This is a genomic window from Luteibacter anthropi (assembly GCF_023699965.1).
In the GTDB taxonomy this organism is placed as follows: Bacteria; Pseudomonadota; Gammaproteobacteria; order Xanthomonadales; family Rhodanobacteraceae; genus Luteibacter; species Luteibacter anthropi.
Genome location: NZ_CP077072.1, coordinates 3,684,123 through 4,606,868 on the forward strand (window position 1 = coordinate 3,684,123; position 922,746 = coordinate 4,606,868).

Sequence of the window (922,746 nt, forward strand, 5' to 3'; positions counted from 1 at the left end):
CGCCGCCGACCAGGGTGGCGATGGTTTCCTGGATATCGCGCTGGGTGAGTCCATAGCGCGCGGCGTCCTGCCTGCGCACGTCCACATCCACGTAACGCCCGCTCGCCGAGCGCTCGGCAATGGCCGAGGTGACGCCGGGCACGTTGCGTGCGATGCCTTCGATGCGATCGGCCACGTCCTGTAGTGCGGCGGTATCGGTGCCCAGCACCTTGATGCCGATGGGGCTCTTGATGCCCGTGGCCAGCATGTCGATGCGATTGCGGATGGGAGGTACGAAGAGATTCGTAAGACCAGGCACCTTCACCGCGTGATCCAGTTCGGTCTTCAGTTTTTCCATGGTCATGCCCGGGCGCCATTGCGAGCGGGGCTTGAAGGTGATGGTGGTCTCGAACATCTCCAGCGGCGCGGGGTCGGTGGCGGTTTCCGCACGCCCGGCCTTGCCGAAGACATGGTCCACTTCCGGTACCGTCTTGATCATGCGGTCGGTGAGTTGCAGCAGCTGTGCCGCCTTGCCTGCCGATATGCCCGGCAACGCCGTGGGCATGTAGAGCAGGGTGCCCTCGTCGAGGGGCGGCAGGAACTCGTGTCCCAGTCGCGACAGCGGCCATGCCGCACTGACCACCAGCAGCAAGGCCATGGCGAGCGTGGTTTTCGGGTGGCCCAGTGCCTTGTGCAACAGAGGGCGATACACGGCGGTCAGCCCCCGGTTGAGCGGATTGTCGCGTTCGGCACGGATGTGTCCGCGCACCAGATAGCCCATGAGCACCGGCACCAGGGTCACCGACAGTCCGGCGGCTGCGGCCATCGCATAGGTCTTGGTGAAGGCCAGCGGCTTGAACAGCCGGCCTTCCTGCGCTTCGAGGGCGAACACTGGCACGAAGGAAAGTGCGATCACCAGCAGGCTGACGAAGAGTGCGGGGCCGACTTCCGCGGCGGCATCCGCCACCAGTTGCCAGCGCTGCTCGCCCGATGGCTCGCCGCCGTGTTCGTCCCGCCAGTGCTCCAGATGTTTGTGCGTGTTTTCGATCATCACCACGGCCGCATCGACCATCGCGCCGATGGCAATGGCGATGCCGCCGAGCGACATCAGGTTGGCCGACACGCCTTGCACGTACATCACGGCAAAGGCCGCCAGCACGCCCAGCGGCAGGCTCACTACCGCGACCAGCGTGGAGCGCAGATGCCCCAGGAACAGGGCGCAGACGACCGCGACGACGAGGAACTCCTCGATGAGCTTGTCGCGCAGGTTATCCACCGCGGCATCGATGAGGCCGGAGCGGTCGTAGGTGGTCACCACGTCCACGCCCGGAGGCAGGCTGCGTCGCAGCGTGGCCAGCTTGTCGCGCACGGCTTCGATCGCGGCACGTGCGTTCTTGCCCGAACGCAGCACCACGACGCCACCGGCCACCTCACCCTGGCCGTCCAGTTCGGCAATGCCGCGACGGAAGGCGGGGCCACGTCGCACGGTAGCGATGTCGGCCAGGCGCACGGGAATGCCGTTGGCATCGTGTCCCACGGGCACGGCGTCGAAATCGTCCCGTGTACGCAGATAACCTTCACTGCGCACCACCATTTCGGCCTCGCCCTGTTCGATCACCGAACCACCGTTGGAGCCGTTCGCATCGCGCAGGGCAGCCAGCAACATGGCCGTATCGATGTGCCGCGCGGCCATGCGAGCGGGATCGGGCACCACCTGCCACGAAGCCTCCATGCCGCCGAGGCTGGCGACTTCGGCCACGTCGGGCACGGTTTTCAGCTGGTAGCGCAGAAACCAGTCCTGCAGGGCGCGCAGCTGGCCGATGTCGTGGTGGCCGGTGCGGTCCACCAGTGCGTACTCGTAGATCCATCCCAGCCCGGTGGCGTCGGGCCCCAGCGACGGATTCACACCGGCGGGCAGGCGGTCGCGCACCTGGCTCAGGTATTCGAGCACGCGCGAACGGGCCCAGTAGAGGTCCGTGTGATCATCGAACAGGATGTAGACGTAGGAGTCGCCGAAGAACGAATAGCCGCGAACGGTACGCGCACCGGGTACGGAGAGCATCGTGGTCACCAGGGGATAGGTCACCTGGTCTTCCACGGTCTGCGGAGCCTGGCCGGCCCAGCTCGTGCGTACGATCACCTGCGTATCGGAGAGGTCCGGCAGCGCATCCAGCGGCGTCTCGTGCAGGGCGACGATGCCGGTCACCGCCAGCAATGCCGCCAGCGCGAGCACGACGAGGCGATGAGCCATCGACCAGTGGATGAGGCGGGCAATCATGGGCTGGCCTCCTTCGCGGGTGTGGGCTGGGCATCGAGACGACGCAGGCTGCCGGAGAGGCTGGCTTCGGAATCGAGCAGGAACTGACCGGACACGACCACGCGTTCGTCGCCCTGCAAGCCGTCGACGATCTCGGTATAGCCGCCGGACGACTGCCCGGTGCGCACTTCTTGCGGACGAAAACGCCCGTCGCCGTCGTCCACGATCACGCGTGCCTGCTCACCGGTTTCGACCAGCGCTTCGTCGGGCACCAGGGGATGTTCGGTCGACGCCGTTGCCTCGATCGTGACGTGCGCGAACATGCCCGGTGCGAGGCGATGCTGCGGATCGGGCAGCACGATGCGTGCGCGTCGCGTACGGGTGTCGGTATCGACCATCGCCAGCAGGGTGTCGACGGTGGCGTGGAACGGTTCGGCGATGCCATCCACGCGAACCGTCACGGGCATGCCGGCCATCACCTGTGCGGCGGATGCCTGCGGAACCGATGCGTCCACCCAGACCCGGTCGAGCCCCGCAATGGTCATGAGGGTCTGGCCGGCGATCACGCGCTGTCCTTCGCGGACATCGACCGTCGCCAGTACGCCTGCGCGCGGCGCGATCAACGTGGCGCCGCCCGTGCGACCTGCACCGCGCACGGCGCCGGTATCGAGACCAAGGGCGGCAAGACGTTCACGCGAAGCACCGGCCAGCGCGCGCGCATCGTCCGAATGCACATGACGAAGTGCTTCGTTTTCCGCCAGCGCACTGTTCCATTCGGGCGATACGAGCGTGGCGAGCGGCTGGCCCGCCGTGACCATGGTGGACGGCGCGGCGGTAAACAGGCGATCCACGACACCATCGGCACGTGCGCTCACCGTGACCGATTCGGTGAGATCCCATGCCACGGTGGCGGGCACGTCGATGCGCTGCACCAGGTGACGCCTGATCACGGGCGCCGTGCGCAGGCCCAGGTTCTGGCGAACGGAAGGATCGATGCGCACACTGGCGCTTCCGCCATCACCGTCGTCGGCATAACGCGGCACCATGTCCATGCCCATCGGCGACAGGCCCGCCTTGGGGAAATGCTGGTCGGGGATCATGGGGTCGTACCAGTAAAGGATCTTCTTGCCTGCCGCTTCAGGCGCGGATGGCGCAGGGGTATCTGCATGGCGTCCGGCCACGAAGCCGGCGGCGATGGCTGCGGCCAGGGCGGTGGTCACGAGGAACAGAAAGGGAAGAGTCTTCACGGGGTGTTTCCTTGCGGCAGCAGGAAGGCGAGGGCCGCCCAGGCGCGGCCGTAGTCGGCGCGCAGGCGCGTTTCGTCGAGACGCAGTGCGAGTTCGTCGCGCCGGGCTTGCAGCAGTGGCTGGATGTCGCCGCCGCCGCGATAGCTCGCCAGCGCAACCGTCACCCGGTCGTCGGCCAGTGGCAGCAGGCTGCCGTGGTGGCGCTCCAGCTGGGCGCCCAGCGATTTCCAGTTCTCCAGCGCGGACTGCACCATGGCCTTCTGCTCGCGGCGTGCATCCTCATGCTCGTCGCGCACGGCATCCGCATCCGCCGTTCGCGCGGAAATGCCGCGATCCTGGCGGTTGCGGGTGAACAACGGCAGGCTCACGCCGACCTGCAACGACACCATGTCGGACAGGCCACGCACACGCGAGCCATAGCTGGCGCCGATGCTCCAGTCGGGATGCTTATCGGCACGGGCGCTGGCAAGCGCGGCGTCGGCCGCCCGCTCGCGCGGCGTCCAGCCCAGCAGCGCGGCCTGCTCGTCGAGACGGCCGAGCAAGTCTTTCTCGCTGCTGGGCAACGTCGCGAAGTCCGGATCGCCGGCCAGCTCGTCACGGCCTTCGTCACCCAGCCAACGCACCAGTTGCGCGCGCGCCTGGGCGAGCTTTCCGCGGGCAGCGTCCATGCGGTTCTCGATGTCGAGCGCACCCGCCCTGGCGGCGAGCACGTCGTTGGCGCTGCCGCCGCCGCGCAGGCGTGCCTGCGCGACATCGACATCCGCGTTCAGCGAGCGGCGCATGGCGTCCAGCGCCGCAAGTTCGCCTTGGGCCTCGGAGACGCCGATCCACGCTTCGGCGGCCTGCCTGCGCACGAGCAGGCCGGTGGCCTGGGTGTCTGCGTCGGCGACATCGATGCGTGCCCGCGCTTCCTCGCGCTGGGCCTGGCGTTTGGCGGACGAGGGCAGCACCTGGGTGATGCCCACCGTGCGCATGGTCATGTCGTCGCCACCGGCGGTGAAGGCGCCGCGCCCCTGGACGGCGAGGTTGTCGATGCCGACACTGAGCTGGGGATCGGGCAGGGCGCCGGCACGCAGGGCTTCCTGGCGCGTGGATTCCGCCTGGTCGCGACGGGCATCGAGCAAGGGTGTGCGTTGCACCGCGAGGTCGGTCGCGGTGGAGAGACTGAGCGTGCCTGCCGTGGCCATTGGCACGGCAAGACAGGCCAGCACCGCCGCGCAGCATGCGCGGAGGAAGCGAACCGGCACGGTGCCGGATCGCGGGGAAAGGGGAAACATGGGATGACTCCGGTCGGATACGGGACAACGCCGCGCACGCATGCGCGGTCGCTAACGGCATCGACCGGGGGCTAGATCAGCAGGCTACAGAAGCGCAGCGCCGGCGGTGGCTCGGGGCGCTGGAACGTGGGATCGGGCAGGGGCTGGCTTTCGGGTGCCAGCGCGATGCTGCCTTCGAGCACTGGCGGCATGGCCGGCAGTGCGAGCGGTGGCAGGGAGGGGAGCTGCGCCGTGGACGGCGAAACGCTGTGGTCCGCGCAATGCGAGGTGCAAGCCGGGTCCGGCGCCTGCCGGGACGGCGCGCTCATCTGCGCACACTCGCCCTGCATCGCCATGGCATTCGCCGCAGCGGGCGAACACGCATACGCCGCCAGTGCCAGCTGCTGGAACAGCAGGCAGAACAACGCCAGCCCGATCGTGAGCAGGCGTTTACGGCGATTGAGGCGGAAGCGGCGCATGGTGCGAATGGTAGCGCCTGGCGGATCACGGCGACCATCCCCTGTCAGGGGGAGATGCTTCAAGGCGCAAGGGCTTTCGAATATAAATGGGAATCGTTATCATTTAGTCACACTTTCTTCAGGGTCTGCCCCATGGCTGCCGTTTCCTTCACCCGCACGGACATTTCGTCCGGGCGACGCTTGCTCTTTGTCTTCGCCATGGGCGCACTCGCTGTGCCCGGTATCGTCCATGCAGGGGATACCGACACGGACGACACGACCCGCAAGGCCCGTCGCGACACGGCCACCCGCCTGGAAGGCATGCAGGTGAACGCGGCAGCGGAAAAGGAGACGACCGAGGGAACCGGCTCGTACACCACGCGGATCACGGCAGCGGCCACGCGCCTGCCGCTGTCGATCAAGGACACGCCGCAGTCGGTCAGCGTCATCACCCGCCAGCGGCTGGACGACAGCAACATGCAGTCGCTGTCCGACGTGCTCGCCGGCACCACGGGCATCTCGTCGAACAGCTACGACAGCGAGCGCATCAGCTTCTATTCGCGTGGTTTCCTGATCAACAGCTATCAGTACGACGGCATCCCGACCACGGTCGATGACACGTACAACGCCGGCGATGCGGCATCGGATACGGCGATTTATGACCGCGTGGAAGTGGTGCGCGGTGCCACGGGCCTGCTGACGGGTGCTGGCAATCCGTCGGCATCGGTAAACCTCGTGCGCAAGCATGCCAATGCCACGGAGCCCACGGCGAGCGTATCGGCCGGTTACGGTTCGTGGAACAACCGTCGCGTTACCGCGGATGCGTCCACGCCGCTCAATCGCAGCGGCAGCGTGCGTGCGCGCGTCGTGGGGGTGTACCAGGATCGCGATTCGTACATGCGTTTCTACAGCAACAAGAAGAAGCTGATCTACGCCACGCTGGATGCCGACCTGGGTCCGGATACCTTGCTCAGCGTGGGCTATACCTATCAGCGAGTGATTCCGCGTGCCGTGACCTGGGGTGGTACGCCGATCTTCTATGCCGATGGCGGCTCCACGGATTTTTCTCGTTCGGTAACCACGGCGGCGAAGTGGTCGAGCTGGGCTTCGACGGCGAAAACCGCTTTTGCGACGCTTACCCAGGGCCTGGGGGCTGACTGGACCTTGCGAGCCAACGCGAGCCATTCAAGCAACGACTACGATGCGAAGCTGCTTTTCGTTTCTGGTTATCCGGATCGCCGTACGGGCCTGGGCATGACGGTATTTCCTGCGTGGTATCTGGGCGGGCGTCAGCAGAACAGTCTTGACCTGTACGCCAATGGCCCGTTCCAGCTATGGGGACGCGATCATGAAGCGGTGATTGGCTGGAGCGTGAACCAGCAGTCGGGCGATACGGATGCGCATCCGAGCGCTGATCTGCCTGGCGTGGGTAATTTCTATGCGTGGGACGGGAACTTCCCGAGGCCCGCATGGGGCGCGCCGTACCGTACCAATACGATGACGACGCGACAGACGGGGCTATATACGGCACTGCGCTTTTCGCTGGCCGACCCGTTGAAGCTGATCGTGGGCGGTCGGTACAGTGGCTGGCGCACCGACCAGTGGTCGTATGGCAGCGTGTACCGGTTCAATCGCAAGGTGTTCACGCCGTATGCGGGCCTGGTCTGGTCGTTCAACGATACGTATTCGGCCTACCTGAGCTATACGGATATCTTCAATCCGCAGTCGTACCAGGACAGGAATGGCCGTTACCTCGATCCTGTCACCGGTAAGAACTACGAACTGGGCATGAAGGCGGCGTGGCTTGGCGGTCGCCTGAATGCGTCTGTGGCCGTGTTCGACGTGAAGCAGGACAACCTGGGCCAGCCGGATGCCAATTACATGGTGCCCGGCACCACGAACCAGGCCTATCGTGCGGCGAAGGGAACCACGACCAAGGGTTACGAGGCCGAGTTGAGCGGCGAGCTGGCAACGGGCTGGAATGCGACGTTCGGTGTGTCGCATTACACGGCAAAGGATGCATCTGGCGCGGACGTGAATACGGCGCAGCCGCGTACGTCAATCAAGCTGCTCTCCACATATGACCTGCCCGGTAGCCTGCGCGGGCTCACCGTGGGCGGTGGCGTGAACTGGCAGAGCAGCAACTACACGGCGATCAAGGGTCCATTGGGGAATCCGGTACGGGCCACCCAGCCGGCCTATGCATTGGTGAGCGCGCTTGCCCGGTACCGCTTCAACGATCGTTTCTCGATGCAGTTCAACGCGGACAACCTGCTGGACAAGAAGTATTACCAGCAGATCGGCTTCTACACGCAAGGTATGTATGGCGCACCACGCAACTACATGGTGACGGCAACATACGACTTGTAAACCATCACCCCGTCGTTCCTGCGAAAGCAGGAACCCAGTGCCTCGGTTCACCAGTAGACACCGCCACGCCACATCGGCTCGTGTGTAGGTAACCCTCTGGCGAAAACCCACCGCACCGCACTGGGTCCCTGTTTTCACAGGGACGACGTGAGGGGTAGGTGGGGAACCGCCATCTCGCAGCCCGTCGTTCCTGCGAAAGCAGGAACCCAGCGCCCTGGTTCACCAGTAGACACCGCCACGCTACATCGGCTCGTGTGTAGGTAACCCTCTGGCGAAAACCGATTGCACCGCACTGGGTCCCTGTTTTCACAGGGACGACGTGAGGGGGTAGGAGGGGAGCTGCAACCTCGCAACCCGTCGTTCCTGCGAACGCAGGAACCCAGCGCCCTGGTTCACCAGTAAACACTGCCACGTTTCATCGGCTTGTGTGTAGGTGGCACCGCCGCAAAAACCTATTGCACCGCACTGGGTCCCTGCTTTCGCAGGGACGACGTGAGGGGTAGGAAGGGAAATGCAATCTCGCAACCCGTCGTTCCTGCGAACGCAGGAACCCAGCGCCCCGGTTCACCAGTAAACACCGCCACGCCACATCGGCTTGTGTGCAGGTGACCCTCAGCCGAAAACCGATGGCACCGCACTGGGCCCCTGCTTTCGCAGGGACGACGTGAGGGGGTCAGGCGGTGGCGGCGGAGGTGTGGGTTCTGGATATGTCGCGACCGGGTGGGCCCAGCTCGAAGTCGCGGTATTGGCCCGGGTTACCGGTGCGGCCCGCTTCTGCCGCCTTCGCGATGTTGTACATCTCGCGGGCGGTGACGTAATGGAGCACGTAGCGTTGACCGTCGTTGTACCGCGACTCCAGGTAATCGTGCATGTCATCCACGGGCTGACCCAGAAGGGTATCCATGTCGCGCTCCTGCGTGCCATGGGTATGCACCTTGATGAAAACCCACTCAGGACGACCTTCCACATGGATACCCGTATTCACCCACTGATCCACCCTGTCACGGGTAGGTGGACAGCCGCGGCGGATGTCGGAATTCTCGATGCGCGGAATGATACCGAAGCGCCGGTTTTTCCAGTTGAGCCCAAGCACCCCCTGGATGATCAGCAGATCGCCACTGGCCTTGCCACCCACACGCATCGGCACACCCTTGTTGTGTGACTTCGGGCGATGCGGATCGTCCGTGGCGTAGTAAATGGCATTGGACATCGCCGTCTGCGTTTCGCTTGGCGCGGACGGCAGGGTGAAATCGGCATAGCAACCCAGCTCGCGCAACAGCACCAGCTCGTTGTTGATGCCGCACCAGCGGCCGTCGGCGCGGGAATTGTCCAGGCACCAGTTGCCATGGATGAACGCAAAACGCAGCTGACCCGTCACCGGGTCGCGTGGAAGCGCATCGTGCCGTTCGTGCAGCAGCCGGTTGAAGCGGTCGACCGTGGCGACGAAGTTTTCCGGCGTGTCATTGTCATGGTGCAGGTGGATCTCGATTTCGCCATACCCATCGGCACAAAGCGCCTGGAGCTTGTCCAGGTGCTCGGGGACGTACTCTTCCTCCGGATAGAAAAAGCAGTGCTGCGGCATTCGCCCGTCGGCATCGCGATGGCGCGATGCCATGCTGCGATAGTCACGACACCAGCGATCGACGCGCGCCCGCTGGGTCGGCAGGTCCACGCGCCCCCAGTTCGGCTCGAAATGGTCCACGAAGCAGAACAGCACATGGATGGGGCCTTCCACCTTCGGTGGCTTGCGCCGGGTCAGGTAACCCCACAGCCAGTACTGCATGTTGCGCACGCGGATAGCGACCGTGACGGCGATCGCCAGGCAGGCGAGCAGGACAAGGGCGGCGATGGCGATCATGCCGGTGCTCCGTTCGGTACCAGGGTCAGCAACTGCTCGGCGTTGTTGCGCCATTGCCTTTCACTGGCGATGTAATCGCGGGCAGCAGCGCCCACGCGCCGCCGTTCGTCGTCATGGGCAGCCAGGGCCAGCACCCGCTCTACGCAGGCAGCGGCATCGCCATGGGGGAACAGCCAGCCGGTACGACCATCGGCGATCACCTCCGCCACCGGCGCATAGTCCGGCGCGACCACCGCCACCCCCATGCCCATGAACTCGAACAGTTTCATGGGAGAGCCGTAGTGATTGGAATTCGGCAGGACGGCATAGTCCATGCAGGCGATCCAGCTGGCGATCTCGTCATGCGGGACACGACCCGGCAGCAGCACCCGCCCGGAAAGCCCCCGCGCGGCAACCAGTTCACGAACGGCGGGCAGGGTCTTGCCATCCCCGACGAAAACCAGGGCCAGTTCCGGCGCTTCGGCCAGCCGGTTGGCAATGGCTTCGACGAAGGCATCCATGCCATGCCAGTGGGCAAAGGCACCGATGTGGCCACAGACCGTCCGTCCTTCCAGTCCGCGCTCACGTCGCAAGGCATCACGGTCGAAGCGCGCGGGGTCGAAACGCGGAAGGTCCACGGCATTGGGCGAGACCACCGAGGGGGCGATCTGGCCGTAAGCCTCGATGGCCTTGTCGCGGAACCAGGTGGAGATGAAGACCAGGCCGGTGGCGTGACGCAGGCACCAGCCCTCGATGCGTGCCGCAAGGCGCTTCATCGTCAGCGGACGCACGCGGTCGACGAGCGCCGAGTCGTTGATTTCGAGCACGATGGGAATGCCCCGGCGACGGGCCAGCCAGATGGTGGCGAACAGGAACAGCGAGTAGCGCTCATAGATCAGCGCCGGCGCGCCACGCCGCCACGCCCGGGCCATGCGGACCAGCGTCACGGCGTTGTAGATCAGTTCGAACAACTCGAAGACGATGCCGGGAAAGCGGGTCACCATGCCGGCCAGGCGTCCCTTGCCGCCGCCGGACGCGGCAGCTTCGGTTTCCTTCTCGGGATCGGCGCCGGGAAACGACATCACTTCCACGCGATGTCCCAGTTCGCGCAGGGCATGCACGATCCCGCGGATATGCACGCCTTCGACGTGCCGGCCGCGAGTGCGGTGGTGATAGAGGATGTTCATGGCGCATTTCCCGGCAGGGCCGCGAAGCGCATGCCCTGGGCCAGCCAGCGCGGCAGCACCACATCGAGCGCCTCGGCTGCCTTGTCGCTGTCGTCATGCATCAGCACGATGTCACCCGGCGCTGGCGGCTCGTCGAGCAGGCGGGATATAAGGCTGCTGACCGGGCGATCCTGGTAATCGAGGCTGTCGTACGACCAGTACACCAGGCTGCGCTTTTCCCTGGCGAAATGCATGAGCAGGCGCGGCCCGACGTAGCCATGCGGCGGGCGCATGCGATGGTGTGGGCGGTCGTCGAAACGGCGCAGCAGCGCATCGGTTTTATAGATCTCGTCCAGCTGCGCGCCGATGTCCATGTTGCTGAAGGACCAGTGGCTGTAGGAGTGGTTTCCCACCATATGGCCCTCGGCGACGATGCGCTCGACGATGCCCGGATGCGCGGCGATCTTTTCGCCGACGAGGAAGAAGCTGGCCTTCACCCCATGGCGCGCGAGCGTGTCGAGCAGGCGTGGCGTGTGTTCCGGGTCCGGGCCGTCGTCGAAGCTGAGGTAGCGCAGCGCTGCATCGCGGGTGCGGGTCAGTACGAGGGTGTCGGGCAGCAGGGCCAGCAGTTCGTGTTTCTTGGGTCGGCGGATCATGCGTTGGCCCTCAGGTGTGCACGGGCTTCGCCGAGGACCTGTGCCAGCGCCTGTTCGAGCCGATCGATGTTGTCATCCCAGCGGAAGCCGGCGGCGTGCGCCGCGATGGCTGCGTTGTCGTAGTGCCGGTCCAGCGATGCGACCAGGGCCAGGGCCAGCTCCCGCGGCTCATGCGGTGGGACGAGGATGCCTGCATGGGTAGGAAGGATTTCAGGGATACCGCCCACGGCGGTCGCCACCACGGGCGTGCCGCAGGCCATGGCTTCCAGCACGACGTTGGGCACGCCTTCGTTGTGGCTGGGCAGGCACAATACGTCCGCCGCACGGAACCAGTCGACGAGGGCGGCATGGTCCGCGGCTCCGGCGAAGCGCACGGCGGGCGCGCTGCACAAGGTGCTGGCAAGGCTTTCCAGGCTGGTGCGATCCGGGCCGTCGCCCACATAGACCAGGCGCGCATCGTGATGTCGCGTGACCAGCGTAGGGAATGCACGGATAAGGTCGTGACAGCCCTTGCTTGCTTTCAGGTTGCCGACGTAGAGCACGATCGGCACTTCCGGCGGCAGGCCAAGGCGGCGGCGTGCCGCGATGCGGTCGCCCGGCTGGAACAGGCGGGTATCCACGCCGTTGTAGAGGGTGACGATCCGCTCGGGACTCACGCCCAGGGCCGCCGCCTTGTCGGCCAGCGCGCGGCTCACGGTGATCACCATGCCGGCCTGCTGAAGCGCATGCCGTACCTGGGGCCGGCGTAGCGTCGCCTCGGCCTGTATGTTGAGATCGCTGCCGTGCACTTTCGCGAGATACGGGATGCCCAGCCAGCGGGCCAGCCAGCCGCCGGCGACGGCATCGGGAAAGGCCCAGCTCGCCAGCAGCACGTCGTAGCCTTCCGAACGCAGTCGCCTGCCGTGCTGCCACAGGACGCACAGCAGGAAGCACAGCGCATTGAGGAAGCGGCCGATGCCGGGCGGATGCCAGAACGTGAAATGCCGTGCGACGACACCAGGCACGCGCACGACGTGACGGGCAGGCCCCTTGCGCTCTCGAAAATCGACCGCGGTGAGCACATGCACGTCGTGGCGCTCCCCCAGCCGCTGGAACTGCTGGCGATTGAAGGCGCCGCGACGCAGGTCCCATGGCGTGGGAAACAGGTTGGTGACGACGAGCACTTTCATGCGAAGCCCTCCACGCCACCGAAATAGAGACGACCGTAACGCTCCGCCATGGTATCGAGCGAACCATGGGTTTCGACCCAGGCGCGCGCCTCGTGACCCATGCCGGAAGCGTGTCGTGAGGAATCCAGCAGCTCCAGCATGGCCTCGGCGAAGCGTATAGGGTCCGCGGGTGGTACGAGCCGGCCGGTGCGCCGGTCACGCACGATTTCACCGTTGCCGCCCACATCCGTGGCAACAATGGGCAGTGCCGTGGCACAGGCTTCCAGCAGGGCCATGGAATAGCCCTCGGTCACGGAAGACAGGGCAAACAGATCCAGCCCCTGCAGCAGCTGGCAGACATCGTCACGGTCGCCGAGGAAGTGCACGCTGCCGGCCACGCCCTCGTCGAAGGCACAGGTGCGCAGCGCCTCGCGCAGTTCGCCGTCGCCCACCAGCACCAGGGCTGTATCGGGCCGGTTACGGCGCACGATACGGAAAGCGCGGATGAGGCTGGCCTGGTCCTTGGTCCAGTTGAGCCGGCCCACGGTGCCGATGATGCGCGTGCCGGGCGCGACGTTGATGAGCCGGGCCAGACGCTCGTGCATGGTATCGGAGGCCACGTCGAAGCGATCGACCACGATGCCGTTGGGCACCACGCAGGTCTTCGCCGCCGGAACGATGCCCCGCTCCACGGCATCGCGACGTGCCGCCTCGCAGACGGCCACCACGGCATCCGTGGCACGCAGTGCACGGCGGAACAGCCATTCGCGCCGCCCGGGCTTGCGATTGGCCCCCATGCCATGACGTGTATTGACCACCTGGCGGATACCCATGCCCAGGCTCGCCAGCACGGCCTGGTAATGGGCGACGACGTTATGGGTGTGCAGTACTTCGGTGCGATGGGCCACCAGATGCGCCCGCGCGCGGCCGATGGCGCGCAGGTCGATGCCATCGCGCTTGCCGCAGGCGTGGACAGGAATGCCAAGGGCTTCCAGCTCGCGGGCCAGCGAGCCTTTCTCGTAAAGGCAGACGACTTGTACATGTTCGCCGCGCGCCTGCTGCGTCTTCGCCAGATCGAGCACCATGCGCTCCAGGCCGCCGCGATTGAGGTTTTCCACGAAGTGCGTGATGTTCACGGCGTCAGCTCCGAGACGGTGACGCGGAGCTTGCCGCTGCGGGTGAGCGGAATGTCGTCCACGAAATGGCAGTGCAGGGTCGCGCTGGTTCCCAGCACCCTGGCGACCTCGCGATGGATGTATTCGAGCGAGGCATCGTCGAATTCACGACCGCGCACGATGGACAGGTCAAGGCGATCCAGCTGGCGCTGCACGAGCTGGAAGCGGGTCAGGCCGGGTACGTCCTTCAGCATGTGCGGGAAGAATTCGCCGGGCAGGATGTGCCCGTCCGGCGTACGGATGGCATCGAGCTTGCGGCCGTCTACGGAGGCCAGCAGGGGCAGGCCACGACCGCACGCGCACTGGCGGTGTTCGCGGGTGGCCATGTCGCCGTTGACGTAGCGGATGAAGGGCATGCCGTAGTTGAACAGGTCGGTGATGGCCACCTCGCCGCTGGTGCCCTGCACTGAGTTGCCATGCGCATCGAGGGTTTCCACGACGAGGTGATCGGCATTCACGTGCAGGCCGTCGCGGTGTTCGCACTCGGAGGCGATCAGCATGAACTCCCGGCAGCCGTAGGTATTGAAGGCCGGGGCGCCGAAAGCGCGTTCGATCAGCTCGCGCTGGAACGGATGCAGGGCTTCCGCGGCACCGATGATGGAGGCGGGCCGGACAATCTTCCGCCCAGTGGCGAGAAGCCATTCCGCCAGGCGCACCAGTGGCCCGACATAGCCGACGATCACCTCCGGACGCCAGCGATCGATGGCATCCGCGTAGCTGGCCATGTTGGCTTCGGTCATGGGGAAGCTGTCGAGCATGCGACGGGCGAACAGGCTGTTGTAGACACGATCTTTCAGCCGATGGCCCAGGCTGGGGTTGCCCACGGCACCACCCCAAAGGAACAGCGTGCGCCGGCCCATACGTGAGCCGGCCCAGCCGTAGCCACGCCACATCACGGCAACCCGCCGGTCGTTGCTTTCGCGGGTGAATCCGAAACGCAGCGGCTCACCGGTGGAGCCACCGGTTGCCTTGTATCCGAGCGTGTCCTTCAGGGAGGTCGCCTTGAGGTCTTCGAAGTTTTCGCGGATATCGGCCTTGGTCAGTACAGGCAGCTTCTGGATGTCCCCGGGGCTGCGGATATCGAACGGGGTGATGCCCAGCGCATTCCAGCGCCTCTGGTAATACGGCACTTCGCGATAGCACCAGTGCACGAGCTTGTGCAGCCGCTCGAACTGGAGGGCCGTCACGTCCTCCGCGGCGAGCCACTGGTCGCGTTCATAACGACGGATATGCTGCGGCGTATCCCGCCGCCGCAGGCCCCGCTCGTAGGCCGGCCAGATCACATGGCGAAAAGCGGTTTCGTAGACGCTCATACGGTTCGCAGCAGCACGGCGACAAGAACGAAGATGAAGGCCACGCCACCTGCGGCGGTGGGCACCCAGCGCCAGCCGTGGTCGGCCAGGCGGTAGACGGGAAGATGCGGCCAGCGCCGGCGCGCGCCGACGTGGTAGCCGGCGACCATGGCAGCGATGAGGTAGAGCACCACCATGTAACTGCGGCTGAGGAAGAAGGCTGCGGCAAACAGCCCGCACAGCGACAGCAGCAGGGTGAGTGCCATCTGGCGTTCCGCCACCCACGCCGGACCCACCTCGGCAGGCGGATGGCGGATCACGCTCAGCATCATGAGAAAGCCATAACCCACGAAAGCGAGCCAGACCATGAAGCCGATGAAACCGGTTTCCGCCAGCACGAGGACGAAGGAGTTGTGTGCGGTCAGTTCGTTGTACTCGGTGAAGTTGCCCGCGCCGACGCCGAAGGCCGGGTGATCGCGGAACATTTCCAGGCCGGCATACCATGCATCGACACGACCGGCCGCCGATTCCTCGCCGGCATCCAGCTCTTCCATGCGCGAAGACACCAGCTTCATGGCGGCAAGACCCAGCACCCCCAGCATGCCCGCCACGACGACGCCACGCCGGTACCAGACATAGCAGCCCGCCACCACCAGCACGGCCAGCAGGGCGCCGCGTGAATTGGTGAGGTAGGTGCCGTAGAGCAGCAGCACGGCGCAGCCCAGCCAGAAGCAGCGCATGATCCCGCGCCCCGGTCGGCCCAGGAACATCGCCATGGGCAGGGTGGCGGCGAACAGCAGGCCCAGGTCGTTGGGGTCGTTGAAGATGCCCACGTACTGGATACGGTTACCGTCGCCGAGGGGAATGCCTGTCCAGCCCATGCCGGTACGCGCCTGTTCGACACCGTGCAGGGCAAGCACCGAGGCGCACAGCACGAACACCGCCATGGCGATCGCAACGCGCCGTTGCGTCGTGCACGCGGCACCGAAGACGAAAAAGGCGATCACGACAGGGCCGAAGCGTGCCAGTTCGTCCAGCGCGCCGCCGGTCCAGCCGTTGGTCACTTCCGAGATCATCAGTACCAGCAGGAAGGCCGGCAGGATCACGAACTGCGGCGCCTCGAACGTCTTCTCGCGCGAGATGGCCCAGGCGAGGAAGGCCAGCAGCAGCACGGCGGGCAGGATGGGCACGGTTTCGAGTCCGGCCACATAGTCCTGCGGCCGGATGATGGTGAGCACCACGTACAGGAGGATCAGGGGAAACATGGCTGTGCCTGCGGACCCTGTGCTTCATGGGCGGCGGTGGGATAGCTCATCAGCTGGGGCAGCGCGAGCATGGCGGCGAACCAGCCAGGGCCCATGTTGCTCTCCACCGGCAGGCGATAAAGCGAGTAACGATTTTCCGAGGGCTCCGGGTTGGTGCCGCAGATGTAGCTGCAGGCAAGCTGGAAGCCCGCTTGGCGCGTGGCGGAGATCACCGCATCGTTATAGGCACGATCCCCGCCGACCGGATAGGACATCAGCACGGCCGGGCGGGCAAGCTCCCGGTCCAGCGTGGCTTTCGATTCGCGGATCTCGCGCTCCATCTCGTCCAGCGGCAGGCGTGCGAGCATGCGGTGATGCACGCCGTGAGAGCCGATTTCCAGGCCGGCCGATTCCATCTCGCGCACCTGCTGCCATGTCATGGGGCGGCACTCCACCGGACGCGCATGGCGTGACGACATGTTCCATTCCGCCTCAAGGCGCTCGGTCATCGCCGTCTGGGCTTCGGCATCGAGCCATTTCATGCGCAGCAGGACCTTGCCCGCAAGGCGGCGGCGCAGGGAGCGCTCCTTCGGCAGCATGACGTCGATGCCCAGCTCGGGCAGCACCAGGCGCGGCGAGGGCGTGACCAGGATCATGTGGACGAGCCAGTCATAGGCGTAGGGCCGGCCGCTGTCGATGTGTCCCGTGGATACGAAAAACGTGGCCGGAACACCCAGTTCTTCAAGAATGGGCGCCGCGACATGGTAGTTGTCGTCGTAACCATCATCGAAGGTCACCGCCACGGAGTCGGGCGGCAGCACTTCGCCCGCATCCAGTGCGGCGATCACGTCGGTCAGCCGTAGAGGGCGGAAGTGACGTTTCAGTCGTGTCATCTGTTCGCGGAATTCGTCCGGTGGCGTGCTGATCAGCTCCATGTCGAAGCCGTAGCGGTCCGGATCGGGCAACGGCATCACCCGGTGATAGGCCAGGATGCGCAGGTCGCGGTGCCACCACGCGCGCACGCGTTGCAGCGGATGCAGCAGGCCGCTGGAATAACACAACTGGCCTAGCCGGCCACGGATGCCTGGGGCGCCTCGTCGTTCCATGTCGATCACCATAGGTGCAGCCTTCGGTTACGCGCGAACGCGAGCAGGGCCTGCGCCGCGAAAAGGTTGAGATAAAAGAACGCCAGCGCGATGCGCAGCGGAAAACGCCGGCCCAGCGCCGGTGCCAGCATGGCAACGCCCACCAGCACGGCGGATACCACGATGGCGCAGAAGGTCAGCGCATACATGGGATGGCGGGTGGACAGCGCGGCGCTTGCCAGGGTCATGAGTACGATGAGCCAGGGGGCCAGCAGGCGCAGCAGCTTATGGCTGGCGAAGCGGAACCACAGTGGATTGGCGGCGGGAGACAACAGCCAGGGCGCAAGCTGCACCAGCTGGTAATTGCCGGCCAGCGTGCGGATCTTGCGGCGGCGCTCCTGTTCGGGGTGGGTCGACGGCTGGTCCCAGGCGATGGCACGCGGCTCGAAGACCACGCGATAGCCTTGTGCGGCGACGCGCATCGGTATGAGTACGTCGTCGAGTACCGTACCTTCGGGCAGCGGGCGGAACAGGTGGCGACGCATGGCATACAGCGCGCCACTGACGCCGATCATGGAGCCGGACAGGCTCTCCGCATGGCGTATGGCTTTCTCGTAGCGCCAGTAGAAGTCCACGCCCTGGGCAAAGCCGCCGCGCACGTTTTCCATCTGCAGTTCGCCACCCACGGCGCCCACGCCAGCATCGGCGAAACTTGCGGCCAGCTCCCGTGCCGCCGACGGCGACAGACGCTGGCGGACATCCGTGAACAGCAGCAGGTCGCCCGAGGCTTTCGCCACGGCGTCGTTGAGGCATGCGGCCTTGCCCCGGCGCTGGTCGAACACCAGCACGGTGAGGTCGCTACCGGCATGGCGGCGGGCGATGGCAACGGTATCGTCGGTGCAACCATCGCAGGCGAGCACGATGTCGATCCGGCCCTGCGGATAGTCGAGCGCGCGCAGGTTGTCGAGCTTTTCGCGCAGGTGCCGTGCGCCATCGTGTACCGCCATCACCACGGTGATGGCGCACGACACCGCACCGCGATTCACCGGACGTGGCGCCAGTCGCGCCTGGCACCAGACCACCAGCGGATAGCCCACGAAAACGTGGACCAGCAGCAGGGCCGGCGACCAGAAGGCGAACCAGGCAAGATGGGCCATAACGAAATCCCCTGTGACCGGTGTCAGCCGCGGCCCAGCAGGCGGCTGAGCAGCCCGCGCTTTGCCGGTGGAGGCGCGGGCCTGGCCAGGGCGAGATCCGCCGCCAGGGTACCCAGCGTGCCGTTGGCGATGTCCAGGAGGTTCATCTGCACGCCGGTGAGCTTCTGTACCCGGGCCGCCATGTCTACCGCGAGCAGCGAATGGCCGCCGACGTCGAAGAAGTTATCGCTGGTGCGCACGCGGGTCATGCCAAGCAGTTCCTGCCACACGCTGGCGAGCAGGCGTTCGCTCTCGCTGCTGGGGGAGGCATCCGGAGCGGCTGTTTCCTGCTGCATCCCGGCAGGCATCGGCAGGGCATCGACATCGATGTCTCCTTCGGGAAGCAGGGGCAGCACATCCAGGCCGACGAGGCTTGCGGGCACCGCCCAGCCAGGAAGGCGCGCGGCCAGGGCGATGCGCAGCGCCTCTGCGTCCTGTTTCATGCCCGGGGCGGATACGTACCAGGCACGCAGTTCGTCATCCGTCATCACCGCCACGGCCCGCACGACGCCAGGCTGCGCCAGCAGGGACGCCTCGACGGCGAGAAGGGACACATCGACGCCGTGCCGGCTGACGACGCGGTCCATGCGACCCAGCAGCTGCACCCGCCCGTCGGCAAGCCACCGGGCGAAACGATGCCTTGAGGCATCGCCGGCGCTGGTGGCTCGTGCGCCAAAGGGCTGCGGCGCAAGGGGGCCCTTCAGCAGGATCGTGCCGACGGCACCGATCGGGCAGGGTTCGCCATCCTCATCCACGATCCATAGCTGGCAACCTGCCATGGGACGTTCGTCCAGCAGCGGCAGCGCAGGAAAATGGTCGAACCTGCCGGGCTCGCGCGCACCGGTCAGTGCGACCAGCGGACCGAGCAGCGATAGCACCGAGCCATTCGTGAAGCGGTTATTACCCGTGGCCTGGTTGCCGGCATGCTTCGCCAGCGCATCCACGGCGAGTGCCAGGGCGGCATGCGACAGCGAAGTACCCGTCGCGTGTCCCTCGTCATCGAGGGTATGGAAGGCGATGGCAGGCGTGGCCGGCGACGGCGACTGGAAATGTAGCGGTGTACCCCCATCGGGCAGTGGCTCGTCGAGCCACACGGCGCAATCGGCAGGCCAGTCCAGCGGTGTTTCGAGTGAACGTTCACCCACCAGCAGCGTCGTGTGTGCATCGGTCAGCACTTCCCGGCGCCATGTCGCCGGATCGGCGCGGTCGAGCAGAAGCAGCGTGCCGCCAAGACGCAACACGGCAAGCGACGCGGCAAGGCGATCCAGTCCGGTATCGAGGCACACACCGATCACGTCACCGGTCGTTGCTCCACGTTCCACCAGCGCCCGGGCAACCTGTCGGCTGCGGCGTTCCAGCGTTGCGAGGGAAAACGAGGTGCCATCGGCCAGTGCCTGGGTGGCATCCGGTGAAGCGGTGATCCTCTCGTCGATACGACTTACCGGATGGGGCACGTTGTCGGCGACGTCGGCATGCCACTGCCGCACGCGTTCGCGCTCGGCCTCCGTCGCCGCCGTAAGCCGGCCCACGGCGATCGACGGATCGTGGATCACCAGTTGCACCATGGCCAGGTAGCGTTCGCGCATCAGCTGGGCGGTATCGCTGCGCAGCAGGTCGGCGTTGTAGGTGACACCACCAACCATGCCGGCCTGGTTTTCCAGGAACCACAGGCCCATGTCCTCGGTGGCGGCGCTCTGGAACAGCAGGATCTGTTCGTGCGCGAGGCCGCCCCAGTCCACGTTGCGCTGGCGTGCATCCTGGAACGAGAACAGCGCCTGGTAGAGCGTGGCACCGGTGCCATGCCCGATGCGCAGTTCGCGTTGCAGGTATTCCAGCGGCACGTCGGGGTGGCCGAAGGCGTCGATGGCCACGCCGCGTACCTTGCGCACGAATTCCACGAAGGACAGCGTGGGATCCACGTGCACATGCAGCGGCAGCAGGTTGTTGAAGTAGCCCATCACCGATTCCACCTCGGTGTGGTTGCGGCCGCGAACAGGCGTTCCCACCACGAGATCGCGCTGACCGGCCGAGCTGGAAAGCATGGCGAAGTAGAGCGCGAGAAGGGTCATGTTGAGCGTGGCTTCAGCCTGCCGTGCCACCTCCTGCAGTGCATCCGTGGTGACGCGGTCTACATGGATCCACTCGGTATGGCCCAGCCCCGACATGCCGGGACGACGAGGATGATCGGTGGGCAGCGGGCGGATGTCGCCCATCTTTGCCAGGCGCTCGCGCCAGGCGGTCAGCTGGGCCTGGAAGGCCGGTGTTTCCAGCCAGTGCGCATGCCATTCGGCGAAATCGCCATAGGTGACCGGCAGCGCGGTCAGCGGCGAGGGCAGGCCGGCCGCGAAGGCACGGTAGATGGCCGACAACTCGTTGCAGAAGATGTCGAACGACCAGCCATCCCAGATGATGTGATGGGGCATGAAGAACAGCACGTGCTCGTCGTCCGCGAGACGGAACATGCGCGCGCTGAACAGCGGTGTGCCGCCCAGGTCGAACGGCGTGTCCGTCAGCTGGCGCAGGCGTGCCATGAGGCGTGCCTCGCGCTCGGGGGCCGGAAACAGGCTGAGGTCTTCGGCGGGAAACAGGCGGTAGTCCAGCTGGGGGCGCACCACCTGCAGCAGTGCCTCGCCGGTATCGACGAACGAGGTGCGCAGGCTCGGCTGACGTTGCACGAGGGCCTGGAAGGCCATGTCGAATGCGTGTTCGTCGAGCCGGCCGCGCAGACGATGGGCTGACGGTGCGTTATAGGTCACCCGGCCCGGATGCATCTTTTCCAGCGCCCAGAGGCGCCGCTGCATCAGCGACAGGGGCGCGTGGTCCTGGCTGTCGCGATGATCGATAGGATCGGGTCTTGCGATATCGCTTCCGCTCAGTGCATCGATGGCGATGGACAGTCGCTCGATGCTGGGCGCATCGAACAGCGTGCGGAAGGAAAGCGTGACCTCGAATTCGCGATTGAGGCGGGCCGTGAGCTGCGCTGCCAGCAGGGAATGGCCGCCCAGTGCAAAGAAGTCGTCGCGCACATCGAGCCCGGGCAGGCTGAGCACCGACTCCATGGCCGCCGCCACGCGGCGCTCGGTGTCGTTGCGCGGAGCGATACGCTCTGCGTCGTTCACGGCGGAATGGGCCATGGGCGCCGGCAGGGCCTTGCGGTCGGTCTTGCCATTGGGCAGCAGGGGCAGTGCGTCCAGCACCACGAAGTGCTGCGGCACCATGTAGTCGGGCAAGCGGGTGCGCAGGCGGCTGCGCAAGGTGTCCTCGTCCAGTGCGGCACCGTCGCGCGGCACGATGTAGGCGACCAGTCGCACGTCGCCCGGCCGGTCCTCGCGGGCCATGACCAGGGCTCGGGCCACGTCCGCTGCATCGGCGAGCACGCATTCGATTTCACCAGGTTCGATGCGATAGCCGCGCACCTTCACCTGGAAGTCGAGGCGACCCATGTGCTCGATCAGCCCGTTCGCCAGCCAGCGGCCGCGGTCGCCCGTGCGATACATGCGCGCATCCGGGCTTTCCGACCACGGGTCGGGCAGGAAGCGCTCGGCGGTAAGTTCGGCACGATCCAGATAGCCCAGCGTTACACCCGCGCCACCGATATGGATTTCGCCAGGTACGCCCAGCGGGCAGTGGTTGCCGTGCGCGTCCAGGATATGCACGGTGGTGTTTGCGATGGGCCTGCCGATATAGATGCCTTCGCGGGGGTCGGACACGCGCCAGTAGGTGGAGTAGACCGTGGTCTCGGTGGGGCCGTAGCCGTTCCACACCTCGCCGCAGCGATCGAGTAGGGCTTCGGCCAGGTCCACCGGCAGGGGCTCGCCGCCGGAAATCGCACGGAAGGCAGGGCGGCCGTGCCAGCCCGCTTCCACCAGCAGGCGCCAGCCGGCCGGCGTGGCCTGCATGACCGTGGCATCGCAGGCTTCCACCAGCTGGCGCAGCTGCGCGCCATCGCGTACATCGTCACGGCCGGCAATCACCACTTCCGCGCCGCTGGTCAGCGGCAGCAACAGCTCCATGAAGGCGATGTCGAACGACAGCGTGGTGACGGCCACCAGTCGGTCGTCCGGTGCGATACCCGGGATGCGCTGCATCGCGGTGAGGAAGTTGGCCGCGGCGCGATGCGGAACGCGTACACCCTTGGGACGGCCGGTGGAACCCGAGGTGAAGATCACATAGGCGACGGAATCGGGCGTGGCTGCGCGGCGGTTGCGCTCGGGGCGATCGTCCGGGGCCTGCGCGACTTCGGCACCGTCAAGCGCGAGCCGGCGGGTGGCATCGAAGTCGAAAGGCAGCGGTGAATCGTCATCCGTGACCAGTGCAGCGAGCGCGGCATCCGCGGCCATGAAGCTGAGCCGGTCCGCCGGAAAGGACGGATCGAGCGGCACGTAGCCGGCACCGGACTTCAGCGTGCCGAGCACGGCGGCCAGCATGTCGGTGCCACGCGCCAGGCACAGGCCTACCAGCGAGCCATGGCCGATACCACGCGCACGCAGTGCATTGGCGATGGTGTTGGCGCGTGATTCCAGGGCAAGGTAGCTGAGCGACCGGTCGCCATGCCTTACCGCCGCACGGGTGGGCGCGCGATCCACCTGCCGCTCGAAGAATTCATGCGCCAGGCGCAGTTCGGGGAAGGGGGTGGGAGCGGGCTGCAACGCGGCCAGTTCGCGATAGACGGCGTCCGAGACCACGGGCAAGGCAGCTGCGATGGCCTGCGCATCCCGGGCGGCGTGACGCAGCAGGGTCACGTAGGCATCGAGCCAGCCCTGTACCGTGGCACCTTCGAACAGGTCGGCGTTGTACTGGCATTCCAGGCGCAGGCCATCGTCAAGCTGCACGGCGTTGACGAACAGTTCGAAGTTTTCGTAATCGCGCGGAACGGCCTCTACGTCGAACGTCATCCCGGGAAAGCTGATGACGCTGTCGTCGAGTTTCGCATCGAGATTGAACAGCACCGAGACCAGGGGCAGGCGCGACGGATCGCGTCCCAGGGACAGGCGGCCCAGCAGGCTGCCCAGCGTGTAGCGCTGGTGGTCGAAGGCATCGAAGAGATCACCACGCACGCCCCCCAGCAGGCCGGCGAAGGTATCGCCGGCATCCACGCGCGTACGCAGGGGCAACACGTTCACGGCGTGGCCGACGAGAGTGTCCTCGCCGGTGGCCGCCTGGCCGGCGGTGGGGATACCGATCACCAGATCGTCCTGGCCGGTAAGCCGCTGCAACAGCACCGCAAAGCCGGTAAGCAGCGTGGCATACAGGCTGGCACCGTGCGCCACGCCGAGCTGGCGCAGGGCGGCCAGCTCGGCGGCGTCGATGGTGCGGTCTTCGCGCCGTGAGGCGAACGAGCGCCGCCGCGGGCGCGAGCGGTCGGTGGGGAGATCCAGTACGGGTGCCGCGCCGGCAAAGCGGTCGAGCCAGTACCGTTCATCCTCCCGTGCCGCTTCCGTGCCGGCGTGCGCCGCCTCGTCCAACGCGAAGTTCGAGAACGCGCCGGCCGGGGCAGGACCCTGTCCCTTGCCCGTGCCTTGCGCGTATAAGGCGGCGAGATCGCGCACGATCACGCCGAACGACCAGCCGTCGCACACGATGTGGTGTGCGGCGAGGGTCAGGATATGGTGGTCGTCGCCGAGCCGGAACAGCTCGGCGCGTACAAGCGGGCCGTGTTCCAGGTCGAAGGCGGTGGTGACGATGCGCGACCAGGCGGCACGAAGCTTTGTCTCGCATTCGTATGCTGCCATCAGCGAGAAATCGTGGGTCGCCAGCGGCAGCCGCCCATGTGCGGCGATGAACATGTGTTCGCCGTCGGCGCTGAACGTGGAGCGCAGGGCTTCATGACGTTCGACGAGGCGATGCAGCGATGCTTCCAGTGCATCGAGTACCAGGGGGCCCCGGAACGTGATGGCGATGGCTTCGTTGTAGGCCAGCGAAGCCTCCGGCTCAAGGTGGGACGCCAGCCACAGTTCGCGCTGGGCGGCCGTCAACGGAGCGAGGCGGGCCAGCGTCGCTCCGGTGAACGGGTCGTAATCGACCGCCGTGGCGGTGGCGCGTTCCGGCGACGTCATGCGCCCACCCTCAGGTACTTGCCCGGCAGGTCGGGGTTGGGAACGAACCAGGCCGGATGGCCCTCAGGGTCCTTGCCCAGGCGTGCGCCGGGCAACGGCGGCATAGCGGCATCGAGGCATGCCGCTTCCTGCCGCCGTGGCAGGAAACCGGCTTCCTGGAGTTCCAGCACCGATTCACGGAAGGCGCCGGCAATGGCGGCGAAATCCGCCTCGTCATGCGCCGTGGTGAAGAAGCACGGGAAGTTGTCGAGGATGTGGATCCCGCGGCTGCGCATCATGGCGAACAGCAGGTCCTGCAGGGGATGGTCTTCCATGAACTGGGTTTTCCATACGGAGGCGAAATGGACGATCTTCAGCGGTGCGCCCACGTCGGCGCAGAAGGCGTTGAGTTCGTCCGTCATGGTCGTCACGCGTGCATTCAGGCGCTCCTGTAACGCAGCGCCTTGCTTGGAGAGGTGAGTCAGCACGGCATGGGCCGCGGCCAGTGCGAGCGGATGGCGCACGAACGTGCCGGCGAAATAGGTCACGCCCACGGTCGGTACGGAGTCGTCGCCGAAACGCCAGTCACCGCCGTCCAGCGCGTCCATGAACCGCCGCCTGCCGGCTATGACGCCGATCGGGAAGCCGCCGCCCACCACCTTGCCGTACGAGGCCATGTCGGCATCGATGCCAAGCACGGCCTGGGCACCGCGAGGGTGCGAGCGAAACCCGGTGACGACCTCGTCGAAGATGAGCAGTGAACCGGCTTCCTCGGTGATCGTGCGCAGTTCGCGCAGGAATTCCACCGGCTGGAAATCCGGACGCCGGCTCTGCACCGGTTCGACCAGCACCGCGGCGATGTCATGCGCACGCTCGCGGATGATCGCCAGCGATTCCGGCGTGCCGTAGTCGAGCACGAGCACATGTTCCGCCGTGTTGCGCAGGATGCCGGGAGCAGCCGGTACGGAGGTGAGCTTCTTCGTGCCGCGCACGATCACTTCGTCGAAGATGCCGTGGTAGGAGCCGGTAAAGATCACCAGGGTCTCGCGACCGGTGACCGTGCGGGCCACGCGCACGCAGCCCATGACGGCTTCGGAGCCGGTATTGCACAGCGCAGCGCGGTCGAAGCCGGTCAGGTCGCAGACCTGCCTGGCCACGATGCCTGCAAGGGGATGCTGCGGGCCGATTTCATAGCCGCTGTCCAGCTGGTTGCGCACGGCGTCGAGCACGAAGCCGGGCTGCCAGCCGAAGAGATTCATGCCGAAGCCGTTGAGCGCATCGATGTATTCGTTGCCGTCGATGTCCCATACCTTCGAACCCTTCGAACGTTCCACCACGATCTGGTAGACGATTTCCTTCAACAGCGGGCGGAAGCCGTTGACCACGCGCGGGTCGGCCAGGTGATCGCGGTGCTCGGTCGTGTAGGCCTTGGAGGCCTTCGTGCGCTCGACGTAGCGGCGGATGAAGGCATCCAGGCGCGTACGCTGGCGCGCGGTGAGTTCAGTGCCTCCGGTATGAATGCGTGCGATGGCGCCGAAGGCTTTTTTCACGTCGTAGGTGGTGTGGGCGACCCCCGATTCCTCGGCATCCACCGCCGCTGGTGCAGGGGCCGACGGTGTCGGCGACCTGGATGTACCGCCATCTCCCCGCGTGCCTGTGAGCAATGCCAGCTGCTCGCGCATGATCTGCATCTGCTGGGCGATGACGTTCTGGACCAGGTCGGTGGGAGCGGAGGTGGGGGTTTCAACGGGCTGGTCGCGCGCGATGCGCGCTCCTGCAGGGGGTTGTTCCGGGGCGAGGCTGTTGTCGAGGCGGGTGGCCAGGGTGGTGAACGTATCGCAACCGTCCATGAGTTCGCGGAAGGCGATCTTCAGGCCGTAGGTCTTCTGCAATTGCAGGGCCACCTGGGTCAGCGCCAGGGAATCCAGGCCCAGTTCGACGAAGCTTGCCGTGGCGCTGGCGCCGGCCAGATCGTTGCCTGATACGTCTTCGAACAACGCGATCAGTTCGTCGACGAGACGGCGGGAACGTGGGGTGGCTTCACTGGGCATGGGGTACTCCGGTACGTCGGGTGTTACGGCGGGCGTCGCCGGCATGACGCTGGCGATGGCAGTCACCGACGCCGGCGGGCGTGCGTCGATCCAGTGCCGTTTGCGTTCAAAGGGGTAGGTGGGCAGGCACACGCGACGGCGCTGGCCACGGTGGTCGAGCGTGGCGACATCCGGGCCGGTGCCTACGCTCCACAAGGTGCCGACGGCATCCAGCCATGCGCTGCGCTCGGCCGCCGCATCGTCTGCCAGCGAAGCGATGACACCGCGTCCGCGGCATTGCGCATGCTGGCGGGCCAGCTGGGTGAGCACGGAGCGGGGGCCGACTTCCAGGAATGTGTGGGAGGTGTCGTCGAGTGCATGCAGCAGGGCTGGGGAGAACTGCACCGTCTGGCGCAGATGCGCGGCCCAGTAATCGGCCGAGGTGGCATCCGTTGCGCTCAGCACGCCGCCCGTCACCGTGGACAGGATGGGCAGCCCGGGCGCGGAAAGGGGCACGCGGGCCACCTCGGCACGGAAGGCATCGAGCACCGGGTCCATCATCGCCGAGTGGAAGGCATGCGACGTACGCAAGAGGCGGCAGGCGACGCCTTCGTCCTCAAGCCCAAGGCGGAAAGCTTCCACCTCGTCGTGCGAGCCGGCGACGACGCTTGCATTGGGCGCGTTCTCCGCTGCCAGCGAAAGATGAGGCGGCAGCCGCGAGCGGAGTTCGGCGGCGCCCAGTCGCACGGACAGCATCGCGCCCGGCGGCAGTGCCTGCATGAGCCGTCCGCGACGGGCAACCAGCCGGGCGGCATCGTCCACGGTCATCACCCCGGCGATGGCAGCGGCGGCAAATTCACCGATGCTGTGACCGATCATGGCGGCGGGCCTGATGCCGAGACTCATCCACAGGCGTGCCAGGGCATATTCGATGGCGAAAGTGGCAGGCTGGGTCAGCGCCGTCTCACGCAAGGCATCCTCGTTGCCATCGAACAGCGGCTCGCGCAGGTCGAAACCGAGTTCGTCGCGCAAGGCGTTTGCCACCTGGTCCAGCGCCTCCCGGAATACCGGCTCGGTGGCATGCAGTTCACGCCCCATGCCGGTGTATTGCGAGCCCTGGCCAGGGAACAGAAACACCACGCCGGGACGAGGGTCACGGCAGGCGTGGCCGCCGGCAGCCGCGGCTATGTCGCGCAGCTTCGCTTCGGCATCGGCGGTATGGGCGGCGACGACATGGCAGCGATGCAGGAAGGCCTTGCGCCCCACCGCCAGGGTCCATGCCACGTCGGCGAGGTTGCCCTCCGGATGCGATGCAAGGTGGTCGGCCAGGCGTGCGGCACTCGCGGCAAGCGCCGATGGCGACCGGGCCGAGAGAAGCAGTAGCTGGCTCCCACTGGCGACATCGGAGGGTGTCCTGGCCGGAGCCTCGGCGAGAATGGCATGGGCATTCGTGCCGCCAACACCGAATGAACTGACACCGGCAAGCAGCGGTGTTCCCGCCGTCTGCCAGGGGCGCAGGGTGTCGTTGACGACGAATGGTGACCCGGCCAGTCCCAGTTTCGGGTTGGGCGCGGTGAAATGCAGTGATGGCGGCAGGCGCCGTTCGCCCATGGCCATGGCGGTTTTGATGACACCCGCCGCACCGGCTGCCATCACCAGGTGGCCCACATTGCTCTTCAGGGAGCCGATGGCGCAGAACCCCGCGTCGGCGGTATCGCGGCGAAACGCCTCGACAAGGCCTTCCATCTCGATGGGATCACCCAGCGGCGTGGCCGTGCCGTGGGCTTCCACATAGGAAATATCACGTGCGCTGACGCCGGCGTCGCGCAGCGCCGCCGAGATGACGGCGGCCTGGCCTGCGGCATTGGGCGCGGTGAAGCTGGCCTTTTGCGCGCCATCGTTGTTCACGGCGACGCCGCGAATCACCGCATGGACGGTATCGCCGTCACGCAGGGCATCGCTGAGGCGTTTCAGCAGCACGACGGCGGCGCCATCGCTGAATACGGTACCGCCTGCTTTCTCGTCGAAGGTGCGCGTATGCCCGTCGGGTGACAGCATCGAACCTTCCTGGGCCACGTAGCCGCTGCGTGGTGGACAGCTGATGGAGACACCGCCGGCCAGCGCCATGTCGCAACGTCCGGCACGCAGTGAGTCGAATGCCTGGGCGATGGCCACGAGGGAGGTGGAGCAGGCCGTGTTCACGCTGACCGCCGGCCCGGTGAGGTTCAGCTTGTGGGCAACCCGCGTTGCCAGGTAATCCTTCTCGTTGCCCAGCATCACCTGGAACGCGCCAAGACGATCGATCAGGTCCTGGCGGCCGGCCAGGTGACGCTGGTAATAGGTGGCGTTGTGCATGCCGCCGAAGACGCCAGTGATCTTCTCGTTGCGATCCGGCACGTAGCCGCCGCGCTCCACGCATTCCCAGCACAGTTCCATGAACAGGCGCTGCTGTGGATCGGTCAGCTCGGCTTCGCGGGGAGACATGCCAAAGAAGCCCGCATCAAAGCATTCCACATCGTCGATGACGCCCCGCGCGTGGACGTAGCCGGGATCTTCCCGCTCCATGCCTACCGCAGGATCCAGTTCATCGGGTGAAAAGAAGCGGATCGATTCGCGCCCGGCGCAGAGGTTTTCCCAGAAAGACTCGACGTCGGGTGCACCAGGAAAGCGGCCAGCCATGGCGATGATGGCGATTGGCTCGCTACCTGACGCGGTACCCCTGGAACCCGGCGGCTCTGTGACGGTATCGGTGTTCTGGGCCAGCGCAGCCAGGCGCGCGGGGGTGGGGTGGCCGAACAGGTTCACGAGGGTGGGTCGGGTCGATACCGTGGCATGGATGGCGGTGATGACACCTGCGGCGAGCAGGGAATCGCCGCCCAGGTCGAAGAAATTGTCATCGCGGCCAACACGATCCAGGCTCAGCACGTCCTCGAAGATGGCGCAGATGCGTTGCTCCATGTCGCCGCGTGGTGCAGCGTAAGGGGCTGCAAGCTCCGGGCGTGCCTGATCCGGGTCGGGCAGGGCGTGTCGATCCAGCTTGCCATTGGTATTGATGGGCATGCAGGCCATGCGCTTCCACGCGGTCGGTAACATGTAATCGGGCAGGCGCTGCGCCAGGGCGTCACGCAGCGTGCGCGCGTCATGCTGTTCTTCGGCGGCATACCACGCGACGAGCCGCTTGTTGCCGGCGCGGTCCTCACGGGCCGCGACCACTGCATCGGTTACACCCTCGATGGCGCGGAGTGCCAATTCAACTTCGGCGGTTTCGATCCGGTAGCCGCGGATCTTCACCTGGCCGTCGATGCGGCCGATGAAATCCAGGTTCCCGTCGTCCCGCAGTCGTACCAGGTCGCCGGTGCGATACAGCGTGCCCAGTGCCGATTCGACGAATCGCGCAGCGGTCAGTTCGGGCCGGTTGAGGTAGCCGCGCGCCACGCCGCTGCCACCGATATACAGCTCGCCACGCATGGCGGGGTTGCCGTTCTCGTCCAGCACATGCAACGAGGTCTGCCCGATGGCCTTGCCGATGGGAATGGCGTCGTCGCTGTTCCAGGAGGGGGGAATGGCGAAGGTGGTCGCGAAGGTCGTGCATTCGGTGGGGCCATAGCCGTTGACCAGCCGGACCCGGGGTAGCGCCGAGAGGGCCTTGCGTACATGGCGCACAGACAGCGCTTCGCCGCCGGTCAGGACGCAACGCAGGCCGGCCAGGTGCATCGGATCATCGTCGATGATGGCGTTGAACAGTGCGGCGGTAAGCCATGCGTGGTCGGCGCCATGGCGCGCCACGGTACGCGCGATTCCCGCCCCGGTGGGCGTGTGCTCATCGTGGATCACGCAGGTGCCGCCATTCAGCAGCGGGGCGAAGATCTCCAGCGTTGACGCGTCAAAACCCAGCGGTGCGGCATGCAGGACCACGGGGGCGTCGAAGTCCATGAACGCGGAGTGCAGCACCAGACGGAGGATGGACCGATGACGGATTTCCACCCCCTTGGGCTGGCCGGTGGACCCGGAGGTGTACATGGCATAAGCCGTCGATTCGCCATCGCCGGTGGATGGCGTGTTTCGCTGCACCGAGGGTAGCTGGCCGGGGTCCAGGATCTTCCATCGGGCGTCATGGCGGCGCGTAAACACCACCCGCGCGCCCGCATCGTTCAATGCAAACGCCAGTCGCTCGTCCGGCCACGTCGTATCCAGCGGAAGATAGGCTGCGCCAGCCTTCAGGATACCGAGCAGGGCGGCAATCGCGTCCGCGGAGCGCTCCATGAGCAGGCCGACATAATCGCCAGGCGAGACACCTTCGGCGAGCAGGGCAGAGGCCAGGGCGTCACTGCGTTGATCCAGCTCGGCGTAAGTGAGGGAGCCGGCATCCGAGGCGATGGCGATCCGGGCGGGGCACATGCGGGCCACGCGGCTGAAACGCCCGTGTACCGTCGCATCGGCGGTCGTGTCGAAGGCTATCCGACCTTTCATGTGCTCCCCCCAAATGGCATAGGCCGGATGACCGGTCCGTTACGCGGCGCCCGCAGTGGACCGCGACCGGGTTGACGACTCCATTCGCACTGCACGTTCCAACCGATCAACGAGTGATCCCCCACCGGGCGGCCGGGGCGGGACGTCCCCGCACCGTAGGGTTTATTTATAAGGGTCGGCACGAAACCGGCATATACGACAGGCGGGCTAGCCGGGTTGGTTACCGTTGCCATGAAGAGGGCACCGGCCAAAAAAAAGCCCCGCCTGGGGCGGGGCTTTTACCTCGGCAGTGGATGGCTTACTTGTGCTTCAGCGTGTAGTTGGTCGAGCGGAATGCGACGGCATCACGCTTGACCTTGCTGCCATCGAATGACACCCAGATATCGATCCAGAATGGAGACTGGTCAATGAGGGTATCGAGCCATTTGCGATCGACGTCACCCAGATAAATCTGTGGGCCGGACACGGAGTTGAATGTCTTTTCGATGTATTTCTTTGTTTCGCCATTTTTGTCGCGGCCCCGTGCCTCGATCCAGTAGTACATGCCCGATACAAGCCATGCAAAGGGTTCGATCTGCAAGGTACCGTCACCCTTGAATTTCGAGAGATTCAGGTGGTACAGGCCGTCCTGCTGCTTGATGGTCGCCCGCCTGAATTTTGTCGTATTGCCGGGAATTCGCTTGACCGTAAGGCGAAGCGTTGGCGAATTGTGATCCTTTCCGTCGCGCTTGACAGTGAAGTAGACCTCGACGACATGGCCGTGGTTGAATCGCATGACATCGCTGTCGACGAGCACCGCGATGTCCTGGTTGACCACCGTGGGCACAACTACTGTGCGACTTCCCTGGGGGGTATTGTCTTCCCAGTACAACGTGATCGTATCGCCGGCCTTGAATCCGTTTTCCTTTGGCAAGGTGATGTCAATTCGATGTGCAACGCCTTGCGAATCGATCAGGTCGCCCGGATCAAGCGTGTTCTTGACGCTTCCCGACCCCGTTGCCCTGTCAACCACAGGGAGCAGTAGCTTGAGTGACTCCTGAAGCTGAATGCTGTAATCCGTCGTGCGGAAGCGAATGGCATCGTTCTTGTTCGCGGACTCATTGAAGGAAACCCACAAGGTCAGCGTGAGGATCGATCCACCTTTCAGGCTGTCGAGCAACGTCCGGTCGAGCTTGCCGAGGCTGATGGTCTGGCCTCCTGTATAGGGGACGGTTGCACCCTTGACGATATCGACATCCTGTCTCCCGCCGATGGCGAATTCAACGCTGGCCGTGAGCCAGTATCGCTGACTGGCTGTCGCCAGGGGGTAGGTTGCGATAATGACATCGGCATCGCCCTTGAAGGTACTCAGATCGATGATGTGGCCGGTAGCATCTTCCTGAGTAACCTTGGGGCGACCCAGTTCAGCCTGATCATCCGCAAGGTCTGCGACGCTGATCTTTGCGGTAATCGATTCGAGTGTCTGGCTGCCGCGAATGATGGCGTACTTCACCGGAATGACGTTGCCCAGGTTATGGGCCAGTACGGACAGCTTGATATCCACGTTCATGCCGGCCATCGGCGCGGTGATCAGAACTTCATCGCTGCCGGCGTTGCCGCCGGTATTCCAGTAGACCCGTAGCTGATCGCCTGGCTGCAGTCCAACGGCTGAAGGTATGTGGACCTGAAGCTTCGTCAGTTTCCACGGCTCGGCAACGTTGTCGCTGGCATCGGCCTGTACGACCGTCGGCGCAGGCGGACGCTGTGCGGCGGCCTGCCTGATAGTGAAATTGGTGGTCCTGAACTTCACGGCATTGGCCTTGTTGGGTGAGCCGTCGTAGGTCACCCACAGGCTTGCGATCATCGTCGAGCCATCCGCCAGGGACGCCAGTCGCGTGCGATCCAGTGAACGAAGAGTGATGGGATTCGACAGGCTGCCGAATGCCTCGCCTTCGGCGATATTCCACGTCACCGCACCACCGTTGCTGTCCCTGCCTTCGAGGGTGAGCCAATAACGCTGGCTGGCATCGGCGAATCGGAACTGATCCACCGTAAACGCCGCATCTCCCGGGAACAGGGCCAGGTTGAGTGTTCCAGCGGGGTTCTCCTGGGGGCTGCGTGGCCGTGGCAGAACAGGATCGCCGTCGGCGATGCGTGCGACGAAGACGGTGTAGATGTCAGACTGAAGCCACTGCCCGCTCCGCTCGATGACGTAGCTGACCTGCACGCTGGCTCCGAAATTGAAGGGCAGGACGCGGGTATCGATCGTTGCCGTCGGATCCTGCCACGGGAAACGATTCTCCACCTCACGACTTCCGTCGGAGGTGCTGCCTTTCCACTGGATGATGAGCACGTCGCCCGGTTCGAACCTGACGGTGGCAGGCACGCGAACCGTGAGCGTATTCGCCTTCAATGGATCGATGACATTGCTTCCGTCGGCCTGGTCAACCGTGGGAGCGGAAAGACCGACCGGCGTGCCCACGATGGTGACCGATGCCTTCGACGACGGGGCGGCCGGTCCCGAACCACCATGTTGCACGGTATAACTGGCGGTGGCCCCTCCGCCCGCCGCCGCCGCCACGTCGGCATAAGGTACGTCGAAACGCACGAACGACGGCAGCGGCGGCCCGCTGACCTGCTGGCGCAACGTTACGGGAGGAAGCGGATATCCATAGTCGTCCTCGCCGGTCCAGGTAAACAGCACGATGTCGCCATTGGCGATGGGCGTGTAACGGGCCCTGACCTGCGCGGGCCGCCCATTGAGATCGGCAAGATCGAGCCGACCGTAGGCATCCGCATCGTAGATTTCAGGGGCGGGATGCCTGTTGCCGGTATCGACGTTGGTTTTCTTGATGATGGAGGGCTTGGAATAGTTGTTGACGTAGTCGCGGATCTCATAGAAGACGGCTACGTCTGTGTCCCCGCCACGCGCGATTTCATCAGGGGTGAAGATGACGGTCAGACTTCCCGGGCTCGTCACGACGGGCAACGTTTTCTTGAACGCGCCCCAGTACACCGTAACGATGTCACCAGCAGTCTGGTTCTGCCACGGGCGGATGGTGAGGGTGACGGCCTGGCCTGCCTGGACTTCGTCCGGAAGGCCGTCAAATGCTGCGAGGTTTTCGTTCCAGTGCGTGGACTGGTCCGGATCGAGGCCGCCAGGGACCGTGAGCTTGACCTTGACGTCGGTCTCGGTGGATTCGTCTTCAATTCCGCCGGGATAGATCTCGACCGTGCAGTATGACGCCACGGTCTGCATGTCCGGGCCGTACTTGATGACACGATTGGGCACATTGATAAGAAATGCCTCCCGCTCCGTCGTCACCGTGTGCGTCACGACGACCTGACCGTCCCAGTACAGGCGAAGTACATCACCGCTTCTCATGGATTGCCAGGGGCCCACCCTGGCAAGCTGGCCCTTCGTTTCGTCCTGAACCTCCCAGTAGCCGATGCCTCCATTCGTGATGACATCGGGAAAGTAGGGTGGTGGAACAAATACCTCGGGCTCGTTGCGAGAAGGCTTCACGTCCATGTAGGTACTCCCTGTATACGATGTAGGCATGCAGGCCCCGCCCACAGCATGGGCGGGGCCATGGGGTGTCAACGCATGTCGATATAGACAAAGGTTTCGTCTGAAGCAACCTCCAGGCCACCTTCGCTTACCGTGACGGTATAAGAGGCCAACGCGGACTGACCCTGGTCCCCTGGCACAAGGAGCTTGTTCTCGGGAATGATGAAATCCCAATACGTGCTCAGGTCATCCGGACCGACGACGTGGGTAGCCGTGTATCGGGTCGCCTCGATAGGTGTCACCGGATCGTCTTCTTCCACGTACTGCACGAAGTCGACCGCAATGATGTTGCCGAGTTTCTTGTTGGCGTAGAAAGGAATCCTGAACGGCGTTCCGCCAACGGCTTCCGCACGATTGATGGCATTGTAATCGTTGGCACCGGTAAAGATGCCGTCATCAAGGCCACCTGGGCCACCCGGAAGGTCATCGGTCAGCGTCACCTGTACCGCCTGGGCAGGAGACACTGCCGTGTTTTCGACGGGATCGCCCGCACCATTCTGAACGGTGCGTGTTGCGGTGTAGTGGATGGTTGCCGTGCCGGTACCTCCGGATTTCAGCGTGGCAGAGGGTACGGAAAGCGTGATGTCCCTGCCGATGTCGGTGTTGAGCACGGTATAGCTCGCTCCGACCTGCACGCCGTTCCAGAAGAATCTGAGGACATCGCCTGCGGCGAAGGAGGGGCCGGCAGGGGGGCCGACCACGACACCCGGAATGGTCGCAACGGCAGTTTGCTCCGCATCATCCGGGTCGATGATGTTGTCCTTGCCGCCGACGGCGCCGACGACTTTCGGGGCGCGCAGGTTTTCATTGGGCGGTGTGCCCGGCTCAGGATCGGGGCCGCCGGGTGTTGTCACGTCCACCAGTACGGTTGCAGCCGGGGATTCGGTTTTCACCGCCAGGTAATTCACGTTGTAAAGTACGGTAGCGTTGTATCGGTAGGGTACGCGGGCCACGACGGCATACGGAACGCTGACTTCGGCAATGATGGGGGGGCAGGATCTGCAATAGCACCAAGGGTGATCCCCGGGAGGTCGATGCCCTGCCACGTGACGATGATCTCCATGCCTTCCGCCGCGTTGGTGAAGGCCGGGATCTGTACCGTGACGGGCGCGCGTGCGTCCGCTTCGCTGACAAGCTCATCGTCCAGATAGAGCGGCACGATGGGGGCTTTCAGGTCGTCTGGCGCGTTGATGACCACGACGCGCAGATAGCTGGCCTCGGCGCATCGGGACTTGTTGGGAACGTTGTCGGTGACGAAATAGCAGAACTGCAAAAGACCAGCAAAATCCGATGCATCAAGATTGGAATCTTCCAGCTGGGCCTGCGTAAACGTCACCGGCACCTCTTCGCCTGCATTGCCGTCCGTGACGGGAATGGTCGTGGCGAACACCGCCTTGGCTTCCGCTGCTGGCGTGAGGAAGCCCGTGACGGGATCAACTTCAAAGTTGGCCGGATGAATGATGAAAGGGTGAATGGTGTCCCCGGGCTTCATGTCGTAGTAGTCGCTGATGAGTCCCGGCAAGAGCCCGCCATTATCTTTCAGCCATCCCAGGGAAACACCGCTTACCACAATTTTCCGATCAAACGTGATGGGCCCGAGCGAGCGACCGCCAGGAGGGGTGGTGTCGCGGGTGGCGATGAACGGCGCACTCGCACCCTCGCTGCCGGCAGGCACCGCAATGACGCCATACCCAAGGCTCACCGGGCCATCCGCTGCCAGTGCCGCAAGTGCCGCGGCAGGAATCAAGGTGTCGATCGGAGCATCCTCTCCGATCGCGCCGCGCTGGGTTTCATCGGTCACCGCTTCGCCGTTGACGGTCAGCCACCACAAGTCGCGAGCCCGGGCGGGCTGACCGTCGATCCATGTGCTCCAACTGGGGATGCGCACCCTCAGGCCGTTGACGTAGGCCGCAGGTGGAATGATGTTTCCTGGCTGAATGAGCGTGTCGAGAATCTGGATGACGGGCAGTTCGACGGCTTCAGGCAGGCTGGGAAAGAATGACGGCAGGTTCAACATGCTGCGGCGGCCATATTTTGGCCTTCGACTACCGGTGACCTTCCGTGCACCACGCAGATAATAGGCAACGGCCTCTGCCAGGATCGTGACGGGCAAACGCTTGCCTGCCGGCCAGAAGAACGTTGGCATGACCGGTTTGACCGGGTTCTTGGGGCCACGTGGATTGACGACGGCATTCATGGGGTCCGACTCCTTTCGTGTGAGCACATCGTGGGTCCGATGCCCGTCTACCAGACCGATCCATCGGTGAATGATGAGTCTAGGTGGGGGAGTCATTCTGAAACATATGTCGCTTGTTGTAGGGTGTACTAAGCAAATTCGGCTTCACCGCTCCTTCCCACGCACACGCATGGATAAAGTAGGGTCCGTGGCGGCACATTGCCGGCCCCATGGCGCCGGGCCGGAACCCCGGAGGGGACTCATACAGACAGAAAGGAGGCGCAGCCGGGTTTTTTTAGGACTACGCCGTATAGCGCGGCGTAAGGATCATGCGCTTCAATGGGCGCGGGTCCACGTCCCCATTCCCCCTTTGATCGTGCCCTAGACGCGTTTCCGTTCCGGCAGGCGACAAAATGTGTTGTCCGCCGATAGCGTCGCACGGAGGATTATTGCCATGAACATCTTTTACAGCTCGCGCAAGCGGGCTTTTACGGCTATTGCCACCGCAATGGCGTTTCATTCCTATTCCGCCTTCGCCGGCACGGTACCCCCGGGGGGGAGCCACATGGTTTCTCCCGGAGACCCGGTCGAAAGCTGGGTTGTGGGCGATCGCGGCAGCTTACAGGTGCTTGGTGCCACGAATGGCATAAGTGTGGGAGGTATATCCACGCTAGGCGTGTCGGGAGGTTCTGTCACGGCATCGCAGAGGGCTGCGGCGGTGACCCTTGCCAACGGAAGCACCGCCACCATCGCGAATTCCACGATTTTCAACGACAGGGGCGTCGGGCTCGCGTTCAACGATACCCCGGGTAACGGCTCGGGAATGGCGTCGTCAGCGACGTTGACCGACAGCACGGTGCAGGGTCTGGGTACGGCGGTAAATCTGTCGAACAGTGCCACGCTGATGGTCTCGGGAGCCCAAAGCCTCCTGCGTGGCACAGGGAACAACATCCTTTCGGATTTCGCCGACGGGGCGGCGGGCGTGACGATGGTGAAAGGATCCTTGCACCTGTCGGATGGCGCGCAGGCCGTGGGTGATGGCAACGGCCTGGCCTTTTTTGCCGATTCCCGTGCTGTAGGGGGAGCGGGCCGTTCCGCGGTCATCGACAATGCCACCGTCCAGGGCCTCAATGGAGCCGCCATTGCGGTACGTGCGGACAGCTTTGATCCCACCGATGCCGACATCCAGGTGATGAATGGTGGCAAGCTCATCGGTGGCAATGGCGTCGTACTGGATGTCGGCAGCGATTCGTCTGCGAACCTTGGCATCACCAACAGTCGGATCGATGGGGATGTGATCGCCAGTGGAAACGGTATCGCCAACGTGTCCCTGTTCAATGGCAGCACACTGGCCGGGAAGGCCACGTCGGCGAACACGTTTACAGTGAATAGTGGCGGCACCTGGCTGGTTACCGGTGATTCCGACGTACGTTCCCTGGTGGCGAACCAAGGGAACGTGGCCTTTGCGCCACGAGCGGACGGTGGACACAGCACACTGACGGTGCACGGCGATTACTCGGGAACCGGTGCAGGCAGCCTCACCTTCAACACCGTCATGAACGCCGGAGGCCCGCTATCGGCCCAGGCCACTGATCGTTTGTTGATCGAAGGCAATGTCACCACGGCGGGCACGACGCTTGTCAGGGTGACGCCCACCGGCGCGGGCGCCAGTACGGATACCAATGGCAACGATATCCACGACCCGAACGAAGGCATCTCGCTGATCCAGGTCAAGGGTAATTCGCGCGCCGATGCCTTTGCACTGGCTGGTGGCTACGTGGCGGTGGGGCCCTACCAGTATGTGATGAGGGCATTCGGGCCGGGTGAAGCCGATCCCTCGCAGAGTGCGTTCGCCAGCGGAGCCGCCAACTGGGACTATCGCCTCGGCAGTCGCATGTGCACCAAGGATGGCTGCGACCCGGTGGTCGAGCCACCCGTCACGCCGGAACCACCGGTCACTCCGGAGCCCCCGGCGGAGCGCGTTGCCGTGGCACCGCAGCTTCCGGCCTATCTTTCGCTGGTTCCCGCGGGCCTGAAATACATGGATGAAATGGATGGCGACCTGCTGCGTCGCCTGGGTGATATCCGTGGCGGCGATACAAGTGCACCGGTGGGCGGGGAACTGTTTGCGCGCTATGTCGGTGGACAGTTCCGTTACGAGTCCAATCGTTCGTTCCAGAATTACGGGTATGCGTTCGACCAGCAGATCAATGCGTTGCAGGTCGGCGGTGGCCTTGTGGCTCTGGATAATGACCAAGGCAGCACGCGCATCGGCTGGGCCCTTGACCATGGCACCACCCGCGTCTCGCCGCGCGCCGTGGATGGCAACAGCTCCGCAAAGCTAAACGCAACAGGCCTCTCCGCATGGCTGACATGGGAGCATGGCAGTGGCTGGTGGGTGGATGGCCTGGTGGGAGCACGCCGTTTCAACGGCGACGTGGGCACCGATCTGCGTGGGTCGGATGTAGCGCATGTGAATGCCACCGGCTGGACGATGTCGGTGGAGACCGGCAAACCATTTGCCATCGGCGGCGAGTGGACTGTAGAGCCGAGGTTCCAGCTGAAGTACCAGACCTTTGCGGTACGTGATTTTTCTGACCAGGACGATCTGGACGTCAAACTCGGTATGGCAAAGCAGGCCAGTGCAACGATCGGGGCACTGGTCAGCCGGAAGGTAGACCCCAGGCTCGCACCATATGCGCGCCTGGACTTTACCCATAGCAGCAACGGCGATCCGAATGCCGACGTCAACAGCGAGGCGTGGAACCTGAGCGATCGTTTCCGTACGGGCCGTGTCGGTAATTCCGTCCGCGTGGCAGCGGGTGTTACCAGCCAGCTGACGCCGCGTGTGCAGTTGTACGGCGAGGGAAGTTACGAGCGTTTCGTGGGAAGCTACGGCATGCGTGGCTGGGCTGGCAATGTCGGTATGCGCGTAACGTTCTGATGCGACGGCAGCCGTAGAAACAAAGGCACCCTTCCGGGTGCCTTTGTTTTTTCCGCTCTACCATCCCCTTCACCTCGACACCGACGGCACCTTCCCTTCCAACCTCGTCATCCTGCGAAGTTTCGTCTGGAGGTGTCTCCTTATCTGGAGGCCTCCCTGGGCTACCACCCCCGGCGTTCCATGCCTGCGTGCCGTCATGGCACGAGGGAAAGTCCTGCCGCGGTGTCGAGTGGTGAGGCTAACCATTTGAGCATTCGAGGAAAATGTGCCAATGGTTGTAGGCGCCATCGTCCATTTCCGGACGCTTCTTCGCGGGGTTTCAGCTGGTCATTGCGGACCTTGGCGTCAGGTGGCATTGGGAGTGTCCGTAAACGGGCAATATCTGTCCGCTTTCGTCAGCGTATGGCGATCAGCCACAGGGCGGCGCCTTGTGCAGGGGATACATGCCAGCGAACCCGGTAACGACCGGCTTGCCCGACCTGCTTCCAGGCAACGACCGCCTGGACGCCGCTTTCGTCGGGTAGCCGCGTGAAGTTGTCGATGACCTGAAAACCGTCGTCGGGGACGACGTCCATGCGCTTCACGCCGCCGTCTCCCCACCAGAAGGCCAGCAGCACAGCGGGGCCGTCAACGTCGATCACGTCGCTTGCCACGGTAGTGGAGGGCGCGGCGTAGTTTTGCTTCAAGGCGACCACGCGGTTTGCGTGCATGACCTCCACGAACGAAAGCGACAGCTCCCCGGAGGGATGTCCTGGCTTAGCCACGGAAAGGCGGTGGGCAGGGCCTCCGCGGCCGTTCAATGCCACATATGGCCTTACGGCGAAGGCGCCGTCATAGCCTGCATAAGGCAAACCCGCATCCAGTGGTCGCCACCGGTTGCCATAGTTGTCGGCAGGTGTGGATGCGTTGTCGGCGTAGCCAGCGTTGAAGGCAATGAAGATGCTTGACGACGCCTGCGTGTCCATCGGCAGTGTCGTGGCCGGGTTCTGGCCGAGCCCTTCGGCCTGGCCAAGGAGGACATGGGCTCCGAGGACAGGGCCTGGCGATTCCCCGGCGGCGGCCCGCAGGCACGAAAGGCAGAGCAGCAGGAGTGGTAGCGATTTCACGGGTGCCCTCCAAAAGTGATACTTGCCAGTCGGTACGCACTGGACCACGCTGGGCGCATAGACAAGGCGATGCGCGCAGGGGACGCCACATGGCCGACGACACCGATTTTCTCGAACTGTACGGCAAGCTGCGTCTGCGGCCGGATTGCACGCTGGACGAATTCCGGCTGGCTTATCGGCGCTATGTGGCGCACTGGCATCCCGATCGTCGCAGGGGAGATCGTGCCCGTGCACTGGCTGAAGAGCGATTGCAGGAACTGACCGCGCAGTATGACGCGGCTATTGTTTTCCACCGGCGTCATGGCCGGCTTCCCGGCGGGGCCGTTGGTGTCAGGCCGGTGCTGCACCGCCTGGGCTTGCATGAAGACGCCGCGTTCATGCCACCGAAGGCGAATGGCCCGCGCAGGCGCGGGCGCCTGTTGATGTGTGGGGTGATCCTTGGAGCAGGGGTGCTTGGCGTGGCCTTGTTTCCTTCGGCGACGCCAACCCGTGGCGAACCGTTGGCGGCCAGCGGGGCAGGGCGTGTTGCCGAGGCAGTGGCCGGCGCGGAGCCTTTGCATGCAGGCATGTCCATGGACGAAGTGCGCCGCGTGGAAGGCGATCCGACCCGCCGCGGCGAGCAGCGCTGGGAGTACGGGGCTTCGTGGGTCGCGTTCGATGGTGGCGTAGTCAGCGACTGGTACAGCTCGCCGTGGAGCCCGTTACACGTGGCCACGACGCGCATGCCGCGTTAGCGGGCGCCGCGCCCGAAGATCACCACTTCCACGGTTTCGATCAGGATCACAAGGTCGAGGAAGAAGCTGTGGTTCTTTACATAGAACAGGTCGTATTTCAGCTTTTCGGCGGCGTCTTCCTCGGACGCGCCGTACGAGTAGCATAGCTGCGCCCAGCCGGCGAGGCCGGGTTTGATGCTATGGCGCAGGCCGTAGTAGCGGATCTTGCTTTCGAGGTCGGTGACGAATTGCGGGCGTTCCGGGCGTGGGCCGACGATGCTCATGTCGCCGCGGATCACGTTCCACAATTGCGGAAGCTCGTCGAAGCGGAGTTTGCGGCAGATTCGGCCGGTGCGGGTTATCCGGTCGTCGTTGGCACGGGCCCAGCGGGCGACGCCGTCCAGCTCGGCATCGGTACGCATGCTGCGGAATTTGTATAGCCAGAATACCCGGCCCTGTGCGCCGACGCGCTCCTGGCGATAGAGAATCGGTTGTCCCGCTCCCGATTCCAGGCGAATCGCCAACACGACGCCGAGCATGATCGGCCAGCAGAGCAGGGCGATGGTCAGTGAAGCGGCGATGTCGAAGGCACGCTTGACGAAGATCGCCAGTGGCGACGCATTGAAGCCACCGGAGAAGACAAGCCATGACGGATCCAGCATGGTCAGCTGGACACGACCCGCCTCGCGTTCGACGAAGGTGGTGAGGTCGGTGATCTGTACGCCCAGCTGGCGGCAGGCAAGCAGGTCGTCCATGGGCAGGCTGCCGCGACGGTCGTCCACGCCAACGACGATTTCGTCCAGACGATGGATACGCGCCAGTTCGGCGAGGCTGCTGTCGCGCGCGATGAGCAGATCGCCGGGCACTCTGGGCTGCTCGTTTGCTGCGGGCACGTAGCCGACCAGACAGAATCCGCGCCGGTCCGAACGTCGGCGCATCCGGTTGTGGATCTGCGCGGCCCGCTCGCCGGCACCCAGCACGATGACACGGCGCTTGAGTGCATCCAGTTCAACCACGCGCATGAACAGGCCACGGAAAGCGGCGGTGGCAAGAAAGCCGATGAGCAGGGCGATGGCGAAGACACCGCGACCGACGTAGATCTGCGGAAGTATGTAATAGATGACCACCAGGCCCAGGCCACTGAAGGCGAAGGCAATGGCATGTCGAGCAAGCTGTCCCCGCCAGCTCATCCGCAGGTTGGCCCGGTATTCGCCCAGTGCGGCCATGCCGATGAAGATCGCCATGGCAAACGTGATGGCGCGTACCGCCAGGAGCGACGGTGGTGCCGTCAGCTCTTCCGGCGCGGGTGCGAAGCGGATCAGGGTGGCGCCTTGCAGGGAAAGCGCAAGCAGGCCTAGCTCGCACGCCGCAAGCAGGGTGATCCAGCGCAGGATGGGTTGCCGGAACAGGCGGATCATTGCAAAGCCCCCTTGGTCATACCGTGGAACCTTAGGCACAGGGCCGGCTGGTGTCGATTGCACCTTGCGGCTTCCGTGCGGCTAGGCCGAGTGGGTGTAACAGGACTGTTTCAACACGCCTCGCCTTTCACGTCGTCCCTGTGAAAACAGGGACCCAGTGCGGTGCGGAGGGTTTTCGTCAGAGTGTCACCTACACACGAGCCGATGTGGCGTGGCGGTGTTTGCTGGAGAACCGGGGCGCTGGGTTCCTGCTTTCGCAGGAACGACGGGCTGCAAGCTTACGATTCCCTGCCTACCCCTCACGTCGTCCCTGCGAACGCAGGGACCCAGTGCGGTGCAATCGGTTTTCGCCAGAGGGTTACCTACACACGAGCCGATGTAGCGCGGCGGTGTTTGCTGGTGAATCGGGGCGCTGGGTTCCTGCTTTCGCAGGAACGACGGGCTGCAAGCTTACGATTCCCTGCCTACCCCTCACGTCGTCCCTGCGAACGCAGGGACCCAGTGCGGTGCAATCGGTTTTCGCCAGAGGGTTACCTACGTACGAGCCGATGTGGCGTGGCGGTGTTGCTGGTGAATCGGGGCGCTGGGTTCCTGCTTTCGCAGGAACGACGTTATAGGAGGTCGCGTAGCTGCTCTGCCAGGCGCAGGCTCAGTGCGATCAGGGTGAAGGTGGGGAACGCCCAGCCGCCGGTGGGAAATACCGAACTGCCGGCGACATGCAGGTTGGCCATGCCGTGCACCTTGCCGTCGGGATCAACGACGCCCTGGTCCGGCGAAGCCGACATACGCGTGCTGCCGATGTGGTGCGCGGTGCCATGCACTTCGGGAGGAACGGTTTCATCCTCCACCCACGCTGCCGCCTCGAAGTGGCCGCCACACGCATCGGCAAGGCGCTGGCCGGTCAACGCGGTGACGGTGCGCCATGTATGCCGGTCCAGATCAGTCAGCCGCCAGTCGACGCGTACCTTGCGCAGGCCAAGGGCATCGCGTGATTCATCCAGGACGACACGGCTGTCACGATTCGGCGCCTGTTCGAAGAAGCCCACCAGGTCGACGCGTTCGCTGTGTACCGTGGGGCGGTCACCCAGTTTCTGAGCCACCGCGCGAATCACGTCACCGATATGGAGGCCAAGGCGTATAGCACTGATAGCCAACCCCTGCGGAAGGGCGACCGCGCCTGCCGGACCATTCTGCATGGCAGCGCATAACCTCGCTTCCAGCAGCGCACCCTCGTCGCGCGTCGGCGGTCGCAACGCGGCGCGTACGTCGCGCAGGGCGCGGATGCCACGTGGAACGTCGCCTTCGACAGCAAAAGGATGCACGCGACCGTTGAGGACACGATGGCGGCGCTGAGCCGACATCGCCACACCGATCTCACTGGCAAGCGGGGCGCGCACCTTGCCTATGGTGCGTTCGTATGGCCGGGTAAGGCGATCGGGCGTGGCCGATTGCACGGTGCCGAGAGTGCCGCTGGGGTGATCCATGAAATAGCGGCCCACCATGTCGCGATCGTTGCCGAGACCCTTTGGCGCTACTTCGTCCGACAGAAGCAGGATGCGCGCGTTCTCGATGCCACCCGCCGCCAGCACATAGTGCCGGGCATGGACCCGGCCGCGGCGCCCCTCCGACGTGCCGATGCGCAGCCCGGTCACGACGGTGGCCGATTCGTTGGACTCCAGCGCCAGTGCGTTGGCGTGGAGCAGTACGGTGATATTCGGCGCGTTGCGCATTTCCTCGCGATAGGCCTCGCCAAACGTAATCGGGCTGCGCGCGAAGACATAGTTGGCCATGGCTTCGGGGTCGAGGTCCAGTGGCGCGCGCGGTGTCGGGCCGTCGAAGGCGCCGGGTCCGAAGCCATGCGTGGCATCGATACGGCAGAAGTCGCGTGCCTTCTCATACCATGGCGCAAGATCGTCGTAGCGCAGGGGCCAGCCGCTGTCGGGCACCCATTCGCGAGGCTCCATGTCGCTGTCCGCCAGTGGAATGCAGCCTCCGCCCCAGAGCGTGCAGCTGCCACCGAACACGCGCATGCGCGAGGTCCCGGCATCGAAAGGCGCGGGTCCAGACGAGGTTCCGTCATAAAGCGACTGGCTGCGCTCCTCGCCTGACAGGCCGCCGCCTTCGATCAGACACACCCGCAGGTGGCTTCCTGCGAAGGCCCGGGCAATGGCGATGCCGGCGGGGCCGGCGCCGACGATGCACAGGTCGGCATGGTGGTCGGACGGCGTTTCGCCGTCCAGATAGTCCAGGATCACGTACGCGTCTCCTTGAAACGTGCGTCGTCGCGGAAAGGGTCAGGCGGCGTAGTACTCGCGATACCAGTCGACGAAACGCTTCACTCCTTCGTGTACGTCGACCTTCGGGGCATAGCCCGTGTCATTCCGGAGCGCCGTCACGTTGGCTTCGGTGTCGGGGACGTCACCGGCCTGCAAGGGCAACATTTCCAGACGGGCCTTGCGATCCAGGCATTCTTCGAGCACGTTGATGTAGTGCAGCAATTCCACCGGCGTTTCGTTGCCAATGTTGTAGAGCCGGAAGGGGCCCACGCCGCTCGAACCCGGGTCGGGCCGGTCGCCCAGCCAGTCGGCATTGCGCGTGGGCACGCGGTCGAGGGTGCGCAGCACGCCTTCCACGATGTCGTCCACGTAGGTAAAGCTGCGCTTGTGCTGGCCGTGGTTGAACACGGGTATGGCTTCGCCGGCGAGAATCGCCTTCGTAAACAGAAACAAGGCCATGTCGGGCCGACCCCATGGGCCATAGACGGTGAAGAAGCGCAGGCCGGTGCAGGGCAGGCCGTACAGATGCGCGTAGCTGTGCGCCATCTGTTCGTTGGCTTTCTTCGATGCGGCGTAGAGCGTCAGCGGATGCTCCGTGGGCTGGGCCTCGGAGAACGGCATGGCGGTGTCGGCGCCATAGACCGAACTGGTGGAAGCGAATACCAGGTGCTCCACGTCGTGGTGGCGGCAGCCTTCCAGCACATGCAGGAAGCCGGTGACATTGCTGGCGATATATACGTGCGGGTTTTTTGCCGCATAGCGAACACCGGCCTGCGCGGCAAGGTTCACCACCCGTTGCGGGCGGTGCCGGGAGAAGACGTCCTCGACGGCCGCCCGATCCGCCAGGTCGGCGTGGATATGGGTATAGCCCGGATGCGCCGCGAACCGCGCAAGACGGGCCTTCTTCAGTCCCACGTCGTAGTAGTCCGAAAGACAGTCGATGCCCACCACCTCGTCGCCGCGTTCAAGCAGTCGCATCGCGACATGCGATCCGATGAAGCCTGCGGTACCGGTTACCAGCACTTTCATGGCGCGATCATCTCAGAGCCGGCCGTCCACCGCATGACGCGGCAGGACGTACTTCACGTCGTAAAGCAGGCAGGCCGGCTTGCCGAAGGCGCGGATGCCCTCGGCCCCCAGCGCCACGAACTGCCGGTGTCCCACCGCCACGATCACCGCGTCGTAGCTACCCACCCCGGGTGATTCGACCGGCTCGATACCGTATTCGTGAACGGCTTCAGCCGCGTGAACCCAGGGGTCGTGCACGTCCACCGACACCCCGTAACCTTCCAGCGCGCCAATGATGTCCACGACGCGGGTATTGCGCAGGTCAGGGCAGTTTTCCTTGAATGCGAGGCCCAGCACGAGCACACGGGCGGACACCGGGTTGATGCCCTTGCGCACCATGAGGCGCACGACCTCGCTGGCCACATAGGAACCCATGCCGTCGTTCGTGCGACGGCCCGCCAGGATCACGTCCGGGTGGTGGCCTACCTGTTGCGCCTTGTGGGTGAGGTAATAGGGATCGACGCTGATGCAGTGGCCGCCGACGAGGCCGGGCCGGAAGGGCAGGAAATTCCACTTTGTACCGGCGGCCTCCAGCACTTCGAGCGTGTCGATGCCCAGCCGGTTGAACAGGATGGCCAGGTCGTTGACCAGGGCGATGTTGAGATCGCGCTGGGTGTTCTCGATGACCTTGGCCGCTTCGGCCACCTTGATCGAGCTGGCCCGGTGCGTGCCTGCGACGATGATCGAGCGATACAGGCGGTCGATGAAGTCGGCCGCTTCAGGCGTGGAGCCGGAGGTGACCTTGAGAATGCCGGTCACGCGATGCTCGCGATCGCCCGGGTTGATACGCTCGGGGCTGTAGCCGGCGAAGAAGTCGCGGTTGAACACCAGCCCTGATTCGCGTTCGAGGATAGGGACGCAGACTTCCTCGGTGCAGCCGGGATATACGGTGGATTCGTATACGACGATGTCGCCGGCTTTCAGTACCCGGCCGATGGCCTGACTGGCCCGGATCAATGGCTGAAGATCGGGGCGCTTGGCGTCGTCGATGGGCGTGGGCACGGTGACGATATAGACGTCACAGGTCGCCAGATCATCCGATCCTGAGGAAAAGCGCAGCTTTGAAGAGGTGGCCAGTTCATCGGCTTCCACCTCGAGCGTGCTGTCATGCCCACCGCGCAGTTCGTCGATGCGGGCATTATTGATGTCGAAACCGAGGGTTGCGTAGCGCTTGCCGAATTCCACGGCCAGCGGAAGGCCGACATAGCCAAGGCCGACGATACCGATGCGCGCGGTTTCCAGCGCACGGGGATATTCGGCAACATAAGGTTGCGATCCGGCGGGCGGCGCGTGTGCCGCTACGCCGCTTTCGGTCCGGCGGCTTGCTGTGTCCATGCGCGGGTCCTGCCCCTTGGGTTGGCTTTTGTCGGGCCTCTTCGGCTCGGATAAAGCGTATCAACGCACCCTGCCGGTGCCTGTAGCGCTTATGGCGCTGGCCGAATGGCCGATACCCGGGCGCCACCAAAAGATAGAGGTATGGACGGCCCAACGTAGAATTGACGTTTACAACGCTGCGGTGCCGCGATAAGGTTCACGGGCCTGCCAGTGAGGGCCGGGTCCTCGATGTTCAACCTGTTATGCGATATTCCCATGCCCACGCGATCTGCCATCGGCTCCCTGCGCGTGGCTTTGCTCGACGACCATGCGCTGGTGCGCAAGGGGCTCGAAGCGGAGCTTGCCAAGGCACCGGAAATCGTACTTGTCGGCAGCTATGGCAGCAGCGTGGCTTTTCGCAACATGCTGAAGTCCATGCCCGTGGATGTGGCACTCATCGATTATTCGCTCGGTCATGGCGACATGGACGGCCTGGCGCTGGTCAAGCAACTGGTCGCGGCTTATCCATCGCTCAAGATCCTCATCGTTTCCGCGTACGACGATGGCGTCATGGTCGGCAACCTCATCAATGCCGGTGCGAGCGGTTTTGTTGCCAAGAGCCGCGAGCCTGAAGAAATCATCCGGGGCATCAAGGAAGTCCACAAGGGTGAGCAGTACCTCGCCTATACGCAGACCGTAAGCAAGAAACTGCCGGCCATCGCCTTGCTCTCGCCCAAGGAGTATGAAGTGGCCCGGTACATCGCCGAAGGCAAGCTGATCAAGGAAATCGCCGAAATGCTCAACAAGAGCGTCAAGACGGTCAGCTCGCAGAAGACCTCGGTGCAGAGCAAGCTCGGTGTCAAGAACGACGTTGAACTGCTCAGGGCACTCATTCCCCACTTCGAGAGCATCGGGCGGTCGTGATGGCCTTTGTCGCCAGGATGGCGTTGTTGATGATGGTCTGCGTGGCATGTGCCGCCGCCACGACGACACCTCCTGACGAAGCGGCAGTGAAACGCTGGACTGCTGCCCATCCGGCAGTGGAGGTGGTGCTGGACGACCAGCTTGGTGGGGAGGTGGCGGGGGGCGAAGCCAACCCGCTGGTCACCGAATATCTCAAGCTGGCCTCGCGTAACACCGGCGTGAAGTTCGAGACCTTCAAGGTCAAATCCTGGGCAGAGGCGGTCAAGGCGTTTCGTGACGGGCGCGCCGATGTGCTGCCATCGCTGTCGGATCGCCTGCTCACGGCCGACGCAGGCCCTGGCGTCATCCTGTCCGCGCCGTTCTACGTGGGTCGCACGCTGATCATTTCGCGTACCGTCGGCCCCGAAAAGCTCGATTTATACGCATTGAAAGGCCGAACCGTGGCGTTCCGCAAAGGTGGTGCCTATGAGGAATGGCTTCGCCGCGAACATCCAGAGATACAACGCGTGCCGCTGGACGATATCGTCCAGGTGCTGGCAGCGGTGGAGAGTGGCATCGCCTATGCGGCGGTAGGTGTGGATGTTTCCTACTATCCGATCATCCGGCGAGACTATCCGCTCACCCTGCATGTGGCCGGCGACGTACCGGAAATGCCGATCACGGTGCGGGTGGCCGTGCGCGCCGACCAGCCCGAGTTGCTGGCCCTGGTGCAAGGGGCGCTGGAAGGCATCGGAGACGGCGAAAACAAGCGGATCGTCGAACGCTGGCTGCAGACGGTATACCTGCGCGCGCCGACGCTCGCGCAGATCATCGCCATCTACCGTACGCAGCTTCTCATCGGCGCGGGCCTGCTGCTTTTTTCGTTGTACTGGATGCGTCGTGCCCAGCTGATATCGAAACGCAGCGAAAAGCAGAAGACCATGCTGCTGGCGGTGGTGAGCCACGAAGTACGCAATGCGGTGAATGCCGTCACCTCATCCATCGACCTGCTCGGGCGCACCTCGCTCGACGGCCCCCAGCGCGACCTCATGGCCATTGCCGCGTCGAGCAGCCGCAATCTCCAGGACATGCTGCGCAATGCACTGGATTTTGCCCGCAACGAATCCGCCGGTTTCACACCTGACCTCGACGCGTGCGATGCCTATGCGGTGGCCCGGGAGGTGCTGCATTCGCATCATGTCGCGCTGGAAGGCAAAGGCGTCGAAACCCGGTTGCAACTGCCTCTTGGCCCGCTGCCCTGGCTGCTGCTGGACAGCGCACGCTTGCGCCAGGTGCTGGACAACCTCGTAGGAAATGCCGTCAAGTTCACCACGAAGGGTCACGTGGGTGTTTCCCTCTGGCAGGACGACGGTGGCACCGCGTCGGACCACGTCCGAAGGCTCTATGTCGAGGTATCCGATAGCGGCGAAGGCATTCCCGATGCGATGCAGCGCACGGTGTTCAAGGCCTTCGGACAGGCTCACGGCGCCCGCTCGCGGCGTCTGGGTGGTGCGGGCCTGGGGCTTGCGGTCTGCCGGGATATCGTCAGCCAGCTCGGCGGTACGCTGGAACTGACCAGTGCGGTTGGCGTGGGGACCACCGTTCGCCTCATTCTGCCGACCAGCCTCGTGCCGGCGGAAGACGGCGAGGAAGATGCATGGCACGGTGACGATGAGGCGGCCGGCGAGGGCATGGTGCTGCTGGTCGAGGATCACCCGGCCAACCGACAGGTGCTGGCCGCCCAGCTTCGCCACCTGGGCTATGAAGTGGCCACTGCCGGCGACGGTCGGGAAGCAATCGACCGGTTCGGCATGGGCGATATCGAGGCCGTGCTACTCGATTGCGAGCTGCCCGACATGCCCGGCTACGACGTAGCGCGTGAACTGCGCGCCATCGAAGGGCGTGACCACACCGGGCCGGTGAAGCTCGTGGCCATTTCCGCGAATACCGGCGAGGAACACGTGCGACGTTGCGAGGCGGCGGGCATCGATGTCGTGCTGGGCAAACCGCTGGACCTTCCGGCCTTGCGCAGGGCACTCTCGGACCCCTTCGATATCGGGCAGGCCCGGGATACGTTCCGGGTGGAATCACGCGCTGATCTGCAACATATCCGGAGGGCCCTCGATCAAGGCGAGCGGGCCGATGCCTCCCGTGCGGCGCATCGCATGCGCGGTGGCGCGCTGATCTGCGGGGTAACCGATGTAGCCGAGGCATTGGACGAACTGGAGGCGCTGTTGCGCTCGCCCAAGGCCGATGTCGACGCACTGCATGCTCTGCTGGAACGGATCGAAACGATGCTGTAACTGCGACCTTCGGCCGGGCGGACTGGCCCTCCGGCCTATGGGCGCCGGCGCACGAACCGGCGCATGATTCGTTCACCGTCGCATGGGAGTCGCCATGAACGCCCAGGTCGCCACGCCCGTCTGGCAGGGCACGTCCAGCCGCATTCCCTTCGTGAGGGCATGGCAGGAAGCCCGCTATGCGCGTCGCTTTTTCGCGCATACGGCACTCACCCATCATATCTATCGCGGCGTATTCGCCAGCTTCGATGAAGCGCAGGCGAGTATTCCGCCGTCGCGTACCAGCGGCTACGACAACGACGGTTCGGCGGATCTCTACCGCGAGCGCACGCGGCGGGTCTTCATCAACGATTATCCGATGATCCACTGGCTGGGTCGTTTCTTTGGCGAGGGCGCCTCCACGGTGTTCGACATAGGCGGCCATATCGGCATCGCCTATTACGCTTACCGCAAGTATCTCGATTATCCGCAGACGCTTCGCTGGACCGTGCTCGACGTACCCGCCGTGAATGCGGCGGGACGTCGCTGGGCCGATGAGCACGATGCGTTTCGTCGCCTGGCTTTCGCCGATGACATGAGCGAAGCGTCCGGCTGTGACATCCTGTTCGCTGCCGGTTCGCTGCAATATCTCCGGATCACCCTGGCCGGGGCACTGGAGGCTTTACCGCGCAAGCCGCGCTTCCTGCTGCTCAATTCCGTGCCGGTCCACATGCGCGAGTCGTATTTCACGGTGCAGAACATCGGCGTAGCCTGCTGCCCGTACCGGGTGACCGCCGAGCGGGAATTCCTCGGCGGCCTGGCAGCACTGGGCTATCGCCTGCTCGACCGCTGGGAGAATCCCCAGCGGCACTGCACGGTGCCGTTTCATCCGGAGCTATCGCTGGATCGCTACTTCGGATTTGCCTTCCGGCTGGGCGACTGAGTTTCTTCCCGGCGTCGCTCCATCCAGTCGTACAGCACCGGCAACAGCACCAGGGTAAGCAGGGTGGACGTGATCAGGCCACCCACCACCACGGTCGCCAGAGGTCGCTGGGTTTCGGCGCCCACGCCCGAGGAAAGCAGCATGGGTACGAGGCCGAGGATCGCCACGCTGGCTGTCATGAGCACGGGGCGAAGGCGTAGCGATGTGCCCCTCAGCACGGCGTCGCGTACTCCCAGCCCGGCCTGCCGCTGCTCGTTGAGGAAACTCACCAGCACGATGCCATTGAGCATCGCCACGCCGAACACGGCAATGAATCCGATGGCAGACGGCACCGAAAGATACTGGCCGGTGAGAAACAGACCAACGATGCCACCAATGACGGCAAACGGTACGTTGGCAAGGATCAGGCCGGCGTAGCGCACCGAATTGAACGCGGTATACAACAGCACGAAGATGAAGAAGATCGTCGCCGGCACGATCAGCGACAGGCGCTTCAGCGCGCGCTGCTGGTTCTCGAAAGCACCACCCCATTCGGTGTAGTAGCCCGTGGGCAGCGCGACAGCTTTCGCGATGCGCTCGTTGGCCTCCTGCACGAAGCCGTCGATGTCGCGGCCACGCACATCCATCTGGATCACGGCGTAGCGTTGCAGCGATTCGCGGCGGATGAACGAATAGCCTTCTGCCTCGCTGACCTTCGCTACCTGGTCGAGCTGGACCAGCGCACCCGTGGGGGTGCGGATCGGGATGCGGCGTATCGCGGTGAGCGAGGCCTTGTTCGCATCGTCCAGGCGCACGGTCATGTCGAAGCGACGGATACCATCCAGCAGGGTGCTGACGGCCTCGCCACCGATACCGTTGCGAACCACCGCAAGCACATCGTCGGCATTCAGGCCGTAGCGTGCCAGGGCGTCGCGATCCACTTCGATACGCAGCTGTGGCTTGCCGATATTGGCCTCCAGCGCCAGGTCGGCCACACCGGGTACCTCGCTGAGGATGTCCTTGATGCGGCTGCTCTGGCGGTCCAGTTCGCCCAGGTCGTCGCCGTAGATTTTCAGCGCGAGCGTGGCACGAACGCCGGAGATCAGTTCCTCGATGCGCATCTGGATAGGCTGGGTGTAGCTGACCACGGCGGTGGGCAGCGCATCGGACAGTTCCTTCTGCATGTCACCCTCGATGGATTCCAGCGTTTGCCTGCTACGCCAGCCGGACTTCGGTTTCAGCGGGGTGTAGACCTCCATGTAGTTCACATCCGCCGTTTCCCCCTTTTCGGCGCGGCCGATCATGGCGAGCGTGGTATCCACCTCGGGAAACTTCGCCTTGATCCGCTCGGCGACCTGCCGCGACAGGTCGATGGATTCCTCCAGCGAAGCCGAGGGGATCGACGTGATTCGCCACATGATCGCGCCTTCGCGCAGGTTGGGCATGAATTCCTTGCCCAGGAAGGGAAACAGCGCGAGCGAACCCAGCAATGCGACGCCCGCCACGGCGATCACGGTGCGACGATGCGACAACGACCAGCCCAGCAGCCTGCCATAGCCGCGCTTGAGCCGCGCGACCAGGCGGGTGTCCTTTTCATCCTTGGGCTTCAGCACCAGCGCGGCAAGCACGGGGATCAGGGTGAGCGACAGAATGAGGGAGCCGGCCATGGCGAAGCTGATGTTGAAGGCCATGGGCTTGAACATCTTGCCTTCCAGACCCTGCAGGCTGAACAGGGGAAGGAACACCACGATGATGATCAGGATGGCGAAGGCGATGGGGTTGGCCACCTCGCGCGCGGCTTCCAGCACGGCGGCCGTACGGTTCACGTCTTCGCCGTGGGCCTTGCGCTCGGCCATGATGCGGAACGCGTTTTCCACCATGACCACCGCGCCGTCGACCATCATGCCGATGCCGATCGCGAGCCCCGCCAGGGACATCAGGTTGGCCGAGAGGCCGGCCTGGTCCATGCAGATGAAGGCGATGAGCATCGCCAGTGGCAGGGTCACCACCACGACGAGCGCGCTGCGTAGTTCACCGAGAAACAGGAACAGCACCACGGCCACGAGGATCGAGCCTTCGATCAGGGCCCGTACGGCCGTGCCCACGGCGGCGTTGACCAGTTCGGTGCGTTCGTAGACCGGCTTGACCTCGACGCCCTTCGGCAGCGACTGTTTGACCGTGGCGAGCTTCGCCTTTACGGCCTCCACCACGCTGCGCGCGTTCTCGCCGATGCGGGCCAGGGCCTGGCCCATCACCACTTCCTTGCCATCGCGGGTGACCGCACCGGTGCGTGGCGCGCCCGCCTCGATGACGCTGGCGACATCGCGGACATAGATCGGGGTGCCGTCTTCGGTCTTGAGAACGATGCCGCCGATGTCCTGCGCGTTGCGCACGAGGCCGATGCCACGAACCAGGTATTGCTCGCGCCCCACGTCGATGAAGTTTCCGCCGACCTGGGCGTTGTTGTTTTCCAGCGCCTGCATGACATCCTTGAACGACAGGTCGTGGGCGATGAGCTTCATCGGATCGACCTTCACCTGGTACTGCTTCTCCTGGCCGCCCCAGGAGGTGACGTCGTCGACACCGGGTGCAGTGCGCAGGATCAGCCGCACCGTCCAGTCCTGCAACGTGCGCAGGTCCATGTCGGAGGGCGCATTCTTCAGCTTCTCGTCGGCGCGCTCCACGGTGTACCAGAACACCTGGCCGAGGCCGGAAGTGTTCGGGCCCATCTCTGGCTTGCCATAGCCTGCCGGGAGCCGGTCGCCGACCTGTTGCAGGCGTTCGTTCACCAGCTGGCGGGCGAAATAGATATCCATGTCGTCGGCGAAATACACCGATACATACGACAGGCCGAACAGGCTGACGGAGCGGATCTGTTCCACCTTGGGCAGGCCGGCCAGGGCCGATTCGACCGGCGTGGTCAGCAATTGCTCCACATCCTCGGCGGCGAGGCCGCGGGCTTCGGTATAGACGTTGACCTGTACGGGCGTGACGTCGGGAAAGGCATCGATGGGCAGGCGGCGTACGGCCTGGAAGCCGAGGAAACCGATCACCACGAAGACGATCAGCACCAGCACCTTGTACTTGAGGGATAGGGCGACGAGGCGTTCCAGCATCACTCTTCTCCCAGCTGCGAGCGCAGGATGCGCGCCTTGAGCGCAAAGGCGCCCTTGCGCGCATAGACAGCACCGGACGCGAGGCCCTGGCGGATGGCTGTCCAACCGTCGCGTGTTTCACCGGTTTCCACGGGCGCTGCTTCGAAGGGGCCGTCCTTGGTACGACGCACGAAAACGGTGGGCTGGTTCTGCAACAGCACCACGGCGTCGGCCGGCACGGCGAGCTGGCGGCTTTGCGTGTCGATGGCGATGCGGGTCTCGACCAGTTCGCCGGGGTGCAGCAGGTCCTTGCGGTTGTCCACGCGGATACGAACCGGCACGGTGCGGGTTTTCTCGTCGGTCTGGTGGGAGCGCTGGATCACCTTGCCGGGCAGGGCGTTGCCATGTGCGAGCACCGTGACGGCGCTGCCTTCCTTCACTTCCTCGGCAGCGGCCGGTGCAAGCCGGGCCTCCACCCACACGGAGTCCTCGGTGACCACGGTAAACAGGGTCTGCCCCGGCTCCACGCGCTGGCCCACGAGGAAATCGTCGGTAGTGATACGCCCGGCGCTGGGTGCCAGCAGCTCGAAACTGCCATCGGCGGCAGACGAACCCCGTTTGACGACACGTGCGACCTGTCCGTCGGAGAGGCCATAGGCACGCAGCTTTGCCCGTGCCTGATCGCGTGCGACCAGCGCTTCGTTGTAGCGGCGCGCAGAGACGGCCTGCTCGCCAAGGGCGGATACACGGTTCCAGTCCTGGCTGGCAACGATGAGTTGTCCCTGGATTTCGGCCACATCGACACTGGACAGCTCCACCAGCGGAGCACCCGCGGTAACGACATCGCCCAGCTTCGCCTTGCGGGCAACCACCTGGGCGGCGACGCGTGGCGAGACGAGCACGGTGGAATACGCATCTACCTTCACTTCGCCGGGCGCACCGATCTGGTCGGTGACCGAGCGTTCGGCGAGGGTGTCGAGGACGATGCCGGCATCGCGGATGGCCGCGGCGTCAAGGCGAAGGGGATTGGCCGGCGCGGCATCTTCCGCATGCAGCGGCAGGAAGGCGACAGCGAGAGCGAGGCCGAGCAGGTGACGGCGCAGGGGAGATTTCATCGGGAAGCATCCTGTGAGGGACCATCGATCCAGTCCGTGAGGCGGCCGGCCGTGGCGAGGTAGTCGAACCAGGCCTGCCATGCCTGGCTTTCGAGCGCGAGCCCGGCCAGGGCGGTATCGAGGCTTTGCTTGAGTTGCACGAGATAGTCGGAGGTGCCGATCTCGCCGGATTGCCAGAGCCGTTCGAGCGTGTTCGCCCGCTCTTCGAAGGCATTGGCGCGGCCACGGCGGAAGGCTTCGCTGGCCGCACGCAGCGCTTCGTACGTGGTGGCGTTCTGGCGCAGGGATGCATCCACGCGCAGGCGTTCGGCCCGGCGCGTGGCATAGGCGGCATCGGCATTCGCACGGGCGGCATCGATATCCGCCCGCCCGGTATTCAGCACGGGCAGGGGAATCGATACGCTGACGCCGATGACGCGATCCGTGCGTGCGCCGCTGCGCACCTGTCCACCCGTGAGGCTGAAGGTTGGGTCGGGCAGTCGCGCGCGCTGGGCCACGGTGACGCCGGCCTCCGCGCGCTCCTGCTCAGCGCGCGCCTGGATCAGTTCAGGGCGTTCGTCGGCGGCCAGCGGCTGTATGGTGTCCGCGCGCGGCGGCAGGTCCTGGGGCAGGCCGGGCAGGTCGCGTTCGTTTTCGCCGAGCGAGGCCAGCGCGGCAAACGCCGAGGCACGCTGGCCCGCCAGGGCGGCCTGCTGCACTTGTGCTTCGCCGAGCGCGAGCCCGGCCAGGTCACGTTCGGGACTGCTGATGTCGCCCACGCTGAGCCGCCTGGCGGCCAGTTCATCAAAGCGGCGCATGAGCTCCACCCGCTTGCGACCGAGGTCTTCCTGCGCAGTGGACAGGATCGCCATAGACCAGGCCTTGAGCCATCCGGCGGCGATGTCACGGCGCTGGAGCGTGTACGCCGCTTCGCGGGCGCGTACTTCGGCGTCACTCTCCGCCATGCGTGCGCGGCGCTTGCCGGTGACATCCACCGCAAGGCTTGCACCGACCGTGCGGCGATCCACGTCGGCGTTCTCGCCGTCGAGGTTGAGGGTGGGGTTGTAGACCGGCTGGGAGGCAGCGCGCGCACGAGCACGTGCAGCCTCCAGTTCGGCCTGCGCGGCCTGTACCTGTGGGCTGCTGGCCCAGAGGTTGCGCACGGCATCGCGCAGGGGAAGGGGTGCGGCGGGCCCGGCCGTGGCGGTCGCGGCCAGGAACGCGCACACGGCGCCCAGCGCCGCGTTACGCAGCTGGAACATGAGGGGATTCTCCCGAAAGCGATCACAGGGCGACGCGACCGCGCGGGCAGTCGTCGTCGGTCAGCGTGGCGCGATCAGGCGATGGGAGGGCGTAGCGGGGATCGCTGGAAATGCGGCGACGGTGCGACCGGAATCGCCGCAGGAGGCTGTGACGCAGGGATGGCCGCGACCACGGGCAGAATGGTCGCAGGCATGGCTACCGTATGCGCACAAGCGCAATGGCAGCCCTTGCCTTCGTTGAGCACGCAGTGGTCGCCATCGTTGTCGATGGATGCGCTGATACCGGGTGCATCGCCGATGAGCGTCGTGACGGGGCCCGGACCATCCAGGATGCAGAACGTGCTCATGCCCACCTTGAACAGCAGCACCGCCAGGGCGAGCAGCCACACGCCGCGATGGCGACGAAGGCGGTTCAACAGGCGTGGGGAGGCGGCGGGCATGGGCGAATGCTAGGCAGGCAGGCGCCTGTTAGACAATCTCATCCGGCATATCCGATCGTGCAGGAGCGTGCCTTGGGCGCGACCAGTGATCGCAAACCGGTTGCGCGCAAGGCGCGCTCCTACAGGTCAATCGATGCCCGCGAGGCGGTAGCCCACCTGGAGTTCGGTGACCAGGTGGCGGGGGCGTGCGGGTTCGTCTTCGAGTTTCTGGCGCAGGTTGGCCATGTACACGCGCACGTAGTGCGGGCGGTTGGCGTAGCCGGGGCCCCAGACATCGAGCAGTAGTTGCTTGTGAGTGAGGACCTTGCCCTGGCCGCGTACGAGTGCGGCAAGCAGGCGGAATTCGATAGGGGTGAGGTGCACCGCTTCGTCGCGGCGGGTTACCTCGTGCGTGGCGAGATCCACGCTGATGTCGCCGAAACGGATGCGTGAGCCTGCATGGCCCTTGTCACCAGCGAGGCTGGCACGACGCAGCTGTGCTCGCACGCGTGCCACCAGTTCGGGTACGCCGAAGGGTTTGACGAGGTAGTCGTCGGCACCTGCTTCGAGCGCAGCGACCTTCTCCGTTTCGCTGTCGCGTGCCGACAGCACGATGATCGGCGCCGACGACCAGCCACGCACATCGCGGATCACGGCTTTGCCATCGTCATCGGGCAGACCGAGATCCAGCACGATCAGATCGGGCTGGCGACTCGCGGCATCGATGCGGCCGCGCAAGGCGTCTTCGGATTCGAATACCTGCATGTCCTCACGCTCCAGCGCGAGACGCAGGAAGCGGCGGATATCGCTTTCGTCCTCGATGACGAGGATGCGCGGGCGGGTCATGTCAGGTCTTCCATGTCGATGGCGGGCGGATCGCCTGCCGCGAGGCGGATCTCGAAACGTGCGCCGCTGGGCATACGACGCGAGGCGACAATGCTGCCGCCGTGCGCTTCGACGATGCGACGGCACAGTGCCAGACCGAGTCCGACGCCGGGCACGGACGATTCACTGGTGCCACGAGTGAAGTCGGCGAACAGGCTGCTTGCATTGATATCTGCCGGAAAGCCGGGGCCATCGTCTTCCACCCAGACATGCAGCATGGCGCCGATGCGGTCGGCGCGCACCCAGATGGTGGCGTCGTTGGGCGTGTATTTCACGGCATTGTCCAGAAGATTGGCGAGCACGCGCTCGAACAGGCCGGCATCGAGTTCCACCAGGGGCAGGGTGGGCGCCAGTTCCACGACGATGCGACGGCCGCCGAGCGGAATGGTGGAAAGCGCCGCGCCAAGCACTTCGTCCAGCGCATGCCACTGGCGGTCGAGGCGCACGCCTTCGCCCTGCAGGCGTGCCGTGTCGAGCAGGTTGCTGACCTGGCGTTGCATGCGATCGGCCTGTGCCGCAATGGCATGCGCTACGTCGTCATCGCCCAGCATGCCGGCCATGCCGCGAATGGCGGTCAATGGCGTGCGCAGGTCGTGCGACACGGCGGCGAGCAAGGCGTTGCGCAGGCTTTCGCCTTCCATGCGCAGCATGGTGTCGTGCGCTACTTCCACGAAGTGCACACGCTCCAGCGCGAGCGCCACCAGCGATCGGCAGGCATCGAGCAGGGAGGCACGGTCGCCATCCAGCGGTGCCGGGTCGGGGCGCCGCAGGATCAGCACGCCACGCGTGCGCAGCGGTGTGACCAGTGGCAGGTAGGTGGCATCGCTGGCTGGCAGCGTGTCGGTATGGCGTCCGGCGGGGCGGCCCTGTTCGAGAACCCACTGGGCCACCGCAGCATCGCCACCGGCATGATCGACGATGCGCTCGTCGAGGCCCGGCAGCAGCAGGCTGACGCTGCCGTCGAACAGGGGGCCGACACGATCGGCGCATATGCGCACGATGTCGTCGTTGCGCACGGCGCCGGCAAGATCGCTGGCGACGGCGGCCAGCGCACTGGCGCGCCGCTCGCCGGCCAACGCCGTGACAGCCTCTTCGCGCAGACGCGCGGCGAGCTGCCCCGTGACCAATGCCACCACGAGCATCAGCACGAAGGTGAAGATGTATTGCGTGTCGGAGACGTGGAAGGACCACACAGGCGGCACGAAGAAAAAGTCGAAGCTCGCCACGCATGCGAGGGCAGCCAGCGCACCGGCCGCACGACCCCAGCGCAGCGCCACCAGCACCACGGTGAGCAGGAACAGCATCACCACGTTGGAAAGGTCGAACACCCTCAGCAGCAGCGCGGCGATGCCCGTGCTGACCGCGCAGGCGGCCAGGGCAAACAGCAGCGCGCGGAAGCGGATGGGGCGCCGCCGCGCCGGATCGGGGCGCTGGATCATCGGTGGCCACGCGTGGTCAAGACTGGCCGGCGATGATACCTGCGCCCGGGCGGGCGCAGGTATCCGGAACATCGTGACGGCCCTCACATCAACGGCGTGAGCAGCTGGTCGATGAGCTTGATGCCGATAAAGGGCGCAATGAGGCCGCCCACGCCGTAGATCAGCAGGTTGCGCACCAGCAGGCGCTGGGCGGGTGCGGGGCGGTAGCGCACGCCGCGCAAGGCAAGCGGAATCAGCGCCACGATGATCAGGGCGTTGAAGATCACGGCCGAGAGAATCGCCGAAGCAGGCGAATGCAGGCGCATCACGTTCAGCGCATCCAGCGACGGATACGTGGCGACGAAGGCGGCCGGCACGATGGCGAAATACTTGGCGAGGTCGTTCGCCACGCTGAAGGTGGTGAGCGCGCCGCGCGTCATGATCATCTGCTTGCCCACCTCGACCACCCGCAGCAGCTTGGTCGGATTGGAATCCAGGTCGACCATGTTGCCAGCTTCCTTGGCCGCCTGGGTGCCGGTGTTCATCGCCACGGCCACGTCGGCCTGGGCCAGCGCCGGGGCGTCGTTGGTGCCGTCGCCGGTCATCGCCACCAGGCGGCCCTCGGCCTGGTAGCGGCGGATGAGGGCGAGCTTGTCCTCGGGCGTGGCCTCGGCCAGGAAGTCGTCCACGCCGGCTTCCGCGGCGATGGCGGCGGCCGTGAGGCGGTTGTCGCCGGTGATCATCACCGTGGCGATGCCCATGCGGCGCAGGCGGGCGAACTGCTCCTTGATGCCGTCCTTGACGATGTCCTTCAGTTCCACCACGCCGAGCACCTGGCGGCCGTCGGACACCACCAGCGGTGTCGAGCCACGACGGGCCACCGACTCTACGCTGCGTTCCACGTCCAGGGGGAAGGCGCCGCCCAGCGCTTCCACATGGGCACGGATCGCGGAGGCGGCGCCCTTGCGAATGATCCGCTCGCCCAGATCCACGCCGCTCATGCGGGTGCGCGCACTGAACGGCACGGCCACGCCGCCATTGAGTTCGCGCCCGCGCAGGTCGAAGCGCTGCTTGGCGAGAATGACGATGGAGCGGCCTTCGGGGGTTTCGTCGGCCAGCGAGGCATATTGCGCGGCATCGGCCAGCGCGCCTTCCTCGATGCCCACGGCGGGCAGGAAGGCGTGGGCCTGGCGATTGCCGAGCGTGATGGTGCCGGTCTTGTCGAGCAGTAGCACGTCTACGTCGCCTGCCGCCTCGATGGCGCGGCCGGAAATGGCGATGACGTTGTTCTTCAGCATGCGGCTCATGCCGGCAATGCCGATGGCCGAGAGCAGGGCGCCGATCGTGGTGGGAATCAGGCACACCAGCAGGGCCACCAGCACGGTCAGGCCCACGACGCTGCCATGTCCGCTCAGCAGCACGCTGAGCGACGAGAACGGCAGCAGGCTTGCGCACACGGCGAGAAAGATCGCGGTGAGTGCCACCAGCAGGATGGTAAGCGCCACTTCGTTCGGCGTCTTGCCGCGGCGGGCGCCTTCCACCATCGCGATCATGCGGTCGAGGAAGGCTTCGCCCGGGTTGGCGGTGACGCGCACGATGATCCAGTCGGACAGCACGCGGGTGCCGCCGGTCACCGACGAGAAGTCACCGCCGGATTCACGCACCACGGGCGCGGATTCACCGGTGATGGCGGATTCGTCGACCGAAGCGACGCCTTCCACCACCTCGCCATCGGCGGGAATGGTGTCGCCGGCTTCCACCAGCACGAAGGTGCCGGCCACGATCTCGTCGCTGGGCACGATATGCCAGGTGCTGTCGTAGCGCGGCTCGCGCAGTACACGGGCATGCACGCGCTTCTTCGCGGCACGCAGTGCTTCGGCCTGGGCCTTGCCGCGTCCTTCGGCCAGCGCCTCGGCGGCGTTGGCGAACAGCACGGTGAACCACAGCCAGGCGGCGATGGCGAAGATGAAACCCGTGGGAGCGTCGGCGTGCCCGCGCAGGGCCTGGATGCCAAGCACGGTGGTAAGGATGCTGCCGAGGTATACGACGAACATCACGGGGTTTTTCCACTGCGTGGCCGGAGCAAGCTTGGCGAACGCGGCGACGATGACGTCGACCAGGCCGGGCGAGGCCACGGCGGGGCGCGGAGCGATGTCGTCGGGGATGGTGGGATGCGGGGTGGTCATGGGCATCTCCAGATTAAGGCGTACCACCCGACGCCGTGGCGTCGAGGGCAAGGTTGAGGGCAAGCACGTTTACGCGCGGTTCGCCGAGCAGGCCGAGCTGCCGGCCGGTGGCCTGTGCGTCGATCAGCGCGACGACGCGTGGCAGCGGCAGGTGTCGTTGTCCGGCGACGCGTGCGGCCTGCGCATGAGCGTTGGCGAGCGTGATGTCGGGATCGAGGCCGGACGCGGAGGCGGTGACGGCATCCACCGGCACCGGTGCGTCCGCCGTGAGGCCGTTTTCCTTGCGGTAGGCATTGGCACGGTCGTGCAGGCTGTCGAGCAGCTTGCGGCTGGTGGGGCCGAGGTTGCTCGCACCACTGGATGCCGCATCGTATGAGGTGTTGCCGGTGATGCTGGGACGAGGGTGAAAGTAGTCCGGACGATGGAAGTCCTGGCCGATCACGGTTGAGCCGATGGTGGCACCACCGTGCGTGACGAGGCTGCCGCTGGCCTGGCGAGGGAAGAACGCCTTCGCCAGCGCCGTGCTGGCAAGCGGATAGCCGAGCCCGGTCACCGCCATGAACAGCACGGCGGACACGAGTACGGGACGAACGAGGGAGGAAGTCATCGCGTGGCCTTCAGAAGGTTTGTCCGGCGAGCATCGCCAGGTGTTCGACGATCGGCCCCAGCGCAAGCGCGGGCAGGAAGGTCAGGCCGCCGACGACGAGGATCACGAAGATCAGCAGGCCGGTGAACAGGGGCGTGGCCGTGGGCAGGGTGCCCTGGCTTTCGGGGACGTTGCGTTTGGTGGCCAGCGAGCCGGCTACGGCAAGCATGGGCAGCAGGGTGAAGTAACGACCCAGCAGCATCGCCAGTCCGATCGTGGTGTTGAAGAACGGCGTGTTCGCATTGAGGCCCGCGAAGGCCGAACCGTTGTTCGCCGTGCCTGAGGTGTAGGCGTAGATAAGCTCGCTGAAACCGTGTGGACCCATGTTGGCGAGGCTGGCGGGAGCATCGGGCCATACGGCGGCCAGGGCGGTAAAACCCAGGATGCAGAACGGATGGGCCAGCACGGCGATCATCACGTACTTGATCTCGCGCGCCTCGATCTTCTTGCCGAGGAATTCCGGCGTGCGGCCGATCATCATGCCCACCAGGAACACGGTGAGGATGGCGTAGGCCACGAGGTTGATGAAACCGACGCCCACACCGCCGAATACGTCGTTGAGCATCATCAGCGACAGCGGTACGAGGCCACCCAGCGGCGTGAGCGAGTCGTGCATCGCATCGACCGAACCCGTGGTGGCGGCGGTGGTCACGGCGACGAAGGCGCTGGTCTGTGCGATGCCGAAGCGGGTTTCCTTGCCCTCCATGTTGCCGCCGGCCTGCATGGTGCTGGCCTGCTGATCGATGCCCATGCCGGCGAAGGCGGGGTTGCCGTGTTGTTCCGCCGTGTACACCACGCAGAGGAAACCCACGAACATCACGACGAAGGCAGCGAGGAAGGCCCAGCCCTGGCGACGGCGCATCAGCATGCGGCCAAAGGCATACGTGAGCGCCGAGGGCACGAGGAACATCGCCAGCATGTGCAGCGTATTGGTGAGGGGCGTCGGGTTCTCGAACGGGTGCGCGGCATTCATGCCGAAGAAGCCGCCGCCATTGGTGCCGATGTGCTTGATGGCTTCGAGGCTGGCCACCGGGCCGGTGACGATGTGCTGCGTGATGCCTTCCAGCGTGGTGGCATCGACGCTGCTGGCGAGGGTCTGCGGCATGCCCTGCCATACGTACACCAGCGAGAGCAGCAGGCAGGCCGGCAGCAGCACGCGCCAGGTGACGCGGGTGAAGTCCACCCAGTAGTTGCCCACATCACGGGCTTCGCGTTGGGCGAGGCCACGGATGAAGGCCGCGCAGCCGGCGATGCCCGAGGCGGCACTGACCGTCATCAGGAAGGTGATCACGGCCATCTGCGAGAAGTTGGACAGGCTGGATTCGCCGGAGTACGACTGCCAGTTCGTGTTGGTGATGAACGAGGCGGCGGTGTTGAACGCAAGATCGGGCGTTTGCGAGGGGCGTTGCAGGGCGTCGAAGGGCAGCAGCGACTGCACGCGTAGCAGGGCGTAGCCGAGCAGCATCATGGCGGCGTTGCTGAGCACCAGGGCAAGGCCGTAGCGTTTCCAGTCCATGCCGTTGCCGGCATCGACGCCGAGCAGGCGGTAGGTGAGGCGTTCGGGCAGCGCGTGCGCCGTGTCCGTGAGCACATGGGTGAGCCAGCGGCCGGCCACCACCACGAGGGCGGCCATGGCGGCGAGTACGAGGGCGAACTGGAGCAGGTCGATGGACATGGCTTCAGATCCGGTCCAGCGCGACGACGAACAGCGCGGTGACGGCAAAGAACAGTGCCGCCACCGCCAGGAAGACGATGTCGTTCATAACATCCTCGATAAAGCGGTCAGAACCGCTCGGGTTTGATCAGCGCATAGCCCAGGTAGGCAAACAGCGCGACGAGAAGAAGACCGCCGAGCCAGCTCATGGCGCGGCGGTCGCGGTGGTGGGGAAGGGCATGGCAGGCTCCGTGAGTGAACAGGCGATCAGCGTAGGAGCGGGCCTTTCAAGACGGCACCGAGATGGGCCACCGGCGTATAAAGGCGGTATCAAGACTGTCCGGAGCATTCCCGTGCCGACTGCCGAACCGTGCCCGATCTGCCAGGGACTGGGGCAGGTGACCTATGTGGACGAGGAAGTCGGCTGCCAGGTCAGCGAGCCCTGCTGGGCCTGCACCCCCGATCCCCAACCCTGTAGGAGCGCGCCTTGCGCGCGACCGGCATAACCGGGCGCCCACGTCTCCGACCGGTCGCGCGCGGGCGCGCTCCTACAAGAGCGCGCCCCGCATGACTCGCCACAACCCTGTAGGAGCGCGCCTTGCGCGCGACCGGAATAGCCGGGCGCTCACGTCTCCGACCGGTCGCGCGCAGGCGCGCTCCTACAAGAGCGCGCCCCGCATGACTCGCCACAACCCTGTAGGAGCGCGCCTTGCGCGCGACCGGAATAGCCGGGCGCTCATGTCTCCGAACGGTCGCGCGCAGGCGCGCTCCTACAAGAACGCGCCCTGCATAACTCGCCACAACCCTGTAGGAGCGCGCCTTGCGCGCGACCGGGGTAACCGGGCGCTCATGTCTCCGACCGGTCGCGCGCAGGCGCGCTCCTACAAGAACGCGCCCTGCATAACTCGCCACAACCCTGTAGGAGCGCGCCTTGCGCGCGACCGGGGTAACCGGGCGCTCATGTCTCCGACCGGTCGCGCGCAGGCGCGCTCCTACGGGAAGACTGGATTGTTATGATGTAACATTTCGGCATGCCCTCCGTCATGAACAAACCGAACGGGCCGCTCTCCCTGGGCGCCGTCCGCATACCGCCTTCGCTGGACGATCGCGTCCCGGTCTTCGTGCTGACCGGCTTTCTCGGTAGCGGCAAGACGACCCTGCTCAACCGGGTGCTCGCAAACGAGCCCGGACCCACCACCCTCGTGGTGGTCAACGAATTCGGCGACATCGGGCTGGATCACGCACTCATGGTCCACGCCCACGACGACGGCGTGGTGGAACTGGCCGGAGGCTGCATCTGCTGCTCGCTCAACGGCGACCTGGGCCGCACGCTGGCCGACGCTATCTGGCGTTTCTCGCGCAAGGGAGAGCGCCAGTTCCAGCGGGTCGTGGTAGAAACCACCGGCCTCGCCACGCCGGCCGGCATCACCCGCACCCTGCATCGCGACCATCGTGTGGCGGCCTACTACCGCCTTGCCGGCATCGTGACCGTGGTGGACGCGGAAACCGTGCTCTCCAGCCGCCACGACCACCCCGAGGTGGTTCAGCAGGTGGAAGCTGCGGATCGTCTGGTGGTCAGCAAGCTCGACCGGGTAGGCAAGGCCGTGCGCCCTCGCGTCGAGGAATGGCTGCGACGGACGAACCCGCTGGCCAGCGTGGCCGACGGCTCGACGGATGACCCGTTCGAGGTCAGCCCCATTTCCTGGCGACTGGTGGGTGCAGCGGAAGACCCAGCGGGCTACCACGGGACCATGCCCAGCCGCTCCCTGTCCATCGATGCCCCCGTAGACGAAGAGGCCTTCGCCGGCTGGCTCGACCTGCTGCTGGCCGCCGCCGGACCGGCGTTGCTGCGGATGAAGGGCATCGTGCATGTGCAGGGCGACGATGCGCCTCGCGTGGTCCACGCCGTCCAGGGCACGGCGTATCCGGCCGAACGGCTGGCACCCCGACCCATGGACGCCCGTGGCACCCGCCTGGTGCTGATCGGCCACGCCCTGGCGCAGCCCGACGTGACGGCCCTGCTCGCCGTCGCGCCGCTGCTGTTTCCGGGCCTGGCCGTCGCCTGAGGCGTACCATGACTTCCCGCAGGCTCCCGGCCTGGACGTATTTGTTACAAAGTAACATTTGCGGTCGCCACTCCGGCGGCCACGTTCATGAGGAGAAGCGTTCGATGCGGTATCTCAAGGGAACGATGCTCGGCGTGCTTCTGGTCGCCACGCCCGCCGCCTTCGCGGACGAAGGCATGTGGACGCTGGACCACCTGCCGTTGCAGCAGATGAAACAACGCTACGGGTTTGCGCCGGATGCGGCGTGGATATCCCGCGTGCAGAAATCCACCGTGCGGCTGGCCGAAGGGTGTTCGGGCTCCTTCGTGTCGCCCGATGGCCTGGTGATGACCAACCACCATTGCGCGAACAGCTGCCTGTCCCAGCTTTCCACCACGGGCAACTTCATGGAAAACGGCTTCTCGGCATCGCGCCGCGAAGACGAGCCGAAGTGCCCCGAAGTGGAGCTCAACCAGCTCGACACGATCACCGACGTCACCGACAAGGTGCTCGGCGCACTGAACGGCAAGGATGGCGCAGAGCGCATCAAGGCCGAGCGTGCCGTGGAAAGCGACGTGGAAAAGGGCTGCGTGGCCGGTGATGCGAAAGCCTGGCGCTGCGACGTGGTGAAGCTCTACAACGGCGGCCGCTACGCGCTGTACAAGTACAAGCGCTTCCAGGATGTGCGCCTGGTATTCGCACCGGAACAGTCCATCGCCTTCTTCGGCGGCGATCCGGACAACTTCAATTTCCCGCGCTACGACCTCGACGTGACCTTCTTCCGCGCCTACGTCGACGGTAAACCGGCAAAGACCCCGGATTACCTGCCGTTCTCGCCCAAGGGCCCCAAGGCCGGCGACATGACCTTCGTGGTCGGCAACCCCGGCTCCACGCAGCGTGCGGTGCCGTGGGCACAGCTGGAAGACATGCGCGATCACAAGCTCGTGCCTTCCGTGGCTTTCCTGTCCGAGCTTCGCGGCGTGCTGTGGGAATACGGTCGTCGTGGCGACGAGCAGGCCAAGCAGGCACAGGACCTTCTCTTCGGTTTCGACAATTCGCTGAAGGTCTATCGTGGCTGGCTCGAAACCCTGACCGACAAGCGGTTCCAGCAGACCAAACAGCAGGATGACGCTGCACTGCGCCAGTGGATCGCAGCGGATGGCTCGCGTCGCGAGAAGTTCGGCGATCCCTGGGCCGATCTTGCCAAGGCCCAGTCGAAGGCCCTGGAACTTCGTGACCGCTTCAACCTGCTGGAGAACGGACGTGGCTTCGACGTCGGCGGCCAGCTGTTCATGCAGGCGCGTACGCTGGTGCGAGCGGCTGCGGAACGCGGAAAACCCGACGGTGAACGCCTGCCGGAGTATCGCGATGCAAACCTCCCTGCACTGGAGCAACAGGTGGTTTCCACCGCGCCGGTGTATCCCGCGTTCGAAACCACCCTGATGAGCTGGTCGCTGGAAAAGCTGCGCCAGATCCTGGGTGCAGACGATCCGTTCGTGAAGCAGGTACTCGGCACGCACTCTCCGGCTCAGGTGGCCGACTCACTGGTCAAGGGCACGAAGCTTGCCGATCCTGCTGCGCGCAAGGCGTTGTGGGAAGGTGGTGAGACGGCCATCGCGGCATCGAATGATCCGATGATCGTGCTCGCGCGGTCCGTCGATCCGGAAGCGCGTGCCATCCGCAAGCAGTACGAGGATGAAGTGTCCGCACCGACGTCGAAGGCGGAAGAAGCCATCGCGCAGGCACGCTTCGCGCGCGACGGTACGTCGAACTATCCCGATGCCACCTTCTCGCCGCGCCTGAGCTTCGGCAAGGTGGTGGGCTGGAAGGAGAAGGGCAAGGACGTGCCTCCGTTCACCGACTTCGCCGGTGCGTATACGCGTGCGACAGGTGCCGATCCTTTCCGGCTTCCGGATAGCTGGATCAAGGCCAAGTCGTCGCTCGACCTGTCCACGCCGTTCGATTTCGTCACCGACAACGACATCATCGGCGGCAATTCGGGCAGCCCGGTGATCGACAGGGAGGGCCACGCCATTGGCCTCATCTTCGACGGCAACATCCATTCGCTGGGTGGCGATTTCACCTTCGACGGCACGATGAACCGCGCGGTGGCGGTGGATACCGCGGCATTGCTGGAAGCCGTACGCAAGGTCTATCACCTCCCGGAACTGGCCAAAGAACTCGAGGGCAAACGCCAGTAAAAGGCTCTTGTAGGAGCGCGCCTTGCGCGCGACCGTTATGGCCCGTACCTGGCCGGCCGCAGCAGCGTTCGGCGGAATGGTGATCGCCAAAAGCGGTCGCGCGCGAGGCGCGCTCCTACATGGGCGGCGAGGCGTGCGTTTTGCGCACGCCTCGATTTACCCGCGGTAACTTGCGAAGCCTGCGCCCAGGGCGCAGACTTGCCTTCCAGCCACGCGCCGCATTGCCGGTCGACGCAGCCACCCTTGCTGCCCGTATCGGGCATGGTGATGTGGAGTGGTCATGGTCGACAGTTATCGTTTCTTCGATACGGTGGTCAAACACCGGATCGTGTTGAGCCCTTCGATGGTGCGTTTCGTGTTCACGGGTGAGGATGTCGCCGGCATGGCGTTTCCCGGACCCGACCAGCGCATCAAGATGTTCTTCCCCGAACAGGCCGGCCAGCGGCCGGAGTTGCCACGCGGCCCCGACTGGATTGCTGCCTTCCGCGCACTCGACGACGCATCGAAACCCGCGATGCGCACATACACCATCCGGGCCTTGCGTGCGGATGTCGCGGAAGTGGACATTGATTTCGCGGTGCACGGAAGCATCGGCCCCGCATCCCGCTGGGCGCTGGAAGCGAAAGAGGGTGATCCTATGGTGCTGTTCGCGCCGGATGCGCGCGCAGAGCACGACTCGCGCGGCTATGAGTGGCATCCGCCGCAGGATGTCGATCGCGTACTGATCGTGGCGGATGAGAGCGCACTGCCTGCCGTGGCTTCGATTCTCGATCACATCGCGGCATCGCCATCGCGCCCGCGCATCGAGGCGCTTATCGAGGTGCCCACCGAAGCAGACCGCCTGCCATTGGCAGCCCTCGAAGGGCTGAGCGTCCGCTGGCTGCCACGCGATCACGCGTACGACTATGGCCAGCGCTTGCTGGAAGCCCTGCGTGACGTGCCATTGCCGCGTCACGGTGTGGATGCCGCCGTGACGGACATCGACGTGGACAACGACATCCTCTGGGAGCAGGCCAGCGGTGGCGATGGCGCGTTCTACGCGTGGATCGCCGGCGAAGCAGCGGCGGTGCTGGATATCCGCCGCCATCTCGTCAACGAACGGGGCGTCGATCGCAAGGCCATGAACCTCATGGGCTACTGGCGCAAGGGACGTTCGCTGGACTAGCGCAGCATGGCTTCCGTGCCTGGCTTCAGTCAGCGGTGGAAGTATTGCGCCTTCATGTCATCGAGCAGGCTGGGATGGCCCGCGTCTTCCCAGCCCAGGGCTGCCCGGGTCTGCGCTGCGGAGGCCGGTACATCCAGGGCGGTGAAACGGGCGAACCAGGCGAAATGCGCGGCGGCATCTTCCGGCGTAAGTGCCTGCACGGGCACGTTGAGTTCGCGGCCGATCGTGCCCGCGATGTCGCGGAACGGCACGCCTTCTTCCGTCACCGCGTGATAACGGGCACCCCGGCTGCCTCGTTCGACGGCGAGTCGAAAGACGCGGGCGGCATCGAAGCGATGTACGGCCGGCCAGCGGTTTGCGCCATCGCCCACATAGGCTGCCACGCCCTTGTCCCGTGCAACGTTGACCAGATGCGGCACGAAACCGTGATCGCCATCGCCATGCACGGTGGGCGGAAGTCGCACCACCATGGCGTGGACTCCGCGTGTCGCGACGGCTTCCGCGGCCGCTTCCGATGCGCGTGGGTACGCGGGCGAGACGGGAAGTGATGCGGTGTCTTCGGTGGCCAGGCGCCCATGTTCCATATGCCCCAGGCCTGACGTGATCACAAAGGGTTTTGTCGAGCCATCCAATGCGTTGCCGATGGCGTCGATGGCGCGACGGTCCAGCTCGCAGTTCTCAAGGAAGCGAGAGAAATCGTGGTTGAACGCGGTGTGGATCACCGCATCGGCTTCGCGGGCGCCCTGGCGCATGCTGTCCAGGTCTTCCAGCGAGCCACGGACGACCCGGGCGCCGGTGGCGGCCAGCGCTTTAGCACCGGCATCCGAGCGCACGAGACCACTGACCTCGTGCCCATGGGCAAGCAGTTCCTTGACGACGGCCGAGCCGACGAAGCCGGTGGCCCCGGTAACGAATACGTGCATGGTGTTGCTCCATCGTTGGTCGATGGCGTTACTCTTGTCTCCATGGATATCGGGGTAAAGTCGTGACGTTATACGGGTATAAGGACTAACAGGATGGCGACGACCACAGCGAACGCGGACCTGCTCGGTGTGTTCCTGAAGGACCGCCGCGCCAAACTCGACCCGGCTGCCCTGGGTTTCACGACCGCGCGCCGACGCACGCCTGGATTGCGACGGGAAGAAGTCGCGCAACGAGCCAGCATCAGCGCCACCTGGTACACATGGCTGGAGCAGGGCCGCGGCGGCGCACCTTCGGCCGAGGTTCTGGAGCGTATCGCGCAAGCCTTGATGCTCACCGACGCCGAGCGCGAACACCTGTTCCTGCTTGCGCTCGGTCGCTCGCCGGATGTGCGCTACGTGGAAGACGACAGCGTGACCCCGCGCCTGCAAAGAGTGCTGGATGCCTTTGCCATCAGCCCTGCCTTCGTGAAGACGCCGCTATGGGACATCGTGGCCTGGAACCGGGCCGCCACCATGGTGCTGACGGACTACGGCAAGCTGCCGCCCGAGCGCCGGAATGTACTCCGGCTCATTTTCCAGGATTCGTACGTTCGCGAGGCTCAGTTCGACTGGGAAGGCGTGGCGCGTTTCGTCGTGGCTGCCTTTCGTGCGGATGTGGCACGCGCAGGCGTGGCGTCGAAAGCGGAGGGCCTTGTCGCGGAACTATGCAGTTCAAGTGCTGATTTCGAGGCGATGTGGCGTAGCAACGACGTGCGCGGCTATGGCGCCGGGCTGAAGCGCCTTCGCCACCATGCGCTGGGCCCGATGAGTTTCGAATACTCATCCTTCATCGTAGACGGCCGCCCCGACCTCAGCCTCGTGGTGTACAACCCGGCCACACCGGAAGATGCCGACCGCTTGACCACCCTGATGCGCAACACCCCCCTGTAGGAGCGCGCCTTGCGCGCGACCGGGTTGTCGCGTGTCGCGATAACCGGTCGCGCGCAAGGCGCGCTCCTACAGGGAGCAGGTTTCGCGGACACAGGTGCGCAGCCACGCGTGCGTCGCATCGCCATCCATGCGCGGGTGCCAGAGCATCGACAGGGTTATCGACGGAATATCGACGGGTAGCGGGAATGCATGCATGCCCTCGTGCAGGGCACGCGTATGACGCTCGGGCACCGTGGCGACGAGATCGGTGGCGCGGGCCAGCGCAAGGGCCGGCCCGAACCCGCTGACGATCACCGCGACATCGCGTTGCAGGCCGAGCGCCTCCAGCGCGTCGTCGACGACACCGCGATCAGGCGCGCGGCGGGACACCAGGACGTGGCTTGCCGCGGCGTAGTCGCGGGCATCGGGTAGTCGCTGTGCCAGCGGGTGTTCCTGGCGCACGACACCGACGAAGCGATCCTCGAACAACGCACGCGTGCGGATTTCCGGGCTCGTGCTGGTACCGACCACGCCGGTTTCCAGATCGACGCTGCCATCCCGCAAAGGGGTGCTTCCCTTGCGCACCTTCTGTACGAAACGCAGTCGCACGGCCGGTGCATCGGCACGCAGGCGGCTGATAAGTGTGGCCCCAAAGCTTTCGGCGAAGCCATCGCTGCAAAGCAGGGTGAAGGTGCGTGAAAGCTGAGAGAGATCCGGTGCATGCGCCGGTTTCAACACGGCATCCGCATCGCGCACGAGTTGGGCGACACGATCACGTAGTTCCAGCGCGCGTGGCGATGGCACCAGTGCGCTGCCGGCCCGCACCAGCAACGGATCGCCGGTGGCCTCGCGCAGTCGCGCAAGCGCCCGGCTCATGGCCGAAGGGCTCAGCTGCAGCCGCCGTGCGGCGGCCGCTACGCTGCCCTCGGCGAGCAGGACATCGAGGGTGAGCAGCAGGTTGAGGTCGGGCTGCGACATGGCGCGGACGATACCATGCGACATGGCGTGCCACGCAGGTAGTCAATGCATGCGTCGCGCCTTCCGTGACGGCGGGGACGGCACTACGCTGATGTCATCCCTTTATTGCGAGAGCACTCCGTTGAACCTCTCTTCCGTGTCCGGAGAGCGCTCCGGGCAGCGCTCGGCCGCGCCTTCGGCCCGGCCCGCGCTTGCCGCCCTTTCGTTGTGCATGCTCATGTCGTCGCTGGGCACCAGCATCGCCAACGTCGCACTGCCCACCTTCGCCCGGGTGTTCGGCAGCAGCTTTCACGATGCGCAGTGGGTGGTGATCGTGTACCTCGTGGCCGTGACGGCCCTCGTCGTGGTAGCTGGTCGGGTCGGTGACCATGTTGGGCATCGCCGGCTGCTGCTTGCCGGGTTGCTGCTGTACACCTGGGCGTCGCTGTTCTGCGGACTTGCCCCTTCGCTGCCCTGGTTGTTGCTCGCCAGGGCGCTGCAAGGCGCCGGCGCAGCGGTGATGATGGCGCTTACGCTGGCCTTCGTGGCGGGTACGGTGCCCCGGGAGCGCATTGGTTCGGCGATGGGCTGGCTTGGCACCACGTCGGCCATAGGCACCGCACTGGGGCCGTCGCTTGGCGGCATCCTGCTCGCGACGCTGGGCTGGCGGGCGATCTTCCTGGTCAGTATTCCGCTGGGAATGCTGGCGATCGTCTTCGCCTGGCGTTACCTGCCTGCCGACGAAGTCAACGAAACGCGTGCGCAGGCACCGCGGCTGGATTTCGGACTGCTGCGCGACCGTCGTCTTGCCATGGGCTGTGTCGCCAACCTGCTGGTCACTTCCGTGATGATCGCGACGCTGGTGGTCGGGCCGTTCTATTTGTCCAATGCTCTCGGACTTACCACCGCAGGCGTGGGCCTGGCGATGTCGTGCGGGCCGGTGGTCTCGGCAGTGACGGGCATCCTGTCGGGTCGCCTGGTGGACCGACATGGCGCGGATCGCATCGGCATCCTGGCCCTCGGATGCATGGTGGCCGGTGCGGCTGCGCTGGTGCTTGTCCCGTTGCGATACGGATTGCCGGGTTACCTGCTTGCGTTGCTCGTGTTGACGCTGGGCTATGCCACGTTCCAGGCGGCAAACAACACGGCGGTCATGGCGGGGGTGCCCGGAGGGCGTCGTGGACTTGTGTCGGGTTTGTTGAATCTGTCGCGCAATCTTGGGCTGGTGGCGGGGGCTTCGCTGCTTGGTGCGGTGTTTGCGCACGGGGTGGGGCGCGATGATGTAGCGGCCGCTGTGCCTGCTGCCGTGGCGGCGGGCATGCATCTGACCTTCATGGTGGCAACCGGATTACTCCTGGTGGCGTTCTGGAGCGCAGCGTGGTCAAAGTCACGACAACCCCACCTGTAGGAGCGCGCCTTGCGCGCGACCGCTACGGAGCCATGCGCGAATCACTCCGTAGCGGTCGCGCGCAAGGCGCGCTCCTACAGGGGTGGGGTGTTCCATCCTGCGCCCAGGGCCTTGTACAGCGCGATGCCGGCGTCGAGTTCGTCCTGGTCGTTCAGTAGTCGTGCGTCGCGTGCGGTGTTGAGCGAGCGTTGCGCGGTGAGCACGGGCTGGTAGCCGCTGAGGCCCTGGCGATAAAGCCGCGTCGCGCGATCCAGCGCCGCGCGGCTGTCGTCGATGGCCGCCATGAGGTATTCGCGGCGGCGCCTTGCCGTGTCCAGGCCGGTGAGCGCGTCTTCCACATCGCGCAGGGCGAGGCGAACATCGCGCTCCCATGCAAGCCGCGCCGCCTGCGCTTCCGCTTCGGCATGAACGACGTTGGCGCGGTTGCGGCCACCGTCATAGACCGTCTGGCTCCCTGCGAATGCCAGGCTCCACGATGCGCTCGCCGCGCTGAAGAGATCATGGAGCAGGTGGGCGTCGGTACCCAGCGACAACGGAATGCTGAAGCGTGGATAGCGTGCCGCTTCGGCGACACCGATATCCGCTGTGGCAGCGGCAAGGCGACGTTCGTCCGCGCGCAGGTCGGGGCGCTGGCGGATCACGTCCGAAGGCATGGACAGCGGTAAACGTGGCGGCAGCAGCGGTGTGGGTGCTGTCGCCTGCAAGGCTTCTTTCCAGTCGCCGGGGAAGCCACCGGCAAGCACGCCGATCGCGTGGGTAAGACGTGCGATACCCGCTTCAAGCTGTGCCGGCTGTGCTTGTGCGGCTTCACGTTCGGCGCGGGCCTGCCGGTAATCGGCTTCGGTGCCCAGCCCCGCGTGCCAGGCGCGCTCGGCGATACGCTCGCTATCACGTAGCGTGTCGATGTTTTCCTGCGCAACCGCCAGGCGTGCCTGCGTCATGCGCAGCTGGCCGTAGTCGGTCGCCAGTTCGGCGAGCAGCGCAACGCGCAATGCGTAGCCATCGGCTTCGACGGCCGATACGCGTGCATCCGCCGCTTCGAGGTTGCGATGCAATCCACCGAACAGGTCCAGCTCCCAGCTGGCGTCGATGCCTGCATCATAGGCTTGCGTTACGCCGCCCCCCGGTGGATCGGTGCGTCGGCTGGTGCGCAAGGTCTGCAGGCTTCCGCGTGCGCCCACACTGGGCCCCAGGCCTGCCGCTGCGATACTGCGGTCGGCCCTGGCCTGTTGCAGGCGGGCCAGGGCAATGCCGAGATCCTGGTTGCTCGCGAGCGCCTGGTCCACGAGCCGGTCGAGCAGGGGATCGTCGAAACGCCGCCACCAGGTGCGCAGCGATTCGACGTCGGCCGGGGTCATGCCGTCGTGCGACTGGCTCCAGCTCGAAGGCAGCGAGGCGCGTGGTGGATGGTAATCCGGACCCACGGTGGCGCAGGCCACCAACGTGCCGGCCATGGCGACAACGAGCAGGCTTTTCATCGTCACATCCACTCGTGCAGCCAGGTGGTCAACCGGCCTTGCGAGCCGTCACGGCCGGCGGGATCGCCGACATCCACGCTGCCCGTCATGCCCGCCACGAGGGTCACGCCGGGAGGCAGTTCGCCGAGTTCGATGCGCACGGGAATACGCTGGGCCAGCCGTATCCAGCTGAAGCTGGGCTCCACGCTGGGCAGGCCGGTGGCGTCAGCCTGCTCGTTGGTATCGGTAATGCCTCGCCCGATGCTGTGCACGCGACCGGGCACGATCGCGTCGTATCCCATGAGGCGAATGCGAGCGGCGGCGCCGGGATGCACCTGGCGAAGCTTGGTTTCCTCGAAATACCCGGTGAACCAGAAACTGTGCGCATCGAGCAGCGCCAGCGCAGGCTGGCCGGCCACGGCGTAGTCACCGTTGCGCAGGCGCAGATGGGTGATGTAGCCATCCGTCGGCGCGTGCAGCTCGGATCGGTGCAGATCCAGCCGCGCGAGGTCCAGCGTCGCCTGCGCACGGCGCTGCGCGGCCCGGGCCAGGGCGATGGCGCGTTGCGCCTGCTGGATGTCTTCGCGCGGCACGAGGTCGTCCATGCCCTTGCGACGCTGCGCGTCCTCGATTTTCTGCGCGAGGGTTTCGCTGGCGGCATCGAGCGCGGCTTCCGCATCGTCCACGGCGACGCGGAAGCGTTCCGGGTCGATGCGATAGAGCACATCGCCTTTCTTCACGTACTGATTGTCTGCGACCGCCACGTCCACGACGGTGCCAGACACTTCGGGAGCGATGCGCACCACCTGGGCACTGACACGACCGTCGCGCGTCCATGGGGCAAGTACATAGGCACGCCATAGCGATACGACGAGCAGGGCCGCCGCCGCCACGGCGGCGAGGGTGAGCAGGGCGCGGGCAAGCCGCTTCAACAGGGGGAGGGCATCAGACATGGAGGATCAGCAATGAAAGCAGGATGACGGAAAGCGCGAACTCGAACAGCGCGGGATGCCACGCATGACGGAGCACGCCCAGGCGGGCCAGCAGGTGGCGGAGCACGACGAAGACGAGGCCGGCCACGCAGGCGTAGACGAAGAACGGCGGCAGGTAGATGCCCGCGATGGAGAATTCACTGAGCACGGGATGAATAAGACCCTGGTGTGAAGTAATCGGCATGCCGGTCGAGCAGGGCGGCGATGTCGGCAAAGGCGTCGGCGGCGCAAGGCGATGCATCGCGCAACTGGCGCGAAGCCCGGCGTGCATGGCGGGCAGCCGTCATGGGCATGCTGCTACGGCGAGCCATGCAGGCGAGCGCATGGCGTATGGACCGGGTTGTATCGTCGGCTTCGCGCAGTGCGCGCAGGCGGAGCAGGTCGCGGCCGAGATGCAGGCTGGCGAGCGCATCGGTCAAGGCGGCATCGAGCTGCTGTGGCCGGGTTTTGAGCATGGCGCCCAGTTGCGCAAGCCGGTGCTGTTGCCGCCAGCGCCATGCACTTGTCGACGGCGTGGCGCCACGCAGGATCGAAAGGCTGGCATCGCGGATGTGCAGGCGCAGGCGTTCCAGGTCACGCGCGGGCTGCTTCGGCAGCACGACGCGAAAGGCGAGCACGGTGAACGCGGTGGCGAACAGCCAGGACAGCGACCAGTTCAGGAACTGGGCCAGGTCGTAGTGCATGGGATTGGCGGCGCTGGTGAGCGTGTTGAAGCCAACCAGGTAGGCGAGTGCGGCCAGGCCGTGTCGCGGCAGCGTGGTGGCATAGATGCCCGGTATCCAGAACAGCGCCAGGGACACCAGCAGCAAGGGCATGCCATCGATATGCGGCAGGATGCCGAAGGCGCAGACAAAGGCGGCAGGCACCGCCACGACCGTGCCCTTGAAGAAGCCCCAGGCACCGGCCGCAGGGTCGGGGGCCAGGGCCAGCAAGGCGCAATAGGGCGCCACGATCAGCAGCATCATGTCGCCGTCGGTCCAGCCGGTGACGAGCCAGAAGGCACCAGCGAGGATCAGCGTGATCGCCGCGCGCAGCCCATTGCGCCACGCGCCACGGTAGTCGCGATGAAAGGCCACCGGCGCGGCGTTGCGTGGCAGCGTGCGGTGCAGGCCTTCGATGCCATCCAGTGCGGCAAGAAAGTCGTCGATCTGTCCGGCAAGGCGTGCATGCGCCATGCATTCGCGCGATAGCAGGTGACGCGCATGCTTCAGCCGTGCGCGTGCGTGGCCGGTATCACCGTTGCCCAGCGCATCGGCGGCATCCTGCCATGCCTTCGCCCATCCTCCGGGCGCCCGTGCTTCGGTTTCCACCGCCGTGGCGAACAGCGACACCATGGCATGGCGGATCGATGCCGCACGCCGGGCCACATCTTCGGATTCGGCCTTGCCCAGCGAGAGCAGGTCGTCCACGCCGTAGATGTCGCCGAGCACGGCCCGTCGCTCGGGTGACAGGCGCGAGGTTCCCGAGGCGATCTGCTGCGCCACGCTTGCCGCGACGTGGGCGGCCAGTCGCGACAGCAGGGCTTCCAGCCGGCCGCGTACGCTGCGTGTGCCGGTGAGCGCGAAGACGAGGGCCAGGCACACCACCCCGATCAGCACGGTGGAGCCGCGTCCGACGATGTGTTCGAAGGCGTGTTCCGGATGCTGCATGGCGCCGAAGGTGGCGAGGCCCACGGTGTAACCGGCGACGACCGCGCCGGTGCCACGGAAGTGACGCAGCACGCTCATGCCGGCTACGCACAAGCCCAGCCAGATGCCGAAGCCGATCACGAACAGCCAGGGCTTCTGGGCAAATGCGGCCATCAGCGCGAACGAGGCGAGCATGCCGCCCAGTGTGCCGATGAAACGCCACGCGCCCTTGCCGATGGCGGCGCCCTGCACGGGATTGACCACCAGCAGCACGGTGGACGCCGCCGAGTACGGCGTTTCCAGTTCCAGCAGGTAGGACACGGTGATCGCCAGCGCGGCGGCCAGCACCGAGCGCATCACATAGCGGGCGCGGGGTGTACCGAGATCCAGCCAGCGCAGCGCGTCGGTAAGGTATGGGATGGAAGTGGTGAGGGAGCGCACGGGTGAGCCGGAAGAGCGAGGTCCGGCTCATGGTGGTTGTTGCGAATGATTCGCAAAAGTTACGTGTCCGCACTCCATGAGTGCGTCCGGTGCAATGGTGGACTCAGTGCCCGCAGAGCTGGCGGATCGTACGCCGCAACCAGCGATGCGCCGGATCGTTCTGCCAGCGCGGGTGCCAGGTCTGGCTGATGTCCACCGGTTCCAGCGGCACGGGCAGCTCGAACAGCTGTACATCCAGGCCGGCGCGCAGGACACCTTCGGCGAGCTGGTTCGGCAGCGGCAGCAGCAGGTCCGAGTCGAGCAGGGCGAACGCACCGGCGTAGGGTGTCGGCACCACGAGAGGCACCTGCCGGGCAAGGCCCAGGGCTTCCAGTGCGTCGTCGATGGGACCGCGCGCCCTGCCGCGACGGGAAACGCCGATGTGCTGCCACTGTACGAAGCGTTCGGCAGTGGCCGGTCCGTCGAAGAACGGATGCCCCTTGCGCGCCACGCCGACGAAGCGCGTGGAGAACAGCGGCTGCACGCGCATTTCCGGCCCGACAGGGCGGAACGGGTTTACCAGCAGGTCGATGCGTCCGCTGCGCAGCGCCTCGCCGTCGATGTCATCTTCCTCGGGAGTGAAGCGCAAGGTGGCGCGCGGCATCTCTCGGCTCATGGTATCGAGCAGGCGTCCGGCATACATGCCGACGAAGATGTCGTTGGCGCGCACGGCGAAGCGACGTTCGATGCCGGTGAGGTCCACATCGATGCCGGGAGCCAGCAGGGCGGAGGCATCCTCGACGGCCTGGCGCACGCGCTCGCGCATCTCCAATGCACGTGGCGTGGGCACCATCGTGCGTCCGGACTGCACGAACACCGGATCGCCGAGCGCGTCGCGGATGCGGCCCAGCGTGCGGCTCATGGCAGGTGCACTGAGGTTCATGCGACGCGCGGCACCGGCCACGCTGCCTTCGGTCAGCAAGGCATCGAGGGCGATGAGAAGGTTGAGATCGGGAGCGGCCATGCCTTCTATAGTGGACCAGCGCCCGATTTGCGTACAGGAAGACTTGTAGATGACGGATGCGATGCCATAGTCGGCGCATTCCCTTTCCGGAGCCTCCCATGGCACAACCCAGGCTGTTCACCCCGCTGCGTATCCGCAACCTCGAATTGAGCAACCGCATCGTCATCGCGCCGATGTGCCAGTACTCCGCGCAGGAAGGGCGGATGAACGACTGGCACCTCATCCACCTGGGCCAGCTGGCGTTGTCGGGCGCTTCGCTGCTCACCATCGAGGCCTCGGCCGTGCTGCCCGATGCGCGCATCACCTATGGCGACGTGGGCCTGTGGGACGACACCACCGAAGACGCCATGCGTCGTGTGCTGGACGGCGTGCGTCGCTGGTCTACGATGCCTATCGGCATCCAGCTGGCCCATGCGGGGCGCAAGGCATCCTGCGAAGTGCCTTGGGTGGGAGGGCGGCAGGTTGCGCCGGATCATGACAATGGCTGGCAGACGGTGTCCGCGTCGGCGGTGCCGTTCCATGAAGGCGATGTGGCGCCACTGGCGCTGGATCGCGTAGGCATGGACCGCATCCGCGATGCCTTCGTCGAGGCCGCGAAGCGTGCCGACCGGCTCGGCATCGACCTGGTGCAGATCCATGCAGCACATGGGTACCTGCTGCACCAGTTCCTGTCGCCGCTGTCGAACCGGCGCAATGACGAATACGGCGGTTCGCTGGAAAATCGCATGCGTTTCCCGCTGGAAGTATTCCGCGCCGTGCGCGAGGCATTCCCGGCGGACAAGCCGGTGACGGTGCGCGTGTCCGCGACCGACTGGTACGAAGGCGGCTGGGATGTAGAGCAGACCGTCGCTTTCGCCCGGGCGCTGGAGGCTCTCGGCTGCGATGCCATCCATGTGTCCAGCGGTGGCCTGCACGAACACCAGAAGATTGCCGTGGGGCCAAACTATCAGGTGCCGTTTGCCCGCGCGGTGAAGGCGGCGGTGTCGATTCCCGTGGTGGCCGTGGGCCTGATCACGGAGCCGCAGCAGGCCGAGGCCATCGTCTCCACGGGCGACGCGGATGTGGTGGCCCTGGCCCGCACGGTGCTCTACGACCCGCGCTGGCCCTGGCACGCCGCAGCCGAGCTGGGCGCCACGGTGATGGCGCCAAAGCAGTACCTGCGCTCGCAACCGTCGCGCTACCGCCAGTTGTTCCATGCCGAGGGGCCGCTGCAGGCAGCGCCCACCTGGTCGCGCAACGCCGAGGGTCGCTACGTATAGGCGGCGATGACGCTGAAGCCCACCGTGACTTGTAGGAGCGCGCCTCGCGCGCGACAGGTACAAAGTGTTGCCCCCGTTCAAGCCGTAACGTGGTTTGTAACGGGTGGCTCACCGCCTTGACCGGTCGCGCGCGAGGCGCGCTCCTACAAGGGGGATTGAATCCAGTGTACTGATTGGTACACTGGATTCACTTTGGTACGGAGATGCCTCATGCCCCCGCTCGTTCCTCCCTTCACCCACGACACCGCCGTCGCCAAGGTCCGCCTTGCCGAGGACGGCTGGAACAGCCGCGACCCGCGCAAGGTCTCGCTGGCTTACTCGCCCGACAGCCAATGGCGTAACCGTGCCGAATTCGTCACCGGCCGCGAGGCCATCGTGGCCTTCCTCACCCGCAAGTGGGCGAAGGAGCAGGAGTACCGCCTCATCAAGGAACTCTGGGCATATACGGGTGACCGCATCGCCGTGCGCTTCGCCTACGAATGGCACGACGACAGCGGTAACTGGTTCCGCTCCTACGGCAACGAGAATTGGGAATTCGACGAGGCCGGCCTGATGCAACGGCGCTTCGCCTGCATCAACGACCTGCCCATCCGCGAGCAGGAGCGCCGCTTCCACTGGCCGCAAGGGCGTCGCCCGGACGACCACCCGGAGCTGTCGGACCTGGGTCTGTAATGGCGCGCCTGGTCTACGAACGCGCCGACGTGGTGCCCATGCTCGCGGAGGTCTTCCGCGAACTGGGCTATGACGGTGCCAGCATGGCGCGCATCCACGAACGCACGGGGCTGGGCAAGGGCAGCCTTTATCACTTCTTTCCCGGCGGCAAGGACGACATGGCCGCCGCGGTGCTTGCGGACATCGATGCGTGGTTCGAACGCCACCTGTTTGCATCATTGCGTACCGATCCTCCCGCCCGGGCGATCGACACCATGTGGCAGACCGTGGCCAGCTACTTCCAGGGTGGCGGCCGCGTCTGCCTTGTCGGTGCATTTGCACTGGACGGCACGCGGGATCGCTTCGCCATCGCGGTGGCAACGTATTTCGCACGCTGGATCGACGCACTGGCCGATGCACTCGTGCGCGCCGGGCGTGATGCGAAAGCGGCGCGCGATGCGGCGGAAGAGGCCGTTGCCGGCATCCAGGGTGCCATCGTGCTTGCGCGTGCGCTGGATGATCGCGAGACGTTCGCCCGCGCCATGACGCGCCTTGCGCAGCGATTGCGTGCCTGACCTCGACGACGACGCGTAGACGTGAAAAGCTTGGCGTCTTGCGCTTCACGAAGGGAAGAATGATGGACGCCGACACGCGACGTTGTACCTGGACCGGTGCCGATCCGCTCTATTGCGATTACCACGACCAAGAGTGGGGGATCGAGCTGCACGATTCGCGCATGCTCTGGGAGCAGCTGATGCTTGAAGGCTTCCAGGCCGGCCTGTCGTGGATCACCATCCTGCGCAAGCGCGAGTCGTTCCGCAAAGCCTTCAAGGATTTCGATCCGGCCAGGGTCGCCCGTTTCGGCGAGAAGGACATCCTGCGCCTGCTGGACGACCCAGGCATCGTGCGTTCGCGCGCCAAGATCGAGGCCACCATCAACGGTGCGCGCATCTACGAAGCCATGCGCAAGGCCGGCGAGGACTTCGACAGTTACTGCTGGTCGTTCACCGGCGGCAAGGTGATCCGAGGCGACGGTCGCACCTTTCCCACGCAGACGCCGCTGTCCGTCACGATCTCGAAAGACATGAAGAAGCGCGGCTTCAAGTTCGTGGGGCCGACGATCGTCTACGCCTGGATGCAGGCCGTCGGCATCGTCGACGACCATGCACGTGATTGCTTCCGCCGTCGTCAGGCCTGAGCGATCAGCCTGCTGGCGGCCACCGGCGCATTGCGGAATGCCACGCCGAGCCGGTTGTAGGCGCTCATCAACGCGATGGCTACGCTGAGGTCGGCCAGTTCCTTGTCGCTGAATACGGCGGTCGCGGCGGCATAGTCCTCGTCGGGCACGCCGGTGCGATCCACCTGCGCCACGCACTCCGCCCAGGCCAGCGCGGCCTGTTCGCGCGGCGAGAACACGGCACCGGCCTCACGCCAGGCCGAGGTAAGGATCAGCTTCTCGAAGGGCACGCCATGTTTGTGCAGGTCCTGCGAGTGCATGTCGATGCAGTAGGCGCACTGGTTGATCTGCGATACCCGCAGGTACACAAGGTCGATCAGGTCGCCCAGGCCACTGCCGGCGAGGTACTGGTGAACGGCGAAGAGCCCCTTGGTGCTGTCGGGGGCAACCTTGTTGTAGTTGATGCGCTTGCTCATGGTGGCGGTTCCGGGTGTTGTGGATGTCACCAGCTTGCGCCCGGAACGGTACGTCCGAAAGGGCCAAGTTCTGCAATTTCGGATGTACCATGTTTGGATGGATGGTTCCTTCGGCATACGTATCGACCGCTCGGCCGGGCATTCGCTGGCCGAGCAGATCGCGGACGGCATTCGCGAAGCGATCCACGACGGTCGCCTCGCACCGGGCGCGCGCCTGCCCTCATGGAACGACCTCGCCGTGCAACTTGGCGTAGCCCGTGGCACGGTACGACAGGCCTATGAGCGACTGGCCGACGGCCAGTTCGTCATGGCGGCCGGCGCGGCCGGTACCCGTGTGGCGAAGCGGCCTCCGGCCTCACGCCCGGTGCCTGAGCCGGCGAAGGGCAGGGAGTCGTTCGGGCCGTTTCCCGCAGGTGCCACACGGCCACTGCCGTTCCAGCTGGGCGTTCCGGCCGCCGATCTTTTTCCGGCGGCCGTATGGTCCCGGAAACTCACGCAGGCGGCACGCAAAGCCATCGACGTACCGACGGGCTACCCCGATGCGTCCGGCGAACCGGGTCTGCGTGCCGAGATCGCCGCGTATCTCGCTGTCGCCCGGGGGCTTGCCTGCCGGCCGGCGCAGGTCTTCGTCACCCACGGCTATTCGGGCGCTTTCAGCATCGCCATGCGCATCCTGCGTGCGCAGGGGCAACGCGCCTGGGTCGAGGACCCGGGTTACCCGTTTGCGCGCACGGCGCTTGCATGGTCCGGCGTGGATGCCGTGGGCGTACCGGTGGACGATGACGGCCTCGATGTAGCGGCAGGCATCGCCCGGGCTGCGGACGCGCTGTTCGCCCTAGTCACCCCCGGCCAGCAGGCCCCGCTGGGCCACACCCTGTCGTTGGAACGCAGGCACGCGTTGCTGGACTGGGCCGCCACCGGTCGCTGGATCGTGGAGGACGATTTCCTTGGCGAGTTGCAACTGGTGCGTCGCGCGGCTCCTGCACTGGCGTCACTGGACGGCCGGCGCGTGCTGCACATCGGCAGTTTCAGCAAGACGATGGCACCGTCGCTGCGCATTGGCTTTCTCGTGGTGCCAGAGGAGCTGACCGCCGCGGCGACACAGGTGGCGGGCACGTTGGATCCGGCACCCCCGCCGGTCGTGCAGAACGCGCTTGAATCCTTCCTGCACGAGGGCCACTACCTGCGCCATCTGCGGCGCATGAAGCGCGCGTATGCCGAGCGTCGCGATGCGCTGCTTGCCGCGCTTGCCTTGCATGGCCTCGACGGCCACGCAGGTGGTCTGGCCATTCGGCTGGAACTTCCGCCGAGTACGGATGATGTCGCCCTTGCACGCGCCATCTTTTCCTCGGGGCTGTCGCCGGTACCGCTTTCGCCCTGGTACATGGCTGACGGGGTATGCCAGCCCGGCCTGCTGCTGGGCGTGACCAATGTGCTGCCTGTGCTGGCCGAAGCGCATGTAGCGACCCTGCTGGCCGTGATGGCGCAGGAGGGTGTGCGGCCTTGAGGGTATGATGTGCGGCCTTTCCCGCCTCGCAGGCCGCCTTCTTGTCGTCTTCGCTGCCACCTTCGCCGGATCTGTCCGATGCGTTCACCGACGCCGATCGCGCCTTCATGGCGCGTGCCCTGGAGCTGGCGGCGCATGCGCGCGATGCGGAAGGTGAAGTGCCGGTGGGCGCCGTGCTGGTGTTGGACGGGCAGGTGATCGGCGAAGGCTGGAACCGCAATATCGGGCTCAACGATCCCACGGCCCATGCCGAGATCCAGGCCTTGCGCGCAGCGGGGCAAGCGGTGTCGAACTATCGCTTTCCGGGCTCGACGCTTTACGTGACGCTGGAACCCTGCGCGATGTGCGCCATGGCGATGGTGCACGCGCGCATCGGCCGGGTGGTGTTCGGCGCCACCGATCCGAAGACCGGCGCGGCCGGAAGTGTCTTCGATACGCTGGTGTCACCGCTGCACAACCACCGGGTGACGGTGGAAGGTGGCCTGTGTGCCGACGTGGCGGGCGACATGCTGCGACAGTTCTTTCGCGCGCGACGCTAGCCGGCGTACGGCGCCAGCGCTTCGGCGCAACCGCGTTCGATCTTCAGCGTGATGAGTGGATCGGCACGGGTGACGCCAAAGTTTACCGAGGCGATGGGCAGGCCGCGCCGCGAGGCTTCCAGCACGAAGCGGTAGCCGGAATAAACCATCAGCGATGACCCGAGCACCAGCACGGCATCGGCACGCTCAAGATGGGCCCATGCCGTATCGACACGTGCACGCGGTACGTTCTCGCCGAAATAAACGACATCGGGCTTGAGGATGCCGCCGCAGACCTCGCAGGCGGGGATGTGGAACGTGGAGAAATCCACGCCATCCAGATCGGCGTCGCCATCCGGAGCGATCGTCGCGTTCAGTGTCATCCATGCCGGGTTGGCCGCCTGGAGCCGCGCCTGCATGGTGTCGCGCCGGGTGATGTCGCCACACTGCATGCAGCGCACGCGGTCGAGCCGGCCATGCAGGTCCACCACGTTCACGCTGCCGGCCGACTGGTGCAGGCCGTCCACGTTCTGGGTGAGCAGCAGCTCGATGCGTCCGTCGCGCTCCATGCGGGCGAGGGCGCGGTGCGCGATATTGGGCTGCACGTCGGCAAAGTGGCGCCAGCCGATCATGCCGCGCGCCCAGTAGCGGGCGCGCGCAGGCGGGCCGCTCATGAAGGATTGCAGTGTCATCGGTGGGCTACGTTTCCACTCGCCGTTGCCGTCGCGGTAATCGGGGATGCCCGAATCCGTGCTGATGCCCGCGCCTGTGATGACGAACAGGCGGGCATGGGCCCCGATGAAGGCGTGAAGCGGATCGGCTGGCGTGGCGATGGCGGCTGGCGTGTTCACGGGGCGGCACTATAGCCGAAGCGGGTCCACCGTCGTGCGAAGGACGCCGAGCAGGCGGCCCGCGTCGTCACCGAAGCGGCGGATGGCGTCGTCGAGCTGTGCATCGCGGCCGTGGGCCAGCAGGCGTTCTTCCAGGCCCAGCCCGGTATTGGCCAGCGACGTAGCCTCAGCGAGCCCGAGTACCCCAGCTACGCGGTGCAGCCACGCCTGCAAGGCCGCACCACCCGGCGCATCGAGCAGGGCATCCAGGGCATCGAGATCACGCCCCAGTGTTTCGTCCAGCAGGTGCACCATGCTGTGCAACGCCTCCTGGCTGCCCAGCGAGGCGCGCAGGGTGTCGATGTCCACACCATGGGTGCCGAAGGGAAGGTTCAGCTCAAGGATGATGTGGCGCGAGCCGTCGTCGTTCGTTTCGTGGAACAGCATGGCGGGTATACGCCGCGCCATGGCCGTCGCCCGCGACCATTCGCGCGGCGACAGTTCGGCCGGGCTCGTCAGCGTGACGTGGATGCGCTGGCCGTGCACCTCGTCGGCAACGACATCGGCGTACACGGCGATGCATGGCTGCTGGCGAGCGGCACTGGCGGTGATGAGGTGAGCCAGCAGTGAGGCGATATCCGGGAAGGGACCGCATAGCGAGGACGAGAGCGTGGGATCGATTTCCACCCGCGTGATCGCGGGATGTCGCTGGAAACAGGCCACCAGCGAGGGCAGGTTGTCCGCGCGACCGGATGACCGGCACTGTGACATCCGTCGGCACAGAAGGCGGCGGATTCGTGACAGGATCGCTGCCGTTATGCTCAACTTCCGCCCCCGTCAGCCGGGGACGGCCCGCAGGTGCACACGGAACAGGCACAGGAGGAAGGATCAACCATGGCGTATCGCGTCATCGTCGCGGACGATCATCCTGTCGTGCTGAAGGGCATCGCCCTGGCCCTGGCCCGCAACGACCTGGCCCGTGTGGTGGGCGAGGCACAAACCCCCGAAGCCCTGCTGGAAGTGCTGGCCTCCGTACCCTGCGATGCACTGATCACCGACTTCAGCATGCCCGGCGACGGCGAGGATGGCTTCGCACTGCTTGCGGAAATCGGCCGCAGGCATCCGGATCTGCCCGTCATGGTGATCACCACGCGCGTCAACCCGGCGCTCTACCGGGAGATTCTCGCCAGCGGTGTGCGCGGACTGGTGGGCAAGGCAGGCGATGCACGGGAGATTCCCGAGGCGCTGTACCGCATCATGAACCGGCGCAACCATACCTACGTGGGCTCGTCGGTGCGGGCGGTGCTGGAACAGCGCTACGAACTGCCGCGGGGCAAGCCTGGCACGTTTTCGTCGCTGTCGCCGCGCGAGGTCGAGATCCTGAAGATGTTTGCCGCAGGCAATAGTGTCACCGACATCGCCCGGGCGACGGGGCGGGGGCTCTCCACCGTCAGCCAGCAGAAATCCAGCGCCATGCGCAAGCTGCGGCTGGATTCCGATGCGGAAGTCTTCGAGTACATCGATCATCTGCGCCTCCAGAGCTAGTGGAGGGGCACCATAGGCGGCCCCTGATGGGCGGCATATGGAAGAATTCTCAAAATGGGGTCAGGTTTTTTCTTAGGCTGGCGTGCTCCTGCACGCCCGGTTGACCTGCCGGTCAGCCAGCCGCCTTACAATGCGCCCCTTGTGTGCCACGGGGCACCGGAAGGAGAGGCTTTGGTGAGTGCGAAGATCAGCCCGCTGGCGGGCAACCCGGCTACGGATGGCAAGCTCGTCGATCTCGGCGCCCTGGTGGCGGCCTATGCCGACCTGAAGCCCGATCCGTCGGTGCCCGAGCAGCGCGTGGCCTTCGGTACGTCCGGCCATCGCGGCAGCTCGTTCGAGCGCTCGTTCAACGAATGGCATGTGCTGGCGGTGGTGCAGGCCATCTGCGAATACCGCGCCCAGGCCGGCGTCGACGGGCCGGTGTACGTGGGCATCGATACCCACGCACTGTCGCTGCCGGCATTCGAGAACACCCTGGAAGTACTGGCGGCCAATGGCGTGGAAACGCGGGTCTCCACCGGCGGCGAATACACGCCGACGCCCGCGGTCTCGCACGCCATCCTCGTGCACAACCGTGGCCGCGACAAAGGCCTGGCCGACGGCATCGTCATCACCCCCTCGCATAACCCGCCGGACAGCGGCGGCATCAAGTACAACCCGCCGCACGGTGGCCCGGCCGACACGGATGCCACCTCGTGGATCGCCCGCCGGGCGAACGAGCTGATCGAAGGCGGCCTGCGCGACGTGAAGCGCATGCCGTACGCGCAGGCGCTCAAAGCCTCCACCACGCACGAGTACGATTTCCTGCAGCGCTATGTCGGCGACCTGGGCGACGCACTCGACCTGGACATCATCCGCGCCAGCGGCGTGAAGATGGGCGTCGATCCACTGGGCGGCGCTGGCGTGCATTACTGGGCGGCCATCGGCGAGCGTTATGGCCTGGATCTCACGGTGGTGAGCGAGGCGGTGGACAAGACCTTCTCCTTCATGTCGCTCGACTGGGACGGCAAGGTCCGCATGGACCCTTCGTCGTCGTACGCCATGCAGCGCCTCATTCACCTGAAGGACCGCTTCGACGTGGCCTTCGCCTGCGACACCGACCACGACCGTCATGGCGTGGTGGCACCCAGCGCCGGCCTCATGCCGGCCAACCACTATCTCGCCACCGCCGCCTGGTACCTGTTCCAGAACCGCCCGGGCTGGCGCGCTGATGCCGCCGTGGGCAAGACAGCGGTGAGCACGGGCCTGCTGGACCGCATCGCTGCGAAGCTGGGTCGTCCGCTGCGTGAGGTGCCGGTGGGCTTCAAGTATTTCGTGCCGGGGCTGTTCGACGGCAGTCTTGGTTTTGGTTGCGAGGAAAGTGCGGGTGCCTCCTTCCTGGCGAAGGATGCTTCGGCGTGGTCCACCGACAAGGACGGCATCGTCGCGGCCTTGCTTGCCGGTGAGATGACCGCACGCCTGGGCCGTGATCCTGGCGAACTGTACCGTGGCATCACCGCCGAACTGGGCGACCCGGCCAATGCGCGCATCGATGCGCCGGCCAGCCACGCGCAGAAGCGGAAGCTCTCGAAGCTGGCGCCCGAACAGGTGGCCTCGAAGACGCTGGCAGGGGATCCCATCGTCAGCGTGATCAACCAGGCCGGCGGCCAGCCCATCGGCGGCATCAAGGTGATGTCGGAGCAGGGCTGGTTCGCGGCGCGCCCGTCGGGCACCGAGGATATCTACAAGGTGTACGGCGAGAGTTTCCGTGGCCCGGAGCACCTGGAAAAGGTGCTTGAGGAAGCACAGGCCATGGTCGACAAGGCGCTGGGTTGAGCATGACGGAGCGTCCGCTGAAAGTCGTGGTCGGCTCGCACAACCCGGTCAAGGTCGGGGCGGTGCGCAACGCGCTGGAGCCTTTGTTTCCCGGCATCGAGGTCACGTTCGAGGGCATGCATGCGCCTTCGGGCGTGGCCGAGCAGCCGATGACGGTGGCCGAGACACGCGAAGGTGCACTCAATCGCATGAACTACTGTCGCCAGCATGGTGGCGAGGCAGATTTCTACGTGGCGCTGGAAAGCGGCGTGGACGTAACCGAGGATGGCCCGGGCAACTTCGGCTATGTCGCCATCGCGCACGCCGACATGGTGTCCGTGGGTTGCACGGCGTGGCTGCCGCTGCCGCCGGTGGTCTACGAAGCCCTGCTCGACGGCGAGGAGCTGGGCCATGTCATGGACCGGTTGTTCGACACCGTGAACATCAAGCAGCAGGGCGGGGCCATCGGCCTGCTGACCAGTGGTCACGCCACACGCGAGGCCGCGTACACCCAGGCCATGGTGCTGGCCATGGCGCCATTCCTTCATGCGGATCTCTACGGCGCCGAATGACGCCGCCCGAAGGCCGGGGCGCTGCGGCGCTCCGGCCTTCGGATGACACTCAGCGCATGCCGCCCGAGGCCACGATCAGCTCGCCGGTGAGCCAGCGGGCTTCGTCGGAGGCGAGGAAGGTGACGATGGGCGCGATATCGCCCACCTGGCCGATGCGGCCCAGCGGGGTCTGGCTGACGGCCCAGTTCTCGAAGTCCGAGCCGATGAAGCCAGCCGTGTGTGTGCCCTCGGTCTCGACCATGCCCGGATTGACGCTGTTCACGCGGACGCCGCGCGGGCCGAACTCGCGTGCATAGACACCGGTGATGGCGTCCAGCGCGCCCTTGGTGCCGGTGTATACCGCGCTGCCGGCCGGGGTGATGCGGGTCACGGTGGAGCCGATGTTGACGATGCTCGAACCTTCCTTGAGATGACCGATGGCGGCCTGCGTCACCAGGATGGCGCCGAGTACGTTGATGTCGAACATGCGGTGGAACTGCTGCTCGGTGGTTTCTTCCACGGGGGCCATCTCATATACGCCCGAATTATTCACCAGGACGTCCAGACGTCCGAAATGCTCGATGGCCGCCTTGACCAGGGCTTCGGCATCGGCCTGCTTCGATACGTCGCCGCCCACGGCGACGGCCTTGCCGCCTGCGGCCTCGATATCGGCCACCACCTTGTCGGCACCCGCCTTGCTGGAAGCGTAGTTGACGACCACCGCCGCGCCTTCGGCGGCCAGTGACTTCGCGATGGATGCGCCGATGCCCTTCGATGCGCCGGTGACGAGGGCGACCTTGCTGGAGAGCTTGCTCATGATGGGATGTTCCTGATGGATGAAGGGAGTGGGCTTCGCAACGAAGCCGCGTCGCCTCGTCTTGGGGACGCATCCGGCGGGGTGTTACAAGTCGTCAATCACAACACTTTTGAGCAAGACGCACGATTTCTTAGGACAGCCCCGCTTGAAACGGGGTGTGCATGCCCTATTCAATGAGGCGTCCCCACGGCTTTGTGGCCGCCTTCTTCCTTTTCCCGGATACCGATCATGAGCACCCAGACGCCTCTGGAACCCGTCGACATCTTCGATTACGTCATCTTCGGCGCTACCGGCGACCTGACCATGCGCAAGCTGCTGCCCGCGCTGTACCGGCGTTTCGCGGAGGGGCAGGTGCCTGCGGACTCGCGCATCGTGGGTACGGCACGCTCGGCGCTCGACGATGTGTCATACCGTGACAGGGCGCGCAAGGCGCTGGTGGAGTTCATCGGCGCGGATGAGCGCAACGACGACAAAGTGAACGCATTTCTTGAGATGGTTCACTATGTGAGCCTCAACGGTGCAGAGAGCGACGGCAATTGGGACGGTCTGCGTGACGTGCTTGCCGGTGGTGAGAATCGTGTCCGGGTCTTTTACCTGGCGACCGCGCCTGCACTGTATGGCGCCATTGCCGCGAACCTGGCCGGTAAGGGCTTCCGCACCGAGGCCTCGCGCATCGTGCTGGAGAAGCCGATCGGCACCGACCTGGAAACCGCACGCAAGGTCAACGAAGACGTGGGCCGGCATTTCCCGGAAAACAGCATCTTCCGCATCGACCATTACCTGGGCAAGGAAGCGGTGCAGAACATCATTGCACTGCGCTTTGCCAATCCCATGCTTGAGCGCATGTGGGACAGCGAGTCCATCGAATACGTGCAGATCACCGCGGCAGAAACCGTGGGTCTTGAAGGGCGGGGTGGTTATTACGACGGTTCGGGCGCACTGCGCGACATGATCCAGAACCATCTGCTCCAGGTGCTCACCGTGGTGGCGATGGAGCGACCGGCCTCGTTGGATGCCGATGCGTTGCGTGACGAGAAGGTGCGCGTGCTGACCTCGCTGAAGCCGCTGGACCGCGACAACCTGGGCGCGAACGTGGCGCGTGGGCAGTACGTCGGTGGTACCAGTGGTGGCAAGGACGTGCCTTCCTATCGCGATGAGCTGCCGGACGGCACGCCGAGCCGTACCGAGACCTTCGTGGCGCTGAAGGCGGAAATCGATACGCCGCGCTGGAAGGGCGTGCCGTTCTACCTGCGTTCGGGCAAGCGCATGCCGCAGAAGCTCACGGAGATCGTGGTGCAGTTCCGCGCCGGTGAGCCGGGGCTGTTCGGCGAGTCGCGCCCGGGAAGCCGTCTGGTGATCCGCGTGCAGCCGAACGAGAGCGTCACGCTGCCGTTGTTCGTGAAGCATCCGGGTAACGGGTTTGGTCTTGAGGAGGTGGATGCGCTGTCGAAGCTGGGCGATCCGGCTCGGGTGCGCTTCCGCGATTCGTATGAAGGGCTGATGCTGGATGCGGTGAAGGGTAGTCCGGCGTTGTTCGTGCGCAAGGACGAGACCGAGGCCGCATGGCGCTGGGTGACGCCGATTCTTGAGGGCTGGCGTGATGACCAGCAGGGGCCAGAGGCTTATGAAGCCGGTACCTGGGGTCCCGCGTCGGCGCGTGCGTTGCTGGAGCAGGCGGGGCATGCGTGGGTCGAGGATATCGCTGCCTGATCGGGTGGATGGTTTCGTCGGGCGCATCGACTGCGTTCGGCGGAACGGCATGTCCGGTCGCGCGCAAGGCGCGCTCCTACAGGCGGTGGGCGGCTTCTGTAGGAGCGCGCCTGCGCGCGACCGGACATATCGCGGTCTGAACCATGCCTCATCGCCCAACAAAGCCCAGACGCAAAAAAATCTAAACCACCATCTCAGGCCCCTCCTGCCGCTCCAGCAACTGCGCCAGCCGGTCCAGCCCCTGCTTCAGCCGATGCCGCTCCTTCACCCCGCCCAGCGACACACGGATGGCCTCCGGTCCCGGTGACGCTTCCGGCCGGAAGGCATCCGACGGCGTCACGGCCAGCCCTTCCAGCCTCGCCGCCGCGGTCAGCGTCCCCGCCGTCCAATGCGACGGCAATGCCAGCCACAGATGAATCCCCTGCGTGGGCTCCCCCGGTATCCCCAGGGCTCGGGCTGCAATCTGCTGCCGCTCTGCTGCCTCGGCTTTCACCCCGGCCAGCACCTGCGCGGCCATGCCGTCATGAATCCATTGCGTGGCAATGGACGTCATCAACGGCGTCGCCATCAGCGTCACCGCCCGCAAATGGCCGAGAAACGCAGCTCGCGCCGCCTGATCCGGCACCGCGACATACGCCGTGCGCAAACCGGGTGACAAGGCCTTCGACAACGTGGCGATGTAATGCGTGCGCTCCGGTATCTGCCGCGCCAGCGGCGCAGGCGCATGCTCGGCAAGCATCCAGTACGGATCATCCTCGATCAGTTGCAGCCCTTCGTCCCGGATCGCCGTGGCCATGGCGGTGCGCCGGCTTTCGGGCATCGTATCTGCCGTGGGATTGCGCAAGGTCGGATTGAGATAGACCACCTTTGCCCCGGTACGCCGTGCCGTTTCCAGCAGGGCCTCGGGCAGCATGCCCTCGTCATCCGCGGCTACGGTCGCCAGCTGGCGACCCAGCCGCGCCGCCGCGGCGATCGTGCCTGGATACACCGTGGGTTCGACAAGCAGCGTATCGCCGGGCCGGGTAAGCGCCAGGATGATGCCTGCCAGCGCCGCCTGGGCACCGGGACAGGTCACGATCCGCTGCGGATCCACCTTGCCCAGCATGGGCTTGAGCCAGTACATCCCGGCAGTGCGATCGGCCTCGCTGCCGCCGCCGGGCTGGTAGCTCATCAAGGCATGCGTGTCGGCATGGGTCAGCACCTGGTCCACGCCCCGGCGCAGCAGGTCGGTCAGGTCGAGGCCCATCGGCAGCGGCGGCAGGTTCATGCCCAGGTCCACCACCTGGCCGGTATCGAAGCGTGGCGCCGACACGAAGCTGCCCAGCGCGCCCCGTGCATGCAGCAGGTTGCGCTCGCGCGCCTCGGTATAGGCGCGGGTGACCGTGGTCAGGTCGATACCCAGCGTGGCAGCCAGTTCGCGCTGGGCCGGAAGGCGGTCTCCGGTGCGGAGCCTGCCGTCGGCGATGGCGCGTTCGATGAAGCGCATGACTTGCTGGTAGCGGGGGCCTTGTTCGTTGAAGGCGTCCTTCCAGTTGAGTGCTTGTATGGATCTTGGCGGCGTTGTCATGCGGGTGATGTATGGGGTCAATGGTTCGTAGTATGACCCTCATGCGTGATTAAATGCATACAAGATGGGTGACGCGATGGGAACGAAAAAGCCCCGCCGGTTGCCGGGCGGGGCTTTTGGGGGCTATGGGGGTGTCGCTTCGAAAGGTCGCGCGCAAGGCGCGCTCCTACATGGCAAGACTGTAAGGCGAAGCCGAAACGCCTACATGGCAAGACTGTAGGAGCGCGCCTTGCGCGCGACCGGCGAAGCCGAAACGCCCGCATGGCAAGACTGTAGGAGCGCGCCTTGCGCGCGACCGGCGAAGCCGGAACGTTCACCCCTCTCGCCGGGCGAGAATATCTTCAAGCAGACTCACGACACGCTCGCCCTGGCCATCGAAGACCAGTTCCAGTGCCGTACGCCCGTCGAATTCCTCGATGGGCGTGTTGTGGATCCACTCCCACACCGCCTGCCGGTTCGGCTCGATGCCGTGGGCGAGAGTGGCGATGCGGCGCATGATGCCGACAGCCATGGTCGTCAGAAAGCCCTGTTGATCGCGAAGAAGAAGCTCTTGCTGTCGTCGGCATCGACCATCGGGCTGTTCTTGATGGCATCCGGCAGCTTCGAGTAGCGGACGCCGCCGATGGCGGTCCACTTCGGCGTGAAGCGATATACCGCCGACAAGTCGACGTACGGCGCATTGCCGCCACCGGCACGGTAGAACGGCAGGCCGCTGCGCGCCGCTTCCCGGGCGCTGATGCCGTAGTAATAGTTGTTCAGGTGGCTGTCGCTGCGGCTGATGCCGACCTTCGGAATGAGGGTCAGCTTGCCTGCCGGAATCGCATAGCCGTAGCCCAGGTCATAGCGCGTGCCGCCACCGTTGCCAGTGACCTTCTTGCTGGCGTTCGCTTCGATGAAGCCCCAGGTGGCCGAGTGGCGCCAGGCAAAACCCGCCATCGCACCGATGTTGCGGTTCGACAGCTGCTTCATCTGCGGATCGCGGGTGTCCTCGTGACGGAAGCGGTCACCGTTGGGCGACACCGCGATGGAAATCTCGTCGGACGGGCTGGAATACAGCTTGTAACCGATGGTCGCGCCACGGAAGTAGAACGACTTGCCCTCGTAGTTCACGAGCGGCAGCGGCCAGGCCTTGTTGTCGTAACGCTTGTACGGGCTGGGGCTCCAGGCGGCGGCAAGGCCGATGGACCAGCCTTGGTGGCGGCTGCCGTCATCCTGGGACTGCGCGTGGGCGGAACCGGCCACGGCAACGCCTGCAAGCGCGGCCAGCAGCGGGAGGGAACGGGTATGACGGAGAGTCATGTCGGGGGGAACTCCATGGGGGACGGCGACATCGCCGCCGATCATGGCGATGTCACATTGCCTCAACATTGCGTCGGCCGGTGGCCGATTTTCGCGTGCTAGCATCCCGGCCGACTGTCGAGGACGAGTGCATGCGGATACTGTTGGTGGAAGACGAACCGGAGATGGCCGCGGCCTTGCAATCCGGATTGCACCGGCACGGCATGCTCGTGGACGTCGCCTCCGACATCGCCAGCGCGAGCGAGGCACTGCAAAGCAAGGTGCACGATCTGCTGTTGCTCGACCGGCAGCTGCCCGATGGCGACGGTGCCACGCTCGTGGCGAAGGCACGCGCCGGCCAGTCCGACCTGCCGGTCATCATGCTGACGGCGCGCGGTTCGCTCGCCGAGCGCATCGAAGGACTCGACCAGGGCGCAGACGACTACCTCGTGAAGCCCTTCGCCCTCGAAGAGCTGCTGGCACGCATCCGCGCCATTTCACGTCGTCCGGCGAAAGTGGTGCTGCCGACGGTGAATGCGGGTCGGCTGCGCTTCGATTTCTCGTCGCGCGAGGCGCTGGTGGACGGCACGCCGCTGCGACTTCCGCGTCGCCAGCTGCTGTTGCTGGAAGCCCTGGCCTATCGCCTGGGTCGCACGGTGCAGCGCGAAGTGCTGCTGGATGCGGTCTATGGATTCGATGACGCGATCCAGTCCAACGCGTTCGATGCGCACGTTTCCAAGCTGCGGCGCGCACTGACCGAATCCGATGCAGGCGTGGAAATCCATGCGATCCGCGGCATCGGCTACATCCTGCGCGAGACGGTCCATGGCCGCGCGTAGCCGCTCGCTGACCACGCAGCTTGCGTGGCGGCTGGTGGTGCTGCAGGTGGTGATCCTGATCGCGACCATCGCCGCCATCGTGTGGAGCATCAGCCAGCCACGTACATCGTTCATCGACGAAGATGTGGCGCGTACCGTCGCCAGGTCGCTCGACGTGGAAGACGGACAACTGGTGTTCCATCCCACGTCCGCCATGCAGGACTACCTCGACGAGGCCCCCACGCTATGGTTCCACGCGGTCGACGACCGCGGCCACGTCATCACCCATGGCACGGTGCCCGAGGTATATCGCCCCCTGGCCGCGTCGCTGCGCCTGCTCGAAGCCTCCGAGGTGCATGCGAACAACCGTCCCCTCGAACTGACCATGCGCATCTATACGGAAGACTCGCCGGACGGGCGCCTGCGCCTGATCGTTGGTGGCGGTCCGTTGCTGGGCGTGGGCATGCTTTTCGTAAAGGTGGCCTTCTGGCTCAGCTGGCGCATCGGCCTGCCACTGGTGCTGGTGACCCTGATTGCCGTGCCCTGGATCATCCATCGCTCCATGGCAGGCGTAGGCAAGGTGGCCGAGCAGGCCGAAGCCATCGACATCGACCAGCGCGGTGCGCGACTGGAAGATGGCGCGGTCCCGGGCGAGTTGCAGCCTCTGGTGCGCACGTTCAACGCCACGCTGGAACGCCTGGGCGAAGGCTATGAAGCCCGCGACCGTTTCCTCGCGGACGCCGCGCACGAACTACGTGCGCCCATCGCCATCCTCGAAACCCGGCTGGAGAGCCTGCCGCAGGGCGAAACGCGGACCCGCCTGCTGACCGACCTGGGCCGTCTGTCCAACCTGGCCGAGCAGTTGCTCGACCTCCAGCGCCTGGGCAAACACGAGACCGAACTGCTGCCGACGGACCTGGTCAGCCTGGCGCGCGGCGTGAGTGCCGACATCGCGCCGCTGGTGATCGACGCCGGCTACGAGCTGGCCATGGATGCCCCGGAGCGACCGGTGGTGATCCTGGGCGACAGCCAGTCACTGAGCCGCGCACTGACCAACCTCATCCAGAACGCCATCGTGCACGCGGGTGGCAAGGGCCTGATACATGTTCAGGTCACCCCGGACGGCGCCTTCGAGATTGCCGACCAGGGGCCGGGCATTCCCCTGGAGCAACGCGCGCAGGTCTTCACGCCGTTCTACCGGGTACGCCCCAGCAGTGTGGGTACCGGCCTCGGGCTGCACCTGGTGAGCGAGATCGTCGCCCGCCACGGGGGCGAAGTGCGGGTGACGGATGCGCCGGGCGGCGGCGCGCGCTTCCGCATCCAGCTGCGCCTGGCCTGACCACCCATTGCATCCCGCGCCGACACCCGCATTATCGGGAGGTCGCAGTTCACGGAGATGCCCCATGTCGAAATACGCCAAGACACCCGAAGCCCTGGCCCGGCTTACACCCGAGCAGTTCCGGGTGACCCAGCAGAGCGGTACCGAGCGGCCGTTCCACAACGAATTCCATGACAGCAAGGCGGTGGGCCTCTATGTCGACGTGGTTTCCGGCGAGCCGCTGTTCACGTCGCTGGAAAAGTTCGACAGCGGCTGCGGCTGGCCCAGCTTCACGCGTCCGCTGGACGATGCCAACGTGCAGGAGCTGCGCGACAGCACCCACGGCATGATCCGCACCGAGGTGCGCTCCACGCATGGCGACAGCCACCTGGGTCACGTCTTCCCGGACGGTCCGCGTGATCGCGGCGGCCTGCGTTACTGCATCAACTCGGCCTCGCTGCGCTTCATTCCCGTGGCCGAGCTGGAAAAGGAAGGCTACGGCGACTACGCGAAGCTCTTCGGAGGTGCGGCATGAGCGCGAAGGCCATTCTTGCCGGCGGTTGCTTCTGGGGCATGCAGGACCTGATCCGCAAGCTGCCGGGCGTGATTGCCACGCGTGTGGGCTACACGGGCGGCGACGTGCCGAACGCGACCTACCGCCACCATGGCACCCATGCGGAAGGCATCGAGATCGAATTCGATCCGGCGAAAACCAGCTACCGGAAGCTGCTGGAATTCTTCTTCCAGATTCATGATCCGTCCACCCGCAACCGCCAGGGCAACGATCTCGGGGCGAGCTATCGCTCGGCGATCTTCTACCTCGATGACGAGCAGAAGGCCGTGGCGGAAGACACCATCGCCGACGTGGATGCCTCGGGCCTGTGGCCGGGCAAGGTCGTGACCGAGCTGGCTCCGGCCGGGCCGTTCTGGGAGGCGGAGCCCGAGCACCAGGATTACCTGGAGAAATACCCGAACGGTTACACCTGCCATTTCCCGCGCCCGGACTGGGTGCTGCCGCAGCGCCAGGCCTGACGGCAGGGGCCGGCTCTGGTATAAGAGCCGGCCCCGCTTGCCGGGGGACCAGCAGGGCGGGGGCCCTGGGGAGGGACATCGATGCGGACAGGGACAGACGGGGGCGCCATGCGCCCATCGTGGATGCGAAGGCATGCGACGTGGCTGTGGCCGGCCGTGCTGGTCGCCATTGGCGTGCTGCGGGCCATCAACCGCTACCTGATCGACGTGGCGAACGACCACGCCACGCTTTTCGTACCCAAGCTGATCGAGGAACTGACCGGCTCACTGAGCTTCGGCGCGTTCCTGCCCGTGCTTTTCATCGCACTGCGACGCATGCCGCCCACCTGGTACGCGCACCTGGGACTTTTTGCTGCGTTGTCCGTGGCACAGACCAGTCTCATGATCGGCCTGCGATGGGTTGTCTTCGGTATCGCGCGGCTACCGGGCTATGCGTATCCGCCCACGGTGTGGCGCTATCTCATGGAAGTGCCGACCCAGCTGTTCTTCTACGTGATGATTGCGATCGGGCTATGGCTTTTCGATCGCTATCGCGAGGGCAAGGCGCGCGAGCTGCGTGCGGCCCAGCTTGAATCGGCGCTGTCGGAAGCACGGCTCGAAGCGCTGCGCCTGCAATTGAATCCCCACTTTCTGTTCAACGCACTCAACGCCGTTTCCGAATTGCTGTACGACCGGCCGCGCGTTGCGGACGAGATGCTCTCGCGCATCGGCGAACTGTTGCGCTCGACACTCGCGGCCACCACCCAGGAACACAGGCTGGCCGACGAATGGCGGCTGCTTTCGCTATACCTGGATATCCAGCGCGCCCGTTTCGGCGAGGGACTGGACGCCATCGTGCAAGCCGATCATGCGCTGGACGATCTGCGCGTGCCGTTCCTGATCCTGCAACCGCTGGTGGAAAACGCCATCGAGCATGGCGGTGCGGGTGACGATCGTCGCGTGCGCATCGATGCCACGCGCGAATCGGGTCGGGTCATGGTGCGCATACGCGACGCGGGTGGTGGCGAGGCAAGGGCAGGGCATGGCATCGGCCTGCGCAACGTGGACGCACGGCTGCGTCACTTGTATGGCGACGATGCTGGCGTGCGGCTGGACCCGGTGCCCGATGGCGGCAGCCTCGTCACCCTGTGGCTGCCCGCACGACGCTGGGAGCTGGCATGAGCCTGCGGGCCGTGGTGGTGGACGACGAGGCGCCGGCACGTGCGAAGCTGCGTCGCTACCTCGGCGAAAGCACGGGCCTGCTGTGGGTGGGCGAGGCGGCCAATGGTCCCGAGGCCGTGGCACTGGTCCGGCGGGAGCGGCCGGACGTGGTCTTTCTGGATATCAGCATGCCTGGCATGGACGGTTTCGCCGTGCTCCAGGCACTGGGTGATCCATTGCCCGCCGAGATCGTCTTCGTCACGGCGCATGACGACCAGGCGGTCCGTGCGTTTGAAGTGCATGCCTTCGATTACCTGCTGAAACCCGTGGGGCCGGAACGTTTCGAGCGCCTGGCAAGGCGGCTCGTGGGACGCGTGGCGCCTTCGCTGGCCGCGAAGCTGGATGGCCTGCTGGATGGCTTGCCGGCTACCACGCATTACCTTGAGCGCCTGCTGTTGCCCAGCGGTGAGGCAACGGAACTGGTGCGGGTAGAGCGCATCGACCGCATCGTGGCCGACCGCAATTACCTCCAGGTGTTCGTCGACGGGAACGCACACCGTTTGCGGGGCACCCTGGACACCATGCTCGGCCGCCTGCATCCCTCGCAGTTCGCCCGGGTGAACCGGTCCACCATCGTGCGCTTCGATGCCATCCGCGAGGTGCAGCCCTGGCCCGATGGCGAGCAGCGCCTGTTGCTGGCGGACGGTGCCCGCGTCACCTGGACCCGTCGCTATCTCGACGACCTGCCACCCGGGATCGGCCTGAGGCCCTGAGGGCTTTCGTCCCTGACGACGCCCGTTTCGTCCCCGGACGCCCGAATTCGCCCCAAGGGGCGGCGCAGACTCCGTCCATCCCAACGGAGAGACCCGCATGGCCAGGAAAACCGTTATTGCCGCGGCTGTTGCCGCCATCGTCGTCGGTAGCGCCTGGGCGGTGATTCGCCCCGACCAGGCCCTGCGCGTCGGGGCGGGGCTTGCCGCCCATCACATCTGTTCGATGGTCTTCATTGGCGGACAGGAGGCCGGGCCGACGTTTCGCGAGCTGGTCACGCCGATGATCGGCCAGTCAGGCGCCGCCTTTCTCACGCCACGGGTATTGCGCGACCGGCAGCGCGTGGAGGTGGATGGTCCATTCGGCATGCTTGCCGCTGCCGACTACACGCCGGGGTATGGCTGCCGGCTGGACCTGCCGGGGAATCGTCCGCTGGTGGCCGACGGAGCGCGCCACCTGGCACGCAAGGATGGTTTTTCGCCGGATGGACTCGTCGTGGCAAAGGATTCGCATATCGCAGCAGCGATCGATCGGGTGTTCACCGAGCGAGCGGACGAGCCGGTCAAGAATGTGAAAGCGGTCGTGGTGATCCGGGACGGGCAGGTGATTGCCGAGCGCTATGCGCAGGGATTCGACGAACACTCGCCGCTGCTCAGTTTCTCGGTGGCGAAATCGTTCACCAATGCCTTCATCGGCATGCTGGCGATGCGCGGCAATGTGGATGTGACGGCACCGCTGGGTGCGCCCGAGTGGCAGGCACCCGGCGATCCACGCGCAAGGATCACGGTGGAAAACCTGATGCGCATGAGCAGCGGCCTGGACGCGGAGGAAGCGGAGTCGCCGTTCAGTGCGGTGGCGAAGATGGAATTCCTGCATGGGGACATGGCGGGGTTTGCAGCTGCCCAGCCAGCGAGGGAGGCGCCGGGTACGCATTTCGATTACACCTCGGCCGATACGTTGCTGCTGGATCGGATGGTGGGTGAGCGCGTTGGCGGTGGTCCGGCGGGGTTGCGTGCCTTTGCGCGGCGAGAACTGTTCGACCGGCTGGGCATGGGGGATGTGACCATGGAATTCGACGGGCAGGGGACGTTTGCCGGGTCGACTTATGTGTATGCCTCGGCGCGTGATTACGCACGGCTGGGGCAGCTTTACATGGATGATGGCGTGGCGCCGGATGGGACACGGTTATTGCCGGAGGGCTGGGTGGCGTGGTCGCGGCGTTCGACGCTGGGGGCGCCGTATGGCGCGGGGTTCTGGACAAACGACGGGCCCAGCGATGTGGCGAAGTTGCGTGTGGAAGGCGGTTTTCCGAAGGATGGATTCTTCGCCAGCGGAACCATGGGCCAGCGTATCTACATCGTGCCGTCGGCGAAGCTGGTGGTGGTGCGCTTCGGTTATTCGGCGCCGCCGTCGTATGGCATCGAGGATGATGTGGGGTTGATCGCTGCGGCGATTGGTGCGCGGTGAGTTTGTGTGGATGCCCTGCAGCTCCGGTCGCGCGCAAGGCGCGCTCCTACAGGTGCGTGGTGTCGTTGTGGGCGGCTCGCATCGCCGGTCGCGCGCAGGCGCGCTCCTACAGGTGTGGGGTGTCGTTGTAGGAGCGCGCCTTGCGCGCGACCGGTATCAGCGGAACGCTGCGAATCAACCGGCGCCCAGGGGGTGCGCGCTTACGACATCAAGAAGCTGCGGCATGTGATCGATCACCGCCAACGCCCCAACGCCGTAGATATCGAGATCCTTCCGATACCCATAGCTGACCAGCACCACCGGCACACCGGCATCGTTCGCGGCCAGCAGGTCGCTCTCCGAATCGCCCACCATCAGCACCTGGTCAAGTGGCACCCCGGCTTTGTCAGCCAGATGCTTCAACGGCACCCCGCTGGGCTTGCGCTCCGGCAGCGAATTCCCGCCCACGATGCCGTCGATATACGGCAGCATGCCGCGTACCTCGAGCAACGGCCGCACGAATTCCTCGTTCTTGTTCGTGCACACCGCCAGCTTCACGCCCCGCGCATGCAGCGCTCTGAGCGTATCCACCACGCCATCGTAGGCGATGCCATCCAGCGCGGTATCCCCGTAATGCTTGAGAAACCCCGGCATCACATCGTCGATATCGGCATCACTGCCGGCATGACGGAACGCATAGGTGATGAGCTTGCGCGAACCCTCGCCGACCCAGCCCGTGATCTGCGCTACATCGTAGGTAGGCAGTTTCCAGTCGTGCAGGGTGCGGTTGACCGATTCGGCGATATCGGCCGCGCTGTCCACGAGCGTGCCGTCGAGGTCGAAGATGACCAGGGAGAAAGACATGAGCGATTCCATAGTGTAGGAGCGCGCTTCGCGCGCGACCTGCGTAGCCGGTGATGATACGGCTTCGGGGCTTTGTTGGCTTGTCGCGCGCGAGGCGCGCTCCTACAGGGAGCGTCGTGTCATGGGGCCAGGCCATGCCCCAGCAGCGCCACCGCATGCCGGGTGATGTCCTCGGGGGTTATGTGCTGGCGTAGCGGGTCGTCCTTCCAGCGGCGCATCGCGGTCATCGGAAGAATCGTGAGGCTCAGGATGCTGGTCATGATCAGCGTGGGGTCGAGGCCTGCGTTGAGTTTGCCTTCGGCCTGCCATGCCTGGATGTGGCCGAGCAGGCGGGCATGCCGGCTGCTGTCCATGCGCTGCTTCATGTGCTTCTTGAACATGTCGTTTTCGCTCAGCAGGTCGCCGAAGAACACCGGGCCGATCCAGGGCTTCTCCGCCGCCAGCTCCACGAAACGCTCGGCCAGCCGGGTGAAGGCGAGGGCCGGGTCGTTGGCATTGGTCTGGAAGACCTCGTCGATGCTCTGGCGCATCGGCGCGATGTACTCGTCGAAGACGATGTCGAACAGCTGCTCGCGGGTCTTGAAGTAGTAGTGCACGGCAGCCGGTGTCATGCCGGCTTCGCGGGCGATGGCCGCCAGCGTGGTGGCCTCGTAACCCTTGCGGCCATAGAGCTCCAGGGCGAGGTTGACCAGGCGTTCGCGCTGGTCCGGGCCATCGGGTTGGGCCGGGGGGCGGCCGGGGCGGCGCCCGCGGCGGGGAGTCGTACTGACCACAGGGTCTCCGTCGGAACTTAACAGGGGGATGGATACCACGAGAGGCCTCCCATTGACGATGGCCACGATCGGCCCATATATTAACTAACCACTTAATTAATTATCGGTACTCCCGTGTCCGCGACCTCGACGCCCTCGCTCCGCGTGTTATTCCCCGCGCTCATGCTGGTCATGCTGCTGGCGGCGCTCGACCAGACCATCGTCTCAACGGCCCTGCCTACCATCGTCGGCGACCTGGGCGGCTTCGACCGCCTGTCGTGGGTGGTCACGGCCTACCTGCTGACCTCGACGGTGGTGGTGCCGCTGTACGGCAAGTTCGGCGACCTCTACGGGCGCAAGGTGGTGCTCCAGGTCGCCATCGGCATCTTCCTGGCCGGCTCGGTGCTTTGCGGACTGGCCCAGGACATGACCCAGCTGGTGCTCATGCGAGCCTTGCAGGGGCTGGGTGGCGGCGGCCTGCTGGTGATCACCATGGCGGCCATCGGTGACGTGATCCCGCCTGCGGAGCGCGGCCGCTTCCAGGGGCTGTTCGGCGGTGTCTACGGCCTGGCCACGGTCATCGGCCCCCTGATCGGTGGCTTCATGGTCGATCACCTTTCCTGGCGCTGGATCTTCTACGTGAACCTGCCGCTGGGCGTGCTCGCGCTGCTGGTAATCGCGGTGGCGTTCCATCCGCACGCGCGGCACGTGAAGCACCGTATCGACTACTGGGGTGCCGCCTGGCTGACCCTCGCGCTGGGGAGCCTCGTCATGTTCACCACCGAGGGTGGCAACGTGCTGCCCTGGTCCTCGGCGGAACTGTGGTTCATCCTCGCGTTCGCCGTGATCGGCGTGGTGGGCTTCATCTACGAAGAGCGTATGGCGGAGGAGCCGATCATCCCGCTGCACCTGTTCCGTCACCGCACCTTCTTGCTGAGCTGCCTCATCGGTCTTTTCGTGGGTGCCGCGCTATTCGGTTCCACCACGTTCCTGCCGCTGTACCTGCAGGTGGTGAAGGGCGTGTCGCCCACCGCCGCGGGCATGCAGCTGCTGCCGCTCATGGGTGGCCTGCTGGTAACGTCCATCATCTGCGGGCGCCTCATCAGCCGCATCGGGCGTTATCGCATGTTCCCCATCGTGGGCACCTTCCTGTCCACCGTGGCCCTGGTTTTGATGGGAACGTTCCGCGAGGACATGCCGTTGGAAATCCTCTACGGATATTCCGCGCTATTGGGCGCAGGACTTGGCATGGTGCTGCAGGTGCTGATCCTCGCTACGCAGAACAGCGTCGACATGAAGCTGCTGGGCGTGGCGACCTCCGGCGTAACCATGTTCCGCTCCATCGGCGGCTCGATCGGCGTGTCGGTGTTCGGGGCTATCTTCACCCATGGCCTGCAATCGCGCGTGGCCGAACTGGCGCTGCCCATGCCGGTATCGACCCACGGCCTTGGCCCGGAAGCCTTGCGCAAGCTGCCGCCCGCAGCACACGAGGCGTATATCCACGCCTTCGGCTCGTCGCTGCACACCGTTTACCACGTGGCCGCCTGCGTACTCGCCGCCGCATTCTGCCTGGCGTGGCTGCTGCGCGACGTGCCGCTGCGCAAGATACATCCGGCGCCGAAGCCCACGGAGACCCCGGAGCCTGCCGCCGGCTGATACTCAGGGAGGTAGCAGGCCCATGGACCGGGCCTCGAAAACGGCGGCGGTGCGCGAGCGCACCGCCAGTTTGCGGTAGATCGTCTTCGTATAGCCTTCGACGGTGAAGTGCGACAGGCCGCTCAGGCCGGCGATCTCGCGATTGCTGAAGCCCTGCGCGACCAGTCGCAGCACGTCGATCTCGCGCGATGACAGCAGGGACTGTCCTGTGGCTGATTCCTGCGCAGGCGCCGGGTCCGCACGGGCACTGACGGGAATATCCATGCCGCGCAACAGGCGACGCGCAACGAATGGATCGATGGGCACGCCCCCACGCCTGACGCTGCGCAGGGCCATCACCAGTTCCACGTCGTCGCGTTCCTTGAGCAGGCAGCCGTGTGCGCCGGCACGCATGGCCCGCACGAGGTCGTCATCGTCACCGCCGGTCGCCACGGCGATGGTCATGGCATCGGGTCGCTGTGCGGTCATCCAGGTAATCAGCTCGCAGGCCTGTCCACGCGGCAGCCCCGCATCAACCAGCACCACGGAGACATCGCGAAAGGCAATGCCGGCCAGTGCATCGGCGAGACCGTCGGCCACGCGAACGATGGACGGCTCGTAGCCGGCGTGGCGCAGCAGCTGCCGCAGGCGCACCTGGGCCGAAAGGTCGCGTTCGACGATGAGCACGTCGCCGGTAACGGCGCATGCTTCCTGTTCCCTCATCATGGACTTACCCCGGCCCCGCCCCCTGTGGTCGCGCATTCTACGGGATGAATCCCGTAGAGGCACGCTGCGCCCGCGGCACGTTCTTCACAGATGTATGTGCGCTCGCACACGGTCATGTCGCCCGCTGCCACGGCCTGCGACGCCGGATTGATACCGCAGTGCAGCTTGAGGGTCACGGGCGCGGCGCTACACTGGGAAGATCACAGGTTCCCGGGCGTCGCGGAGGCACCTGGCGAGCTGATCCGTCATGGCTCCGGCTGTCTCGATCGTCTTGTCCGTTCCGCACGCCCATTTCGCGGGTAAGCGTTTCGGAGGCTGCACAATGAACAAGCTGGACACCGTGGCGACTGGCGTCAAGACAGTCAAACTCCTGATCGACGGCGAGTTCGTCGAATCCACCACCACCCAATGGCGCGACGTGGTCAACCCGGCCACCCAGGCGGTCCTCGCCCGCGTGCCGTTCGCCACGCCCGCCGAAGTCGATGCCGCCGTGGCGGCGGCGAAAACCGCCTTCCGCACCTGGCGCAAGACGCCCATCGGCACCCGCGCGCGCATTTTCCTGAAGTACCAGCAGCTCATCCGTGAAAACATGACGGAGCTGGCCGCCATCCTGAGCGCGGAGCAGGGCAAGACCCTGCCGGACGCCGAGGGCGATGTCTTCCGTGGCCTGGAAGTGGTGGAGCATGCCGCCGCCATCGGCAACCTCCAGCTGGGCGAACTGGCCAATAACGTGGCCACGGGCGTCGATACCTTCACCCTGCTGCAACCGCTGGGCGTGTGCGCGGGCATCACGCCGTTCAATTTCCCGGCGATGATTCCGCTGTGGATGTTCCCGATGGCCATTGCCACCGGCAACACCTTCGTGCTGAAGCCGTCCGAGCAGGACCCGATGGTGACCATGCGCCTCGTGGAACTGGCCATCGAGGCCGGCATCCCGAAGGGCGTGCTCAACGTGGTGCACGGCGGCGAAGAAGTGGTGAACGCCATCTGCGATCACAACGACATCAAGGCTGTATCCTTCGTGGGCTCCACCAGGGTCGGCACGCACGTGTACAACCGCGCCTCGCTGGCCGGCAAGCGCGTGCAGTGCATGATGGGCGCGAAGAACCACGCCGTGGTGCTGCCCGATGCCAATCGCGAGCAGACCCTCAACGCACTCGTGGGCGCGGCGTTCGGCGCCGCGGGCCAGCGTTGCATGGCCGCTTCCACCGCGGTGCTCGTGGGTGAGGCGCGCGAGTGGATTCCCGACCTCGTCGCCAAGGCGAAGACGCTGCGCGTCAATGCCGGCAACGAAGCCGGCACGGACGTCGGTCCGCTGATTTCCTGCGCCGCGCGCGAACGTGTCGAGGGCTTCATCGCCTCGGGCGTGGAGCAGGGCGCCACGCTGGATCTCGATGGCCGCAAGCCGAACGTGCCCGGTTATGAGGACGGCAACTTCGTCGGCCCCACGATCTTCTCGAACGTGAAGCCGGGCATGCGCATCTACGACGAGGAAATCTTCGGCCCGGTGCTGGTGATCCTGGGCGCCGAATCGCTCGACGAAGCCATCGACATGGTCAATGCCAACCCCAACGGCAACGGTACGGCGGTGTTCACCCAGTCGGGTGCCGCAGCCCGTCGCTTCCAGGAAGACATCGACGTGGGCCAGGTGGGCATCAACGTGCCGATCCCGGTGCCGGTGCCGCTGTTCTCGTTCACCGGTTCGCGCGCGTCGAAGCTCGGCGACCTGGGCCCTTACGGCAAGCAGGTGGTGATGTTCTACACGCAGACCAAGACGGTGACCCAGCGCTGGTTCGATGACGACACCCTGCATGTCGGCGTGAACACCACCATCAGCCTTAAGTGACGGACGCTGCCATGGATATCCAGGCACACGACCTGACGGAAACCCAGGCCGCCATCCGCGAGGCCGCGCGCGATTTCGCGCTGGCCGAGATGGCACCGTACGCGGCCCACTGGGATGCAGAAGGCGAGTTCCCGCGCGAGGCGATCCGCAAGGCCGGCGAACTCGGCTTCTGCGGCTTGTACATCGGCGAAGACGTCGGTGGCTCGGGCCTCACCCGCCACGACGCCACCATCGTGTTCGAGGAACTGGCGGCGGTGGATCCTTCCACTGCCGCCTATATCAGCATCCACAACATGGCGAGCTGGATGCTCGCCACCTTCGGCACACCGGCCATCCGCGAGCAGTGGGCCGGCGAGCTGGCCAGTGGCGGCAAGCTGGCGTCGTATTGCCTGACCGAACCCGGTGCGGGTTCGGATGCCGCGTCGCTGAAGACGCGGGCCGAACGCGATGGCGATCACTACGTGCTCCACGGCGCCAAGGCATTCATTTCCGGTGCCGGTGCCACCGACATGCTGGTGGTGATGGCCCGCACGGGTGGCGAAGGCGCGCGTGGCATCAGTGCGTTCGCCGTGCCGGCGAATGCCGAAGGCGTGGGCTATGGCCGCAACGAGGAAAAACTCGGCTGGCACAGCCAGCCCACGCGCGCGGTCACCTTCGATGGCGTACGCGTGCCTGTCGATCATCGCCTGGGCGAGGAAGGCGAGGGTTTCCGCATCGCCATGAAAGGCCTGGATGGCGGCCGCCTGAACATTGCCGCTTGCTCGCTGGGTGCCGCACAGGGCGCGCTCGATGCGGCGCGTCGTTACATGGGCGAACGCACCCAGTTCGGCCGCAAGCTGGCCGACTTCCAGGCCTTGCAGTTCAAGCTGGCCGACATGGCCACCGAGCTCGTGGCCGCACGGCAGATGGTGCACACGGCGGCGCGCAAGCTCGATGCCGGTCGTGGCGATGCCACGGTCTGGTGCGCCATGGCCAAGCGCTTCGCCACCGATGCCGGCTTCTCGATCTGCAACGACGGGTTGCAGATCCACGGCGGCTACGGCTACATCCGCGAATACCCCGTCGAGCGGCTGCTGCGTGACGCACGCGTGCACCAGATCCTCGAAGGCACCAACGAAATCATGCGCGTGATCGTGGCGCGCCACCTGCTGAACACGGAAGAGGAATTGCGATGAGCCTTGCCGGCAAGACGTACACCGGCCTGAAGCTGGAAGTGGACGGTCATACTGCGATCGTCACCCTCAACAACCCACCGGCGCATACCTGGACACGCGACAGCCTTTCGGCCCTGCGCGACCTGGTGCGCGATCTCGATGCGCAGCGCGACGTGTACGCGCTGGTCATCGTGGGCGACGGCGAGAAGTTCTTCTCGGCCGGCGCCGACCTCAAGCAGTTCGCCGATGGCGACAAGGCACTCGCCCGCGAGGCGGCGCGTCGCTTCGGTGAAGCCTTCGAAACGCTGTCCGCGTTCCGGGGCGTGAGCATCGCCGCGATCAACGGCTACGCCATGGGCGGCGGCCTGGAATGCGCGCTCGCCTGCGACCTGCGCATCGCAGAGGAACACGCGCAGATGGCATTGCCCGAGGCCAGCGTCGGCCTGCTTCCGTGTGCCGGTGGCACGCAGAACCTGGCACGCCTGGTCGGTGAGGGCTGGGCCAAGCGCATGGTGCTGCTCGGCGAGCGTGTCGACGCTGCCACCGCACAGCGCATCGGTCTGGTCGAAGAGGTGGTGCCGAAGGGCGAGGGCAGGGCGAAGGCCATCGCCTGGGCCAAGCAGGTCGAAAAACAGAGCCCGACCAGCGTGGCGGCCAGCAAGCGCCTGATCCAGTCCACCCGCAGCCAGACCCATGTGGCGTCGCTGGTGGCCGAGCGCGAGGCCTTCGTCGATCTGTTCGACAGCCAGGACCAGCGCGAAGGCGTAGCCGCCTTCCTCGAAAAGCGCGCTCCGGTATGGAAGAACGCATGAACGCGCCCGGGGCCATCGAATCGCCGGTTCTTTTCGAGGAACGCACGGCGAACAACGGCAAGCGCATCGGCATCGCCACGCTCAATGCACCGAAGACGCTCAATGGCCTGTCACTGGACATGGCCCTGCTGCTGACCGAACGCTTCGATGCGTGGGCAGCGGATGAGGACATTGCACTGGTGGTGTTGCAGGGCGCGGGCGAGAAAGCTTTCTGTGCCGGTGGCGACCTGCATGGCCTGTATCGCTCGATGCGCGACTACCGGGAAAGCGGTGCCAGCGACGTCAGCAGCAATGCCTATGCCGCGCAGTTCTTCGAGGTGGAATATCGCCTCGACCATCGCATCCACACCTATCCCAAGCCGGTTCTCTGCTGGGGGCATGGCATCGTCATGGGTGGTGGCATCGGGCTGATGTCCGGCGCCAGCCATCGCGTGGTCACCGAGCGCTCGAAGCTGGCGTTCCCGGAGATCACCGTGGGCCTGTATCCGGATGTCGGCGGCAGCGGCCTGCTGAGCCGGTTGCCGGATCATGGCGGCCTGTTCCTCGGTCTTACCGGTGCCCTGCTCAACGCGTCGGATGCCATCGCCGCGAAGCTGGCGGACTGGCAGCTTGCCGAAGCCGACAGGGATACGGTGTATGCCGAACTGCTGTCCACCGCATGGAAGGACGACGAGGCCGTCAATGCGACCCTGCTGGCCGACCTGCTCGGCGGCCGCGCGGTTGCAGGTGAACCGGGTCCGTTCCAGCGCCATGCCGGGCACATCGCCACGCTGTGTTCCGGGAATGATCTCGACACGATCGTCGCAACCATCCGCGCCGACACCAGCGATGATCCCTGGCTGAAGACCGCACGTGACACATTGGCGGCCGGCTCGCCGGGCTCCGCACGACTGGCCTTCGAACTCCAGCAGCGTGCACGCCTGATGCCGCTTGCCGACGTCTTTCGCATGGAATACATCGTGTCGCTGCATTGCGCGGCCCATGGCGATTTCCAGGAGGGCATCCGCGCCCTGCTGATCGACAAGGATCGCAGCCCGCACTGGAACCCCTCCACACAGAAAGAGGCCGACGCTCGCTGGAGCGAGGGCTTCTTCAAGGCACCCTGGGCCGACGGCACGCATCCGCTCGCCGACCTGACTGACACGGTTACCCAAAGGACATTCGCATGAGCCATATCGCTTTCATCGGCCTGGGCAACATGGGCGGCCCGATGGCCGCCAACCTCGCCAGGGCCGGTCACTCTGTCCGCGTCTTCGACCTGGTGCCCGCCGCCGTCGCCCATGCCGTCGAGGCTGGGGCCGTAGCCGCGAAGGATGCCGTCGACACACTCGCCGGTGCGGAGGTCGTCATCACGATGCTGCCGGCCAGCCGCCATGTGGAGGGCCTGTTCCTGGGCGAGCAGGGCATCCTGCCGCATATACCGGCAGGCGCCCTCGTGATCGATTGCAGCACCATCGCCCCGGCCAGCGCCCGCAAGGTGGCCGAGGCCGCGGCTGCGCGAGGCCTGTCGATGATCGATGCGCCGGTGTCCGGTGGCACGGCCGGTGCTGCCGCCGGCACGCTCACTTTCATCGTCGGTGGCGACGATGCCTCGTTCGACCGCGCGAAGCCCGTGCTGTCGGCCATGGGCAAGAACCTGTTCCATGTCGGTGCCAGTGGCGCCGGGCAGGTGGCCAAGCTGTGCAACAACATGGCGCTGGGCGCCATCATGGCCGTCACCGGTGAGGCCATCGCCCTCGGCGTGGCCCATGGCCTCGACCCGAAGGTGCTCTCGCAGATGATGGCCGTGAGCACCAGCCGCAGCTGGGCCACCGAGGTGTGCAACCCGTGGCCGGGCGTGCTGGAAAACGCCCCGGCATCGCGTGGCTACACGGGCGGCTTCGGCAACGACCTCATGCTGAAGGACCTCGGCCTCGCCGCCGAAGCGGCGATGAGCGTGGGCGCTTCCATTCCGCTGGGCGAGCTGTCGCGCAATCTCTACGCCATGAACAGCAAGGCGGGCAATGGTAAACTGGACTTTTCCAGCGTGGTCAAGCTGTTGTCCGGAGAGAAATGAGTTCAGCCGTACGCGAAAAACTGGAACTGCCCAACGGCGGCCACAAGCTGTTGATGCACTCGTGCTGTGCGCCGTGTTCGGGGGAGGTCATGGAGGCCTTCCTCGAATCCGGCATCGATTACACCGTGTTCTTCTACAACCCCAATATCCATCCGGTGAAGGAGTACCTCCTGCGCAAGGAGGAAAACATCCGCTTCGCCGAGAAGCACGGGGTGCCCTTCATCGATGCGGACTACGACACCGACAACTGGTTCGCCCGCGCCAAGGGCATGGAGAACGAACCGGAGCGCGGCATCCGCTGCACGATGTGCTTCGACATGCGTTTCGAGCGTACGGCGCTGTATGCCCATGAGCACGGCTTCCCCGTGATCACCAGCTCGCTAGGCATCTCGCGCTGGAAGAACATGGCGCAGATCAACGACTGCGGCCACCGCGCCGCCGCACCCTACGACGGCCTGGCCTACTGGGACTACAACTGGCGCAAGGGCGGCGGCAGCCAGCGCATGATCGAGATCAGCAAGCGCGAGAACTTCTACCAGCAGGAGTACTGCGGCTGCGTCTACTCCCTGCGCGACACCAACCGGCACCGCCGGGCCCAGGGCCGCGACCGCATCCATATCGGCGTGAAGTTCTACGGCGACGACGACGCGGGTTGACGCGTTTCCCCCGCAGGACGAGAATGCGCCGGCCCGTGGCGCATTCCGTGCCGCGGTATTCCTGTCCGATTCCACCGAGGCATATGGACGTTCACCCTTGCGGTGACGCCGGCCCCAGGCCGATGTCGCCCTTTACATCGATAGCCTTCGGCGCACGCGCCGGACAGGTCGCCGTAGCCCGCTAGGCACGGCCGGCCCGCTCCGCGTGGCCGCCGCTGGCGCCGCAATAAGGAGATGGGCCATGAAGGGCACCTTCGCACTGCTCGACATCGCCGGCTACGTGGCCCTGCTGCTGTGGGGCACACATATGGTCACCAGTGGCGTATTGCGCGGCTACGGCAGCGCGCTGCGTCGCTGGCTGGGGCGTTACCTCGCACACCGGCCGGCGGCATTCGCCTTCGGCGTATGCCTCACCGCGATCCTGCAAAGCAGTACCGCCACCGGCCTCATGGCTACCTCGTTTGCCGCCAGCGGCTTCCTGGGTCTCGCGCCCGGGCTGGCCGTGATGCTGGGCGCCAACGTGGGTACGACACTGATCGTGCAGGTGATGTCATTCGACATCTCGATCATCGCCCCGGTGCTGGTGTTGCTGGGCTTTGCCATTCATCGTCGCAGCGACGATGCGCGCTTTGAAAACCTTGGCCGCGTGTGCATCGGCCTGGGCCTGATGCTGCTGGCCCTGCACCTGCTGGTGGTGTCGCTGGCCCCCGTGGAGAACGCGCAGGCCTTGCGTGCGGTGCTCAACGCGCTGGAGAGCGAGCCGGTGCTGGCCCTGCTGTCGGCCGCCTTGCTGACCTGGCTGTTCCATTCCAGCGTGGCGATGGTGCTGCTGGTGACCTCACTCGCCACGGCCGGCGTCATCGATGCCCCCGGCGCGCTCGCACTGGTGCTGGGCGCCAACCTGGGCGGTACGTTCCCGGCGCTGCTCGAAGCCCATACGCCAGTGGCACGCCGCCTGCCGCTGGGCAACCTGCTCGTGCGCCTGGCCGGTTGCATCGTCTGCCTGCCGCTGCTGCCCTACATGGCTCACTGGCTGGCACCGCTGGGTGATTCGCCGGCACGCATCGCGGTGAATTTCCATACGGCCTTCAATCTCGCCCTTGCCTTGATCTTCCTGCTGCCGGTAGAGCGCATGGCGCAGCTGCTGGTGCGCTTGCTGCCCGATCCGCCGCGTCCGGACGACCCGGGCGTGCCGCAGTACCTCGACGAAGGCGCGCTCGACGCCGCCAACGTGGCGCTGGCCAATGCGGCGCGCGAAGCCATGCGCATGGCCGACATGGTGGAAGGCATGCTCAAGGGACTGGTAGAGGTATTCGGCAAGGACGACCGCGTTCGTGCGGCCGCCATCAGCCGTGTCGACCCCTGGCTCGACCGCCTGGGCATGGCCATCCGTGAATACCTCACGGAGCTGGGCAATGAAGCCCTGAACGAGGAAGACGGCGAGCGCAGCCAGGAGATCCTGGCCTTCGTGATCAACATCGAGCACATCGGCGACATCACGGCGAACAACCTGATGGAATTCGCTGCGAAAAAGGCGGAACGAGGCCAGGATTTCTCGGCCGAGGACATCCAGGATCTCGCGGCAATGCATACCCTCGTGATGGAAAGCCTGCGCCTGGGTCTCACCGTGTTCCTGCGTGGCGACCTGCGTGCGGCCCAGCAGCTGGTGTCGCGCAAGGAGACCCTGTGGCGACTGGAGAACGAGGCCTCCGAGCGGCACATCCGTGGCATCCGCGAGCGCCGCGACGGCAGTGGCGATGTGTACCTGCGGATCCTGCGCGACCTGAAGCGCATCCACTCGCACCTGGCGGCGCTGGCCTACCTGCCGCTGGAGCGGGCCGGCCTGCTCCAGGATCGCCTGATCCGGGAGCACGCCGCACCCTGACGGGTGGGCACCACGCCGGCCTGCATCCATGCGGCCGGCGTGGTATGAACACGAGCAGGACGATAGACGGCGGCGTTGCCCGGAGACGACCGCGCTGAAAGGTTGGCGAAGGTCTTCGGGCATAGATTCCCGATTTTTCGTAGTACGACCTGATCGACCATGCACGCACTGGAAGCCCTTTGGTTCACTACGGTGAACTGGCTATCCGCCCACCTGATTGCGCCGGCCCTGGCGTCGGTGCATCTCACGAAACTGGTGGACGATCCGCAGGAAATTGCGCAGTACTTCCTGTTGACAGGCATCCAGGTGGCGATCATCGCCTTCGTGTTCCGGCCCATGGAAACCCTCTGGCCGCTGGAAGCATGGAGCGAACGCAAGGGCACGCGCATTGATCGCGCCTATACGCTTATCAAGCTGTTCGGCCTGCTGCCGCTGGTGACGTATCTGGTGATCTCACCGCTGGGCCATCTGTTTGGTGGCGGTGGTGACGATGACCCCACGGGGCTGTTCAGCCTGCAAGGTGCATTTCCCTGGCTGGGCCATCACCCGGTGGTGTTGTTCCTGATCTATTACGCGATCTACGACTTCGTGTATTACGTCGTGCATCGCCTGCAACACAAGATTCCCTGGTGGTGGGCGTTGCACAGCCTGCATCACAGCCAGAAGCAGCTGAACTGCTGGTCGAACGACCGCGATCATTACCTCGACGACCTGCTCGAAGTGGTGTGCGTATCCACGGTGTCGGTGCTGATTGGCGTATCGCCCACGGAGTACGCGTTGCTCGTGCTGATCGGCGAGCTGTTGCAGAACTTCGACCACGCGAACATCCGCGTGCGCTTTGGACCGGTGCTGGACAAGATCCTGGTCGATCCGCGCTACCACCGCCTGCACCACATGATCGTGGACCCGGATCGTCCGGGCCTGCACGACTGCAATTATTCGTTTGTCTTCCCCATCTGGGACATCCTGTTCGGCACCGCTTTGTATGGTGAACCGGCACGCGCCACGGGTGTGGGCGACCCTACGGTAAACGCGGACAATGATCGCGGCATCGTGGGGCAGCAGCTCGGCGTGATGAAGCGCTTCTGGGCGTCCGTGCGCTGCAAGGCGGGATGGCGACCGGGCGATGTCGCTTTCGATGAAAACCATCGCCCGGTATCCGTCGACGAATTCGACCTGCACGCACTGGAGGCGAGCCAGACACCACTCGCCGCCGTGCGCGAGCCGCATTGAACAAGGCTTACTTCGCCATGCCGGCGAAGTAAGCGGCCAGTGCCTCGGGCTCATCGGTCTGGAAGACCGTCACGCCGTCCTTGTACAGCCGCCCCCACACTGCGGACGGATCGCGCAGTGCTTCCGCATCGCCGCCATAGCCATTCACGAAGCCCTGGCCCAGCGTGTTCACCCACAGGCGCCCGTGCGCCTGCTTGGCCGCCGCCGAGAGTTCACCGAACACGTCCGGGTCCATCACCGGTAGTTCGTATCCCCATGGACGCCGCTTGCCGCTGGCCTGGGTTTTCAGCACCTGCGGGAGGTCCTTGCCGTCGGGCGTAGTGGCCGAAAGGATGGGCATGAAGGGTACGCGGTCGTAAGGGGCCATCGCGGCCAGCGGTGGTGTGCCTGCACCGGCCACGGTTTTCACGATCACGCGATGGGTGGCACCAAGCCGCTCCACGGCAGCAATCACTTCCGGATAGATCGCTTCCTTGATATCCAGGTTGACCATGATGCGGTTGCCCGCATGGGTGAGCAGCTCATCCATCGTGGAGACCGTCTGCTCCGTGAGAGGTGCGGACGGGCCACCCTGATTGGCACGCAGGTGCAGGGCCTTCAGCTGGGCCAGCGTCAGGTCGGCGACGGCACCGTGGCCATTGGTCATCCGGTCCACGGTGGCATCGTGCATGATCACCAGATAGCCGTCGCGGCTGCGGCGGATATCGGTCTCCATGACGTCGACGCCCAGGGTGACGCAATGATCCAGTGCGGCGAGGGAGTTCTCCGGTGCGGCGGGCAGGGCATGCGTGGGAGCGGCGTTGTGGCAACCGCGGTGCGCTACGACGACGATGCCAGCATCGGGGTTGGCCAGGCGCGTGGCGATGGCCGTGGCGCGATCGGCGGCGATGACGTGGGAACAGGCGAATGCGCTGGCAAGCATCGTCAGGGTAAGGACGAGGGTTCTCTTCATGGGGACGCGATCCTTCAGAACTTCGGCGTGAAGCGCACGCCGAACCAGTAGGTGGTGGGTACGGAGTAGCTGTCTTTGAGCAGGTTGAGCCCGGGACCGGTGATCGTGGTGATACGGCTGTGGCCGACGTTGCTGACCTGGCCGATGAGGGCAAGGTCACGACTGATCTGGTACGTGGCGGACAGGTCCACCTGCGAGCGCGGAGCCCAGTAGAGGTCCTGCCAGCTTACGTCGCTGACGACGGAACGTAATGCACGTCCCTGCTTGTTGTAGGCGGCTCGCAGCTCCAGGCCGTTGTGGTTGTAGAACACGGTGGCGTTGACGATGTAATCGGGCTGGCCCACCAGGCGGTCCACGGCGCGCGTACCTCCGGCGGACAGCGGCACGGCAAGCCGTCCGTCCAGGAACGACACATTGGCGCTGGCGCCGAACGAGCGCAGCCACGGCGCGATGCTTCCGAAGGAATTCACGATGCCGCTCAGCTCCGCGCCACGAATGCGTGCGCTGGAGGCATTTACCGGCGTGCTGACGATGGCGTTCTTGTAGAAGACACCGCTGGATGGATCGGTAAAGCCGAGATCGGAGACGGTGAAGATCTCATCGTGGATCTGCTTGTCGAACAGCGCTACGGATACGAGGCCGCCGGTCTGTTCGGGCAGGCGCCAGTCGAAGGAGAGATCGTAGTTGTCGGATACACGCGGCTTGATGGCCGGGTTGCCGATGGTGACCGACACACCCGTGGCGTTCGGGTTGCCCACATCGCTGCTGTTGACGAAATTGATCGAGCTGCGCGCGGCATACGAATCATACGGTGGGCGACCCAGCGTGCGGCTGTAGCCGGCGCGGATGTCGAAATCGTCGGTGAGGTTGTACCGGCCGAGCAGCGACGGCAGAAGGTGACGGTAGTCCGATGAGGTGCGGACGGGGCGATAGACCTTGTCGGTACCGCGGATATATCCCACGGTGGACTGCAGGGCGCCGTCGTAATGCAGGCCGCCCTGGAGGTAGAGCTGGTCCGTGGCGTAGGTGACGAGGCCGTAGCCACCGAAGATGCGTTCCTTGTGCTCGAAATTGTCCTGGTTATTGAAGTCGTTCTGGCTGGTGCTGTTGAAATCGCTTTTCGGCAGGCTGTCCAGAAACGCCTTCACCTTCGACGGATCGATCGTGAGCAGATTCAGTCCGGGGTTGTACGGCAGGCTCGCGCCCAGGGGGCCGGCAAAGTCGGCGAGGTTGATCGGTGGAGCCGAGGTGTTGGGATCGTATTCGTCACGATGCACGCTGTACGACGGGCGGTCGTCGGTATACATGGCGCCCGTGGCAAAGCCGAAACCCCGGTCCATCTCGCCCTGGTTGAAGCGATAGTCCAGCCGTGCGGTGCGGATCGAGTCGGCGGCATTACGGCCGTAGTCGGGACGCCAGTAGAACAGGCCGTAATTGTTGAGGTTGTAGTACGACGACGGATCGATGGGAAACGCCGCATTGAAACGACTGGTGTCATAGGTGAAGCCGAACGGCGCAGACGGCGTGACCGTGGCGCCGCTGGACCCGGGCGCCGGCCGCGTGGCGCCCGCGATGAACTTCACCATGTAGATCGGTTCGTCGTACGTCGCATCGGAATACGACGCACGCGCCGACAGCTCCTGCTGGTCGTCCGGATGCCAGTTGAAGCCGGCCTGTCCCACCTTGGTACGCGTGGTGATCTGCTGGTTGGAGTACCCCACCTCGACGTCGCCCACCGGATAGGTACCCGAGGTGGGCCCCTGGTTGACCACCGGCCCGTTGCGCCCGTCGATGATGTTCTCGTTGCGGGTCATGTTGTCTTTGAAATAGTAATAACCACCGAGCAGGTAGGCGTCGAAGGTGTCGGATGGACGTGCCTCGAACTTGCCGGTGATGCCGTAGCGGTCGCGCTTGTCCTCCACATACCAGCTCTTGTCGTTCTGCGGCACGGGCAAGCCGTTGCCCAGGTTGTTACCCGACTGCAACTGGCCGGCCGCGTTGTAGAAGTTGTAGAAGACCGTGTCCGAGGTCATGTGTGTGTACGTGTAGCTGCTCAGCGTCTGGTAGTTCGCCGAAACCACGACGCCATACTGATGATCGCTGCCGAAGGTGGTGCTGCCCGTACCGCTCACACGGTAGCCCGGGTCCATCTGCGACGAAGGTTCGCCGTTGTCGCTGGCGTGGCCCAGCGAGGCTTCCATGGTGAAGAACGGCTTGTTGCCGTTGTCGAAGGCACTGCGCGTGCGCAGGTCGATGGCGCCGCCGACGGCATTGGGGTCCTGGTCGGCGGTGAAGGTTTTCACCACGCCGATCTCGCTGATCATCGACGAGGGCAGGATATCCAGGCGCACGCCACGGGTAACCGAGCCCAGGTTGCCATTCGGCGTGCCCGGAGAGGCCACGGTAAGGCCGTCGATGGTGACATTGTTGTAGCTGGAGCCCAGGCCGCGGATCACCGGCGTGGAGGCCTCGTCGCGCGGATGCTCGTTGTCGATGGCCGGCAGCACCGAGAGGCCGGGCACGCGGCGAAGGGCTTCCACGATGGTCAGGTCGGGCAGGGCGCGCGCATCGGTGGCGCTCACCACGTCGCTGATGGTGTTGGCGGCCAGCTTGCTCTCGATGGCGGCCTCGTTCGCGCGACGGATGCCGGTAACCTGCACCGAGTCGAGGGTGGTGGGTTTGTTGTCGCCATCCGTGGTCTGCGTGGCAGGCTTTTCCTGCGGCGTGTCCGCCGATTGCGCGGTGGCGGTGCTGGACAGGGCCGCGGTTGCCAACGCGGTCCCCAGCGCCAGGAGCTTCTTCATGTGACGGTTTCCCCAGATCGCCGGCGTGAGTGCCGGAGCCGGCGCAACGTTAGGCAGAGGGGGTGACGGATTTATTTATTTCAGCGGAAATAAATCGTCATTCCGTTGAGGCCGACAGAATCTCGTGGATGGGCAGCAGGGCCGCGCCCACCGCAGCGGCCGAAGCGCCAAGGTGCGACACGTACAGGGTCGGCAAGGGCAGCCAGGACAACTCACTCATCCATGGGGACTGGCGCAGGCGTTCGCCAAGCGCATCCAGGATGGGCTGCGGCAGCGGCCCGGAAAGAATCACGGCGCCCGGGTCCAGCCAGGCGACGCCGCTGTGGGCCGCCACGGCCAGCTGGTCACCTGCGCGCGCCACCCATGCATCGATCACGGAGCGGTGGCTGGCGAGGCAGGATTCCACGTTGAAGAGCGACGGGATGTCCGCGCCGGCAGCCTGAAGGCAGGCGAGCAGGTCGATGCCCGATGGCCTCGGGTCCTCGGCGGGGAACATACGCCCGATGTCGCCGGAGTTGCCGAACTCCCCGCGAAGGATCTCGCGCTGATGGATCACACCGCCTCCGACGCCATGACCCACGAAGAACACGATGGCCGAGGTGCAGCTCATGATCAGGCCGCTGTCGTAGAACTCGGCCAATGCGGCCAGCGTGGCGTCGTTCTCGATATACACGGGAAAACCGAAGTAATCGGCGAAATAGTGGTCGTAGTCGATGTCCCGCCATGCCTTCAGCCAGTTCACGGTGCGCCGCCGCGACGGAGTGCCGGCCACGATGGGGCCCGGCACCGCAATGCCAAGGCCCAGGAAGCGCGAACGCATCAGGTTGTGCTCCAGCGCCAGCTCCCTGAGGCGACGATCCACTTGTTCGGCAAAGTCGCGAGGCTCCGGGCTGGAGAACGCCGCCACATCCGTCACGATGGTTTCGCCGGTGAAATCGACCAGGGCAATTTCAAGCCACCCCGGATGCACGATGGCACCCGCTGCATAGCCTGCGCGGCCAGACAGCGCAAGCGGCACCGTGGGCCGGCCGCGCGCCACGCTCTGCGTCTGCTCTCTTTCTTCCACGACGCCGAGCATGAGCAGTTCGCGGATGAGCCGGGTCAGGGCGCCATTGTGGAACCCCAGCCGGTTCGCCAGTTCGATGCGTGCGGTGGGGCCGGTCGTGCGCAGATGCCAGACGATCCGCCGGTGCTCGGCGGAGAGTTCGATCTCGGGGCGTCGCTTCATCGCACGGCCTCTTGCTTGCCCACGAGGGTGAAGCGATCGGACAGCAGCACGAGGATATAGACGAGGCCGCCGCATGCGGCGATAACGGCCAGTCCCGCGAGCGTGTCGGGTTGCCGCATGCGGAAGCCGTCCAGGTAATGACCCAGGAGGATGTTGGATAGCGCGATGGACATCTTGATCGTCATGGTGAGCAAGGCAAAGCAGGTGAGATCGGTACGCTGCCCGGTACGTGCCGCGTGGTCGCGCACCACGCCCGCCACGTCATTCCACACCACCACGCTGGTGCCGCCGAGGCCCACGCCGTAAAGAAGGGCCATGGTCAGCTGAAGCGGAAATACCGGTATGGCCATGAGCAGCATCGCGGTGCCGATGGATAATCCCCCGAGCATGACGATTGCGCGCTGGCGCCCCGTCCGCACCATGTGAGTCGCCACGAAGGGGCCCGCCACGGAACCGAGCACCATGGCGAAGGTGAGCATCGCACCTGCGCAATACCCTGGCACCGTATCCGCGGTGAACGGCAGGAAGCGCCCCGGCAACGCCAGCAGGCAGGTGGCCACCGTCGCGATCAGCAGGGGCGACATCCGGGCAGCGGGAAACTCGGATAGCCGTCGTACGGCCCGCTCACGCGCATCGGGGGCAGGTCGTTGACGCCCCAGGAGCCACGCGCTGATCACGATCATGATGCCGATGGCAATCGCGGCCGTGGTCTCGTGGCCCCAGGTCCGTGACGCGGGTTCGCCGATGAGCAGGAAACCGAAGCCCGCCATGCACAGGCGCGCGGCCGGCGCGACGATGGCCCGCAGGGCGGCAAATCGGGTCAGTTCCGCCGCATTCCTCGGAAGCAGGGAAATGAGTGCGTTCTGCGAGAGGTCGTAAAGCGCGTAGCTGGTACGGAACAGTACCGACGTGAAGATCATCCAGGCCAGGGCATGCGACAGGCCCCCGGGTACAGGAAGGAACAGGAGCACGCCACTGATGGCGGTCGCGACACCTCCCGCCAGCTGCAACCGTGGCACCCGTCGGTGCTGTGCCGTCATGCGTACGAAGGCAAAGGCGAGCACCAGGTCGAGCACGCTGCTGTAGGCCAGGGAAGCGGAGAGCAGGATGCCGGTATCCCAGGCACTGAGGCCCAGGCGGATGTGTGCGTAGTAGCCCAGCAGCAGGTCGCTGAAAGACCAGATCAGGCTCCGGGAAAAGTGCCCGAAGCCGAAGGCTGGCAACGAAGCGGACGCACGCAGGTAAGGCAGCCCCATGATGACGGTGTTCGGTGCGGTGGACGGACCTCTATACCGCGTCCAATGACAGCCTTGATGACAGCGGGCCGCATTATGTTGCGACGCCGCGTGCGCCAGGGAAGTCACGCGGTAAATAATTCATCCAGGGAAATTAGATCGATCTAAATCGTCTTGATCCGTTGCTTCATGGAGGACACCGGGATGGTCGCTTCGAAATGGCCGGAAGCGGCATCAGTCGTACGCTGGTACTCGGGCAAATGCACCGAGGCAGTTATCCAAAACCATCATGGAGATTATCCGATGTCCTGCAAATCCATTTCCCTTGCGCTGTGCCTGGGCGCCTGCCTTGCAAGCGGGGCGGCTTCGGCCGCGAACAATGTCGTGTTTCTCAATAATCCTTCACTGCAGGATGTGAAGGACGTGGGCAATTTCACGGTGCACGGAACGGGCAAGCCGTTCTTCAACGAACTGGTGCTGTTTGCCGCCAACATCAACGGTGCCAGCGCCGATAAGCCGGTGCTCTACTACAACACCGAGATGAGCAACATCCTGAGCAAGAACATCGACACCGTGAAGGCGTTGCAGAAGAAGGGGATCAAGGTCCAGATCGCCTACCTGGGCAATCACCAGAACGCCGGCTGGTCGTGCAACATGAGCAAGACGGTAGCGACCGGTCTTGCCGACCTCATGGTGGCCGATGTGGTGAAGTATGGCCTCGACGGCATCGATGTCGATGACGAATATTCCTCGTGCAGTGGCAATACCACGGCTTTTTACAATGTCCTGAGCGCGATCAAGAGCAATCCGGACTTCGACGGCAAGATACTCAGCAAGGCCCTGTGGTCGGATAGCGCCTACTTCAAGTCGACCACGAACGTCGCGAAGCTGCTGACGGAAGGCTATGAAATGACGTACAACGAGAACGTCACGAACCTTGCGTTCTATAACACGGCCGGCATGGGGAAGAACCAGTTGCTTCTGGGTATCGATCCGGGTAACACACCGTCTTCCAGGGTATATGACGTCGCCAAGAGCGTTGCCAGCGGTGGTTATGCGGGTGTGATGATCTGGGCGCCCAATGGCCGGCTTTCCACGTCCAGTGCTGCCACGTATTACACCAACATCCTCAAGGCGCAGACCGGTAGTGCCGACTCGGCCGTGGACTACGTGTCTTCTCCGTAAGCGGCAAGACGATTGCTTCATTGATCCATGGACATGCTGTCCGCTGCGGTAACCAGCTTCGCAACAAAACGAGCAGAGCCTTTCGCAAGATATGACGTTTTGCGTCGCAGCGTGCTTTGCGAACGGTCGTCATATAACGTTTGCGTGGTTGGAGTTGGATCGATCTAAATAACGGTAAAGCGGAGCTTTCCTTTAGGTCGGCCTGGCCAGCGGGAAACGACGCGCCCATCGTTCGGCGCCGGGGCGAATGCTTCGATATCGAACGAAGGTGGGGGCACCCTGGGCGTCACGTCGGTACACATACAGCAGCATCCATCGGAGCAGGATTCATGAACCAGCTGTCCCGTTTCAACCGCACGCGCACGCGTCTTGCGGCCGCCTTGCTTTGCTCGGTCATCGGCATGGCCGCCTCGTCGGCTTCGTTCGCCGCGACCACCGGCTACACCGGCATCTTTGGTGGCGGCCCGATCTACAAGAACCTCAACAACAACATCAAGGAACTCAGCCAGTCGGGCTTCACCGAAGTGATCGTGTGGAGCGTCGAGGTGAAGTCCAACGGCGACCTGAACCTCAATGGCGAATTTCCCATCGTGTCCAACGGTGCCTATGTCGGTAACCAGACGTACCCCGATTTTGCATCCAACCTCGCCAGCCTCAAGGCGGCGGGCGTAAAGCGCATCACCTTCAGTATCGGCTCGTCGAACGTGGGCGACTTCCAGGACATCAAGGCCCTGGTCAACAGCACCGGTACGGGTGGCGGTACCGGCACCACGAGCACGCTGTACAAGAATTTCCAGGCACTGAAGAACGCGATTCCGTCCATCGATGCCATCGATCTCGACGACGAGAACGGCTACGACGCAGCCTCCACCGTGAAGTTCTCGGTGATGCTCGGCAAGCTCGGCTATCACGTGATGCCGGACGCCTACACCAATGCGTCGTACTGGACGTCCGTCACCCAGCAGATCAACCAGCAACGTCCCGGTACCGTGGACGGTGTGCACCTTCAGGTCTATTCCGGTGGTTCGGGCAACAACCCCTGCTCGGGCTGGAACTTCGGTGGCGTGCCGGTGTATCCGGGCATCGCCGATACCACGGTCGGTGGCGGCGTGTCCGTGCCGGCGGCACAGAGCACGGTGGCGAACTGGGCGGGCAGTTGCGGTATCACCGGTGCCTTCCTGTGGCTGTACGACGACGTGGCCGGCAAGACCTACAACGGCAAGACGCTCACGGCAGCCTATGCCGGTGCGATCGATGCCGGCCTGACGCCGACCAACTGACGACATGCGTAGAAGCCGTCCGGGATGCAGACACCTCGGACGGCTTCTACGTATCAGGGGATACCCAGGCCGTTGTTGCCGCGCGAGACGATGCTGAAGGTCTTCGGCGATCCGTTGCTGAAAGCCGCCTGGCCGGCGCCGGGCTGGTCCAGCGTGTTGTAGAGCAGGGTGGCGTTGCCCTGTGTATTCGTCGGCACCACGTAGCCGTTGAGACCCGGGGACAACATCGTGGTGTTTTCGATGACGCCATTGGTCTGCGACGAGATGCGCATGCCGTCGAACATCGCATCCACCACGGTGTTGCCGCGGAAGGTGATGCTGGCGACGGTGGTCGGTGTGCCAGAGATGCCCAGGCCGATGGCCGCGTGGCGGCTGCCGTAACCGAAGCTACCGCCACGGATCACGGTATTGCCCTCGATCGTGGCAGAGCCCAGCGGTCCGAAGTTGCCGAACACGCCGGCGCTCAGGCCGTATTCCTTGCCCGAGTCGTGGGCGAGGTTGTTGGCCACGATATCGTTGTTGCCGCCATAGATGCCGATGTTGTTCGCCCACCACGGCGCTACGGAGGTGTTCTGGATCACGGTGATGTCGTGCATCGGCTGGGTGCCGTTGCCACCGTCGTTGATCGCAAGGCCGTCGTCACCGGTGCCGCGCACGAAGTTGTTGCGGGCAGTCAGGCGGTTGCCGGTGTCATTGCCGGGCACCGTGTTGCCGTTGTTGAGGTTGATGCCGTCGGCCCAGCTGTTGTTGATGCGGCAGTTTTCGACCAGGCCATCCTGGCCGTTGGCCCATACGGCCGCACCTTCATGCTGGATCCACAGGCTGTCGATGATCCAGTTGCTGCCCTTGATGTTGATGCCGCTGCGATTGCCGCCCTGCGGCGTGCGGTCGATCGCATTGCCGTCGATGGCGAAGTTGCGCAGCACGGTGGACGTGGGCTGGATCACCGCATCGGTGGCGGTCGTGCCCAGCGGCACATTGGAATAGAGGGTGCTGTACCACATGCCCGCGCCCTGGATCGTCACGCTGTTCGCCGTGAGGCCATGGGTGGTGTAGAAGGTGCCCTGTGGAATCCAGACTACCTTGTTCTGCGCACGCCCCTTGTTGAAGCACGACTGGATCGCCGCCGTGCTGTCCGCCGAACGGTCGTTGGGCACCGCACCACAGTCGGTGGTGAGCGAGAGCGAGCCGGCGGGCTGCGCCAGCGGGGCAGGCGGCGCTTCGAGTTCGATCAGGTCGATGTCGTACCAGGCGGCCGTGTTGCCTGCATCCTTGCGCACGGTCACCACGTCACCGGGCTGGATGGGCGCGCCGCTGACGAAGGCATGCACCTCGTCCCAGAACACGTGTGGCTGTCCCGTGGACGGGTCCTGCGACATGCCGTTGTAGTTGGCCTGGGTCTCATAGATCCAGGTCTGGCGCGATGTTACGGGTACGACCTGGCGCAGTACGCCGTTGACGTAGAGATCGATGCCCGAGTCGATGCCACCGCCCTGTGGCGCATCGGGAATCGAATAGCGCAGGTTGATCGCCGTCATCGGCTTGCCGGTCGTATTGGACCAGCTCACCTGCTGGCCGTTGGCCGCAAGGTGGACGTAGGCATGGCCGGAGGCTTCCAGGGCTGCGCTGGAGAACAGCGTAGTGGGTGGTGCGGTCAGCGCAACGATGGACGCGCCGCCCAGCAAGGATCCCTGTTCGGCCTCGAAGGTGGTAAAGGGCGTGAGTGCGCCGATCTGCACGGGCGTCACTGCCCATAGCTGGTTGGGGTTACCGGCAATCACGTCCCATTGCTTGACCGTGTCGCCGGGCGTGCTGCTGCCCCCGTTGTCCAGGGCCTTGCCGCTGGCCACGTTGATCACCTGCGAATAACCACCGCCCGCATCCACGATGCGCCACTGCTGGCCGGCATCCGAGATCGACGGCAACGCCTGCGTGAGGAGCGCGCCGGTGGCGGTGGAATCGCCATTGCTCAGGGCAAGGCCACTGGTGAGGCTGACGAGCAGGTAGGCACCGTTGCCGGCATCCACGGGGCGCCATTGCTGGTTGGTGTTGCCGTCGTTGCGCGACCACTGGCCGATCTGGCCGGCGTCGGTCAGTCCACGGTTGTCGAGTACCTGGCCACCGGCCTTGACGGTGAACAGGTAAGGCTGACCTGTCGCGACGTCCGCATGAGCGGCAGCCGTGGCGAGCAGGGAGGTCAGGGCGAGGGCAAGCGGACGAAGGCCGGGACGGCGCATGGCGGTGCCTTTGGCAAGGGAAGGGGAAAGAGCCGGAGCGCCGCCATGCTAGGAAGATCCCGCCGCATACTCTTGGACGTATGCGGGCGGGATGACCCTCAGGATGTGACCTGGCTCACACCCGTGAAAACACCGGCCGTATCGCGCAGCACGCGCGCCTGCCCATGCAAGGTGCCGACGGCTTCGGCGGCCTGGTCCACCATCTGCGCGTAATGCTGCGTATCGCTGTCGAGACTGGCCATGGCCTGGTTGATCTGCTCCGTGCCACGACCCTGCTCGCGTGCAAGCTGGCCAATGGCCGTGACCTGCTGCGCCACGCGGGCTACCGACGCCTGGAGGGTGAGGTTGCTGTCCTCGATGGCGGTGGCCTGTTCCACGCCGTTCTCGATGGCCTCGACCGAGCGCTCGATCAGATCCTTGATATCACGGGCCGATGTCGCCGAATGCTGGGCGAGCGCGCGCACTTCGCCGGCCACCACGGCAAAGCCCTTGCCGTGGCTGCCGGCACGCGCCGCTTCCACGGCGGCATTGAGCGCAAGGATGTTGGTCTGGAAGGCGATGCTTTCGATGGCGCTGGTGACGTCGCGGATGCGGTGGGCATGCGCGGCTATCTCCTGCATGACGCTACCCATGTATTCCACGGCACGACCGCTGCGGCGTGCTTCCTCGGCCATGGCACCGGCAACGGTCGTGGCATCCACGGCGCGCTCTGCCGTGTGCCGGGCGGCTTCGGTCAGCTCCGCCACGCTGGCCGAGGTTTCCTCAAACGCCGCGGCCTGGCGCATCGTGCGTTCGGAGATGTCGCGGTTGCGATCCACGATATGGCTGGCGACGGAGTGCACGGTGTCGCTGGACGACTGCACCGTGCGCACGGTGTCGGCGATGCGGCCCAGCAGGGTGTTCAGGGCTTCGGCTGTCAGGCCGATCTCGTCGTGGCGGCCGATCTCGGCGCGCAGCGACAGGTCGAGCGTGGCGCTGACCGATTGCAGGGTGCCCTGGAGCTTTCCCAGGCCGCCCTTGATCAGGCGGTAGAGCCGGCCACCGAACCAGCCCATGCCCAGGGCAGCTGCCACGATGGCGAGCACGGTAAGGATCAGCGAGGTGCGGTAGGCGGCGGCATTGAGCTCGGCCTGTGCATCGGCCTGGGTCACCACATAGGCCAGGTGGTCGTGCAGGCCATGGTTGAGATCCAGGGCAGCGTCATGCACCTGCCCATGGTTGTGCAGCATGCCCAGGGCGCTGTCGCGCTGGTTACCGTCGTAGCGCCTGAAGAAGGTGTCCCGGGCGGCCAGGTAGGCTGCCATGTGGGCGCGGTCAGCGGCCAGCATGGTCGTGTCTTTGGTATCTCCGGCGGCATGGGCCTGGTAGGAGGCCATGTGGCGTACGAAGCCGGCATCCAGCGCGTCGATTTCCTGGCGCATCCCGTGGCGGGCGGTCTCGTCGATGCCGTCGACGACATAACGGTACAGGGCCAGGCGAAGGGCGCCGACATCGTCCTGGGCTTCGCTCAGGGCCTGTAGTCCGGGAAGGGTGGTGGTTTCAAGCCGGCGGATGCGGGCCTGGGATGCGTCGAGCTGGAATAGTCCGTAGCCGCCGACGGCGAGAAGGGCGATCAGTCCGGCGATCAGGACCACGGCGAGGCGTCGCACGAGGGTCATCGTAAGTTCCATATGGAGCGGGGCGGGTATCGTTCGCGCGCGCGACCGGGCTGTCTAGGCGGTTTCTATCGCGGCCATCGCCGAAAACAGTTGACATGATCCTGCGTCAGGCGTTAGAAATTGCGCATTGCAACAAGCCGAGTCCTTCGGTTTGTCCTTCTAGGGGTATAGACGCTTGGACTTCCAAACGGCCAGGAATCACATCAACGGCACCATGCATCGCCCGATGGCGATGTGTTGTTGTCGCTGATTTCCGCCGCGTCCAGCCACCCCCGCGCCTGATCCGTCACGCCGCCCCGGCTTCCGGGGCGAGCATGCCTGTCGCGTCACCGCTGAATCGCCTTCGCGACTTTCCAACGCCGTAGCGGGCTTTCCCCGGCCCCTGCGGACACACCCACGGCATTCCCCCGCTCCGCGTCCTGCGCGGTGGCGTTGCCGCATCCACCCACATCGAAAAACACCCATGCATACCCGCTCACTACTCGCCGTGGCCATCGGCGCATCCCTGGCCGCTTCCGTGATCCAGGCGCAATCCGCGCCCACCGACACGCCTCCCGCCTCGCTCGACGCGGTGGTCGTGACAGGGTCCAACATCAAGACCACCGACAGCGAAGGACCCAGCCCCGTCCAGGTCATCTCGTCGCAGCAGATCATCGCCAGCGGCAAGACCAACCTTCCCGACGTGCTGCGTTCGATCTCCGCCAACAGCGGCAACAGCTTCAACGAGCAGTACACCGGGAGTTTCTCCGCCGGCACGTCCAGCATGTCGTTGCGCGGCCTTGGCGCAAAGAACACCCTGGTCCTCGTCGATGGCAAGCGCGTGGCGAACTACGCCACCGCCAATGAACTCCAGGACACCTTCGTTGACCTGAACTCGCTGCCACTGGTGGCCGTGGATCGCATCGAGGTGCTGAAGGATGGCGCATCGGCCGTGTATGGTTCCGACGCCATCGCAGGCGTGGTCAACATCATCCTCAAGCAGAACTACCAGGGCGTGGAGGCGGGCGCCGGTTACGGCCAGAGCACCGAAGGCACGGGCCAGACGGAGCGCACGTTCAGCTTCCAGGCGGGCCATGGCGACCTGAAGAAGGATCGCTACAACGTCTACTTCGCCGTTGACGGACAACAGCGCGATCGCCTCCAGCAGGATGACGTGAGCTGGATGCGCGACAGCGACTTCCGCAACAAGCAGGGCGGCACGCTCGCCTGGTCGCCTACGGACTATTACAACAACAAGGCTACGGATCGCTTCGCGCAGGGCGTCGGCCCGGTAGAGCTACAGCCTTATGGCGCCATCAGCCCGGGCAAGACAGGTGATGTGTGGGCCTACAATCCCGCGCAATACACCACGCTGGTGCCCAAGATCGAGCGCTATCACAGCGTGCTGCGAGGCACGTTCCAGCTCACCGACAACGTGCAGGCGTTTGGCGAATGGATCTACACGCGTAGTACCACCAGCTTCACCTTCGGGCCGCCGCTGTCCATCGCCACGGGCCTGCGTGCGTGGAACGACGCCACGCAGTCGCTGACCAATATCGACAGCATCCTGCCTGTCGGTAACCCGGCGAACCCGTATGGCAAGCCCACGCCCGTCACCACGAACCTGTGGCAGGTCGGGCCGCGCAACAAGCGTGACCGTCAGATCTTCGATCGCATCCTGTTCGGGCTGCGCGGCCAGGTGGCCGGCTGGGACTGGGAAGCATCGGCCCTGCACTCGGAGAGCCGTCTCAGCGAGCGCGTGACCAACTTCGGCAATCGCTATGCCTTCCAGTCGCTGCTGGCAAACGGCGGATACAACCTGGCATCCACGTCAAACCCGGAGTCTGCCGTGGATGCCCTGCGACTGGCGACGCTGCGTCCGGCCGTGTCCAAGCTCGATAGCGTGGACCTGACCGCCAGCCGTTCGCTGTTCGACCTGCCCGCTGGCACGGTCGGCTTTGCCGCAGGCGCGCAGTTCCGTCGTGAGTCCATCGATTCGCAGACCTCCGATGCCGTGCTTTCCGGCACCGAGCTGCGTCCGGCGCTGGACATCATTCACGGCTCGCGCCATGTCACCGCCGGTTACGCGGAATTCAACGTGCCGCTGTTGACGACCCTGGAAGCCAACGTTGCGGGCCGCATGGACCACTACAGCGACTTCGGCAATGCCTTTGCACCGAAGTTCAGCCTGCGCTGGCAGCCGCTGGACTGGTTGCTGGTGCGTGGTTCGTTCTCGCGTGGCTTCCGTGCGCCGTCGCTGCCGGAGGTCACCAACAGCACGGCCGTGAGCTACAGCTCGGTCATCGATCCGAAGGACCCGATCACGGCCGGTAGCCTGCGCAGCCTCACCAACATCTACAGTGCCAATCCGAAGTTGAAGCCGGAGCGCTCGAAGAACTATAACGTGGGTTTTGTCGTGGCGCCGACGCCGGATACCAGCATCGGCGTGGATTACTTCCATATCGTGCAGAACGGCCTGATCGGTCCGGACAACCTGACCTATATCGTGGCCCATCCGGAGATCTACGGCAGCCGCATCGTGCGTGACAACACGGGTGCATTGCAGACCGTATACAACCAGTACCTCAACCAGCAGGGCCGCACCACGTCGGGCGTGGACGTCGATGCCAGCCATACGCTGCATACGGATGGCTACGGCAGCTTCACGCTCGCGGCAAGCTGGAGCCGCCTGCTGCAGTACCGCCAGGCCCAGGTGGCTGGTGAGGCGAGCGTCAACGCGGCAGGCACCAACATCTTCGGCGCGCTGCCCAAGTGGCGTGGCTCGACGAGCCTGCGCTGGGCGCTGGCGGATTTCGACAGCACCATCACCTGGTACCACACCGGGGGCTACCGACAGAATCCGGACAATATCCCGTCCAACCGTGACTTCCCGAAGAAGGTGGATGCCTGGAATACGGTCGATCTGAGCGTGGCTTACCGCGGCATTCCGAAAACCACGTTGACCCTGGCCGCGCAGAATGTGCTGAATCGCCGCCCGCCGTGGGACCCGGCCAACACGTACTACGACACCACGCTGGCGAACCCGCTGGGTCGCATCGTATCGCTGAAGGCCGATTACCGCTTCTGACCGGATGCGTCGCAAGGTGTAAGTGGAAAGGGCGGGGCAGGCCGGGAGGGGCCTGTCCCGTCGTTTCTTTTCATGAAGCGTGACTTTCAGCAGGGGGTGCGATGAAGTCCTCATCGTAATGTCCTGTTGTCCATCCACAGGAAGATACCGATGCGTTCTCCCGCCCTGAAGCGGCTGTCCCTGGCCTGCGCCCTGTCCCTGTCGCTGCCCCTCGTGGCGCAGGCGGGCTATGACAAACCGCCCGAACCGCTGCTCAGCGTCATGCATGCGCCGCTGCCTGCCATACCGGTGCTCGATCCGACCCGGCAACGCATGCTGCTGGTCGAGCGGGCACAGTATCCGTCGATCACCCGTGTAGCCGAGCCTTACGTGAAACTCGCCGGCCTGCGTATCGAGCCGGCGAACCACAGCCGTCATGATGCTTCCAACGGCTATGGCATCCGCAGCTGCCTGAAGAGCTTCGCGATCGAAGACGTGACCAGCCACAAGCAGCTGCCAGTGACCCTGCCTGCCGATGCCTGCCCGGGTGTGCCGCAGTGGTCGCCGGATGGCCGCCGCTTCGTCTTCACCAATACCACGCGTGAGCGTACGGAGCTGTGGTTGGGCGATGCATTGACCGGCCAGGTTCATCGCGTGGAAGGCGCCTCGGTGAATCCGGTGCTCGAAGACGACGTGCAGTGGCTGCACGACAGCGATTCGCTGCTGGTGAAGCTGGTACCTGCCAATCTCGGCGCGGCGCCGTCATCCGGAGTCGAGGCGGGTCCTGAAATCAAGGAATCCATCGGCGGCAAGGGCGAGAGCAGCACCTACGAGGACCGCGATACGTTGTCCAGCCCGCAGGACGAAGCCTTGTTCGATTACTACGCCACTTCGCAGCTGGCCGTGGTGGATGCCGCCAGCGGCAAGGTGCGTCCGGTCGGCAAGCCGGCGGTCTACTCGTTCGTCAGCGGTGCACCCGATGGTGTGCACGTGCTGGTGGAGGCGCTGAAGAAACCGTATTCGTACGTTACGACCTATGAGCGCTTTGCCCATGACGTCTCCGTGCTGGATACGGGCACGGGCAAGTACACCGCCATCGCCTCCCTGCCGGTTGCCGATCGCGTTCCCGTGCATGGTGTGCCCGACGGCCCGCGCAGCTTCGACTGGCGGGCCACGGCGCCTGCCACCCTGGTCTGGGCCGAAGCGCTCGACCATGGCGACTGGAAGGTCACGGTACCGCAGCGCGACAAGGTGATGATGTCGAGCGCGCCGTTCACGGACAAGCCGAAGGAAATCGCCCGCACCACCCAGCGTTTCAGCGGCCTGCGCTGGTTGGCCGATGGCAACGAACCTTTCATGTACGAGTTCGATGCGAATCGCCACTGGATCCACGTGAGCCGGGTAGATGTCGGCAATCCGTCGAAGGCGGCCCGCACCGTATGGGACTACTCGGCGGACGAGAAGTATCGCGATCCGGGTACGCTGGTGATGGAGCGTCTGCCGAATGGTTCGCTCGTCGTGCGTCAGGATGGCGATGCCGCCTATCTCGTGGGCGTGGGTGGCAGCCCGGCGGGTGACCGTCCGTTCCTGGATCGTTACTCGCTGTCCACGGGGCGCACCGAGCGTCTGTTCCGCAGCGATGCCGCGCATTACGAGTCACCGGCGGCGGTGCTGCCGGGTGGCCAGCGCTTCATCACGGCGCAGCAGTCGCCGACCGAGCCACCGAACCTGTTCCTGCGCACGCTGGGTGCTGCCGACGCTGGGGCGAAGGAGGGCGAGGCGGCGTTTGCCTCCACCAGCGAGCCGATCACGCATATCGCTGACCCGACGCCCCAGGTGCGCGGCATCGGAAAGCGGCTGGTGACCTACAAGCGCAAGGATGGCGTGGAGCTCTCGTTCACGCTGTACACCCCGCCGGGCTACAAGGAAGGCACGCGCCTGCCGGCCGTGCTCTATGCCTATCCGCTGGATTACGCCGATCCGGCGCAGGCCGGGCAGGTGAGCGGATCGCAGCAGCGCTTCGACATCCTGCGTGGCTACCGCCTGTTGCTGCTCTCGGGTTACGCGATCATCGACAACGCGTCGTTCCCGATCGTCGGCGATCCGCGCTCGGCTTATGACACCTATATCGACCAGCTCGTGATGGATGCACAGGCGGCCGTGGACAAGGCCGTTGAACTGGGCGTGGTGGATCGCGACCGCATCGGTGTTACCGGCCATAGCCACGGCGCACTCATGACCGCCAACCTGCTTGCGCACACCAACCTGTTCAAGGCGGGCGTGGCGACCAGCGGCAGCTACAACAAGACATTGACTCCGTTCGGCTTCCAGAGCGAGCGCCGTTCGCTGTGGCAGGCGCCGAAGGTGTACGAGGATGCCTCGGCCTTCTTCCACGCCGACCAGATCAAGACACCGTTGCTGCTGATGCACGGCATGGACGACGCAAACCCGGGCACGGAGCCCATCCAGTCGCCGAAGCTGTTCCAGGCCATTCGCGGCCTGGGCGGCACCACGCGCCTGGTGATGCTGCCGCACGAGCCGCACTGGTATTCGGCGATGGAGTCGAACGAGCAGGAGGTCTATGAAATGCTGACCTGGTTCGACCGCTATGTGAAAAACGCACCGAAGAAGTGAGGCCGTGACAGCCACGGCAACGGCATGATGTCCTGTAGGAGCGCGCCTTGCGCGCGACCGGATAGGTAGAATCCCTCAAAGGCTCTATTCCAGCCGGTCGCGCGCAGGCGCGCTCCTACAAAGGCTTTTACCAGCGGTAGTTGGCGCCCAGCATCACGCCTTGCTCCCGGTGGCGGCTGGCGAAGTCGCCTACGTAATCCACCGTAAATGCCACGTGCTGGCTACGCTTTGCGCTCAGGCCCACGTTCACCACGGCGTGGTTCAGCCCTTCGCTGGGCCCGGTGACCTGGAAGATGCCTTCCGGATAACCCTGCAGGTTGCCCAGGAACGCATTCTCGTGGCTGTTGAAGCGATGCTGGAACAACACCCGCGCATGCGGCGTCCACGTGCCGGTAGCGCCCCACGCGAACACCTTGTACACCTGCACGCCCACGCCCAGCCGTGTATCGGTGGCGGACTTCGCACGCACTTCGAGGCCGGCCGCACCGAGTCCCTTGTCGCTGAAACGGCTTTCGGGCAGGCGCGTCATGTCCAGGCTGGGCAGGATCGGCTGCCAGACGATGTCGTGGCGATCACGCAGGGTCAGGCCGTGTTCGAGATGCAGCGACCAGGCATTGCCGTTGTCGTTTGAATGGCCACGCGCGGCAAACAGGGGCAGGTCGATGCCGCGATTAACGGTCTGGCGTAACCGCGTGTAGCCGAGCGAGGCATCGAGATAGCCGCCGTCGTAGCGGTAGTCGGCATAGAAGCGCGCATCCAGAGCACGCACGCGACCCTGGAAGGCACTTCCGCTGTCATTGGCGCGCAGCTTGCCGTAGCCAAGCGATCCGCCGATCACGACGTTGTCTTTCAGCGGCACATCCACGCCCAACATGGCGCCCGTGGTGCGCTCACGCAGGCCGGCAGCATCGCCCTGCGAATCAAGGCGGCCACGCGTTCCCAGCAGGCGGCCCCACACGGCGGTATGCCCGGCGTTGTCGGCACCAGCGACTTCATCCGGGGCCACGAGGTAGCGCATCATCGAGGCGACATCGGTACCGCGACGTGTGCCGTCGAGGCCCATGCCGGCAGCACCGTTCATGAAGGCTGCGGTAGCGCCATCGTCGGAGCCCGGGGAGACGGCGCGCACATGCTGGTCAAGCGTGCCGCTGAAATCGCTCAGCAGGCCGAGTGTCGCGGTACGCAAGGCGGCATAGCCCTCGCCACGGATCTGACCGGCCGCATGGGATGCCTGGGCGGCGGTGGAAAACTGCAAGGCGCCGAGCAAGGGAGCCAGCGGCGTATCGGGTCGCGTGGATGCGACGCTCAGCGTATCGCCCAGGCCGCAGCCATCGCGTCCGCAGAAGGCAGACTGGCCCTTGAACGCGTCGTTGGCCTGGAGCCAGATGCCGTTGTCCTTCTGGATGAGGCTGTAGCCGATAAGGGTGCCATCGAACGGGCGGAACACCGCCTTGGATGCGTCGCTCGACGTGGGGTCGATGTCGTATCCCGCGATGGGATGGCCATCTGCGTCGCTGCGGACCAGGTGGGTGAATCGACGGATGATGATGTCCGTGTCATCGGGGGCATTGCCGGCGGCCTTGGCTGCGGCAAGCTGCTTGTCGATGTCCGTCGAGTAGCCGACGAGGGCGACCGTGTTACCCGCGGGATAGAAGCCAGGGGCGATGTTCAGGCCAAGCTGGGCTGTAGGACTACTGATGGTCAGTCCGCTCATGCTGGTGTAGCTTCCCCCGTTGTACAGGCCGAAGCGGAGCAGGGCAGGCTGGCCGGCCGGTCCGGGGGCGATATCGAACGAGAGCGCTGCGTGACCCTCGAGTCGCGGATTGCCTGTCCAGTCGATGCCGCGCCCACCTGGGTGCAGCACGGCATTGTCCAGGAAACGTATCCTCGACCAGAGCGTCGTTTCGCCGAGCTGGCCTTCGCCTGACAACGTGCTGCGGCCATTCACCTGCGCGTCGCTGATGTCGACGATGCCGCCGCGCAGGCGCATGTCGCTGTCGGTGAGCAGCAATGCGCCGGTCGCGGCCCGTTCGCCCGTCGACAGGGTCCATGAGGAATTCACCAGTCGCACGATGCCCCAGGCATCCCCGATCGAAATGGCTCGCGTATCGACAAGGGGGTTGCCGCTATCCTGGTTGATCATGGCGAGGTACTTCGCCGTGGCCGCTTTCGAGAAGCCCTGCGCCAGGATGATGTTCGTCAGCGCGGTCTTGCGATCCGCCGGCGACAAGGCATTGTAGGCGGCCAGCTCAAGGTCGACGAATTCGGACGTGGAAGAAAGTGCGCCGGTGGGTGGATTGTCCAGCAGGATCGGCCCCAGGAGCGCATTGTAGAGGCGGTTGGTGATGCCGACCTGTCCCGTGGCGGGATCGTACTTGTTGTAGTAGTTCGGATTGATGTTGCCGGACACCGCTCGCCCCTGGATCGTCAAGGTGTCCGTGGCCATCTCGGGCGTGTGCTGGGTAACGAAGCCGGTGTTGTACACATCGTCACCGGCAAAGACCTGGTAAGCCTTGGTACCCGCGGTACCCCAGTAGACGGAGGGGTTCTTGCCGAGGGCGGGGTCCCATAGCAGGGCCAGGGTGGTGCTGCTGAACGCCTTGTCCAGGAGCGCGGCATCCGTCTTGCTCAGGTCGCCATCGGCGATGGCATCCACGAAGTGCTTGTAGAACTCCGTACCCCGGGTCGAATCGACATATTTGCCGCCGTTGCTCTGGCCATGGATCTGGATGTTCTGCTGGCCCACGACATCCTTGTTCGGGCCGCCATCGAAGGCGCGCTCGGCACCGCCGACGAACATCATCGAGCAGGCTGAAATGCAGTAACCCGACGCAACCGTCTTCAGGTGCTGGCGTCGGGCGAGTTCCGCGATGTCATAGCCACCAACGACCGAGCCGCCGTTGGAGTTGCGCATCACGAGGGTGTCGATGGTGCGCCCCTGGGCCTGGAGTCGGGAAAGCAGGTCCGCGAGGACAAAACCATCCGCGCGCGTCACATCGCCGGACAGGATGATCTGATGCCCGTTGACGTGGAAATCCATGGCTTGCGCGGACGGTGTCGCCCCCAGTGTGCCTAGCGCCGAGGCCGTCATCGCGGCCAGCAGTTTCAACTTCATTTGGTCACCCTTCGATTGGTCATGGTGCGTGGTCGAAGGGGTGCCTTTTCCCGGGCACAGCCGCCCCCGTGGCCGTCGACATGCATCGCGGCCCTTCTTTCGGTAACGGATGGAGATTGCGTTCCTGACCCTCCCCCTTGTCATAAGAACGCAATGCAATGGAAGTCCCCTACCAGGACTTTTGGCATGTCTAAACGGCAAAAAACAACGGCCGCCGGAGCGGCCGTTGTTCAGGCTCGGATGAGCAGGCCGGCCAAAGCCGGCCGATGGATCAGAACTTCTGGTCGTAGCTGACGTAGAAGAAGCGATCCGCGTCGAAGCCCGAGTAGTACGGCGGGACACCAGCGGTGGCCGCGTCGTAGTAGAACGGACCCTTGCGGTTGAAGATGTTGTTCACACCGAGGGCGAAGGTGCCGTTCCACGGTGCGCGGTAACGCACCTGGGCATCGTTGAACGTGACCGAGCCCTTCTTGGCGATGCCCGGCGTGCCGGTATCGTTGTTGATGGCGGTCGGGTTCGAGCACTCGAAGCTGTCGACGCAGACGTCCTTCAGGCCCGAGTAGTAGCGCATGGTCCAGCTGGCACCGAAGGCCTCGTAATCCCAGTTCACCGACAGGTTCGAACGAACGCGGAACTCGCCTTCGGTCGAATTGGTGGCGACGGCCTGGTTGACCATGTAGCCCGCGAGGTGACGCACCGACGAACCCGGGCCGGCCGTTTCGTCGTACTGCTTCAGGTAGGTGCTGTCCGAGGCGATCGCGAAGGTACCGATCGAGGTTTCCGGCAGACGGTAATGGATGCCGAAGTCGTAGCCCTGGGTCTGCAGCTTGCCGATATTGGCCGGGCTTTCGACCAGGCCCGTGATCGTGCCAGCACCATTGCGGGTGATGCGCGAGCAGAACGACGGGATGTTCTGCACGTAGCAGAAGTTCAGCACGCCGTTGGCGGTGAGGTTGGTGATCGCGTTGTCCACCTCGACCTTGTAGTAGTCGAGGGTGAAGTCGAGGCCCGGCACATAGTGCGGGCTGTAGACCAGGCCCGCGGTGCGGGTGATCGACTTCTCGGGCTTCACGTTCACGTTGCCGCTCTGGGTAAACGGCTGCTGGCCGGAATCACCGTTGGCGCTGGTGATCGGCGTACCGTTCTGGTTGACCTGGCGGAAGTTGGCCGGCACGCCCTGTGCGGCGCAGGCGCCACGGGCCGAGGCGGAGCCGAACACGGCGTCGCACGGATCGAGGTAGTTGTCGAAGGTCTGCGCCGAACCCTGGAAGAGATCCTGGATGCTCGGGGCGCGGAAGCCTTCGGCGTACGTGCCACGGACAAGCAGGTCGTCGAACGGACGGTAGCGGAAGCTGTACTTGTTGTTGGTGGTGCTGCCGAAGTTACTGTAGTGCGAGTAACGGCTGGCGACGTTGACACCCAGCTCCTTCGCACCCGGCAGGTCACGCAGCAGGGGCACGTCGAGTTCGAGGTAGGCCTCGTTCACGATGTAGCCGCCGTTGGTCGGCTGGGTGGCCGGGTTGGTGGTGAGCTGCTGGGCATCGATGGCGTCGGGCGTGAAGCTGCCTTCTTCCTTGCGATGCTCGATGCCGCCCGCGATGCTGACCGTGCCGCCCGGCAGGTCGAACAGGCCACCGCCGACGTTGGCGCTGAAGTCATTCGTCTTCGACGTGGAGCGATCCGTGGCGAGATAGCCCAGGTAGTTCCACAGGGCCGGGCTCATGGCTGACGGGCCACCGGCGATGTTCCAAGGCAGGCAGCCGGCTGCGCGGTCGGCGGCGTTGGCGCAGGCCACCTGGCCGTTGATCACGCTGGTCGGGCCCAGTGCGGCCTTGGCGTTCGGCAGGTAGACGTTGTTGTTGTAGACCTGCTTCACCTTCGACTCGGAATAGGTGTAGGTCGCGTCCCAGTTCCAGTCGTGGTTGAGGAAGGTGAAGAAGCCTTCCGCGCCCACGTCGAGGTGGGCCATCTTGTCCTTGTTGTACGTCTCACGCGGAAACTCGGTGAGGCGACGGGCGAAGTCGACATCCTGGCCCGGGAACGGGTTGTAGGCGTTCTGGCCCGAGAGCTGCAGACCGGTGGCGCTGGTGCTGAACGGATAGCCGGACACCTGCGAATCGGAATCGCGCACGCTGTAGCTGCCCGTGGCGTGAAGGATCACGTTGTCGGTCAGGTTGTAGCGGTCGGTGACGAACAGGTTGCGAAGCTTGGTACCCGTGCGGAACGTGGTGTCCTTCTGGGTGTTGTAGCCCGGTGCGTCGCCCTGCGTGTAGTCGGCAAGGCTGGCGGCGTTGCCGCCCGGACGCAGCACGTAGGTGTTGCCGTCCGGGCCGGTGACCGTGCCCTGGTTGGTGAGACCCAGGCGGCTGGTCGGATGACGCGGACCCTGCGGATACGTGGTGAAGTTGCGCTCGTCGCTCATCATCGGGTCGGTCTGCTGCTGCGTCGCCGACAGGATGATGGAGTTGTTCTTCGTGCTGTGGCCCCAGGTGAACTCGGCGTTCTTCTGCTTGCCGTCGCCCTTGCCGTTCTGGCCGTAGTAGACGTTGGCTTCGGCGCCGTCGAACTTCTGCTTGGTGACGATGTTGACCACGCCGCCGATGGCGTCGGATCCGTAGATGGACGACGCGCCGTCCTTGAGGACGTCGATGCGATCGATGATGGAGACCGGGATCGTGGAGATGTCGGTCAGGCCGGAGAGGTTGGTGCTCCAGCGACGGCCATTGACCAGCACCAGGGTGCGCTTCGAGCCGAGGTTGCGGATGTTGACGTAGTTGCCGCCGACACCGTCACCGTTGGCGAGCGGGTTCTGGTTGGTGATGTCCGGGGTGCCGGCCGAGGGAAGGCGGGCGAGGATTTCGTTGACGTTGGTGAGGCCGGTGGCCTTGATCGCCTGCTGGTCCATGGTGAAGACAGGCTGTGCCGTCTCGACGTCCACGGAGCGGATGCGCGAACCGGTGACGGTCACGGTTTCCAGGTTTTGCGTCTTGGCCGGTGCGGCTGCCGGAGCGGCATCCTGGGCGTAGGCCGCCGCCGAAAGAAGACACGCGCTCAGCGCAACGACAAGTGCGGTGCGCTTGGGAGCGCTCCGGAAGGAATGCGAATTCATGCTGGTTCTCCGCGTCCCGCCTCGCGACGGAACGGCAACTTCGGAAGACGGCGCCTTGGGCCGTCGGTGGGGTAACGCGGGGAAGGGTGGGGAAACCCGGGCCGTCCATTCCCCCTGACATGACGGCGTAACAACAACATAACGCGCGCGTCACTTGTCCTACAAGATGGTTTTATCCAATTTGTGAAGTTTCGCAAGTTCTTGGAAGGGCGCGCCTTGCGCGCGGTCGGTCATATCGCGGAAATCGGTCGCGCGCAGGCGCGCTCCTGCAAAAAAATGCGAGGCATAAAAAAACGCACCGCACCCGTTTCCGGATGCGATGCGCAAAAGAACCCGGCATGGAATGGCGCCATGGTGACGCCATCCCGGCAGGATCAGAACTTCTGGTCGTAGCTCATGTAGACGTAACGATCCACGTCGAAGCCCGGGTAGTACGGCGGCACGCCACCGGTCACCACGTCGTTGTAGAACGGACCCTTGCGATTGAAGAGGTTGTTCACACCGACGGTGAAGGTGCCTTTCCACGGTGCGGTGTAGTGCACCTGCGCATCGTTGAACGTCACCGAGCCACGGTTGATCACGCCCGCGTTGCCCGAATCGTTGTTGATTTCGCTCGGGTTGGAGCACTCGAAATCATCAACGCAGGTGTCCTTCAGGCGCGAGAAGTAACGCATGGTCCAGCTGGCACCGAACGCACCCTTCTCCCAGGAAAGCGTGAGGTTGGAACGCACGCGGAACTCACCCTGCACGGAGCTGGTGGCAACCGCCTGGTTGACCACGTAGCCGGCCAGGTGACGCACGGCGGCGCCCGGACCGGCCGTTTCGTCGTACTGCTTCAGGTAGGTGCTGTCCGAAGCGATCGAGAACGTACCGATCGAGGTTTCCGGCAGGCGGTAATGCACGCCGAAGTCGTAACCCTGGGTCTGGATCTTGCCGACGTTGGCCGGGCTCTCGATGACGTTGGTAACCGTGCCGGCCGCGTCACGCGTGATGAACTGGCAGAACTGCGGCAGGTTCTGGATGTAGCAGTAGTTCAGGATGCCGGCGGCGCCCTGCGAGGTGATGGCGTTGTTCACCTCGATCTTGTAGTAGTCGAGCGTGAAATCCAGGCCCGGCACGAAGTGCGGGCTGTAGACGAAGCCGGCCGTGCGGGTGATGGAGGTTTCCGGCTTCACGTTCGGGTTGCCGCTCTGGGTGAACGGCAGCGTCGTCGGAGCACCAGCTGCGTTCGCGATCGGTGCACCGGTCGCGTCGGCCTGGCGGTAATTTGCCGGCACGCCCTGGGCGCGGCACAGCGGCTTGGCGGAAGCTGCACCGAACACGGCATCGCACGGATCCAGGTAATCGTCGAAGCTCTGCGCCGCACCCTGGTACAGGTCCTGGATGCTCGGGGCGCGGAAGCCCTGGGCGTAGGTGCCGCGGATGAACAGGTCGTCGAACGGACGATAGCGGAAGCTGTACTTGCTGTTGGTGGTGCTGCCGAAGTTGCTGTAGTGCGAGTAACGGCTGGCGACGTTGACGCCCAGCTCCTTCGCGAACGGCAGGTCACGCAGCAGGGGTACGTCCAGTTCCACGTAACCTTCGTTCACGATGTAGCCACCGCTGGTGGGCGAGGAAGCATTGTTCGTGGTGAGCAGGGCCGTGTCGTTTGCATCGGGCGTGAAGCTGCCCTGTTCCTTGCGGTGCTCGTAGCCGGTCGCGATGCTGACCGTGCCGCCCGGCAGGTCGAACAGACCGCCGCTGACATTGGCAGAGAAGTCGTTGGTCTTCGCATGGGTGTGCGAAACCGAATCGTAGCCGATGTACTTCCACAGCGCCGGGGTCATGCCCGCATTGCCTGCGGCAAAGTTCCACGGCGTGCAGCCTGCAGCGCGATCGATGGCATTGGCGCAGGCGAGCTGGCCATTGATCGTCGTGGTGGGTCCGAGGGCTGCCTGTGCGTGCGGCAGATAGAGATTTTCACCGTTGGTCTGGCGAACGTTCGAATCGGAATAGGTGTAGGTCGCGTCCCAGTTCCAGTCATGGTTGAGGAAGGTGAAGAAGCCTTCCGCACCCACGTCGAGGTGGGCCATCTTGTCCTTGAAGTAGCTGTCACGCGGCTCGTCGATCAGGCGGCGCGAGATGTCCACGTCCTGGCCCGGGAACGGGTTGTAGCCATTCTGGCCCGACAGGTCGAGACCGGTGTTGCCCGTGGTGACGGGGAAGCCCGAGACCTGCGCCTGGGAATCGCGCACGCTGTAGGTGCCCGTGGCGTGCAGGATCACGTTGTCGGTGAGGTTGTAGCGGTCGGTGACGAACAGGTTGCGAAGCTTGGTGCCGGTGCGGAACGTGGTGTCCTGCTGGGTGTTGTAGCCGGCCGGGTTGCCTACGCTGTAATCGGCGAGGTTGGCGGCATTGCCACCTGGGTTCAGCTGCAGCTTGTCGCCGTTGTTCGGGTTGATGATCGAGCCGACGCCAGACAGGCCCAGACCGCTACCCTGATGACGCGGGCCGTTCTGGAAGCTGGTGAGGTAGCGGCTGCTGCTCATCATCGGATCGGTCTGCTGCTGCGTGGCCGACAGGATGAGCGAGTTGTTGGCGGTGCTGTGACTCCAGGTGAAATCGGCGTTCTTCTGCTTGCCGTCGGCCTTGCCGTTCTCACCGAAGTACACATTGGCTTCGGCGCCGTCGAACTTCTGCTTGGTGATGATGTTGACCACGCCACCGATGGCATCGGAGCCGTAGATCGAGGACGCGCCGTCCTTGAGGACGTCGATGCGATCGATGATCGATACGGGGATGGTCGAAAGATCGGTCAGGCCATTGATGGACGTGCTCCAGCGGCGGCCGTTCACCAGCACGAGGGTGCGGGCGGCGCCGAGGTTGCGCAGGCTGACGAAGTTGCCGCCGACGTCCGAACCTTCAGCGAGCGGGTTCTGGTTGGTGATGTCCGGGGTGCCGGCCGAAGGCAGGCGGGCGAGCACGTCGTTGACGTTGGTCAGGCCGGTGGCCTTGATGGCCTGCTTGTCCATGGTGAACACGGGCTGCGAGGTCTCGATGTCCACCGAACGGATGCGCGAACCGGTGACCGTGACGGTTTCCAGGTTCTGCGTCTTCGAGGCATCGGCCTTGTCGCCGTTGTCATCGGCAAATGCTGCGGTCGAGAGCAAACACGCACTCAGGGCGACAACAAGCGCGGTGCGCTTCGGCGCGCTCCGGAAATTGAACGAATTCATGCTGGATCTCCATGCCCGGCCTGGCTACAGGACGAACGACTACTTAAGCGGCGCTTGTGGCGCCACCGATGTGAGGTTGGTTTGGCGGGGAGGGCGGGGAAACCCGGGCCGTCGATTCCCCCTCGACATGACGGCGTAACACGAACATAACGCTCGCGTCACAGGCCCTACAAGGCTGTTGCGTCTACTAAATGACGATTCGAAAGAGATTGTGGCAGCAACGTCTATCCGGCGATATTTTCGTCCAAAAAAAACCGGGGCCGGACTTGCGAATCGCAAGGATTCGCGAGCCCGGCCCCGGCTTCAGGACGATCAGAACTTCTGGTCGTAGCTCACGTAGAAGAAGCGATCGATGTCAAAGCCCGAGTAGTACGGCGGAATACCGGAGCTGGCAGCGCGGTAGTAGAACGGACCCTTGCGGTTGAAGACGTTGTTCACGCCGACCGAGAAGGTTGCGTTCCACGGTGCGCGGTAACGGAACTGTGCATCGTTGAAGGTGACCGAACCCTTCTTCGCCACGCCCAGCTGACCGCTGTCGTTGTTGACTTCCGTCGGGTTGGAGCACTCGAAGGAGTCATAGCAGCTGTCCTTCAGGCCCGAGAAGTAGCGCATGGTCCAGCTCGCGCCGAACGACTGGTAATCCCAGTTCAGCGAAAGATTGGAACGCACGCGGAACTGGCCTTCCACGCCACCGGTGGCTACCGACTGCTTGACCATGTAGCCGGCGAGGTGGCGCACGGCCGAACCCGGTCCCGGGGTTTCGTCGTACTGCTTCAGGTAGCTGCTGTCGGAGTAGACGGCGAACGTACCGATCGAGGTTTCCGGCAGGCGGTAGTGCACGCCGAAGTCGTAACCCTGCGTCTGGATCTTGCCGACGTTGGCCGGCGATTCCACCAGGTTGCTGATGGCACCGGTCTTGTCGCGGCTGACGTACTGGCAGAACTGCGGCAGGTTCTGGATGTAGCAGAAATTGAGGATGCTGTCGGAGCTGAGCGTGGTGATCGCGTTGTTGATCTGGACCTTGTAGAAGTCCAGGGTGAAGTCCAGGCCCTGCACGTAGTGCGGGCTGTAGACGATGCCCGCGGTGCGGGTGATCGACTTCTCGGGCTTCACGTTGCGATTGCCGGCGATGGTGAACGGCGTGGCGCCCGCATCACCGTTGGCACTGCTGACCGGCTGGCCGTTCTGGTTGATCTGGCGGAAGTTGGCCGGCACGCCCTGGGCGGCGCAGGCACCACGACCGGCGGACACGCCGAACTTGCTGTCGCAGGGATCGAGATAGCTCTCGAAGGTCTGCTCGGCACCCTGGTAGAGGTCGGCGATGCTGGGGGCGCGGAAGCCTTCGGCATAGGTACCGCGGATCAGCACGTCTTCGATCGGACGGTAGCGGAAGCTGTACTTGTTGTTGGTGGTGCTGCCGAAGTTGCTGTAGTGCGAGTAGCGGCTGGCCACGTTCACGCCCAGCTCCTGCGCACCCGGCAGGTCACGCAGCAGGGGCACGTCGAGTTCGAGGTAGGCCTCGTTCACGATGTAGCTGCCCTTGGTCGGATCGGACGACGGGTTGGTGGTGAGCTGCAGCACGTCGTTGGCGTCGGGCGAGTAGCTGCCCGATTCCTTGCGGTGCTCGACACCGCCGGCGATGCTGACCGTGCCGCCCGGCAGGTCGAACAGGCCGCCGCCGACGTTGGCGCTGAAGTCGTTGGTCTTCTGCTGCGAACGGTCGGTGGCCTGGTAGCCCAGGTAGTTCCACAGGGCCGGGCTCATGGCCGACGGACCGGCCAGGATATTCCACGGCAGGCAGCCGGCCGCACGGTCGGCGGCGTTGGCGCAGGCCACCTGGCCATTGATCACGCTCGTCGGGCCCAGCGCCTTGCGGGCGTTCGGCAGGAAGACGTTATTGGTGGCGACCTGCTTGAACTTGGACTGCGAGTAGGTATACGTCGCGTCCCAGTTCCAGTCGTGGCTGAGGAAGGTGAAGAAGCCTTCCGCGCCCACGTCGAAGTGCGCCACCTTGTTCTGGAACTTGGTCTCGCGCGGGAATTCGGTCAGGCGACGCGCAAAGCCCACGTCGTTACCCGGGAACGGGTTGTAGGCATTCTGGCCCGACAGGGCCAGGCCGGGGGCCGAGTTCGAACCGAACGGATAGCCGGCCACGACCGAACGGCTGTCGCGCACGCTGTAGTTGCCCGTGGCGTGCAGCGTGATGTTGTCGGTGAGGTTGTAGCGATCGGAAACGAACAGGTTGCGCAGCTTGGTGCCGCCGCGGAAGGTCGAATCCATCTGCGTGTTGTAGCCCGGCGCGCCGCCCGCGGTGTAGTCGGCGAGGTTCGCGGCGTTGCCGCCCGGGTTCAGGGTGTACGGCTTGCCGGCCGGGCTGGTGACCACGCCCAGGCCGCTGCGGCCGTAGCCGTCGTTCGGATGGCGCGGGCCCTGCGGATAGCGGGTCAGCGCGCGGGTGCTGCTGGCCATCGGGTCGGTTTCCTGCTGCGAGGCAGCCAGGATCAGCGAGTTGTTCTTGGTGCTGTGACCCCAGGTGAACTGGGCATTCTTCTGCTTGCCGTCGCTCTTGCCGTTCTCACCGAAGTACAGGTTGATGTCGGCGCCGTCGTACTTGTGCTTGGTGATGATGTTCACCACGCCGCCGATGGCGTCGGAGCCGTAGATCGACGAGGCACCGTCCTTCAGGACGTCGATGCGTTCGATGATGGCGACCGGGATGGTCGACAGATCGGTCAGGCCGCCCAGGGTGGAGCTCCAGCGGCGTCCGTCCACCAGCACGAGGGTGCGCTTGGAACCCAGGTTGCGGATGTTGACGTAGGTGCCGCCAGCGCCGTCACCGTTGCTGAGCGGGCTCTGGTTTGTGAGGTCCGGGGTGCCGGTGGACGGCAGGCGGGCCAGGATCTCGTTGACGTTGGTCAGGCCGGTGGCCTTGATGGCCTTCTGGTCCAGCGTGAACACCGGCTGGGCCGTCTCGACATCCACCGAACGGATGCGCGAACCGGTGACCGTGACGGTCTCGAGGTTCTGGGTCTTGGCGGGGTCGGCCGCCGGAGCGGCGTCCTGGGCGTAGGCCGCCGCCGAAAGCAGACAGGAGCCCAGGGCAATAGCAAGAGCGGTGCGCTGGAAGGCGCCCCGATGGTTGAACGTATTCATGGTTGATCTCCGCGCCCTGCCTCCCGGCAGGCCGTGCAACGACTACGACAGTGCGTTGGCACCGTCACGTGGGTTGTGGTGCGGGGAAGGGGTGGGGACCCCACGCCGTCGATCCCCCTCGACATAGCGGCGTAACCGCAACATAACGCTCACGTCACGCTCTGCACAAGATCTTCCGCTAAGAAAATCCTCATTTCGTCCTAAGTTGCGCTTTATTTGGACAAAACGTGCAAATTTGATGCTTTGCACAAAAAAGAGCGAGATATCGCGACATTTTCTGACGATTTAATGCTTAGATGAGCTTCACCGATGAATTATGCTCAGCGGCATGGTGAGTGCGAGTCAGTCTATGATCATTTAAAATCAGTCAGTTGCAATCTATCTTTCATGTCGATTCCTTGTTCATCAAATGAAGGATACTCAGCGGAAGCCATCCGCTCAGACGACTAAAGAGGCAATCCCCGCATGGCAGGTTTTTCGCGCTCCGATCTCGCCGATCTGAACGTCTTCCTCACCATCGCCCGGCGCGGAAGCTTTCGCCAGGCGGCGACGGAGCTGGGGCTTACGGCATCGGCCCTGAGCCATACGATGAAAAAACTCGAGGATCGCCTCGAGGTGCGCCTGCTCAACCGGACGAGCCGGTCGGTGTCGCTGACACCGGCCGGCACCGATCTGGCCGACGCCCTGTCCGAAGGACTGGAAACCATCAGTAACGGCCTGAGTGCGCTGGAGGCCTATCGCGATCACGCGGTGGGTCGCCTGCGGATCAACGTGCCGCACGATGCGGCACGACTGCTGGTGTCACCGGTGCTGCCGCAGTTTTTCGAGGCGTTTCCGCAGGTGCATATTGACCTTGCGGTGGAGGATCGCCTGATCGATGTCGTGGCCGAAGGATATGAGGCGGGCATTCGTTACGGCGCGTCTACGCCAAAGGACATGGTCGCGGTACCGCTGACGCCGCCGCTGCGCTGGGTCATCGTCGGCTCGCCGACTTATCTTGCACGGCATGGGCGTCCGTTACGTCCTGACGATCTTCTTCAGCACTCGTGCGTGCAGATGCGTCTTGGCGACCAGACGGCGTATGCGTGGGAGCTTGGCGACGGCGATGCCATGGTACGCATCGATTGCCCGGGCAGCATCCGGGTGAACGAAAGCGCGGCGGCTATCGAAGCCGCACTCAACGGCATCGGCCTGGCCTATTGCCTCGAGTGGCGTGTGCGCGATGAACTGGCCTCCGGGCACCTGGAACTGGTAATGCCCGAATGGTCGTCCATGGGCCCGCCTTTCGTCATGTACTACCCCAGCCGCCGCCAGTCGCCCCCCGGCCTGCGCCAGCTGGTAGAAATGATCCGCCACCACACCGAAACCACCCTGTAGGAGCGTGCTTGCGCGCGACCGCTCTTCGCGAAACCCGGGTCGCGCGCAGGCGCGCTCCTACATGTCGGACAGGGCGTTATCGACGATGAGCTGGGGGCGGCCTTGGGAGCAGGGTTCCAGGCGTGCGGTGACGCGGTAGACGCGCTCTACCGTGGCGGGAGAGATCACATCACGCGTGCGGCCAGCCGCTTCGATGCGGCCACCGCGTAACATCGCCGTCTCGTCGCAGAAACGCAGCGCGGTGTTGAGATCGTGCAGCACGACGACCGTAACCATCGCACGCGCCCGTGTCTCCTCGACCACCATGCGCATCACCTGCAACTGATGATTAAGATCCAGCGCACTCAGCGGCTCATCGAGAAGCAGCACCGAAGGCCGTCGCACCAGCGCCTGGGCGAGCCCTGCCAATTGCCGCTGGCCTCCCGACAGCTGATCGAGAAAATGCATCGCAAGCGGATCAATGCCAAGACTCGCCAGCAACGCCATGGCTTCTTCCGGACTTGTTTTACGCCCCGATCCCGCCTGCGCAGCGGCAATCACGGACTCAAGCACACGCAGATGCACACCGGCGGGCAACGCCTGCGGCAGATAAACGGTATCGCTGCGCGCCGCTCGCCCGGAAACCACGGCAGATCCGAGCTGGATATGCCCGTGCATCGGCACCAGCCCGGCAAGCGCCCTCAGCAAGGTGGACTTGCCACTACCGTTCGGCCCGAGCAACGCGGTGACCTCGCCAGCCTGCCACGGACCGACATCCAGCCCATGCAGGATGTCACGGCCACCCAGGCGCACCTGCAAGCCACGGGCAAGCAACCCCTGGCTCATGACATCCTCCCGCTCGCCCGTACGACGATCACGAGAAAGAACGGAATACCCACCAGCGCCGTCACGATACCCACGGGAATGATGACGCCCGGCAGGATGCCCTTGGAGGCGATGGAGGCCAGCGACATCACCAACGCACCGACCGTGACGCAGCCAGGCAGGTAGAACCGGTGGTCTTCACCGAACAGCGCCCGCGCGATATGCGGCGAGATCAGGCCGATAAACCCGATCGTGCCGACGAAGGACACCGTCAGCGCGGACAGTGCCGAGACGCGAAGCAGCGTACCCAGGCGCAGTCGTTTCACATCCACGCCGAAGCTCGCCGCACGATCTTCACCAAGGCGCAGCGCCGTCATGGCCCATGACTGACGCAAGGCCAGGATCAACCCGAACAACAGGGCAATGGCGAGCACGGCCAGCTTGGTCCAGTCCGCGCGCACGAGACTGCCGAGTGTCCAGAACACCAGCCCCTGCAAAGCGTCTTCCGTCGCCACGAATTGCAACAGCGACACCAGTGCGTGGAACACGAAGACCAGCGCGATACCCATCAGCACCACGCCCGCCGTGGGCAGGGCACGCCAGCGCGCCACGCCATCGAGGATCAACGCGCTGGCAAGCGCAAACGCGAATGCATTGATCGGTACCTGCCACGACACCGGCACGCCGGGGATGTGCATGTCGAGCACGATGGCCAGTGCCGCACCGAAGGCTGCTGCTGCGGAAACACCCAGCGTATAGGGGCTTGCCAGCGGATTATTGAGGATGGTCTGCATCTCGCCGCCGGCCAGGCCGAGGCAGGCGCCCACCAGCACGGCCATCAACGCATAGGGCAGGCGCACCTGCCAGACGATGACGCCGACCTCCGGCGAGACCTTGCCGGGCGACACCAGGGCGCGCCACAGGTCACCCAGCGCGAGCGGTGACGGCCCGTGAGTGAAGTCCATCGCCACGGCGATGACGATCAGGGCCACGATGCCGAGCAGGCCCAGCACGCGCAACGCATTGAGCCGGCGATAGCGCCGGCTCGCGTCCGCATGCACCGGATCGAGCCCTTCGGAGGGAACCGGGCGCGTCACGGCTTGTCTCCGTCCACCCAGTATGTTCCGCCTGGCGGCACGGCAAGGAAGCGCTTGTACAGCTCGGCCTGCGTGGCGGCGGGATCGATGTCGGGGAAGCGCCCCGGATAGAACCAGCTCAGGAAGGCTTCGACGGCGACGATGTTGTACGGCGAGTCGTAGTAGTTGTGCCACAGGCCGTGGACATGCCCCTCGCGAATGGCCTTGATCGCCGTCAGCCCCGGGCGGGTAAGCAGTGCATCGAGCGAGCGCCGCGACTCGTCCACCGGGGTCTGCGCGCCGATGTGAAGCGCCGGGCGATCACCCTCGCGACGGCTGCCGGTGGCGACATATACCTCAGGTGCGGATGCGATTACCTGTTCCAGGTTGAGATCGCCGATCACGCCCGGCAGCAGGTCCGCCGCGATGTTGACACCTCCCGCTGCCTGCACCAGTTCACCCAGGTTGCCCTTGCCGACCGTATGGCAGCATCCGCCCCATACCCCGGCCAGCAGTTCGACGAACACCCTGGGATGCTCGCTGGCTGGCACGGATGCGACGGCGGCCTGCACGCGCGCCATGTGCTGCCGGTAGAAATCGATATAGGCCTGCGCCTGCGTCTGTCGCTGCAAGGCCTTGCCCATCAGTTCGATGCTGGGCAGCGTGTCCTTCAGCGGACTCTGGCGGAAATCCACGAACACGACCGGCACACCTGCCGCCTCGAACCGCTGCACCAGCGCGTTGTGACGACTTGGCCCATGGCCGCCGACACTGAAGATCGCGAGGTCCGGCTTCAGCGAGAGCGCCTTCTCGACACTCACGGTCGCTTCGGATGACTTGCCGATGAGCGGAATGCGGTCGATACCGGGAAAGGCCTTCTGGTAAGTAGCCCAGGTCTGCGGATCGAGCGCTTGCAGGTCACCCTGCCAGCCGACGATACGGTGCAGGGGATCCTTGCCTTCCAGCAGCGCCATTGCATATAGCAGGCGGCCTTCGCCCAGCAGCACGCGATCGACATGATCGGGCAGCGTGACGCGACGCCCCGCCATGTCGGTCACCGTCTCGCCGGCATGGGCAAGCGGGGAGACGAGGGCGAGCAGGAGGAAAGGCATGGCGCAAAGCAGGCGCCGCAGGGTGGATCGAAGGGATAGGGAGGGGATCATCGGTAGTCACTCGCGGGAGCAGGGGATTGAAAACCCCCGTGTCAGCCGCCCATTGTGTGGCGGCAACGTATTGCTGCGGTGTCGTGGATGCACGACGGCGTGTCGTGGTGTATCGGCACGTATCACACGTCGGCCCATTGCCTGAGCAGGTTGTGGTAAACGCCGGTGAGTTCCAGCAACGAGGCCTTGTCGGCCTGTTGCGCGGTGAGTCGCTGGATGGCCACGTCCATGTCGAACAGCATGCTGCGCCAGGCGTCCTGCCTGACCAGGCTCTCCACCCAGAAGAAGCTGGCCCAGCGCTCGCCTCGCGTTACCGGTTCCACCCTGTGCACGCTGCTGCCAGGGTAGACCACCATGTCGCCCGCGCCGAGCTTTACCGGATGCGTGCCGTAGGTGTCGCGGATGACCAGCTCGCCACCGTCGTAACTGTCGGCATCCGCAAGAAACAACGTACACGAGACATCGGTGCGCACGCGTTCTCGCACGCCCTTGATGCCGCGCACGGCGTTGTCCACATGAAAACCGAAGGATTCGCCATTCGCATAACGATTGAACAACGGCGGATAGATGCGGCGAGGCAGCGTGGCCGACATGAAAACGGCATTGGCCGTGAGGCGACGCATGATCTCGTCGCCCAGTGAGCGGCCGACCGGGTCGTCCTCATGTACCTGGCGGTTCTCCTTGACCGCCATGGACTGCATGCCGGCCGTGGCCTTGCCGTCGCCCCACGCAGCCCCGGCAAGGCGTTCACGCATCTGCGCTGCTTCTTCGGGGGTGAATACACCGGGGATCGTGAGCATCATGGTTGGCGATTCCTCAGAACGACAGGTCCGCGCTGACTACCGTGGTGCGTCCTGCACCAGGTACGCCATAAAGCTGGAAGCCATCCAGCGAGGCGCCGATGCGCGCGTAGTAGAAGGTGTTGAAGAGGTTGTTCACACTGAGGTTCAGGTGAAGATGGTCGTTCACGCGGTAGCGCGCGGCGAGGCTATGCACCCAGTACGACGGCGCCTTGTCCGTATCGAGCACATAGATCGGATACACACCCGACGGCCCCACGGCATAGCTGCTGTTGTTGTTCTGGCCGCCGACATAGCGGTTATCGCTGAAACGCTGCTTGCCGACGTACTGTGCGCCGTAGCTCAGCGACAGGTCCGGGGTGACGGCATACGTCGTCCACAGGTTGCCTGACCATCCCGGCACGTTCTTGGCAGCGAGGCCTTCATTGGCTCCCTTGGTCTGGCGGCTGATGAGGCGCGACAACCCCGCGAAAATCGACCACCGATCGCTGAGCTGGCCTTGTGCGCCCAGCTCGAATCCATCGACCCGCTTGGCCGGCAACGCGCGAACGGGCGAGGTTTCACCCTCCTGGTATTCCCACGAGTTGCTCAGCTGCGTGCGGAACACGGCGCCGGTAAGGCCCAGTTGTCCGTCGAGAAGATCCCACTTGCTGCCCAGTTCCCAGGTGCTGGACTTGGCCGGGGTGTAGGCATTGGTGCTGGCCGAGCCGTAGATGAGGTTGTTGGTGGTGGCGCCCAGCGCAGACGGCTCGGCGGCCTGGCTGTAGGAAACGTAGATGCTGCCCGGCTCCACTGGTTTGTAGACCACGCCAGCGCGCCCGCTCCAGGCGCCATCGTCGCTGCGCGTGGGCTTGGTACCGACCTGGGTGGTGCGTGCCTGCCAGTAGTCGTAGCGCAGCGAGGCGAGGGCCTGCCACTGCGGTGCGAGCGTGATGGTGTCCGATACGTAAGCCGCAGCATCCGTCACCGTGGAGCGCGGCTGGCCGAGGCCCTTGCGCGTCCAGGTGCCCGGAAAATCATGCGACGGGTCGGAGAGGTTGAACCACAGGTCGCCGGCGGGTACGTAGGCGTTACGTGCGAGGCCGCCGTAGCTTTCGCGATAGAGCTCGATACCCGTCACCAGATCGTGTTTCCACGTACCCGTGTTGAAATGCAGGGTGACGTCGCTCTGGTTGTCCAGCATCGTGTAGCGCGTGGACGTACCGAAGTCGTTGCCGCGCAGGATGCCGTAGTCCTGGTTATCGAGATTGGCAAAGCCGGTATATGACGGCACGCCCGAGGCATTGGATAGCGGGCCCAGGCCGATGTAACCGAGCGTTGCGCAGCGTGGCCCGGTACAGGTCTTCTTGCCGTTCGCGCCGGCCGAGAAGAAGCGGGCAGGCGACAGCACCGAGAAGTTATCCGTGCGCTGCCAGCGCGTCTGGTTGCGCAGGTGTACGTCATCGCTGGCTTCGTGCTCGATCTTCAGCGTGACCGAATCGCTGGCGGTCTGTTGCGTATAGATGCCGGCCGCGCCATACCATGCCGATCGCGGTACACCCGGCATCGGATCACCGTGGGTGCCGCGCTGGATGGGTATGCCACCATCGGGCACGTTGCGGTCGCGCTGGTGAAAGCCATCGATATAGACGTGGGTCGGGCCATCCAGCCCGAAGCCCAGTGATGCCGCCACGCCGCGCCGGTCGTAATCGGTGGTGTCTCGATCGACCACGCCGTTGCGATGGCCCATGACATTGATGCGCAGGGCGGTGCCGTCGCCCAGCTTGTGGTTGATGTCGGCGGTGAGGCGGCGGTATTCCGCGGACCCGGCACCGATGGACACATGGTTGAAGTCGGCAAGCTTTGCTTCCTTGCTCACCAGGTTCACGCTGCCGCCGACGGCTGCCACGCCGGATTCGACCGAGCCGGTGCCCTTGTAGACCTCGACCTGATCGAGGTCGAACGTGTCAGTACGGCTGGACATGCCGCCGTCGCGCACGCCGTCCACGGTGAGACTCTGTTCCGACGAAAAGCCACGAATGGTGAACAGGTCACCCCAGCCCAGGTTGCCTTCGCCCGACATGAAGGTAATGCCCGGCACGTTGCGCAGCACATCCTGCAAGGTCTGCGCGTTCTGCTCGTCGAGCACGGCCTTGGGCACGATGGTGATGCTTTGCGGGGTGTCGCGCAGCGGCTGGGTGAACCTGGGCGACGACACCTCGTCGATCTTGTAAGGTGTGGCCGCCTGCGCATCCACCTGGATCGACGGCAGGTTCGACGTCTGCTTTTTCGGCGTATCCGTATCGTTTTCCGCCGCATGCGCCCCAGGGGCAAACGTGGCCAGCGCCCCGAAGGCAACGCCGAGGGCGAGCGAGGCGGAGAGGTTGGGGCGGTCGGCGTGCGGCTGGAACATGGGGTCTCCTGTGGCGAGCGATTGCGTCACGAAGCTCGCTTCCACAGGTGGTGGTGCTGGCTTGGAACAATTCTCATTTCGATGTGGATAGACTAGGTCCCGGATGTTTTGCACGATTGTCGGAACCGACATGACTCGTATCGATATGTATTGGAATGTATTGACGCCAGCCTTTTCCGGGAGGTGCCTGTGATGCAGATGCGCGCCCGTTCACTGCTCGTGGTCGACGACGACCCCGACATCCGCGCACTGCTGGGCGAATACCTCGCCGATGCCGGCTTCCGGGTAAGTGCCGCCGCGGATGGTCCATCCATGTGGGCGGCGATGCGCGAGGAGATGCCGGATGCGGTGATCCTGGACCTCATGCTGCCGGGGGAGGACGGCCTCAGCCTCTGTCGCACGTTGCGTGCCACCACCCAGGTGGGCATCGTGATGCTTACGGCGCGCGGCACCTTGCTCGATCGCATCGTGGGGCTTGAGGTCGGTGCGGACGACTACCTGCCCAAGCCGTTCGACCCGCGCGAACTGCTTGCGCGCGTGAAGGCGGTATTGCGCCGCCACGATGCCGTGCAGGGCGAAGGTATCGCGCGTCCGGCCGAACCATCCGCCGAGGCGGCATTCCTCGTTTTTGCAGACTGGCGGCTTGATGTCGTGGCCCGGCAGTTGCTATCGCCCGAGGGCAAGGCAATCAGCCTGGGCGGCTCGGATTTCCGCACGATGAAAACCCTGCTGGATCATCCACGCCGACCTCTGTCGCGCGATTTCCTGCTCGATCATGTGTTCGGTCGCAACGCGGCGCCGAATGATCGTGCCATCGATGTCTGCGTGAGTCGTCTTCGCCAGCACTTCGACGGCCGCACGCGTGGCGCGGAGATCATCCGCACCGTGCGCAACGAGGGTTACATGCTCAACGTGGAAGTCACACGCGCCCATGCCTAGGCTCTGGCCGCAGTCGCTGTCCGGGCGCATCGCGATCATCCTCGTGGTAGGCATGATCGTGTCACAGCTGATCACGGGCACGGTATGGTACGACGCGCGCTACGGCAGCCTTGCCGATGTGCCGGTGCGCAGTGGCGCGGCCCATGTTGCCGACGTTGTACACCTGCTCGATGCGATGCCTGTTGATTCACGCGCCACCTGGGCCGCCCAGCTCACCGAAGGCGGCGTCGAGGTGCATGCCATCGCGACGCCTGGCGAGGCCATTGCCCGCAAGCACCCGCATCCGGCCGATGGTCTTCTGGCCGATATGCTTCGTTCGCAGCTGGGGCATCGCGCACTCGTGGTGCGCCCGGTGGATCTGCGCGGAGACGACGACCACCCCCTTGGCCCGGTATCCGTCTTCTTCGCGCGCATGCCCGTTGCACGGCTGGACGTGGACGCGCAGCTACGTGACGGCTCCTGGGTGAATATCCGTCTTTCGGCCGGACAGGAGGGCAGGGACGTGCGCCCCGGCCTCGCGGCGGCCGATTATTTCCTGCGCATCTACCTGCTTCGCCTGCTGGCGGTGGTGTTGCTTTCCTTCCTTGCCGTGCGCCTCGCCGTGCGCCCGCTGGAAATCCTTTCGGCGGCTGCCGAGCGCCTGGGGCGCAACCTCAACGCGGCGCCACTGGAACCGAAGGGGCCTCGGGAGGTGCGCCAGGCGGCTCAGGTCTTCAACCTCATGCAGCAGCGCCTGCTGGATGGCATCCGCGAGCGTGCGCGCTTTCTTGCCGCCGTCTCGCATGACTTGCGTTCACCCATCACGCGCCTGCGCCTGCGTGCGGAGCGTATCGAGCCGGTTGAACTGCGCGAGAAGTTCCGCCATGAACTGGCCGAGATGGAAGCCATGATCGCAGCGACACTGGACGTGGTCAGCGGCGCGAACGTGGAAGAGGATCGCCGGCAGGTGGATGTGGACACGCTCGTGCATGCCGTTGCCGAAGATGCGATCGAAGCCGGCGGTATCGTGGAAATCCATGGCACGACCACGGCGGAAATCTGGGGTTATCCGCGCTCGCTCCGGCGTTGCCTGCAAAACCTGATCGAGAACGCGATGCGCTATGCCGGTGGTGCCTGCACGGTATCCGTGGGTCAGGAAGAACGACATGGCCTGCAAGGAATCGCCATTATCGTCACCGACCACGGCCCGGGGATTCCTGAGGCTTCGTTGCCCATGGTCTTCGAGCCGTTCTATCGCGTGGAAAGCTCGCGCAATCGCGAAACCGGTGGAACAGGGCTAGGCCTGGCCATCGCCCGCACCATCGCCCAGGCCCACCAAGGTGAACTCGACCTGCGCAATCGCGAAACAGGTGGGCTGGAAGCCCTGCTGTGGCTTCCGCTATCGGCTACCGATGACGTTACTTCGCCTTGATGGCTTCTGCATCCGCAATGGATTCGCTCATCGCCCGAGTGTGATCGCGAGTTCCCTGGCACGCCACTGCGGCGACACAGGCAACTCGACACTCGTTCAATAGGCCAAGAGTCATGTAGGGGGCGGATCGTCCGTGACGTTTGTCAGGATTCGGATACTCCTTTTCTGATCATCACGGTTAAAGAAGAAATAATGAATCGGTTAGGACTTCTCCTGCTCGGCGTGTCGCTATACTCCGAAGCTGCGGAGCCTTCGCTCCATATGACTCTTCACGATGGCGCCGGGAGTTTCGATGCCATGCGCTCAGGGGACCTTGCAAGAATCGAAGCAATTCGCAGGAGCGCGCACGGGCCAGACTTCTATATTGCGGATGTTGTTTATTCGCGAATGACGGGTGACCTAGATGCTTCAGATAGAAAGGCCAGCGAATGTGTGCGCCAGGCTGAATTGCAGGATGGGCCATCGACGGCGTTTATTTGCCGGGCCTTGGCGGCGGGCAACGATTTAATGCGAGGGCATGTCGCGGAGTGGGCCGCGAAGCTCGCTCAATTGAAGTCATCTAGTGGCGACTTTATTGAAGGTACGCGATTCCCCGTGCGCAGTGTTCTTGACGATGTAGTGGATTTTTCCATGTGGGCCCATACGCCCGTTGCATCAGTGCTTAATTCTCCGGAAAGACCTTACTGGCTTCCATTCAAGCACGTATTTTTATCCAGTCGCGTCGATGAAATATCCGGTGTTTTCCTTGATGTTAAGGTGAATGGGCATTCCGTTGCACTAAGCTTTGATACAGGCTCATTTTCCACCATTATTTCCACGTCCGACGCTCGCGCGGCAAAGATGCCACTTCAAGATGGATGGGTTGTTGTCCAGGGGACCACCGGTGCGAATACCTCTTCGTCGCTCGGTATCGCAACGCAATTGCAGATTGGAGCCATCACCCTCAGTCAGTGGCCTGTTGTCAGCCTTCCTGATGCCCGGCTGGGGGCGGTAGGTCTCGACGTGATGTCGCATCTGGGGCCGATGCTTCTCACATATGACGGTGTAAAACTCCTTTCTTCAGGGCAGGAGTCGGCAATTTCATGTCAGCAGCCTATCGCGTTGTCTTCCCTGCTTACCGGTTGGGTCGAAGGTCTTCGTTTTTCGATCACTGTTGATGGTCGGCAGCACATCGCTCTATTGGATACAGGTTCATCGAGCTACCTGACAAAAATGGGTGGTCAAGCAGATGATACGTGGCCTGCCAGGGAGAAAGATATTCAGACGGCGAACGGGCGATTTACAGCGAAGTACTCGGAGAAAGATGTAACGCTTATCGCAGGCCCCATACACAAGGCAGTGACCGCCGAGATGCGACCAGGCCCCAAACTCAACTATGAGTACGCACTAGGCTCAGGTTTTTTGAAGGACGCCAATGTCTTCATCGACTTCTCTTCCCACAGGGCCTGCATTCTGCCGAAAGAAGCGGGTAAATCAGATGCTTCGGCTACCTCCCCTGATCCCTCGCAATCGAAGTGACTCAGGATGGCCGATAACGGGCGTCAGTTCGCCTTGATGGCGCCCACGCTGGAAATCAGCCCAGTCATCGCGTGAACGCGATCCAGCGTAGCCTGCGATACCGCGGGCGGCTGCGCATCGTCGCCCTTCTTGCGTGGTGGATCGAGCAGGCTGAGCAGGTCTTCCGTATGGCTGCGCTGTGCCGGCGAGGTGGTTTCGCTGACCATCTGGCCCATGATGTATTTCTTGTCATGGGTGGTCTGGCTTGCCGACTGGGTGACGCTTGCTGCTACAAGGCGTCCCTTGACGTAGGCCATATGGGTATTGGTGGTGGCCGAGTCGTCGATCTGCCGGTAGATGTAGTTCTGCAGCTCCGGCTTCCCGCCCATCTGCATCGAAGCGCCCGGTGATGGCGCCGTGTGATAGCTCGCCTTCAGGTGTGACGACTGCTGCTGGTCGATGGTGCGGTCGTTGGCGCCGATGCCGCCGAGCCGGGTCTGCTGCGAGAGCTGGTACGAGAACGTATCCAGTTCCTCGGGGTGCATGGGGTTGGGCGCGCTGCTAGTCTGGCCGATCGTGGCCGTGAAGTCGGCCAGCCCGGTCAACACGGCATGATCTTTCGCGTTGAGGTTGCGCACGCCATCGCTGGGCGTCGTGGCCGCTGCGGGCGGATACGAGGCATTGAGCTGGCTGAAGGCATCCTTGAACAGGCCCGCCAGCTTCTTGTCGCCCTGGCCACGGCTGGTCGCCGCGTCGATCTGGTCGAGGTAGTTCGAGATGGCGGCCTTGCGCTGGTTCTGGTTGCCCCAGAGGGCAGTATTGCGCATGTCCATGGCAACATCGATCTTGCCGCCGGGGCCATCGACCTTCACGCTGCGTGTGTCGGTGCCCGCATGGAAGTCGATGGTCTGCGCCGCACCGCCCAGGGTGGGCACATTGGCCTTGAAGTCCACGGAAGCGATCCGCGAATCGCCTTCGGTCAGGCCTTGCAGCGATAGCTTCGGCGGCGTGGAGCTCATGCCGTCCAGCATGTCCTGGAAGGCACCGCCAAGCCTGGCGACCGACTGGCGATCTTCCGCGCTCAGGGACTGGCTGCTGCTCATATCGATGGACAGGCCATCCTCGCCTGAGTGCAGCGTGATCTTGACGCTCGCACCACTGGTCAGCTTGACCGACAGCGAGGTATCGCTCGGCGGCGTATCCACGGGTGGTGCGACAAGGCCGGTCTGCGTCGTCGCGGTCGGTGCGGCGGACGTGAGCTTCACGTCCGAGCCGTCCGCACCCAGGCGCGAGAGAAGGGCCTTGCCGAGGCCGGCGAACAGGCCCGACGCCGATGCCGCCCCTGCGTTGCGCTCAAGCATCGCGCCCAGCGCATCGTTCGAATAGCGTTCGGCCGCACTTTGCCCACCCGGCGCATAGGTATCGTCGGTGGCCGTGGACACGCCAAGCGTGACCTGCACAGAGGGCTGCGCCGCAGCGGCCGCCTTTCGCGAGGAAAGGGCCATGAGGCGATCCTGCCAGCCGGTGCTGGCGGCTGCGTTCGTACCGGTCAGGCTCAGGGGATTCATGCGTCGGTGTCCTTGGGAACGGCTCCTTCGACGTCTTTAGCGGCCGACCTCGCAATTACTTGAGTCCTGTTCGCGAAGGAAAAGCCGGTACGCAGGATTGGCCGTTTCCTCGCGACAGGGGTAGCCCAGTCCATCGAGGAACCGGTCCAGTGCCGGGCCGTCCGTCGCGGGCACCTGGATGCCGACCAGCGTGGAACTGTAATCCGCTCCCTGGTTGCGGTAATGGAACAGACTGATATTCCACTCCGGTGCCATGGAACGCAGGAAGGCCATGAGCGCACCGGGTCGCTCGGGGAACTCGAAACGGAACAGGCGCTCGTCGTTGGCCGCCAGCGAACGGCCGCCCACCATGTGCCGGATGTGCTCGCGCGATAGTTCGTCGCCACTGAGGTCCACGGTAGGAAAGCCCGCGCCTTCGAACACGGCCCTCAGCTCTCCGGCCTCACGACGATCCTCGATCTGCAAGCCCACGAACAGGCGCGCACGATCGTCGCTACCCATGCGGTAATTGAACTCGGTGACGCTGCGCTGGCCGACCAGCTGGCAGAAATGCAGGAAACTGCCTCGCTCCTCGGGAATGCTCACGGCAAACAAGGCCTCCCGCGCACCACCAGCTTCGGCGCGCTCGGCGATGAAGCGGATGCGATCGATATTGAGGTTGGCGCCCGAGGTGATGGCGACAAAGGTGCCTCCCTGCGAAGCAAGCCGCTTCGCATATTGCTTCGCGCCGGCCACGGCCAGCGCGCCGGCAGGCTCCATCAGCGTACGCGTGTCCTGGTAGATATCGTGGATCGCCATGCAGACCTCATCGGTATCCACCAGCAGCACATCGTCGAGATACGCCTGGCAGAGTCGGAAGGTTTCCTCACCTACCAGTTTCACGGCGGTGCCGTCGGAGAACAGCCCCACCTCGGAGAGCGTCACGCGGTGCCCCGCATCGATCGAGCGAGCCATGGCGCAGGAATCACGGGTCTGAACACCGATGACCCTCACCTCCGGACGCACCGCCTTTACATAGCTGGCGATACCGGCCGCGAGACTTCCGCCGCCGATGGGCACGAAGATCGCATCGAGATCGCCCTGGTGCTGGCCCAGGATCTCCATGGCTACCGTGCCCTGGCCTGCGATGACGTCGGGATCGTCAAAGGCCGGCACATACGTCATGCCCAGCCGGCGTTGCAGCTCCAGGGCATGGGCATGCGCATCGGTATAGGACTCCCCGGCCAGCACCACGTCCACCGTCGGGCTGCCGAAGCGCCGCGTGGCATCCACCTTCACCCGGGGCGCCGTCTGCGGCAGCACGATGGTGGCCCGCACACCCAGCCGGGCAGCCGACCAGGCCACGCCCTGGGCATGATTGCCCGCTGAGGCGGTGATGACACCGCGCTCCAGTGACGCCGCATCGAGCTGGCTGATCCGGTTATAGGCACCCCGCAGCTTGAACGAGGCCACCGGCTGGGTGTCCTCGCGCTTCAGGAAAAGGCGGTGACCGAGCTGGCCCGAGAGGGAGGTGGCCTCCTGCAAGGCGGTTCGCGTGGCGACGTCGTAGACCCGGGCCGTAAGAATCCGGCGCAGATAGTCCTGGAGATCGGGCGAGGGCAGTGCGGGACTGGCGTGACGCAGGGCGGTGGACGGCATGGACACTTCTCTCCGGGTGGTTCTGGGAGGAGGGCCATGAAAAAACCCGCCTCCTGGGGCGGGTTTCGGTCACCTGACGTGCGCGATCAACCCACCATCGTTGGGATGGGGGTAATAATCGAGACGATGCGGGTGGTGATGATGTTCACGGCGCTGATGCTCGTGCCCGGAGCGGCGGTTGTCAAGACTGCCCACGGCACCTATCGTAGCCAATACTGTTAGATGCCGCCGGGGGAGGCGCGCACGGGTAGTATGGTGATGAGCCTCGCAGTTGGACGTACGTCGCAATCCCAGGGAGCAAGTAGCCAATGATGAAGAAAGGAATGCTCCGGGCTCGTTCGCTGAGCCCGCGCCTAATGTCCGTGCTCTATATAGGCGCAGGGCTTATCGTTTTTGGCGGAAAAGCCTGTGCCGCAAGCGTTATATCTCTTGCAGCGGGTGAATGCATGCCTGCTCGCATATCGGATGGCAATTCGACTCCCATGCTTCCGTTGTACCAGCCGCCGGTACTGCCCGAAGGCCTAGACCAGGTGGTTAAAAGCCCTCCCAATTTACCGCAAGATCGTGTGCTTAGCGTATGGGATGCCTGGGATAGCGGCGAGCCTCCTATCGTGCCAATTAATAGCTGGTGGTTAGGGGAGTTCACCGGAGTAACGAGCACCATTGCACTGGGTTCTTATCAGCGAGGCCATACCGATCAATACGGGTATAGCGGTGTACAGGTTGCAGGAACCACGGTGGGTCTCTGGCTAAACTCAATGGACCCGGGCGTTAAGCTTTACTATGATTCGAACGCGCTGGGTATGGGCTGCTGGTATGAGGCATCGCCGCGCCCGCGCCTGTTTCCGTCCATGGCACATCAGCTTGATATTTCGTTCATCACGGGTGTCAAGTACGACGGATCGATAGCCGCGGCAACTGCCCAGGCGTATTTCGAGTTTGTTGCCATCGACGGAACCGGCGGATGCGTGGTGAACGATCAGAAGTGCGGATTGACATTTCAGGTCGGCTACTACAGTCGCAACCGGTCATATTCTCGTATAGAGCTTGCTCACAGCGATATCACGGGCACTACTCCGCATCCCATTGTACAAGCCGCCATAGAATCACCCAACTGGCTGCATCGAGTTCCAGGTGATGGCTCGCTTGATTTTCAATCCGAAGTGTTTTCACCAGGTCTGATACATTTCCGGGTCAGCCCAGAGGAATTTATCAAGGCCATTGAAGCAGTCAGAATGCTCAAGGTGAAATCATCCCAGAATGATGGCGGGTATACCTATCCATATGCGGGTATCTCGATCAATCCCTTGGACTATGAATTCTCGTTAATTGGCGCTGATGGAGAGATTTATGCTCCGCAGGGCAGTCATGGTCAGCTTGGGATGTCAATTTCCAATCTGAGGGTTACGTCTACCATCCCCCACCACGTGTCTGGTGAGATCGCTGGCTTCAATGAACCGCTGCCCGGTGTGGTCTTTCGTGATGGTATGGATATCAAACTACTCATTAGTAACCTCGATGGTAAACCGAACAGACTGCTGAACCTGGCGTCGGGTTCAGCGGAGGGCGATCCGGTGGGCTACTATGCGGGAAATGCAGCCCGTGTGATTTACCGCGATTCAAGCCACCATCTCAGGGAGATTTTCGAGAGTCAGACTGGCTGGGCTGAGTGGGATATGACAAGCACGCTGGGCCTGCCTGTGCTGGGTGCCGATCCTCGACCATTCGTTGGCGTTGATGGCTCCGCGAACGTGGTTTACCGCGATGAGGCCGGTGACGTGCATCTTCTATCGTTGGATGCCTCTGGGTGGCATGACACGAATGTTTCAGCCGCCAGCCTGCCAAGAGGAAGTGCTGCACTTGGGTCACCCGAGGGGTACATTGCCAACGGCGTGAAACGCATTATTTATAGGGACACAAACGCCGGGATTGTCGAGCTCTATTATTTCAATGGTGCCTGGAATCAATGGCAGATGACGAGTACTACGGGCTCGGCCCCAGCTTTCTCCGACCCCACTGGCTACGTTGATTCGTCTCAGCGTCCACATGTGATCTATAGAGACAGCGCCGGTGATATCCATGAATTTCGCCTGGATTCTGATGGCTGGACTCATACGGATGTGACGGCGGCGACAGGCGCACCTTCCGCACAGGGTAAGGCCTCAGGAATATTGGCAGGCGACGCTCCCAGAGCCATATATCGTGGAGTCGATAACCATCTTCATGAGCTCGTGTGGTGGATGAACTCGTGGTCCCACAACGACCTGAGCCAGACACGTGGCGCCGTTCTTCTGGCTGGCGATCCCCGTGAATTTGTGGGATCAGACGGCGTGGCGCGCATCGAGTACATGGGTGTTGACAATCAGGTCCATGAACTTTTCTACGGTAATGGTTGGATCCATCGTGACATGTGAGTCATCGCCTGCGAGGCAGTGGCGGTCGCATGACTATTTCTGAGAGTACATAGCTGCCCAAATGAGTGATCCGTTCGCCCTGACCCATGACAACTACTGTCCCAGGATGATTAGTGTCCTTCGGCGCAACTTCGCTCGCTGGATTTCATCGAGGTGGCTCGGTGAGCATCAACCGTAGCGCGACGACCATCGCCAGGCCAACGGCGACGGCCCCGGCCAGATAGACCGATGCAATGCCGCGCACTTCTGCGAGGCCACCTGCCAACGGGCTGGTGATCCCCAGGGCAATGTCGAGAAAGGCGACATAGGCACCCATCGCGAGACTCCGCGTCTGGGGCGGCGCGCGTCGTACGGCTTCAACACCAAAGCCAGGAAAAGCCAGCGAATAACCGAACCCGGTGAATGCCGCGCCCAGGCAGGCGGCGCCGGCGGTATCCGCGCTCCAGACCAGCAACAGGCCAAGGCACTCGATGGCCACGCTCACCAAAGCAACCTTTGCGCCACCGATCTTGTCCGGCAGATGCCCGAAGAAGATGCGTGCCGCAATGAAGGCAAAACCGAACGCCACGAACGCAAGCGATGCATTGCCCCAGGCCTTGGTGGTGAAGAGCAGAGCGATAAATGCGGTGATCAGGCCAAAGCCCGTGCTCGACAACGCCAGTCCCAGGCCCGGACCCATCACCACGCCAAGCACTTTGTAAAAGGGTGTCTTGCGTGTCGCTGAGGGCGCCACGGCACGCAGGCGGGATATCACCGCCATGGCTGGAAACGGAATGAGCACGATGACTGAAGCGATGCCCGTAAAGCCCCAATGATTGTTTACCAGTACACCCAGCGGTGCACCAAGCGCATATGCGGCGAACATGGCGATACCAATCCAGACCATGCCCTTGCCCGCATTCTGCGGACCAACCAGCGCTATGGACCAGCCGAACGCACCGGTAACGATCAGGCTTTCGCCCAGTGCCAGCATGATGCGTCCAAGCAGGACCAGCCAGGTTGATGCTCCGGCGTTGGCGACGAAAGCGGTGGATAACAGATAGACAAGGCCAGAGCTGCCGGCAAAGAGCAGGCCCGCAACAACGGCGCGCTTGGCGCCGCGCATGTCGGCGAAGTTACCCGCCCAGGATCGCGAAAGCAGGGCGGCGAGGAATTGCGCGCCGATCACTATGCCGACAATCAGCGTACTCATACCGAGTGTTTCGTGGAGGTACACCGGCAGCACCGGCATTTGCAGGCCGATGGCGAGAAAGCTGATGAAGACGGCAAGGGTGATTGGCAGTAGGGTGAGGAGTACTTTGCTGCTCGATGGCAGGGATGTAGGCGTGCCAGGGGATGATCCTGTGAGATCTGGGTGCTTTGACATAGAGAGAAATAGTTATGGAAAGGCCTGAGCCATGGACTCTCGCGCACCCGGAGCTTGCCCATGAAAGGCAGCGGAAGGCGCAGAGATATGGAGTATTTGGAGTCGGGGCGGTATTGAGTAACCGACCTTAAGCAAAGGTCGGATTACGTTGACCGAAATGATAGGGTCAATTGACCGGATCGACTATTCGCATTGGAGATCGCATTTCCGCGTCTCCCGGATATCGTCAGGAGTCGGTAAATAAGGCCTGAAATAGACGAAAGCCGGATGTGGCCGGCTTGTTCCGTGACGTCAAGTTCAGGTTTTTATTCAAGGAAACGCCTGGTAATGACGTCATCCGGAGAGGGTTTCAGGCCAGTGCCTTCAGCACATTCACAGGATCATTCCGGATAGCGCGCAGTAGCGCTCGTGCAGGGCCGGTAGGCTCACGGCGACCTTGTTCCCAGTTGCGGAGCGTTCCCACATCGACGGAAAGCATCTGCGCGAATTTTGGCTGCGACAGACCGGTAGCCTGCCTGATTTCCCTGATACCCGCCGGGTCTACATGAAACTCCCGGGACGGCTTGCGCTTGCCCCGGACGATCTCGTCCATCTGACTGACGCTTTCCATCAGTTCTGCGAAAAGCTGCTTATCCATGGCTATCTCCAGGTGTCGATCAGATGTTTCAGGGATTTCTTCTGAGATTCAGTCAGATCGTCCATGGCGTTCTTTGGATAGACCAGGAGCATGGCGATATGGGATCTTCTGACGAAGTGGTAGTAAATGACCCTGGCCCCGCTGCGTTTTCCCTGACCACCGCAAGCCAGGCGGATTTTGCGCAGACCGCCCGTATTCTGTATGACGTCGCCGGCCTCCGGATGCTGGGCCAGCCATTGTTGAAAGGCCGCATAGTTGTCGTCGTCCACCAGTTCAGTGATAAGCCGGGTGAAAACCGGCGTCTCGCGCAGTACTTGGCTTTGCGCACAGAAAGTCTCCGACTTTGGCTGGGCCGGTTACATTAGCTTGATCCGGATAGTGGCGTCAGTCGCCAGGCTGAAAAAGGCCGCTGCATAGGAAGGTCAATCGTCACTGCCTAGCTTCTTGCCTCAGGAATCCAGCCGTGCGGCCACACAGAACCCCATCGCCGATGCCGTCGATATCGCCAACCCGCCGCCCGCGCTTTTGAGTATGGCTAGCGCCAGGCTTTCTTTCGGATCAACCCATACCTGTGTAGTCAGGTCAAGCAACGCGGCGCTTGCCACCAGAAAGAACCCGAACGACACCGCGCAGAAATCGCGTGCGCTACGGCAGCACGTGTCCGTCCATGCATGCGATCGATGTAAACGAGGATATTGGCGGCCAGTAACGCCATGCCACCGGCGAGGATGGAGTAGGTCGGAAGCACGCTCAGCCACCTCCCAACATAGCGTGCGCATCCCACATCCGTCGCACCTTCGCTTGCTGGATGCACTGGCCCACCATGCGACTCATCACGGAAAGATTGCCGATAAGTCCTATCAGCTGGCGACGGTTCAACAGTTCGGTGTCGGCTGCCATTTCTGCCAGCATCTCGACGATGGTCTCGGCGTAGGCGTGGTATTCGCCAGCGTCGTCGATCAGCGTATCGAGGCTGGTTTCCGGATCGAGCACATAGCTGCCTTCGCCGATGCGGCACGGATCGTGTGGTTTGTTCATTGCGGTTTCTCCTATGGTGCCCTTCCTGCCGAGCGGGGTACGCCTCTCGACGCACCCCTCGTCACTCGACCGGCGAGGCGCATTGCCCCACGCCTCCCCTCGATGGGGTGGCGGACGTTTTGTTAGCGCGATGAATCGGCGTCAGTCGGCCTCATCCGGGCCACACGGCAACGCGCCGGGTGAAAACGGCAGGGCAAAAGGCATGAGATCGACGGATGCCGAGTGGCTTCAGTCGCGTCCGGTGTGGTACCGGAACGCCCGGGTGTCGTCGGGGGGAATGCCGCGTCCAAGCGGTGGACGGGGGAATGCCGTAAACTTCGACATAGCTTCACCTTGTTATGAAGGTTGGAGTCAGTGGAGAGGGCAAGGGCTGCAACCCGAACCCTCTCTGCGCTTTCACCATGATGGTGAGTAACGGTTGCCGGTGCTTCTTCTTCGCATCCGATCCATCGGCAACTGGCGGAAAACGTATCAGATCGTCTCCGGATTGTCTGTAGTCCTGAGCATGCGTTGCGACATTTGGTTGCGATGTTTCTTGCATCAGCACCGCATCACGCCTGTCAATGGCGAACCCTCTCATTCCCCATGTAGGAGCGCGCCTTGCGCGCGACCTGTGCAGAGCCGTGACGGACAGTGAAGTGAGCGCGTTGCAGGGGTCGCGCGCGAGGCGCGCTCCTACACGGGGGTTAGCGTTTTTGGGCGTAGACGCCGTCGAGGGCCGGTTCGGCCTTGAAGCCTGATTTTTCCAGGCGCTTTGCCACTTCGCGTGGCACATCGCGGCCGCTGGTGAGTTTGTTGGGGCTGCCGGTGTAGTGGAACAGCCTGCCGCCGCGACGCAGTACGCGTGCGATCTGGTCGTAGAACGACTGTGCGTAGAGCTCGCCTGCGATGCCGAAGCGCGGCGGATCGTGCAGCACGGCGTCCACCGATGCATCCGGCAGGGCGCGTATCGCTTCGGAGACGTCGGCATTGCTGAAATGGAGCCGGCCACCACTGGAGGCCGCGTCCGGGTCGGGCGACCAGGGATTGATCGTGCGCAGCCACATCACGTCAGGATTCTTCTCGAACGAGATGATGCGCGCAGCCCCTGCGTCAAGACAGCAGGTCGCGAAGTAACCCATGCCCCCGCAGGTATCGAGCACGACCTTCCCCGACGGCTGCACAAGCGCCACCTTGCGCCGGGCGTCGTCCAGCGGCGATTCCTTCGAGGTGGGCAGCATCTTGATGCCGTCGATTTCGAAGGTGGGCACGCCCCACTCGGTAGGCACGAGCTTGATCAGCGAGCCGGAGAAACGCGCGGCGCGGTCGTAGCCCTCGCCATCCCAGTAGTAGATGGTGCGGTCCTTCAGCCCCTCGGGGTAGGGATAGCTTTTGTCGTGCCAGTGCCAGGCATCCGCTGCGAGCGTGGCCACGCCCGTGCCGCGGCCCAGGTCCAGCGAGCCGGTCCACGTCGTTTCACCGGCATCGCGCGCGGCGAGCAGCGCGGTGGCGGTGTCCGAGGTAAGGAGGGGGCCGGAGTAATGGGGCACGGTGAAGAGCTCTTGAGTCGGGTGGACCGCCGATTATCCCTTACTTGGCGCAATGCGTTGCTCACGGCTTGTGCGGGAGCACGCATAGCCATCCTGAAATAACGGGGATACTGAAAAAACAAATGCCATCAATATATTGCGAATAGACGACTCAGCTTCCGCCGACTCATTACTGTTATTTATAGCGAATTTGAAGCGTCAATTTCACCCCGGCCCCCGATCAAGCCTGCCGGAAGCACCGAAAATCGCAATATATTGCCGCTACGTCTTCACGACCGTTTAAGTAGTGCCTTCCGATGCTCCGCCTGTCGGTCGCCATGATCGGCCAGGGGCAGGCGGATTGCCTTCGATGGACCGCCTGGACAATACGAGCAGGACCAGGGGACGAGGGATGTCGAACGTCGAAGTGCGTGGCTGGGCAGCGCGGTCTGCGCTTGCCCTGGTGGTGGCGTGCATGAGCGGCCAGCTACTGGCCCAGTCCTCGGCAGTCACGCCTGAGAGTGAATTCCAGAAGCGCATCAAGGTATCGGAAGAAATCCAGCCGGTTGGCGAGCATCCGTTTGGCGAGAGCATCAGCCTCTATAACGGTGCGTTATCGTTCGAAGAGAACGACATCAAGCTGACGGGGCAGGGGCCGGACATCGAGCTGACACGTTCATTTCACTCCGCCGATGCCCCGGCACAGTCGGTCTACTACGACTTTATCGACAATGCGTTCGTCGACTGGTCACTGGAGACGCCGCGCATCGAGACCCTTTCGGCCGCGAGTGGCACCGCCAATGTCGATCCCCCGGCCACGGCGCGATGGTTTTTCATCTCCGACGCGCAGCGTTGCAGCTCTTCGGGCGGCGCCCCGGACGAGTTCGTGAGCTTCAAGGGTACCGTGATTACCTACAAGGCCGATGACTGGTGGCATGGTTACCAGCTCGTCGTTCCCGGTAGCGGAAGCCAGGATCTGCTGACCCGTGACGCTGGCAATGCTCAGGTACCCGCCATGACGGGCTCCGATGGCAATCCCGTGATGTTTCCCCTGGTGACGAAAGCGCGCTGGGCCGTGGGCTGTACACCGGCCACGTCCAATGGACAGCCCGGCGAGGGATTTGTCGCCGTATCGCCGGACGGCACGAAGTACTACATGGACGTGCTGCTCTATAAGAAGACCGACTACATGGCCACGGGCGGCGGCGGCGCGCTGCATCGCCGGCTGGCGACGATGAATGTATCGCGCGTGGTGGATCGTTTTGGCAACTCGCTGACCTACTCGTACGACGGCAACGGCAACCTCACCGAAATCGATGGCAGCGATGGGCGGAAAGTGACACTGGCCTATGAAACCTGGCAGAACCCGGCCAAGGATCCGTTCGGCAACTACTACGACCCGGTGGCTTATCGCGTCCACAGCATCACCGTGCAACCCGCCAGCGCGACACCGCGTACCTGGACCTATAGCTACGACACGAATCCCGTGATTCCGAGACTGAATCGCGTCCAGTTGCCCGATGGCAGTGCCTGGACGTTCAACCTCGATGGCTTCGCGCCGTTGCCCGCCGACGGGGCGCTGATCGTCAACCAGGGCTGCACCTATCAGCTGCGTCCCCAGGATGCAGTGACGTCGACCGGTTCGATCACGCACCCGGCAGGCGTCACAGGTACGTTTACCTTGCAGACCACGATTCGTGGCCGCTCCTACGTGCCGGCCGTCTGCCTGCGAGTGAACGGCGCCGACGAGAATCGTTTTCAAGCCGTGTACAAGCAGAATTCGCTGATCCAGCGCACGCTGAGCGGTGCGGGCATCGGTACGCAGAGCTGGACCTACAGCTATTCGTCGCCCAATGACAGCTGGTCGACCTGCACCACGGGTTGCCCCACGACGGTCACCACGGAAATGGTTGACCCGTCCAATCGAACCACCCGTTATACCTTCAGCAATCGCTTCGATGCATCGGAAAGCCTGCTGCTGCAAAGCGACTACTTCTCGGCCGGCGATACGTCCGCCATCGTGCGCTCGGAAGCATCGGCGTATGCATTGCCGGCGGCGGATGGTTCATCGCCATGGCCCTGGCCGGCGATGCTGGGCCGCTCGCAGATACTGGCAGTCAATGCCGACCAGATGGGCAGGTTGACCCCGGTAACGACGCGGACGACAGTACAGGATGGCGACACCTATACCTGGGCTGCTCAGTCGTTCGATGCCTTTGCCAATCCGGCGCAGGTGACACGGTCGAACAATGTCGCTGGCCAGACTGCTATCGTCGAGTCCACCAGTTACCTCAACGATGCGGCGCTCTGGGTACTTGGATTGCCCGTGCAGGTGACCAATGTTTCCACGGGTGAAACGGAGTCGGTTAACGGTTATACCGCGCAGGACCAGCTTCAGAGCCGCGCCCGTTTCGGCCAAACCCTCATGACCTATACCTATGACGGGGCGGGACAGCTGGCCAGTTATACCGACGGCAACGGGCATGCCACGTCTCTTGCGGGATATCAGCGGGGCCTGCCGACGACGGTGACCTATCCGGACCAGACGACCGAGCATATCGGCGTCGATGATTTCGGCCAGGTGGCTTCGGTAACGGACCAGGCTGGCAATACGACGAGCTATGCGTATGACGCGGTAGGTCGTCTCGCGCAGATATCCTACCCGGCCGGCGATTCGGTGGCATGGGCGCCGCGCGTGTTTTCGTACGCCTTCGTCGCTGCCGCCGAGCGCGGCATCGATGCCAATCACTGGCGCCGCACGGTAACGCAGGGCAGCCGGACAGACACGACTTACTTCGACGCCCTGTTGAGGCCCATACTGACCGGCCGCTATCGCAGCGGCGACGGCGCCTTGCAGACCACGACGGTGACGGCGCACGACTGGCATGGCAATACCGTGTTCCAGTCCTATGCCGTGGATGGCGCGCCGAACTACGGCGACGCCACCAGCGGCATCACGACGAACTACGATGCCCTGTCGCGTGCCGTACAAATTATCCAGCCTTCGGAAACCGGCGCCGCGCTGACGACCACCACCTCCTATCTGTCCGGCGCCCGCAAGCAGGTGACCGACCCCAGGGGCAACACGACCACCACGTCCTACCAGGTATTCGACGAGCCGACGCTGGATCATCCGGTACTGGTGCAGGCGCCTGAAGGCGTCGTCCAGTCGATCGCACGCGACCTGTATGGCAATCCGACGCAGATAGCTCAGGGCGGCATCACGAAGACCATGCTGTATGACGCCTTCCACCGCCTGTGCCGCTCTACCGAGCCGGAGACGGCAAGCACGGTCACGGCCTACGACGCCGCCAACAACGTGATCTGGAGTGCGAAGGGCCTGTCCCTCGGTGGCGCGGGATGTGCGGCGGATCAGGTGCCGGCCGCGACGCAGGTATCACGCAGTTACGATGCGCTCAACCGGGTTACACAGGTGACGTATCCGGGAACCACTCCGGCCAGCAGCTTCACGTATACCCCGACCGGCAAGCTCCTGACCGAATCGACGGACGGGATCGTCTGGACCTTCGTGTACAACAAGCGTGACCTGCCGGTAGGACAGAGCCTCTCTGTCGACGGGCACATCTGGCCGGTGGGTTTTGGCTACGACGCTAACGGTGCGTTGGGTGCAGTGAGTTATCCGGACGGCAAGGCCGTGGCGTTGTCACCCGATGCCCTGGGGCGCCCGACCCAGGCAGGAGCCTATGCTACCGGTGCCTCGTACTTCCCGGACGACCAGCTGCAGCATGCCACGCTTGGCAACGGGGTCGATTACCTGGGGCAGCGCAATGCGCGGAACCTGCTTTCCAACGTCTCGTACGCCCATGCAGGCGCACTACAGCTGAGCGAAGACTTCATCTACGACAACAACGGCAACATCACCGCGATCAATGACCTGACCAGTGGTGCCACGCGCTCGAAGTCGTTCCAGTATGACGGGCTTGACCGGTTGCGCTCTGCATCATCGGCGTTATGGGGAACGGAAACCTACGGATACGACACGCTCAACAATATCGTGAGCGTGGCCACCGGAGGCACCACCAACACATACAACTACGATGCGAGCAATCTCTTGCGTAGCATTTCCGGCGGAAGCCTCGCACGCAGTTTCAACTACGATGCACGAGGCAATGTCGTCCAGAACGGCAGCGCACAGTACACGTTCGACCAGGCTGACAGGCTCGTAGCTGTCGTGGGCGCCGATACCTACCGGTACGATGCGGAAGGGCGCCGGGTGAAGGCGGTGACCACGGCAGGAGCCACTACCTATTCGCTTTACAGCCACGATGGGCAACTCCTGTGGCAGTTCGATCCGGCGACCAACAGCGGTACGGATTACATCTACCTGGGCAAGAAGCTGGTGGCGCGCACAAACAACGTGCTCGTTCCCAGCGCTTCTCCAGCGCTGAGTGCTCCCGCTTCGGCACAAGCCAGCAGTGCCTATACCGTATCGTGGACATCCACCGCCGCCACGACGGGTTACGAACTCCAGGAGCAGCCCGATGGAGGTGCCTGGGGCGATATAGCGAATACGGCACAGCTTTCCCAGTCGATCACGCACTCGGCAGCAGGAACGTTTCATTACCAGGTACGTTCGTGCAATGCAGGGGGATGCGGTCCCTGGAGCGGCACCGCCACGACCGTGATGTCGCCCCCGCCCTCCGCACCGATTCCGCCTGCGGCCGTCACGACGACGCTGGCCGGCGACCTCTCATCCATCGGCGTCACATGGTCGGCCTCGGCGACCGCCACGTCGTATGGCTTGCAGCAATCCGTGAACGGCGGGGCATGGACCGACCTTTACTCGGGTAGCGGCACGTCGTCGAGCGTGGCCAACCCGGGCGACGGCACGTATGCCTATCAGGCGCATGCCTGCAATGCGAACGGATGCAGCGCCTGGGTGGCGGGCAATACCGTCAGGGTCGCGCACATCCCTCCGGCACCTGCCTCGATCAGCGTACCCGGCAGCAGTACGGGAGTGGTCGGCATCAGCTGGTCCGCTACGGCGTATGCAACCAGCTACAGCCTGGAACAAAGCGTCAATGGCGGCGGCTGGGGCGCGGTCTACAACGGCGGCGCCACGTCGTTCAGTCTTCAGGCCGGAGCCTCGGGGAGCTATAGCTACCGGGTGAAGGCCTGCAACGCCAACGGCTGTGGCGGCTACGCCACCAGTGGGGCCGTAGCCGTGACGCTGCCGCCTTCGGGTGCGCCTTCCATCAGCGCGCCAGGCAGCAGCAACAATGGCGCCTGGACAGTCAGCTGGACCGGCGTGGCCGGTGCCACCAGCTACCTGTTGAGCGAAAGCGCCAACGGTGGTGGCTGGACGGTGGTGCAGTCCAGCGGCTCGGGAAGCTGGAGCACGACTGGCCGGGGCGATGGCAGCTACACCTATGTGGTTGCTGCCTGCAACGTGGCCGGCTGCGGCCCCAACAGCAGCGCGGTGACCGTGAGCGCCGCGAGTATTCCCCCGGTACCGGCCAATCCCCGTTATACGAAAACCTATCCCAACCGCAATTTCGAGAATCTAATCTTCCTGTGGGATGCCTCGCCGGGAGCCACCCGATACGAGGTCCGTGGTCTGGATACTCCGGACGCGTGGACGATTCTTCCGCCGACCACGTCAGTCAATGTTTTGCTTTCTCCGTTTGGTGAGACGCCGCCTTATCGCTACCAGGTACGGGCTTGCAACGCTGTCGGCTGCTCGGCATGGATATGAGGGGAGGTATCGTTATGAAGCATCGTACGCTTGTGCGTGACCTGTTCCGATTCGTCGTGATGGTGTTGGCCCTCGGATGGGGCCTTGCCGCGTCGGCAGCGGGCGCCGAAACGGTTACCTATTACTACACCAGCCCACAAGGCACGGTGCTTGCGACGGCGGATGCGGCAGGCAATCTGCTGACGACGACGGACTATCGGCCCTATGGTGCGCAGGCGCTGGGAAGTCCGGCGCCTGGGCCGGGCTATACCGGGCATGTCGGCGACCCGGATTCGGGGCTGGTGTACATGCAGGCGCGGTACTACGAGCCTGCCGTGGGACGCTTCTTGAGTACGGATCCCGCGGGCGCAGGTCCAGGAGACATTCTGGCGTTCAATTCCTTCGCCTACGCGCACAACAACCCTGTCGGTAACGTCGATCCGGACGGTCGCCAGACGGTGCCAGGATCGATCAACTGGCAAGCGCCCGGGATGATGGAGGCGTGGAAGACCACCGGTCGGAACGTCACGCTGCCGGTGCTACTGGACACGGTCGTGCCCGGGGGCGGTCTGATCAACTGCGCCTCGCTGGGGTGCAGCGGGGGTGAATGGGCCATGGCGGCCCTACCCATGGTGGGCGAGGTGCGTGGGGCGGGTCGCGTCGTTATCGCCGGGGAACGCATGGCGCAGGCAGCTGCGAAGGGGGCTCGGGGAGAAGCCGCCGTCAAAGAGACTTACAATATCGGCGAACGCCTCCGGTTCGAGATTAACGGTTCAAGGCGCATATCTGACGGCTTTAGGCAAGATGTCTCTATTAGCGAGATTAAAAATGTCAGTCGCCAAGGACTGACGTCGCAAATCAAGGATTACATGCAATTTGCGCAGAAGAGCGATTTACGATTCGATCTGTATACGAACGAAAGCACAAAGCTATCCGCGCCGCTGCAGCAGGCTGTCGATGCGGGAGCAATTAACCATATACGCGTCCCCATGCAATGATCACGAGGTTGCTATGTTGACACCTGAAGGGCGGGCCCGGCGTGAAGCCCAGGATGAGCGGATCAAAAAGCGTATAGAAGGCTTTAGAGTGGAGCAGCGCGAATTGCTCGATGAACTCGCGGCTGCAGGCGTGTCGCTAGAGATAGTGAACGACTTGCCTAATTGGCCTTCGTCGGACTACGTCCACACCTTACCCATCCTGGCACGGCACCTTCATCGTCCCTATTCGCAGGGGACGCTCGCATCGCTGGCCCGAAGTATGGGGATGAAAGAAGCCGCGCCGTACTGGGACGAGTTGGTGACGCTTTACCGTCAGCAACCGGAGAAGAGTGATCCCGATGTGAGCGATTTCGGTATGGGCTTGGCGGTTGCCATCTCCGCCAGCGTGCCACCTAGCCGTCTCGACGAGTTGGTCGAGTTAATCAAGACTCCTGGGCTACCCAACCGCGTGCTGCTTCTTGGGCCCATCCAGCGACGACGGTCGCGTAACCGCAAGTATGCCGAGTTGATCGAAGAACTCCGGCACGATCCGGTGTTTTCCCGGGAAATACAGCGCTGGAAAGGTATGAGGCGCAAATCGCATTGAGTGCGTCGACGAGTCTGGAAAAGAGCACATGGACTCACAGAGCATGAATGGGGACGCGGGAACGATGAGCCATATACGGATCCCCATGTAATGATCGAAAAGTTGCTATGTTGACACCTGGAGGGCGGGCCCGTCGCGAGGCGCAGGATGAGCGGATCAAAAAGCGCGTTGAAGGCTTCAAAATCGAGCAGTGCGAACTACTAGATGAGCTGAAGGCGGGGGCGTGGATGTCGAGTACGTCAACGGGTTGCCCATGCGGCCTGCGTCGGCGTATGCCCACACACTGCCTATTCTGGCGAGGCATATTCATCTGCGGTCACGGAAACCACGGAAGGAACTCGCGTAGTCTCATCGAGCGAAGGAGTTTTACGCCCTGCGGCGTGAGCCGCACTCGTGGACGGCGAAACTGCCGTTAGGGGCAGTTGGAACTCATGCCGAAATCAACGGTATATAATAGGCACGCGATTTAGGACTGACTCGACGGCCCCAGGAATTTGAGTAACCGCCTGGTTTCGAGTACGACATACCCATCCGGGAAACCCACCCAGGGAAAGCAGTGCCGTCCTACGGGCAAGCCCCACGGAAACATTCCTCTTTGAACCTGCTTACAGAGAGAGGCATCTCGATGATGGCGGCATTTGGAACAGCAGATGTGGCCTTGCTTGCCGATGATGCGTTAGAAGCTGCGCAGATACTCGCCCGCAGCGGAATTGCGATCCTTGGCGGGGACGTCTTCTACCAAACATCGAATGGCTTACATTTGGCTTACGCTAACTGGTCTACGAAGCCAGAGCCAGGCGAAGATCCGGCCACATTCGTCACTCGATCTATCCAAGAGACGTGTGAATACATAAGGCGCTACCCATCTGAGCAGGGAAGAAAAGAATTATTTGCCCTGGTCATTGGCGAGTCCACTTCCCGCTGAGCCTTAAGAGTTTTCAGTGATTGACTGGAGCGGTTATCCTAAAGATGTTCCAAGGCCCGATGGCCCATTTCGGCTGGTTGATGGGGATGCATACGACGCTCATCAGGCCAGCAAGGCCGTCGTACGGGCAAGCCCCACGGAAACATTCCTCGCCCTAATGTAAAGGAATGGGAACCAAATATTGCGCCAGATGGAAAAGGGCATGGCGGAGCGGGCAAGGTCAGGCCACCCCGGGCCGATGAAATCCCATCTTGCCCACCGCAGGCGCCGCCGCCACAAAGAACTGAAGAGGGCTGAGCGTGGAGATTTTCCGACTGGTCTATTGGATGAAATACGTTGTTCCGACATTGCAGAATGTGGACGGATATATCTTCTTTGACAAAGATGACATCGGATCCGAAAGAATAAGGGCAGAAGCTCTGCAAGGATATGCTTCTCTGCGGGAGGCGCAGTCTTGGATGAACATCATTCTGCTTGAGGAGTTCATTTCCGAGGTGGCTGGCGATGACTGGGACGTCGATGAACCCCTGATCAATCAGTTGCTATCGATCTTCCAGGAGGCTTGGTCATTTCAGATAAAAGCCAGATTCCCAGGGGTAGACTTCAGCATTGAGAAGGTCGTTGATAACGAGTACGGGGATATTGGCTTACGTATTGCCCAGCCAGCCCCTCCACTGCCAATGGAATGAATGGTCGAAGATTCTTATCCAAGCTTCGTATGAGCCATGAACAATCAATATCAACTGGTATTGCAATGGAGAGGGGAAGCGCAGCCTCCTCGTGATAATTTAATCGACTTAGAGGACGCGCTAATCTTCGGTCGCGCGCGAGGCGCGCTCCTACAAGGGGTGGCGTGTTGGGTGTATGGACCATCGCCAGCTGGCGATCACGCCGCTGGCCAGCACGACGCTTTCCAGGGTGAACTGGAACAGGCTCATGAAGGCGGAAGGCCACGGTAGCGGCTCGAAGAAGCTCCATAGCAGCGGACTGACGATTCGCCCAAGGAGAAAGGCGTAGATGACGACGAGGGCGACAAGCGCTTTCCTGGGTGCTGCGGTCGCGCCCATCAGCCAGCAAAGCAGCACCGTGCCGATCACGGGCTCAAGGTAGGTGATGAATGCCCATGTCAGTACATGCGCCCCATAAGGCTGCCGATAGACTTCTTCATGGCTGGGAAGGCCGAGCGCCTGGATCCATGCCTCAAAAGGGGCTGTCACCAGCGGCTGCCATGCGAACTGGGCTATGGCAGCGATTGCCACCACAGCAATGATCAGTGCCGGCGGATGCCGGAGCAGCTTCACGGCAAGGCCGGTCAGCCCGCACATCGCAAGGCTTGTGGCTATCTTCGGCAGGGCGAGCATCAGGTAGATGGCATAGGTCTCCGTGACCACGCCCGACATGATGGCACTGCGCAGGGTTTCCTTGACCAGCACATAGACAAGGCCGGTGAGCAGCCAGCTGGCCAGCCACGAACGCTGCGGTGAACGGCGCCGGATGACCATCCAGATGGCGGCCATGGCACCCCATACACCGCACTGATTGATGAACATGGCCCACGATGGAACGAGATGTACATCGGGGTAATGAACGCCGAGTACTTGTTGCAGCACCACGTGTGTCCCCAGGCCCAGTGCACCCGCCACGAGCACCCCGATGGCCAGCCTGGCTGGACTTGCCGCGATCTTCGACATGTTCATTTCCATATCTCCGTTGTACTCATCGGTTTCCCGTACGCGGCACGCCTCATCGTACGAGGCGAAGCTTGCAAAGCACGGGAATCTCCGACACTGTTGGCCCAACAAGACTTTAGCGGAGAAAGTTTACTGTTTAATAGTAAACTTTGATCACTTGACAATGATTATTGATTATTCTAGGGCCAAGAAAAAAGCCCGTTGGCTCCGCTACGGCATTGCCTGCGCGATGGTTTTCGTCGTGCTCAACGGCCTTCTGCTGGCCCTGCCAGACGGCGTTGTTCCAGGTGGTCCCATGTTCGATTTCCGGCAGCGTCCGCCCGTGGCGCTCGCCGACCATCCCCACCTGTTCCTGATCGCCAATTCCCTCACCGCGCTCATCTACCTGGCCGGCCTGTTCCGGTTGATCAAGCTGATGCGGCTGTTCGAGGAAGGGGAGTTCTTCAGTGCGCGAGGCGTTCGCCACCTTCGCGCATTCGCACTGTCCCTGCTGCTTGCCTCGATAGCCGGCTGCGTACTGCCGCCACTGCTGCTCATGGGGGCTCGCATGTTGGGTGTCGATCACGTGACGGTGTTGAGGGTCGGCCTCGAGAATTCGGACATGTGGCAGGGCTTCATCAGCGCCGTGTTCTTCGTCGTCGCGATGATTCTCGGCGAAGCCAGGCAGCTGGCCGAAGACAACCAGCTCATCGTGTAACGCCGTGCCCATCATCATCAATCTCGACATCATGCTCGCACGCCGCAAGGTGAAGTCGCGCGCACTCGCCGCTTACGTCGGCATTACCGAGCAGAATCTCTCCTTGCTCAAATCCAGCAAGGTCCGGGGCATCCGCTTTGCCACGCTGGAGCGCATCTGCGAGTACCTCCAGTGCCAGCCCGGCGATCTTCTCGAATATGTTCCCGGGGAATCGTCGCCCGATGACGGGGACGATGGCGACGGATGAGACCTCGCGCGTAACGCTGCGAAACGTGCCGTTTTTGTAGGGTGGGGTTACCGCAGACGTCGCGTTGCAAGAAGGGCGGGCAGGGGCTTGGTCCCGCATTCCTTCTTCAACGAACGCCATGGGGTAAACCAATGCGTAAGAAGACGTTTCTCAGCGTGTGCCTGGGCCTTGCGCTCGGGCTCGGCGCCAGTATTGCCGCTGCCCAGCACGTGAGCCCGGCACCCACCGAGATGGCTGGCGATGTCGCCATCGAACAGGCCAGCCCGGCCAGTGTCGGTCAGGCCCGCCTCGCCAATCCACGCGCCTTGCCATCCTCGGTAAGGCTCCAGCTTGCCGCGCCCGATACGCGCACGCTGGCCGCCGCGCGCACGGCCTCGGTCCAGCGCGAGCCCGGGGCGCCGCTCCAGGTGGCCCTGGGTCTGAAGACCGCGCGCCCGGACATCGATCTGGCCGGCCTCAACTGGGTGGACCTGCCCGACGGCCGGCATGTGGCGCAGTTCCCTGTCGCCGCCACCGGGGCCGCCGGCCTGCGTGCCGCCATCCACCTGGAGACGAACGCGGGTCGCGTGCCCGACGGGGTCGTGCTGCACTTCGTGGGTGCGGGTGCCAATGTCTTCGAGGCGACGGGCAAGGATGTCACGGCGGATACGCTCTACTGGACGCCGGCGGTGGAGGGCGACACGCTCACGATCGAGCTGATTTTGCCGCGTGACAGCCATCCGGGCGACTTCCACCTGAGCGTGCCGCAGGTGTCGTACTTCGGTGGGTCGCCGTACAAGGCCGGCTATAGCGATGGCTTCGGCAACAGCGGCAGCTGCGAGAACGACGTGGTGTGCAGCACCAACTCGGGCAAGGCCGCCTACGACAACGCCACGCTGGCCGTCGCCAAGATGCTGTTCACCGACTCGTCGGACGGCAACAGCTACATCTGCACGGGTACGCTGCTCAACAACAGCAATTCGCCCAAGCGCCAGCTGTTCTGGTCCGCGGCCCATTGCATTGCCGACCAGACCACGGCCAGCAGCCTGCAGACGATCTGGTTCTATAACACCACGCAGTGCCATGGCTCGGTGTCGAGCATCAATAGCAATGTCACCGTACTTACCGGTGGCGCGACCCTGCTGCATCGTGACGCCTCGCGCGACACCCTGCTGCTGGAGCTGAAGAAGACGCCGCCGGCCGGCGCGTTCTACCAGGGCTGGAATTCCACCTCCATCGCGAACAACTCGTCGACCACGGATATCCATCATCCGGCAGGCGATGCGAAGAAGTACTCGCTGGGTACGGTGGGCGCGGTCAACGTGAACTACAGCAGCCGCACCCATATGACCAAGGTCAACTGGACCTCGAGCGTCACGGAAGGTGGTTCGTCCGGTTCGGGCCTGCTGACCATCGCCACCGACGGCAGCTACCAGCTGCGCGGCGGCCTGTTCGGTGGCCCGTCGAGCTGCAGCGCGTCCAGCGCCAACAAGAACGACTACTTCTCCGATTTCGGCGGCGTTTATTCGCAGATTGCGTCGTATTTCGGCCCCTGAGCCGGATGCTCAGGCACGGCGTGCCACGTCGTGGTCCGGCACGCTCTGCCTCGCCAGCGAGGCAAAGCGTTGCTGGACGAAGCGGATGAGGTGGAGGGTCGCCTCGGTAACGACGCGACCCGACATCGTCAATGCATGCAATGAGAGCGGTGCCGCCTCGTGCGTCTCCAGCAAGGTGCGCAGGCGGCCTTCGGCCAGGTCGTCCTGGCACAGCGGCAACGGCATCTGCGCGATGCCCAGGCCCGAACGCACGGCGGACAACAAGGCGGCCGTGTCGCCGCAGGTCATCCGCGCACGCGGACGCCATGTCGGACGCCCGGAGAAACTCCACGGCACCGTCGCTTCGTGCGTCGCCAGCGCAAGGCACTGGCCATCCTGCAATTGCCAGGGATCGGCAGGCGCGCCATGGCGCTCCAGGTAATCCACGGAGGCCACCGTCACCATACGCATCTCGCCCAGGTCGCGCGCCACGATATCGGTGCTGTCGGGCAAGGTCATGCGCTCGGCCAGCACCACATCCAGCTGTTGGCGGAGCAGGGCACTCACGTCCGTGCGTCCGGAGCCGATGCGCAGGCGGATACGCGGGTGGGTGGTGGCGAAGTCCGGCAGCCAGCCGGACACGATGGCTGCGAGCCAGCCCTGTGCCTCGATGCGAACCAGGCCATTGGGCGAACCAGCGGCGGTAGCGGCCTGTTCGGCGGCCATGGCGGCGGCGCACATCAGCGCGGCATGCCGGTATACCTCTTCGCCCACGGCGGTGATGGCGAACTGGCGTGCATTGCGATGGAGCAGGCGAACGCCCAGGCGTTTCTCCAGGCCGATGATGCGGCGGCTGAGCAGCGAGCGCGTGGTGTTCATGCGCCCGGCCGCGGCGGAAAAGCCGCCGGCATCCACCACCTGCACAAACAGGAAGAAGTCGCTGAGATTGTTGATCCTGTCCATGCCCCTGCCTGCATCGGTGACGCACCGTGCGAGACGCTTCGTCATGCGTGGCATGACATGGGCGATGGGGTGCGGCCGGCAGTCTAGCCCTGCGCTCGGGAAGCGGCCTTTGCACGGGGGGATGTTACTTTTGTCGCAGGGGAATGGCGGCAGGATCGTCCTATACTCGCCCGCTTCGGCCTGAGCAGGCAGGCCGCGCAAGGGGGAAGACCGTGTCCGTGATGGACTCGCCGCACATCCTGGTGATTGACGATGCGCCGGAGGATATCCGGACGTTGCTCAATGCGCTGCACGCCGAGCGTTGGCGCGTGAGCCTGGCTACCAGTGGGCGCCAGGGCTACGAGCGTGCGCAGCTGCTCGCGCCCGATCTGATCCTGCTGGATGTACGCATGCCCGGCATGGATGGCTTCGCCCTGTGTCGCCTGCTTCAGGAGCTGCCGGCGGAACGGCAGTGCCCGATCCTCTTTCTTACCTCGGCCGATTCCCCGGACGAACGGCTGGAAGGGCTGACCCACGGCGGCGTGGACTACATCCTGAAAAGCTGCGCACCGGAAGAGCTGTTGGCGCGCGTACGGATCCATCTGCGTCTTGCGCGGGGCCACGACACGCAGGCAAAAAGTGCGGAAGATGCCATGGCGGTGTCACCCGACGAAGTGGTGCTGCGCGCTGCCATGCGGCTGATCGGACGCCGGCTGGGTGAGTCCTTCTCGCTGGAGGAGATCGCTGCCGACGTCGGCACGTACGACAAGCGCCTGTCCGCGATTTTCCGCCAGCACATGGGCACCACGGTGTTCGCGTGGATACGTGAGGAGCGCCTGCGCCGCGGTCGTGAGCTGCTGGCCGACACGGGACTGGGCATGCAGGAGATCGCCGAGCATGTCGGTTTCCGCAGCGCCTGCAATTTCACCACGGCGTTCCGCGAACGCGTCGGTGTCACACCCAGCCAGTACCGCAAGGCCGCCCAGCAAGGTGTTCATGAGCCCTGAGCGATGGGCTCGCATGCTAGTCATCGGCCTGGTTGTCCTGTGGACGGCCATCGCCGGGATGGCGCATGCCTCCGTGCAGCTGCCGCTGACGCCTTACGACCAGGGCAACGGGCTGGCCACGCTGTCGGTCGTGCGCATGACGCAGGACCGCGCCGGCTTTGTGTGGGCCGGCACGGAGAAAGGCCTGTATCGCTTCGATGGCATCGGCTTCGTGTCGGTGGGCAGCGAGCAGGGCTTTCAGACCTCCGAAGTGATCAGCTTCGCCGAGGATGCCAGCGGGCATCTGTGGGTCGGCTCGCGCGCTGGTGTGCAGCGGCGGGATGACACGGGCCATTTCGAGTGGGTGCGGCCGCGTGGCCGGGTGCTCGTGCTCGATCGCGGGCAGACGCTTGCCGGTGATGAAAGCGGGGGCATGTTCGCGTTGAGCGGACATCAGCTGTTGCACCTGTCCCTCGATGCAGGCGGCGAATGGCAGATGGTGCCGGTGTTCGACGCGGCGCAGATCCGGAAGATGCCGGGGCTCGCGCAGATCAGCGCCGTGTTCCATCGCGGAGGCGATACCTGGTTCGGTTGTGGGGAGGCCTTGTGCCGCCTCAGCGGTGGACAGCTCACGCGTCATGGCGCGGAGCAGGGCGTGCCGGCCGATCGTTGGCTGGGTTTTCTCGGGGCGAGGGATGGCAGTCTCTGGGCACGCGGCATCCATGGCATCCGTCGCCTCGTACCGGGTGCCGTGCGCTTCGAGGCCAGGGATATTCCCGATGGTCATGCACGGGTGGCAGCGTCCAGTCTCGACATCGTGGAGGACCGGGCAGGGCGCGTCCTTACCCGCAGCGATGAAGGCATTGCGCGCTGGGATGGCACGCAATGGGAGTTGTTCGGCACCGGCAACGGCCTGCCGGGTGTCGGCATCTCCGCCTTGCTGGCCGATCGCGACGGCATGGTCTGGATGGGCACCTTCGGCCGGGGGGTGATGTACTGGAACAGCAACGACGCCGTCGAAAACTGGACTGCCGCGCAAGGCCTCAACGACAGCCTCATCTGGTCGATCACCCGTGCCGACCCGAACACGCTGTGGATTGCCGGTGAGAACGGCGGCCAGGTGATCGCGCCGGGCGAAAGCCGCGCACGCCCCTGGCCACTCGCGATCACCGCGCCGCACCAGACCCATGCCGTGGTGGTCGATGCGCGTGGCCGCATCTGGTACTTCATGTTCGATGGCCGGGTGGTGCGCTACGAGCCCGACACGCACCGGACCACGGTGATGGCGACCTTGCCGCACCTGGTCCGTGGCGCGCTGATCGACCGCCACGGCGGCCTGTGGGCCTACACGCTGGGCGGCCTCTATGGCGTCGATGCCAACACCGGCGAAGCCTCGCGAATTGCGCCGGACCTGATTCCGCCCAGTATGTGCTCGGATCTCGACGAGGATGCAACGGGCCGTCTGTGGCTGGCGTGCAGCACGGGCCTGTATCGCCGCAACGAGCACGGCTGGGCTCGCGTGAGCGTTCAGCCGGAAGCCCTGGGTGGCTACGAGAACGTCACCACCACGCCGGATGGCAGGTTATGGCTCAGTGCGCTGCAACCGGGCCTGCTGGTCGGGAAGGTCGGCGATGGCGACAGCCTTGCGGTGACGACGGTCACCGATCCGCTACTGGCCGACACGCGCTTCTACTTCCTCCGGCCCGACCGCGACGGTCGTCTGTGGGCCGGCGGGGGCAATGGCGTCGATGTGCTCGACAACGGTCGCTGGACGCGCCTCTCTGATCGCGATGGCCTGCTGTGGAACGAAACCAACCACGGTGCCTTCCATGCCGATGACGATGGCAGTGTCTGGATCGGAGCACCGGTAGGGCTTACGCACATCCTGAAACCCGCCAGGCTGCTGGCACCGCGCCGAATCGAGCCGTTGATCGTGTCCGCGCAATATGCCGGACACGAGCTATCGCCTGGCGCCCCGGCGCAGCGCTTTGAAAACGGTGCGGCGCTGGTCTTCCGCTTTGGCGTCATCGGCAACGGGGCGGGCCACCCGGTTCACTTCCGTTACCGGTTGTCGGGCGTGGACAAGGACTGGGTGGAGATCGCACAGCCCGAGGTGCGCTACGCCTCGCTGCCTTCGGGCAGTTATCGCTTCGAGTTGCAGGCTATCGACGTGCATCGACGTGCGGTGTCCGAGGCCATCGTGCGCGAGTGGCATATCGCACCCCCGTGGTGGCTGAGCCCATGGATTGCGCTGCTTGCCGCTGCCGCGGTGGTTGGGGGCATCGTGCTGGCCTGGCGCTGGCGGATGGCGGTGCTGATCAGGCATGCGCGGATACTGGAAGACATGGTGAGCGAGCGCACGGCCGAGCTGCAGCAGTCGCTGCGCTCGCGCAGCATGCTGCTCGCCCATATCGGCCATGACCTGCGCTCGCCGCTGGTTGGCATCCTGGACAGCCTGCGCCAATGGCGTGCGGGCTCCATGGAGCGTCATCCTCCCGAGCGCATCGAGCGTCATGTCCGACAGCAGATGTCGCTGATCGACGAGCTGCTTGAATTCTCGCGCGGGGAGCTTGTTGAGCTGCAACCCGAACCGGTGCCGGGCTACCTCTACGGTTTTCTGCACGAGGTGGCCGATAGCGCCGCGCTGCTCGCGGAGCGCAGGCACAACCGGCTGGTCTGTCGCTTCGCCGACGACCTGCCTCCGGTGGTCAGCGCCGACTTCCGGCGTCTGCGCCAGGTGCTGCTGAACCTGCTGGGCAATGCGGCAAAGTTCACGGCCGACGGCACGCTGGTGTTTCGCGTCGATGCGCTGCCGCTTCGCGGGCATATCGTCCGGCTGAGGATGACCATCCAGGACGATGGCATCGGGCTGGGAGTGGAAACGGCCGAGGGGCTTTCACAGCCTTTCGTTCGTGGACACAACGCGGCTGGCGAACAAGGCCATGGACTGGGGCTGTCCATCGTCGTCCAGTTATTGCAGCGAATGGATACCTCGCTGGCATCGCGCGCCGCACCCGGCGGCGGCACGGTGTTTTCGTTCGATCTTGCATTGCCACTGGCCGAAGAGCACGAGGTGGACTCGCTTTTCACCGGAGGCGAACCCGTCGGCGCTTACGACGGCGCGGGTTGCACGGTCATCGTGGCAGAAGGCGATCCGGACAAACGCGCCATGCTGTGCGACCTGCTCGATGGCTATGGCTATGTCACGTTGTCGCACCCGGCTGTCCACGATGCGGCGGTTCCGGGTCGTCCCGACCTGATCATCCTCGGCCCGGGCAGCGATGGCCGCGAAGCACTCTCTGCCTGGCGCAAGGCGTGGCCGGATGTCCCCCTCGTATGGCTCATCTGCGGCCCGGCACCGGCTGAAACGCCGCTATGGCCGCGCGATGCCGATGCCATCCTCGCCAAGCCAGTGGATGCTAATGCCCTTTTGAGCACGGTTTCCGCCTTGCTGACCGGCTCCGTCGTGGCAAAGGCCGATCCCACCTTCTGAGCCTTCCTGCCGCTGGCAGGGCTTTGCCTGCGCGCACGTATGTCATGCCCGGCGTGACGCAAGTTCTCGCGTGGCTATCTTCTCCTGCACGTTTCCTACACATAGCATCCGCGGCGCTGTTGTGACGCATGTCACAACTATGAAACACCGTCGCCCGCGCTGACCCTGTGGATGATCCACGGGGCCGTGGGCCATCGCTTTACGCCGATAGCAGGGGGCGCTCCCATGACCGGGACAAAGTATCCGCACGTCTTCCGTCCACGTTCGCATCGCTATGCGCTCGAACCGCGCCAGATGTACGACGGCGCGGCGCTGACCGAAGCCAGCACGCATCACGCCGATCCCGGCGAGAGCAGCCACGATGGCGCGGCATTCCGTAGCGCCGCGACGGAGCAGCCCGGTCATGCGGTACAGACCGCCATGCTGGCCGCGCCACGTGTAGCGCTGGCGGCGGCGGGTGGCATGGATATCACCACGTCGAGCAAGGGCCTTACCGTATCCGAGCCCAGCACCCTGAATGCGGCCGGCGCGGATCGCGGCACGCTCAGCGGATGGTCCATCGACGGCAGTGGCACGGTGACCGTGACGGCGGTGGTGTCGGATACCTCCAAGGGACTGCTTGGCACGACGACGGCGGCTACGTCGGTGGCCGGTGGCTATCGCTTCACCGGCAGCGTGGCCGATGCCACGGCATGGCTGAACCAGCTCACCTTCACCGCCGCCGATGTGGAACTGGGCAATACCGCCGCGCGCACCACCATCGAGGTCAGCGTCACCGACAGCCAGTCGCATTCGGCGAACCACTCGCTGGACGTGACGGTAACGCCATCCAATGACCCGGTTTCCGTGGCCGACGCCACGAAGACGGTGGACGAGGTGAGTTCCACGGGTGGTCCCAGCATCAGCGTCATTGGCACCGACACGCTGGTGGCGATCGATCCTGAGGTAGCCGCCGGCACACAGACGCCGGAACAGATCGTCTACAGCGTGACCGACCTGCCCAAGTACGGCTATCTCGCGTTGGAGGGCAATCGGCTGGGCGCCGGCTCGGTGTTTACCCAGCAGGACGTGATCGACGGCAAGCTCACCTACGTGCACACCGCCACGGGCGCCGACCAGGACACCACCGATGGCTTCGTCGCGCGGGTCAACGACGGTGCCACGCCGGCCGATCGCTCGGACACGGTACACGTGACCCTCGCCATCCGCCCCATGAACCAGGCGCCGACCATCGGCGGCACCGGTGTCGTCTACGAAGGCCAGCCGGCCAATGCCGTGGATACCGGCAATGTCGGCAAGTACATCGTGGCGGACTCGGGCGGCGACCCGCAGGACACGGCGCTGCGCGTGACCATCACCGGGCTGCCCCAGCACGGCACGCTGTATTTCGATGGCATGGCCGTCGTGGTCGGCCAGTCGTTCGATTATGCCGACCGTGCCCGCCTGACCTACGCCAACGATGGCGTGGACGGCATCAGCCAGGACAGCTTCGGCGTGCGCGTCACCGACATGGGCGGCGGTACGGGCGTGCCTGCAAGCACGGATGGCACGGTGCACCTCGACGTGCATGCGGTGGACGACGACCCGGCCCTCGATCCTGCCAGCACGCGTCATGCGACGGTAACGGCAGGCGGTGACGGCAGCGCGGGTGCGTATTCCGTGGTGCTGACGCCAACGATGATCGGCGCCACCGACGTCGATTCGCCGGACCAGAACATCAGCTTCGTGACGGGGCAGGCGGGTCTGACGCATGGCTACCTATTGCTCAACGGCGAGCGCCTGAAGGATGGCGCCACCTTCACCATGGCCGACGTGCGCGCGGGCCGCGTGCAATACGTGCAGACCGCGGGTGCCACGGCCGGGCAGCAGGACACCTTCCATTTCCAGGTGGTGGACAACACCACCGCGCTGCGCTGGAACCCGGACGGCAGCACCTTCACGCGTATCGGCGGTGACTACACGGGTGGTACGCCGGCAGACACGCTGCGCGACTACACCTTCACCATCGACCTTGCGCCGACGGCGGCCGGCAACGGCGGTGCTTTCCCGATCCACGACGTCACCACCGTCGAGCACCAGTCGACGTATGCCGGCATGGACCCGTCCGGTAACAAGATCGGCAGCGTGCTCGAAGGGGGCAGCATCGTGCTGCACGGCACGACCACCAACGGCCAGCCGACCGATTTCAGCACCACGCCGGGGCTCAGCTACACCGCGCAGGGTGTCGATCCTTCGCAGGTGGTCTATACCTTTCTGGGCTTCACCAGCGACGGCGCGGGCACGGGCAACGCGGGCACGTTGCAGAAGCAGGTGGGCAGCGCATGGGTGGATATCTCCGCGTTTGGCACCTTCACCCAGGCCGATCTCGACGCGGGTCGCATCCGCTTCCAGCACGACGGCGACAGCGAGGATTTCCACACCACGGCACGCTTCTCGGTGTCGGCAGGTCTCGTGGATGTCGTCAACGGCCAGCCCACGGTGGACAACTGGCAGCCGTCGTTCGACATCTATGTCACGCCAACGAACGATCTGCCGGTGGTCACCGGCTCGTCGGGCACGGTGATTCCGGAAGGGGGCACCGGCTATATCACGCGCGGGCAACTGGGCATCAGCGATCCGGACGATGCGCGCAGCGAGCCCTGGCTGGAAGGCTCGCCGACGTTGCCCAACGGCGATCCCAACTATGCGTACAACAACGATGCGAGCGGCACTGGCGCGTTGAAGTTCATGGTCAACAACCTGCCGGCAGGCGGCACACTGCAATATTCCACGGACGGCGGCCACACCTGGCAGAACGTCACCGCAGGTACCTTGCTGGATGCATCCATCATCACGGACGACAGCACCACCACCGGCCTGCGCTTCGTCAGCAATGGCTCGGAGGTGCGCAATGCCAGCTTCACCGTGACGGCAGTCGATCGCTGGGGCGCACATTCGGCCACCGATGGCACGGTGTCCATCCAGATCACCAACGTCAACGATGCGCCGCAGATCGCGAAGGATCCCACCCAGGCCAATCCGACGGTGCCTTCGGATTCGCCGAACAATATCGGTGGCGCCCCCGCGAACAATCCGCTGACCGTGATCGAAGGCGGCGCAGGTCGCATCACCGACGCCATGCTCCAGGCCTACGATCCGGACAGCTCGGCGCGGCAGGTGCAATACACCATCACGTCGGCGCCGGCCCATGGCCGCATCGCGTATTCCACCGATGGCGTGAACTTCCAGTACCTGGGTGTCGGTTCGTCCTTCACCCAGGCCGATGTCTCTGCCGGGCGCATCTACTATCTCAACGATGGCACCGAGCCTGCCGGCACGGCATTCCCCAATACGCCGGATGACCGCTTCGGATTCACTGTGTCCGATGGCGACAAGGAGCAGGCGGGTAACCAGTTCTGGATCTACACCTCGCCCGCAAACGATCCGCCGACCGTCACCGCACCGAATGGTCCTATCGACCTGGACAGCGCCGATCCGCGCTACAACCCGGTGCCGGGCTTCAGCGTGGCCGACCCCGACCTCACCACGGTGGGCCCGGGCGACGTCGATTACCTGCGCGTCACCGTGCGGCTGCTGCACAGCGATGGCACGGCCTTCAGCGCAGCGGAATACGCGGCGGCCGGTGGTGTCAGCATCGGTTACGGCACCGGCGGTGCCTCGGTGGATGCGGCCCATGGCGGCAGCAACGATTACCTGGTGCTCAGCGGCACGCGTGCACAGGTCAACGCCGCGCTGGCTGGCCTGACCGTCACCTTTGGCAGTGACCGCAATGCGATCTACCAGGTGCAGGTGATTGCCGACGACCGCCTGCGCGACACCAGCGGCCAGCTCACGGGCAGTGCCAATGGCGGCGCCGTCAACCAGTCGGCCACGCCGGGCACCGGCACGGCCACCACGGCGGTGGATGCGACCGAATACGACTGGTACAGCGCCGGCGTGCCCGTGAAGAACGGCAATATCGGTGCATCGTCCGTATCCGTACGGGCTTCCAGCGTGAACGAACCCGGCACGATCGGTGGCCCGTCGGGCTCCACCGTCTACGAAGACCAGGCAACCTTCATCGGTGGCAGCTTCGTGGTGAGCGATCCGGAATCCGCCGCCTTCGATACGCCGGTCACGGTGCGCCTGAGCGTGCCTTCGGGCGTACTCGGCATCGGTGGCAACGGTGCCCAGGGTAGTGCCACCGCGAGTGCGGCAGGCAGCCGTGCCGTGACCATCTCGGGCGACAACACGGGCACACTGGTGCTGACGGGACGTGCAAGCGATATCCAGGCCCTGCTCAACGATGCTGCGCTGGGCCTGACGTACCTCAGCGCGCCCAACGTCAATCACGACATGAACGGCGCCGCACCCGGCGACGTGACCCTGACGGTGCATTTCGACGACACCGGTTCGGCGATCGGCAGCGATACGGGCGCCGGCAGCGTGCCGAACAACCCGGCCGATCTGCAGATCGGCATCGACATCGTCGCGGTAAACGATCCGCCGACTGTGAATGCAGGCAGCGGCACCATCTATCTCAACGGCAGCACGCCAGTGGGCGGCTTCTCCGTGGACGATGTGGATTACACCGATCAGGGCGGCATCACCACGGGCGAGCATGATTTCATGCAGGTGACGGTGCGCATCTCCGATGCGGCCGGCAACGCGCTTCCGCGCTCGGCTTATGGCGATATCGTGCTGGGCTCGTCGGCGAGCGGCACCTCCGGCGCGACCGTGGACGGTACGTCCAACGGTAACGGCATTGCCCTGGTCATCCGCGGCACGCGGCAGCAGGTCAACGATTACCTCGCCGGCCTCAAGGTATCCATCGGTGGCAACCTGGCGAACGTCGACCAGGCTTATCGCGTGGACGTGATCGCCGACGACCGCTTGCGCGATGTCACCACGGGCGCACTCGATGGTTCGGGTGCTGCCAACGGAGGCGAGAATGCCGCGACGGGCGGCGGTGTGCAGGCGGTGCCTGTCACCGATGTCGATCCGTACGGCAAGGTGCCGGCCGGCCTGGGCCAGAACGTGGCGCTCGGGTCGCGTACCGTGTTCCCGTCGTCGATCAACAACCCCACGGCCATCGGCGTGACGGCGCCCAATGTCACCGACGAAAGCGCAGCCGGTATCTATACGCTGAGTCACGTCACGCTGGCCGATCCCGATGCGGGTACGGCCGATATCACGGCGACCGTGACCCTGCCGTCGGGTTTTGGCGTGCATGACATCGGTGGTTCGCCGGATAGAACCGGCAGCTTCGGCACGGCGACCTATGTGATCGGGCAGGACGCCCAGGGACGTACCACGGTCACGATCACCGGCTCCATCGACAAGGTACAGGCAGCCATCAATGCCGTGGGCGTGAAGCTGCCGCCATCGGCCAGCGGCGACAATAACGCCTACTGGAACGGCACCTTCCAGGTGATGATTTCGGTCAACGACGGCGGCAACCACGGCGACCGCCCGGATCGTGGCACGCTCGATGGCGACGCGGCCGACAACGCTGCCCATGATCCGAGCACCGTCGGCGACGAATACGGCTATGCCGACGGCGAGAACGGCAGCTCGAATGCGCTGGTGACCACGCGTGTCTTCAACGTCACCGTGAACAGCGCGACCAAGGTCAGCGAATCGGGCCTGGTTGACCACGATGGCAAGGACGGCGTGGACGGCGCGCAGGCATTCGCGCTGTTCAATCCCGTGGACAGCGTGACCCTTGGCAATCCGGCCGACGGCCCGGGTCACTCCGTGACGCTGACGCTCGCGCAGCTGCAGGATCTCGCCAGCGTTCCGCTGGCCGATCGCACGATGACCACGGCAGCCGGCACCCTCGTGGTCACCGGTTACGTGCCGGGCGCAGACAGCGCCCACGGCACATTGCTTTACCACTACACGCTCAATGGCGCGCAGTCGCAGCCGGGCGCCGCCAGCAGCATGGAAACCGTTGCCATCGCGATGCGTGACAGCGCCGGCTTCACCGACAGCGGCCGGATCAACGTTACCATCGTGAACGACACGCCCACCGCACGCCCCGATACGGGAACGGTGAATGAAGACGGCGCACCGCTTACCGGCAATGTGGTGACTGGTGGCCCGGGCGCGGATCGTGTCGGCGCGGATGCCAATCCCAATCCGGTGACCGGCGTTGTATACGGTACGTCGGGTGGTCACGTCAGCGGCCATGTCGGAACGGGTGTGACCGGTACCTACGGCACGCTCACGCTGAATGCCGATGGCAGCTACACCTATGTGCTGGACAACACCAACCCGACGGTCAACGCACTGAAGGACGGCCAGTCGCTCACCGAGGTCTATACCTACACCATCACCGATGGCGACGGTGACCGCAGCACCACCACGCTGACCATCACTATTGCCGGCCACACGGATGGCGCACCGGCCATCGTGCCGCACGACGGCAACGGGGCGGCGGATGGTCACACCACCGTATGGGAATCGGGCCTGACGCCCGATGGCCCCTCGGGCCAGCTGAAGACGGCGACGGATACGGTAGACATCTCCGCAGCCGATGGGCTGACATCCATCACCGTGGGTGGCACGACGTTGACGGCGGGCCAGCTCGCAGGGCTCAGCGCGGGCACGCCACGACAGATCACCACGTCGCGCGGCACGTTGTGGCTCACCGGTTTCCAGGTGACGGCTTCGGTCGGTGGCGTGCCCACGGCCGGCACCCTGTCTTACACCTATACGCTGGGCGGTTCGATCAACCAGCCTGGCCTGGATCACAGCACCGACACCATTGCGCTGGCGGTCAACGATGCCGGTGGCGGCACGGCCAGCGGCAGCCTTGTCGTGAACATCGTCAACGACGTGCCCACGGCCCGTCCGGATACGGCCGATGTGAATGAAGACGGCGCACCAGTCAGCGGTAACGTGGTGACGGGAGGCGCCGGTGCGGACCGTATCGGCGCGGATGCGAACGGCAGCCCGGTGGTAGGCGTCGCGCCCGGCAATACGGGCGTTCCGGCCACCGGCAACCTTGGCACGGGCGTGGCGGGAAGCTACGGCACGCTCACCCTCAACGCGAACGGCAGCTACACCTATGTGGTGGACAACACCAACCCGGCAGTCAATGCGCTGAAGGACGGTCAGACGCTGACCGAAACCTACACGTACACCATCGCCGATGGTGACGGCGATCGCAGCACCACCACGCTGACCATCACCATCCACGGCCATACCGACGGTGTGCCGTCGATCGTGCCAGTGGATGGCAACGGTGCGGCGACGGGGCATGCAACGGTTATCGAAGCTGGCCTGGCAAACCACGACGGCACGCAGACGACCGGTGGCAGCATCGACCTGACGGCGGCCGATGGCCTTGCCGGTGTGACGGTCGGCGGTACCACGCTGACGCTTGCGCAGCTGGACGCACTGAACAACGGCCAGGCGGTCACGATCCACACGCCGGACGGCACGCTGGTGCTCACGGGTTTCAATCCGACGACATCGGTGGGTGGCGTACCCACGGCAGGTACGCTGACCTATACGTACACGCTTGACCATTCCGTACCGCGCCAGGGTGGCGGTACCGATGCCATCGACCTGAAGGTCGTCGACGCCGGTGGCGGCACGGCCAATGGCACGCTCGTGATCAACATCGTGGACGACACGCCCACGGCACGGCCCGACACGGCCGATATCGATGAAGACGGCCCGTCCATCGCAGGGAACGTGGTGACGGGTGGCCCGGGTGCCGACCGGATCGGCGCAGATACCAACCCGTTGCCGGTCACCGGTGTGGTGTACGGAAACACGGGCGGCCCGGTCAGCGGCCATGTCGGCACGGGTGTCACGGGCACCTACGGCACGCTTACGCTGAATGCCGATGGCAGCTACAGCTACGTGCTGGACAACGCCAATCCCACGGTCAACGCGCTCAAGGATGGCGACACGCTGACCGAGGTCTACACGTACACCATCGTCGATGGCGATGGCGACACCAGTACCACGACGCTGACCATTACCATCCACGGCCACACGGACGGTGGTCCGTCGATGAAGCCGCACGAAGGCAATGGCACCAACGCGGCCGGCGAGAACACGGTATGGGAGTCGGGCCTGACCAGCGATGGTCCGGATCACCAGGGTCGCACCACGACCGGATCGATCGACATCACCGCGCCCGATGGCCTGGCCTCGATCAGCGTGGGCGGCGTGGTGCTGAACACGGCGCAGCTCGCGGCGCTGGGCAATGGCAGCCCGGTCACGGTCATGACGCCCTATGGCACGCTCACGCTCGCCGGCTTCCAGCCGACGCGGACCGTGGGTGGCATCACGGTCGAAGGCTCGCTGAACTACACCTACGAGTTGAACGGTGCCGTGACCCAGCCGGGCATCGATCGCACCGCCGATGCCATCGCACTCACGGTGACGGATGCGGGTGGCGGTTCGTCCACGGGACAGCTCACGATCAACATCGTCAACGATGCACCCACGGCCCGTCCGGACACGGCGGATGTAAATGAAGACGGCGCACCCGTGAGCGGCAACGTCGTCACGGGCGGTGCCGGTGCGGACCGTATCGGTGCCGATGCCAACGCGCTGCCGGTGGCCGGTGTGGTGCATGGCACCGCGACCAGTGCGGTGAGCGGCAATGTCGGCAGTGGTGTGGCCGGCACGTACGGCACGCTCACGTTGAATGCCGATGGCAGCTATACCTATGCCGTCGACAACGCCAATCCGACGGTCAATGCGCTGAAGGATGGCCAGACACTTACGGAAACCTATAGCTACACCATCGTCGATGCCGACGGCGACAGCAGCACCACGACGCTGACCATCACCATCCATGGCCATACCGATGGCACGCCGTCCATCGTGCCGGTGGATGGCAACGGTGCGGCGACGGGGCATGCAACGGTTATCGAAGCTGGCCTGGCAAACCACGACGGCACGCAGACGACCGGTGGCAGCATTGACCTGACGGCGGCCGATGGCCTTGCCGGGGTGACGATCGGCGGCACCTCGCTGACGCTCGCGCAGCTGGATGCACTGAACAACGGCCAGCCGGTCACGATCCACACGCCGGATGGCACGCTGGTGCTCACGGGTTTCAACCCGACGACATCGGTGGGTGGCGTGCCCACGGCAGGCACGCTGACCTACACGTACACGCTCGATCATTCCGTGCCGCGCCAGGGTGGCGGCACGGACACCATCGCACTGCAGGTCATCGATGCCGGCGGTGGCACGGCGAGCGGCGCGCTCGTGGTGAACATCGTGGACGACGTGCCCACGGCACGCCCGGATACGGCGACGGTGCATGAGGACGGTGCGCCGGTCACGGGTAACGTGATCACGGGCGGTGCCGGTGCGGATCGTATCGGCGCCGACGCTAATCCATTGCCTGTGGCCGGGGTGGTCCACGGTGCGTCGAATGGTCCGGTCAGCGGCAACGTCGGCAGTGGCGTGGCCGGTACCTATGGCACGCTCACGCTGAATGCCGACGGCAGCTACACCTATGCACTGGACAACGCCAATCCCAGGGTCAATGCACTCAAGGACGGCGACACGCTGACCGAGGTCTACACGTACACCATCGTCGATGGCGACGGGGACAGCAGCACCACCACGCTGACCATCACCATCGCCGGTCATACCGACGGTACGCCTGCCATCGTCCCTCACGACGGCAATGGCGAAGGCAACGGACCGCTCACCACCGGCCACACCACCGTATGGGAATCGGGCCTGACCAGCGATGGTCCGGCCGGGCAGGGTAAGAGCGCCTCCGACACCATCGTCGTCTCCGCGCCGGATGGCCTGACGTCGATCACGGTCGGTGGCGTCACGCTCACGGCGGATCAGCTGACGACGCTGGGCAACGGAAAGACGGTGACGGTCGTGACCGGCAACGGCACGCTGGTACTCACCGGCTTCGAGCCGACGGCCACCGTGGGTGGTGTCGTGACGCAGGGCACGCTGTCGTACACCTATACGCTGGGTGGCGCGGTGGGCCAGCCCGGTACCGATCACAGCACCGACACCATCGCGTTGTCCGTGAACGACGCCGGTGGCGGCAAGGCCACGGGTAGCCTGGTCATCGATATCGTCAACGACGTGCCGACGGCGCACGACGATGCGGCATCGATCGATCGCGATGCCGCGCAGGGCAGTGCCTCGGGCAATGTGTTCACCGGGGGCCCATCGCATACGGGAGCTGACCGCATCGGTGCGGATGGTCCTGCAAAGGGCGGCCCGGTGACGGGCGTCACCTCCGATAATCTCGGCCAGCGTGGCAGCATCGGCAATGCAAGCCCGGGGCAGTACGGCACGCTCGTGCTCAACGCCGATGGCAGCTACACATACGTGGTGGACCCGCGCAATCCGCAGGTCAGCGCCCTGGATGCCAGCCGGACGCTGAGCGAAGTGTTCGTCTACACGATTACCGATGCGGACGGCGATACCAGCGAGGCACGCCTGGTCATCACCATCCGTGGTGCCACGCCGCCGATCCAGGCGCGTTGGGGCGACCAGATCTTCCCGCTGTCCCACGAGTGGCCCGGCCGCGATATCCGCCAGGGCTACGATCCCGGCCTGTTCATCCTGCCCACCGTCGATGGCGTGCAGCGGGATACCCAGGCCTGGCAGCTCGGCAGGATGACCGGTGCCATTCATGGACTGGAAGCGGGCACGACGGATCTCGATCCGGACAACGTGCAGTACGTGCTGCGTGACGGCGTGGCCTTCTCGCGGCAGCTGCTCGTGGAAGTGCGTAGCCAGTCGCGTGTGGCCAGCCGCGACGCGGGCCTGGGCTCGCGCGTGCTGTGGGACGACTTCTCACCCTTTGCCTCGCAACGCATCGAGCAGACCCTCCGCCACGATCAGGACGAACGCGGCAAGGCAGACAGGGCTCAGCCTTCGCACACCGTCAGGCTGCCGCGCGCGGACGCGCCTCCGGCCGGCGCGCCGTCCCTGTCCACCCGTCTCGCCCGGCTGGCCCACGGCGCTCCCGCGCCGGTCGCCGCTCCGAAGCTGCCCCATCACTAATCGCGCTCCGGTGGCGGCGAACGCCACCGGAACCGTATACGAGGAACGAACCGACATGTCTCATCTCCATGCCCTGAAGCCGCTCCCGCTGGTGACCGCTCTCGCCGCCGCCGTCTTCCTCGCCGGTTGCGGCGCGGTGAAGCCGCGCCCGCTCACCCATGACGACGTGAGCAACCGTGCGCGCAGCGACCAGCAGGCGATGTACAAGGACCAGGAGCCGGTCACCGGCCCCATCACGCTGTCCGATGCGATGGCGCGTTCGCTGAAGTACAACCTCGACCATCGCCTGAAGCTGATGGAAACCTCGCTCTCGCGTGGCCTGCTCGACGTCTCCCAGCTCGACATGCTGCCGAAGCTGATGGCGGATGCCGGCTACCGCTGGCGCAGCAACGATTCGGGCGGTACCAGCATCGGCATCCAGGACCGCATCGTCAGCCTGCGCCCTTCTACCTCGGAGGAGCGCGTGCATTACCTGGCCGACGCCACGCTGTCGTGGGACGTGCTCGACTTCGGCCTCAGCTATTACCGTGCGAAGCAGCAGGCCGATGACGTCAACATCACCGACGAGCGTCGTCGCAAGGTGTTGCAGAACATCGTGCAGGACGTGCGCGATGCGTACTGGCGCGCCCTGGGTGCGCAGCGCCTGCTGGGCGAGACCGAGACCCTGGCCGAAGGTATCCAGTCTGCACTGGAAAAGAGCCGCGAGGCCGAGCGGGCCGGCGTGCTGCCGCCCGTGGAAGGCCTGGAATACCAGCGGGCGCTGCTCGATGCGATGACCCTGGTGAACCAGAAGCGCCAGGAAATGGAATTCGCCCGTCGCGAACTCGCCGCGCTGATGAACCTGCCGCCTGGCACGGTGTTCACGCTGGCCGACGTGAGCGAGACGACCCTGACCCAGGTGCCGGGCAATGTGGACCAGCTGGAACAGCTGGCCCTGGAGCAGCGCCCCGAACTGCGCGAGGAAGACTACAAGACGCGCATCGACGCCATCGAGACGAAAAAGCAGATTGCCGCGCTGTTCCCGAACCTCAACCTGTTCGTGGGTGCGGGTCACGACTCCAACAAGTACCTCTATAACGAGAGCTGGTCGCAGGGTGGCGTCAGCATGTCGATGAACCTCATGCGCCTTGCGGGCCTGCCGGCCATCCGGCGCACCAACGACGCCCGCATGAAGGTGGACGATGCGCGCCGCATGGCGTTGAGCATGGCCGTGCTGACCCAGGTACGCGTTTCGGTGGAACGCTACAAGCTGGCGGTGTACGACCACCAGCTCGCCGAGCAGTCCGCACAGGTGGACCAGCGCCTGGCCAGCGTGGCGAAGGCGGGCTCGGGCAACCAACTCACCAGCGAACTGGAAACACTGCGCACGCAGGCCCGCGCGATGGTGTCGCGTTTCCAGGAAGCCTCGTCGTATGCCGCCGCGCAGTCGGCATACGGCCGCGTGCTGAACTCGGTAGGTATCGACCTCATGCCCGAAGAGGTCGCCGGCAGCGATATCCCCGCACTGTCCAAAGCGATCCAGGCAAGCCTCGTCGAGGGCGAGAAGCAGGTGTTCACCGAGATGGCCGATGCGGTGCAGGTGGAGCGTCCGTTGCACCTCAGCGTGAGCGGCCTGCCGGCAAAGGTCGATGGCGAGGCAGTGCGTGGCGCACTGACCCACGTGATGACCGGCAACCATATCGCCATGGGCGAGGGTGCCGATGGCCTGGCCATGGCACTGCGTTTCAGCTCCGCGCCCGGTCGCTCGTCCACGAAGGCCCAGTGGGACATGACGGTGCAGGATGCCAGCGGCAAACGCCTGCTGGAGCGCAGCTACCTCAGCTTCGTGCCCAACGAGGTCACCACGCGGGCGGTCGCCGCGCTGGCCGAAGCCGCCGCGCTGTCGATCCTTGCCGATATCCGTCGCCTGGCCGCCGCGCCTGAAACCGCGGATGCGTCGAAGCCGTGAAGCTCGCCATGATCAGACATACGCTTGCCTTTGCCGCGTTCGTCGCAGCGTTTCCCGTCATCGCGCAGCAGGCGCCGGTACGCTTTCTCGTGGTGGCCAATCGCGAGAGCCCGTTGTCGGCCGTGGTGCTGGGCCGTATCGCGCGGATCAACGTGCAGCTTGGCGACAGCGTAGCGGCAGGCAAGGTACTGGCATCGCTGGATTGCAGCGACCTGGAAGCACGCCGGGCCAGCGCGAATGCCGAATACAACGCGGCGCAGCTGCGCTATGAGGCCAAGGCCAAGCTTCAGGGCCTGCAATCGGCTGCCGCGCTCGAAGTCGAACTGACCGCGGCCGATGTCGATCGCACCCGCAGCCAGGTGCGTATTTTCGATGCGCAGCTGGCCCAGTGCCGTTTCGTCGCCCCGTTCGAGGGCCGTGTTGCACGCGTGCATGTCAAGGAGGGGCAGGGCGTGGCGGCCGGTGCGCCCGTGATCGACCTGGTGGGCACGGGCGTGCCCAAGGCACGTCTCAACGTACCGTCGAACTGGATCAGCTGGCTGAAGCCGGGCGCGCATCTTGACGCCGTGGTGGACGAAACCGGTGCTCACTACACGCTCGCCGTGACCCGTATCAGCGGTCGCGTGGATGCGGTGAGCCAGACCGTGGAAATCGAGGCGGATTTCCAGGGTGATACCGCGCAGGTATGGCCGGGCATGAGTGGCCGCGCGCAGGCCCCGAAGCCGGCAGCGCAGGGCTGAGACGATGACCGCGCACGCTTCCGTTCCTCCTTCCGCGTCCGCGCGGTTTTATGCCGTGGCGGCCCGGGTGGAAGCGGCCACGCGTGCCGCGGAACTCGGCTTCACCATCTGCAACGAAACGCGCACGCTTGTCGATTACCGCCAGGCGGCACTGGTCGAACTGTCGCCGGGCCGCCCGGCTCGACTGGTTGCGCATTCGGGGCTGGCAGAGACCGATGCCAACACGCCCTACGCCTTGTGGTTGTCGGCTGCTGCCGCGCGCATCGCGAAGCGCTGCGAAACGCTGCCGCCCACGGCGCGCGTGCTTCCGCTGTCGCCCGCTGCGCTCGGCGAGGAACTGGCGGCCGGCTGGGATGAATGGCTGCCGGCGCATGTCTGGGTGCTGCCACTGGTGGCGCCCGATGGCACGGTGAATGCCTTGCTCTTCCTTGCGCGAGAGCAGGCGTGGCCGGAAACCTTGTCGATGGACAGCGCGGAGTTTGCCCTGTTGCAACTGGTGAACCTCTACGGGTTCGCGTGGTGGTCGCTGGTGGCCCGGCCTTCGCTGTGGCGGCGCGGCTGGAAGGCGGCCTTCACCGGGCGACGGCTACGCTACGCCCTGGTGGGGCTGCTGCTCATCATGCTGTTGCCGATCCGCGAATACACGCTAGTGCCGGCGGAAGTGATTTCCACCGAAAGCCAGGTCATCGCATCGCCCCGCGAAGGGGTGGTGCATCGCATGGTGGTGTTACCCAATACACCGGTGAAAGCCGGCGACGTGCTCGCGGAATTGGACGACACCACGCTGCGTAACCGCCTCGCCGTGGCGCAGGCGGAGCTGGCGACGGCCGCGGTGGAAATGCACCAGGCCTCCCAGCAGGCCATCGAAAACCAGAACGCCAAGGCGGACCTCGGGCTGGCCGAAGGCAAGTGGCGTGAGCGCCAGGTCGATGCGGCCTCGCTTCAGCGCGAGGTGGACAAGCTCGCCATCCGTGCACCGGCCGACGGTGTGTTCGTCTATGGCGACCCCGATGAATGGGCCGGCAAGCCGGTGCAGACCGGTGAGCGCATCGGTCTGCTCGCCGATCCGCATGCTCTGGGCGTGCGCGCCTGGGCCCCGGTGGGCGAGGCGACCAACCTGGCACAGGGGGCCGCCATGAAGGTGTTCCTGAAGGTGGCGCCGCTCAGCCCCTTCGATGCCACGCTGGACTATGCCGGCTACCAGCCGGTGGAAGCGCCCAATGGCGTGGCGAGCTACATGCTGCGCGGCACGGTGGACGGCACGCCCGCCGATGCACGTATCGGCCTGCAGGGGACAGCACGGGTATCGGGCCAGTGGAGCGTGCTCGGCTATCTGCTGCTGCGCCGTCCGCTGGCGACCATGCGGGCGTGGTGTGGCCTGTGAGCGAGCCGGCACTTGCCATGCCGGCCATGGCCGCCGTGTGGCCGGCCCTGCGTGAAGAACTCGACGTGCATGTCGCCGGACGCAACCGCGACGGTTCGCCGGCATGGCATCTGGCCGATCCGGTGCGCAACCAGTTCTTCCGCATTGGCTGGCTTGAATTCGAGATGCTGCGACGCTGGGACCTTGGCGATCCGCAACGCATCGCCGATGCGGTCGCTGCCGACACTACGTTGATGCCCGGGCCGGACGACGTGCAGGGCTTCGCGCGTTTCCTGCAACAACAGCAACTGACCCGCGACACCAGCCTGCGACCACCGACCTCGGTCGCCCACTGGCTGTTGCACAACTACCTGTTCATCCGCATTCCGTTGATCCGCCCGGAACGCCTGCTGCGCAAGGCACTGCCTTTCGTCGAGCCGATGTTCGGCATGCGCTTCCTGCTGGTGACCCTGCTGGCCGCCATCGTGGGCGTGCTGTTTGCCGTACGCCAGTGGGACACGGTGCTGGCCAACCTGCGTGGTGCGATGAGCTGGGATGGCGTCATCGCCTTCGCCGGTGCACTGATCCTGTCCAAGTGCTGGCATGAGCTGGGCCATGCATTCATGGCGACGCGTTACGGCGTGAAGGTGGGACACATGGGCATCGCGCTGCTGGTGATGTGGCCCATGGCCTATACCGATACCGGCGAAAGCTGGAAGCTGGAACGTTCCCGGCGTCGTCTGGCCATCGCCTCGGCCGGCGTGCTGGCCGAACTGGTGCTGGCAGCATGGTGCACCTTGCTCTGGTCGTTCGCGCCGGACGGCAACTTCCGCAACGCGCTGTTCTTCCTGGGTACCACGGCCTGGGTGCTGACCCTGCTGGTGAACGTCAGCCCGTTCATGCGCTTCGACGGCTATTTCATCCTTGCCGATGCGCTGGATTACCCTGGCCTGCACGAGCGCGCGGGGCGTTGGGCCAAGCGGTGGATGCGTCGCGTCCTGCTCGGCCTGGACGATCCGAAACCCGATGCGGTGTCGCCGCGATTTGCCGCCTTTCTCACCGTGTTCGCTTTCGCGACATGGGTGTATCGCCTCAGCCTGTTCATCGGCATCGCCGTCGTCGTCTACCACGCCTTCTTCAAGGCGCTGGGCCTGATCCTGTTTCTTGTGGAAATCGTGACCTTCGTGATGAAGCCCGTATTCAATGAAACCCGCGTGTGGTGGGCCCGGCGCGACGAGATCCGCTGGTCCGCGCTAAGGGTGCGCCTTATCGTGCCGGCCATGCTCGCGCTGGTGCTGTTCGTGCCGTGGTCGTCGCGGATTACTGCCGATGGCGTGGTGGAAGCCGGTTACCGGCAGGCGGTGTTCACGCCCTTCGGCGCGCGTTTGGATGCGATCAACACCCGCGACGGCGACGTGGTGCCGGCGGGCAAGGTGCTGTTCGAACTGAGCGCACCGGCACCGCAGGACGACGGCGACAAGGCGAGCGTACTGCGCGATGCCTACGAATCGGCGGCGCGTGGCGCGGTGGCGCTCGACCGCAACGGCGTGGCGAAGCAGGTGGTGGCCGAGCGCATGGCCGAACGCTATACCGCGCAACGCGACGCGAGCATGGCCGAGAAGGGGCGCCTGCAACTGATCGCCAGTGAACAGGGTGTCGTCCGCGATGTGGACCCGACGCTACGCAAGGGCAACTGGGTGTCACCCGGCACGCGCATCGCCACCGTGGTGGGCAGCACGCGCTGGCGGGCGGAAGTGCTGGTGCAGGAAGCCAACCGCGCCCGGCTGTCGTCCGGTGCGGCCGTCACCGTCTATCCGCATGGTGGGTTGCAACCCCTGCGCGGCAAAATATCCATGCTCGATAGTGGTGCGGTTGACCACCTGCCCAGCCTCGTACTGGCAAAGCCCCATGGCGGCCCCATCGCGCTCAACCCGACGCGTCCGGCAAAGGAACTGCGCCCGGCGGGCGTGTGGTATCGCGTGGTGGTGGAAGGCGATGGACTCAAAGAGCCACTGCCGGCCGAACTGCTGGCCGACGTACGCATCGAAGGCGAGCGACAGAGCCTCGCCCGGCGCTGGGTCGACAGTGCATTGCTGACGATCCTCCAGCAGACCGGGTTGGGCAAGGAAGGCTGACGCCTTACATGTTCAGTTGCAGCTTCATCCAGGCCGTGCGGTCCGGCTCGTTGACGCGCAGCGTATCGGCATAGCCGACCAGGCCCACGGTCGATGCATTCACATGCTCGGCGTAGGTCTTGTTCAGCAGGTTGTCGATGCCTGCACTGACGGTGAGCTGCTTCGTGAGGCGATAGCCGCCATTGAGCGAGAAGACGCCAAAGCCCGCCGTCGGCCCGAGATCCAGTCCGACGATATTGCCATCGCCTACCGAGACGCGATGCTGGGCTGCCGCGACGCGCCATAAGCCACCCACGGACCATGTGCCCGTGTCGTAGGTGAGGCCCAGGCGGGTTTCCAGTGGCGGAATCTGTGGCAGGGGACGTCCGTCACTACGGTTTTCGCCCCAGGCATACGCCAGCGTGCCATCGAGCTTCCAGCGGGGTGACAAGGCCACGACGGCGCCTGCCTCGCCACCGGCGATGCGTGCATCGATATTGCTGGCCCGGCCCATGGCCATCATGCCGCGGCCACCGCGCAACAGGATGAAATCGTCCACGACACCGGCGTATGCCGATACCCATGCCTGCCAGCCTTCGCCACGGAACTGGGCGCCGATGTCGAGCTGGGTGGTGCGTTCGGGACGTGTGCGGCGAAAGCTGTCGAGGCTCTTCTGCGTATAACGGCCGAACAGCTCCCAGTAATCGGGAAAGCGTTCGACGTGGCCGATACCGGCATACAACGTGGCAGGCATCGTCGTCAGGTCGCGCTCGTAGCGCATGAAGCCGGACTTCAGCCAGGACGAGCGGTTTGCATCGATCGTGCTTCCATTGCCGGGCATGGCCATCGCGCCCATGTGCCCTTGCGGCATGGACGACAGGCCATAACCGCGCGCCTGCGCACGGTCGAGGCGCAGGCCGCCCAGCAGCCTTTCGCGCTGGGCGACATGCCAGGTGGCTTCCGCGAAGGCGCCCACGATGGCCATGCGCTCGTCGCGATCACGCGGCAACGCCCGGTAATAAGACAGCATGCCGTCGCGGGGACCACCGTTGCGCGCCGTATGCGTATTGCGCGAACCATCGATGCCGGTGACGAGATTGAACGACTGTGCCCAATCGAAGGTGGCGGCCACACGACCGCCCACCGTACGGCGGGCGACGTCGCTGGCCATCGCCATGGGCATCATCGATGCCGGGTCGGGATGGCGCAGCGTGTAGTTGTCCATCACATGGTCGGCATAGTTCACATAGGCCTGTGCTTCCAGCTTCGTGAAGTGCTCGCTCATGTGCTCGCGAACGAATTTCAGTCCGGTGCTTTCGCGGAGGAACTGCGATCCGTCCATGCCGCTGAACGCATAGGCCGCCTTGCCGTCACCGCGACCGACAGTCAGTTCGACGCGGGTATCGTCATCGGGCGTCCAGCCGATCGTCGCATCGGCATTCCAGCGGTCGTAATAGGAATGCACACGACGGCCGTCGCCGTCTTCATAGTCCTGCGAGTGGGTGTGATTGGCCGTGATGCCGAGGTAACCGGAGGCATCGCCGCCGCGAAGGTCCAGCGACTGGTCGTTGCGCCCCCACGAGCCCCCCAGCAGGCTGCCATCCAGCGAGACGGTGGGCCGGGTGTAACGAGTGAACTCCCTGTCGAAGAGCACAGCGCCGGCGGAGTTGCCCGGGCCATGGATCACGGTTTGCGGCCCCTTGATGATGGTGACCTTGTCGAAACTCTGCGGCGATATGTATGAGGTGGGTGGGTCCATGCGCGAGGGACAACCGCCGCCGATCTGGCCGCCATCGACCAGGATATTCAGTCGTGAACCGCTCATGCCGCGCAGCATCGGATCACCGTTCGTGCCGCCCTTGCGGATGATGGCGAAGCCGGGGATGGACTTCAGGAAGTCCGCACCGTCGCTTGCCGGCACGGGCTGGCGTGGCGCTTTCGGGTCGGTAACCACGGTGAGGGGTGCCGTCTGCATCGGTGCGGTCACGACGATGGGTGTCAACGACGATGGCGGTGGCTCGTCGTTTGCCACGGCGACGGGAGAAAGCACGAGTGCAAGCGTGGCGGGCAGGATGCGGTGGCGGACGCGCACGGAGGCGCGCACCGCGAGGATGCGATGAGACATGGTGATTCCCTGAAAGACCTGGCGAAAGGCACGCGCCCGATGGCGCGTGCACGCGAAACTCAGCTCAGGGCACAGGGAGGTCCGCGCGGTGCGATATCACGCAGCCATGGCAGCAGCGGTCGCGGCGAAACGGGCAGGGGGCCCGGCGCACGGATATCGGTGGCCGGCGGCCGCATGAGTGCGACGGCAAGCCCAGGCAGGAGCGGGTGGTGAGCAAGGAACGAGCAGTATCCGCAGGCATCGAGCAGGCCGGCGTGATGCCTGTCGCCGTGATGATCCGGCTCGCACCAGGCGCCATCCACCACCTCGTCGATGGTGGCGGCCCGCAGCTCGGATACGACCGGGGCGATCGACAGCAGCCCGGCTGCCACGAAGGCCAGCCAGCCGAACCATGATCGCCATGTGCGCTTCCCTGACACGTTCCCCGGGAGTTCCTCGATTCCGATGCCCGGATGATGCCAGCGCCTTGCGCCGCCCGAGGGCGGCACATTGCCGCGCCCTATGTGAAAACCGCTACGGGCGGGCCGTCAGGCGCAGGGGAAGCCGCTCCTCCGGCCGCAGTGAGATGGTGAAGACCGGCCGGGGCCCGGGCGAATTATCTGGGATGGAGATATCGAAGCGTTGCAGCGGTCGCGGCGGACGCTCCATCGTCAACGGAACGTCAGGTGTGTCGCTTCTCGCTTACCCTGTACGAAACCGGCCTGGGCAGAGGGTGCACGGGTTGCCAGGTCCATCTGATTCGTACCCATGGCGACGCGGGACTCGGCGTCCGGGGAGATCACGACGACGTGACTGCCCTGGCTGCGCAACGATTCAACCTGACTTGCCAGGTCGTTTCCCCATTCCGGTGATCTACGCAAGCCCTCGAACTGGCCTGGTGGCAGTGGACCGCTTCGTTCACTGAACGGCGTGAGCACCACGACGTTTGCATAGCTTGAGGCGAGATCGGCGTTGTCGGTAGAGCGCACGCCGCCGTTGATGTAGTGAACCCCGTGGATCGTGTGCGTGGGGCCGCCGGGCAAAGCCGTACTCGCGGTCACCGCGTCCACCAGCTCGACTCCGGAATCGCGGTCGAACAAGGCCGGTTCTCCGGTATGGGCGTTGACAGCCACCAGGATCATCGGTTTTTCCGGCCATTCCGGATTAGGCAGCCGTGAGGCAACCAATGCGCGCCGTCGTTGAGCTGCCGAGCCATCGAGCATGAAGTTGCATTCCAACCCGAACGCGCCCATCGCACGACATAGATCGGCGGCCGAGGTGGCAGCCGCACCGATCGCTCTCATCCGTTCGAAAACCGCGTCCATTGGCATGGGTGGGGACCCTTGCGGGCGCTGCCCGACCGGCTGCGTTACTTCAGACAAAATGCCAGACAACAACATAGCGGGTGTCCGGCCGCTTCGCAGGTGCGCTGCCGCGGTGGCACCGGACGAGGTGCCGATCACCAGGTCGGCAGCCTCGGTCATATCGATTCCCGCATCGGCCAGGCCGGCGATAACGCCGATCATCCAGGCATTTCCCGCAGCCCCACCACCACCGAGAACCAGGGCCATATGTTTTTCAATCATCTGCCGCTGCCCCGGATAGCCTGTTCAATGCGCCTATGCTAATACGCAATCAGGGTCCCTTGACGGCCTTCACCATGGCATCCGGCCGCACGTACTTCGCGAAGGCCTGCTGCACCTCCGGGGCGGTGAGCGCCAGGTAGTGCTGTGCGGCGACAGTCACGGCGTCCAGGGGCTTGTCTTCCTGCGACATCGACAGCAGCTGGCCACCGATGGCCCCGAAACTGGACTCGCCCAACGGAATGCGACGTAGCAGGATGCCCTTGGCCTGCCTGAGTTCGGCATCGGTCACGGGTTCCTGCTGCATGCGCTTCAGGTTCTGCACCACCAGTGCACTGGCCGTGCCGACCTTGTCGGGATCGGAGCCGAACTCCACCCGGTAGACACTGCGATGCTTATGCGCATCGAAGGCCACGCCCACGGAGTAGACCAGGCCCTGCTTCTCGCGCAGGTCGCGGGTGAGGCGCGAGGCGTAGAAGCCACCGCCCAGCACCTGGTTGCCCAGGTTGATGGCATAGCGCGCCGGGTCGTCATAGGTGATGTCGATGGTCTGCGCGATCTCCACCTCGTCCTGCGTGGCGCTTTTATCCGGTACGTGCAGTTGCCCGGCGGGGTTGGCAGGCACGGCGGCGTATTCGGTCTGCGGCTTGGGACCCGTGGCCTTCCAGTCACCGAAGGCCTGCTCGATCACCTGCCTTGCCTGCGCAGGATCGACCTTGCCCACGATGACGATGGTGGTCAGGTCGGGGCGGAACGTCTGGTTGTAGTACGCCTTGACCTTGTCCAGCGTGAGTGCCGATACGGACTGCGGCGTGGCATGGCGAAGTTCGGCATCGCCGGCCGGAAGCAAGGCCTTGTTCAATCCGTAGCGATACAGGAAGCCGGGTGACTGCAGCACCCCCGTGACTTCGCTGAGCACCTGGCGCTGCATGACGGCGAAGCCTTCGGCAGGCAGGGCCGGATGCAGTTCGTTGTCGGCCAGTAGTTTCACGCCATCGACAAAATGGGCAGAAGGTACCGATAGCGAGAAGCGGTAGCCGGCGCGCACGCGTGCGCTGATGGCGTCCTGTGCTTCCTGCCACTGCAGGCGGTTCATGCTGGTGGTGCCATAGGGGAACAGGCCGGCAAGAAGGCCGGAAACACCCTCTTCACCCGGGGCAGCCAGCGTATCCTCGTTGGTCTTGATGCTGCCGAAAAGTTCCACCGTGTCGCTGATGGTTTCCGGCTGCACGATCAGTTTCAGGCCGTTGGGCAGCACATAGGACACCGGGTGCATCGATGACGCCGGCACGTCCAGCTTCGCAAACGCCTGCTCGGCCCAATCGGGTAGCTGTACGGGTTTGTCGGGCGTGGATGAAAAGCTTTCTGCTCCTCCGAAGCCCTTGCCTTCGCCCGGCTTGCCCGAGCTTTCCGGCGTAAGGATGGCGGTGATGGCGTGCGCCGGGTCCAGGCTTTTCTTCGCCAGCGCGTTCACCGCTTCCGGGGTCACCGCCTCGATGGCCGCCTTGAGCGCTTCGGGCGATTCGGCACCCTGGAAAGCCAGCGCATCCGACCACGTATTGGCCAGGCCGCCGACCGAGTTCTTGCTGAATTCCATGGACGCGATGGCATTGCGCTTGGCGGCTTCGACCAGGGCCGGATCGATACCCTTGTTCGCCGCATCGGCGAGAATGCCCCGCATCTTTGCCAGGACGGGCTGCGGATTGCCACCCTTCGGGAATATGCCGATCGCCATACCGATACCCGCCTGGGGCATGGCTTCTGCGCTGAAGCCACCGAACAGGGCCGAACCATCGAAACGCATGCCGGCCAGCGCGGCGCGCTGCGAACCCAGTGCGATGCCCAGCACCATGGCGGTGGCGTGATCCTTCGAGGTGAGTCCGGGCAGGCGATAACCGAGGTACACCGAGCCGTAGGGCGCATCGGTGGTTACCTGCATGGTTTTTGCCGCCACCGGTTTGAAATCGAAGGCCGGACGGGCGGGCAGGGTCTTGCGCGGTATGTCGCCGAACTGCTGCCTGACCATCGCCAGTGTTGCGGCAGGATCGACGTCGCCGGAAACCACCAGGATCGCGTTGTTCGGCGCATACCAGGTATCGACGAACTGCTTCAGCATGGGCGCCGTGGTCTTGTCGAACGAGTCACGGGTGCCGAGCGGTGTATGCGCGTAGGGCGTGCCGGCAAACATCTGCTCCAGCATCTGTGTATAGAACTTGAAGTTCGGGCTGGAGAGATCACGCGAGACCTCCTGCTCGATCGCACCGCGCTCTTTGTCCCATTCCTTCGGGTCCATGTCTACGCCACGCATGCGCATGCTTTCCAGACGCAGCGCGACTTCGAGATCCTGCGAGGGTGCCACGAAGTAGTACTGCGTCACGCCCTGGGTGGTGTCCGCGTTGAACGCGCCGCCCATGTTGGCGGCAATGGCCGAAAGCTGATCCTTGCTCAGGCCGGGGCTGCCCCGGAACATCATGTGTTCCACGGCATGCGCGGTGCCGGGGAAGCCATCCGGCACTTCGTCGGAGCCGGCGAGGTAGTTGATCTCGGTCGTAATCACGGGAGCCAGCGTATCGCGCACGATCACGACGCGAAGGCCGTTGTCGAGCGTGGCACGGGTCACCTCGGCATCGCCGGTCACGGCCAGGGCGCTGCCGGAAGCCAGCGCCAGGCTGATGGCGGCGGCCAGTCTCAGGGTGAACATCTTCACTGCGCAATCCTTATATAGCGTCTGAGTTCCGTTTCGTGTGCAGTCTTGTTACGACGCCCGGGCAAGTCAACGAGCAAGATTTTGCGCGACAGGTGCATAGTCATCGGACTCGATCGCACCTTGTGGCAGGTAGAGCATGGCCGGTGGCTTATGCATCAGGAAGTTCTGGTGGGAGATGTTCCATGCGTAGGCGCCTGCCAGCGGAAAGGCCACGCAGTCTCCCACCGCCAGCGCGGTCATGGGTTGCGCCCGGGCGAGCACGTCCTTCGGCGTGCATAGCTGACCGACCAGTGTCACCTGGCTGTTCGTGATCGTTGGTGGCTCGCTACCCCGGATCACGACAAACGGGTGGTCGTGACCTTGTGCCGGCGGGGTGCGGAAGTGATGCGTACCACCCCGGGCTACCGCGAAGTACTCGCCGTGACTGCGCTTGATGTCCAGCACTTCCATCACGTACCAGCCGCAGGCCACGCTGACGTAACGGCCGGGCTCGAAGCGAAGGCGCAGGGTCTCCCGTCGCCTGGAGAGCAGGGTGCGCAGGCCGGTGCAGAAGCCGCTCCAGTCGAAGGACTGCGAGACATCGGCATAGTCCACCCCGAAGCCACCGCCCGCGTTCACGGTGCGAACCTGGATGCCATACGTGTCCTGCCACCGGTGCACCGTGTCGAGATAGGCGTTCACCAGGTGCAGCTGCACGTGGGCGTCGCGCTGGTGGGACATGAGGTGGAAGTGGAAGCCTTCCAGGTCCAGCGTGTCCGCATGATCCCGCACCAGGGCCAGGGCTTCTTCAAGATCCGCTTCATCCATGCCGAATGGCGTGGGCTTGCCACCCATCATGAGACGGGTGCCGGCCACACCGTCGATGCCGATATTCATGCGCAGGAAGATCGTGGCACGCCGGCCCATCGTCTTGGCGAGACGAGCCAGGCGGCGCAGTTCGCCGAGGCTTTCCACATGCAGCGTGCAACCGGGTTCGACGAGGGCTTCGGCCAGCTCGTCGTCGAGTTTGCCCGGACCACCGAAGAGCAGCGGTTTGCCGGGCTGGCAAAGCCTCAGCCAGCGCAGTTCGCCGCCGGAGGCGGCTTCGAAGCCATCCACCCACGGGGCGACGGTACGCAACACCGGTTCATCGGCATTGGCCTTGGCGGCGTAGTAAAGCTCGCACCCTTCGGGCAGTTGCTCGCGCATCCAGCGCGCATGGCTCGCCAGTGCATCCAGGTCGTAGACATAGGCGCATACGGGGCCTTCGCCGTTGTTTCGCAAACCCGCCACGGCCTCGCGAACCCGCGGTAGCGAGGCATCCACGTTCATGCAGCCACCTTTGCACGGGCCGGAGCGTTGATGGGACTCGGAAGCAGGGTGTAATCCGAATCCCGGTCGGCACGCTTGAATAGCCGGGTGCGCAGGTTGTTCTTGCTGGGCAGTGCTTCACCCTCGATCAGTCCTTCAAGCAAGGGCTGCCTGCCGTGCCGCTGCTGCCAGCGTTCCGCGATCTGTGCGATGGACTGCCACATGCGCTGTTCAAGGGCCTCGTCGGCGCCGCACAGGTGGAAGATCGCCTCGGCAAGGTTGTTCACCAGCGCGCAGTAAGCCACGCGCTTCCAGCCCAGTTCGGCCGGATACAGCACCGAGGCGCGGGCGCGGGGCGTGAGCGCGTCGAGGCGGTCGTCGCTCCACAGGTGTTCGACGAGCTTGGTGCCTTCCAGATCGCGGATCCATACCTTGGCCGGCATGCCACGGTCGAATCCCACCACGGTGTTCTGCAGGTGCGGTTCGAGGATGGCGCCGTGCTGGAAGAAAGCCATCCAGTTGCCTTCCAGCAGGATCGACGCATAGGCCTCGAACCAGCACAGGGCCATGTGATCGTAGGGGCCGCCGAGCTGTTCGACCATCCGGCGGCAGACGCTGCGGCCGTCACGGTCGGTGGTGAAGAGGGCGCCGGCCACCTGCGGCTGGTAACGCTTGCGATGCAGGGCGGAAAGGTTCTCCCGATAAAGCATGCCAAACCCTTCGGTCAGCTCGCGCAGTTCGTCGGCATCGTCGGAGAACGGGCTGAAATCGAGTGTCGTCGCGGCCGGCTCCACCATGACGTCGAAACCCGGTACATGGCGGGCGATGTCCTGCCATGCCGGGGCCAGTAACGCCGTGAGCGCCACGGCGCTTTCCAGTTCGTACCAGGCGTTCTTGCGCACGCAGTTGGTCAGGCGCACGTGGATCGACAGCTTGAGGAAGTAGTCGAGGTCCGGGTGGTACATGGTGCGCACCGACGAGGTCGGATACATGTCGCGGCCGCGAGGCCCCAAAGGTTCGATCCAGCCCTGGGCGATGGCCTTGCGCATCGCCGGGCTCTGCAGCAGGCGCGAGGCTTCCCACGGGTGGCAGGGATAAAGGTCCGGGCCTTGCGCGGCATCTTCCAGCGTCGCACGGACATCGCGTCCCTGCGCACGGAACAGGCGCGGATCGATACGGAACCAGTACAACGGCAGGCTGGCCCGTACTTCGGGCGACGCATCGAGCACGGCGGGAATGGGCAGGCCTTCGCGGCTCTTCGGCGTCGGATGCAGCGCGTGACCCCAGAGCATGCCCTGTTCGGCATCAAGCAGGGCATCGCCATGCAGCGGCGCACCGAGCGAGCGGGTCAGGATCTCCCGGGCGATCTCCACGCTGTTCATCGTCTGTCCGAACAGTTCGGCGTTGAAGCCGCACTCAGGCGCGAGGCGTTCGAGGAGGTAATGCACCGTCATCGCGGCGTCGGCACAGCGCCAGGGCTCGCCGGGCGATTTCAGGTACGGTGCCGAGGCATAATCGCAACGACCCAGACGACTGCTGCGCGAGATGCGCACGCACAGTGCATGGCCCGCGTCGGCGAAGCCGATGCGCAGCAGGCGTCCTTCACCCTGTAGCAGGCCCGCCGGTACATCGTGGCCGCGATAATCCAGGTCGGCCTGCCCACGCGGCAGGGCGAATTCACGCACATAGCAGTTGAGCCAGCAGGCAATCGCCTGCGATTCGGCCTGGGCCTGGTGCCACTGTTCACGTATCGCTTGCGGGGACATGGAGCTGCCTCTTCTGGGGACGGAAGACATAGGCGGCGACCGCGACGGCAACCAGGCCGGCGGTCGAGGCTGCGAGGAAAGGTGCGGCGAGGCCAAGGCGGGAGACCAGCGCGCCGGCCACAACGCCACCGACGGCACCGGCCCACTTGCCACAGGCATCGAACAGGCCGAAGACATGGCCGGCGCGACCGCCACTGGCACGTGCGCCCAGGGCACGGTTGATGCCTCCGATGGCCAGCAACATGCCTGCGCCGTACATACAGCGCGATGGAATGAGCCAGGCCGGGGAATCGATGGAGGCCTGGATCACGCAGGCCAGGGAAAACAGGGCAAGACCAAGCAGCAGGGGCCGTTCCGGTGCTGTAGCGCGGCTGCGCCACCATGGCAGTGCAACGAGGTACACCAGGTGCGGCAGGCTGTAGAGCAGGCCGGCGGCGCTGTCGTGGGTCACGCCCAGTTTTTCGGTGTACGGCACGAAGTAGGGAAAGGTCACCACCATCGCGAAGCAGAACAGGAACTGCACGCTGAGCAGGCCGCTCCAGTCGCGCCATGCGGCGCGTGGCGAAGCCGCTTTTGCTTCGGCAGGCGCGCTGACCTCATCCTTCGGCAGGCACAGCGTGACGGCGAATGCAGCCAACGGAAGCACCGCCAGATAGCGGTAGAGCTCCTGTGCGCTACCCCACGCCATTGCCACGCCAAGCAGTGCCGGTGCGCTCACCATGGCCAGCCGGGCCGAGAACTGTGTCCAGTCCAGGGCCCGGGCGAGCGAGCCCCGGCCGGGTTCTTTCGCGAACTGCGTGGACAGGTACGCATTGGCCGCGGCCAGCGAACCACCGCAGCTGCCCTGGATGACCAGGGCAACGACGAACCACGCAATGTTTGGCGCGAAGCCGGCCAGCGTAAAGCCCAGGGCCAGCCCCATCTGCGCACGCAGCAGGGAAAGCCGCCGGCCATAGCGGTCGGCGAGGCGTCCCCATGTCGTGGCAGTCAGCGCCGTGCACAGCGTGGGTAATACATAGAGCACGCCGGCCAGCCAGGTCGGTGCCCCCGGTGCCAGTTCCGCCAGCACGCGAGGCATGAAGACCGGCATGCCCAGCGCGGTGAAGGCCGCGAGATAGTGCGCGACCAGCACCGGGCCGATGACCCTCATCGAGGAACCCCGCGCAGCGCCGGATCCCGCATGAAGTTCGGGCCACTCTCGCCGTAGAACTTGTTGATGTCGGAGGCGCCGGTGGCCTGCTTGCTGAGCAGGCTGCCCGCACTGAGCAGGTATTTGACCGGCAGCGCATCGGCATCGAGCAGGACGCGCGCGGGCGCTACGTCGATGCCTTCGTCCGCGAGGGATGCGAGCGTGGCCTCGATGGTGTGGGCCAGTGTCGTGTAGAAGGCACGGCGCTCATCGGGCAGGTGTTCGGCCACGCCTTCAAGCACGGCCAGCAGGCACAGTTGCAGGGTGATGGTGCAGAACATGCGGCCGAGTGCGGCATCGTTGTCGACCACGATGCGCGCATCCTGCGGCTCACCGAGCGCCTTCAGTTCGAGCAAGCGGGCATACAGGCGGCCCGGCAGCACGCGTGCCGCGTCGTTGTCCTTCATGAGCAGCGTCGGTGCGGCGCCCGGTCGATAGGACAGCACGGCATTCTGCTGGTTGGATTCCAGCGCGATGCCGTAGCGCAACCACAGGCGCAGGTGGACCTCGCACATCAGCGATACATAGCCGCGCCACCACGCATGCACGTCGCCACCGTGGAAGCGATCGGCGACATGCAGGGCGAGTGGCCTGCCATCCGGCATCGGCGCGCAGAATGCCGCCGCCGGCAGCAGGGTTTCATCGGCGGGCACCGGATACGCCCGCACGATGTAGGCCAGGTGACGCGCTTGCGCTACATGAGCCCCGTGGGATTCATCCACGTGGACGTAACGCCCACGAAGCCGGTCATCGCTCGTTTCGATGGTGCGCAATACGCGTTCGAACCAGTGGCCATCGTAGATGGTGGACGGCTTGATCAGGCGCAGGTTCAGCGCGCCCAGGGTGCGCATCACCAGTGGCAGCTTGATGTGGTGGCGGGGGTGGGCCAGCGGCACGACCGTGCGTACGGAAAGCGTGGGGCGAACCGCCATGAAACGCTGTGGTGCACGCACGACGCCTCCGGGTAATCCGAAGGTATCGAGGCGCTGCCAGGTGAGCGGATGGACGGGCAGGGCGTCATGCGTGTCCTGCATGGCTGTCGGCAGGCCCAGGTCCGTCATCGCCGGCCAGAAATCCGGCACCGGCGACGTGCGGGTGACGGCCGCACGAGGTACGGCCAGCCAGTGCAGTTCGAACGTGGGGGCGAACTCGGGCGCGAACGCCCGCAGGTCGGTCTCGCTGAAACCGGACTTGGCCCGTGCCGTCGGGTAATAAGGATGGTCGCGATGACTGGCCACCTGATCGCACAACAAGGCACGTTCGGCCGCGTCGCCGTGGGTCAGCGCACGGGCAAGCCGCAATGCGTTGGCGCCGTAGCCCTCTCGCGCAAGACGGCGATGTTCCGTCGCGCATGCCGCCTCTTCGGCGTAGTCGCGGTGCAACGTCACCGTCTCGTCGTCGAGGCCTTCGCCCAGCAGGGCCAGCCAGCGGGCAGCTTCGTCCTCATAATGCGGCGCGCCCTCTACCTCGCGAATCCATCCGTGCCCGGATACACCGATGGACTGCATGTAATCGCGCGATTCCACCGGTAGCCAGAGTCGTCCACCGGGAAGATGATCCACCTTCCACCAGTGCTCCGGTGCCGCATGCGGCCATGCGCGCAGTACATCGGCCGCGGGCGTGGCAAAGCCGCCCTGCGACACCAGGCCACGGAGGTTTTCACGCAGGCAGCAATCCACGATGCGGCGGACGATATAAGCCTCATCGCCCGCGTCGAACGAGGGACGGGCAGTCATGCGGCCACTCCCGGCAACTGGTCCGCCACGTCCCAGTGCAGCGGGGCATGAGCGGTTGCCAGCGCGTCCTCCAGCGAGGCGTCGTCGTCAGCCACGATATTGAGGATGCCGAGGTAATCCTTGTTGGAATGAGACAACCGGATCTCGTCACCCTGGTGACGCAGCGCGCGGTAATCGGCATGCCAGCGCTCACCCGTGGTCGGCCCGCTCTGCGGTGCCGCCACCAGCCAGCCCTCACGGGATGCCACCACATAGCGCACCAGTGCATGTGGACGCACGCGTTCCGGCAGGGCGAGGCGTTCGCCGAAATGGGGGCGGAGCAGGGTCTCGAACCAGTGGCCGCCATGCATGCGGTCGAGCATGAATTCACGCCCGTCGCCGATGCTGCGGTAATTGATTTCCACCAGCACCGGGCCTTGCGGCGTAAGGATGAATTCGCTGTGGCAGATACCGAAGGTGGCACCGAACGCCTTCACCTGCGCGAAGGCGGCATCGCGACCCTGCGTTACCGCCGGACCGTTCCAGCGCGCTTCCAGTTCGATGAAGTGCGGCGGCTCGGACAAGGTGACGTCGAAGCCGCCGATGGCTTCCATCGCGTGCCCGTCGCCGAGGGTTTCCAGCGTGAACAACGGGCCTTCCATGAAGGCTTCCAGCAGCACGGTGCGACCGGGATGGCGCTGCCAGAATGCTTTCAGGTAGCGATCCAGCGCCGCCGCGTCGGCACACAGGGCAACATCCATGCTGGCAACGCCTTCGCGCGGCTTGGCCACCACGGGCCAGGGCGTATCGAGCGGTGCCTGGGCGCCGGGCACCAGGCTGTGGAACCACGGCGTGGGCAGGCCCAGTTCGCGCAGGCGTTCGCGCGTGGCTGCCTTGTTCTTCGCCGCATAGCAGACCCGCCAGTCCTTGCCCGGCAGGCCGAAGCCTTCGGCTACCAGCGCCGTGGAGGTCTGCAGGTGGTCGCTGTTGGAGAACACGGCGGCCGGGCGGATGCCGGCGCTGCGCAAGGCATCGATGGCGGCCAGCGGATTGAACACATCGCATTCGATGATGCGTGCGGGCATGTGTTCCGGATGATCATGGAACCAGCGCAGATGGTCGTGACGATGATCCGTGAGAATCACCACGGGGCGCCCCATCCGCCGTGCGGCGGGCAGGAAGCCATCGGTGACGGCGGGGTGGCGCACATGCGCGAGGATGACGAGCGGGGACGTATCCATGACCACTTTCACCTAGGGGGGAAGAATTCGTTTCAGGACGCGGTGCTGTCCAGTTCGCGACGGCGCGCGCGCAGCGCGCCGAGCAGAAGGCCGCGGTCTTCGCCGGCAAGCACCCAGCGCGGCGAGCGTGCGAACCAGTGGTCGCGCTGCTGGGGTGTGCGGGGATTGGGACAGAACGGTATGCCGGCGGCGTCGCAATGCGCCGCCATGGCAAGCAGCCGGGTCCAGACGTCGGGATGCATGGCTTGTGGCCCGAGGCCCATGTCCAGGGCGAGATCGAGCGCCCCCTCCATGATGGCGCTCACGCCCGGCACGGCGAGGATGCCGGGCAGGGCATCGATACCGGCGAGGCTTTCGATCATCGGCACCACACGGATGCTGTCGCGTGTGCTGGCGATGTAATCGTCCAGCGAAGTCCGCCCGAAACCGGTGACGCGGCCTCCGGTGATGCCGCGACGGCCCAGCGGCGGGAAATGCGCGGCCTCGACAGCCCGGCGCGCTTCGTCTGCCGTTTCCAGCCGGGAGATCACGATGCCTTTCGCACCGGCATCGAGCACCCGGCCGATCAGCTTGGCGTCCACCTCCGGCACACGTACCCAGGGCTCGCAACCGCCCAGTTCACAGGCACGGATGGCGTGTTGCAGATCGTCGGGAGAGACGAGCTGATGTTCGAGGTCCAGCACCACGAAATCGAATCCGGCGGCACCGAACATCTCGCAAAGCAGGGGGGATGGCACGGAATTGAGCAGGCCGATCAGGCTGCGCATGGTCACGAACCGCTGGCTTTGGGGGTGGGCAGTATATCTAAATGAAAATCGTTATCAATTACGTGACCAGTCACCCAAAACCCGTAGGAGCCGACCTTGTCGGCGACCGTCTGGAAAGCATATCCACCCAGCCGCCGCCGCGGCCAGATCCTAAAATAAGAATTAACTATGATTTCTAATATATTGATATCAAAAGATTAGATCCTCGGATTCAATCGCCCGGCGCACAGCCGGCCTCTGCCTCATCCGCCCATACCACGCAGCCAGGCGAGACAAATCATCCAGCCGTAGATCCGTCTTCACATACGTCGTCAACCACGACGCCTGCGCCCAACCGATAAGCGAAAACAGATACGCATCGGCCACGGTGAACCGCTCGCCCATCAGCCAGTCTTTTCCATCCAGTTCCCCGTCGATCCACTCAAAACGCGCGCGCAACTTCGGCCGCGCCGTATCGACGTAGTCGCCTGCCAGCCTGGCGTAAAGCAGGGGAATGAACCCCTTGTGGATCTCGGTGGACAGAAAGCCCAGCCATTCGACCAGCCGATAACGGGCCAGGGTGCCGTGGGCCGGCACCAGCTGCGTGTCGGGTTTCAGATCGCCCAGGTATTGCAGGATGGCGGTACCTTCCCGAAGTCGGGTTCCATCTTCAAGCTGGATAAGAGGAACATAGCCCAAGGGATTGATAGAAAAGTAATCTTCGTCTTCGGCTGTCCGATGCGTCTTCGGGACCATCCGCACCAGCGTGAGGTCGAGAGCCAGTTCATGCGCCACGATGTTCGGCGCCAGCGAGCATGCCGCAGGGATGTAGTAAAGCTTCATCCGGTATTCCTGTCGTCGCCCGGTCAAGCACCGGCGACGTGAAATTCTAGGCACGCGGGCTAAATAAGGAAGAAGGCACTAAAATGTCGTGCAGGTACATTTTTTATACCGCCGCCAGGGGATTCCCATGAAAGACAGCGTCACGGGATGTTCCGTCGAGGAGTCGATGCGCCTGCTCGGTGGTCGCTGGCGATTGCTCATCGTGTCTTTCCTTCTCGACGGTCCGCGTCGCTTCAACGAATTGCGCAGGATGCTGCCCGGCATCTCGCAACGTATGCTCACGCTCGATCTGCGCGCCCTTGAAGAGGCAGGGCTCATCAGTCGTACGGTGTTCGCGACCGTGCCGGCGCGCGTCGATTACCAGCTGACGGAAGACGGCCTGCGCCTGCTGCCGGTGGTCGATGCCATGAAGGGGTTCGGCATGTGGCTCAAACAACGCAACGCGGATGAATCAGTCAATCCGTGAACCATGCACGGGTCGCTGAATACGTTTGTCATGGACGCTCAGCACAATGAGCCGCGCTCCAGGCCAGGTGGCCTGACCCCAGACCTTCATCAAGGACTCTCATGGCCGAGAACGGTCGTCGTCACTTCCTCAAGCTGTCCCTGGGTGCCACCGCCGCGGCCATGACCGCCGGCGTAATTCCCCCGTCCATCAGCAAGGCGCTCGCAGTGCCCGCTGCACGACGCACGGGCACGCTCGCCGATATCGAGCACGTGGTGATCCTCATGCAGGAAAACCGCTCGTTCGATCATTACTTCGGCAGCCTGCGAGGCGTGCGCGGCTTCGGCGACCCCCGGCCCTTCATGCTTTCCGCCGATCGCAGCGTATGGCAGCAGCCCACGGCGCCGGGACACGACGACTACCTGATGCCGTTCCGTCCCGTGGCGGATGACCTGGGCCTCCAGTTCATCGTGGATCTGCCGCACGGCTGGAACGACACCCACGCCGCCTGGAACCAGGGCCGCTACGACGGATGGGTGCCCAGCAAGGGCACCACGACGATGGCCTACCTCACGCGTGAGGACATCCCGTTCCATTACGCGCTGGCGGACGCCTTCACCATCTGCGATGCCTACCATTGCTCGCTGCTGTCCTCCACGGACCCCAACCGCTACTACATGTGGACCGGTTACGTGGGCAACGACGGCAAGGGCGCAGGTCCCGTGCTCGACAACGCCGAGAAAGGCTATTCGTGGACCACCTATCCCGAGCGGCTGGAACAGGCCGGCATTTCCTGGAAGATCTACCAGGACGTGGGGCAGGGCCTGGATGCCGCCGGTCACTGGGGCTGGACGTCCGACCCGTACATCGGCAACTACGGCGACAACTCGTTGCTGTATTTCGACAACTATCGCAACGCGCAGCCGGGTAGTGCGCTGTATGAAAAGGCACGCACCGGCACGAAGACCTCGGCGGGCCAGTCGCTGTTCGAACTGCTGAAGAACGACGTGCAGTCAGGCAAGCTGCCGCAGGTCTCGTGGATCTGCTCGCCGGAAGCCTATACGGAGCATCCCAGCTGGCCGGCCAATTACGGCGCCTGGTACATCGACCAGGTGCTGGAAGCACTCACCTCCAATCCGGAGGTCTGGAGCAAGACGGCGCTGTTCATCACCTACGATGAAAACGACGGTTTCTTCGACCACATGGTACCTGCCTATCCGCCAGCGGCCCGCTCGCAGGGCCTGTCCACCGTGGCCACCGACGGCGAAATCTATCCGGGCGGCGGCGGCTTCGTTTCCGGTGCCTACGGACTTGGCGTGCGCGTGCCGATGCTGGTGGTGTCGCCATGGAGCAAGGGCGGCTGGGCCTGCTCGGAGGTGTTCGACCATACCTCGATCGTCCGTTTCCTCGAGCAGCGCTTCGGCGTGCACGAGCCGAATATCTCGGCGTGGCGCCGCGCCATCTGCGGCGACCTGACCAGTGCCTTCGATTTCAGTCATCCGGATGCGGGTGCGGTGCACCTGCCGGGAACGAAGGCCTATGTTCCCGATCGCCAGCAGCACAAGGATTTCGTACCCACGCCGCCGACGACGCAGCATCTGCCCGATCAGGAGGCCGGTCGCCGGCGTACGCGTCCGCTGCCTTATCAGCCTGGCCTGTCCGGTCGCCTGGACATCGACAACGGCAAGTACTGGCTCGACTTCGGCAACGGTGGCCATACCGGGGCCTTCTTCCATGTGTCCTCGACCTCCCGCTCGGATGGCCCGTGGGCGTATACCGTCGAAGCCGGCAAAGCCTTGTCCGACTACTGGACCAGCCTCTATAGCGGCAACGCCTACGATCTCACCGTTCACGGCCCGAACGCCTTCTATCGCCAGTTCAGCGGCAGCCAGCCCGATGCCGCGGCGGACCGCGCAACACTGGCCCTGCCCGAAGTGACCGTGGTGCAGGGCAGCCGCCCCGGCGAACTGAAGCTTCTGCTGGTGAACAGCGGCGAGCGTGCCTGCACCGTGACCCTGGCGGCCAATCACTACGCCGACGCCACGCCCACCCATCACCCGCTGGCGCCCGGCGCGCACGTGGAAGTGGTCCGCGATGTGTCCGCCAGCGACCACTGGTATGACCTCACGGCCACCTGCGACACCGATCCGCGCTTCCTGCGGCGCATGGCAGGGCACCTGGAAACAGGGCGTCCTTCGTTGAGCGATCCTGCCCTGGCGCCACGCAACGGCTGAAGTCGGGCAGGGAGGGGTGCTACATTGTGGGGTTCCATCCCTCCCACGAAGCCGACGACGCCATGACCGCGACCGCAGCCACGCCTTTCCCCATCGGTACACCCGGCACACCCTGGGGGACGGCGGAAGTCGCACAGTGGCGTGCCTCGCTGGTGCAGAAGCGCCTTTACAGGAACGAAGTGCTGCCCAAGATCGAAGCGCTGCGTTCGCGCTTCGATGTGCACAGCTACGGCCATCTGGAATACCACCACGACAGCTACGACATGTTCGCCATCCGCAGCCGCCACTGGCGCGATGAGCTGCCTTGCGTGCTGGTCACCGGTGGCGTGCACGGCTACGAGACCAGCGGCGTGCACGGTGCACTGCGCTTCGTGGAGACCTATGCGGAAGCGTTTGCCAGCAAGATGAACCTGCTCGTGGCGCCGTGCGTCAGCCCCTGGGCCTACGAGCGCATCCAGCGCTGGAACTACGACGCCATCGATCCGAACCGTTCGTTCCGTGAGGGCAGCCCTGCGAACGAGTCCGCTTCGCTGATGGCGCTGGTGAGGCCGTTCCTCGGCCGCTTCCTGCTGCACATCGACCTGCACGAGACCACCGACTCCGACGAAAGCGAGTTCCGCCCGGCCCTGGCCGCGCGCGACGGCAAGCCCTTCGTGCCGGGCGGCATTCCCGATGGTTTCTATCTCGTCGACGATACGGCAAACCGCCAGCCGGACTTCCAGAAGGCCGTGATCGACGAAGTGGAGAAGGTCACCCATATCGCCCCCGCCGACGAGAAGGGCGAAATCATCGGCTCGCCCGTCGTGGCCCATGGCGTCATCGAATACGCGCTGCGCGACCTTGGCTTATGCGCAGGCATCACGGGCGCCCGCTTCACCACCACCACCGAGGTCTATCCGGACAGTCCCCGGGCCACGCCGGAGCAGTGCAACGAAGCACAGGCCGTCGCCGTGCGGGCGGCCGTTGCTTACGCACTCGCGCAAAGGAATTGAGGCCGGTCGAGAGTCTGGGAATCATCCGCAATGCCCCAGTGACGGCATGGCTATCAACTGACTATTGACTGTCGATAAATCCTGCATCAGGATCTTGCGGCGCGCCTCGCATCATGCGTAGGCCACAGGGGATCGACAATGTCGCATGCGCCACAGGGACGGTGGTCCCGTTTTTGCGTGTCTGTATTTCGGCTCTGGTTTGTTACGTTGCCGCTACTTTCCATCGGGCTACTTCCGACGCCTTCAATGGCACAGGTGAAAACCTATGCGGAAGAATACGATAAGCGCATCAAAGGCGCGGAGACGATTAAGGCAGAGACCTCCGAGTTATTCGGTGACAAGACGAACCTGGCTACGGGCGAGACAGAGTTCCTGGTCACCGATGTCAGTATTCCGGGAAACAATGCGTTGCCTGTCGCTATCGAGCGACATTTCAGCGTGGAAGCACGAGGCGGCCGCTGGAACGAATACCTTTTCGGGGACTGGGATATTGGCATCCCCTACATCGGAGGTGTTTTCGCGCAAATGGGTTGGCAAGGATTGTCGACCACGCCTCCTTATGTTTACAACAATAACCGATGCTCGCAGGGAGCTGCGCCACCGACGTTTCGACCGCAGGGCGCCAGTCTCGATGTAGAGGCGTGGGAGTACTGGCACGGATACCATCTCGTTACTCCAGACGGCAGCCAGGAAATGCTGCAATCTACGAGTTATACCCGGCCTCAACCGACCGACGGCAAGGTCCATCCCTGGGTGACCAGCCAGTACTGGTATTTCTCCTGCTTGCCCACACTCAAAAGTGGAGATCCGGGTGAAGGCTTCATTGCGCAGTCGCCCGATGGCACCAGGTACTATTTCGATTGGATGGTGAGGCTCCCTTACGCATCCATACTGAAGCCTTCGAAGACCCTGGTTACATCGTCTCATAACGGTGATCCGAGGCTGGCCCTGACCAATACGCCAGTCCCAAGGCAAGAAATTCGCATATACCCAACGCGCATCGAGGATGCCCGTGGCAATTGGGTGCAATATGCCTGGGACGGGGGAAAGCTCATGCAAATCACCGCCAGCGATGGCCGGGCTTTGACCTTGACTTATCGAACGGTCGCGGGGCAGGACAGGGTGGGCACCGCCAGTGACGGCTCGCGGACATGGACTTATGCGTATGACCCGGATGGAAGCTTGATTTCGGTAACCTTGCCGGATCAAAGCGCCTGGAGTATCAATTTTAAACCCCTGGATCGCCAGGGCCTGGGATATGACGACACGTATCAACAAGGTACGGTGCATCCCGTGTACGATAAATCGCTCAACTGCTCGTGGATGCGCGTACTCAAGAGTAACGATTCCATCGGTACCATCCAGCACCCTTCTGGCGCCGTAGGCACATTTGAATTTGATGCCGTTCGCCATGGACGCACTTTTGTTCGCCCCAATTGCCACACTCCGCAGGCTGGTGATGGAGGCAATGCCGATATAGATCTTGACTTTGAAGATCTTCAAATGGGCTCATCCTCTTCCATACCTGCACGCTTTGATGTCATGGCAATCAAGTCCAAGAGCATCTCAGGTCCAGGACTCCCAACCTACGCCTGGAATTTCAGTTATGCCACGCCCATAGGATGCTTTGTCGACTACTGCAAAGCCAACAGCGAGACGACAAAGACCACTACGACGATCGACCCGGAAGGGGTGCGTACGATATATACCTATGGGGTGCAGTTCGAAGTAAACGATGGCCAGCTCCTGAAAAAAGAAGTCTACAAAGATGGCGTGCTCCTGCAGGTAAGTGCAAACACTTATCTCGCCAACGCAGACGCCGGGCATCAATCGTTCGCGGAACCTGTTGGTCAATCACCCGAAGGTGAGAACAGCTATTTTTCGGAAAGAAATCGACCGCAAATCATCCGATCGCTAACACAAGACGGCATCACCTCCACATCGACAGTGAACGGATTCGATGCCTTCGCAAAAGCAACCAGTGTGACCAAGAGCAACCTCTGGTATCACCGCACGGATATCACCTCCTATTACGATGACACGGCGAAGTGGGTGATTGGACAGGTCGCCAAAGTGACCAACGTCGACACCAACAAGGTGGTCTCGCAAACGGATTATGAAGCAACCACGGCATTGCCTTCCCGCACATATAGCTTCGGGAAGCTGCAGGCGTCGATGACCTATTACGGCGACGGCACACTCCAGACTGCAACAGACGGCAATCAAAAGACGACGACGCTTTCCAACTGGAAACGCGGCCTTCCTCAGATCATTACCTTCGCCGACAACACCACAAAGTCTTCGGTGATCGACGATCTCGGCCTTATTCGTTCGCTGACCGATGAAAATGGCTTTGTCACCACTTATGATTATGACGCCATGGGTCGAATGACGGCACTTACTCCACCTCAAGGCAATGTCATACACCAGGCCTTTGTGCAGGTGCAGGGCGTGGAAAATGGCCTCGCTCCTGGTCATTGGCGGCAGACGATAACGAGCGGATCAGGCAAGAAAACGAGCTATTTTGATGCACTTTGGCGACCAGTGGCCACCCAGGAAGAAGATGTACAAAATTCCCAGGCCACCTCCCGAGGAACAGTCACGCGTTACGACAGCAACGGCCGCACCATATTCGCCTCCTATCCACGCAACCCTCAGACAGATGGTGGGCTGGACTATGGCGCAGCGATGCCTGGCACCACGACCATCTACGATGGACTCGGCCGGGTCAGAAGCATCACGCAGGATTCCGAGCTTGGCCCCTTGGTTACCACTACCGAGTACTTATCCGGCGTACAGACCAGGGTGACGAATCCACGTAAGTTCACGACGACGACCGGCTACTTCTTTCTGGAAGAGCCTCGTTACGACCAGCCAGTATGGATCGTTGCGCCAGAAGGCATGCGTACGGATATTGGCCGAGATGTTTTTGGCGCGCCATTAAGCGTCACGCGTGGGATGAGCGCGAACTAGCGATCTGAGGGACGCAGTCGCTGCTTTTCAACCGGACAGGCTCGAAGAAGCAACGCCTGTCCTGAATCAGGGATTTGTCATGAAAAGCCTGAAAGGGTTTTTCGGCAACGAACGGAATTACAGGGGTTGTCTATGTACCGCGAAGCCAGGCACAGATTCGGTGCTCGATGGTGGTTGGGATGTATTCTGTTTATTCTGGCGTGTGTCGCGTCGGGTAGTGCGCTGGCGGCAGGAGCGGCTAACTGCCAGATCGTCGTCAACTCACCATCTGCAGGCGGTGTCTACAAGACCTCCGATTCCTTGTCTATTCAAGGGACAGTGAAGTGTTCGCCCCGCATCCTGTTCATCCTGCAGGTGGCTCTCGACGGCCACCCCATCGATGTCAATGGAGACGAGGCTTTCTCCGCACCGCTGCCTCATCTCTCCGCAGGAAATCATCTGGTGACCGTTACCGCCACCGGTGACGGCGCACCGGGCGGCGGAAGCAAGCAGTTTTCATTCAATGTTATTGATGTCGCCTCCGGGAGCATTTCGGCAGCACCCGTCATATGCAATATTCCCGTAAATAGTGCGACCTGCAGCACGACCATCAGTTGGAATTCCAACCGCTATGGTGACCTTTCCCAGAACTCCGTCATCGTTACCGATCTGAACAATAACGGAGCCCAGACTTTTTATGGGTGGAACGGAAATCAGTCAAATTCAGCGCAGGCTTCGTGGATCAGCAGCACTGGATTTCGATTTCATTTGCGAGGCAACAGGGAAGATAACGACCTTGCCACAGTTGACGTCAGAGGGAATCTGCCGCCGTCGGTTACGCTGACCGCACCGGGCAATGGAGGCGTCTATTACGATGCTTCCTCGTCCATCGTAACGACGGCCGTCGCCAGCGATCCCGACGGGAGTATTGATCGGGTCGAGTTCTACGGTGACGGTAACTTACTCGGGGCGGTTCGTAGCCCGCCTTACCAGCTGGCCTGGACGCCGGGCACAGGCTCCCACCGCATTGATGTTCTCGCCGTTGACAATCTCGGCAATACGGCCTGGAGCAATCGATCGAACCTGGTTGTTTACAACTCGACGGTCGTAGGAAATATCGATGGTGTAACCCCGGATGGCATCGTCACCGGCTGGGCGTGCTCAACCTACTGGTCTTCATCGATCAACGTCGACCTCTATCTGGGAGGCGCCTTCGGCAGTGGCACAGGTATCGGCCGGTACGTAGCCAACCAGGCCAGTGATGCTTCCGTAGCCGGCGCCTGCAACGTAGCAGGTGGCAGTTATCGCTTCAGCATCCAGCTCACCGAAGCCCAGCGCATCCAGTACGCCGGTGCCGGCATCTATATCCATGGCATATCGCCGACGGGAAAAAGCAACAATCTGCTCAATGGCTCGGGCAATCTCGCCGTGCCGGCAGCTGTGCCCAATGCTCAATTCGTGGGACAGTCTGTCGCTGGCTCGATGACAACGGGCACCACCCAGACCGTCACGATTCAATTGAAGAATTCCGGCACCCGGACCTGGACCAGTGCCGCAAATTTCCGACTGGGTTCGCAGAACCCCGGCGACAACCACATTTGGGGGCTCGGCCGGGTGGTACTGTCCGGCGATGTCGCGCCTGGTCAGATAGCTACATTCACCTTCCCCATCACCGCTCCTGCCGCCCCCGGAACGTACAACTTCCAATGGCGCATGGTGCAGGAAGGCGTGACCTGGTTTGGGGATCTCACGCCCAATCTCGCGATCAACGTCAGCGTACCGCCACCACCACCGCCGCCACCGGTAAACCCCCAGACGCGCCGCTACGTATACAACGAAAATCACGAGGTATGCAAAGTCATCGAGCCGGAAACCGGCGCCACAGTGATGGAGTACGACGCGGCGGGCAACCTGTCATGGTCAGCCAGTGGCTTGAACCTGCCCGATCCTAACAGCTGCAACTATCAGGAGGCATTCGCTTCGCAGCGCGTCGTGGGCCGCATGTATGATGAACGGAACAGACTCAAGACACTGAGCTTTCCCGATCACAATGGTGACCAGGACTGGACCTACTGGCCCGATGGCCGCCCCAGGACTATCACCACGCAGAACGAAGGCGGCACGAAAACCGCCATCAATAGTTATGAGTACGATCCACGACGTCTGCTGACCAAAGAAACACTCAGTGAACCCGATGGTCGCAACTGGAGCATCAGCTACGACATTGATGCGTATGGGCACCAGGCGGGAATAACCAGCCCCGACAGCTTTCACACGAGCTATGCGCCTAATGCACTTGGTCAGCCCAGCGTCGTCAACAGTAGCTGGGGAACGCTTGCCAGTGCGATCAGTTATTACCCCAATGGCGCCATCAAGTCGTTTGTCTACGGCAATGGCATCCAGCACACCATGGTGCAAGATCTTCGCCAGCTACCTGAGCGAAGCATCGACGGCAACGTACTGGATCTGGAAACCAGCTTTGACGCCGATGGCAATGTCGACCACATTTACGACAACATCCAAGGCAGTAACTACAACCGGCAGATGGCCTACGACGGCCTGGATCGGATGTATCGCGCCTGTTCACCCATGTTTGGTGGCACGGACGGATGCCATCGCTATACGTACGATGCGCTGGACAATCTGAGGGCATGGCAGCTGAGCGGCGTAAAGGACTATGCCACGTACTACTACGATGCCACCAATCGACTCAGTAACATTCAAAACAGTGGCGGTGGCACTATCGTTGGCCTGTCGTATGACGTGCAAGGCAACCTTGCCAACAAGAATGGCCAAACGTATCAATTCGACTATGGCAATCGGCTGCGCGCCGCACCAGGACGTGAAGGCTATCGTTACGACGGTTATGGCAGACGCATTGCTGCGGAGGCTCCTGATGGGGCGATTCTGTCGCAATACAGCCTGGATGGACGATTGATCTATGAACAAGACAATCGCCGCAAGCTTAACAAGCCGCATTTCTATCTTGGAGCGCACTTGCTGGCGGTCATCGAATGGAATACCGCCACACAGTCCTGGATAACGAAGTATCAGCATACCGATGCTTTAGGTAGCCCGGTAGCTGTGACCGACAGCGCAGGTCAGGTCATTGAGCGAACCAACTATGAGCCCTATGGCCAGCCGACCGGCAAGCCCTCTTATCAGGGCGTAGGTTACGCAGGGCATGTGATGGACGAGGCAACCGGCCTCAGTTACATGCAGCAACGCTACTATGATCCAGGCATAGGACGATTCCTGTCTCGCGACCCGGTCACAGCCGATGCAAATACTGGTGCGAACTTCAATGCCTACTGGTATGCCAATAATAACCCCTATCGGTTTACCGACCCTGATGGAAGGGAAAGCGTTGGCGAATTAATCAATTCAGGTGCGGAAGGGTGTGGTCCTGTCTCCTGCGCTGGCTGGGCGACGTTACATGCGGCATGGATGGTTTTTGGCGCGGAAAGCGTCAGCCAGATTTCCAGCAATGGTTGGTCTAATGCGAACCAAAGTGATATGGCTGGCGCGAGCATGGAACTTGCATCCGCCTTGCCGCCAGTAAAATTTGGCCGCGCTGCTGTACCATTATTGCGCGGCGGATCAAAAATGGTCCGGTTGGGGCAAGAAGGCGAACATGCTGTCCGAGCCGCGTTTGATATTGGCAAAAAAGAAGAAATCGTAGTTAACGGCGTCAAGCGGATTCCCGATGGAATTACCGATACGACGATCAACGAGGTAAAAAATGTGGCATCCTTGAGCTATACATCACAGCTTCGCGACTATGCGCAGTTCGCCAAGGACACCGGGCGCGAGTTCAATCTATTCGTTAGGCCAGGCGCCAAGCTTACTGGCACCCTCGAAAAGGCAGCCGCTGCCGGTGACATAAATATTCACGAGATTCCTTTCAAATGAGCGATCAAGAAAAAAGTGGCCGTAGAACGCTTGCTGAATTTCATGCCGCACTCAAAGCCGAAGGCAAGTGGGATGAGTTTCAAGCAATGCGTAAAGCGAAAAGCGAGGAGTTGGCGAAACGCAAAGCCGAATTGGATGCAGCACAAGCTCCCCTCGTTGAGGCGCTAAGAGCGACGGGACTTGATGTGAATTCCGTTTGGAACCTGGTAAACACTGCCGAGCCATATCCTGAGGCGATTCCTGTCTTGTTCGAACATTTGTACAAGCCTTACCCGGAACGAATCGTTGAAGGCATTTTGCGTGCACTGGCGGTTCCAGATTCTCGACCTCGATGGCCTGAATTACTTGATTTGTTTGAGAAATACCCATCCCAGGCCACGAGCGGCCTCCGGTGGGCTGCCGGGTGCGCTTTGAGTGCTTCTGCAGACGACGGGGTGATCGGTGAGGTGATGCGTATCGTTGCCGATCCGCGTTACGGCTTTGAGCGCCTAGCTTTTCTTGATGTCCTTGCAAGATCCAATAACGCGCGAGCCAAAATGATGCTGCATGAGCTCCGCGACGATCCCGTTTTGGGGAAAGAGATTAAGAAACAACGGCGGATGAATCGTCTTTCCAAGAAAAAGCCATCGCCGTAGGCGGGCTTTGTCAACGCCCCCCTAAAAAATCTGCGTGGGACCTGGTAAATACCGCCGAGCCATATCTAGAGACAATCCCTGTCTTGTCTCAACATTTGCGCGATCCTTATATCGGGCGACCCATTCCTCGACTTGCCTCAACCGCGAACCCCGTCACATTTCAAGGGGAGGGTAGGGCAACACACATCACGTTCTAAAAGGGACGGGACAGGCATGCCGCCTCGTCCCAAGGTGAGGTGTACCTACCCGACCAACCCTCGAGGGGAACGCGATGCATATACGGAAACGATCGGTATGGCTGCTTGCCATGGCAGCCGCCGGCATGGTCAGTGTCCATGCCCATGCTACGGAACAGGTGGTAGCGGCGAAGAAAGCCGCGGCAGTGAAAGGCGATCCGCTGTACCGGTACCAGTGGCACCTGAGCAATCAAGGACAGAAAGTCATCGCGGATACCCGCCCCGTGGCGGGTGTCGACCTCGACATAGGCACCCTGCACGATGCGAAGGTGCGTGGTAACGGTGTCATCGTCGCTGTCGTCGACGACGGTCTTGAGATCCGGCATCCGGACCTGCTCGACAACGTCGTCATTGGCGGATCGAAGAACTTCGTCGACGGCTCCAACGATCCCACGCCCACCAACCCTAACAGCGAGCACGGCACGTCGGTAGCCGGCATCGTTGCCGAGGTGGGCTGGAACGGCATCGGTGGCCGTGGCGTGGCGCCGGAAGCAAAACTGAAAGGTTTCAACTTCCTGTCCGAGGATGCCGATGGCATCGAGACCGACCAGGACACCAATATCCGTTATTCATGGGGCAATGGTCCGGAAGCCCGTGATGCCGATGCGTTCAACAACAGCTGGGGTATCACTACCAGTGCTTATCCTGCGGTAAGCCAGGCGGAAACGAAGTCCTGGGAAAAGCTGATGTCGTCCACCCGCAACGGCAAGGGCGGCATCTACCTCAAGGCATCCGGCAATAACTTCAGCAGCCTGCTCGTGAGTTTCCTCGGCTTCCGCTTCAACCTCTGCCAGGACGACAGCCTGCAGCTCAACGTCGGCTGCTCCTCGGCGAATACGGACCCCACGAACAACTACATCACCACGACGGTAGTGGCCTCGGTGAATGCCAGCGGTGTGCGCGCTTCTTATTCGTCGCCGGGTTCTTCCGTGTGGGTGGCGGGTATCGGCGGTGAGTTCGGCTTTCAGAAGAAGTACTACCCTGACCTGTCGAACATCGGCGCATGGGCCAAGGCGACGTTCTATGACCCGGCGATCGTCACTACGGATCTCACCGGATGCGCAGCGGGCTCCAATGCCGATCGCGCCGATGGAGAAGTCGACAATGCGCTGGACACCAGCCAGTCCGCCATCGACAAGAGCTGCAACTACTGGGCAGGCATGAACGGCACGTCAGCCGCGACGCCGACCGTATCGGGCGTGGTGGCGCTGGTGCTGGGCGTGAATCCCAAACTGTCGGGCCGCGACGTGAAGTACATCCTTGCCACGACGGCACGGCAGATCGATCCGCTGCAACCGAAGGCCATCTATCAGGGCACGGTGCAGGACCCGGGCTGGATCACCAACGCCGCCGGCCATCACTTCAGCAACTGGTATGGTTTCGGCCTGGTGGATGCCAGCGCGGCCGTGGAGAAGGCCCGCAACTTCAAGAGCCTTCCTGTTTTGCAGGACAGCGGCTGGCTCGCCAGCAAGGACGCCCCGGTGGCCATCGAGGGCATCGGCAGCCAGAAGAGCAAGCTGACCGTCGCGGTGAGCAAGAAGGTAAAGGTCGAGGCCGTGCAGCTCAGCTTCCAGACCAACCACAAGACACCGCGCAACCTGCGTGCGATCCTGACCTCGCCCAGCGGCACGAAGAGCTATGTGCTGCCTGCATTTACCACGCTGTCGGCCACCTCGGGCGGCTTCGCGGTGGATCTGACCTCCAGCAACGCCTTCCTCGATGAGACCTCGGCGGGCACCTGGACACTCCAGCTGGTCGACATGAGCGATTCGTCCGGCAGCGCGCAGCTGCAGTCCTTCAACCTTCGCGTAGTGGGGCACTAATGATGAAGAAGACAGCCATCAGCCTCGCTTTGGCCTTGTTCGCCGTGACGGCGGCGCATGCACAGAGCGACTATTCCGAGGCCCTGAGCAAGGCCGCCACCGGCCCGCAGTTCAGCGTGGGCAGCACGACGTTCCGCATCATTCCCGATGCGGGCATCCAGCGCGCCGACCCGACCGCCACGACGCCACCTGCGGCTTCTGCACGTACCAGCCGTACGACGAACGGCAGCCAGGGGCAGAACGTCGATGCCCTGGGCAGCGTCGGTCCGTTTCTTATCGTGCCACGTACGCCGGGTGTCGCCAGCCAGAAGGCCGTGAGCTCGCGCAGCGCTTCCGCCGCGGCTCCCGGTAACGCGAACCTCGATACGTTCGGTGTCGCGGTGAATCTTCGTTCGGGACAACCCGTGGTGGTCGCCCCCCGCGTGAAGCTGTTCGCCAAGGATGCGGCCACGGCCCGTGCGCTGGCGAAGAAGACCGGTGGCGACATCGTGCAGGTCTCCGACGTGGATGGCAGCGCGCTGATCCGCTATGCCTCCGTCGGTGATGCACAGACGGCACTGGGTAGCATCAAGGGAGCGAAGGGCGTGGAAGATGCGCAGCTGGACGTGATCGAGAACTTCCGCGAAAAGCAGTAAGCGTTGCCCGGAAGAGGCGGGAAGCATCCCGCCTCTTCCGCAAGAAATAGCGATTATTTTGACGATATCCGCTTCATATGGCCGATTCACGCATGTGCTTTCGTCAGTAGTTACGCAAGTCTTGTGGCCGCGTTGATTGTTATATTATAACCAAGCGGCATCGGGGCCTTCCCCATTCCACAGGGCACTGCTTTGAATCCGTCCACGTTGTTCCGCCGCCGCCTGATGGTGGCCGCGCTTTCCGTCGTCCTCGCATCCCCCGTTTTCGCGGCACCCCCGGTCAAGGGCGCCTACGCCGACCTGCCCAGCGAAACGCCCGCGCATTTCACGCCCACGCATGACGGCTACGAGTACGACGTTCGCGACGTCATGATCCCCATGCGCGATGGTGTGAAGCTGCATACCGTTATCGTCGTGCCCAGGGGCGCGAAGAACGCAGGCATCCTGTTCACCCGTACGCCGTACAACGCCAGCGCGATGACCAGCGGCGTGGCGAGCGGTCATCTCGACGCCGCGCTCAGCCACGACGACCTTGCCACGCATGTGCTGATCGAAGACGGCTATATCCGCGTGGTGCAGGACATCCGCGGCAAGTATGGTTCCGAAGGCGATTACGTGATGAATCGCCCGCTTCACGGGCCACTGAACCCGACGCCGGTGGACGATTCCACCGATGCCTACGACACGATCGACTGGCTGGTGAAGCACGTGCCCGAGTCCAACGGGCGCGTGGCCATCATGGGTATCTCCTACGACGGTTTCGAGCCGCTGATGGCGATTGTGCATCCACATCCGGCACTGAAGGCCTCGGTGCCAATGAACCCCATGGTCGATGGCTGGCGGGGTGACGACTGGTTTCACAACGGCGCCTTCCGCCAGCAGAACCTGATGTACATCTACCAGCAGTCGGCATCACGCAAGAACGGCGAATCGTGGTGGACGAACTACGCCGACGATTACCAGATGTTCCTCGATGCCGGTTCGGCCGGTGCGCTGGCGAAGCGCTATGGGATGGAACAGCTGGGCTTCTGGAACAAGATCGTGCAGCACCCGGCGTACGACAGTTTCTGGTCGCAGCAGGCCGTGGACAAGATCCTCGCACATGAGCCGGTCAGCGTGCCCACGATGCTGGTGGCGAGCCTGTGGGACCAGGAAGACATCTATGGCGCCTTTGCCGTCTACAACGCGATGAAGGACCACGATACGGATCATCGCCTGTTCCTCACGGCCGGCCCGTGGTTTCATGGTCAGGAGATCCGCGATGGCAGCAGCCTGGGTGCCGTGCGCTTCGGCAGCGATACCAGCCTGTACTTCCGCGAGCACATCCTGCGCCCGTTCCTGGCGCATTACCTGAAGGATGCACCGGCAACGGTGGCCCAGGTCAATGCTTTCGTCACCGGCGACAACTGCTGGGAGAGTGGTTCGACCTGGCCGCTGGCTGCCACGACGCCGGTTCGCCTGCTGCCCGACGCCGGTGGTCATCTCGATATCGGCGGTGGTCCGGCTGCCACCGGTTCCGACAGCTATGTGTCCGATCCCGCGCACCCGGTGCCTTACCGGCAGCGTCCCGTGGGTCCGATCCAGGGGCCGTCGTGGCAGCACTGGCTTACCGATGACCAGCGCGAGGCTTCGTCGCGGCCTGATGTGCTTACCTATACGAGCCCGGTGCTGCGCGAGCCGTTGCGCATCAACGGCGCACCGAAGGTGCATCTGGTCGCGAGTACCAGCGGCACGGACAGCGACTGGGTGGTGAAGCTCATCGACGTGTACCCGGACCAGGTAGGCGAGCAGCCGGAGATGGGCGGTTATCAACTGGGCATCGGCATGGATATCTTCCGCGGTCGTTATCGCACGGGCTTCGACAAGCCGCAGCCGCTGGCATCCGGCGTGGCATTGCCGTACGACTTCAGCCTGCCGAACGTGAACCACGTCTTCCTGCCCGGTCACCGCATCATGGTGCAGGTCCAGTCGAGCTGGTTCCCGCTGTACGACCGCAATCCGCAGAAGTTCGTGCCGAACATCTTCCTGGCCAGCCCCGGCGATTACCAGTCCGCCACGCAACAGGTATTCCGAGGCGGCGAAGATCCCACCTACATCGAACTCCCCACAATCAAAACACAATAACCCTGTAGGAGCGCGCCTCGCGCGCGACCGGTTGTCACGAACATCATCATCGTTTCGACACCACCGGTCGCGCGCAGGCGCGCTCCTACAACCCGTGGTGCATTTGTAGGAGCGCGCCTTGCGCGCGACCGGTTGTCGCGAACATCATCATCGTTCTGACACCACCGGTCGCGCGCAGGCGCGCTCCTACAATGGGGGGCGGCGGAGGAGGTGGCGGATGATGAGGATCAGGGGGACTGCCACGAGCAGCACGGCGGGCAGGCGCAGTACTTCGGGGCCGAGCAGGGCCACGCCCAGCCCCGTGAGCGTCGTGACGGCGCACCAGGTGGGTCCGCCTCTCAGAGGGCTCATGCGCTGATCTCCTTGCGGCCGCGGCGCTTGCCGATCCAGATGATCAGGCCACTGACCAGCACCATGATGGTCACCAGATCCATCAGGGCCCAGAGCACTTTCAGCGTAAGCCCGCCGTAGTTGCCAAAATGGAAGGGACGCGAGAGCTCAAGCGTGCGCAGATACCAGGGCAGTTCGGCGCGGGCATCGATGGTGCAGGTGTCGGCGCTGACCAGTACGGCGCTGAGCAGCTCTTTCGTCACCAGCGTATCGCCATGCGACCACACCAGGTAATGAAAGGGATGATGCGCACGCTCGCTCGGGAATAACACGCTGGTGCGGCGGCCAGCAGGGGTGCCGGCATCCGCCACCGCCAGCGCACGTTCCGGTGTGCAGGCATTGCCCTGGGTCACCGAGCGACCCGTGCCGGCCAGCATGGCCTGCAGGTCGCGCGCCTGCCAGACCGCAAAGAGTGGGCGCTCCAGGGTGTTGATCACGCCGGTTATACCGACTACCGCCATCCAGGCCAGTGTGGCGATGCCGAGCAGGTTATGCAGGTCGAGCCATCCGGCACGCCGGTTGCGCGCCATGCGTACGGTGCCAAACGCGAGCCGGTGCATGAAGGGCACATACAACACCACGCCCGTCACGAGGGCCGCCACGAACAACAATCCCATGACGGTCAGCACGAAGGTACCGGGCAAACCCGCAACAAGGCTGTTGTGGATGGTGAGCATCACATCAAGAAATTCGACGCGGCGCCGGCCGTGCTCCATCGGATCGTCCAGCAGGACGCCGGTAACCGGATGGAACTTAAGCCAGTGATTGCTCTCCTGCGCCGTTCCCGGATGAGCCAGCATGCCGACCGTGACGACGGCCTCGTCGTCGGGAAAGCTCAGAAACGAAAAGCCGTCGTCCGGGTAGCGTTCTTTCGCCCGCTCCAGGATCGCCGTGATCGGTACCGCCGGGGCGACATTGTCGACCCCGGCAGCGACTGGCGATGGGTGCAGCCAGTCGTCCAGTTCGTCGTGGAAGACGAGGGGCAGGCCCGTGATGCACAGGATCAGCAGGAACAGCGTGCACACGAGGCTGGACCACGTGTGCACCCATTGCCAGCGCCTGAGGGAGCGTCCGTTGGCCATGGTCAGGTCAGGTCAGAGCGTCTTGCGCAGCGTGAGCATCGTGCTGCGCGGATCGCCATAGATGCCGAAGTAAGAGGCCGGCACGCGGGCGAAATAGCTCTTGTCGAAGACATTGTTCACAGTGAGCGTGAGCAGCCACGACGGATTGAACTGGTAGCCCACCTGCGCGTCGAACACCGAGTACCCCTGCTGCGTGATCGTGCCACGCGACGTGCTGCTGACGGCGCGCGCACCACCACCGACACGGAAACCGTCCAGTGCGCCACCGGTGAAGCGGTAGGTGGTCCACAGCTTGAAGGTCTTCTTGGGTTCTTCCGTGTCGAGGATGCTGGCGATGCCGTTGGTGTTGTCCTTCACCGTGGTCAGCAGGTAGGTGTACCCGGCATAGATGTCCCAGCCCGGCAGGGGCCGGCCGTTGATCTCCGCTTCCCAGCCCTGGCTCTGCGCGCGACCGGCCGAAATGAAGTAGGTGATGTGCTCGGGATCATTGACCGCCCGGTTCTCGTCACGCACGCGAAACGCGGCGATCGAGCCAGTGAACATGCCATCGAGGAAGGCACCCTTCAGGCCCACTTCGTACTGCTTGCCCGTACGGGGCTTCAACGTGCCGCCGCCATAACGCAGGTTGTTCTGCGGCACGAAGATGCTCGTGTAGCTGGCATAGGCCGACAGGTTCTTGTTGATGTCGTAAACCAAGCCCAGATAGGGGGCTGCCTTGTGATCCACGCCGGGATCGTTCTGCCAGCTGCCAAGGTAGGGGTAACCGCCCTGGTTGCGGTTGCGATACCAGGTGAAGTGGCTGCCTACCAGTACGCTGAGGTCTTCAACCGGATGAAGACGGACTTCGCCATAGGCGCCGTACTGCTTGGTCAACGACTTGTCGTGCGAGTCATAGGCGATGTCGGGACGCGGAATGTCCGGGAGATTCAGCACATCAACGCGTGTGGGCAGCGTTTCATTGCCGCTGTAGCCGTCCTGGCGCTTCTGCGCGTAGTCGAGGCCGAAGGTGGTATCGGTCGGCATGCCGAACAGGTCGAACTGACCGGAGACGCTGGCGTCTACGCCGGTCCAGTCGAGATTCGTCTCCTGCCGCTGCAGCAGGTAATTGCCCATGTTGCCGTTGGGCAGGATCAGGCCACTGATGTAGCCATAGAGCGAATGATCACTGCTGGAACGGCGGTCGATAGCCACCTTGGCCTGCCACGTATCGGAAAACGCATGGCGCAGTTCCGCGTACAGGTCATTCATGTGCGGCTCGTCCGTGCTCCAGTTCGTGCCATAGAACTGGGAACGGGGCGCGTCCAGCGCCTTGCCGTGCGGGGGCACCGCGAGCACGGACTGACCCCAGTCCAGCGGGCTGTGGTCTTCACGCTGCGCGGCCGCCGACAGCGTGAGCACCGTATCCGGCGACAGGTCGAAGTCGACGATGCCGTAGAGCATCTGGTGCGAGGAATGGGCCTTGTCGTAGAAGTAATCGGTATCCTGTGCCGACACTACGGCGCGACCACGGATCGAGCCGGATTCATTGAGGCGGTCCGTGATGTCCAGGTTGCCCATGAAGTTGTTCCACGAGCCGGCCGAGATGGAACCCAGCAGCGAATACGTGTCGCCGGGACGCTTGCGCAGCAGGTTCACCGTGCCGCCCGGGCTGCCCTGGCCTTGCAGGATGCCGGCCGGCCCGCGGAAGATTTCGATGGCCTCGTACATGTTGAGATCGAACTGCGACTGGTACTGAAGACCGTTGTTCGCGGGAATGCCATCGAACTGCACATCGGGCTGGTAACCGCGCGCCTGGAAATACGAGGTGCCCATGCCGTAGGGCACGGCGGTGATGCCCGTGGAACGGTTCAGCGCCTCGGCCACGGTCACCATGTTCTGGTCGTCCATGCGTTGACGGGTCACGACGGACACCGAACTGGGGATCTCGCGCGGATCGGTCGGCAGCTTGCCGAACTGGATCTGCTGCGCGGCATAGCCGGAAGACGTGGCGCGCACGTCCACGGCATCGAGGTTCTCGACGCGGCCGTGTGCGGTACCGCGCTGGCGGACCGGTACCTGGGTGGGGGCTGCGGCCGGCGCCCCCAGGGTGGTGCCGCGCTCGATGCGGACCGAGCCGTCGGATTCCACGCGGGCGACCAGCGGCGAACCGGCCAGCAGGCGGTCGAGAGCCTGCGACGGCTCATAGCTGCCGTCGAGTGCGGGGGCCTGGAGCGAGCGGGTCAGCGACGCGTCGTAAAGCAGGTTGAGGTTGCTCTGCTCGGCAAAGCGATTGAGGGCCTGCGTCATCGTGCCGGCGGGAATATGGAACTCGGCGGTGCGCTGGACAGCCCCTGCGGCACAGACACCGTTTGCGCCCAGGGCCAGGGCGGCGGCAATGGCCAGGCTCATGCCGCGGCGGAAAAGAGGCGAGGCAAGGGGGTGTCGACGGGACGAAACGGGCATTCGGAGGGATCCGGGAAGTGAGACTCATTCCTATGACGGGCGAGCCATCGAAAAGAGGATGTCCCGGTTACACGTCGATGGTGACGATGTCTCCGGGCCACTGATGCAGCCGCAAGTGGAGGCTGCGCTCGATGGCGCGCAGGGCGTCCATGGGCCTTGAGGCATCGAAGACGCCGCTCACCCGGCGACGGCCGGCACCGGCATCGACGATGACGATGCGGCCGGGGTAATAACGCTGGAGTTCGTCCACGACGTCGGTCAGGGGCAGGTCTTCGAAGATGAGGCGCCCGCGCGTCCAGGCCGTAAGCGAGTCGATATCGGCCGTGGAGGCCCGGCTGGGCAGGCCGTCGGCGTCGATGACCAGGCTTTCCCCGGCGCTGGCCGTACTGGTCTGGCCGGCACTGCTGACGCTGACGCTGCCCTGGCTCACGCTGACTTCGGTTTCGTCACTGCGCGAATCCACCTGGAAGACGGTGCCGATATCCACCACCTCGGCCCCGTGGACGCGCAGATGGAACGGCCGGGGATCGGCATGGCCGACGTCGACCTGGACCCGGCCCTTGAGCAGCTCGACCACCCGGTGGCCCGCGTCGTCATGAAAGGCCACGGCGGTGCGTGCATCCAGCTTCAGCGTGCTGCCGCCGGCCAGGTTCACGGAGCGGCTTTCGCCCGTGCCCGTATGCATATCGGCCCGGAGCCAGATACCCAGATCCTGGCGAAATACCACACCCGTGCCGAAGACGAAGGCAATCGTGGCCGCCGCGGCGGCAGCCAGCAGCTGCCTGCGCCGGTGACGGCCACGCGTACGCAGCGCCGCATGCGCCTTTCCACGCCGCCGAACGCCTGCCACGGTGGCGGCGCCATCCAGCTCCGACCACAGCAACAGCGCCCGCTGAAGGGCGGCAGCGTGGGCTGGGTCAGCCGCGAGCCATGCGTCGAGCCGGGCGTTCTCCGCATCAGTCAGGTCGTTGACGTCGATCCGGATGGCCCATTCGGCCGCCACTTCACGCAGGGTTTCCGCGGCATCCTTGCGGCGCGCGTGCTTCATCTTTCCAGTTCTTCCAGGCGGGCCTGACAGTGTACCAGCGCCTTGCGCAGATGCTTCTCGACCATGTTGCGGCTGATACCGAGGTGCCCGGCGATATCGTCCGGGTGCAGCAGGTCAACCTTGCGCAGCAGGAAGACTTCCCGGCATCGGGGCGGCAACTCGTCGACGATGGACGCCAGCAGGGCCAGTCGCTGCTGGCCCATCACCCGTCGCTCGCCGCCGGGAGAGGCATCGGCTACCTGCTCGGGCAACTGGCCACTATCGACGTGACGCTCGCGGACCTCGCGTTCGCGCAGCAGATCGATGGACAGGTTCCGCGTCATCCGGTGCAGGAAGGCGAGGGGATTGGCCACGCTCCCCGTATCGCCCATGGCGACCACCTTCAGGTAGGCGTCCTGTACGACATCGGCCGCGCAGTCACGCGAACGGAGCACCCGGGCGGCGGCCACGAGCAGCGAGTGGTAATGCGTCTGGAGCGCATCGACCAGCGGCGACCGGTGCGGAGATGTCGGAAGGTGGCTCATCGCCGGCACGAAGGAAAGAGGCGTCATTAACGCGAATCATTCGCATTGTAGGGTCGAAGACCCTTTGCCTCAAGGCCAGGGATCACCAGCGATAAGCCACCCTCGTATACAGATAGCGGCCGCTGTAGCCGAATGGCGAGTAATCCGGATAAGGCCACGTGCCGCCTACGGCACCATCGCTGCCGGCGCGGTACTTCTGCGGATACACGTTGGTGAGGTTGTCCACGCCTGCCGTGAACGACCAGCCTGCCACCGCATAGCTCGCCGACAGGTCGAGCAGCCAGCGTGCCGGGAAGATCTGGTCGTAGCCGGGATTGCTTACCGGATCCTGGTTGACCCGGAACTGGCCGTAACGCGTGAGCCCGCCATGAAGGCTCCAGCCGGCCACCCCGTAGTCGGCTCCAAGCACGATCTTGTCCCTGGGCGCGCCGTCGGTGATGTAGCCCTGTGCGATGTGGCCGACGCGCACCAGCTCCAGGCCGTTCTGCGCCAGCTGCGGCGGATTGGCGGCGACCGAGAGGATCGACGTATGGTTCCGGCTGTACGCGGCACTCAGCTGGAGGTTGCCTGCGCTGCCGAAGTCGAAACGATAGCCGCTGCTGAGATCGACACCCCGGGTGCGGGTCTTCAGCGCGTTGGTGAAGTAGCTGCCGCCCTGGATGCCGGGGAAGCCGTGGTTGTCGAGATACGCTCGCACATCGTCGCCCACCAGGTTTTCCGATGGGACGATGCGGTTACCGATGGTGATCTGGTAGATATCGAGCGATACCGTCCAGGCGCCGGGGGCATACACGGCTCCCAGGGTGTAGTTGTGCGATTTCTCGGCCTTCAGCGGCTCCGCGCCGAGCGCCTGCGCCACCGGGTTGTTCACCGCGAAGTTGCGTATCTGCGTCGGCACGCCGCCGATGACATTGGTCGAGGTGGTCGAATAGAACTGCTGGGGCAGGGAAGGGGCACGGAAGCCGGTGGCCGCAGTGCCGCGCAAGGCAAAGGCATCGGTGAAGTCATACCTCGCGGAGAGCGTGCCCGAGGTGGTCTTGCCGAAATCCGTATAGTCCTCGTGGCGTATCGCGAGCGAACCACTCAGCTTGTCGGTGATCTGGTTTTCCAGGCTGATGTACTCGGCCACGTCATGCCGGCCGTGATAACCCGCGTCACCCGGCTGGAACCCCGGGAAACCCTGCGATCCCGTGCCGACATACGAGGCCGGCTCGCCTGCCGCGATGCGATAACCCTGGTAGAGGTATTCCACGCCGAAGGCGAGGGTCAACGGGTTCGCGAGCCAGTTGACCGAAAGATCCTTTGCAATATCGACATCGACGGCCTTCTGCGTTGCCACGAGGCGGCCCGCATCGAAGCGCGTGGGGCTGGCGGCGCCCAGGTCCACATTGAGCGTGTGCGTGGGGTCGATGCTCACGCGGCTGCGTCCGTAGTTACCGCTTATATCCCAGCGCCAACCGCCATCGGTGGTACCGCGCAGGCCGGCAACCACCGCACTATCGATGGAACGCACGTCATTGAGGGGCAGGTAGCCATAGGGGTAGATGGAGGGAATGTTGCGGCTGCTGTTGTACGTGCGGAACAGCGCAGGCGACGTGCCCTCGCGACTGCTGGTGCTGGCGAAGGCGTAGAAGTCGACGTTGTGTGCCACGGCGTACTGCACGTTGAGCAGCGCCTGATGGGTACGGATATCCGGTTCGCCGATGCGCTGCGTCTTCTGCCCATAGACCGGCGACGTGGGGTCCCGGTCATCGCGGCCGCCGCGATCGGTGGTATCCGCATGCCCCTGCACCACGCTTAGCCTTGCCCAGCCCTTGTCGCCACCCAGTGGCACGCCGATGCTCGCATCGCCCTGCCACTGCCTGCCATCGCCCGCGCTGTAGCGGCCGGCGGTGATGCTGGCCTCGTTGCTGCCCGGCGTAGCTGCGCCTTTCAAAACAATATTGATCACGCCGGCGATGGCATCGGAGCCGTACTGGGCCGAGGCGCCGTCGCGCAGCACTTCGATATGGTCGATGGCCGACACGGGAATCGCATTGAGATCGGCTGGCGCGGAACCACGACCCAGCGCACCTTGAAGATTCAGCAGGGCGCCGGTGTGCCAGCGCTTGCCATTGACCAGCACGAGGGTTTCATCGGGCGAGAGCCCACGCAGCGCGGCAGGCCGCACGATGCCCGAACCGTCGTTACCGGGTGCACGGGGGAAGTTAAGCGAGGGCACGAGGCGCGACAGGACGGCCCCCAGTTGGGTATCGCCCGATGACTGGAGATCCTGGGCAGTCACGATGTCGATGGGCGAGAGCGAACTGCTCTGGCTGCGGTTGACTGAACGCGTACCGGTCACCACGACCGTCTGCAGGCGCGTCGGATCCTTGTCGGGCGCCTCATCGGCATGGCTTGCGCCTGCCGCGAGTGCAATCAGGATCGAAACGACGAGGCGGGAACGCCCCGCGTGAGAGGTCCTCATGGGCAATATCCTTGGCAACAGGGAAGCGTTCGCGACCGGAGGCCACGTTGCGCGAAAGAAAGGTGTGGGCCGGGCAGGTGCCGGCCGGAAACTCAGTGCATCAGCGACGACAACAGCACGATGCACCGCTGGCGAGAGCGATGGATGCGTGCAGTGCGGGGGCGTGCTGAAGACTCATCGAGGGAGGTGGTCCATGTGAACATAAGGACGTATGGACGTCCGAACGCCATGCTGGTGCATGAAGCGCTTCGTGTCAAATTGCGCCTGTCCGATGCGGGCGCCCGGACACGCTCAGGTGGTCATGGCCACGCCGCGACGGCGCAGCATGTGGCCTGCCTGCACAAAGGTGTAGCCCTTGTGGCGCAAGGGATGCACCAGCTCGTTCAGGATCTCCACGATGGATGCCCGGCTGGTATCGCCATCGTCTCCGTCATGCAGCAGGACGATGGCTCCCGGATGCAGCTTTCGTGTGATTTCACCGACCACGCGGGAAACATGGCCCGGCGCCTCGGGGTCGGCCCAGTCCTGCGGATCGACCGACCACCCGACCAGCGTAAGCCCCTCACTGGCCAGCCACTCCACCTGCGCAGGCGATATCTCGCCATATGGCGGCCGGAACAACGTCACTTCCGACCCCGTGATGTCTTCGAGCACGCGGATCGATGGCAATACCTGGGTGCGTGCGAAAACCTCCGCCGAGAGCTGGCGCAGGTCGAGATGCGAATGCCCATGGCTGCCCACCTCATGCCCTCCCGCCACGATGGCGCGCACCATGTCCGGGCGGTGCAGGGCGGCCTCGCCCAGGCAGAAGAACGTTGCGGTGACGCCAAGCTGGTCCAGCGCTTCCAGTACGGCGGGCGTCACCACGCCAGGGCCGTCGTCGAAGGTCAGGCACAGATGCGGATCATCCGCGAGACCGCGCCCCAGATAGACCTGAGGCCATGCGGCAAGGAAGGCGTGGTAGTCCATGGATGCTTATCGTGTCAGCCAGGATTTGCGGTGCCCGGTGATTTCGTCGAACAGGCCGATAAGATTGGCCGGCAGCAGCAGCGTATCGATGCAGGTGTTGTATATCGACACCAGTACGATATCGAACCAGCGCAATTGCAGGCGATCGCGCGCCTGCACGCAGGCTACTCCATTCAGCACGGCCATGAGCAGCCAGTTGGCAAAGGCCAGGTCCAGCAGCAGCGGGCTGCGGTAGATCCATGCCCCCGCGATGCTGAGCAGCAGGGTAGGCAGCAAGGCCGATTGTGCCCACAACAGCCACCAGGGCAGCATCTTCACGGTGTTGGACCAGGAAATGCCCCAGGCCACGCGGAACGACTCCAGCCGCCCGCGCGCCCAGCGACGGCGCTGACGGAACAAGCCGAACAGCGTGGACGGACAGACCGTATACGCAATGGCCTCCGGCGCATATCCGATGGTGTAGCCGTGAGCGAGCGCGCGCCAGGTCCAGGAGATGTCCTCCACCAGCCACTCGCCCCAGCCGCCCAGCTCGCGGATGACCGACGTCTTGTGCAACGAGAATGCACCGGCCACCACGTTGACCATGCCGACGCGGCTTTGCACGTAGCGGATGATCGCCAGCGCGCCCACGTGTTCGTAAAACTGGAGACGGTGCAGCCAGGAGGTGTCCCGTCCGTCGGGCACGATAAGCCCGCAGGCAGCGGCATGCGTCGGCGAGGAGTACAGCTCTTCCACCGCGATACGCAGTGCGTGGGGCATGATCACCGTATCGCTGTCGATCACCGTGACCACGTCGGAATCCGGCGATAGCCGGGGCAGCGCGGCATCCAGCGCCAGCCCCTTCGCGCCGCCGTTCTTCTCCAGTGTCACCAGCACATAGTGCTTGTCGCGCGTACATCGAAGCCATTCGGTGAGCATTGTCGGCGTCGAATTGCTCGAACCGTCGTCGATCAGGATCACTTCGAGCCGGCCGGGGTAATCCGCCGCCTCGATGGCTTCCAGCGTGCGCAGGAAGGACGGCTCGGGCTCGTTATAGAAGGGCACGAGGATGGAAACGAACGGATACTCGGCCAGCCGCGTCTCGGCTCGCGTGGGCCGCAGTCGCCTCGCCAGGTAAAGCCCCAGCATGACGACCGTGCACAGGAACAGCAGCAACGTCGAGAAACCGATCAATCCGAGCAATACCGGCAAGCTGATCATAAAGCCCCTCATACCCAGCCACAGTCCGGTCGTGGATACCGGATGGCATTTCCATGGAGCGGGCGCACGCCGGTGGCTGGCGTGTCCATGGCCCGCGAAGCGATGACAACGATGTCAAAGCGCGTGCAACGGGGTCGGATATTCGGGGTCCAGACCTTCGGAAACTGTGAAAGCGGACACGTTTTTGTCGGACAGGGTGCATTCTTGCCGAAATTGCACTTTCGGCGACTCAGCGCGCCCTACAGTACGAAACGGCGTCCTCCAACGGTTCGCGGCCCTTGCATGGATGCATGTTTCCCATCCCGCCCCTCGCCGCGGAGGCATCTACCGTGAACGAATCGCACGCTGCATCGACGCCCATCCCGGGCACCGTTTTCAGGCCACGTTTTGACATCGGTGTCAGTACTACGGACTGCGGCCATGAACCGGGCGTGGAGCGCTACGACGCTGCGGCGGACGCCATCTCCTGGCCTCTGGTGGATTACTCGGCCTGCGAGCCGACCCTCGACCAGGAGGCCATCAACCGCTGGCTCGATGGGGCGGAACTGCGTGGCAAGTCGATCCTGCATATCGGAGCGGGCAATTCCTCCGTGGCACAACTGGTCGCCGGACGGGCAGCACGCATCGTGGGTGTGACGGTAGCGGTCAATGAACTGCTGCACGGCGAACGCCTCGATCTTCCTGGCTACACACTGCAACTGCTCAACAAGCATGGCGCACCGTTCGCCGACACTTTTCGTACCAGCCGTTTCGACTACGTCGTCGACAACAACCTCGCCAGCTTCGCCTGTTGCCAGAGGCACTTCGAGCGCTATTTCGAGACGATTGCCGGCCTGCTCGCCGAGGATGGCCTCGTGATTACGCACTGGACGGGCATGCAATGGGTGCTCGATGTAGGGGTCGATGATGTCGAGACCGCATGGCGTCTGGACGAAGCCAAGCTGACCACGATTGCCGCATCCTTCGGGCTGGATGTGATCCGCCAGGGTGACCTGTACTTCCTGCGTCGCAGCGCATAAGACGTGGCCCGGGGCAGGGGCGGCTCGATGGCAGGCCGCAGCATCATGCGCGGCCTGCGCCTGCTTCGCATCGGGTATCGCGAGCCCCGGCTCGGCTTGCTGATGCTCGATAACCTGGTGACCACGCTCGGCGCAAGTTTCACTCTGCTGGCACTGCCATTTCTTGTCATGCGCCTGAGCGGACGCGCCCTGGACCTGGGTGTCACCGCTGCGATCGAGGCCGTGCCCAGCCTCTGCCTGCTGTTGTTCTTTCCGCACCTCCTAGACCGGCTTCAGCCCCTGCGCGTGCTGCTGACCTGCAGGCTTCTCTTCGTGGCCAGCAATGCCATGGTGTGCTTGCTGACCTTCATGGGGATGATGTCTATCGGCATGATCTATCTCACGGCGCTGCTTGGAGGCATCGTCTGGGCCGTGGCGTATCCTGCGGGCCGCGCAGTCTTTCCGATGTATGTGCGTCGCACCCTCGTGCCTGCCGGAAACGCGGTACTGGCGCTGATATCGGGCGTAGCCACCGTCATGCTGCCGTTGCTGGCAGGTTCCGTCGTATTGGGTTCCCAGGGTACGCAGGGGCTTTCCGTCGCCTTTGGCATCGATGCACTGTGCGTGGCCTTGTCGATCCCCATGCTCGTCGCGGTAGGACGACGCGGTACGATCCGGTTACCGGCTCCGCAACAAGCGCCATCGCTGGATACTGGCGGAACCCGCATTCCTCGCCGCTTCTATGCGTACGTTCTGGTCAGCTCGGTACTGGTGTTCGGCCCGGTGCAGGTACTGCTGCCGATCATGCTCGTGCAACGGAATGATCCGCGCTACCTGTCGGTGTACGTTGCACAGTTCGCGGGCATCGGCCTCGCATCGATGCTTTCAACTGCCACTCACGCGGATATGCGCGGTGTCATCCGTCGCATTATCGGCTGTTGGACCGTAGCGGTATCGGGCTACGTATTGCTGTTCGCCGGCACGGGCCTGGCGACCGTGCTGCCTGCTTTCTTTCTGCTGGCTGCCGCATCGAATGTCTATGGCATTCAGTCGCAGTCGTGGTTGCAGATGACGGCTGCATCGCAACACATCGGGCAGGAAATGACCTGGCTCTCGGCCGTGACGCTAGGCGCCGTTCCCGTCGCCGCGTTATGCACCGGAGCGCTGGTGGATACACTGCAACCCGCCATGGCGGCAGGCATGATTGCACTGGCGATCCTTGTGGCAATTGTGTTGAGTGGACTGCGGCGCTCCGTCCAGGTGCGCCCACTGGCCTGACCTATGCCAACGCGGGAACCGCAAGCGGTTCCCGCGACATAAGGCTTTCACCTTGATGGATCAGCGTTCGCGACCGCCACCGCCGTGGCCGTCACGCCACTCACCACCGCGGAAGTTGGGCATCCGGTCGAAACGCTCCTCCGGTCGCGGGCGGTCGCGCGGACCGGGCAACGGTCCGTGATAGCCGCGACGGGGATCGAAGCGCGGATCGATGTGTCCGCGGAAGCCGGCCGGCCCGTGAAACCAGGGTCCCGCACCGATGAACACGCCGCCCAGGAACCATTCCGGACCGTAGTAGCCGTAAGGCGCGCACGGGTAGGGTGCATAGTCGTAATAGCCGTAGGGGCAGATGGGCGCCGGACCGATATTGACGCCGGCATCCACATAGACCTGCGCGTGTGCTGCGGCCGTGCCTGCCGAGCAGGCGACGAAGGCGGCGGTCAGAGCGATCGAACGAAGCATGTTCATGGCATCACCCGCGAAATCGTGCGAATTGGCTGGCTGCCAGGCTGGCACGAGCGGCCTGGTACCTGGACGCAAAAACGGCTGCGGGCGCCCTGGGTTTACGAGCGTGCCGCTTTACGGTCAGCCACCGTATGGAATCGGCAGGTCAACCAGCCGGCGAAGCGCGTCGTTGTAGCGGCGACCCCGCACGAAAGGTAACGATCATGCCGAATCGATCCATCAACCCTCTCGCCGAGGGCACCTGCCGGATGATATGCACCATTTCGGCGGCGATGGTGGGTGTCTGCCTCACGGGTATCAGCCTGCTGCGTGTCGTGATTTCGTATACGCGCACCGACACCATCACCGACGATCTGCTGGCGTTCGACGCCATTCTCTTTCTTATCGCTACGTTGGCCGCCTATTTTGCAATGCGCGTGGATTCGGATATCCGGTTGCACCGTCTTGAGCGCATTGCCGATGTGGCCTTCATCCTCGCCATGGTGATGCTGACCCTGGTGTGCTTTCTCATCACCTACATGGTCACCCTGTGATTTCTTGCGAAAAGAATGAGCGTACAGTGAACACGAAATGTCACGAATAAACGCATGACCGTCTCGTGCGTTCCTTCTGCGTAGCCGGATCGGCCCAACCGAAGGAGTACGACAGATGAGCGACGCGACCGATTCAGTGCGCAGGCCCCGCCGGAAGTGGCACTGGATCCTCGCCATCGTGGTCATCGCCGTGCTCGCGCTCGTGCTGTTTCACTTGTTCGCCAACAGCGGCAAGGGCAGGCAGGGCACGCCCGCCCAGCTGGTGAGCACGGCGAAAGTCTCCGTGGCCGACATGCCCGAGATCCTCAATGAGCTGGGCACCGTCACGCCCGTGGCCACGGTGAACGTGTTGCCCCAGCTCAGCGGCTATCTCACTGACGTGGGCTACAAGGAAGGACAGGATGTCGAGAAGGGCCAGTTCCTCGCCCAGATCGACCCACGCCAGTACCAGATCCAGAAGCAGCAGGCCGAAGCCCAGCTTGCAAAGGACCAGGCCAGTCTCGGCCAGGCGCGCTCGGACCTTGCCCGTTTCACGCAGCTGTTCCAGCAGAAATCCATCGCCGAGCAGACGTACGTGGACCAGAAATTCACGGTGCAGCAGGACGAGGCTGCCGTGAAGGCGGATCAGGCAGCCATCGCGCAGGACGACCTGGACCTGGCTTACTGCCATATCGTGGCGCCCGTGGCGGGCAGGGTGGGTCTTCGTCTCGTCGACCCGGGCAACTACGTCACCCAGTCGACCTCACCGGGCATCGTCACCATCACCACGATGAAGCCCACCACCGTGCAGTTCACCGTGCCGCAGAACGAACTGGGCAAGGTGCTTCGCCGCTTCGGCACGAGCGATTCGCTTCCCGTGACGGTCTTCGACAGCGACAACAGCCACCAGATCGCCACGGGCAAGCTCTATGCACTGGGCAACCAGGTGCAGACCAGCACGGGCACCATCAATCTCCGCGCCATGTTCGACAATGACGACGAGGCGCTCTATCCCAACGAGTTCGTCAACGTACGGCTGCTGGTGGATACGCTGAAGCAGGCGGTGGTGGTGCCCACGCCGGCGATCCAGAGCGGTGCCCCTGGCGACTTCGTCTATCTGGTCAATGCCGACCAGACCGTATCGGTGCACAAGGTGACCCTGGGACCGGGCGATGGCACCAACACGGTCATCACCTCCGGGCTTTCAGTGGGGCAGCAGGTGGTGACCGATGGCATGGACCGCCTCACGGACGGCGCGAAGATCCGTGTTGCCGGCACCAGTGCGCATGCCGGTAGTGCGGGAGGCACGGCCCCCGCGCATAGTGGCAGTTCACGGCGGCATGCCTCGTAAGCGCCGCTCATGAACATCTCCCGCCTCTTTATCCTGCGGCCGGTGGCCACGGCGTTGCTGATGCTTGCCCTGGTACTGGTGGGCCTGGTGGCCGTGCGCTTCCTGCCGGTGTCGTCATTGCCGGATGTGGATTACCCCGTGATCCAGGTGCAGACGTTCTATCCCGGCGCCAGCCCGTCGGTGATGGCCAATACCGTCACGGCGCCCCTGGAGGTGCAGCTGGGCGAGATTCCCGGCCTTCAGCAGATGACCTCGACCAGTTCGGCCGGCGCGTCGGTAATCACCTTGCAGTTCGACCTGTCGCTCAGCCTCGACGTGGCCGAGCAGAACGTGCAGGAGGCCATCAATGCTGCGTCCAGCCTGCTGCCCAGCGGCCTGCCTGCGCCCCCGACCTATGCCAAGGTAAACCCCGCCGATCGTCCGATCCTCACCCTGGCGGTGACGTCGGCGTCGATGTCACTGAACCAGATCGAGGACGTGGCCAACAACCGGCTGGGTTCGAAGATTGCCGAGGTGCCGGGCGTGGGCCTCGTGGTGCCTGCCGGCGGCAACGTGCCGGCCATTCGTGTCGAGGCCGATCCGAAGAAGCTTGCAGCCTATGGCCTCAACATCGATGACCTGCGTTCGCTGCTGGCCAACGTCAACGTCAGCCAGCCCAAGGGCAATTTCGACGGCCCGAAGCTCGACTACACCATCAACGGCAACGACCAGATTCGCGATCCCAAGGATTATCTCGCCACGGTGATCTCGTACCAGAACGGCGCGCCCGTCTACCTGCGCGACGTGGCGAAGGTGACCCAGTCGGCGCAGAACACCGAGCTGGGCGCATGGTACGGACACCAGCAAGCCATCGTACTCAACGTGCAGCGGCAGCCCGGTGCCAACGTGATCGCCACGGTGGACCAGATCAAGAAAGAACTGCCTGCGCTGGAATCCACCCTGCCGGCCGGCATGAAGGTGGACATCGTCTCGGACAGCACGGGCGTGATCCGTTCGTCGGTCTCCGACGCTGCGTTCGAACTCGCACTGGCCGTGGTGCTGGTGGTGCTGGTGATCTTCGTCTTCCTGCGCAACCTGCCGGCCACCATCATCCCCAGCATCTCGGTGCCGGTGTCACTGATCGGCACGCTGGCCGCGATGTACGAGCTGGGCTATTCCATCGACAACCTGTCGTTGATGGCGCTGATCATCGCCACCGGCTTCGTGGTGGACGACTCCATCGTGATGATCGAGAACATCGTCCGCTACCTGGAGGAAGGCAAGACCCCCATGGAAGCCGCGCTGGAAGGCGCAGGGCAGATCGGCTTCACCATCGTGTCGCTGACCGTGTCACTGATCGCCGTGCTGATCCCGCTGCTCTTCATGGGCGGCGTGATCGGCCGCCTGTTCAAGGAGTTTGCGGTCACCCTGGCGGTCACCATCGTGATTTCCGGCATCGTGTCGCTCACCCTGGTGCCCATGCTGTGTGCCCGTATCCTCCGTGCTCAGGCGCAACGGCAGCCCAGCCGCTTCGAACGCATCAGCGAATCCCTGTTCGACCGTCTGCTGGGTTCCTACGAGCGCGGCCTGCGTTTCGTCATGGCGCGACAGACACTGACCCTGCTGGTCTTCCTGGGGACCGTCGCAATCACGCTGGTCCTCTACGTGGTGATCCCCAAGGGCCTGTTCCCCGTGCAGGACGTGGGCGTGATCGAAGGCATCAGCGTGGCCGACAACTCGGTGTCGTATGCCGCGATGGTAGAGCGACAAGCCGCGCTGGCCGATGTGCTGGTGAAAGACCCCGACGTGGCCGGTATCACGTCGTACGTGGGTATCGACGGCACCAACAAGACGCTCAACAATGGTCGTTTCCTCATTGATCTCAAGCCCATCGGGGATCGCTCCGGTACCGCCGCCAGCATTGCGCGACGCCTGCAGAAAGACACCGCCAACGTCGCCGGCATCAGGCTTTTCCTGCAACCGGAGCAGGACCTGACCCTCGACACCACCGTATCGCCCAACCAGTACCAGTTCGTGCTGCGCGGTTCGTCACAGGACGAACTGGCAAAATACGTACCCGGACTGGTGAACCGGATGAAGGGCATCGCCTCGATTACCGACGTGACCAGTGACCTGGCCAACGATGGCCCGGCCGTGGACGTCGAGGTGAACCGCCAGCTGGCGGCGCGCTACGGCATCACGGCCGCCACCATCGACAATGCGCTCTACGATGCCCTGGGCCAGCGCATCGTCTCCACCATCTTCGAGCAGTCCGGACAGTACCGGGTGATCCTCGTGGCGAAGCCCGAGAGCCTGTCCACGGTCGATTCACTGGGCGACATCTACCTGCCGAGCCAGACCGGAAGCAGCGGACAGGTGCCGCTGAAGGGTATTGCGTCCATCCGCATCGTGAAGTCACCCCTGGCGATCAGCCATCTGGCCCAGTTTCCGGCCGTCACGCTTTCGTTCAACCTCGCCCAGGGCGCCTCGCTCAGTACGGCCGTCGCCGATATCGCCAGCGCAGAGAAGGCCGCAAACCTGCCACCGTCGGTGACATCGTCCTTCCAGGGTGCGGCGCAGGCCTTCCAGGATTCGTTGTCCAGCGAGGTGTATCTTCTGCTCGCCGCACTGGTAGCGGTCTATATCGTGCTGGGCGTGCTCTACGAGAGCTTCATCCATCCGGTCACGATCCTGTCGACATTGCCGTCCGCCGGTATCGGCGCGCTGCTGTCCCTGATGGTCGCCGGTCACGATCTCGACGTGATCGGCATCATCGGCATCGTGCTGCTGATCGGCATCGTGAAGAAAAACGCGATCATGATCGTGGACTTCGCCCTGGAAGGTGAGCGCACGCACGGAAAGACGCCGGCCGATGCCGTATTCGAAGCATCGCTGCTGCGTTTTCGCCCCATCCTGATGACCACGCTGGCGGCCATGCTCGGTGCCTTGCCCATGTTGCTGGGCACGGGCACGGGCTCGGAACTGCGCCGGCCGCTGGGACTGGCCATCATCGGTGGCCTGGCCCTCAGCCAGGTGCTGACCCTGTTCACCACACCGGTGGTGTACCTGTTCTTTGATCGCCTGGCTTCGCGCCGGCGCAAGGCACCGCAGCCGGCGATCGGGCCGCAGCCATGAACATCCCGGGGCTATTCATCGGGCGCCCCGTAGCGACCACGCTGCTGGCCGTCGCCATCCTGCTGTCGGGTGCCCTGGCGTATTTCAACCTGCCGGTGGCACCGTTGCCCAATGTCACCTTCCCGGTGATCGTGGTGCAGGCGAGCATGGCCGGTGCCAGTCCGGACATCATGGCCTCGACGGTGGCCGCGCCGCTGGAACGCAGACTGGGCTCCATCGCCGATGTGAGCGAACTCACCTCGACCAGCTCCGTGGGCTCGGCCATGATCGTGATCCAGTTTGGTCTGGATCGCGACATCAACGGCGCCGCGCGCGATGTGCAGGCGGCCATCCAGGCAGCGCGCGCCGACCTGCCGTCCACCTTGCGCAACAACCCCACCTACCGGCAGTACAACCCGTCCGATACGCCGATCATGGTGCTTGCGCTGACCTCGTCCACGCTCACGCGCGCCCAGCTTTACGACTCGGCCAATTCCATCCTCCAGCAGCAGCTGTCGCAGGTGGACGGCGTAGGCCAGATCACCCTGGGCGGCAGCGCGTTGCCCTCCGTGCGTGTGGAGCTGCATCCGGACCAGCTGAGCAGCTACGGTATCGGCCTGGAAGACGTGCGCGCCGCGCTGGGCTCGGCCAACGCCAACAGCGCCAAGGGGCATATCGACCAGGGCGACCAGCGTTTCGAGATCCTGTCGAACGACCAGATTCCGAAAGCCGCGCCGTATCGCGACCTGGTGATCGCCTATCGCAACAATGCGCCGGTGTTCCTGCGTGACGTGGCCGATGTGGTGGATTCGGCCGAGAACCTGCGCAATGCCGGCCTGTACAACGGCAAGGATGCGGTGCTGGTAATCGTGTATCCGCTGCCTGGCAGCAATATCGTCAGAACCGTGGGGCAGATCCGCAAGGTCCTGCCCTCCGTGGAAGCCTCGCTGCCGCACGATGTCCACATCGGCATCGCCGTGGACCGCTCGCAGTCCGTGAGCGCCGCCGTGGACGATACCGAGCGCACGCTATGCATCGCCGTGGTGCTGGTGATCGGGGTGGTGTTCGTCTTCCTGCAATCACCACGTGCCGTGCTGGTGCCCGCCGCCGCGCTGCCGCTGTCCATCATTGGCACGTTCGGCCCCATGTACCTGCTGGGCTACAGCCTCGACAACCTGTCGTTGATGGCGCTGACCATTGGTACGGGCTTCGTCGTGGACGATGCCGTGGTGGTGCTTGAAAACATCGCACGCCATGTGGAAGAGGGCATGGAGGTGCATGAGGCGGCCCTGCGCGGCAGCGCGGAAGTCAGCTTCACCGTGATCTCGATGAGCCTGTCGCTGATCGCGGTGTTCCTGCCCATCCTGCTGATGCCCGGCATCGTGGGCCTCTTGTTCCACGAGTTTGCCGTGACGCTGTCCATCGCCATCCTCATCTCGCTCGTGGTCTCGCTGACGGTCACCCCGACCATGACGGCCTATGTGCTGCGGCGCCAACAGAAGGCTTTTTCCGGAGGGCGCTGGGCAAGCTGGGCCGGGCGCCAGTTCGACCGCTTTCGCGATGGCTACGACCGCTCGCTCGGCAAGGCACTGGAGCACCGTACGCTGGTGACCGTGATCTTCCTGGTGCTGATCGTGCTCAACGTCGTGCTGGTGCGCTTCCTGCCATCCACCTTCTTTCCCGAGCAGGACAACGGCATCCTCACCGGCCAGATCATCGCGGACCAGAGTATTTCCTTCCAGGCGATGCAGCAGAAACTGGCTCAGTTGCAAGGCATCGTGCAGCGCGATCCCGCCGTGGCATCCGTGGCCGGGTTCACGGGGGGCAGGGCGCTCAATACCGCCAATGTCTTCATCGAACTGAAGCCGCTGGCCGAGCGGCAGATCTCGGCCGCCGAAGTCGTGGACCGCTTGCGTCCCAGGCTCAACGCGGTATCCGGTGCACGCCTGTTGTTGCAGGCCGCGCAGGATCTGCGCATCGGCGGCCGCCAGTCTGCTGCGGAATACCAGTACACCTTGACCAGTGACGACGCGAATTCGCTGTTCGACTGGGTACCACGCCTGGTCGACGCACTGGGAAAGCAGCGCAGCCAGCTATCGGACGTGAATTCCGATCTTCAGCAGCATGGCCTGCAGATCTACATCAACTTCAATCGCGCTACCGCCGCGCGGTATGGTTTCGCGCCCAACCAGCTCGACAGCGTGCTCTACGACGCATTCGGGCAGCGCACGGTGTCCACCATCTACAACCAGCTGAACCAGTACTACGTGGTGATGGAGGTAGCGCCGCAGTACTGGCAATACCCGCAGATGCTCGACCGCATGCGTTTCAGCACGGCGGCAGGCAATGCCAGCGGTACCCAGCAGACGCAGATGTCGTCGGCGCTGGTGAAGGGCGTGACCCTGGCTGGGAGCACGGCGGGCAGCACGAACTCGCGCAACGCCGACGCCGAGGCCAACCAGCTCAACAACGCCATCGCCAACTCCAAGGGCGGCAGTTCGAGCGGCAGCGCGGACAGCACGGCCTCGGAAACCCTGGTGCCATTCCCCGCCATGGCGAGTTACGTGGGCAACCACACCGCCACGCAGGTGAGCCACCAGGATGGCCTGGTGGCCGCCACCATCTCGTTCAACCTGCCGCCCGGCGGATCGCTGAGCGCAGCGGCCGCCACCATCGACCAGGTATCGCGGCAGATCGGCATGCCGGCATCGATTCACGGCAGCTTCGCCGGTGCGGCGCAGGTGTACGGACAGTCGATGTCCACCATGCCCTGGCTGATCCTCGCCGCACTGGCGGCGGTGTACATCGTGCTGGGCATTCTCTACGAGAACACCGTGCATCCGTTGACCATCCTTTCGACGCTGCCCTCGGCAGGCATCGGCGCAACCCTGGCCCTGCTTATCTTTGGCATCCCGTTCTCGGTGATCGCCATGATCGGCATCATCCTGCTCATCGGCATCGTGAAGAAGAACGCGATCATGATGATCGACGTAGCCATACACCTTCAGCGCGACGAGGCACTGGACGCACGCACGGCGATCCATCGCGCGGCAGTGATCCGGTTGCGGCCGATCATGATGACCACGGCGGCGGCCGTGCTCGGTGCCGTGCCCTTGGCCATCGGCCTGGGGCAGGGCGCCTCCCTGAGGCAGCCGTTGGGCATCACCGTCATGGGCGGCCTCGTGCTCAGCCAGATCGTCACCCTGTACACCACCCCGGTGATCTATATCCATCTCGACGGCCTGCGGGCCAGGCTGGCGGTCTGGTCCGCCCGCCTGCCGTGGAACCGCGCAGACGCGAGCGTACGGACATGAAGACATCCCACAAGACCCTCGTCGTCGCCATCGCGTGGCTGCTGCATGGCTGCATGGTCGGCCCCGACTACACCAGGCCCAGTGTCGCGATGCCTGCCAGCTACGCAACCCAGCCCGGCTGGAACGTCGCGCAGCCGGCGGACGACGCGCCCAAGGGCGAATGGTGGAAGGCCTTCCACGATCCGCTGCTGGATCAGCTGGAGCCCCAGGTCTCGGTCTCCAACCAGACCGTGCAGCAGAACTATGCCAACTACCAGGAAGCCCTGGCCGAAGTGCAGGAGGCCCGGGCCGGCCTGTTTCCCACCATTGGCATCAGCGGCTCGGCGACGCGCTCGCGTACCACTGCCGGCAGCCAGGCCGTGAATCCGGGCATCCGCACCTCGGGCTCGCTGGAAGGCAATGTCAGCTGGGCACCGGATCTGTGGGGCAAGGTGCGTCGTGGCGTGGAACAGAGCAAGGCCACGGCCGAAGCCAGTGCCGCCACGCTGGCAAATGCCACGCTGACGGAACAGGTCGCGCTGGCCAATGCGGTGATCGACCTGCGCGTCACCGATGCCAATATCGACCTGCTCACACAGACCGTGAATGCCTACAAGGAATACCTGCGCGTCGTGGCCAACCAGGGTGACGCCGGTATCAAGCCGCCGTCGGACGTGATCACCGCACGTACACAGCTCGAGAACGCACAGTCGAGCCTGATCGCGCTGGGCGTTTCACGCGCGAAGTATGAGCACGCCATCGCCGTGCTGGTCGGCAAGACACCGGAGGAACTCGCCATACCCCATGGCACCACGCTGCCCGAACTGCCTGCGGTGCCCGCTGGCGTGCCGTCGACCCTGCTGCAACGCCGGCCGGATATCTCGGTGGCCGAACGACAGATGGCTGCGCAGAATGCCGCCATCGGCGTGGCGATCGCCGCCTACTATCCGGACATTACGCTCTCGGGCGCGGATGGCTTCTCGCAGTCGCCGCTGGCTGGCCTGCTGCATATCGCCAACCATGTCTGGTCGCTGGGTGCGGACGTGAGCGAGACGATCTTCGATGGCGGCGCACGCAAGGGTCAGGTCGCTGCCACGAAGGCCTCTTACGAGGCCTCGGTAGCGAACTATCGCGAGACTGTGCTCACGGCCCTGCAGAACGTAGAGGATGACTTGTCTGGCATCAGCATCCTGGCGCAGCAGGCGGCCGTGCTGGACAGCGCCGTGGCCGATGCGCGACGCGGTTCCGAAATTGCCTTCAACGAATACCAGGCGGGCACGGTCGACTACACCACGGCCGTCACGGCGCAGACCACCTTGCTGAGCACGGAGCAGACGGCGCTGAGCGTAAAGGAACAGCGCCTGCTCGATAGCGTGTCACTCATCGGCGATCTCGGCGGTGATGCCAGTCCGCCAAAGACGGGACACTGAGCTGAAAACGAGAAGCCCGGCGCTCAGGCCGGGCTTCTGCGGGTGGATCAGTCCAGGCCGGTCCAGCGATGCTTCTCTGCCATCGCCAGCGCGAGCTTCGGACTGCGGCGTGCGATGCGCTCGTTCTTCTCGCGCTCCGCACGGATCGCGGGCCACTCGGCCAGATAGGCATCGAGCGTGGCCTTGTCGGACACATAGCGCGAGATGGCCTCGGGCGTGGCCGAACGTAGCGCGACGGCGCCGTTGTAGCCACCAAAGCCCTGCGTGGCGCAGACCGCGCCACCGTTGGCATTGCCCTCCGACGGCGCTGCCTGGAGATGGAAGTGGCTGGCGACTTCGGCCAGATCCGGATCGAGACGGCGCAGGGTGGGCACGCCCGGCGCCTTACGACCCAGCACGAACTGCAACGCCTGCGACACGGCCTTCAGGCCCGTCTCGCCCATGGTGTGGCCATCGCCGACGGCCTTGGGCGTGCCGACGAACAGCTTCGGCAGGTCGGCCTCGGCCACGCCCTGGCGCTGTCCCGCACCACGCAGCGCCGCCAACGCGGTACCGAGGTCGGTCTTGGAGTTGGTGCGGGTGCCCGTGGCATGCGCGGCGAGGTACTGGAAGTCGTGCACGCCGTAGCCGTGGCCTTCAAAGGCCATGTCCAGTGCCTGGACCAGAGCATTCTCGCCACCAAAACCCACGCCGGCGAAATGCGCCTTGCCGCCGGCTTCGGAGCTCTGGCCCCAGCCGACGATGATCGAGGTGACGTCGAGCTTGTTGCGCAGCGCGAAATCGAGGGTGGTGACCAGCAGGCCGGAACCGCCGTGGCCGACGACCGTGCCGTCGGCGTCGATGTCGAACGGGGCCAGCGAATCGTGCACGGTGCGTTCTTCGTCACCATGCGCGGCGTTTTTCGTGGCGAGCTTGTCGCCGGTCATGAGCGCGCCGCCGCCGAAGGCTTCCAGGATGCCGAAACGCGGCTGCAGCGCGGCATCGGCGGCCGTCAGCAGCACCATCTCGGGCTTCTGGTAGCCCGGGTAGTCGAACAGCAGCTGCGGCGCGACGTCCGCCAGTGCGATCAGGCTGGATGCGCAGGCGCCGACGGCCGTCATCGGTGCCTGGGGCACACGCATGAAGCCCACGTCGTCGGAGCGCAGCGACTCGCGCAGCTCGGGGTTCTTCAGCACGCGGCTGATGCTGTATGCCGGCGCAAGCATGGTCGAGACCAGCGCAGGCCCGTGCGAACCGAGCGAATGAGCCAGACGGACGGCGAAGGTATCCTTCGGGAAACCGCCTTCGGGCAACGGTGCGTCGGGACGCAGCCACTGGCCAAGGGCTTCCTGGCCACCGAAGGCCGTGGCCGCCGCCACACGAAAACCGAACGGCCGGGACACCAGCTCCGAGAGCGGACGCGGCAGGCCAGCCAGCGCACCGAGCGCGCCATAGGCAAACAGCTGGGCCTGGAGCGACGGGCTGAGCAACGGATCGTCCTGGAACAGGCCGTGCATATCCTTCAGCTTCGAGCCGCGGATGTCTTCATAACGCAGGCCAGCGAGGCGACGCAGGCCCACGGTTTCCAGATCGTGCGGCAGCGGGGCCGCGATGTCGGTGACCACGCGCGGGGCGAGGTCACGCACGTTGGGCACGTGGCGGATGCCGCTGTTGCTGCGCAGGGTGCGGCCGTGCAGGCGCTCCAGCTCGTCGAGCATGACCGGTTCGCCGGCCTGTTCGCCCGTGGCCCAGCGCATGCCGTCGGCCGCGTTGTCCGCCGCAGGGTCGAGCTCGACAAGGCCTGCATCGAAGGCCGCCAGGGGCAGGAATTCCGCGGACTGGGCCACGCGCGCCTGGTAGGTTTCCGTGGAACCCACCGCCGAGATGGAACAGGCGGTACCGACGGTGACGAGGACTTGGTCGCTTCTCAACATGTTCGGGTAATGACCGGTAAGACTAAACAATCAGTATAGAAGTATGAGCACCCTCGCGGGACCCACCAGCCAATTTAACCCGTCAGCGCGAACGCATCTTGTCTATCTCGTTGATTTGGCGATCTTTGGCTTGGGAGCAAAAAAGCCGCACCCCGGTGACGTCACCGGGATGCGGCCGCTCGGGAACCGTCGTGCCCGCTCAGCGGGCCGGCTTTGCCAGCACGACGTCGCGCACCCAGGCCTGCGCTGCGGCCGTGTCGCCGATGTCGCCTTCGAATTCCATGGCGGGCTTCTGGGGCTCGTTGTCGTTACGCTCGCGGCCATCGCGGGTCATGCTGGGTACGCCGATCGAACCGTTGCCACTGGGCAGTCGGGCGGCCACCGCTGTGCCGGTGCGCGAGTCCACGAAGGTCTCGGTACCTACCTGGGTCAGGCCCGGGATACGCTTGAGTTCGTCCACGAAGCCGATACACGCACTGCCGCAGCCATAGTCGGTGAGCACGATCACCCTGGCGTGGACGAGGCTGGCCGGTGCCGAGGAAGGCCTTGGCACATCGTGCCGGTTGGGCAGGTGGATGAAGCTTGCGCCACGCGCCTTTGCGGCATCCAGCAACCGGTCTTCACTACCGTCGTCCGGCAGGCCGTCGAGAGGCGCCTTCGATGGTGCATCCGCCCCGGTCTCCGGCGGTGCGGGGTCTAGCTCCTTGCCCTTTGAAATCCGGTAAACAGGCGATATCTGCATACGTGCCCGCGCGTAGTAATCGACGTATTCCGGCCCGTAGAGCGAGCGAAGTACGCCCATGAACCATTCGTAGGGGCCGCCGCCATTGCCGCGCACGTCGAAGACGATCACCGATTTGTCACGGAGCGCGGGCGCCATCTTGTAAAGCGCTTCGAATTCGTCGGACTGCTTGCGATTGGCTGGCGAGAAATTGCCCAGCCGTACCCAGGCGCCGTTGTCGCCAAACGAAGAGACTGATACGCCGTCGTCGAGCTTTGGCTGCATGCGCGTGGTGACCTGGGTCATCTCGCCGGACGAGATGCTGCGCCAGTCCAGCTCCACGGTCTTGCCGCCGATCAGGCAATGGACCGGCCGGCTTACGAAGGGACTGTCCGCGTCACGGAAGATCAGGGGGGCTGCACGTGCACGGGTGGAGCCGAGTCCGGGAATGATCCGTTCGTACGGCGCGATTCGTTCGGCCCAGTCGGCCATCGGCACGCCATCACACGAGGTGATCTCCGTACCATCCGGCAACGATGCCACCTCCGACTGCGCCACCAGGAAACGGTGTCCCTGATAGTTGGCGAGGAACCCCGGCCATTTGAACGACGTCTGCGTCAAACGGATGCTCACGTAGGCATGGGCATCGTCGAACACCGCGAAGAAGTGCTTCAGTGTCTGCCGGTAGCCTTCGAAGCTGTCGACATGGCGCAGGTCGTCATTGGCCTGCCGCCGGGCCTTGTCGAGCGTGCGGGAGAACGCCGCAGGATCAGGGTATACCGCGAGGATCGAGTGTCCCTTGAACCACTGGATGGCGAAGTCGACATCCCTGTCGGCCATGATGGCCCAGGCGTTGCGCGGTGCTGCCTCCGGTGCCTTGGTGGCATAAGCGGAAGAGACCAGCGGCAAGGTTGTGAGCAGCGCGGCGGCAAGACGGGAGAGCAGGGGATTGGGCATGATGAAGGCACGGCTTTCCTCGGAAGATGATGCCTCTTCGCAAATACCGTGCCACGCCATGGCGACGCCATACGGCGCGTTTCAGCGGGTCTCGACTGTCCGCGGACGTCCGCTGTCGGTTCCACCCTCCGTCAGCGCCCTGTCGACGTCACCCTGACTTCGCCGGCCCGGTATCTGCACACGGATGATCTCTGTTCCCCGAGGCCGGCAACCAGGTCATGCCAGGGACGCTATCCCGATGAGGATCGTATTGAATGGTCAGCGGCTTGCCCGCGCGCATGACCGACAGCTTCGCCGGCGTGTCCAGGCTCATGAACAAAGAGTAGATATCGACCGAGGTGTTGAGTACGTCGCCATCCTGAAGCCCTGCGCGGGCGGCGGGAGATCCTGCCTTCACCCCTGAAATCACGCCACCTGCGTCCAGACGCACTGGCTTGTCGAAGCCAAGGTCGAACAAGCCGACCTGTTTTCGGGTACCCACCACGCATGCACCGAAGGTGTCTGCGGGAGGCAGGATGAGCCGTCCCGCCATCATCGCATGCCAGTCGTCGAGGGCCCAGGGAGCCACCTTATCCTTGAGAACGCCTTCCCATATCTTGTCGTTCGAGGCAGCGCCGGCACGAATGCGTCGGCTGGCCTCGTTGGTCAGGTCCAGCACCGTCACAGAGGCATGATGCGCCCGCAGCGAGGCTTCCAGGTTGGCCAGATACATGAAGCCACGGTTGTACGGCACGATCCAGGCGTTGCGTCCCGTCCACATGACGGATGGAATACGCTCATCAGGCACGTTGCGCAGCGCATTGGAATAATAGGAAGCCGACATCTCGTTGATGGTGGCGAGGTAGTCACGCGCGCTATACAGTCCCGCGTCGTTGGGCAGCTTCACCGAGAAATACTCGGCGGCGCCTTCGGTGTACCACAGCCCTCCATCGGCCGGCACATCGTCGAAACTGGCGATGAGGCTATGGACCATCTCATGCGCTACGAGAAAGTGAAGCGACGCCTTGGACGTGTCGTAACCTGACGGCAGGTAGAGCATGAAGGCGCCTTCGCTGGCCCGCCCGCTGTCCTGGCCGCCGCCCTCATACGAACGCACGAGGAAATTGTAAGGCTTGTCGGCAGGCACCTTGAATGCCTTGCGCTCCACTTCATATGCCTTCGCTGTCCATGTGGCCAATGCATCGAGCTGTGATGGCTCCATGCCGAGCGCATAGACGGCGAAGTTTTTCGAACCGTCGTTGAGGACAGGCTTCTGCAAGGAGCCGGCGAGAAACACGACGAAGTTCAGCTTGTCGAAGCTGATTCTCGTGTTCGCATCCCCGTTGCCAAGGCTGGATACGGCCTGATGCCCTGCCGGGAGCTGCCAGTGCAGACTCAGCTGAACGTCCTTTGCCTTTATCTCGGGCAACAGCATGAAGCCGACAAAGGCGCCGGAAAGTCCGCCTCCGGCTGCCTGAAGATCAAGATGCGGCCCACGCTTCGGAGTGAGGGCGCGCGCAACCGGCACTGTATAGGCAACATGGACGACACCCACCGTGGGGCGGCTTGTCGACCAGACCTGATGCTCGGCATCCGTATCCTTGCGGATCACGGGTGCGGCCAGCGGAACCGGGCCCTTTTCGTCGGTGACGGCCAGTCCCGTGACCTGGTCGTCCACGCGCAGCAGGGAAGGGGACAGCGTGTCGAACACGAACGACGTCGGCGGGGCCTCACCGGGTGCGACGGATACGCTGTAAGTCACCGCGATGGCACGGGCCTGCCCGTTCTGTCCACTCACCTCGGCCAGTTGCATGTCGATTCTTGGCGGGGATGATGGCGTAGCCGCCATACCGGTGCCCATGCCAGCCATGCTCAGTAAGGTGGCGCAGGTGAACCATGCAGCACCCGACGATAGTTTGCTCATCACATTCCCAGGGAATATCTTGGCGTGACGCCATTCTGTCAGGTTATGCGACATCCTGAGTCAAGGGATTTGTTCACTATTGACTGGTGATGACGCCTGTATCAGCATCTTACGATGCGCATGGTATCAAACGTAGGGCGCAGGGGAAGCGTTGTCGCAGTTCGCAGACGAGATCAGCCGGAGAGCTAAGCCGTCGTGAGAGCATTAGTTGCCATTTCATTGCTGATATCTCTGGCGCTCTACCTGGTCCAGGTTTTCGTCTACACGACGGATCAGGAAGCCCTCATTTATAGCGCGTTCGGCAGCTTATGGTTCCTTGCCATGTACCTCAATGCATTCAGTGCCCACGTCAGGACCAAAAACACGGGCATCTTTATTCTTTCGGGTCTGGCCGCGCTCGGCCTGGGGTTCGTTCCCCATCGCCTGCGCCTTGGTCCAGAGTTCGATATCTACATAGTCCTGTTTCCGATGATCCATTTCCTGTCGACGTTCGCCTTCTTGTTGGGCAGGAGGGAGATGGTGACGGCGCGACTTGCCTGATGATTTAGTCAATGAATAGTATGTCGAGAATATTAATAACCTTGACCTGCCTATTTATGCTTGCCGCCTGCTCTTCATCAGGACTGGTTAAAAATGACTTTCCTGCTGATCAACGGTTCCTTGATGTGGCAGAGAATCCGAAAAAATTTGAAGGACATGAAGTGACTCTCAGGGCGTGGATCACCCTTCGCCATGAAGACAGGAATCTCTGGGCGACAATGAAAGATCATGAGTCCTGGAAACCAGTGCGCTGTTTATCTCTGGTCAATTACGACGCGCTGGCTAACCTTGAGCCTGATCTGGATGGGCATTTCGTAGAGGTAACGGGCACTGTAATTAATGACGCTTCCAACAACGGAACGGTGATCCGGCTGGGAGCTTGCAGGGATTCAGCCATCGAAATATCTGGTCCCTCAGCAGTCAGGCTCATGACCCAGTGAAGAGGGTCGCATGCCGGCTTAGCTTCTTTGTCATAAGCCGCACAGTTATGGAAGATGCACTGATGACGTCACATAAGAGAACCTGGGTCAGAGTCCCGGCTGGGGGACTGGCAGCGGTGCTGTTGATCCTTCCCTCTATAGTGACTGCGATCGTGTGGACCACGATCAATTTTTATATCACCGTCTTTTTTACTGCATCGACTATCGCTGTGGCGTATGTTCTGCCAAAAGCAAAGTGGTTTTTTGCTGTGATAACGGCCGCCCTCGTTGCCCTCCCGCCTTATCCAAACTGGGTGTATTGGAGCAGTCATGATGGCTGGTTCTTCTGGAGCGGCGAGTCACTGCGAAATCTCAACCTTGGCGCTAACGCGATCCTATTTACGGTAGCGTTTCTACTTTTTGCCGTCGTCTTTTGGGCATTCGGTGCCAAAGCAAGTGGTGCGAAAGAAGCGTCGCGGGATCCGTGGTAATGATGTTTCACAGCAACGCCCGCCTGAAGTCCTCAAGCATCCGCACCAGTGCGGCCACGAAGCGTGCGGCGGCGGCTCCATCGATGACGCGGTGATCGTACGAGAGTGATAGCGGAAGCACCAGCCGGGGCCGGAAGGCTTCGCCATCCCATACCGGCTTCATGGCTGCGCGCGACACCCCGAGGATGGCAACTTCCGGAGCATTCACGATAGGGGTGAATGCCGAGCCACCGATGCCGCCCAGTGAGCTGATCGAGAAGCAGCCGCCCTGCATGTCGGCGGGGCCCAGGCGTCCCTCCCGGGCTTTCGCGGCGAGGTGGGCGGCTTCCCCGGCGATCTGCACGATACCCTTGCCGTCGACCTGCCGGATCACCGGCACGACCAGGCCCTCGGGGGTATCCGCCGCGAAACCGATGTTGACGTATTTCTTCAGGATGAGCACATCACCACGTGCATCCAGCGAGGCGTTGAAGACCGGAAACTTCGTCAGAAGTACGCCGACGGCTTTCACGAGGAAGGCGAGCAAGGTCACCTTGATGTCTCCGCTTTCCTGGGATGTCAACTTGCGGAAGCGTTCCAGTTCGGTGATATCGGCCTCGTCGTGATGGGTGACATGAGGTATCAGCGCCCAGTTGCGGGCGAGGTTTGCCGCGGACATCTTGCGTATGCGGCTGAAGGCTTCTTCTTCGGTATCACCAAAGCGTGCGTGGTCCACCTGGGGCCATGGGAGTAATCCCGGAGCGGGCGCCGGGCTACCGGTGCCCATCTGCGACACGGCAACATCCGTATCGCGCTCTGCGTCCAGATCTTGGGGACGAATACGACCACCACGTCCCGATCCCGAGACACGATGAATATCCAGGCCAAGTGATCGTGCCATCCTGCGCACATGAGGACTGGCATAAGGCACGCGGCCGTTTGATGGAATCGTCACCGCGGCAGAGACAACCGGCATCGGTAACGGGGATTCAGGCACGTGTTCGGGCATCGGTTGCACGGCGGCCGGTGGATTGTCTTGCACCGGCTTCTCCGAGATGACGCCGAGCAGGGCGATCACGTCACCTTCGGAAACAACATCGCCAATGGATGCTCTCAGTTCGCGCACGATGCCTGCGGCGGGCGAGGGTACTTCCATCGTGGCTTTGTCCGACTCCAGGGTGGCGATTTCCTGTTCGCTCACAATGCTGTCGCCCACCGCCACCAGCCACTCGATCAGGGGAACGTTCTTTGCGCCGCCCAGATCGGGAATACGCAGTTCTACCAGGGTTTCCATAGTGGTCGTATCGCCTCAGATGCCTGCCGGGTCCGGCTTGTCCGAATGGATGCCGAATCGCGTCATGGCATCGGTCACCATGGAACGCGCAAGCACGCCTTCGTCGGCCAGCGCCTTCAATGCGGCCACGACCACGAAATGGCGATCGACCTCGAAGAAGGTCCTGAGCGATGCACGCGTATCCGAGCGCCCGAACCCATCCGTGCCCAGGGCGACGAAACGACGGTCGTGCACATAGGGGCGGATCTGGTCGGCGACGATCTTCATGTAATCGGTAGCCACCACGACCGGGCCGATACGCTCCGAGAGGCAGGCCTGGACATACGGTGTCCGTGGATCGGCCTCGGGATGAAGCAGATTCCAGCGCTCGACGGCCATGCCTTCACGCCGCAGCTCGGTAAGACTGGTGGCGCTCCATACATCGGCCGCTACGCCGAATTGCTCTTCGAGCAGTGTCGCCGCCGCAATCACCTCGTTGAGGATGGCGCCGCTACCCATGAGCTGCACGCGCGATGCGTCTTTTACGGCCATAGCGCTTTCGCGCAGCAGATAAAGCCCGCGCACGATACCCTCGGCCGAGCCCTCCGGCATCGGCGGCTGCGGATAATTCTCGTTGAGCAGCGTGATGTAGTAGTAAACGTCTTCCTGCTCGGCGAACATCCGGCGCATGCCATCCTGCACGATGGTAGCCAGCTCGTAACCGAAGGTGGGATCGTACGACACACAGCTGGGAATGACCGAGGCCAGTACATGGCTGTGTCCGTCATCGTGCTGAAGCCCTTCACCCATGAGCGTGGTCCGCCCTGACGTTGCACCCAGCAGGAATCCGCGCGTACGCGCATCTGCGGCGGCCCAGGCCAGGTCGCCTACGCGTTGCAGGCCGAACATGGAGTAGAAGATGTAGAACGGCACCATGGACAGCGCATGATTGCTGTACGACGTACCGGCGGCGATCCAGGACGAAATGGCGCCCGATTCGTTGATGCCCTCCTGCAGGATCTGACCGTCCGTGGCTTCCTTGTAATAGCTCAGCTGGCCGGCGTCCTGCGGCGTATACAACTGGCCGAGATAGGAATGGATGCCGATCTGGCGGAACAGGCCTTCCATGCCGAAGGTACGCGACTCGTCCGGCACGATGGGCACCACGCGCTTGCCCAGCTCCTTGTCCTTGAGCAGGGTGGAGAGGATGCGCACGAAGGCCATCGTCGTGGACTGCGGGCGCTCGCCGCTGCCTTCCAGCAGGGCACTGAACGCCGTCATCGGCGGGGCAGGCAGCGCATCCGCCTTCTGCAACCGGTAGGGGATGTAGCCGCCCAGCGCCTGCCGGCGTGCCGAGAGATAGGTGGCTTCGGCGCTGCCGGGCTCCGGGCGCAGGTAGGGCATGTCGTCCAGCTCGTCGTCGCGCACGGGCAGATGGAAGCGGTCGCGGAAGGCCCGCACGGCATCCGCGCTCATCTTCTTCAACTGGTGGTTGATGTTCTGGCCTTCGCCGGCTTCTCCCATGCCGAAACCCTTCACTGTCTTGGCCAGGATCACCGTGGGCCGGCCGGTTTCCTTCACGGCCTCCGCATAGGCGGCATACACCTTCTCCGGGTCGTGACCGCCACGGCTGAGGTTCCAGATGTCCTCGTCGGACATGCCTGCCACCAGTTCGAGCAGCTCCGGGTATTTACCGAAGAAATGCTCGCGTACGTAGGCGCCGTTCTGCGACTTGAACGTCTGGTAGTCGCCGTCCACGCATTCCATCATCCGCTGCCTCAGCAGGCCGGACGTGTCGCGGGCCAGAAGATCGTCCCAGCCGCGCCCCCAGATCACCTTGATCACATGCCATCCCGCCGCACGGAAGGTGCCTTCCAGTTCCTGGATTACCTTGCTGTTGCCGCGGACCGGGCCGTCGAGCCGCTGGAGATTGCAGTTGACGACGAAGATCAGGTTGTCCAGCCGCTCCCGGCCACCGACGGCAATGGCCGCCAGCGATTCGGGCTGGTCCATCTCTCCGTCACCGAGGAAGGCCCACACCTTGCGCCCCTGGTGCTGCTTCAGCCCGCGATATTCGAGGTAGCGCATGAAGCGCGCCTGGTAGGCTGCCATCAGGGGACCGAGACCCATGGATACGGTGGGGAACTGCCAGAAGCCCGGCATCAGGCGCGGATGCGGATACGACGACAGGCCATCGCGATCCGTCTCGCGACGGAAGTTCTCCATTACGGGCTCTTCGATCCGCCCCTCGACATAAGCCCGTCCATAGATGCCCGGGGCCGAATGGCCCTGGATGAACACCATGTCGCCATCGAAGCTATCCGTACGACCACGGAAGAAATGTTCGAAGCCCACGTCATACAACACGGCCGCCGACTGATAGGTCGCGATATGTCCGCCCACGTTGGAGTGCCTGCCTGCACGCAACACCATCACCATCGCATTCCAGCGGACGAAGCCGTTCAGTCGCCGCTCGATGGCGAGGTCGCCGGGGTAGGCCGGCTGCCGCTCGGGGCGGATCGTGTTGATGTAGTCGGTCGTCACGCGGCCGTGCATGTCGCCGAAGCGCTGGGCATCGGCCGTGCCCAGCCTGTCCATGAGGTAGTGGGCACGTGGACGGCCATCGGCGGCCGTCACCGCTTCCAGCGCTTCCAGCCACTCCCGGGTTTCTTCGGGATCGAGGTCGGGCTGCGCATCGAGATGAGTCATGGAAAATCTCCAGGCGAAAGGCATCGGCCGCTCGCAGGGGTTTGCGACGGCATGCAGAGTAGGGAATAGGGCACGGCCCTAACGATTGCATTTGCAATCGTCATGAGAGGCATCATGCCGCGATAGAATTGCGATTGCAACTCACCATTCAGCGGAACAGAAAGCGTGGCCCAGAAAGAGCCTGACCTGTGGTTTTCCTATGTACGTTCCCACCGGGCGCTGATCCGCGAGATCGAGCGCAGGCTCGCCGAGGCTGACCTGCCCACCTACGCCTGGTACGACATCCTGTGGGGCGTGGAGAGCGGGGAAGGCGGTAGCCGACGCATGCACGAGCTGGCCGATGCACTAGTGATCGAGCGCTACAACCTCACGCGTATCGTTGACCGCATGGAGCGGGATGGGCTGGTGATCCGCTCACGCTCGGCAACTGACGGCCGTGCGGCCTTTGTCGCGATTACCCCGCAAGGCCGCGACCTGCGCAAGCGCATGTGGCGGATCTACAAGACGGCCATCGACGAGCTGTTCCTGGCCCAGTTCACCGATATGGATCACGCAGGCATGGCGGCTGCCCTGGACCAGGCCGCCCTGGCGGCCAATGAAGGCGGGGCGACGTAAGTCCGCTCAAGGCGGGGATGCGCAAATACGGCATTTAACGATCGACATTACTTGCGATACGACCCTGCCGGTTTGGCATAGCGGCCGACCGGTGCGCTGATGAGAATCCGATAGAGTGCACGCACTGTGCCCCATCGGGAGAGAATGGTTATGGCATACCCGGAATCAGTGAACGGCCAGATCACGGATGCCGTCACACAGACCAATGTGCGTGTGCTCGACGGTCAAGTACAAGCCAGCAGCGTCGATGCATTGGCCACGTTCTATCAGGAAACCGCACACGCGATGGCCACGCTTTCGCAGAACGCGGTCAACCTGCAACAGCAGCAGGACATCCTGCAGCAGGCGGCGACCAACCAGGGCATCATGCAGATCTACTCCATGGATACCGCACTTGGTGCGGCACAAACGGAGGCTGGCGAAGACATCGCCGATTCGCTGAAGGTGCAGGGCAGCAGGCTCGCAACCGATAGCGCCACGTCGTCGGCCATCGATGCACTGCAGCGTGCCGAGACGGATGGCGACAGTGCCTGGGCAAAGGAAATACGCAGTGCGATGCACGCCGTCGCGGATTCCCTACGGCATCTCCAGGCCGTGGCCAATGACACAAGTCTCACCCTGCTGAAGCAGGCGGCCATTGGGGCGATCCTCGCCAGGCTGGTTGCCGCACCCGATCAGCTGGAGTCCTTCAGGGGTGTGCTGAAATTGATCGAAGAGCTCTGAACCATACCTCTCTTCAACGTTGTGGTTTTGTCCGGAAAGCCATGCTAGGTTCCGAAAGCCGCTATGTCGCGGCCTATCACCCAGTGGAGCGTTCTCATGGACAAGCTAGACCTGGCTAAGCATGACGAAAGCATGGCCAATCCGTTCGGTATCCAGATGGAAGGACCGCTGCAGCGTACGACCGCAGCGATGAAGCACGAGCCCAAGATTGCGGACAGCGGCGACATCGGCCGCTTTGGTTCGCTTGGCGGTGGCGACTGGGGTTGATTTCGCTTGACCATCCGTCCTGATAACCAGTGACGAATGTTTCGGGGCCGCCTCCTCAAGGAGGCGGCTTTCTTTTTAGGGAGATCGATGGTGATCACGGCAGATGTCGCGCTGGCTGACCTTTCGCTGGAGCCGGTATGGCAGGAGGGGACGCTCGCTATCGGGGACAGTCGCATCACCCCCTATGCGCATCGCATGCTGGAAACCGTACTGGTCCACGCCTCGGACCGATGGTTCATCACCGTCAGGGAGCGACTGGCATCGCGCCCTTCATCGGCCGCCTTCATCCGGCATGAGGCCGACGACGCCTCATATGCCCGGCTGTACGAAGAGTGCATGCTCTGGCCGCTCGACTACCTGGTGATCGAGGTGGCGCGTGCCGGTCATCGCCTGCGCGTACGTGCCGGCATCCTCGGCTCAGTCCCCGTGTATTGCCGGGTGGCGGACGACCGGGTGGTCATCTCCTGGAACTCCGCCGATTTCGGCACCGGACCCATGGCGATCGACGCCGAGGTCGCCAGCCATTGGCTGGCCATGCATACGATGTATTCGGCCCGACAGCTATATATCGGCGTCAGCCTGCTCACCGAGCGCGCATCGCTGCATGTAGAGCCGGGCAGGGCGTCTTATCGCTATCCCGAACCCATGGCGCCGACCATTCCATCGGAAGGCGTACCGGGGCAGGACGTCATCGCTGCCTTTGGCGACGCGCTGCAGCGGGCTATTTCCCTGCGCCCGCTCGAGGCTGCATCCACATCGATCGAACTCAGTGGCGGCATGGATTCCGCGAGTGTCGCCACGGCCCTCGCAGCGCAGGTACGAGGCATCGCCAGCAAGGGCATTCTCCTGGGCGGTGATGTCCGCGTTCCCCAGGTGCAGCGCCGGGCCATTATTGTGGAACGACTGGGCCTGCTCGACGATACGGTGGACATTGACGCCTGGCCGCCCGACCTGGGCTTGTCGCCGTCCCGGCCAGGGGCGTACGGTTTCTATCGCGATTTCTACCTCGAAGCCTGTGCCGCCCTGTGGGAATCTGCGCGGCAACAGGGACGCGATGTGCTCTTCACCGGCATAGGTGGTGATGAACTGTTTCCCACCTATGCCAATGAAATCGCACAGGGCCGGAAGAGCGAAGCCCCCTGGGCATCCGAGGCCCGTCGTCATGCCGAAGGACTGCTCACGCCATCGGCCATGAGTGCCGCACGCAGTCTGCGAACCTTCGATGCCCCGGCCAGCCCCGTACCCGCCACGTCACTGATGGCCCAGGCCTGCCGTGCACCCGACCTGCTGCGGCGCGGCCAGTGGCCGGTGAACCCGCTGAGTGATCCTTACCTGGTCTTGTTCTGCCATCGCCTTCCCACGGAAAACCGCCGTGGACGCGAGACCATCCGACAATATCTTCAGGCCCATCTCGGCGATGACGTCTTTCCACGTGGCTACGTCAAGGAAACCTTCGCCGGGGTATTGCCACCCCTGATCTCGCAGCACGAAAAAACACTCACCTCGCAGCTGAAGGAATGCGCCCTGGCGGATCTGGGGCTTGTCGACCACCATGCCGTGCTTGCATTATTGACGACGATCGTCGAAACGCGAACACATGCGGCCACGTCGGCATTTACCTCGTTCCTCTCGCTGGAACGCTGCGCCCGGCAGGCCTCGTCCTGATCGCATCGACCGCAAGGCACAGCCAGGGAGAAAGCCATGCAGGATGCCCGCAAGAACGACCGTTCCCTGGCATGGGATGTCACACGGGCGGTGGCATGCGCCATGGTGGTGATGGTGCATGTGTGTGCCATCGATTTCTATGCGTTCGGTCCGTTATGGGCACCGTCGGTCGTATATGACGCGATGTGCCGCGTTGCCGTGCCGCTGTTCTTCATGCTTTCGGGGGCATTGATCCTGCGCAAGGACGAACCCGTCCTGCCGTTCTATCGCAAGCGTATTCCCCGGCTACTGATGCCACTGGTGTTCTGGACCATCGTGTATGTCTACCTGTTTGGCGACAGGTCGATACCGCCAATGCAGCAGCTGGCGCATTACCTGATGCTGCCCTTCGAACACCTGTGGTACCTGTATACCGCATTAGGGCTTTACCTGGCGGCGCCTTATATCGGCCGGATGTTTCGCGCCTCTACGGATGCCGAAATCAGGATATTCATTGCCCTGTGGCTTTTAGTCGCCTGCGTTTTGAACCAGATAAGCCTCTTCTTCGCTGAGTCCTGGAACCCACCTGACCTTTGGGGCGCACAATTCTTTTCAGGATTCATGGGCTATTTCGTCCTGGGCGCCTACCTGGAACGCTGCAGGCCCGCCACGTTGGGTATCGGCCGCTGGACATGCGCACTCGTCTTCCTGGCGTCATCGTCCGTCATCGTGCTGGGCACCTGTCTGTACTCGACCCATATCAGTGAGCCGAACGAATTCTTCTTCTCTTATCTGACGCCCCTGGTCGCGATATCGTCCGTGGCGGCCTATCTGTTCCTCACCGGCATCACAACCTTGCCAGCACGCAGCGTCACACTCGTCAGATGGATATCTGACAGCTCCCTCGGCATCTATTGCCTGCATCCGATGCTCATCTGGCTGTATGTGAAACACTGGCACCTTGATGACGGACTGGGCCTGATATGGCTTCGCATTCCCGTCATATGGGGTGTGGTCTTTGTCTCCACGGCCGCTTTGGTCTATCTGGCAAGGAAGCTTCCGCCGTTGCGCCGGATTACGTAAAGAAAGACGCGTGATCGCTCGTTGCCTTCAGCAGCCGATCAAGAAACAGCCTTACTCTCGGCGTGGCATCCGCCCTGTCCTGAAAGCAGGCAAAGTAGGCGAGATGCTCGGCCGGCCACGTCGATCCGGGTTTGCGAGCCACCGGGCCTGGTACCTGTGACAGGACAGCAACCAATCGCCCCTGGTGAATCAGCGGATCAGCCACGTAATGCGGCAGCCGTACGATGCCTGCGCCCGATATCGCAAGCTCCGTCAGGGTATCCCCATCATTGGCGACCATCGTGGCGCCGAAGTCGGGCCTGATCTGCGTGCCTGCCCCGGAAAACATCCATGGCAATACCTGTCCATCCACCGGTGAGCGGAATACGAGGCATGTGTGCTGGGCCAGTTCTGCCGGCGTCCGGGGGGCCTTTCGGGTTTCCAGATAAACGGGTGCCACGCAGTAGACGAAGGGCACCTTGCCGATGGAGCGAGCGATGAGGCTTGCCTTCAACTGCTCGTCGTAACGGATGCTGACGTCGATATCTTCGCGCACATGATCGAAGCTGCGATCGGCAACCACCAGCTCGACAGACACCTCGGGATAGCTGCGTAGATAGTCAGCCACCATGGGCGCAAGCACGTGGCGGGCAAACATGACCGAAGAGGCCACCCGCAACCGGCCTCGCGGGGCCTGCTGGAGATCACCTGCGACTTCGCGTGCGCCCTCAAGCTCCCTGAGCGGCCCTCTCACCCGGTCAAGATAGGCCTGCCCACCCTCGGTCAGGGCAAGCTGGCGCGTGCTGCGGCGCAAGAGGCGAATACCCAGCGAGGCCTCCAGGCGCGCGATGTTCTGGCTGGTGGCCGCCGCCGAGATACCCAGGCGACGCCCGGCCGCCGCGATGCTGCCTTCCTCCACGGCGATGACGAAGCACTGTATGCCCTTGAGCGAATCCATAGACGACTTATAAATACCTGGATTCGTAAGTTTAACTTAAAGCCATACCCGGTTCCGGCCGGCTTCTGCGCCGGCCTTCAAGGCCTCAGAGTGACGGTCTTATCCGCACCATCGGCCTGAACTTGGATATCTCGTCATTCCTGAAGCGGCTGCCCAAGGCCGAACTGCACGTGCACGTGGAGGGCACGCTTGAGCCGGACATGTTGTTCGAGCTGGCGCGTCGCAATGACGTGGCGCTGCCATGGCCCGACCCGGAATCGCTCCGGCAGGCCTACGCGTTCGAGAACCTCGAACATTTTCTTGAGTTGTACTTCGCGGGCTGCCGGGTGTTGCGCCGTGAGCGCGATTTCCACGATGTGACATATGCCTACCTGGCTCGTGCGCATGAAGATGGCATCATCCGGGCGGAGATGTTCCTCGGCCCACAAAGCTTTACCTCGGCCGGGGTGCCCATTGAGGACATCATGGGCGGCGTGCTGTCTGCCGTGGATCGCGCTTCGCGCAACCTGGGCATCGACGGGGCGTTGCTGGTCAGCGCACACCGCCATCGTCCCGTGCAGGAAGCCTTGAACATGATGGACAGTGTCATGCCCTGGGCCGACAGCATCGCGGGCTTCGGCCTGGGAGGGGCTGAACGAAACAATCCACCGGCACCGTTCAAGACATATTTCGATACCTGCCGTGCTCGTGGTTTCCGGACGACGGCCCATGCCGGCGAGGAAGGCCCCTCGGCCTATGTGCGCGATGCCGTGGAAGTGCTCGATGTCGATCGGATAGACCATGGCACCGCCTGCATGGACGATGAGGATCTCGTTGATCTTCTCGTCCGGCGGCAGATCCCCTTGACTGTATGTCCGCTGTCGAATCTGCGTTTGAACGGCGTCCCGTCGCTGGACGTACATCCCCTTGGCCGGATGCTCGATGCGGGGCTATGCGTCACGATCAACTCCGACGATCCCTCCTACTTCGGCGGCTACGTTCTCGACAACTACCTGGCTGTTCATCGGGAACTGGCACTGAGCGGTGAGCAGTTGGTTGTCCTGGCCCGCAACAGCATCAGGGCGGCCTTCATGCCGCCTGCCGGGATCGCCGATGGTCTGAGGCGCATCGACGCTTATCTTGCCTCGATACCCCCGCTGGCCTGACGGCACTCCAAAAAACCTGGTCAAAGGCCCGGCTGATCTTGCACTACCCACGTCACGTTTCACGGCGGCAGCGGCCCGATTCGCGCCGCCGGATGTATGCCATGGGCATCATCATGGCCTGCGGTGCCCTGGGGCTGATTGCCCGCGCCGTCGATATCCAGATCGTACGCAGGTCATTCTATGTCGCACAGGGCGACGCACGCTTCGTGCGCGGCAAGAGCATCGTGGCCGACCGTGGCGTCATACGTGATCGCCGCGGTCTGGTACTCGCCATCTCCACGCCCGTGTCGAGCCTGTGGGCCGATCCTGCTTTTCGCACGACAGGACCGGAACAACTCGGAAGACTTTCCCAGGTGCTCGCTCTCGCACCCGGGCAGGTCGAGGAACTGACGGGGCAGCTCGGGCGCCGGCGTTTTGCCTACGTCGCCCGACGCATAGCACCGGATATCGCTGCGCGTGCCATGGCACTGTCGATCCCGGGGCTGCACATCCAAACCGAATACAAGCGCTATTACCCCAATGGCCGCAGCATCGCCCATGTCGTGGGCAACACCGACGTGGACGACCGCGGACAGGCGGGCCTGGAATGGATGTATGACGCGTGGTTACGTGGCACACGCGGCGAAGAGCAGGTCATCGTGGACGGTGGACGGCGTATCGTGAATGTCACCGGACAGATCAAGGCTGCGACTCCTGGTCACGATCTTACGATCAGCATCGACAGCAGGCTTCAGTATCTGGCGTATCGCGACCTTCAGGCGGCAGTGGAAAAGAACCAGGCCAGCAGCGGCAGCATCGTCATCATGGATGTGCACACGGGGGAAGTCCTGGTCATGACCAACTTCCCCAGTTACAACCCGAATAATCCGGGTCTGGGCGAGGTCGGCGACAGGAGGAACCTCGCCATGACGGACATGCAGGAGCCCGGCTCGACCATCAAGCCCCTGACCATGGCCATTGCCCTGAATGAAGGTGTCATCACGCCTGAAACCACGTTCGACACTTCGCCCGGATACATGAAGATCGGTGGATACACGATCCGCGACGTCGAGGGCAACAATGGCGTGCTTACCAGTACCGGCATCATCACCAAAAGCTCGAATGTCGGCGCCGCCAAGGTGGCGGCAAGAATGGACGACAGATACTACTACGAACACTTGCGTCGCTTCGGACTCGGCAACGCGACGGGCACGGGATTTCCGGGAGAAGCCTCCGGCGTCTTGCCCGAGCCCGCCCACTGGAGTGCATCGACCAAAAGCAGCATGGCCTATGGCTACAGCCTGTCGCTGAGCGCCCTGCAACTTGCCCAGGCATATAGCGCGCTGGGTAACGATGGAGTCCTCGTCGCGCCCACCTTCATCGCGAACGACACGGTACGCCGTCGTTCCGTAGTCTCCGCGGATGCTGCCCACCATGTGGTTCGGATGATGGAAACCGTCATCACGCAGGGCGGTGCGCGTGCAGCTGCGTTGCCCGGCTATCGGGTCGCAGGCAAGACCGGCACCGCCCGCGCCAATGGTCCGGGCGGATACCGTGCCGATCACTACAACTCGCTTTTCGTGGGACTGCTTCCGGCCGACAGCCCCCGGTATGTCACCGTCGTCATCATCCGTGACCCGAGCGGCGGAAAATTCTTCGGCGGACAGGTCTCCGCACCGGTATACGGTGCATTGATGCCGGATGTCGTCCGCTTGACCGGGGTGGCGCCTTCAGAGCCCTGACAGGTGCAGGTCGGAGGCCTCGCCCATCGCCTGCATGCCGGCGGCATTGGGGTGCAGATGGTCGCCTGCGTCATACTGCGGGAGCATTCGCCGGGGATGCTGTGGATCGCGGATGGCCTTGTCGAAATCCACTACGCCGTCAAATACCCCGGACGTGCGTATCCAGGTGTTCGTTGCCTGGCGCGTGGCCTCGCGTGCCTCGGTGAAGTATGAGTGCCCTTCGCTGGGAAGGATCGTGGCGCCGATGATCCGGATACCTGCCGCGTGGGCACGCCGGATCAGCTGCTGATAGCCGTCGATGAGATCGGCAGCGGTGAGCACGCGTCCATCGGGACCCGCATCGGCGCCGATATCGTTGATGCCTTCCAGCAGGATCACGGTGCGCACGTTGGGCAACGACAGCACGTCATGATCGAAACGATGCAGGGCGCTGATGCCTCGCGCCGGATCGGGCCCATCGGTGAGCAGGCGGTTTCCCCCGATGCCGACATTGGCGACCGCGACAGGCTTGCCGGCGGCGACAAGACGACGCGACAGGACATCGGGCCAGCGTGCGTTGGCGCTTACCGGTGTCTTGTAGCCGTCGGTGATCGAATCGCCGAATGCCACCACCGTTCTGCTGCCGGTGGCCTCCACGGTCATCGCGGATACGTAGTACCACGACGTGCCAATTGGCTTGAATGCGTCATCGTTGATGTCGGTGGCATGATCGCCTGCACCAGGCATCGTGGCATAGGTGGTCTCGAATGCGTCCTGATGCCAGGTGGAAGCAGCGGTCGTTTCAGGCAGATAAAGGCTGACCGCCAGGTTCTGTCCGGCGGCCACCCGCATCGGGACCGGATCGGTCCATATCTCGCTCCCGGCAGGAATGGTGAAGCTGGTCTTACCGCCCACCGTGAGGGCATGCAGGCTCCCGGGCTGCAGGGTCGCCGCCTTGGACTGAACGGACAGCGTGGCGTGCGCGATGTTGAGCGGCCCCGTGGAATACAGGTTAGACAGCCGCAGACGGGGCGCCCTGCCGCTTGCGGATGGGTGCACCACCATGCGCACCGTCTGAGCCTGGAACGAACGACCACCGGCGGCGGCACCGATCGCCCAGGTCGCCACGCGCGTGTTTGTGTCGTCTGCCGCGCTTACGGCCGCGGCAGCCAACGCGAGCCAGCTCATCGCAAGGAAGGTCACCACGAACGCACGCTTTGCCATCTCAGTTCACCAGTGTCCGGCGTTCGCCGGGGTTCAATGCCACGGAAAAGGATCTGCCATTCGATACAACCACGGTCTTGCCTCCGGCCTTGCTGTACAGGCTCAAGGCGGTGACCTTGCCATCACGCCAGTTCATGTCGAGCTGAAAGCCGCCCCGTGCCCCCAGGCCTCGGATGCTGCCCGTGCGCCAGGCCGAGGGCAGGGCAGGCAGCAGTTCGATGTGTCCCGGTCGAGAGTAGAGCAGCATTTCGAGGATGGCGACAGGCGTACCGAAATTGGCATCGATCTGGAAGGCATCCGAACTGGCGTCCAGCTGGTAGAAGTCAAAGAAGTTCGCCGTCGTACCGTTGCTGTGATTCATCGCCGGCAGCAGGTTGGTCAACAGCAGCTGATAGGCATTGTCCGCGTGCTTCAGCCGCGCCCAGCAGATGGCGCGCCATGCGCAACCCCAGCCATAGCCGGTCATGCCGCGGGCCGTCAGCAGTTGCTTCACGCCTTCGATCAGCTCGGCGGGGCTGTCTTCCAGGCGGATCCGGTCACCCGGGAAGAAACCGATCAATGGCGACAGGTGCCGATGAGTGACTTCACCCAGGTTTTCCGGCGTCATCCACTCTTCCAGCCAGCCCGTCGCTTCACTCACGCGCGGCAGGTACAGCCTGTCGCGCAAGGCCATGAAACGGGCTGCCGCCTCCTTGTCGAGCTGCAGCAATTCGCTCGATTGTTGGAAATGGCCGAACAGGTCCCACGCAAGCTCCTGCGCATAGGTGATGCCCCGCCTATCCTGAGGCCCTTGCTCAGGTGACCAGTCTGCGTCGTCGACAAGCACTTCCCGGGGCTGGCCAGTGGCCGGGTCTGCCACTGTCGCGGTGACGAGCCGCGCCTCCCAGAACTCACAGGCGCCCTTGAGCAGGGGATGAATACGTGCAAGATGCTGGCGATCCTGCGTGTACTCAAAGTGCTGCCACAGGCTGTTGCACAGCCAGGCGTTGGACGCCGGATGCCACCACCAGCCGTTGCCGCCGTAGATGTTGGTGGAAAAGGCCACCGTCCATCCGGCGACCTTGCCCGAGCTGTTGCGGAAATGGTTGCGCGGATCGTTGAACCGGTCGCGGGCGATCGCCGTCCAGGACTCGACCTGAGCAAGGCAATAGTCGGTCAGGGCGTCGAAGCACGAGGACAACCCGGCGCGGTCCGGCAGCCAGTAGTTCATCTGGATATTGATGTCGGTGTGGTAATCGCCCATCCAGGGCGGCGAGTTGTCCGCCATCCAGAGTCCCTGCAAGCCCGTGGGCAGGTTGTCGCGCGAACCGGCAATCGTCAGGTAGCGACCGAATTGTAGGTAGCTGGCCTCCAGTTCCGGGTCGGGCAGGGAGTTTTCCTTTGCCCGCAGCTGAAGACGGGTCCAGGTGTCTAGTGAGCGCTGCGTCACGGATGACGCACCCAGGTCGATATCCATCGTGCCGAACAAACGTCCGTGGTCGGCCACATGCGTGTGTCGCAAGGTGTCTGCCGATACGCCAAGCGCGGCGGCGATTTTCTCCTGCGCCCGAACCAGTGGATCAAGGGTGGCATCCAGATAGTTGCGCTTGAGATCGGGCACGTAACTCGTGCCTCCGCAGAAGACGGCGGTGAGGGAGTCGCAACCATCGAAATGGATACCATCAGCTTCACTGCGTATCCGGCCTCCCGATCCGGAAACACGCACGGCGGCGCCATAGCGCAATCCGTTGTCAAAGTGGCCCTGGAGTACGCGAGCCTCGCCGTCCGCGCGTGGCGTTTCACCATGGGCCCCTTGCAGGTCCAGTACCCCGTTATAACTACCGCCACCTGACTGGGTCAGGTGCATGACGATGACGTCGTCGGGATGGCTGGCATATACCTCCCGCCGGTACGTCACACCGTCTTTGCGATACGACATCCTGACTACGCCCTGCGCCATGTCCAGTTCGCGGCGAAAATCCTGCAGCGCTGCCAAATCATGTCCGGCGATGTGCAGGTAAAGCTTTGCCATCATGACCAGGCTGCCGAAGTCGCTGGTCTCGTAACCGAACTGGCCGTCGTTGCCCAGCGACGCATTACGACCGCCCAGCCACATCGATCCATCGGTGATGTAGAGAAAATCCCGCATGGGATCACCACCTACCAGGGCACCGATGCGGCCGTTGCCGATGGGAAGACCCTCGCGAAGAACATTCGCTTCGCCGGCCGGTGACGGATACCAGAGCGTGAGCCTGCGTGGGCCTGCGGGAGAGGCGGGCAGGGCACTGGATCGTTCGACGGCAGCGCAGACATTGAAGGCCGGCATCCCTACCAGAGGCAGCAGCCCCATCATGCCGCCCACCTTCAGAAAACGACGGCGTGCCGCCAACGTTGAATCGTCCTCATGCCCCATGGGCGCTCCCCTGATTGATCAACTCCGATTCCCGCCGCGGACGGACTCACTCCAGACCCAGTCCATCATTTGTACTACAAATAGCAAGCTAAGCGGCGACCCCGGTCATGTCAAGGGAACGTCTTGCATCAAGCTATCGCACGGCATGGAATACGTGATCGCGTCACAAATGCGGCATCGCAACAAACATATCTCGACGTTTTATCCGATTGACGATTGTGATCATCCGTTCAGGTATGGATGATCCGTTCCGTGGACAGCGTATGGACGTCCAATCGACATCGCACAGGGGCTAGCGTCGACCTGTCCGGATTGGACGATCCACCCACGTAAACGAATCGAAGCACATAGCCGGCGACTTCATTGCTGGCAGGGGATTCGTGTGCGTGGAAAACGCTTCCTGACAGCGACATCAACCTGGGAGTCTATCCGAATGAAGCTTTATTCCGCAGTTACTGCAAACAGGATCGGGCGACGGGCAGTCGCATCTGCCGTCACCATGGCCCTGATGACCATGACCGCAACGGCATACGCCGCCACGTTTGCGCCTTCAAGTACCACCTCGGGCATTTCGGCCTCGGACAGCGTGCAGCAGCCGGCTGCTGGCACCAACCTGGCACTCAACCAGCCTGTTACGGCTTCGGATGTCGAAAATCCGATCGCTTTCAAGGCCAACAACGTCAACGACGGCGACACCACCACCCGCTGGTCGTCGGGGTTCACGGATGACCAGTGGATCGCTGTCGATCTGGGCTCGGTGCAGTCGGTGGGCAAGGTGGTACTCAACTGGGAAAACGCCTATGCCACCGACTACCTGATCGAAGTGTCGATCGATGGCCAGACATGGCAGACGGCCGATGAAAACCCGGCTGGTGCGGGCGGCATCGAAACCCGCGTCTTTCCAGCCGTGTCGGCCCGCTATGTGCGCATGCATGGCGTGAAGCGCGCGACAGGCTACGGCTATTCCCTGTGGGAACTGGGCGTCTATGCACCGGATGCCACAGGCACCGCACCTCCGGGCTCAGGCAGCAACGACCCGTCCGAAGGCTTCAACTACCAGGTATACCCTGGCTTCATCGGTACGCAGCTGCGTAACGTCACCAACGGGCAGTGGCGCGACGACCAGATCTATGTCGAAATCCTCGCCCGCGATCCGAACAAGAAGGACGCGGCCAACCAGGATGCGATGTCGTACATCACACCCGATGGCACGCTGGTCGCGCTCAAGGAAGAAGACAACAACGGCCCGGGCCACCTGACCAAGAACGGCCAGAACTATCCGAACTATGCCTTCACCCTGGCCCAGGCCAAGCTGCTGAAGCTTCCCGAGTCGGAATCGGGCCGCATCTTCGTGTCCTTCGGCGAGCCGATGTACATGAGCGTGGTCAAGGGTGCGGATGGCAGCATCGGCTTTGCCGGGCCCAATCCGCTCAACGGCACCGACCCGAACGTGGGCCTTTACTACGACTGGTACGAATACACCTGGAACGACAACGCCCTGTTCATCAACACGACACAGGTCGACCAGTTCTCGATTCCGCTCGCGCTCGATGTCTACGGTGGCAACAAGACGCGCCACCTGAACTCGGGCATCACCCAGACACGCGCACAGGTATTGCAGGAGTACAACACGGAGGTACCGGTGGAATTCCAGCTCGTCGACACGAACCCCGTGCGCATCTTCGCTCCGGGCAAGGACGCCTTCGACACCGGCAAGCCGCAGGAGCATTACTTCGACGCATACATCGACGAGGCCTGGACCTATTACCAGACCCACACGCTGACCATCAATCGCGGTGCCGAGCAGTATGTGGGTACGGTGGTCAACGATGTCCTGGTATTCCAGCACGTCAACTGGGCCCAGACCCCGAACGCCGGTGAACCCGAGGGCTTCCAGTTCCAGGTATTCAAACCGACCACGCAGGACGTCCTGGAAGGCAAGGGCAACCTGGCCCGGGCCAGTGATGGCGATGTGTGGGGTGTCACGCCGCAGCTGGAAGCGCAGATCTGCGCGGCGTTCAACCGTCACGTCATGGAAGACACCCCGTTGTGGAAGAACGCCTCGGCGTTTTACCAGCAGGCTCCGGCCAACTATTACTCCCGCTTCTGGCATGTCCACGGCGTGAATGGGAAGGCCTATGGCTTTGCTTACGACGATGTGTCCGACCAGAGCTCGACGCTGATCGAGAGCCAGCCGGAGCATCTTGAGCTGGGCATCGGCTGGTAAACACCAGGGCTCCCACCCCGATGGTAGTGATGCCGGTACCGGAGGGGTGTGGGCCAACGATGTGGTGGTCGCGCGCAAGGCGCGCTCCTACAAGCCGCTGTAGGAGCGCGCCTTGCGCGCGACCACCACATGCAGGAACACCACTACTCAGCGTCAACCGCACTCAAATTGGCCGACCCCGCCATCACCAGCCGCGACGCCAGTGAAAAATGCCGGAAAATAAAAAACAACGCCCGCACATTCACGTCTACCGACACATCGGTAGCCACCATTCCCGTCCCATCCACCGCAGGCGCAAATCCATAAGCGATATCCATCGTCTTGACCCGGCCGATCAACGGACCCGCCGCGTGCCGCATATGCAGCTGCAGATGGCTGATGTACGGAGCGTCCTGCGCATCGCGAATGACTTCGGCCGTCCCTTCAAATTCCATATCTTCCTTGTCGTCAATCTTCACACCCTTCGGAGTGGCGGTGTCGTCAGGCACGCGGTGCGTACGAAAACGATAGATCGACCGACCACCCTCGGATGAAATAAGTTTCGCCTTCGTCCCGATCACATCCTTGAGCGTGCCATACGAGGCCAGCACCTCATCAGGCTTCTTCTTCAGATCGACTGTCTCGTGCTCGATCTCAGGCTCATCGCCTCCGGTCATCGTATGGGTGGTGATGACGATCCCGTTAGCTGCACTCCGGGGCTGGGCCTGCCGGGCGAGGGCCTGGTCCAACAGCGCATCATTGGCCAGAAGCTGCGCCGAAGGGCACGCCAGAAGCAACACGACAAACAGGCGGTAGCGCATGATCTCTCCCCATGGCATGCACGGCTCCCCCGTGCCACGGGAAAAACTATCCCTACGGCCGAGCCGGTGCGCGGGCCATAGGTCACGGCCTGGTCCGGAAGCCCTGCTGCCGATGTTCTCGCCCCAATGCTTCCTTCTAGCCCAACGCACCAACGGCCCTGGCGACATCCGCCGCAGGCGGCGCGCCGAACATCCGCTTGTAGTCCCTGGTGAACTGGGACTGGCTGTCGTATCCCACGGTGGCGGCGACGGCACCTGCCGAACGAGGCTCGGCCAGCAGCAGTTTGCGCGCCTCCTGAAGGCGAAGCCGCGTGCGGTATTGCACGGGTGTCATCAGCGTTACCGCCTTGAAGTGACGATGGAACGACGTGACGCTCATGCTGGCCATGTCGGCCAGCGTATCGATGGACATCGCATCCGCGTAATGGGACTGGATCCATTGCACCGCGCGACCTACCTGCGCCACATGCGACCCATTCTGGGCCAGTTGCCGCAATACGCCACCCAGCGGACCACAAAACACCCGGTAATAGATTTCCTGGACGACCAGGGGCGATACAAACGGGATATCGTCCGGGCGATCCAGCAGACCCAGCAGGCGGGCAAAAGGCTCCAGCAGATCCGGCGTCATCCGGGCGGTTGCTACGCCAGCCGATGATGTCGGCGCCGGGCCATGTTTCATGGGCAGTCGCGCCATGGCTTCGGCGAGCACGGCTCTGTCTATGTCCAGCGTCAATGCCAGATGAGAGCGACCTTCGGCATCGAGAAATACCTGCGTGCACACGGGAAGCTCCACCGTCACCAGCAGGAAGGTCGAGGTATCGGCCCGGAACGGCGCATCGCCGGCTGCCACCGTTTTGCTCCCCCTAAGAATGACTACCATGCGCGGACGGTAGAAGAGGGTCGGCCGAGAACTGGCAAAAAAAGCGCACTTTGGGTCGTAAGCCTATGATCAGGCGCCTCTTTATGACCTTCGACAGAACGTCTCATTCACACTAAGGCGTGGTTCCGGGAATCTGAATTGATGCGAGCCATTTAGTCCGTGCATTAGGCACGTGGTCCGCGTACTCGGTACAGATTCCATCTCTCGCCCACCCGCACGCCGCTTACCGCGATGATTACGGAAACGATTGAACCAACCGCGGCGCCAAGGATGTCTTGCGGCCAATGAATGCCGGCAGCCACTCGCGCCCAGGCCATTAGGGCTGCGCACACGCCCACGGCTAGCGCACCCCCGGCGTGCCGACGTGTCGCCAAAACCATCGCCCATATGCAAGAGACGGTTACGTGAGTACTCGGCATGGAATTATTCGCCGCGTGAGCGACCCAGGCAGGTCCGTAACCGGCCGCGAATGGCCTGGGTTGATACGCTGCCCAGGAAATGAACGCCTCCGAGGCAATGGCCAGCCCCGTTGCACAGAGTCCTACCAAGACCCCGCCCCACTCACGGTCTCGTAGCAAACATCCGGCCGAAACCAATAGACCGATGATCAAGGGCAATTCGCACGCCGCGCTCAAGAGCGCGCTTCCCAGAGCCGTCGGTGGAGCGCCCAAGTGGATTGCAGCGTAGACGATGTGATTCCACGTGTCGGATGTGGGATCGCTTGCGAACGCCGACAAGTCAGGCTCCCCTTCGCTTCTTTCGGGCCTGCCACCAAGCGCTACTGACGAGAATGGCCGCAAGCCCCAATGCGAATGAAATGGCCGGCCAAGCGTGGCTCGGTGATGACCATGCGACTAGGCCTCCGGCCAAGCACACAAAAATCACAATCGTCGTCGCATAAGCCACATCGTCGACAACTACGGCAACGAGTTCCGCGACAATGGCTCGCCACCAAGAACGCCGGGTCATGACGGGATCCCTGCACGTGACGAAAGTTCGCGACGGCATGCAATGACGCCGGCAGACGCTGCGACGGCATAGAGCAAAATCAAGCCGAGTACCGATAAGTCGCCGCCAGGCCAGACGATGCCGCGCCCCTCGCCCACCCAGAATGTTCCAAAGGCAGTTAGCAGCACGCCGACGGTGAACTTGAGTGTATTTTCGGGTACACGTGCCAAGGGGCGATGAACCAGTGCCCCTAGGGCAATAACGAGCAATAGCGCCGCTACCGCGCCCACGCTTGCCGACCACAAGCGGTCACGCCCGGCTGCTCCGAGAGCGATCACAATGAAGACGACTTCGATGCCTTCAAGAAGCGTGATCTTCATTGCTGTCATGAATGCGACCTTATCGAAAGCGGTAGAGCGCTGCCCGAGAGCAATCAGCTGCGCCTGCTCGGCTTCGAATGCGGCGGTCTCATCGTGGAGGGCGATGACCCCCGCCGCACGCAGCATGGCCTTGCGCAGCCAACGCATCCCAAAGAGCAGTAGGAGCGCGCCCACAAGGAGTTGGACGACTCCTAGCGGTATACGCGCCATGGCGGGTCCGAAGAACAATACCGCCAATCCGAGGATGAGCATCGCCGCTGCAACACCGGCGAGCGCGTCGCGCCATCCCCTTACTACCCCGACCGCGAGCACGATAGTGAGTGCCTCAACAAACTCGACCAACGAGGCTAAGAACGCAGCGATGGTTGTAGGCGCTGTTGTCGTCCATGCAGACATTAGCGAGACTTCTCCGCTGACACTTTTTCATTGCCGCCGCCGTCCAGGCGACCGTACTCGACCTCGCTCCGTGCGTAAAACACGTCGACGTTCTCGGCTGCCATTGCTGCCATGAGGGCGTTGCAGGTCGCCTCATCGGTAACGACGGAGACGGTGACAGGACGATCGGCCATCTCGAAGAAACTGGCAGAGTGCATCTTTCCTCCGTGGCCGAAGCCGGCGCCGTCCACCGTCAGTGTTCCTCCCTCTGCACCGAGTTCGCGTGCTTTCTGCAGGATCCACTGACCCACTGTATCGCCATGGATCTTTCGATCTTCCTGAGTGAAAAACAGGATGCGGAACCCTTCCATTGTCGTTCTCCGAGTTACGAACAAGACGGTCGGTAGTGCCTGGAAGCCGTCAGATTGACGTGCTCTTGCAAAGATTGCTCGTGGCCGTTAACAAGAAAGCAATGGCGCGAATCATTGGGTGGCCTCGCAGCGTTCACCGCCCTCTGACGGTAGACCTAGCGTGCGGCCGACGAGGCCGCCTGCGTCAAAATAGCGGGTGTCGCCGACCGTCTGCAGGGCCAGCGCCGGTTGGAGGTGAAGGAGCGGCGCCTCGTCGGCTCTTGCGCCGCCACCGAGCTCTGTCGAAGGATAAAGACATGTTCTCCGTTGGAACGTGGGGACAGTTCCGCCCGGTAGCGCCTCGGAAATGACGCGCCCGGTCAAATGGCCATGCGCTGGCATGCGGATGCCTAGGACCTTGGCAACGGTCGGAGCGATGTCGGCATTGCTGACCGGTGCAGGATCGACGAATGCCTTGCGAAAATCGGGACCGACCGCAGCCATGAAGTTAAACGTGTCGGCGCGACTGAACGCGCCGTGCATGCCTTGCCCTTGGCCATACGAGGAGTCGGCGAGCTCCACACCGCAGCGGAAAGGCAAATCGCACCCGGAAGAAAAGGATCTAAAGCTTATGACGATCGCGGGATGCGGCGTCCGCGCTGTCCCCATCAAGCCGACCTCCGACAGAGGAATCGTCCCAGGAATGGCACCGAATGCGGGATCGACGAAAATGCCTCCGACGTAGTCCTGGCGGAGAAAGAACGCGACAGCAGCGGGCACCATAGACCGCGAAGCGTCGCTTTTTGCGTAGATCAACGACGAACCCGCACCGGATGCCACGACGAAATCGGGATGGTTGGGATCCTCCCCCAGTATCGCGTCGCCATTGACGGGATGCTTCGCGTAACGGCTTTCGTCCAGATGTCCGCACCCGCCGGCACCACGGATCAGAACCGCGCCGTCGTCCGCATCCCATACGGAAAACTTCAGGGCTTCACCCATATCCATCGCGAGGAAGCCGGGAGGAACCTGGCCTTTCTCAACGTCAACGTAATCACATCGTGCAGAGCGACTCGTCTGACTCTGCTTGGAGATAGTCGAAAAGCCATGGTCCGACGTGACGATGATATCTGTCGTCGCGCCAAGACCCAGTCGATCGACGGTCTCACGCAAGCGAGCTAGCGTGAGGTCCGAGTTTCGAATAGCTTCCAGAGAGGACGAACCGTTGATGCCGGGCACGATGCCAGGTCGACTGTCCAGCTGACCGTGCTGGGTGATATCCGGATCCCTCATCCAGAACACCATCACGAAGGGCTTACCCTTCTCCTGCAGCAGTGGAAGCGCGGCCTTGGCGGCGACCTCCGAGTAATACCGCTGTTGCGCGAGGTTAGGCCTATCAAGAAGGGGCGGTGTCAGGGGCAACCCGGCCCGCTGAAGCGCTTCGGCGAATTCAGGGTTCAGCAACACGCCGTCCAGCTTGCCGTCGTGGCCGGCGATGGCTGAGCTGTCGTCGAGGACGAGAGTCGTCTGGCCGCGATCGACATGATCCTGAATGAGCGCAGGCCCGAGCTTTCCGATGGATGCCGTGCTGTAACCCTGCCGGCGTGCGGCGGCCAGGAGGGTTTCCTCCGTCAGGTAGTTTCCGCCCAGGTGTGCGTCCAGATCGCCCAGGACGGCATCATCCTCCAAGTAGGGTGTGACGCTTGCCGTGCCCTTAGCGGAAGTGACCGGATAACCGGCATAGATCGCGTTGGAGAAGTTGCCGGCGTCACCGAGATAGTGGCCCGTGGCAATCACCGAAGCGTTCGCCGTGGTGACGGTCGGGTACAGGGAGTGACTATTGGGGAAACTTACTCCCTCGCGGCGCAACGCGTCGAAGGCTGGTGTCAGCTGGGCATCGACCACCGAGCCGCGCAACCCATCGGCGACAAAGATGATCACATTGTGCGGACGGTCGGGCGCCGAAGCGGCTTTGGCCGACACCGCGGTCGCCGTCGTTAGTGCGGCGAGAAGAAGCACAATGGCACGCATGAGCTACCTTTCAAAAATTTTGGATGGGTGCATACCGGTCGCAGGTGCTTGCAAAGCACCTCGCGATCAATTCGATTTTGTTGAGGGCTCGCAGGGCAGCTACTGGTCTTGTGGGGCATCCTCCGCGGTACGTCCAAACTCGACGAGACTGCGGGCAAAGAAGATGTCCGCACGGGCTTCCGCGAGCGCCGCCATGAGTGCCTCACACGTCGCCTCATCGGCGGTGACCGATACAGTCACGGGCCTATCCGTGATCTTGAAAAGACCTGCCGAGTGCATGTTCCCAGAGTGCCCGAAGCCAACGGCGTCTATGGTCAGGGTTGCACCATGCGTCTTCAGTTCCTTGGCCTTACTGAGGATCCATTCGCTCGCCAGGCGGTGACCGATTTTTCGGTCTTCCTGTGTGAAAAAGAGGATGCGATAACCGTTCATGGAGCAACTCCCTCGGGTGACGCTTAGTCGTGGGTAACGCTTTTCAGCGCTTCGCCATGAAACATCAAGACGCGTACTTTCTTGATTTCGTTGGCGTGATCTTTAAGAAAGGCTTCGAGTTTTATGCGGTGATCGACCAGTTCGAGGCACTGTGGGTGGTGCATCGAATGTGCTTCGGGATGGTGGTGACTGAGCCGGTGACCTTTGAGATAGCCAGAATCGACATGATGAAGAATCGCTTGTTCGACACCAGCGCGACGAGCGACAGCTAAAAGATGATGGGCCAGGGCCGGAGCCGAGAGGTGATGCCAAAACCGTGTCCGGGTTGCTCGGGTGGACGCGGGAAAGTAGAGGCGAACGGCAGCAAGGTCGTGCATTCAGGGCTCCTGGATCACGGATCGATGGTTTCAACACGGGGCTGTTTGCGCTGTGCCTTACGGAAGGCCCTCATCTCGGCAAGACGCATGTCTTCGGGCAAATGCCGCACATGTTTGGCGTGTCCAAGACGCTGCGCGTGGTAGATGCCTGTATGTCCGGAGAACATGTAGCTGGCGACGCAGGCGATCGCCGCGAACGGCGCGATGGCTGGACCGAACAGTTCGATCGCCATGACGGTGCAAGCCAAGGGCACGTTTGCGGCGCCGGCGAACACGGCGACAAAGCCCAGCCCGGCTAGCATCGGCACGGGAAGGTGTAGAAGCGGCGCGAGCGCATTACCTAGGGTCGCACCGATGAAGAAGAGCGGCGTGACTTCACCGCCTTTGAAACCCGAAGCCAAGGAGGCGACGGTGTAGGCGAACTTGCCAGCGAAGTCCCATGGCGCCAGAGGATGTTGAAACGCGGCGATGATGGTGGGTATGCCGAGGCCGACATAGCGTTCGGTATGCAGCACGACCACCGAGAGCGCAATGACGGCGCCGCCGACCAAGGGGCGAAACGGGGCGTACCGAAGGTAGCGCTTCATCCACCCGCCCACGGTGTGAGTAGCCGTCGCAAAAAGCAGACCCACCAGTCCGAATGCGAAGCCGGCGGCGATAACGGCGAGGACCGTGGGAATGGTAACTGCCGTGACAAACGGCACGGCGTAGACGGTGTGATGAACCCCCCACGCCAGGCAAACACGGTCAGCCACGATGGCGGCGATAACGCAGGGAAAGAGCGCGTCGTAACGCATACGGCCGATGGCCAGGACTTCCAGGCCAAACAGTGCGCCGGCCAGCGGCGTACCAAAGACAGCCGCAAAGCCACCGCTCATGCCGACCATCAAGAGGATACGGCGCTCTTCGTGGCGGAGTCGGAAGATGCCCGTCAACTGGTCGGCCAGCGCTCCGCCCATCTGGACCGCCGTTCCTTCGCGGCCCACCGACGCGCCGAAAAGGTGGGAAGCGACGGTGCCTATGAACACCAAGGGCACCATCCGCCGCGGAATCACCTTCTTCGGATCGTGGATCTCGTCGATGATCAGGTTGTTGCCCGCTTCCACAGGCTTACCTACCCGGTCGTACGCCCAGCCAACCACGAAACCTGCCAGCGGGAGCAAGCAGATCATCCAGGGCTGGGCCTCGCGAGTGGCCGTTGCCCATTCGAGGGCAAGCAGGAAGAAGGCGGAGGCGGTACCGGCCAGACAGGCGGCTGCCGAACTGATGACAAGCCACTTGCCCATGTAGGGCAGCAGTTCCCACTGCTCGAGTGAACGAAGGTGTCGCATGCGACTTCCGGTAGGTGGGTTGAAAACACCTGAAGTCCGGGGGCATCAAACAAAAATGCCTACGCCCCCGGGGATCCAGGATACGTAGGCATCATCAGCCCGAAGGCGGTTCGCGGAGGCATGCCATCTCCGTAGGCCCAGTGTAACTACGGCGGGAACCCAGGTCAAAGCCTTCACCGGGCAATGAGGCGGCCCAGCGCAAAGCCGCACGCCAGGCAGCCCAATGCGCCCAGGACGTGGACCGCCAAGTGGATGGCGACCGACCCGTACTGGCCGCGCTGAAGCAGGAGAAAGCTTTCCGCCGAAAAGGTGGAGAACGTGGTGAGCCCGCCCAGAAATCCCGTGGTGATACCCAGGCGCAAGGCCAGGGGCATCTGCGGATAGGCCATGAAGCTCGCAAGCGCCAGACCCATAAGAAATCCGCCAAGGAGGTTGGCGGCGAGCGTTCCCATCGGGAGCGAGGGGAACGCCGCATTGAACATTTGTGCCAGGAGGTAGCGAAGAAATGTGCCAAGGGTGGCGCCGATGCATAGCGCTAAGGCGGTAAGGGGCATGGGAAGACTCATCAGGCAATGTGAAGAAACGCGCCAAGTGTGCTCAGCAAGCCGCCTACCAATACCAGCGCGACAATCCATCGGATGGGACGTCCGTGGACGGTGTGCGATAGCCACACACCGAGTGCCCCGAGAGCCGTGAGCGAGACAAAGAGAGGGGCTGACCGCCATGAGGGCACCAAGATGGCCATAGACATCGGGACAAGAGCCCCTGCAAACGTGGCGCCGCAGGCTGCCGACGCCTTGACGGCGGCCTCGCGAAAGGCCGCCTTACCGAGTTGGCTGGCAGCGAGTTGTCCGTGGGCAAGAAGATTGAGCTGTCGCTCCGCTTCGATGAATTCGCTGCGCAGGTCGGCGTAATGGGCGACGAGGAAGATGAAGGCACCCGAGACAGCCGAGGCGACGGCCACGCGAAGAGCTAGCGTAAGGCTCATGGGCGCCGCACCCGGGAGCAGATGACCGGCTCCCAGTGTCAGCGCCGTCAATATCCCATCGACCAGTCCGGCGACCAGATCAAGACGAATAGCCACGAACGCCCACGGGTTGGATGGCCTCATCGATGCCGCTCCACCGCATCGATGAGGCGCTCGCCACACACGAGCTGGTCAACGCTGTGCACCACAGCGCCGGACTCATGTATCGCCGCCACGATTTGCTCGATATCCAGCCCATTGCCCTCGATGGTCAGATCCATGCCAACGGTCTCGATGTCGATCTCCCCCACGGTCAGGTTCAGGGCTTCGACACCGCGGCAGGCTGACACGGCCTTGGCAATGTCCTCCAACGATGGCCGTGCGACTGCCTTGTCGACGTCCATCACGATACGTCGAACGTTGAATGCGGTGGATGGGTTCACGCGGCCTCCGTGCGATTGAGGGTCTTGAAGGCTGCGCCCCCCGGAAAACGGGCAAGGCTTCCCAGTTCGCGCTCGATCCGCAGAAGCTGGTTGAACTTAGCCGTGCGCTCACCGCGACAACCGGATCCGGTCTTCAGGTGCCCCCCACCCAACGCTACGGCGAGATCCGCAATGAACGAATCTTCGGTCTCTCCGGAGCGGTGCGACACATAGATGCCGTAGCCGGCGGATTGGGCGAGTCCGGCGCACGCGAAGGTTTCGGTTAACGTTCCAATTTGGTTGGGCTTGATGAGGACCGAGTTAGCGACCGATCGCTGGATGCCCATCTCGACGTAGGCAGGGTTCGTACAGAACAAATCGTCCCCCACCAATTCAACGCGGTTGCCCAGTCGCTTCGTCGCCTCGACCCAGCCCTCCCAGTCGTCTTCGCCCATCGGATCTTCAAGCAAACGGATCGGATAGGCTTTAAGCCAGCGGTCCCAGAGGTCGATGAGCTCGCCACTGTCCATGGTGATTCCCATCCGGGGAAAGACATACGTGCCGTTGTCCTGCCAGAACGCGCTGACGGCCGGGTCAAGGCCGATACTCACGTCGTGGCTGGGTCGGTATCTCGCCAGGACGATGGCGTCCAGGATGATCTCTACGGCTTCTTCGTGCGACTTAAGGTGCGGTGCGAAGCCGCCCTCGTCGCCCACCGCCGTGCTGTAGCCACTTTTGCCCAGCCGCTTCTTGAGGGCGTGAAAAACCCCTTCGCCCATCTCGATCGACTCGGCAAAGGAGGTCGCCCCGTGTGGCAGGATCTTGAACTCCTGAAAATCGAGCGTGCTGTCCGCATGAGCGCCGCCGTTGATGACATTCAGGCATGGCACCGGCAGCAAGGCGCTACCCGGCGCAAGGTGCTCGTGCAGTGGCTTCTTAGCGGCCACAGCGCATGCACGCGCGAACGCCATCGAGACGGCGAGCATGGCGTTTGCGCCCAGCACTGTCTTTTGCACAGTGCCATCGAGCGCAATCAAGCGGTCATCCAGGTCGGCCTGGCGAGCGAACGCGTCCCCAGCCAATGCGGGTGCAATGATGTCGAGGACGTTGCGAACGGCGTGTCGGACGCCTCGTCCCCCGTACCGTGTGCCCCCATCTCTCAGTTCATGAGCCTCCTTTCGACCTGTTGAGGCACCGGAGGGGACGATCGCGCGGCCCTGCGCACCGTATTCCAGCGTGACGACGGCCTCGATGGTCGGAAAGCCACGCGAGTCGAGGACTTCGAGGGCATCGATACGGCGGATCTGGTTCATGCAATCTCCTTGGTCTGTGCGACACCGGTGTCTTCTGTAGAACGTAAGTGGCTTGTCTGGTTGACGTGCACGATCGACGGCGCGCCGTGCGTGAACTCGATGACGGTCATCCCGGCCGGGTCGACACGCCACCGTCGATAGCCCTCCAGCGTTTGACCGGCGAAGTAACTCAGAAGTACGCGAATCGTGGAGTCATGGGAGACGACGAGGAGGGCCTGGTCTTCCGTCATCCGGGTAAGCAGGAGCTCGGTTGCCTTGACGGCGCGAGCCTGCACGTCCAGCAGAGATTCGCCGCCGGTGAACCGGAAACGGCCGGGAATGCTTTGCCACGCAGCCCACGCCTCAGGTTCATCGCGTGCGATATCGGCATGCGCGCGACCGGTCCAGTTCCCGTAATCAATGTCGTCCAGACCGGCTTCGACGCATGGCTCGCCGCCCCATTGCATCGTGATGGCTGTCGCTGTTTCGTGCGCCCGGCGGCGGGGGCTAGAGACCACCATGCCGATGGGCAACCACCGCTCCATCGCTGCCGAAAGCTCGGGAAGTTGGGCGCGACCTTTGCCTGACAGATCCAGCTCGTACCGACCTCGAAACATCGGTGGATCAAGGCCATCAACGTGGCCATGCCGGATAAGAATGAGACGCTTCATACCGCACCCCCACGCCCATCACCGGTGAGGGCGACCAGTCGAGGTAGCTCACTACGTTGCGCGAACTCGCCTAGAAGTCCTTCCGGAAAAGGTGTCGTCACGATGATCCCGGTGACCGCGTGCGAGGCGGCGACTGCGAGCAGGTTGTCCACATTGGGATGTTCAATGTAGGTCCCGTCAACATCCAGGCCTGCCTTGGCAGCGAAGCGCGAGAAGGTTGAGAGGTCATCGCTCAATGCACGCGCATAGTCCGTTCGGTCATGGGGATCGGCTCGCAGGTCTGCCGCGACGAGGAACAGCGCCGCGCCCCCTTCGCGTGCGTGCTCCATCCCGGCGGCGACTGCTTCATCGGCCGCAGGGGTTCCATCGTAAAGAACCATCCAGCGGACGGGCTGCGGTGCGTCCCATTTGCCGGCGGCGACGGCATCATGCGGCGGACGAAGATGATGGGTGATGGCATTCATAGTGCACTCCGAAGTCAGGAGCGCAGCCGGCGAATGGAACTACCCAACCGCCATGCTGCGCGTGGGTAGGCATCATCAGCCGCTCGGCGGTTGGGTCAGGAGGAATGCCATCTCCTGTAAGCCGTACGCTACTCCTTCCCGGGCAGCCATAACAAGCAAGATCATGGGTTTATTTCACTCGCGAGTGGCATCCGTTCAGCCCGTGGTCTGATCGGAGCTTCGCCAAATACCTGGTTGAAGATGTCCCTCGCGTGGCTCGACTTATCCGGAGGGTTGGGGTCAAACCGATAGCCTCTTTGTCCATCAAGGCCACGTTCGACCTGCCAGTCTGTATGGCAACTGGTGACGACCTCGGACAACGTCGCCAAGTGCGTTACGGCGACCACGTGGTGACCTGCAGCGGCCAATGAATCGAAGAGAATCGCGGCAAGGGCCGTGGCTTCCCGGGCGTCGGTACTGGAGAGCGACTCGTTGGAAAGGACAAGCGAGTGCTTTCCGAGCTCGTCGATCAGCCGACTCCACCGCAGGAGTTCCTCGTCGAACTTTCCGTGCTTTAACTCGTTGTCTTCTGCTTGCTTGAAGTGCGAGAAGAAACCATCGAACAAGTCGCACTCATATGAGGTGGCCGGAACCGGCGAGCCAATTTGGGCAAGCCACTGGGCTTGACCCAGCGCACGGAGGAACGTGGTCTTCCCGCCTTGATTCGGGCCGGTGATGATCGCTAGCGGCGCGGGCGACGAATCAAAGGCATTGGCAACCGCTGTTCCCGGCGGTCGTAAGGCGACGCTTAACGGAATTAAGCCGCCCGCGGTGATGCCTTTCTTGCCTTTCGGGAAGAGGGGGACGCACAACGGTGTCCCAGCATCGTGCGACGCGTGGCTCCATTGCGCGACCGCCAGGTAATACGCGAGTTCTCGCCGTACCAGGTCGAAGAATCCAAGAAGGTAGTCGACCGACTGTGCCAACGCGTTGGCGACCTCATTGATGCTCTTGTCCCTCAGCTCACCCAACGCACGAGCACCGCCCTCGTCGCGGTCGGCAATTCGTATGGTGTGCTTCCCCGGAACGTAGCCGAGCATCCGAGTCCACCAACGTCGTGGTGGTCCACTTCGTGCTCGCAGGGTCAAATCGATACTCTGGTTCATCGGTCCGAGACGCGCGGTTACGGAGAGCTCGCCGCGGTCGGCCAATCGCTCCAGATGCGTTGAGACCTCGTTGAGATAGCCGTCATCCAGATTTTCCCGTAACTCGCTCAGCCATTGCGTTACGCGATCGGCGGATGCCGTGGTGATCCACCGATCGGCGACTGTGCGTGTTTGACGAAGCGCGTCAAGCAACTCTTTCAGGACGCTGACGCTTCCGTGCAGGATCGACGAGGCGTAGACACCGTAGAACCCGCTTGTACTTCGCCGCTTCGCATCCATAGCGTCGCGCGCAATATCGTGCAGCTCCTGTGCCATCGCCAGGTGGTCGGCCACGTCCGCAAGGACCGCCTGACGTGAGCGAATGACGTCACCCGTGGAGAGCGGCGCCGCAAAGACAGCAGTGACGATGGCCTTTAACGGCCGGTCGTTCGCTGAAATCGCCTCCACGATAAGGTCAAGATCCAGGTCTGCCCATGCGGCAGGCGCGGCGGCCCTAACATCATCGTGCGCCACGAGATCGCTATTAGGCCAAAGAAGGCGCGGCTTCATCGCATCATCCTCTTGGCCAGCTGCGCTTGGGTAAGGCCGTAGCTTGCGGCCAACGCCTCCGTATGGGCCTGTCCTTCTGGAGGGCCTCGACGTATGCGGTAAGTGCGTTGCCGAGCGTCCTCGGTGGTGACACTGCCTATCCAGCTGGCCATCGCTGGTCCAGCCTGCGCCAACTCCCAGAGGAAAGTCACACACACAATCGTGGCGCCACGATCGACTAGCCGCTCTAAGATGTCGCGCGAGAGGTCAATCGCATCGGCCGTCGTCGTCGAGGCGAAGAGTTCGTTGAGTATCACCAACGTATCCGGGTCGGCACGTTCAACGATTTCGTGGATCCGCACCAGGTCGTCTTTCAATTTGCCGCGCTGAGAACCCGCCAGTTCTGCGCGCTCGAAATGCGTCTCTACACAGCGCACAAAGGGAATAGACGCGGATCGGGAAGGCACAGGGCAACCGACTCGAGCAAGCACGTGCAGCTGGCCCCAGATCCGAGCGAAGGTCGTTTTCCCCGCTTGGTTGGGCCCGGTGATAACGATAAGTTGCTCGGCAGCAGTTCTGTCCAGGTCGTTACGGACAACATGCGTCGGGTCACCTATCGCCGGATGAAGCAGGGCTACGTCTGCGGCCTCAACGACAATCGTCCTATCGTGCGCCGCGATGAACTCCGGCAAACACCACGGCTGGCCCAGACGCTCGCTCTCCTGGACCACATCGAACACCGTTGTATAAAACGCCACCTCGCTCCGAACTTGGGCGACGACGGGATCGATAGGGTCCGCGTAGTCAGCGGCAAAGCGCGTCAGCTCATCGAATAGAACTCGGTGCTCGTCCGCCAACTCGATGAGAATCCGCTCTTCAAGGCCGTTGAGATGCCGCGGGCCCTGGTACGCCGTACGGTAGTCCTTGGCCCCGTCGACGCGAAAGCGCGCGAAGGCCTGCGCGACGACTGCCGCATAATCCTCGTCGCGCGCCACGCTCTCGACGGCGACGTAACCCGGTCCCAGACGCAGTCCATAGCGGAGCACGTCCAGCTCGCTCTCGAGCTTCGACGCGCGGTTTGCCATGGCGAGGAAGCCATCGGACGCCGCATAGGTCGATAAATAGTGCGTCAGTCCGGCCAGCGCGTCGGACGCCGCCGGGCCTTGCCGGAGTGCTTGTAGGATGTCCCTTACGCCGGTGCAGTAGGCGCTCACTGCCGTGAGTTGGTAACGGGCTAGTTCCAGCGTCGACGCCTGCTCGTTTGCCCTCGTGGCGGCTTTCTCGTAAACCGTCATGGCCTGGAGAAATGCCCCGAAGGCGCGCCTGATCGGCGCAGCGTTCAGGTCGCGGAAGACTCCCTGACGGAAGACGGCTTCAGCGGTGGTCGCCGCCGGGGCCTTGAGAAAAGGACGAATGTCCAGAGCGCCGGGCTGTTCAGCGATCGCGAGAGCCCACCCAGACAACTGCAGGTCCGCCATCACCTCGTCCGACACCATCGTCGCGACAGGAGCGCTCCCGGCGAGGTGGAAGAGACTAGGGGCTAATCGAGACAGAGGAACCTGAATTTCGGACATAAGAGAGCCTGCAAACCCTGCAAAGGTTGGCAGGCATCATCAGCCGATGTGGCGGTTCGTCCCTAAGGGACCGGAGGAATGCCATCTCCGTGGGCCAATATTCTAGAAGCGCAGGTGATCAATGTGTCAACCCCGAGCAGGCATCCCGTTGCTCGGACCGCAACCTTGGGCGTTCGAACTCGTGGAGTGCCTCGCATCTTGTGCCGACGCTCCTCTGTAGTGGATCGTGTTTACAGGGTCAGGGCCGCGTACGACGGAGTGCACTCATCCGTTGCTCGCATCCTCGGGAGCTCCCGGTGTGAGAAGCCTCCGGCTTGCGTCGTGCGGGATGACCGGCCGTGTCAGGTCGACGGTGTAATCGCCAAACCGATTGATATGCGCCGTGCGATACGGTGACAACCCTGCGAGGATCTCAGGGGTCACCTCATGGCCTTCGATCTGAAGTTGCTCAATAGCACGCGTCATGTGCTCAACGTTATGGAGTATGACCATGTTAGCGACCAAGTGGTTATAGCCGATGACCTTCTCCTGCTCGTGCCGAAGGTTCTCGGCGATGATACCCTGACCACCGAAGAACGCCCACTGGGCGAAGTTGTTGAACTCCTCACTCTTGTTCGTCGCCGCCGTGATCATCTGCCGAATTTCTGCGCTGTCGATGTAGCGTAGAAGGAACATGGTTCGGATCACTCGCCCCAACTCTCGAAAGGCAAAGTAAAGCTTGTTCTTTCGGCTCACATCATCAACATTTCATCCATTGGCGGCCTGCTGGCGTTCCCGGCCACCGGTTACTACCACGCCACGAAGTGGGCCGTGGAAGGTTTCTCGGAGTCGCTGTCCAGGGAGGTCGCGCCACTGGGCATCAAGGTCACCATCGTCGAGCCCGGCGCCTTCCGCACCGACTGGTCCGGCCGCTCGGTGATCGAATCGAAGACGCTCATCGACGACTACGATGCGACGGCAGGCCTGCGCCGTCGACAGGCCAGGACCAACTCGGGCAAGCAGCCTGGTAATCCGGCCCTCGGGGCCGCCGCCATCATCAAGGCGGTGGCCATGGAACAGCCGCCGCTCCGCCTGCCTCTGGGATCGGATGCACACAGGTTGCTGACTGCCCGGGCAGACGAGCTGCGTGCGAGTTTCGAGGCGGTAAAGGCCCTGTCGATCAGCACCGATTTCACGGATTGAAAAGAGCCACGGCACGTTGATGACGCCCGCAGCCGCAGGCTTTCATGAAGCCTGCGGCTGCGATGCCATGCGAAAGTCATCGCGTCGGAAGGAATACACCTTCAGCCGTCTTCACTCGGCAATCGTCGCGGACAGGTGATATACGCGCCCGCCCCAACCGTCATTGGGGAAAGCATCCGAGACTTTCAGGTAGACCGGGCGTGCGCCATTGGCAACGGCACCGATATAGGGCGTGAGGTCGATCACGATATCGCCTTTGTTGGATCCATCCGTGACCGGTCGCGTTTCCTGGGCCACCGTCGTCCAATGCGTGTTGTCGGTGCTGACCTGTACCAGGAATTCATTGTCGATAGTCAGCGTGACATGCGCCGCGGTGGTATCGGCGGGGAAGGGGAATCGATAGGTAAAGTGGGCATTGCCGTCGGCGAAGCGATTCTGCACACCGTTGCTCTGCGAATGATCCGCGTCGAACAGCCACGGCGTCTCCGCTACGGTTCCCGTGTCGAAATCGATCTTGTGTGCCACCAGCACATCCGCCTGCGCAGTGAAACGCAGGCCGGCGGCAAACATATTCGCGGTAAGGGTGTGGTGGCCGTCTGTTGCCGTGCCCGGCACGCTGACCGTCAATGGAAGCGTGGCCCTGGCGGGAACGGCATTGCCCCTGGGTTGCAACCGCATCAGGGAGACCCGTGGCGAAACACTCCAGCCCGGCGGCGCGTCGACGGAAGCCAGCGCCTGCAATGGAAAATAGCCGGTCGCCGATGCACCGAGATCGATGGCAATCGATGTAGTGCCAGACGCAGACGGCATGATCACGGGCTGGGCCGGAGACATCGTGGCAGCCAGCGATTCCAGCGGCGTGAATACCGGGATATCGCCGATCAACGCACTGAGCGCACTGGCCTGGGTGCGCCAGTCGAAGACGTTGGGATGATCATCATTCGTCGCTCCCGCCCAGCGGGTGCCCAGGCGACCGGCCGCATCGCGATCCTTCTTCCACAGACCATCGGCCTGCTGCTCAAGGAAGGCCGCATAACGACGGTCATGGGTGGTGTCTACCAGGTAGGTCCAGTAGCGCATGAAGATGCCCTTGAACTGCTTGGCATTGTCGTCACAGGTCTGGTCGCTGGCATCACAGCTTTCGGTGAGTACACCGTTGGTGACCAGGGCATTGGGCCCGATGGCTGCGTCGGCCAGCCGGCGTACATCCGCCAGCACATGCGGATCCCGGGTGGCACGCCACAGTTCCAGGCCACCGCCGATCGCCAGTCCCTGGTTGTAGGTCCACACGTTCTGGCCGTTATTCGTGCATGCATTGGTCAGGCCGTCGTTGACCAGGCCATTGGCGTTGATCATGCCGCTGCCCTGGAACCATGCCCACGCCGTACGTGACCGCGCCAGCCAGATGCTGTCTCCCGGAATCCTGTTGTGCAGGGCCGCGGTGAGACGTATCCACAGGCCATTGGTGATGGCGTTTTTGTACGTGCGCTCCGCATCCCACCACACGCCACCGCCGCAGCTGCCGGTATCCCAGTAGCCGTTCACGTAATTGGCGATGGTCACCGCCATATCCAGATACTTGGGATTGCGGGTCAGGTCGTAGGCCTGCAACCAGGTCAGGCCCCACCATTCGGAATCGTCGATGGCGCGGCTGGTGAAGTTGCCGAGCAACGGATCCCCGGACAATACGCCGGCGGGGAATACGCCCTTGTCCTTCTCGAAGGTGTTGTCCAGTTGCACCAGATACCGGCGGTCGCCGGTACGTTGCATGTAGTCGCCAATGGTCTGCAAGGCCACCGCGGAGTTCCACCAGCTCGATGGAAACCATGCCTTGTCCGGATCATAGGAATCCATCAGCACATCCGCTGCCACACGCGCCCGGGCCATGGAAGTCGGCCCGTCAATGTATGAGGGATGGGCGTAAGACTGCTCTGTTGCAAGAGAAGGCAGGGCCACGGACAGCCCTGTCAGGCCGGCTACTGCCAGAAATACCTTTGATCGCACGCGCATTGCTTGGAGGCTCATGATCGCAAACACTCCTTCCGGATACCCACGGTCCATCTCTCCCGGGTCGGACCGTGGGCGTTCGTCCGATGGAGAAGCGCGCACGCCTGGCCGTCTGGACGGCCCCAGTCATGCGTCATGCCTTTGATCCCCTGGTGACCCACCGATGCGAAAGCGCAACGAATTACGTCTTAGATCGCTGTTTACAACCGCATCTAAATCGATCTAAATTCAAGATTCAAAAAAAGGCGCCGATGCGTGGATCCGTGATCCGGATGCTTGTTGATCGATGCCAGGGGCGACTCTAACCCGGCTATCCGGTGCGACGCTCGCTGCGGCGCAATAAAGCCGATTGGCACGACACGGTTCGAGGTACCAAGGTGTGATGCGGACAGCTCCCTGTCGGCGATTCCCTATGCTACGTTTTGCCGACAGGGGGCATCACGTGGGGAGAACGGGCAATGGCGTTTATCAACGTCTCGGGCCGCAAAGGCCTGTGGGCAGGTTTGTTCGGTAGTATCGCGATGTGCTCGGCACCCGTCGGGCTGGCAGCGACATCGCCCGGATTCAACGTGGGATCGGCGAATGTCGCCACTGCCGACCCGTCGGTGCCACGGCCGCCAGGCAACGCCTGCACGGTCGAGCTGTTCAACGGTTTCACGTTCCGTGATTTCTCCAACCATCCTTATACCTATGCACCCCCGACCGGCTGCGGCACGTCATGGTCGAAGGTGGTACTCGAGGCCGACTTCGCGGTAACGGCGGGGCGCCAGTTCGACCGCACCGCATCGCTCTGGCTGGGTGGCGCCAATATCTACTTCGGTACGACGCAAGAACCTTCGGCCGCCGTATCTCCCAGCTGGCATGTCGAGCGCGATGTCAGCGACTTCGCGAGTCTTCTGAGCCAGCCTCAGACAGGCCAGGCGATCCTTGGCAACATCGTCGACAACACCTATACCGGCATCATCAGCGGCTCGGCCCGCCTGGTCTTCTATCCGGCCAATATCCTTGCACCGAAACCGGACGCCCCCGATGCGGTCTTCCCGCTGTCGGACGGTACAGCCGGCGGTACCGTTGCCCTCAACACCGGTAGCGATGTTCTGTCGCGTACGCTCACGCTGCCTACGAACGTGGAGCGCGCTTATCTGGATGTGTTCGCACAAGGGCAGGGCGGTGACGAGTTCTGGTACACCTGTGTGCCGGATGCGCAGGCCAACCAGGTGCAAAGCTGCGGTGGCGGTGCATACCGCGAGGTGCAGGTATCGATCGACGGACAGCCGGCTGGCGTAGCACCCGTGTATCCATGGATATTCACCGGCGGCATCGATCCCTACATGTGGCGACCCACGCCTGGCGTGCAGACGCTCAACTTCCTGCCATACCGTGTCGATCTCACACCGTTTGCCTCCCTGCTCAACGACGGCAAACCGCATGCGCTGGCCATCGGCGTGACTGGGGCCAACGGCAACTTCGCCGTCACGGGCAACCTGTTCGTGCATCTCGACCATGGTCGCAAGGTGGTCAGCGGCGCAGTGACCACAAATACCTTGCAGGGACAGCCGGCCGCCGCCACCGTGGACAACCAGGTCACCGATACCGGGGGTGTCGTCGGAGGCTCCATCGCCACGCATGCATCGCGCCGTTTTCGCGTGGCAGGCTATGTCGATACGTCGCACGGGCGCATCGTCACCGACGTGAACCAGACCGTGAGCTTTCGCAACACACAGACCTTCGCCATCGATCCAGCCCACTACCAGCAGGGCATCGACCAGCTGACGACCGTCGACAGCACGACAAAGACCCGACAAGGCTTGCTCGGCATCGCGGTGACCACCGAGATGCACGTCGACTATCCACTGGTCGCCAGCTTTGGCAACACCTTCGATGCGGCGGGCAATACGCTCAGTGCGCCCAGTTCGGTAACCCAGGGATTCTCGCGCCAGTTCAGCAAGCGGCTGGGCAACCTGCTGATCTACCGCAGCGATGTGGATAACAGCATCGATACGGCCGATACGCTCACCTACGCCAACGGCGCCGTCGCCGGTCATACGGGGCAGCGCAGCGCGCAGCAGTTCCGCTTCAGGGACAACCTCGGCAGCTGCTATGGCCGCGACGTCAGCACGGCGGCTGGCCTGCTGACCGCCGCAACGGATGGTGGTGATTGCCCGCTTGCCTGGAACCGACTGTCGTGGTTCACCCATCCGGATGGCTCGCCCGATAGCTCCAGAACGGAGAATCCGGGGATCTTCTAAGCAATGCCCCCCCGGCCTGATGGCCGGGGGGCATTCACTCAGTGGGCCTGTGCCTTACCGGTCTTGCCGGCTCCCTTCAGCACCTCGTATCCAGGCGCGGGCACATCCGCAGGGCGAATGCTCGTCCGGTAATTGCCCTGTGCCACCAGGGAAACGTCGCCCAGGCCACCGTCGTACGCCGTGCTCCACGATGCGATGGCAATCGTGTTGTCGCCATGGGTATGCAGCACGCCTGGCGGTAGCTCGAAGTCGGTCTGCGGGCCGACATCGCTGATGTAGCGACCGACCTGCCAGCCGTTGACGAAGACAAGGGCGCGGTAGTGGCGTGGCACGGCGTCATGGATGCGCAACGCGATGGGTACGTCCTGGCCGGCAGGAATATCCAGGTGGACGTTCGTGCGATACCAGTCGACGCCGGGCAGGGCGGTGGCACGCGGAAGCGTCGTGGATGCCCAGCGACCGTCCACGAAGCCCGGAAGCTGCCAGCCCATGCGCTCGCCATAGAGCCCCCCGGCATTAAATGGCCCGCGAACCGTATCGGACAACTGCTCGCCGCCTTCGTTGCCCTGGATCTTCCAGTGGATGCTCGTAGGCGCGCCGGCAAAGGTCGCTGTGATCAGGCCGCGCGGCTCACGGAACGCACCGCTGTGCTCCTCCTGAAGATGGCCCGTGTTGTCGACGAGCACGGAAACAACGTTGTCGCCACCGATCTTCAGCCAGGAGGGATCGATGGCGAACTGCCTTGCTCCGCTGGGGTTGTTGCCAAGGAAATGCCCATTGAGCCAGGCCGTGAAAATGCCGTGGTTGCCCAGGTGCACACCCGTGTTGGCCGAGAGAACAATCCCCATCTCCTTACCCGTGGCCTTGAAGTGGCCGCGATACCATACGTTGCCGTGGTGGTAGCCGTAGCTGTCGCTATCGAGGATGGGGAGCTGGTGTTCCCAGTAGGGATTGGGTGAAGACGTGCGATCCGTGGCGAGCCATCCCTTGTCATCGAAGCCGGGCGCCACCTCCGGCGCGCCGTTGGCAACCCGCCATGTCGTCAATGCGGGCAGCGCTACCGGTACGGGGCCCTCGACCTGGCCCAACAGACTTGTCGACGTCGTCGGGTTGGCCACGACGGGCTTGCCGTTCCAGGAGAATGCCCGCACGTCCGGAGAGGCGAAAAGCTCGATATCGCTTGCCTTGTCGGTATCGCCACTTAGCGCAATGTTCTCACCATTACGGATCGCTTCGCGGGCGAGATAAGGGCCCCGCAGAAGAACCGGACCTGCCGCCGTATCCAACTGCCAGAACTGCCTGGCGGCCGCACGGTCGCCGATCAGCAGCAGAAGCGATCCGGCCCCCTGGCCGATGGCTACCCGGGCGAGGCCATGGTGCCGGTAGTCAAGACGCAGCGTATGCGCGGCTTCGTCCCAGTGCATGGCCACATCACCCTCGATCACCTGCACGGCAGGGCGGCTTGCATAGCGCAGGACGGTCTCCCCGTCTTCGCCATCGCGCCCATACAGGACGGCCACGTCGCGAGGCCCCAGCGGAAGCCAGGTCATCAGCTCCGAGGTGGAATAGGCGAGGTCCTGGCGACCGAATCGATAGTCGGCAAGGAAGATTTTCGAATCGCGGCCGTCGATATGGATCGCCGTGCCGACCTGCTGGGGAATGGTCACGTCCTTCGCATCACGCTGGGCGATATGCAGGTGGGTCGCATCATTGCTGGTGTCGAGGGCGTCCGCGTGCCGGAGGATATAGAACCGCGTGCCGTCATCCGGATTGACCCGGGCATCGACACGCAGGCGGCCGTTGTCGGGTACCGAGGCAGCCACCGCGTCCGTCCGCGCCAGGGGGCTGACTGCACGGACCATATATCCGATGAGCTTCTGCTGGTCGTACTTGTCGGTCAGCTGGCGACTGGCCTTGATCGCCGCGCCGTAGTCGTACGACGTATACACGCCCGGAGAGGACAGCCAGCCCCAGTTGATGCCCCCATAGGTCATGTAGAAGTTCTGCATCGTGGAACCGGCCGCGATGATGGCCTCGTAGAACACCCGTTCGAAATCCGGGCCAGTGAGCTTGCGACAGGCCTCGTAGCCCGGGCCACCCCACACGTCAAAGGCGCCGCCCTGGAATTCAGGGAAGAACAAGGGAGAACGCGTCAGCTCCCGCCGCTCGCGGCTGAAGTCATAGACGGCATTCCAGCGTTCGGGGCGCGAGCAGTCGAAGTCCAGCGGGTAGGAGTCCTGCCCCGGAAGCTCGACGGCACCGAGGCCGTTGATGAAATCGCTGTTGTGATTGCCTGAAAACGGTACGGTGATGCCATCGGCACGTGCCTTGTCCTCGATGGCCTGCATGTAGCGCTGGCCATCCGGGGAGTCGTCGTAGAACTCGTTCTCCACCTGATACATCAGGACCGTACCACGCCCGTCAGTCACCTGGTGACGGGCAAGGATGCGATCGATCTGCCCCATCCATTCCTGGTAGGCGGCGGTGTATTCCGGATCGGGCGAGCGAGGCTTGCCACCGGTATCCACCAGCCAGCCGGGAAACCCACCCGCATCCGTCTCTGCGTTGATATACGGCCCGGGCCGGGCGATGACATAGATGCCTGCATCACGCGCCATGTCGAGAAGCCGGTCGACGTCGCGAATCCCCGTGAAGTCGTAGACACCGCGGCGCGGCGAGTGGTATCCCCAGTCGAAATAGATTTCCACCGCATTGAATCCGGCAGCCTTCATTTTCTGGAGAACATCCGACCAGAGGTCGGGGCTGGGCAGGCGCCAGTAATGGAACGAGCCCGACCACAGATAGATGGGTTTGCCATCGATCATCAGCGAGTAGCGGTCGTAGGTGACCTTGTGTGCCGTCCCTGCCTGGGCGGCGCCCAGCAGACCCAGCGCGGTGAGCATCGCCATGGATACGCCGAGGCGACGGTTTCCCGGCTTGTGAAAAACAGGCATTCCCAACTCCTACCACGATCCACAGCACGAAGACGCGTTGCCCGGATGGCGCAGGGGAGGTGGGTCCTGTCGACGCAGTCATCCTGGCTCTCCGGAGCGAAGTGGCCAGCATTTACTACAGCCTGATCAGGATGTCATCCGACATTTAAACCCGGGGCCTTGGCTTCAGCGGAAAGATACCAGGGCGCGTGTGCCAGAAAGACGCCACGCATCAGCGTGGCGTCTTTCGTTTCACTGAGCCGGATACGATCAGAACGAGCCGATGTTTCCGTTGACCGTACCGAGGTTGAAGCTGCCACGCCCCGTCACGTCGTCGTAGCCTGGGCCGGCGCTGAATCCGCCGTTATTGCCACTGGTCACATCGTGATAGTCGCCAGCTGGCAGCTTGTAGATGTGAGGACCGGCAAAGCCCAGTGAGGTGTGCGCGGCAAGCAGGCGTGCCCACGAACCCGTGAACAATGGTGCAGCGAGGCTCGTGCCGCCGATCTGCTCGTTGCGGCCGTTGACGATCACCAGTGCGCCGGAGTTCGGGTCGGCATCGAAGGCAACATCGGGGACGACCCGGAAGCTGCCCGTCACCGCCGTCTGCCACGTCGGTCGCGGCTCGACCAGGCTCGGGCTGCCGCCACTGCCACTCCAGGCGGTTTCACTGGTGTAAGTACTGCCGCTGGTGTTGAGCGTGGTGCCGCCCACGGCGATGACGTAGGGCGAGCTTGCCGGATAGCTGGGTGTCGTACCACCGTCGCCGCATTCGTCGGCGCCCGAGTCACCGGACGAAATAGAGAAGGTTTGTCCTTGCGCCTCGGCGGTCTTGAACAGCTGATCGTCGGCGGCCATGGAGCCGTCCTGCGTGGTATCGGTTTCGCACTCGCCCAGGGAAACGTTGATCACCTTGGCGGCATTGGCCGAGACGGCGGTGTTGATGATGCTGGTCAGCGCTGAATTGCTCAGTGACGTGGCATCGTAGAAGATCAGCTTGCCGACCTTGCCGCCGGCCATGCCCACGATATCCTGGCTATCCAGGTTCCATTCCTCGAGGCCGCTGGTGTCGCTGCTTCCGGAGCCCACGATTTGTGTACTCACCGTGCTCAAGCCATTGTTGGAAGTGAACTTGTTCAGATCCGTGATCGTCTGGGTGAGCCGACCTTCGGCAATGATGCCCACGGTTACCGTGGATGCCGTGGGCACGCCGCTGCCGCCATAGATCGCGGAGAACGTCGTCGGGTTATGGCCGGTGACCGATTGCGGGCGCAGTGCGGAGGTTGCATCCGCGCGAACGTTCATCGTGTGCATCCGATGAACGTCCTGGAGGCCCACAACGGAAAGCACGGCATTCTGCAGAGAAGCCGGGATCACGGCGTCCTTGTCGTTCGCATACGACTGGCGCCCATCGCGCGTTACGTTGACGAACGTCGTCTGGAAGGCCTGCTGGGCCGCGTCGACGTTGCCGTCTGCCGTAACCAGAAGACGATTGGGTTCGACCTGGACATTAGTGAAGCCGGCGTTGCTCAGGTATGCCGCTACCGCCTGCGCGTCGTCGGTGGTGGGGGCATGACGATCAAGAAAGGTCTGCGCCGTCATCGGGGCATCGAGCTGCGCACCCGTGGCAGCCAGTTGCCGGCGAGCGGCAATAAACGCGTTCAGTTGATCAGGATTACGAAGTTTCAAGGCAACCGCGATGTGCAGCGGTTGATCGATGGACGTCAGGCCCGTGACTTGTTCCTGGGAGCGCAGGGCCACGGCATGGGTCTGCGTTTGCACCCACCCGGATGTCGGCGCGGCTGTCGCGGCAACGGCCGCCCCCTGCGATAAGACCATGATGCACGAGGTTGCGAGAACCTTACGAGCCATCGCCAGCCCTGCCCAGTTCGATGTATTCGTCATGTGCTTTTCCTGTACTCATTAGGAGGTCCGCGGCAAATGCCGACGGAGGTGAGTCGCCTCCACCCGATCCTTCGATGAAGGATCCCCCTGAGCCAGGCATCGCGACCGGTAAAGACGCTAACAGGGACACCGGTCGCGACTTGCTCGTATTCGGCCTCGAACTATCGCAAATTATTGATGTTAATCAGCAACATATTGCGAACAAGCGATCCTTTTCCCGGGGCCGGTCAGGCGCCGTGGAAGACCGCCTCGATGTTGTGCCCATCCGGATCGAGTACGAAACCGCCGTAATAGCCCTCGTGATAATGAGAGCGAGGACCGGGCGGCCCATTGTCGCGCCCCCCGGCGGCCAGCGCCGCGTCGTGAAACGCCTGGACCAGCTGACGAGACGACACCCGAAACGCTACATGCACCGGCGGCCGGTTTGGCTCGCCCTTATAGATCCAGAAATCGGGCTTGCCGCCTTCGCCGAACCCGGCGACATCCGTGCGCCCCGTGACCGAGGCCGGAAAAATGGCAAGGAGTTCATAGCCTATGGCACTAAGTGTCGCCCGGTAAAACTCCTTGCTTAGCTCGAAATCGCTGACGACAACGCCGGTGTGATCGATCATTCGCCCTTCCTCGAAATGGTGGACCGTGGGTGACTTGCGTGCATGCGAATCGTATCGAGGTGCGGTGCCCCCTAGCAATTCAAAGTTTGTCCCATAGGCCTCGTCACGTTGTATGAAGTGACATGGCAGCGCAGGGCGGTTTGTTTGTGCGTCACCGATGTAGCAAATGTGAATCTGATTTTGCCCGGCGTCCCTCGGACATGCGGCCCCAGGCTCGCCTACATCTGCCGGAACAGATGCAGGTAGCTGCGACTGACCGGCAAGGATTCTTTTCGATCCTTGAGGTGTACGACAGCGGTTTCGTTATCGCCGCGAATGATATGACTGACGGCGCGCAGATTTACCACCGCCGAACGGTGCACCTGGATGAACTGCGTATCATCGAGTTGTGCCACCAGCTCCTTGAGCGTGGTACCGATCAAGGCTTCGCAAGGCTGCCTTGCCTCATTGCGCCAGGCGACCAGCGTGTATTTCGCCTCCGAACGGAGGTAGTCGATATCGTCTACGGGAATCAGACGCAATGTCTGCCCGACCTGTGCTCGTATCCAGCGCAAGGGAGCGGGCGACGTCGGGCGATCAAGCCGCGAGGCGAGCTCGCGTAGCAGGTGCTCGGTATTCGTCGCCGGCTGGGACATACGCAGGCGCTCCTGGATGCGGCCCACGGTATCGGCAAGCCGGGCCGGTTCAACGGGCTTCACCAGATAGTCGAGCGCCCCCTGCGAGAAAGCCTGGACGGCGTAGGTGTCGAACGCGGTAACGAATACAACATGCGCCCGCCGGCCGATGTGATGCGCGACATCTACGCCCGAAAGACCCGGCATATGAACGTCGAGGAAGCAGACATCCGGCTGCACATCGTCGTACATCCGGATCGCTTCGCGCCCGTTACGGGCCTGTGCGACGACCTTCAGTTCAGGCCAGGCCTGGGCAAGCATCTGGGCCAGAACGCCACGCAGGAGGGGCTCGTCGTCGGCGATCAGCGCGGTCGTCATGCGTGGCCTGCTTCCTGGGCTGGGAAAATCGCTTCGGCGACCACGCCCCGGGGCAGCCGGGCGGCAATATCCAGTGTTGCGTCGCCACCAAATGCCATGGCCATGCGTTCACGCAAGGTGGCTATCCCTGTACCAAGCCCTTTGCGATTCGCCCGCAGACCAACGCCGGTATCGATAACCCGCACCACGCAGCGATCACCGCGCCTCTCTACATGCACGTCGATACGGCCGCCATCCTCGCTCGGATCGATGCCATGGCGCACGGCATTCTCGACCAGCGTCAGCAGGGTGAGGGGAGGGCACCTCAATGAGCGAGCCGCTTCATCGACGTGCAGGCCGAACTGGAGCCGGTCGGGGATACGTATATGCATCAGCTCCAGATAGGCCTGCGCCAGTTCCAGTTCGTCGGCCAGCGTGGTGGCCGGCGCATCGAGCCGGGGTACCGCCGCGCGAAGATAGGCCACCAGATTGCGAAGCACCATCGAAGCCTGCGGCGAACCCTCGTCCACCAGTACCTGCACGTTGGCCAGCGTGTTGAACAGGAAATGCGGGGTGACCTGGGCCTGCAACAGGCGCAGGCGCGCATCCAGTGCCTGGCGTTCGAGTTCGCTGCGCTCGAGATCGAAGACCAGCGCCTGATGGCGGGCGAGGGCGTCCTTCTGCCTGACCAACGCACCGAGTGCAATCCATGGTGCAACCAGCAGGCCAAGGACGCTCAACGATACGAAGCCTTCAAGGCGGTCCTTATCTTCCCAGAACGGCGGCGCGCCGGGCATGGTGCTGTAGAGGTAGATGAGCCAGGTCACCAGCGGTATCGACACGGCCACGCCCAGCACCTGTAGCACCCAGCGTGCCAGCCACGCAGGCAGCCGTGCCGGCCATTGCTCGAAGATGCCGAAGGCCAGCATTGCGGCCAGCCCCAGCGTCCCGGTGCGCAGCATCAGTGCGAACCAGCCCGAGTCCCAGCCGGGCAGCAGGATCAAGCCCAGCACGACCGACGCACACAGGGTGAATAGCAGGCGACGCCAGCCCAGAAGCAGGGCAACGCCATGTGGCTTGATGAGGGCGGGAAGGGTAGACACATCCGGAGCATAGTCAGGTCGGCATGCGCCTGCCAATCGTCTTCGCGAATCTTAAAGATGCGGCAGCCACAGGCCAGCGAAGGCGGCCACGATACCGACAGCCATCATCAAGGTCAGCAACGTGAGCGCGCTGGCCATCGCCACCTTGCCCGGCACGTTCTGGCACTTCTGCGACCAGAAGTAGAGCTCCAGGACGGCCAGCGGGAGCAGGTACTCGGCAAAGCCCAGGAAGGTGAGAAACGGACCGGTGAAAGTGTCCGGATCGAAGCCCACCGGGGCCTGATTCACGGCAAGCCAGAACATGAGCCCCACCCGGAAAAACCACACACCACTCACTGCCAGGAACAGCCTCAGCGCCCAGCGCCGATGAGCACCAAAGCGCCCGGCGCGTGCCTCGCGCAGCGCGAGTGAGGCGAAACCCAGGATCAACAATGCATCCAGGCTCATGCTCAGGCGGCCAACGAGCTGATCGCCGGCGATGTGACGAGTCCAGATCATGAAGACTCCCCCCACGCTGGCAATCATTGCGGAGATGAGGAACAGGCGCCCGTTCCAGCGATGGACGCGTGGCCAGTGTCGCCGCACCACCGGGACCAGTTGTGCAGCGCCACTGAGCATCACCACCACCGCAAACAACAGATGCAGGGCAAGCACCGTGTTGCCGGCAGTGTCACCTGGGATGTGACCGGCAACCAGTACCTTGTTCCACGCCTTCCAGTCTCCTTGAATCGCAGTGCGCCCATAAAAGTCGGCCACGTAGAACGCGAAAAGCAACTGACCCAGGATCGCAACGCCCAGCCACAGGGCTGCAGCTCCCTGGAGAAACAGGGCCGCCTTGCGCGTCCGCCACGGGATAACGAAGTGGAGCTCTGCTGAGGATGCGGTGATGACGGGTCGGTACATAAATGCCTCCTGGGTTGATCCGGAGTCTTGCCCAGTGGCGACGTCGAAAAGAGGGGGCACCCGACGAACGACGCCATGGAAGGTACGAGTGGCGGTCCATTTCCTGGACAATCACACCACCTGCAGGAGCGCACCTTGCGCGCAACCGCTCAAGGCGATAACCATTCACGCGCTCAAGTGATAGCCTGCGGATCCAGACACCTATCTGCCATGCCTTAGATCCGGCGCACATGTGGCCAGACAAGTCCGCACTCGTGCAGCCAGAAAAACAAGGAGCCGCCATGCTCAAGTGGTCCATCGTCTTCGCGTTTGTTCTATTGCCGCTGTCGACGGCGCAAGGGACATCAGGCGCTGCACGGGTCGACTATGAGCTGGCACCCACCATGGCCGGTGACGAGCTACGGGAATTTATGGTGTCCGTGCGTTTCCCCGCAAACGCCTCCGGGACCACAGGCTTCGGATGGCTGGGCAGTTGGCGCGGAGACACCCATCTCAGCCGATATGTGCGTGACTTCATGGTGGACGGGGCGATCCACGTGGCCCAGGATGCGCCGGGCCACTGGCGCATCGACGCCGTCGGAGGCAAGCCGCTGACCGTGCGATACCGCATCGTCGCCGGTGCCGATCCCGACCCGAATCCCGGCCGGTTTGACCGTAGCGCGCCGGTCATCCACGGCAATGTCTTTTCGGCACTGGGCATGGTGGTGTTCGGCCGGCCCGATGGAAGCGACAAGAGCCCGGCAACCTTTGTCTGGCAGGCTGGCCCGGCTCACGTGCCCCTGGTATCGGACCTTCAGCACTTGCCCGCTCCGGGCCAGTCCAGCGCACGTCCAGGTACCACCGAAGACATCTTGATGAGCACCCTGGTGGGCGGCGCAGGCATGACCGGCGCCACAACCGTGGCAAACGAGAGTGAGCCACGGGTAGGCATGCTGCCAGGCAGCGTGGCCGGGCCGGAAGAATTCGTCGCCTCGGTACGGCGCATCGTGGGGGCGGAGCGCAGTTTCTGGAACGAGCGCAACCCGGGGCCATACACGGTGACCGCGACGCCAGTACCGTCGAGCTACAACGGTTTTATCTCTGGCGCGGGCTTTGACGACAGCTTTGCTCTCTGGGTCAACACCCATTCAAACAACAGCGATCTCACCTTCTTCATCGCGCACGAAGATTTCCATAGCTGGAATCCCGGCCTGCTGGGTAAACCCTATGCCGACCCCGGGGCAGAGCAGCGCGCTGCCTGGTTCAATGAAGGTTTTACCGATTACTTTGGTCAGGCGCTCAGCCTGCGCTCCGGAGCCGTGACGGTGCAGGCTTTCCGCGACATCTGGAACAGCGCGCTACTGGAATACGCCAATTCACCCTGGCGGAATACACCCAATGCCACGCTCGCGCCGGCCTTTTTCAAGGATCAGGACGCGAAACGGATGCCCTATCTACGCGGGGCGATGCTGGCGGCGCGCTGGAACGCGAAGCTGCGTCAGCAGGGAGCCGATGCCCATGCAGCGCCTGCTGAGCTGCGCGCCGTGTTGCTTGACCAGCGCAGGATGGCTTCGACGTCAACGGCAGAGCCTCCCGCTCTCTTTGTCACAGCCGCCGCCCGGCACGGGCTCGACGTAAAGGACGACCTGGCGCGCTTCATCGAGAAGGGCGAAAGCCTGACCCTCGCACCCGACACATTCGGCCCGTGCGCGCGCGTGGTCACCCAGCAGCGACCCGGCTACGACACCGGCTACACCTCCGAGGATCATCGCGTGACCACGGTCAAACCCGGAGGCAACGCCTACCTGGCGGGCCTACGCGCCGGTATGGTCATCGAGAAGAAAGTCTCAGGCACCAGCGGCGACTCGCTCAAGCCACTCGAACTGGACGTCCTCGAAGGGAGCACGCGTCGGACCATTGCGTTTCTTCCTCAAGGCCCCGGCCAGATTACCGTACAGCAACTTCAACTGACGTCCCCGGCACCTGCGGACTGCGCCTCCAGCCTGACAGGTATTCGTCAGCTGCCGTAGCATCCTGATCCGGAGTTTCCCATGTATCAACCAGCTTTCGACGTCACATCCTCATGATGTCATTCGCAAAGACGGATATGGGTCATCAATGCCATGGCGCTTGCCAGCGACTCGGCCGGCATTGTCACGATACGGCATTTGCCACGGTGGTACTTCGTGGCGGCTATATGGAGGCAGGCGATGAAGGGCGCCGCACGGTGGAAGCGGGTCACGTGCTGATCCATCATGCTTATGAGTCTCACCTGGACTGTTTTTCACAGAAAGGTGCTGAATTACTTGTCCTTCCGGTTCCGACAGACAACGGACTCCCACTGTTTGGAACGACGACGGATCCCGAAGGACTCTTGCGTACCGCACGATCTTCGTTACCGGATGCATGGCATCACCTCACGGAAACATGGAGCTCGTCTGAGCAACGGCATCAGGACTGGCCCGATCTTCTTGCCGAATGCCTTCGGCAGGATGCCGATCTCTCCTTGCGCCAATGGGCCGAAAACATGGGGCTGCGACCGGAGTCGGTCAGTCGCGGTTTCCAGCGTGCCTACGGCAGCTCACCCAAGGCGTTTCGTGCCAGCTCACGGGCGCGTCTGGCCATGCAGCGCCTGTGCGGTACGCGGCAATCCTTTTGCGATATCGCCGCCTCGCTCGGATTTGCCGACCAGGCGCATATGAGCAGGGCCGTCGTGACATTGACGGGATCTACACCCAGTCATTGGCGGCGGTCGGCCTCGTCTTCGGCCGCCACCTGAGCTGCCCTATGCCAGGTTATCGGTCAACTGGATTCAAGACGCACCCTCGACGTTCACCTAGTCTCCATTGAGGCGCCGCAAGCCGGCCGCGGCCAAAAGTTTCGTCTCTCAATGGGGATCACCTATGCGCCATGCACTCCTGGCAAGCGTTCTCGTCATCGCAGCTGGTACAAGCAACGCTGACAACATCGATGCGCTTCTCGCCGCCAATCGCAAGGCAATGGGTGCGGACGCCTGGGCCGGAAAGGAAACACTGGATAGCCAGTTCTCGTATGCGGGCCAGGGCCTCACCGGTACGACGTCGTCCGTCATCGATCTTCGTCGATGCTCCTTCGTGGATACCTACCAGATAGGCCCTGGTGGCGGCGCCACGGGTTTCGACGGTACGAAGGCATGGGAGAAGGAACCCTCCGGCACGGCAACCGACGAGGCCGGAGGTGATGTCAGGGAACTGGCCGTCAACGAGGCTTATCGAGGGTGCAACCTCTGGTGGCGCAGTGACCGGGCCGGCGCACGTATCGAGAGCAATGGCCAGAAGACTGTCGATGGGAAAATCTTCGATGTACTCACCGTCACACCAGAGAAAGGCAAGCCTTTCGAAGCATGGTTCGACACGGCCACCCATCGCCTGGCACGAACCGTAGAGGTCCAGAGTATCCAGGTGATCACGACGTCGTACTCGGATTACACCGATGTGGATGGTGTTCCCATCGCACATACGATCGTAGTGGATGACGGTACCGGCACGGCCAACCGCCAGACGACGCGCCTGACTTCCGCACGGTTCGGACCGACACGACCGCCAGCCTTTTATGAGAAGCCAGCCACCGCAGTCAACGACTATGCGCTGGCCGGTGATACGCGCCAGACAACAGTACCGTTTCAACTGGTGAACAACCATATTTATGTGCAGGCATCGGTCAACGGAAGCAAGCCGCTGACGTTCATCGTCGACACGGGTGGTCACGACATTCTTACGCCGATGACCGCAAGGATGCTCGGCGTCAAGACACAGGGAAGCCGGACCGCAGGGGGCTCCGGCAATGACTTCGCGCAGAGTGGACTGGCAAGGGTTAGTTCGATCTCCGTCGGCGGTGCCACGCTCACCAGTCAAACGGTTACCGTGCTGAAATTCTCCAACGCGGCGGAGGGCATCGACGAGCAGGGAATGATTGGATATGAGTTCTTTGCGCGCTTCGTGACCCGCATTGACTACGGTAAAAAACAGATCACCTTTATCGACAAGAAGCACTTCGATCCCACGTCAGCCGGCACGCCCGTGCACTTTCATTTTTACCAGCAGTTTCCGGAAGTACCAGGAACGTACGACGGCATTCCCGGACGCTTCGGCATTGATACAGGCGCGCGGAACGCGCTATCGCTGACTCGCCCCTTCGCCGAGAAGAACCACCTGCGCGAACGGGAGAGGGCAGGGATCGAAGCCCTTACGGGATGGGGGGTGGGCGGCCCGACGCGCGGCTTCGTGTTTCATGGCAAGAACCTGGAACTCGACGGTTTAACGATACGCGCGCCCCTTACCGAGTTCAGCCTGGACAAAGCGGGCACGGGCGGCATGGATGCGTTTCCGAACAACGTCGGTGGCGGCCTCCTGAAGCGCTTTGTCGTTACCTTCGATTACGATCACCAGATCATGTATCTCAAACCTGTTTCCGGACCGGTCGATGACCTGGATACATTCGATCGTTCGGGCATGTGGATCAACGTCAAGGGCAGGGGCTTCGAGATCGTGGATATAGGCCCTGGAACACCGGCCGCAGTCGCGGGGCTACGGGTAGGCGACATCGTCACGAAGGTGAATGGCAAGTCGATCCAGTCTGTCAAGCTTTACGATTTTCGCCGGATGCTGCGTAACGAAGCACCCGGAACTAAAATCCACCTGACATTCGACCGGCGCGGTGCCATACACCAGACAGATCTTGTGCTGCGGAACCTGATCTAAGCTATCGATACAACGTTTCCATACTGTCCTCAGTGAGGCATCCGTTCCCGGATTACCGCGGCGTGGTAGCCGCTCGCATCCATTGCCCTGACCAGGAGTATCGCCATGTCACATCCAGTGGTATCACGCAAGGAATGGCTCGATGCCCGTCTCGAACTGCTGGCGGAAGAGAAAGAGCTGACCCGGCGCAGCGACGCACTGGCCCGACGACGCCAGGCGTTACCATGGGTGCGAGTCGACAAGCCCTATCGCTTCGCTACCGATGAGGGCACCCTCTCACTGGCCGAGCTGTTCAAGGGGCGCTCCCAGCTGATCATCTATCACTTCATGTATGGCCCCGACTACACGGCCGGATGCCCCTCATGCTCGTCGATCGCCGACGGATTCGACGGCATCGTGGCCCATCTCGAAAACCACGACGTCGCATTCCATGTGGTATCGCGTGCTCCCCTGGCGACACTGCAGGCCTTCAAACGGCGTATGGGCTGGACCTTTCCCTGGGCGTCGTCTGGTGACACCGACTTCAATACAGACTTCAACGTCTGGTTCAGTGAAGACCAGCAGCGCGCGGGAAGCATCGAATACAACTACCAACACGAACCGCCATTGGCCGGCCCGTCCACCGACGAGGAGGTCCAATGGCAGAGCCGCAAAGACAACGGGCCGGTCGCGCAGATCGCCGCCATGACCGGCACCGACGTCGCCACCTATGCGCGCGACCGCCCCGGCATCAGCACGTTCACCCTCGAAGACGGTGTCGTCCATCATGCGTATTCCGCTTATTCTCGCGGCCTGGATGCGCTTTGGTGCCTCTACCAATGGCTCGACCGGGCGCCGCTGGGACGTAACGAGAAGGGCATCTGGATGCGGAGGCATGACGAGTACCCGTGAGGCATCAGGCCGTGTGACGAAGCCCCCCGTCGCAGGTGAGCATGTGCCCGCTCATGAAGCGGTTGCTGATCAGAAAGGCAATCGCCTGGGCGACGTCCTGAGCGAGGCCGATTCGCCCAACGGGCGTCTTGTCCGCATATTCGGCAAACAAGGCCTGCTTATGCTCGTCGGGAACGGCCTCCCACCATGGTGTATCGACGACACCGGGCGACACGCCGTTGACCCGTATCGGCGCAAGTTCCACGGCAAGCACCGGCACCAGTGCCGCGACCGCCGCGTTGGCAGCAGCAATACCAGCAGTTCCCGGTGTAGCGGTCTGTGCCGCCAGCCCTGAAACGAAGATCAGGCTGCCATCCGTACTGATAAACGGTAGAGCCGCTTGCGCACAGGCAATGTGCGCATACACCTTTTCCTCGAAACCCGCCTTGACGTTCGAAAGGGCAATGGTGCCGAAAGGGCCGACGCCTTTGCTACTGCCGAGGGCAAGCACCATGTGGTCGATGGGCTCGAGTCGAGCGAGGCAGTCAGGCAGTGCGGCTTCGTCGGTTGCATCCATCTGCACGGCTGAAGCTCTACCACCCGTGACACCCAGCGCGACGTCCAGCCGTGCCTTGCTTCGTCCGGCAATAGTGACCCTATGACCGGTATCAAGCAGGAGCCTGGCAGTCTCCAGCCCGATACCGGATGAGCCGCCGACGATTACGATATGTTGCAATGACATGGATATAGTTCCTCAGGCGGGGCAGAGCGCCCTGACCCGAGTTTCCCGTCTACCATTCAGGGCAAACAGTTCCTGGTGGATCCTGGTATCCAAAGTACTACGTTAAAGTCATGACCACGCTCAGCATCCCCAGCAACACCGTCCGACAACGCGAAGCGGGAGCCTTTCTGCGATACAGGCGCGAGCGCCTCACACCGCATGACGTCGGCTTGCCGGCAGGCATCCGGCGGCGGACGCCCGGCTTGCGACGCGAAGAGCTGGCGATGCTCGCCGGTGTCGGAACCACCTGGTACACCTGGCTCGAACAAGGTCGTGACGTCAATCCATCAGGGGATGTGCTGTCGGCGATCGCCCGAGCACTTCAGCTGGACGCCGCCGAGCGAGAACATCTTTTCGTCCTTTTCCGCGTCTCCCCGGATGCCAGCCAGGCGGTCGAGCCCGAGTGGGTAGGGGAGCCCATTCGCCGAATGCTCGCCAGCCTCCAGGACCAGCCGGCATTCGTTCGCGGCCGTCGGTGGGACATCCTCGCCTGGAATCGTGCTGCCGATGTGGTTTTTGGTCCCTACGAGCAACTGGAGGGCGACCAGCGGAACTCGCTGCATCTGCTTTTTGCCAACCCGGGGCATCGAGCCATGCTCGCGGACTGGGAAACCGTCGCCCGGTCAGCGCTGGCTATGTTCCGGGCGGATTTTGCACGCCACGCAGGGGACGTGTCTTTCACCCGGCTTATCGAGGATCTATCGCTCGTGAGTGAGGAATTCGCACTGTGGTGGGAGCAACAAGAGGTACTGCGCCCTCAGTCGGGGGAAAAGCGCATCAACCATCCCGTCGCCGGAACGATGTCATTCGAGTACTCCAGCCTTGGAATCGACGATTCGTCAGACGTGAAGCTGATTGTTCTAACGCCGTCGCAAACGGATGGTACTTTGGATGCGCTTCGGAGGTTGCTTTGAGGGTGGTGAGTGCTGGGTTTCCGGCTACGGGCTTAGGATTACTCATTTCCTTTATTTTACATAATATACATTATGCGGTATTCGTGGATGACTAAGGCGCACAGAGCGCCGCCTACGGCACGATGAAGCTACCCGAACACCGCTCGCCGGTCTGCGTGTAAGAGCTACCGTCCACTAAGATCACCACTCCGCCCGCGCAACGCTGGTTACTAGCCAGCCGACGCGGGCGTTTTGCTTGGGCCGCCTCAGAGGCAATGCGTGGATCGGGTGAAAAATACGGCATTGACGGCGACGAAACAGGGGGAGCCGCCATCGTGGTAATCGACTTCACCAAAGCATTGATCTGCTGCGTTTCACGGTAGCTTTGGATCGCCGAAAAGATGGCAAATGCCAATGCACATAATGCCGTTGCGGCAATATTCGCCCAAAAACACCCCAAAAAACTTCTGAACGATCCGTCGACATGCCCTGCTCCACCCCTGAAAGATCGCAGAATAGCGCAGCCTTCGTCCAGGTGGACGGGCGCGGCCACGTCCGTTGCCTGAGGTATAAACGGACCCCATGACGCGACCAGGCCAGGCCTGGCTCCCCGTGCTCCATTCGACATCAGGAAGGTGCCAACGCATGATGACCGACGATATCCAGGCCTGGCGCAGGGCCCGGCGACCGATCGCCTTCTTCTTCGGCGCGTTCGGCGACCACCTCCTTGCCCGTCCCGGCATTCTGGCCCTGCAACGGATCTTCGAAGGACGCCTGTCGTTCGCCGGTACACCGGACGCGTGGGAGCGCTTCTATCCGGACGCCGGTTTCCGGTCGGTGCATGCGATCCGCATGGGCGCGGCAAACAACGCGTTCGCCTTCGATCCCGCCCAGTTCGAGACATTCGCTTCCGACTTCGATGCTTTCATCAACCTCAACTGGTGGGAGTCCGACGACAACCTGGATATCGTCCGCCGGTTTCCCGACATACCCCACCTGAGACTCGCCAGCCATGGCGGCCGTCTGGCCCCGCTCACCGATACAGCGCACATGGCCGACAGTGCGTTCGTCATCGCGCGATACCTGGACGATCGCCTGCACATCGACGATTTCGCCACCCTGCCGCCACCCTCTACGCGCTCGATCGCCCTCTGCCGGCAGCTTCGCGATCGATTGCCTGCCCACGCCCGCCTGCTTGTCGTGCACACGCATACGAAATCCGACAAGGAATGGGACGCCGATCGCTTTCGTTCCGTCCTCGAACGCTTTCTTGACTCGCATGACGACCATGTCGCCGTCGTCATCGACCCGGACGACCGAGGGCTCGACTTCGGCCGTCACGAGCGCCGGGTATTCAGCATCGAGGGCATGGATCTGGCGGCCACCACGGCACTGGTCGCCACGGCGGACCTTTTCCTCGGCGTGGACTCGTATTTCCTCCACGTCGCCGACTTCGCGCGCGTGCCGACCGTCGGTCTCTTCGGTCCGACGTCACCGGCGCTGTGGGGATGTCGCTTCACGCGCGCTCGTCATGTGGCCGCAAAGTCGATGAGCGACATTGGCGTGGATGCCGTCCTCGATCACCTCCATGCCCTGGCTCGCATCGAGCGCGTAAGCGCCTGACCTGGTGGATTCGAAAGAAATTGCGCGATGCGTCGCCATCGATGCAGTTAACGCGTAGGCGTGAACTGAATTACTTGTAGGACTATTCCTACAAGTAATTCAGTCGGGGAATGTAATCAATCGCTTGCATGCAGTCATCACCGACACGATTTTCCGTTTTCACAAATCACCCTTCCATGAAGCATTGACCCGATCAACTCGGCGACCGTAGGCTCAGGCCTCGCTCGTATCGCTGCTAAAGCACGCCGATACGACAGTTGGGGAAAACGGAACAGAAGTTCGTCGCGGCTTTACGAAAGCATCGCGACACTCGCTAGCGAATTCGACCCCAGGACATGACGTTCGTCGCCTTGGCGTACCGTCGTGCCCCAGGTGACTAAAACGCAGTATCCGCAGGGAACGCACCCGATGAAGGTCATCCTGGATTCCGTAGGGCCGTGTCCGACCGCCATCGACGCACATGTCGTCGACGAAACGCTGGCCCGCCGCCGCTTCGTCAGCCTGCTTCGCTCCCACGGCCATGATGCCAAGGCCATCCGCGGCGAACTGATGTCCATCGGCTGGCACGAGAAGGCCGCCGAAAACGCCATCGCGGAGATCTTCGACAGCAAGAGCATCTCACCGCAGTTGCACGGTCGACGCGTCGGCCCCGACCTTACGCGGCTCCCGTCCCGCCTCGACCTGGGCGATCGCGGGGCCAGCGTACAGGTGCGAGTGCATCATCCCGACCTGTGCCTGGTCGGCGATTTCCTTTCCGCCGACGAATGCGAACGCCTCATCGCGGACGCCACGCCCTTGTTGAGGCGATCCCTCATCATTCGCGCGGATGGCGTCGTCGACGAGAACGGCGAGGAAGCCTACAGCCGCACGAGCGACCAGGCCAATTTCCTTCCCGGCGCGAGCGAACTGGTGGATGCCATCCAACAACGCGTGTCGCGCTTTACGGGATGGCCCGTGACGCATATGGAAAACACCCAAGTCGTCAGGTACCGGCCCGGCGCGGACTTCGGCCCGCATCACGACTTCTTCGACCCGGAAGCCCATCGCGGCCTGATCGACCGCGAAGGGCAGCGTATCGCCACGCTCATCCTGTATCTCAACACCCCGCCGGACGGGGGCGTGACGACGTTCACGGATATCGAGCTGGAAATCTATCCGCAACGCGGCTCGGCCGTGTATTTCGCCTACCCGCAGCAGTCGCCGGCATCGCTGACCATGCATTCCGGCGCTCCGCTGGGTAGAGGCGAAAAATGGATCGCGACGTATTTCCTTCGCGACCGGGCCATATCGCAGCACTGATCTGCAGCAACCCTTGGGGGACTTCATGGAATCGATTGCCCGGGCCTTCGCCTCGCCCTACGAGGCCGAATCCGCGACCTTGCCTGCGTTGGTGGCCCTGCGCGTCTTCGAGCGCACGCGAAAGACCGTGTTGTCGGCCATCGACCCGCAGGCGAGCGACGCCGCAGGGATCATGATCGCCGCCATCGCCCCGCCGGCATCGGGTACGTGGAAGCCTGAACTGGGCATGGTGTCCCATGCGCTGGAGCAGCAGCCCATGCTGGCGGCGCTGCAATTCATCCTCGCCTTTCACCACGATCCGTTCGAGTTCACCTGCACGCTGGAGCGGGAGGGATCGATCTTCCTGGATGGTCACGTCGTTTCCGTGGCTGGCGATGTCCATGTGCTGGCGACCGAGGGCATGCTCACCCTCCGTTCGCAAGCCGGCGACGCGTCGTTCGGGACGCGGCATGGGCGGAAGGTCCTCGCGGACAGCCTGCCACTCCTGTTGCCACCTGACGCCGATGGCCAGGGCTTCTACATGATGGCGCCGGTTTCGTCCGCCCGGCCCGCCATCTTCCCCGATCCACTGGCGCCTGCTCATTCGCTGTCCGGCGATATGACGACGTCCACGACCCTGGTCGAGGCCTTCGCCACGCTTGACGCGACACGCGGCGCCTACGGCACGTGGGTACGCGGTGCCCTGGCCGGCGCGTGCATGGTACCCAAGGGCAACGATGTCGCGGCAACGAGCCCACGCTTTCCCGGACTCGTCGCGCTGCCCTGTGGCATGGATCGCCTCGACTACATCGAGGTGCTGGTGGTCGCGGCATGTCACCAGCGCCTGTGCCAGCTCGCCCTGGTCATGAACCTCGGTGCCGCCGGTCGCGAGGAGGTGCAATACGTGCCCGCACGCCGCTCCTACCTGACTTCCCGTCGCGCGCTGACCGCAGCTCACGAACATATCAATGTCCTGCTGGCCCTGGAATCCGTGGAAGCGGAAGGCGCGGAACGGCGCGATCTCGAACGCCGCATCGAGCGCCGACGACTCATGCTCGCCACCGATTGCCTGCCCATTCTGGACACGTCCGACATCCTTAGCGAAGGCGGCGCCGAACTGTGGCGACGCCTGAAGACCTGCCTGGAAGACCATGGCGACGATCGCGTGCACGACGTGATTTCCCTGGTGGAACCGGCAGGAAACGAATCTGTGGGCCCGCAGATACTTGTTGCCGGTGTGGCAACTTGATTACGGAGACTTGAAGATGAGCATTGAAGCAAAGAAGGACGATCTCGCCAGGGCCGCGGCCGAACTGGTGCTGCGCGAACTGGACGAGATCGAAGCAAGGGACATCTTTGGGGGTGACGGTGGCTGGGTGAAGGTCGGACCGGTCCAGCCTGTGCCGCCGGGCAAGCCGGGCGGCCCGGTGACCAGCCAGCCCAAAGCACCGGGCGCCTGACAGCCAAGCCACCAGGACGGGGCGGTTCAACACCGCCTCGTCTTCCGGAGTCCCGGCCCGAAGGAACGCCCGCCATGCGCATCAACGCCCTGTACGTCATCGTCAAGCTCGTCGAACGCTGCAATCTCAAGTGTAGCTATTGCTATTACTACACCGCCGACAACGCCGAGGTCTACGAGCGGCCCGCGCTCATGGCGTCCGGCCATCTCGACGATCTGCTGACGTTCGTCGAGCAGGCCAGGCGTGATACCCCGTTTCCTCGCGTGGTATTCGGTTTCCATGGCGGCGAGCCGACGCTGGCCAAGGCGGCCCATGTCCGTCGTTTCTGCCTGGAAGCGCGACGCCGGCTGGAGCCGGAACTGTCGGTCGGTTTCTCGCTGCAGACGAACGGGGTCCATCTGTCGGACGATTGGCTCGCCCTGCTCGCCGAACAACGCATGGGCGTCGGCATCAGCATCGATGGCCCGAAAGACATTCACGATCGCTATCGGATGGATCATCGCGATCGCGGTTCCCACGACCGCGTACGCCACACGCTTTCCAGGCTGCTTCCACTCGACGAGGGCGGGCTCATCCATCTCACGGCGCTGGCGGTCATGGGGGACGATTTCTCCGGTGTGCCGTCGTACCGCCATCTCGTCGAGGACCTCGGCGTCCGGCGGATCAAGCTGCTCTTCGTCGACCGTACCGCCGACGAACCGTGGTCCGGTGCCGACCAGGATCGACTTGCCTCGTTCCTGTGCGACACGTTCGACTACTGGTTGACGCATCATCGCGACTCGGTGGAAGTCATCTTCTTCGAGACCGTGATCCGCGGCCTGCTCGCGGCGCGCCACGGGATTCGCGGGGATCGTTCTCGCATCACCCTGGGGTTTGCCCTGCTGAGCGACGGTCGCATCCGCATCCAGGACGATTTCATGGTCGCCACCGATTGGTTCTGGTCGCAACGCGACCTCGCGATCGCCCATGCAACGCTGGACGATTACCTCGGACAACCCCACCTGGAGGCGCTGGTCGGTTCGCTGATCGAGGCGCCCGCGGCCTGTGCCGGTTGCGTGTATGCGGATTCGTGCGCTGGCGGCGAGGTGGCCCATCGATACACCCGTGCACGAGGATTCGAGAACCGCTCGGTGTATTGCCAGGCACTCACCGCCTTCTATCGCCATGTCGACGAGCGGCTCCTGGGCGGCGAGGCCCGCCTGCGTGAAGATCGAGCCGACGTCGACGACGGGGTGCTCGTGGCATGAGCGACATGATCGCCGACGATCGCGACGAACTTCCACCGCTGCTCCGCCGCGAAGTGTTCGATCACCCCGGCGGGGTGGACTGGCTGCGAACGCAGAGCGCGGCACCCCTGCGCGGAATGCACGTCGTCGCCGCCGCATGCCTGCTCCTTGTCGCGCTCCTGCTGGTCGGAGGACTCGGCATCCACGTGCAGGAACGACGCATCGGCCAGGTCGAAGTCGCTCCCGCCGAGGATTGCGGCGCAGGCCTTGCGTCGTGCGTTTCGTTTCGCAGGCCAAACGGTAGCGAGGCTCCGCTGCATGCCGGGGCGGAGGTCAGGCTCGGCGACATGTACGGAACGATCCTCCGTGCGCCGACCTCGGCACGGGACGGCAGGATCGCGATCCGGGGCGCCTGGACGCGCGGGCCTGGCGATACGCCACTGAGCGTCACGACACGTTCAAGCCTGCTCGGCTGGGTCTTCGGCCACCCGGCCAGGGATGCGCGTCGATGACCCGGGCGCACTTCAGCCGTCGTCGAGCCGTCCCCCTCGTCCTGCAGGCAGAGATGCTCGAATGCGCCCATGCCTGCCTGGCCATGGTCGCGAACTTCCATGGCCAGCGCTGGACGCTGGAGCAGCTTAGAGAACGCTTCATTCCGTCTACGCGCGGGACCAGCGTCAGCGCCCTCACGAACATGGCGCAAAGCATCGGCCTGGACACGCGTATCTTCCGCGCCGAACCTGTCCATCTCGGGCGGCTACAGCTTCCCTGTGTCCTGCATTGGGACATCGTCCACTTCGTCGTCCTGGAGTCGATGGCAGACGGCCGTTTCACGGTACTCGACCCCGCGCTCGGCCGCGCCACGATCGATGCCGCCGAATTCGATAAACGCTTCACCGGCATCGCCATCGAGTGCTCTCCCGGAACCACGTTCCATCCGAGCGCGGCCTCCGGTGGAACGAGCGCCTTGCGCCTGCTGGTCGAGGGCCTGCGACACCAGGCCTCCCGATTGGCCGCGGTGGGCGGCCTTGCCCTGGCGCTCGAAATCCTGGCCCTGATCTCGCCACTGTTCGTCCAGGCTGCCACCGACGCGATCATCCCCGCGGCGGACACGTCACTGTTGATCAAGTTAACCTGCGGCTTCATCGCGGTAGCCAGCCTCCACGCGCTGCTTTCGCTTTGCCGGTCGAATCTGCTGATGACCCTGGGCGAACGCCTGTCGGTCAGCTGGAATGCGGCAGTATGCGCCCGGCTCCTGCGCCTTCCGTACACGTTCTTCATCAAGCGGTCGATCAGCGATATCCATTCGCGCTTCGCCTCCATCGAGGAAATCAAGCGCGTCGTCACGCACCGTTTCGTCGAAGGTGCGCTCGACGGCCTCACCGCCGTCCTTTCGCTGATCATCATCTGCTTCTATTCGCCAATGCTGGTGGCGCTCACGCTGGCTTTCACGCTGGTCTACGGCATCCTGCGCGCCGTCACCCTGCCGCATTATCTCCAGGCCGTGGAGCGCAACATCCATGCGCAATCCTCCCAGCAGGGCCTGCTGCTGGAGATGCTGCATGGTATCCACTCGATCAAGGCCACGGGCGCCGAACCGATCAAGCTCGCCCGATACACCCGTCGCACCAGCGACGCGGCGCGCTCGACCGTGGTGGTCCAGCGCTGGTCGATGATCGTCGATGACATAGGCCAGCTCATTCTCCGCCTGCACTGGATCTGTGCGATCGCCGCCGCCTCGCTGCTGGTCATGCGTGGCCAGCTCAGCCCAGGCATGCTCATCGCGTACCTGACCTATGCGTCGCAGTTCTCGATCCGCTCCACGCATCTGGTGGACCTGGCCTCCGAATGGCGCACCCTTCGACTGCACAACGCGCGCCTTGGCGATATCGTCGCCCACGACGGCGGGAATCCAGGGGCACGCACCATTCCGGCCGGAGACAATTACCGGATCGACGTGTGCGACCTGTCGTTTCGCTACGATGCCGACGGCCCGTGGATCCTCGACGGTGTCGATCTCGACGTCGGCGATGGCGAGTGCGTCGCGATCAAGGGCCCGTCGGGGACGGGCAAGTCCACGCTGGCGAAACTGCTCCTCGGTCTCCTGGTGCCCGCTCGCGGTGGAGTGTCCATCAATGGCGTCGCGCTCGATGCCATCGACGATGACCACTTCCGGCGATCGGTGGCATGCGTCCTCCAGGACGACCAGCTGTTCAACGGCACGATCGCGGAGAACATCGCATTCTTCGAACCGAATTTCTCCCGCGCGGACGTGGTCCGTGCGGGCAGGCTCGCGCAGATCCACGAGGAAGTCATGCGCATGCCGCTGCGCTACGACACGCGCATCGTGGATCTCGGTGCGTCGCTGTCCGGTGGGCAGCGCCAGCGGCTGATCCTCGCCAGGGCGCTCTATCGACGGCCACGCGTGCTGATCCTCGACGAAGCGAGCAGCCATCTCGACCTCGAGAACGAGCGGCTGGTCAACGAGGCGATCCGCGGTCTCAGCGTGACGCGCATCATCATCGCCCACCGCCCGCAGACGCTGGCCATCGCCGACCGGATCTACGAACTCGCGGGGGGAAAACTGCGTGTTGCGGAGACCCAGTCCGCCGCGGCAGGCGATGGCGTCTCGCGCCCCCTATCGACGGAACCGGAGAAGGAGCTTTCCGCATGAGCGTACTCGACGACGATGTCATCGCACGACCGCCGATCGGCCAGGTCGATATCCACGACCACCTGGTGCCCGAAGCGTTGCGACGCTCGCTCATGGCGCTGATGCGTCGCCCTATCTGGGCCTATGGATGGAAGTCGGTGCGCGAACGGGACCGCTACGGTTTCTGGCACGCCCATTTCGCAGGAGGCGAGGAAAACGAGACGTCCAGTTGCGAAGACGCGCTCGCGCGCCTCGGTTCGGAACATCCCGTGTTCGCCCTGTGGAGCCTGCTGTCGGAAGGCCCGCTCAGGGGTCATCGCCCGATCCGGGTCTATGCCAACGGCCATACCTACGGCACCGAGGGCTACATCCACACGGATAACCAGGATCCCAGGTGCTACACCGCGATCTACTATGCGCACGGCGCATGGGACGCGGACTGGTCCGGCGAGACGTCGTTCCTTTCCGCCGAGACCGGCGACATCCTCCACGCCGTGCTCCCCATGCCCGGTCGCCTGGTGCTTTTCAATGGGGCGACTCCGCACGTGGCGCGCGGTGTGAGCCGCGAGTGTCCCGAGTTGCGGATATCGCTCGTCGTCAAGACCTTCGTGCCATGACGACGATCGAGGCCCACGCCGAGCGGGAAACCCTGCTGGGCCGTCTGTTCGTCTTGGGTGCGCAGGCGCAGGCGCATGGCTCGCGCACGCTCGACGCGCACCTCGCGGGCACGTACGACATCCTGTTGCGCTGGGGTGCCGCACCATCGACATGCGTGGCCGGCATGTTCCACAGCGTCTATGGCACGAATGCCTTTCGCCACCGCTGCCTGTCCGCGGACGAACGCGGGACATTGGAAGGCTTCATCGGCACGGACGCCGAGCGCCTGGTTTACCTGTTCAGCGTCTCGGACCGCCCGGCGGCACTGATACAGGCGCTTTCGTACGATGGAGACGCGCCGACGCTCGTCCATCGCGTGACCGGCGAGGCGATCGCCGTCACTCGCGACGAACTGCACGAGCTGCTCGCCATCGAATGCGCGAACCTGCTCGAACAACGCGCCACCGCGGGCTTTCTGGAAAAGATCGTCGGCCTTTCCGACGAACAGCGTATCGCCCTCGTCGGCCGCGCCGCGGCCCGCGATCTCGTCAGCCATGTCCGCCCGGAGGCGCCATGATCGTCACCGCAATGCCGCTCAGCACGACGCAGGAAGACCGATCCGATTTCGCGCGTCGCAAGTACGCCCGCCTCCCCGGCCTGTTTGCCCCCGACGTCCTCGACATCGCCTTCCGTTATTACCTTTCCTACGTGGCTGTCGAAGGATACTTCCATACCCATCCGCGCTATCACGCCCTGGATCGCTATGCGGATGCACTGGGCGAGGCGATGATGCCCCTGGTGCAGAAACGCGTGGAAGACCATGTGGGATCCCCGCTTCTACCTACCTACTCGTTCGCGAGGATCTACACGACGGAGTCCATCCTGAAGAAGCACGTTGATCGTGGCGCCTGCGAATACAGCGTCACCCTGACCGTGGGCTATCGCAATACGAATGGACTATGGCCGATCTTCGTCGAATCGGAAGGCGAAACTCTGTCGGTGGAACTGGATGTCGGCGACGCGATGGTTTACAAAGGGATGGAGGTGCCGCACTGGCGCGAGTCGTTGCCTCAGGGGATCTGGTGCCAGCTGTTCTTTCATTTCGTCGCCGCCGACGGCCCCCTGGCCGGGCACGTATACGACGACAGGGAGCATCTCGGCCCCACGTTCGACGTGTCGCTTCTCGCATGAGCAGGCGACGCGGTGCATAGACAGCAAGCGAATGGAGAGTCGTACACCGTGCGGACCGATCTTGCGACCTATTACCTGGGGCTGGCCTTCCGACGCTGCGTCAGGAACCTGCCCATGGTGATCCTGCTCACCGGCACGATGGCCGTCGGCATCGCTTCGTGCATGACGGCCCTGACCATCTTCGCCGCCCTGTCGGGCACCCCCATCCCCGGGGTCAGCGAGCAGTTGTACGTCGCCACCATGGATACCCGGACCGCCTGCAGTTCCGACAACGCCAACTACACGCGCCCCAACAGTTACTTTTCGCTGGGCGATGCCAAGGCACTGGTGGACATCCACCGCGCCCCTCACCAGGCCGCCTTTTCCAGCACCTTTCCCCAGGTCGGCACCGCCGACGGTGCGCGCTCGGACCAGGTCGCGGGGTTGATGGCCTACGGCCAGGCGGCGGAGCTGTTGCAACTCGGCCTCGTCCATGGTCGGGCCTGGAGCCCCCAGGAAGAACGCGATCGCCTGCCGGTCGTACTGATCGACACGAACCTCGCACAGCGCATGTTCGGTACGGACAACGCCGTGGGGCGCGACCTCAGGATGGGGCAGCGGCTCTTTCATGTCATCGGCGTCTACGCGCCATGGAAGCCGCGCACCAAGTTCATGGATCTTCCACATAACGACGGCCAGGTGCTGGAACAGGCCCAGCAGGTGGTGGTGCCGCTGGAAGCGGCACTGGACGGTGGCGTGGGCCCGTTGGCGCTGGGCGATTGCGGCGACGACTCCGCGAAGGTCACCTTCCAGTCCACCAAGGTGGAAGGCTGCCGCTGGCTCGAGGTATGGGCGGCATTGCCCTCGGCCACCCATGTGTCCTCGTTCCGCGACACCCTGCTCGCCTTCGCCGACACCCAGCACCAGGCCGGACGTTTCCGTTATCCGCCCCAGGCGCGTCTGTACGGCACGTCGGCATGGATGGCAGCCAATCACGTGGTACCCGACGACGTGAACCTCAACGCCATGCTCGCGGGGGCATTCCTGTTGCTGTGCATGGTCAATGTGGCCGGCATCCTGGCTGCGTACTTCCTGCGCAGGAAGGCCGACACGATCGTGCGCCGCGCGCTCGGTGCCACCCGGCGCGCGCTCTTCGAGCAGCACATGCTGGAAGCCGGCCTGCTCGGCGTGGTCGGCGGGCTTCTGGCCCTGCCCCTGACCTATCTCGGCCTCCATATCGTGCGGATGCAGCCGGTAGCGTATGCGGAGGCGGCAAGGATGGACCTTCGGGCGTTCGTCTCGCTTCTCCTGCTCTCCCTGGTCGTGGGCGTCGTCGTCGGCATCCTTCCGGCGTGGCAGGCCTGCAAGCTGTCTCCCGCATTACAGATCAAGCAGGCCTGATCCTCCCATGCGCCATATCGTCACGCCCCTGCTCAGGCACTACTTCATGCCCGCCCTCGTGGTGGCCCAGGTCGCGCTTGCCTGCGCGATCATCTGCAATGTGATGTTCCTCATCCAGCAGCGTCTCACGCCGATCATGGCGCCCGATGGCGTCAGCGCACCGGGCCAGCTGGTGGTCGCCTGGCAGGTCACCGCCAGGGGTACACCGTGGCCCCCGTCGCGCCTGCTCGAGGTCGAATCGGCGCTTGCCCATATCCCCGGCGTCACCGCCACCAGCATCGCCGGCTCCATTCCCATGGAAACGCTGGTGCAGATGAACGGCGATCTCTACGCCGACAACGGCACCAAGACAAACGGCGCGATGTACATCGGCAACGGGCTTCCCGCCGCCCTCGGCCTGAGGATCGTCGCCGGCCGGGATTTCTCCGTGGAGGAGCGCAATCGCCAATACACGGATATCGGTATCAACGCGAGTGGCCCCGCGCTGATCACCCGCGCACTGGCCGAGCGGCTGTTCCCCCATGGCGACGCGCTCGGCAAGGTGATCCGCATCGGCGCCGATGCGAGCGCCGGACGACGCACCGTGGTCGGCATCGTCGAACACCTGATGCGTAACGAGATCACCGACGACAGCAAGATCGATATCGACTACAGCATGGTCGCTCCGGGCATCCCGGGCGCCTGGGCCCTCCCGACCTTCCTCGTCAGGGGCCGCGGCGACGCCGACATGTCGCGCCTGGTCGATGCCGTCAAGGCCACCGTTACGCGTGAACTCGGCAACGAGCTGGTGCCCGGCATCGAACCCCACTTCGAAACCTATGCCAGTTTGCGCGACCAGGCGCTCGCCCGCTCCCGCGCCTCGGTATGGCTACTGACCTCGGTGAGCGTGGTGGTACTGCTGGTCGCCCTCGCCGGGATCTTCGGCCTGACCGGCTATTGGGTACAGCAACGCACGCGCCAGATCGGCGTGCGCCGGGCATTGGGGGCGCGGCGTCGGGATATCTTCCAGTGGCTCCAGCTGGAAAACGGACTGCTGGTCTGCACCGGCGTGATCATCGGCATGACCCTGGCCTACGCCATCAACCTCTGGCTGATGCAACGGTTCGCGATCCCGCACCTTCCGGTGTCGTACCTGCCCCTGGGTGCGTTGACGATGCTCGTGCTGGGTCAGCTGGCCATCCTGTCACCCGCTCGCCGCGCTTCGCGCATCGAGCCCTCCGTCGCCATACGTACCGTCTAGCGCCGCGCCCGATCTCCATCGGGATGTCGTCATGCTTGTATGTGTAGTGCAGTCGGTTGATGAGGTCATCGTAGAACCGTGCCGATGAGGTCACGATGATCCGGCGCGTTTCGTCAACGGCGCCTAAGGTCGGGTGGAACTGAAATGCCATGCGCAGGCTTCTCCTCAAGACTCACTTTCCAGATGGCGAGTACTCATCCGCGGTGTGCCCGCACATCATCTGGCTGACGCATATACGACCTCCACCCGATGTTCCCGGCCGTCATCCGCCAGGGTGATCAGGCCGGTTTCAATGCCTTGTCCATCGAGGGATAGCGTGACTACATCGTGCTCTCCCGCTGGCCGCAATTGAAACACATACGTCGCCGTCCCATGCCGATACGTCACCTCATACGCTTTCCATGTCGAGGGAACGCACGGTGCGATGCGAATCTTGCCGCCTTCGAGGCTGAAACCCAGCAAGGACTCGATCACCAGGCGGTACATCCAGCCGGCCGAGCCGGTGTACCAGCTCCAGCCGCCCCTGCCTGCATGAGGTGCGACCGAATAGACATCCGCGGCGATCACGTAAGGTTCCACTTTGTAGCGCGCCATGGCCTCGGCGTTTTTCGTATGACTGCCGGGATGGATCATGCGAGCGAGTTCCCACGCCTGGTCCGGCCGCCCCATGCCGGCGAAGGCCATGGCCGCCCAGACAGCGGCGTGGGTGTATTGGCCACCGTTTTCGCGCACGCCAGGCACATAACCTGCGATGTAGCCGGGGTCCATGGCCGACTGGTCGAAGGGCGGATCGAGCAGCCGGATCAGGTCGTTATCCCTATCCACGAGGTGGTGATACAGGGCATCCATGGCCTGTCTCTGTCGCTCGCCCGGCGCTACACCGGAGAGAACCGACCAGCTCTGGGCGATCGCGTCGATACGGCATTCGTCATTGCTGGCAGAGCCCAGCGGCGTACCGTCGTCAAACCAGGCGCGCCGGTACCATTCGCCGTCCCAGGCGTGGGTTTCCAGTGCGGTGGACAGCTTGCCGGCTTCCGAATGGCAGTGTTCGGCAAATGCCTCGTCGCCCTGCTGTCTGGCCACGGGGATAAATGCGTGGAGAACATGAACCAGGAAGAATCCGAGCCAGACACTCTCCCCTTGTCCGCCCTCGCCCACCCTGTTCATGCCATCGTTCCAGTCGCCGCTACCCATCAAGGGAAGGCCATGCCGTCCCCGCCGGGCGGCGTGCTGGATGGCGCGAACGCAATGATCGTAAAGGGTGGCGCGGACCCCCGAGGGCCGAGGCAGATCGTAGTACGACTCCTCACCGGCTCGGAGCACCCTGCCTTCGATGTACTCGATGCCTTCGACCAGTACGGCGTTGTCACCGGTTGTTTGCACGTAACGGCTGGTCGCCAGGGGCAGCCAGAGGTAGTCGTCGGAGCAGGCCGTGCGCACACCGCGCCCTCCGGGCGGATGCCACCAGTGCAGCACGTCGCCCTCCAGAAACTGGTGGGAAGCGCATACCAGCAGCTGTTTTCGCGCCAACGCGGGTGCCGCATGCACGGTGGCCATGGAGTCCTGTAGCTGGTCTCGGAAGCCGATCGCACCGCCCGACTGGTAGTAACCGCTTCGCGCCCATATCCGGCTGGCAATCGTCTGGTAGAGCAGCCAGCCGTTGGCGAGCGTATCCATCGACGGATCCGGTGTGCGTACCTGGACAGTGCCCAGCAGGTCACGCCAGTAACGGCGTATGTCGGCAGATGCGCTCGCGGCAGCGCCATCGATGCGGAATCGCTGTACCAACGCACGTGCATCTGCTTCGGTGGTGCCCATGCCGAGCCTGATGATGACATCGCGTGACTCGCCCGGAGCCAGCAGCACGCCCGCGCGTAGCGCGCCGCATGGATCGAGGCCGGCACCGGCTTTGTTGAGCCAGTTCCGGCGCCGCATGGCTAGCGGCGACGAAAGATGCCCATTGCGCCCGAGGAATTCGCTGCGGTCTCCGCCGAGGTCGCGCTCTGGATCGCCGATGTCGAAGAAGGCGACCCGCCCCGGGAACTCGTTGTTATAGGCGTTTCGTGCGAACAGCGCGCCAGTCATGGGGTCGATCTCCGTCACCACGTGCATCGCGCTTTTCTCTCGCACATCGCCCAGCACCCATTCCACATAGGCGGTCACTGAGAGCTGCCGGCTTTCGCTTCCGTGATTGGACAGCGTGAGTACCTGAAACTTTACGGGAGCGTCGAGTGCGACAAAGGTTTCCAGCCGGCTCTGGATCGAACCTTCCGCGTGTTCGAATACGGAATAACCGAACCCATGACGAATGGTGTAACTACCCTCCCCTCGCATGGGCCATGGTGTGGGCGACCAGGCATGCCCGCTGATATCGTCCCGCAGGTAAAGGGCTTCGCCCGAGGCGTCCTCCACCGGATCGTTCTGCCAGGGGGTAAGGCGGCAGGCATGGGCGTTCTCGGCCCAGGTATAGGCGCTGCCACTGTCGGACACCACGCTTCCGAACTCGGGATTGGCCAATACGTTGCACCAGGGCGCCGGTGTCGTCGCCCCGGGGTCCAGCTCTATGACGTATTCGGTGCCATCGGTGGAGAAGCCGCCTGTGGGCGATATGGCGGCAGGCATATCGCCACGGGGACGGACTGGCCACACTGAAGGCTCGGCAGGCGCCGGTCGCGAGCCCAGTCGATGACGCTCCATCTGTTCTTGCAAGGAGCCCAGGCTGTCCACCACGACGATGCAAGCACTGGCCTCCATGACGAGCCGGTCCTCGTGGGACAGGGGCTGGGCGGCGCGGATGAAGACACCGCCGGGACGATCGAGCAGGTTGGCTTCCGCACCTGAGGCCAGCAGGCCGGTCAGCGCATCATGCAGAGCCTGGCGGTAGCCGGTGCTGTCTTCGTTCCAGATCACCAGGTCGACGGCTACACCGCGCAGGCGCCAATAAGCTGCCGCGCGAATCAGTTGCTCGGCGATGGCCAGTCGGGCGATATCGCTGATTCGCAGCAGCACGATCGGGAGGTCGCCCGATACAGCCTGTCCCCACAGGCCAGACTGTCCTCGCTGGTTGGCGGCGATCACGCCCGGTTCCGAGCGCAGCGCAAGGTTGGGATAAAGGATGGAGGTGGCCATGTGCTCGTAGAGCTGGGCATCCGCCAGGGTGGCATTGGCCTGCCGCAACGACACCTGGCTATGTGTCCAGGCAAGGTCGAACACACGATCTGACAGGTGGCGATCCCTGTACTTCTCGATGAGCCGCATGCTGCCCTCCCGGGCATCGGCAATGCCTGTCACGAAATCCAGGGTGGCGGTCTGCTCGGGCTCCAGGGTGATGCGGATGCGTATCGCCACCATGGGATCAAGCACGGCGCCTGCCGTGTTGGACAGTCGTTCGACCTCGGGATCCAGCGCGGCGGGTTGCGCCGTCGTGCGGCCGCGGCCGATGAAGCGCGCCCGGTCGGTTTCATAGGAAATGGCGTCGATGTCGGCATCGTGAACCGCCACCAGATGACACATCCACGGGGGCGCCTCGTCGGAGGAACGTGGCCGCCTCGTGCATAGCAAAGCTTGCATTTCGGCCACGATTTCCGTGGTGACGAAAAGCTTGCTGAAGGCCGGGTGTGCGGTATCGCCATTGGGGGCGGCCAGCACCACCTCGGCATAGCTGGTCAGTTCGACCACGCGTCGCGTCCGGCCGCGGTTAGTGATACGCGTGCGGCGAAGCTCGATATCGTCCTCGGGCGACACGACGATTTCCGTATGCGTTTCGAATCCTCGGTGACGGACGCGGAACTCGGCCCGGGATTCGGCGAAGATCGCCTCGAAACGTTCGGTTTCCCGCTTTACGGGCTGGTAGGCCGTGCTCCATACATCGCCCGACTCGGGGTCGCGCACATAGCAGAACATGCCATAGTTATCGCGCGTGATGTCTTCACGCCATCGCGTCACGGCCATGCCGTTCTGGCGGCTGTAGCCGCCACCGGCGCTGCTGACCATCACGTGGTAGCGCCCGTTGGAAAGCAATTGCACCGCAGGTCGGGGCCGATTCGGATCGGTAAAAAGCCTGAGCCGGGGTTCGGTGGCTACCGTCGTCGGCATGCCCTCGCCCAAGCCTCCCACATGCAGGTATTCGTTTGCCGAGCGCGGAACGCGCTCCTGCAGCAGGAGGTTCGTTGCCATGATGTGCGGGTTGGATTCGAATCGCCGCCTCATGGGTTGCCCGAGCAATACATGACCAATGGCCAGTAAGGACATGCCCTGATGGTGGGCCATGTACGAGCGCACGATGACGTGGTCGGCTCCTGGTGGCAGCCGGGACGGCGTGTAGTCGATGGCTTCGTAGAGACCGAAGCGGCCCGCAAGCCCCGCATTGGCGAGCCTGCGCAGGTTGTCCGTGGCCGCCGCTGGCGACACCATCAATGCCAGCACCGTAGCGTAGGGCGCCACGACCAGGTCGTCTCCCAGGCCACGCTTGAGCCCTAGTCCGGGCACGCCAAACGCCCGGTACTGATAGGTCAGCTGTGCATCAACGGCGTTATAGCCGGACTCCGATACACCCCAGGGAACGCCGCGTTGCCGCCCATATTCGATCTGGCGGCTTACGGCGGCCCGGCAGGTTTCGTCGAGGAGACTTCCCTCGTATGAAGGCATCACGAGCATCGGCATCAGGTACTCGAACATGGATCCGGTCCATGAAAGCAGCACCGGGGAGCCGCTCGTGGTCGTAAGCACGCGGCCGAGCGAGAACCAGCTTTCCTGGGGAACCAGGCCCTGCGCGATGGCCACGAAGGTGGTCAGGCGGGACTCGGACGCCAGCAGGTCGTAAAACGATGCATCGGCCGCGTGCCTTTCGACGTCGTAGCCGATGGGGAAAAGATGTCTCTTCTCGTCATAGAGAAAGCGCTGATCCATGACTGCCAGCTCCCCTGCCAGGGCAGCGGTATGCGCCAGGAGCGCGAGGCGGGATGATGCACTGCCCGCTCTAATCGGATCGATCGTCAGCGAAGAGAGAGTGCTGAGTGACAAGATGGCGTCATGATCGTCATCCACATCCTGCCACAGGGCCGCCTCGCCAAGCAGGTCGTCACACTGTGCCGTGATGCGATCAAGCCAGAATGCTGCATCTTCGGAAAAGCGCTGCGTGAGCACCTTGCGTACGTGTCCGGCTCTTTCCTGCTGCGCCATCGCGAACGCCAATACGGCCCGCATGGACGTCGGCGGTTCGTTCACGTCCTGCGCAAGCTTGTCTGCCCAGGCCATCACTTCTTTCCTTGCAGCATCCTCGACATGGCTGGACAGAATCGCCACGGCGTCGCGAAGACCCTCGATCGACGACACCCTGAATACGGGTTCGTCCATCAGGCCCAGCAAACCGCGTTGCAGCGTCAGCAGGTGGCCCGCGAGATTGCCGCTGTCCACGCTCGACACGTAGAGAGGGCGCAAGGGGTGCAGTGTTTCGGTGTCATACCAGTTGAAGAAGTGTCCGCGATGCCGCTCAAGCGCCACCATGGCCGCCAGGGAGGCCGATGTGCGCTCGAGCAGTCGGCCGAGCCCCAGGTAGCCGAAGTCGTAGGCGGCCAGTCCGGAGAGAAGCCCCAGGCCCATATTGGTGGGAGATGTACGACGGGCCAGGCGCGACTCAGGGTTGAGCTGGAGGTTGTCGGGTGGGAGCCAGTGATTGTCTGCTCCTGCATGCGTCTCGAAAAAAGCCCAGGTACGGCGGGCCAGCTGGCGAAGCAAGGCATGCTCGGATAGGTTGGGAGCGAACCGGCGAACGATATGTGGCCGGCTGACCCACCATGCGAATACCGGCGAGGCTGCCCACAAAACCAGAAAAGGTAGTGCCACGGGCAGTACTTCCAGTCTGTGGAGTGCGAGCACACAGACAAGGAGGGCCGCCAACGCGGGGCCACTCCAGAGCACGCGCCAGGGAACGCCGTGTACGCCCCGCCCCTGCCGCTGGACTTCGCCGGAGGATCGCCACTCGAGGAGATGCCGGTGGCTTACGGTGACACGCCATATTGATCGCAGGATGGCATCAAGGCTGATCCGGACTTCGTGAGGCAGCCACGCGATGAACAGCGCGAAGCGCAGCACATGTTGCCCGGTCCCCGCCAGGGCGATGCGGCCGTGCTGGCCCCAGGCCGTGTCGTCCGGCTTGCGGACGGCATCTACCATGGCCTGTAGCAACGAGGGAATGATCGCGATCGACATCAGGGCCAGGGTCCAGGTGACGGCCGGATCGATCAGGAGCCAGCCAGACACCAGGAGAAGCAAGGTGGCGAGCGGCACGAGACTGCGACGGAGATTGTCGAAAATCTTCCAGCGAGACAGGCCGCCGAGGTCATTGCGATGCCAGCCTGATGCCGTGGGCACGATGGGAAGCAACCAGGGCATGAGCTGCCAGTCCCCCCGTATCCATCGCTGGTGACGAAGGCTGTCATCAACGTATCGCTCCGGGATTTCCTCGAACACCAGTACATCGCTGAGCAAGGCAGAGCGGGCAAAGCAGCCCTCGATGAGATCATGGCTGAGCACCCGTTCGGGCCTCAGTCGTCCGGCCATCGCCTTCTCGAAGGCATCGATGTCGTAGATGCCCTTGCCGATGAAAGAGCCTTCGTGGAACAGGTCCTGATAGACATCCGACACGGCACGCGTATACGGATCGATGCCGGCGTCAGCGCCATACAAGCGGGCATAACGTGAGCGCGCCTGGGCGGGGAGCGCGATCGCCACGCGTGGTTGCATGATGCCGTAGCCCTCGGTCACACGCTTCCTCGTGTCGTCGAAAACGGGGCGATTGAGGGGGTGATCCATGGCAGCGATGAGTTGGCGTGCCGTATCGCGCGGCAGAAGGGTGTCGGTATCCAGCGTGATCACATAGCGCACGGGCGGCAGGCTGCCCAGGTCACCTGCGACCAGTTCGAACAGATGGTCGCCCTCGCCACGCAGCAACGCATTTACCGCGGCAAGCTTCCCTCGCTTCCTGTCGGCGCCAATCCAGCGCTGCTCGGTGGCGCTCCATTCACGCGGTCGGTGAAACAGGTAGAAACGACCCGCAGACGGCTCCGGGTAACGAGCATTCAGTACGGCAATGGCCTCCTTCGCTTTTTTAATGATCGAGGCATCGCCTGATGTGGTCTGTTGATCGGCATCAAGATAGTCGGTGAGCAAGGCGAAATGCAGGTTGTCGTCGCGGTTGGCAAGAAAGCGGATCTCCAGCGCATCGACCACATCATCGACATCGGAAGGTTTTCCGAGCAGCGTAGGCACGACAACCATGGTGCGTGCCTGGGTTGGAATACCCTTGGTGTAGTCCATGCGTGCCAGCGCATCCGGCGTGGCTGCCCAGGAGGCAAACACATTGAGCAAGGTCAGGACCAGCTGGCTGGTAACCACCAGTATTCCGCAGGCCAGCAAGCCGGCTATCCATGTGGAATGCGCCGGCAGCGCAGCGGTAGCTAGCAGGCCAAGGCCAAGGGATATGCTCAGTACGACGAACAAACCCAGCGAAATACCGACAGGTGCCCTGTCGAAAAGGCGCCTACAGCGCGAGGCCACCTGACGTCTGACGTCAAGCTGCCTTTCAAGGTCGACGCGACCGGCACCCAGCAGGTGATAACCCACATGACTCGCCAGCCCATTACCGGATCGGGAGACTTCAATCGCCCTGCGAGCGGTAGCGAGTTCATCACTACTGCCGGTGCGTGCCAGGCGCTCGATGATATGCCGGTACTGATCGCGACTGGCAAAGTCCATGCGGGCATAGATACCAGCCGGGTCTTCGCGCAGGCATGCCTCGACGAGGCTTGCCGTTTCGACGAAATCCCTCCAGTCGATCGTCGACAATGCACGCAGGCTTCCGATGCTGTTTCCCACGGACACCTGTTGGGCGGCCTGCTGCTGGGACTCGATCTGGATCAGGTAATCGATGCTTCGCCCGGATTCCGCCAGCCGCTGCTCCACCCAACCTAGCGGCATGGCCAGTGCAGGCCCCTGCCCTTGCAGGCGCCGCACGAGTTCGGCAACGAACGGGGCGCTCATGACCGGTGACGAGCGCGCCATGTCCGCCACGACGAGCACGACGTTTTTCGGGTCAGCAGCCGCCATCCGGATCATGCTGTCGGCCCAGCGGGTGGCCCGGCGTCGCCGGGCCCTGTCCAGCACGATGCGCACGGCAATGCGCCTGAGGTTTTCGAGCAGAGCCAGCCTCAGCATGATCGGCACGGCCCATAATTCGCCCAGGCTCAGGGGGTGGACGCGCTGGTACGCATCGAGGAACCGCGCCAGGCCGGGTGCATCGATACGACCATCGCCATGGGAAATGACCTCCATGGCGATGTCGTAGACGCGAGGCAGGCCCTGCGAGGGGCCATCATCCAACTGGGGCAGCTCTCGGCTGTAACCCTTCGGAAGATCCTTGTTGGCGCTACGGATCTGTTCCTCGATGAGGTAAAGGTTATCAAGAAGCCACTCACCGGCGGGCGGCAGCCCTTCACCCTGGCCGCCTGCTGCCATCAGGCTACGGCAGGATTCCAGGATGACGCGCTCATTATCCGCCAGGCGTGGGAGTAGCCATTCCGGCGAACGCTTCGCAGCCAGCGCATGCCTACGCGCAAGCACCTGCCCATGCGCTTCCAGCTGTTCGGTATTGAAGAGCTCGGCGCGTAACGCGGGCTCACGTTCGATGCGGGTGGAGTTCCGCGTGTTCCGTCGCCAGAACAGGGCTATACCCTCAGGGTAGAGCGGAAAGGAGCAAGCATGGTTTGACTCCAGGCAAAGAACGCCAGTCGACGAGGAAGACGGAGCGGCAGGACCGTCGATGCAAATCGAAGTCCTGAGGCTAAAGAGACAGAAATTTCCCGACGGATGAGTCGATGTCGGGCCTGTGGCCAGGAAAGCGGGAGGCGCTAGGCGAGAAGCCTGATCCTAGTTATGTGAGTGCCGTGAGACGACCGTGCCGGCTCTGGGAACTCGACCAAGCTCGCATGCGTAACGGGAAACTACGATTTTCATCACGCCCATGCGATCACTGTTGTATGCCATAAGGAATTCATGACATGAGACCTATCCGACGAAGCGCCGGACGCCGATGAGCGCTACTCCTCCTTTGGTTCCTTCGCAGCTTGCAGCGCGCATTGATACCTCGCAAGTGTCGGACATTCGTTACTGGACCAGAACGCTTGGCGTTACGCCGAACGATCTTTGTCTTGCAGTTGCTGCGGTCGGGGATATTCCGGCGGACGTAAGAGCCGAAATTCGTCGACGTAGACGCCTTTTTACGCCGGGTCGCATCTGATCCCACAGGCCGGGCTCGTCCATGAGTCGCTACTCCATCGGGAACCGGCATGACATTTCCACGGCACGCTGGGCGTTTCTGGGTATGGGTGGTTACCCTGCCCGTCTCGCGTGACACAGGGGAGTGGTACGGGCTGTGGTCGGTCTACGAACAACGCCCCGACCTTGAAAAAAATGCCGCCTCTCAACCGTTGATCAGCGGCCGAACCAATGCCTTCTCAGACGAACGGGCCGCCTACCGTTCGGCAAACAGGGAGGGCTGCCATACAGCACGACTGATGACGCGCTGATACAGAAAGTAGCTCGATTTTGGCCACCGAAAATGCCCATCTACACGTCGAGACAGTACATCAGCCTGGGCGGCCTGTTCTTGCCAGATGGTTTTCGGATATCCGGTGACGATCAGCGCATAGCCCAGGGGGAGCGGTAGCGTCATGCAGGTCACGATAATGCCGGCGATCTTCCAGCGTCGAATATAAACCGCCACGGGCTTGATCGCAGCAGAATTCCAGGCCATTACGCCAGTCAGAAAGAACGCCGCGAGCACGGCAAATGCCGCCGACGCGGGCCCTGCCGCCATGATCGGATCAACCCAGTGATTCGATGCGTTGCGGGTGTCCGACGCCAGCAAGCACAGGCCAAAGATAATGGCTGGCACCGAGCATGCCATGAGAAACACGATGGTTCCCTCGCGGCGCACCGCGAATCCCGGCGCCAATAAACCGAACCACGCCATGGTCAGGCCTATGAGCCCCGCCAGGCCGGACAGCCCGGGAAGGATCAGAAACAGACCGATGACCGATGCCGGAACCAGGATGATCAGCATGCACACCATGACCGGCGCCAGTGCCAGGAACAATAATGGCTGCCTGGTGGCATAAAGCGACGCAGGCCCGGCAAGCCTGTCTTTGATGGTGGAACTACTCATCCATGAATCTCCCCTTCTTTACATCGTGATACCGCGCTTTTTTGCTGATCGACCCGGATGCCTTCACCCCTCTTCCGACGTCGCCAGAAGCTTTTTGTCCTGTAGCCAGCCACGTATTGCAACGATGAGTTCAGCCTTGCATTCAACCGGCAGCCAATGGGCTCCGGGCAGGCGGGTAACCGTGAGATCCGCGCAGGAGTCGTGCATCGGATCCCCCATGTGGTTGCCAAGGATGGTGTTCATCTGGTCATAGTCTCCATTGACGAACAGCACCGGCAAGGACAGCCGCCCTCCGTTTGGTGCTCTACCTGCGTAGGCGAGGTTGGCATCGTCGTTCAGGTACCACGAACAGGGACCACGGAAACCGTGGGCTTCGAACGACCGTACCAGGGCATCAAAATCTGCCGGCGGCCAGAGTTTCCGATCAGGGCTGATAGACGGAGCGCGGTGCTCAGCACCGAAGCGCCCTCCCTTCCGGGTGACTGTCGCGTTCGAGGCGGGCAACCCGATGTTGTCCGGATCGCCCGAGCGATAGATCGATGCCAGGGACGCCGCCTTGTCGGCATCCAGATCTCCCACTGCTGACGCAAAGTGGGTGTTGTGGTAGCGATAGTAGTCCCATTGACCATCCGGATACGGGTCACGCGGGTATATGGTGCGGTTGATCAGCGGAATCAGGGTCTGCAACGCGTGCCCGGCAGGAAAATACGGCACCGAGATAAAGACGGCACCACGGCTTCGGGCGGGTTCGTGCGATACGAGCGATCCCACGGTGACGCTGCCCCAGTCATGGCCGATCCAGACCGCGGGTCGACCACCCAGATGATCATGGAGGGCCGCCATATCCGCGACAACCTGCTCCTGGGTATAGGCGCTGCTTGCCAACGGAATCGAAGAATCGCCATAACCACGCATGTCAGGCGCAATGCAACGCCAGCCGTCGGCAGCAAATGCTTCAATCTGCGCGCGCCAGATCAGGCCAAGTTCGGGCCATCCGTGCAGAAAGATCATGAGCGGCCCATCTGTAGGGCCTGCTTCAAGGTAATGGGTCGTATGGCGAGCGGTACGGAACGAACGGGAGGCAAAGGTAAGCAAGGCGTTCCCCGTGCGGTTATGAGTTGAGGTGCAGGCCACAACGCCTGGAAAGTACTTATATGCAGGCTCTCTGCGGCTATCTTCCTTATCGATCATGAGGTTGCAAACGTCACTTGCAGGTGAATCCATGCAGCGAATCTCCACCTTCGGACTTGACGTGCGCCCGCCAGTTACGCCAATTTCCCGGCCAGAGTCCTCCCGTGGCAGGCCATCATGCGACGCGATATCGCCATCGTCGTTTTTCCGGGCTTCCAGTTGCTCGACGCAGCTGGCCCGGTGGCTGTTTTCGAGATGGCCGAGCGCTTTCGGCCCGGCAGCTACACGGTCGAGATGCTGGCACCCGGCGGCGGCATCGTGCGCAGCTCATCGGGCGTCTGCCTGGCCGCCATGCCGATCGAGATGAGGCGATTTGATACCGTCATCGTATCCGGCGGCAATCTGGCACAGGTCGAGGGCGATCAGGTCGAAATCATCAGCTGGTTGGGCGGCGGTACGTGGCGGAGGGCTGCCGGCGTGTGTTCGGGCGCATTCTTCCTTGCCAAGGCCGGCTTGCTGGATGGGCGTCGCGCTACCACCCATTGGGCCGCCGCCGAGCGCTTTCGTTCGCTGTATCCGCAAGTGCGGCTGGATGCCGATCGCATGTTCGTCAGGGACGGCGACCTGTGGACCTCGGCGGGCATTTCGGCCGGCATCGATCTCGCGCTGGCCCTGGTCGAAGATGACCTGGGTCCCGGTATCGCACGCCGTACAGCGCAGCAGCTGGTGGTTCACCAGCGACGCCACGTCGGCCAGTCGCAGTACTCCGTGATCGTGGAGCAAGGCGGCAAGACGGGCCGTTTCGGTGAACTGGTGAACTGGATGCGTGCCCGCATCGGCGAGCCGATGACGATCGAGCGACTTGCCGAGCGCGCGGCCATGAGCCCCAGGAACTTTGCCCGGGCCTTTGTCGCGGAGATCGGTACGACGCCCGCGAAGGTCGTCGAAGGCCTGCGACTGGAGGCCGCCCGGCTGGCCGTGGAGACCAGCCACCTTCACCTGGACCATATCGCGGTCTCCACCGGATTCGGGGATTCCACCCGCATGCGACGAGCTTTTGTCCGTGCCTTCGGCGTACCACCCCAGTCCCTGCGGCGAAGCGCCGGCGCCTGATTCCGCGCTGGCCGTTTTTGTCCGGAAATTGTCCTTGTGCGGTCCAGCCTCCCCGCCCTAAAAACGGCCACACCCTTCCAGGAGAGCAGGCGTATGCGTCCGGTCATGTTCGTTTCGGCGTGGTTGTTGTGCATGGTTGCGGTACAGGTCTCGGCGTCCCCTTCCCTGCCCCAGGACCCTGGCACGCGTCTGGACCATGTCCTGCTGTGGGGTCGCGGCATCGATGACGTCACATCGGTGATGGCGGTCAAGCTGGGCTTTCAGGTACGTCCCGGCCGCGATCCTTCCGGCGTGGCCAACCGCTATATACGCCTTGCGGACAGCAGCTTCATCGAGCTTCTGGGTATCACGCGCCCGAATCCCACCTTCGACCCAGGCATGCAGGCCGACCAGGAGGCGCTCAAGGGTGGCCCGGGTGCACGCACCTTCGGCTTCCGGACATCCTCGCTCGACACGATCTACGCCGCGCTCAAGGCATCAAACCATGCCGTCACGCCCTTCTTTTCCGGTCCGGATGCCTCAAAGCCGGGGTGGCGCCTGTTCGCCTTCGACAAGGCGCCGTTGTCGAGCAATACGTTTTTCATCGACTACAAGGCCGGCTACGCCCCCGACCAGTACGATCCGGGCAATGCCGATGACTACAGGGTGACACGCGAGCATCCCAATGGCGCCCGTGCGCTGTCGTCCATCTGGCTCGTGTCGGCCCATGCCGATGTCGACCGACGTGCACTGGAAAACATGGGTTTCGGCCACGCCGTAGCCGTCAAGGTGCCTGCTGCCGGAGCGGCGGGCTTCTGCGTGCCTGTGGGGCCTACGGCGTTGCTGGCCCTGCAACCTGACGGCGACGGACTAGCGCAGCGCATACTCGCTAGCGGCGGTCCGCGCATCCTGGCTGTCAGCTATGCCGTGGATGACCTCGGCCGAGCGCAACGCTGGGTAGAGCGTGGTTATGAGCGTCGATTGACCACTTATACCGGCTTGTCCGGTGAATCCTTCCTTGCGCCAACGCAGGACGACCTGGGCCTCTCCATCGAATTCCACGCCATACGTCGAAATGAAAACAACCCATGCCCGGCTGCGGGACAGTCCTGAGTCGATTACCGCCCTGGTCAGGCATGCGTTTCGCATCACTGGCATCTTGCGATGGGGTCATATCGAGACCACATCACGCAGTGCATGGCATATCGAAGCCGCCAGTTCCTCCTGCTCACGTATGCCGAACTGCACGGAACGATCGAAGTTCTGCGCCCAGGTTATGCGCCGCAAGGAGTAGTCAACGAGTCGTATCGATGTACGTATCCGCTCTGCGTCCACCCTCATGCTGCCCTCGATAAGGCGCCGGGGCGTACCGGGAGAGGTAGCATCCGAGGCTGCCTCCTGCCTCACGAACACATCGCCGAATGACGAGAAGAGCTGATTGATCAGCTCTTCGTACAGGCCGTTCGCAAATACCCTGCCCTCAGAGCGATCCGCCAGATACTTGATGGGCTGGACCAGCAGGCGATCATCCTGACCCACTGGCTCGCGTGGCCGGACGACACGCCGGAATACGGGCGTCAAGCGTCCTACCGGTATGCTGATTTCTACATCACCCGATACCGCGTACTCGGTGTAATGGGTAGCCAGCCGATGACGCAGTCGCCCTATCTGCACCCTTATGGCAGGGTCCTCGGAGATGAAATCCTCGGGTCGCCGGTCAAACACCTCGATGCCGATGGTGTATTCGCTGACGTTGCCCGAACAGCCTTCCAGCGCCTGATCCATCAGATATCGGAAAAGGCGGCGCATGCGATGCGCCTTCAGGAAGGTCTCGCTGGACAGCACGGACTCGTAAGCGACCCGTATCTCCCCATCGCCGACCTCCTCAATCACTTCGTTACCCTTCTTCACCACGTCCCCCCGCCAGGCCTGGAACCCCACTCCGTCCTAGGTGGCACGCGCCCGGCCCGGGGGCGTGTCGTGTCGGCGCACGGGCCAGATGCGAGGATGTCCGATACGCGCCGGCCTGCGTCCTGGGTTCCAGGTCCTTTTCACGGGAACTGATGCCGGCGTCAAGGAAACGGCATCAGCCGGTTTGCCGACGGCAGGACATGGGTGGCGCGTGGATGGAGTCGACTGAATCTTGCGTCTCCGACAATAACGCCGGAGTCGTTGCAGTCAGGGATTGTTACCGCAACACGGCATCCGCGGTTACGGTAACGATACTTGTATCCGGCAGCTTCGATCCTAGGATCACTTCATCGAAACGGGCGAGCGCCACCATGCCGCCCTTGAATCCAAGGGGGACTCATGGCTGGCCAACTTCCCGACGACATCGTTCAGGCAATCGCGATTTCCAACGCGAAATCCATCGGCGAGCAACCCGCCATCCTGGCGAACCTTGCACTCGCCCAGCAGATCTTCAACCAGAACATGCAGCAGCAGATCAGCCTGAGCCAGCAGCAGGCGATGAACCAGGTGCAGATGGCCGCCACGGCCAAATGCGTGGCGATGATCGACAGCGCCGGCTGCAAGAACCAGTCCTCCATCGACCAGATGAGCAAGGACATCGAGAAGATCGTGAAGGACATGGAGCGCCTCCTCAAGACCGGGGAGCAGTAGCGCCGTATCCAGGACGAAACACGACGGGTGTTCTGTGGACCGGGCCACCCGCACAGCGAATTCATGCGCATTCATCGCAAGTGAATGCGGTGGATACCTCCGTCAGGAGGCTCTCATCAGGCAAGTCGGATCCATCAACCATCACCTTTGAACAGGAGAATCCGTATGGCTACCCTTCCCGAAGACGTCGTGAGCGCCGTTGCGATCGGCAATCTGAAATCCATCTCCGAACAGCCGGCGATGCTGTCCAACCTGGCCTATTCCAACACCGTGGCCAGCACCAACCTGTCGCAGCAGAACGCCGTGGCCAACCAGCAGGCCATGAACGAACTCGGCATTTCCATCGTGGCCAAGGCGTCCAACACCATCAGCAACCTCGGCCCCCTGGAGGCCCGTTCGGCCGTCGACATCCTGACCAACAACGAACTGGCCCAGACCATCGCCGACCTCAAGGCAACGCTGCAGGCGTTCCCCAAGTAAGTCGATAGGCCTGCCGTCAATCAGGAGGGCGGAACATGTTAGATGAACAGATAGTCAGTGCGGTGGCCACGGGCAACCTCAAGGCAATCTCGGAACAACCGGCCTTGTTGTCCAACCTGGCTTACTCGAACGTGGTGTCCACCAACAACCTGGGGCAGCAGAACGCCGTTGCCAACCAGCAGGCGGGCAACCAGATCAGCGCACCGATCGTGGCCAAAGCCGTCAACACGGTGTCCGATATCGGCCCGATGGACAGTCGTTCAGCGGTGGATGTGCTCACCAACGACGAACTCGCCCAGACGATTGCCGACCTCAAGGCCTCCGTCGAAGCCTTTGCGGCTTCGCAAAAAGGCGGAAAGCACTTGCGGCTACGCGATCTCGACCTGCTGATCAACGAGCAGGGGCAGCTGGTGGTCGTCGTGCCCGATGGCAGGGCACTGGAAGTATTCATCCCTGGGAAGTTCTCCAAGGATGACGTGGAAGTGGCCGTCGACACGGGTCGCGGCATCGTCCTCAGGGTGAAGCGTTCGCGGTAATCGCCTTGCGGCAATGACGCCGGGATGGCCATGCGGCCATCCCGGCTTTCCAGAGGGTCGAATGCATGGAAACGATCGACGTAAGCATATCCATCGAAGAAGTCGACGGCAGCGCCGGCCCCAAGGGAGCGGTTTCCGTAGCCGGTGCGACCATTGCCGAACTTCCCGGCGCCCTGAGTGACCTTGCCTTTTCCAACCAGGTCGGAAGCACCGGCATGGCGGCGCGATCGCAGGTTGCCAACCAGGATGCGATGTACCGGTTAAGGCAGATGATTCTCGCCGACGCGGTAAACACCGTACAGACGACTTCGCCCAGGACGGCGCGATCCGCCGTCAACGCCTTCACGTCCAACGAACTCGCGCGGGAGATCGCCGGGCTCAAGGCATCCATCGAGGCATTCGCAACGCCATGACGACCGACACCCCTATGGAGGATTACAACCGGATGCTGATCGAGCAGATCACCTCGCGCGCGCAGCAGGGATTCCAGGCGAACCTCACCGTGCCGCACTACGCCGTCGTGCACACGGGCGAAGACAGGATCCTCACCATCGTGCCGGCCAGTTCGCTTCCGGACGACCAGGCCCCGGCGTTTGGACCCCGGCCGTTCGCGGACTGCATCCAGTACGTCAACCGGAAGCTCGTCGTCGATCCCGGGAAACCACGGCATCCGTTGCTGGAAACGCGCGAGGAAAACTCACATTCCGCGAGGTCAAGATGATGAACGAGCACGAATCCATCGCAGAGCTGGGCCAGGCCGTGGAACAAATCGCCCAATCGATGACCAAGGTGGCGACGAACATCGCGCTGCTGGGCGTAGAGGGCGATGCGGACGAGCAGATGCGCATCATCACCGAAGAGAACAACAAGGTGCTTGATCGCATCCGCAAGCTCTACAACATTCCACCCGCACCAGGGGGATGAACCATGGCGGCCACCGGACGTATCGTTACCGCCCCGCTCGCCGCAGCCGACGAACTCAATGCCACGGCGATACCCAGTGCGGAGGCTGGCTATACCTTCATGATGCAGATCCTCGGTAACGAGGCTACGCCGCTCATCTTCGGCTCGCTGGCCCTGAGCAGCTCAGCCATCGTGGAGGGACTGGTCGCCTATGAGGCCGTGACGATCCTGGCCGGAAAGGGCTGAACCCATGGCCCGAGGACCCTATAAACCTCGACCGCTTCCCGAACAGGTGGTCGTCGTCGCGTTTCCCGATGCCTGGAACCAGGCGTCATGGCCCTCCGGTTTGCCGCCGCCGGACGGGGATTTCATCGTCGTGCAGGCACCAAGCCAGGACGTATCGCTCCCCCGCCCTGTCATCGACTGGCTGACGCTGCACACGCCCACGTCACTGGGCGACGACATGAGTCGTGTCGAGTACGTTGCGCAAACCAATGCCCAGGGCAAGCGCAGCCTCGTCGCCCCCGTGATCGTCAAGGGAATGTCCTATGCAGTGACCTTTAACCAGCAGCCCGGCGACCTGATCCAGGACGAGCTGGTACGGACGTTGAACTGTCCCCTGAACCTCGATTGCCAGATCGCCATAGGCTTCGTCGCGGACCTGATCCAGAAAATTCCGGTGCCACCGATCAAGTACATCGTGCTGTTGCTGGTGATGCTCGCCATTCTGGCACTGGGGGCCATCGTCATGGCGCTGCGCCATGCCTTCGCCAGCGTGCCCGAGCCGCGACCTTTGTCTACTGATATCCACGGCGTGCCGATCGTCATCGTACCCGGGGTGCCCGTGCCTTTCGCCGTACCGACGATGGCCATCGCCGCGGAAGACCAGACCATCGGGTTACAGGTGGCACGCGCCATCTACTGGCTGGCGAAGCTGGCGCTTTGAAGGCCGGTAAATAGTCCGGTCCCGGAGCGCCCCGGTATCAGGATCAGAGCGTGACACAGGGCGTAACCGTCTTTCCCATCACAGGAGTACCGCATCATGCCGACACCTCGATATCGCTCCGTACTGCCCATCAGCTACATGGTGCCCACGTTCTATCCCGCAGCGTCCGGAACGGTGCAACCCCAGGGCAACGCGCCGTTGATCCAGCTTGCCGACCCGGATCTGCAGGCCCGGGCGCAGCGACTGGTCAACGTCCTGTACTGGACGGCCACTACCTACAAGGACCACGATGGCATGACCGACAGCGACACGCTGAAGGTGTTCATCGCCCCCGAGTTCTACTTCCGCAAGGCGTCCGAGGACGAAGCACGGCGTGGCGGCTTCGTCCCCGGAACGAGTTTCGGCTCGTATCCGGAGGAGTCGCGCTACATGCTCGCCGAAGCCCTGTACGGAGCTATCGTTCAGTCCACCTTGTTCAAGGACTGGACCATCGTCGCCGGCACCATCTGTTCGGCGTTGCCCCCGCGTCACGATGGCCGGCTGAACCTGCTAAACACCGCCATCATGCTGCGTGGCCGCCGGCCGGAGCTGGATGCCAGCGTGCCCTATGCGCTGATGGAAAAGCATTACATCTCCAACATCGACGGTCCTGACCCGCAGTTACACGCCAACCTGGATCCCACCACCACCTACAGCTTCCACCTCAACCCCGACCAGCACCTGGATAACCTGATCTTCTGGGACAACATGAGCGTCGGCCTTGAGGTCTGCCTGGATCACAGCATGCAGGTGGTGAAGAACGCGGTGAACGTCGTCAGGCAGTCGATTGGCCCTGGCGCCGTCAACCTCGACATCCAGCTGGTGACCTCCTGCGGCATGTCCGTCGTGGACCAGGCAGTGGCCGTGCGCGACGGTTCGCTTGTGATGCTGACCGATGGCATGTCCTACGCGGGCGACCTGTTTCCGGAGCCGATCTTCCAGGTGGGCCGTTACAACGCCCGCACCGGACGCGTCGACGTCATCGACCCCGACAATTTCCTGTTCACCGAACTTCCGGGCAATTCCAACTATCAGGTTCTGCAGTACGCACAGGGGCGCTATGTCGAGCTGGGTCGCCGCCAGGGCGTATGGATAAGCAACGATCGCCTGCCGATGGTTGTCAGCTGACGATGTCGAAGCGGTGGAGGCTTTCGCCTCCACCTCTTCGCATTTCCGGCAGTGATGCCATGCGAAAAACGGGCTTCGTTACACATCGCAAAAACGTGCTTGAATCGACAAAAACCTGCTCCTTCGAGTCAATAAGATCGTGACATATGGCAGCACGCCATCGATGCGCCAGGGGAGCACGTCTTGAATCCGAAATCGCCTGATAGCCTGCGGCTATCCAGAATGACCGCCAGCGCCCTGGCATTGCTCATCGGTACGACCTTGCTGGCTGCCTACGGCGGCGAGTCACGTGCCGACAATGCCATGTCGGCTTCGCCATCCACGCCCTTGCCCCTCCTGGCCACGTCGCCATTTCCCTATCCACACGATGGCACGGGCATGGTGCCTTTGTGGCCTGCGTGGCAGCCGCCCATCGAGACGACGCAATTCACCTTGCCGGACGGCACGCTCGTCACCCGCTTCGGCCTGGTGGGCAGGAATCGCCATGCACGCGAGCGAGGTGAAACCTGGAACGAGATCGGCTACGGGCCGAACGACACGGTGGACGCTGCCGGCAATCCCGTGGACAAGGGACCGGGCCACTATCTCGATTTCGTAAAGAATTATTTCAAGAACCGCACGTGGGGTGTCGAGATCATCGACAACAGCCATGTCGCGGGCGTGATCAATCCCACCCTGCGCATCAACAATTACTTCCAGGAAGCGCAGCGGGCGGGTGGCCGCTCTTTCTTCCACCGCTTCGACAGCCAGGGTGTCACGGGATTCGGCTGGATGTCGCCGGGTAAACTGGTGAATCCCAAGCTGTATGGCGTGGATTCGGCCAATTGCCCCGTGGTGCCCATGCCACCCAACGGCGCCCTGCTGCATCCCGATACCGTCCTCAATGACGGTTGCAGCGCCACGGTGGACAGCTTTCCGGGCCACTCCGCGCTCAGCTACGACACCAACGGGGTACTCATACCCAGCAAAAGCGTACCCGGCGCCACCCGGTTCTACGATTACGCCATCACGAACGGCGTGACGGGCACCTTCGTGCCTGGAACAAATGTCCCCAGTCGCCCGCTGAAGCCCGGGGATTCGGTGGAATTCACGCAGGCATTCTTCTCCACGCCCGAAGCCATGCAGGCCGTGGGGGATAACGGCGCTTTCCACTACTACACCACCGAAGTGACCTATGTGGTGGGTGTCGGGCTACGTCCCTGGTACGGCGTGCAGCCCCGGTTGAACAATGCCCCGCTACCAGACGAGACCTTGCAGGGAGGCACCGGTTCGGTGTCGTATGACTACAGCGATGGAAGCACCTTCATCTTCCAGCAGCAGCAGAACAACATCGGCATGCAGGACATGCAGCGGTTCGTCGAAGGCCGCCGCCTGGTCCACAGCAATATGACCACGGGTGACCACAATGAGCCCGGCAACGACCGCAATACGGCCGTCGTGGGTTTGCAGGGTCCGGTCTACAACCAGTCGTCCTGCTTCGCCTGCCACGTCAACAACGGACGCAGCCCCGCGCCGGCCACGCTGAATCAGCGCCTGGACCAGATGGCCATACGAGCGGGAGTCATCGATGCACAGGGCCAGCAACTGCCGGATCCGAACTACGGCGTCACCGTGCAGATGAACGGCTACGACGCCAAGGGCAAGCTGGTAGACCTTGGCCATAGCGTGCGTGTGACAGGCTTCGATGCACACACCGTGTACCTGGGTGACGGCACGCCGGTCGAGCTGCGCAAGCCCCGGTTGTCTTTCAGTGGCACCACCCCGCAAATCGTCTCGTTGCGCGCCGCCCAGCCCATCATCGGCATGGGCTTGCTAGAGGCTATCCCCGAGGCAGACATCCTGGCCCGCGTACGTAGCACGCCGGATGACGATGGTGTCGTCGGCCAGGCCAACTACGTGTTCGATCCGGATACCGGTGCGGTGCGGCTTGGCCGCTTCGGCTGGAAGGCCGGCAAGTTCAGCCTGCGCCATCAGGCCGCATCCGCATTGCTTGAAGACATGTCGGTAACCACGTCCATGTTCCCGAGCCGGGATTGCCTGTCTGGTCCGGCCACCTGCAAAACGGCTCCTGCCGACAAGGGGCTTACCGACGCGGATCTGTTGTCGATCTCCCGTTACCTTGCACTCGTGGCCGTACCCGCGCAACGCAGCCTCGAAAGTGGCTTTCCGAAGGGCGTCTCACCGCTGGGCTATCTCGATGTCGATCCGGCGAAGGTCGCCGCTGGTGCCAACGTCTTCAATACGCTGCACTGCGCGAGCTGCCACACAGCCAAAATGAAAACGGGCTCCGGGCACGAATTCCAGGAAGTGCGCGAGCAGACGATCAGGCCCTATACGGACTTGTTGTTGCACGACATGGGCCCGGATCTGGCCGACAACTATGCGGAAGGCCTCGCCGCCGGAAAAATGTGGCGCACACAGCCACTGTGGGGCATCGGTTACACCGAGCGCGTCATGGGCACTGGTGGCAGTGTCGGCTACCTGCACGACGGACGGGCGCGTACGCTGACCGAAGCCGTGATGTGGCACGGAGGCGAGGCCGAGCGCTCGCGGCAGCGATTCGCCGCTCTTTCAGCAGCCGATCGTCAGGCACTTCTGGCCTTCCTCCAGTCGCTCTGACCTTCGTCCTTGACCGCAAGTCGTACCGGCTCATGGCCGGTACGACTTACCTGCTCCTGGCGATCTTCGCCGCCTCGGAGCGCACCAGCTTCATCGGTGGCCCTCCCTCGATAAACGTGAGGCTGGAGAAATCGGGAGCGAACTCGGCGGTGACACCCAAGGATTCGGAACGGAAGCGCGTGGCGGACAGTGCGATAAGGCGCTCGGGAACGGGAGCGCCGGCACTTGCATACAATCCGTCTGGACGCGCTTCCATGACGACATCGAGCCCGCCGCCCACGAAGCGACCGTTCGCCCTGGCAAGCTCGGCGAGCGACAGTTTCTTCTCTTCGGTCGCCGGGGCCGCGATGTCCGGCCAGCCATAGTCGGTGGCGACGGCGCGGACGACTTCATCCATCAGCCGGCGCCCCTGGCCTCCGTTGGTCAGTGCCACGATGCCGTCGCCCTTGCCCACGTAGGCAATCATGAACGACTGGAATCCCTCGTTCACGCCGTCATGGCCAAAGCGCGCCAGTCCGGTTGTGTACAGAGCAACGCCGAGACCCCAGTTGTCCTTGATCGGCGTCAGCATCTGCCGGGCCATGGCTGGCGACAAGCGATGGCCTTTCCTGCCTGCGGCGGAAGCCTGGATATCGATCAACAATCGCGCGAGGTCACCCGAGGTTGTCCATAATCCCGCGGGACCGAGTTCCGGATATACGTGGTATCCGCCCGGAATGGGAACACCATTGGCGTGACCCGATGCCATGTTGGTGCGGATGGCTGCCGTGGGCGGCTGGGCAAAGGCGCTTCGCGTCATGCCCAGCGGCCCCAGCACCTCGCGCTGTGCCAGCTCCGCGAAGGGCATGCTGCTCACATCGGAAAGCGCAAGCTGCGTCACCACGTAGCCGCCGCCGGAATATTCAAACCGGGCACCCGCCGGCAGTATGCTGCGCACGGGACTGCTATTGGCAGGGGGCACGCCATCCAGGATCTGCACGGGTGTCGGCAACGGTGCATCAGGCAGGTAGCCGGCAAAACCGTGGACACCGAGTCCGGCCGTATGACTCAGCAGCTGGCGAAGGGAGACGCCATCGGGAGCGAGCCCTGGATCACGTGGCAGTTTCCAGGAGCGCAGCGCATCGTTGATGTTCCGGTCCAGTCCCATCCTGCCCTGCTCAACCAGCCGCAGAGCCAGCATGGCGGTCGCCACCTTGCTGATCGAGGCGGCCTGGAAAGCCGTGTCGGGTGTAACGGGTTGGCAAGTCGCTGTATCGCGAACTCCCCAGCCACGCGCCCACGCGATCCTGCCGTTGTGAATCACGGCAACACTGAGGCCCGGCACGTCATACTGCCGCATGCGTTCGGCCAGGGTGAAAGGCTTATCCCCGGTCTTGATGACGGGCGGCCGCAGATTCACCTCGACGTTGCGGGTATGAACGTTACTGGTGCCGCCCGCCGCCTCATCGGGTGCAGGACAGCGAGCCTGCTGCGCACAGACGGGAGTGGCCAGCAGCCCGGCCAGTACGGCTGAGCCATGCAAGGCGAGCTTTCGGATCCTTTGCATTATCGGTTCCTCATGCGTCGTTGGATGTTCTATTGGCATGCCCATTCCGGTGGGCTCACTGACGCCGCATGACGGAGTTCGCGAGCAAGCCGTTCCTGTCCAGCTGGATAAAGATCTGCTGCGCGCCATGCTCGTGTTGCACGTCGTAGATATCCCAGCCATAGTCCGTGACACCTTCGAACCGGTAGGACTCGACAGGACCGAGCATGGCGAAATATTTCGCTATCGATTCATGTTGCCGGGCGGCGTTCTGCGCTGACAACGCGGTCATGCCCTCGCCGCCCTGCGCGTTGCTCAATATCAGCTGGAGCGCCTTCTCACTGTTGGGATAGGGCTTCTGATCCCTGACCCTGGCCGCCAGCGCGTCACGAATCCGATTCGCGGTCGCCTCATCGACACGGGGAGCATGCATGGCGACAACCCCATGCTCACGCACCGTCATGGACTTGATCTCACCCTCGCCGCCCTTGATGAAATCGAGCGTGACATCGATGCTCGGCACCAGGAACTCGTGCTCGCTGATCGTGGAGAGATCGATGGTGCCTTGCGCCAGAAACTGGCCGATCGGGGTGACGGTCAGCCCGTTCCCCTTGCGCGCCACCGTTGCCAGGGAATAATCACTGAGCGCATAGAATCCTGCGTAGGCATCGAGAGTGCCCGGGCTAACGGCAATCGTGCCGACAGCAGATGTGCCAGCCTCAGCAGGCGGCGTCACCTGAGCCGCGAAGACCGCCATGCCAAGGGCAACACTGACCAGGGCAAACGCCGACGCACGTGCCCATTTTTTAGGCTTCGACAGCATGATCATGATCCTCCGCTCAAGAAAAGATTTCGATTCCGACATCGCCGTGACTGCGCCGATGTACTCCGACTGGTTCTGGCCCACCTGGATCAATGTTTCGCAATACCCTGCAATCTCTCCACCCTCGCCCAGCACTCGGGCATCACAGTCGACTTCGATCGCACAGCGGAGCCGATGGAACTGCCACCAGAGCAACGGGTTCCATGGCATGCACACCATGAGCGACATGGCCATGGCGACAAGCAGCGGATCGTGCGCATTCAAGTGCGATTGCTCGTGTGCCATGACATATCGCTGTTGTTCGGGCGCCTCTCTCATGACCCAGGCAGGCACGACGATGCGTGACCGTATCAATCCGACGACCGCGGGCCCTACGTTTTCAGAAACAAACACGGGGATACCGGCTAGCGCTCCCGGCGTCCATTTCCGTTTCCGGCCATGAAACAGGGCCGTGCCCAATCCCAGGAACAGCACCAGGGTGAATGAGCTGGCAAGCCAGATATCTTCCAGAATCCTGTTGACTGGCGTTGATGACACGTAAGATGTCGTTCCGCTCCAGTCGATCACTTTCGATGCCAGCGGAATGGACGTCGTGTCGCGAAGAGCAAGAGATGCAGCCGGAGTCGTCAATGCATCGGGCCTTGAAGATGCCAGCCTCGGAATGGACACGGTGGCTATGGCAACCGGCAACGCCACAGACGCGACCATGGCAATGATCCAGGGCCACCGGGTGGGATTCCTCCGGTGCCTTGCCGCCCTTTCGGCGATCAGGGCCGCCCCGCCGAGCACGGCGGTCACAAGAGAGGCGTAGATCATCCAGGCAAGCATCACGGCTTCTCCTTGTCAGACCGCTCGGAAAGCAGCTTGCGCATACGGCTGATCTGCTCGGGGCTGAGCTTCTGGTCGGAAACCAGGTGCGAAAACAGCAGCTCCGATGAGCCCCTGAACAGTTTGTCCGTCAGGTGCTGTAGCGCATTCTTGCGAGCGGCCTGCTGCTTGACGCTGGCAAAGTAGCGGTGCCCGCGCCCTTCCTCTTCATAGCCCACGTATCCCTTGGCCTGCAGCGTACGCAACACGGTCAGCACCGTGGTGTAGGCCAGCTTGTCGGGCAGATGCTCGCGAACCTCCGCCACCAGGGAGGGGCCCTGCTCCCACAGCACCTGCATGACGTCAGCCTCGCGGTCAGTGAGCGAGATCTTCATGACTGCTTCCCCGTGCGCCCATCTACTAGAGTGTTAGTAGATATATGCCTGCGGAGTGCGCCTGTCAACTATATCTATAGTTTCCTGGGAGCCGACATCGCATCGGTCATGTAGGTTTCCAGAGGAAACACCAACTACGGCAAGAAAAAGGTACCGATGAACTTCAGATCGGCAACTCGGTTGACTGCTTCACCTTCTGCATCGGTATGTCGGTTTTCACTGTCTGCACGCCGTTCGCCCGGGTGAGATGCGTACTCTGGAACTGCCGGTAGGCATCGATATCGGCGGCAACAACCCTCAGTAGCGCATCGCACTCACCGGCCATGATGTAGCACTCCACCACCTGCGGGAACTGTCGCACCGCCTCGGCGAAGCGCTCCACGGTTTCCGCATCCTGGGATACCAGCGATATGCGCGCGAACACCGTAAGCCCCAGTCCCATCGCAGCGGGATTGAGCAGCGCCACGTAGCGCTCGACGGCTCCCGCCTCTTCCAGCCGCCGGACCCGCCGGAGGCAAGGTGAAGGCGAAAGGCCGACTTCCTCCGCAAGCTGAAGGTTCTGCAAGCGCCCGTCACGCTGGAGTGCGCGAAGGATGCGGATATCCATGGCGTCGAGATGAAGGGGCATGGGATTGCCTGGAAATCGAGAAAGGAGAAATCCTTGGCCAATCCTAGCGACACTTCCGGCAATTTCGCAATCGCCTGCTACGCCGGCCTCACTAGAATGCCCACAGATCCGGCATTCGGAATTGCAGGCATGTCATTGAATAAAGACCAACGTGGAGCGGATCTTTTGGTGGATGTACTTGAGAGCCAGGGCGTGGCATACGTCTTCGGCAACCCCGGTACAACCGAGTTACCGCTTCTCGATGCACTGACCGATCGTTCCACGATCAGCTACATCCTTGGCTTGCAGGAGGCATCCGTCGTAGCCATGGCCGATGGCTATGCCCAGGCATCGGGGCGCCCGGGGTTCGTCAATCTTCACACGGCCGGCGGCCTGGGCAACGCCATCGGTGCCATCCTCAATGCAAGGATGGCAAATACTCCACTCGTCATCACGGCGGGGCAGCAGGACACGCGGCACGGTCCGTCGGATCCCCTGTTGCATGGCGACCTGGTCGGCATTGCCCGGCCAAACGTCAAGTGGGCCGAAGAGATCCATCATCCCGAGCAGATACCGATGCTGCTTCGCCGTGCCTTTCAGGACTGCGAAGCAGGCCCTTCGGGCCCCGTGTTCCTTTCGCTGCCGATCAACATCATGGAAGGTGTGACGCGCATGGGCGCCGGGCAGCCATCGCAGATACGCCGCCTCAGCATGGCCACGTCGCTTGAGGATCTGGCAAACGCACTGGCTGACGTTTCACCGGGGAAGGTCGCCATCGTCGTAGGGGAAGAGGTTTTTTCCGGGCATGCCGACAGGGAGGCGATAGCTGTCGCGGAGACGCTTGGGGCGCCCGTCTTTGCTGCCTCCTGGCCGGGACATATCCCGTTTCCGACGTCCCACGCGTTGTGGCGGGGAGCCCTCCCACCGAAAGCTTCGGCAATGAGGGAGGCGCTGGCTTCTTTCGATGTATTGCTGATACTGGGAGGCCATTCGCTGATCAGCTACCTGTATTCCGATGGGCCGGCCCTGCCCTCCCACTGCCGGTTGCTGCAACTGACGCGTGATGGTCATCAGCCAGGCCGTATCCACGAAACGGCACTGGGCCTCGTGGGGGATATCAAACCATCCCTTGCTGCGCTATTGCCGTTGCTTTCGGAGCGGCTGCTTCCACACAAAACCGACATTGCCCGTCTGCTCGAAAGGGCGACTCTTGAGCGCGAAGCCCGGCGGACTGAAAACACGGACCGCTGGATACGTGAGCGCGGCGCGGCGATGACCACCCCCTTCGTGGCAGCGCATGAACTGGTGCGTGCCATCGGACCGGATATCCCCATAGTGGACGAAGCCCCCGTCACGATTCCCCACATACGCGCCTGTCTCGACTCCCATTGGGCCGGCCAATACCTGTTTACCCGCAGCGCCATCCTTGGCTGGGGCATGCCGGCAGCAGTCGGTACATCGCTGGGCCGGGATCGCAGTCCCGTCGTCTGCCTGGTCGGGGACGGTTCCGCGATGTACTCGCCGCAGGCGCTGTGGACGGCAGCCCATGAGCGGCTACCGGTGACTTTCGTCGTTCTGAACAATGGCGAATACAACATCCTCAAGAACTATGCCCGTGCACAGGATCATTACCGGGCCAACGGGACAAACCGGTTCCTCGGCATGGACCTGATCGATCCGATGATCGACTTCGTGGCACTTGCCTCGTCCATGGGCATTGCTGCGAGGCGCATCGAGAGGGCTGGCGATATTGCCGAGGCCGTGGAAGCAGGTATCCGCTCGGGCGTGCCCAATCTTGTCGACGTCGTCATATCGAGCTAGGGCGAAGCTCACCCCGGATGGGCGATGAGACTGCGCAACAACTTCTCCAGGTCTTGCTCCCCATCCCTGGTTTGCGCTCCCGACTGCAATCCGCCGCGAATCAGCCTTTCGGCGGCGGGTTTCGCAAACAGCCCCGCCCATGCTTCATGTTCGATCCTGAAACCATCGCTGGCACCTGCTCCACGCACTGCTGTCTTGGCGGCTGCGATGACGCCATCCGGCAGCGCGGCGATGTTGCGAGCCAGGCGCCGGACGAAGGTATCCAGCTCATCCGCGTGAATCGCCCGGTTCACCCAGCCATAGCGTTCGGCCGTGTGCGCATCGGCCAGGTCGGCGCCGAGGATGACTTCGAGCGTGCGTCCTCGGGTCATCCGTTGAGATAGGTACTGTGTTGCTCCGCCGCCGGGAATGATGCCCATCAAGGCTTCGCACTGGCCTAGTCCGGCCCGACCGATGGCAGCAAATGCCATATCGGCCGCAGCGACAAATTCCGCACCACCACCGCGTGCCATGCCTTCGAGCTTCACGATCGTCACCTGTGGCTGCGCGCGGATCAGTTCACCCAGTGCCTGGAAGGGGTTAAGGCCATCCGGCACGTCTTGGGCAATCGTGTCGAAGGCATGCGGTTCGTCGATCAGGGTCATGTCGACATGCGCGATGAAGTAGCCCGGATCGGCACTCTGGAACACGATGACACGGGTCAGCGGGTCGTCGTGTACGGAGGCGAGAAACCGGCGGATGTCGTTCATCAGGGCGACATCGAGCACGTTGACGGGAGGGTTGTCGATGGTGACTGTCGCCACCCCGTCTTCGTGCTCGATGCGGAGCGTTGAATACGCTGTCATTTCGATGGGTACCTGCTATGGGAAGGCATGCACGGGATGATTCCCGTGCTGCCCGACCCATGGTATTTATCGGATACCTGGCGTCAATTACGCATCTTTACCATCCCAAGTATCCGGAAACATACCGATGAATCCTGCCTCCGACCCGGTTTATCGGGCCGACTGTCCGAGCCGGGCCATCCTCGACCAGATTGCGGACAAGTGGTCCATGCTGGTCCTGATGGTTCTGTGCGAACCCCGTCGCTTCAACGCCATCAAGCGCCGACTCGACGGCATTACCCAGCGCGTGCTGACGCAGACACTGCGCAAGCTGGAACGCAATGGCATGGTGACCCGCACGGTGATGACCGGTCGCACACTCGGCGTGGAATATGCCCTGACACCGCTTGGCCACTCGCTTCAATCGCCGTTTGCCGTGCTCTATGAGTGGACGGTTGAAAACATGGATGTCATTCAGGCTTGCCAGGCCAGCTATGACGAAGGCGAGAGCCTGCCATCGGGCACGGATAAATGATGGATGCCGCCGTCAGCCCTGATGGCGCGCCAGGGCACGGGAACCGCCGGCTAAAGAAGCCAGGCCACGCGTGAACCGTGCTCCGCACCGGTCCAGGCAGACGTAGATCACGGGAGTCAGGTAAAGCGTCAGCAACTGGGAGACGAGCAGGCCTCCCACCACGGCGAGCCCCAGTGGGCGACGTACTTCTGACCCCGCACCAGCACCGAGCGCGATGGGCAACGCCCCTGCCAGGGCCGCCATGGTGGTCATCATGATCGGCCGGAAGCGGACATCGCAGGCGTCGAGAATCGCCTCCAGGGGTGTCATTCCACCCTCGCGCTGCCGCATCAGGGCAAAGTCGATCATCATGATCGCGTTCTTTTTCACGATGCCGATCAACATCACGATACCGACAAAGCCAAACAGATCCAGCGGCATCTGGCATAGCCGCAACGTAAGCAAGGCGCCGACCGCGGCGGCCGGCAATCCGGAGAGAATCGTCAATGGATGGATAAAACTTTCATACAGGACGCCAAGCACCCCATAGATCACCAGCACGGCCAGCAACAGCAGCACACCCGTGCCCTGCATTGATGCCTGGAAAGCCTGTGCCGTGCCCTGCATGCCACCGCTGATGGTAGCCGGCAAGCCCATCTTTGCCAGCGCACCGTGGATATCCGACAACGCATCGCCCAGGCTTACGCCTGGCGCAAGCCCGAACGATACGGTCACCGCCGGGAGTTGTCCCTGGTGGTTCACCGTCAGCACCTGCGGTCTGCGCACGAAGCCTGCCACCGTATCCAGGGGGATCAGCTTTCCCGAGTCCGAGGTCACGTACAGTTTCGACAATACGGCCGGATCCTGCTGGAGTTTTCGCCGCACCTCCATCACCACCCAGTACTGGGTGGCAGACCCATAGATGGTCGAAAGCTGGTTCTGCCCGAACGACGCCCCGAGCGCCGATTGCACCTGCGCCATGGTCAACCCCAGCGGGCCGAGCTTGTTCCTGTCCACCTCCACCACGATGGAGGGGCTGTTGAGGCTCAGGTCGTTGGTGACGTCCTGGAATCCGGGCAGCGCCGCGAATGCCTGGGTCACCCTGCCCGCCCAGTCGTATAAAGCCTTTGTGTCCAGCGACTGAAGCGTGAACTGGTACTGTGCCTTGGAGCGCAGGCCACCGATCTGGATCAAGGGTGGGTTGCGGACATAGGCGCGCATGCCGACCACACTGGCGAACTTCACGCGAAGTTCCTGGGCCACCTCGTCCACGCTCAGCTGGCGTTGGTTCGCGGGTTTCAGCTTGAGCAGCATCTCGCCGTCGTTGATGGTGGAGCCGCCGGCCTCGATCGAGGACATCCATGCCTCGATGTTCGGGTCATGGGAGACGATATCCGCCAGCTGTTGTTGCCGGGCCACCATGCCGCCATAGGAGACATCCTGCGGCCCTTCAGTGATGACCTGCAATCGCCCGCTGTCGCCGGCCGGGATGAAATCGCGTGGTGTCGTATAGAACAGCCAGCCGGTGACGACCAGGCTGATCCCAAACGTGGCGAGCACGGCGTTCGGTCGCGCCATGCATCCTTGCAGGCTACGCACATAGGCATGATGCACCCGCTCGAATCCCCGGTTGAACATCCTCACCACGCCATTTGCCCGTAACGGGTCCGCCACCCTTATGAACCGGCTGCATAGCATCGGCGTAAGCGTGATGGAGACGAAGCCGGACACCAGGATCGCGATGCTCAGGGTCACAACGAATTCGTGGAACAACCGGCCGACGATGCCGCCCATGAACATCACGGGGATGAAGACCGCAATCAACGACACTGTCATGGAAAGAATGGTGAACCCCACCTCTTCCGCGCCCCGCAGCGACGCATCGAGGGGACTCAGGCCGCGTTCCACATGACGGATGATGTTTTCCAGCATCACGATGGCATCGTCGACCACGAAGCCGACAGCCAGGGTCATTGCCAGCAGGGAGAGATTGTCCAGGCCGTAACCCAGCACATACATGGCGCCGAAGGTGCCGGCAATCGACAGCGGAAGGGCCGCGGCCGGAATCAGCGTGGCAGAAAGATTGCCAAGGAACAGATACACCACCGTGACCACAAGCACACCGGCCAGCAGCAGTGAAAACTGCACGTCGGCCACCGAATCGCGGATCGACTGCGAACGGTCGTACAGTACGTCGAGTTTCACCGACGGCGGCAGACCAGCCACGAAGCCCGGCAGGATCGCCTTGACGCGGTCGATGAGTGCCACCGTATTGGTACCCGGTTGTCGCTGGATGGCCAGCAACACCGAGCGATCGTGCTTGTACCAGCTGGCGAGCTGGTCGTTCTGCACGCTGTCGTACGCCATGCCTACGTCGCCGAGGTGGACCGGAGCGCCGTTGCGCCATGCCACCACGATATCGTTGTACGGCGCCGCGCGAAGCAACTGGCCCTGGTTGCGCACCTGGAACTGCTGCGAGGCCCCATACAGCGTGCCGGTCGCCTGATTGACATTGGCCGCCGTCACCGCCTTCTGCACCTGGTCGATACCCATGCCCGCCACGGCGAGTCGGTCCGGGTCTATGCTGATGCGAACGGCATACTTCGCCGCGCCATACGCGTAGACCTGGGCCACGCCTTCCACCGTGGACAGGCGCTGCGCAAGCTGGGTCTCTGCGTATTCATCCAGCTGGGATACCGGCAACGTCGGCGATGTCATGGCCAGCAACAGCACGGGTGCATCGGCCGGATTGATCTTGCGCAGGATGGGTGGCGTGGGCATGTCGGGCGGCAACTGGCGTTGCGCCGCCGCGATGGCTGTCTGTACGTCCTGTGCCGCAGCGTCGATGTTCCGGTCCAGTGCAAAGCTCAGGACGATGCTTGTGCCGCCCGGGGAGCTGGACGAATTGATCGAATCAATACCGGGGATCGTGGTCAGCTGCGCCTCGAGCGGCGCGGCTACGGCGGTCGCCATCACTTCGGGTGAGGCGCCCGGTAGCGCAGCAAAAACACGTATGGTCGGATAATCGACGTTCGGTAGTTCATTCACGGCCAGCTTCGGATACGCGGCGACACCCACCACCAGCAACGCAAGGCTGACCAGCGTGGTCATCACGGGACGACGGATGCACAGCCCGGGAAGATTCATGGCTCAGGCCTTGTCCGCGATATGCACCGGGCTGCCCTCGCCCAGCAAAAGCTGGCCGTCGGTGACGATGCGTTCACCACCTTGCAGTCCGCGCTCGACCACGATGCGCCCGGCTGTCGTGGGCCCGATGCCTACGAAGCGCTGATGCGCCTTGCCATCGCTACCGATCACGAAGACGAAGTCACCCTTGTCCGAGCTTTGCAGCGCTTCCGCCGGCATGCTCACCACGTTTGCCAGATGAACGGTGGGCAGTCTTACCTCAAGGAACTGCCCTGGCGTGAGGCGGCCATCCATGTTCTCGAAACGGCCCTTGAGCACGATGGTGCTCGTGGTGACATCCACGGTGTTGTCGATGAATTCCAGCCGGCCGCTCAGCATCGCCCCCTTTTCGCCTGGCACGCTTGCCTGCACGATCACCGGTCCTCGTGACTGCGCCGCCCGCACGGCATCCAGACTGGCTTCGGGAATGCTAAAGCTCACCCGGATCGGCTGAACCTGGTTGAGCACCACGATGTCCGTTTCGTTGGCCGTTACCTGCGCACCCGGCCACGCCAGGGGCGTTCCTGCCACCCCATCGAAGGGCGCTACAACGCGTGTATAGCCCAGCTGGAGACGCGCTACCGCCTCTGCAGCCTGGCGGGTCTGCAAGCCCGCACGCGCCACTTCCACCGTGGTCCGGTAGGCATCGAAACTGGCCTTCGAGATAAAGCCCTTGTCGAGCACCTGGCTGAAACGGACCAGATCCGCCTGTGCCTTGTCCAGCTGTGCCCGCGCGCTGGCGGCATTGCCTCGTGCCTGATCGAGTTGTGCCTTGAATGGCAACGGGTCCAGTTGCACCAGCAGGTCTCCCTTGTGCACTGGTGCACCGGGCTCGAAACCCAGCGATTCGATCTGGCCCGAACTGCGTGCGCGCACGGATACCGTGGACCAGGGCTCCGTGCGCGCCACCACGTTTAGCGAAAGCTCGACGTTCCCGCGTGTCGTCAACGCACTCCTGACCGGCACGGCATGGTCGGCGACCAGCTCAGTGGCGTGGCTCCGTGCGGGGCCGCCACTCATCACGTAGGCCGCGCTGGCGACCGCAACCAGGATGAGAGCGACGGCGACGAACTTGCTTCGCGGGGCAGTCATGGCGTTAACGCGGCTTGCGGAACCGGAGGGCAAACTTGTCCGTGTGCCCCTTGATCTCCGCGGCGAACACGGATTTGTCGTGGGCATCCTGCGGGTTGGCGAGCACATCGCTGCGCGCGTCGAGGACGAAGCCCGCGGCCTGCGCCTGGGCAATCACCGTGGACGGATCGATACGATGCAGCGTGTTTGCATCCTGCGCCGTCGCTCCGGCTTTCGCCGTGTGATCGACCACCACGTAGACACCGCCCGGCTTGAGCGCCTTGAACGCGGCGGCGTCGAGTGCGGCGGCTTCTTCGACGCCGGTATGACCTTCAACCGCGAACACACTGACGGCACCATAGACGTCGTGGTAATTCTGCGAGGTCCACACCACATCAAGCGACGCCGGTGCGGCAAGCATGTCGTAGGGAACGGTGGTCACGCCAACGTTCGCGAAGGCAGGTTCGGCGGCCATTGCCTTGAGCGGATCGAGCGCCTGCGGGCGTGCCTTGGCGATGCTTTCCGGAACCACGGCGTAGACATGCCCGTCCTTACCCACCACCTTGCTGAACAGGCGGGTGAAATAGCCGCCGCCCGGCATCACATCGGCGACCTTGTCGCCCGGCTTGACACCTGCGAAGGCCAGCAGCGCCGCCGGTTTGCGATCTGCATCGCGTTGCGTGTCCGCGGCAGGCCGCGCGGTGTCGGAAACGGCCGCCGTGACATAGGCAGGCGGCGTCATGTCCGCATGTGCGGTCGACATGGCGCCGAGCAGGATCAGGCCGAGCAGGTGTTTCTTCATGGTGTTCCCCTCCGATGGATGGGAAGAAGGCTAACGCGCTACCATGTATTTCGAGAATGCGTAGATGCTTATTTCAGTCATTAACTTTTGAAATGATTGGGCCATGAAATCCCTCGACCTCGACGCCGTCAAAGCCTTCGTGCTCATTGCCCAGTTCCAGAGCTTCACGCGAGCCGCGGAAGCCCTGGACAGCACCCAGTCGGCGATCAGTCTCAAACTGCGCCGGCTGGAGGATCAGCTGGGCAAACGCCTGCTCGAACGAACACCCCGCCAGGTGCGCCTTTCGGCGGAAGGCGCTGCCTTCATCGAGGCGGCACGTGAACTGGTGGGCGCCCATGAGCGCGCGGTGAGTGCCTTCGACACGAAGCGACGACGCATGGTCATCGGCATCAGCCACCAGCTCGTCGGCGCTGAGTTGCCGGGCCTGCTACGCTGGATGAACGAGCACGATCCGAACCTGGTGATCGAACTGCGCTCGGCAGGCTCCATCGAGGTGCTCAAGTCGTACGAAGACGGCGTGCTCGACGCGGCCCTCGTGCTTCAGCCGGAAGACCGCAAGCACAACGGTGAAGTGCTGTTCCAGGAATCGTTCGCCTGGATCGCCGCCGCCCACTGGGAGCCTCGTCCCGGTCAGCCCATTCCGCTGTCCACGCAAGGCGAGTCCTGCAGTATCCGCGCGGCCGCCGTCCGCGCATTGAACGATGCGGGCATTCCGTGGACTGAGGTCTTCATCGGCAAGGGCGCTGCCATCGTGGGCGCCGCTGCCGCCATTGGCCTGGCCGTCGCGGTGCTGGCGAAGCGCGCGGCGCCATCGGGCACGATCGATATCGGCGAATCGATGTCACTGCCCGCGTTGCCCGCACAACAGGCCGTGCTTTATTCGGCTCTGCACGATGGTCGCTCGCGGCAGGCCCTCAAGACGCTCGCAACGGCGTTTCGGAGCCTGTCCCGGACAGATTGATTCGTACGGCTCCGGAAGGCGGCACGAACCATCAGTAAGGGCTTGCCGTGGGTCGCACGATCAATTCGCTCACGTCGACATCGTCCGGCTGTTCGATGGCGTAATCCACCGCCCGGGCAATGGCGTCCGGTGTAATGGCGATGCGACGGAAGTCCTTCATGGCCTCACGGCTGCCTTCGTCGGTGATCGAATCCGCCAGTTCGGATTCCACCGTGCCGGGGCTCACCACGGTCACGCGGATAACATCGGTCTCCTTGCGAAAGCTATCCGAAATAGCACGTACGGCGAATTTCGTTCCGCAGTAGACCGCCGCCGTGGGAAAGGATGCATGTCCGCCAATGGAAGACACGTTGATGATCTGGCCACGGCCTCGCGCCTCCATGCCCGGGAGCACTGCGGCGATACCGTGCAGAACGCCACGGATGTTGACGTCGATCATCCGGTTCCACTCGTCGACCTTGAGTGCGTTCAGTGGTGACAGCGGCATCACGCCTGCGTTGTTGATGATCACGTCGACCGGTCCGAACGTGGATTCGGCAAAGGCAACGAAGGCCTGCATGCTGTCTAACCGGGTGACGTCAAGTGTCAGGAATGCCGCGTGGAATCCACGTTCGTTCAGCTCGGCCGCCACGACCTGCAAACGGTCCGTGCGGCGTGCGCCCAGCACTACACGATGCCCGCGGGCCGCCAGATGGCGCGCGATCGCTTCGCCGATACCGCTGCTGGCACCCGTCACCAGAACGACCTTGCCTTGGGATGAGAGGTTCATTGCATGTCTCCGTCAGGGGAATGACCGTGGCGCCACGAAAGGCGCCGCCGTTGAGAGACATGCTAGATATCCCCTCCCCGTCCCATAAGGCACGTTCGGCTGCCATCCTTGCCCAATCCTATGAAGAACCCTGTCGCCGGATAGGAACTATGGTTTGATACCTCCCTGTTTCCCACGCTACCGGGCAGCCCCATGAGCCAGGACACCATCGCTTCGGCCACCCAGCAGGCCCGCATGATCGAGCTGCTGAAGCGGCTGGCACCCACCGAGGGCTATACCCGGTCACTACTCGATGGCGTGACGTTCATGCGGGCCAACCAGCCCCTGGCCCACAGCCCGGCGCTGTACGAGCCCTCGATCGTGATCGTGGCCCAGGGCAGGAAGCGCGGGGTCCATGGCGGCAATGTCCATGTCTACGATGCGCAGCACTATCTCGTGCTCTCCGTGCCGCTGCCCTTCAGCATCGAAACCGAGGCGAGCGAGGAAGAACCCATGCTGGGGGTCGCCCTGCGCATCGATGCCGTCATGACGGCCGAGCTGGCGCTGGACGTGGACGAGGCGTCTCCTGCCGCTTCCGCAAAGCCTGCAACCATGTACGCCACGCGCATGGATGCGCGCCTCAGCGATGCGACCGGGCGCCTGCTCGAAGCCCTGCATTCACCCACCGAGGCCCGGCTGCTCGGGCCTTCCATCGTCCGGGAGATCACCTATCGGGTGCTCACGGGCGACCAGGGAGGCAGCCTGCGGGCCGCCCTGATCCAGGGCGGTCATTTCGGACGCATCGCCAGGGTGCTGCGACGCATCCACGCCCAGTTCGACCAGGATCTGGACGTACCGGTGCTCGCAGGGGAAGCCAATATGAGCGTCCCGGCGTTCCACACGCACTTCAAGGCGGTTACCACCACCTCGCCCATCCAGTACATCAAGGCGATACGACTGCACCAGGCGCGCCTGCTGATGATCCGCAGCGGCGAAAACGCCGCGACGGCCGCGGAACGCGTGGGCTATGAGAGCCCCTCCCAGTTCAGCCGCGAGTTCAAGCGCCTGTTCGGCCGCAGTCCGACCGACGAGACGCGTTACCTCAAACATCTGCTCGCACTCTCCCCACCGGCCGCCCATCCGCAGCCATGACCGCCACCGTGGTTTCCCGGCGCGGGCCATGAAAAAAGGGAGCGGCCAGGCCGCTCCCTTTTTTTCCGTTGCATCGTACCTGTGGATCAGAACTGGTAGTTCAGGCCCAGGTAGTACGCGCGGCCGATGTTGTCGTAGCCGCCCGAAGCGCCGGTCGTTCCGAAGAAGTTCACCGGCGGATTGCGGTCGAACACGTTGGTGATGCCACCATAGACCTGCAGGCCCGTCTTGTCGAAGTCGTAGCTCACGCGGACATCGTTGAAGAAGCCCGACGCTGCGTAGATCGGCGTGGTCTGGGTCGGGTTGGCCTTGTAGCTCTCGTTCGTGACGCGGAGCATGCGCGAGAAGAAGCGCGTGTTCCAGTTGAACACCCAGTTGTTGAGGGTGTAGGTCGTACGCAGCGAGGCCTTCCACTTCGGCCATGCACCGGCGGTCGTGGCCGTGCCGTTATCCTGCTGGGTGGTGGTCGGATCGTCCTGGAACGGGTATTCCGTGAACGCGATGACCTTGGTCACGTCGAGGTTCAGCTGCAGCTTGCCGCGGCCCAGGGCGTGGGTGTAGTACGCACCGAGGTCGATGCCGGAGGTGTTCAGCTGCGAGATGTTCTCGTTCACCGCCACGATGTTCGTGATTTCGTGGTCGGGACCACGGGTCACGTTGGCGCAGTACGGGTTGCTGATGCCATTGGGCGAATCGACGCAATGCTGGGCCACCGTCTCGAAATCAAGCTGGGTGATCGCATTGGTCAGCTTGATGTTCCAGTAGTCCACGTTCATGCCGAAGCCTTCGATGAAGGTCGGCGTGAACACGAAGCCCGCGGTCCAGGTGCGGCCCAGCTCCGGCTTGAGGTTGGGGTTGCTGCCCGACAGGCCCTGGTACGAGCTGGCCTGGGTGGACTCGAACCCGACCGGAATGCCGAGAGCGCGGCAGTTGGCCACACGCGAGCTGGAGCCCGTGTTGATCTTGGTGATCGAGCAGGGATCGGTGAAGTTCGCGTAGTTCTGCGACTGGCCGCTATACAGCTCACCGATGTTCGGCGCGCGCACGGCGGACGACATGGTGCCGCGCAGGCGGACGTTGTCGTCGATGGCCCAGTCGAGGCCCCAGCGCCAGGTCTTGGTGTGGCCGATCGAATCGTAGTCCGAGAAGCGGGCTGCGCTGTCGAAGGTCAGGTTCTTGACCAGGGTATGGTCGGCGAGCAGCGGGGCCACGAACTCGAGGTAGCCTTCCTTGACGTTGTAGGCGCCGCTGGAGTTCGGGATCGCGTTGAGGAAGGTCTCGCCGGCGCGGTCCAGCGGATCGTTGATCTGCTTGCTGCTTTCACGGCGGAATTCGACACCGGCCACCATGCTGGCGGCACCGGCATTGCCCGGCATCTGGAACAGGTTGTTGTTCGTGATGGAACCGCCACCGACGAACTGGGTCAGGCGGCTCGTGGTGGTCGTGGTGGTGTTGAACCAGCGGGCAGCACGCGGATCGATCGCGCCTTCGCCGAAGATGCTGGTCGGGATGCAACCCGCAGCGCCCGAACGGCAGACGATGTTGCCGGACGGATCGCGCACAGCGTCGATGGAGTCGGCAAAACGCTCGACCAGGCGGTTGTTGAGGTTGTGACGGGTCTCGTCCATCGTGCCGTACGTCACGTTGGCGTCGTATTCCCAGTCACCGGTGATCACGCCGTTGGCACCGAAGACCACGCGACCGATGTCGCGACGGGTATCTTCGCCACGGCGACCGGCGTCCACATCGAAGCGACCAACCTTGATCGACTGGGCACCGTTGGCATCCATCAGCGCGGCGAGACCCGGCGTGATGTAGGCGTTGTCACGGGTGATGGTGTAGCTGCCGAATGCCGGCTGGCTGAACGTCTTGACGTTCACATGGCTGTAGTTGCCTTCCGCATAGAGGCGGTGCTCAGGCGTGATGTCGAACGAGGCCAGGGCCGTGACCGTGGTGCGGCCATAACGCGGCTGGAGCTCCGCCACCTGGTTGGCATCGAGGCGGTCGCAATCCTGGCAACCATTCGCGTCGTGGATGGTGCCGAGGTTCTGCGGACGCACGCTGTGGTCCGGATTGAACACATAACGGTTGCCGCCCAGGGCGAACGTACCCGCGTTGATGGTGGTGTAGCCGCCGGCGTTGGAGAACAGCGCCGTGTCCGTCGGGCCGCCCGGCGTACGGATGCTGCGATAAGCCTGATGACCGAAGCGGTCCGGGAACTCAAGGGAGCCCTGCGTGCTGTGCTCGACCGACACCGCGACATTGCCGCGATTCTGGGCGAAGTTCATGCCACCGGTGAACGAAACGAAGCCCTGGTTGAAACCGCCATGCTCCGAGCTGCCGTACTGCACGTGCACGGCTGCGCCCTGGTAGTTCTTCTTCAGGATGAAGTTGACCACACCCGACACCGCGTCGGCACCGTACACGGCCGAGGCGCCGCCAGTGATGACTTCGACGCGCTCAATGAAGTCGGCCGGGATGAGGTTGACGTCAACATCAGTGCCGCCGGCAGACGAACCGACGAAGCGGCGGCCATTGACCAGCACCAGCGTGCGGCTGGTGCCGAGGTTGCGAAGGTCGATGGGCTGCACGCCGGCCGTGCCGATATAGCGCGTGGAGTTGCCCATGGTGAACGTGGTGGCCAGCTGCGGCAGACGGGTCATCACGTCGCCGATGTTGGTGGCACCCGTCGCCTTGATGTCGTCGGCGGTCATCACACTGATCGGCGTCGGCGAAATGGCATTGGGGTTCGAGATGCGCGAACCCGTGACCGTGACGGCCTCCAGGCGCTTGGCATCGGCCTCGTTGGCCTGACCCGAACTGCTGTCCTGAGCCATCGCCGGCGCGGCGCTGAGCGCAGCGGCACAAGCGATGGCAAGCAAACACGGCGCCATCCCGAGCCGCGTCAGAATCGAACCCTTAGTCATATGTAAACCCCTTGATCAATTTCAAATCTGTCAAAGACAGCAAGTCGTAAAATTCTTCAGGACGCACTGACCCCGCCTCGCCCCAATTAAGGAGAGAGGATTCAGTGGTGGCTGAAGGGTGTATCCCCAGAAAAAGCTACGAGCCCCGCGCCTTTAATATCATAACTTGTTACTCATGTGTGAATCACTTGTGAAAAATTATTGCGGCCTTTATTTTCAATGAGTTGGAGCGTCAAAAAATAGGCGGCGCAATGAACTTGCGCGATATACGGCAGCGAATGGAAGCCGCAGTTGGAGGTATTGGCCGAATTTCGCAATAACATACGAGGCCCAATTGCGAAAAGAGGGCATCGGCCCTGGTTGCCTGGCCCTATTCCTTTCGATCTGCCGCGTCAGGCCGCCCGCCCTTGTCTTCATCGTCGCAACCCCCATTCCACGATGGCGCACTCAATGCATGTACCTGCGCCCCGCCCGTCCACGGGCAAGCATTGGGGAATCGCCAATCGCGGATAGCGCTTTTAGCAACAACATCAATGAGCTTGATCGATGACCGCCCCCTCCCTGAAGCCCCTGTCCTCTGCCTTGCAGCCGCATATCCGTTCCGTCGCCCGACTCCCGGTCCGCCTGGCAGACGGTCGCGAGGCATCCAGCACAATCCATAGCTTCAACAGGCTTGCGGATGGGAAGGAGCATGTCGCCCTGCGTTTCGGCGACCACGACGCCGATGCGCCACTGGTCCGTGTGCACTCGGAATGCCTGACGGGGGATGCCCTCGGCTCAGCCCGGTGCGATTGCGGTCCGCAGCTGGAAGAGTCGTTGCGCCGGCTGGATGAAGAAGGCGGTTACCTGCTCTACCTGCGCCAGGAAGGTCGCGGCATCGGCCTTTACGCAAAGCTCGATGCCTATCGGTTGCAGGAACAGGGATACGATACCTACGCGGCCAACCGTGCCCTGGGACATGCCGACGACGAGCGCGACTACACCGTGGCCGCCGAGATGTTGCGCGCCATGGGCGTCAGCCGGATCACCCTGCTGACGAACAATCCCGACAAAAAGGCCCAGCTCGAAGCGCTGGGTATCGAGGTGGTCGGTGTGCGCCCTACCGGCGTATTCCAGGGTACCCACAACCTTCCCTACCTCGAAGCCAAGGTGCGCCACACGCATCACACGATCGATCTGCCAGGTCGTCGGCGCGACGACTGACCGATCGCCACCGGCAGTACGACAAGCACCATCGGAAACTGCAGCAGCAAGCCAGCCACGATCGCGATGGCCAGGGGCTGTTGCAGGTCGGAGCCCTGGCCCAGGGCCATGACCAGAGGCAGCAAGGTCAGGATCGCCGCCAGAGTGGTCATCGTGATCGGGCGGACCCTGTTGCGCACCGCACGGTGAATGGCCGATCGCCAGCCCGTACGTGCACCGATGGCCTGGTATTCGGAAGCCAGGAAAATAGCCATCTCGGTGCCGATGCCCAGCACCATGGTCAATCCCATCATCGCGGTGACATTCAGGTCGACGCCTGCCAGCCATAACCCCGTGAACACGGCCGACGTCGAGAGCAACGACGTCAGCATGACGAGAAAGGCCAGCCACGCACGGCGATACAGAAACATCAACAGCACGAACTCGGCTGCCAGGGCTGCGCCGAACACCTTCTGCAATCCGGCGAAGGCCACCTGCTGCTGTTGATAGAGGCCGCCCAGTTCGTAACGCACGCCCGTCGGAAGCATGCCCGGCCGGTCGAGCAGTGCACGCACGCGCTGGACCGCGGCCCCGATACCGCCTTCGTCGATACGTGCCGTTACCGGAACCATGTTCTGCAGGTCTTCGCGGGTTATCTGGGGCTGCCCCGCCACCTTGTGAAGAGTGGCCACGCGGGAGAGCGGAAACACATGGTCATCGGCGGAACGCACGGGCAGCGCGTCGAGATTCTCGATTCGCCATGTCCGTGAACCGGGCATGGCCACGCGTACACCGAGGGCTTTCGTGGCACCGGGCAACGCGGTGGCGATCGTTCCCGAAAGCGCGGCCGACACTGCCTGCGATACGGCATCCACGGTCGTGCCTTCCGCCGCAACCGCTGCATCGTGGAATTCGATATCGATGGCATCACCGGCAACCTGTGCACCGTTCTTGACATCGACCAGCCCCGGAATATGGCCCAGTGCGCCAGCTACCTTGTCCGCCAGCGGAATCAGGGCTTTTTCGTCATCACCATAAAGCTTCACTTCCACCGGTTGTGGCACGGCCGTCAGGTCGCCAATGAGGTCTTCCATCAGCTGCGCTACTTCCACCTGGACGCCGGGAACGGCGTGAAGCACGTTCTCCCGCACATCATTCATCACATCCGCCGTAGCCAGCGGATGTCCGGGCTTCAGCCTGACGAAGAAATCGCCGTGATACGACTGCCCGAGATCGCCGCCGAGCCCGGTACCCAGGCGACGCGAAAACGTTTCGACATTGCGATTCATCCGCAGGATCTGCTCTACCTGGGCGACCTCCCGATCCGTTTCCGTCAGGGACGTTCCTGGCGCCGAGTAGTAGTCGAGCACGAATCCACCTTCATCTGCCTCGGGCATGAATCCCGTGGGCACATGAAGATACGCCGCGACACCGGCCGCCACGACGAGGATCACCGCCGCAGCGGCAACGAGAGGACGGCGATACGCCAGTGCAAATACGCGGCCGTGCCAGCGGTGCATGGCCTCGTCCAGCCAAGAGACCCGGTGCTGCCAATGATGAGGCCTGACCAGTCGCGTAACGACGGCCGGCACCACTATCGCCGTCATGGCCCAGGACACCAGCAAGGCCGAACCCATGGTGATCGAGAGCGCTCGCGAGAACGCGCCCGTCACGCCCTGGAGAAACGCCAGCGGTACAAAGACGATAAGGGTTGCGAGACTTGAGCCGGAGAGCGGGACGATAAACTCCCTTGCGGCCCTGAAAACCACGTTGGCCATGCTGCCGGCATGTTCGTCCTGCGCTTCCAGCGATCGGCGGGCGATGTGTTCGATCATGACCATCACGTCGTCGATCACCAGACCCACCGCCGCGGCCATGCCACCCAGGGTCATGATGTTGAAGCTGAGCCCCAGCAGCTTCAGGCAAAGCACGGTGACGGCAAGGATGGCCGGTACGACGATCATCGTGACCATGACCAGGCGCCCATTGCGCAGGAAGAGGAAAAGAACACCCCCGGCAAGCAACAGGCCGATCGCAATCGCATCCCGCACACTGGCCGCCGACGCCGTAACCAGCTCGCTCTGGTCGTACCAGTTGGTCAGCGTCACCCCGGGAGGCAGCGGCAGGGACGCCAGTCGTTGGCGCACGGCGGCAGCGATCTGCACGGCGTTGCCGTCAGGCTGTTCGTAGACATTGAACAGGACGGCAGGACGGCCATCTTCCGTCACGCGAATCCACTGGGGAGCGAAGCCGTTGCTCACCTTCGCGACGTCACCCACGCTCATGCGGCCGCCACCTGCGTTGACGAGCGGCACGGACGCGATATCCCGGGCGTCTTTCAAGGGGTGGTTGGCAACCACCAGGTAGAGCTTGTTGTGGTCCTGCAGTCGTCCCACGGCCTGGATCTGGTTGGCAGCGGCAATGGCCGAGACCAGGTCGGCCTGTGTGAGTCCTCGCGACGCCAGGACATGCGCATCCGCTTCCACCTGGATCTCCGCCGTCTCCCCACCCTGCACGTCTACATGGGCCAGGCCCGGAATCGCGGCAAGCAGCGGGGCGATCCTGTATTGCGAAAAATCCCTCAAGGCCACAGGTGACAGCGCTTCACTGCGCAATGCATAGGAGATGATCGGGAAGACCGTCGGATCCATGCGGCGGACGTCATACCCGGTGCCCGGCGGAAGCCCGGGAAGCACCTTCGCTACCGCCGCATCCACCAGAAGGGTTGCGGCCACCATGTCACGGCCCCAGCCGAAATCGATGGAAACCTGGGCCTCGCCCCGGGATGTCTCCGAGCGGACGCTGTCCACGCCAGGCACCGCCCGGATGGCATCTTCCAATGGTCGTGTCACGAGCAGCGCCGTGGCATCGGCCGGACGATCGCCGGCATGGATATCCACGACGATCCGTGGAAAGGACACCTGCGGAAAGAGGCCCACCGGCAATCCGAACGCGGCTACCGCACCCGCGATCGCCAGCAGCACGGCTACCAGAATGAAGGTATGGGAATGTCGGGCCAGCATGCCTGTCATTGCGCCGGGCCGCTTACGGCCACATTCATGCCATCGGCCAGTTGGGGATTGCCGCTCACCACCATGGGACGGTCAGGTGCCACGGCACCTTGAAGCAGGACCTCGCCATCGCGCTCCAGCAACACCTGCACCTTGACCCGATAGGCGCGGCCCCCGGCAAGCTGGTAAAGCCATTGCTGGTCGCCATCCTCGGTCAAGGCATCCGCCGGTGCACGCCACCCCTCCACGTCATCGAGCGTGATATCCGCACGCCAGGCGCTTCCGATCACCAGGGGTTGCGCAGGCCGGATCTGCACAGGAACCAGCCGGGTGCCGTTGTCGATGGCGCCGCCGGCACGAACGACGGTGCCCGTGATGGCATCGCCACCTGCGACTGGCGTCATGCGAACCATCATCCCGGGCTTTATCCGTGCGGCGTCTCGTGGCTCGGCTCCTGCCAGAAGAACCTGATCCGTGTCTGGGGTTACGGTAAGCAAGGTCGTATTGGCCGCTACAAGCTGGCCGACGCTTGCCGCGAGTACAACGATATGGCCGCTGGCAGGCGCCCGTATGCTGACACGCCCGTCGTGGCCCATCGCCAGCGGATACGCCGTAAGCGCCGCCTGCGCATCCGAGAGGGCTTTATTGGCCTGCGCCACCTGCTCATCGGTTGCCAGATGGTCATCGCGCAAGCGCTGAAGCCTGCTCAACGACTGGCTGGCGACATCCATCGCCGAGCGGGCCTGTCGCCACGCAATGACAGATGCAGGCGTGAACTGGAATGTGCCCAGGTCCTGTCCTTGCCGGACCATCTCGCCCTGCACCGCTGACAGTGACGTCACGCGCCCTTCCGTGCCAAAACTGACCGTCTGCTGCGAGGACGGACCGGCGGCGATGTCGCCGTAGGCGACAGCGATGCGGGCCATCGTTGCCCGCGAGGGCATCGCCACCTTGACCGAGGCGGTTACCGCCTCCTGTGGGGTGCCGGACGATGTCCCCTGGCAGGCGGCAAGAGATGCCGACAACATGGCTGTCAGCAGAAGAGTGGACAGGCGCATCAGGGGGTTCCGGCAAGAAGATGAATTTCAGGCATGCCCGTGCCAAGCAGTGTGTCCATGGCCGCGCGCTGCTCACGCATCACGATCTGCAACCGGATCAACGTGACCTGGCGCGACAGCCTGGCAACGGCAATATCGGTGTAGGTCGCCTGATCGACATCGCCCCTGTGCAAAGCGCTGGAAGCCGTTGCCAGTGAATCCGTGTCGCCGGCTGCGACCTGATCCAGGCGCATCCATTGCGCACGGCTTCGCTGGCAGGCAGCGAGCAAGGCGCGCGCCTCGTCGGTCGCATCTGCGATGCGGTAGCCATATTCATCGTGCAGTCGCTGGCGCGTGGCGGCTTCGGCATCCACCCGGGCCCTGCCCCGGTCGAACACCGGCAAGTCGAATACCAGTGCCGGCCCGCCATTGGTGACGCGGCTGTTGTCCTGGGACGCGTTGTAGCCAATGGTCAGCGGTGGAAATTGCGAAAGAATCGCCTGGCGGAAACGGGCGTCCTCGGCGTCGTAGCCCATCCTCAGGGCAACGAGATCCGGTCGATGCGCGGCCATGCCGTCGATGGCGGCGTCAACCGCGCCCGGGTCCGGCGCCTGGAGCGGAAGCAAGGGCGCGAAGGTCACATCTGCATCGAACGCCAGCCCCATGAGGCTGGCGAGTTCTCTTCGCTTATCGGCCAGGGCACGCTCCGTGTCCGCAACGTTCGCGCGTGCCTCGGCCGCCGCCAGGGCCACGGGTCCACATACGGTCGCATCGATGTCCCCACGCGCTTTTGCCCTGGCCAATGCTTCCGACTGCCGCCCCAGTGCATCGGCCAGATCGACCTGCACCCTGAGAAGCTCTTTTTCGAGCACGACGTCGGCGACCAGCATCCGGGCCTTGCCCACGTCCTGCCACGCCTGCCAGGCCAGGGAGGCATCGACTTCCCGGAGAGATGCTTTCGCCTCGTCCCGGCGGGCTTTCAGGGTGATCCATCCATTGACGCCCTGGGCCAGCCCTGCCGTCCATGCCGTGGCATTGCCCGCGCCCGAGAGCAGGTAACCCAGGTTGCCCGAGAATGAGGGATTCGGTAGCAACGCACCGCCACGTCCCTGCGCTTCCGTCTCACGATGCTGGATGGCGGCCAGCTGGAGCGACGGATTGTTCTGCAAGACGAGCTGCACGACCTCGGCCTCTGTAAGCGGCGTTGAAGCGCTGGCACCTCCATGGAGCCCGTTGACCGAGGACGCGAAGCGCGCGGATGGATTCAAGGGCAGTGGTGCGTAGTGCGCACACCCCGCCAGTCCCATGACAGCAAGGCTGGCGATAAGAGACAGGGCTGTGGTGGAAGGCATGCAGAGCCGTGGCTGGAAACGATGGATACCCACGTTAACGAGGCTCGCTTAGTGGAATCTGTGGCGTGAGCGCCCGCGCTTTCGCTAAGCAATTTGTAAGGTGGCCTTTCACCCGCTTGCGACTCGCAAATATTTATTGCGAATCATTATCAAATGCGATAACGTTTCGACCCGCAATTATTTGCGCCCCAAGCAAGCCCCGCCTGGCTCCTTCCTCGCGAATGAGCCATGGGCTTTGTTTTGCCCGGCTCCCGCAGGAGCCGCATATACCGGAATGCTCATGCCTTCGTACATCGCCTCGAAATCCCTTCCGCCCCGCCGCCTCGTCACCAGCGCCCTTGGCCTCGTGATCGCCAGCTCCGCTGCCCATGCGGGTGAAGTCGCCGATACCGACATCCAGGACAAGGGCAAGGATTCCAGGACGGAAAACCTCGAAGGCATGCGCGTCCAGTCCACCGTGGTCAACAGCACTTCGCCCAAGTTCACGGCGCCCCTGCTCGACACGCCGCGCTCGGTCACCGTGGTACCGCAGGAAATCATCCAGCAGACCAATGCCATCTCGCTGCTCGACGTGCTCCGCACCGTTCCGGGCATCACCTTCGGCGCCGGCGAAGGCGGCAACCCGAATGGCGACCGGCCCGTGATCCGCGGCTTCGATTCGGAGAGCTCGATCTTCGTCGACGGTGTGCGCAGCTCGGGTTCGCAGCAGCGCGAAATCTTCGACATCGAGCAGGTCGAGGTGACCAAGGGCCCGAGTTCGGCCTACACCGGCCGCGGTTCGGTGGGTGGCAGCATCAACCTCGTCACCAAGGCCCCGACCGCGCGCGATTTCATCGCGGGAAGCGTCGGCATCGGTACGGACAACTATCGCCGCGGCACCGTCGACTGGAACAAGACCTTTGGCAACGATGCGGCATTCCGCCTCAATGTCATGGGCCACGAAGCCGACATTCCGGGCCGCAACGGCCCCGACCAGGGACGCTGGGGCGTGGCACCCTCGGTCACCTTCGGCCTGCACGCCGATACCAGCGTCACGCTCAGCTACTACCACCTGCAGACCGACGATACGCCGGACAGCGGTATTCCGTACAACAACCCGAACAATGCCCCCACCCGCAGCGGCGGTCCGATCCACGTGCCACGCGATACCTATTACGGCCTGCTGGATCGCGACTTCCAGAAGCAGAAGAACGATATCGGCCAGATCGTCGTCCGTCACAACTTCGGTGACGGCTGGCAGCTGCGCAATACGTCCGTGTATGCGCGCTCGACCAATGATTACGTGTGGACCCAGCCCGACGACAGCCAGGGCAATTTCCTGGTCAATGGTGGTGTCTGGCGCCGCAACAACAATCGCGACAGCTCCACCCAGTCGCTCACCAACCAGACGGACCTGACCGGCAGCTTCACCACCGGCTCGATCAAGCACACCGTTGCCACGGGCATCGAAATCTCCAACGAAAAGACCAATCGCACCTCCTATCTGGTCGATCCGGCGACGGGGCCCTCCGATACCCATAACAGCGGTTCCATTGCCAATGGCGCCTGTTCCGCAAGGTACGGTATCGGTGCGCGCTCGGGATACTGGTGCGCTCCGGTCATCGGCGCCAACCCGCATGATCCCTGGACCGGCGCACTCATCGGCGGTCAGAACCCGAACCGCATCCGCACCAACACGCGCTCGGCCTGGGCGTTCGACACGATGGACTTCAACGAGATGTGGTCGTTGAACCTCGGTGCCCGCTACGACCATTTCGAAACGAAGTCCACGGCCGTCACCACCACCACCCAGGCCGTGACGAACGTCAGGAACAACTCGTCGTTCTGGAACTGGCAGGCAGGCCTGGTCTTCAAGCCGGCGCCCAATGGCAGCATCTATGCATCCTGGGGCACCTCGTCCAACCCGCCGGGCGTGGATGCGGGTGACGGCGCCGATGGCGTCGCCGCGACCAATGCATCGCTCAAGCCCGAAAGCAGCCGTAATCTTGAACTGGGCACCAAGTGGGACCTGCTCGAACAGCGTATTTCGCTGACCGGCGCCGTGTTCCGCAGCGAGAAGAGCAATGCCCGTGTCGCCACCGGTGGCCGTGGCAGCGTGATGGTCAACGCTGGCAAGCAGCGCGTGGACGGCGTGGAAATCGGTATCAATGGCCGCGTCACCGAAGCGTGGAACGTGTTTGCCGGCTACACGTGGCTCGATAGCGACCTGGTGAAGCCTGCGCCGGCCGATGCCGCCAGCAAGGGCAACCAGTTCCCGAACACGCCCAGGAACAGCTTCACGCTGTGGACCACCTATGCGGTCACCCCTCGCCTGACGGTCGGTGGCGGCGCCTTCTCCATGGATCGCGTCTACGGCAATACGGCGAACACCAAGTGGGTGCCCGGCTATACGCGCTACGACTTCATGGCGTCCTACGTGCTGAACCCGAACGTGACCCTGCAGCTCAACGTGCAGAACCTCACGAACAAGTACTACTTCGACAAGGCGTACGCCGCTCACTACGCGAATGTTGCGCCGGGCCGCGTGGGCATTCTCAGCGCCAACTTCCGTTTCTGACCCCGAGGGCCGGGCCGCTCATGGCGGCCCGGCATCCAAGACGATGCTGCTGCATATTCCCGACCTGCTTTCCCCCACCGACCTGTCCGCACTTCGCGAACGGCTTGCCGCCGCGCGATGGGAAGACGGCCGCAGCACGGCGGGCTACCGCTCGGCAGCGGCAAAGCACAACGAGCAGGTAGCCGAAGATGACCCCGTGGCACGCATCCTGGGCGATATCCTCACAGAGCGCCTGCTCGCGCATCCCACGTTTTTTTCCGCAGCGATTCCCCTGCGGATCTATCCACCCCTGTTCAATCGCTATCAGGGTGGACAGGCATTCGGCATGCATGTGGACAATGCGGTCCGCTACGACCGGCGCACATCCCCTCCCGTCACAGTGCGCACCGATATCTCCGCCACGCTGTTCCTCAGTGAGCCCGGGGAGTACGACGGTGGCGAGCTGGTCGTCGAAGACACCTACGGCACCCACGATATCAAGCTGCCGGCCGGCCATCTGGCGCTTTATCCGGCCAACAGCCTGCACCGGGTAAATCCGGTCACCCGTGGCGTGCGCATGGCTTCGTTCTTCTGGGTACAGAGCATGGTGGCGGATACGACGCGGCGGCGGCTTCTGTTCGACATGGACCTGTCCATCCAGGAGCTCACGGCCAGCGGCGCGGATTCCGGTGCGTTGCTCCGGCTCACGGGCATTTATCACAACCTGCTTCGCGAATGGTCGCAGACGTGAGTGGCTTCGACGCTACGGTATTTGCACAACGCCTGGCTGATGGCGATATAGGTGCATTCGACTATGTCATGTCCCTGGCCCATGCAGGGGATGCAGCAGCCCAGACCATCGGTGGCCAGATGCTGCTGGATGGCCAGGGCTGTGTCGCGCAGCCTGCCGAAGGGGTGTACTGGTTCATGCAGGCGGCCCACCAGCACTCGCCCATGGCGATGAACATGCTCGGTCGCTGCCATGAGAATGGCTGGGGTACCGTGGTCGACTACCCGCTGGCCGCCGTCTGGTTTCGCCGGGCGGCCGAGCATGGCCTCGACTGGGGCATGTACAACTACGCACACATGCTTGAGCGCGGGCGTGGTATCGGCAGCGATCGAGGCGCGGCGTTCCTCTGGTTCGGCCGGGCAGCGGCCCTGGGACATGCCCGGGCCATGAACTTCCTGGCGCGTTACTACGAGCACGGCTGGGAGACGGATCAGGACACGATCATGGCGCGCTCCCTCTATGAACGCTCGGCGCTGGCCGGTGACTACCGCGGCGAATGCAGCTGGGCATCCGTACTCGTTGCCGAAGAACGGTTCGACGATGCAGCGATCTATCTGGAGAGAGGGCTGTCGAAGGCGCCTGCCGCCTTCATCGAAGCCATGCGCGAAACGCTGGGCTCCAGCGGGAATCCCCGCGTGCGGGAGCTGTTGAGCACCTGCCTGCCCGCCTCCGGCACCTGAGCGGGCAACTCAGGGCCTTCAGCCGCCCAGGGGTAACTGGGTAGACGACACCGGAATGGGAAGCTGCACCCAGTGGCCGGCCAGGCTCTCCTTGAATACCTTGACCGCCCGCCCCCGCCTTTTCAGCGTTTCAGCGGACGACATGGCAAAGGCCACCGCCTGCCCTTCCTTGGCGAATTCGGTTTTCTTGCCGCCGGATACCAGCACCCGCCAGCTTCGTCCGTTGATTTCCGGATAGAAAATGAAGATCGGTGACACGCCAAGTTGAATGTTCACTGCGTGCGACGACGCCGGACTTCAACGCGGACGTTCCATGAGCTGTCGCCGACAGCCTCAACCGCGCTGAGCAATTCAAGCTCGGACACGCCGAGAACGCGAGTCCAGTAGTTGAGGTCCGCGGGAAGGGAAATATCCACCCTGGCAAGGTCAGCCGGTCTCAATGTCACCAATTTAACCGTCATGCGCGTGGCCGTGGGTGCAAAGAACTCTTGTCTCACCACCGGGGTTACGCGGATGTTACGCAAAAACGAACGCGGCCCGTTCCACGGGCCTAGGGGCCCATGCTTAACGTCGTGCCGGAAACTCCAGATGGAACGTGGCGCCGTGCACCGGGTTGTTCGACACACCGATGCTGCCGCCGTGGTGATCCATGATGGTGCGGCATATCGCCAGCCCCATACCCATGCCATCGGCCTTCGTGGTGAAAAAGGGCGTGAACAGGTGGCTGGCGTCCGTGTCACCGATGCCTGGCCCGGTATCGGCGATGTCGAGGATGACCGAGGCTGCGCCATCGACCCTCGTACCGATGCTTATCTGGCGAAGCGCCGACTTCCCGCCGTTCATCGCCTGGATCGCGTTGTTGACGATATTGATCAACAACTGCTGGATCTGGATGCGATCGCCCATCACCTCGGGCAGGTCGGGAGCCAGATCAAGGTGAAGCGCTACTTCCGACCGTTGAAGCTCCGCGCGCACAAAGCGAACGGCCTCGTCGATTACCTCATTGAGATCCAGGGCAACCCGCGCCGGTGGTTCGCGGCGGGCAAAGGTGTGCAGGTTGTTGACGACGGAGGTCGCCCACTCCGTGCACGCAATGATGCGTTCGATGGCCGCCTGGGCCTTCTCCACGTCGATCGGCTCGCTCTTGAGCCATTGCATGGTGCTGCTGCAGTTGATGAGGATGCCAGCCAGGGGCTGGGTCACTTCGTGGGCGATGGATGCCGCCAGTTGTCCCATCGTCGCAATCCGGGACACATGGGCCAGATGTGACCGGGCTTCGTCCAGATCGGACGAGGCTTTTCTGCTTTCGGTTTCATCGATGATCGCCCCGACATATTCCGTACCGTCAGGAGTGGCAATGACCTGAGCGACCAGACGTACGTGACGAATCGATCCGTCGGGGCGCACCAGCCGGTATTCGAGCGCGACGTTATCCGACGGTGTGGAAATGGCCAGGGCATCTCTAAGTCGCTGCCTGTCATCGGGATGGGCGGCATCAAGAAACGATGCCAGGCTCGGCTCAACCGTCCGCTCATAGCCGCAGATCCGATAGGTTTCGTCAGACCAGTACGCCCTACCGCTCGGCAGGTGGATACCAAAACTACCCGTCTGGCTGAGCCGCTGCGCCTGGCTGAGATAGGCTTCGCTCGTGCGCAGCGCATCCTCCGCCCGGTGCCGGTCTTCGATATCAAAGCGCACACCATACCAGCGGAGCACCTTGCCTTCGGCGTCACGATGGGCCGTAGCGCGGGACACGACCCAGCGATACCCCTTCTCAGGATGGCTCAGCCGGTACTCGTACTGGCCATCCTGTTCGTTGTCGATCAAGCCGCTCCAGTAGGCGACCAGTCCGTCGATATCATCCGGATGCACCGCTGCCCGCCAGTTCCAGCCGGAGGCCTCTTCGAAACTGAGGCCGGTATGTTCGAGCCAGCGGTTATTCGCATAGTCCAGATGACCGTCCGCTCGCGTGCTCCAGATCATGGCCGGCAGGCGATCGAGCAGTTCGGCACTGACGCCCCTGGGTTCGGGAGCGGGATCGACCTCGGGCACCGGAACGTCCGGCGTGGCAATACCTTGCGAGGACGGCGGGCGATCGCCATCCATGCGAGACGAGGGATGTTTCCGCATGCGGCTTTCCTGGGGCGAGCTGATCGGTGATTAACGCTTGGGGGCTATCCTGGTGCTTCACCGCCCCACCCGGTTCCAATCCGATCTAGCGTGCCAGGTTACCTGCGTCAATGGTCGCCATTTGGGTGGCCTGGCATCTTGCTCAAAACAGGCTCGCTTGATCATCAGCTTAACTTGTAAGTTAAACTGATGATATGGCATGCTCGCGCCATGAACAGGCCCAAAGATCCCCCGGTTACCCCTGAAGCCGTGGTTCCTGCGCTGACCCAGGCCATGGGACGCATCCTTCGCCGCCTCCGTGTGGAGGCCAATCCGGGCGGATTGAGCATTTCACAATCTGCCGTTCTCGCTTCCCTGGCGGAAACCGACGGGCTCAGCAATGCGGAACTGGCCCGCTTACAAGCGATGAAGCCGCAATCGATGAGTACGCTGCTTTCCGGTCTCGAGGGCGAAGGACTGGTGAAACGGCACTCCCACCCCAGCGACGGTCGCCAGTTCATCTTCACCCTGACCCCGCTGGGCTTGCGCACCAGGCACATGGCAACCGAAGCAAAACATGCATGGTTACTTGCCGCCATGGGAAGACTCAGCGCCGAGCAGAGAAAAACCCTGCTCGCCGCTGCCGCGCTTATCGATGACCTTGCTGCTGTGAAAGGAGAGCCGTGATGACCTGGCTGCATGAACTTGCCTACTTTTTCGCCGGCGTGGTGCTTGCCAACGCCATCCCTCATTACGTCAGCGGCGTCATGGGCAGGCCATTCCAGACGCCCTTTGCCACACCACCAGGGAAAGGGCTTTCCTCATCCGCGGTGAATGTGGCGTGGGGATGCTTCAATCTTCTGGTGGCCTACCTGCTGGTATGTCGCGTCGGTGAGTTCGACGCCCGGTCATGGCCCGATATCGCAAGTCTCGGCGCCGGACTGCTGCTGATGGGAATCTGGATGGCGCGAAATTTCGGCCAGTTCCACGGTGGAAATAAGCACTGAACCTATCCGGTTCGCCAAGCCGTTTCAGGCATCGCCACTAAAACGTATGCCTTCGGCGATCATTACCTGCCACGCGCGGGCAAGATCAACGATGTGCTCCGGAAAGACGAAGCCGGCCTTCTCGCTATCGCGCACGGCCTCGATGGCAATCACGATACCCAGGGCCGTGAAGTGGGCCTGGCCGAGCGGGTCCCAGGCAACCAGCCTGCGCGCAATCTCCTTACCCGCCTGATCGACGCCTTTCATCTCGACATACATATCCATGGAGGCGGATCCGAGCTCGTGTTGTCCAATGGAAGTGGCTTCCACCACATCGAAGCGGATGTCAGGCGCATGTGTCATCACGGCCACGCTGGAAACATCCAGCGTGGTGAATGGCACGGCATGGGTAGTTTCCCCGCCTTCGAGCACGACTTGTCGCGACGCGTCGTCCCGTGTCCAGCGGCCATCCCGGCGCATGACACCCGGTCCCGGGGAAGCAGCCAGATCTTCCAGGGTTATCTCGCCATAGACATCGGCCGGATCATTGACGCCCCACATCTGCACGGAATGTACGGCATCGAACGCAGGTAGAAGACGGTGCACCATGGGCAGGAGCAAGCCGGCTTCGTAATACCCCAGTGGAACAAGAGGGCGTGACGCGGCATGCCTCAACGCCAGGCCATGCAACGGGAACAACTCATCGCCGGTAACGGCGGTGATGTTGAGATAGGCGATACCGTGTCGTATCGCGTATTCGCCAAGCCGGTTCCGCGCATCGGGCAAGGCACAGACGATGACATCGACCCCGGCTACCTCATCGGGCATGGTTTCGCTGTCGATATCCAGTTGCAGCGTCCGCGCACGGGACAGCTCCCGCGACAAGGCTTCGCCCTTTTCGGGCCGGCGGCCAGCGATCAGGATCTCCACGCCGGTCTGGCGCTTGTCGAGCAACCGGGCAACAGCCGCCCCGATCACACCGTAACCGCCTGCGATCAATACACGCAATGCACGCTCGGTCATCTTCGTATCCTTATTGGGTCATGGGTTGCCACGAACTGTACGCATCCCTCGCCATGTCATATACCTCGTGAAATGACTTGGCTTAGTGAGTAGCATTCAGTAATGAAACCCAATTTCGACGACTTCTCCACCTTCATCGCCGTCGCTCGCCGCGGCAGCTTCCGGCAGGCGTCCGACGAGCTGGGTGTCACGGCATCGGCCGTGAGCCATGCCATTCGCCATCTGGAGCAGAAGATCGGCTTGCGCCTGCTCAATCGCACCACGCGCAGCGTGTCGCTCACCGATGCCGGGCAGGAGCTCTACGAGCGTCTTGCGCCTGCCTTCGAGGACATTGCCTGCACCCTGGAAGAGCTGAACCGGTATCGAGACTCACCCGTGGGGCGCCTGCGCATCAACAGCGTGCGTACGGGAGCACGCCTGTATCTCGCCCCGCTGGTCGGCAGCTTCCGCGCGCTCTACCCCGGGGTGGTGATCGACATGACCCTGGATGACGCCATCACGGATATCGTGGAGCATCATTTCGACGCCGGCGTCCGCCTCAGCGCCATCGTCGAAAAAGACATGATCGCCATTCCCATCAGTCCGCCGGTACGCTACGTGGTCGTCGCAACACCGTCTTTCCTCGACGCGCACGGGCGCCCCGGGCACCCGGCCGATCTCCCCGGGTACTCATGCATCGCTTACCGCTACCAGAGCGGACGACCTCATCAATGGTCCTTCCAGCGCCGCACGGAAAAGCTGGAAGTTGCGCCCGGTGGAACCATCCTCGTGAACGACCTCGACATCGCACTGGATCTCGCGCTTGCAGGTGCGGGACTGGGCTATGTGCTGCATGCCCAGGCGGCTGCCTTCATCGAAAGCGGGCAGCTCGTTCCGCTATTCGAAGACTGGCTGCCCGAGCAGGCCGGGTTCCATCTTTATTACCCCGGCAGAAAATATCTTCCGAGTGCGTTCCGGGCTTTCATCGATTATGCGCGGGAGCACGCCCATACCGTGAAGCCGGTCACACCGGGGCGCCGCAATAAGATACGGGTGTCACACAACCAGTAACAAAGCCGCCAAAGCTGTCATCCGTGCATCGTCTTTCAGTCAAAATCCGCCGATAACGTGCCAGATGGATCGATTTAAATTCCTTAAATCCTTACTTCGGCGGTGGCTACATGAGCGGAAACAATCTTCGGTCGGCAATGGGAGAGTCTCCGGCTCGCGCCCTTCACGCCTTGCGACTGGCCTGCGCCACCGTACTGCTCATGCCGGTCATCGCCCAGGCCGCGCAGGTTACGCGCATCAACGAGCTGCAATACATAGGCAGCCATAACAGCTATCACGCCGGACTCGCGGCTGGTGAGGCCGCCATCTGGCGCAAGGTCGATCCGGCGACGTATTCCATCCTGACTTACTCCCATCCGTCGCTGACCCGCCAGCTGGATGATGGAGTACGCCAGGTAGAACTGGATGTGTATGGCGACGTGCATGGCGGTCGCTATGCCAGGCCTGCCGTGATCGCGCAGGTGGCGGGCGCAGGCCTCCCGGCCGATCCGCCTTTTGCCGATCCTGCCGTGATGGCGGTGCCGGGTTTCAAGGTGATGCACATCCAGGACATGGACCAGCGCAGCACGTGCCAGCCGTTGAAGGCCTGCCTGCGCGAGCTTCGTGCCTGGTCGGTGGCCCATCCACGTCATTTGCCGATCTTCATCCTGTTCGAGACCGAAGAAACCCCGCTGAAAATGCCCTTTGCCACCGTGGCGCCCGAGCCGTTCGATGCCGATGCGATGAACCGGCTTGAAGCCGAAGTCACGGACGTGTTTCCCCGTGCGTCCTACATCGCTCCGGACGACGTGCGTGGCAAGCACGCCACGCTCAACGACGCGGTACGCCACGGCCAATGGCCGTCACTCGATGCGGCACGGGGTCATGTCATTTTCCTGCTGGACCAGCACTCGGTCGGCAAGGCCTATCTCCAGGGACACCCGTCGCTTCGGGGGCGCGCCATGTTCACCAATGCGACGCCGGGCGAAGAGGATGCGGCTTTCATCGAGCTCAACGATGGGCCGCGCGACGAGATATCCCGGCGCGTGCGCGAGGGCTATCTCGTGCGCACGCGTACGGATGCCAACCTGAAGGAAGCGGCGGCCAACGACGTGCAGCGCCGCGATGCCATGCTTGCCAGCGGCGCACAGATCCTGAGTACCGACTTCCCCGCACACGAGCCGGCCACCACCGGCTATGTCGTGAGCTTTCCCAAAGAGGCCGTAGCCCGCTGCAATCCGCTGCTGGCCAACGACAGCTGCGCGCGACTCGACCTCTCCCACTAGTACCCCCTGCCGTCCCTTCGGCTCTCCCCAAGCCCCTGTCCCAGAGGTTCCCATGCGCACGTTCCTGTCACCGGCCCTGCTATCGCTGGCCATCGCTGCCGCCCTCTTCCATGCCCCCACGGTACGTGCGAACGACGCGGACACGGATGCCAAGGCAGATAGGAAAGTCACGGCACTGAACGGCCTGAACGTGGATGCGCAGGCACCGGCCGCAGGATCGGTCGACGAGCAGCGGCTGTCCGTTGGCGTCACCACGGTCATGAGCAAGCAGCAGATCGACGCGGTGCCGACGGCGAACATCGCCGACGTCCTCTCGCATCTTCCGGGCCTTTCGTCCTATAGCGACATGCATCTGGGCCAGGCGGCCACCGGCGAGAGCGAGTATGTCACCATCCGCGGCCTGGACTCCAGCTACAACTCCTACACGCTCAACGGCTTTGCACTGCCGGAAACGGACTCGTCCACGCGAGCCATCTCCCTCAACATGCTTGCGCCTTTCGGAATCCAGTCTGTCAAGGTATCCAAGACGCCGACACCGGACATGCCGGGGGATTCGATTGGTGGCGCCATCGACATGCGTACGCCCACGGCGTTCGATTTCGCCGGCGACACCTATGCCAAGACCACCGTCCAGGGACGGATGAACGATCTTGCCGAGCATCGGGACGTGCCGGACAAGGGCGGCGTGTTCCAGCAGGAGCTGGCCCATCGCTTCGGTGATTCGAAGCAGTTTGGCATCTATGCGGCCGGCTACTACGGCAAGTACGACAACTCAGCAGAGGCGGTAGCGCCCAACTCGCAGTACACGCCCATCGACCCGGCCAAGGCCTCGGCCACCGACCTTTCCCAGGCAGGCCCGCTGCAAAGCTCGCAGTACAAGTACAGCGTCTACACCAACCAGATCAAGCGTTACGGCGGCAATGTCTCGCTGGACTGGAACGGGGAAAGCACATCCCTCTTCGCCCGTGCCATCTATGGTGTCTACGACGTCCAGGGTGAACAGAACCAGATGTCCGCACGCAACCAGGGCGGTAACCAGGTGCTTCGCGGCGGGTACTTCAACACGCGCGACATCAAGGAAAAAACCGCCGCCCTGCAACTGGGTGGCAGCAGCACACTCGACGCGCTCACGCTCGACTATGGCACTTCGTACGGCATCGGCACCCGCAACGTGCCCGACTACGTGGAAGCCAGCCTGTACGGTCCGCAGGCACCAGGGCAGTTCCAGTTCAACCTGAGCAATCCGACCTTTCCCAGCCTGGCTGGCAACTCCGCCGCGCTGCGCAACTACGCATACAACCTGTCCACCGATAGCTTCTGGAAAACCCAGGGCAGCGATGCGGGTAGCCGGGATACGCGTATCAATGCGCATATCGACGGAACCTATGCTTTCTCTGATTCCTCGCTGGAAAACCTGAAATTCGGTATCGCAGCCGATACCTCCAAGCGCAATGCCTACGATCATCCCTTCAGCCACGACGACAACAATTTCATCTATGGCGGACCGTTCTTCGGTGGCCCCAGTTATTCATCGACGGCTCCGGGTGGTCCGTCGCTGGCCGATCTGCCGGGGCGGCTGGTCACCAACCCGTTCGGCGGGCGCTATGCCGGCCCCTTCAAGCTGATCAACCGCCAGTGGGTGCTCGACCAGGCGGTACCGTACAAGTACCTCAATGACCCCAACGGCACCGGTAACTACACGGCCAACGACTACAACGCCAATACGACGTCCAGTCGCGAGAACATCTACGCCGGCTACTTCATGGCAACGTTCCGTGCTGACAATCTCACGATCACCCCGGGCGTTCGCTATGAACTGACGGATTACTCTGCCACCGCATGGCGCTCCAACGGTGATGACGCCACGGGTGCCTTCGTCAACCAGGGGCGGCGCTATGGTGAGGTGCTGCCGGGCATCAATCTCAACTACCGGCCGGATGAATTCACGGTCTACAGGGCATCGCTGCGACGCAGCTTCAGCCGGCCAGCCTTCGGGCTCATCTCCGGGCAGACCACGTATTCGATCGACGATGTCACCGGCCAGGTGGTAGGCATTTCCAAGCCGAACCCGAACCTGCGCCCGACCACGGCCGACAACCTCGATCTTTCAGCCGAGTTCTACGACAGCACCGGCGGCCTGCTCACGGCGTCGGCCTACTACAAGCGCATCAACGACTTCATCTACACGTCGCAGTCGGCTACGGGCAACGACACCTCGCTGGGTGGCAACGTGCCCACCGGTACGGTAATCACCAATGGCGTGCCGGTCAGCACGCCCGAGAATGGTGGCTCGGCGAAGATCTATGGCGCCGAACTGGCCCTGCGCAAGCAATTCGTCACCCTGCCCGGCATATGGAGTCATTTCGGTGTCGGCGGCAACATGACGGTGCAGCACAGCACGGCCCATAGCGACAGGCCGGATCATCCGGGCAGCTCGTGGCTGCCGCGTGCGCCGGAACGCATGTACAACGCCGACCTGTTCTATCACGACGACAAGCTGCGCGCGGACCTGATCTACAACTATACGGGCCTGCAGCTTATCGGGCTGAATGGCAATGGCCTGGATTACTACCTGCAGCCCGTCAAGACGCTTGATTTCTCCGCCACCTACGACCTGCCCTACGGACTTGGGGTTGGCGTCTCGGTGAAGAACCTGCTTGATCGTGCCACGTTCTATGAAACCTCGGGCAAGTCGAAACGTTATCTCGCCTACGACCCGGGTGCCGATGGCGCGTATGTCGAAACGGGGCGGGTATACATGGTCAATCTCAGCTACACGTTCTGATCCCTGGAAACGGCCGCCTGTCGCCCTGCTCCGGGCGTGGGCGGCCCGCACCGGCAAGGAAACACACGGCCGCCGGCATGCTCCTGTAAGCTTGGCGGCCGATCTCGACATCCAGCAGCGCCCCATGGCACTCAAATCCACGGTCTACAAGGCCGACCTGCAGGTCAGCGACATGGACCGGCATTACTACCAGAACCACGCCCTCACCATTGCGCAGCACCCGTCGGAAACCGACGAGCGCATGATGGTGCGGGTACTGGCCTTTGCACTTAATGCCGATGACGCACTGGCCTTCGGCAAGGGACTCAGCTCGGACGACGAACCCGACCTGTGGCGAAAGGAGCTCACCGGTGAGGTCGATCTGTGGATCGAACTGGGCCAGCCCGACGAGCAGCGCATCCGCCGCGCCGCAGGACGCGCCCGACGTGTGATCGTCTACACGTACAGCGGCCGCGGTGCCGAAGTCTGGTGGAAGAAGATGTCGCAGGCCGTTGGACGCACGAAAAACGTATCCGTGGTTGACGTCGATCCGGTCACGGTCGAGGCACTGGCCGCGCTTACGCAGCGCACCATGCAACTTCAGTTCATGGTTCAGGATGGCGAGGCACAGGTGATCAGCGGCGATGCCATCGTCCCGATCGTGCTGACTCCGCTGGCCTGATCCTCCGGGTGGCATATCGTCAGGCAGTGATCTGCCAGCGAAGCCAGGCCCGGCCGGTGCGATACCACCAGCAATACGGTATCCGGAAGGCGGCGTTTGAGCATCCGCAGCACGTCCTGTTCCGCAGCGGCATCCAGGGCGCCGGTGGCTTCATCGAGCACCGCAAGGAATGGCCTGCGTAGCAGTACCTGCGCCAGAAGCAGTCGTTGCAACTCGCCCCCGGACAGTTGGCTGGATTCGCCGCGAAGCGGCGTATCCAGCCCCATGCCGCCCGCCAGCAGGCGAGCGTCCAGTCCGACATCGGCGAGGACCGCTCGCATCGCAGCCTCCGTCGCCATCGGATCGGCCCAGGCAAGGCCTTCACGCACGGTGTCCTGCCAGGGACGGATATGCTGGCTGACATAGGCCCCACGCGTTACCCGTGTGCGATAGGCATCGAAATCGATGGGATGCCCCATCGCGTGTGCCACGAATGACTCCGGGACAACGAGCCCCGACAGCACATCCGCCAGGCTGCTTTTACCCGCTCCCGAGTCACCGGTGATCAAGGTCAGCTCTCCTGGAGCCAACGACAGGTCATGGACTTCGAAGGCCTGCAAGGCAGAAGTGATCCTGATCCTTCGCACATGGATGGCGGAGCGAGATATCACGTCGCTGCAGGGCGGAACGGACACATCCGTGTCCAGGTCCACGTATCGTCGCCACAGGTCGAAGGCCGCCACCGCTGAACGTAGCTGCCGGAAGCTCTGGCGGGTCGAGACCATGTACGGCAGCAGGCGTCCCAGCAAAAGGCTCACTGCGATAAGCGATGCCCGTGCTTCGCCTTGCGTGCGATGGGCCAGCAGGAACATCAGGGCAATCGCGGCAGCGGCGACCGTTTCCAGCATAAGCCGCCCGGACGACTGCATGTCGATCTGCCGCTGGTAACCGGCGGCAAGCCGCCCGGCCATCGCGTCATAGACCGCACGCTCGGCCTCCCCCCGGCCAAAGGCACGGATGTGACGCAATCGCCGTGGAAAGTCTTCGCTGAGCCAGAAAAGCCGCGTCATGTCGGCGACGTAGGCGCGACTCACTGCGGCCTGTTCCTGTCCCCGCGCCCGTGCCATGGCGATGACCAGTGCTGCCAGGAAAGGCATGCCGAGCAGCAGCCAGGGGGAGAGGTAGAAGGCAAACGCCAGGCTTGCTGCACAGGTCAGCCCGGCAATCCAAAGCTGGAGCAGTCCATTGAAACCCTGCACCATGATTTCGACGTTATAGGTGAGGACGTTGGCGATCTCGGCGGACGGGGTGGCCGCCAGCGCCGCAACAGGCGCATGGATCAGGCGGTCGTGCGCCTTGCGGCGCAGATCCGCCCCGTAGGCACTCACCAGTTGTGATGCCACCCTGGACGCCGCCCAGCGCATGGTGGCCAGTACCGTTGCCATGCCGATGAAGGCCACGGCCTGGATCTCCAGCCCATGTCGGAGGTCGAAGAACGTGCCGGCCTGCCCGTTATCCGGCGGCACCAACGGCACCATCAACATGGCCGTTGCGCTTCCCGTCAACGCAGAACCGACCGAAAGCACCGCATAAACGACAATGCGCGAAGCAAGGGCTTGCTCGATGGTACCGGCAAAGATATCCGGCAATACCCAGCGCAGACCGGACCCCATGACCATGCCCTCAGCCCAGCAAGGCCGACAGCGCACTGACGCCATCGTCCGGGTGGCGTCCTCGCTCCAGGCGATACATACCCAGCCGCTGACACGCATAGGTGAAATGTGTCCAGCCTTCCTGCGCCGTGGCATAGGGCTGGTCAGCGGCCAGCAAGGCGGGAATGTCTTCTGTCGGCAGAGGCTTCAGCAGGCGGGAGGGGTCGCTCGCCGTACGGGACGATACCAGGACGATGCCGGTCAGGGTCAATGGTGACGCAGCAAGACGGCCTGGCCCATGCCTGAGATCCGCTTCGTATTTGCGTACGCCACTACGACGACGAATGGTCGGGGATTCCCGGATCCACGCGCGTGTGCGTTCATCGTGGACAAAACGGCAGGCCTCGTCACGCAGGTGAAGGAAATTGCCGACGCCGGTGGCGAGAAGATCGTCCGGCCTCACGAACACGGCATCCTCTGCCAGGAAGTCCAGTCCCTGCAGCCAGCCATGCAAGGAAAGGGTGGATTTTCCGGCGCCGCTTTCGCCCAGCAACAGCACGCCCCGCCGGCCGCGCCCGACGCATGCCCCGTGCAAGGGCACAAGCGACAGCACGCGTGACGTCAGCAGGAAGACGGCGAACTCGATGAGCTCGTACCGTACGTGATACGGGTGCTGCTCCAGCATGTCCGAGGACACCACCACGAGTGCCTTGCGTTGCGCCGGCACCACCACGGCGTAATTGCAGGCATCCATCATGCCGCACAGCAGGCCTGCGCCGGAATGTGTCTGCACTGGCGGCGGCTCGTCGGCCGCGATGCCTTCACTACGGGAAATCACGCGCAGGTCGATACGCAGCCAGGGAGCATCGGGCGAAAACCGATGTTCCGGAAGATCCCCGTAGGCCAGCTCTACGAGCTTCATCAAGCCCCGGGAATCGCTCTCGAAAACGATATCCGCACCCAGGATGCTCCGGCGCATGCGTGCCCTGGGAGCATTGTGCTCGCGGAAAGGATCGCCACGCAGGTCGTCGGTACGCTGGATCGGTTCCGGGCGGGTCAAGAAGATACTCCGTGGTCGGCCGGCGATGCCTACAGCAACGCCCTGATGTCGATAAGTGCCTTTTCCCCGGGCAAAGGTTGCATGTGACAGGTACGAGGACGGCGCAACCGAACTCCTGTCGCCGGGCACTTACGTTGAGGTGACAACGAAGTGACGGCCGTCGATGGCCGTGGCATGGCGAAGACACAGGCCCACATGATGCTAAGAATCCAGGTCAGCCACTCGTACTTTCTGCGCTATGACCCGAAGCAGTGGGAGCGGGCAAAGCCGTATCCACCTCTGGCCACGCTGCAGGTCGCGTCCCTGCTTCGCGACATGGGACATGCGGTGAGCCTGTTCGATGCCATGCTGGCGGAAGGTGTCGAGGACTACGCCCATGCGCTGGTCACAGGCAAGCCGCAGCTCGTGATCATCTACGAAGACAACTTCAACTATCTCACCAAGATGTGCCTGAGCCGCATGCGCGAGGCGGCCTGTCGGATGATTGCCGAAGCCCGCGCCTGCGGCGCCCGCGTCATCGTGGCCGGCTCCGACGCATCGGACCACCCGGAGGCGTTCCTGGCAGCCGGCGCGGAAGCCGTGCTGGCAGGTGAAGGCATCGCTGCCATCGCCGGGCTCGTCAAGCGCCTGGAGAACGCGCCGGACACTGCGGTGGCCGACTGGGTGGCCGGCGTGCCCGACGTCGCCTCCTGGAGCGGTAACCCGCAGCGCCTGCCTCGCATCGGCGCCCAACCACCGGATCCCCGGCTGGGCGGCCAGTCAGCCTGGGACCTGGTCGATATCGAACGCTATCGCACGATGTGGCGTGAGCGGCATGGGTACTTCAGCCTCAACATGGCCGCTTCACGCGGCTGTCCCTTCCGCTGTCACTGGTGCGCCAAGCCGATCTGGGGCAATCACTACAAGCAGCGCAATCCTGCGGATATCGCAGCGGAAATGGCGCACCTGAAGCGTGCATTCCAGCCGGATCATATCTGGATGGCCGATGACATCTTCGGTTTCCACGTGCCCTGGGTGGAAGATTTTGCCCGTCATCTTCACGACCTCGACGGATCGGTGCCTTTCACCATCCAGACCCGCGCGGACCTCACCAGCGAACGCATGGTCGCGGCACTGGCCAGCGCCGGCTGCAAGGAAGCATGGATCGGTGCGGAGAGCGGTAGTCAGCAAGTACTGGACCGCATGAACAAAGGGACAAGCGTCGCCGAACTGATCGAGGCGCGCGAGCGACTGGGACGCCACGGCATACGGGTAGGCTTTTTCGTGCAGCTGGGCTATCTGGGCGAGGCACTCGAAGACATCGAGGCGACCTGGGCGCTGGTTGCCCGCGCCGCGCCAGACGACATCGGCGTCAGCGTGTCCTATCCCCTGCCCGGCACGAAGTTCTACGAACAGGTGAAAGCCCAGTTGGGGCAGAAGACGCATTGGCAGGACAGCGCCGACCTGGCAATGATGTTCAGGGGCGCTTATGAGTCTTCCTTCTACAGGCAGGTGCGCGATCTCCTCCACCGCCTGGTGGTGCTTCAGGCTGCAGGCGACGCCCAGGGGCTCGCCGCGCTGGATACTCAATGGCAATCGCTGAAAGCCGCGGAGCGTCGCTATCGGCATAGCGATGCCACGCCGGCCGGCGACATGATCTCCGTGCCACATGCCGCCGTCGGCATGGCCTGATATCCATCCATCACATCGTTGCCCTGTCGAGAACACCCATGTCATCCGACGACCTCCCACCCCTGAAGACCATCCGTCACGGGCTGCGCAACGCCACCGAAGCACTGGCCGAGGAACTGGCACTGGTCCGTCCCGGTGGTGTGCTGCCGGCGTGGAACACGATGGAATGGCAGCTGGCCTCCGCCGTAGTGGCCGCACATGGCGTAGGCCCCTTGCTGGATCGATTCTCCACCTGGCAGCACGTGCCCTGGCGACATTTTCTCCGTGAACAACGCCAGCATGTGGCCGATCGCCATCAGCGTATCGAGGCGCTTCTGGGCCGCATCGATGCAGCCGCGCGCGAGGTGCGCCTGCCATTGATGGCATTGAAGGGTGCTGCCCTGCACGCCCTCGGCCTCTATGCACCGGGCGATCGCCCGATGGCGGACATCGATCTGCTGGTACGGGGTTCAGATATCGAACGCGTGGGCGACCTGTTGAGGCGCCTGGGTTACGAATGCACCTACGTCGTATGGAAGCATCGCGTATTCAAGCCCGTGACGGGTGCGCCCGTTGCCGGACTCGGCGAGCACCGCGACACACCCATCAACATCGAGGTGCATACCCGCATCCATGAACGCCTGCCGGTATCGATCGTGGATGTCACGCAGGCGATCTTCCCGGCCAGACCGCATCCGGGCCTCAATGCCTATCCTTCGCACGGCGCGCTGATGATCCATCTGTTGCTGCATACCGCCGGCAATATCAGCGGCCGCTCGCTGCGCCTGCTCCAGCTCAACGACATCGCCCTGCTCGCCACGCGCATGAGCGTGATGGACTGGGAGGCCTTGTGGGATCAACGCAAGCCCTGGTGGTCATGGCCCGTCCTGCGGCTCGTGGCGAAGTACTACCGCAACGCGATTCCCGCCACGGTACTGGAACGTGCAAGGAAGGATTGCCCCCGGTGGCTCAGGCTGGTCTCGAGTCACCAGACGCTGACGCATGTGTCATGTTCGCACCTTTGGCTGCAGGCCATGCCCGGCATCGAATGGTCCCGCACAGCCGGCGAAGTGTTGCGCTATCTGAAGCGTCGTTTCCGCCCGGATGGGGAAACCCGACGCGAGCGGGTGGAGATGGTGCGGACCCAGTTATGGCTCCAAGGGCAGAGCTGGGTGACGATGTCGCATGGCCGTCGGCTGGTGCGGCGCCTGCGGCGTGCCGTGCCGCGCATGGATACGCTTTACGTGGTGCGCGCCGCCCTCGCAAGCAAGGATTAAATCCGCTTCGAGATATGCGTGTACATGGCTTCAAGGCGCCGTGTGGTGTAGATCGCATCCTCCTGCAATGCACGGCGCTGCGCCTCTGCTGCAAGGCGAAGGCGCAGGTCTTCGTCCTCGATCACCCTGCGGATGACCTCCGCCAGTGCCTTGTGATCACCAGGGGCCACGGCCAGTGCGGCCACGGGCGCCCATTCGGTCAGGTGTCCCACGGCCGTGCCCACCGTGGGCACCCCGGCGACGGCCGCTTCCAGCAAGACCAGCGGACCGGCTTCGTGCAGCGAGGACATCACCAGCAGATCGGCCTGCTGCATCAAGGGCCGCAGCTCGCGCTGTGTCCTGAAGCCGAGGAAGCGAACCTTGCCATCGAGGCCCAGCTGGTGGGATAGGCACGGCATTTCGCCTTCCAGCGTGTCCACCCCGATGATGTCAAGGCGAAAATCGATGCCCATGGCATGCAGGGTTGCCAGGGCGCGCAACAGTGTCGGCTGATCTTTCACACGATTCTGGCTGGCCACATGGAGAAGCCTTGCCACGGGACCTTCCCGGCGGCGTGGCGGCGCGGGTGGCCATGCGTCCAGATCGACGCCCAACGGCAATCGATGCGCCTCGATGCCGAGCGCACGCAGGGATGCAAGGATGGGCTCGCTTGCGGCCGTCACCGCAGCGGCGGCCCGCAGCGTGATGGCTTCACGCAGCCGCCCTCGCCAGAACCGCCGGCCGCCATAACCTATGGCTGGCAATGAGACGAGTTCGCCGCCAGCGATATGCACGCATGCCGGGCGGCGCAGCCACCATGACGCGGTCACCGCCACCAGGCTGCAATAGCCGGAGAAAATGGCCTGGATCACATCGAAGGGAGCCTGGCGATGTTCCCTGACGATGGCCGCCACTGCACGTGTCCGCTGCCATCCGTCGCCGATATTGTGAATGGTCGCGCCGGCCAGTTGCCATTGCCCTGGCCTGGGCTCCTGCCGCAATACGAACACATGCACTTCGTTCTCGCGTGCCAGTCCACCGATCAGGGCCAGGAAGACGGGGATCACACGCTCCTCGCCGCCGCGATCCACGCCGCCGGGCAACACGATGGCGATCTTCATGCGACAGCAGCCGTGTCATGCAGGATCGCCTCATAGGCACTGGCCCACCGACGCCCCAGTGCAGCGAAGGAAAGCTCTTCGTCGAAATGCGAGCGCACCTGTTCACGTGTCGGCCCGTGTCCGGTCATTGCGACGATGGCATCAGCCAGTCCACCGGCATCCCCGGGCTTCCATAGGGCACCAAGGCGGCCATTGGCCGTCAGGGTGCGGAAAGCAGGTATGTCCGTAAGCACTGGCGTGGCGCCGCAGGCCATCGCTTCGAGTGCGGCATAACCACAACTCTCTGCACGAGAGGCCGACACGAAGATGTCTGCGGCCCGCAGAAGCAACTGTACGTGATCATGCGATACCGGCCCCAGCAAATGCACGCGCGAAGCCAGTGCCGGGTCGAGCCCGATCATCGATCGCACCTCGTCCAGCAACGGGGCGTTGCCGTATGCGCACCACAGGCGCAGGCCTGGCAGATGCGCTATCGCCTGCCGTAATCCCTCAAGCATGGTCAGCGGATCCTTGTTGGCATCCAGATGCCCCACCCATACGACACAGGGATTGCCGCGCAAGCCCGTCTCCGCGCGCGCCAGTGCCTTGTTGCCCGGCGTAAAGCGGCAACTGGACTCCGGAATGGCGAACACGCGTGTTTCCCGTGCGAACAGCCTTGCATCGACAAAGGGCCGGGCCAGCGCCGTCGAGGTAAATGTCACTGCCGAGGCCGAGGCATACCAGCGCCGCCAGTGCGGGCGTCGCCACCACCGAGGCGGCCGGTTGGCGTGGTCCTGGAGGACAATGGGCACACCCGGAAGTCGCGCCTTCAGCGAACAGGCGTAACGCGCCTGGTCGATACCGTGCACATGCAGGACATCGGCGCCCAGCCGGGCGACTTCGCCCGCAAGCCGTCGGTCGGCACGGTGCCCATCCAGTGGAAGAAAACGATAGCTCACGCCATGACGCTCGATCCGTGCGTCATAGGTTGATGACTGGATCACCGATACCCTCACGCCCTTTCCTGAAGCAGCTTCGGCAATGTTCGCCAGGGAGGGCCAGTGCTGGAACAGGTCTTCGGGAACCATACCCTCCGGTGCGCGGATAAGGTTCAGCTGCACGACATGCAGCGGCGCAGTGCTCATAAGCCCGACACCTGCGGCATCCGCAGCTTGACCCAGCGATTGGCGAGGTCCAGTTCCCAGGGGCGGTCGTAGCGCCGGTAACGATAACGCCAGGAGGCCATGCCGCGCAGCCCGCGCTTCGCCCAGCCAGGCGTACGCAGATCCTGCACGGTGGGATAGCGACAACGCAGCACGGTCACGAAATCGCGGATACGGCGACGCAGGTCGTCGCTCACCCAAGGCGCGTCGGCATGACAGGCGTAATCGACCCAGCGGGGCTCAGCCCATTGTTCAGGCGTGGAAGGAAAGACCACCGGAGCGCCGTTGAGATCACGCAGCGGCATCGATGAACGCTTGCCCTTGTCCTTCTCATGGCGACTGCTTTCCGGCAGCGGCGTGTAGACGTACACGATGATTTCGGACTGGGGATTGATCCGTTTCAGTTCACGGATGAACTCGAACGTATGCTCGGTTTCTTCTTCGGTGTTTTCCGGTGGCGCCACCATGAAGGACAGCTCGGGAATCACGCCCTGCCGACGGCACAGCTCCGCCACGGCGAGGGTCTGGTCGGGGCGAGTGCCCTTGCGGATTTCCTTCAGCATCTTTCCGCTGGGCGATTCAGCGCCGATGTAGGCCATTTTCAGCCGGCTCTTGCGTACCAGTTCCCAGGTGCTTTCCGACAGGTTCAGCAGCGCATCGGCACGGGCATAGCACCACCACGGCATCTCCAGCTTTGCCATCACTTCGAGCAGGGGAATCATGTCCGCCTCGCGGTCGAAGAAGTTGTGGTCGAAGAACTGTACCGAATCCGCGCCCAGCTCGTATTTGAGGTAGCTCAGCTCACGCTCCAGTCGCTGCGCCGTCGGCAGATGAGTCGCACCACCGAACAGTGCGGCGACACCGCAGAACGTGCAGCGAAAGCGACACCCTAGCGCCGCCTGATGCGCCACCGTGCGTTCGCCGAGAAAGGTACGGGCAAGGTAGCGACGGGGATCTCCCAGCTTCTCGTACGGCAGGCGCCGCACCGGATCATCTGGCGCAATCGGGCGACTGGGGTTGTGCACCACGCTGCCGTCGCGCTTCCAGGACACGCCGCCGATGTGCTCCAGCGGCAGCCCCTGCCCCGTCAGTGACGTCACCAACTCGACAAGGCTTTTCTCTCCCTGCCCTCGCACGGCATAGTCCACATAGGGTGCAGCTAGCGCGGCATCTGCATACAGCGTGGGAAAGTAGCCGCCCCAGACGATAGGCAGATCGGGCCGCCGCTCACGGATCGCCTGTGATACGGCGATGGAAGGCCCGAGCTGCGGGCCACCCATGACGCTGAGGCCAACCATGTCGAAAGATTCCTCGTCGAGTGCGCGCAGCGTGGCCGCTACCACGTCGCGATCGACGTTGCCGTCCAGGATGCGGCTCTCGCCTTGCAGGTCCAGCGCGGATGACAGATGCAGCAGCGACAGCGGAAAGCGGGCGCTGTTGCGCGAGGTGATGGTGGGGTTGATCAGCAGGGTGCGGGGCATGGGATCACGGCGCCTCAGAAGGCGCGTCGCAGGCGGAAGGCCAGGGCTACGGGCACGGACAGGGCCGCGGGATCGAAATGGGCGCCGGCCGGAATATCTGCCGGGTCGAGCATGGGCTCATGGACTTCTTCGATGACCAGCCCTGCCGCAACGCAGGCCTGGTGCCAATGGCTGTAGAGATGCGGAAAATGACGGGCCGCATAGCGACGGCCGTCCAGCCTGAAGTCGCGTAGCCAGCCCAGTGCGTGCCCGATGGGGTGGAAGTCGCTGCAAAGAATGTAGCCGCCCGGACGCGTTGCACGAGCAAGCTCCCCAAGTGCCCGCGCAAGACCCGGCACATGCCCTAGCACCAGGCCGCATATCGTGATGTCGGACACGGCATCGGCCACTGGCAAATCCATGACACTGCCGGCCACCAGGCGCAACCCGGTGGCGTCGCCGATGTGCGCCAGTTCCGTGGCCGCACGACCCAGCATCGCCTGCGACGCATCTATGCCGGTCAGGCGGGAAGCGCCTCGCCGTTGCGCATGAAGGAGATATCTGCCGCTGCCGCAACCGGCATCCAGTATCGACTGTCCATGCAGATCCCCGGGCAGCATCGCCAGCATGACCCGTTCCTCTGCCTGCATCACGGGGTTGTGCGCACGCGCGGGATAGTTTGCGGCCCACAAGGCATAGGCTGCCTCGGCGTCGAGCACGGTAGCGTGGGTCACAGGCCTGCTCCGATGGCTGGATCATGGGGACCGAAGTCGCCTTGAAGGCACAGGCCCGGCTCCATGGCCAGCAGCTCCGGCGTGGCTAGCTCGCGGTCCATCAGCTTGGGCCGTCCGTCGAGCCAGACAGGAACGGCTTCGATGCCGGCCGCTGAGAACCAGTCAGCGAAATCAGGGTCTGCAATGCGCGGCGCGCCATCGCGCACCACGGCGCGCAACTCGCTACGCCCCAGACCGGCCAGGCTTTCGGCAGGCTGGCCGCCGCGATTCGTGACGATGACCATATCGGCCGGCGTGCCCGCCATGAGCCTGCCGTGCATGGGTAGCCGCAAAATGTCCGCCGCCGCTATCGTCACGAGCGACAGCAGCGTGGCGGCATCGAAGTGGCTCTCGGCCCCCGCCACCTTCAGCTCATCAAGCAGGTCACGCGATCCACTCAGCCGCGAGTCACTGCCGAGGGTCAGGCGGCCCACGGCTTGCAGCCCGTGTGGATCAAGCGTGCATCCCAGCAGCGTGAGATTGCTGGAGGGGCACCACACCACGGCCGCGCCTGCGTCGATGACGCGACTTATGTCGCCAGGGCTCATGCCAACGCCGTGCACCAGCACAGTGTTTGGGCCCAGGCATTTCAGCTGATCCAGATGCGTCAACTCGGAGGCCGCCACGTCATCGGTGCCCTCTGCCAGATGGATCATCCAGGGCCTTTCCGGCGGGGTCGCCTCGAAACTTCCGCGTACCGGTGGCCCGAAGTCAGGCCAGCCCAGCGCGTAAGCCCAGCCATGGTCACGGGACAATGCAACCGGAAAACCCGGGTCATCCAGTGCCGGGTGCCACGGATCGTGGTGGACGACACACGTAACGCCCGCCAGGAGGTTTTTCAGTGCGCCGTGGCGCAGACGAATCGATTTGGGGATGCCCAGCGCAGCCGCGACGTCCGGATGCTGAAAATGATCATCAAAAGATGCCATCCATGCATAGCTGTTGGGAAACGTGGCGGCTGAAGGTAGCGGTGGCACGGCATTGACGTGCAGATGCTCGTGGGCGTTGATCAGGCCGGGAAACACCAGGTGATCATGCAGGTCGATGCGGAAGCCCTTTCCTGTCGTCGCATGCATGAGACATCCATCGCGCACGACCATCGATGTCGACGATGCCCCCTCGGGCAGCATCCAGGTGGCGCCATGCAGCATCGTGTCCATGGATCAGCGCCTGCGCATCACGATAAGGAAGTGATCGCCCATGTCGCGCAGCAGTGGCCACGCACCCAGCGCATCGTCAAGCCGTCCCAGGCGTTCATAGCGTTCCGGGCGTCGGCGGTATCCATCCACGAGGTAAGGCGGGGGCATGAACAGGCTGAGTGCGCGATAGTCGTCGAGAGCGAAGGCCCCGGCAAAGGCGCGGTAGAACTCCCGTGGCAGGTAGTAGCGTGTCCAGATCGTGTGCTTGTTCATTCCCACGGGGGTCGCACCACGCGCGGCGCGCACCATGGCCCGGCGGAAGCGGCCACGACGTACGTAGTGCGCCACTTCCCATGGGCAGATGCGCCCGATCACCGAGAACACCAGCACGCCGCCCGGTCGCACCAGCCGCGCGCATTGCGCGGCGACGGCAGGCAGGTCCAGGGCGCAATTGAGCGGGCCGAAATTGGAATACATGCCGTCGAACGAACCTTCAAGGCGTGCCAGTTCCTGGACGCCGAGATGCTCGACATCGACCTTGTCCGCCAGTTCCGACGTCCGGGCGCGCTCGCGTGTGCGCGCGATCATGCCTGGCGACCAGTCGGTGGCCAGCACGCGATAGCCGCGCCGCGCAAACTCCACGGCATCGAGCCCCGTGCCGCAGCCCAGGTCGACGATATGCGACCCCGTCGGCAGCAGGTTCTGCACGGTGTTCCACAACGTCACCCGCATGCGCTGGATCAATTCATTGTTGCCGCGAGGGCCGTCGTAATCGGGGGCCACGCTGTCGAACGCCCTCTGGGTATCGAGCAGGCGCGCCTGGTCGCGGGTGCCGTCCGGATCGCGGGCCAGTGCATCCGTCGAAAGGTCCTGCGTGCTCGATTCCAGCATGGATGCTCCTGAGGCAATGGTGGTCTATCGCGTGAGTGCGCCTGCAGCAGCCATCGGTTGCACCACGTCGCGTCGGCGTGCGCTGCTGGCAACGGCAGCGACAAGGCCCAGGGCCACGCCACCCAGCACGCCAAGGCCGATGATCAGTATCTGGTTGGGTGATACCGGTCGATCAGGCTGGTAGACCGGCCACGCAGTGGACGTGCCGAAGGTGTAGTTTCGGGCCATCCGGGAGACCAGCTCGTCACGACTCTGCTCCAGCTCACGGACGCTGGTATCCGTGGTGACCAACAGCAGATTCCCGGCAAGAGTCGCGTCACTGTCGCCGGCTGCATGTTGATTCCCTGCGACAGCATGCAGCTTGTCGCGCATGGCCATCGCCTGGGACAGCTCGGCCTCCACCCGCGCCAGCCTGTCGCGTGCCAACGCCAGAGGAGCTGCCATGAGGCGCTGATGGATCAGGTGCAACTGATCGACGGTCGCCTGTGCAAGTCGCCGCGCCAATGAAGGCGATGTGGCCCGCACGCTCACCTTGATCAAACCCGAATAAGGCGATGGGTCGACCTTCAGGCTGCCACGGTAAAGGCCCGCCTCGGGGGACGTGAGCGACATGCCAATGCCTTGCAATACCTGTTGCTGGAAATCCACTGTCTGCAAACGCTCCACCACGCGCTGGAAGGGTTCCGGACGCGGATCCTGTCCAGCCGGCTGGGTGGCGACCTGCCCCACCTGGATCCACGCCTGTGCCTCCCATTTTGGCGTGGCCAGGGTGGCATAGGCCACCGCCACGGCAAGCACGACCACCATGGCGGAAAAAAAACTACGCCATTCCCGGGTCAGTATCCGCCACAGATCGAGCAGGTAGATTTCATCGCGTTGCATCGTCAGGGACTCATCGGGGTATCGGAAAGGAGGGAGGCGGCCAGCCGGTTCGGCAGGCAGGCCGCGAACCATTGCATCGACAGGCACAAGGCGATGAACGCCGCGCTCATGAAAGTGAACGCCTGCGGCGCGAATGGCGCCATGGCGGCGACATAGGCCATGCGTAGGAAGATCAGCAACGAGAAAAGCGATGCCGATGCGCGCACACGGCGTACGCTCCACACGAGCACCCCATAGAGCGCAATGATCGAAGCGAATGCGCCCGCAGGTCCCATGGCCATCAGGAAGGGAAAGAACTCCGTTCCCACGTTGATGGTGGGAGAGTCCAGGGGAATGTTCGTGCCGGCCGTGGCAATAGAGCCGCGCAATGGCACCACCTGGTTAAGCAGGAAATCAGCGTTGCCGTAGTGCTTGGCAAGGATCGAAGCGAAGTTGTAAGGCCCCGCGCTGACATAGAGAAGCAACCAGCGGATGCCTGGCGGCGACGCCAGGTATACCGGACCGAATGGCAGCGTCACGCCTTCCAGGGGTCCCGACCTGAGGATGCCCAGCACGGCAAACAGGCTCATACCCGCCACGGCGAGAAGCGCCACGACCAGCCATGGCAACCGCCTGCCCGGCTCCCGCCTCATGACCAGCACCAGTCCCATCGCGAACAGCGATGCGAAAATACGATTCCTGTCGATCACCAGGATGGGGAAAAGAATGCCCGCCAGCACCATCGCGTGGCGCACCCAGCGGCGTCGCACACACAGCAGGGCAACGGGGGGAAAGACCCAGCACCAGGCGGAAATATGGCGTATATGTTCGCGGCCGCCGTCCATGTCGGCATAGGCTGAGGGTTTGTCCCATAGCGGCACGGAAAAGAGCGCAAGGTCGAGCACGCAGAAGACCCCGACCAGCGCACAAAATGCCAGTGCAACAAAGGCTTCACGAGTACCTGCATACTCCCCCGCCAGCCGGATGCCCTGAGGTAACCGTGGGCCGGTGATCAGATCGAGCGCCATCACCAGCAAGGCAGCAAGTGAGAGCAGTCCGATGCCCTCCATGTAACCGGCAGGCATATCGTAGGTGAGCCAGGCCGCGGCACATGCGAACAGCAGGGGCAGACTCAGGTAAGTGGAAGCAAGACGCAGCAGGCCGGTCATGCACGCGTCGCCACCGGTGACAGCGCCAGCCTGCGCATCGCCGACATCCCCCGCAGCGCCGCATAAGCCAGCAGGTGCGCACCCAGCGAAACCGGCTCCCTGCCGAGGTAAGCGATCTTTGCCGCGATGTAGTGGGCCTGCGCCTGGAGAAGCTGGCGATCGGCACCGTCGAACAAGGCGAGCCGACGTTCTGCCACGCCCTGCGATTCTTTCAGGTGCGCGATGCGGGTAGCGAGATGACGCGTCTTGCTCTGGTTCGCATCGTGCAGGCGATAGGCGCACACAGGTACATCGGCGAAGCCAAGCGCATCGCGAGCGACAAGGCGAAGGAAGAAATCCCAGTCGTCGATGCGAAGATCCTCGGTCCAGCCCGCCACCTGGGCGGGTACATGTCGGCGCAGCAGTGTCACGGGGCCACCAATGGCCCATCGGGAAATCACGGCGCGTCGGATGCCCTGATCCGTGGCATAGACGTGCTTTTCCGCGCCGTGAAGCTCGCACATGCCGCTGGCATACAGGCGGTTGTCGTAGCGATCCACGACGACGGAATCGCCGATCACGGCCGACTTCCATGGATGAGACTGTAGATAGCGCACGAGTTTCTCCGTTCCGCCGGGCAGCAGGTAGTCGTCGCTGGCACCCAGCCTTAGAAACTCCCCGCGGGCCAGCGAGGCCAGTTCGTTCAGCGTCGCAGCCACGCCCCGGTTCTCACGTTTCAGGAACGTGATGGGCAAGGCGTTCCGATGGCGTTCCACCCAGCTGGCGATCCTGGCTGGCGTACCGTCGACGGAACCATCATCTATGATCACCAGCTCCTTGGCCGGGTAGGCGTCTTCAAGCACGCTGTCCAGGCAGCGCTGAACGAAGCGTTCGTGGTTACGCGCAGGGATGAGGATGGAAACCAGCGGATCAGTCCGTTCGCTCATGACGGAAGCCTCTGCAGGTAGCGCCGGGCCACCAGGAGATTGAAAACGAGATAGCCCACGTAGTTCACGGTGAACGCATATACCGCACCGATGAGGCCGAACCATCCGGTAAATACGAATACGAGCACGACGTAGCTTGCGGCAAAGACAAACTCCGATATGACGAACAGGCCCGTCATCGCCTTGGCCAGCATCAGGTAGGAGAGGACGAAAGCCGCGATCTTGATCACGTCGCCGGCCAGCTGCACGCCATATAGGGCATTTGCCGGCGCGAAATCGTCGCTGAAGAGTAGTCGGGTAACCCATGTACGGGCCACGTAGACGAGCCATGCAAGCAACGCCGCTGCCGGCAGAAGCTGCCGCCAGGCCTGTCCAATTTCCCTGCGCAGCGCTTCGCGTCCGGGAATCGCGGCCAGTCTCGGCAGGTAATGCACATTGATCGCCGTGGTCAGGAACAGAAGGTAGGCATCGGAAACCCGGCTGACAGCCTGCCAGTAGCCCACCTGCTCCCAACCCAGTTGCGCGGCGAGATGATCGCGTACCGCCATGCCGACCAGCGGTGAACACAATGCCGAACTCAGCGTCATCACGGAGAATGTCGCCAGCCTTAGCATCATGTCCCGATCAAAACCGGCCCTCAGCATGTCAAGTCGGAAATACGGGCTGCGCCACCAGGCGGGTATGCCAACGACCAGCCAGAGCAATTGCGCAAGGACCAGGGCCAGCAGCGCCCCATAAAGCCCCAGCCGCCACGACAGCCACACCGCAAGCACCATGCTCAATGCCGAGCCGACCACCTGGATGAAGACCAGCCGGCGTACATCCATGAAGCCGTTGACTACAGCCAGCAGGTAGTTCCCCGCCGCAATCCCGGCTTGTGCAAAAGCGAGCACTCGCAACAGGCTTTCATAGCGCACGTCATCCAGCAGCCACGAGGCCAGCGGGCGACTGAAGAACCATGTGACGCACCCCATCACCAGCGATGCGCAAAGCGCATAGGCCAGCGCCGCACTAAGCAGGCGTGCCAGGCGCTCGGGTTGATCCCTGTACTCGGCAACGTATTTCACGATGGCGGCGCTGATCCCACCTCCTGCAAGTACGGTAAGCAGCGACATCAGGCTCATGAACTGGCCGAACTTCCCTACCCCGTCCGGTCCGGCGGTCCACGCGACCAGCTTGATCAGTACGAGGCCGGCCACCAGTCTGGCTGCCGTGCCTACGGCACTGTAGAGGCCATGGCGGGCTATCGACATGCGCCGCCCTCGAAGGCCCGGCAGGCTACGATGACCTTCCGTATCGCTTCCGTATCGAGGGTCGGCGAAAGCGGGAGGCTGAGCACTTCAGCGTGCAGGCGCTCCGCCAGCGGCATCCGGGGACGCCCTGCCGATGCATACGCAGGCTGGCAATGGGATGGCACCGGGTAATGAACCTGGGTGTGGATACCCCGTGCATACAGATGCTCCTGCAGCGCATCACGATGTTCGCAGCGCACCACGAACAGATGCCAGGCATGCCCTTCCTCCCTCGCAGCGGATGGCAGCACGATGCCGGGATGCACGATCCCTTGGCGATACTGTCGCGCCACCTCGCGCCGCCGGGCAATGTCCTCGTCCAGCCATGACAGCTTGACCCTCAACAGGGCGGCCTGCATCTCGTCCAGCCGCGAATTCACGCCCTGTATCCGGTGGTGATACTTCGTTTCGGAACCATAGTTACGCAAGGCAACGATCTGGCGTGCAAGATCGCCATCGTCCGTGGTGACGGCACCGGCATCGCCCAGCGCACCAAGGTTCTTGGTCGGAAAGAAGCTGAAGGCTGCGGCATCCGCAAGCGAGCCTGCCTTATGCTCTCCCAGGCGGGCTCCATGCGCCTGGGCCGCGTCCTCGATCAACAACAGGCCATGATGGCGGGCCAGCGCCTTGAGCGCTGGCATATCGGCAAGCTGCCCATAGAGGTGTACGGCGACCACGGCCCGTGTGCGCGGGCCAATCGACGATTCGACATGCCCGGGATCGAGGTTGAACGTCGTACCATCGGGCTCGACCGGCACTGGAACCAGGCCGCTCAGGCTCACCGCCAGAAAGGTTGCAATAAAGGTATTGGCGGGTACCAGGACCTCATCGCCATCCTTGAGCAGCCCCAGTTCCTTGTAGCCGCGGAAGATAAGCGTCAGCGCATCCAGGCCGTTACCCGTACCCAACGCATGACGTACGCCACAATAAGTGGCAAATTCCTGTTCGAATGCCGCCAGCTCGTCACCCAGAACATACCAGCCGGAGTCGATCACCCGCGCGGCCGCCGCTTTCAGCGCCTCGTTGTAACGCGCATTGACCTTTCCAAGATCAAAGAACGGAACCGTCATGCGATATCCCAGGTATAGAAGTCGTGGACCACGGAACGGGCGCCGAAGCGTTCCTTCTGTTCCACCAGGCCGTTGTTCAGCACCATGCCGGCCTGCTCGGTGGAAATGCCGAAGCTGAAATGGCGTTTATGGGCATAGACGACCTCGATCAGGTCCCCCAGCAAAAGACTGAGTGCCTGCCGCCTTCGCCCCTCGTCCGAAGCCGCCAGGTATTGCGTATGCACGGCAGGCCCCAGGTCGTAGACGAGTGCGGCCGCGAGCAGCTCGTCGTTATCACGAACCTCGTGCAGCACGATGTGGCCGGGAAACCGCGACTTGAGAAGGCGCAGCTCGTCGAGGCTATGGGTGGGCGCGGCATCGTGAGCGGCCAGCACATGGCTGAGCAAGGCGTGGAAAGCCGCTAGGTCACCACCCGAGGTCATGGTCAGGCCGCTTCGCCTTGCCCGCTGGATTGCACGGCGGCGCTCTTCGGTAAAATGAAATACCCCTTGCAGGGCAATGACCGACGACAGGTCGCGCCGATGCAGCCTGGCACCAAGGCGATGCAGTGCGTACAGGTCCTCTTCCGCGGGATAGGCCTGGAAAACATGGGGGACCGCCTTGTAGATCAATCGCGTGACACCCTGCGCACGGAAGTGGGCCCCTATCCGTTCGAACACCTCCAGCGTGGCCACGGCGCGAAGCGCGCGCGTACTGATCAGGCCGGCGTAGGTAAGGCCACCATGACTCGTGACATATGCGCCATCGATGTTCGCCGGCAGCACGGCAACCATTTCCCCGGCCTTCTCGATCACCAGTGAGGCATCCGTGAAGCGGTCTGCGTGGTAGTCCATGTAGCCGCGGCGGTGCAGAAGGTTGCCATTGCGGGAGCGCTCCACCACGGCATCCCATGCGGGGGCATCGGCAGCGACGTAAGGCCTAACCGAAAGCATGCGACACCTTCGTCTTCATAACGGTGTCCGGGAACGACTCGGCAACACCGAAACCCTCGCGCCCCATGTCGTTGCCGTTGTAGAACATCCACGTCCGTCCGCCGTCGGCCGCCAACGCCGGATAGCAAAGCGCCTGTGCGTCCCAGCCCGATGACGATGGCGCGATGCCGAGGGCATCGTCGCGGCGCTCCCAGGTCACGCCGTCGTGGCTGAAACCCATGCCTGGCTGGTAGCGGCCGGCGCGGTCGCCCCAGGTGAAATACATCGCATAGCCTTCACCATGGCGGTATACGCGTGGACGACCGATGCGGTACTCATCGCCCCGTGGTCGCAGGCATTCGCGGTCATGGCGCGAGATGTTCCGCAGATCATTCGCCTGCGTGCAACGGATGTGATAACGAGGAAATGGCTGGCCGCCGATCCACTCCCAGTCGTCGCCGCTGGCATACCACAGTCGCCACAATCCGTTTTCGTAGTGCGCACTGTGGATCGCCGCAATGGTGCTGCGTCCCGGTGCGCGGTCGAGAATGGGGGTTTCCTGCACACGCTGGAAATGCTCGCCACCATCGATGGAAACCGCCAGCCCGGTAAACGCGAGGAACTTTGCACAGGCAACGCGCTGGAAGCCGACATAGAACAGGTGCAATCCACCTGGCGCATCGACCACGTCGCCCAGGATCATGCCACTGTCGTCGAAACAACCGCCACGGCCGATATCCAGCACGGGCACCTGGCTGACGCGCAGGACGGTCGACGGGTCCTTCGCCAGCAGGTCGACATAGCCGATCCGACCCACGCCATCCGCATCGCGGAACGAGGCAAACACCCGGATCGTTCCATCCCCGCGGACCCATGGTGTCGGCGTCAGCGCGGCATGATTCATCCAACCGCCCACGCCGTGCTTCGCCACGTCGAACACCAGTCCCCGTTTACGCCATACCCGGGGCATCAGAACGCCACTTCCAGACTGCTCCGGTCAGCAAGCGCACGGGCTGGCGAACCCACGTAGACCTTGCCAGGCTCCGTGTTCCGAACTACCAGTGCCCCTGAACCAATGACATTATCCTCGGCGATCACCACGCGGTCGTTGAGGGTGGCATTCACGCCGACGAAGCTGTTGCGGCCGATCTCGCAGTAACCGGATATCACGGCGTGCGAAGCGATGAAGACGTGATCGTGAACAACGGTGCGATGACCGAGATGGTTGCCGCTCCACAGGATGCAGTTGTTTCCCACCGTCACGAACGGCTGGATCACATTGCCTTCGAAGACAAAGGTGTTTTCGCCTATGCATGCATTGCGCCATACGAAGGCCCGGCTGCTGACATAGCTGGCAAACCGGTACCCTCTTCGCTTGCCGTCCTCGTAAAGCCTTGCGCGTAGCCGATTGAGGCCCGTGGCCGGAATGGCGACGAACAGTTCCACGTCAGAAGGGGGGTGCACGGCGTCCAGGTCTTCATAAGGAATGACGGGGCGCCCTTCAAGCACGGGCTGCGTGATGTAAGCGCGCTCGATGCTGAAAGCGATCACCTCGTAGTCGCTATCGTGCTCGAAGTACTCCAGGGCGATCAGCGCAAACTCCCCTGCACCCACCAGGACCAGCGGCCTGCTCATGCGGCAACGCCCTCCACGACCTGGCCAGCCCGCACCTCGCGCAGGAAGGCTTCGTAATCCGTGATGTAGTCCGCCGGGTTGTAGAGCTGATCGGCCAGCACCATCAGCACACAGTCTTCGCTGAACTCATAGAGTTCGCGCCAGATCATGTCGCCAAGCAGAAGCCCCTGGGAAGGATCGTTCAGCACGAACCGCACCGGGCCTGCGCCCTGATCGACCAGCACCGTGACCGATCCACGTACAGCGACCAGTATCTGGCGAAGATGCCTGTGTGCGTGATTGCCACGACGCACGTCTGCCTGTGTGGCATAGATGTAGTAAACGCGCCGGATCTCGAACGGCACGTTGCGCTCCTGCTCCAGCGAAACCAGCATCCCTCCGTGGTCGCCGTGTTTCTGAAATTGAATGCATTCGATGTCCATGGGATGCCCGGCCCTCTTCGCTGGAGTACAGCTGTTCCGATGAGTGCCGGGGCCGCCCCCAAAGGTTGTGTCGTCATCAGCACAACCTTTCACCCGGACCGCGTCACTCACCGGACAACTACTGCTTTGCGTCCGGGGGAACGGGATGAATGGCCATCGCTGCACGAGGAGCGTCACGTGACGCCAACATCTGAAGACGCCACCGGAGTTGTCACGGAAGTCCATCGCCCTCGCGGGTTACGCTGGCTTCACTGGATCACCGTTGCCTGCCTGGTCGCCGTGGCGGCACTGGCGCTTGTGCGGGACCAGGTGGCGGGACGCCTGGTTCGCCAGTGGCTGCTGGAAGGGCATCGTCATACGGGGTTGCTGATCCTTCTGCTGGCGTGCCTGCGCATTGGCCTGCGCCTGCGGCTCGGTCGCCTTCCTCCGGTGGTGCACTCGCCACTGGTTCGCGTGGCCTCGACACTCACCCACGCGGCGCTCTATGTGCTGCTGCTGGCCCTGCCCTTGATCGGCTGGGCGCTCAGCGACGCCGAAGGCAAACCGGTTCACCTGTTCGGATGGACCTTGCCCGCGCTGGTGGCAGACGACGAAGACCTCGCCGACCAGTTGCTGGCCTGGCACCAGAACATCGCTTGGGCACTGCTTGCCCTGGTCCTGCTGCATATCGGTGCGGCGCTCTGGCACCACTTCGTCAAGCGTGACGGCGTGCTGCGGTCCATGTGGCCCGCTGGCAAACGCTGATCGTCATCGCATCGACATGGATACCCAAGGAGATCCCATGCTTTATACGCAGCGCCGTTCCCGACGCCGCCCCGCCGCCCTGCCCGTACTGTGTGGCATCGGTGTCGCCCTTTCTTTCGCCAGCAATGTCGCGCAGGCCATCCCGGCCTATGCCCGGCAGACCGGTGCATCGTGCGCCGACTGCCATGCGGGTGCCTATGGTCCCGCACTCACGCCATATGGCATGCGCTTCAAGCTCAACGGCTATACCGATACCGACGGCAAGGGATTCAAGCTGCCAGTGGCCGCCCAGCTCGTGGGTACGCGATCGGTGCCTGCCCGCGGCGACAGCACCAATCAGCTGACCGAGGCCGACGTGTACATCGCCGGACGCCTCACCGACCAGATCGGCGGCTACGTGAAGGTGGAAAACGATAACCGGGGGCATAACAAGTTCGATACCAAACTCAGCAACATCGACCTTCGCTTTGTCGCCAAGGAACTTAAGCTCGGCGGCAAGGACCTCACCCTGGGCGTCAGCGTCAACAACAGCCCCGGCTTCCAGGATCCGATCGGCTCCATGTTCGCCGCTTCCACCCTGGGGCCCGCTGGCGTGACCGGCACCCTGCTGAACCTCTCCAGCCCCAATGCACCCGCCGACCGCGTGATCGGCGCTACCGTCTATGGCCTGTACGATTCCCACTGGTACGGCGAAGTGGGCACCTATCACTCGCTGCAACCCTCGACGCAGGATCGCCTGGGTTACAACATCAGCGGCGATCCGGGCCGGTTGCACGACACCGGTTATGCGCGCTTTGCCTATATGCGCGACATGCGCCGCCAGTTTTTCTCCGCCGGCCTCGTGGCACTCACCACGGAGCGCGAACTGCCTCGCGGCGGCCCGCGCGACGACCTGACGGATCTCGGCTACGACGTCACCTACCAGTTCCTCGGCAACCGCGAACACATCGTCCAGCTGAGCTACGTCAACATCCTGGAGCGTCGCAAGTACGGCACCACGCCAGCCAGCCCGGTCAATCCCGGCGTCTTCGCCAAGCCGCGCGGCACGGTGCACGACGAAACCTTCAGTGCCACCTATACCTTCAAACAGAGCTATTCACTGCAATACGCCCACCTGGTGAGCACCGGCTCGGATGACGCGGCACGATTCATTCCCTATGGATCGCCCGATACCACCGCCAACCTGATCAGCCTGTCCTGGGCACCTTTCGGCAAGGACGACTCGTTCACCTCGTTTGCCAACCTGAAGCTGGCCGCCACCTGGTTCCGCTTCCGTCGCTTCAACGGCAGCCGCACGGACGTCTTCGGCGCCCCGGGCACGAATGCCGGCGACCTCAACGCCTTCTCCCTGTCCGCGAGCGTGGCCTTCTGACCATGCTCCAGGACCCGATCACCTGGATCCCACCCATGCGCTACAACCTGCGGAACACGATGGCCCTGGCATTTGTCCTGGCCCGGGTCGCTACCCTGCCGGCAATGGCCGGGGATGCACAGGCCGGCAACGACGTTTTCAAGACCGAGTGCGCGGAATGCCACAGCATCAAGGAAGGACGCAACAAGAAAGGCCCGAGCCTGTTCGGCGTGGTCGGGCGCAAGGCGGCGGCCCTGCCTGACTATGACTACTCCGATGCCCTGCGTGGACAAACCACATGGGTATGGACGCCGGAACAGCTTCACACTTACCTTTCCCAGCCGGCCAGCCATGCCAATCCCGGCACCCGAATGAAATACGATGGCCTGAGCGATCCGAAACAGCTCGACGACCTCATTTCCTACCTGGGCACCCTTCACTGACGGCGACCGCCATGTTCCTACGATCCGGCCCGACCCGCACAGGCGGCGGACGGCCCATGCCGCTTCGAGGCGGGTCGGTTTGCGCGCTCGCCCTGGCCGCCTGCGTCGCCTGGCCGGCCCATGCCGGCCAGGGCAGCTTCAGCGGCGGCGTGGCCCTGAGCACGCAGCTGGTCGATCGTGGTCAGGCCGTCTCGCCCGCCACGCCCATCCTGCAAGGCAGTGTGGCCTGGGCGGCAAACGGATGGATGCTGGGGCTGTCAGGCAGCGCCCGGTTCAATGCGCCAGCGGGGCATTTCGTGGAAGCCACGGCGCAGGCCGCGCGCTACTGGACGCTATCCAGCGACTGGAGCATGCAGGCGGGTGCGCTCTACTACCGGTATCCACCCCATCTCAAATATCCGGCACGCCAGCGCTATTTCGACCGGATGGAAGTCGGCGTGCACTGGACCTGGCGCGACGTCCTTACCTTCGGCGTGTCTTCCATGTCCACCGTGCACCAGCAGCGCCAGCATTGGCGGGAAGCCGTGGACGCGACCTTCCGCTGGCCGCTCACCCGCTACCTGTCGCTGTCCGTCGGCGCAGGCGTGGCCCATGCCCTGACACCTTCCTACCAGCGGTATAGTTACGGCCAGGCAGGACTGGCCTGGACCCAGGGCGCGTGGCGCTTCGAAGTGGTCCGCCTCGCCTCGGACCAGAAGCCCGGCTGGAATCCGGCCTACCCGAAGGCGGAGCCATGGGTTGCCACCCTCCTGTGGTCGTTCTGAACGACAAGGCAACCTTTTCGCGTCGAACCGGCACGTATGACGACACCTTCCGTCCCGCCGCTGACTGCCCCCATGAACGACGCCGACATCGAAACCGACGCCGCCGACCGCATGCTGCTCCAGCGCATGGCGGCAGGCGATCGCGTAGCCCTCGCCACGCTCTACCGGGGTTATCACGGCCGCCTGTGCCGTTTCCTGTCCCGGCTGACCCGGCGCGCGGACGTCATCGAGGAAGTCATCAACGACTGTTTCTGGATCGCCTGGCAGAAGGCCGCCACCTTCCAGGGCGACTCGCGGGTATCCACCTGGATCATGGGCATTGCCTACCGCTGCGGCCTCAAGGCGCTGCGCCAGCATGGCGACGAGCCCATCCAGGACGAGGCACTCTACGGCGACCTGGCACCCAGCCACGATCCGGGCGAAGACCGCGAACTGCGTGACTGGCTCGGCAAGGCGCTCGAACGCCTCAGCGTGGACCAGCGGGCCGTCCTCGAACTGGTCTACGGTGTAGGGCATTCACTCAACGACGTCGCGGTCATCATGCAGTGCCCCGTGGGCACCGTGAAGGCCCGGCTTTTCCATGCACGCGTCAAGCTGCGCAATGTCCTGCCCGACCTGGCAGGTGACCCATCCATGCAGCTAGGGAGTACGCCATGAATTCTCCAACCCCCGCAGGGCGGGACTGCGCCCGGGCATGGGAAGCCATGCCCTGGGTCCTGCAACACAGTGCCTCCGCCGCACAGGCCGAATGGCTGGAAGGCCACCTGGCCGGATGTGCATCCTGCCGCAACGAGTATGAGCAGCAGCGCCTTCTGCAAAAGGCCATGCAGCTGCCTTCCGACGTTCCGGTAGACGTCAATGCCGGCCTGAAACACCTGCTGGATCGCCTGGACGTGCACGACGCCGAGGCCGCAGCGGCGCCGGTGGCACGGCCGTCACGCCTGCGTGGCAACCAGTGGATCCTCCGGGGACTCGTTGCGGCGGTCTTCGTACAGGCCGTGGGTATCGGCATCCTCGGCCTGAAACTCAGGCAGCAGGATGCCAGCCCGGCTTATCACACCTACAGCCAGACGACGGGCGTCACCGTGCCGCCCGGTGCGATGCATGTCGTACCCGATGCCGGCATGAAGGTGGCTGACTGGAACGCGGTCGTGAACTCCTTGCACCTGCAAGTGATAGGCGGTCCCAATGCGGTAGGTGCCTATACCGTGCTTGCCGCCGGAGGAGCCTCCGCACGGGAGGATGTGCTGCGTCGCCTGCGCGCAACGCACGGTATCCGCATGGCCGAACCGGTCAGCGAGGCACCATGAGGCTTCTGCGCGTCGGTATCGCCCTTGCGTCGCTTGCCCTGGCGGCGTGCAGCGCCTCGCACTCGGTGGCGAGAGCGCAAGGCGATATCGCGCCCGCAGCGAGTGCGAGCAGCATGGACGGTGATCGCGACATCGTGCTCGCCGTCGCCAACCCCCTTGAGCCGCCGGCCACCCACGCCGGCTCCACCCTCATCGGATACACCCCGCCCGCCAGCTATGGCGCAGGCCAGCGCGCGCTGGCTGTTCTTTCGGATATTGAAAAGCAATATGGCTTGCGCGAGCGCACCGGCTGGCCCATCAAGGCTTTAAGCGTTTACTGCGTGGTGGTGGAAACGCCACCTGGCGTATCCCGCGATGCCCTGCTGAAAACCCTGGCCGCCGACCAGCGCGTGAGCCTTGCGCAACCGTTGCAGGACTACACCGTCTATTCGGATAGCACGGCGTCCGCGTCACAGGGCAACCCGCGCTACAACGATCCCTATGTCGACCTTCAGCGCGGTTTTGTGGAAACCGACGCCACAAAAGCGCATCAGGTCAGCCAGGGGCATGGTGTGCACGTGGCCGTCATCGACACCGGCGTCGACCCTGCGCATCCCGATCTGCAAGGCCAGATCAGCGAGCAGCGCGACATGGTGGGCAACGATGTCGCCAGCGCCGACGGCTATCACGACGCCCATGGCACCGAAGTCGCGGGCATCATCGCCGCCGTGGGCAACAACCACCAGGGCATCGTCGGCATCGCTCCCGCCTCCACCGTGTCCATCTACCGCGCATGCTGGTACACGAACGACCGGCGCAGCGGTGCTCGCTGCAATTCGTTCACCCTGGCCAAGGCCATGGCAGCCGTGCTGGATACCAACACGCGCATCGTCAACATGAGCCTCGGCGGACCTGCGGATCCCCTGCTCGGCAAGCTGCTGGCCGAACTACTGAAACAGGGACGCATCGTCGTGGCAGCGTTGCCTCCCGACGGTTCGATGGCGGGCTTTCCCGACAACACCCCCGGCGTGATCGTCGTGCGCTCCGGCTCGGCCACCCAAGCGCCGCCCGATGTGCTCAGTGCCCCTGGTGATGACATCCTCACGACGCAGCCCGGCGGTGGGTACGACTTCACGTCGGGTTCGTCCATGGCCACGGCCCACGTCAGCGGCATCCTTGCCTTGATGCTTTCCGTATCGCACGGGCTCGATGCCGCTTCCGCGGAACAGATGCTCGAATCCACCAGTACCGTGGTCAACGGCATGCGCCAGGTCAATGCCGCCGCGGCCCTGCACGCATTGCAGCAGACACCACACCGCTAGAAGCGCGTCGTTGAGTCAGCAGACATGCCGTGCCAGCAGGCCAAGCTGCTTCACCGCACGATCGAGGCGATCGTCCCACGGCAAGCCGCAGCTGATCCGCAGGCAATCCGCGTGATCGCCGTTGCGCGAGAACAGCACGCCCGGCGAGGTGCCGATTCCTTTTTCCAGCGCAGCCTCGAACAAGGCCACGCCACCGCCCGGCGAGGGCAGCTGTAACCACAGCGACAGCCCACCCTGGGGATCGCTGACCCGGGTGCCCGAAGGCCACTGGCGATAGATGGCGTCGCGCAGGCGATGTGCGTTGTCTGCCACCGTCTTCCGCAACCGGCGCAAATGCCGTTCAAGATCGTGCTGCCTGAGGTAATCGGCGATGGCCAGCTGCGGCAGGCTGGCACTGCTCACGGTCGAGAAATATTTGGCGCGGGTCAGCTCGTCGGTCCAGGCCCCGCCGGCCATCCAGCCCACGCGCAGCCCGGGAGCCAGGATCTTGGAGAACGAACCGCAGCTGATCACGATACCGTCGGTGTCCCATCGACGAAGCGGCGAAGGACGCTGTCCGGACCATGCCATCTCGCCGTAGATGTCGTCTTCGATGACGATGGTTCCATGTCGCGCGCAATGCTTCAGCAGAGCCTGCTTGTCGGCATCGCTCGTGAGACTGCCCAGCGGATTGTTGAAGTTCGGCACGAGGACGGCGGCTTTAACCGCATTCTGTGCGAGCAGTTGCCCCAGTCGCTCGACATCGATGCCCTGCCCCGGCCGGTTCGGCGTTTCCACGACTTTCAGCTTCAGCGCCGCAAGCGTCTGAAGAATGCCGTGGTACGTCGGCGTTTCCACGAGCACGACGTCACCGGGGACGGTGACCGTACGCAAGGCGAGATGAATCGCTTCCATCGTGCCTGCCGTGATGACGATTTCATCGGGCGACACCGTGGCCCCGACATGCGCATAACGCTGGGCAATCTGCCTGCGCAGCACCTCATGCCCCTGCGGAGGTGCGTAGTCGAAAGATGCCGTACGTGCATGGCGCATGCAGCGCCCGAGTGATGCCGCCAGAGCCGCCTGCGGCAGCAACGACGGACCAGGCGTTCCGCTGTGCAAAGGAAAAACGTCCTCGCGGGCGAGCATGGCCAGCACATGCTGGAGGGCCGGATTCCTGACCGGACCCGGCGCACGCTTCGGCGGCGCCTTGATCGTTGGCGACAGCGAAGAGGGGGCGTGGACGAAATATCCGGATCGCGCACGTGCCACCACGATGCCTTCCCGTTCCAGCTGCAGATAAGCCTCCACGGCGGTGGCCGCGCTGACCCCGTGTCCCTGTGCCAGTTGCCGGATCGACGGCAATCGCTCACCGGCGCGCAGGGTACCGTGGGCAATCTGGGCCCGGATATCGTCCGCCAGTCGTTCGTACCGGAGCATGGTCGCCCTATCTGTACTGGTCAAATTTCATTCTATCTGAATCTGTATTGGCGACCAGCCCCCGTCTAACCTGACGGAAACGACAGGAACCCCACATGCACACCACACCAGCCGGTGACGATTCCCGGCGCGCGCTCTTGCAGCTTCTCCTGGGCGAACTGTTGATCGGTTCGGTCGGGGTCTTCGTCCACGAGAGTGGCCAGGACGCGATCACGGCCGTGTTCTACCGCTGCCTGTTCGGCGGCCTGTTCCTGCTGGGCTGGGGAGCCTTCCGGGGCTACCTGCGCGGACTACTGGATGACCGGGCCTTGCTGCGTGGTGCGCTACTGAGCGGTGTGCTGCTGGTGCTCAACTGGGTTGCCCTCTTCCTGGGCATGGAGCGGTCGTCGATCGGCGTGGCGACGCTGGTGTATCACGTCTTTCCCTTCGTGATGCTCATCCTTGCGGCGCTGTTCCAGGGCGAACGCACTCGCCCGGTCGATCTTGCCTGGACCCTCATCGGTTTTATCGGCGTGGCCTGCTCGGCGGACCCGGGTCGCCTGTGGCATGGCGCCGATGCCTCGTACCTCGCAGGCATCGGCCTGACCCTGGTGGCGGCTGTGCTCTGCGGTACGTCGTTGCTGCTGTCACGCAAGGTCGGCAAGCAGAAGCCTTTCGCCCTTGTCATGATCCAGTGCTGGATCGGCGTAGCGATGCTGGCCGGCTTCAGCAGTACCTCGGTATTCCATATGGGCACGCACTGGGGTTGGCTGGTCGGGCTGGGCGTCATCCACAGCGGCATCGTCTACGTGTTGTTCTACTCCGCCTATTCGCGACTTCCCGTCGTCACGATCGCGGTGGTTTCCTTCGTGTATCCGCTGGTCGCACTGCTGCTCGATTACCTCATCTACGGCCATGCGCTCGTACCGGTGCAGATGGCCGGACTCGTATTGATCGTCCTTGGGACCCTGGGAGTCAATCTCAAATGGCGCATTGCAGGATGGGACAAGCGCAGGCCCGCATAACTGCGTCAGGGCAGCGAAAACCGCAGTACGACGGCCCGCTATGACGTGTAAATATCCCGATAAGTCAAAGCCAGGGCGAGGACCTCCTGAAACATAAGCTTATCGTCAACCAGCGTCTCTTCGTGATGCTTGCGTTCGAGCATCAGGCAGAGGCCCCGACTCAATCGTTCGGCGTAATGGGTCATGCGACTCCAAAGCGCGATCAATGCCGACACATCGCGTCCCATCGCATCCTTCTGATAAGCGCAAAGCCGCTTACGATAAAAGACGGTCATGAGCACGAGCGCACAGGCGTCCAGTAACGTGCCGCCAGCCCGCACGATCAGTGCCCCCATCAGGAGCCGGGCAATGCGACCATTTCCATCGAGAAAGGGATGAATGGCAGTCAGCTGGAAATGCGCGGCGCAAAGAAACCCGCGATCAGGATCACCTTGCGCCTGGCAGGCCTGGAAAAAATTATCGAGGTACAGGGATATGGACGCTGCGGGGGGATACAGCCATTCTGCATCATGAATGGAATGAAAGGGGCCATGCCATACGGCACGGTCTCTTATTCCCCGCATGGATGCAGGAACAAGACCGGCGTGAGCCAGAACCAGCGATTCAATACTCATATCCCCGGCGAGCGATGAAAGTGCGCGCAGGCATGCCAACTGCTCGACGAGATAGCGATCCGACAGCCTCTTTTTCCGAAGGGGCCACCTTAGCAGGCTTTTCGGATCTGCCCGCCAAGCACAGATGACATATAGAAGGTACCGGGCCGCCAATGGCCTCGTGTCAATGCCTTTACCGGATTGCACCAGGCGAGTCTCGACAGCGGGTTTCGATGCCTGCGTACGTAAAAGGCCTGGAACAAAGTAGCGCAGATCCGAGTGCAGCCCACGATGCCTGTAGCCGACGTAGGTTCCGTCACTGGAGAAGTGCTCACGCATGGAAGGTCATGGCAATCTCCCGCAGTTCAGTCATGATCGCCTGTGCATCGGCGTCGTTCCAGCCGAACCGAAGCAAATAATCGACACGTCGCCGCTCACTCACCGGCATGAGTATCGGATAGATACCCATGCCTCCGACCCGAAAAAGGTAGACAACGGCGGAACGAACGGAGCAAGCATGTTTCAGGCCCATGAGAACCTCGGCATCATGCAGCGCATGCATTCGTTGTCGGTCCCGGATAGCACGTTTCGGAACGAAACAATTCACCAGACAAGGAAAACGGTTCGGAGAAGCAGGTCTTGCATGCCGCGATAAGACGGGTAACCTCAGCAAGCCCCTTGCCCTGATCCAGCAGATTCGCGCACTGAACCGCAGCCAGAATCTCCATATGAAAAGGCGACACGGGAACGAACGTGACACCACAAACGGAATGACCGGCTTGTGTCCGATAGAGCAAGGATCCTGATCTCACCGCCTCCAGGAAGGCTTTCCCCTTCATGGACCGGCTGAACATGAACACCAGGGCGGTCGCCTCGGCACCGATCAGCGAAACGATTTCGTCCACGTCGTCGGCGCCGGCAATGGCCCGTCCGAAATAGGGTGTTCCGAAGACGCTATGCATCAGTCCAACATGCTGCGCCATGGCGCTTGCACCCCAGCGTCGCAGGAGGTCATGTGTTCCGACCAGATGATCCATGAGCGTACGATCCGAATGCCGGATGACCGCCGCCCCGCGCTTGCGTAGAAACGCAAGCAGGTCATGCCGGAGTGGCGCCCCGCCCTCATGGTCGCAGGCGACCGGATCACCCTTGAGTGATGGCCGCCGCATCGCCGTCGCCGTCAGCGGAATCACCGTCATCGCCGGTATCACCGTCGCCCTCATCCGGATCGCCAGCCCCGCCGCCGTCAGCGTCACCATCGCCACCCTCGCCGTCTTCACCCTCGGACACGTCCGACGCAGGTGCGATTGGCTGGTCGCCAATAGCCTGGATAGCTGTGTCGCCCGTGCTGGGCGTCACTACCATTCCGGCATACTGCAGGCCGTTGGCAGCAATGTAGTCCGCCGTATGAAATGCGTTGTCGGTGGCGAGAAACAATTCGGTAAGCGTGTTGGAAATCGGCGTTGTCGGCCAGTACTCCTGAGCAAGGTTGCCGAACCAGCCTCCGATAGCGCTGATATTGTCACCCGTCAGCACACCAGCGAGACTCAGCCCCGCACCGATCGCTATCAGCGGCGCCGCTACTTCAGCGGATGCAGCAAGCACGGTGATATTCGCGGCAATCCCCACAATATTGCCCGCAAGGCTGATGACATCGCCCGCACTTATGTCGTGCCCTTCAGTGATATCAGTAACAATCTTGAGTGCCGTAATCGTTCCCGCAAAAGCGTTCGCTGGAATATTGAGGCCTATCTCCTGGGTAATATTGAATATCCCGGAAACTACCGCAATGGTCTGACCGGCGTTATTGAGTACGTCCAGCTTGTTACCATTATTCTTGAAATCGGTAGCAATCTGGTCAGGCGCCCCCACCTTGCCGACCCAGCCGACAACGATATCCTTGCTAGCCATGGATCATCCTTAAAGATCAAATAATTTGATTGCGAAATAAATAACCAACAGGAACAGGCACATGATTCCGAGCACGTCGGACACAGCCACGATGACGGCGGCGCGGTCCCCGTTTCTCGCAGCGCGCCAGAAATACCCGGTATTGCCTGCCTGATATTTTCCGGCGCTGATATAACGCATGACGATTATTTTTGACACTGCACCAAAAATAATGGCGATAACCACAAAGGCCGCTAACCAGCCCGGCAACGATTGCAAGTTCATTGAGCTGTCGACCTGATCTTGAATACCAAGGATGTGCGCAAGTAGGGGCAATCCCGTGTCGGGGCCTTTGCCGCATGAGGGATGGAGCCGTGGAACACGACGAGTCGCCCCGGTGAAGGTATGACGCACTGGGTGATCCGGGACATATCGTCCGTAAAGAATTGCGTCTCCCCGCCCCAGGCGCTGAACCAGGTTTCATTTACATAGACGACTGCGGTGTATTCGTCCGCCTCGCGAAGATTGTCCCTGTGAATGCCACCATCAAGACCGAAAGTGTGCCCATTTGCATATACCCGAAGAAGTTCGCCCTCCGGAAAAAGCATTTCTCGAAGCTGTATCCACACCTCATGAATCTCAGGGTAGCGAACGGCAAAAACCTGCTTTCTTTCACTTTGCGTCACAACATCCTTGCACCTGGACATCCTGAAGTCACCAAACCTCACATGCCAGAAAGACCGATGATCCATTCCCGGGTTTGACATCCACCCGAAAGACCAGACTGGCTTTCGCAGAATCTGCGCGATGGGCTTCAATTGCTCCGTCGATAGGAAATCGTCCTGGACATGGAGCATTTCTGCTGTCACGTTATCAGCCGACTCCATTGACGAGCCTCAGTTTGCGGGGCCTCGTCGTGACGGGGCGTTCAAGAATACCTAATCGACAGCCTTCCACGAAGGCGGACGGCGGAATCGATGCGGCACTACCGATCACATAGCCATAGTAATAATGGCTCCGCTTTCCATTAACGGAAACTCTTGATCGCAGGGTATAAGACCTGTCCCGTCGGACAAGGAAATCGTGCTTTGCTATGACCCTGGTGAGTTTGCGATCGGCCGCAATCACCATGGTAATGGGAATATCGCCCTGAAAATAGGGATCATCAGGCGATAAACGACACCAGAAATTCCAACTGTCTGGCGACGTTCTTTCCCAGCGAACCTTGTAATTAATCTTGTTTTTCACAGGCTTTTCTGCCGACACGGCAGCATTTGCCACGGAAAAAACAGACATCGCCATCGGGGCGCTCACAAGGGCAGCCCTCATAAACCCACGTCTATTCATAAGATTCCTTTTATCCCTGAATACGAAGCTAATCCATCCACCCTGCTCACGTGTCACGCGATGCATTTTTATCCGACACCAGCGAAACCGTCTACAACAATATATTTCGATTACATGCAGATCATCGTGAGAACCTGATTACCGTGACACAGAACGGAAATCAGAAAGTCACTGCATTGAAATAAAGGAGCAACCACAAAAGAATGAATCAATCGTCTTTACTAAATCAGCCAATGATTATGCATTCCTTTCATGACTATCCATGATCAAGACAGGTACGCGGTTGTATATCGAGAATTCCTGCGCGCTCCTTATGGCGACGCTATAGGGCTTCGCGCTCATGCGATCCAGGCCCATTCCTTGCGCGTTCAATAAAATACCCATTTTGCCCAATGTCCACAAATTGACACACTGCATCGGCATGCTTCATCTCGCTGGTCGAATGGCGCAATCCAATAATCAGAACGGTGGCATGCCGTCACGCCCTGCGTCCTGCACAACGTCTGCTCCCACACCGATACGCAAGGAACGAGAAAGATGAAGTTCATCCATCGTGGACATGTTGGCGTGCTCCTGCTCGCCGTCGCCACGCCCGGTCTCGCATGGCCCGTGGAAACCCCACAGGGCAGCAACACCCCCGCCACTGCGAGTGACGACACCGGCAATGGACAGCCCAACCCCACTCCTGCGAAGGACAAGAAGACCACCAGCGACCTCGATTCGGTCCAGGTCACCGGCAAGGCCGTGGGCTTCACCAATACGGTTATCCCGAAGGACGAACTGAAGTTCGAACCGCCGCTCAGCAGCGTCACCGATGCCGTGAACATGGCGCCGGGCGTGAACATCACCCAGGGCGGTGTCTTCGACAGCGACGATTACTCCACCGGCATCACCCTGCGCGGCTTCACGCAGGACCAGCTCGGCTTCACCATCGACGGCCTGCCCAATGGCTCGGCCGGTTATGCCGGCGGCTCCAAGCCGAACCGTTTCCTCGACAGCGAAAACCTCGCCTCGGCCACCGTGTCGCAGGGCACCGCTGACATCGGTTCACCGTCGTTGCAGGCCCTGGGTGGCACGTTGAGCTATCAGTCGAACGATCCGAAGAGCGAAGCCGGCGTGCGCGTCGACCAGTCGATTGGCCAGTGGGATGCCAAGCGCACCTTCATCCGCCTGGATACCGGCAGCTTCTTCAACAACACCACGACGGCGTACATCAGCTACTCCACCACCCATAACGATCGCTGGATCGGTTTCGGCCACCCGGACAACGGCCACACCAGCCGCGACCACGTGGATCTCAAGCTGATCAGCAACGTCACCGACAAGCTCACGATCACCTCGCGCTTCTCGTGGGACAAGGCCTACGAAAACAACTACAACGACGTCACCAAGGCACAGTTCCAGCAGGATCCGAACTACGACTTCCTCACCACGAAGTGGACCGGCGATCCGAACACGGACCAGCAATACGTCAATGCGTGGAACACCAAGCGCAAGAACGCACTGGCGGGCGTGAAGTTCGACTACCAGGTGAGCGACGACGCGGACATCAGCTTCTATCCGTACTACCACTTCCAGGAAGGCTATGGTGGCTGGATGCCCCCGTACCAGCTCTATGCCACCGACAAGGGCGGCAACCTGGTGAACAACTACCCGGCGGCAGGTGCCGGCTTCGTCCAGGCCTATTACCGTTCGCCCAACGGCGTGGCGCTGGCCCAGCCCAATGGCTGTGCCAATCCGTTCGATGCCGGCTGCTATCCGGCCGGCTCGTCGCCGATCAACAGCTTCCGCGGCAGCACATACAAGAACAACCGCTACGGTTTCATGCTCGATGGCCACTGGGACATCGCCGGCAACCACCTCTACGCAGGTACCTGGTTCGAAGACCAGGATCGCAACGCCGGACGCAACTGGTATGAGGTGCTCGACACCGCCACGTCGTGGAAGTACGACCGCGACGCGTACTACCTGCAGTTCCTGGACAAGCTCAAGACCGACACGCGCAAGCTGTTCCTCCAGGACAACGTCACCTTCGGTCCCGTGGACGTGTCGCTGGGCGTGAGCAAGTACCTGGTGAACATCTCCGGACAGGATCTCATTGCCGGCAACCGTTTTGCCGACAAGGATTTCAACTCCGACATCCTGCCGTCGGTGGGCGCCGTATGGCATCTCACCCCGGAATCGCAGATCTACGCCAGCTACACGAAGAACTTCTCGCCCCCGTCCGACAGCGTCGTGCAGGCCGCCGACAGCGGCACCGACATCAGCCAGGTGAAGCCGGAGACGTCTTCCAACATCGATCTCGGCTACCGCTACCAGACTCGCGACTTCCAGGCCAGCGTGGCGCTGTACCACGTGCGCTTCGCCAACCAGATCAACGAGATCACCCCCACCTCGCAGTACACCCACATCAACTACACCGTGGGCACCGAGGGCACCTACATCAACGTGGGCGGTATCGAGTCGAAGGGTATCGAGGGCCTCGTGGACTGGACCGTGATCCCGACGCTGGATCTGTACGCTTCGGCCACGCTCAACGATTCCACCTACCTGCAGAACCTGGACGGCATCACGAAGGGCAACAAGGTGACGGGCCAGCCGGGTCGCATGCTCGCGGTGGGCATCAACTGGCACAAGGACGACTTCCGTGCCGGCCTGTCCGCCAAGTACGTGGGCGATCGTTACGGCACCCGCGACAACACCGAGAAGATGAACCCGTATACGGTGTTCGATGCCAACGTCGGCTATCACGTCGATCTGGCGGGCGGCAAGGCGGCCACGCCCTGGATCAAGTCGCTCGACTTCACGCTATCGGTGACCAACCTGGCCAACCGTCGTTACCTGGCCACCCTGGGTGACGATTCGACTCCCGGCTATTACTACATCGGTGCGCCGCGCACCTTTGTGCTGACGGCCTCTGCGCAGTTCTGATGTTGAAAGGCCCGGGCGATCGTTGCGATCGCCCGGGCCTTCCGGTGATTCAGGACGCCTTGTGCTGCGGCACCGGCTCACCCCGCGAGGGTAGCCCGAAGATGCGATCGAATGCCCATGTGTACACGAAGGTGTAGATCGGGAAGAAGATGAGCAGCACCGCCTCCATGCTCGCCGCCTTCAGCAGCGATACGTCCATCCACCAGGAAATCAGCGGAATCAGCATGCACACCAGCGAGAGCTGGAAGCCGGCGGCGTGAAGCACGCGGCGGAGCATGCTGCGGCCCTTGTCGGCGCGCGTACGCTCCCAAGCCTCGAACAAGGTGTTGTACAGCACGTTCCAGGTGGCGGCGGTGGTGGAAATCACGACCGCGAGCGGGCCGGTGACCGAGGCGTGACTGCCGCCCATGATCGCAAGACAGGCCGCCGAAACGACCACGCCGATCAGTTCGTAGCCCACCACGTACACCAGTTTTCGCTTCAGACCCTGCACTGCCGTGTCACCTATATATCGATACGGCAGATTGTCGGGCAATTTCCCTGATAGAAAAAGTAAACGCCTATCAAATTATCTGATAGGCGTCGTATTTGGCTTCAAGTGGGGGTCAACCGCCCGGGCGGCTCGTGAAAGTCACCCGGGCCTGTCCGTCGTCAGAAGTTCCAGCGGAACCCCAGGTTGACGGAATCGCTGGACGAATGGTCCGCGCGGTCCGCGTTGTAGTACACGAAGGTGCTGGCGGCCGGGGTGATGTCGAAGCTCATGCCCACGCCCGCCTGCCAGTGATTGCGCACCGGCCGCGAACCCTGCACGACGAAGCTGTCGGTCGGCACGCCCGCGAAGGCGTTGTTCACCGACACCGTACCGTCCTTGGTGTTGTGCAGATAACGCACCATCACGATCGGGTGCAGCTTCGTGCCAGCCACTCCCAGGTCAACATCGCCGACCAGTCGCAGGCCTGCGCCGTACTGCATGCTGCTGGCGTTGGCCTTGCCCACGCGCAGGTCTGCATCGCCGGCGCCCTTCTCGGTGAACGCGTCGTACTTCACCTTCGTGTAGTACGCACCGACGAACGGCTCCAGGTGCAGGCCCTTGCCCACTTCGAAGCGATAGCCGCCTTCCAGGGCCGCGTTGATCGTCTTGCCGTCGTAGCTGCCCGTGGCCTGCGGTGTATACGGACCGACCGCGATACGACGAGCGCTGTCGGCACTCTGCCAGCCATACGAGGCCAGGCCTTCCGCCCACCACTGCTGCTGGTTGAAGTACAGCGCGTGGATGCCGATGGCGGCCTGGTCCACGTCGGTGTAATCACCGCGGCGATCCACTTCCGTCCGCGAGTTGGCGAAGTTGGCATGCACACCCAGGCGCAGGTCCGGGGTGACCGAGGTATCCGCGCCGATGATGAGGCCATGGATGCGGTAGTCGGTCTTGGCGACATCGGTGCTGCGATCGAAATCGCTGCTCGAGGTGTATGGCTCGGCCCAGACGGCCGGACCCTGCTCACCCGTGTCGCGGGCCAGCTTCAGGCGATAGAACAGCGTGTCCTGGTACTGGCTCTGGCCGCTGAGTTCCGCGTTCGCTGCCGAGGCATAGGTTTCACCCGTGAGCGAATCGAACGAGCGGATCACCTGGTCGGAGGTCAGGCCGCGTGCATAGCCCAGCAGGGTCGGCAGCGGGTTGCCGCCCGAGGTCGCGATGGTCTGCAACGCCGTCGCCATGCGGTACTGGTTGCCGTTGAGGCCGGCGAACTGGTTGAACGGCTTGCCACCCGTGCCCTGCCCGCCACCGGCCTGACTCAGCGTCAAGATCAGCTGGTTGCCCTGCTGCGTGACGCTGGCATTGAGGAACGGCAAGGTGTTCTGCACCACGCTGGCATAGGCACCCGAGATGCCGCCGCTCGCATTGATGATCGTGTAGTTGGTGATCGGTGCGTAGGTACCGGCCGAGGGCAGTGCCACCAGCTGGCCGCCGAGCGAAGCACTGCCATTGACGTTGATGCTGTCGCTGGCGCCGCCTGCGTTGGTGCGCACCTGGGTCGTGGAACCGGCGCCCAGGGCCAGGCCGCCCGTGGTGAGCGTCGAGCCCGGCGTACCTGTGCCAGCCGCGGCACCGGTCGCACCATTCGTACCGCTCGGCGCCACCGTGCCACCGTTGCCGACCGTGACCGGGCCGCTGATCGTGCCGCCACCGATGAGGCCGCCACCGGCATTGACGGTGACCGGACCGGTCAGGCTGCCGTTGACCACAAGGTTGCCACCCACCGTCGTACCGCCGGTGAAGCTTGCCGAGGTGCCGCTGGCGACCGAGAGCGTGCCTGCGCCGACGTTGAGGTTGCTGATGTTGGTGAACGACGCACCCGGCAGGTTCGCCTCACCCGTGCCCGTGATGTTGAGCGTGCTGCCCGGAGCGGTGCCGTTGACCGTACCCGTGATGCCCGGCAGGTTGCCGTAGCTCACGTTGATCGTGCTGCCACCGCCGAGGTTCAGCGTGCCGCCCAGCGGACCGCTGGCCGTGACGTTGTTGCCGCTGCCGTTGAGGCTGGCCGTCGCGCCCGTGCCCACCGTGATGTTGCCGGTGTACGGATTGCTGGCATTGAGGACGCCGCCGTTCACCGTGACGCCACCGGTGAGGCCGGCGAGCGAGCCACCCAGGTTCAACGTGCCCGTACCCTGCTTCAGCAGGCCACCGGAACCCGACACGCTGCCGTTGATACCCAGGTCCTGCGTGCCCTGCACGGTCAGGCCGTTCGTTCCCACGTTCACGTTATTGGCGATGGTGACCGCCGTGGCACCGGACTGCAGGCTGCCGCCGTTGATCGACAGGTCACCCGTACCCAGCGCCGTGTTGCTGCCCAGGGTGAGTGAGCCGCCGTTGACCGTGGTGCCACCGCTGTAGCTGCTGTTGCCGTTGAGCGTGAGCGACGCATTGCCGTTCTTGACGAGGCTGCCTGCGCCGGAGATGGCGCCATTGAGCGTGAGGGCCTGGTTGCCCGGCAGGGTCAGCGCTGCATTGAGCACGACCGCGTTGGCCAGTGTCGTGGCCGCCGACGAGTCGAGGGTGGCTGCACCGCCGACGGTCAGCGCACCCGTGCCCAGCGCGGCATCGTTGCCGGTGAGCAAGGTGCCTGCGTTCAAGGTGACGCCACCGCTGAAGGTGTTGGCGCCGCCGAGGTTCAGCGTGCCTGCGCCGTTCTTGACGAGGCTGCCGGTGCCGGCCACCGTGCCGTTGAACACGCTGTCGCCCGCACCCGCCAGCGTGAGCGCGTTGGCGCCCAGCGCCACCGTGCTGCCGGCCACGCCGCCGAGAGTACCGATGCTCTGGTTGCCTCCGGCGGATATGTCGAACGTGCCGGTGCCGGCGAGATTCACCGCACCCGAAGACGACAGGCTGCCGCCCGCACCGATGGCGAGCGTGCCAGCGTTGATCGTCGTGCCGCCGGTATAGGTATTCGCGCCGGTCAGGGTCAGCGTCGATGCACCGTCCTTGATGACGCCACCCGCACCCGACACCACGCCGCCGATCGTCAGCGGGTTGCTGCCCAGTACATCGAGGCTGGCACCCGTGGCGATGCCGACATTGTTGGCGATGGTGACTGGCGCATTCGTATCCAGCGAAGCGTTCGCGGTCACGCTGAGGGCGCCCGTGCCGAGTGCATCGTTGCTGCCGAGCACCAGGCCGCCTTGATTGAGCGTGACACCACCGGTGAAGGTGTTCGCGCCGCCGAGCGTCTGGATACCCGCACCGTTCTTCACGAGGCTGCCCGCACCAGCGATCACGCCGTTGAACGCAGTATTGCCTACGCCGCCCAGCGTCAGCGCATTGGCGCCCAGTGTCACCGTGCTACCGGTCACACCGGCCAGCGAGCCGATGGTCTGGTTGCCGCCTGCGGAGATGTCGAAACCGGTACCGGCATTGGCAAGGTTCACCGCACCGCTCGCGGCGAGGCTGCCGCCTGCACCGATCGCCAGGATGCCTTCGTTGATCGTCGTGCCACCGGTATAGGTATTGGCACCCGTCAGGGTTTCCGTGCCGGTACCGATCTTGGTCAGGCCGCCGGTGCCGGCGATCGAACCGCTATAGGTACCATCGGCGGCGCCGCCTACCGTCAGCGAGTTGCCACCGAGGTTCACGGTGCCGCCGCCGACCAGCGTACCGAACACCTGGGTGCCGTTACCCGCGGAGAGGTCGAAGGTGGCGCCGGTGGCAAGGTTCACGATGCCGTTGGCGTAAAGGCTGGCGCCTGCGCCGAGGGCTAGCGTGCCGGCGTTGATATTGGTGCCGCCGGTATAGGTGTTGTTGCCATTCAAGGTCAGCGTCGCGTTGCCGTTCTTGGTCAGGCTGCCGGCACCCGAGATATCGCCGTTCAGGGTCAGGTCGTTGGTACCGAGCACCGTGAGGCCGGCGTTGAGCGTGATGGCATTGACGAGCGTGGTCGGGCCACTGGAATCCAGCGTCGCACCGCCCGTGCCACCCACGGTGAGCGTGCCGCTGCCCAGCGCACCGTTGCTGCCGACGATCAGGCCACCGCCATTGAGTGCGACACCACCGCTGAAGGTGTTCACGCCGTTGAGGGTCTGCACGCCTGCGCCGTCCTTCACGAGGCCGCCGCTACCGCTGATGACGCCACTGTAGGTACCGTCGGCCGCGCCACCGAGCGTAAGCGTGTTGCCACCCAGTGCCACCGAGCTGCCCGCCACGCCGCCCAGCGATCCGATGGTCTGGTTGCCGCCACCGGAGATGTCGAACGTGCCGGTACCCGTGAGGTTCACGGCGCCGGTCGATGCCAGGCTTCCACCTGCACCGATCGCCAGCGTGCCGCTGTTGATCGTGGTGCCGCCGGTATAGGTGTTGGCACCCGTCAGCGTCAGCACCGAGGCGCCGTCCTTGGTCAGGCCACCGGCACCGGAGATGACGCCACCCAGCGTGAGCGCATTGCTGCCCAGCACGGTGAGGTTGCCGCCCGCCGCGAGGTCCACGGCATTGGTGACGTTCAGCGGGCTGGTGTTGTCGAGCGTGGCATTGCCACCGACCGAGAGCGCACCCGTGCCCAGGGCGTTGTTGTTGCCGAGCACCAGGCCACCGGCATTCAGTGTCACGCCGCCGCTGAAGGTGCTGGCACCACCCAGCGTCTGGATGCCTGCGCCGTTCTTGATCAGGCTGCCGGTTCCCGTCAGGGCACCGTCGAAGGCGGAGTTGCCGACGCCTCCGAGCGTGAGTGCATTCGCACCCAGCGCCACCGTACTGCCAGCCACGCCAGCCAGCGAACCGATGCTCTGGTTGCCGCCCGCGCTGATGTCGAACGTCGTGCCGTTGTTGGCGAGGGTCACCGCACCTGTATCGGCGAGGCTGCCGCCTGCACCGATGGCGAGCGTGCCGGCGTTGATCGTCGTGCCACCGGTAAAGGTGTTGGCACCGGTCAGGGTTTCCGTGCCCGAGCCTTCCTTGATCAGGCCGCCCGTGCCGGCGATGGCGCCGCTGTAGGTGCCGTTGGCCGTGCCGCCCAGGGTGAGCGAATTGGCGCCGATATTGACGGTGCCGCTGCCATTGAGCGTACCGAACACCTGGGAGCCGTTGCCTGCGGAGAGGTCGAACGTGGCGCCGCCGGCCAGATTGACCGTGCCGTTGGTGTTCAGGCTGGCACCTGCACCCAGGGCAAGCGTACCGGCATTGATGTTGGTGTCGCCGGTGTACGTGTTGAGACCATTGAGGGTCAGCGTTGCAGTGCCATCCTTGGTCAGGCTGCCCGTGCCGGAAAGCACGCCGTTGAGCGTCAGCGCGTTGCTGCCAAGTACGGTAAGTCCGGCATTGAGCGTGATGTTGTTCGCGAGCGTGATCGGTCCTGACGAATCGAGGGTGGTCACACCGCCGACCGTCAATGCACCCGTGCCCAGCGCGGCGTTGTCGCCGACGATCAGGCCGCCGGCATTGAGTGTTACGCCGCCGCTGAAGGTATTTGCGCCGCCGAGTGTTTCCACGCCGGTCCCGGTCTTCACCAGGCGACCGCTACCCGTGATCAGGCCATCGAACGTCCGGTCGCTCGCGTCGCCGAAGGTGAGCGCGTTGCCGCCCAGCGTCAGGTTGGTTCCCGCCACGCCCGTGAGGAAGCCGACGGACTGATCGCCGGTCGCGCCGGAGATGTCGAAGGTGGCACCCGCCGTGCTGAGCGCCAGGCCGCTGTTCGCCGCGAGGCTGCCGCCGGCACCCAGCGCCAGCGTGCCTTCGTTGATCGTGGTACCGCCGGTGAATGTGTTCGCACCGGTCAGCGTGAGGGTTGATGCACCATTCTTCGAGATACCACCCGAGCCGGACAGGACGCCACCGAGGGTCAGCGGATTGCTGCCGAGCACGTTAAGGCCCGCGCCGGCACCCAGCGCGATGTTGTTGCCGACGTTCAGCGAGGCATTCGCATCGAGCACCGAGTTGCCGGTGACATTGAGCGCACCCGTGCCAAGCGCGGCGTTATTGCCGAGCACGAGCGTGCCGCCAGCCAGGTTGAGGCCGCTGCTGAAGGTGTTCGCGCCATTGAGGGTAAGGGACGACGCGCCGCTCTTGGTGATGCCGCCCGTACCGGAGACGACGCCAGCGAGGGTGAGATCCTGGCTGCCCAGGACGTTCAGCGCGCCACCCGCACCGAGCGTGACGTTGTTCCCGAGGCTCAACGCCGAGCTGGTATCCAGCGTGCCGTTGCCGATGACATTCAGCGCACCGGTGCCGAGCGCGCTGCCGTTGCCGAGCAGCAGGCCGCCCGCGTTGAGGTTCAGGCCGCCACTGAAGGTATTGGCCCCGTCGAGTGTCAGCACCGAGGCGCCGTTCTTGACCAGGCTTCCCGTACCGGCGACCACGCCACCGAGGGTGAGCGCCTGAGTGCCTGGCACGGTGAGTGCGGCGGCAAGATTGACGTTGTTGCCGATGTTCAGCGCCGATGTTGCGTCCAGCGATGCCGCACCATTGACGTTGAGCGCACCTGTACCCAGTGCGTTGTTGTTGCCGAGCACGAGGCCGCCGGCATTGAGATTCAGGCCACCACTGAACGAATTTGCGCCATTGAGCGTGAGCGTCGATGCACCGTTCTTGGTCAGGCTGCCTGTACCGGCGACCACGCCACCAAGGGTGAGGTTCTGCGTTCCCGGCAGGGTGAGCGCCGCGTTGAGGTTGATGGCATTGCCCAGGTTCAGGGCAGCCGCGCCGTCAAGCGTCGCCGCGCCACTGACGTTGAGTGCACCCGTGCCAAGCGCTCCGTTGTTGCCCAGCAGCAGACCACCGGCATTGAGGTTCAGGCCGCCGCTGAAGGTGTTTGCGCCATTGAGCGTGAGCAGTGATGCGCCGTCCTTGATCAGCGCACCCGTGCCCGAGATCACACCGCCCAGGGTCACGGCCTGGCTACCCAGGAGATCCAGATTGGCGTTGAGGTTGACGTTATTGGCCAGGTTGAGCGCGCCGGTGCCGTCGAGCGTGGAAGCACCGCCGACAGTGAGTGCGCCGGTACCCAGGGCGCCGTTGTTGCCGAGCAGCAGCCCGCCTGCGTTGAGCGTGAGGCCACCCTGGAAGGTATTTGCCCCGGTCAGCGTCTGCACCCCGGAGCCATTCTTCACGAGCGCACCCGCGCCACTGATGATGCCGCCGTAGGTCTGGTTGGCGATGCCGCCGAAGGTCAGCGTGTTGGCGCCGAGGTTGATCGTGCTGCCCAGCACGCCGGACAGGTCACCGATCGTCTGGTTGCCGCCACCGGAGATATCCAGGTCTGCACCCAGGCCGGACAGGTTCACCGCGCCGGTCGCCGCCAGGCTGCCGCCGGCACCCAGCGCAACCGTACCTGCGGAAATGTTGAGGCCGCCGGTGAAGGTATTCGCACCATCCAGGGTCAGGGTCGATGCGCCGCTCTTGATCAGGCTACCCGCACCGCCGATGGCGCCATTGAAGGTCAGCGGATTGCCGCCGAGCACATTCAGCGAACCACCCAGGGCGAGATTGACGTTGTTGCCGAGCGTCAGTGCAGTGGAGCCGTCGACCGTCGCGGCATTGTTGATGTTCAGGGTGCCGCCACCGAGGGCAGTGTTGTTACCCAGAAGGAGGCCGCCTCCGTTGACGTTCACGCCGCCGCCGAAGGTGTTTGCGCCATTGAGGGTCAGTATCGAAGCACCGCTCTTCACGATATTGCCGGCACCGATGATGACGCCGTTGAACGTGAGCGGCTGTCCGCCAAGCACATTCAGTGAACCGCCCGCGTTCAGCGACACGGCGTTGTTGAGCGAAATCGCCGCCGTGCCATCGAGCGTGACCTCACCACCCACGCTCAACACGCCCGTTCCGATGGCCGCTCCGCTGCCTAGCAGCAGGCCACCTGCATTCAGGGCAACGCCACCGGTAAAGGTATTGTTGCCACTGAGCGCCTGCACGCCCGTACCCAGTTTTACAAGGCCGCCGCTGCCGACGATGGTGCCTGCATAACTGGTACTACCCAGGCCGTTGAGCGTCAGCGTGTGCGTGCCGAGATTGACGTTGCCGCCGAGGCCGGCCAACGAGCCAATGGCCTGGTTGGCAGCCGCGGAAAGATCCAGCGACGTGCCCAACCCAAGCGTGATCGCCCCCGTCGGCGACAGGCTGCCGCCCGCGCCCAGCGCGAGCGCGCCACCCGTGATCGAGAAGTTGCCGGTCAGCGAATTGCTGCCACCGAGCGTCAGCGTGCCTGTACCGCTCTTGATGAGGTTGCCTGCGCCGGACAATGAACCATTGAGCGAGAGTGCCTGGGTACCCAACAGGTTGAGACTGCCGCCACCGTTGACGACGATGTTGTTCGCCAGTCCGAATGCACCGGTGGTATCGAGCGTGGCCGAGCCTCCGATGGTCAGGTTGCCGGAACCGAGCGCCCCGGCATTGCCAAGCAGCAGGCCACCCGCGTTGAGGTTTACGCCACCGCTGAAGAGGTTGGCACCGCCCAGGGTCACCACACCCGTATTGCTGACCGTGAGGCCACCCGCACCGGTCAGGATGCCTCCCAGGCCGAATGCATTGGTGCCACCCAACGTGAGCCGTCCGGTGTTGAGCGCGAAATTGTTCGCCAGGGTCAGCCCTGCATTGGATGCCGCAATCGTGCCGCCGTTGACGTTGAACGTGCCCGTTCCGAACGCGCCGGCGTTGTCGAAGTTGATCAGGCCGTCGTTGAGTGTCGTATCCGTCACTGCCACGGCACCCTGGAGATTCCAGGTGCCGCTGTTGACGGTGAGGTGCTGGAAGCGCTGGTAATTCGTGGCGCTGATTGTCGTCGGGGCACCGCCGGTGCCAGACCCAGGGCCCGTCGGTGAATTTTGCAGAACAAGAAAATTGTTCGCGCCGGCGCCGCCGTCCACGACTCCGGCGGCGGCGGTATTCACGCCGGTCACTCCGGTCAGCAAGCCGCCAGGAGAAATACCGGTCGAGGACACACTCGATCCGGACACGGCCGTAAAGGTGTTTCCGGTCGGGGTATCGCCCATATAGACGCTGCCGCTGACCGTGCCGGCATTGAGGAAGGTGTTGCCGGCGTTGGCGGTACCCGAGCCGGCGAAAGCGATACGGCCCGTGATGTTGCCGGTATTGGTCAGGTTGGTCTGTCCGCCGCCGTACGAGACGATCGCCAGGGCATCGGACAGATTGCCCAGGCCAAGCAGCGACATGCCTACCGTACCGTTGTTGGTGATGTTGGTTACACCTCCCGTCGCATTCTGCGCGGAGATGGCCTGGCCACCGTAGCCGAACAGCGTCGCGATGTTGAAGATGCCCTTGATCGTACCGCCCGCCTCATTGTTGACGTTGATCGTGCTGCCGCCGACGGTGTTGTTGCCGAGGATCATGCCGGCAGACGTGAGGCTGAGTCCGCCCTGGTTTGCAGGGTCGATAATGCCCTGGTTGTTCACCGTGATGCCGTTGCCGGTTAACGTCATGGCGTTACCGCCAAGCAGGGCCGGAACGCTGACGATGGCCCCCGTATCCACATTGACGGTGATGCCAGCGGTGGGACTGGCGTAGTTCAGTTGAGGGGTGCCGACGGCGCAGGTGACGACTGCCGCCGGAGGCAGCGTGCAAGTCGCCTGGGCGACCTCACTGACAGCCGGCATGATGAGGACGGATGCCAGAGCGGCGTAGATGCTCTTCGTAAGCGAGTTGCGGCGAACAGTTTCAATACGACGCTGGCTCATGATGCTTCCCCGGTCCGAATGATTGCGCTGTGCCATTGATTAATGTGAATCCCATTCGCGCAAAAAGCCGCCCCGACGAAAGGCCGCAAAAGGCCGTCCCACTGTCGACATAGGGCAAGTCTCATTAACGCTGATTTAGGATTCCCGGGGCCGAGACTAAGGCACCCCTCCGAGGGGCGAATGCATAAATTTGGCAAGCCACGCCCGGACAGGTGTTTACAAAAGCAACTTCAGGGCAGTCACGAGATAATCCCAACAGAATCGGCAAAACATGAAATGGGAATGAAATCAAAAAGGCCGTCGAAAATCCTTTCGACGGCCTTGCTCATTTGCGATTTGTCACGCTCTAAATAACCCGATTACGAAACGGCGAGGATTATTTCGAAAGACTCAATTGCGGCAACAAAAAACCTTTTCCATGCCTATTGAGTGCATGACGGAAGGAACCGGCCTGCAAACCAGGCCGGGGAATCGCTAGCAGCCGAGTGCACCACTACCGGTGGACACGCCAAGCAGGCGGGTGAAGTTCGTATAGATGTTCACCCGATCCTGCATCTCGTCATGCCCCACGCCGGTGGCATTGCACTCGATGCCCCCATTGATCGCGCGGATCGTCGCGCCGAAGCCCTGGCCTCCCGAGATCGCCTGGTGCGGCGTGAGTGCGGTCTGGCCCGACTGGGTCATCCAGAACCACAAGGCGGTCTTCCAGGCCACGGCCGAGTTGGTCGCCACCAGATCCGGGTTGTGCAACAGGTCGAGTCCGAGGGCGTTGCCGGCGGCCGAGTAGTTGTAGTTCCAGCTCAGCTGCAGCGGACCACGACCGTAGTACTGCAGGTTGCCGCAAGAGCCCACCGGCTGGCAGTACGAGTTCCAGTTGGCCTGGTTCACTTCGCGGATGTAGACCAGGCCCGAGGTCTCGTGGGAAACGTTGGCGAGGAAGGCGGCGGCTTCCTGGCGCGCGACGGAGGCGTTGCTCTCGGTGGCGAACTGCGGATACGCCGACAATGCAGAGACCAGGCCTGCATAGGTATAGAAGCTGTTGCGGCTGGGGAACATCTGGTTGAACAGCGCTTCGCTGACCACGAAGCTGCCGCCCGACGAGCCACCACCGGAGTTGTCGCACTGCGTAGGCTGCCAGTACCAGGTGCTGATGGTGGGGTCGGTGCCGTCGCTGCCATTGGTGCCGACATTGACCAGCTTGTAGTAATTGCCATTGGGCGCGTAGCGAACCACGGTGCCCAGCGTGTAGTTGATGCCTGCCGACCAGGTCACGGCATTGCAGGTGGCGGCGGCTGCGAACGAGGTGTCCGACTGGGGCGCGGCGCGTACCTCGGGCGATGCCGCCGAAAGCAGTCCGGCAACGGTTACAGCCATACAGATGGAAAGGGTCCTGCCTGTCACGTGTATTTCTCCCATGAATAACGAACGAAGCGAGCACGGTCCGGCCGGCGTCCGGGCATACCGGTGCCGACAAGGCCAGTGACTCATCCAGATCCCGCTTATGTGTCGTCGCTCGATGGCGACGTAGTTCGAAGCGCGCAGCGCCAGGCCGGATGACCCGGCCGTGATTCCCCAATCCATACAGGCGCTACAGCGGGATGAACTATAGGCAAGGCGGCTGCCGCAGCTTCATGAGGATTCGGCAACTTTTCGCAGGTAGCTATTTCCGTGAATCGAATCACGGACCCGGGGCAACATCCATGAAACGTCCTATCTTTCTCCCCGGGCACTCTGCACCGGGCCGTTGAACCAAGCGGCGCATGCCCTGTCCAAGCCCCGCTGACGACCAGACGGGCCGTCAACGACAGGGGGCAAGGATGAGGCAGGCCAACCGGACAACCCGTGAAGCGATCACCCGCGGTGCCGTGATCGGAGTGGTCCTGTTCGGGCACCTCATGCTGGTGGCGGTATTGCTGGGGCTCCGGGGAAACGGCATGGCTTCTTCCACCGATGCATCCCGCACGCCGGCATCGGCACTGGAAGTGAGTTTCCACGACACTCAGCGTGTCGCTCCCCCGCCTCCCCCGCCTCCCCCGCCTCCCCCGCTCCCGTCGCTACCAACGCGGCACGCTGCGGTCATCCCCGCGTCGCGGACTGCCAGGATCACTCAGGAGCCTGTGGCACCCGCACCGTCAACGCCGATGACCAGCGCACCCCTGGCGCAGCCGGGAAGCGACATCGTGGCAATACCCGCAGCACCTTCGGGGGATTATGGCGATCCGTCCCTGCGACGTGGCCTCGATGCCGCAGGCCGCCATGCCGGGCCGTCACTGCCCGGCTCGACCATTCCGGTGACGGCCGGCATCCATGTGGTGTCGCCGCCCAGCATCAGCGATACGGTGCGCAAGGTAGGCACGTACATGGAATGCAGCAAGATCCGCATGCGCCGCAACCTGCCGGGCGGCACGCTGGACTATCGCGTCATGCAGTCGTACGAAACGCTGGGCTGCAAGAAGTGACGATGCCCTCGACAGTTCCGCCGACTGTCTAGACATCCACCACGGGCGCGACATATCGCCCGCCTAGGCTGTGGCCCTTTCCAGCGACAAGGGTCACGCCATGCACCTCCCCTCTTCCAGCGGCACCTGCCGTGGTCCGGTGTCCGCCGTCATTTTCGACTGGGCCGGTACCGTGCTCGATTTCGGTTGCATGGCACCCGTGGGAGCGTTCCGGCAGGTCTTCGATGAGGCGGGCCTGCCCATTGATATTGCTGAAGCGCGGGAACCCATGGGTGCCGCCAAGCGCGAACATATCGCGATGATCCTGGCGATGCCGGCGGTCAAGAAGCGCTGGATTGTTTGCTTTGGCGCGGAACCGGTTAAAGCGGACGTCGACCGCCTCTACACCCGTTTCCTGGAGATCGACCCGGAGCATGTGGAAAAGCACCATGCGCTGATTCCGGGCGCCCTTGATACCATCGCCGCCCTGCGCCGTCGCGATATACGCATCGGCAGCACCACGGGTTACCCCCATGAGGTCATGACCTATCTTGCGCCCATGGCTGCGGCGCGGGGATATGTTCCCGACCACTGCACCACGGTGAGTGACGTACCCCGTGGACGTCCCTGGCCCGACATGTGTCTCGACAATGCGCTTGCACTGCAGGTGCCCGACGTGCGCTCCTGCGTCGTCGTGGACGACAGTCCCAGCGGGCTGGCGGCCGGGCGCGCCGCCGGCATGTGGGCCGTAGGCATCGCCGCCAGTGGCAACGAAGTGGGGCTTTCGCTGGAAGAGTGGCAGGCCACCGGAGCGGATGAGCGTGCGCGTCGCATCGCTGTTGCGCGAGGCCGGCTTGAGAAAGCCGGCGCGCATCTCGTCGTCGACAGCATCGCCGACCTCATGCCAGCCATCGAACGCATCGATGGCTGGCTGGCCGAGGGCAGGACGCCCTGATTCAGTCCGTGGAAGGCTCGCCTGCCGTATCCACGGCGGGCGGCGGCTTGCGGATCAGGGTGAATACGAATAATCCCGCGAACAGTCCTGCCACGTAGATGAAGGCAGGGCGGAACGTGGCATCCATGGCGAGAATGCCCGTCACGGCGACCAGGAACACCAGCACGAACAGGTTGCCCCAGGGCGACAGCGGCGCGGCATAGGTGAGCGCACCGATGTCCTTCACGCTGCGGCGGAAGCGCAGGTGCACGGCCACGAAGATGGCCCATACGGCCACCACGGCCATGGCGATGCTGTTCATCAGCAGGCCGAACACTTCACCGGGGATGTAGTAATTGAGCGCGATGGCCGCCGAGATGGCGAGCATCGACACGATCACGGCATTGCCTGGCGTGTCGTAGCGGTTGAGCTTGCCGAAGGGTGCCGGGGCGCAGCGTTCGAGAGCCAGCGCACGCAGCACGCGTGCCATGCCGAACATGAGCGAATTGCAGGCCGAAAGCAGCACCGTGATGAGCACGATGCTCATGATGGCACCGGCGGCACGCACGCCCATGCGCTCGAAGATCGCAACGATGGGGCTGCCGTCGGTGGGCACGTCGCGCCAGGGCACGAGGGTCACGATGAGGAAGGTGGTGCCCACGTAGAACAGCAGCAGGCGCACCAGCAACCCGTTGATCGCGCGCGGCAGCGTGCGTTCCGGCTCTACCGTTTCGGCAGCGGCCAGGCAGATCAACTCCGTGCCGCCGAAGGCGAACGCGGCGATGGGCAGCACGGAAAGGAAGCCGTGCAGGCCGGTGGGGAAGAAACCACCCTGGGTCCAGAGGTTCTTCACCGTGGCCGTGGGCAGGCTCGCCGTGGGGCCGGCAAAAAGCAGGTAGGCGCCCACGATGAGGAACAGGGACAGCGCCAGGATCTTGATCAGCGCCATGCCGAACTCGACTTCGCCGAATACCCGCACGCGCAGCGAGTTGATGCCGCAAAGCACCAGCAGGCCGCCCAGGGCGGGAATCCACTGCGGGATGGACGGCATCCAGCTATGCACCAGCATGCCCACGGCCGTGAGTTCGGCCATGCACACCATCGTGCCGCAGACCCAGTAACCCCAGCCGTGGACGAAGCCCGCGCGCGGCCCCCAGTAACGCTTGGTGTAGCTGACGAAGGAACCGCTGCGGTTGCCGTTCAGGGCCATCTCGCCGAGGCAGCGGGCCACGATGTACATCACGATGCCGGCCACGGCATACGCCAGGATGAGTGCCGGACCGCCGATGCGGATGCCCTGCCCCACGCCCAGGAAGATGCCCGAACCCAGGGCGCCGCCCAGTGCGAAATATTCGACCTGCCGTCCGGTCAGGCCCTGCTTGTTCCCCTTCACTACCACCTCGGTCGTCTGCGTTCCCAGTCGGGAGCCGGTCGATTATCCGGGTTTAGTGCCCCCGGGGACATGGCCCGGGGGTCAGGGGGCCCGGGAGGCGTCAGAACCAGGCCCGGATGCCGGCTACCACCTGCCGGTCGAACACAGGCTGGCCCTCGGCACGGGCCATGTCGGCCGAACGCCCGAAGCGGTCGACGAAGCGGATGCCGATGTACGGGGCAAACTCCCGCCGTATCTCGTAGCGCAACCGCAGGCCGAACGAGGCATCCGATAGTCCGGAGCCCGTGCCCTGGCGCCGGTCGGCCTTGCCGTAGGCGTTCACTTCCAGCTCGGGCTGGAGGATCAGCCGCTGGGTGATCAGCAGGTCGTACTCCGCGCGCAAGCGGGCTGCCGTACGACCTCCGGCGGCCGCATAGAAGGTGGCCTCGGTCTCGAACCAGTAAGGCGCCAGGCCCTGGATGCCCACGGCGGCCCAGGTCCGGTTCGGGCCCGTGCCGAAGTCCTGCCGCGCGCCGAGCTGGGTGTTCCAGTAGGTGGATACGGCATGGCTCCACAGCGCCTCCACGTCCGCCTCTTCCAGCCGTCCACTGCTGCGCTCGCCCTCGGTTCGCACCCACAGGCGGTCGATGTCGCCGCCGTACCAGCCCTGCGCCTCCCAGGATTGTCCGTTGGCGCTGCGACCATGCACGGCTTCGAGCTGGTCGAGCAGCAGCATCCGGTAAGGGCCGCTGTCGTTCATGTCCATGCCGGTCATGTCGCCGTAATCGACGCCATCGGAATAGTCGGGGCTGCGGGCGTCCGCTGGCGCCTTGCCGCCCTGCATCGGGCCCATGATCATTTCCTGAGCCCATGCCGGCGACGTGGAAGCCAGCAACAGCGCCGTGGCGACAAGGCGTTTCCGGATCCGCTTCATGACACCACCACTTCGCGGAACATGCCCGCTTCCATGTGGTAGAGCAGATGGCAGTGGTAGGCCCATCGTCCCGGATTGTCGGCCGTGACGGCATAGGTCACCCGCTGCGCGGGCTGCACGTTGATGGTGTGCTTGCGCACCTGGAAAGCACCTTCGGGCGTTTCCAGTTCGCTCCACATGCCATGCAGGTGGATGGGGTGGTTCATCATGCTGTCGTTCACCAGGACGACGCGCACGCGCTCGCCCTTGCGGAAATGCACGGGTTTGGCATCGGAGAACTTCACCCCGTCGAACGACCAGATGAAACGCTCCATGTTGCCCGTGAGATGCAGCTCGATCTCCCTGCCCGGCTCGCGCTCGTCCATGGAGCCACCCACCGTGTGCAGGTCGGCATAGGTGAGTACGCGGCGGCCGTTGTCACGCAGGCCGATGCCGGGGTCGTCGAGGTTGGTGCGTGGCATGTCCACATGCATGTCCACCGCCGGGGAATACTCGGTTTTCGCGTGGCGCACGCTCACCATGCCACTCATGCCGGCCATGGACCCATGATCCATGGCGCCGTGGTCCATCCCGGACATGTCCATGCCTTCCATGCCCGCCATCGAACCGTGGTCCATACCTGCCATGCCCGGGCCCGACGTATCGCCGCTCATGGCGCCCATCATGTCGCGCATGTCCAGCCACTGGCGTGGGTCCATGGCGGGCACGTCGGCCTCCATGCCCGGTCGCGGACTCAGGGTGCCGCGCGAGTAGCCAGCGCGATCGATCGACTGCGCGAAGACGGTATAGGCGCGGTCTTCCGTGGGTTCGACCAGTACGTCATAGGTTTCGGCCACGGAGATGCGGAATTCGTCCACCGGCACCGGCTCCACATCCTGGCCGTCGGCCGAGATCACCGTCATTTTCAGGCCGGGTATGCGTACGTCGAAGATCGTCGACGACGAGCCGTTGATGAAGCGCAGGCGCAGTTTTTCGCCGGGACGGAACAGCCCGTTCCAGTTGCCCGAGGGCGAATAGCCGTTCATCAGATAGGTATAGGCCGCGGCCCCCACGTCACTGAAGTCCGTGGGATTCATGCGCATGCTGTTCCACATGCGGCGCATGGACAGTGCCTCGCCCAGGCCCTTCCTGCGGACGTCGCGGAAGAAATCCACCGCCGTGGGCTTGCCGTAGTTGAAGTAGTCGCTCTGCTGTTTCAGGCGCAGGAACAGCCGCTCCGGGTCCATGTCGGTCCAGTCCGAGAGCATGATCACGTGTTCGCGATCGCTGGGATAGCGCTCGGGGCCGGCCGGGTCGATCACCATGGGCCCATAGACGCCGGTCTGTTCCTGGAAACCCGTATGCGAGTGGTACCAGTACGTGCCCGACTGGCGCACTGGGAAGCGGTAGACGAAGGTTTCCCCCGCGTCGATGCCCTTGTAGCTGAAGCCCGGCACGCCATCCTGGTCGGACGGCAGGATGATGCCGTGCCAGTGAATCGACGTGGACGTGGGCAGCCGGTTGGTGACCCGCAGCGTGGCCGTCGTGCCTTCCTTCAGGCGCAGCAACGGGCCGGGAATGCCACCGTTGATCGTGGTGGCGATACGCGAGGCGCCCGTGTAGTTCACGGTGGAGGTGCCGATCTCAAGCGAGAGATCCGTACCTTTCAACACGGACAGCTGCCCCTGCGAAGGCGATGCCCAGCCCTTGCCGGGCACGAGCAGGCCGAGGCCCGCCGCGACGCCACCCATCGCCAGCCCGGTGACGAAGCGGCGACGCGAGGGCGACGGGAGTTCCGGGAAACCGGAGGAATGCATGCAGAGTTCTCCTTGGGCTCACGCGTCGGGCGCGAGCGTGCCGAGCCAGCCGACCAGTGCAAGCACCGTCAGGCCCAGCGTCAATTCCAGCCAGAGGCTGCGGCGCAGGTGCGCGATCGCGACACCCTTCGTATCGCTGTCGAGCGACGATGCCAGCCGTGGGGCAAAGCGATAGCGGTTCGCGGCAGCGAGCATGAGCATCAGCCCGAAGACGGCGAGTTTTGCCAGCAGGACGATGCCCCATGTCGAGCTGACGAGGTCTTTCCACTCAGGACCGGCGATGAACAGGTAATTGGCGATGCCCGTGATGCCAAGCACGATCACGATAAGCGTGCCGGTGGAGGCGAAACCGATGGATGCACTGGCAAGCACGGCCGCATTGCCGGATGGCCTGCCCGTGGCGCGTAGTGCCAGGAGGAGCAGCGCAACCAGTGCGCCGATCCATGCCCCTGCCGCGAGCAGGTGTGCGACATCCATCGCCAGATGCAGGGCGCCGCGCCAGCCTTCGTCCATGGCGCCATGCCCGGACCACGCCAGCGTGGCCAGCGCCATGCCCGCGAGCATCGTCGTGGGCCATGCCCAGCGGGCCGCGGCAAACCCCACGATGAGGGCTATCGCAAGCAACGCCTCCCTGGCGAGGCCTGCATGCCCCACCGGTGTCTGGACAAGCAGCATCCGCGCGATGGGGGCATTGGCTTCGAAGGATGACGTACCCGTCATGCCGGCCACCATCGCCAGGAACGCGATGATCGAAAACAGCAGGCCAGCGATGGCAGCAAGGATGACGATGCGACGGAAGCGGAGGTCCAGCACCGTGTCCACCTGGCTCAGGCGCAAGCGGAAACACGCCACGCCGAACACCAGCATCACGGACGCATAAAGCCCACCGCGTGCCGCCATCGTCATCCAGCCGTCCACGTCGTTACTTCACGCTGAAGGTCAGCGTGCCCTTGACCGCATGCGTGTCCGTGGACACCACGTGCCAGTCCACGCGATAAGCCCCCGGGGCGAGCGGACGCAGCGGCGTGACGATGAGGGTCTTCGCATCGTCCGACACGGAAGCCCTGGCGCCGACCTTCATGGCGCCCATGCCCGGCATCCCCGGCATGGAGGTGATCACGACATCCGCGCCCGACATCTGCGGCATGAGGGTTTCGGAGAAAGTCAGCTCGACAGTGGCCGGCGCGCTGACTTCGGCCTTGTCGGCCGGGGTGGACGACACCAGCTTCGGATGCGCAAAAGCGGCGGCGCTGGCGAAAAATGCCGGCACGGCCAGCAGTGCGAGGGAAAGCGACCTGAAGGTATGCATGAAGGGTGCCTCAGCTAAGGGGGATAAGGATTGATCTGGACCCGGATCGAGGCCGTAAAGTGGCGCCCTTGCGGCGGATCTCGATGACATCAGCATAGGGAAAGCCGCGGAACCGACGCCTGACGCCAACATGACGATTCCGTAATCCTGGAAAGTCATGGGCCGCCGACATGGCACGATGTACATGCACCGGCAGACGATACCGGAAGGACGAAGAGGCAACCATGCGACTGCTCATCGTGGAAGACGAGCCCAAGACAGGACGCTACCTCCAGCAGGGGCTGACGGAGTCCGGCTTTGTCTGCGACCTGGTGGCGGACGGCGTGGACGGCCTGCACATGGCGCTCACCGGTGACTACGACCTCATCGTGCTCGACGTCGCGCTGCCCAAGCTCGATGGCTGGACCGTGGTCCAGACTTTGCGTGCGTCGCAATCGACCGTGCCTGTCCTTTTCCTCACCGCACGGGACAGCATCCAGGACCGCGTGCGCGGTCTCGACCTCGGCGCCGACGATTACCTCGTCAAGCCGTTTGCCTTCGCCGAACTGCTTGCCCGCCTGCGCACCCTGCTCCGCCGTGGTGCCAACACGGTGCAGACGGAACGACTGGCCGTGGCGGGGCTGACGCTCGACCTGGTTCGCCGCCGCGCCGTGCGCGACGGCAGGCGCATCGCCCTCACGGCCAAGGAGTTCGCGCTGCTGGAACTGCTCATCCGCCGACGTGGCGAGGTGTTGCCACGTTCACTGATTGCTTCGCAGGTATGGGACATGAACTTCGACAGCGATACCAACGTGATCGATGTCGCCATCCGTCGCCTGCGCTCCAAGATCGACGACGACTTCGAGCCCAAGCTCATCCGCACCGTACGTGGCATGGGCTATGTACTGGAAGATCCCCGGGTGGACGACTGATGCGCAGCCTGTCGCTGACCACCCGGCTCGCCGCCTATTTCGTGCTGTCATCGGTAGCCGTGCTGCTGGGCCTGGGCCTGCTGCTTGCATCTGCCATGGAAGAACACTTCGCCGAAGAGGATTTCGCGGCGCTCTCGCAGGACATCGCCATCGTGCGCCACACGGTGCAGAGCAACCCGGGCGCGGGCATGACCTCGCAGCTGGGCGAGTTCGTGTCGATGCGCCCTCACCTGGATGTCGAGGTGACGCGCGGCGATGGCGCCATCGTCTACCGTTCGCCCAGTCTTCCCGCCCGCCTGCCGGTGCTTGCTGACGGCCGCACGAACTGGTCAGCCGATGGCATCGTCTACCGCGCGTTGCGCGAACCGGCCGCTTCCGGCGGCCTGACGATCACGCTGGTGATGAATACCTTCATCCACAGCCACTTCCTGCACGCCTACCAGCGCACGCTGGCGATCTACATCGCGCTTGCCGCGCTGGTCACGGGGTTGTTCGGCTGGTGGTCGGCGCGACGCGGTACCCGCCCGCTACGCACCATCGCCGCCCGGGCGCGCGAGGTAACGGCCAGCAATCTCGACGGCCGCATGCCGGTCGATGGCATTCCGGGTGAGATGGCCGATCTCGCCCACACACTCAACGGCATGCTCGACCGCCTGCAGCGCGATTTCGACCGGCTTTCGGCCTTTTCGACCGACCTGGCCCACGAACTGCGCACGCCTATCACCAACCTCATGACCAATACGGAAGTGGTGCTGGGCAAACCCCGCTCCGAGGATGCCTACCGCGAAGCGCTGGTATCCAACGTCGAGGAATTGCAGCGCATGTCGCGGATGGTCTCGGACATGCTCTACCTTGCCAAGGTCGAAAACGAACTGACCCTGCCATCCCGGGAGCCTGTCCGCCTCACGGACGAAATCACGGCGCTGTTCGATTTCTACGATGCCGTGGCCGAAGACAGCGGCGTGCGCCTGTCGATGCATGGTGATGCCGTGATCGATGGCGACCGCCTGATGATCCGCCGCGCGGTGGGCAATGTGCTGTCCAACGCGATCCGGCATACGGACCGGGGCGGCGATATCGTGGTGACCCTGGAAACCACGGGCACCACGGCCGCCATCCACGTGGACAACGATGGCCCGGCCATCCCCGAGGCCATCCTGCCGCACGTGTTCGACCGCTTCACCCGGCTGGACCACGGCGGGCGCCGGCCCGGCCCGGACAATGCCGGGCTGGGGCTCGCCATCACCCGGGCCATCGCCGTCGCCCACGGCGGCAGCATGGCCGTGACCCGGGTCGGGGAGCGCACGCGATTCACGCTGCGACTCCCTTTGTCGTGACCCCCTCGCTCAGAAATCCCAGCGGGCACCCACGCCAAACGTGCGGCCACGCGCCGGCATGCCTGTGCTGACCGTCGGCGAGGAATAGTTGCCGTAGAGGTCGTAGTGGGCGTTGGTCAGGTTGTCGGCCCAGACGTAGAACTCGCTCTGTCCGCTTTGCAGGCCGACGCGCATGTCCACCTTGTTATAGGCGCGCAGGTCGAAATGGTTCTGCGCATCGGCAGGCCGGGCGCCGACGCGGCGATAATTCAGCTCGATGTTCAGTGCGGGATCGGGGATGCGCCAGAACGAGGCCAGATCCTGGTGCCATGCCACGCCCAGGTTACCGCTCCAGTACGGCACGTCAGGAATCCGGTTGCCGGCATTGACGTCGCCACCGGAGACACCAAAGGCCGGGCTGGTGATCTTCGCGTCGATATACGTGAGCCCCGCATCGAAACGCAGCCCGTAGCCCGGCGACCAGGAGCCCTCCACCTCGGCACCCTTGCTGCGCGTATTGGCATTGACCGTGCTGACGGCCAGCGTATTGAAGTCGTAACCCAGCAGGTGGTCGTCCTTCACCTCGTTGACGTACACCGCGCCATTGAGGCTGAGGCGGTGGTCGGCGGACTGGTACTTGATGCCGACTTCATGTGTATCCACCTGGGCCGGTCGATACGGCCTGCTGTCGCTGGGTTGCGTGGAGTAATCGTTGAAGCCACGCGATTTGTGTCCGCGCGCCTCAAGCACATAGAGATGGGTCTGCGCATTCAGCTCGTAGCTCAGGGCCACGCGACCGGTCAGGTAGTTGTCGCTCACGCGCCGGCTGTCCGGCACGGTCTGGCCCGCGGCCGTGTAATGGCCGTCGTAGTCCTTGCGGTCCTGCGTATAGCGTGCGCCTGCGGTGACCTTCCACGACGCGCTCAGCGGGATGGTGGTCTCACCGTACAACGCATAACTGTCGGTCTTGAAGTCACGCTGCTGGAAGTTGCCATTGCTGCGGTAGAGCGAATCGAAGCTGCGGTCCGAATGCGAGACGTTGGCACCGGTCACCCAGAAGGTATCGGCTCCGGGCAGCGACGACCAGCGCAGGTCCTGGCTGGCCACGCGTTCACGCGACGAGTCCGTGACCAGGTATTCCATGGGAAACCCGTAGAGCGCATTGTTGATGGTGCGGTCATAGCCCTTGGTGCCACGAAACGCCGCATCGGTGTAGCCGGTGATCGAGGTGATCCGGCTGTTTTCCAGGTCGTGGTCCACTTCGATGGAGTTACGGCGCAGGCGCTTGTAGTTGTCGTCGAACACTCCCGGCGTGAAGTCCAGCCGCGCCGTCCTGCCGAAGGGTCGCAGCACTTCCATGCCCGTGTAGTGCTTTGTGTTCTGGCCTTCCAGGATCAGCAGCACGCGGGTATCGCTGCCTGCCTTCCACAACAGGCTGCCACGCACGGCGAGGTCGTTGGGCTCCACCATGGGGCGCCCGTCCTGGGCGTTCTTCACCCAGCTGTCGAAACTGCTGTAGCGCACAGCCACGCGACCGGCCACCTGATCCGACAGCGCACCACCCACGGCGCCCTCGGCCAGCTGCTGGCCATCCTGCCCACCTTCCACGCGAAGATAACCCTCGGTATCCCAGGTGGGACGCCGGCTGGTGACGTTGACGGCGCCGGCTTCGCTGTTGCGACCGAACAACGTGCCCTGCGGGCCCTTCAGCACCTCGATGCTGTCCACGTCGAACGTCGCCAGTGATGCATGCCGCGCGGACATCGCCACGCCGTCCATGTTCAGCGTGACGGAGCCGTCATCCATGCTGACCTGGTTGAGCGAGCCGACACCACGGATGCGGATGTTCGCGTCATTGCCGCCGCCGTAGGAGTTCACATCCACGCCCGGCGTGCGACGAAGCGCGCTTTCGACATCGACAAGCCGGCCATTCTCGATGGACGAGGCGTTGATGACGCTCAGTCCGAATGGGATGTCCTGCGGGCGTTCGCTGGACAGGCGTGCATTGACAGTCACCGCCGAGAGGTCGGCGGCCTTTTTCTTGTCATGGGTGGCGCTGTCCGCCGTTGCCTCGTCGGCAAGGGCCTGGAAGGACAGCGAGGCGAGCAAGGCCACCACGAGCGCCCTCGGGCGCAGGTGGAGCGGAGTGTTCGAACGATGGATCATGGACATCCCCTGGATGACTGGAAAACGGTATCGGTCAACGTCATCGCGACGACGAGATCGTGCGCAACGGTGACCGTGGATAAGAAGGAAGGGCATCGACGGGCACGCCATCCTCGTCCGGCGTCACGCCGTCGGGAACACGTTGCACCGCCATCGATTCGCCCCGGCGCACGAGCCACAGGACACCCGGATCGACCGCCGCCAGCGGCACCCAGCCACCATCACGCCATGTCCAGCGCTCTAGGGTGATGTGGCGATCCGGTGATGCCGCCCATTCGGTCGCACGCGGCGGACCGAACGCGGCGGAGCGCTCTTCGTCGCTCATCGATGCAGCCATCGCCTGCTCCACGCTTTCACCCGACGCGATGCGGCGATTGGCGTCGGTGAAGTCGGCCGTCGAACGCGCCGATGTCCAGGCCAGTGCCGCCAGCGGACCGTAGGCCGACGCCCAACCGCCCGGGTCCGCCTGTGCAAGCGGTCCCACGGGCGACGAACTGGCGGCCAGTGCGCGGGAAACGCGCTCGGCGCCGAGTTCCATCGTCTGGCGCATGGCCGTCACGCCATCCGTATCGCCAACGCAAAGCAGTGCGATGGCACCGGGCACGGCGTCGCTCCACCAGGCGCTGCCCACGCTGTCACGCAAGGCCGATGCATCGACCAGCGCGCGACGTGCAAGCGCGGCGGCGATATGGGCTTTACGTAGCGTGCGACCGGTGCCCTTGTCCGCCACGTCCCAGTCCGGCGCTTCGGGCAGCACCAGCGTGGTGCCGTCCAGCCGTGTTGCAGCAAGGCCGCGCGGCCATTGCACCACCGCGTCCACCTGCGCATCGATGCCCAGGCGACGCGATACACATGCCCGCATGGCAGAGACGTCGGCGATTACATCGACCGCTTCGCCATCACGACTGGCGTCATGAAGCGCCAGGGTATCGCCCGAACGCAGATGGCTGGCCGACGGCGACCAGGCCGCCGCAAACGCCAGCGGTGTATCGGGGCCCGTGGTGGCGGATGCCACGAGCAGATCATCGCGCCTGACCGTCCACTGCCAGGCGCCAGCGGGCGCTGCGGCGTCGGAAGCTACGGACGCACCGGCTGCTGGCAGTACGACATCCGCAGCGAGACCTTGCTCGGCACGGGCGACAGGTGACCGCAGCAGGCGCGAGGGATCCACGCCCAGGCGAGGCATCGCCGCGGTCGCCTGCAACCACAGGCTGCCGTGCCCACGCCATGCCGGCACGCCTTCGGCGGACCAGCCCGGTGCGTGCATGTCCCAGCGCAGCCGCACCATATGGGTCGACGATGCATCGCCCAGCGGCAGGCGCAGGTGATCCGCGGCGATGACAGGCAGCACCGTGCGTCCGTCGACTGTCGCAGACACCGCCATGAGGTCGGGTGGCAGTTCGGCATCCAGTTCGCCATGCTCCGCGTGCACGCCATGAATCGCCCAGTCGCCGTGCAAGGTTCCGCTGGCGGAATTGACATAGATCGACACATGTCCGCCCCGCACCGAGTAGGCGCCCGCTGAATGCAGCCAGCGTCGCTCCCACTCGGCATCTTCGTGGTCACGCGCCGTACGCGGCTGGTAATCGCCCAGCGTCACCAGTTGCGCATGCAGGCGGATACCCAGCCCTGTCATCAACCCTGCGCCCAGCACGGCAACAGCGATTACCGGGGCCGCCAGGCGGCGACCCACGCCACGCCACCCGGCACTCAGGCGACCTTCGGCGCCACGCTGAACCAGCACCGCTGAAAACGCTGCCAGCAACAGGCACAAGCCAAGCTTGTAGCCACCCAGCGCGGAAACATAGCCCGTCCACGGTACCCAGCCCGTGGCTCCGGATAGATGCAGATGCGCAGGAATGCCCACTTCGTACAAGGGATAGTCAACGAGCCCCAGCTCATGGTTGAGCACCAGGAAGAACGTCAGCAGCATGGATACCGGATAAGCCACGGCCGCCCGCGAGAACAGGGCATGCACCAGCACCACCAGCAGTCCGAGTTCGAGCAGTGCCGGTGCCGTGACCAGGAGCTGATAGAGCAGCGCCGTCAGGGGATCGAGCGCGGAAGGTGCCCCCAGCGCGGTGATCAGCATGCCAGCGATACCCGGCACCAGCGCCAGTCCGACGATGATCACGGAAACCGCCAATACCCTGCCGAACGGCCGCAGCCAGGACGGTGCCGGCGCGGCATCGAGCATGGCATCGAACCCTTCCACATGATCGCGTCGCCACACCATGCCGGCCAGCGCCGCCACGACGAAGGCGATCACCAGGAACAACGTGCTGTTGAGCAGGGGCAGCAGCAGTTCCGGTCGAGGACGCATGGGCCCTTCCGCATGCCATACGCCGTGGATGAAACCACCCAGCACACCCATCGCCAGCAGGATCGCCACGCCGATCCACAAGGCCTTTCCCTTCACCATGTGGAACAGTTGCCAGCACGTTTCGCTGAGCAATGCGCTGATCCAGCTCACACCGTCGGACTCAACCGGTGGCGGCTGTACTGGTTCGATGACGGCCCCCGCATGCGACGCGCGCGGCTTGCGACGGCGTGGAGGGCGTTCGAGCGCCATGGCCTCCCGACGCACGCCACGCAGCACGAATGCGAGCAGCAACACCGGAAGCACACACCAGATGAAACGGTTGAACAGGAACTCACCCGTCAGCGGCAACAGCGACGTTCGCTTCTGCAACGGTGTCCACGCCTCCACCTTGCCCAGTGCATAGGTGAACAGCGACGGATCGAGTGCCGCCGCCAGCATCGGACTGATATGGCCGCCCTTCAACACGACGACCGCAAACATCCATAGCAGCATCAGCAACGCCGACAACGCAAAGGCACCGGCGACACTGCGCAGCTTCAACGTCGCGATGTAATACAGCGCCCCGATACCGACACCCACGGGAAACAACAGCCACAACCACGCAAAGGCCAGGGCCATCCAGGGCGGTGAACTGACCGATCCATGGGGCACCAGGGAGAGCCAATCCAGCAACGGCGTGGCGATGAAGCCGGCAATCAGCGAAGCGCCCAACAGGCCACCGACGAGCGATGCGCCGATGAAACGCCCCCAGAGAATCGCCGGCAACGAGGCCGGCATGGAGAGCATCACCTCGTGCAAGCTCGCCTGCCGGTCACGCAGCAAGGGTTGCGCGAATACCCACGCCCAGGCGAAGAACAGGAAAAACATGCACCCGGTCGACATGAGATAGACCAGGCTCGGCGCGTTGCGTGGAATATCCGCCGCACCCATCTTCTGCACATAGTCCGCATTCGTGAGCGACATGAGCAGGTAGGCGGCCAGGCCGACGAATACCAGGCCAACGACGCCGCTACGCAGCCCTGCACGAAGCTCCGACCGCGCTTCGTGCAGGGCCAGCCGCAGGGCGCTCATGCGGCCTCCGTCGCGCCGATACCGGCCAGCGCGGCGTAGTAGACATCTTCCAGTCGAGGTTCGCGGGGTACGAAACGCGCGTCAGGCGCGTGGTGGGCTTCCACGATGACGCGTGTTCCGTCCGGATGCGCCGTCAGGTGCAGATGGGCTGGCACGGCGGCGCCGCGTGGCAGCACGCTTTCCCACAATCGCCCGCGATAAGGCGCGACCAGTTCCGCCGGGGTGCCTTCGGCCACGATGCGGCCGCTGGCGAGGATCGCCAGGCGGCGACACAGGTGCTCCACGTCTTCGACGATATGCGTGGACAGCAGCACGATCGATTCCGCCGCCACATCTGCCAGTACGCGATGAAAACGGTTGCGCTCGGCCGGATCGAGGCCGGCCGTGGGCTCGTCGACGATCACCAGTCGCGGCGAGCCGAGCAAGGCCAGCGCAATGCCGAGCCGCCGCAGCATGCCGCCCGAATACGTCGCCGCCGGACGATCCCCCGCCTCGCTGAGGTTGACCTTCACCAGCAGGCTTTCCACCTCGTCGCGGCGTGTCTTCGGTTCCGTACGCCCTTTCAGCCAGGCGAAGCGTTGCAGCAGGTCGCGTCCCGACATGCCGGGATATGACCCGATCTGCTGAGGCAGGTAACCCAGGCGCTGGCGGAGGTGATCGGGATCGGCAAGCACGTCCACGCCGTCGAGACGAATGCTTCCCGCATCCGGAGCCTGCAACGTCGCCAGCGTGCGCATCAGGCTGCTCTTGCCTGCCCCGTTGGGTCCAAGCAACCCGTACATGCCCGGCTGCACATGCAGGTTCACGCCATCGAGTGCGCGCACTCCGTTGCGGTAGGTCTTGGCGAGGCCTGCGATTTCGAGGCCACTGGAGGTGGTCATGCATGCGTCCTGTCAGTCGATGGAGAGGGCGGCTGGAGTCGATCGCGCGCGTCGTGACGCACGGCGTTTCCCTGGCGATGGATGGCGTGGCGATCGCACCCTGGAAAGTGCCACGCAGCTCACAAATGATAATAGTTATCATTTGCAATTGATCAAGTGCCGTGGCAGAGTTGCAGAGGATCTCGCGACGGATGTTATAACGTAACATTCGTAAACAGTCATCCCTACCGGACGTCATAGACATGGACACCCGTTCCGCCGGCGACGCACTTGGCAACCTGCTATCCGACCTGCTCGACATGCCGGCCGGCGACATTCCCCCCGAACGCAACCTCATCGAACTGGGCGTGGATTCGATCGCGATGATGCGCATCGCGGGAACGTTCCGGCGCCAGGGCATGGCCGTGAACTTCGCGGACCTGGCCGCGATGCCCACGTTTGCCGCGTGGCGCGCACTGGTCGGCGCGACCACGGAAACGGACGACGCCGCACCCGCCATCGCGAATGACTTCGACGAACGTGCACCCTTCCCCATGGCGCCGATGCAGCACGCCTATTGGCTGGGCCGCGCGACGGGGCAGCGGCTGGGAGGCGTCGCCGCGCACTTCTACAACGAATTCGACGGCACCGGCGTGGAACCTGCACGGCTCGAAACCGCCGTGCGCCGGCTGCTCGAACGCCACGCGATGTTGCGCGCCCGCGTCGTGGACGACAGCTGCATCCAGGTACTCGACACGACGCCGTGGCAAGCGCTGACGGTTCACGACCTGCGCCCCCTTCCCGCCGGCGAGGCACGCTCGTCGCTCGACGCGATTCGCTCACGACTGTCCCACCGGCATCTCGACGTCACGGCGGGCGAAGTGTTCGACGTGCAGCTCTCCCTGCTGCCCGATGCGCTCGGATCCGGTGCGACGCGCCTGCACGTGAACCTCGACATGATCGCCGCGGATGCGCTCAGCCTGCGCATCCTGCTGGCCGATCTTGCGGCGCTCTACCTGTCGCCAGCGGATACCTTGCCGTCCATCGGCTATGGCTACGGCCGTTACCTCGCGGACCGGACCCGGCTGGCCGGCGAGCCACAACGTCTGCGCAAGGCCAGCGCAGATCAGGCCTACTGGGCCGCCCGCCTGCCCTCGCTGCCGTCGGCACCGCAGCTGCCGGCTGCCGCATACGACACGAAACTTGACGCTACTCGCGTCGTCCGGCGCCATCGCTGGCTGTCGCCGGAGCGATTCCGGGCCTTCGGTGCATCGGCCGCGGGAAATGGCCTGACGCCCGCCATGGCGCTGGCGGCGATCTTCGCCGAAACGCTGACCGCCTGGTCTGCCGAGCCTGACTTCCTGCTCAACCTCCCCGTATTCGACCGCGAACCGCTGCATGCCGACACGGCGCAGCTGGTCGGCGATTTCACCTCGTCCGTGCTGCTCGCATGGCAGGGATCGTTGCCGGGCGACTTCGCCACTCGCGCCCGCGCGCTCCAGGCCCGTTTCCACGACGACATGCGTCATGCGGGACGAAGCGGGCTGGACGTATTGCGCGACCTGTCCCGCCTGCGCGGCGAACAGGTGCTGGCCCCCGTGGTGTACACCAGTGCCATCGGACTCGGCGAGTTGTTCCCGGCCAGCGTGCGACGCGCGTTCGGCGACGCCTCGTGGATCATCTCGCAGGGACCGCAAGTCTGGCTCGATGCGCAGGTCACGGAGCTCGACGATGGCCTGCTGGTGAACATCGATGCGCGCGAGGATGCCTTCGCCGAAGGCGTACTCGATGCGATGTTCGAGGCGTACGGCTGCCTGCTGGACCGGTTGACCGACGAGCCTGCGGCATGGACGGCCCCACTGCCTACGTTGTTGCCGCAGACGCAGGTGGCGGTCCGCACGACAGCCAACGATACGGATGCGTTGCTCCCTCGTCGTCGCCTGCACGACGCCTTCTTTGCGCATGCCTTGCGAACGCCGGAAGCGCCAGCGCTGCTCTGGGGCGCCGACGGGCGCATGAGCTATGACGAGCTGCGCCGTGCCGCATTGCGACTGGCTGGCTGGTTGCGGACGCATGACGTGACGCCGGGTGCTGTCGTCGCCGTGCAACTGCCCAAGGGACCGGAGCAGGTCATCGCCGTGCTTGGCATTCTCGCGGCCGGCGCCACCTACCTGCCCATCGGTGTCGACCAGCCGGCGCTCCGTCGCCAGCGCATCTGCGACGCTGCCGGCGTGGCGTTGCTGCTGGATGCCTTGCCCGGCGACGCCGTGGCGCTCGATGCGCCGGTCACGGGAGACGACGAGGCGCTGGCCTATGTGCTCTACACCTCTGGCTCCACGGGAGAGCCGAAGGGCGTGGAGATTCCGCACGTCGCGGCGATGAACACGATCCTCGACCTGAACCAGCGCCTGGCGCTCGACATCCACGATCGCACGCTCGCCCTGTCGGCTCTGGAATTCGACCTGTCGGTGTACGACATCTTCGCACCGCTGAATGCCGGGGGCGCCATCGTCTGCATCGACGAGGGCGCACGTCGCGACGCGGCCTCATGGCTGCCGCTGATGCGGCGGCATGCGGTGACCGTGCTCAACTGCGTCCCGGCCTTGCTGGACATGGCGCTGGTCGCAGCCAGTGAGGACGGCATCAATCCCCTCCTGCGCGCCGTGCTGCTGGGAGGCGACTGGGTCACGCCCGATCTGCCGCCCCGCCTGCGGGCCTGGGGGCCGCGATGTCGATTCATAGCGCTGGGCGGCACCACCGAAACCGCCATCCATTCCACGTTCCGCGAAGTACATGACGTAGATCCCGCATGGCGCTCCGTCCCATACGGCTATCCGCTCGCCAACGTGAAGCTGCGCGTGGTGGATACGCTGGGTCGCGACTGCCCCGACATGGTTGAAGGCGAGTTGTGGATCGGCGGCACGGGCGTGGCACGCGCCTATCGCGGCGATCCGCTGCGTAGCCGCGCAAAGTTCATCACCCACGATGGCCTGCGCTGGTACCGCACGGGTGACCGTGCGCGGTACTGGCCTGATGGAGAAGTCGAATTCCTCGGTCGCGCCGACTTCCAGGTCAAGCTCCGCGGTCACCGCATCGAGCTGGGCGAAGTCGAAGCGGCCGTGGCGGCATGGCCGGGCGTGGCGCAGGCCATTGCCGTGGCAGGCGCCCACGGTCTCGGCGTCTTCGCCGTGCCCAACGCCGGGATGCCGCAAGCAACACAGGTGGACCTGCGCCAGCCCGACGACGAAAGCCGTGCCCTGCACACCTTCCTGGCCGAGCGACTGCCGCCGGCCATGCTGCCGGAAACCCTGTGCTGGAAAGCGGCTCTCCCCCTCACGGCCAATGGGAAGATCGATCGCCCGGCGCTGGCACGCGAATTTGCCGCTGCGCTTGCCACATTGTCCGACGACACCGATCTTCCCGCGAACGACATCGAGCGCCGCGTGGCGAATGGCTGGACACAGGTGCTCGGCGTACAGGGCATCGGTCGCGGCCGGAACTTCTTCTCGCTGGGCGGCGACTCCCTCGCGGCGACGCGGTTGATGCCTTTGCTGCGTGACGCCGGGCTCGGTGGTGCGACGCTCGCTGCCCTGTTCGCCACGCCGCGTCTGCAGGACTTCGCTGCGCAATTGCATCTGGCCGTGCAAACGAGCGCGCCAGGAACGCTGCTGGTCGACCCTGCGAACCGGTACGCAAGCTTCGCACCCACCGACGTGCAACGCGCCTACTGGCTCGGTCGCGATCCGGCGTTCGTGCTCGGCGGCGTAGGGTGCCATTTCTATCGCGAATACGATGCGCTGGATCTCGATCTTCCCCGGCTTCAGTCGGCGCTGAACCGGCTGGTGGCGCGTCACGACATGCTGCGGGCGGTGTTCGATGACGAGGGCAACCAGCGCGTGCTCGCCGGCGTACCCGATTACGTCATCGACCAGGTCGAAGGCGGAAAGAATCCCGACGAAGCGCTGGCAAACCTGCGCGAGACCTCCGCGCATCGAGTCTTCGACCCCACCTGCTGGCCGCTGTTTCACATCGCCGCGGTACGCCATGGACGCCGCACGCGACTGGCGATCGGCCTGGACAACCTGATCCTCGACGCACTCAGCATCCTGCGCTTCTATACGGAGCTGGGCGAGCTCTACGCCGATCCCGACAGCGACACGCCGACGCCGCGACTGAGCTTCCGCGACTATCTCGCCAATGCGGCGCCGTCGCAGGAAACCTTGCATGCCGCGCGTCGCTACTGGGACGCCCAGCTGCCCACGCTTCCCCCTGCCCCGCAGCTGCCTCTGGCCCGCGAGCCTGCGCAGGTGGGCGTGCCGCGCTTCCTTCGCCAGCAAGGCCATGTCGAGGCATCGCGCTGGCGACGCATACAGGCGCAGGCAGCAACCCACGGTCTCACGGTATCGGCAGTGCTGCTGACCGCTTTCGCGGACACCCTTGGCCGCTGGAGTGCGCAGTCCGAACTGACCCTCAACCTCACCCTGTTCGACCGCCAGCCGGTGCATCCCGATGTGCACCGGATCATGGGCGACTTCACTTCGCTGACCCTGCTTGGCTACCGGCCGCGTGCCACCGACGACTGGATCTCGCGGGTGCGCGGCGTGCAGACCGAACTGGGCCACTCACTGGAACATCGCGCGATTTCCAGCGTGACCCTCATCCGCGACCTCGCACGCCTGCAAGGACGTCCTGAAGTCGCCATGCCCGTGGTCTTCACCAGCGCGCTCGGTGTGCCGGGCGGCACGGCAGCGGCCACTCGCGGCCCCTTCAGCGAACAGGTATGGGGACTGACGCAGACACCCCAGGTCGGCCTGGATCATCAGGTCGTCGAAGCCGATGGCGGCATCTCGTTGAACTGGGACCATGTCGACGGGCTCTACCCGGACGGCATGATCGAGGCCATGTTTGCCGCTTACCTTCGCCTGCTCGACTGGCTGGGTAGCGGTGACTGGAGCGCCCCACTACCTGACCTGCTGCCCTCGGAACAGGCCGCGGTCCGCCAGCGGGTGAACGACACGGAGGCGATGTATGCCCGTGACGGCCTGCACGATGGATTCTTCCGCCATGCCTCGACCGAACCCGCGCGCATCGCGCTGCGCTGGGGTGATATCGATGCCATGGCTTACGGCACGCTCGCCACGCAGTCATTACGCATTGCTGCCGCCCTTCGCGCCCAGGGCGTGGTGCCGGGCGATCTCGTCGCCCTGAGCCTGCCCAAGGGACCCACCCAGATCGCTGCCGTGCTGGGTGTACTGGCAGCCGGTGCGGCCTATCTTCCCATCGGCATCGACCAGCCTGCTGCCCGCAAGGAGCGCATCCTTCGCAGCGCAGGCGTGCGTCACGTCATCGGTGCCGGAGGCATCCCCTTCGACGCCATGCTCGCGCATGCGCCGCTTGCCTCGGCACACGAGCCGCAAGGCGACGATCTGGCATATGTCATCTTCACCTCGGGCTCCACCGGCGAGCCCAAGGGCGTGGAAATCACCCACGCCGCCGCGCTCAACACCTTGCACGACGTGGTGAACCGGTTCGCCCTGGACGCGGACGACCACGTGCTCGCTGTCTCCGCGCTCGATTTCGACCTGTCCGTCTTCGACGTATTCGCCCTGCTGTCGCAGGGTGGCAGCCTCGTCCTTCCTGGCGAAGCGGATCGCCGCGATGCCGATCGCTGGCGACAGCTGGTGCATCGCCATGGCGTCACGGTGTGGAACAGCGTTCCCGCCCTGCTCGACATGCTGCTGACCACCCGGCCCGGCAGCGATGACCTCTGCAGCCTGCGCGTTGCGTTGATCTCCGGCGACTGGATCGGCCTGGACCTGCCGGCGCGGCTTCGTACGCAGGCGGCCCGATGTCGATTCATCGCCCTGGGAGGTGCGACCGAAGCCTCCGTATGGTCGAACTATCACGAAGTCACCGACCTGGCGCCGCAGTGGCGCTCCATTCCCTACGGCGTGCCGCTGGCGAACCAGCGCTTCCGCGTCGTCGATGCCCAGGGCCGGGACTGCCCGGACTGGGTGCCGGGTGAATTGTGGATCGGCGGCGCAGGTGTCGCGCGCGGATATCGTCATGCACCGGACATCACCGCCCGCCAGTTCGTGACCGGTCACGGCATGCGCTGGTATCGCACCGGCGACCTGGGGCGTTACCGGCCGGACGGGCTGCTGGAATTCCTCGGTCGCCACGACCACCAGGTGAAACTGCGTGGGCATCGCATCGAACTGGGCGAAATCGAGAGCGCGCTGCTCGGATTGCCCGGCGTAAGCCAGGCCGTCGCGGCGATCATCATGTCGGCGGCGACCGGACGCCATCTGGCCGCGGCCGTCGTCGCCAGCACGTTCGACGAAGCCCGTGCCCGCGAACTGCTGGGCCAGCAACTTCCCACACACATGATCCCCGAACACATCGCACCATTCGATGCGCTGCCGCTCACCGCCAACGGCAAGCTGGATCGCAAGGCCATCACCGAAGGCCTTTGTGCCTTGCGCAACGATACCGGCGATATCGACGAGGCACCCCGCGATGCCATCGAACGGCGCATCGCCGAACACTGGCAGGCCCTGTTCGACACCGATGCCATCGGTCGCGATGCCAGCTTCTTCGCGCTCGGTGGCGACAGCCTGCTCGCCACCCGGTTCATCGAACGACTGCGCGCTGCCGATGGCGTGAGCCTGCCACTACGGCGTCTGTTTGCCGCACCCACGCTGCGCGAGGTCGCCGCCGTCGTGCGCGAATCGCAGGCCGCCGCCGATGCCCTCGAAGAGGGTGTGCTGTGAACGCGTCCGTCTCCCCCTTTCCCTCCGCCCCGCAAGGAAACCACGCCATGTCCGCAGCGCAGATCATCGAGGACCTGACCCAACTGGGCGTCGAGCTATGGGCCGACGCCGGCCAGCTCCGCTTTCGTGCCCCGGCCTCGGTGCTGACCGAGGCGCACAAGGATGCCCTGCGTACCCACAAGGCGGAGATCCTGTCACTGCTGGACCGCGAGCGTGACGTCACGGTGGTGGCCGACCCGGCGGCACGTCATGAACCGTTCCCGCTGACCGACGTGCAGGCGGCCTATCTCATCGGCCGGCAGGAATCGTTCGGCTACGGCGGCGTGGCCTGCCATGGCTATCTCGAAATGACCTGGCCCGACTTGCCCGCGGATGTGCTGGAGCGCGCATGGAACCTGCTCATTCACCGGCACGACATGTTGCGCGCCGTGATCGAACGGGATGGCTACCAGCACGTGCTGCCCCAGGTGCCGCTGCTGCGCATCGCCAGCACCGACCTGCGCGAAGCAGGCCCCTCCGTGGTCGCGGCACATATGGAAAGCGTGCGCGAAGCGATGGATCACCGTGTGTACGACACGACCACCTGGCCACTGTTCGAGCTGCGCCACACGCGTACGCCCGATGGAGACGTAGTGCATTTCTCGCTGGACTCGCTCATCGCCGACTGGGCCAGTGCGGGCATCCTCTTCGACGAACTGGACGTGATCCTGGCCGGACACGAGGCGGAACTGGCCCCGCTGGACATCGGCTTCCGCGACTACCTGCTGGCCGAGCATCGCCTGCGCGATACGGCGCGTTACCGCAACGACCGGCGCTACTGGAGCGAGCGCGTGGACAGCCTCCCGGCCGCGCCGCAGCTTTCGCTCGCCGCCAGCGCCACGCAGGCGCCGGCACGCTTCGTCCGACACCACCTGCACCTGCCCGCAGGTGCGTGGGCCGCGTTCCGCGCCCATGCCGTGAACCACGGTGTCACGCCCACGGCGGGCCTCCTGACCGCATATGCCCGTGTCATCGCACGCTGGTCGCGCCAGCCGCATTTCACGCTCAACCTGACCCTGCTCAACCGCCTCCCGCTGCATCCACAGACTGATCGCCTCGTGGGCGATTTCACCTCGGTCAGCCTGCTCGAAGTGCGCCCGCCAACGGAGGAAGGCTTTGCGGCACAGGCAAGAGCCGTGGCGACGCAGTTGTTCGAGGATATGGACCACCGCCTGTTCTCCGGTGTGGAAACCGTCCGCGAGATCGCCCGTCGCCGTGGCCGCGAGGCGGCACTGATGCCCGTGGTGTTCACGGGCGCCATCGGCCTGCATGCCACCACGGCACCCGCCAGCGGACGCCGGCCCGGCCATGGCATCACGCAGACTCCGCAGGTCTTGCTCGACTGCCAGGCCGGCGATGGTCCGGACGGCCTGCGGGTGAGCTGGGATGTTCGCGAACAGGCGTTCCCGGCCGGCATGGTCGAGGATATGTTCGAAGCCTTCAGCGTGCTCGTGGCACGCCTTGCAGACGATGCCAGCGCATGGACCGCGGCCCTGGAGATCGCGTTGCCGACATGGCAGCGCGAAGAACGCGATACGGTGAACGCTACAGCGGTGCAACGCCGTCACCACCTGCTGCACGACGATATCCTGGTTCAGGCGAGCCGCCGTCCCGACAAGGTGGCCGTCACCGATGCGCATGGCTCGCTCACCTTCGGTCAGCTCGCAGGCCGTGCGCACGGGCTTGCACGCCAGCTGCGCGAACATGGCCTTACCAGCGGCGAGCCGGTGGCGGTCGCCATGGAGAAATCATGCGGGCAGATCATCGCCGTGCTCGGCGTACTGCTTGCCGGCGGCGCCTATGTGCCTGTGGACCCCGCCCAGCCGCGCCTGCGGCGCGAACGCATCGTAGGCCAGGCGGGCATTCGTCTCGCCATCGCCCATGCGCCTGACGCCACCGTCGACTGGCCTGAATCGCTCGACTGGCTGTTCGTCAAGGATGCCGCCGAATCCGCAGCGGTGAAACCCAGCCTCGTCGCTCCGGATACGCTGGCCTATGTGATCTTCACCTCGGGCTCCACCGGCGAACCCAAGGGCGTGATGATCAGCCACGCCGCCGCACGCAACACCATCGACGATATCGACCGCCGCTTCGGCGTCGGCGAGAACGATCGCGTGCTCGGTCTCGCTCAGCTGGGTTTCGATCTTTCGGTCTACGACATCTTCGGCGTGCTCGGACGCGGCGGTACGCTCGTCCTTCCCGACCCCGCACGTGGAGCCGATCCCTCGCACTGGGCGGAGCGCGTGGAGAACGCAGGCGTCACGCTGTGGAATTCGGTGCCAGCACAGATGCAGATGTTGGCCGATTTCCTCGACAGCGATCCGCGTGCGTTGCCCACCCTGCGCCTGGCGTTGTTGTCCGGCGACTGGATTGCGCTGAACCTGCCCTTGCAGCTACGCCGGCATATACCCGACATCACCCTGATCGGCCTGGGAGGCGCCACCGAAGCCTCCATCTGGTCCAACTATCATCGCATCGACCACGTCGATCCTCGCTGGACCAGCATCCCCTACGGCGTGCCGCTGGCAAACCAGTGGTTCCGCGTGCTCGACGCCCGGATGCGCGACGTGCCCACCTGGGTGCCCGGCGACCTGTATATCGGCGGCGACGGCCTGGCGATGGGCTACCTAGGCGACGAAGCGCTCACCGCCTCGCGTTTCCTCGTGCATCCCCACGACGGAACCCGCCTGTATCGCACCGGTGATCTGGCACGTTATCTGCCCGGTGGCGAGCTGGAATTCCTCGGTCGTGAAGACGGCCAGGTAAAGCTGCGCGGACACCGCATCGAACTGGGCGAGATCGAATCCGCCCTGTGGTCGCATCCGGATGTGTCGGCCGCCGCCGTGGTGATGTCGGAAGGCGATGGTGGCGAACGCACGCTGCTGGGCTTCGTCGAAGCCGCGCGATGTACCGTCGATGCCACGGAGGATGTGCCGGGCCTGTCCGGCGTGCTCCGACATGCCGAACGCGCCGGCTTCTCCGTCGCCCATGGCGACTATGTGCGTGCCGTCCATGATGCCGCCCGTGAATCGATGCTGCATGCGCTGAGCCAGCGCGAGGCATGGCCTGTCGACGAGGCCGTTGATGCCGATACCCTGCTGAAGCGCACCCGTATCCACGAGCGGCATCGCTGGCTCGTACGCCTGTGGCTCGACGACCTGAGAGCCGCAGGCTGGCTCCATGCCGACACACAGGAACGCCTTCGTCCCACGCGCCCTGTCGATGCCGTCAGCGTCACCACGGCATGGCATCATGCCGCTTCGCAGGCGGCCGATGCCGGCACGCCCCTGGCCGTGATCGATTACCTGCGCGTGCACGCGGCGCGGCTGGATGCCCTGCTCGACGATGCCTGCAATCCGTTCGAGCTGCTGTTCCCCCAGGGTGGCAATGATCTCGCCCTGGCGCTTTACGGCGAAGAGCCGGCATCGCGCTACAACAACCATGCACTGGCCGCCCTTCTGCGCCAGATCGCCGCCCGGCGCGAGAGCGGCCAGCCTCTGCGCGTACTGGAAATCGGCGCAGGCACGGGCGCCACGACGAACGTTATCGCCCCCCTGCTCGACGGGCTCGACGCCGATTACCTGTTCACCGACCTGGGCAGTTTCTTCCTGCCCGAGTCACGCCAGCGTTTCGCCGTGTATCCGTGGCTGCGGCACAGCCTGTTCGACGTGGACCGCGACCATCGCGAACAGGGACTCGCACCGGGTTCGTTCGATGTGGTGATCTGTGCCGGCGTGCTCGGCAGTGTCCGCGACCCGGATGCCGCGCTCACCCGTATCGGTGAGCTGCTGTCCTCCGATGGCTGGCTGCTGTTCACCGAGCCCACGCAGGACCATCCGCATATCCTTCTCAGCCAGGGGTTCATGATGTCGCCCGCCGGTGGCGACCGGGACCGTGGACGCAGCCCGTTCCTGTCCGCACCAGGCTGGCAGGACGCTATCCGCCGCAACGGGGGTGAGCCGGTCCTGGTGCTTCCCGGGGAAGACCACGCCCTGGCGCCGGGCGGCATGCGTTTCTTCGCCGCGCGCTATAAGCGCGACCGTCGCCCGCTTGCCGCCGCATCGCTGAACCGCCACCTCGGCGAACGCCTGCCCGCGCATATGGTGCCCGGCCAGTTGCAGGTGGTGGATCGCCTGCCGCTGACCGCAAACGGCAAGATCGATCGCAAGACACTGGCCGCATGGCGCATCCGCACCATCACCAGCGAGGGTGCAGACACGGCCGTCGAGGCCGATCCGCTGGAACGCCGCCTGTGCGCCATCTGGGCCGAGGCGCTCGGCGTGCCATCCCTGCGTCGCGACGACAACGTCTACGACCACGGGGCCGATTCGCTGATCCTGGCGCGCGTGGCCGGCCGCGTACGCGAGGAAGTGCCGGGCGCCGACGTGCACGCCTACGACACGATCCTGCGGCAGATGCTCAACGAGCCCAATGTCGCCGCACTGGCGCGCCTGCTACGGGGCGACGAAGCCCACGACGGCACGCCGACGACAACGACGACAACGAGCTCCGGCACGCGCGAGGGCAGCAATGCGCTGCTGGTGCCCTTCGGAGGTGGCGAAGGCGTGACCCGCGTCATGTTCCATGCCGCGCTGGGCACGCTCGATTACTTCCAGCACCTGGGCAAGTCGCTGGCCGCCCAGCAACAGGGGCCCGTCATCGGCGTGGCCGTCGCGGATACGGAGCGCTATCTCGCCATCGAGCCGCGCCGGCTCATCGAGACGGTGGCCGACGATTATGCGGAGCGCCTGCTGGCCGAAGGCCATACGCGCTTCCAGCTCGTCGGCTATTGCCTTGGCGGCCTGCTGGCGACAGAGGTGGCGCGACGATTGCTCGCGCGCGGCGTCGACGTGGTGGACCTCTCGCTGGTGGACAGCATCCCCATGTTCATCGACACCGACGAGGAACTGGCCTTCGAAGCCATCTTCGTTCCCAACCTCAACCTCGATCCGGTCAAGGCCGTGTTCGGACCCGGCGTGGAGGACATGGACGTGTACCGCGCCATCGACCGTCTCATGCATGAACACGATCGCAAGGTACCCGCCGGCGCCATGGCGGCCTTGTCCGGCGACGCCGGCCTGGATGCGGTCGCGAAGGCCGCACGCCTGCGCGCCGCGATCCCGCAGGACGAACGCCTTGCCGCATACGCTGCCGCAGCATCCGCGCAGGCCGGCCTGCCGGTGTCGCCGGAGCTGGTGCCGGCTCTCTTCCGCGTCTGCCGCCACAGCATGCGCGCCGCGCGCTTCGATCCACCGCCCTACGTCGGCGACATGACCTATCTGCGCTGCGAGGAACAGCAGTCCTTCGGGGTAACCGGTGGCGTGGGCCATCTCGCTGCACCGTTCTGGGAGAACACCTGCCTGGGCGACTTCCGCCTGATCGACGTACCTGGCAACCACTTCAGCGTCATCGAACCTCCGCACGTCGCCATCGTGACGGAACACCTTTTGAACGCCCTCAGGAGCAAGGCATGAGTGATGCGGCACGGACGCAGGCACTTCCCACGCTACGCAGGCCGGTGGCCGGCCTCGTGCGTGCTGGCGTGCTGCTGGGCGGCATCGGTGCCCTCACGGCGCTGCTGCCCTTCGTGGGCCTGACCGAGCTGGCGAGAGCCCTGCTCACGCCGTCACCTGACACGGTATACGTCGTGCGCATCGCCATCGTCGTGGTGCTCGGCCTCGTGCTCGGCTGGGTGTGCACGGGCCTCGCGCTGTGGCTGACCCATGTCGCCGATCATCGGCTGCAGGCGTCGCTGCGCCGTGCGCTCGTCGGCCGGCTGGGTGCCGTGCCGCTGGGCTGGTATTCCGACAAGACCTCCGGCCAGGTCCGCAAGGCGGTGCAGGACGACCTCACCGAACTGCACCATCTCACCGCACATCACGATGTCGCGTTGGCGGGAGCCATCGCACTGCCGGTGGCCGGCCTCGCTTACCTGTGCTGGATCGACTGGCGCCTCGCGCTGCTGGCCGTGCTCACCTGGCCCATCTACGCCGTGGCCTATGCGTGGATGATGCGCGGCTTCGGCGAGAAGATGGCGCAGCTGGACGAAAGCTTCGGCAAGGTCAGCGCCGCCATCGTGGAGTTCGTGCACGGCATCGCCGTGGTCAAGGCCTTCGGCCAGGGGCAGCGGGCACACAAGGCGTACGACGAGGCCGTGAGCGGCTTCGGTCACCGTTATGCCGGATGGGTACGCCCCCTGCTCCGTCTCGAAGCGCTTACCTCCATGGCACTGTCCGTTCCGGTGATCCTGGTGGTCAGCCTCACGGGCGGCATCACGATGATCGGGCGCGGGTGGATCACGCCTCTCGACCTGTTCGCCGAAGTGCTGGTCGCCGTCGCCATGCCGCAGACCCTCCAGGCGATCAACCAGAGCCTCACGGCGCAGAAGCGCGCGCAGGCCGCCGCGGGGCGCATCGAAGACCTGCTTGGCGTGGTGTCCCTGCCGCGTCCTGCGCATCCGGAAGCACCCGTGGATGCCAGCATTGCCTTCGAGAATGTCAGCTTCGCATATGACGGCGAACACGGCGTGCTCGCCGATATCGATCTGTTCTGCCATCCCGGCACGCTGACCGCGCTGGTGGGCGCCTCCGGTGCCGGCAAGTCCACGCTGGCCCGGCTGGTGCCACGCTTCTACGACGTCACGAAGGGACGCGTACGCATCGGCGGCGTGGATGTACGCCAGATCGATCCGCGCCAGCTCTATCGCCATGTCGGTTTCGTGCTCCAGGACGTGCAGCTCGTGCACGGCAGCGTGGCGGACAACCTTCGCCTGGGCAGGCCGGAGGCCACCGACGACGAAATGTTCGATGCCGCCCGCGCCGCGCGTATCCACGAACGCATCCTTGCCCTGCCGCGCGGCTACGCCAGCGTGATCGGCGAAGACGCCGTGCTCTCGGGCGGCGAGGCACAGCGTCTGTCCATCGCCCGCATGCTGCTCGCCGACACGCCGATCCTCGTGCTCGACGAAGCCACGGCCCATGCCGATCCGGAATCCGAGGCGCAGATCCAGGATGCCCTGTCCACGCTGGCGAAGGATCGCACCGTCATCGTCATCGCCCATCGGCTGGCCAGCGTGGTCGGCGCCGATCGCATCGTCGTGCTGGACCAGGGCCGCATCGCACAAAGCGGGCGCCACGAAGCGCTGCTGGCCATCGACGGTCCTTACCGGCGCCTGTGGCTTGCCGGCCAGCCGGTGCCCATCCCCACGAACGACAAGGAGGCCGTCTGATGCTGGCCGAACTCAGGCAGGTCCTCGGACCGTCGCAAGACACCCGCCTCTATCGCTACCTGGGCTGGCTCTGCGCATGGAGCGTGCTGGAAGCGCTCACGGTCGTCATGCTGGTGCCCTTGCTGGGCGCGCTGTTTCATGGCGACACCACCGACGCATGGCGCTGGTTGCTCGCCATGGCCGTCATGGCGCTGCTGACCTGCGTTGCCCGCTACGTGCAGTCGATGCGTGGCTTCGCGCTCGCGCTGGTCATCCTAGAAACCCTGCACAGTCGCCTGGGCGATCACGTGGCGCGCCTGCCGCTGGGATGGTTCTCGTCCGAGAAGGTCGGCCGGCTGTCGCGTAGCGCCACCGCCGGCACGATGATGGTGACCAATCTCTTCGCCCACCTGCTGGCACCGGTGGTATCCGGTGTACTGGTCCCGGGCGTGATCGCGCTGGCGATGCTCTGGCTGGACTGGCGCCTGGGCCTTACCGCCCTGCTCTGCACGCCACTGGTCTACGTGACGCATCGCTGGTCGGCGGATGCCATCGCCCGCAATGACGACGTGGTGGACGGCGCCGCCACCGTAGCAAGCAATCGCGTGGTGGAATTCGCGCGCAACCAGCACACCTTGCGCGCCTTCGGGCGCACCGAACAAGGCTACGCTCCGCTGGAAGATGCCATTGCCGCGCAGCGCGATGCGGGTGGCTCCATGGTCTCGCAGACCTTTCCACGCATCCTTGCCGGTGGACTTTCGGTCCAGCTCGCCTTCGCGGCCCTCGTGGCCGTGGGCCTGTGGCTGGTGCTGCACGGCCAGGTGGAACCCGTGCGGCTGGTGGCGTTGCTAGCGCTGGCGGCTCGTTTCGTCGGTCCGCTGGCCGAAGCGGCGGCACGCAGCGGCCTGCTGCGCATGGCGGAAAACGACCTGCGCCGCCTTGCCGACATCCTCGCCACGCCGCCCTTGCCAGAACCCGCGCATCCACGTGAAGCGACGGAACCCGGCCTGGTCGAACTCGACGACGTGCGTTTCGGCTACCGCGACGATGCGCCCGTGCTCGACGGCATCCGCCTGAGCATGCCCCCTCGAAGCATGACAGCCATCGTGGGTGCCTCCGGTTCCGGCAAGAGCACCCTGCTGAAACTGGTGATGCGTTTCTTCGACACGGGAAGCGGCCAGGTGCGCGTGGGTGGCGTCGATGTACGCGAGCAGGATGGCGCCGCCCTCATGGCGCAGCTGGCACCGGTCACCCAGGACGTCTACCTCTTCGACGACACGTTGGAAGCGAACATCCGCATCGGCCGCCCCGATGCCAGCGACGCGCAATGGCATGAGGCGGCGCGACTGGCCGGCGTGGACGAGATCGCTTCACGGCTGGCCGATGGCTGGTCCACTCGCGTCGGCGAAGGTGGCAGTTCGCTTTCCGGTGGCGAACGCCAGCGTGTGTCACTGGCCCGCGCCCTGCTCAAGCAGGCGCCCGTCGTGCTGCTCGACGAAGCCACGGCCGCGCTGGATGCCGAGAACGAACGCTTTGTGCAGGAGGCGGTGATCCGCCTGCGCCGCGGAGCCACCCTGATCGTCGTGGCCCACCAGCTGCCCACGGTGATGGCCGCCGACCGCATCGTCGTACTCGACCAGGGCCGCATCGCCGAATCCGGCACGCACGACGAACTGCTGGCCCGCAACGGCCATTACGCCGCGTTCTGGCACGAACGCCAGCGCGCGAAGGGATGGCGCCTCACCAACGGAACCAACGCATGACGGTCGATCTAGCCATCGTCGGCGGTTATGGCGATGTCGGCCGCCAGGCCGCGCGCCACTGGCTTGCCCTGCACAAGGATGCATCGCCCACCTTGCGCATCGGCGGCCGTGATGCTGCGGCAGCGGCCGGCATGGTGGCATGGCTCCGGGATCTGTATCCGGCACTGGCCCATGGCATCTCGTCCGTCGCGGTCGATGTCTTCGACAAGGCTTCGCTCCATGATTTCGTGGATGACGCCGATGTCGTGCTCAACTGCGCAGGGCCGTCGTACCACATCGGCGATCGCGTGGCCCGCGCAGCCTTGCGCGCCCATGTCGACTATGTGGATGCCGCGGGTGACGACGATCTCGCCGCCATGATTCGCTCAGGCGCGCCGGTGGGTCGTCGCGTGGTGTTGTCCGCCGGCATGCGACCGGGCTTCAGCGGCCTGCTCCCGCGCTGGCTCGCCGCCGATATGCCCAACCCCCGGCGCATGACCAGCCATATCGGCGTGCTCGATCGTTTCACCCGGGCCGCCGCGCAGGATTTCCTGCATGCGGGAAACGGCGGCGACAGCGTGCCGCTGTCCGCCTGGCGCGGTGGCGTGCGCCATCGCCTGCTGCGTCGGCTGGACGACCAGATCGTTCCCGGATTCCGTCAGCGGGTCGCGTTGCTGCCTTATCTGGATCGCGAAGCAGAGCGGCTGGCCCGAGCGCTGCGGCTGGAGGAAGGCGACTGGTATACGGCCGTCGAGGGAGAAAAGGTGCTGGCCGTCTTCGACCGCACCCATGCGCTGCCTCGCGATGAAGTCGCCGGCGCCCTCCGCCTGGCCAGCACGGTAGACCTCGCCAGCCGCGAACCGCGCGTGACGATGCTCGTGCAGATCGATGCGGATGACGAAAGCCGGAGCATCCTGGTGCAGGCCGATGGCAACGCCACCCTGAGCGGCGCCTTTGCCGCCGTCACCTGTGCTGCCGTCGGGCAGGGTCGCATGCGCACCGGCATCCATCACGCGGCCGACGTACTGGACCCTGTTGCCACGATGACGGCGTTGCAGGGCCTGGGTGCCTTCGGCACCTTCGTCGTGCTCGATGGTCCCGCGACCCTGCTGTGGGAAGCCGAGGAAGGTGCGCTGTGACGATCGACGCCGCACGCGCGCACGAAGCGGGGCTGCATGCCCTGGGCCAGCACCTGCCTGGCGGCCTGGCGGCGTTGCCTGCCTCAGCGGCTCCGCTCCGGCGCCTTGAACGCCGGAGCCTTGCCGCTCAACGTGATCTGCTTCGCCGGCATGCCGGGCTCGATAACACGAGCGGCCTGTCCCGTGACGTGATCCACGAACGCCTCGGGGTGGCATCGCGCCATCGCTGGCTGCTGGATCGCTGGCTCGTGGCGCTGGAAGCCAACGGCATCATCGAACACAACGGCGGTCACTGGCGCGAGCGCAACGAGCATGGCCTCGTCGTGGAAGGCGATCTCTTCGACGACTACGCATCGCTCGGCTTCCCCCCGCGCCTGGCCAACCTGCACCACGCATCGCTGGGCCGCCTGCACGCCTTGTTGCGCGACGAACTCTCGCTGCCGTCGCTGCTTTTCCCTGACGGGCGCGTCGTCGAATCGCTGGCCGCCTATCAACGCAATCCGTTCACGGCCTACGTCAATGCGGCCTGCGGCGAATGGCTGCGCCAGCATCCGGGACGCGGTTCCGCCCTGCGCGTGCTGGAACTGGGCGGCGGTCCCGGGCTCACCACGGCAGCGGCACTGGACGCCTTGCAGGATCGGCCGGTGGATTACCTGTTCACCGATGTGTCGCGGCTGTTTACCCAGGCCATGCAACGCCCCGGCCTTCGCCATGCCCTGCTCGACATCGATGGCAATTTTGTCACGCAGGACATACCCCGCGGCCGCTTCGACGTGGTCGTGGCGGGCAACGTGCTGCACAACGCGAAGGACATCGACTGCACGCTCGCGTCCATCCGGGCCGCACTCGCGCCCGGCGGCTGGCTGGTCTTTACCGAGGCCGTGGCCGACAGCCTGATCCTGCTCACCTGCATGCAGTTCCTGCTGTCGGCCGGTCCCGGCCAGCTGCGGGCTGGTAGCGGCGACATGCGAGCCGAAACGGGTGAAGTGTTTCTCGATGAGGTGCGTTGGCGCGAACGGCTGGCAGCGAACGGCTTCACGACGCTTGCCGTGTTGCCGGATCGCGCGACGCCAGCCCTCGAACGCGGCGGCCAGTACGTCTTCCTCGCCAGCGCCACGGAGAGCCATCCATGAGCCCGCGTCCCGTCTTCGTCATCGCCGTGCCGCTGGATGAACCCTGCGCGGACCTGCTCGCAGAGCACGGCGACGCCGACGTGCATCGTCTCGATGTCGTCGCCCCTGGCAAGCTGCTCGTGGGCCTCGAACGTCTTCGGGCAACGCACGCCGTGCTGAGCACTGCACAGTTCGATGCCCTCCGGCTTCATCCGGCTTTCGCTCTCGCTGACCTGGATACACTCGGCAAGATCTATCTTGCCGGCGATGCGCCGCTTCCCGTCGTGGCAGGATTCGATGTGCAACGACTGGCAACGACCAGCCGCGACCCGGCCCTGGCCGTGGATGGGGAGATCGTTGCTGCCGATACCGACAAGCGCCTGGCCGGTGCGGATTACACCGCAGGCCGCATCGCCACCGAAGCCCTCTCGGTGGCCGCACTGCACAGCATGCTCGATGGCCTGCGCCGCGCCGGTGCCTTCATCGATGCCGATGACGTACTGAACGCCACTGACCTGCTTGAGCGTGTGCGAGCCGATCCCCATCAACGCACGCTCCTGCGGCGCTGGTTGCGCGTGCTGACGGCCGAAGGCCTGCTTCGCCACCATGAAGGGCGCTTCCGCCTCGCCAGCGGGCACGCTACCGAAGCGACACCCGACTGGGACCACGTGCAGCGCTTATGGCTCGCGGCGGGCGACACGGCGCACACGCTGCGTTTCGCGAGGGACGCCGCCTCGGCACTTCCCGAGCTGATCGACGGCAGCCTGAAAGCCGTGCACCTGCTGTTTCCACAAGGCGGCCTTGCGCTCGCCCATGCGCTGTACCGCGAGAGCATCGCGGCCCGCTACCAGCACGCTGCCGTCGCCAGTTGCCTGTCACGCATTGCGCAAAGCAGGCAGGGTGCCCGGTTGCGCATCCTCGAAGCCGGTGGTGGCACCGGTGCCACCACGGACCAGGCATGGCCGGCCCTGCGTGACCACGACGTCGATTACCTGTTCACCGATGTCTCGCGTTTCTTCCTTCAGCAGGTCGAGGCCCGCCATCCCGGCCTGCGCACGGGCCTGTACGACATCGACCGTTCGCCAGCCGGGCAAGGCCATGCCGTGGGCAGCATCGACGTCATCGTCGCCGGTGGCGTACTCAATGCCGCACGCAACACCGATGCGTCGCTGCGCTGGCTCGCCAGCCTGCTCGCGCCCGGCGGCTGGCTCGTGCTGAGCGAGCCCACGGTCGAGGAATACTGGGTGATGGCCTCCCAGGCCTTCATGCTCGCCGAGCCCGACGACGAGCGCGCGGCCAGCCAGTCCACCTTCCTCTCCCACGCGCAATGGCTCGATGCCCTCGCCGGCGCCGGCCTGCAAACCCTCGTCGACCTGCCTCCCCCCGGTCACGCCCTTGCCTCCCTCGGTCACCGCGTCTTCGCGACGCAGGTCGCCCCAACGCCCTGAATGCCGCCATGTCGATCGAACTCATGCCCCTCGCCTACCCGTTCAATGGTTTCGAAGACCTGCGCCTTGCCGACGATTACCGGCACGCGCAGACCCAGGCCGGCCTCATCCGCATCCGTCTGCCTTTTGGTGAACCGGCGTGGCTCGCCACGCGATACGACGATGTCCGCCTGGTGCTGTCCGACAAGCGCTTCAGCCGCTCGGAAGCCACGCGACGCGAGGATGTCCCGCGCGCGTTCGCGCGCGTCGCCGGTGGCATCGTGATGATGGACCCGCCGGACCTGACCCGCATACGCAAACTGGTCACCCAGGCCTTCACCCAGCGTCGCGTGGAGCAACTGCGCCCGCATGTCCATGCGCTGTCGCACAGCCTGATCGAGCGCATGCTCGCCAGGGGTGCGCCTGCCGATCTCGTCGAAGATTACGCGCTGCCGATTCCCATCGCCGTGATCTGCGAACTGCTTGGCGTACCGGAAGAAGACCAGGCGAAGTTCCGCATCTGGAACGACTCGCTGCTGTCCACCGACACCTCCACGGCCGCGCAGACCCAGCGCCACCTGGGCGAACTGGCGCAATACATCATGGGCCTGGTCGCAGCCCGCCGTGCCGCGCCGCGCGACGACCTGATGACGGCGCTGCTGGCCGCGCACGACGATGGCGACCGGCTGAGCGAACAGGAACTGGTGCCCCTGTGCATCGCCATCCTCGTCGCAGGCTACGAAGGCACGTCCTCGCAAATCCCCAACTTCGTGCATACCCTGCTGGAACATCCCGAGGCCTATGCGCGGTTGCGCCACGATCCGGCGGGTATCGAAGGCGCGGTCGAGGAACTGCTGCGCTTCGTACCGCTGGCTTCCGCGGCGATGTTCGTGCATTACGCCACGGAAGACGTGCAGGTCGGCGAGACGCTGGTGCAGGCCGGCGAGCCGGTGTTCGCCTCCATCGGTGCGGCCAATCACGATCCGCGGCGATTCGATCTGCCCGAGGAACTGGACCTGGACCGCGATGCACGCGGCCACTTCGCCTTCGGCTGCGGCATGCACGCCTGCGTCGGCGCCACCCTGGCCCGCGTGGAGTTGCAGGAAGCGCTGCGCGCCCTGCTGGAGCGCCTGCCCACGCTGCGCCTTGCCGGGCCGGTGAGCTGGAAGACGCAGAGCTTCTTCCGTGGCCCCACCCGCATGCCGGTGACCTGGTGAGCACGACGCGCGCTCTCGATGTCGTCGTGGCAGGTACCGGCTTCGGCAGGATCTACCTGGATGCCCTGGCAAAAGGCGATCCGGCGTTCCGGCTGGCAGGCATCCTCGCGCGTGGCGGAACGACGTCGCGCGCGCTTGCGGAGGAGGCCGGGGTGCCGCTGTATACGCGGATCGACGATGTACCCGACAGCACGGACATCGTGTGTGTGGTCGTCCGTTCCGGCGCGACAGGCGGACCCGGCACCGAACTGGCCCGGCACTTCCTGCAACGCGGCATCCATGTCCTGCAGGAACACCCCGTACATCACAGCGACATCGCCGCCTGCCTGCAGTCGGCACGCCAGGGCCATGCGGCCTACGCGGTGAATACCCTGCATCCGAACCTCGCTCCAGTGCGCCGCTTCCTGGCCGCCGCCAGTGCGTTGAGGGACAGGCAGACGCCGCATTACATCGACATCACCTGCAATAGCCAGATGCTGTATCCGCTGCTGGATCTCGCCGGCCGCGCCGTCGGCGGCATGCGGCCATGGAGTTTCGGCGAGCCGGCGTCCGCGCCGGCACATCCGATCACCACGCTGCATGGTCACCTGCGCGGCATACCGCTCTGCCTGCGCGTGCAGAACGCGGTGCATCCGGAAGACCCGGACAACCACTCCCTGCTGCTTGGCCAGGTCGGCATGGGCTTCGATGGCGGGGTGCTTGCCCTGCCCGAACTGCACGGCCCGGTGCTCTGGCATGCACGGTTGCACGCACCGCGTTCGGACGATGGTCGCCTGCGCATGGCTGGCCCCGGTACCGGACGACTCGCCACGGCATCCACGACGGTTCTCGGGCCGCCGCCCGGCGACACCTGGCACCACGCCTTCGCCGAGACCTGGCCACGTGCCGTGCTCGTGGCCCTGCACGGCTTGCGCGAATCCATCCAGACCCCGGTGCTACGACGAACCGCCGCCGCGTGGGCCATCGACGTCTCGCACGCCTGGAACGACGCCAGCCAGCGACTGGGCATGCCTGCACTGATCCGTCCCGACGAACCGCAAGCCGTTCCCGTCGAACTGCTGCACGCCGCCACCAGTGTCATTGCCTCCATGGAGCCCGCCTGACCATGACCCTCCCATGCAGCCATGTCCTGCTCTGGGTATCCGACCTCCACCAGGCCGTCGCGGATTTCCGCCAGCTGGGGTTTCGTGTCGATTACGCCACGTCGCCCGAGCGCGCCAAGCACGCGCACATCTGGTTCACCCATGGTCCGGTGATCGAACTGCTCACCACGCCTGCCAACGCGCACTGGTTCAAATGGCCGATCGAGCTGATGGCCGGGCGCGGTTCCAGCGCCCGCATGTTGCGCTGGCCCCGGGGCGGTGAGGGTTTCTGCGATGTCGCCCTGCAGGTCGATGCGCTGGATCTGCGCAGCACCGTGGAGGCGTTGAGAGCCGATGGCATGCCCATGGGCCGCGCCGTGCGCTGGGAGCGCAAGCGTCCGGACGGTCAACGCATCCGCTTCCAGTTCGCGTATCCACGTAACGACCGGCTGCCTTTTCTCGTGTCCGCGTACGATCCGCCGCAGCACCCTGCCGTAGCCGATCACGCCAACGGCGCCACCGGCCTGCATCGCGTGCATATGAGCGTGCGGGACACCGACGAAGCGGCCATCCGCCGCCTTATTGGCGATGACCCGGGCTTTGCCCTGCAACCCGGCGCGATCACCGCCGTGCGAGCCATCGAACTCACTGGCCTGCGCCTGCCCTGCGCCGCTGCGCTGAGCCACGGTGCCGATATCCGGCCCATCCCCGTCACGATCCCCACCGGAACCACCCATGTCGCCTGATTTCACTCCCTGGCCCGACGAACTGGCGGCCCGCTATCGCCAGTACGGTTACTGGCAGGGCCGTACGCTCGACGACCTGCTGCGCGATGCCGTGCTGCACCGTCATGGACATACCGCCATCGTCGATGGCGAACGACGCTGGAGCTACACCGAACTGGACCGCCGGGTAGCGCGCATGGCGACGGCCATCCATCACCTGGGCCTGTTGCCGGGCGATCGCGTGCTGGTGCAGTTGCCGAACATCGCCGAGTTCGCCCAGCTGTTCTTTGCCTTGCAGCGCTGCGGTGTCATTCCGGTACTGGCGCTGCCCGCACACCGGGAGAACGAGATCGTGCACCTGGCTGCCTTGTCGCAGGCCAAGGCCTATGCCATCGCCGAACGCCACCAGGGCTTCGATTACCGGACGCTCGCACGGACCGTGCGCGAACGCGTTCCCGGGATAGAGCACGTCTTCGTCGTGGGCGATGCCGCGGAATTCACGTCATTTGCCACGCTGGACGACGAGCCCGTCGAACTGCCCCGTCCGGCGCCGGGCGATGTGGCCGTGCTTCTGCTATCCGGAGGCACCACTGGCCTGCCCAAGCTGATTCCCCGCACACACGACGATTACCACTACAACGCACGAGAAAGCGCCCGTGTCGCCGGCCTGGGCGAAGACAGCCGCTATCTCGCCGTGTTGCCCGTGGCGCACAACTTCCCGCTGGCCTGTCCCGGGTTGCTGGGCACGCTGCATGCCGGCGGCACCGTGGTCATGTGCGCCGATAGTGCCCCGGATACCGCACTCGACCTCGTCGAACGCGAACGCATTACCGATACCGCGCTGATTCCGCCCTTCGTGCTGCTGTGGCTCGAAGCCCGCACGTGGAACGATGCGGACCTGGGCTCGCTGCGCTGGTTACAGGCCGGCGGTGCGCGCCTGAATCCCGAGGTGGCTGCGCGCGTGAAGCCCACGCTGGGCTGCGGGCTCCAGCAGGTGTATGGCATGGCCGAAGGGCTGCTCTGCTACACCCGCCACGATGATGACGACGAGCGCGTCGTCAACACACAAGGCCGCCCCTTGAGTCCCGACGACGAGCTGCGCATCGTTGACGAGAACGACCAGGAAGTGGCGCAAGGCGAAACCGGCGAACTCCAGGTACGCGGCCCCTATACCCTGCGTGGCTACTGGCGGGCCGAGGAATACAACCGGCGTGCCTTCACCGCCGACGGCTACTACCGCAGCGGCGATGTCGTACGCCGTCTTCCCACGGGCGAGGTGATCGTCGAAGGCCGCAACAAGGACGTGGTAAATCGTGGCGGCGAGAAAGTGCCAGTGGAGGAAGTGGAAAACCTCCTGCTCTCGCATCCGGCCGTGCTCGACGTGGCGATCGTGGGGATCCCCGATGACGTGCTCGGCGAGCGCACCTGCGCCTGCGTACTCGCGCGCGGCAGCGCGCCCACGCTGCCCGAACTGAAGGCCCATCTCAACACGCTGGGTGTCGCGGCCTTCAAGCTCCCCGACCGCCTGGTCGTGCTCGAATCCTTCCCCAGCACGAAGTTCGGCAAGGTGAACCGTCGCGCGCTCGCGCAACACATCAGCGAGCGCGCCAGCGCATGAAGCCGCACGATGCATGGCTGCGCCGCTTCCGGCATGGCACCGGAGCACGCGCACGACTGGTGTGCCTGCCGCATGCCGGTGGCAGCGCCAGTGCGTTCCGGCGCTGGCTGGACCATCTTCCCGACGATATCGACCTGCTTGCCGTGCAATACCCGGGGCGCGAGGACCGTTACACCGAGGCCTTCGCCACCGATATAGCCCCGCTGGCCGACACCCTGGCCGAGGCCATCGCACCCTACACCGACCGGCCGCTGTACCTCTTCGGCCATAGCATGGGCGCCAGCATCGCCTACGAACTGGCGTTGCGCATGGAACGAAAGGGCATGGCACCGGCGGGCGTCTTCGCATCCGCACATCCGCCGCCGCACCGCCAGCGCGAAAGCGCGCTGCACCTGGAAGACGACGACGGCCTGATTGCCGACGTGCGGCGCATGGCAGGCGCGCCGCCCACGCTGCTCGACGACCCCGAGGTGCGCGCGCTGTTCCTGCCCATGCTGCGCGCCGACTACCGCCTGATCGAAACCTACCGCCGGCCCATCGCCGTTGCCCTGGCAACGCCCATCGAGGTGCTGTTGCCCGTCGACGACGGGGAAATCACCCGCGACGAGGCGCTGGCCTGGCAGGACCTCACCCTTCAGCCGCTCACCCTGCACGAGGTGGACGGCGGCCATTTCTACCTGCAACGGCAACCGGAAGCGCTGATGGCGCGCCTGCTGCCCCGACTCCGCACAAGGTGACCTCGTGACCGACATCAAGCCCCCCGAGCAGGCTACGTGCCTGGACGATATCCGCGTGGCGATCGACAGCATCGATCACGACATCATCCGTGCGCTGGCCCTGCGCATGCGCTACGTCGAACGTGCGTCGTACTTCAAGGCCAGCGAAGCTGACATACCCGCGCCGGAACGCGTGGCCGTGATGCTGCCGGAGCGTCGCCAGTGGGCCGAGGACGCCGGCTTCGACGGCGACTTCGCCATCGAACTCTACGAACGCATCATCCCCTGGTACATCAGCCGCCAGATCGCCTACTGGAGGAAGCAGCGGGGGCTCGCATGAGCCCGCCACCACGTCGCCATGCCCTGCGCGAAGCCTTCACCGAGGCCGTGAAGCATGCGGCGAGTCGCGACCGCGCCGTGCTTGCCACGGTCACGTTCCCGATCGATACCGCTCCTTCGGTAGAACTGTTCGCCCACTGGCACGCCCGTCACGCGGACGCCTTCTACTGGAAGGCACGCGAACCGCACCTGGTGCTCTGTGGCCATGGGCGCGTGGCAAGCCTGGAGGCGACGGGGGCACAGCGCTTCGCCGATATGGCTGCACACTGGCAGGCACTCATCGATGGTGCAGTGACCCACGGCAACCAGGCCCCCCTGGCGATAGGCGGCTGCCGTTTCGATGCCGTGACGCCCGCCGATGCGCACTGGCGCGACTTCGGCTGCGCCGACCTCACCGTGCCGTCGCTGATCCTTGCCAGCGACGGTCGGCAACACCGGCTGATCGTGCAGCGCCTGCTGCAGCCCGGCGCAGATGCCGACAGCGAAGCCGCAGCCTGCATGACCTGGCTGGAGGTCTCGGAGCTGGCACCATCGACGGCCCATCCCATGCCCGCACCACTGCACTCCATCGAACTGCCCGCCGAGCACTGGCAGCGCAAGGTCGTGCATGCCCTGGCGGCCATCGACGAGGGGCGCTTCTCCAAGGTGGTGCTCGCACGCGAAGCCTGCCAGCGCCATGCCGGCCACCTGCCGGTGGCAACCCTCGTGCAGCGTCTGAGCGACCGCGCCCACAACGCCCATGTGTTCGCTTTCGCCCGGGGCCATGCCTGCTTCCTCGGCGCAACACCCGAGCGCCTCGTCCGCGTGGACGCCGGCCGCCTGCAGACCCACGCACTGGCCGGTTCCATCCGCAGGGAAGAATCCGAGTCCGCGGACCTCGCCCTGGCACGCGCACTCATCGACAGCGCGAAAGACCGCCACGAACACGAACTGGTGGTAAGAGCCATCGTCGATGCGCTCACGCCGCTCACGACGACGCTGGATGTGCCCGCCATGCCCGAAGTGAAGCGGCTTCCGCGTATCCAGCACCTGTGCACACCTATCCATGGCCAGCTACGCGACGGCACGAGCCTCTTCGACCTGCTCGATGCCCTGCATCCGACACCCGCCGTGGCCGGCCTGCCGCGCCCCGAGGCGATGCAGCACATCCGCGAACACGAGGGATTTGACCGCGGCTGGTACGCCGCGCCTGTCGGCTGGCTCGATGGCAGCGGTCATGGCGATTTCCTCGTAGCGCTGCGTTCGGCGCTGGTCAGCAACGATTGCTGTCGCATGTTCGCCGGGTGCGGCATCGTGCAGGGCTCGGACCCGGCCGCCGAATACATGGAGACCTGCCTGAAGCTCAGCCAGATGCGCGAGACGCTGGCGCATGGCCCGGCTCGCGGGGCGCCTGCCGTCCGCCTCATCTGAGCCATCCCGTCGCCCGCCCCTTCCGGTTATGCTCCCACGGATCATTCGGAAGGACTCTCGATGGTGAGGCACACCAAGTCGCTGCTGCTCGTTATCTGTGTACTCGCCATCGCCGTCGGCGGGGGCTATCTCGTGGAGCATTACCGCCAGATACCCGTTGCCGACGTTTCCGCACCCACGTCGCCCGTGCGTGCCGGTGCTCCCGAACCCCGTTTCCGCACGCTTCCCGCACGACTCAGCCTGCTTGCCGGCGATGGTGTCGCCGGATTCCGCGAAGGCCACGCGGCGCGCTTTGCCGATCCCTGGGGCGTGGTCGTTGCGCCCGATGGCCGCATCATCGTGGCGGATGCCGGCAGCAACGACCGCATCCGCAGCATCGATGCACAAGGCAACGTGAGCGTGCTCGCCGGTGCCGGCAGCGGCTACGCGGATGGCCCGGCGAACGTCGCGCGTTTCGATACGCCCTCCGGCCTGGCCATCGACGACGCCGGACGCATCTACGTCGCCGACACCGGTAATCACGCAATCCGCCGCATCGCCACCGATGGCACGGTAACGACGCTGGCCGGTGGCAAGGGCTCCGGTGATGAAGACGGCCCCGTGGCGAATGCGCGCTTCAACGGCCCTGTCGGCGTGGCGGTCGATGCGCAAGGCAACGTGTATGTCGCCGATACCTACAACCATCGCATCCGCCGCATCGGCACCGACGGCATGGTCACCACCGTCGCCGGCAGCGTGCCCGGTTTCCAGGACGGCACGGCCACGCAGGCACGCTTCGACACGCCTTGCGCGGTCGCCATCGATCCGGATGGATCGCTATGGGTGGCCGATACCGTGAACTTTGCCATCCGTCATATTGCAGGCGACGGCAGCGTCACCACCCTGGTGCGCTCGGACCCGAAGGACCGGGATGCGCCCTTGCGTCATCCACTCGGCATCGTGGCGGACAAGGATGCCCTCTACGTCACCGAGGCCTCTCACGGCGCCCTGCTTCGTTACGCCCACGATGGCGGACTCACGGTCGTGACCGGAAGCAGCGATGCCCAGCGCATGTCGCGCCCTGCCGGCGTGGCCCTGGCCAGTCCGGGGCTCATCGTTGCCGACGCGGCCGCCGCCCGCGTCTACCGTGTCGACGATAGTCCCGGCGTGCCGGCACCGGTGGGTCCCGCTCCCGATGCCCCTCTACCGGTCACGCATGGCCGCTGGCCCGAAGCACCGCAGGACGGCTGGCATGAAATCGTTGGCGTGGCCGGCGAAGTCCGTGGCAACGACAAGGGCGAAAGCCGCGATCATCTGCACCTGGGCGTGGACGTGCGCGCCGACGTGGGCGCCAGGGTGCTCGCCATCGCGGACGGCAAGGTCAGCGACCCGCTGCCGACCTGGGGCTACGGCAAGCTTCACGAGGGACTGGCCCTCGATGGCCTCGACTACATCCACATGCGCGTGGGTCGCGATGCCAGCGGCCGCGTCGTTGATGCATCCCGCTTCCGGCTGCTGCCCGGCGACGATGGCAAGCCCGGTCGTGTGGAGGTGCGTCGTGGTACGCATTTCCGTGCCGGCGACGTGCTGGGCACCGTGAACGCCATGGCGCACACCCACCTGCAACTCGACGGCAACCTCGCCAGCCGCAATCCCATCGACCTGGGCTTCACCGGCTTTACCGATCACATCGCTCCCGTGATCGACCGCGTGGAATTGCGCGACCCTGCGGGCAAGGCACTCAAACGCGGTAAGGAAGGCATCACCATCGCCCGCACCGCAGGCCCCATCGACATCGTCGTCGAAGTCTGGGACCACGTGGACGACAACCTGCCACGCCGTCGCCTGGGCCTCTATGCCCTCGGCTACCAGCTGCTGGACGACCAGGGCAAACCGTTGCCGGATTTCGCGAAGCCTCGGATGAACCTGGTATTCGACCGCCTGCCTGCCGACGATGAAGCCACCCGCGTCATCTACGCGCCCGACAGCGGCGAAACCGTGCACGGCGCCGCGCGCACGCGCTTCCTGTACATGGTCACCAACGTGTTGCGCGAGGGCGTGGCGCGCGAAGGCCACTGGGATGTGTCGGCCCTGTCGCCCGGTCGCTACACGCTGCACATCGTCGCAGCCGACCGCACCGGCAACCAGGCCACGCGCAACGCGAACGTTCCACTGATCGTGCAATAAGCGCTGCCGACAGACCCGCAGCCATAAATCCTGGCAAACCCTTGTAGGAGCGCGCCTCGCGCGCGACAGGTCTATGCGAACGAGCCGCCCATTCACGCTACCCGGGTCGCGCGCAAGGCGCGCTCCTACAGGGCATCGTGGGAATCAGGCCGGGTTACCCGGTTCCGTGAGCACGGGCTGTCGGATTGTCTTTCGCGACGCGAAACGGCCCCGCAGCCAGCGATTGAGCGGATCGCCGTAGTACCTCGCCACCAACCAGGCCATGAGCGAGGACACCAGCAGGAAACCCAGCAGCATCGGCAGCTTCATGCCGGGGCTCATACCGGCGCGGGGAATGACTTCACGCAACAGCCCGAGCACCAGGATATGGAACAGGTACAGCTCGTAACTGTGCGCCCCCAGCCATGCCAGCGGCCTGCCCAAGACATCGATGATGCGATTGGCAGGCAACGTCGCCACGGCGGTAAGGAACACAGCCGCACCGATGCCCATCAGCGTCGCTCCGAAGGCCTCGTTGCCCGGGATGCCGTCCATGTACACACGCCCCATGAAAACGAGCGACAACACCGCCAGCACGTAGCGCTGCATGGGCGTCCACTTCACGCGCGCAGCCGCAATGGCCGCCGCGCAGCCGTAGACCAGCATGTCCACGCAGGCGAGATTGCCGTAGAGGTAGAGCACTTCATCGTCGCTATGGATGCTGCGGTAATACGGCCCGACGACCATCGCCACGCAGGCCAGCACGAAGAGCATCCAGCTGCGTCGCGCCATCACCAGCACCAGCGGATAGAGCAGGTAGAACACCTCCTCGACCGATAGCGACCAGTAGATGTTCATGGCGTAGTTGAAGTACCCCACCTTCGCCATGAGGATGTTGTGCCAGAACGTGAGCACCGACAGATCGGCGACCACGAAGAAACCGTTGCCCAGGTCCTGTCCCTGCTTCACGTTGGCAAAGCTGCCCAGCCCGGCCACGCCCAGCACCGTGATGGCCAGCAGCGCCAGCACCACCGAGGGATACAGGCGGAACAGGCGCAGCTTGTAGAAGTGCAGCACGTCCGTGCCCGCGAGCGAGCCATACCGCCTGACGATGTTCGCGGTGATGAGGAAACCCGAGATCACGAAGAAGATCGAGACGCCGTAATTGCCGTTGAGGAAGATGGCCCGGAGCGTCGGTACCGACGCCAGCTGCTGCAACGGACTGAACTGCAACCGGTAGGTGAGCGAGTAATGCAACAGCATCACGAGCAGGATCGAGATGCCGCGAAGCATGTCGACATAAACGTTGCGCGGCGAAGCGGCGACCGTCATCAATGGTATCCCTTTCCCTTTGGCCGCTTATCTTCCCACAGGCTCGGCTATGCTGGCGCGCATGGACCCTGTGACACGCCACGACACGCCGGCATTCACCCGTATCAGGCTGGGAGGCCACGCGTTTGCGCTGCCCGATGCCTTCGCGCTTGCATTCGATACCGCCAGTTTCAGCGAGGCCGACTTCGTACGCCATGGCATCGTGCGTCCCGCATCGATCGTACGCAGCGTACCCAAGCGGCAGGCAGAATTCCTCGCCGGTCGCCGTGCGGCGCTCGCCGCCTTGCGCGAGGTGGGTGGCAGGGTCGACAACCTGCCCATCGGGGCCGACCGCGCGCCCGTATGGCCCAGGGGATTCATCGGCAGCCTGTCGCATGCGCGTGATATCGCCATCGCCGTTGCACTGCCGGACGCTTCCGGTGTGCGCGGCATCGGCATCGACGTGGAGCGCATCGTATTGCCGGAACACATGGCATCGATCCGCAGCGTAGCCATCGACGACGACGAAAACGCCGTCCTCGCGGCACTGGCCGCCACGCACGGCTGGCCGTACGCGCTGACCCTGGCCTTCTCGGCGAAGGAAAGCTTCTACAAGGCCACGGCCGCCACGGTCGGGCACTTCTTCGACTTCGCTGCCCTGCGCATCGTGGGCTGCGATGCCGCCACAGCCACTATGGAAACCCGGGTAGCCGTGACCCTCGCGCCGTCGTTGCTGGCAGGCCAGAGCCATGCGCTGCACTGGGTGGATATCGGCCCGGACGCCGTGCTCACGAGCTGCGCCTGGTAGCACGCTCCATTCGTAACTTCATTTGACACGACATCGTTTCCGTGATTTCGTATCTTCAGTTGTTTCAATATGAGGATCGACCATGGACCATGACGTTATCGTGCTGGGCGGCAGCTATGCCGGCCTGTCTGCCGCCCTGCAACTGGCCCGGGCCCGCCGCCGCGTGCTCGTGGTGGACAGCGGCCAGCGCCGCAACGCTCCGGCGGCACACGCCCACGGCTTTCTGACCCGGGACGGCGAGTCGCCCGCAAGGATCGCGGAACTGGGCAAGGAGCAATTGCTTCGCTATCCCACCGTCACCTGGCTGGACGGCGAGGCCACATCGGCCACGCGTACCGACGACGGTTTTGCCATCGAGGTGAGGGATCACTTCCCCCTGCACGCCTCGCGCCTCGTGCTGGCGATGGGTATCCGTGACCAGCTGCCCGCCCTGCCGGGCCTGCGCGAGCGCTGGGGGCGTCATGTGTTCCACTGTCCCTACTGTCACGGCTACGAGCTGCACGGCGGCCCCATCGGCCTGCTGGCGACCTCGCCGCTGGCCTTCCACCTGGCGGCGCTGCTGCCCGACTGGGGTCCCACCACCATCTTCCTCCAGGAAGGCGTGGAGCCGGATGATGAGCAGGCAAGACTGCTCGATGCACGCGGCGTACGCGTCGAGAGAACGCCGGTGGAGGCTTTCGCGCAGCCGGACAGCGCCGACCTGCGTCTGGCCGATGGCCGTATCGTCACGCTGGACGGCCTGTTCGTGCCAACCCGGGGCGCCCAGTCCAGCCCCATTCCCGGCATGCTGGGCTGCGCTTTCGATGACACGCCCGTGGGCGACATCATCAGGGTGGATATGATGGGCGCCACGTCGGTGCCCGGCGTCTTCGCCGGTGGCGATGCGGCGCGTGCCGGCGGATCGCTGGCCTTCGCCGTCGCCGATGGCGTCCGGGCCGGCGTCGCGGCACACCGTTCCCTCATCTTCGGGATGGAGGGCGCCACCTCCTGACTCCATGGGTAGTTTCCTTGAGACACGACAGCCGTCTATCGCGCATGCTCCACGTCCTCATCCATATGGCGAGCGAGGACACCGCCATCACCTCCGAGCAGATCGGTCGCATGCTCGGCACCAATGCGGCCGTGGTGCGACGGACGATGGCGGGCATGCGCGAGGCCGGCCTCGTGGTCTCGGGGCGTGGTCCCGGTGGCGGCTGGCGGCTGAACCGGCCGCTGGCGGAGATCACCCTGGCCCAGGTCTACGAGGCGATCGATTCGCCCGCCCTGTTCGCACTGGGTTTTTCCAACGCCGAACCCGAGTGCCTGGTGGAACAGGAGGTCAACCAGGCCCTGGAACGCACCCTGGCCGAGGCCCGCGAACGACTGCTGCGGCGCTTCGCCGAGATCCGCCTCTCCGACATCCTGGAAGGCTTCGACAAGCGAGTGGCGGCGCTGCGCTGAAACCAGGGTTTCGCACCATCCAGGCTACGGAAACGTACAAGCCGCAGGTAAACGCCTGTGGGATCATTGCGCAATGAAGGAAGCACGACCAGACGGCGAACGCGGCATCGCCTCGCGTCGGCGCGTGTTCGCGCACGCGCTCTGGCGGTCGGCCGCCTGCCTGCTTCTGCTCCTGCTTCCTTTCGCGCCGGCCTTCGCGCTCGACCCGAGCCGGCCCGTGGATACCCTGCTGCACACCGCCTTTCACCGCGCGCAGGGAGCACCCGTCGGCGTTGCCGCCATCGCGCAGACCGAAGACGGGCAGATCTGGTTCAGCACGCGAAGCGGCCTGTACCGCTACGACGGTTTCGACTTCACCCGCATCGAACTGCTCCCGCAGGGCGCCGCGCAGACCTCGGCCACCTGGGCACTTTACGCGGCGGCAGGCGGCGACCTCTGGGTGTCGCTGGCCAACGGCGGCGCCATTCGTCTGCGCGAAGGCGACATCACGCGCTACGGTGCTTCCGCCGGCCTGCCCGCCGGACTTGCCATCGATGCCTTCGCGACGGATGGCGAAGGCGGCCTGTGGGCGAACGGTCGGGGCATCCTGCGCCGCTTCGACGGCACCCGCTGGAACACGCCCGATGCATCGTGGGGCGTGCCGGCGCGTGTAGATGGCCTGTTCGAAGACGACCGCGGCGATGTATGGATCGGCGCGGACGAACGTATCTATGTGCTGCGCGCCGGCGGTCACCGCTTCGAGCAGCTGGCCATGGGTTACACCCGGGCCTTCCAGTTGCTGGTGGGTGCCGATGGCCGGCTGTGGCTGTCCGACGAACGTGGCGTGGCCGCCATGCCGGGCGAATGGGGCGAGCCCCGCACGCGTGCACGCGCACGGCGTGCCAACGGACTGGACACGCTGATCGATCGCGACGGCGCCCTGTGGACCATCGACTGCCACGCCGGCCTGTGCCGCGACGCCACCTTCGGCCAGCGTGGCACCACCCTGCTTCCCCGTTCCGTGCTGCGTGCGCAAGCCGCGGGCACGACGCTGGGTATGTCGTCCGACCTGACCATGACGGCCATGGTCGATCGTGACGGCAATCTCTGGGTAGGCACCAAGGGCGGTGTCGACCTGTTCCGCGACAGCCTGTTCTCCCCGGTGCGCTTTCCCGACCCGAACGTGTTCTTCGCCCTGGCCGAAGACACCGCCGGCCATGTCTGGGTGGGCACCGACAACAACAGTGACACGCCCGACCGCCTATGGCGCATCGACGGCCCGGGCCTGCCGCCGCGCCCACTCGAAGGCTTCAACGCGCCCGTCTCCTCCGCGTGGACGGATCGCGACGGATCAATCTGGTTCGGTGGTCACGGCCAGCTCTGGCACATGAGCGACGGCAATCCCCTCCCCGACACGTTCCCGGCCTCCGGCAGCGGCATGCCGGGCGCCGTGCATGCCATGGCCCGCGACGGCAGCGGCCGCTTCTGGCTGGGCATATCGGGACAGGGGCTTTATTTCCGGGACGGTGGCAAGACGTGGACATCGGCGTCTGCCATTCCCGGCCTGCCGTCCGGCAGTCCCTCCGCCATGCAGGTGATGGGCGACGGCTATGTGTGGCTGGGCTATCCCGATGGCAGCCTCGTGCATGTGCGCGGCGACCATATCTCGGCCTATGTGCATCCGGGCAAGGCGGCCGTGGGCCCGATCACGACCCTGGCGCCACTGGACGATGGATTGCTGGTCGCCTCGGAACGCGCCTTCGCGGTGCTTCGGGACGACCGTGCCGTGTTCCTCTCCACCGCGCCGGCCCACGCACTCGAAGCGGCCACCGGTATCGTCCGTGGCGCCGACGGCACGCTGTGGATCAATACGGAAAGTGGCGTGGCCCACGTCGGTGCCGATGCCCTGCGCGAAGCCACCGGCGATCCGGCGCAGCACCTCGACCTGGAACTGCTCACGGAAGACGACGGCCTTCCCGGTGGTGCGCAGCGTGTACGTCCCATGCCTACCGCGCTGGCAACGCGCGCGGGCATCATCTGGTTCGCCGCGGAGGAAGGTCTCGCCGCGCTGGACCCGAAACGCGTCGGCGTCGCACCGCTGCCGCCGCCTGCCGTGATCCGCGACATCGTCGCGGGCGATGTGTCCTTTCCCGTGCACGATGCCCAGCTCGATCCCGAGCACCGGGAAATCAGCGTGCGCTATGCGGCGATTGCGCCCGCGCGCCCCGATGGCGTGCATTTCCGCTACCGGATGACGCCGGGCCAGGCGCACTGGCGCTCGCTGGAAGGCCAGCGCGAACTGCGCTATTCGCAGATGCATCCAGGCACCTATGTGCTCGACGTGCAGGCCTCGTACAACGGTCGCGACTGGGGCGATCCGGCCGAAGTCACCCTGGTGGTGATACCTACCTTCTTCGAAGGCCCGTGGTTCAAGCTGCTGGCGGCGGCCCTCATCCTGCTCGGCGGATGGGTGGTTCACCGGCTGCGCGTGCGCTGGCTGACCGGTCAGCTGCGCATCCGTCTGCGCGAACGCTACGACGAACGCGAACGCATCGCCCGCGAACTGCACGATACGCTGCTCCAGGGCGCGCAAGGCCTGATCCTGCGTTTCCAGACCATCGTGGACCGCCTGCCCGACGACGACCCCGGTCGCCGCTCGCTGGAACAGGCGATCGATCGCGCGGAAAACCTGGTGATCGAAGGACGCGATCGCGTACAGCACCTGCGTGAGCGCCATGGTCACGCCGGCACGCTGGCGCAGCGGCTGCAACGTTACGCGGCGGAACTGGAAGAGTCCGGCGTCAACGTGGCGATGCATACGCATGGCGACGCGCTACCGCTGGACCCCTTCGCCGAAGACGAGTTCTATTGCATCGGCCGCGAAGCGCTGCTCAACGTTCAGCGCCACGCCAATGCGCGCAGCGTGTATGTGGAGATGATCTTCGGCCCGTCCCGCTTCACCATGGTGATCAGCGACGACGGCAAGGGCATGGAACAGGCCGATGGCGAAACCACCCGGCACTGGGGCCTCATCGGCATCAAGGAGCGCGCACGCCGCCTGAGCGGCCGGGCCAGCATCAAGACGCGCGCGGGCCGCGGCACCGAACTGCTGGTGGAGGCGCCGGCGGAAAACGTCTATCGCCGCGGTCACCGGCCGCGCGGCCGCTGAGGCGCTTGCAAATCCTCACTCCGCTTCCATTTCGCCGGTCCAACGGCGCGCACCCGCGCCATGGCCGCCGCCACGATCGCCCGGATTGGAAAGCATGCAGCGCTCGATCGACAGGCAGCCGCAGCCGATGCACTGGTCCAGGCCGATATTGAGGCGCTGCAGTTCCTCGATGCGCTGCTGCACACGAGCCTTCCATTCACCGGTGAGCGCCCGCCAGTCCTCGCCCGTGGGCACGTGATCGGTGGGCAGGCGCGCGAGCTGGGTGGCGATCTCGTCCAACGTGAAGCCCACCTTCTGGGCAAACACGATGAAGGCGATCCGCCGCAGCGTGGAACGCGGGAAACGGCGATGTCCCGAGTCCGCCCGCACCGAGGAAATGAGCCCGCGCGTCTCGTAAAAGCGCAGGGCCGACGCCTGTACGCCGCTGCGCTGGGCTACGTGCCCGATGGTCAGCAGAGGGTCGTTGGGGAAACGCATCGTTCCGTCCATAAAGCTTGACTTAAAGTTAGCTTTAACACCTACGCTATCGGCAAGCAACCCATCCCAAGCCAACGCCAGCGGGTCAGACGCCCCGTCGGTGCGTGCCCGCTTGCCAGAAGGATCTTCCCGCCATGCGCCCCATCGCCCCTGTTCTCCCGCCCCTGCGGGTGGGTCTGGCCACGACGTTCGCCGTGCTGCTGGCCGCCTGCACCTCCCATGCCGACACCTCCCAGGCCCCGCCGCCGCCCGAGGTGGGGGTCGCCCCGGTCGTCGCCCGGCACGTGAAGACATGGGACGAGTTCAATGGCCGCATATCGGCCATCGAGACCGTCTCGATCCGCCCGCGCGTCACTGGCTACATCGACCGCATCGCCTACCGCGAAGGCGACGAGGTGAAGCCGGGCGACGTGCTTTTCGTCATCGACCAGCGGCCCTATCGCGATGCACTGAACAGCGCACAGGCGCAGCTCGAACGTGCGCGCGCCGCCGCCACCCTGTCGCAGGCGCAGGACGAACGCGCACAGAAGCTGATCGCGGCACACGCCATCTCGCGCGATGAATACGACAGCCGCCACGCCGATCTCGCCCAGACCGCCGCCGACGTGCGCGCCGCGCAGGCGGCCGTCGCCACGGCACAGCTCAACCTCGGCTTTACGGAAGTCCGCGCACCCGTCGCCGGCCGTGCCGGTCGCGCGATGCTCACCATGGGCAACCTCGCGCAGGCCGACCAGAGCGAGCTGACCACCGTGGTCTCGCAAGACCCGGTGTTCGTCTATTTCGATTGCGACGAACAGAGCTATCTGCGCTTCATGGAAGGCACGCGCGGTGGCCGCCAACAGAATGCCGTGCGTGTGGGCCTTGCCAATGAAAAGGGTTTTCCGCGCACCGGCAAGGTCGATTTCCTCGACAACCGCGTGGATTCGGCCACCGGCACCATCCGTGCCCGTGCACTGCTCTCCAACGCCGATCGCGTGCTCACCCCGGGCCTCTACGCCCGCGTACAGATGGAAGGCAGCCACGAATTCGAGGCCATGCTCATCGACGACAAGGCCGTGCTCACCGACCAGGATCGCAAGTACGTCTATGTGGTCGGTCCCGACGACAAGGCCCTGCGCAAGGACGTGACCCTGGGCCGCCTCGTGGATGGCCTGCGCGTGGTGCAGACAGGACTTGCAGCCGGCGACAAGGTGATCGTCACCGGCACGCAGAAGATCTACTTCCCCGGCATGGCGGTGAAACCGCAGCCCATGGACCACGGCGCCGCCGTCGCCCAGGCCGCGAAGTAAGGAGCCGGCGATGGATTTCTCCAAGTTCTTCATCGACCGCCCGATCTTCGCGATCGTGCTGTCGATCATCATCTTCGCCATCGGCCTCATCGCCATTCCGATTCTTCCCGTGGGCGAGTACCCGGAGGTGGTACCGCCCAGCGTCGTCGTGCGTGCCACCTACCCCGGCGCCAATCCGCGCGAAATCGCCGAATCCGTGGCCGAGCCGCTGGAAGAGGCGATCAACGGCGTCGAAGGCATCATGTACATGAAGTCGGTGGCCGGCTCGAACGGCAGCCTGGCCGTGACGGTGACCTTCCTTCCCGAAGTGGATGCCGACACGGCCGCCGTGCGCGTGCAGAACCGCGTCAGCCAGGCGCTGAGCCGACTGCCCGACGAGGTGCGCCAGTACGGCGTCACCACGCAGAAGCAGTCGCCCACGCCGCTGATGTACCTGATGCTGACCTCGCCGGACAACCGCTACGACTCGGTCTACCTGCGCAACTACCTCAACCTGCATGTGAAGGACGAGCTGTCGCGCATCCCCGGTATCGGCGACGTGGGCCTGTACGGCAGCGGTGACTACGCCATGCGCATCTGGCTGGACCCGGGCAAACTCGCGTCGCGTGGGCTGACCGCCGCCGATGCCGTCAACGCCATCCGCGAGCAGAACGTGCAGGTATCCGCCGGCCAGCTCGGTGCCGAGCCGACGCCGAAGAACACCGATTACCTGGTGTCCATCAACGTGCGCGGCCGCCTGCGCACCGAACAGGAATTCGGCGATGTGGTGATCAAGGCCGGCGATGATGGGCAGGTGACCCGCCTCTCCGACGTGGCCCGGATCGAACTGGGCTCGGGCGACTACACGCTGCGCTCGCTCAATGACCTCGCCAACGGTGCCGCCGTAGGCATCTTCCTGTCACCTGGCGCCAACGCCATCGGCGTGGCCGATGCCGTCTACGCCAAGCTCGACGAGCTGTCGAAAAGCTTCCCCGCGGGCGTGGCCTATCGGCCGGTGTGGGACCCGACCGTGTTCGTGCGTGACTCGATCAAGGCCGTGCAGCACACGCTGCTGGAAGCCGTGGTGCTGGTCGTGCTCGTGGTGATCCTGTTCCTGCAGACCTGGCGGGCATCGATCATCCCGCTGGTCGCGGTGCCCGTCTCCGTTGTCGGCACCTTCGCGTGGCTGTACCTGCTGGGTTATTCCATCAACACGCTGACCCTGTTCGGCCTGGTGTTGGCTATCGGCATCGTGGTGGATGATGCGATCGTGGTGGTCGAGAACGTCGAGCGCAATATCGAGCAGGGGCTCAGCCCACGCGATGCCGCGCATCAGGCAATGAAGGAGGTCTCCGGCCCTATCGTTGCCATCGCGCTGGTGCTGTGTGCTGTGTTCGTGCCCATGGCATTTCTTTCAGGCGTTACCGGCCAGTTCTACAAGCAGTTTGCGGTGACCATCGCCATCTCCACGGTGATCTCGGCCATCAACTCGCTCACGCTCTCCCCTGCCCTCGCCGCTAAACTGCTGCGCGGTCACGATGCACCGAAGGACGGCTTGTCCCGCGTGCTGGATCGCAGCCTCGGCTGGCTGTTCCGCCCGTTCAACCGTTTCTTCCAGCGTAATTCCGAGCGCTACGGCAGCACGGTATCGCGCTCGCTGGGGCGGCGTGGCGTGGTCTTCGGTGTATACGCCGTGTTGCTGGCGGGTACCGCCTTGCTGTTCAACCATGTGCCGGCCGGTTTCATCCCCACGCAGGACAAGCTGTATCTGTTCGCCGGTGCGAAGCTCCCCGAAGGCGCGTCGCTGTCGCGCACCGATGCCGTCACCCGGCAGATGGTGGAACTGGCTCACCAGGTGGAAGGCGTGGATACGCTCGCGGCCTTCCCCGGCCTCAACGCCTTGCAGCAGACCAATACGCCCAACCTGACGGCGTCATACGTCATCCTGAAACCGTTCGCGGAGCGCCACCGTGGCGCGGCGGACATCGCCGCCGAACTCAGCGGCAAGTATGCGTCGATCAAGGACGGCTATGCCTATGCATTGATGCCACCTCCTATCCAGGGTCTCGGCAACGGTTCGGGCTATTCGCTTTACCTGGAGGATCGTGCGGGGCTCGGCTACGGCGCCTTGCAGAATGCACTGGATGCCTTCCGTGGCGAGATTTCGCGCACGCCGGGCATGGGCTTCCCAGTCAGTTCCTACCAGGCCAACATCCCGCAGCTGGAAGTGAAGGTCGATCGCGTGAAGGCCAAGGCACAGGGCGTGGCACTCACCGACCTGTTCAATACCTTGCAGACCTATCTCGGCTCGGTCTACGTCAACGACTTCAACCTGTTCGGCCGCGTCTACCGTGTGATGGCCCAGGCCGATACGGAACACCGCCAGACGGCGGAGGATATCGGCAACCTCTATACCCGCAACAATCGTGGCGCCATGGTGCCGGTGGGTTCGATGGTGGATGTCACCTCCACCTACGGTCCCGACCCGGTCATTCGCTACAACGGCTACCCCGCCGCCGACCTTATCGGCGATGCAGACGCGCGGGTACTGTCCTCCGGGCAGACACTGGCGAAACTCCAGGAAATCGCCGGCAAGGTGCTCCCGCGCGGCATCACGCTGGAATGGAGCGACCTGAGCTACCAGCAGGTGAGCCAGAGCAACTCGGCGATCATCGTGTTTCCGCTCGCCGTCATGCTGGCCTTCCTGGTACTCGCGGCGCTCTATGAAAGCTGGACCCTGCCGCTGGCGGTGATCCTGATCGTGCCGGTATGCATGTTCGCAGCGCTGGTGGGCGTGTGGCTGTCAGGTGGCGACAACAACGTGTTCGTCCAGGTAGGCCTGGTGGTGCTGATGGGCCTGGCCTGCAAGAACGCCATCCTCATCGTTGAGTTTGCCCGCGAACTGGAAATCCAGGGCATGGATACGATCCCTGCTGCCCTGGAAGCCTGTCGCCTTCGCCTGCGCCCCATCGTGATGACGTCGGTCGCCTTCATCGCCGGCTCGGTGCCGCTCCTGCTCGGCCATGGTGCCGGCAGCGAGGTACGTGCGGCCACGGGCATCACGGTGTTCTCCGGCATGCTGGGCGTCACCCTGTTCGGCCTCTTCCTCACCCCGGTGTTCTACGTGGCCCTGCGCCGCTTCGGCCGCCACCCCGCCTGGAAACACACCCACTAACCCCTTTGTAGGAGCGCGCCTCGCGCGCGACCGGTGATCGCGATGAACTCATGGTTTCGCGAAAACCGGTCGCGCGCAAGGCGCGCTCCTACATTCAGTGTTTCCGCTGGAAGGGATAGAAACGATTTTCGCGCAGCTCGTGTTCGATCCGCTCCAGGCTCTTTCCCTTGGTTTCCGGCACCAGGTAGTAAATGAACACCAGCGCCACCAGCGAGATCACCGCATACAGCCAGAACGTCTTCGACGCCCCCAGCGCGGTCACCAGCGACAAGGTGGTCAGCGTCACGATCAGGTCGAAGAACCAATGGCTGAAAGAACCCAGGCTGGCACCCTTGCCGCGCACGAAGAGCGGATACACCTCGGCGTTTACCAGCCAGATACAAACACCGAAGCCACCGCAATTGAGCATGAGATAGGCGGCAAGGCAGCCGACGACCAGCCAGCGGCTGAAATCCGTGCTAGGCCCGGCACCCTGGAACAGGTATCCCATGATGACCAGCGCCACGATGGAGCCCGGGATCATCCACAGCAGGTAGGTACGCCGACCGATGCGATCGACAAGGAAACTGCCGATCACCGTCATGATCACGACCAGGACCGTGCTCGCGCCCGTGCCGAGGATGGCCGCCTCATCGGAAAAGCCGGCCTTGGTGAGAATCGTCGGCGCGTAATAGATCAAGGCGTTGTTGCCGGTGATCTGCGAGAACATCGAAATGCCCGCACCCACCACCACCGCCGGGCGAATCCACGGACGTGCCAGGTCGCGCCAGGTACCCGCCGAATCGTCCGCCGTCACGGATTCGATATCGCGCACCTCGGCTTCGGCCAGCGCCATGTCTCCGCGTATGCGCGTCAGCACGCCCAGTGCCGCCTCACGATGACCACGCACCACCAGCCAGCGCGGGCTTTCGGGCAACACCAGCATGCCGGCCAGCAGGATCACGGCAGGCACCACGCCAAGGCCGAACATCCAGCGCCAGTGATCGCCGAGCACGAAACCGGTGAAATAAGCCACCGTGATGCCGAACACCACCATGAACTGGAACAGCACCACCATCTTGCCGCGATGGCGAGGTGGCGCGACCTCGGCGATATAGACCGGAATGATCTGGGTGGAGCTGCCGGCCGACAGGCCGAGCAGGAAGCGCGACGCTACGAGGGCGCCTACACTGGGCGACATGGCCGAGGCCACCGAGCCCAGCGCGAACAGCACGCCCACGAAGATCACCATCCGTCGTCGTCCGTAACGGTCCGACAGCGGGCCGGTGCCGAGGCAGCCGAACAGCGCACCGAAGATGATGGCGCCGGTCACCAGCTGCTTGGTGGTGTCGTCGAGGGCGAACTGCCGCCCGAGACCCAGCAAAGCCACGCCGATGACGCCCGTGTCGTAGCCGAACAGCAGGCCGCCCAGGGCAGCCACTACCGCGATACCGACCACCAGTCCCGTGGACTGGCTGCCGCCTTCGACGGCAGCCTCCTCACTTACCGATTGCATGCATGCCTCCAGGAAACGATGGAACGGCCCTCGCCCCCGCGAAAGCTGCCTGCCGGCCTCACGCCGGCTCGCCGAGCGTCACGCGCACGCGCAGGTCGGCGTGCTGCGCCGTGGCCTGGATGCGTCGCGCATTGGGTTCATCGGTATGTTCGATCCAAGCCAGGGCCGCTTCACGGCTGCGACCGTAGCGCATGTGCCGTTCGAGCAGCTGCGCCTTGCGCTGGTCGTCATCCACGTCGACCCACCAGGTTTCATCCAGCAGGTCGCGCACTCCGCGCCATGGCGCATCGTCGAACAGCAGGTAATTGCCTTCGGTGATCACCACGCGCACGTCATGCGGCACGGCGATCTCACCCGCGATGGGTTCCTCGATCTCGCGATGGAAGGCCGGGGCGTATACCGTTTCTCCCAGTACAGGTTCGCGCAGGCGACGCAGCAGGGCGACATAGCCCCAGGCATCGAACGTATCCGGCGCACCTTTGCGCCCTGCCCGGCCAAGTCGGGCGAGTTCGGCATTGGCCAGATGGAACCCGTCCATCGGCACGTTGACCGCCACACCGCCCAGATGGGCCAGCAGTTGCGCGGAGAGCGTGGACTTGCCGGCGCCGGGTGATCCGACGATGCCGAGCAGGATGCGGGGTTTGCCTGAGGCGAGCAGCCCGTCGATGCGGGCCAGGGTCTGGTGATCGATCATGCGCAGGAGGACATAGGAAACATCCGCACCATAATGGCGCGGATGTTATCGGCATGCGAAAGCTGAGCCTGCAAGGATTGCCTTCTTAGCGCACCTGGGTACGCTTGCCCGTCGAAGAATCGAACAGTTCGGTGCCCGACACAAAGGGCGTCGCACCGAAGATGACATTGAGTAACTGGCTACGCGCTTCCTTCATCACCGGGCCAACAGGATCATTGGCGTCTTCATGCCCCGGCAGGGAATTACAGCCGGAGGCATTGAGTCCAAGCACGCCACACAGCACGGTGACCAGTGAAAAATCGCTGCTACCCGCAGGCGCCGGCTTGGTCACGATGGTGAGATGGGACGGGCTCCCGGACAGGCCAAGGTTGGTGTTGAGCTTGATGGCCTGATCCGGCGTGACTTCCGCATCGAAGGCGCCTGCGATGATCGTGGTCCTCCCCGTCAGGGACTTGCCGATCGCAGCCGCATTCCAGAACGGCGATCGGCGCCACAATGCGCTGAAGCTGGGATTGGCCTGCCCAGTATCCTGTTGAATCCCACTCGTCGCTGCACCGAAACCCAGGGAGGGTGCAACGAGGTTGGCCAACACTGCGTAGCTGTAGGTCTCGAATACATCCGTCACAGGTTCCGCGAGCACCCAGTCGCTGATGGGCGCCCCACCCGCCCTGGTATTCTCACTGAGCGCCGTCCCTGAGACCGCACCGCCCATCGACACCCCGAAATAGACAACGCGCTGGATACCGGCAAAACGTGGATCGGCCAGAATCTGCGCTCTTAGCTGATTGCTGGCCTGTGCGCCGGCCAGCGCCGGAAAACCCTGGTCATTCGGATATTCAAAGGCAACGGTCACGACCTGATTCCCTGCGTCCGCCGCACGAATGTCGTGCATCACGGTGTTCGGGTCGTCCTTGCTGCACCCCGCCGGCCCGGTCGTGGTGGTGGCGCCGAGCTGGTTAGCGGTACTCCAGTAGTCCTGGAAGCCATGGTGGTAAAGCACAAGAATACGCGGTGCATTCCCGGCTGCCGGGGTATCCATGCAGTATTCCAGCGCCTGGGTACCTGCCACGGTGGTGGTAGCGATGTAGGTGCCGAACACCCGGGCTGCCCACGCGTCGGTGCAGGTGGCAGTAGCCAGGAGCATAGTGGCGGCGCAAACGCCCATGCGTCTGAATCCCTTCATGATGTTCTCCCTGATGGCACGGCGGTATGCCGGCCGTGGCGCGTATATGCACCGCACATCGTCAAAACCACGTGAACGTGTAAAGGCCCTGAATCGCAAAATATGGCGATCCAGGGCATCCGGGAGCATTCTTCAGCGATGCGTCCGCCCGTGGCAGAGGCACTCGCCATCGTCATCCGCATGACCCAGAAGCGACTGCAAAAGGGTCTCCGATGGCGTCCATTCGCCAATCGCCGGATGGATCAACATGGCCTTGCGTGCTTCAAGCCGTTCGTTCTTCAGCACCGACTGGATGGCCGCACGTTCATACGCCTTCACCGAGCGGACCAGGCCGTTGACGGCATCCGGCAATGCTGTGACCGGACGGGGAATGATCGAATCCATGCCGATATCGGAGGCGATTTCCACGATGTCGTTGTCCGGAAGATCCGGGATGGCACCGCGGTTGCGCGTGTTCACCACAATGCGGGCAGGTTTGGCGCCGGTGAGCGCACTCATCACGTCGATGGCTATGCGGTGGTAGCCGGTGGCGACGCGGAACGGGTCGCCCTGAAGGCTCACGCCTTGCTCGAAGGCCGATCCGCCCTCGGCTTCCAGCTTCATGTACGAACCCGAGCGCTGGTTGAGATATGCCGCGTAGATGTCCACGGCGGCATCGCCTTCGCCTGCGTCCAGACGTGCCGTCAGCGCGGCCAACAGGTCATCGTTGAGGCGCTGGATCTCGGCACCGCGGCTGCCGCCCTGCCTGCGCTGGTTGGACAGTGCGCGCGAACGCTCGTAGTAGAAGAACAGGTATTCCGTGGGAATGAGCCGCAGCGTGCGGATCATGTGATAGTCGAACAACGGTGCGAGGTAGAGCTGGCGCAGCAGGCTTTCGTCATCCAGCAGGGTGTCGATCACCTCCTTGCCGCGCACCTTGACGCTGCGGACCCAGCCCAGGTGGTTCAGGCCCACGTAATCGCATTCCACCTCGTGCGCCGGCTCGCCGAGCGCGCGGGCAATATTGTGGAACAGCTCGGTCGGCGTGTCGCAGATACCAACGATGCGCGCCTTGCTGTGATCGCTCACGGCCTGGGTGATGAGGCCGGCAGGGTTGGTGAAGTTGACCAGCCACGCATCGGGGCTCAGCCGCTCGACGAGGCGGGCCTGTTCGATGGCGACGGGGATCGTACGCAAGCCCATGGCGATGCCGGCCGGGCCGGTCGTTTCCTGGCCCGGGTAGCCGTGCTCGATCGCCACGCGCTCGTCGGCGGCACGGCCGACGATGCCGCCGATGCGGATGCTGTTGAGCACGAAATCCGCACCCTCGATGGTGTCCTCCAGCGAGGTGGCGCCGCGCAGGCGCAGATTGCCACCGAAACGGGAAACCACGGCATTGCCCAGGTCGACCATGATCCGCAGGCGTGCCGGGTCCGGGTCGTAGAGCACCATTTCCGAGGCGCCCAGGTCTTCAAGCGCTTCGTTCACACCGAACACCACCAGCGGCGAGCGCACACCACCGCCGCCGATCAATGCGATCTTACGATCCGTACGTTTGTTCATGTAGCGTCCTCAATCGGGAAGAATCAGGGAGCCCGTGCAGCGCACCGGCCACGGTCGTGCACAGCGCGCCGGTAATACAGGCGCGCTCGACGCAGCGATCCAGCGGGTCGTCGTCCAGCAGGGCATCGATGAGACCGGCGTTGAAGGCATCGCCGGCCCCGGTGGTATCCAGTGCATCCACGACGGGTGCGGGGATCCTGCGCACGCCATCGCCATCCAGAAGCAGCGCACCCTCGCCTCCCAGCTTCAGCACGCCGCGAGTAAGCCCTTCTGCCCAGGCCCACGCGGCATAGGCTTCGGGACCGTCCTCGCCACAGAGCAGGCCGGCCTCCTTGCGGTTGGGCAGCATGAAATCCACCTCGCGGCAGGTGGCGAGGTTTTCGCTATCGGTCAGCCACACCGGCGAATAACCCACGTCGAGCGACGTGGTACAGCCGGCCTGCCGCAACTGCGGAAGCACCAGCGTGGCGAGCGAACGCGGCAGCGGCATGGCGAAATGCACATGGCGCGCCGCCATGAGGTCGGCGAGCACGGCCGGCACTTCAAGCAGGTCGACCAGGCCACGGTTGGCCCCGTGCCAGCTGAAGAACGTGCGATCGTCGCGCATCGACACGCTGACCGTCGTGCCCGTTCCTTCCGCACCCAGGCGGATGCCGCCCATGCCTACGCCGAACTCGGAAAGGCGCCCTTCGAACCAGTCGAAGTCCGCATCGCCGATCAGGCCGACAAGACGCACGCGGCGCCCGAGACGCGCCAGTCCACAGGCGGTATTGACGCTGCCGCCACCCAGCTCGCGGGTATAGCGCTGGGCGTAGACCTCTTCGCCGGGCTCAGGCCAGCGTGGAAAGCCTCCGAAGATGTGGTCCGCGTAGATCTCGCCGACCACCGCGACGTCCCAGGATGTCATTTGTTGCGGAAGGGCCATGACCGCGTACTCCGTGCCTGCCAAAGAAAAATAAGGGTGCCGACGACGACGGCGCCGACCGCGACGGACATCGCCCGCCAGCCGCTGGTCGCGACGAGGTAAAGCCAGCCGATGACACTGACCACGATGGGCAGCGGATAAAGCGGCATGCGGAACACGTCGGCATCCGGCCGCCGGCGTCTCAGGGCCACGACCGCGAAACATTGCGCGATGTACTGGAACAGGATCTGCACCACCATCAGCATGGCGATGAGGCTTTCCAGCGACAGGAAACAGGCCGCCGCCGAGGCAACGCCCACGACCACCAGCGACACCGTGGGGAATCCGTCGCGTGGATGCAGTCGCGCAAAGGATCGAAAGAACTGCCCATCGACCGCGGCCGCGTACGGTACGCGCGAGTAGCCCAGCAAGACCACCAGCGCGGAACCCCAGCTGGCGAGCAGGATCAGGCAGACCGCGATGGTGCCGCCGGTGGAACCATGGATCGCCTGCATGAAGTCGGCGACCACCGCCTTGGAATGCGCGGCCTGCTCCCAGGGCAGCACACCGAGGATGGACAGGTTAAGGCCAAGATAAAGCACCGCCACCAGCGGTATCGACAGCAGCACGGCCAGCGGAATCGTCCGCCGTGGATGGCGCACTTCGCCACCCAGCATGCAGACGTTGTTGTAGCCACCGTAGTCGTACACGGCGATCAGCGCGACGGCGCCGAGGCCCAGCCAGAACCCATGCGAGCCATCGCTGCGCGCATGCATGAAGTGTTCGGCGGTGGCCACATTGAAATGCGCGATGCCGCTACCAACGATCCACACGCAGGCCACGGCCACGATCACCGTGATGCCCAGCGACAGGCGCTGGATGTCACCAACCTTGCGATAGAGCACCGCCGTGTTGATCAGGCACAGGCCGGCCGCCACCATCACGCGGCCCCCGTCGCCCAGCGACGGCACGAGGTAACCGAAGTACTGCGCAAAGCCCACCGCCGCCGAGCCGATCGACAACGGTGCCGTGAGCAGCGTCTGCCACAGGTACAGAAAACCGAACAGCCGGCCCATGCGCTCACGGCCATAGGCCTCGCGCAGGTAGTGATACGGACCACCGGACTCCGGAATGGTCGAACCCAGCTCGGCCCAGACCATGCCATCGCACAGGCAGAGCAACGCGCCCGCGATCCAGCCGAGGAACACCGACGGCCCGGCCAGTGCCGACAACGCGAGCGGAATGGTCACGAAGGGACCGATCCCGATCATGTTCAGCACGTTCGCCGACAGTCCACCCCACAGCCCGATGGCCCGTGGTGGCGATGCCGGCCTGCTCGCGACCTCCCTCATGCCTTCTCCCGGTGCAGATGGGCCGCGGCACGCAAGCGCCCCGCGACATGGCGGTGCAGGTCAAGGACCCGCACCTCGTTGTCGCCTGCCCTGAGCCAGGGCCCGGGACAGTAAAGCCGTTGCTGCGGACCGATATGCCAGTAACGTCCCAGCAAACGGCCATTCACCCAGAGATAACCCTTGTCCCAGTCCGACATGTCCAGGTAGACATCGCCAGGGATATCGACATGGATGCTGCCACGGAAGAACACGCCGCCACGCAGTGGTTTGTCCGCGAGCGGTTGCAGGTGCGACAGCCATTCGCCGTCGAGCGGAAGCGCCAGGGCTTCGAAATCCTCCAGCGGCCGCCCGTCGAGAGACACCGGGCCGGTGAGACCCTTGTGGTCGCCCACGCGCGGGCCGAAGTTGATATGCCCGAAGGTATCCACCAGCACATCGAGCCTGCGTTCACCAGCCGATGCATCCGGCAGGCTCACGCGTGTCTTTGACGATACCGAGGGATGCTCCACCCGCGATACGACGCCGGCCTCGTGTCCGTCGACATACGCAATCGCGTAGTCACGGGCGGCCTCGATCGTCAGCGATGTTCCGGCAGGGATCGTCTTGCGCCACAGGACAAGCCCCTGGTCCTGTCCGAACAGGATTTCGTTCGACACCGGATGCGGCACCTGCACCGGCGTGGGCAGGTTGTCCCAGAGCGAGGCGAAGGGTTCGAGTGAGGTTTCCGCGAAACTTGCGCGAGGCGGTGAGGCGGGAAGCCCAGGGGGCTTGCGCCCGGTCACCGAGGTGATGACGTCGCGCAGCTTCTGGTACTGCGCCGTCGGCTGCCCCGTTTCGTCGATGGGCGCGCCGTAGTCGTAGCTGGTGATGACCGGCTGGAACTGCGAGCCGTCATCCTCGGCGTTGGAGCCCGCCGTGAGGCCGAAATTCGTGCCTCCGTGCACCACGTAGAGGTTGAAGGAGTATCCCGCCTTCATCACGCTGCGCAGCGTCTCCACGTAGTCCCTTTCGGCGAACACCGGTTCGCCCCAGTGGGTAAGCCACCCCGGATACCCCTCGCCCACCCAGACCGGCGCCTCATGCGCGAATGCCCTGCCCTGTACCAGCGTCGGCACATCGGCGCCGTCCAGGCCCAGTGCCGATCCTGGCGGATAGGCCCGGCGTCGCAGCAGGTCTTTCCAGCCGTCCGACACCGAGAACGGTCCTTCGATGCCGTTCTCGCGCCAGATGTCTTCGATGGCCTTCAGATAGGCGACATCATCGCCCTGCATCGAGTACTCGTTCTCCACCTGGATCATCAGCACGGGGCCGCCGTTCTTCGCCAGCAGCGGCCGCACTCGCGGCGCGATGGCAGCGATGTAACGGCGCACGGCTGCCATGTAGACCGGGTCGTCGCGTGTGCGCAACCGTACATCCGGATCGCGCAACAGCCATGCAGGCAGGCCCCCCAGGGTCCATTCACCACAGACATAGGGGCCAGGGCGCAGGTACACCCACATGCCCTCCTCCTGGCACAGCCGGATGAACGCAGCGAAATCGCGGTTGTCCCCATCCAGGTGGAACACGCCCGGCTCGGGTTCGAGCTGGTTCCACATGACGTACAGCGCGATGGTGTTCAGGCCCATCGCCTTCGCCATGCGGATGCGATGCCGCCAGTGTTCGCGCGGTATCCGTGCCGGATGCATCTCACCGCTATGAATGGAAAAGGCATGGCCGTCGAGCAGGAACTGCCGGTGACCGAACGCGAAGGCATGAGGCTTGCCGTCGGGTATCGGCAGGAGCGCCGCCGGTGAAGGCGACGCTGCCCATCCACGCCCCGCGAAAGCCAACGGGGCGAGGACCGACACGACGAGGAAGTCGCGCCGGCGCATGCTCAGAACGAGTACTTGACGGTGAGCAACGTGGTCATGCCGGCATCGACGATGTCGGAATTGGCCAGGCTGTTCTTGCCGATATGCGACCAGTACGAGTACTGCTTGGTGAGGTTGGAGATCTGCAGGTCGAATTGCAGGCCGTTGTCCATCTGGTAACCGGCATGCAGGTCCACGCGGCGGGTCGGGCGGATCCACAGGTCATCCCACGGCTGTCCCTGGTTGAGGAAGTCGTAGGTGGACAGGTACGAGCCCACGTAGTGATAGCTGAGGTTGAGCGAGAAACCGTACTTCTCGTAGAACAGCTCGGCATTGGCCATCGTCTTCGGAGCCGACTGCAGGCGCTCGTCGCCGAAGCCCGGACGGCCCAGGTCCACGCTGGAGTTCTGCTTCGTGGCATTGAGGCTGAAGCCCAGGCCGTTGATCGGGTCCGGCAGGTCCTGGAACTTCTGGCGTAGGGTCATTTCCAGGCCCGACACCCGACCGTCGCCACCGTTGGTCGGCGTCTTGATCAGCACGGCGCCCTGACCCTGGGTGTTCGGGTTGGCCTGGCCGCCGCCGCTGTCGTAAATGTAATCCTGCAGCTTCTTGTAGAAGCCCGAGAACGAGAAGTAGCCACCGTGATCGGTCGTCCATTCGGCCGCCAGGTCGAGGTTGGTGGACTTGATCGGGTTCAGGTTCGGGTTGCCCTGGGTGATCGTGGTGACGCCGTTGGACACGTTGATCTGCGAACCGCCACCCAGCTGGATGAAGGCCGGGCGGGTGTAGCTCTGCCACAGGCCGAAGCGGAACACGGCATTGCCGGCCGGACGATAGTTGATGAACAGGCTGCCCAGCGGCTCGTTGTATACCGTGTGGTTGTTGCTGAAGTAGCCCGGCAGTTCGTTGCCATTGGCGTCCTGCGGCGTGGTCCAGAAGGTGTTGCGGATCGAGGTGTGCTCGAAGCGCACGCCCGGGATGATCTCGAAGTCGCCTTCCTGGATGGTCGCCATGGCGTACGCGGCGCTCACGGCCTCGGTGCCACGCATGGTGTTGCAGTTGTAATTGTTGATGTAGAGCTGGCTGCAGGTATCCAGGTCCGAATCGGTGAGGTTCTGGTTGATGAGGTTGGCCACGGCTGCGCGGCTCACCTTCGGCGTCACCCAGGGATACTTGCCCGGGAAGATCGACGAGTAATAGCCGTTGAAGATACCCAGGTCACCCAGCGTCGTCGTGCCGTCGTTGATGCCTGCGGTGGACCAGTCGCGATTGGTGAAGTTGCGCGAGCTGTCGCTGTACTTCACGCCGAACTTGATCGACTGGACCGGGCCATCCTCGAAGTCGTAGCGCAGATCCAGCTTGGCACCGCCACGCTTCTGCCCGGAACGGATACGGGTGACCTCGCCGTTGTCGTTCGCATACATGTTCTGGATGTTGTTCACCGAATTCAGCAGCGCCGGCGTCAGCTGCGGATACGGGAAGTGACTGCCACCGTAGCCCAGCAGCGAGGGCTGGTTGTAGGCGAAATTGTTCTGCGAGTACTTGTCCTCGCGACCGTCGATTTCCACGTGGTCAGGACGGTCGTTGTCGCCGAAACTCCAGAACACGTTCGGCGAGATCGTCCAGCCACCGGCCGTCTTGTCGGCGCCGAACTGGAAGGTAGCCAGGTCCGCGCGTTCCGGATTGGTCTCGAACCAGAAGCGGTTGGCGATGCGGCCGATGTTCGGTGCATACACGCCCGGCGTGCCGGTGGGCACATAGGTGACATTGGCCGGCAGCAGCTGCGTATACGTGGTGTTCTGCTCGGTCAGCGCATAGGCGTACGTCATCTTCGCGTAGGCGCGCAGTGTCGGGTCCACGTTCCAGTCGAACGACACGTTGCCACCGTAACGACGCTCGAAGCCCGAGGCGATACCCACGTTGGCGCCGATGCTGGTCAGGTTGCGGGCCGGATCGTAGCCCGGCGCATTCTGGCCGTCGGCCGTGGCATGGGCAAAAGCCCATGAGCCATCGTTGGATGCACTTTCGGCCGCACCGATCTCGCTGTTGGCGATGTTGCGGTAGTCGTAGTAACCGCTGACGTAGACGCCAAACTGTTTTTCTTCGCCGAACTTCGTCTGCATCTCGGCGGCCAGGCCGCCGCCAAGCCCGCTGTCGCCGTAATCGCGCGCGCGGCTCTCCACACGGCCGCTGGCCGTGACGCTGCCGCTGAAATCCTTCTTGAAATCGAAGGCGCTGGGCGTACGGAAGTCGATCGTGCCACCGATGGCGTCGCCATCCATCTCGGCCGTCGAGGTCTTGTTGAGCACGATGGTCTGCAGGCCCGACGGCGGCAGCAGGCTCAGCTGCACGCTGCGGCTGTACGGCATGCCCTGGGCGACGTTGGCGCCGTTGATCAGGTTGACGTTGTATTCCGACGGCAGGCCACGCACGGAAGCAAACATGCCTTCGCCGCGCGCTGCACCGTCGATACCACCGAAATAGCCGCTACCCGTCGTGGTCACGTTCACGCCAGACATCAGACCCAGCGCCTCGGCCACGTTATGCACCGCCGTATGCTGGAGATCCGCCGCCGACAGCACGTCCACCGTGTTGGTGGAATCCATGCGCATGTTGGTGGCGTCGTAACGGTTGGCGACCACGCTCATCGCCTTCATCTGCACGGCCTTGTCTTTCTGTGCCGGCTTGTCGTCCTGCTTTGCGGGCGGATTGGGCGGCGCCATCTGCGCCTGCACCTGCATCCCCAGCCCCAGGGCGGTACACACCGCCACCACCATCGCCTTCTTCGCCATCGTATTGTTGAGCACAGCCGAACCCTCACCCCGAAAGTGTCCTGGAACAGGCACGTCTACGGCCCCTACGCCGCATCGATGCACATGTGACTGACCAGCGAAATTCCGGGAATGCCGTGTACAGGGCCCGGCCACGCAGGCCATGCCTGGGCGGTCGCAGACCCGTCCGAAGCCGGACGTGCCGATCAGTGGAAAACGGAAATCAGCGGAGGGAAGACGGCGGCGAATAGCCAGCCAGGGACTTGCCGCGGGCACGCAGCGCACTCAGCTTGGCGCGTGCGAGGATGGGCAGCCCGTTGGATTTCACGTGCGCGAGCGGAACCCGCACATCGGCGCAGCCGGCGATAACGCTGTTGGATTGGGCACGACGCATGACGCTGTCCCGGAATCGCGGCTGCTGAGGAAACCGATCATGCCCCAGGGATGACCGGCGGGTAACGCGAATGGACGTCCATTCATTGCGGACGTTCCGTTTGCGTGGGAAAAGATATACCGCACCCCCAACGTGCCGGTCAACGGCCAATTCTGCTGTACTTTTTTGTTGCTGCACAGCAACATGGGTGATTCGGCGCGACGAATCGCCAGCGGAAAATTAAATCCGTCATATATAGGCAGCCTTCACACGGCGTTCGCGCGAATGTGTCCGCGGACACATTTGTATCGAGCCAATACGTGCAGCCCACGCCGGGCCTGAACGATTCTGTCCAATCTGCTGCGTTGCAGGATGACAGAACGATGTCGCTCCCTCATCCTCCGCCGCCAGCGCTTTGGGGAGCGTGGTTTCTTACGATCATTCAACGCAGGGACTCCAATGAATCGTCGCCGTCTGACGCGGGCTGATGCCGCGTGCACTCTTCGTCCGCGTCCGCTCGCGGTGGCCTGTCTCGGCGCATGGCTGGCCATGGCCAGTGGCGTGCATGCGCAGGATGCCGCGCCGCCGGTCAAGAAACCTGCCACGAAAGACAAGGTGGCCAGCGAGACAGACAAGCGCGCCGCGAATCCGGACAGTGCAAGCAACCTCGATGCCGTGGTGGTCACCGGCATCCAGGCGAGTATCCAGAACTCGCTGAAGGCGAAGCAGAACTCCGACAACATCATCGAGGCGATCTCTGCCGAGGACATCGGCAAGCTGCCTGACAGCAGCATCGCAGAGAGCCTTTCGCGCGTATCCGGCCTTGCCACCCAGCGCGTGGATGGCCGAGCCAACCAGATCTCCATCCGCGGCCTGTCACCGGACTTCACCGGTACCACGCTCAACGGACGCGAACAGGCCACGATCGGCGAGAACCGCGGCGTGGACTTCGACCAATACCCGTCCGAGCTCATCAGTGGCGCCGCCATCTACAAGACGCCGGATGCCAGCCTCATCGGCCAGGGCCTGTCAGGCACGGTAGACCTGCACACCATCAAGCCGCTGGACCTGCCCAAGCGCACCATCGCGGCCAACCTGCGCGGGGAAACCACCTCGAACGGCAGCCTCAACCACGGCACCGGCGTGGGTGACATGGGTCACCGTGCGAGCTTTTCGTATATCGACCAGTTCATGGATCACACGCTGGGCCTGGCCGTGGGTTTCGCACAGCTGGACTCACCCATCCAGGAGAAGCAGTCGCGTGCCTGGTGGTGGGGCATGAACAACGGGACCGGTAGCGCGGAAGATATCTGGGGTTCGCCGCATACCGTGGGCCTGCCCAACAACGTGCTCTCCCAGGAGGGCATGCAGGTTCGTGCCAAATCGGAAAACCAGCTGCGCAACGGCCTGATGACCGTGCTGGAGTGGGCGCCAGACGACCACTATCACTCTACGCTGGACCTGTACTACTCCACGTTCAACGAGAAAACCTTCCTCAATGGCGCACAGTGGTCGAGCAGTCCCGACGACCATATCGCCTATTCCAACCTCGGCATCACCCCATCGCAGCCCTATCCGATCGTCACCAGCGGCCACATGGATGGCCTGCTGCCGATCCTTCAGAACGAATACAGTCGCGAACACGACAAACTGTTCTCGGTGGGCTGGAACAACCAGTACGACTTCGGAAATGGCTGGGTCGTCACCGCCGACCTCTCGTATTCCAGTGCGAAAAAGCGCTTGCACGATGCCTATCTGTTTTCGGGGCTGCCGGGCCTGAAGACGGCTTCGGCGGACTTCGACACGCTTGTCGGTTATGACTTCCCGCATTTCTACCCGGGCGTGGATCTGTCCGATCCATCCGTCGTGCAGTTCACCGATCCGAAGGGCTACGGCTACGACGGCCGTGATGAACGCGATCGCCAGCGCGACACGATCAAGGCCTTCCGCTTCGAAGTCAGTCATCCGGTAGGCTGGATCTTCAGCGACGTGAACATCGGCGTGAACTACTCCGAGCGCAAGAAGGACAAACAGGCCGACGTCAATTTCGCCACGCTCAACGGCAATGGCAACACAGACACGACTTACCTGCCCGGCTTCGGTGCGCCGATCGATTCTGGTTCACTGCGCGGCATCACCGACCTGGGTTATGGCGGCATCGGCCCCATCCTGAATTACGACGTGCTGCGTGCTCTCTACAGCCAGTTCTACCTGACCCAGCGCAACCAGCAGGCCGACTGGAGCCGCAACTACACGGTACGTGAACGCGTACCGGTGGCGTATGTGAAGTTCAATATCGATACCCATATGGGCGACATTCCCCTGCGTGGCAACGTGGGCGTGCAGGTGGTTCGTACCGACCAGTCATCGCAAGCCCTGCAGACCAACGGGAACACCCTCGTGGGTCGCCTGTCCGGTGGCAGCAAATACACCAAGGTGCTACCCAGCCTCAATCTCGCCGCGGAAATCGGGGACAAGCAGTATCTGCGTTTCGGCCTGGCCAAGACCCTGGCACGCGGCCGTATCGACGACGAAAAAGTGGCCAGCTCGGCCAGCGTGGATCTGGTGACCCAGGGCCCGGCGGCCGGCCAGATACTGTGGTCGGGCAGCGGCGGCAATCCGAAGCTGAAGCCTTATGTTGCCGTGGGCACTGACCTGTCGTGGGAGAAATACTTCGGTACATCCAGCTACGTTGCCGTGGCCGTATTCAACAAGAACCTGCTGAACTACATCTACAACGAAACCGTTCTGGACTACGACTTCTCCGGCTATACCAACGACAATCCGACGCAGGTGCCTACCAGTACGCGCGGCAGCTTTACCTACCCCAAGAACGGCACAGGTGGACGCATGCAGGGCCTGGAACTCTCCGGCGCCCTCGAAGGCGCACTGGTGTCCCGTGCACTGGACGGCTTTGGCGTGCAGGCCAATTTTTCGTTGACCAACAGCAACCTGCCGGTCAGCGCCGTATCGACCATACCGGGTGCTCCAGCCACCCTGCCCGGCCTGTCACGCAAGGTGGCGAACCTCGCGCTCTACTACGAAAAGTATGGCTGGTCGGTGCGTATTGCCGAGCGATACCGCTCGTCGTTCACTGGCGAAACCATCCCACTATTCGACCAGCTCGGCTATACCACCATTCTCGCCGACAAGCAGACCGACTTTCAGCTCGGCTACGCGTTCGACAAAGGCCCCTGGAACGGACTGTCGCTGCTGTTGCAGGTCAACAACCTGACCAATTCACCTGAAAAGACCGAACAAATCGCTGCCCTGCCCAACGGCGTGAAGGTCGCCCGACCACTGGACTACAACACCTTCGGCAGAACCATCATGTTCGGCGCCAACTACAAACTCTGATCCGCTCATCCCTGTAGGAGCGGACCTCGTCCGCGACCCCTGAAGGCGTCCACGCCGAATGAACCAATGCGTGAATCAGGCGGGCATTTAAACGCCCGCCTGATTCACGCATTGCTTCATTCGCTCAAGCGACGTTGAGGGGTCGCGGACAAGGTCCGCTCCTACAAAAGCCGGTACATCCGGTAGCTCAGGTGAGCGACGCCATCAGGAAGTCGCGCACCCGTGCAACGATCCGTCCTGGTGCATCTTCCAAGCAGTAATGCCCCACGCCCTCCATCCGCTCGACCTCACCCAGCGGAAATACCGCCTGGAACAGCGGCAAGAACAGTTCACCTAACAACGTCCGATCCGCCATCCCCCATATCGCCAGCGCAGGCCGACCTCGCATCGCCGCCATGGCGCCCTGCGTCGGCACCTCGAACTGGTGCACCTGAAGCGCAAACCCCTTGGCCCAGGCAATCGCACCCACACACTCCGCAGGCGTCATGAACGGCGCAGCATACGCCGCCAGCCAATGCTCATCGATCACCGCATGGTTCTCGAAACCATTGAGCTTCAACGTGCTCAGGATGTTGTAGCCAAGTTCCCCCAGCACCGTCTCAAGGCGCCCCTCGGCCTGCGCACGGACGATCCACTGAAACCACGGCGCCTGCTCCGCACTCGCCAGCAAGCGTTCCAGTTCCCCTGGTTGCCCGAATGGCGTGGGTCCGTTGGTCGATACGATACGACGGATACGGTCAGGATGACGCGCCGCCAGCCCCATGCCGACCGGTCCGCCAAAGTCGTGCATGACAAGGGTGATGTCACGCAGGTCCAGCGACAACACGAAACGCTCGATATTGTCGATGTGGTCCTGTAGCCAATAGGTTCGCGAGGCAGGCGTCTCGCTTTTACCAAAGCCCATATGATCCGGAACGACGATGCGGAAGGTATCGGAAAGCCCGGAAACCATGTGCCGGTATAGATAACCCCATGTGGGCTCGCCATGGAGGCAAAGCACCACCTCGCCATCACGGGGGCCTTCATCCACGTAGTGCATGCGAAAGCCGGCGGCCTCGTTGAAATGCGGGGCGAACGGATACGTGCCACCAAAGGTAGCCTCGGCGAAAATCATGGAAAACGCCTCTCATGAATTAATATGATTAACGTTATGCCATGTAGTTGCATTATGCAACCACTCATCCAGCCCTGTAGGAGCGCGCCTCGCGCGCGACCGGCAATACCAGGCCCAGGCAAAACCGGTCGCGCGCAAGGCGCGCTCCTACAAGTTGACAATCCGCCAGATGGCCCATTAGCCTGCGCACGCAGCCCGACCAGCGCTGTCGTAGGCGTTACCGTCAACCAACGCATCCTTCCGTCGAGGGGATCCCAGCAGGGAGTTCTCGACCCATAAGGAGCGCCCTCATGACGACCACCCGTACACGCCTTTCCGACAACACCATCCTCATCACCGGCGGCAGCAGCGGCATCGGCCGCGCCCTTGCCGAAGCTTTCCATGACCTGGGCAACCAGGTCATCGTCACCGGACGACGGCAACTGTTGCTCGATGAAATGATGGCAAAACGCCCCGGCCTGACAGGCATCACAGCCGACGTCACCGATACCGCATCGCTCGCACGCGCGGCAGAAGAAATACACAGACGCTTTCCCGGCCTGAACATGCTCATCGCCAACGCAGGTATTTCTGCATCGGAAGACATGACATCGGGCGACTGGAACGCATCCGCCGCCGAAGCGCTGGTGCAAACGAACATCATGGGCGTGATCCGCTCGGTCGCCGCCTTCCTGCCCGTCATCCGCGAGCAACCCGGCGCTACGATCATGGCGACAAGCTCCAACCTCGCCTTCATCCCTCGCGCGGATTTCCCGACCTATTGCGCCACGAAGGCCTTCCTGCACTCCTGGCTGCAATCGTTGCGCCACCAGCTACGCCATGTCCCCGTGGAGGTACTGGAGCTGTCACCCCCCTATGTGCAGACCGCTGTCACCGGCACGCAACAGATGTCCGATCCGAGGGCCATGCCGCTGGATGACTACGTGACGGAAGTGATGCAGCTGCTGCGCTCCGGAAATCACCCACGCGGCGAACTCCTTGTAGCCCGCGACCAGGCCCGGCGCTGGGCCGAACGCGAAGGCCGCTACGACGACCTCTACGCCACCATCAACCCCTGACCCATAAATGTAGGGGCGCGCCTTGCGCGCGACCGGGACGAAGCCGGATGTTGCGGCCCCAGTCGCGCGCAAGCGCGCTCCTACCCATCGGCTGCCCTGAAATGCGCCAGCTGATCCGCCAGTGCCTTCACAAAAGCGGGCCGACGCGTCGCACGCCCGGTGTAGTCACGACATGCCGGATATCCATCCAATCCATCGAACCGATCAACCACGCGAAAACCATCGGCCATAAGGATATCCGCCACCGAAAACTCATCGGCCAGCCACTCCCGCCCGGCCAGCACGGTCTCCATGTGCCCCAGTCGCAGATGAAGGAAGTCGTCCAGCTGATCCATCGCCGGCGTACCGCCGACCACCCCCGAAAACTTCAGGATCACCCATGGCAACCCAGCCATCTCGACGGAATTCAGTGCGGCAAAGACCCATTCCATCACCTTGAGCCGCCCCTGCGGATCGCGCGGCATCAGCGCCTCGCTCAACTCCCCCAGGTACATGAGGATCGCACCACTTTCGAACAGCGAGATATCCCCGTGGGTAAGCCACGGCACCTGCCCGAACGGCTGGTGGATGAAGTGTGCCGCGTCTCGCGGGGCAAACGGCACGCTCTCCACGCGATACGGCAGCCCGGCCTCCTCCAGCGCCCAGCGCACCCGGATGTCCCGGACAAACCCTCGGGGCATCTCCGGCACCCAGTCGAAGGTGGTCAGCGTCAAACCGGCCATCTCACGTCTCCCAGCGGTGACTAAGAGCCTGAGTCTACGCCGGATGGCGACCTCACCACGTCACGACAGTGAATTCATTCCCCCTGCCCTCGCTGATGGGAAGCGGCTGCGACAGGTAGCCGTTCGCCGGATCACGCACGTAAGCAAGATAGTCATTGTCGAAGTCGAAAGCATTCTCCGCCAGCACCGGCGTGCCCGTGGTCATCCAGGGCTCAAGCAACTTCAGCACTGGGAGGTACAGGCTGAATGCACCATCGAGCAGCACCATGTCGACATCCGCATCCAGGTTCGCCAGCGTCTCCCGCGCATCACCCACGCGTATCTCCACCAGATCCGCCAGCCCGGCCGCTTCCAGGTTGGCGCGCGCCTTGACTGCCTTGCTTTCCTCCAGTTCGGTACCGATAACCCGTCCGCCGCCCATATCACGCATGGCCGCTGCCAGGTAAATGGTGGATACACCCATCGACGTGCCGAACTCCACCACACGTCGCGCACCGCGTGCCCGGGCGCACTGGTAAAGGAAGCGGCCGTATTCCTCCTGTACGTTGAGGAAGTTGTCGGCATAGCCACGGTAGTAGGCCCGGATATCCCGGCGTTCCTCGACCAGCATGTCTGCGATGACGTCACCCAGGGACTGGCCCGATTCCGTCAACCCGGCTGCCTGGGCCATCAGCTCCCCGTCGGCCTGCTCTGCTTCCTTGAACAACCGCTCAAGGGTCTGGGCCACTCGCCCCGTCTTCAATGAATTCATGGACCTGCACTCCGAAACATGCGGCTTCGGGAGATTCCGTGCCGCGTTGCAGGCCATCGTAGGCAGCCGAGGCATTGGCAGCATCGGGATATCAGGCCAAGATATGCTGAAATCCTGCCAACACGATCCGTACGCATCATGCCCACCGTGACCGAGCGCCTGCCACCCGACGAATGGACGCATCCAGATGTCATTCCGCGGCCCGTGGTGACCGTCGGCGCCGTCAATGTCGATACGGCCAACTTGTCGCCCGAGGAAAAGGAAACCGACTTCCACACCCACCGCAAGGCCCAGCTCGTGCTCACCCTGCGCGGGGTGCTTACCTGCGAGGTGGATGGGGGCATGTGGATCGTGCCGCCGCAAAACGCTATCTGGGTGCCCGGTGACCTCATGCACCGGATCAAGGCCTCGGGCACCGTCGATTGCTACGTGTCCTTCATTGAACCTGCCGTTGCGTCTGCCCTGCCAGGAATCTGCTGCGCCCTCACCGCAACGCCCTTGCTACGCGAACTGCTGATCCGCTCCGCAAGCTTTCCCATGCTCTACCCCGAGGGAGGCGTCGAATCCCATCTGGTTACGCTTCTGCTCGACGAACTGGCCATGGCTCCCGTCGGCAACCTGCACCTGCCGATGCCCAACGATCCGCGACTTCGCCGCATCGCCGAAAAGCTCATGAGCGACCCCGCCGAACGCGGCACGATCCAGACCTGGGCAAAGCGCGTCGGCACCAGCGAACGCACGCTTGCCCGGCTGCTTACACAGGAGACCGGCATGAGCTTCGGTCGATGGCGCCAGCAGTTGCAGATCATGCTCGCCGTGAAGTGGCTGGGCAGCGGCATGTCCGTGCAACAGGTCGCGGGGGATCTCGGGTACGAAAGCGCCGGCAGCTTCGTCACCATGTTCCGCAAGGCGCTGGGTACATCACCGGGCAGATATCTGCCCGGCTGAACCTTACGGCGCTTCGTCTGATCACGCCATTACCGATCGTGTCGCAATGAAGGTGGGCATGACGTTCTCGATGACAAAACGCGGATGATGCCACCTGCATCTGCGCGCAGGTGGCAGAATGATGCGCGGAACGCTTCAGTCGCCCGTCACCAGCCTGAACTCACGCAATAATGCGCCAATCTGCGTCTTGTCCAGCTTGTTCATCAGCAGGTTGCGCAAGAACGCCGGCCCCGGAATATCAAGCTCCTTGCCATCGCGCAAGCGACCCGTGGCTGCCAGCAGGGTGCGTACGTCGTACGTGGAATTGAATACCTCAGGTACGCCGCGCTCCACATTCAACAGCGTGTAGACCGACTCCATCCCCGTGCGTACCGAATACTCGGTGGTGAAGATGCAATCGCGCTGCTTCGACTCGGCGAACTGGCCGATGAAGGCGAAATTGACGGCTCCCTCGGGCACCACGTCGGGACGATCGCCCGCCTGGCGCGGCATGAAGAAAGCGGTGACGTAAGGCATCATCACCGGGACTGTCCTGGCACCCGTCGCGGCCAGTGCGTCGATCTGCTCCACCGGCACGCCGAGGTGGTAGAGCCATTCGCGGGTGATTTCTTCGCCCGTGCATTCCTGCATCGGCTTCTTCACGTAATCGCCCGGCCTGTCCACGAACAGCGAGTAGACCCAGACCACGATCTGATCCTTAGGCTGGTTCCGGAAATGCGGCTGGCGGTTCACCGTCCAGCTAAGCAGCCAGCTGGAATCCTTCACGCTGACGATGCCGCCCGTGACGACCTTGCCACTGAAAGGATCGCGCCTGGCAATAGACTGAATGTACTGCGGGATGCGCGCATCCAGCGTCGTGACCGTGGCGGATTCCCATTTTGTCTCGGGAATATGTGAGCCGAATACATCCGGCCTGCCGAAGGCGGGGTCATGGGCGGCAATGCGACGCCAGAGATCCCAGGCCGGTGCCGGGCCTTCGGTAAGCGTTGCCGGCGTGGCGTGGTCGCCGTTGTCGGAATTCTCGGTGAGCGAGCCGATGGTCATGAACAGCAGATCATCCGGACCGAGGTCGACACCGCCCTGCGCCCCGTCGCGCAACCAATGGATGCGCGTGGCCTGCTTGCGGCCGGTCTGGATGTCGAAGTCCACGTCGATGACTTCCGTGCTGTACTGGAACGTCACGCCATGGTCCTGGAGATACTTCACCAGCGGCTGGACCAGCGATTCGTACTGGTTGTACTTCGTGAACTTCAGGGCGGAAAAATCCGGAAGACCGCCGATGTGATGGATGAAGCGATGCAGGTAAAGCTTCATCTCCAGCGCCGAATGCCATTCCTCGAAGGCAAACATGGTGCGCCAGTACAGCCAGAAGTTGCTGGCGAGAAAATCGCTGCCCAGCACCTCGTTGATCCGCTTGTTTTCCATATCCTCGCGCGTGGCGAGGAACAGCTTGATGATGTCCTTCTGCGCCTGCTCGGTCAGCGTGAACAGACCGTCGGTGTGCGCATCCTGGCCCTGCCGGACGGTCGCCCGCTGCAAGGAATAATTCGGGTCGTCCTTGTTGAGCCAGTAGAACTCGTCCAGCACGCTGGCACCTTCCACGTCCAGGGAAGGAATCGAGCGATAAAGATCCCACAGGCATTCGAAGTGATCTTCCATCTCACGACCACCGCGAATGACAAAACCCTTCTCCGGCACATCCAGGCCATCAAGCGCACCACCCGGCAGGTGCTGCTGCTCCAGGATGGTGATGCGCTCGCCCGGCATATGCCCGTCGCGGATGAGGAAGGCCGCGCCAGCCAGCGATGCCAGGCCCGAGCCCACGAACCAGGCGGTCTTGTTGTCCACGCCCTCGGGTTTGCGCGGACGTGCAAAGGCTTCGTAATTACCGCTGCTGTAATACATGCGTCGTTCCTTGTCCTGGAAGAGTCAGTGCGGGAAGCTGACGCCAGCGGGAACGCGGCAGGAGGTGCCTTGCCGCCAGGGAATCCCCCTCTGGCATACCAGGTCCATCCTACCGATTTGAGACGCCATGGATATGGCAGAAGCGGTAAAACCTGATCGCCGGCAATTTTTCCGGTACCCAGATGGGTGATCGAAAGCCGTGGCCGCGCCAGGGTGGCGCGGACGGCTTTCGATCGCCAGATGCAGGAGCAGCATTACCCGGCCGGCGGAATGATCGGTAGCAGGATGTAGGGCTCCCGGCCTTCCTCGAAATGCAGCACATTCTTTCCGCCGAAGATCTCCGCCGGACGATCCTTCGGCTCGGCATGCAGGAACGGACCTGCGCCCGTCATCGTGTAGATTTCGTCCGGGCCCCGCGCATCGCCCAGGCCATGCTCGTAATCCTTGCCGCGCACGTTCAGTTCGAGGCGATAGCCGGGCGGCACCACGATGCAGGTCGGCAGGACTTCGATCATCAGTTCCACGGGCTCGCCGGGCACCAGGGGCTGCACCTCGTCATGCGTATGGTAGGGGCGATAAGGCAGGCTGCGCTGGGGATCGAGCTTGCGATGCGAGGCGCGCAGCCAGCCCAGGGCGATACACATGCGCGGATCGTTGGCGCCGATGAACAGCACTTCCTTGCCTTGCGGATCGTACAGGCGCAAGGCAAGGAAGATATCGGCATCCGTCGTGTCCGATGACACGAACAGGCGTACGGCGATGGGGCCGGTGATCTCCACCTCGTGATTCGACACCGGCAGCGAGAAGATCAATCCATCGCCCGTGGTGTCGTAGCCCACCGGGGCGGATGGTTCCGGCGTGAGCGACAGGCTGCGGGTTTCAGGGTCGAGGTAGTAGCGTGTCCACTGTGTGCGCGCCAGCGGCCATTCCTGCTCTGCGCGGGTCATGAAATGCTCGCCCGGACGACGCACGGCCAGTTGCACCGGCGGCTGGCGATCCCAGCCCGTGTCCTCGCCCTTAAGGAAGTGACCGAAGAAGCGCTTCTGCAACTCCACACCCGAGTTACGGTAGAACGGGGCGAAGTGGGTGTTTCCATGTACTTCGAGCCACTTCTGGCTGGAGCCGGCGGCGAGATAGCCCTCGAAGTTGCCACGCAGGTGACAGCCCATGCCACCCCAGTTGGCGGCAGAGAGCAGCGGCACCTGGATCTTCGAATGATCCGCCGTGCGCTCTCGGTAATAAGGTCCATCAAGCGGTCGTTGCAGCTCTTCGTCGTAGCAATAGACGATGTTCCCGGCCAGCACTTCGGGCGAAAGGGTCTCCGGTCCGGTCACGAGTTCACCATTGAAGCGGCTTCTCGCGCCACGCTCGCCCAGGCCATGCTGCTGCGAAGCCACCTGGCCCTTGAACCATACCTGGTCGAACTGGCTCAGGATGCCGCCGTGCCGGGACCAGTCGCGATACCAGTCGGTGGCGCCTTCCCATACGCAGATGGCGGCCAGGTGGGGCGGCTGCATCGCAGCGACCAGCCACTGGTTGATGGCGTAATAGGAAATGCCGTTGATGCCTATCTTGCCGTTGCTCCACGGCTGGTCGGCGGCCCACTCGATGCAGTCGTAGAAGTCCTTGATCTCGCGCTTCGACATCAGCTCGATCTTGCCGGGGCTGCGACCGGAACCACGACCATCGATGCGCACGCAGGCGAAGCCATCGGGCACCCACTTCTCGGGGTCCACCAGCTCCCACACCTGGAACGACGAGGTCGTGCCTTCGACGATTTCGGGGAAGGACTCGATCATGCGCTCCCAGCTGCCCTTGTAACCATCCTGGAACGCCAGGCCCTTGCCGTACGGGCCCAAGGTGATGATCACCGGATAGTGGCCCTCGGCCTCCGGCAGGAAGATGTCGGCGCGCAGCACCACGCCATCGTCCATCGGGATGGGGGCATCCCAGATCACCCGCATGCCGTGCGTGGTTTCGGTCCGGCCCATATCGCGTGCTTGGTCCATGGCGTTCTCCTCGATCAATTGACGTTTGGTTACCCGCACCGCCATTCAAACGCCGGAGCTGTTATCTTTCAAATACATAATTAAGATACTCAGTATCTCAACATGAGATAGAAAGGCTGCCATGGACCTTCGCCAGATCCGTTACTTCGTCGCCGTCGCGGAACGCGGGGGTTTCAGCTCCGCAGCCAGTGCGCTGAACATCGCGCAATCGGCGCTGAGCCGGCATGTGAAAGACCTGGAGGATGAACTGGGTGGCGCACTGCTGGAACGTACCGCCCGCGGCGTGGTTCCCACCGAGTCCGGCAAGCTGCTGCTGGAGCGCGGCCGCTGGCTTCTGGGCATGCTGGACGACATCAAGGAAGAAGTGCGCACGGAAAACCGCGAGCCCACCGGCACCGTTCGGCTGGGCGCCCCCGCCAGCCTCGCCGAGCTTTTCTACGCGCCGCTGGTGAAAATGTTCTCCGAGCGCTTTCCCCGTGTACGACTGGAACTGAGCGAAGGCCTGACGGAGGTCATGAGCGACCGGCTGATCCGTGGCGATATCGACCTCGCCATCGTGACTTCGCCACAGCCCAACAAGCATCTGGTCTACGACACACTGGTTACCGAGCAGGTCTTCGTATTCGGGCCACCGGGCGATCCGTTGCTTGCACGTGGCAAGCTCACGCGCAAGGAGTTCGGTAACCTGCCGCGTGCCGTCATTCCCTTCGGCCGCCATCTTTTCGGGCCGGGCGTGCCGTCTTCCGTGAAGGTGGAGAGCAGCACGCCGCTGAAGCAGATTGCGGCCATGGGGCTGGGTTACGGCACGTTGCCATTCTCAGGCATTCATCACGAGGTACGCGAAGGGCAGCTATCCGCCGCCGTGCTGCCGTGGATACGTTCGGATCGCGTGCTTGCGATGGCGAGAGGCCGCCATATGACCCGGGCCACGAGAGAAGCCACGGGCGTGCTGAAAGAGCTATGCCAAGATCTCATACAGGCAGGCAAGATCCTCCCCACGCCCTGACACCCCCTGTAGGAGCGCGCCTGCGCGCGACCGGTCATGCAGAAAGGTATCGCATACCCAGGCCGCCCGTATTTCTGAAAGCTGTCGCGCGCGAGGCGCGCTCCTACAAGGCTGCGTTGCCTTTTAAGGGTTTACATCGGAGCGCTCATCATCTCGTGCACCCGCATGACCGCCCGCACGAAAGCCTCGGGAACCTCCTGCGGCACGTTATGACCCGACTCGACGACATGGTGCTCATGCGCTCCTGCAAACAACGACGCATGCCCCGCCGTGCCGCCCGGCTTGAGCGGATCCTTCCTGCCATCGAGCGTCACCGAAGGCACCGTGATGACGGGCTTCTTCGCCAACCGGTCTTCCAGCGCCTGTAATGCCGGCTCTCCCTTTGCCAGCCCGAACATATGGCGATAGGAATGAATCACCACGTCCACGAAATCCGGGTTGTCGAAGGCGATCGCCGTCCGCTCGAACATCGATGGGTCGAATCGCCATCCAGGAGACCACTCCTGCCAGAGCATCCGGCACAACTCAGGCCGATGCGCCGTCAGGCATTCACGGCCCCGTTCGGTCTGGAAAAGATGCTGATACCAGCACACACGTTCCAGCGATGGTGCAGACGCATGGCGCTGCGCGGCCACATCGATGATGTCGTACCCGGCATACGACACCAGCCCGCCGACCTTCTCAGGCCACAGCGCAGCAGCCACGCAGGACGCATTGCCACCCCAGTCGAAGCCTGCAAGGATCGGGCGCGCCATGCCCAGGGCATCGACAAGCTCGACGATGTCGAGGCCACGCACCGCCTGCTGCCCGTTACGCATGGCTGCATCGGATGAAAAACGTGTCGGGCCAAAACCGCGCGTATAAGGGAGCACGACACGGGCGCCCGCGGAGGCCAGCGCCGGAGCGACATCGTCGAAGGCGTGCACGTCATAGGGAAATCCATGCGAGAGCACTACAGGCCAGCCATCGGACGGCCCTTGCTCCAGATACGCGATTCTCAGCGTGCTGGTTTCCGCGTGGCGGATGGCATGCGCATTCATGCCTTCACCCTCGAAACCTGGGCAATGAAGGCCCGGAAATCCGCCAGCATCCGTTCCGGTTGCTCCCAGGCGGCGAAGTGGCCGCCTTCAGGCATATCCGTCCAGTGCACGACGTTATAGGTCTTTTCCGCGAACGAGCGCGGCGGCGGTATGAATACCGGGTCTGGAAACGCAGCCACGCCCGTGGGCACCGCGACATGCGTACCTGCCGGAAAGATCCCCGACCCTTCCAGGCGCTTACCGTGATACATCCAGGTAGCCGTCACCATCGAGGATGGCCCCAGGTACAGCATGATGTGGTTGAGCAGTTCTTCTTCGGAATACTTGCTCCAGATATCGGGGCTGCCATCCGCCGTCTTCGGCAGGTCGGACCATTTGCCAAACTTTTCGAGTATCCAGCCGGCCGCCCCTACGGGACTGTCGGCCAGGGCAACGCCCAGCGTCTGCGGGCGTGTTTCCTGCTCGTGGTTGTAACCACTCTCCCAGTCTGTGAGCTTGTCGCGCCGGGCCACGAAGTCCTTTTCCTCGGGCGTGACGGGCCGCGCATCGCTGGCGTGGAGGTTCACCATGTTCAGATGAATGCCCAGCACGGCATCGGGCCGGTCATGCGCCGCCCAGGCCGCGATGCCGTGCCCCCAGTCGCCGCCCTGGATGATGTAGCGCGATGAGCCGAGCAGCTGCGTCATCAGCCCATGCATGAGCGCGGCAGCCCGGCGCGGCCCTGTGACGCCGGCAATAGGCCGGGAAAACGCAAAGCCCGGCAACGAAGGAATGATGACGTCGTGACCATCCGCCGCCAGCGGCCCCCACAGGCGCTCGAATTCAAGATACGAGCCCGGCCAGCCGTGAAGCAGCAGCAGAGGTGGTTTCGATCCGTCACCCTTCATGTGAACGAAATGGAGATGGTTACCGTCGATGTCGGCGATGAAGTTAGGGTGCTGGTTAAGACGGGCCTCGACTTCACGCCAGTCGTACGTATGCAGCCAGTAACTGACCAGGCGTTTCAGGTCGCTGATACCGACACCGGCCTCCCAGCCACCGGCATCCGGAAGCTGGCTCCAGTCATACGCACTGACTTTCGCCTTGATGGCGGCAAGACGATCATCGGCAACATGAATCGTATACGGTGAAATCATGACGTCCTCCGGGGAATGCCGCGCCGTTACAGCGCAGGCATGGAAAACTTCCCGGCAGACTAGACGTCAACTTGACCACTGGATGTGAACCCCGCGCCGCATATCGAACCACATGCTTTACACAGGATGCCTTGCGCTCGCTGCAAGCCTCCCAGCCAGGCTTACGCGCAAACTGCTATGGCTATCTTCCCTTGAAGCCCATTATTCGGCGTTTCCAGGAGCGCATGCGCAAGCGGAATATCCGCCAGCGAGTAGACAGCGCCCACATGCGGCCGCAACTGGCCCCGCATCACCAGGGCGCTCAATTCATCGAGCTTGCCGCGGTTCTGCCGGGTAAAGACGAAGTGATAGCTCGCGTTCTTGCCCCACGCATGGATAAGGTTCTGCGGCTTCGCAATGTCCACGATCGATACCACGCGCCCCAGTTGGGCAAGCGCATCCGGGCTGTGCGACAAGGTGCTGCCACCGATGGTGTCGAACACCACATCGACGCCATTGCCATCCGTTTCACGCAGGATGGCTTCGACGTAATCCTGCTTCTCATAGTCGATGACCACATCGGCGCCCATCCGTTTCACGAATTCCGCATTGGCTTCCCGCACGGTCGTGAAGACCCTGGCACCGATGGCCTTCGCCAGCTGTATGGCCACATGACCAACGCCTCCGGCACCACCGTGGACGAGAATGCTTTCACCCACGCGCAATCCGGCACGCACGACAAGGGCCTCCCATGCCGTGCCGCCCACCAGGCTCAGGCTGGCGGCCTCCAGATGGCTCAATGCGGCGGGTTTCTTCCCCACGATACCTTCGGCAGCCACGTGATACTCCGCGTAGCTTCCCTGCCCTTCGAATATCTGCGGCGTGTACCAGACCTCGTCTCCCGGGGAAAACGCCGTCACGCCGGGGCCGATATCTTCGACCACGCCGGATACGTCATGCCCGGTAATCGCCGGCAAGGGCACGAGGTCTGGATAGTCGCCACGGCGTACCTGGTAATCCAGCGGATTGATGGAGGTGGCATGTACGCGCACCAGAACTTCGCCCGCCTGCGGCATGGGCCAGGGTACGTCGCAAAGCTCGAATGAATCCGGCCCGCCAAAGGATGTCAGTACCAGCGCCTGCATGGTGTTTCCTCGTTTCGTTAAAAAGGGATATCGAGAATTATCGATATATAGGAGCAGAACGAAACTACAGTTCCTTGCCGATGATCCGGGCAAGTGCACTGATGGTGGCTTCGTTTCGCTTGTAGTACGTCCACTGGCCGATGCGCCTGACTTCGACCAGCCCCGCCCGTTGCAACGTGGCAAGGTAATCGGACACCGTCGATTGCGAGAGCCCCACGCCCTCCTGGATGCTGCTGACGCAGACACCCACGGTATGAACGTCACCTTCGTCCTGAGGTGGGAAGTTCTTCGCCGGATCCTTCAGCCCCTTCAGGATGTCGAGGCGGGTCCGGTTTGAGAGGGCTTTGAATATCTCGAGCAGTTCCATGGCGCGATAATATCGGGATTTACCGATATGTCAATGTGGGTCCTCCGCGCGAGCGCCCCAAGGCAAGCAGGCGCCCCTCACGCGAGGCGCATTCATATGGCCAACCTCAGGCCGCTATGCGGCTGAAGTCCGGCATCAGTCTTCCAATGAATTCATCCATCGTTTCCTGCCCCAAATCGACCGCCTTGGCACCTCCGCCTGCAATGACCTCAACATCCGCGATCCCGATGACGCCGAGGATCAGTTTCAGATATTGACTGGCGATATCGCGATCCCGGATGGGCGAGCCTTCGGTATAGACACCACCCGATGCAACCAGCACGGTGGCTCTCTTGCCGATCAGAAGCCCCTTTCCGTCGATGCCCAGCGTCACTCCCTTGCGCACGATATGGTCGATCCAGGCCTTCAGCGAAGCGGGAACGTTGTAGTTGTAAACCGGCGTGGCGATAAGAAGGTGATCGGTCATCAACAATTCGGTTACCAGTTCATCGGACAGGCGCAGCGTTTCCTTCATAGACGCCGACTGCTGCCCGGGTGGCGTGAAATATGCCTCCAGCCAGGGGCCTGTGACGAAAGCCAACCCCGTCCCAGCAAGATCGCGCCGGGTGATTTCGCCATCGGGATGGGCGGCCTGCCAGTGCCTTACAAAATGGCGCGTCATATGGCGCGAGACGGAAGCATCGCCGCGCGGGCTGGTTTCTATAACAAGTAAGCGGGTCACGAGATCTCTCCGGCGCAAGAGCCATCAGGGTGATGACATGCGTTGATCGTGGGAGATCGAGACCTTCACCGGAAGCGATATAATATTGATAGTTTCCATCACCATTGGTGATGCATGGCCATCAGCCATCTCAGTCTCGACCAACTGCGCGTTCTGGTAACCATCGCTGACGAAGGCAGCTTCTCGGCCGCCGCCCGAAAATTACGGCGCGTCCAGTCGGCCGTCAGCCAGGCCATTGCCAACCTGGAAGACCTGCAAGGGATCCAGCTCTTCGACAGGAAAGGCCATCGACCGCTACTCACGGAAACAGGCCGCGTTCTCGTCGAACAGGCACGGCTGGTGCTGGGCAGCGCCGCACGGTTCGAAGCCGTGGCCGCCAACACACGTGCCGGCCTGGAAGCCGAGTTGACGATCGCCATCGACCCCCTCGTACCCACTGCCCCGCTTATCGAGGCACTGCGAGGCTTGAACGACCGCTTTCCCGATCTGCCGGTCAACTTCTCCACGGAGGGACTCGGTGGCTCCCTGCGCCGGCTGCGCTCGGATTCCGCTTCCTTGGCGATCTGCCTTCTGCTTCCCACCGTGCCCGAGGACATTGCAGCTTATCCCGTGTTGCGAATCGGCATAGCGCCTTATGTGGTGCCCGGGCATCCGCTCGCCCGCCTCAAGCGTCCCGCTTCACGCAGTGATCTGGAGCCGCACGTGCAACTGATCCTCTCGGATCCGGTCGACCCGGACAGTGCCAACTACGGCGTAGCGAGTGCCCGGCCATGGCGCTTTGTGGACATCGGCCGGCGCCTGGACTTCCTGCTTCAAGGATTCGGCTGGTGTCGCATGCCGGAGCATCTTGTAGCGGATGCCGTTGAACGCGGAGAACTTGTGCGCTTTCAGATCGAGAACGATCCGACACCGCATGACGGGCTGACGATCTACGCAGCGCATCGCCGTGACCGACATCCCGGGCCCGCCGGCAGATGGCTGCTTGATGCACTTCGAGAACCTCTCACGCCCCCTGCCGATGGCGATGTCATGAACGCGATCACGTGACGACTCGTCCATAGGATGGCGGCAAACATCGACAGCCATCCATTAATCGTCAAATAGTCGTACATTTCGCTTTCAGGGTATGAAGCGAGAGGGTTTTCCCGAATGCACGATCCGAGCATGTCCGGTCGCAGGGGCTTTCTGAAAGCCTCCGTCATGGGCGCAGTGACGTCGCTGCTGCCGCCAGGCGCAGTGGGCACAGCAGCTACCTCGAAGGCCGCCGCCACCTTCCCAACAGCACCTCTCGCTCCCCAGCCCTTCCAGCTGCTACCGGCAGGATCGATTCGCCCCTCGGGCTGGTTGCGCCGTCAGCTGGAGATCCAGGCGGCGGGCCTCGGTGGTCGGGTGGATGAAACATGGCCGGATCTCGGCCCCAATAGCGGCTGGCTGGGTGGTACCGGGGAATCGTGGGAACGCGGACCGTACTACCTCGATGGCCTGCTACCCCTTGCATGGCAGCTCGACTCGCCCACCTTGAAGGCGAAAGCGCAGCGCTTCGTCGACTGGACGCTGGACCATCCCTGGGCCAACGGCATGTTCGGCCCGAAGAGCAATGACGACTGGTGGCCGCGCATGGTCATGCTCAAGGCATTGACCCAGTACCAGGAATTGACCGGCGATGCGCGCGTCATACCGTTCATGACCCGCTATTTTCACTACCAGCTCGAAGCCCTGCCTGAGCGCCCTTTGCGCGACTGGGGCCGGATGCGCTGGCAGGATGAAGTGGCCTGCATTCTCTGGCTTTACACGCGCACGCAGGACCCGAAGCTGCTGGACCTTGCCGCGCTACTGAAAAAACAGGGCTACGACTGGCAAGCCATGTTCGCCGTGTTTCCCTTCCGGGAAAAAACCGATGCGAAGACGGTAGAAGCCAAGGGCGGCAAGAACGCCTTCATGGAAGACGACGGTTTGCAGGTGCATGGCGTGAATATCGCCCAGGCACTTAAGGCCTCTCCCGTCTGGTCATTGATATCGCGCGATGCAAATGATCGTGCCGCCATACATCACCAGCTGGCCCAGCTCGACCAGTACCACGGCCTGGCCAACGGCATGTATTCCGCCGACGAACATCTGGCCGGTCGCAACCCTTCGCAAGGCGTCGAGTTGTGTACGGTGGTGGAAGCCATGTATTCCCTGGAAGTGGCGCTGGCAATTACCGGTGATGCGGCACTGGGCGACCGCATCGAACGCATCGCCTACAACGCCTTGCCGGGCGCATTCACCGACGACATGTGGGCGCATCAGTACGACCAGCAACCCAACCAGGTGGAATGCAGCCTGCATCGCCGGCCATGGACCACGAATGGCCCCGAGGCAAACCTGTTCGGGCTCGATCCTCATTTCGGCTGCTGCACGGCGAACTTCCACCAGGGCTGGCCGAAGCTGACGGCGAGCCTGTGGATGGCCTGCGCCGATGGAGGTCTTGCCGCCACGGTATACGCACCCTGCCGCGTCAACGCGGTGGCTCGCGGTGTGCCCGTGCAGATCGAGCAGGAAACCGATTACCCCTTCCGCGACGACATCGCGATGACCCTCAAGCCCGACTCGCCGGTGGAGTTTCCCATTCGCCTGCGCATACCTGCCTGGTGTCGTTCGCCGTCGATACGCATCAACGGAGAATCCGTGCAGGTGAGTCCAAGGGAGGGTTTCGTCACCATCGAGCGTCGGTGGTCCACGGGGGATACGATCCGCCTCTCCTTCCCCGCCGATGTGAGCGCGGAAAAGGGATACAACGATTCGATCAGTTTCACGCGGGGCGCCCTGGTGTTTTCCTTGCCCGTGGGTGAGGCCTGGGTCAAGTGGCGCAAACGCGGGCTCACCAGCGACTGGCAGGTGTATCCCACCTCGGCCTGGAATTACGCCGTGGCGACTGATGCCACTGTGGAACACCATGACATCGGCATGCGCCCTTTTGCAGGCGCCACACCCGCCGTGACACTTCAGGTAAAGGGGCGATTGGCCTCATGGAAGGCGGAAGAAGGCGCCGCCGATCCCGTGCCCGCCACGCCAGCGATGGAAGACGAACCGGTCACCACCTTGCGACTGGTGCCTTATGCCGGCGCCAAGCTACGCATCACGTCGTTTCCCGTCATGCCAGCCTGAAGCAACCTAACGAACGAGCGCCCTCCCCGGCGCTCGTTCGCCAGTGATCTCAGTGCCTGCTTCCTTCAGCCGTCGTGCCGAATTCATACACTATGGTGTGGCTGTACTGCTGACCCGGTGCCAGTCGTGCGGAACCGAAAGACGGATGGTTCGGCGTATCCGGATGGAGCTGTGGTTCCAGTACGAAGGCATCGCCCTGGCGATACATATGGCCTCCCGTGCCGACGCTGGTCGCATCGAGGAAGTTGCCCGAGTAGAACTGCAAACCGGGCATGGTTGATTTCAAGGTCAGGGTGCGGCCCGACACCGGATCTTCTACCTTCGCTACCAAACGCGGCTCCCTGGCGATGTCCTTCGCGATGACAAAATCGTGATCGTAGCCGCGACCATTGAGAAGCTGCTGGTCGGACTCACGCACGTTCTGGCCGATCGGCTTGCCCTTGCGAAAATCGAACGGGGTACCCGCCACGGGCTTGATGTCACCCAGCGGAATCGCCGTGGCGTCCACCGGTATGTACTGATCGGCCAGGATCGTCAGCCGCTGGTCCATGACCGAACCACTGCCCTCGCCCGCCAGGTTCCAGTAAGCATGGTTGGTGAGGTTGGCGATGGTCGGCTTGTCGGTGGTGGCGCCGTAGACAAGGGTCAGTCGGTTGTGCGCGTCCAGCGTGTACGTAGCAGTGGCCGTGAGCTTGCCCGGATAGCCCATGTCGCCATCGGGGCTGACGTAGGTGAACGTGACGCTGGCACTGTCCGCACTGCTCTTCACGTCACCCATCGTCCACAGCACCTTGTCGAAACCCTTGGTGCCACCGTGAAGCGAGTTGGGGCCGTTATTGACCGGCAAGGTGTAGTCATGGCCGTCCAGCGTGAAGTGCCCCTTGGCGATGCGGTTGGCATAACGACCCACCGTGGCGCCGAAGTACTGCGGGTTTTTCACGTAATCATCGAACCTGGCGTAACCGAGCAGGATATTGGCGGCATGACCCTGCCGGTCAGGCGTGATGACTTCCTGCAAGCCCGCGCCATAGGCCATGACGCGGATCTTCACGCCATGGCCGCTGTCGAGCACCACGGCATCCACCCTGGTTCCATCGGGCAGCGTGCCGAAGCTTTCACGCTTTGCTTCGGCCGCCTGCGTCGAGGCGGTTATCGCCATCGCTGCGCATAAAGCACCAACCAGCACTGTACGTTGCACGTCCGGCACTCCTTCCATAGCCCTTATCGGGATGCCGCATGCAAGCATATTGTATGATTAATGCGCAAGTATCTTTTTATGCGGCACTTTTCGTTGCGCGTCGCAGCATGGCGACGGAGGTGCCCTTCCCCATTACCAGCCATGCCGTGATTGCTGCGCATGGCCATCATGGAAGAAACCGCCCGTAGGCCCCATGGGGCTGAGTGTCGCCAGCTCCACGGCGGCAACCGCTGCATCTTCCACACGGCGATAGCCGCTGTGCCCGTTGAGGTCGGTTGCTGCGTAACCGGGATTGATGGCATTGACCTTGATGCCTTCATCGAGCAGCTCTTTGGCGAGCTTCACGGTCAGCATGTTCAATGCGCTCTTGGATGCGCTGTAGCCAGGATAACCCACGGTCCAGATAAGGCCGCTCATGTCGGCCGTCTCACTGATGGAGCCGAGCGAACTGCTGACCATGACGATGCGTGCGCCCTCCGCTCGACGCAGCAACGGCAGGAAGGCCTGGGTGACTCGCATCGGCCCCAGCGTGTTCACGTCGAACATGAGGCGCATGTCGTCGATGGATTCTTCACTGGCCCGCATATTCGTCCCAATGCTGATGCCTGCATTGTTCACGAGCGCGTCCAGGGCGGTGACCTCGCTCTCAAGTCGCGTACGGGCAGCTGCCACGCTCTGGGCGTCCGCTACGTCGAGCGTGATGGCATGCGCATCGAGGCCTGCGCTACGCAGTTCGGCGGCAGCTTTCTCGCCGCGCCCTGCATCACGGCATCCCAGCCAGACGGAATAGCCACGTTCACCCAGCTGGCGTGCGATGGCGAAGCCAATGCCCTTGTTGGCGCCAGTGATGAGGGCAACAGGTTTACTCGACATGAAAAGCATCCTTTGACGTGTGATGACGATGGTCTATTTTTCGCCCGCGAACGCCGGACGAGCATCCCTCATCACGCCAGAGACTTGCCTGATCCTGCCAATTTGATTAGCTTGCGAGATCGGCTGGCATACATCACCCGGTAAGGAGACGCCCCTTTGCTCGCCCATCTGATCGCGATAGCGAACCGTCATAGAGCGGGTCTCCGCGTGCAGACCGCCGTGCCCCGGCTGGTCATCTGGTCGGCCGAGACGCCGACCGAGCCGATTCCGGCGTTGTTCGAGCCGACGTTCTACATAATGCTTCAAGGCAGAAAACGACTCACCTTCGCCGGAAAGACATCCGACTTCTGCGCAGGCTCATGCTGCATCGCCTCGGTCGGGCTGCCGTTTCTTTCCCAGGTGACCGATGCGACGCCGGAGGCACCCTATATTGGCGTCAACGTGATGCTCGACGCGGGCGTGATTGCCAGCCTGATGATGGACATGCCTGATCGAAGCGACGAGCCGGTGGGCGCCATCTCGATGGGCAAGGCGGAAGAAAGCATCCTGGAACCCCTGGGCCGCCTGCTCGGCCTGCTGGATACGCCCGCCGACATCCCGGTGCTGGCACCCCAGTTCGAACGGGAGCTTTTCTATCGCCTGTTGCAAGGCCCGATGGGCCCGAGGCTTCGCCAGATGGGACATAACGGCGCGCGCTTCAGCCAGATCAAGATCGCTGCGGACTGGATCTGCGAGCATGCCGACCAGCACATGAGCGTGACAAAGCTCGCCGAATCGGTCGGCATGAGCGTTACCTCGTTTCATCGACACTTCAAGGCCATTACCGGGCATTCGCCGCTGGCCTATCAGCGGTATATCCGCCTGCTGGATGCGCGTGGCCGGCTCGCTTCAGGGGCAGGCAACGTCACTTCCGTAGCCTTTGCGACCGGCTATGCCAGTGCTTCCCAGTTCAGTCGTGAGTACAAGAAGGCGTTTGGCGTTCCACCGGTGGTGGATGCGGCATTGCTGCGGCAGTGATGTGATCGAAGACTCCGGCATCGCGAACGATCGCGATGCCGGAGTCTTCAGATGTACCGATGATCGTAAAAGGGGCTGGACGACAGCCCCCTTTTTTCGCGATCAGTGCTGAAGTGCGCCCACATCCAGGCTGCCATCCTGCGACAGGCGTGATGCTCCCGACTGATCCTGCGGACCTTCGAGCACCAGTCCCTTATTGAGACCGTAGGCCACGGCACGCGAATTCGCTGAAATACGCAGCGGGTATTTTCCCGTATTGACTAAGAGCGGATCAGCCATCAAGCCGCGGACAGCCCCACTCTTGTTCTGGAAGTCTTCCAGCGAGCGAGAGTTCACGTTATGCCACTTCCACGTCGCCTTCGACGTGCCACCCGTGGTGAAGTAAACATTGTTCTCGAACCGGGCCGGCGTCGGGCCATTCGGATCGATGCTGTTGAGGAACAGCCCCTGCTTGTTCGCATAGAAGATATTGTTCGCCACCAGGTTGTCCTCGGCGTGGAACTGGATCTGGAATTCTCCCGAGCCTGACATCGACGTATCGTTGTTGACGAAAGTGTTGTTGATCACGGACGAATAGGTGGTGCCCCCCGCCTTGAGCTTATAGCCACCGATCGACATGCCCGTCACGATGTTGTCCCGCAGGACATTGTTCCGGGCAACGATGTTGCTGGTGATCTTCCCATCACGCTCGCTCGCCAGCTCGATCCCGATATCCGACGTGCGGATGCTGTTGCGCTCGATCGTAATGAACGCCCCGCCGTCCACGTAGATGCCGCCGGCAGCCGGCTGGAAGTCGTAGGCCGGGTTCTTCGTGGAGGTGATGTCGTAAACCTCGTTATCGGCGATCCAGCCATTGCGTGCCTGGTCGTCGACCGGCGCGGTCTTTTCACGGCCGATGGCATCGATACCGATATTGTTGTTGCCATGAATGGTGTTATGCGTAACCTGCCAGTTGGTCACATTGCCGTTGACCGACAGCGATTCGCTGTAACCCAGCGTGAGGTCATGCAGTTTGTTGCCGTCGATGATCACGTTGCTGATGGGTTTGGCTGTCGTGCCATAGATCGCCAGGCCAAACGCGTTGCCGTCGGAGGTATCCAGCGTGGTCTTGATGTCGTGGATATCGTTGTCACGAATCTCGATATGGTCGCCGCTGCCTTCCATGTAGATACCAGCGGGAACATTGTCGGCCACGCCCGACTCAAGCCCCTTCAGCTCCAGGTTCTTGATCCGCACGTAACTCACGCTGCCCAGGGTGATGATTCCCTGATTTCCCGATGCCTCAAGCCCACTGCCATCGAGAATCGCCTTCTGTCCGTCGGCGGAGGTGATCGTGATGTATCCCGCCGAGGCTGAGCCTGAGGCTGTCACGGTCACCAGCTCGTTATAGGTGCCTGCGGCGAGCTGGATGGTCGCGCCGGCAGACACATTGTCGACAGCATGCTGGACCGTCTGCCATGGCGTCGCGGCGCTGCCGTCAGCGCCATCGTCGCCATTCGGCGCGACATAGTAGGTTCTCCCTGCCGTCACCGGCGCAGCCACCGATGCCGAGGTGGCATCCGACGACAAGGGATCGTCCTTCGATACCGCGGCGATGGACACCTGGACGCGCCCCGCTTCACCGGCCGGTGCCTGATACAGGCCATCGGCACTGATGGTACCCAGGCTGGGTGCGCCGCCCGGCACACCATTCACCAGCCAGGTGACGTCACGCGTGGTTCCGCCCGTGACATTCGCGACGAACCGCTGCTGGCCATTGGCCGCAAGCGACGCATCCCTGGGGGAAACCGTGACACTGACCCTGGCCATGGCGGCATGACTGAAAGCCATGGCGAGTCCGGCGCACGCAAACAATGAGGTGCGGTTAATAAATTGTTTTTTCACGGTTTTCAGCTCAGCGGGGATGGGTCGCAAGAACTTATTCCTGCCGCTCTCGCCGCGAAAGCCCGCCAATCGTCTAAGTGACGGAAAGCACCTTATGGTGATTGGCGATTGAAATCGTCAAGACAATCAAGATTTCGACTTTCGTAAGCGGCGCGAGGCGGCGACCGGCGCCGGAGGCGAAGCCTCGGCCAGCATCGAACGCAGACGGGTCCGCCTGCGCTCCAGATCCGCCATCTGACGCTCGATAGCCGCAAGCCGGGCATGTTGTAGGGGCGCCGTCTCGGGGCACGCCGCCGCACCTTCGACCATGAGCATGCAGCCAGGGAACGAACGGATTTCAGCAATGCTGAACCCCGCGCCGATCAGTCGTTGGACCTGCCTGACCTGGGTAATGGCGGCAGGCGCGAAAAGGCGATAACCGTTACTGGCCCGCGCCGAGGCGAGCAGCCCGTGCTCGTCGTAATGCCTTATCGAACGAAGACTGGCGCCTGTTTCGTGGGCCAGTTCACCGATGGTCAGCAGAGCTTGGGGGGATGGCGACTTCATGCGGGAGGAAGATAGCGCGTTCGCTTGACTCTCACATCAGTGTGAGGGTTGAGACTGCGCGGATCGTAATGATCCAGGACCGCCTGCCCATGCACGCTCGAATGCTCCGCCGCGCTTTTTGCCTGCTTCTCGTAACCACCACCATGATGTCCGCCCTGCCCGCCGCGCTGGCGGGCACCCGCGAATACACGGCCGTTGCCCCTGATGGCGTCACCCTGGCCGTCCAGGAATCAGGCAACCCCGAGGGCCCTCCGATCGTCTTCGTCCACGGACTGCTCGGCAGTCGCCTGAATTGGGATGCTCAGGTAAGCAGCCCCCTTCTCCAGCACTATCGGCTCATCACATACGACCTTCGCGGCCATGGCATGTCGGGCAAGCCGACCGGGACAGAAGCCTATGCGGACGGGCGCCGCTGGGCAGACGATCTCGCGGCGGTCATCAAGACCACGCACGCTAGCAAGCCGGTGCTGGTGGGCTGGTCGCTGGGTGCTGCCGTTATCACCCATTACCTTGCTGCCTATGGCGATGGCGACATTAAGGGAGTGATCTACGTCGATGGGGTCATCGAACTGACGCCCGACCAGATCGTTGCCCACCCGGAGGTCTATCGGGACATGACCGCTCCGGACCTGAAGACGCATCTGGATGGCGAGCGTACCTTCCTCGCACTATGCTTTGAGAAGCAACCGGATCGCCCAGTCTTTGAGCGCCTGCTCGCCAATGCAGCGCTGGCGTCATGGGATATGCAAAGGGCCGTTCCTTCGATGACGATCCCGCTGGTGAAGGGCCTGGGGCGGACTACCGTGCCGATGTTACTGATCTATGGCTCGGACGACGCACTGGTAAAGGTTGGGCCATCGATGGCGAGGGCCAAGGGTGTGAATGCACGAATTCGAAGCGTGCTGTATGACGGAGCGGGACATGCGCCTTTCCTGGAGCAGCCGGAGCGATTCAACCGCGACGTGGTGAATTTCATCAACGACATCGACGGCCATTCGAAACCTTAGATTCGGCATCGATCTCATCCAAGTCGGACCGAGTAAGCTGCGCCTCTTGAAGGAAGACCATACCCAATGACCTGCCTCGACGACCTGGGCCAGCGCATCTGCGTGATGGGGCCTTCCAACAGCGGCAAGTCCACCTTGGCCAACGCTATCGCGCGTAAGCGAGGCTTACCCGTTGTGCATCTCGACCGCCTGTTCCATGAACCGAATACCGACTGGCAACCGCGAGCAGAAGCCGAATTTATAAGCCTCCATGACGCAGCGATAAAGGGAGAAAGCTGGGTTATGGAAGGAAACTACACGCGATGCATCACACAGCGCCTGGCACGCGCTACGGGACTCATACTGCTGGACGTTTCCACGGCGACCAGTCTTCTTCGGTACTTTCGTCGTACGTGGTTCGAGCGTCATCGGCCCGGTGCACTGGAAGGCAGCGTCGATAGCATCAAATGGCAGATGATCCATCACATTGCCGTCGTTACCCCAGCAAACCGGCGACGATATGCGGAGATGTTCGAGAGCATCGATCTGCCCAAGCTGAAGCTGGTGCAAGCGGACGCAATCAATCGCTTCTGTCAATTGGAACGGCTCGGTATCTGAATCGCCCTGGCCGGATGTAAGCCATTCGCATGCCGCTCATCACGCTACTGGCAACGCAGCACCAGACCATGCGTTAAAAAAGCCCGCATTTACGCGGGCTATGGTGCTCTTCGATACTTTTTACTACCGAGCCACATCGGGCAACGGATCACTCCCACTCGATTGTCAATTAAAACACAAAAAACCTTATAGATCATCGTCTTGAAATCAAATCTACTTACTAAACCATGAAAAATACCACGTTCAAATCAGAGCGGTAGAGCGCGCGCTGCATCAGCGCTAGCCGACCTCGCGCAACCTTCCGAGACCGTAGCCATCTGCCGCAACAGAATGGCTAGCACGGCGAGATTGCCGTTGCGGCGGACTTCAGCAAGCAGCTCTGCTGCATAGGTAGGATCGGCGCGGGAAAGCTCGGCCATCGCTTCAGCTAGATAGAAGTGACATCGCCGAAGCAGGGTAGTGGCTTATAGGGCATCAGCCTGAATTAGTGTGGAAATCATGTGCTTAATGGTTAGGTTAGCCAGTTTTGTTCCCAATCCGGAAAAATTATCCTGATTGGGCCTGACATGCATTGCGTCATTATAAATCACCGCCAACAAATAATAGACCTCAGGAACTGTAGCTCCTGAAGTCTCTGCGAATTGTAATTTGTTGACGGTTTTGTGTACCGACAGAAATTCTTCTCGGGAATCTTCCGCTAACGCATCAAATGTTAATTGCTCTACCTTTCGGCGTACGCCACTGCAAACTGCGAGAGGGTCGAACCCCTTACCTTCGACATATCGCTGCATTTGACTGGCACAATGCTCTGAAAACTGAGACGCCTTGGCCAAATCAGCAGGGAGCCCGAGGGCCTGAAACTCGCTAGATAGGTCTACGTCTTCAGAGTGGAAGTGCAGGAAGTGCTTAGAAACTGCACCCGATATGGTAGGGTCATCTCGCTTAGAGATTATGTTTTCGACCGCTTTGTCCGAGACCGCAATTTTGTTTAGATAACAAACCTTTTGATCACTAAAAGTAAAATTCCTGAAGAACCCAGGATTTAAATGAGTCATAATCAATGGAAAAATTTGGCGACCTTCGGATTTCAGCTCGGCAATCATTTGCGTCAGATAATACTGGCAGGCAACCAGATTGGCGTCATCCAGATAGTCAAATATCTCATCAATGACTAAAATAATTGCCTTTTTCTTCTTGAGCTGGAGCTTGGCTTTTTTCAACTGAGCGACAAAACAGATGATATCTCGCTCTCCGTTGGAAATCTGATTTGCCTTCGGAAAGGCAATCACAAGTCCATCAGCTGTTTCCTCTGGTCGAATATTACGCCAAGTGCCTTTAAGCGCTGAGAAGTCCTCAACGTAGGCTGCTTTTTCGAACGCATAGTTAGCGCGCTCCCCTGCTTTTTTAAAGGCGACCTTATCTTTTGCGTGAATATCACCAATCTGCAAGGCTACGAGAATAGCCTCAATTTGCGAAAAATCGTTTAATCCAGATTCCGCGAATGCTGCCAAAATTCCACTAACAAAGTCAATGTCCAACACCGCTTGCGTTGCTTCATTTTTGACATCGGCAAGGATTTTATCCGTATTGCCAGTCCCGGCGTTGATCTCATCTTGTAAATCTTTTATTGCCTTTTTAACACCGACCTGTTCTTGCTTGGTAAAATCGACCTGATTCCAAATTTTAGCCATTATCCGGTTATCAGCCAGAAGACTTGAAATGTTTGGCAATACCTTTCCGTTTTTCCCGAAGCCCGCTTTTACTGCCGTGAACGAGTAGCTAAATTTCTCTTTCGGAGGAATATTTTTGATAAGCACGACTGGAGTGACTTCAATTGCTGAAGTGACGATGTTGGCGCCCGCAATTTTGAGCTTCTTTGCTTTTGAAACTAATTGGCTATTAATTACATGAACGCCAAATGTCGCTGCCAGTTCATTTTTTGTATGATTCGCTTCTTTTTCAATCTTGGCTCCATCCTGCATTGTAAAAATAATCTTAAGAGATGGATGACGACCTTCATCACCCTTGTGACGTTCTTCCTTATCCAAATCCATCTTTTTCGAACGCAGGCAACCAAAGGCGGCAGTAATAGAGCTCTTTCCGAAACCGTTAGGAGCTACAACGAGTGTCGGTTTGTTTGGAATAAGCTGAACATCAAAAACAGAGTTTTCGACTCCCTTAACATTCGTTATGGCGATTTTATCTATTCTTTTTATCATGTAAAATTCATTCCATTGGTTAGGCTCAGGTCTTATAGCCAGAACATAACGGTTGCGGCGAGGCAGATGGCTAAAAAGGGAGTTTCATCGATCCCGAAAATCCTACAAAAATTAGACCACCGCCAAGGCCTCTGCCTGCCGGAGCACCAGCTTCACTGCCTCTGATGCCAAATCCGGCGGATAGCCGTGCCGGTGCAAAATCCGTTTGATCGCCACGCGCATCTTTGCCCTGACATTTTCCCGCTTCCACCAATCCACACCAGAGTTGTTGCGCACCGTGCTCACCAACTCCGTCGCAATCACCCTCAGCTCCTGATTGCTCATCACCTGCACGGCGCTCTCATTCTGAGCGAGCGCGTCATAGAACGCGCGCTCAGCTGCATTCAGGCCATCCTCGGGCTCGTTGCGTAGATCCTTGGCCAGCGCGATCAGTTCTTGAAGGATCTGAAGGGCATCAACGCTGCGATTGTGGTAGCGAGCGATCGCCTCTTCCAACCGAGACGAGAAAGCCTCCTGTTGGACCACGTTTGTGCGCGTCCGCGCTTTGATCTCGCCATTCAACAACTTCTTCAAAGCTTCCACCGCCAGATTGCGGTGCTGCATGTTCTGAAGTTCAAGCATGAAGGCGTCCGACAGGACGCTGATGTCCGGCCGGTCGAAGCCGCAAGCCTCTAGGATATCGACCACCTCTGTCGATGCCACGGCGTTGTTGACCAGTTGCTGGATAGCGAAATCGGTCCCCCCATCATTAAGACCGCCGCCGACATCCAGCTTGCCGAGGCTTGATCGGACGGCAGCGAAGAACGCCACCTCCTCCGCATGCTCGGTCGCCTGAGGACTGCCCGATGCCAGCTTGTAAGCCTTGATCAGCGCCGCGACAGCATCATGAAAACGCTTCGGTCCCGCGTCGCTGTCGCGATATTGAGCCAGAACATGCTCTATCGCGCCCGGGAGCACTGCCAGACGCTCACTCGGGGCACCATGCAACGCGGCACCATAGTCAAAACCATGGAACTGCGTCCGTGCCACATCCAAGGCGTCCAAGAAGGCAGCGACCGCTTCGGCTTCATCGATGCCGGTCTGGGCCTGATCGGTCTGCGAGTAATGCGCCAGCGCCGCTTTCAGCTCCGCCGCAATGCCGATATAGTCCACCACCAGACCCGCAGGCTTGTCGCGGAACACGCGGTTTACGCGTGCAATGGCCTGCATCAGACCGTGCCCCTTCATCGGCTTATCGACGTAGAGTGTGTGCATGCACGGCGCATCAAAGCCCGTCAGCCACATGTCGCGCACGATGACGAGTTTCAGCGGATCGGCCGGGTTTTTAAACCGATTACGGATCGCCTCCTGTCGGGTCTTGGAGCGGATATGCTGCTGTAACGCCGCCGGGTCTGTTGCCGAACCGGTCATCACCACTTTGACGTTGCCGGTATCGTCTGTGTCGCCGTGCCAGTCCGGTCGCGCGGCAACGATGCGATCATAAACTTCGGCGCAGATGCGGCGGCTCATGCAGACAATCATCGCCTTGCCGTCCATCGCATCCAATCGAGCATCAAAATGGGTGAGTATGTCCTGCACCACAGTATCGAGACGCTTATCCGCCCCGACCAACGCTTCAACCCGTGCCCATTTCTTCGCGGTCGCACTGGCCTGATCTTCGGCCAACATCTCCGTTGCTTCGTTGAAATCGTCGTCTAGTGTCGCCGCGATCTCGTCATCGAGCGTGATCTTCGCAACCCGTGCCTCATAATAGATCGGCACGGTCGCCCCGTCTGAGACTGCCTGCGCGATGTCATAGACGTCGATATAGTCGCCGAACACACCGCGCGTATCTGCGCCGACCAGCTCCACCGGCGTGCCGGTAAAGGCCACATACACTGCGTTCGGCAGCGCCTTGCGCAGTTGATAGGCAAGACCGTGGCGGATCTCGCCGGTTTCCTTGTTCAGCTTGGCCTCGAAGCCATATTGGGTCCGGTGCGCCTCATCCACCAGCACCACCACGTTGGAGCGCGCAGTCAGCTCCGGGAAGGTCTCGCCGGTTTCCGGGCGGAACTTCTGGATGGTGGAAAAGATGATGCCGCCGACATTGCGATCCAGCAGACGACGCAGGTCCTCTGTGCTGTCCGCCTGCACCGGCTCCTCCCCCAGCAGATCCTTGCAGCGGGCAAAGGTCGCGAACAACTGGTTGTCCAAATCGTTACGGTCAGTCAGCACCAGCAGCGTCGGGTTCTCCATCGCCGGGTGATGCATGACTCGGCCGGACAGGAAGGTCATCAGTAGGCTCTTGCCCGAGCCCTGCGTGTGCCAGATCACACCGCCCTTGCCGTCGCCAGCACGCGCACTCAGGATCGTCTCGCAGGCCTTACGCACCGCGTGAAACTGATGATAGCCCGCGATCTTCTTGATCGGCCCCTTGCCCTCATCCTCGAACACCACGAACCAGCGCAGCATATCGAGCAATACCTGCGGCGCGAGCAGACCTTTTGTGAGCGTCGAAAGCTCCAGCTCCGAGCCCTTCGGCACCAATGTCGTGCCGTCCACCGTGCGCCAGCTCATGTAGCGATCGAAACCCGCCGAGAGCGAGCCGTAGCGCGCATGCAGGCCGTCCGAAATCACGGTCAGCAGATTGGTTCGGAACAGATCCGGGATGTCGGCCCGGTAAGTGTCGATCTGGTTCCAGGCCGCTTTAATGTCCGCCCCGGCAACGCCCTTCAGCTCCACTACCACCAGCGGCAGGCCATTGATGAACAACACAACATCGGGGATGCGCGCCGTTTTGCCCACTACATCAAGCTGACGCACTGCGCGCCAGTCATTGGCCGCGTTACTCCAGTCGATCAGTTGCACACGGGCATTGCGCTCCTCTCCATCGCGAAAGAAGGTCACCGGCACACCATGAACCATCAGATCATGGAGGCGACGATTCTCCTGCACGATATCGGAAGTGAACACACTGTCGGTGACGCGCCGGGCAGCGTCCTCCAACGCCGTTTTCGGCACATTCGGGTTCAGCCGGGCCAGACTTTCCAGCAACACCGGAGTGAGTATCGTCTCGCGGAAGCTGGATCGGAGTGGGTCTTTTACTTCGGGAGATACCTCCGCCCCCTCGGCCAGCGTATAGCCTAGCGGCGCAAGGCTCTCCATAAAATGTGTTTCTAGCTGCGCCTCGCTGATCCAGGCCATCAGGCGACATCCTCGATCAGTTCACGTGCGGCACCGACGCGAAGCTCGCCGGACATAAGGCGGGGGAGGAGCGTGTCTCGTAGGGTTTCTAGCGTTTGGTTTTCCTGCTTTAGGCACTCCTGCTGCATTTGGAGCGGAATAATGAGTTCGCAAAATGAGCCCAATATCGGCTTCGAAGCAATAACTGTTTTCATCTCCGCCAAATCTCCATTGGAAATGAAAGGCTGTGCCGCCCCCTTCCTGATCGCGGACAGGTCCAGTTCTTTCAGAAGTAAAAAAAGGATTTCTGACGCAATCTCGGGAAATGGCGAGATCTGCGAAGCGTTGTTGTTTACCCAGCAACGCCCTCGATGAGCAACGAATTTACCGCAATAGGCTCCTACGCGCCCAACAGTGATCACGAAGCCATCGGCGTTGGACTCGTTAGAGCGCCCCATGTATCCGGCACCACCGAAGACAGGATACCGTCCACCGTTAGAAAATTGCTCCTTAGTCAGTTGTTTACCACCCTTGATAGAGCAAAGTGCTCCAAGCCGGACCTCGCCCCACCCCTCAGGCAGCCCATCCTCGCCGAAGCTGTCGGGAAAGAGTGCGGCGGTGGCGGCGTCCATATGGGCAGGCGCGCGGCCCTCGGCACGGGCGCGTACCGGGTCGAAATCCACAAACCAAGAGCGATAGAGCGCCCGCGCCATCTCCTCCAGCGTCGCCGCCGTCTTGCGGTTCAGTTCGATCTTGTCGTCGAGGGCGCCGAGAATGGCCGCAATTTCATTCTGAGTCCGAATGGGTGGCAATGCTATTGGCAGTTTTTTCTGCCCGGTAATTCCCAAGTAGGCCCGGGTAGACCCAGCTCCTGCCCACTGCTCCAAGACATCGAGAAAGTCCCGGGACTGAAAGTAGTAGTAGAGGAAAAAGTTGTTAAGTGCGTTGTCATCAGCGACACGATAATAGGTCACCTGTGGAGTTAGCATGACAAACGGGTAAGCACTTTGCCGGACGACCGCAACGCGTCCAATCGTAGCCTTGTGGGATAGGAGAACGTCTCCGGTTCGCGCGAACCCTTTGCGCAGCGTGTTTGCTAGTTTCTCACTGATAAACGCGCATTCTCTCGTATTTACTCGGCCGTTAGCGAGATCAGAAGCCATTACAAACGGGATACCGTCATCCACATAGTCGGTGGACTTCGGATGGATGGAGCCGTGGTTGCCATCCATTGGCCGCTCAATGATGCCCTTGCTGATGAGCTCCTCGACTGTGAATCTGGGCCAACTACTCATCCCAACGCCCCCAGTTGAGCCTCTATTTCCGCCTCCAGCTTCCGTCCCTCCGCGAATTGTTCTTGCAAGGTGGCCATAAGCCGTTCGAACTTCTCCTCGAAAGGCTCGTCGCCTTCCTCCACCGCTCCAGCGCCAACATAACGGCCGGGGGTCAGGACGAAATTATGAGCTGCGATCTCAGCCAGCGACGCCGACTTACAGAAGCCGGGCACATCCTCGTATGCCCCTTCGCGCGCCTCGCCACGCCACGCGTGATAGGTGGCAGCGATACAGCGAATCTCTTCTTCCGACAGCTCCTTCTGCTTGCGTGAGCCGGGCACCAGCGCGCCCATCTTGCGGGCATCGATAAACAGCACCTCGCCGTGCCGATCACGCAGCTTCTCGTTCATGGCGACGCCGTTGGACTTGTCTTTGGCCAGAATCCACAGGCAGGCGGGAATTTGCGTGCCATAAAACAACTGCCCCGGCAGTGCGACCATGCAGTCCACCGCATCGCCTTGCACGAGCGCCTGCCGGATTTCGCCTTCGCCACCGGACATGGATGACATGGAGCCGTTGGCCATGACTACACCGCCAATCCCGGCGGAAGATAGATGCGCGTGGATATGCTGGATCCAGGCGAAGTTGGCGTTGCCAACCGGCGGTGCGCCAAAGCGCCAACGGGCATCTTCGCGCAGCAGGTTGCCCGACCAGTCCGAAATGTTGAATGGCGGGTTGGCGAGGATGTAGTCGAAACGTTCATCCGGGAATTCGTCGCGTAGCAACGTGCCTTCGGAGTTCCAGCGGATATCGGCAAAGATTGAGCGGATGGCCAGATTCATGCGGGCCAGACCAAAGGTCGTGTGGTTGCGCTCCTGCCCGTAGATGGCAATGTCGTCGGTTCGGCCCTGATGCGCGTCGATGAACTTTTCCGACTGGACGAAGAAGCCGCCCGTGCCGCAGCACGGGTCGTAAACGCGACCACGAGTCGGCTCGATCATCTCGATCAGGGTATCGACCACCGATTTTGGCGTATAGAACTCGCCGCCACGCTTGCCTTCGCTACTGGCGAACTCGCCGATGCAGTATTCGTAGATGCGTCCGATCAGGTCGAAATCAGCGCGAGTGCCATCGAGCTTGAGGTTCGAGAACAGGTCGATCAGGCCCGACAGCATGGCGCGGTCGATGCTCTCGCGCCCAAAGACCTTGGGCAGCGCGCCTTTGAGGCTGGAATTCTCGGCTTCGATCTCACGCATCGCGTCATCGATCATCACGCCGATGCGGGCATCCTTCGACTGCGCTGCGAGTGAAGACCAGCGGGCAAACGGCGGCACAAAAAAGGTGTTTTCGGCTAGGTACTCGTCGCGGTCCTCCGGATCGCCGCCCTCCTTCGCAATCAGATCATGTCGCCGCGCAAAGGCTTCGGAAACATAGCGCAGGAACAATAGACCCAATGCGATATGTTTGTACTCGCCCGCGTCCATGGCGCCGCGCATCTTGTCGGCGGCGGCGAAGAGGTTTTTTTCGATGCTCAATGTGTTCTCCGAGACAGCATTCTTGTGATTCCTTGGGAGCGGCTATGTGCGCTGAACGTCATGGGTGCCGTGGGGCCACGACACCGACATGCTTGTACAGGGTGGTTCGGGACACGCCGTAGCGCCGGGCTACATCAGCAACCTGTATTTCAGGGTCACGCAGCAGCGCCTTGATCTCGCGGACCTGCTTCTCCCCCAGCTTCGGTTTGCGGCCGCCAGAGCGGCCTCTGGCACGCGCTGCGGCCAGACCAGCATGGGTCCGCTCACGGATCAGACTGCGCTCGAATTCCGCGAGGGCCGCAAACACGTGAAAGACCAGCTTGCCCGCCGCGCTGTTCGTTTCAATCTTCTCGGTGAGGCTCTCGAAGCCAATTCCAGAGCGCTCCAGCTCGGCTACGATCTGCACGAGATCCGGTAGGCTGCGCCCTAGGCGGTCCAACTTCCACACCACCAGCGTATCGCCGTCGCGCAGAGCCTTGCGGCACTGCTCCAGCTCTAGGCGCGAGGCGTTCTTTCCGCTCGCCGTTTCTTCATAGATGACATGGCACCCCGCCTGCTGAAGCGCATCGCGCTGCAAGTCCAGATGCTGGTCCTCCGTGGAGACCCGTGCGTAGCCGATTCGCTGTTTCATTGACACAACCGGGACGTTGAAAACTTGACGAGAATGTTAACTCGACAATTGGGGTTCGGATAGTCTCGGATGTCATTTTTTGATGTGTTCGGAAAACCACCGTTTTGTGAACACCCCGCCTCCCTCTGGACGCCCGCTCCGAGCTGCAAGCGCGCCAGGGACGCTCGCGGAAGCAGCAAGAAGTTTGGAATGAATGCCGGTTGACAAATGAGAGGCTGATGCACAGCCACTATTCGTGCCTGATCTGATCGTGCGCTCCAATCGCAAGGGCCAGCTGTCGCATCAAAATAGCCAGCTCTGCTGGGTCGCCTTTGCGTATCACGTCAGCGAGCAGTTCAGCCGCATACGCAGGGTCCGACGTCCCCCCGCCTTCAGTAGCGGTCCGGTTTGAGTCCCGAGTTACTGTAACTGTTTTGCGTAGGCAGCGGGCGTCAGTCCGCCCAGTGCTATCTTCGGTCGCTCCTCGTTGTATTCACGGCGCCAGTTTTCGATTTCTGTGCGGGCGTGTAGAAGACTGGGAAACCAGTGCTCGTTGAGGCATTCATCGCGCAGTCGTCCATTGAATGATTCGATGTAAGCGTTCTGGTTCGGCTTGCCGGGCTCGATAAGCCTCAGCTGCACGCGCGGTCATGAGCCCAGCTGACCATGGCCTTGCCGCAGAACTCCTTTCCGTTATCGCTGCGAATCACCTTCGGTAGGCCGCGCGTGATCGCCAGGCGATCCATGACACGCGTCACGCCGATGCCCGAGATGGCCCGCTCGATTTCGATGGCGACGGCCTCATGCGTCGCATCATCGACGATCGTCAGGCATTTGATGACGCGGCCCTCGGCAGTACGATCGAACACGAAATCCATCGACCAGACCTCGTTCGCAGCCGCCGGGCGCAGCAGCGGCTGCCTTTGGGTCGGCGGGATTTTCTTTCGCCTGCGCTTCCGTACCTGGAGGTTAGCTTCCTGATACAGGCGCTCGACCCGCTTGTAATTGACCGTGTGTCCGGCTTGGCGAAGCTTCAGATAGATCATGCCTACGCCATAGCGTTTATGGCGATTCGCCAGCGCGCAGATCATCTCGCGCAGTTCGACGTTGCGGTCGGGGCGCGGCTCGTAGCGATAGGCGCTTGCGCTCATGTCGGCAATCGCCAGCGAACGGCGCTCGCTTAGTTCCCGGCCGACCAAGTAGCGCACCAGCTCACGCCGATCCGGTGCGCTCACCATTTTTTTCGCAGAGCGTCCTTGATGACCTCGTTTTCCAGAAGCTGCTCGGCGAGCAACTTCTTCAGGCGGCTGTTCTCCGCCTCCAGGTCCTTCAACCGTTTGGCCTCGGGCACGCTCATGCCGCCGAACTTGCTCCGCCACAGGTAATACGAGGCCTCGCTGAAGCCGTGTTTGCGGCATAAGTCTTTGACCGGCATGCCGGCTTCGACCTCACGCAGGAAGCCGATGATCTGTTCTTCGGAAAAGCGCTTCTTCACGTCCAATCTCCTTCTCGTGGGGAATTGGACTCGAAACCGGGGCACTACTCAAATCTGGGGGGACGTCGGTCCAGTCGTCAATCATGTCCGCCCAATCCTGCAACATCGCACGGCGCTGATCGCGGTATTCAGCCTTGTTGTAGACGGCTCTCACACCTTTCTGCTCGTGCGCGAGACACTTCTCGATCCAGTCAGAGTTGTATCCCGCCTCATGCAACAGCGTGCTCGCCGTGCGGCGTAGATCATGGGGACCGAATTTACCTAGAGGCACGCCCTCTTTTTCAGCAAGACGATAGGTCAGCGTCAGTACCTGGTTTATCGTGGCCGCACTCATTGGCAGATCAGAGTCGTAGCGTGACGGCAAAACGTAATCCGAACCTCCTGCCAAGGTTTTCAACGCGATGAAGAAATCCAATGCCTGCTGGGACAGAAACACCAAATGAGGGTTACGACGTTTCATCCGCTCTTTGGGGATCGTCCACAGCGCCTCACTGAAATTGATCTCACCCCACGTCGCGTTGGTCAGCTCGCTTTTGCGCACCATCGTCAGCAGGAGGAGTTTAGCCGCTGCACGAACAGAGGTCGCGGTGCCGATTCTGTCCATGTACTGGTACATCAGCGCAATTTCATCGGGCGTCAACGCACGGTCGCGTGGCTCAAATTTCGCGATGCTGGCAGGCCGTACCAGATCGGCCTGGTTTTCAACCTTCTGGCCACGCTCAATCGCCCAACGGAAGACTTGTAGCACGATCTCCCGGGAGTGGACGGCGGTTGCAGGGGCACCCCGCTCCACTATGGCATCCGTCAACGCTCGCAGATCCTCATGAGTGATTTCGACCAGCTTCTGGTTGCCAAACTTCGGCTTCAACTCACGCTCATAGACTGATCGACGCATGTCTCGCGTCGAGTCCGCCATCTGGTAACCGCGCAGCCATTTTTCAGCCCAAGCGTCAAAAGTCTCAGCACCCTTCGTGCGCGCCTTCGCACGCGCTTTTTCCTTAGCTGGGGACTTGCCAGTGACAATCATCTTCTTCGCCTCCCCTAGCCGCTCACGAGCCTCAGCCAGAGTGATCCCCCCTGAGCCGTAACGACCGAAGGTGATGGTCTCCTGCCGGCCGTTTATGGAGTAGTTGTAGCGAAAGGAGATTGAGCCGGCTGGGGTGACGGCCACGTACAAGCCATCCCGGTCAATCACCTTATAGAGCTTGTCCTGGGGCTTGAGATTTCGAAGCTTGGTATCGGTGAGCATGGCTTCCACTATTCCCATGAAAAAATACCATGCTCTGAAAAGCGCGGAAGAAGGGGGTTTCCCCCAGCAAAACCGGGCCTCCTGGCTATCTGGATACCATGCCCGTCCTGATGAGGTGGGCATGGTACCAAGCATCACGCATGGCATCGGATGCAGTTAGTACCCCACAACATGCCACACAAACACAGTGCTTGGCGATGCGCTAAGCTGCCGGAATTTTCCAGCATCAAAAAGCCAAAAGCCCGCAGTCACGCGGGCTCCAGGGCATTTTATCTAGCAAGTACCGGTAAATTCCGGAAATCCAATCATTCCCACTCAATCGTAGCCGGCGGCTTCCCCGAAATATCATAAACCACCCGGGAAATCCCCCGCAGCTCATTAATAATCCGCGTCGAGCACTTATCAAGAAAGTCATACGGCAGATGCGCCCAATGCGCCGTCATGAAATCAATCGTCTCCACGGCACGCAACGCAATCACCCACTCATAAGCACGCCCGTCGCCAACGACGCCCACCGAACGCACCGGCAGGAACACCGCAAACGCCTGGCTCACGCGGTCATACAGCCCGTGCGCGCGCAGCTCTTCGATAAAGATTGCATCGGCACGCTGCAGGATATCCACGTATTCGGCCTTCACCTCACCGAGCACGCGCACACCCAGGCCCGGACCCGGGAACGGATGACGGTAGACCATCTCGCGCGGCAGGCCCAGCTCGACGCCGATGCGGCGCACTTCATCCTTGAACAGCTCGCGCAGAGGCTCGACCAGCTTGAGCTTCATATGCTCCGGCAGGCCGCCCACGTTGTGGTGGCTCTTGATGACGTGGGCCTTGCCGGTCTTGCTGCCGGCGGACTCGATGACGTCGGGGTAGATCGTGCCCTGGGCGAGCCACTTCACGCCTTCAAGCTTGGCGGATTCTTCGTCGAAGATCTCGACGAACAAGCGGCCGATGATCTTGCGCTTGGCTTCCGGGTCTTCCACGCCGGCCAGTTCGTCGAAGTAGCGCTGCTTCGCGTCCACGCGGATGACGTTGACGCCCATGTTCTGGGCCATGGTGGCCATGACCTGGTCGCCTTCCTGGTAGCGCAACAGGCCCGTGTCGACGAAGACGCAGGTGAGCTGGTCGCCGATGGCGCGCTCAAGCAGGGCTGCCACCACGGAGGAATCCACGCCGCCGCTGAGGCCCAACAGCACGCGGTCACTGCCCACCTGCTCGCGGATGCGGGCTACGGCGTCTTCGATGATGTGGGCGGCGTCCCAGAGGGTGGCCGAGCCGCAGAGGTCGACGACGAAGCGGCGGAGGATTTCCAGGCCGCGCGTGGTGTGGGTGACTTCCGGGTGGAACTGCAGGCCGTAGAAGCGGCGCGCATCGTCGGCCATGGCGGCCAGCGGCAGGCTCGGGGTGGAGGCCGTGGAGCGGAAGCCTTCCGGCAGCGTCACCACGCGGTCGCCGTGGGACATCCACACGCCGAGGGATTCGCCGTCCTTCAGCACTTCGTCGAACAGGCCGCAGCTGGCGAAGCTGACGGTGGCCGGGCCGAACTCGCGGTGGTGACCGGATTCGACCTTGCCGCCAAGCTGTTCGGCCATGGTCTGCATGCCGTAGCAGATGCCCAGCACGGGCACGCCCAGCTCGAACACCACCTGCGGCGCGCGAGGCGAGTTTTCTTCGGTGACCGACTCGGGGCCGCCAGAAAGGATGACACCGCGCGGGGCGAAGCCGCGGATGTCCTCGGGCGCGTGATCCCAGGCCCACACTTCGCAATAGACACCGATCTCGCGCACGCGGCGCGCGATGAGCTGCGTGTACTGCGAGCCGAAGTCGAGGATAAGGATCTTGTCGCTGTGGATGTCGGTCATCGTGGCGGCCTGCATGGGGAATACGGAGGGCTTCGCGCGCTGCGCGTCAGCCGTTCAAAAAGCAGAACGCCCACTTGGCGCGGGCGTCCTGGGTCACCTGGAATCACATGCCCGGAGGCATCAGTCCAGGCGGTAGTTGGGCGCTTCCTTCGTGATCTGGATGTCGTGCGGATGCGCTTCGAGCACACCGGCGCCGGTCACCTTCACGAACTGGGCCTTCTCGTGGATCTCGCCGATGTTGGCGGTGCCCATGTAACCCATGGAGGCGCGCAGGCCACCCATCAGCTGATGGATGATGTTGCGCAGCTGGCCACGGTACGGGACACGGCCTTCGATGCCTTCCGGCACCAGCTTGTCGGCGTCGGCTTCGTCCTGGAAGTAGCGATCCTTGGAGCCGAGCTGCATGGCGCCGATGGAGCCCATGCCGCGGTAGCTCTTGTACGAGCGACCCTGGAACAGCTCGACCTCGCCCGGGGATTCCTCGGTGCCGGCGAACATGGAACCGAGCATCACGGAGGATGCGCCGGCAGCCAGTGCCTTCGGGATATCGCCCGAGTAACGGATGCCACCGTCGGCGATGAGCGGGATCTCGCCCTTGAGCGCCGTGGCGACCAGGTCGATGGAGGTGATCTGCGGCACGCCGATACCGGTGACGATACGGGTGGTGCAGATGGAACCCGGACCCACGCCCACCTTGACGGCATCGACGCCCGCATCCAGCAACGCGCGGGCGGCTTCGCCCGTGACGATGTTGCCGGCGATGACCTGCACGTGCGGGTAGCGCTTCTTCACCCAGGCGGCGCGATCAATCACGCCCTGCGAGTGGCCGTGAGCCGTGTCGACCACGAGTACGTCGACGCCTGCCTCGACCAGCGCTTCGACGCGCTGCTCGGTGTCGCCACCCACGCCCACGGCGGCACCCACCACGAGACGCTCGAGGTGGTCCTTGGCGGCGTAGGGGTTGTCGCTGGCCTTCTGGATGTCCTTGACCGTGATCAGGCCGCGGAGCTGGAAGTTGTCGTTGACGACCAGCACCTTCTCGATGCGGTTACGGTGCAGGAGCTGCAGCACTTCGTCGTGCGAGGCGCCTTCCTTCACCGTGATCAGGCGATCTTCGCGGGTCATGATGTTGCGGACCGGGTCGTCGTGCTTGCGCTCGAAGCGCATGTCGCGACCGGTCACGATGCCGACGAGCTTTTCGCCGTCGACTACCGGAACGCCGGAGATGTTGTGCGCGCGGGTTAGCTGAAGCACTTCGCCGATGGAAGTGTCGGGGCGCACGGTGATGGGGTTTCGGATGACGCCGGCTTCGAACTTCTTCACCAGGTGCACTTCGGCGGCCTGCTGCTCGAACGTCATGTTCTTGTGGATGATACCGATGCCGCCGTTCTGGGCCATGGTGATGGCGAGCCGGGCTTCGGTAACGGTGTCCATGGCAGCGGACACGATGGGGATATTCAGGCGGAGACCGCGGGTGAACCGCGTGGACGTATCCACATCGCGCGGCAGGACCGTGGAGTGGCCGGGAACCAGAAACACGTCGTCGTAAGTGAGTGCCTCGGCAAGGATGCGCATATGCATTAGTCCCGCGAGTAAATCACGCCATTGTAACAGGTGATCTGATCCCAGTGAAGCACGTTATGTAGGAGCGCGCCTTGCGCGCGACCGGGGGAACGACAGGCCTGCCGGTTTATCGACAGGCCTGGTGACTAGGTGGCGTGGCTTTGGGGTGTTGCTTTGCGCTTTGGTCGGTCGCGCGCGAGGCGCGCTCCTACAGGGCTTCGGCGGCTTCCAGGGTGTTTTCCATCAGGGTGGCTACCGTCATGGGGCCTACGCCGCCGGGGACGGGGGTGATCCAGGAGGCGCGTTCCGCTGCGGGTTCGAATTCCACATCGCCCACGAGGCGGCCGTCGTCGAGGCGGTTGATGCCTACGTCGATCACCACGGCACCCGGCTTCACCCACTCGCCCTTGACCAGGCCCGGCTTGCCGGCGGCCACGACGAGGATGTCGGCCTGACCCACGAAGCCCTTAAGATCCTGCGTGAACTTATGACAGCAAGTCACTGTGCAACCTGCAATAAGCAGCTCAAGCGCAAGCGGGCGACCCACATGGTTGGACACGCCCACGATCACCGCGTGGCGGCCACGCACCGGGCTGTCGGTGTGGCCCAGCAGGGTCATCACGCCCTTGGGCGTGCACGGGCGCAGGCCGAAGCGGCGCAGCGCGAGGCGGCCGACGTTCACGGCCTGGAAGCCGTCCACGTCTTTACGGGCGTCGATGCGGTCGACCAGGGCATCCTCGTCGATATGATCGGGCAGCGGCGACTGCACCAGGATGCCGTGCACGGCCGGGTCAGCATTGAGATTGTCGATCAGGGCGAACAGTTCTTCCTGCGTGGTTTCGGCAGGAAGGTCGTAGCCGAACGACTCGAAGCCCACCTGCTGGCAGGCCTTGCGCTTGTTGCGCACGTACACGGCCGAGGCGGGGTCTTCGCCCACCAGCACCACGGCAAGGCCGGGCTTGCGATGGCCGTCGGCCACGCGTTTCGCCACGCGGCGGCCGATGTGGTCGAGGAGTTCCTGGGCGATGCGCTTGCCGTCGAGGATGCGTGCGGTCATGGGAGGGTCGCCCTGCGAAAAGCGGTGGATTATCCGTGATTTGGCGAGAATCCGCGATAGCGGCATGATCATGCCGGCTTCTGCAATATCTTGCCCGGGGCATACTGGTGCGATGACCATCGATACCGCTCCCTATCCACAGGACCTCACGGATGGCGTGGTGCGCCTGCGCGCCTATCGCGACGACGATGCCGAGGCATTGGCCGAAGCCATCCGCGAATCATCCACCTCGGCCGGACGCTGGATACCCTGGGCCCATGCCGGTTACGACGCCACCACCGCGCTCGACTGGATCCACCAGTGCAAGCAGGACTGGCTTATGGGCGTCGGCTACGAAATGGTGATCGTGGACGCTTCGAACGACCGCATCCTGGGCGGCATGGGCGTGAACCAGCGCCACCGCGAGCATGGCTTTGCCAACCTCGGCTACTGGCTGCGCGTGTCCGCGCGCGGCAAGGGGCATGTCACGCGGGCGGGCAAGCTCGCCCTCACCTTCGCCTTTGGCCCGGCCGCCCTGAGCCGCATCGAGATCGTGGCGGCGCACGACAACTGGCCCAGCCGGAAAGCCGCCAAGCGCATCGGAGGTATTTTCGAAGGTTTGTTGCGTAATCGACTGATTATCAACAAGACACCTGTCGATGCCGCGATGTATTCCGTGGTGCCGGGCGATCTTCAGATCGCGGCCGCGCACATCCTTTCCAGGTCCGAGTAACCCTCGAAGTGCGCATGTGTGCCGCAGCCCGGGCAGCCGGGATCGCGGCGCAGCTTCAGCTCGCGGAAGCGCATGCCCAGCGCGTCGTAGGTGAGCAAGCGACCGACCAGCGGCTGGCCGATATCGAGCACCAGCTTGATGGCTTCGGTGGCCTGTACGAGCCCAAGCGTACCCGGCAGCACACCAAGCACGCCGGCTTCGGCGCAGTTGGGCGCATCGGCCGCTGACGGCGGCTCGGGAAACAGGCAGCGGTAGCACGGGGAATCCTCGCGCCGCGGATCGAACACGCTCACCTGCCCCGTAAACCGCTCGATGGCGGCATAGACCATCGGCAGGCGCAGGCGCCGGGTGGCCGCTGCCAGCAGGTAGCGCGTGGCGAAATTGTCGGCGCCGTCGATCACCACGTCGTGATCGCGGATGAGCGCCTCGACGTTGTCGGCGCGCAGGCGATCCGCAACCACCTTGACGCTGATGCGCGGATTGAGCGCCATCATGGTCATGCGGGCGGATTCAGCCTTGCCCATGCCCACGCGCGCATCGTTATGCACGACCTGTCGGTGCAGATTGGAACGCTCGACGCGATCATCGTCGATAAGCGTGATGTGACCTACGCCAACGGCGGCCAGATAAAGCAGTGCGGGCGAACCAAGGCCGCCCGCACCGAGAACAACGATCCGGGCCTCGGCCAGCCTGGCCTGCCCGGCTTCGCCCACCTGGGACAGCAGAATCTGGCGGGAATAGCGTTCGGCGGCGTCGGTATCCAGTGCGCCCGCCGTCACCGGCAGGCCTGCCGTCTTCCACGCGCCCATGCCACCGGCCACGGAAGACACCCTTGCATACCCCATGCGCTGAAGCGCTTCAGCGGCCAGCAGCGAGCGCTGGCCGCTGCCACACAGCAACAGGATGTCCTGCGCCCGGTCTGGCGCGACCTGTTCGATACGGAGTTCAAGAAAGCCACGGGAGAGGCCGAGTGCCCCGGTCGGCGAGCCCGACGCCCGCTCGTTGTCCTCGCGGACATCGATCAGCAGGCCACCGGCCTGTTGCCGGGCCAGCGCCTCATCGGCGCCGATTTCGGGAACCCGCGAGCGCAGGTCGGACAACCAGCGCTCGCGATCGAGACCTTCGGACATGCGTGGCACCTCCACGCGACGCGCGAGCCTACTTCTCGCGACGCTTCGCGTTACGAATCATGCGCTGACGTTTGCGCTGCTGGCTGTCGGTCAGCACGTTGCGGCGACCCGCGAAGGGGTTTTCGCCATCACGGAATGCGATGTGGATCGGTGTGCCTTCCAGGCGGAAGCGCTTGCGGAAGAAGCCTTCGAGATAACGGCGATATGCCGGCGCAATGTGCTTCGTACGGCTGCCGTGGATCACGATCGTGGGCGGATTGGTGCCGCCCGGATGCGCGAAGCGCAGCTTCGGCGCATGACCACGCACCAGCGGCGGCTGGTACGACTCGTAGGCCCTTTCCAGCGTCTGCGTCAGCTCGGACGAGCTCAGCTCCTTCGTGGCGGCTGCGTGCGCACGAATCACGGCCTTCATCAGCTCGCGCAGGCCAGAGCCATGCAGGGCCGAAATGAAAACCGTCTTTGCCCAGTCGGCGAACTGCAGGCGGCGTTCAAGCGCCTTCTGCGTCTGCTCGCGCTGGTAGCTGTCCATGCCGTCCCACTTGTTCACGGCGATGACCAGGGCACGCCCTTCTTCGATCACGTGCCCGATGAGGGTGAGATCCTGGTCGGCCAGGTTCTCGCGGGCGTCGATCATGATCACCGTAACCTGTGCCGCAGAAATACTCTGCAAGGTCTTGATGACACTGAACTTCTCTACGCCATCCTCGACACGGGCCTTGCGACGGACGCCGGCCGTGTCGATCAGCGTATAGCGCCGGCCATCGCGCTCCAGGGGAACGCGGATGGGGTCGCGCGTGGTGCCCGCCAGATCGGAGACGATCAGGCGGTCTTCGCCGAGCAGGCGATTGATCAGGGTGGACTTGCCGGCATTCGGGCGGCCCACGATGGCCACGCGGATGCCCTGCTCTTCCTCGGAAAGCTGCTCTTCTTCCTCTTCGGGAAGATACGGCATGGCCTTGGCGACGATGGTGTCCACGCCACGGCTGTGAGCCGCGGAGGTCGGAATCGTGTCGGCCACGCCAAAGGTGGCGAACTCGCCGAGCGCGGTGGGCTCGTCCACGCCGTCGGTCTTGTTGACCACGACGATGATCGGCTTGCCGCTGCGGCGCAGCTCGTTGAGGATCGAGGCATCGAGGGGCAGCACGCCGTCGCGGGCATCACCCACGAAGACCAGCACGTTCGCCTCGGCAATGGCCAGGCGAACCTGCTGCGCGGTGAGGCCTTCAATGCCCTCGTCGCTGCCGGAAAGACCTCCGGTGTCCACGACCACGAAGGGGCGCGGACCAAGATGACAGACACCGTAGTGTCTGTCGCGAGTAACGCCGGGCATATCGGCGACGAGGGCGTCCCTGCTACGCGTCAGTGCGTTGAAGAGGGTCGACTTACCGACGTTGGGGCGGCCGACCAGGGCGACGACGGGTAACATGGGGAAAGCGGGAATCCTAGTAAATCAGTGCGACGAGAGACGGTAGGCGCCGATATGGCCCTCCACGTCCTCGACGTACACGGTATCGCCCGACACAACCGGCTGGGCGCGAATGGCCTTCTTCGACAGGCGCTCACGACCAACGATCTTGCCGTCGCTGCCGTTGAGCCAGTGGATGTGACCATCGAGGTCGCCGAGAACGACGAAGTCGCCCTGCGCGGCCGGTGCAGTGAGCCAGCGGTATTTCAGGCCGTCCTGCTTCCAGATGCTGGCGCCCGTCGACTTGTCGAAGGCGAACACCTGGGATTGGTCATCCACGCCATAGACGGCATCGCCGTGCACGTCGAGGGAGGTGTAAGTGGAGAAGGCATGGTTCCACAGCGGGCGACCGCTGGGACCATCCACCGCCGTGAGCTGGCCGTGGTAGGCCGAGCCATAGAGCGTGCTGCCGTCGAGCACGATGGCGCCGTCGGCGTCGCTCAGGCGGTCGATTTCGGTACGGCCTTCACCGGTGGCGAGGGCCTGCTCCCAGAGCTTTTCGCCGTTGTCGAGGCGGATCGCCACGAGCTTGCCGTCGTCGCTGCCGAGGAAGATCACGCCGTTGGCAACCAGCAGGCGGCCATTGCCGCGCAGCGTGAGGTTGGGCACCTGCGACTGGTCGTAGGCCCAGCGACGCTCGCCATTGGTGGCGTCGAGGCCATACACGCGGCCATCGTTGCAGCGGACTACCACGAGGCCACCGACCACCACCGGGCTGGTGATGACTTCGGAGGACACTTCGGCGGCCCAGCGGCGCTCGCCGTCCTTCGCGTTCATGGCGTAGACGTGGCCGTCGAGGGTGCCCACGGCAACGAGGTCGCCGGCAGCGCCCGGACCACCCGAGAAACGGGCGTCTTCACGCTTGGCGTCGCCCCAGCCGAACCAGCCGTGCTGGCGGGTGCTCTTGGACCACAGCGTTTTGCCGGTGCTGGCATCGAACGCGGCGATCTTGCCATCGGTGCTGGCGGCGTAGACCACGCCATCGACCACGGCCGGGCGCATGCGCACGCCGGACTGGCCGGCGCCGTCGCCGAGGCTGTTCTTCCACAGGCGCTCCACCTTCACGGTGGGCTCGAACTTCTTGTCAAGCGGGGTCGGCGGTTCGACGTTTTCCTTCTTGAACGAATGGCAGCCGGCCAGAACGACCAGCGACGAAGTCAACGCGATTGCCCAGAAACGTTTCATGCACCCTGCTTCCCGGCCACAGCCAGATCATCGAGTTTGGTTTGAACCACACCGCGTTGCGGTGCGCTGTCGCCCATGGCAGCGATCGCCGCCTGATAAGCCTTGCGTGCGTCGTCCTGGCGTCCCAGCTTGACAAGGGCATCGCCGCGGAGTTCCTCCGATACGGAAACGAAGGCCTTGCCCGGCATGGCGTCGAGCGCGGCCAGGGTCTCCTGCGCCTTGCCCTGCGCAAACTTCAGCTGGGCGTCGCGCAGCGATACGAGCGTCTTGAGGGTGTCGTCGGACGCGTGCGACCTGGCCCAGTCGATGTCGGCGGCGGCCTTGTCGAGCTGGCCTGCCACGACGTTGCGCTGGGCGCGCTCACCGGCGGCGAACACGGACCACGCCGTGTCGGCGTAGTCCTTCATGAGGGTTTCGGTGCGCATGTCGATGTCCGCGGCGCGGTTCTGCGCAACGGCGGCCTGCAGGGCCGAGTATTCGGACGCGGCGGCCTGCTCGTGGCCCGCGCGATGCGATTTCCACTGCTGCCAGCCGAAGATCAGGACCAGGCCGAGGGCCACACCCACCACGATGCTGACGCCATTCTTGCGCAGCCACTGCTGGACGCGCTCGCCCTGTTCGTAATCGTCGTATACGTCGAATGCCATGCAATCACCCACTGCGCTCCGCGCAGCATACATAGAAGGGAACGGCCCCACGCCGGCCATCGGGGATGGCGGCGAGGATCAATAAGCAAGGATACCTGAAAAGTACGCGCGGACGGCGCAGCCATGAGGCCGCGCCTTTACCCGCGGATCATCAGTTGGCGACGGGGGACGCCTTGCCGTCGCGGATGTCCACATGGAAACGGGCCACGTTGGCGCGGCGGAAGCTCTCCAGCTGCACGGGCTCGCCATCGACGCTGACCTGCGCGCCCTGGGCATTGCCGATGCGGACGTCGAGCGGGCTGTCGCTGCGGTAGGACTTCTGCGTGCCGGCCGGCAGGATGCCGTATTCCAGACGCGAGCCATCGGCGGCGGTGACTTCGACCCAGCTGGCGGACGGCAGGTTCAGGCTGAGGCTGTGGGCGCCCTGCCCGTTTTCCGTGGCGGCGGGCTGGGCCGGCGCCACGGCGCTGGCCAGCGGGGCCTTGGATGCATTGCCCAGCGGCGGGAACATGGCCATGGAGGCCAGGACCGGCTGCTGGTCTTCCACGTGCTGCTCCACCACCGGAGCGGCCGGCGCGACGGCCGTGGCCACGGCGCTCGCCAGGGCGGCGGAGGTGCCAGCCGGCGCCGGGGCGTCCTGCTGGGCCACCGGGGTGGCATCCAGCGGAGCCAGGCGCGGCATATCGCGGTCGAGCGTGCCACGCACACCCAGCCATACCATGGGCACCACGATCACGGCCGTGAGCACCACGTAGGTGGCTGCCGTGACATAGCGTTCGAGGAGGTAGCGCGAATGCGAGACGCCACCGGTGACGACCAGATCGGGCTGTCGCGGCGACAGGCGGGCGACCTCGGCCTGGATGGCGGCCTCGTCCACACCTACATGACGGCCGTATTTGCCGAGATAGCCGGCCAGGTAGACCTGGTAGTCGATGCCCGCGTAGTCCCCCGCCTCAAGCTGGCGAAGCAGGCGGGTGGGCAGGCGCAGAGCCTGGCCACAGGCGTCGATGGTGTAGCCGCGGGCTTCGCGAGCCGCCCGCAGGCGGCCGCCAAAGCTGCCTTCGGACACGTGATCGATCAACACGCGGCCGTTGTCTTCCGCACTGGCATGGTTCTGCGGTTCCACGGCGTCCTCCTTGGAAATAGATGGCTCGATGCCGGCGAACAGGTCCTGTTCGCTCTCGTCACGCCCGGGCTGGTTCGAAGAAACTGAGGTCATTGACGTGCGGTGGCTTCGAGTGCGTGCGCGGGTTCCGAATCCGGGAACGTTTCGCGCAGGCGTTTGGCGTAATCCTGGGCACCCTCCCCGTTGCCCAGCCGGAGCTCGATGTCGTGACCGAGCTTCAATGCCTCCGGACTCGGTGCCCCGAGCGCCTCTAGGCGCTGCAGGAAGGCGCGAGCCCGGAATGCATCGTTCTTAAGGTACAACACGCGGGCCGTCTGAAACAGGGCATCCGCGTTGTTCGGATTGCGGGCAAGCGCTTTCCGGAAGTATTCCTCGGCCGAAACGTAGTCCCCGGACTGCATCTCGCAGGTGCCGGCATTGGACAGGGCGAGGTCAGGCGTTTCGTAGAAAGGGTCGGCCAGGGCCCTGTCGAAGTAGGGCTTGGCCTCGGCGGCGCGGTTCTGCTTGCACAGGAAGGCGGCCAGGTTGTTGTTGACCGAGCCCTTCTTCGGGTCGAACTCCACCGCCTTGCGATAGTGCAGCTCGGCATTGACCGGGTCGTTGATGCGCTCGTAGAGCACGGCAATCACGGTATGGGCCGGAACGTATTTCGGATCGAACTGGAGGGCTTTCTGGAGTTTCTCCATGGCGCCTTCCAGGTTGCCGTCCTGCATGTAGCGCTGGCCGAGCTCCGTGTGAACCTCGGCACCCTTGGCGCGGTTGTCGGCTGCCGTAGTGGGACGCAGTCCGGAGCCGTCGCCGGAACAACCGGCGCACGCCAGGACGAGCCCGACCAACAGCCCCCACCGCTCAAGCCGCATTCACCACTCCCTCTTCGAGCTTCTTGCGGAACTCCGCCTGACGGCGGGTACGGTCCACCACCTGGCCCTTCAGCTGGCCGCAGGCGGCATCGATGTCGTCGCCGCGGGTACGGCGCAGCATGGTCAGCACACCGGCGTTGAGCAGCTGGGTCTGAAAGGCCCGGATCTCGTCGGCGTCGGAACGCTCGAAACGAGCGCCCGGGAACGGGTTGAACGGAATGAGGTTGACCTTGTTGGCACCCGGCAGGCGGCGCATGAACTTCACCAGCTGGCGCGCGTGCTCGGGGCGGTCGTTCACGCCCTTCATGAGGGTGTATTCGAAGGTGATCGACGTACGCGGCGCGCGACGGATGTAGCGCTCGCAGGCCGCCATGAGCTCGGCCAGCGGGTAGCGCTTGTTCAGCGGCACCAGCTCGGTACGCAGCTCGTCGTTGGCGGCGTGCAGCGACACGGCCAGCGAGACGTCGCTCTCGGCCGAGAGCTTGTCGATCATGGGCACGAGGCCCGCCGTGGAGAGCGTGACGCGCTTGCTGGCCAGGCCGAAGCCCAGGTCGTCGCGCATCAGGCTCATGGCCTTGACCACGTTGTCGAAGTTCAGCAGCGGCTCGCCCATGCCCATCATCACCACGTTGGTGATGCGGCGCTTCTGGTGCGGGACGTTGCCGAGGTATTTGGCCGCCACCCACACCTGGCCGATGATCTCGGCGGTGGAGAGGTTGCGGGAGAAGCCCTGCGTGGCCGTGGAGCAGAATTGGCAGTTCAGGGCGCAGCCCACCTGCGAGGACACGCAGAGCGTGCCGCGGGTGGGCTCCGGGATGTACACGGTCTCGATGGCGTTGCCGCCATCCATGCCCAGCAGCCACTTGTGGGTGCCGTCGATCGCGCCCTTTTCGAACACGGTGGACGGCGGCCCGACATAGCAGGTGGCCTCGAGCTTTTCGCGAAGGGCCTTGCCGACATCGGTCATCTTGCCGAAATCGCTTTCAAGTCGGTGGTAGATCCACTTCATGACCTGGTCGGCGCGATAGGGCTTCTCGCCCAGGCTGGCGAAGAAATCGCGCAGCCCCTGGCGATCGAAATCGAGAAGGTTGACCTTGTCGGCAGGCGTATTCACGGCATGACTCAGTGCGAGACGACTTCCGTGGAACGGAAGAAGTAGGCGATCTCGACCGCGGCGGTCTCGGCGGCATCGGAGCCGTGGACAGCGTTGGCGTCGATCGAATCGGCGAAGTCGGCGCGGATGGTGCCCGGCGCGGCGTCCTTCGGGTTGGTGGCGCCCATCAGGTCGCGGTTCTTGAGGATCGCGCCTTCGCCTTCCAGCACCTGGATGACGACCGGGCCCGAGATCATGAACTCGACGAGGGCGTTGAAGAACGGGCGCTCCTTGTGGACGGCGTAGAAGCCTTCGGCTTCGGCGCGGCTCAGCTGCTGCATGCGCTGGGCGACGACCTTGAGGCCGGCCTTCTCGAAACGGGCGACGATTTCACCGATGACGTTCTTCTTGACGGCGTCGGGCTTGATGATCGAAAGGGTGCGCTCCAGCGCCATGCGAATGCTCCGGGAAATGTGGACGATAGGTAAAAGACTACCGGGACGCCTGGCGACGCCCGGTGAAAGTTTGGAGCCAAAGCCGTCCGGAATGACGGACTTAGCTCACGAAATCTTGACAGATTCTAGCTGATTCGCAAGGGAAATGCAGTCATGTGCGGACGCAGATTGACCCTCGCGAGCAGCCGGGCGTATTCTCAAACAATCGTTTGATTCAAACCACCCTCCTTCGGAGTCTGCCGACATGACGAGCGCCCCCTACGCGTCCCGCGAACGCAGCACGAAGGAGCGCATCCTGGGCGCGGCCGAGGCACTGTTCGCCACCCATGGCTTCGCCGGGGCCTCGCTGCGCCAGGTCACGGCCGCCGCCCGGGTGAACCTTGCCGCCGTCAATTACCACTTCGGGTCCAAGGACAAGCTCATCGAAGAGGTGTTCCGGCGCCGGCTCGACGAACTGAACAGCCGCCGCATGGCGGCACTGAACCGGATCGCAGGCGACTCTGAGACCACGCTCGAGGATGTCCTCGACGCCTACATCCGCCCGGCGCTGGATCTCTCCCGCAACGACGGCGGCGGCGCGGCCTTCGTGCGCGTGCTCGCCCGGGCCTACGCCGAACACAACGAAACCCTGCGCCGCTTCCTGTCCGACAACTACGGCCACGTGCTGCGCCAGTTCGCAGGCGAATTCGCCCGCCTGCTGCCGGGGCTGGCCAAGGAAGAGATCTACTGGCGCCTCGATATCGTCACCGGGGCACTCACTTACGCCATGGCCGACTTCGGCATCATCCAGCGCAAGAGCGACGTCGACGAGCACGCGCACCGCGAAGCCGCCGCCGACCATCTCATCCGCTTTGCCGCCGCCGGCATGCGCAACCCTTCCGTTTCGAACTCCCCGGTCAGCCGCTGACCGGCCACGCTCTTTCAAGCACCATCCGGAGAACACCATGACCGCAACACCGTTACGCATTCGCAAGGCCGCGGTACTCGGCGCCGGCGTCATGGGCGCGCAGATTGCCGCGCACCTGACGAACGCCAACGTGGAAACCGTGCTGTTCGACCTTCCCGCCAAGGAAGGCCCCAAGAGCAGCATCGCCCTCAAGGCCATTGCCAACCTCGCCAAGCTCTCGCCGGCCCCGCTCGCCGAGAAGTCGCTGGGCGCCGCCATCATCCCGGCCAACTACGAGGACGACCTCGCGGAGCTGGCCGACGTGGACCTCGTGATCGAGGCCATTGCCGAACGGATGGACTGGAAGCTCGATCTGTATACGAAGATCGCACCGCACGTATCGAAGACCGCCGTGCTGGCCAGCAACACTTCCGGCCTGTCGATCAACGGCCTGGCCGAAGCGCTGCCCGAAACGCTGCGCCACCGCTTCACCGGCGTGCACTTCTTCAATCCGCCGCGCTACATGCACCTGGTAGAGCTCATCCCCACCCGCCTCACCGACAGCGCCGTGCTCGAAGGCCTCGAAGCCTTCCTCACCACGACGCTCGGCAAGGGTGTTGTCTACGCCAAGGACACCCCGAACTTCATCGGCAACCGCATCGGCGTGTTCTCGATGCTGTCCACCATGTTCCACACCGAGCAGTTCGGCCTGGGCTTCGACACCGTCGACGCGCTGACCGGCCCGGCCATCGGCCGCCCGAAGAGCGCTACCTTCCGTACCGCCGACGTGGTGGGCCTGGACACGCTCGCCCACGTGGTCAAGACCATGGGCGACACCCTGCCCGACGACCCGTGGCACAAGTATTTCCAGCCGCCGGTGTGGCTGAAGGGCCTCATCGAGAAGGGCGCCATCGGCCAGAAGGTCGGTGCCGGCTTCTATCGCAAGGCGGGCAAGGACATCGTCGTCCTTGATCTGGCGAAGCAGGATTACCGTCCGTCGGAAGGCAAGGCCTCCGACGAGGTCGCCGCCATCCTCGCCATCAAGGATCCCTCGGAGAAGTTCGCGAAGCTGCGCGCTTCGTCCGATCCGCAGGCGCAGTTCCTGTGGGCCGTGTTCCGCGACCTCTTCCACTACACCTCCTACCACCTCGCCGACATCGCCGAGACGGCGCGTGACGTCGACTTCGCCATCCGCTGGGGCTACGGCTGGAAGCTCGGTCCGTTCGAGCTGTGGCAGACCGCTGGCTGGCAGCAGGTGGCTGGCTGGATCGCCGAGGACATCGCCGCCGGCAAGACCATGAGCAACGCTCCGCTGCCCGCCTGGGTCACCGATGGCCGCAACGGCGTGCATGGCAAGGGCGGCTCCTACTCCGCCAGCGCCAACGCCGAGAAGCCGCGCTCGTCGCACCCGGTGTACCAGCGCCAGCCGTTCCCCGATGCGATCCTTGGCGAGAAGTTCGACCAGGGCACCACCGTCTGGGAAAACGACGGCGTGCGCCTGTGGACCACGGGCGACGACATCGGCGTCATCTCATTCAAGACCAAGATGCACACGGTCAACGATCAGGTACTCGACGGCATTCAGCATGCCATCGGCCTCGCCGAGCAGCAGTTCCGCGGCGTGGTGCTGTGGCAGCCTTCCGAGCCGTTCTCGGCCGGTGCCGACCTCAAGGGCGCGCTGGGCCTCCTCCAGGCCGGCAGGCTCGCCGAGTTCGAGGCCATGGTGGCGAACTTCCAGGCCACCAGCATGCGCATCAAGTACTCGCTGGTGCCGGTGATTGCCGCCGTGCGCGGCCTCGCCCTGGGCGGAGGCTGCGAATTCCAGATGCATTCGGCCCGCACCGTGGCGGCGCTGGAAAGCTACATCGGCCTGGTCGAGGCCGGCGTGGGCCTGCTTCCGGCCGGTGGCGGCCTGAAGGAACTGGCCGTGCGCGCCGCCCAGCACAACCCGGAAGACCCGTTCGAATACCTGAAGAAGGTGTTCGAGACGGTGGCCATGGCGAAGGTCTCCACCAGCGCGCTCGAAGCCAAGACGCTCGGCCTGCTGCGCAAGGACGACATCGTGGTGTTCAACGCCTACGAACTGCTCCACGTCGCCAAGGCCCAGGCCCGCGCGATGGCCGAATCCGGCTACCGTCCGCCTCTCCCGGCGCGCGCGATCCCGGCCGCAGGTGACACCAGCACGGCCACGTTCAAGGCGTCGCTGGCGAACCTCGCCGAGGGCTACTTCGCTTCGGCGCACGACATCGAGATCGCCAGCCGCATCGCCGACACGCTGTCGGGCGGCCGCATCGAGCGCGGTTCGCCGGTGGACGAAGAGTGGCTGCTCGCCCTCGAGCGCAAGCACTTCGTCGAACTGGCGCAGACCGAAAAGACCCAGGCCCGCATCGCCCACACGATGACGACGGGCAAGCCGCTGCGTAACTGACGCGCCACGCGCTCCTACGCAACCGACCTGCCCACTTAAAGGAATCACCTCCATGAGCAAGCAAGTGCAAGACGCCTACATCGTCGCCGCCACCCGCACCCCGGTAGGCAAGGCGCCGCGCGGCGTGTTCCGCAACACCCGTCCCGACGACCTGCTCGCCCACGTCATCCGTGCCGTGATGGAACAGGCCCCGGGCATCGACCCGGCCATGATTGCCGACGCCATCATCGGCTGCGCCATGCCGGAAGCCGAGCAAGGCATGAACGTGGCACGCATCGGCGTGCTGCTGGCCGGCCTGCCGGAACAGGTGCCGGGCGTCACCATCAACCGCTTCTGCTCGTCGGGCGTGCAGGCCATCGCCATGGCGGCCGACCGCATCCGCCTGGGCGAAGCCGACCTGATGCTGGCCGGTGGCACCGAGACAATGAGCATGGTGCCGATGATGGGCCACAAGGTGGCGATGAACCCCGCCATCTTCGAGAACGACGAAAACCGCGCCATTGCCTTCGGCATGGGCATCACCGCCGAGAAGGTGGCCGAGCGCTGGAAGGTCAGCCGCGAGGATCAGGACGCCTTCGCCCTGCAGTCGCACCAGCGTGCGCTGGCGGCCATCCAGGCCGGCGAGTTCAAGGACGAGATCACCCCGTTCCAACTCGACGACCGCTACCCGGATCTCAAGAACCGCACGGTGAAGGAAGACCGCCGCATCATCTCCATCGATGAAGGCCCGCGCGCCGACACCTCGCTGGAAGTGCTCGGCAAGCTGCGCCCGGTGTTCCGCAACGGCCAGTTCGGCGGCTCGGTCACGGCGGGCAACTCCTCGCAGATGTCCGACGGCGCAGGCGCACTGCTGCTGGCCAGCGAAAAGGCCATCAAGGACTACGGCCTCACCCCCATCGCCCGCTTCGTGGGCTTCTCGGTGGCGGGTGTGGCCCCGGACATCATGGGCATCGGTCCGAAGGAAGCGATTCCGAAGGCACTGAAGCAGACCGGCATTCGCCAGGACCAGCTCGACTGGATCGAACTCAACGAAGCCTTCGCGGCCCAGGCGCTCGCCGTCATCCGTGATCTCGGCCTCGATCCGTCCAAGGTGAATCCGTTGGGTGGCGCCATCGCCCTCGGCCACCCGCTGGGTGCCACGGGCGCCATCCGCGCCGCCACGCTGATCCACGGCCTGCGCCGTCGCAAGCAGAAGTACGGCATGGTGACGATGTGCATCGGCACCGGCATGGGTGCGGCAGGCGTCTTCGAAGCCCTGTAACCTTTTGTAGGAGCGCGCCTGCGCGCGACCGGTTTTCGCGCCACACCCGGTCGCGCGCAAGGCGCGCTCCTACAAATGAGGGATTTCATGCACGGCATTCATACCATCGACACCGGCTTCGGCCGCCCTTCATTCGACGCGGCGTATCTCGTCGTCGAACGTGGGCGCGGGGCCTTTATCGACAGCGGCACATCGCACTCCGTGCCACGGCTTCTCGGCGCGGCCGACAAGGCCGGCCTGCAGCCCGCCGATATCGACTGGGTGATCCTCACCCATGTGCACCTGGATCACGCAGGCGGTGCGGGTGAGCTGATGCGGCACCTGCCGAATGCCAGGCTCGCAGTGCATCCGCGCGGGGCAAGGCACATGATCGATCCGTCGATTCTTATTGCCGGTGCCACGGCCGTGTATGGCGAGGCAGCCATGCGCCGCGATTACGGCGATATCGTGCCGGTGCCCGAGGACCGCGTCGTGGAAGCTACCGACGGCTTCGTGGTGGACCTGGCTGGCCGCGCCCTGCTCTGCATCGACGCACCGGGCCACGCAAGGCACCACATTGCCATCCACGACGAACGCGCCAACGCGTTCTTCACCGGCGACGTCTTCGGCCTGTCCTATCGCGAACTGGATACGGCAAAAGGGCCGTTCATCCTGCCCACCACATCTCCCGTGCAGTTCGATCCCGACGAGGCGCATGCTTCCATCGATCGCATGCTCCGCTACAAGCCGGAAGCCATGTACCTCACCCATTACGGCCGCGTGGAAGACGTGCGCCGACTGGCGACCGACCTGCACGAGCAGATCGACGCGATGGTGGCAATGGCGCGTCGTCATGCAGGGGATGCGGATCGGGAAGCACTGATGGCGGAAGATTTCCGGGCGCTTTACGTGCGCCGCGCACTGGCGCATGGCGTGAGCCTGCCGCCGGAAGAGATCGCCAGGCTGCTGAAAATCGACATCCGGCTGAATGCGCAAGGCGTCGCTGTCTGGCTAGGCAAGCACCAACACTAAACCCAGTTGCCAATCCCCTGTAGGAGCGCGCCTTGCGCGCGACAGACCCGATGAAACGATAACGAAGGGGTTGGCGTTTTCCGCCATAGCCACGGTCGCGCGCAAGGCGCGCTCCTACGGGGTGGCTAGCCTTCCATGCGGGATTTCATCCAGTCGGCGAATTCGTATTTCCAGTACATGCCCTGCGCGGCGAGATAGCCGAAGGGCTTGTGCACCGGGTCGAGGCCGAATCCGGCGTAGGCATCCAGTTGCGAATCGCCCGAGGCAATGGCGTCTGCCAGTGCCTCGCCGGCAGCGCATGTGGGCGCCAGGCCATGACCGCCGAACGCCTGGGCATACCACAGGCCGTTACCGTGCGTGCCGATCTGCGGCATCTCGTGGCGCGCATAGCTCATAAGGCCCGACCACGCATGCTCTACCTTTACGCCCTTCAGCGACGGAAATACCTTGAGCAGATCCCGTGTAAGCAACCGCTGCACACCATGCGCCGAACGGTCGCGAATGGAGATGCGGCCGCCCCACAGCAGGCGGGTATCGTTGAGCGGCCGGTAATAGTCGAAGGCAAACCGCGTGTCATAGATCGCCGCGCGCGTCCGCAGGCATTCCGACAGGCGATTCCCCAGCGGCTCGGTCACCATCACATACGTGGCAATGGGCAGGATCGAACGATCGATACGGCGATCAAGGCCGGCCAGGTAACCGCCACAGGCCAGCACCACCTGAGGCGTTTCGATCTCGGCATCGCCCACGCGAAGCACCCAGCGCGCTCCCCGCCGCTCCAGCATCCGCACCCGCGAATGCTCGTGGATGGTGACACCCGCCGCCTCGGCCACGCGCGCCAGTCCCCGCGCATAGGCCAGCGGATCGATATGCAGCGCGTTCCGCTCATACAGGCCGTCGTGATAACGCTTGCTGTGCACGAACTCGTGCATCGCATCGGCGGGAATCCACTGCCAGTCGACGCCGTAATGCTCCGCCAGCAACCGCTGCCTGTCGCGAAGCACGCGCCCGTCGCGGAACCAGTTCGCCCACACGACGCCCGCGTCCACCATGTCGCAATCGATGGACAGCGACACGATACGCTCACGGATCAGGTTCACGGCGTCCACGGTGCGGGCGTGCAGCGCCCTCGCCCGCTCCGCGCCGATGCGATCCAGCAGCGCTTGCTCGCCCAGCGAATAGCCCGCAAACACGAAGCCACCGTTGCGCCCGGACGCACCGAAGCCGATGGTTTTGGCCTCCAGCAGCACGACGTCGCGCACGCCTCGCGCTGCCAGGCCCAGCACCGTGTTCAGCCCGGCAAATCCCCCGCCCACGACGACCACCGCAGCTTCGCGCCGCCCCTGGGGGGCCGGGCGGGAGGCGGGTTCGGGGGCGCTGGCGTGGTACCACGACGCCATGGGGGTTCCATTGCAGGAGGGAGTTATCCTTGTACGACACGGACGTGCGCGCCGGAAGCCCCTTGCCCGAGGCCGGTCATACCGCCTACAGCCTCGCCCGCTCGCTGCGGCCGGCCCGGGAGTATCATCGGCGGACGTTTCCACGAAGCCGCCTCCATGAGCCTGCTACCACCCATCGACCTCAAGCGCTGGATCGACGAACACCGCGCCCTGCTCAAGCCTCCGGTCGGCAACAAGTGCATCGTGGATGGCGACTTCATCATCATGATCGTCGGCGGCCCCAATGCCCGCACCGACTATCACTACGACGAAGGCCCGGAATTCTTCTACCAGCTCGAAGGCGAGATGGTGCTGAAAGTGCAGGACAACGGCACGGCTCGCGATATTCCGATCCGTGCCGGCGAAATCTTCTACCTACCCGCACGCGTGCCGCATTCGCCGCAACGCATGCCCGACTCCATCGGCCTGGTCGTCGAGCGCCGCCGTATTGCCGGTGAGCGCGACGGCCTGCTGTGGTTCTGCGAGAACTGCAATACGAAGCTGTTTGAAGCGTATTTCTTGCTGGACAGCATCGAAAGCGATTTTCCGCCGGTATTCGAGCGCTTCTATCGCTCGCTCGAAGCCCGCACCTGCAAGCAGTGCGGCACCGTGCACCCCGCCCCCGCGAAATACGCCTGACTGTAGGAGCGTGCTTGCGCGCGACCAGGGGTTGCGAAAAACCCCGGTCGCGCGCAAGCACGCTCCTACAACGCAGCTCCCCCTCCGCCGTCGCGCACTACCCCTTTTGGGTGGCGAGCCATTTACGAGCCATGCGGCGCAGCGACTCATCTGCCGTCACATCGCCGGCAGTGGCCTCGATCGATCGCCATTCCAGCGCCAGCGATTCCTCGTTGGCCTCGAAAACTTCCGAGCCACGAGTCACCACGACGTAGCGCACGTCGAAGTGCCAGTGCTCCGGCTCATGGCCGCGCTGCGGAATCCGGTGTGCGTCGATATCGAAGATGTCCGGCAGCACGGCGAGATCGCGCAACCCCGTCTCCTCTTCCGCCTCGCGCAAGGCGACATGCGCCAGATCTGCATCACCATCGGCATGCCCGCCCGGCTGTAGCCAGCGCTGCAGCTTGCGATGGTGCATCAGCAGCACGCGCTCGCCATCGGCGCTCACCAGCCAAGCGGAACCGGTGAAGTGACCTTCGAGCGTCTCACGGTGAAAAGGACGCTCTTTCGTGGCAAGCCAGTCGCTGAACCGCGAGGTGTCGGGCTCGTCCGGCCAGCGTGAAGCGTAGTGATGGAAGGCCTGGGCCAGGGCGTTAACTGACGTCATGACGGATATCGCTGAAATCCAGCCGCAAATATTCGCACGATTTTTCAGACTAGTCCGATATTCAGCGCCATGGGCTGCTCCCTAGGATGGATTCCGACACGCCACAAGGCGTATCGCCCCATCCAGCAGTCCGACTGCACCACGCAAGGAAACGCGAATGCCGCCTTCCCTCATTGCCCGCGCCGTGCCGGCGGGCGCCCTGGCGCTCGCCGTCGTTTCGGCTCCAGCGATCGCCTCCAGCACCGCCAACTTTACCGGCCCGCTGGTTACGCCGGCCGTCAACACCCTGCCGCAAGGGGTGTTCAACATCGAGCCCTATCTCATCCACTCCAACCTGCGAGGCAGTTACGACGACACGGGTGGCCGCCATACATCGCACCCGAAGTTCCGCCAGTGGCAGATCGCCGTGCCCATGACCTACGGCATCACGGATGCCTTTGGCATCCAGGTCACACCCACCGCCGCACGTACCTCCGGTGGTGGTAGCCACACCGACGGCCTGCGCATCGGCGACACCAACGTTCGTCTGCAACAGCGCCTGCTGGGGCCAGCCGCCGATGGCACTGGCACCATTCTCGCCGTCGCCCTTGCACGCAACATCACCACCGGCAAGTACCACAGGCTCGACACCAATCCGCTCAATGGCACCGGCAGCGGCGCGGCTCGCACCGTGTTTACCGTGGGCGCACAGCGTCTCTACTGGCTCGACGACGGCCAGGCGCTGCGTTGGCGCAGCCAGGTGGCCTGGAGCCCTTCGCCCGACCGCATTCGCATACGCGATGCGAGCGTGTACGGTACCGACGCCGGATTCCGAGGTCACGCCACGCCGGGCCAGATGTGGAACGCCACCCTGGCGGCCGAGTACGCACTGGACACCCGCTGGGTGCTCGTGGGCGAAGCCATCTGGAACCGGACCGGCACGGTGCGCGTGCGTGGCAGTGCGGGCAATGGAACGGCGGTGGACCGCCGCCTGCCGTTCGCCAGCTCGTTCAGCCTGGCGCCTGCGGTCGAATACCACTTCAACGCCAGCATCGGTCTTATCGCCGGTGTGCAGTTCACCGTGGCCGGGCGAAACGTTACCGATTACGTAGCGCCGCAGGCCGCCCTGAACATGGTTTTCTGAGCACCAACGAACATTCATGCACAACCGCCGCAAGTCATGGTCGCCGCGTCACCGCCTCATGCAAGGCATTGGTATGCCTCGCATTGCAGCTTGTACCGCCAAGCCCCGCTGGGCTATGGTGCGGAGCCGACGCTCTGGGGCAGCGGCGTGCCCACCGTGCAAAACGCGGCGGTCCCAACAAAAAAAGCAATATTCCGGCTGTAGGGGAGACACATGCTGAAACACCTTTTTGCGACGCATCCGATCGAGGCGGCGCCGCACGTAGATGCTGGTGAACATATCGATACGGGTGCGCACGGAGGCGACCTCAAACGAGTGCTTACCGCGCGTCACCTCATCCTTCTCGGTATCGGCGCCGTCATCGGTGCGGGTATCTTCGTCATTACCGGACAGGCCGCCGCTCTGCATGCCGGCCCCGCCCTGGTCATCAGCTTCATCATCGCCGCCTTCGCCTGCGCCCTGGCCGGACTGTGCTACGCCGAGTTCGCCGCCATGCTTCCCGTCTCCGGTAGCGCCTACTCTTATTCTTATGCCACGCTCGGCGAGTTTGTCGCCTGGTTCGTCGGCTGGAACCTGGTCCTCGAATACCTCTTCGCCGCCGCCACCGTCGCCGCGGGCTGGTCGGGCTACGTCAACGAACTGCTGGGCCTCATCGGCCAGATGATCGGAAGCAATGTCACGCTGCCTGCCGAGCTGGCATCGGCCCCGTTCCAGTTCGTCAATGGCCACATCCAGGCCACCGGCACGCTCATCAACCTGCCTGCCGTGATCATCATCGCCGCGCTGTCCGGCCTGTGCTACGTCGGCATCACCCAGTCGGCCTTCGTCAACTCGATCATCGTGGCGATCAAGGTCACCGTGATCCTGCTGTTCCTGGCCTTCGCCATCCGCCTGGTCAATCCGGAAAACTGGCATCCGTTCATTCCGCCGCAGGAAGGTGAAGGCGTGTTCGGATGGAGTGGCATCTTCCGTGCCGCCACCATCGTGTTCTTCTCCTACGTGGGCTTCGACGCCGTGTCGACCGCCGCCGGTGAAGCGAAGAACCCGCAGCGCGACATGCCCATCGGCATTCTCGGCTCGCTGGCCATCTGCACGGTGCTGTACATCGCCGTGGCGCTGGTGCTCACCGGCATCGCCCCGTTCCGCATGCTGAACACGCCGGAGCCGGTCGCCACCGCGCTGGGCCTGTATCCGCAGCTCTCGTGGCTGAAGACCATCGTGGTGCTTGGCGCCATCACCGGCCTGTCGTCGGTGATCCTGGTCATGCTCATGGGCCTGCCGCGCATCTTCTTTTCCATGGCACGTGACGGCCTGCTGCCGCCGGTGCTGGCGAAGGTGCATCCGCGCTTCCGCACGCCGTACATCGGCTCGGTGATCGTCGGCGTGGCCGCGGCTGCCATGGCCGGCCTGTTCCCGGTGAGCGTGCTGGGCGAACTGGTATCCATGGGCACCCTGCTCGCCTTCGCCACGGTCTGCCTGGGCGTGCTGATCCTCCGCTACACCCGTCCGGATCTCAAGCGCAGCTTCCGCGTGCCGCTCGTGTGGCCCATCTGCATCCTCGGCGCCATCTCCTGCGTCTACCTGTTCTGGCAGGCCTTCGAGGAGCACTGGCGCCTCATGGTCGGCTGGATCGTCATCGGTCAGCTGATCTACTTCGGTTACGGCTACGCGCACAGCAAGCTGCGCAAGTCGCTGGGCTGAGGTCGCTCTTCCTGTCGGGGCCGGCGGAATCCGCCGGCCCCTCTCATTTGCCGGTATCCTTTGCCGCTTTTCTTAATTCAGGCCGTCCATGCTCGATCAGCTGCTCGCCAAGAAATCACCTCAAGCCGAACCCGACGACGCGCACGGCCCGGCCCTGCGACGCACCCTCGGTCCGTGGGGCCTCACCGCCCTCGGCATCGGTGCGGTGATCGGCGGCGGCATCTTCGTCATCACGGGCGTGGCGGCAGCCGAGCACGCCGGACCGGCGATCATCCTGTCCTTCGTCATCGCGGCGATCTGCAGCGTGTTCACCGCGCTGTGCTACGCAGAGTTTGCCTCGCTGATTCCCGTTTCGGGCAGCGCCTATTCCTATGCCTATGCCACGCTCGGTGAAGGGGCCGCCTGGTTCATCGGCTGGAACCTCATTCTCGAATACGGCGTATCCGCGTCCGCGGTGGCCGTGAGCTGGACGGGCTACTTCGTCAGCCTGCTCGACCATGTCGGCATCCACATCCCGCCCGCACTCACCAATGCGCCACTCGACTTCGTCGACGGCCACCTGGTAACCACCGGCGCGCTGTTCAACCTGCCTGCCGTGGGCATCACCCTCGCCCTCACCTGGCTCTGCTACGTGGGTATCCGCGAATCCGCCGGACTGAACATGGCGATGGTGCTGCTGAAGACCGCGCTCATCATCGTGGTGATCGTGGTAGGCGCCAGCCACATCGACACCTCGCACTGGCATCCGTTCATCCCCGAAAACCAGGGCGGCGACAAGTACGGCTGGCCGGGCATCCTGCGCGGCGCCTCCATGGTGTTCTTCGCCTATATCGGATTCGAAGCCACCTCCACGGCGGCCCAGGAATCCAAGAACCCACAGCGCGACATGCCTATCGGCACGCTGGCCTCGCTGGGTATCTGCACGGTGCTGTATATCGCCATGGCGGCGGTGCTTACCGGCCTCGTGCCGTTCAGCGAACTGGACACTGCCGAGCCGGTCGTCACCGCCATCCGCAACCATCCGGAACTGAGCTGGTTGCGTGGCATCGTGGAAGTCGGCGCACTCATCGGCCTGTCGTCGGTGGTGCTGGTGATGATCATCGCGCAGCCGCGCATCTTCATGATCATGGGCCGCGACGGTCTCATGCCGAAAGTGTTCACCACGATCCACCCGAAGTACCGCACGCCACACATCAACACCGTCATCACCGGACTTGGCATCGCACTGCTCGCTGCCGTGTTCCCGTTGAACCTGCTCGGTGACCTCACCTCGATGGGCACGCTCGTCGCGTTCTGCGCCGTGTGCATCGGTGTGTTGATCCTGCGACGCTCCGCACCCGATGTGCCGCGTTCGTTCCGCGTCCCGTTTGCGCCGATCACCTGCACGCTCGGTGTGCTGAGCTGCCTGTTCCTTCTTTACTCGATGGGTGTGCGCAACTGGGTGTTGATGGGTGTGTGGACGGTCGTCGGCATCATCGTCTACTTCGCTTACAGCTACCGCCACAGCCGCCTTCGCCAGCCCCGTTGAGGGCTGTTTCCGGGGCGTGACAACGATTTCGTTAAAATTCTGGAAAGTTATGACAAGCAACTGATTTATCTAGCTAATAGATAAATTTTAGCCTGCCGTTTAACTGCCATTGGCCGGTCATGCTTCGAGGGGAGTATGATCCCCGTTCCGAGGGTAAATCACTTGGCAGTGGGCCCCGGATTGCCGCCCAGTGCGTCAGGCGGGTCAGCTCCTCGGCCTGGCGCGCTTGGGCTGCATTTTGATCGTCCCAACAGAAAGGCCAGCCTCGTCGGCTGGCCTTCATGTTTTTACCCGGACTGAATTCAGGCAACGTGGGTGTGCGACACGCACCAGCCCTTCGCGGCCACGGCCTTACCGGGGAACAACTGGCACGGGCCCCAGGCACCACCGGTTTTACCCTGGTAAAAACTGCAATCGGCGCATGCGTCCGATCCCTTGCGGCCCTGCCCCTTGCTGGCATCTTCCACGTACTTCAGCGCCGAGGCGGTGGGGTCCGACGGCGACAGATGCGGCAGATCCTGCGCGCGGGCCAGGCGCGGAAGCGAGCCCAGAACCGTGGCGGCGGCTACGCTGCCCGCAGCCACCTTGAGGAAGCGACGGCGCCCCTCATTATTCGAATCGTGATGCGACATAAAGGAAAGAACCTCCATCGAAAATCCGCCGGTGTCCCTCCCACCGGTACCGGAACCGAATGCTACGCGTTCGGCGAAAACGGAGTGGTTCGCATTACCGACAGGCCGTCATGGGCGCCATGATATGCTGACAACCTTGTTTAGACGTCCAAATACCATGTCGAAGACCTTGTCCCACATCGATCCTGCCCTGCTGGCCCAGCGCGCCGACGCCATCGCGGATGCCGCCCGCGAACTGGCTGCGTTCGGCTGGACACCCGCCACCAGCAGCAACTTCTCCATGCGCCTCGCCGACGATCTGGCGGCGATCACGATCTCCGGCCGCGACAAGGGCCGGCTGGGTCGCGACGACATCATGGTGGTGGACATGGACGGCAAGGCCGTGGGCAGCGATTCGCGCCCTTCGGCGGAAACCGGCCTGCATACGCAGGTTTACAAGCGTTTTCCCGAGGCGAATGTGGTGCTGCACACGCATTCACGTACCCAGAGCGTGGCATCGCGGCTTTTCGCCAAAGAGGGTCTGATCCGGCTAGAAGGATGGGAGCTGCAGAAGGCAATCTCCGGATTCAGCACACATGAAAGCGTGCTGGAAATCCCTGTTTTCCCCAACACCCAGTACATGCCCGAGCTTGAGGCCCGGGTGGACGCATGGATCGACTCAGGCAAGCCGTTGTACGCCTACCTCATCAATGGACACGGTATCTACACCTGGGGCCGCGACATGCCCGAAACCCGCCGCCACCTCGAAGCCCTGGAATTCCTGCTGGGCTGTGAACTTGACCTGCGGAGACTTTCCCCATGAGCCGCCTGCGTATTTACGACGACAACAATAATAAGCCGCTCTCCATCCATACCGACCACGCCGATATCGCTGCCGAACTGAAGAAGGTCGGTGTCCGTTTCGAGCAGTGGGAAGCCAACAAGCCTATCGTGCCCGGCGCCAGCCAGGAGGAAGTGATCGCCGCTTATCGCGCCGACATCGACCGCCTTATGGCCGAGAACGGCTATACCACCGTCGACGTCATCAGCCTGAAGCCAGACCACCCGGATCGCGCCGCCTTCCGCCAGAAGTTCCTGAACGAGCATTCGCACAGTGAAGACGAAGTGCGCTTCTTCGTCGCCGGTGCCGGCCAGTTCACCCTGCACATCAACGGCAAGGTGTACGAGGTGCTCTGCGAGAAGGGCGACCTCATCGGCGTGCCCGACAACACCACGCACTGGTTCGACATGAGCGAGTCGCCGTACTTCGTGGCGATCCGCCTGTTCACCAATGTCGAGGGCTGGGTGGCCAACTTCACCGGCTCCGACATCGCCGAGCAGTTCCCGCGCATGGATCCCCATCCGTCTGCGGCCCAGGCTTCGTAAAAGACAGCCCCTCGGCTATCCTGCGGGTCTTCCCCGACCCGCAGGCTTTCACCGCATGTCCGATATCCGCGCCGTCCTCACCGACATCGAGGGCACCACCAGCTCGATCGACTTCGTCAAGGACGTCCTCTTCCCCTACGCCCGCCAGCATCTGCCGGCTTTCGTCGAGACCCATGCCGACGATCCGGAAGTGCAGCACTGGCTTCACGAGGCGGCGAAAGAGGCTGGCATCGTCCAGGCGTCGCGCACCGAGATCATCGACCTGCTGATCCGCTGGATCGACGAAGACCGCAAGGCCACCCCGCTCAAGGCCCTCCAGGGCATGATCTGGCGCCAGGGCTACGAATCGAAGGCTTACGTCTCGCACATGTACCCGGAAGTGGCCGCCCGCCTGAAGGCGTGGCACGACCAGGGCCTGAAGCTCTACGTGTATTCGTCGGGTTCTGTGCCTGCGCAGAAGCTGATGTTCGGCTTCAGCGAGAATGGCGACCTCACGCAGCTGTTCTCCGGCTACTTCGACACCCAGACCGGCCACAAGCGCGAGGTGGAGTCCTACCGCCGCATCGCCGAGGCCATCGGCCTGCCCCCGGCGCAGGTCCTGTTCCTGTCCGACATCAAGGAAGAACTGGACGCCGCGCGTGCCGCCGGCATGCACACCACCCACCTCATCCGTCCGCCGCAGCCGCTGGTGGATGCCGGCCACCCCGCCGTCACCGACTTCGATGCCATCACACCCTGACTCCCGGCGCCGTACGCCGATCTACGTCCTGCTGGCCTTCGCCGCAGGCGTGCTGATCGCCGCCGGCGTCCTGCGCTACGGCTCGCCGCCGCTCACGGCAGCCCCGGGGTCGGTCGCGCAGGCGCCTGCGCCCGCCGCTTCCACGGGGCCGGCACCGTCTACCAGCACGGACGAGCCGGCGCTGGACATCGACAACGGCGACTGGCCGGATAACGGACCCACGCCCGAGCAAGTCTTCACGGCGCAGCCGGAGATGGTGCGCAAGGCCGTGGCTGGCCTTGCACCGCGCACGCCGGGCCAGCCAAACATCTATGCCGTGGCCTTTGGCGGCGATGGGTCGGAAGATGTCTTCCGCAATGAGGTTGAATACCTCGACCAGTTGATGGGCCGTCGCTTCGACAGCCCGAAACACACGCTTGTGCTGGAGAACAACCCCGCCACGCTGAGCACCCGGCCGCTGGCGAGCTGGACCAACCTCGAAGCCGCACTGGATGGGCTGACCCGGGTCATGGACCCGCGCGAGGACATCCTGCTGGTCTACGTGGCCACGCATGGTGGTAGTGACCACACCCTGCTGGTGGACATGGACCCGATCCCGCTCGACCAGTTGGACCCGGACGGTCTGGCCGATATCCTGGCCAAGCGCCCGTTCCGCTGGAAGGTGGTGGTGGTCAACGCCTGCTATTCGGGCGGCTTCGTGCCGAAGCTTCAGGGTGCCGGAACACTGGTGCTTACCTCGGCGCGTACGGATCGCACGTCGTTCGGGTGCGGGGCCGATTCGGACATCACCTATTTCGGGCATGCCTGGCTGGCCGACGGGTTGAATGCCACGCCGGATTTCATCGATGCCTTCCACAAGGCAACCGGTGAGATCGCCGACTGGGAGAAGCGCGATCAGGTCGACCCTTCCGAGCCGCAGATTGCCGTCGGCAAGGGCATCGTGGACAAGCTGGCCGCGTGGCGCAAGGTGGCCCATATCGGGCCGATAGTGCCGTTCGCCCCGGCGAAGTAACGAACAACGCGATAACCCCTCCCATGTAGGAGCGCGCCTTGCGCGCGACCCGGGAGGTTCGGCTGCATCCGGTCGCGCGCAGGCGCGCTCCTACAGGGTTTTGCCTCCACCTCTCCTGTAGGAGCGCGCCTTGCGCGCGACCCGGGAGGTTCGGCTACATCCGGTCGCGCGCAGGCGCGCTCCTACAGGGGGAGCTAGATCTGGGGGGGTCAGGGAGAACGGGTCGGCGTCCATCCAGGCCGGGAAGCGCTCGCGGTGGGCCAGTAGCGGGGCCGGGTCGAGGGTCACCGTAACTACCTGTTCCTGCGGGCCCAGTTCCACCAGCGGCTCGCCTACCGCATCGATGATGGCGCTGTCGCCCGAATACGGATGGTTGTTGCCATCCGTGCCCACGCGATTCACGCCGATCACATAGGAGAGGTTCTCGATGGCGCGGGCGCGCAGCAACGTACGCCAGGGCTGGCGGCGCGGCGACGGCCAGTTGGCCACGAACAGGGCCAGGTCGTAGTCCATGCCGCCGGCGGCGTCTTCCTTGCGGCCGTTGCGCAGCCATACGGGGAAGCGCAGGTCGTAGCAGACCTGCGGCAGGATGCGCCAACCCTTCAGTTCGACGATGAGACGCTCGCTGCCGCCACCGTAACGGGTGTGCTCGCCCGCCATGCGGAACAGGTGGCGCTTGTCGTACCAGGCAAGGCTGCCATCGGGCGACGCCCACACCAGCCGGTTGTAGACGGTGTCGCCATCCTTGATGACAAGGCTGCCCGTCAGCGTGGCACCTACCTCGGTCGCCAGCGCACGGAACCAGGCAATACCTTCGCCGTCCATGGTTTCCGCGTTGCCCAACGTGTCGTTGGTGAAGCCCGAGAGGAAGGTCTCGGGCAGCACGATGAGGTCGCTCCCGGGGGCGCTGCGCACGAGACGCCCGTAGTACTCGCGATTGCCCGGTGCGTCGTGCCAGAGCGTGGCGCCCTGGATGAGGGAAACGGTCAGAGTTTGCACAGGAGCTCCGCGGCGGCTTCCATGGTGGCGTCGTTCTTGGCGAAGCACAGGCGGACCAGGCGGGTATCCGGTGCGGTCTCGTAGAACGGGCTGAGCGGGATCGCGGCCACGCCGCCTTCGCGCACCAGCCACTCGCTGAAATTGATGTCGTCGACATCGCGGATGGCGCTGTAATCCACCAGCTGGAAGTAACCACCCGGCACGTCGAGCAGCTTCAGGCGCGACGGCGCCAGCAGTTCACGGAAGCGATCGCGCTTGGCCTGGTAGAACGCCGGCAGGTCGAGGTAGTGCCCGGGCGAGGATTCGAGGAATTCCGCGAACGCCCACTGTGCCGGATTGAAGGTGCAGAAGGTGAGGTACTGGTGCACCTTGCGGAACTCGGCGGTGAGCGCCTTCGGCGCCACGGCGTAGCCGACCTTCCAGCCCGTGCAGTGATATGTCTTGCCGAACGACGACACCACGAAGCTGCGTGCCGCCAGCTCTTCATGACGAAGCACGCTCTGGTGCTCGGCGCCGTCGAACACGATGTGTTCGTACACCTCGTCGGACAGCACCACGATGTTCGTGTTGCGCACGATGGCGGCCAGTTCGTCGAGATCGGCACGGCTGAGCACGGCGCCCGACGGATTGTGCGGCGAGTTGATCAGGATGACGCGGGTCTTCGGCGTGACCGCATCGCGTACGCGCTGCCAGTCGATGGCGAAGGACGGCAGCGTAAGCGGGATATGCACCGCCGTGGCGCCCTGCAATTCGATGGCCGGCTCGTAGCTGTCGTAGCACGGGTCGAACACGATGACTTCGTCGCCTGCACGCACCACGGCGGCGATGGCCGAGAACAGCGCCTCGGTGGCACCGGAGGTGACGGTGACCTCGGTATCGGGGCTGACGCGGTGACCGTAGAGGCGCTCCGTTTTCAGGGCGATCTGCTCGCGCAGCTTCGCGATGCCGACGCCGGGGGCGTACTGGTTCTTGCCTTCGGCCATGGCGCGCGTGATGGCTTCACGCAAGGCTTCGGGCGGCTCGAAATCCGGGAAGCCCTGGCCCAGGTTGACTGCCTTATGCTCCAGCGCGAGCTGGCTCATGACGCTGAAAATGGTCGTACCGACCTTGGGGAGCTTGGTTTCGAGCTGCATCGAACGCCTTCATTCGTTTGGACGGCCAAATGCCGCCGGATACTCCGATCCTAACATGCGGGCCAGATGAATCGCGCCCGCCTCCGACGGCTCGCGGCCCAGGCGCTCGCAGTCCTTGTGGAACTCGGCCTGCGCCTTGGGCAGCCGCTCGGCCAGGAAGTCGACGAAGCTGCGCACGGCGGGCAGCAGGCCGCGACGGCTGGGGTAAACGAAGTGCAACGTGCCCTGTGCCGTGGTGTATTCCGGCAGCACCCATTCCAGGGCGCCATTGGCGATCATCGGCGCACAGTAATTCTCAGGCACCAGCGCCACGCCGCAGCACTGCACGGCGGCGGAAATAAGTACGGAGAAGTCGCCACTGACAAGGCGCGGCTTCACCTCGACGGCGGCCTTGCGACCGGTGGCATCCACGAGCTCCCACACCTGCGCGCCTTCGTGCTCGTACATGGACAACGCGGGAAGCAGCGCAAGTTCTTCCAGGGTCTTGGGACGCCCGTTGCTGTCGAGGAACTTCGGGCTGGCGACAAGCAGGTTGCGTGCATAGCCGATGCTGCGCAACACCAGCGTGGCATCGGTATCGAGCTTCTCGCGGACACGGATAGCCACGTCATAACCTTCACCGATCAGGTCCACGCGGCGGTTGGTGGCCGTCACACGGATCTGCACCTTCGGATGCTCAAGCATGAAGGCCGGCAGCATCGGGCCGAGCACATTCTGCGCCAGGGGAATCGGGCAGCTCACACGCACCACGCCGCGCGGCTCGGTGCGCAATTCGTCTACGGCATCCTGCGCCGCCCTCGCCTCCTCGAGTACCGCCCGGCAGTGCGCGTAGAAGCGCTCGCCGATTTCGGTGACCACGAAACGACGGGTGGTGCGCTGGAGCAGGCGTACGCCCAGGCGGTCTTCCAGCTGGGCGATGCGCTTGGACAGGCGCGACTTGGGCACGCCCAAGGCGCGCCCGGCTGCGGAGAATCCGCCGTGCTCGACGACGGAAGCGAAGAAGTACAGGTCGTTCAGGTCCTGGAGTGCGCCTTCCATCGGAATCATCCGTCGTTTCTGTCTGGAAACAATGAGTCTACCGCAACCCGACTAATCACGGCATTGTTGCCGGCGTATCGTTCCTCCATCCCGCGCTGAGCGGCCCAGAAAGAGGTAACGCTATGAAACTCCTGCATATTGATGCCAGTGCCCTTGGCGCCTATTCCGTGTCGCGCGGCCTGACGGCCGCCATCGTCGCCGAGTTTTCCCGCAACCACCCGGGCCTTGAGGTCACCTACCGTGATCTGCACACCGCCCCGCTGGGCCACTGGGCCCTTCCGGCCGGCGAGAACGACCCCGCGGCTGCGGAAAGCGACAAGGTGATGGACGAATTCCTGGCCGCCGACGTCATCGTCATCGGCGCCCCGATGTACAACTTCTCGATCAGCAGCTCGCTGAAGGCCTGGATCGATCGTATCGCCGTGGCCGGCAAGACCTTCCGCTACACCGCCGCCGGCCCCGAGGGCCTGGCCGTGGGCAAGCGCGTGATCGTCGCCTCGTCGCGTGGCGGCATCTACGCCCCGGGCACGCCCGCTGCCTCGATGGACTTCCAGGAGCCGTACCTGCGTGCGGTGCTGGGCTTCCTCGGCATCACGGATGTCGAGTTCGTGCGCGCCGAAGGCGTGTCGCGCGGCGACGAGCAGAAGACGGCGGCTATCGGCAACGCCGTGGCCGGCATCGGCGGCCTCCTGCGCAAGGCCGCATAAACACTCTGTAGGAGCGCGCCTCGCGCGCGACCGGTACAGGCCAAAACGCCTGAACCAACCGCCAGACAAGCCAGACTGCACTGTAGGAGCGCACCTGTGCGCGACCCCTCAGGCTTTGTTGGCACGAAAGAGGCTTTGTATTGATCGGGCGGGCTGTTTGAATGCTCGCCAGATCAGTGCAAAGCCTCTTTACGCTATAGCTGGAGTGAGGGTTTGCGTATGTGGTGCGCTCCGGCCCTGTTCCCGCATCATCATCGTTTTCGTTTTCAGGGGTCGCGCGCGAGGCGCGCTCCTATAGGGGTGAGGGGGCTGGGGGTTCAGCTGCCTTGCTTGCCCGGTTTGTCTTTGGGCATGTTCTGCGGCTCCTTGGGATGCCCTTCGCCGGGTACCTTCGGGTTGCCGTGCGAGGGCTTGGGGTTTTGTTCCTTGTAGCCCGGGGTGTCCTGCTTGCCGTCGTTGGTCATGAGGAAGCCTCCGTCAGTGGGAATGGGGTTGCTGGCACCTGGCGTGCCCGCATTCGCAGGTGCTGCCGACGTTCTGCTCCTCTGCCGCCATACGGCAGGCTTCGCTGCAGTACTCGCGTGAGACGGGAACCTGGCAGCTGCAACCGTCGTGGTCGCAGGGCTTGGTCGGCTCGTTCATGCCTGATGCCTCCTCGATGCGTGCTGTGCGTGGGTCAGCCTGCGCGGGGTGGCGTGGAGATTTCGTTACCTCCGGGCGAAGGCGGCCTATCCAGTTCGGCCCAGCCGTGGGCTTCCACCAGCAGGCCGCTCAGCGTGCGCACGTCCTGGAGGTTGTGCTCGGCCACGCGCACGAGGTTTTCCGACGAACCGCCACGCAGGTAGCCCAGCCATGCTGCCGGGGCTTCCGAGCCCGGCAGGTCGTCTTCGCGCACGATGCGCAGCAGGTGGCGTTCCGCTGTCTGCATGCGACAGTTCTCCCACACCTGCTTGTAGCGACGGCGCATGGGATGCAGCAGGTCGACATGGACCAGTCCGGATAGCGGATTGACCATGCGCGCCAGCCGGTAGCGCGTGGCCAGCAGCGGCGCATCGTAGGATTTTCCGTTGTAGCTCACGAGCACGGTATCGCCACTGATCCAGCGTGTGAACTCGCGCAGCATCGCCGTTTCCGCCGCCATCGTGGTGATGTAGAGCTGGCGCACACGCAGGCGTCCTGCGTGCCAGTCGGCCGCGCCGATCATGAAGGCGCGCGTGCCCGTGCCGCCGGCAAGACCGGTGGTTTCCGTATCGAAATGCAGCAGGTGTTCGCAGCGGGCCTCGGTGAGGCGGGCGAAGCCGAGGTCGAAAACGTCGGGAGGCCGGGGGCGTTCGAAGGATTGTTCCAGGTAGCGCAGGCCGGGGGCGAGTTCGTCGCCGGGGACGTCGCGGTTGGTGCTTTTGGTCTGTGTCTTTGGGAGGCCCAGGCGGGTGCGGATACCGTAGAGGCGGCGGAGGGTTTCGAGGTCGGGGGTGGTTTTGGCGACAGAGCGGTCGCGCGCGGGGCGCACTCCTACAGGGGAGCCGGCCTGGTGGCGCAGCGCGGCCAGCTTGTCTGAAAGGGAACTCATGATTGCGCGCCCAGGAGTTCCAGGACGCGGGCGGTGAGGGCCCTGGGGGTGGTATCGCGTTGTTCGTCGGCGGCCAGCACCGGGCCGACGCAGGCCGGGCAGCCGGCCTTGCATTCACAGCCGCGCACGGTTTCCAGGGCGCTGTGAAGCAACTCATTCGCACGCACGAACAGCGGCTCGCTGAGGCCGACGCCGCCGGGGAAGTTGTCGTAGAGGTACACCGTGGGCAGGAAGCGTTCGAGCATGTCTGCCGTGGCGAGGCCGCCATCCGGGGCGCGCACCTGTCCCCTGCCCGATGAGTCCACCTGAGCCGACCAGCCCCCGTCGCCGGAACCCACCGCCTTTTGCAGGTCGCGCGGCTCGGCCATCACAGCCACCACGGCGGCAACATGCAGCGCATATGCCGCGCCCAGGAAGCCGTCGAGGGCGTGCTGGCGCGAGCGGAAAGCCTCGTCGAGCACCGTCTGCGGCAATTGCCACCACACGGCGGTGGTGTGCAATTCCTGGTCGGGCAGGTTCACGGGGCCGTAGCCGATGTTTTCATGCGTGTAGTAACGGATCTTCTTGTAGCCCGATACGCGGCGCACCACGTGCACCTCGCCATGCCGCGCACTGCCCTCGCCTGCTTTTGTGCCATCGAAGCATTCAAGCTCCTTGAGCCTGGTGTAGTCGATGGCATCGGTGTAGTAATCGACACGCGTACGCGTGCAATACGCCTTGCGTCCTTCCCAGTCGAGCCGTTCCACCTGGTAAGGCACGGACTGCACCATATGGATCGCGCCCTCGTAGAGTGTGAGCGCGGCAGCCGAATAATCGACTTCGGCGATGATCGTCTGCCGTCCTTCCGTGCGATCCACCACCACGAAATTGCCATCCGCCACCGAACGCAGGCTAACGGCATTGGCCGGATAGCTATCCGCGATCCACTCCCAGCGATCGCCCTCCCGGTGCAGCACCTCGGATTCTTCCAGCACCTGGAGATAGGCGCCCGCATCGTCCGGACCGAAGCGATCGCCGTCGACGAAAGGCAGCTCGAAGGCCGCACAGCGGATGTGGTCGAGCAGGATCAGCGGCTGGTCGGGCTGGATGCGCGCATGCTCCGGGCTGGCCTCCGTAAGGAACGCGGGATGGCGCATGAGGTATTGATCCAGCGGCGCGCTGCTGGCCACCAGCACGCCAAGGGACGGCTGCTGCCGGCGCCCCGCCCGCCCGAAACGCTGCCAGGTGGCCGCGATGGAGCCGGGATACCCGTTGAGCACCACGGCGTCGAGGCTGCCGATATCCACGCCAAGCTCCAGCGCCGAGGTGGACACGATGCCATCCACGTTGCCTGCGCGCATCTCACGCTCCACCTCGCGGCGCTCCGTGGGCAGATAACCGCCGCGATAGGCGCGGATGCGCGGCGGCTTGCGGGTATCGTGATCGAAGACATCCTTGAGGTATTTGGTGAGCACTTCCACCATGAGTCGCGACTGCGCGAATACCAGCGTTTTCATCTTCGCCTTGATGGCGACGCGTGCGATCAGGTTGGTCTGCGAACGCGCCGAAGCACGCAGGCCGAGATCGGGATTGATCACCGGCGGATTCCACAGCAGCACGTGCTTGTCGCCACTGGGCGCCCCACTGTGCGTCACCGCGAACACCTCGTCTTCGATCAGGGCCTGCGCATGCTCCACGGCATTGCCGATGGTGGCCGAACACAGTACGAACTGCGGTCGCACGCCGTAGAACGCACAGATGCGCCTCAGGCGGCGCAGCACGTTCGCCAGATGCGAGCCGAACACGCCACGATAGGTATGGATTTCATCGATGACGATGTAGCGCAGGCTTTCGAAGAACTGCGCCCACTTCGTATGGTGCGGCAGGATGGCCTGATGCAGCATGTCGGGATTGCTCACCACCACGTCGCCGTGCAGGCGGATCGCCTGCCGCGCATCCCCCGGCGTGTCGCCGTCGAAGGTGAAGGCCTTCACGCCCAGGTCGCCGGCACGATTGATTTCCAGCAGTTCGGCCACCTGATCCTGCGCCAGTGCCTTGGTGGGAAACAGATACAGCGCACGCGCGCCGGCCTCGATAGCCGAGGCGATCACCGGCAGCGTATAGCAAAGCGTCTTGCCCGATGCCGTGGGCGTGGCGACCAGCACGTTGCGACCGCTGCGCGCCGCCTCCCAGGCCTGCTGCTGGTGGCTGTACAACTGCTCGATGCCCCGCGCTCGCAAGGCCCTGGCGAGCCCTTCGGGGAGATCGTCCGGCAGCGGTACGAAACTGCCCTCGCGCCCGAACAGCGTGAAAGCCGAGCAGACCCGGTCGCCGTATTTGGCGCTCAGGCGCTGGGCCAGCGTGCGCCCGTCGTGATGGGTGGCGAGCGCCGCATCGGACTCGGTGGAACGCAGGGCTTTCAGGTAGGCGGCCATGGAGGCATCCGGGGCAGACGGATGCGTCTTATCGCCCGGGCAGGTCTCAGATCCTGCGACGCGTGACCTCGGGCAGCTCGGCCAGGTGCCAGGTGCCGTCCTCGTCTTCCACCTTCAGGTCCACCGGCTGGCCGCCATGGACCGTGATGGATTCGATCATCGACAAGGCGTGCCGCATGGCCTCGTCGCGGGTGGGAAACTGGCCGATGATGTCGGCGTTCCGGCGAACGTTCCATACACCTCGCGGGGAGGTGGTGAACGGCAGGTAGAGGGTCGTTCGCTGCAAGCATGCCTCCCGGTCCCGGGCGGCGTTGCCCGTGCCGGGGACCCTAGGGGGCAGTTCGTGGTGGGGACGTTACGACGCGGTAGGTGCGGCGGTCACGTCAGCCGGGAACGGCGCTGCGGCTGGTTTCAAGCCAGTCGGCGTGTTTCATGCCGCGATCCATGGCCGCGTCGACCGCGCTGCGCTCGTCACGGAATTCCTCAAGCAGGGAAATCATGACGAAGTCACGCGGCCCGGCATGGGCGGCGGGTTCGACGATATAGGCCGACTTCCACGTACCGGTAGCCGCCTTCAACGTGCGGACCTCTACGGAGTACTGGCCAACGATGCGTCGGTGCACGGTAAGGGCTCCTGGGCTGGCGTCGCGGCGACGTTTTTGATCCTGCGCCACCGCGACCCGGAAAACAAGCCCGATCAGGCCTTCGGAGCGGCCTGGGCAGCCAGGGTCTCGCCGCTGGCGGAGATGGTGAACGTACGCGTTTCACCCTGGCCCAGGGTGGCGTCGGTTTCGAGGCGATCGGCGCTGCATACGCCATGCGGCTGGACGCTGAGCTTGCGGGCGCCCGAGGGGATGTGCAGCACGAGCTGCTGGCCGATTTCCATGTCTGCCACGGCCTTGTCATCCACGTATACGGCGCTGGAGCAGCCCGCGCCCCACAGGCCCTGCTCACGAACGATCGTGAGGGTGGCATCGCCATCGCCCGGCGACTGGTTCGAGTAGGTGGTGCTGGAAAGGACGTCGTGGATGCCGACGTGGCGCTCGTTCTGGGTGGCACAGCCGGCGAGCAGCACGGCGCCTGCAATGGCGAGGTAGCGCATGGGATGGAACTCCTTGGAGGATGTGGAGAGCACGCGTTCGTATATGCCGAAAAGTGCGCCGAGCGCAAGCCGCGACGTTTCCTGCACGCGCCGCAACGAAGAATCCCGCGCCTCACCCCCAAGGAATTGCCATGGCCAGCCGAGACTGGATCGAGATCGCATCGTTCGAGGCCGTTGACGACAGCGAGCAGTTCGACCGCCCCGACATTCCCCGGGTGGAAGCCGTCCTGAGCGGTGCACCGGAACGCGAATGGCAACAGTTCTTCATCGTCCGGGCCCGTGCCCTGGAACAGGTGCACCCCGGACTGCGCATGGAAATCATCGCCGACCGCCTGGGATTTCACACCCGCGCCAGCCACGCCGAGGAAAATTGCCGCCTGGTCCACGAGGCGGTGCTGGGCACGAACGAGGATTTCGCCGCGCAGAAGGCCGCCGAGGAAAAGCGGGTACACGATCGCAACGAGGAAGTGCGCGATCTGGTCCAGCGGATCAAGACGATCAATGCACACTGGCCGCCGGAGATGAATACCGGTGCCTGAATCGCACCGAACCCCGTTTACCGGATTAAACTGCCCTCCATGAGCAAGCCTGCCCTTCCCACTGCCCTGGTCTTCGACCGTGCCGCCATGGTCGCCGAGACCATGGCCTTCGTCCTGGAAGACGCCGGCTACGACGCCCGCTTCACGGTGACCTACCGCGACGCGAAGAACGCTTTCCAGGAAATGGCGCACCTCAGCCTGCTGGTGATCCATGCGGATACGCCAGGGGAACGTCGGGGCAGCGCCTTGCTTCAGGCCGTGCTGCGCGAACGCCCGAAGACAGCCATGGTGGTGGTGTCGAGCCGGTTGCCGCAGGATCTCGCGCCGTTTCCGCTATCGGCGGTATTCCTGGAAAAACCGTTCAGCCGGTCTGAGCTGCTCGATGCCGTGGAACGCGCCCGCGAGGCGCGTCCACGTAGCTGAGGTCACTCAGAGGCAGGAGATGGCTTCTTCGCGGAAGCGACCTTCGTAGTCGCCCTTGCCCTTCTGCAGTTCGTACATCACCACCTGGGCGCCGGAGCCGCTGGCGGTGACTTCAAGACGCTCGTGCTTGCCGTCGTCGTTCGACGTCACCACGCCCTTGTCGCCCTTGGCGCTGCCGTTGGCGTCCTTGGAGAGGGCCTGCCACTTCGGAATGACGCACTGCACGTAGTCGCCGACGTTCTTGGTGGTCTTGCTGCTCAGCTTGGGCAGGGAGTCCTTCAGGCCACTGGTGGCGCAGCCGGCGAGAAGGATGCAGGCAACAGACGCGACGACGTATTTCATGCTCGGTTCCACGATGAGGTTCCGGGGATTCTAACCCGTGGAACGGCAACTGGAATCAGGTGCCCGGGCGAGTGGCGACACGCGCTTCAGCCTTTGCCAGCTGGCTGCTGGTGCATTTGAGGTACGGCGACGAGGCCAGCCAGCGCTTGTCGGGGTAATACGAGAAGACCATCTGCCCGCCCTTGAGCGTGTCGATGAGCTTGTGAGCAACGGCGGTACGCACGGCCGGGCAGCCCCAGCTGCGTCCGATGCGACCGGCCATGCGGGCCATGGCCTCGTTCACATAAGCGGCGCCGTGGATGACGATGGCCCGGGCCAGGGCCTGGTCGTTGGTGCCCGGTTCAAGGCCGGTCATGCGCAGCGAGTAGCCGTTCTTGCCCATGTAGGGGTCGGCGGTGCGGAACAGGCCCAGGCTGGAGGCCAGGCTTTCCGGCGCATTGGAGAAGCGGGTGGCCGTGGCATCGCCGCTGTTCTTTCCGTGCGCCACCAGTTCCTGGAACAGCAGCTTGCGCCTGACGACATCGAATACCCAAAGGCGCGGCTGCGACGAGGGCTTCGAATAGTCGATCACCGCCAGGCGATCCGAGGGAGTGCCGCTCTGCGTCTGCGCACATTCGGAAGCCTGCACCGCGAGGTCGATCACCTTGGGGTCGGCGGACGGCGCCAGGCGCGCAAGGGCTTCGCCGAGTGTGTCGGCGGCGTGGGCCGTGGCGGGAAGGAAGGATGTGGCGGCCAGGAGCGGCGCGCAGGCGAGAAAAGTGCGAAACGGACGAATCATCAGGCCAGCCGGTAAAGCGACATCGACCGATCCTAACGTGCTGATCATTCCTTGACCACAATTCCGTCACGTCTTTGCCTTTCATATATGTGAAAGAGCGTGCCCATCAGCGCCGAAAAATAAGGAATCAATCAATCATGCCTATGGATCAACGGCTTCGCGGCCTCACCGCCGCCTTTGTCCTTGCCGCCGGCCTGCCCGCCTGGGTAGGGGCGCAGACGCCTCCCAGCGCGACGTCGGCTGTCGCGCCGCCTCCCATCGTGGCCACCGATCCAACATCAGCCGGCAGCGTCGCCTTGCCGCAGCCGCCGGCCACGGACGATCCGGTGGCCCAGGCGATCTTCGCGCGCATCCAGCGCATGGAACCCGGCAATGGCAATGCGCAGGCCCGCCAGAGTGCGGCCATGGCCAAGGCGGTCTCGGATTTCTACGCGCAGCGCCATTACGTGGCCGCGTGGACGGACGAGAACAACATAAGCCAGCTGCTGGCCGGCCTGGCCTCCACCGACGGCGACGGTCTGCTGCCCGAGGACTATCACCTCACCGCGCTGAAGACGGCCTTCGCCGATCCGGACTGGCGCCATGCCTCGCCCGAAAAACGCGCCGATCTCGAAATCGAAGCCACCGGGGCGTACATCACGGCCCTGGTGCAGCTGGCCCGTGGCAAGGTCGATCCCGAGCGCCTGGACCCGGTGTGGAATTTCGATCCCACCGCCATCGATGCGCAGCAGGGTATGGCGATCCTGGAGTCGTCCATCGACGAGCGCAGTGTCGATCAGGTGTTCGACATGGCACGACCGCAGAACCCGCTTTACGCGAAGCTTCGCGATGCGCTGGCCCAGTTGCGCGCCAGTGCGGCCAGCGGCGGCTGGCCGGGCGTGCCGGAGGGCCCGACGTTGAAGCCCGGCATGAAGGACCCTCGCGTGGACGCGTTGCGCGCCCGCCTGGTGGCCGGCGGCTACCTCGACGCCACGCTTGCCCATGGCTCGCTTTACGACAGCCCGCTCACCGATGCCGTGAAGCGCTTCCAGGCCGACCAGTACCTCGATGCCGATGGCAGTGTCGGTGCCGATACGCTGGCCTCGCTCAATGTGCCGGTGCAGGCGCGTATCGACCAGGTGCGCGTGAACCTCGAACGCGCGCGCTGGTTGCTGCACTCGTTGCAGGGCACCTTCGTGGTGGTCGATGTGGCGGGCTACAAGATCAGCTTCTATCGCGACGGCCAGCCGGTGTGGAAGTCGCGCGTACAGGTGGGCAAGCCGTATCGCAGCACGCCGATTTTTCGTTCGCAGATCACCTACGTCACCTTCAATCCCACCTGGACGGTGCCGCCGACGATCCTGAAGAACGACATGCTGCCGAAGATCCGCAACAACCCGGGTTACCTCGCGGCCAACCGTATCCGCGTGCTCGACAGCAGCGGCAATACCTTGTCGCCGGCCAGCGTGAACTGGGCCAGCCCGCGCGGCATCACGCTGCGCCAGGATGCCGGCCCCGGCAATTCGCTGGGCCAGGTGGTGATCCGTTTTCCGAATTCCTTCGCCGTGTACCTGCACGATACGCCGCACCAGGAAATGTTCTCGCGTGCCAAGCGCGATACCAGTTCGGGGTGCATCCGCGTGGAGCATCCGCTCGACCTGGTGCAGTTGCTGTTCAACGACGACCAGAAGTGGAACCGCGACGCCATCGACCAGCGCATCGCCACGGGCAAGACGCAGAACGTGACCCTGCCGACGGCGGTGCCGGTGTTGCTTGCCTACTGGACGGTGGATATCGGTGACGATGGAAAGCTGGCGTACAAGCCGGATGTGTACCAGCGCGACCCGGCCCTGCTGAAGGCGCTGGACAAGCCGCAGCCCCTGCAGGCCCCCTAACCCATTCCCCTGTAGGAGCGCGCCTCGCGCGCGACCGGACCGAAGCCAGGCGTTCCCCTCCTGGACCGGTCGCGCCCGAGGCGCGCTCCTACAACGGTGTGGGGACATTGGTGCGGCGGCGCTTTGCCGGTCGCGCGCGAGGCGCGCTCCTACAATGGTGTGGTGATCTTGGTGCGGCGGCGCTTTGTCGGTCGTGTCGGGCGCGCTCATTCAACATGCTGGCGGGGCTGTTTGCCGCAGCACCGTCATGCCCGGCGCGGACGTATACTGCGGCGATGAACGCCCCCCTCGAAGCGACCGAAACGACCCTCCACGACCAGGTACGGGACGAGGGCTTCGCCTTCGTCCACGGCGACGACATGCAGCAGCTGTTCGCGCATGCACGCCCGCTCTCCGACTGGGACGCCTTCGCCGCCAGCTGGAACGCGCTGGAACCGGACACCTACCTTGCCGCCACCGGCCGCTTCCGCCGCCGCCGGCATGCCGTGTACGCCAGCCGCGACGGACACATCGAGCGCCTGCCGCATCAGGCTCACTTCCAGACCCTGGCCTACAACAGCCTGCAAGGCGACATCGAGCGCTGGTTCGAGCCCGTGCTGCCCGAGATCGCCGACGGCGCCAGCATGCACGCCATCCTGGAATACTGCCGCGACTTCTTCGGCAGCCTGTCGCCCGACATCGCCCATTGGCACATCGAGGCGCACCAGTTCCGCATCGAAGCCACGGCCGGTGCCGCCGGCGAGCCCACGCCCGAAGGCAGCCACCGCGATGGCGTGGACTACGTGCTGGTACTGCTCATCGACCGCGAGAACATCGCCCGGGGCACCACCACCATCCATGCGCCCGATGGTCGCCCGCTCGGCGAGTTCACCCTGGCCAGGCCCTTCGACGCGGCACTCATCCACGATCCGAGGGTTTTCCACGGCGTCACCCCCGTTACCCCGCTGGACCCTGCCATGGCATCGCATCGCGACGTGCTGGTGGTCACGTTCCGGCAGGCGACGTAGCGTGTTTCGGGCTAAATTCTCATTATTTGCTTGTGCAATCCATGCGACAATAGCCGCTTTCACCGCCTTAGAACTGCGATGAACTCGTCCGGTAAATATGATTTCCGGCAGTTCCAGGAAGAACTTGCCGCCCTTGATCGGAAAATCTCCGATCGCAAACCCGAGCCCAAACCCGTCCCCGAGGCCAAGCCCAAACCTGAGCCCAAGCCACGCGGCCGTCCGAAAAAAGTCGATCCGCTTGCCGGTGCCCGCGAGGAGTTCGAAGCCCTGCGCGTGCGCTACAGCCTCAGTGTCGCCGACGTGGTCGCCTGGTTCCCCGAAGAAGAAGGCATCGCCTATCTCCAGGGCCTGCTGGCTACCGACATGAAGCCGCGTCGCCGTCGCAAGTCCAAGGACGATCCGCCCGAGGCGGAGTAATCACTCACCGCCGCCTCATGTCCACACGCTCGCGCACACCCACCGTCGCCTCGCTGCTGTTCACCCTCAACGGATCGATCGTTCCCGTCATCTGGCGCAGGGTGCTCTATACGATCCTGCTGTCGGTAGGGGTGGTGTGGCTCGATGTGCATTTCTTCGCATTGCACATCGGGCTCAACGCGGCGCCCCTCACACTGATGGGCCTCACCCTGGCGATCTTCCTGGGCTTCCGTAACACGGTGGCCTACCAGCGCTGGTGGGACGCCCGCACGCTGTGGGGCGAGATGATCTTCACCATGCGCAATCTCGCGCGGCAGACGCTCGCCTTCCTGCCCGACACCCCGGCCGCCGAACGCGGCGTGCTGGTGCATCGCCTGGTCGCCTTTACGCATGCCATGCGGCATCACCTGCGGGCCACCGACCCGGCGGGCGAGCTGTCCCGCTGGCTTGGCGACGACGAGCGCGAGGCCACGCTCGCAGCACCGAACCGGCCCAGCGCGATCCTCGCGCACACCGGCGTGGCCTATGCCGAAGCCGCCCGCGCGCAGGGCGCCGATCCGATCCTGCTGTCGGCCATCGACAACGAACTGGGCAAGCTGTCCCATGTGCTGGCCGGCTGCGAGCGCATCCAGGGCACGCCCATTCCCTACGCCTACATCCTGCTGCTGCACCGGACAGTGCACATCTACTGCTTCCTGCTGCCCTTCTGCATGGTGAGCCTGATGGGCTGGTTCACGCCGCTGGTGGTGGGCGTGCTGGCCTATACCTTCTTCGGCCTGGATGCCCTCGGCGACCAGATCGAAGACCCGTTCGGCCTGCTGCCGAACGACCTGCCGCTGGAACGCTACTGCGCCACGGCGGAAACCGACCTGCTCTCCCTCACCGACAGCCCGCGCCCGGAATAACCACGGTCACGCGGCGGCGGAGGGCCCGTACTGGATGTCCAGCAAGGCGGCCAGCAGGTTGAGCGAGGCCAGGCTGGTGGGCGCAAGGGTGCCGCCACGGCCATCCACGCAGGGGGCCAGGGCCAGCACGGCGGATGCCACTGCCTCCAGGCCGGCTTCCTCGGCCTGCTCCAGCACACGACCGGAAAGAAAACGGGCCTCTTCGTGATCGCCCGTGCGCACGGCGTCGACCAGCGACAATCCGTCGTCCATTACGGGGTGGTTCTGCCAGCTCAGCATGAGTGTCCGGTTCGTCAGGGGAGCCGCGAGGGAATGCGGCAGCCGTACGGGATGACCCGTATTCGGCAGGAATGATCTCATCCCGCCGACGAACGGACAAATTCGGCCACGGGCCTCAGAAGACGTGCCTCAGTAGCCAGAACAGGGCGGCGGCCAGGACGATCGATACCGGAAGGGTCAACACCCAGGCCATGAGCATGCTGCGTACCGTGGCCCATTGCAGGCCCGACCCGTTGGCGACCATAGCGCCTGCCACACCTGACGACAGCACGTGGGTGGTGCTCACCGGCAGGCCAAAACGATCCGCCGCGCCGATGGTGAGCATGGCCACCACTTCGGCCGAGGCACCCTGTGCGTAGGTGAGATGCTGCTTGCCGATGCGCTCGCCCACCGTGCGCACGATGCGACGCCAGCCCACCATGGTGCCAAGGCCCAGGGCGATCGCCACCGCCACCTTCACCCAGGTGGGAATGAACTTCGTCGCCTTGTCGAGCAGACCGTGATAGTTGTCGAGCACGGCCTTGTCGTCGGCGCTGAATGCGGGCTGCCCGTTCTTCGCCATCAGGCGCAGCGCTTCGGAGCTGAGATACATGCTGCTGCGCACGTTGTTCAATTCGTGCTGAGGCACATCGGCCAGCGTGGTGCGATGCCCCACCTGTTCGCCGATGCTGTCCGTGATCTGTTGCAATGCCGCCAGCGTGGCAGGTGTCGCCTGATGCGACTGGATATAGCGCTCAATTTCCGTACGCGGCGAAGCCACCGGGGCGGCACCGTTCGCGTAACGCGCCAGCGTTTCGCTCGCGTGATGTGCCACGGAAACGAAGGTCTGCGTCTCGCCCGGCGTCACGGCCTTGTTCAACGCATAGGCGCTGGGCACCGTGCCGATCAGGATCAGCATGATGAGGCCCATGCCTTTCTGTCCGTCGTTGGAACCATGCGCGAACGACACGCCCGTGCAGGTAAGAATGAGCAGGCAGCGCACCCAGAACGGCGGTGGCTTGTCGCCGTGCGGTTCGGCGTAAAGCTCGGGCGCACGCACGAGGGCCTTCAACAACATCAGCAGTGCGAACGCGAGGCCGAAGCCCACCAGCGGCGACACCAGCAGCGACTTGCCCACGCTCCACGCCTGGCTCCAGTCCACGGCGGCATTGGCGTCGCCCGCATGCATCATCTGGTTCATGAGGCCCACGCCGATGATCGAACCTATCAGCGTATGCGAGCTGGACGACGGCAGACCCAGGTACCACGTGCCCAGGTTCCACAGGATGGCGGCGATCAGCAGCGCGAAGACCATCGCAAAGCCTACCGACGATCCGACGTTCAATACCAGCGCGATGGGCAGCAATTGCAGCACGGCATAAGCCACCGCGCCGCTGGAAAGCAGCACGCCCAGGAAATTCCAGCCGCCGGACCACACCACCGCAAAACTGGCGGGCAACGATCGCGTGTAGATCACCGTGGCCACGGCATTGGCCGTATCGTGAAATCCGTTGACGAACTCGAAGCCCAGCGCGATCAGCAAGGCCACGCCCAGCAGCACATACTGGAAGACGGGACTGGCCGGCGCATCGTTCAGATCGTGGCCCAGCTGGGAGCCCACATAGGCCAGGGCTGCGAGCAGCAAGCCGCCGAACACGGCCAGGCTCACCCATCGGTTGCGCGGGGAACCCGCCAGGTTTCCACTCAGGACCGTGCTGTTCATGGCATCGCCTCCACCCGTGAGAGTTCCACAGGTAACAAGCAAAGATGACGGATGAGTGTCATTCTTGCCGGATTGCCGTGCTATGAATGCCGTCCATGACGACGCCCAAGCCATCGCTAGCCGCCGCACTGGCCAATCTGGCCTCCCGCGAAGCCCGCCGCGCCGTACGTTCGCTGGCCGACACCAGCGATCATCACAAAGGTGTTCACGAAGCCCGCAAGTCGATACGGCGGCTGAAAAGCCTGCTCGACCTGGGTGGCGATCATTTCGCGGCAGGCCGCGAGCCTATCGTGCGTCACCTGTCCCGCCTGGCCACTGGCCTGTCGTCCCTGCGCGACGCCCATGTCGCGGTGACCATCGCCCGGCATGTGGCTGGTGACACACCCTCGCCCGGCTGGGCCACGGCCATCGGCTGGCTCGAAGCGCGACGGGACGCCATGCTCGACGAGGCCTTCCGCAAGGATCCGGGCTTCGCCAGACGGCGTCAGCGTCTCACCGAGGCAGGCAGCGCCATCCGCACCCTGCCCTGGGACGCCGTGACCCGGCACGATATCGAACAGGCCATCGCCCGCTCCGAACGTCGCGTGGCGAAGGCCGGTGCCAAAGCCTTCGAGAGCCCCGGCACGGGCAACCTGCACCGCTGGCGACGCCGCGCTCGACGCCTGCGCATGCAGCTCGATTTCTGGCGCAAGGCACTGAAATCCACAGGACGTTCAGCACACCATCGCACGCACCAGGACAAGGCGGCACAGGCACGCATGTCCAGCCTGTCCGATGCGCTCGGTGCGCGCCAGGATCTGCGTTCACTTCGCAGTGTCTTGCGCTCACTGGGCGATGCCGAGGCACTGGCACCGCTGTTCGACGACATACGCAAGGCCTCGAAGGCCCTGCCTAGCGGCAAGTCGCTGGCAGCCGGTTGACCACGTCCTGGATCTTCGCTGCGTCGGCATCCGCCTCGTCGCCCGACTGGTGGCAGATCGACAGCACCCGTGCGCGGGCCTGTGCACGCAAGCCCGTGCATTGCCACGCATAGGGCTGGTCCAGCGGTAACACGGCATACACCACGCTGCCGCACTGGTCCGTGCCGCGTTCGGCCAGCGAACGCCCTGCCGCATCCATGGGCGGGGATGCCAGCGTCGCGTCGAAGTAACTATCGGGAAACGCGCGCGCATAGCCGTCTGGATCGATCACGCGCTGGAAGCTGGCGAACGCCATGGTGAACGCGCGGCCGCAGGGCGCCGACGTCGCAAGATCATGCACGCCGGCAAGGAAGCCACGACGCAAGCCTGCGTCGTCACCGAGCACATGCCCTGCCCCGTCCAGCACCGGTAAGCGCGCACGAGCGGCCATGCGGCCAAGCTCGTGCGCATGCTCCGGGTGGCAGCGCGCATATACCGATGCCGCCACCAGATAGATGGCATCCGCGGCGAAACCATCGTCGCCGTCCAGCAGCGCGCCCAGTTGGCCGACAGACGGGCCTTGTGCCTTGAGGGTGACGGTAGGCGGTGCGGGAGCGGAACCCGGGGATGCGGGTGCTGCGACAGGCGCCGGCAGTATCTCCCTGTGTCTCACCCAGCCGGCCACGCCGATCGCCGCCACCGCGACGACCGCCAGGGCGATCCAGACCACCCACGAACGACGCACGAAGGCTCAGTCCTGCGACCAGCGCGGGAACGGATCGGGCAAGCCCTGCCAGGCGACAGGACCGCGGACCATCTCCACATCACTCAGCAGGCAGGCATCCAGCGCCCGACGGATATCGGTTTCCGGAAGGTCCACGCCGATCAGCACCAGTTCCTGTCGGCGGTCGCCATAGCGTGGATGCCACACGTCGAGCAAAGCGCGTCGCTGCTCCGGACTGGGCAGTTCGGCCGGGTCCGGCGGCGGCACGCGCAGGTCGTCGAGGCGGAAAGGACGGCGCAACGCGCCTGCACGTACGCGACGGCGCGCGGCCCACCAGTGACCGGCCGGCCCCGATTCCGTCGAGCCGCCGGCCACGGCGAGGTTGCCGACCCAGTCCATGCGCGTGGCAAGCCAGAAATAGCCCTTGGCGCGCAGCACGCCGGGAATGCCGCTCTGGAGCAATGCCTGGAGACGCGCGGGGTGGAACGGACGCGCATTGCGATAGACGAAGCTGGTGATGCCGTATTCCTCGGTCTCCGGCGTGTGCTCGCCCATCAGCTCCTTGATCCAGCCCGGTGCCTGCTGGGCCTTCTCATAATCGAAGCGGTGGGTGTCGAGCACGTCATCGAGCGCTACCTCGCCGAACGAGGCATCCACGATGCGTGCGTCGCGATTCAGCGCGTGAAGCACGCGGTGCAACTGGTGGCGCTCGTCTGCGTCCAGGCGGTCGCATTTGTTCACCACGATCACGTCGGCGAATTCGACCTGTTCGGTGAGCAGGTTCACCAGCGAGCGCCCGTCGTCGGAGCCGTTGCTCTCGCCACGCTGGGCGAGCGAATCGGTGGAGCAGTAGTCGGTGAGAAAGGCACGCCCATCCACCACGGTCACCATGGTGTCGAGGCGGGCCAGATCGGAAAGGCTGAAGCCGTCCTCGTCGCGCACATGAAACGTGGCGGCCACGGGCAGGGGCTCTGAGATGCCCGTGGATTCGATCAGCAGGTAGTCGAAGCGTCCTTCGTCGGCCAGGCGGCGGACCTCCTGCATGAGGTCGTCGCGCAGGGTGCAGCAGATGCAGCCGTTGGAGAATTCCACGAGCTTTTCGTCGGTGCGGCTGAGTTCCGCGCCACCGTCGCGGACCAGGCCCGCGTCGATGTTGATCTCGCTCATGTCGTTGACGATGACGGCCACGCGGCGGCCTTCGCGGTTGCGCAGCACATGGTTGAGCAGGGTGGTCTTGCCGGCTCCGAGGAAGCCGGAGAGCACGGTCACGGGAAGCGGCGGCCGGGCCGCGGCGATGGCGTTGGCTGGGGTCATGGGGTTGTTCCGGAGGGGATGAAATGAATGTTATGTTATAACACTTTCTGCAAACCCTACTCCCCATGCGCCAGCCACCGCAAGCATCCAGCCTCCTGTCTCCATCCCGTCGGCGGCTGCTCAAGGCCGGGCTGTTCGCCGCGGCCGTGGCTTCTCTTTCACCCGTGGTGAAAGCCGCCTCGCGGCGGGTATTGTTCTCCGACTATCCGTTCAAGCTGGGCGTGGCCTCCGGCTCGCCATCGGCGGATGGCTTCGTCCTGTGGACACGCCTTTGCCCCGACCCCCTGCACGACGGCGGCATGGGCGTGCAGCAGGTGCCCCTGCGCTGGGAAGTGGCCACCGACGAAACCTTCGGCAACGTGGTGCGTTCGGGCACGTGGATGGCCATGGCGGGGCTTGCGCACAGTGCGCATGTGAGCGTCACGGGGCTGCCGTCTGATCGCTGGTATTTCTATCGGTTCCTTGCCGGCAACGAAGTGAGCCCGACAGGACGCACGCGCACCCTGCCTGCACCTGGGCAGAAGGTGGATCGCCTTCGCTTCGCCCTGGCCTCGTGCCAGCAGTTCGAGCTGGGTTATTTTTCGGCATACCGGCACATGCTGAAAGACGACGTGGATGCCGTGGCCTTCGTGGGCGACTACATCTACGAATACAACGCCGAAAGCGGGCTCGTTCGCCAGCATGCGGAGGCCGAGCCGTATTCGCTGGAGTCGTATCGCAACCGCTATGCGCAGTACAAGACGGATGCGGATCTCATGGCAATGCACCAGGCGGCACCATGGCTGCTCACCATCGACGACCACGACGTCATGAACGACTGGGCGGGGGACGTGGGCGAGGATCTGGACCCGAATTTCCCGGAGCGCCGCAGGAACGGGTTGCAGGCATGGTTCGAACACCAGCCCTTGCCGATGGAAGCATTGCTGCCGGAGCGGCGGTTACATCTGTACGCAAGCCACACCTACGGCGATCTGGCGAACTTCCATGTGCTGGATGACCGGCAGTATCGCGATCCGGAGGTGTGTTCGCACGAAGGCATGGGTGGCGGGAATTTCGAGGCCACCGATGCGGCGTGCCCGGGGCGGCTACAGAAGAAGCGCACGATCCTGGGAGCCGAGCAGGAAGGCTGGCTCGATAAACAGCTGGGCGCGTCCCGTGCGCGATGGAATGTGGTGGTGCAGGAGAGCCTGGTGTCTCCCCTGCCCAGCCCGGGAAAGAACGGCCCGGAGTTCTTCACCGATGCATGGGACGGGTATCCTGGCGCCCGGGAGCGGTTGATCCAGAGTATCCGGCGGCACCGGGTGGAGAATCCCGTCGTGATCGGCGGCGATTACCACTGCACGATTGCCTGCGATATCAAGGCCGACTATGCACGCCCGGATTCGGCCACCATCGGCAGCGAATTCGTCGGCACCTCGATCACTTCGCCGGGGATGCCGCAGGGCACCCTCGACGACAAGATCCGCTTCAATCCGCATGCGCGTTACGGCGACAGCGTGCACCGAGGGTATCTCACCTTCGAGATACGACACGACGGCATGGACGTGCAGGCACGATCGATGGCATCGCTGGAAACACACGATGCCGCCTGCACGACGACCAGGCGCTTTCATGTGGAAGCCGGGCATCCGGGCGTGCAGAACGCCTGACCCCTCCTTCACGTCTTTCCTGTGAAAACAGGACCCAGCGCCCCGGTTCGCCAGCATAGCGATGGTGTCGCACCGGGCTTTGCGTAGGCGGCCTTATCGCGACAATCTGTTGCATCGCGCTGGGTTCCAGCTTTCGCTGGAACGACGGCTTCGGGTGAAGCTGTCGTCACCTCTCCTACCCGTCGTTCCTGTGAAAACAGGAACCCAGCGCCCCGGTTCGCCAGCATCGCGATGGTGTCGCACCGGGCTTTGCGTAGGCGGCCTTATCGCGACAATCTGTTGCATCGCGCTGGGTTCCAGCTTTCGCTGGAACGACGGCTTCGGGTGAAGCTGTCGTCACCTCCCCTACCCGTCGTTCCTGTGGAAACAGGAACCCAGCGCCCCGGTTCACCAGCATAGCGACGGTGTCGCATCGGGCTTTACGTAGGCGGCCCTATCGCGACAATCTGTTGCATCGCGCTGGGTTCCAGCTTTCGCTGGAACGACGGCTTCGGGTGAAGCTGTCGTCACCTCTCCTACCCGTCGTTCCTGTGAAAACAGGAACCCAGCGCCTCGGTTCACCAGCATAGCGATGGTGTCGCACCGGGCTTTGCGTAGGCGGCCTTATCGCGACAATCTGTTGCATCGCGCTGGGTTCCAGCTTTCGCTGGAACGACGGCTTCGGGTGAAGCTATCGTCACCTCCCCTACCCGTCGTTCCTGTGAAAACAGGAACCCAGCGCCCCGGTTCGCCAGCGTAGCGACCACATCACATCGGCCTTCAGAACACTGCCTTGATGCCCGCTACAAGATGCGCATGGTAAATATCCCCCGCCCCATGCGCATCGGTATTCCAGTACCGCAGGTCAAGCGACACGCGCGGATCGAACTGCCACGTCACGCCTGCATTCCACGTGTTGTAGATAAAACTCGCGCCCGTTCCATCCGCACGCATCGACGCATGCTGCTCATGCTGGCGACCATAAGCCCCTGACATCGACCACTTCTCGACAAACGTCCACGCGACATTGACCTCGCCATAATTGGCTTCACGCACGATCCCCGGAAAATCCGGCGAGTGATACGCCGCCACGCCCACCGTCACCGGCCCGAACGCCCGTGACGCCTTCGCGTACCATTCCACATACGTCTCGCGCAGCCCCTTGGGCTGGTGCATGTATCCATAACGGATATACCCCAGATCCAGGTCGAACCCGGCCACATGCGGACGCCAGCCGCCGTACAGGTCATATTCCTGGTCGGTCGAACGATCCCCCGACGGCGAGAAGTCCACGTTCGACGTCCAGGCGCCGGCATACAGGCTGCCGCGCCACGTGGCGTCCACGCCGGCAAAGCCAGAGGATCGACGATCGGTCTGGCTGATACCGCGAAAAATATAATCGGATTGCGCGCCGACGTTGTAATTCACCTGCCAGTCGTCGGCAGCATGCGCGCAGGGGGACAGCGCCGCGACGGCGGCGAACAGGGCGATACGGGTGTGCTTCATGGTCATCCACAAGTGATGACGCGATCGATGGATGACCGCGCCGGAAAGGATGACCCGGCATGTTAGGCATGCCTGTCTATGGGCGGCGCCGGATTCGCGCCACCCGTATCAAAACCCCATCAAGACGCCTGGAACGCCCAGCGCAGCAGCAGGCACGCTGCGGCAACAAGCACCGTCAGCTTCACCACGATATCGGCGCGCTTCCACGCGGAAGGGGCCTGGGCGACACGTACTCTCGGCGGCTGCTGGTTCATGCGGTCCTCCACAACATCGATGATCGTGCAGGGTTAACGGCCGGCGATGCCGGATGCTTTAGTCCGCCTCCCTGAACAGGCGGCCCGCGATGAAATCGACGAATACGCGGATCTTGGGCGACAGCTGCCGGCTGGACGACCACACCGCCCAGAATTGGCCCCGGTCGGCCAGGGCATCTTCCAGCACGGGTCGCAGTGTTCCCGCACGCAGGGCGTCGCGCACGAGGAAGTCCGGCACGTAGGCGATGCCATGGCCATCCAGCGTGGCGGCCAGCACGGCCTCCATGTTGTTGCAGGTGATGGCCGTGGGCAGGCGCACGCCTTGCCAGCGCGGATCGGAGCCGCGCTCCCATTCCATCAGCTTGCCTGTGGTGGCGAAGCGGTAACGCACAAAGGCATGCCGCTGCAGGTCCATCGCCTGGCGGGGTTCGCCGCGAGCATCCAGATAGGCCGGCGATGCGCACAGCAGGAAGCGGAACGGCCCCAGGCGCCGTGCCATCAGGCGCGAGTCGGGCAGCGAGCCGCTGCGAATGGCGACGTCCACGCCCTCCTCGATCACGTCCACCATGTGGTCGCTGAAATCCAGATCCAGTTCGATCTCCGGATACAGGCGCCGGAACTCGGGCAGCACAGGCAACAGGAAGCGATAACCGATGGTCGGCACGCTCACCCGCAGCTTGCCGCGCGGTGACTGCGCGGCCTGCGACAGCATGGCTTCGGCATCGGCCAGCTCGTCGAGGATGCGGCGGCAGCGCTCAAAAAACAGCTCGCCTTCGGCGGTAAGACGCACCTTGCGCGTGCTGCGCTGGAACAGGCGCACACCGACGGATGCCTCCAGCCGGGCGATGCTCTTGCCCACCGCCGAGGGCGATATCCCCAGCACGCGCCCTGCCGCCGCGAAGCTCGACGCCTCGGCGCTGCGGACGAAGGCCAGGATGCCCGGCAGACTATCCATGCTCACCTCATTAAGGAATTCAGATCCGCAATGAGCGGAATACGAAGCTATTTCCGAATCATTGCCGACTTTCTAGCATGCAATCCAGTCCCCTCCTGGATGCTCCCATGCACGATTCCTCGCCCGCCCGCCACTGGGTGTTGCTGGCCGTTTGCCTGTCGGCCCTCGTCCTGCCCCTCAGCTTCTCCGGCGGCGCGGTCGCCACGCCGTCCATCGCGCAGTCGCCCGGCGGCAGCGCCGATGCCCTGGCCTGGGTGACCAACGGCTTCATGCTGGCCTTCGGCAGCCTGCTGATGACGGCGGGCTCGCTTGCCGACCGTTTCGGACGCAAGCGGATCTTCGGTGCGGGCATGGCCTTGTTCACCCTCGCATCGCTGGGCATTGCCGTCGCTCCCGGCATCGTGGGCATCGACCTGCTGCGTGGCGTGCAAGGCATCGCGGCCGCCTTCGCCCTCTCCGGCGGCTCCGCCGCCCTCGCGCAGGAGTTCGACGGACACGAGCGCACGCGCGCCTTCAGCCTGCTGGGCGTCAGCTTCGGCGTGGGACTGGCCTTCGGTCCGCTGCTGGCCGCGCTGCTCATTTCGCTATGGGGGTGGCGCGCGATGTTCATCGCCATTGCCCTCATCGGCGCGGCCGCTCTCGCCTTCGGCTGGCCGCGCATGCGGGAAACACGGCATCCGGCCGTGCATCGCTTCGACTTCGCCGGCGCTGCCAGCTTCACCGCCGCGCTGGCCCTGTTCACCCTGGGCGTGATCCGCTCGGGCGATGGCCACTGGGCGGCGGCGGGCACCTGGATGCCGCTGGCTGCGTCGGTGCTGCTGGCAGCGGCCTTCGTCGTCATCGAACGACGCACTGCGCATCCCATGCTCGACCTGACACTGTTCCGCTATCCGCGCTTCGTGGGCGTGCAGGTGCTGCCGGTGGGCACCTGCTACTGCTACATCGTGCTCGTGGTGCTGCTGCCGCTGCGCTTCATCGGTGTAGACGATCGCGGCGAACTCGGCACCGGCCTGCTGATGCTGGCCTTGTCCGCACCGATGTTTGTAGTGCCTCCGCTGGCCGCACGCCTCGCACTCCGCTATGCACCGGGCCTGCTTTGCGGCATCGGCTTCCTGGTGGCGGCGGCCGGATTACTCTGGCTTGCGCCCGCGCTCGCCCATCATGACGATGCGTCGATCGTTGCCTCGCTGCTGGTGATCGGGGTGGGCAGCGGCCTGCCCTGGGGCCTCATGGATGGCCTGTCGATCAGCGTCGTGCCGCGTGAGCGTGCCGGCATGGCGACGGGCATCTTCAGCACGACACGCGTAGCCGGCGAAGGCGTGGCGCTGGCGATTTCGGGCACGCTGTTTGCCGCGCTGTTGCGCAACGGTTTGCGCAAGGAAGGGCTACCGCAGGGGCGTCTTTCCGAAGAAGCCGCGCGCCATCTCGCCGGCGGCGACCTGCATGCAGCGCAAGCCGTGCTGCACGATGTGCCCTCATTGTTGCTTGCTGACCTGCATGCCCAGGGCTTCACCCTGCTGCTGCACCTGCTTGCGGGAATTACGGTACTTTCCGCACTCGTGACGTTTGCATGCCTTGTCCGCGCCGCCGATGCGCCGGCTACGCCTGCCGGCGATAACGTGCCGGCGTCTGCCCCATGACCCGGGTGAATGCCTTGCCGAACGCGGACTCCGAGCGATAGCCCACACGATCGGCGACGGCACCTGCCGTGAGGTCGGTGCGACGCAGGAGGTCGCCGGCCAGCTGCATGCGCAACAAGGTGAGCGTCTCGTGCGGCGACATGCGTGCCCGGGCTTCGAAATGCCGCGCGAAGGTAGCCCGCGACATCGCCGCCAGCTCGGCCAGCGCCGCCACCGACCATTCGCGTTCCGGCTCGCGCAGCATGGCGGTAACGGCACGCGACAGGCGCGGATCGCCCAGCAAGGCGAGAAACGACGGCGTGAGCGTGGTATCCACCAGATGATCGCGCAGGGCGAACACGAACAGCGTCTGCGTCAGCGCGGTAATGACACTGACCGCGCCCGGTGGTTGTCGCGCGACTTCGTCGCGCAGGATGGCCACGATGCCCGCCAGCGCCCCCATGCCATGCGAGGCCGCGAGATTCACATGGATCGCATCCGGCAACGTGGCGAACAGCCAGCGGGATATCTCCGGAGCCAGCAGCACGCGACCACAGAGCACATCCAGTTCGGCAGGCAGGCCATTGTGCTGCACGGGGATCGCCCCTGCCGTTTCCAGCAGGAGCGGACCAGCGGCTTCCTTGCCATGGACATCGCGCAGGCGATGGCTGCATCCGTGCGGCAACACCACCAGATCACCCGCGTGCAGGCGCATCGGCGCCCTGCCCGGCAGCTCCATGTCCACCTCTCCCGAGAGCACGAGGTGGAACGGCGCAGTGCCGGAGGGCATGTCGTCGTGATCGATACGGTAAGCGCCCCCGAGCTGGCAGCGCAGGTCGGGAACACCCTGCATGCGGGCCAGTTCGAGCACGCGGGTCAAAGCATCCATGGGGGCGTGTCGCAGGGGAGGCGGCGGAAGTATCCGCCCGCTTACGGGCGAAGACAACGCCATCCAGGCGGATGTCGTCGCCCGATGCTTCACAGGCGGTAGCCGAAGCTGACGCCGTACACCCAGGGATCGATGTGTGCGGTACCGACGCGCGCGCCGTTGACCTTCACCTTCGCATCGATGTTGATGTAGCGGGCGTCGGCCGTGAAGGTCCAGCGATCGTTCAGGGCGACATCCACGCCGCCGTGCCATGCCACGCCCCAGCTGCTGCCCACGTCGACGTTGGCGCCGTCGAGCGCATTGCGGCCCTTGGCGTCGAAGAAACGGGTGTAGTTGACGCCCACGCCGAGGAACGGCGTGACCTTGCGATCCGGCAGGAAGCGGTAGAGCACGCCGACCACGGGCGGCAGCTGCTTCACGCTGACCGCGCGCTGGCCGGCCAGGCGAACCTCATGCTGGAACGGCACGGCGGCCAGCGCCTCCACACTCCAGTACGGGGTGAAACGGTATTCCACGCTGATCGTAGGGCGCGTGTTGTTGCTCGTGCTCGCCTTCATGCCGGCAAGGTGGCCGGTGTCCGACTTCGGATCGACGACATGGGCGCCGAAATGCAGCAGCCAGGGCGAATCGACGGTCTGGGCCATGACGGCGGCGGGCGCCAGGCAGAGCAGGCCGGCGGCGGCGAGAGACTTCAGGTGACGCATGGGGATACTCCTTGGGGACACGTTCCGGCCTTCGATGACCGGGCATGCCCAGCGTAGGAACCTGCCCCGCCGCACTTCCTGACCTGGATCAGTTTTCAGGACGATGCCTCGGCATCCGCCGTGCGACACAGCGCCGCCAGGGCGTCTGGACGCAGGATGCGTACCGAGCGGCCGCTGACCGCGAGGATGCCCTCGTCCTCCATGCGCCCCAACGCCCGGCTCACGGTTTCCACCGCGAGGCCGAGGTAGTTCGCGATGTCCGCACGCGGCATCGGCAGCTTCAGGAAGTCGGACTGCCGCGACAACCTGCCATGCCGCTCGGCCATGCCACGCAGGAACAAGGCCACACGTGCCACCGCCTGCTGGCGTCCCATCGCCACGGCATGCTCCTGCTCGGCGGCCACTTCGCGGCCCAGCACGCGCATGAGCCCGCGCTGCAAGGCAGGCACCTCGCCCAGCACTTCTTCCATGTGCTCGAAGGGCACTTCGCACAGCGTGCTGGATTCGAGCGCAACGGCTTCGGTGCGATGGTGATCGTCGAGCATGCCGTCGATGCCCACCACTTCACCCGGCAGGCCGAAACCGATCACCTGATGCACGCCATCCGCATCCACCACGGCGGTACGTACCGCGCCGGAGCGCAGCACGTAAAGCGACTGGAACGGCTGACCCTGCCGGAAAAGCGTTTCACCGCGCAGCAGGCTGCGCTGCTGGCGACGCGTGAGCCGGTCGAGGCGGGCCAGCCCCGCGGCATCGACGCCGGCGGGCAGGCAGAGTTCGTGGAGACCGCAGTCCGCGCAGCCGTGGCGCGGGTAAGACAGATCCGACACGGTCATGGGAGCTCCATCTCATGATGATGAACATATGAGGCTAGCATGCAGGTCACGCGAGGCCGCCCGGGGTCAGTGCCCTGCGACATCCTGTGCAAGGTGAGACGCAGGAGCGAAAACCTGCGCCGTGAGCGTCTTCATATCAACCCGCCACCGGTTCACGATGTAGCCATCGAGCGACGCATCCCGCGCCGCCTTCTCCGGAGAACCACCATGCTCGACTGGCTCGACTACCGCAAAGAACTCCAGGGCCGCATCGGCGAAATCAGCAAGCTGTCGCCGGACATCCTGCGCGGCTACCAGACCCTGGCCGGCGCCGGTGACAAGACCAACCACCTCGATGCCAAGACGCGCCAGCTGATCGCCCTGGCCGTAGCCGTGACCACGCGTTGCGACGGCTGTATCACGGTGCATACGGGCGAGGCGCTGAAGCACGGCGCCACCAGGGAAGAAATCACCGAGGCGCTGGGTGTGGCCATCGAACTGAACGCAGGCGCCGCACTGGTGTACTCCGCACGAGTGATGGACGCCGTAGAAGCCCACACGAAATAACCCCTGTAGGAGCGCGCCTCGCGCGCGACCGGTGGTGAGGAAAACATGCATGGTTTCCGCATATCCGGTCGCGCGCGAGGCGCGCTCCTACCATTCAGCGGGCGCCGCCCAGGGCCCTTATTTCATCCCACATCCTGCGCACGTTCGCCTGCTTGGTACACTGCAGGCTCATGCGGTTGAGTACGTTCACGCCCGACATCGCACGCGATACGCACCGCTGGTTGGGCAGTTCGCTTTCCGCCATGTACTCGGTAAGCACGGATTGCATCGCTTCGGCATAGGCCTGCCATGCCGTGGCATCATTCATCAGCATGTCGACGCTCGCTTCTTCATCGAGCACGAAGCTGCCTTCGCCAAGCACATCGTCTTTCGGTTCTGTCATCGGTTTCACTCCCTGAGCGCTGCCACGGCGAGATCACGGGCAACGCAGGCAAGCTAACAGAAGCACGCACGATTTGTCTGTAGTCCCGTGCATATATATGCCGATAATGCCAACATATGGTTGACATTTCACTGAATGCCGCTGAGACCATCAAGCGACACAAGGGTCGCGGGAATGTTCCGGCGTCTCTATGCTGGGAACATCCCCTCCCCGGAGATGTCCCCCATGGCAGCAACGCAGCAAAGGGCCCGTCATCGCACCGTGATTGTCGGTGGTGGCGCGGCCGGTATCGAACTGGCGACGCGACTGGGTAAACAAGGTGACATGGATGTCGCCCTGGTCGATCGCGATGCCAGTCACTTCTGGAAGCCGCGCCTGCACGAGCTTGCCGTCGGCCTGCTCGGCGATGGTGAAGAAGCCGTGCCCTTCCTCGCTCACGGCCACGCGCATGGTTACCGCTACGTACCCGGCGCCTTGCACAAGGTGAACACCGCAACGAAAACTATCGACGTCGAGGCCGTACGCCTTCCGCATTCCGACGAAACCGTGTTGCCCGCGCGGCAGATTCCCTACGACACCCTGGTGCTGGCCTTCGGCAGTCGCGTGAACGACTTTGGCACGCCGGGCGTGCTGGAACACTGCGACATGCTCGACAGCCCCGCACAGGCCACCGACCTGCGCCGTCGCATTCTTGCCCTCGCCTTCCGTACGGCAGGCGATCCGTCGAAACGCATCCGCATCGGTATCGTCGGTGCCGGCGCAACGGGCGTGGAACTGGCGGCCGAACTGCATCACGCCTTCAACGACATGCATCGCTATGGCGGCCTCGATCCCGCGTCGAAACTCGACATCACCCTGATGGACATGGCGCCCCGCGTGCTACCGGCCGTGGACCCGCGCACCTCGGCCACCGCGCAGCACGTGCTGGAACGCATGGGCGTGCATGTGCGTACAGGCGTCGGCGTGAAGGCCGTGGTCGATGGCGCGTTCGAACTCAACGACGGTAGCCGCGTGGACTGCGATATCCAGGTCTGGGCGGCCGGTGTGATCGGGCATGACATGGTGAAGGAGCTGGGCCCGTTCCAGCTGTCGAAGGACCGTCGCATCCTCGTGGATGGCACGCTGGCAGCGAAGGGCGTCAGCGACATCTATGCCATCGGCGACTGCGCGTGGGCACCTACCTCGCCCGATGGTCCATCCGTACCGCCTACCGCACAGGCGGCGCATCAACAGGCCACCTACCTGTCGCGCGCCCTGCCCCGCGCCTTGCGTGGCGAACGCGTCGATCCGTTCGTCTATCACTCCAAGGGCACGCTGGTGTCGCTGGGCGTGCGTCAGGCCACGGGTGAAGTGCCGTCAGGCGCCAAGGGCCGTTCAGTGATCCCCATGCGCGGCTGGTTCGCCAAGATGCTATACGTGTCGCTGCAACACATGCACCGCGCCACGCTGCACGGCTGGCCACGCGCGATGGCGCTATGGCTGGCGGACTGGCTACGCAACACCACCCTCCCCCCCGTAAAACTCCACTGACCCCGGCTCACGCGCGACCGCTGATGACATCACTCCGGTCGCGCGCCGACACCGGCTTGTCGCGCACCAACACCGGCTTGCCACGCACCGACACCGGCTTGCCGCACACCGACACCGGCTTTTGTAGGAGCGCGCCTTGCGCGCGACCGGTTATCGCGACACCGATCGAATCATTCGCACGATCGGTTGTCGCGGCACTCGTCAACTTATTTGCATGGCCGGTCGCGCGCAAGGCGCGCTCCTACACAAGCAGCATGCCGCGGTGCATACACAAACCCTATGCGCCGATGCAGCGCCCGCGATTTCTGCGCAATGATTTGGCGAATGTCGCGAAAACCGGTCGCGCGCAAGGCGCGCTCCTACAGGGCGGATGGCGCGTGGCGCTCGCGAAGGCGGCGCAGGTTGCCGTAGAACCAGCGCGCTGGGCCATACATGTGAAAACCTACGGTGGATGCGCCCGCGCGTACGGCATACAGTGAGCCACACGGTTCACTACGGGTGGCAAGCACGCGCTTGTACTGGTTGTCGCCGTAGCCAAAGCTGATCCGCTCGCCCGGATGCTCATCCAGGATGCCGCGTATCGCTTGAAATACGGCAACCGACCCAATCCCTACCCGGGCGACATCCTCGTCATAACCGAGGTCTTCTACTAGATATGTACCGCCCAGGCGGTAGCCATGCACGTAGGCCAATGGCTTTCTTTCACGCAGCACGATATGCCCCACCACCTGCCCCGCCCTGGCAAGGCGCTGAAACAACGCAACACGCGCCGGTGCCTGCCAGTCGATGGGCAGGTCGCAATGGTGCCACGTACGCTTGTAGGCTTCGTCAAGCAGACGACAGTACTCCGGCATCTGTTCGGGCGTGGTGTAACGATGCAAGGCTGCATCACCACCCAGCTTTCGGTAGGCGCGCCCTACCCTCTGCAGCAGATCCGTACGCTTCTTCTTTTCCAGCGTCGCCAGCCACGCTTCGGAGGACGGTTGTGGATCGATGATCCAGTGCACCTGCTCGCGCAGGTGGGCAGCAACCAGTCGAAAGCCCTTGTGGCTAGCCAGTGCCTTCGCCAGCGGATCGGGAAGCATGGCCTCCTGTATGCGAAGCACGCGCAACGCACGCTCCGACGCCAGCTGGCCGGCAATGGCGTCGCTGACGGACGCACGGAGTGCGGGAGATGTCACTACGCCCGAGCCCAGCAGGCGCAAGGCCATGCCCTTGTAGAGATCGAGCCGACGCCCGGCGAGATCCAGCCTCGCTACATGGCGTGCCTGAAGCAACGGGGCGTAGCCCACGATGGCACCCGCGTCATTGCGTGCAACGACCACATGCGGCACGGTGCCATCGTCACGACTCTCTATCTCGTAGAGCACCCAGTCGGGATGCTGCACGATCGACGACGCATGTGCCTGCCCTTCGGCCAGCACGGCCATTTCATCGCGTGCCGCCAGCAGCGCCTCGCGCGTGCGCAGGATGTCACAGACGAGGTTCATCGACTCACCGCCTCCACCGTTGCCGGCTTGACCACGGCCAGCACCCGCAGCAGCACACGCCCCGGCGTGCCGAGACGGCGCCCCAGGCCTTCCATCAGTTGCAGGTCGTCGCGCGTCCAGTAGCGCACGAGTGCGCTGCCGGGGAGATACACCATCAGGAAAACCATGGCGCCGATGAGGAAGCCCCAGCGCGAGGGCACGGCTTCCGTGACGATCCAGGCCGCCGCCGTGGCCGTCAGCCCTACGACAAACAGGCGTGCCATAGCCATCAAAGGCAGACCGCCATCGGTTGCCTTGCGCAGGTAATGGATGGCGAGCGCCATTTCGACAATGCGCGTGGTGGCGTACGTGGTGACGGCACCCGCCAGCCCCAGCGACGGAATCAGCGCCACGCCAAGCACGGCATTGGCGGTAAGCGCCACCGCCGCGATGCGAATACGGTCATCCTGCCGATCCACCACCGTCTGAAACGCGGCAATACCGTTGCCGATGAGCAACAGGCCACCCAGCACCAGCGTGGCCTCGATGGCAGGAATGGCGGCGACATAGCGCTCGCCGTACATGATGCGCACGATCTCGGGCGTGGTGACCACGCCCAGCCCAGCGATGGCGAGGCCCATGGCCCAGTAGAAGCGTGTTGCCTCGGCGAGGAAGCGCGCGGCGCGCGCCGTACCGTTCTCCCCGTAGGTGCGTGCCATATAGGGCAGCAAGGTAGAGGTCAGGCCCACGGAGAAAAGCTGCACGGCACCGCGCGTGAGCGTGCCGGCGATGGCGAAGTAACCCACCGCCACCGAGCCGCTGAAGGTGTTGAGCAGGAAGACCTCGATGGTGCCGAGCCGGAACGAGCCCATCAGCACGAGCGCGGCGGTAAGCTTCAGGTGGCGGTTCACGCGCTGGTTGACGGCGGCGGGAATCGGGCCGCTCTCGAAGGGACTGCACTGCCGCCGGAACATGATGCGGTTGATCACGTTCAGCACGAGGCAGGCCACGGCGAACAGGCCGACGAAGGCGATCAACCCGGCCCGGAGCCACATCGCCGCCAATACGAAGAGCATGCCCAGCACGCCGCCGGCCACCGTCGCCACCGCTTCCGGTTCGAAACGCTCCTGTCCCTTGCCGATGGCGACCAGCACCGCATAGTTGGCCTTGGCGACCACGGCGATCACCACCAGCGACGCCACGGCAAAGCCATCGCCACCCCATTCCGACGGGCGGATGATGGCCACGCCGCCCACGAAAAGCAGCATCACCGCCAGCGAGCTCCAGCCCTGGATGCGCGAGAAACGCGCGGCAAGATGCGAGGCCAGCGCCGGGTCGCCCATGCCATCGGCTTCGGCGATGAACTTCGTGGACGAGGTGGTCAATGCGTGGTTGGAGCAGACGATCAGCCAGCCGCACAGCCAGATGGTGAAGGCGTAATGACCGAAGTCCTGCGGACCCAGCGCACGGGCGATCCACACGCTCATCAGCAGGCCGAGCGCGTACTCGACATAGGTGGACACCGTGACGATGCCCACGCTGCGCAGCACGGCGAGACGGCGGTTCACTGCGCCCTCCCCGCGCCGGGCGCCTGGTGGATCATCCATTGCGCCACGCCAGCACCACGGTTGTTCCAGTTGAAGCGACGTGCCGTGTCCGAGATGGCGGCACAGGAGGCGCTGTACGACGACGCGATGGCGTCGAAGCGGTGCTTGAACACGGCCGCTTCCGCGCCGTCTTTCGCGAAGTAATAGGCTGCGGCCACCGGCAGGCCCAGTTCCACCGTGTGCCCGTCGCTATACCAGCCCTCGGACTCCTGGATCTTCATCAACGCGTCGGTCTTCGCCTTCGACGATGACCAGTACCAGGCAATCTGCCCATCCGGACCCGAGCAACCGTTGCGCCAGTCGTGCGGCGACACGAGCAACGAAGGTGATATCCAGCCATAGCGTTCGAGGTAATGACCGAAGGCCAGGATCATGTCGGGGACGCGCGGGTCTTTCGTTACCCACCACGCATGCCACAGGCCGTCGATGATGTTCTCGCTCATCCACGGCGAGGCGCCGCGTACGTCGTTGGCGCCGTGTGGATCGTTCTCGTGCACGTTCCAGCTGTTGCGCCATGCGCCATCGTCGCCAAGGCCGTCGGGGTTGCTGGCCTGATGGTCGTGCAGCCAGCCCACGCGTGCCTGCACGCGGTCACGCCAGTGCGTATCGCCGGTGAGTTCGTAGGCGGCAACGGTTTCCAGAAGGCCCAGTCCGGCCAGGCGCTCGGTGAAGTAATCGTCGGGACGGCGGTACGGCCCCGGCGCACCGTTCCAGCCGCCGCTGTCCCATAGCGTTGCCATCATCTTCACCAGCGCCGCGTCGTGCATGCTGTCGTCGCCGGTAAGCGCCACGGCCAGCAGGATGGGTTCGATATAGGTGTACTTCACGTCGCAGGGCTTGCCATCCGTGATCCAGCCGCCCGGGCAGCGCCCCTCGCGGGTGATGCCCTTCATGTACCAGCGATAGCTTTCCTCGGCGGCGGCGAGGTAGTCGGCGCGTCCGGTGCGGACATAGGCCTTGAACAGGGTGGACGGCCGGTCGAACAGCCACGCGGTGGTGTCCTTGACCGGCAGGTCGCGCGCCCAGCGGAACTGCCCATCCACGTAGCCGGCATAGGCTTCGCCCCGGCTGGCGACGCGCTGGGGGCCGGCAATCCCGGAAGCGGTCAGCCATTCGGGGGAGAGCGCTGCCAAAGCCGCGAGGCGGCCATCGACGAGACCTTGTGTATACGGCCAGCCGGGGGCATTCGCCTCGCGGCGAGCGTCCAGCAGAAAGTAGTAGCGACCGGGCGGCCCATGAAACTGGGCGCGTATCGCACGCAGGCTGCCATCGCGGAAATGCCAGGTAAGCATCGGCTTGATGTCGGCAGGCACTTCCACGCCCTTCTCGTTCACGATGCGCAGCAAGGTGGCATCGCGCAGGCGACCGGGCGGCAGCGGAATACCCACCGATACAGGCAGGCAGTCGCCCGTGCCGGCGATGCGCGTGACGTCGATGCGCTGCTCCTGGGGCAGCGTGTCGCGCGAGTGGGCGGGAAACACCCAGGTCGCCAGGCCCAGCAGGCAGGCAAGCAGAAACAACACATGACGCAATACCGGAGGTGCCGCACGCACGGCAACGACCTGACGCCCGGGGCGGCGCGGGACCTTCATGCGACGGATACCAGCGGCGCGGACATGCCCGCCAGATGGTATTCCCAGTCCAGCGCGGTGCGCACGATCACGTCGAGATCGTCGTACCGCGGCGTCCAGCCCAGCGTTTGCCGCAGCAGGTCGCTGCGCGCGATAAGCATGCCGATGTCACCCGGACGGCGTGGCAACTCCACGACGTTGAGCGCATGCCCGCAGACACGCGCTACCGTGTTGGCGACTTCACGCACGCTGTAGCCATGCCCGTAGCCGCAGTTGAGCACCAGGGATTCGCCCCCGTCGCGCAGATGGTCCAGTGCACGCAAATGAGCGGCGGCGAGGTCTTCCACATGGATGAAGTCGCGCACGCCGGTACCGTCGGGCGTGTCGTAGTCAGTGCCATAGATGGAGAGGCAATGGCGCTTGCCGATGGCATGCTCGCAGGCCACCTTGATAAGCAACGTGGCGTGCGGCGTGGAATGCCCGATGCGCCCCTCAGGGTCGCAGCCGGCCACGTTGAAGTAGCGCAGGATCACATGGCGCATGGCACCCGTGGCGCTCCAGTCGCGCAGCATGGTCTCCGACATGAGCTTGGAGCGGCCGTAGGGATTGGCCGGCGACGTGGCCGTGTTTTCGTCCGCGACGCCATCGGCGGTGTTGCCATAGACGGCAGCGGTAGACGAGAAAATGAACTTGTCCACCCCGAACCGTGCGCAGCTCTCCAGCAGGCTACGCGTGTTCATCGTGTTGTTGCCGTAGTAGCGCAACGGGTCGCTCACCGACTCGGGCACCACGGTGTGCGCTGCGAAGTGCAGCACGGCATCGATGCGCCATTGCTTCATCACCCGCGCCATCAGCTTGCGGTCGCCCACGTCGCCCCAGACGAAGATGGCCTTGCGATGCACCGCGTCGTGGAAGCCCGTGGAGAGGTTATCCACCACCACCACGCGGTCGCCCCGCTCCACCAGCTGTTGCACCGTATGGCTGCCGATGTAACCGGCGCCTCCCGTGACCAGTACCGTACTCATGCAGGCCTCCTGACATCCGGGCCCGGGAAGTTGCCTACGAGCCAGTCGCGGATGCCGTCGAGCAGGCGCTCGCGATCCACGGTGAGGATATAGGTGTGATCGGTGTCGGCGGCGTAGCGCGTCGTCACCGAGGGGTGGTCCATGATCCTGCCAAAGCATTCGCGAAACTGCCTGGCATGATTGAAATGCGTGCTGATGCCCCCGGAATAGACGAGGTACAGCTTCATGCCCCGCTCCACCATGGCGGTGAAGTCGGCGATGACTTCATCGCGTGGCGCGGGTGCCACGGCGAACACCGGCTCCGCCGATTCCCCGCCCGTGGTGCGGGCACGCCGACGCAGGCGACGCATCCAGCGGGAGGGGTCCAGCACGCGCGGCAGGTAATGCCGCAGCTTGTAGCCGAAGGTGCGGTAGGCATAGCCATCGAGGAAAACGGCGCCGGTCACGCGCGGATCGCTGGCCGCCACCGTATGCGCATTCTGTGCACCGGAACACAGGCCCATAAGCACGAACCGCTCGCAGCCCGTGCGCTCGGCCAGCAGGCGCATGGCATCGTCGAGATCGGCTTCCACCTGCTGGGTGCGCGTGAGGCTGCCCGGTGCTGCCGCACTGTCGCCCAGCGTGGACAGGTCGAAACGCAGGGTGGCGTAGCCGGTGGCATTGATGCGCCGGGTCAGCTCCACATGCAGGCGGAACGGTCCCACGCGATGCACGAGACCCGCGTTGAGCACGATGACGCCGATCGCCGCGCGGCGCGTGTCAGGCAGCCCCACCACGCCCACCAGGTGGCTGGCACGACCGAAACGATGGGCTTCTTCCCGACTCATGCCGCACGCTCCAGGTGGCTGCCCACGGCATGGATCAGCGGATGCGACAGGATGGCCGACTCCAGGCGCCTCAGGTCGTTCCAGGGCGTGGGCTGGCCGAGCGGTACGACGCGCGTGCTTCCGTCGGTGCGCGGCACGACGGCCGTGGAATCGATGGTGAGCGACGGCGTGGCGAAGGCTTCCGGTCGCAAAGCCGCCAGCTGCTGGCGAAGCGGTTCGCTCACGGCGAACCCAAGCCACTGCGCCGCCACGTCGGCATGCGCGCGCGGCTTCGTGAAGCGCCCTGCGTCTTCGCGCAAGGCGGCCTGCAAGGCGTCCATGGCCGCCATGTGCGCCTGTCCGTCCAGGATGGGGTCCCACGCGATCACTTCGGCGAAACGCGCCGCATCGGCGGCCAGCGCAATGCTCGCGCCCAGTCGCGCCCCGAAGGCCACCACCCGGTCGGCACCCGAATGCGAGCGCAGCTCGGTGGCGGCCGTCACGGCGTCGGCGATACAGCGGTTCCAGTCCACGTCGGCGCTGTCACCGGCTGAGTCGCCCGTGCCGTGATAATCGAAGCGCAGCACGGCGATGCCGCGTGCAGCCACCGACTGGGCCAGCTGGCGATAGAGGCGATGGCAACGGATCAGGTCCTGGCCCAGCGGCGGGCACATGAGCAGGCACGCGCGCGCACGGCCTTCCGGCGCGTGATACATGCCGAACAGTCCGGCGCGCGGACCAAAGAAGAACGGGGTCTCGGTCGGGGTCATCTCTACCTCCTGTAAACCACGCCGACGAAGAATTCCGTCTCGCGGTAGCTCTGCCCCACGGCATCGCTGGTACGCCGCTCGCGTGCGGCCGATACATGCCAGCTCCAGTGACGATTCCACTGCTGGCCCAGGTCCAGGCCGACGCGCACGGTGTTGTCGCGACGGGCGATGGTGTCGTATTGCAGTTTCTCGGCCGTGGCAAAGCCGGTAAGGGTCAGCGTCGGATCGATGCGGTAGCCCAGGCCCACGCTCAGGTCGCGCGCGGTCTGGTCGAAGGTCTGGTCGCCGATGTAGCGCAGGCGGCTGAACGATGGCGACACCGTGAGATTGATTCGCTCGGAGCGCCAGTTCCAGGTGCCTTCGACGCGGCGTTCCTTGTACACCTGCGAACCGATCACGGCGCTGCCCACGCCGATGCCCGACGTCACACCGCGTCCCAGCCCCGATGTATTGGCAAAGGGGTCGATGGACTCCACGCGGTCGGCCGCACCGGCGCTGGTGTACACGCCCGGCGTGGTGATCATGTCCTGCGCCGCATCGGCGTACTGGTAGGTGCCGCTCAGTGTGAAGTTGTTGCGCGGTGTCGGCTGCCAGCCCAGGCGTGCGCGGAACAGCGGCGCCGAGGTATCCCGGCCGCCATCGAACGACAGCTGCGTACCGCCCAGCACCACGTCCGCATCAAAACGCGCCAGCGTGCTCGTGTAGCGCAGATACGCTTCCTTGCGATCGTAGTCGGCGCTGGATGGCTGGTTGTCGAAGTGGATGCGTTGCAGTTCGACGTTGCCGGAGATCTGGTCGGTAGGGCTCAGGTCGCGGAACAGGCGGAAAGCCAGCAAACCACGTTTGGAGTCGAACTCGTCCACCTTCGACGCGTAGCTGTTGATGTAGCGCAGCTCGATCTGCCCGCGCGCCGCATCGCCAAAGCGCATGCGCAGCGTGGGGCCGGCCACCAGCACGTTGGTCTGCTGCTGGTTGTTGGGCGAATTGCTGGCGAGCTGGTCCACCGGCTGCACGCCGGCATAGTCTTCGACCGAGAAATCCAGGCGATCCGGCAGCATGGTCCAGTTGGCCTGCCCCGCCAGCTGGGTCTGCGCCTGCGAATCGAAATGGTTGTCGAGGTATTTGCGATACTCGAAGGTGCCGGCGATATTGGCCTGGAAGGTCGAACCCTGCTGGATGAACTGGAAGGTGCCACCTGGCGTGAACACGTTCTCGCTGATGGGCTGGCTGGACGACAAAGCGATGTTGTTGCTGTGTTCCAGGCCGGCATACAGCGTGTAATCGAGCGTGCCCGCCGTTGCCAGGGCGGGTGCGGTCGCCAGCGCGAGCACGATGGCGCGGGCTAGCCTTGTCGATGCCATGTTTCCTCCCCGGGCCCCTGCCAAGGCACGGACCGCCTTCACGGCGTCTGGTTGAAAACCACGCCGGCAAATTTGGCGGGATCGAAGTTGGCGATGGCCTGGTTGATGGCTGCCGGCGTATCGCGGCCGTAACCCGCCACTAGCACCACCACGTCAGCGAGATCCGCCAGGATGCGCGCATCGGGCGAGCCTTTGACCGGCGGACCGTCGAGGAAGATGTAGCGATCGGAATAACGGCAGCGCAGCGAATCGAGCACCGCGCGCATGCGGAACGACGAGAAATACTCGCCACCGTTCTCCCGCGACGTGCCGGAGGGAATCAGGCGAAGGCGTGGCACGCCCGTGTGATACATGATCGAGGCGATGCCGCGCGACGGGTGTTCGAGGAAGTCGATGAGGCCGCCGGTGGAGGGCTCCACGCCGAAGGCCTTGTGCTGGTTGGGATAGCGCAGGTTGCAGTCCACCAGCAGGCTGGTCTTGGCTTCGTCGAAGGCGAAGGCCGTGGCGAGGTTGCGCGCCACGAAACTCGCTCCCGAGCGCGGACTCACGGCCACCACCAGGGTCACGAAGTTGCCCTCGCCGCCCAGTTCCAGCAGGCGCGTGCGGATGCCACGGAATGCATCGGACTGCTGGCGGACGGAATCCTCGCGATGAATGAGCCGCTTGCGCTCGCAGTCGATGGGCGCCAGCGCGTGGCTTTCCTCGCGCATGCGGGCGATGGAGTGCCCGGGCGGTATCTCGTCGGTCGCCACGGTGAATTCGGCGGGATCGATGGCGGTCTTGGTCATGGTTCAGCCCTTCATCCGGATAAGGAACAGCACCAGGTAAACCGCGGCGACACCCAGCACGATCAGCACCAGGGTCAGGTTGCGGACATGGTCCCGGCGACGGTCGCCGGGCGTGGGATAGAACGGCACGCTGGCCAGCACGGGATAGCCGATGGCCTTTTCCACCTGCGCTGCCGAGCGAACGCGGGGGTCGAAGCGCACCACCGCGAACAGCAGGCCGAAGGGAATGGCCAGTGAAAGCACCAGCCCGGCGATGCCGAAATGCAGGAAACGCAGGCCCGAAGGCACCAGTGGCAGGATCGCCGGGTTCTGCACGAGGAAGGTCAGGCCACGCTGTTCGGCATCGAGGTTCATCGACACGCGTGCGTTTTCACGACGCTTCAGCAGATCCTGGTAGACATCGCGGTTCACGGTGTAGTCGCGGGTCAGCTCCGCCGTGACGTTCTCGGAATTGGCGATGCGCTTGCTGCGTTCCAGTTCGGATTGCAGCATCGATTCGCTGGCCGACACGCGCGCGGCACTCGCAGCGGCATCGCCACGCACGGTGGCCAGCTGCACGCGCATCTGCTGGTAGACGGGGTTGAGCGTGGTGGCACGATCCACCGCCATGGGCGAACCGGCCACCCGCTGGGCATCGGCGGCCTGCATCTGCCGGCGCACGTCATCCATCTGGTGACGGATGCGCACCACATCGGGGTAATCCTCGGTGTAGTTGAGCAGCAGCTTGTCGAGCTGGCCTTGCAGGTCGGCCAGTTCCGTCTGGTAGATGCCGCCTACGGTCTGCACGGCATTCACTTCGGACTCGCCGCTCAGCTGGCCTGACAGTGCCGCTGCCTGCGACTGCTTCTGCATGTAATCCATGCGATTGGTTTCGATCTGAGTGCGCAGCTGGCTGATCCGCGAATTGGTGTCGATCTCGCTGCCGGGGCGTGCATCGGGATTCGCGTCGCGATAGGACTTCAGCTTGTCTTCGGCATCGGTGAGCTTGCCGCGATAGGCCTCGACCTGGCTGTTGATGAATTCATAGGCCTCGCGGCTCTCACGCTGCTTCGATGCCAGGCTTTCGCTGATGAAGAGCTGACCGAAAGCGCGCGTGACGTCGTAGGCACGGCGCGGCTCGGAATCGAAATAGCTGATGGTGATGAGGTTGTCGCTGTTGTTGACGATCTTCGTGCGCGACTTGATGCCTTCGATGATCTTGTCGTGCTCCAGCGGCGACAGCTTCGAGGCATCCCAGCCGCCCGTGGCCATCACCTGCTCCAGCACCTTGCGGCTGAAGATCACGTCGCGCGCGATGCCGGCACGGTTCTTGTTCGCCGTGGCGGTAGCGGCACCTTCCATCAATGGGGTGATGATGCTGGTTTCCTGGGCCAGGATCGTCACCGAGGCTTCATACTTCTTCGGCCACAAGAGGCCGATCGCCAGCGCCAGCAAGGCGATCACGGCGAAGGTCACGCCCATCGTCATCCGCCAGCGGCGCGCTTCGCCAGCCAGGGCGGGCAGCATGCCCGCGAACGGAACCAGTTCACCACTCATCGAAGACCCCTTGCACCCGTCTGCCGGGCTTCATCAGAAAGCGCGCTGTGGCACCGTGATCACATCGCCCGGTTGCACCGGGTAATTGCTGGCCAGGTCGCCCTGCTGGAGGATCTTCTCCAGGCGCACGGAATAAGACTGCGTCGTTCCGCCCGTGCCGTGCCGGTACAGCTCGGTGCGGTCGGGTGCGGCGAATTCGGTGGTGCCGCCAGCGGCCAGCACGGCATCAAGCACCGTCATGCCCTGGCGATATGGCACGGAAATGGGACTGCGCACGGCACCGGTCACGCGCACGCGAGACAGGTATTCGTGACTGCGCAGCTCGGTGAGGATCACCGCCACCTGCGGATCGCGGATGTATTGCGCGAGCTTCTGCTGGATCTCCGCCGCTACCTGGTCGGTACTGCGTCCGCCGGCGGCGACATCACCCACCAGCGGCACGGTGACCTTGCCATCCGGCCGCACGGGCACGCTCACGCTGAGATCCGGGTTATGCCAGACGGTGACCTGCAACTGATCGTCGACGCCGATCTGGTAGGCGTCCACCATCGTGGCGCTGGCGTCCTGTTTCGGAGGTGGAAGGCTGCTGCCTCCCGTGGCACAGGCGCCAAGCATGACGGCTGCGATGAGTACGGCGACGCGATCCCAACGCTTCATGACAACCACCTACCCCTGTGACTTCGCTCGACCGGTATCGTCTTTCCGATAGACCATGGCGTCCATTCGACAGCCCGCCTATGCCGTTCGACCGAAGGCGAAACAAAGGCAGATGCGAGACCCTGACCGCACATGGACTACCGGCAGTACCACTTTCGTCTTGGACTACGCGAGCCGACTTCTGCATCCCGCCATCCAGTCGCTGCTGCTTGGCGTGCTGGCGCTGGTCTTCATCGGCTGGCGACGACCCCGTGCGGGCGCAGCCTGCGCGGTCGTGGCGCTGGGGTGGATCTGGGTGGCTTCGACGCCTGCGTTTGCCTTGTGCCTGCGCGACGGATTGCTAGTGGCTTCACCGGTAGAGCCTGCGCGGGTGCAGGCCATCGTCGTGCTGGGCGGGGGGAAACTGCCGGTGATGACGATGCCGGCGGATAGCCGGGCTGGTACGGCGTTGCGGTTATGGACCGAAGGGGAGGCGCCACTCCTGCTCGCTTCCGGCCGGGACCAGGCCGATGACCTCATGCGGAGGTTCATCCGGGCGGGCGTGCCGGCCGTGGCGCTCAGGTCGGAAAGTGGCAGCGAGAATACACACGAGAATGCGATGGCGTCTGCGGCGATCCTGAAGGCCAACGGGGTCGACGCGATCGCGTTGGTAAGTTCGGATATTCATCTGCGCCGGGCCGCGGGGTGTTTCCGGCAGGCCGGGCTGGCGGTGAGGCCGGTGGCGGCAAACGAGGGGCATGGGCTGCTGGAGCATGCGCCGGCGTGGTTGCCAAGGCGGGATGCGTTGACGCTGACGGCGCGCAGCCTGCGGGAGTATGTGGCCGTGTGGGTTTATCGGCGGCGGGGGTGGCTGGGGTGAGGCGCCCGTCAGGAGGGTGACGGCGATGGGTGCGTTTCGTCTTTACCGGTCGCGCGCGAGGCGCGCTCCTACATAAGCACCCGTAGGGGACAACGCACCAACCTGCCGCTACTTGTCTTCCTTCTCAATCTGCAAGGTCGTCTTCCCATCCCGCCGGATCAGCCCCGGCCCGAACTGGGTCACCTTGGCATCCTTCAACACCACGGTGTAATCCTGCCGGCCGAAGGAAAAACGCGACGGCCGCCGGTCCAGCCAGCTCAACACCTCGTAGCCGATCATGGAACGATCGGAATCGGGCTTGCCCAGGCGATCGATGACCTCGTCACGGTCGGTGCCGACGTCGAGTTTCGACATCTTGCTCGTCATACCCTGGCACCCCGTGAGGGCCAAGGCGACGAGGGCCAGGGCGATCGCTCGTTTCATCCCAAATCCCCGCTGAATAAGGCATTCAGCGAATGTTAGCCCAGGCCCGCAGACACATGCGACCCCATGAAGAGGGTCAGCGGCTCGATGTAGGCGCGGGCGCCTGTCCCACGGGCTTGCCCTGGGTATCCAGCGGGCGGCCCTGAGCATCCACGCTATGACTGGCCGCATCGTCCACACGCTGCGTCACGCCCGTGGCGGGCTGCACCGGCGCCATGCCACGCTCCGTGGCACCTGCACTGGACACCGGGTGCACCGGGGCGGCCGCGGGATTGGGCTGGTCCGGATTCGCGGGCTGCGCCGGGCTGGGGGGCCTCACCGGCAGGCCTGGACGTGAAGGGCTCACGGGATGTGCCTGCTGGGCGGGTTGACCCGGCACACCAGGATGACCCGGTTGCACCTGCGGTGCAGGGCTACCCGGCGGAACAGGCTGCACACCGCCGGCCGGCGGCGCCTGCTGGGCCATGGCAGCACCGGCGATCAGCCCCGTCATCATCAGGGAAGCAAGGATGCGCATCGGCGTTCTCCATGCGCCGCGATGGCGACGCTTGACGTTCAGACCGTAAAAGCCACCATGTGAAGCCCCCGCCTGCCCGGCGTACCCGACCTGGAGACATCCGCATGCTGTTCGCGCTAGCCCTGGCCCTCGCCGCCGACCATGGATTCGACCAGCGCGTGCACGCCGCGAAAGCCCTGGAGACCAGGCCCGAAGGCAAAGCCTGGCAGGGCGCCCTGTGGGACCACATAGGCAATCCGGCCACCGACGCCCTGCGCAGCTGCATCCTGAGCAATGCACCGGCAGACAAGCGCCCCTTCACGCTCGTGGCTACCGTAGGCGCGGATGGCCGCAGCACCGAGGTGGCCGTGAGCCCGCAGACACCGGTAGCCGGCTGCTTCGCCGGCCAGTTCGCCACCTGGACCCTGCCGGTGCCCCCGAAGGCACCGGCACCCTATCCCATCGAGATCGACGTCACGATGGACAAGTAAGCCCGGTCAGCTGAGTTCGTCGGGATGCGGGCCCATGCGCTTGCCCGCATCGAGCTTCGCGATGGCGGCCATGTCCTCGTCGGACAGCTGGAAACCGAACACATCGATATTGGAGCGGATGCGCTCCGGCGTGGCCGACTTCGGGATCACCATGTGACCCAGCTGCACGTGCCAGCGCAGCACCACCTGGGCAGGCGACTTGTCGTGCTTCTTCGCCAGTGCCACCAGCGTGTCGTTCTTCAGCAGATCACCGCCCTGCCCCAGCGGGCTCCAGGCTTCGGTGATCACCTTGTGCTTGCGGTTGGCTGCGACGACATCGTTCTGCGCAAAATCCGGATGCACCTCGATCTGGTTCACCACGGGCGTGACGCCGGTTTCGCGGATGATGCGTTCGAGATGACCGGGCTGGAAGTTGGACACGCCGATGGAACGGATACGCCCTTCCTCGCGCAGGCGGATGAAGGCTTTCCAGGTATCCACGTAACGATCATGCTTCGGCACGGGCCAGTGGATGAGATACATGTCGAGATAATCGACGCCGAGCTTTTTCACGCTGACATCGAACGCGCGCAGGGTCGAGTCGAAACCCTGTTCGCTGTTCCACAATTTGGTGGTGAGGAAGATATCGCTGCGTGCCACGCCAGCGCGCTCGATGCCCTGGCGCACGCCTTCTTCATTTTTGTAGATGGCCGCGGTGTCGAGCGAGCGATAGCCTGATTTCAGCGCCGTATCGACGGCCCTGGCCGTTTCGTCATTCGGAATCTGGAAGACACCGAACCCAAGCTGCGGCGCCTTGTGGCCGTCATTGAGGTCGAGAAGCGGTACGGCATGCGTCATGCCAAGTCTCCTTCGTTGTATGCCATCCATCATCATGAAGCACCCCCCGCATGCAGACCGTGACGGTTATGTAGGAGCGTGCTTGCGCGCGACCGGCGAAACGGGAACGGTGATGGGCCGCGCCATGAACGGTCGCGCGCAGGCGCGCTCCTACAACGTATTCGCACCACGACCCCGTATCCCTGTAGGAGCGTGCTTGCGCGCGACCGGCGAAACGGGAACGGTGACGGGCCGCGCCATGAACGGTCGCGCGCAGGCGCGCTCCTACAACGCATTCGCACCACGACCCCGCATCCCTGTAGGAGCGCGCCTTGCGCGCGACCGGTGGAACGGGAGCGATGATGGGCCGTGCCATGAACGGTCGCGCGCAGGCGCGCTCCTACAATGTATTCGCACCACGACCCCGTATCCCTGTAGGAGCGCGCCTTGCGCGCGACCGGTGGAACGGGAGCGATGATGGGCCGCGCCATGAACGGTCGCGCGCAGGCGCGCTCCTACAACACGCCGCGATCACGATGGGCAGAGGCGGCCCCTGTCGCCTCTGCAACGCCACGTATGGGTGCCGATGCGAGGCTGATAGGCGAGCCCTTCCTACGGAGCGACGCACCACATGGGCTGGGTTCCTACGGAGCGCAACATCGCCGAGGCGATTGGCTCCCACACCTTCGGTAGGGAAGCCCCTTTCAGCTGGCGACGCAGCGTTTCAGACGGTCGCGCGCAAGGCGCGCTCCTACAGGATTTTTTTAGTCTTGGCGGGTGGCGTAGTGGGTTTCTACGTAGTTGTCGAGGATGGCGACGAATTCGTCGGCGATGTTGTCGCCGCGCAGGGTCAGGGACTTTTCGCCGTCGATGAAGACCGGTGCCGAAGGGGCTTCACCGTTGCCCGGCAGCGAGATGCCGATGTTCGCGTGCTTGGATTCGCCCGGGCCATTCACCACGCAGCCCATGACGGCCAGGGTGAGGTTCTCCACGCCGTCGTATTTCACGCGCCATTCCGGCATGCGCTCGCGCACATGGCCCTGCACCGTCTTCGCCAGCTCCTGGAAGAACTCGCTGGTGGTGCGGCCGCAACCCGGGCAGGCCGTGACCAGCGGCGTGAACGCGCGCAGGCCCATCGTCTGCAACAGCTCCTGCGCGACGATGACCTCTCCCGTGCGCGACTGGCCCGGTTCCGGCGTGAGCGAAATGCGGATGGTGTCGCCGATGCCTTCCTGCAACAGCACGGCCAGCGCGGCGCTGGACGCCGTGATGCCCTTGGAACCCATGCCGGCCTCGGTAAGGCCCAGGTGCAGCGCGTAATCGCCACGCCGGGCGAGATCGCGATACACCGCGATGAGCTCCTGCACCCCCGACACCTTGCACGACAGGATGATGCGGTCGCGCGGCAGGCCGAGATCCTCGGCGCGCGCCGCGGAATCCAGCGCGGAACGGATCAGGGCCTCACGGGCCACGTGACCGGCATCCCACGGACTCGCACGCTGCGAGTTTTCGTCCATCAGCGCCGCAACCATCGACTGGTCGAGCGAACCCCAGTTGGCGCCGATGCGCACGGGCTTGCCGTAGCGGATCGCCATCTCGATGATCGAGGCGAACTGGGCATCCTTCTTCTTGCCGAAGCCCACGTTGCCGGGGTTGATGCGGTACTTCGCCAGCGCCTCGGCGCAGGCCGGCTCGCCTTCGAGCAACTGGTGGCCGTTGTAGTGGAAGTCGCCGATGAGGGGCACCGAGACGCCCATCATGTCCAGTCGCTCGCGAATACGCGGCACCGCGGCGGCGGCGGCCGGCGTGTTCACGGTGATGCGCACCAGCTCGGAACCGGCACGGGCCAGCTCGGCCACCTGCTTCGCGGTGGATACCGGGTCTTCGGTATCCGTATTGGTCATCGACTGGACGACGACGGGCGCGCCGCCACCGACCTTCACGCGGTCGATTTCGACACCGGTGCTGGGACGGCGGGCGCCGGCTTCCGCGGGACGCGGGCGGCTGGAAAGGTCTTCGGTCATGTCCGGCATTTTAGCGCATCGGAATGACCGGCCGGCGACTCCGCAGGGCGCGGATCACGCCCTTTCGTACAGTTCCAGCGGCAGGTCGTCCGGGTCGGCGAAGAAGGTGAACCGCTGCCCGGTGTACTCATCCACCCGGATCGGTTCACAAACCACCCCACGGGCGGTCAGCGTGGCCACGGTGGCGTCGATATCGTCTACGGCGAAGGCCAGGTGGCGCAGGCCCTGGGCCTCGGGCCGGGACACCCGCGCCGGGGGCGACGGAAACGAGAACAGCTCAACCTGCACGCCCGGACTCACCTCCAGGTCGAGTTTCCAGGAGTCGCGGGCCTCGCGATACACCTCGTGGACGACCTTCAGGCCCAGGGTTTCGGTATAGAACGCCTTCGACCGCGTGTAGTCGGAGCAGATGATGGCGACATGATGGATGGCGCGGAGCATGGTCAGGCCTCGGAAAAAGGAAAAGCGAGCACGTCGGCGATGGCGTGGGTGTCGGCCAGCACCATGAGCAGGCGCTCCACACCCAGCGCCACGCCGGCGCAACCGGGCATGGCGTCGAGCACGGCCAGCAGGTTCTCGTCGATGGGCACCTCCGGCACACCCCGCTCGCGGCGTACGGCGTTGTCGCGTTCGAAGCGCGCGCGCTGCTCGGAGGCATCGTTGAGCTCGTGATAGCCATTGGCCACTTCATAACGGCCCACATAGGCCTCGAAGCGCTCGGCCACCGGTGGATCGTCGTGGCGGATACGCGCCAGCGCACACTGGCTGGCGGGAAAATCGGAAACAATGGTGATGCGGTCGCGCGGGAACGACGGCTGGATGCGATGGGTCATCAACAGGTCGAGCCAGTCGTCGCGACCCAGGCCCTCGCCATCGAGGCCGATATCGCCCAGTGTTTCCCGCAGCCGCTCCACCGAATCGGAGAGCGCGTCCACGCCCAGCGCATCGTGGAAGAGTCCGCGATACGTCGTCTCGACCACGTCGAACGTGCGTCCGGCCTGCAACAGCAACTGCTCCAGCAGGTCGATCACCTCGCGCGACAGGCGCGCATCGTCCCAGCCCACGCGGTACCACTCCAGCATGGTGAATTCGGGATTGTGCCGGCCACCGGCCTCGCCGTCGCGGAACACGCGGCCCAGTTCGTAGCAATCGCCCACGCCTGCCGCGAGCAGGCGCTTCAGCGGAAATTCGGGCGATGTACGAAGCCAGCGCTCGCGGGCGCCGGCATCCACGTGGCCCGAAAAACACGTGCTGAAACTCTGGATGTTCGGATCGGTGTTGCCTGCGGCGGACAGGATCGGCGTCTCCACTTCCAGCACGCCACGCGCCGCGAAAAACGCACGGATGCGTGCATAGGTATCCGCGCGCAGGCGCAGGTTTTTCAGCGCCTCGCTCACGGTGCAACTCCATGCGAGGCCAGCAACGCGATCAGGTCATCTTCGGTTTTTACGTCGATGCCGAGTTCGTTGGCCTTGTCGAGCTTGGAGCCGGCCGCTTCGCCCGCGAACACCGCCGTGGTTTTCTTCGACACCGAGCCTGCCACCTTGGCACCCAGCGATTCGAGCCGTTCGGTGGCGTCGTCGCGCTTGAGTGTCGCCATGGTGCCGGTGATCACGTAGGTGTGGCCTTCCAGCGGCAACGCCGATACGGATTTGGCTGGCAGCGCATCGAGCAATGCGCGCATGGCCTTGTCGTTGGCATGCAGTTCGGACGCATGGTCGGCCAGGTGAGCCGAAAGATTGGATGCCGCGGCCTGCGGCACGCCAGCGACGATCCACTGGTGTTCGCCCGCCTTGATGAGCGCATCGAGGCTGGCGTAGTTCTTCGCCAGGATCGCCGTGCTCTTGGGGCCCAGCTTCGATACGCGCGCCGAATCGAGCAGTACATCCAGGCCCAGGCGCTCGCGCAGCTTGGGCGATGGCTGGCCTTCGTCGGAGAAGGTGATGCCCGCCTTCAGCAGATCGTCCACCACCTTCTCGTTGCCTTGCTGCGCGAAGAACGCGGCGATGGATTTCGCCACTTCGTCACCGATATCCGGCAGCACGCGCAACACGGGGGCGGGTGTGCGACGGACCACCTTCAGCGAACCCAGCCATGTCGCCAGTGTCTTGGCCGTGCTCTCGCCGATATGCATGATGCCCAGTCCGAACAGAAAGCGCGGCAGCGTGGATTTCTTGCTGGCCTCGATGGACTCCACGAGGTTCTCGGCCCACTTGGTGGCCACCTTGCCCTGCTTCACCGTTTCCGGCGTGGTGCCGTCGCGCTCGTCGGCGCGGCGCTTCATGTCGACGAAACGCTCCACGGTGAGCGCATACAGGTCGGCCGGCGTCTTCACCATGTCGAACTCGACCAGCGCATCGACGAAGCGGTCGCCCAGGCCGTCGATATCCATCGCACGACGCGAGGCAAAGTGGATGATCGCCTCCTTGCGCTGCGCGGCGCAGATCAATCCACCGGAACACCGGTAAGCCGCCGCCCCCTCTTCGCGCAGCAGGGCCGAACCGCAGACCGGACACGTGGCGGGCATGGCCCAGGCCACGGTCTTCGCCGGACGGCGCTCTTCCACCACGCGGGCAACCTCGGGAATCACGTCACCAGCGCGACGCACGATCACCGTATCGCCTACGCGCACGTCGAGGCGAGCCACCTGGTCGGCGTTGTGCAGCGTGGCATTGGTGACGGTGACACCACCCACCTGCACGGGGGCAAGACGGGCCACGGGCGTGGCGGCACCCGTGCGGCCGATCTGGATCTCGATGCCCTCGACCGTGGTCATCTGCTCCTGCGCGGGATATTTGTGGGCGATGGCCCAGCGCGGTGCGCGCGAAACGAAACCCATCTCCTGCTGGCCTTCGTAGTCGTCGAGCTTATAGACCACGCCATCGATGTCGTAAGGCAGGCTGTCGCGTTTCTCGCCGATGCGGCGGAAATAACGGATGAGGCCTTCGAAGCCCTTCGCCGTGGATACCTCGGGCGATACCGGAAAACCCCATTCGCGCAGCTTCGCCAGCGTGTCCGAGTGAGTGTCGGGCAGTTCGCCGCCTTCCACGCGGCCCACCGCATAGGCGAAGAAGGCCAGCGGACGCTTCGCCGTTACCGCCGGATCGAGCTGGCGCAGCGAGCCTGCGGCGCCGTTGCGCGGGTTGGCCAGGGGCTTGTCACCGGCCTCGCGGGCGCGTTCGTTGAAAGCCTCGAAAGCGGCGCGCGGCATGATGACCTCGCCGCGCACTTCCAGCACGCGCGGCCAGTCGTTGCCGCGCAAGCGCAACGGCACGGCTTTCACCGTGCGCAGGTTGGCGGTGACATCTTCACCCACGGCACCATCGCCGCGCGTGGCGCCCTGCACGAAGACACCGTCCTGGTAGAGAAGGCTGATGGCGAGGCCATCGAGCTTGGGCTCGACCGAGAACACTGGCTGCGCCCGACCCAGTGTCTGCTCGATGCGACGCTCGAAGTCGGCCACTTCGCGATATTTTTCGCGATCGGTGTTGCCCTCCTGCTCGAACGCGTTGCCCAGCGACAGCATGGGCACGGCATGCGTGACTTCGGCAAAGCCGCCATGCGCACGGGCACCCACCCGGCGCGTGGGCGAATCCAGCACGGCCAGATCGGCGTACTGGCGCTCCAGTGCCTCCAGCTCGCGCATGAGACGGTCGTACTCGGCATCGCTGATGTCCGGCTCGTCGAGCACGTGGTAGCGGTAGTTCGCATCTTCGATGCGGCGACGCAGGTCGGCGGCGCGTTCGACGGCTTCGACGGGAGCGATGGCTTGGGACATGTGGAGGATCCGTGATGGATGCGTCTGGCGGAGACAACCGACAACTGTCGGCCGATGTCGTTCCAAATGCAAGGGAGCCGATGAGCCGTGTGGGCTATAATGCCCGGTACCATGCCCCTCGACGACGTCATCGACAATCCCGACCGAACCGACGTACACCCGCTTCCCTCCGACCGGCCGGCACTCGCACCCGCTCAACCGTCCAGCCGGGCGCGTTACCGGGGGCTTATCTGGCTGGTCTCGGCCGCCTTCTTCATGCAGGCGCTGGATTCCACCATCGTGAACACCGCCGTGCCGGCCATCGCCGGCGCGCTGGATGTCACGCCGCTGAGCATGCGCACCGCCCTCACCTGCTACGTGCTGACGCTGGCCGTGTTCATCCCGATGAGTCCCTGGCTGTGCGACCGCTTCGGCACGCGCCGCGTATTCGGCGGGGCGATTCTCGTGTTCTCGCTGGGCTCGCTGCTGTGCGGCCTGGCGCAGAGCCTGCCGCAGCTTGTGATGGCGCGCGTGATCCAGGGGCTGGGCGGTGCGGCGCTGATGCCCGTGGGGCGCTATGTGCTGGTGCGCAGCATCGACCGGCGCGAATTCGTCAGCTCCATGACTACCGTCGCCACCTTCGGCCTGCTGGGTTCGGTGTTCGGGCCCTTGCTGGGCGGTGCGCTGGTGGAGTTCACCAACTGGCGGCTGATCTTCCTCATCAACGTGCCGGTTGGCATCGTGGGCCTGCTGCTGAATCGCCGCGAGATGCCGGAGTACCGCCTCGATCGCGCGAACCCTTTCGACACCTTCGGCTTCCTCCTGTTTGCCGGCGCCTCTGCACTGATGCTCATGGCCGCGGAAACGGCGGGCGGTGATGGCCACTGGTTCATGGTGGGCGGTTATGCCCTCGCCTCGATCGGCCTCGGCGCGCTGTATGCGCGACACAGCCGGCGCGTGGCGCATCCGGTGAGCGACCTCTCTTTGCTGCGCGTGCGCAGCGTGTGGGTGTCGCTGGCCGGCAACCTGTTCACCCGGCTGGGCGTGTCGGGCATGTACCTGCTGCTGGTGCTGTTTCTGCAGATCGGCTGCGGCTGGTCACCACTGGCGGCCGGCATGATGATGGTGCCGCAGGCGCTGGGCTCCATCGCCGTGAAGCCCTTCATCGACCGCCTGCTCACCCGCTTCGGCTACCGTCGCCTGCTGCTGGGCAACACCATCGGCGTGGCGATCGTGCTGTGTGGCTTCGCCCTGCTCTCGCCTGCCTCGCCCACCTGGCTCATCGCCTCGTACGTGGGCGTGTACGGCGCCATCATGTCGATCCAGTACACCTCGATGAACACGCTGGCCTACGTGGACCTCGATGTCCGCTACGCCTCGCAGGCCTCGTCGATGGCATCCACGGCGCAATACCTGTCGATGAGCTTCGGCATCGCCATGGCCTCGCTGCTCATGGCCGGCTTCCTCGACAATCGCGATGCCGGTGCCTATGTGCACGCCTTCCGCTGGTCCGTGGTCATCCTGGGCATGATCACGCTGGCCGCCAGCTGGATCTTCAGCCGCCTGCGCGACACGCGGCCGGAGACGACTCCCGGCTGACCCGCTTCACGGGTTACTCTCGGAACCGGCGCACCTCCTGCGCCGCTGTTCCGGGACACCTCCATGCACGACTCCGCGGGCATCCTGCTCACGCTTTTCATCATCTTCGTCGCCGCACAGATCGGCGGCGAAATCGCCCAGCGCCTGCGCCTGCCCTCGGTCGTGGGCGAAATCGCCGCCGGCTGCATCGTCGGTCCCTCGGCGCTGGGCTGGGTATCGCTACCCGATATCGCCACCGGCACGCCGCTCGACGTGCTGGCCGAAATCGGCGTGATCCTCCTACTTTTCTCAGTCGGCCTGGAAACACGGCTCGACGATCTCAAGCGCGTGGGCACCAGTGCCTTCCTCGTCGGCGTGCTCGGCGTGCTGCTGCCCTTCGGCCTCGGTGCCCTCTGGGCGCATGGCTCGGGTTTCGACTGGATCCGCTCGATGTTCGTGGCGGCTGCCTTCGTCGCCACCTCGGCAGGTATCACGGCGCGCGTGCTCCAGGAGCTGGGGGTGCTGCAACGCCAGGAAGCCCGCATCATCCTCGGCGCGGCCGTGATCGACGACATCCTCGCCATGCTGCTGCTGGGCGTGGTCTCGTCGCTCCAGGGCGGCGGTTCGGTCGACGTGGGCAGCCTCGCCGGCACCCTGCTTGGCGCCGTGGGTTTTGTCGCAGTGATCGGCTGGGGCGGCACGCGCGTGATGCGGCGCGGCTCGGGCTGGCTCGATAAACCCAGCAGCCCGATGTCGGCGCTGGGCATCGTGCTTGCGCTGTGCCTGGGCCTGGCCTACCTGTCCATGAAGTTCCACCTGGCCGCGATCATCGGCGCCTTCCTTGCAGGCATGATCGCCTCGGAAACCCGCCAGCGGCACCAGCTGGAAGAACAGACCGCGCCCTTGCTGGCCTTCCTCACGCCGTTCTTCTTCGTCGTCACCGGTGCCAAGGTCAATCTTGCCGAGCTGGCCAACGCCAGTGCGCTGGGCATGCTCGCGGTGGTCACGCTGATTGCCGTGGTGTCGAAGCTGGCCGGTGGCTTTCTCGGCGCCATGCGCCTCGGACGGCGCGGCGCCACCATCGTGGGCTTCGGCATGGTGCCGCGTGGCGAGGTAGGCGTGGTGATCGCCAGCCTCGGGCTGGCAGCCGGCGTGTTCGACGAGAAGATCTACGCCGTGATCGTGGCAATGTCGCTGCTCACCGCCATGATCACGCCGCCTGTGCTCGCCCTGTTGCTCAAGGAGCGGAACGCAGGCTCTGGTACGCCGTAAGCGCGGCCTCGCGCGTTTCCTTCAGGTCTACCAGCGGCGCCGGGTAGCCGGAGCGCTTCAGGAATGCCTCGTCTTCCCACGGTGCGTGGACGAGGCGGCCCGGCGCCTTCGCCAGTTCGGGCACCCAGCGGCGGATGTAGCTGCCGTCGGGGTCGAATTTCTCCGACTGGGTCACCGGGTTGAAGATGCGGAAATACGGCGCGGCATCCGCGCCACTGCCCGCCACCCACTGCCAGCCCATCGCGTTGTTCGCGAGGTTCGCATCCACCAGCGTGTCCCAGAACCACTTCTCGCCCAGCAGCCAGTGCTGGCGGAGGTTCTTGGTAAGCAGGCTCGCCACGAGCATGCGCACGCGGTTATGCATCCAGCCGGTCGCCCATAGCTCGCGCATGCCGGCATCCACGATAGGGATGCCGGTCAGGCCGCGTTTCCAGCGACGCAGCGCATGGGCGTCGCGCTTTGCCCAGCGGAAGCCGTTGAAGCGCGGGTTGAAGTTTTCGGTAGGCGTTTTCGGAAAGTGATAGAGCAGATGGTGGGCGAATTCACGCCAGCCCAGCTGGCGCAGATAGGGCTCGATGTCGGCACCGTTGCGACGTCGGGCCAGTCGCTCGCGCAGCCCTGAGGCGATCTGGCGCGGCGTGATCTCACCCCAGTGCAGGTGTGGCGACAGGCGCGAGGTGCCATGGCGTGCCGGCAGGTCGCGCCCTTCCGGGTAGTGGCCTACCGCGTCGTCGGCGAACAGGTCCAGCATGTCGGCGGCGCCCTGCTCGCCCGGAGTCCATTCGGCAAAGCCGCCGGCCCAATCCAGTTCGGGAAGCAGGCCGAAATCGTCCAGCGATGCCGAGCGAGGCAGGCTGGCGAGCCGCAGGGGCGAAGGCACCGGCATGGGGTCACTGCCGTCGATGCGCGGCCGCAGGTTGCGCCAGAACGGCGTAAACACCTTGTACGGTTCGTCCTGTTTTGTCGCCAGTTCCCAGGGTTCGCACCAGAGGGAGCCGTTGAGGACATGGACCTCGATGCCGTCGTCTTCGAGCGCCTTGATGACCGCCGCATCTCGACGCAGCGACAGGGGCTCGTAAAGACGATGGAAGTAGACCGCCGAGGCCCCGCTGGCTTCGATGGCGGCGCGCAGTGCTTCGAGGCTGGGGCCGTGCAGCAGCTGCAAGGCGCCATGATGGCGATGCAGGGAGGTATCCAGCGACGTCAGCGAGTGGTGCTGCCACCAGCGGCTGGCCGCCCCGGGTGCCCAGGCACCGTCCTCGTCGGGGGCGTGGATGTAAATCGGCAGGATGCGCTCGTGTGCCGCCATGGCGGCGGTGAGTGCGGGGTGGTCGGCAAGGCGGAGGTCGCGACGGAACCAGACGATGGCAGTGCTCATCGGCGTAGTATCCACGGTGTCCGTGCGGGAAGTGAGAATTTTGCTCGCTTTCGGTTCAGTCTCCATGGTTAGACTTGGGGGCGTACACGGCAGATCCCCAGACCGTGAGATAAGGAGACATCCCGATGAACCTCAAGACCGTCCTCGGCTTCCCCATGGCCGCCCTTCTCGCCACGGCCATCGCCGCTCCCGCGTCGGCTGCAACGCTCACGCGTCCCGATGGCATCTACGTGCGCTGTGACCAGTGCGGCGTCGTGCAGAGCATCGACCACAACATCACCCAGGGCCGTGACCACGGCACGGCCGGTGCCGTCATCGGCGCCATTGCCGGCGGCGTACTCGGCAACCAGGTCGGCAAGGGCAAGGGTCGTCTCCTGGCTACCGCCGGCGGCGCGGTGGGCGGCGGCTTCGCCGGCAATGCCATCGGCACCGGTGGTGGCAGCGAGAGCTACACCCTGCGCCTGAAGATGGGCACCGGTGGTTACACCAACGTGCAGGTCAAGGATGCCTCGGCGATTCGCAATGGCGACATCGTTGTCGTGGACGAACAGGGCAACGTCAGCCGCGTGCAGTAAGCCGCAGTTAATGGTGCTGAAAGAAAAACGCCCCCTCGGGGGCGTTTTTCGTTGGCCCCTTCCCCTGTAGGAGCGCGCCTTGCGCGCGACAGGTACGAAGCGGAAACGATTCGCCCTGGACCGGTCGCGCGCAAGGCGCGCTCCTACAGGGGCATTGTCGAGGCGCGCTTCACAGGTGGGCCAGGCTGATGACGAAGTCCAGGAGGGTGCGGGTCTTGGCCGGTACGTGGTGGCGGGAGGGGTAGTAGGCGTAGAGCGGGAAGCGATGGTCGGACCAGTCGGGAAACAGGTTGATCAGGCGTTTTGCCGCAAGATCGTCCCCGATGCCCAGTTCGAAGAGCTGGCCGATGCCCAGGCCGGCCAGGCAGGTGCTGTGCAGCGTGCCCGGATCGTTCAAGGTGAGCATGCCGTGCGGCCGGACTGTCATCTTCCGGCGCCCGTGCTGGAACTCCCACGGAAACGGACGACCGGTCACCGGCTCCCTGAACTGGATGCAGCGGTGGTGCTCCTGTTCGAGGTCATGCGGGTCTTTCGGGTGACCGAAACGCTTCAGGTAGGCAGGCGACGCCACCGCCAGCACATGCGTATCGAACAGCTTGCGTGCCACCAGTGACGAGGGCTGCGGATGGCCGAAGCGAATCGCCAGGTCGAAACCATCCGCGACCAGGTCGCCCAGTTCGTCCTTGCTGCGCAGTTCGATTTCCAGTTCGGGATGGGTGTCCATGAAGCTGCCGAGCTTCGGCCCCAGCACGAGCTGCGCGAACAAGGGATCGACATTGACCCGTAAGCGCCCGCGCACCTTGCGCGCGTCCCCCGCTGCATTGCCCGTGGCTTCCGCCAGCGCGGCAATCAGCGGCATCACCTGCTCGTAGAACCGCCGCCCCTCGTCCGTGAGACGGACCGAGCGCGTCGTACGCTCGAACACGCGGATGCCGATACGCGACTCCAGCCGCGCAATGGCCTTGCTGACGCCCGAAGGCGACATGTCCAGGACCTCCGAGGCGCCGCCGAAGCTGCCCGTGTCCACCACGGCAGACATGACGTCCACGCCCTCCAGCAACTGGGTGCTCAGCTCTCGCATTGGTGACTCACAGGCATCAATCAAGTTCCTTTCATGCTATCGCAAGTCGGTGCCCTGCGACGCACCATTCCCATGCACCGCGACACGCGAACCGCCCGGCGGGCGGCCGTAAACCTGCTCGCGATTTTCCTTGTCTACCGCTATGGACCTCCCCATGGATTTCACCGCCACCGCGCCGGATGCGTCGACATCCCGGCCCGATCTTTCCACGTTGCGCAGCGTTGCCGCGATCCTCGCCCTCACACTGGGCTGCTTCTGCTTCGTCAGCACCGAGCTCATGCCGGTCAGCGTCTTGCCTGCGATGGCCGAAGGCCTGCATGTATCACTGGGCGAAGCGGGTTACCTCGTGAGCTGCTTTTCCTTCGTGGTGGCACTGACCGCCACTCCCCTGACCGGCCTGCTCGGCAACATCCATCGCAAGGCCTTGATGACCAGCCTTCTGGCGATTTGCTGCCTCGGCAACCTCGTCACCTATCTTGCACCAGGTTACGGCGTCGTCTTGCTGGGGCGCGTGCTCGTGGCCGCTGCCATCGGCGTGTTCTGGTCCACGGCGGTGGTCACGGCCGTGCATCTGGTGGCGCCGAAACATGCGATACGTGCCACATCCACGGTCTTCGGTGGCGTGTCACTGGCAACGGTGCTGGGCATTCCTGCCGGCACGCTCATCGGCCAGCATGACGGATGGCGAGCCGTGTTCGCCGCGCTTTGCATGCTGAGCCTGGGTGTGTTCGTTGCACTGGCGTGGTCGGTGCCGGCCGTGCGCCTGCCGCAGGCGCCGATCCGCGGTGCGCTGCGCTCTATTTTCCGACACCGCCCGCTGCTGGCGATCTTCGCCACGACGGCGCTGATCGTTACCGGTAACTTCCTCGCCTATACGTACATCACGCCGTATCTGGAAGAAGTGGCGCACCTGTCGGCGACGCAGGTCAGCCTCATGCTGCTGGTCTACGGCGTGGCCGGCGTGATCCTCAACTTCGCCATCGGCCCGTTCGCCGCCAGATCGTTGCGCGCCTGCCTCGTGGTCGTCACGGTGATGATGGCGGTGAGCCTCGCATGGATGAACCTTGCCGCGACGAACCACGCCACGACGATGGCCGTGCTTGCACTGTGGGGAGCGTCGTATGGCGCACTTCCCGTGCTGTTGCAGACATCCGTGTTCAAGGAAGCCTCCACCATGGAAGGCACCGAAAACGCTGCCACCTCCATCAGCGTGGCGGTGTTCAACGCCGCCATCGGCCTGGGCGCGCTGTTGGGCGGCCTGCTCATCAATGCCGTGGGGCCTGCCGTGATTCCGGGACTGTCGGCCGTGTTCGTCGTGGCTGCGCTGGTCGTGATCCTCATCGGGCGCCGACACGCATGACGTCATCGGGTGCGGGAAAGATTCCGCACCCGCTCAGCGATGCCGTCGTAGAACGCTTCGGGCAACACGGCACGCACCGGCACCCGCCACCAGTTGGCGCGCGCGAAGGCCCGGCATTTCACGGCGTCCTTGTCTGTCATCAACACGGGGCAGCCATCGGCGAAGATGAAATCGTCGCGGGTAAAGGCGTGATGGTCGGCAAAGGGATGTCCATCTACTGCGATGCCTTGCGCGGCAAGGCTGGCGAAGAAACGCGCCGGGTTGCCGATGCCGGCGACGGCATGCGCGGGGCGCCCTGCGAAATCCGTGAGCGGCGCCGTCAAGGTCGGATCGTCCATGTTCACGGCGACGCCGCCTTCCAGGGTCATCGGCACTTCGCCCCCCGCAGGACTGCCGCTGTTGACCACGATGTAATCCACGTCGCGCAGGCGTTCCACAGGCTCGCGCAGCGGGCCGGCCGGCAACAGGTGCCCGTTGCCCAGGCGCCGCTCGCCGTCGATTACGCAGATTTCGAGATCGCGACCCAGGCGGTAATGCTGGAGGCCGTCGTCGGCCAGCACGAGATCGCAGCCCATCTCCACCAGCAGGCGAGCCGCCTCGGGACGCTCCCTGCCGATGGCGACGGGAATACCGTTCTGCCGGATGAGGCAGGGTTCGTCGCCGACCTTTGCGGGACTGTCGTCCTCGCTCAGCAGATAGGGGCCGCGTTCGCTGCCGCCATAGCCGCGGCTCACCACGCCCGGGACGAAGCCGCGGGCGCGCATGGCCTGCGCCAGGGCGACGATCAAGGGCGTCTTGCCCGTGCCACCCAGGGTGATGTTGCCGACGACCACGACGGGTACCGGCAAGTGAACGACGCGCGACGCATCGTCGCGAAAACCTTTTGCCCGGCGCTTTACGACGTGGCGATACAGGGCTTCGAGCGGACGCGTCCACAAGGGGGGCGCATCCCCCCGGTACCAGCGACGCGTCAGCGCATCCCCCAGGGCCACGGGGTCAGTTTCCCGTGGCCTGCTCGTGGAACTGCATGCGGTGCAGCGCGGCGTACTGGCCTCCGATATCCAGCAGCTGGCGATGCGTGCCCAGTTCGATGATGCGGCCCTGCTCCATCACGGCGATCTGGTCTGCATGTTCGATGGTGGAAAGACGGTGGGCGATCACCAGCGTGGTGCGGTCGCGCATGAGGCGGGTCAGCGCATCCTGGATCAGGCGCTCCGATTCCGTATCCAGCGCGCTGGTGGCTTCGTCGAGCACGAGGATCGGCGCGTTCTTCAGGATGGCACGCGCAATGGCGATGCGCTGGCGCTGGCCGCCGGAGAGCGAATTGCCTCCCTGGCCGATCTGCGTATGCAGGCCCTGCGGCAGGCGTTCGATGAATTCCATTGCGTTGGCGGCCTTCGCCGCCTCGATGATGTCCGCCTCCGAGGCGCCGGCCATTTCGCCATAGGCGATATTGGCGGCGACGGTATCGTCGAACAGCACCACGTGCTGGCCTACCCAGGCGATCTGCTTGCGCAACGAAGCCAGCGTGTACTGCGCGTAGTCGCGACCGTCGATGAGGATCTTTCCTCCCGAGGGCTCGTAGAAGCGCGGCAGCAGGCTGACGAGGCTGGACTTGCCGCTGCCCGAACGACCCACGAGGGCCGTGACCGTGCCCGGTGCGCAGACCAGATCGACGCCGCGCAGGGCCACGTGGTCGTTGCGCTCGTAGACCAGTTGCACGCCTTCGAAACGGATATCACCGCGCGTGCGTACGAGTTCCTCGGTGCCATGATCGACTTCCGGCGGCTCGTCCATGATGGCGAAGAGGTCTTCGGCCGCCGTCACGCCACGTTGCAGGCTCGACTGGATGCCGGCAAGACGCTTCAGCGATGGCAGCATGCCGCCCATGGCGGTGAGCACCGACGTGAATACGCCCGGGGTGATGCTGTTGAGCACGTCGGGCCGCGTGCCGAGGAACACCAGGGTCGCCAGCGCCACGGCACCCGTGGTCTGGATCGTGGCGCTCGACATCGCACTGGTCGAGTTCACCTTGAGGTTGAGGCGACGCTGGCGCTCGGCGACTTCACCGAAACGCTGGGTCTCGTGTTCCTGGCCGCCGTAGATACGCACTTCGCGATTGGCGGCGACAGCCTCTTCCACGGCACTGGTGACCGTGCCCATGTTGCCCTGGATGCGCTTGCTGATCTTGCGGTAGCGACGGCTGATGACCGTGACGATCGCCACGACGCAAGGCACCAGCACCAGCAGCGCCATCGCGAGATAGGCACTCTGGTAGAGCATGACGCACAGCATGCCGGCCACGGTGAGGCCTTCGGTGATCGCCACCTTCAGCGAATCGGCGGAGGCCGAGGCCACCTGTTCGCTGGTGTAGGTGATGCGCGAGATCTGCTGGCCCGAAGGCTCTTTCGCGAAGAACGCGGCGGGCAGGCGCAGGTAGGCGGCGAATACATCGACGCGAATGGCCTGCACCACGTTGCGGCCGACGTAGGCGATGCCGTAGTCGGTGGCGTAGGAGGCAAAGCCGCGCACGCTGAAGATCGCCACGATCCAGATCGGCATCCAGAAGATCGTGTAGGGATCCTTGTCGACGAACAGGTTGTCGATCAGCGGCTTCAGCATGCCGGTGAACAGCGACAGGCAGATCGGGTCGATGATCATGCCGACGATGGCGATGTAGCCTGCCGTGCGGAAACGGCGGGTGTAGGTCAGCAGGCGCTTGTACGTCTGCCAGGTCTGGCGATCCCAGACCGACACTTTCTTGGTGGCGCTCACTTGCCTTGTGCCTCGCTGGGCGTCGTCGCGATGGACAGGCGGGTAAAGCCCAGCTGTCCCAGCGCATCCATGGCGCGGACGACATTCTGGTGCGGCGTCATGGCATCGGCGCGGATCACCACCAGGCGGCTGCGATCACTGCCGGCCACGCGCTCGATGGCGGTCTTCAGGGATTCCACCCCTTCGCCCGGCACCTCGTCGCTGCCCACCGCGTAGTGGCCGTCACGGTCCACCACGAGATTGAGTGCGTTGTCGGTGGCTTCGCGGGCTTCGGCATCGGCCTTGGGCAGGTTCACCTTCAGGCGCGAATGCTCGATGAAGGTGGTGCTCAGCACGAAGAACATCAGCAGGGTCAGCAGGACGTCGATCAACGAAATGACGTTGATCTCGAAATCGTCTTCACGACGGGAACCGATGCGCATGGATCAATCGGCCTGCGCAGCCGCGGCTTCCGGCGTGGCGGTACGACGACGCGGCGCCGTGCGCGGGGCCGAGAGATCGTCGAGCAGGGCCGTGGCCTCTTTTTCCATCTGCACCACGTAGCCGCTCACCTTCGAGCGGAAGTAACGGTGCAGCACGTAGGCCGGGATGGATACGACCAGGCCGAAGGCGGTGCAGATCAGCGCTTCGCCGATGCCGCCGGCCATCTTCGTGGGGTCGCCGATACCGCCGGCCATCACGTTGAGGAACATCCGAATGAGGCCGATGACCGTGCCCAGCAGGCCGAGCAGCGGGCCGATGAGGGCGATGGTGCCCAGGGTGTTCAGGTAGCGCTCCATGCGGTGGACCACATGGCGGCCGGTGTCCTCGATGCGCTCCTTGATGATGTCGCGCGGGCGATCGCGCACGGCCAGCGCGCCGGCAAACAGCTCGCCCAGCGGCGAACCCTTCTCAAGCGCCGCCAGGTGGGCCGCATCGAGCTGCGCCGAGCGCGCCCACTGGCGCACTTCGGCGCCAAGGCCCGGAGGAAGCACGGCCGCACGACGCAGGGCCCAGAAACGTTCGAACACGATCGCCAGGGCGACCAGGGAGCAGACGAGGATGGGCAACAGCGCCCAGCCACCAGCCAGAAGGATCTCGAGCACGTGAACCCCGGAGGTACCAATTCAGGCGGGCATGATAGCAGGGCCCGCCCTCGGGACTGCGCCGCCCTTCACAACCCGGGCCGCAAGCCCCCGGGGCTGTTGTAGGAGCGCGCCTCGCGCGCGACCGGCGCGGAGCGAGTGATTCGCCGTGGGCCGGTCGCGCGCAGGCGCGCTCCTACAACGCGATGTGAGGCCCGGGCGGCTCTGCAACCGGGCACCCGACAGCCCTGTAGGAGCGCGCCTTGCGCGCGACCGGGTATCGCGGTGATGCAGATTTTCGCGATAACCGGTCGCGCGCAAGGCGCGCTCCTACAGGGGGGGTGTTAGCGGCTGAGCAGTTCCAGTTCTGCCACGGCTGTCGGGGTCGTGCCTTCGAAGCTCAGGCGGTAATGGGCGAAGGTGGAGGGCTTGGCCACCGTGAAGGCCCGGGTCTGGCGATGCCACGGGAAGACCTCGCCCTTGCGCTGGTCGAGTAGCGTCCAGCGCTTGCCGTCGGTGGAACCTTCAAGCTTCCATGCCGACGGCGCGGTGGCGGTGGCTGGCGAGGTGATGGTGTACATCGCCACCGTGGCCGGAGCGGCAAGGCGATCGACGATCACTGCCTTGCCGGTGGGCAGCGCCAGCTCGGTCGACGAATCGTTGTCGACCGCGGCAGCGACGTCAGCAGAAGCCTTGCCGTCCAGCGTCACGTCCTCCTTGCGCAGGACATCGTGGAACGGTGCCGGCATGGCGCCATCGGCCGTGATCGACGGCGGCAGCGCATCGGCGCCGGTACCCCACGTGGACGGCTTCGGACCCATCACGAAATCCAGCGTCGCTCCCCTGGCCAGCAACTCGTGCGGCAGTACCAGGCGGTTCCAGGGCTTTCCGTTCACCGTCAGCGACTGCACGTAGCGATTCGTATCGCTTACACCCGGGGCACGAATGTCGATCACCGCGCCCGTTTCCGTGCGGATGCTCATATGCGGGAAGTGTGGCGCGCCGATCACGTATTCCGGCGTACCCATGCGCAGCGGATAGAAACCCGCGGCACCGAACAGCCACCACGCCGACATCTCGCCGTTGTCCTCGTCGCCCGGATAACCCTGGCCGATCTCGCTGCCGACATAGAGGCGCGATACGGCGTCGCGCAGCTTGTCCTGCGTCTTCCACGGCTGGCCGGCCTCGTCGTACATCCAGATGATGTGATGCGAGGGCTGGTTGGAATGACCGTACTGCCCCATGCGCACGTCGCGCGCTTCGAGCATCTCGTGGATCACGTCGCCGTAGTCGCCCACGTCGAACTTGCCCGGCGTGGAGAAGAACGTGTCGAGCTTGGCGCCCAGCCCTTCACGGCCACCGTAGAGTGCCGCCAGGCCTGCGCCATCCTGCGGTGCATGGAAGGCCATGTTCCAGGCGTTGGTCTCGGTGTAGTCACCGCCCCAGCGCAGCGGATTGAAATCCTTCGCACCCCAGCGCCACTTGCCGGCCGGGTCGCGCGCCACGAAGAAGCCGACGTCGCGGTCGAACAGGTTCACGTAGCCCAGCGCGCGGGCGCCATACCAGCGGGCGTCGTCGGCGTACGCGGCATAGTTGTCGCCGGTGGGCTTGTCCTTCGCCAGGGCTGCCGCAAGATTGCCGATGGCAAAATCGTTGATGTAGCCGTCCATCGACCACGAGAGGCCTTCGGCCACGTGATCGTCGGTGTAGCCGTTGAACAGCGAGCGCTCGATGCCCTTGCGGCCGGTGCCCTTGATATCGCTCACGGTGGACGCGTTGCGGATCGCCGACTGGTAGAACGACGACACGTCGAAGTTGCGTACGCCCTTCAGCCATGCATCGGCAAAGGCCACGTCGGAGCTGGTGCCCACCATGAGATCGGCATAACCCGGTGACGACCAGCGCGCGATCCAGCCACCGTCGCGGTACTGCTGCACGAAGCCGTCGATCATCTTGCCCGCTTCGACCGGAGTGAGCAGCACGTAGGCCGGCCACGCCGTGCGATAGGTATCCCAGAAGCCGTTGTTGACGAAGGGCTTGCCGTCCAGCACGCGGGCGCCGGTCTGCGTGGGCGTGTTTTCGCCCACGGCCGCCGAGAACGGGCTGGCGTAACGCCAGACCGGGGCGTCCTTCGTGCCGGTGTTTTCGTAGGCGTGGTTCGGGTACAGGAACACGCGGTACAGGTTGGAATACAGCGTGGTGAGTTCGTCCGGCGAGGCGCCTTCGAACTTGATGATGCCGAGCTGGTCGTCCCACGCCTTGCGGGCGCGCTCGCGCACGGTGTCGAAGCTGTCGTTTGCAGCGATTTCCTGCGCGAGGTTGGCCTTGGCCTGATCCACGCTGATGAGCGAGGTGGCGATGCGCATCGTCACGGTGCGGCTGTCGTGGCCTGACGTGTCGAAGCCGAACCAGGCAGACGCGGCGTCACGCTTTTCACCGGTCAGACGGCCGCTTTCCTTCACCGGGCGATCGAAGCTGGCGTAGAAGAACAGGCGCGTGGCCCCTGTGGAGAGGTGACTCTTAACGTCCGACCAGCCTTGCAGCGCACGGCCCTCGGGGTCGAGCGTCACGGCCGCCTGGTCGTTGAGGTTGTCGAACACCAGCTGCGCGCGCTTGCCGGTAAAGGTAAAGCGGAACATCGCCGCGTGGTCGGTCGGCGTCATCTCGGTGACGATGCCGTTGTCGAAGCGCACGCGGTAGTAATCCGGATGCGCCAGCTCGGCGTCGTGACCGAACGACAGGGCGCGCGTTTCGCGCTTCAGCGCCGGTGCGCCAGCAGCAACCTGGGCCGGCATGACCTGGAAGGTCTGGCGCTCGCCCATCCACGGGCTGGGTTCGTGCGAAAGCTGGAAAGCCTCGATGCGCGGACGGTTATCCGGGCCGTTGCGATCCTGGTACTGGTAAAGCCAGTTGGAACCGGCGTTGGTCACCGGCGTCCAGAAATTGAAGCCGTGCGGCACGGCCACGGCAGGGAAGTTGTTGCCCCGCGAGAAATTGGCGTTCGCGTTGGAGCCGCGACGGGTGTCCACGTGATCCGTCGGCCGGTCGCTGGCCACCGTCGTGGCGGCACCGAGGCGCACGTCGTCGATCCAGCCCTCGAAGGCCTTGCCCGCAGGGGCATCGGTCACGACCTCGATAGCCTTTACATGACGGCCCTTCGCTGCGGAAAGATCCACGCTCACGTAGTTCCACTGGTCCGGATACAGCACCCGGCCGGCGCCCTGCCCTGCGGCGGTCGCAGGTACGCGATGCTGGTCGGCCAAATTCAGCGCGGAGAGCCGCGAGCCGTCGTCGAACACGAGATCGATGGAGACGTAATTGGCCGGATTGGACAGGTCGTCCTTCACCGAGCGCGGGAAGACAAGCCAGGAGAGCTGGGTGCCGGCCTCGATGGCCTGATTCACGCTGAACAGCTTCGCCGAGAGAGGGGCCCCGGTCGATGTGGCGGCGTAGCGCAGCGAATGCATGCCGGTGAAGCCGACATCTGCCTTGGCCGTGAGCACGACGTCCTGCGGCGGTCCACCGACCACGCTCAGGGACAGGCCACCCGAAGCGGCCTTCACGGGCGTCGGATCGCTCTTCTCGAAGGAAGAGGAGAAGCCACGATCTGCTGCCCATGCGCCCGCGGGCAGCAAGGCGACAGCCACTGCCAGGGCCAGCGCAGCCCGGCCCCATACCTGTTTCGATGCCTTCACCCCTGAACCCCTTCTCTCTTGGTCGATCCGTTCATTTAAATCGTTCTAAATTTGATATGTCAAACTGCGCCGCAACACGAAGCGCCGATTCACTCACGCCAGTAGCGATCCTTCGGCCTGCGCCATTCGCGATGCACCCGCGGCGGCGCGTCGGCGGGAAAATCGATGGCGACGGCACCGCTCTCGGCGGTAAGCAGCATCCGGGTGCCCGCCGCTTCGTGGCGCGCCCGCACATCGGGATGCGGATGACCGAAGCGATTGCGCCATCCCGCCGAGGCCACGGCGATAGCGGGCTTCACCGTTGCCAGCCAGCCGGCGTCCGAGGAATGCCGGCTGCCGTGATGGGCCACGGTGGTCACCGTCGGGAGCGCCGAGGTCAGGGCACCCGGGTCCATCCGCCGCTCCGAACGGACACCGATATCGCCGGTGAGCAACAACCTGCCCCCCGCACCCTCGACGAGCAGTACGCACGAGCGTTCGTTGCCTTTGTCGGTAGAACCCGCGCCGGTGTCGACGTAGCGAAAATCCACGTCATCCCAGCGCCAGTGCACCCCAGGCACGCAAGGCTCCGATGCGAACGGCAGGCGCTCCGGCTCGCCGGACCATCGTCGTGCCGTGGGATACGCCGCGACGATGGCCGCTGCACCGCCTGCATGATCGTTATCGCCGTGACTCACCACCAGCGCATCGAGGGTGCCCAGGCCCAGCGCGGATATCGAAGGGAGCACGACGCCCTGCCCCGCGTCCCCGCCGGGCCACGATGGCCCGGCGTCGTAAACCAGCGTATGTGCCTGCGTCTGCACCAGCACAGCCAGCCCCTGGCCGACGTCGAGCACCCAGATGCGGAACGCGCCCTGCGCGGGCGCCTCGTGACGTGGCATCGCGAGCGGCAGAAACAACGCCACGCCATACATGCGCAACGGTACGCCCCGGGGCACGAACAACCACGCCGCGCCCAGCGTCGCCAGCAACACCGGAAGCACACCGCTGTCGGCCACGGCAACGTGTGCGCCCGGCCACCGGGCCATGGCATCGAGCCATCCACCGACAAGGCCCATCGCCAGTGCGGCAAACTTCCAGGGCACCATTGCCAGCCAGGGCCACGGTGCGAGCAGGCAACCCAGCAGCGCCAGTGGCACGACGACGAAGCTGACCACGGGAGCTGCCACGAGATTTGCCGGAAACCCCAGCAACGAAGCCGTACCAAACAGCCATAACGACAAAGGCAACAAGGCGATGCTCATGGCCGCCTGCGCCTTGAGCATGGCTGCCACGCGGGAACGCCAGCCGCCGATGCTCCCGGACACGCAGAGCATCAGAAAGGCGACACCGGCAAAGGACAGCCAGAACCCCGCCGAAAGCACCGATAGCGGATCGACCACGAGCATCGCCAGGGCAGCCAATGCAAGCAGATGGAATCCACGCCCGCGGCGGCGCGCGACACCGGCAAGGACGATGGCAAAGGCCATGAGCAGGCTGCGCACCGTGGGCAGGCCCAGCCCTGCAAACACACCATAGGTGCCGGCAACGACAAGACCTGCGAGCGCCTGCCCGACAGGCCTGGGAAGCAGGCCGGCCAGAACGGGAAGCAGCAGGTAGATCCAGCGCATCGCGGCGATGCCCCCCGCTGCCGCCACTCCCACATGAAAGCCGGAGATGGCGATGAGGTGCGAGGTACCCGTCGCCCGCGCCGTGTTCCAGTCGGCCGCGTCCAGCCCACGGGTGTCGCCCAGGGCAAGTGCCTTGAGCATGCGCGCCTCGTGGGCGCCGACGGCGCGATCCAGCGCGCGTGACATGGTGTCCCGCCAGCCATCCACGCAGGTCGATACGGCTAGCCTGTGGTTCTCGCCCGACTCACGCACGTAGCCCGTGGCAATGATGTTTCGTTGAAGCGCCGTACGTTCCATGTCGGCACCGCCAGGATTCACGCCGCCACGCGGGCGGCGCAGCCTCAGCAGCAGCCGCCAGCGTTCGCAGGGGGCCGGCGTATTGCCTCGTGGGCGATACCAGGTGACGCGGATGTTTCCTCGCAGGCGGGCTCCGGAGGCCTGGCGTGTGTCCACGCGAAACACGAACGTCCGATCCACGCCACGCTGTCGGGGCAGTTCTGCGAGATGGCCTTCCACCGGTACATCAAGCCCCTCGGCCCCTGCCGCAAGGCGGGCATCCATGGCGCGCTGGCCATGAAAGGCGGCCCATGCCGCAAAGGCCAGCAGCAGCGTGACGTGACACGCCGGCGAATGACGCAGCCAGATGCACGCGGCAACGAAGAGGGCACACGCCACGAGCGCCACGGAGGGCCGGGGTAGCTGCGACAGCGACTGCACGGCCGTGCAACCGAGCAGTGCCACGATGGCAACGGATGGCAGGGAAAATGGCGGGCGTCGGATCACGCAGCCTGCAGCCAGAAGACGGGCTGGTCAGGCTAGTGTTTTCACGCCTCGCATTTGCCCGGACATCGATGCGGGCCATGCCCACCATGGGTCGTCATCAGTGCCCGTCGTGGTGCCAGTTGCCTCCGTTGCCTCCATGCCAGCCGCCGGACGGACGCCCGCCGCCCCCATGCCAGCCTCCTGGCGGAGGACCATGCCCACCGCCACCGTGCCATCCGCCCGGCGGAGGGCCATGACCGCCGCCTCGCCAGCCACCCGGCGGAGGACCGCGCCAGCCACCGCCATGCCAGCCTCCCGGCGGCGGCCGGCCATGCCAGTCACGGCCGTAATAGCCCGGATAGCGGTCGTGGTACCAGACGGTGCCGACACCGATCGTGGAATAGCAGCAGCCCGGCCCATAGCCGTAACCGTCGTAGTAGCCAAACCCCGGATCGACATAACCGGGAGAGACCACTGTCGTGGTTTCGGTGCCGTAGTAGGCATCCCCGCCCGTGCCGTTGCGTACGTATCCGTAATCCGGATCGTAGTAACAACCCGCAAGCGGCAAGGTGGCCGCCAGAGCGATCAAGCACAGGGTGAGCCGGCGCATGGGACGATAACCAGGATGTGAGAGGTTATGTCCTACGCTGCGCTTTGTCGGTTGAACACACGCTAAAAGGAAAGGGGCGCCCGTGCGCCCCTTTCCTTGCATTCAGGCTGAGCGTGTCAGCCCTTGTTCTTCTGCTGGTCGCCGCGCTCGTGCGCGCTGTTGGCGTAGCTGGCTTCGGGCGATGGCGTCTTCGGCGCCGGATTGGGCTCGTTGCCCGGCTCGCTGCCCGGATTGCCGTGGGCGTCCGCGCCGGGCCATGCCGGTGGTTGCCTGTCACGTTCGCGCTTGGCGTCGAGCAAGGCCTGGATGTGGGCCACGGCCTCTTCCTGGGTGATATGCGCCACAGGCGCTTCGGCCGGCTTGGCGCGTGGCTTCGTGCGCGGTGCCGCTGGACGGGTAACGGGCCCGGGAGCCGCACTGCGCTTCGTCACAGCCTTTGTAGGGGCCGTCTTTTTGGGCACGGCCTTCTTCGGGGCGGCCTTGGTCGGAGCAGTCTTTACCGCAGGCGTCTTCCTTGCCACGGCTTTTTTCGCCGCCACCTTGCGGGCTGGAGCCTTCTTCACCGCCGCCTTGCGAGTGGCGACCTTCTTCGCCGCGACCTTGCGTGCCGGCGATTTCTTCGCCACGGCCTTGCGTGCGGTGGTCTTCTTCGCCACCGCCTTCTTCGCCGCTGCCTTGCGCGGAGCAGCCTTGCGGGTGGCGGTCTTGCGAACGGCCGCCTTTTTCACGGCCTTGCGGGCGGCTGCCTTGCGGGCGGTTTTCTTCGTGGCCACCTTGCGGCTGGCAGCGACTTTCTTTGCCGGGGCCTTTTTGGCGGCCGCCTTGCGTGCGGTCTTCTTGGTTGCTGTCTTGCGTGCCGCGGATGTTTTCGCGGCGGACTTTCGGGTCGTTGCCATGCGCTCATTCCTCCTGCGGTAATTGCGGACGCGAAGGCCCCCTCCGGGGAAAGTCGCGTGCATGCCGGACGAATGCGGCGAACCGCATTGCGCGCCGGGCAGTTGAATGATGTAACAGCTGTGGCCCGAAGTCACATAAAAGTGTCGGAAAAGTTCAGCTTCAGGCTCAGAAGAGTTGCGGTTGGGAGATGAGCGACAGGAAGCGGGGGAGCACGGCCGGGTTCATCGCCACGGTGAAAAGCACGCCATAGAGCGCGCCCCAAAGGTGTGCGCTGTGGTTCACGTTGTCGCCGCCGCGCTTGTCCATGTACACCGAATACACCACGAACAGGATCGCGTAGAGGATCGCCGGCATCGGGATCACGATGAGGTAGATCTTCGACCAGGGGCTCAGCATGATGAAGGCGAACAGGATCGCCGACACGGCGCCGGAAGCGCCCAGGCTGCGATATCCCGCATTGCGGCGGTTGGCGAGATAGGACGGCAGGATCGAGAACACCAGCGCGCCGATGTAGAAGGTGAGAAAGCCCAGGGGGCCCATGGCCGCAGTGAAGAAGCCTTCCATGATCCGGCCGGCGAAATACAGCGAGAACATGTTGAAGAACAGGTGACCGCCGTCCGCGTGCACGAGGCCGTAGCTCACCAGCCGGTAGTACTCGCGGCTGCGGCTCAGGGCCGGCGGCCACAGGATGAGGTCATCCATGAGGCGCTGGTTACGGAAAGCGATAATCGAGACCACACAGGTCACGAGGATGATGAGCAGCGTGATCATGCGTGAAACTGCGTCCTTACGCGTCTAGCCAGCGCGCATCTTGGCGGCTGCGCGGGCGGATGTCGATTCCCCGTGCCGGTGCCCCCGGGCATCCGGACGGCTATCATGTCCCGCCATCCCCCCGCTCCTGGCGTCCCCCGATGTCCTCCATCCGCTACAAGCAGCTCGATGTCTTCGCCGCCCGCCACGGCGGCGGCAACCCCCTCGGCGTGGTCGTCGAGGCCAACGGCTGGTCCGACGCGCGCATGCAGCGCTTCGCCCACTGGACCAACCTGGTCGAGACCACGTTCCTGCTTCCCGCGCGCGAGCCGAAGGCCGACTATCGCGTACGTATCTTCACGCCCAGCAAGGAAATTCCCTTCGCCGGGCACCCCACGATCGGCAGTGCGCACGCCGCGCTGGACGCCGGTCTCATCCGGCCTGGTGCCGATGGCATCGTCTGGCAGGAGTGCGGTGCGGGCGTCCTGCCCATCCTCGTCGAGGGTGAGGGTCCGTCCCGCGAACTGTTCGTCCAGTCGCCGAAGGCGCGCATCGTGGGTGACGGCTCGTGCGGCGGCGAAACGCTGTCGTCAGTGCTGTATGGCGTGCGCCTGGGCACCCTGCCCCCGGCCTGCGTCGAGGGCGGACGCCGCTGGTGGGTCGCCGAATTTGCCGATGAAGCCGAACTGCGCGCCTGGCGCCCGGATCACGCAGCCATTCGTGGCCTCGCCCTGTCCACCGATACCCTGGGCCTGTGCGTCTTCGCCCGCTCGGCCGAAGGCCTCGCCGTGCGCGCGTTTCCCGCAGGCGTAGGCATCGTCGAAGACCCGGCCTCCGGCGCCGCCAACGGCCTCATCGCCGCCTACGTGGCCGCTCGCGATACCAGCGGCACGCTGTCACGCGGCTACATCGTGAGCCAGGGCCGCGAGGTGGGACACGATGCCCGCATCATCATCCGCATCGACGGTGAGGCCGTCTGGGTCGGCGGCCGCACCAACACGATCATCGACGGCATGGTGGACTGGCAGGACATCTGATCGTCGTTCCTGCGAACGCAGGAACCCAGCGCCCCGGTTCACCAGTAAACACCGCCACGTTGCATCGGCTTGTGTGTAGGTGACCCTCTCGCGACAATCGATTGCACCGCACTGGGTCCCTGCTTACGCAGGGACGACGTGAGGGGTAGGTGGGGAGTTGCAATCTCGCAACCCGTCGTTCCTGCGAACGCAGGAACCCAGCGCCCCGGTTCACCAGCAAACACCGCTACGCCTCATCGGCTTGTGTGTAGGTGGCACCGCCGCAAAAACCTATTGCACCGCACTGGGTCCCTGCTTACGCAGGGACGACGTGAGGGGTAGGTGGGGAGTTGCAATCTCGCAACCCGTCGTTCCTGCGAACGCAGGAACCCAGCGCCCCGGTTCACCAGTAAGCACCGCTGCGTTGCATCGGCTTGTGTGTAGGTGACCCTCTCGCGACAATCGATTGCACCGCACTGGGTCCCTGCTTTCGCAGGGACGACGTGAGGGGATAGGCGGGGAGTTGCAATCTCACAGCTCGTCGTTCCTGCGAACGCAGGAACCCAGCGCCCCAGTTCACCAGTAAACACCGCCACGTTGCATCGGCTTGTGTGTAGGGAGCCCTCTCGCGAAAATCCACCGCACCGCACTGGGCCCCTGTTTTCACAGGGACGACGTGAGGGGATAGGCGGGGTGTCGCAAACTGGCAACTTGCCGTTTCAACGCCAGGGTCAGCTGCTAGCGGACTCGTCCAACCTCAATGTAAGACACTTCGCCGCACCGCCTGATTTCATGTACTCGTCGAGGGCCACCTCGATCAGCATGAATCCGGCGGCTTCCAGTCGTGAGCGCAAACCCGGGCTCGCGCGATTCAGGATCACCACGCGCCCCAGGTTCACTGCATTGCACGCGAATTCCACCGCATCATGCTCCTGCGCCGTGATGCGCAATCCGGGCGGTACATGGCGCTCGATCAAGGCGAGCGATGCCGCATCGAAGGCGGCGGGGAAGTACAGCGTGTACCCATCGGCCAGCGGACAGAAACAGGTATCCAGATGATAGAACCTCGGGTCCGCGAGTTTCAGCGGAAACACCTCGATATCCAGCCGTTTCGCCAGTTCCGCGGCAGCGGCCAGATCCGACCGGTGCCCGTGGCCCATCCATAGCCGCCGGCCCGTACCCCGGTCGAACAGCGCATCGCCAGCGCCTTCGAAAAATACATCCTCGGGCAGCTCGACGATATCGAAACCATGCTGCACAAAGAACGCCTTGTCATGGGCCTCCTCACCCTGCCGCTGCGCATACCGGAAGCGGCTCGGCACGAAGCAGTTACCGAACACCAGCCCCGCGTTGGCGGCGAAAGTCATGTCGGGCAGGCCTTCGGCCGGAGGCTGCACGACCACGTCGGCATACCGGGCGATGGTCTCGCGCAAGGCGTCCCACTGGCGTTGCGATCGTTCGCTCGTGGTGTCGTGGACATGACCCGTCATCCATGGATTGATGACGTAACTGACCTCGAAATATGTCGGTGCGCACATCAGCACGCGCGGTACGGTGCGCTCGAAGATCGGGGGGGTCGGTTCTGCCATGGACGCCAGCTCGCCTTGATGGGGAACGAAGCCCCATCATGGCAGAAAGCCTGCGTGGGTCGTCAGTGCAGGCGTTCGACGATGGCCGAGACCGTGTCACTGGAAAAATGCAGTTCCTTCAGCGCCTCGCGTAGGGCATCGCGGGAGTTGACCTCGCTTTCCACCTGCTCGCCCACGCTGCTGGGCGATACGTGCACGAAGGTCTTGCCATCCTGATAGGCGATGCCTTCGTCGTGGATGTTCTGCCGGGTCAGCACCTTGAAGGTGCCGTCGCCCGATTCACGGACCGTCACCGAACGGCCTTCGTGCTGTCCCTCGTACACTGTTTTCCAGCTTGCCGACATGTTTGCTACCTGCGCAGCCGCACGACATCGTGCGTCCCGGATTCTGGCTGACGCAGGTTAAGGTTCGCGTGAAGACCGGATATGGCTCACACCGCCTGCCCTGCGGCGTTGCCCGAGGCCCAGGCCCACTGGAAGTTGTAGCCCCCCAGATGGCCGGTGACATCGAGCACTTCGCCCACGAAATACAACCCGGGCTGGCGCCTGGACATCATCGTTGACGACGACACCTCATCGGTGTCCACCCCCCCTAGCGTGACCTCTGCCGTGCGATAGCCTTCGGTGCCGCTGGCCACCACGGGCCAGTCGGCCAGTTGTGCGCCGATCTCCCGCAGTTCGGCATCGCGGAACTGACGCATCGGCCGGTTCTGCAACCAGATTTCGCACAGGCGCTCGGCGAGCCGGCGCGGCAGGAGGCCTGAAAGCACGGTCTTCAGCTCGGCAGCGGGTCGCTCCGCGCGGCCGGCAAGCAGGGCATCACCGGCATCGATGCCGGGGAGCAGGTCCAGGCGCAGGTCGGCGCCCGGCTCCCAGTACGAGGACACCTGGAGGATCGAGGGCCCGCTGAGGCCGCGATGGGTGAAAAGCATGGCATCGCGGAATGACGCTTCGCCCACCCGGGCCTCCACCGGCAGGGCTACGCCGGACAGCCCGTCGAAGCGCTCCTGGTGCTTGCCACTGAGGGTCAACGGCACCAGTCCGGCCCGCACGGGCAGTACCGCATGGCCGAACTGCCTGGCGATCTCGTAGCCGAAGCCCGTGGCACCCAGGCTGGGGATGGAGAGCCCGCCCGTGGCGACCACCAGCGACTGGCAGCGCACATGGCCCAGTGCGGTATCGGCACCGAAGCCGGTCTCCGTCGCACGCAGGCGTGACACGGCGCATGCCGTCTCCACGCGGACGCCTGCCGAGGCACATTCATCCAGCAGCATGCGCACGATCAGCTTGGACGATTCGTCGCAGAACAGCTGTCCGGGCGACTTTTCATGCCATTTGATCTTGTGACGGTCGACCATGGCGATGAAGTCCCACGGCGTATAGCGGGCCAGGGCCGACTTGCAGAAATGCCGGTTTGCCGAGAGAAAATTGGCCGGGGTGGTGTTGGTGTTGGTGAAATTGCAGCGGCCACCGCCGGACATCAGGATCTTCTTCCCCGCCCGGTTCGCGTGGTCCACCACCAGCACGCGCCGGCCACGCCGGCCGGCCACGATGGCCGTCATCAGGCCCGCCGCACCGGCGCCGATGACGAGGACGTCGTATTCCATGGGGAAATCCAGCAAAGCAAACGCATATGGTAGCGCCGTCGCGTAAACTTGTCGGCCGGCCCACTCCAAGGAATCGTCCCCATGCCCTCCTTCGACATCGTCTCGGAAGTCGACAAGCACGAGCTGACCAACGCCGTCGACCAGGCCAATCGTGAGCTTTCCAACCGCTTCGACCTGCGCGGCACCGGCGCGAAGTTCGAGCTGGAAGAGAACATCATCACCCAGAAGGCCGAAACCGAATTCCACCTCACCCAGATGCTGCCCATCCTGCGGGCCCGCCTGTCGGCCCGGCAGATCGACCTGCGTGCGCTTGACGAGGGCAAGGTGGAGACCAACCTCGCCGAGGCCAGGCAGAAGATCACCGTCAAGCAGGGCATCGAGCAGGCGGTTGCCAAGAAGATCATCGCGAAGATCAAGGAAGCCAAGCTGAAGGTCGAGGCGCAGATCAACGGCGAGAAGGTGCGCGTCACGGGCAAGAAGCGCGACGACCTGCAGGACGCCATCGCCCTGCTGCGCAAGGCCGAGGTGGAAGTGCCGCTGCAGTTCGAGAATTTCCGCGACTGATCGTTCGCGCAAGCGCAACTACACGCCGCCCTTGTAGGAGCGCGCCTTGCGCGCGACCGGTTGTCGCGAAAACCCGACTGGATCTCGACACCCTGTCGCGCGCAAGGCGCGCTCCTACAAGGGAGTTATCGCCAGAACCACTGGATCGCGACATCCTGTCGCGCGCAAGGCGCGCTCCTACAAGGGGGTTATCGCCAGAACCACTGGAACGCGATGTGCTGTCGCGCGCGAGGCGCGCTCCTACAGGGATGCGAGGCGGCTTTGGTTGCGGCCTTCGTTCTTGGCTTCGTACAGCGCCTCGTCGGCGCGGCCCAGCAGCGAGTTCAGCGATTCCGGGGCGCGCCACATGGCGACGCCGGCACTCACCGTGATGCGGATGCGGTAGTCGCCATGCACGATCAGCAGTGAGCCCAGTGCATGGCGCACGCGCTCGGTGATGTCCAACGCATGTTCGGCCAAGGCGCCCGGCAGGCACAGGATGAATTCCTCGCCGCCGAAGCGCCCCGCCAGGTCGTCGGCACGGCACATCGACGAGATCACCCGCATCGTTTCGCGGATCACCGTATCGCCCGCCAGATGGCCAAAGGTGTCGTTCACCGACTTGAAGTCGTCGATGTCCAGCAACACGAGGCTGAAGGGGATGCCGTCGTTGGCGGCGCCCTGCCTCACCCGCTCGGCCTGCTCCAGGAAACGGCGGCGATTGAGCGAACCGGTGAGTTCGTCGGTGCCGGCCAGATGCGCCAGCCGCTCGTTGGCCGCCTTGAGATCACGGGTACGCGCATCGACCTGGGTCTGCAGGACCTGGGCACGACGACGCAGGTAAAGCGTGCGCAGGTAAACCAGCCCGAAGAAGGCACCCACGCAGAGCAGCAGCCCCGCCAGCTGTGTCCAGACGCTCTCGTACCAGCGCGGCGTGACCACCACCCGCACCGTCGATTCCAGCGTACGCGCATCCAGGCCGCGCGTGGTGGCCCGCAGCCGCAGCGTATAGGTGCCGCTGGCGAGGTTCGTATAGATCGCGCTGGGCGGAATGCCATGGGCGACCTCGTTCCATGCGCTGTCGGTCTCGTCCATGCGATAGGCGTAATGCGTCTCGGACGGCGCGCGGTAATCGAGCAGCGCGAAATCCACGCGCAGGTTACGGCCGTCGCCATCGAGGCGGATCCGGCCGCCATCGTCAGGTACCAGGGTCAGCGGTACCGGCTTGTCGTTGATCGACACATGGGTGATGGCCAGTCGTGCAGGCGCCGCCTCCGGCGCCACCCAGTAAGGCCGCACCACGGTAAGGCCGCCCAAGCCACCGAACATCAGTTCGCCGCCCGGCGCTTCCGCCGCGGCGCGATGGATATAGCTGGGAATACGCAGGCCGTCGCGAACGCCCAGGTCGTACACCTTGTGGCTGTTTGCGTCGACCATGGCCACGCCATTGGCCATCGACGCCCAGATGCGATCGTCGTGATCGATCAGCAGTGCGTTGATCTTGGTGTTGGCCAGACCCTCGCGCGCACCGATCACCCCGAAACGGAAAGGCCCGCGCGGATTGAACTGATCGAGGTAGGCAATGCCGCCAAACGTGCCCAGCCAGAGGCGATGGTGCGAATCGAACACCATCGACCCGGTGTAATCCTGCGGCAGGCTCGTCGGGGTCGCCGGGTCATGGCGCAGGTTCACGAAGCCCTGCTCGCCATCGTAGGCAATGCTGATGCCGCTGATGGTGGCGTACCACCATGCGTCGGGCATGCGCACGATATGACGCACCTGGTCGCCCACGAGGCTCTTGGGATCGGCATCGTCATGGCGCATCTGCCGCAGTGCGCCGGTGACCGTGTCGTAGCGGAACAGGCCGTCGTAGGTGCCGATCAGGATGTCGTCGCCATCGCGCTGCATCGACAGGATCAACCGGCTGTCCAGCGCAGGCACCATGGAACTGTGCAGGGCGAAGGTATCCGGATCGATGCGGGAGATGCCCTGCGCACCGGCCCAGATCGAACCATCGGGCGCCACCACGAAGGCCTGCACGTCGCGTTCGGCCTGTTCGCCACCCAGTTGCAGGTGGCGCATGCTGCCGTTGCCCAGGTCCAGCACGTCGATGCGGCCCATGCCCAGTCCCAGCCACACGCGTCCGCGCGGGTCAACGAACACGCCATGGACGTTGGCGTTGGAAAGCGTGTGGCTCTGCAACGGCGACGGCAGCACCGAGAACACCTTGCGGCCATTGGGATCGTAGCGGGCGGCGCCCAGCTCGGTGGCTACCCAGATGTTGCCGGTGGTGTCCTGGTAGATGTCGCGCGTGATGTCACCTGGCAGCGACGACGGCATCGCCGCGTCGTGGCTCAGCGTGCGCAGGCGGCCCGTATGGAAATCGTAGGTGACGACACCAGCGCCGTCGGTGGCGGCCCAGAGCACGCCCTCGGGTGTCTCGTGGAAGGCGCGCACGGTGCGCCGACGCGCCATGCCGCCCTTGCCGGACAGCCCCGGCACCATATGCCCCTGCCCCTGCTCGTCGATGTAGAACGCACCGGACTGCCCCGTGCCTACCCACATCCTGCCCAGGCTGTCCTGGCGCAACGCCCAGACCTGGTCGTGCAGCAGTTCGTCCACGGATGCATCGGTGGACACCACACGCTCGAACCGGTGGCCCGGACGACGGATGAAAAGACCGTTGTTGGCACCTGCCCAAAGATTGCCCGCCTTGTCCTCGGCCACCACGAAGGTGCGCGCGAGCATGTCGTGGGCATCGCCCGGCTGGCCCGATTCACGGGTGATCGTGTCGTTGCCTGCATCGATGCGGTCGATACCGCCTTCCGTCGCAATCCAGAACACGTTCGGCTGGTGCGATCGGGCGATGGAGAAGATCTTGCCGTTGGACGTGCCGCCCGGGCCGATCGGATACACATGGAAGCGATTGGTGCGCGGATCGAAACGAACCAGGCCGCCGGCATTGGTACCGATGAGCAGGCCGCCATCGTCCAGCGGCATCAGGGCGCGCACGTAGGAATCAGGCAGCACGGCGCCGGCGTAGGAATCGGGCTCCTGCCCGAACACCTGCATGCGATAGCCGTCGAAGCGGGCCAGCCCGCCGAAGGTGCCGATCCAGATCAGTCCACGCTTGTCCTGCACGATGGCCGTGGTGGTGGAATGCGGCAGGCCATCGGTGACACCTACCGTGTCGAACCATGAGGTCTCGAAGACCGCCCACGGGTCCACGGCCGCCGCCGGTGCGTCCTGTGCAGGTGCAACGAACGCCGCCAGCAGGCAGAGGCAGGCGACGAACAGGGCGAGACGGGCGCGCGGGAGGAAGGGGCTACGAGGCCGCGTCGGGCGGTCAACCGGCATAGGCGGTGGTCGGATCGAGATAGCGGCTGAACGCGGCGGCGGTCATGGGACGGGCAAAGAAGAAGCCCTGTCCGACGTCGCATCCCAGGTTGCGCAGCCAGTCGGCCTGGGCTTCGGTCTCCACGCCTTCGGCGATGGTCCGCATGTTGAGTTTCTTGGCCAGTCCGACGATGGCCTCGGTGATCTCCCTGTCGGCCAGGTTGGACTGGCTGCCACGCACGAAGGACTGGTCGATCTTGATGGTGCCCACCGGCAGCTCGCGCAGATGGCCGAGGTTCCAGTAGCCGGCACCGAAATCGTCGATGAGCAGGTCGAAGCCATGCGAACGCAGCTTGAACAGCTGGCGCAGGGTTTCCTCCGGCTGGCGCATGGCCGTGGACTCGGTCAGCTCGAAGCGGATCCGCGTCGGATCGACCCCATACGAGCGCACGGCACGGTGCAGGGTTTCGACGAAGGCCGGTCGGCTCAGCTCGTGCATCGACAGGTTGATGGCGATGTAGTCGATGCGCTGGCCGGCATCGTCCCACTCGCGCAGCTGGTTGAGCACCGAGCGCAGCACGTATTCGCCCAGGGCATGGATGAGGCCCGAGCGCTCCGCGATGGCCACGAAGATGGCCGGCGGCACGTCGCCACGGCTGGGGTGATGCCAGCGCGCCAGCGCCTCGACACCCGCGAGCGTGCCGTCCTGAAGATTGCGCTTGGGCTGGTATTCGACGCCCAGCTCGCCACGCTGCAATGCTTCGCGCAGTTCCACCGTGAGCGCCAGGCGCTCGCGTGCCTGCTCGAGCATGCCCTCTTCGTAGAAACGGAAATCGGCCTTGCCGGTTTCCTTCACGGCATACATGGCGGCATCCGCATTGCGGATGAGGGTTTCGGCCACCTGCCCGTCCTGCGGTGCCACCGCCACGCCGATGCTCGGGCTCACGGCCACGAACTGGCCGGAAACGTTCACCGGCTGTGACACCAGGTCGAGCACCTTGCGGCAGACGCGAACGAGGTTTTCCATGCCGCCGTAGGACTGCACCACCACCACGAATTCATCGCCGCCGAAACGCGACACCGTGTCGCGCTCGCGCACACTGCTGCGCAGTGAGCTGGCCACCGCGCGCAGGAAGGCATCGCCGGCCTCATGGCCCAGCGTGTCGTTGATGGACTTGAAGCCGTCCAGGTCGATGAACATCACCGCCAGGGAGCCCGCGTCGGGGCCCGCCAGCGCATGTTCGAGCTCCTGCATGAGGTAGGCACGGTTGGGCAACCCGGTGAGGGTGTCGTGGTAGGCGTGGAAGGCCAGGGCGTGGCGCGCCTGTTCGCGGGGGTCTTTCAACCGGGCGGCCAGGCGGCGGCGCTGGCCGAACAACCAGGCGATGACGACCGCGGCCACGGCAGCCACCACGATCAGGGCAATCAACCAGCCCAGACCGGCGCCCACCGTGCTGAAGCCACCGCAATGGGAGGCTTCAGGCACGATGGCAGGCCAGTGCACGCACTTGTTCAAGGCCAGGTCCAGACCGCTTTCGACGCTACGATTTGTCAGCACGCCACGCTCCGGCCTTGCCTGCGGGATGCGCCACAAGCCGGAACAAGCGCGTCCCTGCCGGCGGATCGACCCAAATTCCAAACGACCGCGCCGTGGGAACCGGCCATGGGCCAGGCGCGGAACGCGAGATATCCCATGGAGTATCGGCCACTACCGCCTCCGGCTTTAGCGCCTCGTGATGCGTCACACCGGCCCGCTTTCGGGAGAAGCGGAACCGACCCAGGCACGAATGATGATCGGTCGGTGGAAAAACGCAATCCGTGACGTCCTGCCACCTGCCGGCAGATGGGCTCAGTGAGCGCCTCCGGCAGACAGGTAACGATCGAACCAGGCCAGCGCCCGGGCCAGGACATCCTTGCGATGGGCATCCTGGGCAAAGCCATGGCCTTCGCCCGGGTAGACCACCAGGGACGTCGGCACGCCCTGGGCACGCAGTGCATGCCAGAACTCGAACGACTGCGGAGCCGGCGTCTCGGCATCGCGCTCGCCGACCACGACCAGCGTCGGGGTTTTCACGCTCTTGATGAAATTGATCGCGGAGCTCTTGGCGTACACCTGCGGATCGTCATAGACGGAGGCACCGAAGTACGGCGTCATCCACTGGTCGATAAGATTCTGGCCGTAATAACTCTGCCAGTTCGAGATGCCTGCACCGGCCACCGCGGCACGGAAGCGCTGGGTCTGGGTCACGCTGAACATGGTCATGAAGCCGCCGTAGCTCCAGCCCGTGAGCCCCAGGCGGTTGTCGTCCACGGGGTGCGATTTCTCGATGGTGTCCACGCCAGCCAGCACGTCACGCAGGTCGCCGTAACCGAAGTCCTTGCGATTGGCCTGCACGAAGGCCTCGCCCTGGCCATAGCTGCCACGGGGATTGGGCATGAAGACGAAATAACCCAGCGCGGAAAGCGGTGCCGGGCCGTAGCCCACGCCTGGCCAGCGCGGCAGCACCGAAGCCGCCGGACCGCCGTGGATGGAAACGATCATGCCGTAGCGCTTCGATGCGTCGTAGTCCGCCGGGTACAGCAGCCAGCCCTGCACGTCGTGGCCTTCGTTGTTCCAGGTAATCGATTCAGCCTTGCCCCAGGAGGGCTTGAGGCCCGCGTTGAAGGAGGTGACGGCCTGCGGGGCAGCGTGGCCCGCAAGATCGGCCACATGCACTTCGAACGCGCGCTCGAACGAGCTGGCGTTGAAGGCCGCCTTTTCAGCCTTCGCATCCAGCGAGAGGGACATGGACAGGCGACCGTCGCCGATGGTCATGGGCAATTCGAACAGCGTGGTGGCCGTGGCGGCACCCTGCGCAGGAAGCGCATAGGACGATACGCGGCTCGCACCTGCCACCGCCTCGGAGACGATGAGCCTGTCGTTGCCCGCCCACGACAGCCATGCCGGCGTGGTGCGCACGCCGGGCGTGACATCCACCGGTGCGCTGGAACCGTCGGAGGGTACCGTCCAGATGTCGCCACCGGTGGAACCCTGGTCACTCATGAGGCCGCCGATGAAGGCGATGCGCGAGCCATCGGGCGAGAAGCGCGGCACGGCAACCTGAAGACCCTTCAGCGGACCGTCGAGACGGGCGGTATCCACGACGGTAACGGCCTTGGCTTCACCGGACAGCGGCTGCGCATACAGGCGCGCCACCCACCAGTTGTTGTCGCCCGGCGGTTGCGCTGCCACGTAGGCAAGGCGGCCGCTGTCTGCCGAGAAGCTGAATTCGTAAACGTGAAGACCATTGGGCGTGATCGCCTTCGCCTCGCCGCCACGTGCATCGACCATCGCCACCTGCTGCACCTCGACGTTGTCCACGCCGATCTCGCCGACCTGCGGACCGGCGGCCGCCGTGGCGCTGGCGCGACGGGTGGCGTTGGGCACGTAGAGGAAGGCCAGTGCCTTGCCATCGGGGCGCCATTCCAGGCCATCCACATAGCCGTTGAGCTTGGTCAGCCGCTGCGGCGCGGCCTTGGTGTCGATGTCCACGACGTAGACATCATTCTGCTTGCCCTCTTCCACGCCGGGCTTGCCACCCGCGCAATCGGAGAGAAACGCCAGGTGTCGGGAATCCGACGCCCACGAGGCCGACAGTTCGCGGCATCCCTTGCTGCTGGTGACGCGATGCGCATTGCGGCCATCGGCGTCGGCCAGTTCGAGCACGATCTTGCCGTTGGTCTTGACTGTCCACGCCAGGTGGCGCCCGTCGGGCGACAGGGCCACCGATTCGATCGGGCGTACCTTGCCGAGGTTGTCGAGAATGCTCGCGATGCGCGGATCGGCCGCAGGCGCGGCTTTCTCGGCGTGGACAGCACCCGCGCAGGCAAGCGCGACGGCAGCGGCGATCCAGTTCATTCGCATCGTGAAGGGCTCCGGGTGTGCAGAAAACGTGAAGCTAGCACACCCGGCACGGCCTCAGGCGAGCAGGTGCACGTATTCCGGATTCCGCTTGAACCATGCGGCCGCGTACGAACATGCGGGGCTTATCTTCCAGCCTTTCGCCTCGGCGACCTGGATGGCAAAACGGGTCAGCAGGTTGGCGATGCCACGACCACCGACCGCGTCGGGGACGCCAGTGTGCGTGATGGTCATGACCGTGCCTTCGAGCAGGTAATCGATCTCGCAGGTATGGCCATCGACCACGGTTTCGAAGGTATGCCGCTTCTCGTCATGGACGATGTGCAGCGGATGAGCCTGGTCGTTCATCGCATCGCTCCGTCAAGGGGAGCCGTCATTGTTCCGCCGCACGGGGCTCACGGGTCAAGCGGTGCCTGCGTCATCCGCATACATCGGCGCCACACTTGAAGCGTAAACTGCCCGCAGCGCCGCATCAGCGGCCGTGCAAACGCAGGCAGTCGAGGACACCACCCCACGTGCTCATCATCCACGAACACGGCCAGCCGACACCCATCCAGTGGTCGACGGGCATGGACAAGCCACATGCCCCCATCTGGATCGACCTGCTCGATCCCTCCGACGACGAACGGCGCTGCGCCGCCGACATCACCGGCCTGCGCGTTCCCGAGCGCAGCGACGTGGTGAACCTTGCGCTGTCCAGCCGCATCCGTACCGACGACGACGCGATGTATCTGTCGATTCCCTACTTTGCGGACACGGCCGATGGACATACCCCGGGTCCCGTAGGCCTGGTCGTCACCGGCCGCGTGCTGATGACGCTGCGCTTTTCCGATTCACCCGCGTTCCGTCTCGCCAGCGAGAGCTGCGCCCAGCATCGCTGGGAATCCAGCGCCGACGTACTTGCCACGCTGATCGAGGCCATCGTCAATCTGGCGGCAAGACGTATGGAGGATGTCTCTGCCGAGCTGAAGAAGCTGTCCGATCGCATCTTCACGCCCGAACGCCTGGGCACGCCTATCCTGCGCGGCTGCATGCTGGAGGTGGGCCGGCTGGAGGGGCTCCAGGCCCGCAACCGTTCATCCATGCTCGGCGTACAGCGCATCGTGTCTTTCGTGAGAGCCAAGAAGCCCGACTGGATGTCCGACGACGTGGAGGTGCGCCTGCGCGTGGTGGACCACGACCTGCGTACGCTGGACGAATTCGACGACCAGCTCACCAACAAGCTCCAGTTTCTGCTCGATGCCGCCCTGGGCTTCATCAGCACCGACCAGAACCATGTGATGAAGGTGCTCACGGTGACCTCCGTGGCAACCATTCCGCCGGTGATCCTGGCCGGCATATGGGGCATGAATTTCAAGGACATGCCTGAGCTGGACCTGCCCTATGCGTATCCCATCGCGCTGGGGATCATTCTGCTGAGCATGGTGCTGCCCGTGCTCTTCTTCAAATGGCGGGGCTGGTGGTCGGGGGATTGAGCCACTGCGGCGTTACAGAATACCCGCCCGGTTTGGAAGACCTGTAAACCGTAACTGGTTCACATTTTTTACAATCCGAAGCCATTTTGCCCTAAAGTTGGCGCTCTCGCGGCCGCTAGCCCGGGGCAAGCCCGGCCGGCGGGCAATCCATTGACGCGAACATGGGGGTCGCATGGCGCGACCTCGCTCGGGGGAAGAAGGGTGAGTTCGGTGCCTGTCAGTAGCCAACACCACGTCGCAGGGAAGCCGCGTCCATGAGGGCTTCGTGGCACTCTCCCTCCGGCACCCTGCCCGACTCCCGCCTGCTCGCCTCCGTGGCGGAGTTCACCCATCACCGCGACATCGACGCACTCGACCACAGCCTGGTGCTTTCCCTGGCCGAGCTGGTCAAGGTCAGCAGCGTCACGCTCTGCAAGCGGGGCGAAAGCGTCCAGTTTCCGGTCGATTCCGTCGTGGTCTGTTCGCGCGATGCCGCCGGGGCCTTCGTGATCGAAGCCGTGGACCCCTCCGGCGAAGGTGATCCGGTGGACACCATCGTCCGTGCCATGGAGAAGCTGGAGGCGATCAGCGAAGTCACACCCGCCGGCCTCAACCGGCTGGTGATTCCGATCCAGCGCGAGCAGGCTGCCACGGGCGCCCTCATGCTGGAATCCGACGAGGCCATGGACGATGTCCGCGGTCTGGTCGAGGGCTTCGCACGGATCTACGGCAACTACATCGCCCTGCTCAACGAGAGCGAGCGCGACAAGCTCACGGGCCTGTACAACCGGCGCAGCTTCGACCGCCGCCTGCAGCGGATGCTGAAGCATCGCCGGCAGCGGGCGCGGGCCCTTGCCGAAGGCAAGGAAGACCGCCGCCTGGTGCGCGAGGAAGGGGCAAACATCTTCCTTGCCATCCTCGATATCGATCACTTCAAGCGGATCAACGATACCTACGGCCATGTCTATGGCGACGAGGTGATCCTGATGCTTGCGCAGCAGATGCGCAGCAACTTCCGCCAGAGTGACGTGCTGTTCCGCTTCGGCGGCGAGGAATTCGTGATGCTGCTGGCCGCGCATGACGAACGCACGGCGTATACGGCGCTGGATCGTTTCCGCCAGTACATCGCTTCGCATACTTTCCCGCAGGTGGGGCATGTCACGGTGAGCATCGGCTATGCGCGGATCACCGAGAGCGATTATCCGGAGATCGTGCTGGATCGTGCGGACAAGGCGCTTTATTTCGCCAAGCAGAACGGGCGTGACAGCGTGCACGGCTATGAGACGCTGGCGGAGTCGGGGGATCTGGCGCCAGTGGCGCTGGGAAGTATCGATTTGTTTTGAGGGGTGATGTACCGGGCGATTCCCTGTGCACCGCCCTGGTCCGGTCGCGCGCAAGGCGCGCTCCTACACGACACGTTGTAGGAGCGCGCCTTGCGCGCGACCGAAACCACAGCGCCCTGTAGGAGCGCGCCTTGCGCGCGACCGAAACCACAGCGCCCTGTAGGAGCGCGCCTTGCGCGCGACCGGATCGAAGCCAGGCGTTACTTCACGACACCACAGGCAATCCGCGCCCCGCCACCGCCGAGCGGCTCCGGCTGGTCGGAATAGTTGTCGCCACCGGCGTGAATCATCAGCGCATGACCCTTCAGGGTCGCCAGGCTCTTCAGGCGCGGCGCGGTAACCGCCGTGGTATCGGTGCCATCGGCGCCGATCTCGATCTTCGGAAGGTCGCCCTCATGCCCCATGGCATCCGGGCCTTCATGCTTGCCGGTATGCGCCGGATCGAAATGACCGCCGGCCGCCAGTGCGGCGCCCATCTTGCCGTCCTTCTCTCCCGGCGCGCAGCTGGGCTTCTCATGCAGATGGAAACCATGCGTACCCGGCGGAAGCCCCTTCAGGTCGGGCGTGAATACCAGGCCGCCGGCGCTCTCGGTCACGGTGACCATGCCCACCGCTGCGCCGGTGCCGGATGCGGTGACCAGGGTCATCGGCACCACCACGCTCTTATCGGCCGCCTGAGCGGACGCACACACGAACAGACCTGCCGCGACGATCACGAGCTTCTTCATCGTGCCACTCCTTCCAGTGTAGGAAACCCGGGGATACTGCACCCGGCGTGCACGATGCGTCCATACCGAAACGGCTTATCCAAACAAGCCACGTACATCATCGGCCGTGAGCAGGCGCCACTGGCCGCTCGGAAGATCGCCCAGCGACAGGCCGCCAAGCGCCGGCCGGTGCAGCGTTTCCACGTGATTGCCCACGGCGGCGAACATGCGACGCACCTGGTGATAACGCCCCTCGGTAAGCGTCAACCGCGCATGGCGTGGCCCCAGCACCTCAAGCGTTGCCGGCTCCAGCGGATCGGTTTCGCCGTCGAGCATGAGCGTGCCCGCTGCGAAGATCCCGCCCTCGTCGCCGCGTAGATCCGATGCGAGCGTGGCTTCGTAGATCTTCGCCACCGACGAGCGCGGCGAGATGATGCGATGCAGCAGCGGGCCGTCATCGGTAAACAGCAGCAGGCCCGAGGTATCACGGTCCAGGCGCCCCACGGTGGACAGCACCGGATTGCGCTGGGAAAAACGCGGCGGCAGCAACTCATAGACCAGTCGCCCCACGTCCTTGCGTGAACAGGTATAGCCCGCGGGCTTGTTCAGCATGAGGATCATGCCCTGCGGCGGATCGAGCGGCTCGCCGTCGAAACGCACATCGGCGTGTTCCATCTTGTCGTCGGCATACAGCACGTCACCCGACGCATCGGTGACCAGTCCCTCGCGGAACATCGATGCCACCTGCTTGCGGCTGCCATAGCCTAGGTTCGCCAGAAGGCGTACGAGTTTCATCGGCGAGGCTCCTTTGCTTCAATCACTTTGAATCCGTCGCGATCGACGACGGTACGCACCGCGCCGAAATGCGCGGCAAGCGTGGTTTCGTAGGCCAGGTGGCGGTTGGCCACCATCAAGAATCGTCCTTTCGGCGCCAGCGCCCGCGCTGCGGCAACGATGAATGCCCGGCCGAGGTCGGGTTCGCCGGCATGCCCCTGATGAAACGGCGGGTTGGACACCACCACGTCATAGCTGCCCGGCACACCTTGCGTGACGTCGTGCCAGTGCACGGTCGTCTCCACGGCGCGCCCGCTACGGGCAATCGTGGCGGCGAGATTTTCACGGGCCGGCGCGAGTGCGCGGCCTTCCGCCTCGAACAGGTCGGCCGCGACGATGCCTGCGCAGCGGGTGATCGCCTCGCAGGCCAGGTAACCGAAACCGGCGCCCAGGTCGGCCAGCCGCCCCGAGAGATCGACAGGCAGTGCTTCGGCAAGCAGTGCCGATGCGATATCGATACGATCCCATGCGAACAGGCCGCGCCGGCTGGTGAAGCGGCCCTGCGCAATCGTCACCGGTGCATCGAGGCCCAGCCACGACGCCATCAGCGCCTCGTCGGCCTGGGCACCGGGAGGTGTCCAGAAGATCCGGCACTTGTGCTTGGAGACGGTGCTCACGCCGCCCGATAGCAGGGCCAGATCGCCCTCGGCCGTCTTCGCGCCCTCCGTGTTCGGCACCGCCGCGAGCACGATGCCGCCTTCCGCCCGCCGCGCCATCGCCTGGGCGAACAGGGCACGGGTTTCCTCGCGCTGACGCGTGGGCAGCACCAGCACGGTGGCGAACCGGCCTTCGGGCGGCTCGGCCACAACCTCGAAACCCGAGCGGGCCAGTGCATCGGCGGCCGGCTTGAACGACTGCTGCATCGTCCAGCCCGGCCGGCGGTGCTCGCGCAGCGCGAAGCCGTCACGCGCACGCAGCAGGAGCAGGTCACCCTTGGGCGGGAGTGCCAGTTCGCCCGTGGCGAAGGGAACGAACAGTGCCTCGAGGGCGGCGTCGGAAGCGGAACCGGCAGACACGTGGGAAACAGACTCATTGTGGATCGTGGCCGGACATTCTAGCTTCTCCTGTCGGGAGTCCCGATGTCCGTCCGCCCACCCTTCTCATCTCAAAGGAGTCATGCCATGCCCTTCGTACGAGTGAAAGACGGTACCGAGATCTTCTACAAGGACCAGGGACAGGGCCAGCCCGTAGTCTTCTCGCATGGCTGGCCGCTGTGCGCCGACGCCTGGGACGTGCCCATGAAATTCATGGTCGACCACGGCTTTCGCGTGGTGGCGCACGATCGCCGCAGCCACGGCCGGTCCACCCAGACCGCCACCGGCAACGACATGGACACCTACGCCGACGACCTGGCTGCCGTGATCGACGCGCTGGACCTGAAGGACATCATCCTCGTCGGCCACTCCACCGGCGGTGGCGAGATCGCCCATTACATGGGCCGCCATGGCACGAAGCGCGTGGCGAAGGCCCTGCTCGTGGGCGCCGTCCCGCCGCTGATGCTGAAAACGGCCGCCAACCCCGGTGGCCTGCCGAAGGACGTGTTCGACGGCATCCGCAAGGGTGTGTGGGACGACCGCTCGCAGTTCTACAAGGACCTCACCACGCCCTTCTTCGGCTTCAACCGCGCCGGTGCCAAGGAATCCCAGGGCATCCGTGACGACTTCTGGCGCCAGGGCATGCTCGGCGGCCTCTACGGACAGTACGCCTGCATCCACGAGTTCTCCGAGGTGGATTACGGCCCCGACCTGGACAAGATCGACGTGCCGGTGCTGCTGATCCATGGCGACGACGACCAGATCGTGCCCATCGATGCCGCCGCCCGTGCCGGCGTGAAGCGCCTGAAGCACGGCACCCTGAAGGAGTATCCCGGTGCCCCGCACGGTCTGGTGGTCACCCACCAGGACCAGTTCAACACCGACCTGCTCGCCTTCGCCCGCAGCTGATCAGCTGCTGCACGAGAGCATCGAGCACCCCACCCGGTTGCGCGCCCACTCCGGCCGGCGCGCAGCCAGGTGGTCCCGGCCGGGCTGGTCGTCATACGGGCGGCGCAAGGCATCCTGCAATTCATGGATGCCTTCGTCGTCGCCCTGTTCCGCCCGGTCGATGGCCTGCTGCGCCAGGTAATTGCGCAGCACGTAACGCGGATTCGAGGCATGCATCAGCGCCATGCGCTCGCCTTCCGGCGCACCTTCTTCCCTGACCCGGGTGGCATAGCGGCGCAGCCAGCCGTCCAGCGGCTCCGCGATGGCGGCCCGGCGGGCCTCTTCGTAGAACGCGAAACCCACGACGCCCACATGGGGGGCATCGATATCGAGTTTCGACAGGTCACGGTAGAAGATGGTCATGTCCATGCCTCCCGCAGCCAGCAGGCTACGCAAATCCTCGATGAGCGCCTCATCCCCGGGCCGGCTTTCCAGTAGCCCCAGCTTTGCCAGGGCAAACGCCGCATCGGTGGCTTCGAAGGTGGCCACGTAGTGGTCCAGCCCGGCCTGCAGCGCCTCGGTGCCATCGAACAGCGGCGCCAGCGCCTGCGCCAGCCGTTGCAGGTTCCACCAGGCGATCCTGGGTTGATGGCCGAAGCGGTAGCGCTTCTGGCGGCGGTCGGTGGTGTTGGGTGTCCAGTCGGGGTCGAAGTCGTCGACCCAGCCATAGGGGCCGTAGTCGATGGTGAGCCCCAGGATGGACAGGTTGTCCGTGTTCATCACGCCATGGACGAAGCCCACGCGCATCCAGTGGGCCATCAGCAGGGCTGTGCGCTCGCACACGTCGCGATAGAAGGCCGCCAGGCGTTCCGCGGCCGGCAAGGCCTGGATCGCAGGGAAGTGCGTGGCGATGGTGAAGTCCACCAGCCTGCGCAGCAGGTCGACGTCGTTGCGTGATGAGGGCAGCTCGAATGAACCGAAGCGGATGAAGCTGGGCGCCACCCGGCAGACGATGGCGCCCGGCTCGGCAGCCGGATGGCCGTCATAGAGCATGTCGCGCACCACGTCATCGCCAGTGGTCACAAGGGACAGCGCCCGGGTGGTCGGCACGCCCAGATGATGCATGGCTTCGCTGCACAGGAATTCGCGAATGGACGAACGCAGCACCGCGCGGCCGTCAGCACCGCGCGAGTAAGGCGTGCGCCCGGCTCCCTTGAGCTGGATTTCCTGGCGACCGTGGCTGGCGGTGAGCATTTCACCCAGGCCAATGGCCCGGCCATCGCCCAGTTGCCCCGCCCACTGCCCGAACTGGTGTCCACCATAGGCCATGGCATAGCCGGTCATGCCCGGCAGGCTGGCATTGCCCGAGAACACGGCCGCAAAGTCGGGCCGCGCTGGGTCCACGCCCAGCATGGTGGCGACGTCGGGCGACACCGCCACCAGCCGCGGCGCAGCCACGGGCGTCGGCGCCACGAAGGAGTACGCCGCGCCTTCGACCTGGCGTGGCGTGTTCAGGTCCGAGGGGTCCGCAGGCAGCTCGCGGACGAAGGCATTATCGAAACGGGGATCGGTCATCGGCATCGGACACTGGAACGTTCAGTGGAATATCCGGGCGCCTGGGCGCCATGCAAGCCCTTTCGTCATGTCTGCCCTCCCGCCGGCCCCGAACTCGTGCAAACTAGCGCCCCCGATTCCATGCCGCCGCGCCCCATGCGTCCGTACCGCCCGCTCGCCGCCCTGCTCGTCGCCACCCTGGCCATGACCGCCGGCGCGCAGCCCGTGGCCGCCATCCAGCGCAGCGACAAGACCCTGGTGGAGCTGATCAACGGCACGATGGGCACGCTGCCCAACGCCATGGACATGCTCTCGCGCAAGCTGCCGGGCGGCCTGCACGCCACCCAGGACGCGCCGCCGCAGATCGTGCGCAGCGAGCCCTTCGTCACCCGCGACGGTTTCCGGGTGAGCGCTTTCGAGGCGCGCGGTTTCGACGAGGGTGGCGACGTGTCCATGGTCCGCTTCACTTCCATCCAGCTGGAGCAGCGGCCGTGCTTCTCGCGCGCGGAGCTGTCCGCCGCGTTCCACGTGACGGGCACGGACACCCGCCTGCCCACCGCGCCGTCGATGCTGCCCAATCGCTATCTGATGATGCAGATGTCCTGGGGCCGGCTTTCGTTCGGCACGTCGCAGGAAAGCGGCGACTGCGTGATCGCCATCGTGGGCGATGCCACGGGCGACACGCCGGGGGCGCGCATGCCGCTGCCCATGCCCCAGCCCACCACGGTGCCCGGCATGCCCGACCTGCGACACACCTGGCCCATGCCCTATGTCGCCTCGTCGGTCGACGGACAGATGGATGACGAAAGCCCGATCCGGGCGCTTCCGTCATCGGGCGGCACGCCAGGGAATCGCTAAAAAGCACGCCTGCATCGCGATGCGAATGCAGGCTTCTCGTCAGCCGTTGGGCCGGACCGGCCGCAACGATTCAAACTTCTGCTGGTATTCGTCGGTGACCTTGCGGGCCTCGTCGCCATTGGTGATGACGCGCGGCGTAATGAGCACGATCAACTCCGTGCGCTTGCGTCCACGACTGGTGGTGCCGAACAACCTGCCGAAAACGGGTATCCGGTTGAGTCCGGGAATCCCTGTGTCGGTGAGGTCTTCGGTCTGCTTGATCAGTCCGCCGAGCAGTACGGTCTGACCACTTTGCACCGCCACCTGCGTTGCCACTTCACGCTGCTGGATGGGAAAGTTGCCCGTGTTGGCGTCCTTCAGGCCCGGCGAGCTCACCACCTGGTTCACGTTCATGTAGACAAGGCCACCGGGATTCACGCGCGGGCGCACGTTGAGGATCACGCCGGTGTCCTTGTACTCCACCTGCCCCACGGTGTTGTTCGTGTTCGAGTTGGTGTTGATGTAGGTCTGTGTGATGGGGATCTGGTCACCCACCTGGATGTGCGCCTTCTGGTTGTTCAACACCACCAGCGACGGCGCGGAGAGAACCTTGGTATTACCGTTGGTTTCCATCGCGCGGATGGCGACCGAAAGCTCGTTGTTGACGAAGGAATAGAAGAAGCTGTCGGTCTGCGGGTTGTAAACGTTTCCGCCGTTGCCCAGCGCCCACTGCTGCTTGTTGCCGGGCTGGCCTACCGAGCCGTTCTTGCCGCCCACCAGGCCTTCCAGGTACCACTGCACACCGAACTGGAAACTGCCCGAGAGGGTCACTTCGAGGATGCGCGTCTCGATCTGCACCTGGAGGGGCACGGTGTCCAGGCGCCGGATCGCCTTTTCGATTTCGTTCCACTGCGACGGCCGGCAGCGCACCATGATCTGATTGCTGCCATCGACGGAGGAGATGCGCACGCCGTCTTCCGTGGTACCCGACGAGTGACGCGCCGAGCCGCTGCCGCTGCTGTCCGAACTGCTGTCACCAAGGCCACTGGTCACCGCGCCGCCCGATGCGCCCCCGCCGACGCCATTGGCACCCGCGGCAATCGACGACCCCGTCGACGAACCGGAAGGCGACGCGCTGTTGCCGAATGCCCCCGTGGTGCTGCCCAGGCCCGAGCCACCACGATTACCGAGGTCGCTGTCGCCACCGCCGATCGTGCCTGAATTCAGGCCCGGCCCCACGCGACCACCACGATCGCCGGAACGACCACCGGAGCTGCTGCCGTAGATGTCGGTGAGGTAATCGGACAGATCCGATGCCTGCACGTTGCGCACGTCATAGACATACAGCTGGGGCTCGTTGCCACCGCCGCTGTCGATGCGATCGATCCAGCCCTTCACTTCCTCCAGGTACGCCACCTGCGGGCTGATCACCACCAGGGAGTTGGTACGCTCGATGGGAATGAAGCGCAGCAGGCCCGCCATGGGCGTGTTGCCCTTTTCACCGAACAGTTTGTCGAGCGTGGGCGTGAGCTCCTTCACCTGCGCGCGCTGCATGCTGAAAACCCCGACGGACATGCCCTTGAGCCAGTCCACGTCGAACGTCTTCACCGTGCGGTTGTAGTTGTCCAGCTCGCTGGTGGTACCCGCCATCACCAGCACGTTGCGCGTGGGGTCGGCCAGCAGGATCGAATCGGGCCGTGCGAACGGCTTGATGAGCTTCTGCATCTCGGTGGCCGAGATGAAGCGCAGCGGATACAGCCGTGCCTGCAAGCCGCCAATGGGCGCGGTCGCACCGATGCTGGGCACCACGTTGCCCGGCACGGCATCCTTCGTGGGCATCACCACGTAACGGCCGTTGGTGCGGACCAGGGCATTGCCGGTCCACGACAGCAGGGTTTCGAGAATGGGCAAGGCCTCCTCGGCCGTGACCGGCTGCGAGGTAGAGAAGGACACGTTGCCCTGCACGCCCGGCACGATGGAGAAGTTCTCGTGCAGCAGGTCGCCCAGGATCGCCTTCACCACCGCCTCGACCGGCTGGTTCTCGAAGTTGAAGGTGACCGTGCCCGCGCCCTGTACCGCCGGTTTCGGCGTGGCAAGACCCACCGGCTTCACGAACTGGCCGGTGCCGCGCTCGATCTGCGGATGCATCACCCCGGGCTGCTGGACCACGCCGGAACCCGGTATCGCGAGCGGACCGGGAGTGGGTTTTTCGGTGCCTGCCATGGCTTCGCGTTGCAGTGCGCCATCGTCACTGGGTTGCGGCAGCGTGGAGCATCCGGCAATGAGGGCCGCGAGAGCGAACGAAGCTGGAAGATGTGGGCGCATAGAGGTCGAGTGTCGCAGTACGAGATGACGGGAACAAGATGTTGCGAATCGCAAGGCCCGACGGGCCGATCCGGCCGCGCCCCGGTCAGGCCGGGGGCATGTTTCGCCAGCGCAGGATGGTGTAGAGGGGGCGCCGGGGATCGAGCGCGCCTTCCAGCTGATCGAAGCGAACGGTTACGCGCAGCGTCACCACGATCGATTCCGATACGCGACCGGTCGAGTCGATGGTGATGACCGACGAACCCGGCGCCCATCCTCCGGAAAAACCGCCCGGCAGCATGACCTCCGAGCCAACCGGCATGTGGCGACGCGACACCACGTAGCTCCGGGCGGTATCCGCATCCATCCCGGGCAGTGCTGCGAGGACAAACGACGGCGCGTAGTAAGGCACGGGCTTTTCCAGCCCCGACCACAGGGTGAGCGCCGGCTCCACCCTGGCAAACAGCGAAGCGTCCATGCCGAGCACCGACTGCAGTTCCTCGATGCTGGGAAAGCGTGCCTGTCGCGGCGCGTAGGGGCGCCCGGCGTCGCTGTAGCGCCGGATCGCCTCTGTGTCGGGGGTGGCTGCCGTGGTACGCCAGGTCACGACTTCTTTTGCTATGCGCTGCGCCTGGTTGCGTTGCGCGCCGCCGGCCACGAACAATGAGGTGAGTACATCGACATCCGCCGCATTGAGGTCGATCTTGCCCGCCTCGTCTTCAACGACGACGCTGACCTGTGTGCCGCCGACTGAAAACGGGAACGCGCGACCATCGCCGATCCAGCGCTCGCCTTCTTCAGGCCCCTGGATGCGTCCGGCCTTGCGCCCTTCGTAGACATCGTGGATCGCACGCATGACACCGGCTTCCGCGGCATAGCGTGCGCGCACAAGCGACAGGGAGTATCTGGCCTGCTCCGTCTCCACGCGTGCAAGCGAGGCAAAACCACCCACGAGGATCGCCAGCAGGGTGCATGCCCACAGCACCACCAGCAACGCTACGCCATGTTCGGAGCGACGCGTCATGAATCGCCCTCCTTACGCAGGGTCCTTCCGATCGCTGCCGGATTGAGCGCACTCGCGCTCTGCCGTGGTGCGATGACCTGGCCTGGCCAGGCTCCGCGCTCCCGTTCATCCGTGTCAATGCCGACCTGTACGGGCAGCGAGGCCCTTTCGTCCCATCGGTCCTTCCACACGCCGTCACTTCCTGCAAAACGAAAACGCAGACCGTGGAGTCCGGCAATGAGCGGCTCGGGCGCCATATCCGGCAACGCCGACGCGCTGGTCGGCAACGGGACGAAATACACTTCGATGCGCTGGCCCTGCGAGGCCTCGTCATCGATGATGCGGACGTTGACGACCTGCATGCCGGTCTTTCCCAGATAGCCCGGCAGCGGCGCAACGAAACGAATACTTTCACGGGTGCCTTCGAAAACAACCGGCTTACCCTTGCGGTCGAGCACCCACGGCAAGGCCACTGCCTCGGATATCTCCCGGCGGAGAAACTCGCGCGCGCCGCGCACCTCGTCGAGCCGATCGATGGTGGCCGATCCACGCTGCACGGACAACGATGCCATGCGCACGCCCGAATAGACCACCAACAGCAGGATTGCCAGCAAGGCCAGGGCGGCAAGCACTTCCAGCAGGCTGAAGCCGGCAGTCCGCTTCATCCGGCGTGCCCGCCTGCCGCGACAGGGGGAATGGAGACAACCGTCCGCATCGTAGTGAAACGCAGATGCGCCGGAATCACCCCCTCTTTCCATTCGACGTCGAGGTCGAGCCGGAACAGACGCAGCTCCGGATGGGTGCCCGGCTCTTCCGTCACGCGCAGATGCCAACCAAATGTCTCATCGAAACGCCCCGTGCTATCACCCACCAATAGCGCCTGGTCACGCCCCAGCGACTCCAGCTTGCCCTCTGCCCACATCGTTGCGTGATCGGCCGCCTGTACGCGCGAGGTGGCATGGATGGCCGTGCCCGACACGCGCATCACCGCACCGAATGCAATGGCCAGCAGCAGCATCGCCGCAATCGTCTCGAGCAGGCTGAATCCCCTCTCCTTACGCATGCCCAGGCCTCCTGTACCACTCATGCAGCCTGCCATGCCTGTATGGCAAAACGACTTCGATAACGACAAAAAAGGGAGGGGCTCCATGCCCCTCCCTTCCGACCGGTTCCATCCGGTTCAATACGTCTTAGTTGACGCAGGTGCCCACGAAGCTGGTGTCGACGCCCGAGAGGAACGACAGGCCGTGGCCAGCGCCGATCAGCGAGGCGTTGGACTGGATCGTGGCATCGTACGGAGCGGTCAGCAGGTTGCGGACGGAGGTCACGTCGGCGCCGTTGCCCTTGTTGTTGCCCAGGAAGTACGACACGGCGATGATCGGGTAGCCCGTAGCCGGGGTGGCGTAGGCAGCCGGATCAACCAGGCGCACGCAACCGGCCTGAGCCGGGCTGCTGATGGCGGCGAGGGTCGGACGACCACCGGCACCGGTGCCGGAGATGACCTGGTCGGTGACGGTGGTCACGGCCACGCCGGTACCGAAGTTCACCGGGTTGTTGTCCGTGCCGTCGGCGTCGTTCTTCACGAAGGCGCGCTGGGTGTTGGCTTCCAGCGAGTTGGCAGTTTCGGCGTAGCCGATGCTGTTCGAGGTCTGGCGGATGGTGGTCACCACGGCCGGGTTGCCCGAAGCCGGGAGCTTGGCGAAGTAGTTGTTGGCATAGGCCGAGACCGCCGTCAGGAAGTCCTGGTTGGTCTGGAAGTTCGGAGCGATGTTGTTCGCGCCGAACGTGCTGCCGACAACGGCCGGGTTACCGCACTTGGCGGTCAGGTGGTTGGAGAACGCGAACGACGTGCCGCTGCCGTCCGAACGATAGACGACGGAGATGTTGCCGGTCGGGGCAGCGGTCGGCACGGTGCGGACGATGGCGCTGGCGAGAGCCGGATCCTGCCAGGTCTTGATCTGGCCGGAGAAGATCTGGCAGACCTGCGTCTCGTTCAGATGCAGTTCCTTGACCAGCGGCTGGTTGTACACGATGGAGATCGCGCCGGCCACCGACGGGATCTGCACCGGCTGGGCATTCGCCGTGGCGCTGTGACCCGAGACGTAGTTGGCGTAGTCGCTGCTGGACAGCGGCGAATCCGAACCAACGAAGTGCGGCTGCACCTGGCCGGCGTTGGTGCCACCGAAGCCGATCGGCGCGGTCGAGGGGTTCGGCGCGACGCAGGCGATGTTGACGTTGTCCGGAGCCGTGTTACCGGCGCGGGTCAGGCCGTTCAGGACGTTCTTGCCGCCGCCGCTGCCGGTCTGGCAGTAGGTGGAGGTCAGGCTGTACTTGCTGTCATAGGCGGCGAGCAGCGAGCCCGCATCCGGGGTCATCAGGCGATCGGCCGTGGCACCCGCGTAACCGACGGCGGGAAGCGTGGCACCACCGCCGACGATCACCGCGCTCTGCGCGCTGGCAGCGGTGGCAAGGCAAAGAAGTACAGCGCCCGCAACAAGCTTCGTGCGGGTGTTTCCGAATGCATGACGCATGGTGTATCCCCTTGCATAGAAGCCCCCCGATTGGGGGCTCGCAAAGAATGGGGTGCTGCGATGACGTCGTAATTGCCTACGCGTGTCGTTGAATATGCCGCTTGTATGACGAGGTTAAATGCGCATGAATCGTCATGAAGGCTGTCAACATCACTGTCAACGCTGCATCATCATCGCTGTCATCGTAGCGGGCATATACGGCAATTGAATTAAAAAAAGAGAGGGGCAAGCGCCCCTCTCTTTTTCTTTCCCTGGCAGTGGGCCGTGCTCAGCGCAGGTGCTTTCTCTCCTCCGGCGTGAGCATGCCCGCCTGCGCACTGTCCAGGCGTCCTGAACCAAGCACGCTCACCGGATTGACCTGCGCGGGCGATACTGCGCTGGCACCATTGTTTCCATCGCGAAGCACGTTCACCGAGATCACCGAAGGCAGCTTGTCTCGTGCATCCGACTGCTGCCTTTTTGCCACGTCTTCGGCGGCCTTCGTTGCGGCGCCTGCCGCCGCGCTTGCGGCATTGAGTGCCCCCACGTTCACCGCTGCCACGACCGGGATACCGATCGACTCACCCTTGACCTGGATATTGTCGGCATTGGCCACGCGCGCCGCCGCGATGACGATGTCACCGGAAACACGAATGCCGGCATCACCTGCATCGACCGTACCGCGCGGAGCAACCAGGTAGACGCTGCCCGGTGCGGCACCTTCCACGGTCTGCAAGGTGGCGATACCCGCGCCGCTGACCTGGCCGCGGGCGTCGATACGGCACCATGCATCGAAGGTACAGACATAGGTCGGCGGTGGGATTTCCGCCGTCGTCTTCGCACCCTGGCCCGCGTTGATATCGCCGTTGGAACTCCAGATCACCAGGTCGCCGCCCTGCTCGGTGAAGATACGGCTTTGTGCCAGCTGGACACTGCGATCGGTCAGGATGTTGATGTCACCCTTTTCAAGGGTGAGGATGCCCATCGTGTTGGGTCCGGCCAGTACGTTTCCATTGCTGTCGGTAATCACCGAAGGCGCTGATGTGCTGCCCACGATAGCCTGCCCGCCCGGCCCCAGGATCGTGACGTTGCCGCCCTGCTGGGTCTGGATGGTGGTGCTGCGGATGTCGAGATCACCGGTGGAAACCGGCTTTTCCGCACCATTGAGGCCACCTTCGCCGGCGCCGTTGGCCGTATAGCCCTTGCTTGCGGGGAACAGGGCATCGATAGCCGCATATCCTCGCGCGTACTTGCCGGCAAAGGGACTGCCTGCATCGTTATATTCCTTGCCGACCTGGGCCAGCACCTTGAACAGGATCTGCTCCGCAAACAGGCGCTGGACGTATTCCGGTTCCTGCGCCAGCAAGGTGCGTGCATCCTGCACCGACAGCGAAACGGTGACCTTGTCCTTGGCGTAGCCCGTATCCACCACCTTGCCTTCCAGGCGGCGTTTCATGAAGTCCACCAGCTCGCTATTGAAGCTGGCGAAACCGTCGGCCGCTTCAGGATGATCCAGGTAGCGCGACAGGAAAGCCGCCGTGTCGACGCCCGGACCCACACCGAAGTTCACGTTCACGTCGGCGCTTTCATGCGGCAGATTCGGATTATAGAGATTGCCGATGGCTTGAATGCCTATCTGAAGCCTCGCCAGTGTGGACGACGTGCTGACTTCGACCTGATTGGTCAGCGGTCCGATATCGCGCCCCGCCTCCACCAGGAAGCTGCCCGGTCCGCCCAGCACCAGTCGCGCCGGCAACGTATACCCTTCGGGGCTGTAAAGCCCATAGGGAATCTTGGTATTGAAGGCCGTATCGTAGATGTCCCGCCCCGCCGAGATGCGCGTCACGTCGGCCGCCCTCGTGTGCTGTCCGACGAAGGCCAGGTTGACGATGTCGCGTCCTGCGTAAATCTGCGCCTGCTTCGACGGCACGACTTCCATCGACAGATAGTTGAACCCCGAGGGAGAACTGATGCCATCGGTAATATCGCCATTGAGCGAATAGATTCGCACCGGCGCGTCATCCTCGCCATGCAGTGGCGTGATGTCATGGCTCAATGCACCGCCAGCGCCCGAATCCGAGGTACCGGGAAATACGACGGCTCCGCCCGACAACGCCGTTTCACCGGTCACGGATCGATCACCGAGCCCGAACGTCGTCATGGGATCTTCGCCCACCGTCTGCTTGGAGAACGCGATGTCGCCCGATGCCAGCATGGTGAGGTTGCCCGTGGCAGACGGGAACAACAAGCCTGCCGTCAGCACCTCGATGCCGCCATCGAGGGCCGTCATCGAAACGCTGGCCGGAAGAACCGGGCCGGCGCCTCCACCGCCTCCACCGAAGACGGTACCGGGGAGCTTGAGACTTCCAAAGGCTACGTCACCGAGCGTCGTGGCGACATCGATGGACGAATTGATGCCATAGGACTGGTTGTCCACACGTTTCATCGGCGACAACGCAGCCAGCAGCGAGCCCTTGTAATACGACGGATTGAACACCCCGGCCAGGTCCACGCCTGTTCGTGCGCCCACGGATACCTGTGCGTCGCGCATCGCGATAATCGTGGAAAGCGACGTCGTGACGGGCTGGCGATCAACCGAGAACGACAGGTTCGCCAGGTCAGCCGAAGGCCCGATATGACCATCGGCCACGAGGCGCCCTCGTCCCTTGGCAACGAAGTATCCGCCGCTGAGAATGCTGCCACCCGCATGGACCTCCAGGTCGCCGCCGCCCACCGTCGTCACCGCGTCACGGGTGGCATTGGCATACCACGTCGTCGGCAGCGACACGAAGAGTTCCGAGATGTCACCGCCTGCGTTCACGGAGACATTGCCCCCGACGCTCATCACGCCCTGGCCGAAGTTCGCGAAGTTGATCGACGTACGGCTGCCGTCGGCCGCGTTACCGGCCTGCATCCATTGCCACCAGTACTGTCCGATGCGGCTTCCCTTGGTCTTCGTCACCCGCCCGTCGGTGTCCACCGGCTCCTGTATGGCATCGATATCACCTCCCGCCCGCAGCGACACATCGCCGGCGCGGTCGGGATTCACCAGGCCGGACACCAGCATGTCGGGAACACTGTTACCGGCGCCCGGAGCTGTCACCGAAGGACGCAGCACCGTGACATCAGTGCCTGCACTACTGCCGGCCGTGGGCGCACCGGCCGTATAGATCGTGGCCGGCGCCAGGCTGTCGGTCCAGCGGATGTCGCCTGAAGTGACCACGTCGATCGATCCCGTACCCGTACGGATCGTGGTGGGGAACACCAGGGTCTTGCCCGCGAACGGGCTCTTGGGATCACCGCTGCCGCTGCCCTTGTAGGTATCCGTGACCTCGAAATGACCGCCGAGGGTTACATCACCCGTGGCGCCAGCACGCACCGCCAGTGGATCGGCCGAGGACAGGTCGGCTCCGGCTACGAAGCGCAGCGACGAACTCGCCCCACCCAGCAACGTCGCTGAAGCGAACGGCACCGGATTGCCCAGGCTGGGCATGTTGGACGGGCCATTGTTCGCAGCGGCCACGGGAACAGGCAGCGTCGTCGGCGGCGGAGGCGGTTCGTCACCGCCACCTGGCGGTGCAGGATTCGCACGGGGCGAGAACGGTGCGTAGAACATCTGCGTACCGAAAAGGTCGTTGCCGACGTTGTTGAAAATGTAGTTGTAGTAGGTCGAATGGCCACCGATATAGGTTTTGTAGTTGCCGCTGTACAGCGCGTAGTTCGTATCGACCGGCGCGAGCAGCGGTGGCGGCGTGGTGTCGTAGAAACCCGGAATATTCAGGAAATAGCTTTCCAGCCAGGTCTCGTAGGCGGAGGCGTAGTCGGCATAGCTGGTGAAGTCGCCGATCTTCGGCACATCCGCCCCGTAAGGAGAACTGTTCGGCGAATAGACGAGGAAGCCGTTGCGGGCGCTGACGTCATTGAAATGCCAGGCCCATGCCTTGTTCGTACCGTCGCCCACCTCACCGATGTACAGGCCATAGTTGGTGTAGTAACTGTCGGTCTGGCCGGTCAGGGGGGCCTGCAGGGGCGCCCAGTTCGGATCCTTGCTGATATCCGCCGTGCCACCGCCCGGGGTACCACCATCCATGGGCTCGCCGTTCTTCAGGCGGATCGTGCCGTTATTCCAGATGCCGTTGTCGTCGAGATACTTCAACGACGTCTGGTAAGAGGCCAGGGCCGTATCGTAGGCGGGATTCCCCGAAGGCGCCGCATTCGCCTTGGGTGCGAACGGCGCGTAGAACAGCTGCGTTCCGAACAAATCGTTGCCGACATTGCTGTAGACATAGTTGTAATACGTCGAGTGGCCACCGATGTAGGTCTTGTAGTTGCCGCTGTAGGTGACGTAATTCGAATCCACCGGCGCGAGCAGCGGCGTAGGTGTCGTATCGTAAAAAGTCGGAATATTGAGAAAGTATGATTCCAGCCAGGTTTCATAGGCCGTGGCGTAGTCCGCATAGCTGGTGAAGTCGGACACTTTTGGCGCATCAACACCAAAAGGCGAGTTATTGGGCGAGTACGTCAGGAAGCCCGTGCGGGAATTCACGGCATTGAAATGCGCGGCCCACTGGTTATTGCTTCCCGTGCCGACCTCGTCGATGTACAGGCCATAGTTCGTGTAGTAGGTGTCCGACTGCCCCGTCAAGGGGGCCTGCAAGGGTGCCCAGTTCGGATCCTTGCTGATATCCGCCGTGCCACCGCCCGGCGTACCACCATCCATGGGCTCGCCATTCTTCAGGCGGATTGTGCCGTTGTTCCACAGGCCATTGTCATCCAGGTACTTCAGCGACGCCTGGTAGGCGACCAGTGCCTTGTCGTAGGCCGGATTGGCCACCAGGCTGTCGCTGCGCGGTGCAAACGGCGCATAGAAAAGCTGCGTACCGAACAGGTCGTTACCCACATTGTTGTAGACGTAGTTGTAGTAAGTCGAATGGCCACCGATGTACTTGCCATAGTTGGCGCTGTAGGCGGTGTACGCCGTATCGACCGGTGCCAGCAATGGCGGCGGCGTCGTGTCGTAGAAACCCGGAATATTGAGGAAATAGCTTTCGAGCCAGGTCTCGTAAGCCGCGGCGTAGTCGGCGTAGCTGGTGAAATCGGTGACCTTGGGTACGTCCGCACCAAAGGGCGAGCTGTTGGGTGAATAGATAAGGAAGCCGGAACGGCCATTGACGGCATTGAAGTGGGCCGCCCATTTCTGGTTGGTGCCGTCGCCGATCTCGTCGATGTAACTCTTGTAGTTCGCGTAGTAACTGGCCGACTGGCTCTTCAGCGGTGCCTGCAAGGCACTCCAGTTCGGGTCCCTGCTGATGTCCGCCGTGCCACCACCCGGTGTGCCGCCATCCATGGGCTCACCGTTCTTCAGGCGGATCGTGCCGTTGTTCCAGATATCGTTGGCATCCATGTACTTCTGCGACTGCTGGTAAGCCAGCAGGGCATCACCGTAGCCGTTGTCATTCACCGGCGGCACGACGTCCGGCGGGTTCGTGAGCACCGCGCCGGTGTTCTGCTGGTAGAAGCCGTCCGTGATGCTGGCGGAGATGTCGATGTCGCCGCCGGCCCGGAAAGTCAGTACCGGCGCCTCCGCACCGTAGCGATAAGCCAGGGCAATACTTCCATCCGGTTTCGTGGTGCCGGCACCCAGATTCCAGTTGGTCACGATGCGGATGGCGCCATTGTCCACGCCGGTACCGTCCGCCGGGTTGGCCAGCTCGACACCCGGCCTCACATGGATGTTGGCGATGGGCGAATAGCGGCTGCCGAAGCTGAATCCTGGCTGCTGGATGAAGCCCATGACGGTGCCTGCGCCACTGGCCGCCCCCGCGCCGGCATAGCCGAAGAAGCCCGTGTGATCCGCATTGGTCTGCTTGGGCGTGAAATAGTTCTTTGTCAGGTAGTCCTTCAGCTGGGCATCGCCTGCCGGCGCCGGAAGGATGTTGCCACTGGCGTCCGTCCAGGTGCCGTCCACCATCACCAGCTTCCCGTCCGCGCCGCGCAGATACCAGCCGGCCGGATCCACGATGCCGTCGAAATGCTTCGCCGCGCTGGCGCTCTTGTCCGCGGTGCTCCACACCACATAAGGCTCGATCGTGACATCGCGAGCGCCACGCAGCGACGCCGGGTTGTCGATCTGCACCGGCACGTCGCCATCGGCCAGCAAGGGCGCACGGAAGCTGATGCGGCCACCGGCGATAGGTGCCGTCGAGCCACCCGAAACGTCGATGACTGCGTTCGGCCCGACATGGATGCGGCCCGCATTGGCGCGCTGGACCAGTTCGTAGCCATACGTGGGATCGAGCTGGTCGGTGCTGCCCTGCCCCGTCGTGCCGATGGTGACATCACCACCGCGCTGCTCGTCGATGGAGCTGCCCGCCAGCAGGCTGCCCCGGATGTCGACGCCATCGCGTCCGAACAGGTCGATGCGCCCGCCTACGGGACCAGATGCATCCACGGTTCCATCGATCCGCGTGGTACCCGCATTGGCGTAGAGATAGACCTTGCCCGACTTCAGCGCATGTCCCTGGGACAGCGTGAGGTCTCCGGCGCCACTGCTTACGTCCAGCAGGCCCGTGATGCCGGCCGACGAGGCCTTTGTCACCAGGCCATCGAGATCCACGGCGCCACCGGAAGCATACGTCAGGTAGCCGCCGCGATAGCCATCCTTCGCCCGGCCATCGATGCCGCCATCAAGACGTACCGCACCTGCACCACTCACCCGCAGGCTACCTGCATCACCACCCTCGGCGGCACCACCGAAGGTCAATGACGTCCCCTGGTCGATGTTCACCGCACCATGGTCGGCGACGATGCTGAGATTGCCGCCAGGCGCGTAGGCCCGCGTGTCGACGAAGTCCTTCGTCAGGCCGGAAACATCGAGTGCCGAACCGGCGCCCACATGTGCATCGCCCTGCGTGGCCTCCACGGCAATCGTGCCTGCCCTGGCGGATACGTTCATGCCGACGTCGACGCTGCCTCCCTTGAGCGACACCCCGCCGCCAATCGCATCTCGCGACAGTGCGGTTCCCTGGGCAGCGGCCAGGCGCATGGCCCCGGTGGTGACCAGCGAGGTCGCCGCACTGCTGTCCGCCAGGAACACTGGCGCATTCAGGTCAACCGAAGCGGCACCGAAATCCATGCCGCCCTTGCCCTGCCCGGCGATGCCCTGGGCCGCACTGGCCGAGAACGTAGAGAAGCCACGCAAGGCCGTGGAGCCGGCACCGAAATCCACCTCGCCGGCACGCACGTCGAAACGGCCACCCGTGGTGGGCAACGCGTTACCGGCCGATGCTCCCAGCGCATTGCCGAAGCCGAGCCTTGCCGCCTGCACGGTGACGTTACCGCCCGTGCCGACCATGGCACCCGCATTCAGGGTCAGCGCATGATCCATGGCAATGGAGAGATCACCCAGGAAATCCATCTCGCCACGGCTGCGCAAGGTGACTTCACTGGCGCCACGGAACAGGTCGAGTGTACGTGCGCCTATCACCAGGCCATCGTCGCCTCCGTCCATGCCCGTACCGACAAAGGCGATGCGGTTGGCGCTCGCATCGATGGCATTGCCACCCAGGATGGCATCTTCGCTCACGCGCATGCGGCCCGTGGCATCCAGCGTCAGCGCCGAGCCACCCTGGACGTTCGCGCCGGCGTCGATGGTAAGCATGCCCTTCGCGGTGCCTGCCGCGCCGTCCACGCCGGTGACCTGATGGCGAATCACGGGTGCAGCGCCGTTCTGGGACACGCGAAGCAATGCGCCATCACCGGACACGGCAGGCACGGTGTTGCCGGATGCATCCTTGGTCGGGTTGGCACCGAAAACCAGCGGCTGGCTGCCGACCGGGTTGGCCACACCCACGGCCTGGATCGCACTGCCGGATTCAAGGACGATCCCACCCGCCCCCGCCTGGTCGCTGCCACGCGCCACCAGCAGGATCTCCTGGCCGGCAAGTGGATGTGCTGCATCGTTGGAGATCACGACGTTGTCCGACGTCGCCGTCACCAGGTCGCCTTCACCCGTGGTGGAACGCGTACCGCCCAGCAGCAGGCTGCCAGCGCCCAGGCGGCTCAGGCCGTCGGCCGACACACCGAGATAGCCGTCACGCGCCTGCCCATCGGCGCCAAGCACCTGGATGGCCTGCGCCGCGATATCCACCTGCGAGCTGCGTCCGCCCTTGCCCGGCGAACCGGCCAGTTGCATGCCAAGGTCCAGATGCGAACCGGCGTCGATGACAAGACGACCGGCATCAGCGGCGAGGCGCGGAGCAACCTGCGCCGCCTTCTTCGCCTTGTCCCCGAAGAAGGTATCGGCGTCGGTGAACCGGTACTGCGAATATTGCGACCAGACATCGCGCGACTGGACGAGAAAGGTGCTGTTGAACGCGGAGTGTCCACCCGTAAGCGCATCACCAAAGTAACCGCTGACGGCATACGTGCCATCCGGCTGGCGCACGGAGCGACCCGCCACGGCATCGGCGGCCGAGGTGTCCTGGACCACACGGTAGGCACCCGGCAGCTCGGCATAGCGCGCTGGCAGCAGCGTGTAATAGCCGTCAGCCAGGCCCGGCACACCCGCCAGGTACACCTGCTGTCCCACGGCGGGACCATTTCCTCCCTGCGCCGCGAATGCGGCATCGTAGGCCGCCACCGGGGATTGCTTGCCTGGCAGGATCGCGTAGATGGGGCGCCCGTCGGCATATTGCGGCAGGCCCGATCCCGCGGCACCTTCGACGACGGCGGCCCGTTGCGCGAGCACATCGCGCGAACCACCTGTACCGGGCACCCATTCACCCGCCTGGAGCGAGCCGCCACCACTGAGATCGATGGTTGCGCCCTCATCCAGCTGCAGGGAGTCGCCATGCAACGTCACCTGCTTCGGCGGCGGCGCCGTGAGGTCGGCCGTCGCCACGTCCGACCCCGTATAGCGCCACTGCGTGCCGTCGATGGTGGTGCCGTATGGCACCACGAGGTTGCCGAGCGATACCGAGGTCAGGCTGCCGGGCGCAAGATGCACCGACGAAGTCGGCGTGAGCGTAAACAGGCCCGTGGCCAACCCGAAGTCCGCCGCCTGGGCTGCCGGGTCGCTGACACCGAGTACCAGTTGTCCCGAAGGCACCCGCACGGTACCTGCCTGTTCGATCCTGTCGGCATCCAGCAGCAGACCGCCACCCGCAGACAACGGCGTCTGCGATGCGCCGTTGGGCAGGATGGAAAGCGTTGTCTTGCGCGCGTTGCCCTGGGCATCGGTCGTGCCGGCAGCGCTCGCGATCACCGCAAAGCGATAGTCGGTGACGGGATAAAGCTGTGCCGCCTTGAATGTCAGGTTGCCAGTCGTCGAGAGAACACCTGTTCGCCTTGCGCCATTGTCGTAGGCGACATCGGAGGGTGCGATGAAACGAAGGTCACCGCTGGCAGCGAATGACGTATCCGCCCATCCGCCCAGGGACAGGATGCCGCCGATGTCGATGGCCCCTGCGACGACATCGAGCACGCCATCCCCGGCAAGCGACGACTGGCTGCTCCCGCGTCCCACCATCGAAACATAGGGCGCTTCGATGCGTGCGTGCCCTGCTCCCGTCACGAACGACGCTGACGTGGCCGCACCGCTGGTCGCCGCCAGTGCATTCACGGCTGTCGCGTTGAGGGTGACCGAGCGCGACGTTTGCAAGGTGACGTCGCCGAGAAATGTCACAGGCAGCCACTGCGTGGCATTGTTACTGCTGCCGAGCTGGAGGTCGGCGATGCCCGAGTTCACCAGGCTGTCCGCCGCCAGATGAAGAGTACCCGACGGCGCCCCGGTCTCGATCTGGCCGCGCTCATCTGCTCCGCTGGCAACGAAGCCACCCTTCTGCTGTACGAGGATCGATGTCGGCATCGGGTAGCGCTGGGGATTGTCCACCACGGTTTCACCGACGATCGCGAGCGTTCCGCCCGTTGCCTCGGAACTGCCGCCATAGGCACGGAGGCTGGCATCGCTCATCAACCCGGCAGCGGCCAGCATGCGAATCACGCCACCGTTGCTCCACACGGGGGAGCGTGCGTAGTCCGTGGTAACACCATTCAGCCGCGAGCTGCCGACAGGACGATCAAAAGCGTCCGCCGCGCCAGAGACGTCCAGCATCGCTCCCTGCTCGGCAACCACGTAGCCCGAGTTGGATTCCAGCGTGATCTGGCCGCCATCGAGAATGACGCCAGTGCGCGGGACAAAACCTGCGGCCGTGCCATCCGGCTGCGCGGTGATCGACCGGGCAAACGGGTCGATGAGGGCGACGCCACTCGCATCGAGGACAGCATCGCCACCCAGCCAGGTGCGTGTCGTCAGTTTTGGGGCAGGCGTATTGGTGTTGAGCGTACGCGTGCCAAGATCGATCTTGCCGGCTGGTGCGCGGATGGTCCCGTGAACAAGCGTGGCCTGGGTGCCGCGCAGCGATACCGTCGCACCCGCATCGACGTCGATGGAGGCGCCGTGACCAAAACTCACGCTACCGGAGAAGCCCGCGTAGGACGGCGCACCGGCACTGGGAACCGTGGGAACGAGGTTCCAGGAAAGGTAATCGCCGGCACCGAGCCAGAACCCTGCCTCGTGACCACTGCGGGTATCCCGGGTAGCCCATCGATGGTAGGCATCGAGCTGGCCCACCGAGGACATACCGGGCCCGTATACATCGCCGCCTGTCGGTAGGCCGCGCAGCGCGTCCAGATCGGGAATCAGGTTGTCGCGTACGACGCGGATGCGGGTATCCGGTGCGATGGTTGCATCCGTCACGGCATTCAGGCGGTAACTGTCGAAACCCTGGCCGGCGAAGAACGCAGGATCCATCCAGGTGCCGTTCTTGCCAACGAGTTCGCCTTCATTACCGCCGATGCGTATCTCCGGCGCCTGCAGCGTGAAGGTGCCGCCACCGGACAGCCCGAGGCTGAGGATTGCACCATCGAGCGCCACATGCCCGCCAGTGAGCGTTTTCGGCGGCGCCGCATCCACACCATAGGTACTGCTGGCGGGTGTCGTGTAGGTGCGCAGCGAGACGTCCCCTCCGCGACCTTCCGCAACGCCGTTTTTCATCCGTACCTGGCCGGCCACATCCACGTAGCCGCCACCGGATACATCCAGCGTGCTCCCCTTGCGCACGTCGATGTTGCCGGTGCCATCGATACCCAGGACATCATTGCCAAGATAGGCCTGCTGGGTCGACAACGAAATGCTGCCACCGTTGACGAAGCGGTCACCCTGCTGTGCAGCAGCCGCCAGGCCTGTGTCGTTGACCCACAGGCCCCGCGTACTGAGCAATGCGCCGTCTTCGACGACGATATCCGCCGGCACGAACGAGCCGGCGTTGTTGACATCGAACGATGCCGGCTTGCCGGTCGACAATGCGATCGTACCGGCAGGCGCCAGGATGGCGCCTGCCACGTCGATGGAGCCTGCGGCAATGGAAACGCTGCCGCCCGGCTGGACGGCAAGCGCGGCTCCCTGCGCGATCAGAACACCCGCCGGCGTACCGATATTCACACTGGAAAAACCGGCATCGGCGATCATGTCCGTCGACAGGATCTTCTGGTTGGCATCCGGGTCGGCAGCGACGACATCGTCCCACGACGTGTCGGCGCCAAACCCCGGCACCAGCTTGTCCAGCACCAGGGAATGCTCCTGTACCCTGATACCGGACATGTACTTCCGGGATGCCTGCAGCCCATTGATCTCGTTGAGTGCGAACGCTCCTCCGCGCGGCTGGGAGCCATTGGCTGCCTGCCGCTCGCCCGGGAATGCCAGGGCCGACACATCGGCTTCCAGCGACAGTGCGTAGCCGGCACTCACATTCAGCGTGCCGGCATCCGAGCCGACGATGAAGCCGTTATCCCAGCGGCGAGCTCCGGACATGATGGGAGAGTTGAATGTCTCGCTCACGCCCCATCGCGCATGATTGCTGGTGAACTGGCCGGCAAAGCCGACGTAATCCACATTCGGATCCGCATCGGCGATGTTGTAGACCAGGCCATCGCGGCCCAGCAGGTTCGGCGTATCGATCCAGCCGGCCTGATAGGCAATGTAACCCCCGTCCATGTTCAGGCTGGATCCCTGGCGCGCAATCACCTGGCTGCCGGAAAGCGAAATGGTGCCGCCCTTGGTGAGCATCTGGGAGATGTCGCGCGGTATGTTTTCGACGTATCCCGCGGCATTGAGAATCGGACTGCCGATCCAGTCCAGTCCGTCAGCCCGCGTGCCCGACGCCGTGCTGTCGACCACCACGTTCTTTTGCGTGTACAGGGCGCTGTTGCGGAGCAGGGGTGAATTCGCCAGCTCGTTCTGGCCGATGCGCGGAATGGTCACCAGGCGGGCCGATGCCGGCAGCACCACGTTGGCAATACCGGATACGTCGATCGTGGCTCCGTTGTCGATGTAGATGCGCCCGACCGACGGATCCGTCGCGTTGACGGGCTGAATCGCCTTGATGGACACGGTCGCGCCCGGCGCCTCGACAAGCGATCCGCCATTGAGCACCACGTCGCGCCCAAGCATGGAGATGCTTCCGTTGACGAAGGCCTTGTCGGCAGCTGCGCTCGACGATGTGGTCGTACCGTCCTTTTCCGGCAGTATGGCGGTCACCGATCCCGACCCCATCGTCAGCTGGCCAGGGGCTTTCGGATCCTCGCTCACATCCAGCTGCACGTTGCCCGCGATGATATTGATGCTGCCCGGCGCGGCAATGCTCGTCGATGCCAGCACCACGCCGGACTGTGCAATGTCCCCTCCGCGAAGCTCGATGGTTCCCCTCCGCGCCTGCACGATGCCGGTATTGGTCAACGTACCCTTTATGTCCTGTGGTGTCGTATTGTTGTACAGCTTGAGCGTTGCTGCCGTGCTGGCGTTGCCAAGGTGTGTCGTCGCCGCGAGAATCGCCTGGCCATCGTCGGCTATGATCGATCCCGCATTGGATACGTTCGGTGCCGCGATCAGCACAAAGCCCTGTGCTCCCCCCTGGATCGACGCCCCCTTCTCGATGACGACATCATGCTTTCCGCCGTCCGTGAAGCTGGCACTGAGGAAATTGTTGTCCACCGTGGCGATACCGCCGTTCATGAATTTCTGATTGCTGGTCTTCAGATCATCACTGAACAGGCTGAGCGAGCTGGCGATCAGCGAACGGGTGTTCACCTGCGAGCCTGCGCCGAAGATCACGCCGTTGCGATTGAGCAGGTACACCGTACCTTCGGCCTTCATCTGGCCAAGGATCTGGCTCGGCTGTGCCGACGGATCATTGATGCGGTTGAGCGCGATCCAGTCATTCTTGCCGTCGCTCTGGTTACCCGCGCTCTGGTTGAAGTACAACGTCGTGTTGCGACCGACGTTGAAGTTGTCCCAGGTGAGAATGGCCTTCTTGTCGGTCTGCTTCACCTCGACCGTGTGCTTGCCACCGGCCACCGTGTCGGTAGGCATGTTGGCGTTCTGCCAGAGACTGGGATCCGCACCGATACCCGCCGACGGCACCAGGCCGCCGTTGGCCAGGCCGTCGGGTACCTTGGATACCAGCTGCTGCGCGGCGCTCTGCGCTGATTTCTGCGCCTGCATCTGCGCAGCCACGGCGGCAGCGGCATTGTCGAGGTTCTGGATCGACTGCTGGACGCGCTGCTGCAGGAGCGCGCTGCCCGGCGTGAAGCTGACATTGCCATTGGCCACGCCGCCCTGCCCACCCGTCGCCGGGGCCGGTGCGGGTGTCATGCCGGGCTGCTTGGTAGCGAGCCATGCCGGACTGAAGGCCGGTGGCGTGGCAGCGTGGACTGCACCGCCACCGAACAAGGCAATGGCAATGAGGTGGCACATGGCGCGACGACGCAGCGTCGGCCGGGGTGCGGTAGAAGCCGGGCGGCGGGATTCAGCGGACGTCCTGGTACGTACGATCATGGCAGACCTCGGAAAGCAAAGTGTCGCGGCCTGGAAGCCGCCAGGTATATCGGCGTGGGCTACAGGGGGCTTCCGCCCGCGAAATCCCCTGTCATCGACGCCACTTCATCGTTCAGTTCGGGTAGCGCGGCCAGCTCCCTGAGCTCGGCCTCGCTGAGTTCACGCAGCACCGTGCGGATCGCCAGCCGGCGCCCGTCGTGCAGCCACGCATTGAGCACGCTGGCGATCGCCCGGATCGTCGGCAATGCCGCATCGTCCAGGTGCGGCTTGCGATGGCGCAGACGATCCGCCACCGCATAGCGCACGCGCGAACCGAGGAACGCCGACGATTCGCCCAGCAATTCCTCCAGTGCGTCGCGCGAGCAGCGATCCATCAGCACGTCGGCCTGCCGGCCCTGGCGTGCCGCGTAGAGTTGCCTCAGCATCTCCGCCAGCGCGTTCATGCAGCTCATGCCGCAGACCCGCGCATCGACCTCGGCGCGGCCGCGCGACAATCGCGGCCGTTGCGCCCGGTAGTCCGGCATGCTGTCAAGCTCATGGTCGTGATACACGCTTGGCCTCGTTGCACCATGACGACGGGAGGGGACGTCCCTGTCCATTGCGGTTTCCTTTACAGTCCGTTGCGCCCAACCACTGGGCTGAAGGGTCCGGGTTCATGGGGAGGCAGCTGCCTGCCCCGCACGCGGATCGAAACGCTGTTCGTAAAGGCGGTCGCCAAAGGACTGGGCGGCCGTTTCCAACCTGACGCGGGCCTTCGCCGCGAACGGCTGTCGGGAGGCCAGCACATCACCCATGTCCAGCTTTTCGTAGGCCGAGATCACGTCCTGGCCTACGCGATACATCTGCACGTTGCGCGCGGTGCAGGCATCCACCTGCCCTTTCGCGGTGTCCAGTTCCTTCGCCAGGCGCGCCCGCTCGGTCTCCGCCGTGCGCAACGCCAGCGCGGAAGACTCCGTCTGCGCCTTTCCTTTCTGCAAGCTGGCCTCGACCTCTTCCCTGCGCTGCCGTTCGGCCGCGATGGCGCGCGACGCCTCCGGGGACATCCCTATCGCCTTCTTCGCCTCCGTGCGTGCCGTCTCCGCATCCTGCTTCGCGGCATCCCTCTCTTTTTCCAGTGCGGCCTTCTCGGCCGCCCATTGCGACTGTTCTGCCTGCAACGACTGCAACTGCGTGCGGGTGTCCCGCAGCTGGTCACGCAAGCGGGATTCCAGACTGGCGGTCTGCGCGAACGCGGTGGGCACGATCGACAACAGCACCATGGCGATAAGCTTGCGTTTCATGTCGCCTCCTCAGAATCGCGCATTCATTTCGAGCTGGAAGACATCGATGGCCAGCGGCGCACCGAAAACCTGGCGGGCGTTGAGGTAGCGCGCCGTGAGCCATGCAAACTTCGACACACCGTAGCTACCGCTCAGGATGAAGCCCTTGGCGTTGGTGCCGCCCAGGCGGAAGTCCGGATCGTTCAGGCCGTCCACCGTGGCATCCGGCTGGAGGTATTTGTAAGCAACGCTGGCATTCCAGTCGCCCGCACCGCTGGGATCGGGATTGCCCAGGGTCGCACGCAGCATCCAGCCCACGGGACCGCTCTTGTAATTGTCGGCCGTGAAGTCGCCGGCACCGAAGTTATTGACCAGTCGCGACACGCCAACGTCGGGGCGGAATGCGTCCTTGCGGTGATACGCCATGTTGCGCACGTAATCGCCTTCAAGACGAAGCGGCGTATCGGCCACCTTCAGGTCGAGCTGCGTATTGGCATTGGCGACGTGATAGTCGTACACGAGGCCCACGAACTGGGGCTGCGCATAGCCCGTCGGTGCACTCGGGTCAGGCACGATATTGCGGATCAGGAACAGCGAGTTGCCCTTCTGCATGAAGGTCGGGCGCGTCGCGTCCGTGCTGCAGTAGTCCACGCCCAGGTAGATCGAGCACGGCGACGACAGCTCGCCACGCAGCTTGTCGAATCGATAGTACGCCAGGGCGAGCTTCCACTCGGCGTCTTCGCTGAACTTCCAGGCACCGCCGATCTGCGCGGCCGTCAGCCACTTGTCGCGGCTGGCATTCTTCACGCCGGCCGACGAGGGAAAGTCGTCGGACTGGTAATCGAACGGGAACAGGCCCGCCGTGGCAAAGCCGCGGAATTCGTCGTTGAACGGCACGTCGAACTTGCCGGCCACGCCGTCGAAGTTGAGATGATCGGCGAACACCAGGTTCGTGCTCATGAACGGATTCTGCATGCGACCGGCCACCACCTTCGCCCAGTCGGTGGGTTTCCATGCGATCCATGCCTGGTCGAGCCAGATGTTCTTCTTGGTCAGGCCACCGCCCAGGGTCTGGGTGGTGGACACCGGGTCATTGATGTTGCCCGATCCCAGGCGGATACCTGCGGTGACCGAATCGCCGAGGTTCAGCAGCATGCCGAAGCGCGCCATGATGCGCATGGAGTTGGTGCGGTTCTCGCGGGTGTTCAGCAGCGGCGGCGGCACGCGGCCGTTGAGATCGTAGGGGCCGGTGCGGTTGAGCTGGGCGAAGTCCACCACCGGAGCCGCATTGCTCTTGTCGTAGTAATGGAACTCGTCGCGCACGCGCATGTCGCCGGTCCAGGTGACCCTGTCGAGCCATTCGGGCAGCTTGCCCGGTTCGGCCCAGCGCTCGCTCTTTGCCTGCGCCACCACTTCCTGGCGCAGTTCGTCCTTGATCTGGTTGCGCACCACTTCCGGTACATAGGTCACGCGGACCTGGCCGGGCGTGGCCGGTGCCGCATTGGCCGTACCAGCCAGCTTCTGCGCCTGCGCGGCCTCGCTGTTGGCCTGGGCGATCAGGCCGTCGGCATCGGCCTGGGTGAGCACGCCGCGCTTCACGAGCAGGCGCACCAGGTTGATCGTGGCGTTGTCCGAAGGAGCGCTCTGCGCATGCGCGGCTCCGGCGCACAGGGCCAGACCGATGGTCAGGGCCAGCATGGCTCGCGCGGGACGATGGCGGGCCTTTCCGATGGTCATGAAAACTCTCCGGGTATACGAAAGATTGGGCGTGGCAGTCGTCATACGGGGCGTTTCCCGCGGATGGCGATGCGCAGGGGGAAGCGCAGCGAGGAAGGCGGTGCGACGTCGATGCGCGGCATCGAGCGCAGGACTTCGAGCAGCGCCTCGTCGGTATGGGTATTGCCGCTGGGACCGGCCAGTTCGACACGGGTGAGCCTGCCGTCGGCGTCCAGCCAGATATCCGCGCGCACCTCGAACACCAGGCGGTTGACCCTGTCGTCGCGCTGGATCGCCTGCTGGATCGCATAGCCCAGGTACTGGTCGTAACTGCCGGTACCGGTGCCATTGCCGCCACCGGAACCGACCATGCCGCCACCGGAACCGGCGCCGATGTTGAAGGCATCGCTGCCAGCCTGCGCGTCGCCGTTGATCGTCACCTGCTTCGCAACATCGTTGCTGGTCTTGGGTGCGTCCACCGGCTTCTGCGGCACTTCAGTGGGCTTTTCCTCCACGGGCTTGGGTTCTTCGGTCTTCCTGGGCTCCGGCGGCTTTTCCTTGGGTGGCGGTGGCGGAGGCGGCAACGGCGTGATCGTCGCCACGCGCGGTGCCTCGCGGCGTACGCCCACGCGGCTGCTGGAGAAGTGCCAGATCAGCGCACCCACCAGCAACAACGCAACGACACCGACCGCCGGACCGAGCCAGCGGCGAGGTGGAGCGCGACGGGAATCGTTCGGACTCACGCGCTCAGTCCTTCGCCGGTTTGCCGGTGACCAGACCGACCTGAGGCAGGTCCACCCGGCGCAGCAGATCGAGGATGTCCATCACCTTCTGGTACTGGACCGTGGAATCGCCCTTTACCACCACCGGGAAGTCCGGATTCAACGCCTTCAGCGAGCGCAGGCGGTCTTCCAGCTCGCTCAGCGTCACGGGATAGGCATCGAGGAAGATCTGCCCCGAGTCCGAGATGGTGATGGCCTTGGTCTGCGGTTTGGCCATGCTCACCGCCGCACTGGCCTTGGGCAGGTTCACCTTGATGCCCTGCACCGAGGCGGTGGTCATGATGATGAAGATCACCAGCAACACGTACGCCAGGTCGAGCATCGGCGTGATGTTGATGTCGTCGTACGGCTTGTCTTCGTCTTGGGCGCGCATGATCCGGACCTCAGGCCGCCACGGCGGATGGGTGGACGGTGCGCTGCTGCTCAGCCAGTCGCGTCACGAACTCGTCCACGAACACCTGCATGTTCGCGGTGACGTTCTTGTTGCGGATCAGCAGGTAGTTGTAGCCAAACAGTGCGGGAATCGCGACGAACAGGCCTGCCACGGTGGCAAGCAGCGCGGCGGCGATACCCGGCGCGATGGCGTTGACGTTGACGTCGCCGGCCGCCGCAATCGCAGCGAAGGTGATCATCACGCCAACCACGGTACCGAGCAGTCCCAGGAACGGGCCGCCGGAGATAGCGATGGTGAGCATCACCATCGACTTGGCCAGGCGCTGGTTCTCGCGCACCAGCGTCGCGTCCATCGTGGCGCGGATGGCCTCGATCGACTCCGGAGCGATATGGTCGTGACCGTCGTCGTCTCGGCGGCTCCATACTTCGCCGGCGCCGACCTTGTAGAGGCGATACAGCGAAGCATCCTGAAGACGCGACGCCGTCGGATCGCGGGACAGCGCAAGGATGTTGCGGCCCTGCTGGCGGAAGGCGTCGAGGAAGTTGTCATTGGCGCGGGTCACGCGATTGACGTAGGCGGCACGCTGCCACATCACGACCCACGAAATCGCCGCCATGACCAGCAGGATGGCGATCACCACCCATGCATCGACCGTGACCGACTTGACGATGACACCGAAGTAACCGAAACCGATACCGGCCTGCTTCTCGTCGGCACCGTAGTTCAGCAGCTTGGATTCGGCGCCCTGGGTCTGCGCATCCAGCGCGATCAGCGCGGCCGGGCGGGCAACCCGCGACAGGCGCACTTCATCCATCTGTCCGGCGAAGGGTACGACGGTGTCGGTCTGGCCGGCAGCGTCGCCGCCGAGGGTGGCCTGGCTGGTCAGCGCGGGGAGCTTCGCATCCAGCGAGGCGTAGGGGCGGCCATCCACGTACAGCTGGATCTTGTTGTCGGCCGCCGTCACGGCCAGATGCAACCATGCGCCCGCCTTCACGGGCTCACCAGCGGTGGTGGTCGCGTCATCGACCTGCACGAAGGGCACGCCATTGTCGAAACCAAGCAGCAGCTTGTGCTCCGCCTGGCGGCGGGCATAGACGACGGCACGACCGGCCGGCAGCGCATCGAGCTTCACCCAGGCGCTGAACGTGAAGGCACCGCCTTCGGCGACGTTCATCGACACGCTACCTGGCAGGTTCACCACCTTGCTGCCATCGAAGCGCGCCGACTTGCCGATCACGCCATCCACGGTGGCGACGTCGTTGCCCACGGCGTTGTTGCCGTACGCCGTTGCGTCGTGCGGCGGCGTACCGGCAGCGTCTTCGAAGTGGTAGACGGCGGCGTAATCAGCGTCATACGCCGCAGCACCCTTGTCGCCCCCCTGCGCCTTCGGGTTGCCGTAGTACATCCAGATCTGCTGCTGTGCGTCGGCGGCCAGCTGCGGCACGTCCACCCAGATCAGGGCAACGCCAAGCACCGGGTCGAAGCTCTCGATCTGGTAATTCAGCGGCGTCTTGTCATCGGCGGCGACGAAGCGAATGTCGGCACCGGTCTCCGAGACACCGTCGAAAGTGAAGTTGCCCGAATGCAGGCGCAACAGGACCGGCGTGCGACCAGGCGCGGCGCTCACGGCCGCTCCCTTCGCCGTGGTGTCGAGGGTGATCGCCTTGCGGAAGGAGAAGTCCTGGTTCCACCACGAGGCGTCGGCGTGTGCCATCGGCACGAAGCCGAGGAACAGCAAGCAGGTCAGTAACAAAAATCGATTCACGGTAATACCCCTGGATGTCTGTGGTCCGACCTGCCGGTCAGAGGTCTGCCTTGAGAGAGAAATGGATGCGGGTGTCGTGCGCGCGCGTGTTCTGGCTGTTCTGGAACGGATAGGCCACTTCGAACGCGCCGGTGACGATGTTGAAAATCTGGAAGCGGGTGCCGAGACCCACGCTGGACAGGTCGTAGCTGGTCTTGCGCGTGCTTCCCTTCGACGCATCCTTCTGGTCGACAAGAGACGGCAGCGCATTCATGAGCACGAGGTGTGCGCCATCGACGAACGCGTGGAAACGCCAGTCGTTCATCCACTGGCCGATGTGCGAGGCGAGGGACGGCGTGCGCAACTCCAGTGATGCGATGGCGCCGTGATCCGCGGTCTGCTCCGCTTCCAGGTAGCCGCGCACCGTACTCTGGCCGCCTGCCGCGAACTGCTCGCTGGAAATGAGCGATGTCGTTGCAAGCTGCACTGCCAGGCGCCCCGCCAGGCTGAAGCCATCGGCGAAGTTGCGCACGTGGTTGCCTTCGGCCTTGACGTAGAGGAAGTTCGCCCGGGCGCGATAACGCTGGGTGTCGAAGGCTTCGGAACTGCTTCCGCCCACGCGAAAACCCGCCGTGGCACCCAGCGAAATGCCACTATTGGACTTTTCGCCGTAAGACTGCCCCTGGTAGGTGATCGACAGGGGTATGTAGGTTACCGGCGCCTTGGACGTATCCGTGCCAAGCGTGATGTTCTGGTCGAAATGCTTGCGCGTGACGCCGATGGCCAGCGACTGCGAATAGGTTTCGTGAGATGGCAGGTTGCGCAGGAAGGTAAAGCCATAGGCATTGCCCTTGCCCAGTACGGTGCTGCCACCGACGGAGTTGGCATTGCTGTTCGATTTATAGCCCGATGCCAGCACGCTCCAGTCGCCACCCAGCGGCACGAGATACGAACCTGCCCACACTTCTGCCGCGTTCCTGTCCTGCGGCGCCACGATATAGGTAATGGATGCCGCCTGGCCGTCCTGGAACAGGTTGTCGTTGCGCACGCTGGCAATGGTGCGAAGCTCGGGCGTGTTGACGCTATGGTCGTTGTTTACCTCGACGCTGCCGTGCCAGGGCGCTGTATCAGTGACCTTGAGCGTCACGTCCATGGTCTGCGGCAGCTTGCCCGGCGTGAGCACCGGCACGACCTGGCTGCCGCCCTTTCGGTTGACGTTGGTCAGCTCCTTCTGTGCCTGTGCGAAATTGGGCACCTCGCCCTCTTTCAGCGCAGGCACCGCATCGCGGATGTCCTTCGGCGAACGATAGGTCGCGCCTTCGACACGCACGCGGCCGATGGCATTCTCGGTGACCTGGAGACGGATCACGCCGTCCTTCACCTGCTGCGGCGGAATATCCACCACGACCGACTGGAAGCCGTGCGCCTGGTAGACCTTCTGCAGTGCATCGCGCGCACCGCCGACGTCGGTCATCGACTTGCCGGGACCAAGGAACGGATACACGGCCGTCTCGATGTCCAGCGCCTGCAGCGTGGTGTTGCCATCGACGACGTATTCGTTCACGTCGAAGGAGGTCGGCGCTTCCTGGGCAGATGCAGCGCCGGCGATGGCGGCTGCGATGGCCAGCGCAAGGGCGCGCGCGCCCCGCGAGGTCGTGACACGCATCATGCGCTCACCCGTGCTGCTCGTGTAGCCACTTGAAAACTTCCCCTGTCGATCCGTTTGCCCACAAGACGCCTGGGCGCGGGTGGCACTGAACCGTTGTCACGAAAAATTCATCGTTCCAGCGGTTCCTTCCCTGTCAGCTCAGCAACACCCAGTCACCAGGAAGATGTGTAACGTGCGCGCCATAGGCGTCATGGATGAGCGATGCGACATCCGCCATCTGGTCGAGCGTGAAACGTGCATGCACACGACGCTCGCCCAGCGCGCGATCGGTGATCACGATGCGCCCGTGGCGGTAGCGATTGATATCGGCGACGACATCCGCCAGCGGCTGGTTGTCGTAGATGAGTACGCGCTGGCGCCAGGCGAAGGCCGTGTCGGGATTGACTGCCACCGGCTGCGTCATGCCCGAGGCATCGAGCGCTACCTGCTGCGAAGGCTTTACCAGTGTCCTGGCGACGCCGCGCTCCAGCACCGTCTCTCCATCAAGGCAGGTCACCGACGACACGCCGTCGACACAACGTACTGCGAAGGAGGCTCCCGGCGACGAAAGGACACGTGCGTCGTCGAGTTCGACGACGAACGGCGCGGCGCGTGCCGCATCGATACGGACCATGGCCTCGCCTTCGCGCAGGCGCATCCCCGTGACATGGCCTGCGGACTTGTTCAGGCCGATGGCGGTATCCGTATTCAGTTCAACGTCCACGCCGTGGCTGACCTGGACCTCTTTCTGTTCACCCACCGCGGTACGCAACCCCGGCTCGCTCCCCATGACACCCGCACCCAGGCCATAGCGCACGAAGGCGATGGCAGCCACCGAGGCGGTGACGGCGGTGCTGATGAACATGCGACGCCCCATGCGCACGCCATGCCGGGGCGCGGGACGATCACCCCGGCCGGGCGTGCGGTTCCGGTGCTCGATGGCAGGACCCAGGTCCTCCCACAGGCGTCGCGCATGCGCGAACGCCTCGGCATGCTGCGGACTGGCAAGGCACCAGCGCCGGAAGGCCTCACCGTCCTCGGTGGTCGCCGTGCCCGACGTCAGGTGTACGAGCCAGGCACGCGCCTGGCGCTCGCTCTCGTGGCTGGTGGTCGTCTCCATATCCGTCATGACGGTTCTCCGGCACCGGGACCGAACCGCTGAACGGACTTACGTCCCACTTTTTCGGCACAAGTATCGAGTGCTTTTTTCAGTTCCTTGCCGACCATCCTCACCGAGATACCGAAACGGGCCGCGATATCGGCCTGCGGCAGTTCATCGATACGCGCGGCAATGAGGATTTCGCGCTGCCGGCGAGTGAGTGCATCGAGTGCGTGGGACAGCGCTTCCAGATCCTGCCGGGAGGCGAGCACGGCCTGAGGGTCCAGTGGATCGTCCACCGACTGGATCAGGTCATCCACCTCTTCGCCCGTCAGCAGGCGGCCGTGGGACCGGTGATGGTCCACGGCCATGTTCAGCGCCATGCGAAACAGGTAGCCCGTGGGATGCGTGGCACGGGCTTCCGTGGGCCCGAGCTTTTCCACGCGCAGGTAAGTCTCCTGCATGACGTCATCCACGAGGTCGTCCGAGCGCAGGCGTCTGCGCAGCCGTCGACGAAAATCGTCGTAGTTGTCGAGGAACACTCCCAGGAGGGACGTCTCCACGTCAGCCGCCTCCCGTGCAACGCCGGGCCCCATCGGGCGACGGCGCGACCAGGACTGTCACAGGATTGAAACGGCGGGTCACCGATGGCAAGTGCACGCCCATCAGTGCCTGCACCACCATCGCATCGCGATCGTCATTGCCGGACGGTGCCAGGGCAGCGACCTCGACGATGGCGCCCCCGTCATCGACCCAGAGCTGCATGGCCTGGCGCCAGGCGCCAGGCATGGTCTTCTTGTGGGCGCACAACGCATGTTCGATGGCACGCTGGATCGCTTGCGCACGCGTGCCGTCGATGTCCGGCGCGACATCGCTCGCACCCCGCGCGGATGGCGGCTCTCCATCGGCCGGCTGCGAGACATGGACTGCGGTGACCGTGAAGGCATTCATCGAGGCGAACTGCGCTTCAAGCCCCGTATCCACGAGGAGGATACGCAGCGCATCGCGCGGATCGACATTGCCGTGCACTCCGTGTGTGGAGAGCGATGCGACCAGCGCATCGTCGAACAGCACGGCGATGCCAGTAGCTTCACTGAATGCGCGCAACGCCTTCGCAAGCGGTTGTGCATCGATGTCGAAGCGCGCTGGCGCATGCGTTTCATCCGACCCCTGTGGCTTCGCCGTCGAGGACCCGTCCTGCGCCATGCATGGCTGCACCGCAATGAGGAACATGCACGCGACGAGCGCGATAACGCTGCGTGCCACGGCCATTCCTCGCGCAGGGACTTACGGGTCTCGTTCGGGCCGAAGGCTAGGCGCGGCAAATGACACAACGGCGCATGTTTCGTGACAGAAAAGGCTACGAAAACATGACAAGCCTGCCGTAACATCACGATGCCATGGGGCGCGCCATAATCCGGCCATTCGGCTGCATGGAGCATGCATATGCATATTCGGCAATTATTTATCGGCTCGATTCTGCTGGCCGCCACGGCGACTCATGCGCAACACGTGGTGCAGTTGCCCGGGGTCAGCGCCACGGCCTCGCCAGAGGGCTGCGTGTCGCCGGCAAGCGCAGGCAGCGCCGCGCTCTCCTATAGCTGCCTGACCCGCCTGGTGACGGCGGAAGCGACGCCCAAGGCACCAGAAACCCCGGGCGCCGATATCTCGAAACGACCCAGCAACACCCTGGGCCTTTACAACGCCAGCAGCCTGCAGAACCGGATGGGCCCCAACCTGGGCATCTCGGTGCAGCCTTACCGGCCGAAGCTGGTGTATCCCAACCCGCTCGGCCGGTAGGTCGGGTCAGTGCCTCGGCACGGTCACGGTGGGCTGGCCACTGCCCAGTTTCGCCGGGGCCGGCGTCGTGGGGGCTGCGCTTTCGAGCAACGGGCGCAGCGACTCGAACTTCTGCTGATACTCGTCCGTGACCTGCTTGGCTTCCTCGCCGTTGGTGACCACGCGCGGGGTGATCAGCACGATCAGCTCGGTGCGGTTGCGGTTGCGTGAGGTGGTGCCGAAAAGCCTGCCGAAGATAGGAATGCGGTTGAGACCGGGGATGCCGGTGTCCGTGGTGCCTTCGTTCTGCTGGATCAGGCCACCCAGCAGCACGGTCTGCCCGGTCTGAACCGCTACCTGGGTTGCGACTTCGCGCTGGTGGATCGTCACGTTGCCATTGACTGCCGTGGCCGTATCCGCCGTGCTCACCACCTGGCTGATGTTCATATAGACCAGGCCACCGGGATTCACGCGCGGACGCACGTTGAGGATCACGCCGGTGTCCTTGTATTCCACCTGGCCCACCGTGTTGTCGGTGTTGGCGCTGGTATTGACGAAGGTCTGCGTGATCGGAATCTGATCGCCGACTTGGATGTGCGCCTTCTGGTTGTTCATCACCACCAGCGACGGCGCGGATAGCGTCTTGGTGTTGCCGCTGGTTTCCATCGCCCTGAGTGCGACAGCAATGTTCTTGTTGACGAAGGAGTAATAGAACGAATCACCCGGACCGCTGGCACTGTCCGGTGTATACGTCAGTCCGCCATTGCCCAGCGCGACCTGGCGCTCACTGGGATGTCCCGGCGTCGTCGTGGTACCTCCCGCCAGGCCCTCCAGGTACCACTGCACGCCGAAACGGAAGTTACCCGTGAGGTTCACTTCGAGGATGCGGGTTTCGATCTGCACCTGCAGCGGCACGGTATCCAGGCGCTTGATGGCCTGCTCGATCTCGTTCCACTGCGACGGACGGCAGCGCACCATGAGCTGGTTGCTGCCGTCCACCGCGGTGATGCGTACGCCATCTTCGGTGGTGATGGGGCCGCTGCGCTGCTTGCGGTTGGCATCGAGGTCGTCGAAGCCACTGCCCGAAAAGCCGCCACCCGCCGCGCCATAGGACGAACCACTGCTGCCGTTCGACGAACTGCCGAATCCGTTGCTACCCGAACTGCCGAACGAGCTGGAGCCAGACGACGAGCCAAAGGACGACGAAGACGAAGAACTGTTGCCGAAGGAGCCCGTCGTGCTTCCAAGCCCGGAGCCGCCACGGTTGCCGAGATCGCTGTCACCGCCTACCGTGCCGGAATTCAGCCCCGGGCCGACACGGCCGCCACGATCGGAGGAGCCGCCGCTACCTGAGCCGCCACCGTAGATGCCCGCAAGGTAATCGGCCAGGTCGGCGGCCTGGATATTGCGCACGTCGTACACGTACAGTTCTGGCTCGTTGCCGCCGCCGCTGTCGATACGGTCGATCCAGCCCTTAACCTCTTCCAGGTATTCCGACTGCGGGCTGATCACTACCAGGGAGTTGGTGCGCTCGATCGGGATGAAGCGCAACAGGCCGGCCATGGGCGTGTTGCCCTTCTCGCCGAAAAGCTTGTCGAGCGTCGGGGTGAGGTCCTTGACCTCGGCGCGCTTGAGCGCGAACACACCCACGGACATGCCCTTGAGCCAGTCCACGTCGAAGGTCTTGATCGTGCGATCGTAGTTTTCCAGTTCGCTGCTCGTGCCGGCCATGACCAGCACGTTGCGGGTGGCGTCGGCCAGCAGGGTGGCATCGGCCCGGGCAAAGGGCTTGATGAGCTTCTGCATCTCGGTGGCCGAGATGTAATGCAGGGGATAGAGCCGGGCCTGCAGGCCACCTACCGGTGCCGTGGCGCCCATGCTGGGCACGACGTTGCCCGGCACGGCGTCTTTCGCGGGCATCACCACGTAGCGATCGTTCGTGCGTACCAGCGCATTGTTGGTCCAGGACAGCAGCGTCTCGAGGATGGGCAGCGCCTGGTCCTCGGTGACCGGCTGCGACGTGGAGAACGACACGTTGCCCTGCACGCCCGGCACGATGGAATAGTTCTCGTGCAGCAGGTCGCCCAGGATGGCCTTCACCACCGACTCGACCGGCTGGTTCTCGAAATTGAAGGTCACGGTGCCGGCGCCCTCGGCGGCCGGCTTCGGCTTGGCCAGCCCTACCGGCTTGACGAACTCGCCCGTGCCGTTGGTGATCTGGGGCGGAACGATGCCCGTTGCCGTCGGGTTGGTGTTGGGCATGATGCGCGGCTTCGGCGCCGGCTTCTCGGTGCCCGCCATGGCTTCGCGCTGCAATGCACCGTCATCGCTTGGCTGCGGCAGCGTCGAGCAACCGGCAAGCGCGACCGCTAGCGCCGTGGCGCCGATCAGCGAACTTCTGAGCATGGAACAACGTACTCCCTCGTTGACGCGGCCCCGTCGCCGCTCCTTTCGGCGAAACGCCGAATTGCCCAACTCTATAGGGAGGTTTGCTACCAGCGCTAGCACCATGCTGCGCAAGCGCGACGCAATTCCGCTCCGATGTGGCAGGACGCGGCGCGCAAGGCCGCGTCCCCACATGGCGTCAGGCCTGCGGCGTGGCCCATTCCAGATGGAAACTGCCCTTCTCGTCCACCCGCTCGAAGGTGTGTGCACCAAAGAAATCGCGCTGGGCCTGGATGAGATTCGCGGGCAAGACCGGTGCCCGGTAGCTGTCGTAGTACGCAATGGCGGCGGAGAAACCGGGTACCGGAACCCCCGCCTTCACGGCGGCGGAAACCACGTCACGCAGCGAAGACTGGTAATCCCGCGCGATATCGCGGAAATATGGGCTCAGCAGGAGATTCTTCAATGCCGCATCGAGGTCGTAGGCATCGGTGATTTTTTGCAGGAAGCGTGCACGGATGATGCAGCCGGCCCGGAAGATCTTCGCGATCGCGCCATAGTGCAGGTTCCATCCGTGCTCTTCCGATGCAGCGCGCAACTGCGCAAAACCTTGCGCATAGGAAATGATCTTGCTCATGTAGAGCGCCTTGCGCACAGCTTCGACGAAGGCCTTCGTGTCCTTCACGGGCGCCACATCCGCAGGCCCCGCAGGCCCCGCAAGCGCCTTGCCTGCCTCGACGCGCTCGTCCTTCATCGACGAAAGCACGCGCGCGAAGACCGACTCGGTGATGAGGGTCAACGGCACGCCCAGGTCCAGCGCACTCTGGCTGGTCCACTTGCCGGTGCCTTTCTGCGCTGCCTTGTCCAGGATCACGTCGACCATGGCCTTGCCGGTGCGATCGTCCTTGCGGGCGAAGATCTTCGCGGTGATCTCGATCAGGAAACTGTCCAGCTCGCCTTCGTTCCATTCCCGGTAGACCGCCGCCAGATCGTCGTTGGACAGTCCGGCCACGTGCTTGAGCACGGCGTAACTTTCTGCGATCAACTGCATGTCGCCGTATTCGATACCGTTGTGCACCATCTTCACGTAGTGACCCGCTCCGTCCGGGCCGATCCAGGTGACGCAGGGCTCACCATCCGGCGCCTTCGCGGCGATCTCCGTGAGGATCGGCGACACGAGGTCGTAGGCGTCGCGCGGGCCGCCGGGCATGATCGACGGCCCCTTGAGCGCACCCTCCTCGCCACCGGAGACGCCGGTGCCGATGAAGTGCAGGCCATCCTTCGCCAGCTCCTCGCCGCGCCGGATGGTGTCCTTGAAGAAGGTGTTGCCGCCGTCGATCAGGATGTCACCCTTGTCGAGCAGGGGGCGCAGCTCCTCGATCACCGCATCGGTGCCCTTGCCCGCCTGCACCATCAGCAGGATGCGGCGCGGCTTCTCCAGCGACTCCACGAACTCTTCCAGGCTGGAGGTGGGCACCAGCCTGCGCCCCTTGCTCTGCGCCATCACCTCGTCCGTCCGGGCCTGGGTGCGGTTGTAGATGGATACCGCGTGACCACGGCTTTCGATGTTCCAGGCCAGGTTGCGCCCCATCACGGCCATGCCGATCACGCCGATCTTCTGCTTGCCCACGTCGTCACCTCTTGAGGGTTTCGGTAAGGAAATGAATGCCATCCATCATCCGACCATGCACCAGGGGACAGCCACGGAATGTGACGACGGTCGGCTATGATGGGCGGCGAACCGGCGGCCGGACCGCGCGGATTTGGACTGGAAGGACGCATGAACCAGGTGAAGTCGCACAAGCGCGACAAGCGTGTCGCCACCGCCCGCGAGGCGCTGGCTGGCCTCGTGGCCGATGGACAGACGATCGCCGTGGGAGGCTTTGGCCTCTGCGGCATCCCCGAACTGCTGATCGAGGCGCTGCGCGACTCGGGCGTGAAGGGCCTCACCGCGGTCTCCAACAACGCCGGCATCGACGGCGTGGGCCTGGGCCTGCTGCTGGAAACCCGCCAGATCCGCAAGATGGTCTCGTCGTACGTGGGCGAAAACAAGGAATTCGAGCGCCAGTTCCTGGCCGGCGAGCTGGAAGTGGAATTCACCCCGCAGGGCACGCTCGCCGAGAAGCTGCGCGCCGGCGGTGCCGGCATCCCGGCCTTCTTCACCCGCACCGGTTACGGCACCCAGGTGGCCGAGGGCAAGGAAACCCGCGAGTTCGACGGCAGCATGTACGTGATGGAACGCTCCATCGTGGCCGACGTGGCCCTGGTCAAGGCGTGGAAGGCCGATCCGTCGGGCAACCTCGTGTTCCGCAAAACCGCGCGCAACTTCAACCCCATGGCCGCCACGGCGGGCAAGGTCTGCGTGGCCGAAGTGGAAATCATGGTGGACATCGGCGAACTGGACCCGGACCAGATCCATACCCCGGGCATCTACGTCGACCGCATCGTGCTCAATCCCGCGCCGTCCAAGCGCATCGAACAGCGCACCGTGCGCGCCTGAAGGAGACCCACCATGGCCTGGAACCGTGAACAGATGGCGCAACGCGCCGCGCTGGAACTCTCCGACGGCGACTACGTGAACCTCGGCATCGGCCTGCCCACCCTGGTCGCCAACCACCTGCCCGACGGCGTGGACGTGTGGCTGCAATCCGAAAACGGCCTGCTCGGCATCGGCCCCTTCCCGACCGAAGACGAAGTGGACGCCGACCTCATCAACGCCGGCAAGCAGACCGTGACCGCCCGCCCGGGCGCATCGTATTTCTCCAGCGCCGATTCCTTCGCGATGATCCGCGGCGGCCACGTGGACATCTCGATCCTCGGCGCCATGCAGGTCACCCATGAAGGCGATATCGCCAACTGGATGGTGCCCGGCAAGATGGTCAAGGGCATGGGCGGCGCCATGGATCTCGTGGCCGGCGTGAAGCGCGTGGTGGTGGTGATGGAGCACACCGCGAAAGACGGCTCGCCGAAGATCCTGCAGGAATGCAGCCTGCCGCTCACCGGCAAGGGCGTGGTCGACCGCATCATCACCGACCTGGCGGTGTTCGACGTCACCCCGGAGGGCCTGGTCTTGATCGAGTTGGCGCCGGACGTGGACGAGAATCACGTGCGCGCCAGCACGGAGTGCGATTTCGTTTCGAAGGTCTGAGGGATCGGGTCGCCCGGGCTTCGGTGCGGGTGGTGCGGTGCTTTGTGTGCTGCCGGGTTACCGGTCGCGCGCGAGGCGCGCTCCTACAAGGCGATCCTGTGGTCGCGCGCAGACAGCCGCCCTGTAGGAGCGCGCCTGCGCGCGACCGGCGAAGCCGAAAACACCCCACCAAACTCACCAGGCACAAAAAAGCCCCGGTCTCTCGACCGGGGCCTGGAAAGAAAGTCGCCCTGCGGGAGACGCCTCAGCATGGGCCTCGGGGGGGAGGTAGGCCAGATGCCGGATATTAGCGTCGCCGCAGGGCGAGGGACCTACCGACCCAGGGGGAGGGGTTGGTGGTAGGTCGAGGTGAATCATAGATTTCCTAGGAAATGTTCGCCAATATATCTTTCAGCGATCACTTATACGAAAATCGACTATGTTCGATCTGCGCCAACTGCGCTACTTCATCGAGGTAGCGGAAACCCTGAGCTTTACCCAGGCCGCCCAGCGCCTGCATATCTCGCAGCCACCCCTGTCCCAGCAAATCCTGGCCCTGGAGGCCGATCTCGGCGTGCGCCTGCTGGACCGCAACCGCCGTCGCGTGGCCCTGACCGAGCCCGGCCGCCTGTTCCTGCTCGAGGCCAAGGCCATCCTGGCCCGGGCCGAGACGGCCCGCACGGTCGTGGCCGAGGCAGCCGCCGGATTCACGGGTCAGCTGAAGCTGGCCTATGCCACCTCCGTATCCTTTCATCCTGCCCTGCCGGAAACCTTGCTCCGCTTCACGCAATCGGCTCCCGGGGTCAGCCTGCACCTGGGCGAGATGCCCACCAAGGCCCAGTACGACGCGATTCTCAGTGGACAGCTGGACCTGGGCCTGCTCCGCGCTCATCCGGAAGGCATCGCCAACGCCCGCCAGCTCAACGTCGAAGTCATCGACCACGAGCCGCTGGTGGTCGCCCTGCCCGCCCGTCATCGCCTGTCCGGGCGGGAGTCGGTGCGCATGGAGGAACTGGCGAACGAGCGCTTCGTGGCGCCGCCGCGCGGCCAGGCCGCCACCCTGATCGATCGCCTGAGCCTGCTCGCCGACAAGGCCCGCTTCCGTCCCAATATCCGCCAGGAGGCCCAGCAGATCCCTTCCCTGCTGCCCCTGGTGGCCGCAGGGCTCGGCCTGGCGCTTGTACCGGCCTCGCTGCGTACCGTGCGGCTGGAAGGCGTGACCTTTGCGGCCCTGGACGATCCGGAGGCTTATCTGTTGCTGGCGGTGGCCAGTCGCGTGGACAATACGTCTCCCGTGCTGGAAAGTTTCCTGCGCACCGTACGCGAGGCCCGCAGCGCTCTCGGCACCTCATGAAAGACGAATCAATCCGAGGGCTTGCGTGACCCTCGCAGTATCGCTACAATTTCGTTTTTCCTTGTCTGCAATATCTCAGGAGCTGGCCGTGAAGGTGCTTTCCTCTTTGAAGTCCGCGAAGTCGCGTCACCGTGACTGCAAAGTCGTGCGCCGTCGCGGCAAAGTGTTCGTGATCTGCAAGAGCAACCCGCGTTTCAAGGCTCGTCAGCGCTGATTTCAGCTGCGATGGGTTGTTAAAAAAGGCCGCGAAAGCGGCCTTTTTTATGGGTGTTGCTTGGGAATCTTCCGGGGTGTGGCCTTGTGCAGGTAACGGTCGCGCGCGAGGCGCGCTCCTACAAGGTATTCGTAGCCTTGTAGGAGCGCGCCTCGCGCGCGACCGCTCCGATTTCCACGACATCACCCCCGCGCCTCACTGGGCACATAAGGCGAATCCGGAATATCCCCCGTATCGCCCACCATGACGCAATTGCGCCCCGCACGCTTCGCGCGATACAGCGCGGCATCGGCCACCACCAGCAAACGGTGCAGTTCAAAGCCGCATTGCAGGGTCGAAGCCACGCCAAAACTGGCCGTCACCTGAAGATTGGGTAGCGACTCCGTCGCCGACGTGGCGGCGATCGACAAGCGCAGCTGTTCGGCGCGCGCACGCGCCTGAGTGGCACTGCAATCGGGCAACAGCACCGCGAATTCCTCTCCGCCCAGCCGCCCGAACACATCACAGGCATGCAATGCCCGCCTGCACACGTCCACGGCCCGCTTCAGCGTTTCGTCGCCCACGGCATGCCCGTACGTGTCGTTGACGTTCTTGAAATGATCCAGGTCGAACAGGATCAGGCAGGCGCCACGGTCGGAACGCGCGCCGTAAGCGAGCACGCGCTCGGACTGGTCGACGAAATGCTCGCGGTTGCTGATGCCGGTCAGGCCGTCGCGCCGCGCCAGCTTCATGAAGCGCAGCTGGGAGCGCCGCAACCAAAGCAAAAGCCATCCGATCGCCACCATGCACACCAGCAGCACGAAGATGTAGAGGCGCCCGGTTTCCACGTCCTTGCGCGCCAGTGCGCCCGTCAACCGAAGAATTTCGTTCTGCTTGTTGAGCGCATCGACTTCGGATTTGCGCGCCAGCAATTGCTGGTTGACGATCTGGAACGCAAGGCTCCGGGCGCTGATATCGTCTATGTAGGCCTTGTCGGCGGCCATGAATTGCTCGTGGTAGGTCAGTGCAGCACTGATGTTGCCCAGCCGCTGTTCCACCTGGTACAGCACTTCATAGGCTATGCGACGTGAATCGGTGAATTCGTTGCGAATGGCCACCGACGCCGCGGACATTGCCGAACGTCGTGCCTCGGGCAATTGCCCCAGCTTCAGATACGACTGCGCCAGCGTCGCGTCGACCTCGGCCAGAAGCACCGGATAATTGAGCGCGCGCATGGCATCGCGATACGTGGTCAGCAGTTTGACGGCTTCCGCCGGGCGACCATGCGTGAGGTAGAACGTCGCGATGTCGGAGCGCATCGCATGGGCAAACACTTCATCACTGGGGCCCGTGCAGCTGGCCAGGGCCTTTTCGAACATCGGGTCGAGCACATCCAGATGGCCGCCCTCGCGACGCGCGCGGATCAGGTGCTGGGCCCCCTTGCAGATCGACTCCCCCGGAGGCGGGTCGGCCATCATGGCGCGTGCGTAAGCTTCGGCCTGTTCGTCCTGGCCTGCCGAACTCAGCAACTGCGACGCCTCGCCCTGCCCCTGGAAACGTGCCCGGTGGTCGCGAATGGAAGGCAACATCTCCTGCAGCTTTGCCAGCCGCTGGAACGCCTGCTCGTAGCGGTGCCCGTTGCCCAGCAGGTTGATCAGCGTAGCCGTGGCGCGGAAGCGCAGCACGGTGTCGGGCGAATTATCGGCCACATCTTCGAGCAGGGCGCGGCCCGTGTCGTAATCACCGATCCACGTGGCACGCCAGCCGCGCAGGAAGTGCAGCATCGAAAGCTCTCGCGGTGAAAGTGTCTTCTCCACCGCGCCAAGCTCTTGAAGCAGGCGACTGAAGCGCCCTTCATCACCGGTCTTGACCGCGTCGGCCTCGGCCAGCATCGCAGCCGGCGTGACCGGCGTGTCGCTGGCATGGACAGCAACGCCGGGCACCAGCCACCCGGCAACCACCAGGCAGCAGAGACAGGCCAGTTGCCTCACGGCGTCATTGGGGCGATTCCGCCGGCGCGGGATCATCGGTGGATGGCTCATGCCCTGGCTCCTCTTCCCTGGATGGCGGCACTTCGACATTGTCGGGTGGCGGCTCCTCTCCCATCTGCGTTTCAAAGTAGGCACGCTGCCCCAGCAATGCGCGAAGGGTAGCGCCATCGCGGGCCCTCAGCACCTCTGCCGTAGGTGGATCGAATCCCGCCCCCTCCAGTGCCCGGTCATACCCGTCGCCACGCGCATGGCGCAGCGACGCTTCACGACCGACACGGGCCAGGAACTCGATGACATTGCCCATATACCCTTGTATCCCCGGGGCGACGGCGACCCGGCGCCCAACCGCGCGTCGCACCTCCCCTCGAGGACGATCGCCACTTGATGATATCGCCTGCACCGCCGCCGGGAGTAGTAGGCCTTCTGGCCGGGCCGGCCGGAATGTGAAGCCGATCAAGTGCCTGCGTCGGCCGACAGCCTCCGCAGGCGAGCCAGGATGCCTGCGTTTACATGGAGATCTGCGCAAGGCGGGATGACCAGGGTATGACTGGTGCCGAAATCGGCCTCCGGCAACGCGCGCAATGGCAAACGCATGATCTGTGGACCATCCACGGGCAGCACCGGCGCCCGGTAAAGAATGACCTCGTGGTCTGCCGGCACGTCCTGGCAAAGCACATCGACCAGAACCTGTCGGTATGCCCTTCCCGTCGTCCGCTGGCGCAGGGTCACGTCACCCACGAGGCCGACCTGCCACAGGATGAGCCACGCCGAGGTATCGAAGCGACGACCATAAAGCAGGAACTGGGTCGCCTCGTAATGCTGGCAGCCGACACTGCCAGGGTCGATGCCGAGATCGGCATACAGGCAGTCCGATGCGGAAATGCCCGGCTCCATATGCGCAGGATAGCCTTCGGCAAGCGCCTGCCGGATGCACTCATGGGAAGCGGAAACGAAAATGCCCGGATGGCCGTAGAACACAGCACATACCCGTCGCCCGGCCCTTACCTCTGTGAGAATGACATCGACCATGTGCGCATAGGTTTCCGTGCGCGGCTTGTCCACGGCATAGAGCGGTTGCAGGCTGCGCGCGTCCGGGTGCATGGCGATGATCCAGCGCTCTACCAGTGCATCGGATACCGCCACGAAGACGACGTCCGCACCTTCGATTTCGCTGCGTGCCAGCGGCGTGAGATGCGAACCGAGCATCATCCCGACGCCCACACAAACCAGACTTCCCGTCACCGAAACACCCCCTGCACTGCCAACGATTTCCGTTATAGCAGCGCGGCAGCCTTCTGCAAGGCAATCCATACGCCAATCAGGAACGGTATGCCCACGGCCAGCCACGCGACGATTCCCAATGCTCCCAGCGGGCCACGCGCGGCGGCGGCCAGAGTTGCCTCGGAGGCCATCGCCTCGTGCTGCATCGAGCGCTCCCTCTGGAGCTGCGCTTCGCTCATGTGGTGGCGTGGATCCACGGGGCGCACCAGCAGGTTGCAGACCAGGCCGACCAGCAGCAGCCCGGCGAGAATGTAGAGCGTGCGATCGTAGACGAGATTCTTCGGCACGCCAGCGCCGAGCTGGGATTCGCGGATGCTGGCGATCAGTACCGGCCCGATGACGCCCGCTACGGACCAGGCGGTCAGGAGGCGACCATGGATGGCGCCTACCATCTGGGTTCCAAAAATATCCGCCAGATAGGCGGGCACGGTGGCGAAACCGCCGCCGTACATCGAAAGGATCACGCAGACCGTAATGACGAAGAGCGCCGCCATGCCGAAGTGGCCGAGGCTGGGCAGCAGGCAGTAGAGCACGATGCCGAGGATGAAGAAGATGGCGTAGGTCAGCTTGCGCCCCAGCACATCGGACGCCGACGCCCAGAACAGACGCCCCACGCTGTTGAACAGGCTGACCAGCCCCACCAGACCGGCCGCCGCCGCGGCAATCGCCGCCTTCTGCGCAGCGGTGAGTTCGACGGCCGGGTCCGCGCCCAGCAGTCGTCCACCGAAGACGTCCTGCAACATCGGGCTAGCCATGGAGATCACCCCGATGCCCGCCGTGACGTTCATGCACAGCACGCCCCAGATAAGCCAGAACTGAGGCGTCTTCCAGGCGCGGTCAAGATGCACATGACCGCGCGTCACCATGGGGAGCGCCCGGCTATACGTACCGGGCTTCCATCCCGCAGGCTTCCACCCCGCCGGCGGCACGCGGAAGCCAAAGGCGCCCAACGACATGACCACGAAATACAGGACGCCCATCACGACAAGGGTCGCCGCAACGCCCGCAATCTCACCCTGGCGGAACACCTCCATAAGTTTCACGGCAATCGGCGCCCCGATCATGGCGCCGCCACCGTAGCCCATGATGGCAAAGCCCGTGGCAAGCCCTCGTCGGTCCGGGAACCACTTGATCAGGGTGGATACCGGCGTGATGTAACCCAGGCCCTGCCCTATGCCCCCCAGCAGGCCACAGCCGAGGTAGACCAGCCACAGCTGGTGGACCGCGACGCCAATCCCTCCAATCACGAGGCCGCCACCCCAGAAACAGGCAGCGATGAATCCCGCCTTGCGTGGCCCGGCGTGCTCCAGCCAGCCGCCCCAGATGGCGGCAGCCAGCCCCAGCATGGCGATGAAGGTCTCGAAGACATGGTTGACCGACGGCACTGTCCAGTTGCACGTGGCGGTGGTGAGCTGGTCGATGAACCCCTGGCTGGCACAAGCGGCCGCATCCGCGCCGGGAACCAGTTTCGTCATGGGCAGCCAGAAGACGGAAAACCCGTAGGCCATGCCGATGCACAGGTGGATGGCCAGCGCGGCAGGCGGTACCAGCCAGCGGTTGAAAGAAGGCCCTGCGATGGTGCGCTCACGTGCCAGTGGCCCCGTCACACGGCCATCCGTTCTTGCTGCGCCCATATCCACCCCCGCAGATTCGGCTACCTTGCGGGCATATTAGAGGTCTGCCTGCCGATTTCCAGTGCCCCGCCAGCAAGCAGCAGTATCAACCCTTCTACAACACGAACTCTCGCCTACCTGTCATCCTGCCCACGGCACTCAACGACTCCAGGGAACGGCAATGGGCTACGAGAAAATGGTCGTCATTTTCATCGACATCGTTGGATCAAGGGACATCACGGGCTTCGAGAAGAAATACGCGATACATCGCCTTTTCCATTCCAGCGTACGGGAGAGCCAGGAGCGCCAGGCTTCTGATTCGCACTCGCATGTCGCGTACGACCGCAAGCTCTTCAGTTTTTCGGACTGCGCATACATCACCTACTTTCACAAGCCCGGCCTTCCCGCTGAAAAACGCAGCGACGAGCAGTTATTGCATGTTGCTCTCTTCAATACGTCGATATTGGCCTTGAGGCTGGCACGCCACGGCTATCGTGTCCGGGGTGGCGTGACGCTGGATGACGCTTTCGTCGATTCCGATGGATGCTTCGGCCCTGCAATTAATGAAGCCTACCGGCTGGAATCGAAGGACGCGAACTACCCGAGAATCCTGCTATCCGAGGAAGCGGGCAAGCTACAGCACGATTTCGAGACACGCAATCAGTCAGAGGAATCCGTCGCACTCATGAACAAGCTGGTGCGTGACTGGACTCCACGGATCGTGAATCAGGACGATGAGGACAAACGCTTTTACCTGAACATCTTCTACATGCTGGAGATGGAGCGCACACTGAGTTACGACGGTGATGAGTTCACCCTTGAAGATGTAAGAGACGTGTTGATGGAAAAGATCCAGGACGAACGCATCCAGCACCAGAACGATAAACGCAAGACCGAGCAGATCGAGTGGTTCGCCAGCTATCTATCCAGAGCTAAATGCAGCCTTAGAACCGGACAGTACTCGTACAGCACCACCCTTTAGATGCGCGCCAACAATTCTCGGCACCGGGCAGAAAAAACGCCCCATAAGGGGCGTATTTTCACCACGGCATGACGCAACGAAATCAGCTGTAACGCACGCCCTTGATCTCGTAGCTCTTCACGCCGTTCGGCGCCGTGAAGTCGAACTCGTCGCCTTCGCTCTTGCCGATCAGCGCACGCGCGATCGGGGAAGACACGGCGATAAGGTTCTTCTTGATGTCCGCTTCCACGTCGCCCACGATCTGGTAGGTGACTTCCACCTCGGAGTCCAGATCCACCAGTTCGACGATGGCGCCGAACACGATGCGCGAACCGACGCCAAGACGCTCGGTATCGATGACTTCCGAATTCGACAGCGCGGCTTCCAGCTCCGCGATGCGGCCTTCGTTGAAGCCATGCTCTTCGCGCGCCGCGTGGTACTCGGCGTTTTCCTTCAGGTCACCGTGCGCACGCGCCTCGGCCACCGCGGCGATGATCGCCTGGCGCTTCGGGCCTTTGAGGTGTTCCAGCTCGGTACGCAGGCGGTCGGCGCCCTTCTGGGTCATGGGTGGACGTGTGCTGCTCATGCATGAAGCTCCTTGTGCAGTTCCTGCAGGCTGTTCACTTCCGGGTTCGTGTGGAAGTCGAGCGAGTGCACCAGGGCACGCGCACCTGCGACGGTCGTGGAATACGTGACACGCTGTTGCAAGGCTTCGCGACGGATGGAGAAGGAGTCAGAGATGGCCTGCTTGCCTTCCGTCGTGTTGACGATATAGACCACTTCGCCGTTCTTGATGAGATCGACGATGTGCGGACGACCTTCGAGCACCTTGTTGATGCGCTCGCAGGCAACGCCGTTGTCCTGCAGGAACGTGGCCGTGCCCGCCGTGGCGACGATGACATAGCCGCGATCGGCCACGTCCTTCGCGATGGGCAGCAGGCGGTCCTTGTCGGCGTCACGCACCGACATGAACACCTTGCCCTTCGGCGGGGCCTTGATGCCGGCGGCGTCGTGGCCGCGCGCGAAGGCGGCGCCGAAGGTGCGGCCCACGCCCATCACTTCGCCCGTGGAACGCATCTCGGGGCCGAGGATCGGATCGACGTTCTGGAACTTCAGGAACGGGAAGATGGCTTCCTTCACCGAGTAGTACGACGGGATGATTTCCTTCGTCGTGCCCTGCTCCACCAGCGTGCGACCGGCCATGGCGCGCGCGGCGATCTTCGCCAGCGACATGCCGGTGGCCTTGCAGACGAAGGGCACCGTGCGCGAGGCGCGCGGATTCACTTCGAGGATGAACACGTCGTCGCCCTGGATGGCGAACTGCGTATTCATGAGGCCGATGACCTTCAGTTCCTTCGCCATCAGCTTCACCTGGCGGCGCATTTCGTCCTGCACTTCCTGCGAGAGCGAGTACGGCGGCAGCGAGCACGAGGAATCGCCCGAGTGCACACCGGCTTCCTCGATGTGCTCCATGATGCCGCCCACCAGCACGTTGCCCTCGGCGTCGGCGACGATGTCCACGTCCACTTCCACGGCGTGGTCGAGGAAGCGGTCGAGCAGCACCGGCGACTCGTTGGACACCTGCACGGCCTCGCGGATGTAGCGCGAGAGATCGGCATCGGCGTAGACGATTTCCATGGCACGGCCGCCGAGCACGTAGCTCGGGCGCACCACCAGCGGGTAGCCGATCTCGCGAGCCAGGGCCAGCGCTTCGTCGGCGTTGCGCGCGGTGCGGTTCGGCGGCTGCTTGAGATCCAGCTTCTGGATCATCTTCTGGAAGCGCTCGCGATCTTCCGCCAGGTCGATCGAGTCGGCACTGGTGCCGATCACCGGCACGCCGGCGGCTTCAAGCGCACGGGCGAGCTTGAGCGGGGTCTGGCCGCCGTACTGCACGATAACGCCCTTCGGCTTTTCGAGGTCGACGATCTCCAACACGTCTTCGAGCGTGAGCGGCTCGAAGTACAGGCGGTCGGAAGTGTCGTAGTCGGTGGAGACGGTTTCCGGGTTGCAGTTGACCATGATGGTTTCGAAACCATCCTCGCGCAGGGCGAGAGCCGCGTGCACGCAGCAGTAGTCGAACTCGATGCCCTGACCGATGCGGTTCGGACCGCCACCCAGCACGATGATCTTGTTCTTGTCGGTCGGGTTCGCCTCGCACTCTTCCTCGTACGTGGAATACATGTACGCGGTGGTGGTGGCGAACTCGGCGGCGCAGGAATCCACGCGCTTGTACACCGGGCGCACGCCCAGCGTGCGACGCAGGTGACGCACGGCGCCTTCGTCGGTACCAACCAGCTCGGCCAGACGCGCATCGGAGAAGCCCATGCGCTTGAGCTCGCGCATGCGCGGCTCGTCGAGGGCGGTGAGGCCCTGGCGCTGCACTTCGCCTTCGGTCATCACGATGTCTTCGAACGCGGCGAGGAACCACGGATCGATGCGGGTCAGGTCGTGCACTTCTTCCAGCGACAGGCCGGCGCGGAAGGCATCGGCCACGTGGAACACGCGGTCCGGACGCGGCTCGCGCAGTTCGCGCTTGAGCGTCTGGAAGCCTTCTTCGCTGCCGATGTCCAGGCCGGTGGGGTTGAGACCGGTCTTGCCGATTTCCAGGCCGCGCAGGGCCTTCTGCATCGATTCGTGGAAGGTGCGGCCCATGGCCATCACTTCGCCCACCGACTTCATCTGCGTGGTGAGGCGGGCGTCGGCCGCCGGGAACTTCTCGAAGGCGAAGCGCGGGATCTTGGTGACGACGTAGTCGATGGACGGCTCGAACGACGCCGGGGTGAGGCCACCGGTGATGTCGTTGCGCAGTTCGTCCAGCGTGTAGCCGACGGCGAGCTTGGCGGCGACCTTGGCGATCGGGAAGCCGGTGGCCTTGGAGGCCAGCGCCGACGAACGCGACACGCGCGGGTTCATCTCGATGACGACCACGCGGCCGTCTTCGGCGTTGATGCCGAACTGCACGTTGGAGCCACCGGTGTCCACGCCGATCTTGCGCAGCACCGCGATGGATGCGTTACGCAGGCGCTGGTATTCCTTGTCGGTGAGCGTCTGTGCCGGGGCGACCGTGATGGAGTCGCCGGTGTGCACGCCCATCGGATCAAAGTTTTCGATCGAGCACACGATGATGCAGTTGTCCGCCTTGTCGCGGACCACTTCCATCTCGAATTCCTTCCAGCCCAGCACCGACTCTTCGACCAGCACTTCGTGCGTGGGCGAGAGTTCGAGGCCGCGGCCGACGATCTCGACGAATTCTTCCTTGTTGTAGGCGATGCCGCCACCGGAGCCGCCAAGGGTGAAGCTCGGGCGGATGATGGTCGGGAAGCCGACGGTGGTCTGGATTTCGAGCGCCTGCTCCATGGAGCGGGCCACGGCAGCCTTGGGGCATTCCAGGCCGATGTCGGCCATGGCCTTGCGGAACAGGTCGCGGTCTTCGGCCATGCGGATGGCTTCGCGCGACGCGCCGATCAGCTCCACGCCGTACTTTTCGAGCACGCCGTTGTCGGCGAGATCGAGTGCGCAGTTGAGGCCGGTCTGGCCGCCCATCGTGGGCAGCACGGCGTCCGGGCGCTCCTTGGCGATGATGCGCTCGACGGTCTGCCAGTTGATCGGCTCGATGTACACCGCATCGGCGGTGTCGGGGTCGGTCATGATCGTCGCCGGGTTCGAATTGACCAGGACGACGCGGTAGCCCTCTTCCTTCAGGGCCTTGCAGGCCTGGGCGCCGGAGTAGTCGAACTCACAGGCCTGACCGATGACGATCGGGCCGGCGCCAATGATGAGGATGGTCTTTAGATCGGTGCGCTTTGGCATGGTATCTCTCGCAAATCGAAGGCTGGATGGAAGGCAGTGGCGTGCGGCGTGTTACGCCTGCTTCGCCTTGTGCGCTTCCAGCGCGGCGATGAACGTGTCGAACAGGTAGCCGACGTCTTCCGGACCCGGGCTGGCTTCCGGGTGACCCTGGAAGCAGAACGCCGGGCGATCGGTGAGGGCGAAGCCCTGCAGCGAGCCGTCGAACAGCGAGGTGTGGGTGACGCGGACGTTGGCCGGCAGCGTCGCGGGATCCACGGCGAAGCCGTGGTTCTGCGAGCTGATCAGCACGCGGCCGGTGTCGTGGTCCTTCACTGGATGATTCGCGCCGTGATGGCCGAACTTCATCTTCAGCGTTTTCGCGCCGATGGCGAGGGCCATGATCTGGTGACCGAGGCAGATGCCGAAGGTGGGGATCTTCGTGTCGAGAATCTGCTTCGTGGCCTCGATGGCGTAGTCGCAGGCAGCCGGATCGCCCGGGCCGTTGGCGAGGAACACGCCATCCGGATTCATGGCGAGCACTTCGGAGGCCGGCGTCTGCGCCGGAACCACGGTGATGTCGACGCCGCGACCGGCGAGCAGGCGCAGGATGTTGCGCTTCACGCCGAAGTCGTAAGCCACCACGTGGAATTTCTTCGGCGCGTTGTAGAAGGCCTGGCGGTCGAGGTCGTAGACGCCTTCGGACCACTGGTAGGTCTTCGTGGTGCTGACCACCTTGGCCAGGTCCATGCCGTTGAGGCCAGGGAAGCCCTTGGCCTTCGCCACGGCGGCGTCGGCATCGATGGCTTCACCGGCGACGATGCAGCCGTTCAGCGCGCCCTTCTCGCGAAGGATGCGGGTGAGACGACGCGTGTCGATGCCAGCGATGGCCACGATGTTGTGGCGCTCGAGGTAGTGCGGCAGGGGTTCCTGGCTGCGCCAGTTGCTGGCCAGACGGGGAACGTCGCGGACGATGAGGCCCGCCGCGTGGACACGGTCGGCTTCGACGTCGACTTCGTTGGTGCCGGTGTTGCCGATGTGCGGGTACGTCAGCGTGACGATCTGCTGGTTGTACGAGGGATCGGTCAGGATTTCCTGATAACCGGTCATGGCGGTGTTGAACACCACCTCACCGACGGTCTCACCGCGGGCACCGACCGAGTGGCCGAGAAAAACGCTGCCGTCTTCGAGAGCAAGCAGAGCAGGAGTACGCATGGGATGGCCGCCTTCAGGTGCAGCAAAGCCCGCAAGCCAGCGTTTAGCGGCTCGTGGGCCTTGGGGATAAGTAATCGTTGGGCGGGTAAGAATGATAGGCGCGAAGCCCTCTTCTGTCCACCATTTCAACCGTGAACGAGAGTACACGATTTGCCGCAGGAACAGCGGTCTGCCACGATACAATCGAACGAGGCATCACACGAGAACCACCCGCCATGCTGCTGGACCCCGCCCGCCTGGATCGTCCCGACACCGACATCCGGCATGAGCCGTTCTCGTTCATGATTGCGCACGGCCAGTTGCCCGACGAGGCCCGCCCGGAACTGGAGCGGGATTTCCCCCAGTATTCCAGCGCGGGGTTCTTCCCGTACGACGCCGGCGACTGCGGTCCGTCCGTGAACGAGTTGGTGGGGCAGATGACCTCACGGGCGTTTTCGGCAGCCATCGGTCGGCATCTGGGTATCGAGGGGCTTGAGAACTACCCCACTCTGGTCACGCTCTGCCGCCTGCTCAACCGCCGCCACGGCACGATCCATACCGACAGCAAGTCAAAGATCGCCACGGCGCTGATCTACCTGAATCCCCTGTGGCCGGACACCAGCGACGGCTGCCTGCGCTTTCTGAACTCCATCGACAACATCGACGACACGGTGGTGCCGGAGCTGAAGCCACTGTACGGCGAGTTTGCCGTGTTCCGCCGCGCCGAGAATTCCTACCACGGCCACCTGCCCTACGAGGGCGAGCGCCGGGTGATCCAGGTGGCCTGGCTCACTTCCGAGGAAGAGAAGAACCGCAAGACCAAGCGCGGTAAGTTCTCGCGGGTGTTCAAGAAGATCTTCGGCAAGCTGGATCGCCAGATGGGCGCCGGTCGCGACCGGAATGCGTCGCATCGGGATTGAGGTGCGAGGGTTTCGCTTCTGACGGGTCGCGCGCAAGGCGCGCTTCGGCATGGCGGTGTCATCGCTTCGGTCCGGTCGCGCGCGAGGCGCGCTCCTACACAAGCCGCCCTGTAGGAGCGCGCCTGCGCGCGACCGGGCCGAAGCAGCATCTGTAGGAGCGCGCCTCGCGCGCGACCGGGATAGCACAAACGCCCCATGCTCAGCGGCGCTCACCCCCGCCCGAAATACCACCCCACAAACACCGCAAACACGCCATAAAGCAGACCGATCGGCATCAGCCAGCGTGCCTCCACTGCCCCGCGACGGAACATCGCCCACAACGCCACCACCGCCACGGCGGTGATCACGCCAGCCACGATCAGCGGCGTATCGAACAGCCACGGCGTGGCGAACAGCGCCAGCGAACTGGGAATAGTGGCCTGGATCATCATCGCGCCGGAAATGTTCGCCAGTGCCAGTCGCTCCTTGCCCTGCCGCACCCAGATCAGCGCATTGACCGTCTCGGGCAGTTCTGTCGCCACCGGGCTCAGCACCAGCGCCACGATATGCGGCGAAAGATGGAAGAACTCCCCAAAAGCTTCCAGCTGCCAGACGAAGGTGCGCGAGGCGATGGCAATGACGAGCAAGGCCAGCCCGGTCTGCAACATCACCCAGCCCATGGATGGATTGGCGTCGTTGGGGCGGAAAGTAAGCGCCTCCAGCTCCTCGTCCTCAGGAGCACTCGTGTCGTCACGCATCTCGCGCCAGACATAGAGGACATACGCCAGCAGAAAGAGCACGCCCAGCCAGGACTTCCAGGCAAAGGCGATCAGGCCCAGTCCCACCTTCACCACGAAGATCGCCAGAAACCAGGACTGGTCGCGGGCCAGCCGCTTGTTGTCCACGCGAACCCGGGTATCCGGGCGATTCAATCGCTTACGGCCCAGATATAAGGCAAATCCGACCACGGCATAGGCGATGGTGGCGAGCACCAGCGGGCCGCCGAGCGCAGCACCCACGCCGATGTCCCTGGCTTCCGGGGTCTTGCCGAACATCACGGCGACGAAGGTCACCGCACTTTCGGGCAATGCCGTACCGAAGGCGGCCAGCACCGTGCCGGTGGCCGTGGCGCCCAGGTTGAGCTTGCGCCCGAACCATTCCACGCCATTGACGAAGTATTCGCAGGCGAAATAGATAGCCCCGGCCGAAACCAGGAAAAGGAAGCATGTCAGCAGCATGATTCAGACAGGGCCGGGCGAGCGCGAAGAACCGATGGCACAACGACACCGCTCGCCCGGCCGGGTGAGCATGTCGAAGGCCAAAGGTCTCGCCGGGCCGGCGACGCACTCTCCATGCGTCGCTGCCGTTCGCGCCATGGGGCACAAGGCCGCCAAGTCTGTTGACGCGAACTCCTCAGGGGGAAAGAGGATGGCTACTCCCCAATGACATCGGGGCGGATGCTACCACGATTTGTGTAGGAGCGCGCCTCGCGCGCGACCGGGCACGAAGCCGTGAGTTCATTACTCCAACCCGGTCGCGCGCAAGGCGCGCTCCTACACCTTGGCGGCGATGACGTCTTCGATGGTCCAGGCGCCCGGTGCACGGCCGGCCATCCAGGCGGCGGATTCGAGGGAGCCACGCGCGAAGATCGAGCGGTCAGTGGCGCGGTGGCCCAGCTCCACGCGCTCGCCCTGCCCCATCAGCAAGGCCTGGTGCTCACCGACGATGTCGCCGCCGCGCACCACGGCGAAGCCGATGGTGCCAGCCTTGCGTGCGCCTGGTCGGCCTTCGCGCGAATAGACGGCCAGTTCGTCCAGCGTGGCGCCGCGCCCGGCAGCTGCCGCGTGGCCGAGCGCAAGCGCCGTACCCGACGGGGCGTCTTCCTTGCGGCTGTGATGTGCCTCGACGATATCGAGGTCCCAGTTGGGCAGTGCGGCCGCCGCTTCGCGCAGCAGGCGCGTGAGTACGGCCACGCCGAGGCTGAAGTTGGCGGCGCGGAGAACGGCGATGCGTTCGGCGGCGTGGGTGAGGCGTGCTTCCTGCTCGACTGAAAGACCGGTCGTGCCGGTAACGAGCGCCGCGCCACTGGCTTCGCAGTGATCGAGCGCCTGGTCGAGGCCCTCCGGGCCACTGAAGTCGATGACGACGTCGATGCCGGTTGCATCGCTCCACGCGGAGAAGCGCAGCGGCGAAACATCGCCGTAGACGGCCTTGCCGAGGCGCGTGGATTTCGAAGAAACGATGGCCCGCACGAGTTCGAAGCGTCCGTCGTCGCGCACGAGATTGAGCAGCGCGAGGCCCATGCGGCCGGAAGCACCGCTGATGGCGAGACGAATGGGGCGGGTCATGGGAAAGCCTTCTTATAAAATCGAAGGGCTATCCTAATGTAGGAGCGCGCCTTGCGCGCGACTGGGCGGAGCGTGTAGTTCACGGCTTCCGACCGGTCGCGCGCGAGGCGCGCTCCTACAGGGAGTTGCGGGTGACCTGATGCGGGGTGGCTGATGCTCGGCTTCTGTAGGAGCGCGCCTTGCGCGCGACTGGGACGGAGCGTGTAGTTCACGGCTTCGACCGGTCGCGCGCGAGGCACGCTCCTACAGGGGTTTTATGAGGTGACGCGGGACCAGAAGTCCTTGATGCCGTCCATGAAGGTGTTCGAGCGTGGGGTGTGTTTTGCGGCTTCGTCGCCGACGAAGGTGGCTTCGAACTGCTGGAGCAGTTCGCGCTGTTCCTTCGTGAGGCGTACCGGCGTTTCCACCACCACCGTGCAGATGAGGTCGCCCGGGCGTCCGCCACGCACCGACTTCACGCCACGTCCGCGCAGGCGCACCTGGTGACCCGTCTGCGTTTCGGGCGGCACGTTGACCGGCACCTCGCCTTCCAGCGTCGGCACCATCAGCTCGGTGCCGAGCGCCGCCTGGGCGATGCGGATGGGCACTTCGCAATACAGGTCGGAACCATCACGCTGGAAGATCGCATGCTCACGCACGCGCACTTCCACGTAGAGATCGCCCGACGGCGAACCCGCCGGACCGGCTTCGCCCTGCCCCGTGAGGCGGATGCGATCGCCATTGTCCACGCCGGCCGGAATACGCACCGATAGCGTGCGCTCTTCCTCGATGCGGCCCTCGCCATGGCACTTCTTGCAGGGCTTTTCGATCTTCTGCCCCGAACCGTGACAGGTAGGGCAAGCCTGCTGGATGGAGAAAATGCCGTTCTGCATGCGTACGCGGCCATGGCCGGCGCAGGTGGGGCACTTGGAGACCTTGCCGTCTTCCGAGCCCGAGCCGTTGCAGTGGTGGCAGTTCACCTGGGTGGGGATTTCAATCTTCTTCTCGACGCCGAACACGGCTTCTTCGAGATCAAGATCCATCATGTAGCGCAGGTCGGCGCCACGGCGTGCGCGCTGGCGTCCGCCGCCACCGCCGAAAATATCGCCAAAGATGTCGCCGAAAATGTCGCCGACGTCGCCGAAACCACCGGCGCCACCGCCACGACCGAAGCCACCGCCCTCGAAGGCGGCGTGGCCGTACTGATCGTACGCCGCGCGCTTCTGCGCATCGGAGAGCACGTCGTAGGCCTCTTTGGCTTCCTTGAATTTGTCGATCGCCGCCGGGTCGTCCGGATTGCGGTCGGGGTGGTACTTCATCGCGACGCGACGAAAGGTGGTCTTGAGGTCGCCCTCGGTAACGGTGCGTTCCACACCGAGAATTTCGTAGTAGTCGCGCTTGGTACTCATGTCACGCTTGCTTTCCCTGGACGGACGAACGCGCCGTCAGCTTTCGCCGCGGCGCGTCCGAACCGATTGACCGTTGGTGACGGTGCCGGCATCCACCGGCACCGCCCTACCCTTCGAGGACGACTTACTTCTTTTCGTCCTTGACTTCGGTGAACTCGGCGTCGACCACGTCGTCCGGCTGGGCGGAACCGCCACCCGGCGCCGACTGCTGGGCCGAATCGTGCGCACCGCCGGCCTGGGCAGCAGCGGCCAGCGACTGGGCCACCTGCTCGAGGTTGGCGATCTTGGCTTCGATCACGTCCTTGTCTTCGCCCGTCAGCGCCTTCTCCAGGTCGGACACGGCACCGTCGATGGTTGCCAGCTGCTCGGCCGGGATCTTGCCGCCGTGCTCCTTCAGCTGGCTACGGGTAGCGTGGACCAGCTGGTCGGCCTTGTTACGTACCTGCACCAGTTCGTGGAACTTCTTGTCTTCCTCGCGGTTGGCCTCGGCGTCGGCGACCATGCGCGCGACTTCCTCGTCCGACAGGCCCGAGCCGGCCTTGATCTCGATCTTCTGTTCCTTGCCGGTGTCCTTGTCCTTCGCGGACACGTGCAGGATGCCGTTGGCGTCGATGTCGAAGGTAACTTCGATCTGCGGCGTGCCACGCGGGGCCGAACGGATGCCCGACAGGTCGAACTTGCCCAGCGACTTGTTGGCGTTGGCGCGCTCGCGCTCACCCTGGAGCACGTGCACGGTCACGGCCGTCTGGTTGTCGTCGGCGGTGGAGAAGACCTGCGAGGCCTTGGTCGGCACCGTGGTGTTCTTCTCGATGAGCTTGGTCATCACGCCGCCCATCGTCTCGATACCGAGCGACAGCGGGGTGACGTCGAGCAGGAGGACGTCCTTCACGGTACCGCCCAGCACGCCACCCTGGATCGCGGCGCCCACGGCGACGGCTTCATCCGGGTTGACGTCCTTGCGCGGCTCCTTGCCGAAGAAATCCTTCACGGCTTCCTGCACCTTCGGCATGCGGGTCTGGCCGCCGACGAGGATGACTTCGTGGATGTCGGACACGCGCAGGCCGGCATCGTTGAGCGCAGTGCGGCACGGCTCGATGGTGCCCTTGACCAGGTCTTCCACCAGCGACTCCAGCTTGGCGCGGGTCAGCTTGATGTTGAGGTGCTTCGGGCCCGTGGCGTCGGCGGTGACGTACGGCAGGTTCACGTCGGTCTGGTGCGACGACGACAGTTCGATCTTGGCGCGCTCGGCGGCGTCCTTCAGGCGCTGCAGGGCGAGCTGGTCCTGGCGCAGGTCGATGCCCTGCTCCTTCTTGAACTCTTCCACGAGGTAGTCGATGACGCGGTTGTCGAAGTCTTCGCCACCCAGGAAGGTATTGCCGTTGGTGGCCAGCACTTCGAACTGCTTCTCGCCGTCGACGTTGGCGATCTCGATGATCGACACGTCGAAGGTGCCGCCGCCCAGGTCGTACACGGCGATCTTGCGATCGGTGGTGGACGCCTTGTCGAGGCCATAGGCCAGCGCGGCCGCGGTGGGCTCGTTGATGATGCGCTTGACGTCGAGGCCGGCGATCTTGCCTGCGTCCTTGGTGGCCTGGCGCTGGCTGTCGTTGAAGTAGGCCGGCACGGTGATGACCGCTTCGGTCACCGACTCACCGAGGAAATCCTCGGCGGTCTTCTTCATCTTCATCAGGACCTTCGAGGAGATCTCCTGCGGGGCCATCTTCTTGCCGTCGGCGGTCTGCACCCAGGCGTCGCCGTTATCGTGCGCAACGATGCCGTAAGGAACGATCTTGAGGTCCTTCTGCACTTCGGCGTCGGTGAACTTGCGGCCGATGAGGCGCTTCACCGCGTAGAAGGTGTTCTTGGGGTTGGTGACGCTCTGGCGCTTGGCAGGCGCACCGACCAGGACTTCGTTGTCCTTGGTGAACGCGACGATGGACGGCGTGGTGCGATCGCCCTCGGCGTTCTCGATGACGCGTGCAGTCGTACCTTCCATCACTGCAACGCAGCTGTTGGTGGTACCGAGGTCGATGCCGATGATCTTGGCCATGATGAAGTTGCTCCGAATTTCAATGCGGCCCCCGCGGCCGCTGCTGTGAAGAAAGTGGGGCTGCGCCCCAGCGATTCAATACTTTGTGAGATCCCGTCGCACGTCGCCGGAGCGCGTGCAGCGAGCTTTCGTTCAGTTGTCGCGCACCACGGCGACAAGCGCCGGACGCAGCAGACGATCGTTCAGCACGAAGCCCTTCTGGACCACGGCCACCACGGTGTTAGGCGCATGCTCGTTCGACTCGACCGAGCTGATGGCCTGGTGGTGTTCCGGGTTGAACGGCTGGTGCAGCGGATCGACCAGGGACAGGCCGTTGGCCTGGGTCACCTTTTCGAGCTGCTTGAGCGTGAGGTCGAGACCTTCGCGCAGCGTCTTCGCATCGGCGTTCTCGTTGGCGAGGCCGAGCGCGAGACCGTCGTAGACCGGCAGCAGTTCGCCGAGCAGTTTCTCGTTGGCGAAGCGGCGGGCCTGGTCCAGGTCGCGCTGGAGACGGCGACGCTGGTTTTCGATCTCCGCCCGCTCGCGAAGCACCGTCTCGCGCGCCTGGGACAGCTCGGATTCGAGGGCCGCCAGCCTGGCGGTCAGGGCGTCGAGGTCTGCGTTCACGCCGTTGTCGGCGCCGCCTTCCTGCGCCGGATCCGGCACGTGGGGATCGTTGTTCTGCATGTTTACTCCAAATGTCAGCTAACCGGCCCATCCCGTGGAAGGGCCGAACATTCGCGGGAAATACTAAACCCGCCTCCCGGGGCGGTTTATGAGGTCGCCGCGGCGCGATTCAAGGCATCGCTGAGCAGTCCGGCAGTGGCCTGCACTACCGGAATGACCCGCTCATATGCCATACGCGTCGGTCCAATAACTCCGATCGCGCCAAGCATGCGGCCGTTCGTGCCATAGGTGGCGGTGACGATGCTGCACCCGTCGAGGGCCGAGAAACCGGACTCCTCGCCGATGAACAGGCGTACGCCCGGGGCTTTGACGCACATTTCCATGAGCTGAAGCAGGTCGCGCTTCTGCTGGAAGGCGTCGAAGAGGTCGCGGAGCCGGTCGATGTCGGCCAGTTCCGAATAACCCATGAGGTTGGTCTGTCCGCTGACCAGCACGTCGTCGGCGTCCTGGTCGCCGAACGAGGCCGTGGCCAGCTCCACCACGCTGGACAGCAGGCGGTTCAGCTCACCACCGGCCTCCCGCAGCTCCGTCGCCAGGTGGGCGCGGATGTCGGCAAGGCGAAAACCGGTGAAATGGGCATTGAGGTAGTTGGCGGCCTGCTCCAGCTCGCCGCCGTCCAGCGGACGGGTGAGCTGGACCACGCGGTTCTGCACCTGGTTGTCCGAGAACACCAGCACGACCAGCACGCGGGCGTCGGGCAGGTTCACGAAGTCGATATGGCGCAGCGGGAAGTCGCCCTGGCGCGGCACCGTGACCACGCCGGCGAAGTGGGTCATGGCCGACAGCAGGTTCGATACGTTGCCCAGCAGATCACGCGTGGTCGTCTGGTGCGGCGGCAAGCCGCCCTGCAGGCGGGCCATCTCGTCTCGCGGCAGCGGTTTCAGTTCGAGCAGGCTGTCGACGAACAGCCGCAGGCCGCGCGGCGTGGGCACGCGCCCGGCCGAGGTGTGCGGCGAGGCCACCAGGCCGGCGTCTTCCAGGTCGGCCATGATGTTGCGGATGGTGGCCGGGCTCACTTCCAGGCCCGACGAACGGGCGAGCGTGCGCGATCCGACCGGCTCGCCATCGGACAGGTATTGGGCAATCAGGGTCCGCAGCAGCCGGCGCGCGCGAGCATCGATGTCGTGACCGTGGAGCGGATTCATGCGCGTGGGTGGGCCGGAAGGTTCGGAACGTCGCGCTATCAATAAGGTCTTGAGCCCCGGCTTGCAAGTCTCGGCTTCTGCGACACGCCTCCGGCTACAATCGCCGCGATTCCTTTCGCCGCCCCGGTGCCCATGCTCACCTCGCTCTACGTCCGTCAGTTCGCCGTCGTCGAAGAAGCCGAGATCGCCTTCGGACCCGGCCTCACCGTGGTCAGCGGCGAGACCGGCGCCGGCAAGTCGTTGCTCGTGGATGCCCTGATGCTGCTCGCCGGCGCCCGCGCCGACAGCGGCATGGTCCGCGCAGGCAGCGACCGCGCCGAGCTGGCCGCCGAATTCGACCTGGGCGGCCTGCCCGAAGCCGCCGAGTGGCTGCGCCAGGAAGAACTGGACGACGGCGACACCTGCCAGCTGCGCCGCGTGATCCGCGCCGAAGGCGGCACCCGCGGCTGGATCAACGGCCGCCCGGCCAGCCTTGCGCAGATGTCCGCACTGGCCGCGCTCATCGTCGAGATCCACGGCCAGCACGAGCACCAGGCCCTGCTCTCGCGCCAGCACCAGATGACCCTGCTCGATGCCTATGCGGGCAACGACGCGCTGCTGGCCGCCGTGCGCGACACGGCCAGGGCATGGCGCGACGCGGTGAACCGCATCCGCGCGCTGTCCGGTGGTGACGATCGCGAACACCAGATCGACCTGCTCCGCCACGAACTGGAAGAACTCGACCGCTGGGCACTCGTGCCTGCCGCGCTCGAAGAGCTCGAAGCCCAGCATCGCCGCCTCGCCAATGCCGGCCGGCTGGCCGAAGGCGCCAACGGCGTGGTGGAACTGCTCGACGGCGAAAGCGAATTCGCCATCGGTCGCGCCCTGCTCCGCGCCCATGCCGAGCTGTCCCGCCTGGCCGAGCTGGATGCCACGCTCACCCCCACGCTGGAACTGCTCGACAGCGCGCAGATCCAGGTGGGCGAAGCGGTGGACGGCTTAAGCCGCTACGCGCAGGACGTGGAACTGGACCCGGAGCGACTGGCCGAGGTGGATACCCACCTCACCCACCTGCACGACCTGTCCCGCCGCTATCGCCTGCCCATCGAAGATCTCTCGGGCAAGGCCGAAGAAGTACGCGAGCGCCTCACCGAACTGGAAGGCGCCGGTGACGCGCTGGAACGACTGGCCCACGAGCGCGATCGCCTGCACAAGGCCTGGAACGACGCCGCGAAGTCGCTCTCCGCCGCTCGCAAGGATGCCGCCGCCCGCCTGGGAAGCACGGTGGCCGCCCTCATGGGCGAACTGGGCATGTCCGGTGGACGGCTCGAAGTCGCACTGGAAACGCTGGAAGGCGACGACCCCGACCCGCAGGGCCGCGAGCGCTGCGAACTGCTGGTCAGTGCCAACCCCGGCCAGCCGCCGCGCCCGCTGCGCAAGGTGGCCTCGGGCGGCGAACTGGCCCGCATCAGCCTCGCCATCGAAGTCGCCACGCTGGGCAACGACAACATCGGCTGCATGATCTTCGACGAAGTGGACACCGGCATCGGCGGCGCCGTGGCCGAAGTGGTGGGCCAGAAGCTGCGTGCGCTGGGCGAGCGCGTGCAGGTGCTGTGCGTTACCCACCTGCCCCAGGTGGCGGCACAGGGCCATGCTCACTTGCAGGTATCCAAGGCCAGCGATGGTGAGGCCACGCGCACGAAGATCCAGGCGCTCGACGCCGCCGGCCGCCGCGAGGAAATCTCCCGCATGCTGGGCGGTGTGGAAATCACCAAGGAAACCCGCGCCCACGCAAAGAAAATGCTGGACCGCGCCCAAGGCTGAAGCCAAAAGCACGTGTAGGAGCGCGCCTTGCGCGCGACCGGAATAGCACCACGCCCCAGCCACCCCACTCCTGTAGGAGCGCGCCTCGTGCGCGACCGGGATCACCAAACGCCTCATCAACCGAGCGTTCCGGTCACACCGGTCGCGCGCAAGGCGCGCTCCTACAAGGCAACCGGGTTATTGGTTGTGTGCAGGAGGCGTGGCGTCAGGAGCGGATGAGCCCCCGCTCCTGCGCCATGCGGTAAAGATCCAGTTCCGACCCGGCGTTGAGCTTGTTCATCACCGCGGCCCTATGGATGTAGATCGTCTTCTGCCCGATCCCCAGCTCCGCAGCCACCTGCTTCGGCGCACGCCCGGCGGCCAGCAGCAGGAAAACCTCCCGCTCGCGCGCCGTCAGCTTGCTCATGGGGTCCAGATCCGCCGATGGCCGGCTCAACCGACGCTCGCGCAGGTCCGAGCTGAGGTACTGCTCGCCCGACAGCACGGCACGAACGGCGGCAACCAGCTCCTCCGGCGCCACCCCCTTCGTGACGTAGCCCCGCGCACCCCGGCGCAAAGCCTCCGATACATACGGCTCACCGTCATGCATGCTCAGCACGACGATGCGCATATCGGGGGAAATGCTGCCCAGGTGCTCGATCAACGGCAGGCCACTGCCATCGGGAAGCGATAGGTCTACCGCCACCAGGTCGGGGCGATGCTGGGTGACGGCGTCGACCGCCTCATCCGCATTGCGGGCTTCGGCAACGACGTCCAGGTCGGGTTCCAGCTCGATGAGCCGCTTGAAACCCTCACGAACGATGGCGTGGTCATCTACAAGGACGATTCTTGGCATTCGCAGAATGTAGCAGGCAAACCCCACACCTGTGCACGACTTCCGCCAGAGCGCGGCGACCGGCAGTCGACGTGTAACATTCGTCCATGCGACTACACGCGCTTACCCGCTTCGCCGGCCCGCTGTCCGCCCTCGGCTATGCCGTGGCGTGGATCCTGGTCTGGCCCACCGAGCAGCCTTTCTGGGTCATTCCCTTCGGCCTGCGTTTCGGTGCCCTGCTTCTATCGCCCACCCGCCACTGGCTGTGGATCCTCGTCGCGGAAGTCGCCGCCAGCGGATTCTGCGAATGGCGCAGCGGCCTGCCCATCACCGGGGCCGGCTTCGTGCTGGGCGACGTGCCCGAACCCCTCATGGTGGCCGCCTGCCTCTGGCTACTTCGTCGCGCCCATCTGCATGCCAGCCTGAGCACGCCGGAAGACGTCGCCCGATTGCTGCTGTCGGCCATGGTCACCGCCACCGTCGCCACGGTGGGCAACGCCGCGATGATGGCGAGCATGCATCCGGCCGCCCCCGTCGAAATGCTGGGCACTACCTTCGGCAGCGACCTGCTGGGCAACTACCTCGGCGTGTTGCTGGTGGTGCCCGTGCTGGTACTCGTGTTCCGCGAGCGCCCCACGCAGTCGGCCATGGCCGAGCTGCTGCTCGACGGCCTGCTGGTGATGCTGCCCTCGCTCGCCATCCTCATCACTCTCGCCGAATACTCGCCGCAGCCGCAGTTCGCTCGGGTGCTGTCGCTGGCCCCCGTGCTGTTCTTCGCCTTCCGCCACGGCTGGCGCGGCGCCGGCCTGGCGATGCTGATCACCAGCGTGGGCCTCAACGTGACCGAGGACATGATCGGCCGTGGCGCTCCCACGGCCGCCGCGCACCTGTTCCTGGCCGTGGCGGGCACCGGCACGCTCATGCTGGGCGCGGCCACCGACGCACTGCGCCGGAGCAGCGAACGCGTGGCCCAGCAGAACACTCACCTGGCCGCCGCCAACCAGCGCCTGGACCAGCTGGCCCGCCAGCTGCGCGACGCCGCCCGCGGCAACCTCCAGGCAGAAGAAAACCTGCGCCGGCACATGGCCTCGGAACTGCACGACGAGCTGGGCCAGAACCTCACCGCCATCCAGACCCACCTGAAGCTCGCCCAGAACCGCCTGGGCAACGCGGGCCTCGATGACATCGGTCGATCCATCAACGGCATCCTCGGCCATATGCGGCGGGCGCTGCACAAGATGCTCGACAGCCTGCGCCCCTCGGTACTCGATGAATTCGGCCTGCTACGCGCGCTCGACGAGGGCCCCATCCGCGACATGCTGAGTGCCGCAGGCATCACCTATGTCACCGACCTCCGGGGCGAGCCACGCCTGCTGGACGACGACACCCTCACCGCCCTCTACCGCATCGTGCAGGAGAGCGCGACCAACGTGGTGCGCCATTCCGGGGCCCGCGAACTTCGCCTGAGGCTCAGAATCGGCCTCCGGGACAGCGGTCCCGTTGCCGTCCTTGACATACGTGATGACGGCGCAGGCCTACCGTCAACGCCACGCCCCGTCCGGACGGACGGTGGCGGCCGCGGCCTGCAGGGCATGAGCGACCGCGTTACGGCCCTCGGCGGCCTATTCCGTATCCGCCCCGAACCTGTAGGACTTCACCTACGTGTGTTGCTACGCAGCACAAGTAGCAGTCTCCACATAGGAAATTTTCCAATACCGGGTCAGTGAACGCTTCGTTACGATCCTTTCATCGATGTGGGGGAGCCGCCGTCGAGAGACGGCGAGCCCGGGTCGGTCGTGGGGACGATCGACCTGATGAGGTGACAAGGTAGTCACCTCACCGGAGGGACGAGGCGCCACCGTGAAAGAAGCGAGCAACTCGCATTTCACGAGCCTCGGACTCACCGGACAAGCCGCTGGTGGACAGGAGTCCACCGGCGGCGTTTTTTTATGGGCTCCGGAAAAGTCCCGAGCCACCATCCTGCCCCCCCTTGTAGGAGCGCGCCTCGCGCGCGACCGGTTTGACGGGAACCTCCACGCGCATCGCCACACCCGGTCGCGCGCAAGGCGCGCTCCTACACAACAGCCGGGCACAAAAAAGGGCCCTTCCGGACCCTTTTTATCAAGCATTAACAACGAATTAGCGCCCCTTCTTCTTGGGTCGCACATACAGCACCAGGCTATGGTCCTCAATGACATACCCATGGCGCTCGGCAATCTCGTGCTGGAGACGCTCGATCTCCTCGCTGACGAACTCAATGACCTTTCCGCTGTCAACGTCGATCATGTGGTCATGATGCTTGCCGCGGTCCAGCTCGTAGACGGCCTGGCCGCCTTCGAAGTTATGCTTCATCACGATGCCGGCCGCCTCGAACTGGGTCAGCACGCGATAGACCGTGGCAAGCCCGATGTCCTCCTGGTGCGCGAGCAGGCGCTTGTAGATGTCCTCGGCCGTAAGGTGGCGCTCGTCGGCCTCCTCGAAGACCTGCAGGATCCGCATGCGCGGGTGCGTGACTTTCAGGCCCGCCTTGCGGAGCTCTTTGGTTTCCTGGTCCATCTGTCAGACCCCTATCGCGGTGCCATTGGGCGCTTAGTGTATCATCGCAGGCTTCACGAACCGGACGTTACTACGCATGCAAAAGCTGATCCGCACGCTGGGTTTGGCCATGATGGCAACCGCCATCGCAGGCTGCGGCATTGTCTATACCCCCGACGTGCAGCAGGGCAACCTGCTCGACAAGAAAAACGTCGACCAGTTGCAGCCCGGCATGACCAAGCGTCAGGTCCTCGTGCTACTGGGCACCCCTTCGGTGATCTCGCCCTTCGACAGCAACCGCTGGGATTACGTCTCCACGTTCTCCCACCGCGGCCGCGCGATGACGACGCGCACCCTCACCCTCACCTTCAACAACGATGTGCTGGTGCGTAGCGAAGGCGATTTCTTCGCCCAGGACGCCCAGCAGCTGCTGAAGGACTCCGCCAAGTACAAGACCGACTCGGTGAAGGAAACCAAGGGCGACAAGAACACCAGCGCCAACGACAAGAAGTCCGACGACGACGGCATCCACATCGGTGCCGGCGCCTCGTCCGACAGCAACACGCCGACGCCTGCCGATAGCGGCAAGCAGCAGTAAGCGACCTCGCCGCCCGCACACCGGGCGGCGGCGTCACCCTTACCGGGAAGCCCGTCGACGACGGGCTTCCATGGGGTCCAGGGTCAGGGCACGATAGATTTCCACCCGGTCGCCCTCGTCCAGCGCCTGATCGGCCGCCACCTTCTTCGAGAACACACCCAGGCGGCCTGGGTCGGGCACCACGCCGGCAGGCAGCTGCGGCAAGGCCAGGGTTACGGCATCCCATGCGGTGGTGCCCACGGGCACGCTCAGGGCCACCACGGCCTGCCCCTCGGGACCGGCATACGCTACTTCCACGGCCAGCTCAGCCATACTGGCGACGCGCCTCTTCGCAGAAGTCGTCCACCATGCGGTTGGCCAGCTGCTGGAAACCCAGTTTCAACACGGAACCGCCCAGACCGGCATAATCGAAGTCCAGCTCAAGGGAAATCTTGCAGCCGAGGTCACCCAGCGGCTGGAAGCTGAACACCCCATCCAGCGAGCGCAGCGGCCCTTCCACGAACTTCATGGTGAGCCGTTCCGGACGCTCCATGGTGTTGCGGGTGGTGAAGTTCTGCTTCATGCCGGCGAACTTGAGATCCAGCCGGGCGAGCAGCACCTTGTCATCCTCCCGCTCGATCACGGTAGCGGCGTCACACCAGCCGAAGCGCTTTGGGTATGCTTCAACGTCGTTGACCAGGTCGAACATCTGCGCGGGCGTGAAAGGCACGATCGCGCTGCGGCGGATTTCAATCACTGGATAGACCTCGTCTTATATTTGCCGGCCAACGGACCCGCCGGCCTCGTATCAGGGACCCGATCGAACGATTTTAGCGGACATGGCAAAAGCGAAGGCAAAGGACACCGAAAAGGAACGCGGCGGCACCATCGCGCTGAACAAGCGCGCCCGCCACGAATATCACATCGACCAGCGCTACGAGGCCGGCGTGGCCCTGCAGGGCTGGGAACTGAAGGCGCTTCGCGCCGGGCGGATCAACTTCGGCGAGGGCTGCTACGCCATCATCGAGCATGGCGAGGTGTTCCTCGTGGGCGCCCAGATTCCACCCCTGATGAGCGCATCCACCCACGTGCTGGCCAACGAACGCCGCACGCGCAAGCTGCTGCTCCACCGCGAGGAGATCGACCGCCTCGTGGGTGCCGTGGAACGCAAGGGCTACACCCTGGTGCCCACGGCGCTGTACTGGAAGAACAACAAGGTGAAGTGCGAAATCGGCCTGGCCAAGGGCAAGCAGGAGCACGACAAGCGCAATACCGACAAGGAACGCGAGTGGGCGATCGACAAGCAGCGCGTCATGCGCTCGCACAACCGCCTCGGCTGACCTGAATGGCCGGACGGCGCCCATTGTGGGCGCCCTCCCCCGGCCATATACTGTGGGATGTAGATACACGACAGTTTTCCCCGGGGGTGTTCTGGTTTCGACGGGGGTAGTGCGATCTACTGGTGCATGCCGAGGGGGTAGCTTTCCTCGTTAAACCAGCTGCAAAAAACATAGTTGCCAATGACAACTACTACGGTGACAACTCGGTGGCTCTCGCCGCCTAAGCTGTCCGGCCCCTAAAAAAGGCCAAACCCCCGAACCGGTCTTGTGCTCATGCTCGCCGGTGTAGGGTCACTATCATGAGACCGCCGAAAGACCCTCCGTCTGTGGGTCTGACGCCAGATCAATCAGATATGTCCGCCGGTGCGCTTAGCACGCCGTGCTGTCGGTGGACGAGATCTAACGGTGAGCTAAGCATGTAGATCTGGAGATTAAACGCCTTCGGACGCGGGTTCGACTCCCGCCACCTCCACCAATCTGGTCCATATCCCCGGTTCATTGGGGAAAATGGCTAGGCCTCGGTTGATTCCTTCGGGTATCACGCGAGGTATCACGTGCCAAAGCCTTTGCTGCTGCACCGACCAAGCGGACTTCATGTCCGCTTTTTCGTGCCTGGCTTCCTACGAGCCTCCCTTGGCCGCCGCTACCTCGTGCTGAGCCTGCGAGGCGAACGCGCCGATGCCGCCCGACTCCGCGCCGCCCAAATCGGATATGTTCTGGGCCAAGCCTTTGAACGGATGCGGAGGGAGCCCATGGCGGACCATAAAAATCTGCTTGATATCGCCTTGGCAGCGGCTCGTGGCCCCCATGTCGACCTGACCCTGGAACTGCCGAGCGGAGTTCGCATCATCACAGACGGCTCCGAGCGCGAGAACGCCGAAGCCCGAGCGCTGGCCCTTGACCTGGAACACCTGCGCCTGAGCAATGAGGCGGCGTTGGCCGCTGCCCAATCGAGCCCGCCCACTCCCTCCTCAATCGCACCCCAGGCCAAACCGGAAGAGCTGCTGTCGGCGCGCATCGGCAAGTTCATCGAGCACATGGCCGGGCAAAACCGCAGCCCCAAGAATCTGCTGGACACCGAACACACGCTTCGGCTTTTCCTTGACCTTCAGGGCGACAAGCCCCTTAAGGATTACTCCGCCGATGACATCGACGCCTTCATGGGGGCCATGCGTATCTGGCCGCCAAATGCCAGCAAGAAACCGCAGTACCGCGACCTGACACCCAAGCAAATCTTGGAGAAGGCAAAGCGCGCGAAAAGTCCGGGCTTGGCGCCACGTACCCGAGAGAAGCATCTCGACCGCCTTCGCCTGTTCTTTGGCGTGTGGGTTAAGCGACGTGCGGTGCCCTTCAATCCCTGCGATGGCTTTCAGGTCACGAACAAGGCGCAGGACGAATCCAGAACCCGCGAGCCGTTCTCGTCCGCCGACCTGCAAACCATCTTCTCCCCCAAAAACCTTCCCATCACCCTGCCCCACAAGCATTGGGCGCCGTTGATTGGCCTGTACTCGGGTGCGCGCATCAACGAAATCGCACAACTCCACGTTGAAGACCTCGAGGAGATTGCCGGCATTTGGGGCATGCACATCCGCCGCCAAACCAAGAACACGAACTCCAGGCGCTTCGTGCCACTACATCCCGAACTCATTCGCCTTGGCTTTCTCGATTACGTTGCCGACGTCAAAAAATTCGGCTTCCCTCATGTCTTTCCCGGGCTTGCCTGGGGAGCGAACGGGCCGGGTGACGCCATCGGTGACTGGTTTAATCGCACCTACCTTCGGAAAACCTGCAACATCACGAGCCCGACAAAGGTCTTCCATTCGTTCCGACATACGTTCGCGACAACAGCGGAGCGCGCAGGCATTCCGGACGGTCGAATTGCGCAACTGACCGGGCATAGCACAGGCGGGACAGTACTTCGTCAGCACTACATCCAGGCCGCCGACCTGCCCCGACGCTTTGAAGACATCAGCAAGGTGAGGTTTGCCGAGGCGGCGAGTGTCGACGTGCGCAAATCAGGCTTCTTTGAGCCTTACTTGCGGCGGCAACGTGCGCTGGAACGTCGGGCAAAGAGAGCACTAAGAAATAGCGAAGCGCTCTAGCCGCGAGGGGAGCGGCCCCAAAGCACATATTATCCAAATAGAACTCTGCGAATTCAGCGGAAAGAGTGGGACACCTTTTCCCTGCTCTCCCCCAACGCCTCCGGGACCCGCATCGGTGGGCCGGAATGTGACCTGGATTTTGGTTAGTAATGCCATCATTAGGCAAGGCCTACCAATCGAGTTTTAGCCTCAGCTTCTCAGTAAGACCATAAACCTTGAAGGCTTTTGTCCTGTACTCGTCGGTGACCGACTCCTGACTCTTGTTTGCCAAAGTCTGTAATGCCATCGCGAGCTCCCGCAAGCAGGTCGACAATGATTGGGCGGGGTCAATGCCATTCACCGCCTCCCATCGACTGATGGCCTTCTCTGACAACCCAAAGAGCTCTTCCTGTCCTCGGACCCGCGAATTGACCAGATTTAGCACTTGGCGCAAGGTGTCGACCCGGTTGATAAAGTCATTCATGAATGCCTGCCCTCCCGAGCAAGTTGAACAACCATGCTTGGACTGTTGGCAGAACTGCCCGCGCCCGACTGACCTCCTCGCCGGTTAGGGCGGGACCGAAGCCACGGGTACAGAGTAACCGGGCCCTTTCGAGTATCCCGAACTCCTCTTCTGGCAAGCCAATACTCGTTGTTCCAATTTTCAGAGGGGAACGTCGTGAGAAGTCGGCTGTACTCAAGAAACCAAGACTGTAACAGGTGGCGAAATTACGCATGGCAAGGAAAACCGTCGATAACTCGAAAACCGGACTGGGGCAGTCGCCTGCTAAAGCCTTAGCAGCGCTGGAAAACATTGAAGCAAAGCGCAGACAGTGTTCAGCTGAGTCGGGGTAAGGAGCAGGTGCACCCAGTCCCCTCAGCCAGTCCTGTCCATCGTCCCCATGCAAAAATCTCGATTCCTGCCATAGGTGCCAGGCAAAAGGACTACCTTGAGCCCACAATTGCCGCAGCCGGTCGTATGAGTAAATGGAGTAAACCATTGGGTCAAAACGGTCATCCACACCATCCACCAAAGCAAGAAGGTCAACATCAGATGCGAAACTGACCTCTCCCCGACAAATCGAACCAAATGCATAAAGATGCATAACTCACCTCCTGCTCAATCGTTTGATGAGGGTCGAGGTAAACAAGCTGAAGAACACGAGGCGTATCACAACTATGAGGGCCATCACCAAGCCCGGAAATTTCATCGGATTTGCAATGCCAAGCAACACCTGTGGGGCATCAGTGAGTGCAGTAATCGGGGGCGCGCCTAGCAAAAATTCCGATAACGCGATGATTAAAATAACGACCAGCAAGGATATGCAAAGCCGAGAAACGCTTTCACCATGCCCCCAAAGTAACTCTAAAAATCGGAACCTGACCCATTTCAAGAAATATTTGAGGCGCTGGCCGCCATACTTTCTTTTGTGATACCCCGTGTTAGCTTTCCATGCTTTAGACAGATGCACACCAGTGGCATCGAGCTCAACCCGGATTGCACGATTTGCCGACTCAACATCTCCCATCTGCTGAAAATTGAGGCGAAGAGAGCGCGAAAAGCGCATAGCAAGATTTTCTTCGGACGGGCGTCCATCGACCAAGATGTCACCATCGATATCCGTCCGTTCGAATACCGCGTAATCAAACTTGCATCCCGAAAAATTACTACCGGAGAAGCTGGTACCTACGAACCGGCAACCCGTGAAGTCGCACGAATCGAAGGTGCACTTTCGCAGATAACATGCGTCAAACGTGCAGTACTTGAAGTCGACTTTCTCAAAGCGCTTTTCGACAGCAGTCAAGCGAATGAATATCTTGTTTTTGAATTCACTCCTCGTCACATCCTGAACGAATTGCCGGTCCTTTATCTCCGATTTTGGCCCTACTCCGAGCATCTGTTCTTTGTCTTTTTCCATAAGTTTCCCACCCTTGGCGCGCCCTCCGCCGGGAGGGTCAGATTTCATGCATGAACTACGAGACCCGCGCGTCTGGAAGCAAGACCGCTCCAACAGGCACTGTACCCGCCTCAACTTCAGCAAGTGCAAGGTCGAGGGTGAGCCAGAACACCCTCGATGCTGTCGTATAGCTTGTCCAAGCAATGAAGAAGAGAACAAAAAAAATCCCTGCAATCACTGCCCAACCAACGGCGGCGTTGCGGACAGCCTGTGCAACACCGCTCCCCAGAACCCATGTCAAGACCCACCAGGTCAACCCACCCCAAAGCAGACCAACAACTGTCTGCAACCGAGTATTACGGACAGCCGCAACCGACTGGAGCGCTGCGAGGGCCGACTTGACGCCGGCCAGCCCTTCTTCGGTCGGGCAGCGGTTGCGGATGAAGACGGCGAGCAGCAGGACCGCTGGCCGGCGGACCCCCTCAAGGACACCACCGGCAGGCGGACGGAAAACCATTGTCCCCATCCCCATTAGAACGGCTGGTCCCCACAGGCTGCTCACAAATGGATGACTCAGCCCACTGTCGAACACGGCCACCACCGAAAAAATAAACCACCAGACCGGAACCATAAGAGCGGTCAAACCCAGCCGTTTGGCATTCAAGCCGATACCAAAAATGAGAAAATTCGGCACATGCCAAATAGAATCTATGACCACTTCAACTTCTGGAGACTTCACACTTACGCGCTTGATGAGCAAGTGCTCGCTATACCGGAGAACATCAGCCGTTCGGTCCATGACTGAATCGAGGACGGATGGTGCTGGAGTAGTTGGTTCAAACTTCACGGTTATTGCAACCGCCTGACTTATAAGAACTGAATGCAGCCAACACCCCACTCATTGGTGAGGTACAAGGCGCTTCGTTTGGCACCGCACAAGACGATAGAAGATAGGGCGGCGGAAACGCCGCTCCCTGGCGAACTTTCGGACGCACGACTTTCCCTCATAGCCACTCAGAGCTGGCGACCACGTCAGTTTACTCCATCGGATTGGCCAAGCAGCGGAGCGGCCCCATGTGGACTGACGCATTCCGGCAAGTTTTATTTACTGAAATTCCACTTCAAACCCGATACTCGCAACAACACGGGGCGCCCGAGGGCGCCCCGTGCAGGTCAAGCGAACAACACGTACTGGTGAGGTGCCGAACGCCAATGCTGGCAAACTGTTTCCTGCCTTCCAAAACGGAAACGGAAATAAGCCCGAACAAAGACACTTTTCGGCTTGGTTTGTGAGAAAGTCATCACAACACTCCAAGGAGGTCGGAGGACAGGGGGTTGCCCACAAACGCCAACAGCGTATGCTAGATAGGTCTGCCAAGACCTGACGCTGGGGACAGAGGCTGTCCTCAATACCCTCCGTCAGTGGGAGCCGAAGTGCTTTCCATGTGGCCCTGGTGCTCTGCGAAAGCATCAGGGCCACTTTATTTTCAGCCAATGCGTACGGAAAGCCCGTCGACCACGGGGGCGGTGCGCACCGGCTCAGGCTCTTCTCATCCCGCCCCTCCGTTCTGCTGGCCGCCAGGGCCCTTCTTTGCGCCATCAAACCCCTTCCAGCGCTTCACGTAGATGTCAAACATCTCTTGGAACATCTCCCAGTCGTCGGCGTCCAAACTCTTAGGTACATGGATGAGCACGCTCGGCTTACCTGGGATGGGAATCTCGAACCGGTGGACGTCCTCAGGGGGCGCGGCTGGGGGCGGCGGGGAGCGCTTATCACTGTTCTGGCCCGCGTCCGCCCTCCCTGCCTCCTCCTCATCCTCCTCGCTGCCGCTCGGGTCCGGCTCATCTCCGGGCGGCTGGCCCTTGATAACCGTATTGCCGTCGAAACGCACTACACCGGAGATGCTTAGGAACTCCAGCAAGGTTTCGAGGCTTTTCTGATAAGACCGGGGAGCCTTGGCCGCATCGGCTAAGGCCAAGATGGCGTCTTCCTTTGACAGCTGCCGGAGGGAGAGTTTGGGCAGCAAAGCCCTTGCCGCCCAGGTGTCGACGAAGACCGGATACAGCTTGGTTCCTGCTGTCTCAGTGTTCCAGTTGTAGGCGTGCAAGTAATCGAATAGGGCTTGAGAGGGGCGTTGCTTCACCCCCTCCCTACTCAAAACACCGATATCGACCATAAAGGGATTGCAGAGGGAGACAGACGACCCTACTAGTCCCCCAGTGTCGGCCACCTCACTATTGGATACGGCTTTGCGCTCGTCGCCGCTCGCCGCTGCATAGGCACGGAAGACATGCAGCTGTTTGCCAATGCTCAACCGGTCGTTGGGGAGCACTCGGCCAGCCTGACGGCGCGTACGCGCAGAAGGAGAGCTTACCGGTTGCTCGGGAGTGCTGTCGTCGGTCAAGTCCGTCATCTCGGAGACTCAGTCTGGATGCGGTTTTGTACGCCTCGAACCGACAAAGGTCAAGAGTTGACCCCCGCAAGACCTCGTAAAGCCCTCAATAGCCGAGAACCGGACTCACAAGTAAAACTCAAATAATTGATTTTTTTCTCTTTTTACTTCCAATCATCGAAAAATCAATTTGAGCTCAATCTCAGATGACCGGGGTAGAGAACGTAAAAATGCTGGGAATCCCGCCCTGAGCACGGGTCACGCTCCAACCAATCATGACCGCAAATCAACAAAACCTGATGACTTATGCGTCACCCCTCCTAAGCGAATCGCCCCAAGAATGCCCATAAAACCGCTATACAGAGCCATTTTATCGGGAACTCACCAAGCCACCCATCGAAATACGCATATGAAATCAGTTCCTGTATGCAGTTTTTGAGTCTCACCTGCTGAGACCGCAGTCACCCCGCTTGGTCGCAGGCCGTCAATCTAGAACAGGGGCTGTTTAGTGCTCGGTCAGCGCGTGTAGTTTCCAGTCGGCCCAATGTGTGAGCTTCCGCTTCGTTCCTATGACGCCTTTGGCTATGAGCCTAACAGGGATAGAGCTTAGGACGAGAAGAGGTTCGACACCTTCTGCAAAGCAAAGCCAGACGTGGAGATAAAGTCACACCCCATCCCGGGCTACGCAGATACCCTTCTGATTGATAGGCATGGTCCGATGAAGGGCATTTGCCCTTGAAAGGGGCAGCCGCTCCCGGCCACACCATCATCCTCGAGCCACATCCTCAACCTCGACGACGCGCTGAAACTCTCTTAAATACTCCGGCCGGTGCTTCACCAGCCATTTGACGACGCTATTGCTCCCCAGTAACTGGCTCAAATGGCCTCTCAATAACGTCAAGTCGACAACATCCCGCCCATAGGCCTCTGAAACGGTGCTGGTTTTCATCTGAAGCGTGCTTAGTTCTCGCTCTACCCGGGCCATCGCAGCAGCCGTCTCGGTTTTGCGCCGCCCTTTCTCCGCCCTGGTCGAGAGCATCTCCTCTGATGTGGAAGCCAAAAGTGCTTTGGCGAACGGAACACTGAAGTTCTGGCTCGCCATCATCAATTCCACAGCTTCCATTTGCCGGACAGGTTTGAGCTGCTTGAGCACGGCGATGGTTGCTGCCGAGCAGTGGGTATCTGCCAGGATGGCAGCAGCCTCATCACAAATCCCCTCCATCAGGCGTGCTTTTCGCCGAATCGTTCCCGGTACGCGTCCCAATGCCTTAGCCAGGCGCTCAATGGGAACGCCGGCATCAAGAGCAAGAAGCAACATCTTATGGTCCTGCACGGCGGAAATGCGGTTAACCATGGTGTTGTATGTGTAGGTATCGTCCCGCGCAGTCAAAAGACATTTCACGGTCAACTCGCCGAGCTCACGCAGCGCCTCAACGCGAACGTGACCATCGACAAGATAGTAAAACCCGCTCTGCCCAGGAACGGCTTCGACTACCGGAAGCTCGACAAGCCCCTCTTCCCGGATAGACGTTAAAATCTCTTTCCATTTGGAGGTATTTTTCAGCGTCTTTGGAAGCAACTTAAGCGCTTGAATGCGCTCTAGAGGCACCTCAACCGCAACAGAAGAAAACCCAGTCTTCAACGATTCATCGGGTCCTTTAGGCAAGTCCGTCATGGTGCCCTCCCCATCCTTTCGGCCAGCATCCTAGGCATCGTACCCACGCCTTCAGATTGGGTAAGGGCACAAAACTCTGGAATGGAAAGCAAGTCCTTCATGGCGGTCACGCAGAATGCCAGACGCTCATGAACGTATTCTGCCTTTTTAGCGACCAACCTCTCCTTCTCAGCCTCCTTCTCCAGAAGTCGTCGAAGTTCAGCCGCTGACACTTTCCGCTTTTCTTGCCTTGCTCCTGGTTGGTAGCCTCCTCTCATCTGAGGCGACCGGTGAGCGCGTGCCTCAAGGAGACGCCGAAGCCGCCCCATTCGCTTCCCTCGCAGCCCCTTTTCGTAAGCGTCCGTCAATATTCGTTGAATTTCGGGGGTGGTGGCCTTCGCGATATCCACAGCCATCGCAAGGCTGATAACCCCTGTCTGCACACCAACCAAAAGACGCTCTTCTCCTTTCTCGAGAAGACTGCCCACCATATTGACCCACGAAGCACTGGTTCCAATAAGTTCTGCGATTTCCCCGTCAGTGTGCCCGCGCTCTCGCAGCCGACCAACTTCTCTCATGATATCGATGGGAGATGGCGAACGCCTGGCAATATTCTCTATGAGACTCATCACCAAGCAATCCTCTTTCTCAGCCTCAACGATGATGGCCGGAACACTTTTATGCCCTAATGACAGGAGGGCCTCGATACGTCCTTGACCACAAACCAAGACGTAATGCTTGTGCCCATCTCGACCAGAGTGCTGACTTACAGTGACGGGCCGTCGAAGCCCCGTAGCCCGTATGCTCTCAATAATGCTTCTGTGCTGATGTCGGTCTCTTGCCCTCGGATTAAGGATATGAATGTCTGCTATAGGAATCTGTTGAATCTGCTCATGATGTCGGGATGATGTGTTCATGCGACCTCCGGGTACCGGATACGTGCAGCCAAAAGCCCGAGCTCGGCAAGTGATTCCTTGCGATAGCCATCAATCAATCGGGAGTTTTCAAACCCGAGATGACGAGGCCACATACCGAGGTCAAGCCGAGGAATCAGGTAGTAGTCTTGGATGCCGTTTCCTGATGGGTCGAACCGACATGCAACGGTTAGGTCGGGACGCAGGATGGCGTCAAAATGGACTCTCCAGCGAAGCCGACCATTCGCAGCGGCAAAGCAGCGGGAAAGCACAACGGAAAGTGTCCATTCATTGTTGACGCAAAGGAGGTCCGTACCAGAATGACGTTCAACAGTGCCACCAGCGGTGCGGAGTGCCTCGCAAACTAGCCCCAGGACTTCTGGATGCCGTGCTCTCAGGCGACGATTAAGCTCGAGATAATCATAGTTTCGCTCTACTTCATAGCCGATGAGGCGATATGCCTTAGTGAGTCCACCGAAGCGATTTCGGTAGGCCGTGCTCGAGGGCAAATCTTCCTGCTCATCGATGATGAAGCCGGAGAGCTCACCCACTTTTTCGAGCAATCGTTGCAAGAGTTCCAGCATTTGGCGGTCGGATAGTCGCCGTGAGCGCTCTGCAATCCGTCGATGTGCTTCCAAAAACATCTCTTCAGACACGATGCCCTCAAAGGCCTTGTCGCACCGTATCCAGCTTTCGGGAGGTACCGGCCGAGAAGGCTGCTTGAGTTTCCCGGAGCGCCGTCCATAAACATTTGTTCCAACGTATTTTTCGTTGGTCAGTACTTGGTGGACCGTCGCCCGTGACCAGGAGTGCCCAAGGTCGGTAGGGATACTCAGAATGTTTAGGTGCGTGGCAATATCCGCTTCCGATACGCCCTCTTCAATAAACATCTTATAGATATCACGGACCGTACCTACTTCTTCTTCCGGACCGGGTACGAGAACCACCCTATCGGTTTGAATGCTTTTCCGCTCACCTGGAGCCAAGATGCCCTTCGGGCGACGGTCGCCGTCAATGAGCGCCCTCCTCAACCCAAATCCGGCTGGTCCTGCTTGATGAAATCCCAGTTTCGCAAGGCGGCATTGACCAGCAAAAACCTTGCTCGAAAGCTCACGACTGTATTCTGCCGCCATTGAGCGCTTAACGCCCTTGACGATGGTGGCCAGAGGGCTTCCGTCGTTGTCAAATGGCTCGGCGACGTAGATAACCCGGACGCCAGCACGGGTGCACCGGTATTCGTAGAAAGCAGCTTCATCACTGTTTTGGAACCGTCCCCAGCGGGAGACGTCAAAGACGAGAACCGCCTCGAAGTTAGCCTTTCCCGATTCGACGTCATAGAGGAGCTGTTGGAGGGCTTCCCGGCCACCAATGTCGAGGCCGCTTTTTCCTTCATCCCTGTAGGTCCGAACGAGACTCATGCCATGAGCGCTGGCATAGGCTTGGATAGCATCCGATTGATTTTCGGTGCTGTACTTTTGGTGGTCCGTGGACATGCGCACATACTCAGCCACCGGAATGGCTGCTTCAGCCCTGCCAGAGGCTGCGCGCTTGGACATAACACCCGCCCAGAACGGGGCTCAGCGAGCCCTTGGACTGGAGAATGTAATCCTCTTTTTTCTCTGTAGGAAGCCTGTATCAGCCATGAAACAGGCCCACCATTCGTGCTTACAATGGCGAGCAACAGAGGGAGGGAGGAAAATCGATGCAGGACGAACAAGCGGTCCTTGAGGCAGCCGAACTGCTCATCGAAGCAGTGGCCTTAAGCGAGGCCTTACTCGATGGGGACCTTACCGAAGCCCGCTTCCGTGCTGGCCAACTGGCTGAGAAGCCCTCGGTCATGAACAACCCGGACCTCCGGGCATCTGCAGGGCGCGTTGTCAGCCTTCTGGGCCCTCCGGGCACTCATCCCCTCCCTGGTTACGCCGACGCGGTGGTTGACCTTACAGACCGCCTCGAAAGGGTCGCAGCCTTCTTGAGGGGCTAGCTACATCCGCGAAATCCGTCAGATGCATTTACGAAGGAGCCCCGGCATAAAGACTTGCCATTGGAGCGACCTCAACTTGTATGCTTGGTAGGTTGTTAGCGGTCTTCTGCGTCACTGCGCTTACTCATGATTCCAATGTCGCCTAGCGTTTGGATTGACACTAAAATTTTTGATGGACAAGGAATGCAATGAACAACGTCAACATGCCAGATATGGTTGGAGCCGCAAAAACCCTCTCCCGGAATCCGCTGGGCATCCTCGCGCTCTTCATTGTTCTCATTTATGGATTCTCTTGCCTGGTGACGGCTGCATCTGGGTCGCTCGCCCACGATGAACGAATGCCGCTCATTTATTTTCTGGTGACGTTTCCGTTCGCAGTGCTTATTGTTTATGGCTGGCTTGTCAGCAACCATAACTTCAAACTCTTTTCCCCTAGCGACTTCAAGAACGAAGACAACTTCATAACCGCTGTGGGAATGCTATCAGCCGCATCTGTGAAGAATCCAGCCTCCGACAGGCAGCCCGACATCGAAGGCATTGCTAACACGGTGAAAGTAGCCATTTCCAGAGCAGCCGGGAGTGATACTTCACAGAAAAACATTCTCTGGGTGGATGACCGTCCTCAGGCCAACGTATACGAGCGTAAGGCGTTTGAGGCTATCGGGCTAAAAATAACCCAAGCAACGTCGACTGCGGAGGCTATGATGCGGTTATCCGAAACGAAATTTTCTATTATTATCTCGGATATGGGTCGAAAGGAAGGTCCACGCGAAGGGTATGTCTTGCTCGACAAACTGAGAAATGCAGGGAATAAAACGCCGCTTTTCTTTTATTCAACCTCAGACCTCCCCGAGCACAAGCGTGAAACGGTCGAGCATGGCGGACAGGGTTGCACCAGTGACCCGCAGGAGCTCTTCCAGATGGTTACTCGAACCGTCATCAGTGGGGGCTCTTTATAAATCTCTCCGCTGCTATCTGGGTCCTCGCCCCGCCAAAGACACGCATCCGTCTACTCATCCCCGTCCCGATGCATGCCCTCGCTGAGGGCATGCACTCATGCAAGCATCCTGATGCCCGTGTTGCTTGCTGGCTATAGTCGTACGCGGACGAAGCTCATCCGACATCCACCTTTGTCACTCCGTCGTGAGGGACCCGGGTGCAACTAAGCACACCACCTTCATGTGGCGGTGCTTGGTAGCTCTACGCAGCTGCCTCATTGGTTCGTTCTAGCAAGTCACTCACGGGCAAGAGCAGCTCAACATGCTACTCATCAGATACGTTTTCGAGGGAGCGCAGTCCTTCTCACCCTTGCTCGTCGTATGTTCGAGGCGAGCCGACGTCGGCGCTCGTCCTGGACCAAATCTCGAATGGCTTCTGTGTAGCGGCTCGCTGATTGTTGGTCAAACCGTGCAATTCGAATTGCACGTCTGGCCCAACCCTTCGATTCCGCATGCTTCGTGCACCGCTCAATGACCGCCACCGTCGGCGTGTCGGTCCATGGATGCCCATAAACGAGTAGGCGGTCCCGGCGGTCGAGAGATGTCTGAGCAGATGTCCATGGCCAGCACTTCGTGTCAAGCTCATCGGCTTGTGCTGATTTCACAATGGCATTGTGGTCGAGCCATGCGTTGAACGGCTCAAAGTGTTCTTTCTCGTGCTGGAGGAAGTGCCGAACGAAACGCAGCGCATGGACATGCTGGAGATGCAAGTTCGGCTGATAGGCCTTCCACGACGACCACAAGTCTTCCGTGGAGTGAAAGCTCATATGTACGCCCAGCCGATAAGGCTTGCCATTTTCGGCTTGAGTGAGGGACCACCAGCTCGTTCGCTGGCCATCCACATCGAAATCAAGGGTGGCGTGGAGGGTCAGGCCGCATTTGGCGAAATAGCGAGCGAGGTCAGATGGTGTTTTCATGGAACTCCTTTTCCGAATTGGTTAATGAATAAAATGGGATGAGTACAGAAAAAAAGGCGACAAACCCGATGCATTCAAAATCAGCAAGTTACCCTAGAAATCTTTCATATATACCTTAGACTGCTTAGACTCTCCCCCTCCTTCAAAATCGCGATATTTCAAAATTTCTTTGAATGGCGGCACGGGAGGCTCAATCGAGATATTAGAATCCAAACTGCCACTTCTTGCCGAGTTGTCAAGTCAGATGGCTTTTATTGAGCACTCGATGAGTGAGACTCAAATCACATATTTCTTGCCGAATTCGCATAATTGGCTGAATATGAATAATGGGGCAGCGAAAAAACGACGCCCATCCTTGATCGTTTGGAAGCAGCAAACCAAGCCCTTAAGCCATTTTATTGGCTAAGATAAAGTTAATTGGATCGTGTCGATGAATCGCTTGACAGCGGTTTTTTTTCTTCTAAAACGGCGACCAATTTCACTGACTCATGGGCCGTCATGTCCACTCCTTCACTCCACTCCGTCTTAAATGCCGTTTCGCATTCGCCGAAATGGGAACTCGAATATCACGGGTTCCGGCTAACTGCCTCTGAGTCCGATGACACCGGCACACTTGCCCACCTTCTCGACCATCTCCTCCCTGTGCTCGAGCAGGTCGCCCGCCATGCTGATACCGCCTCGGCACGAACGACTGCACCACTCCCACCTCGTGTACTCCATTCCGAATCGGTGGCGCCCCCGGAACAAACGGTCATGAACTTAGACGTCGAGACCGTTCCTACCTCTCCGGGGATTTTGAGAGAAGTCACAGAGCCCACGCCCGCCGCTACGTTCGTACCCCCGGTTGCGGCCTCCGCAATCTCCCGCAATCAAACGGTGCAGGCCAACGGTGAACTTCCCCATGACCTCAAGGGGCTCAGGGACATCCACATGCTCCAGTACGAACGGGATGGCAGCCCTGACTCGACCGGGGAAGCTATCGGCATCTGCCTTGACTTGTTTATCTCGGTCAACGGAAACAAGAACTCAAAGCAGGTCAACATCCTGGATATGGAGCGTTTCCTCGGCGCATTGTCGACGTGGCCCAAAAACAGGCAATTCATCAAGGGTGTCGATAAGATGACACCGGCGGAGCTCTCGATGCATGCGGCAAATAACAAGCTGCCTGCCATTGCTGTGGGCACCCAAGAAAAGTATGTCCAACACCTGTCAGCCTTCTTCAACCGGCTCAAGACTTGGGACCGCTGTGATTCCAATCCTGTGTTGCTCATCAACCGGAGGAAGCACTTCGGCGACCAGCAAAAGCATACCAAGCGTTCTTTCAATAACCCGGAATGGCAACGCCCCTTCCAAAAAGACGAGATGGCGGCGGCGAATGCCCCATGGAAATTCTTTGGCCATCTCATTCCCGCGTTCACCGGCTCACGCTCCAATGAAATTGGCCAACTGAAAAGGTCCGATGTCCGGGTTGTGCGGATGCCCGACCGGGATGGGGTTGTCCACGATGTACTCTGCCTGCACCTCGGGCAGGGCAAGAAACGAAAGAGCAAGAATGCCGTTCGCGTTATCCCAGTTCCTAAGCAGATTCTCGCACTCGGGTTTGAGAACTACTTGCAGGACCTCGATGCGTTTGGAGAACACGACCTGTTTCCGGGCCTTCGGATAAGCGAGGGACGGCCAGGCGGCACCATCGAGAACTGGTTCAACGGGAAGCTTAGGACCGACTGGGGCATCCTCGACAAGAAGATTACCTTCCATTGTTTCCGGCACACGATTGCAACTTTGATGAGGAATGCCCGCACGCCACTCGCCGTCCGCCATGCCCTCATGGGACACAGCAGCAAGCCCCGCCCGGGAGCCACTCCCAACGGCAACACCGTCGCCGAGGAGCACTATGAGGACGTGGTCACCCCACTCGATATCCTCAACGAACTCGGCCGCCTGCCCTTCCCGGAGCTCGACGTCGCGCCCTATGAGCGGGGCATGTTTGACCATTACCTAAGGTGCGAAGGGGTGCGTCGACGGTCCAACGAAAAGCGGATTGAGGCGGGCGAATCCCCCCTGCCCAAACGGGGGCCGGTGGCGGGGTTTTGCCCGGCCGGAAAGAGCGCTAAGGACAAGACGGTGAAGGCAACCTAGGAATAGGCAGCGACGAGCGCATCCGATACCGTCACCTCGTACTGGGTAATATCCGTCAAGGACCACGGCAGGTAGTCTCGCGGTCTGACCTATTGGCTGCCCCTACAGGAGTTCCCATGTCTAAGCGTTTGAGCCCATATCCAATGCCCCATCTTCGCGCCTGGTTGGCTTTCAGTGCGGTCGTGTCCCTTGGATGTGCATCGGCAAGCCAAGCCGCAAGCCGTCCCGCCCACTTTGACGCCAATGCGTCCGTTGACCTCGGTGACGGGTTCACCTGCGTGGTTGGCAACGTGACAGATGCCGACGGCATGAATGCGCGGGCCTGGGTATCTATCGAAGACAAGGTCACCCATAAGGTACGTTGGGCCACACCGGTTCCCCTCGCCAAGGGCTGGTACCAGAACCAGGCCACGCATTGCCTCAAAAACGGCAAGCAGGTCGAAGCCCTCATCCAGTCTGACACCGCCTCCGAGGCCTCCAGCGCGCAGACGTTTGTCGATGTGGCGTCCTTCGATGAAACCACGGGACGCCTGTCATCGGTCGCTCCGGTGACCGCACCTGGCGTCCACGGCAGGGTGTCGTTGTCAGTCGACAAAGACGGTTCCAATTTCCGTTTGAAGGACGGACAACCCGTCGTCACCGGCACCTGGTCAATGCTGCCAGACCGCGCGACAGACACACCGTTTACCGCATCTCCCTCCCCTGCAGGCAAAGGAGACAAGTGATGACCAATCCCTCCCAGCAGTTCATTGCGGACATCTATCCGGCAGCGAAGAAGGTATCCGAAGAATCAGGAACCTCCCTTGAGCTGATTCTGGCCCAAACGGCGCAGGAAACCGGCTGGGGGCAAAAGGTGTTGCCCGGCACCAACAACCTCTTCAACGTCAAGGCCGATGCGTCTTGGCACGGGAAGACGAAAGAATTCACCGTTCCGGAGTATGACGAGAACAAGAAGATGTACATGTCGAAAGAGAAGTTTCGCGTGTATGACTCTGTGGAGGAATCGCTCCGGGACCGCCAAAAGTTTCTCGAAGACAATCCGCGCTATGCGAAGGCCGGATTGTTCAATGATGGCATCAAAGGGAATCTCGAGAAGGAAGCCGAGGCTCTTGAAAAAGCGCATTACGCCACGGGCCCGAACTACGCCAAGAACATTATAAATGTTGCACATGGGCCGACGATGCGAGCGGGCATTGCGATTGCTACCGGACAGACGCATGGGCAAGACCAATCCCACAACGGACTCCTGCGGGAAAAAGACAAGGGGGCAGCCGTCGGCGCTCTTCAAACGGACTTGGCCGGTCTCGGCTTTACCGCTCGAGACGGAAGCACTATTCGACCAGACCAGCAATTTGGGTCTCGCACCAAAGAAGCAGTTGAAGCATTTCAACAGGCCCATGGTTTGCACGTCGATGGCGTGGCTGGCAAAGACACGCTGGCTGCCATTGATGCGGCAAAAGCCCAGATGCAAACCGAGGCCAAGCAGAAAGCCCCCTCACTGCTCGACGCTCACCACCCTGCCCACGGCATGTATGAGCAAGCCTACCAATGCGTGTCACGCATTGACGAAAGCCAGGGACGCAGTCCGGGCCCGATGACCCAGAACTTTGCAGGCGCCCTCGCGTCTGCTGCAACGGCTGCCGGATTCAACCGCATCGACCATGTGGTGCTGAACGATGACGCGAGTCGGGGCTGGGCGGTGCAAGGGGATTTGAATTCTCCGTTCAAGCAATATACCGACGTCGGCGTCATGCAAGCCATCCAGACTCCGCTTAGCCAAAGTAGCCAGGAAGCGGCCAGTCATATACAGACGAATGCTCAAAATCAGCAGCAGGCCCAAGCCCAGCAAGTGCAACAAGACGCGACACAGCAACAGATGCAGCAAAGTCAGACCATGACCCGCTAGGACTCGATTTGGGGTGCCTGGGCGTGATGTTGAATAGCTAAACAAACGGCCAATGTAGAGCCTCCACCAGATGCAGGAGGCTCTATGCAGCCCCACGCGCATCTGCGGACTTCGCTCACTGAAATGGGCCTCAACTTTTCGGAGACAGCCTAGCCGACCGGTTGGCCTTCTTCCGGCCATCGGTTTCTCTGGGCTCGGCAAACGCCGGGTCGACCTTCCGTGCCTCGTACTCCTCTATGAGCGCAAGTAGGGTCGTCCCGCAGACCTGACACCACTCTTCCATCTGCACGATGTCGAGACGACGAATCGCCCGTTCGGCTTCGCTGGCGTAGGTCTGCGCCATACCGAGAGCGTCCACCAACTCCATCTGGGTCAGCCCCTTTCTCAGCCGAACGTCTCGGAGCAACTCCGCAAAGATGCGGTGTGACGCCCGATAGAGGGTTTTCTTGTCTTGCTCGTCGGCCATGGCGCTGCCCCGGGAAGGTAGCCAAGCACCCTAAAACCGCTATCCGTTTAGTCGATCTTCATTTATACGGATATCGTTTATGTCTTAATACACCCGTTCGGGCCGTTCCGGACCGCCAGACCCTCGGTCGGCGCCACCTCTGGGGGAATTCATGAAGAAACCGGTTGCCGTCCTTGCCCTCACCGCCCTTCTGCTGGCCGGTTGCGCCACTCAGGGGCAGAAAATGGACCTGCAGAAGCTCGGACAGATGAAACCTGGGGTCTCGACCATCCAAGACGCCAAGGAGCTGTTCGGGGAGCCCTCTCAAGTCACCCGCCAAGACGATGGCAAGACGGTGCTGGCCTATTCCTTCTCATCGACCCAGATGGACGCGAAAGGGTTTATTCCCATCGTGGGCACCTTCATCGGCAAAGGGCCCAAGCAAGACCTGGAGGCCACCCGTTTGACGTTCGACCCGTCCGGTCATTACGTCTCGTATTCGACCTACGCGCTGAAGCAGTAGGCGCCCGGGTGCTCTCGATGCGGCTCTAGGCCAACTCCCTCCCCTATACAAGGATGGTTCTATGTTCAGCGCATTTTTTTGGTGCATTTTTGGAGTGATGCTCATCGTCGTGGCCAACACGTGGGTCGCGCGCATCCCGTTTGCTCGTCTTGCTGCCGGCATCGCCCTCTACATGCAATTGGGAGGGGTGTTTTCCATCATCGCTGGTGTCGTTTTCTTCTTTCACAGTGGTCCGGTGACGACGCCCACACTGTCATACGCCGACGAGAAAGCATTGTGGGCCGTGGCCGTGGTGCCGGCCATCATCGTCGTGATGGCCATTGCGATTACTTTGTCGATGCGCGCTGACCGTGTGAGGCGCTCTTTGAGGCCCGAGTTCGAAACCGCAAACGTGACCTTGGTCATCCATTCGGACGGCATGCTGCATATCTCCGAACCCAATGACCTGGTATCGAAAACCATTCCGCTCGGCCGCGTCGGATTTGAAACCCAGTATTTCGAAGCAGATGCGAACATCAGCGCCTTTACGTTGACCACCATTTTGGAATGGCCCGAACCCATCGACGGACTGCTGAATCCGGAAACCGCGAGGGTCCGAGCAAAATCTCTCGCGGTGGTCCAGGCTTCTCCGGATACTGCCAAGGCACTCAACGCATGGGTCCGCAAGCATCCTGTTCTCGGGCCGGACTGGGGGCGCATCGGTGAAGCGTGGAAAACGGCCTGCAATGACCTGCTCCGGTATTGTCGGGAACAGCGGAACGCCAAGGGAGCGCCGGTCATCGAGGCCATCCGCTTCGAAGATGGCCCCAGCATTGACTACGTCGCGATTGAGAAAGATGGCTCGGCCCTGGCTGGCACCGGAACCCATCCGCATCTGATGCCCCCGGTGGCCCTGCATGCTGTCAAGCGCAAACTGGTCGTCGCCATTGATGGACGCTTTCCCACCTTCGAGCTCAACGACGACCAAGTGCGGACGCTGCAAAAAATGCATGCCCGGGGCGAGGTTCGCTTGCAGCAGCGGGCGTAACCGCTGACGGCGGCGTCGATACAGAGGTCAGGCCAAAAAAAGCCGCCCCTGTTCAACCAGGAGGCGGCTTGGAGGTGCGCCAGGGGGTGAGGCGTCAGCACCAACGGAGACAGGATGGCCACGAAGATGTGGGCAATTCGTGATGGCATTGCTGGATTACTGGAGCCGACCTCGGTGGTTCTAGTAAGTGGAGTGAAGCGTCCTACTCCCCCACGCCGTCGTCCGCATCAAGGCCAATCGTTAAAGCCGGGGAAAGCTGCGCAGATGCTCTGCGGGGGTGGGTGGCGGCACGCCCGCTGCTCGGCTTACCCAAGTACTTTTACGTTCTCTCATCGTTCGTCCGGTCGTCACGCCTCCGGCCTGGCCATCACTGCCACTGCCCTGGCCGTCATTCGTTGCCTCCCCCGATGAGGGAATCGAATGTGCCGCATCAGCATTCATCACGTCCCGAACGAGGGCCGAGGCAGCTTCTGGGAGAAAAGCCAGGGCTTGCTCGAATGCCGGACGCGAACTATGGAGCAGCGCTTCTGCCGCCTCTTTGAGTTTGTCTCGCTCTTGTTGAAGCATATGCTCCGAACGGGTCAGTCTTCGGAGTGCGGCCTTGGCCTGCCGACGCAGCGAAAGCAAAGAAACCTCATCAACGCGGACATTGTCTGTCAGTCGCGAGACATCTTCCGCGTGCACGTGACGGGGGTCTTGGAGAGGCAGACCAGAGCGGATGAGACGAATCCGAAACGCCTGACGGGCTTCAATCGAGCGCAGTTTTCGAAGGGCGCGAACGCGGTCCGCTCTACTGACATCCAGCCGGAACAGTAAATCGTTTTCAGTCGACTGGACTCGCTCGACCTGCTTTCGTAGAGCAAGACATTCATCCATCCGAGCTAGGGCGGACTTGATTACCTCCTCTAGGTAAAGGGCATACTTAACTGACCGCTCGAGAGCCTGAGATTCCGCGTCATTTTTGGGCGGTCTTGCCACCGCCCGGATGTGTGCTTCCAAGCTCGTGGGTGGGGCAGATGTGCGAATCGGCCGATGTGGATACACGCCGGGGGTGACCAAGAGGGGCCGTCGGAATGTCTGCTGGGTAGGGGATGGTGTTTGCTGAGGGAATCGTTTGCGCCTCGCAAGAATGCGGGCTGTGATATCAGCTCCAACTGACGCCCGAATGGCCTCTTCGTTGATTTCTACCGCTCGCTGCTCGGCCACGCCAACCGCAAGGGCACTTCGAAGCAGGCTCCCGCGCAAGGTCGACATCCCCTTACGCTCCAATGCGGTCGCAGCTTGACCGACTTTAGGCTGAGGGATGTCTGACAGACCTTGACGGATGTAACTACGATGGTCGATGGCCGGAGCCCTAGCCGCCTCGGCTAGATGTCGATTACATGCCTCTGCCCATGTCTGGTTGAAGGACTCGACCCATTTCGCAGAACTTCGCCGGTTGGATAGCATGCCGAGCTTGGCTCCGAAGCCAGTCGATGGGCTGCCCTCCCGAGCCTGGGTATCCTCACCCTGGGCCTGCCTCTCAGCCTGCTCTCCATAGGGCCCCTCAGGACTACGCATGACCTCGGCGCTTGAAAGCAAAATCCGCGTCGGAAAGTAAAGGTGCACGTGGTAGCCCACCTTGTCCGGGGATTTCGCTACGCCAAGCGCGTCAACCTCGGCATCACGGTGAAGGCCGAGGGAGACCGGAACATTCAGCGCATTGCTGATGAACCGCGCGAGTTCGTCTGCGAGTTTGCATGCTTGTTGGGCATCTAGCCCGAGAGGAATGGGCACACGGTAGTCCCGCGCCACCTGGGCGTCCTTCCTGTGCTCACTGGACTCAACCCGGTTCCAGAGTTCTTGTGGGTCCGTTGCCCACGCAGGGGCACCGGTCGGCGCGACCGTGATGGCGTACACAATTTCGTCTCCGGCTTTGCGCTTCCGAAAGTCGTGGGTTTTGCCAGTGCGATGGTCGACGAGTTTCAAGCCCAAACGGTAAGCGGCACCCGCGACGGATGAATGGCCACTGGCTCTGGAGTGAGTCGTCAGATGCGGGCGGGCATGTTTGATGGGGGTCGGTGTATCGGTCATGAGCCCTCCTTGGCTGAGATGCCCATCCTGGGCGAAATCGAAAAAAGGACAATACGTCGCACTTATCAAAGCAGAGAATGTGGCATTGTCAAGCGTTTGGACGTCCAAATGGATTTATAGATATGGGCGCGGAGCGATGAATCTTCACCCCAAAGAAAGTGCGCCGGCTTAGCCAGGCGCCCTGCTTCTAAGGCTTTTCTGCTTTTCGGCCCGAAGGGTCTGCGGAGCCGGATGGCGAGGAACACTATTAGTGTCGTGTTGGAGAAACCAACACTAAGACGCGCTCTCGGTTTTTATGTTGAGGCCGGAGCGCCTTGTCCTGACTCCCCCTCCACGCCCTTCCGCGAAGAGAATGAAGCAAGCAAAGCCCAAAGGAAACGGCTAGTCGACAGTCGATATCAACAGCATTTCTGACTTAAACGAATATACAAGCTTATACTTCGGGCTGAAAATTCCCGGGTATCTCAACGCCGGAACGGTGTTCGGAAGAAGTCGAACGCTGGATCAAGGCGGTGGCCGTCGAGGCCAACCGATACCCCCCTTGACAATACGAGGATCATCGTATTAAATGGCCAATAATGGATTTACCGCTGCAAAGAACGTCGCAATTGCTCGTCTTGCCACTGGAGCGTTTCTCCATGAGGCGAGGGCAAGCGTTGAAGTCAAAAACCACCTTAAAACAGGACAGATCTCAGCTCAGGACGTCATTAACCTGCTGAAGAAGTCGAATGGCAACCAGCATTCGTCGTCGCCGCACCACAGAGATGCCAGCTTAACGGTCCACGTCATTGTGACTGGTGGCTATTACATCAAGTTTTACTTTATCGACCCCAACGTCATGTTTATTAGTGTCCACCCTTAGGAGGTTTCATGCACTTTTACAAAGCTGGAGACCACGTCAAGGCCATGTGTGACCTGGATGGACTGGTTGAGTCGGTGTTCGCATACCGGGATATCCCTTTCAGTGAAGGCCCAGGCGAGGTCAAGGGCATTCTTGCCGGGGTTTGCCCTGTATGCGAGCGGGTCATTGTCATCCCTCCGCAGTCCACTCCTATGATCCGTGACGCGCGCCGGGAAGCTCTCAAATCTCTGGAGTTCAACGTGCCAGCCGTCTTCATTGAGATGCTCGACGCCGCAAGCTATCGGATCGACGCAGGATCAACGTCGGAGTTCCGAAAGCCCCTGCTGATGTATTACGTTCACCGCCTGGCCACGGGCCAAGAACCCATCGACGAGCTGGAGCCCTACATGAACAGGGCATTCGAACTTGCTGTCGAGGATATTCCAAAACGCCGAATGTCGATGAAGGTGTCCTCAAAATCACATGAAGAGCTCGCCGGCGTCGTGCATGAGCTTCGCGAAGCCATGGCCCGCAAGCTGACGACCACCGACGTGTTCAAGGGAATCGCGCTGAAGATTGAGAGTGACATCGTTGCGCCAAAGGAACCGAAGCATCGCGCGGATCTCATCGCCATCTCTGCTTTGGTCAACATCTAGGCGATCAAAGTACACCGCTTTTTGACCACGCGCCTAGGCGCGAACTGGAGTCTGTGAAACGTGCGGTCGGAAACCAAGCCGAGCGGAGTAATATTGCGTGGGGCGAGGCAGGCCGAAACTAAAATCATTTCCACTTAATCAAACACGAGCTCCTTGGCCTCGTTTTGCGCGATCCTCCAGCGTGTTGGTTGATCAGGCGTTGCTCAGTTCAAGGCCCCCATGCCTTGTGCACCGGGGTGTGCAAGCTTCCGAATGGCTTCCAAGACAGGCTGCTTATGCACTTCCTCGGAGTATCGGTTGTAGTGCTCGGCGGAATTGCCTTCGTCGCCATCGCCTGTCGAGGGACAAGGCGCTTGCCCAATGGGCCGGCGCCCTGACCTTCACCAGCTTCACCGGAGCCTATTTCACCCTGGTCCCCGTCCCTTCTGGTGCATACCGGCGACGTGGACCACTTTAGTCCCGGAGGGAGCCCTGTCCTGAGGCAGGATGTACGGCCAGCTCCGGCTTTCAACACCCACGAACGCCGGACGCGGTTCTGCCTCGTTCGCTTCGATGGTTCCTACACAGTCTGTGAGGGCACGCTGGCAGTCCGAGAAGGGGCGCGTGGCCTGCCGGCCAGCGGTCGGGCGGTGTTCCGACAGCCCCAAGAGCGCGTCGTCAGCTTTGACCCAGCAACGCGGCCCGGGCGGCTTGGCGTTGAGCGGTAGCCTGGGCGGTAACCCGGTTAGCCCTTCGTGGCGAATGGCCTGAGGCAATCGAGGAAGGCGCCATATGGTGTCCGGTTCTTGCGCCATTGGCGGTGCCCGGGGAATGAATCCGGGCGGACCCGCTGCTTTGCGTAGGTCGCAATGAGAGTGTTTCGCGCCCGGGACACTGCGACGAAAAAGGCGCACCGCTCCTCGTCTTCGTCGCCCCACCACTGCTCCTCCTCGACGGCCGGCACGAAGACAGCGTCGAACTCCATGCCCTTGCATTTGTGGATTGACATCACCCGCACCGTGCCATCGGCGGAGAAGCGGCGGAGTGCCTCGCCGAGATCACCGGTCGCTGTCACTAGGGCGGCCAGCCGGTTCCCGGCCTCGGCTATACGCTCCATCAGGTAATCGACGTCGGCATAGTCGGCCGACATCGCCGAGAGATTGGCAACGGAAAACCGTTCGAGGAACGCATCGAGAACGTTTTCCATGACCTCGACGAGGTGCGCCCTCCCCGCTTTGCGCAGTCGCCTGCGCAAGCCGTCGAGAAAGCGCATCCAGTCGGTCAGTCCGTGATCGTTGTCCGAATCGGGAAGTACCAGCATCAACTCTGCGTAGGCGTCCGGTGCAGAATCTCTCCCAAGCGCCCTCAACAGGTTGACCATCAGCACCGTGACCGGCTCGGAGAGAAGATCCTGCAGTTCCTGTTCGTTGCGCCAGGGGATTCCAAGGCGGTCAAGCTCATTGCAGAGCGGCCCGGCAACGTACTCGGTGTCGCGGACATAAAGTACGGCTATCTCATGCCCGGGGGTGCCCGCGTCGATGAGTTCTCCGATGACCCGACCGATGGCAGCGGCTTCCTCAGGGGCGCCATCAAAACCGCCGACACGGATACGACCGCCGTTGCCCTTGATCGTCGCGTCATCCACCTGGGCTGATGGCTCGATGAGACGAGCGACTGCATTCTGCACACGACGGATGGACGCCTTCGAACGATGATTCTGATAAAGCGCGATGGGTTCGGCATTGAAATCGGCGACAAACTTGCCAAAGACCCCTTTTAGGGCGCCGGCAAATCCCATGATGCGTTGTTTCTCGTCGCCGACTGCCGTCATTGAGGCGCCTGTACCCTGGAACAGGCGCATGATGAGGGTGTACTGCTTGTCCGTGCAGTCCTGGAATTCATCGAGGAACACGTGGGTGTAGGTCATCCGCACGAACCGTGCCGCCCTTGGCTCGAGCTCAATGATTTTCATCGCAAGAGGCACAAGCTCCTTGAATGAGACCTGCTTGCGGCCGATGCGTTTCTTGCCGACGCGAAACGCGGAATCGAGTGCATCGGTCCCGGTCAGCAGAGGGCGAAACAGTTCGATGAGGCGGCGGGCAAAGGCATCAAACGTGAGGCTGTCGAGTCGGGCACCCAGAGCATTGCCCGACCGCCGCCGGACCCGCTGACGAAGCACAGCGGCCGCGTCCCGCTTGAACGCAATGGCCAGGATCCGTTTCGGATAGGCGCAGGCGCCCGTTTGCAGGAGAAAATCGGCTCGCTGGGCAAGCAGCTCCGTCTTGCCAGCCCCCGGCCCCGCCGTCACCGCAGCATTGCCGGGAAGCCTAATGGCCTTGAGCGCGCCGGCCTCCAGAACGAGATGCCCCGGTGGCGCCCATTTATCGGGCGACATCATTCTGGAATCGCCCCGAGCAACGCCGCCACCCGCTTAATGACGCGCTTGTATACCGACGGCATGTCCTCGCGCAGCGCCGCGTCGTCGAGCTCGGAGAGCGCATTGATATGTGATGCGGGTTTGCTTCCGAGCTTGAAGCGTTGGTGGTAGGCGTCGAAGAATTCGGCAAGCTCTGGATTCTGGGCGTTGATTAGCTCAACCTTGCCGCTCTTTCCCAGCACGGCGACGACCGCCGGATGGTCAAGAACGGACAACTTAAGGTCCTCGACATCATAGGCGTTGGGAAAAGACATCATCATCGAATGATCCAGGTCGATGGGGTACGAGAAGAACACATCCGCCGTTTCGAGGAACTTGCGCTCCTTGTAGCGCAGGGGAATATCCTGGTCTTGCGCACTCCACTTGGGGAATGCTTCGGTCTCGGCTTCAGGCTTCGTGGGACGCGGCGACGCGCTGGTGCCAGGCAGGGCCGCAAAGGCACGGAGATGCCGGTGGATGACCCGCATGCGGCCCCACCCACCCTCGTGACGCCCGAGGTCGAAGTCGACGAGCGTCACATACGGGATATCGAGGGCGGAGAGCAGGCGCCAGAAATGCTGGACGTGCCGGCCACCGAGGGGGGCGATGCAGACCGACGCCCCGTCCGCCTCGATGCCACTGGCCGACAGCAGCCTCGGCAGGACAATCTCCTCGCTGTCGCCCTCTCCAAGGATGACCAGCCGTGAGAAGTACAGTTCGGGAAACGCCATGACGGCCTCGCGCACGAACTTATGCGCTTCATCGGTCTTTTTTGGCAGTTTGATGGTGCGGACGATTGTGCAGCGCTCGGCATCCAGGCGGAGGTAGCGGACTTCCTCCGGTTTTGTCCTGCGTAGGAGCGCCGGTGAATGGGTCGATACGACCGCCTGTGCGCCAAGCGTTTTCGACAAGTCGCGCAAGGCACTGATGACGCGCCCGAGATAATGCGGCGACAGGGAGTTTTCCGGCTCTTCCATGGCAACCAACGTGAACGCCGGGGCACGAAGGCGCGTGGCATCGAATGCCTTTTCCTTCCCGCTGTTGACGGCCTTACCCAGCGAATGGGTCGCAAGCACGAGGGAAAGGTAAAACAGCGACTTCTGCCCATCGCTCAGTCGGGCGAAGTCGACGACCGGTTCACCATGACCCGGACCGAAGCTGACGCCGACTTGGCGCAGCAGCTGGTCGAGATGGCCGGTGGCAAAGACCATGCCAGGGTTGGCGTAGAACTTCCCGGAATGCAATTTCTCCCAGCCCTTGGCAAGCGCCGCGCCAAACGCCTTCACCCCCGGGTTGCCTGATACGGCCTTTCCGAGTTCCTGGCCCAGGTCGATGACCACCTTGCGTTCCTTTGTCCAGTCGGCGGCCCGAAGTGCCCGACCGAGAAGGGAACCTGCGGCGTAGGAGACATGGTCGGCGGGATCCCGCCTTGCCGGCAGGTAATGGACATGAATGGCCTGTCGTTCGACATTGCTCATCGTCCGGCTGTGGGTGGGTTCGTCGTCGTCATCCGTCGCAACGACGAACTCGAGCCGCTGGGTGATTTCCCCCGTCTCATCGAGGTCCGCCGTCAGGCGTATCCGTACACGCGGCGCCCCCTCAACGGTGACAAGCTCCATATGGGAGAAGAACATGGGCACAGCGCCGGTATCCTCGCCCTTGGCGTTGTCACCCTCATCAAAGACAAATTCGGCCTCGATCCACAGCGATGCGGCCGTGCCGTCCTCGAGCATCTGGCCGTCGGCAACGTGAAAGTCGCTCCGGGTCACGGTCCGCAACCCCTGTTCGGTGCCGAACATCCGACACAGCCCCGTGAGCACGGCCGTCTTCCCCGCCCCGTTCGGGCCAATAAGAAACGTCGTCTTACGAAACCTGATGTCGGTGGGGACCGGTCCAAACGAGCGAAACCCGGAGAGACGTATCCGTTCAAGTTTCATGAGCATGTCCTTCTGGCGGGGGGGCCCATGATACTGAGATCACTGGGTGGCCAAGGTAAACGCAAGCGCGCAGCAACTAGCCCTTATGCCAGTCGTGAGCGGACTGGTGCATCGACCGTGCCTGGCGTAACGTCCCATACCGAATGCTAGTAAGGTCCGGCTCACCCCTTCCCGCAGCATTGCGGCGTGTGCCAAGCACTGCCTGTGAGAGCATGCGCCTGCAGATTCTTTCCTTGCGCGCGGCTGGCGCTTGGAGCTTGAGCTGCGGCCCAAGACTGGAGGCTGGGCTCACCCTTCGAAGAGCCAGCCGGGCCTGACGACCTAGGCGATGAGGTCGATGTTGGCATTACGAGCTCCGGGAAAGGCGACCTCGACTCAATCATTATCTAGCTCTCACCTTCCGAGGATTCCCCCCTTCAACTCGTTGCCAATCCGAGACCGGATTACCCGTTCCCGGCTACCGACGAAACTACCAGCTCCTTGATCCAGAGAGGCCATTGGGCAAGATTCCCGCGCCGAGTTGGGTCGAAAGGTCAGACAGGGTCCAACGGACATCGAGCTGACCCTCAGCGATTCTTGCATTGATGGTTTATTCTTCGACGCTCCAATCTGGACCATTTATGACCGCAGCCACCGCCCAGCCTCGCCAGCTTGCCCAGATGTTCTCCCGCCCAGTGCTCTCGGCAATGGCAAGAGACGGTCGGGGTGAAGCCGTGCGCAGGCTCGTGCAGGCTGCCGGACTGGACGCAGCCGGGCCAATTGGCCAGTTATTTTGCCGGGCGAGAGCTCGCCTTGAGCGAGACTACCGCTGCGAGTATGTATACAAGGCCGCCCTAGTCGACCGTATCGTTTTTGGCCGCCACCGGCCAACGACCGCTGGAATCCAAACCGAGCTTGCTGTTGATCGGTCTATTGTGGATCTCGCCTTATTCAACGGCACGTCGACCGCCTATGAAATCAAGACCGAGTTCGATTCCGCCCGGCGCCTTTCCACCCAGACCAATGCGTATCTCCAGGCATTTGAGCGCGTCTTCGTTGTTACCCATCCGGATCTTACTAGCCACTACATGGCATCCACCGACGAGCGTGTGGGTGTTCTAGCCCTGGGGGCTAGGGGCCGTCTCACCATAGTGCGTGAGGCGATACCCGACATGTCGCGCCTTCAGCCCTCAGTCTTGTTTCGGATGTTACGCCGAGACGAATACCTATATGCGGTCGAACAGGTCCACGGCACGCTTGGGGAATTGCCATCCGGGCTTGCGTTCGCGCATTGCGAGCCATTGTTCTCCGCGCTCCCGTCCGACGTTGCGCATGGGCTGGTTCTTGCGGCAATGCGGCGGCGCTCAACAACTCCGGAACTCGCCGCATTTTCGCTAGCGCTTCCTCCTAGCCTACGGCTGTTCGGGCTATCCATGCGCTTTTCCGGCAAGCAACGCCAGCGTCTGTTGAGTGCGCTCGACGCCTGACCTACGCTTCCCAGTGGAACAGGGGTGTTCCGCCATCGAAGAAGACCGTGTATTTCCCGTATCTTTTTGGCCGCAGATCTGAGCTGCTGGCCGTGCGCACCATGACCCATTCGGGCCGGCCTCTGGCTCTTTTGTGTCCCGTCATTGAACCCGTCAAAACCGACCTCGCTCCACTCAGGCGGTGTCTCGAAGTGTGCCAGGAAGCGGGGCTCCGGGTTGGCGTGGTCTGTAATCCGGCACGTGGCGAACTCGTCCCGCCGCCCAACGACTGGTACGGCCACCTCCAGGCCTTGCTCAACGACATACCGGTCGCCCTCCCGTTGCTTGCCTCCACCCCCAACCTGACGAAGGGAGACATCAACGGCTTCATGAAATGGGCCGGCGACCGGCCCATTGGCATCGTCCATGACGGACCACTGTCTGCTGCGGTCTTTCAGGCCACACTGCAGGTACAGGGGATCATTCGCCACGTCGTGCTGCCGCAGGCGGCAGGCGAAGCATTTGTCGCTGCTATTCCCCCCGGCCGACGCGTAATGGTCGACGACCCGTTTGTTCGGCAGGTGCGAAATGCAGACTACGGTAGCCCGGAATTCTTTTCGCGGGCCTATCTCGATGTTCTGCCGGGCATCGCCGGCGTCGGCGATTACCTGTGTATCGGTTCGAAGTTCAAGGACGGCGGCGGCCCTGCCATTGCAGTGGCCATCCATGCCCTTACGCGCGCGGCAGATGGAGGTCTTTGGCTCGAGCACTTTGTCTCCGACGACCAGGAGCTTGCCGGCAAGAATATTGATGGCAAGTTTCTCGAAGCGGCTCGAAAGCTCATGGGCGCCGTGGCTGCGCGACCTCAGGCGTTTGGCTGGAACCCGGCGCTCGAGGAATACCGTCAGCACGCAAACTCAGGGCACTCCCCGGGTCTCGGCAAAAGTAAGGAGCTCCAGATGGTTCACCACATGTGCGTTGTCCTCGACGCTATCGTCGCTACAGCCTGATTTCCGGCGTAGAACTCAGTGTGGTCCCGTTTGATCACCTTGTCACCGCTATCCACAGGACAGCGTCTCGGCACCGACAGGAAGCAAAGGCATGGAAAGTCTCAAAAAAAGTTCCCTACAACTTTCGTACGCAGAGGACGAGCCCCGGTACACGTTTGACCTCTCGAAGCTGGAGCCCGGCGACATCCTGCTGTCGACAAGCCGGACCCTTGCGGGATTGGCGATCCGGGGAGCCACCGGCACGCCCTGGTCCCACGCGATGCTCTACGACAACAAATTAATCATCCATGCCGACCGGGATGGCGTATTCACCCGAAACCCGCAGCGTTGTCTGTTCGGCAAAGGCGAAGGCGCCGTTTACCGTCTCAGCGAGAAAGATGAGACATTTGCGAGCAAAGCCTGCCAGTTTGCAAAGAACCTGTTGGGTGGGCTTTACAGCGTGCCTGACGCCATTGCTTCCAGCGCCCTTCGCAACACGTCAACTGAGAGCCTGACCGACGGGCAGTTTTGTTCTCGCCTTGTCGCGCAAGCCTATCTCGCTGCTGGTGTCGCGCTTGTGCCCAATCCTGCATACTGCTTCCCGTCCGATCTTATTTTGCGTGAAAACCTCGTTTTCGAGGTAACAGAGGCTATTCGTCCAGCGGATGAAACAGACTTTGCCATCAACAAGACTGTGGATACGCTTGCCATCGCGCAGGCCCGAACCTATGCGTGGCTGACGCCAGTCTCTGCGCTTATTCGCGAGAAGAAGCTCGGCCGTGCAACTACCATCGCCCAGGTTTTCGACGCGGTGAAAACGCATCCAGGCGAACTCGATTCGGAGGTAGCCCGCCATATCGCCGCATCGGGATATACGAAGAACTTTGAACTTGACCGCGAAATCAATCCGTACCGATACAACGTCAAGGCATTCGAAGCGGCCATTTTGTCGACTGACAAAGACAGGGACGAGATCTTTATGGAGCACATCGAAGCGTCCGAGCGGCTTCACCGTGAAGCATTGGAGCAAGTTAGCAGCAACCGTAACACTGGCCTGAAAACATTCGATGTCATCGCCGCCATCGGCGAAGACCGACTTAAATTTGCAAAGATTCGCTTGTCCATTTTGCACGACGTTTCAAGCGGGTACGCGAGCGAAGCGGTCAAAACACGAATCAGTGCAGCGCTTGATGCCATCAACGCAACCCTAGCCGGGCAAAGTGTTCCCGCCTCTTGACGGCGCCGCACGATCACAGTCTTGCGCGAGCGGGCCCGTCGCCCGCAAGGAAAGACGGCGGAAGGTTCCGGGACAAGGTATGGGCTTCGATGAGCGCGCGGCAGTCAGTCGGCAGGACGTCAACCGCCAGGTGTCCGTCATTGTCGGGCCGGTCCGGCGAAAAGCCTTGCTCAAGAAGATAGGCGCATACCGCTGGATGGGTGGCCAAATGCAATGGGCTCCTGCCCAGACCGTCTGCCCGATGCGCCATCGGGGAGTTGCTACACAGTGCCGTCAGAAACGGCCCCCCTCGTGTGCAGTCGAGAACCACGGCCATCCCGGTCGCAGTGACACTGTGCTCGACGAGTTCTCCTGCGACCACCCAGAACGATGCATTACCATCGAGCGCGCCAAGCTCGATAAGCCGGTTTATGCGGTCGATTGTGTTTGGGGCTTCGGTCATGACATGGCGAAGCTCCTGCTGTGGATACAGCCACGCTTCGAGGCTAGGATTTTTTGGTGCCGGCAGTCCCGGCTCATTGCTCTCAGGGCCGCTGAACTCGAGCAGGTCCAGCGTTCGCGACAGCCAAGGGCGGATCGCCCCGCTCCACTCGCATCGCTGCAAGGCAATGGCAGGATTGCCTACGTCGACCGGGGGCTCTTCGGCCACGCACCGCGCCGCGTGGCCAGCCGCCAGCGCATGAGTTACGTTGCCGACCGCACCCCTCTCGCGGAGGAAATCGACGAGCGGGGAAAAGGTGGCGAAATCCAGGAGTCCCCTTCCCCGGTTGTCGACAAAGTCGAGGCTCGCACCGTGATGGGCCATGAGCGGCACCATCAGGACCTGGCCCTCCATGCTGTCTGCGAGCACGGCCACAGCAAGCGGCGTAAGACCTGTCAGTCCTTGCCAGGCAAACGAGTCATCACTCCAGTCCGCGCCAAGCCGCAGTGCTGCATCCACCGCCAGCGGCGCACCCGTCTGTAGATGATCAACTGCGACACGGGTGGGATCAGGACCATTCTCGCAGGGTCGACCCGTGGCATCCACAAACCCGAGCCAGCGGAGCGAATGAGTGAGGTCGGCACGCGACGCGAGCACGGCGCTGATGCGCTGCGGTGACGGCATGGCGCCGCTGACCACCTCGGATGCAGACGGTCGCTGTGACGCACGCGCTACAGCCCGGCTATGGCGATTGAACTGGCGAAATTGAGCCGACTTTAAGGCGAGCATGAAGGAGGCTATATTTAAGGTTTAGTTCAATCCAGCGTGATGCAGATCCGGGCGCTGTCAAGCCCGGTGCGACAGGATGACCAGCCGTCGTTCCAGCTTTTCTACGCACCCATTGACCTCAGAGCCGGCAGTGGTGCCTTGCCTTACTGACCGCTCTTGCGGCAGAAATGGGGCTCCTCGCCAGGCAGCCCCCACCCCCTGCAAGTGCCCATGTCGTGCATGTCCTCACGCAGGTCGGCGATTATTCGGCAATTGCGGCACGGCTGGCGACCAAGAAGGTCTCTGCCTTCGGATTCAGTGGCACGTTCGGCTTCATGCGAAGGCGTCCGCATCAGACGTTACGGGGTAGTCAAGCTTGATGATGGCCGCAAGCACCTGCTGTTTAGGTGCGTCCATGCCGTATGAACTGTGATGCTCGTCATCGAGTTCGTGGCCAACATACGCAGCTCTCAATTCCGCCGTCACCCCTGCGGCCTGGAGGGTCTGGATAACAGTCTTCCGGAAACTGTGAAATCCGATCTTCCCCATGTCCGGTTTTGGCAACACGAGCCCCACGTACCGACCGAACGCTTTCGACAGCCAGTCGCCCATTCCGTTTTGCTGACCCTTCACCTTGGGGAAAAGTTGGGTCTCCCCTTTTGCACGCAAGCGCTCGACACGCTTCAAAAGGCCCATCCGGATGAGCTCGGGATGGACCGGAATCACTCGGTTGGAAAAATCATTCTTCGTGCTCTGCCCCTCCCCCTCATCGGTAATCCGCACGCAGGGAATGCCCTCGACCTCCATGAAGTCGTCGAGTGCGAGCTGACCCACCTCCGACACGCGCGCCCCCATGAACAAACCCATCCACGTGCCAAGGCGTGCCTCACCCGAAAGGCGCTTGATAGTGCTGGGTGCAAAAAGCAGCTTGAGCTGGGCGTCGTTGAACGCCTTGAAGCCGTGCTTTTTGCGCAGGCGCTTTTCACGGGCCTTGTAAGACACGTGGCCCGACGCGGGATTGTCGTTTCGCGGAAATTCGATATACCCCTTCCCCTTCGCCCATTCGAGAAAAGTTTTGACGTAGGAAAGCTTGTTGACGATGGTCGGGGTGGCCAGGTTCTGCTCACGGAGATGACTGACCCATTTGCCGATTTCCACCCGTGTCGATTCATGGACCGGCCGGCGAAGACCGCGCGCCTTTCCAAACTCGGTGATCGCCAGGCGCTTGATGGTCAGCGTCTTCGGGATGGTCTGGGATTTGATGTTGGCGATGTATTCGTCAATCGCGCGGTCGATGCGCATCACCGCCTGGGGTTCGGTGACTGCGGGGACCATCGCCGCAGAGAGCGCTGCCGGAGTCGCTGCCGGCAAGGACCTCTCTAGCGACGGCCCTGCCGGTCCAGGACCGTCAATGAAGAACCCCTGCTCCCGAATCCACTGCTGGACGATGGCTTCCTTGCGCATGTCGCCAATGGACGCAACCATGTCCTTTGCGTGGGCATGGTCTTCGGGACCGTTGGCCTCTACCTCGAACGAGCCATCGGGATTTGCCTTCAAACGGTAGCGTTTGCCCTTCTTCTTCAGCGCGGCTGCCAGCGCATCGATGTCCCACTCGTCCCCTGCCATCCCCTGCATCCGTACGTGAGCGTAAAGCTCATCATACGCACGCCAAAGATTGAGAGCGAGATCACGGGCACGTTCCATATCGCGCGTCTGCAGGCTCTTCTTGATGACGGCCCGGCCAAGGAGCCGCGCCAGCGCAACAGGCAGGCGCCGACGGAAGTGGAACACGCCACTCGGAGCCTTGATGAGGTAGTGGGGGATGCGCATCGGGAACCTTTGTGTCCCGAAATGTGTCCCGATGGGGCTTTTCTCGTCAATCCAATAAATGGTTGATTTACATAGAGAAAAACTTATCTGGCGGAGAGAGTGGGACACCTTTTCCTTACTCTCCCCCAACGCCTCCGGGACCCGCATCGGTGAGCCGGAATGTGGCCTCGGATTTTGCCGAATCGGTGGGGACACTGGCAAGCAAATCCGTGGAGGTCGGCGCCGGCTGACAAGGGTATTTTCTTGTCTGGCGGTGGGGACCAGTCCCGCGTGACTTACTCGGAGGCCGTCTTCGCCTGCATCAACCGCTCCAGGACCGGTGACACATCCACCGCTGCCTTGTCGAAGGCCGAGACAAGATGTTTGACCTCGGAGAGGGGCCATTTCATGTCGGGAAGCGCCTTCGGGTGCGACTTTTGGTGGATGAGAATCTGGGACCCGTCCACATCCGTTGCCGGGTGGGCATGGATGAGGGCGTTCCTTTGGTCCTTCAGCGTGGCGAACTGCGCCTGCACCGCTCGCAACTCCTCGATGGTAACGTCACCGATGCCGGTGGAAAGGGCGTTGATGGCCCTGTCCATGTGGCCGAGCACAATCCCGGACATCATCGCCTTTCCGCCCCTTGAGTATTCCGTCAGGAATCCGGGAGAAAGCTGCTCGATGATGTAGATGACCGTCCACTCGTAGTAGGAAAAAACATAGGTGGCCCGACCGACCAGGGCCGCATATTCCGCATCGACCGGTACTCGCCAATCGTTTTCCATGGTGCCTCCTGGGTCATGCGGCGGAATCCGCCAGTTCAGTATCTTGCAATACGTCCAGCCAAGCCTCCGGCAAGACCTTCCGTCGTGCCACAAAGGCTTCGTTGCAGGCCCGGATGTGTCTGGCGTTGAGGATGCGCAGTCTTTCCTTATCGACATCCAGAAAACCCGCCCATGCCTCGTCGTGGGACAAGAGCAGGCATTGCCTGGGAGAGATGGGCATGGTGACTTCAACCGTCTTCCATCCGAGTCCGACGCCCTGCATCAGGTAGGGCCGCTCATGTGCCCCGGGGTCGACCCACACGCAAGGGTTGTCACTGGTGATGAAGCCCACCGGGTCATCCGTACAGAGGATGGCGGCGCTCATGCCCATGTAACCATCCAGGATGTGTTTGAGCAACGATGCGGCGGCCGTCTGGATGGGATGGTCCCGGAGGCGTGCCACATCTTCAAGGGTCATGCCGGGCCCGTCTGTGCCTAGGCGGGGCATTGCGGCAGCGGCCCGCCTTTGTTCAGGACTCGCCGCCTCCATGTCCCGCTTTATTTCCATGGCAAAGTTGTGCATCTCGCCCCACTGGGTACGCTGCATGTCTCGGAATGCAGGTGTGCGGAAGCGCGCAATGGCGGCAAAGGCAAGCAGGTACAACAGCTCTTCGGGCTTCGGCCATTGCTTGCCGTCCAGTCGGTGTTTCCGGATGTAGTCGAATCTCTGTTCGACGCCATTGAAACCGTGTTCAAGACGAAGGTCCCGTGTGTCATCCGGCAACGGCATCGTGTAGATGTCCGTTTCTGTGAAAATGTTCTTGGGCGCCTTCTTGCGTGGGTTTTTCCCATCCCGGTCGAAATGCCAGACGTAAGGGGTGTGACGCGGTCCAAGCGGCTCGGTGGTGTCGTGCCATGCCTTCAGGTAGCACTGCGGAACGAAGTGTTGTTTCCTGTGGTTTTCTTTTGGCATTCCTTCCCCTTGGTCCCTCTCATCACCTGGAAGGTGACGATTCGCCGGCTCCTGCAATCCTAGGGCAACGACCTGATTTGGCAAGTCGGCCGGACGCAGTGCCATACAATCAATCCAGATTCGCCCGTCACTTCGCCTGACCTTGACCTTCGCATTCCCGGCTAGTCGCCAGATAGACTCCTATAACCGCTCAGCCAACGAGATGCCCCGGATGGACCTCTTTCAATTGCAGGTCAGTGAGGAAAAGCTCCATCCGTTGTTTTCCATGCTTCGCGCCCCGGAGAATGCACCGGAGCGGGATGTGCTCAATGCGTGGGCAGCGGGCATGCCGGACAGGGATGGCAAGTTCGTCCAAGAGTTCCAGTCCACCTTTGAATCGAGCGTCTGGGAGCTCTACCTTCACGCCTGCCTGAAAGAGCTGGGGCACACCATCGACTTTCGCAGAGCGTCACCGGATTTCCATGTCACCCATCCCCTTGGGTTTCTCATGGAGGCGACGATTGCCGCACCGGAGAAAGGTGGTAAGCCGGGCTTTGGAGAGGGTCCACCCGAGTTGCCAGACGACTTCAACGAGTTCAACCGTCTCGCCATCCTTCGCCTGTGCAACAGCTTTACGGCGAAGGTGCGTCGATTCCGCGACTACTATCAAAATCTACCGGGGGCGGCTGGGCTCCCCTACGTGATTGCCATTGCACCGTTCGACCGCCCAGCGGCCCACATGGCGGCAAGCCGGCCCATCATCGCTGTGCTGTACGGGACTTACTTTGACGAGGACGAAACCATCCGGACAGGCAGTGAGAGCATTGTCCGGTATCACCTCGAAAGCGTGGTGAAAAAAGAGGGCGTCGATATTAAGGTTGGTCTCTTTACAACGGACAAATATCGTGACGTATCAGCCGTTGTTTACACACCACTCTCGATGTGGGGAAAAGTTCGGGCGCTTGCCATTGCGCCTGAGAAACCCATCATCTTCCAGACTCTCCATCCCGATACGTCTGTCTTGATGCCAAAGGTCCGGGCGGCGCGTAAGTCTGAATACATCGAGCATCTGATGGATGGATTGTGCATTCTGCACAATCCGCATGCTATCCACCCCCTTGCCCCTTCGGCATTCGCCAATTCCCGGGTGGTCCAGCTTATTCCTCGGGACGATGGCACAGTCGACGAGGAAGGCCCGGATGACTTCCTCCTAATGCGGCAGCTCGTCCGGTTTCAGCAGAAAGGTTAGCTGCCATCAGGTCTCTCGTCCCTATCGGATGTCACTAAGGGACGGCGTAAGAACCTTTTCCACCGCTTGGGCGGCAGGTCATCCCACACCCACTCCCGCCACCCCGACGTGTCCGACACCGGCGCCAGCAGCCGGACCACCCTGCCATGCCGATTCTTGGCGGCCCGCCAAAGGGCCTCGCCGTTTCGGGCATTGGGGTCACTGACAGGAATCAACATCTGTACACACAGCCAGTGACCTCGGTGCGCTGCATGTAGCAGCGCAGACGAATGGTGTACTGCCGGGTCCACGCCAGGGTGCTGAAGAAGGTGAGCAATCAGGTTGGCATCGCCAGCCCCGTACTCTAGCCCCCCCTTACGTCCAATTGAAGCCTGTACTCTTCTACGTATAACCCATGAAACACCCGAAATTCGTGCTTACAATGGTGGGCAACAGAGGGAGGAAAATCGATGCAGGATGAACAGGCGGTCCTTGAAGCAGCCGAACTGCTCATCGAAGCGGTGGCCTTGAGCGAGGCCTTGCTCGATGGGGACCTGACTGAAGCCCGCTTCCGGGCTGGCCAGTTGGTCGAGAAGCCTGCGGTCGCAACCAACCCGGACCTCCGGTCGTCCGCAGGGCGAGTGGTCAGCCTTCTGGGCCCTCCGGGCAGCCACCCTCTCCCTGGTTACGCGGATGCCGTGGTCGACCTCACAGACCGGCTCGAGCAAGTGGCAACATTTTTGAGGGGCTAAGGACTATTGCTCATGCCCATGACGATACAAGTAGGCACTCTGCGCCCCTTTCTTGGACCGCTCGACGCAGGCTGAAATTGCTCCAATACGTCGAGCGATTCGGCTGACGCGTGGCGCGCTCGAACTTTGCCCTTCTATGTTATGGCTGTAAAGTTCTCATCGAGCGGATAATGCTTTTGCCCTTGCACGGTAAGGAGGTGGGCGGACTCGAAACCATCACTTATCCACATGGCGACCGGAAGCCAGATAAAAGCACAGCAGGAAATAATCACCAGCAATTCGATAGGAATGAATTTTTTTAGAATAGAAGCCAGCCCCGCAATCATAAGTAAAGGGGCGAAGCCCAACAAAAAAGTCACCACTGCTTGGAATCGAAAACTGCGACGAGACGGCTTTGAAGGCACTAACGAAAGCCCATCATCGCTAATTCGGACCATAAGTTGGCACTTACGTAAGTAGCGGGTGTGCTGCAAGGCGTTTCTTCTATCAAAGACAAAACGAATGAGCCTTGCATCCATCTCGAAGCCAAATGCATCCCAAAACGCAAGCTCGAGTTCTACTGCCCTTACAACATTGAGTCTTTCTTCGCAAAGAAGCGCATTAAGTTTTTCTCGTTTACTCGAAATCATAGCGAAGTTGGCATGGCGCACGCCTGTAAACTTTTCGGGAACGAGGAAAAGCAAAGCAATGATGGCAGCAATACTGCCGGCGGAAGTAGTCATCAACGCCCAAAACTGTTCGTTCATACATTAGTCCAAAAAAAATGTGGCCGTTCAGCGGGAACATCAGAGGAAAGAATTCCTCCCTAGGCGGCAGAATCCGGCCTTTTTAGCCGCTCCAGTTTCGCCAAGCGACGCACCAGAAGCTCCGCCCCGGAGTGGTCGATGAAGTCCCCATACAGAACGGTGGTGTCCCGGTAGTGGTGATGAAGGGCGTTGAGCACTTGGCCCAGTGAATCGAGCATACGTCCCACCTTTGCCCTGCTGATGCCGGAAAGTGGATGTGCCTGGTGGTCCACCGCATGACGATGGTCCCTGTGGGCGATTCGCTTGTTTCGGTGCTCCCTGGCAAACCCGCATTCCTCCAAGGCACTCGCGCATAGAGCATCAACCTTGGACCTGAAAGCCATATTGGCAATCAACGGAGAAAGCGAGTGGATGGTGAGGTTTTTGTTGCTCCCGTTTTTCGCCGGGTCCGTCATACGCGCAATCCCAAGCAGAACGCCGTCCCATAGCTGGTCTTGGACAACCTGGAAAAACAGCCCTGCCGAGCGGTTCAGGAGATGGACCGTAGCCTCGTCCTTGCCAAAGAGCTGCCGGTACTGAAGCCAAACCACCTGGAGTTCAACCAGTTTGTTGTCGAGGACTGCCGTCACCGTGCCAAGGTCATCGCCCATGGCGTCTGCAAACCTGTCCGGGCCGTCAGCGTGTTGCATGTTCAACTCCTCGCGATTTGGGTAGCCAAAATCGACCTAGTAAAGCGGATTGGCACGTGGCCGCGACGAAGGAGATATTCGCATTCAGTTCCCCCTGCTTAATTCATCCTTCGCCGTCCACCAACTCTTCAAGGCTGCTCAGCAATAGAGGGTGCAATGCTTTCAGTCGGGCCGCTGCGCCCTCTCGTTCATCGAGTGCGACTCGAATCAAGGCAAACCCGAGAATTTGTGCAGCGAGAGCGACGCCCCGCTCATCGGCCTGCTCGCCCCGCATGGCCATCGCCAGCGGCTCGATAAAATCGCGGTCCAAATACTCCGCCAATATCGGTCCAGCAACTGGACTGCCTATCGAACAAAGCAGCACCCGAAGTGGGTTGTAGCCGCTTCGCCATGCCTCTTGATTCGCAGGCCCAAGCAAGAGGGCTGCCACCCTCGCCGGCATCGCGCTCAAAGGTGGCTGTAGAAAGTCTTCGGTGCCGAACGCTTGCGAGGCCACCTCGCGAAACAGCCCCTCTTTGGACCCGAAATAGCGAATGACGAGCGCCGGGTCGACCGAAGCATCACGCGCCAAGTCACGAAGGCCTACGCCCTCAAAACTGTTTCGGGAGAAATGAACCTGGGCGGCCTCCAGGATACGGACCCGGGTGGCTTCGGCGTCGCGGGAAGCACCGGCGTTCTTGCGGGGCTTGGGTAGGTGGGCGGTGGTCATGAGGCACAGCCTATCAACACCTGTTGACAAGACAAAGGGCGAGGCGCCTAATTCAACATATGTTGACTTGTGAGATACCCTCATGCGGTTGCAAGGAAAAAAAGTCCTGATAACAGGTGGCACAAGCGGAATAGGCCTCGCCACCGCCCGATTGTTCATCGATGAAGGCGCCGAGGTCGCCCTCATCGGTCGGAGCCCTGCAAAGTTGGCTACGGCCCTTTCAAGTCTTGGCTCCAGCGCTCATGGCGAGGCCACCGACGTCGCCTCTCCACGGGGCTTGGCGACAGCCATTGAATGCCTTGCCGGGAAACTGGGTGGCATTGATGTCCTGATGGCAAACGCCGGCATCTCGGATGCCCCATCCATCGAAAAGACGACCGAAGCGGACTTTGATGCGCTGATGGGCGTCAACCTCAAAGGGGTCATCTTTACGGTGGTCCATGCCCTTCCCTTTTTAAGCAACGGCGCATCGGTGTTGCTGACGGGCTCGGTCGCCGCTGGCAAGGGCCGGCCTGGAGACCCCTTATATGCCGCAAGCAAAGGAGCCGTTCGCAGCTTTGGCCGCACGCTTGCGATGGACGAAAGCATGCTCGCGCGACGCATTCGGGTGAATGTGCTGACCCTTGGCGCAACCGTCACTCCACTGACCCAGGCCGCCACCGACGACCCGGCCGTCCGAGACTATGTGGCCCAGATGGTGCCTATGGGTCGCTGGGGTGAGCCCACCGAAGCTGCTCAAGCCGCTTTGTTCCTGGCATCGGATGCCTCGTCGTATACCACCGGCGCAGAAATCACCGTCGATGGCGGACTTGCCCATGTCTAACAACCGGCATCTCCCACCAAATCACCTGCTGCACGGCCTGCGTATCGCCATCGTGGGCGGCGGTCCGGCCGGCTTGACCTTGGCCCGCCTTCTTCAACAACAAGCCATCGACGTCGTCGTGTACGAGCGTGATTCGGCTGCCGACGCCCGCACCCAAGGCGGCTCTTTAGACCTGCATGAAGACAGCGGGCAACGCGCCTTGGCAGCGGCAGGACTGGGGGAGGCGTTTCAGCGTATTTCCCGACCCGACGGTCAGCATTCGAAGATATTCAGCCAACAAGGCGAATTGCGCGGTGAACTCAACGCCGAAGATGAGTCCGGCAGCCGCCCGGAAATCGACCGGGGCGCATTACGCGCATTGCTTCTCGATTCTCTGAACCCCGGAACCGTCCGGTGGGGTCATCGACTCATCGGCGCGACTCGCGGTGAAGGTCAGGTCCAACTGAGTTTCGAGCAGACGACCGTGGGCGCCGACCTCGTCTTGGCCTGTGATGGAGGTTGGTCCGCCTGCCGCGCGCTCGTCTCAAAGGTCACGCGCCCAACCTACAGTGGGGTGACGTTCGTTCAAACCCTGGTTGCAGACGTCGACCATCGGAGTCCAGACATCGCTACCTTGGTGGGGCCTGGAAACATCCTCGCCCTTGGAAACAACCGAGGACTCCTAGCCCAACGCAATGGGGATGGCAGTGTCCGCATCTATGTGGCACTTCGTGTCCCGGAGGAATGGAGTTCAACCATCGACTTTTCCGCTGCCCAACATGCACGCAAAAGGCTCTTGCAAGAGTTCCAGGGGTGGTCTCCCCGCTTACAGGAAATGCTAAAAAGCTCAGACGATGTGTTTCAGCCCTGGCCGCTGTATCACTATCCAGTCAAGCAAGATTGGATACCTCGTTCGGACATCACTTTACTCGGTGATGCGGCACACCTCATGCCGCCTTTTACGGGAAAAGGCGCGAATTACGCCATGCTCGACGCGTTGGAACTGACCGAAGCGCTTACCGGCCATCATCATTTATCTCTGACCGAAGCATTGGAACAGTACGAAAGCGCCATGTTGAAGCGGATGGAGACGGAGATTGCAGAGACCTTGCACAGTCAAAATGTGATGTTCACAGAAGACGGACCCGATACACTGATAAATGTACTCAACCAAGCAGGTTAATCAACGTACCAATACGCTTGCTAAAGCCCAATCATATGGGTGTTTTTCCAACGCCGCCTGCGTTGTTACATCCGAAGTCATCTGGTTCCCATTGACCAAGTGGGTGACTTCAGCAATATCCATCAGGCACTCCTTGCCAACCGAGCTCGCTCCGCTCAACATCATCGGACTGAGCTTGGTTTCAGGTAACGCTATGCCGTTCAAAGAAGTGATTTCCGGGGACGTGGGCGAGGTGGCTTGGACTGCCCGCGTGGAGCCCCTCGAGAACAGCCGATACCTTCTGGACGAAGTGAAGGCCATTGGCTCTGGTCAAGCCGAAACAGTCGGCCTCATCTTCAGCACCATGGAGCATCTCCGCAGCTACGCTCAAGAGGTAGCGGAGTCCATCATGGAGCGGAAATATCCCGCCCCCGATGAATGAGCATCCATAGCCCACAGCCGTTCAACGTGGACTTGCTGTCCCTTCCCCACCGCCTCACTGATTAGTGCAATGGTCGAAGGAAGAGGAGCGCAGGGCGCCCCTCCATGAAGGTCCGAACCGTCCCAACCCCGAGACCGTTACGGCATCAATACCTTGTCGATAACATGGATAACGCCATTGGACTGCATGACGTCCGCAATGGTCACATGCGCCTTTCCACCCTTCGCATCGGTAATCGTCCACTGACCCCCGTCTTTGCTCAGAGTGATGGGCTCGCCTTCGACGGTCTTCAATTCCACCGTGCCGTTATGGGCAGCCGCTTGCGATTCGATATCGCTTTTGGTCAAACGCCCCGACACCACGTGGTAGGTGAGGATTTTGGTCAAAGTATCTTTGTTCTCCGGCTTGACCAGGTTCTCCACCGTTCCCTTCGGCAAGGCGTCAAAGGCTTCATTGGTCGGTGCGAAAACCGTAAATGGGCCCGGACCCGACAACGTATCGACCAGCCCGGCGGCCTTCACCGCCGCAACCAAGGTGGTGTGGTCTTTGGAATTGACCGCATTTTGGATGATGTTTCGGTTGGGATACATGGCGGCGCCGCCCACCATGACGGTGGTCTGCATCTCACCGGAGGCGGCAGGCGCACTTATGGAGGCCCCGGCAGCAACCATCAGGGAGCAAGCAAGCATCCCCTTCATCAGACGTAACGACTTCATGACTCCTCTCCCTATGGACAACCTCCGGGCGGAGGCATAGGTAGATACGCAGATAGAAGCCAAACGGATGCAACAGGAAAAGAATCTCCCCCGCCCATACAAGGCGGCCTCAGCCGCCTTTCCCCATCGTGGCAAACATGACGATGGCCGCTATGCCCATGACCAAGGTCGCCGCCCACCCCAGCATGCGAAGCCCTGGGCCCAAGACCTGCGTACCCATGGTTTGGGGACGCTGCGCTATGACCATGATGGCCATCATCATGGGCACAGCACAGAGGCCATTGACGACTGCGCTCCAAAACAAGGCTTTGACGGGGTCAATCGGCATCATATTCAAAAGCGCTCCAACGACCATGGACCCTATCAACACGCCATAAAAGACCTTTGCTTTTTTCGGCTTCTGCTCGAGGCCATAGGGCACTCGAAGGGTGCCAGCGACAAAGTACGCCGTCGCACCGGCACGGCCAAAAGGCCGGTTCCGATAATCCCCATGGAAAAGAGCGTAAACGCAAACCGGCCGGCGACCGGCTTTAAAGCCTCGGCGGCTTCTGAAGACGATTGAATATCGGTTTTGCCGTGTGCATGTAGCACGACGGCCGCCGTCAAGATGATGAAGAACGCAACCACGTTGGATACCAACATACCGAACGACGTGTCGATGGCGATACGCTTGAACGCATCCGGTGCCTGGTCGACGGCCTCTTTTAATGGCCTTCGCTCATCGCTGTCTAAAACCTCTTCGACTTCTTGAGCGGCCTGCCAGCAAAAAAGATACGGGCTGATGGTGGTTCCCAAGATAGCGACGACAGCCGTGGCATAGGCCGATGTCCCTTGGAAAGCAGGAATAAACGTTCCTTTTAGCGCCGCTCCCCAATGCACTTTGACCACCAGGACCGTTGCCACATACGTCAGCAAACTCAAGGCCAGGAACTTCAGAATCGGGGCATACCGGCAAAACGGAACCCGCACTTGAAGGAACGTCGAGAGAATTGCAAAGCAGGCGGCATAGACAACGACAGGACCTCCGACCAAGAGGTTGACGGCTGCCCCCATCGCCCCCAAGTCAGCGCCGATGTTGATGACGTTGGCGATAATAAGGAGTGTGGTGATGCCCCAGACCAGTCCCCGGGGAAAGTTTTCCACCATGTTGTCGGCAAGGCCTTTCCCTGTGACTCGTCCGATGAGCGCACTGACCATCTGGATGCCAATCATCAGTGGCAAGGCCAGCAACAAGGTCCATAACGTCGCGTAACCGAACTTAGCGCCGACTTGGGAATAGGTCGCCACCCCACTCGGGTCGTCGTCAGCAGCTCCCGTGACCAAACCCGCGCTTAAGCGCTTCCACCATGGCTCGGATGACGTCACATCGGACTTCGGCATGGCGGTCTTCCAGAGGGGGCAGGCGGATGCTTGAGCTCAAGGCGTGAAGTTGCCGCGAAACGATATTCCCGTATTCGTGAGAACCTGCGATCTCCGTTTTTAGGGCATGTTTTTCAGGCCCAGAACAGGTACCTCAAGCTCCGATGTCGGTGCAGATACGCTTCTCTGTAACCGCATCGGCCGTCACGAATACGCAGGAATAAGGAAGCCGTTGGGTGTTCTCATTTTCGCCACCCGCCAGGGACTCTCCTAGTGGCACCGAATCCCGGAGAACGCCCATGGCTCACACCTTTGACCTATCCGCCCCGTGGTGGACATTCGTCGTGCGTGGCGTCATCACCTATCTCGGCCTGCTCGTCCTCATGCGCCTCGCTGGCAAGCGAAGTTTTGGGGAAATGTCGGCCTTTGATGTCGTCATCATCGCTCTGGCGGGCGGCACGCTTCGCACCGCCATCATCGGAGAGGACCAGGGCCTATTGGGCCCCTTCATCGGGGTGGGCAGCATTCTGGCTGCAGACAAGGCGCTGGCGTGGCTTTGCACCCGATACCCGACATTCAACCGGCTGGTTGAAGGATTTCCCACCCTGCTTATCCGCCAGGGCAAACGGGATACCGATGCACTTCGAAGCCAAAGCCTGCCGGGTGCAGCGCTCGACCGTGCGCTCCACGGCGCTGGGCTAGAAGCCGACGATGAGGTTCACACCGCTCGCCTGGAGCCCAATGGGAAAATCACCGTGATACGCCGATGAAACACGTCGACGCATTTTGAGCCCTCCCCGTTGGCATCGGGCGATAAGGCGGTGTGGTCAGGGTCCTGGGCACACCGTGCACTCGGACAACGAGCGAATGGCCGCATTGGCCCTATTTCGGGCGCAGGTCATTGCAAGCGCCATGGTGGGCAACGCGGATTTACTCTCCCAGACCTCCACCACTTCGCCCGCCCCATCCATGATGTCGTATGACCCAATGAAACCTTGGTCTTTCGACGTCACCGAAAACGTGCAGTGATACGCTGACTCCAGCATGTGTATTCTCCGCACGCGATGAACCGGACTTCGAACACTACCGCTTCAAATGCTAGGAAAGCATAAAAAGCATGATGGCAGTCCGTTGGACGCTTTGAATGCAACCCGCGATGTACGACGAATTGAGGATGCCCCATGTCGAGTCCAACAACGCCACCGCTGGCTGTGGTCATTGAGCCCCGTCCTATGCTTGCCGATACGGTTGCCGATGCGCTTCGAAAGCGCGGTTACGGCGTGCTGGTCGCGTCCACGCATGCAGGGGGCGCCAAGGCGGTCTTGGCTGAAGCTCAAGTGGATTTTCTGGTCGCGGCGATTCCGGCCCCAGGAGAGGACCGAACAGGCGCTTATCTCAAGGAGGCCCGGAAGAAAAATCCTTCGATGAGAACCGTCGTGATGCTCTCGGACCCCGAAGAGGACATGAGCGATGCCCCCATGGGCGCCATCAAGCTGGTCAAACCGTTCACGACAAACGAACTCGACCGAGCCCTCAACCAAGCGGTCGATATCGCTCCTTGAATCCATTGGTCTGTCATGAGAGGCGACACGCGCGCACCCTAAGACGAAGTGCCGGCACCGACAAGGCTGTTTAGGGCTCCGCCATCGATGTAACCCATTGCTCTATCCTGTCAAGCAAGTCGTCATTGGACAGCGTGCAAGAAGCCGTCATCAGGTCGTGCGGCAGTCTTAGCGTGTGGAAGCAAATGCCCTGCTCGTTGACCACATCTGCTTCCTGCACTTCACCCCGGCCATCTCGATGCAGGCGCAAGAAGGCCGAAAACCCATACACGGTGGTGGACCGAGAAACATAGCCAACGCGCTCAGGCATCGCTTGGCTCCTCCGTGTTGCCCAGTGGGGAGGCACCTGCATGGAGGAGGCGCTCATCGAGGCGGACCCGAGAAATGCGCTCAACAAGAGCACGGACCGCATCGGCGAGGCGACGGGCATCGGTGACCGAACCATAAAAAAGAACCCGGTCGCCCTCAATCGTCACGTCGGCAATGCCCAGCTCTCCTTTAAGTGAAGCAACTTCACGGTCAAAGACCGTCAGCCAATTGGTCGTGGGCTCGATATCGAGTAGTGCCACAATGGGGGCGTCATTCCCCACATCGACTTCGTCGGACAAAGGAGGGACCTCAAAGCCGACGACACGGGGAAATCGGGAATCAGGCATGGTCGCTCCAGATGAGCCCGAATGTTATCAAATACGCGCCCCAGCAACCGTGTCACCATCGGCAAGTTTTTGCTTCGAATCCTGGTTGGCTCCCGCTTCTACTCAAGGGGCCGAATTTTCTGAAGCCGACCCCCATGCCACATGACCGGGGTCGAGGGATTTCGAAACGCGCTGTTACGAGCAGGCCAGGATGCTTCAGGGTTTACCCCGAATTGTCACGGGCGGCCTTGGAGTCCCATCAGAGCCATTCCTCGTCAGGATGAAGTGGCGAGTCCACCTTTTGCCTGCCGACCGGAGGGCGGCTCTATGACGCTGGCCAATCCATGCCCCAAAGGGGCGTAGCGCTTCCCTGCGCTGATGCGACTGCAATGCCGCTGGATTACGAGGCTTTCCGCGCTCGCGTACGTGCCGCCTTCTTCGCGGCAGACTTCCGGACACTGGCCCCCTTCGTCTTGGCGGCTTTCTTCGCTGCAGCAGACTTACTGGCCGACGTTCGCTTCGCTGCACTCTTTTTGGCTTGAGCCGACAGCGCACGCTTAGACGCGGCAGCACTCCCCTCGCGTTTAAGCGCTTGAGTGCTGGCGCGCTTGCGAGCGGCCGATTTCTTTGTAGCCGTCCCTGACGAGCGTTTCTTGGCAGCTTTCGTATCCTGGGCGGCCTTTTTCTTGGTCGCCTTGCTGGCGGTTTTTGAGGGCGTCGCCTTCACTCCAGCTCGGCGGGCTTTCGACAGGCCAATGGCAATAGCCTGCTTGGCAGAACGGGCACCGTGCTTGCCTTCGCGAACGTGCTTGATTTCTTCATGCACATATTCACCAGCCTGCGTGGATGCCGACTTGCCTTGGCGCTTGGCGTGAGCGGCCTTCGCCGCCGTTTTCTTCTCTGGCATGAGTGTTCTCCCATTGAGGAAGTGAGGCCCGAGAGAGCGGATGCAGCTTGCATCGTCGTATCTTCAACACTCCGACCGACCCACCCCTGTCATAAGGGGAATGCCGTGATGCGGGTGTGTTGCTCCTACGATGGCAACGTGGTGTCACGGGACTCCGTATACCCGGGCGAGCCGACTCAAGGGGGATGGCATCCCGAGACAAGGCATCACTGCTGGATATCGTAGGGGACGAATAGGGCTTCCCTGCCCCATCTCCGTCCCCGGCATTGCTCATAGGCGCTTTCTAGGAAGGGAGGGCCGCCTCCCCCCAGCCCGTTTCATCATCGAAGCAAGTCTTCGCCGACGTTCATCCTGCACTAGGTCCCGAATCGCTTCGGTACACCGCGTCGCTGATTGCCTATCAAAGTCCGCGACCCTGATGGCTCGTCTCGCCCAACCCTTAGATTCCGACTTTCTCGTACATCGACGAATGACCGCAACCGTCGGTGCATCCGTCCATGGATAGCCATACACCTGAAGACGGTCACGTCTATCTAGCGACGTCTGCGCAGAGGTCCACGGCCAAAGCCCAGTGGTATCCACCTCATCCGCTCGTGCCGACCTGGCTACTGCGTTGTGGTCAAGCCATGCATTGAACGGCTCTGAGTGTTTTTGCTCGTCGCGGAGGAAGCAGCGAACGAAGCGCAATGCTTGAGCGTGCTGAAGGTGCAAACGCAATTGATAGTCGTGCCACGCGTGCCAGAGGTCAGCGGTGTTGCCAAAGACCTTGCGCTCGCCAGGCCAGAATGGCTTGCCATTCTCAGCCTGCGAAAGGGCCCAGTAAGTCTTGCGTTGACCATCGATGTCGAATTCGATGGAGCAATGAAGGGTTAGGCCGCATTTTGAGAAGTAGCGGGCGAGATTTGGGGCGGTAGGTGTTTTCATGGAACTCCTTTTCCGAAAGGGGCAAATACATCCTTGGGCTGGTAATGCCGGTCGAAAATCGACTCAAGAAAATCAGTGGCTTACTAGGTAGTTAGGGAATTAACATATATACTTTCTCAGCCATTCCGAGCCCCGTCCGACTGCCATCCAGCACGAGGGATGAGGACGCACATCCGAGTTGCCCCAAGAAACCACCGGAAAACACATGGAATTGAGCTTTGCCAGCTGGATGGACTTTGAATCGTTTTGCTGCGACTGGCTTACACATACTGTCCAGGCATGGACAGGCCGGGCTGTGACGTTCACCAAGTATGGTGGAGGCAGGGGTGGGGAAGCCCAGGCGGGAATCGACATCGTGCCTGCGTTCGATACCATCGGCATCGTCGGGCAGGCGAAGCACTGGCGCAGCGAAAAATATACGTGGAACGACGTAGTCGACGATCTCGACAGGACAGATGCCTATCCGCGCGCGATGACCGATTTTGTCATCATGACCACGGCGGCCCGACATATCAGCGTCCAGAACATGCTCGAAGCTGGGAGACCATACGAGCACACAAGCCCGAATGGGCGGGTGTTCCGAGTCGTCATCCTCTATACATCGGATCTGACGGATATCCCGTTCCTGGACTTTCAGTATCGGCGGCGCTTCTTTCCCGATGCCTTCATCATTGCCGGGACCGCGCTGGACAGCTGCCAAGCGCAAACCACGTTCGCCGCTTCACTGACGAGAACGCGAACTGTCATGCCTCGCGTTATCACACCAGAAATGCTCGATTGGCTTGGCCAGTGGGATTTCAGGAAAGAGTACGTTCCAGAACAGGAATTCTCAGAGCTATACGATGTGGCCAGGGCAATCTGGAACGTCAACTCCTGGGAGCGGTTCGGAATGGATGATGCTCTTATTGAGGGGCACGCGCTGGACCTTGCCGGATGCCTTCCCGCCGCTCGCCGCCTCTTCGAAGCGGTGGTGGCACTGGTCGAAAACATTCAGGCCCACGTGATCGGGAAGGGCCATCCGCACCACCACAACATCCTTACACTCGATAGCCGCAATGGTTCGGACATCGAACGGCAGTTGATTGCAAGGCATTGGACGGATCTGGCCGGTGACATCATTTCGGAATATCGTCATATGGTCGGAGGAGAGAGCCTTTGAGCGAGACCCGGAGTACCACCCCCGATAAACGCGCAGTAAAGCGTCTGCCTCACATGCTCCATCCCGCGCTTCCGGGACTGCATGTACGGCCGCGCTTTCGGCAGTCAGACGATGATTTCGTTCTGTCCAGAAGGCTCAAAAGCCGCTCAGGCATCTGATATGCCCCGCTACCCTCTCCACATCGAGGCTGTCGACCAGGGCAAGCTGACGCTTACCTCGTGGCGCGCCCATCCCCTCGGCCGTGACCAGCTTCTCAAAAACGCCTTCCACGAGAAAGCGGCCCTGAAAATCGAATTTGAGGGCGTGCTGGCGACAAATGAAGCCGGTGAATCGTTTGATTGGACGGGTGGCGTGGTCACCTATCCCTTCACCACCTCGTTCGCCCTGGGGCCGGTTGCGCTCATCCCCGGTGGCTGGCTGCCCTCCGTGGTCGCCGGCGGGCACCACCTTCTGACTCTTGACCGCCATCTGGTGACTGACCTCGTCGCGGCGGAAAAATCCATGCAGAGCCACGCCCCCGCAAGCCTCCTTGCCCTGTTGACGGACACCCCCGTCCAGCTCAACGTGCTCCCCTATGTGCTTGAGGGCAACAAGGGCGCGCCACCCGGGGCCCAGGCCATCCACGACGATGTGACCGAGGTCTACACCAAGCTCCACGCCCTGATGCCCACGGCCGAGGTCATCCCGCACGACGCGGCCCACGCCATCTCGGGCGCCGAGGGGCTGTGGCAGGACATGGCCATACCCCACCAAGGCTACATGGCCTTTCTGACCGACGCATGGCCGCATCTCCACCCCGTGCCGGCCAAGGAGCGGCTGGCGGCAATGGCCCATCTCCGGTCGCTGGCCCAAAAGCACGCGGTCGCGATGTACTCCTTGCCGTTCCTCGCCGTCACCGTGGCGGTCTGCACGCCGCAGGGCAATGCGGGCATGCGTGTCTTGAAGCCCCACGGCAAGAGGCCAGCACCCGGTCAGGTCTACAACGCCTTGGCCGACCTGCTCCATCTCCAGTTGGTCATCGTTGGCAACGCCCAGTTTCCAACCCGGCCCAGTGCGCTTCTGACCCGGGACCGTGCTCTGGCGGAACTGTGGGTCGGGCTCGGCATCCATGGCATCACAATGAAGGGAACGGCCCACACCGCCAAGGTCCCCATGGGGCAGCCGGGCCTGCTTCTGGCGGACCTGCCCGACGACATCATTTCCCTGTTCGGGGACGTGGCTTCGAACGACGCGTGACGCCTCTCTTTTTGGCCGGCACCGGGATGAACGCGGCAAGCGCTGTGAGCATGCCGGGGGAGACAAAACTCACCGGCAGGTCAAACAACTGGATGAAGTCTGTCCACAGCATCGTGGCAAGCACGAGGCCGTAGAGCGCAAGTGCAGGCCAACGTGTACTGGCCCAGAGGAGAAACGAGGAGATTTCCTCAAAGAGCGAGAAGGAAAGCGCCTGGCCGTCGGTGTTGTCGGCGGCCGGGGCCGGTTCGGAACTGGCATCCAATCGTGAGCGTCAGGGAAAAAAGTAGGGCCGTCATCGTCCCGCATTTGGCCCGTCGCGGTCGACACCGAACGCAGGACACGGCGACGTTGCCTGGGTGGATTTCCCCCTTCTTGTGGTGAAGCGCCCCCGATGGGCCCGGCGTGCGGTTCTTGACGGCAGCGCCGGCACGCCCCGGCACAGTCGTCCTAGCCCTCGCACGCAATCCACAGTCCAATGACCCCAGGGCCAGCCTGCCGGCGCCTGTCGTCCCCCTCCCTCCCCCCCCCGCGCGGCGCCGGCAGCTGCCCTTCTCCCCACAGCTTCATGCTGCGACAGCACCCTTACTCCATGCCCCGCGCCCGGGAGGGGCCATTTAGGCCGCCGGGGCCGACGAGGGTGCAACCGGTGCACTGACGGGCGGCGCAGGCAGGAGCTTCCCCTGGACGGCACGCACCACGGTCCCGATGACGATGACCGCAAGGACCACATTGGTCACCACGAAGAGAATGGGCGCCAATTGCGGGACGGCGCCCTGCAACCCCCGCGCGGTCATGGTCATGGCCGTCCCTGACAGTGCCGTCAGACCGAAGGTAAAAGCCCAGTAGCTGGGTGCAAACGGCTGCTGGGCAATCCACGGCAGGAGGCGGATGAGCAAGGCCAATTGAAGCAGGCCGTAGCCCCATGCCGACTGGGCAAGCAAGGACGGAAGCCCGTCGGTGTTGGCGAGCCATGCGGCGACTGCGACGACCGGTGGGGCAAGCTGGATGCCGAGGGTCGGGCGCAGGGCAACCGGCAGCGGCTGGGCGTGGAAAAGGCGGTTGACGATAACGGACTCGAGCGCAAGCCAGGTAAAGAGGCCCGCACCGAAAAAGAGGATGCCCCATGACGCAAACCCGAGCGTGCCTGCGGCAATGGCCGTGATGAAATTACCGGCCACGGACGGCAGGTAGATGACGGGGGTCACCGTGGTGACCTCGCGGCCGCCCTGGAGCATGTTGCCCACGCGCCAGACACTGAACAGGACGTGCCCCACGCCCCCGATAATGAGCGCGAGGATGGCAAGGGTGCGGGCATGGGGCGCGAGCACAATGGCCATCAGCGCGGTGGTCGCAGGGGCCAGCCCGATGAAGCAGCACTGCACCGGATGCAGCGCCTCCTCGACGGCAGCATCGCGGTGAAGACACCACTTGAGGGTGTAGGACGCACCCACCGCAAGCCAGACGACAAAGGCGACCCCCATGATGGCTTCCCCGATGACCGGTGGCATCCCCCAGAGGTGGGCTGCGGTTCGCCAGTTGCTGCCGAGGCCGACGAGGCCGAGAACCATGCCGAAGAATGAGGCAGGAAGCGTGCGGAGGGAGGTCATGGAAAAGGCCAGGGTACTGAAAGCGCCACTGTCACCAATGCCATGGAACCAATCTTGGACGATTCCTGCGGTCGATTTACGTCAAGAGGGGATGGCGCCCCCTCCTGAACCCCCAGGTGATGCACATCGATGTGCGCGGCAGTTCACGCTGTCAAAGCCGAGGGTCCGCGAGGCCGAGGCGACGGAAATGGTCGTGTTGTACCCGAGAGATTCAGGCCGATGTCGTGGTCGCCATGGACCGGAATGCGGGTCAGGGCGGAACCCCAGGACCATGCCGCAGCCGTCAGGTCACGGCAGCATCCACGCCTTGATGAGTTCGCAGATGATGGCGGCCAGGGCACTGAGCAGGGCAGCCATCACCGCGCCGCTCCCTGCTCGCTCGATTGGCTTTTGAACTACCGTCTGGTGAATGTGGACATTGCCAGCCGCGTGGATGTTGCCGATGTGGTTGCCGTGGATCGCCGGGCCGTGCCCTGCGCGGCGCATTCTGGTCACGATGTTAAGGTGCCGCCGGGCCGTGATGCACAGGATGATGGTTATCCAGACCATTGGAGAGAGGACAAACGCCTGCAGTCCGCCAAGCCGGAAGACCGGGGTCACGGCCCCAGGGCGAGTCGGCAAACGGCACGTCAGCGGTCACGCCGGAAATGAGTGCGGTCAGCGCACGAAACAGCACAGAGTTCGCGTTTCCCAGATTGCCGTAAATACCCCGTACGAGAATGAACAGCATCAGGACCGACGCAATCACGGCAAAGCCGACCCAGAGCAGCCTTTACTGCAACAGTTGATGTTTCCCGCTCATGCGCCCTCATTCAAACCCGGTTCCAAGCAACGCATATCGGCACCGTTGGTGAGATCGGAAGGACAACATGTGTTGACGGCAGAGGGCGTCTGGGGTTCCATGGCGACCCTCAGGGAGGGTCCATCCAATGCTTACCCCCATCGACCAGAACGACGGTGTCACACCCCGGGAGCGGCATCTCGCCGCCCTTGCAAGACACCATCTGCTGCGGCTGTGGTCCTACCCGGGCTTGTCGCGACGGGAGAAAAACGGGGTTGCCCAGGAGCTCGCGGATCTCACGGTTGTCTTCGGTGACGACATCCTGCTTTTTTCCGACAAGGACGAAACATGGTCGCCGCATCCTGACGTCATGGTCGCCTGGTCGCGCTGGTACCGACGTGCCATCGAAAAATCCGCCAAACAGCTGTGGGGTGCCGAACAATACCTGCGACGCTCACCGAACGAGGTGTACCTCGACCCCGGGTTGAACAAGCCCTTCCCGTTTCCACTGGTCAATGAAAAGACCCGCATCCACCTCATTGCGGTGACGGCAAACAGCGAAGACGCCGCGCAGGCACACTTTGACTCCCTGGCTCCCGGCAGCTCATCGACCCTGATGTTCCAGTTCCCGGAGCATCCGGAGGAGATGACGCCGCACCCCTTTGTCGTCGGCGACCTCGACCCGAAGCGCACGTTCGTCCACGTCTTCGACCGCGCAAGCCTCGACCGTGTCCTCGGTGAACTCGGTACCATCGCGGACCTCATCGACTACCTGACGAAAAAGGCTGCAGCCATCCGGGGCGGGCATCTGATGCTGTACGCCGGCGAGGAGGACCTGCTGGCGTTCTACCTCTATGAACGCGGCGCCGACGGCTATGGCGCGCTGCCTTTCGACAGCAAGGTCATGCGAGCGAGGCTTGCCATCCCCGAGGGGGAATGGGTTGGGTTCCGCACATCGGACCGGTACAGGTTGCACGCTGCCCAGCGGGAATCGGCACGCCCCTGGGGCAGGATGCTGGATCATTTCGATGCGTCCATCGTGGAGGCGAATACCGGTGAGGCCAACGACACCCCGCTGTGGATGCATGAGCGGGCCTTGCGGGTCGCCGCCTCCGAGAACATGGCCTCTCGGGCACGGCTGGCCGCCGAGTTCGGCCGCAAGTACAACTCGGTCCCAACCGATGCGAGAAGCGCGAGCCTTGTGCGATCGCTCTGCGTTCCTGACCGGATCTATGCATTTGTCTTCGTGCCGGTTCCACCGGATACCGACTACGTGGACTACCGGGCGTTCCGCCGGGCATTGCTGGAGATGTACGCATTAGTCATCCCGTTCAAGATACGCGGGGTACGCGAGGTTCTCGTCATCGGGGCGCAGACGCGCGGCAGTGGCGGTGCGTCGGAGACGATGATTTATTCCGAGATCGACGGACCGCTCGATGAGGAGACCCTCCGCGAGGCCGAGCGGGTGATGCGCGAGTACAATATCCTCGATACCGTCGAGGATATGACCCTGGGTCGATTGCCTGCGTTTGACGACTTGCCCCGCCGCTTCGGCCGGAACGAGCCGTGCCCGTGCGGGTCGGGCCGCAAGAACAAGAAATGCTGCAACCTCTCCGGTCCGCGCCATGCGCCAAGCTACGGCCTGGTCACTGGTGGGGAGGGTTGACCGGACGCCTGCCGTGCGTACCCTTGCGCAGCCCCCTTGGGATTGAACATGGACCGTCAGAAACCGCAGCAGTCCCCTGCCCTCCAGTTCCTGCACGATGAGGCGTCGGCGGTCGACTCATTCGGCCCGCACAAGCGCATTGCCGAACTCATCAGTGAGGCCATCTGCACCGACCCAGGCATCCGTATTGTCGGCCTGCTTGGCCCCTGGGGCAGCGGAAAATCAACCGTCGTGGGCTTCGTGGAGACGGCGCTTGCCGGCCGGTCTGACGTTGAGTACCTGACCTTTACCTTTGACGCCTGGCTCAACCAGGGCGACTCGCCCCGTCGCGCGTTCCTCGAGGCCCTCGTCCGCTTTGTCGCCGACAATGCCCTAACCCCAGGTAAGGACTGGACGGAGCAGCTCCACCGCATCACGGGCCGGCTCGATGTGACCCGGACGGTGGAGACGCCGCTCAACTCGGCGCTCGCGTCCATGGTGCGCCTTGCGGTCCCGGTCACCGCGCTTGGCGTCGGCCTTCTGGCGAAGGCCAGCGACCTTGCGGACCTTCTCGCGGGGGGCGCATCGGCCGGGACCTGGTTTGGCGTTATCACCAGCCTCGTCCTTCCCGCCGCAGGCCTTGTCTACTACGTCGCCTCACGCCCGACCTGGCGGTTTTGGACGGGCGACTTTTACCATTGGGGCAACTGGTGGCGCCGCGCGACCGTCTATCGCGATGAGCCGCTCGCATCGTTGCTCCTTTTGAAGACGGGTGGCACACGGCAGAACAAGGTCTACCGGGATCCGACGCCGTCGAGCATCGAATTCCAGACCGTTGTCCATTCCGTCCTTGGTGAGCTTGCCAAGGGAAGGAAACGCCTTCTTGTCGTCATCGACAACCTCGACCGCTTGCCTGAAGAAGAAGCACTCGGCCTGTGGGCCGTCATCCGGACATTCTTCCTCGGCGACCGGCGGTCTACGGGGGCGAACGGCGCAACGACCGACGCCCATGCGACCATTCTCCTGCCCATTGACGAGAAGGCGGTCGAGCGACTGTATTCGAGAAACGGCAAGGGGGACGACTCGCGGGCCCGCGCCGAGTCGTTCATGGACAAGACCTTTGACCTGACCCTCCGCCTGCCCCGTCCGGCGTTTCTCGACTGGCAGGATTACGTGGGGTCCCAGCTCGGAGTCATGTTCCCGACGCTCCCCAATCTGGACGCGGTGCGCATCGTCACCCGACTGCTTGACGCGCACTTCCTGAAAGACGACGCCCCCATCACTCCGCGCCGTATCAAGTCCATCCTCAACCGCATCGGTGTTGCCTGGCTGCAGTGGCACCGAGAGGATCTGACGTTTGCGTCGATTGCCTGGTACGCCATCGACCAGCAGGCAATCGACACGGACATCATGGCAGCGGTCGCCTCCCGGGCGCCGGTGGCCGCGTTCGACGACGACTGGCGGCGGGCCCTGGCTGCCATGCACTTTGGTGTCTCGGCGGCCAAGGCCATGTCCGTCCTGCTTGAGGGACCGCTCCGGCGGGCCATAGACGAGCGGAGCTTGCTGGAGTTCCGCGCCGCGCAGCAACTGCCCGGCTTCGACGCCGTCCTCGCCCGCGTCCTGGAGGCCATGGTCCAGCAACAAAACGCCCCGCAGGGTCCACTCACGAACGCCGCGTTCCTCGTTGCAGAATGCATCAGCGACACGGACGCCGGCAGCGCGCATCTGTGGACACAGCTTGCCAAGGCTGCGATCGACTCGACCCAATGGCTACCGTTTTCCGAGGAAGAGAGCGAAGGGCTCATCAATATCGCCCAGCGTGTCGACCCTGGCCGTCGGCGCACGTGGCTGCAGCAGCTCGTGCTGCAATTCAATGGGGTATTCAGTGTCAAGGCGTCGAATGTGTTTGCCGCAACACTGGCCGACCTACTCAGGCAGCTCCCCGACCGCCAGCCCCGTGAGCACACCGGAACACAGCCCTTCAACGTTCCCGGCAATGCCGACTTCTTTGTCGCCCTCCTTGCCGAGTTCGCCGGGCATCCTCTGCCCGTTGATTTCCGCACGACGGTCACGGCGGCTGACCTTGGGTCTGTCATCACGGGCGACTTTGCCAATCTCGCCTTTTCCGGTGAGCCCGCCGACGAGCGTATCCGCGCACTCTTCAAGTGGGGTGGTAAGGTCGACTGGGAAGGGCCGCTCGGGCAGGCGGAAAATGCCGTCATGCGGGGGTCTCCCAGCAAGGCCGGAAACGCCCTACTCCTCCTCGGCCTCCTGCAGGCGACCCACGAGCAGGCACATGATGCGGTGGCACGGTTCGCCGAACAAAACACCCTGGCTGGCCGGATCTCGGAGGCGAGCCAGATGCTCGATGCGGAAACTGTGTCACGCGGGATTGCACTGAGCCTTGCCCACTCGCCCGGAAGCGTTCCCCATCTCTTCAACCAAGGTTCGCCGGAGAGCGACTGGCCTGAGCTTTGGAATGCGCTGCCGCGTGCGCTTGATGAGTTTTCGCTCTCGGCGACGCTCACGACGAGCATCCTTGCACATATGGCCGCCGAGCACCGTGCGCTCGCCTACCCGCTTGAGCCGCTCATCGAGGACCGTGTGCGCACCTGGCACATTCTCACCGAGCCGGTCGACGGGCTGATGCTGGCTGCAAGCGCGTTACGCAGCTTGCTTGAACCGACGCTGTTTGAGACCGCCATCGTCCGCCTCGCGGGGACGGAGGACTTCTGGGCGGCCCTCGGCCGGATGAGCGTTGACGAGAACACGAAGGGGCTCTTTGAGCTCCTTATCCGGCACGAGTCACTGCGCGAGCGGGCGCTCGAAACACTGACGCAGACGGTATCGAACTTCTCCGAAAGCCAGTGGGAGACCGTGCTCTGGCGGGACGAACGGGTTATCCCGCTCTTGTCGTTCGCCGCCGTGGCCCCTGCCGATACGAGCACCCTGCAGTTAGCCCTCACCCGGGCCCTCGACTCGCCCCATCTGGCGGCCTCCGAGGGCGCGTCCAACCGGTGGCTCGTCCTTGCCGGATACCTTGCTGAGCCTGGGTCGGGAGTGATGTACGCTGAGCTGTGCCACCGGCTGGTCAACCGCAGTCCGTTCGTCCCACTCGACGACTTCCTGCTCGGGCCAGCTGCGGCGCGTATCCTCCTGCGTCCGGCGTTTGCCGAAACCCCAGATCTCGTACTGCTGCTTCTCGCCGACGAGCTCGTGGTCCGGGTCGACAACGAACACGTCCTCCGACATGTCGTTGCCGACATGGGTATCCTCATCCGGCGGGCGAGCCATGAGACACGCAGATGCCTCGATCTGGCCATCTCGTCGCTTGATGAGTCCATCGACCCCGTACGAAAAATACTCGGACGCGAACTCCGGCTGACGTGGGCCTTGCCCCCGCCTGAAAACGGAAGATAGCCCAGGCGGGCTTCACGCACCGTGTCATGATGTCAGCGTCGAGCACGCGTTAATGGCTCGACATGTTGCGCGGTCAAAAGCCTGACTGAAGTACAGGCCAAACCTTCTGTACGGGCACGCGCCCGGCAAAGCGACGTCCCCCCAGATTTGAGTAGTGCCCCGGTTTCGAGTCCAATTCCCCACGAGAAGGAGATTGGACGTGAAGAAGCGCTTTTCCGAAGAACAGATCATCGGCTTCCTGCGTGAGGTCGAAGCCGGCATGCCGGTCAAAGACTTATGCCGCAAACACGGCTTCAGCGAGGCCTCGTATTACCTGTGGCGGAGCAAGTTCGGCGGCATGAGCGTGCCCGAGGCCAAACGGTTGAAGGACCTGGAGGCGGAGAACAGCCGCCTGAAGAAGTTGCTCGCCGAGCAGCTTCTGGAAAACGAGGTCATCAAGGACGCTCTGCGAAAAAAATGGTGAGCGCACCGGATCGGCGTGAGCTGGTGCGCTACTTGGTCGGCCGGGAACTAAGCGAGCGCCGTTCGCTGGCGATTGCCGACATGAGCGCAAGCGCCTATCGCTACGAGCCGCGCCCCGACCGCAACGTCGAACTGCGCGAGATGATCTGCGCGCTGGCGAATCGCCATAAACGCTATGGCGTAGGCATGATCTATCTGAAGCTTCGCCAAGCCGGACACACGGTCAATTACAAGCGGGTCGAGCGCCTGTATCAGGAAGCTAACCTCCAGGTGCGGAAGCGCAGGCGAAAGAAAATCCCGCCGACCCAAAGGCAGCCGCTGCTGCGCCCGGCGGCTGCGAACGAGGTCTGGTCGATGGATTTCGTGTTCGATCGTACTGCCGAGGGCCGCGTCATCAAATGCCTGACGATCGTCGATGATGCGACGCATGAGGCCGTCGCCATCGAAATCGAGCGGGCCATCTCGGGCATCGGCGTGACGCGTGTCATGGATCGCCTGGCGATCACGCGCGGCCTACCGAAGGTGATTCGCAGCGATAACGGAAAGGAGTTCTGCGGCAAGGCCATGGTCAGCTGGGCTCATGACCGTGGCGTGCAGCTGAGGCTTATCGAGCCCGGCAAGCCGAACCAGAACGCTTACATCGAATCATTCAATGGACGACTGCGCGATGAATGCCTCAACGAGCACTGGTTTCCCAGTCTTCTACACGCCCGCACAGAAATCGAAAACTGGCGCCGTGAATACAACGAGGAGCGACCGAAGATAGCACTGGGCGGACTGACGCCCGCTGCCTACGCAAAACAGTTACAGTAACTCGGGACTCAAACCGGACCGCTACTGAAGGCGGGGGGACGTCGCAGAAATCGATTCCTCCAAGCCTCGTCTGGCCGAAAAATTCAACTCTTTCTATATCGCCGAAATCTCCGTTTAAAAACGAAGAATAAGTGAATACATAATTAGACAAGCTTGGCTTTACATGCAGGTCAAAATAATCTCTCGTCATAGGGATTTACGTAGCAGCACCTAAGAAGAACAGTAACCATGCCGCGCTACCTGGCAGAAACACGGATGCCCCTAAATCCATACGCGGCTGAATTTCTGCGCAGATCACTGACCTTATCACTGCGTCCGTAATTAAAAACTTCTAGTTTATAGAACCCTAATGACTTGCCTTTGAAATAAACACTGGTGCGCCCGATGCGAAAGTTGATCACTTCGTGGGAACACGTTAACCAGGAAACCATACTCTCTTGACATTCGCAATTCTTTGTCGATCATTCAATATATTGAATATCAGAAATCCCATGTCAAAATCTTCAGCATCAACCGCATGCAGGTATTGATTTAGAAAAAACGTATCTCCACCCACGGAATAATCCAATCCTATCGCTTCACCGACTCCTGGCAATATCTCTATGCGCCGACTCAGCTCAGTGCTGTATATACGCGCCGCAACCCCTTCGACTACCGGAATCACTTGATTGCCGATCCTTATAAACAACTCAGAACCAGAAACATAGATGGCAACCAGCACATCATCAAACACATCGTATATTCCGCCAAGTGCCGCATCGCAAACGCCGCGAGGACATGAGCTAAGCGAATACTCCCATGTACCGGGCTTTAGCTCGATGTACGTAGACGCATTTTTTATCCATCGAAGAAATATCGTCATGTAAATGCAGGTATCCAGGGTCTTCACTTTCAAGCATCAAAGCAACATCCGTTACTTGCCGGTACGCCTTATCTGGCATCAACTGATGATCGTCCATTCATCGAAATATTGAGGTCTACTAAGAAAAATAGTCAAACTATGCCCGGCGTTTTCGCCTTCGCCCCGAGTTACTCTATGACCACACAAGCTTTGAACTTATTACTATCTTTAACGGCAACTCGCCCCGCATCAACATCAACGATAACATTCCTGCACTTGCAGGCGACCGAGTGTACGGGCATCGAGGCAAGCGTATCGCCGCACACGCCACACTCGTACTCGATATCCGCCCCGACAGGATAGCCCTTAGAAAGATCAACATTCAGACAATTCCTATCCATATCCTCTCCTCCATCGCGGCGCCACTTAATTCGCCTAGGCACGTTACACTAACTTATTTTACATATCCGCACTCCGAGTGTCCTTGGAATTTTATTGGAAGCGGATGTTGTTTCTTGGGATCTAATTCTCAATGTCGCCATTCGATGATGCTCACTCATCGACGGTCATGATCGGTAGAAATGCCCGTACAAGGCGGCTGTCTCTAGTATTGCTCGAGATAGCCTGCCTTTACAAACAGCTCCTGAAGCGCTGCATCTAAATTTTCATCACTCATTCCTTGGCTCTTTCCCGGCCCCTTCCAGTGCCAAATCAGCTGCTGCGCCTGACCGGTTAGCGCACCAAACTCCTCCCTGACAATTTCAGCCAGTCGAATATTTGTAACTGAAGGATCTACCTCAACGAGACGCCGAAAGACTGCACTGGGGGATTCACCTTTAAGGATGCTTTCAAGCATTTCTTCACCGCTCAAAGAGCACTGTGGTTATGGTGTGAACGGTCTTAGGACCTATCAATGCTACGACTTGAGCCCGTCGACGATGAGGGCTAGGTGGATGAAGGCTAGCGACACGGATGCTGTATTTGCTTTTCCACTGGTAGTACGTGGCGACGCTGATGCGCGCTTGCCGGCAAAGGTCTTTCATAGGCACCCCGGCATCAGCCTGCTTGAAAATTGAGACCACCCGTATCGCGGTAAGCGTCGATGTGCGCATGAATCCTCCTGACGGGGAAACAATGCCAGAAAATACAAGGTATGAGGTGCCTGTCAGATGGGGAAGCTTATGTCATAAGGACCTCCCACTACCACTATTCTTGATATGCCAATCCGATCAATTTCATTCTGAGAGATCATTCTGTCGCACTCCTGACACATCGAATCGAAACGATGATCCCATACACCGGATACTACGCAATTCAGAACACTTTTAAGCACGGCGGCCATAATTTTCGATCAGACTAGCGACCCACGAAGGGACAAGCTCATTGAACGGAAATGTCGCAGTAGAAGGATTGGACAGCAGGTCGTCAATTGCCTCGGCGTGCAGGAGCTGGAGCAAATCACCGAATTTCGCTTTACCCGACGACTCACGAAAGGCGATCACTGCCACGTCATTCCCTTTCTCACAATAGATACACCACTCGCCTATATCGGAGGTACAGATGTAGCTATTTACATCGAAAATCAGGGAAGGCCTCTCGTGTCATTTCGGAGCGCTGCGTCATACTCAGAAACAAGCGTTTCTCCATCGATGAAGAATGTCGTCTCGAGGACATCCGTCAACGATGACACCTTGTCAAGATTCAGCAGGCACGCCACAGACCCTGCTTCTCCTTCAAGAAAACGCTGAATAACAAGAACAAAATCTGATGAAAACATATAATCCGACTGAAAGAATAGAAAGCATTTCCATTGATCAGAAAAAACCTGATCCGGAAATGTTTTCTCATCCTTCTTCATCACGATGGCCCTTCTCGCTACTGAGTGACGAAAATTCAAGTCGGCTTCATCGTCGATCATGACACCTTCCTTCCGGCCACATGCCCCAAGACACGGGGATACCATGACCCACCCCACCAATCAAGCAACGGATCAACGGTCACTCGTTGGTCCGTTTTGCTTTTCGGACGCCACTTACGAGACCTTCAAGCCTTTTGACATCTTTGTGGCGATCAACTGAGCATCTTTCAGTGCTGAAGCAAATTCAGGGTCGCTCTCTTCAAATTCCCTTGCACCGTAGTGACCAATCATTACGTCCCTCAGTCGACCACGATCCATTTCAACTCCACGCAGTACGTCAGCCACATACTCCAACTGCGCCACTATCGACTGGTAGATTGAGAACGACGGAACCTCTGTCATTCTGGCTTTCGCAAGGTTGAGCGCGTTCATCACGGTTTCTAGCGAATTCATTTTCCGCACCTAATTAACGTGGCCACAGGTAAAAGGCCCCTTTCTGGGGGGTAAAGATCTGCCGCTCTCCACCAACCGCAGGGTAGCTCTTCCCTGGGACAGACCAGGTATCCTCAACCGCAGCCGCTGTACTACGTAGCACACTTACAGGCTGCCCTGTCATATACTGATTCAGAATCTTTGGCTGAACGATTCCAGCGGCACGATTCATTCCATCTGGATTGATACCAAGCTCACTTGGCGTCACGTTAGGGTCGAATGAATACCAGTTACCCTGCGGCGCGCCGGGCGCCTGATATTGCCAAAGCGGCTTGTTTACATTTAACGTCTGAACGTCTACTTGCCTACTAAAATCAATACCTTTCATATATGCGTTCGCATCGGCTTCAGAGATCCCTTGCGAACGAAAGTAATTGGAAGCCACCTCCTGATTCCCCCGAATGTTTATGTCGAGATTCAGGTCACCTGCTCGGTCGAATTTTAGATTGAGATAGTCTCGCCGCGCAGCAAGAGCATCAACATCTGCTGTGTTTGAAACTCGTCCAGAAGTTACTGCCTGCTCTGCGAATGACCCACGTGAAGCCCCTCCTTCTGTGAAGACTAGCCATGCGAGGCTTCCGGCAACTTCACCACCATACGCCCCTTGGGCCATACCCAAAGGCATACTAGTCGTGTAATCGACTGACGCACTACCAGCTTGCTTCGGAAAGAACGGATTGTTTGGATTGGATTGTTCGTCGTTTCCAATGAAAGGTATTGCGCCATGTACGGCGCCAACGATGGCGCCAGCCACGAAGAGCCCACGTTCATCATCCTGAGGCAGATAAGCATAGGCCGATGAACGCAGTCCTCCCCACAGTCCTATGTCGCCAAAGTAACCCGATTGCTCCAGTCCGGCGTCCAGCCTCTGATCCTTCTTGAGCGAACTCGGCACAGATGCGTTGCCGTAGTACGACTCGAGCGCGCCCAACCCCTTGTAGCAAGCAGCCGCTTCGCCACTCTGGCAGGTCATCGCAAGTGCGAGATCGTTCGATGCTGAGACTTTCTTCGCCTCGGCCGTTACCGAATCCCTACACGCCTGATCCGCGCAGTTCGCCAGCGCATCCTTCAACTCATCGATCTGGCGATGAGTAAGGTAGTTGTACTTCGTCCCATCCAGCGCGGCAGCTGCTCCACTCCCCCCGCCTGCCACAGCTCCAATTGAGGCGCTGGCTACCTGCATCATCGTCGCGAACTCGGGCGAGTCCGCTTTATAGCCATGATCGACCAAATAGCTTGCTATTGCGGGTATAGCCGCTTGATTTGCGGCGGCACCTAGGCCGCCGGCCAAAGCATCACCACCGCCCAGCGACGCAATGGCCGCACCTACAGCACCATGCAGAATCGTTCGTTCCTTGCTTCCTTCAGCCCAGCCCATTTGGCCGGCCAGGTCACCGGCGCCCCGCATGCCGACATAACCGGCCACCTGCCCCATCGCTTCCCGCTCAGCCACCTTCTTCTGATCGAAGATCGCCTTAAGACCACCCGCATCGATATCAGGCGTCCGGTCCAGCCCACTTAGATCCATACTCGGCTGGTTACGAACATCGATCGTCCCTTCGGCGATACCCGCCTGGGTCGTGCTGCTCGAGCTCTTGGACTGCGGCACGCTCATGCCGCCGTTAAAGCCGCCGCTGCCCCCGGATACGCTTGCGCTGAATGACTTGTACTCAGCCTTGTTCTGCAGGTCGCTGAAGCTCAGCGAGCCCGTGCTGAGTGCATTCTTCGATGCATCAGCGGAACTGGCGATTACCGCGCCCTTCAGGTCAGTGTTGCCGCCGACGTAGATGTCGTAGCCACCGTTGCCCGCGCCTATGCCGCTGATCTGGTCGACGCTGGTGTAGTTGCTGGTGGTCTTGCCCACGGCGATGCTGACCTGGCTGCCGTAGCCGTACACGTAGGTGCCACCGACCTGCCAATACTTGCTGGCATAGTCGTTGGTGGCCTGCTGACTGGCGATATTCAGGTCGCCACCGATGGCCGCGACGACCGTCTCGCCCTTGGCCTGTGCGCCCAGGATGTTGGCATCGTTGCCCGCGATGATGCTCAGCTTGTCGGTCGCATTGACAGACGTGTTGGCGTTCGTCGTGCCGTTGCCGTGGGCGATTCCCTTGCCGACGGATGCCGTTACGTAGATGCCCGTCTGGCTGCCGATGCTGAAACCGACCTCGCCACTCGCATTCGTGCTGCTGCTCTTCTGCGTATGAGCTTCGAGCTGGCTCAGCAGATTGAGGTCGTTCGTCGCTGCCAGGCTGACGTTCTTGCCGTCGACCTGGCTGCCGATGACGTTGAGGTCACCGTGGGTCGCGGCGATGGTGATGTCGCCGCCGCTACGCAACGTGCTTCCCGCCGTGGTGTCGTCATGCGTTGTCGCGCGGCTGTTCGCCGTGCTGGCTCCCAGTCCGACACGCAAGCTGACACCGCTGGCCTTGGCCGCTCCCTCTGCACCGCTCGCCGTGTTGCCATCGGCGTCCGGAACGTTGCCGCCGGCCGCCTGTCCTTGCGCCCCCGCTACGGCGGCGCGGCCGCCCATCGCCGCATCGAAGATGCCATATCCCGCCTGCATGGCGTACAAGGCCTTGAGCCGATCATCGTCGACCTGGCCGGCGCGATGGGCAGAGTCATATGCACTCTGCGCCGCACTGGCCATGCCGCCGGTCAGGCCGACATTGATACCACCGGAGTGCACCGACTGGGTCTGCTTGGTGTCGACCGTACCGAGGCCCGCGTCGATGGTGACGTTCTGGCCCACGATGGTCGTGCCGGTCTGACTCAGGATGTCCGACCCGGTGATGTGCACGTCCTTGCCGGACGCGATGGTCACCTTGCCATCGGTGCTGCCCACCATGCTTCCGGTGGCGTCGACCTGGGTGACCTCCAGCGTGTTCTTCGTTTTCTGATTGCCGATGGTGACGCTGAGGCCGCTCTGGATGAAGCCCGACGTGGAGACGCTTTGCTTGTGGCCCTCGGCGTGGGTACTGACAGCCGTTCCGATATTCAGGTCGTTGCCTGCCGCAAGGGTCACGTCATGCGTACCGGCAACTTGCGCCGCTTGCGTGGTCAGATCATGCCCCGCGCTGACCGTCACCGTATCGCCACTCAGGACCGTGCCGACCGCGACATGATCCTCGCTGACGTCGGCGTTCGCCCGGGTCTGGGTCTGGTAGTTGTAGTCAGTGGGCAACAAGCCACGGGTCAGGCCCGAGCGCTTGGTCGTCTTGCTGTGGCTTTCGTCGTAGACGTCCTCTGCGGCCAGCAGGTTCACATCGTGACCGGCGGACAGGCCGATGGCGCCCTTCGCTGTGACCGATGCGGCCGTGGCATTGAGATCATTGCCGGCCACCAACTTGACGTTGTTGCCATCGAGAGCCGTACCAACCTCCAGCGTCTTCGAGGTTTCATCGTGCGTGGTGGTCGTCTTGCTGCTGAACAAACCACTCTTCTTTTTCTTCGTATCCGTAACAACCGTATGCGTCTCATCGGCTGTCGTCAGCGACAGATCGTGCCCAGCCCCCAGGGCGATGTCGCCCGCCGTCTTCACGCCCGCCGCCTGTAGCGTGAGATCGTGCCCGGCCACCATCTGCACGCCGGTGCCCGCGTTCACGTCCACGCCGCGCACGGTTTCATCCGTGGTGGACTGGGTGATGTGCTTCTTGCCTTCCTTCCAGCTCGACGTCTGCGAGGTGCTGTCCGTGACGGCGGACAGGGCCAGGTCGTTGCCGGCCTGAAGGCCGACCGTCTTGCCCGCGGTCAGCTGCGTTCCTTGCAGAAGCGCATCGTTACCGGCCGCGATGCTCAGGTTGCCGCCGGCATCGAGGGTGCTCACCTGGTGGGTGACGTGGTTGGCGCTACCGTCGGTGGTAGCGGTCAGCGACAGGTCGTGACCGGCGAGCAGCGCCATGTCCGCACCGCTTTTCAGGGTGGCGGCCTGGACAGTGAGGTCGTGACCGGCGGAGAGGCCGAGCGAGCCACCCGCGTCGATCTGTGTACCAAGCGTCTGGGTGTTCCAGCGATTGCCGGTCTGCACGGCGCCAAGGGTCAGGTCGTGACCTGCCTGGAGCATGGCGTCACCACCGGCGGTGAGCTTCGAGCCGGACAGGCTCAGGTCGTTGCCCGCCACCAACGACAGGTTGTTGCCTGCACTCAGGCCGATGCCGTCGGCATGCGTCGTCGTCACGCTGCTCCAGCGATACGGCGTGTCGGTAGTGAGCGTGGAGGCAAGCGAAAGGTTGTTACCTGCCATCAGCGTAAGGTTGCCGCCCGCCGATACACCGTTGCCGCTCAACGACAGGTCGTGGCCAGCGGTCAGCAACGCGTTGCCACCTGACGAAACGGCCGTGCTGTTCAATGACAGATCGTGCCCGGCGCTGACCTGCAAGCCCTGCGTCGCGACGATGCTCGAACCTTCCATGCCACGCGCGCCGATCCCGGTCAGGTTCCCTGAGCGGATGTCGCCACCCGCCACGAGCGCCACACCCGCACCATCGATACGGCCGTTGGTGTTGACGATGTCCTTCGTCGCCGAAAGCGCGGTCAGCCCGTCACTGGAAATCCGTCCGCTGTTGAGCAGGTTCTGCGCGGAAAGTACCGCGCTGTTCTGGCCGCGGATCAGGCCGTCGTTCGCCAGCGTGCCGCTCGCGTCGATGGTGACGTCCTTGCCGGCGATCACCGCACCCTGCGCGGTCAGGCCCAGGCTGCCGCCGGCCAGGTAGACGACGGGAACGAGCACGTCGTGGCCCTGCACGTTCTGCTGCACGAGCCACACGATGTCCTGGGTGAGCGAGCTCACCTGATCGGCCGTAAGCGCCACGCCGACGCTGAGGTTCATCGCCTTGGACACGTTCGAGGCGTTGTTCATCAGCGCCTGGTATTCGGCCAGGCCACTGGAGTAATCCGACAGGTACGCACGGCCGGTGAGCTGGGTCACCTGCTGGGTGACCAGCTGCTGTTCGTAGAAGCCGTCGCCCAGCCGCATCATGGTGCGCGAGGGATCGACGCCGAGGTGGTCGAGCAGATAGTCGCTGCTGATGAACTGGCTGTAGTCGGCGAAGCGTGCGTTCGTCTCGATCAGGTAGTTGCTGCTCGGCGCATGACCGAGCAAGGCGGTGAGATAGGCATTGCCCATCGACCCCACCGCGCGCGCCGACGCACCGCCGGCCGTGGCCGAGAGTACGCCGGCATCGACGCCATCTACGCCCACGCGCTGACCGCCGCCCGTGCTGCGCACGAGGTTGTCACCGGTCGGACCATCGACAGTGACCGTGCTTCCACCACCGCTGGCGCCAGCCAATGGCGCGGACGCACTGCCGCCATCCACGGCCACGCTCTGGCCGGCACCGGCCGCGCGTACCGAGTAGATACCGCCCGTCGGCAGGGTCACCCCCGCCAGTGGCTGTCCCGCACCTCCGAGCACCTGCGGCGCGTGACCGGTTGCAGGGTCCACCTGCGCGCCGATGGCGATACCGCCACCGGCCTGCGCACCGCCCTTGTTCGCCGTCGACAGGCCGATCACCTGCGCGTTGGGATCCAGACGCGCGTTGGATACGGAACGACCATCGCCCGTGACACTCCCGTTGCTGACATTCACACCCCCGATCGACACGCCCTGGCTGCCCGACATCACGGTGGGCAAGGCGTTGTAGTTGTCGTGGATGTAATGCGACGGATCGGTATCAGGGCGGCGCGTGTAGGACTCCTGTTCCTGGGTCGGCTGGCACAGGTCCGGCTCCCAGCCGCACCCGATGTGATGGGTCACGGCCACGGACTGGATCGTGCGGCCCAGCGCCAGCGACTGGTTGGCGACGTTCTCGTTGCCGGCGATCATGCCGGTGCCGCCGCCCGCGCCCGCCTGGTTGACCGCCAGGAAACCGGCCGCGGCGATCGTCGAGGTGTTGTTGGTCACCGACCCGTACAACGAGATGTTGCCGCCGGCCACGATCTGCGACTGTGCGCTCGCCGCCACCACCGTGGTCTGCGAGATGGTGTGGTATTCGGTCCAGGTCTCGTATTCCTGCACCTTGTTGATGTTGTGCTTGTAGTCGGCAATCGGCAGCGGTTCGGAGGCGTCGTACTCCGCCTGCGTCAACGTATGGCTGTCGGTCTGCAACACCCGTCGAACGTTGTTGATCTGGTTCGCGGCAAGCAGGATGCTGCCCTGCGCCTGGATCGAGCCGGAGTAGTTATCCACCTGCCCGGCACGCGTGTCGAACAGGCCCTGGCCGTTGCGGCCCGCGCCAGCGATGTTGATGTTGCCGAGGCTGAACACCTGCGCATCGCGGTTGAGCAGGTAGTTCGTATAGATATCGACATTGCGCGTCGCCGCAATGGTGCCGCTCTGGTAGGCGGCATTCCCGGTCTGCGCGCCCATGTCGGCACCGTTGATCACGGTTCCCGCCTGCACCGTGACGTCGCCCCCCATGATGGTACCGGTATTGTTCACCGTGCCAGCATGCAGCCCCACCGTGTCGCCCTGGATGCTTCCCGCGTTGGTGATCGTGCCACCCGTAGTGAGCTGGGTGTTCGCGGAGTTCAGCAGCGCGCCGGCGCTGTTGGTGATGTTCGCCGCACTGATCGAAAGGCCCTGTACCGCCTGGATGCTGCCGTTGTTGACGAACTGGCCGTCCACCGCGAGGTTGAAACCACCGTTCGCCTTGATGCTGGAGCCTGCGGCCTGGATGTAGTCGCCGACCAGGTGCATGCCCAGCGTGTTATTGGCAACGATCGTGCCCTGCCCGACGAGGTTGCGGATGTCGAGGGCGACATTGCCCACGCCACCCACGCCGTCGATGCCGGCTTGTACGGTGCCGCCGCTGTTCTCCAGCGTAAGCAGGCTGAGATTGAGCTGGCGCCCGGCGGTGATCTTGCCGCCCGCGTTGTAGACGGTCGCACCGCCGTTGTTGAAGGTGAACGTATTGCCGGCATACGTCGTGCCGTTGCTGTTGTCGAGCTGGCCGGTCGACAGCGTCATGTTGCCGGCGGCCACCAGCGTGCCAGCCTGACTGTTGCCGATCGACGACGCCGTGAGGTTCACGTCGCCCTGCCCACCCAGCGTGCCGCCACGGTTGTCGATCGCGCCACCGGTGGCTACCTGCGTGACCTGTGCACTCGCATTGGCGATACGGCCGCCGATATTGGCCAGTGAACCGGCATTGAGCGTGGTGGCGCCGTTGCTTTCGATTCGGCCCGCGTTGTTGGTGAGGCCGTTTACCGTGCGCAGGTCGAGGTTGCCGCGGCTCTGCAACAGGCCGCTGCTGTTGTTGACCGCGTCACCAACCTGCAGCCCGAGCGTACCGCCCGAGATCACGCCACTGACGTTGCTCAGGCTTGCCGCATTGAGCTGCGCGGCGGCACCGGCCGCGATCGTACCGCCGCCGTTGTCGAGCGTGCTGGTGATACCGAGGTTCACGGCACCGTTGGCGGCCTGCACCGTACCGCCCGCGTTGGTCAGGCTTCCCGCGTCGACATGCGTCGCGCCCGACGTCGCCTGGAGCAGGCCGCCGCCGTTGTTCACCGCGCCCGTGACAGTCACGTCCAGCGTGCTGCCAGATATCGCACCGTTCGCCGTATTACTCAGCGACGCACCCGACAGCGACGTATCGCCGTGCGCATTGATAAGGCCGCCGTCGTTGGCGATGCCACCGCCAGCCACGACCTGGGTCGTGCCATTGGCCGTAAGCGTGCCCTGCCGGTTATCGACGTCCTGGCTCACGTTGATATCGAGCAGGCCCGTTCCCGCCACCTGTACGTTGCCGTCGGTGTTGACCAGCCGGGTGCCGCGCAGGGCGAGGCCGGCGGCGTTGGTCGCGATCGTGCCGCCGGTGTTGTCGAGCACGCCGGTGGTCTTGATCGAGGTTGTCGCCGTACCGGTCTGCAGGAGCTGGCCGGCACCGTTGTCGAGGCTGCCGGTGGTCAGCGAGAGCTGTCCCGCCTGCATGCGTGCCGTGTGGCCATTGGCGCCGCGGTTGATCAGCTTGCCGCTGGTCTGCGCCGTCAGCACGCCGCCGATGGCGAGATCGCCACCCGTATGGTCGATGTCGCCCACGCGGGCCAGCAGCGTGGCATCGCTACCCGCGCGCTGCGTGCCGTTGGAAAGATCGAGCGCATCGGCCTGCACGTCCAGCACACCGCCAGCCAGCAGGCTGCCGTGCGCGGTGAGGGTCTTGCCGGCAAGCGTATGCAGCGTGCCACTCGTACCCAGTGAGCCATCCTGCTTCACACCCGCGCCGAGTATGCCGTCGACACCGATGGTCTGGGCGCGCACGGTCAGGTCGCCCGATGAGAGCGTGCGGCCGCTGTTGTTCACGGTCGTAGCGTCGAGGGTGATGCCGTTCGCGCCGAGGGTACCGTTCTGGCTCAGGATACCGCCGCTCTTCAGCGCAGCATCCTGCACCACGATATCGCCGGAGGTGGTCAGGTCGCCCGTGGCCGTCAACGAAAGGCTCGTGGCAGCCAGCTGACCGCTCTGGTGTAGCGCGGCGCTGGTCGAGGCATCGAGGCGCCCCGCAGACGACACCGTACCACCGAGGGCGAGATCGCCCTGCCGCGAGAGGATGGCGATGTCACCCTGCTGCGTACCAAGCATGCCGGTCGTCGCGACACTGCCTGCGCGAACGTCCATGCCCTTCGCAGCGACAAGGTTACCCGCGTTCTGCAAGGCACCTGCCACGTCGATAGCGAGGGTATCCGCTCCATAGGTCTGCGCCGCAGCGCCCTGATTGAACGTGGACGCACCGAGAGTCAGCGCCTTGCCGGCGTAGATCGTGCCCTGGTTGTCCAGGGTGCCGCGCGCGGCGAGCGCCAGTGTATCGCCCGTGGAAAGACTGCCCGTCGCTGCATTGGCGATGTTCGTGCCGGTCAGCGTCATCGCCGAGCCGGACGCCAGCTTGCCGGCATTGGTCATATCCCCGTCGGCATCGACGCGAAGCATGCCGCCCGCCTGCGTGACTCCTGCCAGGGCCACGTTGCCATGCCCGGTCAGCTGCAGATCCTGGGCACTGGCCAGCACACCCTTGCTGTCGATACTTCCGGCCACGACGCTCACCGGGCCGTTGCCCTGCAACGTAGCGGATGCCGTCTGCGTGAACACGCCACCGATGTCGAGGGTCACAGCCTCCTGCGCGCCAACCGCACCGCTGTTGTCGAAGCCGCCGCCGGCATGAACGCCGAGGCTCTTTCCTGCGTAGACGGTGCCGTTGTTGTGCAGCGCCGTTGCGGTGCCGAGGGTCATGCCTGCATGACTGGACGTGTCGCCGGCCAGGGTCAGATCCGCCGCCGATGAAAGATCCACCGCCGTTGCGCTCAGCGAGCCGGTCTGAGCCAGTGCGCCGGCCGAGGTCGCATGCAGGTTGCCCGCTGCGACGGTCGTACCGGCGAGCGCGAGGTCGCCCTGCGTCGTCGTCAGGTTTACATCGCCCTGGGTGGTTCCCAGCTGGCCGGTGCTGCGCAGGCTGCCGGCACCGATCGTCACCCCATTGCCACCGACGATACTGCCTGCGCTGTCGAGTGCGCCGTTCAGGGTGATGGTGAGCCCGGTGTTGCCGGTGGCCTGTGCCTGTGTACCCTGGGCGAAGCTCGACGCGTCGAGCGTGAAGAGCTGGCCGGCGTAAAGGATGCCATCGTTGACGACATCCTGCGCCACGGTCACGGCGAGATTACGCTGCGCGCTGATCGCGCCATTGGCGAGGTTGGCCGCATGCGTGCTGCCGAGCATGACGTCTCGCGCGGCAACCAGGGTCGATGCGTTGCGCATTGTGTCGCCGGAGAGGCGCGCGTCACGCGCGGCCTGTACGCGCCCGGACAGATCGATCGACCCCGCGTTCAATATCGCATCGTTGCCCGCATCGAGCGTCCCCTGCGAGGCAATCGACGCCGCATGAATCTGCAGGTCACCGCCGGCATGCATCACGCCAGCGGCACCGACGGCGAGTCCCTGTGTCGCCGACAACGTTGCCTGGGTAGCGGACGACAGCGTCCCGTCCACGGTGAGGTTCGTGCCCGCCTTCAGCGTCGCGTCGGCGTCGCTGTACGTACTGCCCGACAATTGCACCGCACCCGAGGCATCGAGCGTCAGCGTCTTCGCGCTCAACGAACCGGTCTGCGCCACGTCGCCGGCCGAGGTAACCTTGAGACCACCGGCCGATACGGTCGTACCGCCAAGCGTGAGGTTGCCTTGCGTCGTCGTCAGCGCGACATCGCCTGCGAGCGTGCCGAGTTGTCCGGTGCTGGCGAGGCTGGCCGCCGTAACGGTGAGGCCCTGTCCGGCGACGAGGCGTCCGGCACTGGAGAAGGCTCCGGCCAGTACGAGGTCGATGGCCTGCGCGGCACTGATCTGTCCGTTCGCGCCCTGACCCAGGCCATTCGTGCGCAACGAGAGGTTTGCGCCCGCATACAGGCTGCCGTCGTTCGTGAGATCGCCGCTGCCGGTCACGGCAAGCGCACGGGTGGCGGACACCGCACCGGTGTTTACGATCGTCGCCGCGCCCAGGGCCACATCGCGCCCCGCGATGGCTTGCGCGCCGTTCGTCAGTGTCGTCGTAGCGTTCAACGCCAGGTCGCGTCCTGCCTGCAGCGTGCCGCCGAGCGTCGTCGTGCCAGCCTGAAGGCTGAGATCCTGGCCCGCATCGAGCACGCCGTGACTTGTCAGCGTGCCGGCCGACGCGCTCAGGTTCGTACCGCTGTGGATCGTGCCCGACGCGTCCAGCGTGGTGCCCGCATGAAACGAGAGGTCACCATCCGTATAGACGGTACCCGTGGACGTGAGCGACTGCATGGCATTGAACGCTGACGTACCGGCGGCGTAGATCGAGCCCGCCAGGGCCATCGATCCGGCCGCGCCCATGTCTAGCGAAGCCCCACTGAGGGTGCCGTCGACGACGAGGTTCTGCGCCGACCGGGCAATCAGCGCACCCGCGCCGGACGTAGTGCCGGTCAGGCGAACATCGCCCTGCGTGGAGGTGACGCCTACGGTGCCCAGCGTCGATCCCAGCGAGCCGCTGGAGTCGAGGCCCGCGGCGGTGACGTTCAGCGCCGTACCCGCAACGAGGCTACCGGCGTTGTGGAGATCCCCACGCAGGGTCAGTGTCGCGGTATCCGCGCCGGTCGCCGCGGCGGATGCGCCGAGCGAGACCGTGTTCGCATCCACGGTCAGGGCATGACCCGCATACAGCCTGCCGTTGTTCGCCACGTCACCCGTGATGCTCAGCGCGAGGTCGTGCGTGGCGGACAAGGCGCCCGTGTTCGTCAGGGTGGCCGCGTTGACACCGATGTCCCGGCCGGCGACGACCTGCCCATCGTTGTCCAGCGTACCGCCGGTGGTCAGCGACAGATCACGGCCAGCCTGCACGGCACCCGCCGTGTGGATCGCATCCGCCGAAAGGCGCATGTCCCTGCCCGCGTCGATCTGCTTGCCGCTATCGATCGTGCGCGCCTGCACGCCCACGTCGTTACCCGCGTGCAGCGTACCGGTGTTGACCACGCTGCCGTCGGCGTTGAGCATCAGCGAACCATCGCCATACAGCGAGCCGCTGTTGGCCAGGGTGTTCGATGTATGCACGGACGCGTCGCCACGACCGTAGATCGAACCAGTATTGGACAGCGCGACCGCATCCACATCGAGCGAGCCGGCGGTAAGTTGCCCCGTTTGCTGGAGGTTACCGCCGCTGCGTGCGCGCAGTGCGCCGGCGATCACGGTGTTGCCCCCGAGGGTCATGTCGCCGGCGCTGGTCAACGCCGCATCGCCCTGCCGCGTACCCAGCTCCCCCGTACTGACGAGACCTTGCGTCGTCAGACTCAAACCGTTGCCACCGACCAGGCTGCCGCCATTGATCGTATCCCCGGATATCAGTGCCTGGACGTTGCCGCCGCCGTAGATCCGTGCCGTCGCAGCCTGGGTGAGCGCCGCCGCCGTCAGCGAGATGTCGCCGCCGGCATACAAGCTGCCCTGGTTGGCGAGCGCCCTCGCCGTGGTGACGGCAAGGGCGCCGGTGGCGGAGAGCACGCCCGTGCTTTCATTGCCGATGGAGGCTGCCTGCGCATCCAGACGACCGCCTGAGACGACGCTGGCCCGGTTGGCGAGAACGCCCGCACCTTGCAGGGAAAGATCACCACCAGCCTGCACGGCGCCGTCGAGCGTGGTGTCGCCACGGCTCGCCAGCGCCAGCGCACCACCGGCATCGATGACTCCGAGGCTACTCACGGAACCTGCATCCACCGACAACGCATTACCGGCGTGCAGCGTGCTCGTGGCCGTCGTTTCCAGCGCGCCACCTGCCGAGGCGCGGCCGCCGCCGGCCGCATAGATGATGCCGTCGTTGCGCAGACCCGTGCCTGTCGAGATATCGAAGGCCTGCCCTGTGTAGACCACGCCACTGTTACGCAGCGCACCGGACGTCGCGAGTGTCAGACCACTGCCGGCATTGAGCCGGCCGGATTGGTCGATGTCACCGTAGGCGCGCATGCTCAAGGCGTTGGCGGCGATGACGCTGCCGTGCAGGGCCAGCGCGCCCTGCGTGGTCAGGAGCACGTCGCCCGTCTGTGTGCCGAGGGTACCGTCGAGCGTGACCGGGCCGGCCGCGTCGAGGCCGAGCCGGTTCATCGCAACCGTCTTGCCCGTCAGGCGCACTTCGCCCGCGCTGCTCAGCGTGAGGTCGCCGGCTTGCGCGGCGATGACGCCACTGCTGACCACGCCGACGCCGGCCTCGGTACCCACCAGGCGGATCTTCTCCGCATACATGCCACCCAGCGCCGCGACGTCGATCGCCACGCCCGTGCGCGCCCCGGTCGCCTGACCCGCGCGGACGCTCGCATCGGTATAGCCTGCGTCGTTGCTGCCGGCGATGACGCTGAGGTCCTTCGCCCAGATCTGTCCGTTGACCTGGACCGCGCGGGCGATGAGGTCGGTGCGGTCGACGGCCGCGGTATCCAGGCCACCACTGCCGATGGCGATGCTGCCACCGGTGACGTGGAAGGCATCGAGGCTGCCGCTGCCGCCGAACACGGGCGTGCCGGTGGTCAGGGTGAAGCGCTGGCTGTTGATGATGCCGCAGCCGTCGCAGGTGATGCCGTAAGGGTTGGCGATGACCACCGGAGCGGCCTTGCCACCCACCTCGACGTAACCGCGCAGGCTGCTCGGCAGGCCCGAGGTGACCTCGTTGAGGATCAGCGAGGCTTCGCCGTTCTTCAGATTGTCGTTGCCGGCAATATAGCCGCCGAGCTGGGTTCGCGAGATGGACCCGCTGTTGTTGAGGATCAGACCGCGCTGATCGACGTCGAAGCGGCGGTACTTGTTATGCGAGACACCCGCCGCGTTGGGCGCGACGATATCGACGACGGGAACGCCGTTGGCGGCCGAATCCATCTTCGGCTGATGCGTGCCGGCGGCGGCATCGGGAACCACCTGCGCCCAGGAAACCACCGGGATACCCACCGCGGCCAGCGCCACGGCCAGCGGCACCGCGCGCAGCAGCACCTGTCCAGTGATTCGTGCGCCCTGCGGGCGGCCATTCGTATCCGTGTTCGTCTTCATGACATGTTCCCTGGATCGCCGTTCGACGGCGTCGTCCTGCGAATATTCAGAACTGGTAGATCAGCTGGAAGCCGGTCGCTGGCTGCTCGGTATCGAAACCATGTGGCGCGTGGAGCCGCCGTCCCGCGAAGAGATCCCAGCTCAGGCCCCGATAACTGCCGCGCACACCGACCACGGCGCCCGCCAGCTGCTTGTTACTGGCCTGCGATCCTGGGCCGGAGATCCGGCCGATGTCCGCGCCGATGTACGGCGCAAGGATCCCGATGGGAAACGTCAGCGTATTGCGCAGGTAGCCGCCCCGCTCTCCGGCGAGGGTCTGCTCGCCATCGAAACCGCGTACCGAGTAGCGGCCGCCGATGGTCAGCAGTTCCGCGGCCGGCAGGTGGTCCGTCGAATGCTGCAGGCGAAGGCTGCTGTCCCAGATCACTGGCTGCCTGCCGAACTGCAAGGGCTGGCTGAGCGAGATGTCCAGCGTGGTCAGGCCGTAACGGTTGGTCGGGAAACCGATCTCGGGGTCGTACGCGTTCCACTGGCTGCCGAACCACGGCGTGCCGCGCTGGTAGCCCAGGCGCGCGTCCAGCTGTGCCTGGCCCAGGTAATGACGATGCACCAGGGCCAGTTCGGCACTTGCCACGCGCTGCCGCTGGATACCCACTTCCACGCCCTGGATGTAGCTGTGTGCGCTGCGCGTCGCCACGCGCGCCTCGATCGAGGTCTTGCTCGATGTGCCGCGCGTGAGCAGGCGCTGGATGGTCACGTCGCTTGACGTGGACGTGCCGGTGGAGCGAAACCGGGTCTGGAAGCCTTCGATCCACTGCCGGTAACGGTACGTGGACACCGAGCCACTGAACGTCCACCAGCCCCACGGCACGCTATAGGTGGCGTTTTCGCTGAAGGTGCTGCCGCCATCCGCGTGCGTGGCCAGCGCGTGGCCAGCGCCGATCGAGAAGAGATCGTTCCAGCCCAGCGGATTGTCCAGCGACATGTTGAGGTTGCCCTGGTAGCGCCCGGTACCCTTCAGCCCGGCGTCGCCGGCATCGAGCACGACATGCCAGCGCCGCGTGGTGTGCACGGTGAGCACCACGTCGGATTCCCCGACTTCCCCACCCGGCGCGATATCCATGCTGACGTCCTGCGAGGGCACGCGCTTGAGTTGCTCAAGCCCCTGCTCGATGGCATGCAGGTTCAGCAGATCACCCTCACGCAGCGGAAACGCCGTGCGCCAGTTCAGGACGGGCGAGCCCTCCGCAAAGCGGATGCGCCGGACCGTGCCCGGTACCAGCAGCATACGCAGCGTGCCCTGGGCGATGTCCTGCGCCGGCACGCCGACGCGCGTGGTAACGAAACCACGGGCGATCAGCTCATTGGAAAGGCGTCGCTGCAGGGCCTCGAGCCCTGCACGCCCCACGCACTGGCCAACGAAGCGATCGAGGTAGCGCTGCGCCCAGCCGAACTCGTCGGCCCGTTCACCCTCCAGACGGAGCGCGTGCAGGTCGAAGCACGGTGTTTCCTTCGGCAACGGCGCATCGAGCCGCTCGACGGCCGTCGGCGGCAAGGGTTGGAACGGCGTCTCCTGGCGCTCCGCCTCTTTCTGGTCCAACCGCTGCGCACGGCGCAGTTGTTCCTGCTTGTCGAGGGTGGTCTGCCCCAGCGCCACCCCTGCTACGAGTACGGCGCCACCGACCAGCAGCGTCCGCCCCATGGCACGCCAACGGCGCGCCCCCTGAAAACCCATGCTGCCCACTCCACACTTCCGAATGTGCGGGAAGCCGACGCGAACGCGGCTCCTCCATGACTGGAACGCCCCCCTGTACAGGCGATCAGGGACGACATCGGCTGCCCTGCCGAAAACTTTAGGGCTGGAACGAAAAAAAGATTCATGGACCGCCCGGTCGAAAATCGACCGTGAAACGGAGTATCGCCGGCCATGACACGGAGAGTGCTCTACGGGTACCCGATGTGCCCACCCCGGTATGACGCCCGTGCCACTCCCCGAATCCGAAGAACGGAATCAATGAAGCATAACGATTTCGAACTTTGGTACAACAGCGATCCCTTACGTGGTGTCGCTTAAACCTCACGAAGCGGAGACTGCTCGCTTGCATGACACCAAAGACGCTTTGACGCAGGACGCTTTGACGCACGGCGCATTGACGCAGGATTGTGCCGTTCGCTGATCGGTGAGAGCACCATAGTGCGGACGACGATGGACAGGCAGTCACTTCGCCCCCCACGAAGTGACGCTCACCTCTCCACCGCTTCCATGTGCTCAGTCCCCATAGGTGCGCAAGTGATTCTCCCCGATCAAGCGCTATTCCTCGCCCGGTGGCAGTTTGCCTTTACCGTGTCGTTCCACATCATTTTCCCGGCCATCAGCATCGGCCTGGCGAGCTTTCTGGCCGTGCTCGAAGGGTTGTGGCTGAAGACGGGCAAGCCTGTCTACAAGCAACTGTTCTTCTTCTGGTCAAAGATCTTCGCTGTTGGATTCGCCATGGGCGTCGTATCCGGCGTGGTGATGAGTTACGAGTTCGGCACCAACTGGGCCGGATTCTCGGCGGTGGCCGGACCAGTCACGGGCCCCCTGCTTGCCTTCGAGGTCATGACGGCCTTTTTCCTGGAAGCCGGTTTCCTCGGCATCATGCTCTTCGGCTGGACACGAGTCGGGCCGCGCGCCCATTTCTTCGCCACGCTCATGGTCGCCACAGGCACGCTGATCTCCACGTTCTGGATACTTTCCTCGAACAGCTGGATGCAGACACCGCAGGGCTTCGAGCTGGTAAATGGCAAAGCCGTGCCGGTGGACTGGCTGAAGATCGTCTTCAATCCTTCGTTCCCGTACCGCCTGGTGCATATGGCGCTCGCCGCCTACATCGTCGCGGCGATGATCGTGGCGGGTTGCGCCGCATGGCACCTGCTACGCGGCCGCCGGGACCGCGCCATCCGCAAGTCGTTCTCCATGGCGCTGTGGATGCTGCTTCTCGTCGTGCCGCTTCAGATCGCGGCCGGCGATGCCCACGGCCTGAATACCCGGAAGTACCAGCCCGCCAAGATCGCTGCCATCGAAGGGCTTTGGGCAACAGAACGCGGTGGTACGTCCCTCAACCTGTTCGGCTGGCCGGACATGGCGCAGGAAACCACGCACTTCGCCCTGAAGGTGCCCCATCTGGGCAGCCTCATCCTCACGCATACCTGGGACGGCGAGATCCAGGGCCTGAAATCGTTCCCGAAAGAAGACCGGCCTTTTTCGCCCCTGGTCTTCTGGAGCTTCCGGCTCATGGTAGCGATGGGGCTCTTGATGCTGTTGATTGCGGTGCTCGGCCTGTGGCTCCGTCGCGGCAAGCGCCTGTACCACGCCGCATGGTTCCAGCGTCTGGTGCTTCTGTCGGCTCCGGCCGGCCTGGTCGCGCTGCTGGCCGGCTGGGTGACCACCGAGGCGGGACGACAGCCCTGGGTCGTCTACGGCGTATTGCGCACCAAGGATGCGGCATCGGCGGTTACCGTCAATCAGGTCGGCACCTCGTTGCTGACCTTCGTGGTGGTGTACTTCCTCGTATTCGGTACGGGGGGCTACTACATGCTGCGTCTCATGGCGAAGGGCCCCGAAACGCTCGATCACGAAGCCCATAGCGAAGAAGAAGGCACGGGTGCGGGACACGATCGTTTTGCGCACCGCCCGCTATCCCGTCCTACCGACGCCATCGACGAGTAAACCCCATGTCTATCGATCTGCCCATGGTCTGGGGCGCCATCATCGCTTTCGGTGTGTTTCTGTATGTGGTGCTCGATGGCTTCGACCTGGGCATCGGCCTGCTGTTTCCCCTCTTCAATCGTCAGGGAGAGCGGCAGGTCATGCTCAACACCGTCGCGCCGGTGTGGGACGGCAATGAAACCTGGCTGGTGCTGGGTGGTGCCTGTCTCTACGCCGTGTTTCCCGTGGCGTATGCCGTACTGCTATCGGCAACTTATCTTCCCGTCGTCGGGATGCTATGCGGCCTGATCTTTCGAGGGGTGGCCTTCGAGATTCGTGCCAAGGCCCGGCGCACGCAGCACCTTTGGGATATGGCCTTCATCGCGGGCTCTGCAGCCGCCACGTTCTTCCAGGGCGTGATTCTCGGCACCTTGCTGCAGGGTATTCCCATCGCGGACGGCAGATACGCGGGCGGCCCGTTTGACTGGGTCAATCCGTTCAGCCTGTTCACCGGCCTGGGCCTGCTGGTCACCTACGCCACGCTGGCGTGCGGGTGGCTGATCATGAAGACCGATGGCGAGCTTCACCGGCGAATGGCGTTGCTCATGCGCCCACTGGCCGCGCTGCTGGCAGCACTTATCGGGGCCATCAGTATCTGGACCGTCATCGGCCAGCCGGCCGTGGCCGCCCGCTGGTTCGCCCTTCCCAACCTGTTTTTCTTCATGCCGGTGCCCGCGCTGGTCCTCGCCACCGTCGCAGGCATCTTCATAAGCCTTCGCCGGGGAAGCGAGCGAGCGCCTTTCCTGCTCACCCTGGCCATCGTATTTCTGGGTTACACCGGCCTCATCGTCAGCATCTTCCCGAACCTGATTCCTCCTTCGCTGGACGTCTGGTCCGCTTCGGCACCAAGATCCAGCCAGGTGTTCACACTGATCGGTGCGGCCGTCATCATCCCGGTGATCCTGTCATACACCGCCCTTTCCTACTGGATCTTCCGTGGAAAGGTCCGGCACGACGACGCGGGGTATCACTGATGCCAACACCATCCAGATGGCGGCGAGCCCGATGGTTCATCGGGCTCTATGTGGCAGGCGTAGTGGCAGTCGGTGCGGTAGCTCTGCTTTTCAGACTGCTGATGCCCCGATGATCACCCCTGACGATTCCGTGGGCAGGTGTCTGCCCGGCATACGGCCTTGACGTTTCGCTAATGCCAAAAGACCGACGCTAACGCATCTATCCCGCCATGAAGGTCATGTCGCATGTTTCCGATCGAGATTTCCAGAAAAGCCATGGCGAAGACGAAGTGGCTGTTTTTCTGCATTCCGCTTTATTTAAGCGGGTGCGCCACGATAACCTCCCTCGATCCGATTCCCGGGCCCTTGCAGATCAAGACGGTGGATGCGCTCGGCGTTCATTCCTCGTCCGAGCTTACGTTTGTCGATGTGGAAAGCGACGCCCCCGGCAGCATACGTCCCCAGACACTGCACTATCGCGCCATCAAGAAGCGGGACGGGAGTGCTTTCGACTGTACGTCCCAGATGTTCCCCGGCATGGCGGGCGAAGAGGCGATATACACGCCGCCCAAATGCACTCCGGTGGACTCCGGAACGAGGCCCGGACGCTAAGCTGATCCTCTGGGCCCACCATCGATAGTGACTGAACGGCCCTGCTACGTGAAGCGGGTCTTCATGCGGGATGCACGTTCTGGCCCTGGTCTCGACCTGCAAAGTCGGTTCCACCTATCACAGAGGATCTTCCATGGATAAGAACCGCACCGAAGGCACCAAGCACGAGGTCAAGGGCGCCGTGAAGGAAGTCGTGGGCAAGGTTACGGGCAACAAGACCAAGGAAGTCGCGGGCAACCTCGAAAAGAACGCCGGAAAGGTCCAGAAAGAAGTAGGCAAGGCCGCCGACGAGGCACGCAAGGGTCGCTGACCCTTCGCCATCGCGGTCATGCAAGGGAGCGCCCATGGGGCGCTCCCTTGGTTTATCCGCCGCCGTCATCCTGTCAGGCATCCAGCCTCGACGCTTCCTGCACGGCGACGACCCGATTCTCCCGATTCTTCCACCAGGGCACTATTTTCGATGAGCACGCCTCCCACGCAAACCGCCCCCGTCACCGAGGGCCGTCCCTTTCCGCGCGGCGCCTGCTTCGATGGTGAGGGCACCAACTTCGCCCTGTTTTCCGCCCACGCTACCCGGGTCGAGCTTTGCCTGTTCGATGACGACGGCAAGGAGACCCGGATCGAACTTCCCGAGTACACCGACGAGATCTGGCATGGTTATCTGCCCGGTGTCCGGCCTGGACAGTTGTATGGCTATCGTGTCCATGGCCCGTATGAGCCGGAGCAAGGGCATCGGTTCAACCCCAACAAGCTCCTGATCGATCCGTATGCCCGGGAACTCGCCGGCGAGCTGACCTGGTGCGACGAGCTCTACGGTTACACGGTGGGCCATCCCGACAAGGACCTGAGCTTCGATGAGCGCGACAGCGCGCCTTTCGTCCCGAAGGCCGTGGTGGTCGACGAGGCGTACGACTGGGATGGTGACGAACGCCCGATGCTCCCCTGGGACGAGACCATCATCATGGAGACCCATGTCAGGGGCTACACGATGAAGCACCCCGACGTGTCCGATGCCCTGCGTGGCACGTGCGCGGGCCTGGCCTCGCCAGCTGTCCTGGAGCAGATCCGCGGCCTGGGCATCACGGCCGTGGAGCTGCTGCCCATGCATGCCTATCTGGACGACCGCCACCTGCTGGAGGCTGATCGCCGGAATTACTGGGGCTACAACACCCTCGGTTTTTTCGCGATCAAGCGCCGGTATCTGTCCAATGGGCATCGCGACGAGTTCCGTGACCTGGTCAAGGCCATGCACAAGGCTGGCCTGGAGGTGCTGCTGGATGTGGTCTACAACCACACGGCCGAAGGAAGCGAGCTGGGGCCCACCCTCTCGTTCCGAGGCATCGACAACCTGTCCTATTACCGCCTGGTCGAAGATCCCCGCTTCTACATCAACGACACCGGGACAGGAAACACGCTCAACGTAAGCCACCCGCGAGTGATCCAGATGGTGATGGATTCGCTGCGCTACTGGGTGTCGGACATGCATGTGGATGGCTTCCGGTTCGATCTGGCCACCATCCTCGGGCGCGAGCCCACCGGCTTCGACCAGCGTGGCGGAATTCTCGATGCCGTTGCACAAGATCCCTTGCTGGCAAGCGTCAAGATGATCGCCGAGCCATGGGACTGCGGCCCGGGCGGCTATCAGGTGGGACACTTCCCTCCCGGCTGGGCCGAATGGAACGACCGTTTCCGTGACGATGTCCGTGCCTTCTGGAAAGGCGACGAGGGCAAGCTTCCCGACGTCGGCAAGCGGCTTACCGGATCGGCCGATTTCTTCGACAAGCGAGGTCGCCGGCCCTGGGCCAGCGTCAACTTCATCACGGCGCACGATGGTTTCACGCTGCACGACCTGGTGAGTTACGACGGCAAACACAACGAAGCCAACGGCGAAGACAATCGCGATGGTTCGGACAACAACCATTCGTGGAACTGCGGTGTCGAGGGTGATACCGATGACGCGGGCATTCTCGCCCTGCGCGAGCGACAGATGCGCAACCTGCTGGCCACGTTGTTCCTTTCCAAGGGAACGCCCATGCTGCTGGCTGGCGACGAACGTGCGCAGACGCAAGGCGGCAACAACAACACCTATGGCCAGGATAGCGATATTGCATGGATCGACTGGCAGCGCGATCCCACCGAAGGGCGACTGAGCGAATTTGTCCGTGAACTGGTCGCCTTGAGAAAAGCATTTCCCCTCCTGCGCAGGGGCCGGTTTCTGGACGGCAGGTATGAACAGGAGACAGGCATTCGCGACCTGGTCTGGCTCGCGCCTGACGGACAGGAGGCGACCGAAGCGCACTGGACCGACCCGGGCGCCCGCTCGATAGCCGTGATCATGGAGGGGCGTGCCCAGCAAAGCGGTGTGCGCCGCCAGGGAAGCGATGCAAGCCTCCTGCTGCTCGTGAATGCATGGTCCGAAGGTGTGGCCTTCCGGCTACCTGAAGGTGACTTCGCCGCCTCCTGGTCGGTCGTACTGTCGTCGGCACCCGAGCTGGAAAAGGGTGTAACGGCGGAAAAGGGTGGTGAATTCATCTGCCCTCCCCGGTCCATCGTGGTCATGACCAATGGCCTGTCGTGACTTCAAGCATAAGAAGGATGCGACAACCCCGACTACGCTGCGGAGAACCTGAGTAAAGGCCTGAATCGTCGGGCCGAGCGACGTCATGAGCGTCCAGGGGCGGGAGGCTTTCATGCAGATACGCCACAGAACCTGTGGGCTTGTTGCGCTGCTCATCGCGTCTTCGACATCGATAGCAGCGCAGGACGCGCCGATGACAAAACCCCACGTCATCGACGATAGTCGATACACACAGGCGCAGCAGCGTATCCAGATAGAGCCGGGCCGGAGCTTGAACCTTTTCTGCACGGGCTCAGGGTCACCTACGGTCATCTTCGATGCTGGCCTGGGTGACGAAACCAGCACGTGGGGCCTGGTTCAGCCGGAAATATCACGGCTGACACGCACGTGCTCCTACGATCGGGCAGGCATCGGTTTCAGCGACCCTGCATCGCGACCCAGTACCAGCGCAAACATCGTCGACGATTTGCATAAGCTTCTGGCCAAGGCTGATGTCCGTGGCCCCTATGTATTGGTAGGTCACTCCTATGGTGGCCTCAACATGCTTCTTTTCGCGAGCCGCTATCCTTCCGACGTGGTGGGCATGGTGTCGGTGGACCCGGCCAATGAACTTCAGGCCACGGCCATGCGCCAGGCTTTCAGGAATTACGACAAGGACGTTCTCGCCCCCTTCATTGCCCAGCACGAAGCCTGCATAAAGCAGGCAGAGACAGGGTTCGACAAGGAATCCGAGCTTTACCGGAAGTGCATCGGCAAGACCGATCCTGCCATGTCGAGCGCGATCAATGCAGTGCATGACATACAACACGCCCGGCCCGCCTACCAGAAGGCCGTTACTTCCGAGCTGAAAAGTGTCCGGGGCGGCGCCAGCGAGGATCAGGTCCGCGCTGCACACCGCACCTTCGGTGACATGCCCATCATCGTTCTCACCCGGACCATGGGCAACGATGCCAATATCCCACTGGGGCCAAACGAGACGAAGGAATCACGGGACACCCTGCGACGCAACTGGATCGACATGCACGAGGAACTCGCATCGCGGTCCACCCGGGGACAGAATCGCAATATCGCCAATACCGGGCATTACATCCAGCTCGACCAACCCGGTGCCGTCATTACCGCCATCAAGGACGTACTGAGGCAGGCGTCGTCGGATATCGACCTTGACGGGCATCTCAGCGCTCCAGTCCGAATCCCTCGTCGATCCATCCGGTGATGCCACCAATCATCTCCTTAACCGGCCTTCCCAGCCTGGCAAGCTTTATCGCCGCCTTGTTGGCACCGTTGCAGTGCGGCCCGGCGCAGTAAACGACGAACAGGGTGTCAGCGGGATATTCCGCCATGCGTTGTTCCGTCACCGTATGAGCGGGCAGATTGATGGCGCCGGGTACATGACCTGCCGCATAGAGTGTCGGCGTGCGTACATCGAGCAGGACAAAATCCCTGGCTTCGCGGTTCGTTGCATACCAGACATCGGCGCAATCGGTCTCGAATCCCAGGCGGGCCTCGAAATGGGCCAGGGCATCCTGGCTGGCGGCGGCGGGGAAACGTTGAACGACGGTACTCATCGGCAGGCTCCTGCAGGAAGGTGATACCAGTGTCGGCACTGGCGCCACCTGGGTGTTACTGGCAAGAATGACTCCCACCATGAAGAATCCGCCAAAACGCCGCCGCTCGATCCCCGGACCACCCAACCGGAACGTGGCCGCCCTCGTGTACGACGGGCTATGCGCCTTCGAATTCGGCATCGCCGTGGAAATGTTCGGCCTGGCGCGCCCCGAGCTGCCGGACTGGTACAACTTCGAAGTGTGTGCCGTAGACCAGGGGCCCATGCGCGCCGCCAGCGGCCTGCAGGTCACGGCGGAGGCAGGGCTCGACCGGCTGAAGAACGCCGGCACCATCATCGTCCCGGGCTGGCGTGGCATGGACGCCATCCCGCCTACCCCACTGCTCCAGGCGCTGCGAAACGCCCACGATCGTGGAGCCCGCCTGTTGTCATACTGCTCGGGTGTGTTCGTGCTTGCGGCAAGCGGGTTGCTTGATGGCCTTCGCGCAACCACCCATTGGCGGTATGCCGATGCCCTTGCACAACGCTATCCATCCATCCGCGTCGAGCCTGACGTGCTCTATGTCGACGAAGGCCAGCTGTTGACTTCGGCGGGGAGCGCCGCAGCGCTTGATCTGTCCCTGCACCTGATCCGGCGAGACTACGGCCCCGATGTCGCCAACTCCGTGGCCCGGCGTGCCGTCGTACCCGCCCACCGTGACGGGGGGCAGGCTCAGTTCATCCAGACACCCGTACCGATGCATGGGGACGGGCTGAGCAAGTTGCTCGGCTGGATGCGCAAGCATCTTGATGAAACTCTTACCATCTCTGTACTTGCCGATCGCGCTCATATGAGCGAGCGCACGCTGCTTCGCCGCTTTGAAGAGGCCACGGGTTGTTCACCCAAGCAATGGATTACACAGGAACGCCTGAGCCGGGCCCGCCAGTTATTGGAAGGTGGCGACCTGAGCGTCGATCAGATAGCTCAGGCGTGTGGTTTTGGTAGTGCCGATACGCTCCGACATCATTTTCGACAGCATATGCAGCTGAGCCCGGCACGCTATCGGGAGCGATTCGGGGTGTTTCATGGTGCGTAGGTAGAGGGATGTTGGTGCCGGGGTATTACGAAAGAACGGTCGCGCGCAGGCGCGCTCCTGCAAGGGCACAAAAAGAACCGGCCCCGTGAGGGGCCGGTTCTGGTTCGGGCGGTGATCGGGGATTACAGCGAAGCGCCGAAGGTCACCATGAACGCGCGCGGCTGCAGCAGGCCGTAGGTGGGCGAGCTGCTGTACAGCTTGCCTTCCGGGGTGGCGAGGAACTGCGACGAGCTGACGTACGAGAACGCCTTGTGGTCGGTGATGTTGCTTACGTTGAACTTGATGTAGGGGCTCTTCAGCCAGTCCCAGTTATTGAAGCGGTAACCCGCATCCAGGCTGAAATTGGTGAAGCCGCCGACACGCTCGGTATTCATGTAGTCGCCATAGAGCGAGCTGGTGACGCGCGCGCTCAGCGTGGCCCACAGATGGCTGCCGTCGTCGTAGGCCAGGCTGAGGTTGCCGATGTTGCGGGCGGTATCCGGCATGGTCTTGCCGTCGGTCGGATAGATGCCATCGCCGCTGCCGCCGTTGATATCGCCGACGATCTTGGCGCGGGTGTAGGTGTAGGAAGCGTACGCCGTCCAGTCCTTCGCCAGCTTGTAGCTCACCTCGCCGTTGAAACCATCCATGCTCATGCGATGGATCGACGTGTAGAAGGTGTAGCCGGTGGTCTCGTCGAACGCGCTTTCCTGCTTGTTGTTGTAGTTGCTGTGATAAACGTCGGCGCTGACCGAAAGCGCATCACCGTAGAAGCGGTAACCGATGTCGGTGTTCCAGGCCGTTTCCGGGGCATTGGCCTTCTGCTGGTTATCCAGCGTGTTGAGCAGGGCCACCGTATTGGGCGGTGCGCGGAAGGTCTTGCCGCTGCCGATGTAGAACTGGTTGCGGTCGTCAAGCTGGAACTTGATGCCGGCCGTGGGCAGGAGCTTGTTCCAGCTCTTGTCCACGTTGCTATAGTTCTGCTGCTTGGTAAGGGAGCCTGCCGTGGAACCCGGATACTCCCACACGTAGCCCGTGCGGTTTTCCCACAGGTAGCTCAGGCCGGCCGTGAAGGTCCACTGGTCGTTCGGGGTCCAGTTGTCGGTGACGAAACCCTTCTTGATTTCGGTCGTGGTGTATTCGTCATATACCTTCTGCGGCACGCCATTGGGGTACTCGATGAAGTTCGAATTGCCCCAGATGTCGCCCGGATTGCCCTGGCTATCCACAGAGCCATAAAGATCGGACTGGCTCTTGCGCGAGCGCTCGTACCAGAAGCCGTATTCCAGGCTGTTATCCAGGCCGAAGTCCTGGTTGAACTTGGCGATCACGCCCGGACGGAAGGTGGTGGCGGCTGAGTAGGAGTACACCACGCCGCTGGTGTTGTTGGTCACGCGGCCATCGCCATTGACGTCCTGGTTGGCGTAGCCGAAGCGATCCAGGGGCGAGGTGCTTTCGTTCACCGTCGCACCGGCGCCACCGCCGCCGCTGCCGTACCAGAAGTACGGAATCACGGACAGGCGCAGGCTGTCGGACAGCTTGAACTCGCCGTCCAGGCTGGCCAGGTAGCTGGAGAACGGATTGGTGCGCAGGCCGTAATAGAAGGTGTTGTTGCTGATGGCCGCCGGCGACGAGCCCGGCAGCCAGGTCGGGTTGTAATCGTAGTGGTAGCCGTTCTGGGCAACCTGGGCCTTGGTCAGCGAACGATAGTTGATGTTGTTTTCGCGGTTGTACTGCAGCGACGCGCTGATGGAGTTGTTGTCGTCGATGGTCCAGATCGACTTGCCCTCGACCTTGGTCACGTTCATGTCGCCCTGACCGCGCCACTTGTCGGCGCTGTTGTCGGAGTAGGAAATCCAGGAACGCACCGGGCCGGTATCGCCCGTGTTGAGGCGGATGAAGGTACGGCGGTAGTCATTGCTGCCGACGGTCTGGGTGAAGTCCACGCCCGCCTGGTGCGACGGGTCGATGGTGGCCCAGCCGATATGGCCGCCGCTGGCGCCCGAGTCCGGCATGTCCACATCGGGAATGCCCTGCAGCACGGTGATGTCGCCCATGTTCTCCGTGTCGCCGTACTCGGTGGCATACACCGAGTAGCTGCCCGTATCGGTGATGGGCGCGCCGTTGACGGTCATGCCGATGTCCGACGAGTCGAAGCCACGGATGCTGTAGTGGCCGTTGGCCAGGCCCGTGACGTCATCGGTGGCGGCATTCACGCCCGGGATGCTGCCGATCATCTGCGTGAAGTTTGCGCCCGGCGAAGCCTTCTGGATTGCATCACGGGTGATGGTCGACACGGCCTTCGGTGCCGTCTGCACCGACATCAGGCCGCCGGCCAGCGAAAGATTGTCGGCTTGCACGGTCACGGCATTCATCTGCTGGACGCGCTTGGTGTCGTTGGAGGTGGTGGTATTGGACGTGCTTGACGCACTCGAACGCTGAGCACCCGCATCCTTGTTGGTGGTCGACTGATTCGCCGGGTTGTTGGCGTCCTGCGCTACCGCAGAACCAGCGGTCATACAGAAAACGACGGCAATCGCCATATAAAGGTGGTTTCTTTTCATCTCTATCAATTCCACAGGAGCAAAGCGGGTGATCAGCCGCCTGCATGAAGCAGGCAGCGAGCAGTTTTGTGAATTCGGGTGTCGCGTTCGAAACGCTTTTCGATAACGCGAGAGTCAGTGCGCAATTACCTGATCAAAAACGCATTTAATTGACCGTCAACGCATGAGATTGCTATTTAACGTAAATTTACGCGTTTCCTCCGGGCGTAAAAAAAGCCCGACCAGTAAAGATCGAGCGAACTTATGAAAACCGCGAGTTATCGTTGAATCACGCAGTGGTTGCCGCGTGACAATACTCAACGGTTCAAGCGTTGCATAGATTTTTTACAAAAATGTTTCCGATCGATCACGAAGATGCCGCTGCGCGTGGCTTTTGCAGGGGACTTACATGCGTCGAGCTACCGATGAAAACGGCGACCCACGTCATCCAGGCTTTGCCTCACTTCATCTATCGCACTCCACGGGTCGCTCTTGAGTCGGGCAAGCCGCTTCGGCATGGAATGAATATCGAAATCACTTCCCGAGCGCAGCTTGCCCAGTTCATCCCAGCGAAGCGGTGTTGCAACCGGCGCTCCGGCACGAGCTCTCAAGGAGTACGACGCGATTGCCGTGGCGCCCCGACCATTCCTCAGGTAATCGATATAGATTTTTCCCTTGCGTAGCGACTTGGTCGCTGTCGCGACGAACTCCGTAGGCTGGGTGCCTGCCATGGCTTCGGCGAAGCCTCTGGCAAACAGCTTGACGGTATCCCAGTCCGAGGCCGGTTTCAGTGGAACGACAACATGCAGTCCCTTGCCACCCGAAGTGCGCACGAACGACACCAGGCCGAGTGCATCGAGCAGCGAACGCACCGTGCGGGCCGCCTCCACCACCCTTCCCCAGGCCACGCCATCGCCCGGATCCAGATCGAAGACGATGCGATCGGCCCGATCCGGATCGGCAATGTGCGCTCCCCAGGGATGGAATTCCACGGCACCGAACTGCACCAGCTCGATCAACCCCTCGGCATCCTGCGGATAGAGATATTCCGCGTGGCCGCCTTTCTTCTCGGCGATCCGGGTAAGCCCCGCGCGCTTCAGGCCTGAAAGTGCGTGCTTCTGGAAGAACGTGGCGCCATCGATACCATCGGGACAGCGCACGACAGAAAGTGGCCGATCCACGATGGGCGGCAGTATCCAATCCATCACTGCCCGGTAGTAATCGACCACCTGCTGCTTCGTGATGCCATCGTCGGGATACACAAGGCGCCCGGGATGCGTGATGGCGATCATGGGTGTGTCCTCCGCGGCATCGGTCGTTTGCAGGTCGTCGGGCGACTTGTCGAATCGCAGCGCCTTGAGGCTCGCCTGGCGAAGCAGGCCACCGCCGCTATAGCCACGGAAGAACACTTCGGCCACCACGGCAGGCTTGACCCACTGCTCACCCTGAAGCAGGGGATCGACGCCATCCAATGGAACCGGCGGCGTTTCATGTCCTTTCCTTGCGAAATCCCTGCCCAGCTCGCGCAATAGATCGTCGGAAAAGCCGGTGCCTACGCGTCCCACGTAGTTCCAGCGCTTTCCTTCTCCCGGTTTTGCCAGCAGCAACGAACCCAGCGCGAGACGGGAGCCTTTGGCACGCGTGAATCCGACCACGGCAAATTCGTCGCTTTCCAGTCGCTTGATCTTGAGCCAGTCATCACGGCCCCCCGGATCGTAGATTCCCTCAGCCCGCTTGGAAATGATGCCTTCCAGTTGGTGAGCGATGGCTTGGTCGAAGACCGCAGGCCCATCGCCGGCATGATGGCTGCTATACCTGAGCTGCGCTGGCGCATGTTCGAGCACCCGTTCCAGGAGCGCCTTGCGCTGGATCAGGGGAACATATGCGAGATCCTTCCCCAGCAGATAGGGCATATCGAACATCACATAGGCTAGCGGTGCCTGGCCTTCCCCGGCGAGAGTCTTCTGAAGAGCATTGAAGTCGCTTCGGCCCTTCGCGTCGAATGCCACCAGCTCACCGTCGAACCGTGCGCTGGACAAACCAAGGGCCTCGATGGCCTGGACGATCTCCGGCACGCGCTCATTCCAGAAAAGGCCGTTGCGTGACCAGACGGCGACACGACCGTCGACCACCGTGGCTGTCAGGCGATATCCATCCCACTTCACCTCGTGAATCCAGCCATCGCCTTGCGGAGGTGCATCCCGCAGGCGGGTCAGTTGCGGCGCCAGGAACCGGGCCGATGGCGCAGCATCCCTGGCGCCGTCGAGCACGTCCAGTTCCCTGGCCAGCGCATTCCATGAACCCTGCTTTCGAGGCAGCCTGGATGTCTTTGTGCTTCTGCGAACGGCCTCCCTGCCCTTCCCGGCACGCTTCGTGCTCGCCCGCATCCTGCCATCGAGCAGGTCATCGGCCTCAAGGTCGCTGGCAAAAGCATCATCGGCCTTGATCAGGAACCAGGCGGGCTGGCGTTCGCGTTTACTGCTGCGGACGAGGTGCCAGCCGCCTTTGAGTCGCTCACCAAACAGCTCGAAGGTCAGGTGCCCCTTCGCGAGCTGGGCTTCGACATCGCCGGGCGAAGTCCAGACGCCTTTGTCGAAGATATCGACATGCCCCTTGCCGTAGCCCTCATCGATATCGCCTTCGAAGTCGGCATAGGGCACCGGGTGGTCTTCCACTTCCACGGCCAGGCGTTTCACGGCAGGGTCGAAGCTTGGCCCCTTGGGCACCGCCCAGCTTTTAAGCGCGTCGCCCAACTGCAAGCGAAAATCGAAATGACGCGTCGATGCATGATGCAGCTGGACGACGAAGATCGCCCTGTGACCGCGACCACCAGCACGGTCTGGCCCAGGTTCATTCGTGCGGTCGAAGTCACGCTTGCGACGGTATTCGTGCAGGCTCATGCGTGTGCCTCATTCGTCGCTAGGACGACACCCGGCTCTTGCGCTTCGCCGTTTTCGCCGGTGATGCCCGTCCCGGACTCCGACGTGACCTCGTGGCTTTTCCCGAAGTGGTCTTCTTCGGGCTGCTGCCCGTCTTTCCACCCAGGCTCTTCTGAAGCAGCGCCATGAAATCGACCACGTTGGTCGCGGCATTCCCGGGCAATGCCGCCTCTTCCTCCTTCTCCACCACGCCGCCCCGGGTCTTGATCCGTTTATCGATGACCTTGCGCAGCCGATCCCTGAAATCATCCCGATAGCTACCCGGCTTCCAGTCTTCCGCCATCGACTCAACCAGCTTCTGTGCCATGTCCATTTCCTTGGTGGAAATTCGATAGGCAGCGGGCTTCTTGTCCGGGATGGCGTATTCCTCCGGATCGACCAGCTCCTGTTCGTAGCGCAACAGGATGAGTACCAGCGCATTGTCCTTTGGCACCACGGCGGACAGGTATTCGCGCGTGCGGATCACCACCCGGGCGATGCCGATCTTGCCGGTCTTTTTCAGGGTTTCGCGAAACAGGACATAGCCCTTTTCGGCCTTCTTGCCGGGCACGAGGTAGTACGGCTTCTCGAAATATTCGGGGCCAATGGCATCCTGGTCCACGAACGCCTCGACTTCGACCGCTTCCTTGCCCTCGGAAGACGCCGAACGAAGATCCTCGGGCTTCAGTACGACGTAGCTGCCTTTCTTGTACTCGAAGGCCTTGACGATGTCCTTCCAGGGCACTTCCTCACCCGTCTCCGCGTTGACCCGCTCATAGCGGATAGGCGTCTTGCTGCGGCTGTCGAGCATCCGGAAATGCAAGTCGACGGATCGTTCGCCGGGCAACAGCGAGACGGGCACATTGAGTAGCCCGAACGAGAGCGTTCCGGTCCAGATGGGACGGGCCATGTCGTTCCTCCCAGGCAGCGGATCTGCCATGGCAAGGACGCAGCGTAGGGGTGCCTACGTGGGCAGTTTGTCCACGCAAGGTCAACGTAGCCGCGGGAAGGGCCAGAACGAGAGGCGACCGCCAAAGGCCGCCCCTCGTCGCGCAGGCCAGATGTAACTTACGCCAGCATGCGCACCTTGGCTTCCCGGGCGAAGAATCGCGTCTTCGCACCATTCACGAAGGCATCGATCGCACTGGATGCAAAGACGCCATCATCCGGCTTGACCCCGGCTGCTTCCAGCAAGCGGCGACCACCCGCATCGACCACCATGGCCTTCAGATGTCCGAACGCATCGCGCATGAAGTCGATCGCGGCGGATTCATTCTCCAGTTCCGCTACGCCATCGGCCGAAAGAATCACGGCCACGGCGTCGAAAACGATGGAAGGCGTGCCTGCCAACTGGCCATCGGCAGCAAGTTTCTTGCCGTCGGACAGCTTTGCCCCACCCAGTTTCGGCGCCACGATCTTCACCACAGCACCCGCCGCCTCCGCTGCCTTCCTGACCTTGTTCACGGCGGCGCCATCGGAACCGTCACTCACCAGGATCCCCACGACACGCCCCTCCAGCGTTTTCTTCATCTTGCCGATGATCTGCAAGGCCGGTGACGGCGGCATGTCGACAGGCGGCACCTTCGCCGCGGGCGCCGGAGGCAGGCTGTCCAGGGCCAGGCCATCGGCCACTCGGCGTGCCAGTGCTTCGTCAACGTGGCGAAGGTGGCCTACCACGGCTTCACGGACATGAGGCGTCTCGACCTTGGACAGTTCGAAGACCAGCGCCGAGGCCATATGCGCCTGTTCGAAGGCGGTCTGGCTACGGAAGAACAGCCGGGCCTGGCTGTAGTGATCGGCAAAGCTCTCCGGACGAATACGACTGCGGCTCCCTTCCTCCCTGGCCGGGAAGCTGCGGAAGCCACGCTTTGCATCTTCACGGGAGGAATCCGCCTGGAGGGAGCTGGGCTCGTAGGCGACCCGCCCCTTCGGAACATCCCGCTGCATATGACCATCGCGCTGGTGATTCGCAAAGGGGCACTTGGGTGCATTGATCGGCAACTGGGCGAAATTGGGAGAACCCAGGCGGGAAAGCTGGGTATCCAGGTACGAGAACAACCTGCCCTGCAACAGCGGATCGTTGCTGAAATCGATGCCGGGAACGATATGCGAGGGGCAGAACGCCACCTGCTCGGTTTCCGCGAAGAAATTATCCGGCCAGCGATCAAGCACCATGCGGCCGATGACTTTCAGGGGCACTAGTTCTTCGGGAATGAGCTTCGTCGCGTCCAGATGGTCGAAGGGGAAGCGTTCGGCCTCTTCTTCTGTGAACAACTGCACGCCCAGTTCCCATTCCGGGTGATTGCCGCCTTGAATGGCTTCGAAAAGATCCCGGCGATGAAAGTCAGGGTCGGCACCTGCCAGCTTCACCGCCTCGTCCCACACCGTGGACTGAAGCCCCAGCTTCGGCCGCCAGTGGAACTTCACGAAGGTGCTCTTGCCCTCTGCATTCACCAGCCGGAACGTATGGACACCGAAGCCTTCCATCATCCGTAACGAACGGGGAATCGTCCGGTCCGACATGGCCCACATGATCATGTGAATGGATTCGGGTGTAAGGGAGATGAAGTCCCAGAAGGTGTCATGGGCCGTGGCGGCCTGGGGGAACCCACGATCGGGCTCGATCTTTACCGCATGGACCAGATCGGGAAACTTGATGGCGTCCTGGATGAAGAACACGGGAATGTTGTTGCCAACGAGATCCCAGTTGCCTTCCCGGGTATAGAACTTCACGGCAAAGCCACGCACGTCGCGCGGGGTATCCACCGAACCCGCGCCGCCCGCCACGGTCGAAAAACGAACGAACACCGGCGTTTTCTCACCAACCTCGGTCAGGATGCTCGCCGATGTGTGTTTCTTCAGGGATCGGGTCAGTTCGAAGAATCCGTGTGCCGCTGAGCCCCTCGCATGCACGATCCGCTCCGGAATCCGCTCATGGTCGAAGTGGGTAATCTTTTCACGGAGCACGAAATCTTCCAGCAGCACCGGGCCCCGCTCCCCCACCTTCAGGGAGTTCTGGTTATCGCTGATGATGCCGCCTTCATTGGTGGTTAGCGGCTCGTGCTTCCCACCGGCTTGCTGGTGAAGCTCGTCACCGTCGCCCCGTGGGTCGCTTGAGGTTTTCGGAGCGGACTTACCCAGCCCCTTCGCTGGCGCTGGCGTGGCTTTCTTGACCATGGCGAACCTCTGCTTGGTAGACCCCGGGACCATGCGCTGGACGGCGTCAATACCCTGTGCAACCTGTGCAGATTTCATGTTCCCTTACGATAATCGCCATGAAACGGTCCATGCCGCCATCACATCCAGCTCGTCGATGGCTCCAACGCCATGGCGTTGGGACTCATGCCGAAATTGCACATTCAAATCAGGGGCATCGTCTTTTTTGCCTGCCACACTGTGATTCGCCCGATAAGCGCGTGGGGACGCGCACGGGTAGTCATCGCATCAGGGATGCAGCGCCAGCCGATGAGCATCAACCCGCAGGCCAAGGGATCCCGGCACCTTTTCGCTCGCCCTTGATTCGTAATTTCATGCGATTCGAGGCCAGTCAGTCGTATTCCAGAGGGGACGTTGCGCGTGAATGAGGACTCATCGACCAGATCCTGGTCCGCCTGGCTTACTTCACTGGTCCTGGTGGCCTTGTGGGCACTGGTCTCATGGACCAACCTTTTTCCACCCTCAGCTTTCCCCTCTCCCTGGTCGGTTGCCCGCGGATTCATGGAGGAGGTCACCACGGGCCGGCTGTTCACCGATCTCATTGCTTCGCTGTTTCGCGTCATATCGGGATTCACCCTGGCCGTCGCACTGGGCATACCCGCCGGACTCTGGCTCGGTGCCAGGGTGCGCGTGCGCAGCGCACTGTTACCGATAGTGAATTTCTTTCGCAGCCTGTCGCCGCTGGCCTGGATTCCCTTCGCGATTCTCTGGTTTGGCATCGGCGATGCCCCGGCTGTGTTTCTCATCTTCATGACAACGTTCTTCCCCATGGTGCTCACCGCGGCCGCCGCGGTGGCGAACGTGCCCTCGCTCTATCTGAAGGTCGGCAATGACGTCGGATTCTCGCAGCGGGAAATGTTCTGGGCCCTGATCCTGCCCGCCGTCGCGCCCCAGCTGATTACCGCCTTGCGCATCACGGCGGGCCTGGCCTGGGTCATCGTCGTCGCGGCGGAAATGATCGTAGGGCGCGATGGCCTGGGTTTCGCGATCTGGGATGCACGCAATGGCCTTCGAATGGACCTGCTGGTATCCGGCATGATCGTTATCGGCGCCATCGGTACCCTGCTGGATGTTCTTCTTCGTCAGCTTGCCCGCCACCCGGGCGTGAGGTGGGCATATGACCGATAAATCGATTGATGCGCGGATAGGCTCTCATGCCTTCGGCAACATAGAAGTATTGCGCCATATCCAGCTGGAGGTATCGCCCAACGAGATCGTGGCTATCGTCGGCCCCTCGGGCTGCGGAAAGACGACCTTGCTCAATCTGCTCTCCGGCACGCTGAACCCTTCGAACGGCACGATATCCAGGGAAGGACCCACCCGGACCGTCTATCAACAGGATGGCCTGCTTCCATGGCTGACGATGGCCGGCAACATCGATCTGGGTCTGCGGCACCTGACCGACAGCAAGGCAAGATCCTCCGCGCTCGAAGAAGCATTGGCCATGATTGGCCTGGAAACCTTTCGCGATCACTACCCTTACCAGGTGTCGGGTGGCATGCGTCAGCGGGCCGAGCTTGCTCGCGCCCTCGTAAGTCAGGCGCGCATCCTGCTGCTGGACGAACCCTTTTCAGCGCTGGACTACATGACACGGCTGCACATGCGACATGAGTTCGTCCGCCTGATGCAGAACATGCCGCGCACCGTTCTGCTCGTTACCCATGACGTCGAGGAAGCGGTCGAACTGGCCGACCGGGTGCTGGTTCTCACCCGGCGCCCCACGACGATCCTGGATGAACTCCGGATGCGAAGCCCTCGACCGCGCCATGTTACCGACCCGGAAGTGGTCGCCACCGTTGGCCGGTTGCTGTCCCTGCTCAACCTCGAAACCCCGTTCACGGCAACGGGTCCGCACGCGGACCATGCGGACCGTATCCCCATCGCCCTCTCATAGCCCAGGACATCAACATGGCCGCTCGTTATGCCACCCGCTGGCTTGCCGGGGTCGTCATCGTCATCGGTACGCTCGCGGTCATGCGATATGAACCATGGCATGCCTGGGCCGCCGAATCCGATAGCGAGCACCTTGAACGCGTTCGCGAACAACTCACGGTCGGGTTCCTTCCGGTGACATGCCACCTCACCTGCCCTGTCACCGACTACGCATCGCGAAAGAGCAAGGAGTTTCGTTACGACGCCCAGCGTTTCAACGACTTTCCCACCGTCGCCGAAAGCATGAAAAGTGGTCGCCTGGAGGCCACGTTCATGACCGTGCCCCTGGCCATGAAACTTCGCGAACAGGGATTGCCGGTGAAGATCGTCTACCTGGGGCATCGCGATGGCTCCACCGTGATGGTTCGACCTGACCTCAGTATCCGTGGACTTGAGGATCTGAAGGGACGTCGCTTTGCAATTCCCAGCAAGTACAGCAATCAGTTTCTCGTGATACGGAAACTCATGGTCGATCGCGGTATCGATCCGGCGTCGATCGATTTCGTCGAACTGCCTCCGCCCGACATGCCAGGTGCGCTGGCGGCAAAGGCCATTGATGCATATTTCGTTGGCGAGCCCTTCCCCGCCAAGGCAGAGCTCAGTGGCGAGGGCCGCATCCTTTACCACGTGAAGGATATCTGGCCAGGCTTCATCTCGTGTGCACTGGTGGTGCACGAGCGCCTTATCCACGAACGACCCAACGTCGTCGCCAACCTGGTGAGAAGCATTGCCGAGAGCGGCGAATGGGCGGAAACCCACCGCCTGGAAGCCGCCCATGTCGCATCACCCTATTTCCGGCAGGACGAAGCCATCGTTCGCCACGTACTTACCAGCCCACCCGGGCGCGTGAGTTACCGGATGCTTTCTCCTTCGGATGCCGATCTGCAACTGATCCAGGACATGGCACTGGAAACAGGCATGCTGGACAAACCCGTTCCGCTCTCAGAACTGCTCGATCGCCGCTTTATCCCCAGGGATATCGCACAGCGGGATATCGTTCCGGAGCTGGCCCGCAACCAGACGCCTGCAGCGGACTAGCCGGGACCGATGGCCACGCTCGTCTGCTGGCGTGCGCGATAAGAGCGCCTGTCTCGCGCCAGCATGAGCGTACAGGCGCAGCTTGCCAGCACCGAAATGGCGACGAGTGCACCGAGCCTGACGTTCGCGGGCACCTGTGAAAACACGAGCACCCCGAATCCCGCACCCACCACGATACTGTCGATGATGATGGCTGGGCCGACCGCACGTCGTGCGCTTGCCACGGGATCGGCCACGCCACGGCGGAGCTCGCGATCCGCGTATTCCAGAAGATGCAGCGGGAAATCGATACCGATTCCCAGCGTGATGGAAATGAACATGGACGTGGCGACGCCCACCGGGATGCCCAGCCACCCCATCGTGCCCAGCACCGCCAGGCAAGCGACCGTCACGGGTAGTACGGCGAAGCATGCCGCGGATACACGACGTAAGATGACAAGAAGGAAAACAAACAACGCGAGGATTCCAGATCCCACGGAAACCAGCTGGCTCCGCACGTTGGCGGCGATGGTTGCCTGACTGACCGCTACATCGCCACCGAAACGTATCTTTCCTCCCATAGGGGCCAGCAACGTACCTGCCAGCTCGCCGGCATGCGTCATGATGGTGGCGGTCTGGCGATAATTGGCATCCTTGAGATAGATGGTAAGCAGGCCGCGCTGCCTTTCTTCGTCGACCACTTCACTGCGACGGTCCGCACCGCGCCCGACGCCCATCTGGTGCCACAGGCGCTGTATGCCGCGACGGTCGTCGCGAACGACGTCGCTTCCTTCGGCGCGACCATTCATGAGATAGCGCACGCCTGAAAGCTGACCATATGGACCCGTAACCCCTCCCACGCCCGCAGTGACTCGCAAGGCATCTTCCATCCTGCCGATGGCCTGGATGACCCCGGGATCGTGCAGGGCCTGCGTATGCCCGGGGAAGTCCAGCTCCACCTGAAGCAGATGGGTGCCCAGCATGGACCGGTTGACGCGCTCCATACTCTGGTGGAAGGCACTCGCCCGGGAAAAACCGCTTATCCAGCCATCCTGGACCTGGAGCCGGAGTACACCCAGCGCGAGCACGAGACCAACGGCCAGTGTCCACAGGGGCGCCATGCGGGCATGGGTACACCGGTCGATCCAGCCCATCGCCCCTTCCATGTACACCGCGGGAAGACGGCGATCGAGGTGTCGGACGCCCAGCGCACGATAGAGCGCAGGCGTCACAAGAAGAGACCACGCCAATGAAAACAATGTACCCAGGGTGGCCCACACGCCGAACGAAACCACGGGCGGCAGATCGGAAAGCACAAACGAGGCAAAGCCGATGGCCGTCGTCAGTACCGTGATCGCCACTGGCCGCTGCACGTGAGACATCACTGCCAGGGCCAGTTCGGCATCACCTGCCGGCCGACACCCGGGAATGTCTCTCTGCAACGCGACGAGCATGTGCACTTCGCTGGCGACACCCATCGTGCAGAGGATCACGGGGAGTACGGCGGTGGTGATATACAACGGCGTCCCCGACCACCCCATGAGCCCGAACGTCAGCAGGAGGCAGGCACCCACCTGGGCGAAAACGACGGCAATGGCGCCGGCACGCCGGAACGCGAGCCACAGTATCCATACAAGCAGAGCGCCGCATACCGGCAGTTGCCGGGCCAGATCGGTGAGCAGGTGATTGCCAAGCTGGCTTTCGGCAACCGGCGCACCCACGATGTGCAAGTGATCGTGCCCCGTGTCCATGGACGCAACAATCGCCCGGATCCTGTCGTAGAAACTATCCCGGTCGGCACCCCGGGGAACCTGTACGACAATGCTCGCCCCCGAATAGTCGGGGGCCACGAGCGTTCCCTTGAGGATGGGCGTTGCCTCGATATCCTCACGCAGTTCCTGCATGGCGGCGACGGTGTCGGGCACTGTCGAAAGATAAGGCGACAGGTCCATCGAGGCGACGCGATCGCGCGACTCGGTGGCAAGGCTCTTGACGTCACGACGAGTAATATCCGGCTCGTCGAGCACGGCCAGCGTGATTTTCCTGACCAATGCCAGTGATGCCGTATTCAGAATTCCTTCCGGCCCGGGGCTCTCCACGAATATGACGATGGCATCCGCCTGGGAGAAACGCTCCTTGATCTGGGCATCGATGGCGACGGCCGGATCATCCGGTGGGACAAGGGCATGACCGTCAAGGCGAAGGTCCAAACGCCACAGCCCAGGTAACGCCATGAGCAAAATCAGCCCCGCGGCCAGAAGAACGACCCGGTACCGTTCAATGCCGAACCGCACCGGCGCGTAGACCGTTCCGGAAGCGCCGGATGCGGACTCCCGTGTCACAGACGCCTCAGTTCATCTGCACGGGCTTGAACACCTGGATACGCCCGTTCATGCCGTCGGTCACGAAAAGGCGGCCGCTGGAATCGAAGGCAAGATCTTCGGGAAAGTTGAACTCCCCGTTGCCAGGCCCCTGCTTCCCGAATGTGCCCATGGAGCGGCCATCCGGAGCAAAGGCCTGCAGGCGGTGATTGCGGCGGTCGACCACCCACAGGTTACCCTTTGCATCGAGTGCAATGCCCTTCGGCTCGGCAAAATGACCCGGCTCCTTGCCAACCGACCCGATTGAGGAGAGATACTTCCCCTGTGCATCGAACACCTGGATACGATTGTTCCCGCTATCGGCTACATAGACATGCCCGGCGCGGTCAATGGCAAGGTAAGTCGGCATGAACAGCATGCCATTTCCGTTACCTTGCCTGCCCCAGGTGGCAAGAAATTTCCCTTTCGCATCGAACTTCTGGATACGATGATTGAGCGTATCCGCCACCAGGATGTTTCCATCACCATCGACGGCGACACCGGTCGGCATGTCGAACTGCCCGTTACCCGTTCCGTGGGAACCGAACTGCATCACAGGAAGGCCAGGCCTCTCCAGAAAGGTCGTGGTACCGATCGCCGTTTTCTGGATGCGATGATTGGCGGAATCCGCCACGATGATATTGCCTTCCGGGTCGACCGCCACGCCACGCGGCTCGTGGAACTGTCCCGCATCCTTGCCGGCCTCGCCCCACTTGTCGATAAACATCATGTCCCATGTATACGAGCGGAGCATGTCCCTGCCCCCATCGGCCACGACGATTAGCGTGCGGTTGATACTCTTGCGATCGTAGGCTGCGATACCACGCACGGCCCGGAACTGTCCGGTGCCCGTTCCGGGCTGCCCCCAGCCGTAAAGGTATTCCAGAATCGGTTTGTCCGCCGCCACGGCCACGACAGGAACCGCCATGGCGAACGCCATGCCTGCAACGAGCCACGGAAGGAATCGGATCGCCTTTTTACGCATCGCACGTACAGGACCTGCCATGTCGTTGCCTCCATCGTTATGGGATGCCGGATTAATGAGTCGGATTACCTTCGATGACCGTCTGCTTCAGCACGCGTTTCAGGCCTTCGATGCCCGAACGTGTCACGCGCGTATAGGAAAGGCCGAGCCACTGGAGCCGGGTCCAGCCCTCGAATGTACGCAGTCCTTCATCGCTCACCTTCGTATAAGTGAGGTTGAGTCGCCGCAATCCGGTCAACGGCGCAAGGTGACGGACACCTGCGTCAGTCACCGCCACGGAATGCACGTCGAGCGACGACAGGCCGCAGATCTGCGCCACTTCGGCAAGCCCCTGGTCCGTGACGTTTGCGCCCAGCCTGACCTTGTATAGCCCGGCAACCTCCTTCAGCGCGGCCAGCCCGGTATCCCCACCCTGCCAGCGCCCGTCCGTGCTTATCATCAGCTTACCGGGGCCATCTGACTCGTCGCGATACTCGATGGATGCACCCTGCGTCCGCAGGGCAGCCAGTGCCGCGTCGCTGCGCCCGGAAGAAACCTCTGCACATCCGCGGGCCTGCGCGACCACGGCGGGCAGCAGGCACGGCATCAGGACAATCCATCGCCATAGCTTCATCGCGCCCCCACTTACTCGTTACCGCGCATGGCGATGTCCGCCACGCAACCGCTTACGTGTCCGTCGCAATCGGACGACGAACCGGCACGATTACCCGTAATCTCCGTTTCGGTCACCCGGGCCTCGCCAAAGGCATAAAGACCACCGCCGGCATCTACCGCATCGTTATCCACGATGCGCGACTTGCGAATATCCAGGGTGCCGTAATTCATGATGCCCCCGCCGCGCTCACCGGCCTTGTTTCCGATGAGGGTGGCCTGCACGATCGTCGTGTCGCCCAGCAACCAGAGCGCACCGCCGCTGGCATCGGCCTGGTTTCCCTCGAACACGGTACGCTCGATGCGCGAATATCCTTTTCCGAACTGTGTATGGGTCTGGATGGCTCCGCCGACGCCACCCGTACCGCCGACCCTTCCCTGGGCAAGTGCGGAATTTCTCCGGAAAACCGAATCCTCTACGAGCAACGTGCCGTCGCTGCGAATGGCGCCACCATCATCACCGGAGTGGTTATCTTCCAGGGTGCAGCCGATCACGCTGAGCGAGCCCATGTTCCAGACAGCCGCCCCGTCGAAACCAAGCCCCGTCGCACCGCCCCGAAGCGTGAGATTGCGCAGTGTAAGATTCCCTCCGGGAAGGACGCGCAGCAGGCGGAATGCCGGCTGACCTGCAGCCCGGGCACGCTCCAGGATCGCTCCATGTCCGTCGATCTCGACGCGCGTCGCCACCGCGGGGAGCCCGTTTCCTCCTTCGGCGTCGTGATCCGGCTGCTCCAGCGTGTAGATCGATTTGGCCGCAAGGTGAATGACGTGGCGCCCCTGACGGGCATTCGCGGCAGCCATCGCTTCGGCAGGCGAGCAATAGCTTCGCCTGGCTGCATCCGCGCGGCACCCTTTATGGGGAGGGCCGACACGAAACTCATCCGCGAGCACGCCGGTCGCCATGCCGGCACATGCGCCCGCTGCCAGAAGGCACGCAGCAAAACGACCAAGACAGGTGATGCTTTTCATCCGTGGCCCCAGGTACCCGTGTCGAATTTCACCGGCATGCCGCCACGCCGGTGCTTCATGGCGCGTGACTCAGCGCAATGCCCTGGTATGGACTTCTCCACCACAGGGGACAGCCTTCATCGGGAACGACTCCGACTTGCTGCCATCCAGCTTTTCGATACGTGCCGTCAGGAGACCCTTGCCCGCGTCAAACGCGTAGAGGATGCGCTGTGGAAAATCGTTGGCGGCGTTCTCGAACACCACCTCGGTGGCCGAGGCTTTCACCAGCTTGAACGAGGCGGCACTCTTTGCATTGGGCAGAGGCCGGTATTCGACCCCATCGGGCGTCTGGACAAGGCGAATGAACTCGAAGAAGTCGGTTTTCCCCTTGCTTACGACCTGGCTGTTGCCGAGCATGGACCCGGCTTGCGGTGCCGTATAGGTTTCGCGAATGTTCGCGCCTCCTGCCTCCCCTTGCCAGCATCCGGCCAGGAACGCCGCGTTATCGATCGTGAATGTTCCACCGGCTGCAGCATGGCCGCTGGTCGACAGCGCCAGGCAGGCTGCCGCTATCCATTTCGCGGACCGGGCCGCCTTTTCCGAACCGATAGGCACACTATGTCTCCTTGTCCGGGCATCCCGCAGGAGGGATCGCCGTTACTGCCAAAAGGCGGACGTGGCACAAGGCCACGCCCGCCACCTGAAACATCCCGGCGATTTACCGATCGACCGGCGTTGCGGCCGTACGAGCTGCCTGGATGGTCTCGATGCCCTTGTCGAACACCGATTTTTCGATCTGTGACATGTCCTCACAGGTGCCGTCGGAGAATTCGACGCCCCCGGCCTGGCCGACCGCCTTCCTGGCGGAGGCACTGGTCAATGAATCGACCGGAACGGTAAACGGCTTGGAAAAAGCCACGCTGATATTGCGCGGCGGGATCTCGAACACATTCTTGGCGAAAGCCACGCCAGGCCGGTTCTTGGCGACCAGCTTGTTGCCGATGTAGATGTCGTAGATCGCGTTGTAGACGATCATGGCGGGGTAATCGGCTTTCTCGGTCAGGGAAATCACCAGGCTCTTGGGCTGTACAGGAACGTCGGAGAGCTTGAAGAACACATCGGAATCGAGATAGTTGCTATGGCCGATCAACTCCCATTGGGCGATGGTGAATTCCACCTGCCGATGCCCCAGTCCATTCGTACGAGGCGCTTCGCGCTCCAGACGCATGAATGCCGTGAGCTTGAGGATCTCCACCGGCTCGGCCTTGCCTGCGGCGTATAGCGGGATGGTGATGATCGATTGCTCGTATTCCGTGCCTCCCTTGGCCGGATAGCGATTCGCATCGGGACGCTGTACGTCCACTGCCGCCGTTGCGACGGGGAGGGCCAGCATGCAGGCCAGGGCAAAAGCACCTTTCAGGAACGCTTGGTTCATCGTGGCATCTCCGGTCATGGAGGTTGCAGACAGTGGCGAGTGTGGCTGCAGCCTAGCCATGCCTGCCGCGCGGTGCTTTCTTCCATCTTGATGATCTTGCGATTTGATCGCTTTATTTTGCGATATGCGGGTTATTTTCCCGATTGCGGAGCCCAAAGCGTTTCATGTAGCCTCCGCGAACGCAATATTTTGCGATCTTGAAGTGCTTACTTCATCACGGACGTCGGGAAACGTCCATCCTCGGGGGAGGACGGTCATGGGATCGATACCACGCAAGCTTCTGCGGATTTCCTCGGAGGAAATCCGTGTTGCACGTCGCGGATTTCGCGTGGCGACGCCGCAGGCGCGCCAACGCATCGAGGACATCGGCGCATGCTTCCTGCACGGGTATCACCACGCACTGGACGCTGCGGATACGCCGTCCCTGCTGGAACAACTCGAGGCCATGCCGCCGAAAATGAAGGGGTTTGGCTACGAGGGCGCCGCCATGGCGCTTTACCTCATGGACAGATTGCACATTTTCGGCGGAAACCGGTTTGCGTCCTTTATCGAAAGCCGGGGCGGCGATCACATATACATGGCTTACGTCGGTGCGGGCTGGGCGCACGCCCGGTTGCCATTCGGCCTCGGAGCGGGACTGAATCGGCTCGATCCCCTGTTGCGCTGGCTGGCTCTCGACGGCTACGGGTTTCACCAGGGATTTTTCCACTGGCCTAAAGCCATCGAAACGCCGCGACAGGTACCTGCACGGGTTCGCGGGTATGCGCGCAGGGCATTCGACCAGGGGCTGGGTAGAAGCCTATGGTTTGTCGACGGACAGGACGTCGAGGCACTGGCGTCATCGTTATCGCATTTTCCGGCACACCGGCATGCCGACCTGTGGGCGGGTGCCGGCCTGGCTGCCACCTATGCCGGCGGTGCCGACATGGATGCCCTTGCCTGGTTACGCCAGCGCGCAGGAAGACATGCACCCTGGCTGGCACAAGGCAGCGCATTCGCAGTGAAAGCCCGCGTACGCGCGGGCAACCTCGAACCGCATTCCGAAAGCGCATGTCTTGCGTTGTGTGGCGTGGACGCCACCACCGCATCATCGGTGGTCGAGCAGGCGCAACGCGATCTTCCGCCTGACCGGGTCGACCAGCCGGCCTACGAGACGTGGCGATTGCGTATTCGCGACAAGCTCATGGCCCTGCGGCCCGACCACGCAGGACATCTTGTCGCCTGACCTTGTCTGCGCGGCATCGCCGCGTCCGTCATTGATCGTGATTTCTCTCCCATGGAGATGCACATGGAAATGGAAGGCGATAACACAGCGATGCGGTCCTCCCGGAGCGGCAGCCATGCGGAAGCCGTCAGGCGAACGATCCGGCACATGCGCGTCCGGCTGGACCACAAGGTAGACCTCGACGAACTGGCCGCCGTGGCGTGCATGAGCCCCTGCCACTATCTGCGGGTATTCCGGAGACTGACCGGCATTCCTCCCGCACGTTTCCTGGGCATTCTTCGCCTGGAGCTGGCCAAGGATCTGCTGATCCGCACCGACCTGGCCGTTTTCGACATCGCACTCGATGTCGGCTACACCAGCCTGGGTACGTTCACCAGTCGTTTCGCCCAGCTGGTGGGCATGTCACCGGCCCGCTTTCGCGAAACCTATATCTCGATGATGTCCGGTGCGGCGATGCCGGCCCAGGTGCCGCCGGCGCCAGTGGCCAGAGACTCCGGCGCGACCTACGTGGGGCAGATCGATCACGATGAAGGCGACATCAACCTGTTCGCCGGCGTCTTCGGGTCGCCGATTCCACAAGAAGCACCGCTTGCCTGCGCGATTCTCGCCGGCGGCAGGCATTTTTCATTACCCGTTCCCGAAGGCATCGGTCCTTTCTACATACTGGCCGTGGCTCTCAAGCACGTTCAGCCCGGCGAAGCCTTCGACAACCGCGCCTTGATCGCCGGGGTGGCGGCGTGCGGTCCGCTCAGGCCCACCGATACCTCGATACCGCTGCAGCTGCACCTTCGGCCGGTTGACCTGCTCGACCCACCCATTCTTGTCGCGTTTCCCCTGCTGATGAACCTCCGCATGGCCACATTGCCGGCAACGGCCATGGAAGCCGCCGCACCCCGTCATCCGGCGCCGCTGTCATCGCCCGAGAGCGTCAGGTCATGAAGAAACGTTTGTACGCAAGAGGGTTCGCGACAAAGTCCCTCGCGATGATCCTGGTGACAACATCCTGGCTTCTCGCGCGGCCTGTTGCCTACGACGAGGGACAACGCGCATCGCTGGCGAAACGTTTTGCATTTTCCTCGTTCATTCTGCCCCTTCCGGACAATCATCCGGCAATGCGGGCGCAGCGCGATGTCCATCCCAGTCTTGCGGGCATTTCAGGCTGGATCTCCAGCGTTGGCGCCAGCGTCGCACTGGGCGACTTCGATGGTAACGGCCTGCCCGACGACGCTTGTTATGTCGATCCGCGTACCGACCAGGTCATCGTCGCACCTGCTCCCGGCACGCCCGCACGTTACACGCCGTTTGCGCTGGACGCCCGCCCGCTGAGTTACGACCCGCTGACCATGGCTCCCATGGGCTGCGCCCCGGGAGACATGAACGAAGACGGCCACGTGGACCTTCTCGTATATTACTGGGGGCGAACTCCAGTAGCGTTTCTTGCGCAGCCGGCCACCTCCTTCCCACGACGCCTGGACGCCGGCAGTTACCGCCCCGTCGATATCGTGGCGACGTCCGAGCGCTGGTTCACGAACGCCGCGATGTTTGCCGACATCGATGGCGACGGTCACGCCGACCTGGTGATAGGAAACTACTTTCCCGACGGGGCTCATATCCTGGGCCAACACGCGAATGTCCAGGGCATGCAGGATTCGATGTCGAGGGCCTATAACGGCGGACGAAATCGCGTGCTTCTCTGGGCTTCAGCCCGCAAAGGCAGCGTCCCGGACGTCAGCTATACAGTCACCGAGCCCTTCCCGGCAGAGCATGCCACTGGCTGGACCCTGGCCCTGGCAGCGGCGGATCTCGATGGCGACCTTCTGCCCGAGCTTTATGTGGCCAACGATTTCGGACCAGACACCCTCCTGCACAACCGGTCGACACCCGGCAAGCCGTCGTTCGAACCGGTATTCGGCCAACGACACTTCACCACGCCACGCTCCAAGGTGCTCGGCAGGGACTCATTCAAGGGCATGGGCGCCGATTTCGGCGACCTCGATGGCGATGGCGAACTCGACCTCTTCGTCAGCAATATCGCGCAGGAATACGCGCTGGAAGAGAGTCACTTCGTTTTCATCAATACCGGCCAGAAGGATGCACTTCGTGCCGGCCGTGCGCCCTTTGACGACCGATCCGAATCCCTTGGCATGTCACGGAGCAGCTGGGGATGGGACGCGCGCTTTGGCGATTTCGATAATGACGGAAAGCTGGAGGCATTGCAGGCCGTGGGCTTTCTGAAGGGCGACGTGAACCGCTGGCCGGAACTGCACGAGATCGCCATGGGTAACGATTACCTGCTGCGGTTTCCCACCGCCTGGCATCGTTTCAAGGGCAACGCGGATATCAGTGGTCAGCAACACAATCCCTTTTATGTAAAGGGAGAAGACGCACGTTTTCATGACATCGCCGACCTGATTGGCCTTGGCGAGCCGGGTGTATCACGCGGCATTGCCATCGCAGACGTCAACGGTGACGGACTGCTGGATTTCGCCGTGGCCGGGCAGTGGCAGGACTCGCACTTCTATCTCAATCGCGCCGCGAACACCCCCGGATTCATTGGCCTTCATCTAAGGCTTCCCCTTGAGCCGGCCCCCACCGACGCAAGGCCCGGCCATCCGTCCACCGACCGACCGGACCGGGCTGCCATTGGTGCCCAGGTTCGCATCGTTGCTGGCAACGGGCAGATCCAGACCGCTCAGGTGGATGGCGGAAGCGGCCACAGCGGCAAGCGCAGCCCCGATCTTCATTTCGGACTGGGGCACGATGCGCCGGCTGCCGTTGCCGTGCAGGTCCGCTGGCGCGATCCCGACGGCAACGCACATGAACAACAACTCCAGCTCCGGCCCGGTTGGCATACCGTGACCCTGGGCTGGCCTGGCACAGGAAACCTGGTTGCTGCGAACCCGCAAGGAAATCGCCCATGAATATCGCCAAGACATCCGGCACCCCGGACCTTCGCCTGGTCGCCTTGCAGCGCTTCGCCATCGCCATCACGGCATTGAACGTGCTTGGTCACAGTTTTCTCGGCTTCGAGCAATCCTGGGCCCAGCCGGTCGTAGCACTGGCGTGCGCATATGCCGCGGAACTAGGGCTGGAGGCGTTCGACGCCCGCATGGGTGGACGTCCGGCCAAGTTTCTCGGCGGCCCTGCCCGCCTCATGAACTTCCTGTTGCCGGCCCACATCACGGCGCTGGCCGTAAGCATGCTGCTCTACGCCAACGAGTTGCTGATGCCGGTGGTTTTCGCCACCGTGACGGCGATCGCATCGAAATGGCTATTTCGCGTGCGCATCGGCGAGGGACAGCGGCATGTCATGAACCCTTCGAATATCGGCATCACCATCACGCTGCTGGTCTTTCCTTTCGTTGGCATCGCCCCTCCCTACCAGTTCACGGAAGGCCTGGCCGGCTGGCACGACTGGATACTGCCCGGTGTCATCATCGCTTCCGGCACATTTCTCAATGCCCGGCTTACCCGGCGACTTCCGTTGATCCTTGCGTGGCTTGGCGCGTTCGTCCTTCAAGCCATCCTGCGCAGCGTCCTCCTCGACGCATCGCTACCTGCGGCACTGAACCCGATGACCGGCGTGGCCTTCCTATTGTTCACCTATTACATGCTCACCGACCCCGCCACCACCCCTGTGTCGCGCGGCGGACAAATAGCCTTCGGTGCCGCCGTTGCGGCGAGCTACGGCATGCTGATGGCGTTCCATGTCGTCTTCGGTCTGTTCTTCGCCCTGACGATCGTCTGCCTGTGCAGGGGCATCGGACTCGCGGTGGCATCCCGCAGGGCTGCGGCCGCGCAGCGCAAGCTCCCCGCGCCCGTGCCCAATGCGGTACCCGAAGCGACATGAGCACGCCAGCCATTGCAATCGTCGGCATGGCTTGTCGCTACCCCGGCGCAAATACTCCGGCGCAGCTGTGGGAAAACATACTGGTGCAGCGACGGGCGTTTCGACCCATTCCGCCGGAGAGACTATCCCTTGACGATTATGCGCCGCAAAAAGGTGGCCCTGATACGACCTACGTCCGCTACGCGGGCCTGCTCGAGGGCTATCACTTCGATCGCGCAGGACATCGCATCAGCGCAGCGAGCTATCACGCGGCCGACCTCTGCCACTGGCTGGCGCTGGACGTCGCGCGGGATGCGCTGAACGACGCAGGCTTCGCTGACGCCGCGATATCACGTCGCAGCAACACCGGCGTGCTGGTGGGCAACTCTCTCGCGGGTGAGTTCTCCCGTGCGGGCCAGATGCGCCTTCGGTGGCCCTACGTCCAGCGCCAGATCGATGCCGTGCTCAAGGCGGAGGGCTGGGAGCCCGACCGACGCGCTGCCTTGCTCCACGCACTGGAGCGTGACTACAAGCAGCCGTTTCCCGTACCCAGCGAGGAAAGCCTCGCCGGAGGTCTGTCCAACACCATTGCCGGGCGCATCTGCAATCACTTCGGGCTGCATGGTGGCGGATTTACCGTGGATGGCGCCTGCGCATCGTCCCTTCTGGCCGTGGCGCAAGCCTGCTCGGCCCTGGTGGCGGGCGATCTGGACATGGCCCTCGCAGGAGGCGTCGACCTTTCGCTCGACCCTTTCGAACTGGTGGGTTTTGCGCGGACCGGCGCGCTGGCCATCGACCGGATGCGCATCTACGACGAGCGGCCCACGGGCTTCCTGCCCGGTGAAGGATGCGGCTTCGTAGTGCTCATGCGACATGCCGACGCCATCGCGCAGGGCTGCCACGTTCACGCCGTGATCCGGGGATGGGGCATTTCTTCCGACGGACAAGGCGGACTCACGAGACCGGAATCCAGTGGACAGCAGATGGCCATGGCGCGTGCCTGCGAGCGTGCAGGTATCAACATCGCGGATGTGCCGTATTTCGAAGGCCATGGCACCGGGACGGCGGTGGGCGATGCAGTGGAATTAACCGCGCTTACACAGGCAAAGAAAGGCACGGGCCGGAGGCCCGCCGCGATCGGCTCGATCAAGGCGCTCATCGGCCACACTAAGGCTGCATCCGGCATCGCCGGCCTGATGAAGGCTGCCCTCGCCGTCAGGCATGGCGTGATTCCGCCATCGGCGGGTTGCGAACAACCCCACTCACTGCTGCAGGAGGGTGCTTTGCGCGTGGCCCGCCGGGTCGAGTCCTGGCCCGATGCCCCCCGCATGGCGGGTATCAATTCGCTGGGATTTGGCGGCATCAACGTTCATGTGATCATAGAGGACCCCGCGCCAGCACCGTGCAGGGTGCCTCATCCGCATGACAGGCGCCTGGATTCCACCGCGCAAGATACCGAGTTGTTCGTTCTGGATGCTGACAATACGGACGATGCGGTGCGTCGCCTCCGGGAACTGGCTGCACTGGTCGCAAGGCTGTCGCAGGGTGAATTACCCGACCTGGCTGCATCCCTCGCCACCACCTCGGGCACGCGACCGCTACGTATAGCGATTGTTGCGGCCAATCCCGGTGAGGCAAGCGAGTGTTTCGAGGCGGCCGCACGGCGACTCGAAACGGGGTCCGACATCAAGGGTGTCGAACAGCACGGCAATATCTATATCGGAACGCAGTTACACCCTCCCCGCATAGGATTCCTTTTTCCCGGTCAGGGCTCTCCGTCATGCGTGGACGGAGGCGACTGGTGCCGGCGCTTCCCGGCAGTTGAAGAGGCTTATAACAGTGCGCCCCTTCCCGCAGGCGAGGACCGCGACACCGCCGTGGCGCAACCTGCCATCGTCAAGGCATCGATGGTAGCGCTTCAGGTGCTGGCACGCCTGCGTATCGAAGCAACGATCGCCGTAGGGCACAGCCTGGGAGAAATCTCGGCGCTTGCCTGGGCAGGTTCCCTAAGCGCGGATGCCGCACTCCGGATTGCCCTCACGCGCGGACAGATCATGGGAACGCTTCAGGGCCAGGGTGCCATGGCCAGCGTAAGTCTTTCCGCGAACGACCTCAGGCCGTGGCTCAAGGATACGAGCCTGGAAATCGCTGCGATGAACGCGCCATCGCAAACGGTGCTGAGCGGACACCAGGCAGAGCTGGAACTTCTTCTCGGCAGATTGCGCGAGCAGCGTATTGCCGCCCGCCGCCTGCCTGTCTCGCACGCCTTCCATTCGCGCCACGTCGCGGCAGCCGAAGCGCCGCTGCGGGCATTGCTGTCCGGGGAATCCCCTGCATCTCCTCATCGGGACATCGTTTCAACGGTCACCGGCACACACATTGACGAACACACAAACATCATCGACCTGCTGTGTCACCAGTTGACGGTGCCCGTGCGTTTTCTCGATGCGCTGCAGGAGGCGGACGCATACGTGGATCTATGGATCGAGGCAGGACCAGGAACCACACTGGGGCGCCTGGCTGCGGCGGGCTCCAATAGTCCCGCGTTCTCCGTCGACGCCTGTGGCCAGGGTGTGGCAGGCCTGCTGGGCACGGTAGCTGCCACGTTCGTCGCCGGTGCCCGTCCGGATCTGGAAGTACTTTTCCAGGACAGGATCATTCGCCCTTTTGACTGGCTACCGCGCCAGTTCCTCGCCAATCCCTGCGAGCGGGCGCCCGTAGCGGACACGCTACTGTCCGTCACGACCGGACCCGAGGCCACGGACACGACACACCCTCCCCTGGCACCCACAAGCGACGCAGGAAGCATCACCGGGCACCTGTGCGACCTGCTCGCCCTACGGACCGAATTACCAAGAGCATCCATCACGCCGGACAGCAGGTTGCTCTCGGATCTACATCTGAATTCCATCGTGGCCGGTCAGGTCATCGTCGAAGCGGCGCGCGCCCTCGGCTTGCCCGCGCCGCACTCGCCCATGGATTTTGCCGACGCCCGTCTCATGGACATCGCGGCGGCATTGTCCCTGAGCGGGCCCGCCGGCACCGAATCTCCCGCCCTGCCAGAAGGGCTGGGGCACTGGTTGCGAGGCTTTCGGGTCGAATGGCAGGAGCGACCTCGCCTCCAGCGATCAGGAACCGCGCATTCGACGTCCTCGTGGAACGTGGTCGCACGGCCTGGGGCCTTTGCGACCGCGCTCGCCGAACGGCTGTCTGCCCAGGGAACCGGAACGGGCATCGCGTTATTGCTTGAGCCTTCTCAGGGAGAAGACGAGCAGGACGATCTGTTCGTCGCGGCGGCAGGCCTGCTGGGTGCGGATCGTGAAGCGATGTTCCTTGTGGTGCAGGGCGCACCCGGTGCCGCCGGATTTGCACGATCCGTGCACCTGGAACGTCATGGAACAACCGTGGTGGTGCAGGTGCCGCTCGATCATCCCGAGGCTTTGCAGTGGGTACTCGACGAACTTTCTGCCGCGGCGGGATTCACCGAGGCGAGATATGACCCCACGGGCCGCAGGGAACAGCCGGCATGGCAGTTGGTTGACCTTCCAGAGACTGACAACCTCCCGGACACGCCGGTCACCTGTCTGCCCGCCCCCGACGAAGTGCTGCTGGTGAGCGGCGGTGGTTACGGCATCGGTGCCGAATGTGCGCTGGCGCTGGCGCTGCGCACGGGTTGCGCGCTGGCGCTACTGGGAAGGAGCCGGCCGGGTGCGAGCGACGAACTGGATCGGCACCTTGCGCGCCTGGATGCCCACGGCGTGCGTTGGCGCTACTACGTCGCCGATGTCACCGACGCCCAGGCCGTGGCTTCGGCTGTTAGCCGGGCCCGTCACGAACTGGGACCGGTTGCGGGCATCCTGCATGCCGCCGGCATCAACCAGCCCCGGCTTGTCCAGCAGGTAGACGCCGCGTCGCTTCGCGGCACGCTGTCGCCCAAGCTCCACGGCATGCACCATCTCATAGCCGCCTGCGAAGGGAGTGTGCCACCCCGCCTGCTCATCGCTTTCGGCTCGATCATTGCCCGCATCGGCCTTGCCGGCCAGGCCGAATATGCCCTGGCCAACGAACGAATGGCGTATGCCATCGAGCGCCTGGCAGAGCAGCTTCCTGAATGCCGGTGCCTCAATATCGAGTGGTCAGTCTGGTCAGGTACTGGAATGGGCGAGCGTCTCGGCGCGCTTGATTCACTCATTCGCCAAGGCATCGTTCCCATCGCGCCCCGCGAAGGTATCGCCATGCTGGAAACCATTCTCGGGACAATGCATGGCCCGGTATCCGTCGTGGCGTGCAGTCGCTTCGGCATGCCTTCCACGATCCGCTTCGCGAGGGATGAACTGCCCTTCCATCGTTTCATCGAACGAGTGAATCTTCATATACCCGGCGTGGAACTGATCGCTGACGCGGAGCTATCGGTGGACAGCGACCCCTATCTCGCACAGCACGCCTATGCTGGCGAGCAACTCCTGCCCGCTGTTGTCGGCCTGGAAGCCATGGCACAAGCCGCGCTGGCGCTGGATCGACGCACCGGCGCCAGGAGCCGGCACCGGTTCGACGATGTGAGCTTCCCCCGTCCAATCTCTATCCCTGCAACAGGTTTTACAACCTTGCGTATCGTGGCGCTGCGCAGGCCGTCAGGTATCGTGGATATCGCCCTTCGCAGTTCCCATACGGGGTTTCAGGTCGATCATTTCCGGGGATCGTGGCTTCCTTGCGACGAGGCCGATGCATGCCTGCCCGGTGTACGGGTAATGTTTGACCAGGCGCCCCTTGCGATCGAACCCCGCACGGATATCTATGGCCCATTGTTGCCGCACGGCGCGAGCTTTCAGCGATTGCAGACATACCGGCAGCTCAGCGCCGAAGCCTGCATCGCAGACATTGCATCCGGCAACACCCGCGAGTGGTTCCGCCGCGACCTTCCCGACACGCTCCTGCTGGGTGATCCGGCCATGCGGGATGCCGCCATCCACGCATTGCAGGCCTGCATACCCCATCACACGGTACTTCCCGTTGCGATAGACCGCATGGATATTCGTTCCGTCCGGCAAGGACCGCGGCAGATAAAGGCGCGAGAACGTGCACGTGAAGGAAAAACGCTCATATACGACCTCGAATTGCGTGATGCCAGCGGCGATCTGGCAGAAAGATGGACGGGGCTCAGGCTGCGGATGGTGAAGGAGCAGGCCGCCCCCCAGCACTGGCCGTTACCGCTTCTAGGGCCCTACCTCGAACGACGCGCCATGGATCTGCTTCCCGGACCTTCCATGCATATGGGCATGGAATTGGGGCGCCGGGGAGATGCCCACCGGCTATCCGCCGCGATGCTCGATGGCCTTGCGAGCATCACCCGTCACCCGGACGGGAGGCCGCTCGCGGACAAGGGCTATGGCCTGTCCCACGCCTATACCGGCGGGCTGATGCTGGCAGTCACCGGTCGGCGCCCCCTTGGCTGCGATCTCGAAACCGTAGCACCGCGCACTCGCGACATCTGGCACGATCTGTTGGGTGCTACACGCCTGGCACTTGCAGAACAGGTCGGATCCGCGCTGGACGAAGATCTGGACACGGCTGCAACGCGCGTCTGGACTGCGATGGAAAGCATGAAAAAAGCAGGACTTCCGACGTCGGCACCCATCACCATCGATCCCACGCATCACGACGGATGGTTGATTCTCCGCTCAGGCACGTTCGCTATCGCAGGCACGGTACTGGCCGTGCAATCCAGCGAGCGCCACGTCGCCATCGCCATCGCCACGGAATTGCAAGCATGATGCCGGCATCGGATGCACCTGCTTTCGAGATGTTCCATACCGTCGGTTTTGCGGAGACCAACCTGGTCGGCAATGTGTACTTCACGCGGCATCTCGAATGGCAGGGCCGCTGCCGGGAAATGTTCCTGCACGAGCACTGCCCGACGATCCTGGCCTCGCTTCGAGACGACCTGGCCCTGGTAACGCTCCATTGCAGCTGTGACTATGTCATGGAGTTTTCAGCATTCGATCGCGTGCTGCTTCGGATGCGTCTGGATGACCTGGCTCACAATCGCATTGGCCTCGCATTCGATTATTACCGATGCGGAGCCGACGGCCGTCGTGCCCATGCGGCTCGCGGACGTCAGGTGCTTGCCTCGATGCGCCGACAGGACGGCGAGCTTCGACCCACCCCCGTGCCCGAGGCGCTGCTGCAGGCTCTCGGGCCGTACCGCGTCAGCCATCCGACCTGAGGTCCGATAACCGGTTGCCCGTGCTGGCATAGCCACGTAATCTCGACCGCTCCCGGTATGCGATAAGGGTGACGAGCATGACATGGAAACCCCAGGGCTATCCCTCGATGAGCCCTTATCTGATCTGCGCGGACGGGCATGCGCTGATTGCCTTTATCGAACAGGCTTTTGGTGGTGTATTGCTTCGCTGCTACAACCGACCCGATGGTTCATTGATGCATGCGGAAGTCAGGATCGACGACAGCGTGGTGATGGTGGGTGGTGCCGCGACCGATGCGAATACGTATGTCCCGCATATCCATCTCTATGTGCCCGATGCACGTGCCACATTCCAGCGTGCCGTCGCTGCCGGCGCCACCGTCGTCCAGGACATGCAACGCAAAGAGGCAGACGACGACCTCCGTGGAGGCGTCCAGGACTTCTCCGGCACGACCTGGTGGATCGCTTCACAGTAAATTCCTGCGCATGCGTACCGGAGACCCCCTATCCGGCACACCTGTCCGGCGTGCCGAATATTCGCGGCATTTTCGGTAAGCCGATACCCGGCAACCTGTGCGCAAAAACAGAATGAAAACCCCGTCATTCTTGTTCGCACCCTGCACGCGTGTTACTGCTTTATAGCAGGACTATTCGTGCAACGCCGATCCATCCAGGATGCGTAGACCCCAGGGACCGCAGCGCACGCAAGCGTAATGGATGACGTGCTGGAAGGGCCCGGCATTCCCGCCGGATCGTTCAATCAGGGGCAGGTATCAGGGTATGAATATCCGTATTGTCACAGCGACCATGGCGTCGCTGGTCGTCGTTGCGTCCGTCATCGGAATACGAAGCCAGGCGATCGCCCAGCCACTGGACGAACGTGCGGTGGATGCGGCCAGCAACGCCATTACCATCAATAGCGTGGTGCCCAACGAACTCAATCCGCAGAATGGCGGTGCACCAAGGGCCACGATGTCGCAAGCCGCCTATTTTGCGTGGCAGGAATTCATTGCACTCAACTGGCCCGCGGTAAAGCAGAACGGTGGCCTGAACCAGCGTGACACACCCGATACCAACTGTCGTTTCGGCGACCCTCGATGCGCCGGCCCGCGCGTGTGGGAAACCTTCCGAAGCAAGGTCGAGATCTTCCCCGGAAAGGGCCTTCCTCCAGGCTATACCACGTCACCCAGCGCCTCTTTCGGCTACGACACACTCCCCAGCTACAACTACGACAACCCCGTGCCGGCGTGCATGTCTCCGTCCACGTCGACTGCATGGGTCAATCTGGACGAAACCGACCAGATCACGCTCGACGACATGTATGCGGGTGCCGCCCCCCAGCAAGTACCCGGCAACTCGTCACCGCAGTTGATCCGCTTCACGGCCAAGGCCAATCGTACGGAGTACACCTACGTTGCCCTCAATAAGTGGTGGCAGGCCATACCGGCCAGTGTTGCCAACGCCACGCAGAATTACCTCACCACGAACAAGAGCAGCCCGCCACCTGGCAGCAGCTCAATGGTCAGCCTGCCGCTCAACACCGTGGAACTGAAGGCGGGATGGCGCGAACTGACGGCAGCAGAGCAGGCTTCCGGGCGCTTTCACATGACCACAGTGCGTTCGTACGAAAAGAACGCAAGCCAGCAGACCTGTTACCGGGAAGCCACCTGGGGTCTCGTGGCACTGCACATCATCCAGAAGACACGTTCAGCGCCCTACTTCATCTACGCCACCTTCGAGCAGGCCGACAACATCCTTCGTCCTGATGGTCGTCCGCTAGAGGATGAGAACGGCGCCATCATCAATCAGCCCCAGCCCTGCCCGGTGGGCCAGAACTGCGCCACGTCGCCGCAAGTCACTCTATTGGACAGTTCGGTGGTCAACGCCAACCAGGTGCCGCCAAGGGTCGACCTGGTGCCGGCATCCGCGCAGTACTGCACTGGCTCCGTGCGCAATCCTCCCAGGAACCAGCTCTACTACCAGAATGCGCAGGACAAACCCGGGCTGCCGTCGAAGGGGTTCATCTGCATCAATTATCGCGACAACCTGATTCCCCTTGCGGTTATCCAGGCCAACCGGAGCGCCCACGCGGCGATGGCCACGTATAACCAGCAGAACGGCCTGAAGACCTCGCCATGGTCGTACTACAAGCTGGTCAACGTGCAGTACCAGGCCATCGACAAGAACTACGCGGGTGTCTACAAGGGCAATGACCCCAACAGCGGCGCCAACCCTGCCAGCTATCACCTGGCGAATATCGTGGTGGAGACCAATCGCCCATTGCAGCTATTCAGCGGCGGCCTCGTCGGCTCCGGCTTCACTGGGGTGAACAGCGATTACGAGGCACAGTTCAGCCGTGGCGGTACAGGTATCCATCGTAACGTGTACTACGGCGGTGCCGGCTACAACATGGGCGGCTGCATGGGCTGCCATGGCAGCCAGGGACAGCACGCCTCGGGCGACTTCAGCGTGATTCTCGCCAATGGTGCCGTACACCAGCCGGAAACCCCCAGTGCCGCCAGCCCGCAGGGCGCCACCGAAGTCGTGAGAAACCGCAAGCTCAAGTAGCCCCCGCCGTCGCCGGGGTCGCCTTTGCGGAGCTCCGGTACGTCTCGTCAATGCATAGCCAATAAGGAGCCATTGCCATGACCAACCTCCGCGAACAGCTGGCCGGCCACGCCAAGGCCGTCACTGCAACCGTCAGCTTTGCCAGGGACATCGCCCCCCTGTTCAATGCCACCGACATTGCCCATATGAAGCAGGTGACCCATGGAAGCCTCGACCTGAGCAACTACGGCAACGTAAAGATCTGGGCGCAGCAGATCTACTCCAGGGTCAGCAGCGGTGACATGCCCCCTGCGCCCGCTCCTGCGTGGCCGCCATCTAACGTGCAACTGTTTGCTGCATGGATTGCACAGGGAACGCCTCCCTGATTTCGATCTGACATCAGGCTTGCTTTGCTACAGGAAGGATGCGCCGGATCACGACACGATGATCCGGCGCACGAACATCGCGAGCGTGGTCAGGAAGACGTGTAACGAGGTTCGTCATACAGCCCCAGTTCGCTGAGCCCTGGCTGGTGTCCCTGCATCCATAGACGCACCCGCTGCGCAGACGTCTGCTGCAACTCGAGGAACTGCCACGATGCGGGCGTACCGCCGCTGGCGATGTCCGCCCATGTGCCGTCACGCCAGATCTGGAGCTTATAGGCGGTGATGCGACTCGCGCTACCGTAATCCTTGTCGTCACGGGGTTCCACGATGGACACCGTATTGAACGACACCGGTGCGTCGAACCGCACCTCGATCCAGGCATCGTCCTTGCCCTTGTCGGCCAGCCAGTAGGTGCGTGAGTTGTCGTCGAAGGCGAGATCGGGCCCCACGGCCTCGTCGCTGGCACTGGCCCATGCCGGCCGACCTGCAGCGAGATCGGGCGTTGTGATGGTGACCTGGCGCTCGATGCGGGACACAGGACCGGACGGCTTCCACAAACGCCCTATCTCGGCCAGGCGCGCCACCGCGTTGTCGTCGAAACGGCCGTCACGATTGGGGGCAACGTTGAGAATGAGATTGCAATGGTTCTCATTGAAAGGCTTGAGCCAGTCCTCCACGATGGTCCTTGCGGACGCAAGTTCTGCCGTGGGGTATGACGTTTTCCAGAACCAGTCGCTCTGCAAGGTGGTGCCGGATTGAGATGGCACCGGACTGTCGGCGGGGATCTTCTGGCCCGCATGCTGCTCGTACTGCTTGATGTCGGTGTAGTAGAGCGCCGGGCCAGGGTAGCTACCCGCGTTGTGGTCGGTAAGCAGGCAGTCCGGCTGCAACGACTTCACCAGATCGTAGATTTCCCGGTATGGCAGTTCGGCATAGGAGATACGCGACCAGGACGCATTCCATCCATCCAGGATCAGTGCGGTCAATGGACCATAATGCGTCAGGAGCTCGGTGATCTGCGCCTTGATCAGCGCGATCTTTTCCGGAGTAACGGTGCGCGCACGGATATCCTGCCGGAGATCCAGGATCGAAAAGTACAGGCAGACCTTGAGGCCCGCCTTGCGAAACGCATCCACATAGGCCCGCACCACATCGTGCGGATAGGACGACTGCATGACGTTGGCACTACCGGTCTTCGTCGGCCACAGGCAGAAGCCGTCGTGATGCTTCGTGGTAAGGCAGCCATAGCCCATGCCCGCGGAACGCGCAGCTGCCGCCCATTGTGCCGGATCGAGATGCCTCGGGTTGAACAAGGCAGGTGACAGCACGGGATCACCCCACTCGCGCTGCTCGAACGTTGCCATGTTGAGATGGATGAACATGCCGAAGCGAAGATCCAGGAAGGCCTGTTGCAGGTCGCGCAACCGCGATGGCTCCACCGCCACGCCACGCGCCGTCTTCGGCGCCAGGGCAAAGGCCTTCTGCACCGGCCACAAGCTACTTCCCACGGCGCCCGCAAGCGCCAGCGTCTTCGCAAACTCACGTCGATTCATCATCGCCCCCGGTGGTGACATGGAAGTCCGGATGATTACCGTATTTCCAACCGGGGACACAAGCGATCCAGCAGCTGGATACTGAAACGTCGAAGTTATTTGCGCACCATGCCCCCGGGGCCACACGACTGACCGGATGCCGCACAACAGTTGTCGGTCAGGAATCCCACCAGACGATCCACCGTTTCCAGTACGGGGCTGTAGTAAATGAAACGCCCCGCCTGGCGACTCGCCACCAGACCGGCATTGAGCAGCTCCTTCAGGTGAAACGAGAGCGTGGCAGGAGCTACGCCCAGCGTTTCGCCAATGACACCCACGGCCAGTCCCTCCGGCGCGTGCTCGACAAGCAGGCGGAAGATAGCAAGGCGGCTCTCCTGGGCCAGGGCGGCAAACGCCCTGATGGCATCGGGAGCGGTCAGATGAGTTGCATGGGGCTTGGGCTTCATAGGGCCCAAGCCTAGCAAAGTTGCCCTATTCATTTCCATGTTTCTATAATTATCGAATCATTGAAACGTGGAACATCCATGGCCAGCGATACCCCGCACCTGACCCACGACCTGCCCGCCCCACTCCACGATCATCTCGCTCCGGCAGAGGATTCCGGGCATGCGCCGCGAATCCTCCTTCTCTACGGTTCGCTGCGGCCACAATCCTTCAGCCGGAAACTCGCCCTGGAAGCAGAACGCATCCTGCGTCACCTGGGCGCCGAGACGCGCGGATTCGATCCAGCCGGCCTGCCGATGCTGGACAGCGTGGGGCCGGAGCATCCCAGGGTGCAGGAGCTACGGGCCCTGTCGCTATGGTCGGAGGGACAGGTCTGGGTCAGCCCCGAGCGCCATGGCACGATCACGGGCGTGTTCAAGAACCAGATCGACTGGCTCCCCCTGGAAGAAGGCAGCGTACGCCCGACCCAGGGCCGCACCCTCGCGGTGTTGCAGGTCTGCGGTGGCTCGCAGTCGTTCAACGTGGTGAACACCTTGCGCGTGCTCGGGCGATGGATGCGGATGGTCACCATACCGAACCAGTCTTCGGTACCGAAAGCGTGGCAGGAATTCGACAGCCACGGCCGGATGAAACCCTCGGCCTACTACGATCGCGTCGTAGACGTGATGGAAGAGCTGATGAAGTTCACGTGGCTGGTGCGAGGCCGCTCCGACTATCTCGTGGATCGTTACAGCGAGCGCAAGGGCGCGGCCGAGGCACGCGCTCTTGCCGAGGCCGCAGCCGTTGTCGAAACGACGGTATCCCACGCCAGTGGAGCAGCATCATGAGTCTGCACGCAACGATCTATCACAACCCTGCCTGCGGCACCTCGCGCAACACGCTTGCCTTGCTGCGTCACCTGGGTATCGAGACCGTCATCCTCGAATACCTGATAACGCCACCGGACCGGGAAACATTAACCGGACTGATCATCGCCGCAGGCCTGACGGTGCGGCAGGCCGTACGCGAACAAGGAACACCCTTCGCGAAACTGGGACTCGACCGTCCCGATGTCGATGATGAGCAGCTTCTCGACGCCATGCAGCTCCACCCCATCCTCATCAACCGCCCTTTCGTGGTTACCGAGCAGGGAACGCGGCTATGCCGTCCGTCGGAGGTCGTGCTTGAAATCACACCTCCGCTGACCACCCCTTTCATCAAGGAAGACGGCCAGGTGATTCAGCCAGGCTGACACCTGGCCAGACAGGGCTTGCAGGGGATCGAGCCTCCCGCCTGCAGGTCGCTTGACAGTCAGTGTGTATCGTACACACAATGAACTCTGCAGATCTGGTAAGACTGTTGAGGGCCCACGGCTTTTGCCTGGTGAGCATCCGGGGTAGCCATCACAAGCTACAGAATGCCTCCGGCGTGACGGTGATTGCCCCTCACCCCAGAAAAGACCTCGGAAAGGGGCTCGTCGCCGCTATCAAAAAGCAGGCCGGCATCGCCTGACGTTTTCCCGATAAGGGTATGGAGCCAAGCATCATGCGTTACCCCATAGCAATCGAACCGGGCACGGATGGTTCTGCCTACGGCGTGATCGTGCCCGACCTTCCGGGCTGCTTCAGTGCAGGCAATACGCTCGATGAAGCGGTGGCCAACGCGGAAGAAGCCATTCTTCTGTTCCTTGAAGATGCCATCGAGGAAGGAACCATGCCCCCTGCGGCTTCCACACTTGAAGCACTGCGTTCCCGGGCAGACTTTTCCGGCTGGACATGGGCGCTCGCAAACGTCGATCTGGCGAAGCTGAGCACGAAGGCCGTGCGCGTCAACATAACCGTGCCGGATCGCCTGCTCACTGCCATCGATAGCTACGCCGAACGTCACGGCGAGACGCGCTCGGGGTTCCTCACTCGTGCGGCCATGGAAGCCATGAGAGCGGCCTGACGCATCGTCATGCCATAGCGACCTGAAAAGGCGGCTCCATATATCCGTCGCCGGTGTCCTCTGCTGCCCGCAACAAGCCATCTTCATTACAACGTTGCCGTCATGTTGCAACGCAGCTTGCTTGTGCCCAGGCGCCCCGTAACTATTATCTTAAAATACTACAAATGGGGCAGACGGCAGGTTCCGTCGGGTAGGGGCACAGGTCGATTCGCGGGGATCGTTACATTCGTAACGTTTCATGGGGGCGACAGACGGAAACGCCGTAGGCATGTCTGACACGTATTCCACAAAGATTGGAAGGTAGTCATGCAATTAACGAAGATGGCCGCCGCGCTCCGTGGAGCGCTGGTTGCGATGGGTGTTGTCTGGACGATGGGTTATGGCGCGCCGGGACACGCGCAAGCAGCTGCGCCCGCCTCCTCGGGTGAAGCGACGCCATCCGCGGGACAGGAAAAGACGCCTGCTTCCGCGCAGAAGAAAAAAGATGATGCCGCCGCCACCGACGACAAGAAGGTGACCGAACTGGGCGGCATCGCCGTGACGGGCCAGCTGGCTGCGCTCCAGCGCGCGCAGGCCATCAAGCAGGATGCAGTCAACGTCGTCGACTCCATTTCGGCGGAAGAAACCGGCAAGTTCCCGGATGCCAACGTCGCCGACGCGCTTCAGCGCGTACCTGGCGTCTCGGTGAACCGTAGCGGCGGTGAGTCCAGCCAGATTGCCGTGCGCGGCTTTGGTCCCGACTTCGTGGCCGTCACCGTCAACGGACGGAAAATGGCGACGGCCTCCGGCTCGCGTGCCTTCAATTTCGATGTACTTCCTTCCGAAATCATCAGCGTCGCCCAGGTCAACAAGACCTCGTCGGCCGATATTCCCGAAGTGGACATCGGTGGCGTCGTCGACATCCAGACCGCGCGTCCGCTGGACTTCAACGGCTACCATGGTGCGTGGAGTGCCGCCGGGGTGAACAGCAACCTCACTGGCGACTGGAAAGGCAAGACCACACCGAAGGCCTCGGGCCTGTTCGGCTGGACCAATGCAGACCACACCTTTGGCTGGATGGCATCCGCGACGTACTACAAGCGCAAGGATACCCAGCTCAATACGCAGGCCAATTCCTGGTATGCCAACCAGGACATCTCGAAACTGTCGAACCTGAGCAACCCCAACTACACCAACGTGGCAGTGCCCGAGACCCTGGCAAGCAACGTGCTGGACGAGACCCGTACGCGCAAAGGCTTCAGCGGTGCCATCGACTGGAAGCCCATCGACCGGCTCACGGTGCAGCTGGATACCTTGTTCTCCAGCTACAAGGTGGACTCCCTGGAGCACGAGTTCGGCCAGTACGGCAACACGGCCGACATCAATTCGCTGACCACCGACAGCAACAACACCGTGCTCAGCTACACCCGCAACGGTTCGGGCCCCAACGTCATGGCGAACGACTATGTCATGTCGTTCATCCCCAGCTACGAAAAGAGCTACCAGAACGGCCTGAACCTGGGTTTCGACGTGGATGACTCCACCAAGCTCAGCCTCGACGTATCCAGCTCCAAGGCCTGGAACAAGCAGAGCCCCAACGGCTACTTCCTGGTGATCGGTGGCAAGAACTTCGGCACCAACCCCACCTGGACCAACGGTGGCGACAATACGCCGCCCAGCTACAGCAACATTCTTTCGTCCACCGACGTCAACAACCTGAAGGCGCATTGCTGCAACGCCGGCTCCGGCACGAATGTGACCAACAAGGTCAACCAGTACCAGATCCGCCTGGACAAGAGCTTCACCGATGGCGTGCTGTCGAAGCTGGAATTCGGTGGCGAGTACAACGACCAGTCGGTCAAGTCGGTGAACTGGAGCACGCCGAACAGCCTGCTCTGCAACGCTTACTGCGGCTACAACATCACCGTTCCGCCCGATGCCGTGGGCGCGTATATCTACAACGCACCGGACAAGATCAGCGGCGTCTCGTCGCCGGGCCTGCCCTCGCAGTGGGTGCAGTACGATCCGCGTGCTTATCTCGCCTGGCTGGCTTCGCCGGCGGCGTACAACCAGCTTCCGGCCGACAAGAAAGCCGCGCTGGTCGCCGGCCTGGCCGCCAATGGTGGCACCCTTGGTGCGGCACCCGATCCGGGCAGCTACAACAAGGTAACGGAGAAGGAGAAATCATTCTTCGGCAAGGCTGTGTTCGAAGGCACGATGTGGGACAAGGCCTGGGCACTGGACGTGGGTTTGCGCTACGTCAACGTCAACTCCACCTCCACGGCCATCAATCGTCCACCGATCAGCCTGTACATCGATCCGAACGACACCAGCAACGGTCAGGTCACCTTTGGCGGACTCACGCCGCAGTCGGCCAATGGTGGCTACCACAAGTGGCTGCCGTCGCTGAACTTCAAGTGGAACCTGATGGACAACCTCGTCTATCGCTTCTCCGCGTCCAAGTCGATGACCCCGCCGCAGCTGAGCAATCTCTACTACAACAAGGGCTTCGGCACGCGTCCGAACTCGCTCACCATCTCGCAGGGCAATCCGAACCTCCAGCCATACACGTCGCGTAACTTCGACATGGGCCTGGAGTGGTACATCGACGACGCCAGCTACATCGCCCTGGAAGGCTTCTACAAGAAGGTAAGCAACTTCAGCACGCTGGTGAGCACGCCCGTGCCGTTCCTTACCAACCAGAACACGGGACAGCCATTCATCTGGTCGCTCACCCAGCCCATCAACCTCAATTCGTCGAACATCTACGGCCAGGAACTGACGATCAACTATCAGTTCACCCATGTCCTTCCGGAACCGTTCGATGGCCTGGGCGTGGCCTTCAACTACACGCACGTGTCCAGCAGCACCACCCTGAGCCCTGGCGTCATTGCCGCCTCGGGCAAGTTCGCGGTGCCGGGCATCGGCAATTCGGCCAACCTCAGCACGTACTATGAAAAGGGCCCCGTGCAGGTACGCCTGGCCTACAACTGGCGCGGCTCTTACCTGGAAAGCCTGTCCTATGGTGCAGGTGCCCAGCCGGCCACCCGCACCTCGTATGGCCAGCTCGACCTGAGCGCCAGCTACGCCTTCACCCCGCGCCTGTCGCTGTTCGTATCGGGTACCAACCTCACCCACGAGCATCTCTACGACTACTCGGTATACCGCAACCGCTTCCTGTATGCCGAAGCGGATGGCACCGTGTATACGGTAGGCGTGCGCGGCAGTTTCTGATCCCTTTCCGGACGTCCCTCTCGGGATGAGGAGTATTGATGAACGGTTCCATGCAAAACACGCTTCGTACGAGTGCCTTGGGAGCCATGGTCTGTTTCCTGGCCGCCGTTACCGCCCCGTCGCAGGCAGCGGATACGTCACCGCCGTTGCCTCAGATGGGCTTCAACAACTGGAATTCCACCCATTGCCGTGACGAGTTCGACGAAGGCATGATCCGCGGCATCGCCGACAAGTTCGTCAGCCTGGGCCTGAAGGATGCGGGCTACCAGTACGTGAATGTCGACGACTGCTGGGCGAACTGGCAGCGTGACAAGGACGGCCACCTTCAGCCCAACCCCAAGCGCTTTCCGAGCGGCATTGCCGCCCTGGCGGATTACATCCACGAGCGTGGCCTGAAGTTCGGCCTGTACTCCAGTGCAGGCACTTCCACGTGCGAGCCCCTCCAGGAAAATCGCGGCTTCCCGGGCGGCCTGGGGCACGAAAAGGACGATGCCGCCACCTTTGCGTCGTGGCATGTCGATTACCTGAAGTACGACAACTGCAACAACCAGAAGATCGACGCGCACAAACGCTATACCGACATGGCCGAAGCACTGCGGGCCACGGGCCGGCCGATCTTCTTCAGCATGTGCGAATGGGGCGAGAACAAGCCCTGGTTGTGGGCGAGCAAGCCACCGGTGGAAGCCAGCTCCTGGCGCACCACGGGCGACATCACCGACACCTACGCATCCATGCTGAAGATCTTCAAAGCCAACGTGGTGCTGGATCGCTACGCCAGCCCGGGTCACTGGAACGATCCGGACATGCTCGAAGTGGGTAACGGTGGCATGACCGACGTGGAATACCGCAGCCACTTCAGCCTGTGGTCGATCATGGCCTCGCCACTTCTCATCGGCACCGATCTGCGCACGATCAAGCCGGATGCGTTGCAGATCCTGCTGAACAAGGAGGTGATCGCCATTGATCAGGACCCGCTGGGCGTCCAGGGCAAGCAGGTGCGTGACGCGGGCGGCATCCACGTCATCGTCAAGCCGCTCAAGGACGGTGCCGTCGCCGTGGCCGTATTCAACGAGACGGACAAGGCGAAGGATGTGAGCGTGCCGGCCAGGGAAATCGGCCTTAAAGCGGGTGGCAGCTACACGTTTCGTGACCTGTGGGCCCATACGGATGCGAAGGGTGATGGCTCGATCAAGGCCACGCTGGCGCCGCATGCCACGGTGATGTACCGCATCAGCGAATAGCTTTCCCTCCCCTGCAGGAGCGCGCCCTGCGCGCGACCGGAACTTGCGTCACATCCGGTCGCGCGCAAGGCGCGCTCCTACAGGGGCTTTTTGCGTTGCTTGCGGATGTTGTTGCGGGAATCGGACACCATCTTGATCATGGCCTGTCGCGCCACTTCGGGATGGCGCCGGCGGATGGCCTCATAGACCTTGAGATGCTGGGGCAAAGCGTTCTTGAAGTTCTCGGAGTTGCGCGCCGATAGCGCGAAATAAGCGCCCAGTGCGGTCTCGATCACAGTAAACAGCGAGGTCATCAGCTCGTTGTTGGTAGCCGCCAGCACCGCATGGTGGAAGGCGAGATCCGCCTCGGTCCAGGCGTCCAGGTCTTCGGAGTCTGCCATGGCCTGATAGGCAACCTCGATGGCCACCAGCTGGTCATCCGTGCGCCGCCGTGCGGCAGCTGCCGCCGCGGCAGGTTCGATCAGCTCGCGCATTTCCACCAGCTTCTCGATGAAGCTTTCGGGCGGCATCGACTCGAAACGCCATGCCAGCACATCGGCATCGAGCTGGTTCCAGTGGATTTCTTCCCTCACGCGCGTACCGGAGCGCTGCCGGGACTCGATGAGCCCCTTGGCGGATAGCACTTTCATGGCCTCGCGCAGCGCCGTGCGACTGACACTCATGCTCTCGGCCAGGATGTCTTCACGCGGAATGCTCTGACCGGCCGGCCACTCGCCACTGACGATGAGACGGCCCAGTTCCTGGACAACCTGACGATGCAGGTTACGTACGACTGCGAATTTCACCATCCGCTCGGTTTCCTTTGGCTGCATATCGACCGGCGCACGCCATGGGTACCCACCCGGCATTTCGACCATCGAACCCTTGCATCGGAACGCGTGGTAGTTGTCGTACAAATAGCTAAAAGCCGGATGAATTGTATCAGATGGCGCGTTGCGCACCATCCCTTGCGAGCCTGGAATCCACGTATGGGGTGAAACGGCTATGCGTATCGGGAAAGCTGGGTGTTTGCCCAGGCAATCAGTTGGCGCAGGTGCCCGGGGATTTTTTTATATCGTGAACGTGAATGCGAGCCGTTGGCGTGATCGTGTTCATGGGTCGCGCGCAAGGCGCGCTCCTACACAAGCAGCGTGCGACCACCCTGTAGGAGCGCGCCTTGCGCGCGACCCACTCATCACCCTTCGGCACGCTTGAACCGAAGCACCCCATCCATCAACCGATTCGCCACCACCACGATCACTGAAGCCGCCAGCGTGACCGTGAGGCGATCGGCGAGAAGCATCGTGCCTACAGTGCCTTCGGCACTCATCGTGAGCAGAATCACCGCTGTGGACACGCTGCGTGGCAGCGCTGTGACATCAGTTCATCGCGTGGCAATCAGGCCGTAGTGGTAGGGGCACGCATGGGCAAGATCCACCTCACGGATGGCCTGGAAGCCAGCCTCCGCCATCCAGCGGCGACAATCTCCGGGGGACGGACGTATCGCCAGGGAGGGTCCCCGGGGCGTAGGCATGTCGCTTCGCCAGTGGATGACCGATACCGTGCCGCCCGGGCGAAGGCTTTCGCGGATCGTGCGCAGCAACGCCACCGGCTCTTCAAGGTGCAGCAGGTTATAGACCATCGCATGAGCCTGGCTTGCGACAGGCAGACCCAGGCCTTCGGCCACTACGTCGCGAAGCACGGCATGGATGTTCGATAAACCGCAGCTTGCCGCCTTGGCGCGGGTGTAGTCCACCATGTCGGGCTCGATGTCGATGGCGGTTAGCGTGCCCTTGGTCCTCGCCGCAGCCGCCACCGTGAACGTGCCATAGCCACTGCCAAGCTCGACGACATCTCCATCGCCCTGCGGCCATAGCAGGGCCATGGCGGCATCGGCGTCGAAGAATTCAGCCCAGGCATCCTCCTGGGGCATACCGCTTTCACGACCCTTCACGCCGGGCTCCTCATTCACTCCTGGGGACGGTGAAGTCTACCGTGCCGCTCTTTGTATCGGCATGTGTACGTGCCGCCACGGATACATGGAGACGCAAAACCCTGCCCCGCCCGACATGGTGCAGCTGAACGGCACACCGAGACTACGGACATCCGATGGCGCCTGACACACCGCGCCGCATGTCCGCCCGATGATCCCAAGGAGAAAGCCCATGTCGTACACACCTGCCCGACGTTCCTTCGCCTCGCGCACCCTGGCCATGGCACTGGCCATGGCCGTGCTCGCCCCGGCAGCCTACAGCCCGTTCGCCCATGCCACCGGCCAGTTAACTGGCACGCCCTCGGGAACCACGCGCAACGACGAAAGCATTCGTCCATTCCATGTCCACGTGCCCCAGGAGCAACTGGACGATCTGCGCCGTCGCATCGCCGAGACCCGCTGGCCGGACAAGGAAACGGTGAACGACCAGTCGCAGGGCATCCAGCTGGCCCGCGTGCAGGAGCTGGTGCGCTATTGGGGTACGGACTACGACTGGCGCAAGGCGGAGGCACAGCTCAATGCCCTGCCCCAGTTCGTCACCACCATCGACGGCGAGGACATCCAGTTCATCCATATCCGCTCGAAACACAAGAACGCCCTGCCCGTCATACTCACTCATGGCTGGCCCGGCTCACCCTTCGAGTTCATCAAGACGATCGGCCCGCTGACCGATCCCACCGCCTTCGGCGGCAAGGCGGAGGACGCCTTCGATGTCGTGATCCCTGCCATTCCGGGTTATGGATTCTCAGGCAAACCGACCGGCCTGGGGTGGGGACCGGAGCGCACGGCCAGGGCGTGGGATACGCTGATGAAACGCCTCGGCTACAAACACTATGTCTCCCAGGGTGGCGATCATGGCTCGGTCATTTCCGATGCACTGGCACGACAGGCGCCGAAGGGCTTGCTTGCCATCCACCTGAACATGCCGGCTACCATCCCCGGCAACCTTGTCAAAGGCATCAACGCAGGTGATGCCCCACCCGAATCGCTGGGTGCGCCGGAGCGCGAAGCCTATCAGTCCCTCAGCACGTTCTTCGGCCGCAATGCCGCCTATGGCGCACTGATGGTCACCCGCCCGCAGACGATCGGCTATTCGCTGTCCGACTCGCCGGCTGGCCTGGCTGCGTGGATGTACGAGAAGTTCGCACAGTGGAGCGACAGCGACGGCGTGCCGGAACGGGTGCTGACGAAGGACGAGATGCTCAATGACATCACGCTCTACTGGCTCACCAACACGGGTGCCTCGTCATCGCGCTTCTACTGGGAAAACAATAACAACAACTTCAGCGCCGACGCGCAGAAGACCCATGACATCAAGGTTCCTGTCGCCATCTCGGTATTCCCGGGCGAGATCTACAAGGCGCCGAAGAGCTGGAGCCAGCAAGCTTACCCGTCGTTGTATTACTACCACCAGGTGAGCAAGGGAGGGCATTTCGCAGCCTGGGAACAGCCACAGCTGTTTGCCGAGGAACTGCGCGATGCTTTCCGTTCGGTGCGATGAATAGGCACCGCTGACAGCAAAGAAATCGCGACCTCCTGACCTGAAGGCCAGGAGGTCATATCCGTCTTCACCAGGCGTGGCTCGTGATCCACCAGCGGCCCTGGAGCTTCACGAGCTGTGTCACCGATGTCGACGGCCTGCTGGCTTCGGGCTCCGTCACGGGACGTGTGCCTTCGTTACCGGTGTGCGGTACCACGGCCAGTACCGGGCCCTCCCCCTTCCTATGTAACTCGGTGACATGCAAGGCACCGGCCTTCTCGTACCATGCGACCTTCTGGTGCAGATCCTTCAGGATGCGCACCAGTTCATCCACGGTGATAGTACGCAGGCGAGGAGGATTCTTTCCGTCTTCATCGGTGTATTCGATGAGCGCATCAGGGATGAAAAGCGAACGCAGGCGGCGATCATCCCACTGGCCGCGGGGACCGCTCACCGCGTCGTGCATGGCCCTGACGATGGCGTCGGGAGACGCCACGTCTTCCGGCTTTGCGGCCGGAACCTGCTTCAGCAGGTCCTGCTCGTCCCGATCGGAGAGAAACGATGTCGGGCTGAAACTGGGTTGTTCTTCCGCAGCCAGGCAGGCGGTCGGCAGGGCAAGTGCCAAGGTTAAGCCCAGTACGATCGGTCGAAGCATGAATATCCCCAATGAATGCATGGTGTGTGTTCCCTTCCCATGCCCATTCTTCGGGCGCTTCAACCCGCCATCTTGGCGGATCGACGCGAACTGAAACGTGACACGCGCGACGTGCATAAAGATCGCGTAAAGCCCGGCCCCGGAGCGGTCCGGCCCGCCCCGGGGTTGCCGGCTCTCCGGCTCCGGCGGCGTGATCAGGCAAAGCGCGCCCGCCGCTTGCGATACAGCCATGTCCAGCGTCCGAGCATGGCCGCCAGCCCCACGTTGATGATTGCCTCGCCCGGCCAGATATCGCCGTAGGCAAATCCCCCCACCTGGAACAGGTCGGCCACCATCCCCAGCGAGTTCACGCTGCCGCCGCAGGCGATCAAGGCACAGAAGATGCGCACGATCCTTGGCATGGCGGTCTCGGTGAGCAACCACAGGCCGGACAGCGCCATGACGACACTGCAACATAGATTGACCACGATCAGGCTCATTTTTCGTCGCCTCCGGCAATACGGTCGATGACCCGGTTGGCAATGGATTCGCCACGACTGTCGATCAGCCGCTGCACGATCACGGCCAGCTTCAGGCCGAAGCAACCCACGAGGAACGACACCGCGGCCTGTATTTCGGCCGACGAATCGGACATGAATCGTTTCTCCAGGGCAGGTGCCAGGAAGATGGCGGTGAGGGCACCGCAGACCACCTGGATGACGGCCCGGCGTCGCGATTCCTCCTGGCTGAGCGCCACGGGAAGGATGGCACCGCCCACCGCGGCCAGCAGCAGCCAGAAACGCGTCAGAAGCACGCTATCCATGCTGACCTCCTCATGGTGCGGAAGGAACCGGCTTGAACGTGCCGGTCCACTTCGGTTGGGATACGGGCAAGGCAAACTTCAGCGTGCCGTCCGCATTGCGCGACACCACCAGCTGCTTGCCATACAGGGCGTCGCAGAACTTGCCGCCGTTGACGGGCACCTTGACGTTGTAGCGGTAGCCCGAGGCATCGCTGTCCAGGTAGCTTGCCGCCAGGCGGCAGTTCGCGGGTTCGTCGAAAATGATGTTCACCCGGTCCGGCTGGAAATCGAGCCGCGTAGCAATGGGCGGCCTGCCTGCATCTCCGGACACAAGGCCTCGCCAGGCACCCGCGGGGGCGTGTTCGCTTGCATGGGCGGTAGCGAGAAAAGCGGAAAGAACGAACAGGGAAGCAAGGTGGTATGTGACTTTCATGGCATGACTCCTTCAGGTTTGGGTGAAGTACTGCTTCAGTGCGCCTGCCGCGATCAGGGCCGTGAATGCCGTGACGAGCAGGTAGTAAAGCCAGCGCGGTAAACGTCGCGGCGGTTTCGATGTGCGGACATGGGCGAGCATCGATATGCCCCATTCGTCCGGAATACGTAGCTGGTCGAGGCGCTTCATGCCTTCTGACCCGCCATGGGTGGCAGGGACAGCACGCGGCCGTCCAGCTCGACCCGGGGTTCCCAGTGGTCCGTCAGGCGGTAGGAAATGCGCAGGCGCTGCATGGCACCACGCCCGAACCAGCGCAAGCGTGGCTTGCGCATGTCGAGGAACAGCACAGGCCGGCGCTCTCCACGAATACGACGCTGGCGAAAACGCACGTCGAATTCCACCGAGAGAAAAGCCATCCGGGGGTTGCCGGGATCACGGAACAGATGCAGTGGTAACATCATCGGTACCAGCGGAGCATCGACCGCCGGAGATTCCGGGATATGGACCTGCAAGTGTCGTCCGATGTCGCCACGCAGCACGCTTTCCCGTCGGGCGCGAACGGCCTCGTCGGCAGCCATGATGGCCATGCGCAAGCCGTACATGAAGGTATCCAGCGAGCATATCGTCATGGGCGCGGCCTCAGGCTTCCTGCAACCAGCCGGGCTTGCGAGGAAAGCCCACGTGGTAGCAGATCCACTGCAGAACGACCTGGTGCTCGCCCACCTGGAGAATCGTGAAGCTCTTTTCCGTGCCGATGATGCTGCCGCGAGGCGAATCGGTAAGGCAGCGGTTGAGCATGGCCCGCGCTTCCTCGATCTGCGCTTCCGAACGCACCTGGTTGGGGTTGTCGGTACCGACGACCACCCGCTTGACGAATTTCACGTCGCTGAGATCGAACATGGTTCACTCCGATAGAACCGTGACGCCTTGCAGGCGCCACGGAATGGTGCCGGGCGATCAGGCCGCCTGCTTTTCCTGCTCCACGGCCACCGGGGCGCTGACCCGACGCGGCGCGCACGCGGTCTGCAGGATGTCCAGGACACGGGCCAGGCCTTCCGGCATGCCCTTGTCCTCGGCGTGGACGGCGACGTGGTACTTCGCCGAGTTGTCGGAGCTGCGCGTGTTTTCCTTATGCGTGGCCACCGAACCGGCCACATGCACCTTTGCCGAGAAAACACCCCAGCCGATCGACATGTCGGCGGAGAATTCACCCTTCTTGTCTTCCGACTCCTTCTGGCTGAAAGACGACTTCACTTCCATATCGAAAGTGATGTCGACATTGGTGATGCTGAGGCTGGGCACCTTCACGATGGCCAGCAACGGCACCTCGATCTCGACTTCTTCTTCCGCGATGCCCTTTCCAGACGGATCATCCACGGGGCGCTTGAACTTGAACTGCGCGGTACGCGTGGCACCCACGCCCTTCGGGTCGCTCTCGGCCGGCGGCAGGAAGCCGATGACCTTGATGAAGTCGGCGGTAGCCTGTGCGAGCTTGACCTGGGCCTCACAGGCGGCATTGAGCGGGCCGCCGATGAGTTCGCCCATCGGCAGGCCTTTGAACTGGCTGGACATGTTTACGAGTTCGTCGGGCATTTCGTTACTCCTTCATGGGACTGCATGACATGGCGAGCGACATGCCGCCATGGTTCGCCGGGCAGGACATATCAGTCGCCCGGCTGGAACGTCTTGAAGACCCCCTGGGTCTGCGCAAGATGATTCATGAGGCGTGCCGCGCCATCGGTGGGCTCGCTGCCCTCCACGCGCAGGACGACATGCACGGCGCCTGCCGTACGCCCCTTGGCGCCCACCGAGGTATCCACGCGCACATGGGAACGCGATGCCTTGGGCCTTACCTGCCAGTCGCGCGGCGCAGTGCCAGGATCGGTGTCGTCGGGCGTGGGTGGCGCATCGTCGACGAGATTGCCAAGGTCGGCATCGAAACGGATTTCAACGTCCTTGATGCGCAGGACATTGGTGGATACCAAGGGCAGGATTGGCGCCCGGTACAGGTCCTCGTCGCCTTCGCCGGCGCCCGGCTGCATCGATGGCATGCGGATCACGACGCTCTTCGGACGATTGTCCTCGTCGAAGAAATCGCTCAAATGTGCCATCTGGTGCTGCTCGATCCGATCCTGCGCATCCACTACCGCGCCTGCGATCGCTTCGATCAGCTCGTTCAGGGAGGTCTGCGTGGCCATCGGTCAATGGCTCCCGCCAGTGGGCGCCGGCAGGTCGGGAAACGATGCGACGCGCGCCAGCCAGCCCTTCAGGAACTTCTGCAGTGATGGGCGACGCTCCACGAGTGCCTTGTAGTAATCCACCCTGCCCTGCTTGTAGCGGGCATACACGGCATACGCATCTGCCTTGCCAATGGCGGCGGCCGTGCCCGCACCCATTACGCCATCGATGGCCAGCTGGGGAGAGGCGCCCAGGTCGTTGAGCACGCGCTGCAACAGACGCACGGCCTGCGCACCTGCATTGACGTTGAAGTCGAAGAGGATGTTCGCCAGCGGCTGCAAGGCGATCTGGTCACCGCGTATGGCATCCCAGTACAACGCCTTGTAGATCGTGGCGGCCTGGTCGTCGGTCAGGGCGCGCAGCGTCGTGATCGACGGTGCCACGCCAAGCAGGGATTGGGCGCAACGATTGAAGGTCGCCAGCGTAATGCCCTTGTTGGTGGCACCACCCGGGTCGGCGGGGTCATTGACGAATCCGCCCTCATGCCGGAGCAGGGTCGGAAAGAAGCTCTTGAAATCGGCCATCGGGATTCTCCGTGATCGACGCAACGAATGCGTCGGTGGCGGCGACTATCCCGTCCGGCGGAATATGGCGACATCGGGAAAAACCTGATTGCAGGCCAGATCAAAAAAATCAGGTTTTTCCTGATGCTTGCATGAGTACGACGCAACTCGCAGGTTCTGTCCCCCACCCATCCCCCACACGGCTGTGCGTTTGCGACACCCAACCTACCCCGTCGTCCCTGCGAAAGCAGGGACCCAGTGCGGTGCGGTAGGTTTTAGCGACAGGGCTACCTACACACGAGCCGATGAGACGTGGTCGTGTCCATCGGTGAACCGAGGCGCTGGGTTCCAGCTTTCGCTGGAACGACGGCTGTGCTGTGCGTTTGCGACACCCAACCTACCCGTCATCCCTGCGAAAGCAGGGATCCAGTGCGGTGCGTTAGGTTTTAGCGACAGGGCTACCTACACACGAGCCGATGAGACGTGGTCGTGTCCATCGGTGAACCGAGGCGCTGGGTTCCAGCTTTCGCTGGAACGACGGCTGTGCGTTTGCGACACCCAACTTACCCCGTCATCCCTGCGAAAGCAGGGATCCAGTGCAGTGCGGTAGGTTTTAGCGAGAGGGCCACCTACACACGAGCCGATGAGACGTGGTCGTGTCTATCGGTGAACCGAGGCGCTGGGTTCCAGCTTTCGCTGGAACGACGGCTGTGCTGTGCGTTTGCGACACCCAACCTACCCGTCATCCCTGCGAAAGCAGGGATCCAGTGCGATGCGTTAGGTTTTAGCGACAGGGCTACCTACACACGAGCCGATCAGACGTGGTCGTGTCTACCGATGAACCGAGGCGCTGGGTTCCAGCTTTCGCTGGAACGACGGCAGGGAGTTTCAGGGATCGAGTACTGTGATGCCCTCACGCAGCGCATAGCGCGTGAGCTGGGCAAGGCCCTGGATGCCGAGCTTGGCCATGATGTGCTCGCGATGTGTGCCTACGGTCTTGATACTTACGTGCAGGCGCCCGGCGATCTCCTTCGTGGAATACCCTTCCGCGTATAGCTGGGTAATTTCGCGTTCCCGCGCGCTCAGAGCCACCTCCGGCTCCATTTCGACCTGGCGACCGCGCTGATCGAGCGATACCAGGTGTTCGAGCTCAGGGCTTACGACATAGCGCGATTGCAGTACGGCATCGATGGCTGAGACAAGCACATCGAAATCCGCACGCTTCAGGATATATCCATGCGCTCCCGCATCGAATGCGGCGCGAATCCAACGCGTATCCTCGTATGAAGACAGGCAAAGCATGCGGGTCTTCGGGCAGCGCGGCGCGATGCGTCGGGCAGCTTCCAGACCACTCAGTCCGCGCATGGCACAGTCGAAAAGAATCAGGTCAGGCTGCCCGCGCAAAGCCTGTCGCACGAGTTCGCGCCCATCCCCCGTGCTTCCCACGATGTCGAAACGCGGATCGATGGCGAGCAGTGCCGCCAGCCCGTCGCGCAGAAGGGCCTCTTCATCCGCCAGCAAAAGAGTGACGCGCTTCATGTGTGCCTCCATCGACATGCGACGGAACGTACACCGTGTATCGGTGTGAGCAGAAGCAATCGGATGCGCATGGTTGGTTCCGGTGAATGAGGTGACGCGACGGTGGGCGCTTGGCGCACCGGCGTCCTTCCGGAAACCTTACGGTCGTGAATCGATGTGTTTGCGGCACACGAAATATTCAATCTACGTGGCGATATGCGCCTTGATCAGTCCGTCAGGAAGCGCACCGCTACGGGAAGCATCAGGATGAAGACGAGCAATTCCAGCCAGAATATCCACACGGTACCCAATGGCCTCCGCCATGGCCGCCCGATGACGGCGTAGGCAATCAACATGACAAGACCCAACGGCGTGACGATCACGCCAATGTCGAGGATGCTCACTGCTCCATAGAACGCCATCATCCCTCCCCCGCCCAGGCCGATCACGACCAGAAGCAAGGGTGGAATCCAGAGACAGAGCGTGCCCAGCCAGAAAAGCAGCCCCGCCCATCCGGCGCGACGCTCGTAGGTGGAAACGGGAATAGCATCCTGATCGGTCATTGCAGCTCCTGGAAGCCCGGAACGACCGGATTCTACATGGATGGTACAAATACGAACGCCCGGGCTGTCCCGGGCGTTCGCTCATGGCCTCGCGATCAATCAGTTCGACTGGGCGAACTGGATGGACGGCGTGCTGCCGCCCGAGGCGGTGCAGCGGCCAAGGGTGAGGTTGTTTTCCTCGCCCGTGGTGCCACCGTTGTTGGGACCGACGCAGGTCGGTGCATTGGTGGTGCCGTCATTGACAGCCACCTTCACACTAACCGACGACCCGCTGTTGAACGACGCCACGGGATCATTGGAACCATTGCCGAAAATGTTGAACTCGGAGTTCTTCCAGACCGAACCGATGGCGAGCGTGCTGCCCGACTGGCTGACGGAGTGCGCCACGCCGTTGACCGTGAAGGTCACCGTGTCGTTGCCGTTGACCGAGGCAGAACCCGCGAGCTTGATGCTGCCAATGCTGGTGATGGGCACATAGTCGACGCTCACCAGATTGCTGTTGCGGTAGCAGGCCAGCTGGGCCGAATAGGCGTTCCAGCCCGAAGGGCAGCCGGTGCGGCGGTAGGCCGATGCATCGGAGACGTAGAACCAGTTCTGGATGAAGGCGCCCGGCGAGCCGGTACCCGGGTCAGTCGAATAGATGAACTGCTCCCACACCTGGCAGCTGGAATAGCCATAGCGCTGGCAGGCCGAGGTATTGCTGCCCATGTTGGTGTTGATCTGCAGCGAGTAGTCGTCCGAACCGGAGCTGACACCCGTGACGGTCGGGAAGCTGCCCGTGGCCGAGCGCGTGAGCTGGCCGGTGCGGGCGGCATAGTCATAACCGTTGCCGGCGTTGAAGACACTGCTTTCCGTACGGGCAGAGACCGTGCTGCGGCTGCTTGGCGGCGAAACGGCATCGGCCGGCTGCACCGAACGGAACGACGGCACCGGGCCGCAGCGCTCTGCCGTCCACACGGCGCTCGGGTAGGTGGCGCGGAAGCAGCCGTCGGCCGGCGGTGCCTGGCGATTGATGTTGTCGTGCCAGGCCTGCACCGCCTGGGCGCGGGCCGTGGCAACGACATCCTGACTGGCCTGTGCGGCAACAGCCGAAGCGAGCGGCGTGGCAACGAGCAGCGCCGCCAGCATGGCGGAACGAACCGGACGACACACGATGGACCCCTTCATCGAAGGCATATCTTTCTCCCTGAGCATTGACTCGATGATGTTCACCGCCATGCCGGATTTGTATCCTGCACGGAGGCGCGTTTTCCCCCTCCCAGGTAGAACGTGCCCACCCTCCCGCCACCCCCGCCCTCAAATGTGACCAGCCGCACATTACGTATGCGCAGGCCCACAAGCGACCGCATTCCGCAATAAATTGCGATCATTAACCCCAACTGCGCCCGTCGCCGGCCACACGACCTTGCCAGTACGCGGGAACAGGCAGCGGATATCGGCTTCCTGATCGGCTATGCCGGATCACTGCCTTTTGCGGAGCCATAGAGTTTTGTCGCCCATATTTCTCTCGCGAAACGGCGCCTTGCGGCGATCACCGCTGCTCCTGGGCATTGACGGCGCCCATGCGGGATGTCGGTACACTCGGCGCCCATGAACCTACGTCATCACAGTACGGGCTTCGCCCACCGCCTGTTCGCCGAGCAGGCGCTGAGCCGCAGTGCAGGAGCACCGCTCATCGGCGGCAATGCCGTCGAGCTGCTGATCGACGCCCAGGCTCACTATGACGCATGGCTGGATGCCATCGCGAAGGCCCGGCGCTATGTGCTGCTGGAAAACTACATCATCCGCGATGACCGCATCGGCCGCAGCTTCCTCGATGCCCTAACGGAACGTGCCCGCGCAGGCGTCTTCGTCGCGGTGATCGCGGACTGGGTCGGTTGCATGGGCCAGTCACGGCGCTCGTTCTGGAACGAGCTGCGCGCCGCCGGCGGCGAGATACGCATCTTCAATCCGCCCCGCCTGGGCAGCTCGTTTGGCTGGGTCAGCCGCGATCACCGCAAGGTGCTTTCGGTGGATGGCGAACTCGGTTTTCTGTCGGGGGTGTGCATCAGCGAAAAATGGCTGGGTGAACCGGAGCGCAACGTACCGCCGTGGCGCGACACGGGTGTGGCGCTGCGGGGGCCGGCTGTCGCCGAGATCGAACATGCCTTTGCCGACAGCTGGCGGGAAGCCGGCGGACCGCTTCCCGATACCCTGCTTTCTCCCACTCCGCCCATCGCGGGCGACGTATCCCTGCGCGTGATCGCGACGCAACCCAGCACGGCCGGCATGTATCGCCTCGACCAGATGGTGGCCGCGATGGCCCGACGCACGCTATGGCTGACCGATGCGTACTTCGTCGGCGTTGCACCTTATGTGCAGGCACTTTCCGCGGCGGCGCGTGATGGCGTGGACGTGCGCCTGCTGGTGCCCGGCACCAGCGACATCCCCATGGTGGCGGGCATGTCGCGCTCGGGATACCGCCCGCTGCTCAAGGCGGGTATCCGCGTCTTCGAATGGAACGGCTCGATGCTGCACGCCAAGACGGCGGTGGCCGACGGTCGCTGGGCGCGCGTGGGCTCATCGAACCTCAATATCGCGAGCTGGCTGAGTAACCGGGAAATCGACGTCGCCATCGAGGATGATGGCGTCGCGGCACAACTGGAAACGCAGTACCTGAGCGATCTCGACAACGCTACGGAGATCCTCCTGCGTCCGCGCAATCGCCGTAACGGCAACGAACGCATGCGCAGCCGCACGCCGCGTCCGCCACGCCCGAAACATGCGGGCGGCAGTTCCAGTCGCGCAGCGGCAGGCGCGCTGCGCATCGCCAATACGGTGGGTGCGGCGATCACGCAGCATCGCGTGCTGGGGGATACGGAAAGCGGCCCGCTTCTGGCGGGTACGGTGCTGGCAGCCGTGCTGACCCTGGTGGCCGTGTTCTGGCCCGCCGTCATCGCATGGCCACTGGCACTTATCGGCGCCTGGTTTGCCGTGAACCTGGCGGTGGGCTGGTGGAGCATGCGCAGGCGACGGAAGCGCAAACCTCCGTCGCCCGGGTGAACCGGATCACTGCCGTGATTTGAATGTCAGCGGCTGGGAATCGGTGCGTGCGGCCGGTGCCGGGCCGCAGCTGTTGCACGAATCGCAGCCATCACCGCAGCTGCCCGATGCGCTGGCAGGCTGCAGCCTGCGGCCCAGGCTGCGCACGAAGGCCGGGCGGCCGTCATGGTTGAGGCTGGCCGACATGCCCGCCATCACGCGCGTGGATGTCCTGGGCAGCAGCTTGCGAAACGCGACCCAGGTACTGGCCAGCACGACGATACCGATGATGCCGGCCTGCACGATCTGGAAGGTATTCACGAGAGCGCCCTCGCGATCTGGTAGGTGGCGAGCGAAGCGAGATAGGCCAGGCCGAACAGGTAACCGGCGGCTACCGCCACGTTGCGCCAGGAATTGGTTTCGCGGCGGATCACCGCCAGCGTGGACATGCACTGCGGTGCGAACACGTACCAGGCCAGCAACGACAGCGCCGTGGCAAGCGACCACTGATGGGCGATGACGGGACCCAGCTGCGATGCCACGGCATCGTCGCTGCCGGACATCGCATAGACGGTGCCCAGCGCGGCCACCGCAACTTCGCGGGCGGCAAGGCCCGGCACCAGCGCGATGCAGATCTGCCAGTTGAAGCCGATGGGGGCGAACACGTATTCCAGGATGCGCCCCAGGCGGCCGGCCAGGCTGTAATCGATGGCCGGGCCCGTAGCGCCTTCCGGCGGCCCCGGGAAACTGGACAGGAACCACAGCAGTACGGTGAGCGCGAGGATGATGCCGCCGACGCGCTTCAGGAAGATCAGCGCGCGCTCCCACAGGCCCAGCGCGATATCGCGCACGTTGGGCAGGCGGTAGGACGGAAGCTCCATGATGAGCGCGTGTTCGCTTTTGTCCTTGCGCATGCGCTTGATAACGAAGGCCACGCCCAGCGCGCTGAAGATGCCCGCGAAATACAGCACGAACAGCACGATGCCCTGCAGGTTGAAGATGCCCCACACCGCGCGATCGGGAATGAATGCGGCGATGAGCAGCGTGTATACGGGCAGGCGCGCCGAGCAGGTCATCAGCGGTGCGACGAGGATCGTGGTGAGCCGGTCGCGAGGGTCCTGGATGCTGCGCGTGGCCATGATGCCGGGAATGGCACAGGCGAAGCTGGACAGCAGCGGGATGAAGGCGCGACCAGTGAGGCCCACGCGGAACATCATCTTGTCGAGCAGGAAGGCCGCGCGCGGCAGGTAGCCGGATTCCTCCAGCACCAGGATGAACAGGAACAGGATCAGGATCTGCGGCAGGAACACCAGCACGGCGCCCAGGCCGGCGAATACGCCGTCGTTGAGCAGGCTGTGCAGTGCGCTGTCCTCGGGCAGCACGCTGGTGACGACGTTGCCCAGGCCCGTGACACCGGCCTGGATCGCATCCATCACCGGCTGCGCCCATGAGAACACCGCCTGGAAGATCATGAGCATAAGCACGGCGAGGATGCCCAGGCCGAACACCGGGTGCAGCACCCAGCGGTCGATGGCATCGTCGAGGGCCACGTTGTCGCGCGATGTGGTGACCGTGGCGGCGAGGATGGAGCGCACTTCGGCGTGCAGCTGCTCGACGTTTGCCTGGTCGACGGCCGAGGGCTGGATCTCCGGCACCGCGCTGTCGATGCGCTCGATGAGGCCCTTCGCGCCTCCGCGCTTCACGGCGATGGTTTCCACCACCGGAATGCCGAGGCGGCGCGAGAGTTCGGCCACGTCGATGTCGATGCCGCGACGACGTGCCGCATCCATCATGTTGAGCGCGAGCACCATGGGCCGGCCCAGGCGCCGCACTTCGAGCACGAAGCGCAGGTGCAGGCGCAGGTTGGTGGCATCGGCCACGCAGACGATCAGGTCGGGTACGGCCTCGCCCGGATAACGGCCCAGGCAGACGTCGCGGGTGATGGCTTCATCGGGGCTGGTGGCATCGAAGCTGTAGGCGCCGGGGAGGTCGAGTACGTGCAGGGTGCGGCCGGAAGGCCCCACGAAGCGGCCTTCCTTGCGTTCCACCGTGACGCCGGCGTAGTTGGCCACCTTCTGGCGGCCGCCGGTGAGCTGGTTGAACAGTGCCGTCTTGCCGCAGTTGGGGTTGCCGACCAGGGCAACGCGCAGGCTGGCGGCGCTCATGCGGCACCCTCCACGCTTACTTCCACGCGAGCCGCCTCGTTGCGGCGCAGCGCGAAGCGCGTCGAACCAATCTGGATGAGCAGCGGATCACCACCCAGCGGGCCCTTGGCGACGAGGCGCACGGGTTCGCCTGCGACAAAGCCCAGGTCGCGCAGGCGCTGCGCAATCGGGTCGGCGGGATGGGCATCAGTGACGGACTTGACCACGGCTTGGGCACCTTTCGGCGCGTCTGACAGGCGCACTGGGCTTACTCAAATAAGAACTGTTCGCATCATACGCCCTTGGCCCGGGCCATGCATCCCGGGCTGAATCGCCCTTCGCCGACAACCCATTATCATCGGGTGTTTCGCCTGATGGAGTTCGTCGCATGTCCGCAGTGGAGCTGAGCCGTTCGGGCCACGTCGCCCGCCTCACGATGAACCGCCCGGAGGTTCACAACGCCTTCGACGACGCGCTCATCGCCGATCTCACGGCCGCCATCGACGAACTGGACCGCGATCCGGACGTGCGTGCCGTGGTGCTGACCGGTGCTGGCGCAAGTTTTTCCGCCGGTGCAGACCTGAACTGGATGCGCGGCATGGCGCAGGCCAGCGAGGACGACAACCGCGCGGATTCGCAGCGCCTGGCGCGACTGATGCGCCGCCTGCAATTCCTTTCCAAGCCCACCATCGCCCGCGTCAATGGCGCGGCTTTCGGCGGTGGCGTGGGGCTCGTGGCCTGCTGCGACATCGCCATCGCCGCCGAAGGCGCGAAGTTCGCCCTTTCCGAAGTGAAGCTGGGCCTCGTGCCGGCCGTCATCTCGCCGTATGTGATCGGCGCCATCGGCCTGCGCCAGGCCCGCCGCTTGTTCATCACGGGCGAGATCTTCGCCGCTGCGCAGGCGCTGGCCATCGGACTGGTCCACGAAACCGTGCCCGCCGATGAGCTCGATGGTGCCGTGGACCGGCTCGTCGCACTGCTCGGCAAGGGCGGTCCGGTGGCCCAGGCCGAAGCCAAGCGCCTTGCGCTGGGCATGGGCGGCATGACCGAGGCCGGCATGGAATCCATCGACGCGGACAACGCCGCGCTGATCGCCCGGCTGCGCGTGTCTGCCGAGGGCCAGGACGGGCTCTCGGCCTTCCTCGACAAGGCCCAGCCCACATGGCTGCGCTGAGCCGGCGCGCCCGTGCCGGCGGCGTCCTGCTGCTGGCCCTGTGCTGCGCCCTGCCCGTTCACGCGGCGACACTGAAGGAGCAGATCGATACCCAGCTGGCCCAGCCACGTTTTGCCGGGGCATCGTGGGGTATCGACGTGGTCTCGCTGGACGACGGTCACACGGTGTATGAGCACGACGCGGGGCGCCTGTTGTTGCCTGCCTCCACCGCGAAACTCTATACGGCCGCCTTTGCGCTTGACCGGCTGGGGCCCGAAGGCCGCACGCATACCGATGTGCTGGCCGGTGGCGAGGTGTCGCGAGGGCGTCTGCATGGGCCGCTGATCCTGCGCGGACGCGGCGATCCGACGCTGAGCGGCACCGACTGGGCCGATACGCTTGCCGCGCAGATGCTTACCCAGGGCATCCGGCGCATCGACGGCGGCATCGTGGGCGACGATACGGCGTTCACGGGGCCATCGCATGGCAGCGGCTGGGAGGTGGACGATCTCCAGGCCTATTTCGGCGCCTCGACGGCCGCGCTCGACATCGACGAGAACACGATGGTTGCGGATATCTCGGCGCAGGGCGTACGCGTAACGCCTGCCGATGCCGCCATCGCGCTGGCCGGGCAGCCGGCGGATACCTTGCAGGTCTACCGCGAGCCCGGCAGTGCCGCCGTGCATGTCCTGGGTGGCGTGACACAGGGTGCGCCAGCCCGGCGACTGGCGCTCTCGCTGCCCGATCCCGCCCTCACGGCGGCCCGCCGGCTCCAGGCGGCGCTGGAGCGTCAGGGTGTACGTGTCGATGGCGAGGCACGCAGCCTGCGCTGGCCCGTGCCGCCACCGTCGGGCAACGTGCTGGCATCGTTTCCGTCACCTGGCATGGCGGACATTCTCCGTACCGGCCTGAAGCGATCGCAGAACCTGTATCTGCAAAGCGTTTTCCTGCTTACGGGCCTTGCATCACCTGATCCGGCGCTGCCCCGTGCCGAAGACCGTGCGGCGAAAGCGCTGTCCGCATGGCTCGAAACACGCGGTATTGCGCCGTCGTCGACGATGCTCGTGGAGGGCACGGGTTTGTCCCGGCATGACCTGACCACGGCGGGCTCACTGGTGCGCCTGTTGACGCTGATGGACGCTTCGCCTTTGTCTGCCTTGTGGCGCGGTCTGCTACCCGTGGCCGGCGTGGACGGCACCCTGGCCAACCGCATGCGCGACACGGCGGCCATGGGCAACCTGCAGGCCAAGACGGGCAGCATGAGTTTCGTGAACGCGCTGGCGGGCTATGTCACCACCCGCAGCGGCCAGAAGCTGGCGTTTGCCATCATCCTCAACAATTACCGGCCGGGTGATGGCGCGCTGCCGGTGTCGGCGGAGGTGGATGCCATTGCGGTGATGCTGGCGCAGGCGCAGGGGCGGCTTTGATTCATGCAGGCTGGTCGCGCGCAAGGCGCGCTCCTACAGGTAACCCGTGCCTTGTAGGAGCGCGCCTCGCGCGCGACCGGCCAAGCCCCGTTTACCTGTACGTACGCGACCGGCCAACAAAGCAACGCCCCGACACCATCAAGGCTTCAACCACTCCGGCAGATCCTTCCCGATCTTCTCCGGCGTATCGGTCGGCGCATAACGCTCCACCACTTCACCATCGCGATTCACCAGGAACTTGGTGAAATTCCACTTGATCCCCTCGGTGCCGAGCAACCCCTTCTTGCTGGTCTTCAGCCAGCGGTACAGCGGGTGCGCGTGCTCGCCGTTGACCTCGATCTTGGCGAACATCGGGAAGCTCACGTCATAGGTGAGCGAACAGAAATTGCGGATCTCCGCCTCGTCGCCAGGCTCCTGGTGGCCGAACTGGTCGCAGGGAAAGCCAAGCACGTCGAAGCCCTGCGCCGCGTAGTGGCGCTGGAGTTCTTCCAGTCCCTTGTACTGGGGCGTGAAGCCGCACTTCGAGGCCACGTTGACCACCAGCAGCACCTTGCCCTTCCATTCGGCCAGCGAGCGTTCGTTGCCGTCGATGTCGCGGGCGGAGAAGTCGTAGATGGTGGTCATGCCGGTCCTCGTTATCCATGGAATAGCCAACAGTCTACGCCGCGCGCCGCCGTCCTTGGACCGGCTTCGGCTACCATGGACGCCTTTCCGGCCAAAAGACCCGAACCGTGATCCGCTTCGCCGCCGCCTCCAAGTCCTACCGCGTGGATGGAACCCCCATTCCCGCGCTGCATCCCGTCGACCTGGAAATCACCAAGGGCGAGGTGTTCGGCATCATCGGCCATTCGGGCGCCGGCAAGTCGACCATGCTTCGCCTGATCAACCTGCTGGAGCGGCCCACCTCGGGCCAGGTGCTGATCGACGGTCGTGACGTCACCCACGCCGAGGGTGCCGAACTGCGCCGCCTGCGCGCGGGCATCGGCATGATCTTCCAGCATTTCAACCTGCTGTCCTCGCGCACGGTGGCCGACAACGTCGCCTTCCCGTTGCGCATCCAGGGCGGCATCGGCGAAGACGAGATCGCGCGCCGGGTGGATGAACTGCTGGCCCTGGTCGGCCTCTCCGCGCATGCACGCAAGTATCCGGCACAGTTGTCCGGCGGCCAGAAGCAGCGCGTCGGCATCGCGCGCGCACTCGCCAGCCGGCCGTCCATTCTCCTCTGCGACGAGGCCACCAGCGCGCTCGATCCGCAGACCACGGCCTCGGTGCTGGAACTGCTGGCCGACATCAACCGCCGGCTGGGTCTCACCATCGTGCTCATCACTCACGAGATGGACGTGATCCGCCGCGTCTGCGACCGAGTGGCGGTGCTCGATGCCGGTCATGTCGTCGAGATGGGCACGGTAGCCGATGTGTTCCTGCATCCCCAGCATCCCACTACCCGCCGCTTCGTCGCCGAGGCGGACCACCGCGAAGGCAGCGGCCCCGACTATCCGGGCGTGCCAGGACGGCTGTTCCGGCTGTCGTTCCGTGGCGACGCCACCTATTCCCCGCTGCTGTCCCGCGTCGTGCGTGATACCGGCATCGAATACAACCTGCTGTCCGGTCGCATCGATCGCATCAAGGACACGCCCTACGGCCAGCTCACCCTGGCGATGAATGGCGAACGCCTGGAAGACGCACTCATCCAGATCCGCAGCGCCGGCGTCGATATCGAGGAAGTGGCCCGATGAACCTCATGCAGACCCTGTTCCCCAACATCGACTGGCCGGAAATCGCCCGCGCCTGCCTCGACACCCTGCTGATGCTCGGCGGCTCGCTGCTGTTCACCCTGGTGCTCGGCCTGCCCCTGGGCATCTGGCTGTTCCTCACGGCACGCGGCCAGCTGCACGCGCAACCGAAGCTCTATGGCGTGCTGTCGCTGGTGGTGAACGTGCTGCGCTCCATTCCCTTCATCATCCTGATGATCCTGCTGATCCCGGTCACCCAGGCGATCACCGGCGTCAGCATCGGCATCCGTGGCGCCATCGTGCCGCTGGTGATCGGCGCGGCGCCGTTCTTCGCCCGCCTGGTGGAAACCGCGCTGCGCGAAGTGGATCGCGGCGTGATCGAGGCGAGCCAGGCGATGGGTGCCACCACGGGCCAGATCGTCACCCGCGTGCTGCTGCCCGAGGCCCGTCCGGGCCTCATCGCCGCCACCACGGTCACGGCCGTGGCCCTGGTCGGGTATACCGCCATGGGTGGCATCGTAGGGGCCGGCGGCCTGGGCGCACTGGCCTACCAGTACGGTTACAACGGCTACAAGCCGGATTACATGCTGGTCACCGTGGCGCTGCTGATCGTGCTGGTGCAGGTGTTGCAGATGCTGGGGGATCGGCTGGTGGCGCGGTACAGCCGGCGCTGAGGCGCCCCTCGGAGATTTCGCGGACCCGGTCGCGCGCGAGGCGCGCTCCTGCATGCGCGCTGGCTTTTTGCATCCGGCGGTATGGACGTCTATGCTGGCGCACCGCAACATTCGCCACGGACGTCCCATGAAGAAGCTTCTCCTGCCCCTTGCCGCCACCCTCGCCCTGCTGCTGGCGGGCTGTTCGGGCGGCGGTGACGCTGGCAAGTCCGACGCCGTGGCCACGCTCACCGTGGCGGCCACGCCGGTGCCGCACGCCGAGATCCTCAAGGAGATCAAGCCCCTGCTTGCCAAGGAAGGGGTGGACCTGGAGATCAAGGTGTTCACGGACTACGTGCAGCCGAACATGCAGGTGGACCAGAAGCAGATCGATGCGAACTTCTTCCAGACCGAACCTTACCTCGACGCCTTCAACAAGGAGCGCGGCACCCATCTGGTGAAGGTGGTGGGCGTGCATATCGAGCCGTTCGGTGCGTATTCGCGCAAATACACCTCGATCGACCAGCTGCCCGATGGCGCCGACGTCGTGATCCCGAACGATCCCAGCAACAACAGCCGCGCACTGCTGCTGCTTGCGAAACACGGGTTGATCACGCTGAAGAACCCGAACGATCGGCTTGCCACGCTGAAGGATGTGGCCAGCAACCCGAAGAACCTCAAGTTCCGCGAACTGGAAGCCGCCATGCTGCCGCGCGTTCTCGGCGAGGTGGATCTGGCGCTCATCAACACCAACTATGCGCTGGCCGCCAAGCTCAATCCGGTGAAGGATGCGCTGCTGATCGAGGACAAGGATTCGCCGTACGTGAACTTCCTCGTGACGCGCGCCGACAACAAGGACGATCCGCGCATCCAGAAGCTGGCCAAGGCGCTCACTTCGCCCGAGGTGAAGGCGTTCATCGAGAAGAACTACGGCGGAGCCGTGCTACCGGCCTTCTGATGCACCCATGGCCGATCGCATCGGCCACGCCCCACCCTGTAGGAGCGCGCCTCGCGCGCAACCGGGGTGGCGAAAACACAGAAATGTCACCGCCGTGCCGGTCGCGCGCAGGCGCGCTCCTACATGTGTATTGGGCGACATTGGAGAGGCGTCACCCTGTAGGAGCGTGCTTGCGCGCGACCGGTTCTGCGGAAACACCGAAATGTTTTCGCCACCCCGGTTGCGCGCAAGGCGCGCTCCTACACGTGTGAGGCAGGCAGGTCGAAGACGCGACGCAGGTAAGCGATGTACTCGGGATCGTCGCACATGCTCTTTCCCGGTGAATCCGACAGCTTCGCCACCGGCTGGCCATTGCAGCGGGGCATCTTGATCACGATGTTCAGCGCATCCGGCCCCACGTCGTTGGTGAGGTTCGTGCCTACGCCAAACGACAGGTTGCAGCGGCCCTCGAAGTGTTTGTACAGCTCCATCACCCTCGGGATGGTGAGGCCGTCACTGAATACGAGCGTCTTGGTGCGCGGATCGACCCTGTTGGTCTCGTAATGCGCCAGCACCCGGTCACCCCAGGTGAACGGGTCGCCGGAATCGTGGCGGGCGCCGTCGAAAAGCTTGCAGAAGTACATATCGAAGTCGCGCAGGAAAGCATCCAGGCCATAGACATCCGACAGGGCAATGCCCAGGTCACCTCGATACTCGCGCGCCCATGCCTCCAATGCCGCCGTCTGCGAATCACGCAGGCGCGGTCCCAGCGACTGGAACGCCTGAAGGTATTCATGTGCCATGCTGCCGATAGGCACCAGGCCCTTGCGCATCGCGAACCACACGTTGCTCGTGCCCGCCAGTTGCGTGCCCCACTCCGAGGCCATGATGCCCAGTGCCTCCTCGTGCCATGCACGGGAGAAACGCCTGCGCGTGCCGTAATCTGCGATACGCACCTTCCCGAACCCCGGGGTATCGCGAAGTAGTGCAATCTTCGCGCGTAGCCGTGCCCTGCCCTCGTCCATGGAAAGATCCGGATGCACGCTGCGGAAGTACAGCTCGTTGACGATGGCCAGCAGCGGCACTTCGAACATGATGGTATGCAGCCAGGGCCCCGAGATGATGATCTCGATCTCCCCCGCCGCATCGTCCGAGGGCTTCACCGTGACGTACTTGGCGTTGAGATGGAACAGGCCCAGGAAATCCACGAAGTCACTGTCGATGAATCGCAGACTGCGCAGATATGCCAGCTCATCGTCCGCGAAACGCAGCGAACACAGATGATCCAGCTCTTCGCGGATGCGGCCCACCAGTGGTGCGAGATCCACGCCCGGCGTGCGGCAACGGAAACGGTATTCCACCTGCGCCGCTGGGTACTGATGCAATACCACCTGCATCATGGTGAATTTGTACAAGTCGGTGTCGAGCAGCGACTGGATAATCATGCGCTGGCGCCGGTGAGCTGGATCTGTTTTTCCACGGCCTCGACGAAGCGTTCCGTGCCCGGCCATGGGGTGATCTTGCCGAGCTTCCTGCCCCGATGAAACACGAAGAAGGCAGGAATGCCGTGCAACCCGAAGCGGGTCGCCATGGCCGGATCGTCGTAGACGTTGTCGCTGAGCCAGCGCACTTCGGGCCACTGGAAGCGCTCCGGTGTGAGCAGGATCTGTCGCTTGGCGATGTCGCAGTTGGGGCAATCGCGCCCCCACAAGAACAGGATGACGAGGCGGTTGTCGTCGGCCGCGAGATCGGCATCGAGCCCGGCGCTGGCGATGCGGGGCATCACGAAGCGCTCGAAGAACTCGGGAACGGTGGTATCGGCCATGACGGAATCCGTGAACGTGTCGGCATTCCCACATGGGGACGCCGGGAAGATAATCGAGGGTAACGCGACATATCGTCACCCGCCAGCCAACGAAGGAACCGTGAAATGCGCGCCCTGACTGCTCTTTTGCTCGCCTTGTGTGCTGCCGGCATGGCTCACGCCGGCACCCTCACCGTAGACACCGGCCACGGCGCGAAGCCGTTGACCACCGCCCAGCTGCTCAAGCGCGCCGATGCCCGCGATATCCGCGTCACGGGCGATGTCTCCTACCACGACGACCGCACCTATCGCGCCGTGCCGATGAAGGCCTTGCTGGAAGGCACGCCTGTCGATGCCAACCTCCAGTTCGTCGCGGAGGATGGCTTTGCCGCCGATATCCCCGCTGCGCTGATCCTGGATGGGCATGGCGCCGAGGCGTGGCTGGCCGTGGAACCGGATGACGCGCACTGGCCGCAACTACAGGGCAAGGATCACGGCGCCGGGCCGTTCTACCTCGTCTGGCTGCATCCGGAGGCCGGCAATATCGGACCGGAACAGTGGCCATACCAGATCGCCTCGGTGAAGGTGATGCCCGGGCCGGCTGAGCGTTTTCCTGCGATGAATCCGGCAGCGAATGCCAGTACGAAGGTGAAGCACGGTTTCGCCGTGTTCCAGCGCAACTGCATCACCTGCCACACGCTCAATGGCCAGGGCGATGCGAAGCTCGGCCCGGACCTCAATATCCCCTACAGCCCCACCGAATACCTCCAGGCAGGCTACCTGCGCAAGCTGATCCGTAATCCGCAGGATCTGCGCCACTGGCCACAAGCGAAAATGCCAGCCTTCCGCCCGGAGGTGCTGTCCGACGCCGATCTGGACGACCTCGTGGCCTACCTGAAACACATGTCCACCCACAAGCCAAAACCGTAACCTGCAGGGGCGCACCCCACGCGCGACCGCGTCGGCAGACGCACACCTGGGCCCCGAACGCAGAGGCCATGCCGGTCGCGCGCAGGCGCGCTCCTACACGGTGACGGGCACCGATGGCCGTGATTTGTAGGAGCGCGCCTCGCGCGCGACCGCGTCGGTAGACGCACAACCCGGCCCCGGCCGCAGAGGCCATGCCGGTCGCGCGCAGGCGCGCTCCTACACGGTGACGGGCGCCCATGGCCGTGATTTGTAGGAGCGCGCCTCGCGCGCGACCGCGTCGACAGACGCACGCCCCGGCCCCGAACGCAGAGGCCATGCCGGTCGCGCGCAGGCGCGCTCCTACACGGTGACGGGCACCGATGGCCGTGATTTGTAGGAGCACGCCTCGCGCGCGACCGCGTCGGCAGACGCACACCCCGGCCCCGAACGCAGAGGCCATGCCGGTCGCGCGCAGGCGCGCTCCTACACGGTGGCTAGTTCGCTGGAGGCGCGGTTGTAGATTGACATGTCGAGGATGCCGCGCTCGCGTGCGACCAGCACGGGTACCACCATCTGGCCGGTGACGTTGGTCATGGTGCGCATCATGTCGAGAATGCGATCGATCGCCACCAGGTAACCGATGCCTTCCAGCGGCAGCCCCGCCGAGCTGAGTACCAGGGTCACCATGACCGTGGCCGTGCCGGGCACGCCGGCAGTGCCGAACGAACCCAGCACCGATGCCAGCAGGATGATCAGGTATTGCGCCGGCTGCAGGTCGACGTGGAAATACTGCGCCACGAATACCGCGGAAATCGCCGGGTAAATGGCGCCACAACCGTCCATCTTGATGCTCGCGCCCAGCGGTACGGCGAAGGCGGCGTATTCCTCCTTCACGCCGAGATTGCGCACTACGCTGCGCAGCGCGATGGGCATGGCGGCGAAGCTCGATGACGAAGTGAAAGCCACCTGCATGGCAGGAAACGCCGCACGGAAGAACTTCCACGGGTTAAGGCCATGCGACAGCAGCAGGCCGCCGTAGACGACTACGATCTGCAAGGCGCAGGCGAGATAAAGCGCACCGACGAACGACGCCAGCGGCAACAGCTTCTCGAAGCCATAGCTGCCTACCAGCGCGGCGATCAGGCCGAACGTACCCAGCGGGGTGACTTCAAGCACGAAACGGGTGACCTGGATCATGCCGTCGTTCGCTTCGTTGGCGAGTTCGCGCAGCCGTGCGGATTTCTCACCGATCTTCACCAGCGCCAGTCCCAGCAGGCCGGCGAAGAAAATCACCTGGAGGATCTTGCCTTCGGACAGCGCCTTGAACGGATTGGCGGGCACGATATCAAGCAACACCTTCACCGGCTCGGGCACCTCGCGCGGTTTCCAGTCCACGGGTGCAGTGAGGCCTTCCACGCCCAGCCCCGGCTGGGTGACATGCGCCACCAGCAAACCCACCAGCACCGCGAGGGTGGCCGTGGTGGCGAACCACAGGAAGGTACGCGAGCCCAGCGCCGCGACGTCCTTGACGCCGTGCAGGCTGGAAACACTGTGCAGCACGGCAAAAAACACCAGCGGCACCGCGATCATCTTGATCAGGGTGACGTAGAGCGTGCCGAGCGGGCCGAACCACGTGGCGGCCTGCGGACCCAGCAGCCACCCGGCCAGCGCGCCGAGCACGAAACCGGCTGCGACGCGCTTCCAGAAGCGCACTCGCAGCCACGATTGAACCAGGGACATGGCATGAACCTCGCCGATGCAATGGTTCACCATACAACGCTTGCCCGTTCGGGAAACGGGTCGCTCCGAACGCTGTGTTTCCCTGTGCGAACGCCGACGACCGGTTAACCCTTGACTTCCGGCGGAACCTTGCCGCGGAGTCGCTCCAGCTCCCGGGTCCGCTCCGCGGGTGGAAGGTCGGCCAGACGCCGTACCGCGGCAAAGAACACAGGCCAGTCGCGCCCTGCTTCCGCAAAAAGCCTGGCGAAGGACGGCTTCCAGGTGTCATAGAGGCCAAAGGGCAGCAGGCGTGCATTGTTCAGCGGGCGCGACATCCAGCGGTCGTAGCGACGGTCGCCACCAGCCTCGCCATCGCGCCAGGCGAGGTAACGTCCGCGGAAATCCTCGAACTCCTCCGCCTTGGCCAACCGCTTGCCGGCATCGCTGCCCTGCCCTTCGTAGATGACTTTCAGGCGGTCGCGCAGGGCGAGCACCTGGGTGGTGAATTCGCGATCCAGCGCCTCGCCCTTGTCGTCCGGCGCAGGTAATCCTTTCGCAGCACGCCACTCGCGCACGCCTTCATCTTCCACGAAGTTGGCATACGACTCGTTGAACGATGAGTCGTTCTTCACGTAGATCTTCTGGTGGGCCAGCTCATGGAAGATGGTGCCGGCAAGCGTGTCGTCGTCCCAGCGGAGCATGCTGCTCAGCACGGGGTCGGCGAACCAGCCCAGCGTCGAATACGCCGGTACCTCGCCGACCGTCACGTCGTGACCCATTCCGGCTTCGCGGGTCGCCTCGCGGTCGGCCAGTTCCTTGCGGAAATAGCCGCGATACGCCACGCATCCTGCGATGGGAAAGCAGTGCGTCACCGGTGCCACGGAAAGTTCGGGCGTGGCGAAGACGTTCCAGGCCACCCAGGGGCGGTCGAGCGCCACGTAGTAGGTGTAGCTGCGGTTGTCTGGCAGGTCGAGATGCGCGGATGCAAAGCGGCGCGCCTCGCGTGCCAGCTCCAGCCGCCGGCGCGTGGTTTCAGGGGTCTTCGGATCGGTCACCACGGCATCGATGGCGCGGCGATGCATGATCAACGATGCCTGCCCGTTCGCCACGTGCGCGTAATAGCCGAGCGAGCGGCATCCGGCCAGCAGGGAAACAAGGGCGACGAAGGCAATGCGCATCCCGGCATTGTGCCGGGCACACACCGCCTTGTCGCCCCGCAAGGTCAGTCGCGACCGCCGCCCGTCATGCTTCGCAGCACGCCATCCCGGCGAATCAGCCCGTGCATGAGGGCTGCGCCCATATGGGCCAGGAAGGTGAGGAAGAACAGCCACGCGAGATAGCGGTGCGATTCACGTAACCAGGCGAACAGCGTCGCATCGGCAGGCAGGATCGCCGGCAGTTGCAGGCCCGCACCCAGCGTTACCGGATAGCCGCCCGCCGAAAGCATGCCCCAGCCGATCAGCGGCATGGCAAGCATCAAGGCGTAGAGCAGCCAGTGGGAGGCGTGAGCAGCCAGTTTCTGCCACAGCGGCAGATCGGCCGGCAGCGGCGGCGCCGGATGGGTGAGGCGGAACCCGAGCCTGACCAGGGCCAGCACGAAGACGGCGATGCCCAGTGGCTTGTGGATGCCCACGAGCCATTGGTGCTTCTCCGACACCGTGCTGACCATCCCTGCCCCGATGAAGAGCATGGCCAGGATCATGGCGGCCATCAGCCAATGAATCACTCGAGCAAACGGGTGGAACATCGGCTGGCCGTTCATCGCGCAGCCTCCTTCGGGGCTGCCGTGCCCGGCAGGTGGCCCTCCTCTGACGTTCGTCTGAGGTAGGACTCCGCGTATGCCGCGGATCGCGCGGCCAGCAGGGGGTCGTCCGAGACTTCGATGCCTCGCGGCAGGATGGTGGGATCGTAATTGACGTCGCGGCAGGCGCCGCTGTCCTGGGCCTGCTCGCTGTCGATCACCACCGTGCCCGCATCGACTTCCTGGCGACCATCCGGCCACACGCTGGCGGCATCGTTCACCGGATCGCCTGCGGCGGCAAAGGTCATCAGCAGCCTCCATCGCAACGGACCGGCCTTGAGGCGCTGGCGCAGGTCGTTTGCGAGGTAGTCGGTGTCGCCCGCCGCCGGGCCACCGTCGCCGGTGGATGCGGCCTCGGGCTGCACCCGCCAGCGCACCGCATGACGGACGCCCCCTGCGTCACGCAGGTAGAACGCATTGAGGCTGTTGTAGGTCTCGGTGGCGTAGCTGGCGGAGGGATGCGCCGTCTTTACCCACGCCAGGAAAGGCGTGGTTTCAGGGTGGGTCGCAAAGAAGGCCTTCATCTTCTCCGGGTCGGGCTTGCCCGTACCCGGCTGGGGATGGCTCGCCAGCTGGAGCTCGTAGAAAGCTTCGGGCGTGGACACGGGGAACACCGGCATGGCGTTCATGCCCGTGCGCCACTGCTCGCCATCGGCCAGGTCGAAGCGCAGCGCAAAGCTGCGGATGGGTGCGGAGCTGTCCGGGGCGTACGGGTTGCCGCCCGGTATGGCCAGGCGCCCCACCACCGGCGTACGGCCCGGCTGGAACAGGGGGGACGACGAATACGGCACGAGCGCACCGCTTGATTCGAAATACCCGGCCACGCAAACGCCTTTGGCGTGGTTGCGACGGTATCCTGGATGATCGCCGCCATTGGCCTGCAGAGAGTCCACGAGGCGATCGGGCGAGAGGCGGTCGGGAGCCAGCCAGCCACCCACGTAGCCGAACGCAGCGGCCGATCCGGCTACCGCAACGCCAATCAGCGCCCAGCGCCAGAGCGGATGTGGTGGGCGATGTCTCAACGGGATGTCTTGCATGGTCTGTCTCCGTCCTCACAGCGAGGCTTGCAGGGTGGGACGCACGTCCACGACATTTATTCCCTGCCCGGGGAATAATTCTTCGTGGCAGGCGTCATACCTCCATGTACCGCCCACGGCCGAGGCCCCGGCATGACTGATCCGACCATCGACGAAGCACTGCGCGCCCTGCTGCCGCGTCTGCGGCGCTTCGCCCTGTGGCTCGCCCGCGACCCGAACGTCGCCGACGACCTGGTCCAGTCCACCGTGGAGCGGGCCCTCTCGCGCTGGTCGAGCCGGCGCAAGGAGCAGAGTCTGCGCGCCTGGCTGTTTTCGATCTTGTACAGGATTTACCTCGATTCAAAACGTCGGGCGAGCCTTCATGCGCGCTTCCTGGGCTCCCTGGCCGACGAGGAACCGACCTGGCCTTCGGCCGAGCGCGTGGCGGTGGCCCAGTCCACCCTTGCCGCGTTTGCCACCCTCCCCGTCGAGCAGCGCAGCCTGCTGCTCTGGGTAACCGTCGAAGGCATGAGTTACCAGGAAGTTGCCGATATCCTGCATGTACCCATCGGCACCGTCATGTCGCGCCTTTCCCGCGCGCGCCGCGCCCTGCGCCAGCTTGGCGAGGGCACCACCACCGAATCCCCATCCCTGCGACTGCTGAAATGACCCAGACCCCTCCGAGCGAACACGACATCCACGCCTATGTGGACGGTCACCTCGACGGCCCCGAGCGGGCCGAAGTCGAGCGTTACCTCGCGCGCCATCCCGAGCGCGCCGCCGAGGTGCAGGGATGGCGCCAGGATGCCCAGCAGCTGCGCGCCCTGCTTGCGGGCGACCTGGTGCCCTCGCCTGCGCTTGATCCGGTCGTGGTCCGTGCGCGTCGTCGCCAGCGCCGGCTGTCACGCCTTTCCATCGCGGCAGGACTGGTGTTCTGCCTCGCGGTAGGCGGTATCGGAGGCTGGTCGGCACGCGGCATGGGCCGGGGTGCCGTTGCACCCATGGCCGACGCCATGCAGGCCTACCGCCTGCTGGCGGTGGACCACGGGCTGGGCATGGACATCACCACGGGCAACGAGAACGACCTGCGAGCCTGGGTGGCAGGTCGTGTAGGCCCTACGGCGCAGTTGCCGGACCTCACCGACGCCGGCTTCCGCCCGATGGGTGGCCGGCTGTTCGCCACGGACCAGGGGCCGGCAGCCATGGTGCTTTACGACGATGGCGCCGGGCATACCGTGAGTTTCTATGTGCGTCCGCCGGGTGCCGCGCGACACCTGCTACAGCGCGGTGAGCGCGAGCAGGACGGCCTGCTGGCCGATTACTGGTCGCATGACGGGCACAACTACGCCGTGGTGGCGCTGGCCGATGCGGCCGGCCGCGCGGCCGTACAGCGGGTGACCGGCCGGTCGATCTGACCGGGGTCACCCCGCCGGGAGCGACTCAGCGTCGCTCGTGCAATTCGCCGGACGACAATTCCAGCGTGCGGTCCATCTTCCCGGCCAGGCGGGAATCATGGGTGACCAGTACGAAGCTGGTGCCGATCTCGCGGTTGAGTTCCAGCATCAGCTCGTAGACGTGCGCCGCATTGGCCTCGTCAAGATTGCCCGTGGGCTCGTCACCGAGCACGCAGGCCGGACGGGTCACCAGCGCACGCGCCACGGCGCAACGCTGGCGCTCGCCGCCGGACATCTCGGCCGGACGGTGGCGCAGGCGACTGCCAAGGCCGACGCGTTCCAGCAGTGCCGTGGCCTCTTTCTGCGCCTGCGAAATCGCGACGCCGCGGATCAGCAGCGGCATGCAGACGTTTTCGAGCGCCGTGAACTCGGGCAGCAGGTGATGGAACTGATAGATGAAGCCGAGCGAACGATTGCGCTCGCGACCGCGCTCGGCATCTGACAGATCGGACAGCACGCGGCCATTCACTTCCACCGAACCCGCAGTAAGCGTGTCGAGACCACCGATGATGTGCAGCAAGGTGGACTTGCCCGAACCGGACGCACCCACGATGGAAAGCGTTTCGCCACGGCGCAGGCTGAAGTTCACATTGGAGAGCACGCCCGTGCGCAGGTCGCCCTCTTCGTAGACCTTGGCGACACCGGTGGCGCGCAGGACGATGTCGTTGGAATCATTCATAGCGAAGTGCCTGGGCGGGCTGCGTGCGCGAGGCGCGCCATGCCGGGTAAAGGGTGGCAAGCAGCGAGAAGAGGAAGGTCACCAGCACCACCCAGCCCACGTCGGACCAGAGCAGCTGGCTGGGCACTTCGCTGATGTAGTAGACGTCGGGCGAGAGGAACTGGCGCCCCGTGAGGCCTTCCACCCACTTCACGATGGCCGGCAGGTTCGCGGACAGCAGGCAACCGAGCGCCACGCCGAAGAAGATACCCACCACGCCCACGAGCACGCCCTGCACCATGAACATGCCCATGATGCTGCGCGGCGTGGAACCCAGCGTGCGCAGGATGGCGATGTCGGCCTGCTTGTCGGTCACCAGCATCATCAGCATCGAGATGAGGTTGATCACCGCCACCAGCACGATCAGCGAGAGGATGATGAACATCACCTTCTTTTCCATCTCGGTCGCGCGGAAGAAGTTGGCGTGGGTGTCCATCCAGGTTTCGACGCGGTACGACTGGCCCAGCTTGTTGACCAGCTGCTGGGCGACCGGGAAGGCCTCGGTCAGGTCGTCGAGTTTCAGGCGGATACCCGTGGGACCGTCGAAGCCGTTGAGACGTTCGGCGTCCTGCATGGAGATGAGCGCCAGGTTGGCGTCGTATTCCTGGATGCCCAGTTCGAACAGGCCGCTGACCGTGAAGCTGCGCAGCTTGGGCATGGCGCCCATCGGCGTGGCGGTGAACTGCGGCACGACCACGGTGACCTTGTCACCCTTGTTCACGCCCAGCGACAGCGCCAGCTCGCGACCCAGCACGATGTTCCAGCTATGGTCGGTGAGGTCGCCCATGCTGCCTTCGACCATGTGCTTGTCGATATCGGACACCTGCGGCTCCAGCGACGGCACCACGCCGCGGATCAGCGCACCGCCGGAGCGGCGCGCCTGCAGGAAGGCCTGGATCTCGACATAGGGAGCGGCACCGCGCACGTGGCCGATGCTGCGCGCGGTATCCACCGCCTTCTGCCAGTTCTGCACCGTTTCATCGATGCCCGACACGGTGACGTGCGAGACCGCGCCCAGGATGCGCGTGCGCAGCTCGGACTGGAAGCCGTTCATGACCGACATCACCGTGATCAACGCCGTGACGCTGATGGCGATGCAGATGATCGAGACCGTGGAAATGAAGGAGATGAACTGGTTGCGTCGCTTGGCTCGCGTGTAACGCAGGCCAACGAAGAGTTCGAGGGGTCTGAACATACCTGTCGTAAAGCACCTTGTAGGGAGAGGGCCGCCACGAAAGGCACGCACCGCGCGGCAGATTGCCCGATGCGGCCGCATCCGGCAAGGTCGCCACACCCGGCCGTTCAAGCCCCGGCAGGCCTTGGACCCTGCCCCAGCCTCACGCGCAGGCGGCGGCGATCCTCGGCGTGGGAGTTGTCGCCCATCAGGAAAACCGTAGTGCGACGACCCTGCCAGCGGAGCCGAAGCGCTACCTGGGTTCCGACCACGCGCGAGCCCGACAGTTCGGCCGGAAATGCCTCGCCATGACGGTCGATGACGGCCCAGGCGCCGTCCGAGGCCCATTCCAGCAGCGCCAGGGGCGAGTCACGGACACCGCGAACGCGATATTCGCCATGGCACAGCAGGGCCACGCAGAGGGACACCTTCAGGAGCCACGGAAGGCCGGAAAGCAGTGGAGCCAGGGATGCGACAAGGATGATCGCCCGCAGGATCAGTGCGAGGCGGGCCGAATGCCTGATATCAAAGGTTATGCCGCGATCGGATCTCATCGATGATGGCCTGCCAGTCGTCCCGTGGGGAACGGGCATGACCCATCACCCAATCCCAGAGATCGGGATCCTGGACGTCGAGCAGTTCATCGAATGCCAGCCGCGCCGGTTCGCCTGCGTGGGCGAAACGCTCGTCGAGCCACCAGCCGAACAGGCGGTCGAGCTCGCGGGTGCCGCGGCGGGTGCGCCAGCGGAGGCGTTTGAGGCGAGCGTCTTCCATAGGAGGCCTGTGTAGGGACCTGCGCCCCGGATAATTCCCTGTAGGAGCGCGCCTGCGCGCGACCGGTGATACGTGGATCTACATTCTCGCGGAGGATGTGGATATATCGTATCTACCGGTCGCGCGCAGGCGCGCTCCTACATGTTTCGTCGGGCGCCCGGATATGCCGGAAGCCCATATGACACGTAGGCGCCCGGGTTATGCCGGAGGCCCATATGCCACGCAGGCGCCCGGTTTATGCCGGAGGCCCATATGACACGCAGGCGCCCGGGTTATGTCGGGCATCCCGTCTCGTCAGGCACCGCGGCGCTGGACGATCAGCTTCTTGATTTCCGCAATCGCCTTGGCCGGGTTCAGACCCTTCGGGCAGGTGCGGGCGCAGTTCATGATCGTGTGGCAGCGGTAGAGCTTGAACGGATCTTCGAGGTCTTCCAGGCGGTTGCCCGTGTCCTCGTCGCGGCTGTCCACGATCCAGCGGTAGGCCTGGAGCAGGATGGCCGGACCGAGGTAACGGTCGCCGTTCCACCAGTAGCTCGGGCACGAGGTCGAGCAGCAGGCGCAGAGGATGCACTCGTAGAGACCGTCGAGCTTCTTGCGGTCTTCCGGCGACTGCAGGCGCTCCTTGTCGGCGGGCGCCGGGCTCTGCGTGCGGATCCATGGCTTGATCGAGGCGAACTGCGCATAGAAGTGCGTCAGGTCGGGCACGAGATCCTTCACCACCGGCATGTGCGGCAGCGGGTAGATGCTGATCGTGCCGCTGCCGCACTCCTCGATGGAGCGCGTGCAGGCCAGCGTATTGGTGCCCTGGATGTTCATGGCGCACGAGCCGCAGATACCTTCGCGGCACGAGCGACGCAGCGACAGGGTCGAGTCGATTTCGTTCTTGATCTTCAGCAGGGCATCGAGAACCATCGGGCCGCACGTGTCGAGATCCACCTCGTACGTGTCGGTGCGCGGGTTCTTGCCGTCATCCGGCGTCCAGCGGTAGATCTTGAAGGTGCGCGTATTCTTCGCGCCCTTCGCCGGGAAATGCTTGCCGGCCGTAATCTTGGAATTCTTGGGTAGCGTGAACTCTGCCACGATTGCCTCTCCGGTCCGGTATCAGTAAACGCGCTTCTTCGGCGGCACGACTTCGACGTCGTCCGTCAGGGTGTACATGTGCACCGGGCGGAAGTCGAAGGTGGACTTGCCTTCCTCGTCGATCCACACGAGCGTGTGCTTCTGCCACTCGTGGTCGTCACGATCGGGGAAGTCCTCGCGGGCATGGGCGCCGCGGCTTTCCGGACGCTGTTCGGCCGAGTGCATGGTGGCGACGGCCTGGGCGAGCAGGTTGGACAGCTCGAGGGTTTCGATGAGGTCGGAGTTCCACACCAGCGAACGGTCGGTGACCTTCACGTCCTTGAACTTCGAGAACACGTCGGAAATCTTGCTCGAACCTTCCTTCAGCGTTTCGCCCGTGCGGAACACGGCGGCGTCGTTCTGCATGGTCTTCTGCATCTCGGCGCGGATGGCGGCCGTCGGCGTATTGCCGTTGGCATTGCGCAGCGCGTCGAAGCGACCCAGCACCTTGTCCAGCGCGTTGGCCGGCAGGTCGGGATGCGGCGTGCCGGGCTTCACGACCTCGGCGCAGCGGTTGGCCACCGCACGGCCGAAGACCACCAGGTCGAGCAGCGAGTTGGAACCCAGGCGATTGGCACCGTGCACGGACACGCAGGCCGCTTCGCCGATGGCGAACAGGCCCGGCACCACGGAATCCGGGTTGTCGTCACGCTTGGTGACCACTTCGCCGTGATAGTTGGTGGGGATGCCGCCCATGTTGTAGTGGACGGTCGGCAGCACCGGGATCGGCTCCTTGGTGACGTCGACGCCCGCGAAGATGCGCGCGGACTCGGCGATACCCGGAAGACGCTCGTGAATGACCTCGGGACCGAGGTGCATCAGGTTCAGGTGGATGTGGTCCTTGTTGGGACCCACGCCACGGCCTTCGCGGATTTCGATGGTCATGGCGCGGCTGACGACGTCGCGCGAGGCGAGGTCCTTGGCGTTCGGGGCATAGCGCTCCATGAAGCGTTCGCCTTCGGAGTTGGTGAGGTAACCACCCTCGCCACGCACGCCCTCGGTGATGAGGCAGCCTGCACCGTAGATGCCGGTCGGGTGGAACTGCACGAACTCCATGTCCTGCAGCGGCAGGCCTGCGCGCAGCACCATGCCGCCGCCGTCACCCGTGCAGGTGTGGGCCGAGGTGGCGCTGAAGTACGCACGGCCGTAACCGCCGGTAGCCATGACCACGGCGTGGCCGCGGAACAGGTGCAGCGTGCCTTCGTTCATATCGAGTGCAAGGACACCACGGCAGACGCCGTCCTTGTCGAAGATGAGGTCGATGGCGAAGTATTCGATGAAGAACGTGGCGTCGTGCGCCAGCGCCTGCTGGTAGAGCGTGTGCAGGATCGCGTGGCCCGTACGGTCGGCCGCGGCGCAGGTGCGCTGCGCGGTGCCCTTGCCGTAGTGGGTGGTCATGCCACCGAACGGACGCTGGTAGATCTTGCCTTCCTCGGTACGCGAGAACGGCACGCCATAGTGTTCGAGCTCGATGATGGCCGGGATGGCCTCACGGCACATGTACTCGATGGCGTCCTGGTCACCGAGCCAGTCGGAACCCTTGATCGTGTCGTAGAAGTGGAAGCGCCAGTCGTCTTCGCCCATGTTGCCGAGCGCCGCCGAGATGCCACCCTGCGCCGCCACGGTGTGCGAGCGGGTCGGGAACACCTTGGTGATACAGGCGGCCTTGAGGCCCTTCTCGGCCAGGCCGAAGGTGGCGCGCAGGCCTGCGCCACCGGCGCCGACCACGATCACGTCGTACTTGTGTTGTTGGACCTTGTAGGCTTCCATTGATCAGCTTCCGAGCGCGATGCGCAGCACGGCCAGCACGCCCATGAGCGCGGCGAGTACGGCGATGAACTTGATGACGATGAGCGAGCCCACTTCGAGCCAGCGCGTGTGGACGTAGTCCTCGATGACAACCTGCAGGCCGAGCACCGCATGGCGGAAGGCCGTCACCACGAAGGCGATCAGCAGCACCGCGTTCCAGGGCTTGGCCACCGTGGCGCGGGCCGTGGCGTAGTCGGCGTGCAGCAGGCCGAGCACCATGATGAGGAACCACACAGTGAGGAACACGAGGGCGAGCGCGGTGACGCGCTGGAGCATCCAGTGGTGGACGCCGTCCTTCGCGGAACCGAGGCCGCGGGCGCGGGCGAGCGGGTTGCGCAGGTCCTTGCTCATGCGTGGCCTCCGGTGAGCACGAAGGCCCAGACGATGACGGTGAGCACGATGGCCGCGATGACCGAGATCCAGCTGGAGCGGACGAAGCTGGAGATGGCGTAGCCCTTGCCCGTGTCCTGCACCAGGTGGCGGATACCGTTGGACAGGTGGTAGAAGAACGCGAGGGTCCAGCCGACCAGGACGATCAGGCCCAGCGGGTTCGAGGCGCAGGCGGTGAAGGTGGCGTAAGCCTCTTCGCCGGCAGCGAGGGCGGCAAGGCCCCAGACGATGAGCAGGCTACCGACGGCAAGGATGATGCCGGTGGCGCGATGCAGGATGGAGGTGGCCATCTGCACTTGCCATTTGTAGACCTGCAGGTGGGGTGAGAGCGGTCGTCCCGTTTGTGCCATGGCGGCTATCCTGGATTGGAATCGCTGATGCCCAACCGTCCCATCCTCGCCTTCCGATCAGAAGTCGATGCAACGTCCGTTCTTTTCCCAATCGCCGTAACGCGTGGGGTCCAATGGCGCTTTCTCCTTCCCTGCCTCGCCGTTCGTGGGGACGTTCGGCGCCAGGGGCGGCTTCGCCGGAGAAGAATCGTTCGCGTCTTTGGGCTCGGAGGAATGGTCGGACATGGTTATAAAGCCCTAAAAGCGTAATACCTGTGCCATCGCAGCACAACCTTCAGGTTGCTGAAGGGGGTTGGCTTGGCCTTGGCGCGACCGTATATCTTACTCCCCTCCCCGCCATTTCGCCCGCCCATGCCGAGCCGTACCACTTGCACCATCACCCTCGCTGGCGCGGACGCGCCGGGCTTCGCGAGCGCCCAGTTCAGCAGCGATGTCCTGTCGCTGGGTGTCGGCCAGTGGCAGTGGAGCGGGTGGCTGGACCCCAAGGGCCGGGTCCGCACCCTGTTGCAGGTTGCCCGCCTCGAAGACGATCGCTTCATCGTGGTGCCTCGCGGTGGCGATGGTGAAGCCCTGGCTGCCGACCTGCGCCGCTTCGTCTTCCGCTCGAAGGTGAAGCTCACCGTATCCACGCCCCTTCACATCGCCGATGGCGATGCGTTCGACGACATGCATGCCACTGAACTCGACGACGGCACGCTCGTGCTCGGAGAAGGCGATGCGTCATTACATGTAGGTGCACGCGATGACGGCGATGCATGGCTCACGCGACATATAGAACGTGGATATGCATGGCTACCTGACGATGCGTTGAATGCATTGCTGCCACCGGCACTATCCATGGAACGATTGAACGCCGTCGCGTTCAACAAGGGATGCTTTCCAGGACAGGAGATCGCAGCACGCCTGCATTACCTGGGTGGTCACAAGCGACACCTGCGCGTAGTGGAAAGCGAACAACCCGTTCAGGAAGGAGAATCGCTGCGCATAGACGGACGCGAAGCTGGCATCGTACTGATGAGCAAAGATTTCGCATCGAAGCATCTGTCGTTGGTAGTACTCGACGACACATTGTCGCAGGCGGAAACTATTGAAAAGCACGAGGCGCGACTTCACGTGATATCCACGTTCGACGCATGATTCGTGCGTGATTTCGCGATCACCAGCGCAAAATCTCATTCCTGATGGCATGTGAGCCGAAGCTGAACCGTGCCGCATACGCACTTGCACAAAACGTGATGCGCCACTAGGCTCCGCCGATCCATTCTCGTGGCCATGGTGTGTCTCCATGGTTACACCCGCGACGATCCGTCGACGATGACGGTTCTGGCGCGACCCGGCGAACGCCGGAGGAACAAGCCACGCATGGCCCCTGCCATCGCGTTGTATGCCGTCGGAGCCGCCGCCCTTGCGAAGCCGCTCCCGCCTCGGCACACCCCATGCCGGGCGACTCCGGACAGTCGCCCAGTACAGTCACAGTGTGTGACGCCCGAACCATCCGCCCCATTCATATCCGCGGATGCAATCGGTTGATCCAGGTAGTAACGGCCTGCCCGCCCGTCTACCGCTCATACGTCTCCCAAGGTTCTTTCCAAGGCCGCAAGTGACGGAAAAGCTCGTTGGAGGCAGATACACATGAAACTTTCCGCTTTGCTCTGGATGGCGTCCGTCCTTCCGAGCCACCTCTCCGACCAGACGTGCCTGGCGACGACGGTGTACCTTGAAGCACGCAGCGAACCCACCATCGGCCAGTATGCCGTGGCGGAAGTCGCCCTTCGCCGCCGTGATCGCGGCATGGGTGGCAACAATGTCTGCGAGGTCGTGTCCGCGCCTCGCCAGTTCGCCATCACCACCACGCCAAAGGATTTCGAAGTCACCGACCTCGTTGCATGGACAAAGGCATGGAAGATCGCCGGCGATTCCATCAACAACTGGAGCCTGCCGAAGGGTGAGCGACTGGTCTACGTACCGCAGGCGGATCATTTCGCCACGGTCGCCGTCGCACCGGCATGGTCGAGCAAGCGAGTCGTTCGCAAGATTGGTGACCACGCGTTCTACGCCGTGAACTGACCGATCGATACAACTTGCGGGGAAAAGGAATCTGAGCGGGCAGCTTGAGATTCCCGGGAAAAGGGGCCCTCGGACGAGGGTCTTTTTTTGTCTGCGATATTTGCATCATCAATCAAGTGAAAAACAAAAGGCCCGCTTTCGCGGGCCTTTTGTTTAAGACGGCTAGACGTCTATACGATCAACGACGGAACACCTGATCACCACGAATTTCCACGTAATCGCCGCGACGCAGCTGCGGATCGTTACGCTGGGTTACCGTCGCCGAGCGCCCGTCGTCAAGACGGATGCGAACACGGAATGCCACGTCCTCGCCGTTGTTCTTGCCGACCTGGTTGCCGACAAAGCCACCGACGACGGCGCCACCCACGGTAGCCGCGGTGCGCCCGTCACCCTTGCCGATGGTGCTACCCAGCACGCCACCGGCCACCGCACCGATCACGGCACCCAGCGGCGACGACTGGCGATCCGAATAAATCTGCTCCACGTCCTGCACCACACCGCACTGCTGGCATCCGCGCGGCGGACCGGAATAAACGACGCGTTCCTCGCGATAAACCCTGCGTGGCTGCTCATAGCACGCGGTAAGCGACAGCGTGGCAAGCGCGGCGACCACGATGCCGAGCTTCTGGACGATGGTGTGCATAGGGGTACGTCCTGGATAAGGGGTCGATCAACGGGCGTCGGAAATGACCGAGACGCCTTCCTGTACTTCGACGCGATCGCCCGGGTCGTGATCCATGCGGACCGAGCGGGTCACACCGTTGTATTCGTAGCGCACGTCATAGGCGACGATGCGGTCACCGCTGCTGCCAGCCACCGTGTTGCACTTGCGGACGGTGCTGGTAACGGTATTGGTTTCCTGGCGGCGCTCCTGGATTTCGTGGCCGGCATAACCACCACCGATGGCACCTGCCACCGTGGCCAGCGTGCGGCCCTTGCCGCCGCCCACCTGGTTACCCAGCAGACCACCGGCGACGGCGCCGATGGCCGTACCGGCGATCTGGTGCTCATCCTTGACCGGTGCGCGCCGCGTCACCACTTCGTCGTGGCACTCGCGCTGCGGCGAGGAAGCCGCCTCGCGGACCGGGTCGACGCTGACCACGCGGGCGTACTTCGGGCCCGGCGGCGGCGGCGCAGCGATGGGGGCCGCTGCCGGGGCGGCTCCGGGGGCGCTTCCCGGGGCGTTGGCCACGTCGGCGTTCGCATCGCGATTACAGGCGGAAAGGCCAAATACCAGCGCCGCGCCCAAACCGATGTTCAGGACGGAAATCTTCAACCTGCTCATACCCTACTCTCCGATAAAAGGTCTGCGACCCGATGGCGCTCGAGCCCCATCACCCGGTGGTCGCCTCGGTCACATTTGACAGTCGTCAAACTGAACGAGACCTTAGACTCCCCGCTCACGATTCAGCTACTCATTACCCACATGCCTGACCTGATCGACACTCATGCCCACCTGGACGACCACTCGTTCGATGCTGACGGTGACGCCATGTTCCAGAGGGCTCGCGATGCCGGCGTGAGGCGCTGGATCGTACCTGCCATCGACCGGGGAAACTGGGAGGCCGTCGAGCGTTTGTGCAGGATGCGTGAAGGGGCTCATCCAGCGTACGGGCTGCATCCGCTATTTACGGCTGGGCATCATGATACCCACATGGACGAACTTCCCTCGTGGCTGGATGGCAAGGGAGCCGTAGCCGTCGGGGAAATCGGGCTCGACTTCTACGTGGAAGGACTCGATCCGGCACGGCAACGTGCGCTGTTCGAGCGGCAACTGCATATCGCGAAGGAGCACGACCTGCCGGTGATCATGCATGCACGCCGGGCGTTCGAGGAAACCATCCACACGCTGCGTCGCATCGGTGGTTTGCGTGGCGTGATTCATAGCTTCTCGGGCAGCGAAGAGCAGGCCCGGCAGTTGTTTAGCATGGGCATTCATATCGGCATAGGGGGGGCCGTTACTTATGATCGAGCCAACCGAATTCGTCGCACAGTGGCATCAATGCCGCTGGAATGGCTTCTACTCGAAACCGATGCGCCAGATCAACCCGGCGCCCACCATCACGGGCGCCGGAATGAGCCCGCATTCATCGTTGACGTCTTGGATACTGTCTCAAAGCTGCGAGATGTGCCGATCGAGGAGATTGCGTCAACTACTACGGCCAACGCAATTCGCCTTTTCAATCTTTAGCGGCTACGTACACTTCACGATTCCTTTTAAGAAAGAGGAACCGCAAGGTAGGGAATGTCAACTGAGACAGGAGCGCCCACCCGCTTCGCTACAATGTGAAATGCACCCGGAGCACCGGTACCAACCCAAAGGGGTGCGGCCAGCCCCGCCTCTCCGATTTCATTGCATTTGCTGTAGTGGATCGCCGGAAATCCGGCAAACACAAGAAATGAACCGGTGGGGTCATCCTCAGGTACCCCAAAGGCCACTTCTCCATAGCTCACGGGATCGCCTTTTTCATCGAGCACACGAACCACCGCCTCTACAAAGTGGACATCTCCTGAAGGAAATGCCTGATTCCCTCCACTAACCAGTTCAATTCTTGTCGGCGTCTGCTTTGATATTTCGATCCTAAAATCCGCATAAACGCCGTCATTGCCGTTCAACTCTGCAGCCCGAATTATCACACGCCCTGGGTTCAGGCCAAGCCGGAGCGGCTCCATGATGATCGCCAGCCCTCCTTCAAAGGTCTCGCAAAAAGTACTTTCCAAAGGGGAAGGGATTCCTTCAGCAATAAATCCCGTACCTGTGGCATCAGGATCAATGACACGAAAAACAATACCTACGCCTTCCAGTGGGTTCCCTTGCTCATCCAGGACGCGAACGATGATCTGATTGGTTTGCTGGCCACGGTCTGCCTTCGTATCCGCCCACCTGCCAAGTGCTTCAATCTTGTGCACTTGTGCCGCTCCCCCTGACCGTCCCCACGGTGCATTGGCGATCTGCTGCAAAATCGTCGGAGATACGGTGACTTTCCGATTACTTTCTTGTCGCTTATTCATGATTTTCCCTCCTGCGCTGTGATTCAATCCTCCGTGCAACCACGGTACAGGCGACGCCATCAGGTCCACAAGATATTCGCTTTGCACTTTCAGTGAATTCGATATCTGTATTTGGCATGAGCAGCGCAACCATATGATCAAAGGGAAGATACTCCTCACCCCGGTTTTGCTCGCACTAAGCTTTTTCAAGAGCGCGCTTGGCGCGACCAGTCATGGCAAACGTTCGCGTGGGCGAGTATTGCGAAGAGCTTTGCGCGCAAGCGTGTTCCCACAAGGGTAAGTCCGGGCACTTGCCGGCCCTGCCCGCCGCTTGTTAGCCTAATAGTTCACCAGCGAACTATTAGCCAGCGTAATGTCTAGTCTGAAGCCATGCGTTGACGCCCTTTACGAGGGGGTCGACCGGGTCGCCGGGAATATCCCAGGCATGCCCAAATGCGAAGTCCTGCTCATCCGCCTGCTCCTGCTGACGGGGGATGCCCTGAATCGCGAGATTGAGGCACGCCTCAAGCCCTTCGACATGAATGACAGCGATTTCCGCACGCTCATGATGCTGTATTCGTCGGTGGACGGCAGTTCCACGCCCAGCGAGCTGTGCTCCCTGGCGGAGCAGAAGCCCACCAACATGACGCGGATCACCAACCTGCTGGCCAAGCGCGGCTTCATCACCCGCTCGCACGCGGTGCATGACCGCCGCCAGGTGATGCTGAAGATCACCCCGGAAGGCAGCCACTTCGTACGCACGCTGCTGCCGCCCATGTTTCCCGCGTTGATCGAGAAATTCGCCTGTTTCAGTACCACCGAGCGGAAAACCTTCGAGCGCTTGCTCAAGAAGCTCGCCCTGCATATCGACACTGCGGAATCACCATGATCCCCTCCCTCCTGCGCCCCACCCTGCTGGCTGGCGTCGTCGCCCTGTCGCTCGCGGCCTGCCACGTGCCCGCAAAGATCGACCGGCCCGCCCTGCGGGCTGACGTTCCGCTCGCAGGCCTCAGCACCAGCAACCGTCCCGGCTGGCCTGACGCCCAGTGGTGGAAAGCCTATGGCGATCCGCAGCTCGACACGCTCATCGACATGGCACTGCGCGGCGCGCCCGATCTCGCCCAGGCGAAAACGCGCGTCGACAGCGCCCAGCAGAACATTCGCGTCGCCGCCGCGCAGGCCGGCCTGCGCGTGAACGGCAGTGCACAGGTCGAGCGCCAGCGCATGAGCGAACACGGCCTCATTCCGGCGAAGTTCCTCGGCTTCACCTGGTACAACCAGGCCGACCTCGGCATCCAGGTGAGCTACGACTTCGACTGGTGGGGCAAGAAGCGCTACGCCATCGAAGGCGCCATCGACAGCGCTCGCGCTGCCGAAGCGGAGCGTTCGGCCGCTTCGCTTTCGATCCAGTCCGTAGTGGCCGACACCTATTTCGGCTGGCTGGCCGACGAGGCCCGCGTGGCCCTGGCCGACAAGCTCATCGCCGCCCGCGAACGTGCCCTGCGCATTGCCGAACTGCGGGTGAAGCAAGGCGTCGATGTACCCGATACCGTGCAACAGGCCCGCGCCCAGCTGGCCGGCGCCCGCCAGCAGAAGGTCGCCTTGCAGGGCTCCGCCGATATCCGCCGCGCCTCGCTCGCCACCCTGGTCGGCGTGTCGCCCTCCCAGCTTCCCCCGCTTGAGCCACGCGCATTGCCGGACGTTGCCCCCGGCCTGCCCAGTGACATCGGCAGCAACCTGATGGCGCGCCGTCCGGATATCGCGGCCAGCCGCTGGCAGGTCGAAGCCGCCCTGCGCAACACCGATGCGGCGCGCGCGCAGTTCTTCCCTGACGTGAGCCTCAAGGCGATGGCCGGCCTGTCCAGCATCGACATGGACAAGGTGTTCTCCGGCAGCAGCCGCGTATTCTCGCTGACGCCCGCCATCAACCTGCCGATCTTCGAAGGGGGCGCACTGGAAGCCGCGCATGGCGTGAGTCGCGCACAGCTCGACGCCGCCGTGGCGCAGTACAACACCACCGTCGTTTCCGCCGCACGCGATGTCGCCACGCAGGCACTCAGCGCCGAACAGCTGGCTGGCCGCCGGCAGCAGCAAGCCGACCAGGCGGACGCCACCGACCGCCTGCTTGCCAGCGCGCAGGCCCGCGCCAAACGTGGCGTGCGCGACGACCGCGAATCCCTGGAAACCGAAGCCAGCGCCCTGCAACAGCAGGACGCCGCCGTCGACCTGCACGGCCAGGCACTGTCCACCGATGTCGCCCTGATCAAGTCACTCGGCGGCGGCTACCGCGCCGAGTCCACCACCGCTTCTTCCAACCCTTCCACGCCCAGCACCGACGGAGCCCAGAGCCCATGAGCGCCACCACGACCGATACGCCGCAAGCGCCACAGGAAAGCGGCAATGCGCCGAAGGACAAGCGCAAGCGGACGCGCGCCCTGCTCATCGCCCTGATCGTCCTCGTGCTGGCGGCGCTGGCATGGTTCCTTCTGTGGCTGTTCGTGTTCTCTACCCGCGAGACCACCGACAACGCCTATGTGGGCGGCAACCAGGTGGGCATCTCCGCCCAGGTGCCCGGCATCGTCATCGGCGTATACGCCGACGATACGCAGCGGGTGAACGCGGGCCAGGTGCTCGTGCGCCTCGACCCCACCGACGCGGACGTAAGCCTGCGCAAGGCCAGCAGCTCGCTCGCCGAAGCTGTCCGCCAGGTGCGCCAGCAGACCCAGTCCTCCGCCAGCGCGGATGCCGGGCTCGCCGCACGCCGCCTCGACCTGAAGCGCGCACAGGACGACCTCAAGCGCCGCCTGCCGCTGCTCGCCGAGAAGGCCGTGGCGCCCGAAGAAGTGCAGCACGCCCGCGACGCGGTGGACAGCGCACAATCCGCTCTGGAATCCGCCCAGCGCCAGGCCGATGCGGCCCGCGCCCTGGTCGATGGCAGCGACATCGAGAACAACCCGTCCGTGCTCCAGGCGCGCGCCAGCTTCCGCCAGGCCTGGATCGCCTCGCAGCGCAACGCCATCCTCGCGCCCATCGATGGCTACGTCGCTCAGCGCAGCGTGCAGGTGGGCAACAGCGTGCAGCCCGGCCAGCAGCTGATGACCGTGGTGCCCCTGCACGACCTCTGGGTGGATGCCAACTTCAAGGAAAGCCAGCTGCGTCATGTACGCATCGGCCAGCCGGCGAAGATCGAGGCGGACATCTACGGCGGTGGCGTGGAATACCACGGCAAGGTGATCGGCCTGGGCGCCGGCACCGGCAGCGCGTTCTCGCTGCTGCCCGCGCAGAACGCCACGGGCAACTGGATCAAGGTGGTGCAGCGCGTGCCCGTGCGCATCGCGCTGGACCCGAACGACCTCGACAAGCACCCGCTGCGCATCGGCCTGTCCACGGCGGTGACGGTGAACATCACCGACGACAAGGGCGACGTGCTGGCGAAGTCGCCCAGCGACAAGCCGGTCGCGCAGACCAACGTATACGACGACGTGGCCGCCAAGGCCGATGCCGCCGCCGACGCCATCGTGCGTGACAACCTAGGGACGAACGTGCCTTGAGCGACGCTGCCGCCATGCCCGCGCCAGCCGGGCCCAAGCCGCTGCAGGGCGGCCCGCTGGTCCTGCTGACGATTGCCGTCGCGTTCTCCACCTTCATGGAGATCCTCGACATGACGATCGTCAACGTCGCGGTGCCGCACATCGCGGGCAGCCTCGGCGTGAGCTCCAGCGAAGGCACCTGGGCGATCAGCTCCTACGCGCTCGCCAGCGCCATCATGCAGCCGCTCACGGGCTGGCTGGCGCGGCGCTTCGGCGAGGTGAAGACCTTCTGCTTCTCCGTGGCCCTGTTCGTCGTGTTTTCCATGCTGTGCGGCCTGGCCACCAGCATGCCGATGCTGGTGATCTTCCGCCTGTTGCAGGGCGCAGGCTCGGGCCCGATGGTGGCGCTGTCGCTTTCGCTGCTGCTGGCAAGCTACCCGAAGACAAAACAAGGCATGGCGCTGGCCATGTGGGCGATGACCGTGGTGGTGGCGCCGATCTTCGGCCCCATCCTCGGCGGCTACCTCACCGATAACTTCTCCTGGCCGTGGATCTTCTACATCAACGTGCCGGTGGGCGCGGCGGCGGGCTTCGTCACCTGGTCGATCCTGCGTCATCGCGAAACCAAGACGGTGCGCGCGCCGATCGACTCCGTGGGCCTGCTGCTGCTCGTGGTCGGCGTGGGTTCGTTGCAGTTCATGCTGGACAACGGCAACGACCACGACTGGTTTGCCTCGCCGATGATCCTCACCTTGGGCCTGATCGCCCTGGTGGCGCTGGTGTTCCTGGTGATCTGGGAGCTTACGGCGAAGCATCCGGTGGTAGACCTGTCGCTGTTCGCCCGGCGCAACTTCGCGGTGGGCGTCACCGCACTGTCGCTGGGCATGCTCGCCTTCTTCGGCATCAACGTGGTGTTCCCCCTGTGGCTTCAGACCACGCTGGGCTACACCGCTACCTGGGCCGGCCTCGCGACGGCACCGGTGGGCATCCTCGCCTTCCTCGTCTCGCCGATCATCGGCCGCAACATCCAGCGCCTGGAACTGCGTGCCGTGGTGACCTTCGCCTTCCTGGTGTTCGCCTTCACCTCGTTCTGGTTCGCCGGCTTCAACAGCGGTGCCTCGTACGCGTCGCTCGTGCTGCCCCGCTTCATCATGGGCATCGCCATCGCCTGCTTCTTCATTCCGCTCAACCAGATCTTCCTGTCGGGCCTCAACCCGGACCAGATCGCAGGCGCGTCGGGCCTGGCCAACTTCTGCCGCACGCTGGCATCGAGCGTCTCCACGGCCATCACCGTGACGCTGTGGCAGCACCGGGGCGAGTTCCACCATGCCTCGCTCACCGAGTACGTCACCCAGGCGTCGCCCGCCGCCACGGCATACACGCAGCGGCTGTCCACCATCGGCATCCAGGGCAAGCCCTCGCTGGCGGTGGTCGACCAGGTGCTCAACCGCGAGGCGCTGACCCTGGCGGTGAACGACGTCTTCTGGGGCTGCGCGATCCTGTTCCTGCTGCTGATTCCGGTGCTCTGGCTGGCCAAGCCGCCGTTCGGCAACGCCGGTGGTGCTGCCGCACATTAAATCGGCATTAATTGAATCGATCTAAATGTGGTTTGTGAAAACGGCAAGGCAATACCATGACTTGCCGTAACTGGTGCGTCGCAATACCTCGTGTTACTTTTCGCCGCATGGCACAAACCCTGCGCATCATTAAGAAGTATCCGAACCGTCGTCTCTATGACACGGAAATCTCGAGCTACATCACGCTGGAGGAGGTACGCCAGCTGGTCCTCGACGGGGAAACTTTCGAAGTCCGCGACGCCAAGTCGGGCGAGGACCTCACCCGTTCGGTCTTGCTGCAGATCATCGCGGAGCACGAGGAGCACGGCCAGCCGATGCTCTCCTCGCAGCTGCTCTCGCACATCATCCGGTTCTACGGCGACTCGCTGCAGGGCTTCATGGGCCCTTACCTGGAACGCAGCCTGCAGGTCTTCCTCGACCAGCAGCAGCAGTTCCGCAACCAGCTCAACAACCTGATGGGCCAGACGCCCTGGTCCATGCTCAACGAGATGACCGAGCGCAACCTCGACGTCTGGAAGTCGATGCAGCGTGGTTTCCTGGACGCCGCCACCGGCCGTCCGAGCGAGCCCGTCCGCCCGGCTCCGACCACCACCCGCACGGGCAAGAAGCCCAGCTGACCTGTCACGCCGCCGCGAGCACTTGCTCCCGGCGGCGCTGCGGCGCACGATGCGCTGCCCCGCAATATCGCGTCCCGGACAAGGCAGCCCATGCCCCGTAACGACATCGCCGTGGTCGGCGCCGGCCTGGTTGGCGCCCTGGTTGCCACCCTGCTCACCCAACGCGGTTTTCGCGTCACTGTCTACGAGAAGCGCCCCGATCCGCGTCGCGCGGGCTTCCAGGGTGGCCGCTCGATCAACCTCGCCCTTGCCGAACGCGGCCTGCATGCCTTGCGGGCTACGGGCCTTGCCGATCAGGTGCTGGCCCAGGCCGTGATGATGCGCGGCCGGATGGTGCATGACCCGGCTGGTCACAGCGGCCTGCAACGCTATGGCGTGGACGATACCGAGGTGATCTGGTCGGTATCCCGGGGCGGGCTCAATACGCTGATGCTCGATGCCGCCGAAGCGGCGGGCGCCACGATCCACTTCGATAAGGGCCTCGCCGCCGCCGACCTCGACGCCGGTACGCTTACCCTGCGCGACGACGCAGGCAACGAACGCACCGTCGAGGCCCCCGTGATCATCGGCGCCGATGGCGCTGGTTCCGCGTTGCGTGCAGCCATGCACCGGCATTCGCCACTGGGCGAGCGCGTGGAAGAGCTGGGTCACGGCTACAAAGAGCTGGAGATCCCGCCGGGCAAGGACCCGGCCACGCCGTTCGCCATCGAGCGCAATGCGCTGCACATCTGGCCCCGCGGTCACTACATGTGTATTGCCCTGCCCAATCGCGAAGGCAGCTTCACCGTCACGCTGTTCCTGCCGAACGACGGCGAGCATCCGAGCTTCCGCAGCATCGCGGGTGCCGGTGCCGCCGAGGCGTTCTTCCGTACCGAATTCCCCGACGCGCTCGCCCTCATGCCCGAGTTCGCCGCCGACTGGTCTGCGCATCCGGTGGGCACCCTCGCCACGCTTTATCTGGATCGCTGGCACATTGGTGGTCGCGCGCTGCTGATCGGTGACGCGGCGCATGCCATCGTGCCCTTCCACGGGCAGGGCATGAACTGTGGTTTCGAGGATGCCGCCGAACTGGCCGAACTGTTCGCCGCGAATCCGGACGACAGCACGGCGGTGTTCGCCGAATTCGAGGCGCGGCGCAAGCCGAATGCCGATGCCATCGCACAGATGGCGCTGGAGAACTACATCGAGATGCGCGACAAGGTGGCCGACCCGCGCTTCCTGCGCATGCGCGAACTCGGCACCCTGCTCGCGCAGCGCTCGCCAAGCCATTACATGCCGCGCTACCGCATGGTCACCTTCACCCACCTGCCGTATGCCTATGCGCTGGAGCGCGGCAAGGCACAGGATGTGCTGGTGGAGCAGTTGCTGCGCGGGCATGACAGCGTGGCGAGCGTCGATATCGACGCAGCGGTACGCACCCTGGAAGCCACCCTCCCCCCGCTCCCGTAGGAGCGCGCCTGCGCGCGACCTGTTACGGAGCGGCACCCCCGGTCGCGCGCGAGGCGCGCTCCTACAAGTGTGAGGCACGCCGGTTCCGTTGCCTCTGTAGGAGCGCGCCTGCGCGCGACCAGTTACGGAGCGGCACCGCCGGTCGCGCGCGAGGCGCGCCCCTACAAGGGGAGACTGTGGCATGGACATTACCGCGCGGGTGCCGCAACAATCGGCGGATGACTCTTGTCGATGCTCCCCTGCTCGAAGCCCGCGCCCTTGGCTTTCTCCGCCAGGACGAGCCCGTGTTCGGGCCGCTCGACTTCGCGCTGCATGCGGGCGAGATCGCCCTTGTCGAAGGTGACAACGGCAGCGGCAAGACCACCTTGATGCGCGTGCTTACCGGCCTGCTGCATGCCAGCGAAGGTGAGCTGCACGTGGCGGGGGATGCTGGCAGCCTGGTTTTCCTGGGCCACCACCTTGGTCTCAAGGCCGATCTCTCCGCCCGCGAAAACCTCGACCTCGCCATGGCCCTCTACGGTCGTCGCAGCGATACGACGCCCACCTCCGCGCTGGCCGAGGTGGGTCTCGCCGGCTACGAGGACGAACCGGTGCGCCGTCTTTCCGCCGGGCAGAAAAAGCGCGCCGCGCTCGCGCGCCTGCTGCTCCTGCCCGCCCGCGTCTGGCTGCTCGACGAGCCCTACGCCAACCTCGACCGCGAAGGCATCGCCCTGGTCAACCGCCTGCTCGCGCTGCATGCCTCGCGGGGCGGCGCGGCCCTGGTGACCAGCCACGGCGCCGTGACTTTCGCGGGCGACGCCCTGCGTCGCATCCGGTTGCACGCGTGAGCCCAGGCAGCACGTCCTCCGCCTGCGTCGCCCTGTTGCGCCGCGACCTGATGCTCGCCTGGCGTCGCCGGGGCGACATCGCCATGCCGGTGCTCTACGCCCTGATCGTCGGCACGCTGTTTCCCTTCGCCATCGGCCCCGAGCCGGCCCTGCTTGCGCGTATCGCATCGGGTGTGGTGTTCGTCACCGTGCTGCTGTCGATCCTGCTCTCGCTCGACGGACTCTTCCGTGGCGACATCGAGGACGGCTCGATGGAACAGCTGATGCTCGCCCCCCAGCCGCTGGCCCTGCTGGTGGGCATGAAGATCCTCGCGCACTGGCTCACCGCCTGCCTGCCGTTGATCGTCGTCGCACCCATGCTCGCGTCGATGCTGCACTTTCCGGCAAGCGCGCTGCCCGTACTGCTACTGGCGCTGCTGCTGTGCACACCCTTGCTCAGCCTGCTCGGTGCCGTGCTGGTGGCGCTGGCAGGCGGTGCGCGGCGCTCTGGTATGCTTCTGGCGCTCATGCTGTTGCCTTTGTGCGTGCCGGTGGTGATATTCGCCGCGGGGGCGGTATCCGCCGCACAACAAGGCCTGCCCTGGGTCGCGCCGATGGCGTGGCTCGGTGCCGGACTGGCAATGGCTGTGGTCCTCGGTCCGCTCGCGTGTGCTGCGGCATTGCGCATCGCGATGGACACATGATTTAAACCCACACGGGCCCGGGAGGCACTTACCGTGAAGGTACGAACAATGACGAGGGCCAATGGCTAACTGGGTTCCGCTATGGCTGCACCGGCTCGGTTCGCCCCCGGTGTTCTACCGCTTCGCGGGTGCCGTGCGCCCGTGGGCCCTCGGCCTTGCACTTATCCTGGGCGCCGTGGCGCTTTACGGCGGCCTGTTCGTTGCCCCTGCCGACTACCAGCAGGGCGATGCCTACCGGATCATCTTCATCCACGTGCCCAGTGCCTGGATGAGCCTGTTCATCTACGGCGCCATGGCCGTGGCCGCCTTCGTCGGTCTTGTCTGGCGGGTAAAGCTCGCTGAAACGGTGGCCATGGAGTCAGCCCCCATCGGCGCCGCCTTCACCCTCATCACCCTGGTCACCGGATCGCTCTGGGGCAAGCCCATGTGGGGCACCTGGTGGACCTGGGATGCCCGGCTCACCTCCGAGCTGGTGCTGCTGTTTATCTACCTCGGCATCGTCGGCCTTTACCACGCCTTCGAAGACCGCCGCCAGGGCGCCCGTGCAGCGTCGTTCCTGGTATTGATCGGCGCGGTCAACGTGCCCATCGTGCATTTCTCGGTGAACTGGTGGAACACCCTCCACCAGGGCGCCACCATCCGCCTGCTCGGTCCGTCGCACATGGATGCGAGCATGGTCTGGCCGTTGCTCACCATGATGCTCGCCACGAAGTGCTACTACGTGGCCAGCCTCTTCGCCCGCGTCCGCGCCGACCTGCTTGCCGCCGAGAGCGGCAAGGGCTGGGTGCGCGACCTCGCCCTCGGTACACAGGAGCGCGCATGAGCGGTTCGCTGGCCATGGGGGCCTACGGCTTCTACGTATGGACCGCCTTCGCGGTCTTCTTCATCGTCCTCCTGATCGATTCGCTGGCGCCCGTCGCCCGGCGCCGCCGCAACCTGCGCGATCTCCGCGCGCGGCTCGTGCGCCAGGAAAACCGCCGCCGGCCCGGAACCCCTTCAAGCAATGAATCCCACCCGTAAGCGCCGTCTGTCCATCGTCATCTCCATCGTCGCCGCCACCACCGTGGCGGTGAGCCTCACCGTGTTCGCATTGCAGCGGAACATGAACTACCTGTTTACCCCGAGCCAGGTGCAGGAAGGCCAGGCCACGCAGTACCCCACCTTCCGCCTCGGTGGCATGGTGAAGGCCGGCTCCATCCAGCGTGCCGGCGACACCCTCAAGGTGAGCTTCATCGTCGTGGACGATGCCGGCGCCATGCCCGTGGAATACACCGGCATCCTTCCCGACCTGTTCCGCGACAACCAGTCCGTGATCGCCACCGGCCGCATGGCCGACGGCCGCTTCATCGCCAGCGAAGTACTCGCCAAGCACGACGAGAACTACATGCCCAAGGAACTGAAGGACGCCATGGCCAAGGCGCACGACAAGCGACACATCGATGCGCCGGCAGACAAGGACGCGAAGAAATGATCCCCGAACTCGGCCAGTTCGCGCTGATCCTGGCGCTGCTGCTGGCGCTCGCGCAAGGCATCCTGCCCATCATCGGCGCCTGGCGTGGCAATGGCGCGTTGATGGCCGTGGCACGCCCCGCCGCCGCGGGACAGGCCGTGTTCGTTTTCGCGGCAATGGCGATCCTCATCCACGCCTTCCTGGCGTTCGATTTCTCGGTGGCCTACGTCGCCGATAACTCCAACCTCGCGCTGCCCTGGTACTACCGGATCACCGCCGTCTGGGGTGCGCACGAAGGCTCGATGCTGCTGTGGGTGTTCATCCTCAACATCTGGTCGCTGGCACTGGCCGCCTTCAGCCGGCACCTGCCCGATGCCTTCGTTTCCCGCGTGCTCGGCGTGCTGGGCCTGATCGGCGTGGGCTTTCTCGCCTTCATCCTGTTCACCTCCAACCCCTTCCTGCGCGAGCTGCCGATGCCGGCCGACGGCGGCGACCTCAACCCCGTGTTGCAGGACCCGGGCATGACCTTCCACCCGCCCGTGCTCTACATGGGCTACGTGGGTTTCTCTGTGGCCTTCGCCTTCTCCATCGCCGCGCTGCTGGGTGGCGAGATGGAGCAGGCCTGGGTGCGCTGGGCACGTCCGTGGACGAACGTCGCCTGGGCCTTCCTCACCATGGGCATCGTCGCCGGTAGCTGGTGGGCGTATGCGGAGCTGGGCTGGGGCGGCTGGTGGTTCTGGGATCCGGTGGAAAACGCCTCGTTCATGCCGTGGCTGGTGGGCGTGGCCCTGATCCATGCCCAGGCTGTCACGGAGAAACGCGGTTCGCTGCCGGCGTGGACGGTGCTGCTGTCGCTGTTCGCCTTTTCGCTGTCGCTGCTGGGCACCTTTCTCGTGCGTTCGGGTGTGCTCACCTCGGTGCATGCTTTCGCATCCGATCCGCGCCGCGGCCTCTACATCCTTGGCTTCCTCATCGTGGTCATCGGCGGTTCGCTGTTGCTGTATGCGATCCGCGCGCCGAAGGTGGCCAATGGCAAGCCATTCTCCGCACTTTCGCGCGAGACCGGCATCATGGTCGCCAACCTGCTGTTCACCACGGCAGCGGCAATGGTGCTGCTGGGCACGCTGTTTCCGCTGATCGGCGATGCCTTCAACCTCGGTCGCGTGTCGGTGGGACCGCCCTACTTCGGTTTTCTCTTCGTGCTGCTCATGGCGCCTGCCGTGTTGCTGCTGCCGTTTGGCCCCTATCTGCGCTGGGGCCATGCCGAAGGTCGCCAGTTGACGACCATGGCCTTGCGTGCCGGCATCGCCGCCGTGATCTGTGCCCTTGCGGCCGCGTGGTTTGCCGACGGCAAGCTGCGTGCCGTTGCCGGTGTAGCCGGTGCGGTATGGGTGGGTGCGGGCACGCTGTCGTACGTGATCAAGCGCTGGCGCGAGATGCCGGCAGGCCGCCGCTATCCGGCGGAAATGGCCGGCATGCTCGTGGCGCATGCGGGCGTGGCGATCTTCCTGATCGGCGTGATGTTGTCCGAATCGCTCAGCACCGAGCGCGACGTGCGGCTCGCGCCGGGACAGACCGAAACCGTGGGCCGCTTCCAGTTCCGCTTCGAAGGCGTACGCGAAACCGAAGGCCCGAACTGGCAGGCCGATGAAGGCGTGGTTACCGTGATGCGCGACGGCAACACCATCGCCACCCTGCATCCGCAGAAACGCACCTATTCGCGCGGCCAGGTGCAGAGTGAATCGTCCATTGATCCGGGCCTGCTGCGCGATATCTACGTTGCCCTGGGCGAACCGATGGATGCGGCCCATCCCGAAGCGGCCTGGGCCGTGCGGCTTTATCACAAGCCCTTCGTGCGCTGGATCTGGCTGGGCGGCCTGTTCATGATGGCCGGCGGCTTTCTGGCGGCGGCGGAGCGCCGTTTCCGTGCGAAGAAGGCACCTGCAGCGGCGCCTGTGGTGGAGAGCGTGGCATGAGTCGCCTGCTGCCCCTGATCGGCTTTCTCGTACTGGTGGCTCTTTTCGGCTTCGGTATCTGGTGGAACACGCAGCACGACCAGCGCGAGATCGTCTCGCCGCTGATCGACAAGCCGGCACCTGCATTCGTGCTGCCCGTGCTCGGTGAGCCCGGGCGCAGCGTGGACAAGGCATCGCTGCTGGGCAAGCCGTATTTCGTGAATGTCTTTGCCAGCTGGTGCATCGAGTGCGTGCATGAACATCCGCAGCTGCTGGGTAGCATGAGGCAGCTTGGATTGCCGTTGATCGGATTCAATTACAAGGACGATCCGGCGGAAGCCACCGCGTGGCTTGCCCAGCATGGCAATCCGTTCGACACGATCGTCGCTGATCGCGATGGTCGTGCCGGCATCGATTTTGGCGTGTATGGCGCACCGGAAACCTTTCTCATCGATGGGCGCGGCGTGATCCGGTACAAGCACGTGGGGCCGATCACGCCTGAGGTGATCGAGGGTGAGATTCGGCCTGCACTGGCGGCGCTGGCGAGGGAGCGGTCGTGAGGCGTGCCGGGATATCCGGTCGCGCGCGAGGCGCGCTCCTACAGGAAACTCGTCGCATTTGCGCGCGACCCTTGCGGCATGGCGGCTTGGGTAGGAGCGCGCCTTGCGCGCGACCGTTACTCGCGCTGGTCTTCCTGCTCGCCCTGTGGCCCGCCCTGTCCCTGGCCCAGGCCATCCAGCCGCTCCCCTTCCGCGACCACGCCGAAGAACTGCGCTTCCAGAAACTCAGCACCGAACTGCGCTGCCCCATGTGCCAGAACGAAACCCTGGCCGACTCCAACGCGCCCATCGCACACGACCTGCGCCGGCAGATCTTCGAAATGATGCAGGCCGGCAAGAGCGACAACGAGATCAAGGCCTACCTCGTCGACCGCTACTCCGACTTCGTGCTCTACAAGCCACCCGTGCGCCCATCCACATGGCTGCTCTGGTTCGGCCCGCTGGTACTGCTTGCCATCGGTGGCGGCGTGGTCTTCGTGCAGGTGCGTCGTCGCGCCCGTCAGCAGACCGGCGCCGTCATCGCACCATCCGACAACGGGGACGACTGGTGACCCTTGCGTTCTACCTGATCGCCGCGGCGATGCTCGCCGCCGCCCTCGCCCTGCTGCTGGTTCCGCTCGTGCGTCATGGACGCAGGCAAGGACGTCCGCGCGGGCCGTTCGTCATCGCGGTCGTCGTCGCCATCGCACTACCGGCTGCCAGTGTGGGCATCTATGCACTGGTCGGCAATCCGCAGACGCTCGCCGGTGTCGAACCGGCGAAGGAACTGACCGTGGACCAGGCCATCACCGGCCTGCGCGACCAGGTGAAGGCACACCCCGACGACGTCACCGCCTGGGTGATGCTCGGCCAGGCCTACGCGATGCTGAAGCGGCCCGCGGATGCACGCGATGCCTTTGACGGCGCACTCAAGGCCGATGCGAAGAACGCCACCGCCATGATCGGCTGGGCCGAAGCCGATTCACTGGTGCGCGACGATCATCGCCTCGACGGCCGCTCGCGCGAACTGCTCGAATCCGCGCTGGCCCTCGATCCACAGAACCAGCGCGCCCTGTGGCTGCTCGGCATCAGCGACTTCCAGCAGGAGCGCTTCGCGGAGGCGTCCGCTACATGGAAAAAGCTGCAACCGCTGCTGGACCCTGACTCGAACGTGGCACGTGCCGTCGCAAAACAGATCGAGCTGGCGGACGAGCGCGCAGCTTCCGCACCACACTGATCACCTGCGTGACATCAACCGGATGATGCCCCACCGATTCCTCCGAGGATGAGGTTCACGCCGGCAAGGAAATCCTCGCGGTCGTCGTGCGCGCTCATGCGCGTGGCGATGCCGCGCGTGAACGGATAGTCGTCCGCATCCAGTTCCGACCACGCTTTCGCAACGTCGGCCAGCAGACTCGCACGATTCATGCTCTGCGCGCGCGCCAGATACATATTGGTCGCATGCTGGCTACCGACGCCGAGGATGTAACTGAGCAAGACGGAGACCGTCGACCACTGCGCGGCCTCAGGCACACCCAGCGCACATACCGACTGGCCCAGGCGTTCGAGGATGCGCACACCCGGCGACTGGCCGGGCGCCATCGTCAGCGCCGAACCGATCCACGGATGCGCCGCGATGGCGTCGAAGACGTCCAGGGCCACCGCACGGATCGTGGCATCGGGGGCAGCCTCGCTGGCGACGCCTTCCAGCGTACGGGCCATGAGGGCATCGCAGGCCGCCGTCAGCAGGTCACTCTTGTCGGCAACGTGCCAGTAGATCGCGCCCGGTCCCGTCGCCAGCCGCTCGGCGAGGGCCCGGAAGGTCAGCCCGGCCTCGCCGCTGGCATCCAGTAGCTCGATCGCGGCGTCGATGATGCGTTCACGGGAGAGGGAGTCCTCGCGACGCTGGGGGTTCGGTTTTCTAGCCATGGCCTATCTTGACATCAATGGAACGACGTTCCAATATTTATGGAACGTCGTTCCATTGAATCCATTCCCATGACTCCTTCCATCGCCATCGTCGGTGCAGGCCTCGGTGGCCTGCTGCTGGCCCAGGTCCTTCGCATGCACGGCATGGCCGCCACCGTTTACGAGGCCGAGGCATCCCCTGCCTCCCGGGGCCAGGGCGGCATGCTCGACATCCATCACGACACCGGACAGCCCGCGCTTGTCGCGGCGGGGCTCGCCGAGGCCTTCCGCTCCATCGTGCATATCGGCGGCGAAGCCGCACGCACCCTCGACAGACATGGCAACGTGCTGCTCGACCAGCCGGACGATGGGCATGGGCAGCGCCCGGAAGTGCCTCGCGGTGACTTGCGGCGCATCCTGCTCGACGCACTGCCTGCCGGCACGGTGCGCTGGGGAAGAAAGCTCACCGGGGTGCTCCGGCAGCACGACGGGCGCCATGCCCTGGTCTTCGCGGATGGCACCAGCGTCGCGGCCGATCTGGTGGTGGGCGCCGATGGGGCGTGGTCGAAGGTCAGGCCGCTGCTGTCCACGGCCACGCCGGCCTATGCGGGACTGTCGTTCGTGGAAACCTGGCTGCACGACTGCGATAACCGCCACGCTGCAAGCGCCCGGGCCGTCGGCAGCGGGGCCATGTACGCGCTGGCGCCCGGCAAGGGCATCATGGCGCACCGCGAGCCGAATGGCGTTCTGCATACGTATGTGGCCTTGCAGAAACCGGAAGCCTGGTTTTCACGCATCGACTTCTCGCGCCCGGCAGAGGCAGCCGCACGCATCGCCGACGAATTCATCGGCTGGGCGCCCGAATTGCGCGCACTGATCACCGATGGCGACGTACCGGCCGTGCTTCGCCCCATCCAGACGCTACCCGCAGGCCATCGCTGGGATCGCGTGCCTGGCGTGACCTTGCTGGGCGATGCGGCGCACCTGATGCCACCATCGGGGGAAGGGGCGAATCTGGCGATGCTGGACGGCGCCGAACTGGCCAGGGCGATCGTTGAGCATCCAGGGAATCTCGATGCGGCGCTGGCGGCGTATGAGGCGGTGCTTTTCAAGCGCAGTGCGATTGCGGCCATCGAGGCACAGGAGAGCCTGGTCACCTTGTTCGGCGATAATTCCCCCCACAGCCTGGTGGCATTCTTCAACCAGCACACCATGTAGGAGCGCGCCTGCGCGCGACCGTTTGATACGAAAACCCCGGCCGTTCTCGCCGCGAACGGTCGCGCGCAAGGCGCGCTCCTACAACAGGCAAGGCGGTCGTGGGGTGGACGCGCTCGACGGGCAAGACGGTCGTGGGGTGGACGCGTTACGCTTCGTGCTTTCCAGGAACGAGCGATTCCATGGGCGACGCACGCCGATACCATGACCTGTCCTCTCCCTTCCGCATGAAACGCGGTGGCGAACTGCATGGCGCACGGGTGGCCTACGAGACCTGGGGCACGCTGACCGAAGCGAAGGACAACGCGATCCTCATCCTCACCGGCCTGTCGCCCAGCGCGCACGCCGCCTCCAACGACATCGACCCGTCACCGGGATGGTGGGAGGACATGATCGGCCCGGGTCGCGCATTCGACACCGATCGTCACTACGTCATCTGCGTCAATTCGCTGGGCAGCGACAAGGGTTCCACCTGCCCCGCTTCGCTGAACCCCGCTACCGGCCTGCCCTATCGCCTCGACTTCCCCGAGCTCTCGCTGGAAGACGTGGCCAATGCAGCCTACGAAGTGGTGACCGGGCTCGGCATCGACACACTCGAATGCCTCACCGGTTGCTCCATGGGCGGCATGAGCGCGCTGGCCTACATGATCCTGCACCCGGGCTCGGTCCGTACGCACATCAGCGTCGATACCGCGCCACAGGCACAGCCCTTCGCCATCGCCATCCGCTCGCTGCAACGCGAGGCCATCCGCCTCGACCCGCAGTGGAACGAAGGCCAGTACGACGGCGAGCAGTGGCCGGAACACGGCATGAGCATCGCGCGCAAGCTCGGCGTCATCACCTACCGTTCGGCCATGGAATGGAACGGACGCTTCGCCCGCATCCGGCTGGACCCCGAGCAACGCGAGGAAAACGAACCCTTCGGCTTCGAATTCCAGGTGGAGTCCTACCTCGAAGGACACGCCCGCCGTTTCAACCGCCAGTTCGACCCGAACAGCTATTTGTACCTGTCGCGCGCCAGCGACTGGTTCGACGTCTCCGAATACGGCGAAGGCGACGTCATGCGCGGCCTGGGCCGGATCGCGGTGGAGCGGGCCCTGGTGATCGGCGTCAGCACCGACATCCTGTTTCCCCTGGAACAGCAGGAAACCATCGCCAAGGGCCTGGAAGCCGCCGGCGCCAGGGTCGAATTCGTGGCGCTCGACTCGCCCCAGGGCCACGACGCCTTCCTGGTAGACATCGAAAACTACAGCCGGGCCATAGGCGACTTCCTAAACTCCCTGTAGGAGCGCGCCTTGCGCGCGACCGGGATAACGAATACGCGCAGCCCACAGCCACCCCACCCGCTCACAAAAGGCGCATCCCCAAAGGGACTGGTATCATCGAAACCGAGCCGCGTCCCCGCGTGGCACCGCTTTGAAGAGGTCAGCACCCATGATCACGGTCGAGTTTCCTGGCTGTCGCAAGCTCATCGATGCCATCGATGCCTCCGTCGCCCAGCCCACCACTCCCAAGATTACCGACACCCTGCGCACCAGCCTCTGCGAGCTGATCCGCTCCCGCGAGGTCGAGCTTCCGGCCTGCGTGTTCGAGACTGCCGGCGACCATTACGCCCGTCGTGAGCTTTACCGCAGCGACGAGCATGGCTACAGCGTGGTGGCCATGACCTGGGGCCCCGGCCAGGGCACCCTCATCCACGACCACAGCGGCATGTGGTGCGTCGAGGGCGTATGGAACGGCGCGCTGGAAATCGTCCAGTACGAGCTGCTCGGCCACGACTCCGACCGCTACCAGTTCCGCCCCGTCGGCTCCATCCAGGCCGGCCCCGGCTCCGCTGGCAGCCTGATCCCGCCGCACGAGTACCACACCATCCGCAACCCCAGCGGCGATTCGGTGGCCGTCAGCCTGCACATCTACTCGGGCCGCATGACCCAGTGCGCCGTGTTCAATCCGGAAGGCGACGACTGGTACCACCGCAGCGAACGTCAGCTGGGTCTCGACCAGGTCCACTGATTCACGCATAATGCCCGTCCCGCGCCGGAATGGCGGAATCGGTAGACGCAGCGGACTCAAAATCCGCCGCCCTTAAAAGCGTGTGGGTTCGAGTCCCACTTCCGGCACCAAAGACGTAGCGATAAAAATCACCAGAATTGCTTTCCGCAATTCTGGTTTTTTTCTGCAATTTTTCCAGGATTGGAAGTCGCGAGCCTTGATACTTGCTCGCTTGGATAGCCGAGCACTCCAATATTGCCGAGCAATGCAGGCGGACGCATTTTCCTTGCATTTTTCGCCTCAACCTATGCCTTACATGGGAATACCTTCGACGACGAAGGCGTCGTCACAAGCGCAATTGTGAAATGAAGGCACGGCCTGCTGGCCCGGGAAGCGTGTCCTTACGATAGACCACATGCATGGGGAGATAGGATTCGCGCGGGAGCCCCTCGATCTTGATCCTCACCAGGGTTCCTGCGTAGAGATCCTTCTTTACCATGTGCAAGGGCATGTGTCCCCAGCCCAATCCTGCGGTCAAAAACGCGTGCTTGGCACCCAGATCGGCGAGGTGCCACGTTAATGGCGAGAGCACGCCGAAGGTTCTGCCTTCGGACAGTGTCGTGCGATCCGTCAGTACAAGCTGTACCTGCTTTTCGAAGTGCTTTCGGCTGATGGGGCCTTTACGCTCGGCGAGCGAGTGTGACGGCGCCACCACTGTAATGAAGGGAAGGTCAATCAGTGGCTCCGAAGCAAGTTCATCGGGTATCACTGGAAGAGAACCCACGATGCCAATACGGCACACACCATCGATCACCGGCCGGATCACACCACCCAGCGCTTCCACATAGACGCGCAAGGATGTGTTGGGGGAAAACTCGCGACAATGCGCCGCGGCGCGCGTGAGCCCCTCCATGGGATACATCACATCGACCACCACTGAGAGCTCGGGCTCCAGGCCGTCCTTCATGGCGCGGGCACGAGCCTTAAAGCTGTCCATCTGATCGGCGACACCTCGCGCTTCGGTCAGTAGCGCCACCCCCGCTTCAGTAAGCCTGGGATAGCGCCCGCTGCGATCGAACAGTGAGACGCCGAGCTGCGCTTCGAGATTGTGCAGCGTCTGGCTCACCACCGATTGCGCGCGGCGCAGTTTGCGACCCGCAGCAGAAAAGCTGCCCTGTTCCGCAGCGGCAATGAACGTACGAAGCTGGTCCAATGTGACGGAGTCGAGCATGTATCGTCCATAACGATGGATTGCATCGAAATATATAGCCTATTCAGATGCAGCACCAGCACCTAGGCTTCGCCCATCGTAGACGAGGGTGCCCTCATGACCGCTGATACTTCATTCCTATACCGTCCCGAACCGGCCGGCGAGCTTGCCAGCCATCCGCGAAAAATCCGCACGATTACAAGCGGCTATCAGCACGGCCCCATTACTCGCCTGGTCAGCCCTTCCGATCTCGGCCAGTGGATCAAGCCCTTTGTTTTCCTTGATACCGGCGTGGTGCCGCCATCGGCCAATCCCTTGTTCGGTATTCACCCGCACTCAGGCATCGCCACGTTGACCGCCGTGCTGGAAGGTCGCGCGGCCTACGAAGATACGACCGGAAAGCAGGGCGAGGTGCAGACTGGTGGGCTGGAGTGGATGAGGGCCGCGGGCGGTGTGTGGCACGACGGTCATATCGTCGGCACGACGCCACTGGAATTCTTCCAGCTGTGGGTAACGCTGCCGCCAGAAATGGAGAACGGCGCACCCGAAAGCCAGAATATTGCGCCGGAAGACGTGCCTGTCGTCGGTCCAGTACGGGTTCTGCTTGGACACTACAAGGGCGCGAACAGCCCGATTCGCGCTCCGACGGGTATCACCTATCTGCATGTTCGCCTGAAGGCCGGTCAGCACTGGCGCTTTGAGCCGAATCCGAACCAGACCGTGGCTTGGCTCGCGCTGCATAAGGGTTCGACCTCGCTGCCTGAGAGCCTTGCTGCCGGCGACCTCGTTATCTTTGAAGAATCCAGTCACGCCATCGACGTAGTCGCCGATGACGACTTGTCCTTCGTATTGGGCGCCGCCGCAAAGCATCCCTATCCTCTGGTGACAGGCAAGTACTCCGTCCACACCAACGTTCACGCACTCGCCCAAGGTGAAGCGGAAATCGCACGAATCGGTCGGGAGCTGCGTGCGACGGGGCGCCTGAAATAGATACCCGCGCCCATCCAATGACCTACCCATCCCGATGAGAGACCGCTCATGAGCACCAAGATCGAAACCGTTTCCAACGTCAACAACACGCCCGCCAAATCGAGGCTTACGATCAAGAGCGCTGCCGAATTGCTTGGTCGTGTGCTGATCGCGGGACTATTCCTGCTTTCAGGCATCGGCAAGATCACGGCCTATACCGCTACCGCAGGCTACATGACCTCCGTCGGCGTACCCGGCGTCGTACTCCCACTGGTGATCATCACCGAAGTATTCGGGTCCATCGCCATCATGCTCGGCTGGAGAACACGAATCGTTTCTTTCCTTCTGGCAGGTTTTACTCTGCTGACGGGCATTTTTTTTCACACCAATTTTTCCGACCAGGTGCAGATGATCATGTTCATGAAGAATGTATCGATCACGGGCGCCTTCCTGCTGCTGACCGTCAATGGCGCGGGCCCGCTCAGTCTCGACAATAAGCCGCGCAAATGATCTTCACCCATACATTCCGTCGATAATCTATCGGGTTACACCTCATGAGCTATGCCATCATCGGAGCAGGCGCCCTCGGGGGCGCCCTTGCCAAGCAATTTGCGCGCGGCAAGATTAAAGCCCTCATCACACATCGTCGCGGGCCAGCTTCGGTTCAAAGTGAACTGGAGGCGCTCGCTCCGATCGTGAATTCCGTGGACGTCACCGACGCGCTAGATGCCGAAGTGATCATCCTTGCGGTGCCGTTCGGAGCCATTGGTGATGTCGCTGAACTACGCAGTCATTGGGCCGACAAGATCATAGTGGATGCCACCAACGCGATCGACTTCCCAGGCTTCACGCCAATGGATCTTGGCGGTCGGCCATCCAGCCAGGTTGTGGCAGCGCAATTCAACGGCGCCAAGGTCGTCAAGGCTTTCAATACGCTACCCGCTCCAGTGCTCGCAGAAGATCCGAGCCTGCGTTATGGTCATCGCGTGATTTTCATTTCAGGTGACCATCACGATGCCAACATGCAGGTTGCGTCGCTCGTTATCTCACTTGGCTTCAGCCCCATCATCCTGGGTCGTCTCGCCGAAGGTGGTTTGCTGCAGCAGTTCCGAGGCCCGCTTGGAAGGCATAGCCTGATCAAGCAACATTAAGCCGCCCTCTTCCTTGTCGTCGGTAATTCCGAAAATTGGCGCCGTGAATACAACGAGGAGCGGCCGGCAAGGGTGGATTTCATAAGTCCTTGCGAAGAAAAACGCGTGCTGTCCCCTCGGGGTAGCACGGCACCTCACCAAACACGACCCAGCCATGGCGCCGATAGAATTCGGGCGCCTGGAACGTAATCGTGTACAGCACGGCCGAGCAACAACCACGGCGCCGGCCTTCGGCCTCCATCGCTGCGAGCATGCGGCTGCCTAAACCACTCCCGCGCAAATGCGCCGGCAGATAGAAAAGATCGATAAAAAGCATGCCGAGCGAGGTGCGGCCGGTAACTCCGCCTTGCACCTGGCCTGTTTCAGGGTCGATAGCAAGGACGGCAAGTGGCTTTCGATCTGCGATGCCCGTAGCCGCTATGTTGAACTCATCGAGTGCCCCGGAAATCTGCGCCAGGACATCCTCACCCGGATCGTCGGTAACGACGATATCGATATTCTCAGCCATTTATGGCTCCTCTTCCCAAGCCCGTATCCCGTTACTGTACCTGCGGCGCCGCGCTGCCTGCGGGGGAAGATAATGCCCGCGCCCCAGAATGGAGGCGGCAGGCGTTACGTCGCGCGCATGGCAGGTATCCACATCCCCACACTTGCGCAATAGGCACCGTACCCTGTCACCAAGGCCGCAACGACAAGCAAAGCAGCCACCCCCCAACGAATCAGCACACCCCTGGACTGCTCTGCCCTGAAATAGAGTTCGAGCAGCGCCAGCGGCGCGAGCCATTCACAAAGCGACAGTACGATCAGTGCCGGACCGCGCATGGTGGCCGGATCGAAGCCGACCAGCCCCTGGTTGATGGCGATCCATCCAGCCAGGCTGATGCGAAAGAACCACACGCCCGCCGCCAGCACGAAAACCCGAAGTGCCCATCGCCTGTGAGTACGAAAATCACGCCTCGAGGCAGCAACCCACGCGAATGCGCTGCATGCGATTAGAAGCACCCCGTTGATAGCCACATTGCCGTTCTGCGAAGCTCCCGCAAACCCGCGATTGAAAGCAAGCATGCCAAGGCCGGTCACGCTGACGATCAATACCGTGGTGAGATATACACGGCCGTTCCAGTGATGGAATCGAGGCGCGACGCGACGTAGCACCGGAAGCAATTGCAGTGAGCCACACATAGTGACCAGGGCCGCGAGCAGGACATGTACGGCAACCATGAGGTTACCAGGCGTTTCACCCTGGACATAACCCGACGGCCAGACCCGGTTCCATGCCGCGGTTTGACCATGAATGGAAGCGACCGCATACGTGGCAGCGATATACGCCCCGAAAACCAGCTGTCCTAGCACCGCGACCATGCACCAGGTGGTCGCTGCCATCCGCAACATATCGATCCGAACGGTGCGGATGCGAGTAGTCGATTCCTGAGCGCTTATATCCATGCAAACTCCACTCAGGCTACGGGTAATACGGCGGACCGGGATGATTGCGTATTGGCGGATAGCCACATGGGAAGCGAAGCCTCAAAAGCCGCGACCATACGATGAAAACTACGATCCACATCGACGGGAAGACCGAATCCGCCAAGCTCCTGAAGGGTAACGAATCCGTGCAGCGCCGAACGCAATGCTCGCAAGGCATCGATCGCATCGTCACCATCCAGGCCGTAGCCAGAGAATACCGAAAGAAAAATTCCGGCGAGTTCATTTGCCGCCGTGGTCATTTCCGTGTCGCCCGGAACGGGCGCCCGCTGCAAGGATGCATACCGGCCTGGATGTGCCCTGCCCCATTCTCGATAGGCTGAGCAAAGCGCAAGCACTGCATCACCGCGAGAGCGACCGATGGCAGCGCGGGAAAGCACGACGGCAAGTTCCGAAAGCGCTCTTAATGCGATGGAACGATTCAGATGCTGGACACTGGAAATATGCTTGTACAAAGAAGGCTGGGCTACGCCCAGGCGTGCCGCCAGTGCCGATATCGTCACCGCCTCCAAACCGACGGCATCGGCAAACTGCCCGGCTTCCGATACGACGCGTTCGTGAGTGAGGCCAGCCCTAGGCACGGTGGGTCACCCTGTCTGCAAATCGCGCGATCGCGTGACCAACCAGGATCGGCTGCTGCGACTGCGGATAGTGTCCACTGTCCGCAACCATGACGACTTCGGCGGAAAGCGCCGTACCAGTCCAGGTCGCTTCGGCCTGCGGATCAGGGAAATCCGGGTCGAGTTCGCCCATCAGGACCAGTGCCGGCGCGGTGACCTCCGGCAGCGCCTCCTCTGCTGCCTTGTGACGTGTCCGGGTCGTGAGCGAAAGCGCTCGCGCATAACCTGGCCGCTTCAATGCGGCCACGACCTTGCCGAGGTAGTCGGCAAAATCATCGGGCTTCGCGCCTGCGTAAAGCTTCGGCAGGAAGGCCTTCCATGTCGTCGCAGCCCAGAGCGGTGCCATGGCAATTCGCATCACCGCACGCATGACCGGACTCACGCGGGGGTCGCGTACATAGCCTCCGATCAGCACCAGGCCGCTGACGAGTTCCGGACGTGTGGCCGCCACCAGCACTGCCGATCCCGCCGCCATCGAATTGCCGACGATCAGCGCCGGACCACCAAGCCGGGTGATGAGCGCCACCATGTCGGCCGCCGTGGCTTCGTCGCCATATCCACTGAAGGTAGCGTCGCTATCGCCATGGCCACGCAAATCCATCAGGACGACGCGATAACCCGCCTCCAGCAGCCGGGGGACGATCTTCCGGTAGCTCGAACGCAGCTCGCCCATGCCGGGCACGCAGAGGACCAGAGGACCATCGCCAGCCACTTCATAGGCAATTCTGCCCTGAGGGGTATCAAGCCTCAGAAGCTGGGAGGTGTGACTGGAGCCGCTCATATCAGTGCCTTCACGCATGGGAATCTCATATCCCCCAAAAGCTATATATTATTCCTTTTATCGTCAATCCCAGCCACCTCGGAGTAATCGGGCCAGCTGCTCGGAGACGAAAAGCCTGGATAACCCAGGCCTCGACCCTGCCCGCTGTACCCAAAACGACCGCGGCGTATCATGAGGCCACACGACACATCGCAGGTGCCCCATGGTCTTCCGAGATCCTGATCCGGTTCGCGCGTCGATCGCCCCGAGAATCCGGTATGCCGGCGCAGTCGTCGGCATACTGGCCACATGCGGTGTCGTGCTGCTTCTGCCCTTCCTGCTCCACACTTTCGGCTTGCAGGTGTCGACCGCCTGGGGGTTGGGCAAGCTCGCCGCCCCCATCTGCCTCGTCGGCAGCATTCCCGGATTGCTGTTCGCTCGCCAGATCTTTCAGTGGGGCGGTTCATTCGGGTTGATTGGCTGAAGCCTCCCGGGACAGGCGTCACCTCAGATCGGGCACATTCCCGAGGCGCTGCAAGAGCACCGGCGCTCCGTATTCGCCCGTGGCTAGATCAGCCTGCTGACACCAGGCGATCACTCCGTCACACGTGGCGCCCAGGGTCTCAACACGATGCCGGGCCTGGTCGGCGCTGCCGCAGGCAAACCCGGGAAGTGCCGTGAAGCGATTCCGCTGGCCATCGGCGGCGCGAAATCCCTGGACGAAGTAAATGGTGTCCTGCATATGGCCTCCATCAGAAGGCGGCCATGCTGAAGTAGCGAGGTCTCATCCGTCGCGACTGTGCCAGCCAGGGCTTGCATGCTGTCGCACGCGAATGCTCCGCGATCTCCTTCAAACGCAGGTTATTGCCCCTGCCCGGAACCAGGCACCCGGCCGGCAACGGGCCTGGGCGGGGGGAACGCCCCAATCATTAAACTTCTGTAATGGATTTTTTAACAAACAACATCAAAATGACACGAAAACAGCGATATGCTGCTGTCCACGGGCGCCCCAACCAAAATGACTTTCTGAGGCCATATGGTCCGTCAACTTGTGGTGCCCGCATGCCTTCTGGGTATGTCTCTGCCTGCCCTGGCCACATCCACCCTGACCGTAGGTGCCGATCGCTTCGATGCGACACCTGTAAAGCCCCCGCACAAAATGGGCCCTCTCTGCTGGCCTACCCAG

734 protein-coding genes, 1 tRNA gene, 1 other RNA gene, 8 pseudogenes and 4 riboswitches (2 of these 748 running past the window's edge) are annotated in these 922,746 nt (G+C 63.5%); of the genes and pseudogenes, 319 read left to right on the plus strand and 425 right to left on the minus strand.

Annotated elements, in window-relative coordinates; translation table 11 throughout:
- From KR767_RS15865 to KR767_RS15880, 4 genes are all read right to left on the minus strand, one after another.
- On the minus strand, nt 1-2,257 hold the 5' portion of the coding sequence (locus KR767_RS15865; protein WP_250876951.1) for an efflux RND transporter permease subunit. 887 nt of this gene lie to the left of the window's left edge; the window shows 2,257 of its 3,144 coding nt (coding positions 1-2,257); it begins with the start codon at nt 2,255-2,257; its stop codon lies off the left edge, out of view.
- Entirely contained in the window at nt 2,254-3,483 is a 1,230-nt protein-coding gene (locus KR767_RS15870) for an efflux RND transporter periplasmic adaptor subunit (RefSeq protein WP_250876952.1), read from the minus strand. Before KR767_RS15870 ends, KR767_RS15865 begins: the two co-directional genes overlap by 4 nt.
- Nucleotides 3,480-4,760 (minus strand): TolC family protein, encoded by a 1,281-nt coding sequence (locus tag KR767_RS15875; RefSeq protein ID WP_250876953.1) that lies wholly within the window; start codon nt 4,758-4,760, stop codon nt 3,480-3,482. The genes KR767_RS15870 and KR767_RS15875 overlap by 4 nt, the downstream gene beginning before the upstream one ends.
- A gap of 71 nt (nt 4,761-4,831) precedes the next feature.
- A complete protein-coding gene (locus KR767_RS15880; protein ID WP_250876954.1) occupies nt 4,832-5,218 on the minus strand; it encodes a hypothetical protein in 387 nt (128 codons plus the stop codon).
- Nucleotides 5,219-5,350: 132 nt separating this feature from the next.
- Here KR767_RS15880 and fhuE point away from each other — a divergent pair, with 132 nt between their 5' ends.
- Entirely contained in the window at nt 5,351-7,567 is a 2,217-nt protein-coding gene (fhuE, locus tag KR767_RS15885; protein WP_250876955.1) for a ferric-rhodotorulic acid/ferric-coprogen receptor FhuE, read from the plus strand.
- A gap of 673 nt (nt 7,568-8,240) precedes the next feature.
- On the opposite strand, the gene KR767_RS15890 is transcribed toward fhuE, so the two are convergent.
- From KR767_RS15890 to KR767_RS15955, 14 genes are all read right to left on the minus strand, one after another.
- Nucleotides 8,241-9,425, minus strand: coding sequence for a hypothetical protein (locus tag KR767_RS15890; RefSeq protein WP_250876956.1), 1,185 nt, complete (start codon nt 9,423-9,425; stop codon nt 8,241-8,243).
- Nucleotides 9,422-10,591, minus strand: a complete 1,170-nt coding sequence (locus tag KR767_RS15895) for a glycosyltransferase family 4 protein (protein WP_250876957.1) — start codon at nt 10,589-10,591, stop codon at nt 9,422-9,424. Before KR767_RS15895 ends, KR767_RS15890 begins: the two co-directional genes overlap by 4 nt.
- The gene (locus KR767_RS15900) at nt 10,588-11,226 is read right to left on the minus strand and encodes a polysaccharide deacetylase family protein (protein WP_250876958.1); all 639 of its coding nucleotides are present in this window, start codon (nt 11,224-11,226) and stop codon (nt 10,588-10,590) included. Before KR767_RS15900 ends, KR767_RS15895 begins: the two co-directional genes overlap by 4 nt.
- The gene (locus KR767_RS15905; protein WP_250876959.1) at nt 11,223-12,395 is read right to left on the minus strand and encodes a glycosyltransferase family 4 protein; all 1,173 of its coding nucleotides are present in this window, start codon (nt 12,393-12,395) and stop codon (nt 11,223-11,225) included. The genes KR767_RS15900 and KR767_RS15905 overlap by 4 nt, the downstream gene beginning before the upstream one ends.
- On the minus strand, nt 12,392-13,510 hold the full coding sequence (locus tag KR767_RS15910) for a glycosyltransferase (protein ID WP_250876960.1): 1,119 nt from the start codon (nt 13,508-13,510) through the stop codon (nt 12,392-12,394). Before KR767_RS15910 ends, KR767_RS15905 begins: the two co-directional genes overlap by 4 nt.
- On the minus strand, nt 13,507-14,862 hold the full coding sequence (locus KR767_RS15915) for a phenylacetate--CoA ligase family protein (protein WP_250876961.1): 1,356 nt from the start codon (nt 14,860-14,862) through the stop codon (nt 13,507-13,509). The genes KR767_RS15910 and KR767_RS15915 overlap by 4 nt, the downstream gene beginning before the upstream one ends.
- Nucleotides 14,859-16,106, minus strand: a complete 1,248-nt coding sequence (locus tag KR767_RS15920) for an O-antigen ligase family protein (protein ID WP_250876962.1) — start codon at nt 16,104-16,106, stop codon at nt 14,859-14,861. Before KR767_RS15920 ends, KR767_RS15915 begins: the two co-directional genes overlap by 4 nt.
- Nucleotides 16,094-17,191, minus strand: coding sequence for a polysaccharide deacetylase family protein (locus KR767_RS15925; protein ID WP_250876963.1), 1,098 nt, complete (start codon nt 17,189-17,191; stop codon nt 16,094-16,096). The genes KR767_RS15920 and KR767_RS15925 overlap by 13 nt, the downstream gene beginning before the upstream one ends.
- Nucleotides 17,192-17,196: 5 nt before the next feature.
- Nucleotides 17,197-18,327: a glycosyltransferase family 2 protein gene (locus KR767_RS15930; protein ID WP_250876964.1), complete on the minus strand. Its 1,131-nt coding sequence runs from the start codon at nt 18,325-18,327 to the stop codon at nt 17,197-17,199.
- A gap of 23 nt (nt 18,328-18,350) precedes the next feature.
- Nucleotides 18,351-24,422 (minus strand): non-ribosomal peptide synthetase, encoded by a 6,072-nt coding sequence (locus KR767_RS15935; protein WP_250876965.1) that lies wholly within the window; start codon nt 24,420-24,422, stop codon nt 18,351-18,353.
- Nucleotides 24,419-30,901 carry a polyketide synthase gene (locus KR767_RS15940; RefSeq protein WP_250876966.1) on the minus strand — a complete coding sequence of 2,161 codons (6,483 nt, stop codon included), beginning with the start codon at nt 30,899-30,901 and terminating at the stop codon, nt 24,419-24,421. The genes KR767_RS15935 and KR767_RS15940 overlap by 4 nt, the downstream gene beginning before the upstream one ends.
- Before the next feature lie 298 nt (nt 30,902-31,199).
- Nucleotides 31,200-34,412 (minus strand): hypothetical protein, encoded by a 3,213-nt coding sequence (locus KR767_RS15945; RefSeq protein WP_250876967.1) that lies wholly within the window; start codon nt 34,410-34,412, stop codon nt 31,200-31,202.
- 68 nt (nt 34,413-34,480) lie between these two features.
- Nucleotides 34,481-35,359, minus strand: coding sequence for a hypothetical protein (locus KR767_RS15950; protein ID WP_250876968.1), 879 nt, complete (start codon nt 35,357-35,359; stop codon nt 34,481-34,483).
- Nucleotides 35,356-36,648 (minus strand): hypothetical protein, encoded by a 1,293-nt coding sequence (locus KR767_RS15955; protein WP_250876969.1) that lies wholly within the window; start codon nt 36,646-36,648, stop codon nt 35,356-35,358. The genes KR767_RS15950 and KR767_RS15955 overlap by 4 nt, the downstream gene beginning before the upstream one ends.
- 433 nt (nt 36,649-37,081) lie before the next feature.
- On the opposite strand from KR767_RS15955, the gene KR767_RS15960 reads away from it, so the two are divergent.
- Nucleotides 37,082-39,571: an autotransporter family protein gene (locus tag KR767_RS15960; protein WP_250876970.1), complete on the plus strand. Its 2,490-nt coding sequence runs from the start codon at nt 37,082-37,084 to the stop codon at nt 39,569-39,571.
- A gap of 395 nt (nt 39,572-39,966) precedes the next feature.
- Here the strand turns inward: KR767_RS15960 and KR767_RS15965 are convergent, their stop codons facing one another.
- On the minus strand, nt 39,967-40,677 hold the full coding sequence (locus KR767_RS15965) for a hypothetical protein (RefSeq protein WP_250876971.1): 711 nt from the start codon (nt 40,675-40,677) through the stop codon (nt 39,967-39,969).
- A gap of 89 nt (nt 40,678-40,766) precedes the next feature.
- On the opposite strand from KR767_RS15965, the gene KR767_RS15970 reads away from it, so the two are divergent.
- Nucleotides 40,767-41,411: a J domain-containing protein gene (locus tag KR767_RS15970; protein WP_250876972.1), complete on the plus strand. Its 645-nt coding sequence runs from the start codon at nt 40,767-40,769 to the stop codon at nt 41,409-41,411.
- Here KR767_RS15970 and KR767_RS15975 read toward each other — a convergent pair.
- The 4 genes from KR767_RS15975 to tviB form a co-directional block, all read right to left on the minus strand.
- A complete protein-coding gene (locus tag KR767_RS15975) occupies nt 41,408-42,808 on the minus strand; it encodes a TIGR03013 family XrtA/PEP-CTERM system glycosyltransferase (RefSeq protein ID WP_250876973.1) in 1,401 nt (466 codons plus the stop codon). The two genes, KR767_RS15970 and KR767_RS15975, sit on opposite strands and share 4 nt — an antisense overlap.
- A 611-nt stretch (nt 42,809-43,419) precedes the next feature.
- A complete protein-coding gene (locus KR767_RS15980) occupies nt 43,420-45,063 on the minus strand; it encodes a GMC oxidoreductase (RefSeq protein ID WP_250876974.1) in 1,644 nt (547 codons plus the stop codon).
- A 39-nt stretch (nt 45,064-45,102) separates the two neighbouring features.
- Nucleotides 45,103-46,113, minus strand: a complete 1,011-nt coding sequence (locus tag KR767_RS15985) for an NAD-dependent epimerase (RefSeq protein ID WP_250876975.1) — start codon at nt 46,111-46,113, stop codon at nt 45,103-45,105.
- A gap of 12 nt (nt 46,114-46,125) precedes the next feature.
- Entirely contained in the window at nt 46,126-47,394 is a 1,269-nt protein-coding gene (gene tviB / locus KR767_RS15990) for a Vi polysaccharide biosynthesis UDP-N-acetylglucosamine C-6 dehydrogenase TviB (protein ID WP_243853188.1), read from the minus strand.
- A gap of 348 nt (nt 47,395-47,742) precedes the next feature.
- On the opposite strand from tviB, the gene KR767_RS15995 reads away from it, so the two are divergent.
- The 3 genes from KR767_RS15995 (at nt 47,743) to KR767_RS16005 (ending at nt 51,591) form a co-directional block, all read left to right on the plus strand.
- Complete coding sequence (locus KR767_RS15995; protein WP_166948067.1) at nt 47,743-48,390, plus strand: response regulator transcription factor; 648 nt, start codon at nt 47,743-47,745, stop codon at nt 48,388-48,390.
- Complete coding sequence (locus tag KR767_RS16000) at nt 48,390-50,672, plus strand: ATP-binding protein (protein WP_250876976.1); 2,283 nt, start codon at nt 48,390-48,392, stop codon at nt 50,670-50,672. Before KR767_RS15995 ends, KR767_RS16000 begins: the two co-directional genes overlap by 1 nt.
- A 94-nt stretch (nt 50,673-50,766) precedes the next feature.
- Nucleotides 50,767-51,591 carry a TIGR04325 family methyltransferase gene (locus KR767_RS16005; protein ID WP_250876977.1) on the plus strand — a complete coding sequence of 275 codons (825 nt, stop codon included), beginning with the start codon at nt 50,767-50,769 and terminating at the stop codon, nt 51,589-51,591.
- Here KR767_RS16005 and KR767_RS16010 read toward each other — a convergent pair.
- From KR767_RS16010 to kdpA, 9 genes are all read right to left on the minus strand, one after another.
- Entirely contained in the window at nt 51,558-54,686 is a 3,129-nt protein-coding gene (locus KR767_RS16010; RefSeq protein ID WP_250876978.1) for an efflux RND transporter permease subunit, read from the minus strand. The two genes, KR767_RS16005 and KR767_RS16010, sit on opposite strands and share 34 nt — an antisense overlap.
- On the minus strand, nt 54,686-55,780 hold the full coding sequence (locus KR767_RS16015; RefSeq protein WP_250876979.1) for an efflux RND transporter periplasmic adaptor subunit: 1,095 nt from the start codon (nt 55,778-55,780) through the stop codon (nt 54,686-54,688). Before KR767_RS16015 ends, KR767_RS16010 begins: the two co-directional genes overlap by 1 nt.
- Nucleotides 55,777-57,021 (minus strand): TolC family protein, encoded by a 1,245-nt coding sequence (locus KR767_RS16020; protein ID WP_250876980.1) that lies wholly within the window; start codon nt 57,019-57,021, stop codon nt 55,777-55,779. Before KR767_RS16020 ends, KR767_RS16015 begins: the two co-directional genes overlap by 4 nt.
- A gap of 74 nt (nt 57,022-57,095) precedes the next feature.
- The gene (locus tag KR767_RS16025; RefSeq protein WP_250876981.1) at nt 57,096-57,461 is read right to left on the minus strand and encodes a hypothetical protein; all 366 of its coding nucleotides are present in this window, start codon (nt 57,459-57,461) and stop codon (nt 57,096-57,098) included.
- Nucleotides 57,462-57,587: 126 nt separating this feature from the next.
- Complete coding sequence (locus KR767_RS16030; RefSeq protein ID WP_250876982.1) at nt 57,588-58,286, minus strand: response regulator; 699 nt, start codon at nt 58,284-58,286, stop codon at nt 57,588-57,590.
- On the minus strand, nt 58,283-59,764 hold the full coding sequence (locus KR767_RS16035; protein ID WP_250876983.1) for a DUF4118 domain-containing protein: 1,482 nt from the start codon (nt 59,762-59,764) through the stop codon (nt 58,283-58,285). The genes KR767_RS16030 and KR767_RS16035 overlap by 4 nt, the downstream gene beginning before the upstream one ends.
- A gap of 83 nt (nt 59,765-59,847) precedes the next feature.
- Entirely contained in the window at nt 59,848-61,929 is a 2,082-nt protein-coding gene (kdpB, locus tag KR767_RS16040) for a potassium-transporting ATPase subunit KdpB (protein ID WP_250876984.1), read from the minus strand.
- A gap of 13 nt (nt 61,930-61,942) precedes the next feature.
- The gene (gene kdpC / locus KR767_RS16045; RefSeq protein ID WP_250876985.1) at nt 61,943-62,536 is read right to left on the minus strand and encodes a potassium-transporting ATPase subunit KdpC; all 594 of its coding nucleotides are present in this window, start codon (nt 62,534-62,536) and stop codon (nt 61,943-61,945) included.
- A gap of 10 nt (nt 62,537-62,546) precedes the next feature.
- The gene (gene kdpA / locus KR767_RS16050) at nt 62,547-64,250 is read right to left on the minus strand and encodes a potassium-transporting ATPase subunit KdpA (protein WP_250876986.1); all 1,704 of its coding nucleotides are present in this window, start codon (nt 64,248-64,250) and stop codon (nt 62,547-62,549) included.
- Here kdpA and KR767_RS21350 point away from each other — a divergent pair.
- Entirely contained in the window at nt 64,249-64,377 is a 129-nt protein-coding gene (locus KR767_RS21350) for a hypothetical protein (protein ID WP_279588195.1), read from the plus strand. The genes kdpA and KR767_RS21350 overlap by 2 nt on opposite strands.
- On the opposite strand, the gene kdpF is transcribed toward KR767_RS21350, so the two are convergent.
- A complete protein-coding gene (gene kdpF, locus KR767_RS21450; RefSeq protein WP_166948580.1) occupies nt 64,358-64,438 on the minus strand; it encodes a K(+)-transporting ATPase subunit F in 81 nt (26 codons plus the stop codon). The two genes, KR767_RS21350 and kdpF, sit on opposite strands and share 20 nt — an antisense overlap.
- Nucleotides 64,439-65,272: 834 nt before the next feature.
- Here kdpF and KR767_RS16055 point away from each other — a divergent pair.
- The 3 genes from KR767_RS16055 to KR767_RS16065 all read left to right on the plus strand — a co-directional run bounded on the left by KR767_RS16055 (nt 65,273) and on the right by KR767_RS16065 (nt 69,640).
- Nucleotides 65,273-66,295, plus strand: a complete 1,023-nt coding sequence (locus KR767_RS16055) for a CobW family GTP-binding protein (RefSeq protein ID WP_250876987.1) — start codon at nt 65,273-65,275, stop codon at nt 66,293-66,295.
- A 104-nt stretch (nt 66,296-66,399) separates the two neighbouring features.
- Nucleotides 66,400-68,475 (plus strand): S46 family peptidase, encoded by a 2,076-nt coding sequence (locus KR767_RS16060; RefSeq protein ID WP_250876988.1) that lies wholly within the window; start codon nt 66,400-66,402, stop codon nt 68,473-68,475.
- A 280-nt stretch (nt 68,476-68,755) separates the two neighbouring features.
- Complete coding sequence (locus tag KR767_RS16065; RefSeq protein WP_250876989.1) at nt 68,756-69,640, plus strand: siderophore-interacting protein; 885 nt, start codon at nt 68,756-68,758, stop codon at nt 69,638-69,640.
- Nucleotides 69,641-69,669: 29 nt separating this feature from the next.
- On the opposite strand, the gene KR767_RS16070 is transcribed toward KR767_RS16065, so the two are convergent.
- Nucleotides 69,670-70,563, minus strand: coding sequence for an SDR family oxidoreductase (locus tag KR767_RS16070; protein ID WP_250876990.1), 894 nt, complete (start codon nt 70,561-70,563; stop codon nt 69,670-69,672).
- Between the two features lie 93 nt (nt 70,564-70,656).
- Between KR767_RS16070 and KR767_RS16075 the strand changes: the two genes are divergently transcribed.
- Entirely contained in the window at nt 70,657-71,493 is an 837-nt protein-coding gene (locus tag KR767_RS16075) for a helix-turn-helix transcriptional regulator (RefSeq protein WP_166948035.1), read from the plus strand.
- A 66-nt stretch (nt 71,494-71,559) separates the two neighbouring features.
- Here KR767_RS16075 and KR767_RS16080 read toward each other — a convergent pair whose 3' ends face one another.
- Nucleotides 71,560-72,450, minus strand: a complete 891-nt coding sequence (locus tag KR767_RS16080; protein ID WP_250876991.1) for a LysR family transcriptional regulator — start codon at nt 72,448-72,450, stop codon at nt 71,560-71,562.
- Between the two features lie 49 nt (nt 72,451-72,499).
- Between KR767_RS16080 and KR767_RS16085 the strand changes: the two genes are divergently transcribed.
- Complete coding sequence (locus KR767_RS16085; protein ID WP_250876992.1) at nt 72,500-73,837, plus strand: MFS transporter; 1,338 nt, start codon at nt 72,500-72,502, stop codon at nt 73,835-73,837.
- Nucleotides 73,838-73,911: 74 nt separating this feature from the next.
- Here KR767_RS16085 and KR767_RS16090 read toward each other — a convergent pair whose 3' ends face one another.
- The 5 genes from KR767_RS16090 to KR767_RS16110 form a co-directional block, all read right to left on the minus strand.
- A complete protein-coding gene (locus KR767_RS16090) occupies nt 73,912-75,315 on the minus strand; it encodes an efflux transporter outer membrane subunit (RefSeq protein WP_250876993.1) in 1,404 nt (467 codons plus the stop codon).
- Nucleotides 75,316-75,317: 2 nt separating this feature from the next.
- Nucleotides 75,318-76,247, minus strand: coding sequence for an efflux RND transporter periplasmic adaptor subunit (locus KR767_RS16095; RefSeq protein ID WP_250876994.1), 930 nt, complete (start codon nt 76,245-76,247; stop codon nt 75,318-75,320).
- Nucleotides 76,240-76,434: a DUF1656 domain-containing protein gene (locus KR767_RS16100; RefSeq protein WP_166948027.1), complete on the minus strand. Its 195-nt coding sequence runs from the start codon at nt 76,432-76,434 to the stop codon at nt 76,240-76,242. Before KR767_RS16100 ends, KR767_RS16095 begins: the two co-directional genes overlap by 8 nt.
- Nucleotides 76,424-78,355 carry an FUSC family protein gene (locus KR767_RS16105; protein ID WP_250876995.1) on the minus strand — a complete coding sequence of 644 codons (1,932 nt, stop codon included), beginning with the start codon at nt 78,353-78,355 and terminating at the stop codon, nt 76,424-76,426. Before KR767_RS16105 ends, KR767_RS16100 begins: the two co-directional genes overlap by 11 nt.
- A gap of 103 nt (nt 78,356-78,458) precedes the next feature.
- Nucleotides 78,459-79,358: a LysR family transcriptional regulator gene (locus tag KR767_RS16110; protein ID WP_250876996.1), complete on the minus strand. Its 900-nt coding sequence runs from the start codon at nt 79,356-79,358 to the stop codon at nt 78,459-78,461.
- 98 nt (nt 79,359-79,456) lie between these two features.
- Here KR767_RS16110 and KR767_RS16115 point away from each other — a divergent pair.
- The 4 genes and pseudogenes from KR767_RS16115 to KR767_RS16130 form a co-directional block, all read left to right on the plus strand.
- Nucleotides 79,457-80,551: pseudogene (locus KR767_RS16115) on the plus strand (NADH:flavin oxidoreductase/NADH oxidase); the annotation flags it as partial.
- 276 nt (nt 80,552-80,827) lie between these two features.
- Nucleotides 80,828-81,289, plus strand: coding sequence for a nuclear transport factor 2 family protein (locus KR767_RS16120; protein ID WP_250876997.1), 462 nt, complete (start codon nt 80,828-80,830; stop codon nt 81,287-81,289).
- A complete protein-coding gene (locus KR767_RS16125; RefSeq protein ID WP_250876998.1) occupies nt 81,289-81,843 on the plus strand; it encodes a TetR/AcrR family transcriptional regulator in 555 nt (184 codons plus the stop codon). Before KR767_RS16120 ends, KR767_RS16125 begins: the two co-directional genes overlap by 1 nt.
- 59 nt (nt 81,844-81,902) lie before the next feature.
- Complete coding sequence (locus KR767_RS16130) at nt 81,903-82,466, plus strand: DNA-3-methyladenine glycosylase I (RefSeq protein WP_345779881.1); 564 nt, start codon at nt 81,903-81,905, stop codon at nt 82,464-82,466.
- Here the strand turns inward: KR767_RS16130 and KR767_RS16135 are convergent.
- A complete protein-coding gene (locus tag KR767_RS16135; RefSeq protein ID WP_250876999.1) occupies nt 82,457-82,921 on the minus strand; it encodes a carboxymuconolactone decarboxylase family protein in 465 nt (154 codons plus the stop codon). The two genes, KR767_RS16130 and KR767_RS16135, sit on opposite strands and share 10 nt — an antisense overlap.
- A 97-nt stretch (nt 82,922-83,018) precedes the next feature.
- Here KR767_RS16135 and pdxR point away from each other — a divergent pair, with 97 nt between their 5' ends.
- Entirely contained in the window at nt 83,019-84,428 is a 1,410-nt protein-coding gene (gene pdxR, locus KR767_RS16140) for a MocR-like pyridoxine biosynthesis transcription factor PdxR (protein WP_250877000.1), read from the plus strand.
- A gap of 107 nt (nt 84,429-84,535) precedes the next feature.
- Nucleotides 84,536-84,967, plus strand: coding sequence for a tRNA adenosine(34) deaminase TadA (gene tadA / locus KR767_RS16145; RefSeq protein ID WP_250879174.1), 432 nt, complete (start codon nt 84,536-84,538; stop codon nt 84,965-84,967).
- Here tadA and KR767_RS16150 read toward each other — a convergent pair.
- A complete protein-coding gene (locus KR767_RS16150; RefSeq protein ID WP_425483457.1) occupies nt 84,964-85,797 on the minus strand; it encodes an NAD-dependent protein deacetylase in 834 nt (277 codons plus the stop codon). The two genes, tadA and KR767_RS16150, sit on opposite strands and share 4 nt — an antisense overlap.
- 9 nt (nt 85,798-85,806) lie before the next feature.
- A complete protein-coding gene (locus KR767_RS16155) occupies nt 85,807-86,547 on the minus strand; it encodes a hypothetical protein (protein WP_250877001.1) in 741 nt (246 codons plus the stop codon).
- Nucleotides 86,548-86,670: 123 nt separating this feature from the next.
- Here KR767_RS16155 and KR767_RS16160 point away from each other — a divergent pair, with 123 nt between their 5' ends.
- From KR767_RS16160 to yjjX, 3 genes are all read left to right on the plus strand, one after another.
- Entirely contained in the window at nt 86,671-87,321 is a 651-nt protein-coding gene (locus KR767_RS16160; protein ID WP_250877002.1) for a response regulator, read from the plus strand.
- Between the two features lie 174 nt (nt 87,322-87,495).
- Nucleotides 87,496-89,136: a phosphoglucomutase (alpha-D-glucose-1,6-bisphosphate-dependent) gene (gene pgm / locus KR767_RS16165; RefSeq protein WP_250877003.1), complete on the plus strand. Its 1,641-nt coding sequence runs from the start codon at nt 87,496-87,498 to the stop codon at nt 89,134-89,136.
- Nucleotides 89,137-89,138: 2 nt separating this feature from the next.
- Entirely contained in the window at nt 89,139-89,687 is a 549-nt protein-coding gene (gene yjjX, locus KR767_RS16170) for an inosine/xanthosine triphosphatase (protein ID WP_166948010.1), read from the plus strand.
- Between the two features lie 49 nt (nt 89,688-89,736).
- On the opposite strand, the gene KR767_RS16175 is transcribed toward yjjX, so the two are convergent.
- Nucleotides 89,737-90,483, minus strand: coding sequence for a glucose 1-dehydrogenase (locus KR767_RS16175; RefSeq protein WP_166948009.1), 747 nt, complete (start codon nt 90,481-90,483; stop codon nt 89,737-89,739).
- Nucleotides 90,484-90,711: 228 nt separating this feature from the next.
- Here KR767_RS16175 and zwf point away from each other — a divergent pair, with 228 nt between their 5' ends.
- Nucleotides 90,712-92,193: a glucose-6-phosphate dehydrogenase gene (zwf, locus tag KR767_RS16180; RefSeq protein ID WP_250877004.1), complete on the plus strand. Its 1,482-nt coding sequence runs from the start codon at nt 90,712-90,714 to the stop codon at nt 92,191-92,193.
- Nucleotides 92,194-92,374: 181 nt separating this feature from the next.
- On the opposite strand, the gene KR767_RS16185 is transcribed toward zwf, so the two are convergent.
- The 3 genes from KR767_RS16185 to KR767_RS16195 form a co-directional block, all read right to left on the minus strand.
- On the minus strand, nt 92,375-93,760 hold the full coding sequence (locus KR767_RS16185; RefSeq protein ID WP_250877005.1) for an aminotransferase-like domain-containing protein: 1,386 nt from the start codon (nt 93,758-93,760) through the stop codon (nt 92,375-92,377).
- A gap of 313 nt (nt 93,761-94,073) precedes the next feature.
- Entirely contained in the window at nt 94,074-94,271 is a 198-nt protein-coding gene (locus tag KR767_RS16190; RefSeq protein WP_250877006.1) for a hypothetical protein, read from the minus strand.
- Nucleotides 94,272-94,276: 5 nt separating this feature from the next.
- Nucleotides 94,277-95,059, minus strand: a complete 783-nt coding sequence (locus tag KR767_RS16195) for a MipA/OmpV family protein (protein WP_250877007.1) — start codon at nt 95,057-95,059, stop codon at nt 94,277-94,279.
- Nucleotides 95,060-95,190: 131 nt separating this feature from the next.
- Between KR767_RS16195 and KR767_RS16200 the strand changes: the two genes are divergently transcribed.
- From KR767_RS16200 to KR767_RS16230, 7 genes are all read left to right on the plus strand, one after another.
- Nucleotides 95,191-95,877: a response regulator transcription factor gene (locus KR767_RS16200; protein WP_166948004.1), complete on the plus strand. Its 687-nt coding sequence runs from the start codon at nt 95,191-95,193 to the stop codon at nt 95,875-95,877.
- Nucleotides 95,864-97,195, plus strand: a complete 1,332-nt coding sequence (locus KR767_RS16205) for a sensor histidine kinase (protein WP_166948003.1) — start codon at nt 95,864-95,866, stop codon at nt 97,193-97,195. The genes KR767_RS16200 and KR767_RS16205 overlap by 14 nt, the downstream gene beginning before the upstream one ends.
- Nucleotides 97,196-97,259: 64 nt before the next feature.
- Nucleotides 97,260-97,709, plus strand: a complete 450-nt coding sequence (msrB, locus tag KR767_RS16210; protein ID WP_250877008.1) for a peptide-methionine (R)-S-oxide reductase MsrB — start codon at nt 97,260-97,262, stop codon at nt 97,707-97,709.
- A complete protein-coding gene (gene msrA / locus KR767_RS16215) occupies nt 97,706-98,206 on the plus strand; it encodes a peptide-methionine (S)-S-oxide reductase MsrA (RefSeq protein WP_166948001.1) in 501 nt (166 codons plus the stop codon). Before msrB ends, msrA begins: the two co-directional genes overlap by 4 nt.
- Nucleotides 98,207-98,314: 108 nt before the next feature.
- Nucleotides 98,315-99,367 carry a sensor histidine kinase gene (locus tag KR767_RS16220; protein ID WP_250877009.1) on the plus strand — a complete coding sequence of 351 codons (1,053 nt, stop codon included), beginning with the start codon at nt 98,315-98,317 and terminating at the stop codon, nt 99,365-99,367.
- A complete protein-coding gene (locus tag KR767_RS16225) occupies nt 99,364-100,119 on the plus strand; it encodes a LytR/AlgR family response regulator transcription factor (protein WP_250877010.1) in 756 nt (251 codons plus the stop codon). The genes KR767_RS16220 and KR767_RS16225 overlap by 4 nt, the downstream gene beginning before the upstream one ends.
- Before the next feature lie 97 nt (nt 100,120-100,216).
- Nucleotides 100,217-101,584, plus strand: coding sequence for a serine hydrolase domain-containing protein (locus tag KR767_RS16230; protein WP_250877011.1), 1,368 nt, complete (start codon nt 100,217-100,219; stop codon nt 101,582-101,584).
- 174 nt (nt 101,585-101,758) lie between these two features.
- Here the strand turns inward: KR767_RS16230 and gph are convergent, their stop codons facing one another.
- Nucleotides 101,759-102,427: a phosphoglycolate phosphatase gene (gene gph, locus KR767_RS16235; protein ID WP_250877012.1), complete on the minus strand. Its 669-nt coding sequence runs from the start codon at nt 102,425-102,427 to the stop codon at nt 101,759-101,761.
- Nucleotides 102,428-102,546: 119 nt separating this feature from the next.
- On the minus strand, nt 102,547-103,200 hold the full coding sequence (locus KR767_RS16240; protein WP_166946458.1) for a TetR/AcrR family transcriptional regulator: 654 nt from the start codon (nt 103,198-103,200) through the stop codon (nt 102,547-102,549).
- 114 nt (nt 103,201-103,314) lie between these two features.
- Here KR767_RS16240 and KR767_RS16245 point away from each other — a divergent pair, with 114 nt between their 5' ends.
- Nucleotides 103,315-104,835 carry an MDR family MFS transporter gene (locus tag KR767_RS16245; RefSeq protein ID WP_208392391.1) on the plus strand — a complete coding sequence of 507 codons (1,521 nt, stop codon included), beginning with the start codon at nt 103,315-103,317 and terminating at the stop codon, nt 104,833-104,835.
- Nucleotides 104,836-104,838: 3 nt separating this feature from the next.
- On the opposite strand, the gene KR767_RS16250 is transcribed toward KR767_RS16245, so the two are convergent.
- Nucleotides 104,839-105,540, minus strand: a complete 702-nt coding sequence (locus KR767_RS16250; protein WP_250877013.1) for a response regulator transcription factor — start codon at nt 105,538-105,540, stop codon at nt 104,839-104,841.
- 322 nt (nt 105,541-105,862) lie between these two features.
- On the opposite strand from KR767_RS16250, the gene KR767_RS16255 reads away from it, so the two are divergent.
- From KR767_RS16255 to KR767_RS16290, 8 genes are all read left to right on the plus strand, one after another.
- Complete coding sequence (locus tag KR767_RS16255) at nt 105,863-107,386, plus strand: CoA-acylating methylmalonate-semialdehyde dehydrogenase (RefSeq protein ID WP_166946465.1); 1,524 nt, start codon at nt 105,863-105,865, stop codon at nt 107,384-107,386.
- 11 nt (nt 107,387-107,397) lie between these two features.
- Nucleotides 107,398-108,561, plus strand: coding sequence for an acyl-CoA dehydrogenase family protein (locus KR767_RS16260; protein ID WP_250877014.1), 1,164 nt, complete (start codon nt 107,398-107,400; stop codon nt 108,559-108,561).
- The gene (locus KR767_RS16265) at nt 108,558-109,352 is read left to right on the plus strand and encodes an enoyl-CoA hydratase (RefSeq protein ID WP_166946467.1); all 795 of its coding nucleotides are present in this window, start codon (nt 108,558-108,560) and stop codon (nt 109,350-109,352) included. The genes KR767_RS16260 and KR767_RS16265 overlap by 4 nt, the downstream gene beginning before the upstream one ends.
- Nucleotides 109,349-110,521, plus strand: coding sequence for an enoyl-CoA hydratase/isomerase family protein (locus tag KR767_RS16270; RefSeq protein WP_250877015.1), 1,173 nt, complete (start codon nt 109,349-109,351; stop codon nt 110,519-110,521). The genes KR767_RS16265 and KR767_RS16270 overlap by 4 nt, the downstream gene beginning before the upstream one ends.
- Nucleotides 110,518-111,408 (plus strand): 3-hydroxyisobutyrate dehydrogenase, encoded by an 891-nt coding sequence (gene mmsB / locus KR767_RS16275; RefSeq protein ID WP_250877016.1) that lies wholly within the window; start codon nt 110,518-110,520, stop codon nt 111,406-111,408. Before KR767_RS16270 ends, mmsB begins: the two co-directional genes overlap by 4 nt.
- The gene (locus tag KR767_RS16280; protein WP_166946470.1) at nt 111,405-112,064 is read left to right on the plus strand and encodes an epoxyqueuosine reductase QueH; all 660 of its coding nucleotides are present in this window, start codon (nt 111,405-111,407) and stop codon (nt 112,062-112,064) included. Before mmsB ends, KR767_RS16280 begins: the two co-directional genes overlap by 4 nt.
- Nucleotides 112,065-112,305: 241 nt before the next feature.
- The gene (locus KR767_RS16285; protein WP_250877017.1) at nt 112,306-113,949 is read left to right on the plus strand and encodes a Na/Pi cotransporter family protein; all 1,644 of its coding nucleotides are present in this window, start codon (nt 112,306-112,308) and stop codon (nt 113,947-113,949) included.
- A 159-nt stretch (nt 113,950-114,108) separates the two neighbouring features.
- Nucleotides 114,109-115,182 (plus strand): sterol desaturase family protein, encoded by a 1,074-nt coding sequence (locus KR767_RS16290; protein ID WP_166946472.1) that lies wholly within the window; start codon nt 114,109-114,111, stop codon nt 115,180-115,182.
- A 7-nt stretch (nt 115,183-115,189) separates the two neighbouring features.
- Here the strand turns inward: KR767_RS16290 and KR767_RS16295 are convergent, their stop codons facing one another.
- The 4 genes from KR767_RS16295 to KR767_RS16310 form a co-directional block, all read right to left on the minus strand.
- Nucleotides 115,190-116,134 (minus strand): glycerophosphodiester phosphodiesterase family protein, encoded by a 945-nt coding sequence (locus KR767_RS16295; protein WP_250877018.1) that lies wholly within the window; start codon nt 116,132-116,134, stop codon nt 115,190-115,192.
- A 14-nt stretch (nt 116,135-116,148) separates the two neighbouring features.
- Nucleotides 116,149-118,938 (minus strand): TonB-dependent receptor, encoded by a 2,790-nt coding sequence (locus KR767_RS16300; protein ID WP_250877019.1) that lies wholly within the window; start codon nt 118,936-118,938, stop codon nt 116,149-116,151.
- Between the two features lie 97 nt (nt 118,939-119,035).
- Nucleotides 119,036-120,166 carry an ROK family transcriptional regulator gene (locus KR767_RS16305; RefSeq protein WP_250877020.1) on the minus strand — a complete coding sequence of 377 codons (1,131 nt, stop codon included), beginning with the start codon at nt 120,164-120,166 and terminating at the stop codon, nt 119,036-119,038.
- Nucleotides 120,163-121,422 carry an MFS transporter gene (locus KR767_RS16310; protein ID WP_250877021.1) on the minus strand — a complete coding sequence of 420 codons (1,260 nt, stop codon included), beginning with the start codon at nt 121,420-121,422 and terminating at the stop codon, nt 120,163-120,165. Before KR767_RS16310 ends, KR767_RS16305 begins: the two co-directional genes overlap by 4 nt.
- 282 nt (nt 121,423-121,704) lie before the next feature.
- Between KR767_RS16310 and KR767_RS16315 the strand changes: the two genes are divergently transcribed.
- Both KR767_RS16315 and KR767_RS16320 read left to right on the plus strand, forming a co-directional pair.
- Nucleotides 121,705-122,586, plus strand: a complete 882-nt coding sequence (locus KR767_RS16315) for a glycoside hydrolase family 18 protein (RefSeq protein WP_250877022.1) — start codon at nt 121,705-121,707, stop codon at nt 122,584-122,586.
- A 329-nt stretch (nt 122,587-122,915) separates the two neighbouring features.
- Entirely contained in the window at nt 122,916-123,866 is a 951-nt protein-coding gene (locus KR767_RS16320; RefSeq protein WP_250877023.1) for a hypothetical protein, read from the plus strand.
- A 53-nt stretch (nt 123,867-123,919) separates the two neighbouring features.
- Here the strand turns inward: KR767_RS16320 and KR767_RS16325 are convergent, their stop codons facing one another.
- Entirely contained in the window at nt 123,920-126,103 is a 2,184-nt protein-coding gene (locus KR767_RS16325) for an RICIN domain-containing protein (RefSeq protein ID WP_250877024.1), read from the minus strand.
- Nucleotides 126,104-126,201: 98 nt separating this feature from the next.
- Nucleotides 126,202-127,761 (minus strand): methyl-accepting chemotaxis protein, encoded by a 1,560-nt coding sequence (locus KR767_RS16330; protein ID WP_250877025.1) that lies wholly within the window; start codon nt 127,759-127,761, stop codon nt 126,202-126,204.
- 463 nt (nt 127,762-128,224) lie between these two features.
- Between KR767_RS16330 and KR767_RS16335 the strand changes: the two genes are divergently transcribed.
- Nucleotides 128,225-130,828: a TonB-dependent receptor gene (locus KR767_RS16335; protein ID WP_250877026.1), complete on the plus strand. Its 2,604-nt coding sequence runs from the start codon at nt 128,225-128,227 to the stop codon at nt 130,826-130,828.
- A gap of 150 nt (nt 130,829-130,978) precedes the next feature.
- Nucleotides 130,979-133,441 (plus strand): S9 family peptidase, encoded by a 2,463-nt coding sequence (locus tag KR767_RS16340; protein ID WP_250877027.1) that lies wholly within the window; start codon nt 130,979-130,981, stop codon nt 133,439-133,441.
- A 127-nt stretch (nt 133,442-133,568) separates the two neighbouring features.
- Here KR767_RS16340 and KR767_RS16345 read toward each other — a convergent pair whose 3' ends face one another.
- Nucleotides 133,569-136,556 carry an autotransporter domain-containing protein gene (locus KR767_RS16345; RefSeq protein ID WP_250877028.1) on the minus strand — a complete coding sequence of 996 codons (2,988 nt, stop codon included), beginning with the start codon at nt 136,554-136,556 and terminating at the stop codon, nt 133,569-133,571.
- Between the two features lie 271 nt (nt 136,557-136,827).
- Nucleotides 136,828-139,665 carry a TonB-dependent receptor plug domain-containing protein gene (locus tag KR767_RS16350; protein ID WP_250877029.1) on the minus strand — a complete coding sequence of 946 codons (2,838 nt, stop codon included), beginning with the start codon at nt 139,663-139,665 and terminating at the stop codon, nt 136,828-136,830.
- Between the two features lie 183 nt (nt 139,666-139,848).
- Here KR767_RS16350 and KR767_RS16355 point away from each other — a divergent pair, with 183 nt between their 5' ends.
- Nucleotides 139,849-140,058 (plus strand): hypothetical protein, encoded by a 210-nt coding sequence (locus KR767_RS16355; protein WP_250877030.1) that lies wholly within the window; start codon nt 139,849-139,851, stop codon nt 140,056-140,058.
- On the opposite strand, the gene KR767_RS16360 is transcribed toward KR767_RS16355, so the two are convergent.
- Together KR767_RS16360 and KR767_RS16365 are read right to left on the minus strand one after the other, a co-directional pair.
- Nucleotides 140,040-142,880, minus strand: coding sequence for a TonB-dependent receptor plug domain-containing protein (locus tag KR767_RS16360; RefSeq protein ID WP_250877031.1), 2,841 nt, complete (start codon nt 142,878-142,880; stop codon nt 140,040-140,042). The genes KR767_RS16355 and KR767_RS16360 overlap by 19 nt on opposite strands.
- A gap of 312 nt (nt 142,881-143,192) precedes the next feature.
- A complete protein-coding gene (locus KR767_RS16365) occupies nt 143,193-146,033 on the minus strand; it encodes a TonB-dependent receptor plug domain-containing protein (RefSeq protein ID WP_166946487.1) in 2,841 nt (946 codons plus the stop codon).
- A gap of 465 nt (nt 146,034-146,498) precedes the next feature.
- On the opposite strand from KR767_RS16365, the gene KR767_RS16370 reads away from it, so the two are divergent.
- Nucleotides 146,499-147,410 carry a LysR family transcriptional regulator gene (locus KR767_RS16370; protein ID WP_250877032.1) on the plus strand — a complete coding sequence of 304 codons (912 nt, stop codon included), beginning with the start codon at nt 146,499-146,501 and terminating at the stop codon, nt 147,408-147,410.
- A 57-nt stretch (nt 147,411-147,467) separates the two neighbouring features.
- On the opposite strand, the gene KR767_RS16375 is transcribed toward KR767_RS16370, so the two are convergent.
- The 5 genes from KR767_RS16375 to KR767_RS16395 all read right to left on the minus strand — a co-directional run bounded on the left by KR767_RS16375 (nt 147,468) and on the right by KR767_RS16395 (nt 153,645).
- On the minus strand, nt 147,468-148,235 hold the full coding sequence (locus tag KR767_RS16375) for an ABC transporter ATP-binding protein (RefSeq protein ID WP_250877033.1): 768 nt from the start codon (nt 148,233-148,235) through the stop codon (nt 147,468-147,470).
- Nucleotides 148,232-149,311 (minus strand): FecCD family ABC transporter permease, encoded by a 1,080-nt coding sequence (locus KR767_RS16380; protein WP_250877034.1) that lies wholly within the window; start codon nt 149,309-149,311, stop codon nt 148,232-148,234. The genes KR767_RS16375 and KR767_RS16380 overlap by 4 nt, the downstream gene beginning before the upstream one ends.
- Nucleotides 149,308-150,402 carry an ABC transporter substrate-binding protein gene (locus KR767_RS16385; RefSeq protein ID WP_250877035.1) on the minus strand — a complete coding sequence of 365 codons (1,095 nt, stop codon included), beginning with the start codon at nt 150,400-150,402 and terminating at the stop codon, nt 149,308-149,310. Before KR767_RS16385 ends, KR767_RS16380 begins: the two co-directional genes overlap by 4 nt.
- A gap of 173 nt (nt 150,403-150,575) precedes the next feature.
- On the minus strand, nt 150,576-151,256 hold the full coding sequence (locus KR767_RS16390) for a Fe2+-dependent dioxygenase (protein WP_166946491.1): 681 nt from the start codon (nt 151,254-151,256) through the stop codon (nt 150,576-150,578).
- Between the two features lie 13 nt (nt 151,257-151,269).
- Nucleotides 151,270-153,645 carry a TonB-dependent receptor gene (locus tag KR767_RS16395; protein ID WP_250877036.1) on the minus strand — a complete coding sequence of 792 codons (2,376 nt, stop codon included), beginning with the start codon at nt 153,643-153,645 and terminating at the stop codon, nt 151,270-151,272.
- Between the two features lie 192 nt (nt 153,646-153,837).
- Here KR767_RS16395 and KR767_RS16400 point away from each other — a divergent pair, with 192 nt between their 5' ends.
- From KR767_RS16400 to KR767_RS16410, 3 genes are all read left to right on the plus strand, one after another.
- Nucleotides 153,838-154,584 (plus strand): response regulator, encoded by a 747-nt coding sequence (locus KR767_RS16400; RefSeq protein ID WP_250877037.1) that lies wholly within the window; start codon nt 153,838-153,840, stop codon nt 154,582-154,584.
- On the plus strand, nt 154,577-155,995 hold the full coding sequence (locus KR767_RS16405) for an ATP-binding protein (protein WP_250877038.1): 1,419 nt from the start codon (nt 154,577-154,579) through the stop codon (nt 155,993-155,995). Before KR767_RS16400 ends, KR767_RS16405 begins: the two co-directional genes overlap by 8 nt.
- A 261-nt stretch (nt 155,996-156,256) precedes the next feature.
- Nucleotides 156,257-157,513, plus strand: a complete 1,257-nt coding sequence (locus tag KR767_RS16410) for a retropepsin-like aspartic protease (RefSeq protein ID WP_250877039.1) — start codon at nt 156,257-156,259, stop codon at nt 157,511-157,513.
- 23 nt (nt 157,514-157,536) lie between these two features.
- Here the strand turns inward: KR767_RS16410 and KR767_RS16415 are convergent, their stop codons facing one another.
- Both KR767_RS16415 and ilvA read right to left on the minus strand, forming a co-directional pair.
- Entirely contained in the window at nt 157,537-159,060 is a 1,524-nt protein-coding gene (locus KR767_RS16415) for a hypothetical protein (RefSeq protein ID WP_250877040.1), read from the minus strand.
- A 36-nt stretch (nt 159,061-159,096) separates the two neighbouring features.
- A complete protein-coding gene (ilvA, locus tag KR767_RS16420; protein WP_250877041.1) occupies nt 159,097-160,698 on the minus strand; it encodes a threonine ammonia-lyase, biosynthetic in 1,602 nt (533 codons plus the stop codon).
- Between the two features lie 36 nt (nt 160,699-160,734).
- Between ilvA and KR767_RS16425 the strand changes: the two genes are divergently transcribed.
- Nucleotides 160,735-160,920, plus strand: coding sequence for a hypothetical protein (locus tag KR767_RS16425; RefSeq protein WP_250877042.1), 186 nt, complete (start codon nt 160,735-160,737; stop codon nt 160,918-160,920).
- An 86-nt stretch (nt 160,921-161,006) separates the two neighbouring features.
- Nucleotides 161,007-163,112 carry a hypothetical protein gene (locus KR767_RS16430; RefSeq protein WP_250877043.1) on the plus strand — a complete coding sequence of 702 codons (2,106 nt, stop codon included), beginning with the start codon at nt 161,007-161,009 and terminating at the stop codon, nt 163,110-163,112.
- 145 nt (nt 163,113-163,257) lie between these two features.
- Here the strand turns inward: KR767_RS16430 and KR767_RS16435 are convergent, their stop codons facing one another.
- The 5 genes from KR767_RS16435 to KR767_RS16455 form a co-directional block, all read right to left on the minus strand.
- Complete coding sequence (locus KR767_RS16435; protein WP_250877044.1) at nt 163,258-164,478, minus strand: arabinose transporter; 1,221 nt, start codon at nt 164,476-164,478, stop codon at nt 163,258-163,260.
- 349 nt (nt 164,479-164,827) lie between these two features.
- Nucleotides 164,828-165,115 (minus strand): helix-turn-helix domain-containing protein, encoded by a 288-nt coding sequence (locus KR767_RS16440; protein WP_166946504.1) that lies wholly within the window; start codon nt 165,113-165,115, stop codon nt 164,828-164,830.
- A 2-nt stretch (nt 165,116-165,117) separates the two neighbouring features.
- Nucleotides 165,118-165,384 carry a type II toxin-antitoxin system RelE/ParE family toxin gene (locus tag KR767_RS16445; RefSeq protein ID WP_250877045.1) on the minus strand — a complete coding sequence of 89 codons (267 nt, stop codon included), beginning with the start codon at nt 165,382-165,384 and terminating at the stop codon, nt 165,118-165,120.
- Nucleotides 165,385-165,865: 481 nt separating this feature from the next.
- Nucleotides 165,866-166,153, minus strand: a complete 288-nt coding sequence (locus KR767_RS16450; protein WP_250877046.1) for a hypothetical protein — start codon at nt 166,151-166,153, stop codon at nt 165,866-165,868.
- 686 nt (nt 166,154-166,839) lie between these two features.
- Nucleotides 166,840-167,682 (minus strand): class I SAM-dependent methyltransferase, encoded by an 843-nt coding sequence (locus KR767_RS16455; protein WP_250877047.1) that lies wholly within the window; start codon nt 167,680-167,682, stop codon nt 166,840-166,842.
- 391 nt (nt 167,683-168,073) lie between these two features.
- Between KR767_RS16455 and KR767_RS16460 the strand changes: the two genes are divergently transcribed.
- The 5 genes from KR767_RS16460 to KR767_RS16480 all read left to right on the plus strand — a co-directional run bounded on the left by KR767_RS16460 (nt 168,074) and on the right by KR767_RS16480 (nt 176,554).
- A complete protein-coding gene (locus KR767_RS16460; RefSeq protein ID WP_250877048.1) occupies nt 168,074-173,377 on the plus strand; it encodes an RHS repeat domain-containing protein in 5,304 nt (1,767 codons plus the stop codon).
- Between the two features lie 14 nt (nt 173,378-173,391).
- On the plus strand, nt 173,392-174,354 hold the full coding sequence (locus KR767_RS16465) for an RHS repeat-associated core domain-containing protein (RefSeq protein WP_250877049.1): 963 nt from the start codon (nt 173,392-173,394) through the stop codon (nt 174,352-174,354).
- Between the two features lie 13 nt (nt 174,355-174,367).
- On the plus strand, nt 174,368-174,940 hold the full coding sequence (locus KR767_RS16470; protein ID WP_166946510.1) for a hypothetical protein: 573 nt from the start codon (nt 174,368-174,370) through the stop codon (nt 174,938-174,940).
- 595 nt (nt 174,941-175,535) lie between these two features.
- The gene (gene imm40 / locus KR767_RS16475; protein ID WP_250877050.1) at nt 175,536-175,865 is read left to right on the plus strand and encodes an Imm40 family immunity protein; all 330 of its coding nucleotides are present in this window, start codon (nt 175,536-175,538) and stop codon (nt 175,863-175,865) included.
- Nucleotides 175,866-176,191: 326 nt separating this feature from the next.
- Nucleotides 176,192-176,554, plus strand: a complete 363-nt coding sequence (locus KR767_RS16480) for a hypothetical protein (RefSeq protein WP_250877051.1) — start codon at nt 176,192-176,194, stop codon at nt 176,552-176,554.
- Nucleotides 176,555-176,704: 150 nt separating this feature from the next.
- On the opposite strand, the gene KR767_RS16485 is transcribed toward KR767_RS16480, so the two are convergent.
- Nucleotides 176,705-177,556: a hypothetical protein gene (locus KR767_RS16485; RefSeq protein ID WP_250877052.1), complete on the minus strand. Its 852-nt coding sequence runs from the start codon at nt 177,554-177,556 to the stop codon at nt 176,705-176,707.
- A 163-nt stretch (nt 177,557-177,719) separates the two neighbouring features.
- Between KR767_RS16485 and KR767_RS16490 the strand changes: the two genes are divergently transcribed.
- The 3 genes from KR767_RS16490 (at nt 177,720) to KR767_RS16500 (ending at nt 180,035) form a co-directional block, all read left to right on the plus strand.
- A complete protein-coding gene (locus KR767_RS16490; protein ID WP_250877053.1) occupies nt 177,720-178,253 on the plus strand; it encodes a DUF2975 domain-containing protein in 534 nt (177 codons plus the stop codon).
- Between the two features lie 4 nt (nt 178,254-178,257).
- Entirely contained in the window at nt 178,258-178,500 is a 243-nt protein-coding gene (locus tag KR767_RS16495; protein ID WP_250877054.1) for a helix-turn-helix domain-containing protein, read from the plus strand.
- Nucleotides 178,501-178,631: 131 nt separating this feature from the next.
- Nucleotides 178,632-180,035 (plus strand): trypsin-like serine peptidase, encoded by a 1,404-nt coding sequence (locus KR767_RS16500; RefSeq protein WP_250877055.1) that lies wholly within the window; start codon nt 178,632-178,634, stop codon nt 180,033-180,035.
- A 9-nt stretch (nt 180,036-180,044) separates the two neighbouring features.
- Here KR767_RS16500 and KR767_RS16505 read toward each other — a convergent pair whose 3' ends face one another.
- Entirely contained in the window at nt 180,045-180,977 is a 933-nt protein-coding gene (locus KR767_RS16505; RefSeq protein WP_166946518.1) for a LysR family transcriptional regulator, read from the minus strand.
- 221 nt (nt 180,978-181,198) lie between these two features.
- On the opposite strand from KR767_RS16505, the gene KR767_RS16510 reads away from it, so the two are divergent.
- The 7 genes from KR767_RS16510 to KR767_RS16540 all read left to right on the plus strand — a co-directional run bounded on the left by KR767_RS16510 (nt 181,199) and on the right by KR767_RS16540 (nt 202,622).
- Entirely contained in the window at nt 181,199-181,963 is a 765-nt protein-coding gene (locus tag KR767_RS16510; protein ID WP_250879175.1) for a response regulator transcription factor, read from the plus strand.
- 13 nt (nt 181,964-181,976) lie between these two features.
- Nucleotides 181,977-185,435, plus strand: a complete 3,459-nt coding sequence (locus KR767_RS16515) for a hybrid sensor histidine kinase/response regulator (protein WP_250877056.1) — start codon at nt 181,977-181,979, stop codon at nt 185,433-185,435.
- 225 nt (nt 185,436-185,660) lie between these two features.
- On the plus strand, nt 185,661-196,436 hold the full coding sequence (locus KR767_RS16520) for a VCBS domain-containing protein (RefSeq protein ID WP_250877057.1): 10,776 nt from the start codon (nt 185,661-185,663) through the stop codon (nt 196,434-196,436).
- Between the two features lie 55 nt (nt 196,437-196,491).
- A complete protein-coding gene (locus KR767_RS16525; RefSeq protein ID WP_250877058.1) occupies nt 196,492-198,384 on the plus strand; it encodes a TolC family protein in 1,893 nt (630 codons plus the stop codon).
- Nucleotides 198,385-198,392: 8 nt separating this feature from the next.
- Nucleotides 198,393-199,124 (plus strand): efflux RND transporter periplasmic adaptor subunit, encoded by a 732-nt coding sequence (locus KR767_RS16530; protein ID WP_250877059.1) that lies wholly within the window; start codon nt 198,393-198,395, stop codon nt 199,122-199,124.
- Nucleotides 199,125-199,128: 4 nt separating this feature from the next.
- The gene (locus KR767_RS16535; protein WP_250877060.1) at nt 199,129-200,508 is read left to right on the plus strand and encodes an efflux RND transporter periplasmic adaptor subunit; all 1,380 of its coding nucleotides are present in this window, start codon (nt 199,129-199,131) and stop codon (nt 200,506-200,508) included.
- The gene (locus tag KR767_RS16540) at nt 200,505-202,622 is read left to right on the plus strand and encodes a site-2 protease family protein (protein ID WP_250877061.1); all 2,118 of its coding nucleotides are present in this window, start codon (nt 200,505-200,507) and stop codon (nt 202,620-202,622) included. Before KR767_RS16535 ends, KR767_RS16540 begins: the two co-directional genes overlap by 4 nt.
- Nucleotides 202,623-202,626: 4 nt before the next feature.
- On the opposite strand, the gene KR767_RS16545 is transcribed toward KR767_RS16540, so the two are convergent.
- The 11 genes from KR767_RS16545 to gstA all read right to left on the minus strand — a co-directional run bounded on the left by KR767_RS16545 (nt 202,627) and on the right by gstA (nt 217,785).
- Complete coding sequence (locus KR767_RS16545) at nt 202,627-204,726, minus strand: TonB-dependent copper receptor (RefSeq protein WP_250877062.1); 2,100 nt, start codon at nt 204,724-204,726, stop codon at nt 202,627-202,629.
- Nucleotides 204,727-204,785: 59 nt separating this feature from the next.
- Nucleotides 204,786-205,145 (minus strand): DUF2946 domain-containing protein, encoded by a 360-nt coding sequence (locus KR767_RS16550; RefSeq protein ID WP_166946525.1) that lies wholly within the window; start codon nt 205,143-205,145, stop codon nt 204,786-204,788.
- A gap of 231 nt (nt 205,146-205,376) precedes the next feature.
- Nucleotides 205,377-206,276: a patatin-like phospholipase family protein gene (locus tag KR767_RS16555; RefSeq protein WP_250877063.1), complete on the minus strand. Its 900-nt coding sequence runs from the start codon at nt 206,274-206,276 to the stop codon at nt 205,377-205,379.
- 64 nt (nt 206,277-206,340) lie between these two features.
- Entirely contained in the window at nt 206,341-208,989 is a 2,649-nt protein-coding gene (locus KR767_RS16560) for a M16 family metallopeptidase (RefSeq protein ID WP_250879176.1), read from the minus strand.
- A 72-nt stretch (nt 208,990-209,061) separates the two neighbouring features.
- Nucleotides 209,062-210,306 (minus strand): type III PLP-dependent enzyme, encoded by a 1,245-nt coding sequence (locus KR767_RS16565; protein WP_250877064.1) that lies wholly within the window; start codon nt 210,304-210,306, stop codon nt 209,062-209,064.
- Entirely contained in the window at nt 210,303-212,051 is a 1,749-nt protein-coding gene (locus KR767_RS16570) for an IucA/IucC family protein (protein ID WP_250877065.1), read from the minus strand. The genes KR767_RS16565 and KR767_RS16570 overlap by 4 nt, the downstream gene beginning before the upstream one ends.
- Nucleotides 212,029-213,201 carry an MFS transporter gene (locus KR767_RS16575; RefSeq protein WP_250877066.1) on the minus strand — a complete coding sequence of 391 codons (1,173 nt, stop codon included), beginning with the start codon at nt 213,199-213,201 and terminating at the stop codon, nt 212,029-212,031. Before KR767_RS16575 ends, KR767_RS16570 begins: the two co-directional genes overlap by 23 nt.
- Nucleotides 213,198-214,976, minus strand: a complete 1,779-nt coding sequence (locus KR767_RS16580) for an IucA/IucC family protein (protein ID WP_250877067.1) — start codon at nt 214,974-214,976, stop codon at nt 213,198-213,200. The genes KR767_RS16575 and KR767_RS16580 overlap by 4 nt, the downstream gene beginning before the upstream one ends.
- Nucleotides 214,973-216,196 (minus strand): ATP-grasp domain-containing protein, encoded by a 1,224-nt coding sequence (locus KR767_RS16585; protein ID WP_250877068.1) that lies wholly within the window; start codon nt 216,194-216,196, stop codon nt 214,973-214,975. The genes KR767_RS16580 and KR767_RS16585 overlap by 4 nt, the downstream gene beginning before the upstream one ends.
- A 32-nt stretch (nt 216,197-216,228) precedes the next feature.
- Nucleotides 216,229-216,963, minus strand: coding sequence for an HpcH/HpaI aldolase family protein (locus tag KR767_RS16590; protein WP_250877069.1), 735 nt, complete (start codon nt 216,961-216,963; stop codon nt 216,229-216,231).
- A 189-nt stretch (nt 216,964-217,152) separates the two neighbouring features.
- Nucleotides 217,153-217,785 carry a glutathione transferase GstA gene (gene gstA / locus KR767_RS16595; protein WP_250877070.1) on the minus strand — a complete coding sequence of 211 codons (633 nt, stop codon included), beginning with the start codon at nt 217,783-217,785 and terminating at the stop codon, nt 217,153-217,155.
- Between the two features lie 127 nt (nt 217,786-217,912).
- Here gstA and KR767_RS16600 point away from each other — a divergent pair, with 127 nt between their 5' ends.
- The 9 genes from KR767_RS16600 to KR767_RS16640 all read left to right on the plus strand — a co-directional run bounded on the left by KR767_RS16600 (nt 217,913) and on the right by KR767_RS16640 (nt 233,773).
- The gene (locus KR767_RS16600; RefSeq protein WP_166946535.1) at nt 217,913-218,251 is read left to right on the plus strand and encodes a winged helix-turn-helix transcriptional regulator; all 339 of its coding nucleotides are present in this window, start codon (nt 217,913-217,915) and stop codon (nt 218,249-218,251) included.
- A gap of 101 nt (nt 218,252-218,352) precedes the next feature.
- Entirely contained in the window at nt 218,353-220,464 is a 2,112-nt protein-coding gene (locus KR767_RS16605) for a phosphocholine-specific phospholipase C (protein WP_250877071.1), read from the plus strand.
- Nucleotides 220,465-220,526: 62 nt separating this feature from the next.
- Entirely contained in the window at nt 220,527-221,456 is a 930-nt protein-coding gene (locus KR767_RS16610) for a M14 family metallopeptidase (protein ID WP_250877072.1), read from the plus strand.
- Between the two features lie 246 nt (nt 221,457-221,702).
- Nucleotides 221,703-224,429 (plus strand): RHS repeat domain-containing protein, encoded by a 2,727-nt coding sequence (locus KR767_RS16615; protein ID WP_250877073.1) that lies wholly within the window; start codon nt 221,703-221,705, stop codon nt 224,427-224,429.
- Between the two features lie 132 nt (nt 224,430-224,561).
- The gene (locus tag KR767_RS16620; protein ID WP_250877074.1) at nt 224,562-228,320 is read left to right on the plus strand and encodes an RHS repeat-associated core domain-containing protein; all 3,759 of its coding nucleotides are present in this window, start codon (nt 224,562-224,564) and stop codon (nt 228,318-228,320) included.
- Nucleotides 228,317-228,955 carry a hypothetical protein gene (locus KR767_RS16625; protein WP_166946540.1) on the plus strand — a complete coding sequence of 213 codons (639 nt, stop codon included), beginning with the start codon at nt 228,317-228,319 and terminating at the stop codon, nt 228,953-228,955. Before KR767_RS16620 ends, KR767_RS16625 begins: the two co-directional genes overlap by 4 nt.
- 307 nt (nt 228,956-229,262) lie before the next feature.
- Nucleotides 229,263-231,014 (plus strand): S8 family serine peptidase, encoded by a 1,752-nt coding sequence (locus KR767_RS16630; protein ID WP_250877075.1) that lies wholly within the window; start codon nt 229,263-229,265, stop codon nt 231,012-231,014.
- The gene (locus tag KR767_RS16635; protein WP_250877076.1) at nt 231,014-231,649 is read left to right on the plus strand and encodes a hypothetical protein; all 636 of its coding nucleotides are present in this window, start codon (nt 231,014-231,016) and stop codon (nt 231,647-231,649) included. The genes KR767_RS16630 and KR767_RS16635 overlap by 1 nt, the downstream gene beginning before the upstream one ends.
- Before the next feature lie 225 nt (nt 231,650-231,874).
- The gene (locus KR767_RS16640) at nt 231,875-233,773 is read left to right on the plus strand and encodes a CocE/NonD family hydrolase (protein ID WP_425602753.1); all 1,899 of its coding nucleotides are present in this window, start codon (nt 231,875-231,877) and stop codon (nt 233,771-233,773) included.
- 186 nt (nt 233,774-233,959) lie between these two features.
- Here the strand turns inward: KR767_RS16640 and KR767_RS16645 are convergent, their stop codons facing one another.
- The 8 genes from KR767_RS16645 to KR767_RS16680 form a co-directional block, all read right to left on the minus strand.
- A complete protein-coding gene (locus tag KR767_RS16645; protein WP_250877078.1) occupies nt 233,960-234,124 on the minus strand; it encodes a hypothetical protein in 165 nt (54 codons plus the stop codon).
- Nucleotides 234,121-235,245 (minus strand): PepSY-associated TM helix domain-containing protein, encoded by a 1,125-nt coding sequence (locus KR767_RS16650; RefSeq protein ID WP_250877079.1) that lies wholly within the window; start codon nt 235,243-235,245, stop codon nt 234,121-234,123. The genes KR767_RS16645 and KR767_RS16650 overlap by 4 nt, the downstream gene beginning before the upstream one ends.
- A 12-nt stretch (nt 235,246-235,257) precedes the next feature.
- On the minus strand, nt 235,258-237,687 hold the full coding sequence (locus KR767_RS16655) for a TonB-dependent siderophore receptor (protein WP_250877080.1): 2,430 nt from the start codon (nt 237,685-237,687) through the stop codon (nt 235,258-235,260).
- 67 nt (nt 237,688-237,754) lie between these two features.
- Complete coding sequence (locus tag KR767_RS16660) at nt 237,755-238,735, minus strand: FecR family protein (RefSeq protein ID WP_250877081.1); 981 nt, start codon at nt 238,733-238,735, stop codon at nt 237,755-237,757.
- Complete coding sequence (locus KR767_RS16665) at nt 238,732-239,286, minus strand: sigma-70 family RNA polymerase sigma factor (protein ID WP_166946546.1); 555 nt, start codon at nt 239,284-239,286, stop codon at nt 238,732-238,734. The genes KR767_RS16660 and KR767_RS16665 overlap by 4 nt, the downstream gene beginning before the upstream one ends.
- Before the next feature lie 55 nt (nt 239,287-239,341).
- Complete coding sequence (locus KR767_RS16670; protein WP_250877082.1) at nt 239,342-241,726, minus strand: TonB-dependent receptor plug domain-containing protein; 2,385 nt, start codon at nt 241,724-241,726, stop codon at nt 239,342-239,344.
- 291 nt (nt 241,727-242,017) lie between these two features.
- Nucleotides 242,018-242,695, minus strand: coding sequence for a polysaccharide deacetylase family protein (locus tag KR767_RS16675; protein ID WP_250877083.1), 678 nt, complete (start codon nt 242,693-242,695; stop codon nt 242,018-242,020).
- A gap of 6 nt (nt 242,696-242,701) precedes the next feature.
- Nucleotides 242,702-243,895 carry a glycosyltransferase family 2 protein gene (locus KR767_RS16680; protein ID WP_166946549.1) on the minus strand — a complete coding sequence of 398 codons (1,194 nt, stop codon included), beginning with the start codon at nt 243,893-243,895 and terminating at the stop codon, nt 242,702-242,704.
- 329 nt (nt 243,896-244,224) lie between these two features.
- On the opposite strand from KR767_RS16680, the gene KR767_RS16685 reads away from it, so the two are divergent.
- Nucleotides 244,225-244,914 (plus strand): class I SAM-dependent methyltransferase, encoded by a 690-nt coding sequence (locus KR767_RS16685; RefSeq protein WP_250877084.1) that lies wholly within the window; start codon nt 244,225-244,227, stop codon nt 244,912-244,914.
- 27 nt (nt 244,915-244,941) lie between these two features.
- Nucleotides 244,942-246,171, plus strand: coding sequence for an MFS transporter (locus KR767_RS16690; protein ID WP_250877085.1), 1,230 nt, complete (start codon nt 244,942-244,944; stop codon nt 246,169-246,171).
- 60 nt (nt 246,172-246,231) lie between these two features.
- Here KR767_RS16690 and KR767_RS16695 read toward each other — a convergent pair whose 3' ends face one another.
- Nucleotides 246,232-246,639 (minus strand): hypothetical protein, encoded by a 408-nt coding sequence (locus KR767_RS16695; RefSeq protein ID WP_208392395.1) that lies wholly within the window; start codon nt 246,637-246,639, stop codon nt 246,232-246,234.
- A gap of 200 nt (nt 246,640-246,839) precedes the next feature.
- Between KR767_RS16695 and KR767_RS16700 the strand changes: the two genes are divergently transcribed.
- The 5 genes from KR767_RS16700 to KR767_RS16720 all read left to right on the plus strand — a co-directional run bounded on the left by KR767_RS16700 (nt 246,840) and on the right by KR767_RS16720 (nt 256,315).
- Nucleotides 246,840-247,169, plus strand: coding sequence for a hypothetical protein (locus KR767_RS16700; protein ID WP_166946552.1), 330 nt, complete (start codon nt 246,840-246,842; stop codon nt 247,167-247,169).
- A gap of 115 nt (nt 247,170-247,284) precedes the next feature.
- The gene (locus tag KR767_RS16705; protein WP_250877086.1) at nt 247,285-248,499 is read left to right on the plus strand and encodes an efflux RND transporter periplasmic adaptor subunit; all 1,215 of its coding nucleotides are present in this window, start codon (nt 247,285-247,287) and stop codon (nt 248,497-248,499) included.
- 9 nt (nt 248,500-248,508) lie between these two features.
- Nucleotides 248,509-251,613 carry an efflux RND transporter permease subunit gene (locus tag KR767_RS16710; RefSeq protein ID WP_250877087.1) on the plus strand — a complete coding sequence of 1,035 codons (3,105 nt, stop codon included), beginning with the start codon at nt 248,509-248,511 and terminating at the stop codon, nt 251,611-251,613.
- The gene (locus KR767_RS16715) at nt 251,610-254,906 is read left to right on the plus strand and encodes an efflux RND transporter permease subunit (RefSeq protein WP_250877088.1); all 3,297 of its coding nucleotides are present in this window, start codon (nt 251,610-251,612) and stop codon (nt 254,904-254,906) included. Before KR767_RS16710 ends, KR767_RS16715 begins: the two co-directional genes overlap by 4 nt.
- Entirely contained in the window at nt 254,903-256,315 is a 1,413-nt protein-coding gene (locus KR767_RS16720) for an efflux transporter outer membrane subunit (RefSeq protein ID WP_250877089.1), read from the plus strand. The genes KR767_RS16715 and KR767_RS16720 overlap by 4 nt, the downstream gene beginning before the upstream one ends.
- A 47-nt stretch (nt 256,316-256,362) precedes the next feature.
- Here the strand turns inward: KR767_RS16720 and KR767_RS16725 are convergent, their stop codons facing one another.
- The 3 genes from KR767_RS16725 to KR767_RS16735 all read right to left on the minus strand — a co-directional run bounded on the left by KR767_RS16725 (nt 256,363) and on the right by KR767_RS16735 (nt 261,809).
- Nucleotides 256,363-258,228: a beta-ketoacyl-[acyl-carrier-protein] synthase family protein gene (locus KR767_RS16725; protein WP_250877090.1), complete on the minus strand. Its 1,866-nt coding sequence runs from the start codon at nt 258,226-258,228 to the stop codon at nt 256,363-256,365.
- Nucleotides 258,229-258,427: 199 nt separating this feature from the next.
- A complete protein-coding gene (locus tag KR767_RS16730) occupies nt 258,428-259,966 on the minus strand; it encodes a S41 family peptidase (protein ID WP_250877091.1) in 1,539 nt (512 codons plus the stop codon).
- Between the two features lie 88 nt (nt 259,967-260,054).
- The gene (locus KR767_RS16735) at nt 260,055-261,809 is read right to left on the minus strand and encodes a M61 metallopeptidase family protein (protein ID WP_250877092.1); all 1,755 of its coding nucleotides are present in this window, start codon (nt 261,807-261,809) and stop codon (nt 260,055-260,057) included.
- Nucleotides 261,810-262,004: 195 nt separating this feature from the next.
- On the opposite strand from KR767_RS16735, the gene KR767_RS16740 reads away from it, so the two are divergent.
- The 3 genes from KR767_RS16740 to KR767_RS16750 all read left to right on the plus strand — a co-directional run bounded on the left by KR767_RS16740 (nt 262,005) and on the right by KR767_RS16750 (nt 263,259).
- Nucleotides 262,005-262,349 (plus strand): hypothetical protein, encoded by a 345-nt coding sequence (locus KR767_RS16740; protein WP_250877093.1) that lies wholly within the window; start codon nt 262,005-262,007, stop codon nt 262,347-262,349.
- 11 nt (nt 262,350-262,360) lie between these two features.
- Nucleotides 262,361-262,789, plus strand: a complete 429-nt coding sequence (locus KR767_RS16745) for a hypothetical protein (protein ID WP_250877094.1) — start codon at nt 262,361-262,363, stop codon at nt 262,787-262,789.
- A 62-nt stretch (nt 262,790-262,851) separates the two neighbouring features.
- Entirely contained in the window at nt 262,852-263,259 is a 408-nt protein-coding gene (locus KR767_RS16750; RefSeq protein WP_250877095.1) for a hypothetical protein, read from the plus strand.
- A 7-nt stretch (nt 263,260-263,266) separates the two neighbouring features.
- Here the strand turns inward: KR767_RS16750 and KR767_RS16755 are convergent, their stop codons facing one another.
- Complete coding sequence (locus KR767_RS16755) at nt 263,267-264,532, minus strand: 2-oxo acid dehydrogenase subunit E2 (RefSeq protein ID WP_250877096.1); 1,266 nt, start codon at nt 264,530-264,532, stop codon at nt 263,267-263,269.
- 15 nt (nt 264,533-264,547) lie between these two features.
- Nucleotides 264,548-267,220, minus strand: coding sequence for a pyruvate dehydrogenase (acetyl-transferring), homodimeric type (aceE, locus tag KR767_RS16760; RefSeq protein WP_250877097.1), 2,673 nt, complete (start codon nt 267,218-267,220; stop codon nt 264,548-264,550).
- A gap of 165 nt (nt 267,221-267,385) precedes the next feature.
- On the opposite strand from aceE, the gene KR767_RS16765 reads away from it, so the two are divergent.
- The 5 genes and pseudogenes from KR767_RS16765 (at nt 267,386) to KR767_RS16785 (ending at nt 271,552) form a co-directional block, all read left to right on the plus strand.
- Nucleotides 267,386-267,835 carry a MarR family winged helix-turn-helix transcriptional regulator gene (locus KR767_RS16765; RefSeq protein WP_166946565.1) on the plus strand — a complete coding sequence of 150 codons (450 nt, stop codon included), beginning with the start codon at nt 267,386-267,388 and terminating at the stop codon, nt 267,833-267,835.
- A 150-nt stretch (nt 267,836-267,985) separates the two neighbouring features.
- Nucleotides 267,986-268,276: pseudogene (locus KR767_RS21455) on the plus strand (RebB family R body protein); the annotation flags it as partial.
- Between the two features lie 378 nt (nt 268,277-268,654).
- Complete coding sequence (locus KR767_RS16775) at nt 268,655-268,825, plus strand: hypothetical protein (RefSeq protein WP_166946567.1); 171 nt, start codon at nt 268,655-268,657, stop codon at nt 268,823-268,825.
- Between the two features lie 87 nt (nt 268,826-268,912).
- Complete coding sequence (locus KR767_RS16780) at nt 268,913-270,490, plus strand: macrolactam cyclase family protein (RefSeq protein ID WP_250877099.1); 1,578 nt, start codon at nt 268,913-268,915, stop codon at nt 270,488-270,490.
- A gap of 36 nt (nt 270,491-270,526) precedes the next feature.
- The gene (locus KR767_RS16785; RefSeq protein ID WP_250877100.1) at nt 270,527-271,552 is read left to right on the plus strand and encodes an acyltransferase; all 1,026 of its coding nucleotides are present in this window, start codon (nt 270,527-270,529) and stop codon (nt 271,550-271,552) included.
- Here the strand turns inward: KR767_RS16785 and KR767_RS16790 are convergent.
- Nucleotides 271,545-272,489 (minus strand): LysR family transcriptional regulator, encoded by a 945-nt coding sequence (locus tag KR767_RS16790; RefSeq protein ID WP_250877101.1) that lies wholly within the window; start codon nt 272,487-272,489, stop codon nt 271,545-271,547. The two genes, KR767_RS16785 and KR767_RS16790, sit on opposite strands and share 8 nt — an antisense overlap.
- Before the next feature lie 122 nt (nt 272,490-272,611).
- On the opposite strand from KR767_RS16790, the gene KR767_RS16795 reads away from it, so the two are divergent.
- Nucleotides 272,612-273,634: an adenosine deaminase gene (locus tag KR767_RS16795; protein ID WP_250877102.1), complete on the plus strand. Its 1,023-nt coding sequence runs from the start codon at nt 272,612-272,614 to the stop codon at nt 273,632-273,634.
- Nucleotides 273,635-273,735: 101 nt separating this feature from the next.
- Complete coding sequence (locus KR767_RS16800) at nt 273,736-275,355, plus strand: peptidoglycan D,D-transpeptidase FtsI family protein (RefSeq protein WP_250877103.1); 1,620 nt, start codon at nt 273,736-273,738, stop codon at nt 275,353-275,355.
- On the opposite strand, the gene KR767_RS16805 is transcribed toward KR767_RS16800, so the two are convergent.
- Both KR767_RS16805 and KR767_RS16810 read right to left on the minus strand, forming a co-directional pair.
- The gene (locus KR767_RS16805; protein WP_250877104.1) at nt 275,344-276,558 is read right to left on the minus strand and encodes an SGNH/GDSL hydrolase family protein; all 1,215 of its coding nucleotides are present in this window, start codon (nt 276,556-276,558) and stop codon (nt 275,344-275,346) included. The two genes, KR767_RS16800 and KR767_RS16805, sit on opposite strands and share 12 nt — an antisense overlap.
- Before the next feature lies 1 nt (nt 276,559).
- On the minus strand, nt 276,560-278,950 hold the full coding sequence (locus tag KR767_RS16810) for a glycosyl hydrolase family 95 catalytic domain-containing protein (RefSeq protein WP_250877105.1): 2,391 nt from the start codon (nt 278,948-278,950) through the stop codon (nt 276,560-276,562).
- 508 nt (nt 278,951-279,458) lie between these two features.
- Between KR767_RS16810 and KR767_RS16815 the strand changes: the two genes are divergently transcribed.
- A complete protein-coding gene (locus KR767_RS16815; RefSeq protein WP_250877106.1) occupies nt 279,459-281,177 on the plus strand; it encodes a beta-1,3-glucanase family protein in 1,719 nt (572 codons plus the stop codon).
- Nucleotides 281,178-281,320: 143 nt separating this feature from the next.
- On the opposite strand, the gene KR767_RS16820 is transcribed toward KR767_RS16815, so the two are convergent.
- The 18 genes and pseudogenes from KR767_RS16820 to KR767_RS16900 all read right to left on the minus strand — a co-directional run.
- Nucleotides 281,321-281,977, minus strand: a complete 657-nt coding sequence (locus KR767_RS16820) for a hypothetical protein (protein WP_250877107.1) — start codon at nt 281,975-281,977, stop codon at nt 281,321-281,323.
- A 136-nt stretch (nt 281,978-282,113) separates the two neighbouring features.
- Complete coding sequence (locus KR767_RS16825; RefSeq protein ID WP_250877108.1) at nt 282,114-282,830, minus strand: AraC family transcriptional regulator; 717 nt, start codon at nt 282,828-282,830, stop codon at nt 282,114-282,116.
- A 194-nt stretch (nt 282,831-283,024) separates the two neighbouring features.
- The gene (locus KR767_RS21460; RefSeq protein WP_425602686.1) at nt 283,025-283,660 is read right to left on the minus strand and encodes a phosphatase PAP2 family protein; all 636 of its coding nucleotides are present in this window, start codon (nt 283,658-283,660) and stop codon (nt 283,025-283,027) included.
- A gap of 165 nt (nt 283,661-283,825) precedes the next feature.
- The gene (locus KR767_RS16830; RefSeq protein ID WP_250877109.1) at nt 283,826-284,584 is read right to left on the minus strand and encodes a COG4280 domain-containing protein; all 759 of its coding nucleotides are present in this window, start codon (nt 284,582-284,584) and stop codon (nt 283,826-283,828) included.
- Entirely contained in the window at nt 284,584-284,934 is a 351-nt protein-coding gene (locus KR767_RS16835) for a DUF190 domain-containing protein (protein ID WP_250877110.1), read from the minus strand. The genes KR767_RS16830 and KR767_RS16835 overlap by 1 nt, the downstream gene beginning before the upstream one ends.
- A 111-nt stretch (nt 284,935-285,045) precedes the next feature.
- Entirely contained in the window at nt 285,046-286,944 is a 1,899-nt protein-coding gene (locus tag KR767_RS16840; protein ID WP_250877111.1) for an alkaline phosphatase family protein, read from the minus strand.
- 99 nt (nt 286,945-287,043) lie between these two features.
- Nucleotides 287,044-287,376, minus strand: a complete 333-nt coding sequence (locus KR767_RS16845; RefSeq protein ID WP_250877112.1) for a DUF190 domain-containing protein — start codon at nt 287,374-287,376, stop codon at nt 287,044-287,046.
- Nucleotides 287,377-287,399: 23 nt separating this feature from the next.
- Nucleotides 287,400-287,753: a DUF190 domain-containing protein gene (locus KR767_RS16850; RefSeq protein ID WP_250877113.1), complete on the minus strand. Its 354-nt coding sequence runs from the start codon at nt 287,751-287,753 to the stop codon at nt 287,400-287,402.
- A gap of 14 nt (nt 287,754-287,767) precedes the next feature.
- Complete coding sequence (locus tag KR767_RS16855) at nt 287,768-289,084, minus strand: voltage-gated chloride channel family protein (protein WP_250877114.1); 1,317 nt, start codon at nt 289,082-289,084, stop codon at nt 287,768-287,770.
- Nucleotides 289,085-289,162: 78 nt separating this feature from the next.
- Nucleotides 289,163-289,224, minus strand: a riboswitch (Fluoride riboswitch).
- A 33-nt stretch (nt 289,225-289,257) separates the two neighbouring features.
- Nucleotides 289,258-289,638 carry a fluoride efflux transporter CrcB gene (crcB, locus tag KR767_RS16860; RefSeq protein ID WP_250877115.1) on the minus strand — a complete coding sequence of 127 codons (381 nt, stop codon included), beginning with the start codon at nt 289,636-289,638 and terminating at the stop codon, nt 289,258-289,260.
- Nucleotides 289,639-289,649: 11 nt separating this feature from the next.
- Nucleotides 289,650-290,195, minus strand: a complete 546-nt coding sequence (locus tag KR767_RS16865; RefSeq protein ID WP_250877116.1) for a hypothetical protein — start codon at nt 290,193-290,195, stop codon at nt 289,650-289,652.
- Nucleotides 290,192-290,494, minus strand: coding sequence for a DUF211 domain-containing protein (locus tag KR767_RS16870; RefSeq protein WP_250877117.1), 303 nt, complete (start codon nt 290,492-290,494; stop codon nt 290,192-290,194). The genes KR767_RS16865 and KR767_RS16870 overlap by 4 nt, the downstream gene beginning before the upstream one ends.
- Nucleotides 290,491-291,786 carry a phosphopyruvate hydratase gene (gene eno / locus KR767_RS16875; protein WP_250877118.1) on the minus strand — a complete coding sequence of 432 codons (1,296 nt, stop codon included), beginning with the start codon at nt 291,784-291,786 and terminating at the stop codon, nt 290,491-290,493. The genes KR767_RS16870 and eno overlap by 4 nt, the downstream gene beginning before the upstream one ends.
- Nucleotides 291,783-292,436, minus strand: coding sequence for a histidine phosphatase family protein (locus tag KR767_RS16880; RefSeq protein ID WP_250877119.1), 654 nt, complete (start codon nt 292,434-292,436; stop codon nt 291,783-291,785). Before KR767_RS16880 ends, eno begins: the two co-directional genes overlap by 4 nt.
- A complete protein-coding gene (locus KR767_RS16885) occupies nt 292,433-292,900 on the minus strand; it encodes a hypothetical protein (RefSeq protein WP_250877120.1) in 468 nt (155 codons plus the stop codon). The genes KR767_RS16880 and KR767_RS16885 overlap by 4 nt, the downstream gene beginning before the upstream one ends.
- A gap of 59 nt (nt 292,901-292,959) precedes the next feature.
- Nucleotides 292,960-293,024, minus strand: a riboswitch (Fluoride riboswitch).
- Nucleotides 293,025-293,061: 37 nt separating this feature from the next.
- The gene (locus KR767_RS16890) at nt 293,062-294,594 is read right to left on the minus strand and encodes a MutS-related protein (RefSeq protein WP_250877121.1); all 1,533 of its coding nucleotides are present in this window, start codon (nt 294,592-294,594) and stop codon (nt 293,062-293,064) included.
- Nucleotides 294,591-296,051: a MutS-related protein gene (locus KR767_RS16895; protein WP_250877122.1), complete on the minus strand. Its 1,461-nt coding sequence runs from the start codon at nt 296,049-296,051 to the stop codon at nt 294,591-294,593. Before KR767_RS16895 ends, KR767_RS16890 begins: the two co-directional genes overlap by 4 nt.
- A gap of 119 nt (nt 296,052-296,170) precedes the next feature.
- A riboswitch (Fluoride riboswitch) is annotated at nt 296,171-296,245 on the minus strand.
- A gap of 166 nt (nt 296,246-296,411) precedes the next feature.
- A pseudogene (locus KR767_RS16900) lies at nt 296,412-296,879 on the minus strand (Tn3 family transposase); the annotation flags it as partial.
- Nucleotides 296,880-296,912: 33 nt separating this feature from the next.
- Between KR767_RS16900 and KR767_RS16905 the strand changes: the two are divergent.
- Nucleotides 296,913-297,329, plus strand: coding sequence for an SDR family NAD(P)-dependent oxidoreductase (locus KR767_RS16905; RefSeq protein ID WP_250879177.1), 417 nt, complete (start codon nt 296,913-296,915; stop codon nt 297,327-297,329).
- A 111-nt stretch (nt 297,330-297,440) separates the two neighbouring features.
- Here the strand turns inward: KR767_RS16905 and KR767_RS16910 are convergent, their stop codons facing one another.
- A complete protein-coding gene (locus KR767_RS16910; protein WP_250877123.1) occupies nt 297,441-299,354 on the minus strand; it encodes a glycoside hydrolase family 76 protein in 1,914 nt (637 codons plus the stop codon).
- Between the two features lie 440 nt (nt 299,355-299,794).
- Here KR767_RS16910 and KR767_RS16915 point away from each other — a divergent pair, with 440 nt between their 5' ends.
- Nucleotides 299,795-301,585 carry a peptide-N4-asparagine amidase gene (locus KR767_RS16915; protein ID WP_250877124.1) on the plus strand — a complete coding sequence of 597 codons (1,791 nt, stop codon included), beginning with the start codon at nt 299,795-299,797 and terminating at the stop codon, nt 301,583-301,585.
- A gap of 38 nt (nt 301,586-301,623) precedes the next feature.
- Here the strand turns inward: KR767_RS16915 and KR767_RS16920 are convergent, their stop codons facing one another.
- The 6 genes from KR767_RS16920 to KR767_RS16945 all read right to left on the minus strand — a co-directional run bounded on the left by KR767_RS16920 (nt 301,624) and on the right by KR767_RS16945 (nt 310,011).
- Entirely contained in the window at nt 301,624-304,539 is a 2,916-nt protein-coding gene (locus KR767_RS16920) for a beta-galactosidase (protein WP_250877125.1), read from the minus strand.
- A gap of 249 nt (nt 304,540-304,788) precedes the next feature.
- A complete protein-coding gene (locus tag KR767_RS16925) occupies nt 304,789-306,279 on the minus strand; it encodes a S53 family peptidase (RefSeq protein ID WP_250877126.1) in 1,491 nt (496 codons plus the stop codon).
- Between the two features lie 371 nt (nt 306,280-306,650).
- Nucleotides 306,651-307,034: a VOC family protein gene (locus KR767_RS16930; RefSeq protein ID WP_166946578.1), complete on the minus strand. Its 384-nt coding sequence runs from the start codon at nt 307,032-307,034 to the stop codon at nt 306,651-306,653.
- Between the two features lie 218 nt (nt 307,035-307,252).
- Nucleotides 307,253-308,026, minus strand: coding sequence for a LytR/AlgR family response regulator transcription factor (locus KR767_RS16935; RefSeq protein WP_250877127.1), 774 nt, complete (start codon nt 308,024-308,026; stop codon nt 307,253-307,255).
- The gene (locus KR767_RS16940) at nt 308,023-309,108 is read right to left on the minus strand and encodes a sensor histidine kinase (protein WP_250877128.1); all 1,086 of its coding nucleotides are present in this window, start codon (nt 309,106-309,108) and stop codon (nt 308,023-308,025) included. Before KR767_RS16940 ends, KR767_RS16935 begins: the two co-directional genes overlap by 4 nt.
- Before the next feature lie 51 nt (nt 309,109-309,159).
- On the minus strand, nt 309,160-310,011 hold the full coding sequence (locus KR767_RS16945; RefSeq protein ID WP_250877129.1) for a DUF2306 domain-containing protein: 852 nt from the start codon (nt 310,009-310,011) through the stop codon (nt 309,160-309,162).
- Nucleotides 310,012-310,292: 281 nt separating this feature from the next.
- Here KR767_RS16945 and KR767_RS16950 point away from each other — a divergent pair, with 281 nt between their 5' ends.
- Nucleotides 310,293-312,020: a M61 family metallopeptidase gene (locus tag KR767_RS16950; protein ID WP_250877130.1), complete on the plus strand. Its 1,728-nt coding sequence runs from the start codon at nt 310,293-310,295 to the stop codon at nt 312,018-312,020.
- A gap of 59 nt (nt 312,021-312,079) precedes the next feature.
- On the opposite strand, the gene KR767_RS16955 is transcribed toward KR767_RS16950, so the two are convergent.
- Nucleotides 312,080-312,232 carry a hypothetical protein gene (locus tag KR767_RS16955; RefSeq protein ID WP_250877131.1) on the minus strand — a complete coding sequence of 51 codons (153 nt, stop codon included), beginning with the start codon at nt 312,230-312,232 and terminating at the stop codon, nt 312,080-312,082.
- Between KR767_RS16955 and KR767_RS16960 the strand changes: the two genes are divergently transcribed.
- From KR767_RS16960 to KR767_RS16970, 3 genes are all read left to right on the plus strand, one after another.
- Nucleotides 312,233-312,769, plus strand: coding sequence for a helix-turn-helix domain-containing protein (locus tag KR767_RS16960; RefSeq protein WP_250877132.1), 537 nt, complete (start codon nt 312,233-312,235; stop codon nt 312,767-312,769).
- 124 nt (nt 312,770-312,893) lie between these two features.
- A complete protein-coding gene (locus KR767_RS16965; RefSeq protein WP_250877133.1) occupies nt 312,894-314,729 on the plus strand; it encodes an aspartyl protease family protein in 1,836 nt (611 codons plus the stop codon).
- Nucleotides 314,730-314,834: 105 nt separating this feature from the next.
- Nucleotides 314,835-315,620: a DUF899 domain-containing protein gene (locus KR767_RS16970; RefSeq protein ID WP_250877134.1), complete on the plus strand. Its 786-nt coding sequence runs from the start codon at nt 314,835-314,837 to the stop codon at nt 315,618-315,620.
- A 4-nt stretch (nt 315,621-315,624) separates the two neighbouring features.
- Here KR767_RS16970 and KR767_RS16975 read toward each other — a convergent pair whose 3' ends face one another.
- Nucleotides 315,625-316,341, minus strand: a complete 717-nt coding sequence (locus tag KR767_RS16975; RefSeq protein ID WP_250877135.1) for an SDR family oxidoreductase — start codon at nt 316,339-316,341, stop codon at nt 315,625-315,627.
- Between the two features lie 110 nt (nt 316,342-316,451).
- On the opposite strand from KR767_RS16975, the gene KR767_RS16980 reads away from it, so the two are divergent.
- The gene (locus tag KR767_RS16980) at nt 316,452-317,294 is read left to right on the plus strand and encodes a helix-turn-helix transcriptional regulator (RefSeq protein WP_250877136.1); all 843 of its coding nucleotides are present in this window, start codon (nt 316,452-316,454) and stop codon (nt 317,292-317,294) included.
- A 112-nt stretch (nt 317,295-317,406) separates the two neighbouring features.
- Here KR767_RS16980 and KR767_RS16985 read toward each other — a convergent pair whose 3' ends face one another.
- Nucleotides 317,407-317,826: a hypothetical protein gene (locus KR767_RS16985; RefSeq protein ID WP_250877137.1), complete on the minus strand. Its 420-nt coding sequence runs from the start codon at nt 317,824-317,826 to the stop codon at nt 317,407-317,409.
- 92 nt (nt 317,827-317,918) lie between these two features.
- Here KR767_RS16985 and KR767_RS16990 point away from each other — a divergent pair, with 92 nt between their 5' ends.
- The 12 genes from KR767_RS16990 to KR767_RS17045 all read left to right on the plus strand — a co-directional run bounded on the left by KR767_RS16990 (nt 317,919) and on the right by KR767_RS17045 (nt 329,921).
- Entirely contained in the window at nt 317,919-318,896 is a 978-nt protein-coding gene (locus tag KR767_RS16990; RefSeq protein WP_250877138.1) for a glycosyltransferase family 9 protein, read from the plus strand.
- 408 nt (nt 318,897-319,304) lie between these two features.
- Nucleotides 319,305-320,195, plus strand: coding sequence for a prolyl hydroxylase family protein (locus KR767_RS16995; RefSeq protein ID WP_250877139.1), 891 nt, complete (start codon nt 319,305-319,307; stop codon nt 320,193-320,195).
- Between the two features lie 25 nt (nt 320,196-320,220).
- Entirely contained in the window at nt 320,221-321,423 is a 1,203-nt protein-coding gene (locus KR767_RS17000) for a hypothetical protein (protein ID WP_250877140.1), read from the plus strand.
- Nucleotides 321,424-321,439: 16 nt separating this feature from the next.
- On the plus strand, nt 321,440-321,634 hold the full coding sequence (locus KR767_RS17005; protein ID WP_166946598.1) for a hypothetical protein: 195 nt from the start codon (nt 321,440-321,442) through the stop codon (nt 321,632-321,634).
- A gap of 74 nt (nt 321,635-321,708) precedes the next feature.
- Nucleotides 321,709-322,881, plus strand: a complete 1,173-nt coding sequence (locus KR767_RS17010; RefSeq protein ID WP_250877141.1) for a radical SAM protein — start codon at nt 321,709-321,711, stop codon at nt 322,879-322,881.
- Nucleotides 322,878-323,372: a hypothetical protein gene (locus KR767_RS17015; RefSeq protein WP_250877142.1), complete on the plus strand. Its 495-nt coding sequence runs from the start codon at nt 322,878-322,880 to the stop codon at nt 323,370-323,372. The genes KR767_RS17010 and KR767_RS17015 overlap by 4 nt, the downstream gene beginning before the upstream one ends.
- On the plus strand, nt 323,369-325,534 hold the full coding sequence (locus tag KR767_RS17020) for a peptidase domain-containing ABC transporter (RefSeq protein WP_250877143.1): 2,166 nt from the start codon (nt 323,369-323,371) through the stop codon (nt 325,532-325,534). The genes KR767_RS17015 and KR767_RS17020 overlap by 4 nt, the downstream gene beginning before the upstream one ends.
- Nucleotides 325,531-326,130 (plus strand): 2OG-Fe(II) oxygenase, encoded by a 600-nt coding sequence (locus KR767_RS17025; protein ID WP_250877144.1) that lies wholly within the window; start codon nt 325,531-325,533, stop codon nt 326,128-326,130. Before KR767_RS17020 ends, KR767_RS17025 begins: the two co-directional genes overlap by 4 nt.
- Nucleotides 326,127-326,687: a DUF6817 domain-containing protein gene (locus KR767_RS17030; protein WP_250877145.1), complete on the plus strand. Its 561-nt coding sequence runs from the start codon at nt 326,127-326,129 to the stop codon at nt 326,685-326,687. The genes KR767_RS17025 and KR767_RS17030 overlap by 4 nt, the downstream gene beginning before the upstream one ends.
- A complete protein-coding gene (locus tag KR767_RS17035; protein WP_166946604.1) occupies nt 326,684-327,301 on the plus strand; it encodes a hypothetical protein in 618 nt (205 codons plus the stop codon). The genes KR767_RS17030 and KR767_RS17035 overlap by 4 nt, the downstream gene beginning before the upstream one ends.
- 48 nt (nt 327,302-327,349) lie before the next feature.
- On the plus strand, nt 327,350-328,681 hold the full coding sequence (locus KR767_RS17040; protein WP_250877146.1) for an ABC transporter permease: 1,332 nt from the start codon (nt 327,350-327,352) through the stop codon (nt 328,679-328,681).
- A gap of 7 nt (nt 328,682-328,688) precedes the next feature.
- Nucleotides 328,689-329,921: an FtsX-like permease family protein gene (locus KR767_RS17045; protein ID WP_166946605.1), complete on the plus strand. Its 1,233-nt coding sequence runs from the start codon at nt 328,689-328,691 to the stop codon at nt 329,919-329,921.
- 216 nt (nt 329,922-330,137) lie between these two features.
- Here the strand turns inward: KR767_RS17045 and KR767_RS17050 are convergent, their stop codons facing one another.
- Nucleotides 330,138-338,540, minus strand: a complete 8,403-nt coding sequence (locus KR767_RS17050; protein ID WP_250877147.1) for a glycoside hydrolase family 94 protein — start codon at nt 338,538-338,540, stop codon at nt 330,138-330,140.
- 469 nt (nt 338,541-339,009) lie between these two features.
- Here KR767_RS17050 and KR767_RS17055 point away from each other — a divergent pair, with 469 nt between their 5' ends.
- Nucleotides 339,010-339,216: a DUF3606 domain-containing protein gene (locus KR767_RS17055; RefSeq protein WP_250877148.1), complete on the plus strand. Its 207-nt coding sequence runs from the start codon at nt 339,010-339,012 to the stop codon at nt 339,214-339,216.
- A gap of 234 nt (nt 339,217-339,450) precedes the next feature.
- Here KR767_RS17055 and KR767_RS17060 read toward each other — a convergent pair whose 3' ends face one another.
- On the minus strand, nt 339,451-340,143 hold the full coding sequence (locus KR767_RS17060; RefSeq protein ID WP_250877149.1) for a hypothetical protein: 693 nt from the start codon (nt 340,141-340,143) through the stop codon (nt 339,451-339,453).
- A gap of 63 nt (nt 340,144-340,206) precedes the next feature.
- A complete protein-coding gene (locus tag KR767_RS17065) occupies nt 340,207-341,154 on the minus strand; it encodes an alpha/beta hydrolase (RefSeq protein WP_250877150.1) in 948 nt (315 codons plus the stop codon).
- A 297-nt stretch (nt 341,155-341,451) separates the two neighbouring features.
- Here KR767_RS17065 and KR767_RS17070 point away from each other — a divergent pair, with 297 nt between their 5' ends.
- Nucleotides 341,452-342,387 (plus strand): GlxA family transcriptional regulator, encoded by a 936-nt coding sequence (locus KR767_RS17070; protein WP_250877151.1) that lies wholly within the window; start codon nt 341,452-341,454, stop codon nt 342,385-342,387.
- 93 nt (nt 342,388-342,480) lie between these two features.
- A complete protein-coding gene (locus KR767_RS17075; RefSeq protein WP_250877152.1) occupies nt 342,481-343,479 on the plus strand; it encodes a VOC family protein in 999 nt (332 codons plus the stop codon).
- Nucleotides 343,480-343,536: 57 nt separating this feature from the next.
- Here the strand turns inward: KR767_RS17075 and KR767_RS17080 are convergent, their stop codons facing one another.
- Nucleotides 343,537-344,277, minus strand: a complete 741-nt coding sequence (locus KR767_RS17080; protein WP_250877153.1) for a hypothetical protein — start codon at nt 344,275-344,277, stop codon at nt 343,537-343,539.
- Between the two features lie 399 nt (nt 344,278-344,676).
- Here KR767_RS17080 and KR767_RS17085 point away from each other — a divergent pair, with 399 nt between their 5' ends.
- The 10 genes from KR767_RS17085 (at nt 344,677) to KR767_RS17130 (ending at nt 351,639) form a co-directional block, all read left to right on the plus strand.
- Nucleotides 344,677-344,988: an FAD-binding monooxygenase gene (locus tag KR767_RS17085; RefSeq protein ID WP_166946611.1), complete on the plus strand. Its 312-nt coding sequence runs from the start codon at nt 344,677-344,679 to the stop codon at nt 344,986-344,988.
- 165 nt (nt 344,989-345,153) lie between these two features.
- Nucleotides 345,154-345,468: a RebB family R body protein gene (locus tag KR767_RS17090; RefSeq protein WP_166946612.1), complete on the plus strand. Its 315-nt coding sequence runs from the start codon at nt 345,154-345,156 to the stop codon at nt 345,466-345,468.
- 35 nt (nt 345,469-345,503) lie between these two features.
- Nucleotides 345,504-346,004 (plus strand): RebB family R body protein, encoded by a 501-nt coding sequence (locus KR767_RS17095; RefSeq protein ID WP_166946613.1) that lies wholly within the window; start codon nt 345,504-345,506, stop codon nt 346,002-346,004.
- Between the two features lie 65 nt (nt 346,005-346,069).
- On the plus strand, nt 346,070-346,417 hold the full coding sequence (locus KR767_RS17100; RefSeq protein ID WP_250877154.1) for a hypothetical protein: 348 nt from the start codon (nt 346,070-346,072) through the stop codon (nt 346,415-346,417).
- A 32-nt stretch (nt 346,418-346,449) separates the two neighbouring features.
- Nucleotides 346,450-346,725: a hypothetical protein gene (locus KR767_RS17105; protein ID WP_250877155.1), complete on the plus strand. Its 276-nt coding sequence runs from the start codon at nt 346,450-346,452 to the stop codon at nt 346,723-346,725.
- A complete protein-coding gene (locus KR767_RS17110; RefSeq protein WP_345779904.1) occupies nt 346,725-346,928 on the plus strand; it encodes a Ras family protein in 204 nt (67 codons plus the stop codon). Before KR767_RS17105 ends, KR767_RS17110 begins: the two co-directional genes overlap by 1 nt.
- Before the next feature lie 3 nt (nt 346,929-346,931).
- On the plus strand, nt 346,932-347,153 hold the full coding sequence (locus KR767_RS17115; RefSeq protein WP_250877157.1) for a hypothetical protein: 222 nt from the start codon (nt 346,932-346,934) through the stop codon (nt 347,151-347,153).
- Between the two features lie 4 nt (nt 347,154-347,157).
- Nucleotides 347,158-347,853: a hypothetical protein gene (locus KR767_RS17120; RefSeq protein ID WP_250877158.1), complete on the plus strand. Its 696-nt coding sequence runs from the start codon at nt 347,158-347,160 to the stop codon at nt 347,851-347,853.
- A 96-nt stretch (nt 347,854-347,949) separates the two neighbouring features.
- A complete protein-coding gene (locus KR767_RS17125) occupies nt 347,950-349,020 on the plus strand; it encodes a hypothetical protein (protein ID WP_166946618.1) in 1,071 nt (356 codons plus the stop codon).
- Nucleotides 349,021-349,242: 222 nt separating this feature from the next.
- A complete protein-coding gene (locus KR767_RS17130; RefSeq protein WP_250877159.1) occupies nt 349,243-351,639 on the plus strand; it encodes a di-heme oxidoreductase family protein in 2,397 nt (798 codons plus the stop codon).
- 46 nt (nt 351,640-351,685) lie between these two features.
- Here KR767_RS17130 and KR767_RS17135 read toward each other — a convergent pair whose 3' ends face one another.
- The 4 genes from KR767_RS17135 to KR767_RS17150 all read right to left on the minus strand — a co-directional run bounded on the left by KR767_RS17135 (nt 351,686) and on the right by KR767_RS17150 (nt 355,817).
- Entirely contained in the window at nt 351,686-353,185 is a 1,500-nt protein-coding gene (locus KR767_RS17135; RefSeq protein ID WP_250877160.1) for a serine hydrolase domain-containing protein, read from the minus strand.
- A 55-nt stretch (nt 353,186-353,240) separates the two neighbouring features.
- On the minus strand, nt 353,241-354,815 hold the full coding sequence (locus KR767_RS17140; protein WP_250877161.1) for a M56 family metallopeptidase: 1,575 nt from the start codon (nt 354,813-354,815) through the stop codon (nt 353,241-353,243).
- Nucleotides 354,815-355,189 (minus strand): BlaI/MecI/CopY family transcriptional regulator, encoded by a 375-nt coding sequence (locus KR767_RS17145; RefSeq protein WP_166946622.1) that lies wholly within the window; start codon nt 355,187-355,189, stop codon nt 354,815-354,817. The genes KR767_RS17140 and KR767_RS17145 overlap by 1 nt, the downstream gene beginning before the upstream one ends.
- Before the next feature lie 163 nt (nt 355,190-355,352).
- A complete protein-coding gene (locus KR767_RS17150; protein WP_166946623.1) occupies nt 355,353-355,817 on the minus strand; it encodes an Lrp/AsnC family transcriptional regulator in 465 nt (154 codons plus the stop codon).
- Between the two features lie 33 nt (nt 355,818-355,850).
- On the opposite strand from KR767_RS17150, the gene KR767_RS17155 reads away from it, so the two are divergent.
- A complete protein-coding gene (locus KR767_RS17155) occupies nt 355,851-357,617 on the plus strand; it encodes a thiamine pyrophosphate-binding protein (RefSeq protein ID WP_250877162.1) in 1,767 nt (588 codons plus the stop codon).
- An 8-nt stretch (nt 357,618-357,625) separates the two neighbouring features.
- Here the strand turns inward: KR767_RS17155 and KR767_RS17160 are convergent, their stop codons facing one another.
- A complete protein-coding gene (locus KR767_RS17160; RefSeq protein WP_250877163.1) occupies nt 357,626-358,462 on the minus strand; it encodes an enoyl-CoA hydratase/isomerase family protein in 837 nt (278 codons plus the stop codon).
- A 127-nt stretch (nt 358,463-358,589) separates the two neighbouring features.
- Here KR767_RS17160 and KR767_RS17165 point away from each other — a divergent pair, with 127 nt between their 5' ends.
- A complete protein-coding gene (locus KR767_RS17165) occupies nt 358,590-358,976 on the plus strand; it encodes a winged helix-turn-helix transcriptional regulator (RefSeq protein ID WP_166946626.1) in 387 nt (128 codons plus the stop codon).
- Nucleotides 358,977-358,988: 12 nt separating this feature from the next.
- Here KR767_RS17165 and KR767_RS17170 read toward each other — a convergent pair whose 3' ends face one another.
- From KR767_RS17170 to KR767_RS17180, 3 genes are read right to left on the minus strand one after another with little or no spacing between them, the layout of a single operon-like run.
- Nucleotides 358,989-362,102, minus strand: coding sequence for an efflux RND transporter permease subunit (locus KR767_RS17170; RefSeq protein WP_250877164.1), 3,114 nt, complete (start codon nt 362,100-362,102; stop codon nt 358,989-358,991).
- A gap of 3 nt (nt 362,103-362,105) precedes the next feature.
- On the minus strand, nt 362,106-363,233 hold the full coding sequence (locus KR767_RS17175) for an efflux RND transporter periplasmic adaptor subunit (RefSeq protein WP_250877165.1): 1,128 nt from the start codon (nt 363,231-363,233) through the stop codon (nt 362,106-362,108).
- A 4-nt stretch (nt 363,234-363,237) separates the two neighbouring features.
- Nucleotides 363,238-364,014 carry a class I SAM-dependent methyltransferase gene (locus KR767_RS17180; protein WP_250877166.1) on the minus strand — a complete coding sequence of 259 codons (777 nt, stop codon included), beginning with the start codon at nt 364,012-364,014 and terminating at the stop codon, nt 363,238-363,240.
- Between the two features lie 103 nt (nt 364,015-364,117).
- On the opposite strand from KR767_RS17180, the gene KR767_RS17185 reads away from it, so the two are divergent.
- Entirely contained in the window at nt 364,118-364,975 is an 858-nt protein-coding gene (locus KR767_RS17185; protein WP_166946630.1) for a LysR family transcriptional regulator, read from the plus strand.
- A gap of 31 nt (nt 364,976-365,006) precedes the next feature.
- Here KR767_RS17185 and KR767_RS17190 read toward each other — a convergent pair whose 3' ends face one another.
- Nucleotides 365,007-365,744, minus strand: coding sequence for an SDR family oxidoreductase (locus tag KR767_RS17190; RefSeq protein WP_250877167.1), 738 nt, complete (start codon nt 365,742-365,744; stop codon nt 365,007-365,009).
- Nucleotides 365,745-365,936: 192 nt separating this feature from the next.
- Here KR767_RS17190 and KR767_RS17195 point away from each other — a divergent pair, with 192 nt between their 5' ends.
- Entirely contained in the window at nt 365,937-366,875 is a 939-nt protein-coding gene (locus tag KR767_RS17195; protein ID WP_250877168.1) for an AraC family transcriptional regulator, read from the plus strand.
- Nucleotides 366,876-366,961: 86 nt separating this feature from the next.
- On the opposite strand, the gene KR767_RS17200 is transcribed toward KR767_RS17195, so the two are convergent.
- Nucleotides 366,962-369,757 carry a TonB-dependent receptor plug domain-containing protein gene (locus KR767_RS17200; RefSeq protein ID WP_250877169.1) on the minus strand — a complete coding sequence of 932 codons (2,796 nt, stop codon included), beginning with the start codon at nt 369,755-369,757 and terminating at the stop codon, nt 366,962-366,964.
- Between the two features lie 591 nt (nt 369,758-370,348).
- Here KR767_RS17200 and KR767_RS17205 point away from each other — a divergent pair.
- Entirely contained in the window at nt 370,349-371,005 is a 657-nt protein-coding gene (locus KR767_RS17205; protein WP_250877170.1) for a GTP cyclohydrolase II, read from the plus strand.
- Here the strand turns inward: KR767_RS17205 and KR767_RS17210 are convergent.
- Genes KR767_RS17210 through KR767_RS17220 form a run of 3 tightly spaced genes read right to left on the minus strand, consistent with a single transcriptional unit; the run spans nt 370,966 to nt 376,384 of the window.
- On the minus strand, nt 370,966-374,007 hold the full coding sequence (locus tag KR767_RS17210; protein ID WP_250877171.1) for an efflux RND transporter permease subunit: 3,042 nt from the start codon (nt 374,005-374,007) through the stop codon (nt 370,966-370,968). The genes KR767_RS17205 and KR767_RS17210 overlap by 40 nt on opposite strands.
- Before the next feature lie 5 nt (nt 374,008-374,012).
- Nucleotides 374,013-375,053 (minus strand): efflux RND transporter periplasmic adaptor subunit, encoded by a 1,041-nt coding sequence (locus KR767_RS17215; RefSeq protein ID WP_250877172.1) that lies wholly within the window; start codon nt 375,051-375,053, stop codon nt 374,013-374,015.
- Nucleotides 375,053-376,384, minus strand: a complete 1,332-nt coding sequence (locus tag KR767_RS17220; protein WP_250877173.1) for a TolC family protein — start codon at nt 376,382-376,384, stop codon at nt 375,053-375,055. The genes KR767_RS17215 and KR767_RS17220 overlap by 1 nt, the downstream gene beginning before the upstream one ends.
- Before the next feature lie 280 nt (nt 376,385-376,664).
- Here KR767_RS17220 and KR767_RS17225 point away from each other — a divergent pair, with 280 nt between their 5' ends.
- The 3 genes from KR767_RS17225 to KR767_RS17235 are packed head-to-tail and all read left to right on the plus strand — an operon-like array spanning nt 376,665 to nt 380,390.
- Nucleotides 376,665-378,941, plus strand: a complete 2,277-nt coding sequence (locus KR767_RS17225) for a TonB-dependent receptor (RefSeq protein WP_243853024.1) — start codon at nt 376,665-376,667, stop codon at nt 378,939-378,941.
- A 43-nt stretch (nt 378,942-378,984) separates the two neighbouring features.
- Nucleotides 378,985-379,671, plus strand: coding sequence for a Fe2+-dependent dioxygenase (locus KR767_RS17230; RefSeq protein WP_250877174.1), 687 nt, complete (start codon nt 378,985-378,987; stop codon nt 379,669-379,671).
- Nucleotides 379,668-380,390, plus strand: coding sequence for a tetratricopeptide repeat protein (locus tag KR767_RS17235; RefSeq protein ID WP_250877175.1), 723 nt, complete (start codon nt 379,668-379,670; stop codon nt 380,388-380,390). Before KR767_RS17230 ends, KR767_RS17235 begins: the two co-directional genes overlap by 4 nt.
- An 18-nt stretch (nt 380,391-380,408) precedes the next feature.
- On the opposite strand, the gene KR767_RS17240 is transcribed toward KR767_RS17235, so the two are convergent.
- From KR767_RS17240 to KR767_RS17250, 3 genes are all read right to left on the minus strand, one after another.
- Nucleotides 380,409-380,666, minus strand: coding sequence for a hypothetical protein (locus KR767_RS17240; RefSeq protein ID WP_250877176.1), 258 nt, complete (start codon nt 380,664-380,666; stop codon nt 380,409-380,411).
- A complete protein-coding gene (locus tag KR767_RS17245) occupies nt 380,663-380,851 on the minus strand; it encodes a DUF3606 domain-containing protein (RefSeq protein ID WP_166946641.1) in 189 nt (62 codons plus the stop codon). Before KR767_RS17245 ends, KR767_RS17240 begins: the two co-directional genes overlap by 4 nt.
- Nucleotides 380,852-380,954: 103 nt before the next feature.
- On the minus strand, nt 380,955-382,520 hold the full coding sequence (locus tag KR767_RS17250; protein ID WP_250877177.1) for a PAS domain-containing sensor histidine kinase: 1,566 nt from the start codon (nt 382,518-382,520) through the stop codon (nt 380,955-380,957).
- Nucleotides 382,521-382,730: 210 nt separating this feature from the next.
- Here KR767_RS17250 and KR767_RS17255 point away from each other — a divergent pair, with 210 nt between their 5' ends.
- Nucleotides 382,731-383,186, plus strand: coding sequence for a MarR family winged helix-turn-helix transcriptional regulator (locus tag KR767_RS17255; protein WP_250877178.1), 456 nt, complete (start codon nt 382,731-382,733; stop codon nt 383,184-383,186).
- Complete coding sequence (locus tag KR767_RS17260) at nt 383,186-383,506, plus strand: hypothetical protein (RefSeq protein WP_250877179.1); 321 nt, start codon at nt 383,186-383,188, stop codon at nt 383,504-383,506. Before KR767_RS17255 ends, KR767_RS17260 begins: the two co-directional genes overlap by 1 nt.
- A gap of 24 nt (nt 383,507-383,530) precedes the next feature.
- Here KR767_RS17260 and KR767_RS17265 read toward each other — a convergent pair whose 3' ends face one another.
- On the minus strand, nt 383,531-384,508 hold the full coding sequence (locus KR767_RS17265; RefSeq protein WP_250877180.1) for a saccharopine dehydrogenase NADP-binding domain-containing protein: 978 nt from the start codon (nt 384,506-384,508) through the stop codon (nt 383,531-383,533).
- A gap of 102 nt (nt 384,509-384,610) precedes the next feature.
- Here KR767_RS17265 and KR767_RS17270 point away from each other — a divergent pair, with 102 nt between their 5' ends.
- The 4 genes from KR767_RS17270 to KR767_RS17285 all read left to right on the plus strand — a co-directional run bounded on the left by KR767_RS17270 (nt 384,611) and on the right by KR767_RS17285 (nt 390,269).
- The gene (locus tag KR767_RS17270) at nt 384,611-385,558 is read left to right on the plus strand and encodes a LysR family transcriptional regulator (RefSeq protein WP_250877181.1); all 948 of its coding nucleotides are present in this window, start codon (nt 384,611-384,613) and stop codon (nt 385,556-385,558) included.
- A 137-nt stretch (nt 385,559-385,695) separates the two neighbouring features.
- Nucleotides 385,696-386,823 carry a phosphatidylinositol-specific phospholipase C1-like protein gene (locus KR767_RS17275; RefSeq protein ID WP_425602754.1) on the plus strand — a complete coding sequence of 376 codons (1,128 nt, stop codon included), beginning with the start codon at nt 385,696-385,698 and terminating at the stop codon, nt 386,821-386,823.
- A gap of 52 nt (nt 386,824-386,875) precedes the next feature.
- Entirely contained in the window at nt 386,876-389,608 is a 2,733-nt protein-coding gene (locus KR767_RS17280) for a TonB-dependent receptor (protein WP_250877182.1), read from the plus strand.
- Nucleotides 389,609-389,732: 124 nt separating this feature from the next.
- On the plus strand, nt 389,733-390,269 hold the full coding sequence (locus tag KR767_RS17285) for a YaeQ family protein (protein ID WP_166946648.1): 537 nt from the start codon (nt 389,733-389,735) through the stop codon (nt 390,267-390,269).
- Here the strand turns inward: KR767_RS17285 and KR767_RS17290 are convergent.
- On the minus strand, nt 390,200-391,921 hold the full coding sequence (locus KR767_RS17290) for an ATP-binding cassette domain-containing protein (protein WP_250877183.1): 1,722 nt from the start codon (nt 391,919-391,921) through the stop codon (nt 390,200-390,202). The genes KR767_RS17285 and KR767_RS17290 overlap by 70 nt on opposite strands.
- Nucleotides 391,922-391,931: 10 nt before the next feature.
- The gene (locus tag KR767_RS17295; RefSeq protein ID WP_166946650.1) at nt 391,932-392,960 is read right to left on the minus strand and encodes a serine kinase; all 1,029 of its coding nucleotides are present in this window, start codon (nt 392,958-392,960) and stop codon (nt 391,932-391,934) included.
- Nucleotides 392,961-393,158: 198 nt separating this feature from the next.
- Between KR767_RS17295 and KR767_RS17300 the strand changes: the two genes are divergently transcribed.
- The gene (locus KR767_RS17300; protein ID WP_250879179.1) at nt 393,159-394,631 is read left to right on the plus strand and encodes a B12-binding domain-containing radical SAM protein; all 1,473 of its coding nucleotides are present in this window, start codon (nt 393,159-393,161) and stop codon (nt 394,629-394,631) included.
- A gap of 38 nt (nt 394,632-394,669) precedes the next feature.
- Nucleotides 394,670-395,887 carry a nucleotidyltransferase family protein gene (locus tag KR767_RS17305; protein ID WP_250877184.1) on the plus strand — a complete coding sequence of 406 codons (1,218 nt, stop codon included), beginning with the start codon at nt 394,670-394,672 and terminating at the stop codon, nt 395,885-395,887.
- Here the strand turns inward: KR767_RS17305 and KR767_RS17310 are convergent.
- The 15 genes from KR767_RS17310 to KR767_RS17380 all read right to left on the minus strand — a co-directional run bounded on the left by KR767_RS17310 (nt 395,884) and on the right by KR767_RS17380 (nt 410,678).
- Nucleotides 395,884-396,987 (minus strand): glycosyltransferase family 4 protein, encoded by a 1,104-nt coding sequence (locus KR767_RS17310; RefSeq protein WP_250877185.1) that lies wholly within the window; start codon nt 396,985-396,987, stop codon nt 395,884-395,886. The two genes, KR767_RS17305 and KR767_RS17310, sit on opposite strands and share 4 nt — an antisense overlap.
- Nucleotides 396,984-398,111: a glycosyltransferase family 4 protein gene (locus tag KR767_RS17315; protein WP_250877186.1), complete on the minus strand. Its 1,128-nt coding sequence runs from the start codon at nt 398,109-398,111 to the stop codon at nt 396,984-396,986. The genes KR767_RS17310 and KR767_RS17315 overlap by 4 nt, the downstream gene beginning before the upstream one ends.
- The gene (locus tag KR767_RS17320) at nt 398,108-399,610 is read right to left on the minus strand and encodes a B12-binding domain-containing radical SAM protein (protein WP_250877187.1); all 1,503 of its coding nucleotides are present in this window, start codon (nt 399,608-399,610) and stop codon (nt 398,108-398,110) included. The genes KR767_RS17315 and KR767_RS17320 overlap by 4 nt, the downstream gene beginning before the upstream one ends.
- Before the next feature lie 14 nt (nt 399,611-399,624).
- Nucleotides 399,625-400,323, minus strand: a complete 699-nt coding sequence (locus KR767_RS17325) for a class I SAM-dependent methyltransferase (RefSeq protein ID WP_250877188.1) — start codon at nt 400,321-400,323, stop codon at nt 399,625-399,627.
- Nucleotides 400,320-401,462 (minus strand): amidohydrolase family protein, encoded by a 1,143-nt coding sequence (locus KR767_RS17330; protein WP_250879180.1) that lies wholly within the window; start codon nt 401,460-401,462, stop codon nt 400,320-400,322. Before KR767_RS17330 ends, KR767_RS17325 begins: the two co-directional genes overlap by 4 nt.
- Before the next feature lie 63 nt (nt 401,463-401,525).
- Entirely contained in the window at nt 401,526-402,392 is an 867-nt protein-coding gene (locus KR767_RS17335; protein ID WP_250877189.1) for a class I SAM-dependent methyltransferase, read from the minus strand.
- 24 nt (nt 402,393-402,416) lie between these two features.
- A complete protein-coding gene (locus KR767_RS17340) occupies nt 402,417-403,274 on the minus strand; it encodes a Wzz/FepE/Etk N-terminal domain-containing protein (RefSeq protein ID WP_250877190.1) in 858 nt (285 codons plus the stop codon).
- Between the two features lie 2 nt (nt 403,275-403,276).
- Nucleotides 403,277-404,422, minus strand: coding sequence for a hypothetical protein (locus tag KR767_RS17345; protein ID WP_250877191.1), 1,146 nt, complete (start codon nt 404,420-404,422; stop codon nt 403,277-403,279).
- Nucleotides 404,419-405,348, minus strand: a complete 930-nt coding sequence (locus KR767_RS17350) for a glycosyltransferase (protein ID WP_166946659.1) — start codon at nt 405,346-405,348, stop codon at nt 404,419-404,421. Before KR767_RS17350 ends, KR767_RS17345 begins: the two co-directional genes overlap by 4 nt.
- Nucleotides 405,345-406,601 (minus strand): O-antigen translocase, encoded by a 1,257-nt coding sequence (locus KR767_RS17355; protein ID WP_250877192.1) that lies wholly within the window; start codon nt 406,599-406,601, stop codon nt 405,345-405,347. The genes KR767_RS17350 and KR767_RS17355 overlap by 4 nt, the downstream gene beginning before the upstream one ends.
- Nucleotides 406,592-407,710 (minus strand): DegT/DnrJ/EryC1/StrS family aminotransferase, encoded by a 1,119-nt coding sequence (locus KR767_RS17360; RefSeq protein WP_250877193.1) that lies wholly within the window; start codon nt 407,708-407,710, stop codon nt 406,592-406,594. The genes KR767_RS17355 and KR767_RS17360 overlap by 10 nt, the downstream gene beginning before the upstream one ends.
- Nucleotides 407,707-408,642, minus strand: a complete 936-nt coding sequence (locus tag KR767_RS17365; protein ID WP_250877194.1) for a GNAT family N-acetyltransferase — start codon at nt 408,640-408,642, stop codon at nt 407,707-407,709. Before KR767_RS17365 ends, KR767_RS17360 begins: the two co-directional genes overlap by 4 nt.
- Nucleotides 408,629-409,591: a glycoside hydrolase family protein gene (locus KR767_RS17370; RefSeq protein ID WP_250877195.1), complete on the minus strand. Its 963-nt coding sequence runs from the start codon at nt 409,589-409,591 to the stop codon at nt 408,629-408,631. Before KR767_RS17370 ends, KR767_RS17365 begins: the two co-directional genes overlap by 14 nt.
- Nucleotides 409,591-410,256, minus strand: a complete 666-nt coding sequence (locus KR767_RS17375; RefSeq protein ID WP_250877196.1) for an acetyltransferase — start codon at nt 410,254-410,256, stop codon at nt 409,591-409,593. The genes KR767_RS17370 and KR767_RS17375 overlap by 1 nt, the downstream gene beginning before the upstream one ends.
- Entirely contained in the window at nt 410,253-410,678 is a 426-nt protein-coding gene (locus KR767_RS17380) for a sugar 3,4-ketoisomerase (protein ID WP_166946665.1), read from the minus strand. The genes KR767_RS17375 and KR767_RS17380 overlap by 4 nt, the downstream gene beginning before the upstream one ends.
- A gap of 177 nt (nt 410,679-410,855) precedes the next feature.
- Between KR767_RS17380 and KR767_RS17385 the strand changes: the two genes are divergently transcribed.
- The 7 genes from KR767_RS17385 to KR767_RS17415 all read left to right on the plus strand — a co-directional run bounded on the left by KR767_RS17385 (nt 410,856) and on the right by KR767_RS17415 (nt 416,591).
- A complete protein-coding gene (locus tag KR767_RS17385) occupies nt 410,856-411,422 on the plus strand; it encodes a cytochrome b (RefSeq protein WP_250877197.1) in 567 nt (188 codons plus the stop codon).
- A 37-nt stretch (nt 411,423-411,459) separates the two neighbouring features.
- Nucleotides 411,460-412,794, plus strand: a complete 1,335-nt coding sequence (locus KR767_RS17390) for a cytochrome C (protein WP_166946667.1) — start codon at nt 411,460-411,462, stop codon at nt 412,792-412,794.
- Between the two features lie 35 nt (nt 412,795-412,829).
- Nucleotides 412,830-413,216: a c-type cytochrome gene (locus tag KR767_RS17395; protein WP_250877198.1), complete on the plus strand. Its 387-nt coding sequence runs from the start codon at nt 412,830-412,832 to the stop codon at nt 413,214-413,216.
- A 56-nt stretch (nt 413,217-413,272) separates the two neighbouring features.
- Nucleotides 413,273-413,980 carry a hypothetical protein gene (locus tag KR767_RS17400; protein ID WP_250877199.1) on the plus strand — a complete coding sequence of 236 codons (708 nt, stop codon included), beginning with the start codon at nt 413,273-413,275 and terminating at the stop codon, nt 413,978-413,980.
- A 72-nt stretch (nt 413,981-414,052) separates the two neighbouring features.
- Nucleotides 414,053-414,637 (plus strand): RNA polymerase sigma factor, encoded by a 585-nt coding sequence (locus KR767_RS17405; protein ID WP_166946670.1) that lies wholly within the window; start codon nt 414,053-414,055, stop codon nt 414,635-414,637.
- Nucleotides 414,634-415,290, plus strand: coding sequence for a zf-HC2 domain-containing protein (locus KR767_RS17410; protein ID WP_250877200.1), 657 nt, complete (start codon nt 414,634-414,636; stop codon nt 415,288-415,290). The genes KR767_RS17405 and KR767_RS17410 overlap by 4 nt, the downstream gene beginning before the upstream one ends.
- Nucleotides 415,287-416,591: a S8 family serine peptidase gene (locus KR767_RS17415; RefSeq protein WP_250877201.1), complete on the plus strand. Its 1,305-nt coding sequence runs from the start codon at nt 415,287-415,289 to the stop codon at nt 416,589-416,591. The genes KR767_RS17410 and KR767_RS17415 overlap by 4 nt, the downstream gene beginning before the upstream one ends.
- 15 nt (nt 416,592-416,606) lie before the next feature.
- Here the strand turns inward: KR767_RS17415 and KR767_RS17420 are convergent, their stop codons facing one another.
- A complete protein-coding gene (locus tag KR767_RS17420) occupies nt 416,607-418,010 on the minus strand; it encodes an aminotransferase-like domain-containing protein (protein WP_250877202.1) in 1,404 nt (467 codons plus the stop codon).
- Nucleotides 418,011-418,105: 95 nt separating this feature from the next.
- On the opposite strand from KR767_RS17420, the gene KR767_RS17425 reads away from it, so the two are divergent.
- The gene (locus tag KR767_RS17425; RefSeq protein WP_250877203.1) at nt 418,106-419,014 is read left to right on the plus strand and encodes a DMT family transporter; all 909 of its coding nucleotides are present in this window, start codon (nt 418,106-418,108) and stop codon (nt 419,012-419,014) included.
- 38 nt (nt 419,015-419,052) lie between these two features.
- On the opposite strand, the gene KR767_RS17430 is transcribed toward KR767_RS17425, so the two are convergent.
- The 7 genes from KR767_RS17430 to KR767_RS17455 are packed head-to-tail and all read right to left on the minus strand — an operon-like array spanning nt 419,053 to nt 422,844.
- On the minus strand, nt 419,053-419,946 hold the full coding sequence (locus KR767_RS17430) for a Fic family protein (protein ID WP_250877204.1): 894 nt from the start codon (nt 419,944-419,946) through the stop codon (nt 419,053-419,055).
- Nucleotides 419,939-420,169, minus strand: a complete 231-nt coding sequence (locus KR767_RS17435) for a hypothetical protein (protein ID WP_250877205.1) — start codon at nt 420,167-420,169, stop codon at nt 419,939-419,941. The genes KR767_RS17430 and KR767_RS17435 overlap by 8 nt, the downstream gene beginning before the upstream one ends.
- Entirely contained in the window at nt 420,153-420,806 is a 654-nt protein-coding gene (locus tag KR767_RS17440) for a DUF6817 domain-containing protein (protein WP_250877206.1), read from the minus strand. Before KR767_RS17440 ends, KR767_RS17435 begins: the two co-directional genes overlap by 17 nt.
- Complete coding sequence (locus KR767_RS17445) at nt 420,751-421,518, minus strand: hypothetical protein (RefSeq protein WP_166946678.1); 768 nt, start codon at nt 421,516-421,518, stop codon at nt 420,751-420,753. Before KR767_RS17445 ends, KR767_RS17440 begins: the two co-directional genes overlap by 56 nt.
- A 9-nt stretch (nt 421,519-421,527) precedes the next feature.
- Nucleotides 421,528-421,782 (minus strand): hypothetical protein, encoded by a 255-nt coding sequence (locus KR767_RS17450; protein ID WP_166946679.1) that lies wholly within the window; start codon nt 421,780-421,782, stop codon nt 421,528-421,530.
- Entirely contained in the window at nt 421,779-422,384 is a 606-nt protein-coding gene (locus KR767_RS21465; RefSeq protein ID WP_425483431.1) for a 2OG-Fe(II) oxygenase, read from the minus strand. Before KR767_RS21465 ends, KR767_RS17450 begins: the two co-directional genes overlap by 4 nt.
- Nucleotides 422,371-422,844 carry a hypothetical protein gene (locus tag KR767_RS17455; RefSeq protein ID WP_250877207.1) on the minus strand — a complete coding sequence of 158 codons (474 nt, stop codon included), beginning with the start codon at nt 422,842-422,844 and terminating at the stop codon, nt 422,371-422,373. Before KR767_RS17455 ends, KR767_RS21465 begins: the two co-directional genes overlap by 14 nt.
- A gap of 537 nt (nt 422,845-423,381) precedes the next feature.
- Here KR767_RS17455 and KR767_RS17460 point away from each other — a divergent pair.
- Nucleotides 423,382-425,775, plus strand: coding sequence for a TonB-dependent receptor (locus KR767_RS17460; protein ID WP_250877208.1), 2,394 nt, complete (start codon nt 423,382-423,384; stop codon nt 425,773-425,775).
- A 49-nt stretch (nt 425,776-425,824) separates the two neighbouring features.
- Here the strand turns inward: KR767_RS17460 and KR767_RS17465 are convergent, their stop codons facing one another.
- The 3 genes from KR767_RS17465 to KR767_RS17475 all read right to left on the minus strand — a co-directional run bounded on the left by KR767_RS17465 (nt 425,825) and on the right by KR767_RS17475 (nt 437,322).
- The gene (locus KR767_RS17465; RefSeq protein ID WP_166946683.1) at nt 425,825-426,268 is read right to left on the minus strand and encodes a PACE efflux transporter; all 444 of its coding nucleotides are present in this window, start codon (nt 426,266-426,268) and stop codon (nt 425,825-425,827) included.
- Between the two features lie 158 nt (nt 426,269-426,426).
- Nucleotides 426,427-435,948, minus strand: a complete 9,522-nt coding sequence (locus KR767_RS17470) for an autotransporter-associated beta strand repeat-containing protein (RefSeq protein ID WP_250877209.1) — start codon at nt 435,946-435,948, stop codon at nt 426,427-426,429.
- 474 nt (nt 435,949-436,422) lie between these two features.
- Nucleotides 436,423-437,322: a glycoside hydrolase family 19 protein gene (locus KR767_RS17475; protein ID WP_250877210.1), complete on the minus strand. Its 900-nt coding sequence runs from the start codon at nt 437,320-437,322 to the stop codon at nt 436,423-436,425.
- 767 nt (nt 437,323-438,089) lie between these two features.
- On the opposite strand from KR767_RS17475, the gene KR767_RS17480 reads away from it, so the two are divergent.
- Both KR767_RS17480 and phnX read left to right on the plus strand, forming a co-directional pair.
- The gene (locus KR767_RS17480; RefSeq protein ID WP_250877211.1) at nt 438,090-438,407 is read left to right on the plus strand and encodes a hypothetical protein; all 318 of its coding nucleotides are present in this window, start codon (nt 438,090-438,092) and stop codon (nt 438,405-438,407) included.
- Nucleotides 438,408-438,507: 100 nt separating this feature from the next.
- Nucleotides 438,508-439,341, plus strand: coding sequence for a phosphonoacetaldehyde hydrolase (gene phnX / locus KR767_RS17485; protein WP_250877212.1), 834 nt, complete (start codon nt 438,508-438,510; stop codon nt 439,339-439,341).
- 1 nt (nt 439,342) lies between these two features.
- On the opposite strand, the gene KR767_RS17490 is transcribed toward phnX, so the two are convergent.
- The 5 genes from KR767_RS17490 to copC form a co-directional block, all read right to left on the minus strand.
- On the minus strand, nt 439,343-440,713 hold the full coding sequence (locus KR767_RS17490; RefSeq protein ID WP_250877213.1) for an amino acid permease: 1,371 nt from the start codon (nt 440,711-440,713) through the stop codon (nt 439,343-439,345).
- A 100-nt stretch (nt 440,714-440,813) separates the two neighbouring features.
- Nucleotides 440,814-441,626, minus strand: a complete 813-nt coding sequence (locus tag KR767_RS17495; protein ID WP_250877214.1) for a copper resistance protein B — start codon at nt 441,624-441,626, stop codon at nt 440,814-440,816.
- Nucleotides 441,623-443,422, minus strand: a complete 1,800-nt coding sequence (locus KR767_RS17500) for a copper resistance system multicopper oxidase (protein ID WP_250877215.1) — start codon at nt 443,420-443,422, stop codon at nt 441,623-441,625. Before KR767_RS17500 ends, KR767_RS17495 begins: the two co-directional genes overlap by 4 nt.
- An 18-nt stretch (nt 443,423-443,440) precedes the next feature.
- The gene (copD, locus tag KR767_RS17505; protein WP_250877216.1) at nt 443,441-444,340 is read right to left on the minus strand and encodes a copper homeostasis membrane protein CopD; all 900 of its coding nucleotides are present in this window, start codon (nt 444,338-444,340) and stop codon (nt 443,441-443,443) included.
- 4 nt (nt 444,341-444,344) lie between these two features.
- Nucleotides 444,345-444,731, minus strand: coding sequence for a copper homeostasis periplasmic binding protein CopC (gene copC, locus KR767_RS17510; RefSeq protein WP_250877217.1), 387 nt, complete (start codon nt 444,729-444,731; stop codon nt 444,345-444,347).
- Nucleotides 444,732-444,955: 224 nt separating this feature from the next.
- On the opposite strand from copC, the gene KR767_RS17515 reads away from it, so the two are divergent.
- Together KR767_RS17515 and KR767_RS17520 are read left to right on the plus strand one after the other, a co-directional pair.
- A complete protein-coding gene (locus KR767_RS17515; RefSeq protein WP_166946692.1) occupies nt 444,956-445,642 on the plus strand; it encodes a heavy metal response regulator transcription factor in 687 nt (228 codons plus the stop codon).
- Nucleotides 445,642-446,979: a heavy metal sensor histidine kinase gene (locus KR767_RS17520; protein WP_250877218.1), complete on the plus strand. Its 1,338-nt coding sequence runs from the start codon at nt 445,642-445,644 to the stop codon at nt 446,977-446,979. Before KR767_RS17515 ends, KR767_RS17520 begins: the two co-directional genes overlap by 1 nt.
- Before the next feature lie 9 nt (nt 446,980-446,988).
- Here KR767_RS17520 and KR767_RS17525 read toward each other — a convergent pair whose 3' ends face one another.
- Genes KR767_RS17525 through KR767_RS17535 form a run of 3 tightly spaced genes read right to left on the minus strand, consistent with a single transcriptional unit; the run spans nt 446,989 to nt 453,399 of the window.
- Complete coding sequence (locus tag KR767_RS17525) at nt 446,989-449,124, minus strand: TonB-dependent receptor (protein WP_250877219.1); 2,136 nt, start codon at nt 449,122-449,124, stop codon at nt 446,989-446,991.
- Nucleotides 449,125-449,164: 40 nt separating this feature from the next.
- Nucleotides 449,165-452,518 carry an ABC transporter permease gene (locus KR767_RS17530; protein ID WP_250877220.1) on the minus strand — a complete coding sequence of 1,118 codons (3,354 nt, stop codon included), beginning with the start codon at nt 452,516-452,518 and terminating at the stop codon, nt 449,165-449,167.
- Nucleotides 452,515-453,399: an ABC transporter ATP-binding protein gene (locus KR767_RS17535; RefSeq protein ID WP_250877221.1), complete on the minus strand. Its 885-nt coding sequence runs from the start codon at nt 453,397-453,399 to the stop codon at nt 452,515-452,517. Before KR767_RS17535 ends, KR767_RS17530 begins: the two co-directional genes overlap by 4 nt.
- Before the next feature lie 242 nt (nt 453,400-453,641).
- On the opposite strand from KR767_RS17535, the gene KR767_RS17540 reads away from it, so the two are divergent.
- Genes KR767_RS17540 through KR767_RS17610 form a run of 15 tightly spaced genes read left to right on the plus strand, consistent with a single transcriptional unit; the run spans nt 453,642 to nt 482,090 of the window.
- Nucleotides 453,642-460,151 (plus strand): non-ribosomal peptide synthetase, encoded by a 6,510-nt coding sequence (locus KR767_RS17540; protein ID WP_250877222.1) that lies wholly within the window; start codon nt 453,642-453,644, stop codon nt 460,149-460,151.
- A 47-nt stretch (nt 460,152-460,198) separates the two neighbouring features.
- A complete protein-coding gene (locus KR767_RS17545) occupies nt 460,199-465,664 on the plus strand; it encodes a non-ribosomal peptide synthetase (protein WP_250877223.1) in 5,466 nt (1,821 codons plus the stop codon).
- Entirely contained in the window at nt 465,661-467,418 is a 1,758-nt protein-coding gene (locus KR767_RS17550) for an ABC transporter ATP-binding protein (RefSeq protein WP_250877224.1), read from the plus strand. The genes KR767_RS17545 and KR767_RS17550 overlap by 4 nt, the downstream gene beginning before the upstream one ends.
- Nucleotides 467,418-469,160 (plus strand): ABC transporter ATP-binding protein, encoded by a 1,743-nt coding sequence (locus KR767_RS17555; protein ID WP_250877225.1) that lies wholly within the window; start codon nt 467,418-467,420, stop codon nt 469,158-469,160. The genes KR767_RS17550 and KR767_RS17555 overlap by 1 nt, the downstream gene beginning before the upstream one ends.
- Nucleotides 469,157-470,278 (plus strand): saccharopine dehydrogenase NADP-binding domain-containing protein, encoded by a 1,122-nt coding sequence (locus KR767_RS17560; RefSeq protein ID WP_250877226.1) that lies wholly within the window; start codon nt 469,157-469,159, stop codon nt 470,276-470,278. The genes KR767_RS17555 and KR767_RS17560 overlap by 4 nt, the downstream gene beginning before the upstream one ends.
- Nucleotides 470,275-471,411 carry a class I SAM-dependent methyltransferase gene (locus KR767_RS17565; RefSeq protein ID WP_250877227.1) on the plus strand — a complete coding sequence of 379 codons (1,137 nt, stop codon included), beginning with the start codon at nt 470,275-470,277 and terminating at the stop codon, nt 471,409-471,411. The genes KR767_RS17560 and KR767_RS17565 overlap by 4 nt, the downstream gene beginning before the upstream one ends.
- Entirely contained in the window at nt 471,408-472,838 is a 1,431-nt protein-coding gene (locus KR767_RS17570; protein WP_250877228.1) for a class I SAM-dependent methyltransferase, read from the plus strand. Before KR767_RS17565 ends, KR767_RS17570 begins: the two co-directional genes overlap by 4 nt.
- Before the next feature lie 8 nt (nt 472,839-472,846).
- Nucleotides 472,847-474,034, plus strand: a complete 1,188-nt coding sequence (locus KR767_RS17575) for a cytochrome P450 (protein ID WP_250877229.1) — start codon at nt 472,847-472,849, stop codon at nt 474,032-474,034.
- The gene (locus KR767_RS17580; RefSeq protein ID WP_250877230.1) at nt 474,031-475,137 is read left to right on the plus strand and encodes a Gfo/Idh/MocA family oxidoreductase; all 1,107 of its coding nucleotides are present in this window, start codon (nt 474,031-474,033) and stop codon (nt 475,135-475,137) included. The genes KR767_RS17575 and KR767_RS17580 overlap by 4 nt, the downstream gene beginning before the upstream one ends.
- 2 nt (nt 475,138-475,139) lie before the next feature.
- Nucleotides 475,140-475,862: a VOC family protein gene (locus tag KR767_RS17585; RefSeq protein ID WP_250877231.1), complete on the plus strand. Its 723-nt coding sequence runs from the start codon at nt 475,140-475,142 to the stop codon at nt 475,860-475,862.
- Nucleotides 475,852-477,459 carry a (2,3-dihydroxybenzoyl)adenylate synthase gene (locus tag KR767_RS17590; protein ID WP_250877232.1) on the plus strand — a complete coding sequence of 536 codons (1,608 nt, stop codon included), beginning with the start codon at nt 475,852-475,854 and terminating at the stop codon, nt 477,457-477,459. The genes KR767_RS17585 and KR767_RS17590 overlap by 11 nt, the downstream gene beginning before the upstream one ends.
- Entirely contained in the window at nt 477,456-478,196 is a 741-nt protein-coding gene (locus KR767_RS17595) for a thioesterase II family protein (RefSeq protein WP_250877233.1), read from the plus strand. The genes KR767_RS17590 and KR767_RS17595 overlap by 4 nt, the downstream gene beginning before the upstream one ends.
- A 4-nt stretch (nt 478,197-478,200) precedes the next feature.
- Complete coding sequence (locus tag KR767_RS17600; protein WP_284732851.1) at nt 478,201-478,515, plus strand: isochorismate lyase; 315 nt, start codon at nt 478,201-478,203, stop codon at nt 478,513-478,515.
- On the plus strand, nt 478,512-479,924 hold the full coding sequence (locus tag KR767_RS17605; RefSeq protein WP_250877234.1) for an isochorismate synthase: 1,413 nt from the start codon (nt 478,512-478,514) through the stop codon (nt 479,922-479,924). Before KR767_RS17600 ends, KR767_RS17605 begins: the two co-directional genes overlap by 4 nt.
- A 60-nt stretch (nt 479,925-479,984) precedes the next feature.
- Complete coding sequence (locus KR767_RS17610; RefSeq protein WP_250877235.1) at nt 479,985-482,090, plus strand: gluconolaconase; 2,106 nt, start codon at nt 479,985-479,987, stop codon at nt 482,088-482,090.
- Nucleotides 482,091-482,234: 144 nt separating this feature from the next.
- Here KR767_RS17610 and KR767_RS17615 read toward each other — a convergent pair whose 3' ends face one another.
- Nucleotides 482,235-483,401, minus strand: a complete 1,167-nt coding sequence (locus KR767_RS17615; protein WP_250877236.1) for an acyltransferase family protein — start codon at nt 483,399-483,401, stop codon at nt 482,235-482,237.
- Between the two features lie 61 nt (nt 483,402-483,462).
- Here KR767_RS17615 and KR767_RS17620 point away from each other — a divergent pair, with 61 nt between their 5' ends.
- The 4 genes from KR767_RS17620 (at nt 483,463) to KR767_RS17635 (ending at nt 488,776) form a co-directional block, all read left to right on the plus strand.
- On the plus strand, nt 483,463-484,188 hold the full coding sequence (locus tag KR767_RS17620) for a 4'-phosphopantetheinyl transferase family protein (RefSeq protein WP_250877237.1): 726 nt from the start codon (nt 483,463-483,465) through the stop codon (nt 484,186-484,188).
- An 82-nt stretch (nt 484,189-484,270) separates the two neighbouring features.
- The gene (locus KR767_RS17625; RefSeq protein WP_250877238.1) at nt 484,271-485,179 is read left to right on the plus strand and encodes an NAD(P)/FAD-dependent oxidoreductase; all 909 of its coding nucleotides are present in this window, start codon (nt 484,271-484,273) and stop codon (nt 485,177-485,179) included.
- A gap of 44 nt (nt 485,180-485,223) precedes the next feature.
- Entirely contained in the window at nt 485,224-485,628 is a 405-nt protein-coding gene (locus KR767_RS17630) for an Rrf2 family transcriptional regulator (protein WP_345779882.1), read from the plus strand.
- 73 nt (nt 485,629-485,701) lie between these two features.
- Nucleotides 485,702-488,776, plus strand: coding sequence for a sensor histidine kinase (locus KR767_RS17635; protein WP_250877239.1), 3,075 nt, complete (start codon nt 485,702-485,704; stop codon nt 488,774-488,776).
- 15 nt (nt 488,777-488,791) lie between these two features.
- Here KR767_RS17635 and soxR read toward each other — a convergent pair whose 3' ends face one another.
- Nucleotides 488,792-489,253, minus strand: a complete 462-nt coding sequence (gene soxR, locus KR767_RS17640) for a redox-sensitive transcriptional activator SoxR (RefSeq protein ID WP_166946715.1) — start codon at nt 489,251-489,253, stop codon at nt 488,792-488,794.
- A gap of 134 nt (nt 489,254-489,387) precedes the next feature.
- On the opposite strand from soxR, the gene KR767_RS17645 reads away from it, so the two are divergent.
- Entirely contained in the window at nt 489,388-490,542 is a 1,155-nt protein-coding gene (locus KR767_RS17645; RefSeq protein WP_250877240.1) for an efflux RND transporter periplasmic adaptor subunit, read from the plus strand.
- Nucleotides 490,543-490,552: 10 nt separating this feature from the next.
- On the plus strand, nt 490,553-493,696 hold the full coding sequence (locus KR767_RS17650; protein ID WP_166946717.1) for an efflux RND transporter permease subunit: 3,144 nt from the start codon (nt 490,553-490,555) through the stop codon (nt 493,694-493,696).
- Between the two features lie 94 nt (nt 493,697-493,790).
- Here the strand turns inward: KR767_RS17650 and KR767_RS17655 are convergent, their stop codons facing one another.
- From KR767_RS17655 to KR767_RS17695, 9 genes are all read right to left on the minus strand, one after another.
- Nucleotides 493,791-495,191, minus strand: coding sequence for a sugar porter family MFS transporter (locus KR767_RS17655; RefSeq protein WP_166946718.1), 1,401 nt, complete (start codon nt 495,189-495,191; stop codon nt 493,791-493,793).
- Nucleotides 495,192-495,249: 58 nt separating this feature from the next.
- Entirely contained in the window at nt 495,250-495,885 is a 636-nt protein-coding gene (locus tag KR767_RS17660; protein WP_250877241.1) for a nucleoside/nucleotide kinase family protein, read from the minus strand.
- A gap of 85 nt (nt 495,886-495,970) precedes the next feature.
- Nucleotides 495,971-497,068 carry an alpha/beta hydrolase family protein gene (locus KR767_RS17665; protein ID WP_166946720.1) on the minus strand — a complete coding sequence of 366 codons (1,098 nt, stop codon included), beginning with the start codon at nt 497,066-497,068 and terminating at the stop codon, nt 495,971-495,973.
- 132 nt (nt 497,069-497,200) lie between these two features.
- The gene (locus KR767_RS17670) at nt 497,201-498,610 is read right to left on the minus strand and encodes a family 4 glycosyl hydrolase (RefSeq protein WP_250877242.1); all 1,410 of its coding nucleotides are present in this window, start codon (nt 498,608-498,610) and stop codon (nt 497,201-497,203) included.
- Nucleotides 498,588-499,535, minus strand: a complete 948-nt coding sequence (locus KR767_RS17675) for a carbohydrate kinase family protein (protein WP_250877243.1) — start codon at nt 499,533-499,535, stop codon at nt 498,588-498,590. Before KR767_RS17675 ends, KR767_RS17670 begins: the two co-directional genes overlap by 23 nt.
- On the minus strand, nt 499,514-500,866 hold the full coding sequence (locus KR767_RS17680) for an APC family permease (protein WP_250877244.1): 1,353 nt from the start codon (nt 500,864-500,866) through the stop codon (nt 499,514-499,516). Before KR767_RS17680 ends, KR767_RS17675 begins: the two co-directional genes overlap by 22 nt.
- Nucleotides 500,863-502,737: a beta-galactosidase gene (locus KR767_RS17685; RefSeq protein ID WP_250877245.1), complete on the minus strand. Its 1,875-nt coding sequence runs from the start codon at nt 502,735-502,737 to the stop codon at nt 500,863-500,865. Before KR767_RS17685 ends, KR767_RS17680 begins: the two co-directional genes overlap by 4 nt.
- Before the next feature lie 2 nt (nt 502,738-502,739).
- On the minus strand, nt 502,740-505,439 hold the full coding sequence (locus KR767_RS17690; RefSeq protein ID WP_250879181.1) for a TonB-dependent receptor: 2,700 nt from the start codon (nt 505,437-505,439) through the stop codon (nt 502,740-502,742).
- 271 nt (nt 505,440-505,710) lie between these two features.
- Nucleotides 505,711-505,881: a hypothetical protein gene (locus tag KR767_RS17695; protein WP_166946725.1), complete on the minus strand. Its 171-nt coding sequence runs from the start codon at nt 505,879-505,881 to the stop codon at nt 505,711-505,713.
- A gap of 438 nt (nt 505,882-506,319) precedes the next feature.
- Here KR767_RS17695 and KR767_RS17700 point away from each other — a divergent pair, with 438 nt between their 5' ends.
- Nucleotides 506,320-509,217: a TonB-dependent receptor gene (locus KR767_RS17700; RefSeq protein WP_250877246.1), complete on the plus strand. Its 2,898-nt coding sequence runs from the start codon at nt 506,320-506,322 to the stop codon at nt 509,215-509,217.
- 187 nt (nt 509,218-509,404) lie between these two features.
- Here the strand turns inward: KR767_RS17700 and KR767_RS17705 are convergent, their stop codons facing one another.
- Complete coding sequence (locus KR767_RS17705; RefSeq protein WP_250877247.1) at nt 509,405-510,331, minus strand: alpha/beta fold hydrolase; 927 nt, start codon at nt 510,329-510,331, stop codon at nt 509,405-509,407.
- Between the two features lie 290 nt (nt 510,332-510,621).
- Between KR767_RS17705 and KR767_RS17710 the strand changes: the two genes are divergently transcribed.
- On the plus strand, nt 510,622-511,389 hold the full coding sequence (locus tag KR767_RS17710; RefSeq protein WP_250877248.1) for an SDR family oxidoreductase: 768 nt from the start codon (nt 510,622-510,624) through the stop codon (nt 511,387-511,389).
- A gap of 80 nt (nt 511,390-511,469) precedes the next feature.
- Here KR767_RS17710 and KR767_RS17715 read toward each other — a convergent pair whose 3' ends face one another.
- Both KR767_RS17715 and KR767_RS17720 read right to left on the minus strand, forming a co-directional pair.
- Nucleotides 511,470-512,111, minus strand: a complete 642-nt coding sequence (locus tag KR767_RS17715; protein ID WP_250877249.1) for a glutathione S-transferase family protein — start codon at nt 512,109-512,111, stop codon at nt 511,470-511,472.
- 52 nt (nt 512,112-512,163) lie between these two features.
- Nucleotides 512,164-512,862: an O-methyltransferase gene (locus KR767_RS17720; RefSeq protein ID WP_250877250.1), complete on the minus strand. Its 699-nt coding sequence runs from the start codon at nt 512,860-512,862 to the stop codon at nt 512,164-512,166.
- 138 nt (nt 512,863-513,000) lie between these two features.
- Here KR767_RS17720 and KR767_RS17725 point away from each other — a divergent pair, with 138 nt between their 5' ends.
- Complete coding sequence (locus KR767_RS17725) at nt 513,001-513,810, plus strand: AraC family transcriptional regulator (RefSeq protein WP_250877251.1); 810 nt, start codon at nt 513,001-513,003, stop codon at nt 513,808-513,810.
- A gap of 135 nt (nt 513,811-513,945) precedes the next feature.
- Here the strand turns inward: KR767_RS17725 and KR767_RS17730 are convergent, their stop codons facing one another.
- Together KR767_RS17730 and KR767_RS17735 are read right to left on the minus strand one after the other, a co-directional pair.
- A complete protein-coding gene (locus tag KR767_RS17730) occupies nt 513,946-515,715 on the minus strand; it encodes an oleate hydratase (RefSeq protein ID WP_250877252.1) in 1,770 nt (589 codons plus the stop codon).
- 254 nt (nt 515,716-515,969) lie between these two features.
- Nucleotides 515,970-517,724, minus strand: coding sequence for a CocE/NonD family hydrolase (locus KR767_RS17735; protein ID WP_250877253.1), 1,755 nt, complete (start codon nt 517,722-517,724; stop codon nt 515,970-515,972).
- A 121-nt stretch (nt 517,725-517,845) separates the two neighbouring features.
- Here KR767_RS17735 and KR767_RS17740 point away from each other — a divergent pair, with 121 nt between their 5' ends.
- The gene (locus tag KR767_RS17740; RefSeq protein WP_250877254.1) at nt 517,846-518,730 is read left to right on the plus strand and encodes a LysR family transcriptional regulator; all 885 of its coding nucleotides are present in this window, start codon (nt 517,846-517,848) and stop codon (nt 518,728-518,730) included.
- 131 nt (nt 518,731-518,861) lie between these two features.
- On the opposite strand, the gene KR767_RS17745 is transcribed toward KR767_RS17740, so the two are convergent.
- From KR767_RS17745 to KR767_RS17765, 5 genes are all read right to left on the minus strand, one after another.
- A complete protein-coding gene (locus KR767_RS17745) occupies nt 518,862-519,770 on the minus strand; it encodes an alpha/beta fold hydrolase (protein ID WP_250877255.1) in 909 nt (302 codons plus the stop codon).
- On the minus strand, nt 519,767-520,906 hold the full coding sequence (locus KR767_RS17750; protein ID WP_250877256.1) for an epoxide hydrolase family protein: 1,140 nt from the start codon (nt 520,904-520,906) through the stop codon (nt 519,767-519,769). The genes KR767_RS17745 and KR767_RS17750 overlap by 4 nt, the downstream gene beginning before the upstream one ends.
- A gap of 161 nt (nt 520,907-521,067) precedes the next feature.
- Nucleotides 521,068-522,030, minus strand: a complete 963-nt coding sequence (locus KR767_RS17755) for a zinc-dependent alcohol dehydrogenase family protein (RefSeq protein ID WP_250877257.1) — start codon at nt 522,028-522,030, stop codon at nt 521,068-521,070.
- Nucleotides 522,031-522,094: 64 nt separating this feature from the next.
- Nucleotides 522,095-522,397, minus strand: coding sequence for an ArsR/SmtB family transcription factor (locus KR767_RS17760; RefSeq protein ID WP_166946739.1), 303 nt, complete (start codon nt 522,395-522,397; stop codon nt 522,095-522,097).
- Between the two features lie 106 nt (nt 522,398-522,503).
- Nucleotides 522,504-523,118, minus strand: coding sequence for an FMN-dependent NADH-azoreductase (locus KR767_RS17765; protein ID WP_250877258.1), 615 nt, complete (start codon nt 523,116-523,118; stop codon nt 522,504-522,506).
- Nucleotides 523,119-523,232: 114 nt separating this feature from the next.
- Here KR767_RS17765 and KR767_RS17770 point away from each other — a divergent pair, with 114 nt between their 5' ends.
- Nucleotides 523,233-524,165, plus strand: coding sequence for a LysR family transcriptional regulator (locus KR767_RS17770; protein WP_250877259.1), 933 nt, complete (start codon nt 523,233-523,235; stop codon nt 524,163-524,165).
- Nucleotides 524,166-524,282: 117 nt separating this feature from the next.
- Complete coding sequence (locus KR767_RS17775) at nt 524,283-526,265, plus strand: beta-L-arabinofuranosidase domain-containing protein (RefSeq protein WP_250877260.1); 1,983 nt, start codon at nt 524,283-524,285, stop codon at nt 526,263-526,265.
- Between the two features lie 49 nt (nt 526,266-526,314).
- Here KR767_RS17775 and KR767_RS17780 read toward each other — a convergent pair whose 3' ends face one another.
- Entirely contained in the window at nt 526,315-527,463 is a 1,149-nt protein-coding gene (locus tag KR767_RS17780) for an aldose epimerase family protein (RefSeq protein WP_250877261.1), read from the minus strand.
- 132 nt (nt 527,464-527,595) lie between these two features.
- The gene (locus KR767_RS17785; RefSeq protein ID WP_250877262.1) at nt 527,596-528,336 is read right to left on the minus strand and encodes an SDR family oxidoreductase; all 741 of its coding nucleotides are present in this window, start codon (nt 528,334-528,336) and stop codon (nt 527,596-527,598) included.
- A 207-nt stretch (nt 528,337-528,543) separates the two neighbouring features.
- On the opposite strand from KR767_RS17785, the gene KR767_RS17790 reads away from it, so the two are divergent.
- Nucleotides 528,544-529,353, plus strand: a complete 810-nt coding sequence (locus KR767_RS17790) for an AraC family transcriptional regulator (RefSeq protein WP_250877263.1) — start codon at nt 528,544-528,546, stop codon at nt 529,351-529,353.
- Between the two features lie 102 nt (nt 529,354-529,455).
- Here the strand turns inward: KR767_RS17790 and KR767_RS17795 are convergent, their stop codons facing one another.
- Together KR767_RS17795 and KR767_RS17800 are read right to left on the minus strand one after the other, a co-directional pair.
- A complete protein-coding gene (locus KR767_RS17795; RefSeq protein WP_250877264.1) occupies nt 529,456-531,183 on the minus strand; it encodes a right-handed parallel beta-helix repeat-containing protein in 1,728 nt (575 codons plus the stop codon).
- Between the two features lie 180 nt (nt 531,184-531,363).
- Complete coding sequence (locus KR767_RS17800; protein WP_250877265.1) at nt 531,364-531,783, minus strand: MerR family transcriptional regulator; 420 nt, start codon at nt 531,781-531,783, stop codon at nt 531,364-531,366.
- Nucleotides 531,784-531,851: 68 nt separating this feature from the next.
- On the opposite strand from KR767_RS17800, the gene KR767_RS17805 reads away from it, so the two are divergent.
- Entirely contained in the window at nt 531,852-532,790 is a 939-nt protein-coding gene (locus KR767_RS17805; protein WP_425602688.1) for an alpha/beta fold hydrolase, read from the plus strand.
- Between the two features lie 66 nt (nt 532,791-532,856).
- A complete protein-coding gene (locus KR767_RS17810) occupies nt 532,857-533,387 on the plus strand; it encodes an isopentenyl transferase family protein (protein ID WP_250877266.1) in 531 nt (176 codons plus the stop codon).
- A 464-nt stretch (nt 533,388-533,851) separates the two neighbouring features.
- Here KR767_RS17810 and KR767_RS17820 read toward each other — a convergent pair whose 3' ends face one another.
- From KR767_RS17820 to folD, 10 genes and pseudogenes are all read right to left on the minus strand, one after another.
- On the minus strand, nt 533,852-535,606 hold the full coding sequence (locus KR767_RS17820; RefSeq protein WP_250877268.1) for a hypothetical protein: 1,755 nt from the start codon (nt 535,604-535,606) through the stop codon (nt 533,852-533,854).
- A gap of 111 nt (nt 535,607-535,717) precedes the next feature.
- Entirely contained in the window at nt 535,718-538,789 is a 3,072-nt protein-coding gene (locus KR767_RS17825; RefSeq protein ID WP_250877269.1) for a type I restriction endonuclease subunit R, read from the minus strand.
- On the minus strand, nt 538,789-540,063 hold the full coding sequence (locus KR767_RS17830) for a restriction endonuclease subunit S (RefSeq protein WP_250877270.1): 1,275 nt from the start codon (nt 540,061-540,063) through the stop codon (nt 538,789-538,791). The genes KR767_RS17825 and KR767_RS17830 overlap by 1 nt, the downstream gene beginning before the upstream one ends.
- Nucleotides 540,060-541,577, minus strand: coding sequence for a type I restriction-modification system subunit M (locus KR767_RS17835; protein WP_250877271.1), 1,518 nt, complete (start codon nt 541,575-541,577; stop codon nt 540,060-540,062). Before KR767_RS17835 ends, KR767_RS17830 begins: the two co-directional genes overlap by 4 nt.
- Nucleotides 541,578-541,635: 58 nt before the next feature.
- Complete coding sequence (locus KR767_RS17840; RefSeq protein ID WP_250877272.1) at nt 541,636-542,208, minus strand: recombinase family protein; 573 nt, start codon at nt 542,206-542,208, stop codon at nt 541,636-541,638.
- 399 nt (nt 542,209-542,607) lie between these two features.
- Nucleotides 542,608-543,682 (minus strand): annotated as a pseudogene (locus KR767_RS17845) (IS3 family transposase).
- 49 nt (nt 543,683-543,731) lie between these two features.
- Nucleotides 543,732-544,931 (minus strand): annotated as a pseudogene (locus tag KR767_RS17850) (tyrosine-type recombinase/integrase); the annotation flags it as partial.
- 305 nt (nt 544,932-545,236) lie between these two features.
- Complete coding sequence (gene guaA / locus KR767_RS17855; RefSeq protein WP_166946759.1) at nt 545,237-546,793, minus strand: glutamine-hydrolyzing GMP synthase; 1,557 nt, start codon at nt 546,791-546,793, stop codon at nt 545,237-545,239.
- Nucleotides 546,794-546,913: 120 nt separating this feature from the next.
- Entirely contained in the window at nt 546,914-548,368 is a 1,455-nt protein-coding gene (gene guaB, locus KR767_RS17860; RefSeq protein WP_250877273.1) for an IMP dehydrogenase, read from the minus strand.
- A gap of 196 nt (nt 548,369-548,564) precedes the next feature.
- Nucleotides 548,565-549,413, minus strand: coding sequence for a bifunctional methylenetetrahydrofolate dehydrogenase/methenyltetrahydrofolate cyclohydrolase FolD (folD, locus tag KR767_RS17865; protein WP_166946761.1), 849 nt, complete (start codon nt 549,411-549,413; stop codon nt 548,565-548,567).
- Nucleotides 549,414-549,525: 112 nt separating this feature from the next.
- Between folD and KR767_RS17870 the strand changes: the two genes are divergently transcribed.
- Entirely contained in the window at nt 549,526-550,125 is a 600-nt protein-coding gene (locus KR767_RS17870; RefSeq protein WP_250877274.1) for a GNAT family N-acetyltransferase, read from the plus strand.
- Here the strand turns inward: KR767_RS17870 and moeB are convergent.
- The 8 genes from moeB to ndk form a co-directional block, all read right to left on the minus strand.
- The gene (gene moeB, locus KR767_RS17875; RefSeq protein ID WP_250877275.1) at nt 550,086-551,255 is read right to left on the minus strand and encodes a molybdopterin-synthase adenylyltransferase MoeB; all 1,170 of its coding nucleotides are present in this window, start codon (nt 551,253-551,255) and stop codon (nt 550,086-550,088) included. The two genes, KR767_RS17870 and moeB, sit on opposite strands and share 40 nt — an antisense overlap.
- Before the next feature lie 28 nt (nt 551,256-551,283).
- On the minus strand, nt 551,284-552,681 hold the full coding sequence (gene der, locus KR767_RS17880) for a ribosome biogenesis GTPase Der (RefSeq protein ID WP_250877276.1): 1,398 nt from the start codon (nt 552,679-552,681) through the stop codon (nt 551,284-551,286).
- A gap of 24 nt (nt 552,682-552,705) precedes the next feature.
- A complete protein-coding gene (gene bamB, locus KR767_RS17885; protein WP_250877277.1) occupies nt 552,706-553,905 on the minus strand; it encodes an outer membrane protein assembly factor BamB in 1,200 nt (399 codons plus the stop codon).
- Nucleotides 553,902-554,552 (minus strand): YfgM family protein, encoded by a 651-nt coding sequence (locus KR767_RS17890; protein ID WP_166946766.1) that lies wholly within the window; start codon nt 554,550-554,552, stop codon nt 553,902-553,904. Before KR767_RS17890 ends, bamB begins: the two co-directional genes overlap by 4 nt.
- A gap of 151 nt (nt 554,553-554,703) precedes the next feature.
- A complete protein-coding gene (locus KR767_RS17895; RefSeq protein WP_166946767.1) occupies nt 554,704-555,771 on the minus strand; it encodes a helix-turn-helix domain-containing protein in 1,068 nt (355 codons plus the stop codon).
- Nucleotides 555,768-556,514: a type IV pilus biogenesis/stability protein PilW gene (gene pilW / locus KR767_RS17900; RefSeq protein WP_250877278.1), complete on the minus strand. Its 747-nt coding sequence runs from the start codon at nt 556,512-556,514 to the stop codon at nt 555,768-555,770. The genes KR767_RS17895 and pilW overlap by 4 nt, the downstream gene beginning before the upstream one ends.
- Before the next feature lie 13 nt (nt 556,515-556,527).
- A complete protein-coding gene (rlmN, locus tag KR767_RS17905) occupies nt 556,528-557,664 on the minus strand; it encodes a dual-specificity RNA methyltransferase RlmN (protein ID WP_250879183.1) in 1,137 nt (378 codons plus the stop codon).
- A complete protein-coding gene (gene ndk, locus KR767_RS17910; RefSeq protein ID WP_166946769.1) occupies nt 557,661-558,086 on the minus strand; it encodes a nucleoside-diphosphate kinase in 426 nt (141 codons plus the stop codon). Before ndk ends, rlmN begins: the two co-directional genes overlap by 4 nt.
- Before the next feature lie 244 nt (nt 558,087-558,330).
- On the opposite strand from ndk, the gene KR767_RS17915 reads away from it, so the two are divergent.
- From KR767_RS17915 to KR767_RS17930, 4 genes are all read left to right on the plus strand, one after another.
- Complete coding sequence (locus tag KR767_RS17915; RefSeq protein WP_166946770.1) at nt 558,331-558,993, plus strand: TetR/AcrR family transcriptional regulator; 663 nt, start codon at nt 558,331-558,333, stop codon at nt 558,991-558,993.
- 37 nt (nt 558,994-559,030) lie between these two features.
- Entirely contained in the window at nt 559,031-561,400 is a 2,370-nt protein-coding gene (locus KR767_RS17920; protein WP_250877279.1) for a 3-hydroxyacyl-CoA dehydrogenase/enoyl-CoA hydratase family protein, read from the plus strand.
- Between the two features lie 52 nt (nt 561,401-561,452).
- Nucleotides 561,453-562,661, plus strand: a complete 1,209-nt coding sequence (locus KR767_RS17925) for an acetyl-CoA C-acyltransferase (protein ID WP_250877280.1) — start codon at nt 561,453-561,455, stop codon at nt 562,659-562,661.
- 87 nt (nt 562,662-562,748) lie between these two features.
- Nucleotides 562,749-563,672 carry an MBL fold metallo-hydrolase gene (locus KR767_RS17930; RefSeq protein WP_250877281.1) on the plus strand — a complete coding sequence of 308 codons (924 nt, stop codon included), beginning with the start codon at nt 562,749-562,751 and terminating at the stop codon, nt 563,670-563,672.
- Between the two features lie 125 nt (nt 563,673-563,797).
- On the opposite strand, the gene KR767_RS17935 is transcribed toward KR767_RS17930, so the two are convergent.
- Nucleotides 563,798-565,072: an NAD(P)/FAD-dependent oxidoreductase gene (locus tag KR767_RS17935; RefSeq protein WP_250877282.1), complete on the minus strand. Its 1,275-nt coding sequence runs from the start codon at nt 565,070-565,072 to the stop codon at nt 563,798-563,800.
- Between the two features lie 156 nt (nt 565,073-565,228).
- Between KR767_RS17935 and KR767_RS17940 the strand changes: the two genes are divergently transcribed.
- The gene (locus tag KR767_RS17940; RefSeq protein ID WP_250877283.1) at nt 565,229-565,750 is read left to right on the plus strand and encodes a 3-hydroxyanthranilate 3,4-dioxygenase; all 522 of its coding nucleotides are present in this window, start codon (nt 565,229-565,231) and stop codon (nt 565,748-565,750) included.
- 97 nt (nt 565,751-565,847) lie between these two features.
- Here the strand turns inward: KR767_RS17940 and KR767_RS17945 are convergent, their stop codons facing one another.
- A complete protein-coding gene (locus KR767_RS17945) occupies nt 565,848-566,396 on the minus strand; it encodes an NUDIX hydrolase (protein ID WP_250877284.1) in 549 nt (182 codons plus the stop codon).
- A gap of 157 nt (nt 566,397-566,553) precedes the next feature.
- Here KR767_RS17945 and KR767_RS17950 point away from each other — a divergent pair, with 157 nt between their 5' ends.
- The 3 genes from KR767_RS17950 to KR767_RS17960 all read left to right on the plus strand — a co-directional run bounded on the left by KR767_RS17950 (nt 566,554) and on the right by KR767_RS17960 (nt 570,748).
- Nucleotides 566,554-567,519 carry a hypothetical protein gene (locus KR767_RS17950; RefSeq protein WP_250877285.1) on the plus strand — a complete coding sequence of 322 codons (966 nt, stop codon included), beginning with the start codon at nt 566,554-566,556 and terminating at the stop codon, nt 567,517-567,519.
- A 213-nt stretch (nt 567,520-567,732) separates the two neighbouring features.
- Nucleotides 567,733-569,220 carry an amino acid permease gene (locus tag KR767_RS17955; protein WP_166946778.1) on the plus strand — a complete coding sequence of 496 codons (1,488 nt, stop codon included), beginning with the start codon at nt 567,733-567,735 and terminating at the stop codon, nt 569,218-569,220.
- An 88-nt stretch (nt 569,221-569,308) separates the two neighbouring features.
- Nucleotides 569,309-570,748 carry an amino acid permease gene (locus KR767_RS17960; RefSeq protein ID WP_166946779.1) on the plus strand — a complete coding sequence of 480 codons (1,440 nt, stop codon included), beginning with the start codon at nt 569,309-569,311 and terminating at the stop codon, nt 570,746-570,748.
- A 302-nt stretch (nt 570,749-571,050) separates the two neighbouring features.
- On the opposite strand, the gene KR767_RS17965 is transcribed toward KR767_RS17960, so the two are convergent.
- Nucleotides 571,051-571,380, minus strand: a complete 330-nt coding sequence (locus tag KR767_RS17965; protein ID WP_166946780.1) for a high-potential iron-sulfur protein — start codon at nt 571,378-571,380, stop codon at nt 571,051-571,053.
- 157 nt (nt 571,381-571,537) lie between these two features.
- Between KR767_RS17965 and KR767_RS17970 the strand changes: the two genes are divergently transcribed.
- The 4 genes from KR767_RS17970 to KR767_RS17985 are packed head-to-tail and all read left to right on the plus strand — an operon-like array spanning nt 571,538 to nt 574,496.
- Nucleotides 571,538-572,182 carry a methylthioribulose 1-phosphate dehydratase gene (locus tag KR767_RS17970; protein WP_166946781.1) on the plus strand — a complete coding sequence of 215 codons (645 nt, stop codon included), beginning with the start codon at nt 571,538-571,540 and terminating at the stop codon, nt 572,180-572,182.
- Complete coding sequence (locus tag KR767_RS17975; protein WP_250877286.1) at nt 572,179-572,745, plus strand: 1,2-dihydroxy-3-keto-5-methylthiopentene dioxygenase; 567 nt, start codon at nt 572,179-572,181, stop codon at nt 572,743-572,745. The genes KR767_RS17970 and KR767_RS17975 overlap by 4 nt, the downstream gene beginning before the upstream one ends.
- A 55-nt stretch (nt 572,746-572,800) precedes the next feature.
- Nucleotides 572,801-573,484 carry an acireductone synthase gene (gene mtnC, locus KR767_RS17980; RefSeq protein WP_166946783.1) on the plus strand — a complete coding sequence of 228 codons (684 nt, stop codon included), beginning with the start codon at nt 572,801-572,803 and terminating at the stop codon, nt 573,482-573,484.
- Nucleotides 573,468-574,496 carry a C13 family peptidase gene (locus tag KR767_RS17985; RefSeq protein WP_250877287.1) on the plus strand — a complete coding sequence of 343 codons (1,029 nt, stop codon included), beginning with the start codon at nt 573,468-573,470 and terminating at the stop codon, nt 574,494-574,496. Before mtnC ends, KR767_RS17985 begins: the two co-directional genes overlap by 17 nt.
- Before the next feature lie 90 nt (nt 574,497-574,586).
- Here KR767_RS17985 and KR767_RS17990 read toward each other — a convergent pair whose 3' ends face one another.
- The 3 genes from KR767_RS17990 to KR767_RS18000 are packed head-to-tail and all read right to left on the minus strand — an operon-like array spanning nt 574,587 to nt 577,675.
- Nucleotides 574,587-575,495 (minus strand): amidohydrolase, encoded by a 909-nt coding sequence (locus tag KR767_RS17990; RefSeq protein WP_250877288.1) that lies wholly within the window; start codon nt 575,493-575,495, stop codon nt 574,587-574,589.
- The gene (locus KR767_RS17995) at nt 575,483-576,628 is read right to left on the minus strand and encodes a pyridoxal phosphate-dependent aminotransferase (RefSeq protein ID WP_250877289.1); all 1,146 of its coding nucleotides are present in this window, start codon (nt 576,626-576,628) and stop codon (nt 575,483-575,485) included. The genes KR767_RS17990 and KR767_RS17995 overlap by 13 nt, the downstream gene beginning before the upstream one ends.
- A gap of 9 nt (nt 576,629-576,637) precedes the next feature.
- Complete coding sequence (locus KR767_RS18000; protein ID WP_250877290.1) at nt 576,638-577,675, minus strand: LysR substrate-binding domain-containing protein; 1,038 nt, start codon at nt 577,673-577,675, stop codon at nt 576,638-576,640.
- Nucleotides 577,676-577,788: 113 nt separating this feature from the next.
- Between KR767_RS18000 and KR767_RS18005 the strand changes: the two genes are divergently transcribed.
- Complete coding sequence (locus tag KR767_RS18005; protein ID WP_166946788.1) at nt 577,789-578,373, plus strand: FMN-dependent NADH-azoreductase; 585 nt, start codon at nt 577,789-577,791, stop codon at nt 578,371-578,373.
- A gap of 317 nt (nt 578,374-578,690) precedes the next feature.
- Here the strand turns inward: KR767_RS18005 and KR767_RS18010 are convergent, their stop codons facing one another.
- The 6 genes and pseudogenes from KR767_RS18010 to KR767_RS18035 all read right to left on the minus strand — a co-directional run bounded on the left by KR767_RS18010 (nt 578,691) and on the right by KR767_RS18035 (nt 583,459).
- Nucleotides 578,691-578,837, minus strand: coding sequence for a hypothetical protein (locus tag KR767_RS18010; RefSeq protein ID WP_166946789.1), 147 nt, complete (start codon nt 578,835-578,837; stop codon nt 578,691-578,693).
- A gap of 212 nt (nt 578,838-579,049) precedes the next feature.
- A complete protein-coding gene (locus KR767_RS18015; RefSeq protein WP_250877291.1) occupies nt 579,050-579,943 on the minus strand; it encodes a ribonuclease H-like domain-containing protein in 894 nt (297 codons plus the stop codon).
- 11 nt (nt 579,944-579,954) lie between these two features.
- A pseudogene (locus KR767_RS18020) lies at nt 579,955-582,357 on the minus strand (DEAD/DEAH box helicase); the annotation flags it as partial.
- A gap of 46 nt (nt 582,358-582,403) precedes the next feature.
- Nucleotides 582,404-582,643 (minus strand): hypothetical protein, encoded by a 240-nt coding sequence (locus KR767_RS18025; RefSeq protein ID WP_166946792.1) that lies wholly within the window; start codon nt 582,641-582,643, stop codon nt 582,404-582,406.
- A 97-nt stretch (nt 582,644-582,740) separates the two neighbouring features.
- On the minus strand, nt 582,741-582,980 hold the full coding sequence (locus KR767_RS18030) for a hypothetical protein (RefSeq protein WP_250877292.1): 240 nt from the start codon (nt 582,978-582,980) through the stop codon (nt 582,741-582,743).
- Between the two features lie 74 nt (nt 582,981-583,054).
- Nucleotides 583,055-583,459 carry a hypothetical protein gene (locus KR767_RS18035; RefSeq protein ID WP_250877293.1) on the minus strand — a complete coding sequence of 135 codons (405 nt, stop codon included), beginning with the start codon at nt 583,457-583,459 and terminating at the stop codon, nt 583,055-583,057.
- Between the two features lie 131 nt (nt 583,460-583,590).
- Between KR767_RS18035 and KR767_RS18040 the strand changes: the two genes are divergently transcribed.
- The gene (locus tag KR767_RS18040) at nt 583,591-583,998 is read left to right on the plus strand and encodes a hypothetical protein (RefSeq protein ID WP_250877294.1); all 408 of its coding nucleotides are present in this window, start codon (nt 583,591-583,593) and stop codon (nt 583,996-583,998) included.
- Between the two features lie 39 nt (nt 583,999-584,037).
- Entirely contained in the window at nt 584,038-584,421 is a 384-nt protein-coding gene (locus KR767_RS18045; protein WP_166946796.1) for a DNA-binding transcriptional response regulator, read from the plus strand.
- Nucleotides 584,422-584,427: 6 nt separating this feature from the next.
- Here the strand turns inward: KR767_RS18045 and KR767_RS18050 are convergent, their stop codons facing one another.
- Entirely contained in the window at nt 584,428-584,763 is a 336-nt protein-coding gene (locus tag KR767_RS18050; RefSeq protein ID WP_250877295.1) for a hypothetical protein, read from the minus strand.
- Nucleotides 584,764-584,818: 55 nt separating this feature from the next.
- Nucleotides 584,819-585,541, minus strand: a complete 723-nt coding sequence (locus KR767_RS18055; RefSeq protein ID WP_166946798.1) for a murein L,D-transpeptidase catalytic domain family protein — start codon at nt 585,539-585,541, stop codon at nt 584,819-584,821.
- Nucleotides 585,542-585,678: 137 nt separating this feature from the next.
- Here KR767_RS18055 and KR767_RS18060 point away from each other — a divergent pair, with 137 nt between their 5' ends.
- The 4 genes from KR767_RS18060 (at nt 585,679) to KR767_RS18075 (ending at nt 589,744) form a co-directional block, all read left to right on the plus strand.
- Nucleotides 585,679-587,415, plus strand: a complete 1,737-nt coding sequence (locus KR767_RS18060) for a L,D-transpeptidase family protein (RefSeq protein WP_250877296.1) — start codon at nt 585,679-585,681, stop codon at nt 587,413-587,415.
- Nucleotides 587,416-587,690: 275 nt separating this feature from the next.
- Entirely contained in the window at nt 587,691-588,422 is a 732-nt protein-coding gene (locus KR767_RS18065) for a 2OG-Fe dioxygenase family protein (protein ID WP_250877297.1), read from the plus strand.
- Nucleotides 588,423-588,500: 78 nt separating this feature from the next.
- Nucleotides 588,501-588,839: a 2-hydroxyacyl-CoA dehydratase gene (locus KR767_RS18070; protein ID WP_166946800.1), complete on the plus strand. Its 339-nt coding sequence runs from the start codon at nt 588,501-588,503 to the stop codon at nt 588,837-588,839.
- Between the two features lie 17 nt (nt 588,840-588,856).
- A complete protein-coding gene (locus tag KR767_RS18075) occupies nt 588,857-589,744 on the plus strand; it encodes a bestrophin family protein (protein ID WP_250877298.1) in 888 nt (295 codons plus the stop codon).
- Nucleotides 589,745-589,750: 6 nt separating this feature from the next.
- On the opposite strand, the gene KR767_RS18080 is transcribed toward KR767_RS18075, so the two are convergent.
- On the minus strand, nt 589,751-590,023 hold the full coding sequence (locus KR767_RS18080) for a hypothetical protein (RefSeq protein ID WP_250877299.1): 273 nt from the start codon (nt 590,021-590,023) through the stop codon (nt 589,751-589,753).
- Nucleotides 590,024-590,138: 115 nt separating this feature from the next.
- On the minus strand, nt 590,139-591,725 hold the full coding sequence (locus tag KR767_RS18085; RefSeq protein ID WP_166946803.1) for an inorganic phosphate transporter: 1,587 nt from the start codon (nt 591,723-591,725) through the stop codon (nt 590,139-590,141).
- 95 nt (nt 591,726-591,820) lie between these two features.
- Here KR767_RS18085 and KR767_RS18090 point away from each other — a divergent pair, with 95 nt between their 5' ends.
- Nucleotides 591,821-592,645: a CHAD domain-containing protein gene (locus KR767_RS18090; RefSeq protein WP_250877300.1), complete on the plus strand. Its 825-nt coding sequence runs from the start codon at nt 591,821-591,823 to the stop codon at nt 592,643-592,645.
- Here KR767_RS18090 and KR767_RS18095 read toward each other — a convergent pair.
- Nucleotides 592,617-593,369: a hypothetical protein gene (locus KR767_RS18095; protein WP_250877301.1), complete on the minus strand. Its 753-nt coding sequence runs from the start codon at nt 593,367-593,369 to the stop codon at nt 592,617-592,619. The genes KR767_RS18090 and KR767_RS18095 overlap by 29 nt on opposite strands.
- Nucleotides 593,370-593,375: 6 nt before the next feature.
- Nucleotides 593,376-594,662: a GTP-binding protein gene (locus KR767_RS18100; RefSeq protein ID WP_250877302.1), complete on the minus strand. Its 1,287-nt coding sequence runs from the start codon at nt 594,660-594,662 to the stop codon at nt 593,376-593,378.
- Nucleotides 594,663-594,727: 65 nt separating this feature from the next.
- On the opposite strand from KR767_RS18100, the gene KR767_RS18105 reads away from it, so the two are divergent.
- Entirely contained in the window at nt 594,728-596,311 is a 1,584-nt protein-coding gene (locus KR767_RS18105) for an alkaline phosphatase D family protein (RefSeq protein ID WP_250877303.1), read from the plus strand.
- A gap of 759 nt (nt 596,312-597,070) precedes the next feature.
- On the opposite strand, the gene KR767_RS18110 is transcribed toward KR767_RS18105, so the two are convergent.
- From KR767_RS18110 to KR767_RS18115, 3 genes are all read right to left on the minus strand, one after another.
- Complete coding sequence (locus tag KR767_RS18110) at nt 597,071-597,796, minus strand: TorF family putative porin (protein ID WP_250877304.1); 726 nt, start codon at nt 597,794-597,796, stop codon at nt 597,071-597,073.
- 119 nt (nt 597,797-597,915) lie between these two features.
- Complete coding sequence (locus KR767_RS21355; RefSeq protein WP_284732853.1) at nt 597,916-598,050, minus strand: hypothetical protein; 135 nt, start codon at nt 598,048-598,050, stop codon at nt 597,916-597,918.
- Nucleotides 598,051-598,108: 58 nt separating this feature from the next.
- Nucleotides 598,109-599,005 (minus strand): LysR substrate-binding domain-containing protein, encoded by an 897-nt coding sequence (locus KR767_RS18115; RefSeq protein WP_250877305.1) that lies wholly within the window; start codon nt 599,003-599,005, stop codon nt 598,109-598,111.
- A 107-nt stretch (nt 599,006-599,112) separates the two neighbouring features.
- On the opposite strand from KR767_RS18115, the gene KR767_RS18120 reads away from it, so the two are divergent.
- Complete coding sequence (locus tag KR767_RS18120; RefSeq protein ID WP_250877306.1) at nt 599,113-600,645, plus strand: MFS transporter; 1,533 nt, start codon at nt 599,113-599,115, stop codon at nt 600,643-600,645.
- Here KR767_RS18120 and KR767_RS18125 read toward each other — a convergent pair.
- From KR767_RS18125 to KR767_RS18135, 3 genes are all read right to left on the minus strand, one after another.
- Complete coding sequence (locus tag KR767_RS18125) at nt 600,605-601,513, minus strand: cupin domain-containing protein (protein ID WP_250877307.1); 909 nt, start codon at nt 601,511-601,513, stop codon at nt 600,605-600,607. The genes KR767_RS18120 and KR767_RS18125 overlap by 41 nt on opposite strands.
- A gap of 89 nt (nt 601,514-601,602) precedes the next feature.
- Complete coding sequence (locus KR767_RS18130; RefSeq protein WP_250877308.1) at nt 601,603-602,217, minus strand: OmpW/AlkL family protein; 615 nt, start codon at nt 602,215-602,217, stop codon at nt 601,603-601,605.
- A 95-nt stretch (nt 602,218-602,312) separates the two neighbouring features.
- Nucleotides 602,313-603,053: a cyclic nucleotide-binding domain-containing protein gene (locus KR767_RS18135; RefSeq protein WP_166946814.1), complete on the minus strand. Its 741-nt coding sequence runs from the start codon at nt 603,051-603,053 to the stop codon at nt 602,313-602,315.
- A gap of 207 nt (nt 603,054-603,260) precedes the next feature.
- Between KR767_RS18135 and KR767_RS18140 the strand changes: the two genes are divergently transcribed.
- Nucleotides 603,261-603,599, plus strand: coding sequence for a carboxymuconolactone decarboxylase family protein (locus tag KR767_RS18140; protein WP_250877309.1), 339 nt, complete (start codon nt 603,261-603,263; stop codon nt 603,597-603,599).
- Between the two features lie 94 nt (nt 603,600-603,693).
- On the opposite strand, the gene KR767_RS18145 is transcribed toward KR767_RS18140, so the two are convergent.
- Nucleotides 603,694-603,981 carry a hypothetical protein gene (locus KR767_RS18145; protein WP_166946816.1) on the minus strand — a complete coding sequence of 96 codons (288 nt, stop codon included), beginning with the start codon at nt 603,979-603,981 and terminating at the stop codon, nt 603,694-603,696.
- Between the two features lie 225 nt (nt 603,982-604,206).
- On the opposite strand from KR767_RS18145, the gene KR767_RS18150 reads away from it, so the two are divergent.
- Nucleotides 604,207-605,511, plus strand: coding sequence for an NAD(P)/FAD-dependent oxidoreductase (locus tag KR767_RS18150; RefSeq protein ID WP_250877310.1), 1,305 nt, complete (start codon nt 604,207-604,209; stop codon nt 605,509-605,511).
- 7 nt (nt 605,512-605,518) lie between these two features.
- On the opposite strand, the gene KR767_RS18155 is transcribed toward KR767_RS18150, so the two are convergent.
- From KR767_RS18155 to KR767_RS18205, 11 genes are all read right to left on the minus strand, one after another.
- Nucleotides 605,519-605,743 (minus strand): hypothetical protein, encoded by a 225-nt coding sequence (locus KR767_RS18155; protein ID WP_250877311.1) that lies wholly within the window; start codon nt 605,741-605,743, stop codon nt 605,519-605,521.
- A 127-nt stretch (nt 605,744-605,870) separates the two neighbouring features.
- Complete coding sequence (locus KR767_RS18160; protein ID WP_250877312.1) at nt 605,871-607,001, minus strand: GNAT family N-acetyltransferase; 1,131 nt, start codon at nt 606,999-607,001, stop codon at nt 605,871-605,873.
- Entirely contained in the window at nt 606,998-608,548 is a 1,551-nt protein-coding gene (locus KR767_RS18165) for an oligosaccharide flippase family protein (protein ID WP_250877313.1), read from the minus strand. The genes KR767_RS18160 and KR767_RS18165 overlap by 4 nt, the downstream gene beginning before the upstream one ends.
- Entirely contained in the window at nt 608,545-610,179 is a 1,635-nt protein-coding gene (locus KR767_RS18170; RefSeq protein ID WP_250877314.1) for a hypothetical protein, read from the minus strand. Before KR767_RS18170 ends, KR767_RS18165 begins: the two co-directional genes overlap by 4 nt.
- On the minus strand, nt 610,176-611,183 hold the full coding sequence (galE, locus tag KR767_RS18175; protein WP_166946822.1) for a UDP-glucose 4-epimerase GalE: 1,008 nt from the start codon (nt 611,181-611,183) through the stop codon (nt 610,176-610,178). Before galE ends, KR767_RS18170 begins: the two co-directional genes overlap by 4 nt.
- Nucleotides 611,180-612,010, minus strand: coding sequence for an alpha/beta fold hydrolase (locus KR767_RS18180; protein WP_166946823.1), 831 nt, complete (start codon nt 612,008-612,010; stop codon nt 611,180-611,182). The genes galE and KR767_RS18180 overlap by 4 nt, the downstream gene beginning before the upstream one ends.
- Nucleotides 612,007-612,759, minus strand: coding sequence for an alpha/beta fold hydrolase (locus KR767_RS18185; protein ID WP_250877315.1), 753 nt, complete (start codon nt 612,757-612,759; stop codon nt 612,007-612,009). The genes KR767_RS18180 and KR767_RS18185 overlap by 4 nt, the downstream gene beginning before the upstream one ends.
- Nucleotides 612,760-612,761: 2 nt before the next feature.
- Nucleotides 612,762-614,120, minus strand: a complete 1,359-nt coding sequence (locus tag KR767_RS18190) for an outer membrane beta-barrel protein (RefSeq protein ID WP_250877316.1) — start codon at nt 614,118-614,120, stop codon at nt 612,762-612,764.
- 38 nt (nt 614,121-614,158) lie between these two features.
- Nucleotides 614,159-614,908 carry a CpsD/CapB family tyrosine-protein kinase gene (locus KR767_RS18195; RefSeq protein ID WP_243853046.1) on the minus strand — a complete coding sequence of 250 codons (750 nt, stop codon included), beginning with the start codon at nt 614,906-614,908 and terminating at the stop codon, nt 614,159-614,161.
- A gap of 3 nt (nt 614,909-614,911) precedes the next feature.
- Nucleotides 614,912-616,444 carry an XrtA system polysaccharide chain length determinant gene (locus tag KR767_RS18200; protein ID WP_166946826.1) on the minus strand — a complete coding sequence of 511 codons (1,533 nt, stop codon included), beginning with the start codon at nt 616,442-616,444 and terminating at the stop codon, nt 614,912-614,914.
- A 33-nt stretch (nt 616,445-616,477) separates the two neighbouring features.
- The gene (locus tag KR767_RS18205; protein ID WP_166946827.1) at nt 616,478-617,101 is read right to left on the minus strand and encodes an XrtA/PEP-CTERM system exopolysaccharide export protein; all 624 of its coding nucleotides are present in this window, start codon (nt 617,099-617,101) and stop codon (nt 616,478-616,480) included.
- Between the two features lie 112 nt (nt 617,102-617,213).
- Between KR767_RS18205 and KR767_RS18210 the strand changes: the two genes are divergently transcribed.
- Entirely contained in the window at nt 617,214-617,960 is a 747-nt protein-coding gene (locus KR767_RS18210) for a YdcF family protein (protein ID WP_250877317.1), read from the plus strand.
- Between the two features lie 108 nt (nt 617,961-618,068).
- On the opposite strand, the gene KR767_RS18215 is transcribed toward KR767_RS18210, so the two are convergent.
- Together KR767_RS18215 and KR767_RS18220 are read right to left on the minus strand one after the other, a co-directional pair.
- Nucleotides 618,069-618,383 carry a hypothetical protein gene (locus tag KR767_RS18215; protein ID WP_166946829.1) on the minus strand — a complete coding sequence of 105 codons (315 nt, stop codon included), beginning with the start codon at nt 618,381-618,383 and terminating at the stop codon, nt 618,069-618,071.
- 76 nt (nt 618,384-618,459) lie between these two features.
- Nucleotides 618,460-618,900 carry a hypothetical protein gene (locus KR767_RS18220; RefSeq protein WP_250877318.1) on the minus strand — a complete coding sequence of 147 codons (441 nt, stop codon included), beginning with the start codon at nt 618,898-618,900 and terminating at the stop codon, nt 618,460-618,462.
- 104 nt (nt 618,901-619,004) lie between these two features.
- Here KR767_RS18220 and KR767_RS18225 point away from each other — a divergent pair, with 104 nt between their 5' ends.
- Nucleotides 619,005-619,370 carry a peptidase C13 gene (locus tag KR767_RS18225; protein ID WP_250877319.1) on the plus strand — a complete coding sequence of 122 codons (366 nt, stop codon included), beginning with the start codon at nt 619,005-619,007 and terminating at the stop codon, nt 619,368-619,370.
- 6 nt (nt 619,371-619,376) lie between these two features.
- Here KR767_RS18225 and KR767_RS18230 read toward each other — a convergent pair whose 3' ends face one another.
- The 5 genes from KR767_RS18230 to ligA all read right to left on the minus strand — a co-directional run bounded on the left by KR767_RS18230 (nt 619,377) and on the right by ligA (nt 625,988).
- On the minus strand, nt 619,377-620,207 hold the full coding sequence (locus tag KR767_RS18230) for an aldo/keto reductase (RefSeq protein ID WP_166946831.1): 831 nt from the start codon (nt 620,205-620,207) through the stop codon (nt 619,377-619,379).
- Between the two features lie 743 nt (nt 620,208-620,950).
- Nucleotides 620,951-622,210: a flavodoxin-dependent (E)-4-hydroxy-3-methylbut-2-enyl-diphosphate synthase gene (gene ispG, locus KR767_RS18235; protein ID WP_250877320.1), complete on the minus strand. Its 1,260-nt coding sequence runs from the start codon at nt 622,208-622,210 to the stop codon at nt 620,951-620,953.
- Nucleotides 622,211-622,264: 54 nt separating this feature from the next.
- Entirely contained in the window at nt 622,265-622,651 is a 387-nt protein-coding gene (gene gloA2, locus KR767_RS18240; RefSeq protein ID WP_250877321.1) for an SMU1112c/YaeR family gloxylase I-like metalloprotein, read from the minus strand.
- Nucleotides 622,652-622,653: 2 nt separating this feature from the next.
- Complete coding sequence (gene epmA / locus KR767_RS18245) at nt 622,654-623,607, minus strand: EF-P lysine aminoacylase EpmA (RefSeq protein WP_250877322.1); 954 nt, start codon at nt 623,605-623,607, stop codon at nt 622,654-622,656.
- Nucleotides 623,604-625,988 carry an NAD-dependent DNA ligase LigA gene (gene ligA / locus KR767_RS18250; RefSeq protein WP_250877323.1) on the minus strand — a complete coding sequence of 795 codons (2,385 nt, stop codon included), beginning with the start codon at nt 625,986-625,988 and terminating at the stop codon, nt 623,604-623,606. Before ligA ends, epmA begins: the two co-directional genes overlap by 4 nt.
- 111 nt (nt 625,989-626,099) lie before the next feature.
- Between ligA and KR767_RS18255 the strand changes: the two genes are divergently transcribed.
- Both KR767_RS18255 and KR767_RS18260 read left to right on the plus strand, forming a co-directional pair.
- A complete protein-coding gene (locus tag KR767_RS18255; RefSeq protein ID WP_250877324.1) occupies nt 626,100-627,566 on the plus strand; it encodes an MFS transporter in 1,467 nt (488 codons plus the stop codon).
- 63 nt (nt 627,567-627,629) lie between these two features.
- On the plus strand, nt 627,630-628,817 hold the full coding sequence (locus KR767_RS18260; protein ID WP_250877325.1) for a cation:proton antiporter: 1,188 nt from the start codon (nt 627,630-627,632) through the stop codon (nt 628,815-628,817).
- Here KR767_RS18260 and KR767_RS18265 read toward each other — a convergent pair.
- Nucleotides 628,783-630,195, minus strand: a complete 1,413-nt coding sequence (locus KR767_RS18265) for a cryptochrome/photolyase family protein (RefSeq protein ID WP_250877326.1) — start codon at nt 630,193-630,195, stop codon at nt 628,783-628,785. The two genes, KR767_RS18260 and KR767_RS18265, sit on opposite strands and share 35 nt — an antisense overlap.
- Nucleotides 630,196-630,320: 125 nt before the next feature.
- Here KR767_RS18265 and KR767_RS21360 point away from each other — a divergent pair, with 125 nt between their 5' ends.
- Nucleotides 630,321-630,770: a glycine zipper 2TM domain-containing protein gene (locus KR767_RS21360; protein WP_279588120.1), complete on the plus strand. Its 450-nt coding sequence runs from the start codon at nt 630,321-630,323 to the stop codon at nt 630,768-630,770.
- 169 nt (nt 630,771-630,939) lie between these two features.
- On the opposite strand, the gene KR767_RS18275 is transcribed toward KR767_RS21360, so the two are convergent.
- Complete coding sequence (locus KR767_RS18275; protein ID WP_250877327.1) at nt 630,940-631,851, minus strand: LysR family transcriptional regulator; 912 nt, start codon at nt 631,849-631,851, stop codon at nt 630,940-630,942.
- A gap of 154 nt (nt 631,852-632,005) precedes the next feature.
- Between KR767_RS18275 and KR767_RS18280 the strand changes: the two genes are divergently transcribed.
- Nucleotides 632,006-633,211, plus strand: coding sequence for an MFS transporter (locus KR767_RS18280; RefSeq protein WP_250877328.1), 1,206 nt, complete (start codon nt 632,006-632,008; stop codon nt 633,209-633,211).
- A 2-nt stretch (nt 633,212-633,213) separates the two neighbouring features.
- On the opposite strand, the gene lpxK is transcribed toward KR767_RS18280, so the two are convergent.
- The 9 genes from lpxK to KR767_RS18325 all read right to left on the minus strand — a co-directional run bounded on the left by lpxK (nt 633,214) and on the right by KR767_RS18325 (nt 645,395).
- Nucleotides 633,214-634,203 (minus strand): tetraacyldisaccharide 4'-kinase, encoded by a 990-nt coding sequence (lpxK, locus tag KR767_RS18285; RefSeq protein WP_250877329.1) that lies wholly within the window; start codon nt 634,201-634,203, stop codon nt 633,214-633,216.
- A gap of 4 nt (nt 634,204-634,207) precedes the next feature.
- Nucleotides 634,208-635,986: a lipid A export permease/ATP-binding protein MsbA gene (msbA, locus tag KR767_RS18290; protein ID WP_250877330.1), complete on the minus strand. Its 1,779-nt coding sequence runs from the start codon at nt 635,984-635,986 to the stop codon at nt 634,208-634,210.
- Nucleotides 635,983-636,408: an ExbD/TolR family protein gene (locus KR767_RS18295; protein WP_250877331.1), complete on the minus strand. Its 426-nt coding sequence runs from the start codon at nt 636,406-636,408 to the stop codon at nt 635,983-635,985. The genes msbA and KR767_RS18295 overlap by 4 nt, the downstream gene beginning before the upstream one ends.
- Nucleotides 636,409-636,411: 3 nt before the next feature.
- On the minus strand, nt 636,412-637,071 hold the full coding sequence (locus KR767_RS18300) for a MotA/TolQ/ExbB proton channel family protein (protein WP_250877332.1): 660 nt from the start codon (nt 637,069-637,071) through the stop codon (nt 636,412-636,414).
- Between the two features lie 323 nt (nt 637,072-637,394).
- On the minus strand, nt 637,395-640,745 hold the full coding sequence (locus KR767_RS18305) for a GH92 family glycosyl hydrolase (RefSeq protein WP_250877333.1): 3,351 nt from the start codon (nt 640,743-640,745) through the stop codon (nt 637,395-637,397).
- A gap of 89 nt (nt 640,746-640,834) precedes the next feature.
- Nucleotides 640,835-643,138, minus strand: a complete 2,304-nt coding sequence (locus tag KR767_RS18310; RefSeq protein WP_250877334.1) for a DNA internalization-related competence protein ComEC/Rec2 — start codon at nt 643,136-643,138, stop codon at nt 640,835-640,837.
- Between the two features lie 97 nt (nt 643,139-643,235).
- Complete coding sequence (locus KR767_RS18315; protein WP_166946843.1) at nt 643,236-643,727, minus strand: hypothetical protein; 492 nt, start codon at nt 643,725-643,727, stop codon at nt 643,236-643,238.
- Between the two features lie 116 nt (nt 643,728-643,843).
- Nucleotides 643,844-644,623, minus strand: a complete 780-nt coding sequence (locus KR767_RS18320) for a histone H1-like repetitive region-containing protein (protein WP_250877335.1) — start codon at nt 644,621-644,623, stop codon at nt 643,844-643,846.
- 166 nt (nt 644,624-644,789) lie between these two features.
- Nucleotides 644,790-645,395 carry a rhomboid family intramembrane serine protease gene (locus tag KR767_RS18325; RefSeq protein WP_166946845.1) on the minus strand — a complete coding sequence of 202 codons (606 nt, stop codon included), beginning with the start codon at nt 645,393-645,395 and terminating at the stop codon, nt 644,790-644,792.
- A 140-nt stretch (nt 645,396-645,535) separates the two neighbouring features.
- Between KR767_RS18325 and KR767_RS18330 the strand changes: the two genes are divergently transcribed.
- A complete protein-coding gene (locus KR767_RS18330) occupies nt 645,536-646,411 on the plus strand; it encodes a PhzF family phenazine biosynthesis protein (protein ID WP_250877336.1) in 876 nt (291 codons plus the stop codon).
- Between the two features lie 710 nt (nt 646,412-647,121).
- Here the strand turns inward: KR767_RS18330 and KR767_RS18335 are convergent.
- The 3 genes from KR767_RS18335 to KR767_RS18345 form a co-directional block, all read right to left on the minus strand.
- Nucleotides 647,122-647,979: a dimethylarginine dimethylaminohydrolase family protein gene (locus KR767_RS18335; protein WP_250877337.1), complete on the minus strand. Its 858-nt coding sequence runs from the start codon at nt 647,977-647,979 to the stop codon at nt 647,122-647,124.
- A 62-nt stretch (nt 647,980-648,041) separates the two neighbouring features.
- A complete protein-coding gene (locus KR767_RS18340) occupies nt 648,042-648,323 on the minus strand; it encodes a hypothetical protein (protein ID WP_166946847.1) in 282 nt (93 codons plus the stop codon).
- 86 nt (nt 648,324-648,409) lie between these two features.
- Complete coding sequence (locus KR767_RS18345; RefSeq protein WP_250877338.1) at nt 648,410-649,585, minus strand: BaiN/RdsA family NAD(P)/FAD-dependent oxidoreductase; 1,176 nt, start codon at nt 649,583-649,585, stop codon at nt 648,410-648,412.
- Nucleotides 649,586-649,666: 81 nt separating this feature from the next.
- On the opposite strand from KR767_RS18345, the gene KR767_RS18350 reads away from it, so the two are divergent.
- The gene (locus tag KR767_RS18350; RefSeq protein WP_250877339.1) at nt 649,667-650,149 is read left to right on the plus strand and encodes a YajQ family cyclic di-GMP-binding protein; all 483 of its coding nucleotides are present in this window, start codon (nt 649,667-649,669) and stop codon (nt 650,147-650,149) included.
- A gap of 240 nt (nt 650,150-650,389) precedes the next feature.
- Here KR767_RS18350 and KR767_RS18355 read toward each other — a convergent pair whose 3' ends face one another.
- The 4 genes from KR767_RS18355 to KR767_RS18375 form a co-directional block, all read right to left on the minus strand.
- Nucleotides 650,390-653,485 (minus strand): ligand-binding sensor domain-containing protein, encoded by a 3,096-nt coding sequence (locus KR767_RS18355; RefSeq protein WP_250877340.1) that lies wholly within the window; start codon nt 653,483-653,485, stop codon nt 650,390-650,392.
- Nucleotides 653,475-655,022, minus strand: a complete 1,548-nt coding sequence (locus tag KR767_RS21365; protein WP_166946851.1) for a putative bifunctional diguanylate cyclase/phosphodiesterase — start codon at nt 655,020-655,022, stop codon at nt 653,475-653,477. Before KR767_RS21365 ends, KR767_RS18355 begins: the two co-directional genes overlap by 11 nt.
- Before the next feature lie 291 nt (nt 655,023-655,313).
- Nucleotides 655,314-657,368, minus strand: coding sequence for a S9 family peptidase (locus tag KR767_RS18370; RefSeq protein WP_345779884.1), 2,055 nt, complete (start codon nt 657,366-657,368; stop codon nt 655,314-655,316).
- Between the two features lie 54 nt (nt 657,369-657,422).
- Nucleotides 657,423-657,713, minus strand: a complete 291-nt coding sequence (locus KR767_RS18375; protein ID WP_250877341.1) for a GNAT family N-acetyltransferase — start codon at nt 657,711-657,713, stop codon at nt 657,423-657,425.
- Between the two features lie 167 nt (nt 657,714-657,880).
- On the opposite strand from KR767_RS18375, the gene KR767_RS18380 reads away from it, so the two are divergent.
- The gene (locus KR767_RS18380) at nt 657,881-658,840 is read left to right on the plus strand and encodes a CorA family divalent cation transporter (protein WP_250877342.1); all 960 of its coding nucleotides are present in this window, start codon (nt 657,881-657,883) and stop codon (nt 658,838-658,840) included.
- Nucleotides 658,841-659,094: 254 nt separating this feature from the next.
- Nucleotides 659,095-660,162: a GGDEF domain-containing protein gene (locus tag KR767_RS18385; RefSeq protein ID WP_166946854.1), complete on the plus strand. Its 1,068-nt coding sequence runs from the start codon at nt 659,095-659,097 to the stop codon at nt 660,160-660,162.
- Between the two features lie 200 nt (nt 660,163-660,362).
- Here the strand turns inward: KR767_RS18385 and sodC are convergent, their stop codons facing one another.
- The 3 genes from sodC to KR767_RS18400 all read right to left on the minus strand — a co-directional run bounded on the left by sodC (nt 660,363) and on the right by KR767_RS18400 (nt 662,719).
- Nucleotides 660,363-660,890 (minus strand): superoxide dismutase [Cu-Zn] SodC, encoded by a 528-nt coding sequence (sodC, locus tag KR767_RS18390; RefSeq protein ID WP_250877343.1) that lies wholly within the window; start codon nt 660,888-660,890, stop codon nt 660,363-660,365.
- Nucleotides 660,891-660,965: 75 nt separating this feature from the next.
- The gene (locus KR767_RS18395; RefSeq protein ID WP_250877344.1) at nt 660,966-661,664 is read right to left on the minus strand and encodes a pseudouridine synthase; all 699 of its coding nucleotides are present in this window, start codon (nt 661,662-661,664) and stop codon (nt 660,966-660,968) included.
- Nucleotides 661,661-662,719 carry a class I SAM-dependent methyltransferase gene (locus KR767_RS18400; protein ID WP_250877345.1) on the minus strand — a complete coding sequence of 353 codons (1,059 nt, stop codon included), beginning with the start codon at nt 662,717-662,719 and terminating at the stop codon, nt 661,661-661,663. The genes KR767_RS18395 and KR767_RS18400 overlap by 4 nt, the downstream gene beginning before the upstream one ends.
- 105 nt (nt 662,720-662,824) lie before the next feature.
- Between KR767_RS18400 and KR767_RS18405 the strand changes: the two genes are divergently transcribed.
- Nucleotides 662,825-663,646 (plus strand): alpha/beta fold hydrolase, encoded by an 822-nt coding sequence (locus KR767_RS18405; protein ID WP_250877346.1) that lies wholly within the window; start codon nt 662,825-662,827, stop codon nt 663,644-663,646.
- Here the strand turns inward: KR767_RS18405 and KR767_RS18410 are convergent, their stop codons facing one another.
- On the minus strand, nt 663,647-665,200 hold the full coding sequence (locus KR767_RS18410) for a protein adenylyltransferase SelO (protein WP_250877347.1): 1,554 nt from the start codon (nt 665,198-665,200) through the stop codon (nt 663,647-663,649).
- 135 nt (nt 665,201-665,335) lie between these two features.
- Here KR767_RS18410 and KR767_RS18415 point away from each other — a divergent pair, with 135 nt between their 5' ends.
- Complete coding sequence (locus KR767_RS18415; protein ID WP_166946860.1) at nt 665,336-666,037, plus strand: hypothetical protein; 702 nt, start codon at nt 665,336-665,338, stop codon at nt 666,035-666,037.
- A 39-nt stretch (nt 666,038-666,076) separates the two neighbouring features.
- Here KR767_RS18415 and gspD (KR767_RS18420) read toward each other — a convergent pair whose 3' ends face one another.
- From gspD (KR767_RS18420) to KR767_RS18495, 16 genes are all read right to left on the minus strand, one after another.
- Nucleotides 666,077-668,239 carry a type II secretion system secretin GspD gene (gspD, locus tag KR767_RS18420; protein WP_345779885.1) on the minus strand — a complete coding sequence of 721 codons (2,163 nt, stop codon included), beginning with the start codon at nt 668,237-668,239 and terminating at the stop codon, nt 666,077-666,079.
- A 187-nt stretch (nt 668,240-668,426) separates the two neighbouring features.
- A complete protein-coding gene (locus KR767_RS18425; RefSeq protein WP_250877349.1) occupies nt 668,427-669,344 on the minus strand; it encodes a type II secretion system minor pseudopilin in 918 nt (305 codons plus the stop codon).
- The gene (locus KR767_RS18430) at nt 669,341-669,988 is read right to left on the minus strand and encodes a prepilin-type N-terminal cleavage/methylation domain-containing protein (protein ID WP_250877350.1); all 648 of its coding nucleotides are present in this window, start codon (nt 669,986-669,988) and stop codon (nt 669,341-669,343) included. Before KR767_RS18430 ends, KR767_RS18425 begins: the two co-directional genes overlap by 4 nt.
- Nucleotides 669,985-670,386 carry a type IV pilus modification PilV family protein gene (locus KR767_RS18435; protein ID WP_250877351.1) on the minus strand — a complete coding sequence of 134 codons (402 nt, stop codon included), beginning with the start codon at nt 670,384-670,386 and terminating at the stop codon, nt 669,985-669,987. The genes KR767_RS18430 and KR767_RS18435 overlap by 4 nt, the downstream gene beginning before the upstream one ends.
- A gap of 127 nt (nt 670,387-670,513) precedes the next feature.
- Nucleotides 670,514-671,854: an extracellular solute-binding protein gene (locus KR767_RS18440; protein ID WP_250877352.1), complete on the minus strand. Its 1,341-nt coding sequence runs from the start codon at nt 671,852-671,854 to the stop codon at nt 670,514-670,516.
- A 268-nt stretch (nt 671,855-672,122) separates the two neighbouring features.
- Nucleotides 672,123-685,727, minus strand: a complete 13,605-nt coding sequence (locus KR767_RS18445; RefSeq protein WP_250877353.1) for a filamentous haemagglutinin family protein — start codon at nt 685,725-685,727, stop codon at nt 672,123-672,125.
- Between the two features lie 59 nt (nt 685,728-685,786).
- On the minus strand, nt 685,787-686,326 hold the full coding sequence (locus KR767_RS18450) for a hypothetical protein (RefSeq protein WP_250877354.1): 540 nt from the start codon (nt 686,324-686,326) through the stop codon (nt 685,787-685,789).
- A gap of 54 nt (nt 686,327-686,380) precedes the next feature.
- Nucleotides 686,381-687,007 carry a hypothetical protein gene (locus tag KR767_RS18455; RefSeq protein WP_250877355.1) on the minus strand — a complete coding sequence of 209 codons (627 nt, stop codon included), beginning with the start codon at nt 687,005-687,007 and terminating at the stop codon, nt 686,381-686,383.
- Between the two features lie 9 nt (nt 687,008-687,016).
- The gene (locus KR767_RS18460) at nt 687,017-688,723 is read right to left on the minus strand and encodes a putative porin (protein ID WP_250877356.1); all 1,707 of its coding nucleotides are present in this window, start codon (nt 688,721-688,723) and stop codon (nt 687,017-687,019) included.
- A gap of 41 nt (nt 688,724-688,764) precedes the next feature.
- Nucleotides 688,765-689,445, minus strand: a complete 681-nt coding sequence (locus KR767_RS18465; RefSeq protein ID WP_250877357.1) for an energy transducer TonB family protein — start codon at nt 689,443-689,445, stop codon at nt 688,765-688,767.
- Nucleotides 689,446-689,449: 4 nt separating this feature from the next.
- On the minus strand, nt 689,450-689,857 hold the full coding sequence (locus KR767_RS18470) for an ExbD/TolR family protein (protein WP_166946870.1): 408 nt from the start codon (nt 689,855-689,857) through the stop codon (nt 689,450-689,452).
- Between the two features lie 10 nt (nt 689,858-689,867).
- The gene (locus KR767_RS18475; protein ID WP_250877358.1) at nt 689,868-691,643 is read right to left on the minus strand and encodes a DUF2341 domain-containing protein; all 1,776 of its coding nucleotides are present in this window, start codon (nt 691,641-691,643) and stop codon (nt 689,868-689,870) included.
- A 37-nt stretch (nt 691,644-691,680) separates the two neighbouring features.
- On the minus strand, nt 691,681-693,291 hold the full coding sequence (locus KR767_RS18480) for a ShlB/FhaC/HecB family hemolysin secretion/activation protein (protein ID WP_166946871.1): 1,611 nt from the start codon (nt 693,289-693,291) through the stop codon (nt 691,681-691,683).
- Between the two features lie 133 nt (nt 693,292-693,424).
- The gene (locus tag KR767_RS18485) at nt 693,425-694,399 is read right to left on the minus strand and encodes a FecR family protein (RefSeq protein ID WP_250877359.1); all 975 of its coding nucleotides are present in this window, start codon (nt 694,397-694,399) and stop codon (nt 693,425-693,427) included.
- Nucleotides 694,396-694,932, minus strand: coding sequence for an RNA polymerase sigma factor (locus KR767_RS18490; RefSeq protein ID WP_250877360.1), 537 nt, complete (start codon nt 694,930-694,932; stop codon nt 694,396-694,398). Before KR767_RS18490 ends, KR767_RS18485 begins: the two co-directional genes overlap by 4 nt.
- A gap of 1 nt (nt 694,933) precedes the next feature.
- Nucleotides 694,934-695,635, minus strand: coding sequence for an STN domain-containing protein (locus KR767_RS18495; protein ID WP_250877361.1), 702 nt, complete (start codon nt 695,633-695,635; stop codon nt 694,934-694,936).
- Nucleotides 695,636-695,815: 180 nt separating this feature from the next.
- Between KR767_RS18495 and KR767_RS18500 the strand changes: the two genes are divergently transcribed.
- The gene (locus KR767_RS18500) at nt 695,816-696,169 is read left to right on the plus strand and encodes a hypothetical protein (RefSeq protein WP_250877362.1); all 354 of its coding nucleotides are present in this window, start codon (nt 695,816-695,818) and stop codon (nt 696,167-696,169) included.
- A gap of 6 nt (nt 696,170-696,175) precedes the next feature.
- Here KR767_RS18500 and gspD (KR767_RS18505) read toward each other — a convergent pair whose 3' ends face one another.
- Together gspD (KR767_RS18505) and gndA are read right to left on the minus strand one after the other, a co-directional pair.
- The gene (gene gspD, locus KR767_RS18505) at nt 696,176-698,554 is read right to left on the minus strand and encodes a type II secretion system secretin GspD (RefSeq protein ID WP_250877363.1); all 2,379 of its coding nucleotides are present in this window, start codon (nt 698,552-698,554) and stop codon (nt 696,176-696,178) included.
- A 178-nt stretch (nt 698,555-698,732) separates the two neighbouring features.
- The gene (gndA, locus tag KR767_RS18510) at nt 698,733-700,205 is read right to left on the minus strand and encodes an NADP-dependent phosphogluconate dehydrogenase (RefSeq protein ID WP_250877364.1); all 1,473 of its coding nucleotides are present in this window, start codon (nt 700,203-700,205) and stop codon (nt 698,733-698,735) included.
- A 108-nt stretch (nt 700,206-700,313) separates the two neighbouring features.
- Here gndA and KR767_RS18515 point away from each other — a divergent pair, with 108 nt between their 5' ends.
- The 4 genes from KR767_RS18515 (at nt 700,314) to ykgO (ending at nt 703,228) form a co-directional block, all read left to right on the plus strand.
- Entirely contained in the window at nt 700,314-701,033 is a 720-nt protein-coding gene (locus KR767_RS18515; RefSeq protein ID WP_250877365.1) for a CoA transferase subunit A, read from the plus strand.
- 12 nt (nt 701,034-701,045) lie between these two features.
- Nucleotides 701,046-701,681 (plus strand): CoA transferase subunit B, encoded by a 636-nt coding sequence (locus tag KR767_RS18520; protein ID WP_250877366.1) that lies wholly within the window; start codon nt 701,046-701,048, stop codon nt 701,679-701,681.
- Nucleotides 701,682-702,099: 418 nt separating this feature from the next.
- Nucleotides 702,100-703,014 (plus strand): LysR substrate-binding domain-containing protein, encoded by a 915-nt coding sequence (locus tag KR767_RS18525; protein ID WP_166946879.1) that lies wholly within the window; start codon nt 702,100-702,102, stop codon nt 703,012-703,014.
- Nucleotides 703,015-703,102: 88 nt separating this feature from the next.
- Nucleotides 703,103-703,228: a type B 50S ribosomal protein L36 gene (gene ykgO, locus KR767_RS18530; protein WP_029213509.1), complete on the plus strand. Its 126-nt coding sequence runs from the start codon at nt 703,103-703,105 to the stop codon at nt 703,226-703,228.
- Nucleotides 703,229-703,410: 182 nt separating this feature from the next.
- On the opposite strand, the gene KR767_RS18535 is transcribed toward ykgO, so the two are convergent.
- The 4 genes from KR767_RS18535 to KR767_RS18550 all read right to left on the minus strand — a co-directional run bounded on the left by KR767_RS18535 (nt 703,411) and on the right by KR767_RS18550 (nt 708,113).
- Nucleotides 703,411-705,249, minus strand: a complete 1,839-nt coding sequence (locus tag KR767_RS18535; protein ID WP_250877367.1) for a tetratricopeptide repeat-containing diguanylate cyclase — start codon at nt 705,247-705,249, stop codon at nt 703,411-703,413.
- Entirely contained in the window at nt 705,203-705,502 is a 300-nt protein-coding gene (locus KR767_RS18540; protein WP_166946881.1) for a hypothetical protein, read from the minus strand. The genes KR767_RS18535 and KR767_RS18540 overlap by 47 nt, the downstream gene beginning before the upstream one ends.
- 149 nt (nt 705,503-705,651) lie before the next feature.
- A complete protein-coding gene (locus tag KR767_RS18545; protein WP_250877368.1) occupies nt 705,652-706,407 on the minus strand; it encodes an SAM-dependent methyltransferase in 756 nt (251 codons plus the stop codon).
- A 65-nt stretch (nt 706,408-706,472) separates the two neighbouring features.
- Nucleotides 706,473-708,113: an OFA family MFS transporter gene (locus KR767_RS18550; protein WP_425602704.1), complete on the minus strand. Its 1,641-nt coding sequence runs from the start codon at nt 708,111-708,113 to the stop codon at nt 706,473-706,475.
- A gap of 160 nt (nt 708,114-708,273) precedes the next feature.
- Between KR767_RS18550 and KR767_RS18555 the strand changes: the two genes are divergently transcribed.
- Entirely contained in the window at nt 708,274-709,074 is an 801-nt protein-coding gene (locus tag KR767_RS18555; protein ID WP_250877369.1) for a hypothetical protein, read from the plus strand.
- Between the two features lie 82 nt (nt 709,075-709,156).
- Here the strand turns inward: KR767_RS18555 and greA are convergent, their stop codons facing one another.
- From greA to carA, 3 genes are read right to left on the minus strand one after another with little or no spacing between them, the layout of a single operon-like run.
- On the minus strand, nt 709,157-709,639 hold the full coding sequence (gene greA / locus KR767_RS18560) for a transcription elongation factor GreA (protein WP_166946885.1): 483 nt from the start codon (nt 709,637-709,639) through the stop codon (nt 709,157-709,159).
- Nucleotides 709,636-712,863 carry a carbamoyl-phosphate synthase large subunit gene (carB, locus tag KR767_RS18565; RefSeq protein WP_250877370.1) on the minus strand — a complete coding sequence of 1,076 codons (3,228 nt, stop codon included), beginning with the start codon at nt 712,861-712,863 and terminating at the stop codon, nt 709,636-709,638. The genes greA and carB overlap by 4 nt, the downstream gene beginning before the upstream one ends.
- A gap of 51 nt (nt 712,864-712,914) precedes the next feature.
- Nucleotides 712,915-714,054 (minus strand): glutamine-hydrolyzing carbamoyl-phosphate synthase small subunit, encoded by a 1,140-nt coding sequence (gene carA / locus KR767_RS18570; RefSeq protein WP_166946887.1) that lies wholly within the window; start codon nt 714,052-714,054, stop codon nt 712,915-712,917.
- A 215-nt stretch (nt 714,055-714,269) separates the two neighbouring features.
- Here carA and KR767_RS18575 point away from each other — a divergent pair, with 215 nt between their 5' ends.
- Nucleotides 714,270-714,953: a 2OG-Fe(II) oxygenase gene (locus KR767_RS18575; RefSeq protein ID WP_166946888.1), complete on the plus strand. Its 684-nt coding sequence runs from the start codon at nt 714,270-714,272 to the stop codon at nt 714,951-714,953.
- Between the two features lie 209 nt (nt 714,954-715,162).
- On the opposite strand, the gene KR767_RS18580 is transcribed toward KR767_RS18575, so the two are convergent.
- From KR767_RS18580 to hrcA, 6 genes are all read right to left on the minus strand, one after another.
- A complete protein-coding gene (locus KR767_RS18580; protein WP_250877371.1) occupies nt 715,163-716,170 on the minus strand; it encodes a sodium:calcium antiporter in 1,008 nt (335 codons plus the stop codon).
- Between the two features lie 19 nt (nt 716,171-716,189).
- A riboswitch (yybP-ykoY riboswitch) is annotated at nt 716,190-716,385 on the minus strand.
- Nucleotides 716,386-716,485: 100 nt separating this feature from the next.
- Nucleotides 716,486-717,280 (minus strand): 4-hydroxy-tetrahydrodipicolinate reductase, encoded by a 795-nt coding sequence (gene dapB, locus KR767_RS18585; RefSeq protein ID WP_250877372.1) that lies wholly within the window; start codon nt 717,278-717,280, stop codon nt 716,486-716,488.
- Between the two features lie 254 nt (nt 717,281-717,534).
- Entirely contained in the window at nt 717,535-718,668 is a 1,134-nt protein-coding gene (gene dnaJ / locus KR767_RS18590) for a molecular chaperone DnaJ (RefSeq protein ID WP_166946891.1), read from the minus strand.
- Nucleotides 718,669-718,792: 124 nt separating this feature from the next.
- Nucleotides 718,793-720,718 (minus strand): molecular chaperone DnaK, encoded by a 1,926-nt coding sequence (dnaK, locus tag KR767_RS18595; protein WP_250877373.1) that lies wholly within the window; start codon nt 720,716-720,718, stop codon nt 718,793-718,795.
- A 132-nt stretch (nt 720,719-720,850) separates the two neighbouring features.
- Nucleotides 720,851-721,384, minus strand: a complete 534-nt coding sequence (gene grpE, locus KR767_RS18600; protein ID WP_250877374.1) for a nucleotide exchange factor GrpE — start codon at nt 721,382-721,384, stop codon at nt 720,851-720,853.
- Nucleotides 721,385-721,470: 86 nt separating this feature from the next.
- Nucleotides 721,471-722,529, minus strand: a complete 1,059-nt coding sequence (gene hrcA, locus KR767_RS18605; RefSeq protein WP_166946894.1) for a heat-inducible transcriptional repressor HrcA — start codon at nt 722,527-722,529, stop codon at nt 721,471-721,473.
- A gap of 132 nt (nt 722,530-722,661) precedes the next feature.
- On the opposite strand from hrcA, the gene recN reads away from it, so the two are divergent.
- Entirely contained in the window at nt 722,662-724,332 is a 1,671-nt protein-coding gene (recN, locus tag KR767_RS18610; protein ID WP_166946895.1) for a DNA repair protein RecN, read from the plus strand.
- Nucleotides 724,333-724,537: 205 nt separating this feature from the next.
- On the opposite strand, the gene KR767_RS18615 is transcribed toward recN, so the two are convergent.
- Nucleotides 724,538-725,167 (minus strand): response regulator transcription factor, encoded by a 630-nt coding sequence (locus tag KR767_RS18615; RefSeq protein WP_166946896.1) that lies wholly within the window; start codon nt 725,165-725,167, stop codon nt 724,538-724,540.
- Between the two features lie 86 nt (nt 725,168-725,253).
- Here KR767_RS18615 and KR767_RS18620 point away from each other — a divergent pair, with 86 nt between their 5' ends.
- A complete protein-coding gene (locus tag KR767_RS18620; RefSeq protein WP_166946897.1) occupies nt 725,254-726,873 on the plus strand; it encodes an MASE1 domain-containing sensor histidine kinase in 1,620 nt (539 codons plus the stop codon).
- A 412-nt stretch (nt 726,874-727,285) separates the two neighbouring features.
- On the opposite strand, the gene fur is transcribed toward KR767_RS18620, so the two are convergent.
- Nucleotides 727,286-727,702 (minus strand): ferric iron uptake transcriptional regulator, encoded by a 417-nt coding sequence (fur, locus tag KR767_RS18625; protein WP_166946898.1) that lies wholly within the window; start codon nt 727,700-727,702, stop codon nt 727,286-727,288.
- Nucleotides 727,703-727,778: 76 nt separating this feature from the next.
- Here fur and KR767_RS18630 point away from each other — a divergent pair, with 76 nt between their 5' ends.
- Complete coding sequence (locus KR767_RS18630) at nt 727,779-728,279, plus strand: outer membrane protein assembly factor BamE (protein ID WP_166946899.1); 501 nt, start codon at nt 727,779-727,781, stop codon at nt 728,277-728,279.
- A gap of 39 nt (nt 728,280-728,318) precedes the next feature.
- Here the strand turns inward: KR767_RS18630 and KR767_RS18635 are convergent, their stop codons facing one another.
- Both KR767_RS18635 and KR767_RS18640 read right to left on the minus strand, forming a co-directional pair.
- Nucleotides 728,319-728,591 (minus strand): RnfH family protein, encoded by a 273-nt coding sequence (locus KR767_RS18635; RefSeq protein ID WP_345779886.1) that lies wholly within the window; start codon nt 728,589-728,591, stop codon nt 728,319-728,321.
- Nucleotides 728,584-729,015 carry a type II toxin-antitoxin system RatA family toxin gene (locus tag KR767_RS18640; RefSeq protein ID WP_166946901.1) on the minus strand — a complete coding sequence of 144 codons (432 nt, stop codon included), beginning with the start codon at nt 729,013-729,015 and terminating at the stop codon, nt 728,584-728,586. Before KR767_RS18640 ends, KR767_RS18635 begins: the two co-directional genes overlap by 8 nt.
- Before the next feature lie 82 nt (nt 729,016-729,097).
- Here KR767_RS18640 and smpB point away from each other — a divergent pair, with 82 nt between their 5' ends.
- From smpB to KR767_RS18655, 3 genes are all read left to right on the plus strand, one after another.
- Nucleotides 729,098-729,598, plus strand: coding sequence for an SsrA-binding protein SmpB (gene smpB, locus KR767_RS18645; protein WP_250877375.1), 501 nt, complete (start codon nt 729,098-729,100; stop codon nt 729,596-729,598).
- 82 nt (nt 729,599-729,680) lie between these two features.
- Nucleotides 729,681-730,073: a transfer-messenger RNA gene (gene ssrA / locus KR767_RS18650) on the plus strand.
- A gap of 277 nt (nt 730,074-730,350) precedes the next feature.
- Complete coding sequence (locus tag KR767_RS18655; RefSeq protein ID WP_250877376.1) at nt 730,351-731,700, plus strand: site-specific integrase; 1,350 nt, start codon at nt 730,351-730,353, stop codon at nt 731,698-731,700.
- Between the two features lie 169 nt (nt 731,701-731,869).
- On the opposite strand, the gene KR767_RS18660 is transcribed toward KR767_RS18655, so the two are convergent.
- From KR767_RS18660 to KR767_RS18695, 8 genes are all read right to left on the minus strand, one after another.
- Nucleotides 731,870-732,163, minus strand: a complete 294-nt coding sequence (locus tag KR767_RS18660; RefSeq protein ID WP_250877377.1) for a hypothetical protein — start codon at nt 732,161-732,163, stop codon at nt 731,870-731,872.
- Complete coding sequence (locus tag KR767_RS18665; RefSeq protein ID WP_250877378.1) at nt 732,156-732,785, minus strand: hypothetical protein; 630 nt, start codon at nt 732,783-732,785, stop codon at nt 732,156-732,158. Before KR767_RS18665 ends, KR767_RS18660 begins: the two co-directional genes overlap by 8 nt.
- 3 nt (nt 732,786-732,788) lie before the next feature.
- The gene (locus KR767_RS18670) at nt 732,789-733,646 is read right to left on the minus strand and encodes a pentapeptide repeat-containing protein (RefSeq protein ID WP_250877379.1); all 858 of its coding nucleotides are present in this window, start codon (nt 733,644-733,646) and stop codon (nt 732,789-732,791) included.
- A 7-nt stretch (nt 733,647-733,653) separates the two neighbouring features.
- The gene (locus tag KR767_RS18675) at nt 733,654-734,424 is read right to left on the minus strand and encodes a hypothetical protein (RefSeq protein WP_250877380.1); all 771 of its coding nucleotides are present in this window, start codon (nt 734,422-734,424) and stop codon (nt 733,654-733,656) included.
- Nucleotides 734,425-735,127: 703 nt separating this feature from the next.
- Entirely contained in the window at nt 735,128-735,910 is a 783-nt protein-coding gene (locus KR767_RS18680; protein ID WP_250877381.1) for a hypothetical protein, read from the minus strand.
- Nucleotides 735,911-736,736: 826 nt separating this feature from the next.
- Nucleotides 736,737-737,645, minus strand: a complete 909-nt coding sequence (locus KR767_RS18685; protein ID WP_250877382.1) for a plasmid partitioning protein RepB C-terminal domain-containing protein — start codon at nt 737,643-737,645, stop codon at nt 736,737-736,739.
- Nucleotides 737,642-738,541 carry a plasmid partitioning protein RepB C-terminal domain-containing protein gene (locus KR767_RS18690; protein ID WP_250877383.1) on the minus strand — a complete coding sequence of 300 codons (900 nt, stop codon included), beginning with the start codon at nt 738,539-738,541 and terminating at the stop codon, nt 737,642-737,644. Before KR767_RS18690 ends, KR767_RS18685 begins: the two co-directional genes overlap by 4 nt.
- Nucleotides 738,538-740,094 (minus strand): recombinase family protein, encoded by a 1,557-nt coding sequence (locus KR767_RS18695; RefSeq protein WP_250877384.1) that lies wholly within the window; start codon nt 740,092-740,094, stop codon nt 738,538-738,540. Before KR767_RS18695 ends, KR767_RS18690 begins: the two co-directional genes overlap by 4 nt.
- Before the next feature lie 616 nt (nt 740,095-740,710).
- On the opposite strand from KR767_RS18695, the gene KR767_RS18700 reads away from it, so the two are divergent.
- Nucleotides 740,711-741,481, plus strand: coding sequence for a response regulator (locus KR767_RS18700; protein ID WP_250877385.1), 771 nt, complete (start codon nt 740,711-740,713; stop codon nt 741,479-741,481).
- 311 nt (nt 741,482-741,792) lie between these two features.
- Here the strand turns inward: KR767_RS18700 and KR767_RS18705 are convergent, their stop codons facing one another.
- Nucleotides 741,793-742,437: a hypothetical protein gene (locus tag KR767_RS18705; protein ID WP_250877386.1), complete on the minus strand. Its 645-nt coding sequence runs from the start codon at nt 742,435-742,437 to the stop codon at nt 741,793-741,795.
- A 417-nt stretch (nt 742,438-742,854) separates the two neighbouring features.
- On the opposite strand from KR767_RS18705, the gene KR767_RS18710 reads away from it, so the two are divergent.
- The 3 genes from KR767_RS18710 to KR767_RS18720 all read left to right on the plus strand — a co-directional run bounded on the left by KR767_RS18710 (nt 742,855) and on the right by KR767_RS18720 (nt 746,482).
- Nucleotides 742,855-744,576, plus strand: coding sequence for a tyrosine-type recombinase/integrase (locus KR767_RS18710; protein WP_250877387.1), 1,722 nt, complete (start codon nt 742,855-742,857; stop codon nt 744,574-744,576).
- 116 nt (nt 744,577-744,692) lie between these two features.
- Nucleotides 744,693-745,301 (plus strand): hypothetical protein, encoded by a 609-nt coding sequence (locus KR767_RS18715; protein ID WP_250877388.1) that lies wholly within the window; start codon nt 744,693-744,695, stop codon nt 745,299-745,301.
- On the plus strand, nt 745,301-746,482 hold the full coding sequence (locus tag KR767_RS18720; RefSeq protein ID WP_250877389.1) for an XVIPCD domain-containing protein: 1,182 nt from the start codon (nt 745,301-745,303) through the stop codon (nt 746,480-746,482). The genes KR767_RS18715 and KR767_RS18720 overlap by 1 nt, the downstream gene beginning before the upstream one ends.
- Before the next feature lie 130 nt (nt 746,483-746,612).
- Here the strand turns inward: KR767_RS18720 and KR767_RS18725 are convergent, their stop codons facing one another.
- Entirely contained in the window at nt 746,613-746,948 is a 336-nt protein-coding gene (locus KR767_RS18725) for a helix-turn-helix domain-containing protein (RefSeq protein WP_250877390.1), read from the minus strand.
- A gap of 151 nt (nt 746,949-747,099) precedes the next feature.
- Here KR767_RS18725 and KR767_RS18730 point away from each other — a divergent pair, with 151 nt between their 5' ends.
- Both KR767_RS18730 and KR767_RS18735 read left to right on the plus strand, forming a co-directional pair.
- Nucleotides 747,100-747,450: a hypothetical protein gene (locus tag KR767_RS18730; RefSeq protein WP_250877391.1), complete on the plus strand. Its 351-nt coding sequence runs from the start codon at nt 747,100-747,102 to the stop codon at nt 747,448-747,450.
- Nucleotides 747,451-747,511: 61 nt separating this feature from the next.
- Nucleotides 747,512-748,477, plus strand: a complete 966-nt coding sequence (locus tag KR767_RS18735; protein ID WP_250877392.1) for a hypothetical protein — start codon at nt 747,512-747,514, stop codon at nt 748,475-748,477.
- 240 nt (nt 748,478-748,717) lie between these two features.
- Here KR767_RS18735 and KR767_RS18740 read toward each other — a convergent pair whose 3' ends face one another.
- A complete protein-coding gene (locus tag KR767_RS18740; RefSeq protein ID WP_250877393.1) occupies nt 748,718-750,550 on the minus strand; it encodes a MobA/MobL family protein in 1,833 nt (610 codons plus the stop codon).
- A 568-nt stretch (nt 750,551-751,118) separates the two neighbouring features.
- On the opposite strand from KR767_RS18740, the gene KR767_RS18745 reads away from it, so the two are divergent.
- The gene (locus tag KR767_RS18745) at nt 751,119-751,412 is read left to right on the plus strand and encodes a hypothetical protein (protein WP_250877394.1); all 294 of its coding nucleotides are present in this window, start codon (nt 751,119-751,121) and stop codon (nt 751,410-751,412) included.
- An 8-nt stretch (nt 751,413-751,420) separates the two neighbouring features.
- Nucleotides 751,421-752,047 (plus strand): hypothetical protein, encoded by a 627-nt coding sequence (locus KR767_RS18750; protein WP_250877395.1) that lies wholly within the window; start codon nt 751,421-751,423, stop codon nt 752,045-752,047.
- Nucleotides 752,048-752,771: 724 nt separating this feature from the next.
- On the opposite strand, the gene KR767_RS18755 is transcribed toward KR767_RS18750, so the two are convergent.
- Together KR767_RS18755 and KR767_RS18760 are read right to left on the minus strand one after the other, a co-directional pair.
- Nucleotides 752,772-754,424, minus strand: coding sequence for a UvrD-helicase domain-containing protein (locus KR767_RS18755; RefSeq protein WP_250877396.1), 1,653 nt, complete (start codon nt 754,422-754,424; stop codon nt 752,772-752,774).
- A complete protein-coding gene (locus KR767_RS18760; protein ID WP_250877397.1) occupies nt 754,421-756,379 on the minus strand; it encodes an ATP-dependent nuclease in 1,959 nt (652 codons plus the stop codon). Before KR767_RS18760 ends, KR767_RS18755 begins: the two co-directional genes overlap by 4 nt.
- Nucleotides 756,380-756,999: 620 nt before the next feature.
- Between KR767_RS18760 and KR767_RS18765 the strand changes: the two genes are divergently transcribed.
- The 3 genes from KR767_RS18765 to KR767_RS18775 all read left to right on the plus strand — a co-directional run bounded on the left by KR767_RS18765 (nt 757,000) and on the right by KR767_RS18775 (nt 760,050).
- Nucleotides 757,000-757,845, plus strand: a complete 846-nt coding sequence (locus tag KR767_RS18765) for a sce7726 family protein (RefSeq protein ID WP_250877398.1) — start codon at nt 757,000-757,002, stop codon at nt 757,843-757,845.
- Nucleotides 757,846-757,892: 47 nt separating this feature from the next.
- A complete protein-coding gene (locus tag KR767_RS18770; RefSeq protein WP_250877399.1) occupies nt 757,893-758,834 on the plus strand; it encodes a sce7725 family protein in 942 nt (313 codons plus the stop codon).
- Nucleotides 758,835-758,925: 91 nt separating this feature from the next.
- A complete protein-coding gene (locus tag KR767_RS18775) occupies nt 758,926-760,050 on the plus strand; it encodes a C40 family peptidase (protein WP_250877400.1) in 1,125 nt (374 codons plus the stop codon).
- A gap of 13 nt (nt 760,051-760,063) precedes the next feature.
- Here the strand turns inward: KR767_RS18775 and KR767_RS18780 are convergent, their stop codons facing one another.
- The 4 genes from KR767_RS18780 to KR767_RS18795 all read right to left on the minus strand — a co-directional run bounded on the left by KR767_RS18780 (nt 760,064) and on the right by KR767_RS18795 (nt 764,890).
- Nucleotides 760,064-761,155, minus strand: coding sequence for an ankyrin repeat domain-containing protein (locus KR767_RS18780; protein ID WP_250877401.1), 1,092 nt, complete (start codon nt 761,153-761,155; stop codon nt 760,064-760,066).
- Nucleotides 761,156-761,572: 417 nt separating this feature from the next.
- Nucleotides 761,573-763,069, minus strand: coding sequence for a site-specific integrase (locus tag KR767_RS18785; RefSeq protein ID WP_250877402.1), 1,497 nt, complete (start codon nt 763,067-763,069; stop codon nt 761,573-761,575).
- A gap of 275 nt (nt 763,070-763,344) precedes the next feature.
- Nucleotides 763,345-763,833: a hypothetical protein gene (locus KR767_RS18790; protein WP_250877403.1), complete on the minus strand. Its 489-nt coding sequence runs from the start codon at nt 763,831-763,833 to the stop codon at nt 763,345-763,347.
- 13 nt (nt 763,834-763,846) lie between these two features.
- Nucleotides 763,847-764,890, minus strand: a complete 1,044-nt coding sequence (locus KR767_RS18795; protein WP_250877404.1) for a DUF4238 domain-containing protein — start codon at nt 764,888-764,890, stop codon at nt 763,847-763,849.
- A gap of 106 nt (nt 764,891-764,996) precedes the next feature.
- On the opposite strand from KR767_RS18795, the gene KR767_RS18800 reads away from it, so the two are divergent.
- Entirely contained in the window at nt 764,997-766,013 is a 1,017-nt protein-coding gene (locus tag KR767_RS18800; RefSeq protein WP_250877405.1) for a hypothetical protein, read from the plus strand.
- On the opposite strand, the gene KR767_RS21470 is transcribed toward KR767_RS18800, so the two are convergent.
- The gene (locus KR767_RS21470; protein WP_425602706.1) at nt 766,010-766,303 is read right to left on the minus strand and encodes a hypothetical protein; all 294 of its coding nucleotides are present in this window, start codon (nt 766,301-766,303) and stop codon (nt 766,010-766,012) included. The two genes, KR767_RS18800 and KR767_RS21470, sit on opposite strands and share 4 nt — an antisense overlap.
- 159 nt (nt 766,304-766,462) lie before the next feature.
- Here KR767_RS21470 and KR767_RS18805 point away from each other — a divergent pair, with 159 nt between their 5' ends.
- Complete coding sequence (locus KR767_RS18805; protein ID WP_250877406.1) at nt 766,463-766,744, plus strand: hypothetical protein; 282 nt, start codon at nt 766,463-766,465, stop codon at nt 766,742-766,744.
- 134 nt (nt 766,745-766,878) lie between these two features.
- Here KR767_RS18805 and KR767_RS18810 read toward each other — a convergent pair whose 3' ends face one another.
- From KR767_RS18810 to KR767_RS18820, 3 genes are all read right to left on the minus strand, one after another.
- On the minus strand, nt 766,879-767,490 hold the full coding sequence (locus tag KR767_RS18810; protein ID WP_250877407.1) for a hypothetical protein: 612 nt from the start codon (nt 767,488-767,490) through the stop codon (nt 766,879-766,881).
- 59 nt (nt 767,491-767,549) lie between these two features.
- Complete coding sequence (locus KR767_RS18815) at nt 767,550-768,179, minus strand: AbiU2 domain-containing protein (RefSeq protein WP_250877408.1); 630 nt, start codon at nt 768,177-768,179, stop codon at nt 767,550-767,552.
- A gap of 103 nt (nt 768,180-768,282) precedes the next feature.
- Complete coding sequence (locus KR767_RS18820) at nt 768,283-768,888, minus strand: TetR/AcrR family transcriptional regulator (RefSeq protein ID WP_250877409.1); 606 nt, start codon at nt 768,886-768,888, stop codon at nt 768,283-768,285.
- Between the two features lie 82 nt (nt 768,889-768,970).
- Here KR767_RS18820 and KR767_RS18825 point away from each other — a divergent pair, with 82 nt between their 5' ends.
- Genes KR767_RS18825 through KR767_RS18835 form a run of 3 tightly spaced genes read left to right on the plus strand, consistent with a single transcriptional unit; the run spans nt 768,971 to nt 771,294 of the window.
- On the plus strand, nt 768,971-769,711 hold the full coding sequence (locus KR767_RS18825; protein WP_250877410.1) for an SDR family oxidoreductase: 741 nt from the start codon (nt 768,971-768,973) through the stop codon (nt 769,709-769,711).
- Nucleotides 769,704-770,873, plus strand: a complete 1,170-nt coding sequence (locus KR767_RS18830; protein ID WP_250877411.1) for an FAD-dependent oxidoreductase — start codon at nt 769,704-769,706, stop codon at nt 770,871-770,873. The genes KR767_RS18825 and KR767_RS18830 overlap by 8 nt, the downstream gene beginning before the upstream one ends.
- Nucleotides 770,851-771,294: a hypothetical protein gene (locus KR767_RS18835; RefSeq protein WP_250877412.1), complete on the plus strand. Its 444-nt coding sequence runs from the start codon at nt 770,851-770,853 to the stop codon at nt 771,292-771,294. The genes KR767_RS18830 and KR767_RS18835 overlap by 23 nt, the downstream gene beginning before the upstream one ends.
- 137 nt (nt 771,295-771,431) lie before the next feature.
- Here the strand turns inward: KR767_RS18835 and KR767_RS18840 are convergent, their stop codons facing one another.
- Nucleotides 771,432-771,992, minus strand: a complete 561-nt coding sequence (locus tag KR767_RS18840; RefSeq protein ID WP_425483464.1) for a fasciclin domain-containing protein — start codon at nt 771,990-771,992, stop codon at nt 771,432-771,434.
- A 127-nt stretch (nt 771,993-772,119) separates the two neighbouring features.
- Nucleotides 772,120-773,390: pseudogene (locus tag KR767_RS18845) on the minus strand (NRAMP family divalent metal transporter).
- Nucleotides 773,391-773,668: 278 nt separating this feature from the next.
- On the opposite strand from KR767_RS18845, the gene KR767_RS18850 reads away from it, so the two are divergent.
- Together KR767_RS18850 and KR767_RS18855 are read left to right on the plus strand one after the other, a co-directional pair.
- Nucleotides 773,669-774,139, plus strand: coding sequence for a DUF421 domain-containing protein (locus tag KR767_RS18850; protein ID WP_250877413.1), 471 nt, complete (start codon nt 773,669-773,671; stop codon nt 774,137-774,139).
- 462 nt (nt 774,140-774,601) lie between these two features.
- The gene (locus KR767_RS18855; RefSeq protein ID WP_250877414.1) at nt 774,602-774,931 is read left to right on the plus strand and encodes a DNA-binding transcriptional response regulator; all 330 of its coding nucleotides are present in this window, start codon (nt 774,602-774,604) and stop codon (nt 774,929-774,931) included.
- A gap of 70 nt (nt 774,932-775,001) precedes the next feature.
- Here KR767_RS18855 and KR767_RS18860 read toward each other — a convergent pair whose 3' ends face one another.
- From KR767_RS18860 to KR767_RS18870, 3 genes are all read right to left on the minus strand, one after another.
- The gene (locus KR767_RS18860) at nt 775,002-775,241 is read right to left on the minus strand and encodes a C2 domain-containing protein (protein ID WP_250877415.1); all 240 of its coding nucleotides are present in this window, start codon (nt 775,239-775,241) and stop codon (nt 775,002-775,004) included.
- Nucleotides 775,234-775,587 (minus strand): hypothetical protein, encoded by a 354-nt coding sequence (locus KR767_RS18865; RefSeq protein ID WP_250877416.1) that lies wholly within the window; start codon nt 775,585-775,587, stop codon nt 775,234-775,236. Before KR767_RS18865 ends, KR767_RS18860 begins: the two co-directional genes overlap by 8 nt.
- A gap of 379 nt (nt 775,588-775,966) precedes the next feature.
- Nucleotides 775,967-776,473: a DUF6496 domain-containing protein gene (locus KR767_RS18870; protein WP_250877417.1), complete on the minus strand. Its 507-nt coding sequence runs from the start codon at nt 776,471-776,473 to the stop codon at nt 775,967-775,969.
- 645 nt (nt 776,474-777,118) lie between these two features.
- Here KR767_RS18870 and KR767_RS18875 point away from each other — a divergent pair.
- The 3 genes from KR767_RS18875 (at nt 777,119) to KR767_RS18885 (ending at nt 779,792) form a co-directional block, all read left to right on the plus strand.
- Nucleotides 777,119-777,346, plus strand: a complete 228-nt coding sequence (locus KR767_RS18875; protein ID WP_250877418.1) for a hypothetical protein — start codon at nt 777,119-777,121, stop codon at nt 777,344-777,346.
- Between the two features lie 256 nt (nt 777,347-777,602).
- On the plus strand, nt 777,603-778,556 hold the full coding sequence (locus tag KR767_RS18880) for a hypothetical protein (RefSeq protein ID WP_250877419.1): 954 nt from the start codon (nt 777,603-777,605) through the stop codon (nt 778,554-778,556).
- A 159-nt stretch (nt 778,557-778,715) separates the two neighbouring features.
- Nucleotides 778,716-779,792 carry a hypothetical protein gene (locus KR767_RS18885; RefSeq protein WP_250877420.1) on the plus strand — a complete coding sequence of 359 codons (1,077 nt, stop codon included), beginning with the start codon at nt 778,716-778,718 and terminating at the stop codon, nt 779,790-779,792.
- On the opposite strand, the gene KR767_RS18890 is transcribed toward KR767_RS18885, so the two are convergent.
- The 3 genes from KR767_RS18890 to KR767_RS18900 all read right to left on the minus strand — a co-directional run bounded on the left by KR767_RS18890 (nt 779,752) and on the right by KR767_RS18900 (nt 781,999).
- Nucleotides 779,752-780,054: a hypothetical protein gene (locus KR767_RS18890; protein ID WP_250877421.1), complete on the minus strand. Its 303-nt coding sequence runs from the start codon at nt 780,052-780,054 to the stop codon at nt 779,752-779,754. The genes KR767_RS18885 and KR767_RS18890 overlap by 41 nt on opposite strands.
- Before the next feature lie 352 nt (nt 780,055-780,406).
- Nucleotides 780,407-781,399 (minus strand): dicarboxylate transporter/tellurite-resistance protein TehA, encoded by a 993-nt coding sequence (tehA, locus tag KR767_RS18895; protein WP_250877422.1) that lies wholly within the window; start codon nt 781,397-781,399, stop codon nt 780,407-780,409.
- A 288-nt stretch (nt 781,400-781,687) separates the two neighbouring features.
- Nucleotides 781,688-781,999 carry a hypothetical protein gene (locus tag KR767_RS18900; RefSeq protein ID WP_250877423.1) on the minus strand — a complete coding sequence of 104 codons (312 nt, stop codon included), beginning with the start codon at nt 781,997-781,999 and terminating at the stop codon, nt 781,688-781,690.
- A gap of 329 nt (nt 782,000-782,328) precedes the next feature.
- Between KR767_RS18900 and KR767_RS18905 the strand changes: the two genes are divergently transcribed.
- From KR767_RS18905 to KR767_RS18915, 3 genes are all read left to right on the plus strand, one after another.
- Complete coding sequence (locus tag KR767_RS18905; RefSeq protein ID WP_250877424.1) at nt 782,329-783,846, plus strand: SEC-C metal-binding domain-containing protein; 1,518 nt, start codon at nt 782,329-782,331, stop codon at nt 783,844-783,846.
- Between the two features lie 48 nt (nt 783,847-783,894).
- A complete protein-coding gene (locus KR767_RS18910; RefSeq protein ID WP_250877425.1) occupies nt 783,895-787,245 on the plus strand; it encodes a P-loop NTPase fold protein in 3,351 nt (1,116 codons plus the stop codon).
- 199 nt (nt 787,246-787,444) lie between these two features.
- Nucleotides 787,445-788,520 (plus strand): IS3 family transposase gene (locus tag KR767_RS18915; RefSeq protein ID WP_425602707.1). Its coding sequence is split into 2 segments (ribosomal slippage): nt 787,445-787,703 and nt 787,703-788,520, totalling 1,077 coding nucleotides; the frame shifts between segments, so codons are not numbered across the junction.
- A 415-nt stretch (nt 788,521-788,935) separates the two neighbouring features.
- Here KR767_RS18915 and KR767_RS18920 read toward each other — a convergent pair.
- The 8 genes and pseudogenes from KR767_RS18920 to KR767_RS18955 all read right to left on the minus strand — a co-directional run bounded on the left by KR767_RS18920 (nt 788,936) and on the right by KR767_RS18955 (nt 806,968).
- On the minus strand, nt 788,936-789,415 hold the full coding sequence (locus tag KR767_RS18920) for a hypothetical protein (protein ID WP_250877426.1): 480 nt from the start codon (nt 789,413-789,415) through the stop codon (nt 788,936-788,938).
- A gap of 550 nt (nt 789,416-789,965) precedes the next feature.
- The gene (locus KR767_RS18925; protein ID WP_250877427.1) at nt 789,966-790,217 is read right to left on the minus strand and encodes a hypothetical protein; all 252 of its coding nucleotides are present in this window, start codon (nt 790,215-790,217) and stop codon (nt 789,966-789,968) included.
- A gap of 121 nt (nt 790,218-790,338) precedes the next feature.
- Nucleotides 790,339-790,473, minus strand: a pseudogene (locus KR767_RS18930) (transposase); the annotation flags it as partial.
- 213 nt (nt 790,474-790,686) lie between these two features.
- On the minus strand, nt 790,687-790,869 hold the full coding sequence (locus tag KR767_RS18935) for a hypothetical protein (RefSeq protein WP_250877428.1): 183 nt from the start codon (nt 790,867-790,869) through the stop codon (nt 790,687-790,689).
- A gap of 74 nt (nt 790,870-790,943) precedes the next feature.
- Nucleotides 790,944-791,279, minus strand: a complete 336-nt coding sequence (locus KR767_RS18940; protein ID WP_250877429.1) for a hypothetical protein — start codon at nt 791,277-791,279, stop codon at nt 790,944-790,946.
- A gap of 114 nt (nt 791,280-791,393) precedes the next feature.
- Entirely contained in the window at nt 791,394-791,672 is a 279-nt protein-coding gene (locus KR767_RS18945; RefSeq protein WP_250877430.1) for an immunity protein Tsi6 family protein, read from the minus strand.
- A 13-nt stretch (nt 791,673-791,685) separates the two neighbouring features.
- Entirely contained in the window at nt 791,686-805,233 is a 13,548-nt protein-coding gene (locus tag KR767_RS18950) for a polymorphic toxin type 46 domain-containing protein (RefSeq protein ID WP_250877431.1), read from the minus strand.
- Nucleotides 805,234-805,279: 46 nt separating this feature from the next.
- Nucleotides 805,280-806,968, minus strand: a complete 1,689-nt coding sequence (locus tag KR767_RS18955; RefSeq protein WP_250877432.1) for a ShlB/FhaC/HecB family hemolysin secretion/activation protein — start codon at nt 806,966-806,968, stop codon at nt 805,280-805,282.
- Between the two features lie 555 nt (nt 806,969-807,523).
- Between KR767_RS18955 and KR767_RS18960 the strand changes: the two genes are divergently transcribed.
- From KR767_RS18960 to KR767_RS18985, 7 genes are all read left to right on the plus strand, one after another.
- The gene (locus KR767_RS18960) at nt 807,524-808,942 is read left to right on the plus strand and encodes a cytochrome ubiquinol oxidase subunit I (protein ID WP_425602708.1); all 1,419 of its coding nucleotides are present in this window, start codon (nt 807,524-807,526) and stop codon (nt 808,940-808,942) included.
- Between the two features lie 5 nt (nt 808,943-808,947).
- Nucleotides 808,948-809,955, plus strand: coding sequence for a cytochrome d ubiquinol oxidase subunit II (gene cydB / locus KR767_RS18965; protein ID WP_250877433.1), 1,008 nt, complete (start codon nt 808,948-808,950; stop codon nt 809,953-809,955).
- Nucleotides 809,955-810,068 (plus strand): DUF2474 family protein, encoded by a 114-nt coding sequence (locus tag KR767_RS21475; RefSeq protein ID WP_425602709.1) that lies wholly within the window; start codon nt 809,955-809,957, stop codon nt 810,066-810,068. The genes cydB and KR767_RS21475 overlap by 1 nt, the downstream gene beginning before the upstream one ends.
- 112 nt (nt 810,069-810,180) lie before the next feature.
- Nucleotides 810,181-810,546, plus strand: coding sequence for a hypothetical protein (locus KR767_RS18970; protein WP_166949211.1), 366 nt, complete (start codon nt 810,181-810,183; stop codon nt 810,544-810,546).
- A gap of 133 nt (nt 810,547-810,679) precedes the next feature.
- On the plus strand, nt 810,680-810,856 hold the full coding sequence (locus KR767_RS18975) for a CsbD family protein (protein WP_166949210.1): 177 nt from the start codon (nt 810,680-810,682) through the stop codon (nt 810,854-810,856).
- 150 nt (nt 810,857-811,006) lie between these two features.
- The gene (glgX, locus tag KR767_RS18980; RefSeq protein ID WP_250877434.1) at nt 811,007-813,124 is read left to right on the plus strand and encodes a glycogen debranching protein GlgX; all 2,118 of its coding nucleotides are present in this window, start codon (nt 811,007-811,009) and stop codon (nt 813,122-813,124) included.
- Between the two features lie 112 nt (nt 813,125-813,236).
- A complete protein-coding gene (locus KR767_RS18985; RefSeq protein WP_250877435.1) occupies nt 813,237-814,340 on the plus strand; it encodes an alpha/beta fold hydrolase in 1,104 nt (367 codons plus the stop codon).
- Here KR767_RS18985 and KR767_RS18990 read toward each other — a convergent pair.
- On the minus strand, nt 814,300-814,692 hold the full coding sequence (locus KR767_RS18990) for a rhodanese-like domain-containing protein (protein WP_166949204.1): 393 nt from the start codon (nt 814,690-814,692) through the stop codon (nt 814,300-814,302). The genes KR767_RS18985 and KR767_RS18990 overlap by 41 nt on opposite strands.
- A 79-nt stretch (nt 814,693-814,771) precedes the next feature.
- Between KR767_RS18990 and ftrA the strand changes: the two genes are divergently transcribed.
- The gene (ftrA, locus tag KR767_RS18995; protein WP_250877436.1) at nt 814,772-815,767 is read left to right on the plus strand and encodes a transcriptional regulator FtrA; all 996 of its coding nucleotides are present in this window, start codon (nt 814,772-814,774) and stop codon (nt 815,765-815,767) included.
- A gap of 122 nt (nt 815,768-815,889) precedes the next feature.
- On the opposite strand, the gene KR767_RS19000 is transcribed toward ftrA, so the two are convergent.
- The 4 genes from KR767_RS19000 to KR767_RS19015 form a co-directional block, all read right to left on the minus strand.
- Entirely contained in the window at nt 815,890-818,310 is a 2,421-nt protein-coding gene (locus KR767_RS19000; protein ID WP_166949200.1) for a TonB-dependent receptor, read from the minus strand.
- A 398-nt stretch (nt 818,311-818,708) separates the two neighbouring features.
- The gene (gene ligD, locus KR767_RS19005; protein WP_250877437.1) at nt 818,709-821,189 is read right to left on the minus strand and encodes a DNA ligase D; all 2,481 of its coding nucleotides are present in this window, start codon (nt 821,187-821,189) and stop codon (nt 818,709-818,711) included.
- Between the two features lie 19 nt (nt 821,190-821,208).
- The gene (ku, locus tag KR767_RS19010; protein WP_250877438.1) at nt 821,209-822,117 is read right to left on the minus strand and encodes a non-homologous end joining protein Ku; all 909 of its coding nucleotides are present in this window, start codon (nt 822,115-822,117) and stop codon (nt 821,209-821,211) included.
- Nucleotides 822,118-822,275: 158 nt separating this feature from the next.
- The gene (locus KR767_RS19015; protein WP_250877439.1) at nt 822,276-824,384 is read right to left on the minus strand and encodes a catalase; all 2,109 of its coding nucleotides are present in this window, start codon (nt 824,382-824,384) and stop codon (nt 822,276-822,278) included.
- 540 nt (nt 824,385-824,924) lie between these two features.
- Between KR767_RS19015 and KR767_RS19020 the strand changes: the two genes are divergently transcribed.
- The 3 genes from KR767_RS19020 to KR767_RS19030 are packed head-to-tail and all read left to right on the plus strand — an operon-like array spanning nt 824,925 to nt 827,393.
- The gene (locus KR767_RS19020; RefSeq protein ID WP_166949192.1) at nt 824,925-825,551 is read left to right on the plus strand and encodes an ABC transporter permease; all 627 of its coding nucleotides are present in this window, start codon (nt 824,925-824,927) and stop codon (nt 825,549-825,551) included.
- On the plus strand, nt 825,541-826,317 hold the full coding sequence (locus KR767_RS19025) for an ABC transporter ATP-binding protein (protein WP_166949190.1): 777 nt from the start codon (nt 825,541-825,543) through the stop codon (nt 826,315-826,317). The genes KR767_RS19020 and KR767_RS19025 overlap by 11 nt, the downstream gene beginning before the upstream one ends.
- A gap of 14 nt (nt 826,318-826,331) precedes the next feature.
- On the plus strand, nt 826,332-827,393 hold the full coding sequence (locus KR767_RS19030) for an ABC transporter substrate-binding protein (RefSeq protein ID WP_166949188.1): 1,062 nt from the start codon (nt 826,332-826,334) through the stop codon (nt 827,391-827,393).
- On the opposite strand, the gene KR767_RS19035 is transcribed toward KR767_RS19030, so the two are convergent.
- The 6 genes from KR767_RS19035 to KR767_RS19060 form a co-directional block, all read right to left on the minus strand.
- Nucleotides 827,390-829,582, minus strand: a complete 2,193-nt coding sequence (locus KR767_RS19035) for an efflux RND transporter permease subunit (protein WP_250877440.1) — start codon at nt 829,580-829,582, stop codon at nt 827,390-827,392. The genes KR767_RS19030 and KR767_RS19035 overlap by 4 nt on opposite strands.
- Before the next feature lie 139 nt (nt 829,583-829,721).
- Nucleotides 829,722-830,738 (minus strand): 6-bladed beta-propeller, encoded by a 1,017-nt coding sequence (locus KR767_RS19040; RefSeq protein ID WP_250877441.1) that lies wholly within the window; start codon nt 830,736-830,738, stop codon nt 829,722-829,724.
- A 31-nt stretch (nt 830,739-830,769) separates the two neighbouring features.
- Nucleotides 830,770-831,303 (minus strand): leucine-rich repeat domain-containing protein, encoded by a 534-nt coding sequence (locus KR767_RS19045; RefSeq protein WP_250877442.1) that lies wholly within the window; start codon nt 831,301-831,303, stop codon nt 830,770-830,772.
- A gap of 38 nt (nt 831,304-831,341) precedes the next feature.
- Nucleotides 831,342-832,337 carry a hypothetical protein gene (locus KR767_RS19050; RefSeq protein ID WP_250877443.1) on the minus strand — a complete coding sequence of 332 codons (996 nt, stop codon included), beginning with the start codon at nt 832,335-832,337 and terminating at the stop codon, nt 831,342-831,344.
- A gap of 69 nt (nt 832,338-832,406) precedes the next feature.
- The gene (locus tag KR767_RS19055; protein ID WP_166949178.1) at nt 832,407-832,931 is read right to left on the minus strand and encodes a DUF6265 family protein; all 525 of its coding nucleotides are present in this window, start codon (nt 832,929-832,931) and stop codon (nt 832,407-832,409) included.
- A gap of 103 nt (nt 832,932-833,034) precedes the next feature.
- On the minus strand, nt 833,035-833,751 hold the full coding sequence (locus KR767_RS19060) for a hypothetical protein (RefSeq protein ID WP_166949176.1): 717 nt from the start codon (nt 833,749-833,751) through the stop codon (nt 833,035-833,037).
- Between the two features lie 256 nt (nt 833,752-834,007).
- Between KR767_RS19060 and KR767_RS19065 the strand changes: the two genes are divergently transcribed.
- The 9 genes from KR767_RS19065 (at nt 834,008) to KR767_RS19105 (ending at nt 847,940) form a co-directional block, all read left to right on the plus strand.
- Complete coding sequence (locus KR767_RS19065) at nt 834,008-834,976, plus strand: DUF1702 family protein (RefSeq protein ID WP_166949174.1); 969 nt, start codon at nt 834,008-834,010, stop codon at nt 834,974-834,976.
- A 147-nt stretch (nt 834,977-835,123) separates the two neighbouring features.
- Nucleotides 835,124-835,915, plus strand: a complete 792-nt coding sequence (locus KR767_RS19070; protein WP_250877444.1) for a helix-turn-helix transcriptional regulator — start codon at nt 835,124-835,126, stop codon at nt 835,913-835,915.
- Nucleotides 835,912-837,897: a CRTAC1 family protein gene (locus KR767_RS19075; RefSeq protein WP_250877445.1), complete on the plus strand. Its 1,986-nt coding sequence runs from the start codon at nt 835,912-835,914 to the stop codon at nt 837,895-837,897. Before KR767_RS19070 ends, KR767_RS19075 begins: the two co-directional genes overlap by 4 nt.
- Nucleotides 837,894-838,826: a hypothetical protein gene (locus KR767_RS19080; RefSeq protein ID WP_250877446.1), complete on the plus strand. Its 933-nt coding sequence runs from the start codon at nt 837,894-837,896 to the stop codon at nt 838,824-838,826. Before KR767_RS19075 ends, KR767_RS19080 begins: the two co-directional genes overlap by 4 nt.
- Nucleotides 838,823-844,576 (plus strand): type I polyketide synthase, encoded by a 5,754-nt coding sequence (locus KR767_RS19085; protein WP_250877447.1) that lies wholly within the window; start codon nt 838,823-838,825, stop codon nt 844,574-844,576. Before KR767_RS19080 ends, KR767_RS19085 begins: the two co-directional genes overlap by 4 nt.
- Nucleotides 844,573-845,028, plus strand: a complete 456-nt coding sequence (locus KR767_RS19090) for an acyl-CoA thioesterase (protein ID WP_208392564.1) — start codon at nt 844,573-844,575, stop codon at nt 845,026-845,028. Before KR767_RS19085 ends, KR767_RS19090 begins: the two co-directional genes overlap by 4 nt.
- Before the next feature lie 77 nt (nt 845,029-845,105).
- Nucleotides 845,106-845,483: a VOC family protein gene (locus KR767_RS19095; protein WP_250877448.1), complete on the plus strand. Its 378-nt coding sequence runs from the start codon at nt 845,106-845,108 to the stop codon at nt 845,481-845,483.
- Nucleotides 845,484-845,787: 304 nt separating this feature from the next.
- On the plus strand, nt 845,788-847,575 hold the full coding sequence (locus KR767_RS19100) for a hypothetical protein (RefSeq protein ID WP_166949162.1): 1,788 nt from the start codon (nt 845,788-845,790) through the stop codon (nt 847,573-847,575).
- Nucleotides 847,576-847,652: 77 nt separating this feature from the next.
- Entirely contained in the window at nt 847,653-847,940 is a 288-nt protein-coding gene (locus tag KR767_RS19105) for a hypothetical protein (protein ID WP_250877449.1), read from the plus strand.
- An 89-nt stretch (nt 847,941-848,029) separates the two neighbouring features.
- Here KR767_RS19105 and KR767_RS19110 read toward each other — a convergent pair whose 3' ends face one another.
- Together KR767_RS19110 and KR767_RS19115 are read right to left on the minus strand one after the other, a co-directional pair.
- Entirely contained in the window at nt 848,030-849,496 is a 1,467-nt protein-coding gene (locus tag KR767_RS19110; protein ID WP_250877450.1) for an alpha-L-fucosidase, read from the minus strand.
- Between the two features lie 92 nt (nt 849,497-849,588).
- Nucleotides 849,589-849,939 (minus strand): ArsR/SmtB family transcription factor, encoded by a 351-nt coding sequence (locus tag KR767_RS19115; protein WP_166949158.1) that lies wholly within the window; start codon nt 849,937-849,939, stop codon nt 849,589-849,591.
- A 78-nt stretch (nt 849,940-850,017) separates the two neighbouring features.
- On the opposite strand from KR767_RS19115, the gene arsH reads away from it, so the two are divergent.
- From arsH to KR767_RS19145, 6 genes are all read left to right on the plus strand, one after another.
- Nucleotides 850,018-850,764 (plus strand): arsenical resistance protein ArsH, encoded by a 747-nt coding sequence (arsH, locus tag KR767_RS19120; protein ID WP_250877451.1) that lies wholly within the window; start codon nt 850,018-850,020, stop codon nt 850,762-850,764.
- A 2-nt stretch (nt 850,765-850,766) separates the two neighbouring features.
- Nucleotides 850,767-851,168: an arsenate reductase (glutaredoxin) gene (arsC, locus tag KR767_RS19125; protein WP_345779906.1), complete on the plus strand. Its 402-nt coding sequence runs from the start codon at nt 850,767-850,769 to the stop codon at nt 851,166-851,168.
- Between the two features lie 80 nt (nt 851,169-851,248).
- Nucleotides 851,249-851,428: a type II toxin-antitoxin system HicA family toxin gene (locus KR767_RS19130; RefSeq protein ID WP_250877453.1), complete on the plus strand. Its 180-nt coding sequence runs from the start codon at nt 851,249-851,251 to the stop codon at nt 851,426-851,428.
- A gap of 33 nt (nt 851,429-851,461) precedes the next feature.
- Nucleotides 851,462-851,863 (plus strand): type II toxin-antitoxin system HicB family antitoxin, encoded by a 402-nt coding sequence (locus KR767_RS19135; protein WP_166949152.1) that lies wholly within the window; start codon nt 851,462-851,464, stop codon nt 851,861-851,863.
- Nucleotides 851,864-852,169: 306 nt separating this feature from the next.
- Nucleotides 852,170-855,076, plus strand: coding sequence for a TonB-dependent receptor (locus tag KR767_RS19140; protein ID WP_166949150.1), 2,907 nt, complete (start codon nt 852,170-852,172; stop codon nt 855,074-855,076).
- 38 nt (nt 855,077-855,114) lie between these two features.
- Nucleotides 855,115-856,317: a glycoside hydrolase family 27 protein gene (locus KR767_RS19145; protein ID WP_250877454.1), complete on the plus strand. Its 1,203-nt coding sequence runs from the start codon at nt 855,115-855,117 to the stop codon at nt 856,315-856,317.
- A 77-nt stretch (nt 856,318-856,394) separates the two neighbouring features.
- On the opposite strand, the gene KR767_RS19150 is transcribed toward KR767_RS19145, so the two are convergent.
- From KR767_RS19150 to KR767_RS19155, 3 genes are all read right to left on the minus strand, one after another.
- Nucleotides 856,395-857,105 (minus strand): FadR/GntR family transcriptional regulator, encoded by a 711-nt coding sequence (locus tag KR767_RS19150; RefSeq protein WP_250877455.1) that lies wholly within the window; start codon nt 857,103-857,105, stop codon nt 856,395-856,397.
- A gap of 386 nt (nt 857,106-857,491) precedes the next feature.
- Entirely contained in the window at nt 857,492-857,626 is a 135-nt protein-coding gene (locus KR767_RS21370; protein ID WP_279588206.1) for a hypothetical protein, read from the minus strand.
- Nucleotides 857,627-857,680: 54 nt separating this feature from the next.
- Nucleotides 857,681-858,250 (minus strand): class I SAM-dependent methyltransferase, encoded by a 570-nt coding sequence (locus KR767_RS19155; protein ID WP_250877456.1) that lies wholly within the window; start codon nt 858,248-858,250, stop codon nt 857,681-857,683.
- A 211-nt stretch (nt 858,251-858,461) separates the two neighbouring features.
- Between KR767_RS19155 and KR767_RS19160 the strand changes: the two genes are divergently transcribed.
- Entirely contained in the window at nt 858,462-859,790 is a 1,329-nt protein-coding gene (locus KR767_RS19160) for an epoxide hydrolase family protein (protein WP_250877457.1), read from the plus strand.
- Between the two features lie 67 nt (nt 859,791-859,857).
- On the opposite strand, the gene KR767_RS19165 is transcribed toward KR767_RS19160, so the two are convergent.
- The 13 genes from KR767_RS19165 to KR767_RS19225 all read right to left on the minus strand — a co-directional run bounded on the left by KR767_RS19165 (nt 859,858) and on the right by KR767_RS19225 (nt 867,636).
- Nucleotides 859,858-860,424 (minus strand): hypothetical protein, encoded by a 567-nt coding sequence (locus KR767_RS19165; protein ID WP_166949143.1) that lies wholly within the window; start codon nt 860,422-860,424, stop codon nt 859,858-859,860.
- A 194-nt stretch (nt 860,425-860,618) separates the two neighbouring features.
- Nucleotides 860,619-860,903 (minus strand): hypothetical protein, encoded by a 285-nt coding sequence (locus KR767_RS19170; RefSeq protein WP_166949141.1) that lies wholly within the window; start codon nt 860,901-860,903, stop codon nt 860,619-860,621.
- Nucleotides 860,900-861,226: a hypothetical protein gene (locus tag KR767_RS19175; RefSeq protein ID WP_166949139.1), complete on the minus strand. Its 327-nt coding sequence runs from the start codon at nt 861,224-861,226 to the stop codon at nt 860,900-860,902. The genes KR767_RS19170 and KR767_RS19175 overlap by 4 nt, the downstream gene beginning before the upstream one ends.
- A gap of 10 nt (nt 861,227-861,236) precedes the next feature.
- Nucleotides 861,237-861,638, minus strand: a complete 402-nt coding sequence (locus tag KR767_RS19180) for a hypothetical protein (RefSeq protein WP_250877458.1) — start codon at nt 861,636-861,638, stop codon at nt 861,237-861,239.
- Between the two features lie 12 nt (nt 861,639-861,650).
- Nucleotides 861,651-861,827: a hypothetical protein gene (locus KR767_RS19185; protein WP_166949136.1), complete on the minus strand. Its 177-nt coding sequence runs from the start codon at nt 861,825-861,827 to the stop codon at nt 861,651-861,653.
- Nucleotides 861,824-862,267 carry a hypothetical protein gene (locus tag KR767_RS19190; protein ID WP_250877459.1) on the minus strand — a complete coding sequence of 148 codons (444 nt, stop codon included), beginning with the start codon at nt 862,265-862,267 and terminating at the stop codon, nt 861,824-861,826. The genes KR767_RS19185 and KR767_RS19190 overlap by 4 nt, the downstream gene beginning before the upstream one ends.
- A gap of 10 nt (nt 862,268-862,277) precedes the next feature.
- Entirely contained in the window at nt 862,278-862,538 is a 261-nt protein-coding gene (locus tag KR767_RS19195) for a hypothetical protein (protein ID WP_166949132.1), read from the minus strand.
- Between the two features lie 57 nt (nt 862,539-862,595).
- Nucleotides 862,596-863,231, minus strand: a complete 636-nt coding sequence (locus KR767_RS19200) for a DUF2589 domain-containing protein (protein WP_250877460.1) — start codon at nt 863,229-863,231, stop codon at nt 862,596-862,598.
- A 71-nt stretch (nt 863,232-863,302) separates the two neighbouring features.
- Nucleotides 863,303-863,836, minus strand: a complete 534-nt coding sequence (locus KR767_RS19205; protein ID WP_166949128.1) for a DUF2589 domain-containing protein — start codon at nt 863,834-863,836, stop codon at nt 863,303-863,305.
- Between the two features lie 3 nt (nt 863,837-863,839).
- Complete coding sequence (locus tag KR767_RS19210) at nt 863,840-864,400, minus strand: glycoside hydrolase family 108 protein (protein WP_166949126.1); 561 nt, start codon at nt 864,398-864,400, stop codon at nt 863,840-863,842.
- 867 nt (nt 864,401-865,267) lie between these two features.
- A complete protein-coding gene (locus KR767_RS19215) occupies nt 865,268-865,918 on the minus strand; it encodes a response regulator (protein ID WP_166949124.1) in 651 nt (216 codons plus the stop codon).
- 206 nt (nt 865,919-866,124) lie between these two features.
- Nucleotides 866,125-866,460: a hypothetical protein gene (locus KR767_RS19220; protein WP_250877461.1), complete on the minus strand. Its 336-nt coding sequence runs from the start codon at nt 866,458-866,460 to the stop codon at nt 866,125-866,127.
- A 99-nt stretch (nt 866,461-866,559) separates the two neighbouring features.
- The gene (locus KR767_RS19225; protein WP_250877462.1) at nt 866,560-867,636 is read right to left on the minus strand and encodes a hypothetical protein; all 1,077 of its coding nucleotides are present in this window, start codon (nt 867,634-867,636) and stop codon (nt 866,560-866,562) included.
- Between the two features lie 414 nt (nt 867,637-868,050).
- Here KR767_RS19225 and KR767_RS19230 point away from each other — a divergent pair, with 414 nt between their 5' ends.
- Nucleotides 868,051-869,502, plus strand: a complete 1,452-nt coding sequence (locus KR767_RS19230; RefSeq protein ID WP_250877463.1) for a phospholipase D-like domain-containing protein — start codon at nt 868,051-868,053, stop codon at nt 869,500-869,502.
- Nucleotides 869,503-869,508: 6 nt separating this feature from the next.
- Here the strand turns inward: KR767_RS19230 and KR767_RS19235 are convergent, their stop codons facing one another.
- The 3 genes from KR767_RS19235 to KR767_RS19245 are packed head-to-tail and all read right to left on the minus strand — an operon-like array spanning nt 869,509 to nt 871,888.
- Nucleotides 869,509-869,802 (minus strand): DUF6587 family protein, encoded by a 294-nt coding sequence (locus KR767_RS19235; protein WP_250877464.1) that lies wholly within the window; start codon nt 869,800-869,802, stop codon nt 869,509-869,511.
- Complete coding sequence (gene feoB, locus KR767_RS19240; protein ID WP_250877465.1) at nt 869,799-871,646, minus strand: ferrous iron transport protein B; 1,848 nt, start codon at nt 871,644-871,646, stop codon at nt 869,799-869,801. Before feoB ends, KR767_RS19235 begins: the two co-directional genes overlap by 4 nt.
- A complete protein-coding gene (locus KR767_RS19245; RefSeq protein ID WP_166949113.1) occupies nt 871,643-871,888 on the minus strand; it encodes a FeoA family protein in 246 nt (81 codons plus the stop codon). The genes feoB and KR767_RS19245 overlap by 4 nt, the downstream gene beginning before the upstream one ends.
- Before the next feature lie 125 nt (nt 871,889-872,013).
- On the opposite strand from KR767_RS19245, the gene KR767_RS19250 reads away from it, so the two are divergent.
- Nucleotides 872,014-872,799 (plus strand): enoyl-CoA hydratase/isomerase family protein, encoded by a 786-nt coding sequence (locus tag KR767_RS19250; RefSeq protein ID WP_250877466.1) that lies wholly within the window; start codon nt 872,014-872,016, stop codon nt 872,797-872,799.
- A complete protein-coding gene (gene dacB / locus KR767_RS19255) occupies nt 872,787-874,205 on the plus strand; it encodes a D-alanyl-D-alanine carboxypeptidase/D-alanyl-D-alanine endopeptidase (protein ID WP_250877467.1) in 1,419 nt (472 codons plus the stop codon). The genes KR767_RS19250 and dacB overlap by 13 nt, the downstream gene beginning before the upstream one ends.
- Before the next feature lie 138 nt (nt 874,206-874,343).
- On the opposite strand, the gene KR767_RS19260 is transcribed toward dacB, so the two are convergent.
- Entirely contained in the window at nt 874,344-874,829 is a 486-nt protein-coding gene (locus KR767_RS19260) for a glutathione peroxidase (protein WP_166949107.1), read from the minus strand.
- A gap of 107 nt (nt 874,830-874,936) precedes the next feature.
- Here KR767_RS19260 and KR767_RS19265 point away from each other — a divergent pair, with 107 nt between their 5' ends.
- The 3 genes from KR767_RS19265 (at nt 874,937) to KR767_RS19275 (ending at nt 877,549) form a co-directional block, all read left to right on the plus strand.
- Nucleotides 874,937-875,941 (plus strand): methionine ABC transporter ATP-binding protein, encoded by a 1,005-nt coding sequence (locus KR767_RS19265; protein WP_250877468.1) that lies wholly within the window; start codon nt 874,937-874,939, stop codon nt 875,939-875,941.
- A complete protein-coding gene (locus KR767_RS19270) occupies nt 875,938-876,612 on the plus strand; it encodes a methionine ABC transporter permease (RefSeq protein ID WP_166949103.1) in 675 nt (224 codons plus the stop codon). Before KR767_RS19265 ends, KR767_RS19270 begins: the two co-directional genes overlap by 4 nt.
- Nucleotides 876,613-876,739: 127 nt before the next feature.
- Complete coding sequence (locus tag KR767_RS19275; protein ID WP_166949101.1) at nt 876,740-877,549, plus strand: MetQ/NlpA family ABC transporter substrate-binding protein; 810 nt, start codon at nt 876,740-876,742, stop codon at nt 877,547-877,549.
- 239 nt (nt 877,550-877,788) lie between these two features.
- Here the strand turns inward: KR767_RS19275 and pncB are convergent, their stop codons facing one another.
- Together pncB and KR767_RS19285 are read right to left on the minus strand one after the other, a co-directional pair.
- Nucleotides 877,789-878,973, minus strand: a complete 1,185-nt coding sequence (gene pncB / locus KR767_RS19280) for a nicotinate phosphoribosyltransferase (RefSeq protein WP_250877469.1) — start codon at nt 878,971-878,973, stop codon at nt 877,789-877,791.
- Complete coding sequence (locus tag KR767_RS19285; RefSeq protein WP_250877470.1) at nt 878,970-879,353, minus strand: thioredoxin family protein; 384 nt, start codon at nt 879,351-879,353, stop codon at nt 878,970-878,972. Before KR767_RS19285 ends, pncB begins: the two co-directional genes overlap by 4 nt.
- 105 nt (nt 879,354-879,458) lie before the next feature.
- On the opposite strand from KR767_RS19285, the gene KR767_RS19290 reads away from it, so the two are divergent.
- Complete coding sequence (locus KR767_RS19290) at nt 879,459-880,262, plus strand: cytochrome c (RefSeq protein WP_250877471.1); 804 nt, start codon at nt 879,459-879,461, stop codon at nt 880,260-880,262.
- Between the two features lie 462 nt (nt 880,263-880,724).
- On the opposite strand, the gene KR767_RS19295 is transcribed toward KR767_RS19290, so the two are convergent.
- The 4 genes from KR767_RS19295 to KR767_RS19310 all read right to left on the minus strand — a co-directional run bounded on the left by KR767_RS19295 (nt 880,725) and on the right by KR767_RS19310 (nt 884,798).
- Nucleotides 880,725-881,981, minus strand: coding sequence for a dicarboxylate/amino acid:cation symporter (locus KR767_RS19295; protein WP_166949093.1), 1,257 nt, complete (start codon nt 881,979-881,981; stop codon nt 880,725-880,727).
- Nucleotides 881,982-882,085: 104 nt separating this feature from the next.
- Entirely contained in the window at nt 882,086-883,138 is a 1,053-nt protein-coding gene (locus tag KR767_RS19300; protein ID WP_250877472.1) for an aminopeptidase, read from the minus strand.
- A 44-nt stretch (nt 883,139-883,182) separates the two neighbouring features.
- A complete protein-coding gene (locus KR767_RS19305; RefSeq protein ID WP_166949090.1) occupies nt 883,183-883,722 on the minus strand; it encodes a cytochrome b in 540 nt (179 codons plus the stop codon).
- Nucleotides 883,719-884,798: a catalase family peroxidase gene (locus KR767_RS19310; RefSeq protein ID WP_250877473.1), complete on the minus strand. Its 1,080-nt coding sequence runs from the start codon at nt 884,796-884,798 to the stop codon at nt 883,719-883,721. Before KR767_RS19310 ends, KR767_RS19305 begins: the two co-directional genes overlap by 4 nt.
- A 132-nt stretch (nt 884,799-884,930) precedes the next feature.
- Between KR767_RS19310 and KR767_RS19315 the strand changes: the two genes are divergently transcribed.
- A complete protein-coding gene (locus KR767_RS19315; protein ID WP_250877474.1) occupies nt 884,931-885,446 on the plus strand; it encodes a sigma-70 family RNA polymerase sigma factor in 516 nt (171 codons plus the stop codon).
- A complete protein-coding gene (locus tag KR767_RS19320) occupies nt 885,443-886,192 on the plus strand; it encodes an anti-sigma factor family protein (protein WP_166949085.1) in 750 nt (249 codons plus the stop codon). Before KR767_RS19315 ends, KR767_RS19320 begins: the two co-directional genes overlap by 4 nt.
- 25 nt (nt 886,193-886,217) lie before the next feature.
- On the opposite strand, the gene lolD is transcribed toward KR767_RS19320, so the two are convergent.
- The 9 genes from lolD to KR767_RS19365 form a co-directional block, all read right to left on the minus strand.
- Entirely contained in the window at nt 886,218-886,910 is a 693-nt protein-coding gene (lolD, locus tag KR767_RS19325; RefSeq protein ID WP_166949084.1) for a lipoprotein-releasing ABC transporter ATP-binding protein LolD, read from the minus strand.
- Complete coding sequence (locus KR767_RS19330) at nt 886,903-888,144, minus strand: lipoprotein-releasing ABC transporter permease subunit (protein ID WP_166949082.1); 1,242 nt, start codon at nt 888,142-888,144, stop codon at nt 886,903-886,905. The genes lolD and KR767_RS19330 overlap by 8 nt, the downstream gene beginning before the upstream one ends.
- Before the next feature lie 107 nt (nt 888,145-888,251).
- A complete protein-coding gene (locus KR767_RS19335; RefSeq protein ID WP_250877475.1) occupies nt 888,252-888,677 on the minus strand; it encodes a hypothetical protein in 426 nt (141 codons plus the stop codon).
- On the minus strand, nt 888,649-888,897 hold the full coding sequence (locus tag KR767_RS19340) for an FAD assembly factor SdhE (RefSeq protein ID WP_250877476.1): 249 nt from the start codon (nt 888,895-888,897) through the stop codon (nt 888,649-888,651). Before KR767_RS19340 ends, KR767_RS19335 begins: the two co-directional genes overlap by 29 nt.
- Nucleotides 888,898-889,191: 294 nt before the next feature.
- Nucleotides 889,192-889,977, minus strand: a complete 786-nt coding sequence (locus KR767_RS19345; protein WP_166949078.1) for a succinate dehydrogenase iron-sulfur subunit — start codon at nt 889,975-889,977, stop codon at nt 889,192-889,194.
- Nucleotides 889,978-889,998: 21 nt separating this feature from the next.
- On the minus strand, nt 889,999-891,786 hold the full coding sequence (gene sdhA, locus KR767_RS19350; protein WP_250877477.1) for a succinate dehydrogenase flavoprotein subunit: 1,788 nt from the start codon (nt 891,784-891,786) through the stop codon (nt 889,999-890,001).
- 3 nt (nt 891,787-891,789) lie between these two features.
- Complete coding sequence (gene sdhD, locus KR767_RS19355) at nt 891,790-892,176, minus strand: succinate dehydrogenase, hydrophobic membrane anchor protein (RefSeq protein ID WP_250877478.1); 387 nt, start codon at nt 892,174-892,176, stop codon at nt 891,790-891,792.
- A complete protein-coding gene (gene sdhC / locus KR767_RS19360) occupies nt 892,173-892,565 on the minus strand; it encodes a succinate dehydrogenase, cytochrome b556 subunit (RefSeq protein ID WP_166949073.1) in 393 nt (130 codons plus the stop codon). The genes sdhD and sdhC overlap by 4 nt, the downstream gene beginning before the upstream one ends.
- A 57-nt stretch (nt 892,566-892,622) precedes the next feature.
- Nucleotides 892,623-892,790 carry a DUF1674 domain-containing protein gene (locus KR767_RS19365; RefSeq protein ID WP_166949071.1) on the minus strand — a complete coding sequence of 56 codons (168 nt, stop codon included), beginning with the start codon at nt 892,788-892,790 and terminating at the stop codon, nt 892,623-892,625.
- A 126-nt stretch (nt 892,791-892,916) separates the two neighbouring features.
- Between KR767_RS19365 and ygfZ the strand changes: the two genes are divergently transcribed.
- Entirely contained in the window at nt 892,917-893,702 is a 786-nt protein-coding gene (gene ygfZ, locus KR767_RS19370; protein WP_250877479.1) for a CAF17-like 4Fe-4S cluster assembly/insertion protein YgfZ, read from the plus strand.
- 495 nt (nt 893,703-894,197) lie between these two features.
- Nucleotides 894,198-894,632, plus strand: a complete 435-nt coding sequence (locus tag KR767_RS19375) for a cell wall hydrolase (RefSeq protein WP_166949068.1) — start codon at nt 894,198-894,200, stop codon at nt 894,630-894,632.
- A gap of 178 nt (nt 894,633-894,810) precedes the next feature.
- On the opposite strand, the gene KR767_RS19380 is transcribed toward KR767_RS19375, so the two are convergent.
- A complete protein-coding gene (locus tag KR767_RS19380; protein WP_166949066.1) occupies nt 894,811-895,275 on the minus strand; it encodes an outer membrane lipoprotein in 465 nt (154 codons plus the stop codon).
- A gap of 27 nt (nt 895,276-895,302) precedes the next feature.
- Nucleotides 895,303-895,917, minus strand: a complete 615-nt coding sequence (locus KR767_RS19385) for a glycine zipper 2TM domain-containing protein (protein ID WP_250877480.1) — start codon at nt 895,915-895,917, stop codon at nt 895,303-895,305.
- Nucleotides 895,918-896,058: 141 nt separating this feature from the next.
- On the opposite strand from KR767_RS19385, the gene KR767_RS19390 reads away from it, so the two are divergent.
- The gene (locus tag KR767_RS19390) at nt 896,059-896,823 is read left to right on the plus strand and encodes a TatD family hydrolase (RefSeq protein WP_250877481.1); all 765 of its coding nucleotides are present in this window, start codon (nt 896,059-896,061) and stop codon (nt 896,821-896,823) included.
- 26 nt (nt 896,824-896,849) lie between these two features.
- Here KR767_RS19390 and KR767_RS19395 read toward each other — a convergent pair whose 3' ends face one another.
- Nucleotides 896,850-897,644: an Ig-like domain-containing protein gene (locus tag KR767_RS19395; RefSeq protein WP_250877482.1), complete on the minus strand. Its 795-nt coding sequence runs from the start codon at nt 897,642-897,644 to the stop codon at nt 896,850-896,852.
- 424 nt (nt 897,645-898,068) lie between these two features.
- Here KR767_RS19395 and KR767_RS19400 point away from each other — a divergent pair, with 424 nt between their 5' ends.
- The 15 genes from KR767_RS19400 (at nt 898,069) to KR767_RS19470 (ending at nt 911,487) form a co-directional block, all read left to right on the plus strand.
- A complete protein-coding gene (locus KR767_RS19400) occupies nt 898,069-898,512 on the plus strand; it encodes a MarR family winged helix-turn-helix transcriptional regulator (RefSeq protein WP_250877483.1) in 444 nt (147 codons plus the stop codon).
- The gene (locus KR767_RS19405) at nt 898,509-899,978 is read left to right on the plus strand and encodes an efflux transporter outer membrane subunit (RefSeq protein WP_250877484.1); all 1,470 of its coding nucleotides are present in this window, start codon (nt 898,509-898,511) and stop codon (nt 899,976-899,978) included. Before KR767_RS19400 ends, KR767_RS19405 begins: the two co-directional genes overlap by 4 nt.
- On the plus strand, nt 899,975-901,174 hold the full coding sequence (locus tag KR767_RS19410) for an HlyD/EmrA/EmrK family protein (RefSeq protein ID WP_166949058.1): 1,200 nt from the start codon (nt 899,975-899,977) through the stop codon (nt 901,172-901,174). The genes KR767_RS19405 and KR767_RS19410 overlap by 4 nt, the downstream gene beginning before the upstream one ends.
- A 14-nt stretch (nt 901,175-901,188) precedes the next feature.
- Entirely contained in the window at nt 901,189-902,730 is a 1,542-nt protein-coding gene (locus tag KR767_RS19415; protein WP_250879189.1) for a DHA2 family efflux MFS transporter permease subunit, read from the plus strand.
- 107 nt (nt 902,731-902,837) lie between these two features.
- On the plus strand, nt 902,838-903,347 hold the full coding sequence (gene phaR, locus KR767_RS19420; protein ID WP_166949056.1) for a polyhydroxyalkanoate synthesis repressor PhaR: 510 nt from the start codon (nt 902,838-902,840) through the stop codon (nt 903,345-903,347).
- A 90-nt stretch (nt 903,348-903,437) separates the two neighbouring features.
- Nucleotides 903,438-904,796: an FAD-dependent oxidoreductase gene (locus KR767_RS19425; RefSeq protein WP_250877485.1), complete on the plus strand. Its 1,359-nt coding sequence runs from the start codon at nt 903,438-903,440 to the stop codon at nt 904,794-904,796.
- A 218-nt stretch (nt 904,797-905,014) separates the two neighbouring features.
- Nucleotides 905,015-905,623 carry a heme ABC exporter ATP-binding protein CcmA gene (gene ccmA / locus KR767_RS19430; RefSeq protein WP_166949052.1) on the plus strand — a complete coding sequence of 203 codons (609 nt, stop codon included), beginning with the start codon at nt 905,015-905,017 and terminating at the stop codon, nt 905,621-905,623.
- 50 nt (nt 905,624-905,673) lie between these two features.
- The gene (ccmB, locus tag KR767_RS19435) at nt 905,674-906,306 is read left to right on the plus strand and encodes a heme exporter protein CcmB (RefSeq protein WP_250879190.1); all 633 of its coding nucleotides are present in this window, start codon (nt 905,674-905,676) and stop codon (nt 906,304-906,306) included.
- 61 nt (nt 906,307-906,367) lie between these two features.
- Complete coding sequence (locus KR767_RS19440) at nt 906,368-907,129, plus strand: heme ABC transporter permease (RefSeq protein WP_166949048.1); 762 nt, start codon at nt 906,368-906,370, stop codon at nt 907,127-907,129.
- Entirely contained in the window at nt 907,126-907,326 is a 201-nt protein-coding gene (ccmD, locus tag KR767_RS19445; RefSeq protein ID WP_166949046.1) for a heme exporter protein CcmD, read from the plus strand. The genes KR767_RS19440 and ccmD overlap by 4 nt, the downstream gene beginning before the upstream one ends.
- On the plus strand, nt 907,310-907,777 hold the full coding sequence (gene ccmE, locus KR767_RS19450) for a cytochrome c maturation protein CcmE (RefSeq protein WP_166949043.1): 468 nt from the start codon (nt 907,310-907,312) through the stop codon (nt 907,775-907,777). Before ccmD ends, ccmE begins: the two co-directional genes overlap by 17 nt.
- Nucleotides 907,774-909,732: a heme lyase CcmF/NrfE family subunit gene (locus tag KR767_RS19455; protein ID WP_250877486.1), complete on the plus strand. Its 1,959-nt coding sequence runs from the start codon at nt 907,774-907,776 to the stop codon at nt 909,730-909,732. Before ccmE ends, KR767_RS19455 begins: the two co-directional genes overlap by 4 nt.
- Nucleotides 909,729-910,271: a DsbE family thiol:disulfide interchange protein gene (locus KR767_RS19460; RefSeq protein WP_166949039.1), complete on the plus strand. Its 543-nt coding sequence runs from the start codon at nt 909,729-909,731 to the stop codon at nt 910,269-910,271. The genes KR767_RS19455 and KR767_RS19460 overlap by 4 nt, the downstream gene beginning before the upstream one ends.
- Nucleotides 910,272-910,357: 86 nt before the next feature.
- Nucleotides 910,358-910,822 (plus strand): cytochrome c-type biogenesis protein, encoded by a 465-nt coding sequence (locus tag KR767_RS19465; RefSeq protein WP_284732859.1) that lies wholly within the window; start codon nt 910,358-910,360, stop codon nt 910,820-910,822.
- Nucleotides 910,819-911,487, plus strand: a complete 669-nt coding sequence (locus KR767_RS19470) for a tetratricopeptide repeat protein (protein ID WP_250877487.1) — start codon at nt 910,819-910,821, stop codon at nt 911,485-911,487. Before KR767_RS19465 ends, KR767_RS19470 begins: the two co-directional genes overlap by 4 nt.
- 14 nt (nt 911,488-911,501) lie before the next feature.
- Here the strand turns inward: KR767_RS19470 and KR767_RS19475 are convergent, their stop codons facing one another.
- Complete coding sequence (locus KR767_RS19475) at nt 911,502-912,179, minus strand: TetR/AcrR family transcriptional regulator (RefSeq protein ID WP_250877488.1); 678 nt, start codon at nt 912,177-912,179, stop codon at nt 911,502-911,504.
- Nucleotides 912,180-912,248: 69 nt separating this feature from the next.
- On the opposite strand from KR767_RS19475, the gene KR767_RS19480 reads away from it, so the two are divergent.
- From KR767_RS19480 to KR767_RS19495, 4 genes are all read left to right on the plus strand, one after another.
- Nucleotides 912,249-913,376 (plus strand): FAD-dependent oxidoreductase, encoded by a 1,128-nt coding sequence (locus KR767_RS19480; RefSeq protein WP_250877489.1) that lies wholly within the window; start codon nt 912,249-912,251, stop codon nt 913,374-913,376.
- Nucleotides 913,377-913,555: 179 nt separating this feature from the next.
- Complete coding sequence (metX, locus tag KR767_RS19485; RefSeq protein ID WP_250877490.1) at nt 913,556-914,659, plus strand: homoserine O-acetyltransferase MetX; 1,104 nt, start codon at nt 913,556-913,558, stop codon at nt 914,657-914,659.
- 148 nt (nt 914,660-914,807) lie between these two features.
- The gene (locus KR767_RS19490) at nt 914,808-915,386 is read left to right on the plus strand and encodes a cysteine dioxygenase family protein (protein WP_250877491.1); all 579 of its coding nucleotides are present in this window, start codon (nt 914,808-914,810) and stop codon (nt 915,384-915,386) included.
- A gap of 23 nt (nt 915,387-915,409) precedes the next feature.
- Nucleotides 915,410-915,496 (plus strand) — tRNA-Leu (locus KR767_RS19495).
- Between the two features lie 215 nt (nt 915,497-915,711).
- On the opposite strand, the gene KR767_RS19500 is transcribed toward KR767_RS19495, so the two are convergent.
- Nucleotides 915,712-916,596, minus strand: coding sequence for a LysR family transcriptional regulator (locus KR767_RS19500; RefSeq protein WP_250877492.1), 885 nt, complete (start codon nt 916,594-916,596; stop codon nt 915,712-915,714).
- 96 nt (nt 916,597-916,692) lie between these two features.
- Here KR767_RS19500 and KR767_RS19505 point away from each other — a divergent pair, with 96 nt between their 5' ends.
- The 3 genes from KR767_RS19505 to KR767_RS19515 are packed head-to-tail and all read left to right on the plus strand — an operon-like array spanning nt 916,693 to nt 918,695.
- Nucleotides 916,693-917,565, plus strand: a complete 873-nt coding sequence (locus KR767_RS19505; protein WP_250877493.1) for a pirin family protein — start codon at nt 916,693-916,695, stop codon at nt 917,563-917,565.
- 48 nt (nt 917,566-917,613) lie between these two features.
- Nucleotides 917,614-918,054 (plus strand): DoxX family protein, encoded by a 441-nt coding sequence (locus KR767_RS19510; RefSeq protein ID WP_250877494.1) that lies wholly within the window; start codon nt 917,614-917,616, stop codon nt 918,052-918,054.
- Between the two features lie 44 nt (nt 918,055-918,098).
- On the plus strand, nt 918,099-918,695 hold the full coding sequence (locus tag KR767_RS19515) for an NADPH-dependent F420 reductase (RefSeq protein ID WP_250877495.1): 597 nt from the start codon (nt 918,099-918,101) through the stop codon (nt 918,693-918,695).
- Between the two features lie 79 nt (nt 918,696-918,774).
- On the opposite strand, the gene KR767_RS19520 is transcribed toward KR767_RS19515, so the two are convergent.
- The 4 genes from KR767_RS19520 to KR767_RS19535 all read right to left on the minus strand — a co-directional run bounded on the left by KR767_RS19520 (nt 918,775) and on the right by KR767_RS19535 (nt 921,599).
- A complete protein-coding gene (locus KR767_RS19520) occupies nt 918,775-919,203 on the minus strand; it encodes a GNAT family N-acetyltransferase (protein WP_250877496.1) in 429 nt (142 codons plus the stop codon).
- A gap of 104 nt (nt 919,204-919,307) precedes the next feature.
- Nucleotides 919,308-920,141, minus strand: a complete 834-nt coding sequence (locus tag KR767_RS19525; protein WP_250877497.1) for a DUF2306 domain-containing protein — start codon at nt 920,139-920,141, stop codon at nt 919,308-919,310.
- Nucleotides 920,142-920,152: 11 nt separating this feature from the next.
- The gene (locus KR767_RS19530; RefSeq protein WP_250877498.1) at nt 920,153-920,761 is read right to left on the minus strand and encodes a TetR/AcrR family transcriptional regulator; all 609 of its coding nucleotides are present in this window, start codon (nt 920,759-920,761) and stop codon (nt 920,153-920,155) included.
- On the minus strand, nt 920,754-921,599 hold the full coding sequence (locus tag KR767_RS19535) for an alpha/beta fold hydrolase (RefSeq protein WP_250877499.1): 846 nt from the start codon (nt 921,597-921,599) through the stop codon (nt 920,754-920,756). The genes KR767_RS19530 and KR767_RS19535 overlap by 8 nt, the downstream gene beginning before the upstream one ends.
- 184 nt (nt 921,600-921,783) lie before the next feature.
- Between KR767_RS19535 and KR767_RS19540 the strand changes: the two genes are divergently transcribed.
- Complete coding sequence (locus tag KR767_RS19540; protein ID WP_250877500.1) at nt 921,784-922,044, plus strand: hypothetical protein; 261 nt, start codon at nt 921,784-921,786, stop codon at nt 922,042-922,044.
- Nucleotides 922,045-922,062: 18 nt separating this feature from the next.
- On the opposite strand, the gene KR767_RS19545 is transcribed toward KR767_RS19540, so the two are convergent.
- Nucleotides 922,063-922,302 (minus strand): hypothetical protein, encoded by a 240-nt coding sequence (locus tag KR767_RS19545; protein WP_250877501.1) that lies wholly within the window; start codon nt 922,300-922,302, stop codon nt 922,063-922,065.
- Between the two features lie 333 nt (nt 922,303-922,635).
- Between KR767_RS19545 and KR767_RS19550 the strand changes: the two genes are divergently transcribed.
- On the plus strand, nt 922,636-922,746 hold the beginning of the coding sequence (locus tag KR767_RS19550; RefSeq protein WP_250877502.1) for a hypothetical protein. Its footprint extends 840 nt past the window's final position; 111 of the gene's 951 nt are visible here — the first part of the coding sequence; its start codon is at nt 922,636-922,638; its stop codon lies beyond the right edge, outside the window.

Excerpts from the sequence above, each read along its gene's own strand:
- KR767_RS15875 (WP_250876953.1), bottom strand. The coding sequence starts at position 4,760 with ATGTTTCCCCTTTCCCCGCGATCCGGCACCGTGCCGGTTCGCTTCCTC.
- KR767_RS15880 (WP_250876954.1), bottom strand. The coding sequence starts at position 5,218 with ATGCGCCGCTTCCGCCTCAATCGCCGTAAACGCCTGCTCACGATCGGG.
- fhuE (WP_250876955.1), top strand. The coding sequence starts at position 5,351 with ATGGCTGCCGTTTCCTTCACCCGCACGGACATTTCGTCCGGGCGACGC.
- KR767_RS15890 (WP_250876956.1), bottom strand. The coding sequence starts at position 9,425 with ATGATCGCCATCGCCGCCCTTGTCCTGCTCGCCTGCCTGGCGATCGCC.
- KR767_RS15895 (WP_250876957.1), bottom strand. The coding sequence starts at position 10,591 with ATGAACATCCTCTATCACCACCGCACTCGCGGCCGGCACGTCGAAGGC.
- KR767_RS15900 (WP_250876958.1), bottom strand. The coding sequence starts at position 11,226 with ATGATCCGCCGACCCAAGAAACACGAACTGCTGGCCCTGCTGCCCGAC.
- KR767_RS15905 (WP_250876959.1), bottom strand. The coding sequence starts at position 12,395 with ATGAAAGTGCTCGTCGTCACCAACCTGTTTCCCACGCCATGGGACCTG.
- KR767_RS15915 (WP_250876961.1), bottom strand. The coding sequence starts at position 14,862 with ATGAGCGTCTACGAAACCGCTTTTCGCCATGTGATCTGGCCGGCCTAC.
- KR767_RS15920 (WP_250876962.1), bottom strand. The coding sequence starts at position 16,106 with ATGTTTCCCCTGATCCTCCTGTACGTGGTGCTCACCATCATCCGGCCG.
- KR767_RS15925 (WP_250876963.1), bottom strand. The coding sequence starts at position 17,191 with ATGGAACGACGAGGCGCCCCAGGCATCCGTGGCCGGCTAGGCCAGTTG.
- KR767_RS15930 (WP_250876964.1), bottom strand. The coding sequence starts at position 18,327 with ATGGCCCATCTTGCCTGGTTCGCCTTCTGGTCGCCGGCCCTGCTGCTG.
- KR767_RS15935 (WP_250876965.1), bottom strand. The coding sequence starts at position 24,422 with ATGACGTCGCCGGAACGCGCCACCGCCACGGCGGTCGATTACGACCCG.
- KR767_RS15940 (WP_250876966.1), bottom strand. The coding sequence starts at position 30,901 with ATGAAAGGTCGGATAGCCTTCGACACGACCGCCGATGCGACGGTACAC.
- KR767_RS15945 (WP_250876967.1), bottom strand. The coding sequence starts at position 34,412 with ATGGACGTGAAGCCTTCTCGCAACGAGCCCGAGGTATTTGTTCCACCA.
- KR767_RS15955 (WP_250876969.1), bottom strand. The coding sequence starts at position 36,648 with ATGAATGCCGTCGTCAATCCACGTGGCCCCAAGAACCCGGTCAAACCG.
- KR767_RS15960 (WP_250876970.1), top strand. The coding sequence starts at position 37,082 with ATGAACATCTTTTACAGCTCGCGCAAGCGGGCTTTTACGGCTATTGCC.
- KR767_RS15970 (WP_250876972.1), top strand. The coding sequence starts at position 40,767 with ATGGCCGACGACACCGATTTTCTCGAACTGTACGGCAAGCTGCGTCTG.
- KR767_RS15975 (WP_250876973.1), bottom strand. The coding sequence starts at position 42,808 with ATGATCCGCCTGTTCCGGCAACCCATCCTGCGCTGGATCACCCTGCTT.
- KR767_RS15985 (WP_250876975.1), bottom strand. The coding sequence starts at position 46,113 with ATGAAAGTGCTGGTAACCGGTACCGCAGGCTTCATCGGATCGCATGTC.
- KR767_RS15995 (WP_166948067.1), top strand. The coding sequence starts at position 47,743 with ATGCCCACGCGATCTGCCATCGGCTCCCTGCGCGTGGCTTTGCTCGAC.
- KR767_RS16000 (WP_250876976.1), top strand. The coding sequence starts at position 48,390 with ATGGCCTTTGTCGCCAGGATGGCGTTGTTGATGATGGTCTGCGTGGCA.
- KR767_RS16005 (WP_250876977.1), top strand. The coding sequence starts at position 50,767 with ATGAACGCCCAGGTCGCCACGCCCGTCTGGCAGGGCACGTCCAGCCGC.
- KR767_RS16010 (WP_250876978.1), bottom strand. The coding sequence starts at position 54,686 with ATGCTGGAACGCCTCGTCGCCCTATCCCTCAAGTACAAGGTGCTGGTG.
- KR767_RS16015 (WP_250876979.1), bottom strand. The coding sequence starts at position 55,780 with ATGAAATCTCCCCTGCGCCGTCACCTGCTCGGCCTCGCTCTCGCTGTC.
- KR767_RS16020 (WP_250876980.1), bottom strand. The coding sequence starts at position 57,021 with ATGTTCCAGCTGCGTAACGCGGCGCTGGGCGCCGTGTGCGCGTTCCTG.
- KR767_RS16025 (WP_250876981.1), bottom strand. The coding sequence starts at position 57,461 with ATGCCCGCCGCCTCCCCACGCCTGTTGAACCGCCTTCGTCGCCATCGC.
- KR767_RS16030 (WP_250876982.1), bottom strand. The coding sequence starts at position 58,286 with ATGACCCGCCCGCGCATCCTCGTCATCGAGGACGAAAGCGATATCCGC.
- KR767_RS16035 (WP_250876983.1), bottom strand. The coding sequence starts at position 59,764 with ATGATCCAGCGCCCCGATCCGGCGCGGCGGCGCCCCATCCGCTTCCGC.
- kdpB (WP_250876984.1), bottom strand. The coding sequence starts at position 61,929 with ATGACCACCCCGCATCCCACCATCCCCGACGACATCGCTCCGCGCCCC.
- kdpC (WP_250876985.1), bottom strand. The coding sequence starts at position 62,536 with ATGACTTCCTCCCTCGTTCGTCCCGTACTCGTGTCCGCCGTGCTGTTC.
- KR767_RS21350 (WP_279588195.1), top strand. The coding sequence starts at position 64,249 with ATGGCTTCAGATCCGGTCCAGCGCGACGACGAACAGCGCGGTGACGGC.
- kdpA (WP_250876986.1), bottom strand. The coding sequence starts at position 64,250 with ATGTCCATCGACCTGCTCCAGTTCGCCCTCGTACTCGCCGCCATGGCC.
- kdpF (WP_166948580.1), bottom strand. The coding sequence starts at position 64,438 with ATGAGCTGGCTCGGCGGTCTTCTTCTCGTCGCGCTGTTTGCCTACCTG.
- KR767_RS16055 (WP_250876987.1), top strand. The coding sequence starts at position 65,273 with ATGAACAAACCGAACGGGCCGCTCTCCCTGGGCGCCGTCCGCATACCG.
- KR767_RS16060 (WP_250876988.1), top strand. The coding sequence starts at position 66,400 with ATGCGGTATCTCAAGGGAACGATGCTCGGCGTGCTTCTGGTCGCCACG.
- KR767_RS16065 (WP_250876989.1), top strand. The coding sequence starts at position 68,756 with ATGGTCGACAGTTATCGTTTCTTCGATACGGTGGTCAAACACCGGATC.
- KR767_RS16070 (WP_250876990.1), bottom strand. The coding sequence starts at position 70,563 with ATGCACGTATTCGTTACCGGGGCCACCGGCTTCGTCGGCTCGGCCGTC.
- KR767_RS16075 (WP_166948035.1), top strand. The coding sequence starts at position 70,657 with ATGGCGACGACCACAGCGAACGCGGACCTGCTCGGTGTGTTCCTGAAG.
- KR767_RS16080 (WP_250876991.1), bottom strand. The coding sequence starts at position 72,450 with ATGTCGCAGCCCGACCTCAACCTGCTGCTCACCCTCGATGTCCTGCTC.
- KR767_RS16085 (WP_250876992.1), top strand. The coding sequence starts at position 72,500 with ATGCGTCGCGCCTTCCGTGACGGCGGGGACGGCACTACGCTGATGTCA.
- KR767_RS16090 (WP_250876993.1), bottom strand. The coding sequence starts at position 75,315 with ATGAAAAGCCTGCTCGTTGTCGCCATGGCCGGCACGTTGGTGGCCTGC.
- KR767_RS16095 (WP_250876994.1), bottom strand. The coding sequence starts at position 76,247 with ATGTCTGATGCCCTCCCCCTGTTGAAGCGGCTTGCCCGCGCCCTGCTC.
- KR767_RS16110 (WP_250876996.1), bottom strand. The coding sequence starts at position 79,358 with ATGGCCGCTCCCGATCTCAACCTTCTCATCGCCCTCGATGCCTTGCTG.
- KR767_RS16120 (WP_250876997.1), top strand. The coding sequence starts at position 80,828 with ATGCCCCCGCTCGTTCCTCCCTTCACCCACGACACCGCCGTCGCCAAG.
- KR767_RS16125 (WP_250876998.1), top strand. The coding sequence starts at position 81,289 with ATGGCGCGCCTGGTCTACGAACGCGCCGACGTGGTGCCCATGCTCGCG.
- KR767_RS16130 (WP_345779881.1), top strand. The coding sequence starts at position 81,903 with ATGATGGACGCCGACACGCGACGTTGTACCTGGACCGGTGCCGATCCG.
- KR767_RS16135 (WP_250876999.1), bottom strand. The coding sequence starts at position 82,921 with ATGAGCAAGCGCATCAACTACAACAAGGTTGCCCCCGACAGCACCAAG.
- pdxR (WP_250877000.1), top strand. The coding sequence starts at position 83,019 with ATGGATGGTTCCTTCGGCATACGTATCGACCGCTCGGCCGGGCATTCG.
- tadA (WP_250879174.1), top strand. The coding sequence starts at position 84,536 with ATGGCGCGTGCCCTGGAGCTGGCGGCGCATGCGCGCGATGCGGAAGGT.
- KR767_RS16155 (WP_250877001.1), bottom strand. The coding sequence starts at position 86,547 with ATGTCACAGTGCCGGTCATCCGGTCGCGCGGACAACCTGCCCTCGCTG.
- KR767_RS16160 (WP_250877002.1), top strand. The coding sequence starts at position 86,671 with ATGGCGTATCGCGTCATCGTCGCGGACGATCATCCTGTCGTGCTGAAG.
- yjjX (WP_166948010.1), top strand. The coding sequence starts at position 89,139 with ATGACGGAGCGTCCGCTGAAAGTCGTGGTCGGCTCGCACAACCCGGTC.
- KR767_RS16175 (WP_166948009.1), bottom strand. The coding sequence starts at position 90,483 with ATGAGCAAGCTCTCCAGCAAGGTCGCCCTCGTCACCGGCGCATCGAAG.
- zwf (WP_250877004.1), top strand. The coding sequence starts at position 90,712 with ATGAGCACCCAGACGCCTCTGGAACCCGTCGACATCTTCGATTACGTC.
- KR767_RS16185 (WP_250877005.1), bottom strand. The coding sequence starts at position 93,760 with ATGACAACGCCGCCAAGATCCATACAAGCACTCAACTGGAAGGACGCC.
- KR767_RS16190 (WP_250877006.1), bottom strand. The coding sequence starts at position 94,271 with ATGGCTGTCGGCATCATGCGCCGCATCGCCACTCTCGCCCACGGCATC.
- KR767_RS16195 (WP_250877007.1), bottom strand. The coding sequence starts at position 95,059 with ATGACTCTCCGTCATACCCGTTCCCTCCCGCTGCTGGCCGCGCTTGCA.
- KR767_RS16200 (WP_166948004.1), top strand. The coding sequence starts at position 95,191 with ATGCGGATACTGTTGGTGGAAGACGAACCGGAGATGGCCGCGGCCTTG.
- KR767_RS16205 (WP_166948003.1), top strand. The coding sequence starts at position 95,864 with ATGGCCGCGCGTAGCCGCTCGCTGACCACGCAGCTTGCGTGGCGGCTG.
- msrB (WP_250877008.1), top strand. The coding sequence starts at position 97,260 with ATGTCGAAATACGCCAAGACACCCGAAGCCCTGGCCCGGCTTACACCC.
- msrA (WP_166948001.1), top strand. The coding sequence starts at position 97,706 with ATGAGCGCGAAGGCCATTCTTGCCGGCGGTTGCTTCTGGGGCATGCAG.
- KR767_RS16220 (WP_250877009.1), top strand. The coding sequence starts at position 98,315 with ATGCGCCCATCGTGGATGCGAAGGCATGCGACGTGGCTGTGGCCGGCC.
- KR767_RS16225 (WP_250877010.1), top strand. The coding sequence starts at position 99,364 with ATGAGCCTGCGGGCCGTGGTGGTGGACGACGAGGCGCCGGCACGTGCG.
- KR767_RS16230 (WP_250877011.1), top strand. The coding sequence starts at position 100,217 with ATGGCCAGGAAAACCGTTATTGCCGCGGCTGTTGCCGCCATCGTCGTC.
- gph (WP_250877012.1), bottom strand. The coding sequence starts at position 102,427 with ATGTCTTTCTCCCTGGTCATCTTCGACCTCGACGGCACGCTCGTGGAC.
- KR767_RS16250 (WP_250877013.1), bottom strand. The coding sequence starts at position 105,540 with ATGATGAGGGAACAGGAAGCATGCGCCGTTACCGGCGACGTGCTCATC.
- KR767_RS16255 (WP_166946465.1), top strand. The coding sequence starts at position 105,863 with ATGAACAAGCTGGACACCGTGGCGACTGGCGTCAAGACAGTCAAACTC.
- KR767_RS16260 (WP_250877014.1), top strand. The coding sequence starts at position 107,398 with ATGGATATCCAGGCACACGACCTGACGGAAACCCAGGCCGCCATCCGC.
- KR767_RS16265 (WP_166946467.1), top strand. The coding sequence starts at position 108,558 with ATGAGCCTTGCCGGCAAGACGTACACCGGCCTGAAGCTGGAAGTGGAC.
- KR767_RS16270 (WP_250877015.1), top strand. The coding sequence starts at position 109,349 with ATGAACGCGCCCGGGGCCATCGAATCGCCGGTTCTTTTCGAGGAACGC.
- mmsB (WP_250877016.1), top strand. The coding sequence starts at position 110,518 with ATGAGCCATATCGCTTTCATCGGCCTGGGCAACATGGGCGGCCCGATG.
- KR767_RS16280 (WP_166946470.1), top strand. The coding sequence starts at position 111,405 with ATGAGTTCAGCCGTACGCGAAAAACTGGAACTGCCCAACGGCGGCCAC.
- KR767_RS16285 (WP_250877017.1), top strand. The coding sequence starts at position 112,306 with ATGAAGGGCACCTTCGCACTGCTCGACATCGCCGGCTACGTGGCCCTG.
- KR767_RS16290 (WP_166946472.1), top strand. The coding sequence starts at position 114,109 with ATGCACGCACTGGAAGCCCTTTGGTTCACTACGGTGAACTGGCTATCC.
- KR767_RS16295 (WP_250877018.1), bottom strand. The coding sequence starts at position 116,134 with ATGAAGAGAACCCTCGTCCTTACCCTGACGATGCTTGCCAGCGCATTC.
- KR767_RS16300 (WP_250877019.1), bottom strand. The coding sequence starts at position 118,938 with ATGAAGAAGCTCCTGGCGCTGGGGACCGCGTTGGCAACCGCGGCCCTG.
- KR767_RS16305 (WP_250877020.1), bottom strand. The coding sequence starts at position 120,166 with ATGAAGCGACGCCCCGAGATCGAACTCTCCGCCGAGCACCGGCGGATC.
- KR767_RS16310 (WP_250877021.1), bottom strand. The coding sequence starts at position 121,422 with ATGGGGCTGCCTTACCTGCGTGCGTCCGCTTCGTTGCCAGCCTTCGGC.
- KR767_RS16315 (WP_250877022.1), top strand. The coding sequence starts at position 121,705 with ATGTCCTGCAAATCCATTTCCCTTGCGCTGTGCCTGGGCGCCTGCCTT.
- KR767_RS16320 (WP_250877023.1), top strand. The coding sequence starts at position 122,916 with ATGAACCAGCTGTCCCGTTTCAACCGCACGCGCACGCGTCTTGCGGCC.
- KR767_RS16325 (WP_250877024.1), bottom strand. The coding sequence starts at position 126,103 with ATGCGCCGTCCCGGCCTTCGTCCGCTTGCCCTCGCCCTGACCTCCCTG.
- KR767_RS16330 (WP_250877025.1), bottom strand. The coding sequence starts at position 127,761 with ATGACCCTCGTGCGACGCCTCGCCGTGGTCCTGATCGCCGGACTGATC.
- KR767_RS16335 (WP_250877026.1), top strand. The coding sequence starts at position 128,225 with ATGCATACCCGCTCACTACTCGCCGTGGCCATCGGCGCATCCCTGGCC.
- KR767_RS16340 (WP_250877027.1), top strand. The coding sequence starts at position 130,979 with ATGCGTTCTCCCGCCCTGAAGCGGCTGTCCCTGGCCTGCGCCCTGTCC.
- KR767_RS16345 (WP_250877028.1), bottom strand. The coding sequence starts at position 136,556 with ATGAAGTTGAAACTGCTGGCCGCGATGACGGCCTCGGCGCTAGGCACA.
- KR767_RS16350 (WP_250877029.1), bottom strand. The coding sequence starts at position 139,665 with ATGAATTCGCATTCCTTCCGGAGCGCTCCCAAGCGCACCGCACTTGTC.
- KR767_RS16360 (WP_250877031.1), bottom strand. The coding sequence starts at position 142,880 with ATGAATTCGTTCAATTTCCGGAGCGCGCCGAAGCGCACCGCGCTTGTT.
- KR767_RS16365 (WP_166946487.1), bottom strand. The coding sequence starts at position 146,033 with ATGAATACGTTCAACCATCGGGGCGCCTTCCAGCGCACCGCTCTTGCT.
- KR767_RS16370 (WP_250877032.1), top strand. The coding sequence starts at position 146,499 with ATGGCAGGTTTTTCGCGCTCCGATCTCGCCGATCTGAACGTCTTCCTC.
- KR767_RS16375 (WP_250877033.1), bottom strand. The coding sequence starts at position 148,235 with ATGAGCCAGGGGTTGCTTGCCCGTGGCTTGCAGGTGCGCCTGGGTGGC.
- KR767_RS16385 (WP_250877035.1), bottom strand. The coding sequence starts at position 150,402 with ATGCCTTTCCTCCTGCTCGCCCTCGTCTCCCCGCTTGCCCATGCCGGC.
- KR767_RS16390 (WP_166946491.1), bottom strand. The coding sequence starts at position 151,256 with ATGATGCTCACGATCCCCGGTGTATTCACCCCCGAAGAAGCAGCGCAG.
- KR767_RS16395 (WP_250877036.1), bottom strand. The coding sequence starts at position 153,645 with ATGTTCCAGCCGCACGCCGACCGCCCCAACCTCTCCGCCTCGCTCGCC.
- KR767_RS16400 (WP_250877037.1), top strand. The coding sequence starts at position 153,838 with ATGCAGATGCGCGCCCGTTCACTGCTCGTGGTCGACGACGACCCCGAC.
- KR767_RS16405 (WP_250877038.1), top strand. The coding sequence starts at position 154,577 with ATGCCTAGGCTCTGGCCGCAGTCGCTGTCCGGGCGCATCGCGATCATC.
- KR767_RS16410 (WP_250877039.1), top strand. The coding sequence starts at position 156,257 with ATGACTCTTCACGATGGCGCCGGGAGTTTCGATGCCATGCGCTCAGGG.
- KR767_RS16415 (WP_250877040.1), bottom strand. The coding sequence starts at position 159,060 with ATGAATCCCCTGAGCCTGACCGGTACGAACGCAGCCGCCAGCACCGGC.
- ilvA (WP_250877041.1), bottom strand. The coding sequence starts at position 160,698 with ATGCCGTCCACCGCCCTGCGTCACGCCAGTCCCGCACTGCCCTCGCCC.
- KR767_RS16425 (WP_250877042.1), top strand. The coding sequence starts at position 160,735 with ATGAAAAAACCCGCCTCCTGGGGCGGGTTTCGGTCACCTGACGTGCGC.
- KR767_RS16430 (WP_250877043.1), top strand. The coding sequence starts at position 161,007 with ATGATGAAGAAAGGAATGCTCCGGGCTCGTTCGCTGAGCCCGCGCCTA.
- KR767_RS16435 (WP_250877044.1), bottom strand. The coding sequence starts at position 164,478 with ATGTCAAAGCACCCAGATCTCACAGGATCATCCCCTGGCACGCCTACA.
- KR767_RS16440 (WP_166946504.1), bottom strand. The coding sequence starts at position 165,115 with ATGGATAAGCAGCTTTTCGCAGAACTGATGGAAAGCGTCAGTCAGATG.
- KR767_RS16450 (WP_250877046.1), bottom strand. The coding sequence starts at position 166,153 with ATGAACAAACCACACGATCCGTGCCGCATCGGCGAAGGCAGCTATGTG.
- KR767_RS16460 (WP_250877048.1), top strand. The coding sequence starts at position 168,074 with ATGTCGAACGTCGAAGTGCGTGGCTGGGCAGCGCGGTCTGCGCTTGCC.
- KR767_RS16465 (WP_250877049.1), top strand. The coding sequence starts at position 173,392 with ATGAAGCATCGTACGCTTGTGCGTGACCTGTTCCGATTCGTCGTGATG.
- KR767_RS16470 (WP_166946510.1), top strand. The coding sequence starts at position 174,368 with ATGTTGACACCTGAAGGGCGGGCCCGGCGTGAAGCCCAGGATGAGCGG.
- KR767_RS16480 (WP_250877051.1), top strand. The coding sequence starts at position 176,192 with ATGAAATACGTTGTTCCGACATTGCAGAATGTGGACGGATATATCTTC.
- KR767_RS16485 (WP_250877052.1), bottom strand. The coding sequence starts at position 177,556 with ATGTCGAAGATCGCGGCAAGTCCAGCCAGGCTGGCCATCGGGGTGCTC.
- KR767_RS16490 (WP_250877053.1), top strand. The coding sequence starts at position 177,720 with ATGATTATTGATTATTCTAGGGCCAAGAAAAAAGCCCGTTGGCTCCGC.
- KR767_RS16500 (WP_250877055.1), top strand. The coding sequence starts at position 178,632 with ATGCGTAAGAAGACGTTTCTCAGCGTGTGCCTGGGCCTTGCGCTCGGG.
- KR767_RS16505 (WP_166946518.1), bottom strand. The coding sequence starts at position 180,977 with ATGGACAGGATCAACAATCTCAGCGACTTCTTCCTGTTTGTGCAGGTG.
- KR767_RS16510 (WP_250879175.1), top strand. The coding sequence starts at position 181,199 with ATGGACTCGCCGCACATCCTGGTGATTGACGATGCGCCGGAGGATATC.
- KR767_RS16515 (WP_250877056.1), top strand. The coding sequence starts at position 181,977 with ATGCTAGTCATCGGCCTGGTTGTCCTGTGGACGGCCATCGCCGGGATG.
- KR767_RS16520 (WP_250877057.1), top strand. The coding sequence starts at position 185,661 with ATGACCGGGACAAAGTATCCGCACGTCTTCCGTCCACGTTCGCATCGC.
- KR767_RS16525 (WP_250877058.1), top strand. The coding sequence starts at position 196,492 with ATGTCTCATCTCCATGCCCTGAAGCCGCTCCCGCTGGTGACCGCTCTC.
- KR767_RS16530 (WP_250877059.1), top strand. The coding sequence starts at position 198,393 with ATGATCAGACATACGCTTGCCTTTGCCGCGTTCGTCGCAGCGTTTCCC.
- KR767_RS16535 (WP_250877060.1), top strand. The coding sequence starts at position 199,129 with ATGACCGCGCACGCTTCCGTTCCTCCTTCCGCGTCCGCGCGGTTTTAT.
- KR767_RS16545 (WP_250877062.1), bottom strand. The coding sequence starts at position 204,726 with ATGTCTCATCGCATCCTCGCGGTGCGCGCCTCCGTGCGCGTCCGCCAC.
- KR767_RS16555 (WP_250877063.1), bottom strand. The coding sequence starts at position 206,276 with ATGGCCCTGGTTCTCGGTGGTGGTGGGGCTGCGGGAAATGCCTGGATG.
- KR767_RS16560 (WP_250879176.1), bottom strand. The coding sequence starts at position 208,989 with ATGTTCACCCTGAGACTGGCCGCCGCCATCAGCCTGGCGCTGGCTTCC.
- KR767_RS16565 (WP_250877064.1), bottom strand. The coding sequence starts at position 210,306 with ATGAACGTGGATGCCTCGCTACCGCGGGTTCGCGAGGCCGTGGCGGGT.
- KR767_RS16570 (WP_250877065.1), bottom strand. The coding sequence starts at position 212,051 with ATGTCCCCGCAAGCGATACGTGAACAGTGGCACCAGGCCCAGGCCGAA.
- KR767_RS16575 (WP_250877066.1), bottom strand. The coding sequence starts at position 213,201 with ATGAGGGTCATCGGCCCGGTGCTGGTCGCGCACTATCTCGCGGCCTTC.
- KR767_RS16580 (WP_250877067.1), bottom strand. The coding sequence starts at position 214,976 with ATGACTGCCCGTCCCTCGTTCGACGCGGGCGATGAGGCTTATATCGTC.
- KR767_RS16585 (WP_250877068.1), bottom strand. The coding sequence starts at position 216,196 with ATGGATACGTCCCCGCTCGTCATCCTCGCGCATGTGCGCCACCCCGCC.
- KR767_RS16590 (WP_250877069.1), bottom strand. The coding sequence starts at position 216,963 with ATGCGCAGCCTGATCGGCCTGCTCAATTCCGTGCCATCCCCCCTGCTT.
- gstA (WP_250877070.1), bottom strand. The coding sequence starts at position 217,785 with ATGAAGCTTTACTACATCCCTGCGGCATGCTCGCTGGCGCCGAACATC.
- KR767_RS16600 (WP_166946535.1), top strand. The coding sequence starts at position 217,913 with ATGAAAGACAGCGTCACGGGATGTTCCGTCGAGGAGTCGATGCGCCTG.
- KR767_RS16605 (WP_250877071.1), top strand. The coding sequence starts at position 218,353 with ATGGCCGAGAACGGTCGTCGTCACTTCCTCAAGCTGTCCCTGGGTGCC.
- KR767_RS16610 (WP_250877072.1), top strand. The coding sequence starts at position 220,527 with ATGACCGCGACCGCAGCCACGCCTTTCCCCATCGGTACACCCGGCACA.
- KR767_RS16615 (WP_250877073.1), top strand. The coding sequence starts at position 221,703 with ATGGCACAGGTGAAAACCTATGCGGAAGAATACGATAAGCGCATCAAA.
- KR767_RS16620 (WP_250877074.1), top strand. The coding sequence starts at position 224,562 with ATGTACCGCGAAGCCAGGCACAGATTCGGTGCTCGATGGTGGTTGGGA.
- KR767_RS16625 (WP_166946540.1), top strand. The coding sequence starts at position 228,317 with ATGAGCGATCAAGAAAAAAGTGGCCGTAGAACGCTTGCTGAATTTCAT.
- KR767_RS16630 (WP_250877075.1), top strand. The coding sequence starts at position 229,263 with ATGGCAGCCGCCGGCATGGTCAGTGTCCATGCCCATGCTACGGAACAG.
- KR767_RS16635 (WP_250877076.1), top strand. The coding sequence starts at position 231,014 with ATGATGAAGAAGACAGCCATCAGCCTCGCTTTGGCCTTGTTCGCCGTG.
- KR767_RS16640 (WP_425602753.1), top strand. The coding sequence starts at position 231,875 with ATGGTGGCCGCGCTTTCCGTCGTCCTCGCATCCCCCGTTTTCGCGGCA.
- KR767_RS16645 (WP_250877078.1), bottom strand. The coding sequence starts at position 234,124 with ATGAGCCCTCTGAGAGGCGGACCCACCTGGTGCGCCGTCACGACGCTC.
- KR767_RS16650 (WP_250877079.1), bottom strand. The coding sequence starts at position 235,245 with ATGGCCAACGGACGCTCCCTCAGGCGCTGGCAATGGGTGCACACGTGG.
- KR767_RS16655 (WP_250877080.1), bottom strand. The coding sequence starts at position 237,687 with ATGCCCGTTTCGTCCCGTCGACACCCCCTTGCCTCGCCTCTTTTCCGC.
- KR767_RS16660 (WP_250877081.1), bottom strand. The coding sequence starts at position 238,735 with ATGAAGCACGCGCGCCGCAAGGATGCCGCGGAAACCCTGCGTGAAGTG.
- KR767_RS16665 (WP_166946546.1), bottom strand. The coding sequence starts at position 239,286 with ATGACGCCTCTTTCCTTCGTGCCGGCGATGAGCCACCTTCCGACATCT.
- KR767_RS16670 (WP_250877082.1), bottom strand. The coding sequence starts at position 241,726 with ATGAGGACCTCTCACGCGGGGCGTTCCCGCCTCGTCGTTTCGATCCTG.
- KR767_RS16675 (WP_250877083.1), bottom strand. The coding sequence starts at position 242,695 with ATGGACTACCACGCCTTCCTTGCCGCATGGCCTCAGGTCTATCTGGGG.
- KR767_RS16680 (WP_166946549.1), bottom strand. The coding sequence starts at position 243,895 with ATGATCAGCTTGCCGGTATTGCTCGGATTGATCGGTTTCTCGACGTTG.
- KR767_RS16690 (WP_250877085.1), top strand. The coding sequence starts at position 244,942 with ATGGCAGGCCGCAGCATCATGCGCGGCCTGCGCCTGCTTCGCATCGGG.
- KR767_RS16695 (WP_208392395.1), bottom strand. The coding sequence starts at position 246,639 with ATGAACATGCTTCGTTCGATCGCTCTGACCGCCGCCTTCGTCGCCTGC.
- KR767_RS16700 (WP_166946552.1), top strand. The coding sequence starts at position 246,840 with ATGCCGAATCGATCCATCAACCCTCTCGCCGAGGGCACCTGCCGGATG.
- KR767_RS16705 (WP_250877086.1), top strand. The coding sequence starts at position 247,285 with ATGAGCGACGCGACCGATTCAGTGCGCAGGCCCCGCCGGAAGTGGCAC.
- KR767_RS16710 (WP_250877087.1), top strand. The coding sequence starts at position 248,509 with ATGAACATCTCCCGCCTCTTTATCCTGCGGCCGGTGGCCACGGCGTTG.
- KR767_RS16715 (WP_250877088.1), top strand. The coding sequence starts at position 251,610 with ATGAACATCCCGGGGCTATTCATCGGGCGCCCCGTAGCGACCACGCTG.
- KR767_RS16720 (WP_250877089.1), top strand. The coding sequence starts at position 254,903 with ATGAAGACATCCCACAAGACCCTCGTCGTCGCCATCGCGTGGCTGCTG.
- KR767_RS16725 (WP_250877090.1), bottom strand. The coding sequence starts at position 258,228 with ATGTTGAGAAGCGACCAAGTCCTCGTCACCGTCGGTACCGCCTGTTCC.
- KR767_RS16730 (WP_250877091.1), bottom strand. The coding sequence starts at position 259,966 with ATGGCGTGGCACGGTATTTGCGAAGAGGCATCATCTTCCGAGGAAAGC.
- KR767_RS16735 (WP_250877092.1), bottom strand. The coding sequence starts at position 261,809 with ATGAGCAAACTATCGTCGGGTGCTGCATGGTTCACCTGCGCCACCTTA.
- KR767_RS16745 (WP_250877094.1), top strand. The coding sequence starts at position 262,361 with ATGAATAGTATGTCGAGAATATTAATAACCTTGACCTGCCTATTTATG.
- KR767_RS16750 (WP_250877095.1), top strand. The coding sequence starts at position 262,852 with ATGACGTCACATAAGAGAACCTGGGTCAGAGTCCCGGCTGGGGGACTG.
- KR767_RS16755 (WP_250877096.1), bottom strand. The coding sequence starts at position 264,532 with ATGGAAACCCTGGTAGAACTGCGTATTCCCGATCTGGGCGGCGCAAAG.
- aceE (WP_250877097.1), bottom strand. The coding sequence starts at position 267,220 with ATGACTCATCTCGATGCGCAGCCCGACCTCGATCCCGAAGAAACCCGG.
- KR767_RS16775 (WP_166946567.1), top strand. The coding sequence starts at position 268,655 with ATGGACAAGCTAGACCTGGCTAAGCATGACGAAAGCATGGCCAATCCG.
- KR767_RS16780 (WP_250877099.1), top strand. The coding sequence starts at position 268,913 with ATGGTGATCACGGCAGATGTCGCGCTGGCTGACCTTTCGCTGGAGCCG.
- KR767_RS16785 (WP_250877100.1), top strand. The coding sequence starts at position 270,527 with ATGCAGGATGCCCGCAAGAACGACCGTTCCCTGGCATGGGATGTCACA.
- KR767_RS16790 (WP_250877101.1), bottom strand. The coding sequence starts at position 272,489 with ATGGATTCGCTCAAGGGCATACAGTGCTTCGTCATCGCCGTGGAGGAA.
- KR767_RS16800 (WP_250877103.1), top strand. The coding sequence starts at position 273,736 with ATGGGCATCATCATGGCCTGCGGTGCCCTGGGGCTGATTGCCCGCGCC.
- KR767_RS16805 (WP_250877104.1), bottom strand. The coding sequence starts at position 276,558 with ATGGCAAAGCGTGCGTTCGTGGTGACCTTCCTTGCGATGAGCTGGCTC.
- KR767_RS16810 (WP_250877105.1), bottom strand. The coding sequence starts at position 278,950 with ATGGGGCATGAGGACGATTCAACGTTGGCGGCACGCCGTCGTTTTCTG.
- KR767_RS16815 (WP_250877106.1), top strand. The coding sequence starts at position 279,459 with ATGACCATGACCGCAACGGCATACGCCGCCACGTTTGCGCCTTCAAGT.
- KR767_RS16820 (WP_250877107.1), bottom strand. The coding sequence starts at position 281,977 with ATGCGCTACCGCCTGTTTGTCGTGTTGCTTCTGGCGTGCCCTTCGGCG.
- KR767_RS16830 (WP_250877109.1), bottom strand. The coding sequence starts at position 284,584 with ATGTCTGCATGGACGACAACAGCGCCTACAACCATCGCTGCGTTCTTA.
- KR767_RS16835 (WP_250877110.1), bottom strand. The coding sequence starts at position 284,934 with ATGGAAGGGTTCCGCATCCTGTTTTTCACTCAGGAAGATCGAAAGATC.
- KR767_RS16840 (WP_250877111.1), bottom strand. The coding sequence starts at position 286,944 with ATGCGTGCCATTGTGCTTCTTCTCGCCGCACTAACGACGGCGACCGCG.
- KR767_RS16845 (WP_250877112.1), bottom strand. The coding sequence starts at position 287,376 with ATGAACGGTTATCGCATCCTCTTTTTCACACAGGAAGACCGAAAAATC.
- KR767_RS16850 (WP_250877113.1), bottom strand. The coding sequence starts at position 287,753 with ATGCACGACCTTGCTGCCGTTCGCCTCTACTTTCCCGCGTCCACCCGA.
- KR767_RS16855 (WP_250877114.1), bottom strand. The coding sequence starts at position 289,084 with ATGCGACACCTTCGTTCACTCGAGCAGTGGGAACTGCTGCCCTACATG.
- crcB (WP_250877115.1), bottom strand. The coding sequence starts at position 289,638 with ATGCCCCTTACCGCCTTAGCGCTATGCATCGGCGCCACCCTTGGCACA.
- KR767_RS16865 (WP_250877116.1), bottom strand. The coding sequence starts at position 290,195 with ATGAGGCCATCCAACCCGTGGGCGTTCGTGGCTATTCGTCTTGATCTG.
- eno (WP_250877118.1), bottom strand. The coding sequence starts at position 291,786 with ATGAACCAGATCCGCCGTATCGATGCCCTCGAAGTCCTCGACTCGCGT.
- KR767_RS16880 (WP_250877119.1), bottom strand. The coding sequence starts at position 292,436 with ATGAAGCGTCTCATTCTTATCCGGCATGGCCACGTTGATGGCCTTGAT.
- KR767_RS16885 (WP_250877120.1), bottom strand. The coding sequence starts at position 292,900 with ATGAATGCCATCACCCATCATCTTCGTCCGCCGCATGATGCCGTCGCC.
- KR767_RS16890 (WP_250877121.1), bottom strand. The coding sequence starts at position 294,594 with ATGAAGCCGCGCCTTCTTTGGCCTAATAGCGATCTCGTGGCGCACGAT.
- KR767_RS16895 (WP_250877122.1), bottom strand. The coding sequence starts at position 296,051 with ATGGCGGACCTGCAGTTGTCTGGGTGGGCTCTCGCGATCGCTGAACAG.
- KR767_RS16910 (WP_250877123.1), bottom strand. The coding sequence starts at position 299,354 with ATGAGCCTCCAAGCAATGCGCGTGCGATCAAAGGTATTTCTGGCAGTA.
- KR767_RS16915 (WP_250877124.1), top strand. The coding sequence starts at position 299,795 with ATGGCGTTTATCAACGTCTCGGGCCGCAAAGGCCTGTGGGCAGGTTTG.
- KR767_RS16920 (WP_250877125.1), bottom strand. The coding sequence starts at position 304,539 with ATGCCTGTTTTTCACAAGCCGGGAAACCGTCGCCTCGGCGTATCCATG.
- KR767_RS16930 (WP_166946578.1), bottom strand. The coding sequence starts at position 307,034 with ATGATCGATCACACCGGCGTTGTCGTCAGCGATTTCGAGCTAAGCAAG.
- KR767_RS16935 (WP_250877127.1), bottom strand. The coding sequence starts at position 308,026 with ATGACGACCGCGCTGATCGCCGACGACGAGCCCCTCCTGCGTGGCGTT.
- KR767_RS16945 (WP_250877129.1), bottom strand. The coding sequence starts at position 310,011 with ATGTACCGACCCGTCATCACCGCATCCTCAGCAGAGCTCCACTTCGTT.
- KR767_RS16950 (WP_250877130.1), top strand. The coding sequence starts at position 310,293 with ATGCTCAAGTGGTCCATCGTCTTCGCGTTTGTTCTATTGCCGCTGTCG.
- KR767_RS16965 (WP_250877133.1), top strand. The coding sequence starts at position 312,894 with ATGCGCCATGCACTCCTGGCAAGCGTTCTCGTCATCGCAGCTGGTACA.
- KR767_RS16970 (WP_250877134.1), top strand. The coding sequence starts at position 314,835 with ATGTCACATCCAGTGGTATCACGCAAGGAATGGCTCGATGCCCGTCTC.
- KR767_RS16975 (WP_250877135.1), bottom strand. The coding sequence starts at position 316,341 with ATGTCATTGCAACATATCGTAATCGTCGGCGGCTCATCCGGTATCGGG.
- KR767_RS16980 (WP_250877136.1), top strand. The coding sequence starts at position 316,452 with ATGACCACGCTCAGCATCCCCAGCAACACCGTCCGACAACGCGAAGCG.
- KR767_RS16990 (WP_250877138.1), top strand. The coding sequence starts at position 317,919 with ATGATGACCGACGATATCCAGGCCTGGCGCAGGGCCCGGCGACCGATC.
- KR767_RS16995 (WP_250877139.1), top strand. The coding sequence starts at position 319,305 with ATGAAGGTCATCCTGGATTCCGTAGGGCCGTGTCCGACCGCCATCGAC.
- KR767_RS17000 (WP_250877140.1), top strand. The coding sequence starts at position 320,221 with ATGGAATCGATTGCCCGGGCCTTCGCCTCGCCCTACGAGGCCGAATCC.
- KR767_RS17005 (WP_166946598.1), top strand. The coding sequence starts at position 321,440 with ATGAGCATTGAAGCAAAGAAGGACGATCTCGCCAGGGCCGCGGCCGAA.
- KR767_RS17010 (WP_250877141.1), top strand. The coding sequence starts at position 321,709 with ATGCGCATCAACGCCCTGTACGTCATCGTCAAGCTCGTCGAACGCTGC.
- KR767_RS17015 (WP_250877142.1), top strand. The coding sequence starts at position 322,878 with ATGAGCGACATGATCGCCGACGATCGCGACGAACTTCCACCGCTGCTC.
- KR767_RS17020 (WP_250877143.1), top strand. The coding sequence starts at position 323,369 with ATGACCCGGGCGCACTTCAGCCGTCGTCGAGCCGTCCCCCTCGTCCTG.
- KR767_RS17025 (WP_250877144.1), top strand. The coding sequence starts at position 325,531 with ATGAGCGTACTCGACGACGATGTCATCGCACGACCGCCGATCGGCCAG.
- KR767_RS17030 (WP_250877145.1), top strand. The coding sequence starts at position 326,127 with ATGACGACGATCGAGGCCCACGCCGAGCGGGAAACCCTGCTGGGCCGT.
- KR767_RS17035 (WP_166946604.1), top strand. The coding sequence starts at position 326,684 with ATGATCGTCACCGCAATGCCGCTCAGCACGACGCAGGAAGACCGATCC.
- KR767_RS17045 (WP_166946605.1), top strand. The coding sequence starts at position 328,689 with ATGCGCCATATCGTCACGCCCCTGCTCAGGCACTACTTCATGCCCGCC.
- KR767_RS17055 (WP_250877148.1), top strand. The coding sequence starts at position 339,010 with ATGAGCGCTACTCCTCCTTTGGTTCCTTCGCAGCTTGCAGCGCGCATT.
- KR767_RS17060 (WP_250877149.1), bottom strand. The coding sequence starts at position 340,143 with ATGAGTAGTTCCACCATCAAAGACAGGCTTGCCGGGCCTGCGTCGCTT.
- KR767_RS17065 (WP_250877150.1), bottom strand. The coding sequence starts at position 341,154 with ATGATCTTTCTGCACGGATGGCCCGAACTTGGCCTGATCTGGCGCGCG.
- KR767_RS17070 (WP_250877151.1), top strand. The coding sequence starts at position 341,452 with ATGCGACGCGATATCGCCATCGTCGTTTTTCCGGGCTTCCAGTTGCTC.
- KR767_RS17075 (WP_250877152.1), top strand. The coding sequence starts at position 342,481 with ATGCGTCCGGTCATGTTCGTTTCGGCGTGGTTGTTGTGCATGGTTGCG.
- KR767_RS17085 (WP_166946611.1), top strand. The coding sequence starts at position 344,677 with ATGGCTGGCCAACTTCCCGACGACATCGTTCAGGCAATCGCGATTTCC.
- KR767_RS17090 (WP_166946612.1), top strand. The coding sequence starts at position 345,154 with ATGGCTACCCTTCCCGAAGACGTCGTGAGCGCCGTTGCGATCGGCAAT.
- KR767_RS17095 (WP_166946613.1), top strand. The coding sequence starts at position 345,504 with ATGTTAGATGAACAGATAGTCAGTGCGGTGGCCACGGGCAACCTCAAG.
- KR767_RS17100 (WP_250877154.1), top strand. The coding sequence starts at position 346,070 with ATGGAAACGATCGACGTAAGCATATCCATCGAAGAAGTCGACGGCAGC.
- KR767_RS17105 (WP_250877155.1), top strand. The coding sequence starts at position 346,450 with ATGCTGATCGAGCAGATCACCTCGCGCGCGCAGCAGGGATTCCAGGCG.
- KR767_RS17110 (WP_345779904.1), top strand. The coding sequence starts at position 346,725 with ATGAACGAGCACGAATCCATCGCAGAGCTGGGCCAGGCCGTGGAACAA.
- KR767_RS17115 (WP_250877157.1), top strand. The coding sequence starts at position 346,932 with ATGGCGGCCACCGGACGTATCGTTACCGCCCCGCTCGCCGCAGCCGAC.
- KR767_RS17120 (WP_250877158.1), top strand. The coding sequence starts at position 347,158 with ATGGCCCGAGGACCCTATAAACCTCGACCGCTTCCCGAACAGGTGGTC.
- KR767_RS17125 (WP_166946618.1), top strand. The coding sequence starts at position 347,950 with ATGCCGACACCTCGATATCGCTCCGTACTGCCCATCAGCTACATGGTG.
- KR767_RS17130 (WP_250877159.1), top strand. The coding sequence starts at position 349,243 with ATGACCGCCAGCGCCCTGGCATTGCTCATCGGTACGACCTTGCTGGCT.
- KR767_RS17135 (WP_250877160.1), bottom strand. The coding sequence starts at position 353,185 with ATGCAAAGGATCCGAAAGCTCGCCTTGCATGGCTCAGCCGTACTGGCC.
- KR767_RS17140 (WP_250877161.1), bottom strand. The coding sequence starts at position 354,815 with ATGCTTGCCTGGATGATCTACGCCTCTCTTGTGACCGCCGTGCTCGGC.
- KR767_RS17145 (WP_166946622.1), bottom strand. The coding sequence starts at position 355,189 with ATGAAGATCTCGCTCACTGACCGCGAGGCTGACGTCATGCAGGTGCTG.
- KR767_RS17150 (WP_166946623.1), bottom strand. The coding sequence starts at position 355,817 with ATGCCCCTTCATCTCGACGCCATGGATATCCGCATCCTTCGCGCACTC.
- KR767_RS17160 (WP_250877163.1), bottom strand. The coding sequence starts at position 358,462 with ATGACAGCGTATTCAACGCTCCGCATCGAGCACGAAGACGGGGTGGCG.
- KR767_RS17165 (WP_166946626.1), top strand. The coding sequence starts at position 358,590 with ATGAATCCTGCCTCCGACCCGGTTTATCGGGCCGACTGTCCGAGCCGG.
- KR767_RS17170 (WP_250877164.1), bottom strand. The coding sequence starts at position 362,102 with ATGAATCTTCCCGGGCTGTGCATCCGTCGTCCCGTGATGACCACGCTG.
- KR767_RS17175 (WP_250877165.1), bottom strand. The coding sequence starts at position 363,233 with ATGACTGCCCCGCGAAGCAAGTTCGTCGCCGTCGCTCTCATCCTGGTT.
- KR767_RS17180 (WP_250877166.1), bottom strand. The coding sequence starts at position 364,014 with ATGAAGAAACACCTGCTCGGCCTGATCCTGCTCGGCGCCATGTCGACC.
- KR767_RS17185 (WP_166946630.1), top strand. The coding sequence starts at position 364,118 with ATGAAATCCCTCGACCTCGACGCCGTCAAAGCCTTCGTGCTCATTGCC.
- KR767_RS17190 (WP_250877167.1), bottom strand. The coding sequence starts at position 365,744 with ATGAACCTCTCATCCCAAGGCAAGGTCGTTCTGGTGACGGGTGCCAGC.
- KR767_RS17195 (WP_250877168.1), top strand. The coding sequence starts at position 365,937 with ATGAGCCAGGACACCATCGCTTCGGCCACCCAGCAGGCCCGCATGATC.
- KR767_RS17205 (WP_250877170.1), top strand. The coding sequence starts at position 370,349 with ATGACCGCCCCCTCCCTGAAGCCCCTGTCCTCTGCCTTGCAGCCGCAT.
- KR767_RS17210 (WP_250877171.1), bottom strand. The coding sequence starts at position 374,007 with ATGCTGGCCCGACATTCCCATACCTTCATTCTGGTAGCCGTGCTGCTG.
- KR767_RS17215 (WP_250877172.1), bottom strand. The coding sequence starts at position 375,053 with ATGCGCCTGTCCACTCTTCTGCTGACAGCCATGTTGTCGGCATCTCTT.
- KR767_RS17220 (WP_250877173.1), bottom strand. The coding sequence starts at position 376,384 with ATGCCTTCCACCACAGCCCTGTCTCTTATCGCCAGCCTTGCTGTCATG.
- KR767_RS17225 (WP_243853024.1), top strand. The coding sequence starts at position 376,665 with ATGCCTTCGTACATCGCCTCGAAATCCCTTCCGCCCCGCCGCCTCGTC.
- KR767_RS17230 (WP_250877174.1), top strand. The coding sequence starts at position 378,985 with ATGCTGCTGCATATTCCCGACCTGCTTTCCCCCACCGACCTGTCCGCA.
- KR767_RS17245 (WP_166946641.1), bottom strand. The coding sequence starts at position 380,851 with ATGACGGTTAAATTGGTGACATTGAGACCGGCTGACCTTGCCAGGGTG.
- KR767_RS17250 (WP_250877177.1), bottom strand. The coding sequence starts at position 382,520 with ATGCGGAAACATCCCTCGTCTCGCATGGATGGCGATCGCCCGCCGTCC.
- KR767_RS17255 (WP_250877178.1), top strand. The coding sequence starts at position 382,731 with ATGAACAGGCCCAAAGATCCCCCGGTTACCCCTGAAGCCGTGGTTCCT.
- KR767_RS17260 (WP_250877179.1), top strand. The coding sequence starts at position 383,186 with ATGACCTGGCTGCATGAACTTGCCTACTTTTTCGCCGGCGTGGTGCTT.
- KR767_RS17265 (WP_250877180.1), bottom strand. The coding sequence starts at position 384,508 with ATGACCGAGCGTGCATTGCGTGTATTGATCGCAGGCGGTTACGGTGTG.
- KR767_RS17270 (WP_250877181.1), top strand. The coding sequence starts at position 384,611 with ATGAAACCCAATTTCGACGACTTCTCCACCTTCATCGCCGTCGCTCGC.
- KR767_RS17275 (WP_425602754.1), top strand. The coding sequence starts at position 385,696 with ATGGGAGAGTCTCCGGCTCGCGCCCTTCACGCCTTGCGACTGGCCTGC.
- KR767_RS17280 (WP_250877182.1), top strand. The coding sequence starts at position 386,876 with ATGCGCACGTTCCTGTCACCGGCCCTGCTATCGCTGGCCATCGCTGCC.
- KR767_RS17285 (WP_166946648.1), top strand. The coding sequence starts at position 389,733 with ATGGCACTCAAATCCACGGTCTACAAGGCCGACCTGCAGGTCAGCGAC.
- KR767_RS17290 (WP_250877183.1), bottom strand. The coding sequence starts at position 391,921 with ATGGGGTCCGGTCTGCGCTGGGTATTGCCGGATATCTTTGCCGGTACC.
- KR767_RS17300 (WP_250879179.1), top strand. The coding sequence starts at position 393,159 with ATGCTAAGAATCCAGGTCAGCCACTCGTACTTTCTGCGCTATGACCCG.
- KR767_RS17305 (WP_250877184.1), top strand. The coding sequence starts at position 394,670 with ATGTCATCCGACGACCTCCCACCCCTGAAGACCATCCGTCACGGGCTG.
- KR767_RS17310 (WP_250877185.1), bottom strand. The coding sequence starts at position 396,987 with ATGAAGATCGCCATCGTGTTGCCCGGCGGCGTGGATCGCGGCGGCGAG.
- KR767_RS17315 (WP_250877186.1), bottom strand. The coding sequence starts at position 398,111 with ATGAGCACTGCGCCGCTGCATGTCGTGCAGCTGAACCTTATCCGCGCA.
- KR767_RS17320 (WP_250877187.1), bottom strand. The coding sequence starts at position 399,610 with ATGCCCCGCACCCTGCTGATCAACCCCACCATCACCTCGCGCAACAGC.
- KR767_RS17330 (WP_250879180.1), bottom strand. The coding sequence starts at position 401,462 with ATGGTCGTGCGCGATGGATGTCTCATGCATGCGACGACAGGAAAGGGC.
- KR767_RS17335 (WP_250877189.1), bottom strand. The coding sequence starts at position 402,392 with ATGCTGGAATCGAGCACGCAGGACCTTTCGACGGATGCACTGGCCCGC.
- KR767_RS17340 (WP_250877190.1), bottom strand. The coding sequence starts at position 403,274 with ATGCAACGCGATGAAATCTACCTGCTCGATCTGTGGCGGATACTGACC.
- KR767_RS17345 (WP_250877191.1), bottom strand. The coding sequence starts at position 404,422 with ATGACCGGCCTGCTGCGTCTTGCTTCCACTTACCTGAGTCTGCCCCTG.
- KR767_RS17350 (WP_166946659.1), bottom strand. The coding sequence starts at position 405,348 with ATGAGCGAACGGACTGATCCGCTGGTTTCCATCCTCATCCCTGCGCGT.
- KR767_RS17355 (WP_250877192.1), bottom strand. The coding sequence starts at position 406,601 with ATGTCGATAGCCCGCCATGGCCTCTACAGTGCCGTAGGCACGGCAGCC.
- KR767_RS17360 (WP_250877193.1), bottom strand. The coding sequence starts at position 407,710 with ATGACGGTTCCGTTCTTTGATCTTGGAAAGGTCAATGCGCGTTACAAC.
- KR767_RS17365 (WP_250877194.1), bottom strand. The coding sequence starts at position 408,642 with ATGCTTTCGGTTAGGCCTTACGTCGCTGCCGATGCCCCCGCATGGGAT.
- KR767_RS17370 (WP_250877195.1), bottom strand. The coding sequence starts at position 409,591 with ATGCCCCGGGTATGGCGTAAACGGGGACTGGTGTTCGACGTGGCGAAG.
- KR767_RS17375 (WP_250877196.1), bottom strand. The coding sequence starts at position 410,256 with ATGAGCAGGCCGCTGGTCCTGGTGGGTGCAGGGGAGTTTGCGCTGATC.
- KR767_RS17380 (WP_166946665.1), bottom strand. The coding sequence starts at position 410,678 with ATGGACATCGAATGCATTCAATTTCAGAAACACGGCGACCACGGAGGG.
- KR767_RS17390 (WP_166946667.1), top strand. The coding sequence starts at position 411,460 with ATGCTTTATACGCAGCGCCGTTCCCGACGCCGCCCCGCCGCCCTGCCC.
- KR767_RS17395 (WP_250877198.1), top strand. The coding sequence starts at position 412,830 with ATGCGCTACAACCTGCGGAACACGATGGCCCTGGCATTTGTCCTGGCC.
- KR767_RS17400 (WP_250877199.1), top strand. The coding sequence starts at position 413,273 with ATGCCGCTTCGAGGCGGGTCGGTTTGCGCGCTCGCCCTGGCCGCCTGC.
- KR767_RS17405 (WP_166946670.1), top strand. The coding sequence starts at position 414,053 with ATGAACGACGCCGACATCGAAACCGACGCCGCCGACCGCATGCTGCTC.
- KR767_RS17410 (WP_250877200.1), top strand. The coding sequence starts at position 414,634 with ATGAATTCTCCAACCCCCGCAGGGCGGGACTGCGCCCGGGCATGGGAA.
- KR767_RS17415 (WP_250877201.1), top strand. The coding sequence starts at position 415,287 with ATGAGGCTTCTGCGCGTCGGTATCGCCCTTGCGTCGCTTGCCCTGGCG.
- KR767_RS17420 (WP_250877202.1), bottom strand. The coding sequence starts at position 418,010 with ATGCTCCGGTACGAACGACTGGCGGACGATATCCGGGCCCAGATTGCC.
- KR767_RS17425 (WP_250877203.1), top strand. The coding sequence starts at position 418,106 with ATGCACACCACACCAGCCGGTGACGATTCCCGGCGCGCGCTCTTGCAG.
- KR767_RS17430 (WP_250877204.1), bottom strand. The coding sequence starts at position 419,946 with ATGCGTGAGCACTTCTCCAGTGACGGAACCTACGTCGGCTACAGGCAT.
- KR767_RS17435 (WP_250877205.1), bottom strand. The coding sequence starts at position 420,169 with ATGCATGCGCTGCATGATGCCGAGGTTCTCATGGGCCTGAAACATGCT.
- KR767_RS17440 (WP_250877206.1), bottom strand. The coding sequence starts at position 420,806 with ATGACGGTGATTCCGCTGACGGCGACGGCGATGCGGCGGCCATCACTC.
- KR767_RS17445 (WP_166946678.1), bottom strand. The coding sequence starts at position 421,518 with ATGGCTAGCAAGGATATCGTTGTCGGCTGGGTCGGCAAGGTGGGGGCG.
- KR767_RS17450 (WP_166946679.1), bottom strand. The coding sequence starts at position 421,782 with ATGAACTTGCAATCGTTGCCGGGCTGGTTAGCGGCCTTTGTGGTTATC.
- KR767_RS21465 (WP_425483431.1), bottom strand. The coding sequence starts at position 422,384 with ATGGAGTCGGCTGATAACGTGACAGCAGAAATGCTCCATGTCCAGGAC.
- KR767_RS17455 (WP_250877207.1), bottom strand. The coding sequence starts at position 422,844 with ATGAATAGACGTGGGTTTATGAGGGCTGCCCTTGTGAGCGCCCCGATG.
- KR767_RS17460 (WP_250877208.1), top strand. The coding sequence starts at position 423,382 with ATGAAGTTCATCCATCGTGGACATGTTGGCGTGCTCCTGCTCGCCGTC.
- KR767_RS17470 (WP_250877209.1), bottom strand. The coding sequence starts at position 435,948 with ATGAGCCAGCGTCGTATTGAAACTGTTCGCCGCAACTCGCTTACGAAG.
- KR767_RS17475 (WP_250877210.1), bottom strand. The coding sequence starts at position 437,322 with ATGGCTGTAACCGTTGCCGGACTGCTTTCGGCGGCATCGCCCGAGGTA.
- KR767_RS17480 (WP_250877211.1), top strand. The coding sequence starts at position 438,090 with ATGACCAGCGCACCCCTGGCGCAGCCGGGAAGCGACATCGTGGCAATA.
- phnX (WP_250877212.1), top strand. The coding sequence starts at position 438,508 with ATGCACCTCCCCTCTTCCAGCGGCACCTGCCGTGGTCCGGTGTCCGCC.
- KR767_RS17495 (WP_250877214.1), bottom strand. The coding sequence starts at position 441,626 with ATGAAGCGGATCCGGAAACGCCTTGTCGCCACGGCGCTGTTGCTGGCT.
- KR767_RS17500 (WP_250877215.1), bottom strand. The coding sequence starts at position 443,422 with ATGCATTCCTCCGGTTTCCCGGAACTCCCGTCGCCCTCGCGTCGCCGC.
- copC (WP_250877217.1), bottom strand. The coding sequence starts at position 444,731 with ATGCATACCTTCAGGTCGCTTTCCCTCGCACTGCTGGCCGTGCCGGCA.
- KR767_RS17515 (WP_166946692.1), top strand. The coding sequence starts at position 444,956 with ATGCGACTGCTCATCGTGGAAGACGAGCCCAAGACAGGACGCTACCTC.
- KR767_RS17520 (WP_250877218.1), top strand. The coding sequence starts at position 445,642 with ATGCGCAGCCTGTCGCTGACCACCCGGCTCGCCGCCTATTTCGTGCTG.
- KR767_RS17525 (WP_250877219.1), bottom strand. The coding sequence starts at position 449,124 with ATGATCCATCGTTCGAACACTCCGCTCCACCTGCGCCCGAGGGCGCTC.
- KR767_RS17530 (WP_250877220.1), bottom strand. The coding sequence starts at position 452,518 with ATGAGCGCCCTGCGGCTGGCCCTGCACGAAGCGCGGTCGGAGCTTCGT.
- KR767_RS17535 (WP_250877221.1), bottom strand. The coding sequence starts at position 453,399 with ATGACCACCTCCAGTGGCCTCGAAATCGCAGGCCTCGCCAAGACCTAC.
- KR767_RS17540 (WP_250877222.1), top strand. The coding sequence starts at position 453,642 with ATGGACACCCGTTCCGCCGGCGACGCACTTGGCAACCTGCTATCCGAC.
- KR767_RS17545 (WP_250877223.1), top strand. The coding sequence starts at position 460,199 with ATGTCCGCAGCGCAGATCATCGAGGACCTGACCCAACTGGGCGTCGAG.
- KR767_RS17550 (WP_250877224.1), top strand. The coding sequence starts at position 465,661 with ATGAGTGATGCGGCACGGACGCAGGCACTTCCCACGCTACGCAGGCCG.
- KR767_RS17555 (WP_250877225.1), top strand. The coding sequence starts at position 467,418 with ATGCTGGCCGAACTCAGGCAGGTCCTCGGACCGTCGCAAGACACCCGC.
- KR767_RS17560 (WP_250877226.1), top strand. The coding sequence starts at position 469,157 with ATGACGGTCGATCTAGCCATCGTCGGCGGTTATGGCGATGTCGGCCGC.
- KR767_RS17570 (WP_250877228.1), top strand. The coding sequence starts at position 471,408 with ATGAGCCCGCGTCCCGTCTTCGTCATCGCCGTGCCGCTGGATGAACCC.
- KR767_RS17575 (WP_250877229.1), top strand. The coding sequence starts at position 472,847 with ATGTCGATCGAACTCATGCCCCTCGCCTACCCGTTCAATGGTTTCGAA.
- KR767_RS17585 (WP_250877231.1), top strand. The coding sequence starts at position 475,140 with ATGACCCTCCCATGCAGCCATGTCCTGCTCTGGGTATCCGACCTCCAC.
- KR767_RS17590 (WP_250877232.1), top strand. The coding sequence starts at position 475,852 with ATGTCGCCTGATTTCACTCCCTGGCCCGACGAACTGGCGGCCCGCTAT.
- KR767_RS17595 (WP_250877233.1), top strand. The coding sequence starts at position 477,456 with ATGAAGCCGCACGATGCATGGCTGCGCCGCTTCCGGCATGGCACCGGA.
- KR767_RS17605 (WP_250877234.1), top strand. The coding sequence starts at position 478,512 with ATGAGCCCGCCACCACGTCGCCATGCCCTGCGCGAAGCCTTCACCGAG.
- KR767_RS17610 (WP_250877235.1), top strand. The coding sequence starts at position 479,985 with ATGGTGAGGCACACCAAGTCGCTGCTGCTCGTTATCTGTGTACTCGCC.
- KR767_RS17615 (WP_250877236.1), bottom strand. The coding sequence starts at position 483,401 with ATGACGGTCGCCGCTTCGCCGCGCAACGTTTATGTCGACATGCTTCGC.
- KR767_RS17620 (WP_250877237.1), top strand. The coding sequence starts at position 483,463 with ATGGACCCTGTGACACGCCACGACACGCCGGCATTCACCCGTATCAGG.
- KR767_RS17625 (WP_250877238.1), top strand. The coding sequence starts at position 484,271 with ATGGACCATGACGTTATCGTGCTGGGCGGCAGCTATGCCGGCCTGTCT.
- KR767_RS17630 (WP_345779882.1), top strand. The coding sequence starts at position 485,224 with ATGCTCCACGTCCTCATCCATATGGCGAGCGAGGACACCGCCATCACC.
- KR767_RS17635 (WP_250877239.1), top strand. The coding sequence starts at position 485,702 with ATGAAGGAAGCACGACCAGACGGCGAACGCGGCATCGCCTCGCGTCGG.
- soxR (WP_166946715.1), bottom strand. The coding sequence starts at position 489,253 with ATGCGTTTCCCCAACGACCCTCTGCTGACCATCGGGCACGTAGCCCAG.
- KR767_RS17645 (WP_250877240.1), top strand. The coding sequence starts at position 489,388 with ATGCGCCCCATCGCCCCTGTTCTCCCGCCCCTGCGGGTGGGTCTGGCC.
- KR767_RS17650 (WP_166946717.1), top strand. The coding sequence starts at position 490,553 with ATGGATTTCTCCAAGTTCTTCATCGACCGCCCGATCTTCGCGATCGTG.
- KR767_RS17655 (WP_166946718.1), bottom strand. The coding sequence starts at position 495,191 with ATGCAATCGGTAAGTGAGGAGGCTGCCGTCGAAGGCGGCAGCCAGTCC.
- KR767_RS17660 (WP_250877241.1), bottom strand. The coding sequence starts at position 495,885 with ATGATCGATCACCAGACCCTGGCCCGCATCGACGGGCTGCTCGCCTCA.
- KR767_RS17665 (WP_166946720.1), bottom strand. The coding sequence starts at position 497,068 with ATGAAGGGATTCAGACGCATGGGCGTTTGCGCCGCCACTATGCTCCTG.
- KR767_RS17670 (WP_250877242.1), bottom strand. The coding sequence starts at position 498,610 with ATGAACAAACGTACGGATCGTAAGATCGCATTGATCGGCGGCGGTGGT.
- KR767_RS17675 (WP_250877243.1), bottom strand. The coding sequence starts at position 499,535 with ATGGCCCTTCCGCAACAAATGACATCCTGGGACGTCGCGGTGGTCGGC.
- KR767_RS17680 (WP_250877244.1), bottom strand. The coding sequence starts at position 500,866 with ATGAGGGAGGTCGCGAGCAGGCCGGCATCGCCACCACGGGCCATCGGG.
- KR767_RS17685 (WP_250877245.1), bottom strand. The coding sequence starts at position 502,737 with ATGCGCCGGCGCGACTTCCTCGTCGTGTCGGTCCTCGCCCCGTTGGCT.
- KR767_RS17690 (WP_250879181.1), bottom strand. The coding sequence starts at position 505,439 with ATGGCGCCGCCCAATCCGCCCGCAAAGCAGGACGACAAGCCGGCACAG.
- KR767_RS17695 (WP_166946725.1), bottom strand. The coding sequence starts at position 505,881 with ATGCGTCGTGCCCAATCCAACAGCGTTATCGCCGGCTGCGCCGATGTG.
- KR767_RS17700 (WP_250877246.1), top strand. The coding sequence starts at position 506,320 with ATGAATCGTCGCCGTCTGACGCGGGCTGATGCCGCGTGCACTCTTCGT.
- KR767_RS17705 (WP_250877247.1), bottom strand. The coding sequence starts at position 510,331 with ATGATTTTCGCCGAGGCTACCTTTGGTGGCACGTATCCGTTCGCCCCG.
- KR767_RS17710 (WP_250877248.1), top strand. The coding sequence starts at position 510,622 with ATGACGACCACCCGTACACGCCTTTCCGACAACACCATCCTCATCACC.
- KR767_RS17715 (WP_250877249.1), bottom strand. The coding sequence starts at position 512,111 with ATGGCCGGTTTGACGCTGACCACCTTCGACTGGGTGCCGGAGATGCCC.
- KR767_RS17720 (WP_250877250.1), bottom strand. The coding sequence starts at position 512,862 with ATGAATTCATTGAAGACGGGGCGAGTGGCCCAGACCCTTGAGCGGTTG.
- KR767_RS17725 (WP_250877251.1), top strand. The coding sequence starts at position 513,001 with ATGCCCACCGTGACCGAGCGCCTGCCACCCGACGAATGGACGCATCCA.
- KR767_RS17730 (WP_250877252.1), bottom strand. The coding sequence starts at position 515,715 with ATGTATTACAGCAGCGGTAATTACGAAGCCTTTGCACGTCCGCGCAAA.
- KR767_RS17735 (WP_250877253.1), bottom strand. The coding sequence starts at position 517,724 with ATGGACCAAGCACGCGATATGGGCCGGACCGAAACCACGCACGGCATG.
- KR767_RS17740 (WP_250877254.1), top strand. The coding sequence starts at position 517,846 with ATGGACCTTCGCCAGATCCGTTACTTCGTCGCCGTCGCGGAACGCGGG.
- KR767_RS17745 (WP_250877255.1), bottom strand. The coding sequence starts at position 519,770 with ATGAATGCGCATGCCATCCGCCACGCGGAAACCAGCACGCTGAGAATC.
- KR767_RS17750 (WP_250877256.1), bottom strand. The coding sequence starts at position 520,906 with ATGATTTCACCGTATACGATTCATGTTGCCGATGATCGTCTTGCCGCC.
- KR767_RS17755 (WP_250877257.1), bottom strand. The coding sequence starts at position 522,030 with ATGCAGGCGCTGGTACTGACATCCTTTGGCGGGCCGGATTCATTCGAG.
- KR767_RS17760 (WP_166946739.1), bottom strand. The coding sequence starts at position 522,397 with ATGGAACTGCTCGAGATATTCAAAGCCCTCTCAAACCGGACCCGCCTC.
- KR767_RS17770 (WP_250877259.1), top strand. The coding sequence starts at position 523,233 with ATGGCCATCAGCCATCTCAGTCTCGACCAACTGCGCGTTCTGGTAACC.
- KR767_RS17775 (WP_250877260.1), top strand. The coding sequence starts at position 524,283 with ATGTCCGGTCGCAGGGGCTTTCTGAAAGCCTCCGTCATGGGCGCAGTG.
- KR767_RS17785 (WP_250877262.1), bottom strand. The coding sequence starts at position 528,336 with ATGTCGAGTAAACCTGTTGCCCTCATCACTGGCGCCAACAAGGGCATT.
- KR767_RS17795 (WP_250877264.1), bottom strand. The coding sequence starts at position 531,183 with ATGGCTTTCAGTCATGCCGCCATGGCCAGGGTCAGTGTCACGGTTTCC.
- KR767_RS17800 (WP_250877265.1), bottom strand. The coding sequence starts at position 531,783 with ATGAAGTCGCCATCCCCCCAAGCTCTGCTGACCATCGGTGAACTGGCC.
- KR767_RS17805 (WP_425602688.1), top strand. The coding sequence starts at position 531,852 with ATGATCCAGGACCGCCTGCCCATGCACGCTCGAATGCTCCGCCGCGCT.
- KR767_RS17810 (WP_250877266.1), top strand. The coding sequence starts at position 532,857 with ATGACCTGCCTCGACGACCTGGGCCAGCGCATCTGCGTGATGGGGCCT.
- KR767_RS17820 (WP_250877268.1), bottom strand. The coding sequence starts at position 535,606 with ATGATAAAAAGAATAGATAAAATCGCCATAACGAATGTTAAGGGAGTC.
- KR767_RS17825 (WP_250877269.1), bottom strand. The coding sequence starts at position 538,789 with ATGGCCTGGATCAGCGAGGCGCAGCTAGAAACACATTTTATGGAGAGC.
- KR767_RS17830 (WP_250877270.1), bottom strand. The coding sequence starts at position 540,063 with ATGAGTAGTTGGCCCAGATTCACAGTCGAGGAGCTCATCAGCAAGGGC.
- KR767_RS17840 (WP_250877272.1), bottom strand. The coding sequence starts at position 542,208 with ATGAAACAGCGAATCGGCTACGCACGGGTCTCCACGGAGGACCAGCAT.
- guaA (WP_166946759.1), bottom strand. The coding sequence starts at position 546,793 with ATGACCGACATCCACAGCGACAAGATCCTTATCCTCGACTTCGGCTCG.
- guaB (WP_250877273.1), bottom strand. The coding sequence starts at position 548,368 with ATGCGCATCCTTGCCGAGGCACTCACTTACGACGACGTGTTTCTGGTT.
- folD (WP_166946761.1), bottom strand. The coding sequence starts at position 549,413 with ATGACCGCACGCATCCTCGACGGCAAGCGCATCGCCCAGGAACTCCTC.
- KR767_RS17870 (WP_250877274.1), top strand. The coding sequence starts at position 549,526 with ATGACCATCGATACCGCTCCCTATCCACAGGACCTCACGGATGGCGTG.
- moeB (WP_250877275.1), bottom strand. The coding sequence starts at position 551,255 with ATGTCCGAAGGTCTCGATCGCGAGCGCTGGTTGTCCGACCTGCGCTCG.
- der (WP_250877276.1), bottom strand. The coding sequence starts at position 552,681 with ATGTTACCCGTCGTCGCCCTGGTCGGCCGCCCCAACGTCGGTAAGTCG.
- bamB (WP_250877277.1), bottom strand. The coding sequence starts at position 553,905 with ATGAAACGTTTCTGGGCAATCGCGTTGACTTCGTCGCTGGTCGTTCTG.
- KR767_RS17890 (WP_166946766.1), bottom strand. The coding sequence starts at position 554,552 with ATGGCATTCGACGTATACGACGATTACGAACAGGGCGAGCGCGTCCAG.
- KR767_RS17895 (WP_166946767.1), bottom strand. The coding sequence starts at position 555,771 with ATGACCTCAGTTTCTTCGAACCAGCCCGGGCGTGACGAGAGCGAACAG.
- ndk (WP_166946769.1), bottom strand. The coding sequence starts at position 558,086 with ATGGCGCTGGAGCGCACCCTTTCGATCATCAAGCCCGACGCCGTCAAG.
- KR767_RS17915 (WP_166946770.1), top strand. The coding sequence starts at position 558,331 with ATGACGAGCGCCCCCTACGCGTCCCGCGAACGCAGCACGAAGGAGCGC.
- KR767_RS17920 (WP_250877279.1), top strand. The coding sequence starts at position 559,031 with ATGACCGCAACACCGTTACGCATTCGCAAGGCCGCGGTACTCGGCGCC.
- KR767_RS17925 (WP_250877280.1), top strand. The coding sequence starts at position 561,453 with ATGAGCAAGCAAGTGCAAGACGCCTACATCGTCGCCGCCACCCGCACC.
- KR767_RS17930 (WP_250877281.1), top strand. The coding sequence starts at position 562,749 with ATGCACGGCATTCATACCATCGACACCGGCTTCGGCCGCCCTTCATTC.
- KR767_RS17935 (WP_250877282.1), bottom strand. The coding sequence starts at position 565,072 with ATGGCGTCGTGGTACCACGCCAGCGCCCCCGAACCCGCCTCCCGCCCG.
- KR767_RS17940 (WP_250877283.1), top strand. The coding sequence starts at position 565,229 with ATGAGCCTGCTACCACCCATCGACCTCAAGCGCTGGATCGACGAACAC.
- KR767_RS17945 (WP_250877284.1), bottom strand. The coding sequence starts at position 566,396 with ATGACGTCAGTTAACGCCCTGGCCCAGGCCTTCCATCACTACGCTTCA.
- KR767_RS17950 (WP_250877285.1), top strand. The coding sequence starts at position 566,554 with ATGCCGCCTTCCCTCATTGCCCGCGCCGTGCCGGCGGGCGCCCTGGCG.
- KR767_RS17955 (WP_166946778.1), top strand. The coding sequence starts at position 567,733 with ATGCTGAAACACCTTTTTGCGACGCATCCGATCGAGGCGGCGCCGCAC.
- KR767_RS17960 (WP_166946779.1), top strand. The coding sequence starts at position 569,309 with ATGCTCGATCAGCTGCTCGCCAAGAAATCACCTCAAGCCGAACCCGAC.
- KR767_RS17965 (WP_166946780.1), bottom strand. The coding sequence starts at position 571,380 with ATGTCGCATCACGATTCGAATAATGAGGGGCGCCGTCGCTTCCTCAAG.
- KR767_RS17970 (WP_166946781.1), top strand. The coding sequence starts at position 571,538 with ATGTCGAAGACCTTGTCCCACATCGATCCTGCCCTGCTGGCCCAGCGC.
- KR767_RS17975 (WP_250877286.1), top strand. The coding sequence starts at position 572,179 with ATGAGCCGCCTGCGTATTTACGACGACAACAATAATAAGCCGCTCTCC.
- mtnC (WP_166946783.1), top strand. The coding sequence starts at position 572,801 with ATGTCCGATATCCGCGCCGTCCTCACCGACATCGAGGGCACCACCAGC.
- KR767_RS17985 (WP_250877287.1), top strand. The coding sequence starts at position 573,468 with ATGCCATCACACCCTGACTCCCGGCGCCGTACGCCGATCTACGTCCTG.
- KR767_RS17995 (WP_250877289.1), bottom strand. The coding sequence starts at position 576,628 with ATGCAGCTCGAAACCAAGCTCCCCAAGGTCGGTACGACCATTTTCAGC.
- KR767_RS18000 (WP_250877290.1), bottom strand. The coding sequence starts at position 577,675 with ATGATTCCGATGGAAGGCGCACTCCAGGACCTGAACGACCTGTACTTC.
- KR767_RS18005 (WP_166946788.1), top strand. The coding sequence starts at position 577,789 with ATGAAACTCCTGCATATTGATGCCAGTGCCCTTGGCGCCTATTCCGTG.
- KR767_RS18010 (WP_166946789.1), bottom strand. The coding sequence starts at position 578,837 with ATGACCAACGACGGCAAGCAGGACACCCCGGGCTACAAGGAACAAAAC.
- KR767_RS18015 (WP_250877291.1), bottom strand. The coding sequence starts at position 579,943 with ATGAGTTCCCTTTCAGACAAGCTGGCCGCGCTGCGCCACCAGGCCGGC.
- KR767_RS18035 (WP_250877293.1), bottom strand. The coding sequence starts at position 583,459 with ATGCGCTACCTCGCCATTGCAGGCGCCGTGCTGCTCGCCGGCTGTGCC.
- KR767_RS18040 (WP_250877294.1), top strand. The coding sequence starts at position 583,591 with ATGGCCAGCCGAGACTGGATCGAGATCGCATCGTTCGAGGCCGTTGAC.
- KR767_RS18045 (WP_166946796.1), top strand. The coding sequence starts at position 584,038 with ATGAGCAAGCCTGCCCTTCCCACTGCCCTGGTCTTCGACCGTGCCGCC.
- KR767_RS18050 (WP_250877295.1), bottom strand. The coding sequence starts at position 584,763 with ATGAAATACGTCGTCGCGTCTGTTGCCTGCATCCTTCTCGCCGGCTGC.
- KR767_RS18055 (WP_166946798.1), bottom strand. The coding sequence starts at position 585,541 with ATGATTCGTCCGTTTCGCACTTTTCTCGCCTGCGCGCCGCTCCTGGCC.
- KR767_RS18060 (WP_250877296.1), top strand. The coding sequence starts at position 585,679 with ATGCCTATGGATCAACGGCTTCGCGGCCTCACCGCCGCCTTTGTCCTT.
- KR767_RS18065 (WP_250877297.1), top strand. The coding sequence starts at position 587,691 with ATGAACGCCCCCCTCGAAGCGACCGAAACGACCCTCCACGACCAGGTA.
- KR767_RS18070 (WP_166946800.1), top strand. The coding sequence starts at position 588,501 with ATGAACTCGTCCGGTAAATATGATTTCCGGCAGTTCCAGGAAGAACTT.
- KR767_RS18075 (WP_250877298.1), top strand. The coding sequence starts at position 588,857 with ATGTCCACACGCTCGCGCACACCCACCGTCGCCTCGCTGCTGTTCACC.
- KR767_RS18080 (WP_250877299.1), bottom strand. The coding sequence starts at position 590,023 with ATGCTGAGCTGGCAGAACCACCCCGTAATGGACGACGGATTGTCGCTG.
- KR767_RS18085 (WP_166946803.1), bottom strand. The coding sequence starts at position 591,725 with ATGAACAGCACGGTCCTGAGTGGAAACCTGGCGGGTTCCCCGCGCAAC.
- KR767_RS18090 (WP_250877300.1), top strand. The coding sequence starts at position 591,821 with ATGACGACGCCCAAGCCATCGCTAGCCGCCGCACTGGCCAATCTGGCC.
- KR767_RS18100 (WP_250877302.1), bottom strand. The coding sequence starts at position 594,662 with ATGACCCCAGCCAACGCCATCGCCGCGGCCCGGCCGCCGCTTCCCGTG.
- KR767_RS18105 (WP_250877303.1), top strand. The coding sequence starts at position 594,728 with ATGCGCCAGCCACCGCAAGCATCCAGCCTCCTGTCTCCATCCCGTCGG.
- KR767_RS18110 (WP_250877304.1), bottom strand. The coding sequence starts at position 597,796 with ATGAAGCACACCCGTATCGCCCTGTTCGCCGCCGTCGCGGCGCTGTCC.
- KR767_RS21355 (WP_284732853.1), bottom strand. The coding sequence starts at position 598,050 with ATGAACCAGCAGCCGCCGAGAGTACGTGTCGCCCAGGCCCCTTCCGCG.
- KR767_RS18115 (WP_250877305.1), bottom strand. The coding sequence starts at position 599,005 with ATGGATAGTCTGCCGGGCATCCTGGCCTTCGTCCGCAGCGCCGAGGCG.
- KR767_RS18120 (WP_250877306.1), top strand. The coding sequence starts at position 599,113 with ATGCACGATTCCTCGCCCGCCCGCCACTGGGTGTTGCTGGCCGTTTGC.
- KR767_RS18125 (WP_250877307.1), bottom strand. The coding sequence starts at position 601,513 with ATGGATGCTTTGACCCGCGTGCTCGAACTGGCCCGCATGCAGGGTGTT.
- KR767_RS18130 (WP_250877308.1), bottom strand. The coding sequence starts at position 602,217 with ATGCGTCACCTGAAGTCTCTCGCCGCCGCCGGCCTGCTCTGCCTGGCG.
- KR767_RS18135 (WP_166946814.1), bottom strand. The coding sequence starts at position 603,053 with ATGACCGTGTCGGATCTGTCTTACCCGCGCCACGGCTGCGCGGACTGC.
- KR767_RS18140 (WP_250877309.1), top strand. The coding sequence starts at position 603,261 with ATGCTCGACTGGCTCGACTACCGCAAAGAACTCCAGGGCCGCATCGGC.
- KR767_RS18145 (WP_166946816.1), bottom strand. The coding sequence starts at position 603,981 with ATGACAGAACCGAAAGACGATGTGCTTGGCGAAGGCAGCTTCGTGCTC.
- KR767_RS18150 (WP_250877310.1), top strand. The coding sequence starts at position 604,207 with ATGGCAGCAACGCAGCAAAGGGCCCGTCATCGCACCGTGATTGTCGGT.
- KR767_RS18160 (WP_250877312.1), bottom strand. The coding sequence starts at position 607,001 with ATGAACCTCGTCTGTGACATCCTGCGCACGCGCGAGGCGCTGCTGGCG.
- KR767_RS18170 (WP_250877314.1), bottom strand. The coding sequence starts at position 610,179 with ATGAAGGTCCCGCGCCGCCCCGGGCGTCAGGTCGTTGCCGTGCGTGCG.
- galE (WP_166946822.1), bottom strand. The coding sequence starts at position 611,183 with ATGAGTACGGTACTGGTCACGGGAGGCGCCGGTTACATCGGCAGCCAT.
- KR767_RS18180 (WP_166946823.1), bottom strand. The coding sequence starts at position 612,010 with ATGAGTCGGGAAGAAGCCCATCGTTTCGGTCGTGCCAGCCACCTGGTG.
- KR767_RS18185 (WP_250877315.1), bottom strand. The coding sequence starts at position 612,759 with ATGACCCCGACCGAGACCCCGTTCTTCTTTGGTCCGCGCGCCGGACTG.
- KR767_RS18190 (WP_250877316.1), bottom strand. The coding sequence starts at position 614,120 with ATGGCATCGACAAGGCTAGCCCGCGCCATCGTGCTCGCGCTGGCGACC.
- KR767_RS18195 (WP_243853046.1), bottom strand. The coding sequence starts at position 614,908 with ATGACCAAGACCGCCATCGATCCCGCCGAATTCACCGTGGCGACCGAC.
- KR767_RS18200 (WP_166946826.1), bottom strand. The coding sequence starts at position 616,444 with ATGAGTGGTGAACTGGTTCCGTTCGCGGGCATGCTGCCCGCCCTGGCT.
- KR767_RS18205 (WP_166946827.1), bottom strand. The coding sequence starts at position 617,101 with ATGAAGCGTTGGGATCGCGTCGCCGTACTCATCGCAGCCGTCATGCTT.
- KR767_RS18210 (WP_250877317.1), top strand. The coding sequence starts at position 617,214 with ATGCGAGACCCTGACCGCACATGGACTACCGGCAGTACCACTTTCGTC.
- KR767_RS18215 (WP_166946829.1), bottom strand. The coding sequence starts at position 618,383 with ATGAAACGAGCGATCGCCCTGGCCCTCGTCGCCTTGGCCCTCACGGGG.
- KR767_RS18220 (WP_250877318.1), bottom strand. The coding sequence starts at position 618,900 with ATGCGCATCCTTGCTTCCCTGATGATGACGGGGCTGATCGCCGGTGCT.
- KR767_RS18225 (WP_250877319.1), top strand. The coding sequence starts at position 619,005 with ATGCTGTTCGCGCTAGCCCTGGCCCTCGCCGCCGACCATGGATTCGAC.
- KR767_RS18230 (WP_166946831.1), bottom strand. The coding sequence starts at position 620,207 with ATGACGCATGCCGTACCGCTTCTCGACCTCAATGACGGCCACAAGGCG.
- ispG (WP_250877320.1), bottom strand. The coding sequence starts at position 622,210 with ATGACCGAAGACCTTTCCAGCCGCCCGCGTCCCGCGGAAGCCGGCGCC.
- gloA2 (WP_250877321.1), bottom strand. The coding sequence starts at position 622,651 with ATGCTCCGCGCCATCCATCATGTCGCCATCATCTGCTCCGACTACACG.
- ligA (WP_250877323.1), bottom strand. The coding sequence starts at position 625,988 with ATGTCCCAAGCCATCGCTCCCGTCGAAGCCGTCGAACGCGCCGCCGAC.
- KR767_RS18255 (WP_250877324.1), top strand. The coding sequence starts at position 626,100 with ATGCCCCTCGACGACGTCATCGACAATCCCGACCGAACCGACGTACAC.
- KR767_RS18260 (WP_250877325.1), top strand. The coding sequence starts at position 627,630 with ATGCACGACTCCGCGGGCATCCTGCTCACGCTTTTCATCATCTTCGTC.
- KR767_RS18265 (WP_250877326.1), bottom strand. The coding sequence starts at position 630,195 with ATGAGCACTGCCATCGTCTGGTTCCGTCGCGACCTCCGCCTTGCCGAC.
- KR767_RS21360 (WP_279588120.1), top strand. The coding sequence starts at position 630,321 with ATGAACCTCAAGACCGTCCTCGGCTTCCCCATGGCCGCCCTTCTCGCC.
- KR767_RS18275 (WP_250877327.1), bottom strand. The coding sequence starts at position 631,851 with ATGCGAGAGCTGAGCACCCAGTTGCTGGAGGGCGTGGACGTCATGTCT.
- KR767_RS18280 (WP_250877328.1), top strand. The coding sequence starts at position 632,006 with ATGGATTTCACCGCCACCGCGCCGGATGCGTCGACATCCCGGCCCGAT.
- KR767_RS18295 (WP_250877331.1), bottom strand. The coding sequence starts at position 636,408 with ATGCGCATCGGTTCCCGTCGTGAAGACGATTTCGAGATCAACGTCATT.
- KR767_RS18315 (WP_166946843.1), bottom strand. The coding sequence starts at position 643,727 with ATGCGCCGGCTCACCCTGTGCTTGATCGCTCTGGCGGCCACCTTGCCG.
- KR767_RS18320 (WP_250877335.1), bottom strand. The coding sequence starts at position 644,623 with ATGGCAACGACCCGAAAGTCCGCCGCGAAAACATCCGCGGCACGCAAG.
- KR767_RS18325 (WP_166946845.1), bottom strand. The coding sequence starts at position 645,395 with ATGATCACGCTGCTCATCATCCTCGTGACCTGTGTGGTCTCGATTATC.
- KR767_RS18330 (WP_250877336.1), top strand. The coding sequence starts at position 645,536 with ATGTCCTCCATCCGCTACAAGCAGCTCGATGTCTTCGCCGCCCGCCAC.
- KR767_RS18335 (WP_250877337.1), bottom strand. The coding sequence starts at position 647,979 with ATGGCAGAACCGACCCCCCCGATCTTCGAGCGCACCGTACCGCGCGTG.
- KR767_RS18340 (WP_166946847.1), bottom strand. The coding sequence starts at position 648,323 with ATGTCGGCAAGCTGGAAAACAGTGTACGAGGGACAGCACGAAGGCCGT.
- KR767_RS18345 (WP_250877338.1), bottom strand. The coding sequence starts at position 649,585 with ATGGAATACGACGTCCTCGTCATCGGCGCCGGTGCGGCGGGCCTGATG.
- KR767_RS18350 (WP_250877339.1), top strand. The coding sequence starts at position 649,667 with ATGCCCTCCTTCGACATCGTCTCGGAAGTCGACAAGCACGAGCTGACC.
- KR767_RS18355 (WP_250877340.1), bottom strand. The coding sequence starts at position 653,485 with ATGCCGGTTGACCGCCCGACGCGGCCTCGTAGCCCCTTCCTCCCGCGC.
- KR767_RS18370 (WP_345779884.1), bottom strand. The coding sequence starts at position 657,368 with ATGCGAATGAACTGGATCGCCGCTGCCGTCGCGCTTGCCTGCGCGGGT.
- KR767_RS18375 (WP_250877341.1), bottom strand. The coding sequence starts at position 657,713 with ATGAACGACCAGGCTCATCCGCTGCACATCGTCCATGACGAGAAGCGG.
- KR767_RS18385 (WP_166946854.1), top strand. The coding sequence starts at position 659,095 with ATGAGGGCTTCGTGGCACTCTCCCTCCGGCACCCTGCCCGACTCCCGC.
- sodC (WP_250877343.1), bottom strand. The coding sequence starts at position 660,890 with ATGAAGAAGCTCGTGATCGTCGCGGCAGGTCTGTTCGTGTGTGCGTCC.
- KR767_RS18395 (WP_250877344.1), bottom strand. The coding sequence starts at position 661,664 with ATGAAACTCGTACGCCTTCTGGCGAACCTAGGCTATGGCAGCCGCAAG.
- KR767_RS18405 (WP_250877346.1), top strand. The coding sequence starts at position 662,825 with ATGCCCTTCGTACGAGTGAAAGACGGTACCGAGATCTTCTACAAGGAC.
- KR767_RS18410 (WP_250877347.1), bottom strand. The coding sequence starts at position 665,200 with ATGACCGATCCCCGTTTCGATAATGCCTTCGTCCGCGAGCTGCCTGCG.
- KR767_RS18415 (WP_166946860.1), top strand. The coding sequence starts at position 665,336 with ATGCGTCCGTACCGCCCGCTCGCCGCCCTGCTCGTCGCCACCCTGGCC.
- gspD (WP_345779885.1), bottom strand. The coding sequence starts at position 668,239 with ATGGCAGGCACCGAAAAACCCACTCCCGGTCCGCTCGCGATACCGGGT.
- KR767_RS18425 (WP_250877349.1), bottom strand. The coding sequence starts at position 669,344 with ATGACGCGTCGCTCCGAACATGGCGTAGCGTTGCTGGTGGTGCTGTGG.
- KR767_RS18430 (WP_250877350.1), bottom strand. The coding sequence starts at position 669,988 with ATGAAGCGGACTGCCGGCTTCAGCCTGCTGGAAGTGCTTGCCGCCCTG.
- KR767_RS18435 (WP_250877351.1), bottom strand. The coding sequence starts at position 670,386 with ATGCGTAAGGAGAGGGGATTCAGCCTGCTCGAGACGATTGCGGCGATG.
- KR767_RS18440 (WP_250877352.1), bottom strand. The coding sequence starts at position 671,854 with ATGCGTCATGCATTCGGAAACACCCGCACGAAGCTTGTTGCGGGCGCT.
- KR767_RS18445 (WP_250877353.1), bottom strand. The coding sequence starts at position 685,727 with ATGATCGTACGTACCAGGACGTCCGCTGAATCCCGCCGCCCGGCTTCT.
- KR767_RS18450 (WP_250877354.1), bottom strand. The coding sequence starts at position 686,326 with ATGGACAGGGACGTCCCCTCCCGTCGTCATGGTGCAACGAGGCCAAGC.
- KR767_RS18455 (WP_250877355.1), bottom strand. The coding sequence starts at position 687,007 with ATGAAACGCAAGCTTATCGCCATGGTGCTGTTGTCGATCGTGCCCACC.
- KR767_RS18460 (WP_250877356.1), bottom strand. The coding sequence starts at position 688,723 with ATGACCATCGGAAAGGCCCGCCATCGTCCCGCGCGAGCCATGCTGGCC.
- KR767_RS18470 (WP_166946870.1), bottom strand. The coding sequence starts at position 689,857 with ATGCGCGCCCAAGACGAAGACAAGCCGTACGACGACATCAACATCACG.
- KR767_RS18480 (WP_166946871.1), bottom strand. The coding sequence starts at position 693,291 with ATGATGCGTGTCACGACCTCGCGGGGCGCGCGCGCCCTTGCGCTGGCC.
- KR767_RS18485 (WP_250877359.1), bottom strand. The coding sequence starts at position 694,399 with ATGACGGATATGGAGACGACCACCAGCCACGAGAGCGAGCGCCAGGCG.
- KR767_RS18500 (WP_250877362.1), top strand. The coding sequence starts at position 695,816 with ATGCATATTCGGCAATTATTTATCGGCTCGATTCTGCTGGCCGCCACG.
- gspD (WP_250877363.1), bottom strand. The coding sequence starts at position 698,554 with ATGCTCAGAAGTTCGCTGATCGGCGCCACGGCGCTAGCGGTCGCGCTT.
- gndA (WP_250877364.1), bottom strand. The coding sequence starts at position 700,205 with ATGGCATTCATTTCCTTACCGAAACCCTCAAGAGGTGACGACGTGGGC.
- KR767_RS18515 (WP_250877365.1), top strand. The coding sequence starts at position 700,314 with ATGAACCAGGTGAAGTCGCACAAGCGCGACAAGCGTGTCGCCACCGCC.
- KR767_RS18520 (WP_250877366.1), top strand. The coding sequence starts at position 701,046 with ATGGCCTGGAACCGTGAACAGATGGCGCAACGCGCCGCGCTGGAACTC.
- KR767_RS18525 (WP_166946879.1), top strand. The coding sequence starts at position 702,100 with ATGTTCGATCTGCGCCAACTGCGCTACTTCATCGAGGTAGCGGAAACC.
- KR767_RS18535 (WP_250877367.1), bottom strand. The coding sequence starts at position 705,249 with ATGAGCCATCCACCGATGATCCCGCGCCGGCGGAATCGCCCCAATGAC.
- KR767_RS18540 (WP_166946881.1), bottom strand. The coding sequence starts at position 705,502 with ATGGGCAATGTCATCGAGTTCCTGGCCCGTGTCGGTCGTGAAGCGTCG.
- KR767_RS18545 (WP_250877368.1), bottom strand. The coding sequence starts at position 706,407 with ATGATGCTCGGTTCGCATCTCACGCCGCTGGCACGCAGCGAAATCGAA.
- KR767_RS18550 (WP_425602704.1), bottom strand. The coding sequence starts at position 708,113 with ATGGGCGCAGCAAGAACGGATGGCCGTGTGACGGGGCCACTGGCACGT.
- KR767_RS18555 (WP_250877369.1), top strand. The coding sequence starts at position 708,274 with ATGGGCTACGAGAAAATGGTCGTCATTTTCATCGACATCGTTGGATCA.
- greA (WP_166946885.1), bottom strand. The coding sequence starts at position 709,639 with ATGAGCAGCACACGTCCACCCATGACCCAGAAGGGCGCCGACCGCCTG.
- carB (WP_250877370.1), bottom strand. The coding sequence starts at position 712,863 with ATGCCAAAGCGCACCGATCTAAAGACCATCCTCATCATTGGCGCCGGC.
- carA (WP_166946887.1), bottom strand. The coding sequence starts at position 714,054 with ATGCGTACTCCTGCTCTGCTTGCTCTCGAAGACGGCAGCGTTTTTCTC.
- KR767_RS18575 (WP_166946888.1), top strand. The coding sequence starts at position 714,270 with ATGCTGCTGGACCCCGCCCGCCTGGATCGTCCCGACACCGACATCCGG.
- KR767_RS18580 (WP_250877371.1), bottom strand. The coding sequence starts at position 716,170 with ATGCTGCTGACATGCTTCCTTTTCCTGGTTTCGGCCGGGGCTATCTAT.
- dapB (WP_250877372.1), bottom strand. The coding sequence starts at position 717,280 with ATGACCCGCCCCATTCGTCTCGCCATCAGCGGTGCTTCCGGCCGCATG.
- dnaJ (WP_166946891.1), bottom strand. The coding sequence starts at position 718,668 with ATGAGTACCAAGCGCGACTACTACGAAATTCTCGGTGTGGAACGCACC.
- dnaK (WP_250877373.1), bottom strand. The coding sequence starts at position 720,718 with ATGGCCAAGATCATCGGCATCGACCTCGGTACCACCAACAGCTGCGTT.
- grpE (WP_250877374.1), bottom strand. The coding sequence starts at position 721,384 with ATGCAGAACAACGATCCCCACGTGCCGGATCCGGCGCAGGAAGGCGGC.
- hrcA (WP_166946894.1), bottom strand. The coding sequence starts at position 722,529 with ATGAATCCGCTCCACGGTCACGACATCGATGCTCGCGCGCGCCGGCTG.
- recN (WP_166946895.1), top strand. The coding sequence starts at position 722,662 with ATGCTCACCTCGCTCTACGTCCGTCAGTTCGCCGTCGTCGAAGAAGCC.
- KR767_RS18615 (WP_166946896.1), bottom strand. The coding sequence starts at position 725,167 with ATGCCAAGAATCGTCCTTGTAGATGACCACGCCATCGTTCGTGAGGGT.
- KR767_RS18620 (WP_166946897.1), top strand. The coding sequence starts at position 725,254 with ATGCGACTACACGCGCTTACCCGCTTCGCCGGCCCGCTGTCCGCCCTC.
- fur (WP_166946898.1), bottom strand. The coding sequence starts at position 727,702 with ATGGACCAGGAAACCAAAGAGCTCCGCAAGGCGGGCCTGAAAGTCACG.
- KR767_RS18630 (WP_166946899.1), top strand. The coding sequence starts at position 727,779 with ATGCAAAAGCTGATCCGCACGCTGGGTTTGGCCATGATGGCAACCGCC.
- KR767_RS18635 (WP_345779886.1), bottom strand. The coding sequence starts at position 728,591 with ATGGCTGAGCTGGCCGTGGAAGTAGCGTATGCCGGTCCCGAGGGGCAG.
- smpB (WP_250877375.1), top strand. The coding sequence starts at position 729,098 with ATGGCAAAAGCGAAGGCAAAGGACACCGAAAAGGAACGCGGCGGCACC.
- KR767_RS18655 (WP_250877376.1), top strand. The coding sequence starts at position 730,351 with ATGGCGGACCATAAAAATCTGCTTGATATCGCCTTGGCAGCGGCTCGT.
- KR767_RS18660 (WP_250877377.1), bottom strand. The coding sequence starts at position 732,163 with ATGAATGACTTTATCAACCGGGTCGACACCTTGCGCCAAGTGCTAAAT.
- KR767_RS18665 (WP_250877378.1), bottom strand. The coding sequence starts at position 732,785 with ATGCATCTTTATGCATTTGGTTCGATTTGTCGGGGAGAGGTCAGTTTC.
- KR767_RS18670 (WP_250877379.1), bottom strand. The coding sequence starts at position 733,646 with ATGAAATCTGACCCTCCCGGCGGAGGGCGCGCCAAGGGTGGGAAACTT.
- KR767_RS18685 (WP_250877382.1), bottom strand. The coding sequence starts at position 737,645 with ATGACGGACTTGCCTAAAGGACCCGATGAATCGTTGAAGACTGGGTTT.
- KR767_RS18690 (WP_250877383.1), bottom strand. The coding sequence starts at position 738,541 with ATGAACACATCATCCCGACATCATGAGCAGATTCAACAGATTCCTATA.
- KR767_RS18695 (WP_250877384.1), bottom strand. The coding sequence starts at position 740,094 with ATGTCCAAGCGCGCAGCCTCTGGCAGGGCTGAAGCAGCCATTCCGGTG.
- KR767_RS18700 (WP_250877385.1), top strand. The coding sequence starts at position 740,711 with ATGAACAACGTCAACATGCCAGATATGGTTGGAGCCGCAAAAACCCTC.
- KR767_RS18705 (WP_250877386.1), bottom strand. The coding sequence starts at position 742,437 with ATGAAAACACCATCTGACCTCGCTCGCTATTTCGCCAAATGCGGCCTG.
- KR767_RS18715 (WP_250877388.1), top strand. The coding sequence starts at position 744,693 with ATGTCTAAGCGTTTGAGCCCATATCCAATGCCCCATCTTCGCGCCTGG.
- KR767_RS18720 (WP_250877389.1), top strand. The coding sequence starts at position 745,301 with ATGACCAATCCCTCCCAGCAGTTCATTGCGGACATCTATCCGGCAGCG.
- KR767_RS18725 (WP_250877390.1), bottom strand. The coding sequence starts at position 746,948 with ATGGCCGACGAGCAAGACAAGAAAACCCTCTATCGGGCGTCACACCGC.
- KR767_RS18730 (WP_250877391.1), top strand. The coding sequence starts at position 747,100 with ATGAAGAAACCGGTTGCCGTCCTTGCCCTCACCGCCCTTCTGCTGGCC.
- KR767_RS18735 (WP_250877392.1), top strand. The coding sequence starts at position 747,512 with ATGTTCAGCGCATTTTTTTGGTGCATTTTTGGAGTGATGCTCATCGTC.
- KR767_RS18740 (WP_250877393.1), bottom strand. The coding sequence starts at position 750,550 with ATGACCGATACACCGACCCCCATCAAACATGCCCGCCCGCATCTGACG.
- KR767_RS18745 (WP_250877394.1), top strand. The coding sequence starts at position 751,119 with ATGGCCAATAATGGATTTACCGCTGCAAAGAACGTCGCAATTGCTCGT.
- KR767_RS18750 (WP_250877395.1), top strand. The coding sequence starts at position 751,421 with ATGCACTTTTACAAAGCTGGAGACCACGTCAAGGCCATGTGTGACCTG.
- KR767_RS18755 (WP_250877396.1), bottom strand. The coding sequence starts at position 754,424 with ATGATGTCGCCCGATAAATGGGCGCCACCGGGGCATCTCGTTCTGGAG.
- KR767_RS18760 (WP_250877397.1), bottom strand. The coding sequence starts at position 756,379 with ATGAAACTTGAACGGATACGTCTCTCCGGGTTTCGCTCGTTTGGACCG.
- KR767_RS18765 (WP_250877398.1), top strand. The coding sequence starts at position 757,000 with ATGACCGCAGCCACCGCCCAGCCTCGCCAGCTTGCCCAGATGTTCTCC.
- KR767_RS18775 (WP_250877400.1), top strand. The coding sequence starts at position 758,926 with ATGGAAAGTCTCAAAAAAAGTTCCCTACAACTTTCGTACGCAGAGGAC.
- KR767_RS18780 (WP_250877401.1), bottom strand. The coding sequence starts at position 761,155 with ATGCCGTCACCGCAGCGCATCAGCGCCGTGCTCGCGTCGCGTGCCGAC.
- KR767_RS18785 (WP_250877402.1), bottom strand. The coding sequence starts at position 763,069 with ATGCGCATCCCCCACTACCTCATCAAGGCTCCGAGTGGCGTGTTCCAC.
- KR767_RS18790 (WP_250877403.1), bottom strand. The coding sequence starts at position 763,833 with ATGGAAAACGATTGGCGAGTACCGGTCGATGCGGAATATGCGGCCCTG.
- KR767_RS18795 (WP_250877404.1), bottom strand. The coding sequence starts at position 764,890 with ATGGCACTGCGTCCGGCCGACTTGCCAAATCAGGTCGTTGCCCTAGGA.
- KR767_RS18800 (WP_250877405.1), top strand. The coding sequence starts at position 764,997 with ATGGACCTCTTTCAATTGCAGGTCAGTGAGGAAAAGCTCCATCCGTTG.
- KR767_RS18805 (WP_250877406.1), top strand. The coding sequence starts at position 766,463 with ATGCAGGATGAACAGGCGGTCCTTGAAGCAGCCGAACTGCTCATCGAA.
- KR767_RS18810 (WP_250877407.1), bottom strand. The coding sequence starts at position 767,490 with ATGAACGAACAGTTTTGGGCGTTGATGACTACTTCCGCCGGCAGTATT.
- KR767_RS18815 (WP_250877408.1), bottom strand. The coding sequence starts at position 768,179 with ATGCAACACGCTGACGGCCCGGACAGGTTTGCAGACGCCATGGGCGAT.
- KR767_RS18820 (WP_250877409.1), bottom strand. The coding sequence starts at position 768,888 with ATGACCACCGCCCACCTACCCAAGCCCCGCAAGAACGCCGGTGCTTCC.
- KR767_RS18825 (WP_250877410.1), top strand. The coding sequence starts at position 768,971 with ATGCGGTTGCAAGGAAAAAAAGTCCTGATAACAGGTGGCACAAGCGGA.
- KR767_RS18830 (WP_250877411.1), top strand. The coding sequence starts at position 769,704 with ATGTCTAACAACCGGCATCTCCCACCAAATCACCTGCTGCACGGCCTG.
- KR767_RS18835 (WP_250877412.1), top strand. The coding sequence starts at position 770,851 with ATGTACTCAACCAAGCAGGTTAATCAACGTACCAATACGCTTGCTAAA.
- KR767_RS18840 (WP_425483464.1), bottom strand. The coding sequence starts at position 771,992 with ATGAAGGGGATGCTTGCTTGCTCCCTGATGGTTGCTGCCGGGGCCTCC.
- KR767_RS18850 (WP_250877413.1), top strand. The coding sequence starts at position 773,669 with ATGGCTCACACCTTTGACCTATCCGCCCCGTGGTGGACATTCGTCGTG.
- KR767_RS18855 (WP_250877414.1), top strand. The coding sequence starts at position 774,602 with ATGCTTGCCGATACGGTTGCCGATGCGCTTCGAAAGCGCGGTTACGGC.
- KR767_RS18860 (WP_250877415.1), bottom strand. The coding sequence starts at position 775,241 with ATGCCTGAGCGCGTTGGCTATGTTTCTCGGTCCACCACCGTGTATGGG.
- KR767_RS18865 (WP_250877416.1), bottom strand. The coding sequence starts at position 775,587 with ATGCCTGATTCCCGATTTCCCCGTGTCGTCGGCTTTGAGGTCCCTCCT.
- KR767_RS18870 (WP_250877417.1), bottom strand. The coding sequence starts at position 776,473 with ATGCCAGAGAAGAAAACGGCGGCGAAGGCCGCTCACGCCAAGCGCCAA.
- KR767_RS18880 (WP_250877419.1), top strand. The coding sequence starts at position 777,603 with ATGGAATTGAGCTTTGCCAGCTGGATGGACTTTGAATCGTTTTGCTGC.
- KR767_RS18885 (WP_250877420.1), top strand. The coding sequence starts at position 778,716 with ATGCCCCGCTACCCTCTCCACATCGAGGCTGTCGACCAGGGCAAGCTG.
- tehA (WP_250877422.1), bottom strand. The coding sequence starts at position 781,399 with ATGACCTCCCTCCGCACGCTTCCTGCCTCATTCTTCGGCATGGTTCTC.
- KR767_RS18905 (WP_250877424.1), top strand. The coding sequence starts at position 782,329 with ATGCTTACCCCCATCGACCAGAACGACGGTGTCACACCCCGGGAGCGG.
- KR767_RS18910 (WP_250877425.1), top strand. The coding sequence starts at position 783,895 with ATGGACCGTCAGAAACCGCAGCAGTCCCCTGCCCTCCAGTTCCTGCAC.
- KR767_RS18925 (WP_250877427.1), bottom strand. The coding sequence starts at position 790,217 with ATGCTTGAAAGCATCCTTAAAGGTGAATCCCCCAGTGCAGTCTTTCGG.
- KR767_RS18940 (WP_250877429.1), bottom strand. The coding sequence starts at position 791,279 with ATGATCGACGATGAAGCCGACTTGAATTTTCGTCACTCAGTAGCGAGA.
- KR767_RS18945 (WP_250877430.1), bottom strand. The coding sequence starts at position 791,672 with ATGAATTCGCTAGAAACCGTGATGAACGCGCTCAACCTTGCGAAAGCC.
- KR767_RS18950 (WP_250877431.1), bottom strand. The coding sequence starts at position 805,233 with ATGAAGACGAACACGGATACGAATGGCCGCCCGCAGGGCGCACGAATC.
- KR767_RS18955 (WP_250877432.1), bottom strand. The coding sequence starts at position 806,968 with ATGGGTTTTCAGGGGGCGCGCCGTTGGCGTGCCATGGGGCGGACGCTG.
- cydB (WP_250877433.1), top strand. The coding sequence starts at position 808,948 with ATGTCTATCGATCTGCCCATGGTCTGGGGCGCCATCATCGCTTTCGGT.
- KR767_RS21475 (WP_425602709.1), top strand. The coding sequence starts at position 809,955 with ATGCCAACACCATCCAGATGGCGGCGAGCCCGATGGTTCATCGGGCTC.
- KR767_RS18970 (WP_166949211.1), top strand. The coding sequence starts at position 810,181 with ATGTTTCCGATCGAGATTTCCAGAAAAGCCATGGCGAAGACGAAGTGG.
- KR767_RS18975 (WP_166949210.1), top strand. The coding sequence starts at position 810,680 with ATGGATAAGAACCGCACCGAAGGCACCAAGCACGAGGTCAAGGGCGCC.
- glgX (WP_250877434.1), top strand. The coding sequence starts at position 811,007 with ATGAGCACGCCTCCCACGCAAACCGCCCCCGTCACCGAGGGCCGTCCC.
- KR767_RS18985 (WP_250877435.1), top strand. The coding sequence starts at position 813,237 with ATGCAGATACGCCACAGAACCTGTGGGCTTGTTGCGCTGCTCATCGCG.
- KR767_RS18990 (WP_166949204.1), bottom strand. The coding sequence starts at position 814,692 with ATGAGTACCGTCGTTCAACGTTTCCCCGCCGCCGCCAGCCAGGATGCC.
- ftrA (WP_250877436.1), top strand. The coding sequence starts at position 814,772 with ATGAAGAATCCGCCAAAACGCCGCCGCTCGATCCCCGGACCACCCAAC.
- KR767_RS19000 (WP_166949200.1), bottom strand. The coding sequence starts at position 818,310 with ATGAAAAGAAACCACCTTTATATGGCGATTGCCGTCGTTTTCTGTATG.
- ligD (WP_250877437.1), bottom strand. The coding sequence starts at position 821,189 with ATGAGCCTGCACGAATACCGTCGCAAGCGTGACTTCGACCGCACGAAT.
- ku (WP_250877438.1), bottom strand. The coding sequence starts at position 822,117 with ATGGCCCGTCCCATCTGGACCGGAACGCTCTCGTTCGGGCTACTCAAT.
- KR767_RS19015 (WP_250877439.1), bottom strand. The coding sequence starts at position 824,384 with ATGGTCAAGAAAGCCACGCCAGCGCCAGCGAAGGGGCTGGGTAAGTCC.
- KR767_RS19020 (WP_166949192.1), top strand. The coding sequence starts at position 824,925 with ATGGAGGAGGTCACCACGGGCCGGCTGTTCACCGATCTCATTGCTTCG.
- KR767_RS19025 (WP_166949190.1), top strand. The coding sequence starts at position 825,541 with ATGACCGATAAATCGATTGATGCGCGGATAGGCTCTCATGCCTTCGGC.
- KR767_RS19030 (WP_166949188.1), top strand. The coding sequence starts at position 826,332 with ATGGCCGCTCGTTATGCCACCCGCTGGCTTGCCGGGGTCGTCATCGTC.
- KR767_RS19040 (WP_250877441.1), bottom strand. The coding sequence starts at position 830,738 with ATGGCAGGTCCTGTACGTGCGATGCGTAAAAAGGCGATCCGATTCCTT.
- KR767_RS19045 (WP_250877442.1), bottom strand. The coding sequence starts at position 831,303 with ATGCCGTGCCTGCTGCCCGCCGTGGTCGCGCAGGCCCGCGGATGTGCA.
- KR767_RS19050 (WP_250877443.1), bottom strand. The coding sequence starts at position 832,337 with ATGAAAAGCATCACCTGTCTTGGTCGTTTTGCTGCGTGCCTTCTGGCA.
- KR767_RS19060 (WP_166949176.1), bottom strand. The coding sequence starts at position 833,751 with ATGAACCAAGCGTTCCTGAAAGGTGCTTTTGCCCTGGCCTGCATGCTG.
- KR767_RS19065 (WP_166949174.1), top strand. The coding sequence starts at position 834,008 with ATGGGATCGATACCACGCAAGCTTCTGCGGATTTCCTCGGAGGAAATC.
- KR767_RS19070 (WP_250877444.1), top strand. The coding sequence starts at position 835,124 with ATGCGCGTCCGGCTGGACCACAAGGTAGACCTCGACGAACTGGCCGCC.
- KR767_RS19075 (WP_250877445.1), top strand. The coding sequence starts at position 835,912 with ATGAAGAAACGTTTGTACGCAAGAGGGTTCGCGACAAAGTCCCTCGCG.
- KR767_RS19080 (WP_250877446.1), top strand. The coding sequence starts at position 837,894 with ATGAATATCGCCAAGACATCCGGCACCCCGGACCTTCGCCTGGTCGCC.
- KR767_RS19085 (WP_250877447.1), top strand. The coding sequence starts at position 838,823 with ATGAGCACGCCAGCCATTGCAATCGTCGGCATGGCTTGTCGCTACCCC.
- KR767_RS19090 (WP_208392564.1), top strand. The coding sequence starts at position 844,573 with ATGATGCCGGCATCGGATGCACCTGCTTTCGAGATGTTCCATACCGTC.
- KR767_RS19095 (WP_250877448.1), top strand. The coding sequence starts at position 845,106 with ATGACATGGAAACCCCAGGGCTATCCCTCGATGAGCCCTTATCTGATC.
- KR767_RS19100 (WP_166949162.1), top strand. The coding sequence starts at position 845,788 with ATGAATATCCGTATTGTCACAGCGACCATGGCGTCGCTGGTCGTCGTT.
- KR767_RS19105 (WP_250877449.1), top strand. The coding sequence starts at position 847,653 with ATGACCAACCTCCGCGAACAGCTGGCCGGCCACGCCAAGGCCGTCACT.
- KR767_RS19110 (WP_250877450.1), bottom strand. The coding sequence starts at position 849,496 with ATGATGAATCGACGTGAGTTTGCGAAGACGCTGGCGCTTGCGGGCGCC.
- KR767_RS19115 (WP_166949158.1), bottom strand. The coding sequence starts at position 849,939 with ATGAAGCCCAAGCCCCATGCAACTCATCTGACCGCTCCCGATGCCATC.
- arsH (WP_250877451.1), top strand. The coding sequence starts at position 850,018 with ATGGCCAGCGATACCCCGCACCTGACCCACGACCTGCCCGCCCCACTC.
- KR767_RS19130 (WP_250877453.1), top strand. The coding sequence starts at position 851,249 with ATGAACTCTGCAGATCTGGTAAGACTGTTGAGGGCCCACGGCTTTTGC.
- KR767_RS19135 (WP_166949152.1), top strand. The coding sequence starts at position 851,462 with ATGCGTTACCCCATAGCAATCGAACCGGGCACGGATGGTTCTGCCTAC.
- KR767_RS19140 (WP_166949150.1), top strand. The coding sequence starts at position 852,170 with ATGCAATTAACGAAGATGGCCGCCGCGCTCCGTGGAGCGCTGGTTGCG.
- KR767_RS19145 (WP_250877454.1), top strand. The coding sequence starts at position 855,115 with ATGAACGGTTCCATGCAAAACACGCTTCGTACGAGTGCCTTGGGAGCC.
- KR767_RS19150 (WP_250877455.1), bottom strand. The coding sequence starts at position 857,105 with ATGGTGAAATTCGCAGTCGTACGTAACCTGCATCGTCAGGTTGTCCAG.
- KR767_RS21370 (WP_279588206.1), bottom strand. The coding sequence starts at position 857,626 with ATGAGTGCCGAAGGCACTGTAGGCACGATGCTTCTCGCCGATCGCCTC.
- KR767_RS19160 (WP_250877457.1), top strand. The coding sequence starts at position 858,462 with ATGTCGTACACACCTGCCCGACGTTCCTTCGCCTCGCGCACCCTGGCC.
- KR767_RS19165 (WP_166949143.1), bottom strand. The coding sequence starts at position 860,424 with ATGCTTCGACCGATCGTACTGGGCTTAACCTTGGCACTTGCCCTGCCG.
- KR767_RS19170 (WP_166949141.1), bottom strand. The coding sequence starts at position 860,903 with ATGAGCCTGATCGTGGTCAATCTATGTTGCAGTGTCGTCATGGCGCTG.
- KR767_RS19175 (WP_166949139.1), bottom strand. The coding sequence starts at position 861,226 with ATGGATAGCGTGCTTCTGACGCGTTTCTGGCTGCTGCTGGCCGCGGTG.
- KR767_RS19180 (WP_250877458.1), bottom strand. The coding sequence starts at position 861,638 with ATGAAAGTCACATACCACCTTGCTTCCCTGTTCGTTCTTTCCGCTTTT.
- KR767_RS19185 (WP_166949136.1), bottom strand. The coding sequence starts at position 861,827 with ATGAAGCGCCTCGACCAGCTACGTATTCCGGACGAATGGGGCATATCG.
- KR767_RS19190 (WP_250877459.1), bottom strand. The coding sequence starts at position 862,267 with ATGACGATATGCTCGCTGGATACCTTCATGTACGGCTTGCGCATGGCC.
- KR767_RS19195 (WP_166949132.1), bottom strand. The coding sequence starts at position 862,538 with ATGTTCGATCTCAGCGACGTGAAATTCGTCAAGCGGGTGGTCGTCGGT.
- KR767_RS19200 (WP_250877460.1), bottom strand. The coding sequence starts at position 863,231 with ATGCCCGACGAACTCGTAAACATGTCCAGCCAGTTCAAAGGCCTGCCG.
- KR767_RS19205 (WP_166949128.1), bottom strand. The coding sequence starts at position 863,836 with ATGGCCACGCAGACCTCCCTGAACGAGCTGATCGAAGCGATCGCAGGC.
- KR767_RS19210 (WP_166949126.1), bottom strand. The coding sequence starts at position 864,400 with ATGGCCGATTTCAAGAGCTTCTTTCCGACCCTGCTCCGGCATGAGGGC.
- KR767_RS19215 (WP_166949124.1), bottom strand. The coding sequence starts at position 865,918 with ATGAAGCGCGTCACTCTTTTGCTGGCGGATGAAGAGGCCCTTCTGCGC.
- KR767_RS19220 (WP_250877461.1), bottom strand. The coding sequence starts at position 866,460 with ATGACCGATCAGGATGCTATTCCCGTTTCCACCTACGAGCGTCGCGCC.
- KR767_RS19225 (WP_250877462.1), bottom strand. The coding sequence starts at position 867,636 with ATGCCTTCGATGAAGGGGTCCATCGTGTGTCGTCCGGTTCGTTCCGCC.
- KR767_RS19230 (WP_250877463.1), top strand. The coding sequence starts at position 868,051 with ATGAACCTACGTCATCACAGTACGGGCTTCGCCCACCGCCTGTTCGCC.
- feoB (WP_250877465.1), bottom strand. The coding sequence starts at position 871,646 with ATGAGCGCCGCCAGCCTGCGCGTTGCCCTGGTCGGCAACCCCAACTGC.
- KR767_RS19250 (WP_250877466.1), top strand. The coding sequence starts at position 872,014 with ATGTCCGCAGTGGAGCTGAGCCGTTCGGGCCACGTCGCCCGCCTCACG.
- dacB (WP_250877467.1), top strand. The coding sequence starts at position 872,787 with ATGGCTGCGCTGAGCCGGCGCGCCCGTGCCGGCGGCGTCCTGCTGCTG.
- KR767_RS19260 (WP_166949107.1), bottom strand. The coding sequence starts at position 874,829 with ATGACCACCATCTACGACTTCTCCGCCCGCGACATCGACGGCAACGAA.
- KR767_RS19270 (WP_166949103.1), top strand. The coding sequence starts at position 875,938 with ATGAACCTCATGCAGACCCTGTTCCCCAACATCGACTGGCCGGAAATC.
- KR767_RS19275 (WP_166949101.1), top strand. The coding sequence starts at position 876,740 with ATGAAGAAGCTTCTCCTGCCCCTTGCCGCCACCCTCGCCCTGCTGCTG.
- pncB (WP_250877469.1), bottom strand. The coding sequence starts at position 878,973 with ATGATTATCCAGTCGCTGCTCGACACCGACTTGTACAAATTCACCATG.
- KR767_RS19285 (WP_250877470.1), bottom strand. The coding sequence starts at position 879,353 with ATGGCCGATACCACCGTTCCCGAGTTCTTCGAGCGCTTCGTGATGCCC.
- KR767_RS19290 (WP_250877471.1), top strand. The coding sequence starts at position 879,459 with ATGCGCGCCCTGACTGCTCTTTTGCTCGCCTTGTGTGCTGCCGGCATG.
- KR767_RS19295 (WP_166949093.1), bottom strand. The coding sequence starts at position 881,981 with ATGTCCCTGGTTCAATCGTGGCTGCGAGTGCGCTTCTGGAAGCGCGTC.
- KR767_RS19300 (WP_250877472.1), bottom strand. The coding sequence starts at position 883,138 with ATGCGCATTGCCTTCGTCGCCCTTGTTTCCCTGCTGGCCGGATGCCGC.
- KR767_RS19305 (WP_166949090.1), bottom strand. The coding sequence starts at position 883,722 with ATGAACGGCCAGCCGATGTTCCACCCGTTTGCTCGAGTGATTCATTGG.
- KR767_RS19310 (WP_250877473.1), bottom strand. The coding sequence starts at position 884,798 with ATGCAAGACATCCCGTTGAGACATCGCCCACCACATCCGCTCTGGCGC.
- KR767_RS19315 (WP_250877474.1), top strand. The coding sequence starts at position 884,931 with ATGACTGATCCGACCATCGACGAAGCACTGCGCGCCCTGCTGCCGCGT.
- KR767_RS19320 (WP_166949085.1), top strand. The coding sequence starts at position 885,443 with ATGACCCAGACCCCTCCGAGCGAACACGACATCCACGCCTATGTGGAC.
- lolD (WP_166949084.1), bottom strand. The coding sequence starts at position 886,910 with ATGAATGATTCCAACGACATCGTCCTGCGCGCCACCGGTGTCGCCAAG.
- KR767_RS19330 (WP_166949082.1), bottom strand. The coding sequence starts at position 888,144 with ATGTTCAGACCCCTCGAACTCTTCGTTGGCCTGCGTTACACGCGAGCC.
- KR767_RS19335 (WP_250877475.1), bottom strand. The coding sequence starts at position 888,677 with ATGAGATCCGATCGCGGCATAACCTTTGATATCAGGCATTCGGCCCGC.
- KR767_RS19340 (WP_250877476.1), bottom strand. The coding sequence starts at position 888,897 with ATGGAAGACGCTCGCCTCAAACGCCTCCGCTGGCGCACCCGCCGCGGC.
- sdhA (WP_250877477.1), bottom strand. The coding sequence starts at position 891,786 with ATGGAAGCCTACAAGGTCCAACAACACAAGTACGACGTGATCGTGGTC.
- sdhD (WP_250877478.1), bottom strand. The coding sequence starts at position 892,176 with ATGAGCAAGGACCTGCGCAACCCGCTCGCCCGCGCCCGCGGCCTCGGT.
- sdhC (WP_166949073.1), bottom strand. The coding sequence starts at position 892,565 with ATGGCACAAACGGGACGACCGCTCTCACCCCACCTGCAGGTCTACAAA.
- KR767_RS19365 (WP_166949071.1), bottom strand. The coding sequence starts at position 892,790 with ATGTCCGACCATTCCTCCGAGCCCAAAGACGCGAACGATTCTTCTCCG.
- ygfZ (WP_250877479.1), top strand. The coding sequence starts at position 892,917 with ATGCCGAGCCGTACCACTTGCACCATCACCCTCGCTGGCGCGGACGCG.
- KR767_RS19375 (WP_166949068.1), top strand. The coding sequence starts at position 894,198 with ATGAAACTTTCCGCTTTGCTCTGGATGGCGTCCGTCCTTCCGAGCCAC.
- KR767_RS19380 (WP_166949066.1), bottom strand. The coding sequence starts at position 895,275 with ATGCACACCATCGTCCAGAAGCTCGGCATCGTGGTCGCCGCGCTTGCC.
- KR767_RS19385 (WP_250877480.1), bottom strand. The coding sequence starts at position 895,917 with ATGAGCAGGTTGAAGATTTCCGTCCTGAACATCGGTTTGGGCGCGGCG.
- KR767_RS19390 (WP_250877481.1), top strand. The coding sequence starts at position 896,059 with ATGCCTGACCTGATCGACACTCATGCCCACCTGGACGACCACTCGTTC.
- KR767_RS19395 (WP_250877482.1), bottom strand. The coding sequence starts at position 897,644 with ATGAATAAGCGACAAGAAAGTAATCGGAAAGTCACCGTATCTCCGACG.
- KR767_RS19400 (WP_250877483.1), top strand. The coding sequence starts at position 898,069 with ATGCCCAAATGCGAAGTCCTGCTCATCCGCCTGCTCCTGCTGACGGGG.
- KR767_RS19405 (WP_250877484.1), top strand. The coding sequence starts at position 898,509 with ATGATCCCCTCCCTCCTGCGCCCCACCCTGCTGGCTGGCGTCGTCGCC.
- KR767_RS19410 (WP_166949058.1), top strand. The coding sequence starts at position 899,975 with ATGAGCGCCACCACGACCGATACGCCGCAAGCGCCACAGGAAAGCGGC.
- KR767_RS19415 (WP_250879189.1), top strand. The coding sequence starts at position 901,189 with ATGCCCGCGCCAGCCGGGCCCAAGCCGCTGCAGGGCGGCCCGCTGGTC.
- phaR (WP_166949056.1), top strand. The coding sequence starts at position 902,838 with ATGGCACAAACCCTGCGCATCATTAAGAAGTATCCGAACCGTCGTCTC.
- KR767_RS19425 (WP_250877485.1), top strand. The coding sequence starts at position 903,438 with ATGCCCCGTAACGACATCGCCGTGGTCGGCGCCGGCCTGGTTGGCGCC.
- ccmA (WP_166949052.1), top strand. The coding sequence starts at position 905,015 with ATGACTCTTGTCGATGCTCCCCTGCTCGAAGCCCGCGCCCTTGGCTTT.
- ccmB (WP_250879190.1), top strand. The coding sequence starts at position 905,674 with ATGCTCGCCTGGCGTCGCCGGGGCGACATCGCCATGCCGGTGCTCTAC.
- KR767_RS19440 (WP_166949048.1), top strand. The coding sequence starts at position 906,368 with ATGGCTAACTGGGTTCCGCTATGGCTGCACCGGCTCGGTTCGCCCCCG.
- ccmD (WP_166949046.1), top strand. The coding sequence starts at position 907,126 with ATGAGCGGTTCGCTGGCCATGGGGGCCTACGGCTTCTACGTATGGACC.
- ccmE (WP_166949043.1), top strand. The coding sequence starts at position 907,310 with ATGAATCCCACCCGTAAGCGCCGTCTGTCCATCGTCATCTCCATCGTC.
- KR767_RS19455 (WP_250877486.1), top strand. The coding sequence starts at position 907,774 with ATGATCCCCGAACTCGGCCAGTTCGCGCTGATCCTGGCGCTGCTGCTG.
- KR767_RS19460 (WP_166949039.1), top strand. The coding sequence starts at position 909,729 with ATGAGTCGCCTGCTGCCCCTGATCGGCTTTCTCGTACTGGTGGCTCTT.
- KR767_RS19475 (WP_250877488.1), bottom strand. The coding sequence starts at position 912,179 with ATGGCTAGAAAACCGAACCCCCAGCGTCGCGAGGACTCCCTCTCCCGT.
- KR767_RS19480 (WP_250877489.1), top strand. The coding sequence starts at position 912,249 with ATGACTCCTTCCATCGCCATCGTCGGTGCAGGCCTCGGTGGCCTGCTG.
- metX (WP_250877490.1), top strand. The coding sequence starts at position 913,556 with ATGGGCGACGCACGCCGATACCATGACCTGTCCTCTCCCTTCCGCATG.
- KR767_RS19490 (WP_250877491.1), top strand. The coding sequence starts at position 914,808 with ATGATCACGGTCGAGTTTCCTGGCTGTCGCAAGCTCATCGATGCCATC.
- KR767_RS19500 (WP_250877492.1), bottom strand. The coding sequence starts at position 916,596 with ATGCTCGACTCCGTCACATTGGACCAGCTTCGTACGTTCATTGCCGCT.
- KR767_RS19505 (WP_250877493.1), top strand. The coding sequence starts at position 916,693 with ATGACCGCTGATACTTCATTCCTATACCGTCCCGAACCGGCCGGCGAG.
- KR767_RS19510 (WP_250877494.1), top strand. The coding sequence starts at position 917,614 with ATGAGCACCAAGATCGAAACCGTTTCCAACGTCAACAACACGCCCGCC.
- KR767_RS19515 (WP_250877495.1), top strand. The coding sequence starts at position 918,099 with ATGAGCTATGCCATCATCGGAGCAGGCGCCCTCGGGGGCGCCCTTGCC.
- KR767_RS19520 (WP_250877496.1), bottom strand. The coding sequence starts at position 919,203 with ATGGCTGAGAATATCGATATCGTCGTTACCGACGATCCGGGTGAGGAT.
- KR767_RS19525 (WP_250877497.1), bottom strand. The coding sequence starts at position 920,141 with ATGGATATAAGCGCTCAGGAATCGACTACTCGCATCCGCACCGTTCGG.
- KR767_RS19535 (WP_250877499.1), bottom strand. The coding sequence starts at position 921,599 with ATGCGTGAAGGCACTGATATGAGCGGCTCCAGTCACACCTCCCAGCTT.
- KR767_RS19540 (WP_250877500.1), top strand. The coding sequence starts at position 921,784 with ATGGTCTTCCGAGATCCTGATCCGGTTCGCGCGTCGATCGCCCCGAGA.
- KR767_RS19545 (WP_250877501.1), bottom strand. The coding sequence starts at position 922,302 with ATGCAGGACACCATTTACTTCGTCCAGGGATTTCGCGCCGCCGATGGC.